This is a genomic window from Segatella oris (assembly GCF_900637655.1).
In the GTDB taxonomy this organism is placed as follows: Bacteria; Bacteroidota; Bacteroidia; order Bacteroidales; family Bacteroidaceae; genus Prevotella; species Prevotella oris.
Genome location: NZ_LR134384.1, coordinates 57,672 through 980,417 on the forward strand (window position 1 = coordinate 57,672; position 922,746 = coordinate 980,417).

Here is a 922,746-nt window from a genome sequence, read left to right on the forward strand (position 1 = left end):
CTCATTACGCCCTAACTTCCATGCTCCACAGAGATAATGCAGGCCACACTGGAAGTTATAGTTACCGGCGATTTCCCTTCCATTCTTGGCTCGATTGTTCACATAGGCTATGTTGCCTTGATGAATTAACTCATAGATCATATGGCTTCCCTCACGTTGTCGCAGCGTATGACTGATGTAACGGAGGTCTAATCCCGTGTATTCTTCAGGACTGAGATACGTATCAAGGAGGTTTGTTGTGCCCCACCCTATCATCTTACTATTGGTGATGACACGTTCTCCGGCCCTCACCTTATCGGTCTGGGCAGTAGAAACCAACGGGCAAAGACATAACATCAAACCCGCCAAAAAGATGTTATTTCGTATTGTTCGCATCATCTTCAGGGAACAAACTCAATTGTCCATTTAATTCATCTATCACCTGTTGCTGGCTTTTTCCTGCGTCGGGATCAAGATTTTCAGGTTCTTCTTCAACCTCGTCCTCGTCATCCTGCACTTCCGGTTCAGGGAAACGGACTGGTTCAAGCTCTTCAATCGTCCCGATTTGCCATGTAGAAATGCGCTTACCTTTAGCCTTGAAGCCTTTCTGTCCAATGAATTGTTCAGCGTCAATCTCTTCTGGTGAGCGTGCAGCATCATGTCCGCCATAGGTTACCTTGATGCGAGGGAATGGCACATCCGTAAGGATTACGAGCCTGCTATTGGCGTTTTCACCGACAAAGTTCTGCGGTTTTGCCATTGCATCCATCGTGAAGCGCTTGATATAAGGATAGCCCTGATTGTCTGCATCGAAGAGAACAGCTGTCCAAACTTTATCCGGTTGCCACTTCTCTATCCTCACAATATTGTCCGGATAGTGGTTGTTGGCATCGAAATTCGTAATATAGAAGTCGTTGTTATCAAGGATAACGAGGATGCGATCTTCATCAAAGAACTCCCCGAGGAAGCGTCCGTGTTCCTCATAGTTGATGCGCTTCACGTCGGGATCAAACCACACTTTACGTCCACCGAGCGTTGAGTGCCCTTGGCTTTTCAGTCCAATGCGGTGGATACTCTGCTTGGTTAAGATGACACCTTTGGCTCCACGGCTCTTGATCATCACCTTACTAAAGTCGCGTTCAAGGAAGATATTCTGGCGTTTCTTCTTCGGATCAGGCTCAAGAACAACCTTAATGATTTCGGCTTCTCCATTAGGATTGGCCGTGAAATAATTCACTTTCGACCCCGGAGTGCCTGCAGTAAGGTCGTATTCACGGTCACGTGTCATACTGGTCACGTTGAAACGCTTCATATAATAATAGCCTTCACGACCATCTTTATATACAACATTATATATAGTACGCTTATCATTCTTCTTGAATACCTGCAACCAAATGATTCCCTTGCCTACAAATATCTTGTCAGCAACCTTGATTATCTTGTATTTTCCATTCTTATAGAAGATGATAATGTCGTCAATGTCGGAGCAGTTACAAACAAATTCGTCCTTCTTCAGCCCTGTTCCGATGAATCCTTCCTGCCTGTTGATGTAGAGTTTCTGGTTGGCTTCCACCACCTTTGCACTGTCGATAGTGTCGAAACTGCGTATTTCGGTATGACGAGGATGCTCATTTCCATATTTATTCTTGATGAACATAAACCAGTTAATGGTTACATCTGTCATGTGTTCCAAGTCGTGTTCAATCTCAGCTACTTCTGCCTTGATGCGTGCAATGAGTTCATCGGCCTTGTCTTTATTAAACTTCAAGATACGTTGCATCTTGATTTCCATGAGCCTGAGAATGTCATCACGCGTCATTTCACGAATGAAATCGGGCTTGAACGGTGTGAGTTTCAGATCAACAAAAGCAACAGCTTCGTTCATGTCCGCAGCCTGTTCAAACTTCTTTTCCTTATAGATGCGCTGCTCAATGAATATCCGTTCGAGACTGGCAAAGAAGAGTTGTTCGAGCAATTCTCCCCTTCTAATCTGCAGTTCCTTGCGCAAAAGTCCCATCGTTCGGTCCACCCCATGGCGCAACACATCGCTGACCGTAAGGAAACAAGGCTTGTTGTCTTCGATAACACAGCAGTTGGGAGAGATGTTTATCTCACAATCACTGAAAGCATATAGGGCATCCATGGTCTTGTCTGACGACACACCGGGGGCCAAGTGCACCTGAATTTCCACTTCAGCTGCCGTGTTATCATCCACGCGCTTGGCTTTGATTTTCCCCTTATCTATGGCTTTCAAGATGCTGTCGATAAGCGTAGTTGTAGTCTTACTGAATGGGATTTCACGGATAACAAGTGTCTTGTTGTCGAGCTTTTCAATCTTTGCTCTCACCTTCAACACACCGCCCCGCTGTCCGTCATTATATTTACTGACATCAATAGCACCACCTGTCGGGAAGTCGGGATAAAGCTGAAAATCTTCTCCCCGCAGGTATTTGATAGCTGCATCACAGATTTCATTCAAGTTATGCGGCAACAGTTTGCTGCTCAATCCGACAGCAATACCCTCGGCTCCCTGGGCAAGAAGCAACGGGAACTTCACGGGAAGCGTGATCGGTTCCTTGTTTCTTCCGTCATAACTCAACTGCCAATCCGTGGTCTTTGGATTGAAAACTACGTCAAGAGCAAACTTCGAAAGGCGCGCTTCTATATAGCGTGGCGCCGCAGCTCGGTCTCCGGTAAGGATGTTTCCCCAGTTTCCCTGGCAGTCAATGAGCAGGTCTTTCTGTCCCATCTGCACCAAAGCATCTCCTATAGAAGCATCACCATGGGGATGAAACTGCATGGTATGTCCCACAATATTAGCCACTTTGTTGTAACGTCCGTCGTCCATACGCTTCATGGAGTGAAGAATACGGCGCTGAACCGGCTTCAGTCCGTCCTCAATATGAGGCACAGCACGCTCTAATATCACATAGCTGGCATAGTCAAGAAACCAATTCTTGTACATACCACTAAGATGATGCACCGCAGATGCATCAAACCTATCGGCCGGTTTGTAGTTAGAATGAGCATCATCGACCATGTTTTCGTCCTCGTTGAGATATTCGTTGTCTTTGATTTCGTCGTCCATGTAATAATTAATTTTATGCTTGGTGTTTTCTGCAATAGCTACAAAGGTAGTGAGAAATATTGGAATATGCAAATAAAAAAGAATTTCAAAACGGGATGGACAAAGTTTACAATCACCGTAACCACTATGAAACGAAACGACAACACGCATCCATCCGTAACTTTCTGACACGACATCCCGTATCTGAATTTCTGTGTATATGCACTGAAACTTATATCTGTTCATCAACACTAAGCATAGTGACAAGAAATTACACACAAAGCGATGAAAGTTTATTTTCAGCTCGGAAAGGCAACAAAAAGTATTCATGAGCCACCTGTTTTTGTAAAGATTACGACACTGTTTTTAACACTTCAGAGCCACACCAAATAGAAAATAAAAAGCGAAAAAACAGAGGTCGTCTTTCAATTTCAAGCTTACGGAGCTGCAATCCCATTCATCATAAGTTGTAACTTGACGCAAAACACGCTGCCATTTGCATCATAACACACGGTGAAACAACTCTAATTGCAAGGTAATTCAATAGTAATCACGCCGTTTTTTGACATGAAAATTCTTCATATTTCAAGACAAACTTCACAACCTTCTGACAGACAACGCATTACAAACTGTCAGAAAACAGCGCGTATTCAGAACGAGGAAGACATTCATTCTGAATAACGCAGCTATGCGAAAGTATTTGTAAAGTTAATTGACAGAAATGGAGTTGTACTCTTCTTATTGATTTCAGATCGAAAAACTTCATACATTTTATGAATTCAAAGAGAAAGAAAACAGAAAAAGTTGCACGCATTAAAAATATTATCTACCTTTGTGAAATAAAATAAAAAAATAAGAGTTATGAAGAAGTATTTATTCCTTATGCTTGCCTTGGCGGGCATCATGTTTTCATTTGTGAGTTGTTCATCTGACGATGACGACCTGACTTCCTTGCAAAGTACCATATGGGTGAGTCCTGATGACGGCGATGGACTTAGAACGTTAACCTTCGGTGAAAAGGACTTCTATGTCACTATATCCAAGAAAGGGAATACACAAATCGACCGAGGTAACTATATCTGGGATCCACCTATCGTTAGGTTCACATATACGGACAGGAAAACAAAGAAACTTGAAACAGCAATTGGAAAGGTTGAAGGCAACAAACTGAAGATTAATGAAATTGTTTATACAAAACAATAAAAGAAAGAGGCAGTATTTTCGACTGCCTCTTTTCATGTATATTTCTTAGCGAAACGTTTTTATTTCTATATTTTTCATTTTCTTGCCGAGCATATATTGCCAGCACATACAACAGACTTTGCCTCTACAGATGTTTTTATCAATAACACAAATTCGGTTGTCAAGACAGAAAACAAGGCCTTACCTCATTACTTTTTTCCCGTCAATGATATAGACTCCCTTAGGCAAACGGTCTGCAGGTATAACGATGCGAGTGCCTTGGAGATTATAAATCACAGGAATGGAAGGGGCATTTTCTATCGTAGAGACACCCGTACTCCCAGGATTGGAAACCGCAAACTGCACACGGGGAGTTTCATTATTCCACACATCTACCCGCTGATTGTTCTCCTTTATCTCTACATGTACCTCGTAAGTATGCCCACGTTTCAAGCGATTGAGCGGGAATTGAGCAAGCGTAGTCTTGGGTGGAATGTAGGCAAAAGCATTGAAAGACACGTTGGCTACCGACCCTACATCGACAGAGGTGCCGTCAGTTGTGTCCTGTACACGATAAAACAACGGACCGTAATAGTTTTTACTGCCTCTCAAATTGGCTGTCACCATTAGTCCTAACATCTTCGTTTCTTCAGGATTAAACACTTGCAAGGGAGTGGATTTTCCGTCAGCAAGAAACTCTATCCCATTGATACTGAGATAAAACGGGGCAGTGTTGGGCAGCACATTCACTTCTATCGGAGCTGTGGTTGCAATAGGTATCTCTTCTGACTGATTGCCACCTTTATCCACAGAAATAAAGAAACTAACCCGATAGCGACCTGCAAGAAGGGCATTACTGACACCATTCGTGTCGTAAGACGTTAGTACCGGAGCACGCAAAGCTGTTGTTTCAAGTCGTTGAGCAAGTACCTCTTGCGTAATAGGAGCAGTATATTTAATGCCGTTTTCTATTCCCTCAAAGCGCACAATTATCTTTCCGCGCACCTCTTCCCAGCCTTCATTTTTAACAACCAAACCGAACACACCCTGCCTTCCACTACCTTGATAGAGAGGGGCAAGCAGGTCTGGCTGTCTTTCTAATGAAAGATGAATACGAGGGGCAAGCTCTTTCACAACGATTTTATCATCTGTCAATTCCACCTTTTGTGTGTTTGCATAAACTATCGACTGCCAACCCGAATAGGTGGAAGGCCGTTCTGTGAGTTCGTTGGAAAGGGGTTTGAGCGTATAGGTTCCATTCGGAAGACCAGCAAAGTCGAGGTTGTCGAAGTCTGCAGTGGTAGTGGAAAAGATACTGCTGAGATTGATTTCTGTTTGAAAAGCATTGAAAAGCTTCACCCTTACGCCTTTTTCATCATAAAGTCCAAGTGCCACCTTGCCCGTAAAACGCCCGAGTTCACCATTGACAGGACTGTTGGTTCCAAGCTTTTTCACCTTTGCATGCAATACGGCACCCCGTTTCACTTCTGTCTCTGCAACGGTAAAAGGGTAAACATCTCTTGTCTCCAACCCTCTCAATACAGCAAACTCTTTGTGGCTTCCGTCTTTGGGATGCGCAAGAACTACTTCTATTTCCTCATAAAACTTGCCGTCGTTTAATCCGAAACCACTAACAGGAAGATAGATAGTATTAATATCAAAGTATCCGTCAAATTCGCCACCCCATCCCCAATTCGTATGTATAAAGCCACGTCGGTCGTATCCATCAAACACGAAAACATGTGAGCCTCCACAGACCAGAACAGGATAACCATCGGATAGTTCGTTGAGAATAACATCGTAAAAAGCCCCCGACAACATATAATCCTTGTACAGATGACGTACCGAATAGCCGAAATCGTTACGCAAAGCATCCATAGCATAGTGCAGATTAGAGTTGCTTCCTTTATAATAGTAATGCATACGAACGGCCTTCCCAACATCTCGCATCAGCACACCAACAGCATCTCCTCCTTTATTATCCATCTGTTTTGCATAATCTTTCATATATTGCCACTGATAATCGGCACTTTTCTGAGCCTCTGTACCTTGGGAGAAGATGTAAGCATTGGGGCGTGATTTAGGCCACTTATGATAATACATCAGCTGTGCAGTGGCAGTGGCAACGCATCCGGTAGGCGTATTTACCCCATTGGGAGCAGGGGTATAGAGGTTAAAGGGATAATTCTGTTCCCAATGACAAGTAAGCAGTGGCTTCACCTCTCTAATCTTAGGAAGTCTTATCGGAGGCACTTGTGCTTTCCCTTCACGTATCGCCCGCACCACTCTTTCATAGCGTTGAAGCAGAGTTTTGAATTCTTTGACAACAGATTTGTCGGCATTCGGGCTCATCTTTCCATAACCAACCACCTCATTCAATCGGCTTTCTCCCGAAACAACGACATATTTATCATCGCCAACATTCGTAAAGAGATAGTAGGCAGGTTGCTGCTCATGGCTCTCTGCTGCACGGGTAATGACAGCGGACTGTCGCAGTTCTGGACTTGCAAGATACTTTGATGCAATTCTTCGGGCCATGTTTTCACTCACAGGTTCTGCCCACACTAAAGGTGTAACTACACTGCACACAGCAAGCAACGACACTTTACGAAGGTAATTCTTTTTCATTTTATGCATTGATTTTATTATTAACCTGTCCCCACATCCCCATGGAGAACAATTTGTATATAGCAGATAATTCTTACTTTCAAAGCCTAATTTTTTTCTGTAATTTCAAGCTTAGAACGCTATCAGCTGTAGTTATGGATATTGAAAATCCACTGCCTGGGATCTCCATAGAGCATATTATCATTTCCCTTGACATGCCATATTGCATGACAAACAGACAGAAATGCAAAGATAGTTATTTTATTTGATGCAGCATTACTTTTATCTCCATAAAGTCTGTTATCTACTGACTTTTCCTACAGAAAGATGCAATCTTCATGGCAACAAGCCTGGAAAAGTGATTTTTCTCCTCATGAATGTACTGCCAAGAGCAAGCATCTGAAACCAAAAGTTGCTTTATACAAAAAAATAATAAAAGGCACCCCGTTTCGCGATATTTATTGTATCTTTGCACAAAAGAATTCGAACAAAAATATATTATGGCACAAGAAGATGTTTTCAAGAAGATTGTAAGCCATTGCAAGGAATATGGCTTTGTCTTCCCAAGCAGTGAAATTTACGACGGACTCGCAGCTGTTTATGACTATGGGCAGAACGGTGTTGAGTTAAAAAACAATATTAAGGAGTACTGGTGGAAAAGCATGGTGCTGCTCCACAGCAATATCGTTGGCATTGATGCCAGCATCTTTATGCACCCCACTGTATGGAAAGCAAGCGGCCATGTCGATGCTTTCAACGATCCATTGATTGACAATCGCGACTCAAAGAAACGCTATCGTGCTGATGTCCTCATTGAGGATCAAATGGCAAAGTACGATGAAAAGATTGAAAAAGAAGTTGCCAAGGCTGCCAAGAAGTTTGGAGACAGTTTTGAAGAGGGTAAGTTCCGCGAGACCAATCCACGCGTATTGGAGTACCAGAAAAAGCGTGATGCACTGCATGAACGTTACACCGAGGCCATGCAAGGCCCTGATTTGGAGGCCTTGAAACAGATAATTCTCGACGAAGGCATCGTTGATCCCATCAGTGGTACAAAGAATTGGACTGATGTTCGCCAATTCAACCTGATGTTTTCTACCGAAGTTGGCTCGCTCAGTGACCAAACCAACCGAATTTATCTGCGTCCTGAAACAGCACAAGGCATCTTCGTAAACTACCTCAACGTACAGAAAACAGGCCGCATGAAGCTGCCTTTCGGCATCTGTCAGATAGGCAAAGCATTCCGTAATGAGATAGTAGCCCGCCAGTTTGTATTCCGTATGAGAGAGTTCGAACAAATGGAAATGCAGTTCTTCTGCCAGCCGGGAACCGAGATGAAATGGTTCGAATACTGGAAGAAACACCGTATGGCTTGGCATCAGGCATTAGGTATGGGCAAAGAAAACTATCGTTTCCATGACCACGAAAAATTAGCACATTATGCCAACGCTGCCACCGACATAGAATTTCACATGCCGTTTGGTTTCAAGGAAGTTGAGGGCATACACTCCCGCACCGACTTTGATCTTAGCCAGCATGAGAAATTCAGTGGCCGCTCAATTAAATACTTCGACCCGGAAAAGAACGAAAGCTATACGCCGTATGATGTAGAGACTTCCATCGGCGTTGACCGCATGTTCCTTTCTGTTCTGTGCCACAGCTACACCGAAGAAAAGCTCGAAAACGGAGAAACACGCATCGTCTTGAGGCTTCCTGAGGCTTTGGCACCAGTGAAATGTGCCGTATTCCCATTAGACAAGAAAGACGGATTACCCGAATTGGCACAACAGATTGTCGATGATTTGAAGTTCCATTTCAACACACACTATGGCGATCCGAAAGACTCTATCGGTAAACGTTACCGTCGTCAGGATGCAGTTGGTACTCCATTCTGCGTTACTGTTGACCACGATACGCCTAAAGATCACAAGGTTACACTGCGTTATCGCGACACAATGAAACAGGAACGCGTTGATATCAATGCGTTGCGTGGCATTATGGAAGACCGCGTAAGCATCACCAACTTACTGAAAAAACTCAATATAGAAGAATGAAAAAAGACATATTATATATCCTCATGCTCATGATGACAGCCGTAGGACTGTCGTCATGCAACGAAGATAATAACACTCCGGATGAATATCCTGACTGGAAAGCTCGCAATGAAGAATACTTCAACAAGATTTATAAAGAGGCTGTTTCTGATGCTAAAACCAACCCAAATGTAAAGGTCATACGCAATTGGTCATTGCCGGAAACGCACAACAAACCAGAGGATTTCATCGTTGTGAAAGTATTGAAAAAAGGAACAGGAACACAGTTGCCATTATATACAGATACTGCCTATATACATTATCAAGGCCGACTTATACCCTCTACAAGCTATCCAAAAGGGATGATATTCGACCAAACCTGGATAACTGAAGAGTTTAATCCAAACACAAACACGCCCAAGAAGTTTGCTGTAAGCGGTGTAGTTTCAGGCTTTACAACCGCTTTACAGTATATGCGTGCAGGCGACAGATGGATGATTTACATACCTTATCAATTAGGTTATGGGGCCAAAAACAATAATAAGATCCCTGCCTACTCGACCTTAGTGTTTGATGTAACCCTTGCCGGAAGCTATCATGCAGGGCGAACCTCAAAAGAAACTAAGGCTAAAGCCCATGATATACAGTATCTAAATCAAAACTGATTTCATAAAGAAATAATAGGATATATAATATAAGGTATAAAGAATAGGAGCATAAACTATTAGGTCTATGCTCCTATTTTCTTAGGAAAGCTTGCCTTTGTGCCCGCACACAATTCGTTGATGTATATCAAGAATTGGGCTGAAAAAGAAGATTTCTCATAAAAGATTATTGCCGGTAATCGGATACTATATATCTTTGCATCGTCTAAGAGAGGTAAAAGATTAGGATAACGACAAAGGTATTAGATTAGACATAGGTATTTGGTTTAGGTAAACAAGATTGACTTCAAGGTATTATATAAGGTAAAGAGTTTCAGGACAAAAGATTAGAAGAGTTATTCAAAATAGGCAATAGATTAGTTTTCAAAGGTAGAATAAAAGATTGTTTCAGAACAGATAACATTTAAGGAGAAAGCAATAGAGACCTTGAGAGGTTTGAGAGAGACAGACGGTTTCATAGCAATATGAAATCGTTTTTTTTGTGATTTAGCCAGAATTCCATTAATTTTGCAGCAACGTTAAAAGGTATGTTAGGTAACAAGAGAAGTGAAGTCCTGTTGGCAAATATCCGCAATGGGCAACCCATGTCACAGCGAGAGAAGCTCAGATTGATTGTAAATCTGAGCATTCCGTCGATATTAGCACAGATAACCACCGTCATGATGTTCTTCATTGATGCCGGTATGGTAGGCCATTTAGGTGCAGAAGCCTCGGCAAGTATAGGCCTTGTAGAGTCTACAACGTGGTTGATGGGCAGCGTGATGACAGCGGCTTCAACCGGCTTTTCGGTTCAAGTGGCCCACTTTATCGGTGCCAACGACTTCTTCCGTGCACGTCAGGTCTTCCGCCATGCACTCATCTGTGGTCTCCTGTTCAGTATGCTTATCGCCGTCATAGGCATAGCAATTCACAATCCACTTCCACTATGGTTAGGGGGCGGATCAGACATTGCTGGCGACTCTTCCCGCTACTTCTTAGTCTTTTCAATGACGATGCCTTTCATTTTATTGTTTCATCTTTCGAATGCAATGATCAAGTGTTCCGGCAACATGCAGTTACCCAGTGTGATGAGTGTTTTGTTGTGCATATTGGACGTCATTTTCAACTATGTTTTCATCTATCTGCTCCATATGGGCGTGGTTGGTGCAGCAATCGGCACCTCAATGGCCTATATCTGCACCTCGCTTCCGACAGTATGGTTAGCGACATGCCGTAACAAAATACTGGCTCTGAAGCTTGATACGGTTCCGTTTCACTGGGTTTGGAACTATGTAACGAAAGCCATCCGAATCAGCCTCCCCATGGCTGTTCAGTCTGTATTGATGAGCGGAGCACAGATTGTGAGCACGCTGATTGTGGCCCCATTAGGCAACATTGCCATTGCTTCCAACTCTTTTGCAATCACGGCAGAGAGCCTATGTTATATGCCGGGATACGGTATCGGAGATGCTGCGACGACGCTCGTTGGCCAGACATATGGTGCAGGAAGAAAGGAACTTTGCAAGAGTTTTGCCCGCATGACCGTAGCCTTGGGCATGATTGTCATGGCTTTCATGGGCTTGGTGATGTATATATTTGCACCCGAAATGATTGGTCTTCTGAGTCCGGTAGAAGCTATCCGCAGCCTTGGCACTACTGTTTTGCGCATCGAAGCCTTTGCCGAACCGTTCTTTGCTGCGTCAATCGTGGTCTACAGCATATGTGTAGGAGCTGGCGACACACTGCGTCCGGCCATTATAAACCTTGTTTCTATGTGGTGCGTCCGACTTACGCTTGCAGCCTGGCTTGCCCGAGATTATGGACTGAAAGGCGTCTGGACAGCCATGGCAATAGAACTGACTTTCCGTGGAAGTATGTTTCTTTACCGCCTTTTCCGTGGCAATTGGTTGAAAGGAATACAAGAGAAAGCTGTGGCAGGAGTTGAATAAAACCATATAAAAAGAATGCTCTTATGAAGAAAACACTATTGATTTTCGTTGGATTACTGCTGTCAGCAACATCGTTTGCATTAGGCAAAGACAGTGCAGATGCCGTTATCATGCTCGATTATGAACAGGCATGGAATGACGACACGGGCAGACTTTCACTGAGAAACAACACCAATGAACCCATTGAAGACCTCTCCTTCCAAATCACCTACATAGACATGCAAGGCCGAACCATAGGTACGGAGAACTTCAATAAAGACATATATATTTCGCCGGGAGAGACAAAGACGGTCGACATCCCAGCCTTCAATGCTGACGAACACTATTCCTATTATAAGTCTGTAGCAAAGAAAGACTCTGCGAATATCTTCATCATAAGGTTTGACCTGACGGACTATAACGAGCAAGGCAGGTTGGCAGCAGGGGGAAAGAGCCTGCAAAACAATGACAAGACATCTGCAGTTTACCACTCAGATGAAAGTCTTTTTAAACGATTAGGCCCTATTGCATGGCTTATGTTGTTTGTCGTTTTAGTGGGAATAGAGCTTGCTTTCTACATCATTGTAGCTATTATGGCCAAGCAACGCAATCGAAATCCAATCGTTTGGATAGTCCTAAGCATGTTCGCAAGCCCATTCCTTATAGCGATAATCCTGTTGATTATAGGCAAAGCCTACACCCCAGACGAAGATATCAACCACAGAAGATAAGGTGTTTTCTGTGGTATTTGCCCGTGAAAGCTGACTAAACGTGGCATGACCACGGTGTCAAACCTATGGATTATGCCCATTGCCCCCCGACTCTTTTTGTAAAGTTTACTGCTCGTTTTTAACACTTTATGACTGCACCAAATAGAAATGGAAATGCAGAGAAAATGAAATAATTTCATGAAATCAATGCATTCAGCCTGCAATTCAAGTCATGAGGTGCTGTCATTTGATGCAAAACACGCTGTTTTCTGCGTCAGAATACACTGCAATATGAAGCAGATTACAAGGTAAGTTGACGCAAATTGCAGCGTTTTTCAATGTGATATGATGCCGGATTTTGCATCAATATCCGTAACAATCTGACAGACAAAACATTACAACGCCTTCAAAAACAGCGCGTATTTTGAATGAGAAAGACTTCTGTTTTGAATTCTTAAATTATACAAGAGCATTTGTAAAGTTCCTTGAAAAGATTTAACCTATTTTCTGCTTACAGGCTTTATGGGGCATGATGAAAGCCGATGGCAGCATCAATCAGCACACAGATGACGTCCTGGCACAGCCTTTCTGTAAAGTCATCTTATCGTATAAAACAAACAGCTATATGCCACATTGTCACTCACATGTGTCACATTCTCACCACGTGTCAGCCTTGGCACGTGGTTTGTTATTTAGAGGATGTCTTCGGAAAAGCTCCGGATAAACGACAAACAGAAAACAAAAAATAAAATATATACGATTATGGGAAAGATTATTGGAATCGATTTAGGAACTACAAACAGTTGTGTTGCCGTATTTGAAGGCAACGAACCTGTTGTGATTGCAAACAGTGAAGGTAAGCGTACAACGCCTTCTGTGATTGGTTTTGTAAAAGATGGCGAGCGTAAGGTGGGTGACCCTGCTAAGCGTCAGGCTATCACAAACCCACAAAACACAGTTTATTCAATCAAGCGTTTCATGGGTGAGACCTATGAACAGAGCCGTAAAGAGGCAGAAGCTATGCCTTATAAGGTTGTTAACGAGGGTGGTTATCCACGCGTAGAAATTGAAGGTCGCAAATATACACCACAGGAAATCTCTGCTATGGTGCTTCAAAAAATGAAGAAAACTGCAGAAGACTATCTTGGTCAGGAAGTGACAGATGCTGTCATAACCGTGCCTGCATACTTCTCTGATTCACAGCGTCAGGCAACCAAAGAGGCAGGAGAAATCGCCGGACTGAAAGTTCAGCGTATTGTCAATGAGCCTACAGCTGCAGCTTTGGCTTATGGTGTTGACAAGGCTAATAAAGATATGAAGATTGCCGTATTCGACCTTGGTGGCGGTACATTTGATATCTCTATTCTTGAGTTTGGCGGTGGTGTGTTTGAGGTTTTGTCTACCAATGGTGATACACATCTTGGCGGTGATGACTTCGACCAAGTAATTATCAACTGGCTGGCTGACGGCTTTAAGGCTGATGAAGGCATCGACTTGAGAAAGGATCCAATGGCTATGCAGCGTTTGAAAGAGGCTGCAGAAAAGGCCAAGATTGAATTGTCAAGTTCTACTTCAACAGAAATCAATCTGCCATACATCTCTGCTGAGGGCGGTGTTCCAAAGCATTTGGTTAAGACTTTGACCCGTGCACAGTTTGAACAGTTGGCACATGATCTCATCCAAGCATGTTTGGTTCCTTGCCAGAATGCCGTTCGCGATGCTAACTTGCAGACTTCAGATATCGACGAAGTAATCCTTGTTGGTGGTTCAAGCCGTATTCCTGCAGTGCAGACATTGGTGAAGAACTACTTTGGTAAAGAACCTTCTAAGGGGGTAAATCCTGATGAAGTAGTAGCTGTTGGCGCTGCCATTCAGGGTGCAATCCTTAATAAAGAGAGTGGTGTTGGCGACATTGTACTGCTTGATGTCACTCCGTTGACCCTCGGTATTGAGACTATGGGCGGCGTCATGACAAAGTTGATTGAAGCCAATACAACCATTCCTTGCAAGAAGAGTGAAACATTCTCTACTGCTGTTGACAATCAGACAGCTGTTACTATCCACGTACTGCAAGGTGAACGCCCAATGGCTGCGCAGAACAAGAGCATTGGTCAGTTCAATCTTGAGGGTATAGCTCCGGCACGCCGTGGTGTTCCACAGATTGAAGTTACTTTCGATATTGATGCCAACGGTATCTTGAATGTGAGCGCAAAGGATAAGGCTACCGGTAAGGAACAGAAGATTCGCATCGAAGCTTCAAGTGGTTTGAGTCAGGAAGAAATCGACAGAATGAAAGCTGAGGCAGAACAGAATGCAGCTGCAGACAAGGCTGAACGCGAAAAGATTGATAAGCTGAACCAAGCTGACTCAATGATTTTCACCACCGAAAACTTCTTGAAAGACAATGCAGACAAAATTCCTGCAGACAAGAAAGCGCCTATTGAGACTGCTCTCCAGCAACTGAAAGATGCCCACAAGGCAGCTGATGTTGCCGCCATTGACACGGCAACATCAGCCCTCAACGCTGCGGTTCAGGCTGCCAGTGCACAGATGTATCAAGGTGGTGCACAGCCCGGTGCTGATGCACAAGGTGCTCAAGGTGGTCAACAAGCACAAGATAATGCCAGCAACTCCGCCGATGATATCCAAGATGCAGACTTTGAGGAGGTGAAGTAAAGGTGCTAACAAACGCTAATTAAAAATAAGTAAACCCCAGTAACATAATAAGTTGCTGGGATTTTTATTTCTTAATAATAATTAAATACTATCGTTTTTAATCGTTTTTGTGCTTATATTTGTACCATATTTGTGCCGCGACTTAATGGGAGATAAAGTGCGACTTAATTTAAAAGATAAATTGATAATCAAATAGATACAAATAGTATGGCGAGTGCAAAATTTCAAATAGAGCGGAAATGCGAAATTTGTGGTAAATCTTTTATTGCAAAGACGCTAACCTCCAAATACTGCTCTAAGAACTGTTCTCAAGCAGCATATAAACAAAGGAAAAAGGAAGAACAGTTGGATGCATTGAAAAGAGAAAAGGCAGCGAGAGTTCCGAAGAACCAGCCTTATCTCTCAATAGCTGATGCAACTGCATTATTTGATATTGGACGAGATTCCCTTTATCGCCTAATCAGGAATAAGCAAGTTCGTTCTTATAACCTTGGGCTAAGGATGATACGTATTTGCAAAGCTGATTTACAAGAACGCTTTAATCTACGTCCTTACGATGAAAGAAGGAAAGATAAACAATCGGAGGTGAAAACCTATCGGCTTGAGCCTGAAGATTGCTATACGATTGGGGAAATAGCCAAGAAGTTTGGCATCCATGATAGTACTGTTTATCTGCATATTCGCAAATATTCTATTCCAACAAGGCAAATTGGTAATTACGTCTATGCCCCGAAATCAGAGATAGACAATTTGTATAAACACTGACCCACGACATACGATGAGAAAAGAACTTGATAATACAAAGGCAACAGTACGATTGCGAAAGAGTCCCTATCGAAAAGAATGGTACCTGTATATAGAAAGCTATCCTGTGAGGGTAGCTGGCAAAGATTCTCCACAGAGAGTTCGAGAGTATCTAAACCGCACTATTACAACTCCTATTTGGGATAAAAGCAGAACTGCTCGTACAACAGAAGCAACCCAAACATTCAAACCTAAACGAGATTTGAATGGAATTATCTTGTGCAAAAGTGAGATAGATCAAGAGGCCTGTATTTATGCGGATAGTGTTAGAAAACTTAGGCAGCGTGAGTATGATAATGCAAGCTTGTATAGTGACACCGAAACAGCACAAGCAGAACAGAAAGAACGATTACAACAAAACTTCATCAAGTACTTTGATAAAGTGGCAGACAAGCGACACCGTAATAGTTCCCTTTCAATTCAAACAAACTGGGAACGAGTACATGCTTTGTTGAAAATGTTTGCTGGAGACACGCTACTCTTTTCACAGATAGATAATAGATTGGCAGAAGATTTCAAGTTTTTCTTGTTATCCGCTCCTTGTGGAGGAAGTAAAAAAGGAACAATATCACGAAACACAGCTTCCACATATTTTTCTATTTTTAAGGCTGCACTCAAACAAGCATTTATAGACGGATATTTGACCATAGATTTATCTGCAAAAATCAAAGGCATACAGGAACAAGAATCCCGAAGGGAATACTTAACCCTTGATGAACTTAACAAGTTAGCTAATACTCCTTGTGAACGTGATGTACTTAAACGAGCTGCACTATTCTCAGCTCTAACAGGATTAAGACATTGCGACATTCAAAAACTAAAATGGAATGAAATAGCTATAGAAGGAAACCAAGCCAAACTTCTCTTTACTCAGAAAAAGACAAAAGGGGTAGAGTATATGCCTATCTCGGAACAGGCGTTTAAGCTTTGCGGAGAGCCAAGACAACCAGAACAACTTGTTTTTGAAGGGTTACCAAATCCTTCTTGGATTTCTCGTCCATTAAGGGCATGGATTGAAAAAGCTGGTATTCAGAAACACCTCAGCTTTCATTGCTTTAGGCACACATTTGCTACCCTTCAACTTGCAAACGGAACAGACATTTATACTGTAAGCAAGATGCTTGGGCATACAAATGTCAAAACAACTCAAGTATATGCGAAGGTTGTCGATGAAAAGAAAAATAAAGCAGCCAATGCTATTCAAATAGATATTGAAAATGATAAAACTTAATTCGACAACATAATATGAATACCAAATATTTTGAACATATTGTAGTATATCTGTCCGTTCTTGTTGTTTGTGTCATCATTGCGTTGTTTGCAAGAGTGGTTGCCTTACGTTTAGGGGTTGATGAATTTACCGCACAAATAGTTTTTTGGAGTGTTGTTGCCATAGGTATCATCGTTTATTCTATATTGTCTATTTTGGTAGAGGGACTATTTACAGCATTAGTCAAGTTTTTCTTTCCAAAGAAACAAGAAGATAAAACAAATGATAATGCATCCGACATTGAGGCTGGACAAGTAGTAGACAGTGTTGGTCGTCCATCTTCCGCACAACAGCAACAATCAATGGACTTTGACTTGATTCGACAACGGCAACAAATGTTAATGGACCAGAAAGTACAAGATAAACGTGCTATAGCTATTAAATATACTCAACAGCAATTCGCACCTTATGTTTCTGACAAAGATTTGCTCAGACTTTGTGAATATATAGAGTTGTACTCCGCTAGGCTACCTTTATCACACGTTGAACCAATTAATATAAAAGGTTTAGTTGCCTTAGACCTGTTTCATTTTGGTTGGAATATATGGAACCATTTTAGAGTTGGCAAACAAGATGAAATTTCGCAATTCCTTAAGCAGGTTTTTGCCATTACATTCAAAGATGTGGAAGTTGGAAGCATAAAAAGCCATCTCCGTGATGATGAGAAGAAAGGCACTATACCTATTGCACAAAGCCTTTCAGACCACCAAATAACAGAATAACACACAAACCTATTGTGTTTTTATAGTGTTTCTTCAGTGTCTTAGGACACAGAGGAAACACTTTTTTCATTTGCACCGTAAAAATCAATAACAAGTATTATGGTACAAAATGAAATCACTTTTGAGAACTTGCCAAAGGCAGTTGCTCACTTAGTCAGCGAAATTGCTGAAATCAAGAATTTAGTATGTAAAGGACAAACACCTGTTGTCTCTCCCAAACGTATTCCTATTGGAATAGATGAAGCGTGTAAACTAATAGGAAAAGCCAAGCCTACAGTTTACACCTTAGTACGAAAACGCTTACTACCTTGTTATAAGAATGGTAAGCATCTCTATTTTTTTGAAGATGAGTTATTGGCATGGATTGAAGGAGGTAAGAAAAAGACTGTTGCCGAAATCAACGAGGAGGCAAAAACTTTTATCTCTGAGAAACATTCTGATTCTTCCCTCTTATAAATATATTGTATTATGGAAAAGGAAAGAGCTGAAGGGCGAGCCAAGCAATCTAAGAATGAACGCATAGAGCAATTCTTGAAAGAGCATTATGCTTTTCGTTTTAATACAGTTAAAAGTAGAACAGAGTTTCGAGAACAAGATTCTAATACTTCATTCCGTCCTCTTACTAAGTATGATATTAATTCTATGCGTCGGCTGGTAGATGGGACTTTGGGAATATATACTCCTGCCGATAATATTCGTGCAATATTGGAGAGTGACTTTTGCAACAAAGTCAATCCTATCCATGAGTTTTTGCTTAGCTTGCCTAAACCCAAAGGAGAAGATGAATCTGAAATCATCAAGTTAGCAAACTGTGTATCTGTGAAGAATCCAGATAAATGGCAGCATTATTTTGTAAAATGGCTTGTTGCTGTTGTGGCTAATGCAATGGATGATTTACAATGTCGAAATCACACCTGTTTGGTACTTACTGGAGAGCAAGGAAAGTTCAAAACAACATTCCTTGATTTACTGTGCCCTGAGAAATTGAAAGGTTATTTATTCACTGGCAAGATAGACCCACAGGGGAAAGACATACAAACACTGATTGCCGAGTACCTCTTTATCAACATTGACGACCAGTTAAAGGCACTCAATAAAAGGGATGAGAACGAGTTGAAAAACCTTATAACAACACCAAGAGTAAAATATCGAAGACCATACGACACTTATATCGAGGAATATCCGCATCTTGCAAGTTTTATGGCATCAGTTAATGGCAACGACTTTCTGACAGATCCAACGGGAAGCCGCCGCTTTCTTCCGTTTGAGGTAGAAAGTATTGATATTAATTCTGCATCGGAAATTGATATGAACAAAGTCTATTCTGAAGCTGTAGAACTATGGAGGTCGGGGTATCATTACTGGTTCAATGAAGAGGAAATAGCCGAACTACATCAAGAGAGTGAAGGATTTCAAGTGCAGACTGTTGAATATGAAATGCTTCTTAAAGGTATGGAAAAACCTGCTATAACAGAAGAAAGTTATATGACTACATCTGAAATCTTGAATTATTTACGAGCCTATACTACACTTAACCTAAGTGAAAGGCGAATGGGAGAAGCTTTGAAAAAGGCAGGATTCTTACGGAAATCCAAAAGGATAGGTGGTAATCCAATGTATGTTTACCATATACGCAAGATTGTTCCCAATCCTTTTATTCAAAGTTACAATACTAATTATTAATACTACTTTACTACAAAGAGGGATAAGGCATTGAAAGAAAAAAGGTTAGACCGTAGTAAATAATTATATAAGGTATTACTACCTCATTACTACCAATCTATCATATACATATGCAATGATTACTACAAAGATAGTTAGTACTACATATTTTTCTTTCACTGTCAATGACTTACAAGACTATAACATTGTAGTAAGTAATAGACTTAAAAGTTACAAGTATGACAATAGATGAAATTAAAGCAATATCAATTAAAGATTACTTAGGTAGTATGTCCATATACCCAACAAAGAATTATAGCTATTACGGGATGTATAAAAGTCCATTCCGAAATGAACATACTCCAAGTTTCAAAGTTGATTATAACCAAAATCTATGGTATGACTTTGCACTTGATGAAGGTGGGAGTCTTATAGATTTAGTTATGAAATTACATAATTGCAGTTTAATACAAGCTATAGAGTTGTTTAATGGCAAACAAAATATCCTGCCAAAATTATCCATAGCTAATAGCGAAACAAATTCTCCAAGCCAATCACGTATAGAGATTATCGGCTCTACCTTCTTATGTCATCCGAATCTCATAGAATATTTCACACATAGAGGAATCAATCTGAACATTGCGAAAAAATATTGTAAGGAGATCCATTATAGAATTGGTGATAGAAGTTTTTACGCAATAGGTTTTCCAAACAATTCTTATGGGTATGCGTTGCGCAATCCGTACTTCAAAGGGTGTTTGCCTCCTTCCGATGTGTCGTATGTTCCCAGTCCTTCAGAACAAATCAATCTGTTTGAAGGTTTTATGGATTATCTTAGTCTGCTTACGATGAGTCCAGATGAAGAGAAGAAAGCTGCACTGATACTTAACTCGATTAATAATATCAAAAAGTCAAGATTTTTTCTTTCAAAGCACAAGTCCATCTGTTCATATTTAGATAATGATGAAGGAGGAAAGCGGACTTTAGAACAACTTAAAAGAAACGGTTTTGCTGTTCAAGACTGCTCTTCCGTCTTCCAGAATTATAAAGACCTAAATGAGTATTTATGTGCTGAATTCAAGCATTCAGAGAAAACAGAAAACAAGAAAATCAAAGGGATTAAGCTATGATTGTAGGAATAGTTTGGCATAATCTGTTTTTCGGGGAGCAAGTTTATGTTTTGGGCATACCAAAACCACTTGCTCCACCTCCTGACAGTCGTTGCAGAGGATTATCCCGCTGGTCTCCATCAAATCAAATTAAAGAAACAAGTATGATAAAAACAGAATATAAAAAAGGTGGTCGTCCAACCAAGGGCGTAGCCGAAAAGAAGAAATACCGTATCACGGTGAAACTGAATACGCAGGATTACTATACGCTCAAAGGCAAAGCCAAAAGCGCAGGAGTAACCATGAGTGAGTTTGTAAGAAAAATTCTTTATAAAGGAAATATCATTGAACGACTGACCGTAGAGCAAGCAGACTTCATCCGCAAGCTGTGTGGAATGGCAAATAACCTCAATCAATTGGCACATCGTGCCAATGCCGAAGGCTTCTGTAATGTAGAACCTTTGCATCGTCAGCTTATAGAGAACATAGACAATGTACTTAATATGATAAGAGGATGATAGCAAAAATTATGAAAGGCTCAGGTTTCAAAGGAGTGATCAATTACATTCTTGATTCTGATAAAGGTACAGAGTTGATTGATAGCTGTGGCGTGAGAATAGATACCAACAATCATATAATTCAGAGTTTTATCGACCAAACTGCACTCAATCCGAAAGTTTGTAAAACGGTAGGACATATTTCATTGAGTTTTTCCGCTCAGGACTTACTGAAGCTCTCTAATGAGTTTATGGTAAAGATTGCACGAGAGTATATGGAGCGAATGGGCATTAAAGATACGCAATACATTGTAGGACGACACTTTGACAAAGAGCATCCGCATGTTCATATAGCTTTCAATCGTGTCGATAATAATGGCAAGACGATTTCAGATAAGAATGATAGGTTTCGTAGTGAAAAGATTTGTAAGGAGTTAACAGCTAAGTATGATTTATATTTCACCACAGGAAAGGAGAAAGTAAAGGAACATCGGTTGAAAGAACCTGATAAGACAAGGTATGAACTTTACAAACTGTTAAGCATAGAGACAAAGAAATGTCGTGATTGGAAATCGCTAATTGCTCGATTGAAGCAAAAAGAAGTTGACGTGCGCTTCAAGTATAAGGGTAATACCCAAGAGGTACAAGGTGTCATCTTTGATATGAATGAATATCATTTCAATGGGTCGAAGATAGATAGGGCTTTTAGCTTTTCGAAGATAGATTATGCGCTCGCTCAAAACAACAAGGAGGTAGAACAGCAAAAGCAGAATATAGCAGAAGCTTTAACCGAGACTAGTGGAACAGTAAGTGATATTGCAAACGATTTTATTGAAGGTACAATAGACTTGTTTCATTCTTATGGTACAGTACCTGGATCAGTTTATAATACACTTGATAGAAAGAAGAAAAAGAAAAAACGTAAAATTTAGGAAATATGGTAGATAACACATTTGTCCTCTTTGAGGAAATTAAGAAACAGTTAGAGAATATTGGTAAGGAATTGCAGGAGATAAAGCAAAAATCTTCTGCGCCAAGTATACAAACATCTGGCTTAGACGAAATACAGGTACAGGAACTGTTGAAAGTCTATGAGAAGCAGACGAAAGACTTGCTGAATAAGTTTGGTGTACAGGTAAGAATCAAAGAAGAGGAAGGCAAGAATATCCATCAGTTGATAGCTTGCAATATAAAACTTGTGGAAGAGATTAAGTCATATCAAGGTAAACAAACTTCCACAACACAAGAAGTTATTCATAAGCATAGCTTTGATATAAAATCTTCAAAAGTGTCCTCTGGAATGATACTTCTCGGTCTTATCTCTTCACTTTCATTGTTAGCTAACTTCATGTTGTGGAGTAGCAAACGGCAATACGAAGATGATGCTTTGAAGTTTCGTGTCATTCGAGTATGGAAAGGATGCAACTCAAAGGAAATTCTATGGCTAAACGAAGTGTTTGATATTCATCGCAATGAAACAGCAATCAAGAACATCAAGAAGGAGATAGATGGTTATGATTTGAGGTTGAAACATAAGGTTGATAGCCTTATGCAGACTAAACTTCATGAATAATAGCATAATCTTTTCACATTGTAATAAAAGAGGATAAATAGCTCCTCTTTTATTTTGATTGTATAATAAAATTTGCTATCTTTGTAGCAGAGAAAGAACTTATGGCGATTATTTCTAATGCAGAGAAAATCGATTAGATAGCAAATTTTGTTATTTGCATAGTTAACGTAATTTTATCACTCACTTAAACAACCTTTCTAAAGTTACAAAGATGAAAATTTCGATTATTCAGCTGTCTGATATTCATATAAAATCTAACGAAGATTTTATTATAACTCATATTGATGAATTTTGTAAATCATGTAAACAATATATAAATGAAACTTCCAGAGTTGTAGTTGTAATCTCTGGTGATATAGCTTTCTCAGGGACTGCAGAACAGTATGACATAGCATATAATTTTTTGAAGAATTGCGAAAAGTTTTGGAAAAAAGAAAATAAAATTTGCAATTTCGACTATGTCATAGTACCTGGTAATCATGATTGTGAATTTAAGGATGATGCTATTCGAGAGGTATTAATAAAGGATGTATTACAAAAGGGGGATGTAGAGGATAATGCAATAATAGAGCACTGTTTACATCCCCAAAAGAACTTTTGGTGTTTTTACAATAAACTTATTGATGCTCAAGAGTCTTCCATCTCATGGCTTAGGGAATTAAAGATTAAAACAGATTTTTCTTTATACTTTCAATGTTATAATACAGCATTCTTGTCTACTCTTCATGAAAATGTTGGCAAATTAATGATACCTCAACGCTTTTTCTTGCAATGTAATGAGCCTAATAATTTAAGTATAGCTGTCTTTCATCACAATACAGACTGGCTAACTCCAAATAATAGTGCGAATAATAAAAAGCAGTTTGAGAAGCACTTGTATGATAATACTCACATAGTCATGTGTGGGCATGAGCATACAGAAAGTGATAAGATTATTGCAGATTTAGGCGATTGTGATGAACTAGTTTATCTAGAATCCTCTGCATTTCAATATGATAAAAGCTCTAAATTTAATTTTTATCATTTTGATACGGAGTCATTCTCTTTGTCGAAATATTCTTTTCAATATAATAATACCTCTTATGTAGAAATTGAACAAAAAGATATGCAGATAAGACCATATCGGAATAAACTGCAATTAGATAATACTTTTTTAGCCTCTATTCAAGAGATAGCTTTGCCATTAAAGCATGAGAAGAAGTTTGATTTGATGTTGTCAGATATATTTGTTTATCCTGATCTGGAGCCAATGCAGTATGAAAAGGATTCTTTTTCTCCTTTTGTAGATTCTGAAAATATTTTAGAAAACCCTCAACTGGGAAAAGTCATGATATTAGAAGGTGATAGTCAGTCAGGGAAAAGCTCTTTATTAAAGATGCTCTATATGGATTCTTATAAAAGTGGGTTATACCCTCTACTGATAAAAGGAGAAAGGTTATCTACTCATTTGAAGCTTAACAAAATTATGAAAGAATCTTATGAGTCTCAGTATGATAATAGAAAATACAAATTCGATAAGTATGCACAATTGGAAAAATGTAAAAAAGTTGTGTTTATCGATGAAATCAATAAATCTAGTTTCTCTAAGAATGAAAAAAGTGAGTTTGTTAAGAAGTTGATGGCTAATTTTGAGAAGGTTATAATTACTACTTCTGAACAAATAGCGATAGATGCTTTGTTAGAGCAAAGCGTTACAGAATCAGATATCAAAAGGTATAAGTTATTACCATTGGGTTATTATAAAAGAAATCAGCTAATTGAGAAATGGGTAAGAATAGGCAGAGCCAGTGAAAATTTTTCTCAAGAGGCTATTGGCCAGGAAGTCAAATTAACTTTTGATCAGATTACAGGTTTGTTAGGGCAGCAACTAATACCATCGTATCCTATTTTTGTTTTATCACTTTTGCAGGGATTAAATCAGGCATTAGGTCAGTTCGATGTAGAACAGACCTCATATGCTTATTGTTATAATTCTTTAATAATAGCATCTTTGGTTAGAGCAGAAATCCCAAGAACTAAGATTAATGGGATGCTTAATTTTTTACAAGAATTTGCATATTATTTATATAAAGAGCAACCTACCCATAAGTATTTCTCGAAAGAAATATTTGAGAGAATGTATAATACATATATTGATATATACAATGATTTTTATGCTTGCTCTACTTTGCTTTCCAAAATGGTTAATGCAAATCTGATCCAAAAAATAGACGAGGATTCATATTCATTCTCGTACAAATATATATTCTATTTTTTAGTAGCCTCCAAAATATCGACCTTGATCGATGATGGATGTGGCGAAGAAATTGTTAAAAAGTTATGTTCGGAACTGCATAAAGAAAGAGAAGCTAATATTTTAATCTTCTTGATATATAAAAATGGGGGGAAAAAGCAAATTGATGAACTGCTATTTGCAAGTTGGTTGCCATTTGAAGATATATCTCCTATTACACTTGCTCAAGATGATAAACTTTTCGTAGAATTGTCTGAACTTGTAAGACTGATTAAAACAGATGTTATCAAGGCAAACATTGACCCAAGAGATGAAAGGAATCGGGATTTACGGAAAGCTGATGAACTTCATAGAACATTGCCCCAAGAAAATTTCACAGAAGAAGATTTTCAGGACAATGTGACGTTACGTGATCTAAATGACACTTTTAAGGTTGTTAAAATCATGGGGCAGATTGTTAAGAATCAGAAAGATTCATTAGATAAAGGAAAATTGTTAGATATTATAGAAAGTTCGTATAATGTTTGTTTTAGATCTATATCTTTTTTTACACAGATTTTAGACGAAAGTCAGCAAGAAATAGTTGATTTTTTTATCAATAAAAATAAAGGTAAAACAAATGAGGATGTTATTAAATCTAAGATAGAACAACTTCTACATCTTATGTTATTGCGTGTTTGTTTAGCTACCTTTAGTAATTTATCAGTGAGTGTGGGGACTTCTGACTTAGGGAAAATATACGATGAAGTTGCTCGTCGAATAGGGACACCTGCTGCTAAAATAATCTCTTTTACAATCAAAACATATTATAATAACATGTCTATGAGTGAGTTAGAGTCTATATTGTCTGAATTTAAAAATAACCCTGTGGCTTTAGAAATAATAAAATATAGAGTGATAAAGTATGTTTATAATCACCATTTGTCTTATGACAAACGTCAAAAAATAAGTAGTATATGTGGCCTAAAATTGATAAATAATGTGGGTCTTCAGAATAAAGCCAATAGATTGTAGAAATACTATTATGACAATAATAACAAGAGTCAAAGAGTCTACACATGAGCATGTTCTTAAGCACATAAACAGCCAAAGACCACATGAAATATTTCAAGATTATCTGAGTAGTCTTTGATAATTGAGCTGTGGAATTTTATTTCTGATTGTGTAAACTCATGAACTTGATGTTTTATTGTTAAGAATTTAATTGCTACGAAATATTATAAACAGTGCTGATTATCATAATTTTGGAATAAGAAATGTTAAAATAGGAATAATATGGCAAAGAAGAATACTGCGGAAATAGGATTTGAAAAAGAGATATGGAAAGCTGCCGATTTGTTGAGAGGTAATCTTGATGCTTCTGAATATAAATCAGTAGTGTTAGGTCTTATCTTTCTAAAATATATTTCAGATCGTTTTGAGTCCAAATACCAATCTTTGGTAGAGGAAGGGGATGGCTTTGAAGAGGACAAAGATGAATATACATCTGAAAATATTTTCTTTGTCCCACAAGAAGCACGGTGGAGTGTGGTAGCAAAAGCAGCCCATACACCAGAAATCGGTACGATAATCGACAATGCCATGCGTCTTATTGAAAAGGAGAATCTCCGTTTGAAAGGCATTCTGCCCAAAAATTTCGCCCGACCAGAATTAGACAAAAGGCGTTTGGGCGATGTGGTAGATTTATTTACCAATATTCAAATGAAAGAACATGGAGATTCCAAAGATATATTGGGACGTACATATGAATATTGTCTTTCTAAATTTGCAGAAGCAGAAGGGAAATTAGCAGGAGAATTTTATACGCCTGCTTGTATTGTTCAAACACTTGTCGAAGTTCTGAAACCTTATCACGGACGAGTATATGACCCTGCTTGCGGATCTGGTGGAATGTTCGTACAGTCTGCCAAATTCATAGAAAGGCATCAAGGCAATATCAAAGATATTTCTGTCTATGGTCAAGACAGCAATCCTACGACATGGAAGATGGCTCAGATGAATCTTGCCATTCGAGGCATTGAGGCTGATCTGGGTAAGTTTAATGCAGATACATTCTTTGACGACCAACACCCCACATTAAAAGCAGATTTTATCATGGCTAATCCGCCTTTCAATCTCAGTGATTGGGGAGCAGACAAGTTGCAAGATGATGTGCGTTGGAAATTTGGCATTCCACCATCTGGAAATGCCAACTTTGCATGGTTGCAACACATGATTCATCATTTATCTCCCAAAGGGAAAATAGGTATGGTATTGGCAAATGGTTCTTTATCTTCACAGACAGGAGGGGAAGGAACGATTCGTGAGAATATCATCAAGGCCCGATTAATAGAAGGTATCGTTGCCCTACCCTCACAGTTGTTTTATACCACAGGTATTCCTGTTTCTCTATGGTTCCTCAATCGAGAGAAGAAACAGAAAGATAAAATTCTGTTTGTAGATGCAAGAAACATGGGAACAATGGTTACCCGCAAACTTCGTGAGCTCCAAGAAACAGATATTAAAAAGATTGCAGACACTTTTGATAAATATAGTGATGGTACACTTGAGAATGAAAAAGGCTTCTGTGCGGTTGCTACCCTTGACGATGTGGCAAAACAAGACTATATTCTTACCCCCGGACGCTATGTTGGCATAGCTGAACAGGAAGACGACGGTATTCCTTTCCAAGAGAAGATGGACAAACTCACTACTGAATTATCCGACTTATTTGCTCAATCACATGATTTGGAGGGCGAGATACGGAAACAGTTGGCAAGCATAGGTTTTACAATCAAGTAATAAGCAACACGTTCTTCCATATTATCAATTCATTAATATAGAAGAACATGAAAGAAAAACTGATTTCAGAAATTAGCAATGCAATGGCAGAAGTATTAAGCGTAGAGCAAATGGCACAACTCAATGGAGTATTACTGCAAGCTATCAGTAAATACTCCATTACGGCAGACGACGAGTTGATGCAGGAGAACAATGCATCTAACGAACGTCTGTTAGAGATATTCTTGTCAGCTAAGCAAGTTGAAGGTTGCACCACACCTACCATAAAATATTATGGCTCGACCATCAATCAGCTTTTCAAGAAAATGCCAAAAAAAGTTACGAACTATACAACAGAGGATATTCGTGCTTATTTGGCTGTATTTCAACAGAAACACAAATCGAGTAAAGTTACAATAGACAATATCCGTCGTATCTTTTCATCTTTCTTTTCATGGTTAGAGGATGAGGATTACATCATTAAAAGTCCTGTACGTAGAATACACAAGGTTAAGACAGGAACACAGATTAAGGAAGTCCTTACTGACGAAAATTTGGAACAACTTCGCGATAACTGTACAAGGGTACGAGATTTAGCAATGATAGACCTATTGGCTTCTACTGGTATGCGTGTTGGAGAACTTGTAAAGCTCAATCGTGAAGATATAAACTTCAATGAGCGTGAGTGTATCGTTTTCGGTAAAGGCAACAAGGAACGTGTCGTGTATTTCAATGCTCGTGCAAAGATTCATTTGCAGCAATATCTCGCAGAGCGGAAAGACAGAAACAAAGCATTGTTTGTGTCTCTTGCCAAACCACACAATCGATTACAAATATCAGGAGTTGAGACAAGACTAAGAAAGATTGGGAAGCTTTCAAAGATTGTCCGTGTCCATCCACACAAGTTCCGTCGGACACTTGCGACTATGGCTATAGATAAAGGTATGCCCGTGGAGCAAGTACAAAAACTCCTTGGGCATGTTAAAATTGATACAACCATGCACTATGCAATGGTCAATCAAACAAACGTCAAACTCTCTCACCGCAAATTCATCAGTTAAATCAAAATGCAAACAGCATATCACACATATAGCTCATATCAACCGCTATTTCATAAAAATAGGCGGATAAATGATAATTTAGAACGGCAGGCACAAGCGTTGTTCAAATCTTGGTTCGTGGATTTTGAGCCATTCAAAGGTAGAAAATTTGTGGATTCTGAACTGGGAATGATACCTGAAGGATGGCAAGTTGAAGAATTGGGAAATATAACAAACTCAATAAAGAAGAAAGTTGGCAAGCGAACAGACATAAAAGTTTTATCACCAGTCAATACTGGAGATCTATTTCTTTCAGAAGAATACTTCACAAAACAAGTATATAGTAAAAACCTTGCGAAATATATTATGGTGGCGCCAAATGATTTTGCATACAATCCTGCTCGTATAAATATCGGTTCTATTGGAATGAATACATTTGATTTCAGTGGATGCGTTAGCCCTGTTTACGTAGTCTTTAGATGTGAGAAAGAATACCATCATTTTTTTAACATCTTCAAAGCCACAAAGAACTTCAAAGAAGAAGTCAACACAAGAGCAATCGGAGGAGTAAGACAGACTTTGAGTTACAAAGATTTCTCTTTAATCAAGATCGTTTATCCACCAAAAGAGGCTGTTGAGCGATTTAATAAAATTTACAGTCACATTATGACTTTGATTAAAAAAAATGTTTTAGAAAATAAAAGGCTTCATCAAACAAGAGATACACTCCTTCCTAAACTGATGTCTGGCGAGCTGAAAATTAATGATATAAACAACTAAATTCCCATTTATGGAAGAGAAGAAAGAACAACATAAGAAATCAATTCGTTTCTTCAACGACCGTGAAGTACGTGCCGTATGGGATGAAGAAAGTAATTGTTGGTGGTTTTCTGCAACAGACATTGTACGTGCCATTAACGATGAACCTGACTACACCAAAGCTGGTAACTATTGGCGTTGGTTAAAACGTAAGTTAAAACAAGAAGGCATTGAACTCGTGAGTATTACTCACAACTTTAAATTTGAAGCACCAGATGGCAAGATGCGTATTGCAGATATCCTTGATAGTGAAGGAGTGACTTTATTAGCAAAGCACTATCCTAACAATCGAGCAAATAAGTTCCTTGATTGGTTTACATATAGTGATAATACATTAGATGGTCAAAGTCGAAAGAAAGCATATCAGCTATATGAAAGTGGCTTGCTGAAAAGTCTTGAGCCAGGCAGCATACAATGTTTACAACAGATTCATGCCTATCTTTTTGGAGGTCTTTACGACTTTGCAGGACAAATCCGAACTAAGAATATATCCAAAGGAGGTTTCACTTTCGCTAATTGTATGCACTTCTCTGCTACGCTACAAACGATTGAAAGAATGCCAGAAAACACCTTCGACGAAATAATGGATAAGTATGTCGAAATGAACGTAGCGCATCCATTTATGGAAGGCAATGGACGAAGCACTCGTATCTGGCTTGATCTCATGCTGAGGCGTTCTCTCAAGCGGTGTGTGGATTGGAGCCAAATAGACAAGAACGAGTATCTTTCAGCCATGCGTGATAGTGTGTCTGATAGCACATATATCAAGGCTTTAGTACTACCAGCTCTCACTACAAAGATTGATGATAGAGAAATGTTTATGAAGGGAATTGATTATTCATATTACTATGAACAAAATGATTGACGCTTAATATGGAAGAGTGGAAAGAATATAAATTGGGAGAGATAACCAACATGAAGAATGGAAAGAAACGTCCACAAAACAACGGTGTCTTTCCTGTCTATGGTGGTAATGGCATCATGGACTATTCCGATTCGTACAATGCAGAAAATGCGATTATAGTTGGACGAGTTGGTGCATATTGTGGGTGTGTCTATAAATGTGAAAGCAAATGCTGGGTATCTGATAACGCAATTTCGATATTTGCAAAAGATATTGCTGACACGCAGTTCCTTTATTATCTCATGACCACGCTTGATTTCCATCATCATCATATAGGTGGAGCACAACCGTTGATGACACAAGACATTATCGGTGATTTCACGGTGTCAATACCTCCATTATCGATTCAACATCAGATAATACAAGTTCTCAAATCCCTTGATGATAAAATTGAGGTAAACAAACGGATAAATGATAATTTAGAACGGCAGGCACAAGCGTTGTTCAAATCTTGGTTCGTGGATTTTGAGCCATTCAAAGGTAGAAAATTTGTGGATTCTGAACTGGGAATGATACCTGAAGGATGGCAAGTTGAAGAATTGGGAAATATAACAAACTCAATAAAGAAGAAAGTTGGCAAGCGAACAGACATAAAAGTTTTATCACCAGTCAATACTGGAGATCTATTTCTTTCAGAAGAATACTTCACAAAACAAGTATATAGTAAAAACCTTGCGAAATATATTATGGTGGCGCCAAATGATTTTGCATACAATCCTGCTCGTATAAATATCGGTTCTATTGGAATGAATACATTTGATTTCAGTGGATGCGTTAGCCCTGTTTACGTAGTCTTTAGATGTGAGAAAGAATACCATCATTTTTTTAACATCTTCAAAGCCACAAAGAACTTCAAAGAAGAAGTCAACACAAGAGCAATCGGAGGAGTAAGACAGACTTTGAGTTACAAAGATTTCTCTTTAATCAAGATCGTTTATCCACCAAAAGAGGCTGTTGAGCGATTTAATAAAATTTACAGTCACATTATGACTTTGATTAAAAAAAATGTTTTAGAAAATAAAAGGCTTCATCAAACAAGAGATACACTCCTTCCTAAACTGATGTCTGGCGAGCTGAAAATTAATGATATAAACAACTAAATTCCCATTTATGGAAGAGTTTGAAAAAATATATAATACTGGATGGAGTAATTGGAAATCTTTTCCAGATCCAAGAAAAGGAGATTATTTAATAGCTCCATTAGGAAGTGGTGTATATCAGCTCAGAAACAGGAAAAATAATAAGTATGTTTTATTTGGAAGAAGTAAATATTTGGCATATAGAATGACATCGCTACTACCTAAGCCGTTTGGGGGAGGAACACGTAATAATAAAAATGAACAAATATATATTCTAAACAACCTACAAGATATAGAGTATCGAACAATATCATTTATAGAAAGTAACAATGCAAAACGGTTTGAAAGCTATATCAAGTCTGTTGAACAATATCTTTTTAATACATAAGTGAGCAGAAGTATTTATGAAATTATATAAGAAACACATATCGGATTTAGGGAAGGTGATTACTGGTAAAACCCCTCGAACATCTATCTTGGAAAATTATGGAGGGAAGATCCCTTTTCTGACTCCATCGGATAATTTGTCTGAGAAATTTTCTCCAACGACATCTAAGACTTTAACAAAAATTGGTCTGAATGAGGTAAAAAACTGTTTGCTTCCTGCAAAATCGATATGCGTTAGTTGCATAGGTTCTGATTTAGGAAAAGTTGTGCTTACGAAAAAGCCAACTGTGACGAATCAACAATTTAATTCTATTGTACCGAATGAGGAAAATGATGCAGATTTTATATACTACTTGATGACTGTTGTTGGCAAGCATTTAAATTACCTTAGTAAGACATCAACGGCAGTACCAATTATTAACAAATCGACCTTTGCAAACTATGAGATTGAAATTCCCAATATCAAAGAACAAAAGAGAATTGGGAAAATTCTCTCTTCCTTAGATGATAAAATAGAACTCAATCGACGGATAAATGATAATTTAAATTAATATTAATTATGCAGTGGACAAGAGAATATATTGCAAAAGAACCAAGTCTTAGGACTTTTGAAACGCATATTTCAACAATAGAAAACAATGTTGAGATTAATCCTTCTTTGTGCGTTGAAGTAAGTAAAAGTCTAACTGAAGCACTTTGCAAAACAATTCTCACTAATCAAAATACAACATACAAAGATGATATTTCATTTAATAGTTTAGTAAAACAGACCTTAGAACATCTTATAAAACAGACTGGAAAAGAAATAGTTGGTCTATCTGAACTATGCCGTAGAATTTCTACTGTCGCTCAATCAATTGCAGAGATACGAAATAATGCAGGATTTGCTTCACATGGTTTGGATGTTTTGCATCCTCAGATAGACAAATCACTATCCTTACTGATATACAAAACAACAGATGTACTCTGTGGGTTCATTTTACATTTTTATTTCAGTTATGCCCACCACGCTAACCAAAGATTAATTTACCAAGATTGTGAGAGCTTTAATGATTGGTTTGATGAAGAAAATCCATTAGAAGTAGGAGGCGTACACTTATCAGCATCAGAGGCTCTTTACAACTTAGATTATCAAGCTTATAAAGCTAACTATATAGATTATTTAGAATTTCTTTTAGAAATGAATGAACAATAAAAAATAAAATACAATGCCCTTCACAGAAGATAATTACGAAAAAGCACTGATATCCCTCTTTGAGGGAATGGGCTATCAATATTTGTACGGTCCAAATATTGAAAGAGACTACTATGTGCCATATTATGAAGCACAATTAGAAGAAAGTCTGCAAACTGTTAATCCAAAGAAGCCACATGCAGCTATTCACGAAGCGATTATCAAACTACGCAATATTGATATGGGTAGTTTGGCGCAGCGTAATGAAACTTTTACAGACTATTTGCAGCATGGCATAGAAGTTTCTTATTTCAATGGCAAGGAAATGCGCAATGAAATGGTTTATTTGATAGACTTTGAGCATACGGACAAAAACACTTTTCAAGTTATCAATCAATGGACATTCATTGAAAATGCAGAGAAACGTGCCGATATCATTGTATTTGTGAATGGTTTACCATTGGTGGTTGTAGAATTAAAATCACCTTCCCGTGAAGAGACGGACGCTTCAGAGGCATATCTTCAACTCCGCAATTATATGAAAGATATACCATCGTTGTTCTCTTTCAACATGTTCTGTGTAATGAGCGATATGGCTCTTTCCAAAGCTGGAACAATTACCAGCAAGGAAGATCGCTATATGGAATGGAAAACAAAAGATGGCAATTATGAAAGTACGGAATTTGTCGATTATGATACATTCTTTGAAGGAATATTTCAAAGGGAACGACTCTTAGACATAATTAAGAACTTTATTTGTTTTTCCAAAGAAGAAAAAGGGAGTGCCAAGATATTAGCAGGGTATCATCAGTATTTTGCAGTGAAGAAAGCCATCGAACGTACCAAACATGCTACAGTAAGTAATGGTAAAATCGGTGTATTCTGGCATACGCAAGGCAGCGGTAAATCATTGTCAATGGTTTTCTACGCCCACTTGCTGCAACAAGAGTTATCACAGCCCACAATAGTTGTGATTACCGACCGCAATGATTTGGACGATCAACTTTATACCCAATTCTCTAAATGTAAGGAGTTCTTGCGTCAAACACCAGTGCAAGCCAATAGTCGTGAGAATCTAAAAGAGCTATTGAGTGGACGAGAAGCTAATGGCATTATCTTCACAACCATGCAGAAATTTGAGGAGTCTGACGAACCTTTGTCAGAGCGAAGAAATATTATCGTGATGACTGATGAAGCACATAGAGGACAATATGGTTTTGAGGAAAAAGTCGACGCCACTACAGGTAAGGTCTCTATCGGCACGGCAAGAATCATTCACAATTCACTACCCAATGCTTCATATATTGGCTTTACTGGTACACCTATCTCTACTAAAGACCGAGATACTGTAGAGGTTTTTGGTGATTATATTGATATTTATGACATGACGCAAGCGGTTAATGACGGTGCTACTTGTCCTGTATATTATGAATCGAGAGTTATTAATCTAAATCTTGACGATGCAACCTTGCAAGCTCTTGATGACGAATATGAACTGTTGGCTGAAGAAGGTGCAACGACAGAACAGATAGAGAAAAGCAAGAAGGAGATGTCGCACTTGGAAGAGATACTCGGAGCACCAGCTACCATCGATTCTCTTTGCCAAGACATTCTCAAACACTATGAGGAAAACCGTCAATATGAATTGACAGGTAAGGCAATGATTGTAGCATATTCGCGCCCCATAGCCATGAGCATTTATCATCGACTGCTGGAGCTTCGCCCAAAATGGACGGATAAAGTAAAAGTTGTCATGACGGGCAGCAACCAAGACCCAGAAGAATGGCACGACATTATCGGAAACAAGCAGTATAAGAAAGAACTTGCCAAACGATTTAAGGATGACAACGCCCCGATGAAGATTGCTATTGTGGTTGATATGTGGCTCACAGGCTTCGACGTTCCCTCATTGGCAACTATGTATGTTTACAAACCAATGAGCGGACATAACCTAATGCAAGCCATTGCGCGAGTGAACCGCGTATTCAATGGCAAAGTGGGTGGATTGGTGGTTGACTATATCGGTATTGCCAAGGCCTTGAAAGAAGCCATGCGTGATTATACGGGGCGCGACAGAAAGAACTTTGGAAACCCAGATATCAAAGGCATGGCTTTTACAAAATTCAAAGAGAAGTTGGAAGTGTGCCAAGACTTATTTCATGGTTATAATTATAGTAAGTTCCACACAGGGACAGATGCTGACCGTGCCAAATTGATCAAAGGTGGTGTAAACTTTATGTTGGCAACCGATAAACAAGAACAGTTACCGCTCTATATGAAAGAAGCTGCATTGCTGCACAATTCCATCACTCTTTGCCGAAGCCTGTTGAATGAAGAGCAACGCTTCTTAGCTGCATTCTTTGAAACTGTGCGTACTTTGCTTTCACGAATGACAGGAAAAGGAAAAGTTACGAAGAAAGAAATTAATGCTCGTATCAGTGAATTGCTGAAACAAAGTGTAAAAAGTGAAGGGGTAATCAATCTTTTCTCTGATGTTAAAGCTGAATTTTCCCTCTTTGATACAGCCTTCTTGGATGAAATTTCTAAGATGAAAGAAAAAAATATAGCTGTAGAACTGCTTAAAAAGTTATTAGCAGAGAAAGTGGCACTCTATCAAAAGACCAACATCGTGCAGTCAGAGAAATTCTCAGACCTTCTCAACCGTTCTTTGTCCAACTATCTAAAAGGATTACTCACCAATGAAGAAGTTATCCAAGAACTTTTGCAGTTGGCAAAAGATATTGCCTCAGCTGATTCAGCAGCTAATGAACTTGGTCTCACTCCCGAAGAAAAGTCTTTCTACGATGCCTTGACCAAACCGCAAGCAATCCACGACTTCTATAGTAATGAAGAATTGGTAGCTATGACAAAAGAACTTACTGACTCTCTACGTAAGAACCGCACTATTGATTGGCAAAAGAAAGAGTCAGCCCGTGCCGGTATGCGCAGAATGATTAAACATCTTCTGAAAAAATATCATTACCCGCCAGAGGAAGCTGCCAATGCATTAGAAACTGTCATTAAGCAATGCGAGCAGTGGACGGATAATGAACAAGAGAATTATTCAATAAAATCAACCAAGATATATGAAATTCACGAGGAAGACATACAAATGGTTGCAGAACCATAAAATATAAAATAATATGAATGCAGGAGCATTATTTTATAAGGCAGATTTACATATCCACTCTTATGGAGAAGGATCTGGTTCTTTTGATGTAACTGACGCATCAAACACTCCACAAGCTATTGTTGAAACAGCAATAACTAAAGGATTGAAAATAATAAGTATAACAGATCATAATCAATTCTTGAATAGCCTTTATGCAGTTAATTATGCTAAAGACAAAAACATAGATATATTGGCGATTCCAGGAATAGAGGTCAGTACGACTCAAGGACATCTTTTGCTGTATTTTGACACGCCAGATGATTTGCAAAAATTCTATGGCAAACTAACTTTTAACGACGATAAATCTCTTTGTTATCAAGGAATAGCAGAATGTTTAAATTTTGCAAACCAATACGGTGGGATTGGTATTCTTGCGCATATTACTCTTGAATCTGGTTTCGAAAAAACAATAAATCGCTACGGTCCACAGATGGATCAAATATTTAAATGCGAAAATCTTTTAGGATTAGAAATAACGGACAAAAGAGATGTTAATCTATTTACAGATCTTGATGATAAGCCAGAACATAAACATTTGCTAGATTTATGGCGCACAACTTTAAATAATCAATTGCATCGTAATTTTGCAAAGTTGATGTCTTCAGATTCTCATACTCTAGATAAACTAGGAAAAAATGCTGAAGGAGAAAATAGGCTCACTAGAATTAAAATGCCGACATTAACTTTTCGTTCTTTTCGCCTTGCACTGCTAAGTAGTGAATCTAGAGTTAGATTGGAAGAATGTATACCAGAGCAACATCCCACCATTACACACATAAAAATAGAAGGAGGCCTTTTAAATGGATTAGATATAGAGTTGAGTCCTAATCTAACCTGTATCATTGGTAGTAGAGGAACTGGAAAATCAACACTTCTTGAATCAATACGAGAGACTTCTGGTAATTCCTCAAATTCAAAACTTTGTGATTCTGAGGTTTGGGCACAGAATATATTGCTTAGTTATTTTGATGAGACAGGTCAAGCAATTTCTCTACGAAGAGAAAAGAATGCATCTGTTGTTAATTGTACAGATCCCAATAATGGCGTTGCTCTAATTCCTATAGAAAGTTACGGACAAGGAGATACCGCCAGTACTTTACAGCATAGTGATGAAAACCCTAAAGTCATTATAGACTTCCTTGATTCTTTTTTAAACTTGGATTCATTTCATCAACAAGATAATGAGTACATTAATCTATTGAGGTCCAACCAAAGTGAAATGAAGAAATTACGTATAAACTTAGCTGCATTACCTGAAGCCAAAAAAGCTTTAATTAACGAACAAAATAAGTTAAAAGAATTAGAGAAAACCAAAGCAGCGGATATTGTAAAATTTCATAATGCTTTGATACAGGAAAGGGAATTTAGAAAAACTCTAATAGATCAATTAAATAAGCTTGTTAAAACATATCGTGAGATATTAGGGGATAATTCCTTGTTCAGAGATGTTGCATCTATGGACGATGCTAAGGTCATTGTCGGAAAAGAGTATTTTAAAAGTGTGAAATCAATTGTAGATGATTTCAGTAAACTTGTTGCTCAAAAATCTACCGAACTAAATAGTGAACTACAGAAAAAAATAGATGAATTAAAGGAGCAATTGAAATTGTGGGGGGCAAAGGAATCTGAAATTCAGAGTAAAATTGATGCAAAAAAAATAGAACTAACTCAGCAAGGCATCCCATTTGATTTAGGTAAAATTAATCAAATATCTAAGGATATTGTTGATTATGATAAAAAAGTAAAACGATTAAATGAAGACCAAAAAAAGTTAATCGAATTACAGAGGGAACGTAAGGAAATACTAGGAAACAGAGAGAATAACAGGAAAGAAATATACAGGTCGCATTTTTCGTTTGCTCAAAAGGTAAACAGAGATTTAAAGTCGTCTATTGATGACTTCTCTATTTCTATTAAATATGTAGAATCGCGCTATTCTCCAGAGTTTGAAGAAGTCTTGAAATCTCTAATGGGATGGCGTACTTCTCAAGTTTCTAAAGCGAAAATTATTGCTTCAAATATTTCTATAAGTGAATTTATCCACGCTGTGAAGGATAAAAATATGGAAATATTTCGTAACATTTTGTATAATGGAGAAAGGCTATTACAAGACGCAGATATAGAAAATATTTTCTTTAATATATTGGAAGACAATCATTATGAAGATTTAGAGTGTTTGTCATATGATGATCTTCCGCAAATAATAGTAACAAAATTCATACAGCAAGATGGTGGGGGCAATAAACCTATTATAAAGTCGATCTCTCAGCTTTCTTTAGGGCAGCAACAATCCGTTCTATTAGGAATCTTGATGTTGTCAGATAGTAATAAACCTTTATTGACAGATCAGCCTGAAGATAATCTTGATAGTGAATTTATATTTAAAACAATTGTTTCGAATTTAAGGAAGATTAAAGAACACCGCCAGGTTATAATAGTAACACACAATCCAAATATCGCTGTTCTTGGTGACGCTGAACTCATAATTCCTCTTAGGAGTACTAGTGTACACTCTATAGTTGATAATGCTGGTTCTGTAGATAATTTAGCTACTATAAATCAATGCTGTCAAATATTAGAAGGGGGAGAATCTGCTTTTAAGCAGAGAAAAAAATGTTTATGGATTTTAAATATATAATGCTGTAAGCTGTAGCTATAGTGATAACATCCAAGATGTTTTCTAATCAATACTACTCAAATTGAGGAAACATTTTTGTATCACACAAATGTAAATCATTGATAATCAATACAGAATACATTTGAGGAAGTGAAGTAAAAGTGCTAACAAACGCTAATTAAAAATAAGTAAATCCCAGTAACATAATAAGTTGCTGGGATTTTTATTTCCTAATAATGACGAGTTTATCAGCACAAATGAGGCTATTACATGAGCCAAGTTTTACTATAGGCTGTTGCCCAAACCGAAAGGAAAAAGGGAGCATGAGAAACAAAGTAGAAAGAGTTTATATGAAATATAGTATAAATCGGGATGCAGATAAATTTGTTCTGATATTGACAAGAGCTATGAAATACACTGTATAATTGCAAATAATGAAATATGCATTACGCAGTATTAAAAATATTTACAAATACTTTTAACTGGCTTACATATTTGAAAAGAGAGACATCTCTGTTCCAAATAAGTACTGTTTTTTGACGATTTGCAATCCATTGGCTATCAAATCATTACGAGAAATAAAACAAGAGATAAAGACAAACAAGGCTGAAAAACGATGTAATTTCTATCGAATTACTCTGTAACTTGCCTCAAATTACTACGTGTTTTGACTCAAAAAGGAGCGCATTATGAATGGAGTTACACGATAAGGAGATGAAAGTGAGGATGTCGAAGCCATAAAAAGACTCCGTATATACGCTAAAAAGAACTTTTAATTTCTATTTGGTGGAGGATTGAGATGTTAAAAACCAACCAACAATATTTACAAAAACAAAGAATACATAAAATCTTTTTAGTTTGTTTTATATATGAAACAAATACTTTCTATACCAGAAACAGGAGGCCTTTTCCCTATTTCAAGCGACACATTTAACAATTCAATCGCAACATGAAAAAGTGAGTTTTGGGCATAAGATACAGGAAAAACGTCGCTATTTTTTGGACATCTATCAGATTTGTGGTATATTTGTAGGCAATAACCATCTAATAGGAAACAACAAAGCTCTATGAAACTACACCTCAGAATGAGTTTTATCTTATGCTGTTCACTACTCATTGCCGTGTCGGGCATGGGTAAGAACCGCATCAAAGTAGCTTGCGTGGGCAATAGTGTCACCTTTGGTTATGGGCTTTCCAACCGCGAACAAACGTGCTATCCAGCCGTTTTGCAACGCAAGTTAGGGGCGAACTATGAAGTAAGGAACTTTGGTCATTCAGGCACAACACTGTTAACGCAGGGGCATCGTCCCTATATTCAGCAAACAGAATATAAGGAAGCATTAGCCTTTAAGCCCGACTGGGTGGTGATTCACTTAGGACTTAACGACACCGATCCGCGCAACTGGCCCAATTACAACAGTGCATTTGATGCCGATTATCAACAACTCATCAACAGTTTTCGCAAGGTAAACCCCAATGTCAAGCTATGGATTTGCCTCATGACTCCTATATTTCACACGCATCCGCGCTTCGAAAGTGGCACCCGCGACTGGCATGCTGCCATTCAAAAGCATATCCGCCGCATTGCCAAAGCCAACCAAGTAGGACTTATCGACCTGCATACACCACTCTATTCACGTCCCGATTTGTTTGCAGATGCCCTGCATCCCAATACAGAAGGTGCAGAAATCATGGCTCAAACCATTTATTCAGCAACCACAGGTGACTATGGCGGGCTGAAGATGTCACCGCTTTATACCGATGAAATGGTGATGCAACGTCAGCAACCTATTGTGTTTCGTGGCACAGCCAATGCCAAAGAGCGCGTAGAAGTGAATTTCAATGGCCAGCGATTATCAGCTGTTACCCATGCAAACGGGCAATGGAACGTGAGTTTCCCGGCCATGGATGCAGGCGGACCTTACGAGGCTCGCATCACAACAAAGCGTGGAAAGCTCACCATTCACCATATATATATAGGTGAAGTATGGCTTTGTTCGGGACAATCCAACATGGAATATCCCGTGAAAGCTACCACAACAGCTGCTGAGGACGAGCAATTGGCTGCTCATCAGCCCCTACTCCACCTCTATAACATGCCTACCCGCTTTCCAACAAATGCCGAGAAGTGGTCGAAAGCAGTGCTCGACTCGGTAAATAAACTTGCTTTATTGGGCGGACAGACATGGCAACCAGCGAGCAAGGAAACAGTGAGTAGGTTCTCATCTGTGGCCTATCACTTTGGAAAAGCATTAGCCGACTGTCTTAAAGTGCCTGTTGGTATCATCTGTAATGCCGTGGGTGGCACAACAACTGAGTCATGGATTGACCGACATACACTTGAATGGCAGTTCCCTTCCATACTCCACGATTGGTATCATGGTGACTTTGGACAGCCCTGGGCACGCAAACGAGCACTCGAAAACATTGCCAACGCTGAAAACATAGCCTTGCAACGCCATCCTTATACACCCTGTTACATGTTTGAAGCTGGCATTCTGCCACTGAAAGATTATGCTATCCGCGGTGTAGCTTGGTATCAGGGAGAATCGAATGCACACAATATCGAACTGCATGCCCGCCTGTTCCGCCTCTTAGAAAAAAGCTGGCGACGCTTCTTCCACCAACCCAAGATGCCTTTCCTCATCGTGCAATTGTCGGGTCTCAATCGTCCTTCGTGGCCCGAATTCCGCAATTCACAACGCCTGTTGGCTGCACAACAGCCCCAAACTTGGCTGACCGTGACGAGCGATGTAGGCGATTCCTTGGACGTACACTACCGAAACAAGCAACCCGTTGGCAAGCGCTTGGCACTTCAAGCCCTGCACCATGTGTATGAACATGCCATTGTTTCAGAGGGTCCTTCATGCATCAAAGCACGCGCAGTGGGCGAACTTGTTTATCTTTATTTTGAGAATGCACAGAGATTGCAAGCCAAGGATGGCCCACTTACAGGTTTTGAAGTGGCAGGAGAAGACGGAGTCTATCATGCCGCAAAAGCCGAAATAAACGGTGAAAGTGTTATCGTGAGCTGTGCAGAAGTACCTCATCCCCAAACCGTTCGCTATGGTTGGCACCCCTTCTCACGTGCCAATTTAGTCAATGAAGCTCTACTTCCTTGCAGTACATTTAAGAAAAAGATACCCAAATGAAGCTAATTCGTATTGTTTTAATAATTTATATCGCAATGATTGATTTCATAAATGGAACAGACTTGCATGCACAATGCTTTCAGTTAGTGCGTGTTGAGCGCATAATGGGCTTCCCATCTGATGAGCCTGGAATAGGAAAAGGCGTATCAGCTTGCTTTGCTGGCGTCGTCGGTGACATGCTCATCATGGCCGGAGGATGTAATTTCCCCGACAAACCGGCAGCCGAAGGCGGACCCAAACGCTATTATCAAGGCATTTATGCCGCACAAATCACCTCGGAAAAGCAATTAAACTGGGAACTCATCGGACAACTTCCTGCGCCTTGTGCCTATGGCGTGAGCATCCCTTTAGACGATGGTTTACTCTGCATTGGCGGCAACAACACAAATGAAAGCTTTGCCGATGTGTTCAAGATTATATTGAAAGAGGGGAAAGCCGCAGTGAAACTCTATCCCGAATTACCTGTACCTATGGATAATTTCACAGGTGCTCACTGTGGAAATCGTGTGATTGTAAGCAATGGTCTGCAGATTTTCGAACTCGATTTAAGCTTTCCTGAGCGCGGTTGGAAAGCCCTTCCACCACTCACAACAAAGAAATTAGGACAGCCTGTAGGCGTGTTTGTCAATGGAAAGTTCTGTCAATGGGGCGGATGTACGCCCAAAACTGATACTGAACTCACTTCACTCTGTATTTCAGGACAAAGCTTAGAGCAGCCCTTGAAAGAACTTTTGCCACCTCAAACCGATGCCGGTGAGGATATTTATTTAGGAGGTTCTGCTGCCATTAACCTCACCGACGATGCCTTTGTAGCTATAGGCGGCGTGAATAAAGATGTATTTTTAGATGCCGTGAACCACCCCAAGCCTGGTTATATGACGCATCCCGTGGAATGGTATCGCTTCAATCCCTACATTTGTGTGTATCAAAAAGGAGCGTGGAACATTGCTGGTAACGAACAAATTGCGGCACGTGCAGGGGCAACGCTTGCGCGTCATCATCAAGATATCTATATCATTGGCGGCGAGTTGAAGCCTGGTGTGCGCACACCTGATATTTACCGTCTCACCTTCAAACAATAAACAAAACCATGAAAATCATTGACAAGAAATATTATCCTTGGGTAGTTGTAGCACTTTTATGGGTAGTAGCCCTGCTGAATTACATGGATCGACAGATGCTTTCAACGATGCAAGTCTCCATGAAAGCCGATATTCATGAACTCAATCAAGCCGAAGCCTTCGGTGCTTTAATGGCTGTTTTCCTTTGGGTTTATGGCATCGTGTCGCCCTTTGCGGGTATGGTTGCCGACAAAGTAGACCGCAAATGGCTCGTTGTTGGCAGCCTCTTTGTATGGTCGGGCGTTACTTTAGCCATGGGATATGCAACAAGTTTCAACCAGTTATATTATCTCCGGGGCATCATGGGCATTAGTGAAGCCCTTTATATCCCGTCAGCTTTGTCACTCTTGGCCGATTGGCATGAAGGCAAAAGCCGTTCGTTGGCCATCGGCATCCACATGACCGGCATCTATATGGGGCAGGCCGTGGGTGGCTTTGGCGCCGTTGTTGCAGCCATGTTATCATGGAAAACCGCCTTCCATTGGTTTGGAATTATCGGCATTGTCTATGCTTTGGTGTTGGCAGTACTACTGTTTGAGAAACCTTCGCATGGCAAAACAGAGCCGGAAAGCCTACAGACTACACCCCAAAAAGCAAGTATATTCAGTGGTTTTGGCGTGATATTGTCGAATTGGGTATTCTGGATTATCCTCTTTTTCTTTGCAGTTCCGAGTCTACCTGGCTGGGCAACGAAGAACTGGTTGCCCACTTTGTTCGCTCAGAACTTAGGAATTCCCATGGAAGAAGCAGGCCCAATCTCTACGATTACCATTGCTGCATCTTCTTTTTTAGGTGTAATTTTTGGCGGTTATCTATCGGATAAGTGGGTGAAACGCAATCTCAAAGGGCGCGTTTACACCAGTGCCATTGGCTTAGGGCTCACTATTCCCGCCTTAATTCTATTGGGATTTGGACACAACCTGCTTGCCATTGTGGGAGCAGGACTGCTCTTTGGTGTGGGTTATGGCATGTTTGATGCCAACAACATGCCCATTCTCTGCCAGTTTATCTCAACAAAACAGCGTGCAACGGCCTATGGTATCATGAATATGACGGGCGTGTTTGCAGGTGCAGCTGTGACACAAGTGCTTGGAAAATGGACTGATGGCAACCAATTAGGAACAGGTTTTGCATTCTTAGGGGCCATTGTTGCCTTGGCACTTTTTGTTCAATTACTGTTACTGAAGCCACAAACCGACAATATGGAATAATCGGAAAACAACGTAATTAAATAAAAATAATGATGGAAAAGATTATCGGATTGATTGATGCACCATTCACTCCATTTCATGAGAATGGTGATGTAAACCTCGAACCCATTGCGGCTTACGGGGCAATGCTAAAGAAAAACGGGCTGCAAGGCGTGTTTATCAATGGCTCATCGGGAGAGGGTTATATGCTTACTACAAGCGAAAGAAAGGCTTTAGCCGAAGAATGGGTGAAGCAAGCTCCACAAGGTTTCAAGGTGATTGTGCATGTGGGAAGTTGTTGTTTGCGTGAAAGTGTGGAATTGGCACGCCATGCAGCCAAGATCGGTGCATGGGGAATTGGAGCTATGGCGCCTCCCTTCCCACGCATTAACCGCATTGAAGAGTTGGTGAAATATTGCGAACAGATTGCCAATGCAGCACCCCAGCTGCCGTTTTATTATTATCATATTCCTGCTTTCAATGGTGCATTCCTGCCTATGCTCGACCTCTTGAAAGCTGTAGATGGGCGCATTCCTAACTTCGCCGGCATCAAATACACCTACGAAAGCCTTTATGAATACAATCAATGCAGGCTTTATGGCAACGGAAAATTCGATATGTTGCATGGTCAGGACGAGACTATTCTGCCCTCATTGGCACAGGGTGGTGCACAAGGTGGTATCGGCGGAACAACCAATTACAATGGACGCGAATTGGTTGCAATTATCAATGAATGGAAGAAAGGAAACATAGAAGCAGCCCGCGAGCATCAGAATTTTGCACAAGAAGTTATCAATGTCATCTGTCACTATCGTGGAAACATCGTCGGAGGCAAGCGTATCATGAAGCTCATGGGCTTTGATTTAGGGCCTAACCGCGTGCCTTTCCAGAATATGACCGCCGAAGAAGAGACACGAATGAAGGCAGAACTCGAAGCCATTGACTTCTTTAAGAAATGCAATCAATTTTAATTCGCAACGAAAATGAATATAGATCCCAAAACCTATTTACAGCAATGGGCCGACCGTTACAGGCAAGATCTCACCGAAAACATCATGCCTTTCTGGATGAAACATGGTGTTGACCATGTCAATGGCGGTGTTTATACGTGCGTAAATCGTGACGGTTCACTCATGGATACTACCAAGTCAGTGTGGTTTCAAGGGCGTTTCGCCTATATTTGTGCCTATGCTTACAATCATATTGAAAGGAATGACGAGTGGTTGAAAGCCGCAAAGTCTACTATAGACTTTATAGAAGCACATTGCTTTGACAAAGATCGTCACATGTTCTTCTCGGTAACAGCCGACGGGACACCGCTACGCAAGCGCCGTTATGTGTTCAGTGAGACTTTCGCTGCTATTGCCATGGCCGAATACTCCATTGCTTCGGGCGACCAACATTATGCTAAACGCGCGCTCGAAGTGTTTGACGACACTCTGCATTTCCTCTCAACTCCAGGTTTTCTTACACCGAAATTCGAGCCTAATGTGCAGTTGCAGGGTCACTCTATCGTGATGATTCTCATCAATGTTTGCAGCTGTCTGCGCAATGCTATCCATGAAGAACGCCTCACAAAGCAAATTGATGAGTCGATTGATAAGCTGCAACGCTATTTCATGCACCCGGAGTTTAAGGCGCTGTTAGAATGTGTTGGGCCCAAAGGTGAATTCATTGATACGAACATGACGCGTACCATTAACCCAGGACACTGCATCGAAACCAGCTGGTTTATCATGGAAGAAGCACGTCACCGCCAATGGGATAAGCAGTTACTTGACATGGCTCTCACCATATTTGACTGGTCATGGGACTGGGGATGGGATAAGGAATATGGCGGAATCATCAACTTTCGCGACTGCAAGAACCTGCCCTCACAGGATTATGCCCAAGACATGAAATTCTGGTGGCCACAATGTGAGACTGTCATTGCATCGCTTTATGCCTACCTTGCCACAGGAAATGAGAAATATTTAGAGCGTCATCGGCAGATCAGTGAATGGACATACGCCCACTTCCCCGATAAGGATTATCCCGAATGGTATGGCTACCTGCACCGCGACGGCACTGTGGCACAGCCGGCAAAGGGCAACCTTTACAAAGGGCCTTTCCACATTCCACGCATGATGATCAGGTCGTTTACGCTCTGTAATGACATTCTTAAAAAGCTATAGCCATTGCACAAGCGATGCTTTTCAGTGCAAAGGCAACTTCTCTTGCAGGCACATTATCTCCAATGATGTGCCTGCTGATTTTTTCTGCACATAGCAATAAATCTGCATTCTCCCATAGCTTTACCTGCGAAATTATAGAAAAAAGTTCTTTTCTGAAGTCAGAAAACTCCCTTTTTATTAGGAACTTTTCGCGTTTTTCCGTATGTTTGCAGATTAGAAACATAACCTGTGTGCACCTAAACCGAAAGCCATGAAAATACATATAGGCCATATCGTGCTCGTCATAGCATTGCTGACAGCCCCTAAAGTCAATGCGCAACAAGAGCAACGCTGGGAAGATTGCTATGCAGAAGTCATTGCCATAGAAGGCAAAGACGAAGAAGATATCCCCGATTATGAATTGCTCTGTCAGCTGGCTGACCACCCCATCAACATTAATACGGCTACGAAAGAAGACTTAGAACAACTTCCTTTCCTCAACAATCAGCAGATAGAAGACATCATGGAGTATCTCTATCGCTATCATTCTCTGCGGTCTGTGGGCGAACTCTACATGATTCCATCACTCGGTAACGCCTATGCCCGCCTGCTTTCCTACTTCATAACGATTGGAGAACCTAAGGAAAACAACCGATTTTCCTGGCAGGACATGCTGCATTACGGCAGACATAAAGTTATTGCAACCCTCAATATTCCAACCTATCAGCGGCGGGGATTTAGCGAAGGAAAGTATCTTGGCGGGCCTCTCAAACATTGGTTGCGCTACACTTTCAATTATGCCAATCGGCTTGAGATAGGACTTGTAGGCGCACAAGATGCCGGAGAACCTTTCTTCAAAAGACAAAACAAGACAGGATATGACTATCACAGCTTTTATCTTATGCTCCGAAATCAAGGCTCACTGAAGGCACTTTCCGTTGGAAGATACCGCTTGCGAATGGGCATGGGGCTTGTGATGAACTGCGACTATGGCTTTGGGAAACAGATGCTCCTACAAGCACTCGACCGTTCTTCTGCCACAGTCCGCCCACACTCCTCACGCTCGGAAGGCAACTATCTGCAAGGAGTTGCAGCCACTTTCAAGTTGAACAAAGCCATGGAAGCTACGGCCTTTCTCTCTTACAGAAAGGTGGATGCCACACTCCGACACGACAGTTTAGGTTCGATTTCAGCTATCATAACTAACGGTTATCATCGCACGGAAACAGAAATGGAGCATAAACACAACACATGGCAACTGGCCACAGGTGGGCATCTGCGCTATTTCAACAATGGTTTCCACGCCGGAGCAACAGCCCTCTACACTGCGTTGAGCCGTGAACTCCGTCCCCACACCACCCAACTCTACAAGCGTTGGGCCGCCACAGGCACGCGTTTCTATAATCTCGGCATTGACTATGGCTACACAGGACACCGTTTCAGCCTCAACGGAGAGGTGGCTACAGATAATCACCAAGCCTTTGCTACGATTAATAAGGTCAGCATAAACGTGGCTTCTAACCTTCAACTATCGGCTATCCAGCGCTTTTATGCCTATAAATACAACGGACTTTTTGCCCGTAGTTTTGCTGATGCAGGAGCCGTTCAGGATGAAAGCGGCCTCTATCTCGGCTTGAACTGGAACATCAATCGCGCCTTTTCGCTGTTCGCCTACGGTGACTATGCTTACTTTGCATGGCCGAAGTACGGGCAAAGTTTTGCGGGAGCACATGCCCTTGACGGCTTTCTGCAACTCAACTACCAACATAAGAAAACGCTACTCACTGCACAATACCGCACGAGATACCGACAGCGAGACAACAAGGAAAAAGATATGCTCATCAACCGCAATGAACATCGCGGACGCATCAAGGCTGACTATGTGCTCGGGCCGTGGCAACTTCGCACGCAAGCCAACCTTACCTATGCGCTTCAAGAAAGCGGAAGCCTCGGCTATATGCTTTCCCAGAGCATACTCCGACATTATAAGTGCATTATCGTTTCAGCCTCATTAGGCTATTTCCACACGCAGGATTACAGCAGCAGAGTCTACACTTACGAGCGTGGCATGCTTTATGATTTCAGCTTTCCCTGCTTCTTTGGCCACGGCATTCGTTACAGCATGACGGCCAGAAGCGACCTCGGCAGACATCTTACACTGATTGCAAAGGCTGGAACAACCGACTATTTCGACCGCAGTGTCATTGGAAGCGGACTCCAGGAGATTGCTCACTCCTCGCAAACCGATATTCAGTTGCAAGCGATTGTAAAGCTGTAAGCCACAGCTATAAGCCCATCTTTATTCCATTCGGGCAATCTTTCGCTCAGCTTCCTGCATGATTTCCACTACCCTATCGCACCACTGATCAAACTCAACATCAACAGATTGACATTCCTGATGATGCATCACGTAGGCCAAAGTGTTGAGCACGCCTTGATCAAAACGCATGGAAGCATGATAACCGGGAACGGCCTTACGCAACTTCGAAGTATCAAAGACCACAGAATTCGCCTTATCTCCTAACAATGCTCCTTTGAAATCATAGGCAGGCGCCATAGCCAACAAGGTGCTTGGAACATAACAAGGACGGAAAGAAACGTCCAAAGCATCGGCTATGGTCTGATGAATTTGATTCCAGGTCAGCACTTCTTCACTCATCACCTGATAGGTTTCGCCCACAGCATGCACGTTGCCCATCAACCCAATGAAAGCGCGTGCAAAGTCTGAATTGTGGGTAAGCGTCCACAGCGTGAGGCCATCTCCCGGCACAATCACAGGCTTTCCTTCGAGCATCCTCTTGATGACTTGCCAGCTGCCTTGCTTCCCATGAACAGCCACAGGCACTGACTTTTCGCCATAAGTGTGGCTCGGACGCACAATAGTTACCGGAAAACCATGCTCACGTTGATAGCGATGCAACAGGTCTTCACAGGCTGCCTTGTTGCGCGAATAGGCCCAATAGGGATTGTTCAGCGATGTAGACTCGGTGACAAACGGACTCGGAAGCGGTTTACTATAGGCCGAAGCCGAACTGATAAAGATATACTGATGCGTGCAATCTGCAAAGAGTTGGAAGTCTTTTTCAATGTGTTCGGGCGTGAAAGCAATGAAATCTACAACAACATCCCACGTCTTTCCAGCAAGTAAACTGCCTGCTTCAGCACTTCGGATATCGCCTCGTATTGTCTTCACATGGCTTGGTATATCATGCTTACTGCCACGGTTCAACAGCGTAACTTCCCACTCCTCACACTCACTGAGCAGTCGGGTGACAGCACTACTGATAGTGCCCGTTCCTCCAATCAACAATGCCTTTCGCTTCATAACAGGGTCAGATATTTAATTTCCATTGAATGAATATACTGCAAAAATAAGGATTATATTTCGCACTGAAGTAGATATTCATGATTAATTATCAATATATTTAAGTCTGCTGCTCTATCAGTATGCCAATTTGGAGGAGGAATATAGCAGACAAGATAACTGATAAAACAAGGCTGAATGACTGCAGGAATTTTCTCATTTTGTAAATATTGTATCCTCGTTTTTAACTTCTCAAAATACCACCAAATAGAAAAAGAAAAACAGGAAAATTGACTTGATTTGATGATTTCAATGTTCTTGTTTCGGTTTCTGATGCATTATACGCAGTAATTTGACGCAAAACACAGCGCTATCTGCATCAAAACACACTGTCATCTCATGCAGATTACACCGTGATTTGATGCAAATTACAAGCTTTTTCAGCGTGATATTGTCTTGGATTTCGCGTCATTTTTCATAACTGTTTAACTGACAACAAATTACAAACTGCCCAAAAACAGCGCTTATTTGGAACGAGGGAGAAACTCATTTCAAATACGCAAGCTATGCGAGAGCTATTGTAAATATTTTTAATAAAACCAGTTATACCTGCTACATGGAAACTTGTAAAACTCTTCAAGAGATTAAAATGGAGATGAAGATGCCTCAACATCCACAGGAAGTTAGCCTAAACTACAAGGAAACACTGAAGTTTCTGCGTGGTGAGAAATAGGCTGTTATTACGAATAGACAGCCAAATGCTATAACAAGGGAACAGAAACTGCAATGTGGGCAGAACAGAAAGAGAGCCAAAGGACAAATTCTTTTGGCTCTCTTTACATGGGTTAAGAAGATTGGAGCGTTATTTCTGTAATTCAAACGCAGGGGTATCGAATGCCTTTGCACTTGCAGTTATAGTCTTACGCTTATAGAGATAAACATTCGTTCCCAACATCAAATAACCTTGATAGCTGTCGTTAGAGAATTTAGTTGAATTGAAAGCACCTAACACAAATACTGCTGTTTTACCGAAAGTCAATACAGTTCCATCAAGTTCAGGCGCCTTTGTAGCCAGTTTCTCGCTATAGAAAAATGCTCCGGAGATCGTGACAGAAGAATCAAAATAAAGCTGATTTTTAGACGGCCCGACAATTGTTCCGACGAAATAGTCCTTATACTTGCCGGCCTGTTGGTTTGAAGCTATCGACAAGCTGGCAGTTTCAGCATCATAGGTTACAGGAACAGCAATGCCCGAAGTGCCCAACTTGAGCACAAGTTTCTTGCCTTGTTTCACTAATTTCATGGCATATCTGCGCGTAACGGGCTGCTTGTTTTCATCCGTTTCATCCATCTGGAGATAGTAACTCCCCAATAAATCACGGTCGAAATCAACCTGGGTGACCTTGATAGTGTCCTTACCCGCCATGCTTTCAATCACGATTTTGCCTCTGCGCAGATGTCCGTCATTGTTCGCAGTAGTGCTGACGGTCATCACGCCTTTGGCATATTTCGCCGTAATCCAACTGTCGGGCGATGACACCTTGATATCGAATGTGCTCTTCACCTTATAGGAGACAGTATTGGCTTCATCACCCAACACGAGGTTTTCGGGCACATCAATCTGTGTGATCGGGCCGAGCTGATCAATTGCCACGACTGTAGAATCGGCATCAGATGTCTTGATTACCACCGTTGTATGACGTGACTGCATGTCGTTATTCACTTCTGCTGTGACGGTCACAAGACTGCCCTTAGCTTCGGCTTTGGCCCACGATGCAACAGCATAAGCCTGCTTCACATCGCCTTCGACAATGATACTGTCGGTGCCTCCCAATGCATCAAAGGAGGTTTTTGCCGATACCACCTTCACAGTGTGCATGTCGACATCATTCGTGATATCGTCATTGCCACAGGCTGCCAGCATGGAAAGGCAGCCCAAAGCAAATATAGTGTGGAATAATACTTTATTCATAACCATTACTTTTAAGTGTTATTGTATCTTCTTCATACCCTTGATATAAGGTATTTCAGCACTTCCATTGACCTTAAGCGTGGTTGACTTTCCCACTTCATGATTGCCGTCATACTCTATGATGACGAAAGAATCGGTGTTGAAGAAATAGCCATAGGTCGGTGTAAACGTGAGATAAGTGCCCGGTTGGGCAGTGTCCTTGGTGATGTTATAGCCCAACATATCGATTTTGTAATAGTCTCCACCATCGGCTAACGCCATGGAACACATCCAGAACTCATGTCCGTTGGGGGCTGTATAGATAAGTTCCGGTGACCAAGTCAACGAGCCATCTTCGGGTTTATAAGTAAATGTCAGGTGGAAATCAGGGGAGAGTCCCTCCAACTTATAGGTCTTCCCATCGCCCGATGCAACCAATTTTACCTGGATAGAAGCATTCTCATACTCGAACTTATACGTTCCTATATAATCTGCATAGCGCATGAAATCAGCGTTAAGCACAATGTCTGTAGCTCCCGCATCCGTTGAAGTGAAAGACAAATTGTCGATGCTATACGTGAAATGCTGCACCTGTTTACCGGCTATCATTACAGGAGATTGAAGTTCAATTCCATTCTCAGTATAACAGAACGGCACAGACTTCTCGCCAGATTTTGAGGATACAGAGAAGCGTCTGTCGGCCGAAACTTCTACTTTGGTCGTATCTTTTCCAATGATACAGTTGTACTTCTGCTTCACATTTTCAGCCACTTTCTGCATGGCAGTGATGTAATCTTTCCAGTTTACATTGTCTTTCAAGCGTGTCATCACCATCTTGTTATGGAACTTCTTGCCCTCAAGGAAAATGGAGTCATTGGTGGTACGCTGAATGAGAAACTCGTAGTCCTGTCCCTTTCCGTCGTCATCCATCTGGGAAGGTGAGGAAAGCATGTGGAAGATTTTATTGTAGGTGTTGACCGTCAACACAGGCCCCATGTCCTTAATCACGTCATAACTTGATGAAGATGTATTCTGGGGATAGTCTATATCGCTGGCAACAGTGACCTTTCCATCCTTGAACTTCATCAGATAGGTATAGCCACCACCCTCATAATTCTCTTCAGTCCAAAGGCGAAGCAGCCAGCCATTAGTTGCTGACTCCAATAATGTTTTATCGGCTTCGACGGCCTTTTCGACACGTTGTGCAGCCGGTTCGTCAAACACAACGTTGTCATCGTGCAGACAAGAGCTAAGCATCAGCGTGACGAAAAGTATCTGAATACTAAATATTATCTTTTTCATAAGCTGCTTTTCTTTTAGTTTAATTTATTCAAGTCAAGTTGATTAATTTCCGAAGCTCTGCGGAGAACGATACTGCGCAGTGCATCAATATCGAGTTTCCACGAGTCTTTCATATAGGCACGAATGATGTCAAGCTTGGCCTGGATAAACGGAGCACCCTGCGAACTAGCCCGTCTCATGAGCGCCTGCCAGTCACTTGGCGATGTCGTTACATAGACAGAAAGCATTTCAGCAAAGTCTTCTATAGGCTCACTCATGGCATACGGTGTGACAAAGCCTTTCTTGTTGGCTTCTGCCGCCTGCACTTGATACCAGTCACCACTGACATAACTGCCTTCAGAGATATGCTGGAAGTTCTCATCATAAGGGATTTTCTGATTGAGAATGTGGGTAAACTCGTGATGCATCGTATGGAAATAATACTCGTTCATCGTAGCATAATCCTTCAGAGTCTTATCTGTAAGACGGTTCACCATATAGAGAGTGATTACCAATCCGCCCTCTGCCGTACCGAGAACCATTGTTCCTTCACCACTGTTATAGGCTGCCGAGCCTATCAAGTGGATTACTCGCGGCACATTTTCCTTTACGAAATTGGAGCCGACACATTCTGCATAGGCATCAAACCAAAGATACTTAGCGATGATAGCCAGCTTTGCAGACTTTGCAGAATCTGCCGGGACAAGGTGGTATTTCATATCGCTGTAGATGTCTTCCATTTTATATTTGAAGTCTATATTATACGGATAAGTATAGTTAGTCAGCAACCATTTATCGAAATTATCACGCTGTACCGGCTTGTTTGGGAAGATACTCTCATCCGAGGGATTATCTTCTGAGCATGAAGCGAAGCCCAATGACAGAAGAACTGCAATGGCTAAAAAATATATTTTCTTCATATTCTACTCGTTTTTAGATTTTACTTGTTTCTTGGATTGGCAGGAAGTCCGGCCGTGATAACATCCTGTGGCAACTGAATAGCACGGCGTGGATCATCTACCTTCATGGTGTCGGTGACAGCAATAACCTTTCGACTGCCGTTCAATGTACGGCGATAGATAACGATGCCATAGCGTTTCACGTCTTGAAGACGCCATCCTTCACCCAAAGTCATGATGCGCCGAAGCTGCAAGATAGCTTGAAGGATAGGCTCTTGTGTGGTCGACTCTATGCTGAAAGCCGTATTGAACTTCTTCTTCGGCGTAGGAGCTGTTGGCGTATAATAGTCAATTCCACTGTAGAAACTTTGGATATCAGCCAGCGTTACACTGAGTCTGCCACCAGAATAAGCCTGCACTTCAGTATTAAGATCGTTCACTGCATCAGCATACTTGCCCAACATTGCATTGGCTTCAGCACGTACAAGTAATGTCAAGTCGGTCGTCAATACGGGATAAGCAGAGTGGGCATACCCTATTCTTGCCTGTACATCCGTATATTCAAACGCATAAGGAATCTTGTTGATGAAGTATTTTGCAATACTGTTGTTATGCCATACCGTGTAACCGAAGCCTGCACTGCTTCCCCACGGGCCTTGCGACTGCAGGTCTTCCTTTTCAGAAAGCAACTGACCATGTGCATACTTGTTAGCATATCCATAAGGTCCCAGATAGGCTCCGGCTTCAGAAAAGACGGTCTGCAAAAGCAGGTTGGCCTGGCTGGAGATATTGACATAATTGTTTGGAGCTACCTGACCATTGGCTGTAAGCGCATTGAAAGCCTTCCAATCACGCAATTTCGAAGAGGCATCAGAACCGAGAACACGCGTCGCATAGGTCACAGCCTTGTCATACTTCTGATAATAAAGATTGAAAAGGGCAGCAAAAGCATAAGCCGAATTACGTGTGAAATGATACTTCGGACGTGAATAATTATCAGTAATCAAAGGTAATCCTTCTTCAATATCACGGTTTATCTGGTCGTAGAAAGCAGCCAATGTACCACGTTTGTACGTTGTTCCAACTTTTGTTGCTGGTTCTGTTGGATAAGGAACTCCCATATACTTCTCTGCAGTTGTGGCATCGTAGGCCATACAGAATGTATTGGCAAGTTGGAAAGCAGCATAGGCCCGACACAGCAAAGCTTCACCTTTTGAGGGTTGATAATCATCAGTGTTCCCGTTATCACGAATAGCCTTAAGTGCCGTATTAGCTGTGCCCATGGCTTTGTAAAGGCTGTTCCATATCTCTTGCGGTGTCTCACTCTCAGAGATCTCGGTGATATCAGCCCAAGCATAAGCCTGATCTTGAAAACGTCCTGCACTGGTCCAACTTGTCACTTTGAACTCATCTGAATTGTCAGAATACATTTCTGCCAACAAAGCAGGATTGTGATCAGGATAAGCCGAAACGAGAAATTGCTGCACTTTCTCCTTGCTGTTCAGCTCCATACGGTTATCGGGGAGCTTGTCAAGATAGTCATCACATGAGCTTATGCCCAGCGTAACAGCAGCTATCGACACGCATATATAAATCTTTCGAATGTTCATAACTTTAATTTTTCTGCGTTTATAAACCAAATTTGAGGGTCATTGTGAACTGACGTGGAATAGGAGCAGCCACACCACCTGCATTGACAAACTCCGGATCTTGACCGTTCAGCTTCTTATCTGCATAGATAAGGAAGAGATTGGTTGCCTGGAGTTTCAGCGAGAGATTGGTGAAAGGAGTAGACTGGAGCATTGCTCTTGGGAAGTCATAACCTAAAGAAATCTCCTTCATACGAATGAAGTCGCCCTTTGCCGTGCGGTTACTCGTATAGTTATAAGCATTGTAAGCGATTCTCAAACTACTGTCATCACGATACATGCGATAAGGCAATATGCCCGGAACAGAGGTTATTTTCTCATCACCGGCCTGCATCCAACGATTCTTGAACTCCTTTGTCATTGAGGTAAGGTCGTTGTAACGTGCACTGAAAACAGGGTCGAGGCGCACGTAACTGCCAAATGAATAGGTCACAAAGATATTCAACCGCCAGTTTTTCCATTTCAGTTCATTACCCAAAGAACCTGTAACAGTTGGCTCTGTAGGCCCTTCATAAATCAGATAACTATTGTCTGTACGGTTCTGGAAATTGAGATCTGTAGAGGTCAAATTTCCTTTTTCATTCAGATAAGTGGGGATACCTTTGTCGGTTAGTCCCTGGAACGGCATCGAGAAAATAGCACGATGAGGGTAACCCTCCATTGTAAATCCACTGCTTGCCTCACCACTGATAAGGTCAATGGTACGCGCCTGACTCATCAATGATGTAACCTTCGTGGTCACATGTGAATAAATCAAGTTGGTAATCCACGTGAAATCACGGTTCCTGATATTTGTTGTCTGGATTGAAAGTTCCTGACCTTGCGACTTCATGGAAGCCGTGTTAGCATAGCGAACCACTTGTCCGCCGATACCCTGTGTGGCAATCGGCCCAATCAGATCGAAGTTGTTGCGCCAGAAGAGGTCGAAAGTGACATTGATACGATTATTGAGGAAGCCTAACTCCGACCCGATATTGAACTCGTGTTTCTTTTCATAAGTAAGTTCTGAATTCTCCAATTCACTGATTTGAATACCCGACTCCTTGTCTGTTCCGAATATTCTGTATGGGGTATATGACTTCAGAATTACTGTTGAATTGGTATAGGTAGAAGGCCCGGGATCAGCAGTCAGAGAATAAGACGTACGAAGCAAGGCATGCGTAAGCACGTTCTTAAACGTGTTCTTGAACCAAGGTTCCTCGCTTGCATTCCAACTTCCCGAGATATTCCATGTTGGCAACCAACGTGCACTACGGCTCTTTCCCAATCGATTCGTACCTTCGTAGCGGTAGGTTCCGGTCAGGTTGTAACGCTGTTTGTAGGAATAGGTACCCGTAGCAAAGAAGGCTGCCGTGCGGTTATGAGTGTTGTTGAGTGAATAGTAAACAGCATTGTCATCGATATTCTTCTTAAAGAACTGATAAATATAGAATGGAATCTCACCTCCATCATATTGCATACCGACACCATTAAAGAAAGTACGCTTGCGATCTACATTCGAAACATCAAGTCCTCCCAATACATTCAACGTGTGTGTCTGGTTGAATGTATGCGTATAATTAGCCATGGCACGCACATCCCAGCTTACTTTCTGGAGGTCGGTCTTCTGATAGAAGCCTCCACTTGGCAACACGGAGATGGGCAAAGCATAGGGATTTGTCGGATCCTTATAGAGATAATGATTGGCATCCCGAATGATAGAGTTGTCCATGGCACGATAGGCCTGGGCCTGGTTAGAATGCTCTGTAATCTTATGCTCCTGTGAAGAAGTGTCATACTGCACGGCACCAATAACCGACAGACGCAGGTCTTTAATAGGTTTATAAGCCAATTCTGCCTGGAATTTCGTATTCAGCACGTTCATGTCAATCTTGTTGTTCTCCAGTTCATTGAGGATATTGAAAGGCGCATAGTTGGCACGATAGTTGGTATTCGGGTCGAGTGCACGAGATGTGTTCAGTGCATAAGAATAAGGATTGATGTCGAAATCGCGCTTCACTTGACCACTGATCACATCCACATCCTGTGCCAATGTGCCCGGAGCCTGCTGCTTACGGTAGGAAGCCGAAGCCAACAACGTCAGTGAGAGATTGTCGAGCAGATGATGAGTAGCATTGAAATTCGCCGTATAACGTCTCACCTCAGAGTCTTTATACCAACCAGGATCAGCCATGAACGACATGGAAACATAATAGTTTGACTTCGCCGTACCACCACTCAAACTGACAGAATGGTTCTGCATCAACGCACTTGAGAAGAGTTGTTTGAACCAGTTGGTGTTGCGCATTTCGGCACTGTGCAGATAGGCATCACGTGCTTCTTTGGTGTTGACAAGCCCAAACTGTCCCGTCGAAGGATTGTAGGTGTTGATGAGTTCATACATCTTTCCATAAACACCGTAGTCACTGCCATTCAACACATCAGAGAGATTGAGCCATCCTTTTTCCTGCATTTCCTGATAGATACCCATTTGATCCTGGGAATTCAGAATGTTGAACTGGCTGTAAGTGGGAACCAAACGTGAGGTAAACTCACCGGTATAGTTCACATGAGCCTGTCCCGAACGGCCTTTTTTCGTAGTAACAACAATAACGCCACTCATGGCACGTGCTCCATAAATAGAAGTAGCTGAACCATCTTTCAGGATTTGAAAACTCTCGATATCATCAGAATTAAGTCCTGCAATGGCTGAAGAAATCAGCGTCTCTGCATCACCAGATGACAGTGCATCGGCACTGATATCAGTGATGTCTTCCTGAACAACACCGTCAACCACCCACAGTGGTTTTGAATTACCATAGATAGAAGTGGCACCACGCACATGAATTTTCGGTGCCGTACCAAAGGTTCCCGATACGTTTTGCACGCTCACTCCGGCTGAACGACCTTCAAGTGAACGGCTGATATCTGCCATTCCGCCAATCAAAGCATCGCTTGCCTTAATCTGATCGGCTGCACCTGTGAACATTCGGCGGTCCATGTTCGAGACACCTGTTACCACAACCTCGTTCAATGTCGCATTGTTCGGGGTCAAAACAACCCTCATGTTCGCCTTAGGATTGAGCGTCTGAGGCTGCATGCCAATGTAACTGACGACCATTTTCTTGCCTTTCGGCACTGTCAGCGAGAACTTTCCGTCTGAGTCGGTCACTGTTCCGGCCTTCGAACCCTGCACAATAATCGAAGCACCGATAATGGGTTCGTTGTCTTCCGACGAGATAACCGTTCCGAAAACTTGAGTTTGTGCCGTCGCTATTCCCATGCTCAGGAAGAGTGAGACTAAAAACATCATGAGTCTTTTTTCCATAAATCCTCTCTCTTAAATTAATAATTTATACAACAATTCTCTTATCTATAGTTTCAATCAGCAATCATCTCAGACGAAGAAAACACTTCTTTTAAGATGAAAGAAACATTGCTTGAAGCAACATTCTTTTTTATATTATCAATTATCTCTTATTATTCTCTATTTAGCCTAAACTGTTAATGGTTTTATCTGAAGTTTTAATAAAATAACAAAAACGCAACATTAGTTTGCATTTGCAAATATAATTGATTTTAATATAAAAACCAAGAAAAAGTGATAAAAAATTAGTTTTTATAGTAAAATTGGTTTAATTATTATATTATTATGGTTATTTAGTTTTAATTTATTATATTAAAATAAATGTTACTGAATATGAATTTAGCAAATAAATACAAAATAACATTAACAAACAAAACTATAGTTGTGCTGTCATAATTCTCTTTTAGCAACACATCTAAAAAGCCACGATTGAGAATGGAAACCTTTCACTTACAACAAAGCACTAAAAAAGATGAAATTGTTGATGAGTTTTCTGCAGTTTTTGTGCAAATAGTCAGCAAATAATCTGCAAATGAATTTCAATTAAGAATAATTAACAAATAAAGCCATTGATAACCAATCACTTACACACCCCTAAGAACAAGAACTAGAACAAGAACAAGAACGACGACGAGAAAGAAAAAGAAAGAGTGCCGACGTCGTCGCTTTTTCCTGACGATAATTTACATAATATTGCTTTTATTCCCCCATGCAGCAATTTCATCTGCCACAACAGCCCGGCTCATCTCTGTCATATTACACTGTAAAATGACAGAGATGAGCAGATGAAATGCGTCAGATCAGCACGTAAACTGACGCTTTTTACAAGCAGGAGTGACGGACAGAATAATCTTTAATTCAAGGAAACAAAATCCGGCAAGAAGCAGAAGGCCCTTTAATCAGATGCCATGAAAGCAAACCACTTGCGTATTTCCATACTTACAAAAGCAATCAGCAGCCCCTGATTTTGAAGTTCCGTGAATGAAAACTAAACCGTGGTCCACCTAATTAGCAAGATTATTTGTATCTTTGCAAGCAACATCATGACAAGGAGAAAGGGATGCATTGCTTGCTAAAGACAGGCTATCCGGCCCAGTTGCGAGGTAGGAATTATCACCGACCGAAATATCACCGACTGATTGTTTCAATAAAGAATTGACAGAATAAAAATGAATTAATCCGGCAAAACGAAATGTACCGCTTTGGTAAAACGAAATGTGATTATTTTGTGTAAAACGAAATGTGTTTTTTTTCGAGCGCACACGTGCAAGAAACGCCTCAAAAAATCTTTTATTTTGAGGCGTTTTTCTATTACAAATATTTGTATATCTCGCAGAAAATTACTATCTTTGTATAGTATATATTGGGACTTTACGCACTCAAACATTGAGTTCAAACCTCACCGTCTCATCACCATCAAGCAGCAACCTCGTGCGCTCCAAGTTATTTTCGTATATGTGCACATTGCCGAGGTTCAACGTTATATTCTTTAGTGGCAGGTCTATCTGTTGTGCCATGAGGTAAAGGTGGTATATATCCGCTGGCAACCCTAAATTAGCATCGCTGCTCCTTTGGTAGGCCGACAACACTAATTCTCCGTCATCTATCTGGAACTGCACAAGGCTCAGGCAAGGAGCCTGGTTGCTTTCTGCGCCTGTTTCACCGAGGAACAGCACATAATTCTTGCTGTTACGCTTCTCGCGGTTTATCTTGGCAATCAGTGGCGGGAGCTTCTCAAAGTAGGTCGGATAACTGTTTACCAGTACGCTTCCGCAATAGTCCCACCAGTTTATTCCAACCTCACGATATTTTTGCACCTGTCGCTCACCTTGCATGAACAGCTGCAGCTCATTTTTCAATTTCTTTCTTGCTATGCCGTGGCTCTCGAATATGTCGAGCAGGTCGACTGGAGATAATGACAGCTGCTCGTTGAGCAGATAGCGGATACAGCCTTTTCGGTTATGTTGTGTCTTCCCTGAAACTATAATCCGCTTCAATATTTCGTGATATTTGTTCATCGTTCGAATGGTATTTGAACAGTATTTTTATAAAGCATGATATCCGTATAAGAAGCGTTATAGTTCATATGGGCCTTGAACTCCCTACGGTGGCAGTTCTCAAAGGGGTTACCGATGAGCTTGTTCTTGCCGATCCATTCACAAAGCTCTGTTATGGAGGATTTGTTTGAAGTGAAGTAGATGAAACGATGATCAGCGAGGATGGTTAGTATATCAAGGTAATCAGACAGTTTCCAATACATTTTGTATGTTTTGCTGTCTGTGCTCAGATATGGAGGGTCAACGAGGAACACCACATCGGGTATATTCTTGTACTGCTCGAACAGCTGACGATAATCACATGAGGTTACGGTCAGGCCGTCAAGGTAGGTATCGGCAAGTGGGTAATCGGTGGCTTTTATTCTGTTATATAACGTTTCTTTCGACAACTCTTCATAGCAGGTGGCGTATTTCATCGAAAACAGGAGCGAGCCTGACAGAGTGATATAATCGACATAGCCGAAAGTGTGCTCATACTCGTGTATGCAGGAAAGGACGCTCCTACGCATGGCACCTGCAATGGCTTTCTTTCTTGGATAATCGCACAGAATGCTGCGCAGCCTGGAGAGCAATGCGTTGGTCTGTGGAATATGCTCCAACCGTTTGCGATAGCCGTCAAAATCATTATATATCACGGTGGAATTCGGTTTCTGATACTTGGCAATATGTGACAGCAATCCACTGCCTCCAAATAAGTCTACAAAAGTTGTACCGTCAGGAAACTGCTGGAGTACTTTGATGTACTCCTTTGCGAACATCCGCTTCTGTCCCTGAAATGGAAGCGGCGCTGAAAGATATAGTTTCTTCATCATTTTTGTTTTTTAGTGGCTTGCAAAGGTCGGCATATCCAGTAAAGAGAAAGAATATTCATCTACAATCATACTGCAAATACATTACACTCACGGTTCATCCGTTTAATAAGACTGTACACGGTACGCTCACTCACGGCGTAGCGGGTTGACAATACCAATACGATATAGGATACTTTCTCACCGTGCCGACGTAGTTCTGTATAATCATTATAAAGATCTATATATCGCTCATCTTTCAAGCGTATACCGGCCTCGCGAAGCCTTTTTATCAATTCCCTGTTAAATTTCAAGATGTCTATTATCTTCATATTCAATAAAATTTGTATCTTTGCATCATCTCACTTACATAAGCGCAAAAAAAGAAGTGCCGCGACAAGGGTATTTGCCCCCGGTCGTGCGGTACTTCGTATTGCGTTAATATGTAGGTGAGATGACTATTAACAGGCCGGGGGCTTCTTTTTTCTACCCCCCCCGGGATGATTATTAAATTGGCTATATACTACATCGTAAGCCAATCAAGTTTTTCTGCATCTTCGAACGTTCTGTCCGAGCCTTTGAATGCCTTGAGGAGTTCTGCAGCATCGAGCGGGTCGATTTTAACTTCGACCTCTTTTTCAGCTAACGATTTGAGATACTCCTCGCCTTTTTTGTTCCACGCTGCAAACCATTCATTTATCTCAGCTATTTCGCACTTTTCGGCCTCGGTCATACCGCGCACCTCTTCCTTTGCCCGTCGCTCAAGTTCCTGCGCCTCTTTCACACGTTGCTGCATCTTCTCAAACTCTTCGTCCTGAAGCGTTGTACGCACCTCCTCGATGTCTTTGTCGTAAGCCTCCGAGACAGGGCGCAAGGCCTTGAGGTTCTTCCACACTGCGAGCATGGCTTCATCACTCATGCCTGCAACTTTCAATGCTTTTAATGCTCTGTAGGCTTCAACTGCCTTAATCGTTTTTACTTTCATTTTTACTTTAATTCTTACTAAATTACTTTGTTATTTACTTTTCTTTTGCTTCTGTTGCACTGACTGTACCGAGTTTCTGAGCGTTTGCCTTGCAGTACTTCACGAAGTGCGTCACATCTGTGACCACGCTGATGATTTCGTCTTCATCGGTAGTCAGATAGCTGATGTTGATACCTCCGAAATGCGCGAAAGTTGCGAGCAGTTCTTTGCTACCCTCGTTGCTGCTTACACTTCCGTTTTCGATGTTTGCATACTTGTCGTTTTCAACCGAAACGATAGCTTTGATAGTCGTACCTGTACCTACTGCTTCAACGCTCGCCTTGAAGCCTGCAATTGCTTTTACTTTTACTTCCATAGTTGTATTTTTTATTGAATTAGTTTATTTGAAGAACATATATCTCCTGCGTTATGCCCATAAAGGTATATTCTATCTTGTAGTGTTGCCCCTCTTTCAAGTCATCAAAGATATGCGTGTACTCCTTGCCCGCTTCGAGGTTTGCAAACGTGTAAGCCTGCTCGCCTGCCTGCATCTGTGAGCCGAGTTTGCTTGATGTAAATCTTAGAATTATATCTAAGTCTTTATTATTAGAAGTGCGTTTATAACTGTCTTTTATCTTAACCTCTACAACAATACTTCCCTTGATAGCCTCGCGCGCTGTGATAGTGAAGTATTCCTTTATTTGCTGTTCATTATAAATAATGCTCACCGCAGTCGGATGAAAATCTATAATTGAAAAGTATTTTGCCTGTACTGGAGGGGTATTGAATGCGAGAGCAGAGGAGCATAAAAAGATGTAGGCCTTGTAATTGCCTACCGCAAGATTGCCGTTTCCTATTTCGACCAACGACCCTCCGTCCTTAAGCGGAGTTTCCGAGGTTTTGAAATAAGCAATCTGCCCCGCATTGTTTTTCAGTGCAAGGCCGAAATACGCTTCCGACAGCACGCCGAGGTCTTTCATTGTCAGTTCGTATTCAAGCCCCGCGTTTTTCATCATCATAACAGCTACAACGCTGCCGCTCTCGTGCGTCTTGCTCGTGATAGTCGGAGCCTTGAAAGGTGCAGTCGCAGCGTGCTTGTAGCCTATAAAATCAGACAGACGGTAAGGACATGCAAAGGTAGTACCTACTTTCACGTGCTCCCAGTCAGCCTTACCTTTATCGTATAAATCCGTAAGGCTTTGTAAACTGCTGCTGTGTGCGACTTTCATGCCACAGATGCCGTCTTCCTCAAAATTTGCGCCCTTGAACCACGTCGCATTGTCACGCCATTTTCTATTTTCAAAATCGAACTCGTCAGAGGTAAAGGGTTTATTCAGTTCAATAGGCTTGAACTTCGCCCACATGTTGATTTTATCGCTCCTGCAAAGTGTTGCAAGGTCGTTGCTTGTTTCGCCCAAAACAGTCTTCACATCTGCGATGCTGACGGGGGCCTGTATAATACCATTTACTATGCTCATTTCTCACCTCCTTTTAATTGTTCTATTTCTGTTTCAAGCACTTTTATCCGCTTCTTCAACCGCTCGACCTTATCGTCCACCTGCACTGCTGCTCCGAGCGCGAGTGCAATAAGTCGTGTGTCAAGGTAGTTCAGTTTCAGATAGCCATCGTCGCTTGCATAGACCATGCTTTTCAACATACTCTCCCGGACACTCTGCGCAATAAAACCGATGCCATGCTTGCCCGTGTCTTTGTAATCGAACTGCCACGTACCGCCAAGACTACGGATGATCTTCATGCTGTCTACAGCCTTGATGTTTTCTTTCGAACGCCTGTCGGACGTAGTGTAGGCCGTTACGCCACCTTGCGCCAACACGTTACCGTAAAAAGTTGCATTCTTATCCCTACTAAGAATTAGTGCGTTCTGCCAGCCGTTGTTGTACACGTTAAATTGTAACTCGCTTCCCTCGAAAAGCGTATACAGAGGGAAATCTGCACTTCCAACATAAACAACATTAGAATCTGAAACAAACAAGGCGCGTCTGGCAGTACCGTCCTTAAGACGTAGCTGAAGGCCCTTGTTATTTGAAAGATTCAGGTATCCGCCAATGCTTAAGTCTTCCATTACACGGGCAGAGCCATTCACATCAAGTTTGCAGATAGGGGCATTAGTACCTATCCCTACATTGTTTCCTGCAAAGTACAGTATGTTGTTAATACCAGTCACACTGCCAAGTGCACCTATAATGTCTCCTGTACCGTCGAAATTCTGCCCCCACAATGTGCGCATGTTCTGTAATTTTGTTGCAGAAGCAACATTATCTGTTAAATATGCTATCGTTGCCCAATCTGACCAGCCTCCAACATCTCTTTTGCTTCGATATAACATTCTTCCGACATCTGAGTTAGCTTGCCACTGCATAGCGAGCTCACTTCCTCCGTATCCTTTAATCGACAGTAAATTTCCATACGCGAAAGGATAGCCGTTTTCATATATATTATAGACATTTAGTCCAGGTGGTGGCATTTCCGTGCCTTTCAGAGGCCTATTCTGCTGTCCCTTGACATTGATAGTATCTGCCGTTGAAGCATTACCCTCCCAGCCTTTCTCTGTTATTTTGCCAAGGAGTTTTGCACCGCTTTCATCATTGTTCTGTACATCATCAGACTTGTAAAACTCGAAGACACCTCCATATTCGAAAAACTTACATCTATTATAATTCTGATGTCCTAAACGAATTGCATGTGAAAAATTAAAAGCAGAATTTTCCCCGGATATATTCCAAGCGTATAATTTATTGTCTAATATATTTAGATTGCCATTAAGCGTTCCACCAGCAAGCGACAAATATTTTCCACTTACAACATCATCGGTCAACTGGGACAGTTTCGTCAGGTTCTTTTCGTCCCATATTTTTATCCACTTCGCATCTTTGATTTGCTTGCCATCAGCTTCGTTCTTACGATAATATACGCTTTCATTTCGCTGCGTAGGGAGTGCGAGTTGACTAATCCAGTTCACGCTGTCATTTTTAGACCAGTCCATCGAAATGATATGTCTCCAATCATCGCCAATTCCGCTCTTTGTAGTCATCACAGCATAATAGCCAGCCTCGTCAGGCGCGAAATTGACTTCTCTGTGCGTCTTGAATGTATCAACGATACCGTAGCCGTCTACGGTTGTAGGTTTGTTTGTCAATGCAGAAAAAGCATGCGTGTGTGATATGCTTGCAGCATCAGTGATACCGTACCCCTGCAGGGTCGTAGGCTTTTGTGTCAACGATGCAAAGGAGTGCGAATGTGCAGACGGATTGAACGCACTCGGCTTACCCGTGATTTCACTCCAGGCATATGATGGTTTTGTCGCTGCCTTGGCCCATGCAGGCACGTCACTTGCAGGCATGGACGTGGGTTTATTTTTTATAATCGACCAATCCACCGAGGTGAGTGCTCCGGCCTCTACGCGTTTCAGCCGCTCATTGAGGTCGTTACCGAGGAACGCCGAGAGGACGGCTGCCGCCTTTGCAGTAGTGTAGTCGTTCCAACGGTCCAAACGCTCATAGCTTGTACCGCCACTTTCGCTACCTCCACCCTGTGCCGTGCCTGCACCGAATGCCGTCAATCCACCTGTAGCATACAGTCCCGCAGCCTTTCTTGTATCCGAAACACGTGTCAGTGAAAGTGCGCCATTTTTCTCATCATAACTGATTTTAATGTCACCGATAGTGACTCCTTTGAGGAAATTTATCAATTCCTTGGCTGTATCTTCCTTATCCTTGCGCAGGAATTCATCGTATGCAGGGCTGTCCTCCGCCAAGGCCCGCGCTTTATCGGCATAGGCGGCCCGGGCTGCATCGTTTGCCTGCAGTGCCTTGTCTGCCTGTTCTGCAAACGTAGCCTTGTCTGCCGACAGTGCATGCCGCACGTCGTCACTCTGTGCCCAGGGCGTCGTGCTGCCACCCCTGCCGGTTCCCTCAGCCCGCTTTCGGGCAAACATCTTGATATCAATCATTGCTGTCTATTTCCTTTAATGTCAGTTCTGCCGTTCCCTCTGCAAGGTTTCTGCTGATGCCCTGCACAAAGAAGTTCTTGTTTAGAAAATTATGCCTATAGTGTGCAAACGGGTCTACAAACCCTCCGCGGATATCCGTCATGTGCTGTGTCATGATCACCCGGGGCGCATGATATTCCTGATAGTAGCTGTTCACATAGAGTTGCTCGGGTTTGGCCATGCTGTCTGTCATCCGACTGTAGAGCATGAGTATACCGTCACCGCTGGCAGCGTCTACGGGAGTAGAGAGACAGAGGGCATTCTTGACACCTATCTGCATGCATTCATCATGCGTCAGGGCAGAGGTAACCTTGAACTCAAGGTCATCCTTGCGGTTGCAGAAGGAACTCTGTGCAGCACTCATATATACGATGTCATGATCATCCCCGAGCAGTTCCGTCTTCCCATTGTCACTCACCACCTTCACCTCGAAAGACTTTATCTGTATGGAACTCACGTGTGCCAGCAGCGGAATGGCATCTTCGGTCCATTTGGTATGTCTGAAGAATGTAGGATGACGGCGTGTGATATCACTCCAAAGCACATTCACCGGACCCAGGACGATAAACCTTACCGCACCGCTCACATGGTCTCGTTTCCGAATAGGTATAGCCATACCTTCACTGTCTACGCCATGCTTCCAGCTGATGTTGTTCTGCAGGCTGTATTCGTGGCCTATCAGTTTATCACCAATCTTTGGGTCAAAACCTATCGTGAAACTCTGCTGATAGTATTCGTCATCACTGCTGCACTCCGAGCGCTCCTTGTACTTGCGCCACTCAAAATCTTCCATCTGCGAGCCGCTTCCTGTCTCAACGACGCATTTGTCACCGATGATAAGCATACAGGCTATGAGTCCTACCTTGCTGATTTTATCAGTTCCGTCACCCACGCTGCTGTACTTGAACTCATACAGCTCGGGGGTAGTGTCTGTGAATGGATACCACCCACTATCGCCACTTTCGTCCCAGTGGGCCTCTTCATTATGTTTAGGGTCCGAGTATGTCTGTTTCCAGAACTTGCGCGTATAGTAGAGTCTGTCTCCCTTCTTGTTCTTTGTCACATTCCCTCTTACGTCAACCTTGCCTTCAGGTGGTGTTCCGCCGAACGGCATGAACACCCATTCCTTAGTCCGCAGGTCGTGGTATTTGGCTGTTACTTTCACGAGGGGGTTCAGGAGCATTTTTCCTGAAAACACAATATAGTTCGTTGTCTCCTCATCGACAGGAGAAAACATCCCCCCGGAATGCTGACTCACATAAGTGGCATAAGGAATGGTACTGCGAAGAGCAGACTCGTTCGGATATGCTTCTGCAGCACTGTTCTTTCCATTACCGTTCACCGACAGCACCAGGACATTGTCCATGTTGATTTTCGACACGGGGCTGTTGTCTTTTCTGGCCATGGCCCGCTCCACCTTGCCATAGGAAACGAGCGCTGCCCCAAGATTCTTGCCGAGCCACTGCAGCAACGCCTGCTGGTCCTTACCGCCACGGCCGAAGTGAACCATGAGTTCCTCACCGCTGCCAGTGCCGACATGCATAGGGAAACGCCACGAAACATGGTGCTTCAACCACACATACCAATCCACGATGCTTCCATCATCATAGTCGGTATCACCTTCAAGCACCAAATCTCTGAAACCTCTGTAAGCCCGTTTTCCATCGCCTAAGCTGATCAGTTCTGACATGTATTTCTGCCGTGCTGCGAAATAACTCCCGAGCGCACTTTCCTCCAGCGGGCTTTCGATGAGACTTTCCATTTTCTCAACCTTACAGGTCAGCAGCAGCTGGTTGTAGATTTCGCCGACGCTGATGGTGGTATCCGTGCCTGAGACCTTATCGGTCGTTATCCCTATCAGTCTGTGAGGTGTAGTCAGAGGCTTGTTGCTGTAAAGGTCTTTCCATGCGATGTTTTCTGCCTTTTTTACATTCTCCCATGAAAACAGATAGAAAGAAAAGCCCTGCTGTACGATGTGCAGGTTAAGGTACTTCAGCAGTTCCGTCAGCACCTCTTCTGCCGTCCACACATTGTCTTCGTTATCCGAGAGGAACAACAGCTCATGAATGCCTATCTGTGAGAAAATACCGAACGCATTCTCCGATTTGCTTACCCCGATGCTGCCGTCATAGTAGCAGGCCAGGCTCTTCCTACCCTGAATATCAAGATTATCCGACAGACCAGACAGCAGCTCACGGATGATATCTAAGAAGCTGCGCTGTCCCGCTTTCTCTTTCACCTCCTTATAGGTGATACCCTGCACGCCGATATTCCTGTACTTGCCATATTGCAGGGCCGTCAGCACGTCGATACAGCTGAGTTCTATTTCGTCTTCTTCCTCATTATAAGACTGCGAATAGGCCTGCGGTTCTATAAAGCCGGCAAAGAGGCATTCTCCCTCGCGATAGATATTTACTACAGCATCACGGCAGGAAGCACAGAACAGGTCGGGAATGAAATTCTTTACCAGCAGGCGTACGGTAGCCTGATATTTGAGCAGTACATCAAAGGTGTCGCTGACCTGGCTTTCAATCTCAACGGGGTCATCCGTCCAGCTGACGCCGCAGCCTTCGGTACCGATTTCAACTTCATTCGTGCGGTCGCCCCGAGTGAGGATATGTACCTCTATGCGCTCGTTCTTTTCGTTATAGAAGTGTCCGTGTATGTACATTTTTATCTTTTTACAGTTTGATATTTGTCTTCCGTCTGCTGATACGTGTCTCGTTGGCCAGTGCCAGAACGAGGTCACGGCCACGCAGCTTGGCCTCCAATCGTCCGCCACCGTTGCTTTCACCGCCGATGAGCGATTTCAGCTTATTCAGCGGTGCAATTACCTCCGGGTTTGACCGTGCCCCGGCATATTCGCCCATGATCGAGAGTGTTGGTCCGTAAACGATGCCACCGTCGGCAAACGGTGTAACACCGTTGATGAAGTTAAAGAGGCGACTCTGCTGCGCCCCGTTGAGTATCATTTCGCCCGAGTTCACACGAGCCAGCAATTTGTCGCCGCTTGGTGAGGAGCCGCCCACAATGCCACCATTTGCAAAGGCACCGCTGACGGATGCCAGGGCAGCAACGACAGCGGCCACACCTGCGGCAATGGCAATGAGGTTATAAGGGAAAGGCATGCTTGCACCGCTGGCTGTAGCACTGGCAATGGCTTCACCACTTTTAGCAGCAGTGTTGGTAATTGTCGCAGCCGTATCAGCAGCCGTGGCAGCAGTGTGTGTTGCTGTCGCTGCGGTTTCGCTGGTTGTTGCAGCAGTTTTCACTTGACTGGCTGCCGAACTCATCTGTGTCGTAACTGTCATGGCCTTGATAAGGTCTACTACGCCTGCAATGCCCTGAAAAATCTGTATGGCACCATCTACCACGCCCGCGAGTGTCTCCCATGCGTTGCGCCCGCCCTCGAGGGCGTTTGTCATTGACGAAATACCACCGGCTACACCTTTCGTGTTACCCCATAGGTCTGTCAGATGCACATCACTCTTTTTCAGCACCTTTTCATATTGTCCATACGATCCAATGAGTTTTTCGACCTCGCTGCGCTGACTTTTATCAAGCGGATGCTTCGTATCTGCAAGCATGTCCTGAAGTTCCTTGATGCGCTTCTTCACACCGTCAAGGCCCATTACCTTGAGTTCCATCTTCAACTCTTTTGCATCCATGCCGTCCAGCTTTGCAGTTTCGGCATTCATTTCAGGCAGGCGTGTCATGCGGTTCAGTGCCTCCCGTTTCTGCTCTAACGCTACAATGGTTGCACCAATGGTGTTTATCTCTTCTCCCGAGGCTTTCTTCTGCTTTGCCTGATAGTAGGTAATGGCTTCGTCGAGCTTCTCCATCGTGTTCAAGCGACTGATATCCTCCGGAGCCTTCAGACCGGCAAGGGTTTCGTCCCACTTCTTCTTCAGGTCACCAAGGGCATTAATCTGCTTCTGTATTTCCACACGCTCGGTATCCGTAGCCGTCTTGAGTTTTTTTGTATAAAAGGCAATTTCGCCATCCAGCTGTTCATAAGTCTTTATCTCGTCAAGACGCAAACCCACGTGTGAACTGTCCTCGAATGCCGTTCGAAGCGCGTTCAAACGCTTGATTTCGCTGTCTATGGCCGTAAGCTGATTCCTGCCGGCTTTCTTGCGCAGTTGCTGCTGGCGCTGTATTTCCACATCTATCTTTCCCAGCGTGTCCAATTCCTTGGGACGGCCGGCTTCGGCGATTTCGGCCTGTATGACTGCGCCTAATTCCTTGTATTTCGCAATAAGTCGGGTGAGCTTCTGTATTTTTGCGGTGTCAGCCTTATCGGTCTTCTTCAGCTGTGCCTCGTAGTAGGAAACATTCCTGGTCACGTCGTCAAGGGTTTTAGCAACTTTCACAGGCTTTCCTGTCTTTGAAGTGCCTGCTATCTTTCCTGTCTTCTTCCCTGTCGAAACGCCTTGCTCGCGTTTGTTCACGGCATCACGACGGTTCACCTCCTTCTGCATCCGGCCTATTTCCTTGTTCAGGCGTTGGCGTTCAGCCGTGGCATCGCCTTTCAGCCGGGCCACTTCCTGCTGCTTTTCCTCAATCTCCTGCTTGAGTTCCTCGGTCGTGGCATCGTTCATGTTGCCACCTGTAAGCTTCGTCGACTTGCGCGAACTCTCCAGCTGCTTCTGTGCCGATATCATGTGTGAGATACAGGAGTCATAACGTGTTTGCAAGCCACCTATCTTCGTGTTCAGGGTGTCTATCTCGCCACCCAATCGGTCGTAATAGTCCCTGCCGCCGTCCGTGGTTTCCCAGTTGTAGTGGCTTCTGCCGTTCTTGTCTAAGAACTGCTGTCCCAACTGACGGCGTTCAGCCTCCTTGCTTTCTTTCTCCAACTGCGCTGCAGCTATCTGTGAGGACAGTACTTTTGCCTGTGCCTCATAGCCCATCTGTGCACAGTAGACCTTGCTCTTCTCTATCAGCGTATCGTACCATTCGGCCGCCGTGCGGTGATATCCGAAGCTCTCGCCGTACTTCTTGTTCAGTTCCGATACTTTCTTGGCTGCATTCTCATGATTGTGGATGAGCGAGGCAAGGCGGCTGATCTCTAAATCCAGTTCTGCACGCACATCCGACGATGCCCGGCTGAAAGCATCTTCGCTCTCCTTGAGCTGATCTACGCTCTCAGCCGTATCCTCGGCTTCATCACCCATGAGACCGAACAGGCTTACCAGTCCGGTGATGACAACCGAAATTCCTAAAGTGAGTGCGGCATACAGGGCGGTCACGGCAACGCTCAGCGCCAGCGTGCCGCCAGCTGCTGTGTACCCGCTTGCCGACATGATGTTCTGTGCCGTTGCCACGACCTTTTCATGTACGGCCAAGGCGAGTCCCTTGACAGCTGTCAGGCTGAATGCTGCACCCAATGCCTGCAGGGAGGTAATCAGCTTGACGCAGCCGGCCACGCAGATCATGGTCTGTGCAGCTATCGTCACAAAGGGCATCGCGCCCTGCACCATGCTCCCAAGCTTTTCCTTGATATCCCCTAACGTGTTCTCTAATTGCTTCTGCTTGCCGGCATCGGTCTTGGCCAATTCTGCATTCATGTTGCCCACATTGGCCGTAATCACCTCCGCCAGCATTGCAGCACGTTCGCTCTCCGTACCATACTTGAGCACACGTTCCTGCGCTTCATCGAAGGTGATACCCACACGCTGCAGCACGGCCGTCTGCCCCTGCATGGCCTTACCCATCATGTTACCGATGCCCACGGCATCCTGATTGGTGGCATTGAGGCCGTTCTGCTGGGCAATGAGGTTGTTCATGGCCGGTATCAGCACGTCAAGGCTCTCTTTCTGTTTCAGGAAAGTTGCCATCTGCTGGGCACCGCTGAGCTGTACTTCATCACCGATGACGCCTAATTCCTGCTGGGCAGAACACAGGTCTTTGACATGCTGTATCTCTTCGTCCGTGCTGTTCATGCGCTGACGCATGATGGTATCCAGCTGTGTCTCGGCCACCAACTGCACCTGATAGGCCTCTGTCAGATCCTGCAATACTCCGCGCAGCTCATTTATCGAATTCTGCAGTACGCCGACGGCCTGCGCTGCCTCCGACCATGTAAGCACGTCACGCTTCAACCGTTCCGCTTCGTCCTGCACACTGCGTATCACCCGGCCCACCTCTTCAGCATTGGCCGTCACGCGCTTTGCACCGCCGTCATCATGTATCTTGATTAAAAAACTGACTTCTTTTGCCATTGTTTCTTGTTTTTTTATTATCTTTGTCCCAACAACCAATTTATATTATTGATGTCAGCGATTCATTGGACACCCGTTTTCAGACTCATCAGCGAGCATCCCATTGCTTCGGTCTTCACCGTGGCCATCTGTCTTGTGGTAGTTACCTTTGGCCTGCTCTTTTGTATCGGTGTAATGAAACACAAATAACGTTTTTTATTTCAGTCCTGCAGCACGCTTGGCTTCTCGGTACCGCCGCTTCAATTCTTCTTCGCTCACATCTTCCCGTTCCTTTTCTTTCGTATCTTCCTCCCATGGGAACTGCATCACGTCTTCGGCCGAAAGCGTATGCTTTGAATAAGGCTGCAGCATACAGAGGCATGCCATGCGCAGGCGTTCCCACTCGCCGTGCTGCTCATTCTCGTGCCATTCATGCCAAGACTGCCAGGCCGCCTGAAACTCCGAAGGGGTGCACCGGCAGAAGTCATCCAGACTCATTCCCATGCACCCCAACGCAATTCCTTGCAGTTCCTCAATGCCTACGGCAGGGGTTTCACCGTCGTTTTTTTTTCGGCATCGCCCACCTGAGCATAGAAAGTATTCAGGCTGTCGGGTTCCAGGGAGTCTGCAAAGGTTTCGAAGTCCATTTCAAAGGTCACATCGTCGGCCTTGCATGCACTCTGCACGCAGCAGTAGATGAACTGCACGAGTTCGCGGATGTCGGTCTGCTTGAGCTCACTCACATCCTTACCCACCATGTGCTTGAAACGCATCATTGCGCCCATGGTCACGCGGCAGGGATATTCCTTGCCGCCGACCGTCAGTTTAAGAATTTGCTTTTTCATAACGTAACCTTATTAATATTATGAATGGCCGCCGCCACCCTGCTTGGGTGTCGTTGCTTCTGTCAGTCCATTCCCTTGTTTCTCCACCTTACCGCAGTTCTCAAGACTTACGCTGTACTTTGCATCATCGCCTGCCTGACCGTCAAGTTCCAGTGAGGTGAGGATGTACTTGCCCTTGTAGCCACCGGCTGCCTTACCTGTACGCTTGTCACCATCGCGCAGACCGTAGGCAGCATCGACGGGCTCGCCTTTCAGCATTTTTTCTTTGAGCTGATCATAAGTTGGCGTATCATCATCACCATCGGTCAACACACAACCGTCAGCAGAGATGCTCTCCGAAAAGCTCTTTACATACTTTTCCTTCCACTTGCCGCTTGCGGCTTCCTTGGTCACGCGCTCACCGGTTTCCGTAGATGTACTGACCTTACAGCCCGTTGAGAAACCGAGGGCCTTGCCGTCAACGCTCAGGATGAGGTTGGTTCCGTCTAAAACACTTTTTGCCATATCTTTTTTCTTATTAAAATTGTTGATACTATGCCGGCCGCCAACCCGACGATAAAGGCGGTGAATAATCTTTTCAAACTCCAGGGCTGCTGCGTCTTGATTACCTCTTTCTGCGTAGTCATCACCTGCTCTGCAGCTGACAGCTGCGCCTGCATCTCTTCGATGCGTTGCTCGTAGCGTGCACACTGCACCTCAAGACTGTCGCATCCGGCTTCGATGATAATCCGTGCAGGGCTTCCTTTGTCTGTCGTGGGCCGTCGGCTCACTTTCACATGCGCCTGTCCCCGGCGAGCCGTGTAGCCTGCACCTGCGGGCAGAAGGGCAAGACTGTCTTCAGCTACGCTTAGCGTCACCCGTGACTCGGGCACCGTCACCCGCTGCTGCCACCACTTGAGGATGTTCGTCTGCCGTTCGGCTTCCTTCACTGCGCTGACGTGTTCTGTGCGGCTTTCCCTTGTCGCTGTCTTCACTGAGCGACAGCTCACCGCTGACAGGGCAAGCAGCACGATGAGGACAGAGCTGGATAGCCTCGATAGCCCGCGAGAGGCGGTTGAGGGCACGGCGTGTCTTGTCGTTCTCGCCGCGGAGTTCTTCCATTTTCTCATAATTGATGCGGTTTTGTTTATGAAGCCCCACAAGTTCAGCACTGACCATGTCATACATCTGCTTGTAGGTGTCTTCCACTTTCTTCTTCTCTTCCACCGTTCTGAGGCGGCGGTTCGCAATCCAGGCAATGGCAGCACCGATACCGCCCGAAGGGATAGCCCATTGCAGGATTTGGAATATTGTCTCTGCCATTGTCGTTGGTTTTTATCGTTAAACTTGTCTGATGCCTATCGAGCGCAGCCAAGTTGGAACATCGAAACTCGGGCACGCCTTGCCGGGGTTCAGCTCATGATGTCCAACGATGCGAATCTGCGGGAACCGCGCGTGGAAGTCCTCCACATAGCGTTTCAACGCTTCGCGCTGCGCCTCGGTGCGCGTATCCTTCGGCTTCCCTGCTTTGTCGCAGCCACCCACATACACAATATGTCGGCTCACGCTGTTATAGCCTGCAGCACCGTTGGTCACCTCCCATGGATCAACATTAGCGTCCTCGTTGTTATTAACGAGTCGTTCCACGCGTCCGTCCAAGTGCACCATGTCTGTATAGCCTACCTGTTTCCAACCACGGCCTGCAGGAGGGGGCGCAGTGTGCCAGCGGCGTATTTCGTCCGCGCTCACCTCACGCCCCTCCGGGGTGGCCGTGCAGTGGATAACGAGATATTGTATTGACTTGCTCATTCAATTCTTACGATTAAGAAGCCTTGTATCCGCTCATCATCACTACGCCGGCATCAGCCAGCTTTGGCATGCAGAGGAAGTAGTGGCGGAAGTTGATCTTGTTGCGCTGATACTCAGGGTCGGTTGCTGCCTCGCTGTAGTACATCTTCGTCGAACCTGTCGCCTTGAAGACGCGCGGTGTGTAGAATGCGAACGAGCAGTTAAACTCGCCGGCCCCGGCAGCCACGCCCAAGTTCTTCTTCTTTCCTGCCTGCGTGTAGAGCGGTGTATTGGCATACTCATAGACATCGAAGCCGAAGAGCTTACCCACCTTACCTGTAGCGCGGTCAATATTATACTGCTCGCGGAAGGTCTGACTGACAAGTAATAGGTCATTCACGTGGTCAGAACAAAGTACTAAACGTCGGTTCTCTGCCGGCACGTGTAACTTATCCATCGCGGCTTTCAGTGCCACCAAGTCGGCCATCGTCAGCCGAAGGCGACCCGTTTCAGCATCGCGTTCGCCCGTGGTTTTTAGCACGGGAGTCTTAGCGGTGTTCTCCTGTGCACAGAGGGCATGAGCGGCTTTTGTAAACTTAGAATCGTTGATGGAATTGCCATGCGATTCCTTCACGCGAGCCATCTTATCATAGCTGGCCGCATAGAGCTCATCGTCGGTAATAGGTGTCACCTTGGTTTGGAACTTATCCAACTTCACAGCAATATCTTTGTCATTCAAGGCCTGCGAAGGTATCGGATAGGTCGTGTTGTTGATCAGGACATCAGGGTCTACGCCAACCTCTACAAGGTGTATCACGTCATTTTTGACGATTGTACTCTGATCAGGTACACCGTCAAGCCATGACCCTTCCAGCCCACCGCGCAGCGATTTTACCAACTCACCTGTCCATACTTCCGTAAAGACACCTGCACGCAGGGTATCCTTGGGCAGACATGCACCTATGGCAATGGCAATCACATTCAATGCCACCGCACCAATCCAAGGCGCAACGCCTACAGCTAAGGCTATCAAACTTCCGACAATCGCATTGACCAGCAATGCAATCATCAATTTCATAACTAATCTCTTCATGTTACTCATTTTTTTACTTTTACTTTCTTACTTTTATTTCTTTGCCTTTTCAAAGTTCGCATTTCATGCCGTACTCTGCTTCGTAGAGCTTCTTGTACTCATCCACGTTCTCGGCACGCAGCTTCACAAGTTCGTCAGCCGGTACTTCACTGAGTTTCGTGTAGGTCTTTTCACTATCTGATACAGGGGCACTTCCATGATGCCCAAGCATTGAAGACAGCTTCACCTGTGGCTTCATAGCCTGCAAGGTGTTTTCCAACTCCTCGGCACCGATCTTCTTGCCCAGCTCCACAAACTGCTCCTTATGCTGCGCGTCAAGACGCTTTTCAGCGATAGCAGTGTCAACCAACTGCGCAATACGCGCGTCGGTCAGCTTCTGTGCCTCCGCCTTTAAGGTGTCGTTTTCCTGCTGCACGGCCGTCAGCTGTGCCAGCTTCTCGTTAATCTCTTTCTCCGTTGCCGTCTCCGGCAGCCCCAACTGCAGGGCAATGACTTTCTGTTCCATGTCTTCTTGATTTTGATTGTTATTTTGATTGATAAGGGGGAGCCCGCAGGTTCCGTCCTTACTTAAAGTTATCCGCTTCCCGTCTTTTTCCAGTACGATTGCATCGTCATTGGCACCCACATCGGCCACGCTCACCTCAAAGAGGCGACTCTTCGTGATTGTCGGGCGGGTCTGTCCTGGTACCAGTAAGGCAGGGTCTTCGCTGGTCTCAATAATCTCAAGCCCTGCACTGACCATCCTGAGGCTGCCGAATTCAAACTGCTTCTGACAGCGCTCACTCTGTTCTGAAGCGCAGTCGAACATCAGTTCTCCCGTTATCTCATCATTCTCCACCTTCGGGTCTTTCACGTAGCCCACCACATTGCCGCGCTCATGCATATATAAAAGTACGGGGTTTCGCTTGTACTGTTCCACATCAATGCCTGCTGTCAGTACGCGAAAGCCGTAGCAGTTCAGGCTTTCATTTGAAATTCTTACTCTTTTTCCCATTGCTTTGTAAAATTTGATGATGCAATATTAGCGTATAAATCTTTTGCCGCAAAATAATGGGGAACGCAGTTCAGTATATACTGAACGCAGTTCACACTTTCTTTTAAGTGTCAATATTTTAGACCAATTTTGCAGGCATAATTCAAACATTATCATAACGAAATGACAAAAGAAACTGAAAAGAAAAAATCGCTCGCCCGGTCACTCTACCTCGCGGGAATGGAGCAGAATGAGATTGCCGAAAAGGTAGAAGTCTCGCGTATAACCATCTCAAGATGGGTGAATAACGAGGGGTGGAAAGAAGCCCGCGCTGCAAAGAATATCTCGCGTCCTGAATTAGTGAACAAACTCCTGCTCACCATTGATGGAATGATAGAGAATGTGAATAAATCGAATGATCCTACACTTGTCGGTTCATTAGCTGACAAGCTGTCCAAGCTCTCATCAACAATTGAGAAACTTGATAAGAAAGCAAATGTCATCGACGCTATAGAGGTGTTCATGGCTTTCAACCGGTGGATACAGGACCAAGCCTCCTACGACCCGGAGATTACCCCCGAACTCATCAAGGCGATTAACAAGTATCAGAATAAGTTCCTCATGGAGCGTATGCAGAACCCGTCTACATTATAATACACAACAAGTATGGCTACGATTACAGAACTCAAACAGATGCAGCTGGAGTGGCAGGAACACTGCCGGCAGATACAGAGCATCACAGACACGAAGAGTCTCGTCCGCGAGACGGCCGTTGAGAAAGAGCGGCGTATCCGCAGACTGCAAAAGGACTATGCCGCCTTTTGCGAGTATTATTTCCCGCATTTCCTGCAACAGCGTGACAAAGTCACTGGTGAAGTCGTGCGCATCGTACACAATGCACCCTTTCACAATGCTGCTGCACTGAAGGTGAAGAACACGCCTAATTTAAAAGCGGTGTTTAAGTGGCCCAGAGGACACGCTAAGTCCACACATATGGACATTTTTACACCGTTGTGGCTGATGTTCCAGCCTAAACGCCTGATTGACTTCATGGTCGTTGTCGGCAAGTCCGAGGACAGCGCAAACCGCTTGTTAGGAGATATTCAGGCTGAACTCGGCTATAACAAGCGCATCATCGCCGATTTTGGAAAACAGATGTCTATGGGTGACTGGACAGAAGGGGAGTTCACGACTAAGGACGGAGTGCATTTCCTGGCGTGTGGACGCGGACAGTCACCGCGTGGTTTGAGAAAGCGTGAGTCACGACCCGACTACATCGTCATCGACGACCTCGATGATGATGAGCTTTGCCGTAACCCTCGTCGCGTGCGCGAAATGACAGATTGGGTGAAGGAAGCGCTTTTTGGTGCACTTGATGTGGGCCGAGGTCGATTCATTATGGTGGGCAACCTTATCTCAAAAACCTCGGTACTGGCTGACATCTGCAAGACTAAAGGCGTACATGTGTCAGAAGTGAAGGCCGTCGACAGCGAGGGCAACCCTACATGGCGCGAAAAATGGACGAAAGAGGAAGCACGGACTTATGCCGAATTCGTAGGCTACCGCGCATGGGAAAAGGAAATGATGCACAACCCCATCATCGAAGGTACGGTCTTCAAGCAGGAATGGATAAAATATGCCAAGCGCCCTGCATGGCGCGACTTTGACGAACTCGTGCTCTACATAGACCCGTCGTGGAAATCGAAGAAAACAAACGACACCAAGGCGGCAAAACTGTGGGGTAAGTATAAGTCACAGCTGTGGCACCTGCGGGCCTTTGTCAGGAAGGCATCCGTGGCAGAACTTGTCCGGTGGTGCTATGACCTCTACGAGTGGAGTCTTGAAAAGAATATCTCTATCCGCTTCATGATGGAGGCCAGCTTCATGCAGGACATCATCCTCGACGATTTCACGATAGAGGGCACCCAGCGCGGCTATCAGCTACCCATCACGGGAGATAAGCGCAAGAAGCCGGACAAATTCCAGCGCGTGGAAGCTATCAGCCCGCTATGGGAGCGTGGTTTTGTCTATTATGACATTTCGCAAAAGGATGACCCGGACATGCAGGCGGGCATTGCGCAGACGCTGGCATTCGAAAAGGGCATGAGCGGCAACGATGATGCCCCCGACGCAGACGAAGGTGCAATATGGCAGTTGCAGCGCACTGCGCGGCAGGAAAGTTTTCAACCACAATTCAGTAAAAGAAGAACATCAAAAAACAGTTGGTAAGATGAAAAAATTAATCAAAGACATCATTTTCGCTTGGAAGTTCAAGCGTGCGGTCAGGAAAGCGGACTATCTGCGTCACATTACGCACCGCAAGTATATGGTCATCGTGATCAAGGGAAGACTTGAAGTCATTTCCAAACAGGATATCAAAAAGTTCGTCGCAGGTGGAGTATTCAGAAAAGGAATGACCGCCGCCGACATCGAACGCAAATCATTATATATAACATTGTAGCTTATGTTTGTAACAGATGAAGACTATCGGGTAGTAATCGGCGAAGCCGCTTTAAAAGTTGTTTCGCAGACCTCAGCCGATATACGGGCAGGTGCCGAGCGCGAGGCCATGGAGGAGATAGCAGGCTATCTGCGCCCTGTATACGACACCGAGGCTGCATTCAAAGCCGAAGGTGATAACCGCAACCGGCTCATCGTGATGTATGCCTGCGACATCGCCCTGTATCACATGACGGCTGCCATGCCTCAGAAGATGGGCAGTGAGATACGCAAAGAACGCTATGAGCGGGCGATTAAATGGCTTGAGGGTGTACAGGCTGGAAAGATTATTCCCGCGCTTCCCGTGGCCACGGATGCCGCCACGGGCGAGCCCTCCGGGACGGGCGTAGTGTGGCACTCACAAAAGCCCCTCAGACACAACTGGTAATAACCCATTAAAGTAATTTCTATGAATATCAGAAATATTTTTTCCTCGCTTCGTGGCCGTGACAACGACCGCATACTCCGCACCCCTTACGGCACCTTCAACCTTGCCAAGGACGATGAAAAGGCGCGCGTGAAGCACGTCATCATGCAGCTGCAGCAGACCACCGACGCCCTCACACGCAAGGATATCGCCGATTGGCGCCGTGCATGGCAGGCAGCTATCAATATTGACAACCCCAACCGCAGTCCGCTCTACGACATCTACCGCGACACCGATGCCGACGGACATCTTTCAGGGTGTATCCGGCAGCGCGAGGGTTTTGTCATGGCAAAGTCGTTCAAGATTGTAGATGACAAAGGAGAGGACAAACCTGAACTGCTTGACTACTTCGACCACGCGTGGTTCAAGGATTTTTGTCAATATGTACTTGATTCTCGCTATTGGGGGCATTCGCTCATTGAGCTGGGCGATATCATCGGTGCGGGAACGGCTGCCATGACTTATGATTGCGTGAGGCTCATTCCCCGCAAGCACGTCATTCCCGAATACGGGCGCGTCATCATGCAGCTCGGACAGGACTGGCGTGCAGGCATAGACTACCATTCACCGGCTGTGGCCCCTTCACTCATTGAGGCGGGCAAGCCTTACGACCTCGGACTGCTCCTGAAAGCTACGCTGCACACGATACCGAAGAAAAACATGCTCGCGTTCTGGGATACGTTCGGGGAAATTTTCGGCATGCCCATGCGCATCGCAAAGACCTCTTCGCGCGACAAGAAGGAGATTGACAGACTCCACAGGATGCTCATTGATGCGGGTGCGTCACAGACGGCAGTGATGCCGCTTGATACTGAACTTGAGTTCGTCGAGTCCACGAAGGCCGATGCCTATCATGTGTATAACGAGCGCGTCAGCAGGGCCAACTCCGAAATTTCGAAGCTCATCATCGGGCAGACAATGACCATTGAGGACGGCTCGTCACTCTCGCAAAGTCAGACCCACCTGCAAGTGTTGCAGAACCTCGTCGAGGGCGATGCCGACATGCTGCGTGACGTCATCAACAACCAGCTGCTGCCGCGCATGGTGGCACATAAGTTCCCACTTGCGGGGTGCCGCTTTGACTGGAACGACGCCATTGACTACACGCCCGAGCAGCAGGTGGCCTATGAGTCGATGATTGCCGACCGCTATGATGTCGACCCGGCATATTTCGCCGAGAAATATGCCATGCCCGTGGGGGAAAGAAGGAACCCCACCCCGACCCTCCCCCAAGGGGAGGGAGAAGAAACGGGCGGTAAAAAGAAAATGTCGTGGGGTGGGGCTGTCCATTTTTTCGACTGAGCCCCACTGACTATGTGGGGCTGCACAGCCGTTACAAGGAGATATTAAACGATGAGCATGCCGTCGCCTGCCTTGCCGGGAACATCGATGAAAAACAGCAAGAGCGACTCCGCGCAGCGTTCAAGTCGATGATGAAAGGCCTTTTTAAGCAGAAGGGCGCATCACTCGATATAAACATCATCGCGTCAAAAGAGGCGCAGACTTTTGTTGAAACGCATGCCGACGTGTTGAATAGTGCTTTTGAGCAGACGAAGATGTCTTCCACCATGCGCGACAGCTTGGAGCATTCCACCTATATCTTCTCCGGACTCAAAACTTTTCACGAACTCAATGAGGCCTTTCCTTCCTTGGTCGATGAGCAGGGTAATAAAAAGCCGTTTGAACGCTTTTTGAATGACGTTCAAAAGGTGGACAAAACCTATAATGAACATTACCTGCGCGCAGAATACAACTTTACCCACGCCGCAGCAGATATGGCGGCCAAGTGGGAGGAGTTTGCCGAGGACGGTGACCGTTACAACCTGCAGTATCGAACTGTCGGTGATGATCATGTGCGCCCCGAGCACGCTGCCTTAAACGGCACGACGCTACCTTTCAGCGATGCATTTTGGGACAGCTACTATCCGCCGAACGGTTGGAACTGCCGTTGCACGGTGGTGCAGGTGCGCAAGACGAAATATCCCGAAACACCGCGCGAGGAAGCCTACAGGCGTGGAGCCGAGGCCTTGGTTAATGACACGCGCGGCATATTCCGCTTCAATCCAGGCAAGCAGGGCAAGGCCATGCCCGACTATAACCCCTACAGCATACGCCGTTGCAACGACTGCGACCTTGCCAAGGGGAAGACAAACCTTGCCTTTGTGCCCGAGAATGAACTTTGTGCTGCGTGCAGATTAGTAAGACAATGCTTTGGGGATAAGTCCAAGTCCGATCGAGCCATTGAACGCATACATTACTTGCATGAAATGGAACCGCTGCTTAAGGTGAAGCATGAAAAGCCGATAGAAGGTGGAACGATCAAGGTAGGTTTCTCTACCTACGGCAACAAACACATCTTCTCCGACACATTCGGCAGGTCAAAGGTACTGGAGAAAGAGGACTTAAAAGATTTAGGGAAGATTCTTGCAAACAGTACCTTTGTTGATACATCTGCACTGACACACCCACGCAAGGATAATATTCAGCAGTTCTATTATTACGAGGCAGAATTACATGGGAAAAAAGTCAGACTGAATGTGGCGAAAGAAGTAAGAATAAGAAAAAATGGGCACATAGTTACCGATTACTATCTCTATTCTGTAAATGATATAAAATAAATAAAGCACCGAGGGCGGCGGTTAGGACTCAAATGCCAGGGTGCCATTCCTTCAGTGCTTTATCTGCTGCAAATATAATCATTATTTCAATACAAACAATAAAACAGATAATATTTTTTCATATTTTATCAAAAAAAAAGCCTGTCGGTCTCCATGCCGGCAGGCTTTTTCCTGAATGATACGCTGCTTATAATACACCTTTTACGCCATACACCTCAATACTCTCAAGAATATCCTCGTGATTGTGGTTGGTGATAGTTTCTGTGAGACGCAGGCCGTGAAAGCTGTCACCCTCCACGCTGTCCATGGCCGCGCGGATTTGGGCAATTAAAGCCCAAGCAGCCTCCTGTCCGCCCTCCACCCAGTCCGTCACGACGTGTAGCCTTACGCTGCCTTCACCATGATAGCCGCCACCCACGTAGGGCTGCCACGTAATAGGACCGAATTCCACGAACACCGCTGGACGTTCCCAGCCCTCTTCTTGTTCGATAAACTCAACATTGTGGTTCCAAAGGTCGATGTGCTTAACATCTTCTGCCTTTTCAATCGCGGCCTTGATGGCTTCATACAATTCTTTTCTCATCGTTATTTTAGTTTAAATTCGTTGTTAAAATACTCGCTTAGTTTTTTCTCTATGATTTCGGTAACGGCCTTTTCCACTTCAGGCGAGGCACCAAGGAACTGCCGCCGGGGAATGTGTATCACGCTGCCAACGCGCATCAAGGCCATATACTTCCAAAACGCTGCCTCACTGCTCAACTGTCGGGTACGCTTGTCGCCTCGCAGTTCACCGTTTTTCTTTCGTCCGAAGCCACCCACAGCCGCATAATGTCGGGCCCAAAAGTAACGTCTCATGCGGGCCGTCACCTTTATCTCGCCACCCTCGTTGTGTATCTCTGCCGCAGGGTGGGTCGTATAGAACGTCACACCGTCTGCCGTCGCGCGAGCCATCACGCTGCTACGCAGTTTGCCCGTGTTGACCAATGTGGCGCGTCCGGGGCGCAGCGGACTCTTGCGCCGCTCCCATTTTTCTGAAAAGAAGCCCTGACGCTCGAAGTTCCTATCGAACTCGTCCTTCAGTTCCACCCGTATATCGTTCAATATCCGGGCGAACACTTGTTCTAAATCGTTGTTACTCATCGTCGAAATCAAACAATAAAAGCGGACGGGGTGAGGCGGTGTTGTCGCGCCTTACCTTCACATCAATCTTGAGCATCTTATACATTGCACGCTCGCTGATACCATAAACGGGGTAAATATAGCGACGCCAAATTTCCCTATTCGAGAGACCTGACTTCGCCCACTGCTGATAAATCGCGTTCACGTCGGCCACGCGCTTGAGATAGCTCACGCCGCGACGGCGCTCATTGTCCACTTTCATTGTTTATAAAGATTGTTTTTTGTTATTAATTCATTTAACCGCAAAAGCATGGCAGCCCATTTGCTGCCATGCCGTCATATCCTACCATCGTATCTCCGGGACTTACATCCTGCAGAAGCTCGGCTCTATCCGACGCCATACATTCGTCTCCGGATTGCGCTTTGAGAAGTAGTAGTTGACCGCGTTCTTCTGTACCACGTTTGCTTCTTTGAAAAGCCCCATGATTTCACTGTACTCGCTGTCGAACTTATCCTCTAATTCATAGAGTTTCGAAATGCTCTTGTAATCAAGATCACCAGACTTGTTGCGCTCTAAGAGCGTCATGGCCATTTGATACATGGGGTCATCGGCCCCTTTTTCGCTCTTCTTCATATAACGCTTTAGGTAGTCAATAAGACGCTCGGCTGCAAGGTCGGCACGCTCGTCAAAGCCCTTAACCTTGTTACTTGCTATCTCCAGACGGAAGTCTCCGTCGGTGATGGTGTAGCTGCGCTGGTCGCTCTTGCGCAGTTGCCCATAATCGCGCATCACGCCCACAAAGCCTTCAACCTCACCCTGCAGCCAGTCATGAAAACTTTGCACGTCGGCGGCTACTGTCTGCAGGCGTTCCTCCACGCCATGCAGCAATTCTGCACGCAGACTCTCGTAGGTTTCGCGACGTTGGATGCGACTTTGTTTCTCTTCGTTCTGTAACTCAGCGAGCAACTGTGCCCGTTCCTCCTTACTTAAATTTTTGATGTTTACAGTTGTTTCCATATTCTTTTGTAATTAAAAATTAATTTTCTATTGAATTGTTTACGGATAGCATAACAACGGTTCCCCTCGCCTCGGAGGAGCCTGGGGAGGCTTCCTTTTTCCGCTTTATTGTCCGCAGCTTCACGGCAAGCTCTTCGAGTTCATCTATACTGATGTGGCGGAAGGCTTTGCCGGCGATGCGTGCATCTTCACAGAAAGCATTCACGCGGTTCCAATCGGTCGTATCGATGCCGAGCTGCTGCATCAGCTTCAGGCATACGCTGCGTTTCCGTCTGAGCTGTCTCCGGATGCCCTCCACGAACTCGTCATAGCCTGCTACCTGCTCCATATCGCGACACATCTTGTTATATTCCTGCTGTGTAGTCTCTCGTAGGTGTGTTGTTCTGCCGTTCGTATATTGCTCCACAAGCGTTTCCTTATCAGCGCCGGGCATTTTCTTGAGCAGGGTGTAAAAGCGTGCGTAGTTAAATCCTTTTTCCATTGTTCTTGTTTTAAGAATTATACACTCGTTTATATTCACCATTCAAAACAAATACGGGCTCACCTACACCCATGACCCATACGCCGCCTTCAGTTCTCCCGCCTTCAGGAGCAGTTAGTACTTCATGTATGCTACCCGGAGTCAGGTTTTCGAAAAACTTACCGAAGGCTTTGCATTCCGTGATTTGAATTTTTTCTTTCTTTTCCATTTTCCTTATCCTTTTGAAGTTTGATTATGATTCTCCCTGTCTTCTGCTTAAGAGGAGGTTATTTTTGAATGTAATACACTTGCAAAGGTTTGCTGTTTCGCTTAATAATGAGACGTGTCTCTCCGTCTTCGGTTAGCAGGTCGGCAGCCACCTCGCTCCTCACCATGATATCCCGGCGCGTGTAGAGGCTACGAATGAAAGCATCTACAAAGTCCTGCAACGCCAGCCAGTCTTCAGGTGTGTCTTCTATACCACGAATGGCGTAGTGCTGACTTATTTCCAACTGCAACCGCAACAGCCACTCAGGTTTATCGTTCGGTGTCATCGAATAGTGTCTTAATTGTCCCATTTTTGTTTTACTTTTTATGCTTTGTCCAATTATCATTTAAGTAGGTTGGGGTTGTCATGAATGTTTCCAACAATCTCCATCCTTTCATTATCAGGAACTCCATCTATCACAGTTGGGTACAAGCGGTGTCCATTCCAGTTGAAACACCAACCGCTTATACGGATAGGATTGCCGTCAGGCACAAAATCGGATAGTGGCCTTAATATTCTATCTTCACTTGCCCATTCTACTACAAAATATCGTATAGTACCATCAGGCGCTATGAATTTAAGAATATCCCACTCAAATATTTTCCTTTTGTACTTATCTTTTAACCCTGTGTATTGACCGATAGTGTCTGGAAACACAGTATAGAGAAGACGTGCCTCTTCCCAAAATTTTGGCACACAAACACAGATACAAGGCACATTAGTTGGCGCAGTTAGTCCATAGTTGAACAAATGTCCGTAAAGCCATTTACCTGTGCCGATAGACTTTCCTCTAAATATTATTTCTCTGTTCATAGTTATCTTTTTTATCGTTTTACTTCCTTAATTATTTTCCCGCTTTCCACTCAATCGTCACCACTGCATCAAGCCGTCCGCTGCCTTTACACACAGGACATTCCTGCTTGTAACGTTCACGATAGCAGTTTTCCTGCCAGTGGTAGCCGTTGCCTTGGCAATAGATGCACACGTGCCCACGGCTCAAAAAGCGCTCTCCCATGCGCCCTCCTGGGCTCATCAGCCCAGGGGCAATTTCTATTGTTCGTTTTTCCTTGCTCATATCCAATCTACTATTTTATTTTCAAACATTGTAATCTGTTTTATTTTCTTATCTATTGCTTTAGCGAAGAAAAACTCTGCCAAGGCACCTGGGCTTTCGTGCCAGTCAGGAAGCAGACAGATGATATCACACCGTTTCAGTTGCATAATGTCAAGAAGAAGTATCTCTTCATAGAAGTTCGTGCCACATGCCTTTGCGTAGTTCTCTGCCATGATGCCAAGCCCGCTTTGAGTCGGATTAAACACTTTATATCCTTTTGCTTTCAACCACGCTTCTGCCTCTGCAAATTTCTTGCGAGTTGTATCGCTAAGAATATCTTCACCTATCTTTCCTGCGATATATACTTTCTTTATTCGTTTTTCCTTGCTCATCTTAATATTAATATCTAAAATTTGTAAAATGAATGATTGCCAACGGATTTGATAAATCATAGTTCCTGAACCACGCTTTCCAATCTTTGAAAGAAAGACCGTCATTTTTTGCAAACATGTATCTATCCATTGATTTGAATTCGTTACCTGACCCATATTCAATAACAGGTAGCATGATATTATTGTCGATAAATATTAGTTTCTGAATACCGACACCCTCATTTGCAGTCAGCTGTGCAATTTCAACCTGCTTGCTCCTATACGGTTCGCCCACCCATTGACGGATAGACAATACACCTTTACCTGCTTGTATTTCTGCAATACGGTGTTCCCACAGGGAATAATTTGCACGAATAGTATGCAGTTTGCTTATACCGAGCTTCTCTTCAAAAAAAGTTTGTTCTCCAGCATGGAGATGCCCTTTTGGAAAGGTTTTTGATAACATTAAAATATAAGTATTCATTTGTCTATTGTATTACTAATTGCACATTGAAATGAAACTCACGGCAGAGCCGTCTTATCTGTATTAGCTTGAACGGCTCGCCACCCACGCCGAAGAAGATAACGCGTTCGCGGGTGTTGGCCTGTACGCCCTTTTTTCGTAGCCTGTACAACAGGTTGTCTCGCTTGTTTGCCATAGCTTTACTCTTTTGTTTCTCCCCAATATATGTTTGCTCTTTCCTCCCATATCGTGTAATAGCCTTTGCTTCCGAAATACCGCCCTTTGCTGATTGCCCGATAACCCTCCACCCATATCTTCAGGGCTGCATCATACATCACACTCACCGCTGTACGACCTGAAGGTTTGTTTCCTTCTGCCTGACTGATGAAGATGAGCAGCTTATCCCGGTGTCGGTTCTTAAACTTCTGATAATCCTTAAAGCTCATCTGTGTGTACTGAAAGCTGTCTATCACAATGATATCCGGGCTTTTGTGCTTCTTGAGACGGCCGTCAAGGTCTTTCATGCTTTCACTGATGAGGATAAACCGCCGTGCAACGTCCTGCATACCTGCCTCTATAAGTGCATTCTTCATTGTCAGAGAGAAACCTTCTTCCAAGGAATTGTAGGCTATCTTCCCGTACTTTGCCAACTCTTTGCAGAGCTTCATCGTGAAGCTGGTCTTACCGCTTCCGCTTCGCCCCCAAATGAACCATACGCCTCCTCGCTCCGGTGCTCCGAAGGCGTCGGCCCATTCTCCTTCAAAAGGATAGGTTTCTTTCTTCATACGCAGCATATCGGTTACTGACATTGCCCTGTTCATTATCCTGCTGTTTTATCGCTGTTCAAACGCTGATTTTTCGCTGTTTGAGCAGCCATTAATTTAACTCTATGAATATTCTTCTTCACGCGCCGCAGGTCGAATTCATATTCTTCTGCATCTTTAACAACCTCTGAGATGCGTCCTTTGTCTGTCACACCGTTTGCCATGCAGATTGCATACACATCATGAGGGGCGGTCTGTTCCAGTTCATAGAACTTGCGGCCGATACGGCTGTGTATCTCGTTATATCCGCATTTGTTGTAGCGCAGCCCCATTGTCATACGACGCTTGATATAGCTTGTAGAAAAGAAGACGATGCCGCATTTGTCCTCCAAGCGATTGTAAAGGTCAATGAAATAATGAAAAACGCGCTCGGGCAACTTGTCGGCTTCGTCAAAAAGAAGCAGCGGTGCCTCCATCTGAATAAGGTCGTCAATGATCCTGTCGAGCAGTTCTCTGATGCTGTAACCTTCTGTACGCTGACCGATACGGCGTGCAATCTCACGTACAAAGTCACTCTTCTTCATGTCTTCAGAACACAAGATGTAGAACACCTCATTGTTCTCATTTGCATAGAGGCGCGCCGTGGTTGTCTTTCCGCAGCCTGCCTCTCCGACAATCCATGTGACATTCCTCACGGCCTGGGCATCTTTCATGACGAGTGCCATTTCCTGAAAGGCCTTTGTCTCAACCACCTGCCAGTCATTGCCGGACGTTGTCCCCAACTGTGAGGCGAGGTTGCGCCACATGTCGTCCGAAATATTCTCCCACTTGCCCTGCAGAATACTACTCACCGTTGCGCTGCTCGTTCCTACCAGACTCTGTGCAGCCTTATTCTGACTTGGGTACTTGCTGACATACTGCTTCAAGCACTCCTGGATCTGACTCTTTTCCTTGTTTGTCAACTTACTCATATCTTTTCTATTTTAGTTGTTATTTTTTTATTTTGTGCAGTGAAACACCGTCCGCTGCCTATGATTTGCCAGCCACATAAGCCATGTCAACCACTGCTGTCTCAACCTTTGACCAGTCTTCAAGGCTCACTTGCTTCGTCTTTCGTCCTATTTTATACTCTTCAGGCGCCTTGCTATAAATACCTGTACGGCGTTCTATCTGTCTGCGCTCTGCTGCTGTCATTCCCTTTGGCTTTGGACTACGTAAGCCGTGCTGCTCCGGCATTACGCCATGAGCCTTTTCTATCTCACGTCCTGCAACGGTGCGCTCAATGCGGTCAGTAGTATTCGCAGCCTGCTGCTGTCTGATGAATGCAGCTTCACCTTCCGTCTGCTCTTGTATCGCACGATGTATCACAACGTAAGGTTCTGCTACTCGTTCAAACCTCAGGCTGCCGTCAGCTTCTTTCTTATAGAGTCGGACGCTTCCGAAGTCGTAAGGATCATACTTGACAACGAACCGCTCGTAAGTGTGCTGTCTTCGCCACTCATGATCAGGAACACCAGGTTCACTCATCACTTCGTATTGTCTCTTCTCCTTCTTGATAGTTACGCTGATACCCTGGTCGGTGAACGTGCTCATACGCTTAGCCGTAACCCAGAACATATCCACCATGTCGTGTGCCGTAACCTGCTGTGTTTCCTCATTCACGCTATTGTCGTAAGCTTCCTGTCGGCTCTTGCCGTATGCAGGGTGCGCCATTTCGTTCCACTCCTTGGTAGCCTTTGCGTAAGCATCCTTCAGTTCCTCTAATGTATAGAGTGAGTCCTTGTTTTCCTCAATAAATTCAAGGTTCGGACGGCTCGACATCTTCTTTGCGGTGATATTCTGACCCGTGAAGCGCCAATCCTTGTGCAGCACCTGCTGTTGGAAGCGGCCGAACACTGCCTCAATGGTCTTAGACTCGCCGTTGTAGGGTTGCGTGGTCCTATGCACGTGGCAAAGCTTCTTAAACAGTCCTTCAGCGTCAAGTTTTTTGTGTCCGCCCTGGTTGTCGTGCACAATTTCGTAAGGCTTGTGCCTGCTGGTCTGAATAGCCATACGGTAAGCGAGATATTGCGCTTCGTAGTCCTCGCTGTCGCTGATGTGCCAGCCAAGCATCACCTCGCTCATCGCATCAATGACTACATAGACCTGCGTGGTCCGCACCTTGCCTTCTTCGTCCTGGTAGTATAGGTTGAGTTTCGTACCGTCACCATACCACAGAGCGTCGCGCTTCGTTGGCTGTGCTGTACGGTGTTTACGTCCGAACTTCTGTCGTGCGGCCTGCTCACCATATACAGCATCATACCATAGTGGCATAATCGCAGCACTGTTCAGCCATCGCTTCAGACCGCTAAGGCTTTTCAGAGGCTTCCAGCCGTTTGCTTCTGCCTGTCTGTTTGCCTCTTCAAAGAGCTGTGCGTCGGTGTATACAGGCACTCGACAGCGTTTCAAGGCTATAAGCAGCTGCCCGAACTCGGGTGTTATTTTAATGGTGTTCAGATTACCTACCTTGCCACTGATCAAGCTGCGATAGCCGTCGGCCTTGAAAGCCTTGATTTTCGCCTTCAGACGTACTATGTGCTTTGGCAGTGTGTGGTGATATTCCTCGCGCAAAGCCTCCGAACTCTGACAGATAACTTCCCATGCACCCGCCATGCTGCCGTTCAGACTCTGACGGAGGGCCTGACGCTGTGCCATCATCTTCTGCAATTCGCCAAGTACACTCGCGTTGATAGTATATTCCTCTATCAGTTCGCCAGTCAGATGCTCCGCCCGGCCATTCTTCTCATAGGTGAACGCTTCGTACCATTCGCGAGCCTCGCTATCTAATTTGATGCGGTCACGCATCATGGCTTCCTTCATGCGCTGTTCAGGGTCGCCGTAACGTTCCATATACAGCTTCCTATATTTCTGAGGAATGGAATTCCATGCGTATAGTGCCTGGCTACCCTCACCACCGCCACGGTGAACACTGACGATATTACCGCGAGTGACATTCTTCAACAATGTGTCACCTTTGATAATAGCTTCGCCGCCTCCCGTTAATTCCGCGTAGGTTACGCACAATATCTTATTGAAATACTCCATCCCGTCAAACTCTTACAAACTCATAGCCATTATTTCAACTTCGTTCTGCAACGCCATGAAACTGGGCACGTCAAGATTATGCTCCACACGCGTCTCTTTGCCGTCAATCAGAACATGCGTGCTGCCGTCATTGCGATCATACACCAATTTAACACGTTCTCCATAACGCTGCGTCATGGTCTTTTCCACCTCCTCGTGAGTGGTTTCCATTTCCTCGGGTTTCCAGCTTGGAACGCCACCGAACTGTGTCAGGGCCGTGTAACGTATCTTCCGTGCCAGGTCACTCTCGCGCTTGAAATTCAGCGCTAACCACACCATCATCTTAGAGCAGCTGAATATCTTGCAAAGCTGCGTCTTTGCTTTGTCACTTACATAAATCTTCTTTTCCATATCTTTTCTTTATTAATATTATGTTTGTAGGCGGAGGGGAATCGAACCCCAGTTGCCGAGATGTTCTGGTCCGCTACCATTCGGACGTAGCCGCCTTGGGTTATCCTACAATCTATTCACCTAGTCTATTTTGTTCCCGATGTCTTAGAGATGTAAACATCATATTTCTTAAAGAATAACATGCCCAATATGCTTCATTGCAAAAGCAGGCCTCGCTATTTTCTCCTGTAATGCGCATGTCACTTATCACCCCGCTTAATGCGTCAACCAGCGCATCTATTTTCTCAACACTTACTCGGTCTAATAAACTCTTGTTCATGTCTTACTTACAATAAGGTTATTTAGAAATTCGTCACATCATAATATCTAACGTCATCGTAGGAAACCTGTGCTCCTAATGAGGTAACATTAAGCATAAGATAGTTGAATGCCTCATTATACGTTTCAAAACGTGACCAGTTTTCATGCAAATGGATGGCTGCTCTTTTGATTTGTGCCTGACTTTGTGCTTTGATAATCGTACAAACGTCTGCTTTGTTCACATTTAACTTGTAAGATGCGTAGAAGTAAGTTTTCATATTCCTATATTTTTTAATTAAACATTCTTGTTTCTCGCCCCTTTTTTGTATTTTTGACGCGGTGTTTATGTATTAAACATGTTGCAAAGATATAGAAATATTTCTATACTCCAAAATTTTTATTGATAAATTTCATGTTTTATGGGAAATTTTATAGAAAGACTTCAATACTATATGTCGCAAAGCGGTATCAATGACAATCAAATGACTGTCACTGCGGGCTTGTCTGTCGGACTTTTAGGCAAGGCTAAAAATGGAGGGAAAGGTCTAAGCTCTGTAAGTATTGAAAAAATTCTATTAGCATACGATGATATTAATCCAGACTGGTTGCTAACAGGTCGCGGTCCTATGCTCAAAACGAAAGGTAGTAACCAATCATGCAGTGTAGCTGAAGACACAATTCCCGACCATAAAGATAAGAAAAATAAGGCTATTTACCCCAAAAAACAAGAAGAAAATTCTATAACGGAGGCACTTCTTTCTGAACCCTCCGTTTCATACACTCCCAGTAAAGGTGCACCATACTATGATGTGGACTTCCTTGGAGGCTTTGACCTTACATTTAATAATCAGACTATCAATCCTGAATACAACATCGATTTCAAGCCATTCAACAAGCCGGGGGTCACCTGGGTGAACATCACGGGTCATTCAATGGAACCTAAAATCAACCATGGAGATATCATTGCGCTCAAGGAATGCCGACTTGAGGATGTGCAATACGGCGAGATCTATGCCGTTGTCCTCGATACTATTCGCACCGTCAAGATACTTCGCAAGTCCAATGACCCGAACAGAATGCGTTACGTGCCCATCAACGAGGAGAACTACGATGAGCAGGAGTACGACAATTCCCGTATTCTCCGCATCTTCGAAGTACTCGGTAACATAAGCCGATTTATGTAAACATTAAATAATTTCAAACTTAATATTCACTTTAACTTCAACAATTATGGCAAAAGAAAAAGACGAAGAGGAAAAGGAGAAATATCCAAGACCTCAAACCCCAGATGCTGTGTACACTAATTCAATGGATAGTTCAGATATTCAGCCAGTTTAATGAGTATGGTTATAACGGCAACCATTAAAAAGGTTGCCTTTATAACCTTCATCACACATTTAATTACTTTTGCACGCTTCTCCAATATGTTTGAATTGTAGTCGTAGCAATATTGATTTTCTTCTATAGCAGACACCAAGAGCGTGTGCTGGTATGCACCATTCGATTTATAAGCATCTATAAGCTCTTTGGTGATTAAATAACGTGGCTGGTTTCCCTGATGGATAAAAGGGTGTACCCATATTGCCTTGGAAAACATCAATGCAGTAGCTATACCACAGCCCAACCACAATACAACACACGGAAGCAGAACAGTTATATCCACACACCTAATCAAGTAAGCGGTTATTCCTGAGAAAACAGTAAGTAGGAAACCAAAAAGGGTATAGGCGCGGTCTGTAGACTTGCGCAGCTGTTCAAGTGAACTTGCAACCAGCTTATCTGAACGCTCCAGTACAATTCTAAACGTTGTATCATTCAAACGCTCCCACTGCTCATCACTAATCTTAAATGTCTGTTCCATATTGCCCTCCTTATGCGCCGCGCGCACACTTTTTTATGATTTAACACCGCAAATATAGCTAAAAAGCCCGATAAACAGGGCGTTCTACGAAATTATTTTTATTCGTCACATGGTATTATACCCCCTGTTTTGTGGAATAAAGGGGGGGGTAAAACGATAAAAAACGGCATTAATCCGCTTTTTTTTGTCCTTATTAGGGGGGTGAATGTGGTCAAAACTATATTAAAAGTGTCCACCCAAATGTCCACCCAATCGATACATTTCGTTTTGCATTGTCCTCCCAATCGTCCACCCAAGTGTCCACCCAATCCCATTTTTTACCCTAAAATCACCCGTTTAAAGACCCTATAAAATGAAAAAACGGCTTCCGACCGTTCAAATACGTGTCGAAAACCGTTCAAGTGTCGTTCAATCAGCGTTTTAGCTGTTCAAACGCATCCTTATTTTGTTGCCTTAGAGCGTATAAGTTCGCCTGCCCTGATACATGCCTTTTTATTCAGTACAACGCCTCCCTTGCTCAACCCTACGCGTTCTAATGAACACTGCTTTATACCTATCTCCTCAGCCGTTAGAACGCTGTAAATCGCAGGAATAGAACCGAAATAATAGTTCTTTCGTCCCTGCATCAATTGTACGTGTATTACCTTAGTCATATTTACTTCTTTTTGCTGCAAATATACAAAATAATAATTATATACGATATTTTAATGATTTATATTTTATTCTTTACGACAAAATAAAAGGCAGGATGCAACTGCTTCTGCCATGCTTCAAGCGTTCTCAATTCACCCAGTAAGGCCCTTTCCTTCACCTGTGCCGTCCTCTATCGCCTTCATGTTATAAATTACCCGTCTTCAATCAAAACGCCGTCTCATGTAGCCCTATTTTTCACCCATGTAACATTTATGCTTCAAACACTGTTCAAATAATCCCCTAAATGTAACACGAATGTAACGCAATGTAACATTTCGTTTTGCAAGCTGTCTTTGTCTAATTTCGTTCTAACTGATTGAATATCAACATATATAGTCGTTTTCTGTCATCTTCCATTTTGTTACATTTCGTTTTATGCCCCTTATGAAAACCGAACTTGAAATAGCCCGCGAATGTCAGTTGCAATCCATTGAAAGGATTGCTGAAAAGATTGATATTCCCACAGAAGAACTCGAAAACTATGGTAAATACATTGCTAAAGTACCCCTTAAACTCATTGATGAAAAGCGCGTCAAGAAGAGCAATCTCATTCTTGTGACAGCTATAAGTCCGACAAAAGCCGGCATCGGAAAGACCACCGTCAGCATCGGATTGTCAATGGCGATGAACCGATTGGGGCATAAATCCGTGTTGGCATTGCGCGAACCTTCACTTGGCCCGTGCTTCGGAATGAAAGGCGGTGCCACAGGAGGAGGCTATGCACAGGTGCTGCCCATGGACAGAATAAACCTTCATTTCACAGGCGATTTCCATGCAATTACATCGGCTCACAATATGATTGCAGCCCTACTCGACAACTATCTCTATCAGCACCATGAAGAAGGTTTTGCACTTAAGGATGTGCTCTGGCGCCGTGTGCTTGATGTGAACGACCGAAATCTACGCTGTATCACAACCGGTCTGGGGGCAAAAACCAACGGGCTGCTCAGCGAAAGCGGTTTTGACATCACGCCGGCCAGTGAGATTATGGCCATTCTTTGCCTCGCCACAGACGAAGAAGACCTACGCCGACGCATCGATAATGTCTTATTAGGCATCACTCTTGACGACAACCCCTTCTGCGTGAAAGACCTCGGCATAGGCGGAGCCATGACAGTTTTGCTGCGGGATGCACTCAATCCGAACCTCGTTCAGACCATTGAAGGCACGGCGGCCTTTATCCATGGCGGCCCGTTTGCCAACATTGCACACGGCTGCAACAGTATTCTGGCCACGAAAATGGCCATGAGCTTTGGCGATTATGTCGTGACAGAAGCAGGCTTTGGGGCCGATCTTGGGGCTGAAAAGTTCTTGGATATCAAATGCCGTAAAGCAGGAATACAACCGCGACTCACGGTATTAGTGGCCACAATCATGGGGCTGAAGATGCATGGCGGCATGCAGGTGGGCGACCCGGAGAACGGCTGTTGCGAGCATATCCGTAAGGGATTGGAAAATTTAGACAGACACATTGCCAACATGCAACACATGGGACAGCGCGTCATCGTGACCCTGAACCGCTTCGGCAATGACACAGAAGAAGAGATTACTGTCGTCAGTGAACATTGCGAGAAGTTAGGAATTGGCTTCGCCGTAAACGAGGCTTACATGAAAGGAAGCGAGGGTTGCATGGATTTGGCACAGCTTGCCATCGACGAAATTGCAGCTCATCCTTCAGAAGACATCGCTTATTGCTATACAGATGAAGCCAACGTGAAGGATAAGATTACGGCCGTGGCCAAGCAAGTCTATGGTGCCAAGCAGGTAGTTTTCAAGAAACAGGCATTGGAAATGCTTGAGCGCATTGCCAAATGGAACCTTGAACGCTACCCTGTCTGCATTGCCAAGACCCAATATTCATTGAGTGATGACGCTAAACGGCACGGCGTTCCCAAGGATTTTACTTTCACTATTCGCGACCTTGTCATCAATATGGGCGCCGAAATGATTGTGGCTATCGCGGGCGATATCATGCGCATGCCAGGACTTCCACGCCATCCACAAGCAGAAAGGATTGACATTCAAGACGGACTGCTGATTGGTTTGGAATAAAGAAAGCACAGAAAGACTTCTGTTTCTACCCTTATTTTCAAATTGCAGACATTAGCAGACAGCCCGCAAAAAGAACAGACCTTGCGAATATTTCAATAATATCCGCAAGGTCTATAGTTCAGTGTCATGCTGAAATTGGGCACAGCGCATTTAACTGAATGGCTACAGTTTCCCTTGCTCTCCCAAATAACTGTCCTTAAACCCAAGGAAATAGAGCACACCATCCAAGCCGATGTTGTTGATAGACTGCTGTGCCGTTGCCTTCACACGAGGCTTTGCATGGAATGCAATCCCTAATCCGGCTTCTGCTATCATCGGCAAATCGTTGGCACCGTCTCCCACAGCAATGGTCTGTGCAAGGTTCACCTGTTCAACTTGAGCAATGAGTTTCAGGAGTTCAGCCTTGCGTTTTCCGTCGACAATATCACCCACATAGCGCCCTGTCAGCTTACCATTCTCATCAATTTCAAGTTCATTTGCGTAGACATAGTCAATGCCATAGCGACGCCGGAGCTGTTCTCCGAAGAAGGTAAATCCACCACTAAGAATGGCAATCTTATATCCACATCGCTTCAATACTGACATCAATCGGTCGGCTCCTTCGGTGATAGGCATGTGCTCTGCAATATCTTGCATCACGCTGACATCAAGTCCTTTGAGCAATGCCACACGCTCCGTGAAACTCTCCTTGAAATCAATCTCGCCACGCATGGCACGCTCTGTGATAGCTTTCACCTTATCCCCCACTCCGGCACGAGCTGCCAGTTCATCAATACATTCTGTCTGAATGAGCGTCGAGTCCATATCAAAGCAGATGAGACGGCGCATGCGTCGATACATATCATCACGCTGGAAAGAAAAGTCTATCTCCTGTTCTGAAGCCAAATGCATCAGTTTTGACTGCATCAGTTCACGGTCTTTCGGAGTTCCGCGCAGTGAGAATTCAATGCAGGCACGCACATTCCGTTCAGGATGCTTGATGCTCATGCGACCTGTCATCCTTCGAATAAAGTCGATGTTCAGTCCCTGTTCAGCAATAATCTTTGTTGCAGCAGCAATCTGTTTGGCTGAAAGCGAGCGACCAATCACGGTCAGAATGTAGCGGTTCTTGCCCTGATGATCGACCCATGACTCATATTCATCGTCAGAAATCGGTGCAAATCCGATGTTCACATTCAGTTCCTCGGCCTTGAACAGCAATTCTTTCATCACCTGACCAGAGTGCGTATCATCAATGCGGATAAGTATTCCGAGCGACAAGGTGCTGTGAATGTCGGCCTGACCGATATCTAAAATGCGGGCATTATAGCGTGCCAGAATTCCCATGACGGCTGCAGTGAGGCCCGGACGGTCCTGTCCTGTGATGCGAATAAGTATCTGTTCTTCTTTTCCTTCTATATTTTCCATCTCATAAAGTGGTTTTCATTTGCTCATAAAGTAATCTCTCCCGAACCGTAACAATAATGGTGCTGTGCGTCATAGACCACGCAGAACTGTCCCGGAGCCACACCATGTATCTTGTTGTCAGCATGAATAACATAGGTGTTTTCACCTGTTCTTTCAAGCGTTGCAGGCAGATATTCGGGAGTATGACGTATCTTGAACGTAATGCGTTCGGGCAATTCGGGCAACGCTGTTCCCTCTGGACAATAGGTCGTGGCATGGAAATCATGTATCTTGAAGTCTTGCTTATACGCCATTTCAGGGTCATAACCATGGCTGACATACAGGATATTACGCTCCACATCCTTTTTAACCACAAACCAAGGACCACCGCCAAAGCCAAGTCCCTTACGCTGACCAATCGTGTGAAACCACAGTCCTTTGTGCTCACCTATCTTCTTTCCTGTCTCCAATTCAATGACATCACCCACGCTTTCGCCTAAATAACGACGCACATATTCATTGTAGTCAATGTTTCCCAAGAAGCAGATGCCCTGACTGTCACGGCGCTTTGCATTGATAAGATGTTCTCTTTCGGCTATCTCGCGCACTTCATTCTTTTCGAAATGTCCTATTGGGAAGATGGCCTTTCTCAGTTGCCAGCCATAGATTTGTGCCAAGAAATCAGTCTGATCTTTAACCGGGTCAGGACTTGTCGTGAGCCACTTTCGCCCCTCAATCCATTCGGTCTGTGCATAATGTCCGGTAGCAATGAGGTCGTAATCGTGGCCTATCTTCTCATCGAAAGCACCAAACTTGATGAGCCGATTGCACATGACATCAGGGTTTGGTGTGAAGCCGGCTTTCACCTTATCCATAGTGTATCGCGTCACTTGAGACCAGTATTCCTTGTGGCAATCAATCACTTTCAACTGACAACCGAAGCGATTTGTCAAAGCCGTTGCCATTTCCAAGTCTTCTTCACTCGTGCAATCCCACTCTTCTTTCTCCTCGGGACCAATCATGATGTAGAAGCAATCGGGATGCAAACCATGGCTCACCATCTCGTAAAGCACCACACTGCTGTCGACACCTCCCGAAAGAAGAAGTGCTATCCGCTTGTCCTTTATTTCATCATAATTTATCATTCGCCAGAAAATCAAACTTTATTCATTTTACTTAAATGCTTCTTTCCCACTTTCATGCGGTCGAAACCTAAGCCATAAACGCCTGAAACGGCACTCTGACTGACGAAGGCTTCAGGGTCTACATCATCGATAATCCTAAATATGTTGTGGCTTTCATTCTGCTTGGCAATAATGAAAAGCATTCCCATCTTCTTGCCCGTGTAGAAGCCATGCGCATCAATCACCGTGCAACCACGGTTAGCCTCATTGTTAATCAGGCGTCCGATCTCCTGATATTTCTCTGAAATCACGAAGAATTGTACCGATCGACGAAAACCATTGATGACGTGGTCTACCGTATAAGACATTACGAAAAGCACGATATAACCATAGATGACTTTCTCCCAACTGCCTATAACCAAGTAGCTGGATGTAATGACACAGAGGTCGCACATGAGTATGATATGCCCCAAAGATATGTCTTTATACTTATGCACTATGGCTGCAATGACATCCGAACCTCCCGTGCTTCCATTGCGCAAAAGGCTGAAACCTGTGCTCAAACCCAGCAGCAAACCACCCACTACGCAGGCCAGAAACGGCTCCTTACTGAACATCACCTTATCGCCCACTACACCTTGCCAAAGCGTAGTAAACAATGTAAAGACACTCACTGCATATATGGTCTTGACACAGAATTTAAGCCCCAACACCTTGAGTGCAGCTGCCAACAGCAATATGTTGATACCCAGATAGGTGTACTGAACGTGGATACCCGTGGCCCAAAACACCACAGACGATATACCGGGCAGGCCTCCAATGGTAATCTTGTGAGGTAAAAGAAAGACCACCCAGCCCAGACTTCCCACGACCATTGCCAACGCAATGATAAGATAATCATAGCAACCGCGAACCAGTTTCCTGTCTATTTTTTTCATAAAAGTGTAGCTTTGTCAAGCTGCAAAATTACAAAATAAAAGCCCAACTCCTGCAAATTGGACTTTAAAAGTGAGTTTAAGGGCTTACAATCCAAGGAAAACCATCAGTCCACCCAAGGCTATATACCCGATAGCATAAGGCAAAGCAGAACGCAATATCTCCCCATCCCTGCCCTGCATATCGCAGGCTGCCGTGGCAATGGCTATGCTCTGAGGACTTATCATCTTGCCTCCTGTGGCACCAGTCGTATTGGCAGCCACAAGCCAATTGGTCTCCGTGCCCGGCACTCCGTAGAAAGTGGAGTGCCCCGTCAAACCTAACTGCCCTGCAACATTGGCCTGCAATTTGGCAAAGAGAATATTCGAAGAGGTGTCAGAACCCGTGACAAACGTACCGACAGCACCAATAAGCGGAGCAAAGAAGGGATAGAAACCACCCGTAATCGCAACAAGTCCCGAAGCGATAGCACTGATCATACCGCTGTAGTTCATGACCGATGCCAACGAAATCAAGCAGATAATCGTGATGATAGTGTTCTTCAAATTGACTGTTGTTCGGGCTAATATCCGCATCATCCGACCGAAAGAGAGTCCTTGTATCAATCCACCTATCGTGGCTCCAAGGAACAACATGAGTCCCGCATTGCTTATCCAACCAAACTTAAACGTTGAACCGATAACGGGAATGGCAACTTTTGAAACGAGATGTGATTTCAGAAAATCGTTTACCGGTGGGCAGAGTGCACCCGAAACTAAAATGAGAAGCAAGATAAAGAGATAGACACTCCATGCCTTGAAGGTCTCACCCAACGAATAACGCGCAGTCGGCAAGCCCTCACGTCCCTTGCGGTCGAAGAGCTTTACATAGAGAAGTATGGCGAGAATAGCTGCCACAGAGCCGATGATTGCAGGCGTTTCAGAACCCAAGAAATGGGCACAAAGATACTGCACGACAACTGAAATGCCACCCACCCAGAGTGAAAGTATGATGTTTTTCACAATGGCTTTGCGGTCGGTCAGCGTCAGAATGATAAACGGCAGCAGGATAAAAAGCGGTGCCAACTGAATGACGGCAAACGACGATGTTTCGCAAATGGCCTCAACAGGAGCTGCCCCTCCCGGTGCTACCTCATTGCACAGGGTCGTCACCGGCACACCAACAGCACCGAAACCCGTGGCTACCGTGTTGCCGATTAAAGCCACAAGCGCCGAGAACATAGGCTTGAAACCCAGGCCAATCAATATGGCTGCAGGAATGGCTACAGCCGTTCCGAAACCTGCCATGCCCTCCAACAATCCGCCAAAGCCCCAGACAAGCATCAAGACAAGAATGCCCTTGTCGCTCGTGATAGCGGTGAATTGCCGCTTAATGACCTCTATCTGCCTACTTTCCACAAGGATATTATAGCTGTAGATAGCCATCAGAATGATGATGAGAATGGGGAAAACGGCTTTGAGCATGCCCTCAACAATGCTCCACCCCACTACTTCAAAGATGCCCGAAGCCTTGAAAGCGTCAGGCAACATGCCGAGTTGTGGGGCAGCCACAAGCGCCAGAATAATCGTGACGCACAGCGTGATGACGGCACTTTTATGGCCTGCCAACTTCAGTCCGAGCATCAGAACGAACAGCAGGATAACAGGAATGACAGAAAGAATTGCAGACATAGATTTCTATTTTTACGTTTGGTATTACGCCATGTTCAAAGGTGATATGCTTCAAAGTTAGCTTTTTCTCTGCAAATTAGTCCTGCAACAGCGTTAAAGTTTGTTGCAAAGTCGGTATTTATCTGCAAGAGAAGATTGCAGACCAGCAGTTACAATGACGGACTACAACCTCTGTATTGACTATCTGCTTGCCACAAATGCGCCTCAAAGAAGACCTCTGAAATCTCCCGATTTTGTAAACATTACCACATGGTTTTTAACACTTCGAGCGTTCACCAAATAGAAATCAGAACGTGCTTTTTGCATGAATGCGAACCCATTTTACGGCTTCGGTATCCTCACTTCTTTCTTCTTGCGTAGTAATTCCAGTCACTTTAGCGCGCAACATGACGGAGATTACAATGCCATTTGAATGAAATGAGAAGCTCATCTGATAGAGATTACATTGCAATTTGATGCAAATTGCAATGCCTGGCAATGCGATTTTGCCCTACATTTTGCATCAAACTTCATAATCTGTTGATAGTCAATAAATTGCAAAATGACAGAATACAGCGCATATTCAGAGCGAGGAGCAAACGCGTTTCAAATACGCGAACGATTTGAAAGCATTTGTAAACATTCATGATTGATTTTAACAAAAGGAACGCCAACTGTGAAATCACATGCAATCTTAGTTTATTCGGCATCGTTGTTTGCAACAGAAAACAAAAGAGGGGAAAGCAAACAGTTGCTCTCCCCCGAAACAAAGATAAAGAATTTAGAGATACTTGTAAAGTCAATTGATGACACTAACGCAAACAGCAAGAGAAAGATTACTCCGCTTACTCACCCCAACCGGGATTTTGTTTCAAGTTAGTGTTCTTATAGCGTTCTGCATTCGAGATGGGATAGAAATACATCTTGTCGGTTATCTCATACGTGCAGAGCTTTTCTTTTGCGAAAGTCAGCGTGCCATCAGCCCGCTTTTCGATATTCACTTTATAGATATCCTTCATGTCACCAAGGGCTTTCCAGCGACGCAAATCCCAGAAACGATATCCCTCGAAAGCCAATTCCACGCGTCGTTCATTGCGTAAACGGGCAAGGAAATCGGCCTTTGACATTCCTGTCGGGAATTTAGGCATCTTCACATTCTTGCGGGAACGGACAAGGTTTACGGCCTCGCGTGCACTCATTGTGAACGGACTTACCACCTGGTCTGGGCCATAGGCCTCGGCCATTGCTTCTGCATAATTCAGCAATATCTCGGCATATCTGAACAATATCCAGTTGTGATCGAAGCTGTTTGTATTCTTTCCAGCCTCAAATATCACCTTGTTATTGAGATATTTCTTCAGATAATACCCTGTTGTTGTCGCATTGAGAAGTGGTTGTCCGTTACGTCCGCCATGATAAGTCTCTACGGGTGTTTTCGCAGGCCACTGCATTCCGTTGAACACAACAGTCATTTGAAGACGTGGGTCACGGTTCTTGTAGGGATTAGCTGCCTGTACCGGATTGTTCCAATCAAACGAACTGCCGTCTGACATTTCGTAAGCGCTGACTAAATTCTCTGTCGGACAGGTATAACCTAACCCTTTTTCAACTCCAATAGGATAGTTGGCAGACTCAAAGTGCGTGGTCTTTCCCTCGGGACGGCAAAGGATAACCTCTGCACTTTGATTGTTGGTGGCGCCGAAAAGGTTCTTGTAATCATCGTCAAGGGCATAGCCAAAGGCTGAAGCCTGACGGATAACATCAAATGCGGCAGTGGCAGCTGCCTCCCATTTTGCAACATCTCCCGAGGTATTGAAAAGCGGACTGGCAAGGTAGAGCGTTGCTCTTGATTTCAAAGCCAATGCTACTCCCTTGCTGACACGCTGCATATTGGCAGCTCCTCCGGGGAGTGTTGTTGTCTTTACAGGAAGATGTTGAGCCACATCGGTACATTCATCAATGACGAAACGAAGCACATTTTCTGCCGAAATAGGCTCTGCCTTTTTTGCATCTTCCTTGGTGAGTGTCTTTGTAATCAGCGGGATATTGCCATAACGTCTGACTAATTCAAAGTAGTAGAAAGCACGCAGACATCTCACTTCATACTGGTAATTGAGATAGCTTGTATAGGTATCTTGGAAGCCATCTGTATATTTCCAATCCTCAAAAGTGAGGCCCAGACAGTTTTCCAAATAGAAGTTTGCGTCGTGAATTGCCTTGTAGTAATGGGCAAAAACATCATCAACGACATAGTTGGGCGACCAACTTCCATTGACAAAACGCTGGATAGCAGCCGTGTTGTTGATATGAATGGCATCGTCGGTAGCAGCATCATGCATGGCACCTCCAATGCCTTCCAATCCATTGGGCAAGTAACTATAGACCTCGGTGCACAACTGTGTAACCTTTGAAGGGTCGTATAACAGTTCGCTACGGTCGTAATATGTTGACTCCGAAGTATTCAGAAAGTCACAGCTGGCAAACATACTGACAGTAACGACAAGCAGTGTTGTGATTTTAATATGTTTCATAACCGAATATTTTAGAATTTCAAATCGAAGCCAACAGCATAGCGTGTCATGCTTGGATGGCCTGTTTTCATGTTCTCAGGATCCATTACCTTGATATGATCAAGACTGAAAAGATCATATGCACGAACATAGACTTTGGCAGCATTCACGTATTTCAATGGCTTTAACTGATGCTTCTTGAAATGATAATACACTTCCAATGTGCGCAACTTAAAATAGGCTCCATTCTTAATCCAAAGGGAATTATTCGCGTAGTTGTTAACCGAACCGACAGAAGTCAGCCGTGGATAGCGCGCATTCGGAGTCTCCGGAGTCCAACGGTTGTCGTAGTATTCCTTTGAAATCGTGCGATTTCCAAACAAAGGATGATAGACGCTGGGCATGTTAGCCATTACACTGACATTGCCAATGCCTTGGAACATGGCATAAAGTCCCCACCCCTTGTAATCTAAATTCAAATCGAAAGAATAGTAGATCTCAGGGAATGCACTGTAGCCTAAAGCTTTCTGATCATACGAATCAATGATACCATCATTATTGAGATCCTTATATTTAAGGTCGCCCGGCTTCACTTGCGACAATGTCTGCTTGACATTACGCTGGTCAATCTCATTCTGATTCTGATAAATTTCCTCTACTACATAGCCGAAGTACTGGCCGATGCGTTTGCCTGTACGCTGTAAATAGCCATAAGGACGATATTCCTCGTTCTGGTTTACGATTTTATTGCGAATAAAAGAGAAGGTGCTTCCCAAAGCATAATGGAAATCTTTGAGCGACTTATTCCAACGAATTGAGGTTTCAATACCGCGATTATCCACTACACCGGAGTTCTCTTTGGGCACTGGAAGACCAAACAATGAAGATACCTTTCCATTGGCATCCACCAGAATATCCGTGCGATGATCGTAGAAGAAATCAACCGTTACGTCCAAATGCTTAAAGGCACGGAAGTCAAAACCAATGTTCAGCTTGTGTGATTTCTCATAAGTCAGATTGGAAATACCCAATTGGGTCAAGCGCAAACCATTATGCTTGAGAGGGTTTTTACCAAAGAAGAAACTACCACCATTGCCATACATATCGATAAAGAGGTCGTTGTCATAGTCTGCACCGCCTGAGATACCATAGCTGGCACGCAGTTTCAAGAAGTCTAACCAATCGCGTTTGGCAAACGTTTCCTCTGACACAATCCAGCCAATGCCTGCTGCCGGGAAAACACCCCAACGGCTTTTGGGATCTAAGATGCTTGAAGCCGACTCCGATAGCGACACATCAAAGAGGTAACGATGCTTGTAAGCATAGTGCAACTGGCTGACAATATCAATGAAAGCATACGATGTGTTTTGCCCTTTGGCGATTAACTTATCCATACGATATTGTGCAGTTGCAGCCAAAGAATGCAAGTCCCAATCGCGCTGGAAGTTGGCAAATGCATTGAAATTGAAATGATTATTCGATGCACCTACTGAATGACTGGCACTCAATGCCGTTTCATTTCGCAGGTTCTTATAGGTGTAACTTCTGCTTGCCCAATCATATGTAGACTGTTCATAGCCATATTTTCGAGCGTTTCCATCCCAATAAGAAGCATTGTTATCCAAGCCCAATTGCAAACCGACCGAAAGGCCTTTCAAGAGAAAATCCAATCGATGTGTCAGCTTTAAATCGGCAAAGAAGTTTCTTTGTTGCGACCGCGCATACCCCGTTCCGGATATCATTGCTACAGGATTGGTCTCAATATCTGTCGTACCAGCCCATACCCCACGAGCATTCTTTATAGGGAATGCACCAGAAGGTACCTTATAGAGCGCAGTGAAAATATCAGAGATTGTAGCATTGGGGCGGTTATGTTCAGAGAAAGTTCCAAACATATTCAACTGCAACATCGTGTTGCGTCCCAACTCAATATCAAGGTTAGTACGAATGTTTAACTTTGAATATTTGAGCTGTGTTGAATAGCCCTGGTTATCATTAACAGGTCGCAATATACCGCTGTCATTCAGATAATTCAACTGTGTGAAATATCTAACAAACTTGCCACCACCCGTTACAGAGAATGTAACATTGTTGCCAAAGCTATGGTTTCGAAGCGACTCTCCCCACCAATCTACATTGGGGTAGGCATCGGGCAGACTTCCATCTTTGAATGCAGAAAGTTCAGAAACATCGTAACGCGGTGTTAGTCCGTCATTCTTCATACCCTCATTCAAAGCCATGGCATAGGTATGTCCGTCAACAAATTTAGGCTTTCGGAACGGAGTTGCCATGCTAAGCTCATAAGAAAACTTGATTTTCGGCGCACCATTCATCCCTCGTTTTGTCTTCACGGCAATGACTCCATTGGCTCCACGCATACCATAGAGAGCAGTTGAGGCTGCATCTTTCAACACAGTTATTGATTCAATTTCATCCATTGAAAGTTGTCCAAGCTCACGTTCAAAGCCATCAACCAAAACAAGAGGCGCCTTTTTACTGAGTGTTCCATTGCCTCTGACAAAGAGACGGCCCGTAGTTTCCCAAGCTGCACCTTGGTTCTGCAACACCTCCAAGCCTGGTATCAAGCCATAAAGAGCATTGCGAGGATTTGTTTCCTTACGGTGTGCAAGCTTCTCGCTGGTTATGAAAGACGCCGCAACCGTAGCTTCCTTCTGGTCGACAGACACGTCACGACCATAGGTTATTCTATGAGGTTTCTTCTCTGTCAGCAAACTGTCAGTCTGAGCCGACATACAGAGCGGAGAGAAAAGAAGCGCTGCAAAATATAATTTATAGTTCATTTTATTCATGTTTAAATTACATCATAGACTTACTCCCAACCTGGGTTCTGCACTAATCCATAGCCTTTGTTAACCTCCTTTGAGGGGAATGCACTCAAACACATACGTGGTTCCCAGCCTGTTTTCCACCAAGCACGGTAATATTTTGTCAATGCAAAAGGCTTTATGAGATATTCCTTGGTTTTCTTGTGCTTATAGACATGGAGACCATGGAGCGGTGTTTCAAAGACATCATACATCTTCCAACGTATCAAATCAAAGAATCTCACCTCCTCATATGCAAATTCAACCGCACGTTCATGCAGCACTGCTTTGCGGAAATCCTCCTTACTCATACCACTTAGTGCAGGCATACCGACACGCGCACGAACGGTATTGATAGCTTGATAAGCTTCTGGTGTGGGACCATCATAGTATTCATTCAAGGCTTCTGCATAGTTCAAATAGACTTCAGCAAGTCGCATCGTCGGCCATTGTACAGGTCGGTTGTAGGCTTCTGTATTTCTATCGAGTCCCCACTTGCGGCATGCCAAACCTGTTGCAAGGCTCAGTTTGTGCATTCTTCCTTGCTCCCAATCCTTTCCTTTGGGGTAGTTGGCCTTGTCTTTAGGATTGACATCTGTCATCGCTGCAGTTCGCCCATTATACTTATCACCGTCCAAAATGAAGTTTTCATATAGTCGTGGATCACGATCTTTAAACGGGTTCTTTGCCATTTTGGGGTTCTTCCAATCGAAAGGACGGCCATCTTTCATCTCAAACATATCGAAAAACTCTTTCGTCGGGCAATAAGCTCCCCATCGAAGTGCCTTGTCAAACTGCCCATTATTCTTCGTACAAAGGAATGTTCTACGGCATGATATCAGCGTTTCTGTATTTCCTCGGTCGAAATAAGCACTGGTATAGGCTTCGCGCTCGGTAGTAATACCATGGTCACCGGCCTGCACCAACTTGAAGAAACCATTTTTATTCAGCGCATCAAAGAACTCTTTGCAGGCATCAACAGCTTGTTTCCAACGCTGCTTATCATAGTTCCCCCACCATGTCATCTTCTTATCAGAAGCCTCTCCTTTGGCAAAAGGCGCATCGGAATTGAACAGTGGACTGGCAACGAAAAGCAAGACACGAGTCTTCAATGCCATAGCACCAGCCTTCGTCATTCGGCCATCCCAGTTCTCCATTTCATTTTCAGGAACACTCCAAGGGAAGTCTTCGCAGGCAATAGCATCGTTCAACAGCTTCACAATAAAATCCACTGTTTGCTGCAAAGTGGCCCGAGCGGGAAAGCTTGCATCGTCAGCAGAGATAGCATGATCAATGATTGGAAGAGATCCGTAATGCCGAAGCATGTGAGCATAGAACACAGCTACCATCATCTTTGCTTCTGCTTTAAGTCGTGACTTCTCCTGTTCATCCATATCAGGAACCTTATCTACGTTCTCATATAACAGCCAAGCATGGCGCACACCTGTCCAAATACCCGATTGAGAGAACTGCATTTTCGTTCGATGTGCATTGATTCGCGTATTATCCTCTATCGAAGCATTGTACAATCCAGGGTAATATGTATTCGAAAGTGCCGAATATCCGATATTATCATAATTCAAATCAGTAAGTCCTTCAATGGTACTCATGCACATCTGCGTCCAAAATCCATTGGTTTCCATACCATATGGCAGATACTGATAGCTGCGCCAAAGCACTCGTCTGGCATATTCTGCCTTCCCAAAGATAGTATCTATGGTGACATCTGTACTGGGGGGCTTCTGCAAAAACCGTTCACCGAATGCCAGATCCTCACACGATACAATGCTCATTGTCAGCATCAGACCAGCAAAGAGGCTCCATATCTTATTCATTTTTTCCATATTCTTCATCGCTTAAAAACCTACTTTCAATCCTACTTCAATAACTTTAATCAGAGGATATGCCCTTCCATTCGGATTAGCTTCAGGGTCACAGACTTTCAAATGATCGAAAGTCAGCAGATTATATCCCGATACAGCGAGGCGCAAGCTATTCAAATGCAACGCACGTGTGACGTTCTTTGCAAATGAATATCCCACTTCTATATTCTTCAAACGTATGTAAGAAGCATTCCTCAGCCACAAGTCTGAGTCCAAATAGTTATGAGACTTGTTGCGAAGGGATATGGCGGGAGCTGCTGCAGCATTACCCTTTTCGGGCGTCCATGCATCATTAATCATGTAGCGCATAAGGCTCCAGTTGTTCATTTCGCCGAAAGGTATGCGGTAAGGGCCACTCAAGAAGCGCGAAGTCTTCGATGCTCCGGCAAGCGTTATGCTTAGATCAAAGCCCTTCCATGACACTCCCATGTTCACAGCATACGTCAAAAGAGGATATGCCGGAGAACCAATATCGCGGATATCCTTTTCATCTATCTTGTGATCTCCATTCAAATCTTTATACTTCACATCGCCAGGTAGTGGGACATATCCGCTTCCTTGATCTGGAATACCGCCCTCTGTACCTTTCGTATGCTCATATTCAGCAACCTCTGCTTCTGTGAAATAGCCATCAAAAACATAACCGAAATTCTGACCTACAGGCTTTCCTGTGCGCTGCATCCACTCATAAGGATACTTGATTTCGTCCATAAAGACAACCTTATTCTTGGCATAGGAAATATTTCCACCTATATAATATCGGGCACTACGTATTTTATCCTGCCAACGCATGCTTACTTCAAAACCATGATTATTCACCTTTCCCATGTTCATTGTAGGCAGCTGCACGGCGAGATAGCCAGGAATGACACCACGAGAAATCAGAATATCCCGACGATGTTCAATGAAGTAATCAAAGTTAATGGATAAGTTGTTCTTGAAAAGCTTCATGTCTATACCGTAATTCTGCTTGAAAGCGGTCTCCCAAGTCACATTGGGATTGCCAATCTTTCCTTCTGAAGCACCGAGTATCTTTGTGTTCGTTGTCGTTCCAAAGCTGTAACTTCCAGAGCTGATATTATAGGTGTCAGGCAGATAAAGGAAGCGGGAGTTGTCCCGAGTGATGTCATTTCCCACCTTACCATAAGAGACTCTGAACTTCAAATAGTCCACAACAGAACGCAACGGCTTGAAAAATTTCTCCTCAGAAACAATCCAACCCACAGAACCTGCGGGGAAAACTCCAAATCGGCGACCCTTAGCGAAGTTCTCAGAACCATTGTATCCCACGCTAAGATCCAAAAGATAGCGTGTCATATAGTCATAAGTGGCACGACCGACCAAGCCCACATAGCTGCGCGGAATATCTGCATAACTGCTTGAGGGATAGTATTTCATGGTTTGGTTATACATTGCCAAGGCCGAAACATGATGCTGACCGAAATTGCGTTTGTAATTGAACGCACCTTCAAGATACCAGTTCTTGCTCAAACCATCCGACTCCGAGAAGTCAAGTTTACGATAAGTTTCAACTAATTTCAAGGCTACAGAGCCGTCAGGAGCATTGATTGCTTCATACAAAGGCTCACGTCCTTCACGACGCTTATAGATACTTACACCGCTGTTATAAGCTGCCTTCACGTGGAAGGAAAGCCCTTTTGTAAGGAAATTAAGCTTCTGTTTCAGCGTAAAGTCAAAGTTAAGCGTGTTATTGGCCGTCGTATTGTATCCCTTTCCATAATAGATATTCAGACCATCCTGTAGTTCTCCGATTGCAAATCGGTTCGAACTCATGCGTATCCGCTTTCCATCAACCAGCCCGGCACCACTGAAAGGCACTGCAGAATAAAGGTCACGGAAGATGAAATCACTCGACTTGGTCGATCCGTTATTGTAGTTTGGCTCGCGACGACTGTTCAAATAGCCGCCTAAATTAATCTGTGCCGTCGTAGTACGCGTCAAGTCAACATCCAAGTTGATGCGATAATTATAACGATTATACTTAAATCCTTTGTCATTTCGATTTTTATAGACCTTGAACAGGCCTTCCTGGGTCAGCACACCCAATGAAGCAAAGTATCTGACACGGTTTGTTCCACCCGAAATATGAATGTTATGACGTGACTGAACAGCGGCTTTTCTGATCATCTCTCCCGTCCAATCCACATCAGGATGAGTCAAAGGACTGCTGTGTGTGCGGAATTTCTCCAAGTCATCGGGCTTGAAGGTGAGCATATCTTCAGCCACTCCGTCATGTGCTTGCGCCTTATTATACTGCGTAGCCCACTCATAACTGTTGGCAAAATCAGGCACACGTGAGGGCACTTGAAAGCCAACTGACGTTGTAAAACTGATGCGGGGCCTATCTTTTGTGCCACGCTTTGTTGTGACAAGGATAACGCCATTAGCACCTCGAACACCGAATACTGCCGTGGCAGAAGCATCTTTCAGCACCGTCACATCCTCCACTTCATTCGGATCAATCTGTGAGAAAGGACGCTCTACTCCGTCAACAAGGATAAGCGGTTGCGACAAAGAAGTGCTCAACGAACCGACACCACGGATGAACAACTGCGCACCATCAGCTCCCGGCTGACCGCTCGACTGAATACCCGACAAGCCGGAAACCTTTCCAATCAGCGAGTTGCTCATGCTCGCAACAGGCGATTTCGTCAGTTCATCACTATTGACTGAAGACAAAGCACCTGTCACCGTGACCTTTCGTGTGGAGCCATAGGCAATAATCTGCACATCATCTAACGCTACGGTCTGTTCTTCCAACTTCACTTTCAACCGTCCTTCACCTTTGCAAACTACGGTCTTCGACTTATAACCTACACTGGAGATTTCAAGCTTTGCGCCTAAAGGTACACGCAGATGAAACGCTCCATTCACATCCGTCACGGTAGCGGTCTTGCTCCCAACCACCTTTACCGATGCCCCGATAATAGCTCCCATATCGTCAAAAACAGTGCCATACAGATCAATCGTCCTGTCGGATTGTTCTGTTTTTTCTGTTTTCAAAGCATACATAGGAATAGTGGGCACAAAACTTAAAAGCAGCATGAACATACTGCATCGAATGATTTGTTTTTCCATTATGCTAAATATAAAGGTTTTTAACAGTAAATATGTATATCATAATAATAGCTGACCAGACAATCATTAAAGTCGTCTGATGAAAATGATTAACAGTTTAGAGATAAAAGTCCATGTTGCAAAAATACACATTTTTTAAATAACGACTGTAAAATATCGTTCAAATAACTTACAATATTGTACAAAAAGCCTATCTATTAAGCCTAAACATACCGTTTCATCCCTATTTTCTCTGTTTCTACAGTCTTAAGACTCTGACTCTGACAGATGCTTTCACAACCATGAAATCAAGCGAAAAAAGACAACAAAACAAATCAAGAAACAAGATAAGTCGGCAGGATTTACTTGGCACTTATCCTCAAATCATGACACGAAACCAACAAAGACGTCTGCGCTTTCAACCTTTGAAATCCTTAAAAATACACCTGATTTGGCCGTTTTCTGCATTAAACTTTTTTAATAAAAAACTCAAAAAAGCAGACAAAATCAATTCACATGTTTTATATTATCCATGAACAAAACTCCTCATTGCTATCTTTTCACAACACGATGAACATCAAACGACCATGTAATATGCCTCAAGTCACCATGTGTTTTGACGCTGATCAAAAGCCCTTTCGACAGAGATTAGAACACGATTTGACACATATTGCACCAGCGTTTGCAACAAAGCATAAAAAAGGGGAAAGCAAATGACCACTCTCCCCGATGCAAAGATAATGAATTTGAGAGGCAAATGCAAATCGATTATGAATTAAGTTTACAGAAAAGATGCGTTTACCTCCAAGATATGAACCCTATGGACTATTGGCAACGAGCGGCTTCCTGGCGCAGAAGATTGATCATTAAGCGAGCTGCATTGTCGGGAGCTATGTCATTGCCCAAGCGCCGTTCCACTTCTTCATAAGCCTTGAGCATCACTGTCCGCCCCTCATTCCCAGGCAAAATCCGTTCAAGTTCGGAGGCAATGTTCTGCACAGAGAAGCGGTCGGCAAAGAGTTCGGGAACGACTTCCCTATCGACAATGAGATTAACCAATGAGATAAAACGACACGAAAGTATATGATTGAACGCCCAACGGATAAGTCGAGGCACAGGCGTCTTATAGCAAACCACCTGCGGAACATGCAGCAATGAAGTTTCCAAAGTGGCTGTTCCACTGGTCACCAAGGCAGCAACAGCGTGGGCAAGCAAGCCGTAGGTGTCGTTATGAACAAGGCAGAAACTGCCGTCAGAAAGGCCTTCTGCGGCATCAATGACCTGCCGGTAATAAGCCTTGTCAATGGAAGGTGCACAAGCAATGGCTATCTGGTAGCGGTCTGAAAAGCGGCAGGCAGCACGCAACATCGGCACAAGATTATCCTTGATTTCCTGCGTTCTACTGCCGGGAAGCAATGCAATGAGCGGCTTTTCTCTGTCGATATGATGCGCTTTGCAAAAGAAAGCGAAGTCTACATGATAGTTTTCAAGAAACTCATGTATCTCATGTGCCGTCGGATTGCCTACGTAATGGATTTTATAATGATGCTTTCCTTCATAGAAAGCCACCTCAAACGGCAGTATCGAAAACATCTCTTTAACGTCTCGCCGAATAGCTTTGATGCGCCATTCCTTCCATGCCCATATCTTCGGAGAGATGTAATAATAGACGGGGATATTGGTGTTTCGCTTCAGAAACTTGGCAATATTGAGATTGAAACCGGGGTAATCGACAAGTATCACCACATCGGGTTGCCAAGCCACAATATCCTTCTTGCAGAACGACATATTGCGGAATATCGTGCGAAGATGCAGCAAAACGGGCACAAAACCCATGTAGGCAAGCTCCCGATAGTGCTTTACGCGGGTGCCTCCAACAGCAGACATCAGGTCGCCACCAAAGAAACGGAACGATGCCTCGCTGTCATTTTTCTTCAGCGAAGCCATTAAATGAGAGGCATGAAGGTCGCCACTGGCCTCGCCGACAATCAGATAATACTTCATAAACTGCGGCGTTCGGTTACAGATTCCACGATTTCACAGTGTCTATAAACTGATAATCGGTGACATCAATGCGCGTCGGCGTAATGGCCACATAACCGTGATTGAGCGCCCACTGGTCGGTATCTTCGGCTTCAGGCTCATCATTTCGGCATTCACCGGCCATCCAATAGTAGTCATATCCATGCGGATGATGTCCCTTTACAACCTCGTTTATCCAGCTTCCAAAGGTCATCCGGCACACTTTCACACCCTTGAAAGGAGGCTGTTTGGGGAAGTTCACGTTGAGACAGACACCCTTTGGCAGGCCTTCTGCAAGAACTTTGTCGACAATCCGGCACACATCATCACGAAGATAGCGTAAATCGGCCTGTTCATCACGGTTACATGAGGAGAAAGCCACTGACGAAATATTTTTCATGCAGCCCTCTCTGACCACGCCCATCGTGCCCGAATAGTGAGTGTTGACCGTAGAATTATCACCATGATTGATGCCACCGAGCACAAGATCAGGCCGTCGGTCGCCACAAAGTTGACTCAAGGCAAGCTTCACACAGTCAACAGGTGTGCCGTTACACGACCACACTTCTACGTCACCCATATTGTGACGACGCTTCAAACGCAAGGGAATAGTAGCTGAAAAGGCACAGGAGAAACCAGAACGGGCTGCTTCCGGAGCACAGACTAACAGGTCGGCACGGTCTTTCAAAAAGGAAACGAGAGTCTTTATCCCGTTGGCATGATATCCGTCATCGTTCGAAATCAGTATAAAAGGACGCTTAATATTCATCATAAACAATGTTAGTTTGGGACAAAAGTACGAAAAAAAGGTTTATTTCTCGTATTTCTCATATAAAATATGTAACTTTGCCAACAAATCATTTTATTTCAAAATGGGAAAAATTATAGCTTTAGCTAATCAAAAAGGCGGTGTGGGTAAGACCACAACGACCATTAACTTGGCGGCTTCTTTGGCCACTCTTGAGAAAACAGTTCTCGTGGTTGACGCCGATCCACAAGCCAATGCATCAAGCGGTTTAGGCGTTGACATCAAGGATGTTGACTGCTCACTATATGAATGTATCATTGACCACGCTGATGTCCGCGATGCTATCTATACCACAGATATCAATGGATTGGATATTATTCCGAGCCACATTGACCTCGTTGGTGCCGAAATCGAGATGCTGAACTTAGACAACCGCGAACGCGTTTTGAAAAATCTCCTTGCTCCTATCAGCAGTGAATATGATTACATTCTCATTGACTGCAGTCCTTCTTTGGGGCTGATTACAGTCAATGCACTGACGGCAGCCAACTCTGTAATCATTCCCGTGCAATGTGAATACTTTGCCCTTGAGGGTATCAGCAAGTTGCTTAATACCATTAAAATCATCAAGAGCAAACTCAATCAGCAATTGGAGATTGAGGGGTTCCTGCTGACCATGTATGACAGTCGTCTCCGTTTGGCCAACCAAATCTATGATGAAGTGAAGCGACATTTCCAGGAATTGGTGTTCAAGACGGTTATTCAGCGCAATGTGAAGCTAAGCGAAAGCCCCAGCCATGGTCTTCCTGTCATCCTTTACGATGCTGACTCAACCGGTGCAAAGAACCATTTGGCCTTGGCAAAAGAACTGATTAACAGGAATGCATGACCCATAATTCTGGGGAATAAACAACGAAACAGAAAATGGCAGTACACAAGAAATACAACAGTTTAGGTCGTGGTCTTGACGCACTCATATCAACTGATGCCGTACGCACACAGGGATCATCGACTATCAACGAAATAGCAATCGACCAGATTGAAGCCAACCCCAACCAGCCTCGCCGTGAATTTGACGATGAAGCATTGCAGGATTTGGCCAACAGCATAAAAGAAATAGGTATCATTCAGCCCATCACACTCCGCCAGATTGCCGACAACAGGTTCCAGATCATTGCCGGCGAGCGTCGTTGGAGAGCTTCCCAATTGGCTGGTCTCAAGGCACTTCCAGCCTATATCCGCACGATAAAAGACGAAAACGTCATGGAAATGGCCCTCGTGGAGAATATCCAACGCGAGGATTTGAATGCCATCGAAATTGCTTTGGCTTATGAGCATTTGCTTGAGAGCAACGGAATGACACAGGAGAAAGTGTCGGAACGTGTCGGGAAAAGCCGTACGGCAATTACCAACTACCTGCGTCTTCTGAAGCTTCCTGCACAGGTTCAGATGGCATTACAAAAGAAAGAAATCGACATGGGGCATGCCCGTGCACTGCTTGCCTTAGACAGTCCGGCACTTCAAATCAAGCTTTTCAAGGAGATACTGAAGAATGGTTACTCCGTAAGAAAGGTTGAAGAGTTGGTGCAGGCATTGAAAAATGGCGATGACATTGAAAGTGGAAAGAAGAAGATTATCGCCCGAAATCAATTGCCGGAAGAGTTCTGTGTACTCAAAAACCGATTGGCTAAGTTCCTCAACACAAAGGTTCAGATGACCTGTTCCTCTAAAGGTAAAGGAAAAATAAGTATTCCATTTGCCAACGAAGAAGAGCTTGAACGCATCATGAACCTCTTTGACAAACTGAAAGACTGAAGCATGTCTTCATCAAGACTGACACATATCATTATCACAGTAGTCCTGCTCATCCTGCCATTCTGTACCAAGGCACAGAATGAAGAGCTTCATATGCCTCTGCAAGACACTGCACATCTCAAGGCAAACGAAGTGCTTACGCATGCAGACAGCGTCACTTTGGCTACTGATTCTGTGGTGATGACTAAGAAAAAGAAGCGTGATTGGGACACATGGAAGCCCAACCCGAAGCGTGCTTTGTGGTTAGGATTAGTGCTTCCTGGTGCGGGTCAGATCTACAACCGCAAGTTCTGGAAGCTTCCCATCATATATGGTGGCATCGTAGGTTGTGCATATGCCTTGAGTTGGAATAATCAAATGTATCACGATTACTCACAAGCTTACATGGATATCACGGATAATGACCCCACAACTGAAAGCTATAACCAGTTCATGCACTTGGGAGCGAAGATTACAAAAGACAACATCAGCCGCTATCAAACATTGTTCAAGAACCGCAAAGACCGCTATCGCCGATGGCGCGACATGAGTTTCTTTGTGCTTGTTGGTGTGTATGCCTTGTCGGTTATTGACGCCTATGTAGACGCTTCCCTGTCGGAGTTTGACATTTCTAAAGACCTTAGTCTACGTGTTGAACCTGCTGTTGTGAATACAAACAACCATCGTAATCCCTTACAATCCGGAGGTATTGGCGTGCATTGCAGCCTCAATTTCTGACCTCACAAAGATTTGGTATAAGGAGAATTATATTCAAAATTGGAAAAAAGAACCATTTAACAGAATGAAGAAAACATATTTAATCGCTCTTTCGCTCTTGTTTATCAGCACTTGTAAGCTACAGGCTCAAGTCGTAAACAACGAGGAAGACGACAACGAACAGACAGAAATCACCGTAACGAACGCACAGGGTAAGGAGGAAGTTATCGACCTCCCAGAAGCCATGACCATGGAACTTGACAGCCTGATGCACCTTTATAACACGAAGATTTACCTTCGTCCTGACACCACATGCAACCTTCCTGATGTCAATCCCGTTTATGACATAGACGTCTATAAGAAGCGTCTTGCCATGCTTCCTACCGTTATTGAGATGCCCTACAACAATGTTGTCCAGCAGTTTATTGACCGATACAGTGGCCATCTTCGACGCTCGGTGAGCTACATGTTGGGGGCACAGAACTTCTATATGCCTATCTTTGAAGAGGCCTTGGAAAGCTATGGACTTCCTTTGGAACTGAAATATTTGCCTGTCATTGAGTCGGCATTGAACCCTCGGGCCGTATCAAGAGTGGGAGCAACTGGCCTTTGGCAGTTCATGATTAATACGGCAAAACGCTATAATCTGACTATAAACTCACTCGTAGACGAACGCAGAGACCCCGTAAAAGCATCCTATGCAGCAGCTCATTACCTGAGTGATCTTTATAAAATCTACGGTGATTGGAATCTTGTTATTGCAGCATATAACTGCGGACCTGACAAGATCAACAAGGCTATTCATCGCTCTAAGCAGAACGACTACTGGCAGATTTATCCGTATCTTCCACAAGAAACGCGTGGTTATGTGCCTGCTTTTATTGCTGCAAACTATATCATGAACTACTACTGTGAGCACAATATCTGTCCGATGACAACTGATTTACCCATGAAAACAGACACTGTTGTTGTCAATCGTGACCTCCATTTTGAGCAGGTGGCACATGTCTTAGGGCTTGATGTTGACCAGATAGCAGCTCTAAATCCACAGTACCGACATAACATTATCAATGGAAACTGGCGTCCGTCAACGCTCCGTCTGCCTGCAACAATGGTCACCAAGTTCATCGACAACGAAGAAGCTATCTATAAATATATGCCGGAAGACCTGACAAGCAAACGCACAGAAGTCGAAGTGAACGATGAAGAGCCAACCTTTGTCAGCTATCGCCGTGCTCACAGAAGCCATGCTTCATCAAGCAAGTACAGCAATAAGAAAGGCAAGAAGAAGAAAGGACGCAAGGAAAAAAGCAAGAGTATAACCATCCGCGAGGGCGACACGCTATCGCAAATTGCAAAGCGCAACAAAGTTTCTGTTAAGCAACTGCGACGCCTCAACGGTATAAAAGGTAGCAATATCCGTGCTGGAAAGAAGATTAAAATCAAATAATCAATAAGGAGGAAACATCATGAACGAGCACGATATGAAAGAAGCAGCGCGCGAAGCTGCTGAAGAAAAACAGATTGCAGAGGCTTTCCAACATCTGCTTGACACTTATCTTGCATCACGACATCGCAAGAAAGTGGATATCATCACCAAGGCTTTCAACTTTGCCCGACAAGCACATAAGGGTGTCAGACGACTCTCGGGAGAACCTTATATCATGCATCCTATCGCTGTTGCACAGATAGCTTGCGAGGAAATGGGGCTTGGTTCAACCAGCATCTGCGCTGCCCTGCTCCATGATGTCGTTGAAGATACCGACTATACCGTTGAAGATATAGAGAACATCTTTGGCGAAAAGATTGCTCAAATCGTAGACGGACTGACCAAGATCAGCGGTGGTATCTTCGGAGATCGGGCTTCGGCACAGGCTGAGAACTTCAAGAAACTGCTGCTTACCATGAGTGATGACATCCGCGTTATCCTCATCAAGATATGCGACCGACTGCACAATATGCGCACATTAGCCTCGCAACCGGCCAACAAGCAATACAAGATTGCAGGCGAAACGCTTTATATCTATGCACCACTCGCCAACCGTTTAGGCCTGAACAAAATCAAAACTGAACTCGAAGACCTGAGTTTCAGCTACGAACATCCTGAAGAATACGCTGCAATCAAAAGCAAATTAGCACTCACTCAAGAGAAACGCGACGAACTTTTTGCACAGTTTACGGGGCCAATCCGCGAAGCTCTCGACCATATGGGCATCAAATATCAGATTAAAGCCCGTGTGAAAAGCCCTTATTCTATTTGGAATAAGATGCAGAACAAACATGTAACTTTTGAGGAAATCTATGATATTCTTGCCGTCAGAATCATATTTGAACCGAAGGTAAGAGCCGAAGAAATCAATGAATGTTTCAACATCTATGTGGCTATCAGCCGCATATATAAGAGTCATCCCGACCGACTTCGCGACTGGCTTAATCATCCGAAAGCCAATGGATATCAGGCACTCCACGTGACATTGATGAGCAAACAAGGCCGCTGGATAGAGGTACAGATACGCTCTGACCGCATGAACGAGGTGGCCGAACAAGGCTTTGCAGCTCACTGGAAATATAAGGACGGCGGAGAATACAGCGAGGATGAAGGCGAACTCAACGACTGGTTGAGCACCATAAAGGAGATACTTGACGACCCACAGCCTGATGCAATGGACTTCCTTGACAGCATTAAGCTCAATCTTTTCGCTTCAGAAATCTTTGTATTCACGCCAAAAGGCGAAATCAAGACCTTGCCGGCAGGCTGTACGGCACTCGACTTTGCTTTCCAAATCCACACTTTTCTCGGCAGCCATTGCATCGGAGCAAAGGTCAACCACAAGCTCGTGCCATTGAGTCATAAGCTGAACAGTGGTGACCAGGTAGAGATATTGACCAGCAAAGCACAACATGTGCAGCCCTCATGGATTAACTTTGTGTCGACAGCAAAGGCCAAAGCGAAGATCCAGGCCATTCTAAGACGCGACGACCGGGAGACACAAAAGGCAGGCGAAGAACTGCTGAAAGCATGGCTCAAGCGCAATTCCATGGAATTAACTTCCGTTGTTCTCGACAAACTTTGCGAGTTTCACAATGTTCAGAAGCATGAAGAACTGTTTCAAGCCTTGGGCGAAAAGACCATTATTCTTGGCGAATACGACCTTGATGTGTTGCTTGGCAAGAACAAAAAAGAGTCAACCTCGTTTGGCTGGCGACGCTATGTGCCGTTCCTCCACGAAAAGAACACCGAGAAACAAAAGGCAAAGGACACTGCACCGAAAGAACTTTTCACCGTTGACAAGGGCTTCAACAAGAAGAAATCTATCATCATCAGTGAGAGAAACATCAACAACTACATCTTCCCCGACTGCTGTCATCCCATTCCGGGTGACGATATTTTGGGCTATATTGACAACAACAACCACATTGAAATCCATAAACGTGCCTGTCCTGTGGCAAGCCGTTTGAAATCAAGCTACGGCAACCGAATTCTTGATGCCAAGTGGGATATGCACAAACGGCTGTTCTTTGACGCCACTATTGAAATCAAAGGAATAGACCGCAAGGGCATGCTTCACGACCTTGCTGATGTGATTTCCGACAAAATGGACGTCAACATCCACAAGATTACCATTCAGAGTAACGAGGGAATCTTTGATGGAACCATTGAAATACGTGTGCACGACCGCGAAGAAGTGCGCCAGATCATGGATAACCTCAAGGCTATAGACGACTTGAAGGAAGTAGTGCAAATCATGTAACACAACGATATTCCTTCATGGATGCAACCAAATCACACGCTGCACCGTGCTTCCTGCATCAGCACTTTGAATGCCCACAGCTATGAAATAAGGTGAGAAGTTATGACATCTGCGCGCTGCTGACACGACACATCATCTCTTTTTAAGAGACTATATTGTAAATATTTATGGTCAAAAAGAGGCACTTCGAAAACCAACGTAATAAATTTGACAAAACGAAGAAATGTCGCATTTCGGTACATGGAAACTGTTTTTAGAACGCAATCCATGGCACATGATGCTGCAATATGCGTCAGATTACTGCGCCAAATGAAGCAAATCACGTTCTAATTCACGGCAAAACAGAAGCTGATATGATGCAGAATGCAAGATTTTCTGATGTAAAATTGCACTTAAAGAAGCAAGAAAAAAGATAACCACCTGACTGACAATAGCTTATAAAGCACGCCAAAAACGGGCGTATTTTCATCGGGAAAGACTTTCGTTCTGAATAACGCAGCTATGCGAAAGCAATTGTAAAGTTTTTTATGAAGAAAGAGAACAATCAGACCAAACCGTCGAGTTGCTTCTTCAACAGCTTCAATTCATCGCGCACAGAAGTGAGTGTGGTCATCACATCTGCCGTCTTGTCTACCCCTTCACGATTGGCATTAAGCACTTTCCGGGCTGCAGCAATCTTGAAACCACGCACTTTCACAAGATTGTAAATGACCTTTATCTGCTCAATATCCTTATCGGTATATTGCCTAATTTTCGTGCTGTTCTGCGTCTTCGGACGCAGCTGTGGGAACTCACCTTCCCAGAATCGCAGCGTACTTTCATTGATACCGAATTGTGCAGCAACCTCCTTGATGCTGTAATACAACTTTAGGTTCTTGTTTGTATTCAGAGACATAATTCCTGGTTTTAGGTGAAACGATGATGAATTTCTTTGCAAAGTTAGCAAAATTCTATGAACTCTCTCCCCCCATCTCTAAACTTTTTTGTATCTTTGCCACTGATTTTTCAGAATGAGAACAATTAAAAAACAATATATTGAAGATGATGACAGCAAATGAAGTCCGTGAGTCTTACAAGAAATTCTTTGAAGGTAAGGGACACAAGATTGTAGCATCAGCCCCTATGGTCATTAAAGATGACCCCACGTTGATGTTTACCAATGCTGGAATGAACCAGTGGAAGGACATTATTCTCGGTACAAAAGACCCGGGAAAAGACGTGCGCAGGGTAGACTCTCAGAAGTGTCTTCGCGTGAGTGGAAAGCATAATGACCTCGAAGAAGTAGGTCATGACACCTACCATCACACGATGTTTGAGATGTTGGGTAATTGGAGTTTTGGCGATTATTTCAAGGAAGGAGCTATCGACTATGCCTGGGAATACCTTGTCAGTGTGCTCCATCTTAATCCTGAAGACCTTTATGTAACCGTGTTTGAAGGTTCACCTGAAGAAGGACTTGAACGTGACGATGAGGCTGCATCTTACTGGGCAAAGCATGTCCCGGCTGACCATATCATCAATGGAAACAAGCATGATAATTTCTGGGAGATGGGAGATACGGGGCCATGTGGTCCCTGTACAGAGATCCATGTAGACTCTCGCACACCGGAGGAAAAGGCTAAAATGCCCGGTCGTGAACTTGTCAACAAAGATAATCCGCAGGTGATAGAAATCTGGAATATCGTTTTCATGCAGTACAACCGCAAGGCAGACGGCAGTCTTGAACCGCTTCCTATGCACGTCATTGATACCGGCATGGGCTTCGAGCGCCTTGTTCGCATGCTGCAAGACAAGCACAGTAACTATGACACGGATATCTTCCAGCCAATCATCAAGCAAATAGAAGCAATCAGTGGAAAGAAATATGGCTTCACAACGCCTACCGGATTGAATGGTGAAGGCAAGGACGAACAGGAGAAGATTGACATTGCCATGCGCGTGGTTGCCGACCACTTGCGTGCCGTTGCATTCTCAATTGCCGACGGACAGCTGCCGAGTAATGCCAAGGCGGGCTATGTCATCCGTCGCATTCTGCGTCGTGCTGTGCGCTATGCCTATACTTTCCTCGATCAGAAAGAAGCTTTCCTGTATAAGCTTTTGCCTGTTCTGGTTCAGGAAATGGGGCAAGCTTATCCCGAACTTCCTGCTCAACAAGAGCTTATCGCCCGCGTGATGAAAGAAGAAGAAGACTCTTTCTTGCGCACATTGGAAAAGGGAATCAATCTTCTGAACGGCGATATGGACGAGCTGAAAGCCCATGGACAGACTGAATTGGACGGCACAAGCGCCTTCCGTTTGTTTGATACTTACGGCTTTCCACTTGACTTAACCGAACTCATTTGCCGCGAACACGGTTACACAGTAGATGAGAAAGGCTTCAATGAAGAAATGGCTAAGCAGAAAGCTCGTGCTCGAAACGCAGCTGTTGTAGAGAATGGAGACTGGGAAGTGATAAGAGAAGGAGAGCAAGTATTCGTTGGTTACGACTACACGGAGTACACTTGCCACATTCTTCGCTATCGAAAAGTGACCCAGAAAAAGAATACTTTCTACGAGATTGTACTCGACTACACGCCTTTCTATGGTGAAATGGGCGGTCAGGTTGGCGATCAAGGCACACTTGTCAGCGAGAACGAGACCGTCGAAATCATTGATACGAAGCGCGAAAACAACCAGAGTATCCATATCGTTAAGCAACTTCCGAAAGATCTTCAGGCTGAATTCATGGCTTGTGTAGACGTGGAGAAACGCAATGGAAGCGCTGCTAATCACACGGCAACCCACTTGCTTGACTATGCGTTGAAGCAGGTCTTGGGCGACCATGTGGAGCAGAAAGGCTCGTATGTTGACCCGACTACGCTGCGATTTGACTTTTCTCACTTCCAGAAAGTAACCGATGAAGAGCTTCGTCAGGTAGAGAAACTCGTCAATAAGATGATCCGTGAGGACTTCCCTCTTGATGAACATCGCGACACTCCGCTTGAAGAAGCCAAGGAACTTGGTGCAGTTGCACTCTTCGGAGAGAAGTATGGAGACAAGGTTCGCGTGGTTCGTTTCGGGCCAAGTTGCGAGTTCTGTGGTGGCATCCACGCCAAGAGTACAGGACGTATCGGTTTCTTCAAGATTATCAGTGAAAGCAGTGTTGCAGCCGGCATCCGCCGTATTGAGGCCTTAACGGGCCAGGCTTGCGAAGATACAATCTATGCACTGCAGGACATGATGAATGACTTGAAATCCATGTTCAATAATTCCAAAGACCTCAAAGCTACGCTGAAGAAGTTCATCGGAGAGCATGATGAGATGCGAAAAGAAATCGAGAAGTTCCAGGCACAAGCCGTTGAACGCACCAAGGAGGAGCTTCTCAAGCGCGCACAGAACGTCAATGGTGTTCAAGTGATTAAGGCTGTGTTGCCTTTAGAGCCTGCAGCAGCCAAAGACCTTGCTTTCAAATTGCGCGAAAACATCAGTGAAAATCTTGTTGCAGTCATTGGAAGTACGGCAGGAAATAAACCGCTGTTGACCGTCATGTTCAGTGATGACATGGTGAAAGACCACTCACTCAACGCTGGAACTATTATCCGCGAAGCTGCCAAACTCATTCAAGGCGGTGGCGGTGGTCAGCCTCATTATGCACAGGCTGGCGGCAAAAACCTTGACGGTATCAGTGCAGCTGTCGACAAGGTTATTGAACTTGCTAATCTGTAATCAGATAAATATAAATCTCACAAAATCAACAAAGCCTCACATCGTGATGATGCGAGGCTTTAATTTTGCTTGCTATTAAAATCTTTCAGACAACAATCGGCGTCATTTCGGCCGTTTTCTTTTCATACACCTCCATTGAAACGCGGCGACCACGAAGGCTTCTCACGCGCGGAAATTCCATGAAATAGCGGTCGCGAGTGGTGTACCAACTGAAGCTTTTCACACGACTTACACAGCTGATATTACGGTCAATCTCATGCGCATAGCGTGGATTTACTACCGAAAACAAATGCTCTCCCGAGTCAAGAAGCAAGGCCAGAACAAGAAATTCGCGGTCAGGTTGTGGCTTTGCAGGCTTTGTCCCGCGCGTGGAACCCGTCACCTTGATATTCCAACCATACTTTCTGTTGAACACTTCAGCCATTCTTCGGAACACAACTCCGTGTGGCGAAGTGTCTTTAACTCCCGTATAAGCAATATGATAATGTATCATCTCATGCAACAAGACATTCTGAAAATCGCGTTCAGAAAGGTCATAGTAGTTGCTTAGTCGAATGGTAAAATCAGAGAATTTCGTGCCTCTGAACAAACGAGTTACCCGCTTGCACGACATTGATCCCAAGCGCGTTTTCGACCGAGACAATGCCAATCGAGGGAGCGGAAGCCCACCGTCAAAGTATTGTTCATTGAAAGTGGTGAACCATTGCTCCATCCATTGCGTGCTTATTTGCATAAAGTTTTAATCAGAAAATCAGAAATCAAGGCGTCAGCACGATAGAGATTTTGCGTAAAACCATGGTCAAAACCATCAAGAAGCACATATTCACTGTTCTTCCAAAGCTTGTGAAAGCGCTCTCCATAAGTATAAGGCACGAGCCTGTCTCCCGTTCCATGCACAATGAAAGCAGGGCCATCATAGGGTGCAGCAGTCTCATATATCGGCAAAGAAAAGGCAGTTACGATGTAATCGCGACCGAGTTTCTTGCCTTCAAAGAGTTCAACAGACTCCGGAGGATCAAGCGGATTGCAGCTTTTTCCAAACGCACTGCCGCGGATTGCGTCTTCTCTTATCACGCCGGCCGGTGCCATCAATGCCACCGCTCTAATCTTCTTGCTGCCCAATTCGCCTGCCAACATACTCGCAACGACGCCACCTTGCGAATGTCCCGACACCGCAACAGCATCCACATAAGGCAATGCTGCAACATAATCATACACCTTCTTGGCATCTTCTATCTCGTTCAACACGGTCATTTTAGAGAAATCTCCCTCGCTCTCTCCATGCCCATTGAAATCGAAACGAACAGAAGCAATGCCATGAGCCTGCAGCGAATCGGCAATCAGTTCGTTCAACTGACCACCCTTGTTGCCCATAAAACCGTGCAATATCATCACCATAGGGCACTTCTCACCTGCCGAAAGCACAGGTTTCTGAATAATAGCAGCCAACTTTCCCATAGCTCCTTCTATCGTCACTCGCTCTGAAGTGCCGGGGATAGTCTTCTTCTCGGCCGTCATTTCCGTCAGTGTTTTCTCCACCTTATCCGACAAAACAGATCCCAACACCACGTTGCCATCCTTGCCGATAATATACATGGCAGGGATCCACTTCACGCCATAATCCTTCGAAATCTTCGTGTCGTGCCACTTCTTCAGCTCGCTGACTGCGGTATATTCCATGCCATATTTCGCAATCGCTTTCGTCCAATTGGCTTTATCGGTGTCGAAAGATACGCCCACGAAAGCCACACCTTTATCCTTAAACTCGCGGTACATGCGCACCACATTAGGCGCATCCTTGCGGCAATCCGGGCACCAACTGGCCCAGAAATCAAGCACAACAATCTTTCCTTTCAGGCTACTCAGTCTGAAATTCTTGCCCTCTGCCGTCTTCAAATGAAAGTCGGGAGCCTTTGTTCCGGGCTTCAACAACTCCGTTGCATACTTGCTGTCCGCATCAGGAAAATCCATCTGTGCCCTGACAACGACGCAGCTCATGAGCATCATTGCCATTACAACCAAACTTTTCAGCTTCATTTCTATCATCATTTTATAGTCAATAATCTTTCAATTCATCCTTTCCTACTACAGCGTCCGCGCTATACGCCTCACCTTTGAGGTATAGGCTTTGTCTTCAGCATAGCCAATGCGATCAAGAAAAGCATAGTAATCGCCACTGATATACTTATACTGAACGGCATCACGATAGGCTCTCACGCAGTCCATCCAATTCGGAAACTCGAAATAACTGCCGTCAGAGGGCCTGCGAAGTCCAAAGATATTATGAATGGTCAGACACACATTGCTCGTGAAATTGCCTGTTTCGAGCAGCGCTTGTGCCATGACTATCTTCTTAAACTTAATGCCATACTGATCAAGAACATCTGAAAGGTTCTCTAAATTCAATTCCAATTCGGGCACAATCTCTGCCTCGGGATAATCTTCGGCATAGGTCATACCATCAAAAACAGGCTGCTGTTTCATGCTGTCGTTTATCAAAGGAACAGCCACAACATCAGCCTTTGCCTCACCAGGCAATATATCCTGTGCCGAAACCCACGCGGGCATCAGGCACAATATAAAAGAGAAAAGCGTTTTCAAAACAATATTATTTTTATCATTATAACGCAGTATCCAATGGAATATTATATCTATCAGATGGCTTTCTGCTCTGTTTTGTATCATCTGATGCCAACTTTCCCACCTGCTTATCCTCTCCCTTTTCTACTTCTTCCCATGCTCTTCCATCGGTATCACAATCCCCTTAAAATCCAATGCAAAACCTCTTGGTTTTCAACATGCCTTTCTCTGTCTTGTAACATGCGTCATGTTACGCTGTGAAATGACGCATTTCGCACGGTAAAACAAGGCATATTACACCGTAACATGACGCATATGAGAAAGCTGTTCCTAAGAAGTTGATACTCAATATGATACATAACAATATTTCAGAAAATACAAATTCCCGACAACTTCATGACGTCTACCTTCATATCCCGCCTCTTCATATCCTGTATTCTCATGGTTGAGAGGTGTTCAAAGAAATCATCAGGAAGAATGGTTCGCCTCTTCTGTCTGTGCCTTTGGCCAGTTCACGAGGAACAATTTCTCTGTAGCACGCGTGAAAGCTGTATAGAGCCAGTGGATATAGTCAGGCGTAAGCATGTCGTCGGTCATATATCCTTGGTCGATATACACGTGTGCCCACTGCCCACCTTGCGCCTTATGACAGGTCACGGCATAGGCATATTTAATCTGCAAAGCATTGAAATATTCATCTTGTTTGAGTTTAGCCATGCGGTCACGCTTTAGGGGAATGTCGGCATAATCCTCCATCACAGCCTCATAAAGCTGCTCCTGTTGCTCATGAGTCAAGGCAGGAGCCTCCGTGGTCAGCGTGTCGAGAATAACCGTTTGCTGCATTTCAAAATCGTCGTAATCGGGAAATTGCAACCAAACATCAGCGAAACGGAAACCAAACAACTCGCGTATATTGCGCACACGTTGCACCTTTACGCGGTCACCATTGGCTATGAAAGCCAGCTGACCATGGTCGCCTTGCGGTTTATCAAGATATTTATTCTTGACCACCATCAGCAGATCTCCGGTACAAAGTTCGTCTTCACGGTCGAGCACTGTAGCCCGAATGCCTTGGTTGTAGACGTTGGCTCGCTTGTTACTCCGCGTAACCACCATGGTTTCGTCCATGCCCACATCGGCGTAACTGCTGCTAATGCGCTCCACAAGTTCGTCACCCGGCACCATGACAATATCTGCAAACCCCTTGAAACGAATGCGGGGAAGCCCTACTTTTAACAAGTTATCACAAGAAAACTCGCTAAAATCAAGCCCACTATTTGATGCTGTCTGAACTTTCCCTTTCCTTGGAGAAAAACTTGAGTTGAGCCTACTTTCACCCATATTACTATCTATAAGCCCACTATCTGACTGCAACAGAACCTCCCCTCTCCTTGGAGAGGGGGCGGGGGTGAGGCTTCTTATATACGTTGCATTCACCAAAATCCCACTATCTTGGCTCTGCCTGAGCACCTCCCTCAAGTCACATTCATAGACTTTCAGCCCCATAGCCTCAAGAACCTCGGCATGAAGTGCAGGCGCTTCTTCCTCACCTACAGGCGGCAACTGGGCACAATCGCCCACCAACAACATATGGCAATTCTGTCCATTATAGACAAACTGCACCAGATCGGAGAGCAAATCGCCCGTTCCGAAGTCGCTCGTCATTCCCCCACCTCTGCCTATCATCGAAGCCTCATCAATCATAAAGAGCGTGTTTTTGTGCATGTTGTCGTTCAGATTAAACTGTCCCCCAATGCCCGAATAGCTTTTCTCACGATAGATTTTACGGTGAATGGTGAAGGCAGTGTGCCCACTATTCATGGCAAAGACCTTGGCAGCACGACCTGTAGGCGCCATTAACAGCAGCTTTTGTCCTAACCGAGTGAACGTGCGCACCATTGCTCCGGCCAATGAAGTCTTACCCGTTCCGGCCGAACCACGCATCACCATGACGCAGTTTTGCTCCCTATCGGCTAAGAAACAAGCAAAGGTTTCAAGGGCGTTCAACTGGTCATGCGTGGGCGTAAAACCGAACTCGCGCACCACTTCATCTATAAATTCCTGTATTTTCAATGCAATAACGTAGAAAGTTTTTTGTAACTTTGCAGACATCAGCACATGCTTTGCACGCGCTGGCCTATCATTAACGCTACAAAGATAGAAACAATTATCGGAATGAAGCTGGCAAAACATCATAATTTATGGCTCACGCTGTGCGTTCTCGGATTAGTGGTCATCTGCTTTTTGAGCATCAGTGCACCTATCAGATTTAAGAAAGAACAAGGCATTCGCGAGCAAGCTGTCATCAATAGATTGGCAAAAATCCGTGCTGCTGAACTTAAATACTATCGCATCCACAAGGTCTATACGGGCGATTTCAGCGTGCTTATTAAAGGTGGTTACTTAGCCGACAGTCTGCAATATATTCCCTACAGTGACGGTAAGCGCTTTGATTTGGCCGCTACGGTGCAAGTAAGTAAGAGCGGACGGCAATTGCCTTTGGCCGAATGTGGGGCCACATACGACACCTATCTCAACGGACTCGATGAGAATAGCATTGCTAATCTCATTGAAAAAGCCAATGAAAGCGGACGCTATGCAGGTATCCGCATAGGTGATATTGCCGCCGGTGACTCCCGACTATCTATCAATAAATAACGAAATCTATGGCAGAAAATCCAATCATACGTCCTCCACACCGCGTCACTTTAAGGTTGACCGGCAACACAATGTCGTTTGCTATCGTCGACGAACAGGCTATCAATGGACTCGTTTATGAACCTTATGTAGTGAAAAGCGGCATGTCGACAGCAGCCAATCTGCGGGAGGCTTTCACTGAAAGTCAACTGCTTAGCAAGGGATTTCAGCGTGCACAAGTGCTTATCGACACGCCGGTGATGCTCGTTCCATTAGAGGAATTCAATGCCGATGACACTGAAACGCTATATCGTTACACTTTCACGGGCCATAAAAATGAAGAACTTCTCAACACCATTTTGCCCACACAGAATGCTGTAGCAGTGTATCCTATCAACAAAGATGTTAAGCTTGTGCTGACCGATCACTTCAAAGACATCCGCATTATGCCATTGATGCAGCCCGTGTGGAACTATCTTCACAAGCGCAGTTTCGTAGGAACGAAAAAGAAACTCTTTGCATATTTCCGTGGAAAACAAATGGATGTGTTCAGCTTCTCACAGAACCGTTTCCGCTTTTGCAACCGCTATGAGGTGGTCAACGATAACGATGCAGCCTACTTCATGCTCTATGTTTGGAAACATCTTGGCTTTGATGTGCACGAAGATGAACTGCATCTTTGTGGTCATTTGCCCGACAGAGAGATGCTCACAACCAGCTTGAAGGAATATATTCAGAAAGTATTTGTCATCAATCCTGCAGCAGAATTCAACCGCGCTCCTATCACTAAGATAAAGGATTTGCCGTTCGACATGATGACTTTATTTGTAAAAGGCAGATAAAAAAGCAATATGAGAATCATCACAGGAACCTATAAAGGCCGTCACTTCAATATACCTCGTACGTTCAAAGCACGTCCGACAACCGACTTCGCCAAGGAGAATATCTTCAATGTACTGCAAGGTTACATTGATTTTGAAGGCGCAACAGCTCTCGATCTCTTTGCAGGCACAGGCAGCATTTCATTGGAACTCGTCAGTAGAGGATGCAAACAAGTGGTCAGTGTGGAGGCCGATCGCGACCATGCCAACTTCATTCGTCAGTGTTTTGCTAAGCTCAAGGAAGATAAAGACTTGTTGATAAGGGGCGATGTATTCCGTTTTTTGAAGAGTTGTCATCAGCAATTCAACTTTATTTTCGCTGATCCTCCATACGCACTAAAGCAACTTCCCGAGATACCCGACCTTATCTTGAATGGCAATCTGCTTGCTGAAGACGGGCTTTTCGTGTTTGAACATGGCAAAGATCAAGACTTTTCGGCGCATCAACGCTTTGTAGAACATCGCAGTTATGGCAGCGTAAACTTCTCGATATTCAAGTAAGTGCTGCCTTTGCACTTATCTTAATGCCTATAACTTTCATCCTATCATCACTCTTTGCATGCTATTCCTGGGGATCTTTTGTAGTTTCAAAGCATTTGTAAATATAGTAATAGAACAGCAAGGAAACGAAGAATGAGATAAAACCCAATATACCTGCCACCGCAAAAGACCATTCACCAAGCGATTTTGTAAGTATAGGAATACCGGCATTCACAATCATAAGCAACGCCAACAGTACCAAGCCACAATCTTTTATGCGCCCTGAGAAACTGAAAGCCAACACACATGCCACCACAAGCCATGCTCCGGAAAGCAGGAAAAAGGAACCAATCTGCAGATAAGAAACCACCCGTGAGACTGTTGAGAAATAGAAAGAGGCATCTGTTCCAAACCAGGTAAAGACAGAACCCAACATAAAATTAGATACTAAAGCCACCATAAACACTAAGCAAGCCCATTGTCCCCAATGTGCAATACGCCTTAAAGCTACCCACAACTCATTCAGAATGACACATTGAGCAACCACAACTGCAGCTCCCAAGATAAACATAAAGACTTTTCCTTTGACAATAGGGAGCAACAATAATAAGCCTGCATTCTCTGCATTCCCCGGCAAACCTGGCAGCACAATGTTACGGATTACCGTCAGCACAATCACCACCCACAGGCTCACAAGCAATCTTCTATGCTGCTTCTTGCTGACTTTAAACATTGAGATTCCCTTATATTCATTCATAACTGATGATTATTTGATTTCCTAACTATTCTTCTTTTCTTCCAAATATAGCACTTGATTATCCATTAAGCCACACAAGTCATGAACAGAAAGACCACAAAAAGCATTATGAAAACAGATAACAGACGCTTCATCTCCATGCAGATTTAATCTTCATCATAGGATAGCTGTTCCCTATGATAGGCTTCTGCAGCCCGAAGATAAGGTTTGAATGCAGGTTCATCAGGGTTTTCATAAACACACTGCAAGGCTATAGCTTTCACCCATTCAGCATCATTATAACCGTCTTCTTCTGGGATATACTGCCAACAGGCATGGATATTAAATTCATCTTTAAGCCTCCTGATTTCCTCATTCAAAGGCTTTTTGGGATGCACCCAACACTCTATTTTCTCCCTCAAGCTAAGTTTTGACACACGAATACGCTCATATTCAGCCCAATAAGCATCTACATCAATGGGGTCTTTCACCTTTCCATGGAGCGCATCCAACACATATTGCACATCTTCGGGCTTGCGGTAACGTGCCAAAGTGACTAAAGCCTCTATGTAATGGTCGTTTAAGAAGAGGGCTTTCACACGTGTATAATACTGTGGATGAGGGGGAAGTTTCATTAGCAACTGCGTGAGATAACCGAGATATTTGGCGTGGGGTGTGAACAAAACACAACTATCGATAGCCAATGAGTCGGCTTTCGTCAGCCCATAATTCCGACCTTCCTGCTGCAGGATTTCTATGCGGAGATTAGCCAGCGACTCCATATACGAATCACAACCATATAGTGCCGGCACACATGCCCGACTTTGAATATCCATCAAAGCAAGGTTTTTGGCAATGTCAGGGCGCTGCTTCATGAGTGCGATAAAGGCTGCCAAACGCGTCATCGGCACGCTGTCTGCCGCAGCCAACTGATAGAGTTCATCGGACGTAGCTACGTCTCCTAAAGCCTCAATCCATTCGTCCTGATGCGTAATTCGCCCCTCATAGCCCACTGCACCAGGCGTATAAGACCTGCCAATCCGCTGGATGATGCGCTCAACTTCCTGACGAATAACAGGAGATTGACAGCCAACCAAAAGGCAAGTAAACACAAAACACAATCCAAAAAACTTGATTTTCTTCATCTTAAAAACCTATTTTCATTAACCATTCAGCTACCACTTCAGCCCCAGCTCACGCTTAGCGTCATTGCAAAACTCTTCATTTGCACTCTTCAGCAGCTTCTTATAGAATGCAATGGCTTGCTTCTTGTTGCCCGTTTCCTTAGAAAGGGTGGCAATATTAGCTACAACAATGTCATCATTTGGCGCCAAGTTATGCAACTGCAGCAATACTTTTAAGGCCTCATTTTTCTCTCCTTTAGCCGTCAACAACGCCGCTTTATCATTCAGAAAATAAATGTTTTCAGGATAACTCCTTAGCACATGATTGACAAAAGCCATGTTAACAGCGTCTTCCTGCGCGTCGTAGAGCTGACGAAAATAGCTTTGCAGCGTGGAGAAGAAGAAGTCTTCAGCTTCTGACGGCGTAGACTTATCGTTTGTCCAAAGCCACTTTTGATGATTAATTACCGAACGGTCAACCACATGTTTCAATGTTTCAACAGCATCGTTCGCATGGTTTTCAAGCAGTTGCACATGGACTTTACCAAACCAAAGGTCGAGCCTGTCGGGATATTCTGCCAAACCTTCATCAAACTTTTGATAGAGTTTGCCCATCTTTTCAGCATCATAGTACACATGATCGGTAATAGAACCAGCCTTATTTCCTGTTAAATCAGTCAGCAAAAGTCCATCATGTACCACCGTATCAGCCGAGAGTTGCAACACTTCTTTGCGTGCTTCCAACAACAAAAGATTACACCATGCGGCATATGTGTCGCCCGATAGCCCTGCTTTCTGCTCCCATTCAGGAATAAAAGCGCGCAGACCAACCGTGTCTTCCTTATCCAACAACTCCTGAAAATGCGCGTAGTAGTCGGTCTGCCCCCACGCCATGAGACTGCAAAGACAAACTGCAAAAAGAACCACTCTCCGTTTCATATCACATCGTATTAAAGGATTTACACTGGCAAATATAGTAAAATTCTGTCAAAAGTCAAGTTCTTGTGAGAAATAAAACGCAATCTGCAGCGATATCATTCTGTAAAAATTCTTATCCCGTTTTTAACACTTCCAGACATGACCAAATAGAAATGAAAAGCCACTTTCTTTGCATCTATAAAGCCATTTTATGGCTTCGACACCCTCATTTCTTTCCTCTTGCCTTACAATTTCAGTCACTTTACCGCCCAATATGACTGAGATGACCGTGTGATTTGATGCAGATTGCAAGATAATTTGACGCAGATTACAAGGTTATTCGATGTAAAACACGGCTTCTCTCAACATGATTTCACATTGCTTCTTGACTTTATTTTCATAACTTTATGATAGACAACGGATTACAAAATATCAAAATACAGCACGTATTTTGAACGAGAGAGCCTGACATTTTGAATACGCGAGCTATACAACGGCTATTGTAAAGTTTCTTGAAAGAAATTAACCTATAATTCATTACGTAGGATGATACTGTGGCATATCAAATGCTTTCGCGCGTTTCGTGCAATGGATGACAGCAGCGCAAAAGCAGATCTGCGAGGCCATACATTGCATGAAACGCGCGAAAGCGTAGGAATATCCCGATAAAGAAGACTACAAGAAGGTGATCTGACCAAAGAAATCGGGACGATGAAAGTCGGGAGATGCCACGTCAATCGGGTTCCAAGAGAGGAAATGAGGACGCGAAGTCTTGTCACCGCACTTATAGAAATTGGCACGCATCTGCTGTCCAGACAGGTCAACTAAACGGTGCCGGAAGAATGAGGACACGGGAACGACCAACGAAAGTTCCCAAGCCTGCGCCCCATTCTTCGTGTCGAAAGGCGTTCTTCCAAGTGAAGCCCAGCGGTCAATCTGATCGAGTAGTGCAACAGGTGCAGGTGTTCTGTGCTCTCGTGTCTGTCCATTGCAGAGCAGAACTGTACCGATACAGTTGGTTTCAAGATTGTAATAGCCTCCTTCTGCATCGGGACTGACAAAGAATTCGCAGCATGAATCCTCCCACACGGGACCGAGATCATTGCCCGAAACGGCACGCACGCTATCCTCTTCTACCCGATAATGAATCATGATAGCATCGCCTTTATGGGCTATGGCAAATTCAACATGGGGGCAATAAGGGTAGTCTGACGGCCAATCTACAGTGTCTATCTTGTGATATTCAACTTTTTCGGTCTTGAAAAGAGAGGGAATATCAGCAGCTTTCACCTGCTGACAATCTAAACGTTTTACTTCTATTTGTTTCATTTCTTTAGGATTTTATGCTTTACTCCACTACTTTCTTTAAGGTCTGTCAGCAGGTTTTACACCGAATTTCGAAGGCTTGCTGCCCATCACAAACTCTAACTTGCCACCGCGAACGATATCCTTGAAGTCGATATATGAGCGGGTATAGGGCTTTCCATTCAGCTTAACGCTCTGGATATACATGTTTTCTTTGCTGTTGTTATGCGCAATAATCCGGAATGTTTTGCCCTTGCCAACGTTCATGGTTGCCTCATCAAAGAGCGGAGAACCAAAGACATAACGACCTCCGGCAGGCTCAACTTGATAGAAACCCAAGGAAGAAAGGATGTACCAGGCAGACATCTGACCCACATCTTCATTACCACTCAAACCGTCGATATTATCATGATACATCGTATTGAGCACCTCACGGACACGCGAAGCGGTTTTCCAAGGCTGACCGGCATAGTCATAGAGATAGACAATATGGTGGCTGGGCTCATTGCCATGCGCATATTGTCCGATCAAACCCGATATATCAGGAGAAGCATCTTCGCCCATGTCGCCCTGCACAATGAAGAGAGAGTCGAGCTTGTTTGTAAAGGGTTTGTCGCCACCGAAGATTGAAATGAGACCGTGGACATCATGAGGCACGAGCCAGATATACTGCCATGCGGTGCCTTCTGTATAGTCGTCAGCACGGTGAATGGTCTTGAATGGGTCGAAAGGTTCGCGGAAATGCCCCTTGGAATCAATGCCCCGCATGAACTTAGTCTGCTTATCGAAGTAGTAATCACGGTAAGATTGGCTGCGTTTCAGGAAGTACTTATAATCTTTCTCGGCCTTTAACGCCTTGGCTAATCTTGCAATACAGCCATCAGCCAAGGCATATTCCAAGCCTTTGGCTACGGTTTCATGAGTGGGGTCAAGGTCGCAAGGAAGATAACCATACTTTTTTAACAAGTCCAAACCACGGTCGCCGAAGAGCTGTGTCTTCTTAGCTGCATCCAAAACTGCATGCTTATCCACGTCGAAACCCTTCAAGGCAATGTCTACAAGCACAGGAATACCAGGGTTACCCACCATGCAATCAGTTTCATTTCCCTCTAAATACCACACGGGAAGACGGCCTTGTTGCTGGGCGATATGCAGCATGGTTTGTGCAATGTCGCGTTGCTTTTCGGGATGAATGAGCGTCATCAGCGGGTGAGCAGCACGATAAGTGTCCCACAAAGAGAAGGTAGTATAAGGCGTGAAGTCACCGTGATAGGTCTTGCCATCAGCACCTCTGTACTCGCCATTCACATCATTAAACACCGAAGGTGCAGTCATGGTGTGATACAAACTGGTGTAGAAAATGCGTTTGTCGGTAGCGTTGTTGGTCTGGATATCAATCTTTCCCAACTCCTTGTTCCATGCCGTCTGTGCATCAGCCACAACGGTATTGAAGTTCCAATTGGGCGACTCTTGCAGTAAATTCTTGCGGGCATTCTCAATACTTACACTTGAAATGCCCACTTTCACCATGAGCGGTTGACCTGTTGGTTCAAAGGATAGCACACTCAAAGTGTCGCCCTCCATAACCTGATGAATGATGGGTTGCGAGAATTCAGCTACGAAGAACACACGTTGGTCCTTAGCCCAACCCGTTGAAAAGCGTGTACCTACAACGGTGTTCTGCCCCTCTTGCTTCATAGAGCAGGCTGTCATCTTGTCCCAACCAATACCTTGCGACAGGTCGAGCACTACTTGTTCCTGCTTCACATCAGCAGGGAAAGTGTAGCGATGGAATGCTGTTCGCGGTGTAGCGGTAAGCTCAACGCGCACACCATTGGCCAAAGTTACGGCATAATACCCCGGCGTTGCATACTCAGCTTTATGTGAGAACTTCACCTCGCGCTCGTTGTTTTTCGTCACCGGAAGCAAGGCAATGTCACCCAAGTCGCCGATACCCGTGCCGCTAAGGTGCATCTGTCCGAAACCAACAAGAACAGAATCGCTGTAATGATAGCCTGAACACCAGTCCCAACCTTGCTTCTTCTGCGTCGGGCCGGCTTGGATATGACCGAAAGGAACGTTAGCTCCGAGGAACACATGCCCATGCCCTCCTGTGCCCACAAAGGGGTTGACATATTGCGTATAGTCTTGCATCGTGGGCTGAGTTGCCGCTTGTAAGCCTGCAACGCCAGCGAGTGGGAGCATCAATCCCAATAACATTTGTTTCATACTGAATATCATTTAGTTACTGATTTCTATTTATCTGTTTTTGTTTTCTGTTGTAACCGTTTTGCGAAATGGGTCATATTACTGTGTGAAATGCGTCATATCAGAGCGTAAGATGAGCCATATTAGCGCGTAAGATGAGGCATATTGCAAAACCGTTTGAGCGATATGGTTTTACCCTATGGTTTATTCTGTCAGGCAAACGGACCCTCTTTTCACAACTGTGTTGGGCGTATGATCTTGCCCTTTCCCTGTAATCAAGTCTTTGAGCGGTATAGCTTGGAATGTCATCTGTGCTACACTGCTCTCATAAAGAATGCCTACGGTTTCGCGATCTATCATCGTAAGACAGCTATATCCCCAGCCATAACCATCGTCTAACAGCACTTGATGCTCGTTTTTCCATGTCTTTCCGTCATCAAAACTCATCTTTATAGTGATGTTTTTGCGTTCCTTTGGGTCGTTAGGATTGGCGAAAAGCAGGATATTCTTACCCAAGACATTGTCCTTGGCACGCACACTGATGAGGCTTCCCATGCAGATTGGCTCTTGCAAAGCCTTGATGTTAGAAGAGTGTTCCTGCCATGTCTTACCCCAATCATGTGTGGTATACACCGCCCTTCCACCGCCACTCTGGTTCCGCATGTTGAGCATAAGTTCGCCATTAGGCAGTTCTGCCACCTGCGCTTCAGTGGTGTTGTTGCATGCCGGCTCCGAAATAGCCCATGTTTTTCCATGGTCTTTGCTATACATGATACCTGCATGAGGCACTCGGTTCTTATCAATAAACTGCATAGCAAATACTAATGTGCCGTCTTTACAGGTGATACCACGGCCTGGCCCTTGGAAGAAGAAGTACCATTCCGGGTGCTTCAGCTGTGCTGTCAGATTGATAGGAGCCGACCATGTGCGCCCATCATCGGTGCTTTTTGACATCATTAATTGTGCCGTATGATACTTGTCCATACCCGGTTGTGAACTTACCCACGCCCTTTGATTACCCATTCCATGAGTCCAAGTGCCTACAACCCAAATGGTATTATTGGTGTTATCCACCAAGATTGCAGGGTCGCCGACACCGTTTTGGGCAGCAGGAAGACCGCCATTCTCACCAAAAGACAATGGCAGACGCATGGGTTCCCATGTTTTCCCATTATCAGTGCTGCGGCTTAATCCTACATCTATGTGTTCTTGTAGGTCGACACTGCTGTTATAGCGCACGTCATAAACCCCAAGAAGTGTACCTTTATTTGTCGTCACTAAACCAGGGATACGATACGCAGAAACGCCATCATCACCCGCATGACGCACACCTATGCCCATTCTTCGCTCCATATCGGGAGTTGAGGTGTTGACAAGTGGCAGTGCTTTTCCGTCGGCAACAGCCTTTGAAAGCACGGCTTTCAACTTTGTTTTAACTGGCACATTGGGCTGCATTTCAATGCTCACCCAGAAATAATTTACGCCTGGGAAGAGTTGTTGTTTGGCTTGTAATGTGAGATGATGTGCCGTAGGTTTGAGTTCACTTCGCAGCACGACATACGACGGTATGGCACGTAAAGTCTTGCCAGGTGTAAAGTTTGTGATGTAATCTACAGGCGCAAAGCGCATCTTTTTGCTATGTTGCCGAGCCTCGGTACCCCCATAATAGAGACGGATTGTCTTCACTTGATTGATTGGGAAGGCCTTGTCAAGGTCGACTTCAACGTTATCCAACGTCTTAGTTTCCGTGGCATCAAGTCGCATCAACAGCAATATATTGTCGTGACGCTCTATGAGAATAGGCACTTGTGGCTGCTTAATAAATAAGGTGTCGGCTGCTTTTGCATGAAAACTGCCCAAAAGAAGTAACGCAAGGAGTATCTTTTTCATACGTAATTTATTTTCGGTTAATGATTATTTCGTCTGTAAAGAGCCAACTGTCGGGCTCATGAAGCTGCGCTTTGATATGCACATAGCGACCTTTGGCATGCCCTTTCCAACGGTAAGGATAAATGAGATAGCCTGCAGAAGGTTGGATATCACAAGTTGTTTTGTCGATTTCAACATAGTCTTTTCCACCTGCCGACACACCAATTTGCACTGAAGCAGGGGTATAAATCATGCTGGCAGGCTGTTGCATGAAGTTGATTTCAATGTCTTTAATATCTGTAACCTTCTCCATATCTATGATGACTTCCACGCCTTTAGGGTCGATAAAGCCTTGCCATCTACCCTCGATATATCCCCAGTTTCCACCGCGTCCATTGGTCAAAGTGCTATCACCTTCGGCACGATATTTAGGCGCATACTTACTCAGATAGGTCACTCTTTTGTTCAAAGCCTCATGATTAATGCCGGAAACAAATTCTTTTCGCTCCCCAATCTCATGGGGCAAATCGAAAGTGTTGTAGCCTTTCTGCTGTAAGAAAGCAACGGCATGAAGTGCCCGTTTACGGAACTTTGCATAATCCTTAGGCCCATTTGTCCATCCAATCTCAGCCAAAGCTAAGGCTCGGGGATAGAGCATATACTCCAAATGTTGGGGAGTTGAGATGTATTCTGTCCACACATTACCTTGCAATCCCTCAACAAAAGCTTCGGTTTGTGGTGTCCTGCAACTATCAGGAAGAGGCTCATAACCATACGTTTTCTCAAGTGTTACGAAGCCACCTTGTGCCTTTGGCTGTGTCATTGGCGCGTCTTGATACATGTCGAGATAGCAATATTCTCCGGGAGTCATCACAACCGGATGTCCTTTTCGTGCGGCTTCGAGTCCTGCTTTGAAGCCTCTCCACGACATGACAGCGGCATTTGGTGCGAGTTTTCCTTCCATAATCTCATCCCAACCCATGAGTCTCCGACCATGACTGTTGAGAAACTGCTCTATATTTTCTGTGAAATGACCTTGCAATTCGGCTGTTGTATTAAGTCCGTTTGCCTGCATCTCACGTTGACAATCGGTGCAAGTGGCCCATGTTTTACGCTCTGCTTCGTCGCCACCAATATGAATATAAGAGGAAGGAAACAGTGCCATAACTTCCATAAGCACATCTTTCAAAAACTGATAGGTACTGTCTTTTCCTACACAGAAATCGGATTGACCGTGCACTTTGCCTCCACATGCAAGCTCTGGATAGGCCCATAGCACTTCATTACTATGCCCAGGCATTTCTATTTCGGGTATAACCGTGATGTGTCGGGCTGCAGCATAGGCCAAAAGATCGCGCACTTCATCCTGCGTATAATAGCCTCCGTAAGCACCGGGAGCTTCTTTTCGGCAGAAAGTTCGGTCACCGTTGTTCCACCATTTCTCCCAATCTTCCTGTGTTCTGTAGGCAGTTTCTTCCGTCAGACGAGGGTATTTCTTGATTTCCAAGCGCCAACCTCCACCATCAACCAAATGCCAATGGAAGCGATCAAACTTGTAATAAGCCATTGCATCAAGCTGTTTCTTGAGCACATCTATAGGGAAAAAATGGCGCGAACAGTCTATCATGATGCCTCGGTAGGGGTATTTGGGCTGGTCGGTAATAGTCACATAGGGAAACTTTCCATTCTCTTCGAGTTGTCGAAGCGTTTGCAAACCATAGAAAAGTCCCATGGGTGTGAGCGCTTCTATCTTCACTCCATGGTCGGAAATGCTAAGATTATAACCTTGAAGCCGCACACTATCCGCTGCCATTTGAGCCTGCCGGGGTGTTCCTGTGCATACCAACTGTAAGAAACAGCCACTATCTTTGTGTACAGAACGTTTCTTTTTAGTATTTAATTCTTGGCTTATTGACTGCGGGATGTAATCTTTCAGTAGGGCTATATCCTTTCCATTGAGGTTGGACATGATACCTTCCAACTGACTTGAAGCCAAGGTTCCCTTACCTTTAACTATACTTTGGGGCTTCGGAATGATGTTTTGCGCGTGGGTTTCAAAACTAAAACACGCGACCAACAAAACTATTACACCTAATTTTACGTATGATTTCATTTCATCAAGATTAGCTATGCGTGGCATCTTCTGAATAATGCGCCACGACAATTGCTATTATTTTAATGTGAATTTCAATGTACCCGCCTTCACTAAGTCATTATGGCTGATGCGATACTGACGCCAAGGCTTACCACCAACTTCAATCTTTTCTATGCGGACAGCATTAGGATTGCTTCGCAGAGTCTCAATAACAAGCTTGTTTCTACCCCATTGTTTTTCATCAAGATGAAGGGTTATCTTGTCGAAGACAGGTGAGGTCAGCGTATAAGCCGGCTCACCCGGGCAATCAGGATAGAAGCCCATCATGCTGAAAAGCGCCCAAGCCGACATGGTTCCTGTGTCATCATTGCCAGGAAGTCCCTCGGGACTATTCTTGAAATAGGTTTGAAGCAACTGGTGAGTGAGCACCTGTGTGCGCCATTCTTCGCCCTTAAAATAAGAGAACAGATAAGGATAAGCAATGTTAGGTTCATTAGTTGGGTCGTAGTTTCCTCTGTCAAACACCGACTGAAGCTGTTTAACGAAACGCTCTTTTCCACCCATCAACTTGGCCAGTCCATAGACATCATGGGGCACATAAAATGTATAGTTCCACGCATTTCCCTCATGGAAGCCTGGAGAAGGTTCCCAATTGGCTCCTTGAAGCGGATTAAACGGACTATAGAACTTACCATTTGGCAGAATAGGACGCAGCATATTGAACTCCTTACTGAAGTAATGACGATAGCCCATCGACCGTTTATAGAACAGCTTTGCATCGGCTTTGTGGCCCAAAGCACTGGCCAAGCGCGACAAAGCATTGTCAGCAATATAATATTCCAAGGCATGTGACACCGAATTATCAAACGAATCGCGCAACGAAACATAGCCCTTTTCCACATATTCGTTGTTATCCGGGCGCAAAGGATTGCTTTTTTCGTCTGTCATTGCACCCTTTTTCATGGCTGTGTAGGCCTTGTTGATGTCATAACCACGCAGCCCTTTCAACCAGCAGTCAACGATAACAGGGATCGAAGGGTCGCCTTCCATCGTGTAAGTCTCACGTCCAAAGAGTTCCCATTTAGGCAACCAACCGCACTCATCATACATGCTAATCATGCTTTTAACCATGTCTCGCTGACGATTGGGAAAGATTAGAGTCATGAATTGATGCAGGTTGCGATAGGTATCCCATAGGGAAAATACCGTGTAGCGATTGCCTTCGCTCTGCTTCAACACACGACTGCTCTCCATAGCAGGGTAATCTCCGTTCACATCTTGCAGAATATTAGGATGTATCAACGTGTGGTACAGTGCGGTATAAAAGATAGTTTGCTGATCTTTTGTACCTCCTTCAACTTCTATACGCTTGAGATCGGCGTTCCATTTCTGCCGTGCTTCCTGCGCAACGGCATTGAAATCCTTGCCTTGTTGCTCTACGTTCAGGTTCTCACGTGCATTGGCAATGCTCACAAACGACACACCTATCTGCACCTCAATGACTTCGTTCTCGGCAGTATTGAAGTTCATATACACACCGATATCATCGCCGGCAATCTCTTTCTGATAAGCCGTATAGAGCTTATATTGCCCTCTATCGGGGAACCATTCAGCCTGTTTGTCAGGCCGTTCGCGCTGTTTCTTCCAGTAACCTGCACTCTCCGGCACCTTATTTACACGCATAACGAAGTAAATAGGGAATACAGCTTGAGCATAATAACAAAAAGCTCCCTGCAACTTAAAGCCTTCATATTCCGTCGGACTCACCTGTTTTACCATTGCCCCGCTTTCTTTTGTGAGTCCTTCTCCTAAGTTAAGCAACAGATGGCTGGCTCCTTTAGGGAACGTGAAGCGTTCAACTGCAGTGCGGAGCGTAGCCGAAACCTCAGTCTTTACACCGTGTTTTACGAGGAAGTTGCTGTAATAACCCGGGCGAGACACCTCATCTTTATAGTGACTTCCATATTCGCGATAGTCAACATTGAGTTTTCCTGTGGTAGGCATCAACAGCAAAGAACCCACATCGGGACAGCCCACACCGCTGAGGTTGACATGGGAATAGCCCGTGAAAAACACATTATGAAACTCATAGGGCGTCGACCACCAGCGTGAATCTTTGTCACATTTGTTTTCATCGGAGCCCATGACATTGAACGGAACGACCGACATGAGTCCGTTAGGGCAAATGGCTCCGGGGTTGGTTGTACCTAAATTAGAAGTGCCAATAAAGGTGTTTACCAAGTCAACAGGTTCAATTTCAGATGCACGGGCAATCTGTAGCGTACCTAAATTGCACGCCATGCACAAGGCAATGATGAGGTTTTTCTTCATAGTGTAAAGAGTTAAAAGCTAAAAGAGGTTTGCAGTTCGGTTACAAATATACGAATATTGTATGAGAAACACATACACTTGGCGCAACAATATACGATATATCATCATGCGAAGTGATAACTGTTGCGGGATAATGCACCCTGCATTACCCCGCAAAAACGATGTTTATTTCAATATATTGTTCTGCTTAATGAAGTCAACAATCTCGCGAATATAGCCAAAGGACAATCCTACGACTGTGTCGGCTGCCCCATAATACACGGCCACACGCTCGTCATCGTGGAGTGCAGCACATGGGAACACCACGTTAGGCACATCGCCCTGAAGCTCATAAGGAGCGTTCGGAGCCAGGAGATAAGGTTGAGTACGATAGAGAACTCGCTCCGGATGCTCCTTATCCAGAATGGCCGCACCCATCGAATAGCGATAACCGTTGCACGTTGTGATTACGCCATGATAGAATAAAAGCCAGCCTTCATCGACCAAGAAAGGCACGGGACCGGCACCAATCTTGGTACATTGCCATGCACTTTGTGGGAAAGGCGTGGGTGACATCACACATCTATGCTCGCCCCAGAACTTCATATCAGGACTGAAACTGAGGTAGATATCACCAAATGGCGTGTGACCATTGTCACTCGGACGGCTCAACAAGGCATACTTCCCATTAATCTTTTCGGGAAATAGTACACCATTTCGGTTGAAAGGAAGAAAGGCATTCTCGCACTGATAGAATGTCTTGAAGTCGAAAGTATAGCCAATACCTATCGTTGGTCCATGGTAACCGTTGCACCAAGTAATCCAATAGCGGTCTTCAATCCATGTGACGCGTGGGTCATACTTATACTCTGATTCAATCATCTCTGTATTCCCAGCTTCGAAGACAATAGGAGTTTCATTGATTTTCCAATGAATACCGTCATCACTGAAGCCTGCAAAGATGTTCATCTGCACAGCCTTGTTGTCGCAACGGAACACCCCTGCAAAGCCTTCTCCAAATGGAACGACGGCACTGTTGAAGATACTGTTCGACGTTGGAATGTCATATCGATGGATAATGGGGTTCTGACTGTAACGCCACATCACGTCCTTACAACCTTGAGGACGGTCTTCCCAAGGCAGAATGTCTTTTAAGTTTTTCATTATAAAAATGTTTTTACGTTTTTAGTTCTGTGAATTTCAGCATGCAATAATGCATAACAAAGGTAATTCTTTTCTTTGATAAAACTCTTGATTTATTAAACATTAAGCCGTCAAAACACTTCTTAACTCTTTTAAACAGACATGAGGAAGACTGTTCATCAAAATGTAACAAAGGCTTTAGTAAAAGGCTATCTGTAGCAAACTAAAAGCAGGAGAAGACAAGAAACTATATTCAATGAAATGACGATGCCACAGAAAGGAGAGGCTCGGACAAAACACTTCAAGGAGTTGTTTGCTTAAGATTGAAATTTTAATAATCTTACATTCTGTAATTTAATTATCCACTTCAAGGAGTTGTTTGCTTAAGATTGAAATCTATTTTATTCTTTCCTAAAAATATTTACAAATGCTTTCGCATAACTCGCGCATTTGAAACAGGAGTCTTCCTCGCTCCAAATACGCGCTGTATTTTGACATTTTACAACCCATTGGGTATCAAACCATTATAAAACTCAAGCCAAAAAGCGATATAAAATCACGCTGAAATATGCTGTGTTTTGCATCAAATAGCCTTGCAATCTGCATCAAATTGTGGTGCAATCTGCATCAAATTGTGGTGCAATCTGCATCAAATCTCACGGTCATTTCAGTCACATTGCGTGGTAAAGTGACTGAAATCACGGGGGCGATTTATATCATATTATGTGGTAATCCTCACCATATCCTTTCATCATAATGACCATGTGGCAAGGTAACGGGCAAGAGATGGGAGGGCAACTCGGTACGAGTTGTGCTCTTGAAAGCCCCACGTTGGCAAACGAAGAGAGCCAACGTGGGGATTAAATAGACGCATGAAATAAACCCGGTACGGGTTTAGCCTTTTCTCATTCGCCACGTAATCGGAAAAAACAAAACCCGTACCGGGTTTGAAAATCACACATTATCACTCACCCGAGGTAGGCTCGTTCCTCGCCAACCACGGGCTTTCAAAAGCATAACTGCTACGCAGTTACTACATGAAAAATATCTCATCGCACAACACTACCTCTATTGTCATCTATAGGCACGAAAGCCGGGATGGCCCAGCATGGCACTCATTACACAACACAACCTCAATCGTCATCGTATAATGATAGGTAATCTGTAGAACAATATATACCCAATCATTTGACAATCTCTATTAAATTACAAGGCAAAAGGAAAGAACCGAGGATATCGAAACCATTAAATGGCATCATAGATGCAAAGAAAGCGGTCTTTCATTTCTATTTGGTCATGTTGAAAAGGGGCAAAAAACAGGATATAAAATTTACAAAATAAAAACGGAGGTTCTATGTCAACAGCCTATAGATGCGTTGAACATGAGCCTCCGGATGAGGTTATCGGGCAACAAACTGTTGTTCTCCCGACTTCTGAAAAGAATGATGTTTACCAGTCAGACCTGTTGTGATTGAAACGATTTGGCCAGAGGTGGAGTGCATAGACATAGTTGTGGAGATCATAAATCTTTGCCATGTGGTCTGCACGTTGCCTGAAGTTATTGAAATCTTTCTTATCGGTTGGCGTCCACTGTACCTCACAAAGGGCCGCCATACGGGGCAACACGGCATATTCGGCACGGTTTGGATAAGCCACATATTCGGTCCAAAGGTTTCCCTGTGCACCCAGAATATGCTTACGGGAGTCTGCAGACATCGTTGCAGGTGCAGGGTCAAGGCTGTAGACTTTCTCTACTGTGAGAAGTGCATGCTGGCCTTCCGGCTCTGTTTCCTCGTTTTTATTCTGCTTATAGTCAAAGTAACAGTATGACGTGGGGCTCATAATGACATCATGACCCAACTTCGCTCCACGCTCTCCCGGCTCGATACCACGCCAGCTCATGATAGTTGCACTCGGGTTGATATCGCCATCAAGGATTTCATCCCAACCGACAATCTCACGTCCCTTGCCGTTGATATATTTCTCAACGCGGTTGGTAAAGTAAGCTTGCAGCTTGTTCAATTTCAAGCTATTCTCGGCAGCAACCTTCTTGCATTTAGGACATTCGCCCCAGCGTGTGGTCGGAGTTTCATCACCACCAATGTGGATATACTTGGCAGGGAAGATGTCGGCAACTTCATCAATGATATCATTGACAAACTGATAAACCTTTTCATTCCCCAAGCAGAGCACGTCCTTATAAATGCCCCAAGCGTGACCGACCTCATAAGGCCCGCCTGTACAACCAAGTTCGGGATAAGCAGCTAAGGCTGCTTTCATGTGACCAGGCATGTCAATTTCAGGAATAACGGTGATATGACGCAGGCGTGCATACTCCACAATCTCCTTTGCCTCTTTCTGTGTATAGAAACCACCATAGGGCTGTCCGTCATCAACATCAGAGTTATGCCCCATGATTGTACCTGTGCGTTTGGAGCCAATCTCTGTCAGTTTTGGGTACTTCTTTATCTCAAGACGCCAACCCTGATCATCGGTAAGATGCCAATGGAAGACATTCATGTTGTGAAGTGCCAGTAAATCTATATATCGCTTCACGAAATCAACAGAGAAGAAATGACGTGAGCAATCAAGCATCATGCCGCGATAAGCAAAGCGAGGTGCATCGGTAATCTCTGCAGCCGGAAGCATAATAGGCTCCGCATTTGCTGCATTCATGATAGGCAATGATTTGCGAAGCGTCTGAATACCATAGAAGATACCAGCGGAAGTACGTCCGCTGATGACCACTTTCTTAGTCGAGACAGAGAGTTTGTAAGCCTCTTCTCCCTGCATTTTCGGGTCAAGCACGAGCATGATTGCCGGTGTTTTCACCTTAGCAGAGTTACTGACTGTAAGCGTCAGCCCCGTTGTTTCCTTAATATAGTCGCAAAGGAAACGTGCATTTTTCTGCATCAGTTCATCAGACGAGGTACAGATAATCTGTGTTGTCGGCAACAGACTGAAAGGCTTACCCTTACTCATCGTAATCTGCTGAGGCAGCGGAATTACGTGATAGTCGGCTTCTGCTGCGCTAACCTGTAACAGAGAAGCGCAGAGAGCAACTATCATTAACATTCTTTTGTGCATAGATAGGTTTTTAGATTGTGAATGAATTACTTATATCTTATATTCTACGAAAGCTTCCATCGCCTCGTAACAAGCCAGTCCTAAATCATCATAGAGCTTGGCTGTGCCTCGGTTGCGATCTTCAGAACGCTGCCAGAAGAGGCGTTCGTCATTGCCTAAGAATGGTGCACTTTCCATCTGGCTCTGGTGCTTAAGAATGGAATTACGCTTTGCACGAAGTTCTTCCGGACTCATTGGAACACACATTTCGATATTTTCAATCTCCCATTCTGCCCATGCACCGCGATACATCCATACTCGGCAGTCTTTCAACCACTCTGCTTTCGCCTCCTTCTCCATATCGAGAGCGGCGAGAACTGCATCAGTACACTTGCGGTGAGTGCCATGTGGATCGGCCAAATCACCAGCCACATAAATCTGGTTAGGCTTTATGGTTGAGATGAGTTTCCTGACGATATTCACATCAGCCTCACCCATGGGAAGCTTCTCTATCTTACCAGATTCGTAGAATGGCAAGTCAAGGAAGTGAACATGGTCAAGAGGAATTTGATTGAAAGTACAAGCTGTACGAGCCTCTCCACGACGGATAAGTCCCTTGATAGTACGTATGTCCTGACTGTCAATATCACCCTCTTTCTTATTCTTGAGGAATTGCTTTATCTCTTTATATTTTGATCGGATAATCTCATCCTGCTCATTACCGAAAAGCTGATTGAAGCCATTGATGAAGTGCATGAAACGTACAACTTCCTCATCACCAACAGCAATATTACCCGAAGTTTCATAAGCTACATGCACGTCATGTCCTTGCTGTACAAGTCTACGTAGTGTGCCACCCATGGAGATTACATCGTCATCGGGGTGTGGTGAGAAGACGATTACTTTCTTTGGGAATGGATTAGCACGCTCCGGACGATAGGTATCGTCGGCATCAGGCTTTCCTCCTGGCCATCCGGTAATCGTGTGCTGAAGGTCATTGAAAATCTTAATATTAGCATTGTAGGCCGAGCCGTAGAGAGCCAACAACTCACTCAAACCATTCTCATTATAGTCCTTATTGGTCAGTTTAAGGATTGGTTTGCCTGTAATCTGACAAAGCCATACAAGTGCTGAACGCACCAATTTATCTGTCCATTTGCAAGATGCAACAAGCCAAGGATGCTGAATACGCGTCAGTTTAGCAGCAGCAGAGAGATCGATAACCACGTGGGCATTATTGTGAGTCTGTAGGAAAGAGGCAGGAACAGCATCTGTAATCTTACCTTCAACGGTCTCCTTAATAATGTCAGCCTTCTCTTCACCCCAAGCAGTAAGGAATATCTTGCGCGCAGAGAGAATTGTGTTGACACCCATTGTAATAGAACAAGGGGGAACAGTTTCTTGAGAACCAAAACTCATCTTCATCTCATCGCGTGACATTTCGTCAATAAGAATGAGACGAGATGTAGAAGTGAGGCTCGACCCGGGTTCGTTAGTGGCGATATTACCCATACGACCTATTCCCAAAAGAATAGCATCTAAACCGCCAAGGCTCTTGATGCGCTGCTCATAGAGATAACAATGCTCTTGCACATCATCCTGACTGATAGTGCCATCTGGGGTATGGATATTCTGTTCTTCAATGTCAATATGATCTAACAGGCGTTCCTTAAGCTGATTGATGCTGCGATTAACGTTCTCAGCACTAAGTGGGAAATATTCGTAAGCATTGAAGATGATGACATTCTTAAAGCTCAGTTTCCCAGCTTGATATCTTTTAATCATCTCCTGAAAGATAGGAGTAAGCGAAGAACCAGAGCCTACGCCCAGAACAAAGGACTCCCCTTCCTGCTGTTTACGCTTGATTTCAGCTTCCAACTGATTGACAATACTCACACTTCCCTCCTCAATCGTTGGGAAGATATCGGTCGGAACTTTCTCAAAGCGGGTGATTTCAGAACGGTCTACAGCTGTAGCTGGACGGTAAAACGCTTCAGGTGTCTGGTTAAGTACGATTTGTGAACTTAAATTCAGTTTCATTATAGGTTCTCCTTCTCTATGTTTTTAAAGTATTTGTAAGTCTCGACAGTGAGTTTATCAGTAGCAGCCTCATCACAAACGATAATGCCATGCTCATGCATCTGCAGCGCACTGATAGTCCATTTCTGGGTTATACCACCTTCTACTGCAGCATGTAAGGCCTCGGCCTTATGGTGTCCGTTGACGAGTATCAACACTTCCTTAGCGTCCATCACTGTACCCACTCCCACGGTGAGCGCGTGTGCAGGGACTTTCATGGGGTCATTATCGAAGAAACGTGAATTGGCAATGCGCGTATCAGACGTAAGCGTCTTGATGCGTGTACGGGAACGAAGCGAAGAACCCGGCTCGTTAAAGGCGATATGTCCATCAGGACCAATGCCACCTAAGAAGAGATCAATGCCTCCTGCCTCGCGTATCATATCCTCATAGTGCTGGCATTCAGCCTGCAAATCCTCTGCGTTTCCATTCAGAATATGGATATTTTCTTTCGGACAGTCAATATGATTAAAGAGTTTCTCTGCCATGAAAGAGTGATAACTCTGCGGATGATCCTCTGGAAGTCCCACGTACTCATCCATGTTGAAAGTAACAACATTCTTGAAACTAACCCTTCCTTCCTTGTAAGCCTTTATCAGTTCTGCATACATTCGCTCCGGAGAAGAGCCTGTAGGCAGTCCAAGCACAAAAGGTTTTTCCTGTCCTTTGGCAGCATTAATACGTTCAATCACATAGTTAGCAGCCCACTTAGACAACTGCTCGTAGTTGGGTTCTATGATTAATCTCATAATTTTTGGGTTTTAAAATGTTTATTTTGTTTGGGTATTTTATTCTGTCTCTTTCTCTGTTTTCATTCTATCTTCAACAGCATTAACTTTATTCATTCCCTGCTGATGCCTTGATTTTCTTTGTGGCATCAGGATAAGTGAAAGGCACGAACCATGTAATCAGCAGTGCAGGAATAGTACATACCAACACAACAAGGAAGAAATGTTGATATCCAAGCTTATCACTGATGTAACCACTCATCATACCCGGCAGCATGACTCCAAGGTTCATGATGCCACTGGCAAAGGCATAATGTGCCATTTGATGCTTGCCGGGCGCCACCTGCTGCATCATAAAAAGTGACAATCCCACAAAGCCAAAGCCATAACCGAAGTATTCCATGACAATACCTCCACCTATCAGCCAAAGACTTTCCGGCTGATAAAGTGCCAAGAGCGTATAGGCTACAAAGGGAATATTAAATACCAATGCCAATGAGAACAAACTCTTCTGCAATCCTCTCCACGCGATATAATAGCCTGCAAGAATGGAACCTAAGACAAAGGCTGCAGCACCGAAAGTGCCATAGTACAGTCCTATCTCTTGTTCGCTCAATCCCAAGCCTTGTTCCGCACGCGAAGCTTTCAGAAAAAGCGGTACAATCTTCATCACGAACCCTTCTGCAAAGCGATAAAGTATGATGAAGCAGATGTAATAAACGATGTGCCGTTTGGTAAAGAAATCCAAGAAAACTTCGAGCAACTCATGCAGGGAGTCATTGAGAGACACCGGCTCCTTGTCGGCTTCTCCTTTGGGGGTAGGAAGCATGAAATAGTGATAAACGCCGACAGAAACCATGATTACTGCAATAATCAGCATGATAATCATCCAAGCTTTTGTCACACCGAACAGCTTAATAAATGTACCGGCGAGATAAACCAAACCACCAGTTGCTGCAATCTTGGCTATATTGTAAAACGCTCCCTGCCAACCAATCCAGCGTGCCTGCTCCTCATTGGAGAGCACCGATATATACGTGCCGTCTGCTGCAATATCATGTGTAGCACCGCTCATCGCAATCACCGCAAGGATGGCTATCGTAATGGCAAAAAAGGAAGGCAGATGAAGCGCAAAGGAAACTAATGCAAAGAGCACACCTGTAAGCAATTGAGTGAGCACAACAAAGAACTTCTTGGTCTTATATATCTCCAAAAATGGGCTCCATAAAGGCTTCAGCGTCCATGGAATCATAATAAGCGAGGTCCAAAAAGCAATTTGAGCGTCAGACACGCCCATTCCTTTATACATCAGTGCACTGACCATATTGAGTACAACGAAAGGCATACCCATGGCAAAATACAACGTTGGCACCCATGTTGCAGGGCTATGCGGTCTTCCTTGTGAAGTTGTCTTTATCGCGTGATTCTTAGCTTTTAGATCCATTGATAATGTTAAAGTTATGATTAAAAGGCCCCCAAAGATACACATTTACCTCCAAATATCAATATATTTAACTTTAATTTACTACCTTAGACTATAAAGTATTTTCTGCCTTGCACATCATTTCATTGCCGAAAATAGAAGTCATATTTCATCTTTGAATGGATACTTTACAATATCCATATTTATGATTTACAAAGCCTAAACCTACTTTTTATGGCCTCGATATTTGCCATTCTCGGCAGAAAATTATAAATTTGCGCCATATTATCAAACAATACTAACTAACCGTCATTATCTAAATTTATGAGGATTGAAGCTTATTCTCAGTTTATAAAGTCTGCAATTGCAACATTTTGCCTGCTGTTCGTGCCCTCTCTCCAATCTTCTTTCCATGCACAGGAGAATAATATTGTCGTCATCAAACCAACGGATACTCCCGCTGATATTGTCAGAAAAGCAGCCCACGTGGTACCTTCTGCACGGCAATTCAATTGGCAACGTCAAGAACTCACAGCATTCTTACACTTTGGCGTAAACACTTACACCGGCAAAGAATGGGGTGACGGAACGGAATCCGAGGCAATCTTCAATCCCACAGCACTTGATGCAGACCAATGGATACGTGAATTGAAAGCTACGGGCTTCAAGTGTGCCATTCTTACTTGCAAACATCATGACGGTTTCTGCTTGTGGCCATCGGCCTATACAGAGCACAGCGTGAAATATTCTCCATGGAAGAATGGTATGGGGGATGTAGTTCGCGAGGTGAGTGAGGCATGCCAAAAGTATGGTATGGCATTTGGCGTTTATCTTTCTCCATGGGACCGCAACTCCAAACTTTATGGAACAGAAGCCTATAATGATTATTTCGTAAACCAACTTACAGAACTTCTCACGCAATATGGCAAGGTAAGCGAAGTATGGTTTGACGGTGCCTGTGGTGAAGGAGCGAACGGAAAGAAGCAAGAATATGATTTCGTTCGTTGGTATGAGCTTATCCGTAAACTTCAACCCGAAGCTGTAATTGCTGTCATGGGGCCTGATGTCCGCTGGGTTGGAACAGAGACAGGGCGTGGCCGTACTACAGAATGGAGCGTTGTTCCTAAAGACAATCTCAACCAAGAGGCTATCGCACAGAACTCACAAAAAGAGGTATTGACACAGCCTGTTGGTGATATGAAGGGGCAAGACCTCGGTAGCAGAAAGATTATAGAAAAGGCAAAATCACTCATTTGGTATCCTGCAGAGATTGATGTTTCTATCCGCCCGGGGTGGTTTTATCATGAAAGCCAAGACCATCAGGTTAAAACGCCAAAAGAATTAATAGACATCTATTTCACGTCTGTGGGCATGAATGGTGTTCTTTTGCTAAATCTACCGCCAAACAAAGAAGGTAAATTAGCCGAGGCTGATATCCAAAGCCTGCGCGGTTTCCGTCAGTTGTATGATGCCACATTTACAGAAAATCTGCTTTCCAATGCCAAAATCACATGTAAAGTGTCTGAGGGAAAGCCCCGTAATATCATAGACAACAATTATGACACCTCCGTTTTACCAAATATGAAAACAGGAGAAGCGGTCTTCCTCTTTAAGTTAAAGCAGCCAGTAACATTCAATGTACTTTCTGTTCAGGAAGACATTCGTAAGGGGCAACGCGTAGAAGCATTCACACTTGAAGTGAAAGACGTACATGGAAAGTGGCAGAAAGCAACCGAAGGGACTACCATCGGGCACAAACGCCTATTGAAATTTCCGCTTCAGACAGCAAAGGAAGTGAGGCTTACTGTCCAGCAAGTGCGCGCTGTTCCGGCGATTGCAGAGATTGGTTTGTACCACCTTAAGGAATAGAAATTTACACCTTATTATATATAAGGAGTCTCTTTGATACACGACGGTAGAGTACTCACACTGCAAATAAGCAACAAATTCATTGAAAACACTTGCATATTCCAATATTTTTTACGAATATTGCAAACAATATTCACGCTATCTGTTGTGGTTCTCTGCGCTTAACCGTTAGCTCACAATTAAAAACCTCACTATGAAGAAAACGCTGTTCACCCTATTGTTTGTAGCTGTTTCGCTCACCGTTCAAGCACAACATTTCATCAAAGATGCCTCTTTCAGACAGAAAGTAGAGTCTGCCTGGAAAGCAAAAATAAATCTTATCGGTGCAAAATACTGGGAGATTAAAAACTTGCAGACTACCCCAGAAGAAGAGGAAGCACTCAAGTTCCTCTATGCCTACATGCCCATCGCCGACGCAACCGATTATCCCAAAGCCTATCATTTAGGCAATGTGCGCACAGCTTTACGCACACGCAGAGAGATGCCGTGGGGCAAACAAGTTCCAGAATTGCTCTTTCGCCATTTCGTTCTGCCCATGCGCGTGAACAACGAACCGTTAGACAGTTCGCGAGCTATCTTCTTCCGTGAGCTGAAAGAGCGTGTAAAAGGACTCTCCATGACGGATGCAATATTGGAAGTTAACCATTGGTGCCACGAAAGAGTGACCTATGAGCCCTCCGATGCCCGCACCTCTTCTCCCCTACAGTCTATCCAAACAGGACGCGGACGATGCGGCGAAGAGAGCACATTTACAGTGAGTGCGCTACGGGCTATCGGTATTCCTGCCCGACAAGTATATACGCCTCGCTGGGCACACACAGATGACAATCATGCCTGGGTTGAAGCCTGGGCAGACGGCAAATGGTACTTTTTAGGTGCATGCGAGCCAGAACCTGTTTTGAATTTAGCATGGTTCAATGCGCCTGCCTCACGCGCCATGCTCATGCACACACGTGCTTTCGGCGACTACGAAGGCCCCGAAGAAGTGATGCTGCGCACAAACAACTTCACTGAAATCAATCTGATAGACAACTATGGAAGTACAGGAAAGATAGATTTCAGTATTATCGACCTACAAGGGAAGCCCGTTGCGGACGCAAGGGTAGACTTCAAAATCTATAATTATGCCGAATTCTACACGGCTGCCTCCAAGTACACAGACAGTAATGGACAGACATTCCTCTCCGCAGGAAAGGGAGATATGCTCGTCTGGGCATCCAAAAATGGGCATTTCGGGTATGCAAAGGCTTCTTTCGGGAAGGATAAGCACGTCACTATCAAGCTTTCCTATGACGAAAAGAACTTTGGAAAAGAAGAGGATTTAGACATTGTTCCTCCGGCAGAACATGTGGTTTTGCCAGACGTCACCGATGCACAAAGAGCGCACAACAGTACCCGACTCGCAGAAGAAGACGCTATGCGAAATGCTTACATTGCCACTTTCCCGACACAGGAGAGCATGAAAGACTATGTCATTCCTGCTGCCATACCTTATATTATAAAAGCACGCGGCAACTGGAGAACCATTAAGGCATTCGTTGAAAAGCATGCTGCAAACAGAGTGCGGGCACTTGAACTACTGAGCACATTAAGCGACAAAGACCTTCGTGACATGCCCATGGAAATCTTGGAAGACAACATGAGCGCACCAACCGACCAGCTTTCACCACGCGTGGAAAATGAAATGATACTCAAACCCTTCAAACATTTCTTTGCAAAGGCATTCAGCAAGGAAGCCCAAACCTTTAGAAATAATCCTGCACTACTGGTCAACTGGATACAGAAAAACATCAAGATGAATCCCGACAAGCATGCCATGAGAATTCCCCAGACACCTATCAGCGTATGGGAATGCAGAGTTGCAGACGATAGAAGCAGGGATATCTTCTTTGTAGATGTAGCCCGAAGCATAGGCATTGATGCGCGGAAAGATGCCGTTACGGGTAAGATACAATATAAGAAAGACGGCAACTGGATGGATGTGGACTTTGATACAACTGTCCAACAAGTGGCTAAAACGGGTACACTCATCCTCAACTACACACCCACCGAATACTTAGACGACCCGAAATATTACACACATTTCACGATAAGTAAGATTATCAATGGGCGCACATGGCTTATGAATTTCGACGAAGGACAGTTAGATATGGGAGGAGGAACAACTTGGTCGAATGTTTTCAAAAAGGGAACAACATTAGATGAAGGCACTTACCTGCTGGTATCTGGACAGCGAATGGCCGATGGAAGCGTGATGGTTCACAAGCGTTTCTTCACGATTGAACCAGGGAAAACCACTGCAATACATCTTGTAATCCGTCAGGAGACAGAGGGCATAAAGGTCATTGGCAGCTTCAACAGCGAAGACTTGTTTGAAAAGGATGGGCAAGAAGTCTCTGTCTTAAGCCAGACCGGTAGAGGCTATTATGTCTTGGGAATTCTCGGCATAGGCCAGGAACCAACCAACCACGCCCTGCACGACATCGCAAAACTGAAAGAGAAACTCGACAAATGGGGACGACCGATGGTGCTGCTCTTTACGAGTGAGGCTGAGAAAAAGAAGTTTGAAGCCCAGAAGAGCGAGTTTGGCAGCCTGCCTGAAAAGACAATCTTCGGCATAGACAGGAATGGAATAATCCAGAAAGAGATTGTAAGAGAGATGAAACTTCGCAATGCCAACCAATTGCCGATATTCATTATTGCCGACACTTTCAATCGCGTTGTGTTCATTTCTCAAGGTTATACCATTGGATTGGGCGAGCAATTGGTGAAAACGGGCAGTAAATTGTAAGACCATGAGCAGTATGAAAGAGCGGAAAAAGTTTGAATTTGAAGTCTGTGCCAACAGTGTTGAAAGTTGCATAGCAGCCCAGCGAGCAGGCGCCGACCGCGTAGAACTCTGCATGGGAATACCCGAAGGGGGCACAACGCCCTCTTACGGAGAACTGCAAATGGCAAGAAACCTGTTGAAAGAAACACGCCTGCACGTCATCATACGCAATCGCGGAGGTGACTTTCTCTATGCTCCTCAAGAGTTGGAACGCATGGCAATGGATATCGAGCTGTGCAAACGCGTGGGTGTTGACGGTGTTGTTTTCGGTTGCCTGACGCCAGAAGGAGACATTGACAAAGCTGCCAACACCTTTCTTTTAGAGCATGCAAAAGGAATGAGCGTTACCTTTCACCGTGCCTTTGACCGCTGCCGAGACCCCAAGGAAGCCTTAAAAAAAATCATAGCATTGGGATTTGACAGAGTGTTGACCTCCGGACAGCAACCTACGGCAGAGCAAGGTATTCCCCTACTCCGGCAACTTCATGTCTTAGCAGACAACAGAATTATCCTCATGGCAGGCTGCGGAGTGAATGAAAGCAACATAGCACGTATTCATAAAGAAACAGGAGTGCATGCCTTTCATTTCTCTGCACGCGAACCCAAGCACAGTCTTATGACCTACGCCAACCCTGCAGTTTTCATGGGAAAGCCTGGAGCCGACGAAGACACTATTTTGATAACAACAGAAAGAAGAGTAAGAAACACGATAGATGCCCTGCTGAATGGATAGGAGAAACTTATCTCTTTTCTTCCCGTTAGCTTCAAGGATTTCCCTTCATGAGTATTGCTCAACGGACTATGATGCGTAGAAACGGATTATATGTTAATTTATTTCAAGGATATTTACAATTGTCCTCGCCTGTTTTGGAAATTTGAATAAAAGTCTACCTCCATTCCAAATAACGCCCGATTTTTGGCATTTTGTAACACAATGGTTATCAACATGTTGTAAAAAACATATCGAATTACAACAACAAATATTATAAAAAAGCTTTGTAATTTGCATCAGATTAGGTTGTAACTCGCACTCAATTATCGTCTGTTTTGACTCAAATAGCAGCGTCATCTGACTTGAATTACCATCTACTATGAATGGAATTGTAAGCAAAAAGCATTAAAGTCGACAGATTATCTCTATTTTCCGGCTGTTTTTTCCCTGGTTTGTGACACTCTGAAATGTTAAAAATTATAGATTATATTTACAAAAAAGAGACACTCAAAAAGTCTGATTTAGCTTGTTCTGTTTTGTAGTTTCACTTTTTTTTCATACTTTTGCACCCTCTCTATAAACAAATAAGATGAATAAGTTATTTTTATCCCTTTGCTTGCTGATGATTAGCTTGGCGAGCAAAGCTCAGGAGCAGCTACCAAAAGTGATACTTAAAGATTTTGAAGGGAAACTTGTACAAACAGACACTATCTCAAATAATGGGAAACCGCTCATTATTGCTTTCTTTGCAACCTGGTGTAAACCGTGCAACCGCGAGCTCAAAGCCATTGATGAACTTTACGATGATTGGCGGCAAGAAACAGGTGTGCGAATTGTAGCAGTCTCCATTGATCAGGCACAGAACATCAACAAGGTAAAACCTTTGGTTGACCAGAACGGCTGGCGTTATGATGTATTGCTCGACCCCAACAGCGATTTGCGACGTGCATTGGGCATTCAAATGATACCTTATACGGTATTGCTTGATGGACAAGGTAATATTGTCTATAAACACAATGGCTATACCGACGGTGCAGAAGTTGAGCTTTACGAAAAGATAAAAGAAGTTGCAGGCAGATAGTGTTATGAAAAGATGGACAATGATAGGATTGCTCATTGGCATAACAAACATGCCGCTTTGTGCACAAGAGCAGCCGAATAAATTGCGCATTTCCGGGAGTATTCAAAGCGATATGCTTCTGCCTGAAAAGGATAGTACTACGGGAGCTAATACGCTTAACGGCCGTTTTCTGACGAATACTTATATTGATTTGAAAGCCACAAGCCGTTACATAGAGGCTGGAGCAAGGTTAGAGTATTTGCAGCATCCGCTTCCCGGATTTGAAACTGATTTCAAAGGTTGGGGCGTCCCCTATGCTTATTTGAAAGGAAATTACAAGAATGCAGAACTGACCTTAGGTAGTTTCTATGAGCAGTTTGGGTCGGGTTTCATCCTCCGCTCTTATGAAGAACGAAGTCTCGGCATTGATAATTCACTGCAGGGTTTACGATTCTTCTATCGCCCTTGGGCTGGTATTGCAGTGAAAGTCATCACAGGACGTCAGCGTAGATATTGGAAACACAACGACAGTTGGCTGACAGGAGGCGACATTGAGTGGAATATTGATGAATTGTATAAAGGTTTAAGACAACACAACACCTATGCTACATTAGGTTTCTCTTACGTTAATAAATATGAGAAAGACGAAGTCATTATGACTGATCCTACCCACCGTCTACGCCTTCCACGCTATGTTAATGCCTTTGATGTGCGGTTGCGCGTACAGCATCGTGCGTTTAATGTACTGGCGGAAATGGCAATGAAAACTCAAGATCCCTCTCATGACAATGGTTACATCTACCGTAACGGCTACGTGACAATGCTATCGGGATCATACTCCAAACGCGGAATGAGTCTGCTTCTGCAAGCAAAGCGCAGCATGAATATGGCTTTTCGAAGTAGTAGAGGAATGGAAGGAACGTCTTCTTTTGTCAATCATATGCCGGCTTTCACAATAGAACATACCTACGCTCTGGCTGCACTTTATCCCTATGCCACACGTCCCGAAGGGGAATGGGCTTATCAGACAGCTGCTGCCTATACCTTTCCTAAAGGCTCAACGCTGGGTGGAAGATATGGCACAATGGTAAAAGTAAACTTCTCACACGTTCATTCTGTGCGAAAAAATGGCGCAGGTGGCAGTGGCACTGACGGCTATGGCAGTCCGTTTTGGGCATGGGGAACGTCGACTTACTACCAGGATATTGATGTGCAATTAGAGAAACGTCTCGGCAAAACTACGAAGCTCAACTTCATGTATATGAACCAACTTTACAACCAAACCCTGCTTGAAGGACATGGAGGAATGCTCCACTCGCATATCTTTGTAGCTGATGTGAAGCAGAAACTGGCACCCAAAACGACGCTACGCATAGAGGGACAGTATCTCTTCTCGAAAGATGGCGACAAAGATTGGGCATTTGGTTTGGCAGAGTTATCGCTTGCCCCACATTGGATGTTCACCTTGAGTGATCTCTACAATCTTGGCAATACTCACGTGCACTACTACCAAGGTTTCGTAACATATAGCGGTGGAGCACACAGATTACAACTGGGCTATGGTCGCACTCGTGCAGGCTATAATTGTTCGGGCGGTGTATGTCGCTATATCCCAGCGACCAAAGGGCTTACACTTTCCTATAACTATAACTTCTGATAAAAATGAAAAGTTTATATATTCTTCTTTTAGTAGGCGTTATACTTCTGACGGGTTGCGACCCTGTTGCATCTGACAACCGCCTTATTAAAGTGCCGGCAGCCACGCTTCAACGCAACGTGCTGATTGAAGACTTCACGGGGCAGCGATGCATTTTCTGTCCAGCAGCAACCGAGACTATCACGCAATTGCAAGCTCGCTACAGTGCCGACAAACTGATTGCCGTTGCCATTCATGCTGGTCCGCTTGCCCTCAAAGCTGCGCCGGGCTTTGTAGGGCTGCGCACAGATGTGGGAGATGCTTATTATAAGAAGTGGGAAGTTCCCAACGTACCAAAAGCAATTATCAATCGTCGAGGCGGTGTGCTTTCCAAAGAAGCTTGGTCGGGACAAATCTATAATGAGTTTGCTCGGACAACAACAGTAGGTATAGAACTTAAATGTCAATATCACCCAGACACTCGCCGTGTGGAGATAACAACAGACTTGAATACTTTGACTGATAATATTCAGGGACGACTGCAACTTTGGTTGGTAGAGGATGGTATCGTTGCTCCACAGCTTTTTCCTGGTAATAAGGTAGACAACAACTATACACATAACCACATATTGCGGGCTGCGATCAATGGAGATTGGGGCACAGAGCTGATACTCTCTCCCAAACATGCGCACCAGGAAAGAACTATTTATACGCTCCCCAATGGCATTGTCGCAGAGAAAGCGTGGGTGGTAGCATTCTTCTATAACGACAATGGCGTACTGCAAGTTGTTCGACAGAAGATAGCTCTCTCATAAATGAAACATAAATTCTAAAATACAAATATTAAATACTTAACATGAAATTACGATTACTTGTTTTCTTTGGTCTATTGACCAGTTTTTTTATTAATACACAGGCACAGGCAATTTCTAATGAAGTTGTGTTCGTTGATGCTAATGGCAATGTCCTTGCTCCCAATGCAACGCTTAATCTGAATAAGATTGAGGAGTCCTCTCTCCTGCCTGGATGGAAACAAATAACTGAAAAGTTATTTATCAGCAACACCTCAGCTAAGACCGTAAAGGTAAAACTCTCCTGCACTATCACTGCCCTCGAAGAGGGTCAACTGCAAGTCTGTGCACTTGAGAATTGTACCATAGAAGAAACCGTCAAGACCTATGACGTGAGCACAAAGGAATTGCCTGCCACCGCCCAGAAAGAAGAAATTCATGCAGACTACTCTTTTCCCGACAAAGGAAAATGTATAGCCACATTGCAACTCTTTATTGAAGAAAAAGGAGAAAACGGTACGACAACAGAGAAGGCCGGCCCTAAAGTTACACTCAACTTTGAGCCAAAGAGCACAGGAATAATATCTTCCTCATTACAAGACAACTATACTTACGATGTTTTCAACACCAAGGGCATATTACTGTATAAACAGTTAACCTCTCTGTCCAAGCTCCCCAAAGGTGCCTATATCGTAAATCGCAAAGGTGTGAAAGGTTCTGTTTCCACTCAAAAATACATTGTTCCCTAAGTATTCTCCTCAAACAACACATTATACAACATGATAAAAAGAATTTATATCCTGCTTCTTGCACTCATTGCAATCATCGGTTATCCGGGTGATATCAGTGCCAATGATTATACCCTGATTCCCTCTACGGGCCGAAAAGTATATGTGCCGCTCACTGCGGAAAGTGCAAAAGGACAGCTGCTGATTACCAATTATGGCAATACTCCCATTCAAAATTTTGATTATACGCTATCTTTCCTTGGAAATATCCTACAAGAGAAAAAGTTTGTGCTGACTGAACCATTGAAGCGTATGGAGGGAGCAACAATAGAAGTGGATGTGCCTCCACACAACCAAATTTCGGAAACAGAATTATTGCTTACAATAACAAAAGTCAATGGTGAAGCCAATAGAGCTTCTGTCAACTATGCCACGCTTCCAAGAATTACAGTTACGAAAGTGCCACGCCGAAAAGTTGTTGTTGAGGAGTACACGGGGATGTGGTGTGGATACTGTCCACGTGGTATAGCGCTCATGGAGAATTTGGCGCATAACTATCCTAACGATTTCATCGGCATTGCCATTCATACGGGTGGCAGTGCTGACCCCTTGACTTGTAATGACTATGCCTGGAAAGCTTCAGATCACAGAAGCCGCCCTACACTCGACATGAACAGGAACCTTTTGTTGGGTTATGCCAAGGCTATAACCGAGTTTGAAGAAGAAAGAGCTAAAGGTGCGGATATGGATGTTGAAGTCTCTGCCACGTGGGATGCAGAGAAAGAAAACATCACGGTAACTCCACGCGTCACATTCTGCATAAATAAGAATGAAGCCCCATATGGTTTTGCCTATATACTGACGGAAGACGGAATGAAAAGCCCAAACTGGATACAATACAATAATTATTCGGGAAGAACAGCTGAACGTGGAGTATCAAAAGAGCTTGACTATTTTATCGATGCTCCTTACGATATAAGAAATCTTGAGAATAATTTTGTCGCCATTGCAGCCGAAGGAGTCAAAACCCCTTTGACCGGCTACATCAAAACTCCGATAGAGGCAGACAAGACACAAAGTCATGAATATGTATTTCGCAATATTTCTCATAAGCGCGTGATACAAGACAAGTCGAAACTGAATGTCTGTGTGTTGCTGATTAATATGAAGACCGGGCAAATCGAGAATGCAGCCAAATGCCACATTTCTGATGCCAAAACCACAGGCATTTCCTCTTCATCACAAAGAAAGAGCGCCGCTGCAGAAACTGCACGCTACACCCTTGAGGGTCGCCGTATTCAAACTTCACAAAAGGGTGTTAATATCGTGAAATATAGCGATGGACGTGTGCGCAAAGAGTTTGTGACACGCTGATAAGATAAAACTTCTTTTTCGCTCGTAGGATAATGCTGTCAGGATGCCTCTTTTTACATCCTTACAGCATTTTTATATCTTCTATAGAACTGTACAAAACATTTTTATTCATTGATGAGTAATTGAAAACACCCTATAATTAAGTCCTTTTAAATATGAAATATTTTACCTTTCATTTCAATAGGTTCTGCTTTATCAAACAATGAATTATCATGTAACAGAATTAACAATTCTAAAACTTATTGCTTGTAAAACTGTAAATTAAGCATAATTCTATGGTCATTACTGCTTATAGATGTTAAATTACATCTGATTCCTATATATCATTACAAATTGATATAGTATATTTGCACTATAAACCTAAATAAATAAAAAACAACAACAAAACAGGAATTTTGAGGTTTCCCCTGTAATTGTTTGTGGGGGTACTCTAAATAAATTAAGTGTTAACAAATTTATAAATCTAATGAAAACAGGAAAGATTTTCCCGGTAAGCGTTTTCCTATCTTGCTGCTGTTTAGAAGTTTTTGCTGGTAATCATGTTGTATCTGTTGGACACTTCAGCAGAGATTTGATTACTGTAGGCATGGATGTAACAGCAACGAATAACCTGAAAACGCAGCAGTCTAATGCCAATGTAAAAGTAACCGGCACAATTGTGGACAATACAGGTGAACCTGTTATTGGTGCAACTGTACGTGTAAAAAACAGTAAGAGTGAATCTAATGGTGTTATCAGCGACATTGACGGTAAGTTTACTTTGACGGCTCCAAAGGGAGCAGTTCTTTTGATTAGCTATATCGGCCTGAACACACAGGAGGTTAAGGTAACAGGCAATGGCGATCTTAAGATTACATTGCTACCAGAGTCACACACAATTGACCAAGTTGTTGTAACGGCCTTGGGCATCAAACGTGCCGAAAAAGCTTTGAGTTACAATGTTCAAAAGGTGTCAGCCGACGAGCTAACACGCAACAAAGATGCCAACTTTGTAAACTCGTTAAATGGTAAAATCGCTGGTGTGAGTATCTCAAAGAGTGCTAGTGGCGTAGGCGGTGCCACACGTGTTATCATGCGTGGTGCCAAATCTATTGAAGGAGACAACAACGTTCTATATGTCATTGATGGAATTCCACTCTTCAACTTCAGTGGTGGAACCGATAGTGGTATCATGGGTGAAGGCCGTGTTAGCAGTGAAGGAATTGCCGACATCAACCCCGAAGATATCGAAAGCATCAACGTTTTGGCTGGTCCTTCGGCTGCAGCTCTCTATGGAAGTAACGCCGCTAATGGTGCAATTCTCATCACGACCAAGAAAGGTAAGGAAGGAAGAGTTGAGATTTCATTCTCAAGTTCTGCCGATTTCAGTTCACCATTGTTGATGCCAGAGTTTCAAAATAGATATGGAAATAAGCAAGGTTCTTATGAAAGTTGGGGTGAAAAGCTCTCAACCCCCAGTTCGTATGACCCCAAAAAGGACTTCTTCCGCACTGGAACGAACTTCATTAATGCTCTAACAGTGAATGCTGGTAACGAAATTAATCAGACATTTGCCTCTATAGCTACTACCAATTCACGAGGTATTGTGCCTAATAACACATATGACCGCTATAACTTCACTGTAAGAAATACCACCAATATGTTTAATAAAAAAGTGCAACTCGATCTTGGGGCCTCTTATATTAAACAGAAAGACAACAACATGGTTTCGCAAGGAGAATACTGGAATCCTATCGTTGCAGCTTATCTTTATCCTCGTGGCGAATCATTTGAAGGTATCAAGACTTTTGAACGGTATGATAATGTGAGAAACTTCTCCACACAATATTGGCCAATCAGTGACAGTCGTTATGCCAATCAAAATCCTTATTGGACTGCTTATCGTAACTTAGCACCTGATGACAAAGATCGTTTCATGTTTAATGCAGGACTAACCTATAATGTATGTGATTGGCTAGGCGTAGCAGGTCGTGTACGTTTGGATCAAACATTCATGACAAGTGAACGTAAAATCTATGCATCTTCATTTGATTACTTTGCCAAGAGTAACGGTGCTTACGAATATTATAACTACAAAGACCATCAAACTTACATTGATGCTATTGCCAATATCAACAAGCGTTTTAATGATTTCAACATTGCAGCCAACGTTGGTTATAGCTATTCTGATTATGCTTCGCTCACACGTGGCTATGGAGGTAATTTGGTCTTAGTACCCAATAAATTCACATTACAGAATATAGATCCTGCTGACAGTAAAGTACGCGAGGCCGGAGGTGACTCAAAAGTACGCAATGTTGCAGCCTTTGCAAGTGCCGAAATAGGTTGGAAGAGCATGCTTTATCTCACTGTAACAGGAAGAAACGATTGGAATTCTCGCCTTGTCAACTCATCAGAAGAGTCTTTCTTCTATCCTTCTGTGGGTCTTTCTGGCATCATTTCTGAAATGATCAAGCTACCAACTTTCATCTCTTATTTGAAAGTTCGCGGTTCATATACCGAGGTTGGTTCGCCCGTTTCACGCTCGGGTATGACGCCAGGGACAATCACGACACCGCTTGTAGGTGGAAGTTTGAAATCAACCGACATCTATCCTTTTACCAATTACAAAGCTGAACGTACGAAATCTTATGAGGTTGGATTAACCGCTCGCTTCTGGAACAAGTTATCATTAGACCTTACCCTATACAAATCTAATACTTATAACCAAACCTTTATTGGAGAATTACCTGAGAGTTCTGGTTATAAGGCCGCATACCTTCAAGCCGGTAATGTGGAAAACCGAGGCATTGAAATGGCATTAGGCTATAATGATAACTTTGGTGGAGTACAATGGAATTCTTCGTTGGTTTACTCTAAGAATATCAATGAGATCAAGGAAATGGTCAAGGATTATCATCATCCCCTAAGCCCTAAGCCTATCAATATCCCCGAAGTATCCAAGGATAAAGGTCGCGTGTTGCTGAAAGTGGGGGGATCAATCAACGATATTTATGCACGCAAAGTATTGGCTAAAGACAACCAAGGATACGTGAATGTAAGCCCTTCTGGTGGCATTGGCCTTGAAACAGTAGACCCAATCTATTTGGGAAAAACGACTCCTGATTTCACAATAGGTTGGAATAACAGCTTTACTTATAAGAACTTTGGTCTTAGCTTCTTGCTCAATGCACGTGTTGGTGGCGTTGTTACATCGTCAACCCAGGCGCTATTAGATCGCTTTGGTGTATCAAAAGCTTCAGCAGATGCTCGAGATGCAGGAGGCGTTATGCTTCCTAATCAAGGATTATACGATGCCAAGAAATACTATATGCTTACAGCTACGGGCGAAAACGATCTCGCAGGCTACTATACCTACAGTGCAACAAACGTGCGTTTGCAAGAACTTACATTGAGCTATAGATTTAATCCACGCTGGTTTAAGAATATTGTCAAAGATTTGACACTTTCTTTCATTGCTACAAATCCATGGATGATCTACTGTAAAGCACCGTTTGATCCAGAGCTTACATCTTCAACTGGTACTTATGGACAAGGGAATGATTACTTCATGCAACCCAGTTTGAAGAGTTATGGATTTAGTGTTAAATTCAAATTTTAATGAGATATGAAGACAAGAACATATAAATATATCGTAGGTTTCCTTGCACTATCACTATTCACAGCTTGTGATTTTGAAAAGGTCAATACGAATCAGTTTGAGCTGCTTCCCGAAGAAGGATTGATGGATGGGATTTCCATCGGCGGTCCCATTACAGCAATGGAAAAGTGTGTATTCCCTGTAGGTACACAAGCAGATGGCACCAATGTTGTAAACAGATATCAAACAGCTTATAACCTTGCAGCTGATTGCTGGAGTGGCTATTTCGGTCAAAACAACAACTGGGGAGGGCCAAACAATCTTAACTACTTTCTTAAAGACGGCTGGGTTGCATCGTCCTATACAGAAGCTTACTCCACTATTGTACCTCTTTGGCAGGATCTCAAAGGTAAGACCGAAAAACAATTCCCTGAAGCGTTTGCCTTGGCCCAAATCTTAAAGATATCGGCATGGCATAAAGCAACCGACATGTTTGGACCTATACCTTATAAAGAAGCAGGCAAAGGACTCATCACAGTACCTTATGACAGTCAGGAAGAAGTATATAAAGCTATGTTTGCAGAGCTTACATCAGCTATTGATGTGCTCACAAAGTATGCCAATAATGGAACTGCAACGCTCCTGCCTAAAGCTGATGCCGTTTACGGAGGTGATGTAAAGAAATGGATTATCTACGCAAACTCGTTGATGCTACGTTTAGCTATGCGCGTGTACTATGCTGATGCAACACTTTCAAAACAATATGCTATGCAAGCCATTCAGCATCCTTATGGTGTAATGAAGAACAAAGACGATGAAGCTAAGATGGAAAAGGGTGCAGGATTGGTGTTCAAGAACAACTTCGATGACCTTATAAACCAATATAATGAGTGCCGCATGGGATCATCAATGCTGGCTTATTTGGGCGGTTATCAAGATCCTCGCTTGCCAAAATACTTCAATACAAGCAAACTCTCACAAGCTGTTACCGTCGGAACACTTGGAAAGTATATGGCCGTACCTACCGGTCACGACGTAGCTTCTAACAATACATTCAAGGAAACGTCGCGCCCTACAATTAAAAATGCAACACCTACCTATTGGATGCGCGCCTCAGAGGTCTACTTCTTGCTAGCAGAAGCAGCACTACATGGCTTCTCCGCTGGACAAACTGCAGAAGACTTATATAAGAAAGGTATTGAAATGTCTTTCGAAGAGCATGGTATTGCCTCTTCAGAAGTATCAAATTACATCAATTCCGGGCTTACACCATCTGCTTATAGCCTGCATGTTTACATTCCAAGTGTAAATGTTAATGCACCGGCAGTGTCAAAAGCAACTACAGAATGGACTGGGACTGACGAAGAAAAATTAGAAAAAATCATGATCCAAAAGTGGATTGCCCTCTATCCTAACGGACAAGAAGCATGGAGTGAATATAGAAGAACAGGCTATCCCAAGCTACATCATGCAGTAACTAATTACAGTAATGGTGAGGTTGACAATGAAATTGGCATTCGTCGTATGCGCTTCCCAACCAATAAAGTAACTTCACAAGAAGAACTTACAAACTTAGAAAATGCCCGGAAGCTACTTCGTGGCGGCCAAGACAAAGCTGGAACACGCCTATGGTGGGATAATAAAAATCATTAATCCTTAAAAGAAAAAGAAATGAAGAAATTCAAATATACAAGTCTATTGCTATCTTTCTGTGCAGGATTTACATTCTGTGCTTGTGGCGATATGACCGAAATAGAAAACAAGCCCTATGACCATATCGGTGGGTATAATACAATGAAGAATGCAGAGAGCGAGAAATATTATGCTGATTTAAGAGCTTATAAGCAACAGGCAGTAAACTATGGTCGCCCGGTTGCTTTCGGCTGGTATTCCAACTGGTCACCTGCAGGAACCTATCGCCGTGGATATCTCACCTCTATGCCTGACAGTATGGACATTGTTTCGATGTGGAGCGGTGCCCCCAACCGTTTTACTATAACTCCAGAACAAAAGGCTGATAAGGAGTTTGTACAGAAAGTGAAAGGCACAAAGCTCTTGGAAGTGACACTGTTGTCGTATATCGGCAAGGGAAGAACGCCACAGTCTGTTTATGATGAAGTAGAGAAACAAGCCGAAAAAGAAGGTTGGGCAAACGATAAGAGCCGTGTAGAGGAAGCTAAGAAACAAGCACGCTGGAAGTTTTGGGGCTTCAATGGTGTTGTAGGTTCCGACAACCATAAAGAGGCTTTAGCACGTTTTGCCAAGGCTTTGTGCGATTCTCTCGTCGCGAATGAATGGGATGGCTATGACATTGACTGGGAAATCGGAAGCGGAGTCTTCGACATGGACGGTACATTGAGCACCAATGCGGACCTCATTTACTTGGTAAAAGAGATGAATAAATACATCGGGCCAAAGAGCGATCCCGAACATAAGGGGCACAGATTAATCTGCATTGACGGTCAATTCTGGTCGTTAACCGAGGCTTTAGACGGTTATGTAGACTATTGGATTGACCAGTCATATGGCCGCTTGACACATTTTGATAATTACAATATTGACCCCAAAAGCATCATTACAACCGACAACTTTGAGTCATCATTCAAGTCGGGAGGAAAGCTGTTACGTCAAGCTGCAAGTATGCCATCCAAAGGATATAAAGGTGGTGTAGGTGCATATCGCTTTGATAACGACTATGACAACACACCCAATTACAAATGGATGCGTCAGGCTATTCAGATTAATCAACAAGTGTTTAAAGAAAGAATGGGAAGTGCATCCCATCCTTAATGCATGAGGTGAACATATTAATAGTAAAAGAAAACAAATATGAATAAGCATATTTTAAAACATATTGTCATGGGCATCGCTGCATTCTGTGCAGTGAGTTGCCAAGACAGTGAGAGCGATTTACTAAAGCCAAAGGCTTATTTCGAAAACAATTTGCAACAGGTTACGATGCCCAACAGTGGCAACACCCTAACTGTAGACATCACAGCACGCATCTCAAACAAGGTAAAATCGGCTGTTGCCGTGTCCTATTCTTTGGCCGACCCCTCATTGGTTGCCACTTATAATAGCAAATATGGCACCAATTATCAGACCTTTAAAAGTGAGGATGCAGCTTTCGTTCAGGCAACTTCATCGGTAGAAACCGGAAAACTCTATGCCGAAAAGGTATCTTTAACCCTCAAAAATCTTGATAAGTTGGAAGAAGGTAAAACTTATATGCTACCTATCCAGTTGCATTCAAGTTCTGTTCCTGTTATTGCCGGCGAGGATATCTCATATATTCTGTTGGCAAAACCTATCAAGATTACAAATGCAGCCCTGTTCTATAGCAATTATATCTCTGTGAAATTCCCCAATGGAACGCTATTCAAATCTTTCACATTCGAGGCACTAATCAATTCCATGGGATTTGGTTCAAACAATACGATCATGGGAACAGAAGGCTTAATGATACTCCGTGTAGGCGATACAGGTGGTGGAATTCCTTCTGGTATCCTGCAAGCAGCAGGTCGTCAGCACTATGAAGCCCCTGAAAAGCTACAGCCTAACAAGTGGTATCACTTGGCATTGACCTTTGATCAGCCATCGGGCAAGACCGTGATGTATGTAAATGGCGTGAAATGGGCAGAGTCTACATGGAACATTCCAAGTCTGGATTTCAATTCAGATGTAGGCTTTAACATTGGAAAAATCCCCGGGTTCCAATGGGGAGAGCGCCCGTTCTATGGCTACATGAGTGAAATTCGTGTGTGGAATGTTGCCCGAACAGAAAATCAGATAAAGCAGAACATGCTGGGAGTAAATCCTAAATCCGATGGTTTGGAGCTTTATTTCAAGATGAACGGCACCGAAAAAACAAGCCCGAACACCATCACCGATGCGGCAAAAGGCATAGAATGCCGAATGAATGGTATTGAAATCAAACAACTTGATGAGCCTTTGACAATGGAAAGTATCCACTAACTTTTTTATTGCGAGTATTCTTTCATTCGTCCCTGTCAGCAAAAGATGCTGGCAGGGACTTTTATTTCAGCAAATCTGAGTACTACAGACAAAATCATGGAAATATTCTGCATGGAAGATAGTTTCAATAATCTTTCTATTTCAAAGCAAGAGAATCCTGTATCTATCAGCAACGAAACGCGTCATAATCAACATGACAAAACGCCGTCAAGAGAGATATGAGATATCCTCTCTACAGACTATATTCACAATAGCTACAAATAGAAAAAGAAACAGGAAAACAAGGAGTATGTTTCAATGGCAAAATCCTTGATTTGTAACTCCATTCATCTTACGCCGTGATTTGCGTCAAATCACAGCGCAAGATGACGCAAAACACACAGTAACTTGATGCAAATTGCAACACTTGTAAACACAATATGCCTCATTGCTTGCTTTTGGTCTTGCAATCTTTTGATTTTCATTGAATTACAACAACCCCTATAAGTGATCGCTTAGAAAGTCCCCATGACCTACATTTTTCAATACATGCAGGCAGGACTTCTGATTTGTTTTCGAAAAACCTATATGGGAAAGGAATATATGAAAAGATGAATTACACACTTTAAAGAATACAACCAAAGTTAACAACTCTAAGAGATTACAGCCCACTTAATCGTAAATTTATTCTAATTATATGTACGCTTATGTTTATAGAAGTTAATTTTATGTATGGCATATAAGCCATTACAAATGGATATCGTATATTTGCAGCGCAAATCTAAACAAGGAATTAATAACAACGAAGCATGGGTTTTGAGATATCTCTTACGATAACTCGCGAGAGGACTCTAAATAAATTTAATGTTAACAAATACACAAATCTAATGAAAACAGGAAAGATTTTCCCAGTAAGTGTTTTCCTATCTTGCTGCTGTTTGGAAGTTTTTGCTGGTAATCATGTTGCATCTGCTGAGAATTCCGGCAGGAGCTTGATTACTGCAAGCACAAACGTAACAGCATCGAAGATTTTGGAAACACAGCAATCTAATGGCGATGTAAAAGTAACAGGTACGATTGTCGACAATACAGGTGAGCCTGTTATTGGTGCAACTGTACGTGTAAAAAACAGTAAGAGTGGGACTAATGGTGTAATCACGGACATCGATGGTAAGTTTACTTTGACAACAACAAAGGGAGCTGTCCTTCTGGTTAGCTATATCGGAATGAATGCGCAGGAGGTCAAAGTTACAGGCAATGGCGAACTCAAAATCACATTGCAACCTGAGGCGCATACGATTGACCAGGTGGTTGTAACGGCCTTAGGTATTAAGCGTTCAGAGAAAGCTTTGAGCTATAATGTCCAGAAAGTAAGTAGCGATCAGCTTACCAAGGTGAAGAACGTAAACTTTGTAAACAGCTTGAACGGTGCGGTTGCCGGTGTCAACATCAATGCTTCAACTACGGGTGTTGGTGGTCCTACGCGTGTCGTTATGCGCGGTACAAAGTCTATCACGGGTGGCAACAACGTGCTTTACGTAATTGACGGTGTGCCTATGCTCAACAAGAGCGGTGGTGACATTGGCGGTGGTAGATATTCGAGCCAGCCAAGTGGCGAAGGTATTGCCGACATCAACCCTGACGATATCGAGAGTATCAACGTCCTCACAGGCCCTTCTTCTGCTGCACTCTATGGTTCAGCGGCAGCCAACGGTGTTATCATGATCAACACGAAGCGTGGTACAGAAGGAAAGGTGAAGATTGCTGTTTCAAGCAGTATGGAATTCTCTAATCCTTTCGTCTTGCCGAAGTTCCAGAACACTTACGGTAACAAGGCCGGTTCTTTCTATAGCTGGGGTGACCGTTTGGCAACTCCGTCTTCGTATAATCCAAAGAATTTCTTCAAAACAGGTCACAACTACATCAACTCTGTAACCTTGACAACAGGAACGAAGACAAACCAGACTTATATTTCTGTTGCAACTACAAATGCTACCGGTATTCTGCCAAACAACAAATACAACCGCTATAACTTTACGGCACGCAATACCAGTGATTTCCTCAATGACAAGCTGCATCTTGATGTCAGTGGAAGCTACATCATCCAGAATACACAGAATATGTATCGTCCGGGAGAATACTATAACCCACTGACTTCGGTTTATCTCTTCCCCCGTGGTGAGGACTGGTCGGCAGTTGAATTATACAAGCGTTATGATCCTTCACGCAAGTTGGCCACCCAATATTGGCCTTATGGCGACCAGGGTATGCAGCTGCAGAACCCTTATTTCATTACCAATGACATGATGACGCCGACCAAGCGTAAGCGTTATATGTTTATGGGTAGCTTAAAATATGATATCCTTTCATGGTTGAATGTTACGGGCCGAGTTCGTGTAGACAACACCAGCACCGAGTCAGAGAACCGCTTCCATGCGAGCGGACAGGGCATCTTGTATGCCGGCACACATGGTAATGGTATCTATGGACATTCACAGGGTACCGACCAACAGACCTATTTGGATGTGATGTTCAATCTTGACAAGAGCTTTGGTAAAGACTATCGCTTGACAGCCAACTTGGGTGCAAGCCTTGAGGACTATCGTTCAAGTAGCGTAGGTTTTGGTGGTCCTATTCTGAAAGTGCCAAACCTGTTCTCTTCTTCAGCACTCGACCCTATCAACGCACGCCCAAGCGACTCTGAATTCCGTAAGCGTAATACAGCGATCTTCGCCAGTGCAGAACTTTCTTGGAAAGACATGTTGTTCCTCTCAATGACTGGCCGTAACGACTGGAGCTCATTGCTGGTAAATGCCAAAGAGCCTTCTTTCTTCTATCCTTCTATAGGTTTGTCAGCCATTGTTACTAAGATGGCAAAACTTCCGGAGTTCATTTCTTTCATGAAAGTGAGAGGATCTTACACAGAAGTTGGTTCTCCAATTCCAGACCGATACCGTGGTGTGACACGTGGTACCACTACCTATCCTATTGAAAATGGTATTCCTTCTACACGTACTATTCTTCCATTCTATGACTTTAAAGCTGAACGGACAAAATCATATGAATTGGGATTGGACTTGAGAATGTTTGAAAATAAACTGAATTTCGACTTCACTTGGTATCACTCTAATACTTACAACCAGACTTTCTTGGCTGAACTCTCAGCAACATCACCTTACACAGGTATGTATATTCAAGCTGGTGACATTGCCAACTCTGGTGTTGAAATGTCTTTAGCTTACAATGACAACATTGGTGGAGTAGACATTGAATCGCGCCTCATCTATAGCCGTAACGTCAACAAGGTAAGAAAGTTGGTTCACAACTATAACACCGGTATCGACGGTAAGATTATCAACTTCACAGAGACTTCTGCCGGTGGCGGTTACATTCGCGAGGGTGACAGCATGGGTGATGTTTATGTTACCAAGGTGCTGAAACGTGATGCTACAGGTAAGATTGCTGTTGGTGAAGATGGCAGTTTGTCTTCAATGGATCTTCCTAACGGTCAGCGTCTCAAAATCGGAAATACCAACCCTGACTTCAATATGGGATGGAGAAACAGTATTTCATGGAAAGGTTTGAACCTTTCATTCCTCATCAATGGTCGCTTTGGCGGTATCGTAACCTCGCCTACACAGGCCGTTCTCGATCAGTTCGGCGTTTCAAAGGCTACTGCTGATGCCCGCGATCGTGGTTATGTTGAACTTCCTGATGGTCAGCGCGTCAATCCTCAGAAGTATTATGAGGTGGTTGCCAACCAGCAATTAATGGGCTATTACTATTACAGTGCAACCAATGTACGCCTGCAGAATATCAGTCTCAGCTACACATTACCAAGGACATTGCTCGGACAGGGCTGGCCAGGTATCACTGTTGGTCTTATTGCCAATAACCTTTGGATGATTTACAACAAGGCTCCATTCGATCCTGAAATTGCATCATCAACAGGTACTTACGGACAAGGAAGTGACTATTTCAGTGCTCCAAGCTTGAGAAGCGTTGGCTTCAGTCTGAAACTCAATTTCTAAAAATCAGCTTTTATGAAACGGAAAATTAATTCAATCATATATGTGTCTGCACTTACTGCGGCACTCTTCACATCCTGTCAGGCAGATTTCGAGAATATCAACCGCGATCATCGTCAGCCTACAGAAGAACAATTGCAACAAGACAACCTTAATATTGGTGGCTTTGTCACTGCTTTCGAGCAGAATATATTCCCTGTCGGATCATCCGGTACGAATTATGTCAACGATTATCAAATTCCATATACACTTGGTGGTGCATGCTGGATAGGCTATATGGCACCTGCTCAAAACAAATGGATTGGACGAGGTTTCCCAAGCTTTGCACTGAAGCCTTGGAGCCAGTACACCTATAATGTTATGGCAGGTAGCGCTTTCCGTAATTGGTCAGACATAAAGAAACGTACGACCAATGATCCCGAGGGTTTTGCAATTGCACAGATTATCAAGGTTGCAGCTGTACATAAAGCAGCAGACACTTTCGGCCCAATTCCTTATTCGAAGGCGGGTATCGAAGGTTCCACCACAGCAGAGTATGACTCTCAAGAAGATGTTTATAAAGCCATGTTGAAGGAGTTGGACGAAGCTGTTCAGACACTTAAAACCGGTGGACATGACGTATTCCCCAAGTATGACATCATCTATGAGGGAAACTACACGAAGTGGTGTAAGTTTGCAAACTCATTGATGCTTCGTTTGGCCATGCGCATTGTTTATGCTAATCCAACCTTGGCACAGCAATATGCAGAGAAAGCAATCACCAATCCTTACGGCGTAATTGAGTCTACCAAGGATGCAGCACAGCTGTCAAAGGGAGCCGGTGTAACGCTCAAAAATCCTTTAACAATCATCAATGGCAGCTACAATGACGTACGTATGGGCGCAGAGATTTCTTCTTACCTCAAAGGCTATAATGACCCACGCATTGGCAGTTACTTTGTTAAGGCAAAGAGCAATGGCATTGAGGGCTACTATGGAGTCCGTACGAATATCCCCAGCATAACAGATTATCTGGATAAAGAGAAGGCATCTTCTCTCAACGTACAAGATGGAACTCCAGTCTACATTGTCAAGGCTTCCGAGGTCTATTTCCTCCGTGCAGAGGGTGCACTCCGCGGCTGGAATATGGGTGGAGGCACTGCTCAATCGTATTATGAAAAAGGAATTACTACATCTTTCGAGGAAAATGATTTGAGTTCATCACAAGCTACTGCATATGCAGCAAACAGCACTGCCACTCCTGCAAACTTTGTTGATGCACTTCATTCAGAGTTTAACGCAACAGCAACTTCTACCATTACGATTAAGTGGGAAAGCAGTGACAGCTTTGAGAAAAACCTCGAGCGTATCATCACTCAAAAATACTTAGCAATCTATCCTGATGGCCAAGAGGCTTGGTCTGAGTATCGTCGTACGGGTTATCCTCGCATTTTCCCAGCAGTACTTACCTCTACAGATTGTGAAGTTGATGGTGATCTCCGTCCTACTCGTATTCCCTACTCAAACGATGAATACGTAAAGAACTTGGAAAACATCAAGAAAGCGGTAGACCTGCTTCATGGCCCAGACAATGGTGCAACACGCGTTTGGTGGGACAAAAAGAATAAATAACACTTAAAGAACATTCAAATGAAGAAATATTTTATTTTCAGTTTCATCGTTTTGCTCTTTACAACAGTAAGTTGCAGTGATTGGACTGAGACAGAAACCAAGAATATAGACAAGCTGCTGGCGGGTGCAGACTCTGCACAAGCAAAAGCATACAGGGCTTATTTGGAAAATTTACGTGCCTATAAGAAAACGGATCATCAGGTCACTTTCGGCTGGTTTGGTGGCTGGAACGGTGAAAGTCCTGCTTCACGTTGCCTTTACAATCTTCCTGACAGTACAGACTTCGTGTCACTTTGGGATGGTTTCTCAAACCTAACAGCTGCACAGCAGGCTGACTTGAAGCGTGCTAAAGAAGTCAAAGGCATCCGTGCATTGGCTTGCGCTCTCCTTTTTGATATAGGTAAAGGTATCACTCCTGAACAGCCTAAATCTTCTAAAGATGCAGGAGAATCATGGGAAACCTATAACCATAAATATTGGGGTTGGGTTGACGGTGATGAGGATAAGATTAGCGCCGCAGTCGTTAAGTACGCCAACGCTATCTGTGATACCATCTACAAATATGACTTGGATGGCTTCGATCTTGATGCCGAGCCTCGCTATCCCCAACCTTTCCAGACTAAAAAAGAAATGTGGAAGAACGACCGAATGAACCTCTTCATCCGTACAATGGGTAAGCGTATCGGCCCGAAAGCAGAGACACCGGAAGGCCGTAAGAAGTTGTTAGTAGTTGATGGTGAGCCTGATTGGTTCTCTGCAGAAATGGCCTTATACTTTGATTACTATATCCTTCAAGCCTATAGATGCAGTTCTTACACAGACTTGGATAATCGGTTGAGCAACCTTGTAACTCGGTTCTCACCGCTGCAATCAGCAGAAGAGGTGGCAAAGAAACTCATTGTTACAGAGAACTTCGAATCTTTCTCTGCTACCGGTGGCGTGACATATACCACACGTGATGGCAAGAAAGTTCCATCATATATAGGTATGGCTATGTGGCAACCCAAGAAAGGCCGTAAGGGTGGTATCGGAAGCTATCACATGGAAAAGGACTATGCAGCAAGTCCTGTATACAAATACTTACGTCAAGGTATTCAGATTATGAACCCTGCTGTAAAATAATTAAATGATAAAAAACATGAGACATATAATTAAAATCTTTGGAATTGCTTCTTTAGCATGCCTCACATGGTCATGTGCCAATGTAGATTATGATGAAGTTGGAGATGAAAGCAAATTGCCAAACGCCGTCTACATTGATGGCGCAGACGTAGCTCCTTTGACAAAACTAACTGTTGATGATACAGGAGGTAAAGGTTCGTTCACTGCCCGCGCTGCTAACAAATTAAGTTCGGATGTAAACTTGAAGTTTGCTATAGATGAAGAAACATTGGCAAAATACAATAAAACCAATGGCACAAACTACAAGCTTTTACCTGCCAAATACTTTAACTTATCAGCTGAGAACCAAACCATTAATGCAAACACCGTTGCAAACGGAGCAATTGATGTCAAGGTAAAACCTCTCGGTGAAGATTTAGATGCATCCACGAAGTATGCTATTCCTGTGAAACTTGTTTCTGCAGAAGGCAGCAAAATCTTAACTTCCAGTGCAACTAAAATATTCGCTATTGACCGTGTGCTCTATACAACCTCCTTGCGTCAATATGGCTTCTATCTCAAGACCGTATTCCCAACACCATATACAGGCCTGCAGGAATGGACAATGTCTTATGCTATCAAGCTTGATTACAACAAGGACAACCAGGCTGTTCTCTCGCCAGACTTCTACTCTCGCGTCACTCGCGACGGTGGCTTGCAGATGAAAGTTGGCGAAACAGATGACCCCAAGGCCTTTGCCAAGACAAAACTTCAGCCTAAGAAGTGGTATTATATTGCATGGGTTTATGACCATCAGCATGTGAAATGCTACATCAATGGTGTGCTTGACAACGAGTTTAATGTGCCAAAAGTTGAGACCTTCACGAAGCTGAATATGAGCTGGGGCGCATTCGAAGGCTATGTTCGTGAGATACGCCTTTACAACAAGGCGCTGACTGCATTCCAGGTATTGGACAATCTTTACATTGAAACTCCAGATAATCCGAACCTGCTCTTCTATGCTCCATTGAATAAGAAGACTGGAATTAAGGATGTTTCGAAGAACAATCATCCTATTAAAGTCTATCTTCCAGGCTCTGGCGACAAGAAGGAATACACTCAGCCTTTGACTTGGCAAGACGAGAAGTTCCCAGAATAACACCAATCTTTAATTACACAGAAATGAAAAGAAACTTATATATTATAGCATTGTTGACATTCGCAGCTACAGCCTTTACCGGCTGTAGCCACGACTACAACTACGATGGTGAGTATGATGTGCCCGGCTATTTCAGTGGTTCAGACCCACGCAACAACTTGGTTTATTTCTCAACCAATACCATTGACTATACAAACAGCTTTGTCGGAGACTTACTTTTCAGCAAGGCAGAACACACTTTTATGCTTCAGGCAACTATAAACCGCAATCTCACCAAAGCAACAAAAGTGCAGGTAGCTTATGCAAAAGACGCACCTCTGCTTGCTACTACTTACAAAGACTATCAAGTGGCAACAGATGCCGACTTCACCCTTACTAATGGTGGTGCATTCGAGATAGGCACAGAGACGACACAGATACAGATTCCTGTAACCGTGAAGAACATGGGTAAGTTCACTAAACCAACTGTAATTCCTGTTCGTATAACTCCATCAGATGAAGCACTGAAGAGTCCCAAGTCTTCCCGTGACTATGCCTATATAGTGATTAAGCCGGAAGAACTTTGGACGGTTTATGCCAGATCTTCAGATCTTACGGTCAACCTTGAGGGCACCAACAACAAATATATTGGTGAAAGTAGTGTGACTGTTTGGTTCACTGTAGCAAAAGCATTCACCGGCAAAGGTAAAGTTGGCCTCGAACGTGACAACTCTCTCTTCAAAAGTGATGGTAAAACAAAGTTGGCACCCGAAGGCATCTCTGCTGTTGAGAAGGAAGATGCAGAAGGGCAAGCCCAAATAGCTACAGAGGTTCAGCTGAGTCATGCAGAGAAGTTTACAGCCAAGGGAACTTACATTCTCCCTATGCGTGCTATCTACTATGATGAAAAAGGCAACAAGCACTATATCACAGGAGGCAATATCTTCCTTTCAATAAAGGTGATGGATATTTCTATAGCACATTCTTCTACTGCGCCCACAGGAACAGAAATCCCTGCTACGCAACTTATTATCAACAGTTCACGCGAATTAGCCTACGGCACAATTACCAGTTTAACCGACGGTGTAATTGATAACCAATATACTTATCTATCTAAGGGAACAACAGATATAACCATTGACCTTACACAAAAAGAGACCGTAAAAGGTGTACAACTCGGAATGTTTATTAGCAATAGATATCCTTATTATCCAGAAAGCGTGAAGTTCTATGGTAGTAATAATGGTACAGATTGGGATGAATTGTCTACAGACATGTATATTCCACAGAAAAAGTTGAACAACTTCAATGCTATCAAGAATGTTTCGGTCCGCTATCTGAAATTAGAATTCAATGTTACCAAAAGGTGGGGTTCCCTGACAGAAATCAAGGTTTTTAAGTAAAAATAACTCTTGCTATGAATAATCTTATGCTTTGTTCATAGCCTTGAAATATCAGAGGATACACGAAATCAATATGCGTGTATCCTCTTTTTTTGTTGTGATATTCAATACTATAAATGCAGAGTTTTGACCTTATTGGCTTCTCAAAACTACTTCGGTTCGGGATAAGATAGAATAAGGTTCCATTACATGGTGTTGCAATTGATATTGAATTAGCTCGCAATCTAAGTCATATTACAGTGTAATTTGAGTCATTTTACGTGGTGATTTGAGTCAAAATGCACGGTCATCTCAGTCATATTGCGTGGTAAAGTGACTGAAGTTACAGACAGAGATAACACTGATTGGAGATAAACCTTTGCTTTGAAGAGTTCCAATTACCTATCCCGAATTAGGGTAAAACAATCTTTTTTCCTATCAGAATACTAAGAAATAGGTATTGTAGTACCTTGTAACCTTTAGTAATTTTGCACCGGATTTAAAATAATTATAAATATAAAAAGACTTATATGCTTAGTAGTAAATAAAACTAAACGCACTACTGTTGAAACTATAGACCTCAACCAAACAAAGGAAGGCATCCCTAAGTCTAATCATTTTGCTATGCATTACATCAACAAAATGCTGCCTCTGCTCTTTGCACTGACAACAGTCGACGGGTATGCCCAGGCGCAACAAGATTCTCTGAAAAATTCCAAGAGTGCACTGACAGATTCTGTTCATAAGTTGACAGAGGTTGTGGTACGTTCTAACCAAATGTTAGGCAGTAAATTCGAAGCCCGCAACCGCACAGGGTCGGCTTATTACATCTCTCCTGAAGAGATATCAAAGTTTGGTTATACCGATATCAACCGTATGCTGAAGAGTGTCCCGGGAGTGAATGTGTATGAAGAAGACGGCTATGGACTGCGCCCAAACATCAGTCTGCGTGGTACAAAAGCAGAACGAAGCGAACGAATTTCATTAATGGAAGACGGTGTGTTGGCTGCTCCTGCTCCTTATGCAGCACCTGCAGCCTACTATTTTCCTAATGCTGGTCGCATGTATGCCATCGAGGTGCTGAAGGGAAGCAGCCAGGTTCAGTATGGGCCATTCACCACGGGTGGTGCTATCAATATGGTATCAACACCAATCCCTTCAAAGTTCAGTGCCCGTCTGAACAGTTCTTACGGCAGCTACAACACCCTTAAATCATACATAAGCGTCGGTAACCGTTTCAAGCATACAGGCTTCTTGGTGGAATATCTGCGCTACCAGTCAGATGGTTTCCGCAAGGATGAGCCAAACGAACGTACAGGCTTCAAACGTAATGACTTGATAGCTAAGTTCTCTGCACAGACAAATAAAGACGAAGGTGTAAATCATGTGTTTGAATTAAAGTTTGGCTTTGCCAATGAGACATCTGATGAAACTTATTTAGGACTTTCTGAAAAGGATTTTGCCCGGCGCCCTTACTTCCGCTATGCCGGAGCACAGAAAGATAATCTCAAAACCAGACATACGCAATGGGTAGCGACCTATCTGATAAAGTCGGGCAACAACCTGAAGATTACCACCAATCTATATTACAACTACTTCTTCCGTAACTGGTACAAACTTAATGAAGTAAGGGCCGGTATAACCAAGGCTGAGCGTCGGTCTATTGATGCCGTGCTTACCGATCCTGAAACCAACCAAGACTATTTCGACATTGTAACCGGGAAGAAAGACTATATCGGCGAAGCACTGATGTTGCGTGCCAACAAGCGTATATATCATTCGCGCGGTATACAATCGAAAGGAGAATACCGTACAATGCTCTGGGGAGGCTATCTGACTGCGGAACTGGGCATGCGCTACCATGCCGACAGTGAAGATCGATACCAACAAGACGATGCTTATTCTATACAGAATGGTAGGATGAGTCTGTTCTTGGCAGGTCAGCCAGGCAGTCAGGCAAACCGTATTACCACAGCTCATGCCTTCTCAGGCTATTGGATGGGAAAATGGTCGAAGGGTATCTTCACGCTCACCGCTGGTATGCGCTATGAGAATGTAGAATTATTGAATCGTAACTATACCAAGGCAGACCCCCGCCGGACCGGTATGGTACGCATTGAAACACCTAACCATGCACGCGCAGTGCTTCCAGGTTTAGGTTTCAATGTAAAACTACTGCCTGTTCTTTCCCTCTTTGGCGGCATCCATAAAGGCTTTGCCCCTCCCAGTGCGACACTCAATCAGAAAGCAGAAAGCAGCGTAAATGTCGAATCCGGATTGCGCCTGACGACTCAGAAAGTACGCTGTGAGGCAATAGCTTTCGTCAACAACTACTCTAACATGTTAGGAAGTGACCTTGCTGCACAAGGTGGACAAGGTACACTTGAGCAGTTCAACGTAGGCAAGGCTATAGTAAACGGTTTAGAATTACTGTGTTCTTATCGACCTCTACCCGATCACTTTGCCTTCCAAATCCCCATTCAACTATCTTACACCTATACCAACACAAAGATGAAAAATGACTTTGTCAGCTCTGCTTGGGGTTCGGTAACCTATGGCGATGAGATACCTTATATATATAAACATGCCTTCAACGCCCAGATCAGTTTCGAACATAAGTGGATAGAAGCTAACTTCGGTGCACGCTACAATGGCGATATGCGCACAACTCCCGGACATGGACGAATTGCAGAACGTGAGAAAATACCCGCTCATTTTATCTTGGATGCCTCACTGAAAGGACATATCAACAAGAAAATAACCCTTACCCTAAATGCAATCAATCTGACCAACAAGAGATATCTTGTGTCACGCCACCCTTCAGGACTGCGTGCCGGTCATCCATTCGGTATTTACGGTGGCTTGCAAGTACAACTATAAAGGGGAAGATAATCGATTAAATAAATAGAAACTTCATTATAAAAAGTAATGTACAAACATACAAGAATAAATAAGATACTGACCATCGTCTTGTTACTCGTCAACGTTCTTACGGCATCAGCACAAACAGCAGGAACAGTCTCCGGAACGATTAAGAACGAACAGGGCGAGACACTCATAGGCGCATATGTGCAGGTATTAGAGACGAAAATAAAAGCTGTTACTGATGTAGATGGCCATTTCACCATTAAAGCTGCTATAGGCCAGACCATACAAGCGAGCTACATCGGTATGACAACCAAAAGCGTGAAAGTCACAGGTAATCGTCCTTTAGACATCGTTCTGAAAAGCGACAGCCGCCAGATTGAAGAAGTTGTGGTAACAGGTTATCAGAACATCCGCAACCGTGTGTACACCGGAGCCGCTTCATCTGTCAAGATGGACGACATCAAACTTGAAGGTATTGCTGATGTCTCACGCATGCTTGAGGGGCGTGTGCCAGGATTATCAATACAAAACATATCGGGAACTTTCGGTTCTGCTCCCCGCATCAATATTCGAGGCGGTGCCTCTATCATCGGCAATGTGCAACCTTTGTGGGTCATTGATGGCGCTGTATACGAAGATCTCGTACACCTCAGCCTTGACCAATTGGCATCCGGAGATGCTGTTACGCTTATCAGTTCCGCCGTTTCAGGGCTCAATCCTGCAGACATACAGGACATACAGGTTCTGAAAGATGCCTCTGCGACCTCCGTTTATGGTGCTCGAGCACTGAATGGCGTGATTGTCATTACCACTAAAGCAGGTAAAAAAGATACTCCACTGCGTGTAACTTACTCCACAGAGAATACCATAAGGTTGAGACCCCGCTACAGCAGCTTTGACTTACTCAACTCTCAGGAAACCATGTCACTTTTACAAGAAATGGATGATAAAGGCTATTTTGGAATTACCAATTCTCTTTATGGCCGTCGCAGTGGTATCTATTACCAATTATACAAGGGAGTGAGCACTATCAATCCAGCAACTGGTGACTACTATCTGCCCAATACACCAGAGGCAAGAATGAACTTTCTGCGTCAGCGTGAATACGCCAATACCGACTGGTTCAATCACCTCTTTACACTGAAGCCAATTACCAACCATGTAATAACGCTCTCGGGAGGTGGCAAGAATACTGCAACTTATGCGTCAATCGGTTTCTATCACGATGCAGGTTGGACTGTTGCCGACAACGTAAGTCGTCTCACAGCCAACATCAAGAACACATTCTACATTAATGATAAACTGACAACAACACTCACTGCACAAGGTAATATCCGTTCGCAGAAAGCACCTGGCACTATGCCGCAACGTAAGAACAGCACGATAGGTGTCTTCGAACGCGACTTCGACATTAATCCTTTCTCCTATGCACTCGGCACAAGTCGTACCCTCAGTCCTTATAATGAGGATGGAAGTCTCTCTTATTACCGCAACAACTGGGCGCCATTCAATATCTTCAACGAGTATGCCAATAACAAGATGAACATTGATGTACTTGATTTCAAGATACAGGGAGAAGCTACCTACAGACTCAATAACAGCCTTGCTATCAAAGCTTTGTTATCAACTCGACAGGCATACACCAGTACAAAACACGAAATACATGAGGGTTCAAACCTTATAAAAGCTTTCAGAGCCAATGAAAATCCTTTTGTTGCCCAACAGAACATCTACTTGGTTCACGATAAGGATAATCCACAGTTACAACCTAAGGTTGGGCTTCCCAATGGCGGTATCTTCAACAAGACCGAGGCTTCCCTGAAGAGTTTCCTTGCCCGTATCGCTTTTGATTTCGACAAGCGCATCAACGAGCACGACTTCAAAGCTTTCGCTTTCTCTGAAGTTCGTTCAGCAATCCGCACAGTCAATCCATTCCAAGGCTATGGAATACAATACGACCGAGGCAATCAGATTTACACCAACCCCCTGATATTCAATAAACTCATCAACGAAGGCAGCGACTATTTCAATCTGCAGAAACGCAATGATCGCGGGGTAACATTCTCTTTTAATGGTACTTACGGCTATGCAGGCAAATATGTCTTCAACATGGTTTTCAACTGCGAAGGTTCCAACACCTCGGGCAAGGGTGCACGCGCTTTATGGCTACCCACATGGAACATCGGCGGAAAATGGAACATAGATCAAGAAGACTTCCTCAAAAACAACAAAACTATATCCCGTCTTGCTCTACGTGCCAGCTACGGCTTAACAGCCAAAATGAACGAGGAAGCTATCAATGCCAATGCCATCTATAAAAGTGGAATCGTAAACCGTCATTCTTTCAAAGACAGAGAGAACAAGCTAAACATCCTGCATCTTGAAAACCGTGATCTCACATGGGAAAAGATGTATGAGCTGAACATCGGTATGGAGTTAGGACTCTTCAACAACCGCATCAGCACAACTTTAGATGTGTATCAGCGTAACACTTTCGACCTTATAGACCTTGTCCGCACCTCTGGTGTAGGTGGTCAATACTATAAGTATGCCAACTTCGGCGATATGCGCACACGAGGAATTGAGTTGGGTGTTCACACGAAGAACATCATTACCGAAACCTTCACATGGAGTTCCAGCCTTACTGTAAGTGCAATGAATCAGAAGATTACCCGTCTGTTGAACACGCCCAATGCCTTTGACATGGTGGCAGGACGAGGTCGTGGAAACATCGTGGGCTATCCGAGAGGTTCGCTCTTCTCTTTTAATTTCCAGGGACTCAATAACCAAGGACTTCCAACCTTCAATTTCGGACGATACCCCAGCAACCAAGGTGAGCTGTCAAACATTGCCGGTGCCGACTTCCTCGACACACAATATGCCAAGTCCTATCTCATTTATCATGGTCCGATTGAACCTCGTGTCATCGGTGGTCTGTCCAATACGCTGAAATACAAGAATTGGGAACTGTCTTTCTTCCTCACCGTTCAGGCTGGCAACAAGATACGACTAAACCCTACTTTCGACCCGGAATTCGGTGATTTGAATGTTTTTTCCAAGTCTTACTACAACCGCTGGCTCAATCCAGGCGACGAGTATAAGACCGATGTTCCCGTACTTCCTTCGCAGGAACTCATTGCAGCTGTAGGCAAAGAAAATATCGAACGCGCCTACAATACCTATAACTACTCTCAGATGCGAGTGGCCGACGGAGGCTTTGTGCGCATGAAGAACATCTCTCTGGCATACAATGTTCCCGAAAACTTCTTGAAGAAGGTGCACCTCCACTCTATGAACCTGAACTTAAACTTGACCAATCCTTTCTTGATCTATTCAGACAAGAAACTCAAAGGTCAAGACCCTGAATATTATAAATCGGGAGGTGTGTCACTACCTACACCGAAACAGTACACAGTAACTTTGAACATTGGCTTCTAACAAGATAAAATATGAAAACAAAAATATATTTATTACTGTTCACTGTAGCTGCTTTTCTTTTCAGCAGCTGCAATGACTATCTTGACAAAAGTCCTGACTCGGGACTGGATGTAGATATTGATACCGAGGACAAAATAGCCGAACTCCTCACCGGGGCATATCCCGAAGCAAGCTATATCCCTTTCCTTGAACCGCGCACCGACAACGTTGCAGAGCGTGTGAACGGCATCCACTCACGGCTGAACGAAGCAATGTTCTTTTGGGAAGACTATGATCAGGAAGACCTTGACACGCCGCTGAACTACTGGAATGCCTGCTATAAAGGCATTGCACAAGCAAACAAGGCCCTCGAATTACTGACCCGCTATCCTAAGAGCGACCGAGTAAAGGCATTATATGGCGAGGCTTTCCTGCTAAGAGCCTATCTGCATTTCATGTTGGTCAACATCTGGTCTGAGCCTTACGGTGGAAAATCAACCGACTTGGGCATACCTTACATCACTAAACCAGAGAAACATGCGCTGGTCGACTACGACCGAGGAACGGTAAACGAGGTATATGATAAGATAGAAAAAGACTTGAAGCTTGGTATTTCCTTAGTTTCAGACGCCTATTACAAGCATCCTAAGTTCCACTTCAACAAGAAGGCAGCCTATGCTTTTGCCTCTCGTTTCTATCTGATGAAAGGTGATTGGAAAGCAGTGATAGCCTATTCAGACTATGTTTTGGGAGGTGATCCGAAGCGGATGCTCCGTCCTTGGCGACAATATGCCAACGAATTGGAATTCAACCACAAGAACCTCTTCCGCCGATACAATTCCACTGACGAGCCAGCCAATCTGCTGATGACAACAACAGAGTCGCGTCTGGCACGCACAACACCAACCGAAAAGTACGGTTCTACATTCGAAACAGTCGACAAAGTCTTTGCCAAGACAGGCATTGAAGGTGCACGTGACTACGAAAAGATGAACTTTATCGGCACCTATATCTTCACATCATCGCTTGCTCCCGTAACAACAGGGCGCTATTTAGCTAAGTTTGACGAGCTGTCGAATGTCGAAAGTACAGGCTCTAAGCCTCGCGGACTCTACGTAACCAATGTGCTTTTCAGTGTCGATGAGGTGCTGCTGAACCGTATGGAGGCGTATGCCATGCTCAGGGATTACAATCATGCCATTGATGACTACCTGCAATACATGCAAGGTAAGTTTGGTTTCTTCCCCTCTGTAGAACGTTCTGTGTACACATCTACAAACAGTAACAATTACAACATCTACACACCGTTCTACGGTCTGACACTGAAACAGCTGGCAATGGTGAAGCTCTTCCTCGACTTCCGCCGCAAAGAGTTCTATCAGGAAGGCCTGCGTTGGTTCGACATTCGCCGCTTCCATTTGGCTGTGAAACGCTCCTCGAAGAGTTCCTATTACTTCCCTTTGGAGAAAGACGACCCCCGCAAGGTACTCCAGATACCGGCAGAAGCCATTCAGCGAGGCTTAGCTCCCAATCCAAGAGAACGCAATGAACCTCTCAGATAAAGTGAACGAAAACAACACGTAACTATCAGTAAATCAGCATATCATATATGTATAATAGGCCGTGCTCCCCTAAATGGAAAATAACTCAAGTCAAATTACGTCGTAACTTGACTTGAATGAGGCTGCAATCAGACTTGAGTTACACTGCAATCAGACTTAAGTTACACTGCAATCAGACTTGAGTTGTTTTTCATAAGAAACCAGCCGACAGTAAGACTGACAAGTATATATGCAACATCATAACTGATAAAGAAAAGTAATCAAACGAATATGAAAAAGATATTTTTAGTTCTCCTCACAGCATTTACCCTCATGGGATGCAGCAATGAAAAGCTGAGCGACAGGAGTGTGGTTGATGATGGTAAGAAACAAATAGAGAACACAGAACTCGACAAGTGGATACTCGACAACATAACCAAGCCCTATGGCATTGAAGTTATCTATCGCTGGGAGAAGAACGCGGGTGGAACGGGCACTTTCATCTATCCTCCAAAGATAGAGAAAGTACGTGCTGTGCTTGAAGCAGTAAAGGAACTTGGACTTGAAACTTATCAGCTCAAGGAAGTTGCCGGCGAGGGTTTTCTGCGGGGAAGAGTGCCGATAAAGCTCTACCTCTATGGTGGTGGAAACCCTGATGAGAATGGAGTGGAACGACTTTATAATCACCAACTGACCGCAGCTGAAATGTGCCTTTATCATGTCAACGACTTTAATCCGAAGGATGCTGACAAACTTTACGTGCTCATGCGCAGCGTGCATCATCAATTGGCCAAGCGACTCATGCAGCTTATCCCCTACGATCGTGATAAATTCTCCAGCATCAGTGCTAACCGATACACAGGATCTACGGAGCCAATAGCAGCACCCTTGAGTTATGCCCGCACGGGAAAAGAGAAGTTCGGCCTTGACAGCTACGCAAACAAACGCGGCTTTTACACGATGCTCTCTTTCCTTTCGGCTGAAGACGACTTTGCAGAAATCATCAGTGCCACGCTGACTTCCAAGCCCAAGGAACTGGCAGATGCCGCTGTTACGGCAAAGACTCCCGATACAGACATTGACCCCGAGGTCGCTCAACGCTATGCCAAGGAAGCAGAACAAGCGTACAAGGAATTCATGGAAAAGCAGACCTTTGTCAATGAATATGTACAGAAGGCTTGGCACATCAACCTCAAGCAGATGCAGGTAATCAGTGTTCGCAGACTATACTCCTACGTAAAACAACATTAAAAAAATGAAATATAGAAATCTAATCCGATACAGTTTCATGCTGCCTCTGTTGTTCCTGGCAGCCTGCTCATCCAATGATGATGCCTTCGACAAGTCTCCATCTCAGCGCAGCAGTGAGAGCATAGCTGCCTTGAAAGAAGAACTCGTGAATGCACCACATGGCTGGAGGGTAATCTATTTTCCCAAAACAGATTCTCTGTTGTTCTCCAATCCGTCAGAACTGATACCCCATAATGGCTTCAGAGGACGCTACGGATATGGCGGTGACTGCTTTACGATGAAATTCAATGCCGATAACACTGTGGAAATGCGTGCCGACTTCAATGCCGGAACAGTGGCAGCGGCGAAGAAAAGCGAGTATCTCGTCGGTCGTAACAGCTATACACAGTTGAGCTTCATCACTTATACTTACCTGCATCAATTGGTAAACGACCGCTTTGCGGGTTCGTCTGATTTTCTTTATATGGGTAAGAATGAAGATGGCGAATTGGTGTTTCGCACAGCTTCCTACTTGCAGCCTGCCCGCGAATACATTGTATTCACAAAGCTGAAAAGCAAGGATGACACGCTTGTCATTGCACGCAAAGCATATGAAAACCGCGCTTTCTTTGAACGGATGGTTAATCCACAACTGCTCATTCACCGTGGTGGACGCACCTATTTCCGCAGTGATCTCTATATCAAACGCAACGTTGAGACCAACCAGGCCTTACTGAAGGAGATCGCAGAGAAGAAATATTATCTCTTTCTTTTTACCAAGAAGAAAAACCCAATCCCCGACTATCCGGCTAAAGAGATTACAGGTTTAGGCTCCGGATATACAGGTACAGAGTATGGCATCACGTTCAGATCGGGCTTGCGCTATGACAGCAAGACGATATTCTACGATTTTGAACGTGTCGGCAACCGCTTTGAAGCAGAGCTTGTTTCGGTTTATGACCCGCTTCTCCGCCGTAGCCGATTGGTCAGCAAGCATCTGCATCCGGAAGGAGAGTTCACGGGTATTCGGGCAGAAATCTACGATGCTCCCATAGAATGATGCCAAGAAGATATATAACAAACCATTAAGAATGTAAAAAGCAATGATTATGATACGAAGTAAATATGCCGTTCTTTTCCTGGCAATGCTTGCTATGGGATGCTCGCCCAGCAGTGAAGATTATGCCGAGGAAGATTATGAAAAGCTCTTTCCCTTTGGTGGAATTGAGAAACCTAAGGTGTCGTATGAAGACCAAGTTGTGCAGTTAGGTGATCCTTATGCCTCTGTGTCTGACTTTGTTTACCCAGGAGTTGAGATTACTGAAAACGTGAGAACCTATAAGGTGACGCTCACTTGTTCTTTTAAGGAACGTGGCTTCACAGACAAGGATAAAGGAGAGGACAAGGTAGAATCGCGCTATTTTATCCGTTATGTCGGTAGGGATAAGAAACTGCATACAATAGCAACCGACAAGCGTGCAGAGGGAACAGATTTCTTGCTCACGAAAAACAAGGAGCATACGGTTACTTTCTCTGCCAAATCAGGCTTCCCAATGTATCTCTGGGTGAATGGTGTCGGCCCGCAGAACTCTTCTGTACATGCCACAATCTCTGCTGTGTCAGAAGATGGGTTCACTGTAGTGAATCCCCTAACCGTACACGAATATCAGAACCAAGAGGGTATTGATAAGATCAAAGCACCATTCTGTGCTTATGTCATCCTTCCTTAACATGCAAAAAAATGAAAAAGAATACAACTATTTATAGCCTCCTGTTCCTGCTTCTGTCAGCACTGTCTTCATGCAGTCAGTGGGAAGGAGAAACGGTGGAATCGGCTTACAGGGAACCCCAGATTCCCGATCCTTCCTATCAGTTCAAACGCACTGGCAGCAGCAGTGTTGACTATCTTGAATGCAGTCTGCTGCGTGATCCGCTCGATTATATTTACAGCAGCTATCTCAGAACCGCCAACATCATGTATGAAAGTGCAATGACCAGGGTTAAAGATTATTTTGATCATGGTGAATTTGGGTTGAAACCGCAGGAGGAACTTGCTGCTTCACCGCTCCATAAAGCCGACCGAAAGCGCATTCTTAATGATGTGGAAGAAATCTTCAAGGTCACAGGAAGGCTCAGCGGACTTGGTCAACCCAGCCCGGGAACCTATCGAAACCACAAGGCAAAGATAGGTGAAGGCGGCTATGTAGGCATTCATATTGGCGATGTCAATATTGCCTTTGCAGATGAAAAAGGCTTAGTCGTGGCCGAACTGTTCAATGGTATTGTGTGGGGAGGCATCTATTTAGATAAAATTCTAAACGTACACCTCAACGACAGCCTGTACAATGACACTCGTTTGCGCCGTGAACATGAAAACACGTCACTGCTGCCGGGTCGCAACTACACAGAATTAGAACATCATTGGGACCTTGCTTACGGCTACTATCAATATTGGCTGCCCTTTGTACAGGCAGGCGGACTCCCCGTTTTACGCGAAAGCCGCATCAAGATTTATAATGCCTTTGCACGGGGACGGTTGGCACTTACCGAGTATCGCTACGATGAAGTGCAACAGCAGTTGCAACTGATAAGGACTGAACTTTCAAAGGTAGCAGCAGTCAGAGCTATGAACCTGTTAGTGAGTGATATCACTTTAAGCAATCTTGACGAGGACATCAATAACGCTCTTGTCTTTCTTTCACAAGGTTGCGGTGCACTTTATGCCTTGCAGTTCACCCTGCAGGAGTCTGGAAAACCACATCTTTCCTATAACCAGGTGAAGTCATATATCAATGAGTTGACTGCCGGCAATGGCCTTTGGGACAAGAAACGTCTCTTAGGTGATGAAGCAACGCAGGGTTCGCTCAAGCATGTGGCAGCACAGATAGGGAAAGTATATGGGCTGACACTCAACGATATTAAACGTTCGTATTAATTAAAAGCATACAAATATGACACATCGAATCTATTTTATTATATCTCTGTTGTTGCTTCCTTTCATGGGCAAAGCACAATTACATAAAGAGCTATTGGCCAATGGAGGGTTTGAACAATATGCGAAATCAGACACACCACCCTCAACCGGAGATGAAGAAGGAGATGAGGATGGCGATGATGAGGAAGAGGAAGAAGACACTTTTGACCGTTATCAAAAGCCACTCTTTTGGTATATCAGCGACCAGTTGGGTTACTCAAGAATCAAAGAAGATGTCCACGGTGGACAGTTCGCTGTGAAGTTATATCCTAATGGTCATTCATTTTATTCGCGTGACAAAGACTTTAATCTGAATTGTATCAAGATTAATGGGGAGGGTGAATATCAACTGTCCTATTGGTACAAAGGCAAGGCAAAGAAGCCAAATGTTATCGCTATCGTAGATTGGTACAAGGGAAATACAATCATAAGAAAAGACCGACTCACAAATGAGAAAGTTAAAAGTTTCACAAATGACTGGCAACAGAAAGTCATTACGCTTACTGCTCCTGCAGGAGTTGACAAAGCTGGAATAGGATTTGAACTGGAATATGATCCCTCTTCTGCAAACAATGATGGCTATATCCTCTTCGACGACATCTCTTTTATGCAGACTAAAGAAGCGAATAAAGAACCGACACTCACTCCGCCAACAGGTCTCAGAGCACAGGTGCAACAACGGGAAGTGGAACTTTCCTGGAATGCTGTTTCTGAACCCGGCGTGAGCTATGAGATACGTTGTAACGACAAGATGATTGCCACAACAAAGGCTACCTCTTACATCATTGAAAAGCTTTCTCCTAACACTTCCTATCGCTTCACAGTGACAACGGTCAAGGGAGAAGAGACCTCAAAGCCTTCTCAACCTCTCAATGAACATACTTTTCAAATGACAGAGACTGTAGATGATGCGGGTAGAATACCTTATTTATATACGATACGCGAGGAGGGAACCTGCTCTCAAACACTGCGACTCTACTATAACGATTTGGCCGATCCTAATGCCCGCATCAGCTACAAGATTGATGGAGCAAGCGTTACGCCTGAAGGAAGCAGCATCACTTTCCCAAACAAAGGAAAGCATATCCTGCAAATAGAAATAGAGGAAACGCCGGAACGTAAGTGGGAAATAGAATATAAACTGAATGTTGACTAACGATGAAAAGAATACTTTTTTATTTATTGCTGTTATGTTGCAGTTCAATCTTTGTGGCTTGCAGCGAAGATGCATCTGAAAACAGAGATATCCAAGTGGGTGCCGATGACCTCAAAGAAGTAAAACTAAACAAACTTACAACCCGCACGATTATTCTGCGAGGGGGTAACGGCAAGTATATCGCCAACGTCGCTGACTCAAAAATCGCCGGTGTTTCCATAAGTAAAGACACCTTGCGCATTAATGGGATATTGGAGGGAAATACCTATGCCACCATCATCTCGGGCGACTTCAAGAGAGTTGTCAATATCAATGTGGTCGTTCCCGAGCTCAGTATCAGCCAATCAGAAATCAGACTTTATCCCCGTGATGAGAGTAAGTTCATCAGTTTGAATGGTGGTGGAGATATTGTAGACCTGAAAATTGAAGACCCCGACAAGGTTATAGATGCGAAATGGAATGCCAAAACAAACATCTTAGAGGTTCAAGCCTACTATGAAGGTGAGGCAAAGATACGCATCATCTCACAAGACAAGCAAGAGAAAACGCTTAAGGTTGTCGTGCGATGCGACGGAACGGCAGATCGTGTAGGCATTTATGGAACAACCTCTCATAGCCTTTATGAACAGATGAATACCGTAATGGCCGTGCGACGTCCCGGTATCGGAGTGTGGCTCTGTAATGGTACGCGCCCCTACACTTCTCAAAGAGTGCTCAAAATCACCCCGGCTGTAGTTAATCCCACAGTTGGAACACAGATAGAAGTCATGCTCTCTATGCTTTATCCTAACGCATTTGCCAACACCAAAATTAAAGAGGGAAAGTGCAAACTGTATGTAGAAGAAGTAAGAGAAAAAGATGTAGTGCTACGTGGCAATGGCTTTAAGTTTGTCATTCCATACGAGAAGAAATAAAAAGAAGCTGAATATTAAAAGCACTCTTTGACCGATCAGACTTATCCTATCGGTTCAATCGTCTGATTGGTCAAACTTCAAATAAAGCAACATTTCATTAATCTATCATTTAAAGAAAAAGAACTATGCAGTTTATTACATTCAAGAAAAGCATGCTGAGCATAGCATTAACTTTGTTTTGTACAGCTTCCTTTGCACAGACAAAGGTAACATTGGATAAAGCAGGAGAACTCTCTCAGAAAATAAAACAGGCAGAGAAGTTCACTATCACCTCATTAATTGTATCAGGATCTATCAATAGTGACGACGTACGCTTCTTAAGAGAAATGGCCGGGAGAGATATGGATGGCAATGAAACAGACGGGAAACTCTCTTCACTCGACCTATCTGATGCAAAGATTGTTATGGGTGGTGGCAATTATTATAAGGTGAAAAGAGGACTATCCACAAAATATTATAATATTAAAGAAAACGATATAGTAGACTCTCATATGTTCTATAACTGCAGATCCCTCACCTCACTGAAACTTCCCAAAACAGTTAAAAAGATAGAACAAAATGCATTCTACAACTGTCAATCATTGAAAGAATGCACACTTCCCGAGAGCCTTTCTGAAATTAATGATAAAGCCTTTGCTAAAACAAAGCTGTCAGAAGTCACATTCCCTGCTTCTCTCACAAGCATTAAATATGAGGCTTTCTCCGAATGTAATAACTTAAAAACGCTCCGTTTTACCTCTCCATCAGTACCTACTTTCGGGCAAGATGTCTTTGAAGATTGCTCAAAACTCGAGAAAGTATATGTACCCAAGGCATCATTGAATGACTATAAAGACAAGCTAAACTTGACCCAAAAAGTACAGTTTATCGGTGAAGATCCAAAGACGGCAGGCATCAATTCCCTTGCAACTTCCAAAGACGCAGTCGAAGTGGAGCGCTATAATGCCAAAGGACAGCGCATAAACCATCCTGTGAAAGGCATGAACATCATCAAACTTTCTAATGGTAAGGTGGTGAAACGCATAGAGCGATAATGCGCTTGAAATTAGTTTTTTCTCAGCATCAAAGCGCTGTCTATTATTCAAAATATTATCCTATATGAACGAACAATCGCCGCAACTCATTAAAGTTACGGCGATTTTCTGTTTTAATCAATCCCTTGTAAACTCTTGTTCAGAGTACATCGAGTGGAGCTGGTGGGATTCGAACCCACGTCCGCACAAGGAAACCATACGCTTTCTACACGTTTATTCCAGCCTTCATTTTCGTGTCATAGCAAGACCTGGACCACCAACTATGACCTTATCCTCTAAAGAATTCACGCCCGGAGCGAGGCATCCAAGCGCTATTTCCGATTTACCTGCACCGCTTGACCCTTAGATTCGGAACAACATCCTTGGAGCAGTGTCTCGTTGCATCACCTTGTGACGCAATAAAGCCAGTAATCTACTATACTTCGATTAGGCAGCGAGAGCGTAATTATTTTCGCCAATTAATTTTTTGACCACTCAGATTAAGGAGCGAATAATCGAGGCTCCGCGTGCTTACGTACCATTTCATCTCGCCGTCAAATCCAGTCAACCCCGAGAGAATGTGCCTGCCGACAAACAGCAAGGCATTACGCTGAACAGCCTTATTCATAAAGAAATTTCCCTACATATTCGTCGAGAAACAAAATCATGACAGGCATATTCTGTTGCAAAGTTACAAGAATTTAAGAAAAAAGCAAAATTAAAGGCGATTATTTATGAAAATAAATCCATTGCAACACCAACGGTTATCTCCCCTACTCCAACCTCATGCAATCAACCAACACAAACAAGGGAAGAGACGTTTACACCGGATTGACATGATTTGAGATGCCGAATATCATGCAGATTAACAGGAGATCAGCACTCCTCCTGCGCCTTTGTTTTTGTAAATTTGTTTCATACCACATTTGCATTTGCCTTAAAAATTGATTATCTTTGCCGTAGGGAAAGTGGCAACACGCTTTCCCTTTTTTCATATCTTCACGCAGACCGCCGTGTAAAATCTATGAAAACAGCCTGCAATATGCGTCAAATGACGTTGCAACTTGCGTCATTTCATCATGCCTTTTGACAGCAGTCAGCACGAAAGATGATGCAAATGGCAAGATTATCTGAACGAAAGACTCCTCTCTTTTGCATCTACCCGAAAAACAGAACCATGAGAATTAAAATCCAATGTCATAATTTCCGTAAATTTTTATCTGTTTTTCTTGCTGCTATTCCCTATGATGAGATGAGGTTCCTTTCGACTTGCACTTTGAGCGAAATCTGCGTTTCAACAGACTGTAATCGGCTCCTGCAGCCTGCCATGTTTCTACCTTATATAATATTCTTCCCACAGCTTTCTGATAGCTAACCGGATAATACAACGTGAGCACATACCAACGTCTGTGCCTGCGTATATAGTGAGATGTGTAGGCATAATCAGGCATATCAGCCAACCGACCACGCTGCATGAAGTTTCCACGGCGATAGGCATAGACGCTCTCGGGAACCACCTTGCACTCCATGACAATGTTAACACCATTGTGAAAACCAAACTGTACATGACCACACCCATAGCCCTCAACATGCTCGCGGCGCAGAAACGAGGGATATTCAAACTGATAATCGAAAATGGAATCCGTGTAAACGCTGAACTGTTCGAAGTTCATTCCCTCCTTGAAACGCTCTTGGGGCTCGCGCTGGTCGGGCTGAAAGAGGAACATGGCCACGCAACAGGCGATAATAAACAGAAGGATAAAAAGCAATAGTTTCTTCATTTTGCGATGCTCTTGTAGCGCAAAAATAAAACAAAGCAGCACAAAGCCAACTAAAAAGAAACCAACATTTAACTGACAAATGTCATTTTAGGAACGATAACACACCACATTGCAATCCCCTATTCTATCACTTCGAGCCGATAATCACGCCCGCGCTCTGACGTGATTTTCAGTCGTCCTTCGGCTTCAAGCACGGGTTTGATGCGCTTGATGAGCGTATAAAGCGTGTCGTTGGCATCGGGTTTCTTCGGCCAAAGGGCATCACAGATATCCTGTTTCGACAGCTGATGATGTGGACTTCGGAAGAACATAAGGAGCAACACATGCTGCATCGGCGTGAGTTTCACCGATTGATGCTTCAGCGTATAGAAGCGGTTTTCAGCTTCTGAAAACATCAGATGACCGAAAACTATCATCCCCTTGCGATGACGTTTGAAGTAACCTATGGAGAAAATCGCCCACAACAAGGCCATGGCCGAAAAAGAAAGAGGCAGCCGTTGGTCGGAGAATGCCAAAACAGAAGCCACTGAACAATGTGCAAAAGCTTGAAAGTCAGCAGTTGAATGTTGGTTTTTCCAACGCATCGGACGTGTAGACAACATGCCTTCATCACCATTCATTGCATAATAGACAATAGACTTTTCGCGCAAAGCCATTATCCGAAGATGGCTGCGATAGGTCAGAATAGTGTCCGGGGTGATTGTCATTTCGCTCTTTTCTGCCAAAGTCTGCATCAGCGCCTGACTCATATCGGCCACCATTTCACGCTCGGCACTGCGATAACTGTGCATGCTCGACAATGCTGCACAAGCCACAATGAACATAAAAACGACTAAAGAATGATATGCTTTCATACGTTCTTCTCCTTCTTAAAGCCTGTTGCCATGGCTTAAAATACGATTACTTCTGTGCAAAAATAATGAAAAAACAGAAATAAACAAAGTGAAAATACGATTTGTTTAAGGCTGTATAGAAATATAATCGATAGAAAAACCTATACTCAAACGAGGGGAAGTTTACAGAAATGAATAGCCAAACAGGACTTTATTTTATAAAAAATCCTAAAAAATGGGTATTGTTTTATCTATTTTTAAGGTCTACCTTTGCACCCAATATAATTACAGTCATGAAAAAGAAATCAATTTTATTGTCCGTCGTGGCACTATGTGTATTGGCCTTGTTCTCTTGCAGTGACAAGAACGATGCACCCTCTTACAGTTCAAAAGCATTGAAAAATGCAGAGTTAGTAAACATCTTGAAAGCAAAGGGTTACACCTTTAATGAAAACGGTCAGTTAGCACTTAACGATCTTGTCAATAATACTACATCACTTGATTTGAGTGGAACGAAGTTGAAAGACCTGACAGAACTCGACATATTTCCCAACCTCCATGAGTTGAAACTCGCCAATAATGGCTATGGTCCAACGTTTGATTTCACTAAACTTCCTGCTCAAATCACCGGTGTCGACCTGACAAATAACGACATTTATGATTTTGAAGGCTTAGTAAGTACTAAGGTTGAGAATGATGAAGTAAAAACAACTATTCTTCGACCACTGACAAAACTCTATCTCCCGGCTACGGCTAAATATAATGTAGAAGACTTGATGCCATTCTATACTGAAAGCAAAGCCGAGAAGAAACAGGTTGACATGCAGATGATCAACGCTAAAGGACAGTTGGAAACCTATAATACAATCAGAGAAATTCCCGACGAATACTTCAGAAAATACCTTAAAACGGTATTCAAAGATCTGTTTGTTGACGAAACATCCATTGATATCAGCAAGCCTATGTCGTTGGAAGCAACGGGACAAAATGTGATGTTGAATGTTTTGATTCCATTTGAAGATATTAATAAAGTAAAATCTGTTGAGGGTATAGAATACTTTATCAACAATCCTTTCTACAAAACATTCGGAGTTGCTTTGAATTGTACGAACCATTGTTCCATAGCGTATATTGCCCCAAGAGCAAACATAAAAGCGTTAGCACTCACTAACATTGATACCAACCCAGAGTCAGACTTCACAAAAGCAACAAGTTTAGCAGCTTTAGACTTTACGCACAACAATACAGTTCAGCACTTAGATTTTTCACAAACATTAATCGGAAACCAAAAGGCAGAGGCCTTTGATGTGTTCTTTACAAACATTTTAGGTTTGCAAGATTGTAAGAACTTACAAGATGTGAAAATTCGGAATTCGGGTGAAGGAATATTAAATAGCATTAGTCTTATTGACTTGCCTAAGTTGAAACAGATTGATTTAAGCTTTGTAAAAGGCCTTCAAGACCTCATGTTACTCCGTCTTCCAAATTGCAAAATAACTTATCCTGCCACCTTAAAGTATTATTATGATGGTGGTGCTAACGAGTTGGTAGACCTGTCTGAAACGAATACTATTAGTTTAACGCTATCAGAAGATGTCTACAAAAAAGACGAGACAAAGGCTTTTATAACGAAATATAATAAATACCTCGGTGATGGTTATGCTTGGAATAGCGAATACAAACCCTATAAATGGAAATAAACAGTTTTAATTTTCAGATTAACTTATCATGCAAAAAAGAATATTTTCGTTGTTGATGCTACTATGGTGCATCGTTTCATCAAATAGTGTTTACGCTGCTAATGAGTTCCATGTTGGAGACAGGGTAGCTTATTCCGGCACACTGACTCGCGTTTATATGAATGGAGAAAAAGCCTCTGGGCAAGCTGTAACGGCATTTGTAACAAAGACGTCAGACCAAACCTACACCATAGAACTTCAAGAATTCAAAGCTGGCAAGATGCCGGGGACTATCCTGGTAATAGCAGAAGATGTCAGCGTTTCTGCAGACGGCTCGTTTAACATGCCGTCAATGCAGAATATTATTATATTGAAATTATTTGGTTTTTCTAAAGCCAAAAGTTCTTTCAACGCAGATCTTTCAGGGACAATCACCTCCGATGGCCAGTTGACTTTCACCGTTACATCGGTGAATGCAAAATATTTTGGAATTCCTTTCAAGGCAATTGTTACTTTCAAGGGACACCAATAAAATAATAGTTTGCGGCATTGCATGCTACGATGCTTTGTCGCAAATTTCGAATTTAGTAGTATTCTATTCAATGGTTTAATCATGATATATTCATATTTTCGCAGGACTCCGCTGTTTATTCTATCTTTCTTATGTATTTTCCTCACCATTTCTTGCAGTTCAGATGAGGAACTGAAAAGGGCCGATGCCGACATTAAGTTGGTGAACGAGGCTAAATCTTTTCTTCAAGGAGATATTGTCCTTAACACCCATGCTACTATGGGTGGTGTTAACAAGACTTTACTTCCAACAGGATGCCCCACTAAATTCAACTTTACCTGGAGTAAAACAGCCCCACAAAGCTTTACAATTTCGCTGTTAAACTTTACTGTTGGTAAGATGGGAATGATTATAAACTTCAACTGTGAGGTAAAAGCGATGCAGCTTAATTCTTGGGAAAAGAACGAATACAAAGGAGAAGGATGGATTAAGTTTTATGGCGAGAATGGCTCTGTATCAGGAACAGACAATGAAGGTGTACCCTCTAAAGCAATGGGAAGTACCGTAAAAGGATATTATAATGTAATGAGTCATCAAATAAACTTCATCGTTAACTACAACATGATGAATGTGCGTTCGGAGTGTTTCCTGCAAACCATTGATAAAAATCGCATCAAAACATACGATGAAGACTTTAAGAAATATGAAGAAGATTTGAAGAAATACAAGGAGGAACATGGTCTGTAGTGACCACATCTCTACATAATGACATGAAAGAAATGTGGGTAATGCATGTATTATCCACATTTCTTTTTGTATAGAAAAAGTGCACATGAGAAGAAAAAAACTATTCCTTACACTGCTTTTTTGCTTCAGCTTCATGACTTTATGGGCTCAGCAGCAAGTAAAATTCAAAGTAGAGGAACAAGGAACACAGCAACCTTTGGTAGGTGTTTATATCTCGCTTACATCCAAAAACAGCACTAAAGCAGAATTTAATGCCGTGACCGATGTTACAGGAGAAGCCGTTTTCAACATTGAAAGGCGAGGTACTTACCACTATCAGACTACAGCTGTAGGCTATATTTCTGTTTCTGGAGATATACAACTGCCTCAGAACACTACAATAAATATTGTGATGCGGGAGGATGTTATGCACCTGAATGATGTTGTTGTAACAGGTTCCCGCACCGAACGCCCTATAAAACTGTCGGCTGTTACTACGCAAGTGCTGGGTGGAAAAGCCTTAGTGGATGCCGGATACAGCGACCTTCAGCATGCACTTCAACAGGAAACACCCGGTATGAACATCCAGAAAGTAGGCTTTGGCAATGAAATATCCATGCAAGGATTAGATGCCCGACACGTGCTTTTCCTACAAGATGGTGAACGAATGACGGGAGAAATGGCGGGGAACCTTGACTATGAGCGTTTTAACCTGCACGCTATAGACCGCATAGAGATTGTAAAAGGTGCCAGCAGTACGCTCTATGGGAGTCGTGCTTCAGGTGCAGTGATCAACCTTATCTCCAAGAAAGCCACGAAGCCGATAGACATTCAAGCGGGTTTTCGCTGGGGACAGATGAACCAACGTAATTATAAACATCCTTCAAAGCATGACTTTCTTTACATGTTTGAGAAGAATAGCGACCGTCCCAACCTACAAGCATGGGTGTCTGCAGGTATGAAATACAAGAAAATTACTTCGCAGACAGACGTTTGGTACAGTGAAAGTGATGCCTTTTATATGTATCAATCCAAACATGATAAAAAGGTATACACGAAAGAAGCCAATCCTTTTTTACCGCATGACATTATCTTAAACAGCGTAGCTGAGCGCTCTCCAATGGGCATCGAGGGTACGGAGCATGTGTCGTTGGCACAGAAATTCTATATCGATCCTATCAAGAACCTATCTATTGAGACCTATGGTACATTGTTTTTCATGAATTCCTATGACTTGATTCAAGACATGACATTCACGCAGAGCCGTGACTTTATGACGGGATTCAAAGCAAAATACGATGTAAAAGACTGGTTTTCTGTCCACTTAAGTATGCATGCAGACTTTTATGATCGCTTCAAAAGGCATGAAAGACTTGATGAACGCAAGAAGGTTTATAAGAGCTGTATCCTCGAACCACGCCTGACTGTCACGAGTAATTACTTTAATCACCACAGTCTTATCTTCGGAATAGAGCATACCAGCGATGAGTTGACGAGCGATCGCTTTGTGAATCGCAAGATGACAACACGTGCTTTGCACGAAACTGAATACTTCTTACAAGATGAATGGATACCCAATACACATTGGTTACTATCAACTGGTGTGCGCACAAACTTCTCGAAAGCTTTTGGTTTCATGTGGATGCCGAAGCTTGCAGCCAAGTATTCACTCAACAATCACTGGGCTTTTCGTGCCAATTACTCCATGGGCTACCGTGCACCGAGCATCAAGGAACTGTTCTTTAACTGGGATCATTTAGGCATGTTTCAAATCCGCGGTAACGAAGAATTACGCCCGGAGAAGAACCATTATATTTCATTCGGCACAGAATACACCACAGATCGTTTCTTCATCAACGTGAATGCATATGGAAACTTCTTCAGAAAGAAGATTGAAGGCGTGTGGCATATTTACGACATGCAATATAACTTTGAATATACAAATCTAAGAAATCAGCGCATGTTGGGCATTGAAGCAATTCTCAAATGGCATTTCGCGAAAGGCTTTACCCTTAATGGAACCTACAGCTATGTGAATGTAAGTAAACAGCAAGGCATACAGGTAAACACCACATCTCCACATGCGGCAACTGGCAGTTTAGACTATACGTTCAACCAAAAGAACTATCGTTTGAAGAGCATTCTCAGTGCATCGTTCATGGGACAGAAGCAATTTGATGTGCAAGACCGCGTGTGGGTAGACGAACATCACAAGAGTTACGATGCCTATTTCCGCTGTACATTGCCTACATATGTACTTTGTAATTTAGCCGTCGTGCAGACTTTCTGCAATAAAGTAAAAGTAACCTTGGGCGTTGACAACCTATTCAACTACGTTCCTCATACTTTAGGATCGGGAATCACGATGTTCAATGTACCGGCGACATGCGGCACAAGAGGCTATATTCAAGTGGAATTCTTAGTCGATGACATTATCAAAACCTTGAAACATAAATAATGAAAACAACACTATATATACTTTTAGGCGCGCTCTTTACATTCACCTCATGTGTAAAATACGATGCCGAGCCTTTCACGGGGAAGACACTCCCCCGTGTCAGTGGTTATTCTACAGGTGTTACCAATGATTGGATTTATTTCAATCTGCGTACAGGTGAGGTATTCAACAGCTATCAGCCAGGCAGTGACATCAAAGAAGGTGAACAGAGAAACCGTTTGGACTGGGATCTCGCTTTCTGTGGCTACCGTCTCAGAACGAATAGTGGAACTTCGGGAAACGGTCAAGGTGGGGCTGCCGACTTAGGCAATGGGAATTATGAAAAATGGCAAACCGTTTCACAACTTCCCAACACCATCCAATGGGCAGTAGATGATCACACGGTATCAATTACCTATTCACGCAACGACTGGAATAAGTATCTCATTGCCAATCACCTTGATTTTAATGAGAATCCATGGTTTGATCCCAACCGGGGACCAGCCACAACAAAGACTGATGCCAATCCTGTATTGGCACGAGCCATGACGTTCACCGGGCCACCACCGGTATATTCGCCTTCTTTCCACACCTATGTTGTGCGCACCGCCGATGGTAAACGCTACTTCAAGCTGCAGATTATAAGTTGGTATAAAGGCGACATTGAGGTCGGAGATACAGGAGGTCAGATCAGTTATTACTGTGACGAATTAAAATAAAATAAGTTTTTCAGAGTTAAATAAACAGTAGATAACGAATAGAAAAAATGGGAAATAACAAGAAGTGGTATATCAAACAGACACTCATCTCATTCTTAGTAGTACTCTTTGCCATGCCTTTGGGACACGGAGCCATGAAGTTAATGGAAAGATTCATGAATGAGGGAAGCCTGCATGTGGCCGGTTTCATGATTGGATTGACAGGACTTGTGATGGTGATTATCGGCGTCTTTGTGAAAGGCGACACCCGACAGACTTTATGGGGACTGTTCGGTGGGCTCCTCTTCTGGACGGGATGGGTAGAGTTTCTCTTTATGTATTATGCCCGCCGCTATGGAGTCCAGCCTGAAATAGAATATGGGAAGACGGTCACACAACCTGAATATCTCATCCTTCCTGCATCGTTTGGCATGTGGATGATGACGATGGTGATGTATGTGTTCAGCACGAAGAATGGCTGTCTTTTCATCACATGGGTGCAGAAAGTGTGCTTCCGCAGCCAGCGAAAAACAATTGTCGTGCAGCCCATGACACGTCACACCTCAATCGTAACTTTCATGGAAACCAACATGATGCTGTGGGCTTCCTATCTCTTGTTGATGTTCTGTTACGACAAAAACTTCTTTGGTGATCATCATCCTGTTACGTTCTTGGTTGGCTTAGGCTGCCTTGTGGGGTCGCTGTTCATGTTAGAAAGGCAACTGCATATTGCTTCCTGGGGTGCCAATATCCGTATGGCGGTAGCCACAGTGATTGTGTTTTGGGTGCCCGTAGAGATACTTGGCCGAATCAACTTCTTCAAGGAGTTCTGGGTCGAGCCTGAAAAATACGCGCTTCCCATGCTGATTATCCTGACAGCTTTTGCGGTCTTGGGCGTTTATCTATGGCGAAAAGGTCAGGTGAAGCGATAACAACAGGACTTTTTCTCTACAGAAATATCATAAAAAAGAAGGTTTCAAAGAAGGTAAAATCAGTGTAGTGCTATGAAATATATTGTTGCCATGGACTCTTTTAAGGGCAGCCTTTCCTCGGAAGAGGCAGGAAATGCCGTTGCCGGGAACATCAGAAAGCGCGACAATGAGGCCGACATTCAGATTTTCTCCATGTCAGATGGTGGCGACGGTATGCTCGAAGCATTCTGCAAAGCCACGAGAGCCAAGCGTCTTTCTGTGCCAACCCGCGATGCCCTGATGCGGCGGATTGAGGCGCAATATGGCATCACCAGCGACGGAACAGCAATCATAGAGATAGCACAGGCAAGCGGACTCATGCGCATTGAGCCTGAACAACGCAACCCCATGCGTGCCACCTCGTATGGCACAGGACTTCTTGTTGCCGATGCACTGCGCCGTGGCTGCCACAAAATGATTATCGGATTGGGTGGCAGTGCCACAAGCGACGCTGGCATAGGCATGCTTCGTGCTCTGATTGAAACCTTTGCTCCGGAAGGAAATTTCAAGGATATTCAATCCCGATTTGACCGTTGTGAAATCATATTGGCAAGCGATGTGACGAACCCTCTCTATGGCATTAACGGTGCAGCCCACGTGTTTGCTGCCCAAAAAGGAGCCACACCAACTATGATTGAAGCCTTGGATGCCCGCGCAAAGCAGTTTGCAGAGCATGCAGCCAAAAGCATGGGAATAGATAAAAGCATGCAACCCGGTGCGGGAGCAGCAGGAGGTTTGGGCTATGCTTTTATGCAATTCCTCAACGGAAAGATGCTGTCGGGTGCAGAACTGCTGTTAAAACTGCTCGATTTCGACAACATCATTGCCAATGCCGACCTTATCATCACAGGCGAAGGAAAGAGCGACAGCCAGACGCTCATGGGCAAACTGCCGGCCATTATCATGCAGCATGCCTGCCGACACCACATTCCAACCTTATTAATTTCAGGCCAGATTGAAGACCACGAACGTCTCATGGCTGCTGGTTTCAGGGCGGCATGCGGCGTAACTCCTGCCGACATGCCACTCCACAAAGCCATGATGCGCGACCAAGCCATAGCCAACATTAGGGAATTTCCTCTCCCCCTTTAGGGAAATTCCTTTCTCCTACCCTTTTATTTGTTCTATTTTTGCAATGTGAAGAAGAGGCAACGAGAGCCTCGGATATCATTATTTATATAGCAACAAATAAAACATACAGGTATGAAAAAGTTTATATTAGCCCTCGTAACACTGTTCACTTTAACAGTCTCGGCCAATGCAATGAGCTATGAACAGGCTCGCCAGCAGGCTTTGTTCCTTACTGACAAGATGGCGTATGAACTGAACCTCACAGACGAACAGTATGAGGCTGCCTACGAAATCAACCTCGACTATCTGATGAGTGTCAATGATTACAGCGACCTCTACGGCGTTTATTGGACACAACGCAATCTTGATTTAAGCTATATTCTGCTCGATTGGCAATACAGAACCTATTGCGCAGCCAACTATTTCTATCGCCCACTCTATTATAACGACGGCTACTGGCGCTTCAGAGTCTATGCCCGTTACCCACATAGAGACTACTTCTATTTCGGTCGGCCAGGTTTCTATGCCGTCTATCGCGGTGGACACAGCTGGCGAATCAATGGCGGACAAAGTTGGTATCGCGGTCGGGATTTCGGTTGTAGAGACTCACATCGATACATAGGTATGCGTGATCATTTCAACCAAGGCAACTATGGACGTGGTTTCAGCAGCCGCAATTTCGACAACTACGGCAATGAGAACCGAGTGTTCGGAGGCAACAGAAACAGCCGCATCTACGGTAACGACATGCGTGGGAACCGCTCATTCGGCGGCTACGACAACTACGACTCACGCAGTAACCGCTCGTTTGACAACAACACACGTACACGTATATTTGGTGGCAGTGCTGCATCCGAAAGCCGTGGTAATGGCGCTTTCAACAACCGACAGAGCAGCACCCGGTCTACTGTTCCCGCTATTCCTACCCGCCCATTCGGTGCTGACCGCGGTAGTTCTATCCAGGAACCAACCCACGTTTTCGACCGTCCAAGCACAGGACACACCTTTGGCGGCAGCGCACCAAGCCGTTCTTTCAATGACAATGCGCCTACACGTTCGTTCGGAGGCAGTGCTCCAAGCCCATCTTTCGGCGGCGGAAACACACCTACCCGCTCATTCGGCGGAGGCTCAACAACCCAAGGAAGCCATGGCGTTTTCGGCGGAAGAAGATAAAAGGACAATCAAACAGGCCAACACTTTTATTTATACTATATATACAATTCACTCAAAAGGGATTATCAGAAGGCTTTCGCCCGATGATAATCCCTTCTCTTTTCAGTGTCAATCACTATCGCTTTCTGTGCTTAAAGCATGTAAATCCTCACCTCTCCATTATCCATTTTGTGGATTTCACTCATGGGTTTCTTGTAATACACGCTTTGAATGGCCTTGTTGATGATGCCATGACCGACGGCAAGTACCGTCTTGTTGGGGAAAGAAGTCTTAAGATAGGTAAGGAAATTCTGTGCCCTACTCTTCAGTTTCTCAAGGCTTTCAACATTCTCCGGCCATTCCACATCCTTCAAATCGGGTATGAACTTGCCCGTGAAATCACCCCAGTCGCGCTCTCGGAGCAAGGGCGTTGTCTCCACATCCTTGTGATGTGGCGCTGCAATAATCCTGCAAGTGTCGATAGAACGTTTCAAATCGCTTGACACAAACACATCAATCTGCTCATTCTTCAACTTGTCACGCGTGGCTTCAGCCTGCTGAATACCCTTTTCATTGAGTTCTCCCTGCAACTGTCCCTGCAGAATCTGGGCTGCATTATCAATGGTTTCGCCGTGGCGCACTAAATATAATGTTGTCATATTTGCCTTCTTTTTGCTGCAAAATTACAAAAAACAAGAGAGACATCACAATGAGTTCACAGTTTTTTGTTACCTTTGTCAAGACATAAAACATAAATCATGAAAGTATTAAGAAGTTCACTTTTCCGCGCCATCTGTGCCATGATAGTCGGCGCACTGCTGATTAAATACCGCGAACAAACCGTACAATGGATAACCATAGCCATTGGCATCATGTTCTTTCTCTCGGGAATTGTCTCGCTTGCCACCTATTACACAGCGCGCAAAGCATCAGGAGGCCCTGAGGTTTACAACAGCGACGGCGAGTTGATTTCGGGCGGCCCACGCCCTGCATTGCCCATTGTTGGTGTGGGAAGTGTCATTCTCGGTGCTATCCTTGCCCTCATTCCAGACACGTTTATCAATAGTCTGATTTTGATTATTGCCGCACTGCTCATCATCGGAGCTATCAGTCAGTTTATCAATCTGGCTGCAGCCCGCAAGTTTGCCCACATCGGATTTTTCTATTGGTTGATGCCATCGGTCATCTTGCTCACAGGAATTATCGCTATCATCTACCCTGACGTAATTGCCACTGCGCCATTGTTTGTCATCGGTTGGTGCATGCTTCTCTATGGTGTTGTGGAATGTATGAACTCGCTGAAGATACATTCCTGTCAGAAGCAGATGGCCAAACAACGTGCTGAACAGGCTGCTATTGAAGTGCAGGATGAAACAAAAACAGAGGAACAACAGACCGAATAAACGCCTCTTCCGCTTGATTTCACCAAGTCATGTGACGCAGTTGGATTTTCATTCTCCTTAATCCCGAAAACCAATCTGCGTCACATGGCTTTTTTATTGCTTTAAGAACCATAGCCAAGGCAGCTACAAAGACATATTCTTTCTATCTGATTCATCATAACTTTCTGTAAAGATTATCACCTTGTTTTTAACATTTCAAAACCTCACCAAATAGAAATGAAATGTTGGTTTCAAGGCAAGCGCAAAGCTGTTTCTACATGAAAGTAACGTCATTTCTGCATAAGTGCGAAGCCATTTCTTGGCTTCTACATCCCCACTTCAGCCTTCTTGCCCCGCTATCTCTATCACTTTAGCCTGCAAAGTGACTGAAATCATCATGCATCTTGACGCAGATTACAGGCTGAAATGACGCAAATTGCAAGTATTCTCAACATTACCAAGCGCTTCAAAATGCAGCTGTCAAGATAACCATCTGACAGTCAATGCTTTGCTTAAACGGCTCAAAACTCGCGTATTTCGAACGCCAATAAATCTGTTTCTGAATTCGCGAGCTATGTAAGAGCAATTGTAAACATCCTTACAATGAATTAACATATCTTCCTCTTCCTGCTATACTCCTTTTCTATTAGCCTTTCATCAGCCCTAAGAAACATACATGTCTACCTGCTTATCGCTTTGACTTGACTGCACAAAAAAAGGGTCTTGTGCACAACTTTGCGCTTTTTGTGCATTTAATTTGGTCAATAAACAAAAAAAATGTAACTTTGCGCGTATGCTAAAATAGAACTATACACATATTTTACATATTAACTATGAAATTGAAAATCGTTGTACTTGCCAAGCAAGTACCTGACACACGAAATGTAGGTAAAGACGCTATGACGGCTGAAGGAACCGTCAACCGTGCGGCTCTTCCTGCAATCTTCAATCCTGAAGACCTGAATGCACTCGAACAGGCCTTACGAATCAAAGACCAAAACCCAGGTTCAACCGTTGGCATTCTTACCATGGGCCCTCCGCGTGCAGGCGAGATTATCCGCCAAGGACTCTATCGTGGCGCTGACGAAGGTTGGCTTTTGACCGACAGAAAGAGTGCCGGTGCCGACACATTGGCCACATCTTATTTCCTCGCTAAAGGCATTGAGAAGATTGGCAACGTGGATATCGTCATCGGAGGTCGCCAGGCTATCGACGGTGATACGGCCCAAGTTGGCCCGCAGGTTGCCCAGAAATTAGGCCTCAACCAAGTGACCTACGCAGAGGAAGTAGTGAAAATTGAGGACGGTAAGGCCACTATTCGCCGTCATATTGACGGTGGTGTAGAGACCGTCGAGGCTCCACTTCCCGTGCTGATTACTGTTAATGGAAGTGCAGCTCCTGCTCGTCCATGCCATGCAAAGCGCGTGATGAAATATAAATATGCCACATGTCCGATGGAACGTAAAGGTGATGAACCTTGGAGTTCGCTTTATGAGACACGGCCTTACCTGACACTTGGTCAGTGGAGCATTGCCGATTGTGGTGCCGACTACGAGCAATGTGGCTTGGCTGGTTCGCCGACAAAGGTGAAAACCGTACAGAACATTGTGTTCCAAGCAAAGGAAAGCAAGACGCTTACCGGCAGCGATAACGATGTAGAAAGCTTGGTAAAAGAATTGTTAGACGAAAAGATTATTGGCTAAAAACAGGAAAGAAGCAGGATGAAAGCTTTGGAATTGACTGCAATGCAGATGCTTTCGAAGGATAAAGAAAAGTTCGTCTGTCATTCTTCTTGGTTCATGTTGCGCATCAACTCCACATTCCTCACTGCACATTCCTCATTCATATTATGAACAACGTATTTGTATATTGCGAAATAGAAGAAACAACCGTACAGGAAGTTTCACAGGAATTGCTGACAAAGGGTCGTAAACTTGCCAATAAACTTGGTGTAGACCTGCATGCAATTGTTGCCGGAAGCGGCATTAAAGGCAAGGTAGAAGAACAGATTTTACCTTATGGTGTTGACAAATTATATGTCTTTGACGGAGACAACCTCTTTCCTTATACCTCGGCACCCCATACAGATATCCTCGTCAATCTCTTCAAAGAAGAGAAGCCGCAGATATGTCTGCTCGGTGCAACTGTTATCGGTCGCGACCTCGGTCCACGCGTAAGTTCCTCTCTGACGTCAGGACTTACCGCCGATTGTACCCAACTTGAGATTGGAGATTACGATGAAAAGAAGACCGGGAAGCATTATGAGAACCTGCTTTATCAAATCCGTCCCGCTTTCGGTGGTAACATTGTAGCCACCATTGTCAATCCCGATCATCGCCCACAAATGGCAACTGTGCGCTCGGGTGTAATGCAGAAAGCAGTCTATGAAGGTCAAGCCAAGGGCGAAGTGGTTTACCCTGATGTTGCAGAATATGTGCCTGCAGAAGATTATGTGGTTAAAGTTATCGACCGACATGTAGAGGCTGCAAAGCACAATTTGAAGGGTGCTCCGATTGTTGTAGCCGGAGGTTACGGCGTAGGAAGCAAGGAAGGGTTCAATCTTCTCTTCCAGTTGGCCAAGGAACTCCATGGAGAAGTGGGTGCAAGTCGCGCTGCCGTAGACGCAGGTTGGGTTGACCACGACCGTCAGATTGGTCAAACCGGTGTTACAGTCCACCCGAAAGTCTACATTGCCTGCGGCATTTCAGGCCAGATTCAGCATATTGCCGGCATGCAAGACAGCGGCATCATCATCTCCATTAACAACGACCCAGATGCTCCAATCAATAAGATTGCCGACTATGTCATCAATGGAACCGTTGAAGAAGTGGTGCCGAAGCTGATTAAGTACTATAAGCAGAACAGTAAATAAGAAGCCTCTCCCCCGGCCCCTCCCCGAAGAGGGAGGGGAGTAATATGCTTTTTTGTCTAAAAACTCAATTGGAATAAACTGACATTATATGACAGGAAAAAAGATAACTCCATTTGATTATATGAGTTCTTCGCCTGACCGCTACGCACTACTAAAGGTGTATGCCAAAGAAAACCGACAGAAAATGACATTTGCCGAAACTATACTTTGGGATGAATTGAGGTCACTTCCAAGAACTTTTAAGTTCAGACGACAGCATATTATCGGTGACTTTATTGTTGATTTTGTATGCTTGGACTTTCATTTGGTTATTGAAGTAGACGGTGGTTATCATCAAGAACTGCAACAAGAATATGATGACAGACTACGCACAGAGTCCCTAAACAGAATGGGATTTACCGTGATACGCTTCACCAATGAACAAGTAACAGAACATCTGCAAGAAGTAATAAAAGAGATAAAAAACATATTATATAATGAATAAAACAGCCCATCGCCAGCCCCTTTCTGCTTTGTGAGGAGAGAACACACTACTCCCCTCCCTCTTCGGGGAGGGGTTGGGGGTGGGGCCTTAGCTTATGTCAAACTATTACACCGACCATCCAGAGATCGAGTTCCACTTGAACCATCCTCTGATGAAACGCATTGTTGACCTCAAAGAGCGCAACTATGCAGACAAAGATGCTTTTGAAGACGCTCCCGTTAACTACGAGGACGCTATCGAAAACTACAAACGTATGCTCGACATCACGGGCGATGTCGCTGCAAACATCATTGAGCCAAACTCTGAAAGCGTAGACCTTGAAGGGCCGCACTTGGAAAATGGCCGCATGCTTTACGCCAGTAAAACGGTTGAAAACATTGAGGCTACACGTCAAGCAGGCTTGTGGGGCATCTCTATGCCACGCCGTTACGACGGTCTGAACATTCCAAACACGGTCTTTTCCATGGCTTCCGAACTCATCGCTGCAGCCGATGCAGGCTTCCAGAACGTATGGTCTTTGCAGTCATGTATAGACACTTTGTATGAATTCGGTACTGAAGAACAGCGTAAAAAATATATTCCACGCATCTCTGCAGGCGAGACTATGTCAATGGATCTCACCGAACCAGATGCCGGTTCCGACCTCCAACGTGTGATGTTGAAGGCTACTCAGGATGCAGACGGCACCTGGAGACTCAACGGAGTGAAGCGTTTCATCACCAATGGTGACTCAGATATCCACCTCGTTCTGGCTCGTTCAGAGGAAGGTACACGCGACGGACGCGGTCTCTCGATGTTTATCTACGACAAAAGAGATGGCGGAGTGACCGTTCGTCATATCGAAAACAAACTCGGTATCCATGGAAGTCCAACCTGTGAACTTGTCTATAAGAATGCGAAATGCGAACTCTGTGGCGACCGCAAGTTAGGTTTGATTAAGTATGTCATGTCATTGATGAATGGCGCTCGATTGGGAATTGCAGCCCAAAGCGTAGGCGTTGAGCAGGAAGCTTACAATGAAGCGCTTGCTTATGCCAAGGAACGCGCCCAGTTCGGCAAGAAGATTATCACCTTCCCTGCCGTCTACGACATGCTTTCCCGCATGAAGGCAAAGCTTGACGCAGGCCGTTCAATGCTCTATATGACGGCTCGTTACGTCGACATCTACAAGGCTCTTGAAGACATTTCGCGTGAACGCAAGCTCACGCCAGAGGAGCGTAAGGAGATGAAACAATACAACCGATTGGCTGATGCGTTCACTCCGATTGCCAAAGGAACGAACTCTGAGTATGCAAACCAGAATGCCTACGATGCCATTTCCATTCATGGCGGCTCGGGATTCATCATGGAATACAAGTGCCAACGCCTCTACCGCGATGCCCGTATCTTCTCTATCTACGAGGGAACTACCCAACTTCAGGTCGTGGCTGCCGTGCGCTATATCACCAACGGCACCTATCTTGGCATCATGAAAGAAATGCTTGAAGCCCCCGTCAGCGACAACATGCAACCTCTCAAAACGCGCATTGCCAAGCTTGTAGCCCTCTATGAAGAGGCCCTCAACAAGGTAAACGGCGATGAAAGTCAAGACGAACACGACTTCCTTGCACGCAGACTCTACGACATGACAGCAGAAATCATCATGTCACAGCTCATCATTGCCGATGCAAGCAAGGCTCCGGAACTCTTCGAAAAGAGTGCCAACGTCTACGTTCGCATGGCAGAAGAGGATGTCATCGGCAAGGCTGCTTACATTAAGGCGTTTAATGTTGACGACCTAAAGAGCTTTGTTGCCGACACTACTGCAGAAGAAACAGAGGCTTAAATGCTTTTGAATATTGACCGAAGGCTGCATCATGAGCATCATGGTGCAGCCTTTTTCATGCTCTTTTCATTACTTCCCCTGCCCTGGAATGCCTGTAAGAGAATAATATGTTAATGCTTTTCAAGGATGTTTACAATTGCCCTTGCATAGCTTGCGTATTTGAAAAACCTTTTCTCTTTGGTCAGAATACGCGCCGTTTTTCAACAGTTTACAATACTTTGACAATCAGGATGTTATATAATTTGTTGCGGAAAACGATGCAAAATCACATGAAAAAACGATGCAATTTGTATTGAATTACCCTGCAATTACATTCATTTTAGCGCGCAATTTGATGCAAATAGCGGCGTAATCTGCGTCAAGTTACATGACTTTATGACTTAAATGGTCTGCCGGGGAGAATAGAATAGCAAAATCAAGTCAGTTTTTTCGTCTTTCATTTTGTAGATGGTGAGGTTTTGAAGTGTTAAAAACAGGACAACAATATTTACAAAAACAGACCGCTTCGAGTGTGGAGTTTCTTTGCAGATATGTCTGTGAAGAGGCATGCGTTGATGCAGAAAGAGCGGAGAAAAAGAGTGTTTCGTGGTATGAAGAAAAGGCGATAGTAAGACTTGATGAATGGGATTTCCTGCGATGTCATGCGCTGTAATCTTCTCTTGGCTTGGCGGTTGTGATGCTATTGTGGCCTAATGACACTAAGATTTATTTTTTGTTAAATCGCCACTTGCGGGATAAACCATGGAAGGAGAATATGGTCTAAAGCATAAATCTCTTTGATGCTGAAGACCGTTTAGCTTGTTATCCACTGCATAAAGGCAGGAATGATGCAACGAGATAATTGCATATTTGGGGATTGATGACGATTGTCATGTGGAAATAAAATAAGATAATACGGATAAGAAACAATGAAAAAGATCAGTAAGGTTTGGTATATTGTAGCTGTAGTCCTCGTAGTTGCCGTTTCTGTATGGGCGTTTTCAGGCTCGAAGAGAAAGGAACAGGTTGATTTTGTCACGGAGAAAGTGGCTCCTGCCAATATTCAAAGCAGCATCACGGCAACGGGAACGATAGAGCCGGTGACGAGTGTTACCGTTGGTACTCAGGTGTCTGGCATCGTCAGTAAACTGTATGTAGACTATAACAGCGTGGTCAAGAAAGGGCAAGTGATAGCCGAACTTGACAAATCTAACCTGATGAGCCAGCTCAATTCGGCCAAAGCTAATCTTCAACAGATGCAGGCTAACCTGCGAAAAGCACAGGAAGATTTGGCTTATCAGCATGCAAACTTCAATCGTTACAAGACATTATACAACAAAGGTTTAGTGTCGGCGAATGATTTTGAGACTGCACTTTTGAGTTATCAGACGGCATCTCAGAGTGTAAGTTCTGTCAGACAGCAGGTCAACGCCGCGCAGGAAGAGGTGAAACGGGCACAGACCAATCTTGGTTATGCAACCATTACATCGCCTATTGACGGCATTGTGCTTTCCAAAAGTGTTGAAGAAGGCCAGACCGTTGCAGCCAGTTTCAGTACTCCCGAGCTGTTTACCATTGCGCAAGACCTTACCAATATGCAGGTGGTTGCTAATGTAGATGAGGCTGATATTGGCGGTGTAAAGGAGGGCGAACGCGTCACATTTACCGTGGAAGCCTATCCCGATGAAACCTTTCAAGGCACGGTAAAGCAAGTCAGACAAGAGGCAACGACGACGAATAATGTTGTGACTTATGAAGTTGTTATCAGTGCTCCGAATGCCAATCTGAAATTGAAACCAGGATTGACAGCCAACGTAACCATCTTCACAGCAGAGCGTTCAGGCGTGCTTAGTGTGTCAAGTAAGGCCCTGCGTTATACGCCAACGAAGGAGACGGTGGGGCATATGAAGATTGTAGATGGCGGTGGAAAGTCGAAAGTTTGGGTCATTGAGGGGAATACTATCAAGTCTGTTCCTGTGAACATTGGCATGACCGACGGCACACATACGCAGATACTGTCGGGTGTAAGCCGTGGACAAGTGATTGTTACCAGCGTTTCAGCCGTGACGAATGAGGACGAAACAACGGCCAACAGCAGTGACCAGAGTCCGTTTGGACCTAAGGGTCCCGGACAAAAGAAGAAGTAATCGTGACGTAGAATGAAAGGAAAAGCGAATATGAATGACATGGTTGACGAGAAGAAAGTCATCATAGAGTTGCAGAATGTGAAGCGAGACTTTATGGTTGGTGACGAACTTGTGCATGCCTTGCGTGGCGTTTCGTTCAAGATTATGAAGGGGGAATTCGTTACAATCATGGGTAAATCCGGCTCAGGAAAGTCTACATTGCTCAATCAGTTGGGCTGTCTTGACACGCCAAGTAGTGGAGAATATTATTTAGATGGCATCTCTGTGCGCAATATGTCAAGGAGTCAGAGAGCGGTTCTGCGTAATAGAAAGATTGGTTTTATATTCCAGAACTATAACCTTCTGCCCAAGACGACGAGCGTGGAGAACGTGGAACTGCCGCTGATGTATAATGCAAGCGTGTCTGCAGAAGAGCGGACGGCGCGTGCAATAGAGGCATTAAAGGCTGTGGGATTGGGCGAACGACTCTATCATAAGTCTAATCAGATGTCGGGAGGACAGATGCAACGTGTGGCTATTGCACGTGCATTGGTCAACAATCCGGCGGTGATTCTGGCCGATGAAGCAACAGGTAACCTTGATACTCGTACCTCGTTTGAGATTCTTGTGCTGTTCCAGAAACTGCATGCAGAGGGTAGAACCATCATATTTGTAACCCATAATCCTGATATAGCCCGTTATTCCAGCCGGAATATCCAGTTACGTGACGGTAGAGTTATCAGTGATGAGTATAACAACAACATTCAGAGTGCAGCGGAAGGACTGGCTGCCTTGCCTGCAAACTCTGATGAATAAAACAGCTGTTCATTATGAATTATATCAATCTTATTAAGATAGCAGTACGCGCAATCCTTGCAAATAAGATGCGATCTTTCCTCACTGCGTTGGGCATTATCATTGGAGTGGCATCGGTTATCACGATGCTTGCCATCGGACAAGGCTCCAAAAAGAGCATTCAAGAGAATGTAGCGCAGATGGGATCTAATATGATTATGATTCATCCAGGTGCTGATATGCGAGGCGGTGTGCGTCAAGATGCCTCTTCAATGGAGACATTAAAGATGCAGGACTATAACAATATCAAGGATCAATGCGATTATATCAAAGCGATAAGTCCAGTGGTAAGCAGTAACGGTCAATGGATTTATGGCAACAACAACACACCTTCGAGCATCTATGGGGTTAATCAAGACTATTTGGAAATACGTCAGTTGAGTGTTGAAGACGGTGAGATGTTCACCGAAAATGACATTAAAGGCGCTGCGAAAGTATGCGTTGTAGGGCAAACAGTGGTAGATAATCTGTTTTCTAATGGGGCAGATCCCGTCGGTAAAGTGGTTCGTTTCGGGTCTATTCCCTTTCGTATCGTGGGCGTACTCAAGAAGAAAGGCTATAATTCTATGGGCATGGATCAGGACGATTTGGTGCTTGCGCCATATACAACTGTGATGAAACGTATCCTTGCTCAAACCTATTTAAGTGAGATACAGTGTTCTGCTATCACGGAAGACCTTACAGAAAAGGCCATAGAACAACTTACAGAAATACTGCGTAGGGACCATAAATTAAAGGATGCTACTGACACTTCAGAGGCTGATGCCGATGACTTTAACATCCGATCTCAGGAAGAACTATCTTCAATGATGAACTCGACGACCGACACAATGACTGTTCTTCTGGGCTGTGTCGCAGGGATTTCGCTGATAGTTGGAGGCATTGGAATCATGAATATCATGTATGTTTCGGTGACAGAACGCACTCGTGAGATTGGTCTTCGTATGAGTGTAGGTGCCCGTGGCGTTGATATTCTGAATCAGTTCCTTATCGAAGCCATCTTACTTAGCGTCACGGGAGGTCTTATTGGCGTAGTAATTGGCATCGGAGCATCGTATAGTGTCAAGCTGATAGCACATTGGCCAATCTATATTCAAGCTTGGAGTATCGTCATGAGCTTTGCTGTTTGCACGCTCACCGGTGTGTTCTTCGGTTGGTATCCGGCCAAGAAAGCGGCGCAATTAGACCCTATTGAGGCCATTAGATATGAGTAAGCAGGAGGCAGAAAGGCTCTTGCCAAAAGATAACCCCCAGTCTTTTGCTTTGTTTTGGCATGCAAGTTTGCGGGCAAAGTCAAAGCAAAAGATTAGGGGTTAAATTATTCTTATGAGTTGAAACAGGTTCCTATTTATTTCTCCGGCACTTCAATAAGCACTTGTTTCAACAGTTTCCAGAAAGGTTCTACGGTTGAAATCTGGCAACGTTCATTAGTTGTGTGAGGGCTAAGAAGCGTTGGACCGAGGCTGACAACATCCATGTTAGGATATTTTTCCAAGATAACAGAACACTCAAGTCCTGCGTGATCAACCTGCACAATCGCCTCTTTGCCATTCTGTTCCTTATAGATACGTTTCAGCATGTTAAGGATTTCGCTGTTTGGATTGGGGTCCCAACCGCCATAACTGCCGCTGGCTTCAACTTTCATTCCAGCCATGTTGAAACAGCTTTCGAGTGTCTTTACAGCATAATCTTTCATGTCTTCGCGTGATGAACGCACAAGAATCTTGAAGGCAGCCTTGCCATTTTCTATTTTAATAATGGCCAAGTTGCTCGATGTTTCAACGACATCGGGATAGGCAGGTATCATTCGAACCACCCCATTATGACATGCATAGATAGCATCAATGAGGTTATCTTGTATCTCAACAGGCACTTCTGTCTTCGGAGTTTCTACCTTTTCAGCAAAGAATTCAATGTTTTCTTCGATGTATTTGTATTCATCTTCGAAGTCAGCTTTCCAGTCTTCAACAAGTGCTTTCACTGCTTCTACGTTCTCTTTAGGCATGGTCAGCACGACTTCTGCCTTGAAAGGAATGGCGTTTCTCATGTTACCTCCGTTCCAAGAAACCAGGCGAGCTTCGCAGGTTTCAATGGCTTCGCGCACGAAACGCACCATGAGTTTGTTTGCATTTGCACGCCCCTCATGGATTTCCAAGCCTGAATGTCCGCCTCGAAGTCCTTTCAGTGTGACCTTCAATGCTGCGTCTTCAGGGTCAGTTTCCACCTCTTTATAATCAAGAGTTGTATCGACATCCACACCACCGGCACTGCCAATGACGAACTTACCCCACATCTCTGAGTCGAGATTGAGCATGATGTCGCCATTCAATTCGCCTTTAGGCAGGTCGTTTGCACCAAACATTCCGGTTTCTTCATCGGCTGTGATGAGGCCTTCAACAGGGCCATGTTGCAAGTCGGTTGCCTCCATAACGGCCATGATTGCAGCTACACCTAAGCCGTTGTCGGCACCAAGTGTGGTTCCTTTTGCTCTCACCCAACCCTCTCCATCGATATAGGTTTCGATTGGATCTGTTTCGAAATTGTGATTACTTTCAGGCGACTTCTGAGGTACCATGTCCATATGTGCCTGCATAAGTACAACTTTTCGACGCTCCATTCCAGGCGTTGCAGGCTTCTTCATGACGATATTGTTGCCCTCATCTATAAAAGCTTCAATCCCCACTCGCTTTGCAAAGTCGAGCAAGAACTGCTGAACTTTCTCCAAATGGCCTGAAGGACGTGGGACCTTTGTCAATGCATCGAAGTTTCGCCAGATGCAACTTGGCTGTAGATTTGCAATTTCATTCATAATATAATGATTTAATAGATTGGATTATTCATGTTGAACAGTGTCGTTTCGCTTGGTGAATGCCAATGCTAACCAGGCGTAGAGGCCCAGCAGAACGACGAGAAGAGTCTGCACACTATGCACGATAAGAACGAAATAAAGGGCATCAGTTTCGCCCACACCATAAAGGATAAGCATCGTCTTTACGGCGAAATGCCATGGCCCTGCACCGTTGGGTGTAGGCACAATCACGGCGATGCTGCCCACGATAAAGGTAACCAATGCGCAGGAAAGTGACAGCCCCGAGGTGGCTTTGAAACAGAAGAACGTGAGGTAATAGTGCATGAAATAACTTCCCCAAATAGCTATGGTGTAGAAGAGGAAAAGCGGTACATTGTGCACATCTTTCAACGAACTGACCCCTTGCCAGATACCTTTGAGCGTGCCTTTCACCTTATTTATAAAGCGCAACCGACGGAGAAGATAGTAGAGCAGAATAAGAACTGCGACGCCACAGACGGCAGTAACCAACCAACCTGCAAGCGAGAAATTGGTAAAGAGGGTATCAATCCGCGTACCGGTTTTGTCAAAGAAACGCGTAAAAACGGGTATCTGAGAAAGAAAAGTGAGCAGTGCAATCAGCAGAACAAGCAGGGAATCAATGGCACGTTCGGTCACTACAGTGCCTATGGCCTTGGGAAAAGAAACGCCATCATAATGCTTCAGCACGCCGCAACGGGCGAATTCGCCCATTCGGGGCACGATAAGACTGACGGCATATGACAGGAAAATAGAATAAACAGCAGTCGAAGTGCGGGGCTTTTCACCGATAGGTTCAAGCGTCTGTCGCCAGCGCCAACCGCGAAAGGCCTGTGCCGATATGCCGAAAGGAAACGACAACAGCATCCACATCCAGTTCATCTTGTGGAACAGAACGTCGCTGATGCTGTGGAAATCGAAATCGCGATACATCCAATAAAGAATGACTCCGCCGAGCAATAACGGCAGAACAATCTTAATGAATTTAGCTGATAGTTTCTTCACTTTCTACTATTTAATGTTACAAATTTAGATAAAATAGATTAAATAGAAGCATGAAGAACGATGTTTAACGAAATTAAATAAACCCATTTCTGTGTTTATATCCATGCTGATGTCTATGGTGTAAACTTCTTTACAAAAGCCTTTTGGAGAGTGGCCTCGCTGAAAAATAAAAGTCACTCGGGCGTAAATACGCAAGTTTTGAGGGCGTTTGGTAAGATGTTGAGAATGAGATTGTTAAGTCATCAAGTTCAAAATATGAGCAAAAATGTGATGAAGAGATGTGCTCATTTGACGCTGGTTGCATTGTCATCTGCGTCAAAATAGGCTGTAAAGTGATGCGAATGGCGCGGTGATTTGATGCAAAAAGCGGCCTAAAGTGACTTGAATTGTGAAAAAACAGGATGCTTGTTGCGCATTCAAGACTGTTTTGTGAGTTGATTTTAGGTTTTGAGAAGCGATTTCATTTCTATTTCATCAAATTTCAAAGGCCGTTTTCTTAGCAGTAAATTTTTACATTTTCAACTTAAAAGGAAACTTAAGTTACAGTGTAATTCGCCTTGTGGTTAGGAGCTGTTTTCATGAGATTACAATGTAAATAGAAACTTTCAGTAGCTTGGAAAGCTACAGCACAGTCAGTAATGTCGAATTTATTTAATGCATAATGCACAATGCATGATGTATAATTTTTAATGTTGAATGTGGAGTGTTGAATGGTAGTTAATTCATAATTCACAATGCATAATGCATAATTTTTAATGTTGAATGAGGAGTGTTGGATTGTGGTTAATTCATAATGCACAATGTATAATGCATAATTACGAAGTGAGTTATAACTAATTTCTTTGCAAGTTAGCTCTCCCCTCCTTGGGAGGGGCTGGGGGAGGTAATTCATTTCTCTCTGCTTTCTCTTGCATCTTTGCGTTTTTTTTCTTATCTTTGCCGCGCTGTTATATAGGTCTGTAATGGGTCAGACGTTTCTACCGGCTACCGCAAATAGCCGTCTATGGCAGTTATTATATAATGTAGAAACAGAAAACAACAAGATGAATCGATTTGGAAAGTACACCGTACAGTATCCTCATTTGGTGCGCCTTGGCGTGCCTATCACCGTGGGACAGCTTGGAACTATTATTCTTGGATTTGCCGATACGCTGATGATTGGCCGCCATTCCCTACAGGAATTGGCTGCCGCAAGCTTTGTTACGAATATGTTTACGCTTGCTCTGCTCTTCGGACTTGGCTTTTCCTATGGGCTGACGCCTATCATTGGGAAACTTTACGGGCAGGAAAAGAAGAGTGAGATTGGCGCCGCTTTGAAGAATGGTTTGGCTGCAGGAGCTGTGCTTACTCTCGTGTTAATGGGCGCAATGGGGCTGCTTTATCTCAACTTGAGCAATCTCGGACAGCCCGAAGAACTATTGCCTTTGATGCGTCCTTACTTCATTGTGAATTTGATTTCGATACCGTTTGTCATCGGTTTCAACACGTTTAAGCAGTTCTATGACGGTAAAACGGAGACCGTAGTGCCCATGACTGTGATGATTTGCGGTAATCTTTTGAACATCATAGGCAATTATCTTTTGATCTATGGTAAGTTGGGTTTGCCCGAATGGGGACTCTTCGGAGCTGGTGTTTCAACAATGGTTTCACGCTTGTTCATGTGTTTGATGCTCGTGATTTTATTCTTTCGTCCTCGCTATTCGGCTTATAGGAGGGGCTTTGTGCAGGCGAGTGTCAATACCAAGGACTTCGTTTATCAGAACAAACAAGGCTGGCCTTTGGCATTACAATTAGGTATGGAGACCGCAGCTTTCAGCTTGTCGAGTGTCATGGTGGGCTGGATTGGCACCGTGCCTCTTGCTGCTCATCAGGTGATGTTGACCATCAGCCAGCTCGGTTACATGTTATATTATGGTATGGCTGCAGCCGTTGCCATCCGCGTGAGCTATTATCATGGACAGAAAAACTATGCAAATGCCGACAATACTGCAAGTGCAGGACTTCAGCTTATTCTGTTGATGGGCGTTGCAATCAGCATCCCTATCTTCCTCTTCCGCCATGTAATCGGCGGATTGTTCACCAATTCCAATGAGGTCGTTGGTATGGTGTCGTTGACGATTATTCCGTTCATCATCTATCAATTCGGCGACGGTATGCAGTCCAATTATGCCAATGCACTGCGCGGTTTGTCGAATGTGAAGCCGCTGATGTTCGTGGCTTTCGTTGCTTACTTCGTCATAACGCTGCCTTTAGGCTATTTCTTCGGCATCTGTCTCGACGGAGGATTGGTGGGCATCTGGAGCGCTTTCCCCTTTGGTTTGACCATAGCGGGCGTGCTTTACTGGCTCTTTTTCCGCCGCACTTTACGTAGAGAAGCCCGTTTGATTTAGGTCAATAAAACGCAAGATTAATGAGATTAGAACTTAATTTGTTTGCGCACACAATATAATCTTTTTACCTTTGCATCGAAATAATTAAAGGATAACAATTAAAAGAAAGGTTAAGATTATGGTAACGTTAATGGTATTTGCCGTTGTAGCAGTGATGATTGCACAGGCAATTAATTTAAGTAGCAAGCTTCATTAATAGCAGAAGCTGCTCTAAAAAGAAAGTTTTAGAAATTAAATAAAAAGGAATGGCATGTCAGGGAAACTTCCCTGATGTGCCATTTTTTCATGCTTTTATTTTGCATGTTAAGTGATATTGCTTAATTTTGTAACCCGATAAACAACGCAAACTGCATGAAGTTAGTTAAAGCCAAGAAGAACCTTGGACAGCATTTCCTTACGGATTTGAATATCGCCAGGCGCATTGCAGACACTGTCGACGCTTGTCCTGACATCCCGGTACTTGAGATTGGGCCGGGAATGGGCGTGCTTACGCAATACTTAGTGACGAAAGACCGCGAGGTGAAAGCTGTCGAAATAGACAAAGAGTCGGTGGCATTTCTGCATGAGAACTATCCCGAATTGCGTAATAATATTATTGGAGAAGACTTCCTTCGTATGGATCTTTGCAAGGTGTTTGAACGTAGGCCTTTCGTCTTAACAGGCAATTATCCCTATGATATTTCATCGCAGATATTCTTCAAGATGCTTGATTATAAGGATTTGATACCATGTTGTACGGGGATGATACAGCGCGAAGTAGCTCTCCGTATGGCTTCAGAACCAGGCAATAAGGCTTATGGAATTCTCTCGGTTTTAATGCAGGCATGGTATAATGTGGAGTATCTTTTCACTGTGGATGAAACAGTTTTCAATCCACCTCCAAAGGTAAAGAGTGCTGTTATCCGTATGATGCGTAATGAAGTAACCGATCTTGGCTGTGATGAACGACTCTTCAAGCGATTGGTGAAGACCGTTTTCAATCAGCGAAGAAAGATGCTTCGTGTCAGCATCAAGCAGATGTTTTCCAAGGAAAAGCCTGCAAGTGCGGAGTTCCTTACGTTGGATGTGATGACCAAACGTCCCGAACAACTCAGCGTTCAGCAGTTTGTGGAGTTGACTAATCTTGTAGAAAGGGAGCTGTCTGTATGATAATGAGTGCAAAAGAACAAACTTATCAAACGCTTTGCAGACAGATAGAATGTCTTATTTCGGGTGAGAAAAACATCACAAGTGTGCTTGCCAATGTTGCTTCGGCATTGCATTTTGCCTTTCCCGAGCGTTTCTTTTGGACGGGATTTTATTTGGTTTGTGGTGAAGAACTGCAGCTTGGACCATTCCAAGGCACTGTGGCTTGCATGCATATTGCCCGTGGCCGTGGTGTGTGTGGGACCGCCTGGGCCGAAAACCGCACGCTGATTGTCGACGATGTAGAGGCTTTTCCAGGGCATATAGCTTGTTCTTCGCTTTCCCGTTCAGAAATAGTTGTGCCGCTTCATCGGTCGGATGGCAGTGTCTGGGCTGTCATGGATATTGACAGTAAGCAGCTTTCGGCCTTTGATTCTGCCGATGCTTACAACCTCGAAAAGATTGAAAATATTTTAAGGAAACAGTTGGAAGAATGAAAATTAATATCTAATTTTGTCGTATAGAAACCAAAACAATGAGATATGATAGATGTTAAAGCAACATTAAGTGATGCACAAGAGCGCATGGAAATGGCCGCAATGTATCTTGCAGACGAGCTAACTCACATCCGTGCAGGCCGTGCTAACACGGCAATTCTTGACGGAGTGAAGGTCGATTCCTATGGAAGTAAGGTGCCATTGAACCAAGTAGCCACCGTTTCTACGCCCGATGCACGCACGATTGCCATTCGTCCTTGGGACAAGAAAGCTATTAAAGATATTGAAAAAGCTATCATGGACAGTGATGTCGGCATTACTCCTGAGAACAATGGTGAGGTGATTCGTCTTGGTATTCCACAGCCCACAGAGGAACGCCGCAAGGAACTTGTGAAGCAATGTAACAAGATTGGCGAGCGCACTAAAGTCGAAGTCCGCAATGTCCGCGGTGAAGTGAAAGACAAACTCAAGAAAGCTATTAAGGAAGGACTGTCAGAAGATCTCGAAAAAGATGCCGAAAACGATCTTCAGAAGGTTCATGATAAGTTTATAAAGAAGATAGATGAACTTCTCACTGAAAAGCAGAAGGAAATCATGACCGTATAAATAGCACATTGAAAGGCTTCGTTATCAAGAACACCGGCAGCTGGTATTCCGTCAAAACTGATGATGGAAAGGTTGTCGAATGTAAGATTAAGGGCAATTTCCGCCTTAAAGGTATCCGCAGTACTAACCCTGTTGCTGTCGGCGATCATGTGGAAATAGCCCTTAATCAAGAAGGAACGGCGTTCATTACGCACATTGATGAACGCCGTAATTACATTATACGCAAGTCGCAAAATCTTAGCAAACAGAGTCATATCATTGCTGCTAATGTCGACCAGGCGTTTCTTATTGTCACCGTTAACTACCCACAAACCAGCACAACCTTTATTGATCGGTTTCTTGCTTCGGCTGAAGCCTACAGCGTTCCTGTGGTACTTGTATTCAACAAGCGCGACATTCTCTCTGATGACGAGCGGCATTATCAGCAGTCAATGGTTCATCTTTATGAGACCATTGGTTATGAGTGCCGTGAGATTTCGGCTGCAACGGGTGAGGGAGTTGAAGGACTTCACAAGCTGTTGAAAGGCAAAATAACGCTTTTAAGCGGTAACAGTGGCGTGGGAAAGAGCACACTTATCAATCAAATTCTGCCTGAAGCAAACCTCCGTACAGCTGAAATCAGTGATGCACACAATACAGGTATGCACACAACGACATTCAGTGAGATGCTCGAACTGCCTGAAGGTGGTTATATTATTGATACGCCCGGCATCAAAGGTTTCGGCACTTTCGACATGGAACCCGAAGAACTTACGAGCTATTTCCGTGAGATTTTCCACTTCTCTAAAGACTGCAAGTTCAGCAACTGCACGCATACTCACGAGCCAGGTTGCGCTGTGTTGAAGGCTTTGGAAGACCATTATATCGCCCAAAGTCGCTATCAAAGCTACTTGGGAATGCTCGAAGATAAAGACGAAAACAAGTATCGTGAGGCCTATTGAAAGTCAAGGCTCGGGCTGTTCTATAGCCACTTATCTTTCAAGAAATTGCAACATATTCTGTTTAATCCAATAAAATATCACTAAATCATGCGGTTGTTCCTGCGTAGAATAGTTATTTATGTCATACTTGTTGCTTTTATCACCATCGGCATCTGGCTGATTTCAGATGTTCAAGTGCGTGAAAGATACGGTGCGATACTGCCCATTTGCATTGGCATTCTTACGCTTTTGTTCTTCGGCTTGGGTAGTTTGGTGATGCTTTATCGGATTATCCGTTCGCTCTTTACCCACGAACAATATCTTCAATTCACGGATGAGGCCTTGGTGATAGCAGGAGATAAGGTGGCATGGAACGACATACAAGGCTTTCAACTGTTGAAGATCAGCGGTTCGGATATCATCGCTGTAGTCCTGAAATCCCCCGAGACGGTTATCAATCGCTGTCAGAAACCGTGGAAACGGTGGCTGATGAAGATGAACTATAAGTATTTCGGAATGGTTTATTCGATAGCAGTGATCAACACAAACTTTACGAAAGACGAGCTGTTTCAATATTGTTGCTGTGAGTTAGACAGGCATTCTATGACGTAATCTAACAGCGTTTCTTCTCTCTTTTCAATGCTTTTCCGAAACAATGTGCATAAAAGTATTGAGCAATTTATTGTTATTTTTTTCAAAAACTATCTTTACTTTTAAGCTTTTCCAACGTCATTTGAATGAACAGACAATAGAAAATGGACGAAAAAGCCTATGAACAGATAGCCCATCGTGCAAGACCTGAGATCGAAAGTATCGTCAGACGGTTCTTCGCTTCCTTACAGATGGAAGAAGAAATCGACGACGTTGTGCAGGAGGTTCTCATTCTGTTGTGGCGCTATCGTGACCGACTTGACAAGGTGGAAAAGCTTGAAGCGTGGGTCAATCGCGTGTCGCGTAACCAGTGTGTTACACGCTACCGGCAACTCAAACGGCAAGAGAATGTGTCCATTAACGGCCGTGATTTCATCGCTTCTGACAGTGCTTCGGGCACTGTTGATGACGCAGAACGGCGGCAGATGACCAAGCTTTTGTTCAATCAACTGCCCAAAGCTACGCGCCGAATTCTCTATCTTCGCAATGTCGAAGGAATGACTTTAGACGACATTGCCATCATCTGTAACCGTCCGAAAACGAGTATTAAATCCTCTATTTCGGCAGCAAGAAAGCAAATTATAGACCAATTAAAACGGCAGAGATGACACAGAAGAATATTCAAGACAAAGCGGAACGCATGGCTTTAATACAGCGTTTTCTCGATGCGGAGGCCTCTGTTGAGGAGGAAAAGCTGCTTGCAAGCTATTTCTCTGCACATCAACCGGAAGCCGACGAGCGCGATGTAGCCTTACTTTTAGGCGTGCTTGGAACTGCTGATGGCTTTGAGGAAAGCGTGGAAGCTGACCTCTCCGGTGCTTTCGAAGCGGTTGTTCAAGCACATGAGAAAGCACGGAACAGGCGGAAAACCATAATGTGGCTGTCGGGTATTGCTGCCTTATTTCTGTTGCTGTTTGCAATCGGAAAGCATATAATGCGCGGCGATGAAGACCTCCTTTCCACGCTTACTACTGCGGAACAGCAGCCTGCAGGACAGCACACAGCACCCTCTTTGCCGGACTCTACGGCGAAAATCATGCTTGAAAATGACACATGTGCAGGTTCCATGAAGTTGGAGAAGTCGTATAAAACAAGGCAAAATGCAGATCCCAAACGTGTGAAAAAAGCAATGAAAGAGCGTCTCTCAACTCCTGAGATGATAGGACAAATCCGCTTTTTAGCCGATATTGCCCTTAAAAGAGACGAGGCAATAGAGATTATCCCCATAGGAAAAGCTGCCGTGGTTACATCGGCAGATGCGGAAACAAACTGCAAATTTCTCGCTATCCCATGCGATGATGAGGGCAATATGCAGTTGTTTGCACTCGAAGATGAGTAGAGGAGTCGATGCGTAGACCGATGAACCGGCAGACAAGTTGACTGCAGGAAAAAAGCCATTCGGTTTCCTCAATATTCAAAAGAAATTCATTTTTAAACATCACGCAATATGAAACGATTTATCTTGACAATCATTTGTGCTGTTCTGTTCGCGGTTTCAAGCAGTGCACAGGCAGTGAGAACCACCGAAAAATATATCATCGATGGCAAGGAAATAACCAATTTTGACGGTTCACAACTTAAAAACAAGGTGATATTAGACTATAAGATAGAGCCCGATATAAAGTGTTTCGTGCATCGGATAACAACGGCTGACAGCCTGAAAAACCTGAAAGTGAGACTTGACGGTTGGAAGATTGATATCCCAAAGATTTTTGATGAGGGGGCGAATAAAGGCAAACACAACTTTATATTCACGAGGCATAAGCTGCTGTATATCGTAGATGGTGTCGTGAAGAAAGACGGATTGAAAAGCATAGAGCCGCTTGATATAACTTCGGTAACTGTTCATAAGCCCGGTTCTAAGGTTGCAGAGTCTTATGGAGAAGCAGGAAAGAACGGCGTCGTCGTTATTAAAACGCGCAAAGAAAAACGCATTGTGTATATCATTGACGGTAAGAAAGTGACGGATGTTGACGTACAGAACTTCTCACCTGAACAGATAAAGAGTGTTGTTGTCATGAAGAAGGGCTCGAAAGCTGCCGTGAAAATCGGTGGGAAAAAGGATGGGAACCAATATGATTACATTTCCATAAAATTGAAATAAAGTCTGTGGCAGAGGCCATGACGAAGTGTCTTGCAGGGTTTAGTCTTCCTGTAAGGCACTTTTTTTGTTCTGAATAATCTCCTATGATGTCGCGTTGTGAATGATATGTTAAATTTAGTCATTTATATTTACAAATGTTCTTGCATGGCCTGAAGATTTGAAACGAGTGTCTTTCTCGTTCCAAATAGGTGCTGATTTTTGGCATTTTGTAACGCATTGACAGTCAGAATATTATAAAACTTGAAGCAAAATGCAAGTCGAAATGATGTTGAAAAACGTTGTAATTTGCATCAACAGAGCCTCTGTCTTGCATCAAATTACGGTGCTTCTTGACTTGAATGGCAGCGTGTTTTGCGTCAAGTTACGAGGCATGATGAATGAAGTTGCACGCCAAAGGCTTTGAACTTGGAAGATATTCCTCGTTTTTTCGCTTCTTTTTCTCTGTTTGGTGGTGATTTGAAATGTTAAAAATTAAGAATGATTTTTACACTGATTGCAGTTTTGGAAGACGTTGTTTCTTGGAGGAACAGCCTGTATGTGGAGCCTCTTTCTGTGTTGATGTCCGGTGTCTCTACAGTTGTTAATGCTGATGACTAAACACAGGTCACAGTCGATATGCCTTAAAATTAATTTGCATTTTAACGGCAAATCATTCGTTTCCAATCGTTGTTTTTTGTAAATTTGCACCATATTAATAGGAGTAAGTTGTGTCTTTTCGTTTTCTGATGTCGATGCAGTGATGGGATAATCGTCGGCAAAGTAGCGGGGCAGATAGGTTAGAAAGACTGCTGATAGGTCTATTAACTCTACTTTTTTTGTTGCATAAGGAAAAATAAAATACAAGATAAATTTATGAAAAGAATTCTCTTTTGTGTGTTCTTCTCTGTCATTTCCATGAGCTGTTTCGCTCAGATGAGTGACGATCAGGTAATGCAATTCTATCAGAAAGAGCACAAGGCCGGGACTTCCAACGGGCAGATTGTGACCAAACTCATGCAGCGCGGTGTGCAGATTGACCAGATTCGACGTGTTCGGAACCAGTATCAGAGCCAGAATCAAACGAAGGTTGACGGTGGTAGTGCAGTCACTTCGAATGGTACTTTGAGAAATAACAGCGGATCGAAGCCGCAGGAATTGACTTCGGGTAATATGCAGTTGGACCGCTCTTCACAGGAAACCGCTGAACAACAATACGTGCAAGTGCAGCGAAACATCAACGAACATGCAGAAGAAGTGCTGTCTCCCGGTGGCAAAAAAGTATTTGGTCGCGACATCTTCAACAACAAACTGTTGAGCTTCGAGCCAAACATGAACATTGCAACACCGACAAATTACACCATAGGTGCAGGCGACCAAGTGGTTATTGAGATTTATGGTGCCTCTCAAAAGACCGAGACTTTGGTTGTTTCTCCAGAGGGAACGGTGACCGTTCCGGGCTATGGGCCTATCTATATCAGCGGTATGTCGGTCGCCGAAGCTAATGCGAAGATACGTCGAACGTTAGGATCACGCTATAGTAGTAGCCAGATTAAGACCTCCATTGGACAGACTCGGACTATCATTGTGAATGTGATGGGCGAGGTGAAAGTGCCTGGAACCTACACGGTCAGTGCTTTCGCAAGCGTCTTCCACGCCCTGTATATGGCCGGAGGTATTAATGGTTTAGGTACGTTGCGTAATATTAAGGTGTTCCGTAACGGTCGTTTGGCAACGGTTGTTGATGTCTATGACTACATTCTTAACGGCAGATTGACGGGTAATATCCGTCTTCAAGACAATGATGTTATCGTGGTTGGGCCTTACGATTGCTTAGTGGATATCGGCGGATCTGTAAAGCGTCCGATGACTTATGAAATGAGAAAGAACGAGAGTGTGGCTTCCGTTATCCGCTATGCTGGCGGCTTTGCAGGCAATGCTTACAAGAAGTCTGTGCGGTTGTTACGTTCAACCGGGCGTGAAAAGTCGGTGTATAATGTCAGTGAATTCGAAATGAATAACTTCCGAGTTGCTGATGGTGATGTGATTTCTGCAGACTCTATACTCAACCGTTACGATAATATGATTGAGGTTAAAGGAGCTGTATTCCGCCCAGGACTTTATCAGTTGGGGCAGGAGATAAACAGTGTTCGCTCTCTGATTAAGCATGCAGAGGGTGTCACGGAGGATGCTTTCACAGATCATGCCGTGTTACATCGTCTGAAGAAAGACCGTACTTTAGAGGTTATTGCGGTTGATGTGAAGGGAATTCTTGACGGCAGTGTGGCCGATATTCCATTGCAGAATGAAGACGTTCTCTTTATTCCAACCCAGAGTGAGCGCACTTCTGCACGCACTATTACCATTCATGGTGAGGTGCAATTCCCTGGTTCTTATCAGTATGCTGATAACGAAACGATCGAAGATTTCATTATGCAGGCGGGCGGATTGACCGATGCTGCTTCGACAGCTAAAGTCGATGTGTCGCGTCGTATCATTGATCCAACGGCAACAACTTCGCCAAGAGAGATTGCAAAAACTTTCAGTTTCACACTTAAGGATGGTTTCATTATCGATGGAACTGCAGGCTTTAAGCTGGAACCTTATGATGAAGTTTATGTGCGTCGCAGCCCTGGTTATCAGGCACAACGCAATGTCTCGGTGAGTGGCGAAGTGCTCTTTGCAGGCACATATACCTTGAATAAGAAGAATACAAGGCTGAGTGACCTTGTCAGAATGGCTGGAGGGGTGACGTCAGAAGCTTTTATTCGTGGTGCAAGAATAGAGAGGAAGATTAATGAAGACGAGCGAATTCGCATGAAATCTGTTATGCGTGTGGTGAACAATCAAAACGGGAAAGACAGCGTCAACACTAATCTTCTTGACTATGCAGACACTTATTATGTGGGTATAGAACTTGACAAGGCACTTGAAAACCCTGGTTCAAACAGTGATATTGTATTGCGTGAAGGTGATAAACTCGTCGTTCCGGAGTATAATGGAACTGTAAAGATCAGTGGAGATGTGATGTATCCGAACACGGTTGCTTATGAAGAAGGGCGTAACTACAGATATTATATCAATGAGGCCGGTGGTTTTGGCACGCGTGCAAAACACTCGAAGACATTTATTGTCTATCAAAATGGTCGGGTAAGTGTGGCAGGAAAGCATAAGGTTGAACCTGGATGCGAAATTATAGTGCCGAGTAAACCGAAGCCAAATGGCAATGCTTTGACTAATATCTTAGGCATAGGAACGAGCATGGCGTCGTTGGCAACAATGTTTGCAACCATTGCTAATCTCGTCAAATAAGGCTGTTCGTAACGTTATATTAAACCTATTATCCAGCATGAACGAAGAAAATCGTCTACAAAATAATCCTCAATGGGAGGAAGAAGAGACTTCCATAGATTTCAAAGCGTTGTTTGATGCATTGAAAAAGCATTGGAAGAACTATGTCATCTTTATTTCGGCATCAGTCATTCTTGGTGCTGTTTATGCGCTGTCACTGCCTGCTTATTATGAATGTCAGGTAACGTTAGTGCCTGAACTGTCGCTGAACGGAGGGGCAACCAGCTCGTTTAGTTCAGTTGCTTCATCTTTTGGGGTGAAGCTTGGAAGTAGTGGAAGCAAGGACATTGATGCCATTACGCCAAATCTCTATCCTGATTTGATGAACTCTGTTGATTTCAAAGGCAGTCTGTTTGACATCAAGGTGCATCGTAAAGACAGCCATAAGATGATGAATTATTATGATTATCTGCTCTATTATCAACAGAAACCATGGTGGATAAAGCTTTTTTCCGGCAAGGATACCATTAAGAATGAGAAACTCAATACATTCATGTTGACCAAGCAGCAGACGGCAATCATGAAGGCAATTCAAAAGAATGTATCATGCGATGTGGATGAGAAAACGGGCGTCATTACTATTAATGTGACCGATCAGGACCCGTTGATAGCAGCTACTATGGCTGATTCTGTGCAGTCACGCCTACAGGAATTCATCACGGAATATCGTACGAACAAGGCACGGAATGACTTGGAAAACATCAAGAAACTGTGCTCGGAAGCTAAGCATCGCTATGAGAAGGCGCGCCAACTCTACGGTTCTTTCAGTGACAGTAATCAGGACTTGATACTTGAGAGCTTGCGAAGTAAGCAGGAAGACCTTGAGAATGACATGCAATTACAGTTCAATACATACAACGCTTTGGCGGCAAACTTGCAGGCATCCTATGCGAGAGTGCAGGAAGTTACGCCTGCTTTCACGACGCTTCAGAGTGCTACTATGCCCATTGAAAAGGCTGGCCCGCAAGGTAAGAAGATTGTTCTGTTGTTTGCTTTCATTGCATTTTTCGGTGTGACAATGTATGCCTTATGGAAAGAAAAGCAATTGAAAATGTTGTTGGGAATGTAGAAATAACAGCTAAGAACATAGATAAAATTTCACATTGGAAATGCATTCTACTGAAATTCTCTTTTTGATTGGCTTCGTTGTCTTTATTGCAGCCATCCTCATATTGGACATGTTGGTTATTGATCGCAAGGCTCATGCCGTGTCAATCAAGGAAGCCGGCACTTGGACTCTTGTCTGGATAACACTCGCTTTGGCCTTTTCTGCTTTCCTTTGGTTTTATGGTGACCTCGTACATGGCATTCATAACTTCGACGATTTGCAGGCCGTTGCATCGCATTATGCCACACATCTCAAACTCAACCCTAACGATTTCGAAGGCAGTTTGCAGCATTATCGCCATTATATGACCATTTCCTATATTTCCGGTTACCTTATAGAGAAGACCTTATCTGTGGATAATCTCTTCGTCATGATGATGATATTTACCTCTTTCGGCGTAAAGAATACAGAATATCAGCATGTGCTCAATTGGGGTATTCTGGGGGCAATTGTCTTGCGTTTCGTGTTTATCTTTGCCGGTGCAGCTATCATTCAGCGCTTTGATTGGGTGTTGTTGGTCTTCGGAGTCGTATTGGTTTACAGCGCATATAAGATGTACCGTGACCGCAATAAAAAAGAATCTATCAACGTAGAGCATCATCCTATGGTGCGTTTCCTGTCGAAATATTTCCATGTTTACCCTCGTTTTGACGGCGATAACTTTTTTGTTCGTGCGGTAAAAAAGGGGAATGACTATGAATTGGTAGGCAAAGGAATGAAAGGTTTGCTTTGTATGACTCCGCTTTTCGTGACGGTTCTCGTGATAGAATTCAGCGACTTAATCTTTGCTTTCGATAGTATTCCGGCGGTTTTCTCCGTGAGTCTCGACCCTTATGTGGTCTTCTTCTCCAACATTTTCGCTATTCTTGGCCTGCGTGCCATGTTCTTTTTGCTGGCTGCCATAGCCGACAAGTTCCGTTATTTGAAGTCAGGTGTCAGCTTTTTACTGTTGTTTATCGGAGTGAAACTCCTCATACATCATTATGTAGAGATTGATGCCCTGTGGTCACTCGGTGTCATTGTGGCTGTCTTAGTGATAAGTATTGCAGCGTCTTTGATTATAAAACCCGCTGCTCATCCTGCCCAAGAGAGAGATATTGAAGCCCGGCATAAGGAATAAGCATATAGCTTTTGTGATAGAAACCGTATAGGAAAAGCCCCCGATACACATTGATGTCGGAGGCTTTTTCCATGAAATGAGTATTCCGAAAGCAAGGATTTACTTCAAATCTGTACTCTTTAACCATACGTCCATGCATCCCGTTCCGCGATGATTCCAAGCATAATAGGGGATAAGTGTGAGGTTGAAGTTCTTCAATGTCAGGTTTCCCTCATTGTTTTTCGACAATTCCTGTGCTGCTGTTTGTAAGGCATCAACGCTGAAAAGCTTTCCATCTGCTTCGGTGTTCCTGATTTTATAATCCTTGATGAGATTGAAGACGGCATTGTTCTTGATGTAAATCTGATTGGTTTTCATGCCGTTATTATCAGCGCTTTCAGCGCAATAAACCAGTGGTCCACGCTCAACGGCCACGCAACCGCGGTCGTCTGTGATGCGTTTATCGGCCAAAATTGTGCGTGGTTGCATGTCAAGATTCAGCGTAATCACATCGCCCCTCTTCACTTTGTTGATGCGGATATAGCCCTTTTCTGCCTTTTCAACGTTGTAGTTTTTGCCGTTTACTGCAATATTCCAATCGTCTTTTTGCTTGTCGGTAAAACTGTAAAGACCGCCTGGAGTGACCTTACCGCGTGCCCAACCTGGTATGCGAACCAACAGAGATGCATTCTTATTGGTATTTCCTTTGACGCGAATCGCTACCTTTCCATCCCAAGGATAGTTGGTTTCTGTTTCCAGTTTCATCTCCTTTCCGCCTACTTTCACGTTGGTTTTGCTCGCCATGAAGAGGTTCACATAAACGTCGTTGCCTCGTACTGCATAGACATATCCGGGGATAGAAGGTATGAAACGGCTGAGGTTACTGGGACAACAGGCACAGCCAAACCAAGGTTGACGCGTTGTTGTTCCGTCGGCATTGAACTTGTAAATGCCGTCAGCAGAAAGTGGATTAGGGTAGAAGAAGCGTCCGCCATCAATGCTCATACCGCTGATAACACCATTATATAATGTGCGTTCCAAGCAGTCTATGTATTTCGAATCACCGTGGAGCATGAACAATCTCATGTTAAGATAGCACTGTGCAATGGCGGCACAGGTTTCATTATAGGCCGTCAGGTTGGGCAGTTCGTAATCAGCGCCAAAGGCTTCGCCGTTATGTCGTGCGCCAACACCGCCTGTCAAGTAATACTTTTTGCTTACGATGTTGTCCCAAATGCGGTCAATAGCTTTGATATAGGCACTGTCTCCAGTGAGTGCAGCGATATCCGCCATGCCGGCATACATGTAGCCTGCACGTACAGCATGACCCCAAGCTTCGCGTTGTTTGACAACAGGAATATCGCTTTGAGAATACTGATTGCGGATAGTTGTCTTGCCTCTGTAGTCTAAAAAGAACTTAGCTTCATCGAGATAATGCCTGTCTCCCGTTGCAAGATAAAGCTTGGCAAGTCCCATTTCGGCTATTTGATGACCGGGAACAACGCAGGCTTGACCAGGATTTGGCCCCACTTCGCGAATCACGCAGTCGGCATATCGACGTGCAATATCAAGAAACTTCTTCGAGCCTGTGGCTTGATAATGGGCTACGGCAGCGTCAAGCATGTGGCCAAGATTATAGAGTTCGTGACTCAAGTCTTCTACTTTTTCCCAGCGTTTTTTGCCCGACCAAGGGTGCGGACGCATAGGATTCATCGTTCGTGCCGTGTAGAGATAGCCATCGGTTTCCTGTGCTTTAGCCACAATGTTGAGTACACTGTCAATGTAGTTCACGAGTTTTTTGTCGGGAAAACTCTGTAACATGTAGCTTGCACCCTCAATGGTTTTGTAGACATCGGTATCGTCAAAAGGAAAGAGCATGAACTTCTCAACGCTGTATTTATCGCTGGGGTGGGCGGCTTTCTCAAAGTTTTCGTAGCGGTGTTCGCTTTTACATTTGCTGAAAGCCAATGGAATCGTCACTTCTTTTGCAGCTCTCACGCGGTCGCCAAAGAATGAACCTGGTGTGAGAGTAACGCTTGTGAAAGGCACTTGCTGATAGGGATAGCCACTTATGGAAGGTTGCCCCATGGCTCCACAAGTGGCTGCTGAAGCCATGATTGCGATGAGTAGTTTCTTTTTCATGATGCGTTTTAGGGTTTAAGATGATTGTTTTAATGTGGCAAATTTATGATTTTCTTTTCTTGAAAACGATTAAGTGTATATTGAATAATCATTATTTTAAATAATTTAATATCTTGGGCTGTTGTTTAAGTTGAAATCTCTTATGGTTTTATCGTTATTGAATTATTATGTAGGTAGGATAATTTTTTATTATAATCAACAGGGTGCTGTGGCTTGGAAAGCCACAGGACAGGAGTAATGTGAGATTGTTTTAATTCATAATGCACAATGCATAATGTATAATTTTTAATGTGGAATGAGGAATGTTGAATTGAATTTAATTCATAATTCACAATGCATGATGCATAATTTTTAATGTGGAATGTGGAGTGTTGAATTGTAATTAATTCATAATGCACAATGCATGATGTATAATTACGAAGTGAGTTAAAACTAATTTCCTTGCAAATTAGCTCTCCCCTCCTTGGGAGGGGCTGGGGGAGGCTCTGCAAGTTAGCTCCCCCCTCCTTGGGAAGGGCAGGGGGAGGTTACGCAAGTTAGCTCTCCCCTCCTTGAGAGGGGCCAGGGGAGGTTCCGCAAGTTAGCGCTCCCCTCCTTGGGAGGGGCAGGGGGAGGTCCCGCAAGTTAGCGCTCCCCTCCTTGGGAGGGGCAGGGGGAGGTCCCGCAAGTTCGGTCTCCCCTCCTTGGGAGGGGTCGGGGGAGGCTTTGCAAGTTAGCGCTCCCCTCCTTGGGAAGGGCCGGGAGAAGTTCCGCAAGTTAGCTCTCCCCTCCTTGGGAGGGGCTGGGGGAGGCTCCGCAGGTTAGTTCTCCCCTCCCTTGGGGAGGGGCAGGGGGTGGGTTCTTGTTATTTTCTTTTACAAATGCTTTCGCAGGAAGGGGCATGCTGAAAAATAAAAGCGTTACGGGCGGAAATACGCGAGTTTTGAATGAGTTTGTAAAGTATTGTCAATCAGTTGATTATAAAAAACAACAGGAGAAGCAGCATAACATGATGTTGATAAACAGTGTGATTTGCGTCACTTTGTCGTGCAATGTGATGCAAGTTGCGCGGTCACTTGATGCAGATAGTGGACTGATTTGATGCAGAATACATGATGTTTTGACGCAGATTGGCATGTGAAATGCCGATTTTGAAGTTTTCATTCGCTTTATTTTGTTATTGAAAGTCAATTTTCAGCGTTTATTTTCTCCAGATGATGAAAATGAAACGACGTGTTTTTTAGCCAATAAACTTTACAAAATCGACTTTCAGGAACACTGGAAAAGTGTTGTCGGAAAAGGCAGGCTGTCACTTTTGAAAGCTGAAACGAGCCACTTGAATCTTTCTTTGAACTACACAGAAAAACCCATTTTGTGCATTTTTTTTTGGTATTCTTGCCCGAAAGACGTAACTTTGCAGCGGATTTAAAAATAGAAAATTATGGCATACAACTTATTGAAAGGAAAGCGCGGTATTATTTTCGGTGCGCTGAACGACATGTCAATTGCATGGAAAGTGGCAGAACGTTGTGCTGAAGAAGGCGCATCTATTGTGCTGAGTAATACAGAAATGGCACTCCGTATGGGTACGCTTGACGAACTTTCCAAGAAGATTAATGCGCCAGTGATTGCGGCTGATGCCACCAATTACGATGACCTTGAGAATATTTTTGTAAAGGCTCAAGAGATGTTGGGCGGTAAAATAGACTTCGTACTCCATTCCATTGGTATGAGTCCTAACGTGCGCAAGCACCGCACTTACGATGACCTCGATTATAATTGGTTGAACAAAACGCTTGATATTTCTGCGATTTCATTCCATAAAATGCTTCAGGCAGCCAAGAAGGTAGATGCTATTGCTGATTATGGTTCAGTCGTTGCACTGACTTATGTGGCTTCACACCGCACGTTCTTCGGCTACAATGACATGGCTGATGCCAAGAGTTTGCTGGAGAGTATTGCACGTAGTTTCGGCTATATCTATGGTCGTGAGAAGAATGTTCGCATTAATACCATATCGCAATCTCCTACGGAAACAACGGCTGGTAAGGGTATAAAAGACATTGATAACATGATGGATTTTGCCGATAAGATGTCGCCTCTTGGCAATGCTACAGCCGCAGAATGTGCTGATTATTGCGTTACTTTGTTCAGCGATTTGACGCGCAAGGTGACTATGCAGACGCTGTTCCATGACGGAGGTTTCTCTAATATGGGTATGAGTTTGCGTGCAATGAACCAATATAGCAAGGCATTGGACGATTATAAAGACGAGAACGGAAACGTTATCTACGGATAAATTCAGTTCCAATAAGCCGTATATAATAAGGTGGAAAATCAGAAGCCGCAGCTCTTTCCTTAAAGGATTGAACTGTGGCTTCTGTTGCGTTTTCTCACACTGATGCTTTCGAAGGAAGTATGGGTGTAGGGTTTTGATAGGGCATTGAATAAAAATTATCGCCATGAAAAAGAAGATTGCATTGGTATTGTCAGGTGGTGGAGCGCGTGGATTTGCGCATATCGGAGCCATTGAGGAACTGGAAAGCAACGGATATGAAATCACTTCGATTGCCGGTTGCTCAATGGGAGCACTCATAGGGGGTATGTATGCTGCTGGAAAACTGCCCGAAGTGAAAGAGTGGGTGTTGGCACTTGACCGCAGAAAAGTGCTTTCTTTGGTTGACTTCTCATTGAGTTTGACTCATTTGGTCAAGGGCGATAGGGTGATGGATGCCTTGAAAGAGATTGTGCCCGACGTCAATATTGAAGACCTTCCCATTCCTTATACGGCTGTTGCGACCGATTGGAACAGCGGAAAGGAAGTTGTTTTCGATCATGGAAGCCTTTATGATGCCATTCGTGCCAGCATTTCAATCCCGCTGTTTCTCAATCCTGTTAGGCGTAAAGATATGTTGCTTGTGGATGGCGGATTGGTCAATTCATTGCCTTTGAATAGGGTCGTGAGGCAGCCAGGTGACTTGCTCTTTGGCATCAATGTGAGCACTCATGATTATCAAGGCGAGCTTCTTATGCAGCAGTTTATGGAGAAAAAATTGCTCAGTAAGTCAATGCCAGCGGTTATTATGAACCGCATTATCAAGCATTTTGATGGTGTCAATGTCAATTATGTCACGTTGTTGATGCGCACTATCGCAATTATGCTCGAACAAAATACACGTCAACAGATCTTAATCTCACGTCCCGACCTTGTTGTCCAGGTGCCGATGAAACGCTATGGTGTCTTTGATTTTGACAAGGCTGCAGCGATTTTACAGATAGGAAAGCATAAAACTTCTCGTGCATTGAGGCGATTTGAACACATGAAACAACCGTTGTGGCGACGTTTGTTACAGCAATATTGGAAGATAAAAGAATGAAATCGGCTGATGATTAAATCTTATCGATGCCGCGTCGGGTATTTATTTTGAGGGCTTTGAATTGTGTAGGTGTCATGCCTGTGACACTTTTGAATTGACTGCTTAAATGAGAAACGCTTGAGTAGTTCATTTGAAAGGCAATCTGAGTGAGGCTCATTTGGTCATAACGTATCAGCTCCTTGACACGCTCAATGCGCTGTTCGATGAAATAACGCTCAATAGTCTGCCCCGTAACTTCACTGAAAAGTTTGCTCAATGCGCTGTAGTCGGCGTGGAGTTCTGATGCGAGATAATCACTTAGGTTGAAGTTTGTAGAGCTCTCACGATAGTGTACAAGCTGGATTATAGCAGTCTTGATTTGCGCTATAGTCTGGTGTTTGCGGTCGTCAAGAAGTTCAAAGCCCAGAGCTTCAAGGTCGCCTTTGAGTTGCTTGTACTGTGTTTCATTGGGCTTTTTCTCAATATGTACTTCGCCAAGTTCTACGGAAAGCGGTTGCATGTTGTTATCGCGCAGCACCTTTTCTACGGCCATCTTGCAACGATCGCACACCATATTCTTAATATACAAGACTGAATTCATCATTTCACAAAGTTACAAAAAGAATGCGAAATGATGCATTTCAAAGTATAAAAAAAGAGACTTAGCATTGCTAAATCCCTTTCATTGAAGTGGGTGGTGATGGATTCGAACCACCGAAGGCATAGCCAGCAGATTTACAGTCTGCCCCATTTGGCCACTCTGGTAACCACCCGTTACATCGGTGGGCGTTGACGGATTCGAACCGCCGACCCTCTGCTTGTAAGGCAGATGCTCTAAACCAGCTGAGCTAAACGCCCTTAACTTGTAAGGCGGGTGCAAAAGTAGACAATTTATTTTAACGCTGCAAGTTTTGCAGTTCTTATTTTACAAAATTTAAGAATAAAGCAAGTGATTAGACAACTTGCTTCTTGTTTATCGGCATGGTGTGGCATCATAACACCGCGTTAGGCTTGTTCGCGCCTGACAGCTTGTGTTTCATTGCGCAGCCATTCACGTTCCTCGGCATTCAAAAGCGGTGAGAGAGCAGTGTAAACATATTCATGGTAGGTATTGAGCCAAGCAATCTCTTCATCGGTCATCATAGGGATGAGAATTGGAGTTGTGTCAATTGGGCAAAGCGTTAGGGGTTCCATGCGAAGGAATTTGCCGAATTCTGTCTCCTCATCTGCCGTTATGAGTAAGGTGTTTTCAATACGAACGCCGAAACGATTTGACAGATATAGCCCTGGTTCATCGGTCACCGTCATGCCTGCATGCAGTGGAGCGGGCTTGTATTCCATGCGTATTTGATGAGGCCCTTCATGCACATTGAGATATGAACCAACGCCATGTCCAGTGCCATGGAGGAAGTTATAGCCTTCACGCCATAGGGGTTCACGGGCTAAAGCATCGAGTTGTGTGCCACTGACTCCATCGGGAAAACGAGCTAATTCAAGTTGGATATGCCCCTTTAATACTATGGTGTAGACGCGTTTCTGCTCTTCTGTGAGAGGGCCAAGTGCAATGGTTCGCGTGATATCCGTTGTGCCGTCTTGATATTGGGCGCCACTGTCGATGAGCACAAATCCATGGGGTTCGATAGCAATGTCTGTCTCGGGAGTGGCTTCGTAATGTACAATTGCACCATGATGTTCGTATCCAACGATGGTATCGAAAGAACTATCACGGAACAATGACTGTTGACTACGCAGGTATATCAGTTTCTTATCCAATGAAATTTCAGTTTCATGACCAGCCTTTACAGCGGGTATGAGCCATTTGAGAAACTTCACCATGGCTACACCGTCACGTTTCATTGCATTGTGAAAACCTTGGATTTCTGTCTCATTTTTCACTGCTTTCATCTCTGGTATGGGCGATGTTGTCAGCACAACTGCTGCTCTTCCTTCTTTCGCACAGGCCACTAAATAGCTGTTGGTCTCGTTAGGATCAAGCAGAATGTTATAGGCAAAGTAGTCCCGTTTAAGATATTTTCCCACCTCATTATAAGGGAGAACCTTAATGGAAAGCATGGCAAGATAGGCTGAAACTTCAGATGTCAGCTTGTCGTTATCAACAAAAAGTGTTGTCTTTTCATGCTCAATGACAAGATAACTCACGAAAACCGGGTTACAATGCACGTCGGTTCCACGCATGTTCAGTGTCCAGGCAATATCATCCAAGGCCGACATCAGCATGCCGTCACAATGTTGTCGGCGCAGGGCTTGACGTATTCTGTCGAGTTTCGAGGTTGTAGTTTCACCGGCAAACTCAAGAGGTTGCAATTCAATTTTATGCTGGGGAATGGCCGGCCGGTCGTTCCAAATGCGAGCCAGTGGGTCGAGATTGAGCCGCAAAGTCATGCCTCCCTGGTGGCGGAGTTCGGCTTTCAAGGCTTCTGTCTCAGCATAACAGCTCACTGTTCCGTCAATACCCACCTCGCTTCCTGAATCGCATTGCTGTCCAATCCATTCTGCAATGGTAGGCGTTCCGTCTACTTTGAGCCTCATAAGTTGGTATTCTGATCCTGCAAGTTGTTGCTCGGCAGCCAGAAAATAGCGCGAATCCGTCCACAAGGCAGCACTTTTCAGTGTGACAACGGCCGTTCCTGCAGAGCCGTTGAAGCCTGATATCCATTCGCGTCCTTTCCAATGTGGGGCCACATATTCACTGTTATGAGCATCTGTGCTTGGGAAGATGAAAGCTGCGATATGCTCTTGTTGCATCACTTCGCGCAATGCTTCCAATCGTTGGTTAATTGTTTCCATGTGCTTTGTTTTGCTAAATCGACATGACAAAGATAAAGTTTTTAAGAATTAACAACAAATAATCTCTTGGATAAATACATTGAATCATGGATTTTTTACTAACTTTGCGGTTGGACAAACCATAGAAATCAGATTTCAAAACAAAACAATATTAATTACAATTATGAAGTATTTAACGAATGACAAGCTGGTTATCGTCGGCGCAGGTGGTATGATTGGTTCTAACATGGTACAGAGTGTATTGATGCTCGGGCTTACTCCTAACATCTGTCTCTACGATATTTTCGAGCCAGGTGTACACGGAGTATATGATGAGATGGCTCAATGTGCATTCCCTGGTGCTAATCTTTGCTACACCACTGACCCTGAAAAGGCATTCACCGGTGCTAAGTATATCATCTCATCCGGCGGTGCTCCACGCAAGGAAGGCATGACTCGTGAGGACCTTTTGAAAGGAAACTGCAAGATTGCTGCCGAGTTTGGTGACAATATCAAGAAGTACTGCCCCAATGTAGAGCATGTGGTTGTCATCTTCAACCCTGCAGATGTAACCGCTTTGACAACGTTGATTCACTCTGGTTTGAAGCCAAGTCAGTTGACATCTCTTGCTGCTCTCGACTCAACTCGCTTGCAGCAGGCACTTGCAGAGGAGTTCGGTGTACAGCAGGATAAGGTTACCGGCGCACACACTTATGGCGGTCACGGTGAGCAGATGGCTGTATTTGCTTCTCAAGTAAAGGTAGATGGCAAGCCATTGGCAGAGATGAAGCTTTCTGATGAGCGTTGGGAAGAGATTAAACATCACACAGTTCAGGGCGGTTCTAACATCATTAAGCTCCGTGGTCGCAGCTCTTTCCAGAGTCCGGCATATAATGCTGTGAAGATGATTGAGGCAGCTATGGGTGGCGAGAAGTTCACTTTGCCGGCTGGTTGCTATGTTTGCAACGACAAGCTTGGCTTTAAGAATGTCATGATGGCAATGCCGACAACGATTGACAAGACCGGTGTTCACTTCACAGAACCTACGGGAACCAAGGAAGAAATGGACGGTTTGCAGAAGTCTTACGAGCATCTTTGCAAGATGCGTGACGAGATTGTTGAGCTTGGTATTGTTCCTTCTGTTGACAAGTGGAAAGAAATGAACCCAAATCTCTAATCGGATTTAACGATTAAAACCTATAAAAGGTTGGAAGAGGAAGCCTGTCAAGGCTTGTTCTTTCAACCTTTTTCCGTTTCATCTGCCTTGGAGTGGTCAGGAAGTTAAGAGGAAATCAGTGTTGAATAATGTTGAAACCGTATGATGATGAAAGGCATCTTGTGCGGTTATTGCTATGGGGAAACTGCTATATTCTCATCTGAAAGTTTATAAATTCGAATTTACCTTCCTTCTGTTTTTGTAAATATTGTTATCCTGTTTTTAACATTTCAAGACCCTACCAAATAGAAATGAAATGTCGCTTCCAATGTGACTGTAAAGCCATTTCTGCATAAAAGTGGAGTGATTTCATGCCTTCGATATTCTCACTTCAGCCTTCTTGCTTCGCTATCTCTGTCACTTTACCTCGCAAAGTGACTGAAATCATCACGCATTTTGACGCAGATTGCAAGCTGAAATGACGCAAATCGCAAGTATTTTCAATGTCACTAAGTGCTTCAAAAAGCATCAAACAAGATAACCATTTGACAGTCAACACTTTGCCGAAACGCTTCAAAACTCACGTATTTTGAACAGGGAGAAATGATTTTTCAAATACGCAAGCTATGCAAGGGCAATTGTAAACATCCTTGAAAAGCATTAACACATCTTTCGCTATCATTCATCATACAGTGCCAAGGAATGGAAGAGCGCATGCAAGTAAAGCTTTCAAACCGTGAAACCTCTATCGAAATCGAAATGAAAACAAGCTATACTTTCACCTTATCTGCAATAAAACAGAATTGAATGCAACAAATCCTAAAATACAATAAGATAGAAACGTTTCTGCTTTCTTTTTATTACTTTTGCACGCAAGAATATTATTGATCATGTAATGGATAGGGTCTTTCATCATCAGTTCACGCTTGTTGCCAAGTGTGCCATTGTTTTATTCACGCTATTTTCACTCTGGTGCTTTTGGCACATGATGCCTTTTGCGGGCTTTATCACGGCAATCTTTGTCGTGTTGATCATTGAGCGCGTGCTCCATACCACCTATACTTTCATGCATGATGACCAGGGGAACGACATCCTGCGCATTGACCGTGGACGCCTTTCACGCCACAAGGACATTCGGGTTGCCGACATCGTGAAGGTGATTCCCATGCAAACGGCCTTCGGAGCAAGTCGTTATCTGCTCGTGAAATACGGCCCCAACCGACTCATCAGTCTGCAACCGGACGACCAGAAGGCTTTCATGAGCGAACTAAAGAAAAGACAATGAAGAATTTGAAATATCTGTTTCTCCTGCTTTCAATGCTTACTTTGCCTGCATTTTCGCAGATAGAGAACGAGACAATAGAAGATAATGACGAGAGTGATGTAGCTGATTCGGCGATGATCAGCCCGCTTCCGGATGACACGATAGCCCTACCGTGGCCCCAAAGTGTGCAAAACAAGTTAGCAATACTGCTCAGAAGCGACCTTCTCAAGACCTCACAAGTGGGCTTGATGGTCTATGATCTTGATGCCGACAGCACTATCTTTGCCTTCAACGAGCACCAACTGATGCGTCCGGCAAGCACGATGAAACTCGTCACAGCAATTACAGCAATTGACAGATTAGGTGGAGATTATCAGTTCAAAACCGAGCTTTGCTACACCGGAAAGATTGAAAACAACAAGCTTGTAGGCGACATTTACTGTGTAGGAGGCTTCGATCCACGCTTCAACACCGATGATCTCAATGCCTTTGTTGAAGCTATCCGCAAGATGGGTGTCGACACTATCGAAGGGCATCTCTATGCCGACTTGAGCATGAAAGACACAAAACAGTATGGAGAAGGCTGGTGTTGGGACGACAAAAACCCCGTACTGACACCGCTACTCTTCAGTGGAAAAGACATCTTCATGGCGCGTTTTCTCGATGCACTCGTAGCACATGGCATCTATGTTGATGCCAATATAGACGAAAAGCGCAAGCCCGCTGATGCCTTTTGTATCGTCAACCGATTTCACACTATCGACCAAATTCTGATGCGTATGCTTAAGGAAAGCAACAATCTTTATGCCGAAGCAATGTATTATCAGATAGCTGCAAGCACGGGAAACCACCCTGCTTCGGCACGAAGTGCACGCGCTGTGGAGCGCCGTTTGGTTAATAAAATCGGATTAGATGCGTCACGATATAAGTTTGCTGACGGCTCTGGGCTTTCTCTCTACAATTATGTCAGCGCAGAATTAGAAGTGAAAATGCTGCGCTATGCCTACAAAAACGAGAACATCCGCCACCAACTGATGCCTGCACTCCCTATAGCAGGCATTGACGGAACATTGAAAAAACGAATGAAAGGAAGTTTTACGCGCGACAATGTAAAGGCTAAGACGGGCACACTTACCGGCATCAGCAGTCTTGCCGGCTATTGTCAGGCAGCCAATGGACACACTCTTTGCTTCGCCATTATCAATCAAGGAGTGATGCACGGACGTAATGGCAGAGCCTTTCAAGACCGTGTCTGCACCATACTTTGTGCCCCCAACTGATTTATAATGTAATTTCTTCGACAGTCTTCACAATGGAGTCACCGGACGGCAGACGATAGAAACCAACGCGAACCACGTGCCCAAAGTCTGCATTTCCCTGCACTTTGATGTGGCGTGCCTTGGAGAAAACGGCGGTATCGCGCTTGCTTGGGTAGGAAACCAATTGCAACTGCTGCTTCGTACTGCCGTCACCCACAAAGAAAATATCCGTGCTGTCAACCGTCGAATTCATAGCCGAGGTGTCGGCTGATGCGTGCAACGACTTGGCCTTCTGACCGATTGTAGGGTCGAATTCGTTAGCTGCTACGGTGTCACCGGGATTGTCTTCACGCGCAAAACGGCATGAAGTAGACACTGACATGGCTGCCACGCTGCACAAAACAAATAGAAAAATCTTCTTCATATCGCTTGCAAAATTAGCAAAAAATTATGAATATATCCAATAGCATCCTTGAGAAAGAAAGCCCACAAATAAGAGAAATGTTCACTTTCTGGGCACAACGAATGCACTGTGAGGTGGATTTCTGGCCGCTTGAAGACGACATTGACGTGCACACAGAAGGTCATTGCGAGCGCGTTTTGCTGCATGCGCTTCGGCTTGCCAACATGCAGAAGCTGCGCATAAGAGCCACAATTGCACTCTGTCATGCCGCGATATTCCATGACACCCGACGCAAAGACAACTATCTCGACAAGGGACATGGCGAGCGGGCTGCCGAATATTACAAAGCATTCTGTGCGGAACATGCCGACATGCACTATCTTCCCGAGGCCTATGCTGCTATCCGTTTCCACGACCAAGACGACATTTTGGGCGATGCCTATATTCAGAATGAGGGCAAAGATGAAGCTCCTGCATGGCTCACGGTATATCATGATTTCAAGGATGCTGACGCACTTGACCGTTACAGATTAGGTACATGGTGTCTTGATGCGAATTATCTGCGCTCGCAGGAAGCTAAGGAAATGATGCCTTTCGCGCTCGATTTAGTTCATCAAACCATTGATGCCGAGACACTGAAACGCACGTATGCACTGACCGAACCATTCAAAGACCGCTTCAAGAAGCCGTAGAAGCGCATCTGTTTTTCTCTGCCAAGACCACTTTAATGTCGCCATAGGTGACCTCACTTGGGCATAATTCCTTAATGGTTTTCATGTCGACGGTGGTTCTAAGCTTATGAATGGCACCGTTAACAGCCTCATAACGTTCCTTTCCTATAATGTCGACAGCCTCGAGTTCGCCCTGTTCGACGTAATAAGCCAAATGGTTTTCAATCGTTGCAACAGTCAGACTGCGAGCCACAGCGATATCTCCAACGGTCTTTCCTGCATCAAACATGCGACGCGAAACAAGCTTAGTGTCTTCCCGTTTGGGCTTTGGAGCCGCACTTTCTGACTTCGATTTGCGTCTGCGACGTGGGCCATTAGCCTGCGGAGCCACCTCATCGAGTGCATCAAGAAAGGCTGTCTGGCGCATTTTCAGATAGCAACCGACATCAAATCCGCGTTTACAGACTTCATCAAGCAAGTAGTGTTTGGTGAGATAAGCCAAAGAGAGATCATCAAAAGTGGCTTGCAAACGCTCGGCACCATGCTTGTTTTCAATCTTTATATCGCGTGTCTGGGCTATCAACGGACGTATATAGGTATTAAGTGTTGCATTGAAATAGCCTGCACTTCGCTTCACTCTGTCGAGAAAAGCGCCCTCTGTCAGCTGGTCATAATTAGATTGTTGGATGACCGAAAGCCATTTCATGGCAACGCTTCCTACCTGCTTTTGCAAACTGTTGAGCGTCGACTTATGGAGCAAAGTGAGTTTCGGATAGGCATGGAGCCACTCTACCGCAGCCCTGCAAAGACTCTCTTGAGCACGCAGAATATCATGGAAACTGAAGAGTTCTACCAGCAGTTGCTTGTAATAATCTTGCTTGTAAAGTTCCAAAAGACCTATACTTCGACGAGCTTCTTCCTCTTGTCGCGAGATATAATCATTCACCCGCTGGTCATTAATGATAGCTTTTTCGTCAATACGAGAGGCAAGAACAAGTCCTTCAAGAGTCTTGCAACGGCTCAAGGCCACGTAGACTTGTCCCGAAGCAAACGACAAACCGGCATCTATAATGGCATGTTCGAAAGTCAGCCCCTGGCTCTTATGAATGGTGATTGCCCATGCCAATCGCAGCGGATATTGCCTGAATGAACCTTGAACATCAGGCTCTATCTCCTTTGTTTCCTTATTAATGACATAGCGAGTATTCTCCCATTCCTGCACACCTACAGTGATATCGAAGTCATCTCCGGGGCAATGTACGATAATGTTTTCCTGATCTATGCGCTTCACTCGCCCTATACGACCATTATAATACTGTCGAAGAGGTGAAGAATCATTCTTCACAAACATCACCTGTGCACCCTTCTTGAGTGTCAACACCTCGTTCGTGGGATAGCTATATTCAGGGAAAACGCCATTGATTTCAGCCTTGAAGTCGAACGAAGGCGTTTGAAGTTGCGCCAATTGACTGTCATTATAATGGTCAGCCATGGCGTTATGAGTTGTCAATCTGATATAGCCTTGGTCTGCATCAGGATGGAAATCAGGATGAAACCGAGCATTCAGTTGCTGCATATCTTCAGCCGTAGGACGCCCTTCTCTCACATGGTTCAGGAGATGAAGAAAGCCAATATCCTGCTGTCTGTAAACGTGTTTGAGTTCTATGGTGACGTAGGGTATCTGAGAAAGTGCGTGACTTCCAAAGAAATAAGGGGTCGAATAATGAGGCTTCAACATGCCGGCATCCTCCTCAGTTACTACCGGAGTGAGCTGTTGGAGGTCGCCCATCATGAGCAGTTGAACGCCACCAAAGGGTTTCATAGGGTTCTTGAAGCGACGCAACACCGAGTCAATCGCATCCAAAAGGTCGCTTCGAACCATACTGATTTCATCGATAATGAGGAGGTCAAGCGTTCTGATGATGTTCCGTTTTTCCTTAGATACCCCATATTCTCCCTTGACAATGGTATTTGGAATATAAGGAGAAAAGGGCAATTGAAAGAAAGAATGAATGGTCACTCCACGCGCATTGATAGCTGCAACACCTGTAGGTGCAACCACAACCAACCGCTTTTGGCTTTTCTCCACTACGTTTCTAAGGAATGTAGTCTTACCTGTTCCGGCCTTTCCCGTAAGGAATACGCTCGTACCTGTATGTTCCACAAACTCCCAAGCCTGCTCAAGTTCGACATTCGTCTGCATCATGTTTCGCACTGATTAATTTGGTTTCCACAACATTATACAGTTGGATTTATCCCTACAAAGATACTCTTTTTATCTGAGAAAAATTGTAACTTTGCACGAATATGAAGCAAAACATCTCGCTTTTCACTTCGACTTTACTCGCCTGGTATCGCACAAACGGACGCAATCTGCCGTGGCGCAACACGCAAGATCCCTATGCTATCTGGCTCAGTGAAATTATATTGCAACAGACTCGCATTGTACAAGGCATGGATTATTGGCTGCGTTTCATGGAAAAATGGCCTTGCGTAGAAGACCTTGCAGCTGCAAAAGAAGACGAAGTAATGCGCATGTGGCAGGGATTGGGCTACTATTCACGGGCTCGAAACCTGCATAAAGCGGCGCAACAGATAGTTGCCTTGGGGCATTTTCCCAACACTTTAGACGGTATCAAGCGGCTGAAAGGCGTGGGAGACTATACAGCTGCGGCCATTGGAAGCTTTGCTTTCGGTCTTCAAGTGGCTTCCGTCGACGGCAACTTCTATCGAGTTCTGTCGCGATACTTCGGTATCGACACGCCTATTAATACCACTGAAGGCATTAAACTCTTTGCTGCACTGGCCCAAGAACATTTACCTCAAGGGGCAGCTGCCGACTATAACCAGGCCGTAATGGACTTCGGGGCAACACAATGTACGCCAAAAAGTCCGCAATGTGAAGTTTGCCCGTTAGCTGAAACATGTGTAGCAAGACGCGAAGCACGCGTAGAACAGCTGCCCGTGAAACTCAAAACAGTGAAGATTAAGACACGACATCTCGCCTTATATTATATAAGGTGGAACGGAATGACAGCCATTCACAAGCGTGGAAGCGGTGATATCTGGCAGGGACTGTGGACAGTTCCCGAGGCCGAACACCTCACTTCGGACCTCTGTTCGACTGCCATTCTGCTACAAAAGGATGTGAAACATGTGCTCACTCATCGTATCATCCTTGCCGATTTCTATCTTCTTACACCGCAACAACAGCCCACTTTGCCTTCAGATTTCATCTGGATAAAGGAAGAAGAGATAGAGAACTATGGCATACCGAGGCTGATGGAGAGGTTATTGAGCTTTTCAAAAGGCTCTTAAAACCCACGCTAACCTTCCCCAAGGGAGGGAGTTTGAACGGCAAAAGATTTGCTCAAACTTGACAAAAGGAAACAGATTGAAACTCAAAAAGCGGTACTCTGCATCGCAGAATGCCGCTTTTTATGGTTTCACATACTTAAACTTTGTCGGAAAGAAAAGTTCAGTAAACTCGCAAGTTCGCCCTTCTCTCCTTTGGAACCGTAGGTTGCTGTTCGTTGAGTGAGTGCAACAAGGAAAGCAAAGGACAGGGGGAGGCTTCCTATTTGAACTCTTTTCTAATATTCTCCGCTATTTCTTGAAATTCCTCTTCGGTGAGTTTCACATGATGTTTGAAGTCAACATCAGCTTCACTATTCATTGGAAGCAAGTGGATATGAGCATGATTTACCTCAAGACCGAGCACAACCTGTGCCACTTTCTTACAGGGGAAAGCTGCTTTAATGGCACGAGCTACCCGCTTGGCAAACACTTCAAACTCGGCCAACTCATCATCATCCATGTCGAAAATATAGTCAACCTCCCTGCGAGGTATAACCAAAGTGTGTCCCTTTGTGACGGGGTCAATGTCGAGAAACGCATAGAACTTGTCGCTTTCGGCACATTTGTAGCTTGGTATCTCCCCTGCTGCAATCTTTGAAAACACGGTACTCATATCTTTTTCTTTTAAGGAATTAAGCGTTATTTACACATCAATACTGATCTTATCAATACGTAGTTTAATGGTGCCACGAGGTATCTTTACCTCAACGATTTCGCCCTCCTTGTGGTTCAACAGACCCTGTGCAATCGGCGTTTTAATGCTGATCTTGCCCTGCTTCAAGTTTGCTTCGCTCTCACTGACAATAGTATATACCATCTTAGCCTTGGTTCCCATGTTGGTCATCTCTACCTTAGACATAATCTGAACGGCATCCGTGCTGAGACGAGACAAGTCAACTATCTTCGCTTCAGCAATGGAAACCTTCATCTTATTGATTTTATCCTCGAGATGAGCCTGGGCTTCTTTGGCTGCATCATACTCTGAGTTCTCACTTAAGTCGCCTTTATCGCGGGCTTCAGCAATTGCGGCTGATGCCTTAGGACGCTCTATTGATTCAAGCCGTTGGAGCTCTGCTACAAGATTATCGTAGCCTTCTTGTGACATGTAAGCCATAATCTTTCTTGTTTAGTTAATTAAAATTGAACGCTGAAAGAGTAACCAAAAAAATAAGAACCCCGACAAAATGCGCCTGTCGGAATTCCAAATCCTTATTTCACTCTCTGTGTTTTATCTGGTGCAAAGATAGAGATTAATTTTGAATAAAACAAGTTTTTAAGCTTCTTTTGCGTTAAGATGAAGGCTGAAAACAGTTTGTTTGCGTACACACAATTGATATAAATCAATAAAAACAAATATTAAATCATTTTATGCCTACTATCTCTTGACAAGCATTGAAATTAGAGATATCTTTGCAATGTGTTTTTCATAGTATTAGATTTAAGGTTAACAAAGGTTGGGACTCGGCGGAGCCCCTTTTTTTATGCAAGTCAGTTTCAACCGTTTCTATACAGAAAAAACAAGTCCATTGAGATTTATCTTTATTATAATCAGCGGGTTCCTGTGGCTTAGAAAGCCACAGCACTGTTAGTAATGTGGAATGTTTAATGAGGAATGTTGAATTGTATTTAATGCATAATGCACAATTCATAATGCATAATTACGAAGTGAGTTATAACTAATTTCCTTGCAAGTTTAAGCTCCCCTCCCTTGGGGAGGGGTCGGGGGTGGGTATCTATTAAATTCTTTTACAAATGCTTTCGCAGGAAGGGGCGTGCTGAGAAGCAAAAGCATTGCGGTCGGAAATACGCGAGTTTTGGGCCTACTTGCAACGCATTGACTATGAGGATATTATGAAAAACGAGGCAAAATACAGTGTAAAATCATGGCAAAAAGCGTTGCAATCTGCGTCATTTTAGCGTCCAAAATGAGGTAAAACGCACGCTGAAATGACGCAGATGAGCCTGTAAGTTGATGCAGATGAGCGTGTAAGTTGACGCAGATTGCGAGATAACAAGCCATAAATGATGAAACAAAAGCCGTTTTCAGCCTCTGTAACTCGCTGAAAACGGCTTTCCAATTTCTATTTCGAAGATTTTCAAAGTGCCTTTTTAACGCACTCTTTTTTTACATTTTCGTTTTCAAAAAAGGCTTTTTATTTACCTTGGAATACGCTTTAAGCTATCTTCAATCTCCTCATCACTCAAACTATAATTGCGCAGATCGCCATTGATATAGCTGTCGTAGCTCGGCATATCTATCAGTCCATGGCCGCTAAGACAGAAGAGAATAACAGGCGACTTGCCCTCTTCGGTGGCCTTTTTAGCCTCACGAATGGTCGCCGCTATAGCGTGACAGCTCTCCGGAGCAGGGATAATTCCCTCGGTTTGTGCAAAGAGAAGGCCTGCTTGGAACGACTCCAACTGCGGAATATCAACGCCGTGCATATAGCCATCTTTGATGAGTTGCGAGATAATCACACCTGCACCGTGGTAGCGAAGACCGCCTGCATGGATGTTGGCGGGCTTGAAATCATGCCCCAATGTGTACATCGGAAGCAATGGCGTATAACCTGCTTCATCCCCGAAGTCATATTCAAACTTACCGCGAGTAAGCTTCGGACAACTCGCAGGTTCAGCTGCAATGAACTCGGTATTTGCATGACTTCTGTCAAAAAGATGGCGCATAAAGGGGAATGCAATGCCTCCAAAATTACTGCCACCTCCAAAACATGCTATCACTTTATCAGGGTATTCACCAGCCATTTCCATCTGCTTTTCAGCCTCAAGACCAATCACTGTCTGATGCAATCCCACATGATTGAGCACCGAACCAAGCGTATATTTACAGCCAGGAGTAGTCGTTGCAAGTTCTATGGCCTCTGAAATTGCCGTGCCTAATGTACCGGGATAATTCGGTTCTCGCGTGATGATATTCTTTCCCGCGCGTGTAGACATTGACGGAGAACCCTCGACTGTGGCCCCAAACGTACGCATGGCTATCGAGCGATAAGGCTTTTGTTGCAATGTAATCTTCACCTGATAGACGGCTGCTTCAAGCCCATAGAGTTTGGCTGCATAGCTTAATGCCATGCCCCACTGACCTGCTCCGGTCTCTGTGGTCACGTTGGTATCACCCTCTTCTTTACAGTAATAACACTGCGGAATGGCCGAATTTATCTTGTGAGAACCTAAAGGATTGGTGCTCTCATTCTTGAAATAGATGTGCGCAGTGGTGCCCAAAGCCTTCTCAAGTGCATAGGCACGCACGAGCGGAGTGGCTCTGTAATAGGTGTATTTCTCACGAACTTCCTCGGGAATCTCTATCCATGAGTTCACAGTATCAAGCTCCTGCTTTGAACACTCCTTACTGAAGATGTGGCTAAGGTCGTCAGGAGAGAGGGGCTTTCGCGTTTTCGGATGCAGCGGTGGCAATGGTTTTGTGGGCATATCTGCCTGTATATTATACCAATGTGTAGGAATTTCATGTTCCTGCAAGATGAATTTCTTCTGTTTCATAACCTTGTTTTGTTAAATCGTTTATAGGAGGTCATTTCGTCATACAAAGGTAATAAAAAGAAAGTTCAAAAGAGGAATAATGTTGTTTTTTTATTAATTTTGCACTCATTATGGTCATAATTATTACAATTCTCGCCTATTTCAGCATACTTCTTGTGTTCAGTCGGCTCACCAGTCGACGCGCTACAAACGACACTTTCTATCGGGCCAACCGCCGTTCGCCATGGTATATGGTGGCGTTTGGCATGATTGGCGCGTCAATCTCGGGCATCACGTTTGTCAGTGTGCCGGGTATGGTGGTCAAAACCGATATGAGTTATCTGCAAATGTGTCTCGGTTTCATCCTTGGCTACGCTGTCGTGGCCTTCGTTCTGCTGCCGGTTTATTACCGATTGAACCTCACAACGATTTACAGTTACCTGCAAACAAGACTCGGACAACGTGCCTATAAGACCGGCGCTTCATTCTTTCTACTGTCGAAACTCATAGGAGCCGCCGTGCGTTTCTATGTAGTCTGCATCATTCTCCAGCGTTTCGTACTCGACCAATTGGGTGTTCCTTTCGTGCTGACGGTGGTCATCATGGTCGGTCTGATATGGCTCTATACGCGCAGAGGTGGCATTAAAACGCTCGTTTGGACCGACTCTTTTCAAACATTGTGCATGTTTCTCGCCCTGTTGTTAATTATCTATCACATTACGTCGGAATTCAATTTAAGTTTTGGTCAGGCAGTAACAGCCATTGCAAATGATAGTCATAGCCGCATATTCATATGGGATGATTGGGCCTCAAAGCTGAACTTTTGGAAGATGTTCTTTAGTGGAATATTCGTTGTTATCGTGATGACGGGACTCGATCAAGACATGATGCAGAAGAACCTTACCTGCAAAACACTGCGTGATGCGCAAAAGGATATGTGCACTTATGGCTTGGCTTTCGTGCCCGTTAATCTGCTTTTCCTGTCTTTAGGCATACTGCTGATGATGCTTGCCAATAAGGAAGGCATCGCCATTCCACAGATGACTGACGACCTTTTACCGATGTTTGCCGCCACAGGAAGCCTTGGAACACTCGTCATAGTGTTGTTTACAATCGGCATCGTTGCAACCAGTTTTTCAAGCGCCGACAGTGCCATGACAGCCTTAACTACAAGCTGGTGCGTGGATATTATGGAGAGAAAAGACGATGAGAAATTGCGAAAGCGCACGCATCTTGGCTTTGCCCTGCTCTTCGTGGTATTCATTTTAGGTTTCAAGATAGTGAATTCCACAAGCGTAATTGATGCTATCTACATCATCTGCTCCTACACTTATGGCCCCTTGCTCGGTCTGTTTGCCTTCGGACTCTTTACGCATTGGCAGGTAAAAGACCGCGCAGTGCCTTATATAGCAATGGTAAGCCCGGTCATTTGCTTTGCTATCGAAACGATAACAAAACAGATAACCGGGTATCACTTCGGCTACGAACTGCTCATACTCAACGGAGCATTGACATTCGCAGGCCTTTTCATATTCAGAAAGTTGCAGTAGAAAAAAACGCTTTTCCTATTTTCCAATCTCGCTTAAATAGGCTTGTGCATCGAGCGCGGCCTTTGCTCCAGAGCCTGCAGCGACTATAGCTTGCTGATAATGTGGGTCACAAACATCGCCCGCAGCAAACACTCCGTCGATGTTAGTGGCTTGATTTTGACCTTCAAGTTTAATGAATCCCTGCTCGTCGAGTGCCAAAGCATCCTTGAAAACAGCTGTCTGCGGCTTATGACCGATAGCGAGGAAGAAGCCGTCGATAGGCAAATCATACGCTCGTTCATCGCTTTCGCCCTTGCGATAGACGACATGTGCACCCTCCACTCCATGCTCTCCGTAGAGTCCAAGCGTGTTGGTTTCGTAGAGAATTTCAATGTTATCAGCTGCCTCAACACGGCTTTTCATTGCTTCGGAAGCGCGCAGATAGGGTTTTCTTACTATCATATAGACCTTTGAACAAAGGCCAGAGAGATAGTGAGCTTCCTCACATGCCGTGTCGCCTCCACCCACAACAGCCACAACTTTCTTACGATAGAAGAAGCCATCGCATGTGGCACAGGCACTGACTCCCTGCCCCATATACTTCTGTTCATCAGGAAGTCCGAGATATTTAGCCGTTGCTCCTGTCGCAATAATCACGCTATCGGCAGAGATTTCCACGCCACGATCTGTCGTAAAGACATACGGTTTCTGTGAGAAGTCGGCTTTTATGATCTCACCATCTCGCATGTCCACACCAAATCTTCCGGCCTGTTCGCGCAGCTCCATCATCATCTGATTGCCGTCAACACCATTCGGATAACCGGGAAAGTTGTCAACAATCGTGGTCTGAGTAAGCTGCCCTCCGGCTTGCATTCCACAGTATTCCACGGGCTGCAAGTTAGCTCTTCCGGCATAGATAGCCGCTGTATAGCCCGCCGGTCCACTTCCGATAATCAAACATCTGGTATGTTCCATTCTCTCTCCTCCTATATATTTAAATAGGTGATTAATCTTTCAAGAGCGCTTCTATCTGCTCCTTGATATGTTCGAAGTTCTCTGTTGGCTCGAAACGAGCAACAACCTGTCCTTTCTTATTAATGAGGAACTTCGTGAAATTCCACTTAATCTCAGCACTTTCCTTATAGTTTGGATCAGCTTCTGAAAGCATCTTGTCGAGAATTGGATAGATAGGATGACTCTCGTCCCAACCTGCAAAGCCCTTCTGTTCCTTGAGGAACTGATACAAAGGCTCGGCATCTTCGCCATTCACTTTAATCTTCTTGAAACGTGGGAAAGCTGTGTTATAGTTCAATTTACAGAACTGATGTATGCTCTCATCAGTGCCAGGAGCCTGCTGTCCGAATTGATTGCAAGGGAAATCAAGCACTTCAAAGCCCTGTGCATGATAGGTTTCATAAAGCTTCTCAAGCTCTTCGTACTGAGGAGTAAAGCCACATTGTGTAGCCGTATTCACGATTAGAAGCACTTCATTGGCATATTCTTTCAGTGAAACATCACCACCTTTTCTGTCTTTTACAGAAAAATCATAAACTGTTTTCATTGTTCTTTTATTCTTTAATACTACAAATTGTTGTCTAATATCTCGCATACGACAAATTATGTGCCATTCTTTTGCATCGCCATTTCTGTCATACATGCTAACGCAAAGATAGTGAAATAAACCGAATTTCAGTCAGACGGCAAATGATGTTAACTCAATTTTAGATTAAATGAGATATGGAAAGCACGCTCTGTGCCACCTTGTCATACGCTAAACTGACAGCTTTGGAGGCTTTCTCCATATAAAAGAGGGAAATCCCTACTGTCGAATATGGATTTTACATTTTAGGACTGACAGAATAGTTCTATCTTTGCTGCATAGAAATTAAAAAGAAGTATAAACCCTAAATTCATTTTATGATGAAACGATTTACGACAATATTCACGGTAATGCTTATGGCTGCACTCTCCTTGTCATTGGTTTCTTGCGATGAAGATGCTGAAGTTGCTGCCACCCTTGCAGGCACTTGGCAGGGTAATGTCTATGCATATTCAAGATATAATGGCAGGGAGTACAGGGCTGCTGAAAGCAAAGTGCAGTTCAACAGTGGCTATAACTCGGGCGATGGTTATTGGATTGACTACTACAACAATGCCCCTTACAGCTATCAGGCCAGTCATATTACCTGGTATGTAAGGAATACCAACATTTACATTCACTTCGAAGAAGACAATACCAACGTTGTTATCTACAACTATACGCTTAGCGATGACCGTCTCTCGGGATATATACAGACGGGCAACGGGCAGATGCTGACCATCACACTCTACCACACTTACTCCCCCAATTGGAGCAGTTACACCTTTGACGACTACGATTACGACAGCTATTATGGCTATGCCAAGAGTCGTACGGCAGGCACAACAACTGGTCGTCCGCAGCGTTTCTTTGCAGAATAAGATATCAGAGAGTCATAAATTAAAACTTAGAATAGACATGAAAAGACTGATTAAAACCTTGCTGTTACTTGTAATTGCAGCAACACCCATGGCATTTTCGAGTTGTGATTCGGGCAACACCTACTATGAAGACGGTCGTAATTGGTGGGTAAACAATGCTGATGACAATGCAGACAGCGATGCCAAATATCTTAAAGACCTTGCCAACACCCTGCGAGGTCATTGGGAAGGTGCCATGAGATACGAGTATAACGATGACAACGGACAGCGAGCTATTGCACAGTTCAACGCGCAGATAGAGTTCGACCAGTATGATGCCACAGGCTTAGGAGGCCGCGGACGCGAGATAGATATAGCCACTTCAAACGGAAAGACCGAAACCCAAACGCTCAATTTCACGTGGAAAATCGACGAAAGAACAAGCGATATCTACATCACATACGACAGTTCAAAGAAGAAATATCGCATCACCATGCTCGACAAAGAGAGCAATCTGCAGAGCTATCTTGATGCCAACCGCTTCGAAGGAACCATGATTGGCGTGAACAACACCGAATATATTGACTTCAAACTTGCCCGCTACAGCTATGCAAAACAGAGCGATATCGTTTTCAGCAGAGCTGCTCAGACACGTGCATCAGGCATTAAAATCGAGAACAAAATCGTGAAAAGGTAAAGTAAGACCTTCCAAAAACTCAATATAGAAAGCCTCTTCTGCTCCCTGACAAGGGAGGGGAGAGGCTCCAATCTTATGTTAACCTCGTAACAAGTCATACCCACCCCCGGCCCCTCCCCAAGGGAGGGGAGAGCTAACTTACAGAGCCTCCCCCAACCCCTCCCAAGGAGGGGAGTCCGAACTTGTAAGGAAATCAGTTATAACTCCTTTCGTAATTATGCATTATGAATTGTGAATTATACATTAACTACAATTCAACACTACACATTCCACATTAAAAATTATGCATCATGCATTGTGAATTATGAATTAATTAATTCCCCATGACCTGAAATATGACCGCACTGCTTGCACATTTTCCCGTTCAACTTTACGCTCGGTTTCGTCAGGAAGATTGCAGAAGAAGTCGATTCCGGTCTTCTTCTCAAGGTCAACAATGTTGACAACATACTGCGAAAGGCGATCTTGTTTATGCTTTTCATAGAGATGTTCTACCCAGAAACCAAAAGCATGATAGCCCTTTTCATCCTTCATCAACACTGCCATGAAGAAATAACGAGGCACGATGAAGCCACTCCTTGTATGGGTAAGAATCTGTGAATCCTTATCTATCGTTCCGCCTTTACACACATAAACCACTTCACCTCGGTAGGCATTACTCTGTATGCACGCTTCCATTTTCTGCCAAATCCCTGCATTAAACACATGAACCTGTGGCTGCATGTTCGACATATAAAAGGTTTGTTCGTTGGCATCTTTTGAATAAATGCGGTCTTCAGAGGCGCAGATATGACCTCGGTCATAGTAACTGTTAGAGTAACCCGGATAGTGGCTTCCGCTGAACTCACCTCTTACAGACGGTTGTTCATTAGCAGGTATCTTCGGATCTTTCTGAAATGGGTCGCCACCCCAAGCCGTCTTATTCCAATCTCCGCGACTCCAACCTTTCTTGTTGTTGGCACTTGTAATTTCATAACAGCTCCAACGCTGTGACTTTTTGGCGTGATCCCACTCCAAAGCATAAGTCATTCCAAAGTCTGAAGTGCTGTGGACAATAACCTCACTCGTGCCTCCTTTCAACTTAGGAAACTCTAAACGAGTGACTTCCGCAGGCTTACCGACAGTGAAAACATTGCGATTTTCATTGGCTTCGGTAGTCGTTCCGCCACCATTATCAATGTCATCATCATTATTGTTTCCACACGAAATAAAGGAAAAAACAGCCACAGAAAGGGCCAGAAACAGGCGATAGAATTTCATAGGTTCAGGCTTTTAATGCAAAAAATGCGCTCAAACGCATATGCAACTACGTTTGAACGCATTCCCAATTTGAATATATACTTAAAAAAGGATATATTTACTTCTTCAGCTTACCGTAACGGTTCATGAAGCGGTCTACGCGACCTGCCGTATCAACAAGCTTACTCTTACCTGTATAGAACGGGTGAGAAGTGCTTGAGATTTCAATCTTTACCACTGGGTAAGTCTCGCCTTCAAACTCTACTGTATCATTGGTCTTTGCTGTAGACTTTGTAAGGAACATATCGCCGTTGGACATATCTTTGAATACGACGGGGCGATAGTTTTCTGGGTGAATACCTTTTTTCATTTCGTTAAATATTATAGTTTATAATTCTTTTTCAACGTAACAGGCTGCAAAGTTAATGAAAACTTCGCAGCCTGCCAAATTATTTAAGAGGTTTTTCTAAGTCTTACTTGGTCTTACCGTTCAGCGAATAAAGATAGCTTTGCTTTGAAGCGGTCTCAAGAGTTCCATTATAATTGGTCAGTTTTCCACAGATAATAACTTCATCTCCGACTTTAACGTTCTCCTTACCTTCAACCCATTTCTTGTTTTCTAAGTACAATGTACTATAAATAATGAAGTCATTTCCAGCCTTTCCATCGTCAGAAATATTGAAAGTTGCAGTGCCGTATTTTGCACTAAAGGTATACTTTACGCTTGATATCTTGCCTTTAATGTAAACATCTGTAGTCGAAGTCTTTCCCTTTCCCAGCTTTGAAGCAGCCTCTTTTGCTGCAACTGCATTGAAAGGATCAGCGAGTGTACCCGTTCCTTTGGCTGTAACAGCAGGCGTTGAAGGTGTAGTGCCAGGTTTAGTACCAAACTCTTTTGTACCCAATTTTGCATAAGCCAGATTCTTAATTCCAGCCATACCAAAGTACTTATCGATATCACCGTAGAGCACAACTTCCTGCTTATAATTCTGCTTATGCGCCTTAAGATTCAAACTTTCTCTTACAGTTCCCTTCGGCAACTGAACGGCAACACATTTTGAAAGCTTAGTTTCATTGGCATTGGTTGCAATGAGAACATTGGTTTCAACAGTACAAGTATCAGCATTAAACACGGCACCTTCAGAAGCTTTCTTACCATAGATATACCCTACGATGAAGCCTTTGGTATAGACATTCTTTGCATTACCCTTTGCCAAAGCAGCTGCAACATTGAATGGAGAGGCTGCAGTTCCGTCACCTTCTTCTTTGTCAACAGCAGGTGTTTCGCCACCCGAAGTCTGACCATTCAACATATGAATATAGGTAGCTCCCTTGCCGACGGTCTCCGGTTTGTTACCTTTGAAGTTAACGAACGGGCCATAAACTACAACGTCATCACCCACCTTGATCTGGTTTTCAGAAGTAAACCTCTTCTTACCCAAGTATAAGCTTTGGAAAATGTAAAGCTTCTGGGTTGCGTCTTTGCTGTCGGCAATATAGTAATTCGCATTGCCATACGTTTTTGTTTCAACGCCCTGAATTTCTACAATCTTACCTCTTACGTACATTGGAGCCGTCGGTTCGTCAGCTTTTGCAGCCTTGAGGAGTTGCATAGCAGCAGCAACATTGTAGGGATCAGCCTCAGTTCCCTTGCCCGCTGGCTCTATCTTAGCCCCAGGAGTAGGCTTTTCTTTATTGCCATTGGGATTATCATAGGGTTCAGGAACATTCTCACAACTTGTAAATGTCATGGCAGCAATAGCCATAAGGAACAAGGAATAAAGTAGTTTTTTCATAATCTTACTCATTTAGTTTTTATCGAATAGTTTAATTTATTGTACGTATTCAACATCTTTTGCCGACCGAATGATCACCTGCCACTTATTGTTATAGCGCGTGAAAACACCCGTAATATTCACCTTACTAACAGGTAAGGTGTCGGCAGCAAAGTCTGCATAGGTGCTTGTTCGTACGACAAGATTATTAGCATTGATGCCTTTGAGCGCACGTTCACAGCTGTTATTGTTGACAACATCGGCCTTGTTAGCATACACTTTCTGGCCTCCGTCCTTGAAATAAACGTTTTTCAAAGTCATCAACTTACCACAGTTGGCCGCCAAGTAATTGGCATCAGAAATCTTACTTTTGTCAAACTCCACTGGTGTTACCGTCTTGTTGTTGTCGGTATAAGTGAAATGCTGGTCCCAACGCATGCGAGCCATACGGCTTACTGACGTCTGTCCCTTTGCACTTTCATAGAGAGTACCTATCTGTGGCTGGTATCCGTAGTTGCCGATATATAGGTCTTTGAGGCTGATGAGTATCTCCGTGCCTACCGGGAGATAACCATTGATACCGCCTTCACTGATAGCTATGAGCATAGCTCCAGTGCCGTCATCAACTGAAATCTGACCAAAAAGGTTGCCTTCTATATCGTTCCCGGTCACAACGGCTTTGATTTGTTCGTCATCAGTGACCTGAGTATAGCCATAAGCACTGGCAAGTGTGCTTGCATATTTAGCCTTCAGCTGGGCAATAGTCTGGACATTCGTCTCTTTGATTTGAGCGTTTCCGCGCGTATGTCCACCGCTTGGTGTATCCCAATCACCGTCCATACAGCCTGTGAAAAGCCCACAGAGCAGTGCCAGCATAATGTATTTGATATTCTTCATATTGTCTTTTCTATTAGTGATTAGAATCTATATGATGCCTGCAACATACCATTTGTGCCATATACATGATACTTCTTCGGGTTCTTCGAGAAGCGATAAGTGCGGTCACTTGTGGTTCCATCGGTCTTAACAGAGTAGTCACTGCGACTCTGTTCATAACCTCCGGTGACAATCTTTTGGTTGTTCAAGAGGTTGGTTATCATGAGGTTGATTGACAACGAGCCTTTCTTCAAGCGGATAGTCTTGCCTATACTTGCATCAAGCATAAAGCCTCCTTTACCCTTATCCTGCAGACTGACGATATAATTTCCATTACTATCAATTGCCCCGATAGCCTTCAAGGACGATGCATAGCGGTAATAAGGCGAGTAACCCAAGTAGATGCGGTCGTAATAATTACCGTTCAAATCGATGAACCAGCCTTGCTGATGGAAGCTAAGTCCTATATTTGCTGCAGTAAGAGGAGTGCCACTCTCGCGCATTCCCTTTACGATAGCCTCGTCATCCTGGTAATTTCCTTGTGTAGAATTCAAGTAACGAACGTGTGCATTGCTCAAGTTCTTAGCCTCACTGATTGTGCCCAAAGCCTTCAAATCAAGATAGGAAGTCAGCTTAAACTTCATACCTAACTCCACACCATAATAGGCTTTCTTCAGCTTATTGAGTGCATTGTAGGAGAAAGAATTAATGTCATCGAAGTAGAAACAAGTCCATTCGGTAGCATTGTCAACACGACTGTAATAGCCACTCAAGTTAGCATGCAGCCAAGATGTGCTGAACTGATAACCCAATTCGCTGCTGAAAATACGCTCACTCTTTAGGTCTTGCACGAAATCATTATTCATTTCAGGAGCTTGGAAAGCTACATACGCATTCGGAGCCTTGGTTTCATAGCCTACTCCGAGCGACAAAACGCTACCATGTCCCATGTCGACAGAGCTTGCAAACTTAGCTCCACCAGAGAGGAATTCAGCAGTCTTGCTCTTGCCATATGAGTTATTTGCAAACAAACCATTACGCATTTTTCCATCACGGTTCATTGCATCATAGCCCACCTTGGCAGCAATGCTATAATGTAAGATACCGAATGTTTCAGCATAATTACTCCATATATTGCCACGAAGTACATTGATATGATAATCGTAACCAAACTTATCGCCTTCACCAACAAGGGCATTTGGTCGGTTAAGATCATACTGCACAGCGTCTGAATTCTTTGTAAATGTGCCTATTGCATAGTTGTTTACGTTGTGGAAAGACTTTGCTCCGAGCATATCTTCCATAGTCTTATAGTGGAACCCCTTATTACCTGCAACGGCAAAACCAAGGTTCCAGATGCTCTTTTCAGTCAAATTCTTAGTCAAGGCAGAAGCCAACGTCAAATAAATATTATTGTTGTGGCGAGCCTGTACATAGTACATAGCGTCTGCCCCCTGCTGACTTGCACCGCGGTTAGCCTCATACAAGCGGTTCCAGTCTATCTGGCGATGTGCCTTACTGCTTGAAAGCCATTCGTAAGCTGTGCGCCAATCGGCCAAAGCCTGTGGGGTCTTGAAGCGTGAGATGTTACCCCATACATCATAGAAGTTGCTGGGTAACACCTTATAATAATCTGGCTGTGGGTTGTCTGCATTATTATAATTGAGCTTCGTACTTTTGTACATGCTGTACTTCCCAAGTAAGGTTGTCGTTAATTTTGTATTGTTATTGATGTTCCAATCCCATGTCAAGAGGGCTGTAGGAGCAAAGTCTGTGACAACACGAGAGTTTCGTTTCTTCCCATCTTGATAGCCCCAATAAGGGTTATACTGGTAATCATTGGCTATCCAGAAGCTTTCATCGGTCGCTGCTCCCTGTGTAGAACGCTCGGTTGGATTACCCCATGTGGAGAAAGAAAGACTGTGGTTACCGAACAGTTTCTGTACACCAATGAAATAAGACAAGGCATTATAGAATGTGCCCTCTACATAACCGCGGTTTGCCCAACGATAGGTGAGGTTCCCACTAAAAGCCCACCCCTTGGCATTAAAACCACTATTATAAGTGTACATGCCACGCATGGTGTAGTTACGGTTGGCACCTGCCAAGCTTATACGATGTCCGGCAGCCATGTTTCCACTTCTGAAATTGTAGTTATTACTACCGGCCATGCCTGTCATAGCATAGTTGTTGCTCTCAAACGGGAGTGAGAAATCCACGTTACGTGTCATCTGATTGAGTCCACCTACAGACGAGAAGCTGAACTGTCCGCGTTCAACATCGTTGACAGGAGCACCATTAATGTAGATTTCATTATACTTCTGATTGAATGCGCGATAACGGAATCGCACCGGAGAGAACAGATAACCAACCTCACTTGCATAGGTATTAGTGGCAGAATTGAGGATAGTGACATTCTGAGTCATGTTGTCATCCTCTCCCAACTGTGCTTCGGTGAATGTGAATGCGTTTTCATCTAAAGGCTTTGTCGGCTGCTGAGACGTCGTATTCTGCGCAACCATAGCCGACGAAGAGAATAGCATCACCACCGCTAATTGGAGATGTTTTTGCATAGAATGTTATTTAATAAATATTAATGTTTAATTGCAAAGTAACGAAATTTATTCTAAAGTAACGAGTATTTTGTGTTCTTTTTTTCATCAAAAGCATATAACTTGAATTATTTTACTTACTTTTGCAAACAGTCTCCCCATTTGAAATGGGCTTTAAACCAAAGTCAGACAACTGTTTTTAACTATAATAATGAAGAAGCAAGTATTTTTATTGGTGGCGCTCTTTGTATGCCTTTCCACCTCTGCCCAAAAGAAGTTCTCTGTTTATGCAGTAGGCTTCTACAATCAAGAAAACCTATTTGACACCTGCCATGATGCAGGGAAACGTGACTATGACTTTCTTCCTACTGGATCATATCGGTGGGATGGACTTAAATACAGCCACAAACTCCACAACATGGCACGTGCACTTGCCGACATGGGAACCGATGTTCTGCCCAACGTCGGCTGTGCCGTTATCGGACTCAGTGAGGTTGAAAACCGTAAAACTCTTGAAGATTTGACCGCTCAACCAGAACTGAAAGCCCGCAATTATCAATTTGCTCACATCGAAGGTCCCGACAAACGCGGCATTGATTGCGCCCTGATTTACAACCCGTCTCTATTCACTATGGAGAGCGAAACGCTTGTTCCTTACCGCAACAGCACCGAACAAGACACGTCGTTTGTTACCCGAGGCTTCCTCACTGTCACCGGGAAGTTAGCCAACGAGCCTGTAGCTTTCATCGTCTGTCACCTGCCGAGCCGCTTCAGCGGCCCTTCTTATCGTGAGTGGGGAGCATTGCAAGCCCAGGCCGTTAAAGACTCATTACTGGTTCTCAACCCACAGATGAAAGTGTTTGTCATGGGAGATATGAATGACGATCCTACTGACAAGAGCATGTATGAAGCCCTTTCTGCAAAGGAAAGCATCGAGAAAGTAGGGGCCGACGACATGTATAATCCATGGTATAACATATTGAAGAAGCAGGGAAAAGGAACGTTGATGTATCGCGGAACATGGAACCTTTTCGACCAAATCGTCATGACTCCCAACCTATTAAATAAGAAAGGTGAGAACAACTTCACGACACTGAAGTTCTGGAAGAACCAAATTCAGCGCATGCCTTACCTCTTCCAATCCGAAGGACAGTATAAAGGCAGCCCGAAACGAACCACTGCCGGTGGCGTATGGCTTGATGGTTTCTCCGATCACTTGCCTGTCTGTGTCTATTTAGTCAAGGAACAAAAATAAACAGAATGCAAAAGAAAGAAGCTGAAAAACAGGCAAACTTAGAGATAGAAACCCACCCCTTTGAACCTTGGTTGCCCAAGAATGCCCGACTGCTCATGTTAGGAACATTCCCACCGGCACCCAAGCGCTGGTGCATGGAATGGTATTATCCCAACTTTCAGAACGATATGTGGCGCATCTTTGGCTATCTGTTCTTTGGCGACAAGATGCATTTCGTTGACCAAGAGCACAAGACTTTCAACGTTGATGCCATCAAGGCACTGCTCAAGGAAAAGGGAGTTGCCATCTTCGATACGGCACTTCGCATCCGACGTACCAAGAACAACGCCTCCGACAAGGACCTTGAAATCGTTGAACCAAGCGACCTTGACAACATGCTTCGCAGCCTTCCCGCATGCAAAAGCATATTAGCTGCCGGGCAACTTGCCACGGAAGTCTTCACCAAGCACTATGGCATAAAGACCATTCCCAAGATGGGACAATACACGGAATTCACCTTTGAAGGCCGCACATTGCGTCTCTATCGCATGCCAAGCAGCAGCCGTGCCTACCCCATGCAAATCGAGAAGAAGGCTGAATTCTATCGAAAGATGTTTGAAGAACTGTGACAGAGGCCTCCATCGGTGCCTTTGCTTTCCTCGTTGTGCTCACTCAACGAACAGCAATCTACGGTCCCAAAGGAGGGAAGAACGAACCATAACGCTAAATAATACATGATGAATTGTGACTTAAAAAAGATTACTATCATCGGCATTGCCGGTGGAACTGGTAGTGGGAAAACCACAGTTGTAAAGAAGATTGTAGAGACTTTACCTCCTCATTACGTTGCAGTGGTGCCTCTTGACTCCTACTATAACGACACTTCTCACATGACAGAAGAAGAAAGACACGCTATAAACTTCGACCATCCCGATGCATTTGATTGGAAACTACTCCACAAACAGGTTAACGATCTTCGTGAAGGAAAGGCCATAGAGCAGCCCACTTACAGCTACATCCTTTGCAACCGCCTGCCTGAAACCATTCATGTGGAACCCAAACCCGTTATCATTATAGAGGGCATCATGACGTTGTTGAACAAGAAACTGCGTGACTTGATGGATCTTAAGATATTCGTTGATGCCGATCCTGATGAGCGATTGATCCGCAATATACAGCGCGATACGATTGACAGAGGGCGTACTGTGTCAATGGTTGTCGAGAGATACCTCGAAGTTTTGAAGCCAATGCACGAGCAATTCATCGAGCCGACAAAGCGTTATGCCGACCTGATTATACCGCAAGGTGGCGAAAACATCAAGGGCATCAGCATTCTTTGTGACTACATTGAGGGCCTTGTGCCAAGAGAATAAATGTAAAAAAAGAGTGCGTTAAAAAGGCACTTTGAAAACCTTCGAAATAGAAATAGAAAAGCCGTTTTCAGCGAGTTTAAGAGGCTGAAAACGGCTTTTGTTTCATCATTTATGGCTTGTCATCTTGCAATCTGCGTCAACTTACACGCTCATCTGCATCATTTCAGCGTGCAAAATGAAGCAAAACGCAGGCTAAAATGACGTAGATTGCAACGCTTTTTGCCATGATTTTACGCTGTATCTTACCTTGTTTTTCATAATATCCTCATAGTCAATGCGTTGCAAACAGGCTCAAAACTCGCGTATTTCCGACCGCAATGCGTTTGTTTCTCAGCACGCCCCTTCCTGCGAAAGCATTTGTAAAAGAAAATAACAAGAACCCACCCCCAACCCCTCCCCAAGGGAGGGGAGAGCCGACTTGCGGGACCTCCCCCAGCCCCTCCCAAGGAGGGGAGTGATAACTTGCGAGACCTCCCCCGACCCCTCCCAAGGAGGGGAGGCCGAACTTGCAAGGAAATTAGTTATAACTCACTCCGTAATTATGCATTGTGAATTGTGCATTATGAATTAAATTCAATTTAACACTCCGCATTCCACATTAAAAATTATGCATTAATTAGAGTAGTCTCCGCTGACTTCCTGCTGCATTTCCGGACTTAATTCAAGCACCAGCTTCATATCTTCCTCGGCACCTTGTTTGTCACCTTGTGCCAATCTGATGGCACCACGCTCACGAAACGCATCCACATTGAAAGGATTTTGTGCTATCACCTTACCATAGAACTCCATGGCAGAGGCATGATGTTGCCGCGCTTCCTCTATGCGGGCCTTCAGTAACAACGCATCTTCGTTGGTCTCATCATGGTTCAGAAGCCATGCCACATCCGCATCGGCACCTTCCACATCGCCCATTTTCAGCAATGTTTCTCCCCGCAACTGATAAGCCGAAACATAGTCTTCATCAAGCGAGATAGTCTTTGTGAGCATGGCAATCGTATTGACAAGGTCGCCCATACCCAAGCAGGCACGCGCATAAAGATAATTGATATCCACATTATCCTTGTCGAGAAGTTTTCCACGTTCACACGCATCACCCATTGCTGTGTAGTTTTCCATCATGTAAGCCACGTGTGCCATGCGGATAACAATTTGGATATTGTCAGGCTCTGCATCGGCAAGTTTCTGCAGTTCATCATAGGCTTTCAGCAGCTCATTGCTTTGAATGAGGGCTTGAGAGAGATAGTCTCTCACCTCAAGGTCTTCCTGCAAACGCAATGCATGACGGAAACATTCAATGGCAAATGCCGTTTCTCCTGTTTTGAAAGCGCGCATGCCATCATATTTCAGCACGTCAAATTCCTTGCCTTCTGCCTCTTTCTGTTCCTCTTCTGAAGGTGAAACACTGCTCCCAAATAGCTTTTTAAAGAAATTCATTGTTATTTAATCAGTTTTGGATAAACATGACTTGGTATGACATCCGTGCGCTCCCAACGTGGCCAACTATTGCTTTTCACATACTCACCACCTGCCACACGCTCTGCAGAAAAAAGGAAACGAGCATTGAGATAGCCGTCAGAACCATCCTTAGCTACTACGAAACAATAGGCACGCCGACGGTAGCCTGTCACCTTAGAACCGTCACGTAAGGCCGTATGGAGCCAGTCTTGCTGAGGTACAACGGCATACATAATCTCGGCATTAGGATATTTCTTAATGAAAGCCTCACGCGAAAGACGCACCAACTCGGCATCCTCCTTGGTATGACTGTTCACAAACAAGTCGAAATTATATATCGGCATATACTTCATTCCGTCTACTTCTATCAAGTCTGCATCCTGCTCTTTTGCAGCCATATCATCGAAACCGATTTTCTCTCCGATATCTTTCCCTGTCTGTTTCACCTGTTTCTTCGCATTATTCCAAATCGTTGTGACTTTCTTCACCAGCGATTCCTGCTGTTTATTCTTATTCGTTTGTGCGTTCATTGGCAAGGCCATTGTCAGCAAGGCCATAGCTATCACCATGGAATTCATCTTTTTCATAAGCTCTCTTCTTTTGTTATTCATCACAAAATTATAGCAAATCAAAAGAACAACAAAATTATTTCAGTTTATTTAAGGTTAGCCGTTGTTTTTAAAAATGTTATAATAAAAAGTTCTAACTGAATGCTCACATTCTGCTTTCATTTTGTATCTTTGCCACAATGAAAAGGATAAAGATTATCATTATAGCATTGGTCGGTGCGCTTTCTGCACAGGCTCAGACGCAAATCCACGAGGGACCGCTCCACAGTTTCGATGCTCCCCGCAAGGGATGGCTGCTTCCCGGCGATACGGTTTATACCGATACGACAAGTTATGTCTATACGGGTGAATCGGTCAGAACCGAGCTTTTACAAGACCGGCAGAAAGAGGTTGTGGCCCCAAGTGTGCTCTCACCTTATTTATATGATTATGGGTGGGGACTCCACAAAGGGCTCAATGTGTCGGTAGACCTATCGGCTTTCGCCACTTTCGGCAAGAACCTGCCACATCATGGCGGTCTGGCTCAGCGTCTTAGTGCCACCTATCTGGCTCCTTTATCCAAGGACAACAAACTCTGGTTGGCTGCCGGTGGCTATCTTCAGAACATCAATTGGGGCGGAGATTCCTATCGCGACGGCGCACTCTACGCTGCTCTTGGCTATCGTTTCAACGAACATTGGGAAGCTTGGATATACGGACAGAAGAGCGTTGCCAGCAATTATGGCAGCTTTTATAACCGCTATGGTTACATGGGCTACGGCTATCCGGGGCACTTCGGCATGTATTATCCGATGGCATCAGGCATAGGAATGCCCGGTGCCGACGTCATTGGAGCTGCTGTGAAATATAATTTCAACCCGTCGTTCAGCATTCAATTGAATGTCGAAGGTGTGTGGTATCATCGTCAGGGCTTTCAGTATTTCGACCAATACAACTATCCCACCCCGCATTATTAAGCCATTAGCTTCAGCCGTAAGCTGTTCAACACGACGCTTACACTTGAGAATGCCATTAAAGCACTTGCCCACATAGGCGTTATCTGGAAGCTGATTCCGAAAAGATAGAGCACACCTGCGGCCAAAGGCAGGCACACAATGTTGTATATAAAGGCCCAAAAGAGGTTTTCTGCAATCATCTTTACGGTGCGCCGACTCAATTGAATGGCCTTGGGAATAGACCTCAAGTCGTCGCCCATGAGCGTCACTTGAGCCACATCCATGGCTACATCTGTACCGCGACCGATAGCGATACTGACGTCGGCTAAAGCCAAAGCCTGCGTGTCATTGATGCCATCTCCCACCATGGCTACAGTCTTTCCGCGTTGCTGAAGCTCACGAACAAGGTTTTCTTTATCCTGTGGAAGCACCTTACTCCTATAATGTTTGATGCCGGCTTTCTCGGCCCAATAGCGGGCAGCTTCTTCCTTATCACCGCTCATCATGTGCACTTCTATGCCCGCATTCTGCAGTTCCTGCATCGCTTCCGCTGCATGAGGCTTCAGCGTTTCGCGTGCTTCTAAGGGCAGATTGTCGGCTTTCGTGAAGTCAATTTCTTGATTGGGAATTGTCAAAGTACCCGTCTTGTCAATAACGACAGCATCGACCTTGCGCATGCGTTCCAATGCTGTGGCGTCCTTGATGAGCACTTTTTCCTGTGCAGCCTTACCGATACCGACCATTAAAGCCGTAGGCGTAGCGAGCCCCATGGCGCAAGGACAGGCTATCACAAGCACTGCAATGGCCGACAATATGGCTTGTGGCAATGCTGCGTTTCCACCGATAATCCACCATAACAAGAAGGTGACAACAGCCACACATGCCACTACCGGCACGAAAACCAAAGCTACCTTGTCGACAATTCTCTGTACAGGAGCCTTGCTTCCTTGCGCTTCCTGAACCATTTGGATGATGTGTGCCAAGGCCGTATTTTCACCTATCTGACGAGCCCGCATGCGTAGTTTTCCCTGGCTTGGTATCGTTCCGGCAAGCACCTTGCTGCCTTTAACTTTCTCGCAAGGAGTAGGTTCTCCCGTAATCATACTCTCGTCAATATAAGCTGCATCGGCCTTCATGAAACTCTCTGCCGACACAACTTCGCCGTCAACGGGTATCTTGTCACCGGCCCGAACCTCAAGAACATCACCACATTCTATGGTCGAAATGGGCACTTCTTCTATCTTTCCGTCTTGCACAATGCGTGCCGTCTTGGGCTGAAGCCCCATCAACTGTCGGATAGAAGAAGCCGTAGCATCCTTTGCTTTCTCTTCCAAAAGGCGACCGGTGAGCACAAATGTGATAATCATCACGCTTGCATCGTAATAGGTGTGCCATGCAATGCCACGGCTTCCCCACACACTTTCGCCCCAAAAAGTATTGAAAACACTGAACAAGAAGCTTATCCCTGTTGATAAAGCCACTAATGTATCCATGTTGGCTGCACCATGTCTGAGCTGTTTGAATGCCGTCAGATAGAACGATCGTCCACAATAAATGAGGTTGAATAATGCCAGCAACAGCGACACCTGATTGCCCATATCGCGGTTTCCCAAAACAATCCAATGCATCGAAATTGCCATCACAAGCAACGCAAAAATCCATGAAAACAGAACTTTACGACGCAGTAACACATAGGCGCTTTGCTCAATCTCAATCGCACTTCTGTCGGCTTCTGTCACGAGATCATAGCCGATATTGTTGATTTCGCGCTTCATATCGTCGAGCGAGATAACGGCAGGATCGAAGTCTATAAGTGCCGAACGGCCAGCCAACGAAACTGAGGCGGCATGCACACCCTCTAAAGAATTGAGTTTCTTTTCAACGTTGGCAGAACATGCCGAGCATGCCATGCCAACGACAGGAATAGTCTTTTTCATCACGAAATCAATTAAATCTGCAGTTCATAACGGCCAGCTCCCTCAACCGCCGCTTTGATATCAGCCTCCTTTACACGGCTTTCATCGAAATCAACGCTCACATTCTTGGCCTCAAGATTAGCCTCGGCATGCTGCACTCCCACTAAACTTTGGATTGCATTCTCTACATTTGCTTTGCAATGTACACACTTCATACCATTCACTTTAAAAGTCTTTGTTGCCATAATCCTATCATTTTAATTGTTTTATCTAAGTGCAAAGTTACACGATTTGAATATAAACGTGTTATAGAATCATGGAAAACATTTATATCATTACACTGTAATTTCACCGAAAGTAGCTTTCCTCCGTTCATGAAAACAGCCTGCAAATCGGGATAATTCGAAGAAAATAACTACCTTTGCATCCTGATAACAACAGACGAAATGCAGTCCATAGTCACCTTGCTTGGGCAGTATTTCTGTCTTGTTAACAATAAAGCAACGAAAAAAGAGTTATATATAAGCAATACATCTATAACATTTATGACAAGGAAAACAAAAGAAATCATGTTTCTGGCAAGTCTAATGATGCTGATTGCATCATGCTCCACGCCCAAGAACATCAATTATATGGAAGACAGTCCCTACCATAACGTCATCAGAAATGCCCCTGATGAAATCACTGTTCAACAGGGCGACCGCCTCGCAATCTTTGTAAAAAGCAAGGATGATGTGCTCACTCAACACTTCAATATATCGCTTCCCAACATGCAGAATGTGTTGACTTACACGGTAAACAACAGGGGAGAGATTGATTTCCCGATGTTGGGAGCCATTCATTTGGCAGGACTTACACGCAACCAAGCCGCAGAAACGATTAAAAACCGATTGATTTCAGAATACGGAACAAAGGATGCCGTCGTGACACTTGACTTCACCAACCTCAAAATATCAGTCTTGGGAGAGGTGAACAAGCCTGGAACAATCTCCATAGACAATGACAACATCAACATCTATGAAGCCATGGGAAAGGCCGGCGATATGACAATTTACGGCAAGAGAGACAGTGTAAGAGTGGTCAGAAGGCAAGGAGACGAGACCAAGATATACGTATTAAACCTCGCTTCGGCCCAGGAAACGATGCAGTCTCCGGCCTATTATCTGCAACAGAACGATATTGTTTACGTGCCGGCGAATAAGACCCGACAGCGTCAGGCCACCCTGAATGGCAACACGTTACAGTCTACCTCGTTTTGGGTTTCCATTGCTTCACTGCTCACAACCATTGCCGTTTTGGTGTTTAAATAATAAGAATGATGCAAACAACGACTTCTATAGCTGCCTCAGGAATTACATTTAAGGATTATTTTCACAGGATTTCAGTCAACCGCAAATGGTTGATGGGCTCGGTTCTTGGCTGCCTCTTGTTGGCAACAGGCTATCTCTTGATGAAGAACCCCATGTATGAACGCTCCGCACAGATAATGATTAAGGAGGACGCCAGCCCCAGTTCGAAACTCACAGCAGGGCTTAGTATGATTCAAGGCATGGGGGGATTGTTCGGCGGATCGTCCAATGTGAGCAACGAACTCATTGCCATGAAGACGCCGGCCAATATCATGGAGGTGGTCAATCGCCTGCATTTAGATTACAATTACACAACTCGTCCTTGCCTGCGTAAACTGCCTTTGTATGGCGAGACACTGCCTGTCAAAGTGTTTATCAACGGACTCAAGCCCAATGATGAAGCCGGAATGAAGATTGAACTCAAAGAGGGGAGCGTCAAAATTTATAAACTTAAAAAGGGAGAAGAAACCTTTGAACAGGAGTATCAAGGCAAAGTGAACAGCGTGTTCCATTCTCCTATCGGGCTCATTGCAATCACTCCGACAGCTGCCTACACTGGGAAAGAGGACGAAACGATACAATTAAACAAGGTGGCAGCAATCAATATGGTTGACAATATCCTCAAGAAACTCGAGGCCGGGATTACAGAAGAGTTGGGTTCTGTCATTGATTTAACTTATCAAGACGCTGTTCCAGAAAGGGCAGAAGATATTCTGAACATGATTATCAAGGTGTACAACGAGAAATGGATGGCTGATGAGAACACGTTGAACACCACGACTACGCGTTTCATCGACAACAGAATAGCCGAGATAACGGCCGAATTGGGAAAGGCTGAAAACACAATAACCACCTATAAGTCGCAGCACAACCTGCCCGATGTCACCGAAACAACCAAGCTTGCCATGGAGAATTCCACAAAAATGAGCAGCGAATTGGCCACTTTGCGCGGTCAAAGAGAAGCGGCACACGATGTGGAACGGTTCCTCAACAACCATTCCAATGCCAACCAAACGCTGCCCGTGAACCTGCTGAGCAACGACAAAGTGCTGTCCACTCAAATTGAAGAATACAACAAACTGCAATTGGAACGTAACCGAATTGCCGAGAACAGCAACACGGGAAACAGTATTGTACAAGGCATGGAGAAGCAATTGGCCAATCTTCGGGCGTCTATCAAGGCTGCATTAAGCAACACTATCCGACAGGCCGACATCCAGATTGCCAACTATGGTGGGCTGAAAGGCGAGAATGATGCACGCGTGAAAGCCAGTCCCGTGCAGGCAAAATTCCTCTTATCTGCCGAGCGTCAGCAGAAAATTGAAGAGCAACTATATATCTTCATGTTGCAAAAAAGAGAAGAAAACATCCTCTCCCAGGCATTCACCCCCTACAAGACGCGTATTCTCTCCCCACCCATGGGTGGGTTGAAACCCGTGAAACCCAATGCTATTGCAATTATCTTTGGCGCTTTACTGATAGGACTCATATTGCCTTTAGGCTGGATATTCGCAAAAATGAACGTTGAATGCATGCTTCAAGAAGAAGCTTAAAGCCTGCAAACGGTTATGCTGATCATCGTACTTTATTTCTTTTCATTCGTCATCGTGGCACTTGTTTCCCGTATTTTCAAGAATGCAGGCACGAGAAAACTATTTGAAATCGTACTTTGTTTCTGCCTACTATTCGGCTTTTTCGGCTTCCGTGACATCACCGTTCTCAACGACACACCGCATTATTACGGCACATATTACCACCTATCACAATATAACAGCTATCTCCATTCTTCTGTTTTCAGTTTCTCTCCCGCATTGAAATTCGAGTGGGGATATCAAGTATTGATGCATATTTTGATTAAGTATGTATCACTAAATCCCTATACTATCATCCTGTTTTCATCCTTTATCTTCATCTGGGGCAATATCCGGATGATAGCAAAGTTCACAGATAAGGTTGCACTTTCAGCCTTTATCCTGTGCATTTCAGGCGTTTGGTTGGATCAATTCTCATTGATACGGCAGACAATAGCACTGTTGTTCTTTTATCAAGCCTACTTTCTTTTGAAGAAAGACAAGTGGAAATCATATGTCTTACTGATATTGCTTGGAACATTGTTCCACACTTCAGCCCTCACGCTTTTGGCGCTTCCACTGCTCAAATGTATGAAAACGAACACGCGAAATGTTGTCATTGTCCTTTCAAGCGCAGTCATTATCGCTTGCTTTATCTATTATGTATTAGGGCTGTTAGGCTTTGCCGGGCATCTTTATCTTAAGATAAGCATTCACCGACAAGCCGCTCCGACTGCTGCAATCCTAAACGGTTTGCTGATGATTCTGCTCATTTCAGCCATCTTTTTCAGTTATCATCAAAACAAAACAAAGTTAGATCGCACCGATTTCTGGCTGTGCATCTTCTCTATATGCGTTTGCATTGTCACGTTAGTATTCCTTCCTCTCTTCCGAATTAATGTCTATACGTGGCCTATTCTCTATATGATACTCCTCACTTGCTTGTTGAATGAGCAGTCACCCATAGCCTCGACGCCCCGAAAACGCGCCTTCAGGAACAGCTTTATTGTATTGCTTTCTGCTGTCCTCTTAGTCAGAATAACCGTCATCATCACTGTCAAAGAAGAGTGGTATCACGTGTTACCCTACTCATTCTACGACTTCAGCGATCGCTACCACTATTATAATATCTATCTTCAAAAGGAACATTGATATGAAAATAGCTATACTTTATATATGCACAGGACGTTATGCACAGTTCTTTCATGACTTCTATCAGTCTGCAAAACAATATTTTCTTACCGATGAAGACAAGACTTTTTTTGTGTTCACTGACCAAGTCTTGCCCGACAAAAGCAATGATATAAGGGTTATTCCACAAGCATGTAAAGGGTTTCCCATGGACTCTTTACTGCGTTTTGACTACTTCCTTTCTATACAGGATGAGCTGAAAGACTTTGATTACACATTCTTCTTCAATGCCAATATGCTTTTTGTTTCGCCTGTAGACAAGGAGTTTCTGCCCCAAGAAGGACTCATGGCAGTGTTGCATCCAGGCTATTACAACAAGCCATCTTTCCTGTTTCCCTACGAAAGGAACAAGAAATCAACAGCCTATATCGCTCCTTTTGAAACCGATTATCATTATTATATGGGCAGCTTAAACGGTGGAACAACAAAAGAATACCTTATGCTTTGTCAAGCCTGCAGCCAGCAAATCCATACGGATTTAGACAATAATATAATCGCAATCTATCATGACGAGTCACACTTGAACTACTATCTCCACACACATAAGTGCATGAATGGTTCGCCAGCATATGCCTATCCAGAAGGCAAACAGCTTCCTTTTGAGCCTAAAATCATCATCAGAGACAAGGTGAAGATAAGCGCTTTCTTTGATAAAAGCAAGGGACATTCCCTATTGGCAAAGTTCAAAAAGGCCCTGCATATCGTGCTTCATGCAATCAAATGGTATATCTGATGAAAGGAAAGAGCACGCTATACAGCACACTATGGAGCATGGTTGAGCGTTTCTCGAAAACGGGAATACAAGTCTTGTGTACCTTTCTGATAGCCCAGATTGTGCCACCTTCAGAATTCGGACTCGTCAGTATGATGTCCATTTTCCTCGCTTTCTCCACGATATTAATTGACAGTGGCTTCGGACAGGCACTCATCCACGAGCAAAAGGTGACCGAAGAAGACAAGTCATCTATATTCTGGTTCAACGTACTGTTGGGCATTTCGGTCTATTTCTTATTCTTTATTTGTGCGCCATTCATCGCCGATTTCTATCATGAAGAGAAGCTGACGGCATTGATAAGAGTAGCATTCTTGGCCCTGATATTCCAGTCGTTTATCGTTGTTCCGCAAGCTCTTTTCTTCAAATCCATTAGTTTTAAGGTGGTCTCCAAAGTTTCTTTGGGTTCCATGCTCATGTCAGGTGGAATAGGAATTGCAGTCAGCCTACTACGTAAAGACGCATGGGGGCTTGTGCTGCAAAACCTTTCTTTTGCAGTTTTCCAAAGCCTTTTGTTCTGGTTTTACAGTTCTTGGAGACCAACAACTACCTTTATATGGTCTTCAGTTAAGAAGTATCTGCGCTTTTCTTTGCATCTTTTGGGCAGCAATTCTTTAGCAGCTATCACCGACAACTTAGCCAACTTGATTGTCGGAAAATACTATAACGCAACAATATTAGGCCACTATACCATAGCAAATAAAATTCCCTACCTCACTGCCGGCACGATTTCTTACTCCATACACCGCGTCAGTTATTCCGTCATGTCAACCTTTCAAGACGACAACAAGAAGCTAAGTATCTACAGTCAACACGTAGTCGGGACAGCATTCTGGCTGATAGGAAGTATCATGGTGATACTTTTTGTGGGGTCAGACTTCTTTGTTCAAATGCTTTTACCTGCCGGTTGGGAACCTGTAGCCACCTATCTTCGCTACTTTTCTGTCATTGGTTTTGTCTATCCTTTCTATGACATCAATCAGGATATCCTCCTGATCAAGGGACGCACTGACTGGCTTTTCCGACTTGATATCATCAGAAGAACCCTGTTGGTAGCAACAATTCTCCTTGGAATTCAATTCAACATTGTCATATTCCTGCGCCTTCTGACACTTTATTATATACTGAATGCTGTTACCGTGAGCTATTTAGCAGGCAGGTTAATCTCCTGCAATATCCTGCAACAGCTATGGCTTGTGCTGACGACACCAGTCTTTTTCCTACAACGCATGCAAAGAAAATCCAATGAAAATCATTAAGATTATAGGTGGACTTGGCAACCAAATGTTTCAATATGCATTAGCTGTTGCACTGCAAAAGAAATGGAAAGACGAGGAAATCAAACTCGACTTGCATGGCTTCAACGGCTATCATAAGCACCAAGGCTACCAACTTGACGAAATCTTCGGCCACAGATTTAAGGCTGCATCGCTGAAGGAAGTGGCACAATTGGCCTGGCCTTATCCGCATTATCAGCTTTGGAGGGTGGGCAGCCGACTGCTTCCTAAGCGCAAGACCATGGTATGTGAGTCGGCAGATTGCCGTTTTCAAAGTGATTTGTTGAACCTTGAAGGCAGCCTATACTATGATGGTTATTGGCAGAATGAACGCTATTTCAAAGCCTTCCGCACTGAGATTATCGAAGCCTTCAAGTTCACACCGCTCGTTGGTGACAGCAACCGAAAGGTTGAAAACATGCTGAAAGAAGGCCGTTTTGCCTCTCTTCATGTCAGAAGAGGTGATTACTTGAAAGAGCCTTTGTTTCAGAACACCTGCGATATCGCCTATTATCAGCAGGCCATTTCACGACTCAATCAAATGGCAGATCCCTATTGTTATCTCATCTTCTCCAACGACATCGCATGGTGCAAGACGCATATCGAACCGCTATGTGACGGGCGACGCACGCACTATGTAGATTGGAACCACGGCAAAGAAAGCTATCGCGACATGCAACTCATGACGTTTTGCAAGCACCACATCATTGCCAACTCCTCATTCTCATGGTGGGGTGCATGGCTCTCTACGGCAAACGATGGCATCACGATAGCCCCCCACCAATGGTATGCCAATGACCGAAAGCCCTCACCGGCTGTAGAAGCATGGCTAAAATTATAGGAATGAAATGCCGACGGCAGGCATTGTAGGGCTTATGATATCAAGACATGCGAGATGAAAAGCTGCCGATACCCTGCGCATTTTGTAAAGATTGTTAGCCTGTTTTTAACATCTCATGACGCAACCAAATAGAAATGAAAGTCTGCTTTCTACACCTATGTGAAGCCGTTTTGTGGTTTCGAGGTCGCCACTTCTGTCTTTTTGCGATGTAACTTGACGCTAATCACATCGCTATCTGCCTTAGATTGCACGCTGAAATGAAGCAAATGACGGCCTCATTTGATGCAAATCGCATGGCTTTTCAGCGTAATTTCACCTCATCATTTGCCTTAAATTTCATAATGATTTGATTGTCAAGACATTGCAAGATGCCCAAAAACGGCGCTTATTTGGAGCGAGGATAACTTTCATTTTGAATTCGCAAATCCTGCGAGGGCATTTGTAAAGTTACTTGAAAAGATTTAACCTATTTTCCGCTTACACGGATAATTGCCCGACAGACAAGTGCTTTGACCATGCAAATCAGGGTAAAAGGAGAAATCGAGACGGCCAGGAAAAAATGTGTATCCACTCAAGCAACGACTTCAAAGCAATGCATGGCACGGCCTTTTCATTCGTTGATGAGCAGATACACAGTCTGGATTTCGCTCCCATCAGCAGGGTTATCCGTTCTTCAGAAAGCCTCGTCTGCCCGCTAAAGAACTGAAAAGACGGCCCAAGAGCAGCAATCTGTGGTTAATTCAGCATGCAGATTTATAGCGGATATTCGTCAAATGCGTAGAGAACTGTAGAGAGATAGCGCTCTCCGGTATCGGGGAAAAGCGTCACAATTCGCTTGCCCTTATTCTCCGGTCTGCATGCAATCTCGGTGGCTGCAAAGGCAGCTGCGCCCGAAGAAATGCCCACTAAGAGACCTTCCTGCTGTGCCAATTGACGGCCTGTAAGGATAGCTTGGTCGTTCTCTACCTTGAAAACCTCGTCAATATAGGTGCTGTCATAGGTCTCAGGAACAAAGCCTGCACCGATACCTTGTATCTTGTGAGGGCCGCTCTTGCCACCGCTCAGCACGGGAGAATCGGCAGGTTCGACAGCAACTACATGTATGTCGGGGTTCTGTTCCTTAAGATATTTGCCTATGCCTGCTACCGTTCCACCTGTTCCAACGCCTGCAACGAAGATGTCAACTCTGCTGTCGGTATCCTGCCAAATCTCAGGACCTGTGGTGTGATAATGCATGCGTGGGTTGGCTTGATTAATGAACTGACCGAGGATGATGCTGCCCTCGATGCTGTCACACAACTGTTCTGCTGCCTTGATAGCCCCTTTCATGCCCTCTTTTCCATCGGTAAGTTTCACCTGTGCACCATAGGCTTTCACGAGACTTCGACGCTCAATGCTCATCGTTTCGGGCATCGTGAGGATGAGTCGGTAGCCTTTCACGGCTGCCACCAAAGCCAACCCGACACCCGTGTTGCCACTCGTCGGCTCGATAATCGTGGCACCCGGTTTCAGTTTTCCGGCCTTTTCAGCCTCTTCAATCATAGCCCATGCGATGCGGTCTTTCACACTTCCGCCCGGATTGAAATACTCAATCTTGGCTATGACGGGTGTTTCTACACCGCGAAACTTGGAATATTTGCTAAGCTCCACTAAGGGAGTGTGACCGATAAGATCGGTAATTTGTCTGTAAATCTTTGTCATATGCTTTGTTTTTATTCATTATCCTGCTGCAAAGGTAAGGCTAAATCATGACTTGGGGTATCGCATATTCAGGGCATATTGCATACCACAAATATGGTATTTGCTATGATTTCACGGCAACATCCCGCTTTGACTTACTCTTGATGACGAACCAAACACCTGTGAAAACCAATAGAACTGCGAGCCCCTGAAGCCATGTAAAGACACCTATTCCGGTAGCAATGCTGACTGAAACTGCCACGATGGGTTGCACATAATTATAGATGCTGACCACTGTCGGGCGCAGATAATGCTGGCCAACCATCGTGAGAATATAACTTAAATAGGTGCCGAAAAAGACGACAAAGCCTGCTTCCCACCAACTCTTCAAAGGCACTTCGCACCACTGAATGGCAGCAACATGAGTGAAAGAAAACGGCCAGATGAGAAGTGTTGCCCATAGAAACATCCATTTGTTGACCGTGAAAACCGAGTAACGCTTAATGAGTTTGTTGAATAAAGAAAGGTAAAGCGCAAACGAAAGTTGGGCACCTATGCACATCAGGTCACCGCGGATGTCACCCACTTTGTCGCTGACTGCGGCCGCACTTGTCAGTACTAAAATCACAGCTCCACAGAAACCAACGAACACTCCGAGGGCTTTCTGAAATGTGATAGGCTCTTTCAATATCAGGAAAGCAAGCACCATGGCGAAGATGGGCATGGAGGTGGTGACGATACTTGAATTGACTGGCGAGGTAATACTCAATCCTATGGTATATAAACATTGGTTACAAGCCAAACCAAACACGGCAGCTCCGGCGAAAAGTAGCTTGTCGCGAAGAGATACTTTCTCCTTTTTCGTGAACAAAGCTGTCAGCCAAAAGAGTATGGCTCCGCCCATTACACGCATTGAAACCATGCTGATACCATCGAAACCATGGGTCATTGCGTCCTTCCCCAATGGCGCCATGAGTCCCCAAAAGACTTCGGCCATCAGCATACTCAAATGGGATTGGAGTGGAATATTATGTTTGAAATTCATTTTGTAAATACAGTTCTTGCGTGCAAAAGTATAAAAAAATGCGCTCACTACGCCTTTCATACCGTTTTATTTACTATATTTGCGGTATAGATAGCATACGATATGAAATACGCAGACTATATCGAACAGATTGAAATCGAGTCACTTTGGAGTGGCACGAAACATATCTTGTGGAATCTCGACCGCAAAGTGAACATCTTAAGCGGTATCAACGGCGTCGGCAAAAGCACAATATTGTCGAAGGTTATCCGTGGACTTTCACAGGGAGGAGAGTTCCCAAGCCACTTGTTGAAAGGTGTGCATTTGAAAGTTCAGCCGTCAGATGCCAAGTGGATTCGCTATGATGTAATCCGCTCTTTCGACCGACCTATGGTCAGCAGTGACTCACTTTCACAGATAGAAAACCTGAACACAGAACTTGATTGGCAGCTCTTTCTGCTGCAACGCAAGTATCTCGACTATCAGGTTAATGTCGGCAACCGTATCATTGAAGTGCTTCAAAGCGGCGCAGATGACGCTGCTCAGCAGGCACAAAGCATCTCGGATGCCAAGAAAATGTTTCAAGATATCATCGATGATCTGTTTAAAGAGACCGGCAAACAAATCATCCGAAGTGAAAACGAAATACGTTTCTCACAGCTTGGAGAGGTGTTGAGACCTTATCAACTGTCGAGTGGTGAGAAACAAATGCTGGCTATTCTGCTGACAGTTTTAGTGGAAGACCGCAAGCCTTACGTGCTTTTCATGGACGAACCCGAGGTGAGTCTGCATTTCGAATGGCAGAAACGACTCATCGAACTCATTCTGAAACTCAATCCAAATGTGCAGCTTATCGTGGCAACACATAGTCCGGCAGTCATTATGAACGGCTGGATGGACCATGTAACAGAGGTGACCGACATCACCCTATAAATGAAATCAGCAGACAATGGGACGCAGACTGAGAGACAATATCACTTCGCATTACTTTGAAGCAGCCAATCGTTTGGCTTCAAAACGTGCGCGCCGAAAGGTCATTGCCTATGTGGAGAGTTACGATGATGTCTTCTTTTGGCGTACAATTCTAAGTCGTTTTGAAACGCAAGACCGCTATTTTGAGGTCATGCTTCCTACGAGAATGTCACATCTGGAGCGTGGAAAGAAGGCGGCAATCAGCAGTCTTCTCAATGGCGTTGGACAGGACATGATCGCTTGTGTGGATGCCGATTACGACTATTTAATGCAGGGTGCGTCGCCCAATTCACGCATGTTGCTTGAAAATCCCTATGTCTTTCACACCTTTGCCTATTCAATTGAGAACCTGCAATGCTATGCCTCAACACTTCATGACGTTGCAGTGGCAGTGACATTGAACGATCACCAAATCTTCGATTTCAATGATTTCATGCGGCAATATTCCGAGGCTATCTATCCTCTTTACGTGTGGAATATCTGGTATTATCGGTCAACACACTACGGCGAATTCACCATAACAGACTTCAATCACATTATTGATGTGGGTGACATCAATATCGATTACCCCGAGATTGCACTCGAACGACTTCGCAAGAAGGTTGGAAGGGCGGTTGAAAAACTGCGCCAACGCAATCCCGATGCACGCGAAAGCTATCAACAAGTGAAAGAAGACATGAAGCGATTAGGCGTCAATGCCCACAACACCTATTTATACATACAAGGTCATCACCTTTTCGATCACGTAACATTGCCGTTGCTTGAGCGTGTATGTAATCGGCTTATGCGTGAGCGTGAGCGTGAAATCAGCAGGCTATCTCTGCATAATGTGCAGTATCAGACCGAGATATCGTCTTACAGGAACAGTGTTGGTGATGCTCAAAAGATGCTTAAAAAGAACATGGGATACCTGCTTTCACCACAGTATGAGCAAATACTTGATGCACTGAAAGCCGCATGGGAGTCAAAAGAAGCGGTTTCGTCAGCGTCTCAACAGGAACAAAATAAAACATTGAACAATGAAAATCATCAAAACAGGGAAGCCACTTTCAGAGCGCGAAAGTGAGTCTTTGAATATTTATCTCAATGAAATTGGAAAGGAAACCATTCTTTCTGATGACGAAGAAAAGCAGTTGTCAAAGCAAATTATGGCTGGCGGAGCAGCTGCAGAGCGAGCCATCGGCAAACTCACTTCAGCCAATCTGCGCTTCGTAGTGTCTATAGCCAAGCAATATGTTGACCGAGGTGTGGCCATTCTTGACCTCATCAGCGAAGGCAACATCGGCCTGATGAAGGCAGCAAGAAGCTTTGACGGCAGTCGAGGTCTACGCTTTGTAGGCTATGCCGAGCCTTTTGTTCGCAAGGCAGTTGAGGCAGCTGTCAACGAACAGAGTGGCATTTTCCGTCTTCCCAAGCATGAACACAGCGCAGAAGAAAAAGCCAACAGCCGTGCTTTTTCTGTTGATGCACCGCTCCAAAACGGTAAGAATGTCAACTTACTCAGCATACTTTCCGACCCTACAGCAGCGCGACCAGACCAAGAAGCCCTTGAAACTTCGGTCAAAGAAGAACTTCGTGAGGCCATGAACATACTTGACAACCGCGAAAGAAACGTAGTAGAAGCCTTCTATGGCATAGGACAACCCCACCTCACTTTTGCTGAAATCGGTGAAAAGATGGGGCTGAAACGTGAGCGAGTACGCCAGATTCGCAACAAGGCTGTGCGCAAATTAAATCGCAACACCACTTCCGACATGCTCAAAGCCTACCTTGAATAGGCCATACCTACTGCCTTCAGATCTTTTCGTATGACGTCGCATCTCGACACGTAATCGGCAACTTGCGATGGATTTTTGCGGATATAGCCCAGCAATTCGTCGTAAGCTTGCTCACAAGCCACATCATTTTTGACAGCTTTATAGTGTTCTTCCTCATCATAAAGCCACCAAAGTCCATTGCTTGTTATACTGTTCTGCACAAAAGCTCGGGCGTAAAGAGCCTCTTGGCGCAGGCTCTTCTCCTGTTTGGCTACGTCAAGATAGATCATCGCTTGCTGGGCAAAGTTCTTTTCCCAGAAGCGAGTGCTGTCGCCAAAGAGCTTGTCGTAATGCGTAAGATACCAGCAATCGCCGTAGCATGAAGCCTGATAATAGCGCACAGCAAGCTGCATTGCCAATTCAGGACGCGTGGCATTATTAGCCAGTTTGTAGCGTTGTTCAAGGCTGTTCATCTCTTCACAGAACGCAATCTTCTGGTTATGCTTCAATGGAATGTCCTCAAGTGAAGGAACACCATAGTCATCTAATTCGTCATTAACGCGCTGACGAACCAACCAACGCGGCTTTTTATAGTCGCGACGTACCATATATACAGACATGCCAAGACTGTTTACATAGGCCAACGGCACTTTTTTCAACACGGGTAATGCCTCGGCAAATCGACCTTCGGCAATGAGTTTGGTAGCCAAGAGATCGTTGAAATAATCGGCATCACGAAAGGTGTTCTTCGTCAATATATACTGTTCCAAGGCATCATCATACTGCTTTTTATGGATGAAAGCCATGTAATCACGCAGTTGGTCGGCTGTCATGGAGTCTAAATCACAGAAGTATTCCTCGTAACTTGAATATCTTGCATGCCCCGGATCATATTTGAATTCGCCTTCATCCTCAGGAGAATCCGCTCTTTCAAGCATGCCCCTACCTGCCACAGCCATATTAATATTGTGGCGCTTCGCATAATATTCTATGATGTTCTGTGACATGATACGGTCTAAAACACGTCCGTAATAACTCAGTTCAAATGCTTTTTGGTCGCGTTTTCCGTCCAAGAAGCGCAGCTCCTTCACTATAAAACCGGCATCAAAAGAATGCCCTTCGCGCATCAAAGCTGTCACGGCAAGCAGATGAATGGCGCGGGCATTGTCGCGTTCAAGCAGTGTTCCGCTCATTGTCATAGCCAAATGGCTCTTCTCTTCGGCCTTCTTCGTGTCGCCAAGCGTATAGCTTATCATCGCCGAAGCAGCCTTCCAGAGTGCCGGTTCACGGCTCTTTCCATCACGAACTACACGTTCTGCAAATGCCATGAAAGCCTTAGCTTCAGACTTAAACCCGTCATCTTCTGTATCCGTATAGTCCTCCATCCACTCGCAATCCACGTTTTCCTGCACATTATTTACAAAGTTCTGAACAAGCCAACGCAAGGCAGGCGAATTGGCATTTCCATTGTAGAAAGATTGTATTCCGTCTAAATGTTGGAAGTTACGGGCAGCCCATTGAATGCTGGCAACATCTCCCTGACTCACATAAATGGCCAAAGCCTCCTCCCGTTTTCCATTGTTCAGCAGCGCATAGGCATAGATGTTGCGGCACATTTCTTTATATATACCGACAGGAAGTCGGCTTGCCCGCGTTGTCCAAGCCAGCAGAATGCCCTTCACATTGTTGTCAAGCAGGTAACTACGCATCAGCAACAACGTGTATTGTTGCGTCAGACGACTTCCCTTATAGGCCAAGGCTGCCGCACGCATACGCATGATCTGTGCCTTATGAAGAGCGAGTTCTTCCTTCGACGGATAGTCCCACGACTCCTTTCTGCGCTCACAAATGTGCTGATATTTGGCGATATGACGCACATAAGTCAGCATTTCTGCATCCTTTTTCAGCTTTGCAGCCTCAATGAGCAGCTTGCAGTCATCATCAAAAAAGCCCTCTTTCAAGCCCGTATAAGACTTCCAATAGGCGGTCAATGGCGTGATGAAGTCGGGTGAAGCAAGTGGAGAATTGCTTTCACCAACAACATTCATCATGTAATAATTATGTACCCTTGGAAACGGGCCACAGGCATTTGAGCCCAAAGGAAGCATCATCAGAAGACTAATGAGCACGATAGATTTCTTCATAATCTTGGGATTTATAATTTGCAATATGGGATGGACTGAGGTCAAAGATAATGGTTTCGGCCTTCAATTCCGGGCGTATATTCTCTATGGTTTGCTTCACATGAAGCACTTCCTCCACGTTGACTTTACGCACAATGATACTGTCGCCCGGCAGCACCGGCAAGTCATTGTCGGCATGAAGCACACCTTTATAACGGCCATGACGAAACAGAAGACGATAGGAAAACAGTGGATAGGCAGGCGAAAGTGGCAGGGAATAATTCTTGAGATACTTCAAATAAGGCATCACATCCTTGATATCGAGGATAGGATGAGTGCAATGTATGTCAGTGAAATCACCTGTATTGTACATCATCAGCACGCCTTTGTCAACGGGAGGGACATGTTGTGAAAGCTGATGCAGACGGATTGTGGTCGACAAAGCAATGTGTTTCTCTGCAGCAAGATGGTGGAGTTGTGTCAGGAAAGCATAGTAATTACGGCGCGTGGAGAGGGTCCAATCACAGTCAATCTGCAGTTCCTTTATATTGCGAATATTATTGGTTTCACTTATTTGAAATACTCTTCGTAACACTTTTTGAGCCAAATCAGCCGTATTATTCATAGTTTTCATGGCATCATTGACAATGAAAACAACAGGCACTACCTCTATTTTATCCGGCATTTCGGCTGCGAATTGCAGCGTTGCATTAGGAACTACAGTGTGTTCGCCATTCATAATAACGTCGAAGTAGCGTAAGTAGAGCTTGTCTAATGTTTTGACTTGCTGCATAACGCGTGGCTCATTGCGCCACTCCGTGCTCCAATAATAGGCACTTTTAAGCACATGTTGCGGTTCCTTTTGCTGCTGACAGCTTACCAACAACAAAAGAAATGACAGACAAAACAACTTGCTTTTCAGCTTCATAAGCAATAGATTTACGAATACAAAAATAAAGATTTTTCATGAAAATCCATGCCGTTAAGATGTTAAATCATTCAACTTGTTTTGCAATACGCAACAAATGGGGTCGCAATATGCGTCAGATTAGCGTGTAAAGTGACTCAAATCACACGCTAAAGTGACGCAGATTATGCGGTCATTTGATGCAAGTTAAAATGTCATTCATAAGTTGTTGGAAATCAGAACCGTAGAGACAAGGAAAACAAATGAGATCAATAAAGTTGAACGCACAGGCATGTTGAAATGGAACGACAGCCTAAACACTTTGCAAGACGATAATATGTAAATAATTTTACGAATAAGATTGCTACTTGGAATGACAGGTTTTCAGAGGCAAAGAGAAGCTTCTCATTCGGCATTTTGCAATATCTTTATGACTGTAACTTACAAATTCATTCCATCTTCAGACAGATTTTCTCTCCCAAAATAAAAGGCCACAGCATCCTTGCCGTGGCCTTTCACCTTATTATATATATGCCGAAGCATAACTATCAGTCCTACTTTCTGTACTTCTCTGCCTGCTCTTGAATGAGCGCTGCATCGTTAAAGTAGTCTATCCGCATTGCCTTACGCACCTCATCCATGGTATGTGCAGCTGTTTCCCGAGCCACTTCACTACCTTTTTTGAGGAGATTGAAGATTTCGGGGATATCCTGTTCAAACGTATGACGACGCTCGCGGATAGGCTCCAACATGCGATTGATGACATTATTCAGGAGTTTCTTACACTTCATGTCGCCAATTCCACCATGCGTGTAGGCAGCTTTCAGCTCGTCAAGGTTCTTGAATTCCGGCCAGAAATCAGCAAAATCCTGATCTGTAGAGAAAGCATCGAGATAAGTAAACACAGCATTTCCCTCTACATGTCCAGGGTCATTGAGGTTGATATGCGTAGGATCGGTGTACATACTCTTTACCTTTGTCCACACAGTATCGGCGTCATCACTCAGATAGATGCAGTTACCCAGGCTCTTACTCATCTTCTCTTTACCGTCAGTTCCCGGCAAACGACGTGCTGTTGCGTTCTCCGGCAGCATGATATTCGGTTCTACCAATACCTCACTATACACTTGATTGAAGCGGCGGACAAGTTCGCGTGTGAGTTCAATCATAGGCTCCTGGTCTTCGCCTGCAGGGATAGTGGTGGCCTTGAAAGCTGCAATATCGGCGGCTTGTGACACAGGATAACAGAAGAAACCCATGGGGATATTGGCTTCGAAGTTACGCATTTTGATCTCAGTCTTTACCGTTGGGTTGCGTTGTACACGGGAAACGGAGACAAGATTCATCAAGTAAGTCGTCAACTCGGCCAGTTCCGGGATCTGACTCTGTATATAAAGCGTGCAAAGTTGAGGGTCGAGACCGGCTGAAAGATAGTCAAGAGCCACTTCAATCATGTTCTGTCGTATCTTTTCCGGATTGTCGGCATTGTCTGTCAAAGCCTGAACATCGGCCATAAAGACAAACATTCTGTCGTAATCTCCCTCATTTTGCAACTGCACACGACGTCGAAGACTGCCCACATAGTGCCCTAAATGGAGCTTACCTGTTGGGCGGTCGCCTGTTAATATGATTTTTCCCATGATTAGAATTCTGCTGATTTAGGGGTTCTTGGGAAAGGAATGACATCGCGGATATTCTGCATTCCCGTTACAAAAAGAATGAGACGCTCAAATCCCAAGCCGAAACCGGCATGCGGACATGAGCCATATTTGCGCGTATCAAGATACCAACTATAGCAGTCTTTCTCCATTCCTCGCGCCTTAATCTCATTGACAAGCTTGTCGTAACTCTCCTCTCTTACCGAGCCACCGATAATCTCTCCGATGCGAGGAAATAGCACATCAGTGCCTTGCATGGTCTTTCCATCGGGGTTTTTCTTCATATAGAACGCCTTGATTTCACTCGGATAATCGGTCATGATGACCGGACGCTTGAAATATTCCTCTACAAGAAAGCGCTCATGTTCACTGCTGAGATCCATTCCCCAGCCTGTAATTGGGAACTCAAACTTATGTCCTTGCTTCACAGCTTCTTCGAGAATATGGATACCTTCAGTGTAAGTGAGGCGTACAAAGCTTTCTTTTACGACGGATTCCAAGGTTTGAAGCAATGTCTTGTCAATCATCTTATTGAGGAACTCAAGGTCATCCTTGCAGTTATCAAGTGCCCATTGCACGCAATACTTAATGAAATCCTCCTCCAAATCCATGAGTTCGTCCTTATCCAAGAATGCAACTTCAGGCTCAATCATCCAGAATTCGGCAAGATGTCGGGGCGTATTGCTGTTCTCCGCGCGGAAAGTTGGCCCGAAAGTATAGATAGCTCCGAGTGCTGTTGCACCCAATTCACCCTCCAACTGGCCTGAAACCGTGAGGCTTGTCTTCTTGCCGAAGAAGTCTCTTTCGTATGGAACTTCACCGTCTTTTCCCGTGCGAGCCAAATCAAGTGTGGTCACCTGGAACATCTCTCCGGCACCTTCTGCATCGCTTGCCGTAATGAGTGGCGTGTGAAAATAATAGAAACCATGGTCGTGGAAGTACTTATGTACGGCGATTGCCATATTGTGACGAATGCGGAAAACAGCACCAAACGTGTTGGTTCTAAGGCGTAGATGCGCATATTTTCGCATGTACTCAAAGCTCTGTCCCTTTTTCTGCATGGGATAATCAGACGGACAAAGGCCGTAGATTTCAATTTCCCTGCTCTGGATTTCGACCGTCTGCCCGGCACCTTGACTCTTTACAAGCTGCCCGACAACACTGATACAAGCACCTGTCGTGATGTTTTTCAGCGTCTCAGCATCCATAGATGCCGGATCAACTACAATCTGAATATTGTTTATTGTAGAGCCATCATTGAGCGCAATGAAATCAACTGCCTTACTGCTTCGGTGGGAACGAACCCATCCTTTCACGTTAATATCCTTGCCATATTCGGTGCATTGCAATGCATCGATTACCTTTGTTCTTTTCATTTTCAATGTTCCTATTATTCAAACATACCGCTTCGAAGCATCTCCACCTCTTGTTCTGTGAGGAAACGCCAGTCACCTCGGCGGAGGTTCTTCTTCGTTAAGCCGGCAAACTGAACGCGATCAAGTCTTACAACACGATAGCCGAGACTTTCAAATATGCGGCGAACGATGCGGTTCTTTCCACTGTGTATCTCAATACCTACCTGCTTCTTGTCGCGATCATCAGCGTATTCAATGGCATCAGCATGTATCTCTCCGTCTTCCAATTCAATACCACTGGCAATCTTCTGCAAGTCTTCTTCAGCGACATTCTTATCGAGATGAACATGATAAACCTTTTTCTTGAGGAACTTCGGATGGGTCAGTTTGCTGGCCAAATCACCGTCATTGGTCAACAGAAGCACACCCGTTGTGTTGCGATCCAAGCGTCCGACCGGATAAATACGCTCCGGACAAACATCCTTAACAAGGTCCATTACGGTCTTACGCTGCTGCGGATCATCACTTGTCGTGACGTAATCTTTCGGCTTGTTCAGCAACACATAGACTTTCTTTTCCAATGAGACGAGCTGATCATGGAACTTCACTTCATCCGAACGCAGTACCTTTGTACCAAGCTCTGTGACTACAGTTCCATTGACAGAAACCACACCTGCCGAGATAAACTCATCTGCTTCGCGACGCGAACAAACACCCGCGTTGGCCAAATATTTATTCAAACGTATCGGCTCATTGGGGTCGATATGCGTTTCTTTGTATTCAATTCGCTTCTTAAGACTATACTTTGCGTTTGGATCATAGCCTCCGCGATAGTTGTTATAGCCCCGATTGTTGTTGTAACCGCCTTGCTGTGGACGTCCATAACCACCGCGATTGTTGCCATAACCGCCACGGTTGTTGTAACCACCCTGCTGACCATAGCCTCCACGATTATTGTTGTAACCGCCCCGATAGTTGTTATAACCACCCTGTGGATGGCCATATCCGCCCTGCTGACGAGGCTGATAACCACCTTGCTGACTGTCACCATTGTTGTTATAACGGGGGCGATAACCACCTTGTTGCGGGCGATTGTAACCGCTTTGCATACGTGGTTGATAGCCACCTTGCTGCTCTTCGCCATCATTATTATAACGAGGACGATAGCCACCCTGCTGCGGACGGCCATAATTTCCATAGCGGTTGTTGTTATATCCGCCTTGAGGACGACCATAACCTCCTTGATGTGGCTGATAAGTTCGCTGTGGACGTTCACCGTTTATCAGGCCACTTCCAAAGCCTTCAGGACGGAAACTGCTTTCATTTTCGCTGCTGTTTGAATGGTCTGTACTATAGGCACGCTGACTATGAATACGTGGACGTTGGGGGCGTCCTGTGCCATGATAACTGTTGGAATAGTCTCCTACCGGACGTGAGTAGCCCTCACGGGTGGTCTCATTCTGTTCTGTTGACAGACTCTGACTCTTGTTTTCTAATTCTGAATCCATGTTTTTTAATTTATTTTTCGGCCTCGCGGCCAGGTTAGTGATTACTTTATTAATTTATAATTCAAAGTTCATTATTCAAGATAGCGACATGACTTTCATTTCATTATACGTTCTTCTCTTCAATGGAATAGCCTCTATTCTCCCACAAACAAACTTCACCTATATTTCGAAAGAGCACAAAAAACAGGTTCTATACACCTACGTAATTCTGCGGAGTGATTGCCATCAGCTCTTTTTTCACGCTGTCACTGACGTTCAAACCTTTGATAAACTCGTGAATAGTCTCTTCAGTCATCTTCTTGTTTGTGCGAGTCAACGCTTTCAAAGCCTCGTAAGGATGAGGATAAGCCTCGCGCCGAAGAATGGTCTGAATAGCCTCGGCAACTACTGCCCAGGTATCTTCGAGGTCGGCTTCAAGCTTTTCTTCGTTCAAGATGAGCTTGCGAAGACCCTTCAATGTGCTCTGAATAGCGATGATGCTATGGCCGAGTGGCACACCGATATTACGCAGAACCGTACTGTCGGTGAGGTCACGCTGCAGTCTGCTCACGGGCAACTTCTGAGCCAAGAACTGCAGAATGGCATTGGCAATACCGAGGTTTCCCTCACTGTTCTCGTAATCAATAGGGTTCACTTTGTGCGGCATGGCACTCGAACCTACTTCACCTGCCTTGATCTTCTGCTTGAAGTATTCCATTGAAATATACATCCAGAAATCACGATCAAGGTCAATAATGACTGTATTGATACGGCGGATGGCATCAAAAATGCCACCAAGATGGTCGTAATTGCTAATCTGTGTGGTCCATTGCTCACGTTCCAAACCGAGCTTTTCACTGACGAAACGGTTGCCAAACTCACGCCAGTCATACTCTGGATAAGCGACATGATGTGCGTTGTAATTCCCTGTTGCACCGCCAAACTTGGCTGTCATCTTGCAGGCTTTCAACGCATCCAACTGCTCCGTCAGACGGTAAACATACACCATTATCTCCTTACCGAGACGCGTAGGTGACGCTGGTTGGCCATGAGTTTTAGCCAACATAGGAACGTCTTTCCATTCTTCGGCATACAGTTGCAGCTGACTGATAAGCTCTTCTACCTGTGGAACAAACACATTCTGCAGCGCTTCTTTCATCGAAAGCGGCACACTCGTGTTGTTGATATCCTGAGAAGTAAGCCCGAAATGAATGAATTCCTTGAAAGCATCGAGTCCACCAATCTTGTCGAATTCCTCTTTAAGGAAGTATTCCACAGCCTTCACATCATGGTTTGTGGTCTTTTCTATCTCCTTAACGCGGGCAGCTGAAGTCTCATCAAAATGGCGATAGATGTCGCGCAAGCAGTCAAACAGCGCATGATCAAAGTCTTTCAACTGCGGCAAAGGCAACTCGCAAAGCGTGATGAAGTATTCAATTTCAACACGAACACGGTAACCTATCAGCGCATACTCAGAGAAATAATCGGCAAGAGTCTCTGTTTTACCTCGATAACGGCCATCAATTGGCGAGATGGCTGTCAGTGTATCAAGCTTCATATCAATATCGTTATATCAGTCTAACAATGCTACAAAATTAGTGATTTCAATTGAAAACTCAAGGTTTTTTAATGATAAATAAGATTAAAAATGAAGGATTACGTCAAAGATTTTAAGGATAGATAAGATTAACAATCAAATATTACAAGGGGCAAAAGCGGTGCTCTTTCAACAAAAAGAAATACAAAATCGGGCCGGTTTTCCTGTTTCAAACCGCTTTATTCCATACCTTTCATTTCTTCATTTTGTTAATTTTATTTGTCAATTTTCAGCCCATCAGAAGACCACCAAATAGAGAAAAAAAGACGAAGGAAATGGAGTTTTCGTGCTTCGAAAATCAATTTGCGAAACAAGATGACGCAGGAAGCCACGCAAGATGAGTCACTTTACGGTCTCAAATGCCTCAAATCATCACGCGAAAAGCTTCATATTACGAGGTAATTCGATAGAGATTACAACTCTTTTTCACGATTTCCCGCTTCATATTTCGCCTTATTTTCTACAACCGTTTGACCGTCAACAAGTTACTTAAAAGGCGAAAAACGAGCGTATTTCGAACGAAATCTTTTTGCTTTTCAAATACGCAAATCTACAGAAAGCTTTTGTTAAATAAAATCACATCTGTTTTCTCATCGAGACAATAGCTTGAAAAAGTCTCCTCTTCATAGGCAGCACATCGTGGTCGTAGATTGTTTTCGGCACAAATAACGTTTGAAATTCAATGATATGCAAAACTGTGTTGCATTTCAACGACATGCAACCTATGAAGAGGAAAGAATTGCTTTGCAGTTCAGACAGTATTTCTTTGAACATCAAAGATTGCCGTTCATGAACGTGCAAAGCCTGAGAATACATTAAAAGAAGACAGGCGTTATTTCACAACCTGCTTTTTTCCGTCATGAATGTAGATGCCGCTTTGCATAGGTTGTTGACAGAGTTTCTGTCCTTGAAGCGTATACCAACCCTTCTGTTTCAGGCGCCCATTTGGTGCATCAGCGTTCAGATTGGAGATTGAAGTGGATACGGAGGGAGCTACAGATTGCAGTCCTTCGAGTGTGTAATAACCTCCGTTGACGAATGGCATGTCCTTAGTCTGAATGGTTTCACTATCTTTCTTATAACTGAAAATAATGCCTTCGCTGTCTGCAGTGCCCGATTTTTTGTCGCCTTCACCCATCGTCCATTTGTAAACAGCGCGTCCCTTATCCGTCAAACAAACCATTTTACAGTCGGTTCCAGGCCAGTTTCCCTTGGTATAGTTAGCTGTATGGTCCCAGTTCCAGCATGAAATCTTGCTTGGATTACCCCAACTTGACGGTGCTTCGAAGAATGCACAACGCTCTTTTGTGTTGACAGTCAGTCCCGAAGGCAACGTGAAAGTATGTGGTGCATCGGTAACATTGTTGATTTCGGTAAGGTCAAGTCCGTTGCTAAGATATATCTCGAAGCCCTCGCCCTTGAATGCAAACCGATAGCCTGTCGTAGGATATGACACCTTCTTTCCAAGGAGAAGAAGCAGTTTTCCCTTGCTACCCTCCACATTAAGTACGAAACCTTCGTCCTTAGCTTGACTCACAAGGATTTTGCTCTGGTTGTCAATTCCGGCGGCACGACGTGCAAGTATCAACTGTTTTATTGCCCTCTTATACTTCTGCCAATGGGGGAAGAACACGCAAGGTGTGCCTGGCATGGAGAGAATAAAGGCGTTGGCAGCCTCCACATAGCCGTAAACGGGAGCGTTTCCATCGTTATGATCGTAGCGACCTGTATCGTGATTGTCGACAAAAGACACTGAATAGCGGGAGTAGTAAGCATCATTGCTCAGACAATCTGAAGCTAATCGCCGCCACTTTCCATTGTTGAAAGCATCATTGATCTGGTATTTCAGCGGGAAATCAAAGGCTGCACTCTGGATGTTTCCATTCGTCTTGGTCTTGTTAATCCAGTCAACCACTTTGCTTTTATTGCCATCCCAGTATTCACCTACAGAGAAACGAGGCTTCACTTCGCTGTTGTAAAGGCCTGTGTAATAGGCATTATAGCCCTTAACCATGTCATAACGGAAGCCCACATAGCCGAGTTCGTTGAGCAGGAAGTCAAGATAAGTTTTCACATTTGCCTGCGTTGTGGCGTTCGTATGGTCGAGATCGCGAAATCCATTGAAGTCTTCTCCGGTGTCAGCTGCACCTGTAATCTTGCCCACTAAGCCTGAAGCACGGTCTCTGTTGGCCTCATCCGTCATGCATATCTGGCTGTAATGCGTGTTGTCCCACTCTACTTTGTAGGTTCTCCCCGTGGTAGTGCCGACGACACTCTCCTGTGCAAAATTGGCCCAAGAGCCCAAACCGTTCTTATGGTTGATGACAACATCCTCGATAAATCCCGTTCCTTTATCCTTGAAAGTCTTGAACATATGTCGCAATTCAGCTTCTGTTCCCCAGCAACTGTTATGATCAAGCCAGAAACATGGGTCGTATCCCATCGTCTTTCTCTGGTTATAATGGAAGTCAGATGTTTTTCCTGAGTTTGGAATCCATATCAGACTGAAGAATTTCGAGAGTTCATCGGCCTCGTTGGTGAGCTTGCTCCAGGTGGAAACATCATAGCTGTCCCAATAAAAACCCTGCAACATAACGCCGTCATAATGTGCCGGCCAGCCTTGCGCAAAAGTGCAAAGAGAAACTAAGGTCAATAAGATTAAGGTATAAAATCGTTTCATAAGTTAATAGTTTTGGTTTTCATTGCGAATATACGGATTATTTTATACAACCTGTTACACTTTTCCTTACATTATGACTAAACGCTGTGTAATCGTTTGCACGAATGGAGTTCAAGGATGATTTCTTTGAAATTTGAACTTTGAAGATTGAAGTTTATGATATGTTTAATTAAAGGAGGGGAGGAAAGCAGCTTGAGATTATGACTTCAAAGTCTTCATTTCAAGGGTCAAGGCTAATCATAACAGTCAATCTACAAAGCTTAAATTTCAAAGAATTTCATAACTATTGGGTATTGCAAATAAACATTTTTTTATTTAACTTTGCACAGATTATTTATCGACAAGCATTATGAAGAATCAGAAGATCTATGAAGCTGATGATAAGATGATTAGCATCATCCGCGATAATTGCGATATTTTGCAGAGCTTAGGAAGCTTTGGTATCAGTTTAGGCTTTGGCGATCAGACCGTCAGTGAAGTCTGTGAGAGTGAGAATGTAGATACAAATACATTCCTTGCCATTGTGAATCTCACCATCAATGGCTATTATCGAAAAGACGATGCAGATAATCTTTCGGTGGAAACTCTATTGAAATATCTGAAAGCTTCACATACTTATTATATTGAATTCCAATCACCTTTCATGCGAAGAGAATTGGTTGAGGCCCTCGATGAACGCGACAGCTTAGCTCAGTTCATTCTAAAACTCTATGATGAAAACGCGCATGAAATCATGAAACACATGCGCTACGAAGAGAAAACGGTGTTCCCTTACGTGGAACAACTGTTGAATGGCGTCGTCATGAGCAACTATGATATCAATACTTTCTCACAACATCACCGACAAGTAGAGCAGCGTTTGCAGGAATTAAAAAGCATTATCATCAAGTATCTGCCTTCAGATACCCTGCATAACAACCTGCTTACAGCAACACTCTACGACATCTACAACAGCGAGTCGTGGCTAAATCAGCATTCAATGGTCGAAGATCAGATCTTCATTCCGGCCATCAAGCGATTGGAAAAGAGCTTGAGTCAACAGGGAGTTACATTGAATATATCCAAGATGATCAATCCTTCGACCACGGGGGATGACCAGTTAAGCGAGCGCGAAAAGGACATTATCATCGGTGTTGTGCAGGGAATGAGCAATAAAGAAATTGCCGAACACCTATATATATCAGTCAACACGGTGATTACCCACCGTCGAAACATCGCCCGAAAGCTACAGATTCACTCTCCCGCAGGACTTACCATTTATGCCATTGTGAACCATTTGGTTGACATTTCTGCTGTAAAACTGTAAACAAGAAGCATGGATTGAACTTGAAATATCAGTAATCACACGGTTCAATCTTCAATCATCAATCTTCAAAGGTTATTGTTTTCGACACTTCGGACATAGCCCTTTCACCACACAGTTGATGCTACGGAGTTCATAATCCGCAGGCAAAGAGATGTCCGGAACAGGGATATCATGCAGGCAAAAGGTCTTATGACACTGCTCACAAAAGAAGTGTAAATGCTCGTCTTCATCCTCTTTATCGTCATGACTGAGGCAAAGTTCATACTTTACGCTGCCATTTCCATCTTCAATCACATGCACAAGATGATGCGCTTTGAAGAGCATCAGCGTGCGGAAGATATTCGATTTGTCGATGGAAAGAATGCTGTATTCAAGTTCTTTCATAGACATCGGGCAGTCAGCAGCCGCCAAAGCCTCGGCAATGACAATGCGGTTGGCCGTCGGTTTGACGTCATGTGCGGTCAAAAGGCAGATACATTGTTCCTTTCCCATAGTCTTGTTTCCTTATTTTTTATACGCCTTATCAGCTTGAAGACGCAGAAGTCGTGGTCAATACCGGTATCTGTTGTCTCACTTTCTCTAAGTCGGCTTCCTCTCCAACGAGCCAGATGATGTCGCCTTTCTCAAACTTTCGCTGCGGATCTACAAGCGTTAAGTTCTCTTGTCCCTCTTCAACTCCGACCACCATACAGCCATATCGGTCGCGAATTCCACTCTCGGCAAGTGTCTTCCCAATGAAAGGCGTGCCGTCAGAAAGTATGAATTTGCGCAGTTTCATTTCTCTTTTCTCTATCTCCGGGTCTTCAGGAATGAGTTCATTTGCTATTGCTTGACTGAAGTTCTTCAGCTGTTCGTCACTTCCTATGACTGAAATTCGATCGCCAGGGAATATAATCTGTCTGCCATTAGGAATGTTGATGCGCAGCGATCCACGCAGAATGCTGCTCACATGAACGCCAAACCGATTGCGAAACTGCAAGTCTTTCAGCGTCCGCCCAATCCATGTTGAATCCTCGGGGATATCAAAATCCCCGATATGTATATCCCTGTCAAGCAGCCTTCCCTCAAATAATGGGCGACGTTCTCCGTTCACCTGCTCTGCAATCTCACGCGAGCGAAGATTCTTGATGAACAGTCTCTCGAGTTTGATACTACGATGTTTCAGCCTTCTTGACAGCACCATAGCCACTAAAGCAACCCCCGCAATGGTAATCATCAAGGCTTCTTTGAAGCGCGTAAGATAGTTGACGATGTAGAAAATGAACATGGCTGCAATGGCAACTCGTACAATCATCGTGAAAATCAGCGGCAAACGGTTGAGCAAACTCTCTGTCCACAACTGGCGAAACTCATCACTATGCACGTTCTTCATCACCATAGAACGCAGAAAGGGCGATATCATGAGCACCGTAAGTAAGCCACAAACCGCATTACCCGGCCAGTGACCAAGCATGTTTCTGCATAGAGGAAGCACGAAAGTAAGCATCAATGTCACCACAGCCGTAGACAGAATGCCATATATGGCCGTATTAATGAGCATCTTTCTTAACAGCACTTTCCATGCGTTTTCTTCTTCAGTAGAGTTCTGATGCGCATTACCCACGTGGTTCATACGGCGTACCCACTTCTTGGGAAGATGCTTTTCAATATGGTTGTAGCATGGTTCGGCGAAACGAATCATATAAGGTGTGAGGAAAGTTGTTATCACTGAAACAGCTACAACGACAGGATAAAGGAACTTACCTATAACACCAAGCGACAGTCCGAGCGATGCAATGATGAATGCAAACTCACCAATCTGGGCCATAGAGAAGCCACATCGCATGGCATTCTTCAATGACTGACCGCTCAACATGAAGCCCGCTGTACCAAATATGCCCTGTCCAAGCAAAATGGTCAGCACGAGAACAAGGATTGGAATGGCATAGTCGACGAGCACTTTCGGCTCAACCAACATCCCCACTGACACGAAGAAGATGGCTCCGAAAAGGTTTTTCACAGGCTCGACAAGCTTGATAATCTTGTCGGCTTCTACCGTTTCGGCAATGATACTGCCCATAACAAAAGCACCAAATGCACTGCTGAAGCCCACCTTTGTAGACAGAACAGCCATTAAGCAGCACAGTCCCAGCGCCACAATCACCATGGTTTCGCTGTTCATCAGCTTGCGGGCCTTGCGGAAGAAAAGCGGAATAAGAAAGATACCCACCACAAACCACAGCACAAGAAAGAAGCCTATCTTCAGTATTGAGCCAAGCATTTCGCCGCCATCCGGATTGTTTCCACTCGCAATGGCACTCAACATGACCATCATGACAATAGCCAGCACATCCTCAAGTATCAACACACTCATCACCAAGGAGGCAAATCTTTGCTGCCGAAGTCCAAGGTCATCAAAAGCTTTATAAATGATTGTGGTCGATGACATGGCTAACATTCCACCCAGAAAGATGCAATCCATCCTGTTCCAACCAAAGCTATGACCGACCAAGATGCCGAGTGTCATCATTGAAAAGATAATGGTCAGTGCCGCAATTACAGGCGCCATGCCCATCTTGAGGATTTTCTTAAAGGAGAAATCTAAGCCGAGGGAGAACAGCAAAAACATCACCCCGATGTCTGCCCACGTGTGGATATCCCCCTTGTCTACTACCGACATGATATAGGGCATGTGTGGAGAAACCAAGAAACCTGCCACGATATAGCCTAAAACGAGCGGCTGCTTGAGTTTTTTGAACACAAGAGTCACGATGCCTGCCACAACAAGTATCAGCGCAAGGTCTTCTATTAAATTGGGTATCTCAGCCATAAAAGAAACATAAAGCCCACTCTGTTACTTACGGAATGGGCTTTTATTATTGGTTGATTAATCTTCAAAATTGCCTGTTATCTCACAGATACTGGTGATAACACCTACCGCTTTCTCCATTACCTGAATAGAAACAAACTCATGAGGCCCATGGAAATTCACGCCACCCGCAAAGATATTGGGACATGGAAGACCTTTGAAACTGAGCTGTGCACCGTCAGTTCCACCACGGATTGGCTCCACTTTAGGCGGTACTCCATTGTCCTGCATCGCCCGAAGTACAATATCTATCACGTGCATATTAGGGTCAATCTTCTCTTTCATGTTATAGTATTGGTCGTGAAGTTCAATCCTTACGGTGCCTTCACCATACTTTTCATTCATCTTCTTCACGCAATCTTCCATGAAATCCTTGCGGTCTTCAAACTTAGAACGGTCGTGGTCACGAATGATATAACTGAGTTTTGCCTCCTCAGTACGGCTTTCTATGCCCAACAAATGATAGAAACCTTGATATCCTTCCGTGTTTTCAGGAATATCGGTTTCAGGTATCATGCTGTTAAACTCACATGCCAATCGGTTGGCATTCACCATCTTTCCCTTAGCATATCCAGTGTGAACACTTACACCTTTAATATATACCTTGGCGCCTGCAGCGTTGAAATTCTCATATTCCAAGTCGCCCAAGTCACCTCCATCAATGGTATAAGCCCAGTCACAACCAAACTTTTCAACGTCGAAATGATGTGCACCCATACCGATTTCCTCATCAGGATTGAAGCCCACTCGAATGTCACCATGCTTGATTTCGTCATGATCGCGCAGGTAACACATGGCTTGTACTATCTCGGCAATGCCTGCTTTGTCGTCTGCCCCAAGCAGTGTTGTGCCATCGGTAACGATTAAATCCTCACCGATATGTGCTTTCAGTTCGGGGAATTTCTCTGTAGTTGAAAAGATACCCGGTGAAAGTTCTATGTCGTTTCCATCGTAGTTACGGATGATTCTGGCCTTAACATCCTTGCCACTTGCGTCAGGACTCGTGTCATAATGCGAGATAAAGCCAATCGTTGGCGCCTTCTTCTTGGTGTTAGCCTTAAGTGTGGCATAGATATATCCCTTTTCATCCATCTCAACATCACTGAGACCTTCGTCTTCAAGCTCCTTTTTCAGATACTTGGCAAACACAAGTTGTTTCGCCGTTGAGGGGACACTATCCGACTCTTCGTATGACTGCGTGTCGAATTTTGTGTAGTTAATAAATCTCTCTGTAAGGTTCATATCTTCTAATTCTATGTTAAATATGGGAGTGTTACACTTACATTCCCACAATATTAATATCGCAAAGATACGACAAATCGTAAAGATTGCAAAATAAATTGGCAAATAACATTTGCACAGTCAGTTTTTTATTCGTAATTTTGCAACTGCTTTGGCTCCGTAGCTTAGCTGAATAGAGCGTCAGATTCCGGTTCTGAAGGTCTTGGGTTTGAATCCCAACGGAGTCACAAAAACAACAAATAAGTGCATGAAGGAAGTTCCTTTGTGCACTTTTTTATTAGCTGAATGAGGTCAGAAAAAGTTCTGAAGGTCTTGGGTTTGAATCCCAACGGAGTCACAAAAACAACAAACAAGTGCATGAAGGAAGTTTCTTTGTGCACTTGTTTGTTTCTATAAGGTTCTGAAATTAAGTGCCATAACGAATACATTCATCTTATATGGATTGATTTTTCATTTATTTTCTCTTGACATTCCCACTGAAATTGCTTATTTTTGTATACCGGAAACCATATTAAACCGACATTAAAAATCGTAAAAAATGAATACAAAACGAGCGTTGAACCGTTTACTAAACAGGCGATGTAAAGTCTTGTCAGAATGCCTTTCCATGCAAATTTCGTTGCAATCCATGGTATATCGCAATGCAATTCAAGGCAGATGACTTTGCAATTTAACGCAAATCACAGGGTGTTTTGACGCAGATTACAATGCGGTTTGACGCGAGTTGCACCTTCATTTGGAACAAGGCAATAAAAAAGGAAAGGCATATACGCACCTCTCCTTACGGCAAAGATAATGATTTTTTGCAGCAATTCCAAATTCGATTTGAATTAAGTTTACAATAAAGAAGAATTTAACAGCATAAAAAAGAGCCTTCCATGGCCTCACAAGAAGATTGAAAAAACAATGATAAAGAAAGACTATGCAGAAGCCAACCGACGTTGGTTAGCAGAGAAAGCAAAAGAGGAAGGCGTGAAAGCCCTGCCTCACGGTATTTACTATAAACATCTGAAAGATGACCAACCATAGAAGATACATCAAGCAAGGCAATGCACTATACCGCATATCAGAGACAGGATTCTACGTCAATAAAAGGCCTTCCATGAAACGACGCATGATTGGTCACGACTACACTAAGCGTGGGCGGTATCTGATAACGTTGGTTGTTGATGGACGACGGCCGTTGCTTGGACGCCTTGAAGGACGCGCCGATGCAATTCCTGGAAGCCCTGATTTCCCACGCATTATACCCACAACGCTGGGCCAAGCCGTAATCAACGAACTGCAAGGTCTGTCCAATTACTATCCACAGATAGGCCTTGTTGCCTGCCAACTCATGCCCGACCACTTGCATTTTATCCTCTCCATAGAAGAGCATCTGCCTGAAAACCGACCATTAGGCATCGTTATCCGTGGCTTCATACAAGGCTGCAATCGTGCTTATCGTGAGGAACTGAAGGCACAAGGCTGCTTGGTTCCGAGATTCAAGGATAGCTTTTCTCCTCACAATGGGGGTTCGCTGTCTTTGAAAGACAGCGCACAGATGCCACGCAAATCACGCTTTGGATTACTCTTCGAACATGGCTATAATGACAAAATCCTAAGACATGAGGGACAATATGAGGCTTGGAAACATTATCTCAAAGACAATCCGAGACGACTCTTGATAAAGAAACAGCATGCAGATTGGTTCCAAGTACGACGCAATGTGACATTTCATGGACTGACGTTCTCGATGATTGGCAATCATTTCTTATTGGATTGCCCTGAAAAGTTGCAAGTACAATGTTCACGAAAGATAACAAGCGAAGCACTCTCCACGCAGAAACAACAACTCTTGGAGGCTGCAAGAAGAGGCGCAGTCTTGGTTTCTCCCTCAATCAGTAAAGGGGAACGGGAGATTATGCACGAAGCTTTTAAAGAGGGACTCCGCATGATTATTCTCAAAGAGAACGGCTTTACCAACTACTACAAGCCGTCGGGACGTATGTTTGAAGCGTGCAAAGAAGGACGCATTTTGCTGCTTTCGCCCTGGGAACATCATACGGAACAGAAAACCATAGCGCGTGGACAATGCCTGCAACTCAACGACATGGCAAGACAACTTTGCCTGTAAAGTTCTCGCACCACACAGCTATCGAACGTTCATTCTTATTCTTCCCCCATTTCTTTCAGCATGCCTTCAACGCCGTCTTCAATCAAATCGAGTGCCAGCTCAAAGTCTTCAGCACCGCCATAATAGGGGTCGGGAACACTCGTAGCACGTGGATGAGAGGTGAAGAAATCAGCCATTCGCACCACCTTTCCGGCTTCTTCGTCTGACGATGCCTTGGAAGTGATGATGCGGTAATTGTCCTCATCCATCACAACTATACGGTCGAAATGCTTGAAATCTGACGTTTGGAACTGACGCGCATGATGATTAACTTGATAGCCACGACGGGCACCATACTCACGCATTCTACGGTCGGGAAGCTGTCCTACATGCCAGTTACCGATGCCGGCTGAGTCTACTTCGAACCTTTCAGACAGTCCTCGGTCGTCTATCTTCTTTTGAAATACGGCATGGGCAGCGGGAGAACGACAGATGTTTCCCAAACAGATAAACAGGATTTTCGTGCGTACGGCAGTCTTGCTATTCATATTTTGCATTTCGTTTTTGGTTTTGTGCAAAGGTAATGAATTGTCGGCAATCGTGCAACTACACCTTGGTTTTTCATTCACGAAAGAAAGATTGAGATATAAGTACAAGTTTTTCAAACAACTACGGCAAACAAAAAGTAAGATATAGCGCATTATTTATAACATTCTGCAAAATTATATTGGCTTTATCTTTTCGTTTTAATATTAAATATTTACCTTTGCATGAAGGATTAAATACATTAAAACAAGACCGCAATGAGCAAAATCATATGTCCCGAAAACTATCATGCACTGCTTGACAGAAAGCAGACTGAGCAGGGAATTAAACTGATAAAAGACTTCTTTCAGCAGAACCTTTCCACGGAATTACGCCTAAGCAGAGTCACTGCCCCATTGTTTGTGATGAAAGGATTAGGCATCAATGACGACCTCAACGGCGTGGAACGAGCTGTCAGTTTCCCGATAAAAGACCTTGGAGATGCACAGGCAGAGGTGGTTCATTCGCTTGCAAAATGGAAGCGACTTACATTGGCTGAATATCAGATTGAGCCAGGATATGGCATCTATACCGACATGAATGCCATTCGTGCTGATGAGGAGTTAGACAATCTCCACTCCCTCTATGTGGATCAATGGGATTGGGAAGCCGTTATCACGAAAGACCAACGCACGATTGATTTCCTTGAAGATGTGGTGCGACGCATATATGCCGCCCTGCTAAGAACAGAGTATCTGACGTGTGAAAGCTATCCGAATATCAAGCCATTCCTGCCACAGAAGATCCATTTCATACACAGTCAAGACCTCTTGAACATGTATCCAGACCTCACGCCCAAGCAGCGCGAAGATGCAATTTGCAAGAAATACGGAGCCGTTTTCATTGAAGGCATCGGCGGAAAACTCAGCAATGGTGAGAAACATGATGGTCGTGCGCCCGACTATGATGACTGGAGTACGGTGGATGAAAACGGCAAAACAGGCCTCAACGGTGATATTCTTATCTGGTATCCTGTACTTGAACGGTCGTTTGAACTGAGTTCAATGGGCATCCGGGTTGACCGAGAAGCCTTGTTGAGACAATTGAAATCGGAAGGCAAGGAAGACCGCGAGGAACTCTTCTTCCACAAGAAACTGCTCAACGGAGAGCTGCCTTTGAGTATCGGAGGCGGTATCGGTCAGAGCAGACTTTGCATGATATTGCTCCATAAAGCGCATATCGGAGAAATCCAAGCCAGCATCTGGCCCGAAGAAATGCGCAAGGAATGCCGACGCTTAGGCATGCCTCTGATAGAATAAGACAACGGTGTTTTTAAGACATATCTAAATGGAGAACCTGGCATAGTTTAGCTAATGCGGGGTTCTCTCTTTTCATTTCTTCAAAGCTTTCACGCTTAGTGAGCAGTGGTTTTACCTCTGTTCCCTGGGCTACTCGCCATTCAACATTGATTTGTCCGTTGTTGAGTTCCTTGGCCAAAGTAGCCTTTATGCGTAGTTTAATCGGTTCAACTTGCGTGAGAAGGATTTGATTGTCAACCACAATCTCAATCTTTGGAAACTCCGTGATGCGTGGCGTTACGTTCTTCAGTCGCGTGGCCAAGCCTCGCAAACTCTGTGGCATTCTCACGAGCATTGCATACCATGAGGTTTCCAATTGGTCTTGAGTAAAACCTTTTTCCTTTGTTGTATCGACATCAAACAGCTCATCTTTCTTTTCTTCTGACCGTTCATTCTGTGCCCGAAGACCACGAAAAGTGAAACCGATTGCGTCAAGACTTGCACTCGGACGGGGCTTTGAAGTGGGTTGTTGAGTTGTGGTTGCTGCCAATGTTGCCGTTACAGAAGGCGTAACAGCAGGCTCGGTAACAACTTGTGTAGCTCTCTCACGAGGAGAAAGCGTATGCTTCTCAGCCGCAACCACCTGCAAAGTTGCTTTCTTTGGCTGAGAGTTTATCAGTTTCTTAAACAGGGATTTTAATCGCTTAGGGCTATGCCCCGCACCGGCATCATCGTCATCCGGTTGCGTAATCTGGGCCACTTGAATGAGCGTTATCTCTACCAGCAGACGCTTGTTGCTGCTCTGTTTATAGGTGATGTCACATTGATTGAGCAGCCTCAAAGCCTGATACAGGAAGTTTACAGGGCATTTTTTACTTTGCTCATGATACTTCTCACGCTGTTGTTGGCTTGTTTCAAGAAGCGGAAGTGTCTGCACATCACGAGCCATAAGCACATTTCTGACGTGTGCTGCAAGGCCTCCAATGAGGTTACCTCCGTCGAACCCTTTATTCAAAATGCCATTGAGCAACACCATGATTTCACTCACCTTGTTGGCTAAGGCATAATCAATAATCTTGAAATAATTGTCAGAATCCAGCACATTGAGGTCTTCAATCACCTTTTGATAAGTGATATTTCCCTGACAGAAACTGGCCGCCTGATCGAATATGGAGAGTGCATCGCGCATGCCACCATCGGCTTTTTCAGCAATAACTGCAAGCGCTTCTTCATCATAAGTGATGCTTTCCTTCGCGGCAACCAACTTCAAATGCTCGATAGTATTACCCACTGTCATGCGTTCGAAGTCGTAAATCTGGCAGCGAGACAATATGGTTGGCAGTATCTTATGCTTCTCCGTTGTAGCCAAGATGAAGATAACGTGAGCGGGAGGTTCCTCTAATGTCTTCAGAAAAGCATTGAAGGCAGCCGTTGACAGCATGTGCACCTCGTCGATGATAAACACCTTATAACGACCTACCTGAGGCGGTATCCGGGTCTGTTCCATCAGCGCTTTGATGTTCTCTACAGAGTTATTGCTGGCTGCATCAAGCTCGAATATGTTGTAAGAACGCTGCTCATTGAATGCCTTACAGCTTTCACATGCATTGCAAGCTTCGCCATCTTCGCCCGGATGTTCACAGTTTATAGCCTTTGCAAAGATACGGGCACAAGTGGTTTTTCCTACACCTCGTGGTCCACAGAACAAGTAGGCATGAGCCAGTTTCCCGCTTTTGACAGCATTCTTCAGCGTCGTTGTGAGCGCATGTTGCCCCACAACAGCATCGAATGTCATTGGACGGTATTTCCTGGCAGATACAATATATTCTTCCATTTTTTGAGAATTGATGATGCAAAGATAGCAAAAATTATTATCTTTGCAAACAAATAAATCAATTATGACAGGTCGTTTGAATGTTATCTTGAGTCTCATTTCTCACTATAAATACCTTATAGTGTGTGTCATTGGCGTGCTCATTGTAGGCTTGATTGACGAGAACAGCTTTCTGAAACGCTTTCAGTTGGAAATGCAGATCAGCGACCTTAAAAGTGAAATCAACAAGTATACAGAGCAGTACGAGGCTGATTCCCGCCAGCTGAATGAACTCAAACGCCACCCCAAGGCTATTGAGAAGATTGCCCGCGAGCGTTATTTCATGAAAGCAGATGACGAAGACATCTACGTACTTAGCGATGATAAAAAACCTATAGAAACCAATAATGAAGCAACTGAATAGTCTACAAAGCATTCTTTTCATGACAGGTGGCGCACTCATGGTGGTGGGAGTAGGCTGCTATGTGTTCATGTTTGCCACACAGATTGTATGTTGGATTGCCCTTGTAGGCTGCATTTTGTTTGCTCTGATGCAGATGATGCAGACCTATGAAGGCCGTAGTCTGGCTATCAAACGCCTGAAAAACATTCTCAATTTGGCGGATTTCCTCTTCGTGTTTGCCGGTCTGTTGATGGTCGATAACGCTTATGGTTTCCTGCGTCCGATATTTGGTAACCAGATAGACTACATCACTTATGTATATAACAAATGGGTAGTTTTGCTGCTTATTGCCGCAATTATCGAGGTATATGCCATGCATCGCATTGATCACGAACTTAAAAAGGAAAAGCAACCGTAAATCTTTTGTGGGATAAAAGAAGTGTTGATTACGAAAAAAACCTAAAAGATAAGCTTGATAAATTAAATAGCATAAATTTTCTTTCGCACTTCATTACTTCCTATTATCTTTGTTATTAGAATAAGAAAACCAATTTATGAATAAGGTCTTTTACGCCATTGTAGCTCTCTTGGCATTGACATCATGTGCGAACTCTTACAACATCGTGGGGACATCTAACGTATCTAACCTTGACGGTCGAATGCTTTATCTGAAGATTCTCAAGAACAATGAGTTCAAAACTCTTGACTCTTGCGATGTCGTTCATGGTCAGTTTCATTTCTCAGGGACGATAGATTCCGTCCGTATGGGCAACATATTCATGGACGAAGAGAGCGTTCTTCCATTGGTTGTAGAGAGCGGAGACATCAATATCAAGATAGACAATACGCAGCAAATCGTCAGTGGAACCCCACTCAATGATAAACTCTTTCAGTTTTTCAACAAGTATAATCAGTTGAAAAATCAAGAGTCTGAGCTCGTACACCAACATGACCAAGCCATCATGAACGGCCGTAACATGGACATAGTAAACACGAAACTCAACAAGGAAGCAGCTCTTCTTTCGCAAAAAGAAGACGAACTTGTGACTTCATTTGTTACCGAGAACTTCGACAATGTGCTTGGTCCCGGCATCTTCTTCATGGTTACCATCGGTTTCCAATACCCCGAACTGACTCCTTGGATTGAGGATATCATGAGCAAAGCTACTGACAAATTCAAGAATGATCCCTATGTAAAGGACTACTATCAAAAGGCTCAAGAGAACCAACAGATAATGAATGGCATGCGCGACATACAACCGGAAGCGCCTTGCAATGAGGCTCCACAGCCCGAAAGACAACCCATACAATCTGCTCCTACGCCTGCTCAGATGGCAGAACCTGCAGTGAAATAAAAGTCAGAGATATGGAAACTATCATACAGGGTGGTACTATCATCAACGAAGGACGTGCTTTCCGAGGCGACATTGTACTTGAAGATGACCACATAGCTGCCCTATATGAGGCAGAAAAAGCACCCCGAGGCATCTACCAACAGACGGTAGATGCCTCGGGATGTTTCGTTTTTCCGGGTATCATTGATGCCCATGTACACTTTCGTGAGCCAGGACTGACGCGCAAAGCCGATATCGAAAGTGAGAGTCGTGCAGCCGCTTTCGGTGGCATTACTTCGTATATGGAGATGCCCAACACCTCACCTCAGACCACAACTCCCGAGGCTTGGCAGGAGAAAATGAATATTGCCAGCCATAACAGCCACGTGAACTACAGCTTCTTCTATGGCGCAACCAACAATAATACTGACTCTTTTGCCTCGCTTGACCGTACACATATCCCCGGAATAAAACTCTTCATGGGGGCCAGTACGGGTAATATGCTCGTGGATAGGCGCGAGAGTTTGGAGTATATATATAAGGTGTGTGCCGACCAAGACTGGCAACTCATGACGCATTGCGAGGACACCGACATCATCACTGCTAACATGGCACGGGCCAAAACGCAGCAGGAAGATCCCGACATCAAACTGCATCCACTCATCAGAAGTGAGGAAGCATGCTATGAGAGTACGGCTTTGGCTGTAGAATTAGCAAAGAAATACGGTACAAGACTCCATGTCGCACACCTCACAACAGCTCGAGAGTTAGCATTCTTCGGCCTTAACGACCGCATCACTGCAGAGGCTGTGATTGCTCATCTCTATTTTTCGGATGCCGATTATGCCACACTCGGTGCGCGCATTAAATGTAATCCTGCTGTCAAAACCAAGGCCGACCGCGATGCGCTTCGCCGTGCATTGACCGACGGACGCATCACAACTGTGGGCACAGACCACGCTCCACACGAACTCAAAGACAAACAGGGAGGCTGCTTGAAAGCTGCTTCGGGCATGCCAATGGTGCAGTTTTCACTCGTTTCCATGCTCGAACTTGCCGACAAAGGCATACTTCCCCGCGAACGTGTTGCCGAGTTGATGTGCCACAATCCCGCCCGTCTTTTCCGCATTAATGACCGCGGTTTCCTGCGCAAAGGCTACAAAGCTGACCTTACTATCGTTAGACCAAACAGCCCGTGGACGGTTACAACCGATGTCATTCAGAGCAAATGCAAATGGAGTCCATTGGAAGGTCACGTCTTCAGCAACCGCGTTGTGACTACAATCTGCAATGGACACATCATCTATGACAATGGTCGTTTCGATGCTTCCTATCGCGGAGAAGCGCTGACTTTCAATGCCTGACGATATGCAGACAAGTTCCTTCAAATCGTATAAAGCAACACATAAAAAGATATGATAGCAAGAATTATCTTCCTCCTCATACCGATGATCATATTGAGCGACCTCTATATTGAGCGTCACTGCTTGCGTCATCGCCCTCATTACACACGTTTAAGGCGTCTCGTTTGGTGGTTACCGGGCTTCATCATGTTGGTCTACAGCCTCGCATTGACCTTCTGCGGCAAGTTCATTCCCGACAATATCAACTGGATTAAGGCCTTTCTTATCTCATTAGCTATCCTCGTTGTACCCAAAACAGTATATGCAATAGTTTCTTCATTAGGCCTGCTCTGCCGTCGGTTCTGCCACACGAAACAGAAGCTTTGGGATGTTATCGGCCTGTTGCTCGGTCTGGTTTGCATGCTCACTATGCTTTACGGAGTCATTTTCGGCACGCGTCAATTGCGTGTCACTCGCATTGAACTTGCTTTCAACGACCTGCCAAAAGCTTTCGATGGCATGCGGATTGTGCTCTTCAGTGATGCGCATGTGGGGAGTTTCAACCATGGCATGGAACGCTATCTTCAGAGAGATGTCGACACAATCCTTGCCCAACATCCCGACATGATATGCTTTGTCGGCGATTTGCAGAACACGCAACCGAGTGAATTGCAGCCCCAGAAAGCGTTGCTTTCGAAGCTTGCTCATCAAGGAATTCCCATGTACAGCGTCCTTGGGAACCACGATTACAGCAAGTATTTCTATGGCGACAGTGTGGCTAAGAAGGCTTGTGAGGAAGGCATTAAAAAGGCTGAACGCGACATGGGATGGCATCTCTTGCTCAACGAACACGCCATATATTACAGTCGTGACCACCGCGATTCACTCGTCATTGCAGGTGAAGAGAACTGCGGAGACGGCAAGCGGTTTCCTGATAATTCAGATATAGAAAAGACACTGAAGGGCATTGGAAAGAAGGCTTTCATCATCTTGTTGCAACATGATCCGAAATCATGGGAGAGCCGAATTCTGCCGAAAAGCCATGCACAACTGACGCTTTGCGGTCACACCCACGGTGGACAAATCTCGCTTTTCGGCCTTCGTCCCACGATGTTCAGCTATCCCGACGACTATGGGTTGGCTGAGAAAGCGGGACATTTTCTCTATGTCACATGCGGCATCGGAGGCCTTGCACCTATCCGCATTGGCGTAGAACCCGAAATAGCCGTTATCACTTTACGAACGAAAAAATAAAGCATCATTACCTCATGAAGTATATTTACCGACTCTACCAGCTCTTCATTTGTCTTCCAATCCTGCTTTTAGCCAGCATCATTACGTCGTTGGTAACCGTCATCGGCTGTCTTGTCGGCAACGGACACTTTTGGGGTTACTATCCCGGTAAATGCTGGGCATGGCTCTGGATACGCCTCTTGCTGTTGCCGGTCAAGGTAGAAGGGCGCGAACATCTGGCCCCACGGCAGTCTTATGTCTTTGTGGCCAACCATCAAGGAGCCTTCGACATCTTCCTCATCTATGGTTTCTTAGGCCGTAATTTCAAATGGATGATGAAGAAAGGACTGCGAAAAATCCCACTCGTTGGCATTGCCTGCCAATATGCCCACCATATTTTTGTAGACAAAAGTGGGCCTTCAAAAATCCGCGCCACCTATGATGAAGCACGTCATATCCTGCAAGAGGGTATGTCACTCGTAGTGTTTCCCGAGGGCGCCCGCACGTTCACGGGGCACATGGGCGTGTTCCGTCGCGGTGCATTCATGCTTGCCGACGACCTTCAACTGCCTGTGGTTCCACTGACGATCAATGGGAGTTTCGACGTAAAACCACGCACAAAGGATTTCTATTGGGCCTTTTGGCACCCCTTGAAACTCACCATCCATGAACCTATCATGCCTATAGGTCGTGGCCCGGAGAATATCAAGAACCAGATGGAACAAAGCTATGAGGCTGTCATGAACGGACTTGATAAGGAATATCAAGGATTTGTTGAGAACCCAGACCAATAGGAGGGGAACCTCTCCCGGCCTCTCCAAAGGAGAGGAGAACAAACAAGTGAAGTATCTTTTACTGTCATGCAGGGCTATATATCCCTACATAAAGCGACTTGATTTTGTAAATAAAATTGGCTAAAAAAAGGCATATTCTGAGCACACCAAATAGAAATCGAAGCTGATAAAAATTCATGTTTTATTCTGCTTTCTGTCTCTTTATCTTCTCATTCTTAGCTTCTTTACATGCGTTTTGCCTCATATTAGCTTCCCATTTGCATCAAGTCACCGTGCATTCTGCATCAGAACAAATGGTAATATGACGCAAGTTACAGGCCGTTTTGACGCTAATTGCAAAATAATCTGACTGAAAAAATGCCTTTTCTCCATTCATTTCATGTAACACTTTGACAACCAATAATTTACCAACAAGGCTCAAAACTCGCGTATTTTCGACCGCAACGCTTTCGTTTTTCAGCACGCCCCTTCCTGAGAAAGCATTTGTAAAAGAATTTAATAGATACCCACCCCCAACCCCTCCCCAAGGGAGGGGGAGTACTAACTTGCGTAACCTCCCCCGGCCCCTCCCAAGGAGGGGGGAGCTAACTTGCGTAACCTCCCCCTACTCCTCCCAAGGAGGGGAGTGCTAATTTGCGTAACCTCCCCCAACCCCTCCCAAGGAGGGGAGTGCTAACTTGCAGAGCCTCCCCCTACCCCTCCCAAGGAGGGGAGTGCTAATTTGCGTAACCTCCCCCAACCCCTCCCAAGGAGGGGAGCGCTAACTTGCGTAACCTCCCCCAACCCCTCCCAAGGAGGGGAGTACTAACCTGCGTAACCTCCCCCAACCCCTCCCCAAGGAGGGGAGTGCTAACTTGCGTAACCTCCCCCTGCCCCTCCCAAGGAGGGAGTGCTAACTTGCGGGGAAGTAGGTAGGCATTCGCATTATAATTATGCATTATGAATTGTGAATTATGAATTAAAACAATTCAACATTAGCCCCGTTCTGTGGCTTTTTAAGCCACAGCAACTATCCTTTTGCATTCTTTTTCCAATTCGAAAGCATAAAATTCAATTATTTTATGTAAGTTTGCAAGATATAAAAACGAACATCGCTATGCATGAAAGTGATTCTATTGTGATAATTCCTACTTACAATGAGAAGGAGAATATCGAGAAGATTATACGTGCCGTTTTCGGCTTGGAAAAGTGTTTTCACATCCTTGTTATTGATGATGGAAGTCCTGACGGCACCGCTTCTATCGTGCATCGACTGATAGAAAGCGAGTTCGGTGACCGTCTTTTTATCATTGAGCGCAAGGGAAAATTAGGACTTGGCACGGCATATATCACCGGTTTCAAATGGGCTTTGGCTCACGGCTACGATTATATCACCGAGATGGATGCCGATTTCAGTCACGATCCTAACGACCTTCCGCGACTCTATGCGGCTACACATGACGAGGGTTTCGACGTTGCCATTGGCTCAAGATATGTCAGTGGAGTGAACGTTGTGAACTGGCCTATCGGCCGTGTACTGATGAGTTACTTCGCTTCCAAATATGTACGTATTGTCACAGGCTTTAAGGTTCACGACACCACGGCAGGCTTTGTGTGCTACAAACGCCGCGTTCTTGAAACGCTTCCTTTAGACGAAGTGCGCTTCAAAGGCTATGGTTTCCAGATTGAAATGAAGTACACTGCCCATAAGATTGGGTTCAAAATCAAGGAGGTTCCCGTGGTTTTCGTCAATCGCCGAGAGGGAACAAGCAAGATGAGTGGCGGCATTTTTGGCGAGGCTTTCTTTGGAGTGATGCGCCTTCGGCTTGACGGTTGGTTTCGTAAATACCCTAAAATCAAGGCTTAGGTTTGGATATTAAAGACATCAGACAGCTCTATGCAATGGCTCCCCAAACGGGAGCATTGCTCAAATTACTACAGGATAAGCAAGGCGGTAACATCTTTTTACAAGGTCAGCAGGCCTCAGCAACGCCATTGTTGTTTGCATCTGTGGCCGAGAAAACCGTGCAAACGTTTCTCTTTGTGCTTCAAGATGCCGATGAAGCCGGCTATTTCTATCACGACCTCACACAGGTAATGGGCACGGAGAACGTGTTGTTCTTCCCTTCAAGCTATAAGCGTTCGGTCAAGTATGGGCAGCGAGACAGCGCCAATGAAATACCGAGAACCGAGGTGTTGGCAAAGGTTTCGACCCGCGATGTCAAAGCCCATGAAGCATTGTTCATCGTTTCTTATCCCGAAGCTTTGGCTGAATTGGTGATTTCCAAGAAGCATCTGGATGAACGTCGGCTGTCCTTAAAGACCGGACAACAGCAGATAGACATCACCGATGTGGCCCACACGCTGCGCGATTATGGCTTCCAAGAGGTTGATTATGTATATGAACCTGGCCAGTTTGCCGTGCGTGGAAGCATCCTCGATGTCTATTCGTTTAGTTGTGAATACCCCTACCGTATTGACTTTTTCGGCCGTGAAATCGACACGATCCGCACCTTTGAAGTGCAAGACCAGTTATCGAAAGACAAGCAGAACGATATAGAAATCGTGCCCGAATTGGCCATGTCAGCCACCGAAAAGATTTCTTTTCTGAAGTTTCTGCCGTCAGATACTGTGCTTGTTGCAAAAGACTTTGCCTACATCCACGATGTCATTGAGCACGTATATGCTGAAGGTTTCTCCAGACAAGCCGTCACAGAGCGACTTGAAGGGGCCACGGAAATGGAGCAGAAGCAGATAATGAGCGAACTCAACAAGGAGAAATCGCTCATTACGCCCTATCAGTTTACAGAAGATGCCGCAACATTTCGCAGGATAGAATTTGGCATGAATGCCGGCAAAACAGAGGTAATGGCTACGCAGAAAGCCAAGAAATATGATGTCTTGAAATTCAAGATTACGCCTCAACCGCTGTTCCATAAGAACTTCGACCTATTGGTTGACACTTTCGAAGACTATATCCTAAAGGGCTACAAGCTTTATATTCTGGCCGACAGTGACAAGCAAACCCAGCGTTTGAAAGACATCTTTGCCGACATGGACTCGCAGAAAGCGCGGTCAATCGCATTCGAACCTGTCAACAGAACACTGCATGAAGGCTTTACCGACGATGCTCTGAAGCTTTGTTTCTTTACCGATCATCAGATATTTGACCGCTACCATAAGTACAATCTCAAAAGCGACGGCGCCCGAGCAGGCAAGATGGCGCTCACAATGAAGGAACTTCAGGAGATGGAACCAGGCGACTTCATTGTTCATGTGGACTTCGGTATCGGCAAATTTGGCGGACTTGTGCGCGTTCCTGCAGGCAACAGCTATCAGGAAATGATACGCATCATCTACCAACATAACGACAAAGTAGATGTCAGTATCCATTCACTTTACAAGATAAGTAAGTACCGTCGGGCGGATACAGGCGAGCCTCCACGCCTCAGTACGCTTGGAACGGGAGCGTGGGATAGGCTGAAAGAGAAAACCAAGAAACGCATTAAGGACATTGCCCGCGACCTCATTAAGCTCTATGCACAGCGCCGTCATGAGAAAGGTTATGCCTTCAGCGGTGACAGTTACCTGCAACATGAACTTGAAGCAAGTTTTCTTTACGAGGATACTCCCGACCAAAGCAAGGCAACTCAAGACGTTAAAGCCGACATGGAGAGTCAAAGACCGATGGATCGGCTTGTTTGTGGCGACGTGGGTTTCGGCAAAACAGAGGTTGCAGTGCGTGCAGCTTTCAAGGCTGCATGCGATAGTAAGCAGGTCGCTGTACTCGTTCCGACCACTGTCTTGGCTTATCAGCACTATCAAACTTTTAAGAATCGCCTGAAAGGTATGCCTGTTCGGGTGGATTATCTCTCACGGGCAAGGTCGGCGAAGCAGACAAAACAGGTGTTGACTGACCTTGAAGACGGCAAGATTGATATATTAATCGGCACACATAAGCTACTCGGTAAGTCGGTGAAATGGCACGACTTGGGACTTCTCATCATTGATGAAGAACAGAAATTCGGCGTTTCTACGAAAGAGAAACTGCGCAAGATGAAGACCAATGTCGATACACTGACGATGTCTGCAACCCCTATTCCGCGCACATTGCAGTTCTCTTTAATGGGTGCCCGCGATATGAGTATCATCCGAACTCCGCCACCTAACCGCTATCCTATACACACAGAACTGGCTACTTTCAGTCATGAAGTGATTGCAGATGCCATTAATTTCGAGATGAGTCGCAACGGGCAGGTCTATTTTGTGCATGACCGCATCAACGGATTACAGGAGATTGCCAACCTCATCCATAAGTATGTGCCCGATTGTCGGGTAGCCATTGGCCACGGACAAATGCCACCTGACAAACTTGAAAAAGTACTCATGGGCTTCATGAACTATGACTATGACGTGCTACTCTCTACGACTATCGTTGAAAACGGTATTGATATCGGCAATGCCAACACCATGATTATCAACGATGCCCACCGATTTGGGCTCAGCGATCTGCACCAAATGCGAGGCCGTGTGGGGCGAAGTAACCGCAAAGCCTTTTGCTATTTGCTCGCACCTCCTAAGACGTCGCTTACTCCCGAGGCCCGACGCAGACTCGAAGCTCTTGAGAATTTCTCTGAATTGGGCAGCGGCTTCGACCTTGCCATGCAGGATCTTGACATACGAGGTGCAGGGAATTTGCTCGGCGCAGAGCAGAGTGGATTCATGGAAGACTTAGGATATGAGACCTATCAGAAGATACTTAGCCAAGCCGTTACAGAGCTTAAGAACGATGAGTTCCATGAGCTCTATGCCGAACAGATAGCACAAGGCAAAGACATCAGTGGCGATGAATTCGTTGAAGACTGTGCCATTGAGAGCGATCTCGAAATGTATTTCCCCGACAACTACGTGCCGGGAAGCAGCGAACGCATGTTGCTTTATCGCGAATTGGACAACATCAACAATGACAACGACCTTGAAACTTACCGTCAACGGTTGGTGGATCGCTTCGGCGAAGTGCCTCATGAAGCACTCGAGCTGATGCAAGTGGTGCCGCTTCGCAGGTTGGGCAAGCGCCTTGGTTGTGAGAAAATCATGCTCCGGCAGGGCAAGATGAACATGCAGTTTGTGGCTAATCCCGACAGCGCTTATTACCAAAGCAAGACTTTTTCTGCCGTCATCAACTACGTAGGTAACCATCCACGGCAGTGCGACTTCAAGCAAGTGGGCACACGAAGACTGTTGACCGTCAGCCAGATTCCAACAGTTGAGGCCGCCGTAAACGTGCTTCGGGCTATGCTCGACGGCCTTTCTGCATGCTAACTATTAAGGGCTTGGGCTGTATTTTGAATTTCAAACGATTTCCATATATGACAAAAAACATAAGAACAGCAGTCACAATGGGACTTTTCCTGTTGGCTTCGACACCGCTACTTGCGCTCAATCATCAGACAGACAGCATCGGGAAACGCGACCTTACCCAAGAGCTTAGCTACCAACTGACATGGCAAGAGAGTCTGTCTAAAGGCAAAACGCCACTTTGGTTGACAGCCAATCGCTATGGATTAAGTTCGCTCAAGCATACAAACGGTTATCTCCGAGCAGCTATCGAACGCCCCTTGCAACGCGATTCTGCACGTCGCTGGGGCATCGGATACGGCATCGATTTGGTTCTTCCCAATGGTTTCACGAGCCAATTTGTTGTTCAACAGGCCTTTGTTGAAGCCCGATGGCTGCATGGTGTGCTGACTATCGGGGCCAAAGAACAGCCGATGGAGCTGAAAGATAACATGCTTTCATCGGGTTCACAGACATTCGGTATCAACGCAAGACCTATTCCCCAAGTACGCATTGCACTGCCCGAATACTGGATTTTGCCTTTCACGAAGAGTTGGTTGCGACTGAAAGGCCATATCGCCTACGGCAAACCGACGGATGATGCATGGCAACGCAGCTTCACGGAAAAGCAAAACCGCTATACGGAAGGAACATTCTATCACAGCAAAGCAGGCTATCTGATGATTGGAAATCCCGAGCGAAACTTCCCCTTTTCTGTTGAATTAGGTCTTGAAATGGCATGCCAATTCGGTGGAAAATCATATCTCCGAGACGGCAATCGAATGAAAGAAACCAAGAGCAGCAACAGTCTTCGCTCGTTCTGGAATGCCTTTTTCCCAGGCGGAACAGATGTAACCGACGGCAATTTTATCAATGCCGAGGGCAACCAAGTAGGCAGTTGGGTAGCCCGTCTGAACTATGACAACGCGAAATGGGGCTTGAGTTTCTATGCCGATCAATACTTTGAAGACAACTCTGAGATGATACATATCAATAAAAACGGCTGGGGAAAGGGCGCCGACAAGCATCGGCACGTGAAATCGAAATACTTCGCTTATGACTTCAAAGACTGGATGCTGGGGGCTGAACTGCGACTGAAACAGACACCATGGCTAAGGAAAATGGTTGTCGAATACCTCTACACGAAGTATCAGGGAGGCCCTGTTTACCACGACCACACGGCAAATATCAACGAACATATATGCGGACGGGACAACTACTACAATCATTCTCTCTTCACAGGTTGGCAACATTGGGGCATGGTGATGGGCAATCCGCTCTACATGTCGCCGCTTTATAACACCGATGGAACGATAGAAGTGAAGAACAATCGCTTCATTGCATGGCACTTAGGAGCTGAAGGTAGACTTTCCGAAGGCCTGAATTACCGTCTTTTGGCTACCTATCAAAAAGGGTTTGGCACTTATTATGAATTCTATTCCGACCCACGAAAGAACTTCAGTCTGCTTCTTGAGGCCGGCTATACATGCCCCAAAAGTTCGCGATTTGCTGATTGGAGTGTGAAAGGAGCCTTTGGATTAGACCATGGAAAGCTGTATGGCAACAACACCGGTCTGCAGTTCACAATCACTAAATCAGGTGTTCTAAACTTCAAACGCATAAGAAAATGAAAAAGATAACATTCCTATTTGCAGCCCTTCTGCTGCTTACAAGCTGCGAAATCGAGTTCTCCAACAACGGCAAACTCGATGGGTTCTGGCAGATGATAGCCGTAGACACGCTTGCAACCCAACATACATCAGACCTGAAAACAAGTGGAAGAACCTGGGCTTTCCAAGGTCGTTTGCTCGAAATGAGAGATACAAAAGGAGGATATTCTGACCTCTATTTCAGTTTCGAACATCGTGGAGACAGCCTCTTTCTCGACTCACCTTATCTGTCAGACCGCGACGTTGATGACATTAAAATCACGGATGTCAATATCGTAAGGCCCTATGGAGTGAATGGCTTGAAGGAAGGATTTGAAATCGAAAGCCTGTCAAACAATAAGTTGATTTTGCGTTCGAAAACACTCCGATTGCTATTTAAAAAGCATTAAATTCAAAGATTACTTAGTAGCAAAAATCAGACGAAAACATTTTCCCCATGTCTTCTTATATGCAGATTAATGAGGAAATGAATGCCCATATACAAGAAAACATCAACACAGACAAGTGTAACTACAGAATATTGAAAGTCATTGAAAAGCACAAAATTCATTCCACAGAACAACGAAGACATCCCTATTATCAGCCCTAATACTTGATGCTGATTGAAACCTGCACGCATAATCTTGTGATGAATGTGGTTTTTATCCGCTAAAAATATAGGCTTTCGATGTCGCAATCTAACAAGAATAACACGCACAACATCAAAAACTGGGACTATCATCAATGAATATGGGAGGATAAAGAGACCTTTCTCGAAAGCCATTGACATAGGACTCCCCTCTGCCTGTATAATGAAAAGAACACTTATGATGAAGCCTAATGAAAGACTTCCAGAGTCACCCATGAATATTTTCCGTTTTATTTTATGTCCTCCAAGCATATTAAAATATAGATAAGGAAGAAGTACTCCCATTAATCCTGCTATGAGAATAGCATACACAAGCGATGCTTCTACAATATGAGAATAAAGAAAACTCAACAGAATTAAAAATGTTATTGTGGCACAAAGTCCATCAATACCATCGATAAGGTTTATGGAATTGATAACAAACAAAATGAAAAAGACAGACAAGGGTATGGAACACCAAATAGGAATATCATAGATTCCAAGAAATCCATAAAGGCTGTTTATACGCAAACCGATAGCCGAAATCAAGGCTGCGGCTATCATCTGTATGATAAATTTGTTCCTTGCTTTAAGACCTATGATGTCATCCAGAACGCCCATAAAATACACCATTGCCAACGAAACGAGGAAAACAAAACTCCGAAGAGTTACCTGTAAGCTTACATTATTTGTTTGCTTGCTAAGGAAAAACAAAGCAACAAAGGCCGAAATCACCATACAAGGAACGAAAGCGATGCCTCCAAGACGCGGTATCGCCTGACGATGTACCTTACGATTAGTAGGAAAATCAAAGAGCTGATGACTTTGACAGAAATGCAAAATGGCAGGAATGAAAATAAAACCTCCGACAAAACTGAGGGAAAAAGATAATAATATCGCGATATATTGTATTGGCATTGTAATCAGCTTTTATTATTAAAACTCACAATGAAGTCATTTATTGTAAAGAATAAGAACCTATTTATCTAATCATGAAAACAACCTTCTTATTTAAAGGTTCAACTATAAAATCAGAACTTCCTGCCAAACATTGTCTTCAGAAATGTAAGTCCAAGAATACGGATATCAAGCCACCAACTGCGGTGTTCCAAATAGTATAAATCCATTTGAAGACGCATAAGCATCTTTTCCATGGTATCAGTATAGCCGTTATATAGGGTCGCATAGCTTGTAACTCCAGGCCTAATCTGATATAAACAGCGATAACGTGGATCTTCTTTCATAATCTTATCAATATAGAATTGACGCTCGGGGCGTGGTCCTACGAATGACATGTCGCCCTTAACTACATTCCATAGCTGGGGAAGTTCATCGAGATGATGCTTACGAAGATACTTTCCTGTCTTGGTCAATCGCTTGTCATACGTCTGATTAGACAGCATCGGCCCTCTCTTTTCGGCATCTAAAGCCATACTTCTGAACTTGTAAATCGTGAAAGGCCGACCGAAACGGCCTATACGTTCCTGTCTGAAGATAGCCGGTCCACCGTCTTCCTTCTTGACAGCAAGATAGCAAAAGAAAAATAAAGGCAAACAAATAACAAAGCATATCACGGCTGCAATGAAATCAAACAGACGCTTGATCACACGTTCGTATTCATTCATTCCATCAAGGATATAGCCATTGTTAAGTATTGTCATGAAGCGTCTTTACCGATATTGTTCTACATAGATTAACGCAAGATAAGGCACTTTGTTATCTATGAATACGAGAAATATATACTTTTTTGCGTAATCCATTGGGTAAAAGCCGTACTAACAATCGCGTCACTACATTCCAAACAAATGTCGAAAGACCAATGAAACCACGCTTATACATAGCATAGTGAAAGCCAATCTCTTTTACTGCATAGTTCAATCCACCTCTTCTATGAAACGCTTCTGCACTAAATCGAAACCATAAGAGACTTTCTTGGAGGTTATAAAAGACCGCACCACTTTGCAACGCACGTACCCATAAATCATAATCTTCAAGTCTAACCTTCCTATAACAACCCACTTTTTCAATTGCTTCCTTACGAAATACGACCGTAGGATGATTGAGTGGACAACGGTATCGGGCAAAATGCAGGATTTCCTGATGTGTTTCAGGAACTTTTCTCGTAGAAATAATATTTTCTTTCGTTCCCAGAAACTCATCAATCCAACTTCCCACAACATCTATTTCCTTATGCGTTCTCAAGATTTCGAGTTGCTTTTCAAAGCGCCAGGGCTTGCAAATGTCATCACTATCCATGCGTGCCACAATGGGATAATGACATTCTTTTAATCCATGATTCAGGGCAAGTCCGAGTCCAACGTTACGTGGCAGGACAACGCTTACCGTTGCTGCAAATCGAGTCTTAAAAGCCTCAATGACCGCATAAAGCTCGTCGGTCAGCGGTCCGTCTTCAACGATAACCACTTCTGTGGGCAGCAAAGTCTGCTCCAACAAGCTTTCAAGTGCCTGCTCAAGATATTGCGGTTTTTCACGCTGATATACTGATATGAGAACAGAAAATGCCATAAACAACTGATTACAAGCTGCAAAGTTACACATTTTTTCCGAGCAATCAGAATGGCATATTGATTTTCTTCCTCTCCCCACTCCTATCTCTTGAAAAAATCAAACAAAAGCCTTTATAAGGCTTGCGTATTTGAAAATAAAAATACTTTCGGTCGAAATAAGCGCTGTATTCTTTGAGTTGGCAAGCTGTTGACAATCAAATCATTACGCAATTCCAAACAAATTATGAAATAAAAAACGCTATTTTCCACACCTATTTCACGTCAAAACAGCTTGCAATCAGCGTCAAATGAGCGCGTGTTCTGCGTCATAACAGCACGCCATCTGCTTCATATGACAAGGTGATTTGACGCAAATGGGAAAACTAACGCCAACAAAAAGCGAAATCATCTCAAGGAAATTGCCTTTCAAAGAGCTTATTTTCGCTTTCCCTTTTCTATTTACCTCTGTTACAAGACCCCTTTTTTCTCGTAAAAAAATCAACAAAAAAGCAACATGACACCCTTGCATCATGCTGCTTTCCTCATTCATATCGGGTGCACATAAGCACTGAATTCTGCTAAAATCTCAGCTTATAAAGCTTTTAAAGTGATTGCGGGAGTCCCTGCATCAGCTTTTCTTCGGCCAGCTTTTCATACTTCGTACCCGGCTTACCATAGTTGGCATAAGGGTAAATGCTGATGCCTCCACGTGGCGTGAAGAGGCCGATCACCTCGATATATTTCGGTTGCATAAGCTTGATTAAGTCTTTCATGATGATGTTGACACAGTCTTCATGGAAGTCACCATGATTGCGGAAGCTGAACAGATAGAGTTTAAGACTCTTGCTTTCAACCATTTTCTCGCCCGGAATATAACTGATACGGATCTCTGCAAAGTCGGGTTGTCCGGTGATAGGACACAGAGAAGTGAACTCAGGACAATTGAACCTGACCCAGTAGTCATTCTCCGGATGCTTGTTGTTGAACGTTTCCAACACTTCGGGAGCATAGTCCATACGGTATTTTGTCTTGGCTCCCAAGGCCTGAAGGCCTTCATCTTTTCTTTCCATTGCTTACAGATTAAATATTTTCAACACGTTATAACTGATGCCGTTATCATAGACATCCTCGCCTTCATGACGCTTCAAATAATGTACAATGCGTATCGTCAAAGGCAAAACGATAATTTCATACCCCGTCTTGAGCACCACCTGCCACAACATCAGCTTAGGCAATTCCAGCGCAGGAACTACACCTCCGAGGGCCAAAGGGAAGAAGATGAGCGAGTCGGCAGACTCTCCGAAGACCGTACTCAATATGGCACGCGCCGAGAAATGGCGTCCATTGTCGAGTAGTTTCATCTTGCTCATCACGTAGGCATTGATAAAACTGCCCACAAGGAAGGCCACAAACGAAGCTGCTGCAATGCGTGGAGCAAGACCGAAAATGGCATGAAAGCCCGCTTCATTATTCCAATAAGGTGCTCCAGGAATAGCATCACAAAGCGCACCAAGGGCAACAAAGAAGAAGTTCATGGCGAAACCGACCCATATGAGCAGTCGGGCTTTCTGATAACCCCACACTTCACACACGCAATCATTAATGATGTAAGACACTGGGAACACGATTAATCCACCGGTAAGACTAATCTTTCCAACGGATATCTGCTTTGTTTCGAGCACGTTTGCCGTAATCAGACAAACGCAGAAAAGTATGCTGAAAAGCATGAACAGCACACTGACTTGGTTCTTTTCTTTTGTCATTTCTTGTTTTTTACGAGGTTTATCAAGCACTCGGTTCATTTGAATTCGGGTGCAAAGATAATAAAAAAAGTGGAATGAGAAGTGTGGAATGAGGAATTAATGTAATGAAGAAAGGGAAATGGGGAGCAGGGAATGAGAGACTAAAATTTGTGACATGAAAGAAGAATTAATACTGTTTCATTCTTTTATCTGTTGAAAATCCAATCTTTATCTCATTCGGAAGACTATGAAGAAACGGTTGAAACATCATACAGATTGAACCATAAAAAACAATAAAAGAGGTGGGTATTCAGAATAATTTATTAACTTTGCATAATCAAAGTAATGTATATATTCGAACATAAAGATGAACGTTTTAGAGCTTAGTGAACAGGAGATCATTCGCAGACAGTGTCTCCAGGAACTGCGTGACATGGGGATTAATCCCTATCCTGCAGCAGAATATCCTACAAACGCATACTCAACCGATATCAAGGATGAGTTTAATGATGACGAAAAACAACGCGAGGTAGTGATTGCCGGCCGTATGATGAGCCGCCGAATCATGGGTAAAGCCAGCTTCGCTGAACTCCAGGATAGCAAAGGCCGCATACAAGTTTACATCTCACGTGACGATATTTGTCCTGATGAGAATAAGGACTTATACAATAAAGTGTTTAAGAAACTGCTCGATATCGGCGATATTATCGGCGTAAAAGGCTTCGTTTTCAGAACCCAGACAGGCGAGATCAGTGTGCATGCCAAGGAGATTACACTCCTCAGCAAGAGCCTGAAACCGCTGCCAATCGTTAAATATAAGGATGGTGTTGCCTACGATAAGTTTGACGATCCAGAGCTTCGTGCCCGTCAACGCTACGTGGATTTGATTGTCAACGACGGCGTAAAGGAAACTTTTCTCAAGCGTGCTACCATCTTACGCACCATGCGTAACTTCTTCGATGAACACGGATATACCGAAGTGGAGACGCCAACGCTGCAGAGTATTGCAGGGGGTGCGAGTGCACGCCCATTCATCACGCACTTCAATGCGCTTAACATTGACATGTATATGCGTATTGCCACCGAGCTATATCTGAAGAGATTGATCGTCGGCGGCTTTGAAGGTGTCTATGAAATCGGCAAGAACTTCCGCAACGAAGGTATGGACAAGTTTCACAATCCAGAGTTTACCTGCATGGAACTCTACGTGCAATACAAGGATTATAACTGGATGATGAGTTTCACCGAGCAGCTTCTTGAAACCATTTGTAAGGCTGTCAACAACGGCAGTACAGAGGTGAAGAATGGTGAAAACACGGTTTCTTTCAAAGCACCTTACCGTCGTTTGCCTATACTTGAGGCCATTAAGGAAAAGACCGGCTTTGATCTTGCAGGGAAGAATGAAGATGAAATCCGCACGATTGCTACCGTAGACCTGAAGATGGAGGGTATAGATGAGACCTTTGGTAAAGGTAAACTCATTGATGAAATCTTTGGAGAGTTCTGCGAAGGCACCTTTATTCAGCCGACATTCATTACAGATTACCCTGTAGAAATGAGTCCGTTGACCAAGATGCACCGTTCAAAACCAGGCTTGACCGAACGTTTTGAGCTTATGGTGAACGGCAAAGAGATTGCCAATGCCTATTCCGAGTTGAACGATCCTATCGATCAGGAAGAACGCTTCAAGGAACAGATGAAGTTGGCTGACAAGGGAGATGACGAGGCAATGATTATCGACCAAGACTTCTTGCGTGCCCTACAATACGGCATGGCTCCTACATCCGGTATTGGAATTGGTATCGACCGACTCTGCATGTTGATGACAGGCAAGGAGTTCATCCAGGAAGTTTTGCTCTTCCCACAGATGAAACCGGAAGCCAAGATGCCACAAAGCAGTATCAAGGAATGGGCAGAATTAGGCGTTGAAGAGGATTGGGTCTACGTGCTTCGCAAGGCCGGTTTCAACCTCATCAGCGACATCAAGGACGAGAAAGCACAGGGATTGCAACAGAAACTCGGTGAAATCAACAAGAAATACAAGTTGAATTACGAGAAACCTTCCGTTGAACAAATTCAGAATTGGATAGACCAAGCAAATGAATAACTGTGGAAAGATAGCCATTATTGGCGGTGGTTCGTGGGCCACGGCACTTGCCAAATTAGTTGTGAAGCATGAACATCACATCGGTTGGTATATGCGTCGTGACGACAGAATAGCCGAGTTCAAGCGATTGGGGCATAATCCGGCCTACCTGCAAGCGGCGCATTTCGACATCAACGAAATTGAGTTTTCGAGCGACCTCAACCATATCGTGTGCGAATATGACACGCTTGTGCTCGTAACTCCGTCGCCTTACCTGAAGAACCACCTACAGAAGCTCACGGTTCCATTGCACAACAAGTTCATTGTCAGTGCTATAAAAGGCATTGTTCCCGATGAAAACCTTGTGGTTTCTGAATACTTTCACCAGGTGTGGAATGTTCCATACGAGAATATTGCGTGTGTAAGCGGCCCTTCACATGCCGAGGAAGTGGCACTTGAACGCCTTTCCTATCTGACCATTGGCTGTGCCGATATGGAAAAAGCTCAGGCTTTTGCCAATGTCATCTCTACCGAATTCATCAAGACAGAGACTTCAATGGACATCGTTGGCATTGAATATGCAGGCGTATTAAAGAATGTTTATGCCATTGCAGCAGGCATTTGCCACGGCCTTAAGTATGGAGATAACTTCCAAGCTGTATTCCTTTCCAACGCCATTCAGGAGATGAACCGCTTTCTTACAGCGGTTTATCCTGCACAACGCAATATCAGTGACAGTGTCTATTTAGGCGACTTGCTTGTTACCGGCTATAGTAATTTCAGCCGTAACCGTACATTCGGCATGATGATTGGCAAAGGATATTCGGTGAAAAGTGCACAGATTGAAATGGAAATGATTGCAGAAGGCTACTTCGGAACAAAGTGCATGAGGGAAATCAATGGTCATGTTGGTGTGAATATGCCTATACTTGATGCCGTCTACAGCATCTTATACGAGCATAATACGCCACAGAAAGTCATCCAAACATTAACAGATAATTTTAGATAGTCAATGATCTTGTACAATCTATAAGGTCAGGATAATAACAAAAAACAATGAAAAATATCAGTTTAGACATTACAAAAGCTGCACAGTTCCTAAAATCCGGAGCTGTTGAAGCTTACGAAAGTCAGGTCAAGGCCGCCCAAGAAGCTCTTGAAAACGGCACTTGTCCGGGTAACGATTTCCTTGGTTGGCTCCACTTGCCGTCAAGTATCACGTCTGAATTCCTTGATGAAATCCAGGCTACGGCCAACACTTTGCGTGACAAGTGCGAAGTTATTGTCGTTGCGGGTATTGGTGGTTCCTATCTTGGTGCACGTGCTGTTATTGAGGCACTCAGCAACAGTTTCGCTTGGTTAGTAGCCGACAAGAAGAACCCAACCATTCTCTTTGCAGGCAATAATATCGGTGAAGACTATCTCTTTGAACTCACAGAATATCTTAAGAACAAGAAATTCGGTGTCATTAACATCAGCAAATCCGGCACAACTACAGAGACTGCACTCACCTTCCGCCTGCTGAAGAAACAGTGTGAAGCACAACGTGGCAAGGCAGAAGCTAAGGATGTAATCGTTGCAGTGACTGATGCTAAAAAAGGAGCAGCCCGCACTTGCGCCGACAAAGAAGGCTACAAGAGTTTCATTATCCCTGATAATATCGGCGGACGCTTCTCTGTTCTCACTCCTGTTGGCCTGCTTCCAATCGCTTGTGCAGGCTTCGATGTGAAAGAACTCGTTAGTGGTGCACAGGAAATGGAACGTGCATGCGGCAAGAATGTACCGTTTGAAAATAACCCCGCCGCACAGTATGCAGCTGTTCGGAACGGTCTTTACAGCGAGGCAGGAAAGAAGATTGAAATTGTCGTTAACTTCCAACCGAAGCTTCATTTCTTTGCAGAATGGTGGAAACAGCTTTATGGTGAGAGTGAAGGAAAAGACAATAAAGGCATCTTCCCGGCAGCATGTGACTTCACAACTGACCTGCATTCAATGGGACAGTGGATACAACAAGGCGAGCGTTCTATCTTCGAAACCGTGATCAGCGTAGAGGAACCAGAGCATAAACTGCTCTTCCCACACGATGAAGAAAACCTTGATGGCCTCAACTTCCTTGAGGGAAAGCGCGTTGACGACGTGAATAAGATGGCTGAACTCGGCACTCGTTTGGCTCATGTTGACGGCGGAGTACCTAACATCCGCATTAGTGTTCCACGCTTAAATGCCTACTATATCGGGCAGCTTATCTATTTCTTTGAGATTGCATGTGGCATCAGTGGCAACCTACTTCAGGTGAACCCATTCAATCAACCGGGTGTAGAAGCTTACAAGAAGAACATGTTTGCACTGCTCAATAAGCCTGGCTATGAAGCTGAAAGCAAGGCTATCCGCGAACGTTTATAAATGAAAAACGAGATAAAACAATACTTGAAAGAACACGGCTTTGGGCATTTCAGTCCCAAAGCTGTTCTTTTTGATATGGACGGTGTACTCTATGACAGTATGCCTCTCCATGCTATTGCCTGGCAGGAAAGCATGAAGAAGTTTGGTATTCACATGACAACAGCTGATGCTTACGCCACAGAAGGCGCACGAGGTATTGATACCATCCGTCTGTTTGTCAAGCAACAACAGGGCAAAGACATCAGTCTTGAGGAAGCACAACGCATGTATGACGAGAAAACCCGCCTATTCCATGCCATGCCGGAAGCCCCAATCTTCGACGGTGTTTTCAGTATTATGGAGAAAATTCAGCGTTCAGGCATGACGGTGAATGTGGTTACAGGCAGTGGTCAGCGACCGCTTATTGAGCGTCTGCTTCATGACTTCGGACAATACCTTGATGAAGATCATATCACAACTGCCTACGACGTAAAACATGGAAAGCCCTATCCCGATCCTTATCTCACGGGACTCAGAAAGGCTGGGAACCTGCAACCAAACGAAGGAATCGTAGTTGAGAATGCACCACTCGGTGTTCGTGCCGGTGTCAGTGCAGGCATCTTCACCGTTGCTATCAATAGCGGGCCACTGCCAGATACCTCACTTCTTGGTGAAGGTGCCAATGTATTATACGACACCATGACGCAGCTTGTTGATGATTGGGATAATTATGTTTAGTTTTCTGCACATTCTTTAGGGCGTGTGCGCACTTTTAAGCAAAACTATTTTAATATAGCTTAAAATTATTCCGAATGTTTGTTGAAAGTCTTTGTGCATCGTAATTTTGTTTAAGCAAAGACATTTTATGACATGACATCCGAAGAATTTTACACACTTGGCAATGAGTTTCGCCGACAGGGTGACTTCAAACGTGCCATGGAAGCCTATATGGAATCTATCGCACTCAATCCTGAAAGTCCTGCCGTTGAAGCCAAGAAGATGCTTGAAGACATTTATGCCTTCTACTGTAAGGATATGTATAATCCTTAGGATTGCCATAGACAACAAACACATATCAATCACATTATGGGAAAAGTAGTTGGTGCCATCGTGGTAAACGAGGACCGGTGTAAGGGCTGTTCGCTTTGTGTTGTGGCCTGTCCGAAAGCCGTTATCGCCTTGGCTGATAGAAAAGTCAACGTAAGCGGATATCCGTTTGCCGAAGCTGTCCGTCCGGATGACTGCATAGGTTGTGCATCTTGTGCTATCGTTTGTCCCGACGGATGCATTACTGTCTATCGAAAGAAACTTGATTAAACAAGAGCAAATCTATGGAAGAGAAAGAAGTTAAACTCATGAAGGGCAACGAAGCCATCGCTCATGCAGCCATCAGATGTGGCACCGACGGCTATTTCGGCTACCCGATTACTCCACAAAGCGAAATCATTGAAACCTTAGCACAGCTCAAACCATGGGAAACGACCGGCATGGTTGTCTTGCAGGCAGAGAGCGAAGTGGCTTCAATCAATATGCTATATGGTGGAGCTGGTGCAGGGAAGCGCGTACTCACGAGCAGTTCAAGCCCTGGAATTGCATTGATGCAAGAGGGTATTTCTTACATGGCCGGTGCTGAATTGCCAGGCGTAATCGTGAATGTTCAGCGCGGCGGTCCAGGCTTGGGAACCATCCAACCCAGTCAAAGCGACTATAATCAAGCCACACGTGGTGGTGGAAACGGCGACTACAACGTCATCGTTCTCGCACCAAATTCAGTGCAGGAAATGGCAGATTTCGTTGATCTTGCTTTCACTTTGGCTTTCAAATACCGCAATCCGGCAATGATTCTAAGCGACGGAGTCATCGGCCAGATGATGGAGAAAGTGGTGCTTCCACCAATGAAACCGCGCCGCACAGAGGCTGAAATCCTGCGTGAATGCCCTTGGGCTTCTACCGGACGCACAAAAGATCGTACTCCTAACATCATCACTTCGCTTGAACTAATGCCTGAAGTGATGGAACAAAAAAATCTGCATCTGCAAGAGAAATATCAGCAAATTAAAGACAATGAAACACGTTGTGAGCAGTCAAAATGCAATGATGCTGACTATATTGTCGTAGCTTTCGGCAGTGCAGCCCGCATTGCAGAGAAGAGCATGGAGATTGCCCGGGAGCATGATATCAAGCTCGGACTCTTCCGCCCGATTACACTTTGGCCCTTCCCTGAAAAGGAATTGCGCAAGACTGCAGCAGGAAAGAAAGGGATACTCGTGGCAGAAATCAACGCAGGTCAAATGATTCAAGACGTCAAACTGGCTGTAGGCAGCACCATTCCCGTGGCACATTTCGGTCGATTAGGCGGTATTGTGCCTGATCCCGAAGAGATAGTAAACGCTCTAAAGACTAAACTTATTGATAATGAATAAAGACATCATATCACCAGAAAACTTAGTTTACGAGAAACCAAGACTCATGAACGACACAGCCATGCACTATTGTGCGGGCTGTTCTCACGGTGTTGTACATAAGCTTGTGGCTGAAGTCATTGCCGAAATGGGCATGGAAGACAAAGCCATCGGCGTCAGTCCCGTAGGTTGTGGAGTGTTTGCTTACCGCTATATCGACATTGACTGGCAGGAAGCTCCACACGGTCGGGCCCCTGCCTTGGCTACAGGCATCAAGCGTTTATGGCCCGACCGTCTCGTATTCACCTATCAGGGCGATGGCGACTTGGCCTGTATCGGAACAGCAGAAGCCATCCATTCGCTGAACCGTGGTGAGAACATCACAATCATTTTCATTAACAATGCTATCTATGGCATGACAGGTGGCCAGATGGCTCCTACCACTTTGCTCGGTCAGAAGACAGCAACTTGCCCGTATGGTCGCGATGCAGAACTGCATGGTTACCCTCTAAACATCACGGATTTAGCCAGCCATTTGGAGGGCACTTGCTATGTAACACGCCAAAGTGTAGAGACTGTTCCTGCCATTCATAAAGCCAAAAAAGCTATCAGAAAGGCATTCGAAGCCTCGATGAAAGGACTTGGTTCAAGTCTCGTTGAGATTGTATCGACGTGTAACAGCGGTTGGAAGATGACACCACAAAAAGCCAACGAGTGGATGCAGGAGCACATGTTTGAGAAGTATCCAAAAGGAGTTTTCAAGGATACCACCTCACTTTAATCAACAAGGAGACGTATGAAAACAGAAATTATCATAGCAGGTTTCGGCGGACAAGGCGTACTTTCCATGGGAAAAATCCTTGCCTACTCGGGTATGCTCGAGGGAAAAGAGGTTACATGGATGCCTGCCTACGGCCCGGAACAGCGCGGAGGAACGGCCAATGTGACCGTCATCGTCAGCGATGAACGCATCTCTTCGCCCATTCTCAGCAAGTATGACGTGGCTATTGTGCTTAATCAGCCGTCATTGGATAAGTTCATGCCCAAGCTAAAACCTGGCGGAATGCTCATCTACGACGGCTTCGGTATCATCAATCCTCCCACACGTGACGACATCACTGTCTATCGCATTGATGCCATGGACAAAGCCGCAGAGATGAAAAATGCCAAGGTTTTCAACATGATTATTCTGGGAGCACTCCTCAAGGCCTGCCCTATTGTCAGCACAGAAGGCTTGCAAAAGGCGCTCTTCAAGACGCTTCCTGAGCGTCATCACCACCTCATTCCACTGAATATGCAGGCAGTAGAGGAAGGAAGAAAGATGATAAAGTAGGAGCCTCCCCCAACCCTTTCAAGGAGGGGAAAGTTGAATTGAGGGACCTCCCCCAGCCCCTCCCAAGGAGGGGAGACTTAAATTGCGGGCTATAAACAAGGGTTCGCCGGCTTTCCAAGCCTGCGTAAACAGCTCAGAACGAGATTAATCCAGGCTTCATACATGTTGAAAACTGCACCAATCCAAGCCAAGAAATTCCCTCATTCTGTAAAGATTGTTTGCCTGTTTTTAACACTTCCAGAAGATACCAAATAGAAATGAAAATGGAAGAAAACAGGCTTTATTTTACGATTTCAAACATTACGGCGTACAATATGAACCATTGTGCGCCGTAATTTGATGCAGAACACACCGCTTTCTGCACCAAACTACGAGATAAAATGCCAGAGATTACACTGCTTTTCAATACAAAATACAATGTTTTTCAGCGTGATTTTATCTCTTTTTCCACCTCATATTTCATAACTGTTTGATTGACAACGTATTGCAAACTGTCAAAATACGGCGCGTATTTGCAATGAGAAAGACATCCGTTTCAAATACGCGAGCTATGCAAAGGCAATTGTAAAGGAATATGACAACTAAAGAAAAGCATCTAATTTGCCATTTCCGAAAGAAACTTAATCCTTACCAAACGGATTTCATCTTCGCTGTATTCATCGCCAAGTTCATTGATTGCAGCCTCTAAACTGTCGGTTTCGCTCTCACTGAAATAGTCATAAATATCGTCCACATGGTCGTCATCAATGACTTCTTCAATAAAGTAATTGATGTTAAGTTTTGTTCCACTGTAGACAATGGCCTCCACTTCGTCGAGCAACTCATCGAAAGAAAGTCCAAGCGTTTCAGCGATATCATCGAGTGCAAGCTGCTTGTCGATGCTCTGAATAATCTTCACTTTGATGATACTTTTCTTGGCAACAGTACGCACGCGCAGTTCTTCGGGGCGCTCAATACCGTTTTCTTCGCAATACTGTTTAATCAAATCGAGGAACTCTTTGCCGTAACGTTTGGCCTTTCCTGCACCGACTCCCTGTATCTGTTGCAACTCTTCGGTGGTTATCGGATACATCGTTGCCATCTGTTCCAACGACGGATCCTGGAAGATTACATATCCCGGAACACCAAGTTTCTGTGCCATCTGCCTGCGAAGGTGCTTCAACATAGTGAACAGTTCGGGGTCAAGCGCCATGCCTACTGCCTCATTTCCCTCTTCTTCCTCATCATCTCTGAACTCGTTATCGCGTACAATCATGAACTCCGTTGGGTTCTTGATAAAGCGCTTTCCTGCTGCCGTCACCTTTAGAAGTCCATAGTTTTCCACGTCTTTTTTCAGATAACCGGCTATTAAAGCCTGCCGAATGACAGGGTTCCAAAGCTTAGAATCCTCATCTTCTCCTGCGCCGAAGTCCTCCAACTGGTCGTGTTTATGCGAAAGAATATCATCGGTTCCACGTCCTTTCACGAAGTCAATGACATACTCTTGACGGAAGTTTTCTTTCACTGCAAGTATTGCCTTGAGCACAATAACCAAGGCTTTTCCCGCCTCAATCTTCTCTTTCGGATGCAGACAGTTGTCACAGTTGTGACAGTTATCATGCGGATATTCCTCACCGAAATAATGCAGTAACATCTTGCGACGGCATACAGATGACTCTGCATAAGCAGCCGTTTCCTGCAACAATTGACGTCCGATATCCTGCTCAGCTACAGGTTTTCCCTCCATGAACTTCTCTAATTTCTTCAGGTCTTTCTGTGCATAGAAAGCAATACAAAGGCCTTCTCCGCCATCACGTCCGGCTCTTCCGGTCTCTTGGTAATAGCCTTCGAGACTCTTAGGAATATCGTAATGGATGACAAAGCGCACGTCGGGCTTGTCAATTCCCATACCAAATGCAATCGTTGCCACAATGACATCAATGCGTTCCATAAGGAAGTCGTCCTGTGTCTGCGAGCGTGTAGCACTGTCAAGTCCGGCATGATAAGGCGCCGCTTTAATTTCATTGGCCTTCAACACCTCGGCCAGTTCCTCTACTTTCTTACGCGAAAGACAGTAGATAATGCCGCTCTTCCCCTCATGTTGACGAATAAACTTGATGATTTGTTTATCTACATCATTTGTCTTCGGGCGTACTTCGTAATAGAGATTAGCACGGTTGAACGAGCTTTTGAACTCCTTGGCATCCGTTATACCAAGGCTCTTCTTGATGTCGGAACGCACTTTGTCCGTGGCTGTTGCAGTCAAAGCAATGATCGGAGCAGTGCCGATCTTATTGATTGTTGGGCGTATATTACGATACTCGGGACGGAAATCATGTCCCCATTCTGATATGCAGTGAGCCTCGTCAATGGCATAGAATGAAACCTTAACTGACTGTAGGAACTCCACATTCTCTTCTTTATTGAGTGATTCGGGAGCCACATAAAGCAACTTTGTGCGCCCACTTCGCACGTCGTCCATCACCTGTTGAATGGCTGCTTTGTTGAGAGATGAATTCAGATAATGTGCCACTCCAACCTCTTCACTGAGCCCATTGATGACGTCAACTTGGTTTTTCATCAATGCAATGAGCGGAGAAATAACGATTGCAGTGCCCTCCATGATCAAGGAAGGAAGTTGATAGCAGAGGCTCTTTCCACCTCCGGTCGGCATCAGAACAAAGGTATCATGGCCCTCCAACAGATTGCGGATAATGGCTTCTTGGTCGCCTTTGAACTTGTCAAAGCCGAAATAATGTTTCAGTTGCTGTGTAAGATTTGTGTCCTTTGTCATACCATTAGCACGCTTCTTCCCTATCAGTTAATGATAGTTTGGTTTTCCATTGGGTATCCGGACGATGCAATTCATCGCCCGGAAAGATAGTCTATGCAGTCTCGTCGAGCTTCTGCAAATAGGATTTATTCAGTTGGTTCTTGGCATAGTCGAGTGTAACGACAAATTCTTTCGTGCGCTTTGACGGTATCTCAAACATTGCATCCATCATGATTGACTCAACGATTGAACGCAAACCGCGGGCACCTAATTTGTATTCCACAGCCTTGTCGACGATGAAATTCAGTGTATCTTCCTCGAAACTCAACTTGATGCCGTCCATTTCGAACAGCTTTTCATACTGCTTGATGATAGAATTCTTGGGTTCAACGAGAATGCGTCGCAGCGCTTCGCGGTCTAAAGGATTGAGATAAGTGAGTACCGGCAGGCGGCCGATAATCTCTGGAATCAGTCCAAACGACTTCAAATCCATCGGCTGCACGTATTTCATGAGGTCGTTTTTATCTATCTTTGCCACGTTCTGTACAGAGTTATAACCCACTACATGGGTATTCATTCGCTGGGCTATCTTGCGTTCTATGCCATCGAAAGCACCGCCACAAATGAACAATATGTTCTTTGTGTTGACATGAATATAGTCTTGATCCGGATGCTTACGCCCTCCCTTAGGCGGCACATTGACCATAGTTCCTTCCAAAAGCTTCAGTAATCCCTGTTGAACTCCCTCTCCACTGACATCTCGAGTGATAGAAGGATTGTCGCTCTTACGGGCAATCTTGTCTATTTCGTCAATGAAAACGATGCCTCGTTCAGCTGCAGCAACATTGTAATCGGCCACTTGAAGCAGACGACTCAAAATGCTTTCAACGTCTTCTCCCACATATCCTGCCTCGGTAAATACCGTAGCATCGACAATCGTGAAAGGCACATCAAGCAGCTTGGCAATAGTGCGGGCCAGCAAAGTCTTACCAGTTCCCGTGCTACCTACCATGATGATATTGCTCTTTTCAATTTCAACTCCACCATCATCTGCAGGCTGTTGCAGGCGCTTATAATGATTATACACCGAAACAGAAAGGAAACGCTTGGCCTCATCCTGCCCAATGATATATTCATCAAGGTACTTTTTGATCTCCTTTGGCTTTGGAACTTTCTTCAATTTGAAAGGTTCTCCCTTGTCTTCTGCAGCATCCTTGGCACCGACAACGCCTGCACTGCGCACAATGTCATAGGCTTGTTTAGCACAATCCTCACAGATATAGCCATTCAACCCAGTGATAAGCAGTCGTACTTCACTTTCACTTCTGCCACAAAAACTACATGTTTTCTTTGTCATAGCTTACTTCTTACGCACCAAGACCTCGTCAATCATACCATATTCCTTAGCTTCCTGCGCCGTCATCCAATAGTTACGGTCACTGTCCTGCCATACTTTTTCAAATGGAGTATGCGAGTGTTCGGAGATAATCGTATAGAGTTCTTTCTTGAATTTCTGGATTTCTTTGGCCTCAATCTCTATGTCGGAAGCCTGTCCTTGAACACCACCTAAGGGCTGATGTATCATTACACGGCTATGAGTCAATGCCGAACGCTTTCCCTCCTGGCCTGAAACGAGCAGCACGGCAGCCATAGATGCAGCCATACCTGTACATATGGTTGCCACGTCACTGCTGATGAACTGCATCGTATCATAGATGCCGAGACCGGCTGTCACGCTACCACCGGGACTGTTGATATAAATAGAAATATCCTTTCCACTGTCTACAGAATCCAGGTAAAGCAACTGCGCCTGCAGCGTATTTGCCGTGTAGTCATCGATCTCTGTGCCGAGGAAGATGATACGATCCATCATCAAACGCGAGAAAACATCCATTTGAGTGACATTCAACTGGCGTTCTTCCAAGATGTAAGGATTAAGATATTGTGCCTGTGATTTAATCACATCATCAAGCATCATACCATTAATACCCAAATGCTTTGTAGCATATTTTCTGAAATCATTCATATAGTTTCCTTTTAAGTTAAGATAAAAAAAGGAGGTTATCCACCTTATTTATTATCTGGTTTTGCAAAGATAATGCCAAAGAAAAAAGCATCTTGGCTTGCCTCTACATAGACAAAGATAATAAAAAAAGTCGATAACCTCTTATAAAAGAAGTTTTTTTTCGAAAAAATTGATTACTCGCTCATCATCTTGTTGAAGTCATCGAGGCTGATTTCCTTTTCATTCAGCTTAACAACTTTCTTCAAAGCATCAGTCAACTTGATGTCGACAGCGCGGTCAACAAGACCGTCAACATTCTCGCGTTTCTTAAGAATTTCCTTGGCATAGTTCTCAACATACTCGTCAGGAACATTGTTCATGCCATACTGAGCGAATTGAACACGAGCGGTTTCCTTTGCTGCATTGAGCACATCGGCATCATCAACTTTAATCTGATTAGCTGCAACAAGCTGCTCTTTTATCAAGTGCCAAGTGAGTTCTTTGACGCTCTGCTCGTAGTTCTTCTCAACGAACTCCTCGCCTTTATCCTTGTTGTTGTTCAGCATGATGCGCTTCAACAGAGCATCAGGGAACTGAAGTTTTCCCACTTTCTTCTCGCAGTAAGCACGCACATCAAGGATAAACTTATAGTCAGCATCAACGGCAAGCTGCGCTTTCAGACCCTCCGCAATCTTCTCGCGGAATGCTTTTTCATCCTTAACTGTGTCTTTTCCAAACATCTGATCAAAGAGTTCCTGGTCTACCGGATGCTTCTTATAGCGCTGAATATCGGTAATCTGATAGCTGAAGTTACCCTTGAAGTCCTTCACGCGGTCGCGTTCTACCTTCAAAAGTGATGCGATTTCAGCCTCACTCTCATATGCTTCACTTGGGTTAATGGTAATAATATCACCTAATTTTGCACCATTAAAGAGTGCTTTTTGTGCTTCATTCTTGATATAGTTAGGCATAATGGTAGCTGCCTCAACGGTAACTCCGCCTTCCTTTGTATTGCCCTGCTCATCGAGTTCGCGCAAGTCACCCTTCAACATGTCGTTATCTTCGTAGCTTTCTGCCTTTTCATAGCTGCCGCTACGTGATGCAAACATATCCACCTGGCGGTCAATGAGCGCATCATCTACGGTGATTGTATAGTGATCTATCTTGTTGTGACCATTCAATTCAATCTTGAATTCAGGAGCAACAGCGATGTCAAAGGCGAAAGTATAAGGCGCCGGCTTCTCCAAATCCTGTGCTTCCTGCTTCTCTGAAGGCAGAGGTTCGCCCAACATCTGGATTTTATTGTCCTGCATATACTTGTAGATCTGCTCGCCAATGAGCTTGTTGATAGCATCCATTTTGGCTGATGCACCAAACTGTTTCTTAATCAGTCCCATTGGAACCATACCCGGACGGAAGCCTGGGTAGTTAGCTTTCTTGCGATAATCTTTCAATGTCTTCTCGACACTTGCCTGATAATCAGCCTCTTCAACGGTGATAGTCAGCAGACCATTCACCTTGTCAGGGTTTTCAAATGAAATGTTCATCTCTGATGTTTTTGTTTATATTATGATTGTTGTTTTCGCAATTTTCGGGACGCAAAATTACAGATAATTAGTGAATATACCTAATATATAAGAGAAAAATTTGTTTTTTTAACCATCAAGATGGACTGCTTCCCGAGCTATTACAAACAGAAAAGCGAAACAACAAGCAACAACATCAGTTCTCACGCAGCACAAACTGCACCACGTTTATCAGCATATGCCAATCTGCGCTCTTTGGAGAGAGACTGCGAGAGAGGCTTCTACAGTCGGCCTCTCTCCCCTTTTCCGGCTCCCTTTCCCTTATACTTGCTCTGCGAAGCATTGAAGTTATAGGTCACGGTAAGGCTTAAACGACGCGAAAATTCATAGCCTGACTTACATAGATTGATATGATTTCCGTAGGTGTATGTATTTGAGAAATTAGTCTTCAACAAGTCGTTGACATACAAGTTGATGGTCCACGTCTTATGACAGAACTGCTTTATCAGTTGCAAACTAAGGTTAGTGTTCGGTTTTACTAAGTTAACGCCGTAATAACTACTAAAGTTATGATTCAAATTCACATACACATTGAAGTCATGAGGCAATGAAAAACGATTGCGAAGGGAGAAAGAAACCGTCGGCTTATTCATGTTTTTATCCAATGAATAATCTTTTGTTTCAAAATGCTGACAGCCAAAGTTCAACTCATACGTAGGCTGATACCACCCAAATTTGGGCGAAGCGGTGAGCGAAGCATAAAGATATTGATAGCTATCGAAATTGGAATTACTACTTACTCCAATATCCTGTCCGTTGTAAAGTGTAGCTGTCCAGAGCATCTTATCCTTGGTATATTCATATCCAACCTCGGCATTCAGCCACGAATAACTACCAGAAAGGCTTACACTTTGCACTCTTTCAGGACGCAGATAAGGGTTTCCTCCTTCATAAAAATAACGGTTATCATACTGCATTTCATTACGAAGCCAGTTATAACTTGGGCGAGCTATCTTACAAACATAACTGCCTTGAACTCCCCATTCGCCTTTCTGCCAGGCCAAAGATAACGAAGGAAACCAATCGGCATAACGCCTACTGGGACCTGATTGATAGATACCTGCTTCATAATAATTAGACTTTACATGCTCATAACGCAAGCCGGCATTGGCTGAAAAGTTACCAAAAGCAAACTCATATTCGGCAAATCCCGCCGTGTTTCGCTCTTTCACCTCAGTCAAACTATTGCTAACCACCCCACCATCATTGCTATATTGGCCAAACGAATAAGTGCTTGTGAGCTCTGTTCCCACATTTAATGTGCCCTTCCATAAAGGGTAAGAGAGGATTAGTTTGCCTGCCCAAAGATGATTCTTTTGCTCATTATGTGTTGTGATGGTTTGGCTTTGTAGCTGTGAACTGACCTCTTTGCTCTGCTTTCTTCCAGCATCTTTTTTCCACAAGGCCGTCAAGTTGAGGTCTATTTTCATGTTACCCAACTTTCCCAAATAATAGGCATTGGCTTCATGATTGGGTCCTTCGAGCCCATGAGATGTATAGTCTTGGTCGATATGGCCTATCAGATTACCGTTCTTTGTGACGTCTTGTGTGGCCTCAAGCGCATATCCTTTGTCATAAAATTCACGTGAAAGCGTGTAACTGCCACCTATAGAATTGTCGCTGTCAAAGTCGTAACTGGCCCCCCATTTGCCATAAAGTCCGTTGGTACGTTCTTTATTTCGTATATGCTGTTCAAGCAAAATATGGTCTGTTCCATTGATTTCTTCACTGATATATGGGTCTTGTGCGTAGACCGAAGAGTACACATAAGCATCTAAAAAGGTTTCAAACCCACCATGACGATACTTGAGATAGTCTTCTTGAAAGCCTGAAACATAGGTGTTATACTTGATATTATTGTCGGCACGGAAGCTCAAACCATCACCTTGTGGGCGTTTAGTTTTAATGCGAATCACACTTTTCACGGTCGCATCATAACGTGCACCGGGACTCGTGATGACCTCAACCGCCTTGATATCTGTTGACTTCAACTGTTCAAGTTCACTCTTGTTCTGCACCTTCTTGCTGTTGATATAGATTTCGGGTGTGCCTTTTGAAAACACGTTCACGCTGCCGTCATTGCTTACATCAACGCGAGGCAGCTGACGAAGTACGTCAGAAGCCGTTCCCACCTGTGCCAAAAGCGTGTTGGCAATGTCGACAGAAAGTCCACCCGCAACAGGCTTAAACTGAGGTCGATTGGCTTTCACCACGACTTCTTTCAAGGCATGCACCTGCTCTGTCAGCGTCAACGTGCCCGCATCATCGCCGTCAATCTGCTTGAAAAGCGGGGCATATTCCACAGACGTTAGCTTCAACAAATAACGTTGTTCCTGGGGAACCTCAATGTGAAACCGCCCATTTTCATCGGTAACAGCACCCTGAACAAAGGTCGAATCAGTTGGGTTTAACACAACAACATTAACGAAAGGCAGGGGATGTTGCTGCTCATTGACTACCTTTCCAACAACTGATGATGCTGCAAAAGCACTGACAACAGAAAACCACAGAAGGCTCGTTGCGAGAAGTTTCTTTTTCATTCGATTAGTATTTACTTTATCATGAGACGTTCAAACTCTTCAAAAATTGCATCGCCTCTTATTTTTTTTCATATATACTCCTTATACGTTGTAATGCTGTTATTGTGACATCATGATGCAAAAAAAATAGAGATACAACAAATTTTCTTTGTTATACCTCTATGATTCAAGTGCTATCAGCCTTTCAGACAATGCACTATCGCTGGTAAAATATTAATTCTCGTGAATCTTTACGACCAAATCGAGCTTATTGATGCTCTCTTGTGTCTTGTCAATCTTCTTTTGCAGTCTTTTCAATTTCTTTTGACTCTTAGCCAACTTCTTGTTTATTTTCTTTGCCTCCTTAAGCTTCTTAATCGTTGCTTTAGCATCTTTCACGGTGCTTGATGCATCAGAAGTGCTGAAGTCTGTGGTTACAGAATTAGCTGTTGCATTAGCCTCTGCAGCTTCTTTTGTTAGTTTATCGTAGTCAGCCTTTTCCTTTTCAAAGTCTATTTGCAGCTCTTTCAACTTAGCATTAAGCATCAAAACTTTCTTCTCTTGTTTCAAATCTTTCACCACCCCCCCTGTTTGTGTGACAGTGGAGCAAGCAGTTAACACTACTGTACAGATAATTAATAATCTTTTCATCATACAATCTTTTAGATATTTATGGTGCAAATATAGAAAGAAATAACATATCCTACAAACATTTTTGATATAAAAATTAAATAAAAGAAAAGAAATTTCACCTTGTTTCCACTTAAGAAAAGGGAAATATGTTAATTTTAATCATGAATATTTACAACAGCAATGAAATGCCTGAAGAATTTGAAACAAAGACAAACTCCAAGCCAAATGCAAGCCAAAATTCATGAGTTTGCAATGCAATGACAATCAACAAGTTACAAAAGAAGCAGCAAAACAAGCAATGAAATGCCATTGAAAAGCAGTGTGACTTGCGTCAGATTACAACGCATTCTGACTTAAATCACAGCATGGTTTGAGTCAAATAGCAACGTAACATGAATGGAGTTACATGCCAAAGAGACGGAAACGAAAGCGTTGAAGTCATGAAATGGCTTTGCACAAGCGCTGAAAACGCATTTTTATTTCTATTTGACTGCGTTCTGAAGTGTTAAAAACAGAAAAGAAATTAAACAAAAAGCATGAGGCCAAAGACCTAATTATGCCAACTCTGTCCTAACAAGAAGATGAACGTAGCTAATGCAACGACAACATTAACTATCATAGCAAATACAAACATCAACCAGCCGGCAAGCTTTCCATTCGCTACACCAAAGTTAAAAGAACATATAGCTATCACGATTATTCCCACAATAAAAAGAAACTGAATAAGAAACTCTTCAGACGTAGAAGTAAGCCCAAAATAAGCTGGAAACAACTGAAAAACAAACCACCCTAACAAATAAACTATCCATTGATACTTTATGATTTTTTCCATAATATACATGTATTAGTGAAATATAATTCTATGAACCAGCTTGCAATAGGCCTATTATACACATGGGATTACTTACGAGCAATGCTGAATTTTCTTTCATAGGGTTCAGCCTTTCCCATTTTGTTTTGTTTCCTCCTCTACTCCTTCACCTCTCGTAAGCCTCGTCTTCTTCATTGGGTTTGAACTTTCTGTAGACGAAGTTCTCGCTCAGATAGTTCTTGCGTACTACGGGATTGGCTGCCAACTCCTCGGAAGTGCCATGGAAAAGAATGCGACCTTCGAACAAGAGATAAGCGCGGTCGGTGATGGATAGCGTTTCCTGCACGTTGTGATCGGTAATGAGAATGCCGATATTACGATATTTCAAGCGCCACACAATGTGCTGAATATCCTCCACAGCAATAGGGTCTACGCCCGCAAAAGGCTCGTCGAGCATGATGAATTTGGGGTCGATGGCCAGGCAACGTGCTATCTCCGTACGGCGGCGTTCGCCTCCCGAAAGCTGGTCGCCCTTGTTCTTTCGCACCTTGTTCAGACGGAACTCACTGATGAGACTCTCCAATTTCTCGAGCTGTTGGGCATGCGAAAGCTTCGTCATTTCAAGCACTGCCATGATGTTATCCTCAACACTCAGCTTGCGAAACACGCTGGCTTCCTGTGGAAGATAACCTATACCAGCCCGCGCCCGCTTGTAAACGGGGTAGTTGGTAATCTCTTCATCGTCGAGATAAACATGGCCTTCGTTGGGTACAACGTTACCCGTTGTCATATAGAAAGACGTAGTTTTGCCCGCACCATTAGGCCCGAGAAGTCCTACAATCTCACCTTGCTTGACGTTGATGCTTACCCCATTGGCCACCGTTCGTTTGCCATAGCGTTTCACAAGGCCTTCTGTTCGGAGCGTTGTCAGATGTGTTTCGTCCATATTTTCTTTCATTTTGATGCAAAGTTAGTTGAAATCAAGAGGATAACAAAATAAAAAATCAAAAACTATAAGGTTTATAGCAGTTTTTCAGAGGAATTTGGTTACTTTTGCAACAAATAAGAATAAGGATAATCATCATGTTTATTTTCAAGCTGTTCTATAAATACCTCACCACTTTCGGGAGCTATCTGCTGCTGATGGGACGGTCGCTTGCCGTGCCGGAAAGGATGAGAATGTTTTTCAAACGCTATGTCAAGGAGATGTCACAACTTGGTGTCGACTCCATCGGTATTGTGCTTTTGATTTCATTTTTCATTGGTGCAGTGATCTGCATCCAGATGAAAGTCAACATTCAAAGCCCCTGGATGCCCCGTTGGGTGTCGGGATATACAACGCGTGAGATTATGCTGTTGGAGTTCTCGAGCAGTATCATGTGTTTGATTTTGGCAGGAAAAGTGGGGTCGAACATCGCTTCAGAATTGGGAACAATGCGCGTAACGCAGCAGATTGACGCCCTCGATATCATGGGAGTGAACTCTGCAAACTATCTGATTTTGCCTAAAATATTGGGGTTGGTAACGATGATGCCGTTCTTGGTTGTATTCAGTTCGGCCCTCGGAATCCTTGGAGCTTACAGCACAGCTTACATCGGACACATGCTGTCTCCTGATGATTTGACCCTCGGCATACAGCATTCTTTCAACGCATGGTTTATCTGGATGAGTATCATTAAGAGCATGTTCTTTGCCTTTGTCATTGCCAGTGTGTCGTCATTCTTCGGCTATACGGTCGAAGGAGGCTCTGTAGAAGTGGGTAAGGCGAGTACAGATGCCGTAGTTTCCAGCAGCGTTTTGATTTTGTTCTCAGATGTATTCCTAACCCAGTTACTGTCATGATAGAAGTTAAGCACCTATATAAATCGTTCGGAGATAAAGAGGTATTGAAGGATATCAATGCCGTTTTTGAAGACGGGAAGACCAATCTTATTATCGGACAGAGCGGTAGTGGAAAGACGGTTCTCATCAAGAACCTCGTCGGACTGCTTGAACCTACGAGTGGAGAAGTGCTCTATGACAACCGCAACTTCGTCACAATGTCGAAGAAAGAGAAAGTGTTGATGCGGCGGGAAATGGGTATGATTTTCCAAAGTGCAGCGCTTTTCGACTCTCTCTCAGTATTGGAGAACGTGATGTTCCCCTTGGATATGTTCTCAACAATGAACTATCGGGAGCGCGTGAAGCGTGCACAGGAATGCTTGGACCGCGTGAATTTGATAGATGCTCAGCAGAAGTTTCCTGATGAAATATCGGGAGGTATGCAGAAACGTGTGGCCATAGCGCGGGCCATCGTACTCAATCCGAAGTATCTTTTCTGTGATGAGCCGAACTCGGGGCTTGATCCTAAGACGTCATTGGTTATTGATGAACTGCTTTCGGGCATCACTAAAGAATTCAATATCACGACTATCATCAACACACACGACATGAACTCGGTGATGGGAATTGGCGAAAACATCATGTTTATCTATCATGGACGCAAGGAATGGCAGGGCAACAAGAATGAAATCATGAGTTCCACAAACAAGAAACTCAATGACCTTGTCTTTGCAAGTGACCTGTTCAGGAAAGTGAAAGAGGTGGAAACGGAAGGTCACAACACGCACAACGTCGAAAAGAGAGAAGCGAAATAGAAAGTATCTCTACCCAATTCTTCCCTAAAGAATGAGGGATATAAAATGCAGATAAACTTTAAGCTTTATCCTTTTACCATGCTAAGAATCTGTAGTGGCTTATCCGATAAAGTCAATTATCCTATTTATAATTACGTTTTTCTTCAGAAGTTCTATTCGTAAAACATACGACTCCCCTCTCCTTGGAGAGGAGTTGGAGGTGAGGCTTCACCTCATATACCACACTCCCCCACGCTCAACCATTGGCACTATCACCTGTTCCTTGGTCTTATCTCCATAGGAAAACATCAGGAAAGCATTGCCGGTGTGGTGCAAGGTATCAATAGTGGCACTGCGGACAGTGATTTCTTTGATGCCCTGATGTTCTTTGTTCTGCTGTGCAATAAACATCTTTGCATTGTCAATCAACTGTTCACGATAGGAAGAAGGGATGCTGTCAGGGCGAAAAGAGCCATCGACAAAGGCCGCATAATCATCATGAAGCAGATAATCATAATAGATTTTGGCCGTCTTTCCAACAATCTCTGCGGCATCTTTTTCCTGCTTCTTACAACCGAAAAGCAAGCATGAGAAACATAAAAAAAACAGGACTTTCTTCATAGAACCTATAAAAAAGCCTCCTTCCCTGCACGCGGAAGGAAGGAGGAAACTATTTATTTCTGACGGATAAACACATTGATAGGACAACCATGCATGCTCCAATTCTCGCGTATCTTATTCTCCAAGAAGCGGCGATAGTTCTCCTTTACATACTGTGGCAGGTTGGCATAGAACACAAACGAGGGTATCTGGGTGTTCGGAAGCTGTGTACAATACTTGATTTTGATGTATTTTCCTTTCACACTCTGTGGTGGATAAGCCTCGATAATCGGCAACATTACCTCGTTAAGCTTAGAAGTTCCCACGTGCGTTTTACGGTTCAGATAAACCTGTTTGGCCGTTTCGAGCACACGGAAGATGCGTTGTTTGGTCAAAGCTGAAGCGAAAATAATGGGGAAGTCAACGAAAGGTGCCATGCGATTGCGTATGGCTGCCTCGAAAGTATCTATCACTTTCTGCGACTTCTCCTCTACTAAATCCCACTTGTTTACCACGACAACAAGACTCTTGTTGTTCTTCTGAATGAGCTGGAAGATATTCATATCCTGCGCTTCAACACCGCGGGTAGCATCCAACATGAGTATACATACATCGCTATTTTCAATGGCTCGGATAGAACGCATCACGCTATAAAACTCCAAGTCCTCGCTAACCTTGTTCTTACGACGTATACCTGCGGTATCAACAAGATAGAAATCGAAACCGAACTTGTCGAACCTTGTGTAGATACTGTCACGCGTTGTGCCTGCAATCTCGGTCACAATGTTGCGGTCTTCACCAATGAAAGCATTGATGATACTGCTCTTTCCTGCATTCGGACGACCCACAACGGCAAAGCGAGGGATTTCATCTTCAATGGTTTCCGGGTTTTCCTGTGGCAGCTTGTCAACGATCATATCGAGCAAATCGCCTGTACCTCCACCGGTTGCAGCACTGATACACTGCGGTTCGCCGATGCCCAATTTATAGAATTCGGCTGCCTCGTAGTATTCACTGCTATTGTCAACCTTGTTAGCAACAAGGATAACAGGCAGCTTTGCACGGCGAAGAATTGTGGCAACATCCTCATCCCAGTCGGTAACCCCCGTGGTAACATCGACAAGGAAGAGCACCAAATCGGCCTCTTCTGTGGCAACAAGCACCTGACGGCGTATTGCATCTTCAAATATATCATCGGATTTTACGACCCAACCGCCTGTATCTACAACTGAAAACTCCTTTGCATTCCATGAGCATTTGCCATACTGACGGTCGCGAGTTGTGCCTGCCGTGTCGCTGACAATGGCGCGACGAGATTGCGTCAAGCGGTTAAAAAGCGTAGACTTACCTACATTCGGGCGGCCTACAATAGCTACTAAATTTGCCATACTGTTTGTTTAATTTCTGAAGTTATACATTCTTCGGCCCTCCTTTTGACGGAGAGTATGCCCTCTTTCTATTCAGGGCCAAATATTTTTCCTTATTTTCTGTTCTTTCAAACAAGCTTTTTTGCCAACTCTCAAGCTTGTTTCCCTCCCTTTAGGAATGTTGAAGCAGGTTATAAGAGAGGTTCTCTTTTACTCCGGATTATATCCAAAGCTATCTAATTCCCGTTGTGATGAGCGCCAGTCTTTGTCCACTTTGACGAACGTTTCGAGGAAAATCTTCTTGCCAAAGAACTTTTCCAAAGCCTTACGTGCCTCCGAACTAACTTTCTTCAAGGCTATACCTTGATGACCGATGATAATTCCTTTCTGGCTATCGCGCTCCACATAAATCACCGCATTGATATGAATGACAGAGTCGTTTTCCTTAAATCGCTCCACACGTACCTCTACACTATAAGGTATTTCCTTATCATAATAGAGCAAAATCTTCTCGCGAATGATCTCACTTACAAAGAACTTAGCCGGCTTATCAGTAAGCTGGTCCTTATCGAAATACGCAGGTGACTCGGGAAGAAGCTCCTTAATACGTTTCAAGAGCATATCAACACCAAACTTATTCTTGGCAGAAAGAGGCAAAATCTCTGCGTTGGGAAGCAGCGAGTGCCATTTCGTTACAATGTCACCAAGCGTTTTTTGGTCGCTCTCATCAATCTTATTCACTAAGAGAAGCACAGGAATCTTCATCTTCTTGACCTTATCAAGGAAGTCCATATTCTTCTCCGGGTTCTCTACAACATCAGTAACATAAAGCAGAATATCGGCATCTGTGAGTGCAGATTCCGAGAAAGCAAGCATCATCTCCTGCATTTTGTAGTTGGGTTTCAACACTCCCGGCGTATCAGAAAACACGATCTGGCAGTCGTCTGTATTGACAATTCCCATGATACGATGACGCGTTGTCTGCGCCTTGAACGTAGCAATACTGATGCGTTCGCCGACGAGTTGGTTCATCAGCGTACTCTTTCCAACATTCGGATTGCCTACAATGTTTACGAAACCTGCCTTATGCATAATGTCATTCTGTTATTGATTGTTTCAAACAGAAAAACGCATCATCTTATTATACAAATAAGAAAGATGCGTTTCTCTGTATATATGGTCTGTCAAGACTACTTCACCATTGCAGCAGAAGCACCGTCATAGGCCCACTTCAAATAAGAAGCACCGTTGACAAAACCTGCTCCAAACGCTGTCAATATAATGTTATCACCTTTCTTGAGGTCTTTTTCAAAATCCCAAAGAACCAATGGCATGCAAGCAGCACTCGTGTTTCCATAGCGCTGAATGTTTACCAATACCTTCTCCATCGGTGCACCAATACGCTTGGCTACAGCTTCTATAATACGCAGATTAGCCTGATGTGTAACGACATAGTCCACATCATCCATCGTAAGATGATTGCGCTTGAGTATCTCTTCACAGTCATCACCCATGGCAGTAACGGCATAACGGAACACGAAACGCCCCTCCTGATAGGTATAATGCATACGATGATCAACTGAATAATGCGATGAAGGACAAACCGACCCGCCTGCTTTCACATGCAGGAAAGGCAGTCCTTTGCCGTCTGTACGATGGTAAGAATCAATGAGTCCGATGTTCTCTTCCTCTGTCGCTTCCACCATAACAGCACCTGCACCATCACCAAACAGCGGACAAGTAGCGCGATCCTGATAATCGGTTATTGATGACATTTTGTCTGCTCCAATAACGATGATACGCTTATGGCGACCGCTCTGGATCATATTACAAGCCACATCAAGTGCATACATGAAACCACAGCAGGCAGCAGAGAAGTCGAATGCAAACGCATTCTTCAGTCCAAGCTTACCCAAGACGATAGATGCCGTCGAAGGATGTATGTAATCTGGGGTGGTAGTTGCTACGAGAAGTGCATCAATGCTATCGGGATCAACACCGGTTTTCTTTATCAAGAGCTTTGCAGCCTTGCGCGCCATATAGGAAGTTCCGAGTCCTTCTTCAGTCAGAATACGGCGTTCCTTAATGCCCGTTCGTGTGACTATCCACTCATCATTGGTGTCAACAATGCGCGAAAGTTCCTCATTATTGAGGACATAGTCGGGCACATAGCCAGCAACACCAGTGATGATAGCGTTGATATTTCCCATTATTCAGCTACTTCCTTAACAACAGCAACCTTGCCTCTGTAGTAACCACAAGTAGGACATACAGTGTGGTAAACATAATAAGCGCTACAGTTTGGACATACTGCCAACGTAGGAGCTACTGCCTTATCATGCGTTCTTCTCTTGAGTGTACGAGTCTTTGACTGTCTTCTTTTAGGATGTGCCATAATCTTTTAACTTTTAATCTTTAACTTTTCTATTCTTCTAATCTCAAATCGGATAGTGCTTCCCAACGTGGATCCACTGCATTCTCATCTTCATCCCCACAACTTCGGGTAGCAGAATGCGCTTCGAGCATACTTATCATAGCAGGGTTGCATTTTCCAGGTGCATGCACATGCTTGATGGGGATATTGAGTTCAATGGATTCATAGACAAACCATGCGATATCGAGTATTCCTTCTTCCTCGGCCACCGTCACAAGATCGTCTTCCTCTGAGTAGCTTTCTCCGAACTTAGCAGCCATTCGGCAATCTGCCTCTATAGGCTGATCCATGTCGTCAAGACAAAGATCACAGGGCACAACGACGCTGCCAACAGTATGAAAGTCCAAGTCAAAATAATCATCAGTGCGGTTCACTGTTACCGTCGTGTGCAGCCGACCATGTTGCACTTCAGCAGTCTCAAGCGACTGAAAAAATGCATCATCAAAGTCGAACTCAAGGACATTCTGCCCTTGTTCCAACGCTTTCAGGTCGATTTTATAGACTTCTGAACTTCCCATACGGGCTGCAAAGTTACAAATATTTTCTGAAATTAACCAATGAAAGCGTTAAAAAAATATTATTTCCACTACGTGTTTAAGCAGCCAACAGCTTTGTCAGCCATTCAAACTACCAACAAATATCTTAATATCAACATTTCATCTACCCACTATTTTTCAACATAATTCAACTTGATATCATCGACATCGCTTGTCTATATTAGTTAAGGTACACATTCGTGCAACGTCTTGAAGCGTGCTGTTTCTCATCATTCAGTCCACAATCTTCCCTTTTAATCAATGTCACCTCCCCTCTTTCTCCACCATAACTTCTTTCTTTCCACTCCCTCAAGCAAGCCGAAGGATTTGTAAACTAAATTCAAATCGAATTTGGAATCGCTGCAAAAAATCATTATCTTTGCCGTAGGGAAGGAAGCATGCATGCCTTCCCTTTTTTGTTGACACGCACCAAATAAGGATGCAATCTGCGTCATATTGCATCCTTATTTGCGTCAAAACACTGCGTGATTTGCGTCAAAATACAAGATAACATGACAGAGAATGCAAGCTGACATGAAGCAAAATGCAATGGATTTCATAGGGAAATGCACTTCTATATGAGTTTACTCAGATTTCAAGAAGCTGCTCAACAGACAGAGATTGTATTCATTTTTTACTATTTTCAATACCGTTTTTCAAACTGAAAACAGCTGAAGAAGAGGTGTTCTAAAGGGAGGAAAACCGGCAACAAGCCTTTTCACGACACAGGAAGTATGATGCGAAACGTTGTGCCTTGCCCCACTTCAGATTGCTTGACGAATATCTTTCCATGATGATATTCCTCAACAATGCGTCGTGCCAGCGACAAGCCAAGTCCCCACCCACGCTGCTTGGTCGTGAAACCGGGGCGAAACACGTTCTTCATGTCCTTCTGTCGGATACCTTTTCCCGTGTCAACAAGGTCAATCACGACCGTCTGTTCCTTTTGCATAACATAGATATCTATGCGACCGCTTCGACCTTCCAAGGCATCAACAGCATTCTTGCAGAGGTTCTCAATGACCCATTCAAAGAGCGAAACATTGAGGTTCAGCATCACTTTTTCAGCCGAAGCATGCAGCATGATGACCACCGTGCGCGATGTTCGACTGTCCATGTAGGCCACAACTCGCTGCAACACAGCTATCAAGTCGGCCTGTTCGGGCGTGGGTTGAGAGCCGATTTTCGAGAAGCGGTCAGCGATAAGCTGAAGCCGTTTCACGTCGTTGTCCATCTCAGAAAGCAGTTTATCATCGGGATAAGCCTCTTTCATAATCTCCATCCAGGCCATAAGACTGGAAATAGGTGTGCCGAGTTGATGAGCCGTTTCCTTGCTCAAACCTACCCAAACATGGTTTTGTTCGGCACGTTTCAAGGTCAGAAGTGCGAAAACAGCAAGGCCGGCAAAGAGCAAAATGACGCCCAACTGGACATAAGGATACCAGGATAAGCGGCGCAGAAGCAACGACTCGGCATAGCATACATCAATATAATCGTTGCGATTGTCAAGCATAATGCGGATAACATGACCGTCAGTGCGCATGCGTTGAGCTTGAGCAACGGCGTCTTTTATACTGTCTGCCTGGTTCTTTCCCTGCAGTTTTACATTGCGATAGGTCTGAACATGCCCCTGTCGGTTAATGACAATCACCGGAATAGTGTGGTTTTCATTGATTACTTTCAATACAAGTGCAAGATCGGTATGCTCATCTGCAGCGTTCAAAGAACGCATTGCTTCGGCCCATACCTCCATTCGCGTGGCCTCTTCCTTGGCCAAATCGCTGATGAGAAGATGAGAAACCACCACGGAAGCAAAGGCTATCAGCACGGCAACCATGATGAAAAGAAGGCGTATGTTGTGCAAACGGTCAGTCCACTTCATATCTTCTACAACGTGTTTTCTCTTGGTTTATTACTTACAAAGGATGTATAAGCATTTTATTCCAACAGTTCACGCAGCCAAACGAAATTCCAATCTGCCCCGCACTGCAGTGTCTTCGCTTTCCTTTCTCAGGCAATAAGTTGGACTTTTTGCTTTTTCTTACCCGTTAATTTGCAGTTTACACAGCAATTCATTAACTTTGCCATAATCTACCGAAACAGACCGAAAACATGCTAAGTTTGCGCAAAGAGAGGTGCAACTTCAAGATAATCGGCCCATGAAGAAAAACAAAAGAGAAGAAACAATCGATTAAAATCTAAAATAAAATGGAAAGAACATGGAGATGGTTTGGCAAGAATGACAAGATTACGCTGGCCATGTTGAAGGAAATCGGAGTAGAAGGCATCGTCACTGCACTGCATGATGTGCCGTTAGGTGAAGTGTGGACACGCGAGAAAATCCACGACCTCAAGACGTATATCGAAAGCTATGGCATGCGCTGGAGCGTGGTGGAATCGCTGCCTGTGACTGAAACGATCAAGTATGGTGGGCCAGATCGCGACCAACAGATAGAGACTTACAAGATAAGTCTGCGCAACTTAGCCGCTGAAGGCATACATACGGTTTGTTATAACTTCATGCCTGTGCTCGATTGGGCACGTACCGATTTGCTCCATGCCAACCCAAATGGCAGCAGCAACTTATACTTCAGTATTCCCGAGTTCGCCTATTTCGACATATATATCCTCAAGCGTGAGGGAGCAAGAGAAAGCTGGGCAACCTTCAAAACCCTCGGTCCTGACGGGCAACCCAATGGCCGTGACATTCTGAAAGAGGTTGATGCATTAGCCAAAACCATGACTCCGGAGAAAGATCATGCCCTTGTTGAGAACATCGTTATCAAGACTCAGGGCTTCGTAAGTGGCAACTTCAAGGAAGGAGACGAGCATCCTGTGGAGCTGTTCCGCGAACTTCTTGCGCTCTATAAAGGCATTGACAAGGCTCAACTGCGTGAAAACATGCGGTATTTCCTAAGTGCCATCATGCCGGTTTGCAACGAATGCGACATGTATATGTGTGTACATCCCGACGATCCACCATTCCAAATCCTCGGACTTCCACGCATTGTGACCTGCGATGACGATATCCAGTGGTTCCTGAATGCCGTGCCCGACAAGCACAACGGACTGACTTTCTGTGCCGGAAGCCTTTCAGCAGGCGCACAAAACGACTTGCCAAGAATGGCAGAAAAGTATGCCAACCGCACATGGTTCGTGCATCTGCGCAGCTGTCATGTGTTTCCTAATGGCGATTTCACAGAGGCAAGCCACCTCGGAGGAAGGGCCGACATCATCGAACTCTGCCGTATCTTTGAGAAAGAAGAGCAGTGCAGGAAGGACAATCCCAATGTAGCGAGACTGCCGATGCGCGTAGATCACGGCATGACTATGCTGGGAGATGAGACCAAGGGCTATAATGCGGGCTACAGTTTCTTAGGCCGTATGTTTGCAATGGGACAGGTGCAAGGCATTCTGGCGACTGTCGACAACGAACAAGGCATCAGATATCAGCAGCCGGGATTTTATGACTAATCAAACTAAAACATATATATCATGAAACTGACAGAACTATTAAGCGACAGCTATAATGCCGGAGAATGGAGAAACAAGGGGTATGAGCTGCCACAGTTTGACATCAGAGCCGTGCGTAAGAATACCTTTGAAAACCCCACATGGGTACACTTTGGGGGCGGAAACATCTTTCGTGCTTTCCCCGCGGCTATCTTGAATGATGCGCTGAACACGGGAAAATATGACCGCGGTGTCATTGTTGCAGAGACCTTCGACTATGAGGTCATCGACAAAGCTTATACGCCTTACGACAATCTTTCACTGCTCGTAAGCCTTCAGTCATCGGGAACGATCGAGAAGAAAGTCATTGCCAGCGTGACCGAAGCCCTCAAAGCCGACCCTCAGTTTGCCGATTGGAAGCGATTGACTGACATCTTCTGCAAGCCTTCCTTACAGATGATATCATTCACTATCACTGAAAAAGGATACAGTTATAATGAAGATGATTTAGCACGTGGCATGACTCCGGTCTTTGCCTTGGGTAAGGTGACGGCATTACTCTATGAGCGTTACAAGGCAGGAAGGCTCCCGTTGACCGTTCAGAGCATGGACAACTGCTCGCACAATGGCAGCAAAGTGCAGGCAGGAGTATTTGCCTATGCCGAGCGTTGGGTGAAAGACGGACTTGTTCCGCAGGAGTTTGCAGACTATCTAAAAGACGAAAGCAAGATCACTTTCCCTTGGTCGATGATTGACAAGATTACTCCGCGCCCCCATGAAAAGGTGAAAGCACTCTTAGCTGCAGACGGATTTGAAGACAACGACTATATCGAAACCACCCGACACACCTTTACCGCGCCTTTCGTGAATGCCGAAGAAACGCAGTATTTAGTTGTTGAAGACCACTATACCAACGGACGTCCGCCTCTCGATTTAGGCGGAGTGCTCTACACAACGCGCGAAACCGTGGATAAAGTAGAAACGATGAAAGTCACCACTTGCCTGAACCCATTGCATACAGCCATGGCTATTTTCGGCTGTCTGCTTGGCTACGAGCTCATTTCTGCAGAGATTGCAGACGCCGACATCCGTGCCTTGGTGCAGAAAATAGGGTATATCGAGGCCATGCCCGTTGTGGTTGACCCAGGTGTTCTCAATCCTTATGAGTTCATTGGTGCCTTCATCAACAAGCGCTTACCCAATCCGTTCATGCCCGACACGCCACAACGCATCGCCTCTGACACGTCACAGAAGCTGTCTATCCGCTTTGGGGAAACCATAAAGAAGTATATTGCGCACGGTTTAGACAAGCATAATCTCATCCTTATCCCCTTGACTTTGGCCGGCTATGCCCGCTATCTGAAAGGCATTGACGACGTGGGAAAGCCTTTCACTCCGTCGCCCGATCCACTGCTCGATGAACTGCAAAGCATCGTTGCCCCACTTGAAATCGGCAGCAAAAAGCAAGACTTCAGCTGTCTGAAAGAGTTCTACAGTCGCAAGGATATATTCGGTTTAGACCTCTATGAGGCTGGTCTTGGCGAACAGATTGAAGCCTTTGTCAAAGAACTCTATGCCGGAAAGGGAAGTGTGCGCTCAGTGTTACACCGCTATACTACGACAAGATAAGCCACAAGAATAAACAGATGAAGCGCTGCATCTCTCATAGATGCAGTGTTTTTTCTTGTGGATAAAGTAAAAAGCACCATGAAAGTATCCCCTGCTTTCTTATGCTTACGCTCACTATACCCATGCAACGGTTCTGCATAAATACGTATATGAATGTATAAATTGCAAATTCTCAAAGTTGTTTACAAATTCTGTTGTAAGCTTTGAAAATTTGAAAAGCAAGACATCCTCATGCTAAACCATCGCCGATTTTTAACGAGTTACAAAATACTGACTATCAAAACGTTACAAAACTCCACAGAAAACACAACATCAAATCATGCTGAAAATCGCTGCAATCTGCGTCAAATCACCGCACAATCTGCATTGAAACACACCATAAAATGAATGAAACAGCAAGGTAAAGTGACTGAGATTGCAAGGCAAGAGGACTGAAATGAGGAAATCCAAGCACTGAAATCACTTCAAAACTGCGCCGAAATTGTCTTTTCATTTCTATTTGGTCGTCCCTGAAAATGTTAAAAACTGACAAGGAACTTTACAAGAGAGCCACAACATCACAGGGCAATTGCGTAGAAACCTGCATATCAGTTAAGCGTTCAAAATGAAATACATACCTTTTCATATCGCTTTATTCATTTCGTTTTTATAATATAATAAAGAAATGTATTAAGCTATATTTCCACCAAAGAATAAGCATCCAATCAGACGAATTGCCTGTGAAAATGTTGCTTTTTCAAAAATATTTTAAAATTTCCTTGTTTTTATCATTGCTTATTGTTATCTTTATCGCCGAAATACTTGTGTGCAGAACAAGCAGTGTTCATAATACCATGCAAAAGAATACTACAGAGCTACCTACATAGAAAGCATCTTGAAGCGAACGCTGCACACGACATGAACCTTATTAAATGCCAATAAAATGAGCTATGGAACAAAGCGATAATCTATCTATGCCATTATCTTTTTTAATGTCATGCCCATTGCCATATGATGAAATGCCTTGTCAAAAAGGCATCAACGGCTATGTGTCGAGCCGCTGCAGACGGTCTTCTTAAAGTTTGTTATCTGCATAAGGAAATCTCAAGAACAAATCAAAGTGCCGATGAACATCGCGATAAAAAAGCGACTGCTGACCTTAGTTTTGCTGCTCTCTGCTTGCAGTCTATGCCCGACTCTCCAAGCAAAAGGTGACTATCCTTATCGAAATGCGAAGTTACCTACCGCTGAACGTGTGGCCGATCTCCTCAATCGCATGACGCTTGAAGAGAAGATCGGTCAGCTGAGATGCTTGTTGGCATGGGACTACTACACGCTACAGCAAAACAAAGTATATCCTTCTGACACCTTCAAGAAAGACATTGCAGAAGGCAACATCGGCATCCTTTGGGCTACGTTCCGCGCTGATCCCTGGACAAAAAAGAGTCTGTCCAACGGACTTACCCCCTATCTGGCAGCACAAGCAGCCAACACTTTGCAGAAATATGCTATCGAACACACGCGCTTAGGCATTCCTCTGTTCTTTGCAGAAGAAGCTCCTCATGGGCACATGGCTATCGGGACAACGGTTCTCCCTACAGGATTAGGGCTTGCTGCCACATGGAATACAGACCTTGCCGAAGCGACAGGGCAATGTATAGCACGCCAAATCAGGTTGCAAGGAGCCCACATCAGTTTCGGCCCTGTACTCGATTTGACAAGAGATCCGCGTTGGTCGCGCGTGGAAGAGAGCATGGGGGAAGACCCTGTTCTGACAGCCTGCATGGGGGCAGCAATGGTGAAAGGCCTTGGAGGAGGAAAGCATTCACAACCTTATGCCACAATCCCGACATTGAAACACTTCGTGGGTTATGGTACGACAGAAGGCGGACAGAACGGCTGTCAGACGATTGGTGGACTGCGAGATATATGCCAAAACTTCTTCCTTCCATTTCAGAAAGCGATTGAAGCAGGGGCAACTTCCGTCATGACTTCCTATAATTCGATGGATGGCATGCCCTCAACAGCCAATGAATGGCTCTATAATGACGTTCTGCGCAAACGTTGGAATTTCACCGGATTTGTTATTTCAGACCTCTACAGTATTGACGGATTATGGCATACGCACCATGTGGCGCACACACTGACCGAGGCAGGTGCAATGGCACTGAAAGCCGGAGTAGACGTTGACTTGGGCGGACGTGCCTATCAACGGTTGGCCGAAGCCGTGGAGAAAGGGTGGGTAAAAGAATGTGTTATCGACTCTGCCTGTGCCCGAATACTGCGTATGAAGTTTGAGATGGGGCTTTTCGAACATCCTTTCGTCAATGTACGTGCAACACAAGATATCAACAACACGGTCGACAAGGATGTGGCATTGAAAGCTGCACAGCAACTCATTACGCTGTTGAAAAACCAAAACAACACCCTACCTCTCAAGAGAAACATCAAGATTGCCTTAGTGGGCCCTAACGCGGACAATGCTTATAACATGCTGGGAGACTACACCGCACCGCAAAAAGAGGGCAATGTGAAGACCGTATTAAGGGGCATTCAGTCTAAAATCTCTATGCAACAGATTAAATATGTGCAGGGATGTGCCATCCGAGATACTGCCAACAGCACTATCGCCGAAGCCGTTGCCGCAGCACGGTGGGCCGATGTTGTGATAGCAGTCGTAGGTGGTTCGAGTGCCAGAGATTTCAAAACGAATTATCAAGCAACAGGAGCAGCCGAAGTGAACGCCCAACAAGTGAGCGACATGGAGTCGGGAGAAGGCTATGACCGCGCCACATTGTCGTTATTGGGACGGCAGAATGAACTGTTAGCTGCCTTGAAACAAACAGGCAAACCACTTGTGGTAGTCTATATTGAAGGGCGTCCGCTGCAGAAGAATTGGGCTGCTCAACATGCCGATGCACTGCTCACGGCCTATTATCCAGGGCAGGAAGGCGGACAAGCTATCGCCGATGTACTCTTTGGTGACATCAACCCTGCGGGCCGTCTGCCTATCTCCGTGCCTGCTCATGTAGGCCAGTTGCCCTGCTATTACAATAAGCGTATGCCCGCTCCCCACGACTATGTAGAGATGAAGGCTGTGCCATTATATGCCTTTGGCTTCGGACTAAGCTACACAACATTCCATTATGACAACCTGAGAATAGAGAAACACGGTGCCAATCGGTTTCATGTCACCTTTGATGTCACCAATACGGGCGATAGAGATGGTGAGGAAGTGGCACAGCTCTACATGCACGATCAGGTGGCATCTGTAGTTCAGCCGATACTGCAATTGAAACACTTCGCACGCATCTTCATACCAAAGGGAGAGACTAAACAGGTGGCATTCGACATTCTCCCAGAAGATCTGACGTTTATCGGAGCAGATATGAACCCTACCATTGAACCTCGTCCGACAGAAGTCTGCATAGGAAGTGCTTCGAACAATATCTTGCTCAAAAGTACCATAAATACAGAATAAACAGGCAATATACCCTTATCGAACAGTCAGCAATTATGAACATCAAGAAAATAATATTGGGCATTATGGTCCTCATCACCTCAACCACAGTCGCTGCACAAGGCGATGTGTACAAGCGCTCGCAAAGCTATGAATGGCCTACCGACCCACTTGTGGTGAGAAAGCTCAAGCAATGGCAAGACTTGAAGTTTGGTGTGCTCATTCATTGGGGGCTTTATGCCGTACCGGGAATAGTGGAATCATGGTCTATCTGCGATGAGAATTGGATTTCGCGTGACACGACAAAGACCTATCAACAATACAAAGAGTGGTATTGGGGGCTGTGCAAGCAGTTCAATCCCACACGATTTGAACCTGAACAATGGGCCTCAACGTTTAAGAATGCAGGTATGAAATACATGCTGTTCACCACGAAGCATCATGATGGTTTCTGCATGTATGACTCTAAACAAACCGATTTCACCATTGCCCAACACGCATTTCGTGACAATCCTAAACGCGATATACTGCGCCATGTGCTTCAAGCATTCCGCAACAAAGGCTTCATGATTGGCGAATACTATTCAAAACCCGACTGGCACTCACAGGACTATTGGTGGGATGTCTATCCAATCAAGCACGGACGCAATGTCAACTACGACATCAAGCAATGGCCCTGGCGGTGGAATGCGTTTAAGAAATTTGTCCATGCACAAACAGAAGAGCTGCTGAGCAACTATGGCAAGATAGACATTCTGTGGCTTGATGGCGGATGGGTATGCAAGAAAAACCAGCAAGACATAGACATGCCACGCATTGCCTCGCGTGCAAGAGAACTTCAACCCGGTCTGATTATCGTCGACCGCACTATTCATGGGCCATACGAAAACTATCAGACACCCGAGCGAACCATACCTGAAAAGCAGCTCAACTTCCCTTGGGAAAGCTGTATCCCGCTATCGAATGACTGGGGATGGGTAAGGCATCCCGCATGGAAAACATCGACTAAAGTCATCAATACGCTCGTAGAAGTGGTGGCAAAGGGTGGAAATCTCGTGTTAGGTGTAGGCCCAACAGCAGAAGGACGCATTCAACCCGAGGCCGTCAGTCGCTTGGACAGCATTGGCCAGTGGCTGCAACGGTATGGACAAGCAATTTATAACACAGTGACAACACCCTATTACAATGAGGGAAAACTGTGGTTCACAGTCAGTAAAAATGGTCAACAACGCTATGCAGTCTATGCACTGCAAGACCATGAGCCTTTACCCAAGACACTCTCATGGCAAGTGCATACGCCCAAAAGTGTCATGCTCCTTGGTACAAAGAAAAGGCTCAAAATGATCAAAACGCATGATGGGAAGGTCACCGTTACCCTGCCGACAGGCATGAAGACCGAGCCTTTTGCATTGCAACTGAACATGTAAGCGAAGGAATCTTCCAAAGGAAAACTGGAATGATTACACGCTCGACACACAAAGAAATAATAATATTCAGCAAGAAACAACTCTTTAAACCTAAGCACAATATGTTTTTATCTAAATCTATTACTCAGATGAAGCAATCGAGATGTCTTTATCAAAGCGTTCAGAGAACGGCTTTGGTAGCTTTATTTCTATTGTTTACAGTCATCACCTATGCACAGAACTTTATGGTGAAAGGCTGTATCAAAGATCAGGCAGGCGAACCTATTGCAGGCGCCACAGTGAAAATCCTTGGCACCTCTTCCGGAGGTGTTTCCGACGTTGATGGCAACTACTCCATCAAATGTTCTGCTACAGCAACGCTTGAATTCAGCTACATTGGTTTCTCAACAAAAGCCATTGATGTGAAAGGAAGAAAGACCATTAACGTGGTTTTAGACGAAGGAAGCCAGAACATAGACGAGGTAGTGGTCACAGCACTTGGTATAAAGAAAGATGCCAAGAAGTTGGGCTATGCTGTCAGCTCCATTGGTTCGGCAGATTTGAACCGCACAGGTTCGGCAAGCATTGCATCCGGACTCTATGGTAAGGCCACTGGTGTGAGAATTCAATCTGCACCAGGAAGCAACTCCGCAATCTCTGTATCAGTACGTGGCCTGTCATCTATCACCGGCAATACACAGCCATTATTGGTATTAGATGGCGTGCCAATCCATAATGGGAACGCCAACAACAGTGACTATTGGACAAGCCAACGTATCACAGCCAATGGCTTGGTTGACATCAATCCGGAGGATATTGAGAACATCTCTATCCTGAAAGGCGCGGCAGCATCAGCCCTCTATGGCTCTGAAGCGGCCAACGGTGTGATTATGATCACTACGAAATCAGCTACAAGAGGCACTGGTACCCACATTGACTTCAATGCAAGCATTGGTTTTGACAAAGTTGCCTACATGCCGGATATACAGAAGAAGTTTGGTCCCGGCTATGACAACTGGGCATTAGGTGACGGCGAAGAAGCTGCAACAGGCTTCCGCAAAGTTTACAAAGACCGTTCAGGAAACGCGATTACGACCCCACGTGCGACCATCTATTCATACGGCCCAGCCTATGACGGCAGTAAATCGGTGACCTACTTCGATGGCAACACACGTCCATATAGCCCCATCAACCATAACCAGTGGGCCGATATCTTCCGCACAGGTATCAACCAGAATTATAACATTGCTATCACAAACGGCACTGAACACAATAATGTGCGCTTCTCTTATACTTATAATCAGACGCGCTCCATGCAGTATAATTCAGAGAACAGCCGTCATAATTTCAACTTAGCCGGGGCATATGACGTTACGCGCGACATCAAGTTGAACTATTCTGTAAGTTATCAACCACAGCGAATCAAGAACCGTCCTTATCGCATTAGCCGTCTGACCAACAACTATTCAGGTATGTTTGGCGGATATACCGACATTGCCTACATTCGCAATCACACTGTCACCAGTCTCGGTTACATGAATAATGTTGCGCAAATCAACGGTGGATCTCCCAATACCATGACTCCCGATGAAACGTTCCTGTATTCTCCAATGGGTTCAACCTCATTGATCAGTGAATACTTCTGGAAAGTGTTCAGCAATAATGAATATGTCAACCATGAACGCTTCATGGGTGCTGTCAACCCCACATGGAAGATTATCGATGGGCTAACACTTAGCGGACGCGTAGCAACCGACATGACAATTGAGAAGATTGAAAACAAATACAACACCGAAAATTCACACACTTTCTCAACCAACGGACAATACAGTGACTATTATGGACTGTCAAACAGCCGTTATCGCATTTATTATGGAGATATCATGCTGACCTATGACAAGACTTTTAATCAAAAACATAATATCACAGCCAGTGCCGGTTGGACAGGTCGTCGCGAAGACTATTATTTCTCAAGTGTCAATACCAACCAAGGACTTACACAGGAGAACTGGTTCCACCTGAATGCTTCTGTCGGCACAAAGAGTGCTAACATGGTGAAAGAAGACCAACTCAGAACCGGTCTTTTCCTTACAGCAAGCTATGGTTATGACAGCTGGCTCTACCTCGAAGGAACCACTCGCCAGGAAAAGACCTCTACACTGAAGAAGGGAAACAATACATTCTATTATCCTTCTTTCAGCGGTAGTGTCATCTATACAGAACTAATGAAGGAGAAAAGACCTACATGGTGGGACTATGGAAAGCTGCGCTTGTCATACGGTGTTGTAGGAAACTCCCCCTCTATCTATCGTGCAAACATGGCTTATAACCAAGGTAGCATCACCCGTTCCACTACTTATACCTATAATTATGTACCAACCGACATTGGTAATGAGAACATTAAGCCCGAGCGCAAGTATGAATATGAAATCGGTATTGAGAACAAATGGTTCAACAACCGACTCGGAATGGAACTCAGCTACTACTATAATGACATCAAAGATCAAATCCTCACCACGACTTCTGCATCTTCAATGGGTGCAAAAAGTATGCTGATGAACGTTGGAGAGCTAACCAACAGCGGTCTTGAAGCCAGTCTCTATGGCACTCCAATCCTAACAAAGGACTGGCGACTCAACCTGAACTTCAACATCGCTTTCAACAAAAACAAGGTCAAGAAACTGGCCGATGGCTTGGATGTACTTTCTCATATGACAGTCGATAATGGCGCAGCAAGCTTAGAGTCGCATGTCGGCGAATCCATGGGCGACTGGTATGCCTACACCTATAAGACCGACGACAAAGGTAATCGCATTGTTGGCAGCAACGGTCTCTACATGACCGACACCTCTACTCGCCACAAAGTGGGCAATGCCATGCCTAAAGCTACTGGTGGTTTCGGTGGAATGCTGAACTACAAGAACTTCGCACTGACCTTCAACTTCGACTTCCGTATCGGAGGAGATGTACTCAACTTGCCATGGCAATACATGATGGATGCCGGTAATATTAAAGATGCTGTGGGCGTGCGCAATGCTGCAACAGGTGGTATTTACTATTACAGCGACACCGATAAAGCCAGTGACAAAGGCTCTCTCCACAGGGTTAATCCTGCGGATATACCCAATTACAAACGCGGAGAAACCAAAATCAACGGTCACCTCGTATGGGACAACGGTCTTATTCAGAAAGGTGTGAAAGAAGATGGCACACCGAATGACATCATCGTTACCCAATTCGAAGTCAATGACAACCAATACGGATGGGGTACAGGTGCAACACAAAGCTATGCCGATGCCATTCAGAAGAACAGCTATGTGAAATGCCGCGAGATTACACTTGCCTATACTCTTCCCAAATTGATTACGAAGAAGTTCCACTGTAACACCCTCACGGTGTCAGCTTATGTACGCAATCCATTCTACATCTATCGCAGTCTCAAGCTCTTCGACGCAGAAGCTACCGATGGAACAAGCTGGATCTATCAGGCACAGATTGGCGGCACAACAGCTACCTCACGCTCGTTCGGACTCACACTCCGTGCAAACTTCTAACATGTATAAAATTAAATAAGAAACACTATGAAAAAGATAATAGCTTTAGCCTTAACAGGGCTTGCACTCTTGTCAACGACATCGTGCAGCGACTCGTCTTTCGATGCCAAATACGAAGACCCGTCCAAGACTTCAACTGTAGGCGTGCCGCAAGTGTTCACGGCAGTGCTCTACAAAGGCAACAAATGGATGAACCCCGTGTATTATCGCTACTATGTTCAGTCTACAACCTCAGGCTTCTACTCAGGAGTTATCGGGAATGCCAATAACCGCGGGCGTTTCAGAGGAGCAGGTGAAGGATATTTCAACACACGCTGGCAGGATTTCTATGACATGCTCACACAATATCGCCTGTTGGAAGATAACTATAACAAGCTAAACGAAACCGAACAACCTTCCAACAAGATATTCCTTTTGTTGGGACGCACTGTCATGCAGGCACAGCTCCACGAAGTACTATCCATCTGGGGAGACGTTCCTTACAAGGGTGCTTCCACAATCTGGAAATCAAGCGACTATGCAGATGCAAAGAAGAAAGACGTGTATGACAGCGATGTCGACACCTATAAACAGATCCTTATTGACTTGAAAGAAGTCGGCGACTACTTTGCTGCGGGCAATCTGAATGCCAATGGCGTTGCCAACTTAAAGCGTCAAGACTTCACGCTTGCCAATGGAAACACCGACATATGGCAGCGTTATGTCAACTCACTCCGACTGCGCATCGCCCTCCACTTGGCTACCAATGGCGAATGTGTCACGGTTGCAAAGGCTGCCATCAAGGAGATTCTGGAAAATCCCTCAACCTATCCTCTGATTGATGACAACACTAAAAACCAAGGTGTTGCTGCCGACACACAGACCGACGACTTCAATTATGGAAAGTCAGTATCGCAAGCTCTCAACAGTTCGCCCTACAGCTCGGGTTCTCAAGCCATGCTTGATGCCATGCACGTTCCGTCTACAGGCTATCCAAATGCCAACTCCGACCCGCGCCTGCCCCTCGTTTACGATCCTAATCCAAGTGGCAGATACGTGGCTTACGACGTGAACAAGAGCAACACCGACATATCCAATTTAGAGAGCGACAGCATCAAAGTCTATCAAAGTAAAGGCATCAAGAGTGCCAACTACTACTGTGTTATCGATTCACAGGCCGTTCAAGGTTGGGCAAACTATCAAGGCAACGAACGGCTTCCGGCATGCTGGCTCAACGCCTCCGAAGTGAGTCTGAGCATTGCCGAGTGTTATCTCAAAGGATATGGTGTTACTGCCAATGCTGCAAAAGCCAAAGACTATTTCATCAAAGGCGTAGTACAATCATTCGCATACTACAAGGAATTGAAGACTAACAGCACGCTCTATAAGGCTATTGACAACACATACTTCAATGACAGCTACGCAGGCAAACGAAAGACAAAGTTGCCCACAGAAGCCCAAGCCCAGGCCTATGCCACGCAGATATGGGACGGAACCGAGCAGGTCGTTGCAACCCAACTATGGCTTAACTTCAGTTTTATGAACGAATTGGAAGCATGGAATGTAGTGCGCCGGACAGGTTATCCAAAAGTGACTTTCGCTACAGATGCACAGGTCAGCAGCTATCCCAAGCCAGCTCATCGACTGCCTTATCCAAGCGATGAACTCACCTACAATGCCGACAATGTGCAAGCAGCCATTACCAAGAATTATAAAGAGTCGACCGGTTTCTATACCAAACTCTTCTGGGCCAACACACAAGACTACTATCAGATGGTTACTGCCCAATAGCGCATTAACCCATAATAAAACCAAAAGAAGTATCAGAGCCTGTCTCTGGTACTTCTTTTTCATCATGTATAGTGAGCAGAATACAGGTGTCAGCAATCCTGTTTTCTATGGCATCTCTGCTCTGAACTTCCCTCTTCCTGCAATGTTTATCGCCTTTGTTTCCTATATTTTCAAGCGCTGTTTCCTAAGGACAGGAAAGCAACACAACAGGCATGATTTCATCGTTTCGCAGACTTCGCCGTGCAATTTGCGTCACTATGCGTTGTGACTTGCGTCAGATTACGTCGCAATCTGCGTCAAAACACCGCACAACTTGAGTCATATTACACGGTAATCTGACGCAAATGACAACCTCTCTCTTAAAACATATGAAAGGGAACTCCTATCCGGCACGCTCTTTCCCTTTGACAATCAGTCTTTATAGGCTATTTCATGGAAAGACAACCTACTCTGTTTGGCATTTCATCATGCGTGCTCATCTTGTCTTACTACTTGTTCACATTGAGAGCACTCATGGAATATGGCGCTGCTTCGGCTCTGATACCACGCGAAGTATTCGGCTGTGACGACATATTGAATACTATCTTCCCCCCCTTCTTAAGGTCGCTAAGCTTCAGATAGTTCACATTCCAAGAGAGCCCGTTTACAGTCATCGCATCTATATATCGGTTGACTTCAGAACACTTCGGAGCATCAATCGTTACCGTTTTTCCCTCTGGCATGTGCAAAACCACATGCTTGAAATAGGGCGTGCCAATGGCATACTCGCCGCTTCCCGGGCATACAGGATAGAAACCCAAGGCCGAAAAGACAAACCATGCAGAGGTCTGACCATTGTCTTCATCGCCACAATAGCCGTCAGGATTGGCGTTATAGAGTCTGTCCATGATGTCGCGTATATGCCACTGTGCCTTCCATGGCTGTCCAGACCAATCGTAGAGGTAAGGCATGTGCTGTATAGGCTGGTTGCCATGCGCATAGTTCCCCATGTCCATGACCTGCATTTCACGTATTTCGTGGATTACTTGTCCGTAGTAACTGTCGTCAAATATGGGTGGGACTACAAACACAGAGTCCATCATCCGATTGAACATCTCCCTGCCTCCCATAAGGTTTATGAGTCCATTGGGGTCGTGGAACACACACCATGTCCAATGCCATGAGTTGCCTTCAGTGAAAGCATCCCCCCATTTATAAGGTGAGAAAGGCGACTGAAACAGTCCATTCTTCAGTCTGCCACGCATCATCTTTACCGTCGGATCAAAGACATTACGATAATTCATCGCCCGCTTTTTGAAAGGTTCCAATGCTTTCTTCGACTTCCCCATAGCCTTGCCAAGCCGGTAGATGCACCAATCATCATAGGCATATTCAAGCGTACGGGCCACATTCTCATTGATATTCACATCATAGGGCACATAGCCTAACTTGTTATAATATTCAAATCCCCTCCTGCCTGTAGAGCCAATGCTCGGATGTACAGCCGCAGTGCCATGCACAACAGCCTTCCACAGCGTCTCGGCATCCTTGGTCTTGACCCCTGAAAGCCATGCGTCTGCAACGACAGATGCGGAGTTATTGCCTACCATGCAATCGCGATGACCCGGTGACTGCCATTCGGGTAGGAAGCCAGACTCACGATAAACATTGGCAAGTGCTTCTTGTATGCGCATGTTTACATCAGGACAGAGCATGTTCAGCAATGGGAAAAGGGCACGGAATGTATCCCAGAAACCAGTGTCGGTGTACATATATCCGGGCAGAACTTTCCCATTATAGGGGCTGTAGTGTATCACATTGCCATCCGAATCCCTCTCCCAAAGCATACGTGGAAACAGCAGGCAGCGATAGAGACAAGAGTAGAAGGTACGCTTGTTGTCGATGTTGTCATCGCCAATCTCTATGCGTCCGAGTGCCGCATTCCAGGAGTTGCGCCCACGCTCCATGATGTTCTCCATGGAATTCCCTGCAGTTTCAAGTTCCTTTAAGTTTAATTGCGCCTGCGCAGAGCTGATGAACGATGATGCCACGCGTGCAATCACAGGCTCACCTCGGCGTGATGTCTTGAAGCCTACGATGCAACCGCGCTTGCACTTGGTGGCAGAGGGCAAAGCATTACCTTCACTATCAAGAGCATAAGCTATGGGATGATCAAACTTAATGATAAAATAATTACGGAAGTTCTTCGGCACCCCACCGCTGTTCTTCGTAGAGTAACCCACAACCATGTTATGCTCCGAGATTACCTTTACTTCAGAAACATCATCAAAAGCATCTATGACCACGCTGGCACTGTCGGTCTTCGGAAAAGTCAACCGTATCATGCAAGCACGCTCTGTCGGCGTCATCTCTGCCCTGATGTCATAGTCGGCAAGATACACCTTATAATAATAAGGCTTCACAATCTCCGACATATGCGAGAACCACGAGGCTCGCTGCTCCTCGTCAAAGACCGGCTGACCAACCTCTGGCATGAGTGAAAACACCCCATAATCGTTTATCCACGGACTCGGTTGATGCGTCTGTTTCAGTCCGCGAATCTTATGCGAAGTGTAAACATATTGCCAGCCATCACCATTCTTTCCGGTCTGCGGAGTCCAGAAATTCATGCCCCACGGCATTGCTATGGCAGGATAGGTGTTGCCGGCAGACAGCTGAAACGATGACTGTGAGCCTACTAAGGGGTTGACGAATGAGGCGTAGTCGTTCTCTTCCACGGCTGACAATATCTGTGCTGTATACATCAGGATGACAGACAACACAAGCCGCTCGTACAGGTTTCTCATAAGTGTGTAGTAAATATTGATCGTTGAACAATGCTATAACATGACCGACAAACACTGCTGTTGGCCATGTTCTGACGAATTAATCCCTATATGTTTTCACTTCAGGCTGTTGAGAAGCGGAGCCTTTCCCTCGTCGATAAGCTTCATGACAAGTTCGGCAAAAAGTCCATTCTGCCATGCAAACCACGGACGAGTGTAATGGTCAGAGTCGTTTACATCGAAGCTCTCGTGCATGAATCCGGTACCCGCATCAGTATGCATAAGCATCGTCATGTACTTGGCTATTTCCTTATCATCCTTAGAGATAAACAGTTTCATCATGATACTCATTGGCCAAGCCATGTTCAAACCGATATGCGGGCCTCCGATGCCCTCGCCAACCTTACCGCGGAAGAACCAAGGATTGTCTTCACTCCAAACGAAACGCAGTGTGTTCTGATATGTGGGATCGTCAAGCGACACATCTCCTAAATAGCCCATACCAAGCAACGAAGGAACATTGGCATCGTCAGCAAGGAGATGATTTCCAAAGCCATCCACTTCAAGCGCATAGATATTTCCATATTTCGGATGATTGTAGACGGCATACTTCTTTAAAGCCTGTTCCACTTCGTCGGCCAAGTCGTTACACTGCTTGGCAAGATCGGCTTCGCGGTTGACAGCAGTGAGTATCTCTGCCGCCTTGCGCAGAGTGGTCACAGCCATGAAGTTGGCGGGGATGAGAAACGGAAAGATTGTGGCGTCGTCCGACGGACGAAACACAGAAACAATCAGTCCGCATGGTTTCACAGGCGAGCCATAGCCGCCCCAACCTACGGTGTCGTAGGCACGGTCAGTGACACGCAGGAAGCGGTAGGGGCCAAGCCCATTCTTACGCTGTTGCTCGCGGAAAGTAAGCAGCGTGTTTCTGATTGCATTCAGCCACTCATTCCCGAAAACAGTAGCATCACCTGACACCTTCCAATATTGATAAGCCAAGCGTATAGGATAGCATTCGCTGTCTATTTCGTATTTGCGTTCATGTATCTCGGGCTTCATGTCGGTCCCGTCACTCTGCCATTCTCCACCTGTTGGGCCATCATTGAAAGCATTGGCATAACGGTCAATATTCGTATTCTTAAATTCTCGGAGGATGACACCCCTGATCATCCGTTTCAGCTGAAGGTCGCCATTGACAAATCGGACATACGGCCATACCTGGGCACCGGAGTCGCGCTGCCACATTGCAGCAATATCGCCCGTGTAGACAAAGGTGTCGTCTTCGCCGTCTTTCACGCGATAGTGGACTGTTGTCTCAAGGGTATTCGGAAAGCAGTTCCCAAACATCCAGGCCAAGCGAGGATTGTCTTTCAAAATCTTCTTCACCCGCTTTATCTCCTTGTCTATGGCCTCCGACTTAAAGAGTCGCTCATGGATTGGAGGACGCTTACTGATGAATGTCGTGGCATTTTCAGCCACGGTGTCCGTGTAACGTTGTGCCACCTGACTGAAAGCAGGCGGTGTAGACATTACTACTAAACAGGTCAAAATAAATGATGATACTCTCATTGTGTTTATGGTTTCGTTATTTTATTCATGTGAATTCAGTTGAAGCATCTGCTTTTCTGCTTCCAAGGGGTTGGAAAACCGTTTTTGAAGCTTTTTCCCCATTTCCAAGGGATTGGAAAACCGTTTTTGAGGCATTTTTTCAGCTTCGGCCGTGGCCGAAATGCAGTTTTTGCCGTTTCTCGTTTTTCGGCCATGGCCGAAACGCATTTTTTTCATTTTTAAGCTTTCGGCCGCGGCCGAAACGCTGTTTTTGTTGTTTTTTACTCTTCGGCCGCAGCCGAAAGTCGATTTTCTCCATTTTTTCGCTTTCAGCCGTGGCGGAAACGCTGTTTTTGCCGTTTTTTATTGATTGTACCCCTACGAAACGCGGTTTTTCGCGTTTTCTGCATTTCGTCGGCCGACGACGAGCATTTTTCAGCGTTTTCTGCGTTTCGTTGGCCGACGACAAGCATTTTTCTGCATTTTCTGCATTTCGTCGACCGACGACGAGCATTTTTCAGCGTTTTTCGCGTTTCGTCGACCGACGATGAGCGTTTTTCTGCATTTTTTGGCTCTCCGAGGGGTTGGAAACACATTTTTTTCAATTTTCGACTCATCCGAGGCCTCGGAAAGCCATTTTTTGCAGTTTTCCACTCATCCGAGGCCTCGGAAAGCCATTTTTTCCCGTTTTCGACTCATCCGAGGTCTCGGAAAGCCATTTTTTCCAATTTTCTACTCATCCGAGGTCTCGGACGATCCTTTCTTTCAGTTTTTTGCCTCCGCCGCCTATCGAAACTTAAACAGATTCTTAAACCCCGCTTCATGTTTTACGAATGATTTATATACATTGTGAAGCGTGCCCTAATTCATCTGAAGTTTTACCATAACCGGATAATGGTCAGAGATATTACGTCGTGTCTTACCCAACCAATAGCTGTTTGTAAAGATACCATAGTGATTTATATCAAAATCTTTGGTGACGAAGATGTGATCTATGCGTGCCATACCCGGATAGTCCTGCATATAATCATTCCAAGTCCCGGCGGGCGCCATACGCTGATGTGCATTGACATAGCAGTCGCGCAGAAAGCCTGACTCTGAAAACATCTTATAGCTTTCATCGGTCTGATTGGCATTGAAGTCACCGGTAAGTATGGTGTATTTCCCTCCTGTGAGTTCTTTCATGCGCTGAATGATAAGGCGGGCACTTTCTCTCCGTGCCACGGCTCCGACATGATCCATATGCGTGTTGAAGAAATAAAACGTCTTTTTCGAAGCCTTGTCTTGGAATTTCCCCCACGTACAAATACGGATACACGCAGCATCCCAGCCTGTTGACGGCTTCTCCGGAGTTTCAGAGAGCCAGAAATAACCACTGTCCAACAGCTTCAGAAGGTCTTTCTTATAAAAGATTGCCGCATATTCTCCGGCTTCCTTGCCATCCTCCCGACCAACACCAATATACCCATAATTATCCAAGCCCTGCAGAAGATCATGGAGTTGATCAGCCAACACTTCCTGCGCACCGAAGATAACAGGCTGTTCGAAATTAATGAAATCACAAAGATGCGGGCATCGTTCTTTCCAGGAATTTCCCTCAGCGATATCATCAGATACATTATAACGGATGTTATATGAGCCTACATATAAAGGTTGCGCCATGAGCGTGCATGTGAATAATAGTGCTATAATAAATACTGTAGTCCTTTTCATTTTATTTTCCTGACTTATTGTTTTTAAGATACCGTGCCTTGATGTCATTTCACTTCTTGAACACTTGCTTCATAGACTGGCCCCGCCAACACTGTGGCATCTTCAGTGAGAAGATATCAGCTATCGTTGCAGCCGTGTCAAACTGCATCATCGTCTCCTTGAATTCCCCCGTATTCTTGATGTCTTTACCAAAGATGATGAAGGGGATTTCGAGTTCCACCAGCAATTTCCCGCCGTGTTTCTTCCCTATTCCGCCATGGTCGGACGTGACGATGATAATGGAGTCATCATATATACCGGCATCTTTCAGCGCCTGAATAATTCTCCCGATATACCCATCTACACGGCTCAGCGTTTTATAATAGGCCGGTGTATCGTGGCCGATGGCATGCCCTGTATGGTCAATCTGGTCGAAGATGACAGCCAGCAGATTAGGTTTCTGTGCCTTGATATACGCTTCTGACATGCGGCAGAGCTGCTCACTGTCTTTTTCATAGTTGGAGGCTACGGCTTCATAATTCACAGAAAGCGTATCAACAAGATAGCGTATGCCGTCCCACTCGGCAAGACAACCGATGACGGCCTTGGGATATTGGCGGTGCAATTCATAGAAAACAGTAGGGAAAACCCCGTGTTCATTCAGCACCATAGACGGAATTTCGGGTACGCGGGAGTTCCAGTTGGTGTATCCGTGCATTTCGGGGGTGGCACCACAGAACATCGTGTACCAGTTTACGGCAGACTCCGAAGGCAGCACACTGCGTTTTTTCAACGTGTAACATCCCCCTCGCATCAGGCTCTGAAGGTTTGGAATGTTTGTTGCCTTAGGCACACTGTAGGCACCCCAACCGTCAAGTCCGATGAGAATGACATGGTTGGCTTTCCATTTTCCCAATACAGGAAGACCGCATAAGACTGCCAACAGCAGACAGATGATTTTCTTTTTCATTGTTTCTTTTTTAGCGTATTGATAGTATTGTATTGTTGAATTATAACCGTGAAGCACCCAAAAGATGATTTCAGTTGCTTTCTTACAGCGTATGCGTTCCCGCCTTGACATGAGTGGTCTGCAGTCTGTCACCCCACATGAGCGTAATTTCCATAGGCGTATTGGTCTTAACCGTTACTTTTGGCTTCTCATCTTTCGATGTTCTCTTTGCCACCTTGATATCTATCAGGCCACTCTGACCAAAGGGATAACGGCAGACTCCATAGGCATCGGTCAGATTAACGTCAATGGTAAGCCTGCTGTCTTCTACGTTTGCACGAATGCCAAAGATATATTCTATCAATTCAGCAATAGGAGGAAGCCCAGTCCAACCCACGAAATCCTTGCGCGCCATAAAGCCAGGAGCAGCATCTTCAGGGGCATAGTATTCCCAGAAAGTACCTGTTTTTCGGAACACTTCCAATACATTATTGTAATGGTTCATTGCAATATCCCATGCCAATTGACGATAACCTTTGTTCACAAGTCCGGAAATGACCATATAATTCGTACCGGGCCATACTCCCCCAACCCAGTAACGGCCGTTACTTTTATATTTTGGATGATCGTAAGAGAGTGATGGAACACGGTGAGGGCGGTTGAACTTGGCAGTGTCCGAGAGGTGACTTACGAGTTTGTCGAGCCTGTCTTTGGGAAGCACATCAGTGTGCAATGCCCAATAAGCATAGATACCTTGCGTGGAACTGAGGCTGTCATTGGCAAACTGATCATAGAGAAAACCATCCTTTTCGCTCCACATATGCTTATTGATATAGTCGGAAAGATTTCTGATATCATCTTCAAATTCTTCGATTTCCTGCCAACGCTCCAAGTAGAATCCCATTTTCAGAAGTATCTTTGCTACCATAATCTGTTGCAGGCAGGCATCGAGCCATATCATATGCCCGTTACTGTAGATGGTGTTATAGCCCTCGGGGACACGTGGCATGTTGTCCATTCCCGTTCCCCAACCACTGCTCCAGTAGGTGCCATTACGCCAAGTACGGTTCAATTTCAGCCATTTGTAATAGGCTGCAAGTACGGGAAAGACCTTATTAAGGCGTGAGTCATCTCCGAACTGAGTGTAATAAAGCCACTCCGACCATGGAAGCAGGTTCGGCCCTGTGCTTGTCGGGTCGTAACGGCCAAAGCAGTCGCTCCCATCTGCACGTATTTCTCTGCATATAAAGCCGTCGGGATGCTGCTTGGCATAAAAGTTATCGAGCGTATTCTGAAAGGGAAAGAAGTTGCGTCCATAGCGACAGAACATCGTGATAAAGGCATCATCCCACATAAAGATATTGCCGTTGTAAGCCGGGGCGATGTAACTTGTAACGAAACCAGAGTCGTCAAGTGGCTGACAGATATTCTTGATGCCCAGCTGCCAGGCCTTCCAATACATGTCAATCTCTGCAGAGTGCCCTTCCCAATAAGGCACAGGAAGTAGCTTTTTAGCCTGTTCGAAAGTGCCGGGCTTATGCTTTACCTGCTTAGTCGTTCGGAAAGAATTCTCTGCAACAAGCGTTTCCATGACATAAGTGTTTTTATATGGCAGCTTGTATAACGGCGAACCAGACGGGATAAGATTTTGTCCTGCCGCGGTGATAACGATGAAAGAACTGATAAAACTGAGGATTTTCCTTTGCATCTTTTCGGTTTGAGGGTTATATTTTCAGTAGTTTCTTGATTTTCCAGAATACTTCTGTATTGTCCATGAAGCCTGTGAACTGTTCTGAGCCAGGGCCAAAAGCATATATGGGGACAATGGTTCCCGTGTGCTCTTTTGTTGAGAAATGTGCAATAACAGTACCAGTTTTCAAGTCTCCCCCATGCACTGTCAGCCCTCCTGTTTCATGATCAGCAGTGATAACGATGAGTGTTTCGCCATCTTTTGCTGCCCATTGCATGATTTTTCCAATGGTTTGGTCGAAGTCTAAGGTTTCTTTCATCAGCATATCAAGCTGATTAAAATGACCGTAATCATCTAACTGTGACCCTTCTATCATCATGAAGAAGCCCTTTTTATTCTGATTTAACAGACTGATTCCTTTGAGAGAAGCACGTGCAAGAAGGTCGCCTCGCTCATCAGGGAGTGGCGTATCAACGTCAAAGGGCACACAATAGACTTTTCCACTTTTGACATTCTGCTGCAGATCTTCAAATGAACGTGAGACATGATAGCCTTTTCTTTGCAGCTCTTTGAAAAGATTTCTGTTGTCATCTCGCTTCTCAAAATACTTTGCTCCACCGCCAAAGACGAAGTCTACCGGACTGTTTATCATCTCTGCAACAAGGTCTTGTTCCTTATCTCTGTCGAGATTATGACTGATAAAATCACAGGGAGTGGCATCCCATAAGCGGCAAGTAACGGCTATACCTGCACTCTTCCCGGCTTCTTTTGCATAGTCAACGAGTGATTTGAGCGGTTTCCCTGCAGGGTCTACACCTACGGCATGATGAGCAGTTTTGTAGCCTGTTGCCAATGAAGTGCCACCAGAACCGGAGTCAGTGATAAGCCGATTGGTCGCCGGAGTCATGGAAAGACCTGTTGCCTGAGCGTTCTCAAGCCACAGATGCCCGTGATTGACCGTCCATGCAGCCTGAATGTGCATGAGACTCATGCCGTCACCAATCATGAGGATGACATTCCTTACCTTCTTTCCCTTGGGTGGCTGAAGCCTTTCTACAGGGTAAGGGCGATCTAAAGTAAAGGTTTGGAGTGCGCCACTTTGGGCATATACAAATAAAGTATGAAACAGAATTGCAGCCAAAATAAAGCCTTTTCTGAGCATCATTGATTGTAATTTATAGACGTTCTTAGACATATCTTATAACCATCTGATTTGCAACACATTATGATTTGAGTCAAATCATGCTATAACTCAAGTCATATTATGCTGTAACTCAAGTCATTTCACGCCATGAAGTGAGGCATATCACATTGGAATTTGAGTCATTATATTTAACTGTCTGAATTATAAAACGTTAGAAGCAGTTCTCCCTGGATAGGAAACTTGCGTATGCAGAGGACATGTTTTGACACATTATCCTCTGCATATTTGTTCTCATTCCTTTATTTCCAGAAACATTTTCCTTGCTCAATCAGAAGTCAGAAGCATACCCCTTGTTCTGTTTCAGCTTGCCGTTCGATTTGATTACCTGATTGATTTCATAAGGCAAAACGCTGTAAGTGCCGCCAGGTTCATACTCCTTGGCATCACCTTGCCCCGCACCGATAACGATAACGCCTTGATAGGTCTTCCCGTTTATGGTGAGAGTCTTGCCATTAACCATATCAACAGGGGAGTTGGGATTTGTGCGGTCAACATGTTTGATACCGTGCTTTGCACCTTTAATCTTCGCAAGTGCATCAATATTCCAGTCTGCATTACCTCCGGCAGCCCATCGTTTGAGGTCCATCAATCTATCAGTCCACTCAAAAGCAAGTTCACAACGGCGTTCGTGCATGAGGTTCATCATTGTGGGAGCGGTATAGGTAACTCCTTCATGGGCACGCATTGCAATCCGATTGAGTGGTTCTGCGGCTGCAGCATTCTGTCCCTGCATAATCAAAGCCTCGGCCTTGAACAGCAGTAATTCTGAAAAACGCATCAACGGAACATTGAGATCAGTAGTAGGTCGGTCTCCATTCGTTGAGATGTGAGTGTTCTCATAACCTGTAATCTTTCCATTGGCATCACGCAATATCTTCCCATAAGAGAAGGGATCCATGTATTTCTTAAAGGCGAAGCCTACTTCTATGTCAGAACTTGAGTACCATTTCCAGTTCTCTCCGAAATATTTGAAGGGGTCACCATATTGTAATAAGGTAGCATCACGGCGCTGATCCAGATTGTTGTACTCTGCATAAAGTTCCAATGTAGGCTTCATGTAGCCCCAACCGTTGAACACTCCCCACCCTTTGTTCTCAAGAGAAATGCCAGGGAAGATACTGCCGGCATAATTACTTCCTTTAGAATTGATAGACCAGATATACTCCTTACTCCATTCATTTTCAGCTTTGAAGACATCAGCATAACTGTCAAGCAGACCGCGTTCTCCTTCATTCTGGATTTTATCGACTATGGAAGGTATCTTTGCCCACAGGCTCTTGTCATGCTGTGCCCAGTAAGCATAGGTTTTTACCATGTAACCCAATGCCGCATCTTTCGTGGCTCTTCCATAGTTGTCGGTCGAATAGTTCTTGAACCAGTCAAGATTGTCAGCCGCCTTCTGAAAGTCTTCAACAATCAGTCGGTAGTTGTCCATGACGGTTACTTGCTGGGTTGGAACATCATTCACCTGCTTTCCATAGTCTGTAAAGTCTTCATATTTGACGAACGGTACGCCATTGTCAGGCCGTCCATAGCGATAAGCAATCATGTAATGAGTGAAAGCTCTCATAAAATAAGCTTCGCCCAAAGAACGCTTTTGAATGGCACTTCGTTGTGCTTCAGGGATAAGAAGCGCATGATAGATAACGTTGTTAGCTGCCGACATCGTCTCATACATTTGGTTGTAGACCCATTTGATAGAGCCTTCCGATGAGCCATCCATCTTCAGTTTTGCAAGATTCATCTGGCTGTTACCACGGCTTCTGCCGTAAACAATGTCGTCAGCACCGCCTTGTTCATAGTATAAATCACGTCCCCAAGTCTCTTCATAGCTGTAACAATCATACAAAGTGGTGACAGCCTTGATGTAATCAGCGTCATTTTTCCAGAAGTTTCCTTCATTGGGAGTACCTTCTTTCACTGTGTCCAACCAATCACCGGTGCAGGATGTGAGGATTCCCGCAACCAAAAGAACGGCTAAGCATATATTGTTCATCTTCATAATAGTTCGATTTTTGAAGTTTTAGAATTTTATTTTAACAGCTAAAGATACAGTCCTCGAAACAGGATACTGTCCACAGTCGAAGCCGACACTGCCCACTTCGGGATCAATGCCCGTATAAGGAGTGATTGTGAAAAGGTTATCACAACTCAGTGTAAGGTCGAGTGTGCTCTGTCGACTGTTGAAGAAGGCTATCTTTCTAAGTAGGTCTGTAAATGAATAACTGATGGAAATATTCTTCATCCGAAGATAGGAACCACTCTCAAGATACCAGTCTGAGATGCGTCCGAAGTTGTCGTTATCGTCCGTCATGGATATCCGTGGTACAGCATAAGTAGGCCCATCAAGCGCCTGAAGAATTTTATCAGAACGGTTGAAACTTCCCACGGCTTCATTGAGTGTAGTATATTTATAGGCGTTAAAGAGCTTTGCACCGTATGAACCCTGCAGCATGAAATCGAAAGAGAACTTCTTATAGCTGAAGCCTGCACTGAAAGCGTAGGTCAACTTCGGCATAGCGTTACCACGGAACTCATAGTCTCCCTCACCAATCTCGCCGTCATTGTCTACATCAACAAACTTCAAGTCGCCGGCCTTGGCTTTAGGTTGCAGGCGCTTCCCATTGGCATTGACGTAAGCTGCAGCCTCTTCATCTGTCTTGAAAACACCATCCGTGCGAAGCAGATAATAAGAATAGAGTGGCTTTCCCTCTGCACTGCGATATGGCGTGAGGTCTTTATAACGGTAAGTTCTTTCATATGTCCACACAGGTTTACTTCCGTCAGGGTTGGCTGCACCGATATTCGTGAGTCGGTTGCGGAGTGTTGCAATATTACCGCCTACATAGTAGCTGACGTTCCTGCCGATTTTATCTTTCCACATGGCTGAAATCTCAACGCCACGGTTGTTTACTTCGCCGTCATTGATAAGCGGAGCCGATATACCGATAGTCGTTGGCCAGTTCACATCCTGCGTTTTAATGAGGTTTCTCGTGTTCTTATTGAAGTAGTCTATACTCAGATGAAGATGATTATTGAAGAGAACGGCATCAACACCAAAGTCTGTCTGCTCCGAAGTTTCCCAGGTAAGGTTGCGGTTAAAGGCATTGGCAAGATAGACACCTGCCATGATGCGGTTGTCAATTCCTATCTGACTGCCCACATCGGGAGAGTCGTTCGGATAACGTGTCGACAGTGTTGCAACGCCATAACCATAGCCGATAGACCCCAAGTTGCCTATCTTACCCCAGCTTGCACGCAGTTTCAGCACATTCAGTATACTGTTTTTCTTGAACCATGGCTCTGAAGTGAGCTTCCATGCAGCGGTTACTGAGGGGAAATCTCCATATTTCTTGCCCTTAGGAAGACGGCTCGCATAGTCCCGTCTCAATGAAGCTGTTACGAAATATCGGTCGGCAAAGCTATAGGCACCACGTGCAACGTAAGACACATTACGGTCTTTATAATATTTATCGTTAGGATTGATGACCTGTGTTCCATTCGCAAAATACATCATTGAATTTATCTCGTTTTCAAATCCACGCATCGTTGCGTCATTAAATCTATAACTGTACTGTGATGCTGTGGTTGAAGCCATGAGTCCCATGGTGTGCTTACCGAATATACGGTCGTAGGTTAACGTGTTCTCCCAATCCCATTGAGGTTCACGATAGTTGCTGTAATAAAGCTCATTCGTAAGATTAGGCTTCCCTATCTCCGTACGCTGAGGACGCCAGTAGCGCTGCATGTAGTTGGTCTGCATCCAGGTAAACCGCGAAGTGAAGTTCAAACCGGTAATAGGTTGCACGATGTCTAAGAACGTCGTTGAAGTGAAAGTAGAAGCATGGTTGTTGTCGTAGGCAGCTTCAAGGATACGCATCGGGTTGATGGCATCACCGTGAATGTTGGCATATTCGGCGTAAGCTTTCGGCACAGTACCCATATAACCATTACCTTCATAGGGGAAAGTATTGCGTGGAAACATGAGGGCTGCAAGGATAACTCCCGACTCTGCACTCGTCGTATTCACGTCGTGAACCTTTCTGTCTTTCCAGCTTAGGTCTTCACGAATACGGAGGAACTTGGCAATCTTCCACATCGAATTCAGTCGCGCAGTAACTTGTCGGTTATAGGTATTAACGAGTGTACCGTCAGCATTATTGATTTCCAACGACAACCGGTTGGAAAACTCTTCATTTCCACCAGAGATTGCTATGTTATGACGATTGAAAGCAGCCGTTCGGAAAATCTGTTTTATCCAGTCGGTATTTGTCTTTCCATACACAGGATCCTTGCTGATGACGTTCCAACCTGCAGGAAGCGTGCTTCCTGCCTGCTGATAAGAGTATGCACGGACACGCATTTCATCTTCCCAACTGAGCGATTGCGGCAGATTCTGGGCCGTGGAAAAACCGAACACACCATTATATTCAACAGAAGGTTTCCCCGCAGTAGCCTGCTTGGTCGTAACGAGAATGACACCTGCAGAACCGGCATAGGCCCCATAAATGGCGGCAGAAGCAGCATCTTTCAATACTGTAATTGAGACAACATCACTCATATTGAAAGGTGCTCCGGGTACACCATCAACGACATACAGGGGAGTTTCGCCGTTTGGAGAGCCCATACCGCGAATGGTAATCGTTGGCTCTGAACCAGGATGACCGCCATTAGCAACTACAGATACACCGGGAATCTGTCCTTGCAGCATCTGTGAAACATTGCTTACAGGACGTTTCTGCAACTTGTCTACATTGTCGACAGTAGCCACAGCAGCAGAAAGATCACCCTTCTTGGCCTTTCCATAACCAATGGCTACGATTTCATTAAGCAGAGAGGCATCTTCCTCCAATGTGCAATTAACCGCTCCCGACTTTTTAACTGTGTAAGTCAAAGTTTTATAACCGATAGAAGAGAATTGGAGTGTAGCCCCAATCGTGACGCTCAATTTATAATCTCCATTGAGGTCAGTGATTGTTCCGTTATGAGTACCAAGCTCTCTAACCGTAGCATTGGTAATAGGATCACCATTGCTGTCAACAACACGACCAGCTATACTTACCTTATTTTGCTGCACGATTCCCGTTGTAGTGATATTTGGAATACTTCCCATTACAACCGTTGGGAACAAAAATGATAAACCAAACAAGGCTGTGATTGATATGATACAATACTTACAGCCTCTTGTTGTTCTTTCCTTTTCCATTCAATTAGATTTTTAGTTATTTTCTTAGGCTTGATAAATGAATAGCCGTATTGTATTTTCCAGGCTATCAACAGTTTATAAAATCATCATCATTGCAGCTTAAAAAACAATCTATTGCCCGAACAACCACTAATCAGTCACAGCATCATCAACATTAGACAAAACTGAAGAGAGGGGATAATTCACCCATAATTTGGCTATAGATGTATTTTTAAACATGGTCAAACGATAGTTGGATGTATTTAACTTAGGTTTTTAAATAAGATTATCAGATAGGAATTCGATACAAAGATATGTAAAAAAAAGTAAGAACCAAATAGTTTAACACAAATTAATCTATAACGAAAAGAACGACAAAATCACCACATCAGAGATAAAGAACATATGCTTCACCGCGCGATTTGCGGCACATCACATTCCAACCTGTGCCATATCAGCTTCTAACTTGACACAAATCATGCCGTAATCTACGTCAGATTACATTGCAATCTGCATCAAGTTACATTACAATCTGCGTCAAGTAACCTGGCTTTCTGCATCAGAATGCGAGAGGGATAGGATGCGGATGGCAGGAGAGGCAACATGGGAAGGGAGGCCTTTCCCTTGTAAATGGATGGAAAGAGGACGACAGCTCCCAATAAGAGTTGGCAGAAATAGGGCTCCCTGAAAGGCATAGAGAGGAGACTTGGAAAAAGGACCAACACAAAAAAGGAGCCCCGAGAATATTGTATCCTCGGGGCTCCGGCTGAAAGGAGGCGGCTACCTACTCTCCCGCATTGCATTGCAGTACCATCGGCGCAAGTGGGCTTAACTTCTCTGTTCGGAATGGGAAGAGGTGGAACCCCACCGCAATAACCACCTGATGTCTCGTTTTCAGTTGACTAGTCTGCAGTTGACAGGTTGACAAGTTATCTGTCTTATTTGCTGCTGTCATTACATCAAGCAACTTGTTTACTTGTCTACTCGTTTACTCGTAAACTGTTTCTGTTGACACGTTGACTGGTTGACAAGTTATTTGTCTTATTTGTCGCTTTTGCTTTATCAAGCAACTCGTTTACTCGTCTACCGTCTACTTGTTAACTATTAACTATCAACTCGTTTACTTGTCCACTGTCTACTTGTTAACTGACTAACAATATCTCCACAAGCAAAGCTGTAAAGGACTCAGTTTCCAGTCCATTGCCTTGAACGGCTCAAAGTGTGAGCCTGAAAGAAGAAAGTCTCGGGCAATTAGTAGTGCTCGGCTTTGACGTCGCCGTCTTTACACCTGCACCCTATCAACGTCGTCGTCTGCAACGACCCTCAATGGAGTTCTAATCTTGCGGCTGGCTTCGCACTTAGATGCTTTCAGCGCTTATCCAGTCCAGACGCAGATACCCGGCGGTGCACCTGGCGGCACAACCGGTAAACCGGAGGTCTGTCCGTCACGGTCCTCTCGTACTAGTGACGGCACCACGCAAAACTCCTGCGCCCACGATAGATAGAGACCGAACTGTCTCACGACGTTCTGAACCCAGCTCGCGTGCCACTTTAATGGGCGAACAGCCCAACCCTTGGGACCTTCTCCAGCCCCAGGATGTGACGAGCCGACATCGAGGTGCCAAACCACCCCGTCGATATGAGCTCTTGGGGGGGATCAGCCTGTTATCCCCGGAGTACCTTTTATCCTTTGAGCGACGGAGTTTCCATACACGTCCGCCGGATCACTATGCCCCAGTTTCCTGCCTGCTCGGGATGTCTCCCTCCCAGTCAAGCGCCCTTATGCCATTGCACTCTGTAAGGCCGGTTACCAATCGGCCCGAGGGCACCTTTGGAAGCCTCCGTTACGCTTTTGGAGGCGACCACCCCAGTCAAACTACCCACCAAGCAGTGTCCCCGCAATCGCGCGGGTTAGACCTCAGACAGCCAAAGGGCCGTATTTCAAGGATGGCTCCACACAGGCTGGCGCCCGCGCTTCAAAGCCTCCGGCCTATCCTACACATCGGATGACCGAGATCAATGCTAAGCTGTAGTAAAGGTTCACGGGGTCTTTTCGTCCCATCGCGGGTAATCGGCATCTTCACCGATACTACAATTTCACTGAGATCATGGTTGAGACAGCGTCCGGATCATTACACCATTCGTGCAGGTCGGAACTTACCCGACAAGGAATTTCGCTACCTTAGGACCGTTATAGTTACGGCCGCCGTTTACCGGGGCTTCAATTCAAACCTTCACCTTAAAGGATGAGCTCTCCTCTTAACCTTCCGGCACCGGGCAGGTGTCAGGCTGTATACGTCATCTTTCGAGTTTGCACAGCCCTGTGTTTTTGTTAAACAGTTGCCTGGACCTATTCTCTGCGCCTCATATTGCTATGAGGACCCCTTATCCCGAAGTTACGGGGTCAGTTTGCCTAGTTCCTTAACCATGAATCTCTCAACGCCTCAGTATGTTCTACCCGTCTACCTGTGTCGGATTGCGGTACGGGTACCTACAGGATAAAGCTTAGCGGATTTTCTCGGGAGTATGGTTACCTGCGCTGTCAGCTTCCCCCGAGGGGGAGGCCGTACTGTCAAGGTCGGCTCTCGGAGTGGATTTGCCTGCTCCGATCAACGCCTACGCTCTTCAACGGGGACTTCCGTCGCCCCGCGGCAGTGTCACTGCTCCGTCTCCACGTCGCTCCTGAAGGTAGTAACGGAATGTTGACCGTTTCTGCCATCGCCTTCGCCATTCGGCTGAGACTTAGGACCCGACTTACCCCGGGATGATTGGCATTGCCCGGGAAACCTTAGACTTACGGCGGAGGGGAATCTTACCCCTCTTGTCGTTACTTATACCTACATTTGCTTTACCATGCGCTCCAGGATCTGTCATCATCACCATTCTGCGCACATGGTATGCTCCCCTACCGATACTTTCAATATACATTGCTATCCCGCGCCTTCGGCATCTGACTTATACCCGATTATTATCCATGCCCGGACCCTCGACTAGTGAGCTGTTACGCACTCTTTGAATGAATGGCTGCTTCCAAGCCAACATCCTAGCTGTCATGGGGACCGGACTTCGTTAGACTAACTCAGACAGAATTTCGGGGCCTTAGACGGCGGTCTGGATTCTTCTCCTCTCGGGGACGGACCTTAGCACCCGCCCCCTTACTGCATGGCTGCAGTCCGTGAGCATTCGGAGTTCGTCAGGTCTCGATAGGCGGTGAAGCCCTCTTGACCTATCGGTCGCTCTACCTCTCACGGAGATCGCCACACGCGGCACCTAAATGCCTTTCGGGGAGTACGAGCTATCTCCAAGTTTGATTGGCCTTTCACTCCTACACTCAACTCATCCGGAAGCTTTTCAACGCTTATCGGTGCGGTCCTCCATTCCGTGTTACCGGAACTTCAACCTGGTCAAGTGTAGATCACTTGGTTTCGCGTCTACCCCCTCTGACTTAAACGCCCTATTCAGGCTCGCTTTCACTGCGGCTGGGAGCATCATTACTCTTAACCTTGCCAGAGATGGTAACTCGTAGGTTCATTATGCAAAAGGCACGCCGTCACCGGATATACCGGCTCCGACCGCTTGTAGGCGTATGGTTTCAGGAACTGTTTCACTCTTCTTGTCGAAGTGCTTTTCACCTTTCCCTCACGGTACTGGTTCACTATCGGTCTCACAGGAGTATTTAGCCTTACCGGATGGTCCCGGCGGATTCGCGCAGAATTACTCGTGTTCCGCGTTACTCAGGATACCGCTATGCCGAATCTTGCTTCAAATACAGGACTTTCACCCTCTGTGGTTCTTCTTTCCAGAAGATTCTTTTCACTCGATCCATACAATGTCGCGGTCCTACTACCCCGCAGCTGCGTTGCCACAGTCACGGTTTGGGCTCTTCCCCGTTCGCTCGCCACTACTGGGGGAATCATTGTTTATTTTCTTTTCCTGCAGGTACTAAGATGTTTCAGTTCCCTGCGTTAGCTCCCACGCTCAGCGTGAGTGACCGTCCTTCAGACGGCCGGGTTGTCCCATTCGGAAATCCCCGGATCAGAGATTATTTGCATCTACCCGGGGCTTATCGCAGCTTATCACGTCCTTCGTCGCCTCTGTGAGCCTAGGCATCCGCCATACGCCCTTTCTTACTTTCTTCTTATGAAGGATAAAGCGGGGATACAAGAAGCAACATACATTGCTCTGCCTTCCTCCGGCTTCACCTTCTGAAGCTCATACTTTCAGCTGTCAAGTGAAATCGCATCTTGCGATTTGATTTCTAAGACTGAACTTAGTTTACTTTACAGTTTTTGCTTGTGTCAATATGTCAAAGATCGTATGGAAACCTCAGAATGCACGCTTCAGCATGCACGGTGATGTCCATCTGTGGAGAATAACGGATTCGAACCGTTGACCCCCTGCTTGCAAAGCAGGTGCTCTAGCCAGCTGAGCTAATCCCCCAAGGTAGTAATTCATAATGATTAATGCATGATGCATAATTATGATTACCATTTGATTGGAGTGTTCATCATTCAAGGTTCCATTAATAAGCAAAACTCAAATTTTAGTTTGGATTATGCATTATTAATTATGAATTATGAATTAAAGAAGTAGTCCCAGGCAGACTTGAACTGCCGACCTCCACATTATCAGTGTGGCGCTCTGACCAACTGAGCTATAGGACTGTGGTCTGTTCATGATGCACAATGCATAATTATCATTTCCATGCTCATGCTCATGAATCCCGGTTGGCTGCTGTCCAAGACCTGGGCTTGGATAGCCCGGCTTCCTTTTTCTCTATATCAAAAAACAGGTGCGGCAGTACAAGAAGAACGGCAGAATTCCTTGCCTATCTCTCTTTTATTTATCCCTATTGTCATTACTATTGACTTGTCGACTTGTCAACTTGTAAACCCGTTAACTCGTCAACTTGTTTACTGTCAACTCGTCAACCAGCAGGAAATCCGTCTCCAGAAAGGAGGTGTTCCAGCCGCACCTTCCGGTACGGCTACCTTGTTACGACTTAGCCCCAATCACCGGTTTTGCCCTAGGCCGTTCCTTGCGGTCACAGACTTCAGGCACCCCCGGCTTTCATGGCTTGACGGGCGGTGTGTACAAGGCCCGGGAACGTATTCACCGCGCCATGGCTGATGCGCGATTACTAGCGAATCCAGCTTCGTGGGGTCGGGTTGCAGACCCCAGTCCGAACTGGGACCGGATTTAAGGATTAGATCGTGTTTGCACAAAATCAACTCTCTGTACCGGCCATTGTAACACGTGTGTAGCCCCGGACGTAAGGGCCGTGCTGATTTGACGTCATCCCCACCTTCCTCACACCTTGCGGTGGCAGTGTCTCCAGAGTGCCCAGCATCACCTGATGGCAACTGAAGAAAGGGGTTGCGCTCGTTATGGCACTTAAGCCGACACCTCACGGCACGAGCTGACGACAACCATGCAGCACCTTCACAGACGCCCCGAAGGGCCTCATCATCTCTGAATCGTTCGTCTGCAATTCAAGCCCGGGTAAGGTTCCTCGCGTATCATCGAATTAAACCACATGTTCCTCCGCTTGTGCGGGCCCCCGTCAATTCCTTTGAGTTTCACCGTTGCCGGCGTACTCCCCAGGTGGGATGCTTAATGCTTTCGCTTGGTCACCAGGCTGAAACAGCCTGACAACGGGCATCCATCGTTTACCGTGCGGACTACCAGGGTATCTAATCCTGTTCGATACCCGCACTTTCGAGCTTCAGCGTCAGTTGTGCTCCCGCAAGCTGCCTTCGCAATCGGAGTTCTTCGTCATATCTAAGCATTTCACCGCTACACGACGAATTCCGCCTGCGTTGTGCACACTCAAGTGGACCAGTTCGCGCTGCAGTGCAGACGTTGAGCACCTGCATTTCACAACACGCTTAATCCACGGCCTACGCTCCCTTTAAACCCAATAAATCCGGATAACGCCCGGACCTTCCGTATTACCGCGGCTGCTGGCACGGAATTAGCCGGTCCTTATTCATGCGGTACCTGCAATGAAGGACACGTCCCTCACTTTATCCCCGCATAAAAGCAGTTTACAACCCATAGGGCCGTCATCCTGCACGCTACTTGGCTGGTTCAGGCTCTCGCCCATTGACCAATATTCCTCACTGCTGCCTCCCGTAGGAGTTTGGACCGTGTCTCAGTTCCAATGTGGGGGACCTTCCTCTCAGAACCCCTACTGATCGTCGCCTTGGTGGGCCGTTACCCCGCCAACAAGCTAATCAGACGCATCCCCATCCCTGACCGATGAAATCTTTAATCGTCGTTGGATGCCCGCAGACGATGCCATGAGGTATTAGGCCGACTTTCGACGGGTTATCCCTCAGTCAGAGGCAGGTTGGATACGCGTTACTCACCCGTGCGCCGGTCGACGCCCGGGGAAGCAAGCTCCCCCGTCGTTTCCCCTCGACTTGCATGTGTTAAGCCTGTAGCCAGCGTTCATCCTGAGCCAGGATCAAACTCTCCATTGTAAAGTAAGTTTGAAAGGTAAAAAGCAAAAAGAAAAGACAGCAGAACTGTCTCGGCTTCAAACTCATACCCTAAATAATCTGTTCAGAACGAATCTCCCTGATTTAATAGTAAAAAAACAAATTGAAAGCAAGAAAGCAACGGACTAAGAAAGCAATCACTCACTGTCCCATTCCCCATCACTTCACTGCTCGAATTGATCGGTTCGTTTATTCTACCCAAGACACATATTGCTACATGTCTTGCTTCTTGTACTACTTCTCTGTTTATGTAAATCCTTTCAAAGAACGCTTCTTCTAAGTGGCAAAAGTCTGTCGCAAGACCCCTGCCTTGCTCCTGGAATGCATAATCAATGTTCAAGTGATTTCTTCCTGAAAGCGTTTGCAAAGGTAATACAAAAACACGCCACTTCCAAATGTTTTTAAAGAAAAGTTTGAAAATAACTGAAAATTTTCATAAATCATGACAGAAAGACAGGATTTACGAGGTCAGGAAACAGAACATACCGACAAAAGGCTGACCGCAGAGAGGCTGACCGCAAGCTTGAGGACGGCGACGCAACTGTAAAGAAAACTACACAGAGAACACATCGGCGTCGGCGGATCCCTTTCTTCTGTTTCTTTCCGTCGTTCTTGTTCTTGTTCTTTGTTCTTGTTCTTAGAGAAAGAAAAGCCACTGATTATCAGATAGTTGAAATGTTAATTAATCTAAACTTCAGGGCAAATGAAGAAAAGTGGAGCAGAAGTGGAGAGACTTCCAACAAGATTGAGCAAATAAGCCAGAGCCTTCCAATTGCATTTATGTAAAATATTATGCACAAAAAGCAAACAGAACCAGTCCTTTTTAAAAAGACTAAGAACTGTCGTATATAACAAAAGAGAAGAGAAAACAACGGAAACTTACAAGCAAAGAAAAGGAAATGCGACCCCTTGTGTAAACCTGTGTAACGATTTACTTGACTGCAAACGAAGAATTTACTACTTTTGCAACGTCATGACAAACAACGGAATTATAAACCCACAAACTTGAAACAAAATGAAAACCAGAATGACAACAAGAATGAAAGCCCTGATGTTCATGCTCGCATTGATATTCAGTTTCGCGACAACAGAGACACAGGCACAGAAGAAAACCAAGGTCTACGACATCGTAGAAGTGATGCCCCAGTATCCTGGTGGTATGCAGGAACTGATGCAATACCTTGCCAAGAACATCAAATATCCCCCAAAAGCCGAGAAAAAGGGCATCGAAGGAAAGGTCATGATTAACTTCATCGTTGAGAAAGACGGCAGCATCAGCAATGTAAAAGTCGTCAGACATATACACCCTTTGCTTGACAAAGAGGCCGAAAGAGTCATAAAAGCAATGCCCAAGTGGTCTCCGGGAAAGCAAGAAGGCAAGCCCGTAAGAGTGAAGTTCAACATACCTGTAGCTTTCAGACTCAAATAAAAGAATGAGGAAACTCCACCTTATTATATTAATAATCTCTCTCTTCGTTGCGGGATGTTCTACAAAGAGCACCCGCAACGCTTTCCTCATGCACGTTGACAGCCTGCAGCGCACCAACCCAGACTCGGCTTTCAACCTGCTATATGAAAACAACACGCTGTTTACCACCCCTGAAGACAAGGCCTATTACAGCCTGCTCTATTGCGAAACTTTCCTGAAAAAACCGCTTCTCTTCCAAACAAACCAAACCATTGACACGCTCATCAACTACTACAGACAGCAGGACGAAAGCACTCTACTCGCACGCGCGTTGCTCTGCAAGAGCATCAACCAACACAAGCATGGCTATTACAAAGAAGCCCTCACGAACGCCATTGCTGCAGAACAGCACACTGCCAACAGCGACAAATACCAACAATGCTTCACCAAACTGCAACTTGGGAGCATCAATCTTGCCAACGGCTGCTATCAGCGGGCATTGCAACAGTTTAAGGAAGCACGTCAATCTGCACGGGCATTCAAAAGAAATCAGCCACTGATTGCTCAATGCTATCTCTATGAAAGTCATGCGCACAAACGCTTGCGACACGCTGACAGCACCATGCTGTGCCTGAAACAAGCTTTACCCCTCATCGATAAAACCGACCATCACACCTATGCAGAAGCGATGACAAGCATCGGGGAGTGGTATCTCGACCATCAGGATGATGCGCATGCAGGTGCATATCTCACCCAAGCCTACCCTCTTGACGACTCTTACCACGCTGCAATGGCCATAGGAAATCTGTGGCAAAGAAAGGGAAAAACAGCCATGGCAGAAGACTACTGGTATCAAGCTGCCAACGCCAGCGACCACGAAACGCGCATGGCTGCCCTCGACTCTCTCCTGAAATTCAAGCCCGACAACACTTTTCTTTTGCAGGAATATCGCCGAGCCACAAAGGAAGCACCACATATCAACACCGATGAGATTGCCCAATTGCAGGCCGACTACGAGCATGCTACGCTGCAAAAGCGGGCCTACCAACGCATCAATGCCCTGCTCTTGGGCATCATCTGTCTTGCATTCCTTGCCATCACGGGACACCGCCACTATAAAAACAAACTGAAAACACTGCGTCACAGCCTCAACAATGTCAATGCCCAATACGTTCAATACCTCGAAGAATATCAGCAGGCTCGAAGCAAAATCAGCCTCTTGGAAAAGCGCATCGCCCACTATCAAGATGACAGAAAAGCGCCTGAAAAATGGAACATAGAAAATGAAATGCTCACCAGCGCTTGCGTTTTCAGTCTGCATCGCCTTGCTTCACGTGGACAAATGGCCCCCGAAAGCAACTGGCATGAACTGTCCCGGCTCATTGTCAACCACGACACTCCACTGATAAAGCTGCTCAACCATAGCGACCTCAACGCAAAAGAACGCCACATCTGCATGCTCATCCGTCTGCGGTTCATTCCCAGCGAACTATCTGCCTTGCTCGGAATCAGTCCGCAAAGCGTAACCAACATGCGGCAACGCCTCCTGCAAAAACTATTTCATGAGAAAGGCGGAGCCAAGGATTTCGATGAAAAGATAAGGGCAATATAGGTCTAAAGCCTGCCATGCAATTTTACCACTTCGAAAACCATAGTACGCAATTCAAGTTCTATTGCGTCGTAACTTGATGCAGAATACACCGCAATATGACGCATTTCACAGCTTCATTTGAGTCACTTTACCTTGTAATCTCCGTCAAATTACACGATAACTTGACGCAAATTGCAACATACATTGACGTCAAAAAGCACAGGAATTTCAATCAAGAGAGGTAATGGGTTGAAGTACAGTGCATTACAAAACATTTCTAAAGTCCTCGTATTTCGGGCCGAGAAGAATCTGTTTTTGAATTTACGGGTTATACAAGGACAATTATAAAATAATTGATGAAGATGCAGGGAGTGAAATAAGAGCATAAAAAATAGGGGAAGCCAATCATTGACTGACCTCCCCGAACTATACATATATATCTATGGTGGTAGCTATTATAGATGTGAATTCGTGTTGAGAAAACATGCAGCGGATCACTCCGCTGCAGTCTTTACATAATGTTGTAAGTGCCAATCCCTGGCTGAATAGTCTTCATATTGTCCAAATGTAATTCCCTATCACGTACTCCTTTCATAGAATATCCAAACAATCTTTGTCGTAAAAGACATTGCAAAGATATATAATCTCTCTTTTTTTACCAATAGAAATTATATATAAGGTGATAGATGAAACTTATAGATATGTTCAGAAGTGCCATAAATAAAGAGATTGGTAAAATCAGGACAAGAGAATTAATTTGCCGTTTCATGAGAAATAATGCCCGACTTCAGTATGTTGTTCACGACCTATTAAGGTGTAAGGAAACACCTTTTTCAGTCTTTTCCATTTGGTTTTTGATGTTTTCTTGACTTCAGGCGGTGATTAACTACATGCAGGATGCAGTTGCCTGTCCTTTATTTTCAATGGCAAAGAAGAAGGGATTTTCCTTTTTTTTGTGTAAGTTTGCAAGTATAAATCATTTTTCTGTGCGTATGATGACATTCGAGTTTATCCTTCGTATCTTCGTGGCAGCCGTCTTAGGCGGGCTTATCGGTCTCGAACGTGAATATAGAGAGAAGGCGGCAGGACTGCGTACTCACTTTCTTGTTGCATTGGGTTCGGCTCTTTTCATGATTATTTCTGCCTATGGTTTTGAGGGCGTATTGAAAGACCCCAATATGCGTCTTGACGTGTCGCGCATAGCAGCTCAGGTGGTTTCGGGTATCGGTTTCATCGGTGCCGGAACGATAATTTTCCAGAAAAATGCCGTGCGCGGGCTGACAACGGCAGCCGGAGTGTGGGTCACTGCGGCTATAGGTTTAGGCTGTGGTGCCGGACTTTATGTGCTCTCGGCAGTGGCTACGTTGCTTGTGTTGGTGGGAATGGAGGCATTTAATTATGTTCTTCGTCGGCTCGATCGTCATCATGAAAACGGTCAAGAAGATGTAAAATCGATGAAAGAAAACAGAGATGAGTGAAAGATGATGATGAAGAAGAGAATTCAATGCCTGCGGATTGGCAGTCTGTTGCTGTTGTTCGGTTGTGTGTTTTCAGTTTCTGCTGCCGACAAGGAGAGTGCCACGGCAAGACGATTGGCGCGTGAAGGCTATGTGAACATACAGAAGGAAGCCCCGTCAATTCATGTGAGTCTGATGTACAGTAGGGCCGATAACTTCTGCGGCGTGGTGCTCTATGACGACCTCAAGGAAGCGTTTCTGCATCCCGAAGCCATGGCTGCACTGAAGAAAGCACAGGCTTATTTGAAGCAACTGCGCCCCGACTTGAGTCTGAAAGTCTATGATGCGGCCCGCCCGATGCGTATTCAACAGAAGATGTGGGATAAGGTGAAACAGACGAATAAGGATATCTATGTGTCTAATCCTGCCCATGGTGGCGGCATGCACAACTATGGCATGGCTGTTGATATCACGCTCTGTACGCTGAAAGGTGACACGCTCGACATGGGAACTAAAATCGACTACATGGGCATGGCGGCCCATATTGACCATGAAGACCGGTTGGTAAGTGAGAAAAAGATAAGCCCAAAGGCACGTGAAAACCGTCAGTTGCTGCGCAAGGTGATGCATCACGGCGGTTTTATTCCACTCAGAACGGAGTGGTGGCACTTTAATAAATGCTCGCGTGCAACGGCAAAGAAGTATTATAAAGTAATCCCTTAAGCAGGTTGTCATTCATCAATCAGACGGTTTCATGAAAAGAAATTGCAGGGAAAAAGCAAGCGTTGAGCCTCTGTTTTGCCGTAGAGCATGAGACCATTAGAACTGATGTCGCTATGAATTCTGAATTGTTTATCCGTCAGCATCGCTTGGATGATGTGCGCACGTTGGCCTTCCAAGCCGATAAATACTCCGAGGTTGACATGCCGTTTGCCCTCGAACAGATACAGGGGTGGCAATTGGCACGGCGCAAACTGCCTGAATGGGCAGCAGAAGATGGTGTGCTGTTTCCACCTCATTTGTCAATGGAACAGTGTTCGAGTGAGCAGGCGGCACGTTATAAATGCAGTGTCGTGGAGCGGCTGTTGACGGCAGAAGAACGGCAGAAAGGCATGATGACAGATCTCACCGGAGGCTTCGGAGTTGACTTTTCATATATGGCACGCAGTTTCGGAAAGGCGGTATATGTGGAGCAACAAGAACGACTCTGTGAGATTGCACGCCACAATTTCCACTGCTTCGGACTGCAGCAGGCCGAGGTGGTGCATGGAGATGGGGGCGATTTTCTGCATAGTTTACAAGACAAGCAGGCGTTGATTTATCTTGATCCTGCCCGTCGTGATGCGCATGGAGGCAAGACTTACGCCATTGAAGACTGTTCTCCTGACGTGACTGCGCTTAGTGATGAACTTGTTGAACGTGCCCGCTTGGTGATGATAAAGCTTTCTCCGATGCTTGATTGGCACGCTGCCGTGGTGCGAATGAAACATGTCTGTGAGGTGCATATCGTCAGTGTCGGTGGTGAATGCAAGGAGCTTTTGCTCGTCATGCAGCAGGGAGAAGCAGGAGAAAAGCGCCTTTTCTGTGTGAATGATGATGATGCCTTTGTCTGCAGGATAGGTGAGGAGCCCCGTCAATGGCCTTTGGTTGAGGATTTAAGGTCTGTGCGTTGGCTTTATGAACCGAATGCTTCGTTGATGAAAGGAGGATGTTTCGGCAGCCTTGCTGAACGCTTCAAACTGCAGGGAGTGGGGCAGAATTCTCATTTATTCGTGTCTGAGAAGCGTGTGGAAGACTTCCCGGGACGCGGTTTCTGTATAGAAGATATCATGTCGATGAACAGGAAGGAACTGAAAACAAAACTTGCAGGACTGGCGAAAGCCAATATAGCGGTGAGGAATTTTCCGTTGAGTGCGGTCGAATTACGCAAGAAATTGCATCTCAAGGATGGTGGTGACACCTATCTTTTTGCAACCACTGTGGGCACTGTTCATACCTTAATAATATGCAAAAAACAAATGTAAATTTGGCTTTTTGGCTGAAATTGGCTATTTTTGCATATTTAGAAGATAAATTAAGAGATACATGTCATCACTTGAGATAAGGAAGGTTGAGAACCGAAGAGACTTAAAAACCTTCATCGAATTCCATTATGAGCTTTACCAAGGGAATGAATATGATGCACCGACACTGTATAGTGACGATGCAAAGGTGCTGAACCCGAAGAAGAATGCTGCCTTTGAATTCTGCGAAGCAGAACTCTATTTGGCCTATAAGGAAGGCAAGGTAGTTGGTCGTGTGGCTGCTATCATCAATCATAAAGCCAATGAAAAGTGGAACACAAAGGCCGTAAGGTTTGGTTGGATAGACTTTATTGATGACTTGGAAGTGAGCCGTGCACTGCTCGATGCCGTTGGGAAATATGGCAAGGAGCATGGCATGGACAACATTATCGGGCCACTTGGCTTCACCGATATGGACCCGGAAGGCATGCTTACCGAGGGTTTTGATCAGCTTGGAACCATGGCAACCATCTATAACTACCCTTATTATCCCCGCCATATGGAGCAACTTGGGGGTTGGGAAAAGGATAATGACTATGTGGAATACAAGCTCATTGTGCCTGAAAAGATGCCCGAGAAGTATCAGAAAGTGGCAAAAATGATTGAGACACGTTATGATCTTCATGTGCGTGCGCTGAAAAGAAAGGAGGTTTATAAAGGGGGATATGGTCATAAGATTTTTGAAATCATCAATGAAACCTTTAAGAATCTCTATGGATATTCAGAGCTGACAGACAAGCAGATCAAGCAATATGTAGACATGTATCTGCCTTTTGTTGATCTCAACTGGGTGCCGATAGTGGAAGACTGGAGTGTAACGCCCCATAAATTAGTGGGAGTCGGCATCACAATTCCTTCGTTGACGCGTGCATTACAAAAGCTTCATAAGGGCAGGTTGCTGCCTTTTGGCTGGTGGAATGTACTTCGTGTGTTGAAGTTTCATAAGACAAAGGTTGTCGATTTGTTATTGATTGGCGTTCTGCCTGAGTATCGTGTGAAAGGCGCCAACGCCTTGTTGTTCTCTCATTTGATACCTATTTATCAGAAATATGGCATTGAATGGGGGGAAACTCATGTTGAAATGGAAACTAACGGAAAGGTACAGTCGCAGTGGCAGTACCTTGAAACCGTGCAACATAAACGTCGACGCTGTTACAAGAAACTGATTTAAACATTCAGAGAAACCCCTTTAGATATCCTTAGAAAAGACAAATATGCCAGAGAACGAAACGATAAATGAAATTAAGAACGGGCAACAGGAACAGCCTGTTGCCTATACTGATGATAATATCCGACACCTCTCGGATATGGAACACGTGCGAACGCGCCCGGGTATGTATATCGGTCGTCTCGGAGATGGCAATCTCCCGGAGGATGGTATCTATGTACTTTTGAAAGAAGTAATTGATAATTCAATTGATGAATTCAAGATGAAAGCCGGCGACCGCATTGAAATCGAAGTGGAAGACAACCTCAGGGTGAGTGTCCGTGACTATGGACGAGGTATTCCGCAGGGTAAATTGGTTGAGGCAGTCAGCATGCTTAACACCGGTGGAAAATATGACTCAAAGGCTTTCAAGAAGAGTGTCGGACTGAATGGTGTAGGTATCAAGGCCGTCAATGCTTTGAGTTCGCACTTTGAGGTGAAGTCATTCCGTGATGGGAAAGTGCGTGAGCTGACATTCGAAAAGGGTGTGAAAAAGAGTGACAAAACCCTTGATACGAACGATGAAAACGGTACATATATCTATTTCGAACCCGACAATACGCTCTTCAAGGACTATAGTTTTCACAATGATATTGTCGAGACTATGTTGCGTAACTACACCTATCTGAACAGCGGATTGACCATTATGTATAATGGACGTCGCATCAAAAGCCGCAATGGTCTGGCCGATTTGCTGAATGACAATATGACGAACGACGGTCTGTATCCTATTGTTCATATCATCGGAGAAGACATAGAAATTGCCTTCACACATACCAACCAATACGGTGAAGAGTATCATAGTTTCGTCAATGGACAGCACACTACGCAGGGGGGAACACATCAGAGTGCGTTCAAAGAGCATATTGCAAAGACGATAAAGGAGTTCTTCAACAAGAACTATGAGTATACCGATGTGCGCAATGGACTTGTTGCAGCCATTGCATTGAATGTTGAGGAACCTGTGTTTGAAAGCCAGACGAAGATCAAACTCGGCTCAACCCAGATGGCTCCTGATGGTGAAAGCATCAATAAATATGTGGGCGATTTCATTAAATTGAATGTCGACAACTATCTCCATATCCACCCCGATGTGGCAGAAGTGATAGAGAACAAGATCAAAGAAAGCGAGCGGGAACGCAAGGCAATGGCTGGAGTGACTAAGCTTGCACGCGAGAGAGCGAAGAAAGCGAACCTGCATAACAGGAAGCTTCGTGACTGTAGAATCCACTTCTGTGATGCCAAAAACGACCGTAAGGAAGAGAGTTCTATTTTCATTACCGAGGGAGATTCGGCCAGTGGAAGCATCACCAAGAGTCGTGATGTGAATACTCAGGCGGTCTTTTCTCTGCGTGGGAAACCACTCAACTCATTCGGATTGACGAAGAAAGTGGTGTATGAGAATGAAGAATTCAACTTGCTTCAAGCTGCACTTGATATTGAAGAAGGACTTGATACACTGCGGTATAATAAGGTGATTGTGGCTACTGATGCCGATGTTGACGGCATGCATATCCGCTTGTTGATAATAACTTTCTTCCTTCAGTTCTTTCCTGAACTCATCAAGAAAGGGCATGTTTACGTGCTTCAAACCCCACTTTTCCGCGTCAGAAACAAGCGCACGAAGGTCAAGAACAAGCAGGTAGTTGCTGAAGCAGACACCCGATTGGACAAGAAAGAGAAGAAAAGTGACTTCATCACGCGTTATTGTTACACCGAAGAAGAACGTATCAACGCCATAAAAGACCTCGGGCCGGAGCCTGAAATCACACGATTTAAGGGGTTGGGAGAAATCAGTCCCGATGAATTTGTACACTTCATAGGCCCTGACATGCGTCTCGAACAGGTGACGCTCCATAAGAACGACCAGGTAGGGAAGCTGTTGGAGTATTACATGGGTAAGAATACAATGGAGCGACAGAACTTCATTATTGATAATCTTGTTATCGAAGAAGATCTCCCCGAGGCTGATACCGACCCATTAGATTAATGCCCTTAAGCGGTGAAAAACCGCTGGGGCCAATGAAAAGAACTATATAATGAGAAAAGAACGCTATACAAAAGTCCGCACTCATGCACTCCATCAGGGAATGGCATGGGCCATTTTGTTTTTTATCCTGCTGTTACCTCAATCGTCAATGGCACAGCGAATAAATCTCGGAAGCGGCTCTCCGATGCGTAAACTGCAGATTGCAGAAATGGCCATCACTAATCTCTATGTTGACAGTGTCGATGAAAAGAAACTCGTTGAAGACGGTATTCGTGGCATGATAGAGAAGCTCGATCCCCACTCTTCCTATTCAACAGCAAAGGAAACCAAGCAGATGAATGAGCCTTTGCAGGGTTCGTTTGAGGGTATCGGCGTACAGTTCAATATGGTGCAAGACACGTTGTTGGTTATTCAACCGATAGTAAACGGCCCATCAGAACGTGTCGGTATTCTTGCCGGTGACCGCATTGTGAGTGTCAACGACACGGCGATTGCAGGCGTGAAGATGTCGAAAGAGGATATCATGAAGCGGCTTCGGGGCGTCAAGGGCTCAAAGGTGAAGCTTGGAATTGTGCGTCGTGGCATTGCCGGTACACTCAAATTCACCGTCATCCGGGATAAAATTCCAGTGAAAACTCTTGATGCAGCCTATATGATTCGGCCGCAGGTGGGTTATATCCGCATAGGAAGTTTCGGACTTACTACGTATAATGAATTCATGGATGCCGTTGAAGGACTGAAAGTCTTGGGCATGAAAGACCTCATTCTCGACCTCCAGGAGAACGGCGGAGGCTATCTTATGGCTGCTGTCCAGATTGCCAATGAATTTCTTCATCACGATGATTTGATTGTCTATACACAAGGACGCAGGGTGCCTCGGCAGGACTATCGCGCTGACGGAAAGGGCAAGTTGGTTGATGGGAAGGTGCTCGTACTCATCAATGAATACACAGCTTCAGCTGCTGAAATCGTCACGGGGGCCATCCAGGATCAAGACCGTGGCGAGGTCGTCGGCCGCAGATCTTTCGGTAAAGGCCTTGTACAGCGTCCGATAGACTTTGCTGACGGCAGTATGATCCGCCTCACGATAGCCCATTACTACACGCCTTCGGGCCGTTGCATACAGAAACCTTATAAGAAAGGTGAAGCGCTTGACTATGCCATGGACATTGAAAAACGCTTCAAACATGGTGAACTTTATAGTGCTGACAGCATTCATTTTGCCGACTCCCTGAAGTATAAGACCTTGCGAAAGCAGCGCATTGTCTATGGTGGAGGGGGCATTATGCCCGATTACTTCGTGCCTCTCGACACCACACTGTACACGCAGTTTCATCGCCAGTTGGCTGCCCGAAGCTATATCATCAATGCAAATTTGAAATATATAGATAACAACCGAAAGCAGCTGAAAAAGCAGTTTGCTACCTTTGGTGACTTCAATGCCCGCTATGAAGTGCCTCAATCGTTTGTCGATGACGTGCTCCAGATGGCAGCAAAAGACAAGATAAAGCCCAAGGACGACAAAGAATTGCAGGCCACCCTGCCCCAGTTGCGCCGCCAACTCAAGGCGCTTGTGGCTCGCGACTTGTGGGATATGAGCGAGTATTTCCAGATTATCAACGAGACCAATCCTATTGTGGAGAAGGCTGTGGAGCTGATGAAATGACAAGCAAACGAAACAATCTAACTCTCTATCACTATAAACAATGACTTTTAATTACAAGATTTTACACATGTTGGTGGTTGCAGCAATGTCGGCTGCAATGCTCTTTTCCTGTCATTCGGGACAGCAGGATGCACGCCAGATGGCTGAAGCTATCGAAGATACTGCATCAAGCAAGGAAGCTTACTTCCGTACGATGACGAAGATTGCCTATGCCAAATATCTGAAAGGTGAAACGCAATCGAGCCTTGAATATGCCTATATCGCCCTCGGACGTTCTATCGAAGAAAGGTTTCAGAACTATGAAGCTACCCTCGCATTCCTTATTGGAATCAATAAAGCCAACATAGGGGAATACGATGATGCTGTGCCTTATTTCCGTCGTGCTATCAGCATTTTCAATGCTATGCCGACACCCCAAAACCAATGGAACGGCCTCTATCAGAAGGTCTATACCCTGCTCAATACCGAATTGGTGATGCAGAATGCGGGGAAATATGATGAGGCTTTGCGCATCTTGCCCGACCTTAACCGCTCTTTTCGCCTCTTGGCGGAGTGCCCGGATACGGCATCTATGAAGGCCGGAGCCAACAGTACGTTTGGTTTTATGCCCCGCTCGGCTTTCAAATTAGCAAAGTCAAGTGAGACGACAATTCTTGAATTGCAACAGCAACAACAGGAAACTGAACTCAGAACCATGCGTATAGCCCTCATCATGGGTGGCGTTATCGTCCTGTTACTCATCTTTATCGTGTTCCGTATCGTGCGTTATAACCGTATTATCACACGTAAGAATGCATCGGCGGTGGATACTATCAACCGACTCCTACAATACCGTAAGGCGTTGATGGAAGAGCGCAGTCAGCATGAGCAAAGTAAAGAAACTGAGGATGAGACAAAAGATTCTGAAACAGAAGAAAGTACTGTTGAGGATACAACCAAACAGGAAGTGGATGTTGATCATGAACTTTTCGACCGTATTGCAAATATCATCATGGCTCGTAAGTTGTTCCTCCAACCGAAGCTGACACGTGAGGATATCATCAATGAAGTGTATGTTCCGCATAATAAGTTCGCCCAACTTTTCACCCGGTATGCCGGTATGAGCTTCACGAAATTCATCAACGACCTACGCTTGGAATATGCCGCACAGTTGCTTCGAGACCGTCCCGACTATACGATTGAGGCCATTGGAGAAGAATGTGGCATGCCGATTGCGCAGACTTTCTATCGTAATTTCTCTGATAAATTTGGTGTTACACCTTCTGATTTCCGTACTTTATCACAGAAAAAAGACAGAGAAAATCAGGTGAAATAAATAAAAAAGGGGCTAAAAATCAAGGAAAATACGCCGAAAATGAATATTTGTGAGAACATGTGAACTTTTGTGATACCCTCTTTCTGCTGTAATTTCTACTTTTGTATCGAAGGTTTAAGTTTTAGACTATTAAGTACTCAACTTTGTAAATTACAGCAACCCGTGAGGGCAAAAGTTATTTCATTTTTCGCATTCAAAAATTATTTGTTTAGAGAGTTATAATGAATCAGGTTCCATCATGGCAACATTTTGGGTATAACCAAAAACTTCTGAAAGAGTTACATGATGGACAACATAAAAGATATGCGGCCTGTAGAAGGTCGCATATCTTTTGCTTTTACAGCTTAGTAGTCATCAATAGTGACCACATTACTTGGGTTATACTTTTAGATTTCAATGAAAAATAAAATGGATTTACTTGCAATTATAAATACTTTGTATTACATTTGCATACACACATAATGATAAATGAATATGGAACATACAGTAACACGACAGGCCGCATCATTCAGACTGAATGCAGAATTGCTTGATGTTTTGAAGCGTAGAGCTAAGGAAGCCAACCGCAGTCTTAACAATTATGTTGAGAGTGTGTTGCTTGATGCCATGTATTTCGAGCCCAACGAAGAGACTATTGCAGCTATTAAAGAGGCTAAGTCAGGGAAAGAGCTTGAAACCCTTGATTTGAATGATTTTGAAAACTATATTCAATCTCTGTAGATTTGATGGAATTAAAGCTCTCTGGACAGTTTAAGAAAGATCTTAAACGGTATAAGCATAATAGGGAAAAGCTACGGGATTTAAAAAGAATCTTGACTTGTTTACAGGCTACAGGAGCTGTACCTTTGGCTTATAACCCTCATAAATTAACTGGAGAATATGAAGGATGCCTTGAATGTCACATTCAGAGCGACTTCCTTTTAATTTGGTATGACAAGCAGAAGCCTGTCATAAAACTATTGCGTTTGGGGACACATTCCGAACTTTTCAAGAAATACTAACGCATGATGTGTTAGTATTTTCCATCTCAAAAGAATGTTTTTATATTGCTTTTGGCTTTAGGTAGTTGGCCAACTTCCGTCTTTCTATCCCTCTTCCAACGTTTTCAGCAGCGCTAAAGCCTTGTTTTCATTGGCCTCCATAATCTCTCGTTCACCCGGTCCTTTGTCGTTGATGCCGCAGAGATGCAGGATACCATGGATGATGACACGGTGGAGTTCATCATCGTATTCCTTGCCGAATTGCTCGGCATTCGTGCGGACTGTGTCCAGACTGATGACGAGATCACCGCTGATAATGTCGTCTTCGTCGTAGTCAAACGTAATGATATCCGTGTAGTAATCATGGCCGAGATAGTCGTTGTTGACCTCGAGTATCTTCTCATCATCAACAAACATGTAGCCAATATCACCCACTTTCCGACCGTAGGTTGCTGCGACAGCCCGTATCCATCGATTGATGAGGCGTTTCTTCATCTTAGGCATTCCTACGCCGTCTGTGTTATATGTAATCATAACAATATAGTTTTTATCCTCTTACTGCCTTTTTATTTCCGTGGCTTTGCTATCCACTCGTCGGCATTTTTACCGAAGAAACGCAACTCTCTGATGAGCGTACTGCTGATACTCGACAGCGAAGGGTCGGCAAACAACAGCAGAGTTTCAACGCCACTCAGCTTTCGATTGATTTCAGCCTGTTCGCGTTCGTATTCAAAATCCTTAACTGAACGCACACCACGGACGATGAAATGTGCACTCTCACGACGTGCCATGTCAACAGTAAGGTCGTCATACGATTTCACTTCCACGCGTTCCTCATCCTTGTAAACGGCTTCAATGGCTTTCACGCGGGCATCAATTTCCTCGCTCGTATGCTTCAGTTTGCTCACGGCAACGGCTATCACTATCTTGTCGAACAGCGGTAGTGTGCGGTCAACAATGTTCTGATGACCGATAGTAAAGGGGTCGAAAGTACCCGTGAAGAGTGCAATTCGCTTTTCTGTTTTCATCTTCTGCAAAATTAATATATTCTTTTTTGAAATGCAAATCTTTTTATTCTGAATTGTAATAAGGCCTCACCCCCAACCCCTCCCCGAAGAGGGAGGGGAGTAAAATGCCTTGAAAATGGAGCCCAAATAAAATATAATTAGAGAACACATCACTCCCCTCTCCTTGGAGAACCAACGGTCGCTGTTCGTTGAGTGAAACTCAACGAGGAAAGCAAAGGGTTGGGGGTGAGGCCTTATTTCTATCACTTTACCACGCAAAATGCCTTTAGTTGCCTTGCTTCTTGACGCAGATTACACGGTCATTTGACGCAAAACGCAACGCTTCTCAACGTGATCTTGCATTGTGATTTGACTTGAATGCTGTAATGGCTTGATTGTCAAAGCTTTGCGAAGTGCTAAAAAACAACGCGCATTTGGAACGAGGAAAGGTTTCGTTTCAAATGCGCGTATTTTATAAGTAGATTTGTAAAGTTACTTGAACAGAATTAAAATATAATTCGTTTCATGAGATTAGTCCTTTGATAAACATTCAAATAATGCTTTTTTTCTATATGAAGCAAGCTGCATCTTTAATGCACTTCGGGGGATTGAAAGCCAAGCCCCGAAAGGCACATGCGGTGCAAGCAATGCTGCAAGAACTATCTGATGACTTTCGTAAAGCTACCGTTTTGCGTGGTAATCTTCACGATATATGCAGTGCGGGGAAGGGAAATCGTAACGTAATCCTGGCCTTGCGCTGCCTTGTTTGCAACCGTCATACCATTCAGGTTGTAGACAGATACACGCTGTAGGCCTTTCTGTTTCACCTCCAATTGACCGTCTGCAAATCTCACGGAAGCCGTTTGGGTCACGTCGTTGATGCCGGTTGGCCCATTATAGGGATAGCTGTTATAGGGGCCATTGATGATAGAAACGAAGAAAGGACTTCCTGCTTCGGGCCACAAATTAACCTCTTTGCCATCCACTTCGCCCATCAATGCAAGCTGATAACTACGGTTATTGATGATTTGCAAGTCGCTTTTACGTAGCCAACCGCTGAGAATAGTGGCCGATTCATTATCTGAATTGAGAGTCATTGTAGCAGGATAGGTGCTCAAAGGAATACGACGAGCATCGTAGGTGTCAATGAGGCAGAGAGTAACAGGGCCGTTATAATCAACATTCTCTCGTCTATGAGCAACACAACCCACCTTGAACGGAGTGTAATAGTTTACGTCGATGTGCTCGTTCGGAATACTTGATCCAGAGTTGTCCTGCACAAAACCCATGACTTGGCGCAGTGGTTCACGACTTACATCGCGGTTTTCCACTTTCACGACTGTAGCTTCCTGCATGTTGAAGTTAAGTACAACGCTCTTCTCATAAGTGTAATTTTTGATGACAGTCACGCGCAAAGTATAGTTTCCTGCACGCATTTCTTCGGATAACTGGAATGGCAGTTTGACGTAGGTTGTGGCAAACTCCTCGAACTCTACACTGTTTGGGGTCTCGAAAGTGGCTAAAGGATTTCCGTCATTGCCGAGGAATTCAAGTTTGACTACACCGTCAAATATCTGCCCATTGAGTTTTCTCAAGGCTAAACGAGCCATGTTTGACTCTCCCGCATAGAGCGTCTTGTCGAATGTCGGGACAGCAGCGAGCTGGAAAGGATGCTCTTTTGACGGCAGTTCGCGATAGGTGATAGCGCCCTTTTTGATTTCAAGCACGATGCGGGGTGTCTTCTTCATCTTCGTCCATGCGCCGAATGTGGCGTCTGAATTGCGTGCAGCAGCAATGGGAAGAAGCGTATAAACGCCGTCAGACAGCTTTGTAAAGTCGAGCTTGATGTCCACATTATCAACCATAAGTCCGCTTGGTGACATCTTCCCATCATAGCTGGCAAACTTCGAGAAGGTATATCCGCCCATGTCGTGGAAAGCTGTCGGGCAGGCTTGAACTAACGAACCATCAGCTGCATAGATGCCAATGCCGAAGTCACCACAGAAGGGATTATTGCTCTGATTGACGAAATGATGATACACAACATGGCTTTCGGTCGTTGTGTTTGTAGGTTTCTGGCCGACAAAATGCATATCGCCTTCGAGGTTGAAAGCCAAGTTGGGCGCGTTTCCACGCAGTTGTTCGTCGATAGGTGCAGTTCCATCTTTTTTAGGATGGGCTGCAATGACCACCAATTGCCTGCCGAATGTCAGTGCTCTTCCATTGAATTCTTTACCTGAATTGGCCACATTGAGCGCCGAAAGAGAGTAATATCCGTCGGCTTGTCCGTCCCAACCGAAGTTCATGTGAACCATTCCGTTGCGATCGAAACCGTCGGCTACCCACGCATGTCCACTGGCATTGTTGCTTGCATTGCCCGAGATATAGAGGGGAAAACCTTTTCGAAGTTCGTTCTGTATAATCTCCAAGAAATTCGAAGAGCCTTCGTCCTGCTTGGCTACCATGGCTACATCGTAGTCGAAATTTGTGCGTAGTGCCTGTTCAGCGGCATAGTTTGAAGAACTGCTTGCATAAGGTGTGTACTGCATATGTACTGAAATGCCGACATCATTCATCAGTTTTGCCACGGCATCTGCCTGTGTATTGTTATATTTTCCAGAGCGATAATCGGGCAACATCTGCCCCCAATTGTATTCAGATTGCGAGAAATCGGCCGAGCGTTGTGTGTTGTCGTATTTCAACTTATAGGTGTTTTGACCTTTACCTCGCTTGGGCCATTGGTGAAAATACATGATTTGAGCCATTGCAGTGGCTACACAACCGGTTACATAGTGCGTTTGTTTACTGTAAGGATAGCCTTGGCCCCAGTGTGATTTGAGCAGAGGGCGTACCTCATCGCCTGCAGAGCGCGTGGCAAGTGCACGGGGCTTGGTAACGGGGTGAAGTTTCAATTGGTCATAAACCTGCTGATAATGCTTCAGAAGAAAGCGTGCTTCGGGGTTCAGACGTGTTGTATCTAAGCTTCCATTACGGCTGTAAGCCAGCACTTCTCCCATGGCATCATTGCCCGAAACGATGACAAAACCGTTGCCGTGAGTATCGTTATAGATATAATAAGGGGTGGAAACATGAGACCTTGTGGCGCGTGTTGGCACAGCTCTTAATGCTTTATGATCTATTTTTATATACCGTTTGGCAATGTCAAGTGCGGCCTTTGGCGTTATTTCCTTAGCATAAGCGTGTGTTGTGAAGAATAAAATAACAAGCTGAAAAACAATCAATAGGAATTTTCGATAAAGCCTGTTGCCTGCCTTGCAGGGGCTGAATGAATTGTGTTGTAATGTCATTTAAAGTCCGTTATAATGAAAAATCGCTGCAAAGGTAGGCTTTTTTTCAGACAAACTGGCATAAAACTTGTTTTTAAATGCTTTTTACTTCCGCTGTGAAGTAAATGGAGTGGTGATGCCCATGATATCAAGATGCCTTTTTCTCTCTGTTTGGAGACATGTGACTTGCCTTGAAAATAAAATTCCCCGACATAGCCAATGCAGGACTTGTCGGGGGATATTATTTTGTAGTGTGAATGCTCTTCGCGTTTTACTTACCCTGCTTTCTCTTATAAAGAGGTGAAAGCAGTGATTAAACCGAATATCACTCCTGGTGCATTTGCTAAGGCCAGTGGCAGGTCGCGCTTCTCTTTGAAGAGTCCATAGCATACCCAAAGCGTGCAGTTGATAGATGCCATGAATGGTTGAATGAATGTACCTTTCTGTCCGTCAAGGTTGTTTTGGATCTGTGCAATATAGAAAACATACATCAAAACGGATGTAACCATACCAACCCAACCTAAATTTGTGAAGAACTTCTCTTTTGTCATAGTCTTGATATTTTGTTGAATGATTAGAAAACTACTTTCATAACGGTCTGCTTCCTAACCGCTATAACGGTAGTCATAATAAAATATTGTGTATGAATACAACTTGCTTCATGACATTTTATTTTAGTGGTGGCAGTAATCGTGATAAGCTATTGTGTATGAATACAACCTATGTGTAGTGCTTCATAGTTTGTTTTTCGGTCATTTCCCCTTTATTCCGTAATCAAGACTATACGTTTCTTTCGTCCTCTTGAAACCTGTTGTGTGGACCAGCCTGGGCTTGAACCAGGGACCTCCAGATTATGAGGCTATTTGATGTATATTTCATAAAATTATAAATAATATTAAATGCTTGAAAATAAATAAGTTATATTATTTATTTGTTCCAAGAAATATCTTAAATTTGCAGCAGTTTTTATTCAGAAAGTTCACCAAAAGTTCACGGATGATTTCGTGAATCCCCTGTTAAAAGGAGAATTATAATGGAAAAAGTCAAGGGAAAGTTCACGGAAGTGGGAAATATGTCTCAAAAGTATCGAAAGAGGGGAGAAACCTCGCTTGCAAAGTTCGTATCTTCCAACGGGAAAGTTACAGGTACACTTATGTTGGATCCCAGAAGAATGGATGGTGATTATTCCCAAACTTCCCCTGTCGCTATTCGTATAGCATATGCTGGTAAGAAAGTTTTTCTGCGGATAGGGAAATCATATATAGGAACAGATTGGATAGAACTATGTGAATGTGAGAAATTATCACGAAACAAGAAAGCCTCAGAACGAAAGGAATTAAAAAAACAGATGGAGAAAGTGGCTACTCTTGTAAATCAACTCATCGATGAGGGAAACTTTTCTTTGAGAAAACTCCAGGAACGACATCAAGGGAGGAAAGATGACGATAGTACAATCTACTCCATTTGGGAATCTTTTATTGTATCCAAGCGCGACGATGGCAAGGCAGGAACAGCTCGATGCAGTGAGGATATATTAAAGAGGTTTGTACGGGATATGGGAAAAGATGTATCTTTAAGTGATATAAGTCACAACTTTATTCTGGATTGGGTAAAGGTAATGAAGAAAAATGAGCTTAGTACAACATCCATTGGAATATCATTGCGTACATTCCGCACCATTGTAAATATCTGCATTGACCGTGGCTTGATTAAAGGAAGCACCAAAGAAATGTTCAAAGACACGGGCTACAATAAGGTGTGTAGTCGTAAGCATGAGTTCCTTGATATTCCTACCATGAAGATGCTTTATGACTTTTGGGAAAGAGGCGAAGCCAAAGACGAAAAAGGCAAGGAGTTATTCTTTCCAAAAGAGAAACACGCCGTCTTTCGTGATTTAGGGCTGTTCCTATTTATGTATCTGGGTGACGGACAAAATTTGGCTGACACCTTGCGACTGACTTATGATGGTTGGTATTTTGCTACACATGGAAAGCAACTCCGATTCTTGCGTCATAAAACGAGAGACAGAAACGAGAGTGCTAGCGAGGTCATCTTTCCCATTACTCCAGAACTACAAAAGATTATAGACAAGTATGGCAATGAGCCTAAACTTGACAAGCGTGTGTTCCCGATTATGAGTGAGTGGATAACTCCAGAACAAGAAGTATGGGTAATCCAACGATATAATCGCTATATTCGTGAGCATATGGCGAAGGTGGTAGAGCTGCTTGGCATAGAACAAAAACCTTCATCTACCTGGGCTCGACATAGTTTCGCTACCAATCTGAATAATTCTGGTATAGTACCATACAAATATATTAGTGATAGTATGGGGCATAGTGGAAATGGAGATATAACATCTAACTATATTGGTGCCTATCCTTTGGATAAGATGTTGGAATATAATTGGTACCTTTTGAACGAAGAAAGACAAAACAAAGCTACTGATAAGCAAATGGTCTTGGAACTATTGAAAAAAATGAGTGAAAAGGACCGAAAAGAATTGTTCGCGTCTTTGTAATGAACGAGTTGATTTGAAAAATATGCCACAGGTGGCATATTTTTCAAATTACACGTCTTGTTTTAAAATAAATACTGTATCTTTGCCATTGAAAAAAGTGCTCCATGGGGCAAAAACTTAAAATATGAGAGCAACAATTCCCAGAGACGTCTATTTGAAGCAGCTGATTGACGGACGAGAAAATGGTTTTATTAAAGTAATCACAGGTATGAGAAGGTGTGGCAAGTCCACACTTTTACAAGTTCTTTTTCGTGATTATTTGTTGAAACAGAACATACCTGCTGATCACATTATCTCTATTGCTTTGGATGACCGCATCAATCAAAAGCTAAGAAATCCTGACGTTTTGTTGCCATATATCCGCCAGCAAGTCAGGGATAACCAGTTGTATTTTATACTTATGGATGAAATACAGATGGTAGATGAGTTTATGGATGTTCTAAACAGCTTGTTGCATATTGAGAATGTGGATGTCTATGTAACAGGTAGCAATTCTCATTTTCTCTCGAATGACATCGTAACAGAGTTTCGGGATAGAAGCGATGAAATACACATGTATCCATTCTCTTTCTCTGAGTATTATGCAGCCGTAGGCGGAGATAAGCAGGGTGCATGGAAAGACTATTATACCTACGGCGGGTTACCTCACGTATTGACTTTAGTAGGTGATAAGAAGAAAAGTGACTACCTTTATAATGTTTATCGCAAAACCTATCTGACTGACATAAAAGAACGACATGAGATTAAAGAGCATGAGTTTGAGGAATTGGCAAAGATGCTGTCTTCTTTTATAGGTTCATCCTGTAATCCGAACAAATTGACTAACACCTTTAAGAGTAAAGTGAATGTTGATTTGTCCTATCCCACAGTAGTAAAGTACATTTCCTATCTAAAAGACTCCTTTCTGATAGAAGAAGCAGAACGTTATGACATCAAGGGACGTAAATACATTGGATCCTTGTCCAAATACTATTTTTGCGATTTAGGAGTAAGAAATTCCATTTTGAATTTCCGTCAACAAGAAGAAAATCATATTATGGAGAATGTTCTCTATAATGAGTTGCGAATGAGAGGTTATAATGTAGATGTCGGCATGGTAGATGTTAAGAGAAAAATTGACGGGAAAAGCATCCGCCAGCAATATGAAGTTGATTTCGTGGTGAATGAGGGAAGCGACAGGTACTATATACAGTCTGCTTTTGCCATGCCAAACATTGAAAAGGAGCGTCAGGAAAAGACTTCTTTTTCATTTATCAATGACTCCTTCAAGAAAATTATCGTCGTGAAAGATGATATTAAGACTAAACGGGACGAACAAGGGATCGTAACCATAGGCTTACTCGATTTTCTGTTGGATAAGGACAGCTTAAAACTGTAACTTATGGAACCAGAATGCAAAGTAGATTTTCTAACATGGTATCAAGCCAACAAGATAACGGCAGACCGCATCATCAACGATTTGAAGAAGCAGTCGTTTGAAGCGGTAATGCACCTCTATGCTTATACTGCCAAATCATTGAAACTGGAACATATTGTGAGTCAGAGGGACTTCCCCATTCTGTTTTCCAACAATTACACGAGAGTTGGTGACACCATTGTAACAGCGATAGTATTTCTGTTCAGTGAAGGAAACATGAGTTTTATTCGTCTAAACAGGATAAAGAACACATTAAAATACTGGCTATTTTGTGGCAATCTGTACGAAACGATTGTCTCAAAAATCATCGTCAAGACTGATGAAGCCCGTGAACGATTAGAGAAGAACGCCTATTCCGATTTACAGCAGCAATTAGTTGAGACCAGTATGCGAAATGGCATCAAGACTCAGGATGATTGGAATCGATTCTTTGGATTGGAGATTACACTCGATGATGAATGTGAAATTGAAAACAAGCCTAATCCCATCCCAACCGAACTCCAGACGGAAGAAGCCCGACTGATTCATGGCTTGGCGATTACACCCAATGACAAAGGTGATATCGAGAACAAACCTGTTCCCCTGCCAGCCGAACTTCAAACAGAAGCTGCCAGACAGATTCTTGACAAAGCAATTTTGTTGAGGTTATGTGATAATGAATATCACTGGCAAAAGACAAACTCCTTGTTAGCCTATTTCGCTGATTGTGCCTGTGAACATTTGAAGCTATCCAAAGCGGAGCAGGACGGCAAGAAGAAAACATATTGGAAGCCTTTTGAAACCCTATTCGGTGTTTCCGGACTGGCCAATTACAAGAACACCTATACCAACAAGACGGGCAAGCTGCCTATTGACCATGAAATCGTGGAATCTATATTCCGCTAAAAGAAGAAACCCATAGCCCGTGTAAGTCAGCCTTGCATGGGCTTTTTCATGCATTCCTCTTACTATACAAGCATTCCGTTCCATAGGAGGAAATGCGTCCATACCCATATAGTTACCATGTAGTACCTATATGGGTATAATGTCATGTAATTCCATGATACTTTTGCAGCAAACTTTTAAAACCAAGAGACATGCAAGGAAATTTCATAATGCTGCAAAAGGAAGACCTCAAGGAGGCCATTGCAGAAGTATTGGAGACAATGGTGGGTAAGAATCTGCTGAAAGAACCAACTCAAACTGCATCCACCGAGTATTACACCCGTGACGAGCTGTGCGCCCGTTTGCACATCACCTATACCACATTGTGGCGCATGGAAAAGCGTGGCGACATCCATGTCCATAAGATTGGCAGACGCAACCTGTATTCTAAGCAGGAAGTGGATGCACTGATAGCAAATGGACTTTCTTCTGATTCTGTAAGCAGGTAGTATGGCTATGGCAGAACTTAGTAAGAATATCCCCAAACCGCCAGAGGTGGATTATATTATTTCCTCTTTTCAGCAGTTGCAGGAACAAGATGCCATTGATGCGGGTAGCTTTCATGTGGCATCCATGAACGACTGCTTGAAGGCGGCCAAATCTTTGCCGCCTCTTGTGGTTCTCTATCCGAACATTGTCCTCGAAGGTGATCTTTGCATCATCTTCGGACAGTCAGGCATCGGCAAAATCATCTTCGCCATGCAGGTGGCAAGGGATATTGCCGCACAGGGGAAGCGCGTGCTCTATACCGACTTTGAGATGACACTGCGTCAGCAGGCCCTGCGGTACGAGGTTCCGGACTTCCCTCCTACCTTCTTCCGTGCGGAGATGGACAGAGACAATCTCGTTGATGATGTATTGAAGGGAATAGAAAAAGCAGCCGTGGCGAATCTTGCGGAAGTGGTGTTCATCGACAACATTACCGCACTCAGCCAGTCGCTTGACAAAAGCTCTGACGCGGGCTCGCTCATGGCATCGCTGAACGCCTTGAAACGGAAGTATAACTGGACGCTGGTCGTCCTCAACCATGTTCCCAAGATGTTCTCCGGTTCAGTCCCTCTTTCCCTGTCGGCCATACAAGGCTCCGCCAAACTCAACCAGTTGATAGACGATGCCGTGGGACTGGGGCAGTCAGTCCGTGACAAGTCGTTGGTCTATGTGAAGCAGTGTAAGTGGCGCAACGGCGAAGTTGTGCTCGATGCCGACAATGTGGCTCTGTATGAGCGAGCCAAGAACAAGGACGGCAATCTTTGCTTTACCTTTCGCGGCTATGACACGGAGGCCGCCCATCTGGAAACAACAGGTACCAGCGGGCGTGAGGAACTGAAATCAAGGGTCAGGGAATTGTCCTCGCATGGCATGAAGCAGCAGGACATAGCCAGGGAATGCGGTATCACCCAAAGCAAGGTGTCAAGGCTCTTGAACCGTTGATTATTCACTTTATGCAGTTTATGCAATATGCATAAGTGCATAAACTGCATAAAACGCATAGCAAAAATGGGAAATCAGGACTTGAAGAGAATATCGGCGACTAAGGCTGCGCCCAATGATCGGATGTTGATAGAGATACCCAAGCAGGATATAGGATGCCATTATTCTTCTCTTACGGATTATCTAGATAAGACTACTGGTTATGATTCCAAGATATTGTCGGCTATTGATAGTTTAATTATGAGATTTCATCTGGGAGCCGTTACCAAACTTGTGAACGGACATTATGGCACGGTGCTGCCTCGGATTAACCGGAACAACAAGGTTGTAGGAGGAAGTGTGCAGTACTTTGATACTGAGAGTGGAGCAATCCTGCAAAGAGAGTCCTTAGTGGAGCATCTTTATAGCTGGTACTGCTTTGACTATTATACGGATGATGAGGTCTTCTTTGGCGAGCATCTGCTTTCAAACAAGCCTGTCGCCATTGTGCAGGAGGAAAAAACAGCCTTGCTGGGTACGCTGGCGGAACCGGCCGTTGACTGGTTGGCGGTTGGAGAAGGCTACAATCTCACCAATAACATGATGAGTAAACTGGCTGGCAAGCGGGTGGTCCTTTTCCCTGATGATATAAGCTGTGATTATTGGGAAGAGCAGTTCGGGGCAAGGTTCAAGGTGGACCGTGGCTTTGTCCATCGGGACATTAACCGATACCTGATTGACAGAATCAGAGGTCGTGGCAGTCCTTGAACTCGGGGGGGGAAGAACAGGGCTCTGTCCTTGTTATAGCCCACTATAACTACCCGCTGCGCTTTCGTAGTTGTGAGCCCAAGGCCAGCCTTGGAGAACCGGCGGGGATGACTCTCCCCCTGCACCCTCCACTCGGTGGCATCTGCCCCCAAGCCCCCTTGACCTGAGCGTGACCCTCTCTCTGGACTCTCCGCTTAGGGAGCCTCCCTAAGAACCTTATGAAAAGAAAAAAAACAATCATTTAATTCCCTTTTGTTATGACACAAATGACATCGGTACACATCAAGCCCTGCAATATCGGGCAAAGTGAGGCACACAACCAACGGACAAAGGCATATCTCGACCACATCAATGCAGAGAAGCTTTATATTAGGAAAGACCTGATACCTGAGAACCAATCGTGGACATCGGAACTGCAAGGCGATATGACCTTGCGGCAGTATTACGATGCCATTGGCAGAATGGTGAAGGAAAAGACGGGCAGGGCCATGCAGACCAAGGAACGGGAGCGAATCAACAAGAAGACGGGCAAGGTAACCAAGATAGCCGGCTGTACTCCCTTGCGTGAGGGCGTCGTGGTGTGCAAGGCAGACACCACCATGGAGCAGTTGCAACATTTCGCAGACCTTTGTCGACAGCGTTTCGGCATTACGGCCATACAGATACACCTCCATCGTGACGAGGGGCATTGTCTTGATCCGAATGACACATCTACATGGAAGTCTAACTATCACGCCCATGTCATCTGGGACTGGATGAACCACGAGACAGGTAAGTCCTACAAGCTGGACAATGAGGACATCAGCCTCGTGCAGGACATGGCGGCCGAGGCATTGGGAATGGAGCGCGGCGTTTCCAAGTTGGAGACGGGCAAACTGCATCTGGAACGGAATGACTATATCGTGGCTAAACAGAAGCGTGAGTTGGATGAAAGCAAGAAACAAGCGGAGAAGCTGGCAAAGGAGAACGAGCAGAAAGTTCTCGCCTGTGAAAAGTTGGATAGGGAAATCCACGACAAGCAGGAAAAAGCCAATCGAGAGAATGGCAGCGCCATCCTGTCGGGCTTGGCCAACCTTGCAGGAAAGGGCAAGTATGCACAATTGGAGGCGGAAAATGAAGAAATGAAAAAACAAGTTGCTGCAATTCCACAAGTGGTTGCTCAGCAAGTAGAAACCTTAACCATTACCTATAAAGAGGAGATAACTAAGGAGCGGAATCGTGCTGATTTCTGGCTTGCTGAATGTAATAAACAAGAGCGTATCTACAAAGGATTGCTTACCAAATCGAAGAATCGGGAGGTTGACCTCAAGCAAGAGTTGCTGCAACGTGATAACATTATCGCTACAATGAAGGCTGGGCTAACAGATTTCCTACGAGGATTCACTATCATTTGCCAAAATGCCATTAATGCCGTTATCGACTTTGCCCATGACACTAAATTGCAGCACTTTACCTTCCCTCAGGCTACAGCCATCAACGAATATCTTTCTAAAGAGTCAAGCGACAGGCGTAATGGTGCCACGATTCTGGCTCTCCTCACCCGTCCCTTTCTCAACTTATTCGAGCATCAGAAAGGGAAAGTTGAGATTGAAAATGTTGCCAATAACTTCGATTGGTACAAGGAAAAACAAAGGTGGAAGCAGCAAGAGGAGGTAAGAGACTGGCCAAGGTTCAGAAGATAGATAAAAGGATTGGGTACTCTGCATCAAAATTGCCAAGTACAGTTTTTTTAAACCTTTTTCCTGATAGATAATATCGCATATTAGTTAGTTTTGCCCTTGCAATGTTATATCATCGGCGCTGCTATTAGTTCGGACATTATTACTATGAATAATCGGCGCAACCCTCATAATGAAAGTTGTGCCGATTGTCATAAAATATTTTTTTTGTTTATTACGTACTGACTAAAACTTAAATTGGGTAGGTCTTGAAATCTTCGGAATAATTTGTATCACAAACCTTTTGTTATTCTCTTCAACTTCCATATCCCTATTTATTCCATTGAACCCACTACCTGCTATAATTACCTCCGTATTATAATTTCTAAAGTCAAATCCTTTTAACTTCCACCTTCGATACAATGCTAAGGCACGATGATAGCTTAATTCATACATTTGAATGTTATCCGCATTGTAGGTATTCTCTTTTAACTGTTCCCAAGGAATGGCCGCATTCCCCTCTATTACGAGTTGAAAATTAAGATTCGGATTTTTTTCATGTAAGCGTTGTACGATTTCCTGCAATGAATTTCCAACTCTATCTACTGTAGCTATATATTCTGGTTTAATCACATCTTTGTTAGGATTAAATATCTCCACACCTATAAAATCTTTGGCTACAAACATTTTCTTTTCTTCAATATATTTCAAATCTGAAGATTTACTCAACTCTTTAAATTGAGTTTCCAATTGAAGAATTTGTTGAAGTTGCTCATTAGTAGCATTCGCTTCCTTTAAAGCAGTATTTAACTGAAAATTCGTTATTTTCATCTTGCAAATACACACAACAAACAAAACCAACATGATGAAAAATAAGCTTGTCATCAAGTCTGAATAGCTGAGCCAAAACGAATCCTTATGTCTTTTCCTTGCCATAGTTATTTTCTGATTTCGTCAAGGGCTTTTGTCATAGAATCTATAGCTTTCAGCATCGACTTATGTAAATCGATTGATTCCATCTGTGCATCTTTATAATCTTTGCGGAGATTTAAAATTTCGCGTCGCAAATCCTTATAACACTCTGCTTGAACTTGCGTATATTGCACCATCGTGTCAAGCACTTCCTTAAACTTGTCAAACGTATCAAAGAAATCTTTGTTGTTAGCTATGAAATTCTTTATGTATTCCGTTGATACAGTAAGTTGTGTTGATAGATTTTCAGAGACCGTCTTACCCTCAGATATTAGCATATCAAATTCTTTTCTCCAGACATCTCTAGCATCTCCTCCTGTCGGGAAATGGATTGTTATAGCTTCCTGAAACTCTCGTTGGAGTTCTGTTGTTTTATTCTGATTGCTGATCACAACCGAAAGTCCAGTGGCAAAATCATTGAAATTACCAATTATCGTTTGTATTTGATTTACCATTCCCGATACGTTTACAATGGTCGAATTAAGTTGTTTCTGATATGTACGGAATACATTGAGTGAGTCAGCAGATTCTTTTAACTGTATAAATGTTTCCGCTATCTTGTTCGCTGTCTGCGTCAAACTTAGTTTGTTTATTTCAGACAAAACGAGATGTTGTTTTTCAAGGTTGTCATTTAACAACTCGGCAGAGTCTGCATAAGCATCGAGGTTACGCCCGAACTTATCTACAAAATGACCAAGAACTCCTTTTAAAGAGTTTAAACTTGAAGCCATACTATTTGACAGTAAAGGCATCAATTCTCTTCTTAAAAAATTAATATACTCTTCTGTGCCCTCATTGGATTTAGAAACAGCATTCTTATATGATATAGCACTGTTATAAACAGTAAATCCTAAACCTAACAAACTAGCGAACATAGCAGCAACCACACCATATAACAAATGTTGCAATCCGTCCAAATTACTAGTCGTGCCAAAAATCTGATTAAAATCAACACCTATAAGCCCTGTTATAATACCCACAAAAGTTCCTGCCAAACCTAAATAGAGAGGCACATTCAAACTATTTTGAATATCATCCTCTAATGCGCCTTTTTGGTTATCACTAATATCTCTAAGAACACTCAAATCGGCACTTGTTCCTGTGTTTTTACAGAGGTATTCATTGGTTCTATGGATAATTTTCCCCAACCGTCCTTTAGGCATGCCTTCTTTTTGAGATACTATTAGCGACAAATTGATATAATCCTCATCCAAGCCTTCTTCTATCCTTGAAGGAATATTTTCTAAAAATTTTTGTAAAGACGACTTATTTCGCAAGACATCAGAAGTCACAGATGTTTCTTTCAATGAAAGGTTGTCTACTTCTTTGAACAAGTCTCGCAACTCTGTAATATTTTTCTTAGTCTTTAAGAAACTGAAAACTTGTAATGCAATGACTACTAAGACGACAGCCACAGCAACAATTAAACCGATATATTCTTGCATATTATTCCTTTGTATTTAAGTCATAAAACAAATTGCCTATTTGTACATTCTTTTCTAACTTACCTTTTTTTCTTAATCTTTTCTTCTGCTCTTTTTCTTTGAGCCTTTTAACTTCAATTTCTTCTTCACTCATAGGATTGTAGCCTTCCATCCCCTCGGGATAATTCCCCTCAATGTACAGCTTTACTAATCCTGCATGAGAGAGAGGCTTTGAAATATCCCGAAAATCAGTATTAGTATTGTAATCCAATAAAACTATATCTCGTTTTTTACTTTGTTCTTTTATCCTTTCCACAACACGATGAACTTCCGGCACATTGTCTAATACCCATTTATATGTAGGTAGATAAATCAACATTCTTGCCTCAAAGTAGTTTAACAGCTCTTTACCATAGGCACCTTTACGGTGTCCTTTAGGTTTGCCAAACTTTCTTACCGTTCGCTTCAAGTTTCGCATTGTATCATTTTTGAACGTCGGAAAATCAACATCCACACTGTCAAACACTTTCAATCCTTGCCACACTGCTTCTACGCAAGTAGCCTTTAATTCATTCGTGAAAGGAATTGGGATATTCCCATGAGGATAGAACGGACTTAAAATTTTAGCATACCTCGTTTCTGAATTGGAAGTAATATCCAAGATGTCGGCATCTGGATGTTCTTCCTTGATTCGTTCTATTTTCCTTTTTCTGTTTTCTATGTATATCATATATTGACAATATATTTTAATGGAACAAATGTTTTTACCATAACTTCCGCTTGATGTGGTTTGAAGTCCTCATCGTTTTTTGAAACGAAATGTCTTTTTGTTGCGTCGAAATTCACTCTCTTCAAATCCAGCAAGCTACCCCCATGAGTATGAAGTCTGTCTGCTGCATTTATGTCCGAGAATAATGTGTCCTTCAATAAGGCAACATCTATTTTGATGCGTAAGACCACCATATCACTACCAGATTGTTGTAAACGATATTTCATAGGATGGTCATCGCAAAAACTCAAACGGACATAATCCTGCAATCCGTATTTCTTGTCCAACTCTCTTGAATCGTAATCACCACCCTGGCGGGGGATATTTATATTATTAGTCTCGCAATAATGCCATGAAAATAGACCACCGTGTCTCTTTATTGAAGGAATGTTCCTTTTATCTGTAAAATGATACAAAAAACGAATATCGTTGCTTTCAAGTACTTGATAAAAATCCTCCCAGTTTTCTTTTCTCTCAGCTGACAGTTTTTCCAAACGTTGCCTTTCAGCCTGTTCCGCTTGTTCTTTCTTTCGAGCCTCTGTAGCAAGCCTGTCCGCCTCCTCTTGTCGTTTCTTGCGAAGTTCTTCCTCTTGGCATTCCTTCTCTTTTATGATTTGTTCTTCCTCTGCTTTTCTCTTACTTTCCTCTTCTTCTTTACGTTCTTGTTCTTCTTTTACTCGTGCAAGTCTTTTTTTTCAAGTGTATTTTCTAATTTTGTTAGGGCTTCTTGTGCTTGAATATAATGTTTCCTTATGTTTGCATCTTTTATCCTTATAATTTTATTGCGCACAGCATCTAAAGCTTCTTTTGCATCTTTTACTTTTCCTTGCGTTATAAAGCTTTCTGTATCCATCAACAAAGTCGTAATTTCTTCTTTCAAGAGCTTAAACTCATGAGCTTCTTTTTTCAGCCTCTCAATTTTCAATGACTTTAAAGTGGGTAATTCTTCTAGTTTCCTAATAGGAAATACTATAGGTACTCGTTGAGTACTTCTTTGTTGAATCTCTATAGAATACCAATCTGTCGAAGAAGGTGTCAAACGTTCCTTTTCATTCTTTGCATTCAGTTTCCTTTTGTCAAGTTCATCGCATATAGATATACGCCAGTTCGGGATAAGGATTTGCTTAGAAAAGTTCCAATTTCCTACTCTTTTCAATGCGCACGGGCAGTGCCTCTGGCTTATTCTCGAAGAAACAGTATGCAGCCAATGCCGCACAGAGATTCATGAGGAAGTTATGTACGGAGCGATGGCGTGAATGAACAAGGTTGGCCTTGTTCTTGAGCAGTTCGTTGATGCATTCTATTATATATCGCTTGCGCAGCATCATCTTGTCCCACAAGGGCATAAGCTTGTTTTTCATGTTTGATTTGATCCCGTGAACGAGATGGATGCCTTGGTTGAAGCGGTTCTCAAAGAACTCTTGCTTGATGTAGCCCTTATCGGCAAATACTTTGCCGTAGAGCACCTTGGTGAAGACCTGCCACACCCTAGGGTCCCTGTCGTCCACGTTTGCGGGAGTTAGGCAGAACGTGAGTACATCGCCCATCTCGTTGCACAGCAGATGAAGCTTGAAACCATGACACCACCCCATTGTTCCCTTTCCGTTCTTAGCAAGTCCATCAAACACCTTGTTGAAATTCCTTCTCATGTTGTGGCATACGGGAATCATCGTGCTGTCCACGAAACTAATGCCCGTGCACTTTCCAAAACCTTGGATGCGCATGAAGGCCATCAGCTCGAAGAACACGCGAGGCATGAGTTCCACGAAACGCGTGTAGGACACGGCCTTAGGGAAGTAGCTTGCCAGATGCTCCTTGATGAAGAAGAGGTAATAGTGCTTGAAGTTGCGGAAAGAGCCAAAATGATAGCACAACAGGATGGTCATGATTTCGCTCTTGGACATCTGTCCTTTACGGTTTCGCATGCGCTTATATCCCTCGTCTATGGGGGCGATATGTAGGTTTTTAGTTAACTCTGCATCTAAATTCTTGCAGAACTCATCCAATATACAAAATATTTCTGTAACTTTGTCTGTGGTAATCATCGCTATATATGTTTTGTAAGTGATTGATTTTCAACTATAAAGTTACAAAATAATAGCGAGATTACCAACTTTTTAGAGAACTTTCTTATCCCGAACTGGCGTATTACTTATATCCTGCGTTCCAATCTCACCCATTTTACCGCGCAATCTCACCCATATTACACGCTAAAATGGCTGAGATTAGCGCGCAATATAGCTGAAATAAAAAACGAGGAGAAGGCGTGTTGAATTTTAATTTTGCGGCGATCGGTTCCGAATCAGACTTCCTCGGCCTCGTAATCCCATTGCGAACGGCGCAGGTCGACGTTACCATTGGCCTTGAAGCACACGTTTTCAGCAGCGAGCAGTGTCCGTTGAGCGGGCCAGTTGGGGGCAGTTCGACCCACACTGTCCACCACCCTGTGGCACGGAATGGCCTTATCGGTCATGCCGTGTAGCGCACGTCCCACCTGACGGGCATGCGAAGGATAGCCCGAGAGACGCGCTATCCGACCGTAGGTGAGCACATATCCGCGCGGAATTTGGCTGACGATATTCGCCACTTCCTGCCGGAATAGTTCGAAATCAAAATGAGCCATGGGAGAAAGTTGAGCGGTTCTGCGACTTGGATTCAAGCCATGCGCTTAGAATCATGAATAGGTTGTTGACCGTTTTTCCGGAGACTGGCCTCGTCGGGAAGTCAATTTTGAGTCCCAAACTGACAGTTGTCCGAATGTTGTCTGCCTGATATTGGCATGTTTGCCCCGTGAACGGAAGGTCTAGAAACCGCATATCGGCACGGTGATGCCCGCCCAATCCGAAGCCGATGTCGTAGGCGAAGCAGAGCGAAACGGAGCTGATGATGCGGATATCCACGCCGATTTTAGGTTTCAGGGCAATGGCTGGACACTGCACATCGTAGTTCATTTGGACGTGACTGCCGGGATATGCCTGTTGCAACACATGGGTTTCACTGCCTTGCATGCGCTTCAAATTGAGGAAATTTGTCTGTATTAAGCCACCGATATGAGGCTGAACAACCCATTTTTGTGGGCAGAAATACCACTTGATGCCGCCCTCCAGACCGAGCATGTTCACCTTTTTTAGCCCGATACCTGCGGCATATTGCGTGGCAATACCGTCCTGTTCGTAGTAGAGGTTACCTGTCAAAACGAGGTGAGGATTGAGATAATAGTCGGCCGAAAGGGCGAAATAGTTGCCTTCTTCGTCGCCTATATAGAAGTCTTGCCCATCGGATGTGTCGTCAGCGAGGGTCGTTCCACCGAAGCTCGCCTGCAAAGCCCAGTGCTTGGGTGCGCCATTTGGGTTGCCGGAAGCCATGCCGTTGGAGGCCGAAAGGCAGCAGACGACGCAAAGAAAAGCTTTTATCGGGTTCATTTTTCCTTACTTTTTATCATTTATATTGCCTGTATTTCATTATTCTATGCTTGCGACGTTAACTTCAACGTGTCTGCCCATTGATACCGCTAAGTTTCGTCCCATTACTTTATTCCTGCGAGGCGTTTTGCAGGGCATCGGCCGGCGAATAAGCCACCGTTTTGACCACACGGCAGGGATTTCCCACGGCAACCGAGCCGTCGGGAATGTCCTGAATGACCACCGAACCGGCCCCAATCGTGCTGCCATGACCGATGGTTACGGCTCAGTAGAAAAGAGATGGGGAAATTTCCTTAGTTAATATATTTTTCTTTCCTTTGTATCATGGAAGAAAAAAATCTATATCAATTAGCCGAGTTCGTTTTACCAAGCGATATATTACATTATTTCTCTATTGTCAAGATAGAGCCTGATTCTTCTTTGTTGCGCATTTACCTTGATGAGAAAATGGAGAAAGAACTTTCAGAAGTTCTTCATTTTGAATCCAAAGGCTTTATGGATGCTGTCGAGGTGACAGACTTCCCGATTCGGGACCATAAGGTAATTTTGGTTCTTCGTAGACGTCGGTGGATAGATACCCGTACAGGTAAGAGTTTCTCCCTTCCCCTGCAGATTGACATTACCGCCTCCGGCACTCGTTATTCCAAAGAGTTCGGAGCTTTTTTAAAAGAGACGTATGGAGACGTCCCCAGTGACCTGCCGTACGCTTGAGGAATTCTATCATATCAATGGACATAGTTTTGAGAAACAGTATAAGGAAATATTAAGTGGTTACAGGTCATGGGAACAGTTGGCTCATGCACAGAAGTGGCTTCTATTTGAGAATAATATCGGCAAGAGCATAGCAATAGATGAAACATCCTTGTCCAATGGCGAGCTCTACACGATAGTAACCAATAGGGACAGACACGGTAGGTAGGGATGTCTTATCGCTATTATTGCGGGTACAAAGTCCTTGGATGTCTGCAAGGTACTGGATGAGATAGATGAAAAGAAGCGGGAAGACGTAGAAGAGGTTACCTTGGACTTGTCCGACAGTATGCGTAAGATAGTGAGACATTGCTTTCCTAAGGCTAAACGAGTGATCGATCGTTTTCATATACAGAAACTTGCAATTGATGCCGTGCAACAGATGAGAATAGAGCATCGCTGGGCTGCCTTACAGGAAGCAAATGAGGAGAAAGAGAATGCGAAGTTAGAAAAGCGAGCATATCAATCTGTGACTTTTGAGAATGGAGATACACGTAGTGAACTGCTGGTAAGAAGCAGGTACCTGTTATTCAAATCATCGGAGAAATGGACTGATGAGCAGAAGCTAAGAGCCAAGATACTATTTAGAGAATATCCTGACATCAAGAAGGCTTACGGCTTATCACATTCGCTAAGAATGATTTTTGCAAAGAACACCGTCAAAGACGCAGCTAGACTATCATTGGCCAAGTGGTATAATAAGGTTGAAGAAGCTAACTTTCATTCCTTTAATGTCATTGCAGCAACTATCTACGAACATTACGATGACATACTAAACTTCTATATTAACAGAGCTACAAACGCGGCTGCTGAATCCTTTAACGCAAAAATAAAACTATTTAGGGCTAACGTAAGGGGAGTTGTGGATAAAAGTTTCTTCCTTTTTAGGATTGCTAAACTATATGCTTATCCACACTAAATATCTACTGTCCCCTTACATCTTGTTGGTTACGAAAAAGCGCAGACAATCGCCATACGCCTCACGGTTCACCACAAACCATCATCAAATATGGGATGTCTGCGCCCATATGGGTGCAGTCCCAATATTGATGATATGCTCTTTTACTTGCGGTGGTGATTGTGAAGCTATTGAGCAATATGTCTTGGACATAGGTTTCCCCAATCCGAATACAAAAGTATAAAATTTCATTGAAAAACAGTAGAAAACACCTGAAATAAAGCTCCTGTATATCAACTTTACAACAGTTTATCTCTAATTTGACCTACTAATTGGGTTGTTTTCCGTTTTCAACAGTTCACAAACATACTTAGTGGGAAATACTATTTTCAACTGGAAATGTGCATCATGTTCTCCTTTAGCGGATACTCAATGAGATAAAAATATATATAAAATCTCTGCAATCCCATGAGATCTCAAAAGGTCGCTGATGAAAAGTTTCCCTTTAAAAAGGTCACCTAAAGGTCACCTTGAAAAGCAAAAGCACCTACAAAATCTTTGTAAGTGCTTGATTATTAATGTGGACCAGCCTGGGCTTGAACCAGGGACCTCCAGATTATGAGTCTGTTGCTCTAACCAACTGAGCTACAAGTCCGAGAAAATGGTTTTCCGCGTGCAAAGTTAGTGGGTTTTGAGCAAATAACCAAATAAAAGCGGGAAAAAACGAAAGAGAATAAGAAATAACGATATGGAAATGATGTAGAAGTGGGCCACCAACAGCCTTTTTATGGGATAGTTACAAAGATATGAAGGATAGGGAACTGCAAGAATGAATATAGGTTGTTGTTGTGAAATAGCCTTTAGGATTAACTACATCAGTAATAACTGCTTTAAAATGAATATAGGTTGTTGTTGTGAAAGAGTCCCAATTTGCCGATACGGATAGCATAGAATTGCAAGAAAGAATATAGGTTCTTGTTGTGCCGTTGTTTGGGAAATATCTTCTGATTTTTGACAGATTAATCAGAAATAAAGATTGCTCAACAATGAAAAAAGACTACCTTTGCATAAGATATAGCTGCATTCGACAAATCGGAGGCAAGCTTCTTTGCATAAGATATCGGAGCATTCTGGGTGCTTGAGGATAGGAAATAGTCACACACTGTAAGGAGATTAAGGGTATGAATACTATATTTTTAAGTGAGGAAAACAATGCGATTGCACCTTGTGTGGCTACAATCGGCTTTTTTGATGGTGTACATCGCGGGCATCAATACCTCATTAAGCATGTCATCGACAAAGCGAAAGCCTGCGGATTAGCTTCAACTGTGATTACATTTGACCGACATCCACGGCAAGTTCTGCACAGCGATTATGTGCCACAGCTGCTGACTACGCTCGAGAACAAACTGCTCTTGCTCTCAAAAACGGGGATAGACAATGCAGCCGTACTGCCTTTTGATGAGGCAACGGCACACTTGTCGGCCTTTGATTTCATGAGACAAGTGTTGCATGACCGACTGAATGTCAAGCAACTTATCATCGGTTACGACAATCGTTTCGGTCACAACCGTGAGGAAGATTTTGAAGATTACGTGCGTTATGGCAACGAACTCGGTATTGAGGTCATCCATAATCAGGCCTTTGTGCTGAATGGTGTCAATGTCAGTTCTTCGGTTATCCGCTCTTTCCTGCAGGCCGGAGAGATTGGGATGGCTACGCTTTGCTTAGGTTACTCCTACACTTTGGTTGGCAAAGTCGTACATGGTTTCGCACAAGGACGCAAGATGGGCTTTCCAACGGCCAACATAGACACTACCGAGAGCGGTCAGTTGGTTCCGGCTCCTGGGGTATATGCCGTGAAGGTTAAAATAGAAAACACGGTTACTTTGCTTCATGGCATGATGAATATTGGCATGCGTCCCACCTTTGATGGCTCGAAACTGACGCTTGAAGTCAATATCTTCAACTTTCAAGGTGACCTCTATGACAAGCAGTTGCAAGTGGTTTTCATTCACCGCATCCGTGAAGAACGTAAGTTCACCAACGCACTTGGACTCGCCGAACAGCTTCAGAAAGATCGTCTGCAAATAGAAGAACAATTTAAAAAAGAAATAGAATAATGAACAAAACAGGGAAACAAATCCTTCATGCAGGCCTTTATTTGGTCGTTTTCATACTAATACAGTTCTTTGTCCAGATTGTTGTCGTGGGGGGATATATGCTGTTTAAGCATTTGCCATTAGCAGATTTGCGAACGGTAATCGCTGAAAACACGGCTGTTACGATTGCTTCAACCATCATCTCCAGCCTCATTACGATCGCTTTATTCTTAGTACTTGGCTGGACTTCAAAATCGCGTGACTATCTGTCTTCGCGCCCCTGGACTACGCTGATGTGGGTAGTTCTTGCGGCAATCGGCATTATCATTCCGGCTTCCGGACTTGAAGAACTGTTCAAAGTGGATATGCCCGAGCAGCTTGAAGTGCTTTTCACACGAATGATGCACGAGCCTTTAGGCTATGTGGCCATAGGAATCTTGGGACCGCTTGCTGAAGAAATCGTGTTCCGTGGTGCTATTCTGCGCACGCTTCTCAAGCTTTTCGGGAGCAAACCTTGGATTGCTATCGCGATTTCCGCAGCCGTTTTCGGACTTGTCCACGGTAATTCGGCCCAGTTTCTGCATGCATTCCTGTTGGGTTTACTCCTGGGTTGGATGTTCTACCGCACAGGAAGTATCGTGCCGGGTGTAGTGCTTCATTGGGTCAACAACACCATTGTCTATGTCATGGCCAATCTAATGCCGGGCTTTGAAAATGCAACCTTGAGTCAGCTTGCAAACGGGAAGCCTGTTGTTATCGCTCTTTACATCTTCTTCTCACTGTGTATTCTCGTGCCCGCATTGGTGCAATTGAATAAAAGGTTGGCAAGAGCAAAGATGTGAGAACAGCCTCACTCCTAACCCCTTTGCTAAGGAATGAGAGAGAAATAAAGCCTCTCCCCCAACCCCTCTCCGAAGAGAGAGGGGAGTAAAGTGACTTGGAAATGGAGTCTTTATGCGGTACAATTGGAGGATATATCACTCCCCTCTCTCTTCGGAGAGGGGTTGGGGGTGAGGCTTCTCCTTACTTCTTCAGTGCTCGCATGCTGTTCATTACGGCCAGCAATGCCACGCCACTATCGGCAAACACAGCCTCCCAAAGGGTTGCCATGCCGAGAACGCCAAGCAGCATCACCAACACTTTCACGCCAATGGCAAAGATAATGTTCTGCAATACAATGCGACGCGTGCGCCTACCAATGGCAATAGCCTCGCCCACCTTTAGCGGATCATCGGTCTGAATGACCACATCGGCGGTTTCTACTGCCATGTCTGCGCCCATCTTTCCCATGGCAAAGCCGACATTACTCAATGCCAACACCGGCGCATCATTTATGCCGTCGCCAATGAAAGCGACCTCTCTTCCGTCGTGTTTCAATGCTTCGATGTGCGCAACCTTATGTTCGGGGAGCAAGTCGCCATAGCCTTTTACGTAGTCTTTTGCATCTTCAAACTGCACAACAAGGCGGTCGATAAGTGCCTGCTTGTCGCCACTGAGCACCTGCATCATCTTGATTCCCTGGGCTTTCAGACGCTTCGGCAGTGTAAAAATGCCGGCTTTCGGCGTGTCTGCCAATAGGATATAGCCCTTGAACAGCTTGTCTTCGGCCACGGCAACGATAGTTTCGGCCACGCTTTCCAAGGCTTCATCATAGTTCACTCCCTCTTGTTTCAGCAGCTTCAACGTGCCCATCAGACACGTTTTATACTTCATTCCGTAGCCGGGAACATTCTCAATCTGGTTTTTGTCCACATCAATCAGCTCCTTTCCCTGCATGGATTTCACGATAGCTTGGGCGATAGGATGACTGTTCACGGCTTCAACAGCAGCCACAAGTGCCATGTCTTCTTCAGAGAGTCCTACCGTTTTCTCCACTTGGAATGTTCCTGTTGTCAGCGTTCCTGTCTTGTCAAACACAGCCGTATCAAGCTTTGTGACGGCATCCAGACTGTTACTTCCCTTGAAAAGTATGCCTCGCCGACTCGCAGCACCGATGCCGGCGAAGTAGCTCAAAGGTACACTGATGACTAAAGCACAGGGACAACTGATGACAAGGAACACCAAAGCGAGGTGCAACCAAACGGAGAAATAATAATTGAAAGCGGTAAACAGCGATACCATCCACGGCACTATAACCACCAAGAAGGCCAAAGCAATGACTGCAGGTGTATAGATATGCGCGAAACGATGAATGAAATTCTCGGTAGGAGCCTTGCGTTCGGTAGCTTCCTCAACCATTTTCAGCATACGACTGATGGCACTTTCATTGGCTTTCCGCACCACACGGAGCCATACAACGCTGTCAGTGGCTATCATTCCCGCCATGACTTCCTGCCCCGCTTCTATCAATCGCGGCATCGATTCGCCTGTCAGTGCAGCCGTGTTAAAGGTGGCTGAAGACTCAAGAAGACGCCCGTCAAGGGGCACACGTTCGCCTGGGCGTACTTCAATCTTTGTGCCAATCTCCACATTCTCGGGTCGTTCTTTGCGTCCATCCGGCATTCGTGCAAAGTCAGGACGAAAGGCAAGAAGACTCTTGATGTTGTCGCGTGCACGGTCAACAGCCCTGTCTTGCAGTCCTTCTCCAATGCAATAGAGCAGCATAACGGCTGTTGCTTCGGGATATTCTCCTAAGTATAGGGCGCCAACTGCAGCTACCGACATCAGCATAAACTCGCTGAAGAAATCGTGTTCATGCTTGATTGCCGTCCATGCCTTGTGCATGACGGGCAGCCCTACGGGCATGAAGGCCACAATATAGATAAAGAAGATAAGATAGGGATTAATGAACCAGAACATAGGAAGTTTGTCGAGAAGTAATCCTATGACCAAGAATACCGCCGATGCGATGATGAGTCCCCAGTTCATTCCTTCCTCTTCATGTTCGTGATGATGTGCTTCGTGTGCCATATTTTTTTTGTTTTGATTTCTGTTGGCAAAGGTAAGGAAAAGGTTTTGCAACCGAGTTGCAAAGTAGAGCAGGTTGTTTGATTTTCCTCTGCGGCCTCTTCCACGGCTTTCGGATAGACATAGTTGCAAAGTAAAGCAGGTTGTTCGATTTTCCTTTACAATAGTTCTTAAATAGCAGGAAAATTCAGAATAAGTTTTCCCTCAGCCCGAAATATGCAAGCTTTGAGGGTGTTTTGCAAAGTGTTGATTATTAAGTAATTACCTCATTTCTTTGAAATTAATGTACATCTTGACGTCAATGTGTGTTGTTATTTGCGTCAAATGGCGGTGCAATCTGCGTCAAGTTACAGTGTAATCTGCGTCAAATGGCGTGGTAACTCCATTCACTTTACGCGGTAAAGTGAATGGAGACAAAGCCTCACCCCCAACCCCTCTCCAAGGAGAGGGGAGTGATGTGTTCTCGAATTATATCCTATTTAGGCTCCATTTCCAAGGCATTTTACTCCCCTCCCTCTTCGGGGAGGGGTCGGGGGTGAGGCTTCTTTTCCTACTTATCTCTTGCCTATTCGCCTTATTTGCACTATCTTTGCAAAATATAAATTGTTAGGCATGACAGAAGATTTCGACATAAGAGAAGAGCGTCTATCGACGGAAGAGAAGGACTTTGAAAACGCACTTCGCCCGCTGAGATTTGCTGATTTCAACGGACAGAAGAAAGTGGTTGAGAACTTAGAGATATTCGTTGAGGCAGCTAAATATCGTAGCGAGCCGCTCGACCATACGCTGCTTTATGGGCCTCCGGGACTCGGAAAGACCACGCTGAGCAATATCATTGCCAACGAACTTGGCGTGGGTTTCAAGATAACCAGTGGGCCGGTGCTCGACAAGCCGGGTGATCTTGCCGGTATATTGACTTCGCTTGAACCCAACGATGTACTCTTTATAGACGAAATCCACCGTCTTTCGCCTGTTGTTGAAGAGTATCTTTACTCGGCCATGGAGGACTATCGCATCGACATCATGATTGACAAAGGCCCTTCGGCACGGTCTATCCAGATTGATTTGAACCCCTTCACACTCGTTGGAGCCACGACACGCAGCGGTATGCTTACAGCCCCTTTGCGTGCTCGTTTCGGTATTAACATGCACTTGGAATACTATGATCCCGAGACATTGGAGCGCATCATACGCCGCTCGGCCATGCTTCTGAAAGTGCCGATTGACGATGAAGCCGCCATAGAAATCAGTAGGAGGAGTCGCGGAACGCCCCGTATTGCCAATGCGTTGCTGCGTCGTGTGCGCGACTTTGCACAGGTGAAAGGCAACGGAACGATAACCAACGAGATTGCACATATAGGACTTCAATCGCTCAATATCGACCAATACGGGCTTGACGAGATTGATAATAAGATCTTGCTCACTATCATTGACAAGTTCAGGGGTGGCCCAGTGGGTGTCAGTACGATAGCAACTGCCATTGGTGAAGACTCTGGAACCGTTGAAGATGTCTATGAACCATTCCTTATTATGGAGGGTTTCATCAAACGAACGCCCCGTGGTCGCATGGCAACTCCATTGGCCTATGAGCACTTAGGGCGTAATCCTTACATGGGAAATGTCATGGAACCCAGGCTGTTTGAATAGGAAGATTCTCGCTTTCAAGCCTTTGCTCCAATCCTTCCTCGAAGGAATAAGCAGGAAAGGAAGCCTCTCCCCCAACCCCTCCCCAAAGAGGGAGGGGAGTAAGGTGTCTTGAAAATTGGGAACTGATAGGCTAAATCTGAATACTATTCAGCATATGTAGAGCGATAATTTTATGGGTCATAGAATGTAATATATCTGTATATAAATGATAATACACATGTAAATGACTCACAGTAGTGGATATAATAGGAAAACATATCACTCCCCTCCCTCTTCGGGGAACCGTAGGTCGCTGTTCGTTGAGCTTGCGAAACGAGGAAAGCAAATGGTTGGGGGTGAGGCTTTTATTATCATTTTATCTCTTTTTCTCTTGCATTTTTCAATCTAATTGCGTAACTTGCGCAACGTAAAATCTGCAATGTTATAGAAATGAAGACTATCAACAACCCATTCATTACCTACGGATATAAGGGTAACCGCTATTTTTGTGACCGCGAGAACGAAACAAAAAAACTCATCGAAGCCTTGCAAAATGATCGGAATGTGACGCTGATTTCACCGCGACGTGTAGGCAAGACCGGACTCATCAAGCATGTTTTCAGTCAGATAGAGAGGCAAGATAAGCATGTAAAATGCTTTTATATCGACATCTTCGCTACCAAGAACTTAGAGCAGATGGTGCAACTTATGGCACGAAACATACTCGGTCACCTCGATTCTACACCGCAGGCAGCACTGAAAAGACTGCAAGAGTTCTTCGGAAGCCTGCGTCCTACGGTGAGTTTTGACCAGCTTACAGGGCTGCCTTCAGTCTCTTTGGACATCAAACCCACAGAGGAAGCGCAGACACTGAAGCGGATATTCGACTATATGCAGCAGTCGAAGTATCGCTGTTACGTGGCAATTGACGAGTTTCAACAAATACTTTCCTACAATAATCAAGGCATAGAAGCCACCTTGCGGTCGTATATTCAGTTTCTTCCCAACGTTTATTTCATCTTTGCGGGCAGCATGCAGCACCTCATGGAAGAGATGTTTACCTCGGCAAATCGGCCATTTTTCCAGAGTTCGCAAATCATGTTGCTCGACAATGTGCCTGCCGATAAATATCTTTCCTTTGCCAATGGTTTCTTCAAATCGCAGAAACGGAGCATCAGTGAGGAGGTGTTCAGTCAGCTATATCATAAGGTAGACGGCATTACATGGTATGTTCAAACCATTCTGAACCGTGCTTATCAGTATGCAGAAGCAAGTCTTACAGACGATTTCTTCGGTCAGATTGTGGATGAACTCGTTTGCGAACAGAAACCGGTTTATGAGAATTACTATGCTTCATTAACCGAAATGCAGGCTAATCTCATTGAAGCTGTGGCCAAGGAAGGCTGTGTTGCCGCACCACTTGCCCACCAATTCATTGCCAAATACGGGTTGAAGGCGACAAGTTCGGTGCGAACGGCGTTGAAAGCGCTTGTTGATAGGCAGTTCATTTACCGTAAACCGGAAGGCTATGTGGTTTATGATCGGTTCTTTGGCATGTGGCTTTCGCGGCTGTAGGAAGCCTCACCCCCCAGCCCCTTTGCTTTCCTCGTTGAGTTCACTCAACGAACAGCGACCGTTGGTTCTCCAAGGAGAGGGGAGTTAATAGTGTGCAAATTGTAGTTTTAATTAACTGTACTGCGTATGAAAAAAATGTTTTATTGTCTGGCAATGATAGGGTTGTTCTCTGTCAGTAGCTGTCGTTCAATTCAGCAAAGTGAAGGAATAGGACAGGCCGATTCTATTCATGTGGAATATTGTGGTATGGCAGGAACAACGCGATATGTCATTAATCACAGCGATACAATCATGATGTTGAAAGGCAATTTCCTTCACGATATCCATGGAGTTGAGTGTCCAAGCCTCTTTGAACCTGTCAGAAAGGTTGCTTCTGACGATGTTCCGGTCATTCAACGATTGGCTCATCAGCTTTTTGTGGAACGCTCAAAGCCAGATACTTTGTGGACAAAGCCTTATCAATATGGTATGACTTGCCTGCCCATTCTTTCTGTTCATGTGTTTAAGAAAGAAAAAGAAACAGTCTATCGTTACGATACAGGGGAGGAAAAGAATGGCATAGTGTATTCTACCTCCGTGCAAATCAAGTACTCACCTGCCTTTCTTGAGTTTACACATCGGCTGAGAAAGTGTTTCTAAAAAGCCTCACCCCCAACCCCTCCAGTAAAGAATGAGAGAGAAAGGAAGCCTCACCCCCACCCCCTCCCCGAAGAGGGAGGGGAGTAAAAAGCCTTGGAAATTGGGAACTGATAGGCTAAATCTGAATACTATTCAGCATATGTAGGGCGATAATTTAATGGGTCATAGAATGTAATATATCTGTATATAAATGATAATACACATGTAAATGACTCACAGTAGTGGATATAAGAGGAAAACATATCACTCCCCTCCCTCTTCGGGGAGGGGTTGGGGGAGAGGCTTCTTATTACAAGTTAATATCCATTTTGGCTCCAGCCATGACCCAACAGCCAGGTTGTTTCACATTACCTACATCCACATAGCTTCGGTTCAAGAGGTTGTTTCCCTCGAGATAGAGGCTATATTTCGGCATATTCCATGCCAACCGAGCATCCAAAAGGCCGTAAGAGCGGTAACGATGCAACACTCCTGCAGGATCTTTATAGCTGCCCATGCGATGCTGAAAACGATAGTTTATACCTAAATCCAACTGCTTCCAAAGGTTCAGTTGCAGGTTTCCGGTTACCTTGTTCTTTAGATATTCCAAAGCATAAAGGCTGTGAATGCCGGCTGCTTCAATCTGATGTTGTTGAATGAAACAATAGCCGAGGTTGAATGTTTTCAGGAGTTTCTGTGTGGGAAGAAGCTGCCGAAAATCAACATTCAAAGCCATTTCAACGCCCAAGGCATTGATTGTTCCGAAGTTAACTGACTTCCAAAGCACTGCTCCTGCAGCGTCTTTTTCACCATCGTCAATCCAGTCGATGAGATTGGTATGGTGGTTATGAAATCCACTTACACTGCCCGAAAGTCCGTTCTTGCTGTATTTCACGCCCATTTCTACGGCAGCAAGCTCTTCAGGTTTAAGGTTGGGATCTGCTTTATGCCCTCCAACCGAATAGAAAAGTTCAGTTACTGACGGCATACGCAACGACGTGTTGTAGCTTGCATAGACTTTCCAAGCATCACCAAGTCGGTAGCTTGCATTGACACTTGGATAGACTTTCATGTTCATTTCAGCCCAACTGTTCTTCACGGCAACCACTCCGGCCGACATCGTAAAGCGTCCGATGAGCAGGTTATGCTCTGCAACAAACTGGATATTTGTACGATTAAATCCCACCTTATACATCACATTGTCTGTGCCTTTCACATGTTTGGGGTGAGAAAGTGGGTTGCCAAGGTTTGTACTTACCAAGTCTTCGTTGCGCAGTTCGGCTCCGAAAGCCGTGCGGCCTAACGTCCAGTCGAAGTAGGCATTGACGTTAACGCCGTAGACATCTGTGCGATGATAGTTGAAAGGATAGCGGTCGGCACGGTCTCTGAAGAGTTCAAATCGGTCGTAATTATGGTTCCAGTAGATGGCCGGATGCCATTTAATTGTGCCTTTTCTTGTTTCAGCTTGCAATGCCATAAAGGTCTTGAAGGTATGTTCAAACTGGTCATCATACTTGGCACTATAGTTCGTACTCGAGCCAAAGTCTTTGTTGCTAAGGCCTGCATGCCAGCTCATGGAAAGGTCATCATCATTATAAAAGCCCTGATAAAAAGCCTTTTGAGTGCGTAAGTCTGTGTTTAACTTGCCCTCTTTATTGCGGTTATAGCCATCAGTTCGAGTGAAAGAAGCCGACCATTGATTGTTCCATTTGCCCCTCGCTACATTGATTCTGCCCCCCGAAGTGACTGTTCCGAAGCTGCCACTTGCAGCATGAACCGAAGCACTTGACCGAGTGTTGGCTTTCGTGACGATATTGATTGCACCGAGTAATGACGAAGTTCCATAGACACTTCCTGCCGGTCCTTCGAGTACTTCAATGCGTTCAATCTCACTGATATCAACGGGAAAGTCGGCTGCATTGTGTCCCGTTTGCGGGTCACCGATGTTGATACCATTCAGAAGAAGCGTGATTTGCTCGTAGTTCCCCCCGCGAATGCTCACGTCAGTCTGCGCCCCTAAAGGCCCACGTTGACGCACATCTACGCCCGAAACCAACTTCAAAAGGTCGTTAACACTGTGTACTGGCGCCGCTTGAACATCCTCCCGGCTCAGTACAGTTACCATTCTCGACTGCTGACTTTGTGTCAGCGGAGCCCGCGATGCCGTAATACTTACACCATTAAGCAACATGGCTTTGCCCCCTTGATAAAGCGAAGTGTCGGCCTTCTGCACGTCATTGCTGATGCTTTCGGCTTTCGCACAAGTGAGTGTTGCCACGCTTAATGTACCTACAATCACTTCTCTTCCAAGGCATGAAAAGAGTGCATAGCCCTTGTTTGTGAAGTGCTTGAAGCGGATACGACAGCGCTTGTTGAAAACTGTTTTGTTCACGTTTAAATTACTTTTTAGCGTTTATGCAAATGCAAAAACGATTGCAAAAGTAGTAAAAAAAGATGAAACAAGGAGTTGAATAAGCAGAAATTTGGAAATAACGAATATGGAATAGGGAAACAAAGCAGGTGTATCAAAATGAGAAAAGAAATCTGTTTCCCTTGATACTCAATACATTATAAGGCGCAATAACAGTTTGATTGTTCGGCATCAGTAGGTGTTTGGTAGCTGAATTGGCTACCATAAGGCAACCTTTCCAACCCCCTTGACTTCGAAATTAGCATGTATTCCCATCGCTTTGAATGCTCTCGCAATTGTTGAGAACGTAAGGTTCTTTCCCCCTTCTATCCTTGAAACCTGTGCTTTCTTTATGCCCATACGTTCTCCTAACTGCTCCTGTGTGAGGTTACATGACTGCCGTGCTTTCTTGATGGCATCTCCCATGAGGAAAGATTTGAGTTCTGCCTCATATTGATTACGTTCAGGTGTACCTTTTTCACCCAACACTTTATTGAGCATTTCCTCGTGACTATATAATTTTTGTTGTATCATCATGTGATTACCCTTTATTCATGAAATATTCTTTTCTCTTGGCTTCAGCCTTCTCAATCTCTTTTAGTGGGGTTCTTTGTGACTTCTTTATCATCCCGTGGGTAGCTATAACCAAAGTGTCTTCTTCTGTATCCCAAAATGCAAAAAGCCTGTAGGCATTTCCATTATACAGCGTACGGAATTCCCAAATGTCTGTATTTTCAAGTTTCTTGAAGAGGCTATTGTCAAGTACATACATGCTTTTGCCAATGTTATATACCACCTTTGCTTTCACTTTCTGAGGGAGGTGGCGAAGAAAATCAATGGCTTCTTCTGTATAAACTATTTTGAATCTTGGTTTTTGTTCCATATAATACTATGGTACAAAGATAATGAAAAGTTTCTATAAATGTAATCTTTTAGAGGCTTTTTTCTATGTTTATTATTCATAACCCCATTTTTCTATTACTCCAAGCACTGTTCAATTTCGGCGAATTCATCAATGATATAATCAGCAAGGGCAGCTTGTAAGTCCTCCTTACTGCCGTTACCATAGGTCACACCGCAGGTTTTTGTGCCCGCATTCCGACCCATGAGAATGTCGAAAGCAGTGTCACCAACGACCAAGGCTTCGGCAGGTTGCAGGCCGAAATGATGTAGAGTTTTCAGCACAGGCTCGGCATTCGGTTTCGCTTTTTCAACGTCGTCGGCACCCAAGATGAGGCTGATGTAAGGCTCAAGATGCAGTTCTTCAACGAAAGCTGCCAAGGAATGGTGGCCTCTGCTGCTGGCAATCGTCACCGTAAGACCGTCATCATGCAGTTTCTTTATGGTTTTTATGACACCCGGGAAGGCTGGAACAGCTCCATGAATATTATTGCGTTCGAAGATCTCCCGATATGCAGATGTGCATTTTTCTGCCATTTCATCGGTCATATCCATTAATGCCAAGAAGCATTGTTTCAATGGAAGTCCGATGGTTTTTGCACATTCTTCTTCTGTTTTCTCTGGCAGACCGACCCGCTGAAGCGTCTCTCTCATCGTGCGGGTGATGAGCGTTTGCGAGTCGCCGAGTGTCCCGTCAAAATCCAATATCACAATCCTTGTTTTCATCTTCGTTGCAGTTTTGTCCGCGAAGTTACACATAAAAACGCAGAACACAATTGCTTTTCAGTCATAAAATAACGCTGACTTCTGGTTTGGATTATGCAGAACGTAAATCAATGATAATCAGAATGTTATCTCATTCCATCGAGGTTACAAGGTGTTTTCATGTCAAAACGTCTTGTAACTTGCGTCAACTTACCTTGTAATCTGCGTCAAAACACACGATAACTTGAGTCACTTTATGCGGTAAAGTGACTCAAGTTGCGTGATGCGGTAAGGCAAAGAATAAGGAAGGTACAAATTACTGTTTGAATAACTTCGGTACAAACTCGCTCAAATAGATGCGCCAATTGCGCCAGATATGCCCGCCTTCAGTCTCCATATAGGTATATTTAAAGCCTTTGGAGTCAAGATAATGGCGCAAATCGGCATTGCTTTTATAGAGGAAGTCCGTGCTTCCGATGCCTATCCAGAACAGCTTTGGCCGTTTCATGAAAAGCGTGTTGAGCTTTTGTTCACGGTTGGCATAGATTTCTTCTATGCCTCCTTGCTGTTGTTTGTCAATGGCTGCAGAGAACAGTCCGATGTAATCGAAGGTGTCGGGATGGTTGATTGAAAGGTAGAGAGAATGGAAACCACCCATTGAAAGGCCTGCAATGGCGCGATGAGCCTTGTCATTTTGTGTGCGATAAGTACGCTCCACAAACTTCATTAAGTCAGGAAAAGCCTGTTCGAAATAGCCATCCATGGTCTTCGGGAGCTGCATTGTAGGCACTTTGAAACCTTCAGGCGTCTCTCCCGGGCAGGCTACCTGCGAGATGTTTCCATTGGGCATGACGACAATCATGGGCTTTGCTTTGCCCTCAGCAATGAGGTTATCGAGTATCTGTACAGCCCTTCCGAGTTCCGACCAAGCCTGTTCGTCACCGCCCATACCATGGAGAAGATAGAGCACGGGATATTTTTCGCGACTCGTTTCATAACCCGCGGGGGTGTAAACGGTGCATCGGCGTGTCGTCCCTGCCGTCGGACTGTCATACCATATCTTTGAAACCGTGCCATGAGGAACGTTGTTCACCTTGTAAAGGTCGGCTCTTCCGCCGTCAATGAAGAATATACTTGCAACGTTAGCAACGTCTCTCAACACATAAACATTTGACGGGTCAGCCACCTTTACGCCGTCAACAACCATGTTATATTGGTAGAGTTCGGGCTTCAGGGGCGTCTTTGTCGTGTAAGTCCAAAGTCCTTTTGCATCTTTGTTGAGGTCGGCAATGCCCGCCACATCATACTCTCCATGAGGCGTTTTCACTTTCTGTGTGGGCAGAAAGTCACCGGTTACCTGCACCTTTTGAGCCTCGGGAGCCATAATTCTGAATGTAACCGTCTTGTCGGTGTTTACTTCCGGCGACATAGGTGCTTGTGCATTGAAGATGTTTTGCTGGGCAAAACTGCTTGTCGTCAGCGTTGCCATGCAGAGTATCATCAGTTGTTTTTTCATGCTGTTTCCTTATGATTGTATTTGTTATTCGGTTCTTTTTGCGGATAAATGATATTGTTTCGCAGTGTAAAAGTAGTAAAAAAATGAACTACATCCTATCTTTCTACCGTTTTTTTTTAATAATTTTGCAGGAATGAAAATAGGTGTTTTTTGTTCTGCAAACAATCAGATTGATGCGGATTATTTTAGGTTAACGGAGGATTTGGGAGCTTGGATGGCACGTGAAGGGCACTCCGTTGTGTATGGAGGATGCAATTGTGGCCTGATGGAAACTATCGGGAAAGCTGTTCACGACGGTGGACAGATGGCTATAGGTGTGGTTCCTCGCATTGTGGAAAAGGGCGGAAGAGTGAGCAGTTCGGTGGATGTCAACATTGCATGTGACAATCTCAGTGATAGAAAAGACTTGATATTGGCCCAAAGCGACGTGCTGATTGCGTTGCCTGGTGGCATCGGAACGCTCGACGAAGTGTTCACTGTGGCAGCCAGTCATACGATAGGTTATCACGCTAAAAAGGTGATTCTCTACAACATGAACGGCTTTTACGACTCGCTTATCGTCATGCTCAATGACCTGCAAGGGTGTGGAATGATCCGTGGAAAGTGGACAGATTATATCCAGGTAGCAACGAGTTTAGACGAAATAGCAGCGTTGATAGCTCGCATATAATCAGAAATAATGAAGAAAGTTTACCGAGTTTGTCTACCATTTTTCATCTTTCTGTTGCTGTTTTCCTGTGGGACAATCCGAAGAAATGAAACCGAAAGGCAAGCAGGCTTTCATGAAAGGCAGTTCAAAACGGGCGATCTCTTGTTTGCATATGACCCTCGCGGCAATGCGATTACAGCTGTGACAAGTGGTTATCACGGCTTAAAGATTGACCATGTAGGCTTTGTTGTGAAGCAGAAAGATACGGTTTTCGTGGCTGAAGCCATATCCTCTAAAGGCGTAACATTAACGCCGTTAGCAGATTTTCTTGCGCATAACACGATGCAGGATGAGCACTATCCGTCGGTGGTTCGCGGGCGATTAAGAGTTAAATTCAATGAAACGGTGTTGCGAAAACGCCTGAACCATTATCTCGGATTGCCCTATGACTCTCTTTATATGCCTGATGACAGTGCGATGTATTGCAGTGAACTCGTGCAGAAATGCTTTGTTTTGACCGATGGAAAGACTGTATTTCCAACTATTCCCATGTCGTTTCATGATGCCGATGGGCACATTACGCCTTATTGGAAAGCCTTTTATGCACGCCATGGACAGTCGGTTCCCGAAGGAATGCCAGGCACTAACCCTGGTCAACTGTCAAGAGAAAAGGTGGTACACATAAGACTTTCTCGGGTATTCTGAAAAAAGTCGGCGAATGGCATGGGTTGAAATCCCCACCATAATGAATGAAACTCTTGGATAGTCTTTAGGAATTTGCTTTTAATTTTGCACCGAAATCCTTGCTCACATAGTTATAGATGTCCTTGCAACATTCTGCAGAAAACGCCTTGCCACAGGCTGTCAAAGCATCCCACTGCGCTTCAGAAAGGCCGTGTTCGATGTCATTTCGTGTGATGTTCTGGCGCATCAGCCCATATATAAAGCCGGCATTGAAGTTGTCACCTGCCCCGATGGTGCTCACTGCTTTCATGCTTTCAATGGCGTATTCTTTCTTGAAACCGCCCTCGGCATACACAGATATAGGCTCTTTGCCACGTGTGCAGATGAAGTTTTTACAATAGAAACTGATCTCCGAACGATATACCTTGTCGGCATCACTCTGCTTATAAAGTATCTCAAAGTCTTCGTTACTGCCCCGCACAATGTCTGAAAACTCAAGGTTTTCAATGAGGTTTGGCGTGATTTTCATCACTTCATCACGGTGTGCCGCGCGATAGTTCACATCGTAATACAGTATTGCACCCTGCTTATGAGCATACTCCAAGAAAGCTGACATCTGTGGGCGTACGACAGGATTGAGGGCAAAAAACGAGCTGAAAAGCACGATATCATCGCGGTTTATCTCCGGGTAGGCAAAGTCGAACCGGTCGTGTGGTTGGCTCTTGTAGAAGATGTAGTCGGCATTGTTGTTGTCATCGAGGAAGGCAAGCGACAGTGATGACTTGCTGTCGGAGTACATATTGACGTTCTCTGCATTGACTCCATTGTCACGAAGAAAGTCAACAACGTAGCTGCCTATGCGGTCGTTGCCGGCTTCACTGATGAAAGTGGTGTTCACACCTGACCGCCCCAACGAGATGATGGCATTGAAAGCCGAACCTCCAGGCACTGCACTGACGGGTTTGTTGTCCTTGAAAATGATGTCGAGTGTGGTTTCTCCAATTCCTATTACCTTACGCATGCTGATTTCTGAATTTTGATTTTAGCTGCAAATATACGCGAAATCACTGGCAAATGCAAATTTTTAAGTAACTTTGCATGCATGAAAATCTATAACACAGCAACGCTTTCCAATGGGCTTCGCATCATTCATCAATCGTCTGATTCGAACGTGGTTTATTGCGGATATGAACTGAATGTGGGCACACGCAACGAGGAACCAGGGCAGGAAGGCATGGCGCATTTCTGCGAACATGTGACGTTCAAGGGCACGAAACGGCGTAGGTCGTGGCATGTCAGCAATGCTCTTGAGAGCGTAGGTGGCGATCTTAATGCCTTCACCAACAAGGAAGACACCGTCTATTATGCGGCTATTTTGAAAGAACATACGGCTCGGGCAATCGACCTGTTGACAGACATTGTGTTTCATAGCGTCTATCCACAGCATGAAATTGACAAGGAAGTGGAAGTAATTTGCGATGAAATCGAGAGTTATAACGACTCGCCTGCCGAACTCATTTATGACGAATTTGAGAATATTCTCTTTGCCGGTCATCCCTTAGGACATAATATTTTGGGTACAACAGAACGTGTGCGCAGCTTCCGGACTGCCGATGCACAGCGTTTCACACAGCAGTTCTATCGTCCCGAAAACAGTGTTTTCTTCATTTATGGAGATGTAGATTTCAAACGGATTGTGCGGCTTTTAGAACGTGCCATGAGCGATTTCATGCCGTCAAAGCCTATCATTGAACCTGCACTAAATCAGCCCTTACCTCCGAATATCCCCGATTTCATCGAGAAAAATCACGGCACACATCAGGCTCATGTCATGATAGGGAACCGTGGATATGACATTCATGACGAACGAAGAGTAAGCCTTTATCTGCTTAACAACATTCTTGGTGGGCCTGGAATGAATGCCCGTCTTAACCTCTCTCTGCGTGAGCGGCATGGCTTAGTCTATGTGGTTGAGAGTTCAATGGTAAGCTATGGCGACACAGGAGTATGGGCAACTTACTTCGGTTGCGACCCGAAAGATGTCAGGAAATGCCTGCGCTTAGTGCGTAAAGAGCTTGACCGCGTCATCCAACACCCCCTCTCTGAAGCGCAACTTCGTGCTGCCAAGAAGCAGATTAAGGGACAGATTGGCGTGGCATGTGACAATCGGGAGAACTTCGCTCTCGATTTCGGTAAGAGCTTTCTGCATTATGGTTGGGAGCGCGATATTACTTCCTTGTTCCGTCATATCGATGAAATCACAGCTGAAAGCCTGCAGCAAGTGGCCGTAGAAATCATGAGTGAAGACCGTTTGACCACTTTAGTGATTGACTGATTTGAGCGGTGTAGTTCTGCATTTCCCTTGTTTTGAATATATTTTACAAATGCTTTCGCACAGCTTGCGTATTCAAAAATAACTTTCCTTCGGGTGGAAATACGCGAGTTTTGAGAATGTTTTGTAATGTTATGAGCATCAAGATGTTACCTCTCTTGATTGAAATTCATGTGCTTTTTGACGTCAATGTATGTCGTCATTTGCATCAAATGGCTGTGTAATCCGCGTCAAGAGGCGTGGTAACTCCATTCACTTTACACGATAAAATGATGCAGATTGTGGCGTAAAGTGGCTGAAATGGCAAACTAAAGGGATAGAAATGGGGGCATCGAAGCCATAAAATGGCTTTGCACAAGCATGGAAATGGACTTTTCATTTCTATTTGGTCAACTTTTGAAGTGTGGATTTTTAGGATATAAAATTTACAATATTGGGAATAAAGAGCGGTATGATTTCGGCATTTCCTGTGGTTTCTGATGAGGTTACTCCTATTCCTGTGGAGTTTTGTTCCTTAAGATATAAAGCATAACTTACAACGTATGAAATGGGTTGAAGTCCAAAATCGAGAGGGCCTGCGACTCATCTTTGAGTCCAGGCCCTCTGTCGTTAGTATGTTATGAAAAATTTGAGAGAAATGAAACTTCACAGTTTCGTTTGTTGTTTTAATTAAACATGATTTATAGAGAAAGCATAGAAATGTTCTATTTTAATATGGACTGAGTCGGCGTCTCGACAGCTTCGATACTGCTATGTTGAATGGTATCGATAACGGCGGAGTCGCCTAAGGCTACCGACTTGCCCTTATGTGTGACGGCATTCATATTACTGCTCGGCACCGTTGAGGCCGAATTGTCTGTCATGGAAACCTGCGCCGCATTGCCCAATGTGAGCATAATGGCCACGATAGCAGCTGCCTTGAACAGCGGTTTGAGCTTTTGTTGCAGCGTGATGATATGGGCTTTGACCGGCGTAGGTTCATTGATGAGAGACAAAATGCGCTCGTCGAAGTCATCACCCAGCACGTCTTTCCTTAGCTCGGCTGTCTGATAGTCGAACAGAGGCTTGTATCTGAGCAGTTCAGCCGGTATGTCCTTTTGGCTGAAAAAGGCTTTGAGAATTTGTTCTTCTTCAAGAGAAGTCGTGCCTTCCCAATAGCGCTCAAGTAGCTGTGTGATGTATTTATAATCCATAATCTTCTATTTCTTGGAACCTTTGTTTGACGGTCTGACGTGCTCTGTAGATATTGATTTTCACCTGTTCTTCGGTTATCCCGAGCACGTCAGCGATGTCTTTGTAGCTCTTTCCTTCGAAATCTCTGAGCTGCATGCAGCTTCGTTGTTTCTCCGGAAGACTGTCTACGATTTGCTTTACCACCTTGATACGGTCGCGATGGATAATCTCCTCGTAGGGATTATAGGCGCAGTCTGGTGCTGTTTTGTTGTCGAGAGAGTCGTTGTTGTTGCTGAGTTTCTTGACAGCATCAAGTGCTAAATTGCGGCAAATGGTGAGACTGAAAGCCTCGATGGACTCTATTTCGTTCCAAACTTCGCGTTTATTCCAGACTTTTATCAGTGTTTCCTGCACGATGTCTTCGGCTTCTGCGCTGTCAATTGTAATGCGTAGCGCAAGCCGGTAGAGTTTATTCTTCAGCGGCAATACATCGTTTCGAAAGCTGATATTCTTCATCTGCGCTCTATATTGTTGACGAATTGGAAGTTGATTTGTTACAGAACACTGTTAGTTTTAACCTTCATTAAGAAATATGTATGGGGACTATTCGGTGTAACTGGGCTTATAAACTATTCAAGATAGGTATATCCATAGAGTCCGGAACGGTAGTTGTTGAGGAATTCCTTGCCTTCTTCAAGCGATATTTTACCGAGTTTTACGCTCTTGGTAACCCATTGTTCGAGCTGACGTACAAGCTTTTTAGGGTTGTATTGCACGTAGTCGAGCACCTCTTCTACGGTTTCTCCGTCAAAGATTTGGTCGATATGATACTTCCCATCCCTGACAGATACGTGGGCAGCATTGGTATCTCCGAAAAGATTATGCATGTCGCCGAGAATCTCCTGATAGGCTCCTATGAGGAAAACACCAAGATAATAGGGTTCATTCTTCTTCAAGGGGTGGAGTGGGAGCACATGCCCCACGTGGCCATCTGTAACGAAATTGGCGATTTTCCCGTCGCTGTCGCAGGTGATGTCCTGTAGAGTAGCATTGCGTGTTGGTCGTTCTGTGAGTCGCTGTATAGGCATAATCGGGAACAACTGATCGATAGCCCAGCTGTCAGGAAGACTTTGGAAGAGAGAGAAGTTGCAGAAATATTTGTCGGCAAGTAGCTTATCTAAGCTTCTGAGTTCCTCCGGAATGTGTTTCATTGTCTTTACCAACGTGTTGATTTCATGGCATACACTCCAGTACATTGCCTCGATTTCAGCCCGCGTCTTCAAGTCAACGATGCCGTGAGAGAATAGCTCAAGTGCCTCTTCGCGTATCTGTTCGGCATCGTGCCAGTCCTCTAACATCGAACGAGAGTCAAGGTTATCCCAAATCTCGTAAAGGTCTTTGACGAGCTGGTGATCGCTTTCTTTGGGCTCAAATGCTTCATTCATTTCTGGAAGACTGGCTGCTTCGAGCACATCAATGACCAAAACGGAGTGGTGAGCTGCCAGACTTCGCCCACTTTCGGTAATGATATTCGGATGCTGGATATCGTTCTTATCAGCTGCATCTACAAACGTATAAACGCAGTCATTGACGTATTCCTGGATGGAATAGTTGACAGAACTCTCGCTGCTTGATGAGCGTGTGCCGTCGTAGTCGACGCCAAGTCCACCGCCACAATCAACAAAATCAATGTTATATCCCATTTTGTGGAGGTTCACATAGAACTGTGCGGCCTCGCGGAGTGCGGTCTGAATGCGGCGGATTTTCGTGATTTGGCTGCCGATATGGAAGTGGATGAGCCGCAGACAATCGTGCATTCCCATGGCATCGAGTTTCTCTAAAGCCTGCAACAACTCTGCACTGGTGAGGCCAAACTTAGAGGCATCACCCCCACTTTCAGCCCACTTGCCTGATCCCGAAGATGCCAATTTGATGCGAATGCCAAGGTTAGGCTTCACATTCAGCTTCTTGGCAGCGCGTGCAATGATGTCTAATTCATTGAGTTTCTCAACAACAATGAAGATGCGTTTACCCATTTTCTGGGCCAACAACGCCAGTTCAATGTAGCTTTCGTCCTTATATCCGTTGCAGATAATGAGCGAATCGCTTTTGCACTGCACGGCAATGACAGCGTGAAGCTCGGGCTTTGAACCGGCTTCAAGACCAAGATTGAATTTCTGTCCGTGGGAGATAATCTCCTCAACCACGGGTTGCATCTGGTTCACCTTAATGGGATAGATGATAAAGTTCTCGGCTTTGAAGTTGTATTCTGCCTTTGCTTTCTGGAAACAACTAAACGTTTTCTCTATCCGGTTGTCGAGAATATCAGGGAAACGGAGCAGTACCGGTGCCGTAACATCACGCAAGGCAAGCTCGTCCATGACGTCGCGCAGGTCGATTTGAGTGTTGTCTTTACAAGGCGTTACATAGACATCCCCATTCTCATTGATGCCAAAATAAGAGGTTCCCCAACCATTAATGTTATAGAGTTCCTTTGAATCGTCAATCGTCCACTTTTTCATTCTCTGTCAAAAAAACGTAATTTTAAGAGTCGTCTGTATCTTTTTGCTGTACTGTTAAAGGCACAGCATGTTTCTTAATTGTTCAACTGATATTTTAATCTTCTCGTAATCATCCAGCAGGTTGACGTCGAGCACGTGCTTTGCCTTGCTGTAATAAGGCTCACGTTGTGCTAATTGTTCACGTATAAAGACCTGCACTTCATCGGCTGTTTTATTCAAGAGGAGAGGTCTTATGGTTTTTCCCATCTTCAAATGTCCGTAGAGAACCTCGGGCGTTGCTTTCAGATAGACCGTCTCTCCCTGCCTGTTCATGTAGTCGATATTGTCGAAAAAGCACGGCGTTCCACCGCCACAGCTGATGATAATGTCTTCAAATTCGGCCACCTCATGCAGCATGTTATGCTCTATTTTGCGAAAACCTGCTTCACCACGTTCATCGAAAATCGCCTTCACAGTCTTGTGCATGCGGCTTTCTATGTACCAATCGAGGTCATAGAAAGGCATGCGCAGTTCTTTGGCGAGGGCTTTCCCGACAGTTGTTTTGCCGGCACCCATGTATCCGATGAGTATGATTCGCCTCATTTACTTCCTTTTCCTACCTTTCGGTTCGGGTGCATTGTTCACGATTTCCATACATTCTGCGTAGCTCAGTTCGGCTGCTTTCTCGTGTAAAGCCTTTGGCATGCGGTAGTTCTTACCGTCATATGCGATGTAAGGGCCATAGCGACCGTTGAGCACTTCGAGTTTAGCGTCCTCGTCGAAAGCCTTGATATGTCGCTTCTGTTCCTGTTCGCGCTTTTCTCCAATGAGTTGAATGGCCTCTTCAAGTGTTACTTTCATGGGGTCAGTTCCCTTGGGGAGAGACACATATTTCTTGTTATGCATCACGTAAGGACCAAAGCGTCCGGCACCGATTACTACGTCGCTGCCTTCAAATTCGCCGATAGTGCGCGGCAGTTTGAATAGTTCCAAGGCCTCTTCGAGCGTTATTGTCTCAATGCTTTTGTCGCTCGGGAGCTGTGAAAAGCGCGGTTTTTCCGTGTCATCTGCAGACCCAATCTGAACTACCGGGCCAAATCTTCCGATCTTAACAAACACAGGTTTGCCTGTCTCGGGCTCTTTTCCGAGTTGTCGTTCGCCTGCTTTGTGCTCCGAACGGGCGTTCATCACCTTGTCAACCGTAGGCTCAAAGCTCTTGTCGAAGACTTTCATCATCGTGTTCCACTCCTCTTTTCCTTCGGCAATCCGGTCGAACTGCTGCTCTACTTTGGCTGTAAAGTTGTAGTCCATGATATCAGGGAAGTTGGCCATCAGAAAGTCATTGACGACTATTCCGATATCCGTTGGCAGCAGTTTTCCCTTTTCACTGCCCACCATCTCCTTGCGTTCGCGGCTCGTTACTTTCGTTCCTTTCAGCGTATCGACAGTATATGTGCGCTCTTCTCCCTTTTTATCGCCCTTCTGAACATACTCACGTTGCTGTATCGTCGATATAGTTGGAGCATAGGTTGACGGACGTCCGATGCCCAATTCTTCGAGTTTATGTACCAAACTGGCTTCCGTGTAGCGGATTGGACCCATGCTGAAGCGTTCTGTGGAAGTGATTTCGCGGCGTTCAAGCACATTACCCACCTGCATTACCGGCAGCATGTGCGTAGCTTCTTCCTGGTTGTTGTCGTCTTCATCGGTTGATTCGCGGTACACTTTCAGGAAGCCATCGAAGGTAACTACCTCACCGTTGGCAATGAACTTGGCCTGACTGCCGGCGATATCTATGGTTACCGTGGTCTTGTCAATCAGCGCATCAGCCATCTGACTGGCTGCTGTTCGCTTCCATATCAGTTCATAAAGCCGCTTCTCCTGTGCTGTTCCGTCAATCTCTGTTTGGCTCATAAAGGTCGGACGGATAGCTTCATGCGCTTCCTGTGCACCCTTTGCATGCGTGTGATAGTTGCGGGTTTTGCTGTATTCCTTGCCCCAAAGCTTGATAATCTCATCCTTGCTGGTGTTGATTGCCAATGAAGAAAGGTTCACAGAGTCGGTTCGCATGTAGGTGATACGGCCGCTTTCATAAAGGCGTTGCGCCACCATCATCGTCTGGCTGACGGTGAACCCCAACTTCCTTGCAGCCTCTTGCTGCAGTGTAGAGGTGGTAAAAGGAGGCGCAGGTGTGCGGCGAAGCGGCTTCTTTGTAATGTTACTTACGGTGAATTTGGCATCCTTGCACTGCTCAAGAAAGGCAACAGCCTCTCCATGAGTCTTGAAACGAGTGTCCAATTCGGCCTTTACTTCGCTCTGACTTCCGTCAGCATTGGTGATGCCGAACAGTGCATTGACACGGTAATAAGGTTCGCTATGGAAAGCTTGTATCTCGCGTTCGCGTTCAACAATGAGTCTGACAGCCACGCTTTGTACGCGACCTGCGCTCAACGCGGGCTTCACTTTACGCCATAAAACAGGGGAAAGTTTAAAGCCGACTAAACGGTCGAGAACGCGTCGTGCCTGCTGAGCATTCACCAAATCCATATTCAAATGACGGGGTGATTTGATAGCATCAAGAATGGCAGATTTCGTGATTTCATGGAACACAATGCGGTTTGTCTTTGCCTCATCAAGCCCCAACACCTCGCAAAGGTGCCATGAAATAGCTTCTCCCTCGCGGTCTTCATCGGAAGCCAACCATATCTTTTTCGCTTTCTTGGCATTCGACTTGAGTTCAGAAACCAGTTTTTTCTTCTCGTCAGGAATCTCATAATCCGGTTCCAAAGTCTTTGGATCAATACTCAGTTCCTTTTTCTTCAGGTCACGAATGTGTCCGTATGATGACATCACTTTGTAGTCCTCGCCCAGAAACTTCTCAATAGTTTTGGCCTTTGCCGGGCTTTCTACGATAACTAAATTCTCTTGCATACTCCTTTATGAACATTTATTCAAGGGCGCAAAAATAATGAAAACTTTCACGTTACACCTTATTATATGGTGTTTTTTCTGTTTTTTTAAGAAATGGTTTGTATCTATCTGATAGATGAGAAGCATCAGAAAGCGTACCATGGTTATGGTATTTTCTTATCTTTTACGATGTTTTTTCATATGATTTCCAATTGTATTCACTATATTTGCAACGCTATTTCGGATGTCATCATTGTGATATAGCAATTTAAAATAGGATTATTAACGAAATAAACTTTATTGAAAATGGGAAGAATAACAACGTTGATACAGGCCGTACTCAATATTTCGGCCTCATTGAAAGGCTTTGGAGTTCATTTAATTCGTGTCGCAATCTTTATTATTTTCATATGGATTGGTGGGTTAAAGTTCTGGAATTATGAAGCCGAAGGCATCGTTCCGTTCGTAGCTAACAGTCCGTTCATGAGCTTTTTCTATGAGAAGGAAGCACCTGAATATAAAGATTACAAGTTGAAAGAAGGCGAATTCAACAAGGTGAAGCATGAATGGCACCAGGAGAACAACACATATGGCTTCTCACATGGTTTGGGATTGCTGATCATGTCCTTTGGAATCTTGACGCTCTTAGGCATTTGGTTCCCGAAAATTGGCTTTGTTGGAACAGGTCTCGTCATATTAATGACCTTTGGAACGCTTTCGTTTCTCGTCACAACCCCCGAGTGTTGGGTGCCCGATTTAGGCAGTGGTGAGCATGGATTTCCTTTATTATCGGGTGCAGGACGATTGGTGATCAAGGATACGGCAATTCTTGCGGGGGCAGTAGTTGTGCTGGCCGACTGTGCACAACGCATCTTGAAGAAGAGATAAACGGGCTTAGTGCAATGATGCACAGCCTGTTCTTGGGAATGGAAAAGGTAAGCAGGAGCACCCGTTTACAATATCCATCATCGGCATGATAAGTGCTCCCGACAGGTCATGTAAATCATGTCAAATTCCAACGACTGTTCAGGGGCGTTGCAATATGGGTCATTTTACGCGCTCATATGACGCATATTACACGATGAAATGGGTCAAATTGCACGCTCATATGACGCAAGTTACAACGCTTGTTCATGTGGATATTCAGGGGCGTTTGACTAAGAGCAACTAACTCCTTGATGTACAATGGATTGCTACTCGTATGAATTCGGGGCTTATTTCCATTGACAACGAATAAAGGGGAATACATCATGATGTGTTCCCCTTTGTCATATCATGTCGACAGAATTGTCAAAACAGCATGCAGGTTGAGGCATTATTTCTGCAACAACCAGTCTTTCAGCTCCTGAAGCATCGTGGCGTGAAACTTGAAGTTGGGTCGGATGCCCCAGCCATGTCCGCCACTTGGATAGACATGCAGCGATGCAGGAACGTCGTGTCTGTAGAGTTCCAAGTAATAGTTGACGCCATTTGACGGCATGACGGCCTTGTCGTCATCACTCAAGGCAATCCATGCGCGGGGTGTTACCCGTGTCACCTGCATGTCGCTGCTGTATTCTTTTTCATCCTTTTTCGTAGCATCTTTACCCAAGAAGTTATCATGACTGTGTTGGTGAGCATAGCCGTTAAGCATCGTGATGACAGGGTAAAAGAGAATTTGGAAGTTGGGTTTTGCATCGCCGGTGCTGTGTGTTGCAATCACAGAAGCCAAGTGACCGCCAGCCGAAGACCCCATGATGCCGACATCATTGCGGTTGATATGCCATGAAGAAGCATTGGCACGGACGAGCCGCATGGCTGCTTCGGCATCGCTTATAGGCACTTCACGGTTGCCGTTGGGCATGCGGTATTTCAGCACAATAGCTGCAATTCCCATGTTATTGAAGAAACCTGCCCAGTCTTTTCCCTCGTGGTTCATGGCCAATTGAGCGTATCCTCCGCCGGGACAGATAATGATAGCCCGACCCGTTGCAGTCTTGGCATCGGGCAGATAGACGTAGACTTTCGCCGTATCAGTGGCATTTCCATTGCTGAAAGGGGCATTCCCTTGCCACAGATTGACTTCCGTGGGCTCTTGTGCCACGGCATTTCCAATGCTGAAAAACACCATAACGGCCAGCATCAAGTGTTTTGTTCTCATATCTTTTTGTTTTTCTTTTTTGTTGTTTTAGCCTTTTATAGTTGCAAAGATAATGAAAAAATCGTAATATTGCAGCAATAATCAATGAATAAGAAAACCGATGATGCTTTTAGAAAGAATGGCAGTCTGTCCGCTTTGCGGTTCTTCTCATTTCGTTCTTGACAGCGAAAAGAGTCGCCGTTGCAGGGATTGTGGCTTTGAATATTTTATGAACCCCAGCAGTGCTAACGTGGCATTGATCTTCAATCAGCAACAGGAACTGCTCGTTGTGAGGCGGAAAAACGCTCCCGCAAAAGGCACTCTCGACCTTCCCGGAGGCTTTGCTGATATGAATGAAACGGCAGAAGAGGGGGTTATCCGTGAGGTAAAGGAGGAAACAGGCCTTGAAGTTACGGCACTTCGCTATTTATTCAGTTTCCCCAATCAGTATGAGTTCAGTGGTGTAACCTTGCCCACGCTCGACCTTTTCTTTGCTTGTGAGGTGGCCGATGAGCGTCATGTGAAGGCTTTGGACGATGCAGCTGAAGCCTTTTGGATGCCGTTAGAGAAAATCAATCCCAATGCGTTCGGTCTTGACTCCATACGAAGAGGAGTTGAAAAGTTCGTGAAAGCAAGGAAGACAACAACTTGATTATTGTGGCAGAAAGCATGTTTCATGTTGTATGCACCAGTCTATCAGTTCCTTTACAGCAGGCAACAGCGACTTTCCTAAAGGCGAAAGACGATAGCTTTTCCCGTTGAGTATCATGATATTATCCTCTACAAGGAGGGTAACTGCAGCCAAGATTTGATTTTGGTTCAGCCCTTTCATCTCTTGACAGAGCTCATCTGGTGTCATCATTTGCCTTTCGCCCAGCAGCTGAATGACCCATAATGCGTCGGGTTCGCAAAGCCTTGCGAGGACATTGCGAACCGGACAAGTGGGAAAAAGCGTGTCGACTACCATTTCAATTCATCATTCAAAATGTTGCCGTCTGTTGCATCTTCTGCAGTGAAAGTGTTGCCCTTGTACTGCACACAGAGCATTAACAGCTCGCTGTCTCCGGTGTTTTTGAGTGCACGTCGACCCTCGGGAGCCACTCGGATAATGTTTCCTTCGGTCACAGAAACCTCTTCTCCGTCTACCTGGTAAAGGCCTTCGCCTTTGAGAATGAAGTAGAGTTCTTCGTGATTCTTGTGAGTATGCAGGAAGCCGCTATCCTGTCCAGGCGCAAAACTCTGAAAGGAGAGTTCACTTCCTGTGGCATGTAAGGCCTGGCCTGCAAACACCTTACCAGGAATTTCAATGTTACCAAGTGGCAATACATAGTCCTTGATGTCACTTAGTTTGCCTACATTTACTACTGTAAAGTTCTTTCCATTCTTGACAGTTTCAATTGTTTTCATAATCTTGTTCTTTTAATTTATGGTTTGATATGTCAGTTGTTTCTGTTGCAAAGGTATTTGTAATCAGTGGATTACACAAGTAGGTACAAGAATGTGAGATAGTTACTTAGAGGTAAGTAATGGGTAGTGAGGGCACAACGAGATAGAAGTTTTTACATTGTTTAACCATAAAACTTTCGCATTCTATCCCACGGAGTTTAACTTTGTGCATAGAAATAGAATATGGAAGAATATGAAAAACAATGAAATTCGCAATGCACTCTATCCTAATTGCCCTGTACGCAACGTGCTTTCACGTGTGGGAGACAAGTGGTCTATGCTGATATTGTTCACCTTGGAAAGTCATCCTACAATTAGATTTAAGGAATTGCAGCGCAATATTCCCGATATTTCGCAGAAGATTTTGACAGCAACGCTCAAGACACTTGAGGCAGATGGATTGATAAAACGTGAGGTCTTTCCCGAAGTTCCGCCTCGTGTGGAGTATTCATTGACTGCGAAAGGCCTGTCGCTTCTGCCACTTATTGACAATCTTCTCACGTGGGCATCAGACAACATGGAAGACATTATAGCCTCCCGAAAGCAGTTTTATCTCAAATAACATGACTGCCTATGGGCGGTTTTCTTTGCTTTATGATTCAACATCATGCAAAGAAACAACTTCTTATTTTACTTTTATTCCTCTGTCTTTCTTGATAAATTCCTCGATAATCCTTATATTTGCAGTAACCAATAACCTACAAAGCCATGGATGTGAAGACTGTTTTTGAACTGCGAAAGCAGGGGAGAATCGAGGAAGCTTATGCTGCAATCCGACCTCTCTACGCACAACATAAGGGACATTACACCACGATTGCCATGTTTTGGATAGGCGTTGACATGATGCGTTTGCGTTATCAGCAGCGACGGTTAGAGGAGGCTTACAAGATATTTCAAAGTCTTTTGCGCCTCTACCCCACCATGGACGACCGCGATTATAAGGGACAAACGGCCATGATGCGTGCTGCAATACTCGTCTTCGACCACCATCCTGCATTCTCAATGCTTGACTTTATTACCGCCTGGGGCATCGAACGGCTCTCTGAAGAGGATTGGATGATGGGCCAGACGAATGGACATCTCGTGCCATCGACGGCAATCCGCATCGTCGGTAAAGTGTTTAAGGAGGTCGAAGCAAAGCCAACGGTCGACATGGCACTAAGGGCTGTGCCGATATTGAGCGAGGCTTTGAAGCACAGTCCCTATAACATGAACTTCCAACGCCATAAGGCTTTAATTTATAAAATCATGGGAAAGAAAGACAAGGCCATTCATATTTACCGCCGATTGATACAAAATCATAAGCGGCAGTCTTATCTCTTTCATGAGTTTTCGAGGCTTGTTGACGACCCACAACAGCGGATAGCCCTGCTCTGTAAAGCCATTTCAACACAGCGCGACGAGCGTTTCAACCAGCATATGCGCTTCGTTTTAGCCGGCTTATTGTATGATGTCGACAAGTCGCGGGCACGCTATGAACTTGACAAATGCTTGGAAGCACGCCGAAAAGCGGGCTATACGATTACGTGGGACATGCAGAACTTAGAGGCAACTCTGGCCGAAACACCTCCGGTAAGCGAGGCTTCTCAGCGCGAATTCTACCGCAGTCAGGAGGCTGTTGTGTGGAGAATATAAGCTGAAGTGCCTATCGGTTGCACTTCTTTACTATCCTCTGAGCTTTCTTGAGTGGGAATAATTCAGGGTCAAAACGGTAGCCAAGCCATTCCATTTCTTCCAAAGCTTCGGCCGAAGCAGGTTTTTCCATCAGCAGACAAAGGCGCTGATAGCCCGAAACTCCACCGCAGTCGTTGGGCGGACAGGCCCGTTCGCCCGCAAGAAGTTTCACTTCTTTCTTCTCATCTCCATATCCGTCGTGGTCTACAAGCGCTACCGTGTGGAGCCAACAGTCGCCATAATCATATTCGAAAGTGACTTTATCGCCCTTCCGTTTCAGCAGATCTCCAATGCAATAACGGCGTCCGTCCTTATTATCCGGAGGCATTGTACCGTCTAAAATCTCTTGCATAGAGGAAACATAGAAAGTGGATTGCCAGCCTTGGCGCACGATAAACTGATGTAAATGCTCTTCAGTCCAGCCCATGGAAAGCAGGATTGCGGCGGCCAAAGAGGGCAAAGTGATTGTTGACGGCACTTCAATTTCGCGCCATATAGCGGGTTTAATACCATCGAGGGATATGCGGAGGCGGTATTTCCATACACCAATTGCCGGCTTATAGATAGCAATGGGATGTGCCACCCAGCCGTCAAAGCTCTGCCAGTCGTAGTCATCGAGGTTGAGTCGCTCACAGAGTTTTCCCTCGAAATCGTCTTCTTCATCTTGCCACTCCCCATTTCCAAGCCATAAATCATCTTCATCTTCGCCTATGCTCTGTGGCGTTATGTAGTTCAAGGGCTTGCCCAATACGGGGTGACAGGCTTCATCATGGAAAGCCGTCTGACCATGGAAAGGCTGTTCTTTGGCTGATGTTGTTTCCTGTTTCTTGTTGTTTTCCGTTTCAGGAAACATCGAAAGTGCCGACACAATGTCTTCGGCCGTTACGTGCTTACCGCTTGCCTGTTCAGTCACTAACCTGAAAAAATCTTTTAAGGGATAGGCTTCTATGGCTTTTTTCAGCCCACCTTTAATGTTTTTCTTGGTCTCAATTTCCACCTCATGACATCGTTTCTCAAACTGTCTCACCGTTTTGTCGGTTCGCAGTTCGGGCATTTCAGTCAGCCGTTTGTCGAGTTTTCGGCTCATGGAAGTAACACATTGCCAGATATCTTCAAGGTATAAGCGGAGTCGCAGGGCATCGGCAGCAGCATCGGCCGTACAATAATTCACGACAAATTCGCCGAATTCGTGAGCTTTTGTGACCGACAACAACTTCTCCTTTACGAGTTTTGACCGATTCTCTTTTATAAAATTGAACAGGTCTGTAATACATTTGATGAAATTCTTCCTGCTCATATCTTCCCGAATACTGGTTTGGTTACTTGCAAATATACTATAAAATTCTCTATTCCACGGCATAATTTGAGTGGAAATCTGGGGCGTTCTGATTAGATTTTCGAGTTTTATTACACCGCATTTTCAGTCTTGTTTCCTTTTTTCAAAACCCGATGTTTCCGCCCATTTTCGGCTTTCTTTGTGCTTTATTTCAGTTTTTCTTCTCCCCAAGGAATGGCTTCATGCGTGTGTTCTTGACATGGAAATGTAGTTTATTAGGAAGTTGGTTGTAAAGTGAAAATGTCAAGATTATTGGCTGAAAAAACAGTTGTTGAAAACTGACCAAATAGAAAAAATCAAGCCTCAAAACCTACTTTGTTTCACAATTTGACAGCGATGAAATCGGCATTTTTGGCATTTTGTTTCCCCTTTTGCGTCAAAACAACATGCCATTTGCACCAGAAAGCATTGGCATCTGCATCACTTTGCGGTGTGATTTGATGCAAATGACATCGTGATTTGACGCAAGTGGCATTCCTGTTGTACGTTATTTTGCGGTCTGTTTTCTTGCTTTTTGTATAACTATTTGATAATTAATGATTTATAAAGTCGTTGAAAACTGCGCGTATTTCGAACAAAGTGGTTTGGTGTTTCAAATACGCGAGTTATGCGAAGGCTTTTGTTAAGTAAATTCAGAAAAGTTAAAAATGCAGTCCAAAGAGGTGTTTTTGGAAGAAAACTTCTTTGGAGTGACGAAATCGGGAAACGGAGCAGGAAATGTAAGAGGTTACAAACGGCAGACTGTGTGTAGCGGCGAGAACTTGCTTTCTGCCTCTGCCGATATCGGTAAAAAGGGTGAAAAGGAACGGTTGGAAAAGCAGTAAGACCTCTGATTCAGCCTTTGACAAAAGCCTTTATGCGTTCCAAATGCTCTAAACCCTGCTTTCTTCCTATCGCGTAAACCTGCTGCATCTGCTTTGGATTGTGCGAAGTGTGGCTGATGGGAAGCTTTTCTTCGGGGGCAAGAACAAGCGTATGACCGAGTTTTTCCTGTGCTTCTACATAGCGGAGTTGCGCGTTATACATCACATGTCGGTTGGCCAAGGCAGCTATCATGTTGGGATAATGGCGCAGAGAAAGGCGCATCAGCGGCATGAAGGCTGTGGGCTGCTTGACATAATCGCGGGGTTGGGTGAGGATAACGAGATTACGTTGATAGCCCTGTTGCTGGAAATAGCGGAGCGGAATGGAGTCGGAAACACCGCCGTCGAGCAGTTTTCGTCCTTCAATTTCAACCACACGCGACACCAAAGGCATGGAGGCAGAAGCGCGTATCCATTCACACAGAGCGTCTACTGGCATATCTTGATGGGCCAGACGATAGACAGGTTGGCCTGTTTCAACATCCGTGCAGACCATATAAAAGTCAGTTTTACTCGCTTTGAACGTTTGGAAATCAAACGGGTCGAGTTCTTTAGGTAAGTGGTGATAGGCAAATTCGGCTCCGAAAAGGTCGCCCGTGCAGAGCCATGAGCGCAGACTGCAATAGCGCCAATCGTGAGAAAAGCGTTGATTATAACGCAGGGCACGCCCCGGTTGACGGCTGAGATAGTTGCAACCGAAGGCAGCTCCGGCCGAAACTCCAATCAGACCATCGAAGTGGATGCCGTTTTCGATGAGCACATCTACAATCCCCATGGTGTAAAGTCCGCGCAGGGCACCACCTTCAAGCACGAGTCCTGTCTTGATGTTATTATCTGCTGTTGCGTTCATTTCTATTGTCTCATTGGTCATGATGATACATTATTCGTGCAAAGATAAATATTAATTCAGAAATAATTGGTATTTTTGTAGGCCAAAACTTAAATGTGATGATGAACACAACGATAGAGATAAAGGTGGTTGAAAACTTGAGCGATTTGAAAAAGTTCGTTCAGTTCTACTATGATTTGTATCGTGATTGCGAGCAGGCTGTGCCGTTTTTGTTCAGCGATGAGATGAATACGCTGCGCAAAGACCGTAATCCCTCGTTTGAATGTTGCGAAGCTTGCTACTTCATGGCATGGAGAAACGGACAGATTGTGGGGCGTATCGCTGCCATTATCAACCATAGAGCCAATGAGAAATGGAACTGCAAGGTGGTGCGTTTTGACTGGTTTGACTTCATTGATGATGAGGAAGTGTCGGCTGCTTTGTTGCATGTGGCAGAACAATGGGGGCGTAAGCGAGGTATGACGGAGATTGCAGGACCACTCGGTTTCACGGATATGGATCGCGAAGGCCTGCTCATTGAGGGCTTTGACAGCCTTTCAACGATGTATATCAACTACAACTATCCTTATTATCAGCGGCATATCGAACGGCTTGAAGGCTTTCGAAAGGATAATGATTATTTGGAATACCGCATCAGAATACCAGAAGTGGCACCGCCAAAGGTAGGGAAATTGGCCGAAATGATCGTGTCGAGGTATAATCTCCATGTGCATAAATTCACGCAGGACGAATTGATTAACAAAGGCATGGGACGCAAGGTGTTTGATATTCTCAATGCCACTTATAAGGATCTTTATGGTTTTTCGGAACTCTCCGACAGGCAGATAGATGCCTTGGTGAATGATTATATACGGAAGGCTGACTTAAATCTCGTCACAGCTGTAGTCGATGGAAACCGTAACAACGAAATGATTGGCTTTGGAATATCCTTTCCTTCATTCTCCAAGGCATTGCGGAAAACGCGTGATGGACGGCTGTTTCCATTAGGGTGGTGGCCCTTGTTGCGTGTTTTGAAATGGCATAAGACCGACACTGTCGACCTGCTTCTTATCGGCGTTCTGCCTGAATATCGACGTAAAGGGGCCAATGCACTCATCTTCAATGACCTCATCAACCATTATCGCGCCTATGGTTTTAAGTGGGCAGAAGCCATGCCGCAGATGGAAAGTAATACGGCGGTGCGCAATGAATGGCAATATTTTGATGCCGAACAACATCGTAGACACCGCTGCTATCGAAAGGAAATAGGTTGAAACGGGGCTGAAGCTGTTGTTTGTTGTGGAGCAAACAGGAAATCATTCGCTTGCTTATGCTGACCTTTGTTGTATGCAATGTTGATGAGTTTTGCCGTGTTTTGTGCAAAATATCGCCATTTCATCGTGTTTAAAAGCAAAGAAATCATTTGCTAAGGGCTTATGCTGTCTGAATTTTATAGCCCTATATCATGAAGAAAAGTGATAGACATTTTGTGATGTTTGGTGCGAAAACTCTATCCAATCACTGTGCATAATTTAGCCACTTCGCTTTCAAACGACTCTTTGAGTATAGCCTTTGCCTTGATAGCCGACCTGTAATTATAAATGGTTTGTGGGGAGTAGAAGAGCAGGTTTGCTATTTCTGCGCTTTCGTTTACGCCCAAACGAACGAGTGCCATGATGCGTTGTTCGGTTGTCATTGCATGCGAACTGGGTTGTATTATCTGGCAATCGGGCAGCAGAAGTGCGTTGAGTTCCTGAGGAAAGGTAGGGTAGAGGTCGAGGAAAGCGCGGTCAAAGCGTGAGAGAAATGTAGCTGCATCCTCTTCGGAAAGACGCTCAGAAGACAACTGACTGAGTAGTTCTTGGGCTTGATTAGCCTTGATTTTTCGTTTCACGAGCGTCTGTTGCTTCTTTAATCTGTTGATATATCGAGAGCAAAGGTCAATATATAGCCGCACAAGTCCTTCACGTTTCTTGTTCGTTTTAACGAGTTGTTCATTTAAATCATGAAGTTGTTCGTTAAGAAAGCTTTGCTGTTTGTTCATTTCAGAAAGGCGATTGTTGGTCTCTTGTAGCTTATGTCGGCTCTGTGTCAGTCGGTTGTTTTGCATAAAGATGAAGCCGATGGCAGCGATAAGGAACACGGCCAGCAGTGAAATGGCAAAGAGAGTGTTGCGTAAATTGGTGTTGCGTTCGCTGAGTTGTGCCTGATAACTGTCGACAATGGCTGGCAAGCGGTCGGATATTTCGAGAATACGTAGGCGGTTGTTATAGAACTTTGCGTTCTCAAGAGAGATGTTAATGTAACGTTGTGCGGCTGCAATGTCAAGATTACCATGGCCGTGTTCGAGAATATACATGGCCAAAACTTGGAGTGCAAGGTTCTCCATTGTCAGACTACGGGCATCACTAATGCATGCCATTACAATGTAACGTTCGTAAAGAGAGATTTCATTTGGGGCCGAATATGTACAGGCTAAGGCGAAACATGCCATGGCATGAACACGTGAATTCTCTGGAGTCATGGCAATAGCCTTAAGATAATGTTGCTGCGCCTCTATTGGATCATTGAGAATATAGCCACAATACTCGCCCTGATAATACTCATAAGTGCGGTCTGTTTTATCGAGAAAAGGCATGGCAAGACTAAGATTTGTGCGTGCATATTGGCGGTAACGAGGAGCATAGATGGCATCGTTGCAGAAGTCACTCCAGTAGGAATAGATGCGGAAATGTGTCAAATAATAGTTGAAAAACTGTCGTCTGCTGAGGTCTGTTGTATCTACAAGTTCGATGGTTTGCAGCGCCTCACTGTATAATCCGCCGATAGCCAGCAGCTCAGCCTTATGAATAAGGTTGTCGGCATAATAGGTTTTATTATGTAAATTATTGGCAAATTGCAGTCCCTTCTCTACGTAAGTCATGGCTGAATCAAATTGAAACACATGGTAAGCTTCGTAAAGTTGGTCGCAGAGTTGAAGCTTTTGGAGTCCATTTCTCTCGTGATTTAATCTTGTCTTTAGCGTCTTTATTTCTCGTTCTTTGCCTTCAATTTGTAGAGATTGGAGCTTTAATATGCTATCCAATCGGTCGATAAGATGGTCATTAACTACTGCCTTCATGGGGAGAAATCCCATGAGTAAGCATGTCAATAGCATTAGTTTGTTGTGCATTATATAATGTCTCTTATTTGTTATTCAAACAAATGATTTGGTCATTTTATAGCAAAAGTAATGAAATCTATTATATTTTGTTGTTCTACTTGAATGAATTTAATAAATTTTATAATATCAAGAGAATCAATACTTTATGCAAATAATGATTTCGTTACAATCTACCTGCACCCTACTAACAAGCAGATTGAGGTTCAAAATACATTACCTTTGCGAAAAAGTAAATTAAAAGAAACCTAAATTTAAGATTATGCTGAATTCTAACAACCGATTAACAAGTAGACTTCTTGTTATTCTTTTCATGATGTGCATACCTCTTATAGGAGTTGCACAGAATGCATTCTCTGTTGAAGGTGTTGTGAAAGATGCCAACGGAGAGCCTATTATTGGTGCCAGCGTTGTAGAGAACGGTACACAAAATGGTACGGTTACCGACATCGAAGGTGCTTACAAGTTGAAAGTTAAGAATGGAAACGCCGCCTTAAAGATTTCATATTTAGGGTATAAAACACAGACAATTGCGTTGAATGGACGAGGAAAACTCGACGTGAAACTTGTCGATGATGCTGCTAATCTCGGTGAAGTTGTTGTGATAGGTTATGGCACTATGGACAAGAAAGAGCTTACTTCTGCGGTGTCACATGTGTCATCTAAGGACTTCACTCGTGTGGCAAGTGTAGACCCTTCCATGATGATTCAGGGTAAGGTTCCTGGCGTTTCAATTACCAATACGGGTGCAGGTGACCCGAATAATGAGGCAAGTATTCAGATACGTGGAGTCTCTTCACGTGCTGCAGGGCTTGGTCCTTTGATTGTAATTGACGGTGTTGTAGGGGGTAATTTGACGAATCTTAACCCCAATGACATTGAGAGTTTCGACATACTTAAAGACGGAGCAGCCAGTGCTATCTATGGAACGCGTGGTTCAAATGGTGTGATTCTTGTCACAACTAAAAAGGGAGAACGCGATGGAGTGCTTCATACTTCTTACAATGGTAACGTGTCTTTTGATGTTATTAAGCATGAACTTGACATGTTAAATGCCGATGAATACCGTGCGAATCGATTGGCTTCTGGTACTGGTTATGACCTTGGTGCTTCGACAGATTGGCTGAAAGAAGTAAGTAGAGTGGGTGTACGCACGCAGCATACACTAACATTAAGCGGTGGAAACGCACGTTCAAACTATCGCGCTTCTATTGATTATCGTGATGCAAAGGGTGTTGATAGATACTCTGGTCGCCAAGAGTATGGCGCACGTTTCTCTGTAAACCATACCACAAAGAGTGGCTTGTTTACCTTCAATGCCAATCTAGCGCCACGTATAGTATATAGAAAAGGTGCGCAGTGGGACGTCTTTCGGAACGCTATTGAGGCTAATCCTACGACGCCAATCATGGACCCTCGTCAGCCAAACTTATATTATAACTTCAAAGGACAGATGGCAGGTTACAACCCTGTTGAAATGGAAAAGTTAGAAAAGCATACGGGAACAACGAAGCTGTTAGACTGGGATGGTACGATAAAACTCAACCTCTTCCCGCTTCTTTTGACCAATCCCGGTAAGCAAGTACTGACAACTCAGCTCACGTTTGCAGACCATCAGTATGACAATTACAATCAATGGTTCCGCCCTTCTACCAGCACTTTAGCTATTGAATCAGGTCGAACGGGTGAGGCATCTCAGGATTACTCCAAATCTTCTTTACACAGTTTAGAGTGGATAACGAATTATAGTAACTCGTTTGGTGACCATAATGTAAAGGTTATGGCAGGCTACTCGTATCAATATAACAAGTATTCGGGGTTGAATGCAAGTAATAAAGACTTCCCCAATGATGCTTTGGAAGACAACGATCTCGGTTCAGGTACGTTTGCAAAAGACGAGGGTGAGGTCGACATGGGCTCTTATATGAACGACAATAAGCTTATTGCTTTCTTCGGACGCGTTAGCTATGACTGGAAAGGTCGCTACATGATGACAGCTTCTTTGCGTCATGAGGGCTCATCAAAGTTTGGTAAGAACTACAAGTGGGGTAACTTTCCAGCTGTTTCTTTCGGTTGGCGTATCTCGGATGAACCCTTTATGCAGGAGACAAAGAGCTGGCTTACAGACCTTAAACTGCGTGCAGACTACGGCATAACTGGTAATCAAAACTTCGATAGTTATAAGTCTTTGAACACTATGTCGGGCTTCGGCTACTATATATATAATGGTAAGTATTACCAGGTTTGGGGCCCAGGAAAGAACGTTAACCCTAATCTTCGCTGGGAGAAAGGCAAGAACTGGAACATTGGTCTTGACTGGACACTCTTCGGTGGCAAGCTTTTTGGTTCGTTCAACTACTATAATCGCAAGCAACAAGACCTCTTGGGAGACTACAAAGTGTCTATCCCTCCTTACTTGTTTGACCAGACTTTTGTCAACGTTGGTACCATGCGCAACAGTGGTTTCGAGTTCGATATCACATGGAATGCTGTAAAGACCAAAGACTTCAGTTACTCTTTGAATGTCATTGGCGCTACAATGAGCAACAAGTTTGTTAGCTTTAGCAACAACAACTTTGAGGGACAAGACTACTATGACGTAGTAAGTCCACAGGATCCTTACCCATTCCACACGCTACAACGTATCGAAAAGGGACGCCGTATCGGTAGTTTCTATATGCTAAAGTATGCCGGAGTAGACCCACAAGGCCGTTGGATTGTTTATGATAAAGAAGGAGATAAGGTGCTCGCGGATAATGCAACAGACGATGATCGCCAGTTCCTTGGCAACGGACTTCCTAAGTTTACAGGTTCAATGACCCACACTTTCCGTTACAAAAACATTGACCTCTCGTTGTTCTTCCAAACAGCTTTGGGCTTTGATATCTTCAATATTCACGATTTCTACTATGGAACGAAGAACTTCCAAGGCAATGTTATGGACAAGGCTTATAGCAAAAACAAGATCATTTCGCAGAATCCTATCGTCTGTGATTACTTCCTTGAGCCAGGCGATTACCTCAAATTATCGTCTATAAACCTTGGATATACGTTGAATTTGAATAAGAAATACGTTGATGCTATACGTCTTTATGCAACGGCAAGTAACCTATTCACCATCACAAAGTTCTCGGGAATAGACCCTTCTAACTATCAGTTGAATGGGTTAAATCCTGGTGCTACGGGTTCACGTACTTACTTCCCGTCTACCCGTCAGTTTATGATTGGTATGCAACTTGATTTCTAATAAACTACGAACCTATTATTTTCATTTCAATATGAGAAAGACTTTTATTTATGTGGCAAGTGCTTTACTGGCGGCTTCTGGCCTATCCAGTTGCACTAATCTGGACGAAACACTTTACGACCAGGTAGCCTCTGGCAACTATTATAATACAAAGGAAGATGTTATTCGTGCCGTCTTACGTCCTTTTGAGCATGGATATTGGAGTATACAAAGCCGTCAAGTACTCAATGAAGAGACTGCCGATCAGCTCATAACGCCTACACGTGAGGACTGGTGGGATGATGGTGGCCGCTGGGCTCGACTGCATCGACACAAGTGGTTGACTACAAACGGAGAGGCACAAAGCGAATATAACGGCTGCTTTCAAGGCATAATGCAAGCTAATCTCGTGATAGAAGACTTGGAGAAACGCTCTGCTCGGCAGTTTGGTTTCAGTGAAGCTGAGTTCAATAACCTAAAGGCTCAGAACCGCGTTCTGCGTGCTTGGTTCTATCTTCGATTGCTCGATGCGTTCAGAAATGTGCCACTTGCGGTTAGCTATTATGACACTTCAAAGAATTCTGAAGGTCAGGTTGAACCTCAAAAAGTTTATGATTTCATCGAAACAGAACTCAAAGAAGCTATTCCTGAGCTATCAAAGAAGACCTCACTCGGCGGTAATCAGAATCTCGAAGGCGAGTGGACACAAGCTGGTGCGGCTTCGTTGCTCGTGCGTCTTTACCTCAATTCAAAGACCTATATAGGCAGAGAGCGTTTCAACGACTGTGAAAAGGTGGCACAAGATATCCTTGATGGCAAATATGGTGTTTACAAAGTAGCCGACCGTTGGGATGCCGCTTTCGACTGGAATAATGAAACTTGCGATGAAGTTATCTTCGCTTTCCCAGGTGCTCCGGGTTATTCTCACTGGCATTATTCGGCAGATATGTACATGTGGACAGTCCCTGCAAAGTCTAACGAGTGGCTACATGACAAGAAAAACAAGGCTGGTGGCCACAACATTAAATACTCTTGTTCACCCAGTTTCAATTCAGATGGCACTCCATATCATTTCGAATTGGGTATGCCTATCGCCCGTTTCAAGGACTATCCATCAGATGTTCGTCTGAAGAAATACCGCAACTTAGGCAACAGTCAGCGTGAAGGTATGTTCGTATATGGCAAGATTCAGTACACCGATGATGAGGGACATACTCAGTATTTAATGGACCATAACAGCAAGTTTGTACTCGACTTGCGCGATGCTGTGGGTCGTTTTGGTGGCATGGATGGTGATAGATGGCTCGCATCGGGCGACAGTAAACTCGAAAACGGGGATGATAACTCCGGGTGGATGTTCGTGAAATATCCTCTCTATCCCGATGGAGATGCAGGCCAGACGCAAGCAGATTATGCCGAGATTCGCCTGCCAGAGATTATCTATAGCCTTGCAGAGTGCAAACTTCGCAAGGGAGATGCGGTCACTGCTGCTAAGCTTTTGAACAGTGTTCGCAAGCGCAACTATCCGTCAACCGACTGGGCTACGGCGCTCTATGCACCCGAAGGAAGTGCTCATCTCGATATGAAAGAGATGTTGAATGAATGGGGTCGTGAGTTCTTTGCAGAAGGACGACGCCGTGTTGACCTTATCCGCTTCGGCAAATTCCTTGACTCTTGGTGGGACAAAGATGCTGATGCAGACAATCACATGCTGATTTTCCCATTGCATCCTGATATCCTTGGTGCCAACAAACACCTTGTTCAGAATCCTGGTTACGAATCCGGCAGATAATAAAAAAACACACATGATGTTTTGAAGTAAGTTTCTGAGACAGAGGGAGGTAGGCTCCGTGTGAGCCAATCCCTCGTCAACGAGGCTATGATTTCATGCAAATTGTACGATGAAATGGCGCAAATTGCGCGATGAAATGGTACAAATCACACGATAAAATGACCTAAATCACTTCACTACTTCACTAAGAAATAAAAACAACTAAACTTTTGTGATATGAAAAAACTATTCAAATATGGATTGATTCTGTTTGCAGCGGTCTTCATGCCAATGCTGTTTCAGTCATGCAAAGACGACAAAGATATCGTCATTATCGATGAAGAGTTGCCGTTAAAGGTTGACCATGTCTACATGGTTGGCGATGCTTCGCCCGTAGGTTGGAATATAAGCGACCCGTTTGAACTAACCCGTGACGCTTCAAATAAATATGTTTTCACTTATCATGGCGTGTTAAAGGCGGGCGAAATGAAGTTCCCTTTGGCTAAAGGTGATTGGGGAGGACTGTTCATTTACGCTCCGGCTGCCAACACAGAGATTAATGCTGATGGTGTAGCTAAAGACGGAATAGACATCCGTAAGGGTGGAGACGATTTGAAATGGAAGGTGACTAAGGCTGGAATCTATCAGCTTTCACTCGACTTAAAGACACGAAAGATTGAGGTGAAATATGAGGGTGCAGAACCTGAAAAGTCTCTCACTTCAGCATGGCTCACGTTTATTGGTGATGCAACGCCATGGGGATGGAACAATGACCCGGCGGTGATGGAGAAGTTCCAAAAGACTTCTGACAACCCACTTCAATTTACTTATGAAGGTGTTTTGAAAGAAGGCGAGTTCAAAGTTGCCTTTGATCAGACCGACATTCCAGCCTGGTCTAACTATCTTCAGGCTCCCGAAGCAGGCGTAACCCTTAACCATGAGGGCGTTTCTAAAGACGGAATGGTGAAAGGCGGCGAGGATAATAAGTGGAAAGTAACCGAAGCTGGTGTCTATAAACTTGTCTTCGACCTGACCAATAAGAAGATAACCGTGGCCCACTTTGACCCAAACATTCCTGTTGTTACTGAATGGGATACGAAAGTTCTCTATATGATTGGTGATGCAACGAGTGCTGGATGGTCGGCTGAAAACCCTGTAACCATGACAAAGTCTGGTGACTATCTGTTTACGTTTGAAGGCGAATTGAAGGTTGGTGAGTTGAAGTTCACCCCCAACAAAGACGGCTTCAGTGGTTCAAAGCCTTGGTTCTTGGCTAAGGAAAGCGGTGCGGTCATCAACGAACATGGTGCTTCTGTTGCCGACATTGTTTATGGAAGTGATGACAAAGGCACACCCGATAACAAGTGGAAGGTAGAGAAAGCCGGTAAGTATAAGGTCACTGTAGACATGACAACGCATAAGATTAAGGTTGAATATCTTGGTGCTTGATATACAGAACGTATTTAGTAGAGAGAGGTTTTGCCCCTTTTCATAAGACATTGCACAGCCTCTCTCCCTTACAAATCAAACAAAACGAAAAGAAATGAAAAAGTATATTCTTGCCAGCTTGGCTTTCGCAACATTGCTTTCTGGCTGTAACAGCAACGAATGGGACGTCACAAGTGACCTTTCAGTGGATAAAACTGATCCGACAATTGGGCTTACTCCTGTTGCAGAAAAACCCGGAATGGACTATGCTCCGCTTTATTGGAGTCTCTATGGCAACCTGTATGACCAGGAACAAGCAAGGTCTTTCCCTAACATTTTCACCCCCAACGATTGGGATACAGCCATTGATTATGTAGCCACTAACCTCAAACCTTATGGTTATGATATGCTTGTGACCGATGGTTTTGCATCGATGAGTGGTGAGAATGGCTATATGACACGTTATAGTCACACCCAGAAAGACAACAATTCTCCTGAAGTTCGTCTCTCAGATATCGTTGCAAAGTTGAGTGCCAAAGGCTTAAAGCTCGGCGTTTATGATAGTCCTTTCTGGCTGCATTACGACAATGGAGACGCTGTTATCCCTGGAACAGACGGGATAAAGGTTAGTAGTTTGCGCTTCAATCCTAAGACAGACAAGGTTCTTCACCCTGAAAAAGAAGACTACTTCTGGTGGGTTAACACCTCACATCCAGGCGCAGAACAGTTCTTTGAGGGCTTCTTTAAGCACTATGCAGACTTAGGTGTGCACTTCGTTCGTATGGACTTCCTCTCTTGGTACGAGGATGGCATGAACTATACTGACGTGATTGATAAGGGATATGGACGCGAAAACTATGTTCGTGGCATGCAATGGATTTGCAAATATGCCCAGAAATATGGTGTATATGTATCGCTTGTAATGCCTCATTTGAAAGATAATGCCATCATAGAAAAGTATGCTGGCAACATGGTTCGTATTGATGCAGACGCTTTAAAGGGTGGATGGTTCCGCTTTTCAGAAAACAATCGCGGTAATATTCGTGGCGGTTGGCCAAACTCAGAGACTGCTTTCGACGGCTTTGTCAACTGGTCAAAGATCTCAGGTCGCAAGAAAATACGTCTTGATGGCGACTTCATTCGCATAGGTTCTTACGCAAACGACGATGAGAAGATGAGCGTTGTATCACTTCCTTTGATGGCCGGTGGCCCAGTTGCAGCTACAGATATGCCGACTGGTCATGACCTTTCATTCTTCCAGAACGCTGAACTCTTGGCGTTACAAAAGGATGGTTTCGTCGGACTACCAGTCGCTCGAGACCTTTGGAACACTGATGGTGAGATGTGGTATGGCCAGATGAAGGACGGCAGTTGGGTCATAGGACTCTTCAACCGCAGTGCAGATACAGCCTTACGCAGCTTAGAACTCTCAAAGATTGGACTCACTGGAACTTGGAATGTGCGTGATCTTTGGAAGCATGCAGATGAAGGAAAGGTCAGTGAAAAGATAGAAGCTTCAGTGCCTTCTCATGGTTGTAAGATTGTGAAGTTAACGAAAGCAAACTGATAAGGCTTAGAGATTACGACTTGGGTGCATAGTAATGAAATACAACCTGTTATTATTGATTGCTTTGATTCTCGTGGTCTTGCCTGCTAAAGGCCACGTGATTGACGAGGAAGGAGCGCCTTCCTCGTCAACAAATCAAAGGCTATCGGCCAACCATTCGCTTCGAGCGCCCCTCTATTGGAGCGTATATGAGCACTGCTGGTTAAAGGAAAAGGCGGGTGAACAGCATATAGACATCACGCAAGCTCAATGGGATTCCATTATAAACTGGGTCGCAACAAATCTCAAACCCTATGGTTATGAGATGATATGTACCGATGGTTTTATCCCTATGTTGGCTGAAAACGGCGCGCCATATATGACGCGTTACGGCAGCATTACACTCAAAGAGCTCATCAAGAAGTGTAAGGCTAAGGGGTTGAAAGTGGGTGTTTATGACAATCCTCTATGGATTCATGGCGACGATTCGGTTCATGTCAGAGGCACAAAAGATGTTACTATTGGCGATCTTCGTTATCGTTCGAGCGACAAGGTGCTTCATAAGGACACAACAGATCGCTGGTTTTCGTGGGTCGTTGTTACGCGTCCGGGAGCCAAAGCCTATATAGATGGCTTCTTCAAACACTATCATGACCTTGGTGTTGACTTCATTCGGATGGATTTTCTGAGTTGGTATGAAGATGGTTTTGACCGGAATATGGGTCGCGTTGGCCGTGGATATGGTCGTGATTCCTATGCGTTGGCGTTGCAATATATCTGTGAATCAGCCCGTAAATACGGTGTTTTCACGTCGTTGGTGATGCCACATCTCTATGAGAAAGCTATGCTTGAAGCGCGTTATGGCAATATGATTAGGGTGGTAGCCGACACAGGTGATGGTGGTTGGAAGCACTTTTCAGCGGCTCATCGCGGTCAGTTCTTTCCCACATGGCCCAATTATGACAACATGTTTGATGGCTTTATCTATTGGTCTTCGCTATCAGACAGGGACAAAATCATCTTAGATGGTGATTTCACTCGGCTCAATACGTTTGCCAATGCCAATGAAATGGAGAGCGTAATCTCGTTACAATTGCTCGCCGGTGGCCCCATTGCAGTGGCTGATCTCCCATCGTCGATAGGCAATCGCGTGTCTTTTTATCAGAATAAAGAACTGCTTCGACTCAACAAAGAGCGTTTTGTCGGCAAACCTTTATCCGTTGATCATCGCGATGTTCGCAGTCAGATTTGGGCCGGAAAGCTTACAGATGGCAGCTGGATTATAGGCTTTTTCAATCGCGAAGACACGCCCCAAGTAAGACAAATAGACTTTCGTCAGCTCGGCTTAAAAGGCAAATGGCGCATCAGAGACATGTGGAAACACACTGACGAACGCCCCGATGAGGCCTATCAAGTGACGCTTGCGCCACATGCATGCAAGGTAATTCATCTGACGAAAGCAACGAAAAGTCGTTGACATCTCAATAGAAAATAATATAGTTATCACTCAATAGCGGAGATAGCCATAGGTTTGTTATGGCATCTTCTGCCTACAATAAAGGATAAAAGATTGTTCATTTTCAATGTAAAGCCAGTGTTGTGCTTTGCAAAAGAGAGTTGAACTTACTGAAATTTAATTAGGAAATAGTAATCAAAAGATATGAAACGAATCAAGAACAGCATTGCTCTTGGAGCAATCCTCCTCATGCTTTCACCGAACGTTAAGGCACAAACGGTGAAGTCACCCGACGGGAATGTCGTCCTCACTTTTGCCTTAAAAGAAGGTGGTGTGCCTACGTATACGTTAGATTATAAGCGTAAACCCGTTATAAAGCAATCGGAATTAGGACTCGAACTCAAGCGCGATAAGCATGCAAGTAAGGAGATGAACGAAACCGATTTATTAGCAGGATTCAACGAAACCGGTCATAAGGTGTCTACATTTGACGAAACTTGGAAGCCCGTTTGGGGCGAAACAGCCACGATTCGCAATCATTATAACGAATTAGAAGTAGATCTTAACCAGCCAAGTAGCAAGCGAAACATCGTGATTCGATTCCGTGTATACAATGATGGCATGGGATTGCGCTATGAATTTCCACAGCAAAACGAGCTCAACTATTTCATTGTGAAGCGTGAACACACGCAGTTTGCCATGGCTGGAGACCATACTGCCTACTGGATTCCTGGAGATTATGACACACAGGAATACGAAACACAAATCAGTAAGCTATCGGAGATTCGCCAACGGATGAAGGCTGCCATCACCGATAACTCCTCTCAGACTCAATTTTCGCCTACAGGCGTGCAGACATCTCTACAGATGAAGACGGCCGATGGACTCTATATCAATCTTCATGAGGCTGCTTTGGTAAACTATCCTGCCATGCATCTTGACCTCGATGATAAGAATATGGTGTTTGAAAGCTGGCTAACGCCCGATGCAGTAGGCAATAAAGCCTATGTACAAACACCCTTTAATACGCCTTGGCGCACGGTGATTGTCAGCGATGATGCCCGCCAAATGTTGGCAAGTAACCTTATTTTGAATCTCAACGAGCCTTGTAAGTTGACCGATACCAGCTGGATTCATCCAACAAAATATTGTGGAGTTTGGTGGGAAATGATAGCTGGTGGTAAGCCATGGAGTTACACTTTTGACCTCCCTTCGGTGCATATTGGTGAGACAGATTACACGAAAGTGAAGCCTAATGGACTTCATCCGGCGAACACAGCCAACGTGAAACGTTACATCGATTTTGCCGCAAAGAACGGACTTCAGCAAGTACTTGTCGAAGGATGGAACATCGGTTGGGAAGACTGGTTTGGCCATTGGAAGGAAGATGTGTTTGATTTTGTGACGCCATATCCTGACTTTGATATCAAATATCTTAATGAATATGCACATAAAAAAGGTGTAAAACTCATGATGCATCATGAGACCTCAGCCAGCACAGCAAACTATGAACGTCGCATGGAGAAAGCCTATGAGCTCATGAACAAGTATGGTTATGACGCCGTTAAAAGCGGATATGTAGGCGATATCATTCCACGTGGCGAATATCATTACAGCCAAAGCATGATTAACCACTATCTTCATTGCGTTAAAGAGGCTGCAAAACATCACATCATGGTCAATGCTCATGAGGCGGTTCGACCCACAGGACTTTGCCGTACCTATCCAAACCTTGTCGGAAATGAAAGTGCTCGTGGCACGGAATATGAGGCGTTTGGCGGTAGTGAGCCTTATCACACGGTGATATTACCCTTTACTCGTTTGCAAGGGGGACCCATGGACTACACTCCCGGCATATTAGAGACGAAGTTAAACAAGTGGTGTAACAACCAAAGTTATGTGCATACAACGCTTGTTGGGCAACTCGCGCTCTACCTAACGATGTATAGTCCGCTCCAGATGGCAGCCGACTTGCCTGAAAATTACGAGAAGTATGACGATGCGTTCCAGTTTATTCGCGACGTAGCTTGTGACTGGGATGACTCTAAATACCTTGAAGCTGAGCCAGCACAATATATTACTGTGGCCCGAAAAGCAAAGGGAACGAACAACTGGTTCATTGGAGGTAAATGTGATCAGAATGGACATAAAAGCACCATTAAACTTGATTTCCTCGACAAGGACCGCAAGTATGCCTGCACAGTCTATGCAGATGCCCCGGATGTAGACTATGAAAAGAATCCTGCAGCCTATATCATTACGAAGAAAACTGTGAAGCGAGGAGACACACTGAAGCTCACCATGGCGCGTGGCGGAGGTTTTGCAGTAAGCTTGTTGACCGAGAAATAAGTTTTAGGAAGATAGGAATTCATAGAAAAGAAGTAGGGAACGGACGGTGCATCTGCCTCCCTACTTCTTGCATTTCTGAGCCAACCGTGTAAAAACTTGATTTATAAGGACTTACAATCTCATTCATTTCAATGAATGATTTGCGTCATTATACACGATAATCTCTGTCATATTGCGCGGTAAAATGAATGGAATTACAACGCAATCTGACTGATATTAGAACGTAGCATGTAAGTTGTTGGTTATCAAGTTGGTATCCTACTGCATGGAACGCCTGTCTTTCGGTATTCCTAACTGCACTTTCACGCACTGTAATTTCCATGCAGCGATGGGCTGACAACGACGGAATGGGGCTCAGAAAATAGTGGAGGAACTGTCGTTTAGGGCTGCATATACCGCTCCACATTGTCATTGAAGATAGGGCATTCAACCGACTGAGCCTTCCCCTCACGGTAGACAAGGCGGCAAACATGGAGCAGATCGGGCACATTGGCATGCAGCAACATGATCTGACGCGTCAGGATTTGGGTGGCAAACATGCGCTTCATCAGGGGCGCGGAAAGCCAAACGGGGAGTCTAAACGGGAGCACTTCGCTCCTGTAATGGCGCAAGTTGACGCCCCGACCGACTACAATCTTCATACATTCGCGCACCGTCAGCACCGCACGGCGCAGGAGATGGGTGCTGTCCATCAGCCTTTGCACGCACTCGTCTGCCCGCTTTGGGTCGGCTTCGGCAAGGGCAATGATAGTCGAAATCACACCGGCATTGATGCTCATATGCAACCAAATCCACTCTAACATGTCGTGGGGGCACTCGCTTTTTATGCCGGATTGGAGGAAAGAACGGGTGATGTCGTCGTAGTTTTCGACAGAGGTTCGCTCGCGGGATTCAAGCATAATGTGGTCGAAAACCACGCTTTCCAGTCGGCAATCTGCCTTGTTCAATCGTCCTCCTGCAACGGGATAGCCCAACAGATAAGGCCTTCCGGCCATGATATGTTCAATATGTTCGCGGCTTTCCCATACGCCGCAGAAGAGCAATATCGTTCCTTCGAAGCGGTTGTCGCGAAGGGTTTCGAGCGCTTCTTCAAGGCGGAGGGACGACAGACTGACGATGATGAAGTCGTAACGGCTGCCGGGTATGGCGCGAGTTATAGGATAATGGTCTTCCTTTTGCTGCCCTTTCTTGTCATGGCGACCGTCGAGCAGCGACACAGAAAGGCTTTCGGTGGCATGGTTCTGCGACGTGGGACGAATGTAATGTGCCACGTCGTGCCCGCTTTTCCGTAAGATATAGCCATACGTAGAGCCGATGACACCGAGCCCGAGGATTAATATTTTCACGCGAATATAGCTTTAATAATGAAGAAAATTCACACTGTAAAGGTAGTCATTCGACAAAGAATATCAGATTTGTCAATCGAAAAAATAACATTATTTCAAACAAGTGGTCAGTCGAAATACCAAAAACCGAGTAATAAAACAAGGTATGTCGGGCCGTCACAGATTGCCTATTAATAGGTATTGTCAATAGAAAATTTCTTTATACCTTTGCATTCGCAAACAAAATAAAAATCAAATTAAACTTCTTTATGTTATGAAAAGAAAGATTGTTTTATTCATCATGGCACTCTTGTGTGCCCTTCCAATGTTCTCAGAAACGGGAGAAAGCATGGATAAGAAACAAACGGATGCCAACGTCTACGGTCATGTTATTGAGTTGAAGACGGGCGAACATTTGGCTTATGTGATAGTATCAGTAAAAGGAACAACGCTTTCCACGACTACAGATGCTACCGGACATTACTATATGAAGAACCTTCCTGTCGGCAAATATGTAATCGAAGTGAAGGCAATGGGATACAGAACAGTCACCCGGGAGATTGAAACGAAGATGCATCAATCGCAGGAAGTGAACTTCACACTTACCGAAGATGCCATTGCTTTGGATGAAGTCGTACTGACTGCCAACCGTTCTCAGACCCTGAGACGTGAGGCCCCGGCTCTTGTCAACGTGCTCGATAATAAGCTTTTTGAGCAGACTAACGCCATGTGTATGGCTCAGGGACTCAACTTCCAGCCCGGAGTGCGCACGGAAGACAATTGCCAGAACTGTGGCTTCTCACAGGTGCGCATCAACGGACTTGACGGACATTATTCACAGATACTGATTGATTCACGCCCTGTTTTCACTTCGCTCAACGGCGTATATGGGCTTGAACAGATACCTTCTAATATGATTGAGCGCGTAGAAGTGGTGCGCGGTGGTGGCTCTGCACTTTATGGTGCATCGGCCATTGGCGGCACAATCAATGTTATCACCAGGGAACCTATTCGTAATTCTGCCGAACTCAGCCACACAACCACATCCATTGAGGGGCGTGGAAAGTTTGAGAACAACACGACAGCCAACGTTTCAGTAGTCAGCGAAGACGGCAAGACGGGCATCTATGTCTATGGACAACACCACTACAGACCAGGCTTCGACCACGACCGCGACGGCTATACCGAACTGCCACAGCTGCGCAATCAGACATTGGGATTAAGCTCTTTCTACAAGTTTAACCCTTATTCAAAGATCTCATTGCAGTATCATAACATCAGCGAATTCCGCAGAGGAGGAAACAAATTAGACCTTGCGGCTCACGAATCCAATATCACAGAGCAGGGCGATCACGACATCAATGCAGCTAACTTGGGTTATGACTGGATGTCAAAAGACTATAAGGATCGTCTGAAAGCTTACTTCTCATTCAGCAACACCGTGCGTAAAAGCTACTATGGTGGTATAGGAGAAGGGAAGCCGGATGATATAGAAACCGCTTTGAAAGCCTATGGACGCACTACTGATTTGACTACAGTTACAGGCTTGCAGTATGTGCATCAGTTTGACAAACTGCTCTTTATGCCTTCAGATCTGACACTCGGTGCAGAATATAATTATGACGCATTGAAAGACAAAATCATTGGTTACAACCATCTTTTAAACCAGAAGACGAGGATATCGAGCGCCTATTTCCAGAACGAATGGAAGAACCAACAGTGGAGTTTGCTGTTGGGTGGACGCTTCGATAAACACAACCTAATCCATCATCTCATTTTCAGTTCAGTCCACGCGTAAACCTGCGTTATAACCCCACAGAAAACATCAATCTGCGTGCCAGTTACTCGAGTGGTTTCCGTGCTCCGCAAGCCTTTGATGAAGATCTTCACGTAGGTTTCGTGGGTGGAACTCGCCTTGTAACCCGCTTGGCTAAAGACTTGAAAGAAGAGCGTTCGCACAGTTTCAGTCTGTCGGCTGACCTTTATCAGACCATAGGAAGCGTGCAGACAAACTTCCTTGTCGAGGCTTTCTACACGCATCTGACGGATGTTTTTGCACTCAAAGCACTCAATGAGAAAGACAGCGAGGGCAACAGTGTGCAGGAACGCTATAACGGAAGCGGAGCGAAAGTATTCGGGTTGAACCTTGAAGGCAAAGCTGCTTTCACGTCATGGTTCCAACTTCAGGCCGGATTGACATTGCAACGAAGCCTTTATGACGAGCCTTTGGAGTGGGATGAAAAGGCTCCCAAGGTGAAGAAAATGATGCGTACGCCTTCTGTCTATGGCTATTTCACGGCTTCACTGACCCCATTCAAGAACTTCTCTGCATCGCTTTCGGGCAATTACACGGGCAAGATGCTCGTAGGACATGCCGAACATACGCTCGAAAATGACACTGTTGTAGATCCTGAAGCAGTGAATACGCCATCGTTCTTTGTGCTCAACACGAAGGTAGCCTACGACATTCCAATCTCTAACTACGTTAAGTTGCAGGTGAATGGCGGTGTTCAGAACCTCACAAATGCTTATCAGAAGGACTTCGATAAGGGTTGGGGACGCGACTCAGCCTATATCTATGGCCCAGGATTGCCACGTTGTTTCTTTGCAGGAATTAAGATTATCTATTAAATAAAAGACAATATAAAATAGCTGATCTCAATTTGGAAAACACAGCAAGGCCTTTCTCTTCATACTGAAGGGGAAGGCTTTTTATTTCATGGCTCGGTACATGATCAGGGCTGGATACACATAAATGAGGGAGCCAGAACATCGTTCTTCTTCTTTCGAAGCATTGTCTTAGCGTTGCAGTTGAAAAGAAATTGATGATATATCACCCATATACGACGTTGTTTTCCCTATTTTTTTGTAATTTTGCAAACGTAAAGTTATTCCTTAATTCATGAATACAGAAAACTTATCTCTTGGGAAAAAGGTCGTTGTAGGCATACAGTTTTTGTTTGTTGCCTTTGGTGCAACCGTCCTCGTTCCAATATTAGTAGGCATTGATCCTGCTACAGCTTTGCTCACCGCCGGACTCGGAACGTTTATATTTCACTTTGTAACTAAAGGGCGAGTCCCCATATTCTTAGGTTCTTCTTTTGCTTTTATTGCACCGATTAATGTGGCTTCAGAGCAGTGGGGATTGGGCGGAGCATTGGCTGGATTGACGGCAGTTTCCGTGGTTTACTTTGGCATGAGTGCCCTTATAAAATGGCAAGGAAGAAAACTTCTTAACCGTATTTTCCCACCAGTTGTTATCGGGCCGGTCATTATTCTGATTGGTCTTTCACTCTCGGAGACTGCTGTAAACATGGCAAAGTCTGATTGGTTGCTGGCTTTCAGTTCACTGTTCACGGCCATACTCGTGCTCACTTTCGGCAAGGGGCTTATGAAACTCGTGCCTATTATCTCGGGGGTTGTCGTGGGATATATCGTTGCTTTGTGTATCGGCAAGGTCGACTTCTCGGGTGTTGTGGCTGCTTCCTGGTTCTCATTCCCTGTGAAATTCGATACGATTACACATTTCAGTTGGGCACCATTCCTGTATATGCTCCCTGTAGCTATTGCTCCTGTGTTAGAGCATATCGGTGATGTTTATGTGGTCAGTGCCGTGGCAAAGAAGGAGTTTGTGGTCAATCCGGGCCTTCATCGCACCATGCTTGGCGACGGACTTGCCTGCCTTGCCTCTGCATTTTTAGGCGGGCCACCCGAAACAACCTATTCAGAAGTGACGGGTGCCATGTCGATAACCAAAGTGACAAGCCCTGCCGTAATCCGCATTTCGGCTGCGACAGCATTGTTTTTCTCGGTCATCGGCAAGCTCAGTGCCTTGCTTCAGAGCATACCGAAGGCTGTTCTTGGGGGGATTATGCTATTGCTTTTCGGCACGATAGCAAGCGTCGGCATTCAAAACATGATGCAACGTAAAGTCGATATGAACGACACTCGCAACATCATTATCATCTCAGTGATGCTTACCATGGGGCTTGGCGGCGCCGTGCTGTCAAGTGGAAACTTCGCCATTTCGGGCATAGGACTCTCTGCTATCGTGGGAGTTGTGCTGAATTTAGTGCTGCCCAAAATGAAAAAGACAGAGGAGAAGAAAGCAGAATAGCCTTAGCTTATCAGCACAGCAGGCGGCAGAAGCTTTCTAAAAAAATAACGTTTGATGAAACAATGGCAAAGATAGAAGTACAAAACACGCAAGTGAAAATCATTTCATATAACGATGCAGACTATATCTCCCTTACGGATTTAGCAAGGCACAAAAGTGATGAGCCATCTGCGGTCATAGCTAATTGGATGCGGAACAGAAATACTATAGAATATCTGGGCATTTGGGAACAGTTGTATAATCCATTGTTTAATCCCCTCGAATTCGAGGGGTTTAGAAAAGAAGCAGGCCTAAATGCATTTACACTCTCACCTCAAAAGTGGATAAATGCTACTCATGCAGTTGGAATTATCGCGAAATCCGGACGCTATGGAGGTACATATGCACACAAAGATATAGCCTTTAAGTTTGCTAGTTGGATTTCTGTTGAGTTTGAACTATACATCGTTAAGGAGTTTCAACGCCTGAAGGAAGAGGAACAGAAAAAGATTGGTTGGTCAGCAAAAAGAGAGTTGTCGAAAATCAACTATCGTATTCATACGGATGCAATCAAGCGAAATATTATTCCAGAAGAGGTTTCACCACAGCAAGCAAATACGATTTATGCCACTGAAGCAGATGTGTTGAACGTCGCAATGTTTGGCATAACAGCGCATCAGTGGCGTCAGATGAATACTGAAAAGAAAGGAAATATCCGTGATTATGCAACTATAAACGAGTTGATTTGCCTCTCGAACATGGAAAATTTGAATGCATTTTTCATTGATCAAGGGCTTCCACAGAGGGAAAGACTTATTAAACTAAATCAGATAGCTATTCAGCAGATGAAAGTACTTGAGAGTGGAAATGAACCTTTATTACTAAAGTAATATGGTCTTCAGCCTGTTTCCATAGCTGAACAACAATCATTAAACTTGAAGATCAACCCTTGGTAAACCGCGAATTACATTATTTTATCTTCCCGTCATAAGGCCCGTTGTGCTCTAATTTGGAGGTACACATGGCGGCTGCAAACTTCCCTGACTCTTCAAAATCGGCCCCGAGGCTGCGCATGTAGAGGTAACCTGCAGAATAAGTGTCGCCACATCCCGTGGCATCTACAACCTCCCGTGGCTCATATGCAGGAATTTCATAGAACCTTTTGTCGGCATAGATGAGGCTTCCATAGCTTCCCAACGTGATTACTACCTCTTTCACGCCCAACGCTGCAAGCTGGGTGGCCACCGTGCGTGGGTCTTTCGAGTTGGTGATAACCTCCATTTCGTGTTCGTTGAGCTTTAGAATATCGGTGCAAGAAAGGATTTCTTCCTTGTCTTTCCAATTGACAGCACAGACGTTTTCGCCTCTTACTTCGCGCAGATAGCCCTGTACATCAATCGAAATCCGACCCTTTGCAGACAGATATCTGACTACTTCGGGCGGGAAATCATCGGCCAACAGACTGCCTAAATGAAACACCTTGGCCTCTAAAGGCTGCATTTCGGCCAGCGTAAATGGGTCGGCTTTGGCCAACACTCGCTGTGTCCTTCGGTTACTGTCTGTGCCATATCGGTTTTCAAAATATACACTGTGCAGACTGTCATAACACAGCACATCAATGCCTTCACGACGCATACGATCGACCTCTTCGCGCGATTCCGGGCCGATTTTCGTCACTAATTGGAATGCAATGTCATGGGGCAGATGGTTGATTCCATGTGCCATATAAAAGGCAGTCCCGCCTGCCATAGAGACAGTTTGACGGGGAGTGATAATCTTGTCACGGGTAATATGCCCGATGCAGCATATATCTTTCATTCGCGATTGATTTTTCTTAGTGTTTACAAAGGTACAAAAAATATCGTAACAGGAAGCCCTTTGTCTTGCTTTAAGCATCTTTGAATTTGTCAACTTCTTTCACATCAGATTTGCAATCGCCTCGAAAAATCATTATCTTTGCCGCAGGGAGAGTGCACAAGTGCTTTCCCTTTTTTCGTGTTATCTTGCGAAAGAGAGGGTAATATGCAGCAAATTGCATGGTGTTTTGATATGGAATTGCCTCGCAATTTGCGTCATTTCATCGTGCAATCTGTATCAACATGCGTAGTCAAATGGTGCAGATGATGAAGTAAAGTGAAAGGAATGGCCAGACAACAAGATTGACAAGGCGAAAGAACTCCATTCTCCTTGTCAATCTTTTTGATTATTTTGTTAAATAAACATAAACGAAAGAAACCCTTGGTTTATGCTGTGTAATGAGAGGGAGGCAGGCGAAAGATTCATTGCAGTGGCTTAAAAAGTCGCCGCACTTTCACTGGCGAGGACTGTAAGTAAGGCTTTTTCCCCTTTTAGGGAGGGGCTGGGGTGAGCATTAGGCCTTAGTGAAAGCCTTCTGTTTCTACTTCCCATTCGTCCTTTACCGCCTTTCCTGCCTTCATTCCTTTTGCCACAATACGGTTCAATCCGGGTTGAAGCGTAATGTGGAAAGTGCAGAGCGAGATGTCGTTGGGTGTGAGAGCAGGCAATGGTTTGCCGTTGATGGTGAGCGTAACCGACTTACAATTGGAGAACACCCATAAGTCGATATCTCCCTTTTTGCGTTCCGTGCATCGCTTTCCTGCAATATATACCATTGGTTCGGGGTTCCAGTTGGCCTTGTAGAAGTAGTAGGCATCCTTCTTTGTCTTGCGGTCATGCGTCACAAGTCCTTTGTCGTTGATACCCGGCCGGTCGCCTTCTGTGCGATGAGCAGCACCGAAATCAAACATGTTCCATACGAAAGAGCCCCAGAGGAAAGGCCTGTGTGAGATGATATCCCAATTGCGGATGTGGTAGAAAGTCTGCCAGTTTTCGGGATGCCACCAGCTGTTTGGTTGAGGCTGGATCAGCGAGTCTTGCTGTTGTCTGACGGAGGCGCCAGCTCCATATTCGCTCAATGCGATGCAAAGTTGCGGGTACTTGGCATGCATTTCGTCAAGGAATGTGGCTAAGGTTGAGGGCGTAGAGCCATACCAACCGTCGTAACGGTTCCATGCCATCACGTCGGTAATGAAGTTCATTTCGCCCATTTGGTTGCTCGCGCAGGTAGTGAGTCGCGTGCTGTCTTCGGCATGTGCCAGCGTGTTTAGCTCGCGGATATAGTCTGAAGGATTGTCACCTTCGTATTTAAGTTCGTTGAACAATCCCCAGAAACAAATGCTTGGGTGATTGAAATGCTGTCGGATGAGTTCGCAAAGTTGCGCTTTTCCGTTGGCACGAAAACGCTCGCTGTCGACAAATCCCTTGTCGGCATAGCCGCCTGGCCCAACAAATGGGATTTCAGCCCAGGTCACAATGCCTGCCCTATCCATTTGATCGTAGGTGTAGCTTGAATGTGGATAATGGGCCAGACGCACGGCATTGACGCCCATTTCGCGCATCAGTTTCACGTCTTCCCGGATATCTTCCGGCGCGAGGGCATTGCCCACAATGGCTCGGTCTTGATGTCTGCAAACACCATGCAGCTGTAAATGGCGACCATTGAGGAAGAAACCGCGGGCAGGGTCGACTTTATAATAGCGTAGGCCCAAGGGCTGTTCAACCTCATCGAGCAGTGTTTTACCCTGCCACAGACTCACTTTCACCTTATATATAAAGGGGTCTTGCGTGCCATTCCATAGATGAGGACGGTGTATGATGAATGGAATCGTGTACTTTCTCACCATGGCTTGCGCCTCAAGACGGATGCTCTTCTGTTGCTTGATAATGGATTTGTCGCCTGAAAACACTTCCACGGCAACCTCTACCTGCTGTATTTTATCGGTAGGATTGTCGAGCATGACATCGGCTTTCACGTCGGCCTGCTGTGCATCTACTTTCGTTTGGCGCAGGTAGATGCCTGGCGAAGCATAGTCAAGGGGCGAAATACAGACGTCGTTTGTCAGCAGTAAAGCCACGTTTCTGTATATTCCGCCATAGAAATTGAAGTCGCCCACGAGCGGCATTACATCGAGTTGCTCGGCATTGTTGACGCGGACGAGCAGTTGGTTCTTGGCGCCATAGATGAGTTTGTCGGTCAGTTCGAAGATGAAAGCGCCGTAACCTCCCCGATGTTCTCCAATGTGTTTGCCGTTCAAGAAGAGGTCAGTAGTGGTGTTTGCGCCTTCAAAACGGATGAAGATGCGGCGTCCCTGCCATGATGCGGGCACGAAGAGTGAACGGCTGTAGTTGCCTATTCCACGCTTGTAATCGGGTTTTCCGCTGAGGGCATCAACGGCATTCCAGGTATGAGGAAGGGTGACTTTATGGCCGCTTCCCTTATGCACTTCATGGGAAAAGCGAAACAACCAGTCGTTATTCAGAGGGATAACGGCGCGCTGGGCGCTTGAAATCGTGGTCACAAAGACCAACGAAAGCAGCAGAAACAACCGCTGTATGGAGTTGCTTCTGCTGTGTGTAAAAGAGGTATAGTTGAGCATAAACAATCTTTTTTAAGGGTTATCACGGGTCACAGTACAGCGATATTGACCGCTGAGCGCTTGGTCATTGGCCGTGAGCGTGATGCGATAGATGCGGTCGCCCCACACCTTAGAGAGTCTCTGGTCGGTCAGTTCAACGGCTTCAACAGTGGGTTTGAACACGTTGGCATCATAGGAAAGCGTGGCTTTTACCTTGTTGATGTGCAGCTTGATGCGTCCTTTCTCGCTGATATCTACGTTTCCCCAAGTCATGAAATTCAGCTGATTGGGAGCCTTTTTCATTTTTAAGCGATAGTCATCTGTAATGACAAGACTGTTTTTCTGGAGCTGATAAGCGCGTATCCAGCTGTCTACAGCAGCCTCTTCCGGATAGGCTTTGGCAATATCTGCAGTAAAGATGCAACGCTTTTCATCGGCACGAACCTGCGTTGCATGATATTGAGTTCCAAAGCTTTCGGGCTGTCCATTGATGATGGGAAGATTGTGATAGTTGCTCTGCATGGTCCATATCGTGTAGCGTTCGCTGCTGAAAGTCTTCTTGGTATAGGTGCCCACGCCAGCATCAATCAGCAGAGGAACGTTGTCAATGGCAAGGATGCAGGTGCCCACATCATTATGGTTGTGGCTTTCGTTATTGTGTCCTCCCTTGGCAGCGAGGAACATATTGCCGGAGCGCATGTAGCAGAACTGGGTCTCAGGATACCACATAAAGCGTGGTGGACGATAGGCCGTTGTCTCGCTTTTCAGCTTTGGAAGGCTGCGCAGATTTTCGAGTTCTTGATACAGGTCGAGCCAGGTGGAGGGCAGTTTCGGAGGATAAGCCTTCGCACGCATAACTGCCATAGCCTTCATGACAGGGCTGTTGACGGCGACACCATAGCGATAAACGAGCATCGTATTAAGTTCGTTGGCTCGTGCAGAAGCGTCGGCAAAGTTGACAACCCATTCGTCTCCGATGTATGAAGCAGCGATATATTCGCCCATTTTCTTGATTTGTGGCTGCGAAAAGAAGTTTACTTTGCCCCCTGTGATGAGTGACAAGCCAGAGAGATATTCAAAGAGTTTGCCGGCTGCATGCCCCCAATAGGAGGGGCCCTCCTCGCATGCTCCGTCGCTTTTAACGTAGTTCAGGTATTCATCTACAGACTCCATGGAAAGACGGATGGCTTTGGTGAGTTCTTCAGGATTGTTTTCCAAGAGCATGAAGCAGAACAAGGCGTTGGCGTTACACCATGGTGTCCAGTTGTTGAGCAGACGGTCTTGTTTGTAATTTCGTGCCATCCACCAGAAGTCATTGCGTTTGAAGAAAGGGTCAAGTTCGCGTCGTTGCAGTTCATAACGCAGTCGGTTGGCGATTATCGGGTCGACTTTATCAAACTCATCTTTCATGAAATAATACGTCCAAGCAAGCAGTTGTGCAATATCTCCTTGACGTAGTTCGAGAATTTCCTCACGATAATCAGGTAATGCCCTGTGGCTTTTCTGGTAGGCAGCAAGGTGGGCAGACTCAGCCCAAGAGGTCATTTCGCAGAAGAAGAACACGCCGTTAATCAAGTCATCTACAAAGCGTCCACGTCCTTCTGCAAGTTCAGCTACGAGCAAACGACTCAATACGTTGATGTTTTGGTTGTAGGGTTTTTGCATGGTTGTACGGTTCCCTGACCGTTCATAATCAAGGAAATCTGTGGCCCGGACAACCTGCCATTGATAGTCAAGATAGCGCTCGCCAGCCTCTATAATAGGCTTTTTCTCAGCACCAAGTAAGGTTTCCCAACCTGCACGGTCGGCATATTTGGGATAAGGAACCCACTGTTGATGCATCACAAGTGAACTCTGTATGAGGGCTTCTGAGGCGTTGTTTTGTAGTAGATTTCGCTTTTCATAGGCCTGCGAAGTGCACAGAACCGTGAAGAATAAGCATATTATGAAAATCGTTTTCTTCATCGTTTTAGCATTAAATCAAAAAAGATTCCCGCACAGATTCACATCTCGCGGGAATCACCATTCATGTACATATATAACCTAAAACTACCAATCTGGGTTTTGAGTGAGGTTTCCGTTCTTTTCTATTTCGTCTGCCGGTATCGGCCATAGATAGTCACGTTTCGTCACAGAACGCACGTAGCGGAACTTTCCTGTGATATCGGTTTCTTTCCGTTTGTCAAGAGTTTCCAAGAGTTTCCAGCGTTTGAAATCACTGAAACTCCATCCTTCTCCTGCAAGCTCGACAGCTCTTTCATGCTTGATTCTCTCGAATACTTCATCCTTGGTCGTTGCTTTCAGATAGGCAGGCCCACTGTTGATGCCAGGCATCTCGACACTCTTGCGTGCTCTTACCTGATTGATCAAGGCCACAGCTTCGTTCTGATGGCCTAATTCATTCTGACATTCTGCCATCATGAGTAATACGTCTGCGTATCTGATCAGTGGAAAGTTGATAGGTGTGTGAGCGCGGTTGTTGATGGCTCCTCCCATATTTCCCTCGGGAACAAACTTGCGCCAGAGATAGGTTTCATAGTTACCATTGACGCGGATGTAGCCTTTTCCACTCGTAATAGAGGGCGCAATAACAAATTCGCAGTCCTCTTGTGCATTGGCAAACCAGCCGGTATAGTTTGTATAAGGCAAGATTACGGTTGCATTCATGCGTGGATCGCGCTTGCCATACATTTCCAACAGTTTTGCTTTTCCTGCCGGGTAAGCCTTCACTTTGCCTTTCTCCATTGTGGCACGGAAGGTTTTTACCTTGACATTATTATCGGTCTTGATGCCTGGGAACCAATCATCCCAGTCGAAAGGACGCCCATCTTTATACTCATAAGTGTCTACAAAGTGTTGAGAAACCATGACATTGTTCCAGCAACTGCCAAAGGTTTCACGGGCTCCCATGTAGAAACACATCGGCATTCCATGGTCTGTGCCGACTCCCCCCATGTTCTGAATGGCGAAAATCATTTCAGATGACTCGTCACCTCCTGGCTTAAAGAGTCCTGCATAGTCGTTATAAAGCGCGTATTTCCCTGAAGCTACGACCTTCTCAAAGCACTCTAAGGCTTTCTTATACTCTTTAGCATAGAGATAAACCTTACCGGTCAATGCAATAGCTGTATATTTTGTAGCACGCCCATAGTTAGCTTTATCCCAAGCTTCAGGCAGTTTATCGGATGCTTCTGCAAGGTCTTTCAATACAAACTCGCGTACCTTTTCAATTGGTTCACGGGGATTTTTCATCTCACTATAGCTTTCGCTGACAATTACCGACTCGTCATAGACAGGCACACCACCGAAGAAATCCATCAGTGTGAAATAGTAAAGTGCACGCATGAACTTAGCTTCAGCCTTGTATTGAGCTTTCAGTTCATCAGTCATCTCACAGCGGTCAACATTCTGTAATACGCCATTTGCACGTGCGATGCCTTCGTAAATACCTTGCCATTTGCCTAATACTTTTCCGTTTTTCACGTCATAGGTACCACGTTGTACAGGCTGATACGATGGTGGGTCATATCCCATAGCGATACCTCCTAAGCCATCCAATGAGAATTGGAGACCGAAAACATCCGGCTCCTGCATTTGACTATAGACAGCCATCATCGCCTCCTTAGCATGCTCTTCGTTCTTATAGAACTGCTTGGAGCTTAGTTGATCGGCAGGAACTCTATCCAGATCGTAGCAGCTATGCAGGGACATTGCCATTGCAATAGCAGCAATCGTTATATATTTGATTTTCATATTATCATGTATTTAGAATGAGACATTCAGACCAATTACAGCCTGTTTCATTGAAGGATATGCCATTCCACTTACTTCAGGGTCGAAACCCTTATACTTAGTGAAGGTAAAGAAGTTCTCCAAACTGCCGTAAATGCGCACCCGTTCGATATGGATCTTTGCAGTCAGTGCCTTAGGAAGCGTGTAACCTAATTGGATATTGCGTATCTTTACGAAGCTCTTGTTCTCCAAATAGAAGTCGCTATACTTCGTGTTCTGCTCGTCCTGATATTCCACAAGGCGGGGATATTTTGCATCAGTGCGGCCTTCATACCAGCGTCCATCGGCTATTTCTTTGTTGATTTGGTAACCATAGCGCACAGTAGGAGTGTTGTATGCCGCATGCTGCCAATACACCTTGGCACCGAATGCGCCTTGTATCAAGGCAGAGATATCAAAGCCTTTCCATGCAGCATTAAGGCTCAAGCCCATGATGAACTTAGGATTGGGACCGTCGCTGACAATCTCTTTATCGTTGTTGTCAATGACACCATCACCATTTACGTCCTTATAAAGCAGGTCACCTTTCTTAGGTGTGCCGAAAGCTGCAAATGGATTGACTTTCTTTCCGTCTGCACCTATAGGCGCATTATCAATGATTTCCTGAACGCGCTTCATGTCTTCATCGGTCTGCAAGAGTCTTTCAACGCGCAGAAGATACTGAGAATTGATGCTGTGTCCTTCCCAAATAAGGTTTGCACCACTGATAGCCATACCCCCTTTATCCTTGCCTTTGAACTTGTTGACTTTGTTCTTGATGAACGTGAAGTTGGCAGTTGCACCATAACTGAATTCATTCACACGGTCTTGCCAACCCAAAGTAAACTCTACACCTTGGTTGGTTACGGTTGCACTGTTTACCTTTGGAAGGCTTGTTGTACCGTGCACAGCCGGTGCGGGAAGGTCAATCAGGATATCGGTCGTACGTTTATTGAAGTAATCAAACGTTCCCGTCAGTTTGTTTTTGAAGAAACCAAAGTCAAAACCAAGGTCGAATACATTAGTGGTTTCCCATGATAACTTTTCGTTAGCCAAGGCTGTCTGTGCCATACCTGTCACCATTGTATTGCCTAAAACATAATTCAACGCGCCTTTCTTGCTCGTGTAAAGTGACTGTGAAGCATAGTTACCAACAGCATTGTTACCCAATGAACCATAAGAAACACGAAGCTTCAGATTGCTTAACTGACCATTGAAAGCACCCTCCATGAACTTCTCTTGATCCATACGCCATGCTGCAGAGAGTGATGGGAAATATCCCCAACGCTTGCTTTTCTGGAAGCGTGATGAACCGTCGGCTCTGAGATTGAACTCCATTAAATAGCGATCTTGCCAGTTAAGGTTAAGTCGGCTGAAGTAAGAACGCATGGCCCATTCAGACAATCCACCGTTAGCGCTGGCCTGACCTGTAGCACCATCGAGCACACTCATGCTCAAGTCAATCAGGTCTTGCTTGGTAACATTGATGTCTTTTGAACGGTAAAGCTCCTGACTGGCACCCAACATGAAGTTCATGGTGAGGTTGTTCTTGAAGTATTTACTGTTGTATCTGAGCACTATATCATTGAAATAGCGTTCTATCTTGCTGTTTTTATTATAGATATTGAACTTCGATTTGGTCGTGTAAGTCTTTTGCTCTGTCTGGAAGTTCCAGCCTTCCTGCACCACAGGCTTACGCATAATGTCCTCGTCGAGCAGTTCATATGAGTAGCTCAATGCCACAGAAAGTCCCTTCATAGGCTTGATTGTGGCAAGGAAACGAGGGTGGAAGTTATTCTTACGGTCGGTTCCTGCCCACTTATATGCACGTATCAATGGGTTGTTGTTAGCACTCTGTGCAGCGTCTTCCTCATTGTTCATAGCACCAAACCTGCCGTCGGGAGCACGGAAAACCATACCCGGAGTCGTTGCAGAAGTATAGGTGAAGACGTTGTCAATCTCGTTATATCCGGGCTGCATGTCTGATACATAGCTGCTCATCTGGAAGCCGATGTTGAGCCATTTGGCTACATCTGCATCGAGGTTCAAACGTCCGTTGTATTTCGTAAAGCCTGCATTGTGCATTACACCGGGATTATTCATGAAGCCGAATGAACCATAGAAACGTATCTTGTCTGATCCTCCGGAGACAGAGATGACATGGTTTGTTGAAGCAGAGCTTTTGAAAGTCTCGTCCACCCAGTCTGTATTAGGATACTGCAAAGGGTTCTTACCTGCGTCATTGCGCCATGCATCGATTGATTTCTGGCTGAAAGGAGCTTTCTTCCCACTGTTAGCATAGCCCTCATTAATGAGTTCCATGTAGCGTGCATAGTCTGAAACAGGGGTCAGAGTCTTGCGAATTGACTCGAAAGAAACATAACCATTATAGTCAACCTTTATTTTACCACTCTTTCCACTCTTGGTAGTGATGAGTATAACACCGTTGGCTGCTCGCGAACCATATATGGCAGCAGAGGCTGCATCCTTAAGAACAGAGATCGATTCGATGTCTTGTGGGTTCACAGTATTAATGCCGGCTTCTGATCCATCGATGATAACCAATGGCGCAGCAGAGTTCAATGTGCCTTGACCGCGCACCAGAATAGACGCGTTGTCATCACCGGGACGGTTGTGATTTGAAGTCACCGAGACTCCGGCTGCTAAGCCAGCAAGTGCCTGGGAAACGTTAGTGAGCGGACGACTTTCGGCAAGTTTCGACACATCAATTGACGAAACAGAACCTGTCATGTTTACTTTCTTCTGTGTTCCATAGCCAACAACAACCACTTCATTCAGCAGTTTGTTGTCTTCTGCCAAGGTAACATTCAGGGTTTTCCGTCCTCGGAGTTTGATTTCCTGTGTCGTATAGCCTACGCTCGAAACGATAAGCACGGCATCCGCTGATTTCACTTTCAGCGTAAACTGGCCGCTGAGGTCGGTCACGCAGCCGTTAGATGTTCCTTTTTCCATGACCGTAGCACCGATCATTGGGCCCATAGCGTCAGATACATGGCCTGTTACTGTCACCAAATCCTGTGCAGTAGCCATTGGCATTTGGCCGTTCTCGCTCGTCCCTGTCATTGTAGTTCCGGCATGAACTGACATTGAAGTCAATGCAAGCGTAGTACAGAATAGGGCCTTTTTCCAAGGTACATTACTGTTTTTGTTTCTCATAAAGTTAAATAAGTGTTAGGTTAATAATTGGAAAGTCCCAAAAGATTATTACGTTATTTTGGTGACAAATTTAGCATATTAGGGCATAATGGAATGGTAAAATTGTTCAAAAGAATTACAAATTTGTACAAAAGCATGTATTTATTTGAATTTTATGGAATAATGCCTAAAGTTCAGGAGCAAAGCGGTTTCTTCGGAGTTGCCATATGTTTCATGCCTTTTAAAAGTTGATACAGCCAATAGGAACTTTTTGATGAACATCCCTGAAGCTTGACTGGAGACTCATGATGAACTGCAATCTGTATTATTTCACATTGTGATTTGCATCAAGTTACGTTGTAATATGACGCAGATTGCAGCGTAAAGTGAGTCAAGTTACAATGTGATTCGCGTCAAGTTACAGCGTCATTTGATGCATGTTGCTATTCAGTTTGTTTTAAGATGTGCTGAGGCTTCAATCTTTTCCGGGCTTATTTATACTCCATTAGATTGCTGTTGAGCCCGTGTTTGAAGGATTACTTTATGGTTAAATAACTTTAAAAGCGAACAACCAAAGACTTATCTTCGTATATTTGCGAGGAAAACACAGGTTTAATTTTATTACCTTAACATAGAAACACATGATGAACATCCCTACCGTTTTTTGGCTTGTACCATTGGCTTCGGCAGTGGCATTAGGCATGGCATGGTATTTCTTCTCGTCGATGATGAAAGAAGAAGAAGGTACATTGAAGATGAAAGAGATTGCCGAACATGTCCGAAAAGGTGCAATGGCCTATCTTCGGCAACAATATAAGGTTGTCGGTATCGTCTTCATAGTGCTTGCTTTGGTCTTTGCTTTCATGGCATATGCCTTGAAAATCCAGAACCCTTGGGTTCCCGTAGCTTTCTTGACAGGCGGTTTCTTCTCCGGACTCTCGGGCTTTTTCGGCATGAAAACAGCCACTTATGCCTCCGGTCGCACAGCAAATGCAGCCCGACAGGGCTTGGACAGAGGTTTGAAGGTAGCTTTTCGAAGTGGTGCCGTCATGGGACTTGTGGTTGTTGGATTAGGACTTTTAGACATTGCGATTTGGTTCTTCATCCTCAGCAGCGTATATCAAGAGGGTAATATGGCCTTGATAACCATCACGACAACTATGCTTACATTTGGTATGGGCGCTTCTACGCAGGCGCTGTTTGCCCGTGTAGGCGGTGGCATCTATACCAAAGCTGCCGATGTGGGCGCCGACCTTGTGGGCAAGGTTGAGGCTGATATCCCCGAAGATGACCAGCGAAATCCGGCTACTATTGCTGATAATGTGGGCGATAATGTGGGCGACGTGGCCGGTATGGGTGCCGACTTGTATGAGAGCTACTGCGGAAGTATCCTCTCAACAGCAGCACTTGGTGCCACAGCCTTTGCTCTGAACGGCGACATGCAGTTGCGAGCTGTCATCGCTCCGATGATTATTGCAGCCGTAGGTATATTCCTTTCGCTCATCGGTATCTTCCTTGTCCGCACGAAAGAAGGGGCTACAATGAAAGAACTGCTCCATGCCTTGGGACTCGGAACGAATGTAAGTGCGGTGCTGATAGCCATAGCTTCTTTCATCATTCTCTATCTTTTAGGCATTGAAAACTGGCTCGGACTGTCGTTTTCTGTCATCAGCGGACTCGTGGCAGGCGTCATCATCGGGCAGGCAACAGAGTATTATACCTCGCAAAGCTACCGCCCAACGCAGAAGATTGCAGCATCGAGCCAGACCGGTTCGGCTACAGTTATCATCAAAGGTCTTGGCACGGGTATGATTTCCACGTGCATTCCAGTGCTCGTTATCTCTGTCGCAATCCTGCTGAGTTACCTTTGTGCCAATGGTTTCGACATGAGCATGCAGGCCAATTCGATTAGTCATGGCCTCTATGGTATCGGTATTGCTGCGGTCGGAATGCTCTCTACGTTAGGCATTACGCTTGCAACCGACGCTTATGGGCCTATTGCCGACAATGCAGGAGGCAATGCCGAGATGAGCGAATTGGGCGAGGAGGTGAGGCATCGTACTGATGCTCTCGATGCCTTGGGCAACACAACAGCTGCTACGGGCAAGGGATTTGCTATCGGAAGTGCGGCATTGACAGCCTTAGCTTTATTGGCTTCATATGTTGAAGAGATAAAGATTGCCATGGCACGTGCCGTGGAAGAAGGTCGTCATTTCATGGATGCAGCAGGACAAACCTTTGATCCTTCGAAGGCAACAATGCCCGATTTCATGGACTTTTTCCAAGTAACGCTGATGAATCCCAAGGTGCTTGTAGGCGCTTTCATCGGTGCAATGGCAGCATTCCTCTTCTGTGGTTTGACGATGGGTGCAGTCGGACGGGCTGCTCAGTCAATGGTAGAAGAGGTGAGAAGACAGTTCAAGGAAATCAAAGGAATACTTGAAGGTAAGGCCACACCTGACTATGGTCGCTGCGTGGAAATATCCACTCGGAGTGCTCAAAGAGAGATGATTATACCGAGTCTGCTGGCAATTGCTATCCCGATTGTTGTCGGAGTAGTGCTCGGGGTGGCTGGTGTTCTGGGCTTGTTGGTAGGTAGTTTGTCGGCCGGTTTTACGTTGGCAGTGTTCATGGCGAATGCCGGTGGCGCATGGGACAATGCGAAGAAGATGGTCGAAGAGGGCAACTTCGGGGGCAAAGGCTCTGCAAGTCACAAGGCAACTATCGTCGGTGACACTGTCGGTGACCCTTTTAAAGACACCTCCGGGCCAAGTCTTAACATCCTTATCAAGCTGATGTCAATGGTAAGTATTGTCATGGCAGGGCTCACCGTGGCCTTTATTTAAGGCCCCTTTCTATTACTTAATGTATAGAAAAATCTGATTTGTATCGCTGATTTGCGAGTTTTCGGTGACTATTCAAGCCACCGAAAACGATTAACAACAATTATCATTTGCACTTTCAAATTAAGAACGAAGTCACAAAAGCAATGCACTTTGGCTGCCAAAACATTTGAAAAAAAACAGAAAAGAACCTGTTTTTTCACAGTATTTTATATATCTTTGTATCATTATTTATACTTTTAAGACACATAATTATTTTATGAAAAAAACACTATCACACATGCTTGTAGCTGCTTTCTGCATGCTGAGTACAACGCCGGCAATGGCGCAGTTTAATCTTGGAAAAGCTGTTGGAGGGGCTGCAAAGGCTGTAAAAGCTGCCACACTGACCGACGCTGATGTCGCAAACTACGTGAAAGAGTACATTACTTGGATGGACCAACACAATCAGGTTTGTGCCGACAACAACCCTTATGCCATTCGTTTGAAGAAGCTTACAGAGGGTTTGACCAATGTTGAAGGCATTCCATTGAACTTCAAGGTCTATTATGTTACCGACGTTAATGCATTTGCTTGTGCCGATGGTAGCGTGCGTGTATTCTCTTCTTTAATGGACATCATGACTGATGATGAACTCCTTGGCGTCATCGGTCACGAGATCGGACACGTTGCCCACAAGGATTCTAAGAACGCATTCCGTACAGCTTTGCTCACTTCTGCACTGAAAGACGGTGTTTCTTCAACGAATGGTAAGGCTGCAGCGCTTACTGATTCACAGTTCGGAGAGCTTGGAGAAGCATTGCTGAATGCCACTTATTCACAGAAACAAGAGAGCAATGCAGATGCTTACGGCTATGAGTTCTTGAAGAAGAACGGTAAGAACCCTTGGGCAATAGCCTTGTCGTTTGAGAAGCTGAAGAAGTTAGAAGAGGACGCAGGTTACCAGAAAGACAGCAAGTGGAAACGCATGTTCTCTTCTCATCCCGACCTTGACAAGCGCATCAAGACCATGAGTGAGCGGGCAAAGAAAGACGGATTTGAACGTCCGGAGAATAAGATGCCTGAAAAACCAGCTGTAAAGGTTGTTGCAAAAGGAAAGAAAAAATAAGATAACCCAATTGTTAAAAATATTTATATGAAAAAGAAAACAACGATGCTCCTTATGTTCATGTTGTGCTTCGTGGCTCAACAGGCATCGGCTTTTCGTATCAAAGCAAGAGTACCGAGTAGTTCGGAAGGTAGTACAGACTATTCATCATTGATAAGTACAGTCGTAATTTGCGGAATCATTCTTTATATTGTATTAAAGAATTGGTCAAAGATTAGAATATTGTTCCGCGGTATTGCTTCCGGTGCTCGTATGGAAAAGAATACGGACTTGACAGAAGATCAGCAGCGAAAACTGCTTTTAAGTGGTGTCTTCTCTGCGCAGAAAGCTACTTTGTTTAATGTAGTCAAGACAGGAATGGATAGCAACGAGCGCGATAAAATGTTCACTCAGGGTTGGGGTATAACTGATAAAGCATCAGCAATTGATACACTTGATTATCTGAGACTCTCTGGTACACGTCGCTATTTCCCACAGGTTGTTGAGTCTTTGAAACTCAAAAACAAGCAGGAAATACAGCAGTATATCAACGATACCTTTGAGAATGAAGAAGATATGCGCAATTGTTGGGAGCAGGTTCAGTATGCTTTCGAGTCTATGGAGCCTCTGATGAAGGAGCAAATCATCAAGGACGAGAACGACTTTGTACGTATTGGTCCGGATGCATGGGACGCTGGTCGACTCGTTTTCATGGCCAGATTGTGTCGTGAGCATAATTATATCACTGATGAACAACTATGGCAATACATTGATGCTGCTGACGAGATTGCTCACCGCACACTTACCAATTGGGAAGATTTCGGCAAGAGTTACATCATAGGTCGTTGCCTATGGTGTGGCACGGCCAACTATTTTGAGGTAATGGCAGGCCATGCCAAGAAGATGTACACCAACACGAAGAGTCCTTGGAAGACTTTCCCTTTCGCGAAATAAGCACGTATTGAATAAAAGAAACCTTTGAATAATCCTTGTCGGCCGTAAGTAAATGGCTGACAAGGAAACTTAAAAACTGAATTCTAAACAAGAGAAATAAGTTCTATGAAAAAGAAAATCATCTTCTGTTTGATAGCGATGTTAGGCTTGTTTTCACAGCAAGCATTTGCCCTGAGATTTCGTGTCAGGGTGCCCAGTGGGTCATCCGAAAGTTCCAACGGAGTTGTTACATGGATTGTCTATGCTGTAATCGCAGTGGTTGTTGCCGTCACCCTTTACCGCTACTTCTTTAAGATCAGGGGCTTTCTCCGCCAGTTTAAGGGAGATTTCCTAATGGATGAGAACTCTTCTTTAAGTAAGGAACAACAGCGAAAGATGCTGTTGGGTGCCGTATATGCAGTGATTGATAAAGGCTATCTGAATACCATTAAGACGGGACTTGAAAAGGAAGAGCGCGAAGATAGGCTGGAAAAAGACTGGAACATCTGTACGCATGACTCTGCTGTAGATGCTTTAAACGGGCTGAAAATTGCGTGCACGAAAGACTATTCCCCTAATATCGGTGAGGCATTCAAGCTGAAAGAGCAGAAAGCCATAGAGAAATATCTCCGTGAAACCTTTGTAAATCCAAACGATGCAAAGGCATGTGCTAAGCAGATTGAACGTGCTTTCAAACATATCGGCAATCTTGTCAAAGAGGGAATTGTAAGGGATGAGGCCGAGTTTTCACGTATCGGTGGTGTTGCGTTTGAAGCTACCCGCTTAGTAGCCATTGCCCGCATGTGTGCAGAATCGAAGTATATCAGCGAGCAGGAGATGTGGGAATACGTTGATTTCGCCGATGAACAGGCCCACAAGTCACTCATTTCCTGGGAGGATTACGGCAAGAGTTATGTCATCGGTGATTGCCTCTGGGGTGCCGACAGCTATGATTTGGGCCAGAGTTCTAAGATTATAAGAAAGCTCATCAATGACCCGAAGAGTCCTTGGAAGTTATTCCCTTTTGAGAAATAAGTATGTTTCCAAACTGTTTTGATAGGTAGGAAAGTCTGTAATATGAGGCTTTCCACCTATTATTTAAAGCTATCATTTGTTGGTTTCCCTGTTATATGCCGGAGTATATACCCCCTGCAAATGATGTACGGCAATAGCCAAAATTTCCTCGTTTCATTGCCGTATGTTCTGCAAATATCGTATATTTGCAAGTAAAAGAGAAAAATAAACAATGAAACAAATCATCAATCACTTCACCGATGACGACCTTTACAAGCTTTCCATGTGCTGTGCTGTCATTGATAACTATCCTCGTGCACAGGTAAAGTATCAGTTTGTCGACCGCAACGACACGGTATATCCCGAGGGCTTTGCCGATGAATTGCACCGTCAGATCGAAGCTTTGGAGGGCGTAGTCATCACCGATGAAGAGATCGACTTCATGAAGCGACGCTGCAGTTACATGCCACATTGGTTCTTTACCTATCTCCGTGGCTACCGTTTTTCACGTGATTGGGTGAAGACATGGCAGGATGAAGCGGGACATCTTCACGTGGAGTTTGAGGGCAGTTGGTCGGACACTATCCTCTTAGAGGTAAAGGTTTTGGCCATCATCTCCGAGCTTTTCTACATGATGACGGGGCAAACGGCGAAGCTTGATTACAAGAGTTTGTATGACAAGACATGCCATAAAGCCGAACGATTGTTGGCAGCCGGCTGCGTATTCTCTGATTTCGGAACACGTCGTCGCGCTTCGTTTGAGGCAGAAGACACCGTGGTAAGTGCACTGAAAGATACTGCACAGCATTGCAAATGGCCTGGAAGACTTGTCGGAACAAGCAATGTATATATCGCCATGACCCACGATCTGCAGCCTGTGGGCACTATGGCTCATGAGTTTGTCTGCGCTATCGGTGGCATGTTTGGGCCTCAAATGGCCAATCACTTGGCAATGAATGCGTGGCGAAACACGTTTCGCGGTGCTCTCGGAACCTATCTCTACGACTCTTTCGGCTGGGATATCTTCTCACTGAACTTTTCAGAAGACTTCGCCAATCTGTTCAAAGGACTGCGCATCGACTCGGGAGATAACCATGAACAACTGTTGAAAATCGTTGAAAAATACCGCTCACTCGGTATTGACTCGCGGTCGAAACAAGTGGTGTTCTCTAATGCCTTGGACACTGATACGGCTGTCGAAATCCAGCAATATGCCCAACATCTCTGCATGCCTTCATTCGGAATAGGCACGCATTTCACTAATGATTTCGAAGGAATAGAGCCCATGAACATCGTCATCAAGCTTGTTGCATCGAAGATAACAGAGTGTTGGCCTTACTATAATGACACGTGTAAGCTGTCAGAAGATCAGGGGAAGCATACCGGGAAGCCCGAAGTGATCAGACGATTCATGGAGGCTTTGCATATGTAAAGTTACCCACCCCCGCCCCCGCCCCAAGGGAGGGGAGAGCGAACTGAGGGCAATACACGCAGGATTTTATATTCCTTACTTCACATATTCAACAACAACGCCTTTTTGTTTACAAGGGAGAGGAGGATGAACTGAAAGCAATTCATGCAGGATTTTTATATTCCTTACTTCACATATTCAACAACAACGCCTTTTTGTTTCCAAGGGAGGGGAGAGCGAACAGAGGGCAATCCATGCAGGATTTTATATTCCTTACTTCACACACTCAACAACAACGCCTTCCTGTTTCCAAGGGAGGGGAGAGCGAACTGAGGGCATTCCATGTGAGCCTTCACATCATTTACTTCTCATATTCAACAAACAATGCCTCCTGTTTCCAAGGGAAGAGAAGCTGCTTCGTGAGTATTGATATGGTAAAATGAATGGATTAGCAGACTGAAGTCACATTGAACCACCTTGTAACTTGCATCAGATTATCGTATAACTTGACGCAGATTGCAAGCCAAGAAGATATAGGTGAGAGCATCAAAGCCATAAAATGGCTTCTCGAAAACAGAGAAACGGCACTGCAGAAGCATGGAAAGTGTGTGTTGATTTCTGTTTGGTCTTGGTTAGAAATGTTAAAAACGAGGAGAGAATGCTTACAGAAACAGGTTAGAGAAAGGGCTTCTTTATCTATAATTCTCCATTAAAACCAGTTGTTTAAAATTATTTACGGTGGCCGGAAAAGCCACCGTATACTTGCCAAGAAATCTGCAAGTAAGGTTTCTTTCCCCTTGAAACCTTAGAACACTATACGCAAACTTGCGAAATGAAGTAAGGCAGAAGGGGACTGAAAGAGAATATATGGAATTCTGTGTTGGCGATTATTCCACGTTCACCCTAAGCGGTTTATCCAATCCCTCCATGAAAGAAGATATTTCAAGTTGCCATGCTTTCTGGTTGCTAATGCCCGAACCTATCCATCCTGCACCGAAATAATAGGTAACCTTTTCATTGGGACGGATGGTTGTTTCGCAAATAGCGTGACCGGCAATTCCCTTACCCAAGCGGGTGTTTTTCAGCAAACGTGAGCGCACTTTGCCTTTGGGAAAAAGCGCTGCAACATAGATTTGGAAGCCATGACCAGAGGGGTTGTCGGTAGGATCGGCATATTCTACGAGGTTTCTCCCTAAATGTACCGTCTCACTTCCCTCGTCATGAACGACAAATCCGGAGCAGAATGGCTGCGGACGACGCTGGTTCTCATACCAAACGATGACGCGATTGAAGCTTGACCCCTTATCAAGTGTAATCAAACGGTGCTCAACAAGTCCTTTCTCGTCATTCACATCCGTGGGCTGATAGACGAACTCTGCACGGAAACGCAGTGGCCCATTATCTAACACACGGTAGGAACTGAAGCAGTAGGGCATGACAATACTGTCGCCATTCATCAGTGCAGGTGCGCCACATCCCAACGTTGGCCCGACATTATAGCAATCAAGTCCGTTGCCATGGTCAAGATGTAACGAGAAATCGCGCTTGATACTGTCAGCAGCTTCGGTTTCTCCCTGCCTGCGAAGTCGCTTTTCCTCCTGGTTGGCTGCATAGACATTGGCATAGCGATCAGCAACAACCAAATAAGGAACTGACTTCAACCATACGTCAATTCCAAAGGCTTTCTCGCCTGTGCGCTGCAAAGCCGGGCCGTAAGCACGATAGGCACAACGGTCGTTTTCCCATGTGAAATCGTCCACACGCCAGGCATAAAGCTGTCCGTCAACAGCACTCTTGAAGTTGCGGGGGACGCCCTTAGTGACAGTAAACATGGTCTTTCGCTTTGGGAAGACAGCTGCATCAACAAGCAACAAGCTGTCAGACGTGAGCTGAGAAGCCACTTGCTGGCCGAAAGCATTACGTACAATCAACGGCGAACCATAGGCAGACTGCAACCGCTGATAAACCTTACGGACATCAATTTCGACTACTTCAGAACGCTGCTCCGATGTGGAATTGCTGACTGTAATATTGACTTTCTGCCCTCTCGAAACCATCGGGAGGAAGATTAAGGAGCAGCAGGTAAAAAGCCGTACTGCCCCTCTCACAGATTTATTTCTGAATAGTTTTCTTGCCATTTTGAATTACAACACCTTTATAATTCCTGTCAACGCGCTGTCCTTGCAGATTATAAGGCACGCCAGACTGTTGCTTATGATTGTCTGCAAAACGCTTTGTCAAGCCTGTTGGGATAACCTTTCCTGCTGTATCTTTCAAGATAATGTCATACAGGAAAAGGCCATTGGTACTCGTCAGCACAACATCTCCGTCGGCTTTCACCGTTCCAATGCTCTCTTGCACGAGTGCACCATCTTCGGGTTCAGCAAACCCCTGCTTAATATCTAAATTGCATTCTGTTTTGAAATAGTTCTTAGCTGTCCTGCTTGTAGGCTTGCTATGCACAACAACCGTCTGCCCTTTCTTGCAGTTTGGGATAACAATGGCAATGCCCCTTGCATTCAATCGCAGCATGCGATGCGCCTCATCATGACAGATCATGAATTTACCTGCACCCAAAGCCTTACATACTCCATTCACATAAAGGCCGAAATGAAGACCTTTCATGCCTTCCAATTCCTTACCATTGGCAGAAAGAGGGGTGGTATATGTCTTGATTTCTTCAAACTTAGGCTTCTTTGTACCACTTGCACTACCGATATTCTGTTTGTTGGAATAATAATTAAGACCAGCATTAGCAGCATCATCCCACTTGGTATCCTTCTTCAGATTGTCTTCATCCGTGGTAGACATTACTGTAAAATCCCAAGTTTTCTTTGCTTCTTTTGCCTGCGCATCGAGTTCTGTTACCCAATCGGGCAGATAGCCCAAGCGCTTTTTCAACTGAGCAGCATAGAGTGAGCGAGGACTTACTTCCTGTCCGTTTGCCTCGTCACGTTTCGTCTGTTTGTCAGCAAAAGTCACTTTCGTACCATGCATACCTACTATGGTTGGAGGCAACGTTTTGTACCATTTTCCTGTACCATTCTCCCACCATTTAAATGGCATTTCAGCAGGATTAATGGCCGTACAATCAAAGTTCCATAAGGTAAGATCGTCGAGATGATTGGGTAACTGCGACTTATCGCCACCCATACGCAACTGCATGAAACCACCCTTACAGCAGTCAAAGAGCGACGCGCGAGGCTGTGTAGCATGGCTTTCAAAGCAGTCGTCAGTACCCCAAGTGCAATTCCAGATAACGTTACCGATACTGTGTTTTGATATACCGCAAGCATGATACTGGCCCAAACCAGTGCGCTGATCGGCAAAGTTCTTGTCACTTGTCAAATAACCATGCGTGTTATCATAGACGTTGGCAATGAGTCCACGTGACGAACCCGCCATACGAACGGCTGAATGTCCACGGTTTCCGGTAATCTCAACATCGTAACATATCACGTTGGCACAGTCTTGGAAGGTGGCACATTCAGTGATGTTTTCAAATCTTACACGGCGCATCCATGAGTTGACAAGACGCACAAAGTTGATTGGTTTATAGGCTCCATCGTCCTGCCAAGAACCATGATGCTTGAATTTATCTTTGGCTTTACCACGGAAGGTGAGGTCTTCCACGCCCACACCCTCATGATGTTTGTATTCAATGACTTCCCACTCTTCGCCTGATTTGACAGCACGCATGATGGGTTCCTCAAAGGTAATGTCCGTTCCAGAAATGGATTTAATCTGATGATAGTCGATAACGGTGACACCACTCTGTGTGAGATTGGTCATTGTAGACTCGGGATTACGTCCTAAAAGCTCCTCTTTGATAACCTTTTCATCTTTATTTGGCTTCATTTTCAGACACACCCACTGCCCAACCTTTAGTTTTGAAGCATTGTCAACCGTAACTTTAAACGTACCTTTTGCAGCCGTTCCTTTTACCTTTGCATAGGTTTCAGGGGTACTTGTGCCGTTATTTCGAATGGAAAGCAGTGTCGGAGAACTGTACAATACCTTTTCGTTTGCAGGCAACATTGGCGCGTCCATCGTGAGAATAGTCTTATCGCGACCTGCACCTTTCAATATTACCTGTCCCATAACAAGGTTGAGACACACTGACTTCTTCTTGCCAGTTTTAGCATCATCAACGTCATCCGCAGTTGTATGAAGAATAAATTCACCCTCCGGGAAATAGATAATGGCGCGAGCATTGGCTTTCTTTCCTATTGCTGTAATAATCTTTTCCAGTGCTTCACGGTCTGACTTTCCATCGTTAGGGATAGCCCCATATTTCGTTACATCATAGGTCGTATAGCTCGAATGGTTCTCTTCAGGCAATGACAAGCCATGTTTATAGCCTGCATACGAGAAGTCTAAGAGCACATTCTTATCGGAATTAGTACCGAATTCGTTCCAAGCTGTAGTGTTTGCTTGCTGTGCATAAAGTGGCGTGGCTGCCAACAGGCAGCCCAACAACCATAGTTTTCTTGATAGTTTCATTTTCGGTATTTGATTAGATTGTTTAGAATAAGTTGCTTATACCATGGGTCGTCAATTTCTTTCAACAGTTCTCCAAGCCTGCAACAGAGTGCTTGATAATCAGCCTTTCGTGTCTCCGGAGCGATGTTATGCATCTGATAAGGGTCGTTCCAATCATCAAAAAAGAGCACTTTCTTCAGCTTATTCTTGCGATCAATGTAAAAAGCTAATGTGTAACGGCTTGTCTTTATACCACGCGCAGAAGGGAAATAATCAGTGACAACACCGTCTTTCCCCTTGTTACCGTCCATATTCTGAATGTAAAGCGCAGCGTCGGGACGCTTCATAGCAGCGTGACCATTGATGAAAAGTGCCGAGTAGTCGCGACCTTGAACCGTAGCAGGAATATTCTTACTCAAGCCCGCCAGTCCGAGAACTGTAGGCATAATGTCAGGCGAAGACAACAGAAGTGAATCAACTCTTGGTTTCAGATGCCCTGGATAACGAGCCATGAAAGGAATATTCATCGACTCTGAATAAGGTGAATTTTTAGGGTCATCGGTTCCTTGGCTACACATGGTTTCGCCATGGTCTGAAGCAAACACGACAATCGTGTTACCCTCCAGGCCTGCCTCTTTCAAGGCATCAAGGATCTGTCCGAAGGCTCTGTCTACTCCACTGACAGATGCAAAATAGTAAGCAGCCGACTTAGATTTATCCATTGTTCGCACAGCATTGTCGCGCACAAGCAGACTGTCGATGGGCTTATCCTTATATAATGCATAGTCTTCGGGCATGCAATCGTCTTCAGAACGATACGGACTGTGGGGCGGGTTCATGGCCACCATCAGGAAAAATGGACGCTTTGCATCGCGCACTCCACCCTTATTGCGTATATAGTCAGCAGCAACATGAGCTTCATGTAATGGTGACCATTCATGAGGTTCATGCTTTTTGCCATTCGTATCCCAGTAATGTGGGTTCTTATGCACATCAAATGTGCCATAGGAATACCAAAAATTAAATCCATGTCGGCGCTCTGCCGGCGTGTAAGCATCCCACACTGGCAATTTGTCTTCCACGTAATGTCCGGGGTGTTCAGGGTCGTTGCGCTCCGGACGGTCGGCATGTAGCTTTCCAATATAACCACAATCGTAGCCAGCCCGACTGAAAACATCGCCCATACAGACTGTTTCTGGACGGATATAACTAAACGGACGAGACGAGTTGCAATTTACAGGAACACCGCTTCGGTTAGGATACATACCCGTCATAAGACTCCCACGATGAGGACTGCTCAAAGGGAAGTTGCTCATGGCAGAGGTTAACACCACAGATTCCCGAGCGAACTCATTCAGACGAGGCGTATGGGTAGGATCGCCTTTGAACTTCACATGATTAGAGAAACCGGGCTTCTGCCATACCCCCAAGGCTGCATTTCGGAACTGATCAGGGAACACATAGATTACATTGGGCGGCACAGTTTCACTGCCCATGGCATAGAATGCCTGCGGGCATAAGGCCAATACGCTGGCAAAAAACTTCATATTCTTCATTTTCTTCTCGTCAATGCTTCAAGGAAATAATAATCTGCATAATTTAATGGCACATCTATCTCATTGTTATGAGGAATGCTTCCTACAGAATGCATCAGCAAGAAACAACCGTTCTTGCCCAAAGCTGGACGATAAGCGGGCGTGGAAAGTGAGCGTATAATTCTGTCGGCCAATGTTGCATAGCCGTTATCCGGAAGGTAGGTGTCCATTTCATAAAGTGCTGAAGCTACACAGGCGGCTGTAGAAGCATCACGAGGTTCGTTGGGAATATTAGGTGCATCGAAGTCCCAATAAGGCACAAGGTCATCTGGGAGATTAGGATTTTGCATCATAAAATTCAGCGACTTAACAGCTCGGTCAAGGTATTTACGGTCGTGAGTATAGCGATAACAGGTAGTGTAACCATATACAGACCACGCCTGTCCACGTGCCCAAGCACTGTTGTCTGCATAGCCCTGGGCTGTCTGACGGTGTAACACAGCACCTGTTGTAGGGTCATAATCCACAACGTGGAAACAGCTACCATCTGGACGATACTGGTTCTCCATAGTCTTATCGGCATGTGAAACCGCGATTTTCCAATAAGTAGAGTCACCGCTCAGACGTGTTGCCTCAAAAAGCAATTCAAGGTTCATCATATTGTCAATGATAACCGGACAGCTCCAACCGCGCTTTGACTGCCAGCCTCTGTCAACGTTCCACGACTGGATGACACCTGCTTTCTGACGAAAGCGAGTGCATAGTGATTTGGCAGTTTGAATAATGACTTTCTTGTATGCCTTTGTGGGATTGAGTCGATAATTGTTCAGATAACTGGAGCCAATCATAAAGCCCACATCATGGTGCCACTTAAGATATTGAATAGAATCCAAAGCCTCAGTGAAACGTTTTGACTGCTTCAGCCACGACTTATCGTTGGTAAGCTGGTAGAGATAAAACAGACTTCCTGCAAAAAAACCCGAACACCAATCGTCTGTTGGAATATAGACCATGCGTCCAAGCTTATCGATGGTCTTGGGAATGCATATCTTCCCATCCCGTCCAACCTGATCAAGCATCAGTGAATACTGGCGTGTTGCAAAGGTAATATCCTCGTTAATCACGCTGTTCATGTCTTTGTCTCCAGCATAGCTGAGGCTTGGAACCAATAAAAAGGCTCCTGCGGCAAGTAGTAATTTTCGTATATTCATATCATAGTTTGTTTAGTTCAATATCATAACTTAATCCGTCCTTACACTTTATTTCGATTGTTGTGGTCTTGTCGTTCAAGTCAATCAAACGGACATCAGCAGTCGGAGTGAAACTCCATTTGCCCAACAAAGTCACGCGAACAGGAATTTCCTGACTTGCATTCTTAATCCAAGGACGGCCATAGATACTGCGTTCAACACGCTTCCCGTCTTTATAGACATCGTCACTTGGTCCTTGATAAAGATTAAGATCGGGCTGGGCAACGGTCAATACCATCTTTCGTTTGGCCAATTGACGTATCATTGCGAGACAAGTTGTATCTGTCTGGAGCAATGGCCCGCCTGGAAGTATCGACTTCGGTGTTTCGAAGATGACATAAGACAGTGTCTGTGTGGCATCATGTCGAACGATATGTGCATTCTTATCTTTCTTAATTACTGTATAGAAAGGCTTGGTTTCGATAGCTTTCAACCTTTCGGGAGATGTTTTGGGCAATACGGCATACTCATAACCGGCATTTTTGGGAGCCTTTCCATGGTTGATATACAGAGAGGCCCACTGCCCTTCATCCGGCTTATCTGTGTCGTTGTTTCGTGCCTGCTGACGAACAAGACCTGTGAAGACACATGGATTGGGAGAATAATAACCCGTGCCCTGTGGATCCAACCAAGTTTTGCTGCCACCCTTATAAGACTGCCAATAAGCCAAAGTTTGTGCATCGGTAGCTGCCGACTGGAAGATGGTTGTCTCGGTGTTATTCTGCTTATCATTGTTCTCAATGTCACTTCCAAGACAGATAATATCGCCATTGAAGAAGTGGTATGACTTACGTCCACGGAATGAACCATTGTATTTATCGTGCTCATGCAACTTCATACCGAAGTTACCATTAGCCCCCAACTGAGATAAACCACCAGCGAAAGCTTCATCAGAGAACAGCATTTCCTCAACACCTGAAGAAATATCGACATTGCGAATCTTTGCTCTCAAATCATCAAGTGGCAAATGAATGCTCGTTGCACCAGGGATACGGTTCCAGTCGTAGCCGTCTTCCTGCCAGCCACTCGTCTTTGGAGTTACATCAACACCATTCGGAGCTGTCGACACATACAGACTACCATAGCCCAAATAGCGACCATAGAGATTTTCTCCTGTATAGTGTTCGCTACTCCACAGATAACGACTCATACCACGAACAACAGCCGACCAATTGTCTCGTCGCTGTACAGAAACACATGCATAGCCCAAGCTGAGATTACCTTGTGGGTCTGTTTCCGGCTTGATGCCCTTCAGGTTAAACTCGCGATAGATTTGCTTTTCCTTGCTGTTTGTTGCATTCTGTGTCAATCGCATATAGACAGAAGCCATTGTTTCGTCGAGTTTATTGTCACGATTAGGTGTTCCGGCCCATGCCATAAAAGCATAATGGATAGGTGTCAGACGGCCTTTCCCGTCGGGATGACGGCCAGACATTGACAATGGGAAATTCAGTTTGTTGCAATAGAAGCGCATAGCAAGAAGCGCATTCTTTACAGTCTGATGTGCTAATTCGCCCACAGCAAATTCGGTTCCACTAAGAATATAAATCATCTGAGTGGCTCCATTCAGACCTCCTACAGCATAAGCGGGATAGTTGTTGCAGTGATGATAGGCTGAGCCATCAATCTTGAAAGAGTCCATTAAACCTGGCGCTGGACGGCATCCCCAGTCAAGCCAGCGAGAACATGAACGGAGATATTGCACCTTCTCAGGTGAATCGTCCATTAACATGATGCTTGCCATACAGCCTACAGAAGCAGTGTTAAATGTATCCATGTCCATTCCATTGCCTGTTGGTTTCACATATACCTGACGCAACTGACCATACCAAGTCATCGTTGCTACGGCTTCATCCAACTTCCCTTCGGCTTTCAGCACATCCTTCATCAGGAAATAAGCAATATACATGCTGCGGAGACTGTAGCCATAATGGTGGATATTCCCCCAGCATGAGCCCCATGTCACACCTTGATCGGTGATATTCTCATACATCAGCATGAACATGTTGCGCAATTCCTTCTTGTCTTCTTCCTCCTTGGCATTGTTATAGCCAATAGCAATCTGCTGCATGAGCTTGAAATAATCATTCATTTCATAGCCCGTGCGAGTAAGAATTTCCTTATCCCACTTGGGAAGCATGCGCTCATAAGCCTCTGCATGACGCACATACCAGATAGGAGTACCCGTAATGAGTCCTTTCTTTTTCTTGATTTTATAGCTGTCAAACTTATCTCGCATGCTTTCCATTTGCTTTGGATAAAGCTTGGCAGGTGTATAAATCAAACTGCGGAAACGTGATTCCATCACGCGCATTTCCTGTACCTGCTGTGCTGTTACAGGAGTCAAAGGAATATCAGACTTGCGGACGGAGTTCTTCAAAACCTGAAGCCAGTCGTTAGTTGTTTTAGCATTGACGAAAGGTACTTGCTCGTCAGCTGTCTGATAACGAGGGTCAACCTTGATAGCTGTAATCATGTGATCCACATATAGTTTACCAGCCACATTAGGTGCTTCAACCACAATCTGATCCATACCTATCTCTGGTTTACCTTCCATGTCGCGTTCATAGCATACCCATGCACCGCGCCAACCTTTGAAATTGAGTTTCATCGGGAAAGAAGTGCAAGTCTTACCCTGCTTGCAAAATCTGAAAACAACAGATTTTCCGGCCAATGGCTCCTCATTATAGAGCCACACAATGAAAGCAGAGAGGTAGTTGTCACGACTGCCCTTGATGTGCGGATCAAACTGCAAATCTTTGCTGATCATCAGCTTTCCGCCTGGCTTAAATGTCCATTCCAACGACTTCTTGCCATTTCTGAAATGACGATCAGAAAGGACTGTCGCTGACTTTTCGGCCTTGAGATATTGTAAATCCTTTGGCGTTTCAAATGAAAGCATGCGAGTATCATCATACATCTGCGCATGCAAAGATGACGAAAAAGCCAAGCAACAAAGGCCTATAAGCGCTCGTTTCAATCGATTCTTATTCATACTCTTAATCAACGACTTCGATATTCAATTCTCTCACCACTTTACTCTCGGCCTTATAGTTGCTATTTGTTGCAACGAAAACAGCCTTGTAAGTTCCCACCTTATTATATATATGGGTGTAAGAAGACAGACTTTCGGTCACATTTTTAATGGAAGTACCATAGTCTGGAGAGCAAGCATTGGCCATAATCATATCAGAAACCAACCAACTGTACTTCAGTTTAGCCCCACCGTTTGAGCTATGAATAGAGAAATCTCCCTTTGATGCTCCTGCAAGGTTCCAGATACCACTTACATTATTGGTTACAGTTCCATACTCACGATTAGCAGTCATTGATTTTTGATCAGCCAGTTTGTGGTGGCACATCATGTTGACGGGTGTGAAATTGAAACCATTTGCATAGAGCGTTGTAACAGAGCCATCCTTCATTGTATTTTCAATCTTCATACCAACGAAGTTTACACGAGGCTGTGCTGCTGTATTTAAGGTAGGCTTATAGCAAGCTGCTATTGTCATACGCTTACCAAGATAGGGCGTAAAATCAACCTCATACTTAGTCGCATGAGCTGCATTGCTCGGTGCAGAAGGCAGACTTGAAGGGTCAACAAGGTTATTCCATGCGAAACCCTCTACCAAAACAGAGTCTTCCTTGAAATTATTCTTTGCCAAACCAGTGAAAGAATCCGAGATATAAAGCTTCATCAAATTAGCTGCTGTGGCTGCATTTCCATACTGATACCACACAGAGAATGTCAGCTTAGAAGAAACTATATCCTCTAATGCTACTTGATCGCGATCTTTATAGATATACTGATGTCCTGCTTCTCCACTGAAGAAAGTGATAAAATCAGGATCCCCGTTCAGAATGAAATTCAACTTAGAGCCCTTCTTTACTGTAATCTTGTCGCCCGATTGCTGTACATTATTATTGGTTAGCACTGAAACACTCAAGGCTGCTTGTTCCTTTAATTCGTCTTCGCAACTTACGAATGCAAAGGCTAATAGCGGGAGCAATAAATATATATATCGTTTCATGTCGTTTGTTTTTTATTGGATTATCATATTTTTAATCACTATTAAATCACAAAAGGCATAGGAAAGACACGGTCTTTCCTGCCTTCATGAGTCCTACCATCCAGGGTTGTTGGCTGTGATTTTCTTGTTAATAGCCATTTCATTTGATGGAATTGGGAAATAGTTATAAGCATCTGACACCTGGAAATAGGTGTAGACATTCGACGGGCCAAGGTTCCAGTTGGTGCCACTCTTTGCCCTTGCTGCCAATTCATTCATATTCTTTTTGAAGTCACCCCAACGAATCAAATCGAAACGACGTGTCATCTCAAAACACAATTCCATGGCACGTTCATCCTTAACGGCATTGCGGAAATTCTCCTGATTAAGTCCTGAAAGAGATGAAATACCGGCACGTTTGCGTACTTCATTAATGCACTGATAAGCCAAAGCGGTAGGACCACCATGGATTTCATTCTCACATTCGGCAATCATCAGCAGCACATCAGCATAACGAAGGATTGGGAAGTTGACCAATGTAAAGTTCTTATTCTTCTTATCCGGTTCATATTCGCGACGCCATTTAGCACACATACGGCTGTAATCCGTTGATGCTGTAGCCTTCTCTCGGTCACCAACCTTAGATGTTGAAGGCTTATCACCGTAACTGTACGATTTACTGTAATACTGATTCTTTACTTCTTGAAGCTTACCTTTCTCAAACATACGACCATCAACGCCATTACCTGTCTTTGATTGCGTATAAGAGAATGGTGCAATACTCCAGTTCATGCGGTTCTTATCCGAATTAGCTTCATAGAGTTCATAAAGCTTCGGCGTGCTCCAGAAGAAGCAATAACCAAATCCGGGATCAGCTTTCCCCTTAAGTTCTATCTTACTTGAGAGGTCGGGAGCCTGTATACCAATGATATTTCCAACGCGTCCTTCCGTACGGGTATCGGTACTATAGTTACCTGTAAACTCCGCTTCCCAAATACTTTCCTTACCGGTTGTATTGTATTTATCAGAACATTGATCAATAAAGTAATCCCAATAATTGGGTGCAAGCGTATGTCCTTCATGCATAACTTTCTGTGCAAAGGTATCAGCCTTTGTGAAGTATTCTTTACGCACGGTTTCATCAGGCGCAGTATTATCGCGATAACATTCACCCGCACGAAACATATAAACGCGTGCCAAGATACCCCAAGCCGCAGACTTTGTCAAGCCTCCAGGCAAATAACCCACTTCAGAAGCTTTCTTAAGGTCATCTACACTTTCCTCCATTTCCTTGCAAATGAAGTCATAAATCTCTGCTTTCGGTGTACGGGCAATCTGCAGACCTTTCACAGATTGTGTGGAACTTGTCTTGAGAGGCACATCCCCCCAGCACTGAACAAGATTGAAATAGTAGAAAGCACGCAGGAAACGAGCCTCTGCAGTCAGTCTTTTTGCAGAAGATGTTGATAGTTCCGACACTTTATCTATTTCTTCCAAAAAGATATTTGCACGGTTCACCCCAACATAGAGTGTATACCAGAAAGCTGTAACTGCAGGGTCACTGCTGTTGGCATTGTTACAGATAAGTCCTCTTGTCGATGGTGAACGTCCTGGTCCACCATAAGCCTCAAGGTCATCACCTCCTACAAGAAAGAAATAATCATTACCATAGAAAGAAGTCTCTGTAAGCGGAGCATAAATTCCTTTGAGAAATGTTTCAGCTTCAGCTTCGCTCTTGAAATAACTTCCAGAGGTCGTGGATGTTGGCTCTTTGTCTAAGAAATCACAGCTTGAAGCCAAAGACATAAAGGCCAACATTATAATAATATGTATTTTAGATACTTTCATAATGCGTCGTAGTTAATAGTTAGAAACCAAGATTAATACCGAAACTGAAGCTTCGGGCACGTGGATATGCAGAGAAATCCAGGCCCGGAGTCAGGGCACTCTCCCTGATAGAAACCTCCGGATCATAACCGCTGTAGTTGGAAATTGTAAATAGATTCTGTGCAGCAAAATAGACTCTGAGCTGTTCGATACCCACACGAGAAATCATCTTACGTGGCACTGTGTAACCCAAAGTCACCGTCTTCAGACGCAGGAATGAGCCATCCTCAATGATGCGTGAAGAGAAAACACGGTTTGAACTTGATGAAGTTGCACGTGGAATGTTACTTGTTGGATTACTCTCTGTCCAGCGTTCTGCATAGCTGGCATACTGGTTAAGTTCACGTGTGCGGTTCCATGAACTTTCAAACATCAAGCGGTTGGCGTTTAACACATCGTTGCCATAAGACCACTGAAAGAAGATACTGAGGTCGAAATCGCGATAGTTGAAGTTGTTGGTGAAACCACCTGTATGCTTAGGAAGACCGTTACCGATAACCGTACGGTCATTACTGTCAATGACACCGTCACCATTCAAATCACGATATTTAGGCATACCAGGCTGTGTATTGGCTTCCGAAGCGTAGTGAGGCACGTTAGATTTCAGCGTATAGGTATTGCCCGACTTGTTAAAATCCTCGTACTTATAGGTTCCTTCATAGATATAACCATACATGGAACCCATAGATTGACCAACCTTAGCAATGTAACTGCTCTGTGAGTTGAAGTTCTGGTCGAACTGTGCTGCCGTAAGCAATGCGGTCTGGTTTTCTGATAGTGCCAACACCTTATTGCGGTTGAATGCGATGTTGAAGTTAGTTGTCCATGTAAAATGCTTGGTTTTGACATTCGTAGTGTTGAGTGTCAGCTCGAGACCTTGGTTTCTAACCTTCCCGATATTCTTTGTTGCACTGATGAATCCAGAAGACAAAGGAAGACTTGATACCAACAGAAGGTCGCGTGTCACCTTGCGATATAAATCGACAGTCAAACCAATACGATCGTTAAGGAAACCGAGGTCTATACCCAAGTTCCACTGCTCCGTGGTCTCCCACTTCAAGTCCTTGTTAGGGATTGAAACCGGAACCATACCTACATTCGTATTATCATTATTATAAGGATAAACGCCACTTGGAACACTTCCCAACGAAAGCAGGTCGCCCGTGCGGTCTTTCAATAACTGATAAATACCATAGGTGTCATATTCTCCTACGCGGTTATTACCTGTAAGACCCCAGCTCAAACGCAGCTTTCCACTGTTCACAATGTCCTTAACGGGCTTCATGAACTTCTCTTCTGTGAAGTTCCAAGCTAAAGAACCGGATGGGAAATAACCAAAACGATTACTGCCACGGAACTTTGAACTGCCGTCAGCACGCATGGTTGCCGTAGCATAATACTTTGACTTATAATTATAGTTGAAACGTCCGAAATAAGACATCATCGCCCAAGAAGACTTCTCCGAACGCGTAATCGTAGGTGTACCGTCGCTCATTCCTGCCATACCGAGGTTTTCATTAGGAATGCGGATAGTCTTGAAACGATAGTATTCATAATCCGAATTCTGCAGAGAGAATCCCAACAGAGAATTGAAATAATGGCGCTTCTGCAGATTAGTCTGCCAGGTCAGCGTATTCTCATTCAGCCAAGTGGCACGCTTAGCACGGATAACCTGTGCATTCACCTTTTCTATAGATGTGCGACCACCATAACGGGTTTTCGAGTTGTTGAAGTTATCAGTATCCATGCGATTATCTGTATAACCACCGGAAACCTTGAAACGCAATCCTTTCATCAGCTCATACTCTACAAATCCATTGAACTGCATATAGGTCGTCGTACGCTTGTTATATTCGTTGTTCAACGACATAATCGGGTTGAAACGATAGTCGTTGGTGTTGTTCACATCATCATCGGTTGCATTTTCAACAAGGGAATGAAGCGGAACACCCGGCTGTGTAACCGGACGATAACCCCACACACTGTAAAACAGGTTATTCATACCAGAATGTGATGCCTGCGATGGAGACTGCCCCATCTGACGAGCCTGAGAATAGTTGATATTGAAGTTAGCCTTCCACTTCTTATACTTGATTGTCGTAGCCAAACGACCCTGAAGACGATTGTAATTAGACTTCAACACGATACCATCCTGATCGAAATAAGACAAGGAAGCTGTATAACGAACCTCTTCGCTACCACCTGTCAGACTCACATTGTGGTTCTGAAGCGGTGCAGTCCGGAAGATCATGTCCTGCCAATCATACTGGGGAACATTCTTATAATCATCCAAAGTCCATTGCTTTCCATCATAAAGTGAAAGATAAGACTTTTCAACAATCTTCGGATACATTTCGTTCTGAAGTGCAACGAATTGATAAGCGTTCATCATTGGTATCTTCTTCGTTACGCTCTGCCAGCCGAGGCTGCCGTCATAATGCACCTTCGGCTTGCCCACTTTACCGCTCTTCGTAACGATGATGATTACACCGTTTGCACCTCGTGCACCATAAATCGCAGAGGCCGAAGCATCTTTCAACACGTCGATTGATGCAATATCCGACGGATTGATAGAGCTGGCGATACTCGGATCTTCCACTGGAAAACCGTCGATAACATACAAAGGAGAATTCTCCTGCGTCAAAGAGTTATTGCCTCGGATGACGATATTCATGCTTCCACCGGGCATACCCTCATTTGATGACACGTTGACACCTGCCAACCGACCACCTAAAGTCTGGTCGAACGAAGAAACAGGAGTACTCGTCAGCGAAGTGATGTCGGCCTTGGCAACAGAACCTGTCAGGTCGCGTTTTCTCACTTCCTGATAGCCAACCACCACGACTTCATCAAGCACCCTGTTGTCTTCCTGCAGCGTGACATTCATCAACTTGCCCGGTTGGGCCTTCAGTTCCAAGGTTGTATAACCGAGGAAAGAGAACGTAAGAACAGCATCCTTACGATTGGTTTGCAGACTGAAAAGGCCATTCACGTCGGTAACGACACCGGTTGTTGTGCCCTTAACCATCACACTCACACCCGGCATAGTCTCTCCCGTATTGTCTTTCACAACCCCGGAGATTTTAATTTGGGCACACATTATCACTGATGTAAACATCAAAATCAATGACAAAATGCTTCTTTGGGTAATTGTTTTCCTTATATTACTCATGACTAATAAAAAAGGTTATATATAAATTGTCAGTTTGTTTTCGCAAAAGTAGATAAAACGTTTCGTCTGATATAGAACTTTCATACAAAAACATTCCAAATTTGTACAAAACTCCACGAAAGCCACTTATTTCACCATCACTGCTCTCAGCAGCCCCCACTCTGCTGCCTTAGATGAACTACGGGGTTGGCGCTTTTCAGTCGCCACCCCCGTAACCTCTACAGACAATGCCCAAAGCATCGCTGTTCAACAAGACTCTTTTATATGCTTACAACCTTTTCTTTCAATCTTCTCAAGAGCCAGAAGTAGGCCGGAATAAGGAACAGATCGGCCATCAACCAAGCCACAGGGTCAGCATAACAGACACCCAACCAAGCCATTGCCGGCACCATCCAGAGACTCACACCGCAGCGGGCCAGCATCTCCATCACCCCACTCATCATGCTCAGATTGCTATACCCGAGTCCTTGAATGCTGTAACGCAAAATCACAAGCACGCCCAATGCAGGATAGAACCAGTTGGAAATACGCATCAACTGAGCAGCATTGGCAATCACTTCCTGTTCACCACCGTTGACAAAAAGCATCATCATCTCATCGGCGAAAGGATAGATGACTGCCACTGTGAGCACGAAATAGGCTGTCATAAGCCACATGGCATCGCGCACACCGGCCTTTACACGGTCGAGCCTCTGCGCTCCAATGTTCTGTCCGCAATAGGTAGCCATGGCAACCCCGATGTTTTCAAGCACGCACGTGAAAAGGTATTTCACGCGTACCGCCGCCGTAAACGAAGCCACATATACCGTTCCAAGCGCATTGTTGGCACTTTGCAACATAATGATACCAATAGCCGTGATTGAGAATTGCAGCCCCATCGGGACGCCGTTGTTCAGCAGAATACTGATTTTCTTGTTGTCGAATTTGTTTTCCTCACTCGTCGGAACAAGCTGCCTCATGTTGCGTCTGATGAACCTCCAGCAAAGCCATGAGGCAAAAGCCTGACTCAGGAATGTCGCAATTCCCGCACCTTCGACGCCTAATCCCAAAATCAGAATAAGCAACACATCAAGCAACACATTCAGCACAGACGATATGATGAGAAAATAAAACGGCTGCTTAGAGTTGCCCAATGCACGTATCTGCCCTGCAAGAAGATTATAGGCTATCGTGAAAGGAATCGTGCAGAATTGCAGGAAAAGAAACACGTAAGCATCATGAAACACATCGGCCGGTGTGTTTACGAGGTTCAGAATCTTCTCACACAGCACACAGGAGAGAAGTGTAATCACCACGGCCAACACGACAGCTATGCGGATTGCATTGCTCACATAGCATCGCATCTTGTGGTGATCGCCCGCACCAAAGGCCTGTGCTATAGGAATAGCAAAGCCAGCACACGCACCGTTGCAGAAGCCCATGATAAGGAACATGATACTGCTTGAAGCTCCCACAGCAGCCAATGCACCGACCCCTATCCAGCGTCCCACAATCACCGCATCGATAATCAGATACAACTGTTGGAGGATATAGCCCAAAACGAGGGGCGTAGCAAATGTCAGAATGGCGCGGAAAGGTGCACCGGAAGTCATGCTCAATTCGTTTTTCATCATCTTTTGTTTGGGTTCCATTTGGGATTTGTTCATTGATTTGCTTATATTTCCTCAATTGCAATGCAATGGATTTCATTCGTCTGCAGGATGCTCTTTTCATCTGCAAAAATACGAAAAACAACACATAAATGATTATCTTTGCAGCATGGAAATGATTGCCTTGGAACATTTAACCATCGGATATAAGGGCAAAGCGGTGGCTGCCGACCTGCAAGCAGCCCTGCATGCGGGCGAGTTCACGTGCTTGATAGGCCCGAACGGTGTCGGGAAATCCACGCTGTTGCGCACGCTCTCGGGTTTTCTTCCTCCGCTGAAAGGCTGTGTAAAGCTCAACGGAGAAGACATTTCTTCGCTCAGGCCCCATGAACTCGCACAGCGGATTGGCCTTGTACTCACGACAAAAGTGGATGCAGGAAACATCACGGTGACCGAGCTTGTCAGCATGGGACGCTATCCTTACACGGGTTTCTTTGGTCATTTGCACGATGCCGACTGCCAAATTGTCAATGAAGCCATGGCCATGGTGGGCATAACACCACTGAAATCTCGACTCATCCACACGCTGAGTGACGGCGAACGACAGAAGACAATGATTGCAAAGGCATTGGCTCAGCAGACTCCGGTGATATTCCTCGACGAGCCAACGGCCTTTCTTGATTTCCCGAGCAAGGTCAGCATGATGCAGCTGCTGCACCAATTGGCCCACAGACTCAACAAAACCATCCTCCTTTCCACCCACGATATCGAACAGGCTTTGCAGGTTGCCGACCGCCTTTGGCTGCTTGACAATGGCGTGCTCCACGTAGGAACGCCACGTGAATTGGCCGACAATGGCTCACTTGCACGCTTTATCGAGCAAGGGAAAATCATGTTTGACGCAGTAAACATGCGCATCAACATAGGATAAAGCCTTTCACTTTTCTATCTTCTTCCCCTTTTATCTTCCTTAAACTCCAATTCCAACTGTATCCATTCCGGTGCGGCATCCCCGTCTTCTCCACCGGGATTAGACACCGAAAGCCCCATGAGACGAATGGCATGTGCATTGTCATAATGAACAAGATGAAGCAACCGCTTGGCCAAGGGAAGGATATCATCCTTGGTTTTCAACAGCTTTCGTCCCGTGATGCTGCGCGTAATCTGCTTGAAATCGGCGTATTTGATTTTCAAAGTCAATGTCTTTCCTTCGAAATTCCCCTTTTCGATACGCGCCGTAAGCTCAAGAACCAAGTGGTAAAGTTCTATCAATAAGGCCGAAGGCAAACTGATATCTTCGAGAAAAGTCTGCTCACAACCCACGGATTTCCGCGTGCGTTCAACCACGACAGGACGCTCATCAATACCTCGGGCATAGTTATAGAACGCCGGGCCTGACTTTCCAAAGACCATCTTCAGATGCTCGAGCGAACATGCCCGCAGTTGAAGCGCATTGAATATCCCCATGCGATGCATGCGCCGTGCAGTCTTCGGGCCAACGCCCCACAGGTCTTCCACAGGCAGTTTTGCCACGAAGTTCATCGCCTTGTCAGGGTGAATAGTACAGAGTCCGTCGGGTTTTCGATAGTCAGAAGCTATCTTCGCCAAGAGTTTATTATACGAAATACCCGCCGAAGCCGTAAGACCTAATTCGTCTTTGATGCGTTGTTTAATCTCTTTGGCAATGTCGACAGCAAGCGAAATACCCTTTTTGTTGACGGTTACATCAAGGAACGCCTCATCAAGAGACAGGGGTTCGATGATATCTGTGTAGTCATGGAAGATGCCATGCAACTGCTCCGACACCTCCCTGTAATGCTGATAGTTGCCTTCTACGACGATAAGTTCCCTGCATAACCGCTTGGCTAACTGCACCGACATGGCCGAACGAACACCAAACTTGCGTGCTTCGTAACTGGCAGTACACACAACACCGCGCGCACCGTCATAGCCCACGGCTATTGGTTTGCCGCGGAGTTCGGGCCGATCTCTTTGCTCTACGCTGGCAAAGAAAGCGTCCATGTCGATATGAATGATTTTGCGCATAAGTATAAAAGCCCCTTTCTATCTCCTTCTGTGGAAGAAAATGCGAGCCTAAAAGCTCCTTGATAAGAGCACAGTGGCTTTCAAAGCCCTCGTAACTGACCAAGCATTATATTACATTCAACAACACTTTCATTATCAACAACCTACAAATATCATTCCAATCTGCATCAAATGAGCCTGTCATCTGCGTCAAATCGCACTGTAACTTGATGCAAATGACGCGCTAATCTGCGTCAAGTTACGCGGCAATCTGACGCAAGTTACAAAACAGTTTCATACTGCAAAGATTACGCCTTCATTGCTTTACTTTTACCTTATCCCTCTTCTCTTTTTGCTTTTTTACCTTTTCCTCTGCTTCCCTTTATGATTTTTTGTGTATTTTTGCAGGCAGAAACAAGGATAAATGCAGGCAGGAAAGATTGCCCGCACACAAAAAACATAAAGAAAAATGGCTTTGAAATGTGGAATTGTAGGCCTGCCAAACGTGGGAAAGTCTACGCTGTTCAACTGTCTGTCGAGTGCCAAGGCACAGTCGGCAAACTTCCCTTTTTGTACGATTGAGCCGAATTTGGGTGTGATTACGGTGCCCGATGAGCGACTCAACAAGCTTGCTGAGATTGTTCATCCGGGGCGGATTGTACCTGCTACGTGTGAGATTGTCGATATTGCCGGGCTTGTCAAGGGTGCTTCCAAAGGCGAAGGACTCGGCAATAAGTTCTTGGGAAACATTCGTGAATGCGATGCAATCATTCATGTCATCCGCTGTTTTGATGACGATAACATTGTGCGTGAAGGCGGCATGGCGGTTGACCCACTTGAAGACAAGAGCATCATTGACACCGAGCTACAGCTGAAAGACCTTGAAACGATTGATGCCCAGCTCAGTAAACAGCAGAAAGCTGCGGCTGCAGGCAACAAGGATGCCAAATTGATGTGCACGGTTCTGGAAGCTTATAAGGCTGTGCTTGAGCAGGGAAAGAATGCGCGTGAGGTGACATTTGAAAGCAAAGATGAGCAGCAGGCAGCCCATGATCTCTTCCTGTTGACCACGAAACCTGTGCTCTACGTATGCAATGTAGATGAAGCAAGCGCTAAAACGGGCAACGATTATTCACGTCGTGTGGAGGAAATGGCAGCCCAAGAAGGAGCTGAAGCCATGGTGATTGCAGCCAAGACCGAGGAAGATATCGCTTCTTTGGAAACCTATGAAGACAAGCAGATGTTCCTCGAAGAGTTGGGATTGGAGCAGAGTGGTGTCAACCGTCTTATCCAAAAGGCCTACGCTTTGCTTAATCTTGAAACGTTTATCACGGCAGGCGAAATGGAAGTAAAAGCCTGGACGTATCACAAAGGCTGGAAAGCGCCACAGTGTGCAGGTGTAATTCACACCGATTTTGAAAAGGGTTTCATCCGTGCCGAGGTCATCAAATACGATGATTACATTAAGTATGGCTCGGAAACTGCAGTCAGAGAAGCTGGTAAACTCGGTATCGAAGGTAAGGAATACGTTGTGCAGGACGGTGACATCATGCACTTTAGGTTTAATGTGTAATACCAAACACACCCTAAAACCCACCCCAACCCTCCCAAAGGGAGGGAGTAAGAAATTGAGTATCTCTCCTTACCTTTATGGAATTTAAGAAGTATGCATTGGCTAAAGTTCCATACTGTTCAGAATTCAATGCCAGGAGTTGGGAAGAAAATCTATAGAAGAAACATATATAGAACCTCATAAGTAACAAGTATAATATCTTTGATTATCACATATAAATAATTATTTCTAAAATTATATACTAAGCCTACAAATGCGCACTCCCTCCCTTTGGGAGGGTTGGGGTGGGTTTCGAGGTTGGTTATATTTATTTTTTCTTATGCTAAACTACATCATCTGGAATCCCAATATCTATTTCTTTCAGATAGGGAATTGGGGCATTCGCTGGTATTCAATATGCTGGCTGATTGGACTTGTCGGTGCCTATTTCATGGTACGTTGGTTGTTCTACCATCAGAATATCGCTGTGCGGACGGTGATGGTGAACGGGAAAAAGCAGGAGGAAAACGTATTCGATCCGCTCTTTCTCTATTGTTTCTTAGGCATATTGATTGGTGCCCGGCTCGGTCATTGCCTCTTCTATCAACCCGATTACTTCCTCACTTCGGGCACACACTTCCTTGAAATGTTCATCCCTTTCAAGAACATGCCCGACGGTTCATGGCATTTCGTGGGCTATGAAGGGTTGGCAAGCCACGGGGGAACCCTCGGATTGATGTTCGCCTTGTGGCTCTATAGCCGCAAATATAAGGTGAAATTGTGGCAGTTGTTAGACGATATCGCCATTGCAACCCCTATCACCGCCTGTTTCATTCGACTTGGAAACTTGATGAATAGCGAGATTATCGGCAAGGTGACTGATGTGTCTTGGGCTTTCATCTTCGAAAAAGTAGACAAATATCCGCGTCATCCCGGCCAACTGTATGAGGCCATTGCCTATGCCGTTATCTTCTTTGTGGGTTGGTATTTCTATCGAAAGCGCAAACTTCCTGTAGGTAAAGGTTTCTATTTCGGCCTTTGCATCACGCTGATTTTCGCATTCCGTTTCTTCATTGAATACACCAAAGACATTCAAGTGGGCTTTGAGTCAGGCATGCTCTTCAACATGGGACAGCTGCTCAGTGTGCCCTTTGTGGCTCTTGGCATCTGGTGCATGATGAGAGCACGAAAGTGAAACAGGAGCCTCTCCCAGACCCTCCAAGGAGGGGAGTGCTGGCTTGTAGTTTCACCAACTCTGCTTAATTTTGACGGTGTTCAATAACCTTTATAGCATGTAGCTACGTAAATACATGGATAAACACTCTGCTGTGATAATGGTAAATGGCATTTCATGCATATATAGCTACGTGAATACATGAATAAACTCCCTCCGTTCGAGATAAGCAATTGAAATTATTCAAAAGCAAAGATTTATCCCCAATTAGTGCACCCAAAATCTGTTTGCATGGTAATTTGCCGTAGATTACGCTGCAACTTAACCCATTTTACCATGTAATCTACGTCAAAATGCGTGGTAACTCCATTCACTTTACGCGGTAAAGTGAATGGAGTTGCATCGCACAAGGAAGGAAAACAAGGCCTCACCCCCAGCCCTTTGCTAAGAAGGAATGAGGGAAACAAAGCCTCACCCCCAGCCCCTCTCCAAGGAGAGGGGAGTAATATGTTCTCTAATTATATTGTATTAAAAACTTCATTTCCTAAGCATTTCACTCCCCTCTCCTTGGAGAGGGGTTGGGGGTGAGGCTTTAATTTCCCTCTACACTCCTCGAATATCGCAATCAGTTCGTCGACTTTCGTGGCACGAAGCATGGCGATACGCGTTTGTTTGAAATCGGGAATGCCTTTGAAAATAGGACTCGAAGCAAGGTGACGACGCGTGTGGATAATGCCTCGATACACATCGATGCGTTCCACATTAATACGGAGTTGTTCCTCAAGAATGTCGATTTTGTCGTCTATGGTCAAAGGGCTTGACGTGGTGTTATCAATAAAATCGCGCATCTCTTTGAATACCCATGGGCGGCCAAATGTGGCACGTCCCACCATAACCGCATCTACACCATAATCATCAAAGGCACGTTTGGCTTCTTCGGGAGTAGTGATGTCGCCGTTACCGATAATGGGAATATGTATTCGAGGGTTGCTTTTCACCTTGCCTATCAAGGTCCAATCGGCCTCACCGGTGTACATCTGGGCACGCGTGCGGCCATGGATTGTGAGCGCTTGTATGCCACAATCCTGCAGTTGTTCAGCCAAATCAGTGATAATAAGACTGTCATTATCCCACCCCAAACGCGTCTTCACGGTGACCGGAGTGCTGACAGCTTTCACCACGTTTCGCGTGATGTCAAGCAGCAACGGTATGTTGCGAAGCATGCCCGAACCGGCCCCCTTGCCGGCTACTTTCTTTACCGGACAGCCGAAATTCAAGTCAATCAAATCGGGTTTCACCTGTTCAACAATCTTTGCAGCCTCAACCATTGACTCGACATCCCGACCGTAAATCTGAATTCCAACAGGGCGTTCGGCATCATTGATGGTCATCTTATCAAGCGTCGACTTGATGCTTCTGATAATGGCATCTGCCGACACAAACTCTGTATAAACCATTGCTGCACCATACTGTTTGCAAAGCATTCGAAAGCCAATGTCGGTCACATCTTCCATCGGAGCGAGGAAAAGCGGACGCTCACCAAAGTCTAATTTGCCTATTTTCATACGCCCGCAAAGTTACAAAATATATTCTATCCGAGCAAATGATAGCTGCCTCCGGGCAATGCCTTGACGACACCTTTCATCTCAAGTGTAAAGAGAAGGGCGGTAAGGCGGGCTATAGGAAGATTGGTTTTGAGGGTGAGGAGGTTGATTTGCAGGTCGTTTTCGCGTTGAAGCACAGTCACAATCTGCTGTTCTTCACTGCTGAGTTCAGGAAAAAGTTGGCGTTCTATGCCCTCGTTTCGGGCGCGGTTGAGCATATTGTCCTGCCATCCCATGGCATTGACGAAGTCGAAAGCCGACGTGATGAGCGCAGCCTTGTTGTCGCGGATGAGGTTGTTGCAGCCCTCACTATAGGCAGCTCCGACAGCTCCGGGAAAGGCAAAGACATCCCGATTGTACTCTGTAGCGAGGCGTGCCGTGATGAGTGCGCCGCCATGAGAGGCACTTTCAACGACAATGCAGGCGTCGCTCATGCCTGCAACAATACGGTTACGGCGCACGAAGTTCTGTTTGTCGGCATTGGTATGTGTGGCATATTCCGTGAGCAGTCCACCTTGATTGAGCATCTGTTTCGCGGTGTCCCGATGCGCATGGGGATAGAGCATGTCGAGTCCGTGGGCCAGAACAGCCACAGTTTCAAAGCCATTGTCGAGTGCCTGCCGATGTGCATTGATGTCGATACCATAAGCAAGTCCGCTCACAATAAGCGTGTCGGGGCAAAGCTTTCTCAGGTCGGTGACGAACCTTCGGATAAGATCTTGCCCGTAAAGTGTACTGCGTCGTGTGCCCACAACATTGATAATGCGTGGACAGTTGAGGTCGGCCGTGCCTTGATAGAACAGCACAAGCGGTGCATCACAGCATTCGCTGAGACGTCGGGGATAGCGTTCATCGCCTAAACAAAGCACCTGCACGCCGTTGTTTTCAGCCCACTCGAGTTCGGCTTCGGCCCATTTCTGCAAGGAACTGATGTCTTGAAAAGCCTCAACAAGACGCTGTGAAGCCTCAGGAATGAGGCTCCTGATGTCGCAATGCTGTTCGATAACAGGCGTAGCGGCACCCACCCGACGATAGACTTCGAGTATTCCTGCAAGGTTATAGAAACCAATGCGCGAGAGAATCAGCGTGTTGAGTTGTTCCTGTTGGGCTGTCATGGCAAGGTTATTTCTGTTCTTCGGTCTGCCAATAAGGGGCAAAGGCGCGGTCGTAGTCTTCGCTGTTGCCGAGTCGTCCATTGATTAAACAGACCAATTCTACGTCAGCATGGAAACAAAGTCGCTCGTCGTTAGCACGGAAGATGTCGTGATTAAAAACATAGCGCACACCCTCCTTGCGCAGTCCCATGCGTGAGATGAACTCGTCATCACAGCGGAGTGGCGTCTTATAAGCCAACTGCATACGGGCTACAACAGCATCAACTCCTTTCTCATGCATCTGTGCAAAGCTCAGTCCGGCATGCTTCAAGAAGCAGTGTCTGGTGTGTTCGGTGTAGTGAAGATAGTTGGCATTGTTCACAATACCTTCGATATCACATTCGTAGTCGCGCACTTCCATGCGCGTTTCAAAGATGTATTTACTCATAGTTTCTGCTTTAAGTATTTATAACCAATCCTGCATTGCAGGCAATTCTTTTTGTCACAGTATTCATTTTTCAGTTGTATCAGTCCTTGAGAGTCACCGGCATGCATCACCTGCAGACCGCAGTCGCGCCACATTCTGACGATATGGTTGTTCTCAGGTCGCAGCTGTTCGAGAAAATCAAAGGCCCTTTCACAGAATGTTTCCTTGCTGACATGGCGCCCATAAGCAAATAATATCGGCACAACGGTATTGATAATCAACAGTTGGAGCGAAGAAGTGGAGAGTTGCTTCTCGCTGAATTCGCTCGAAATGCCAAAGCTGTAATGCGTCTGCCAATAAAGCGTTACACTGCTTCGGAGGCATTCCATGGCGGCTTTCACTGTCGTGCAATCAAGCAATTGGCTTAATCCTGCTTGCTGCTTGGCATAGAGTTGGGCCAACTGTACAATGCGGATATGAGGAAAATTCTGCGGTCTCAGTCTCAGAAAGCGCCAGAGATGAAAGTCAATGGGCTTGAGATTAAACTTGTGTTGAAGGTAGATATATTCGTGTTGCAACTTGGAGAAGTAACCCTCCTCAAGCACTTCATCGCGGTGGCGCATGGAAACGGCGTCGATATTCAACAGTCCTGCCTGCCCAAGGAACAGGGCTTCAATCTGAAAAAGATTGTCGCGGTGGTGTGCAATGACTTGCAATGGCAGACTTAATGCCCACTGTTCGAAAGCTTCACCATTGATTCCGAAACCATAGTTGCGTGCCAATGTGACGAAATAAGCTGCTTCCCACGAGCCATCGCAAGCCTTTACACGTTGCTTTATGGCCTCTGTTTTCTGCTCCAAACGCTCGGTTTGCAAGGCCGTGAGCCATGAAGTGAGCATCAAACGGCTTAGATCCGGTATGATTTTATAACATGGAGGATACTGGTCGGAGGCCAATAATTCATGATAATGCTGCATGACATAAGGGGGAATTTCGAGTTCCATTTGAGGCAAACGGTCGCCTTTCTGCGTTGTTACTACAGTGTCAACGCATCTGCAGACATGCAGAATCACGTTGTTATAGCTTTCATCCAAGTCGTGTTTATGGGCGAACCAATCGCTTGCCTTATCGTGAATTTCAACGTTTCCCACCCATAGTGTGCCTCCAATCTTTACCTTTGCATTGAAGAAATCAGGCCCCGCATCGTGATTATGCAGGCCGGAATCAATCACTTCCACAGCCATTCCATCGACTGTTTTCAGTGGTTTCAACGGAAACATCTTATGTTTCCATACGTAATGCAAAAGCAATTCCATGATAATCTTGTGGCACTATATGTTCTCAAAAATATTGCAAACGAGCGCAAAGTGAATGATTTCATAATCTGCCGAGTGCAGCTATATTTTCTACAAAAATACAAAAAAACTGATAAAACAACAGACTTTTCAACAGATTATGCGTCAAATACTTATAAAATCAGCAGATAAATTAGTAACTTTGCCCCATATATAACAATGTGAAAAGAAACATTTAACACAATAAGACAATGAAAATAGCATTGATTGGCTACGGCAAAATGGGACACATGATTGAAGAGATTGCCCTGCAACGTGGCCACGAAATTGTATGCAAAATCGATGCCGACAACCAGCAAGACTTCGACTCTGATGCCTTTATCAACGCTGATGTAGCCATCGAATTCACCAATCCAACGGCGGCATATGGCAACTATCTCAAGGCTTTCAGCCACAATGTGAAAGTTGTCAGCGGTTCAACGGGATGGATGAAAGACCATAAAGCCGACGTTGAAGCACTGACCAAAGACGGCAAGCAGACCCTTTTCTGGGCCAGTAACTTCTCGATTGGCGTGGCCATTTTCAGCGCTGTAAACCGCTATTTGGCTAAAATTATGAACCAATTCCCGCAATATGACGTTGCAATGGAGGAGATTCACCACGTTCATAAGCTTGATGCACCGTCCGGGACAGCCATAACGCTGGCCGAAGATATTATCGAAAACCTCGACAGAAAAGACAAATGGGTGAAAGGTTTGCAGCATCATGCCGACGGAAGTGAGGAAGGAAGCAATACCGTTGCAGCCAACGAACTGCCTATTGCAAGTATCCGACGCGATGAAGTACCGGGCATTCACAGCATCAGCTACGACAGTGAAGCTGACAAAATCACGATAACACACGACGCACACAGCCGAAAAGGGTTTGCCTTGGGTGCTGTCTTAGCCGCTGAATACACAAAAGATCATACGGGATTGCTGACTACCAGCGATCTATTTAAATTCTGAATACAATGATAGATAAGGAAAAAGCCAAGATTAACCCACGCGTTCAATGGGGAAAATTCATTGCTGTCACCCTCTGTTACCTGCTGTTTCTCTTCTGGGTTGGCAGCTGGTGGGGACTGATTGTGGTGCCTTTTATTTACGATGTCTATATCTCTAAGAAGATCAAATGGCAGTGGTGGAAAGACGCTGAAGGCCCAACACGCTTCATCATGGGCTGGGTTGATGCTCTCGTCTTTGCCTTGGTAGCCGTTTATTTCATCAATCTGTTCTTCTTTCAGAACTTCGTTATCCCTTCAAGTTCACTCGAAAAGAGTCTGTTGACAGGCGATTATCTCTTCGTGAGCAAGGTGAGTTACGGGCCACGCATCCCCGAAACACCGCTCAGCATGCCGCTGACACAGCACACACTTCCCATCATCAACACCAAGAGCTATATTGAATGGCCTCATTGGGACTATCGACGCGTGAAGGGATTAGGCCATGTTAAGCTCAATGATATCGTTGTTTTCAACTATCCCGCAGGTGATACGCTCTGCTCTGCCGACACTTATAAAGATCAGGACTATTATGCCCTTTGCTCCTATATCGGCAAAAGTCTGCTTGCTTCGCAGGGCATGGAACAGCCCGATTTGAAGGCAATGAACCCCTATTCACAGCGTGATTATCTCGAAAGTGTCATGGCCATGGGACGTAAATACATGAAAGACAATCCGGTTGAATACGGTGAAATCATCACCCGTCCGACTGACCGCAGAGAGAATTATGTGAAGCGTTGCGTCGGTCTTCCAGGTCAGACGCTGCAGATCAAGAACCGTATTGTCTATCTGAATGGCAAGGCAAACAAGGAACCTGATAACGTTCAATACAGTTACTACGTGAAACTCAAGGGACAGATGCCTACGGAACTGATGGACGAACTCGGCATTTCAAATGAGGATATGGCCAGTCTTAACCAATATGGCTACTTGCCTTTGACACAGAGAGCCGCCAAAAAGCTTGCTGCCCGCAAGGACATCGTGGCTGACATTCACCTGAATACCGACGCACAGACAGGCGACCTCTACCCTCTCAACGCCTATACGGGCTGGACTCGCGACAACTATGGCCCCGTGTGGATACCGAAAAAGGGAGCCACAGTGAAGCTCAATATGAAGAATATCGCCGTCTATGAGCGTCCCATTCGTGCCTATGAGCACAACGATCTGAAGGTGAAAAACGGACAAATCTATATCAATGGACGACTTGCCCACAGCTATACTTTCAAGATGGATTACTACTGGATGATGGGCGACAACCGTCATAACAGTGCAGATTCCCGCTATTGGGGCTTCGTTCCTGAAGACCATATCGTGGGCAAGCCGATATTCATCTGGTGGAGTCACAACCCTGATCATCCCGGTTTCAGCGGCATTCGTTGGAGTCGTCTCTTTAATTTTGTCGATAACATCAAATAGAAAATAAGTAAAGAATGCCCCTTTTCGCCTGTTGCCTCCCATGAGGTTGGCGGTGCAGAAAGGGGGCGTTTATGATGCAACAACTACGTGCTTGGCTTCTCAGTCTTGGGATTGCACTGCTTTTAGTCATTGTCGTGCGCTCCTTTGCTTTCGCCATTTACCGTGTCCCGGCAGCCTCCGTGCTGCGCCAGGGCGACCGAGTGATGGTGAACATGTTGGCACATGGCAACTATAAACGGGGCCAACTCATCGTCTTCGGCACGAAAGAAAAGCATTTAGGACGCATCAGAGCCTTGCCCGGAGACACTTTGACGGTTGCCCAAAAGCGCTTCGTTATCCCCATGGTGTGCTGCGAAAAATGCCTTTGTGAGCATTGTTATGCCTATTTGGTCAGCACAGGAAGCGGCCAAACCCTCGTGCCCTACCACGATATTATAGGGCCGGCTTCCCGCCTTTTCTACCTGCCTTTCTGACAAGACTGCCTCTTTTTAACTTTCAAACTCGCTCAGATGTTGAAAACAGCCCTGCTTTCTTCCACCTATTTTGGCCCTGTTCAATGGTATCAGAAGCTACATCGCTATGACCAATGCCTTATCGAACAGCACGACAACTTCGTCAAACAGACCTATCGTAACCGTTGTGTCATACCGACAACCAACGGTTTGCAGGCACTCTCAATACCCGTTTCATGTCCCGAAGGCAACCAACTTTCGAAGACGCCCATGCAGGATATCCGCATCTCTGACCACGGGAACTGGCGTCATATCCATTGGCATGCCCTCTGCTCGGCCTATGGTGAAAGTCCCTTTTTCATGTACTATGAAGACGATTTGCGCCCTTTCTTTGAACAGAAGTGGACATTTCTCATCGACTTTAACATGGCTATCACGGAGAAAATGACAGAACTGCTCGACATTCGACCACAAATACAGCTCACAACTGCATTTCAACCGATAGGTACTTGCACTGAAAACGCCGAACTGAACAGCCTCACCGACGACTTCCGCGACGCCATTCGCCCCAAGCATCCTGACCTTGACAGCGACTTTATTGCCCGCCCCTACTATCAAGTTTATCAGCAGAAACACGGCTTTCAACCCAACATGAGCATCCTCGACCTGCTGTTTAATAAGGGGAACGAGGCTGTGTTGTGGTTGTAGGGAAGCAGAAACTGCAACCCCTCAGCTAAGAAATAAAGAGGAAAACAAGGCCTCTCCCCCTACCCCTCTCCAAAGAGAGGGGAGTGAAATGTCTTTGAAATGGAGTTTATAATACAATATAATTAGCGAACATATTACTCCCCTCTCTTTGGAGAGGGGTAGGGGGAGAGGCCTTGTTTTCCTCTTTATTTCTTAGCAAAGGGCAGGGGGTGAGGCTTTGTTCCCCTCCTTGTGCGATGCAACTCCATTCATTTTACCGCGTAATGTGAATGGAGTTACCACGTCTTTTGACGCAGATTACACAGTCATTTGATGCAAATGACAACATGCCTTAACGTCAAAAAGCGCATTAATTCCAAATAAATGAGATAATCGTTTGACACTCAATGCTTTGCCAAACGTCCTTAAAACTCGCGTATTTCGAGCCGAGGGAAATCTGTTTTTGAATTCGCGAGTTATGCAAAGGCATTTATAAAGGAAAATCAAAAAGCCTCTCCCCAAACTCCTCCCCGAAGAGGAAGGAGAGGCTTCCTCCCCTTTCTTTTATACTTTTTTACGCCTTTTCTTTCTTCTTATTCATTGATAATCACTATCTTTGCACCCGACTTTGAGGAAGTTGGAGTTAAGATATAGGTAATCAACTTCCATTTATCCGGAAGGAATTGCGCCCAAATTAAATGGCTGGAAGGGCGTTAGTACCTTCGCATTTAATAAGGAAAAAGATTGAAAACATTTGAAGAATTGGGCGTCAGTGAAGACATTCGCCGCGCCATTGAGGAATTGGGCTTCGAACATCCGATGCCCGTTCAGGAAGAAGTTATCCCCTATTTGTTAGGCAACAAGAATGATGTCATTGCGCTTGCACAGACAGGAACAGGCAAGACTGCAGCCTTCGGACTGCCCCTCTTGCAGAAAGTTGATGCACGGAACCGTGCAACCCAGGCCATTATTCTTAGTCCGACGCGCGAACTCTGCGTGCAGATTGCTGATGATTTGAAAGACTTCAGCAAGTATATCAACGGCATGAACATCGTTCCTGTATATGGAGGTGCCGACATTCGACCACAGATTCGCACCATTAAACACGGTGTGCAGATTGTTGTTGCAACGCCGGGCAGATTGGTAGATCTTATCAATCGTGGTGTAATGGAACTCAACCAAGTGAACAATGTGGTGCTCGATGAGGCTGACGAAATGCTGAACATGGGCTTTTCTGACAGTATCAACGCCATATTTGAGCAGCTCCCGGACGACCGCAACACCCTACTTTTCTCGGCAACGATGAGCCGTGAGGTGGAGAAAGTGGCCAAAAGCTATCTTCACGACTATAAGGAAATCGTCGTAGGAAGCCGTAACGAGGGCGCAGAACACGTGAACCACATCTACTATCTCGTACATTCCAAGGACAAATATCTGGCACTGAAGCGCATCGTTGACTTTCATCCACGTATCTTTGCCATTATCTTCTGTCGCACAAAGATAGAGACTCAGGAGATTGCCGACAAGCTGATCAAAGACGGTTATAACGCCGAAGCATTGCATGGCGACTTGAGTCAGCAGCAACGTGACCTCACCATGCAGAAGTTTCGCCAACATACGGTGCAGCTGCTTGTAGCTACTGACGTCGCTGCCCGTGGGCTTGACGTGAACGATTTGACTCATGTCATTAACTACGGACTGCCCGATGACATCGAAAGTTATACGCACCGAAGTGGCCGAACAGGGCGTGCGGGCAAGAAAGGAACTTCAATCAGCATCATACATGTCAAGGAAAAGTGGAAAGTCAGACAGATAGAAAAGCAGATCGGCAAGGACTTTATCGATGGAGAACTGCCGAAACCCGAGGAAATCTGCAAGAAACAGCTCTATAAGGTGATGGACGACATCATGAAAACTGACGTTGATGAAGACCAGATTGCACCTTACATGGATGATATCATGCGCCAGTTTGAATACGTAGATAAAGAGGACATTATCAAGAAAATGGTAACCGTTACGTTCGGACGCTTCCTTGATTACTACAAGCATGCACCCGAAATAGAGAAGCCAATGGCTGGAAAAGGCAGCCGAAGCGAGCGTGGTGACCGCTCGATGCGCGGCAAGGTGAGCAGCGGACGACGTCAGCATGTGGCCGAAAGTGGCTATCGCCGCCTCTTCATCAATCTTGGAAAGAGTGACGGCTTCTATCCCGGTGAAATCATGCAATACCTCAACAAGCATGTGCATGGACGCCAGGAAGTGGGACATATTGACCTGCTACAGAAATTCTCTTATATCGAAGTGCCCGAGAACGACGCACAGAAAGTGATGAAAGCCCTCAATGGAACAAGCTACAAGGGGCGCGAAGTGCGCTGCAATGATGCCGATGAAGACGGACACGGAAGAGCCGGCAAACGCGGTGGCCGCAGTGAGAAAAGCAGTCGTGGAGGCCGTCAGAGTCGCAACAACAATGAGCGTCCACAACGCCGTCAGCGTCAACATGAAGAAGAAAACGAAACGGATTGGCGCAGTCTTATTGCCGGGAAAAGTATCAAACTCAAAGGAGATGAACCCGACTTCAGCGAAGAAGGTTGGGCAAGAAGACGCCCGAAGAAGAAATAAAAATACTTAAAATAAAGGCCCTGAATGCTTCATTTAGGGCCTTTATTTTATATTTTTGCCAATGTTATACCTTTGCATCACGCGAATTTGGCATACATCAACGCAATATAATCATTAAAATCAGGGAATATGAACAAGACAATTGTAGGTCTTTCACTGTTGCTTGCCACACAGACTGCTATTGCTGCAGATGGCAATTTCACGGTGAAAGCCGAACTGAAAAACTTTGGTGACACGGTGGTGGCTATGATTCCACAGGGCAAAACCTATCATCGCGACACCATACTTGTGAAGAACAACAAGTTCACGGCTACGCTCCATGTAGACGAACCGAAGGATATCTATCTTCTTTCCATGGAGACTTTGCACCGTAAGGAGAACAAACAGCTGCGCATTGTGGCTGTTCCCGGAGAGACCTTGGAACTGAAAGGAGACGTCACCACACGCTATGACATTGGCGGAACGAAGTTCTATCAGCAGTACGGTCAGTTCGACCGACAGCTCGAAACGGCCCAGAAAGCACTCAATGATCTTGGTGAAAGGCTTTCACAACGCATCAAGGCAGGCGAAGACCGCTCAAAGGTGATGGATGAATATGAGGCAAAAGCCCCCGCGCTTGAAAAGAAAGTGAACGATGCAATTGTTGGTTTCATCAAGCAGCATGCCGATTGGGAAGCCAGTGCTGCTGCGGTTGTGGCTCTTGGAAAAGACGAGATTGAAGAAGGAGTCTCACTACTATCGAACACCGTCAAGAGCGGACGAATGAAGACTTACTATCAAAACATCATCAAAGCCTATAAAGAAGAGGCTGAAGCAGAAGCGAAATCAAAGGCTGCCCAGGCTGCCGGTGTCGTGGCTCCCGACTTCACCTTGAACGACATCAACGGCAAACCACTCTCTCTTTCAAGTCTGAAAGGAAGATATGTATTGCTGGATTTCTGGGGTTCATGGTGCATCTGGTGTATCCGCGGCATGCCGCAAATGAAAGAATACTATAAGAAATACGCCGGAAAGTTCGAGATCTTAGGCATTGACTGCAATGATACTGAAGCCAAATGGAAAGAAGCTGTGAGAAAACATGAACTGCCTTGGCTACACGTCTATAATCCTAAGGACAGTAAAGTGCTTGCAGAATATGGCGTTCAAGGCTTCCCAACGAAGATACTTATAGGGCCCGACGGTAAGATTGTGAAGACTGTTGTGGGTGAAGATCCCTCATTCTACAAGTTTATCGACGAGATTTTCAAGAAGTAATTCATCCGAATTTCAACCTATAAAGCTTGTAAAAGCAGTTGAAAACATAAGCACAGACCTTGGTTGCACATTTTGCAGCCAAGGTCTGTTGCCGTCTAAAAGATAGTTATTCCAGTCACCCACTCCACGAAATCATGCCTTCATCTATCGCCTGATATGTTTTTTCGATTGGAGAAACGAATGTTTTTCCATAACTTTGCAACAGAAAAGAAATCCACAAAGAATGGATAAAGGGAGGAAATCTATCGTATTTATAAATTAAAAAGACAAAGACATGATGAAAATAGAAATGCCAAAATTGGCTTATGCAACAACGGCCTTGGAGCCTGTTATCAGCGAACAGACTATCAACTTCCACTATGGTAAGCATCTGCAGAACTACGTTAATACACTTAGTTCGCTTGTAAAAGACACCGAATGGGACAGTAAAAGCGTGGAAGAAATCGTGAAAGGAGCACCCGAAGGCCCGATTTTCAACAATGCAGGACAGGTGTTAAACCACGCACTCTACTTTGAACAGTTCCGTGCTCCACGCCATAACAACCTGCCTGAAGGCCGAATTCTGAATGCTATCAACGACGCATTTGGCAACTTCGACAATTTCAAAGCGCAGTTTACACAGGCAGCAACGACGCTGTTTGGTTCGGGTTGGGCCTGGCTTTCGCAACAGGCTGACGGCAAACTCGTCATTACCAAGGAGGCAAACGGCAGCAATCCGCTGCGTCACGGCCTTACACCTCTCTACGGACTTGACGTGTGGGAACATGCCTACTACCTTGACTTCCAGAACCGACGTGCCGACCATGTCGCTGCAAGTTGGGACATTGTGGACTGGGAGAAGGTGGAAGAAAGGTTGAAGTAAAGCCTCACCCCCAACCCCTCTCCAAGGAGAGGGGAGCGCTAAAAGCGAGGAAATGGAGGAGGGATTACAGAGCGTTATCAGGAAGAACGATTTTTCTTTTTGCATCGGAAAATAGATTATAAGCATTACATTGTTTTGATTTTTTCCACGAAAACATAGTTACGAAAGTTGATATAGAGGAAGAAGGGGAGCCATTCTGAATGGTTTCCCTTTCTTGTTTTTTATAGATAGCATGAAAAAAAGTGGGAAAAAGTGGAACTGTTCAGTCACTTTTTCATCATGGAAAGCGTTATATCCATGAACCGGTTCAATGAAAACAGAATGTATAACAATTAAAACATAAAACTATGAACAATGTAACTGCAGCTTATCAGATGGTATTTATCATCGCGATTTGCGTCTTACTGCCTATCACTATGGCCTCTCTTCGCTATAAAAACAAGCAATATGAAACGCGAAAGAAAAGCGATATACTCATGGCAGCCATAGAGAAGAACGCGGATATCAACGTGCAAGACTTCCTCAACAAGTTTAATCCACCACGCAAATCCTTTGAAGAGAAAATGAAAACAATGCTGCATCTCGAACTGCTTTGGGGCGCAATACTCCTCATCGTGGGGCTGCTTTGCATGCTTTGTTTCATCGGATTATGCAGCTTCGAAGGCTTCAACACAGAGTTTATGACGCTTGGAATTATCTTCGGTATCATTCCCATAGGCATTGGAGCAGGCCTACTCGTAGCCCATTTCAATGGAAAGAAAACATTGGGAAAGAACAAAGCGCAGTCATAAGATGATGACAAGAGACCAATTCGTCAGGCAAATCAGTCAGGAACAAGCGGCATTGCGTCGGTTCCTGACGGCTTTGTGCTGTGGCAACAGCACAACAGCTGACGACATGGCTCAAGACACATTGCTGAAAGCCTACATGCAGTTGTCGCAATATGATGAACGCGGACGGTTTTCTTCGTGGCTGATGAAGATAGCCTACCGCGTATTCATTGACAACCGGCGAAAGTTGAAAAGCCATGCAGAAGAACCGATAGCAAGTGCTAAAATCATTCAAGACGCGCAGCAAACCGATAACACCTTTCGCTATCAAGCCCTATACATTGCGTTAGAAGCCCTATCAGAAAAAGTGCGGATAACAATGCTGTTACATTACATGCAAGGCTATCAGGTGAAAGAAATAGCCGAAATAACCGATGCCACAGAGAGTGCCGTCAAGAAGCAACTCTCGCGGGGTCGCGAAGAACTTAAAAAGAGATTGAAAGATGAATGAGGATAAGTTTTTCAAAAATATGTTAGCAGATTATCGTCCACAACTGTCAGACGACAACGCTTTCATGCAGAAACTGCAACGGCAGATGACGCTCATCGACGAGGTGAAAGCCTATCAGCAGGCACAGAAACAGAAGAACAAGCACATTGCCTCCTTTACATTCGCTGTGGGCCTACTATTGGGTTGCATCGCTACATTAGTCATCTTCACGCTCCCAACGCCTGCAGAGGGGCTTATTTTCAGTGCAAAAACAACGCTGATGACATTCCTGTTACAGAACATTCTGTATATAGGTTTGGCTATCGGTGCTGTCACAATCGGTGTCTCCTGGTGGCTGTCCAAGAGAGCAGAAGCCTGGAGTTTCAGCTTCTGAACATTGAGATTTAGGAATGTATCGATACCCGTCAACATTCTTTACAAATGCCCTCACACAGCTCGCGAATTCAAAAACAGTTTTCCCTCAGCCCGAAATACGCGAGTTTTGAGGGTGTTTTGCAATACATTGACTATCAAATGATTATCTCATTTACTTGGAATGAATGTGCATTTCGACGTCAAAGCATGTTGTCATTTGCGTCAAATGACTGTGTAAGATGCGTCAAGTGGCGTGGTAATTCCATTCACTTTGTGCGGTCGTTTGGTGCAAATGGCGCCGTAAAGTGGCGTAGATTGTAAAGCAAGAGGAAAGAAACGAGGGCATCGAAGCCATAAAAGGACTTCGCAAAAGCATGGAAAACGCGTTTTCATTTCTATTTGGTCGACTCCGGAAGTGTTAAAAACCGCACAACAAACTTTACAAAGTCGCTTTTCATCTCAATAAATGTGACACATGATAAAGCTTGAAGTTCAATCTTCAAACCTCGAAGTTGAAAGGGAAAAAAGGAGGGAAAACCAATTGGATTTCCCTCCTTATATTCTTTATTCCTACCCCGGAAACCGAGGAAGGAGTAAGTTTAATCACCGAATTTTGCCTTGATAAACTCGCGGTTAAGACGGGCTATATTGGCAATTTTCTCGTTCTTAGGGCATACAGCTTCGCATGCACGGGTGTTCGTGCAGTTACCGAAACCAAGCTCATCCATTCTGGCAACCATCGCCTTGGCACGTCGTGCGGCCTCGGGCTTACCTTGTGGAAGGAGTGCCAACTGGCTCACCTTAGAACTTACAAAGAGCATTGCAGAACCGTTCTTACAAGCAGCTACGCAGGCACCGCAACCGATACAAGTGGCGCAGTCCATAGCTTCGTCTGCATTTTCTTTGCTGATCAGGATTGCATTGGCATCCTGAGCCTGACCTGTGCGGATAGAAGTATAGCCGCCAGCCTGAATGATTTTATCGAATGCGGAGCGGTCAACCATGCAGTCTTTGATAACAGGGAAGCCTGCAGAACGCCAAGGCTCTACGGTGATAACGTCGCCATCATTGAAACGACGCATATAGAGTTGGCAGGTTGTTGCACCGCGCTCGGTCTTTCCATGAGGTGTACCGTTGATATAAAGTGAGCACATACCGCAGATACCCTCACGGCAGTCGTGGTCGAAAACGAAAGGTTCCTGACCGTCGTCGATGAGTTCTTCGTTCAGAATATCGAGCATCTCAAGGAACGAGGTGTCGTCAGGGATATTCTTCATCTCGCGTGTATCGAAATGTCCCTGGTCTTGTGGACCATTCTGTTTCCAATACTTTATTGTGAATGATATATTCTTTGCCATGTTCTTATTTTTTAGTTGACAAGTAAACAAGTGGACGAGTTGACGGGTTATTTGCCTAATGATTTTATCAAAGCAGCTAACATCTTGATGATATTTTGCACTTCAATAGTCAACTGTTCTACTTCATCTAAAGAAATATAACCCAAATCCTTCGAAAGGATTAACTGTGTTTCCAACTCACATGCAGAGCCTAATGCTATGCTAAGGAAGTTTTCAGTTTCACGCTGATGGAGTCTTCCGTAGCCCTCGGCTATGTTGGAAGGAATTGACACGACAGCTCTGCGCATTTGAGAAGTCAATCCGAAGATTTCTTCCCGAGGGAACATTTTGGTGGCTTTATAAACCTCCATGACCAGTTCCATAGCCTTTTGCCAGACGGTTAAATCCTTATGAGTCTTCATACTTCAAGTCTTACAACACCATATACTTGCTTGTCTTGTCTGCATTTATAATTTATGTTCTTGGAGAAGGAACAAGCCGACAACTTGTCAACTTGTCCACTATACAACCGTCAACTAATTTTTATAGTTACGTGTTTGTACCTTAATTGCCTCATACTCGAGTGGTTCCTTGATCAATTCAGGAGCCTTGGTGTCGTCTCCCTGATATTCCCAGCAGCCCACATAGAAGAAGTTTTCGTCGTCGCGCTTAGCTTCTCCTTCTTCTGTTTGATGCTCCTCACGGAAGTGACCACCGCAACTTTCCTCACGATGAAGCGCATCGTAGGCCACGAGTTCGCCCATCAAGATGAAGTCACGCAAGTGGATAGCCTTGTCAAGCTCAATGTTGAGACCTTCCTTGGTGCCTGGGATGAAGAGGTTTGAATTGAACTCTTCGCGGAGTTCTTTCAGCAACTTCAAACCTGTTTCGAGGCCTTCCTTGGTGCGGCCCATACCCACATGTTCCCACATGATATGGCCAAGTTCCTTGTGGATAGAGTCAACAGAACGCTTACCCTTGATGTTCATGAGGCGATCAATCTCTTTCTTCACGCCCTCTTCTGCCTCTACAAACTCAGCACGGTCTGTTGGAACCTTGGGCCAAAGCGCCTGGTCTGCGAGATAATTCTGAATAGTATAAGGCAAAACAAAATAGCCATCGGCTAATCCCTGCATCAAAGCTGACGCACCAAGACGGTTGGCACCGTGGTCAGAGAAGTTACACTCACCGATAGAGAACAGACCGGGAACGGTGGTCATCAACTCATAGTCGACCCAAATACCACCCATTGTATAGTGGATAGCAGGGAAAATCATCATCGGATTATAGTACTTCACACCGTTAATCTCATTGGCAACTTCACCAGGGTTGACATCGGTAATCTCTTCATACATATCGAAAAGGTTGCCATAACGCTGAAGAATGGTATCAATGCCGAGGCGATTGATAGACTCAGAGAAGTCGAGGAATACGGCTAAGCCTGTGTTATTGACACCGAAGCCCTTGTCACAACGCTCCTTGGCTGCACGTGAGGCAACGTCACGAGGAACAAGGTTTCCAAAGGCTGGATAACGGCGCTCCAAATAGTAATCGCGGTCTTCTTCAGGAATATCAGAGCCCTTTTTGGTTCCTTCCTGCAATGCCTTGGCATCTTCAAGTTTCTTTGGAACCCAGATACGTCCGTCGTTACGGAGCGACTCAGACATCAATGTCAGCTTAGACTGCTTGTCGCCATGCACCGGAATACAAGTCGGGTGGATCTGAACATAAGAAGGATTTGCCATGTAAGCACCCTTACGGTAGCACTGAACGGCAGCTGTGCAGTTGCAGCCCATAGCGTTAGTAGAGAGGAAATAAGTATTTCCATAACCTCCGGTAGCAATCACTACGGCATTGGCTGTGAAGCGTTCAAGCTCACCGGTAATGAGGTTCTTGGCAATGATACCACGTGCATGGCCGTCGACGATAACAACGTCTTCCATTTCATAGCGCGTGAAGAGCTTCACCTTGCCCGCATTGATTTGTGCACTCAATGAAGAGTAAGCACCGAGAAGAAGCTGCTGACCGGTCTGTCCCTTGGCATAGAAGGTACGGCTTACCTGTGCACCACCGAATGAGCGGTTGGCCAACATACCACCGTATTCACGTGCGAAAGGTACGCCTTGTGCCACACACTGGTCGATAATATCATTTGAAACCTCTGCCAAACGATAGACATTGGCCTCACGAGCACGGTAGTCACCGCCCTTAACGGTATCGTAGAAGAGGCGGTAAACGGAGTCACCGTCGTTCTGATAGTTCTTTGCTGCATTGATACCTCCCTGCGCAGCAATAGAGTGTGCACGGCGAGGAGAGTCCTGGATACAGAAGTTCAGTACGTTGAAACCCATCTCCCCAAGAGATGCGGCAGCGCTGGCACCGGCCAGACCCGTACCGACAACAATAACATCCAGCTTCAATTTATTCTTTGGATTGACCAAACGCTGATGAGCCTTATAGTTGGTCCACTTTTCAGCTACAGGTCCTTCTGGTATTCTGGAATTTAATGTCTTAGTCATGATTGTTCTAAATTAAAAATTCATATTAGATTGCTTATAACGCAACACAGTGTGATGTAGCACAGCACAGACTTGGTGCACAACCGAAAGCGAATGCAAGTACTACCACAAGGAAAGCGAGCATCAACAGTGTAACGTAAACATTACCGATGATCTTCCAGCGGTTAAACCACACCTTGCCATTGACACCAACGGTCTGCATGGCGCTCCAGAAACCGTGAGAGAGATGGAACCACAGTGCAACAATCCAGATGATGTAAAGCACTACATAGAGTTTGTTCTTGAATGTCGCTACAATCAAGCCAAAACCGTCAGTGGGTTCAAGAACCGTTTTCATACCAACAAGCTCTGCAAACATCATGTTATACCAGAAGTTGAAAAGGTGGAGGCCAATCCCCAGCAATACAATGATACCGAGAACAAGCATGTTCTGACTGGCCCACTCTACCTTGTCAGGCTTTGCCGTAACCTCATAACGATTGGCACCACGGGCACGACGGTTCTGTGCTGTAAGGATAAAAGCGTAGACAATGTGACAAACTGCCAAGGCACCAAGACCTGCCGTCGCCGCAACTGCATACCAGTTGGCACCCAACAGCTCACAAATCATGTTGTAGGCATCTTTAGAAAAGAGTGCAGCAACATTCATACAACAGTGGAATGTCATGAATAGAATCAGTGCTATGCCTGTTACAGACATCACTACCTTTCTACCAATAGATGAATTGATTAACCACATAAATGATTGATTTTTAATTATTTAACTGTTTGAATAATATACAATGAATATTCTTCCCGAACAAATCAGACAATAAAAGAGTATCAACGACTACCTCATATTAGGTAGTAAATACCAGGATATGAGGGGAAATACCCTTTGGAATTCAGTGCAAAAATACTATATTTTAATGATTTATCAAAGTATTTTAGATAAAATAATCTATATTTAAATTAGGATTTAGTCTCTGGAATATGCTATACGGAATATTCACTTTTATGAGATATTGATAGAAGTGCATTTTCGTCTGTGCACATAAATCCATAAAACAAGGTTTCAAGGTTATGAAAACAAGAAAGGAAGTATCAGCAAGAATTCTACATTGCTTAGCTTGATACTTCCTCACTATAGAAAAACTAATAAAAATAATCGTTCAATTAATGTTGGGATTTAGGTATGATTTCAAACACATTTGCTTTTCCAATAACCTCTATACGGGTCACATTTTTTGCAACATCCACAGTAAAGAATGGAGAAGTAGATGTATATTCGGCCTTCAAGCGATTACGCTTGTCATACTGACAAAGGCGAACCGAACCGTCTGTTGGCAAAGAAAGCAAGAATGTAAAAGCTGTTGTACCGTGTGGTACCCTAAATGAGAAATCGCCTATACTCTTGAAAATGGTACTTGGTTGATGATCGAAAGCATTCAGAATGTCATTCGACACACCGTTGTTCTCAATAAAGGGAGTTGCAGCCACATTTTCAGGAACCACTGTAAACGAACGAACAGCTGCCCAGTTTGTACGTTTTGAATCGAGTCGGACAAGGCGAATATAACGTGCCTCTATTGGTCTTTCAGCCTTCCAAAGAATATCATACTGATTATGTAAACCCGTTAAAAGCGGCTTCCAGACTTTGCCATCAACAGAATACTCTATTGCGGCATGGTCAAAGAAGTCGGTATCATCTTTAGAATTTCTGCCTTGTAAGATATGAACCTCACGAATAGGCATCGGTTCGGGAAGTGAAACTCCAATCCAATCACCTGCTTTCTGACTCTCACCAGAAGTATAGAAGGTGGCACTGTCACCATCCAACATGAGTTCACTCTGTGTTGTTCCTATATTCCTATAGGTTCCTGTGCCATGCAAAGAGAAAGCTTTCTTACCCGATTGCCGCTCATAAAAAGCTTCTCCTAAATCTTTCATGGCACATTCGTAGAATGGTTGCAGCTTCATTGTACCGGATTTATGTGCCTCGTAAGCTTGCTTATCCTTATTGCTCATCAGGTTTTTTACATATGCTTTCCAAAAGGATGATGCATCTTCGGAGCGATAGAGATCCATGAGTTCAAGGGCTTTCTTGCCACGCATACCAAGTTTCCCGAACTCTTTCAGCCACGGTTGGAGTTCTTGAAGAAGCAGAGTGTCATTACAACCCGCTTCAATCTTTGCGGGCGCCTGTGCCACACGTTCGAACTCTTCATAAAGTTTATCACGCTTTTCCTTTGTATAATCAGCTAACCGGAAAGTCTCTGTCCCCCATGATTCATCGCGACGATAGCCCGTTTCTGTGTCTGCAGAATGGATAGCAAATGTGCGATAAGCCTCTTTTGCATGGGGCATCATCACCTCTAAACCACGTTCCCAACTGTCAATTGGATTATAGGCAGCAGGATTCCACGTATAGTCTGCCACACTATAGAGTGAAAGTTTCGAAGCCTCTCCATGCTCCATAGGGTTACTGACAAGTCCACACATATCTTTATTTGTGAGTGAAGTGTCTAAACCATAGACCGGACCTTGCAATATAAGATTACGAACATAGTCGGTTACAGCATAGTTCCACCAGAAGAAAGCAGGACGTTTGATACGGCTATCCACCCAGTCGAGAGTTTCTTTTGTGACATCACTGCAAACCACATCGCCTGTCCAAAACACACGGACAGAGGGATCGAGGGTGCGTCCATAAATGCTCAATGGGCCGTCTTCATCTGCTTTTGCCCATAACTTAGAATAATCCGTCGGACAGATAATAAGCGGTGAGACATCGCCTTTGGCTTTTACAAATTCCTTGGTCAAGCGATTCAACAGCTCAACTTGCTTATTCGGATTAGTTCCTTCCCCTGAAATATCATCGAAGAATATAGCAAATGAGCGTACACCGTCTGCATACATGAGATTAAATTTACGTACAAGATTCTGGTAATCTTCCTCATTCCACTTAATATCTTTTCCTGGATGAATCGCCCAAACGAAGTCTACCCGGTTCCTCCGACACGCCTCAACTAATTCCTTAATGTTTCTTTGCTCCCTCTCCGGATACGGCAGACGCCAGTTTGGTGAACTGTGATAAGGATCGTCTTTCGGACCATAAATATAGGTGTTCAGCTTATATCGTCCATAAAATTCAATCAGAGACAGACGTACGGCATGTGACCACGGCATACCATAAAAGCCTTCAACAACACCACGATAAGGGAAGACAGGTGCATCATTAATTTCCAAACAAGGTAGTTTCCTACCACCTTCTGCTATAGGACTCTCTATGATCTGACGCAAAGTCTGAATAGCATAGAACACTCCCGCATCATTAGCAGCCTGAATACGAATTCCCTTTGGACTTACCGTCAATGAATAGGCCCCATCAACATTAGCCTGTTTCTTACTGACAACATCCACAACAAGAGGTTTTTCCACTAATTGTATCTGCAAAGGGAAGCCCTTTGAAGAGAGGGAAAGGAACGTCAGCTCGTTCCTATAGTCGAAGGTTAGCTTACGTTTCGATATTGGTTGAATTAAATGAACACCGACACTGATGTCTACAGTATTTCCACTTGTCAGTCTCAAATGGCGAGGTGTCGGATTAATAACAAGTCCATGGTGATCGATTTTCTTACCAGGGACAGGGGTTATTGATTGTATTTCCGAACGTTGACTGCCTAAATCGAACTCATTTTCCTGTGCTTGTACTACTGTAAAGGTGCATAGACTCAATACAAATGCAACTAAGATCTTCTTTTGTTTCATGTAGGTTTTTAATTATTTAGCTTACAACTGATCACACATTTTCATATATGTTTCAGCCGTTTATAAAAGATTTCACAATCGTTTCTCTTTGCAACGGTCAAAGATAACGCCAACAAAGATAAGAAATAAAAATAAATTCTAACCATCCACAGATATAAAAAAACAGATGAATATGATTTATCTATTACAAGAAAATATATGACATTTATATAAAAACTGTAAGACTTTGACCATTGCATTACCCTGTTCGGGACAGGAAATTGGAACTACTCAAGAGCTAAGATTTATCCCCAATTAGTGCAACCTAAATCTGTCTGCATGGTAATTTGCCGTAGATTACGCTGCAACTTGACTCACTTTACAGCGTAACTTGACGCTAATTACACTGTAACTTGAGGCACTTTACATCATAAAGTGACTCAAATTGCGAGGCGATTCGATTTCAATCGCAACGCCACGTGATGAAACCCTATTTATTATTATATTGAATCGGGGTATTACATTAATCTGTTTCCTTTCTAAAACAGCACGAGAATATATCACAAGACTCACAGTTCTCATGTAAGATCAATATCATGTCATCCTCTCAATCATAAACTATGGTACAGTATATTGAACGCATCCTGCTGATGCTTTTTAATGAATAAAAGCATCATAATTCGATTTTATTTCTTAATTTTGTAACGTATCTAAAATAGAAAAGTTATATCTCTATACTTTTGTAGAAAGACAATGGAACTCAAGTATGACGTACTTGTTATCGGTGGTGGCCATGCTGGTTGCGAAGCTGCAGCGGCTTCAGCAAACATGGGAGCTAAAACCTGCTTGATAACAATGGATATGAACAAGATAGCCCAGATGAGTTGCAATCCTGCCGTAGGTGGAATTGCGAAAGGACAAATCGTAAGAGAAATCGATGCTTTGGGTGGAAACATGGGTATTGTAACCGATAAAACTGCCATTCAGTTCCGCATGTTGAATATTGGGAAAGGCCCAGCTGTTTGGAGTCCACGGGCACAATGCGACCGAGGTAAATTCATTTGGGAATGGCGTACAACGCTCGATCACACCGAAAATCTTGATATTTGGCAGGATCAAGCTGACGAACTCATCGTTAAAAATAACGAGGCTGTAGGTGTAAAGACTATTTGGGGAGTGACGTTTTATGCCAAAAGCATTGTCGTCACAGCAGGCACATTCCTCAACGGATTAATGCATGTCGGACGCAAAATGATAGAAGGTGGTCGCTGTGCAGAACCGGCAGTGCACCATTTCACAGAGAGTATCACACGCTGGGGAATTACTTCTGCACGTATGAAAACAGGGACTCCCATAAGAATAGACAAACGAACTGTTCACTTTGATGAAATGGAAGAACAGAAAGGAGACACTGACTTCCATCAGTTTAGTTATATGGGTGAGCACCGCATACTCCGACAATTATCCTGTTGGACGACTTACACAAACAAAGAAGTGCACGAAACTTTACGAGAAGGTTTGACCGATTCACCTCTGTTTAATGGACAGATACAAAGCACCGGGCCTCGCTATTGCCCCTCTATAGAGACCAAACTTGTTACATTCCCCGACAAAGAGCAACATCCGTTATTCCTTGAACCAGAAGGCGAAGACACCAATGAAATGTATCTGAATGGGTTTTCTTCAAGTATGCCCATGGATATCCAATTAGCTGCCATCCATAAAATCCCAGCGTTTCGCGATGTAAAAATATATCGCCCTGGCTACGCTATAGAATACGATTACTTTGACCCAACCCAATTAAAACACTCGTTGGAATCGAAGATTTTGCCTGGTTTGTTCTTTGCAGGACAGGTAAATGGCACTACAGGATATGAAGAAGCAGGCGGACAAGGTATTGTTGCTGGCATTAATGCAGCCCTCCATTGCACAGGAAGTGAACCTTTTATAATGCAACGAGATCAGAGTTATATCGGTGTTCTTATCGATGATTTAACAACGAAAGGCGTTGATGAACCTTACCGTATGTTTACATCTCGTGCAGAATATCGTATTCTTTTGCGTCAAGATGACGCTGACGCACGCCTCACAGAAATAGCACACAACCTTGGAATTGCCAAACGCAATCGTTACGATTGGTGGCATCAAAAGAAAGAAGCAGTCCACCGTTTAATTCATTTCTGCAAGGAATATCCGATTAAAGCGAGCGAAATAAACTCTCAATTAGAATCATTAGGCACCACCCCTCTTCGTGCAGGGTGTAAACTTTCTGATTTAATTGCACGACCACACCTAACACTTCAGAACCTTTCGGAAATCATTCCAGAGCTTAAAGAAGCATTACAAATGCCGGAAAATCGAAAAGAAGAAATAGCTGAAGCAGCCGAAATCCAGATGAAATACCAAGGATACATCGAACGAGAACGGATTATCGCCGATAAAATGCATAGATTAGAAAACATTAAAATCAAGGGAAGATTTAAATATATCGAACTTCAAGAGATTTCAACAGAAGGCCGACAAAAACTCGAAAAAATAGATCCAGAGACTTTAGCACAAGCAAGTAGAATTCCAGGAGTATCCCCAAGTGATATCAATGTACTTTTAATTCTATTAGGACGATAGGCTTCCTGCAACTCAAAACGAAGTTTCACGTGAAACGAGATAAATAACAAAACGCTGATATCTAATAATTTAAGTATTCAAATGAAACATATAATATTAAATAAAACATAAGAAGACATCGAAAGACAAGAACTTTTTACGAGTAAAACCAAACACAACATACCAGATATTAAGAAATTAAAAGAATTCAAATACAATACAAAATAAAAGATGAATAAACAACTATTATTAGACAATCTGCGCAGCATTCCAGATTGGCCCATTAAAGGTGTCAACTTTCGTGATGTTACTACCCTGTTCAAAAGCCCAGAAGCACTCCGCGAAATCGCGGAAGAGATGTATGACATCTATAAAGAAAAGGGAATAACTAAAATTGTAGGCATAGAGAGTCGCGGCTTTGTCATGTCATCAGCCGTAGCTGTAAAGTTAGGTGCAGGCATCGTGTTATGTCGCAAACCAGGCAAACTGCCTTGTGAAACTGTACAAGAAAGCTACGCCAAGGAATATGGCATAGACACCATTGAAATTCACAAAGATGCCATTAATGAGAATGATGTCATTCTTCTTCACGACGATTTACTCGCTACAGGCGGCACAATGAAAGCAGCATGTAATTTAGTTAAGAAGTTTCACCCAAAGAAAATATATTGCAACTTCATTATTGAACTAAACACAGAGTTCCCTGAAAGCCGAGAACTTTTCGACAAAGACATTGAGATCTCATCCTTACTGAAATTCTAATTATTATGGAATGGCAGCCTTGTTTCACGTGAAACAAGGCTGCCATTCTTTACTTTATATAAAGGGGATACGCATATATGACACGCGAAGAAAATGAGAAACGATTAGCTTATCTCAAGAACATCGTATTAAACATGCCTGAGAAACCTGGTAGCTATCAATTTTATGATGAGAACAAAAATATCATATATGTCGGTAAAGCCAAGCGTCTCAAACAGCGTGTCTCATCTTATTTCCATAAAGAAGTAGATCGGTTCAAGACTAAAGTGTTAGTCTCCAAGATTAGAGATATCAGCTATACCGTCGTCAATACTGAAGAAGATGCGCTCTTACTCGAGAACAGTCTCATCAAGAAGTATAATCCCCGCTACAACGTCTTGCTGAAAGACGGCAAGACTTATCCCAGCATCTGTATTACTAACGAGTATTTTCCACGTATCTTCAAGACCCGAAATATCAACAAACGTTTCGGCACTTTCTTTGGTCCCTACCCTCATGTCGGAAGTATGTATGCCATTCTTGATATCATCAAGCGCCTTTACAAACCACGCACCTGTCGCCTTCCTCTCACCAAAGAGGGTGTTCAACAAGGGAAGTTCAAACCTTGCTTAGAATACCATATTCATAATTGTGATGCTCCATGCATTGGTAAACAGAGCTACGAAGAATATCAAGAGAACATGAATCAAGCACGCGAGATTCTAAAAGGGAACACTCGTGAAGTGAGTAAAAGACTTTATCAACTCATGATGAAGAATGCCGAACTCTTAAAATTCGAGGCAGCAGAAGACATCAAAAAGAAGATTTCACTCCTCAACGAATTTGTTGCTAAGAGTGAAGTTGTCAGTCATACGATTGATGATGTAGACGTTTTTACTATTGTTGATGATGAGACTAACCACAATGCCTACATCAATTATATTCATGTGCGCAAGGGAACCATCAATCAAAGTTTTACATATGAGTATAAAAGAAAACTTGATGAAAGTGACGAGGAACTACTAATTACTGCCATTCCCGACATCAGAGAACGTTTCAAGAGCCATGCTAAAGAGATTATTGTGCCATTTGAAATGGAGTGGAAGATAAAAGGTGCAGAGTTCTTCGTACCTCAAAGAGGTGATAAAAAACATCTCCTCGAACTGTCAGAGATGAATGGGAAACAGTATAAATTCGACCGACTGAAGCAATCAGAGAAACTCAATCCGGAACAGAAGCATACGCGGTTGATGAAAGAGTTGCAAGCCAAGCTAAAGCTTCCCAAACTTCCCTATCAGATTGAATGCTTTGACAACAGCAACATTTCAGGTATGGATGCCGTGGCAGGCTGCATAGTATATAAAGGTATGAAGCCCTCACGGAAAGACTATCGCAAATACAACATCAAGACGGTTGTTGGTCCCGATGATTATTCCTCCATGCAAGAAGTCGTCCGCCGACGCTATAGTCGCATGATAGAAGAGCAGACTTCCCTCCCCGACCTCATTATTACGGATGGTGGGAAAGGTCAAATGGAGGTCGTAAGAGAAGTAGTTGCCGATGAACTACACCTCGACATACCCATTGCCGGACTTGCCAAAGACGACCGACACCGCACAAACGAACTCCTCTACGGTTTTCCTCCACAGACCATTGGACTTGATGTGAAGAGCGAACTCTTCAAAGTACTCACACAAATACAAGATGAAGTGCACCGTTACGCTATCACCTTCCACCGCAACAAGCGCTCAAAACACGCCCTACACAGTGAACTTGACGACATCAAAGGGCTTGGACCAAAGGGCAAAGAGGCGCTATTCAAGGAACTAAAGACCGTTAAATCCATAAAAGAATCTGATAATCAACGACTTATACAAATTCTTGGAGCATCTAAAGGAATGATAGTTTATAAACATTTTCACCCAGAAATGCCCGAAACAGAATAATTTTTTGTATATTTGCCGTATGAGAATAGTCATACAACGCTGTGCACAGGCCTCTGTTACCCTAAATAATGAAGTGAAAACTGCTATTGGCAGAGGCTACCTTATCCTTTTAGGCATCGAAGAAAGTGATACCGAAGAAGATGCTAATTGGCTGATACATAAAGTAATAAACCTAAGAGTTTTCGACGATGAGCAGGGCATCATGAACCGTTCTATCATGGATATTGACGGCGAAATCCTTGTTGTTTCCCAGTTCACACTATTTGCAAGCTACAAGAAAGGCAACCGCCCATCGTGGCTCCGCGCAGCAAAACATGAGATTTCAGTACCTCTTTACAACTATTTCTGCAATGAATTGTCACACAAACTCTGCAAAACCGTAGGCACAGGAGAGTTCGGAGCCGATATGAAAGTGGCGCTCGTCAACGACGGCCCCGTAACTATTTGCATGGATAGTAAGGCGAGAGAGTAGAGCCTCTCCCCCAACCCCTTTGCTTTCCTCGCTTCGCAAGCTCAACGAACAGCAACCTACAGTTCCCCAAAAAGAGAGGGGATAATATCATTTTCCAATGGAAATAAAAGACAAAAAATAAAAGAAGCTAACGAATATCCAATTTATTCGGAAGCTATATCAAACTTACAAAAGTCACAATAAACGAGTATAAACACAATAAAATAACCTCGAATTAGCAAGCATATCACTCCCCTCTTTCTTCGGAGAGGGTTAGGGGCTAAGGCTGTTAAGAGCGGGATACTTTATATTACACTATTATGACCCTTCAAGAAGCCCAGAAATCCGTTGATGAATGGATAAAAACTTATGGCGTTCGCTACTTCAATGAACTCACCAACATGGCCTGTCTCACAGAAGAAGTAGGCGAATTAGCACGCGTTATAGCCAGGAAATATGGCGAGCAAAGCTTCAAACCGGGTGAGAAAGCCAACTTAGGAGAGGAAATGGCCGACGTGCTTTGGGTGCTCCTTTGCTTAGCCAACCAAACCGGTGTAGACCTCACGGCCGAATTAAAGAAAAGCTTTGAAAAGAAAACCCAGCGTGACAACAAGCGTCATCTGAACAACAATAAATTGAAATAAACAACCTAATCAATACAAATTATGGCATATACAAAGACTATCCTGCCACAAAACGAAGGCAAGGAGATGAAGAATGAAGACAAGAGCAAGTATGAGAAAGCTCTTGAATTGTATGACACCAACCTCAACGACGCCGAAATTCAGGCCTCCGTAAAGAAGATTATCGAGGAAAAAGTGCCACAGAATGATACTATGGAGGTAAAGAAATTCCTCTTCGGAAGTATCGAACTCACAACACTCAGCACTACGGACACAGAAGAGAAAGTGCTCAAAATGATTGAGAAAGTCAATCAGTTCGACCGCGAGTACCCAGACATCCCCCATGTTGCAGCCGTTTGTGTCTATCCCGTCTTTACCGAACTCGTGGCCAATAGCCTTGAAATTGATGGTGTAGAAATTACCAACGTATGCGGAAATTTCCCTTCCTCACAGGCCCGGATGGAAGTAAAGGTGGCCGAAACTAAGTTGGCAGTGGCCGACGGTGCCACCGAAATAGATATCGTTCTCCCTGTAGGCAAGTTCCTCAGTGGCGACTTTGAAGGTGTCTGCGATGATATCAACGAGATGAAACAGGCTTGTGGAGAAGCACCTATGAAGGTTATCCTTGAGACCGGAGACTTAGAAAACTGCAGTAATATCAAGAAAGCTGCCTTGCTTTCCATGTATGCCGGCGCCGACTATATCAAGACATCTACCGGCAAAGAAAAGGTAAGCGCTACCCCAGAAGCGGCATACGTGATGTGTCAGGCTATCAAGGAATACTATGATAAGACTGGCATACAAATAGGTTTTAAGCCCGCTGGCGGCATCAATACGGTTACAGACGCCATTACCTACTACACCATCGTTAAAGAGCTCTTAGGCGAAAAATGGCTCACCAACAAGTGGTTCCGCATGGGAACAAGTCGTTTGACCAACCTCCTGCTAAGCGAAATCCTTGGAAAAGAGACCAAATTCTTCTAAACTATAGTTCGAAACGCCCTGCTTTCTCACTATAGAAAGCAAGGCGTTTGCGTTTAATATCGTCATCTAACACCCCACCCTATTCCTCGTTTTCAATTGATGAGAAAGAAAATCACCCTCTTTTTATTGCTTTTCACCCTATCGACGATGAGCCTAAATGCCCAGGTTGGCATTGCACTCTACCTTGAAAAAGCCAGTATCTGCAAGCAAAGTAATGGCAAATTCGGCCTCAATGACTCCCACAAGAAGCCTATTATCACCGATGCCGACACAATTTTTACGATCAGTGACGTCTTCTATTATATCATCAAAAACGGCAAACACGGTATCTATTTCATGAGCGGTGAGCCGTGTATCCCCATTGAATACGACAATATAGAGCATATATACAAAGATTATTGGCACATCACAAAAGACGGGAAAGCAGGCTTGTGCCGGTCAAACGGCAGGCAAGTTCTGCCCACAAACTACAAGAAAATCAGCGTCATTAGAAGGAAAGAAAGCGACAAATACGATTTCTTCATCGTCAAGAAAGATAAGTATGGCCTTTGCGATGACAATGGTAAACCTATCCTCCCGACCCAATACGACAAGATACAATACCGTGATGGTTATTGGGCATTAGAGAAAGCATCGGCTACCGACTATCTTCTCAACGATGAACACCTCGTAAAAGGCATCACCATCAGCAAGTATGAAATCCCCTTTCTCCACCGTGAGAACGGTAAAAACAAAAAATATTACAGCTTTAAGAAAGGTAATTTATGGAGCATTATCGATGAAGACGGACACACACGCATAAAGGCTCAGTATAAAAACAGACTCCAATTGACAAGCTATGAAGACGAGAATACCCCCATATTCTTTATTGCCCACGATAACGGTAATTTCGGTATCGTCGATCTCTACAATAAAATTATCCTGCCTATCAAATACGGTGGCATTTTGCGAACGGCATTCAAAGACATCATTGAGGTAGAAACCGCACAGGGATATCAGCTTTTCAGTCTGCGCTCCAAACGCATCATCACGTCCTTCTACGATGAGAACAGCAAATCTGACTCCAACTATTTATACCTCCACAAAGAGCCTTTCGTAACACCTTTTGATCCTCGCAAAGAGCAAACCCTGCTTCCATGGGAATACAAAAGAGTACAAAACATCGAAGGAAGTGATAACTTCATCGCACAAAAAGAAGGACGATACGGTGTTGTCAACAGTAGGAATGAAGCCCTTGTTCCCTTTATATATGACAATATCAAAAGCACTTTAAAACCCAACATGCTTATCATTGAAAAAGAGCGTAAGTATGGTATCATCGACACAAGCAACAAACTGCTGTATGGCATGACAGACAATGCCATTGAAAGTCGACGCAACTATTTTGAAATCAAGGACTATTCAAAACCCTTAAACCCAAGACTCGACTACGAGTTGAAACCCATCCCCGACCCTCGATAAAGGGGGATGGAGTGCTTCATCCCATAATAGGTAAAGACAAAAACCATGAATCGGAAAGGCAATACAAACGTGTTTTCTTTCCTTCCAAATAGGAATAAAAATACTTGTAAAGGCTTCTGGAAAAGTGACATATAGAAGTTGAAGAAACCATTACTGTGAATATGCGTTGCAACTTGCGTCACTTTACCACGCAACTTGCGTCATATGAGCGTGTAAAATGACGCAAGTTACAAGGTAAAACAAGTCATTTTGCAACGCTACTCCATATCAAATTCCAGAGCGTTGATAATCAATAGATTATCGAAATCAATAAAAGCAAATCATCATTCCTAACTCTTGAAAAAGTCTCAAGTTTGTTCTCCCCTCTCCTTGGAGAGGGGTTGGGGGTGAGGCTTCACTAACTCTTCCTCTCTATCACAAAGTCAAGATAAGCTTTCAAGGCCGTTTTTATGGCGCTATCCCCCACTCTTTCGTCAATAAACCGCATGCAATCGGCGTGGAATTTCCACATCTGTTGGTCGGCATATTCAATGCCCCCGTTCTCTTTGGTGAATGCCACGAGCTGATTGATTTCACTCTGTTTCACCTCACGTGCTTTCACTTTGCGTGCAAGCATCATCATTTCTGCATTTCCTGTAGACTTCAAAGCATAGATGACCGGTAGCGTAAGCTTGCCTTCAAGCATATCATTGCCTGTGGGTTTACCTATCTCTTTCGAGTCATAATAGTCGAAAATATCGTCTCTGATCTGGAAGATGATGCCGAGATTCTGGCCGAATTTCCTTGCCGCCTCAACGTCGTCATGACTTGCTCCGGCACTCTCTGCACCGATAGCAGCACAGGCTTCGAACAAAGCTGCAGTCTTTCGCTTGATGATTTCATAATAAGCGGTCTCGGTGATTGCCTCGTTCTGGATATTCGTCAACTGTAGAATTTCACCGTCAGAGAGCGTGCGTCCGAGTTCCGAAAGGTGTCTCACGATGACTTCTGAATGCGTTTTCGACACATAAAGCAAGGCTGTAGAAAGAATGAAATCACCCACCAAGACACTCACCTTATTATCATATAAGGCATTCACACTGGCCTGTCCGCGTCGCTCACTGCTTTCATCTACGACATCATCATGCACAAGACTCGCCGTATGCAACAACTCCAGACCTACTGCCGCATGCTGAGTCACACTGGAAACACGGCCGAAGTTCTTCGCCATCAGCAGGATCAGCATCGGCCTCATGCGCTTTCCTCCGCGCTGACGGATATGCACCAGCACCTGAGATAACAGCCCTTCATCATGCGAAAGCGACTGATTGAAAAGCGATATAAAGTCTTCAAGCTCTGCTGAAATCGGCTCTTTGATGAGTGATAAATAGTCCATTATTCCTTTTATTGGTTACAAAAATAATCATTTTTTATGGTAATAATAGTATAAAAACAGGATTTATGCTTATTTTTTTGTAATTTTACACCAAATAAAACAACTATGAACAAATTATTTCTCTTAGACGCTTACGCGTTGATATTCAGGTCGTATTACGCTCTTATCCGTGCTCCGCGCATCAATTCCAAGGGCTTAAACACTTCGGCTATCCTCGGGTTTGTCAATACCCTCAATGAAATTATCACGAAAGAAAAACCTACTTATATAGGTGTTGCTTTCGATCTTGGCAAGACTTTCCGTCATGAAGCCTTCCCACCCTACAAGGCTCAACGTCAGGAAACACCCGAGGATATCACGCTCAGCGTGCCTTTCATCAAGGATATCCTGCGCGCTTTCCATATTCCTATCCTTCAGGTTGAAGGCTTTGAAGCCGATGATGTCATCGGGACATTGGCCACAAAAGCCGGCAAGGAGGGCATCGCAACCTATATGCTCACGCCCGATAAAGACTACGGTCAACTCATCCGAGAGAATGTTTTCATGTATCGCCCGCGCCATGGTGGTGGCTATGACATCATCGGTGAACAGGAGATTGCAGAGAAATATGGCATCTCTACCCCAGCCCAGGTTATCGACTTGCTGGCTTTAATGGGCGACTCGGCCGACAATTTCCCTGGTTGTCCGGGGGTCGGAGAGAAGACTGCGGTGAAACTTATCAATGAGTTTGGTTCCATCGATGAACTCATTTCACACACTGACAAGCTGAAAGGTAAAATGCGCGAAAAGGTGGAAGGCGCCATCGAAGATATCAAGATGTCGAAGTTTCTCGCAACTATCCGGACAGATGTTCCCGTTGAACTCAATCTTGACGAATTGCAACTTCAAGCACCAGATGAGCAGAAACTGAGTGAAATCTTCGCCGAGTTAGAATTTAAGTCGCTTGCAAATAAGATCTTAAATAAAACAGAACAAAAGCAAAAATCAGTTAATTCAGAGCTCGATTTATTTGCTGTAAATCCGCACGAGAGTCAAGTTGCTTCAGAAAACGCGAGTTTTGAGAGCCTTAAAACCATTAAACACGACTATCAACTGATTGAAAATCAAGAAGAAGCACATAGAATTTGTGACTTTTTCAGGACAAAACGAATTCTCAGTTTAGATACAGAGACGACCTCAACCAATGCAATTGATGCCGAATTGGTAGGCTTATGCTTCGCTGTCGAGGAACACAAAGCGTTTTATGTTGCAATTCCTAACGACCGTGAAGAAGCCTTGCAATATGTTAACATCTTCAAACCTGTCTATGAAGATCCGTCAATCTTGAAGATTGGACAAAACTTGAAGTATGACTATGAGGTGCTGAAAAACTACGGAGTGACCCTCGGAGGCAAAATGTTTGATACGATGTTGGCCCATTATGTCATTCAACCCGAGTTGCATCACAACATGGATTACATGGCCGAGACACTACTCCACTACAAGACAATCCATATCGATGAACTCATTGGGCCACGCGGAAAGCATCAGAAGTCGATGCGCGATCTTGACCCGAAAGACGTGTATGAGTATGCCGCTGAAGACGCAGACATCACGCTTCAGCTTAAAAACGTGCTCGAACCCAAGCTGAAAGAGACCGGAACTGAAGACCTCTTCTGGAACATTGAGATGCCACTCGTACCCGTACTTGCCGATATGGAACTGAATGGCGTGCGTTTAGATACCGATGCACTCCATGATACCTCGATGATATTTACAGAGAGAATGAACCGCCTTGAGCAACAGATTTATGAGAAAGCCGGCGAGACATTCAACATCTCAAGCCCGAAACAAGTGGGTGATATCCTCTTCGGAAAGATGCAGATCATGGAGAAACCGAAGAAAACTAAAACGGGACAATATGTCACAAGCGAGGAAGTGTTGCAGTCACTCCGTGCAAAACACCCTATTGTTGCAGACATATTGGACTACAGAGGGCTAAAGAAACTGCTCGGAACCTACGTGGAAGCACTCCCGAAACTTATCAACAAGCGCACCGGACACATACATACTTCGTTCAATCAAGCCCTTACCGCCACCGGAAGACTATCCTCGAGCGACCCTAATTTGCAGAATATTCCCGTGCGAAGTGAAGACGGAAAGGAAATCAGGAAATGTTTTGTTCCAGAACAAGATTGCATGTTCTTCTCTGCCGACTATTCTCAGATTGAGCTTCGCATCATGGCTCATCTCAGTGGTGATGAGAACATGATAGAGGCTTTTCGGCAGGGTTTTGACATCCATGCTGCCACAGCTGCCAAGATATGGCATAAGGATATAGCCGATGTAACATCGGAAGAACGCAAGAAAGCTAAGCAGGCAAACTTCGGCATTATCTATGGAATAACGACCTACGGATTAGCACAACGCATGGAAATAGATAACAGAGAAGCCCGCGAACTCATAGAAGGTTATTTCGCCACCTTCCCCAAAGTGCGTGCTTATATGGAGCAAGCCAAGGAAGAAGCACGCCGGAAAGGATATGCCGAAACATTCTTCGGACGCCGCCGTTACCTACCCGATATCACATCGAAGAACGGCACTGTGCGCGGTTTTGCCGAGCGAAATGCCATCAATGCGCCTATACAAGGCTCCGAAGCCGATATCATCAAGATTGCCATGATACGCATCTGGCAGCGTTTCAAGGCCGAAAACATCCGTTCAAAGATGATACTTCAGGTGCACGATGAACTTAACTTCTCAGTTTATCCCGATGAAAAAGAGCGTGTAGAAAAGATTGTTCTCGAGGAAATGCAAGGTGCCTATCAACTCCAAGTGCCACTGATTGCCGATGCAGGATGGGGCAAAAACTGGCTCGAAGCACATTGACATACTATCGGATTTGGAGTGAGAAACGAGCTGTTTTCCTATGAAAATGAAGGCAATGAGCAATGAAAAAGACAGCAACTTGGTACGAGTTATGCTCTTGAAAGCCTTATACTTGTAATATATGTTGTCGTTTTATATATTTGCAATTCGGTACGAGTTGTGCTCTTAAATGCCTTATATATATAATGCATATTATCGTTTCCCATATTCGCAACTCGGTACGAGTTATACTCTTAAAAGTCTTATATGTGTAATGCATATTATTGTTTTTCATATTCGCAATTCGGTACGAGTTATGCTCTTAAAAGCCTTATATGTGTAATGCATATTATTGTTTTCCATATTCGCAACTCGGTACGAGTTGTGCTCTTGAAAGCCCCATGTTGGCAAGCGAAGCAAGCCTACGTGGGGATTAAATAAACGCATGAAATGAACCCGGAACGGGTTCAGCTTTTTCCAACTAAAAGGAGTTATAACCCATTAATCTCTGATTTCGTATAACAAAATCGTAAAAACGTGGGGGAGAAAGGTATCAACAACTGAGGATTTCACTATCTTTGCAAAAACCAATTCATAATCTTATGCCACAATATCTCAACCAAATCCTTGTGCATTGCGTATTTCATAAACATGCAAAAGCCGTCACCATTCAAGCACAGGACCAATTACCGCTGAATCAGTTCGTCATGCAAACCTGTCATTTCTTACATTGCCCTTGTCTCATTGCCAATGGTGTAGCCGACCATCTGCACTTCTTATTGGTGCTTGCTACCAATGTATCAATAGCTGATGTGGTGAAAGAGGTGAAACGGAAAGCCACACTCTTCCTCAAAGAGCGCAATCCTTCTTATTACCATTCCTTTTGTTGGCAAGGCGGATATGGTGCATTCAGCGTTTCAATAAGGCACAGAGATAGTGTATATCAATATATCTATCAACAGCAAGAACACCATAAAAAGATTTCGGCAAAAGATGAGTTTGAATCACTGTTACGCAATGCAGGCATCACAAAATACGATGAAAAATTTTATTGGAGCACGTGAATGAGGAAAAAGCTAAACCCATACTGGGTTTATTCGGCACACACATTTTCACCCCACGTTGGCTCACTTTGCTCGCCAACATGGGGCTTTCAAAAGCATAACTGCTACGCAGTTACGTTGCAGGCTCATATCTCGCCTGTTATCTTGCCACACTTTCAAAAGCATATCTGCTATGCAGTTACTACATGAAAAGTGCTTCATCGTACAGCATAATATCCATTGTCATCCATAGGAATGAAAGTCGGGATAGCCCAGCATGGCACTCGTTGCACAACATAACCTCCATTGTCATCATATGATAATAGGTAATCCGTAGAACAATATATACCCAATCATTTGATAATCTCTATTTAATCGTCTTGCAACTTGCGTCATATTAGCGTGTAATCAGCGTCACTTTGCGTGGTAAAGTGATGCAAGTTAGGCTGTGAAATGAGTCAAATTACGAGGTAATTCAATACAAGTTACAACGCCATGTCATGGAACCCCATTTTAGCTTATCGCGAAACAGCGTAATCAGTTGACTGACTACACCAGACAAGAAACAAAAAGAAGACCGATGCACTCGGTCTTCCTATATCGCTTATTTCAGGCTTTCAAGTCATGGTAAACGATTAATCATAACGTATTTCCTTTCGTTTCAGTGCGTTTTTTCAATCTTTCAGGCCTATGATACAATTCATCCCAAAAACGCGCTTGCATCAATTTCTAAGCCCTTTAGCACCGGTAAGGAAAGCCTTTGCAGAGCCGAAGCGCAGAAACATGTCAAGACGCACGGGCACATGATTGGCATCATCGGTTACATAAAAGTCGACCAAGCGCTTGTATTTGCCGTCTGTAAGTTCGAGATAAGCCAATCGTAAGCACTGATACTTTTGTCCGTTATCCGCCTTTACGGTTGCTCTGCCATCGAAACGAAGCTGTGCAGGCGTGCGATCATCACCGTCGACAATCGGAAAGTTGACCACATTGCCCTTCTTCCAATTGGCAGGATCGAACGAACGTGCACGCATAAAGATACTCATCATGTCGTAAACGCAGTCGCTATAACTATGTTTAGCCCATGTGTGTGAACCATCGTTATGCTGGCGGTGCTGGCGAACATTGGTCTTTCCACTGCCATAACTATAATAAACTTCATCCACAGTGTAGCGCTTTCCCTCGCGTGCACCCTTGCGAAAATAAAGCGGTTCCAAGTCTAAAGTATTATAACAGAGCAGCGTATCACGCAGCACAAAGAAGTTATCGAGCTGGCCGTTGCCACGCGTTGTGAGGCTGCAGCGATAGGCAGGCTTGCCATCGTAACGGCTCTGCACGGTGTACATGCTGGCTGTTCCAGCCTTCACCCACACGAATTTCCAATTGTAATAGAGGTTATACGACAGGAATTCGCCCGACTTGAAGGCCGTATTTCGAAAAGAACAGTTACTTTCCTGCGCCTTAACAGCAGTCGAAAGACTGCACAGCAACATGGCTATGAGAACACAACGCCTTACAATTGCTGCACGATGCGGCATCATGCAATAATGCTTTTTTATATATTTCATTCGGTCTACCATATTTTCTTAAGTTATACATTATATGTTTCCTTGTCCGTAAGTGATGCCCAATTGCTTGGCACGTTCGGCATTTCGCCGCTTCACCGTCTTCTGTTTATCGGCCTTCTGCTTAGTGATTTGCTCGGGTTTCTGGAGATAAAGCGGTGTCGAAGTAGGGTTCCAACGCTCTGTCATGTCCCATTTGGCCTTGCATTCTATCTTTCCCGGATAGTAATATACAGCCTCGGGCTGACGGTCTGCAGCATAATCTCCGGTGTCCCACATGCCATTATGGTTTGCATCTACAAAGAGACGAAGATAATAAGTATCGGGTTTCAGATAGTAAAACTCGGCTTGATGATCCTCGGCCTGCACCTCTTTGACGACGTTATCATTGCGGTCGAGCAGCTGAACGATGCAGGGCTGACCGTCCATTCCTGTCAACGTAATGAGCAATGTGCTGTATTCGTCATTGCTCTTCACCTTGAGTCCCTGCTTGAACTTGGCCGTCACAGCCCCATAAATGTCTGTAAAAGCCATGCTATCTATTTCAAGACTGTACTCCTGCCCAGGCTTCCATTCACCTAAAAGCTCGTATTCCATGCCGTGTTCCAGTGAGTCCGGCCTCACCATCCGCCCCTCGGCATTGCGCCGGGCCACAGGCTGGAAAAGGAAATGCGAACGATACCATAGGGTATCTATCTTCGTATAGAGGTGGATTTTGGTCGTATCTACGTGCGCAAGTGGTGTTTTAAACTGTAGCTGAACATTCTTATCGGGATCGAGTTCACTTGAACTTTTAATGCTCATCGCCAATAGTTCACGCGGCATTTCAGTCAGATAAGGCTCTCCTTTCTTCTTAGCACGCTCCTGTTGCTTTTGCCATTTCTCATAAGTAGCCTTTCTTTGCTTCATTCTTCGCTCGTAAGGCTGTTTTGAAAGCACCTCCATGGTGTCAGTGTTCGTGACGAGTTGTCCCAAAGAATCGGTCATGAGATACGACATTTCCATGCGAAGCGTATCTTGATTGACAAGTGCCGTGTCACGCAGCCAATAGTCGATGGTGTCTCTCTTGACGTTGGGAATGACCACAAAAGCATTATCTGCATTGAAATTCAAGCCTTTTATACGAGGTAACTCGGCATTTCCATAACTGAAATTCACCGCAAAATGATTGGCTTCATTGCGTGTAACGCTCAGCAAATAACGGTTGGTCAGCGTTTCGTTGAAGGCACGCAGCGTGATATCATCAGGCAGGAAGTGGGTATATCCCACGCGCTTAATGTCGGCAATATGCAGAGAGTCGGTCCATAAAGTGTCTTGTCGGATGTCGCCCTTCATTGAAGTTGTGATGGTATCATGATTGAAAGCAATCATCTCACTCTTTTGAGTGAACTGATAGTTTCCGTCCATATCCTGCAACGCATACACCCGATAAGAGCCTTGCTTGACACCTTTGATGACGAAATGTCCACGACTGTCCGTCCTGCTTACACGCAACATCGGCAGCTTCTGAAAGGCAGAATCGGCTTGATTTGCATAGAGTCCCACGAGAATTCCTTTCACTGGCTCGAGGTTCTGGGCTGCAACCACATAGCCAGACACCTCCATTGTGTCGATCTCTGCACCCGTAGAGAAGCTGTAAGTGTAGTTTCCGAGCGGGTTTCCCTCGTTATTATCACTGATTGCATCACTGAAATCAATCGTGTAAGTAGTGTTAGCTTTGAGCGAATCGAGCAGCTTCACTTCAATCGATTTGCCTGCAGCCTTGATTTCGGGAGTTTCCAATTGCGGTGGAGAAACAATCACATTCTCACTCGGATTGTCTATCTTGACGAACTCATCAAAACTGATTTTCACCTTCCTGACTTTCACATTGATGTCTTTATCGGCCGGCGTTGCCCCGATAACTCTTGGCGGAGTCTCATCATACCAGCCGCCATCAGGGTTTCCCATGCGTGCACAAGAGGTGAAACCTCCCCCTACCCCTCCCAAGGAGGGGAGTATAAAGCACAAGAGAATGCGTATCTTTTCCTTTATCTTTCTTTGATTTGACGAGGTAATCATCTGCTTTATCTTCATATATTTCCGTTTTTTCACCGACCAACTGCAATCAGAAACTCCCTCCCTTCGGGAGGGTCGGGGTGGGTTAGAGACGTTCATGGGAGGTCTTCATCACCTCTTCTATCACCTTTCTGCTGTTGCTCAACCGCGGTATCTTATGCTGTCCGCCGAGCTTTCCCTTAGCTTTCAGCCAGTCGTTGAATTGCCCTTGGCGCGCTTCGATAACCTCTAAATGCTGCAAAGTGACATCATGGAAGCGCTTTGCCTCGTAATCACTGTTGATTTCCTGCAGCTTTTTATCCAGCAAATCGGCAAAATGTTCGAGGGAATCAGGGGCTTTTGCAAACTCAATGAGCCACTGATGACGGCATTTCGCCTTGCTGTCCATGTAGACAGGAGCGGCAGTATATTCGCTGATTTCAGCCCCTGTTTCCTTGCAGGCATAGGCCAATCCCTTCTCTGCATTGTCCATAATCAGCTCTTCTCCAAAGGCATTGATGAAGTATTTGGTGCGACCTGTGATGACAAACTTATAGGGATTCGTGCTCGTGAAACTCACGGTGTCGCCAATAACATAGCGCCACAGCCCGCAACTCGTTGTAATCACCATGGCATAGTTAATGCCCTTCTGCACACCCTCAAGTGGAATGATTGTCGGATTATCTGTGCCATACTCGTCCATGGGAATGAATTCATAGAATACATCATAGTCGGTCATCAGCAAAAGACTCTTGTCCTGCGGGTCACTTTGAATGCCGAAGAAGCCTTCACTGGCGTTGTAAGTCTCCATATATTGCATCTTCCCGCTCGTGATAAGCTGTTCATATTGCGGGCGATAAGGCGTGAAAGCAATGCCACCATGAAAGAAAACTTCAAGGTTGGGCCATACTTCTTCAAGGTGTTTCTTGCCGGAAAGCTCCATGACACGCACCAAAACACTCAGCATCCAACTGGGAACACCCGAGATATTCGTCACGTTCTTATGGAGGCATTCGCGTGCGATGAGGTCGCGTTTCACCTCGAAATCACTCAGCAAAGCAGTCTTCTTCTTCGGCACACGCACGAGATTTGCCAGCGGATTTATATTCTCTATGAGGATTGCACTGAGGTCTCCGACAAGCGAACCTGCCACATTATAATTCGGAGAATGACTGCCACCGAGGATTAAACCACGCCCATCAAAGAGTCTGCTTTGCGGGTTGTTGCGCAGATAGAGGGCTACAACGTCGGCACCACCTGCATAGTGGATATGGTTCAATCCGTCTTTAGAGACAGGAATAAACTTGCTCTTGTCGTTGGTCGTTCCCGATGACTTGGCATACCATTTGACACGACCCGGCCACAATACATCAGCTTCTCCGTGGCGCATACGGTCGATGTCGCCCTTGAGTTCCTCGTAGGTAACGACGGGAAGCCTATGGGCAAAGTCTTCATAATGACTGCTCTGCACGCCGAACTTGCGTCCATACTCCGTCTGACTGCCATGTTCAACAAGACGCTTCAGCACTTTCTGCTGCATCTTCACGCCCTCTGTGGCATAGCGTTCCAAATCTTTTTGTCGTGGCAGGAACAGCTTTCCTGCTATGCTTGTCAAACTCATTACTTCAAAAATCGGTTTATCATGCAAAAGTAACGCTATCTTTTGGAATAGCATAAGGATTTGTTTTTTTTTATTTTCTTTTAGGGCTTTCCTCTCTATAAATAAGAAATCATCTCCTTTCCCCATAATTTTTTAATCCCAAAACAGGGCTTTTTCATAGCTTACTACTTTCTAAAAAAATTACCGAAATTATGACATCAAATCCTGTCCTGCATTGTTCTGTTTTTCCGTAAGCAGCTTCTTGGCTCATGATTTCTTGTCATTTATCCTGCAATCTGCATCATTTCAGTGCGCAATCTCAGTCATATCACCTCGCATTCTGACGCAGATTACATGCTCATCTGACGCAAATGACAACGCATTCTGAGGCTTATTGCAAGGCCGTTTGCAACAAGGCATGAAAAAAGGGAAAGCTCCAACCGACTTTCCCTGGGGCAAAGATAATCATTTTTTGAGGCGAATGCAAATCCATGACCAAATAAATTTACAAACAACCCATGCTTCAAGCCTCAACAGGAACATCTTCTCCCCGACCCCACAAAAGTCAAAGCGTTTGCTTTTTTCTTATCGCTTTCATTGCAAACCTTACATTATTTGCTTATATTTGCAACGTTATGAACAAACTTTCAAGACTGAAATATTTCATGACCTTCGGCATTTGGAACCGGGAGGAGCATGAGAACGGCTGGTGTAAACGCACAGGACTCAACGTCGTGCGCAAGATGTACATGGCCATAAGACTGTTTATTGAGCGCGGACATGTGGACTATGCCACTCAACTTTCATTCAGTACAATCCTTGCTATCGTGCCTATCTTCGCCATGATCTTTGCAATTGGGCGCGGTTTCGGACTCTCCAAATACATCGAAACATGGCTCCGAAGCACCTTAGACAGCCAACCGCAGGCCGCCGAGTCAATCATCTCATTGGCCGACTCCTACCTGCAGCATGCACAGACAGGCCTGTTTATCGGCATCGGTCTGCTGTTCATGCTCTATAGTGTGCTGAGTCTTATCTACAATGTAGAGAATGTTTTCAACATCATCTGGCAAGTAGAAAGAAAGCGATCTGTCGGCAGGTTTCTGGCCGACAACCTGTCAATGATGTTCCTTGTTCCCGTGATTATCATCGTCATGTCGGGGGTAAGTATCATCGCAAACACCACAACCGACCACCTGCAGGCATTCATCATTCTCGGCCCGATAGCACGCATTTTGGTCAAACTGCTGCCTTTCGTAGTCCTGACGCTTATCTTCATAGCCCTCTTCGTGGTGATGCCCAACACGCGGGTGAAGTTCTCTGCGGCCGTAGGTCCGGCGATATTGGCAGCCATATTGATGCTCCTCGTGCAGTGGGGCTACGTGCACGGACAGCTCTTTCTCTCGGGCTATAACGCCGTATATGGGTCGCTTGCCGCCCTACCCCTGTTCATGTTGTGGATGCAGATATCGTGGTATATCTGTCTGTTCTGCGCCGAACTGTGCTATATGAACCAATATCTCGACTATTATGAATACATGATCAGTCCCAAGGATATCAGTGAGGCGAACCGCCGAAAGATAGCACTTCTCGTGATGCGGCACATCATCAAGCGCTTCAGCGAGGGGCATCCGGCACTCACAGTGCTTGAGATTAAGCAGCTCACGGGCATTCCTATCCGTCTCGTCTGCGATGCCCTTACACGGTTGGAACACGTGAAACTCGTCACCGTTGTGGGCAACAGCAAAGACGAAGACACGCGCTATCAACCGGCACAGAGCCTGAACCACCTGCGCATGGGGCGCATTGTGGAACTCTTGGACAATGATTCGCCCGACCGACACAAGAATAATCACATCGACATCAGCTCCACATTAAACGACGAAGCAGCACAAGAAGTGCGCCGGGCACGTGAGGAATTCATTCAAAAACTCAATGATATCAATGACTTATAGCCAGCTATGGCGGCGTCTGCTGCCTCTTTATGACGAGCGGGAAGCCAAGGCTGTCGTGAGAACGCTATTGGAAGAGAGGTTCAATCTCACGCTGACCGATCTCTATACCGACGGACTTGACCGCCTCACTGACGAGGAGAAAGTGCGCATGGAAACGCTGATCGAGCGGTTGGAAGCAGGCGAACCGGTGCAGTATGTCGTGGGAAAAGCCCGCTTTTGTGGCCGTGATTACATGGTTGCTCCAGGTGTACTTATCCCACGTCCCGAAACAGAAATGCTTTGCAAAGAGGTCATTTCGGCCTACAACAGGCCCTATTGTGCCCTTCAACCTCCCGAACCTTTGCGTGTGCTTGACATTGGAACGGGCAGCGGTTGCATTGCTGTCACACTCGCACTCGACCTTTGGAACTGCACGGTTACGGCCTGGGACATCTCCGGAGACGCCTTGATAATCGCAAGAGAGAATGCACATCGGCTGCAGGCTCACGTGAATCTTGAGCTGCAGGATGCCTTAAACCCTGACGAAATGGCTCTCAATGCACCGCCTTTCGACATCATCGTGTCGAATCCTCCCTATATCTGCGACCGCGAAAGCAAGGACATGGCGAAGCATGTGCTGGCACATGAGCCTCACACGGCCCTCTTTGTGCCCGATGACGACCCACTTCTTTTCTATCGTTCCATTGCCCGTTACGGTCTTTCCCACCTCAAACCATCCGGCATGCTCGCGTTTGAAATCAATCCCATTTATGCCGAAGAGACATGCAAGATGTTGGAGCATATGGGCTATGAACAAATCGAAAGAAAGGAAGATCAGTATGGAAAGGAGAGGATAGTGATAGCCCGAAGAGACTGATACCCACCCCAGCCCTCCCCAAGGGAGGGAGTGTGAGCTTGAGAAAAGGATGTTCAAAGAGGCTGATACCCACCCCGACCCTCCCCAAGGGAGGGAGTGTGAGCTTGAGAAAAGGCTGTTCAAAACGCCTGATACCCACCCCGGCCCTCCCCAAGGGAGGGAGTGTGAGCTTGAGAAAAGGATGTTCAAAGAGACTGATACCCACCCCGACCCTCCCCAAGGGAGGGAGTATCAGCTTGAGAAAAGGATGCATAGAAAGGCGTTTTCCTATCTTATTACGTAACAACGTATAAATAATTATTCATAAACAAAATACAAGTAGCCTCATTTAGCGGCTCCCCTCTCCTTGGAGAGGGGCTGGGGGTGAGGCTTTATTTTCTTCTCATGACCGAACAACAAGCCCAACTTCGCTTAGCTTCTCTTTGTGCTAAAGGCGAACACTGCACGCAGGAAATGCTTGAAAAACTCAGGAAATGGGAGATAGAAGAAGATGCACAAGCACGCATCATAGCCTATCTCACCGAACATCATTTCATTGATGACAGCCGATTTTGTGAGGCTTTCGTCAAGGATAAGATACAATATAACGGCTGGGGACGGCGTAAAGTGGAGCAAGCGCTCTACATGAAAGGCATTCCCCGCAGTGTTTCCGACCCCATACTTGACGAAATTTCCGATGAGATGTATCTTGAAAAGCTGCGTCCTCTCATCAAACATAAGTGGCCAACCATAAAGGCCCGCAATGAATATGAACGCTCCATGAAACTCATTAAGTTTGCCATGGGACGCGGATTTGATGTGCGACTCATTCGCCAATGCATTGACGATGCCGACGAACTATTAGATGATTAGCTTCTTAGACAGGTTTTTCGACCTCATTGCACCACGCTTGTGCGCTGTCTGTGGCAGTCGGTTGACCGTCACAGAAAAGGTGATTTGTGCCCCATGTAACCGCCATTTGCCACGCACTGACCATGCCCTTTCGCCATTCGACAACCCACTTTGCCGCATTTTTTGGAAGCAAGTGCCCATTGAAAAGGCTGCCGCTTGGTTCTATTATTCGGCAAAATCGCCTGCCAGTCGCGCTATTTACGACCTTAAATATCATCACCGCGCAGCCATTGGTCACCAACTTGGCGAGATGATGGCATGCGAAATGCAGGCTAACGGCTTCTTTGAAGGCATTGATTTGATTATCCCAGTGCCACTCACGAAAGGCAGAATGCGCGAGCGTGGCTATAATCAAAGCCTGCTTATTGCCGAAGGTGTGGCACATATCACACACATTCCCATTGAAAACAAAGTGCTGAAACGCATACGTTTTGACGGCAGCCAGACTCAACAGAGCATCGAACTGCGCCGCGAGAACGTGAAAGATGCCTTCCGATTGCAGCATCCAGAGCGCATCGTTGAGCGTCATCTGCTTCTTATCGACGATGTCATCACCACGGGTTCCACGATGCTTGCCTGCGCAAAAGAACTCGCCAAGGCAGGCGATATCAAAGTAAGCGTGTTGTCGTTAGGCTTTGTGGGGAGATAAACTCCACACTTCTCATTCCTCATTCCACATTCTTCCTCATGTTCCTTGGGTGGTGATTAAGGATTTCTTCACGCAGAGTTGTCGTGTCGATATGCGTATAAATCTCGGTGGTTCCGATGCTCTCATGGCCCAGCATGGCTTGAATGGCTCGCAAATCAGCACCACCTTGGAGCAGCGCAGTGGCGAAACTATGGCGCAGGGTGTGGGGAGAAATGGTCTTCTTTATACCCGCTTCTTCTGCCTGTCGCTTGATCATGATGAGAATCATGGTGCGAGTGAGGTGATGACCACGACGGTTCAAGAACACAAAATCCTCTTCACCGGGTTTGATATTGAGGTGAACACGGTCGGTAAACCACAGTTGAAGTTCCTTAATAGCACGTGGAGAAATGGGCACAAGCCGCTCTTTCGAACCCTTGCCGAGCACGCGAATGAAGCCGTCATCAAGGTAAAGTTGGGAGAGTTTCAGGTTGACAAGCTCTGAAACTCGCAGTCCGCAGGAGAACAACACCTCAATAATGGCGCGGTTACGCTGGCCTTCCGGCTTACTGAGGTCTATGCTCTGTTCCAGCATATCGACTTCAGCTGTCGACAGAACCTCGGGTAAATGCTGTCCCAAAGCAGGAGATTCGAGCAGTTCTGTGGGGTCAGTTTCGATGTAACCATCAAGTAAAAGGAAGCGATAAAACGAGCGGATACCACTCAAGATGCGTGATTGTGAGCGCGGACCAATTTGAAACTCGTGCAAAGTAGCTGCAAAATGCTGCAGATCTTCAAGCTGCAAAGCCGTCATTTCGAGTCCTTCGCGCTTGCAATAGTCCATGAGCCACGTGATGTCATGACTGTAGGCATCGAGCGTGTTCTGTGAATAATTGCGCTCTAACTTCAGATAACGCAGGTAAGACTTCAGCACATTGGCACTGCTTTTCTTGTCGGTTTCCATTTATTTTATTATTTTTGCTGCTACAGGAACGTGTAAGAAACGAGCGCTTCTGCTCTCTATTACGTCCTTACTTCTGCAAAGATAAATAAAAAAAACGAATATATGAAGATACAAATCATCAATGGGCCCAACCTCAACTTGCTTGGGAAGCGCGAGCCCGACATTTATGGTAACCGCTCATTTGAGGACTATCTGCCCACGCTTCAGGCGCGTTTTCTCGATATTGAGCTTCATTATTACCAAAGTAATGTTGAAGGTGAGCTTATCAACAAACTTCAGGAAGTGGGGTTCAGCGTTGACGGTATCGTGCTGAATGCCGGAGCCTACACCCATACGAGCATTGCCTTGCAGGATTGTATCCGTTCACTGAAGTGCCCGGTTGTCGAGGTTCACATCAGTAATGTGCATCAACGGGAAGGCTTCCGGCATCATTCTTTCCTCAGTCCGGCCTGTCTCGGCGTCATCTGCGGCTTCGGCTTGCACGGCTACGCCATGGCCATTGACGGCATTATTGCCCATAAATCAAAGGTGGAATAGGGAATGAACAGACACGGAGAACAGCAGTTTGCAGCGCTTCAGCAGGTGGAAGAGTCTCTCAACGACTATATCTCGACGCATATCGACCCCGAAGACGACTATCTTTACCGCCTCTATCGCGCCACAAACATCCACACTATCCACGGCCGAATGGCCAGCGGACACATTCAAGGACGCCTATTAAAGATGCTCGTCACGATGATTCGACCGAAGCGCATCCTTGAAGTGGGCACGTTCAGTGGCTACAGTGCGCTCTGCATGGCCGAGGGATTAGACGACGACGGCAAGCTATATACGTTTGAAATCAACGACGAAATGGAAGACTTCACACGGCCATGGATAGCGCAATCTCCCGTTGCTGACAAGATCATCTTTACCATTGGAGACGCCAACTTGCTGGCACCACAACTCGGAATTACCTTCGACATGGCCTTTATCGACGGTGACAAACGCACCTATATCGAGACTTATGAAATGGCGATGAAGCTGCTCCGAGTGGGTGGTTTCCTATTGGCCGACAATACATTATGGGATGGTCATGTCATTGATTCAGCCTACGACCACGACCAACAGACGCTCGGCATCCGTGCTTTCAACGACCATGTGCAGGCCGATCAACGCGTGGAGAAAGTCATCCTGCCCCTACGCGACGGGCTTACCCTTATCAGAAAAATCAAAGAATAACCCTAAACAGCCCTTCACAACCCATGGGAAGAAACAAATTCTCACAACAGGAAATCAACGAAATCGGTAAGTTGCTGCGCCTGAAGAATGCAGGAAACCGCCTCAAACAAAAGCTGATACGTCATGATTTGCGCGTAGGCTACGAATTTAATATCTCAGATTTCAACGAACCCGGTAAGGCTTTTGGCGAAGAAGAACTGCAGGAAGCCATTCGTCGTGGTGCAATCCAAATCCTCGATGAGGCCACCATAGCCGACATGAAGGCCAAACGTGCGCGCGACAAAGCCCGCGATGAGGCCGCAAGAGAACAGCAGGCACTCGACAACGGAGCCACCGACTGGAAGGAAGCCATGAAAGAATGGGACGCATGGCAGCAGGAAGAAGAAGCTCGCTGACAGGGAATTTGCGCATGAGAGTAGGGGAGATGCGCCGCTTGAAAAGGCCATTTCCATGTTCAAGCAATACTTAATAAAATAGGGCATAACTCTTCTTGCCTGATCCGTAAATTCTGTTCGTGTGGCCATCTGCATCAAGTCAGCTTGTAACTTGAGTCGAATTACAGCCTAACTTGCGTCACTTCAGCGCGTAACTTGACGCAAGTTACATGGTAATATGACGCTAATTACACGGTGTTTTGACGCAAGTTGCAGGCTCATCTCTCGCCTGCTATCTTACCACATGGTCATTATGATGAAACAATAGGGTGAAGAGTACCACATGATATAGTATAAATTGCCTCATGATTTAATAGAGATTGTCAAATGATTGGGTATATATTGTTTTACAGATTACCTATCATTATACGATGACAATGAAGGTTGTGTTGTGCGATGAGGTATTTTCCATATAGCAACAGCATAGCAGATATACTTTTGAAAGTGTGGCAAGATAACAGGCGAGATATGAGCCTACAACGTAACTGCAAAGCAGTTATGCTTTTGAAAGCCCCATGTTGGCGAGCAAAGTGAGCCAACGTGGGGTGAAAATGTGTGTGCCGAATAAACCCAGTATGGGTTTAGCTTTTTCCTCATTCACGTGCTCCAATAAAATTTTTCATCGTATTTTGTGATGCCTGCATTGCGTAACAGTGATTCAAACTCATCTTTTGCCGAAATCTTTTTATGGTGTTCTTGCTGTTGATAGATATATTGATATACACTATCTCTGTGCCTTATTGAAACGCTGAATGCACCATATCCGCCTTGCCAACAAAAGGAATGGTAATAAGAAGAATTGCGCTCTTTCAGGAAGAGTGTGGCTTTCCGTTTCACCTCTTTCACCACATCAGCTATTGATGTATTAGTAGCAAGCACCAATAAGAAGTGCAGATGGTCGGCAACACCATTGGCAATGAGACAAGGGCAATGTAAGAAATGACAGGTTTGCATGACGAACTGATTCAGCGGTAATTGGTCTTGTGCTTGAATGGTGACGGCTTTTGCATGTTTATGAAATACGCAATGCACAAGGATTTGGTTGAGATATTGTGGCATAAGATTATGAATTGGTTTTTGCAAAGATAGCGAAATCTTCAGTTGTTGATACCTTTCATCCCCCACGTTTTTACGATTTTGTTATACGAAATCAGAGATTAATGGGTTATAACTCCTTTTATTTGGAAGAAGCTGAACCCGTTCCGGGTTTATTTCATGCGTCTATTTAATCCCCACGTAGGCTCACTTCGCTCACCAACGTGGGGCTTTCAAACACACAACTCGTACCGAGTTGCACGCTTACTTGAGTCATTTTACGGCGTAAAGTGACGCAAATTGCAGTGCAATCTGTGTCAAGTTACACGGTCATCTGACGCAAATTGCAAGACGATTTGCACATACAGCCATCTTTTCATGAGTCATGCGTTAGGTTCGTCCAACGCTTTTGCATGTCCGTTCGAGGCTGTAGGCACGTGTCCGAACTGCTCTTTATAGCACTTCGAAAAATAGGAGGGCGAAGAGAAACCCACCCGATAAGAAACCTCAGAGACATTCATTCCACCCTGCTTCAAGAGTCGGTCGGCCTGTTGCAAGCGTGTGATGCGAATGATTTCAACGGGAGAAGATTCGGTGACACTCTTCACTTTGCGATAGAGTTGCACACGACTCATGTCCAACTGTGAGGCTAACATTTCGACATTGAACTCTGAGTTGGCAAGGTTCTTGATGATACATTCGAAGAGTTTATTCATGAAAACCGTGTCGTTATCAAGCACTTCATCGGGCTGAGGGACATTTGCCAACCTGAGATGTCGCTCCAATTGTGCGCGCTGTTCATGGAGTTGCATGTAGTGATGCAGCTTTTCGGTGATGCTTTTCTCGGTCATACGGTGGCGATAAAGGGCCATGCGATAGACATAGAAGAAGATACCTACGAACAGAACAAGGATGATAAGCGTGAGCAACAGATAGACTTTCTGATGATTGTAGCGCATGAAGAACGTGTCAAGTCGCTCGTGCAGGCTCTGAATGCGCTGCTGTTGCATGTTCATTTCATCGGCCTGCATGAGCATCAGTGGTGCTTTATCGGGCGTGACGAGGGCTGATTGCAGCAAGTTCTCCTTTTGATAAGGGCGATGATTGAGGATATTCATGGCTAATTTCATCACCAAATCACCACGCGTTGGATAGATATAAGAGGCTGAAAGCACGCTGTCGGCCACTAATTTCATGCCTCCCTGTTCGCCGGGAAGAGCGTCGACACCGCAGAACAAAGTATTCTTCGGCAGCACACCTGCCTCACGTGCGCCCATGGCCATACGGTCGTTCTGCGCAAAAACACAGGTTATCGTGGCGCATGAAGCTGTTCCATGGCGTTGGCTGAAAGCTTGAATGGCACGGCGACCGCTGGCTTTTGTCCAGTCACCTTGCAGACTTTCAACGAGTTTAATGCCCGGATATCTGCTGATACGCTCTATGAAACCGCGGTGACGTTCAATGGCGGGAGACGACCCTTTGAGTCCCATAAGCTCAATAACATTACCATGATAGTCGAGCTGTCGGGCCACATAGTCACCCATCTGACGTCCAACTTCCACGTTGTCAGCCCCGATAAATGCCGTATATTTACCGTCAGTCTTGCGGTCGAAGAGGATAACCAGAATGCCTTTCTCCACAGCTTTGTCGACAACAGGCGTAATGGCATGGGCCTGATTGGGCGAGATAATCAGCAAATCGACACCGTCTTTTATGAACTGTTCTATCTGTTGGATCTGTCGTTTATCGTTATCGTCGGCCGAAGTAAACCGCATCGTCACACCGTCTTCCATGTAAGTGGCCGTCCGAAGTTCCTGATTGAGCTTGTCACGCCAAATGTCTTCCGAGCATTGTGATACGCCGATGACATATTGCTTGCTGTTCCTGCTGTTGCAAGAGCATATCATAAGGCAACCCATGAAGGTCAGAATAAAAGACGAAATCTTGTTCATACTTTGTCTTTCTATGTAAGGATGTGACAAAGATAGCATTAAATTTGGTAAAATCAAAAGAAATATTGCAATTAAAAGGAAAGCCTCTTCGATGATTAAACCATGATGAATGCAGGATTTCATGTGGCGGAAAACAAGCCCGTTTCTGTTTGAATGCCATTTATATAACATTTAAAACAAATGCTAAAAGATTTGTTTCATGTAACATGTTTTTTAGCTTTTGAACGATTATTGCACGTTTTTAATTTTATTAGCAACTATCTTTGCTCTCGACATCGTAACAACCGGCCTGGCCTTAGGTCTACGAAACCCGGTCGGAAAATATCATACCAATTGGAAAATCATTATCTACGAAGAATTTTATCAACCTAAACTTTATAACAATGAACAATCTGAAACGACTCATCCTGAGCACAATGCTCATGTTCTGTTGCTCAATCTTATTTGCGCAAACAGAATGTTCGGGAACTGTTGTCGATGCTAATGGCGACCCGATTATCGGTGCCTCGGTGATTGAAAAAGGCACATCAAACGGTATTGTCACTGACATTGACGGTAATTTCAAACTGAATGTTAAGCAAGGTTCACTCCTTATTATCTCTTACATCGGCTATGTAACCCAAGATGTTAAAGCAGCTCCAAATCTGAAAATCACACTGAAAGAAGAATCAAAACTGTTGAACGAGGTCGTAGTGACAGGCTACACAACGCAAAGAAAAGCCGATTTGACGGGTTCTGTAGCCGTAGTTTCAACTGATGCACTCAAGACTTCACCTGACACAGACCCTATGCGTGCGCTTCAAGGTAAAGTTCCTGGCATGAACATTACGGTCAATGGCTCACCAAGTGGAGCAGGAACTGTGAGAATACGCGGTATTGGTTCGTTTAACACTTCACAGGATCCACTCTACATTGTAGATGGTGTGCCTACGAATTCTGCCCTGAACTCACTCAATGCCAGTGACATTGAAAGCATGCAGGTGCTGAAAGATGCAGCTTCAGCTTCTATCTATGGATCACGCGCGGCTAATGGTGTAATCATCATTACGACCAAGCAAGGAAAGAAAGGTGACAAGGTAAAGGTAGACTTCTCAACCAACCTCACGGCACAATTCTATACCAACCAGTCCAAGATGAAGCTTAGCAACACGCGCCAATATGCTACGGCAATGGTGCAGGCAGCCCTCAACGATGGCCTTGATCCTGCAATCTATGCCCAAAACTATGGCCTTGACATCAATGCAGCCAATGGAACTTCTATCACCGTATGGAATCCGGCACAGTCAAAATATGTGGACTATACAGTCAATGGACGCTATGACGGCTTCATCAACAGCAAGAAAACCATGCACTTTTCAGATACTGACTGGGTGGATGAAATATCAAGAACAGGTTTTGCCCGCAATTATAATGTATCTCTTTCTCATGCCAATGAGAAACATTCAGCTATGTTCTCCTTGGGTTACAAGAAGAACGATGGTATCTTGAAATATACAGATTTCCAGAACATCTCGGCACGTATGAATGCCTCATACAATTTAAACAAGATGGTTACCGTGGGTGAGAACTTCACCCTTACCTATACGAAACAAGTGGATTGTGCACCGATGGAGAATGCTTTGAAAATGGCTCCAACAGTACCAGTATATGAGATTGACGGCGTGACCTTTGCCGGTCCTGTAGGTGGAATGAGTGACCGTCAGAACCCTGTTCGCGAGGAATATCATAACAAAGATAACCATTTAGACTATTGGAGAGTATTCGGTAATGCCTTTGTGGATATTAAACCACTGAAGAACCTGGTGTTCCGCTCAAACTTCGGACTTGATTTCACAACCTCATTCATCAATGCGCTAACCCACACTTTCACATCTGATGTTGTGAAAAACAACTTGGCTAAGACCAGTCTTGGACAGACAAACAACGTGAACTATACATGGTCGAACACTTTGAATTATAACTTTGCGCTTCAGAAACATAACTTCTCGATACTCGCCGGCTCTGAAATCAACAAGCAGAGCATAGTGGACTTCAATGCTTATTCAGAAGACTATGCCCTTGAAGATATAGACTATATGTGGCCTAATGCAGCAACAGGAACCATGCGCAACAGCGGTGCAAAGGTAGGTTACCGTCTGGCTTCATTCTTTGGCAAAGTGGATTACAATTTCCAAGACTTGCTGTTAGCTTCATTCACCATTCGCTATGACGGTTCTTCTCGCTTTGGTGCCAATCACCGTTGGGGTACATTCCCTGCCGCTTCATTAGGTTTCCGTATTTCACAACTGTTGAAGAAAGATTGGCTTGACGACTTGAAACTTCGCCTTTCTTGGGGTAAGACCGGTAATCAAGCTATCGACAATAATGCCCAGTTCGGCCTTTATGTACGCGATTATGGTTTAGATCGTGTCTCTTCTACTGCCTACGACCTTCACATGGCAGGCTCTGGAACATTCCCCTCTGGCTACAGAGCTATCCAAACAGCCAATCCAAATCTGAAATGGGAGACTGCAACACAATATAATATAGGTGTAGACTATATGCTCTTTTCTGGCTCATTATATGGAAATGTGGATGCATATATCAAGAATGTCAACGACATGTTAATCAATCCTGCCTATCTCGGCGCAATGGGAGAAGGTGGTGCAACGTGGTCGAACGGACCTTCACTGCGCAACTGGGGTATGGAGTTTGCCATCGGTTATCGCAAGACCTTTGCCAATGGCTTGGGTGTAGATGTGAATGGAAGTCTTGATTTCTTCCGTAACAGAGTAACCAGTTTACCTGCGTCAACAACGGGCTCTTATGCGCATACTACAAAGGAAAACCTCGTTCAATCACACAAATCTTATGGTTCAATCGTTGGTTACGTAGCCGAGGGACTCTATCAGAACCAAGATGAAGTGAACCATTCTGGTCAGGACAATGCCCGTGTAGGCGGTTTGAAATACAGGGATCTTGATGGCGATAACAAGATAACATCGGCAGATCAGACATGGATTTTTGACCCAGTTCCAGCATTCTCTTATGGCTTAAACGTTGGCTTGAACTACAAGAACTTTGATTTAACCATGTTCTGGCAGGGCGTTTGTAACCAAGATGTCTATAATAATCAGAAGTTCCAGACCGATTTTTGGAGCATAACCGACCCTGGATCAAACAAAGGAAGCCGTATGCTTGGTGCATGGACTACTGACAACACCTCCGCTACTATTCCTGCACTTACCACACGAAATAGTGCAGACGAAGGACGTGTTTCTTCTTACTTTGTTGAGAACGGATCTTATCTGAAGTTACGTACGCTACAGTTTGGTTACAATCTTCCAAAGGAATTACTCGCTAAAATAATGATGACAAGTGCACGCATTTATATCTCTGGGCAGAATCTGTTGACAATCAAAAGCAGCAGTCTGACATGTTCAGATCCAGAAAATCCAAACTGGAACTATCCAATTCCAACTTCAATTTCTTTTGGTTTACAAGTTGGTTTCTAAACTATTTTAATACTTAGACAAATGAAAAAATCATATATTGCAATTTTATTGCTTGCAGGCAGTTTCACACTTTCAGGCTGCAACGACTTTCTCGACTATAAACCAACAGCTGTAGTTGATGAAAACAAGGCTTTCTCTGACCCAGAAGCAATGACCAATAGTGCCTATGCTATGCTGGGAGATTGCTGGTATCAGTATCCATTTAACCTCTGGACATACGGCGATGTAACATCAGACGATTGTCTGAAAGGAGGCTCCGGAGTCAATGATACCGATTATCATCCCTTCGAAATATGGAAAAACATGACCTCAACTATTGGCCCGTTAGACGAACTCTGGTATAGACTTTTCGCTGCCATTTCACGCTGTAACCGCGCCTTAGTATCTCTCAATAAATACGGAAACAGAAAGTTAGGGGAAACAGAAACAAAGCAACGCATCGCTGAAGTGAAGTTCTTGCGTGCACATTTCTATTATAAGTTGATTACCGTTTTCCGCAAGGTGCCATGGATTGACGAGGAAGTTTTCAAGAATAACACACAGGAACAGACGCACAACGATGCATTTACTTACCAACAACTATTTGAGAAAATCATTGCCGATTTCCAAACTGCATACGACGTTCTGCCTGAAACACAGACAGAAGGAGGCCGTGTAAACAAGATTGCAGCAGCCTCTTACTTAGCTAAATGCTATCTACAATTAGCTTGGGGTGACGGCTATGAACAGACAACAGGTATATCTCACATCAACACATCCTACATGCAGAAAGTTGTTGATTACACCGACGTTGTGAGCCATTCTCACTATGGTTATCTTGAAGATTATGGTGATATTTTCCTACCAGAACATAAGAACAGTAAAGAATCTATATTTGCTGTACAATGCTCTGACTATAAAGATGACAACACTAAGTTCGGCAGAGCTAACTGGTCTAACACGCTGAATGGCTGCTGGGGAATATGGTCTTGCGGCTGGGATTTCCACAAACCATCACAGAATCTCGTAGATGCTTTCAAGACTAAAAATGGTCTTCCTGAATTCGAAGACTTTGATCAGACACCAGCGCACCCTGTGAATGGTCACCCAACCACACAGAAATGGGATCCGCGTTTGTTCCATACTGTGGGTATGCCTACGTTCCCTTACAAGTATGAAAAGCAGTATACACTCACGAAAAGGAACTCCCGTAACCCAAATGACTATGGCTATTACACATCTTTAAAAGAAGTTCCGCAACGCAGTAAGGGCGAAACCTACAACTCACCTTGGCAGGCTTTTGCCATGAATGAATACGTTTTCCGCTACTCAGATGTAATGCTTATGCGTGCAGAAGCACTCATTGAGCTTGGGCGTTTGACAGAGGCTCGCACGATTATCAATGCCATTCGGCAGCGTGCATCCAATTCTATCAACAAGCATATTGCCTATGCTGCCGACCAATGTGAAATAGCTCTCTATCCAAGTTCATACTTCGCCGACAAGGAAACAGCCCGCAAGTGTCTACGTTGGGAACGTCGGTTAGAGATGGGAATGGAGCATGAACGCTTCTTTGATCTACGCCGTTGGGGTATTGCTTCAAAGACCTTGAACCATTATTTCGAGACAGAAGTGAAAGATGATTACGAGGGAATGAAGTTTGCACAATATTATAAAGATGCACACTTCACACCTGAAAAGAATGAATTCTTCCCTGTTCCCTACAACCAACTCTATTATATTCCAGGGCTGTACACACAGAATAAAGGCTACAATTAATAATTAAAATAAATAAGGAACTATGATGAGAACTCTCCATAATTTAGTGTTGGCAGCCGTTTGCGCCGCTTCATCACTCACAGTTCAAGCGCAAACACCTGGAGCTTTGCATGTGCTTAGCGACAACCATGCCTTTTACCGTCTCCAGCAGAAGCACAAATTCCTGCTCTTACCCATAGAGGAAAAGGAAGAAAATGCCCACTTGCGCATCATCAAAAATAACCAAGTGGTGAAAGAACTCAACTGCAGATTGGCGATAGACAAGACTGATTATAGCGTTCCGCTTAAACTGGATGAAAACCAAGACAGCGAGATTCTTATCGATATCACATTCTCAAATAACCGCCGTTCCACTGGTTCTATCAAAGACTTTGTGGCTTGGAAAGAACTCAAGACCAGCGACAGTTTCGATACCACCAACCGCGAAAAGTATCGCCCCATCTATCATCATACCCCCTTATGGGGCTGGATGAACGACCCCAATGGCATGTTCTATAAGGATGGGGTGTGGCATCTCTACTTCCAGCACAACCCCTATGGCTCACAATGGGAGAACATGACATGGGGTCACGCCACATCGAAAGACCTCGTACATTGGACGTTTGAAGGCGATGCTATCCGTCCCGATGCATTGGGAACTATCTTCAGTGGCTCGGCAGTTGTCGACAAAAACAACACTGCCGGCTTTGGAAATGGCGCCGTTGTTGCCATGTACACATCAGCCGGAGCAAGTCAGATGCAGAGTATAGCTTACAGCACTGACAACGGAAAGACATTCACGAAGCATGCCAACAACCCTGTGCTCACGGCGGATATTCCCGACTTTCGCGACCCTCACATGTTCTGGAATGAAGATATCAAGGCATGGAATCTTATCCTTGCAGCAGGTCAGGAAATGAACATCTACAGTTCAAAAGACCTGAAACACTGGACACTTGAAAGTTCATTCGGACATGGATACGGCAATCACGACGGTGTATGGGAATGCCCTGACCTCATGAAACTACCTGTCAACGGAACAGGGAAAGAGAAGTGGTTGCTTATCTGTAACATCAATCCTGGTGGCCCTTTCGGTGGCAGTGCCACACAATATTTCGTGGGATTTTTTGATGGTCATAAGTTCACTTGCGAGAGTAAACCCGAAACAACGAAATGGATGGACTATGGAAAAGACCATTATGCCACCGTCACTTTCGACAATGCACCCGACAACCGGCATGTGGCGATAGCTTGGATGAGCAACTGGCAGTATGCCAACCAAGTGCCCACGATGCAGTTTCGCAGTGCCAACTCCGTGCCACGCGACCTTGGTCTCTTCACCGATGGTGGCGAAACCTATGTCAGCGTAGTGCCTTCCAAGGAGCTTCTTGCCTTGCGCGGTGCAAAGACCGGCAAGCCTACAGAGGCCTGTGAGCTTGTCATCAATATTAAATCGCAGTCGAAACCTACGGTAATCACGCTCAGCAATGACAAGCACGAACAGGTGGTGATGACCTACAATCCCAAGGAACGCACTTTCAATATGGACAGAGCACAAAGTGGAAACACTGCTTTCAGCGACATGTTCAAGGCCACAACCGTTGCTCCTACCCACGGAACAATCAGCCAGTTGCGTGTCTTCATCGACAAATGCAGCATTGAAGCATTCGACGCTACAGGCAAAATGGCCATGACCAACCTTGTATTCCCTACCAATCCCTACGACAAACTGACTGTCAAAGGGACTGCTCGGACAGTTATTTACACATTAAAATAAATCCTGAGAAAAATCGTTCAACATCGTGTAATATAGTTACATCGTCAACTATTTAACACATTTTGAACGATTTTTCTTATGTAAATTCCTATATAAACGGTATATTTGCAACAAGCAATCATTAATCATTAAACCTTTTAACATTATGGATAAAACCAACAAACTTGCCATTATTCCCGTGATGCTATGTTTCTTTGCCATGGGATTCGTTGATCTTGTAGGCACAGCATCCAACTTTGTAAAGGCCGACCTGGGGCTAAATGACGCACAGGCAAACATATTTCCCTCTCTTGTTTTCTTCTGGTTTCTCATCTTTTCAGTGCCTACGGGCATGCTGATGAACAAGATTGGCCGCAAGAAAACCGTGCTGCTGTCACTCATCATCACCTTTATTTCACTGCTGTTGCCTCTCTTTGGCGAGAGTTTCATACTGATGTTGATTGCTTTCTCACTGCTCGGCATCGGCAATGCACTCATGCAAACTTCGCTCAATCCATTGGTTTCAACCGTCATCAAGGGTGGAAATCTGGCCAGTACACTTACATTCGGCCAGTTTATCAAGGCCATAGCATCATTCCTTGCGCCTTATCTTGCCACATGGGGTGCCACTGCAGCCCTGCCAAGTTTTGGCTTGGGATGGCGCATTCTCTTCCCTATCTACATGGTCATTGGCGTTATTGCCACCTTACTTCTGTCAGGAACACCGATTGAAGAGGAAGCTGTTATCGTTGAAAATGAACTTCCTTCGCGCAATATTGCCGATGAATATATTGCCTGTTTCAAGCTTCTGGGCACACCGATTGTACTGTTAAGCTTCATCGGTATCATGTGTCATGTGGGTATCGACGTAGGCGTTAATGCGACAGCACCAAAGATATTGCAGGAGAAACTCGGCCTTACACTCAGTGCCGCAGCCCCCGCAACGAGCTTCTACTTCCTCTTTCGTACCTTAGGATGCCTCACCGGAAGCATCATTCTGCGTTTCATGAAGACACGAACTTTCTTCATTATCAGTGTCGTGATGATGGCTTTGAGCATGTTAGGACTTTATTTCGGCACAACGAAATGGATGCTCTACACGGCTATAGCCCTTGTAGGCTACGGCAATTCCAATGTCTTCTCCATGGTCTTTGCACAGGCTTTGGAATGCGTTCCCACAAAGAAAAACGAGGTAAGTGGACTCATGATCATGGGTCTTTTCGGTGGAACTGTCTTCCCATTATTCATGGGATTGGCCAGCGATGCCGTGGGGCAAGCCGGCGCAGTGGCTGTAATGGCAGTGGGAGTAGTGTATTTGTTCACGTATATAAGGAGCCTTTCATAAACCCACCCCTACCCTCCCCAAGGGAGGGAGCACTTCTTTGAGAAAGCTTTCACATGCTGAAAATAAGATATAAAACAACCAATAACATTATAACCAAGTGCTCTGAACTCCTGAAAACGAACTCAAACAGACCCACGCTATCAAGCGTTCCCTCCCTTGGGGAGGGTTAGGGTGGGTGTTATGGGGCATTTTTTTAATTATTACCTTATGCAGAAAAGATTTATTGTCGGTCTCGGTGAAGCATTATGGGACTGCTTACCCGAAGGTTCAAAGCTTGGCGGAGCACCTGCCAACTTTGCTTATCACACCCATCAGTTCGGTTTTGACGCTATCGCTATCAGCGCTTTAGGCAATGACATCCTGGGGGATCAGACACGAAAAGAACTCGATCAGGCCGGACTTAACTACATTATGCCTATCGTGAACTATCTCACAGGCACCGTACAAGTGACGCTCGACGAAGAGGGAGTACCCACTTACGACATCAAGGAGAATGTAGCGTGGGACAATATTCCGTTCAACGATGAGATTGAAGAGGTGGCAAAGAATGCCCGTGCCGTATGCTTTGGCTCATTGGCACAGCGCAACAGCACCTCACGCGAAACCATTCAGCGCTTCCTTGCGGCCACTCCAAAGGACTGTCTGAAGATCTTTGACATCAATCTTCGACAGAATTTCTACACCAAGGAGATTATAAAAGAGTCGCTTACTGCCTGTGATATCCTGAAAATCAACGATGAAGAACTCGTCACCATCGGTCGACTTTTCGGCTATCCGGGCTTGGACATGGAGAACAAATGCTGGCTCATCCTCGGTAAGTACAATCTGAAGATGCTCGTATTGACCTGTGGTGTCAACGGAAGTTATGTCTTTGCACCGGCTACAAAGTCGTTCCAGGAGACGCCAACTGTAGAGATTGCCGATACCGTTGGAGCCGGAGACAGCTTCACCGCGACTTTCTGTGCAGCCACACTTGCAGGAAAGTCTATCAAAGAAGCGCATAAACTCGCTGTTGATGTGAGTGCCTATGTGTGTACACAGGTGGGTGCAATGCCCGTGCTTCCCGAGAAGTTCACGAAGCTGTTGTAGGAAACAACGAGATAACTCCACATGATACTCAGCTGTTTTCGGTGGCTTAGAAAGCCACCGAACGGTTGTTGATTGCCATTAAATGAATACTCCTTCCCTTAGGTTTCAGGCCTCCCCGTTGCAAGCGACATCGAAAAATATCAGAGAATATATTAGAATATATCACGTTACTTCAAAATAGATGATATACATATTCTTGGATATTCTCCTATATTCTATGATATACCGCGAAGCGGGTAGGAGGACTAAACCTTGAATTTTAAGCCTCCTCGTCGCAAGCGACATTGAAGAATATCAGAGAATATATTAGAATATATCACGCTATTCATAAGCAAATGACATTTATTATCACAGATATTCTCGAATATTCTAAGATATACCGCGAAGCGGGTAGGAGGACTTTCTTTTGAATTTTAGGCCTCCCCGTCGCAAGCGACATCGAAGAATATCGGAGAATATTTTAGAATATATCACGCTATTCATAAGCAAATGACATCTATTATTACAGATATTCTTCAATATTCTAAGATATACCGCGAAGCAGGTAGGAGGACTTTCCTTTGAACTTCAGGCCTCCCCGTCGCAAGCGACATCGAAGAATATCGGAGAATATCTTAGAATATATAACGTTATTCCTAAGCAAATGACGTTCATTATCACAGATATTCTTCAATATTCTAAGATATACTGCGAAGCAGGTAGGGGGCCCTTCCTTTGAGTTTTAAGCCTCCCCGTCGCAAGCGACATCGAAGAATATCGGAGAATATCTTAGAATATACAACGCTATTCCTAAGCAAATGACGTTCATTATCACAGATATTCTTCAATATTCTAAGATATACTGCGAAGCAGGTAGGAGGACTTACGCAATTCACGACACGCCATTGACTTAACGCCTAACTTCGTTTCACACTGATAACTGGATGATATTAAACTACGGCTTCAAAAGAATAACGAAATACCAAGGCATATTTCAACCCATAAAAACTCGCGAATAAAAACTAAAGAGATATTGTTTCTAAAAACAAACTTTGTCAAAAAACATCTGAAAAAAACGGAGATTTTAAAACGGGAAATAGAGAAATCAAGAACGAAAAAACAGAGGAATAAAGACCAAAAGAAAGAGATTGCAACGCCGGAAAAGGGAAGTTGTGACGCATTTTGACGCAAAACACATTGCTTTTTGAGGCAGATTGACGCACAACTTGATGCTTATTAGCACGTGATTTGACGCAAATGACAAGGTAATCTGACGCAAATGGCGAGGTTCATTCATAGATATCATTCTGTTTTTTGTATAAACTGTTGATACATAACGAGTTATAAACTATTCAAATTTCAGGCATTTTCAGCACAAAGGAAAGTTTCATGAAGAATACGAAAGCGTTTTGTAAAGATGTTTCAGAATAGGGATTACTTCTTATAAGCTATGAGAAAGCAACAAAAAAGTCCGTAAATGCCTGTGCATCTACGGACTTTTTATTTTGCCTGCAACACCACCGAACGGCGTTACACCTTATTATATATAAGCTTATTTCACTTCAACAGCCTCGGTTGCAGTCTCTTCCGTGCGACGATCCTTGATGCTCTTACCCATTAAGAGATAAGCAATCGGAGAAGCAATGAAGATAGAAGAGAGCGTACCGAATATGACACCGATAGTCATTGCGAAAGCAAATGGCTGGATACTCTTACCACCCAACAGCAGAATTACCAACAACACAATCAACGTTGAGAATGAGGTGTTGATAGTACGTGCCAGTGTCTGGTTGATAGAGTCATTGAAAAGCACCTGTATATCCTGCTTCGGATGAAGCTTTAAGTTCTCACGTATACGGTCGAACACAACCACTTTATCGTTGATAGAGTAACCGATGACGGTCAGAACAGCACCGATGAAGGTCTGATCTACCTCGAGTGAGAATGGCAACAGGCCTTGCAAGAGCGAGAACAAGCCGATAACAGTCAGTGCATCCAATACCAATGCAATCGTTGAACCGGCAGAGAAAGCCACGTTGCGGAAACGTATAAGGATGTAGAGGAATATGGCAACAAGAGCGATGATGACGCTGATGATAGCACCATAAGTTACGTCCTTGGCCACAGATGGGCCCACCTTAGAACTGCTGATGATAGAACCGCCGGCACGAACATCCGGGTTCTTGAATGCCTCTACACTCTTCTGGCTGATGAGTCCGGCCTTCTTCAAGCCTTGATAAAGCTTGGTTTCAGCCTCATCATCAATCGTAGGACTGTTGGATTCAATCTTATAGTTGGTAGAAATTCGAATGGTCTTGTTGTCTGTTCCCAATGAAAGTGCACCGGTAGTGCAGCCCGGGAAGATGTGAGTAAGCACCTCACGAACCTCTTCAGGCTCGGTAGATTTCTCGAACTGAACAACGTAGTTGCGACCTCCGGTGAAGTCAATGCTCTGTGCAAGACCACGCACGAAGAAGCTTCCAATGAAGACGATTGCAGCGATAACAGCAACAGTAAAGGTGCCTTTATACATTGACATGAACTTGAAGTTCTTGCCCTGCATGAGGTTCTTACTGATACCTGTCCAGTATTTGAGGTTCTGCCAACGGTCTTTCTTCAGCTGATGTTCGTAAACAAGACGTGTCAGGAACACTGCACTGAAGAACGAACAAACAATACCGATAATCCATGTTGTGGCGAAACCTTGAATAGGTCCCGTTCCAAATACATAGAGAATGACACCCGTGATGAGCGAAGTCAAGTTAGAGTCGAAGATTGCAGAGAAGGCATTACTATATCCCGCTGCAACGGCTTGCTTCATACCTTTGCCCACACGTAGCTCTTCTTTGATGCGCTCATAGATAAGAACGTTGGCATCGACAGCCGTACCTAACGACAGAACCATACCTGCAATACCCGACATTGTCAGTGCAGCCTGGAACGAAGTAAGTATACCGAGCGTGAAGAATACGTTGATAACCAACGCCGTATTAGCGATCATACCTGGGATGAAGTTATACATCATCACCATATAGATAATCAACAGCACGAAAGCTATAGCGAAAGAAACAATTCCCTGCTGGATAGATGCAGCACCAAGTGTAGGTCCTACGACTTCTTCCTGAACGATACGGGCAGGCGCCGGCATACGACCTGACTTCAAAGTATTGGCAAGGTCTTTGGTCATTTCAACCGTGAAGTTACCGGAGATAGCACTTGAACCGCCGTCAATCTCACCATTTACGCGCGGAGCTGAATATACGGCATCATCGAGAACGATAGCAATAGCCTTGCCGACATTGGCTTTTGTCAAAGCAGCCCAACGTCGTGCACCCTCGGTATTCATGGTCATGTTAACCTCAGGTTGACCCGTTACGTGATTGAATTCGTCCTTTGCATCAACGACAACATCACCCTGAAGAGGTGCCTGTCCGTTGTTAGAAGTAACCTTGATTGCATAGAGTCCAAAGATGTTCTTGGCCTTGATGCCGTCTTCCGGAGTAGCACTCCAGAGCAGTTTGATGTCAGAAGGCAACACTTGCTTAGCAGTCTGACCATAGATGAGCTTATCAATGGCTGCCGTATCACGCACACTTGCGTAGCCAACGAGCGCCAAAGAATTCTGTCCCGTAGGCTGAAGCATAGCCAACAATGGGTGCTGTTTCTTTGCAGCTTCCATTTGAGCATTGCTCTTCTGTGCTACAGTTTCCTTGTCAGCATTCTTCACTTGGAATTTAACTCCCTTGACAACAGCCTTTTTCTGAGCTTGTTGTGCAGTGGTTGTATCGTTGGAAGCATCGTTGGCAAGACGGCTGTCGAGCTGTTGCAAGTAAGGAATTACCTCTTCAGCATTGTAGGTTTCCCAGAATTCGAGGTTCGCACTACCCTGCAAAAGCTTACGCATGCGCTCGGGTTCTTTGATACCTGGCATCTCAACCATAATGCGGCCGGTCTGCCCTTCGAGTTTCTGGATGTTGGGTTGTACGACACCAAACTTGTCAATACGAGTGCGAACAACGTTGAAAGAGTTGTCAATGGCAGCCTGAACTTCCTCACGAAGCACTTTCTCTACTTCTGAGTCAGAGCTCTGTGGATTGATCTTACCCTGCAATTGCTGTGTAGCAAAGATCTCGGCAAGGCGATGTCCAGGTGCATTCTGACGATAATACTTCAAGAAAAGCGAGATAAAATCACTCTGACTCGTTTCTTCTTCAGCACGAGCTTGCTTCATAGACTTAGTGAAAGCGGGGTCAGTCTTGTGATCAGCCAACGTTTCAAGCACGTCAGGTACAGAGATCTCAAGGATCACATTCATACCACCCTTCAGGTCAAGTCCTAATCCAATCTGGGTTTCCAAGCACTTCTGATAAGAGTAAATGCCCAGATACTTCACAGAATCCTTGTAATCCTGCTGCGCAATTGGGTCTTTAAGCTTCGCAGCTTGGCTGTCGTAATAGCTTGTGGCAACCGAGAATGAAAGATAGAAAATGCTTGCAAGCGTCAGAAGGACGGCTGTACAAATTACAATTCCTTTGTTTTGCATCTTTTTATTTGTTATTGATTTATTGTTTTTCTATGCTCAACACAATAGTGTCACCTATCGTATGCAGACGTGCAAAAATACAAATTTTCTTGCAGTCTGTAAAATTTATGCACATGAAATGTATGTTTTTCAATGTTTTCCTTGCTTTTTAAGCCAGCAAAGGATAGGGTAGTGGTCGGATTCACCGATGCTTCTGTCGACTTTACAACCATAGGGTTGCCAATCTTTTGAACACATGATATGGTCAATCCTCACATACATTCCCCCATTATGATAGCTCACTCCAAGGCCATTTCCAGTCGCAATGAAGCAATCGGTGAGACCTTTTGCAATGGTATGTCGGGCATATGAAATCGGACTGTCATTGAAATCGCCACACACAATCATGCTCCTATCAGAATGCTTACTGATATATAGTGCCACAGCATCGGCCTGAACAGCCCGCTTTGCAGAGGCTTCTCCGAGTTTATCTATCAAGCGGTAAGAGGCTTGTTTGGCATCCGACGTAAGCAGATTTCCTTTGACCATCGACTTAAACTCACGTTTATCCTCATTCGAAAGTCCCGTGGTTTCAAGGTGGTTGTTGACCACAATCACCGTGTCGTTGCCTATCTTTATTTCGAAAGCACCACTGAGATTGCCACGCGAAGGATAGACAATGCGCTCATGGGAAACGATAGGATAGCGGCTGTAAAGCGCTATACAATCGCTCGACGGAGAGAACTTCATCGTGTCTTTATAGGCATAAATCTTGTTAAGAACCGAGTCTACACGAGCCTGTCCAATCTCATTTGTCATGGCTTCCTGCAGACAAAGAATGTCAGGCTGCTGCTCTCTGATGTACTCCAAGATAGGAAACTTGCCGTCAGCATGGCGTTCCCAACCTGCAAAACTCCACACATTGTAGGACATTATCTTGATAGCATCGTTGGGAATGCTATGCGGAATATTGAACGGAATATAGGTTCTTACGGGCACATAACACACAAGATAGCCCGCAAGAGAAAGCAAAGCTCCCTTCTTCTTGAAGCAAAGCCAGAAAATAAGAAAGCCAAAATTAATGGCAAGAAACACCGGAAACACCAATCCGGCATTGGCCAACACTTGGTGATTGACAGGATTGAAGCGGTCGGAGAAGCCCACAAAGAGCATCATAAAGATAGTAGCCAGATTAGCTCCGGCTACTACCTGCAGGGTAAAACGTTTGAAATTGCGCAACATAAGTCCTGCTATCAGTTCTTTTTACTACTGTCGAAGAGCTTTCGCTTCTCATCGGCAGACAGACTATCGTAGCCACTTTTACGGATTTTATCAAGTATTCGGTCTACTTCTTTCTGGTCTTCGCGCTCACGACGGTTATAATCCCAATCGCTCTGATGACTGTTATAAACATTGCCATTGGCACGAGTATTGGTGCTTCCCAAGTCTTGTTGCTTGCCACGGTTATCCCATTTACGTTTCATGTTGTTAAAGAACTGCTGTCCTTGGGAGCGGTTGTAATGTGCTCCCGGATGTCTTCTCCAATAGCGAATCAGGAAAAAACCCACGACCATTCCACCCAAATGGGCCAGATGAGCCACGTTGTCACCCGTCGTTGCCATGGCCGCAAAGAGTTCTATTCCCGCATAGATCATCACAAACCACTTGGCTTTAATGGGCACAGGAATGGGAATAATGAAAAGTTTCTCATTGGGAAATATCATGCCGAAAGCCAACAAAATGGCATAAACGGCACCCGAAGCACCCACTGTTGTCCAGTTGTTGAGCATCGGACTTAACTGATGTGCAATCTCAGGGAACTGGCTCAAAGCGAACGAAGGAACCTGAGAAGACACCGTCATATAAAACGAAACAAACTGTGCTGCTTCTTGAAAAACACCGGCTCCGATACCACATAAAATGTAATAAAACAAGAACTTGCGTGGTCCCCACACATTCTCCACGACCATACCAAACATCCAAAGGGCAAACATATTAAAGAAGATATGCTCCAAGTTGGCATGCATGAACATGTAAGTGACAAGTTGATAAAAATGAAAATCAGAGGCAAGAAAGAAATGAAGACCAAAGATGTTGTTCAAATCTATCGGTCCTCCGGCCATGAAATTCATTCCTTGAAATATCCACATCATCAAGAATGCCACTACGTTGACAATGAGAAGGTTCTTAGTTATCGTTGGAATACGCATCATATCCGTTGTTTTTAAGAAATTATCTATTTGCAGTTATCAGCTGCAAAATTACTAAAAATATCCCTTAATCAGCGCCGAAACAGGCCGATTAGCCTTATTTTTCACTTTTTATCCCACTTTTTTCCCTTTTTTGTTTGTTTTATGAAAGGAATAATCTATATTTGCCAAATAAACAGAAAATTATTCATTAAATAATCATCTTAATTAAACAGAATTATGAACAAAACAGAATTGATCGACAAGATCGCTGCAGGCGCAGGTTTAAGCAAGGCAGATGCAAAGAAAGCATTGGACGCAACAACAGCTGCAATCAAAGAAGCTCTCGTTGCTGGTGACAAGATTCAGCTCGTAGGTTTCGGCACATTCAGTGTTAACGAGCGTCCGGCTCGTGAGGGTATCAACCCAGCTACAAAGGCTAAAATCAAGATCGCAGCCAAGAAAGTGGCTAAGTTCAAGGCAGGTGCTGAACTCGCTGACGCTGTAAACGCATAATTGTAAAGATTTATCGTAATACAGATTACATGGGCTTGTCAATGATTTTCATTGACAAGCCCACTTTTTATTTCATCATTTCAAACATCAGTTAAGAGGTGATTGCTTAGGCGTTGATTTTCTTCATCAAGCACTTTTCTGCGCTTTTCTTTTCAAAATATAAAATTTCCTTGCTTCAATCAATCCTCAACTTCAAAGCGTAAGCAATCCATTGGCTATCAAGAGATTATAAAATCTAAAACAGATAATGGGACAACTCACGTCAAATCGTCTTGCAACTTGACGCAAATCACCGTGTAATTTGACGCAGATTGCAGCGTAACTTGATGCAGATGACCGTGTGACTTGCGTCACTTTACGCCGTAAAATGATTCAAATAAGCATGCAACTCAGTACGAGTTGTGCAGTTAACCCCGATACAGATGTGGCCGTAAAACAGATAATAAGCATGTAACTCGGTACGAGTTGTGCTTTTAAAAGTCTTATATTTATAATGCATATTATCATTTTCCATATTCGCAACTCGGTACGAGTTGTGCTCTTGAAAGCCCCACGTTGGCGAGCGAAGTGAGCCTACGTGGGGATTGAATAGACGCATGAAGTGAACCCAGAACGGGTTCAGCTTTTTCTTATCTTCTACGTAATTGGAAAAAACAAAACCCGTACCGGGTTTGAAAACCACATATTATCACTCTCCCGAGGTAGGCTCGTTCCTCGCCAACCACGGGCTTTCAAAAGCATAACTGCTACGCAGTTACATTGCAGGCTCATATCTCGCCTGTTATCTTGCCACACTTTCAAAAGCATAACTGCTATGCAGTTACTACATAAAAAGTGCCTCATCACACGACACAACCTCCATTATCATCCATAGGAACGAAAGTCAGGATAGCCCAACATGGCACTCATCGCACGACACAACATCCATTGTCATTGTATAATAATAGGTAATCCGTAGAACAATATATATCCAATCATCTGATAATCTCTATTAAATCGTGTGGCAACTTGACGCAAATCACCGTGTAACTTGACGCAAATCACCGTGTAACTTGACGCAGATGACCACGTAACTTGACGCAAGTTAGGCTGTAACTTGACGCAGATGGCGAGGTCATTTGATGCAAGTTGCAAGGCAAGGGGGTCGAAAACATGAAATGACCTTAAATGAATGTGAAGTTTACGGGTATATAGTCGCCATTCAGTTGAATAGCCTGTGCTGGCTCAGAAAGCCACCGAACCCTTGTAAGGTCAGGCAGAGTAAAAGCTTATTTCCTATTTCATGAATGCATAATTCATAATTTATAATGCATAATTGTGGGCACATGACAGTCCGACACAAAGCTAAATATTCCCTAAAATCCTTTGCCATTCATGGAAAATCCATTAATTTTGCCCCGTAAATAGCTATTTGATGAAAATATTAGTAACGGGTGCCAGTGGTTTCATTGGCAGCTTTATTGTGGAGGAAGCGCTGCGTCGGGAGATGGAAGTGTGGGCTGCTGTGAGGCAAAGTAGTTCGAAGAAGTATCTCACCGACAAGCGAATCAATTTCATTGAACTTAATCTATCCTCACAGAAAGAATTGGAAAAGCAATTGGCCGGACATGAGTTCGACTATGTTGTGCATGCTGCAGGTGCCACAAAGTGCCTGCATACAGAAGACTTCTTCAAAGTCAACACCGACGGAACACGCCATCTTGTGCAGGCTTTATTGGCCTTGAAGATGCCTATCCGCCGTTTCGTTTACTTGAGTAGTCTCAGCGTTTTCGGTGCAATCAAGGAGCAACAGCCCTATCAGGAGATAAGCGAACACGACCATCCGCGGCCAAACACGGCCTATGGTAAAAGCAAATTGATGGCCGAGCAATACTTAGACAGCATCGGAAATGACTTTCCCTACATCATTCTGCGCCCCACGGGAGTCTATGGCCCACGCGAGAAAGACTATTTTCTCATGGCAAAAAGCATCAAGGGACACACCGACTTTTCGGTTGGTTTCAAGCGCCAGGACATTACGTTTGTCTATGTCACCGATGTGGTTCAGGCCGTTTTCCTGGCACTCGACCATGGACGTGACGGCCGGAAATACTTTCTCAGCGACGGCAACGTCTATCAATCGTCCGATTTCAGCAATCTCATTCACGACTGTCTGGGCCGCCCTTGGTGGATCAGGATTAAGGCACCGGTGTGGGTTTTGCGCCTCGTGACGTTCTTTGGTGAGCATATCGGTCGCATGACGGGTAAGATTTCAGCCCTCAACAACGACAAATACAACATTCTGAAACAGCGCAACTGGCGTTGCAACATAGAGCCTACAGTAGACGAATTGGGCTTTCATCCGCAGGTAGACCTTGCAGAAGGCACGCGGAGAACTATTGCCTGGTATCGCGAGAACAATTGGTTGTAAATGGCAAACAAAAGAAAAAACAATACTTTTACATGGCCTTGGCAGGGTAAAGGGTGGACAGCCGAGCACAAGGGACTGCTGCCTTTTGAGTGGGTAGTGTTAGCTTATATGGCGTTTACACTGCTGATTGTGCTGTTCACTTCTACCAAATTAGTCAATCCCGACGCTATGATCTGGGGACGTGTTCGCGTGGGAGCGATGACCATTGCTTTATGGGCGGTCTATCGAATGATGCCTTGTAAGCTCACAATGTTTGCCCGCGTAGCTGCTCAAATGGGCATGTTGGCATGGTGGTATCCCGATACCTACGAGATCAACCGCATGTTTCCAAACCTTGATCACCTTTTTGCTACGTGGGAACAACAGCTTTTCGGCTTCCAGCCGGCACTTGATTTTGCGCGTGCTTTCCCGTCGCCAATCGTGAGCGAACTTATGGATTGCGGTTATGCGGCCTATTATCCGATGATTGCAGTCGTGTTGCTTTTCTACTTCTTCAAACGCTACGGAGAATTTGAAAAGACGGCTTTCATCATCTTGGGTTCGTTCTTTCTCTACTATGTTATCTATGACTTACTGCCTGTTGTGGGCCCCACCTTTTATTATAAGGCTATCGGTTTGCACAACGCAGCACAGGGAATATTCCCCAATGTGGGCGACTATTTCAACTCACATCAAGACTGTCTGCCAAGTCCGGGCTATGCACAAGGCTTCTTCTACGACCTTGTGGAGGATGCAAAGGCAGCAGGTGAGCGTCCCACGGCAGCCTTCCCGAGCAGTCATGTGGGCGTGAGCACTATCTGTATACTGTTGGCTTGGCACAGCGGTAACCGCAAACTGCTGTTCTCTCTATTGCCTTTCTACGTGGTTCTCTGCATGGCAACCGTTTACATCCAGGCGCATTACGCCATTGATGCCATAGCAGGATTGATTACAGGAGTAGTGTTTTATGCGGTATTGAGCCTTTCCTCAAACCTCAAACTCACCCCCGGCCCCTCCCGAAGGGATGGGAGATGACATTTGCTCAAAGCCTCTTGCATCCCCCAGTTTAACGCATTAAAAGAACAGAAACCATTAATTTTCAAAGGAAAGGAAACTGTAAAAAGCGGAAACTACGATTGATTTTTCAATAATGATGACATACAATTGATATAAATATAAAGACAATAAAGCAAACAACAGATAGCCCATAACGATCCTCTCAAGCTTTTTCTCCTCTCCCTTGGAGAGGGAAATGAGGGTGGGTTTTAGGCTATCTTTCCACTTATGAACAAGAAATTATACATAGAAACCTATGGCTGTCAGATGAATGTAGCCGATAGTGAGGTGGTCGCCTCAGTAATGAAGATGGCAGGTTATGACGTCTGTGAGAACGAAGAAGAGGCTGATGCTATCTTTCTGAACACTTGCAGTATACGCGAAAATGCAGAGAACAAGATTTATAATCGACTTGATACGCTTCATGCAGAACAGAAGAAAGGACGCCAACTCATTCTTGGTGTGCTCGGTTGTATGGCTGAACGTGTGAAGGATGACTTAATAAAGAACCATCATGCAAGCCTCGTATGCGGTCCCGATTCCTATCTTAATCTGCCGACAATGATTGCAGAATGCGAACTCGGACATGCCACTGTAGACACCAATCTCTCTACAACCGAAACCTATCGCAACGTGCTTCCACAGCGCATTGGCGGCAATCGTGTGAGTGGTTTTGTAAGTATCATGCGCGGTTGTAACAACTTCTGCCATTACTGTATTGTGCCTTACACACGCGGAAGAGAACGCAGTCGCGATGTGGAAAGCATCTTGGCAGAAGTGAAAGACCTGCATGATAAAGGGTTTAAAGAAGTTACCCTGCTCGGACAGAACGTCAATTCCTATGGTCTGTTGCCTAATGGAAAGCGTCCCGAAAACGGCACTTCATTTGCCGAACTGCTGAGGAAAGTGGCCCAGAGTGTGCCTGATATGCGCGTGCGCTTCACCACTTCAAACCCTGAAGACATGACAGAAGACATCCTGCATGCCATTGCCGAAGAACCCAATCTGTGTAAGCATATTCACTTCCCTGCACAGAGTGGAAGCAACAAGATACTGAAACTGATGAACAGAAAGTACACCCGTGAGGAGTATCTTGACAAGGTTGCAGCCATCAAACGCATCATCCCGGGTTGCGGTTTGACCACCGATATCTTCGTAGGCTATCATGATGAGACTGAAGAAGACCAGCAATTGACGCTCTCCTTAGTGAAAGAAGTGGGCTTCGACAGTGCTTTCATGTTCAAATATAGTGAGCGTCCCGGTACGTATGCAGCCAAACATCTGCCTGACAACGTATCCGAGGAAGTGAAGATTGCCCGACTGAATGAGCTTATTCATTTGCAGACCGCTATCAGTGGCGAGCAAAACAAGAAGGATGAAGGCTCAGAATTCGTTATTCTTACAGAGAGATTCAGCAAGAAAGACCGTAATCATCTCATGGGAAGAACCGAACAAAACAAGGCCGTTATCATCGAAAAAGGCAATCACCATATAGGTGAATTCATCAAAGTGCGCATCACCGGTTCAACCAGTGCTACGCTCTTTGGTGAAGAAATCAAATAAACAAAGGTTGAAGACGTATGAAAGAGTTCCTGCAAGTGCTGCGCCGTTTCGTTCCACCTTATAAGAAATATCTGGTGTGGAGCGTTATATTCAACATCCTTTCGGCGGTGCTGAATATCTTTTCGTTCATGACATTGATCCCTATTTTGCAGATTTTGTTTAAGACAAGTGATGTAAAACCTGTCACGAAACTCATCACTTGGGACAATGTGCATGGTGTAGAAAGCATGGTAGAAATGTTGACCAACAATGCCAACTACTACATTCAGCACTTCATAGTAACGACAGGAGAGGCCAATACACTGCTTATTATCGGCATACTTCTGGCTTTCATGACGATGCTTAAAACCGCAGCCTACTTCCTTTCTTCAGCCACGATAATCCCTATTAGAACAGGAGTTGTGCGCGATATCCGCAATCAACTCTATCAGAAAATCAATGCCTTGTCGCTTGGTTTCTTCAGTGAAGAGCGCAAAGGTGACATCATCGCCCGCATGAGTGGTGATGTTCAGGAGATTGAGAACTCTATTATGGCGAGTCTTGACATGCTTTTCAAGAACCCCATTCTCATCATCAGCTACTTCATAGCATTGATTGTTACCTCGTGGCAACTTACACTTTTCACGATTATCTTTGTGCCTATATTCGGTTGGTTCATGGGCTTTGTGGGCCGAAAACTTAAGGCACAGAGTATCGAAGCACAGGGATTGTGGAGCGATACGATGAGTCAGGTGGAGGAAACACTCGGAGGTTTACGCATCATCAAGGCCTTCTGTGCAGAGAAACTGATGAACGAACGGTTTGATAAAGTCAATAGTAACTACCGTAAAAACGTCATGCGAGTGAATATCCGACAGCAATTGGCGCATCCAATGAGTGAGTTTCTCGGTACCGTTATGATTATTATCGTGCTTTGGGTGGGTGGTATGCTTGTGCTGAACAACCACACTTTGACCGGTCCTAAGTTCATCTATTACCTCGTGATGCTTTATTCTATCATCAATCCACTGAAAGAATTCTCGAAAGCCGGCTACAACATACCGAAAGGTTTGGCCAGTATGGAGCGCGTAGATAAAATCCTCAAGGCTGAAATCAGCATCAAGGAAAAGAGCAATCCACATCCAATCATGGCCTTTGAACACGAGATTGAATTCCGCAATGTGTCGTTCAAATACGACCAACAGTGGGTGTTGAAAGACATCAACCTTGTTATTCCAAAAGGCAAGATGATTGCCTTAGTGGGGCAGAGTGGTTCTGGAAAGTCTACACTTGTCGACCTTATTCCACGTTACTACGATGTACAGAAGGGCGAAGTGCTCATAGACGGCATCAACGTTAAAGACCTTGGCATTCATGATTTGCGCCGACTCATCGGCAATGTCAACCAAGAAGCTATTCTCTTTAACGATACTTTCAAGAATAACATCAAGTTTGGAACGGTCGAAGCTACCGATGAACAAATTGCCAATGCAGCCCGAATAGCCAACGCATACGACTTCATCATGCAAAGCGAAAACGGCTTCGACACGAACATTGGCGACCGTGGTGGACGCCTTTCGGGTGGTCAACGGCAGCGTGTGAGCATAGCCCGCGCTATCTTGAAGAACCCACCTATCCTCATACTTGACGAAGCAACATCAGCTCTCGACACAGAGAGTGAACGTCTTGTACAGGATGCTTTGACGCATTTAATGAAGACAAGAACGACTATTGCCGTAGCTCATCGCCTCTCAACAATCAGGAATGCCGACGAAATCTGCGTGCTCCACGAGGGCCGTATCATAGAACGTGGCACGCATGAAGAACTCATTCGCAACAACGGATACTACAAAAAGCTACACGATATGCAGCAAGTGTAAGATAAAGAAAGGATTAAACAGAATGAAACGCCTATTAAAATCAACATTCGCCTCGCCGATAGCATTGATTATCAACCTGCTGTTGGCCTATCTTATCTATTTTTTTGCACGCCTCACCTATGTGCTGGTAAACTACAGTTACTTTGCAGAAGGGATCAGGAATGATGCTATCGGTCAATGGATAAAGGGCAGTTTGATGTTTGACACCACAGCCATTCTCTACACACATATCCCCTATATCATCCTCATGCTCTTTCCCCTTTGGCTGAAAGAAACGTCGATATATCATCACATTTGTAAGTGGCTGTTTGTTGTTGTGAATGCCATTGCATTGGCTATCAACCTTGCCGATGCCGTTTACTTCCCTTTCACATTACGCCGAACGACCACAAGCGTATTCCGTGAATTTAGCAATGAGAACAACATTACAGGCATCATCCTCCATAACACGCTGACTCATTGGTATCTTCTCCTTGTGTTCGGCGTAATCATTTGGGCCGTATGGAAACTCTATGCCATGCCCCGCACCGACTATCGCGACTTTGTTTCAGCAAAAGATCGGTGGCTTTACACGGTCAAACTCTTTGTTTGCTTTGCGCTTGCAGGTATTGCTACTGTGGCAGGATGCCGTGGAGGACTGCAGTCGGGCGTGCGTCCTATCACCATAAGCAATGCAAATCAGTTTGTAGAACGACCCACTGACTGCGCTGTTGTGCTTAATACGCCGTTCGCATTAATACGTACTATTGGCAAATCTGACTTCGAAATACCTCCTTATTACACATCACTCTACGAGGCCGAAAAGGTCTATTCGCCCGTTTACATCACTATTCCGAAGGGACAAATCAAGAAGAAAAACATTGTTATTCTTATTGTTGAAAGCTTTGGAAGAGAATATATCGGTGGCTTTAACAAAGACTTTTTCGATGGTAAATACAAGGGATATACGCCCAATGTAGACCGTCTGATTGAGAAAAGTCTTGTCTATCGCTATTCATTCTGCAATGGACGAAAGAGCATTGACGGCATGCCTTCCATTCTTTGCAGCATTCCCCGCTTCGGTGAGCCCTTTATTCTTACGCCCGCTTCGATGAATGATTATACAGGCATACCTGGTCTTTTAAGTCATTGGGGCTATCAGACGGCATTCTTCCATGGGGCAAATCGCGGTTCAATGGGCTTTCTGGCATTCTCCAAAAAGATTGGTTTTCAAAACTATTATGGCCGCCAAGACTATGATGAAGACCCTCGCTTTGGTGGCGATAAGGACTTTGATGGCAACTGGGGAATATGGGATGAGCCTTTCCTTCAATACTATTGCACGAAGATGGGAGAGATGAAAGAGCCTTTCATGACGGCACTTTTCACTGTATCAAGCCACGACCCGTTCGTTGTTCCCAATAAATATAAGAACGTTTATAAGGAAGAACACCTGCCCATTCAAAAGTGCATACGCTACACCGACATGGCCATTGGCAAGTTCTTTGCCTCGGCAAGCAAGCAGAAATGGTTCAAGAACACTATCTTTGTGCTTACCAGTGACCACACCAACCAAAGTGATCATGCACAATATAAAACCGACATAGGAGGTTTCTGCTCACCTATTATTATATATGATCCGTCGGGTGACATCAAGCCTCAACGTGTGGATGGCATCGCACAGCAGATAGATATCATGCCAACACTACTTGATTATATAGGTTATCACCGGCCATATATAGCCTTTGGAACCGACCTTCTCGGCACACCTGCAAACGAAACATGGGCCGTGAACTATCTCAACGGCATCTATCAATACGTGAAATATGGTTATGTTCTGCAATGGGATGGCAAACAAACCAAGGCCATTTATCGTCTCACTGACCTGCTCATGGAACATAACCTCGTAGGAAAAGTGAAAGAACAGCACCAGATGGAGACCGAACTCAAGGCCATCATCTATCAATATATGTACCGAATGGTGAAGAATAAACTCTAAGTTCTGTCCGAAACAATATGAAAAAAGCACTGTTATATATAGCTTATACCATCGCTTATGGCTTTTGGTGGGCAATGTCTTTGCTCCCCTTATGGCTGCTTTATTGCTTTTCCGACCTGCTCTATCTGCTCATGGCATACGTTGTTCGCTATCGTCATGCCGTGATATGGAGCAATCTAACCAGCTCTTTCCCAGAGAAAACAGAGGCTGAACTGCATGAGATTGAACACAAATTCTACCATTGGTTCTGTGATTATCTCGTCGAAACGATGAAGCTGATGACTATAAGCAAGCAGCAAATCATGAAGAGAATGACTTTCACGGGCATGGAGACATTCAATCAAGTGTTGTCCGAAGGACAGTCTATAGGCGTTTATCTGGGTCACATTGGCAACTGGGAATGGATTACCTCCATGCCTTATTGGGCACCAAATTCCCTTTGTTGTCAGCTTTATCACCCGCTTGAAAACGAATACTTTGACCGTCTTTTCAAGTTTGTTCGCGAGCGTCAGGGAGCATATTGCATTCCCATGCAGGAGTCTTTACGTAAGATTATCCAGTTTACACACGAAGGAAAGCCTCTCGTTGTAGGCTATATATCCGATCAAGTACCTCTCTGGTGGAACATACATCATTGGGTTGACTTCCTACACCACGATACTCCGGTGCTCACGGGAGCTGAACGAATTGTCAAACACACTGGACAAGCCTTCTTTTATGGCCATGTTACACGCGTGAAAAGAGGCCACTATAACTGTGAAATGCGTCTTATCAGCCGTAACACCAAAGAGATGGCCGACTTTCAAATCACAGATTTATACTATAAAGAACTGGAAAAATCAATTCGAAACCAGCCCGAACTTTACCTATGGAGCCATAATCGCTGGAAAAGAACACGTGAAGAATTTAATAAAAACTGGGAAGTTAAGAATGGAAAGGTCGTAAGACGCAAGGAAGAATAACATCTATCAGACATTGAACTATTGCTTATCCTGGCTCAATTTCAATGAGAAAAAGACAAGAAACCTACTTTCTAATGAGCAAAGAAGATGAAGATGAATCGTAAACTCTACTATATTCTACACAGTGGGAAAAATTCAAAATTGAGATATTATATTACCTCTTACCTTTGGATTTCAATGCCTCACTGCCTGCTCTCATGGTTTCGTAAAGCCATTATCTCAAAGGCACAACACGGCAATGATTGGGATGAAATCACGAAACGTGTGGAATATTACAACAAACTTCATCGTTCAGAAATAGACCTTCCAGCCTTTCAACAGAAAGCCATAAAACTCTCTGAACAGAAAAAAACAGGCCAATCGGTCTATTATCTTGATGCTTTCCGCTATGCAAAGTCCTTTCCATTGCATCTAAAATGGTGGCTGCAACCGGGCGATGTCACCTGGATTCCCGACATACCCGCTATTGTGAAAAGCCGACCTATCAAGGGTAACAATGCCAATTCCGTACTGTTGAAACTCGACAGAGTGCGCCATTTTCTCTTCGTAAACGACCGACTCAAATTCACGGAGAAAGCCGACAAAGTGGTTTTCAGAGGGCTTATCGGACAGTTTGACAGCAATACTTTAAAGCAAAACCGATATAGTTTCGTCAAGAAATTCTTTGGCAATCCACGCTTTAATATAGGAGTTATCGACAAAGGTTTCAACGAATGGAGCACCGAGAAAATGACCATTCGCGAGCATCTCTCCTATAAATTCATCATGGCTTTAGAAGGCAACGACGTGGCGAGTAACCTCAAATGGATTATGTCGTCAAATTCAATTGCTGTCATGCCACACCCGACTTATGAAACATGGTTTATGGAAGGAACGCTCATTCCCGATTATCATTATATCGAGGTAAAGGCCGATTACTCTGATTTGGAAGCCAAAATTGACTATTATATCAATCATCCCGACGAGGCACAAAGCATCATCAACCATGCGCATGAATATGTAGACAAGTTCAGAAACCCCCAACGTGAATGCATCATCTCCATGCTTGTGCTGGACAAATATTTTAGAACCACACAGTAGAGAAATGCTTCATCCCCTTTGATAATAAGCATCTTAACACCTCATCTTGTACAGAATATTTCTTAAAACATCATAAAAACAATAATAAAATGACAGAACAAAAGACAAGGATTTCAGACGAAGAAACCAAGAAACTTCAGGCTTATATCCTTGACATCATGGTCAATATCGACCGTGTATGTCGTGAACACCACCTGCGCTACTATCTTTTAGCCGGCACAATGCTGGGAGCCGTGAGGCATAAAGGCTTCGTTCCATGGGATGACGATGCCGACATAGCACTGCCACGAAAGGATTATAACATCCTTATTGCACATGCCAATGAATGGCTTCCCAAGCATATAGAACTCGTCAGTGGCGTTCAAAATCCCTATTATCCCTATGCTTTCGCACGCATTCAAAATTCAGAAACCACCTATATCCTGCGCCGAAGCTTCAACTTCATCGGTGGACTTCCAGTGGATATCTTCCCACTTGACGGCATGACCGAAAACCCATTGAAGCGCAAATGGCACTACATGAGATATGATTTCTTCGTGCGACTGATGTATTATAACCTGCGCGATCCTTATAAACATGGTCGTGGCATTGACTGTCTTTTCATCAAGATGTGCCATAAGTTGTTTTCTTCTGCATGGCTACACCGCAAACTTGACAAGATACAAAGCGAGTATGACTTCGACAGTTCAACGCTCGTTGCCGACCATGACAACGCACCTGACCGCGGAATTCTGGCGCGTGAGGTTTATGGAGAGCCTACTCCTATCACCTTTGAAGGCCACACTTTCATGGGTGTTGCCAAGCCCGATGAATATCTGAAATACTGCTATGGCAACTATATGGAAATGCCAAGCGAACTCCCTCCGCAGAACTTCAGGTTTCTCGACTTGCAACTTCCCTATCGCTCTTATTTGAAACAGCAGAATATAAAAAGCAAAAAAGAACAGCATTAGCTGAATAACACAACCATAAAAGGCGTTAATACTAAACTCAAGAAAAGACAGACAAAGAAAAGAATAACGCTGTATTACAGCAAAATTTCTTTTGTTTGTCTGTCTTTCTTATTTTTAATACTTCCTGATGCATGGGCTAATCGACTCTCAAAGAAGAATTGAATAACACAGAATGCCATACAACATTTTTTATGATACCTAACAATTTATGCAATAACTACATACAGATAATGCGTTTACAACCTGCAAAATAACATCAAATCTTAATTATATTTATTTAAGAAAATAATCAAAATTAATTACAGTTAGAGGGTGTTGATAAATAGAAACATTAAAGATTGAAAGGCTATTATCAACACTTTAGACTCCAAATTGAGTCATTTCACCTTACTTTTTGATGCATATCAGTTAGTAATATGAGTCTAATTACACGCTAATTTGAGTCATATTACACGATGATTTGATACATATTACAAGCCTATTTCCAAGTAAACATGAAAAAGGGGAAAGCAGATATCTGCTCTCCCCGACACAAAGATAATGTTTTTTAAAGGCGTTTCCAAATTGAGTTTAATTTTAATTTACAATCAACTATTCATTTCCTGTCAACTCTAATACCTTTCTTCGCCATTTCAAAACACTTTGGTCTTTTTATGTTTATTTCTTTTTCTTGATGCGTCCAAAGGTTTTAATGCTCGTGTACTGACGCCACAGATTGAGTTTTCTCTTCTTGGGCACACCTTTTCTGCGGATATAATCGCGTGCACCTTCAAGCATTCTATGCGCCACTTTGCCGTCAGTATAAGGGTCATAATTGCTGATTACCCATTTGCGCAGACGGATATAGTCTTCATTTTTCACGACTTCATCTATCGCATCACACAGCATATTTGGGTCTGTGATATTCTTCCAATAGATGTCCTTCGATATGGCATTGAGCGTCACTACCGGTTTATCAAGCAACAGGAACTCATAAATCGTCGATGAAGTATCGCTGATCATCACGTCAGCCATCAGCATATACTTCGTCACACTGTAGTCATCTACGAACACCATGTTATCATATTGCGTAGCCAGAGCCTTATATTCATCGACCCATTCCTGACGAGTTAGCGGATGAAACTTCATCAACAGCAACACATCTTTCTGCTTACAGAGCTTCACCAAGTTATCCTTGATGATAGGAAGTGACGTCAGTTTCGGCGAGAATGTAGGCGCATAGAGCACAATCTGCTGCTTGCCATATTGTTTAAGCAATTGAAGTCGCTCTTCATCAAAGTCATGTCGGTGTTCAGCTATCCAGTCTTGGCGTGGCCATCCCGTTTCCAACACTTCGAAATCTCCATATTTCAACGACAGTTCCTTAAACTTATTGGTGAAATAAGGACCTTGAGTGAAGTAGGTATCAAAGTATCTTCGGATAATCCAATGGTCTTTCTTCTCGGCTGCATAGCCATGGAATATCTGTATTTTCACGCCGGGAAGATAATAAGGTACTATGTTTCCCGGCACGAAAATAGCTTCAGGCATGAAATCATAAGTCTCTTGCATGCTCGTTGTCCAACGCACATCGTGCTTCAATGGAAAGTCACTGATTTTCTTTTCATGTACATACCACAACACCTCATTCCCTCCTTCACGGTCTGCTTCAACCTGAATGGGATGTAATATATCTATGGCATACTTATTCTCACAAAACAGAACTATTCTCATAATGAATGTAATAATTTTGAGTAAAGGTAAGTATAAATAACGGAATAGTGCTTACATTACTGAATATTTTTATTATTTTTGTATCCAATATAAAGTATAAAAGGATAAGTTTATGATGCAAGATGATCATGAAATGCTTAACTTCACCGTTGGTCCGGTGATGTCAAGTGATGCAGTAAGAGCCATAGGAAGTGAACAAGTGCCTTATTTCAGAACGCCGGAGTTCTCACAATTGATGCTTGAAAACGAGGCTCTTATCAAGAAATTTGCCAAGGCTGACGAGGCATCAAGAGTAGTATTCATCACCGGTTCGGGTACAGCTTCTATGGAAGCAACTATCATGAATACCTTTACCCCTAACGACAAACTTCTTGTTATCAATGGAGGTAGCTTCGGACAACGCTTTGTTCAGCTCTGTGGAGTACATCATATACCCTGTACAGAGCTTATTCCTGAGTTTGGATATGATATCACTGATGAGATGCTTGCACCTTATGAACAGCAAGGTTACACAGGTTTCTTGGTCAATATCAACGAGACTTCCACGGGTGTTCATTACGATGCAGAACGTATCAGCGCCTTTTGTAAACGCAATCATCTGTTCCTTGTCGTTGATGCGATAAGCTCTTTCTTGGCTGACGAGTTCGACATGAAAGCCTTAGGTGCCGATGTTATGATTACAGGTTCACAGAAAGCATTGGCCTGTCCACCGGGTATTTCAATTATTACACTGTCACCTCATGGTGTAGAACGCGTTTACAACCACGATGCCGGCTGTATGTATTTCGACTTGAAAGACGCCTTGAAAAATGGCGAACGCGGTCAAACTCCCTTCACTCCTGCCGTTGGAATTCTTCGACAAATCAACATGCGACTGCGCGAAATCGATGAAGCTGGAGGCGTAGAAGCTGAAAACAATAAGATTAGAACCATTGCAGACGACTTCCGTCAGCGCGTGAAAGAACTGCCATTCGACTTTGTTTCTCATTCACCAGGCAATGCAGTGACTCCGCTTCACCCTCGAAACGTGTCGGCTTATGACATCTTTACGACGCTGAAAGACGAATATCACATCTGGATTTGCCCTAACGGAGGTGATATGCGCGACCGAGTTTTCCGTGTAGGTCATATCGGTTCACTCACCACTGACGACAACACGCGACTCATTGAGGCAATGAAAGACATGCAAAAACGAGGACTTCTATAAACAGAAAACATGAAGAAAGTCATCACCTACGGTACTTATGACCTGATACACAAGGGACATATCCGACTGTTGGAACGTGCAAAAGCCTTAGGAGATTATCTTGTTGTGGGCGTTACAGCCGACAACTTCGACCGTGCCCGCGGTAAAATCAACGTGCAACAGTCGCTCATTGAACGCATTGAAAATGTAAAACAAACGGGCCTTGCCGATGAAATCATTGTTGAAGAATACGAAGGACAGAAGATTGATGACATCAAACGGTTAGATATAGACATCTTTACGGTGGGCTCAGACTGGAAAGGTCACTTCGATTATCTCAACGAATACTGCAAAGTTGTCTATTTAGACCGAACACAAGGAATATCAAGTTCTGAACTGAGAGCAGAAAAATGCGATGTTCATTTGGGACTCATTGGAGAGTCAGCGATACTGAATAAAATCGTGAGAGAAGCCAACTATGTAAACGGATTGACCATTAGCGGCATCTTTTCGCGGACAGATTTCAAGCTTAGTAGCGACCTTAAAGACATTCCTTCCTATGACAATATCGACGCCTTGCTCGACAACTGCAATGCCGTATATATCATATCAAGTCCGGTTTCGCATTATGAAGACATCAAAAAAGCTTTGAATCATGGGCGGAATGTGCTTTGCGAATCGCCTATAACCATTGACACGACACAGTATAAAGAACTCCATGAATTGGCCGAAAAACAGGGATGTATCCTTTCAGATGCACTGAAAACAGCCTATTCTATGGCTTATTATCGCCTCATTCTGCTGGCCAAGACAGGCGTTATCGGCGACATTGTATCGGTGGATGCCACATGTACCAGTCTTTCCAACGTGCAGAAAGAATGGAACAGCATCTGTGCATGGGGACCGACTGCCTTACTTCCCATCTTCCAACTGCTTGGAACAGACTACTGTCAGCGCCAGATGATCAGCCGACTTGATGATGACAAAAACTTCTTCGATGCCTTTACGAAGATTTCATTCATCTATTCTCACGCCGTAGCTTCTATCAAAGTGGGACAGGGAGTGAAGTCGGAAGGTGAACTCATTATCTCGGGAACAGAGGGTTATATCTATGTGCCTTCACCGTGGTGGAAAACAGATTACTTTGAAATAAGAAAAGAAAATCCTGCCAACAACAAGCGCTATTTCTATCAACTCGACGGAGAAGGCATACGCTATGAACTCGTTTCTTTTGTCAAAGCCATTCAAACCCAACGGCCTTACAATTATATCGATACTGCCGTTTCAGAGGCTATTGTGAAAACAATAGAGGACTTTTATGCACAAAAAGACTTGATTATTATTTAATAACAATTGATATTCAATAGAAACTCCTGATTATTCACACAGAGAATAGTCAGGAGTTTTGATTTCAAAACACTGCCAATCGCATGTCACCTTTCGTCAGATAATTTCATCGTAAGAAGCTAAAGCAGAAGAAAAAAGAAAAGAATCAGACGGGTTTATGACTGAGAGTATCAACTACATAATCAAAAGTTTCCACAATATCATTTAGTCTTGGATTTGTGTTTTTTACAATAATAGCTGCAAAATTCCTTATATCTTCAGCCTCAATCTCTACATCTTCAAAGTAATAGAGACTATTCTTTGCATATGTTTTGAACCATTTCACGAAAAGCTTATTACGGAGAGCCTGCTTTCCATCACCTGTTTCACATATATATAAGAATATTCTTGAATTTAAACTAAAGAAATTTTCTATTATGGAAAAAATGGTTTCACGAAGCTTTCTATCATTAGGAGATGGGGTGTTATTTTCATTAACTATGATAAATTGATAGGCATCATTCTCCCAAATCGTATCATCCTGCATGAAAGATACCTTATAAACAGCTCCATGAGAGGTGCGAAAATAGTAATAATCACCCACATTCCACACCGAATATGGGGAACTAAGATTTACAACTGAAAGATCAAGCAAATCCATTAAGCTTCTTTTTGTGCTGCTGCACGCCTGCGCATATCAGCAAACTCCTTTTGAGCTTCTTCTTCAAAGGCTCTTTTCCGCTCGATAGCACGCTTGATTCCTGCAATCAATTCTTCTCTTGTTTTCTCTTTACACGTGATCATACATTCCCTGCTTTTATTCTGCAAATATATGTATTCTTATTGAAAAAGACAAGAAATAAAGGCAAAAACGAGATGATGATGCCACAGTTTATACCTTTATTCCATATATCTTTCAATTTCAAAACGCTGCCAATCGCATGTCACCTTTCATAAGATAAGCGTCATGGAAAGCGAAAGCTGAGCGCAAACTCTGTGGTTCATGCCCACCACCTGCTATGCGTAGGTAGTCGCGCAGCAACGGACGATAGTCGGGATGAGCGCAGTTTTCAATGATTTCCTGTGCTCTTCTCAACGGTCCTTTACCTCTCAAGTCGGCTACTCCCTGCTCGGTTACAATCACATCTACATCATGTTCGGTTGAATCTACATGGCTGCACATCGGCACAATCGTACTGATGCAACCGCCTTTTATGGTACTCGGCATCGTGAAAATACTCAAATAGCCATTCCGTTCATAGTCACACGACCCACCAATGCCGTTCATCAGCTGACTGCCACACACATGACTGGAGTTCTCATGACCGTAGATGTCGCACTCCATGGCTGTGTTCATGGCGATAACACCAAGCCTTCTGATCACTTCGGGCGAGTTACTGATCTCACTCGGGCGTATAACTACGTGGCGAGAAAAGAAATCCATGTTGGCATAAATATCCAAGAGAGTCTCGTTTGTCACTGTCAAAGAGGAACAACTCGCATCAATAATCTTACCCTTTTTCATGTGATTGATGACTGCATCCTGCACAACTTCCGTGTAAACTGAAAAATCAGGAATGGCAGGATGATTGCCCAACGCCTCCAAAACGGCATTACTGATGACACCAACGCCACTCTGAACAGGCAGGAACTCCTTGGGAAGAAGACCTCTCTTGAGGTCGGAGACCAAGAAATCAGCCACAAAATTCCCCATTTTCTGGGTCACTTCATCAACAGGTTTGAACGACCTTGCCTCTTCAGGAATGCAACATTCCACGACGCCCACAATCTTATCACCGTCAATTTCAACGAATTCCCGCCCTATTCTGTCGCATACATGATTGATCATGATAGGCAGACGATGCGGACAACGCGCAGGTTCATAGACATCATGCAACAGACGTGACTGCGGACTGTGAAAGGTATTAAGCTCTAATATCACATGTTTGGCCATGCGGACGATTGTAGGCACCACGCCGCCTGCACTCGTCAGATAGCCTCTATACTTGCTTCCAGCCTGCATGAAACCGCTCACTTCGATGATAGCCCAATCGATTTCGCCATAGAAACCACGGCGAAGTCGCTCGGCAACATGGCCAAGATGCATGTCCTCGAAGTCTATTTCGCCTGCGTTTACATGCTCACGAAAGTCCTTGTTCGTAGAGAACGGCGTGCGAAACTTAATGGCATTGGCAGCTGCCATGTCGCCTTCCACGCTCTGACCCGTAGAGGCTCCGGTGATGATTCCTACCTTGAAAGGATGTCCTGCCTCGTGTTCTCGGCGGGCTCTCTTGGAGAGTTCGCGGAAAACTGCCTTTGCAACGCCGTTAGGAGTGAACCCCGAAAGGGCAACAGTCTCGTCATTCTGGATCATCGCCGCAGCTTCTTCAGCTGATATTCTCGTATATATCATAGCGCTATTAAAGTTAAATCCGTGTTTTCACTTCGTCTTCATGGAGCGCATTTCACGCTATATCTGTATAACACAAAACCGTATATATTATTGTACAAAATACGTAAAAAAAGCCTTTTTTACTGCAACTGTCCTACAGGTTGACGATAAACCTCTGAAACATACTGTTTTTCTTCAGCATCACACGACTGAAAACACCATGTATCAACAGTTCTATTCCTACCTCATAAGCAACTACTAATTTTCTTTACAAACACCCTTTCAGGAACAGCCTCATTTGAAAAAAGAAAAGCATTGGCTGCAAATACGCGAGTTATGGACGTTATAAGCAACGCATTGAGTATCAAAATGTTATATGGATAAACAGTAAATCATGGGCTATATTCATTCAAAAAGCGTCATGATTTGAGGCATATTGCATGGTAATCAGTATCAGATGACACCGCAATCTCAATCAAAACACAGCGTCATCTGCATCAAATGAAACGATGATATGACGCAGATGGCACTTCAAAAGGATTGAAATGCAGCAACAAGGAGCGCCAAAATGAAAAACAACGCCATGAAAACTGCATTTCATTTTCTATTTGGTGGTGTCGGGAAGTGAGTTTTTATAGGTAATAATCTTTACAATATGGTTTTATGATATCCTGCTTTTTCCACTTTCATTTCTTATTTCTATATCTTTAAATTTTAAAAGAAAATAATTAAGAATAAGAAGAATTGATGTGGATATGTTGATAAGTAAAGAGATAAAAAGTTTGTTTTTCCATTATCAATATTTAGTTCTTATTTATCAACTGCTCGTTTTATATCTATCTGTTGGATATCATGAAGATAGAGAGTTATCCACAAAACATGAAATCAGGAGATATTTAATAAGTTGATATCTTTCATGGTTTGAAAAGCGTTGAAAAATGAAGTAAAACGATAGCATAAAGCTGTGGATATCCACAACCGAGGCAGACTGAGGCACAGACTGTGGATAACGGCAGAGTTATTCCATGGGTTATGAGCAGCTTTTCAACAGACTTATCAACACTTATTGTGGACAATTATTTGTCATTTTGAAAATTAATATTTACTTTTGCATAACAAACCTATAAATTAAATCGTATGTCTTTCACACAAGATTCCAATAGAATATTCAATCAGGCAATCCATGATTACCATGTTAAAGATAACATCGACACGCCTTTCTGTAATCCTTTTGAAGAGGGAACAATAGAAAACAGACTCTATCTGAAATGTTGGATTGACACCGTGCAATGGCATTTCGAAGACATTATCCGTGATCCGGAGATTGATCCTGTTGAGGCTTTGGCGCTCAAACGACGTATCGACAAGAGCAATCAAGACCGCACTGACCTCGTGGAACAGATTGACTCTTACTTCCGCGAACTATATAAAGAGGTGAAAGTTGATGCTGATGCACGCATCAACACCGAGAGTCCGGCATGGGCTGTGGACCGTTTGAGCATTCTTGCACTGAAGATTTATCACATGAAAGAGCAGGCTGAGCGCACGGATGCCACGCCGGAACATGTGGCCAAGTGCAAGGCGAAGCTGTCTGTGTTGCTTGAACAACAGAAGGATTTGAGCACAGCTATCGACCAATTGCTTGAAGACATAGCGGCCGGAAGAAAGTATATGAAGGTGTATCGGCAAATGAAGATGTATAACGATGTCGATACAAATCCGGTGCTTTATAAGAAATAATATATTTCAAACTAAATCATAACTGCTTATAGGATGCGGTCGCTTATTCGATGATATGCCGTAGGTGGCCGCCTGTTTCCATGAAACATATTCTCATTATCCGCTTTTCTGCCATGGGCGATGTGGCTATGTTGGTTCCTGTTGTGGCTTCGTTGGCACGACAGTATCCTGATGTTCATGTCACCGTTTTGAGCAGACCGTTTGCTCATTCGTTCTTTGAAAATCTGGCACCCAACGTGAGTTTTATGTCTGCTGACATCAAGAATGAATATCGGGGCATCAGGGGTTTGAATGCACTCTATCGCAGATTGTTGGCCAAGAACTTTACGGAAGTGGCCGACATGCACAACGTTTTACGGTCGGAATACCTGCGTTTGCGTTTCAACATGGCTTGTTTCAGGGTGGCACATATCAATAAGAACCGCAAGGGAAAACGGCTTCTGTGCAGGAAGGAGAATAAGGTGAAAGTGCAACAGCCCACGTCTTTCGATAATTATGCAGCTGTATTAGCGAGGTTGGGCTATCCTGTGAAACTCGAGTTTCAGTCGATATTCCCCGCTGAAGGCGGTAATCTGCGCCGGATTTCAAATGTGATTGGTGAGAAAAAAAAGTTTCAGAAGTGGATAGGTATAGCCCCGTTTGCCGCCCATAAGGGGAAGATTTATCCTTTGGAAAAAATGGAAAAGGTGGTCGAAAAACTCATCAAGACCTATCCTTCATGCCGTGTTTTCTTCTTTGGAGGGGGTGGAAAAGAGCGCGAAGTGCTTGACACATGGGCCAAGCGCTATGCCAATTGCACGAATGCGTCGGCAGTTCTCGGTGGAATGGGCGACGAATTGATACTCATGAGCCATTTGGATGTCATGGTGAGTATGGACAGTGGCAACATGCACATGGCCTCATTGGTGGGTACAAAGGTAGTAAGCATCTGGGGAGCCACGCATCCTTATGCGGGTTTCATGGGGTGGAGACAAAGCGAAGAGAATGCTGTTCAGTTGGATATGCCGTGCCGTCCATGCTCCGTCTATGGCAACAAGCCTTGCTTGCGTGGTGATTATGCCTGCATGAACAATATCAGTCCCGAGATGATTATTGAGAAAATAGCTAAGCTTTTCAATTGAAAAAGCTCAGAACGACTTGCCGAAACCGAGGTAAGGGCTAAGATAAATGTTCTTGATGGAGTGATCTCCGCCAAATCCGAACATTGTAGAAATGCCCACGTGGAACATGAAACCGTGAGGTGCCTGACGGCGATAACCGATGTTGGTGAACAGATAGTAGAAGGCAAAACTACGGTTTTCTTTCACATGTTTGTCGAAAACTAACTGGTAGGAATGGTCAGGTTGCTGCTCAATCTTATACGCATCATACTCGTTTCTGCCGAAAACCACGCCGAGATTTGTACCTAAACCGAGTTCAAGTTTTTTATTTTTACGCCCGATAAGATAGTTCAATCGCGGTACGAAAGAAATGATGTTGAAACGATTGATGTCGTTAATGAAGTTGTCGGTCGACAGATAGGCCCAGGTCAATCCCACCGAATAGCCCCAGCCTTTGTTGCCTTTGAAACGCGAATCATAGTGAACACCAAGCATGTTTGAAGGGCCGAGAAGTTCTGCAGAAATGTTTCTTACGGGTTTATCTATAGAGTCTGTGGTTGTCTGTGCAGACACATTCATGATTGAAAAAGCAAGAGAAAGGATGACAATAGCAATTTTCTTCATTTGATTTTCTTTTTGTTTAATTCCTGATATACGTTCTGTTCGTTGCCGTTATCTATTTTTTCAAGCAGCATATTGCATAAAAATACGTTGTTGCAAAGGTAGAATGAAATAGTGAAAATAGCAAGAAAAGGATATGAAAAAGAGTAAAAAAACTTATTTTTTGCTTCTTCATAAAGATAAATAAAATAAGAATAAAAAGGTAAGAAAAGAGGTTTTTTGAAGTAATTTATTACACACTTAGGGGGTGTTTGTGCAGTGTTAGGCGCTTTTTTGTGTAAAATATTTGGGAAATTGAAAATAAATTAGTTCCTTTGCAACCAGTTTTTCATTTAGAAATTAATTATAAACATTTTAAAAAGTAACTATTATGTCAGAAATTGAAAGCAAGGTAAAGGCTATTATCGTAGACAAACTCGGTGTAGACGAGGCTGAAGTTAAGCCAGAAGCAAGCTTCACAAACGATCTTGGTGCTGATTCATTGGATACTGTAGAGTTGATTATGGAATTCGAAAAAGAGTTCGGTATCTCTATTCCAGATGATAAGGCAGAGACTATTCAGACTGTAGGTGACGCTATTAAGTACATCGAAGAGAACGCAAAGTAATAGCTTAGTTTAAGTTATTTTGCAAATTATAAGATTAGGGATTAGTGATTAAGGATTGGGTTACAGCCTGTTGTGCCCAATCACTAATCCCTAATCCCTAATCATTTTTTTATATATTATGGAATTAAAGAGAGTAGTAGTAACAGGTCTTGGTGCTGTTACACCCGTTGGTAACACTCCCGAAGAAACCTGGAAGAACTTGCTCGAAGGCAAGAGTGGTGCTGCCCCAATCACTAATTTCGATACAACGAACTTCAAGACTAAGTTTGCCTGTGAGGTAAAAGGCTTGAATGTGAACGATTATATCGACCGGAAAGAGGCACGAAAAATGGACCGTTATTGCCAACTGGCAATGATCAGTGCTGCACAAGGCATCAAAGATGCAGGTCTCGACCTTGAAAAAGAAGACTTGAATCGCATTGGTGTTGTCTACGGTGTAGGCATTGGCGGTATCAAAACCTTTCAAGATGAGGTGACATACTATGGTCAACATAGTGCTGATGGACCTAAGTTCAATCCTTTCTTCATACCAAAGATGATTGCAGATATAGCATCCGGTCAGATAAGTATACAGTATGGCTTCCATGGTCCAAACTATACGACGACGAGTGCATGCGCATCTTCAAGCAACGCTTTGGCCGATGCATTCAATCTTATCCGCTTAGGTAAGGCGAACATCATTGTCAGTGGTGGTGCTGAAGCAGCTATCTGCGAGTGTGGTGTGGGCGGTTTCAACGCCATGCATGCCCTTTCAACCCGCAATGATGACCCCGAACATGCAAGTCGTCCCTTTAGTGCGAGTCGCGATGGCTTTGTGATGGGCGAGGGATCCGGATGCTTAATCCTCGAAGAGTTAGAGCATGCTAAGGCACGTGGTGCAAAGATTTACGCTGAAATGGTAGGCGAGGGAGCAAGTGCCGACGCTTATCATATCACTGCTTCTCACCCGGAAGGCTTGGGCGCAAAGCTCGTCATGATGAATGCACTCAAGGATGCTGGCCTGAAAACAGAGGACATTGACTATATCAACGTACATGGAACCTCTACTCCGGTAGGTGATATTTCTGAGGCTAAAGCTATCAAGGATGTCTTCGGTGAGCATGCTTATAAGCTCAATATCAGTTCTACAAAGAGTATGACCGGACACCTTTTGGGTGCTGCGGGTGCTGTAGAAGCAATGGTTTGCGTATTGAGTGTGAAGAACGATATCGTTCCTCCAACCATCAACCACGTTGAGGGTGACGATGATGAAGCATTGGATTACAAGATGAACTTCACTTTCAACAAAGCACAGAAGCGCGAAGTTCGTGCGGCATTGAGCAACACTTTCGGTTTCGGAGGCCACAACTGCTGCGTTGTTTTCAAGAAATATGCTGAATAATATCATTGATAGAATAAAGCTTCCTTTCCGTAAGGAGAAGGAGCTTTATTCGTCTTTATACGCTATTCTCGGCTTTTATCCGCGCAATATCAGCTACTACAAACTGGCTCTGATGCATAAAAGCATCATGCGACGCAATGCAAAGGGAAAGCCTGTCAACAACGAACGGCTCGAATTTCTGGGTGATGCTATTCTCGATGCTATCGTGGGTGACATCGTTTATCAGCACTTTCCGGGCAAGCGTGAGGGCTTTTTGACGAACACACGCTCTAAACTTGTGCAGCGTGACACACTCAACAAGTTAGCCAATGAGTTGGGTATCAGCAAACTGATACTTAGTAACGGGCGCAGTTCTTCTCACAACAGCTACATGGGAGGAAATGCTTTCGAGGCGCTTGTCGGTGCTGTTTATCTCGACAGAGGCTATGATGCATGCATGAACTTCATGCAGCATCGCATCTTGACTCAGATGATCAACATCGACAAGGTGGCTTATAAAGAGGTGAATTTCAAGAGTAAACTCATTGAATGGAGTCAGAAAAACCGCGTTAAACTCGACTTTGAAATCCTTGAACAGGGAAAGGATAAGAATGGAAGTCCTATTTTCAACTATAAGGTTGTCATTGAAGGTATCGACGGTTGTGACGGTGTTGGCTACAGCAAAAAGGAGAGTCAGCAGCTTGCCTGCAAGCTAACGTTGGAGCAACTGCGCAAGAAACCCCAGTTCATTGATGCCGTGTTTGCTGCCAAGGCCAACCGCACGAAGATGGAAGAAGAACCTGTTGAGAACGTGCCGAGCACTGAACTTGCCGATAATTTCATTATTCCACAGGGCGAACAGCCTGTTGTCAGGGAAGAAGAAAAGCATGAAAACGTGTTCCGGGAAAAGGTCTATGAAGACCGACCGGCTAAGAAACGCCGCTGTTCTCCGATGTATAACACTGACAAGGAAGTGGGCGAAAAGAAAACCGAAACACATGAAGACGAATTTGATTTGAGCGATATCAGTGCGCGCAGGCAGACCGATGAAGAAATCATTGCAGCTGCCGAAGCAGCCGCTTTCGAGGAGAAGACAGACTGATATCCTTGCTTTTCTTTAGCTTGAAAAACTTAGTGATAAAGCTATACCAAAGAAAATGCAGTGAAACAACTCTTGTTTCACTGCATTTTTTATTATAGCTGAAATTCCAAAATATTATCTTTTTCCTCTCAACTCAATCTTGTTCTTGTAATAGTTTCTTAGTGTTTGACTTCTCTTTATCATTCCTTTCTTAGGGCTGAAGAATTGAGTAGTCATTATCCTTTAGTCAGTAATCTGAGTATCTTCATGATAGTCTATAATAAACTGATAATCAAACAGTTATTAACTACATGTGTTGTTAATTTGTAACTTGCGTCAAAATGTATTGTGATTTGCATCAAGTTACGTGCTGAAGTGACTCAAGTTACAGTGTGATTAGCGTCAAGTTACGTGGTAATTTCTACCCTATTGTTTCATCATAATGACTATGTGGTAAAATAGTAGGGAGAGATGGGGAGGCAACTCGGTACGAGTTGTGCTCTTAAAAGTCTTATATAGACCAGTAACGACAACTTCATCAATGGCATTTGTCGTATCAGTTGTACTCTTAAAAGTCTCATATTTGTAATATATTTTGTTGTTTTCCATATTCGCAACTCGGTACGAGTTGTGCTCTTGAAAGCCCCACGTTGGCGAGCAAAGTGAGCCTACGTGGGGATTAAATGGCCATATGAAATGAACCCGGAACGGGTTCAGCTTTTTCCAAATAAAAGGAGTTATGACCCATTAATCTCTGATTTTGTATAACAAAATCGTAAAAACGTGGGGGCGAAAGGTATCAACAACTGAGGATTTCGCTATCTTTGCAAAAACCAATTCATAATCTTATGCCACAATATCTCAACCAAATCCTTGTGCATTGCGTATTTCATAAACATGCAAAAGCCGTCACCATTCAAGCACAAGACCAATTACCGCTGAATCAGTTCGTCATGCAAACCTGTCATTTCTTACATTGCCCTTGTCTCATCGCCAATGGTGTTATCTGCACTTCTTATTGGTGCTTGCTACCAATACATCAATAGCTGATGTGGTGAAAGAGGTGAAACGGAAAGCCACACTCTTCCTGAAAGAGCGCAATCCTTCTTATTACCATTCCTTTTGTTGGTAAGACGGATATGGTGCATTCAGCGTTTCAATAAGGCACAGAGATAGTGTATATCAATATATCTATCAACAGCAAGAACACCATAAAAAGATTTCGGCAAAAGATGAGTTTGAATCACTTTTACGCAATGCAGGCATCACAAAATACGATGAAAAATTTTATTGGAGCACGTGAATGAGGAAAAAGCTAAACCCATACTGGGTTTATTCGGCACACACATTTTCACCCCACGTAGGCTCACTTTGCTCGCCAACATGGGGCTTTCAAAAGCATAACTGCTATGCAGTTACATTACAGGCTCATATCGCGCCTGTTATCTTGCCACACTTTCAAAAGTATATCTGCTATGCAGTTACTACATGAAAAATACCTCATCGCACGACACAATATCCATTGTCATCTATAGGCATGAAAGAGTTGTGTTCTTAAAAGCCTTATATGTGTAATGCATATTATCGTTTCCCATATTCGCAACTCGGTACGAGTTGTGTTTTTGAAAGCCCCACGTTGGCAAACGAAGTGAGCCTACGTGGGGATTAAATGGCCGCATGAAATGAACCCGGAACGGGTTCAGCTTTTTCGTATCTATCACATAATTGGAAGAAACAAAACCCGTACCGGGTTTGAAAACCACATGTTATCATTCACCCGAGGTGGGCTCGTTCCTCGCCAACCACGGGCTTTCAAAAGCATAACTGCTACGCAGTTACATTACAGACTCATATCTCGCCTGTTATCGTACTACACTTTCAAAAGTATAACTGCTATGCAGTTACTATATGGAAAATGCCTCATTGTACGACACAATGTCCATTGGCATCGTATAATGACAGATAATCCGTAGAACAATATATACCAGTTCATTTGACAATCTCTATTAAATCGTGGGGTAACTTTACTGATTTTACTACTGTAACTTGAGTCGCTTCAGCGCGTAACTTGACGCAAATCACCACACGATATGGTATAAATCGCATGCTTATTTGAGTCATTTTACACTGTAAAGTGACTGAGATTGCAAAGAGAGGAAAAGCGAAAGAGAAAATCAAAGCTGTTTTATGATTTTGTAGTCACACAGAAAGTAGATTTTCAATGAAATGATATATATTTGCAACAGCAATCAGTTGTTCTTCTGATTGATTGTGGATTGTCCTTATAAATATAATATGTAATAAATATATTCCATTTATTTGGATATATAGAATAAATTAATTACTTTTGCCATGGATGAACAGATACGAGAGATTATATATTCAGAGGCCTATGAAACTTACTATAATGGATTGAATGAAAGGCTTCAAGAAAAGTATGATTATGTGGAACATATCATCAAAACACAGCGTATAGTGAATAGTAAATTCATTAAGAAAATAGAAGGGAGTGACTTCTATGAGGCACGAATTTCTGTGGGTAGTAACGAGTACCGAACGGTAGTCTTTGCGGTTGATGCAGGGAATTTTGTTGAATGTTCACAGGTGTTGTTTTTGAATTCATTTCTCAAGAAAGATAAGAAACAGTATAAAAAGGAAGTAAGATTTGCAGAGAAACTGATTGAAAACTATTTGGAGGATTGACAATATGAAGAAACTTAACTCGGAAAAACTGGCTCAATTGCACACTTCAAGTGAGCATTTTGATGAGAAATATGGCCCGACGGGAAGTCCTGAACGTAAGGCTTTTGAAGCACGTGCCAATGCTTATTACTATGCAGAACTGTTGAAAGAGCAGCGCAAGATGCAAAGACTCACACAACAACAGTTGGCTGAAATGATAGGCAAGAAACGTGAATATATCTCACAAATAGAACGTGGAAACAGTGATATGCAACTATCAACTTTCTTGCAAATTGCCAATGCTTTGGGCCTAAGATTTGCTATGGTAGTAGGATAAATCCTTTTATCTTTGAAGTTTAAGATTTGAACTTCAAAGTTCAGATGTGTTGACATAAAGATTTGAGCAGCTGATAATTCTGTTCAAAGTCCTATGTTCTAATGTTTGAATATAAGTCAGAATAATCATAAACTTCAAAGTTCAGATTTCAAACTTCAATGATATATTCCTAATAATTAAAGTCAGCGTAATCATAAACTTCAAAGTTCAAATCTCAAACTTCAAAGTTAACGTTAATGCTTCCTAATTGCTTTTCTGTTCTCATTGAATTTCTGTAACTTTGTAAGTTCTAAGATTTTAATGAATTCGAAATAAGGATTATGGCAGCAAATGATAAGGGTTTGACGCCCATGATGAAGCAGTTTTTCTCGATGAAAGCAAAGCATCCCGAGGCTTTGTTGCTGTTTCGTTGTGGCGATTTCTATGAAACTTATGGCGAAGATGCTGCTATTGCCGCCGGAATTCTGGGCATTACGCTCACCCGACGCAATAATTCTGTGGAGAATTCTGTTGAGATGGCGGGCTTCCCCCATCATGCCTTAGACACTTATCTGCCCAAACTTATCCGCGCAGGAAAGCGAGTTGCTATCTGCGACCAATTGGAAGACCCGAAAAAAAAGCGTGAGCAGATCAAGGGAAAGAAGGGACTTACCGAGATGGATAAAATGGTGAAGCGAGGCATTACCGAACTCGTGACGCCGGGAGTTGCCATGGCTGATACCGTGTTGAACTACAAAGAAAACAACTTCTTGGCTGCCGTGCACTTCGGAAAAGCATCATGTGGCATCAGTTTCCTTGATATTTCAACAGGCGAATTCCTTACCGGAGAGGGTACATACGACTATGTTGAGAAGCTGCTTGGCAACTTTTCGCCGAAGGAAGTGCTTTACAACCGCGACCATAAGCAGGATTTTGAACGCTTCTTCGGGTCGAAATACTGCGTGTTTGAAATGGATGAGTGGGTGTTCTCCGAGCAGAATGCACGTCAGAAGCTGTTGAAACATTTCGGCACAAAGTCGCTGAAAGGCTTCGGTGTGGAGCATTTGAGGAACGGAGTCATTGCCAGTGGTGCCATTCTTCAATATCTTGAACTGACCCAGCACACGCAAATTAACCACATTACTTCGCTTTCTCGCATTGAAGAAGACAAGTATGTGCGACTTGACCGCTTTACCATTCGTTCGCTTGAACTCGTTGCTCCGATGCAGGAAGACGGCAGTTCGCTGCTCAATGTCATTGACCGCACGGTCACGGCTATGGGTGGTCGCATGCTCAGAAGATGGCTTGTTTTCCCGTTGAAAGACGTTGCTCCCATCAACGAACGGCTTGATATCGTAGACTATTTCTTTCAGAAACCTGAGTTTCGCCAGTTGATTGACGAGCAATTGCATCGTGTGGGCGACTTGGAACGCATCATCTCCAAGGTGGCCGTAGGACGTGTTTCGCCACGTGAAATCGTACAACTGAAGAATGCACTCGATGCTGTCAGACCGATCAAGGAGGCTTGTCTTTATTCGGAGAATGAGGCATTGAAGCGCATCGGAGAACAGCTTAATCTCTGCGAAAGCATTAAAACGCGCATTGAAAAAGAAATACAACCCGACCCGCCACAGCTGATTACGAAGGGTGATGTCATAGCCGATGGCTACGATGATGAACTTGATGAATTGCGCGAAATGAGTCGAAATGGCAAAGATTATCTGCTGAAAATCCAGGAAAAGGAAGCCGAGGAAACAGGTATTTCAAGTCTGAAAGTGGGTTTCAATAATGTTTTCGGCTATTATCTTGAAGTAAGAAACACTTTTAAAGACAAGGTTCCTGAAGGTTGGATCCGCAAGCAGACATTGGCTCAGGCCGAGCGATATATCACGCCTGAACTAAAGGAATACGAGGAAAAGATACTTGGAGCAGAGGAAAAGATACTTGCTTTGGAGGCTCGTCTTTTCAGTGAGTTGGTGCTTGCCATGCAGGATTTCATCCCGCAGATTCAAATCAATGCCAACCTTTTGGCACGTGTGGATTGTCTGTTGAGTTTCGCGAAAACATCTGAAGAAAACGGCTATATCCGTCCGCAGATTGACGATAGTGAGGTGCTCGATATCAGTCAGGGACGTCATCCCGTGATAGAAACGCAACTGCCACTTGGCGAGCGTTATGTGCCTAACGACGTATATCTTGACACCCAAAAACAGCAGATCATGATGATCACGGGACCGAACATGGCCGGTAAGTCGGCATTGCTTCGCCAGACAGCACTCATTGTGTTGCTGGCCCAAGTGGGTTGTTTCGTGCCCGCAGAACGCGCGAAAATCGGTCTTGTGGATAAGATATTCACCCGTGTCGGAGCCAGTGATAACCTTTCATTAGGAGAGTCTACGTTCATGGTTGAAATGACTGAAGCCTCTGATATCCTTAACAATGTATCGTCACGCAGCCTCGTTTTGTTTGATGAATTGGGCCGAGGCACGAGCACTTATGACGGTATCAGTATCGCTTGGGCTATTGTGGAATACTTGCATGAGCAGCCGAAAGCACGTGCAAGAACACTCTTTGCAACCCATTATCACGAGCTGAATGAGATGGAAAAAAACTTCTCTCGCATCAAGAATTACAATGTAAGTGTGAAAGAAGTTGACGGCAAAGTGATTTTCCTTCGCAAGCTGATGAAGGGCGGAAGTGAGCACAGTTTCGGTATTCATGTGGCCGAAATAGCCGGTATGCCACGTTCGATTGTCAAGCGTGCCAATGCTATTCTGAAGGAATTGGAGGCCGACAACGCTGGTGTGGGACGTGCAGGCAAGCCCAATACCAGCAAGATTGCCGAGCACAGGGGAGGCATGGAACTCAGCTTTTTCCAGCTTGATGACCCCGTATTGGCACAGATTCGCGATGAAATCCTTGGTCTTGATGTGAATAATCTTACGCCTGTTGAGGCACTCAACAAGCTGAATGACATCAAAAAAATACTGAAAGGAAAGTAGTTTTTAATGCATTATGCATATCATAAAAGCCTCCCCCGACCCATTGCTTTCCTCGTTTCGCTCGCTCAACGAACAGCGACCTACGGTTCCCAAGGAGGGGAGTACGAGCTGAGTTAGCTCATAATGCACAATTACTTAACGTCTAACTTCGTTTCATATAGCATCAAGTAAATCCTCATTCTCTGACTCCCCTCTCCTTGGAGAGGGGCTGGGGGAGAGACTTTCTCTTTTCTCCCCTCCTTTCGGAGGGGTCGGGTGAGGCTTCATATCTTATGATATTGCTCCTCAAACGGACGGCGATAACGGTCGCCCCAGACGCCATTTGGCAGTCGAATGCCACAGGTAACAACCATGTTTATTTCTGTGTCATAGGGCAGATGCAAGGCTTTTTTCACCCGCCAACTGTCGAAACCTTCAAGCGGACAAGTGTCATATCCCGCCTCACTCATAGCCAACATAAACGTCTGAGCGACTAAAGCGCAACTCTTATGTACGTTGACCCGTATGTCGCCTTCACTCATCTGGCGTATCATCGGACGGAAAAGACCGATGCATTGTGCCAACACTTTGCGCACAAGTCCCCACAGACCAAAGCAACGTGAATAGATAAACGGTATCACTTTTTCATAATATAGCGTCTGTTTCTTAAGGCGTTTCTCCTGCTTCTCGACAGGACTATTGCGCCTGATATTATCTTTTTCAAACGCAAGAATATCTTTTGCATGCTGCTTATACTGTCCTTGTCGGGTCACAAACACTACCATTTGCTGCGCCGAGCGTGCTGTGAGTTGGTCGAAACAAGCATGACTCAAGGCTTCAAGCACCTTTTTATCCGTCACATGATAAGCCTCCCAAAGCTGCATGTTGGAACTTGTTGGCGCGAGTGTTGCCTGCTTTATACAATCTTTTACTACCGAGGTATCTAACGGTTTGGTGGGGTCGAAATGGCGAACAGCCCTTCTGTGGTTCAAAATCTCCTGTAAACTCATAACTCTTTAGTATTTAATCATCCTTTATTTTCTGTTAGGAAAAATCATTTGTTACATGTGAAAAAACCCCAATCTGTTGTGTATAATTTTTGATGATACATCATTCTGTTTTCCTATCAAAGGCAGGTGATTTGCCATGTTCAAGGATCAGGATTTTCAACTTGCGTCAGATGACACTGCAATATGCGTCAAGTTAGCGTGTATTTTGACGCAAATCACGCGGTAATCTGCATCAAGTTACAAGCTGATGTGACGCAGATTGCAAACTGGAGTCAAAAGAACCTCGTGGCATATGAATTCATATGTGCACCGTATGTCCTTGCATCTGCCCATTCATTAGATATTACTCATCTTATTGACTGCCAACTTTGGAACTTGTAAGCTCGTTAACTTGTAAACTCCTTCCCTCGTATCTGCCCATTCATTAGATATTACTCATCTTGTTGACTGCCAACTTTGGAACTTGTAAATTCGCCAACTTGTTAACTCCTTCCCTTGTATCTGCCCATTCATTAGATATTACTCATCTTATTGACTGCCAACTTTGAAACTTGCAAGCTCGTCAACTTGTTAACTCCTTCCTTGTCTCTCAACCCCGTGAACTGCCAACTTCCATGCTTGTCAACTCGTCAACTTGTCTGCCAGTCAACTCTCCCTATCCTTTCTGATGAGTGCCAACAGATGTTCTACTGCCACTTCCTGCGGGATATTCTTTTCCACACAGACCTGTTTTCTGTAAAGACTCACGCGGTTAACTCCCGCGCCCACGTAGCCGTAATCGGCATCGGCCATTTCGCCGGGACCATTGACAATACAGCCCATGATACCGATTTTAAGGCCTTTCATGTCTTTTGTGGCCTCGCGAATGCGGGCAATCGTTTCGCGAAGGTCATAGAGTGTGCGGCCACATCCCGGGCAACTGATGTATTCAGTCTTGCTTGTACGGAGTCGTGCAGCCTGCAGAATGCCGAATGCAGTGTCGGTGATGATGCTCTGTGGAATGTCGCCATCGTTCATGAGCCATAGTCCATCGGTCAATCCGTCGACCATTAATGCCCCCATGTCTGCGGCAGCTTCGAGCTGGAAATCGCTCTTTTCGGCTGCTGTGTGACGATACATCTGTGCGAAAACCACGGGATTGAAGACGCCATTCTCCCACATTTCATGCACCAAGGCACGCTGTTCTGCCAGTCTGTTCTGGTGATTACTCATGCAGACAACCACGATTTCGGGATGCGCTTTGAGGCAGGCAAGATATTCTTCTGTCGGTGCACCAAACTGCAAAACAAGGAATTTCAAGTCGGCTTTTGCCATGGCTATGAACGGAACGGCAGTCATAGGGAAGATAGGATAGACGTTGGTTTTGTCGTCGAGCGTCATGTATTGGTCATAGTCGACAATGTATTTCTGACCTTCCTTGCGCTCTTTGAATTCCTGACCGGCATAGATGTAGTCGGCTTCCTGCTTGTTTCCACTCAGTGAAGAAGCGATGACTATGGGTGCATTGCTGCCTCCAATGCCTGCAACGGCACGTGTGAAGCGACGCTCGGAGCGTAGCCAGTTGAAGGCTTTTGCCTGAGTTCCCGGTACGAGCAGATGTCCCTGACGGCGGTTGATATAGTCAACTAAATGGCGGGCAACAGGAATTTCGGCCGCAGGTTCCTCGCTCAAGCTGACGCGAATGGTGTCACCGATGCCGTCAGCCAGCAGTGCACCGATGCCGACAGCACTCTTGATGCGTCCGTCTTCGCCCTCTCCTGCCTCGGTAACTCCAAGGTGAAGCGGATAGTTCATGCCCTCCTTGTCCATGGTTTCAACCAATAATCTGACCGAACGTACCATGATTATGGTGTTCGAAGCCTTGATAGAAATGACGACATTATCAAACTTCTCGCGCTTGAAAATGCGTAGAAATTCCATGCAACTCTCGACAATTCCCTCGGGAGTATCGCCGTAGCGGTTGCGTATTCTGTCGCTCAGACTGCCGTGATTCACACCGATGCGCACGGCCGTGTGATTGGCCTTGCAGATGTTGAGGAATGGAATGAGACGGTCTTCTATCTTCTTCAGCTCCGCAGCATATTCCTCATCAGTGTATTCCTGCTTGATGAATTTGCGGGCAGGATCAACGTAGTTGCCCGGATTGATGCGCACTTTCTCGGCATAAAGGGCAGCGACATCGGCCACATTCGGATTGAAATGCACATCGGCCACGAGTGGTGTTGTGTAGCCGTCGGCCCGCAGTTGTGCGTTGATAGGCTTGAGATTTTCAGCTTCCCGCGTGCCTTGTGTGGTCAAACGAACAAGTTCTCCGCCTGCTTTGATAATCTCTTCTGCCTGCTTAACGCATGCTTCCGTGTCGTTGGTATTGGTGGTTGTCATACTTTGCACACGCACAGGATATTCACTTCCCATGTCGATTGCACCTATACGTACGGTCGATGTCTCTCGCCGTTTGTATTGAAATAAATCTATGTTCATAATGTATAAGAAGCCTATTCAAAGCCTACCCCCGCCCCCTCCCAAGGGAGGGGAGGGCGGATTAGCGGATGATGGGCAGAATACTGATGTTTAAATTCATTTGTTTTATATGCTGATGCTTTCTTGCAATGCAGTGTTCTCTCTATTGATTAGCACCAAGAGAAAATAGGTTTACCCCTTCGTGAGTATCTATCCATGCCCATGTTGAAATGTAAATTCTCGGTTTCTGTATGTCTGATAAGAGGGATTAAAAATCGTCAATGACTTTAATAGATTCGTTCTTCCTCTCTTTTTGATATTCTTTGCAGGCTTCTCAAGCGCGCTCCCCCCTCCTTGGAGGGGTCGGGGGAGGCTTCTCTTAATCACATTTATACGTATACTTCACCTCTTTCAAGTCTTCATTTGCCTTCTCAATCTTCTTTCCAAGCCCCGCTTTCCATGCGTCAATCTTAGCTGCAACGGCTTCATCAGAGAGGGCAATCATCTCTGTTGCGAGGATAGCTGCATTCTGGGCAGCGTTCACTCCAACTGTTGCCACAGGAATACCAGGGGGCATCTGGATGATAGAAAGCATGGCATCGAGGCCGTCAAGCATACCTTTGATAGGCACACCGATTACAGGAAGCGGAGTCGAAGCAGCGATAACACCGGGCAGGGCAGCTGCCATTCCTGCTGCAGCTATAATCACTTTGATGCCTCTTTGCTTGGCATTGCGGGCGAAAGTCTCTACAGCTTCGGGCGTACGATGGGCAGAAAGCGCGTTCACCTCAAACGGAATTTCGTTGTCGTTGAGCCATTTGCAAGCCTTTTCCATGACTGGAAGGTCGCTCGTACTGCCCATAATGATACTGATAATTGGTGTCATGATTGTATGTTTTTAATTCGTTTATAATTTCATATTCAAGCAATGGCTATACCATGGATATCGTGAAGAAAGCTAAGAAGAAGCCGATGAGCCATGCCACCACAATCTGTGACAGCGTGTGTTGGCGCAACATCATGCGGCTTGTGCCTACAATACCCGATATAAATACTACCAAAGAGAACCACCAGATAGGGTTAAAGGTGAACAGAAAGGCAAAAGCGAGCAATGCACCTGCCACTCCTCCGATGGCCGCTTCATGCATAGAGACCTTCCACCAGACATTGATGAGGGCGCAAACCACCTGTATCAACACCGCAGCTACAAGGATGCTGCCCATGAAATGAGGTATATGAGCTATGCTCATGAGGTAGTAACACACCGAATAACACACGATTGAGATGACATAGGGCACCATTCTTCGCTCTCTCACGATGAAGTCGAAAGGCTTCCAACCTTGATAATGTCGGTAGAGGCGTATGATATAAGTGGGCAAGAGAATGGTAAACAGATAAACAAGACCCAGCACTGTGAGTTTATATCCTAATGGCATGAGCCCTAAATAACTGAAGAGAAACAGCGCGGCAAGGCCCACAATGGGTAGATAGAATGGTGTGAATACCATACTGAATATGCGTGCAGCCAATATAATATCTTTTTCTTTCATAGAATAAACCTACCCCCTTCTCAACCTCGCTACAGGTATATTCAGCTGCTCTCTGTATTTTGCAATCGTGCGACGAGCTATCGGGAAGCCTTTTTCTTTCATCAGTTTGGTCAATGCCTCATCGCTGAGCGGCTTACTTTTATCCTCTTTTTCGATGACAGTTTTCAGTGCAATCTTAATCTTCCGCGTTGACATTTCCTCGCCTTCTCCGGTAGTATAGGCATCCGTGAAGAAGAAACGAAGGGGGAAAGTGCCCCATCTGGTCTGCGCATACTTTACATTACTGACGCGACTTATCGTCGAAATGTCAAGTCCTGTCTTATCGGCGATGTCCTTTAATATCATGGGGCGCAAGTCACTTTCATCTCCGTCTTGGAAGAATTTCTTTTGCCAAGCGATGATAGCCTGCATGGTAAGCGTCAGTGTTTGACGGCGTTGCTTCACTGCTTCGATGAAACCTTGTGCCTTAGCCACCTTTTCTTTCGCATAGAGTAGCGCTTCCTTAGCCTGCCTACTCATGCCTTCCTTGTTGTTTCGGTAGGCATCTACCATTTCAGTGAACGAGGGAGAGACCTTCAAATCGGGGATATTCCCATGGTTGAGGCTGAAACTCACGGTGCCATCATCGGCCGTATCGACAATGAAATCAGGCGTAATCTGCTGCATGTTGCGTCCTTCGGTCTCGCCAAGTGATGCTCCCGGCTTCGGATTGAGCTTGCGGATTTCACGCTGAAGCATTTCCACCTGCGTGTCGCTGAGGCCGAGTTGCAGTTTTATTTTATCCCAATGTTTCTTGGTGAAGGCTTCAAAACATTCCTTGAAAATGCGCTCCATGACCTCCAAGAGGCGTGGACTGTGCCCACCTTCCCGGCGCATTCGCTTCACCTGGAGCAACAGACATTCTTGCAGGGAGCGTGCACCGATGCCGGCAGGATCCATGCCTTGCAACATTGTCAGCACCTTTTCAATCTCTGTTTCGCTCACATCGATATTGTGATAGATAGCCAATTCGTCGCTGATGCTGCCCAAATCCTTACGCAACAGACCGTCATCATCAAGGCTTCCGATGAGATATTCCATCACAGCATGCTCCTTGTCGGTGAGTGTGAGCATATCCATCTGCTCTTTCAGCTTGTCATAAAATGAGGTCGTGTCACCATATACCGTCTCCTCATAATCGGCATTATCGTGGTTGTTGGCATAGGGAGTCTGGGGCATTACATCATCACTGCCGATGTTTTCAAGGGCAGCATCAAGGGCATCCTGACGCTCCTCTTTCTCGTTCATGCTGTCGAAATCGTCGTTATCCTCGCTGTCTGAAAAGTCGTTCTCGCCCTCGTTTTCAGCCAATGTCATGTCACTGTCGTCCTTTTCGAGGGCAGGATTATCATCGAGTTCGGCGTTGATGTTCTCCTCAAGTTCAGTCAACGGCATCTCCAGCAGGCGCACCTGCAACATCTGTTGCTGTGAAAGGCGCATCTGTTGTGCCAGCTTCTGTTCTTGGGTTTGTATCAGTTTCTGTGCCATGATGTCTTAAAAAAATCTTTCATCTGTGTGGCTTCGCGTGCCAGTTCGTTGGGGTTGAGGTTGCCAAAGCGCTGCCACACATCGTGACAGGAGGCAAAGAGTTCGCTCACTTCAAATGCCATGCGGTTCAAGTAGGGGTCGCAGAGTTGGAAAATCCCCATGATTTCAGCCACTTTCTCTGGTTTTAAGCTTAGCAATGTGGCTAATTCCTTCACTTCGGGTGTGTCGCTGACCATCGTGATAGGCGTCAGTCGGAAATAGAGGTCGAGGATGATGATCAGGTGGAGTGGGGTCAACGAAGCATCCACTTGCAGCGGTCGGAAATCTGTTTGCCAGGTTTCTTCCTGACTGACACCGTCATAAAATTGCTGAGGATGATTGAACCCCCGCATCTTTCTGATGGTTTCGATGTCGCGTCGAAGCTGTTTCTGGTGTGTGGCAAAACGTTTCCAAAGCTGCTGCAGTGAGGCAGTTTCCCGCTTATCGAGCATCTTCATCTGCTCGTAAAGCTGCTTAGGTGCAACGTTTAATTCAAGGGCAAGGTCTATCATGGGCCGTGAGTAGAGCGGTTTCATGCCCACGGGCTTCCTGAGATACAGTTGCAATAGCGGCAACCAATACGCTTCCTGCCATTGAGATTGATTTGCCATGACATTTTAATCTTTCTGCAAAGATAAAGATTATCACAGACAAAACAAAGCAAAAATGAAAATAAATGAAGGGATAACTCTTAATAGAAAACTTCTTGACAAAACGCTCTCGTATTCTCCGTGAGACTCTTCTTCGGGCCGAAAACGCGCAGAATTTGCGATATTTCTAACTGTTTGTAAATCATATACTTGCATGAAACACGTCGTTATTTCTATTAAATATCTTCATGATTTGCGTCAGATTACCTTGTCATCTGCGTCAAGTTATGTACCATGTTGCGTCAAATCATGCACCAATCTGCATCAAAAAGCGTGCTGTTTTGCGTCAAGTTGCAATTGTATTCTCCTATTCTTGCATTGCCATTTCCCCTTTTCGGTCTTCTTTCCCGATATTTTCCGCTTTTTATTTTCCTGTTTCCTGTTTTTCAATCCCCGTTTTTTTCAGATGTTTTTTGACAAAGTATGTATTGAAATTCAGTCTGTCTTATTATCAAATGTCCCTTATATCTTCTGAAATCTGCAAGGGAAGTATTCCTAATGGAAACCTCCCCCGCCCCCTCCCAAGGAGGGGAGCACGAGCTTGGAGCGTCTTCTTAGGAAACAAAATGAATTAATTTACAGCCTAATAACCTTTATATTTTCTGAAATATTCTTAGATATTCTCGGATGTCGCCTGCGACAAGGAGGCCTAAAAACCAAGGGGAAAACCTCCTACCCGCTTCGCGGTATATCTTAGAAAATCGGAGAATATCTGAAAATAAGAGTTTATTTGTCTTCCAATAGCCCTTATATCTTCTATAATATTCTTAGATATTCTTGGATGTCGCCTGCGACGAGGAGAGCTAAAATGCAAGGAGAAGCACTCCTAATGGAAACCTCCCCCAGCCCCTCCCAAGGAGGGGAGAACGAGTTTGGAGCGTCTTCTTAGGAAATAAAATAAATTCGTTTATAAGCTGATAACCCCTATATCTTTTGAAATATTCTTAGATATTCTCGGATGTCGCTTGCGATGAGGAGGCCTAAAAACCAAGGGAAAGACCTCCTACCCGCTTCGCGGTATATCTTAGAATATTAGAGAATATCTGAAAATAAGAGTTTGTTTGTCTTCCAATAGCCTTTGTATCTTTTATAATATTCTTGGATATTCTCGGATGTCACCTGCGACGAGGAGAGCTAAAATGCAAGAAGAAAGTAGATAACGAGCATAAATCTAAAAGGATTAATGGAAATAAATACATGTACATATAATTTATTTCAAAGAATTACGTTCAAAGAGTAAACCAATAATCTTTTATCATGAACATCGTAGAATACAAAGAATTATCTAAGAAAATCATTGGTGATGCATTCTCTGTCTATAATGAATATAAAGGAGGATTACTGGAATCTGCATATCAGGCAGCATTCGTCTATTTACTCCGAAAGAATGGTTTTAAAGTCGAAGAACAGAAAGAACTACCTTTATTCTTTAGAGACGTCAGACTGTCTAAGACATATCGCATGGATATTGTTATCAATAATCAAATCATTTTAGAGTTAAAAGCGGTAGAAGAAATAAGGAAAGAGCATAGATTACAATTATTTCATTACATGCGCTTGACTCATATTCCGATTGGATTATTGATAAATTTCAGTTACAGTGATGGTGTACATTTTGAGAAATATCATTTTGATGAAACAGAGAACAGATGCAAGGCTTTCTGAATTATTGATGAAGTGATGTCCCCTAACCGTATTACAGTATATCTTAGGATGAACTATCCCGAAGTCTCTCCAAGTAGGGGAGCACGAGCTTGGAGTATTTTCTTAAGAAACAAAATGAATTCGTTTATAAGCTGATAACCCCTATATCTTCTGAAATATTCTTAAATATTCTCGGATGTCGCTTGCGACAAGGAGGCCTAAAAAACCAAAGGAAATACCTTCTACCCACTTCGCGGTATATCTTAGAATATCGGAGAATATCTGAAAATATGAGTTTGTTTGTCCTCCAATAACTCTTATATCTTCTATAATATTCTTAGATATTCTCAGATGTCGCCTGCGACGAGGAGAGCTAAAATGCAAGGAGAAGCACTCCTAATGGAAACCTCCCCCGGCCCCTCCCAAGGAGGGGAGTGCGAGCTTGGAGCATCTTCTTAGGAAACAAAATGAATTTGTTTATAAGCTGATAACCCTTATATCTTCTGGAATATTCTTAGATATTCTTGGATGTCGCCTGCGACAAGGAGGCCTAAAAACCAAGGGAAAGACCTCCTACCCGCTTCGCGGTATATCTTAGAATATCGGAGAATATCTGAAAATATGAGTTTATTTGTCTTCCAATAACCCTTGTATCTTCTATAATATTCTTAGATATTCTCGGATGTCGCTTGCAACAAGGCGGTCTAAACTGCAAGGAGAAGCACTCCTAATGGAAACCTCCCCCAGCCCCTCCCAAGGAGGGGAGTGCGAGCTTGGAGCGTCTTCTTAGGAAACAAATTGAATTCGTTTATAAGCTGATAACCCTTATATCTTCTATAATATTCTAAGATATTCTTGGATGTCGCTTGCGACGAGGAGGCCTAAACTGCAAGGAGAAGTACTCCTAATGGAAACCTCCCCCAACCCCTCCCAAGGAGGGGAGCACGAGCTTAGAGCGTCTTCTTAGGAAACAAAATGAATTCGTTTATAAGCTGATAACCCCTATATCTTTTGAAATATTCTTAGATATTCTTGGATGTCGCTTGCGACGAGGAGGCCTAAAAACCAAAGGAAAAACCTCCTACCCGCTTCGCGGTATATCTTAGAATATCGGAGAATATCTGAAAATAAGAGTTTATTTGTCCTCCAATAACCCTTATATCTTCTATAATATTCTTAGATATTTTCAGATGTCGCTTGCGACAAGGAGGCCTAAAATGTAAGTAGGAAGGCTCCTACCCGCTTCGCGGTACATCTTAGAATATTGGAGGATATCTGAAAAATAAGAATTCGTTGATCAGCCACTTGCAAGTTTTTATTTGTTGTTTTTTTTCTTTATGTTACGAAAAAAGATTTATCTTTGTAAGCGTATGAAAAGGAAAATGGTTATTCTATCGCTGATGACGTTCTGTCTCAGCGGCTTTGCACAGCAGGCAAAGCAAGACTTTAAGGCCAACAGACAACTGTCGGCAAGTAATTATTTAGCCTATCCCGGCCCACTTCAGAAGACACTTACGCCCGCTCCGAAAGGCTATGAGCCATTCTATCTGAGCCATTATGGTCGTCATGGAAGCCGCTGGCTCATAGGAAAACGCGACTATCAGCAGCCTGTGAAATGGCTTGAAAAGGCAGATACCTTAGGAAAACTCACACCGAAAGGACAGGAGGTGCTCCATAAACTGCGCCTGCTCCGCGATGCAGCAAAGGGCCGTGATGGTGAGCTGACACAGCTTGGTGCAGAGCAACACCGTCAGATTGCCGAACGAATGATGCGTAATTTCCCCGAGATATTCAAGGGAAAGACGCATGTAGACGCTAAGAGTACGGTGGTTATCCGCTGTATTCTGAGCATGGAAAACGCTTTGCAGCAGTTGGTTCGCATGAACCCGCAGCTCGATATCACCCATGATGCCAGCTATCACGACATGTATTACATGAACCATAACGACACTTCGCTCTTCAAACAGCGCATGCCGAAGGAAGCACGCGAGGCATATGATGCTTTCAGCAAACGCCATATTCACCCTGAACGTGTGATGCGTGAGCTTTTCAATGACGACAGTTACTGGCAGAAAGAGGTTAATTATAAAGAACTCTACAAAGCACTTTACAAGCAGGCCAGCAACATTCAGAGCACTGAACTGCGCCATAAGATGTCGCTCTATGACCTTTTCACAGACGACGAACTCTATGACCTTTGGGCCACAACCAATGCATGGTGGTATATCAACTATGGCCCTTCACCTCTCAACGGCGGTAAGCAACCCACCTCACAGCGCTTCCTTTTGCGCAAGATTGTCAGTGAGGTCGACAGCTGCTTGAAACTGAATCATCCCGGTGCTACACTGCGTTACGGTCATGACACCATGGTGATGCCGCTCACATGTCTGCTCAATCTCGACGACACGGGAATGCAGGTGGCCGACTTGGAGCAAGTAGCCATGCGCGGATGGAACGATTATCGCATCTTCCCTATGGCCTGCAACCTGCAGTTTGTGTTCTATCGTAAGCAGGGAAGTGACGACATTCTCGTCAAGATTCTGCGCAATGAGAACGAGGCTAAGCTGCCTGTCAAGAGCGATGTTGCCCCTTATTATCATTGGAAAGATGTGAGAGCGTATTGTGAAAGAGTAGCTTCTTCCCAGTCTCCTCAAGGAGGTAAGCCTGTACTTACAGACTAATCTATGAAGAAAAAGAACCATAAACCATAACTATAATGAAGAAAAACATTTTAATTCTATTGCTGTTGGCCTGCTCGTTCATGGGGCATGCACAGGTGAACCGACCGAAATTGGTCGTCGGAATAGTGGTCGATCAGATGCGTTGGGACTATCTCTACTACTACAACAAGGAGTTTGTGGAGGGTGGTTTCAAGCGACTTCTGGCTGAAGGATATAGCTGTGAGAACACCATGATACCTTATATTCCCACGGTTACAGCCATTGGTCACTCGAGTATTTACACCGGTAGTGTCCCTGCTTTGACAGGAATTCTCGGCAATAGCTTCTTTATCAATGGAAAGAACACCTACTGCTGTGGCGATGACAACGTGCAGAGTGTGGGCAGTAGTTCCAAGGAAGGCAAGATGTCGCCACGCAATCTGCTGGCTTCAACGATAGGCGATGAATTGAAATTGGCCACAGATTTCAAGTCGAAGGTCATTGGTGTGGCCCTCAAAGACCGTGCTGCCATTCTGCCTGCAGGCCATAGTGCCGATGCCGCTTATTGGTGGGACACAAGTGCCGGCCATTTCGTTACGAGCACTTACTATATGGATAAGCTGCCTTCATGGGCTGTTGAATTTAACAAGAAGCATCTGCAGAAACCCGGCTCTGACATTAAAAGCAAACCGCAAGGCGTCACCATGACGTTCGATATGGCTGAAGCTGCGTTGAAAAACGAACGACTCGGCTTGGGAACAGAGACCGATATGCTCGCTGTGAGCGTATCTTCTACCGATATTATCGGCCACATGTACAGCACACGTGGCCCCGAAATCCACGATGTCTACATACAGCTTGACCGCGATCTTGCCCGCTTTTTCAATACTTTGGATGCTCAAGTAGGCCGTGGAAACTATCTTGTGTTCCTCACAGCCGACCATGGTGGCTCGCACAATCCTAACTTCATGCGCAATCATAAGTTAGCTGCCGGTGGTTTTGCAGGCTGGAATTTGACGAAGGAAATCAACAAAGAACTGCAACAGTCATTTGGAACGAAAGCCAATTTCATCTTGGGCGAGAATGCACTCCGCATCTATTTCGACCGCAAGAGCATTGCTGAAGCTGGATTGGAGTTGGCAAAAGTGAAGGCCAAAGCAAAGCAACTGCTCGAAAAGAAAGAAAACATCACCTATGTGGTCAACTATGATAATGTGGCTACACAACCCATTGCACAGCCTATCCGCGAGCGTATCATCAACGGATATAGCCGTGAACGCGGTGGCGATTTGCTCATCATCACCAATCCCGGGTGGGTAAATTGCCCATCAAGTCCCGACTATAAAGGCACAAACCATGGTCTTTGGAACCCTGACGACAGTCATATCCCATTGATATTCATGGGTTGGGGCATCACTTCGGGTGCCACTTCGCATCCTACCTCCATGACAGATATTGCACCGAGTGTGTGCAGTATGCTGCATATTCAAATGCCGAATGCCTGCGTAGGCAATCCTGTTTTTTAATATTTTTAAGTCCTTGGAAGCGCCATAATCTTGCATTTTGATGTAACTTTGCATTTACTTTATAATCAAGGAAATGATCAAAGAAAGCCAAAATGCACAGCTTGTGGCGCTTCTTCATGACAGTCTGTTGGCCCATACATCGCAGAATGCCTTTTGCATTGACGATAAAATGTGGACTTACGGACAGCTGATGAAGCGTGTTGCAGCTATCCGTTGCGCGGTAAGAGAATGCGAAAGTATCATCGGTTTGGTGGCCAACGACGACTTAAACACCTATGCTTCCATACTCGCTTTATGGATGGAAGGCCGTTGCTACGTACCTCTTCATCCGCTTCAACCCTTGCAACGCTGCAATGATATCATCAGTCAGGTGGACATCAAGACCATTCTTGACTCGGGTGAAAGCACGCGTTACGACAGCGAGGGTGTCATCATGACGGCCCAACTGCCTGATGCCGACAAATTAGATGCCCCTTGCGAGGTCGACAAAGATGCTCCGGCATATATCCTTTTCACTTCTGGAACAACAGGACGGCCCAAGGGTGTGCCCGTTACTTTCGGCAATGTGGAAGCTTTTTTGGAGGCTTTTGCCCAGTTGGGGATTAGTCTTTTGCCCGAAGATCGCTGCTTGCAGATGTTTGATTTGACTTTCGATCTTTCGGTGGGCAGCTATCTTCCACCGCTGATAGCAGGCGCTTGTGTCTACACGGTGCGTCTTAGCAGCATTAAATGGCAAGAGGTTTTCCGCCTGATGGACGACTACCGACTCACCGTTACGCTTATGGTTCCCTCGGTTATCCATTATCTTCGTCCTTATCTCAGCGAGCTTTCGGCTCCCGACTTGCGCTATTCGCTCTTCTGTGGCGAGGCATTAATGGTTGATGATGTGGTGCCATGGAAGCAGGTGGCAAGTCATGCTACGGTGTGGAATGTGTACGGGCCGACCGAAAACACCATTTACTGTACGGCCTATCGTGTGGGCAGTCACGACATCAAACAGCACAATGGCGTGGTCAGTATCGGTAAAGCGATGTTGCATACCCACACGATGATTGTCGACAGCGAGCATCAGAAAGTGGTGCAAGGCGATACAGGCGAGCTTTGTTTAGCAGGCGATATGCTCACTCCGGGCTATTGGAATGATGATGAAAAGAACCGTCAGGCTTTCTTCTCTGACGGCAAACGCCGCTGGTATCTGACGGGTGACATCTGCCGTGAAGATGAAAATGGCGACATCGAATACGTGGGACGTAGCGACTCTCAGGTAAAGATACAGGGCTATCGCATTGAACTCAGCGAGATAGAAAGCGTGGCCCGACGCTATTATGACCAGCAGACAGCCGTGGTTGCTGTTGTGCTGGGAGAACAGAACAACCAGACTATCAACTTGGTTGTAGAGTGCAATGATGACGGAAGCAGTGAGCAGTTGCAAGACTTCCTGCGGCAATATCTGCCCGCTTACATGCTGCCTTCGCGCGTGGTTTTCATGCCGGTTTTCCCGCAGAATGCCAATAATAAAATCGACAGAAAACGCATTAAGGAAAGCATTTAGCAGGAGAACGCACATTTTGAAAAAACTAAAAAAGGACTTATAAAAATAAGAAACAGAATGGAAAAAAACGAAATCATGCAGGCTTTGAATGGCATTTTCTCTGCCGTGTTGAACCAAAGTAACCTGCAACTTTCTGAAAATATGACCACCGATGATATCGAGAACTGGGATTCTCTGACCAACATGACCATCATCAGTGAGATAGAAAAGCGTTGGAACATCCACTTCAAGCTGCGCGATATCATCCGTATGAAGAACATTGGCGACATGGCTGATGCTGTCATCAGCAAGAGTCAGCAATAAAACGACAGACAGATTGCATCATGGAGTTTATCTCAATACCGTTTGTCACCTGCATGCTGGTGGCCTTTATCCTGTATTATGCCTTTAGAAAACGACGCCAGCAACATGCTGTTCTACTCTTGGCGAGCGTGGTTTTCATTGGTTATTACCACCTTACTTATCTGCTGACGGCCGTTGGCATCACGCTTTTCACCTTCTATGCAGGCCGTCGTATTCATGCCAATGTCAACACTCCGAAGGCCGGTTGGTGGCTTTGGACCTCGGTGGTAGCCCTGGTTGGCTTCTGGCTTGTGGCCAGATACTACTTCGATTTGTTTCCACTTGGCATCTCTTTCTACACGTTCCAGGCCCTTTCCTACCTCATAGAAATCTATTGGGAAGAGGAACCCGAAGACGATTTCATCGACTTTTCGCTCTACATGTTGCTTTTCGTGAAGTTCCTTTCCGGACCAATCGAGCGTGCTTACGACCTGTTGCCACAGTTTAAGAAAGCACATGCGTTCGACTATCAGCAGGTGGTTGGCGGACTGAAACTCGTGGCATGGGGAGTTTTCTTGAAGCTTGTCATCGCCGACCGCATAGGCCCTTCGCTCGACAGTGTGCTCGACAACGTGCGCCAGGCATCGGGAATGCAGCTGCTGCTCGCCACGCTTCTCTATCCCATTCAGCTCTATGCCGACTTTGCCGGCTATACAGCCATGGCGCTTGGATTAGGCCGAATGCTCGGTTTCAAGCTGCAACCCAACTTCAACCGACCGTTTATTTCAACGTCTACGGGCGAACTTTGGCGCCGTTGGCATATCTCATTGTCAGCGTGGGTGCGTGATTACGTGTTCACTCCACTGAATGCTTCGCTGCGCTCATGGCATCGCTGGGGCATCTATGTGTCGCTGTTGGTGACGTTTGTCAGCATCGGTGTGTGGCATGGGGCAGGGTGGACATTCGCCTGCTACGGTCTTTTTCAGGGCATTCTAATCATCATCGAGACCCTTTTGGGCAAGCGCAGAGAGCGCCTTTACAATGTCTTCGGACAGCGTGTAGGGCGCGTGTTGATGATTATTCGCACCTATCTGTTCTTTGCCTTGTCGCTGCTTTTCTTCCGTATAAGTTCGGTTTCCGACGTGCTCTATACCTATCGCCACCTCTTCGACGGTTATCTTTCATCGGTGAAAGAGTTGAGGCTCGAGCTTTCCGACTATTATTGGATTGTCTTTGCAGTGGCCGTTGTATTGATGTTTGTCATCGAAGCAGTCAATGCCCGACGTGACCTCATCGAGTCGAGCAGCCGTTGGCGTGCGCCCATTCGCTGGACTTGTTATTTCGCAGTGGTGCTGATAGTGCTGTTCTATGGTGCTTTCGGCGTTGAAAACTTTATTTATATTCAGTTCTAAGCCATGGAAAAGAAGCATAAACTATTGACATTCTATGTGAAATGCCTCGTCATCAGCCTGCCTGTACTATTGCTCGTGGCCTTCTATGCCTATAAGGATCCGTTCATGGTGTTGCGCAGTTATGCGGATTACGACCATTCCTGGGTGGTGCAGGATGAGGGTGCCGTGGCTTGGAAAAAATACAAACAGCAAGGCCGAAGCTGCCATTACAACTCGTTTGTGATGGGCACTTCGTGCACGAAAGCCTTTCCATGCTCCATTTGGCAGCGCCATATCAACGGGCATCCATTCCGCTTTTTCAGCAATGCAGAAGGCTTGGGAGACGTCAGTCTGAAGCTCGAAGCCCTTGAAGGACAGCCGGGACAGAAGATTGAAAACCTGTTGTTGGTCGTCGAACGCAGTTTCTTTGAGAAAGAAAGTGCCCAGGGCGGCATCATGCATCTTATGCCTCCGGAGGTGACGGGCAAGAGTTGGGCAAGCTATCAGACGGAGTTTCTGCAGAGTTTCTTCTATCCGAAGTTCCTCGTTCCCTATCTGAAATATGCCTTTACAGGCTACCGTGACCCCAAGGCCTCAGGCGTATTCTATGACAATTTGCCGTCACGCGACCGCGTCACCAACGAGGCATTGCTGCCCGAGGAGGCCGAAATCAAGCGTTTAGGTGAGCGCTATTGGCAGCAGGGCGAATGGAATTCGGAGAGCCGAAAGCCGCGTGAGACCTCGCTTGCACCGCGTGTCTTGGGCGAAAGACAAATCAGAATGCTGGCTGATTTGCAGAATTTCTGCGAACGCCACCACACGAATTTGAAGATGGTTATCGGCCCAAACTATCAGCGGGAGCGCTTCAATCCGGATGATTTAGACATACTTCTGCATATTTTCGGCCCGCAGTGCGTCTATGACTACTCACACGACGACCGCTTCATTGACTTCCATGACTATTATGACATGAGTCATTATCGGGCCAGGGTGGGCGAAGCCATCATGAAAGAGATATATGGAAAAAGGTAGATGCGGTGTCAATCCAGCCACACTGCAAAACAATAACTCACACAAACTCCATCCTATTAAAAGATAAAAAATGGGGGTTTGCCACGCCTAATCAAAGATTTTTCAGTAAGTTTGCAGCCTATGGAGCATGAATACTACATGAAACGCTGCCTGCAACTGGCAGAGAACGGACGGCAGAACGCCAAGCCCAACCCCATGGTGGGTGCTGTGATTGTGGCACATGACCGCATCATCGGCGAAGGCTATCACGTCAGATGCGGCGAAGGACACGCTGAAGTGAATGTCTTTGCAAGCGTCAGACCGGAAGATGAGAGGCTGTTGCCCGAGGCCACAATCTACGTGTCGTTGGAGCCTTGCTCACATTATGGCAAGACGCCACCCTGTGCAGATCTCATCATCTGCAAGGGCATAAAGCGATGCGTCTGCGGTTGTGTTGACCCTTTTGCCAAGGTGCAGGGACGTGGCATTCAGCGCATGCGCGACGCCGGTATTGAGGTCGTTGTGGGCGTCATGGAAGCGGAATGCTTGGCCTTGAACCGCCGTTTCATCACGTTCAATGCTTTGCATCGGCCGTATATTCTCCTGAAATGGGCACAGACAGCGAATGGTTTTATCAGCAAAAAAGACAGTCCGCTGCAGCTTTCTACGCCTGTCACACAAATGCTTGTGCATCAGTTGCGGGCCGAAAATGAAGCTATTCTCGTAGGCCATACCACCTTCTTGACCGATCATCCCCGCCTTGACGTGCGCCAATGGAGTGGTTGTAATCCCGAACGTATCGTGCTTTCGCCGACTATGGCAGCACGAAAAGAGCGGCCGGAAGGCTGGACTGTCGCAGCAACCATTGATGAAATCATCGCTCATCTCTATGCCGATAAAAAACAAAGTCTCGTTGTAGAAGGGGGCAGAAAGACGCTGCAGGCTTTCATCGAACGCGGACTTTGGGACGAAATCCGAGTGGAGACGGCTCCGATAATGATAACAGAAGGCGTGGCAGCTCCACATTTCCCCACGCATGCGCATATAGAAAAAACAGAATATATTGACGGAAACCAAATCATCACCCTATGCAGATAATCCTCGCTTCAGCCAAGAACATGAATGCCAAGACAGCCGTAAAAGTGCCTATAGAGACTCAACCTGCCTATGAAGCCACGGCCGAACGCTTTGCCTTGGAAATGAGTTCGTGGCCTGTGGAAACGTTGGCTGAAGCCTTTCATTGCAGCATGTCGATAGCTTTAGAGAATCAGTTGCGCTTTCAGAGTTTCTTCAATGACGATGAAAAAATGCCTGCTTTGTTAGCCTACAACGGTCATGCTTACAAGTACCTGCAGGCACCTTCGTTCTCTGAAGCCGACTTCCGATTTGCCCAAAGCCACCTGTTTATCACGTCATTCCTGTATGGTCTGCTGCGTCCGTCAGACAAAATCCATCCTTATCGCATGGAGGCCAAGGTGCATCTTCACGCTGCTGAAGACCAAAACATGTTTGCCTTCTGGCGCTCACGCCTTACAGATGCACTCATCGAAGCCGTTAAGAAAGATGATGGTGTGCTGATACATTTGGCTACCGAGGAATATGAACATCTCTTCGATTGGAAACGCGTTTGCCGCGAAGTAAAGGTTGTTCAGCCCCTGTTCTACGTGGAGAAAGGCGACAGCATGAAGGTCGTTTCAGTCTATGCCAAGCGTTGTCGCGGCGCCATGACACGCTGCATCATCCAAAACAAATGGCACCAGCCCGATGAACTCCTTGCTTTCAACGAAGCAGGCTTCAGCTATCAGCCGCATTACGGCGATGAACTTCATCCGCATTTCATATTCAAACAAACATAAACTAATAGGAAGAAATTAGGATATTCAGGAGATATTACGACTCTTTTACTTGCGTTACTTAAATAAAAATCAATGAGAATATAGCAAAATCAACTATTCACAGCAACACATTACAAGCCACCTACAACTTTCATAAAATCCTGAATGGAGATAATCTGCACTTTAGGGAATGGAATTTCTTTTAGTACATCATAGTGATGATCATTGGTTACAACATATCTTGCACGGGCAACAATCGCACAATCAACAAACTTATTGTCATCAGGATCAGCCTTGATAAGTTCAAAATGATAATAAGGTGTGAAGAATTCTGTAAATGGACTGTTGATAATAGTCTTCACAATATACTCTGAAACCTCATATCCTACAAGCTTTTGGAGAATCTCAATATACTCTTCAATGATTTCATTTGTTATGCAAAGTCGATTTTCTCCCGATACAAAGGACTCCCACACAGCATGGTATTTGCTGCGAGGTGACACGCTTTGTATCAGGCAATTTGTATCAAGTACTATGCGCATGTTTCCTACAATGCGTGAAGATCGGTTTCATTAATATCGTCCAGGCGCTTTTGGTCAAGCTGTCCGGTATCCCATAACCAATCAAGTGCCTTATTCATTTTTTTAGAATAATAGTGATAAAGCACTTCTTTCAGTTCTTCAAGTCCCTCTTCTGATTTGTCAATTTCAAACATTTTCAACAAATGAATCTGGGTAGGATTGAATACAGTTGTTTCCATAATCATTACCTTTATCTGCCACAAAGATAAGCAATCTTTTCTATTTTGCATCTCTTCATGCCGTCTTTTTTCTCAAATTCACCATTGTTTAATCCCATGAGATAAATTATCTTGGAAAAGGTTGAAAGTGTCAATAAGAAGTCGTATCTTTGTCCATGACAGGCTAACTGCCACTTTCGGCAACGGCTGACATAGGAAAACAAACATAATCCCATAACGTATGATTGAAATAGGACAAAGACTTCCCGAGGTTTTAGGCGTTGACCAAGACGGTAAGGAATGGAAACTGAGTGATTTTAATGGCAAGAAATTAGTGCTGTACATCTATCCGAAGGACTCTACCCCAGGCTGTACCAACGAGGCGTGTAACCTCCGTGACAACTACAAGCGCTTCATTTCAGAAGGTTATGCCGTATTGGGATGCAGCACACAGGATGCCAAATCGCACCATAAGTTCATTGAAAAATACGACCTTCCTTTCCCACTTCTCTGCGACACAGAACTCAAACTCGTGCAGGAACTCGGTGTATATGGCGAGAAAAAGATGGCCGGACGCACATACATGGGCGTGTACCGCACCACCTTTATCACGGATACCGAGGGCACAGTGACCCGCATCATCGGACCAAAAGAAATCAAAGTGAAGGCTCACGCCGAGCAGATTTTGTAGAAAGGAGAGCCTTTCCAACCCTTTGCTATCCTCGTTTTGCAAGCTCAATGAACAGCAACTGCCGATTCCCTAAAGAAGAGGGAGGCTCGAAGTATGTATCCATGAGTAGGCATGTGCCGACCTTTTAAGTCTGCACAGCTTGCTATATGCTCCGTTTCATATCTCTTGTGACATGGAAATTCTTACTCCCCGGGCGAGCTTCAACCATGTAAACAGCGCCCGGGAGAAACTCCATGGTGATGTCTTTCGTATAGACAATGTCCATGGCAGCATATCGCCTAAGCTTCCGATAGGTATAGAATTGAAACGTTACCTTATGCTTTCCCGCAGCAATAAAGCGCCCGTCAAACCATGAAAAGCTTACACCGCGCCCATTGTTTATACCATCAATGCTGCCTATTGACACCCCTTTGACTTTGAATGTATGATTGACTGCCTGCAACATCAACCTACTTCGTTTGGGATTGCGATGCAACCACACAGCCTTTTCATACTTGAAAACGAAGCATATCAAAAACGAAAGCAAAATCACTGCACTCAAAGACACTGCCGGAAACACTCCATACTCGAAGATATTAGGAAAAAGTTGTTGCAATTCGTGGTTGTAACGGACTGACAAAACAACACTCACTACGGTGAGAAACGTAGCTGCCAGAATGCCCAGAATGGCCTTTACGCGCAACGTTACCATACTGGGGAGCGTGTGGACAGGCGAAAAATGAAAGACAAGAAAGAAGACAGCAATCACCAATGCGGATGCTCCTAACAGCACAAATATATGCTCAACGAATGACTCCATAATATAATTCTTAGGAAACGAAAATTGAGAACCAGCTTCATCTCACAGCCTATAGGCAAAAGACAAGACATTTTTAATAATTCTCTTCTTAGACTCCAGCTGCAAAGATACATTTTTTCTTTCTCTTTCTGCAAGTCTGAAAGTATTTTTTCTCACTTGAAACGTCCCACTTTCATGTAAAGAAACTTATCCGGTTTTTAACACTTCCAGACACCACCAAACAGAAATGAAAACGCGCTTTCCATGCTTGGGCGAAACCATTCTATGGCTTCGGCATCATCACTCCTATCATCTTATGCTGCAATCTGACGCTAATCACCGCGCAACTAAAGTCATTTTACCGTGCAAAGTGACTCAAGTTACAGTGTAATTAGCGTCAAGTTGCATGGTAAAGTGAGTCAAGTTACAGCGGGATTTAATAGAGATTGTCATATGATAGGGTATATATTGTTCTACGGATTATCTATTATTATACGATGACAATGGATGTTATGTCGTGCGATGAGTGCCATGCTGGGCTATCCCGACTTTCGTTCCTATGGATGTCAATGGATATTATGTTGTACGATGAGGCATTTTTTATGTAGCAATTCGGTACGAGTTATGCTTTTGAAAGTGTGGCAAGATAACAGACGAGATATGAGCCTGTAACGTAACTGCGTAGCAGTTATGCTTTTGAAAGCCCGCGGTTGGCGAGGAACGAGCCAACCTCGGGGGAGTGGTAACGTGTGATTTTCAAACCCGGTACGGGTTTTGTTTTTTCCAATTACGTAGAAGATAAGAAAAAGCTGAACCCGTTCCGGGTTCACTTCATGCGTCTATTCAATCCCCACGTAGGCTCACTTCGCTCGCCAACATGGGGCTTTCAAAAACATAACTCGTACCGAGTTGCGAATATGGAAAACGAAACACATATTACAAATACAAGACTTTTAAGAGTACAACTCGTACCGAGTTGCAAATATGGAAAACGACAACACATATTATAAATATAAGACTTTTAAGAGTACAATCCATACCGAGTTGCGAAAATGGAAAACGAAACACATATTATAAATACAAGACTTTTAAGAGCATAACTCGCACCGAGTTGCAAATATGGGAAACGACAACACATATTATAAATATAAGACTTTTAAGAGTACAATCCATACCGAATTGCTCTCCCACCTCTCTCCTGTTATTTTGCCACATGGTCATTATGATGAAACAATAGGGTGGAGATCACCGCGCTATTTGCGTCAGATGGCATGGCAAGATGAGGCAAGTGATGAGGTCATTTGATGCAAATCACCGCGTTTTTCAGCGTGATTTGACCTCAAAATTTGCTCTTAGTCTCATAACCGATTGACTGTTAATGCGTTGCAAGCTATCAGAAAACAGTGCGTATTTTGAACGAGGAAGGCTCTTGTTTCAAATACGCCAAGCATTGAAGAGCATTTGTAAAGACTCTTGAAAAGATTTAACCTATTTTCTGCTTCCTGTGATTATGACACGGCAGACAGGGCAAGAAGAAAGCCAAGGGGAAACCTCCCTTGGCCCAACAAAAGTTTTCTAATACTTGAACGAGCTGCCTCCGAGAAACTCTCTCAGCAGCGATGTGGGAGGAATGTCACGGTTGCTGATGGGCTTGAAATACTTCAGGAACTTCAGTAAACGATAGGCTTCGCTATACTCCGAGGCTGTTTCGGGCACCTGTTCAAGCAGCGGTTCGGCCTGCGTTTTCAGCACTGCAAGTTCGAAAAGCATAGCCGTGTTGAACACAGCATCGGCATTTTCCTGATAAGGGAATATCCACTTGTTCTCTCCCGAGCGTACCGACGGCCACCGACGAATGGTCTCCTGTGCCGTGACTCCACGGTATTTGTTGTCGCGAACGATGCGACGCAGGAGGCGGTTATCGGTTGTTGGAATATAGTTATGATCGTCGAGGAGTATCGTTGTCAGTGCCGAAGCATAGACACGAAACTTCTGTTGCTCCGGTATCTGGGCCGTCAGCTCGGGGTTCAAGGCGTGAATACCTTCCACAACAAGCACGTTGTGATTACTCATTTTGAGCCGTTTGCCACTCTTTTCACTCTTTCCTGACTGGAAATTATACTTTGGAAGCTCCACCTCTTCACCGCGGAAAAGGGCATTGAACTGCTCGTTGATGAGTTTCAGATTGAGTGCATAGATACTCTCATAGTCATATTCTCCCTTGGCATCCTTAGGCGTGTCATCGCGGTTGACGAAGTAGTCGTCAAGGCTTATCTGCAATGGTTTGATGCCATTGGCCAGCAACTGAACCGACAACCGCTTGCAGGTGGTGGTCTTTCCCGACGAAGAAGGCCCTGCCAGAAGCACCAACTTCACACCCTTTCTGTTGGCTATTTCGTCGGCAATGAGTGCAATCTTCTTCTCTTGCAGAGCCTCGCTGACGTTGATTAAGTCTGTAGCGTGGCCCGTAGTGACGGCTTCATTGAAGTCGCCTACAGTGCGGACACCGAGAATTTCCTGCCATCTGTGGTGCTCCTTGAATATCTCAAACATCTTGTCTTGCCTGATAATCTCGGGCAAAACCCCTGGATTTTCAATCGAAGGGATGCGCAACAGCAGACCGTCATAGTATTTGTCAAGTCCGAAGAGATAGAGACTTCGCGTGTTGGTCAGCAGCGAACCATAATAAAAGTCCACGTAATCATCAATTTCATAATAGGTAGTGTAGAGCTTTCCTGCACTCTCCAAGAGTTTGGCCTTAGCCTCATCGCCCCGGTCTCTGAACATCTTTATCGCCTGTTCTGCCGGCACTTCGAAGCGTTTCACAGGCATATGAGCATCGATAATCTCCTGCATGCGTCGGCAAATGCGGTCTACATCGGTCTGTTCTACAGGGTGACCAAGTTGCAGATTGACGTAATAGCCATTGGAAACAGGGATATCTATGATGACATAACTCTTGGGATAAAGGTCGTGAACAGCCTTACAGAGCACGAAAAACAATGTCCGTGTGTAGTTGCGCGAAGCTGAAGGAGAATGCATGTCAAGGAATTCCACATCCTTACTGTGGTAGACCCGATAGTGCATTCCTTCCACTTTGTTGTTCACCTTGGCGCAGATTGGGCCGTAAGGCATTGGGAGATTAAATTGCGAAAAAATATCAGAAAGTGTGCTTCCGATAGCTACTTTTTCAGTTTTTTTATTATTTTTGCAACGTATTTGTACTGCCTGTTTCATATCGTTTCCATTTTTATATAATGTGAAGTGTGTTATGGTTTGCGTGAGCGTGATGCATATCAAACCGTTCAAAGATAGGAAAAAGTTGGCAGACTGCATGACGCTGACATTACAAATTAATTAAAAATATGTCGATTTGGATAATTTTTAGGCTCATAGGTGCACTTGCATTGCTGATGTTCGGTATGAAATCAATGAGCGACAGTTTGCAGAAGATGGCGGGCCCACAGCTTCGTCATGTCCTTGGAGCAATGACAACAAACCGCTTTACAGGTATTCTTACGGGTACATTCATCACTGCTGCAGTGCAGAGTTCGACCGCAACGACGGTGATGACCGTGTCGTTTGTCAACGCCGGACTGCTCACCTTGGCACAAGCCATCTCGGTAATCATGGGTGCAAACATCGGTACTACGTTGACCGCTTGGATTATGAGTGCCGGCTTCTCATTTAATATCACCGACTTTGTATGGCCTGCTTTCTTCATCGCTATTATCCTTATCTACTCTAAGAAGCGCAAGATTATCGGCGATTTCATCTTCGGTGTCTCGTTCATGTTCCTCGGATTGGGAACTCTCCGACAAACAGGTATCGACATGGATCTGGCACATAACCAGCCCGTTCTCGACTTCTTTGCCTCTTTCGACCCTAATAGTTTCGTCACAACTATAGTGTTTTTGCTCATCGGTAGCGTGCTGACAATGTGCGTTCAGAGTTCAGCGGCAATCATGGCAATAACGATGATCCTCTGTTCGAGTGGCGTTTTACCTATCTATCAGGGTATAGCTTTGGTGATGGGAGAGAACATTGGAACCACAGTTACTTCCAACATTGCTGCTCTCACGGCTAATACGCAAGCGCGACGAGCTGCTTTTGCCCACATGTTCTTCAATGTTTTCGGTGTCATTTGGATGCTGTTGGTCTTCAAACCCTTCATCAATATGGTGTGCGGTTTCGTTGGTTTCGATGAATTCATGACCAAAGGTGACCCCCATTTCTTAGCCAACGTAGCCAAGCTGAGCTTTGTTCTTGCGGCTTTCCATACTATATTCAACATCACCAACACATGTATTCTGGTGGGCTTTATCAAGCAGATTGAAAAGATAGTCTGCTTCGTTATCAAGCCTAAGGCACAAGCCGACGAAGATGAATTCCGCCTGCATTTCATCCAGACGGGTATCATGAAGACCCCCGAACTCTCTGTTCTTGAGGCCCAAAAAGAAATAACCAGCTTCGCAGAGCGCATTCATCGCATGTTCGGAATGGTGCAGACACTGCTCATAGAAAAGGATGAGAAAGCCTTTCTAAAGGTATATAGCCGCATTGAAAAATACGAAGGAATCAGCGACAACATGGAAGTTGAGATCGCAAACTACCTGAATGAAGTGAGCGATTCGCATCTGAGCGACGAGACCAAGGCTAAGATCAGAGCCATGCTTCGTGAGATAAGCGAGATAGAAAGTATCGGAGACAGCTGCTTCAACATGGCCCGCACGATTAATCGGCGCTTTACAAGCAAGGAAGATTTCACTCCCCAGCAGTATGAACACATTCATCAGATGTTCAATCTGACGAATAATGCGCTTGAACAAATGAACTACATGTTCAATCACACCCGTGAAACCATCGACGTGAACCATTCATTCAACATCGAGAATGAAATCAACAACTATCGCGATCAGCTGCGAACACAGAACATTAATGATGTCAATTCACATGCCTATACCTACACTATCGGCACGATGTACATGGATCTTATCCAGGAATGTGAGAAACTTGGCGACTATGTTGTTAATGTAGTTGAGGCACGAATGAATACCAAACAGCGAGAGGTGTAAGGTAAACATGGAACCACAACTACGCTATTCCCCCTCGCTATGTGTGAATAGTTATGCCATGAATTTATGGAAATTACATTATGAAATCTACATATCAACGCCATAAACGTTGTGCAGTTGATAACCCAGGGTTGCCAAACGATAGTGCAGGCTCCCCTGGGTTATTATGTATTTTATGGGGAACAATGGTCATCGGTGTTGCGCTTTCCCTCTTAAGTCACTATTAAATCATGGCGTAAAATGATGCAAATTGTCGTGTGATTTGCCGTATTTAACCGCATGGAATGACGCATTTCAGCCATTTATCGCACCTTTTTCACATTCTCTTCTGACTACTTTTATTCTTTGTTATATTCCTAATAAGCTTCGTCTTCCATGACTTTCACAGGCTAAATAATTAAAGAAGGCATAGTGAATTGCAATATACAAGTAGATGGTCTGGTTAAAGAGGCGAGACTATAAGCATAAAAAAGAGGCTTCAGGGATAATTTCTTGCAGCCTCTTTTCTTTTGAAGCAGATCATTTATTTAATGAACTTATGCGATGCAAGCATATTCTTTGGGTTGAGAGCTTCGTCAAGTTCTTCTTTCGATAGTAAGCCTTTTTCGAGTACAATGTCGTAAACGGAGCGGTTAGTCTCAAGGGCTTCCTTCGCAACCTTTGTGCTATTCTTGTATCCAATGTATGGATTGAGCGCAGTAACGATGCCGATTGAGTTCTTAACCATTTCGTAACAACGCTCTTTGTTGACTGTAATGCCGAGCACACATTCCTCAGTTAACGTGTCAACAGCATTGTGAAGCCACCATAAACTCTCGAAGAGACACTCGGTGATTACAGGCTCCATAACGTTCAAATCAAGTTGACCTGCCTCGGCAGCAAACGTTACTGTGGCATCGTTTCCAAAGACTTTAAAGCATACTTGATTAGTAACTTCTGGGATGATGGGATTGACTTTACCCGGCATAATCGATAACCTGGGCCCTTAGGAGACAGATTTATCTCGTTAAGACCACAGCGCGGACCAGATGCCATGAGGCGGAAGTCGTTGCAAATCTTAGAGAGTTTCACTGCCAAACGCTTCAAAGCACCACTGAAACTGACGTAAGCGCCGGTGTCAGGAGTAGCTTCTACAAGGTCGATTGCAGACACAAAAGGTTCTCCTGTGAGTTTACTTAAGTTGGCAGCACATAGCTTTGCAAAGCCCGGTACAGCGTTTAGACCTGTTCCAATGGCTGTACCGCCCATGTTAATCTCATGTAAGAGTTTGATGTTTCGTTCTATATTGAGAATTTCTTCCTCAAGATTGTTGACATAAGCATTAAACTCTTGGCCCGCCGTCATAGGTACTGCATCCTGCAATTGGGTACGTCCCATCTTCAAAACATCCTTGAACTCTTCGCCCTTATAACGCAAAGCGCTGATTAATTTTGCTTTGATTACCTCATTGTTCAGCGCTGATGCGCAGTACGATTCACGTTGAAAAGCACCCTTTCCTATCGTGAGAAAGAACAACAACGACAACGCATTCGGCAGAGAAATTAACTGAGATAATGCCATATAAGCAATGATAGCGTTTTATAGAAACAAACTTTTTGTCTCGTTCTTAAATATAAAGATAAACGAGAAATATCAGGACTCATTTACAAAATCCTGTATTGTTTTTATAAAAAAGCAAACAAAACATCTTATTTTCTCAAAGAAGTTATGGGAGCATTTCAGTTGTATGATATAATGCTTAGCGTTTTATTTCAGCACGATGTAAGCCGAATGATAACCCATGCCAAATCCAAAGATAAGGGGATTAAAGTTGGATTAAAAAACACAACAAGTGAAGCGTGCTCACAATTCCTATGATTTTGTAGTGTAATCTGTGTCAAAAGACACAATGAAATGAGTCGGATTGCGAGATGATTAACCTCACTTTACATTATGTGAAAAATGAGTTAAAGAAGTGATTAATTCCTATCTATTAAATCTTTTTAATGATAGATTTACGGCAAACTACTTAAAATATCTATAAATTTGTATTTAATTCTTGAATCATTAGTAAAAGATAATCGGATAACCCATTAGTTAGGTATGAAGAAAGAGATGCTGTTGATGGCTATCATCACATTGATTGTAGTCACAGGATGCCGCAAAAACAAGGAAAACAGCGACCAAACGGTCTACGCAGTAACGTCTCCTTGGGTAACCAATACACAAGTTTCAAAGGACTATGTGGCCCATATTGAATCGCGAAAAAACATAGAAGTACGCGCGCAGCAGGAGGGAATCTTGCAGCAAGTCTATGTCACTGAAGGACAACAGGTGCGAGCCGGTCAGCCGCTTTTCCGCATTTCGATTGTTGGAGCGCAACAAAATGTGGCGCGGGCAAAGGCAGAAGCCGAGCAAGCACGCATTGAACTGCAAAACACAACAACGCTAACGAGGGGGCAAATTGTTTCGCCCAACGCACAAAAGATGGCCAAAGCGAAGCTCAATGCAGCCTTGGCAGATTATAAATTGGCACAGATTCAAGCACGATTATGCTTAATCAGCGCCCCATTTACAGGCGTTATAGGAAGTCTTCCGAAAAAGATTGGAAGCTTAGTGCAGGGAGGTGACTTGCTCACTACACTATCCGACAACTCGTCACTCAACGTATATTTCAACATCTCTGAACCCGAATATATAGACTATCAGCAACATTCTGCCGAACGAAACAAACTTCCTTTGACGCTGATTCTTGCCAATGGAAGCGCCTTTTCGGCTAAAGGCTACATCCAAAACATAGCTGGTGAGTTTGACAGTAGCTCTGGAAATATAGCTCTTCGCGCCCACTTTGCCAATCCGAAAGGCTTGCTTCGCAATGGCGAAACAGGCACAGTGCGCATCAATATGCCTTTACACAACGTGTTGGTAATCCCACAACAGGCCACGTATGAAGAGGAAGACCGCCGCTATGTGTTTGTTGTTGATGGCGCAGGCTATGCACATTCACGTGAGATTAAAGTGGCATTTGAACAACCAGAGGTGTTTATTATCGCCGAAGGAGTAACTGCCAACGACAAGATTCTATTGAGTGGAGTGCAGAAAGTGCATGATGGTCAACACGTAAAGACGCGTTATTACACACCGAGTGAAGCCATGAAACGTGTTCAACTGAATGCCGACTAAGGCTTTCAGGTGGCTTTTCATCACGCTTTACAACCGGAAAAAGTTCTCACACCATATTATTTCATGATGAGAACAACCATTTATAAGAAGAAAAAAAGACGCTAATAAACAGTCAATATGTTTCAAAAGTTTATTCGAAGACCAGTACTTGCCATCGTTGTTTCATTGGTAATCGTCTTCATTGGCATTCTTTCGCTGTTCAATTTACCCATTACTCAGTTCCCATCTATATCCCCTCCAAAGGTTAATGTGGTAGCCGATTATCCGGGAGCCAACAATGAACTGATGATTAAGTCAGTGCTTATACCTCTTGAACAGGCACTGAATGGCGTGCCGGGAATGAAGTATATCGAGTCGGATGCAGGCAATGACGGCGAAGGAGAGATAAACATTGTCTTCAAACTCGGTACAGATCCAAACGTGGATGCCATCAATGTGCAAAACCGAGTGTCGGCAGCGACCAACAAACTACCGCCAGCTGTTGTGCGCGAAGGAGTGAAAATATCTCGTGAGGAGCCTAATATCCTCATGTATATCAACCTATATAGCGATGATCCTAAAGTCGATCAGAACTTCCTTTTCAATTATGCGGACATCAATATCTCCCCAGAACTCGCCCGCGTTGATGGCGTTGGAGATCTTGATATCCTTGGAACGAGGAGCTTTGCCATGCGTGTTTGGCTCAAGCCTGATAAGCTTACGGCCTATGGTTTGTCTGCAAGCGACATCACAGATGCCTTACAACAACAGAGCATTGAAGCCTCTCCAGGCAAGCTTGGGGAAAGTTCGGGCAAGCATGCACAAAGCTTTGAGTATGTGTTGAAGTATCCGGGACGTTATACAACGCCTGAAGAGTATAGCAATATTGTCGTGAAATCAACTCCTGATGGGCAATTTATTAGACTCAAAGATGTAGCAGATGTGAGCCTCGGGAGTGAGGTTTATGACATATATTCTACGTTGAATGGTCACCCGTCTGCAGCCATAACACTGAAACAAGCCTATGGATCGAACGCGCGACAAGTTATTCAGAACGTCAAGAAAACTATGGCTCACCTTCAAAAAGACATGCCAAAGGGCATGCATTATGAGTTGAGTTACGACATCAGTAGATTCCTTGATGCCTCTATAGAAAAGGTAATTCACACGCTGTTTGAAGCCTTTATACTCGTTGGTTTCGTTGTATTCTTGTTCCTTGGAGACTGGCGTTCTGCCCTCATTCCATGTCTTGCAGTCCCTGTTTCGTTAATAGGTAGCTTCGCAGTCATGAATGCTTTCGGCATAACGCTTAACATGATATCGCTCTTTGCCTTAGTAATGGCGATTGGAATCGTGGTCGATGATGCCATTGTGGTAATCGAAGCGGTCAATGTGAAGATAGCCCAAGAAGGCTTAGAACCTTTGGAAGCCACGCAAAAGGCAATGAAAGAAATCAGTGGAGCCATAGTAGCCGTGACATTGGTTATGGCATCTGTGTTCATTCCTGTAGCCTTTATGGGTGGCCCAGAAGGCATGTTTTATCGGCAGTTTTCAATCACAATAGCTTCTGGAATCGTGCTTTCGGGCTTCACAGCCCTAACACTTACGCCCTCGCTTTGTGCGCTAATATTGACTCGGGAGCGTGATAACCACATCAAAAAGACGTGGCTTAATCGTGTACTTGATAAGTTTAATGCGGGCTTTGACAAAGGAATCGGCGGCTATCGCAACGTGCTTCAACGCACTGTTTCGAGGAAGATTATCACGCTTCCACTATTACTTTTGTTCTGCATTGGAGCCTTCTTTATCAACAATTCGTTACCTTCGGGCTTCATTCCTCAAGAAGATCAGGGTATGATTTATGCTGTAATTGAGACACCACCTGGTGCTACTATTGAGCGAACTAATAAGGTTGCACATCAACTTGCGAGTATAATTGCAAAGGAAGATGGCATAGAAAGTGTGTCTTCTTTGGCTGGATATGAGATCCTTTCTGAAGGAACCAGCGCCAACTCTGGTTCGTGTTTGATTAATCTTAAGCCTTGGAAGGAACGCAGTCGGACGGCAAAAGAGATCATCAATGACCTTGAAAACAAGTGCCAACAGATAACAGATGCCAACATAGAATTCTTCGAACCACCTTCTATTCCAGGCTATGGTGCGGCGTCAGGTTTCGAGCTTCGACTCCTCGATAAGACTGGAAGTAACGACTATCATGCTATGGAAAAGGTCAGCAAGAGCTTCGTTTCAGCTCTTAATAAGCGTCCAGAGATAGGCTCAGCCTTTACCTTTTACTCGGCCAGTTTCCCTCAATACATGCTTCGAGTAGATAATGATATTGCCGCACAAAAAGGCATTACACTCGGTACAGCCATGGATAATCTCTCCACATTGATTGGTTCTGACTACGAAACGGGCTTCGTTCGATTTGGTAAGCCCTATAAAGTCATCGTGCAAGCCGACCCAAAATATCGTGCTTTTCCACAAGACTTGATGCAGTTAAATGTTAAGAACAACCAAGGTGAAATGGTGCCTTATGCCGACTTCTTACACATGGAAAAGGTATATGGAATGAGTGAGATGACGCGGCATAATCTATATAATTCTGCCGAAGTTACAGGCTCAGCAGCAGCTGGATACAGTAGTGGTCAGGCCATCAAAGCTATCGAAGAGGTGGCTGCTTCGACGCTACCTCACGGCTATGATTACGATTTTGCCGGCATCACTAAAGACGAAGTAGACCAAGGAAACCAAGCGTTGATCATCTTTATTGTATGTCTAACGTTCGTCTATCTCATCCTTTCAGCACAATATGAGAACTTCCTTTTGCCACTACCAATCATTACTTGTCTACCCGCGGGCATCTGTGGAACGTTCATTTTCCTAAAACTCACGGGATTGGAAAACAACATCTACGCCCAAGTTGCTATGGTAATGCTGATTGGTTTGCTTGGAAAGAATGCAGTGTTAATGGTAGAATATGCCGTGCAACGCCACAACTTAGGTAAGAGTATACGTGCAGCGGCCATCGAAGGTGCGGCAGCTCGCTTCCGTCCTATACTCATGACATCGTTCGCTTTCATAGCCGGCTTGCTGCCATTAGTATTTGCTCATGGTGCAGGGGCTATTGGAAACCGAACCATTGGCACGGCAGCTGCAGGTGGAATGCTATTCGGAACATGCTTCGGACTCATTCTCGTTCCGGGATTGTATTATATCTTTGGGCGTATGGCCGACCATGTAAAGATGGTTCGTTACCAACGAAACAAGCCTTTGACAGAGGAGAAAGACAAACAATATAAACTTGAAAATGATGAAAAGAAATAATATTTTCCTTCTTATTCTGATTGCCATCGGAGTGTCATCTTGCAAGACTCCCCAAGCGACGCAAGTCAATAGCCGCACGCGTTTGCAGCTACCCACTCAATATAATGGTGATACGCTGACGGCGAAGACTACGCCTACATCATGGAAAATGTTTTTCACCGACCCACAACTCAAGGCACTTATCGACTCCGCTTTAGTCAATAATCAAGACTTAAAGATAACATTGCAGCAGATAGCTGTAGCAAAAAGCGGAATGATTGCAGCCAAAGGAGCCATGCTTCCATCGCTTTCCGTGGGGGCTGAAGTAGGAGTTAGCAAGGCCGGACGATACACAAGTGAGGGTGCCGGCAATGCTTCTACCGAGATGACTCCAGGAAAACTCATCCCCGATCCACTCATGAACTATCACCCTGGCTTTGCCTTTGACTGGGAACTCGACCTCTTTGGCAAGTTGAAGTCAAGCAAAAAAGCGGCTGTCGAGCGTTATTTGGCAACCTTAGAAGGCCAGAATGCCGTGCGCGCTTCATTGATTTCACAGGTCGCAAGCAATTATTATACCTTGTTGGCCTTAGATAACAAGCTCGCACTTATACGCAAATACATTGATCTTCAGCGTCAGGCGGAGAAGATAGCTGAGATACAAAAGGAGGCCGATAGCGACACTGAACTGGCTGTTGAGAAGTTCAAAGCAGAGCTTGCAAAGGCGCGTTCACAGGAGTTTGCATTGAAACAAGAGATTACCGAATGTGAAAATGCACTCAACTTACTGCTGGGTCGTTACCCAACGCCTATTCAACGAGACGCCAAACAGTTGTTGAATGAAGATGTGAAAACAATCGTTACAGGACTTCCTTCCAATCTCCTGAGCCACCGACCCGATATCCGTCAGGCTGAACATGAACTCGCTGCAGCTCATTGGGACGTTGAAACGGCGCGCAAAGCCTTCTTGCCTTCGGTGAACATTAGTGCCACTTTAGGACTTGAAGCCTTTAATCCTACCTACCTAACGCGTATGCCAAAGTCGCTCGCTTACAGTGTCGTGGGAGGACTAACTGCACCACTTATCAACCGAAAAGCTATCGAAGCAAACTTCCAACAGGCTGACGCCGCACAGCTACAAGCCTTATATGAATATGACAAAACACTGCTCACAGCTTATTCTGAGGTATGTACGCTGCTGTCAAAGAACAAGAATCTCGCCGCCTATTATGCGTTAAAAGAGGAAGAAGTAAAGACTTTGGAACACTCGGTTGAGGTGTCTCGTCAACTCTATATGAACGGACGAGCTACTTATCTCGATGTACTTGGGGCCGAACGCGATGCTCTTGATGCCCAAATGGAACTGCTTGAAACACGCCAACAGCAGCTTTCCTGTGTCGTAGACCTATATAGAAGTCTTGGAGAATAAGGCTCATCAGGCATAAAAGCAAATGATTTTTTGAAATGATTTGTGTCATATTATCGTGTGATTTGCCGTATTTTACCGCATGAAATGACGCAAATTGCATCGTAATTTGATGCTGATTACACACTGTTTTGACGCTGATTAAAGTGTCTTTTCGCACAGATTGCAAGACCTTTCGCCAAAAGGCATGAGAAAGGGGAAAGCCCGTTTGGACTTTCCCCGACACAAAGATAATGTTTTTGAGAGGCAAATGCAAATCTTGTTTGAATTTAATTTACAATCAATAGCCTGCAAACCGTTTTCCAAACTGTTGGAAAACGTGTAGGATGTTGCCTCTTGTTTCTATCCAACCTGGCTTCCAGGCTTCACCTTGTTGAGCGTTGTTGTGACGCAGAGACTGCCGTCAAAGTTGACAGCACTAAGGATCATCCCCTGACTTTCAATGCCCATCATCTTGCGAGGAGCAAAGTTTGCCACGAAAAGAACATCTTTACCGACGAGCTGTTCCGGCTCATAATAGGCTGCAATACCACTGAGAATGGTGCGGTCAGTGCCACTTCCGTCGTCGATAGTGAACTGCAGAAGCTTCTTGCTCTTCTTCACTTTCCGGCAGTCTTTGATGTGACCCACGCGGATATCCAATTTCTCAAAGTCGTCGAAAGCCACTTCTTTCTTTATCGGTTCGGCCTTATAAGCAGCCGCTTCATTGGCTTTCTTGGTGGCAGCAAGCTTGTCGAGCTGATACTGAATGACGTCATCTTCAATCTTATCAAACAGTAACTCTGGCTCTGCAAGCTGATGACCAGCCTTTAAGAGATTGGTGTTTCCAAGCTCACTCCAATCGAACGACTCCATATTGATAAGCTTTCGGAGCTTCTCTGAAGAGAAGGGAAGGAACGGTTCGAATGCAATGGCAAGGTTGGCAACTAATTGAAGCGAGATATAGAGAATGGTCTCAACGCGCTTCGGGTCGGTCTTCCACACCTTCCAAGGCTCACATTCGGTGATATATTTATTGCCGATGCGGGCTAAGTTCATGGCTTCTTTCTGTGCTTCGCGGAACTTAAAGACGTCAAGGTAGGCCTCAACCTTCTCTTTTACATCCTTGAATTCATTGAGTGCAGCACGGTCAACATCCTGCAATTCGCCACAAGCGGGAACCACACCTGCCCAGTATTTCTTCGTCAGTTGCAGGGCGCGGTTGACGAAGTTGCCGTAGATGGCTACGAGTTCTGAGTTGTTGCGTTCCTGAAAATCCTTCCAAGTGAAGTTGTTGTCCTTGGTTTCGGGAGCGTTTGCCGTAAGTACATAGCGCAGCACATCCTGCTTTCCAGGCAGCTCTTGCAAGTACTCGTGGAGCCAAACAGCCCAGTTGCGGCTCGTAGATATCTTGTCATCCTCGAGATTTAAGAACTCATTGGCCGGTACATTGTCGGGAAGTATGTAGTCACCATGGGCTTTAAGCATCGTCGGGAAGATGATACAGTGGAACACAATGTTGTCTTTTCCAATGAAATGTACTAAGCGGGTATCGGGATCTTTCCACCATTTCTCCCACGAACCAAACTTCTCCGGCTCATTGTCGCAAAGCTCCTTGGTGTTGCTGATGTAGCCAATCGGCGCATCAAACCATACATAAAGCACCTTGCCTTCAGCCCCTTCGACAGGCACAGGAATACCCCAGTCGAGGTCACGGGTCATTGCCCGTGGCTGAAGATCCATGTCGAGCCAGCTCTTGCACTGTCCATATACATTGGGACGCCACTCTTTATGCTCATCAAGTATCCACTTCTTGAGCCATCCCTGATAATCATTCAGTGGCAGATACCAGTTCTTTGTCTTGCGAACAACAGGCTTTGAACCCGAGATTGTAGAGTGGGGATTGATTAATTCCATTGGACTGAGGTCGCTTCCGCACTTCTCACATTGATCGCCATAAGCGTTCTGATTGTGGCAATGCGGGCATTCGCCCATGATATATCGGTCGGCAAGGAACTGATGTGCCTCTTCATCGTAATACTGTTCGCTCTCTTTTTCAATGAGTTTTCCCTCATCATAGAGCTTCTTGAAGAAGTCGCTGGCCAACTTACTGTGGGTTTTGCTCGTCGTTCGGCTATAGACATCAAAACTGATTCCAAAGTCCTCGAACGATTTTTTGATGAGTGTATGATAGCGGTCGCAGACATCCTGCGGTGTGATGCCCTCTTTCTTGGCACGCAGGGTGATAGGCACACCGTGCTCATCACTACCGCCAATGAAGACCACTTCCTGCTTTTTGAGTCGCAGATAGCGTACATAGATGTCGGCAGGAACGTACACTCCTGCCAAATGTCCAATGTGAACGCCACCGTTTGCATAAGGCAAAGCAGCGGTCACCGTGGTGCGTTTGAATTTCTTTTCTTCCATCTAATTCGTTGATTATTATTTCTTTGACTGCAAAATTACAACAAATCATGCGTAAAGCAAAGAAAACAAGGGAAATAATATGAGGTTTTCCCTTCTTCGTTTTCCACCTTTATATTATCTGATGAACAGCAGTTCGCGATACTTCGGCAGTGTCCAAAGCTCGTCACTGACCACAAGTTCGAGTTTATCTACTTGGTAACGGATGTCTGACATCTTGGGAGCAATGGTGTCATGATAGGCTATTGCTTTCTCACGTGCATCCTCTATGCGGTTTGCAACCTTACGGGAATTGACCAATTCTTCAACACCTGTCTCGATAATCTGTGTGCGATCAGCAATCTCCTTGATGATTTTGATGTTGCGTTCCGTAAGTTGTTTGCCCTCTTCCCGACCAAAGATGTCAATCATACTCTGCACATTCTTGGCCAATTGGCTTTGATAATGCGTGGCAACAGGCACGATATGGTTCATCACAAGGTCGCCCATGACGCGGGCTTCTATCTGTATCTTCTTCGTATAAGTCTCCCACTTAACCTCGTTTCTGGCCTCCAATTCGTTGCGTGTCATTACACCTGTCGACTCAAACATCCTCACACTGTCATCATCCAAGTAGCGATCGAAGCATACTGGGCACGAAGCTTCGCAGTCAAGTCCGCGTGACTTGGCCTCTTCTTTCCACTCATCGCTGTAACCGTTGCCGTCGAAACGAATGGGTTTGCAGGTCTTGATGTCTTCACGAATGACGTCGATAATGGCGCTGTTCTGGTCTTCTCCCTTGGCAATCAGCGCGTCAACACGCTGCTTGAAATCGGTTAAAGCCTCGGCAACAGCGGCATTAAGCACTATCATTGCACTCGCACAGTTGGCTTCACTGCCTACGGCGCGGAACTCAAAACGGTTACCTGTAAAGGCGAAAGGCGATGTTCGGTTGCGGTCAGTGTTGTCAATGAGCAGCTCAGGTATCTCCGGTATATCGAGTTTCATGCCTTTCTTACCGGCCACAGTGAACAGATCTTTCTTGTCAGCAAGTTCAATATGGTCGAGCAAATCAGTGAGTTGCTTGCCCAAAAAGGATGAAATGATAGCGGGAGGAGCCTCGTTTGCACCGAGTCTATGGTCGTTGGTAGCACTCATAACGCTGGCTTTAAGCAGTCCGTTATGGCGGTAGACGGCCATTAAGGTCTCAACGATGAACACCACAAAGCGCAGGTTATCCTCGGCCGTCTTGCCCGAACGATGAAGCAGGATGCCCGTGTCGGTGGTCAGACTCCAGTTGTTATGCTTGCCGCTTCCATTGATGCCATCGAATGGTTTCTCGTGCAGAAGCACCCTGAAACTATGTTTATGAGCCACCTTTTTCATCAGTCCCATCAAGAGCATATTATGGTCAACGGCAAGGTTACACTCCTCAAAAATCGGCGCCAACTCAAACTGACCGGGGGCCACTTCGTTATGTCTTGTCTTGCAGGGAATGCCGAGTTCGAGTGCCTGTCGCTCCAAATCCTGCATGAAAGCCTGCACTCTTTCGGGGATAGTACCGAAGTAATGGTCGTCCATTTGCTGGTTCTTGGCCGAGTCATGGCCCATTAATGTGCGACCGGTCAGCATCAAATCGGGACGCGTTGAATAGAGATCTTCGTCTACAAGGAAGTATTCCTGCTCCCAACCAAGGTTGGCCGACACCTTCTTTACATTCTTATTGAAATAATGACACACTGCCGTTGCCGCCACATTCACGGCATGGAGCGAGCGCAGAAGCGGTGCCTTGTAGTCTAAAGCCTCACCGGTATAGGAGATAAATATCGTTGGAATACACAGCGTATCATCGATAATGAACACCGGAGAGGTAGGATCCCAGGCGCTATATCCGCGAGCTTCGAAGGTGTTTCGAATGCCACCGTTGGGGAATGAAGAAGCATCCGGCTCCTGTTGTGCCAGCAGTTTGCCCGAAAACTCCTCAATCATACCACCCTTCCCGTCGTGTTCAACGAAGGCATCATGCTTCTCTGCCGTGCCTTCCGTAAGGGGTTGGAACCAATGGGTGTAGTGAGTGACGCCGTTTTCCATTGCCCATTGCTTCATGCCTGCAGCGACATCATCGGCAATTGAGCGGTCGAGCTGGGTGCCATTGTCTATCACATCTGTCAGTTTCTCATACACATGGAGGGGCAGATACTTATACATCTTCTGGCGATTGAACACTTTCTTCGCAAAGTATTCACTTGGACGTTCCTTTGTCGTCATTGATTCTAACGGACGTTTCTTAAACGCTTCAGCTACAGCCTCAAATCTTAAGTTTACCATTTTTCAGTTCTTTATGATGATTGTTGTTTCTTCTTGTCGTGCAACTTACTGTTGCAAATATACGCTTTTTCTTTTAACTTTGTCCTCCGCCTGATTGTATTTCGAGCTTGAAAACAGCCTTTTCATCGGCTTTCCGCCTTTCACATACACCTCAATCTTTTTGCCATTTCAGCATAAAACATAAAGTCCAGACTTCAAACTCCAATGTACAAAGCAAAACAAAAAAGACCCTCATGCTGCCATAAGAGTCCTTGTCATGTCGTTGTTATTACCAGAATTTATTGAGCTTCTTGTCATATTTGAAGCCAACGGCAGCTAACTTCTTTTCCAAATCGTCGCGACTGACGTTCATATCATCGCACAGTTCGTCGAGCGAACCATAGTTATCGCGCAGCAACATGTTGACTGCACTGAAAAGAATCATCGGGTCATTAGGTAATCTATCCATTCTACTTGCTTTTTGACTATACTTGTTTTCAATTGCAAAAATAACACAAATAATCCGTAATCAGCAACTTACAATTCATTATTATGCTTCATTTTAAAATAGATTTACATATGGCAGGCCTTCCCTGCAGGGTAGAGACATGAGGCCTCTACTGTCAACATTCTTCCTCGTTTTTAACACTTTTTCCCGCGACCAAACAGAAATCAAAACGCATTTTCCATGCTTCTGCAGTGCCTTTTCACTGCTTTCGCGAAGCCTTTTTATGGCTTTGATGCTCTCACTTCTGTTATTTTGCGCTGTAATCTGACGCTAATCACGTTGCTATCTGCATCAGATGGCATCGTAAAATGAAGCAAGTTATCGGTCATCTGACGTAAATTGCAACGCTTTTCAGCGTGATGATTCATCGTAATTTGGCTTTAACTATGTAAGAGTTTGACTGTCAATACCTTGCGAAAAAGTAAAAAACAACGCGTATTTGGAACGAAGACAGAGTTCGTTTCAAATACGCGAGTTTTATAAAGGCATTTGTAAAGAAGCTTGACGGATATTAACACATATTCCGTTTCTTGTGAGAATGGCGCTGCAGGCATGTCTCGTTGCTGAATGGGCAGCGCCATTGTGTTGTGTTTCCACATTCGAATGATGTGGAAACGAGACTGTTATTTTGCGCCAATTTCCTTGATGAGGTGGTCTGCATGGCCCCATTTGTCGATCATGTAGAGCACATAACGAATGTCAACGCCAATGCAGCGAGCCAGTCGGTTGTCGAAGTTGAGGTCGCTACTCAAGCTATCCCAGTTGCCATCGAAAGCCAAACCAATGAGTTCTCCCTTGCCATTAAACATCGGAGAACCAGAGTTTCCGCCTGTAATATCATTATTAGTTAGGAAGCAAAGTTGCATCTTTCCCGTCGTCTTGTCTTGGTAAGGGCCGAATGATTTCTCACTCATCAGCTGCTGCATAATAGGTTCTGCCTTATAATCGAATAGCCCGTTATCTCCCCGTTTCATCTTTTCGACGATGCTTTCTGCCATGGTATAGTACCCTGAAGGGCGTCCATCGAGGTCGAAACCACCTACTTGTCCATAGGATAAACGCATCGTAAAGTTGGCATCACTATAGTGAGGTAAGTCTTCTTCCATACGCAGTTTAGCCGCACAAAGCATTTGTTCCTGGTTGTCAATGCTATCTCGTGTCGCATCAAGGGCACGGTTAAACACCTCGCGCATTGCCTTGAGTTGTGTGCCATATTGTAGGCCGCCATCTTTCTTAATGGCTTTCTTTGTGACATAAACCTTGGCATCTTTCTTCATCAAAGCAGAGGTTTCCCAAAGATAGTTGACATATTTTTGATAGTCACCACCAAACTTTTTGTCGATGATTTGATAGAAAGCAGGAAGATATTTGGCATCAACATGTTCGCGATAGTTCTTTAACAACACGGCCTGTACATCCTTATCAAGAGACGCATCCCATGTGTTGCTGTTGTCAGCAAACGTCACATAATCGCCCTTTTTGTCTTTCTTTGTTGTTCCGGTCACGGCTTTCATGGCGCGAGTAGTAAGCTCGTTGGTGCGCAAAAAGGTTTCTTGAAAGTACATAGCTGCCTTTCTTGGTTCAAAGCGTTCATTGTAAAGGCGAGCCATTTTGTCGAAATCAAGCTGTCCTTTCAGATAGCCCGTAGAGTCCTGCCAATGGCGAATGATGTCCTCATAGTGTTGTTTTTGGGCAATCAGACCAATGGAGTCGATACATTTGTTCATGCCGATAGAGTTCTTCCAATAGTTCGCACTCTGCGCAAACTTGGAGTCATATTTGATGCGGACAGCCTCATCTGCACGCATGTGTCGGGTCATCACCTCCTGCTTCACGCCACGAACCTGCGCGCGAGGAGCATTCAGTGCGTCGCGACGTTCACGTATTCCATAACTTGAAAGATAGCGACTTGTGCTGCCGGGATAGCCCATTGTCATTGCAAAGTCGCCTTCCTTGTAACCTTGAAGACTTACAGCTGCCCAGTGTTTCGGGTGATAAGGCACATTATCTTTACTGTAGGCAGCGGGTCGGTTGTTCTTGTCAGCGTAGATTCTAAACACACTGAAGTCGCAAGTTTGACGCGGCCACATCCAATTATCGGTCTCTCCTCCGAACTTACCCATTGACTTCGGCACAGTGAAAACAAGTCTTAAGTCGGTAAAGTCCTGATAGGTTGTGGCGTAATATCGGTTGCCTTCATAGAAAGCATCAAGGTCAACGTGGAGCGTGGAGTCTTGTTTCTTGACCTCAGAAGTATAGGCATTCTGCAAGGAATCAAGCAGTTTGGTCTGATGTCTGCGGTCTAATGCGGCGAAACCAAGCTTCATCACCTCTTCGGTTACATCCTTCTGGCTGATCATAAAGCTGACAAACATGTCCTTGTTGGGCAGTTCTTCTTCATGATTTTCAGCCACAAAGCCGTTCAACATGTAGTCGTGTTCTACGGTAGAGTGGCTTCGAATGGCCTCAAAACCACAGTGGTGGTTGGTGAAAACGAGTCCGTCGGGACTGACAACAACGCCCGAACAGAAGCCAGAGAAGTTGACAACGCTGTTCTTGATGGCGTCGTTATTATTGTAAAGTGCGCCATAAGGCAACACAAATCCTTCGCCTTTCATCTGGTTATAGACGGCTTGTGGCAAGTTATAGAGCGTCCACATGCCCTCATCGGCATGCAAAGGTAGGCAGGTGAAAAGGTAAAAGGGGATGAGAACCCAAAGTAGTTTTTTCTTCATAAGAATGATTTTAGTAAATGTGGGAGCCTCCCCCGACCCCTCCAAAGGAGGGGAGTCCAGCCTAAAAGAGGCTTTGTTTATCGGTGAGGAAAGGCATTTATTGATGTTTATCTCTTGAACTTGTTTTTTATTTTGACTAAACTTGACAGGCTTAAATCGCGTTTCACAATCACCATGGCAAAGCAAATGATGAGTAAGGTGTTGACGGCAAGAGCTGCAAACATAGGAAGTCGGGCGTTGGAAACCGAGATAAGCGCGAATAGGAAGATTGCAATGAGCGTATAGATAGCGATGTCTTTGAGCGGATAACGAATGGGGTAATACTTCTGTCCGAATGCATAACTGAGCACCATACTAATAGCATACGATGCAAAACCGGCCCAAGCGCAGGCCCAATAGCTGAACTTTGGAATGAGCAGCAAGTCTACTCCAATCAGGATTACAGCGCCGATGCCACTGAAGTAGGCTCCCCAAATGGTCTTGTCGATAAGCTTATACCAGAAACTTAGGTTGAAGAAGATGCCAAACATGATTTCAGCGGCCATGACAATCGGGATGATTTGTAGTCCTTCCCAATAGCTTTTGCCCACGATATAGCGCAGAACATCCATGTAACCTATCACACAAAGGAACGCCAGAAGCGTGAAAATGATATAGAACTTCATGGCCTTGGCGTAGGTTTCTTTGTTGTTTTGATCTTTCGTCTGACTGAAAACGAAGGGTTCATAGGCATATCTGAACGCCTGAGTAATGAGTACCATGATCATCGCAAGCTTGATACAAGCTCCATAAATGCCTAATTGTGTGCGGGCATCTTGGGCACTTCCGTCATACATCCAAGGGAAGATTATCTGCGAAACTGTTTGGTTCAGCTGGCCCACCAAACCCATCACGAGCAACGGCCAGGTGTATTTCAGCATGCGTTTACAGGTAGCTTTGTCGAAAGGATTGCGGAAACCACGCAACTCTTTGCCTAAGAAGAAGAGCGTAAGTATGCTTCCTGCCAGCTCAATCCAGAACACCCAAACGACGTTCAAGCTGAAGTTTGCATCGTAAATTCCAAAGGGATTGAGTCTGAAATAAGGCAGAACAACGAGATAAAGCAACACGCCTACAATGTTGACTACAATGCTTATCATGCGCAAACAAACGAACTTTATCGGGCGATGTGCATGGCGAAGATAAGCCAAAGGAATGCAGATGAAGGCATCAACGGCCACACATGACGCCATGATCATAATGAATTCGTGGTGATCGGGATAGCCGATTGCATCAGAAATCGGGGTCAAGAATAACGCCACGAATGCGATGAAGAGCACAGAGGTGAATGCAACCATACGCAAAGCTGTGGCATATACTTTCTCGGCTTGCTCGCCCTGACGGTTCATGAAGCGGAAGAACGTCGTCTCCATGCCGTAAGTAAGCAGGATAATCAGCAAGGCCACATAAGCATAGATGTTGGTAATGATGCCGTATTGTCCGCCTGCAGCATTGAACTTTGCCGTCTCAATGGGCACTAAAAGATAACCAACGAAACGGGCTGCAATGGAACTTAATCCGTAGATTGCAGTGTCTTTAGCTAATGATTTTAAGTTTGCCATAACATAAACAAATTGAAACCTACCCCCAATCCCTCCCTAAGGGAGGGGAGTTCTAAATGGCGTGGGCTTCTGGTATCTTATATTTTTAATTTATTCTTAATGATGATATTTATTTGTTTTCTCTTTGAGTTCTCTTTCCTCTTGACCCGGATATCCGTATTCTCTGCATGGTTTCATCAAATTTCCATGTATAGGTGAAAGCCCACCGCAAGTCTGTACTCCCCTCCCTTCGGGAGGGGTAAGGGGGTGGGTCAAAAGAACATATACGCCAATCCGATAGCAGCAATCACGCCGGCAAGGTCGGCAAGCAAGCCACAAGCAACGGCATGACGTGTGTATTTGATGTTCACACAGCCGAAATAAACGGCGAGGATGTAGAACGTAGTGTCTGTACTTCCTTGGAACATACAGCTCAAACGGCCGATGAAACTATCCGCTCCGTAGGTTTTCATGGCTTCCAACATCAGTCCACGAGCACCACTTCCACTCAGCGGTTTCATGAAAGCAGTGGGCAAAGCGCCTACGAAATCGGTGTTAAGTCCGCATTTCTCTACGCACCATGCAATGCCGTCAATCAGCATGTCCATAGCCCCGGAAGCACGGAAAACGCCAATTCCCACGAGAATGGCCACGAGATAAGGAATAATCTTGACCGCTGTTGAAAAGCCTTCCTTGGCCCCTTCGATGAAAGCATCATAGACATTGATTTTTTTGATGAAGCCCGCAACGATGAAACTCACGATGATTGAAAAGAGAATCATACTGCCACTGAGGTTGGCAACGGTATCCATTGTCTTCTGATCCAACTTTCCAAATCCCCAAATCACTATGCCCACAAAGGCTATCAAGCCTCCGATGAAGGTTAAAAGTGCAGGCTGAAGCAGGTTGATGCGCTGCCAAAGGGCCGTCAGAATGATGCCCACGAGCGTGGCAACAGTAGTGGCAAGGAGGATAGGAATAAACACATCGGTGGGCACTGCGGCTCCATTCGAGGCGCGATAAGCTAAGATTGTGGTCGGAATAATTGTCAATCCACTCGTGTTGAGCACGAGAAACATAATCATCGGATTAGTCGCAGTGTCTTTCTTCGGGTTAAGTTCCTGCATCTGTTGCATGGCTTTCAGTCCCGTCGGTGTGGCCGCATTGTCGAGTCCGAGCATGTTGGAAGCGATGTTCATGAATATACTTCCCATAACAGGATGGTTCTTGGGAATGTCGGGAAAGAGTTTTGTGAAGACCGGACTCAATGCTCTTGCCAGTACATTTACAATGCCGGCTTGCTCTCCAATCTTCATAATACCGAGCCAAAGTGACAGCACCCCCGTCAGTCCCAACGATATTTCGAAGGCATTTTTCGATGAGTAGAAAGTGGATTGCACTATCTTTTGAAAGACAGTCACATCTCCTAAACAGAGTGAAATCAAAGCAAAAAGGAAGGCAATCACGAAGAATGCCACCCAAATATAATTCAGAACCATACAGCATGCAAAGTTAAAGGAAATACATTATATATAAAAGTAAATCGCGAAAAAACATGATGTTTTACGTTGATATCGCTGTTTTAAAAATCTTGTTCCAAGGAAATTGCATTGTGTTTTCAACTGAGATTTCTTTGATTTATTGTCAACTTTCTTCCTCGTTTTTAACACATTTCGACTCCACCAAATAGAAATGAAAACGTATTTCCCATGCTTATGCGAAACCGTAAAATGGCTTTGACATCTTCGTCTCTATCATTTTATGCTGTAATCTGACGCTAATCACATTGCTATCTGCATCAGATGGCGCGATGAAATGAAGTAAGTTATGCACTCATTTGACGCAAATTGCAACGTTTTCTGACATGATTTCATTTCATTATTTGCCTTGATTTCCGTAATGTTTTGATTGTCAGTACATTGCAAACTTACAGAATACTGTGCATATTTTGAACGAGAATAAATCTGTTTTTGAATTCTTCAAGCATTTGAAAGCAATTGTAAAGATTAATTCTTTTTATTAACCTATTTCCCGCTATCCATGAGTTGTGCCCACCAAGTGGTGTACAATACGTACTCAAAGTCCAATAAATGCATAATATCAAGCCTGTGAAAAGGGGGTGAAAGACAAATACTCCTTACCGCAAATCATGGTGTTTCAAGTTCTTTGAAACGCAGATTTATAGTGTGCAGGTAAGTAACAATCCTCCTTGATCACCACTTTTACATTCCTTATAAATGATGATTGTGAGCGCAAGAGAAATGCCTTAACTTTGCAAACCGTATGAACAAAAACAGTGATATGAAGTCTTTTCTCCTATTATCTACAGCTTTTTTACCCCTATATGCAATGGCAGAAACTGCTGATTCGACGATTGCACAGCATCACACCTTGGAAGAAGTGGTGGTGAATGGGTTCAAACAAGACCACATCAGCAATGCCCCCATGTCGGTATCAGTGGCGGGAAGTACCTTTCTTCAGCGCAATGAGCTCAACGGCTTGCGCGACATGAGCAGTGTTTTTCCCAATCTTTTCATTGCTGACTATGGCGCACGGCAGAACACTCCGATATATATTCGCGGTATAGGTTCAAAGACCAATGCGCCTTCTGTGGGCTTGTATGTTGATGGAATGCCCTATTTTGAGCGTTCTGTTGTCGACTTGGACATTGCCGGAATCAGTGGCATTGAGGTGCTGCGTGGGCCACAAGGCACACTCTATGGACGCAATTCAACGGGCGGACTCATCAATATCTACACCTATTCGCCGTTGGATTATCAAAACACGATTGCCAAAATCAGTTACGGTTCGCGCAATGATGTGCGCTTGGGGCTGGCACATTATCAGAAAATCGCTCCCAGATTAGGACTTCATGTGGCAGGGAATTATCACCGTAACGACGGTTTCTTCCGCAACATCTATACGGGGAAGAAAGCCGACGACCTGCAAAGTGCCAATGCAAAAGTGGGATTAGCCTGGCAAGCTGCACCCCTCTGGACCATGCGTTTGAACGTACTTTTCGACCACTCTATGCAAGGTGGTTATCCTTATGGACAGTATCATGCCAACGACAACACGGTAGAGGCTGTGAACTATAACCGCTATAGCAGCTATCGCCGCAATGTTTTGTCGGCCGGAATGAACTGGCTTTACAAGGGAGAAGCCTTTCATTTCAATGCGCAGACATCGTTTCAACACAGCAAAGACAAGCAATATATCGATCAAGATTTCATGCCTCGTGATCTCTTTTTCACGATTACAGGCTTGAAACAGACCCTCGTGAGTCAGGAATTCACGCTGAGATCGGCGAATAATGACTGCCGTTATCACTGGATAACAGGGGCTTTCGGCTTCTTTCAAAAGCTCAACAATGCTGTCGAAACACAATTCATTACGCCCGATTATGCTACACCTAAGTTCTATGACAGCCCTACATGGGGCGGTGCTATCTATCATCAATCCACCTATGACCTGACAAAAACATTGCACGCAGCAGTGGGATTGCGTTATGATTATGAGCGAGTGGGCGAAAATTATGAAGCTAACAAATATACGTTGAGCGTGGGACAGAGTAGCAATGTGCAAACGGCTACGTTCAAAGATCATATGCATTTCAGCCAGATTACACCGAAATTCACGCTCAGCCAGCAATTCTCTGCCGACAAAATGGTCTATGCTTCTGTGTCAAGAGGCTACAAGGCAGGGGGCTACAACATTACTTCTATCACGCCCAACCTGCCTGCTTACGACCCGGAATATAACTGGAACTATGAAATAGGCGCAAAACTGACCTTGTTCAATGGTGCACTTCAAACCGAGATGAGTCTGTTCTACATTGATTGGAAGCATCAACAAGTCACCACGACTGTACCCGGTTTGGGCAACATCATCAACAATGCAGGCCACTCCAACAGTAAAGGTTTCGAACTTTCTGCCGTCTGTCGCCCTTTCAGAAATTTAGAGTTGCAGGCTAATTACGGTTACACCTATGCGCAATTCCTTCACTACAAGAAGAGCGCTACGGTTGACTTCTCCCGCAACATGCTGCCCATGGTGCCCCGACAGACCATGGCTTTCGTGGCCAACTATACCCTTTTCCACGTCATGGGATTAGACAAACTCTTGCTGAATGCCGCACTCACGGGAACGGGAAAGATTTACTGGACCGAGGATAACAAGTTGGTACAGCCCTTTTATGCACTGCTCAATATGAAGATTGCAGCCACAAAAGGACGTTTCACTTGGGAACTTTGGAGCAAAAACACCACCAACACGCGCTATATGAGCTATGCTTTTGCCTCTTCTGCCAAGTTTGCTCAGCGTGGAAAGCCTTTCATGTTAGGCACCTCTTTGGTGTTCAGACTTCACCCATAGTCCTTGAAACGATTAGCAAAATGAACCGAACATCCACGCGGAAGGTAGCCTATTTGTCTACCTTCTTCAGTTTATATATAGCCCAAGCTGTGCCGATGAGTTTCTTCACTACGGCGCTGCAGGTCATCATGCGTGAGCAAGCGGTGTCGCTTTCTGTTATCGGGTTGCTGCAAATCATAAAGCTTCCATGGATATTAAAGGTGTTTTGGGCACCGGCCGTAGACCGCCGTTGCAACACCATTCGCGACTATAAACGCACCATTATCGGTGTGGAAATCATCTACGCCCTATTGATTTTGCTGACAAGTGTATTCGATATGAGTACAATTCTGCCGTCATCTTTCCACCTCTTAATCGTCATTATCCTACTGGCTTTAATGGCTTCGGCAACGCAGGACATTGCTACTGATGCATTGGCCATACGCACTTCATCGCATCAGCAGCGCGGACTGCTCAACAGCATGCAGTCAATGGGCAGCTTCGGGGGTAGCCTTTTGGGGAGCGGAGTGCTGCTGATAGTGCTCCACGAGTATAGCTGGAACTGCGTGGCGCAATGTTTGAGTGTGTTTGTTCTCATTGCTCTTGTTCCGTTGTTACTGCATAAGAAGCTCGCGTTTCAACAGGAAAGCAAGGCCAGAGAGCGTGCTGCGTGGAAGGATTTCGGATTGTTTTTCCGTCAGAAAGGCATCTCCCGGCAGGTCATTTTCTTAGTACTCTACTACACAGGGATAATCGGTGTCATGTCAATGTTAAAGCCTTTCATGGTCGATTTGGGGTATTCTATGAAAGAGATAGGCTTTCTCTGTGGCATCATTGGTATTGGTTCGGCTTTCGTAATGGCTTATCCCGCGGGACTCTTCGTGCGGCGTTGGGGGTATAAACGCATGCGAGTGGTCTTCGCTTTCGTGATGTTTCTCGCGACACTATTCTTTGTTATGCTGTCTCTATCCCATCCAACGACATTGCTGTTAACGGCAGCAATCATCATGCTTTGGGGCAGTTACGGCATGGGAACGGTTGTTGTTTACACCTCATCCATGCACCATGTGCGTGCAGGGAGAGAGGGAACAGACTTCACTGTGCAAACCGTTATCACGCATCTCATGGGAATTCTCATCGCCGTTGTATGCGGATTTATCGCCAGCAGCATAGGTTATACGGGCATGTTTGCCACACAAAGCGCCATAGCCTTAGCCTCTTTCTTTTATACGATGCATATGAACGAACATCAAACAGACAATGAACGAAACGCTTTTCAAGAAATATAACGTCCCTGTTCCGCGCTATACGAGTTATCCAACGGCCAATGAATTCAGGCCTTTTGGTGCAGAACAGTATCTGAAAGCCGTTGAAAGCTCGAACAACGCCACAGCCGACAATATCTCATTCTATATTCATGTGCCCTTTTGCAGGCATCTTTGTCATTATTGCGGATGTAATTCCGTGGCCATGGCGAAGCCTGACCGCATCACAGAATATTTCGAAACACTCCACAAAGAGATTGACTTATTGCTGCTACATCTAAGGAAAGACCGCCGAATAAGCCAGATACATTATGGCGGAGGAAGTCCTTCGTCAATGCCGTTGCCACTGATCCGTGGCGTCAACGAACATCTGTTGTCGGCTTTTGAAACGATAGAAAACCCCGAAATTGCCATTGAATGTCACCCCGGCTACCTCAAGGCAGAAGACTGGCACTATCTGCTTGACAGTGGGTTCAACCGCTTTAGTCTCGGCATTCAGGATTTCAACGCCGATGTTCTGCACACCGTGAACCGACAACCCTCATTGCTTCCCGTTACAGAAATCATGGACATACTGCGCAAAGGCGGTGCAAAGGTGAACTTCGACTTTATCTATGGGCTGCCGAAACAATCGGTAAAGGAATTTGTTTCGACCATAGAAACGGCCATATCTCTGTGCCCCGACCGCTTGGTGACATTCAGTTATGCTCATCTTCCAAGCCTTTTCAAACGCCAGCAGATATTGGAAAAGACAGGACTTCCACTGCAAAACGAAAAGTTTGGAATGTTTGAAGAGGCTGCAAGAACGCTCCGGGCGGCAGGCTATGTGCCCATTGGCATGGATCATTTCGTATTGCCTGACGACGACTTGAGCGTGGCCCTGCAACATCACACCCTACACCGTAACTTCCAAGGCTATTGTCCTCGCCGCATCACTGCACAGGTCTATGCCTTCGGGGTGTCGGGAATCAGTCAGTTGGACGAGGCTTATGCGCAGAATACCAAAGACATTTCAACCTATATCACGCAGGTGAATGCAGGCCGTTTGCCCATTCAACGTGGCTATGCCTTAGCCCCTTGGCAGCGCATCACGCGCGAAGTCATTGAATGCATCATGTGTAACAACGGCATCAACTGGCATGACATGGCGCAACGTTTGTACTGCACCGTGACCGACATTTGGCAGGCCGTTCACTACAATGAGGCACAACTGCAGACGCTTCAAGCCGACGGTCTAATCATCTTTGATGCCGAAGAAGTACGCGTAACGCCTGAAGGCATGCCCTTTGTGCGCAATGTTGCAGCCGCTTTCGACCCTATGATGCGCAACAGTCACCTGCTGTTTTCAAAACCGGTATAACGCTATTATCCACATATTTCCATGCAGAACGAAACGAAAACAAGTATCGATGTCATCGTCATTGGTGCAGGATTAACAGGACTCACCACTGCCCACACACTCAGAAAGCGTGGGAAGAAAGTGCTCGTAATCGAGAAAGAACAACGCATCGGCGGTCAGATCCAGACCCACCGACAAGGAGATTTCACGTTTGAAAGCGGGCCCAACACAGGCGTTGTGAGCTGTCCTGAAGTGGCAGAGCTGTTTCAAGACCTCGCGAAGTGGGGTTGCACGCTCGAAGAGGCCCATGAAGAAGCCAAGCAAAGGTGGATTTGGAAGGGCACAAGTTTCCATGCCTTACCTGCTGATCCGATAGCAGCATTGCGCACACCGCTATTCACTTGGCACGATAAATTCGGCATCTTGCTTGAGCCTTTCCGTCCCAAGGGCACCGATCCCAACGAAGATGTGGCATCAATGGTGGTGAGAAGATTGGGCAAAAGCTATTTAGACTACGCCGTAGACCCATTTATTTCGGGCGTATATGCAGGCAATCCACATGTGCTCATCACGCGTTTTGCACTGCCAAAGCTGTATAACTTGGAACAAAACTACGGCAGTTTCATTCGCGGAGCCATAGTCAAACGCAAGGAAAAGAAGTCAGATCGCGAGCGGTTAGCCACAAAGAAGGTCTTTTCTGCAGTGGGAGGGATCGGTCATCTGACGGATGCTTTGGCGCAATCCGTAGGACTTTCCAACATCATCTTGGGGGCAAACGAGGTTGTTGTCATGCCGATTGGCGGTCAATGGCAGGTGAAATATACCACGGAAACGGGCGAAAAGGTGAGTCTGCAAAGCCGAAATGTCATTACAACCGTGGGAGCCTACGCGCTGAAAGCCATGCTGCCATTTGTGAAAGCCGGCGATATGGCACCGATTTCAGCCTTGCGTTACGCTCCGATAGTACAAGTAAGCGTGGGACTTTCCAATGCACACGGCATTGAACATAAAGCCTTTGGCGGACTCATTCCCACGTGCGAACAGCAACAACTCTTGGGCATTCTCTTCCCTTCGGCCTGCTTTTCACAGCGTTGTCCTGCAGAGGGTGCACTGTTTTCATTCTTCCTTGGAGGCATGAAACATGCCGAAATGCTTGGAAAAACCAACGAGGAACTGCGCGAACTCGTAACGAAAGCACTGTCCAAGATGCTTGGATTTCCACAAGATGTGGAGCCCGATATGGTTCAAATCTTTCGTCATGAGCACGCCATTCCACAGTATGAGCTGTCGAGTGGCGCCCGTTTTGCAGCCGTCAAACGCATAGAACAGACCCATCCTGGCCTTATCCTCGGTGGTAATCTGCGTGATGGCATCGGCATGGCCGACCGCATTCGTCAGGCCGTTGCTATGGGCCTGCAAATCAACTGATTAGAGAAAGCCCTGCAACTTGATGCATTTCACGCTGTAACTTGACTCACTTTGCGGCCTCATTTGAGTCACTTCACAGCATGATTTGACGCAGATTGCACCGCTTTCTGACGTCACCCTGTTCCAAGACTTGGCTTGAATATCATAACCGTTTGATTGCCAGGAAATTGAGAATGCCCCAAAACGGCATTTTCACACCACGAAAGAGAAAAGAAAAACAGGCAGAAACGAGAGAAACGTTTCAAGACTTTGCTGCTTTATGAGCATGGTAATAAAACAGAGTTTACACCAATTCAGAATAAGAACAAGAATGCAAAAGGGGAACCGTTATAAAGAGAACGTTACACCAGAAGACAGGATGGATGTCGCGTAACTTATTAGTAACCAATGTTACTTTTGTTGTCCCAGGCGGATTCGAACCACCACTGACAGAACCAAAAACTGTAGTGCTACCATTACACCATAGGACAATCTGGGCGCAAAGGTAGCGTTTTTTTCGCCCACTACCAAATTTTTACTTGTTTTTTTGTTGTTCCTTACATATTGTTTACTGCTGCTTAAGTTGCTTTTGAAGCTCTATTACACGCGTGATATCAAAGGAAATGGCAGCTCGGTTGTAGCGGTCGCTGTTGCAAGGCAGGTTGAAATCAAGACGATGTCCTGTTTTTTCAGGCCTCTTTATGCCTTTCAGTCGCAACTGATAGTGCATGAAAAAGCGCGTATCATCCTCGGAAGTAACGACAAAAGGATGGCTTATGCTGCCGTCACCAGTTGAAGATATGGCATCGAGAATACACTTTGCTATGCGCCGATAGTATGCTTCTGCGTCAAAATTAATGGGAGTATTGATGCTATCTCCTACCATATTACACGCTTCCCTGCCCATGAAAACGATAGCAGGGAGGCTGATAGGATTGATAGCGAGCACCTGCCGGGCGCTTGCTATAGCTTTATCGCTGTTGCCTTTAATAAGGGCTTTGAACATTTCTTGAAGGATTTTTTCTTCCTTTCCTTGGCTGATATAGCTTTGTCCGATATAGGCCAGCAGGCTTTCCTCCGTGGTTAACGGAGACTTAGGTGCCTTACTTGTCAGTGTCTTCACAAGGTTTCGGATGCTGTCAGGACGTGATGCGCACAGGTCTTTGACGCGCTTCCAATCGGACGTATCAAAGCTTTTGTGTTCCTGGGCAGTACCGATAAGCGTACAGAAGAGAAGTAGAAAGGGGATCAGATATTTCTTCATGTGACATCATTTGGGATCGATGAAGCAAATATACAAAAAAGTCTGCAAGACAAAGCGTCTTGCAGACTTTTTCTATTGAAATGTAGATGAATTCTTACTTGACGGTGATGAGATAATAATTCTTCTTTCCACGCTGTACAAGGAGATATTTTCCATCGATAAGGTCATCGGTTGTGACAAGCTGATCAAAGGTAGAGAGTTTCTCCTTATTCAAGCTGACACCACCTCCTTTGACGAGTTTTCTCATCTCACTCTTGCTGGGGAAGATGTCCATTTCCTCTTGATTGAATACGTCTACAGCCGGAGAACCGAGCAATGAGCGGTCAACTGTGTAGTGAGGCACGTCTTTGAAGACATCATTCAGCGTGGCTTCATCAAGTTGTGCAAGGCTATCCTTGGTGGCTTTCCCAAAGAGTATGTTGCTGGCGGCAATGGCCATGTCGAGGTCTTCCTTGGAATGTACCATGGTGGTGACCTCTTCTGCGAGTCTCTTCTGCAAGATACGGCGCCCGGGATCCTGCTGATGATCGGCTATAAGAGCATCAATAGCCTCCTTGTCGAGGTCAGTAAAGATTTTGATATAGCGCTCGGCATCACTGTCGCTGACGTTCAACCAGAACTGATAGAAGGCATATGGCGTGGTACGATTACGGTCGAGCCACACATTCCCGCTCTCTGTTTTACCGAATTTCCGCCCATCTGCTTTCGTAATCAATGGGCAGGTGAGGCAGAACGCTTCGGCTTCATTGCCCAAAGTGCGACGGATAAGTTCTGTGCCTGTGGTCATATTCCCCCACTGGTCGTTGCCACCGAGCTGCAGGCGAACGCCATGATGCTGATAGAGATAAAGGAAATCGTAGCCCTGAAGCAGCTGATAGGTGAACTCTGTGAATGAAAGTCCGTCGCGAGCCTCACCATTCAAGCGCTTCTGTACACTGTCTTTGGCCATCATGTAGTTGACAGTAATGTGCTTTCCCACCTCTCTTGCGAAATCAAGAAAAGTGAAATCCTTCATCCAGTCATAGTTGTTGACGAGCTCGGCCTTGTTAGGTTCGTTGCCATCGAAGTCGAGAAACTTCGCCACTTGCTTCTTGATAGCTTCTTGGTTGTGGTAGAGAGTCTTGGTGTCAAGCAGGTTTCGCTCCTGGCTCTTACCCGAAGGGTCGCCAATCATGCCTGTTGCTCCGCCCACAAGCAGATAGGGTTTGTGGCCGCAACGCTGCAAATGGCGCAGCATCATGATGCCACAGAGGTGACCGATATGGAGAGAATCGGCCGTGGGGTCAGTTCCCAAGTAGGCTGATACCATGTTACTCTGCAGATACTCTTCCGTTCCCGGCATAATCTGAGCGAGCATACCACGCCATTTCAATTCTTCAACAAAATTCTTTGCCATGTCTTCTTGTATTATAAAAAGCAGGTACATGCAGCTTCTGCTGCCCTGCAGTGTTTGTAAATATGTTGTAGGGGAGCCTCTGAAAGGCGTTCAGGGAACGGGGTCATATCCGCTACCTCCCCATGGGTTACATCTGAGAATGCGCCATACCGCCAGTGCGAGTCCTTTCAGTGGGCCATGTTTCATGAGAGCTTGTCGGGCATATTCGGAGCACGTAGGCGTGAAACGGCATGATGGTGGCGTGAAAGGTGAAATCACATGCTGATAGAAAAGAATGGGTAAGAGCAAAGCCCACACGAGGATACGTGATATCCCATGTATTATCGTTTTCAGCACATTCATAGCTTTTCACTGATGCGTTGAAGCAGGTTCTTCACTTTCTGCATGACCACCTCGGTAGGATAGAGCTTGTCATCAAGCCAGATAAAGGCCAACACCATACTGTGACGGTCGGCTATTTTGTCGGCTAAAATCTGGCGTTGCAGGCGATAGGCCTCGCGCACTTGGCGCTTCACGCGGTTGCGCTTGACAGCCCGTTTGAAGCATTTCTTGGGCACACTGACAAGCAATTGCGTGCGAGGCAGCTGCTGACTTTCGTCTTCTGCCTCCATCGGCATATAGACCACTCGCAGTGGAAAGGCCGACATCGAATGGCTGTGTCCGCCATTAAAGAGTCTGTCGATAAGCTTCTTGCTACAGACGCGCTCCTGCTTTGGAAGTCTTTCCGAATGGATCTCAGCCATATGATGCTGCTTCCTTGTCGTTGTTTATTTGTTTTTTTCGAGATAATCTTTCAGTGCAGCCGTCATGGAAGGATGTTCCTGGCTCGGTGCCATGAGGTCAATGCGCATGCCTTGTGCCTCTACTTCCTTGGCTGTTGCCGGACCGAAAGCGGCAATCTTAATGTCACCTTGCTTGAAATCGGGGAAGTTCTTTTTGAGTGCCTTGACACCTGTGGGACTGAAAAAGACCAGCATATCATAGTCGAAACTCTTCTTTTCGTCTTCGCTGAAGTCATTGCTGACAGTGCGATACATCACACATTCGCTATGCTTGAGTCCCTTGCTGTCAAGCATACTCTTGATATCGTCATTGTGAACGCTGCTCAGCGGCACAAGAAACTTTTCGCCCTTATGCTTCAACATCTGTGGCAACAAGCCGTCAATCTTTCCTGTTGTGCCGAAGAACACCTTGCGCTTACGGTACTGCACATACTTCTGTATGTAGAGGGCAATGGTCTCAATGAGACAGAAATACTTCATGTCCTCCGGTATCGTGACACGCAATTCTTTCGCAAGCGTAAAGAAGTTGTCGATGGCATGACGTGAAGTGAACACCACTGCAGTATGGTCAAGCAGACTGACTTTCTGCTGCCTGAATTCCTTTGAGGAGATACCCTCAACCTTAAAGAATGGCCGAAACACCATTTCAATGCCGTGCTCCTTGGCAAGATCGTAGTAAGGCGACTTGTCACTGGCCGGTCGTGGTTGAGAAATTAAAATCTTCTTTATCATTTATTGTCTTAAAAATTGATTTTCAAATATCCATTGATCATCGCCAATGTGCCCCATAATGCAATCAACGGCGTTATTTCAAGCGCACAAAAGTACAAAATATTCTGCAGAAAACTGCCATTTTGTCTGAAAAAGATAAGATTGGTCTTGTAGAACGAAAGGATTTTAAGCAAAACGATGATGATAATGGAATAAATCATAGCATGCTGCAGTTCAAGACCGAAGTAAGCTACAAGCATCACGGCGGGGAAAATCAACAATCCTTCTATTGATATGATAAAGAGGTAAGACTTCAGCCATTGTTCGTTTTTTTTCGAGTCGAAAAACGTCAGGTCTATAATTGTATAGGCCAGAATTTTCAGTAGGAAATAGACCAGAATTCCACCTGCAAACCATCCGATCACCTTGTACTGCTCGATGATAAACGTATCACTGATGGCGGCACGCGTATAGAAAAAGAACAGCAAAGAGAGTTGCAGACAAGTCTGCAGCATGAGGAAGAACTGGAAACGAAGCTCGTTCGAAGTCTCTGAAATAACTGTAGTTTCACCATGCTGTACATAGAAAAAGTTCTTTGCCTGACGTTGAATGAAACGCTTCGACTTGGTGTAGGCCACCATAACAAGAATGAAACAAGCAAGCAGAATACCCGTGATGACATTGTCGGAAGCCACAGAATAAGGCACAGGATCACCGGCCACGCCCATTCGTCCACCAGGTTGTTCAGGGTGGAAGAGTGGAGATTTCGAGAAAAACGACTCTTTGTAATAGCGTGGAAGACTCACATCGCGCCAGCTTCTACCAACAGGATGACCCGGCAGATGAAGTGTATCAGGACGTTCACTCCATGTAATCTTGCTGGGTTTGATATGTGCTTGAACGGCAGAATCCTGCTGTTCGGGCGTAGCATTCTTGGGTAACCAACCGATGACTTCAGCCGGAGTGGGCTGCTTGTGCACGCGAGCGGCTGCACCTTGCAGGTCTTGTTGTATCTCTACACTTGCGATAGAATCCTCTTGTTGTCTCATTTTGATGCTATGAAAAAAGGGCGGAAAGCCACGCTATCCGTCCTTCTTATATGCTGTTAAAGATTGAATGCGCGTTTGATTTCATCCACACGGTCGAGTTTCTCCCATGTGAACAGCTCCACATCGATAGTCTTCTGCTCATGATAGCGACTGGTGAACGTCTTCCTGACCACCTCATTCTTACGTCCCATATGACCGTAGGCAGCTGTTTCAAGATACATGGGCTGGCGCAGTTTCAGAGTGCGTTCAATGGCATGTGGACGCAAATCAAACATCTCCTGTACCTTCTTTGCAATCTCACTGTCGCTCATCTTGACATTACTGCGCCCATAAGTGTCGACATAAACGCTGACAGGTTGGGCCACACCAATGGCATAAGCAAGCTGTACAAGCATTTCATCGGCCACGCCTGCAGCTACCATGTTCTTGGCAATATAACGTGCTGCATAGGCTGCCGAACGGTCGACTTTCGATGGATCCTTACCCGAGAAAGCACCTCCTCCATGTGCTCCCTTGCCACCATATGTGTCGACAATAATCTTGCGTCCCGTCAACCCCGTGTCTCCGTGAGGCCCACCGATGACAAACTTACCCGTAGGATTGACGAAATATTTAATGTTGTCATTGAACAACGCCAGCACTTTCTCGCCCAACTGTGCCTTTACGCGTGGCACGAGAATATTGATAACGTCTTCACGTATCTTGGTCAACATCGCCTCATCATCGTCCATGAACGGGTCGTGCTGCGTGCTCACGACAATCGTGTCGATGCGTTGTGGAATGCCGGCATCGCTGTATTCTATCGTCACCTGACTCTTGGAGTCGGGGCGCAGATAGGTCATTTGCTTCCCTTCACGGCGGATATCGGCCAACGTACTCATCAGCAAATGCGACAGATAGAGTGAAACCGGCATGTAGTTCTCCGTTTCATTCGTTGCATAACCAAACATCATACCCTGGTCACCAGCACCCTGTTCGTCTTCATTCTCACGGCTCACACCGCGGTTAATGTCATCACTCTGCTCGTGAATAGCCGTAAGAATGCCGCAAGAATTACCATCAAACTGATATTCGGCCTTAGTATAGCCAATCTTCTTGATAGTGTTTCGTGCAATGTTTTGCAGGTCAATGTACTCTTTTGACCGCACTTCACCCATGATAACCACCTGTCCTGTGGTGCAGAATGTCTCTATGGCACAGTGAGATTGCTCGTCATAGGCGAGAAACTGGTCAAGTAAAGCGTCTGAAATCTGGTCGGAAACCTTGTCAGGATGTCCTTCTGACACCGACTCTGAAGAAAATAGATAACTCATTTTTCCATTACTTTTTTAGCGTGGAATAACACCAAGTAACCGTAAAATCTGAGGGGGATTTTGCAGTTTTAGCATTTTTTTATGTGGTTGCAAGCAGCCAAATTCTTCCACAAATGTTACACTTAATATATTAATCGGATGCAAAGTTACGCATAAATCCCGATATAACAAAATTATAGAGAGAGAAAAAGAACGAGATGAATGCAGGGAGGAAGAACTCCACCCCATGGAAAAGAAAAACTGCTTTCTGTCTACATGCGAAACCGTTTGCGAGCTTCAATATTCCTGCTCTTGTTTCCACGAGTTGCAATCTCAGTCACTTTACCGTGCAATTTGACTTGAATCACCTCGCAATTTGACGCAGATTGCACGATAATCTGATACAAGTTACGAAGCCCTTCAACACAACCTATTCCATAGCCTACTTTACGTTGTAAAACACGTCACATGAGAAAATCCTCTGCAAAGATTGAAATCAGAGTTCACTCTGTATCTTGTCGTGGAACTGCGTGATGATATCAAGCATGTCGTCAGGCAGATACGAATAGGCTTTTTCAATCATTTCTTCGGGAATTTCATAGTAGGCTTCGGCAATGGAACCACATATAGCAGCCTTCGTATCAGTGTCTCCACCGGCAGCAACTGCCTTGCGGATGGCGTCTTCAAAGTTCTGACTTTCAAGGAAACAACTGATGGCATAGGGTACGGTTTCATTGCATAGTCCGTCGAAATGCCCCTCACTGCCAATCTTATAGATATTGCGAAGCGGAGTCATGTGATAGCCGAAGTTGCGCCTGACCGCACTCTCTATTTCGTCTTTTGTGATACGACACGTGCGAAGCCAGTAGATGAGCGTGGCCACACACTGTGCACCATTGATACCGTCTGGGTGGTTATGCGTCACGACTGCACTCTCTTTTGCCTCGTTCAACACCTCTTTATATTCGTCAAAAAGCCAGCCGACAGGACTCACGCGCATGGCCGAACCATTGCCACTGCTGCCATATGGCTGCGGATTGTCACTCTCAACCCACAGTTCAAACTTGTCTCCATAGCCTCCCATTGGCGTCGGATAGCGTCGGCACCAGTCATGAAGCGCTGTGCCGTAAGGCTTGTGATGGAGTATCGCATCAGCAATAGCCACGGTGCAAATCGTGTCATCCGTGAAGTCACAATCAGGCGTAAAAAGTTCAAACTCGGGTTTTGTTTGCTTTGAAAACTCAAAGCGTGAGCCGATAATATCTCCTATAATTGCTCCAAGCATGGTGTTAAGGTTAGTCAGAAATAAAGAATGTTACAGGGTCATGGCCCTTTTTCGTGGTCTCACCGAGAATCGAACTCGGATCTAATCTTTAGGAGAGACTTGTTCTATCCATTGAACTATGAGACCCCACTTCATGCGATATCTTATGCAAAGATGTTGCCAACGAGTGCAGAGAAAGCTTGCTTTCAATTTGCCGAGTGCAGCTATATCTTATGCAAAGGTACAATAATTTGAAGAAAGAACACCATTTTCAAAGTATTAATTTGAAGATTTCCACTAAAGTTCAAAATGCCAGTTTGAACATGACACAGAGAGCAATGCACCGTAAAGTCTTATCTCCTCTATTTCAACAGCCCCGCTTATTCGTCATAATCCGAAGCACCATATCGTCTGTTGCGCACATGGCTTCCTTGCCAATGCTTGTTAAATTTCGGATGCTTTGGTCCACACATTCATCAATAATGCCTTCAGCAGCGGTGACATGTCGGCCTTCTCGTGCCAACAACGCACTCAAAAGGGCTGTGCTGACGCCCGAACATATCTTCAAAGAACAGCTGGGTTTGGCACCGTCGCATATCATTCCGGTGAGGTTGGCAATCATGTTTTTCACCGCATGACACACGTCTTGGAAGTTCCCTCCCATGAGGTAAGTTATTCCGCAGCTGCTTCCTATGCTCGCAACTACGCAGCCACAGAGTGCACTTAGCTTGCCGAGGCTCTGCTTGATATAGATAGCGGTAAGGTGACTCAACATCAAGGCACGGATTAATTCCTCTTCCGTGTTCTCGTTTTCTTCGGCATAAACAGCCACAGGATTAGTGGCACAGATGCCTTGATTGCCCGACCCCGAGTTGCTCATCACGGGAATCATCGCGCCCCCCATACGTGCATCGCAGGCCGAAGCCGTAGTAGCGATGATATGAGAAAAGATGCTGTTACCGAAAATTCCGTGGCTTAGAGGACGGTCCATGGTCTTTCCAAGACAGTGACCATAGTTTCCTTTGATGCTTTCACGGGCTGCACGGAGATTGTATTCCTTGGTTTTGAGAATGAATTTCATTTCTTCAACCGGACTTGTTGTGGCGAATTCCCACACAAGCTTCATGTTGAGTTGAATGTCATTTTCAGCTGCTTCTTTACTGCATGCCTGCCGTTTGTCGAACAAAATCCTGTCGTCTTGTGCCTCATAGACAAAGTGGGTGTGCGCTCCCGAGATAATGGCTGTGGCCTGATGTCCCTCGCTTTTGCAAGTCACTTCCACGTAGAGTTTCTCGCAGATGTCGCTCTTCAGCTGAATACAGATGCGGTCTTCGGCCACAAACTGCTTGCCGGCTTCGAGCCATTCGGGGGTAAGATCCTTGATAACTTCAAGCTGATATTCGCTCTTGCCTATCAAACTGCCAAGTGCAACGGCGATAGGAAGACCTATCATTCCTGTGCCGGGAATACCTACTCCCATAGCATTTTTCAGGATATTTGCACTGAGCAGCACTTTGATTTCCTCGGGCTTACACCCCAACAGTTCCGTAGCGCGGGCCGTACAGAGGGCTACTGCCATCGGTTCCGTACAGCCCACAGCCGGTACGACCTCGCGGTTGACGAGGTCAATAATCTCGTTTCGCACTTCTTTGTCAAGCATTTCAATAAGGTTTATTTCTTCTTTTGATAAGCTTTAAGACCTTTCTGCAGGAATTTTATATAGGCAGGAATGTCTTCATTATATGAATAACTGCCCACAAGAGGATTGCCGTCATTGTCTACCGGCACATAGAACGGCTGCGTATTGGCGCCGAACTTGCTGCGTTGCAGATAACTCCATTTGTCGGCAACCGTGCGGAGTGTGCGCTTCTGTCCATTCTCCATGATTTCTATTTCCTGTGGAAGCCACTTGTTGTCATCCACATACAATGAGATGAGCACATAGTCTTTCTCCAACATTTCCATGACACGCGGGTCGGTCCAAACGGCAGATTCCATCTTACGGCAGTTCGTACAGCCATATCCGGTGAAGTCAATCAGCACGGGTTTATTCATGGCTTTCGCTGCCGCCATACCTGTTTCATAGTCTGTGTAGTGTGCCTTTACCACCTTAGTATTAAGGTTGAAGTCCTGCGTTTCTATCGGAGGAGCGAATGCACTCACAGCTTTTACGGGCGCACCCCACAGCCCCGGCACCATGTAAACCGAGAAAGCAAGCGAGCAAAGACCCAACATGATGCAGGGCACAGGCATTGGTTTCCGGACATCTCCACCCACTGTATCGCTCTGGAACTTAAGTTTTCCGATGAGATAGAGGCCTAATGCTGCAAAGATTACAATCCATATGGCCAAGAAAGCCTCACGACTGAGCAGGTTCCAATGCGATGTCATGTCGGCAGTACTGAAGAACTTGAGCGAGAAGGCCAGTTCAATGAAACCGAGAACAATCTTAATCGTGTTCATCCATGAGCCTGACTTCGGGGCGCTCTTCAGCCAACTTGGGAACATGGCAAACAGCGTAAACGGCAAAGCCAAAGCCACGGCAAAGCCTAACATGCCGAAAGCCGGGCCGAGAAGTGAGCCGGATGTTGTGGAGGCCACAAGCAGGAAGCCAATAATCGGGCCTGTACATGAGAAGCTTACCAACGTCAGTGTGAAGGCCATGAGGAAGATAGAGAGCAGTCCGGTGGTGGAAGAAGCCTTGGTGTCAACGGCATTTCCCCATTTCTCGGGCAGCTTTATCTCAAACCATCCGAAGAAACTGAGGGCGAAAACCACTAACATCAAGAAGAAGATGATATTGAAGAAAGGCTTCGTAGACCATGCATTCAAAGCCGAAGCACCAAAGATACGCGTCACGGCCAAACCCAAGATGAGATAGATGACGATGATAGAAATGCCGTAGGTGATGGCATCACGGATGCCTTTTCGCCTGTCGTCTTTAGCCCGTTTGAGGAAGAAACTCACGGTCATCGGTATGATTGGCCACACACAAGGGGTGAACAAAGCGAGCAATCCGCCAAGGAAACCCATGAGAAAGATGTAGCCCCAGCTCTGATTTTCAACGCCGTCGCCTCCGTTCTGCTCATGAATTTCTTTGATAACAGGCTTCCACAACGCGTCTTTTTCAGCCTTGGTGAGCGACGAAGTAGCTGCAGCACTCGCGAGGGCAGCACTGTCTTGCTGTGCCTTGCCCATGTTGTCGGCCTGCAATCTCGCCAAACCTTCCTGCGCATCCTGGTTTCCCTGTGTGGCAGCCGTCGTCATAGCAGCCAACAGTTCGCCGGAAGGAACATCCTTTCCTGCCTCGGCTTTTGCGTCTTTTCCTGCTGTCACAGCCGGGCTCTTGCCCGATTTGTCGATATCAACACTCGTCGGAGCCATGCATGTCTGGTCGCTGCAAGCACCATATTCCAAGTAACCTTTCAACACATAGTTGGGCTTGGTGAACCTCACTTTCTGCGTGAATGTCACGCTATGTTCAAAATAACGCAGTGTCGCTTCAAAGTTCTTGTCGTAGGCAGAGATTTCCTTTCCGTGGGCCTGGAGCTTTCCAACGAGTTCAACACCGTCCAACTTGGAGGCCGTGAACGATGCCGATGTAGGCCCTTCTGCACCTAACCGCGTTGAATAGACATGCCATCCCGCGGCAATCTTTGCTGTGAAAACAATCTCGGCTTCGGCCGACTTATTGGTCTTCAGCTGTGATGAAAACTTCACAGGAGACTGAATCTGTGCACTTGCTATAATGACTATCATCAGCAAGATGGCCATTGATGTAATTCTTTTCATAGTTTTATTCTGTTTTGCTTGAGTTTGCAAATATAGCAAAATCTGCTCAAATACGGCTCAAATAAGCCTTTTTTAAGAAAATAGAAGACTGTATATCTTTCCTTTTAAAAAATTAAAATATCGTGTCACCGAGCATGCTTCGCAATACTTTTCCGTACATATCATTTTCTCTTATGCCCTATCTTCCAAGGCATGATTGCTGGAAACGAAAGATGTGTTAACATCTGTCATGTATATTTACAATTGTTCTTCAATGCTTTGTAAATTCAAAATGGAAGTCGTTCTCACCCAAAATAAACGCTGTTTTCTAACAGATTGCAATGCGTTGACAATCAGGTGGTTATAAAAATCAACGTGAAATATGAGATAAAATCATGTCGAAAAACGTTGCAATTTGCGTCAAATCAGCACATAACTTGTTTCATTTTACGATGCCATCTGATGCAAATAGCAATGTGATCAGCGTCAGATTACAGTGCAAGATGATAGAAGTAAGGGCACCGAAGCCATAAAATGGCTTCACACAAGCATGAAAAGCACGTTTTCATTTCTATTTGGTCGTAGAGAAAAGTGTTAAAAATGAGAAAGAAAATAAACAAAAAAGAAGCCTCACCCCCAGCCTCAAACAAAAGAAAAGAGAATAGGGAAAAGCCTCACCCCCAGCCCTTTGCTTTCCTCGTTGAGTTCACTCAACGAACAGCGACCGTTGGTTCTCCAAGGAGAGGAGAGTGATATGTCCTCCAATTATAATGCATAAGCCCCCTATTGCCAAGGCATTTTACTCCCCTCCCTCTTCGGGGAGGGGTTGGGGGAGAGGCTTCGTTTTCCTCGTTCTTCCTTGGGGAGGGGCCGCGGGAGAGACCTCTTTTCTCTCTCATCTGCTTGCAGAATAGAGAAATGATGCCTATATTTGCAGACATAAACACCATAATCTATTAACTAAACACAATGAGAAAGAGAGTTATTTTGCTCTTCGTAAGCTTCTTTTCCCTGCTGAATGCCCTTGGAGAAAACCGCATCTTAGGAACGATGTCGACAGAGGCAATGCAGCAACAACAGCACCCAATGACTGCAAAGCAATGGGAAAGCTTGCATGCCGCCTATGCTGCCAAGACCTATCAACCTAAGGATAGTTGGGAATATATTACGGATTTTGACCCCAAAATGGAATGGGAAGAAACGACACAGAAGGTATTTCAGAATATGAAAATACAGCTTTCGGGCGACACCCTGCTCTCTCTTAACGGACAAAAGATAAGCGTAAGGAGCGCGAAACGCAGTCTGCAGACGAAGCAAGAGCAGTCGCCTTGCTTCTCTTCCCTTTATAATTATTTCGCCAATCGGGGCATTCACTTCTCCAAGAACGTACCTGTCCTGCAGATTAAATCGTCAAAGCGCGATATTTATAGCGAGCATTTGGAATATATCTACACAGGTGACTATCTTGTGCTTTACCACAAGGGAATGGCTGCTATCTATAAATATATTCGACGGAAAGACCAAGGAAAGCCTCAGGCTACAGCCAAACTCATCTATACCATGGGCGATATGTATATGGATTTCAAGAAGGAAGGGAGCAGTGAACGTGCCAAAAAGTATAACATCCGACCTTATAAAGAAGTGCTGAAAATGGCTAACCAGTACGGAAATCAAATAACTATCAGCAATGAGAACTTCTTCTTGGAAAGACTATACTATGTGAACGGCTTCCCTATCTTTGCCTGCTATAACTACAATGAGGACGATGAGTTTCTGATATATGTCTATAGAAATGGGAAAATTGATGAGGACAATAATCTCCAGATAGATGCTTTCAGCTCTTATAACGATGCAACAGAGGACTTCGCCATGTTCTCTGACGGCACTGTTTATGTCAAGATCAAGGAGGGAAAGAATACGGAAATCGAAGTTTATCGGATTAACAAGCAAGGCGACTTGTATAGGTTGAAATAGAGATCAGGCTTTCGAAAAGCGACAATAGGCCTAAGAGTGGCTTATCGGAAATAGCTATTGAAGAATAAAATAAACTTTTTATAAGCAATAGAATGAGGAAAATTGTTTTTCTTTCACTACTTATGGTGAGTGTTTCTGGTGTGGGACAGCCGTGCAAATACGCTGCTGTTGCCGTGGCAAAAAGTAATGATAACGCAACAAAGCATCTTTCATGTGACGAAAAGCTGAGGCAATTGGTTCTCTCATGTGCAAATTTCAAGACGCTTTTCAATAGGAAGACAATGTGTGCGGAAATAGAAGAAAAGCGGCAGAATGGTGTTTACTCCATTCGTTTGTATGCGAAAGAGCATGGTGCAAACAGTGAAAGCACACAGGGGTGGCTGCTGCTTGACACGAAGAACAGACTGTTGAAAGATGTGACTTTCGACCCCGATGCACCGATTATATTGCGTTATGATGAGGGGAAATACGAGGACTATGTGGCGAATTGCTTAGGAATAAAGGGCTTTTCTGCCAAACATGGAAGTGTGGAAGACCTGCTTCATCAGCTCCCCATGCTGCCTCTGCCCTTGGAATACAGCTATGATTTTATCATGGATATGGGCGGGACAACAGTTCCCGACAAGGCGCTTATGCCGTTTCTGGAGTCTTGTGTGGATAGCGAAACAGACCTTATGGACTGCCATGTGGCTCAACTGCCAGCGGTAGATGGCTATCGTGTGTTCATAATCTGTGGCAGAGATCAGATTGGGGAAGGGCGATTTTTCCTCTGTTCACTGGATAAGAACAACAAACTTACCGATAAATTGCTCATCTATATGGCTCGGACAATAAGGTGGAAAGGTAAGGAAGACAACAGCTATCTGCATTTCAAAATCAACAACGGTGGTCAAATCACGCTGAACAAAACAGTTATCCACAACGAAAAAGAAATTGTTATCGGCAGTAAGCACTATCAACTGAAAGGCGGAAAGTTCTGCAGTTTATAAATCGAAGCACGCCATGTGCAGAATAAAATAAGCCTCCATTGACTACTTCGAAATCCAGAAGAAAATTCTTCCTCGGTTAAAATATGTGCTATGTTTTAGCAATATTATAAAAAGTATAAAGTAAACTGTGTCAGGCTACAATAAGAAATAGTTTTATACAGTTTATTTTTTATAGACAACAAAAAAATTGATTACAAGAGAGCTGCAGAGCAGCTTCGTAACGGAGAACCGTTATTTGGTAAGGAGGGTGCTTTGGCACCAATGTTGGAGCGCATTTTGAATGCTGCCCTTGAAGGTGAGATGGATGCCCATTTCTCCAGTGATGGATTGTTCATAAATCTAAATATATTCTCCAATTATATTCTATTTGAACTCTATCTTCAAGGCATTTTATTCCCCTCCCTTTTCGGGGAGGGGTTGGGGGGGAGAAGCTTTGTCTTCCCTCTTAAAACCAGAAACTGCCGGCTTCAGGATTTGCATCGCCCTTGAAATTCCACCAGAAATCAAGAACGGCTTCTTTGAGATTAGTCAGTCCGAAGGCCTCCATGAGCGAACGAATTGATGTCAAGTCTTTCTGTGTATAGTCCTTTGCATCATTGCTTAACTTGTCAAAATCAGTGTTGTAAACCTTGTCGTTAACTTCCCGTTCATCGCTGTCCATGTAAATATTCATAGGCACATTGATAGTCGGCATCCATGCTTCATCCGTCAATTGACTACCTGATGGTGCACAGAACTCACTTGCCTTGCCATCCTTGAACTTAGAGTTTCGGGCGCGCATCAGGCGTATTTCGAGGTTAAACTGCTTGTGGGTGTGCAGAAACTTAAAGTAGCCTTTCACGCCGATAGGGTTTTTCTCACCCGTAAAATCGGCTCCGTCAAAATGGTTGGTCTTGTTCCATGGGGTTGTGTCACAATAGAAATAAGAGAAGAACTTCGGCGAGTTTACGTCGTCACTCTCTTTCTTTCCACCGTAAGAAGGACGGATATTATCTACCATGAAGAAGTGTTGATAATGGCTGTCTTCCCCGTTTTCGGTGATTTGTGAAGTGATATCATGGCCTGCTTTGTCGTAATAATGAATGACGAAAGCCGACACATAATGACCGTTATTGCTGCCCATGAGATTGACAGACTTGTCATTCTGCGCGTCAGCTACCCACTTACCGTTTTCCAAAGTATAGGTAAGTTTATAGTTACGACCGATATATTTAACCTCTTTAGGTATTGAATTCTGGTGGAAAGCATGTGGACCGTGCAGGTGTCCGTTATAGATTTCAATCACCGCTTTAGCCGGGTTGAAGAGCGAAGGATCGAGTTCTGCACGCTCATTTGACTGTCCATCAATCGTAATTGGCAGCTTGACATTGATGTCCCACTGTCCGGTGCTGACTAATTTCCTTGCCGGATTATAGAAAGGAGAAGGCTTTCCGTCGTCTCCGAACTTGCTTTCTGCGGCGTGAAGCAGGTCAACAGAGAGCGTAAACTGGCGGCCGGGCTTCACGAATTTGATGAGACCCTGGAAGCCCATCGGGTTAGTTTCGCCGATGAAAGTACCGTTCAACTCGTCTATATAGCGGTAATCGTAGGGCAGTTCTGCCTTGTCAGTGACGCGAACAGAACTTATTCCACCTTGATACTTCACTTGTTTGAACATCGAGAAGAAGTGCTGATGTATCTTATCCTGACCGAGATTGAAGAACTGACTGTTCATCATTTCGCCCTTGTCATTATAGTATTCCATCTTCAGAAGATAGACAACGGAAGGGTTGTCAACGCTGTTCTTCACCTTAAAAGCCTTGTTTTCGCTCGTTACATGCCAGCCCTCGCCTTTTGTGGTCTGCCATTCAATCACCTGGGCCGGCACGGAAGACGCCTTGAAATTGGCCATCTTCGGTGTTTTGTCGAAGTTTGCGGCATCATCAAGGGTACCTTCCTGCAACATGAAGACAGCGCGGACAGGGTCTTCGTGCAGTTTGTTTTCCTTCTCATTTTCGGGTTTTTCGGGGTTACAAGCCACGAACATACTGGCTAAGACGGTGCTTAAAGCAAGCACAAAGCCGTTTATAAATTTCTTTGTTTTCATCGTTTTATGTTTTAATTAGAAGTTCCATGTAATCATACAGCGTATATCACGCCCCATATCATGAGCGTAATAGCGGCTGCGGTTGGTGTATTCCTTATACTCACGGTTAAGGATATTGTCGCCCATCAGACTCATTCGGAGTGACATTCCCTCACGCATCGGCACAGAAAGACTGGCTTCAAAGCCCACGAGATGATAGGCGTCGGGAGTGAAAGCAATGAGATCTGTGGCCGGATTGAAGCGCGTTTGCTTGGCCACGAAACGGTGGCTAAGCCCTATCTTGGGCGAATATGCCTTGCAGAAAGGCAGTGACCACGTCAGCGAATGCGTCAGGCGAAAACTTGGAATGTAGGGAAGATAGGCGTGAGACGGCATTTCACGCGCCCATATCATTGCCGAAACAAAGTGATAGTCGAGTGAATTGATGGGTTTGATGTGGGCATCTAAGTCTACACCTTGAAAGAAAGCACGTGTCTGCCTGTATTGAAATACGGGATAAGCTCCCGATACAACGGTGATATTTCGGCCCGTTGGCTGGTCATAGATGTAGTTGTTGATCCACTGAAGATAGCCGTCAAGCTGAACGTTGAAGTACTTATGGGCGTATTTCAACGATGTAATCCACTTGTAACTCTGCTCCGAACGAAGTGTCGAATCACCTCTGACAAAGATGCCGGAGCTTAGTTCATTGCCGTTACTATAAAGCTCATAGACGTGTGGAGCACGCCAAGCGACACCGAAATGTGACGTCACTTTCAGTTGTTTGTTGATGTGATAATGGCCGCCGATACTATAGGTAAAGTTCGTGAAATCACGTTTCCCGCCATATCTCCTGCCTGTCCAATCGTAGCCGTCGGCCTTGGTTTGCTGCCCGTCGAAACGCACTCCGGCCTCCAATCCCCAGCGGTTGGCCGTGAGTTTCTGCAGAGCATAGAGGCCGAAAGCCACCTCGGTGTAGTTCGGGATGATAGGAACGACACCCGTTCCACGCTCATTATGGTTGTCGGTTACAAGCATCTGAGCGCCTGCTTCGCTCTTCCATTGTCCGTAACCCTTGTTCCAAACGAGTGCATTCTGCCATGAATTCAAATGCAGGCTGACCGTAGGAATGTCGGAATGGTTCAGTCTTCGGATGCGATTTTCACGTCGGTTGTCCTGCTGAAAGGTAGACTGGAAAGCGAAATGTCCTATGTTTTGATGGTCAAAAAAGGCTTTGAAATAAGCCGTGTGATGGTTGATTTGCTGAAAAGGATAGCCAATATGCCGACTGAAAGGCATGATATCAACGGGCCGTCCGAGTCTGATACGCTCTTGAAGCAGCTGTTCATTGCCCATCTGTGCACTCTGCATGACCCCTAATTTCTGTGCAAACAGACTGTATCCGGCCTCCAACCGCCATGCCTCACGGCTGTAACCAAGAGTCAACGAAAGGTCGTTCTCGCGCATTCCCGTATTGTTAAGTAAGTAATGTGCCGTGCTTCTGTCGCCTCCGTTCTCGCTGTTCAGATGCAGACGCCACGCCCAGTTACCGTGCCATTTGAAGCTGCTTTCAACATAACCCGATGCTCCGAAGCGCCTGCCATTCGTGCCATAAAGGGTTGAAACCATGCCATGAAGCCCGCTGACTTCATAGGGCAGAGGCGACGGTTGCATGAGAATGATACCGCCAAGTGCCTCGGAACCATATTTAACGGCATCTGCTCCTTTCACCACCTCAATGTCACTATAGCTGTTCTTATCTACCTCGGGAGCGTGGTCTGCGCCCCATTGTTGGCCGGTTAGTCGGGCACCATTGCTCACCATGAGAATGCGATTGCCATACATACCATGGATAACGGGCTTCGAAACTATCGTTCCTGTCTGTATGGAACTCATGCCGCTGACGCCTTCAAGCAATGAACCTAAGGAGCGCCCCATGGCATCTGTGATGGCCGTCTGACTGATTTGGCTGCCTACTTGATTGGCTCCCATCATCTGACGGCGGGCCGAAACCACAACTTCATGTAGGCAAATGGAGTCGTGGACAGGTTTATCGGAAGTCTGTTTCTGTGCTTCTGACGGCATACACCAGCACAGGCATGCGAATAAAACGCCTGCCCACTGATGCCTGCCTGATTTCAATTTGAGCATCATAATCTGAAAATTAAATGTCAATGGCGGGTTCTTCTGCCTCTCATTTGTGCGAAGAACCGATGAAAAGGCCATGATACGGCCATGCGTGCACACGCAAGTGCACACCTATCCCCTATGCTGTAAGGTGACGATTAGCCTACTGTCGGAGGCGAATGGCTGTTGACAGACGCAACAACCTGATAGACAGTTTGTTCTGTGAAGACACATCTTTCAATCCAACTTACCGCTACAACGGGCACAAAAACCATCGGCTTGACCACAGTAGACTTGTGCATGATGTAGTCACACACGCTGCAAACCTGCTTCACCGAGGCTTCATGACTGGCCGAAACCTTTGCTTTGCCGTGATAAGAAGAGTCGTGATAGTGGAAACCTTTAAGCACGACAGACGATGTGAACATTAAAATCAATGTCCAGACATATATGAGTTTTATCGTCGTTCTTGGCTTCATCGGTGTCCAAAAGGGGCATGTCGGCGTGTCAATACGCATGCCTTGAATGATATCCGCCGTAAAAGTACGAAAAAAAACAACGCATTATACCCCGTCAATGATTTATTTATACGATTTTAAATAGCATTAACATCTTTGAATAGTCTATGATAAGGCGAAATAAAATAAAGGAAGTTAACTCCAAACAACCCCCATTTCTCTTTGGGAACAAACGTTCCTTCAGTACGTGAAATACCAATCAAAAAGCCATCGATAAACGGCATGTTGAAAGGTAAGACGATTGTTGTTGCAGGAGAAATCAATTATAAATCATGCATTGTGAATTGTGAATTGAAATTCATTCTACATTCATCTTACTCCCTGTAAGAATAGCCGAGAAATGTAAAAATACTTGATGTCAGATTTGCATTTGCCTCAAAAAATGATTATCTTTGCCGTAGGGAAAGTGACTATGTGCTTTCCCTTTTTTCATGCCTTGCTGCAAAAGGTCTTGTAAGATGCGTCAAAATGCGGTGCAATCTGCGTCAAGTTACGTTGTCATCTGCGTCAAGTTGTGCGCTTATCTGACGTAGATTGCAACGCAATATGCCTCATATGGCGAATTAAAAAGAAAGAAATCAGCACCCCACTTGGCTTTTACGGAAAAACAGAACAACGGCTGCCAACTTTCAATGTCAATAATTACGAAAACTTTCAACTGTTTTTTTGCGGTGCCGGATGGTGCTTTTCACACGTGATTTCAGCGCTGCTCACTTCGCCTTATCAGTATGAAAGACACGGGGTTAAAAGTCTTTAGAAGTGTTGGTTGCCATTGTTTAATGTCTGAGAACAAAGGATAAAGAACGTGAATTTTAAGAAATAGAGGGTAGAATTAAATATTTTTATGTAGCTTTGTGTCAGGAATAATGTTTAAATACCATAAATATGAGACTTTTTATTGTTTTTATCTGTTTTTATTCCTGCCTTGGGTTGTATGCCCAAAAAGCTGATTCGCTGCACATGGACAGCGTTGTTCACACCCTCCCTGACGTGATGATCAAGGGCGAAAGACCACTTGCCAAAGTACAGGGAAGCGCCATTATCTATGACCTCCCACGTCTGATTGCCAAGAAAGGTGCATTGAATATCTATGAAGCGCTAAAGGAATTGCCCGGCATCATGGAGCAGGATGGGAAGCTTTCCTTAGCAGGTTTCGGTACAACTTTCATCATTGACGGCAAAGTTTCCACGCTTTCTGCCGACGAAATTACAGCGCTTCTGAAAGCTATGCCCCCAAGTAAGATAGACAAAGTAGAGGTGTTTTACAACGCTCCGGCTAAGCTTCAGGTGCGTGGAGCAGTAGTAAACATACGACTGAAACATGGCGGTGACAGTGAAACGCCATTGCAGGGAGAACTTGGTGGAGTATGGGCGCAGAAGCATGAACCTACATTTGACGAGCATGGAACCTTGCTTTTGAACAGCAAGAAGTTTGCCATGGACCTGTTTTATCAGCATGTTAACCGGAAAACCTATAGGACAACAGAATTCAATTCGCGTCACACCCTCAATGACGGAACCACACATCACATCGAATCCTTTACGCCAAACCGTTATAAAGGCTATGGTCACAGGGTGCGGTTAGGTATGGACTACAACTTCAGTAAGGATCATTCGCTCACTCTGGTCTATCAGATGACCAACACAAGCGGTTCAAGTCAGCAGACTACTACAGGGAATATCACGAGTCTTTCGGATATTAAAACACACACATGGCTGCATAACCTGCGGCTTGACTACACTGCTCCTTTCGGGTTGAAAGCCGGTGGAGAGCTTACATATTACCACGACCCATCGCATGAGAACCTTCAGAGTACTATCCCGACCGGCATGATGCGCCTCGCTGTTGATAACGAGCAGCGGATTAACCGATGGCGATTTTATCTTGCAAAAGAACATCAATTGAAAGGCGGATGGGGGCTGAATTATGGGGCAACTTATACCACAAGTATCAATCACGGCAGTCAAAACTACGTGCAAGTACACTCTACAACAGGCTACAGTCCGCAGTCCTCATACACGCGATTGCGCGAAGAGAGTGTGAATTTCTATGTAGGAAGCAATAAGGAATTCGGCAAAAAGCTTTCTGCCGAGGCTTCTTTGGCCGCCGAATATTACCACACTTTGTTATGGCACGAGTGGCATTTCTATCCCACACTGAACCTTACTTACCGCCCCACAGAAGGACACCTGCTGCAGTTGGGATTAAGCAATGAACGCAAATATCCAGATTATTGGACAATGACTCCATTCACGGCATATAATAACGGAGGCTACAGTGAGATTACGGGGAACCCTTATCTGAAGCCTTCGAGCAAATACCAATTACAGTTACTCTATCTTCTGAAGAATAAATATCAGTTGGTTACATGGTTCACGCATATCGATAATTACTTCATTCAAACGGTATATCAGCGACCCGATAGACTGTCATTAAGCTATAAGAATTTTAATTTCAACTTCTCAGAACAGGCAGGTGTGCAGATGGTTATCCCTCAACAGTTTGGCAAAGTGTTGTCCTCCCGTCTCACATTGTTGGGCATTTGGCAACACGAGAAGGCCGAAGACTTCTATGATATTCCATTCAATCGCCATAGAATTTGGGGCGCTGTGACGCTGAACAATACGCTGACCGTATCAACAAAGCCCGACATCAACCTTTCAGTAAATGCCTGGATACGCTCTAAGAGCATTCAAGCCACGTATGATTTGCCGTCATCAGGCAGCGTGAACCTTAGTGCGCAATGGGCGTTTATGAAGAAGAAAGCTTTGCTGCGCCTATTCTGCAACGACCTGTTCCAAACGGAAACGATTGATCCTTACGTCCGTTTCAAGGGACAAGATCTTAGTGTCGATTACTCCTGTTACCGCACTTTCGGTCTCTCTTTCACGTATAAGTTCGGTGGATATAAGGAGAAAAAGCGCAAAGAAGCCGACACTTCGCGCTTCTGAAACAAGCAGAAGATAACGAGTTTAGCCTCTTTTCCCCCTGTCATTAAGGGGAAAGAGACTATAAGAAAAATTGAAAAGAGCATTTATGCTTTTGCGTTTTGCAAGAAAGGTAGCCTGCTGATAATCTGCTTAGCCATTGAAGTAATCGGAATGGAAACGACATAACTGATGACAATCAATACAACATAAATAACTAACGGATACTTAAATCCATAGATAAAGTCATGGAAAAGGTGGTAACAGAAGAATGAATGCGTCAGCCACATCACCATGGATTGCCGTCCAAGTCGTTGCAGAATATGTGCTATGTGTACATTGAATTTGATATGGACTAACAGGAAAACATAAATGAATTCAAATGCCGGTGCAATGACTGATATCGTAAAAAAGCAGTTGATAATGAAAGTTGTTACGAGTGCAACAACAGCATACGACGAGTGATTTTCCAAGAAGTGAGCACGCCATTTCCCTTTGTTTACATAGAAATGGAATACAGCTCCCACAACAAAAGATAGCAGAACATCGAAATAAACCAATACAAAATTATACCAAGCATCATAGTCTTTAGCCGGAGCTATGTATCGACTGATGATATATACACTAATGGTATACAGGACAAACGATACGGAAAGAACTGCGTACCCCCCCCATTTGTTAATAAATCTAAATACAAATGGCGCCGTAAGGGACAGCAAAGTGTAAGGGAAAAGGAACCAAGTTTCAGCGTTGTATGAGCTGCTTAAACTCGAAACATTCAGCAGTAGCTTCGATAAGCTGCCAGGATATGCGGACTCATTTACATAATGTCCGATGCTGACAAAAATGAGGAGAATGAGCCAATAGTGTATATAAATCTTCAACAGGCGCTTTACTTGCCCCTTCAGACTTAGTTTGTTGCGCACATAAACATAATGTAAACCATAGCCGCTGAGCATGAGGAAGATGCCTACCGGACTGCAGGCACGCGCTATGATGTTTACCAATGGACGGTCTCCGATATAGAGCCATGCACTATATTCACCGGGGTTCCAGTGGTTGAAGAGGTGAAGGAAGAGCATCATCAATATGGCAATGCCCTTAATATACGTTGTCTGTTCTTTTGTCATAACTGTAACTATAAGATGAAATGTTAGTCTCTGCGGAAGATGTCACGTGTATAAACCTTGCTTTCTACGTCGTCAAGGCAACTGTCGTAACGGTTGGCAATGATAGCATCTGACTGCGCTTTGAAGGTTTCAAGGTTGTTCACGACGCGGCTGCCGAAGAAAGTTGAACCGTCTTCGAGCGTCGGTTCATAGATAATTACCTGTGCTCCTTTGGCCTTGATGCGTTTCATCACCCCCTGAATACTGCTCTGTCGGAAGTTATCCGAATGTGATTTCATCGTCAGACGGAACACGCCGATGCAGCACTTTTTCTCTTCCTTTGCGCTGTAATCTCCATGGTGATAGTAGTCATAATAGCCTGCCATGCGCAACACTCTGTCGGCAATGAAGTCCTTTCTCGTGCGATTACTCTCGACAATTGCTTGGATTAAGTTCTCCGGAACATCGGCATAATTGGCCAGAAGTTGCTTTGTATCCTTGGGTAAACAGTAGCCTCCGTAGCCGAAAGAAGGGTTGTTATAGAACGTGCCGATACGCGGATCAAGTCCTACTCCATTGATAATCGACTTCGTATCTAAGCCTTTCGATTCGGCATAAGTATCGAGTTCGTTGAAATAGCTCACGCGAAGTGCAAGATAGGTATTGGCAAACAGCTTCACAGCTTCGGCCTCGGTGAGTCCCATGAAAAGCGTGTCTATGTCTTTTTTAATGGCACCTTCCTGCAAGAGTGCAGCGAATTCATGGGCCTTTTCATCGAGTCGTTGGTCGCCTTCGGGACGTCCGATGATGATGCGACTCGGGTAGAGATTGTCATAAAGGGCTTTGCTTTCGCGCAGGAATTCGGGAGCAAAGAGGATGTTTTCACAGGCATATCTCTTTCTTATTCCCTCGGTATAACCTACTGGAATGGTGCTCTTGATGACCATGATAGCCGTGGGATTAACCTGCATGACGAGTTCGATGACCTCTTCAACATGGGTGGTATCGAAGTAATTCTTTACCGGGTCATAGTTTGTGGGCGTAGCAATGACGACGAAATCTGCATCGCGATAGGCTGCAACTGCATCCGTAGTAGCCACAAGATCAAGTGGTTTCTCGCGCAGATACTTCTCGATATATTCGTCTTGTATGGGCGACTGGCGACGGTTTATCTGTTCAACTTTCTCGGGAATGACGTCAACTGCCGTCACATGATGATGCTGGCTGAGCAGCGTTGCAATGCTCAACCCGACGTAACCTGTACCTGCTACTGCTATCTTTGCACTCATATTTGGATTTATTTTTATGGTTCTTATTCTTTAACGGATTATAAAACCGACCTCAGACACGCATCTCCCGAAAGGCCGAATAAACGATAGGAATGGTCACAAGCAATGAAATGAAGTCGCTGCATGCCTGACAAATCTCAACACCTGTAAGTCCGAAGAAACGCGGAAGTACAAGAATGAGGGGGATGAAAAACAGGCCTTGGCGTGAAGCAGCAAGGATATTGGCCCGTATAGGCTTTCTACATGTCTGCATCATCATATTGGCCATGATGAGAAAAGCCCAGAAAGGAAATATCAACAACTGGTATCTCAGCGCACGGATGCCTATGGAAATCACGTCAGCATCATTGCGGAAGAGTTCTATTGCAGCGTCACTGAAGATGAAAAGCACTACAGACCAGAAGAGCAGAAAAGCCGATCCGAGCTTCACACAGAACCAAAATCCACCCTTTACACGCTCATACAGCTGCGCACCATAGCAGAAACCGCACATCGGTTGATAGCCTTGTCCGAGGCCAACGATGATACTAAAGATGAACATCATAATGCGGTTGACGATGCTCATGGCTGCAATTGCGGCGTCACCATACTGAGATGCACTCACATTCAATGCGATTGTAGCCACGCTTGCAAGGCCTTGTCGCGACACGGAAGGCGTTCCTCCGGCGATGATTTCCTTGATAAATATCCGGCGATGTGAGAAGTTTCGCGGTGTATAGTGAATGATGTTCTTATGCTTGCTCATGACAAACATCACCACGAGTCCTACCAACTGGCCGACTACAGTGGCTACAGCTGCGCCCTTGATTCCCATGTCGAAACCGAAAATAAAGAGTGGATCGAGCACACAGTTCACTACGGCTCCCGCGATAATTCCATACATGGAATAGCGCGCATAGCCCTGGAAACGCATCTGATTGTTCATGCAGAGGGTGCACATAATGAGCGGAGTGCCGAGCAAAGAGATGCCGAGGTACTGTCGCGTATAGGGCAGAATGGTCGGTGTGCTGCCTAAAAGGATTGAGATTTTATCTAAGAAAAGCAGCCCCAAAGCCACGATAATGAGCGATGTAAAGAGTGCATAACCGAGTGCAGTAGTAGCCATAAGCTCGGCATTTCGACGGTTACGGCTGCCCAACTGCCGCGAGATATAATTGCCTGAACCGTTTCCAAAGAAGAAAGAAAAGGCCTGAACGAAGAACATTACAGAGAAAACGATGCCTACAGCTGCCGTTGCCTGTGTGTCAATCTTGCCCACAAAGTAAGTATCAACAATGTTATACAAGTTGGTGACAAGCATTGAAATGATTGTCGGAACAGCCATTGTTCCAATCACTTTCGGTATCGGTTCCCGGGTGAGAAATGTGTAGTTATCCTCCTGTTGCATGCGCCCTGTTCAGTCTTCTGCCTCTAAATCTTATTCAGAACACGTCGTTTGTCGTTCTTTTTCCCTATTTCATTGCAGTTCACTTCAATGTAAGCAACATTCTGCAAGTCGTGAGAAATGCTCGCCTTGTTGGTCGTCTGTTTCTGCAATGTGCCTCCGATGGTCGTCAATATCTTCTCTTCAATGGAGGAAACTTCATGCTTTCCAAAAGCCACATTGAAGGGTTGTGTAGTCATCAACTCATTGCTCTCATCCATCGTTTTTCTACTCATTATTGATTTTAGAGGCAAATATACGATTATTTTCTGACGGATACAACCTTTTCATTCGTTTTTGTTGAAAACGCTATATACTTGTAAATATAGGCCAAGAAAACGAGGAAGACATGAGCATTTCAGTCTCTGCGAATTGCCATTCATTCTTTCATAAAATACTTTACAATAGCCTTCAAATGCTTAATGAATTCAAGAACAGATTTATTCTCATTCGAAATACGCGCAGTATTCAGCGAGTTCGCAATGTGTTGGCTGTCAAAGCATTACGAAAACCAAGGCAAATAATGAGGTGAAATCACGCTGAAAAACATTGCGATTTGCGTCAAATCAGCGCATAACTTGCTTCATTTTACCACGCAACTTGATGTAGATAGCAACGTGATTAGCGTCAAGTTACAGCGCAAGATGATAGAAGTGAGGGCATCGAAGCCATAAAATGGCTTCGCATAGGCATGGAAATGGCTTCACATAAAGATTGAAAGCAGGTTTTCATTTCTATTTGGTGGGGTCTGGAAGTGTTAAAAAACGGAGAAGAAAATGAACAATAGCAGTTGACAGACTGTTGGACTTCAACGCTTGACTGTACGGTCGAAGCGAGAGGAAGCGATGCGGAATAAGCATAAAAGAGAGACTTCATGCGGTGTGGCATCATGGATTTCAAGTCGCAGAATGGAGTCTACGGTGTTTTAATACACTATAAGGTTAAAGATAGTTAGCGTCATGAAATTAAACAGATAAAACGATTTCACTATATCATTTTTTATCTATCTTTGTTCCAAGTAACGAGCAATCTAATCTAATAACAAATAATTGATATGGTAAGTAAAAACATTCCTACAGTCAAATTGGGCATTGTTGCCGTCAGTCGTGACTGTTTTCCAATTGCACTATCTACTAAAAGACGCGAAAACATCGTAGAAGCTTATAAAGGCGAACTGTTTAATTGCAAGACAACTGTAGAGAACGAGCAGGATATGCTCAAAGCCGTTGCCGAAGTGAAAGCGGCAGGTTGCAACGCATTGGTGGTGTTCTTGGGCAACTTCGGCCCTGAAACTCCCGAAACATTGATTGCAAAACACTTCGAAGGGCCATGTATGTTTGTGGCTGCAGCAGAGGGAGATGGCGACATGATCAATGGTCGTGGCGATGCTTATTGCGGCATGTTGAACTGCTCCTACAATCTCGGCATGCGTCATCTTAAGGCATATATTCCTGAATATCCTGTCGGAACGGCAGAAGACGTGGCACAGATGATGGCCGACTTTGTGCCCGTTGCCCGCACGGTTATCGGTCTGCAGGGTCTTAAAATCATTACTTTCGGGCCGCGTCCTCAGGACTTCTTTGCCTGCAATGCACCGATAAATGGACTTTATGAGCTTGGCGTTGAGATAGAAGAAAACTCTGAACTCGATCTTCTCGTGGCTTATAAGGCACACGAAAACGACCCACGTATTGACGGCGTCTGCGAGGATATGGCCCGCGAAATGGGTTGCGGTAAATACTATCCCGACTTGAGTCGCCGCATGGCTCAATTTGAACTTACGTTGTTGGATTGGGCAGAAGAGCACAAGGGTTCACGTGAATATGTGGCCTTTGCCGACAAGTGTTGGCCGGCATTTCCGAGCCAGTTTGGGTTTGAACCCTGCTATGTGAACTCGCGATTGGTGAGCCGTGGCATCCCTGTGGCATGTGAGGTTGACATCTATGGTGCGCTTTCTGAATACATTGGTATGTGTGCTTCGGGCGACACGGTGACGTTGCTCGACATCAACAACTCTGTGCCGAAATATATCTACGACGAGGATATCAAGGGCAAATATGACTATAAGCTGACCGACACTTTCATGGGGTTCCACTGTGGAAACACGCCCGAATGCAAGATGTGCAGCACACGTGCCATTAAATATCAGCTCATTCAGAACCGCCTTTTGGAGCAAGGGGGAGAGCCAGACTTTACCCGTGGCACGCTCGAGGGCGACATTGCAGCCAGCAAGGTGACTTTCTATCGGTTGCAATGTGACGCACAGGGCAATTTGCGTTCCTATATTGCAGAGGGCGAAGTGCTTGATGTTCCGACGCGTTCTTTCGGTGGTATCGGTGTGTTTGCTATCCCGGAGATGGGGCGTTTCTATCGTCATGTGCTCATACAAAAGGGTTATCCCCACCATGGAGCCGTGGCTTTTGACCATGTGGGCAAGACTCTTTTCGAAGTGTTCAAGTATCTTGGCATCAAGGATATAGCCTACAACCAGCCTGTTTCCTTGCCTTATCCGACGGAAAATCCATTTAAGTAAGCATCTATTCCTACCCTCCTGAAAGGGAGGGAGGATTGATTTACCGGACACTTCTTTATATCTTATACTATCTTTATCGTATGAAAACGAATGTTTTTATCGGTTGTTGTCTTCTCGCATGTGTCTTTTCGGCCTGTAACTCACGGCAGCAGAATGGAGAAACGCAAAGTCAAAAGGTGAAGAACAGCGTTCAATTGAATTCCCCTTTCCTTAAAGATACATCGGCGGTCAAGGCTTCTGTTGACACCATTTATACTACCCTCTGCGATACTTACAATGGGGCATTAGACGAAGCCCAGCAGAGTGAGATGTCATTGGACCGCAGATTTTGCACCAAAGCATGGAATAAGACGATGGAAGATTGCGAGCGTGAGCGGATGAAGCGGCGCGAACAGATGGGTTGTTTCGATTATGATTATTGGATAAGTGCCCAAGATTGGGAGGTGCTCTCCTATAAAATAGAAGCAATCTCCATGGGTTATGCTCTATCTGCACACGTCTTTTTGAAGTTGAAGAATGGGAAGAAGCTCTCTACTTTCATGATAACGATGAAGAAAGAAGACGGTCGTTGGCTGATTGATGACCTCATGTCGGACGGTGAGGGGAATGAAAGCGTCATGCAATGTGCACGGGAATACCTGAAAAAATAAGTTTGCAGAAGTCAGAAAATAGTTGAAGAACTTAGGCAAACGAAATAAGATAGAACATCAACGCCATAAAAGAAGAAGGTAAAAGCGATTGAAAACAGCCTGTAGTCTGTTTCTACTCACTTTTACCTTCTTGTTTTTTTAAGCTCTGAACAGCTGTCTATTGTCGTTTATAAGAGTTCAACAGGCAGTGTTCTCCCTCAGAAAAGAGGGGTTGAAAGGGCTTTCTTACGCTTTGATTTTACCTAAAGTGACCTCCTTACCAATCTTCCCTTCAAGAATCTTTCGGCTCAAATCATTGAGCACATAGTCTTGAATGGCGCGCTTTACAGGGCGTGCTCCGAAGTCAGGATCATAGCCAAGGTCGGCCAAATCGTCGATGGTTTCCTGCGTCCAATGCAGCTTAAAGCCTTGCTGTTCGAGCATGCTTTGCACGCGTTTCAATTGCAGTTCAACCACCTTTCCAATCTCTTCCTTCGTCAAGGGGTGGAAAGTGATGATGTCATCGATACGGTTCAGGAACTCCGGACGCATCAACTTGGTGAGCTGTTCGCGTGTAGCGTTGCTCGTCATGATGATGATTGTGTTCTTGAAGTCTACCAAACGGCCCTTGTTGTCGGTGAGTCTTCCGTCGTCAAGCACCTGTAGAAGCGTGTTGAAGACATCGGGATGAGCCTTTTCAATCTCGTCGAAAAGCACTACACTGTAAGGCTTACGGCGCACTGCTTCGGTGAGTTGTCCGCCCTCATCATAACCTACATACCCCGGAGGTGCACCGATCAAGCGCGTCACACTGAATTTCTCCTGATACTCACTCATGTCGATACGCGTCATCATATTCTCGTCGTTGAAGAGGTACTCGGCCAAAGCTTTCGCCAATTCTGTCTTTCCAACGCCTGTCGTTCCCAAGAAGATGAAGGATGCAATCGGTCGTTTGGGGTCCTGAAGTCCTGCCCTGCTGCGTCTGACGGCATTGCAAACGGCATCAATAGCCTCGTCTTGTCCGATGACACGTTTATGCAGTTCGTCCTCCAAGTGAAGTAATTTCTCACGCTCACTCTGCATCATTCGGCTCACAGGAATGCCTGTCCAACGACTCACAACCTCAGCAATATCGTCGGCAGTTACTTCCTCTCTGACGAGTGCTTCGCCTCCCTGTTCATCGTGAACACGCTTTCTTAGCGTATCCATTTGGTCTTGGAGCTGTTTGAGTTCACCGTATCTGATCTCGGCAACACGCTGGTAATTGCCCTCACGTTCAGCCCTTTCAGCCTCTAATTTGAGGTCTTCCATGTGTTGTTTGATTTGCTGAATGTGGTCAACTTCACCCTTCTGGGCCTGCCAGCGGGCACGGAATGCGTTTACTTTCTCTTTGAGTTCGGCGATTTCCTTTTCGAGTTGAGCAATCTTCTGCTGGTCATCTTCGCGCAGAATAGCTTGCCGTTCAATCTCCTTCTGCTTCAGACTGCGCTCCATTTCATCGAGTTCTTCGGGTACGGAATCACGTTCCATACGCAGCTTTGCGGCTGCTTCGTCCATCAAATCAATGGCTTTATCCGGCAGGAAACGGTCGGAAATGTAACGCTCCGAAAGTTTAACCGCAGCAATACAGGCATCATCCTGTATTCTCACCTTATGGTGGTTCTCATATCGTTCTTTTAATCCGCGCAGGATACTGATAGCATCCAATTCGTCAGGTTCATTCACCATGACCATCTGGAAGCGGCGTTCAAGGGCCTTGTCTTTTTCAAAATACTTCTGATATTCATTCAAAGTAGTGGCTCCAATGGCACGGAGTTCACCGCGTGCCAATGCGGGTTTAAGGATGTTTGCAGCATCCATTGCGCCCTCACCTCCACCTGCTCCGACGAGCGTATGTATCTCATCGATGAACAAGATGATGTTGCCTTGCGCGTTCGTTACTTCCTTGATGACGCCTTTCAAACGCTCTTCAAACTCTCCTTTATACTTGGCTCCGGCCACAAGTTGCCCCATATCAAGCGAGTAAAGCTGCTTGTTCTTGAGGTTCTCCGGCACATCTCCTTTCATGATTCGCTCGGCTAAGCCCTCTACAATCGCGGTCTTTCCCGTTCCGGGTTCACCTATTAATATAGGGTTGTTCTTGGTTCTTCGGCTCAAGATCTGAAGCACACGACGTATCTCTTCATCTCTTCCAATGACGGGATCAAGCTTTCCTTGCCGTGCACGTTCAACGAGATTGATAGCGTATTTGTCGAGAGACTGATAGTTTTCATCACCACTTTGTGACTGAACCTTTTGCCCCTGGCGCAACTCTTCGATAGCTTTTCGCATACCGTCTTCCGTGCAGCCGGCATCTTTCATGATGCGTCCTGCGGTGTTGTTTCCTTTCATCAGGGATAACAAGAGTGGCTCAATAGAGACAAATTCATCGCCCCATTGCTGGGAAATGGCCTCTGCATTGTTGAGCACTTGCGTCAAGTCATTACTTAAATAAGGCTGACCGCCATCTACTTTCGGCAGATGTTGCAACTCTTGTTGCAGTGCCATTTCGATGCTTTGTGCATTGGCACCCAACTTCTGGAACACGAAATTGGTGATGTCTTTACCTTTGTTTATGATGCCACTCAACAGGTGGATAGGCTCAACACTTTGCTGATGCCCCTGCTGGGCGGCCTGCACTGCGGCTTGAACTGCCTCTTGTGCTTTGATAGTGTACTTGTCAAATGTCATTTATATTCCTCCAATTAATTATTTATTAAGCCTTAAACAAATGGCATGCCCTATATAGTTTCATGACATAATGACGTAAAATTTTGACAAATTGACATCAAGCAAAGGATGGATATCTACCGTGAAAAGAATTGAATGCTATGCGTAGATATTGACTGTAGAATGAAAAAGGAGGCCAAAATCGGTCTCCTTTTCCTTTTATTACTTTGCAAACAGATGGCAAGACATTATTCTTCTACGCCCATATTCTTGATGTTTCGCTCACACACAGCCATGAGCAGGCGCTGTTTCCGCTTGCTGTCAAGCAGGCGATGAACAAAGATATGCGGCAACGCAACACCCAAAGTGATGCACAGGATGACGAGTGAAGCCTTGATAAGATAGTTCATTGCCGTCGTCACCTCACCGATAACACCATTCATTTCGATAAAGGCGAAGAGCGCACGATACATTAAAACGCCTGGAATCATAGGGATAACGCTCGGTATGGAGATACATTGATGTGGCGTGTGGAACCAGTGTTGTGCCCGCGTAATGATAAGACTGACGAGCGTTGAACCTGCCAACGAGCCGATGATTAGCCCCTGGTCAAGCCCTATGTTGTCATTGCTTGGACCGAGAAACACGAAGTTTCTGAAGCAAACCGCAATAATACCACCCACTGCAATCACAGGAAGCAGACGCTTCGGCGTGTTGTAAATCATCGAGAAACCCATGGCAGAGATAGCTGCGGCAATAGCAAATTCAATGTAATTATGGTGAGGAATTGTCGAAAGTGTAGTCACAAAGTTGTCTATTCCACATACTTTTATGGCGCAAGCTATGCCGAACGACATTGCGCCTACCATTAAAAGCGTGTTCAATGCGCGTGTGATACCCGTCTGAATATGGCCATCGAGCATGTCACTCACAAAGTTAATCAGCGGAACTCCGGGCACGATGAAGAGTGCACAGGCCAGAAATGGATGCCAAGGGGTTGCAGAATGCAGGATTTCGGGCACTAAATGAGCAATTGGCCCGACTGAAAGGAAAGTGAAAAGCCACGCCAACATGGTCGATACGAAGGCTGCAATACCGATGCCGGCATATACATTCGTGCCCTTCTTTGCCATGTACATCTTCAGTCTGAAGCCTAAGATTGCAGCGATAGAAGCATAGAAAAAGGCCTTCCAGTCACAGCCGAACTGAATGCAGAAGCCACCGCAAGCGAAGCCACTCCCTATGGCCACCTGCCACGGTGTATAGCGGTTGCGTTTCTTCCCGATTTCCTTGAGTGCCGCATCATAGGCATCAAGCGAGAGATTTCCCTCGATGCTGTGCCATGAAAGATGGCTGACCTCGGTGATAACTGCCATGTCTATGATGTGTCGTTTGCAGTGTTGGAACTTCGTAAATGAATGGATGTCGTCGTGATAATTCACCATCAGGATGTCGTAGTTGATGTAAAGATGAAGGTTTTCTTCACGGAGTCCGAGGTAAACTATCGTTCTTTTAAGCGTTCGCTTGATACGTGTTGTGTCGGCTGAGCACTCCATTAACAGACAGCCTGTTTCCAAAAGAAGCCCTAACTTGCGGTTTACGACTTCTTCACTGTCGTTCAAAACTATTTTATTATCCATTGTGTTTGTGTGAAATACGCTGCAAAGTTAGTGCTTTTTTCCCGAAAATGAGCAGGTAATTCCTATTATATTATTCCGCGGTTTCTGTCGGCAAGTGCTCATCAATGGCATTAAAGCGTGTGCTTTTTAGGCTTATTCACACTCTGAACGACCCCATTCTGACTTTTTTCATTACCTTTGCATGACAACAGAAACAATGAAATGAACATCAGAACTCTATTCAGCATAGCACTGTCCCTTCTGTTCTCAACGTCTGTTCTGAGCGGTTGTGGCAGCAAAGACAAGGATAACAACGATGCAGACAAGGTCAAGAGTGAGGCCAACATCCCCATAGATAACGATTTACGCGGGCGACTTGAAGACTTCGCCGACAAGCCCCGACCGCGTGGAGCCTTTGGTTTCCACGTCTATGACCTCACGGCCGACAAGCCCGTTTATGGCTGCAACGAAAACAAAGTGCAGCCCTCGGCTTCTTGCATGAAGCTTTTAAGCGGTGTGGCCGGCCTGCATCTGCTCGGTACGAAATATCTTTATGCCACGTCACTCTATACGAAAGGCACTGTTTCTGCTGGCACCTTCAAGGGCGACATCAGTTTCAAGGCAGGCCTTGACCCCCAACTTAACGGCCCCGATTTGGTCATGTTTGCCAAGGCTTTGCGCCGAAAAGGTGTTCAAAAGATTGACGGACGTCTCATCATCGACCTTGTGATATCCGATCCTGTGCAAAGCGAAGAGCATTGGTATCCCTGGGATTTGTCGTTCTCTAAATATGGATTGTTCTACAAAGGCGCCGACCGCATCACGAAAGAAGTGAAGAATGCACTTCGCACGGCAGGCATTTCTGTCGACGATAAGCAAGTGGTGGTGGGACGGACACCGCGAGGTTCGCATTGCATCTTCCGCTTCTACCGTTCCATTGACCGTGTCATTCAGCGCATGATGAAGAACAGTTCCAACACGCAGGCAACTGCTTTGCTCTATACTATCGGGCATAAAGCCAACCCACATGCGTCACCTGTCAAGGCAGGAGTAGCCTACTTGCGCGCTTTCGTGCGTCAGGAACTTGGCCTTCGCGACTCTTCTATCGTCATACATGACGGCTGTGGACTCTGCACCCACAATCAGATTGCCCCCACAACGCTGACAACTGTCTTGCGCTATGCCTACAATCATAAGCCCATCTATCGCATGTTGTACGACAATCTGGCTGTAGCCGGCGTTGACGGCACATTGCGTCGCGAGCTGTCAAGCCCCGTTTTGCATGGCAAGGTGCGTGCAAAGACCGGCACGCTCTCTCATCCTTACGGCATCAGTTCATTGGCCGGTTACTGCCAAGGTGCCAACGGTCATCTGCTTGCCTTTGCCATTATGGACCATGATATGTCGGTGCTTGATGCCCGCGTTTTGCAGAAAAAGCTGTGCGAAATATTAGTAAAACCCGCACAGAAAAATAGTTGAAAGTTTTCGTAATAATTGACATCGAAAATTGGCAAGCATTGTTCTGTTTTTCCGTAAAAGCCAAATTGCCTGCTCATTTCTTTCATTTTGTTTCGCAATATGCTGCATGTTGTTTTGCATTCTGCGTCAGATCATGCGGTCATCTGATGCATCTTGCAATATGATTTGACGCAGATTACACCGCATTTTGACGCATCTTGCGAGGCTTTTTGCTACAAGGTACGAAAAAAGGGAAAGCACTCTCGATACTTTCCCTATGGCAAAGATAATCAATTTTTGAGGCAAATGCAAATCTACTATCAAACATTTTTACAACTAAAAAATGTGAAAACGCCAACTCGTTCCCTCCTTTTTACCCTTTCATTTTTTTCCTTTTCTATTTAAAAATACTATTTTTGCAGGCATGAACAACACCTTTACTCCGGATAGTTTCCAAGCTGCCGTGATTGCATTGCAGGCAGGCTATCATCTTGTTTTGGCCTCGCCGGGCTGCGGAAAGACGCAGATATTGGCCGAACGCGTGGCACAAGCCCATGCTCATGGCGTGGATTTCGGCGACATGCTCTGTCTCACTTTCACCAATCGGGCCGCTCGTGGCATGCAGGAACGCGTGGGGCTTCGACTTCAAGTGCCTGCCGACGATTTGTTTATCGGCAATGTTCATCGTTTCTGTTCGCGTTTTTTGTTCGATGCGGGGTTTGTTCCTGCGTCTACATCTATCATTGATGACGACGACGTTTTGAGCATATTGTGCGATTTTTCGGGGGATGATGAGTCGCAGGTTGGGGCAAACTATCGGCGAAAAGGCCAATATATGGGGGCCATGCAGCTGTCGCATCTGATGTTTCAGATAGAGAATGAGCATCCGCGCGACCTCCGTTTGCATCCCGATTGCCTTTCTTCTGACGATATTCATGCGCTGAAAGCTATCTGTAAAGCGCAGAATGAGCCGTTCACGGCAGCTATGATGATTGACATTTACAAGCATGCCGACACCTATCGCGATGCTTGCAGCGACCTCGGTGAACAGCAGCTGATTTATGCTTTGCTGAAGAAAATGCAGCTTGCCCACCAATATGAGCGCTATAAGAGCGACAACCGACTGATGGATTTCGAGGATATTCTCCTGCTTTCCTATGCGCATCGCGACCAGTTGCCACGCTATCGGTGGATTCAGGTGGATGAAGTTCAGGACCTTAATCCATTGCAATTGGCGCTCATTGATGCCTTGACTGCCAATGACGAGGGGCAAGAGGGGTGCGTGGTCTACTTGGGTGACCCGCAACAAAGCATCTTTTCGTTCATGGGAGCGAAGTCTTCTACGCTCGAATTTCTGCGTAACCGCTGTGCAGGACACATTCATTCGCTCGGTCAGAACCACCGTTCACCGAAGTATCTGCTTGACCTTTTCAACACTTATGCAGCCAAGGAATTGGGCATTTCGGCAGAACTACTGCCGTCGACAAGCTATCATCCGACGACGATAGGCAACGAACTGCAGCTCTTTCAGTCGGATACTATCGACACGGAATACCTTGATGCCGCACAGCAGGCAGTGAGATTGCAGCGCGATTTCCCCAATGATACGACGGCAATCATCGTGAATTCCAACCGCGATGCCGATGGAGTGAGCGACGCTTTGAAGCAGTTGCGCATGTCACATTTTAAGGTTTCGGGCGAAGATCTGTTCACTTCGCCGCAGATAAAGCTGTTGTTTGCCCATTTAACCGTGATGAACAACGCCCACAACTTCATTGCCTGGGCACGTGTTTTGCAGGGCATGCAGGTGTTTCGAACGCCTACTGCCGCGCGGAGATTTGTCAGAGCGTGCAGCGACAGGGCACTTTTGCCGTCGGATTTCCTGCGCGATGACGGTCAGACTTATGTGGGAAAGTTCGTTCAATGTTATGAGAACGAAACGATAACAATCTTTGATACCGAGACGACAGGACTTGATGTGTTTCATGACGACATCTTGCAGATTGCCGCCGTTAAAGTCAGAAACGGAGCTGTTGTGCCGGGTTCGGCGCTCTCACTCCATTTGGAAAGCGACCGCGAAATCCCCGAAATGCTTGGCGATATCGTTAATCCTATCATCGAAGAACGCAGAAATCAAACGCTTCTTCCACGCCGAGAAGCCTTGCAACGCTTTGTGGATTATGCCCGAGGAACAGTGCTCTTGGGGCACAATGCCGACTATGACATTCACATTCTTGCCAACAACTTGCGGCGTGAGATGCCCGAAACGGCATTGCCGAATGAATTGAACGACTATTTCGACAGTCTGCATCTGATACGCCTTTTGCGTCCTGGATTGCGGCAATATAAATTGAAATATCTGCTTGAAGTGTTGCATTTGGAGGGCGAAAACAGCCATTTGGCCGATGCAGATGTCAATGCAACGCAGTCATTGGTGGCCTTTTGTTATGACAAGGCAAAGGAGATTGTGGGCGAACAGCAGGCATTTATCGAGCATAAACGCGTGCAGGAGCGTGTCATGACGCTGCGAAACAACTATCTTCCTCACTATCGTCACACGGTGGAACGGTTGTGGAAAGAGGATGAAAAGCCTGGAGTGCTGGTTGAAGAAATGCGTCATCTCTATGCGACTTGGGTCGAAGAAAACCTCATTCAGCCTTTGCCAACGGTGGATTATATCTTCCGTTATGTGGCTTCCGACCTGCTTCGGGAGGATGAATCTACGGCCCTTGTGATGCAGATAGGAAGACATATTCTTGAAATGAACACCTTGAAAGAGGCCGATCTCTGTGGAAGCACAACGATAGACGACAAGATTTTCGTCACCACGGTGCACAAAGCAAAGGGTCTTGAATTTGATAACGTGATTGTGTTCGACGTGATAGAAGGTCGTTATCCCAATTATTACAGCCAGCAAAATCCGGCACAAGTGGCCGAAGATGCCCGCAAATTCTATGTTGCCATGACGCGAAGCAAGAAGCGGTTAATGGTGATGCAGAGCTGTTTCCGCATTGACTTTCATGGTCAGCGCAAGCCCGTTGCACTCTCACGCTTTGTGGAAAGCATCAGAGATAGACTAAGAGTGACCCACCCCGACCCTCCCGAAGGGAGGGAGAAAGAGTGAGGACGAGATAGCTGTGAATGAAGTTTATAAAACTTCAACTCTCCCAAAGGGAGGGAGAAAGGGTGTGGACGCGATAGCAATGCATGAAGTTTATAAAGCTTCAACTCTCCCAAAGGGAGAAAAAATGAGCTTGCAAGAACGCTGTAAAAGCATGAAACAAGCATCTATAAGCTAATGGTTTTGGTATATTTTCTATAAAAACGAGTTCAATATACCATTATATACTGCATCTTCTAAATATACCCGCAAGTTCACTCTCCCTCCCTTCGGGAGGGTTGGGGTGGGTTTTTAGAGGGTTGGGGTGGGTTTTATAACACATAATCCTCCACAACTTTCCCCACACCATCATTGTCGTTGGAGAGCGTAACGACATCAGCTATCTGCTGAATGTCGTGAGGTGCGTTGGCCATGGCTACGCCCAAGCCCGCAAATTTAATCATACTTTCGTCGTTATATCCGTCACCACAGGCGATAATCTCTTTGCGATGAATGCCCAAAGTGTCGATGAGTTTGGCGAGTGATTTTGCCTTGTCGATTCCCAAGGGAACACATTCCAAGAAGTAGTCTGCCGAGCGATAAATGTTCATTTGCCCCTCAAGCTGTGACAAGAGGCGCTGTTCGAGGGTATGGAGTGGAACAGGATTGCCCACAATAAGGCATTTGTTTATAGGATATTCCACTTGATGAAGAAAGTCATCATATTGCATCAGAGGCATCTTATTGATGTGAGCTTCCTCTTGAACATAAGGGTCGTCAGCCTTCGTAGCGGCTATACCTTCACCTTGATAAGTAAGGATTTGCATGCCTGCTTGCATGGCTTCGCGGTAGAGAATGGGCACAAGTGCAGGGTCGAGTGTCTGTTCAAACAGCGTTTTTCCCGTCTTGCAGTCGATGATTTTGCCACCGTTGAACGCTAAGATAAACCCTCCGTAGCGAGCAAGTTCAAGTTCGTTGACCAATGGCATGATGCCAAACGTGGGTCTTCCCGACGCCAATACCAATCTCACTCCCTGTTTTTGAGCCTCCATTAAGGCTCTCTTCGTGCGTGGAGTGATTTGTTTTTCGCTGTTAGTAAGTGTTCCGTCGAGGTCAAGTACAATTAATTCACAATTCATAATTCGTAATTCATAATAATGAAAGGGCAAGAGTTGTCATGCAATATTTAAGATTCGACACCTTAATTTTATTTTCCACTCTTTTCATTCCTCATTCTAAAGGTTCCAATCCCACCTCACTTGACATCAGCGTTACGCTGCCGTCTTCGCGCATATAGCATGGAATGCAGACGTCGCCCGTGGCTTTTTCCTCAGCAAAGGCAGGATTGTTGTCGCGCAGATTGAGGAATTCTTTCATATCATGCACATCGTTACCAATATCAATCACCTTAAAATTTGGGTTGCCTTCCACCTGTTTCATCACGTGAGCACAGTAAGGACAGGACTTCATCACATACATCTTAATCATCTCTTTACCTTATTATATTTTAAAATATTGTTCTTTTCGGTTTCTCAGAATATGCTTTTGTGCAAAAAACAACGCTCAAAAGCCAGTCGCATTCCATGTGCTCCATAGTCTATTTCGCCACATGCTGTGAAACCAAGTCGATGGAGCAGTGTGCGCATCTCGCGGTTATCGTGGTTCGTATCGACTTTGATGCTGTGGATATTCTGCTCCCGACATAACCTTTCTACGTTCTGAAAGAGTTGCCGCGCATAGCCTTTCCCACGCTCATTCATGGCTACTGCCACACGATGCACCACCATATAATCACCCTCTGTAAGCCATTTTGCCGAGCGTTGGGCGTAAGCCGGTTCGCCATTCGCTATCACAACGGCATACGCTTTCACGTCGTTTCCATCGGCGAGCACATAGGCATGGCCCTGCTGAATGTCGTTGGTTATCTGTTCGCGCGAGGGATATTCCGCTGTCCATTGATGCCTTCCATCGGCCAGCATCTTCCACCTTGCAGCGTCAATCACCGCCCAGCACGCATCAAAATCCAGTAGGTTGGCTTGTCTGAAAGTTGTCATCGGAATGCAATATCATTCGTTATATTCAATTAAAAACTCGTCTATGAGGTATTGGTCGCTACGGCAATGCAGGTCGGCAACGCCATTCTGAATCATTTGAAAAGTCACAGAGTGATAGAATTTGTCCATTGCTTCCTCCAAAGAAATACCCAACTGTTCGGCTATTCCCTTGATAATGCGGGCATATTTCATTTGCAAAATCAAGTTGGTCGAAGGTCATTGTTACCTTATATTAGATAGACAAAGATACAGAGAAACTTCCGAAATTGCAAGAAAACCGCTTATAATATCTGCAATGCAATAGCTGCGCAGGCTTCGGCATCGGCAAGTGCGTGGTGATGATTGGTCAGATCATAGCCACAGCGGGCTGCAATGATGTCGAGATTGTGGTGGCCTTGTGGCCAGACTCGACGTGACTGGGCGAGCGTGCAATAGAAGGAATAGTCGGGATAGTCCATTTGATAGCAGCGGAAAACGGCTTTCAAACAACTCTCATCAAAGGCTTTGTTATGGGCAACGAGGGGCAAATTAACGATGAGTGACTCCACTTTGCGCCACACTTCGGGGAAGATTGGCGCATGGTTGGTGTCTGCTTGTGTCAATCCATGCACGTGAGTGTTCCAGTAAGTATAGTAATCGGGCTCGGGATGAATAAGCGAATAGAAGCGATCGGCTATCTTCCCGTTGCGTATAACCACCAATCCTACGGAGCAAACGCTGGTCCGTTCATTGTTGGCTGTCTCGAAATCAATGGCTGCAAAGTCTTTCATTACAATTGCAAATATAGTGAATCTTGAGGAAATATGCAAGAGGATAGACCACCTTCTCTGTTTATTTATTTTCTTGTTTTTGTAGATAGGCGATCATTTTAATTACGGGAAAATTAAATAGTAGGTTTAGATATCCTAAATTATTGTGTTTGCAAAAACCTATTCTCTTATTTAGATGAATATATTATGCATAGCCTTTTATTAACATGAAAATACTAATTTTAAGGTATTGTTTAGTTATAGGGGTAGTATTATCTTTGTTCCCGAATAAAATACCATTAATTTTAAATTTATATATTTATGAAACTAAAATCAATTATCGCATTTGGATGCCTCGCAGTATTAACTTTTTCGTCATGCAGTAAGGATGACAATACACCTGTAAATCCTCAAAATGTCAACTCAAAACGTCTCACGCTCAATGCGTCTCCTCGTGACTCTTGGCTTTATGTGAATTTAGAAACTGGTGATACAGTCACTGCAAAAGATGTGAATGAATGGGAATATCATGAGTTCATCATAGAAAATGGGAAATATAAGAAGAAGCCGGACGGTACATTAGACTATAAGGTAACCAAGACTATTCCTGCAGGGAAACCCAATGCACCTAAGACATGGCACTTGGCTTTCCATGTGTATGATGCTCTTATTAACAATGGGGAGGCACTTATGACCAATGAAACTGAACTTTCTAAACTGACAGAAATGCCTAAGGGAAATTATGTAGCCAATAAACAACTTTTCATTCCTGTAGACATGTCTGGTATGCAGAATGGTGTGATGGGCTATTCTAAAGGATTTTCCAATCTTGAATTGAATAAGTGGATTAGCAGCAAGGGTATGCCTCCAAAGTACACGATGAGCGACAAAGTGTTCTCAGTGCGCTTCAAAGATGGAAGCTATGCTTTAATTAAGTTCAAGGATTATGCAGATAAGAAAGGTAAAAAGAAGTTGGTAGACTTTGAGTATAAGTTCGTGAAAAAATAAATAGTTTCTCTAATTAAATACTATATATAATGAAACGATTTTCATTTATATTGGTCTTATTGTTAACGGTGGCTTTAGTCACCGTTAATGCTAATGTCCCTGCTAATCCTCCTAATTATATTATCAAGGGTGTTGTCATGACAGCTAATGGAGAACCTTTAGCAGGAGCATCTATTGTGGTAGAAGGAACGAATATCAATTGCGGCAGCAATTCAAAAGGCGAATTTAGCTTGAATGTCCAGAAAGATAAGGTGTATAAGTTGCGAGTGAGTTACTTAGGCTATACTCCTCGATTAATTACGGTTCCAGCATCGGGACATCCACCGTTGAAAATAAGACTCCAGCCTTCGGAAACTGCACTCAATGAATTAGTTGTTACAGGATCACGTTATGAACGCCAATTGAAAGACGTGCCGGTTATTACACGTGTTATTTCACGTGAAGAGATAGAAACGGTCAATCCTGTAGATTTCACTACATTGTTGGAATACACTTTACCTGGTATCCAATTCTATTATAATACGATGAGTCAGGTACCTGAAATTACTTATCAAGGTATGGATGCAAAGGCTGTACTTTTTTTACTTGATGGAGAGCGCATCAGTGGAGAGAGTGGCGATAGTAATATTGATTACAGTCGGTTTAATATCAATGATATTGAGCGTATAGAAGTGGTGCGAGGTGCAGCTTCCACTTTGTATGACAGTAGGGCTATTGGTGGTGTGATTAATATTATCACAAAGAAAAGTGTTCGTCCGTTTACTGCCAGTATGCATACACGCTATGCAGGTAAGAAAGGGCAGTCTTATTCGGCTTCAGCTGGAGTAAACCTTCATAGGTTTTCATCGCTTACATCTTTTGGATGGAGAAAACGCGACTCCTATCTTGTGAAAGATGAGCAAGGTAAGCAGAAAGAAATCATCAACCCTGACGGTAGTGTGACCAAGAGTAAGACAGAACCCGTTGCATTCAATATTTACGGCTATTCTATTATGGATGTTTCTCAGAAGTTATCCTATAATTTCAGTGATCGCTTTACTGGATCAGCCAGAATTTCTTATTATACTAATAAACGTGACAAGTATGATAATGCAAGGTATTATCAGCGATATAGGGATCTTATTTTGAGCGGAAAGCTTAAATGGCAGTTTGCTGACAATCAGAATCTTGATTTATCGTATATCCGTGATAACTATATCAAGGATAATGTATATGTGGACGATGATGAACGTGTATATGGAAATGTTAACAGTACTATTCGCTTGTATTACACAGGTATGTTTGGCAAACACACTCTGAGTGGTGGCGTAGATCTGTTACGTGAGGACATGAAGCATCATTTCATGAAAGATACAGCTACGGTACACATGAACCAGTATTCATTCTGTTTACAAGATGATTGGCAGCTTACAGATAAAATGAATGTTGTCGTTGGAGTGCGCGGAGATAAGGGTGGAAGTTATAGGCTACATTTTACTCCTAAGGTGTCAGTATTATATCGTCCGTTGAAAACAATCACACTGCGTGCCGGCTACTCTCAAGGTTACCGCATACCAAATTTGAAAGAACTCTATCAGGAATTTAATATGGGGGGAATGGGGATTATGATGTATGGTAATAAGGATTTGAAACCGGAAGAGGGAACTCAGATTTCTGCTTCGGTAGAATATGATTATAAGGGGTTAAATCTATCCGTCTCTACCTATCACAATAGATATAAGAACAAAATTTCGTATGAATATATTTCTCCGGGAAAGTCGTGGAACATGAAATATGTAAATGCCTTGAATGTTAAGACTACTGGTGTGGAGGTTACAGCCAATTATAAACTTCCTTTTGGACTGCGTTTCTCAGGAGGATATTCTTATGTATATGACTATGATGAGCGTGATGGTTATAACATGTCATGGGTGCGTCCGCATAGTGCACGATTGAGTTCTGTCTATAAGCATCGTTTTGGCAAAACTACTGAAAGTGTAGCTTTCAATACATCATGGGTGTCAAGTATAACTCGATACGCTTATAGTAGCAGTGACAAGACCTATACCAAAACGAAATACGATCCGCGTACTTTGTGTTCACTGAACTTACGGTCGGAGCTCCCGAGAGGAATTGCAATAGGGTTGATGGTAGATAATATCTTCAACTATAGGGATAAGGCGGTGGATTCTGCTGTTCAGCTGCCTGAAAACGGTCGTACATTTGTTGCTACGGTGAGCATCAATATTGCCGATATGTTTAAACTTTAATAATCGATGAAAATGAGAAAAAAGATATTTCTCGCAATTGCAGCACTGATATTGTTGGTTGCGGGTGGTATAGTCTGGCACACATGGTTCAGTGTTACGCGCATAGCTTTTGTCAACTATCAAACCATTACGCTTAGCAGGATAGCTAAAGCCAATGATAACTCCTTTATCAAAATTAAGGATGTAAGTACGGAAGAATTGTCAGAGTTAGGTCACTATGATGCTGTTTGTATTGAAGCCATGGGACTTCGACTTACTATGGAGCAGCGTGAAGAAATAGAAAAAGCTCGTAAGAAGGGGGTGCCAATTGTGTGTACAATGATCACAAACCCTGATAATGATTTCACTTCTATGGATTCAGTTACCGCCGACACACTAAAGCGTTATATCAGCAATGGCGGCTATAAGAACTATCGAAGTATGCTTAATTATATTCGTAAATACATAGATAGGAAACTAATTTCGGCACCGGAACCCCAGCCATTGATAGAGAAGATTTACGGATTGCTCTATCATGCAGATCCAAAGCATAGTGATGCGGAAGATATTCAATTTAATAACGTTAGCGAATACCATGCTTTCTTGAAACGTAATGGTCTATGGAAATCTCAGGCTCCTGCGATATTGATTACGGGTTCAATGGGAGAACCGAGAGAGCTGATAGCTCGTTTAGAGGCTACAGGAAATATTGTCTATCCTGTTAATTCTATCAGGGAGTTTATTGGAGAACATCATGTAGATAGTATTCATGTGGCTGCAGTTATCAATATGGCACACGGACGTATGGGTGATGACGTAGTGGAGTTTCTAAAGAACAGAAATATTCTTCTTTTCTCTCCACTTAACATAAATAGAACTGTAAAGTCTTGGGAAGATGATAAAATGGGTATGAATGGTGGTTTCCTCTCTCAAAGTGTAGTGATGCCGGAAATAGATGGTGCACTACGTCCATTCGTATTGTTCGGTCATTTTCTTGGTAAAGATGGTCTAAATTATGTTGCAACAATCCCAGAGAGGCTTGATCAGTTTGTCAAGACCGTTAATAATTATATCAGCCTTGGCAAAAAGCAGAATAAAGATAAGCGTGTAGCTATTTATTATTACAAAGGCCCTGGACAAAATGCGATGATGGCAGGCGGGATGGAAGTCGGTCCTTCACTTTATAATCTTTTAGTCAAATTAAAAAATGAAGGCTATGATGTATCGGGCCTTCCCAGTTCATCAGAGAAGCTTGAAGGGATGATCCAGAAGCAAGGTGCAGTTTTTGGACTATATGCCAAGGGAGCTTTTGATACGTTTATGAAAAGAGAACGGCCGGAACTGATTACGCGCCAGCAATATGAAAGTTGGGTAAAAGCAACATTGCAACCAAAGAAATATGCAGAGGTAGTCAAAGCTTTCGGTGAATTTCCTGGCGCATATATGAATACACCTGATGGTAAACTCGGTATAGCCCGACTTAAGTTTGGAAATGTAGTTTTGTTGCCACAGAATGCTGCTGGTAAAGGGGATAACTCTTTCAAAATAGCACATGGCACTGATGCAGCACCTCCCCACACTTATATAGCCTCTTATCTATGGACACAGTTTGGATTTAAGGCAGACATACTTATTCATTTCGGAACACACGGAAGTTTGGAATTCACTCCTAAGAAACAAGTGGCATTAAGTAGTTTAGACTGGCCGGATAGACTTGTGGGAGCTACACCTCATTTCTATCTATATACTATTGGTAATGTAGGGGAGGGCTTGATAGCCAAGCGGCGTTCGTATGCGGGACTTCAGTCATATCTTACTGCGCCTTTCATGGAAAGTAGTCTTAGAGGAACCTACCGTGAATTAGCAGAGAAGATTAAGATATATAACGATAAACTCGCCCACCATCGACAAGATGTAGCCAAAGCTTCACTGGCTGTTAAGGCACTAACTATTCAATTAGGCATTCACCGTGAACTGGAACTTGATAGTATCCCTGGGAAACCATATTCGGAGAACGATATTCTCAGAATAGATAATTTTGCAGAAGAAATAGCTACAACTAAAATCAATGGTAAACTTTATACACTGGGAGTGCCCTATGAACCTGCTCGTATTACAAGTAGTGTCTATGCGATGTCTACTGATCCTATAGCCTATTCGCTTTATGCTATAGACAAAGCTTTAGGGCGTGCAGATAACACGATAGCTAAACATAATGTACGCTTTACACAACGCTATCTTACACCCGCAAAGGCATTAGTAGGCAAGTTGCTTACCAACCCTGCTTATGCAACAGATGGCATAGTGTGCGCTACTGCACATATTACTCCTCAACAGTTATCTAAAGCGCGTCTTGTCCATAAGGAAATTACAGCGCCTAAAGATATGATGGCTATGATGATGGGGGGAATGTCAAAAGGTAAGTCTTCAATGAAGAGTATGCCTGACATGGTGAAAGGCAATATGTCTAAGTCTATGGGGAAAAGGCCTGGCATGAAAGACAGAATGTCAAATGCGAAAGACGGGAACTCCAAGAATATGGGCAGAATGCCAAAGATGATAAAGGGAGGAATGCCTCAGAAGCCTTCATACAACAAACGTGATAAAGATTTTGCTTTTGCAGTTGTTGAATTAGAACGCACTATCCGTAATGTTTCACTGTATAAGAAGAACCTGTTGAGCAGTCCTCAGATGGAACTGAATAGTTTAATTAACGCTATGAATGGTGGATATACTGCTCCTTCGCCCGGTGGTGATCCCATTGCTAATCCCAACACTCTCCCTACTGGACGTAATTTATATGGTATCAATGCAGAAGCTACCCCCAGCGAGTCAGCTTGGGAAAAAGGGAAAGACTTGGCAGAGAATACCATAGAAATTTATAAACGCCGCCACCATGACAGCATTCCGCGTAAAGTTAGTTACACGCTGTGGAGTGGTGAGTTCATCGAAACAGAGGGAGCAACCATTGCTCAAGTGCTATATATGCTTGGTGTGGAGCCTATTAGAGATGGTTTTGGGCGTGTGAGCGACCTTAAGCTTATCCCTTCTGCTGAGCTTGGGCGTCCCAGAATTGATGTTGTTGTGCAGACCTCAGGACAGTTACGTGACCTTGCTGCCTCACGCTTATTTCTCATCAATCGTGCCGTTGAAATGGCTGCAGCTGCTAAAGATGATAAGTTTGAAAATCAAGTGAGCGAAGGTGTAAAGGAAACCGAACGTGTCTTGACTGATAAGGGCGTATCGCCTAAAGAGGCAAGAGAACTTGCTTCAAGGCGTGTGTTCGGTGGAATGAATGGAAACTATGGCACAGGTATACAGGCAATGGTTATGAGCAGTGACCGATGGGAGAAGCGATCAGAAATTGCTGATACGTATTTAAATAATATGGGAGCTTTCTATGGCGACACAAAGCATTGGGAACAATTCAAAGAATATGCCTTTGAAGCTGCCCTTACACGGACAGATGTTGTCGTACAACCACGCCAGAGCAATACCTGGGGTGCATTAAGTCTTGATCATGTTTATGAGTTCATGGGTGGACTTAATCTTGCTGTGCGCAAGGTAACGGGCAAGGACCCCGATGCTTATTTGAGCGACTATCGCAACAGACAAAACATGAAAATGCAAGAAGTGAAAGAAGCCATAGGCATAGAAAGTCGTACGACTATCTTCAATCCTACTTATATTAAAGAACATATGAAAGGTGGAGCCAGTTCTGCCGATGGATTTGCAGCTATCGTACAAAACACTTTTGGCTGGGAAGTGATGAAACCTGCTGCTATTGACAATGAATTATGGAATGAAATCTATAATGTATATATCAAAGATAAGTTCAACCTTGGTATCAATAAGTTCTTCGAAGAAAAGAATCCTGCTGCCATTGAAGAAATTACTGCCGTTATGCTTGAAAGTGCTCGAAAGGGCATGTGGAAAGCTTCACATCAGCAAGTGGAAGCTTTGGCAAAACGACACGTGGAACTTGTGAATAAATACAAACCTTCTTGTTCAGGATTTGTTTGCGACAATGCGAAGCTAAGACAGTTTATTGTTGACAATAACGCAGATAAACAGGCAAATGAAAGCTATGCAAAGCATATAGAGAAGATACGTGAAAGTGGCCTTGGCGACAAAAAGGGTATTAAAATGCAGAAAGAGACACTTTCCGATACTACTACTGAGAAGCATATATTAAGCAACTTGTTTGTTGTTGCAGCAGCATTTGCCATTATTGTCACACTCATATGGATAGTGCGTCGTAATCGCAAGTTGCGTAACATGAAATAATATTTGCACGAGATGACAACAGTAGTTCTCATATTGATGATATTGGTTTGCTTCAATTTCCTGTTGAAGCAAACCTTTGTCACCCGCAATGTTCTTGCCATTACTACTCTTGTACTTGGTATTTTCGCAGCCTTGATGTGGCAGGTAGCTATAGAACAGTCCAAAACGCAAATCATCGACTGGTTGCACGATACAGCCCTCATGCGTAATATTGCTGCCATATTAAGCATAGATGTGGTGGTACAGCTTACGTTCTGTATTTTCACTGTCCGTAGTGCAGGCAGTCGAGGCAATACACTTCGAAGTCGTATCATAGCAAAGGGACTCTTGTTTTATCCGGGATTCATCATTTTTCCCGTTGTTTTCGCATTGCTTGTACAACTCATTTTCCTGACTCCCGGAGTTTCTTTCACGCTTGTTTCCACTTCATTGGGTGTGGCAATTCTCTTTGCCGTACCGCTTGGCAGAATGGCATTGCGCGCCATTTTGCCCGAGTCCGACTTGCGTTTAGAAATACTTTTCCTCTCCAATGTTCTTGTCGCTCTTGTCGGTATAGTGGCAACAGTCAATGGAGAGACTCAAAATGCTCCTGTCAACACTGTCGACACAGCCTCGCTTATAGGTTTTGTCGTCTTGCTGTTCATAGGAGGTGTCATCGGTTTTATGTGGAACAGATGGCAAGAAAAAATGTTTAATAAAAAAGGATATAACAAATGACTTATATATCAGATTTCTTGTTTTGGATTTCAACAGGCTTACTCGTTCCTGTCATTATCCTACTTCTTGTGCTTTTTGGCAGGGCACTCCTACTGCTCGGTACATTCTTTGGACAGTATATGAACATGAGGAAACTGCATGGTACTGTTATTGCAGAAATGGAAAATCTCACGGTTGATAATGTAAGTTCGCTCAGTACGCGCTTACCGGTTCAGACTTCTTCACTCTTGTTATCATACATATATCGTATGCTCAACGCTCAAGGAAGTCATGCCCAAATCAACCGTTTGCTGTCGCAATACGAAATCGCTGCTGACAAAGAGATGGGTATTTCAAAGACTTTATCCAAGTTAGGCCCAGTGTTAGGACTCATGGGTACGCTTATACCGATGGGGCCGGCCTTAGTAGGACTGTCTACAGGAGATATTGCTTCCATGGCTTATAACATGCAGGTAGCATTTGCTACGACCGTTGTCGGACTCTTTTCAGGCGCAGTGGGTGTCGTGACATTACAGGTAAAGAAACGGTGGCATATGCAGGAACTCACTCAACTTGAGTTTCTCGCAGAGTTATTAACTTCTGAAAATCCAGCGTATGAGACGGCATAGACTACTCTCCCAAGATAGTGATTTCGACCCGATGAGCGTGGTTGGAAATCTCTTTGACATTGCCATGGTCTTCGCTGTAGCACTGATGGTGGCACTTGTCACACGCTATAATATGACCGAAATGTTTAGTACTGAAGACTTCACAATGGTGAAGAACCCAGGTAAGGAAAACATGGAGATTGTCAGTAAGAAAGGACAAAAGATCGAACGTTATACGCCTTCGCACAATCAAGACAATAGTAATGGTGCCAAAGGAAGGAAAGTAGGAATAGCTTATGAACTTGAGAACGGTGAAATTATCTATGTGCCTGAATAAAGTGTAAGCACATCAAGCAGAATATTGCAGTGTGTTCCAATACAAGAGTGTAAGTTCTATATGTCCATTTCTTTATTGTTTTCAAATGCAAAGAAAAGGAAAATAGGGCTTACACTCTTTCATGAGAGGACTTCTTTTTCCTGGAAATCCTGTACAATTTAATGTCGCCGGCAGGATGATATGGGCTGCCTGTCCTCTGAAAGACGGTTTTCCTTACAGATTATATGTTGCGCCAACCGTCGCAAATATAGGATAGAGGGTTTGCTCTATGGTCTTGAAACTGCTGTGGTGGATGCCGTTCAAGCCCCAGTTCAAGTCGAGATAACCGCCCCATTTTTCGCAGAAAGTCCAGTCACAACCCACGGTAAGCCCCACTTGTAGACGGCGCATGTGGTTGCTGAAGTCGTAATCTCCACGTTGACCAGGCTCTTCTCCGATGTTGATTTTGGCCCCGGTAGGCCCTCCCACGCGTAGATATCCACCGTGAGCATAGCCTTCAAACTGGCGCGAGAGCACGTAAGAAGCATACATTCCGGCTTTCAGTCGCACATCATCGCCTACATGAAAGGCTGCCATTACAGGCACCGTGAACATCCATTCGTTTACTTTCGTCTTCACATCGCCCGTAAATTGGCCTTCAAGATGCTGCGTTCCCTGCTCAATGGCCATGTGATAGTTCTTCACACGAGCGTCAACCTGCATGCCTTTATTCTCCAAACGAAGTCCCAACATGACGCCCATGAGCGGCGAAATACGGCGTTCGGCATCAATTCCAAACTGAAAATTCGGCATCAGGGTATAGCTGTTCATGTGTCGGATAGTGCGGGGAAGCCCCACAGGTGCCGTTCCTCCGAGTGAATATCCTACTCTTGCAGTCAGCGAGATGCTGTCCCCGAGAATGTTTTGTGCATTTGCCGAAAGGCTGATGAGCATTGCGGCAAAGGCTATCATGACTTTTTTCATACGCTATTTCTTTTCCTTTTCACAGATAATTCTTACTTTGTCAATACACAATGTCGAGCCGATGGCACCGATAAAGCGGTCGCCTTGCTTGCTCGAAGAGAACACAAGCGCCAAGCTGTAGCCGTTCTGTTCAAGCACGTCGAGATCGATATCAGTCAGGTATTTGAATTTGATTTCGAATTCTGTCCAGTCTTCTTTTGGCTCCACATAGTCCATGTCGGCCATTGCAACGATAAGATTGCTGGTCTTGATGTTGCTTCCATCAAGCACAACTTTCTGGCCGCTGTCGTCATGGTTGCGATAGAATACGGCATAAATGGCGGCACTGTCTTTGACATCTTCAAGTACTTTAGAAGCTCGATCGGTCACAGTTTTTGCAGGGGTGTACTTGTAATACCCCGTAACCGTAAGGGGCTTGCGGTTGAACGGATGCCCGAATTGCGTGGCTTTCAAGGCATCTGCGAGTGCATTTCTCAAGTCGAAAGTACCATAGAAAAGGTTACCTGCGGCAATAGGCATCTTTACCAACTTGCCTAAGCTGCCCGTACTGCGTGTTGTCAGCTGTACAGCTTTGCCGTCAAATCCGTCAATCGGTATGGCTGGATCGGCTTCGGCAGGTTGATCCCAGGCCGACAATGAGAAACCGGCATTGCCCGATCCCCACACATCCTGCATGCCCTCACCGTCTTTTTCCTGCCATTTGTAGAAGTCGGCGAGGCCGGTGAGGTTGGCTTTCACATAGTGTTCGAAGTCAAACTTGACGGTATCGCCCACCATGACTGAAGCTTTTTTAAAGCTGACGCGATAGACACGGCTGTAGTTCCCGTCTTGAGAAGTGACGGTATAAACGACAGGCCCCTTGCTGAAATCATGCTCCGAGCCGTTTGTCGGACTGATTGTTGCCCCCTCAGTGAGCTTGAACTGTGGCGCAAAGTTCGTGACAGTGGCCTTTCGTTTGATTTGAAAAATGAGGTCAGTCGTTGTTGATGACACCTGCAGAAGCGTGTCTGAAAGGTTGTTGAACACCTCTTTTGCATTGCTTACACTGATAAAAGCCTCTTCAATATCGCACTCCGCATTCGGTGCTTCGTCTTTGAAACATGAGGTGAAAGTGGCACAAAGTGCGGCCACTGCCACCATTTTGGAATATATCTTCATCTCCTTTATGAGCTTAAAAACGGTACAAAATTACGAAAAAAAGGAGAAAATGAAGCGTTTGATACATTATTTTACATCGCCATTACACTCATTCAATCTTCATGACCAATGCAATTGTGTTGGGCAAAGCATGGGGAAGGGTGATAGAAAGCCCTTGTTTTGACGACTTGAAAGCCAATTTCCCATAACCCAAAAGCGTGACGCTGTGTGTCTTTAGCAGGGCTTTCAGTTTTACGGTAGCACCTGCCTGCGGTACATCTAACGTCGTTGCATAGATGGTTTTGCCTTTAGTGACATAGCGGATGTCTGCCGAAGTATATTTCACTTTGCCCTCATTGAAGCCCTGTTCCTCTATCGGATTGACTGCTTCTGCAGACGGCCCTTCACCAAACTGATACCAAGGACGCGTGCCATAGATGCTTTCTCCGTTCACATTCAGCCATGCACCGATTTCCCGAACGACTTGATATTCAAGCGAATCTATCGTGCCGTCGGCCCTTACAGGAATGCTCAACAGCAGGTTTCCATTCTTGCTTACTACATCAACGAGCGTCTGGATAACCTCTTTTGCAGTTTTATAAGTGCCGTCATAAAAGCGCCGTTTGTCGTAATGCCATGACCCGATGCAAGTGCAGGTCTGCCAAGGCAGGGGCTGAATTCTATCGGGTGCGCCGCGTTCCACATCCCAAACGATAGCTTTCTTATGCCAGTCTTTCAGCACTTTTCCCGTTACAACCATTTTGTTTCGACCGTTGTTTTCGGCCATACTCTTGTTGTAGAGGTGGGCAGTGAGTTGTAATCCCGCATCAGAGAAAGGGTAGAGGGGCAGCACAGTGTCGTCAAAATAAACCACAGAGGGGGCATATTTGTTAATCAAATCCATGGTTCGGTTGTAGAACCTGTTGCAATAAGCCTGATCGGGAACGGTCACTTGCGCCGGATCCCAATCCCATTCGCCACTGTTTTTGCTGAGTTCGTGGCGCTGTTCATAGAGGTCTTGCGGGTCAAGTCCGTCCCACCAAGTGCCCTTTCCGTCGGCTTTGGTCAGCCTGCCGTCGTAAGGTTGTCCTTTGAAAGTGCCCGTCTTGTCTGCTCCCCTGCTTGTTTCATACCAGGTCCAAGCGTGTGCTGCGTGCACACTCAGCCCCAAAGGAAGTCCCAATTTCCTGCAGGCGGTGGCCCAACCTGCTATGAGATTTTTCTTCGGGCCGATGCTTGTTGCGTTCCAAGGCTGGTACTTACTGTCCCAAAGATCAAAGTTATCGTGGTGGTTGGCGAGTGCAAAGAAATACTTTGCACCGCATTCCTGATAGAGTTTTACAAGCTTTTCGGGGTTCCAGTTCTCGGCTTTCCACTCGTGAATCCAGTCTTTAAAGCCGAAATCCTTTTGTGGATTGCGTGCCTCTTTGCTAAAGGTGTAGGCATCAGAGCTTTGTTCATACATTCTGCGTGCAAACCAATCACCGTATTCGGGCTGGCATTGTGGCCCCCAATGTGCCCAGATACCGAACTTGGCATCACGGAACCAAGTGGGGCATTCATAGTCGGAGAGCGACTCCCAAGTGGGTTTATACTTGCCTTTCTGAATGGGTTCGCGCGATGTGTCCACTTTAACGGTCACGGCCTTTGCTGCTTCCTGCGCACTGTTGTAGCTGTTCTGGGCTGCCAAGGCAAATGGCAATGCCAGCGCAGTGACGAGGAGTGATGTTCTTTTCATATTGGTTATAGATTGATTTTTTTATGATTTCGGGCGCTTTTTCAATAGCATATAGCCGGCAATACCGCCTATGATAGATGCTGCAAAGATACCAACTTTCGACTGAATAACGCTCTCCGACGAGTTAAAAGCAAGCATAGTGACAAACATTGACATGGTAAATCCAATGGAAGCAAGAAAGCCCAAGCCGATGATGATGCGCCATGTCATGGAGTGAGAACGGCGTCCAAGCCCCAGTTTTTCCATGAGCCAAACGGCAAAAGCAATGCCAATGGGCTTGCCAAGCAGCAGACCTGCCATGACACCGAGCGCCACATGATTGGCACTCAGCGTACTGAAATCCATGTCGACAAACGACACTCCTGCATTCGAAAGGGCGAAAATAGGCATGACAACAAACGAAACAAACGGATGAAGTGCATGCTCCAAACGCTGTAAAGGAGGCGTTGCCTGCATGGAATCTGCCTTTACTCGCGTCAGGATATCCAATTGTTCGGGCTCTAAAGTGCGCACATCATTGGGTTCGGCTTGCTCGAACTGACGCGTCAGTTTGTGTATTCTCGCGATGAATGTTGCCTCAGAAATGCGCGAGTCTGCAGGTATAACCATGGCAGCAAGTACGGCAGAAATGGTGGCATGTATACCTGAAGTGAGGAAGGAAAGCCATACACCTCCGATGCCGATAAGCCCGTAAAACCACACGTTTTTGATGCCCAATCGGTTGCCGGCAAACATGATTCCGAGGAACAGGATGCCCAAAGCAAGACTCGAAAACGAGATGTTTGAGGTATAGAAAAGGGCTATCACAACCACTGAACCAAGGTCGTCGACAATGGCAAGTGTGGTCAGAAACACTTTTGCTGACACTGGAATGCGGTCGCCTACCATATATAATACGGCCAAAGCAAAGGCGATGTCAGTGGCCATGGGTATTCCCCAGCCATGAGAAAAGGGCGTTCCAAGATTGAAAAGTAGATAGATCAATGCGGGAACAAGCATGCCGAAGACGGCCGCAGCAACAGGAAGTGTGACCTTACGGAGGTCGCGAAGCTCGCCACCTATAAACTCTCTCTTCAGTTCCAAGCCCACAACGAAGAAGAACATCGACATGAGTCCGTCGTTAATCCAATGGGCAACACTGAAGTTGAGCACTGATTTTCCATCTACGATAAAACCGAAATGATGCTCTAAGAAATGGAGATAATCACTGCGTAAGGGCGAGTTGGCCAGCAGAAGTGCAAGCACAACGAAGACGGCAAGCACTATTCCGCTCGACTTTTCGCGTTGTGTGAATTGCAAAATCGGTAAGAGTAAGCGGTGTTCTATCTGTTTCTGATAACGTTTTCTCATTGTTCCTGTCGTTTGTTTCCTGTCTATATATATGAAAAATGAAATGGGGTTGCTTCAAAACTGCGCTGCCTTGCGCATGCCTTTCGCTTTGCAAAGATAAACGAAAAAGTTGAAAACACGCCTATTTTTCCCCTTAGCTTTCGCTGATTTGGCTTGAGATGAAGGAAGCGGTAATGGAGAACTAATATAACAGCAAGCGTTAAATTACTTTAACGTAGGGCAAATGGCTTAGGTATAAAGGGCAATATGCAAACTCTTTTGTAATTTTGCAGCAAAACAAATAAATATGGAAAGCAATGAAAAATCGCTATGGCAGGTGATTAAAGGGTATTTCAATGCACTGCCAGATAAGGAGAACGAGGAGGAAACTATACAGCAAATTAGCAGTGGAGTAGCCTTTCATGGCTCCAATTTATGGGTCTTAGTGTTTGCTGTTTTCATAGCATCTTTAGGGCTAAATGTCAACTCTACAGCAGTCATTATCGGTGCAATGCTCATCTCTCCACTCATGGGACCCATCATTGGTATGGGGCTTGGTGTGGGTATAAATGACCTGGTCTTGCTGAAAAGATCAATTAAAAATTACCTTGTTGCGACAGGAATCAGCGTTTTAACAGCCACGCTTTACTTTCTTATTACACCTTTGAACGAGGCTCAGTCAGAGCTTTTGGCGCGTACTTCGCCCACGCTTTACGATGTTCTCATCGCTCTTTGCGGTGGTGCTGCAGGCATCTTGGCTCTCTCTACAAAGGGAAAGGGCAATGTTATCCCTGGCGTTGCTATTGCTACAGCTTTAATGCCACCCCTATGTACAGCTGGATATGGACTTGCCATGGGCGAATCGAGTTTCTTTTTTGGAGCATTCTATCTCTTTTTTATCAATACGGTGTTTATTGCTTTGGCAACTTTCATTGGTGTTCGAATGCTTCGCTTCAAGCAAAGAAGATTCATAGACGATGCACGTTTGCGGAAGATGAAGCAATATATCATAGGAATCGTGGTGCTAACCATGCTTCCAGCAGCCTATATGACTCTGCAAATCATTCGACAAAGTGTGATAGAAAATAATGCAAGAAGATTTGTACGTACTGAACTTTCTTTCAAAGGCACAAGGATTATCTCACAAAACTATGACACAAAGGGCAAGGTGTTGAATGTTGTTGCCGTGGGAAAAACTATCTCAAAGAAGGCAATCTGCGAGGCAGAGAAGATGTTGGAAGCCTACAATTTAGCAGACTATAAACTGCATGTGATACAGGGTTCGCAGTCGGATAGTCTGCTCATGGCCAACCAAATGCTTGGAACGGGAACAACAAGTGAACAGGTTAGTAAGCAGAAACTCATAGAGCAGTCAGCTCAAATCAATGACCTTGAGCAAAAACTTGAGAAGTTTACACGCTATACTGAACTGACAAAAGATGTTCGAGAAGAATTAAAATCTATGTATCCAACAGCCAAACTCGTTGCGATTGCTCAGATTCCAGAAACCAAAACAGATACTGTTGTTACGAAAAGCCACGTTATGGCTGTTGTTAGTTGCCTACGCCCACTCAACAATCCTGATAGAGAACGATTGCAAAGTTGGCTGAAATTAAGAACAAAATCCGATAGTTTGAAGCTTATTGTGACGCAGAATTAAGAGTAAGAGGGGGCGGAAAAGTTGATTTTCCTTGTAAACTTTTATCCCCTTTTTTAACACTTCTTGGCGCCGCCAAATAGAAATGAAAACGCAATTTCTGCACTTGTGCAAAGCCATTTCATAGTTCCGATGCTCTCATTTCTATCATCTTGCACCGCGTTTTGACGCTAATTGCATTGCTATCTGCGTCAAAACATGCGATAATCTCATGCAAAATGCAAGGCAATTTGACGCAAATCGCATGATTTTTCAGTGTTGTTTTTTCTTGTAATTTGCCTTTGTTTTCGTAACGTTTTGGCTGTCAAAGCGTTGCTGACTCGCAGAATGCGCTGCATATTTTGAACGAGGACAGCATGCTTTTTGAATTCGCCGAGCATTCAAGAGCAATTGTAAAGTTCTTTAAAAAGATTTAACCTATTTTCCGCTTCATTTGATTTCGGGTTTCCAAATCAACCGTTTCAGGGATTTATTTGCCCATGTTGGCCAGAATGAAACTATAGATATCGGCCTGTTCTTCAATCTGTTTGCTCAACGGTTTGCCTCCGCCGTGGCCCGCTTTCGAGTCGATGCGGATGAGCACGGGCGCCTTTCCGCCCTGGCATTCCTGCATGGTTGCCGCAAACTTGAAGCTATGTGCCGGCACAACTCGGTCGTCATGGTCGGCCGTGGTGATGAGCGTTGCGGGATAACTCACGCCTTTCTTCAGGTTGTGGAGCGGAGAATAGCCTCGCAAGTAGTTGAACATTTCCTTGCTGTCTGCCGATGTTCCATAGTCGGGAGCCCAGTTCCAACCAATCGTAAACTTGTGATATCGCAGCATGTCGAGCACGCCAACCTGGGGTATGCAGACTTGAAACAGGTCGGGACGTTGGGTTAAACAGGCTCCGACAAGCAGTCCGCCGTTGCTTCCTCCGACGATAGCGAGATGCTTTTTATCGGTATATTTGTTGGCAATGAGCCATTCGGCAGCAGCGATGAAGTCGTCGAACACATTCTGTTTCTGCATCTTTGTGCCTGCCTTGTGCCATGCTTCGCCATACTCGCTTCCGCCTCTTAGGTTCACTTGTACATAGATACCGCCCTGCTCCATGAATGGAATTCGCATGGAAGAGAAGTAGGGTGGCAACGCAACATTAAAGCCCCCGTAGCCATAGAGATATACAGGATTCTTGCCATTGAGCTTCAAATCTTTGCGGTAAGTGAGGAACATCGGTACGCGGGTTCCGTCTTTACTCGCATAAAACACCTGTTTGGTGACGAAGTCATTCGGCTTGAAATTCACCTTCGGTTGGCTGTAAACGCGACTCGTTCTGCTGTCGGTGTCAAACTGATATACTGTGCCGGGAACGGTGAACGAACTGAAAGAGAAGAAGCATTCCGGCTCATTTCGCTCGCCCGAAAAACTCACACTGCCGACCGATGGCAGTTTGATTTCGCCTATATTACGGCCTTCAAGCGTGTAAAGGTAACAATGAGAACTGGCGTCCTTACTGTAGTTCAGCACCATCTTTCCATGGGTGAAAGTGACGTCATCAAGCACATATTCTGCTTCGGGAACAAGCACTTTCCAATCCTTAATGCCTGGCTTGGCGAGGTTGGCCAACATCAAACGGTTCTTCTGTGCCCCTGAGTTAGTGAAGATATAGATGCTGTCTCCCACGGTCTGTACAGGCGAATACTGAAGGTTCATGTCGTTGGTCATCTGCACGAACTGAGCGTCGGGACGTCGCAAGTCGCGCACATAGAGGTTGTTTCCGCTGCCTTCTCCCGACTCCGTCAGATACATTACGGTTTCTTCTTTGTTGACTATTACGTCATAAAAACGCAGTGGAAATGCCGGATTTTGATAGAACAATTCATCCTCGCTCTGCGGAGTTCCGAGCTTGTGATAATAGATTTTATGCACTTCGTTCTTGCTTGTGAAGGCATGACCTGTGGGTGCATCGTAGGCACTGTAATAGAAACCGTCGCCTCTCCAGGCTGCATTGCTGAACTTTGCCCATTCGATATGGTCGGTCAGGTCTTGCCCTGTTTCGAGATCTTTCACGTAGATTTCCTGCCAATCGCTCCCGTTTCGACTCACGATATAAGCCATATAGCGGCCATTATGAGAGAAACTGACCGACTTTAATGCCACAGTTCCGTCGCTGCTTAGCTTGTTGGGATCGAGCACTTCATGCAGTGTGCCGCCCAATTTATCCATTTTATAGAGCACACTTTGGTTCTGCAAGCCGTTGTTTTTGTAGACATACCACGTGCCATGTCGCTTGAACGGCGTGCTTACTTTTTCATAGTTGGCCACTTCCTTGAGGCGCTTCATGAGCTTTGGACGCTGTGGAAGCTGGTCAAGATAATGTCGGGTCAATGCGTTTTCTGCCGTGACCCAACGCTCTGTTTCTGCGCTGTTGTCGTCCTCGAGCGGGCGGTATGGGTCGGCAATCTGTGTGCCGAAATAGGTGTCAACGGTGTTGTCTTGAGGTGCTTTCGGATAGTGAAAGCTCTGTGCTATCATGCAGGATGCAGTCATAGTCAATGTTGAAGTCAATAGTAATCTGATGTTCATCTTAAAGCCATTTCATTTGATTTATTGTACGAAATTAGGCAATCTTTTGCATGATTTCGGGAATATAACGTTAAAAGAAGATAAAAACGAGGTCTTTTGTCACATTTGTTACTCTTCTTTGCAATGTCATATACCTATCTTTGCATACAGAAATTTAATTAAAAGTAAACAGATATGACACACGGACATGAAATACTCCACATGATGGAGGGAAAGAGTTTCGCCTCAAAGCAGGCGCTTGTTGATGCAATCATTGAACGCTTCGGCGCTGCAGAACGCTTCTGCACATGCTCTGTTGAGGGGCTTGATGCTGCAGAGATTGTCGACTTCTTAGATGATCGCGGCAAGTTTATGGAGACGCCGGATGGTGGCTTCACCGTCAATTTGGGTATGATGTGCAACCACTGAACCATAGGAAAGGAGTGATATTATGGGGAAGAAGATAGACTTATCTCGCACGGTTTACGACCTCACTACCCAGTATCCGGAGCTTATTGAGGTGCTTTCGGGGCTCGGATTAACCGATATAACGAAGAAGTTTCTACGCAATTCGGTGGGCAAACTGATAACCATTCCGAAGGGAGCAGGCATGCATGGCATCGAAATGAAAGCTGTTATCGATGCTTTGGAGCAGCAAGGTTTTGAGGTTGTTGGGGCAGGAAAGCCCGTGATGAGTGCTGAAACACTGCGCCCTGTGGCTGAAAACACGCGCACGGAGCAGTTGAAAGGCTACCTCAGACGACTTGGAAAAGGAGAGAGTTTGGAGGCAGTCCGCAAGGATTTTGCCAATGAATTCGGCGATGTAGAGGCTTCGGAGATCATGCAGGCAGAGCAGGAACTGCTGGCCGAAGGCACGCCCTTGCATGAAGTTCAGCAGCTTTGTGACATTCATTCTGCCTTGTTTCATGGGGCTACTCGTGAGGAACGCATGGCCAATGCCGAGCAGGAAGTGGCAACATCTGTCAGCCGTCATGACGAAATTCATGCCATGGCGCAGGCCAATACCCAACGCGCTGTCGACCTGTCGCATATAGACGGGCATCCCATTCAGACGTTCTTGCGTGAGAATGCGGCCCTTGAAGTGTTGCTGAAGCAGGCATTTGACGTGCTTGAAACACGTGGAGATATCACCGAATTACTATTGCGCATACGTGAACTTTCCATTCATTATGCGAAGAAAGGCGACTTGCTCTATCCGCATCTTAAAGTAAGATATGACATCAGTGGGCCGTCACAAGTGATGTGGACTATTGATGATGAGATACGCAACGAGCTTGGAATTCTGACACGAAAAGGCGAACATGACGAGCTGTGGTGGGGCAGAGTCGGGGCTGTTCTGAACCGCGCCAAGGAGATGATATATAAGGAAAACAACATTCTTCTGCCCCTTTGTGCGGCCAACTTCACGGAAACGGAGTGGCAACAGATTTACCGTGACAGTAAGGATTATGCCGTCTGCCTCGGTGTCGAGCATCGCATCTGGTCGCAGGCAGAGTCAAAAGAGACCGTCAGAACACAGCATGAAGGCGAAATAGTCATGCCGGGAGGTCACCTCACTTTAGGTCAGTTGACGGCTATGCTCAACACACTTCCACTTGAAATTACCTTTGTAGATGCCGACAACTTCAATCGTTATTTCAATGAAGGGAGCAAGATATTCAAGCGTCCTTTAATGGCTATCGACCGCGAAGTCTTTAGTTGTCATCCGCCGAAAATAGAGCCGATGGTGCGCAGTATCATTGAAGATTTGCGTTCTGGAAAGCGCAGTCAGGTGCCAATGTGGGTGGAGAAATGTGGTCATCCTATGTTTGTGAACTACATGGCTGTGCGAGATGACGAAGGAAACTATATCGGAACGGTCGAAGTTGTGCAGGATATGGAGTTTGCAAAGAAGCACTTTCAACGGTAAAAAGTATCGGTTCAACTCTTTGATTATACATACTTATAAGATTAAAATAGGAAAAGGGTTACGATTTGGTTACTACTCAAATTCCCCGAACTTCCTTGATGTTGTTAATATTTTCAAAAGTAATAGTTCCTGTAAAATCAAGATAACACTTTTTAATTGTTTGGTTTATAGTATCATATTGATTTTGCCCTGTAATTTATATAAATCCACCACCTCTGAGACGCTAGCTATCTTCAGAAGCAGCATTACCATTTTAAGGATTTTCATAAACAAGAACTCATTCATTTTTTGTTAACGCGATTTTCTTTTAACTCCCCATTATAATTCTTACAATCTAGAATAAGTTTATTCTGGGGAGATTTTATACGTTTGAGTTTTAATGAAATTGGTTTTGAAAAACCATTGTTATACGTTATTATAACGTATTGAGAATTTACATTTTTAATATATACACTGTGCCAAAAATATGTATCTTGCATATTATTTACCAATTGATGGATGTTTATCTTGTGTATATGAGAATTCTTTAAATCTATTAATAAAATTGTCCCATCATCTTGATTGTTATTAATTTGAAGACATAATAATAGCTCTTCTTTTATACGGTAAGCAATTCTGTTTTGCATATTCTCTCCACATAAGATAAGGCATTTCCCATGAAAGAAATCTGTGCCTGTTTTTTTTTCGTACAACTCTATCCCCAGCATACTATTTGCTATGAAATAGGTTATGCAAAAATAATCTGTAAAATCTATCCCCTCATAGCGGGAGTTATATTTCTTCCACAAAACAGTGTCATTCATGTATATCTGATTTTCGGTGATGATATTCTTCTTAGAATTACCATTCTTTAAAAAGAAATACAATAAGGAATCACCTCTTTGGTTTGTAACGCTCAATTCATATCCTGACTTCAGCGTATAATGCTCTTCTATTTTATTTTGTGCATATATACTTATTGGCAAAAATAAAAAGAAGAGAGAATATAATATGTATATTTTTTTTCTTTTCATATAAATGATTTTCCAAAATACCATTTCCAATTATATTTCAAAGTTTTATTTCTTTTTTCCTTTAAACAGTCTGTCGAATTCCTCTTCAGATAGGAAGTGTGCCAAGTATTGTTCCACATACTGACGAGTAGCTTCCGGGCTGACTTTCTCTGCATTATGAAAACTTAAATACTCTATTTCCTTTGTATTATTGTACAAATGAGTCGACTTGATAACGAATATCGGCATCGGCAAGTCCTTTGTTCCGTATTTTGCATCGTTCCATTGAATAGTATTTGCATAGGCTATAATAGTGGCTTGATAGTTATAGATATGAGATCTCCGTTCTTCATCCAAATCATATTTTATCTTACTGTCTAAATCAATATCGCTGAATGATACGATAGCGATATGCTTACGATATTGGGGGGAATAGAATATGAACTGCCTATAATCTCTCGCCCCTTTTCTCCCATCTCTAAATTTGTAACGCTCTCTTTTCTCTTCATATAGTTTGGGAATTGTCAGTTTAATCACTTTCGATTGCTTCAGATATGTATCCACATAATCATAGGCATCACTGTTACCTCGAAAGAAAAAATAGGTAGTGAAAGAAAAATATAATGGTACAAGCACAAGATTGGCTATTATAAATGGCGAGTTTATCCTTAGTTTCATCATTTATCTCATGTTTGATTGGCAATAATATCCATAAAATTCTTATTCAAATCTTCATCGTTCTGGTCTGAATCATTTTCTGCTATTACTCTTTTGGATGCAGCATCAGTATTATGAGTTTCTTGGAAATCAGAATACCTGGAGGAAATCGGTGGACTTGGCCAAAGACTTGTCTAATTTGGTACTGTCTTTCAAAGTGTGTAAGTATTCCTTCTATTCTATTCTCTCTTTCCATTCGTTTTCTATCTTCTGTTTCCAGTTTTTAAATTGATATATTCTTCTGGCATATGTCTTCTTTGTTTCCTCCACAGCCACAGCAGCCAATAGGAATATCACTGACTTGTCTGACGGCATAGAGGTCCTCATACTTACGGTTCTCTTGTATTTTCTGTTTAACCTTTCAATCCAGTTGGTCGTGTATATGCACCTTTGTACTTCTATGGGGAAGTCCATGTACGTGAAGTAAGCTGCGTTACGCTCCGCCTTATACCTTCTCAAGGTTGGGTACTTCTTTTCCCATTTGGTTACAAAAGTAATGAAATGTCCGTATCCCTGCAAGGATTTCATCTCTTTGTTCTCCAAGGAAAACACTTCGCCAAGTTCCCGGACCACTTCCGGCTTATCCTTATGGGATACGCTACCAAGTATCTGTCGCTTGACATGTGCCACACAGAACTGGTGGGCTGCCTGCGGAAAGGCAGCACAGACGGCATTCTCTATGCCTTGCAGCGCATCGGAAACGACAAGGTCAATTCCCTCGACGCCCCTTTCTTTCAACGCCTCAAGCTCCTCTTTCCAGCATACGGCCCCTTCTGTGGGATGGTTGACTACGGTGAGCACTTCCCTGCTTCCGTCCTCCAACACCCCCAGCATGGTATAGTAGGCCTCCTTGGATACCTGCCCGTCCCTGCGGGTGGAGATAAAGGTGGCGTCAATGTAGACGGCTAAGTAATGCGGGGACAAGGCACGGCCGAGCCACTGCTCAACGTCTTCACAGCAACACCTGGACAGATAGGAAACCTGCTGCCTGCTGTAAGTGCGGCCATAGATGCTGTCGGAGAACTCGCTTATCTGTTGCGTAGTAAGTCCCTTGGTATAGAGAAGATTGAACAGCCTCGCACGTTCCTCGCTTTCATTGCGTATCAGGCCCAGGAGAACGGGATAGAAGTTGCCGCTGCGGCTGCGGGGGACGCGCAGGGAAAACTCAAAGCCGTGACTGTACCAACGTCGAGAACGGAAACCGTTGCATTGCTCATTGCCGTTTGCGCTGACGAAAAGCTCCCGTTCATGAAACATCAGAGAGTTCATAATTAAAGACAGAAGGGTGACAAAACCCTCGCTACTGCTTGTGTAATTCGAAAGAATTTCCGAAATTTGTGAATGTGTAAGCTTCATCTGTTCGTTTCTTTATTGTTTTCAAGTACAAAGATAAGAATTAAATGGGCTTACACACTTTTATAGGATACTACCTCTAAGTTCATGAAGATGTCATCTATAGCTCTTTTATATAGCGTTAGATTTTCTTGCATTTTATCAGAACAAGATAATTCCCTTACAGGCAACAAGTTATATTCCGTAGAGAAAGAACTATCTTGTGGAGAGTCGTTTGCCTTATATGCAGACAAATGCACCTCCATTAAATACTGTATACTATTATTTGGATTCATTTTCTCAATATATTATTGTGCCGTATGCCTTCTATTCTTAGCCATCCAAGAATCCTATTATTTTTTATCAGCCAATTCCTGCCAGTCCTTTCTAATTCTATATTAGTTCGACTCCTCCCAGATGTCAGCTTTCTTGGAGTATGCTCATAAGCAGGTTTCTAATTCTATATTAGTTCGACTCCTCCCCCAAGGACCCGGATTTTGTTGAATAATCTCAATGTTCTTATCGGTAACGTTAGAAACGATAGCAACATGTCCATAGGGATTGAATATATAAGAATCAAATACTAATAAATCACCTTTCTGAGGTCTAACTTGATCTCTATTTTTATATTGAAAAAGGCCACGAGCAGTATTTAAGGACCCACTAGATAGTTTTTTGTCAAAAAAATCTTTCGCATTTCCATACGTATCGGGCATATGATGATGATAATGCAGGTAGTAATACCGCTTCACGAATTCCACACACTGGTAGCGAATTCCAACATTATAGCCATCAATGACATTTCGTCCAGATGACTGGCTGGTTCCACCATTATAGTAAACATAGACGCCATTAAAGCTATCAATTGGAAGCCCTCTTTTTAATGTAGGATTCAAATTGGTATGGGTAACCATCCAATGACTTGCTATCCCCAACAGAGTAATCCCCAACAGAGTATAAGATATTACCTTTCTTACCATAAATCACCTGGAGAATAAATATCGTTACAATCTATATTAGAATGCCACTTTTCGTCTAAGAATGGGTATACTAAAATATACTCTCCCCATTTGTGTCCTCTTTGTTTAACAAACTCTTCATCATCCCAAAGAGCTTTCGGAATGTATACATTATAGGGAGTATTTTTATCATACAATGTCAAGCAGTAGATATCAGCCTCTATCATACTTCCATCTTGATACACAGTAAATACATATTGTATTTTGCGTTTCAATTCGGAAACAGACAAATTCTGGTGCAAGTTATTTGCATTGATCTGAGAGTAATTTTCTTTTAACCAAATTGGTAACTTTTTTTTGTGAAAAGTATCTCTTTATCGTCAATAGGTTTTGGATGAGGATTCTTTAATTTAAACTTACCTATAATTTTAACCCCTTCTCTTACTTCATCATCTACGCATATTGGTCCAATCCCTGATGAAATATAGTAATGACGCTTCTTGATAAATACCATATAGGAAATTATTGAAAGTAATAGTATTATGGGAATAATTAATGATATGTATTTACTCTTTTTCTTAACAACTTTCGAATCAGTTCCTATATAAACTTTTCCCATAGTTCATTCCCCCATGAAAATTATAGGATTATTGCCATCCTGTGGATGATTATCATAAATTACAACCGCCTTGTCATCACTTTCGTGAACTTCTTTTCTGAAGACATGGATTTTCGTATCCACAATTCTATACTTTTTGTCTCCTACCACTAAATATATATCAAACCAATTATTATATTTGCTGACCTTTATGACTAAAGTTCCTTCCTGATCAGCAAACGAACCATATATCTTCTTATAGGCATGAATTATTTCTGCCTCATCAAAATAGAAATGGCCTTCATAGAGCATATCATTAACTGTCCACTGGAATTCTAAATTCATAGGTATGGCGGGGCGAGGAAAGTAACCTTTATCTGCCACATTTTGGATTTCCCCATTGGCATAATGAATGGTATAACTGACCGGTATGAATTTTGTCTCTTTATTTTCAAAATCCATTTTGATGTGATAATTATAACGTCTCTTATAGTTTTCCCAAATCGTATCTGAACAGCCATATTTCTTTAGGATTTCATCAGAATGGAAGTTGTCCTTCATTGCAAGGGCAGAAGCCTTCTCCAAGTTTTCAAATGGATTGGTAGGATCTTCCGCGAATTCAGTCCTCTCTGGCTTCAGCTTTACTTCCTTACCCTTCAAAGTATCACAAACGAGGATCGATCTGATAAGGTCGTCGTTTACATAAAGCCAGATATGTCCACCTGGTAATAATGTAGCAACAACATTGCAATAATTCTGATGCTTGTTTTCAAATGTGTCATGGTATCCTTCTCTGAATATCAGCAGCATTTTCTTTCTTAGTTCATCTGAGAATTCGATATCTGCCTTGTAATATTTCCTGTCTGCAAATGAGGCCCATAAGATGTGTAAACCAGTTGGCAAGTCTATATCTTCTTTATAGTTGTCAGGGTTGAAATTGCTCCCCGTAGGGTAACCTATCCCTACTTGCGGAGTTAAATCCATAGCGTCAAACGACCCCTCTTCCCCAAAAGTAATTGTCGCATATTTGGCTTCTACAGGGTAATGTCTCGGAGCTGCTATTGTAAAGTCCCACTTGAATTTTGTATTCATATTCTTATTTTCTTTCAGATTTGCTTTACAAGAGAAAGCTATAATGCAAATAACGATAATGGATAGAAGTGAAAATGTCTTTCTCATAATTCTTATTCTTTTGCAATATCTACCTTGGTGTTACTCTTGATGTAGAGATGATCTTGGGCCTTGATTACTGTTATTCCCCGCGACCCCAGAGTAACATTGTCCATAGTGCTGACCTCCATAGATTTTGTTACATCTGTTACTAAATTCCCATGTATTTCAGTATTCTGATTCCCATTAACAGATATTTGGGAGTCTTTTTCTATATTCTTACTGTAATTTCCTTGGATTGAGACCGAAGAATTCTTTCCGACATTAACAGAAGCTTCCTCTCCCACCTGCATGTTGAAGTCCTTTCCCACATTGACATTCATGTTCTCCGAAGCATTGATATTTACATTTTTTGTATTAACATTCACCTCCTCTGCGGAAGATATAGCAATGGTGCCGTTCTTTTCATCTACAAAAATACTGTTTGCATGTGTAGTTTGTAAAAGAATTGTATGTGCGGTATCATCAAAGGTAATGGTAGAACCACTTCTTGTGGTAAGGCTTTTCAAATGGTTCTCTGCAAATCCTCCCGCTCCCGTAGTTCCGTTGAACAGGCTTCCCATGACATAGGGTCTGTTGGGGTCACCGTGTCGGAATCCCACCAGCACATGGTCACCCACCTCGGGAATGAACACGAAGCCACGGTTGCTTTTCACCTGATCACTGCTTCCACCGTCTGGCGCCATGACGCGCAGCCAGTCCGTAGACATCTTCTCCGCCTGCCAGTTCATCTGAACCTGCACACGTCCGTGACCGAACTTGTCGTCATTCCTGGTGACCCTGGCCATCTGCGGTTCGGCAATCGGCATCTCCACCTCAGGCTCCGGCAGCGTGTCCACGACCGCAGGAATGGCCTTGAACGTATTGCTGTAATAGCTATCCTCGCCCACGGTATGTGTTATCTCGGTGATGAAGAACTCGCCCAATGACTCGCTCGTCAGGCTGCCCGCCCGCTCGAGGAAGGAACTCTTCAAGTCCACCACGCTTCCCGTGACGAGGGTTGCCGTCTCACTCTGCCCCAGTACATAGTGCGACTCGGCCGTGGCTGCCTCCTGCTTCTTCCTGACATACCTCGTCATCTCTGAGGTGTAGTGGATGCGGGGCAGGGCATACTGCCTTGCAGGATTCCTGTACATCTCGAGCGAAGCCTGGAAGGCCTCATAGCCCAGCTGGTCCTTGTCGGTGGGCTTGTTCGGGGTTTCTGCAGCAATGGTCTGGTCGTTGAGCGAATGATAGGAGAACACCTTTGCCGGCTTTGCCAGCGCCTTGACTCCGATGTCAAGTGACGAGAGGCTTGTCCCGAACTCGAGCTTCACAGCATCCGGCAGATGTACGGGTCGGCCGAAGACCAGGTCGATTCCGTCATAGTAGAGCCATTCGTTGTATTGCAGGGCAAGACGCTTGATGAACGTGAAGTCCGACTCGTTGTACTGGCAAACGTAGTCGAGCTTCTCGGTGTATTCGGGATTTATCCTTGCACTCACCCCCGCCTTGGAAGTCATCTCCTTGATGATGTCAGCCAGGGTGCATCCTGTCCATGAGTTGAAGTTCAGGTCGGTCTCGAGGCGGTAGGTCTCTGAGTATCCCGACACCAGAATATGTCCGAAATCACTGTTCTTCCTGTGCAGGCTCACGCCCGTGATGACCCCCATGAAGGTGGTTTCCGAATTCTCTCCTGCATATACGGCGAATGACTTTCCAATCCATTTTGCACTGTCCTTGAGGTTGTGGGCATATCTGTTTCCCCCAGCCTCAAGGTCAAGGAACAGCTCGAAACGGTGGTGATTGTTGATGGACTGATGAAGCTTTAGCGACTTGAAGGAAAATAACTTCTTTCCGTCTATGCCTACGGAAATCTTGTGGTTGAGTATTGACATGTTCCAGATTTAGGGTGTTATTCTTTGTTGCTATTCCTTAAAAGAAAATCAGGCCTTCCTCCTCCGGCTTCTTGTCCGAGGCAGGAAGGCCCGTTACCGACTTACTTGCAGTCGTGCTTATACCTTCGGCCAGCGGTTGTCCAGCTCGGCATTACCCACGGTAATGGTCTCTGCCGAGAATGTCATGGCGATGGTCATCGGTACCTCGTTGGTTGCATCAAGGGTTTCCTTGTAATGCACGATGTAGGCGTTCTTGACTCAAGTTCATTCCTCTTTGCATCTTCTTCAGTTTTCTTGTATTTCATCTTCATAATATTGTGAATAAAATTTCAGGTTCTCATATCCATAATAATTCTTCTTTTTGAATCTATTGAGCAATTCCGAATGCTTTGAATACGTATCACTTATGATACCAATCACACCGGGAGTTTGTTCCTTTTCTAATTCTTTCTTTGATATAAGTTCTAAGATATAGGCCACATCTTCGTCAAGATTACCCTCGTATTTTGTTTTATAAGGTTCATTTAGAATCTCTTCAAGAAAAGGCATAAACATCGTTTGACAGTTTTCTGCCTCTCTACAGTATTGTCTGAATATATTTCTTCTTAGCTTCCATTTTCCGTTTATCCCAATTCTCCCAAAGAATATAGAAAACCAAGCATGATTATCCTCATCGGCTTTCATCTTTTTAAAGATAAAGGTTTTGAGATGATCATCCCAATATCCAAAATCTTGTACTAATTCATATATGTGGTATAAATCTTTTTGCATGTATGCGAAATCTGATTTCTTTCCATAGAATAGATAATTATTGAAAGCCAGTAGATATAATTTATCATCATATACGTTTGAATGAATATTCAAATCGACAAATCTATCTTTCCTATATATTATAAGATTGTCAGGTTCGTCCTCAATTAAAGGATTTAATTCCACTTCAATGATATCGTTTGTGTTTTCTTTAATATCATATCCAAATACTTGTTTTATTTTAGACTCGAACTCTTGCGCACTCGGAAAATCAAAGCCACTTTCAGCCAAAAGCAACTTTCTCTCATTTCCTATGTTTTTCATATTATCTGTTACTTTCTTTGTCGCTATGTTTTTACCGTATATTTGACTCTTTGGCTGATTTCTCATACATCCATAGCTACAGCTGAGCATCATACATTCAAGCAAAATCAGTGCTATTCTATGATTCCAAACCATAATTTTCTTTTTTAATTGTTGTTGATAATATCACCAGAGGTATTTATGATTCTGTCATCAAGGCGGCATGAAAACAAAAAAGAGAAAACCTCAACAACTTCTTGAAGTCTCCTCTGTCGGCTGAAAGACAGTCTTGCTCTGGGGAAGAAGAGGAAGAATTGCAATCTGTTGTCTTTGAAGGCAAAGATAGGAAATAGGAATTTAAAGACAAAGGAAAGAAGCTTAAAAGACTTGCAGATTATGGATATTTAACAGTTCTTCCCTGCCTGCTGGCTTGTGTTATTCAGACGGTCTTGCAATCTCATTCATATTACCTTGCAAAGTGACTCATTTTACTGCGTGATTTAAGTCACTTTGCAAGGTGATATGAGGCATATTGCAAGACAATGAAAAAGGAATTTCTATCTATTTGATAATCAGTGCTTTTATTAATCCTAACTCGTATGTTCTTTCTCAAACAGAATGTTTTATGCCATAAGCGCGTTGATGTATTCTGTAACCTGATAATATTATGGTTCCATGCTATTCGTTCTTGTGAAACCTATTCCTCTTTAAATCTATTCTATAAACTTTTACATTGTCAGCTTTTGCACTCTCTTCGTCATAAGTGAGCATGATAGTCCATAAACAGCGCTGTTCAACATCAATATAATAGATTTGCTCATAACAGGAGAGTGTGTTAGCATTGTTGTAATACTCATAACATAAGAGGGAGTCGCTAATCTGCTTGCCTGCATACAATATGGCAAATGTTCTGATATGTTCTTCCACTCCGCTCTTTTCTTTATAGGTTTTTAGTGAGATAGTGTGTAGCTTATCAAGTTTCAAATTAAATTTTGGCTTATGAGAAAGCAGCTTATAATAGTCTATTGTGAGCTGTTCCAATATGCATGCTTCTTTCCCTGCTACACATGTGGTGTTAACCTGATGGGCAAAATCTTTGTTTGAAATGCACTTGTCGCCAAGTAGTAACGAATCGCTGTTTGCCTTTGAAGCCGAAATCGTTTCAGTTTGGAAGGCATGACTCTGCCCACAAGAGACAATGAGACATAACAGAACCGATAAAATAATCATCTTTATCCAAGCCTTATTGTAGTTTGAATGAAGGTAAGAGTTATGCAGGCTTCTTTTTCTTTCTTGGATTGCACCCTAAACACTTTCATAATTAATTCCTTCTATATCGATGTTACAGTATATACCGTTTTAATCTGTTGTTTTTTAATTCCCCGGTCTTTGGTTTTAGAATAAACCTGCCTTGTTCACTGATATGGTAGGTGCATTTTCCCCAAAACGTAGTCTCCAATTCATCAGTATAAAAGTTGATTAGTGTGATATTTTTGTTATTATCTATATAAAAATAACGTTCTGAGGATTCGTAAAGTCGGTATACAAAATAGTAACATATCAGATAGTCTATGACTCTTTGTTTGGCGTCCAATGTAGCAAAAGCAATATAGTTAACGGGGGCGAACATTTCATCTCCCTTTTTACTTTGGTATTTGGAACCACTCTTGTATATGTTGAGCGTGTATTTTTTAGTAGAATACATCGTCTTGCAGTAGTAGGCAGAATCCACGAGATAGTCAGTGGCTGTTGATTTCTTACGTGGTAATACGCCTAACGTCTGTTGAGGCATAGTTGAAAGCGATTCAAAATACCGATCATTTGAAAGGAATGTAATCCAATAAATGGAATCAATAGTGTTATTCTCCCATTTCTGTGGGAAGGCGTGTTTCGTAAAATCGACCAGACAAGTATCTGTATCACCAGCTTTTGTTGGTGAGTTTATCGTCTGACAGCATGCAGACATACAGATAAATGTGATTACGATGAAAGATAATAAAAACTTCATAGCTTCTTAACCGTTACTTTACTTATATCAAAATCTCCTGCGTGCAAATGAGTCTCGTGACCTGAAGCAAATTTTGTGCCCGCTAATTTTGGAAACCAAGACTCTTTGCCCCGGAATATTTTTGTAAAATGAAAATGTATGAAAGCATTCACTTTCCTTTGCTCATCTTTAAATGATGAGCAGTATTCTGTGTCTGCACTATCTCCATTGGGATGACTTAGGCTAGGGTAACTTGTTGCATCTGCAAAACACATACCCGTACATTTCATAGGTTTCCCAAACTCTGCAAGTGCGCCAATGAACCCTGCCATCGTATCAGGATTACAATATCTTCGCTGTGTACTACTAAATGTAAATAGGATTGTAATTCCCCCATTTTTTATAGACAATCCATCAGGCATCCTCGCTAATTCAACCATCCCAGTAGATGCTGGATAACTTTTAATGCCATAGTGAGTTCCTTTGACATATATTCTTTGATCCTTATCTATATAAGCTTCCTGTGCATTTCCACCCTTTGGATAAGTATAAGCGACTTTTAGGTCCTTAGGTATTGCCTGTTCTGTTTTGCCATTTCCTCTCTTCCTTACTTTTCTTATTGACAGGATACATACATCTATTTTTGTTTTTTCATTCTCTGCCGTTTGCCCTTCATTCTTTCCATCGTTGTCATTCTTTTCTTCTACTTTTTATGGTATACATACTTGTATTTATCCTCATATCCTTTCTGTATCGCTTTCGGAATATGTTTTTCTATTCTTCCATCCCAATAGATATGATAGGTCACGATACTAGGTTCATCTACAGCCAGCGGATTGATGTCATTTCGCAGTGCCATTGCAGATTTCATTACTTGTCGCTCGCTGGGAATGGGTATTTGTCCAGAGGTTTGGAAACTGATACAATCTGTACAGCCCATGACACATGTCCCCTTGCTTGTCCCCAGTAATGGAGATGAGCCGTTGATGGAAACACCGTCATACGCCCCCGCCCAACTGACAAAGGCTGGGACACATGGCTTAGGCGGCCACGACTTTTTACACATCGTGAAGCCTGCACCTTCAAAAACATTGCCTAATGTCTTGTCTGTAGCTGCCAGCTTGCCATTCATGCAAATGGCCTGATTGTCTGTCACCTTCAGAAAGCCAGGTGTGGAGCCGAACTTGCATTGGCATATTGCCCTGTTTACAATATATTCATCTTTCATTCCGTCCCCTCCATTCGCTTGAGTTCTAATCTTCTTGTGTAAAATCCTTTGTCTTCTATTTCAACCTCCAACATCAACTGTATATGATTAAACATTCCTTTCTCAATCTTATGCACATACGCCTTACCTTTATGGGATAGAATCTTTCTGTCTGTCTTGATTTCTGGAATCGTCAACAGCATCTCTTCCTCTTCTTCTTTTACTATCGCCAAGTGAAAAGAGATAATATCTCCTACAAATGGAAAATCAACTAATCGATACTCATACCTTGTAATATCTAAGCCTATCGTTACTAACTGATAAATGTTACTCAGTGAAATGAGCCGCAAGAGTTTCTTCTCATCCCCTAATCTTTCTATACACCTTTCAACATACTGAACAATCAACGGGGTTTGCTCATAGTAATCCATTATTCGCTGACCTTCTTTGACATATCGTTCTCGCATCCCATTGGCATTTACAACTTCTTTCAATAGTCCCAAATGGTCTAGGCGAATGGTCTGGGGATAGAGTGCTTTGCCGAGCCAAGACATTACAAAGTCGAAATCCCCAGGTGGTTTGCCATTAATGCTGTCATTCCCAATATTAGTAATAGTAATATCAAAAGGATGTTTATATTCCACATTGATATTTTTCTCATAAGATGATTTATGTCCATTTGGAAAAACCATTTCTGAGAAGAAATAATAGTAACCTTTTTGTATAACCATATCAACATTTTTACTATCCTTGTATGATGACACGTCTTCCTGTACTCGTTGCAGGGTTAGAAATAGAATCTTCTGCAGATAAGTGCAGAAAACACCTTCTTATCGATTTTAGGAGTTTGTCAGTCCAGCGTCCATAAGTAAAATCTATTCCCATCTTATACTCCTTACCTCTCTCATCCACCCAATCTTTAACGTTTATCCTATAGATTTTTCGTGATGCAAAAAATTCACCCATCAAAAATCTTGCAACATGTATCAATTCTTTATCCTCAGGAGGTATCTCTTGATACTTCTTCGTTCCATCCGTCACTCTAAAATCAAGATCATTGTCCACGGCTACTTGATGCATAATTTTCAATGGTATTCGAGCATAATGATTCTTGACATTACGGCAGGGAGCATCTAAACTCATTGGCTTTTTTATATAGTATTCTATAGCTTTATTATAATCAGAAACTGATATCCACTGTCTATCCCGTAAATCTGTTAAAGATATATAGCCTCTGAAATCTTTACTATCTTTATCATGAATAGTCTTTTGCGAAGGGAATTTGCTTCCCATATACAAGATTTCTTTCTCTGCATCTGCATACCCACCACCAATGTCACTATGGGCTCCCGGTAATGCATATTCAATACACTTCTTCTCCTTTTCATATGCTGAACTAACTGTTGTCAAAGGGAAATAGCATCGATAATCATCTGCTGCAACCAAATGAACAACCATTGATACATTTTGAGGAATATATAAACTTTCGTCTTTACTACTATCATATAGAACCCTTGTTTTATGGGACGCCACCGTATCAAACAAGCCTAAAAAATTAATATAATATTCAATTTCATTAGCTCTATTTATATTGCAAGATTTTAGTTTTTTTGACAAGAGGTTATTCTTTACAAAAATCTTTCTTGCAAAAATACGACTTTCTGTTGCTCCGCGGCTAAATCCGAAAACATCAAACGTGATACTTTTAATAATTTTCTTGTTCATATTATTATATATGGACAACACCTTATCCTCAATTACTTTGAAAGCTCTATCTACTTTCGCATCAATGCCAGTATCTCCCATTCCAAGTCCTTCTCCAATCACAACACTATCGCCTTTCCCCGATGACGATAGTCCTTCTTCCTCATCAAAATAGCGACTACCTCCTACGGGAGCTTCCGTTCCCGGTCCTTCTATATAAACCTTTTCTTGATATGGGATACTCGTATCATACATTTCCCACAATATAGCAACATTAGAACACCCACTTTTATAGCTATCATAACCTTTAGATGGTTTATATTTCTTCTGCCCCTTTTTATCCATATACGCTTCATAACCCTTTTTGAACTGTTCCTTTGCTCTTTGGTTGAAGTACACATTATATTTATTGTTACCTGTTCCATCAAAAAACACACCGATGGTAATATCTATGGAATCATTGGGCCTTTTATTAGGATTCTTATCGGGAAGTTCAATGCCACACTTCCTATTTGTATATATTTCTTTCATACTATGCTCCTATATATTTCCGAACCTCTTCGCCTTCATAATTCCAATAGAATAAGTGGTCGTCATCTTTTTCATTCTCAGGTGTAACCTTAAAAACATCTATTTGACAATTCTTTAAATAATACTTATTGTCTCCCACTTGCAAATAGATATCAAACCGATTATTATATTTGCTTACTTTTACCATAAATTTCCCTCTTACATTCGCTGTCTTATGGCTAAAGCCTTTGGAGAACATGTCCAACACTTCTTGCTCGTCAAAGAAAAACTCGCCCGTATAAGTTGTATCTGCAACATTCCATTTCAAATAGAGTTGCTTGGGGCGAGACTGTTCTCCTACTTTTACACCATCGCAAGCATAATTGAACTCTCCATTTATGAAGTGTTTAGCAAAATGAAAACTATCTATCTTGCAGAGATTATCTTCAAATTCGAATTCAATATCATAATTAAAGCGTTCCTGATACTTGCTCCAAAGTTCATAAGGAACACCATTTTCCTTGAGATTGACAACCTGTTCCTTATTCAGATTTCCTTTGCAATAGTCTTCAACAGTGCTATCAACGAGAAGTGCGTCTTTGGCAAAATCGCCAAGCGACATATCTATAGCATCTGATTGCAAAGTATCACACACCAAACTATATCTTGCAATGCCATTCAAATATAACCATATTTTCCCTCCCGGAAGCAAAGTGACAAGGAAACAAGAGTAGTTTTCATGCTTTTGTTCATTTTCATACCCCTCTTGGAATAAACTAAGAATTCTTGCCTGAAGTTTTTCAGAAAAGGCTATGTCTGCCTTGTAAAATTTACGTTCTGTATATGATAGCCACAAAACTTCTAAACGATTAGGCATAGCAAGCCCCTCACCATCCAAGTCTGCGAAACTTACTTCACCTTTACTTATTCCTATCCCTGCATTGGCAAAAGAACTCATAATGGGATACTTCTGCCCTTGGCCAAACCCCACAAAGCCATATTTCACTTCTACCGGATAATTGCGGGGCGCTGTGACATTGGCAACCCATGGAAATGTTGTTCTTGTGCTCATATCTTGTTTGTTATTACAGGCTATAGCCATCACACACAATGTGGCAGCTAAAAGTCCTACTAATAGATGTCTCTTCATTCTATCCTTTTGCTATATCTACTTTATCACTGCTCTTGATGTACATTTTATCCTGTGCAGCGATGATCATTCGCTTATCTGACTCTATATTGGTTTCACCTAAAGAATGAATATCCACGCTCTTCTCTGAAGTAACCCGTAGGCTGCCTTTCGTTTCACGCTTTTCATCACCACCAATGCTAATTATGTTATTTTTAGAAATAGAGACCGTCGAGTTTTGGTTCACCATTAAACTACTATTACCTTCAACATTAACACTTGCTTCTTCTCCTATCTGCATATTAAAGTTTTTCCCCACGTTTACATTCATATTCTCCGTCTGCCAGTTCATCTGCACCTGCACACGTCCGTGACCAAACTTGCCGCCCAATTCCAGTGTTGCTCTGAATGAACCCATAATTAAAACTTTTTTAATTGTTGTTGATAATGTTACCGGAGGTCTTTCATGATACTGTCATCAAGTTGGCGTGAAAACAAAATAGAGAAAACCTCAACAACTTCTTGAAGTCTCCTCTGTCGGCTGAAAGACAGTCTTGCTCTGGGGTAGAAGAGGAAGAATTGCAGTCTGTTGTCTTTGAAAGCAAATGTAGAAAAATGGAATCTAAAGTCAAAGGAATACAGATTAAAAGACTTGCAGATTATGGATATTTAACGGTTCTTTCCTGTCTGCTGGCTTTCATCATTCAGACTGTCTTGCAATCTCATTCATATTACCTCGCAAAGTGACTCATTTTACCGTGTGATTAGAGTCACTTTACCAGGTGATATGAGGCATATTACAAGGCTATAAGAAGAGATTTGTTATCTGTTTGATACTCAGGATTTTATTGGCTAATATAAATAAATCATTCAAACTCACGTTACATATTATCTTTGATGATGCTAAAATATTTTTCATCTACATCCTCAAAAATCTCCTTTCCTTCTAACATATAAGCACTCATCAGTGCATCTTTCGCCTTTTCCATATTTCCAAGTTCATAGAACGACTGACCTAATCCAAGCCAAACATATCCATATTCGACTGCATCAGGACATAGTAAGGCTTCATTATAATAGGAGTTTGCCGACGAATAGTCTTCAAGGTTAAAACAGCAATCCCCTAAAGCCGTATAGACATGCAATGCTATTTCCCAGTCCGTCTTAGGAAAAGGGAGTAAAACTAAGGCACGTTTATAATGCTTCAGTGCAGACTTTAAAAACTCATTTTCAGATGCATTGTCTCCTTGTTCCATTTCATGCATGATGGAATCGTAAAGTTCTACGGATAGTTCATTCATTGTATATAAACTTTTCGGGATGTAGATAAAAATCCATATATTTAGAAGGCTCATTATCGAAATAACGCATTCCAGCTACTTGGACTACATTTTTGAAATCTTCAAAGGCTCCTTGATAATCTTTTATTTCAAATTTATATTTACCGATATAGTGAGCTAATTCCTCATCACTTTGATGAAGATTATTGTTAATATAAATCATTCGATTAAGCCATTTCTTGACATTATCTAAATCTAACATTTTAAAACTATCGTCTACAGCATACTTTGCTGTATTGTAAGCCTCATTCCAATTATTTTTAGGTTCTGGATACATTGACCACGCCTGCTCATGAAGTTTTAGGCAAGCATAAAATTCTTTCCTCTTAGACTTATCATAAGCACATTCTGATAAGCCATCGATTTGTGCCTGAATATTATAATCCAATATTGCCATTTTTTGATTTTATTTTAAAGGTTCTTTATATATTTCTTTTATTTGGGCACCTTTGCTTCTGTTGGTACGATAGTATTGTAATTCATAATTATCACTGTTTAGCATCCACTCACGTACCTCCTTAGATTTTGCACCATACTTTCTACCTTCTGTATTCCACCAATGTACTGCATCTATTTTGTGCCCCATATCCGCTTCTTTAATATTTCTCCATCTTTGGCCATCCCAAAATTGTTTCTCACCTCTAAAAATCCTTGCCCTTGGTGGATTTTCTTTCACCAGCATTCTATTAAAGACCTCTCGCCCTGTTTTACTGTTTTTCCCAGGTGTTCGTCCCATATATTTTAGGCGATTACTTACTTTCTTTACAATTCTGGAAAGACATTTCTTAGCGTTATGCACCAGCCACTGCAATGTCCCCACAAAGTAAGTATGCCAATTGGAAACCTCAAAGTTATAAACTTTCCTCGGCTTATACGAGAACTTTACATCTTTTATTTCGATATCTTCTTCATTGCTGCTTTTTATCCTATCGCCTGTTTGCAGATCAGCGGCATCTTTCCAACCGTTTTCTGTAAGGAAAGGATGCTCAGCAGTCGTTTCTATGATTTCCTCTTCCGTATATAGTTCAACGGTATGATCACTTTCACGAACCATCGTTCGGACGATTTCCTGCAATCCAGTTTCACCGCTCGATTGGTCATACGACCAAACCTTGTCACCGGCCTTGATATCCTCGATGTTCTTCAGTCCGCCATCCGTATTGATTTTAGTCCCTGCGGGGAAACAGGCAAAGACACAGACATGCCCGGCAGAAGCCTTGCCGACAATTTTGTCAATAGATTCACAGAAAGCTTTCCTTGCTCCTTTGGCCGTTAATTTTATTGCGGTCTTCAGTCCTGTCTTGCCGACCTGTTTGGCTACGGCTTTGGCAGCAGACTTGGCCGCAACCTTAACGCCAGCCTTAATACCGGCTTTACCTGCAGAGGAGGCTGCGGTAGTCGCCCCAAACGATACAAGCCCGGCAACATCCAAGGCTAGGAAACCGATGTTCATGGCCATCATTCCCCAGTTGCCTTTCATCCCCTCACGGACAGCACCAACGATGGAACCGACTACGGGAATCAATTCTACAGTATCAAGCCAGCCCCAACCCTCATCTTCATCTTCCTTAGCCCCTTGCTCCTGCAAGGCTTTGATATCCTCCATTGCATCATCAGGCAACGGAATCTGGCCGCTGGTCACAAAATTAATCTTTCCGCCCAAGCTGCAAGGCATATCTGACCTGAACAGGAGAGTCGCTTGACCTTTTATCTATTCGTCATCATCCAATTCCCAAGGAAATTTATACGAGTTGTCTTTTTCTTTATCTGTCAATGGCATTAGTTCGTCATCTTTCCAACGTTTCATTTCAAATAAAGGAAGCCAGTCGCCGAATTCAGGATACTTCTGCCAATTAGATTCTACGTTGATACGCTGCTCCGAATCATAAATTGTGCGCTCGTCACCGATTTCCTCTATCTTGCGAACTCTTCCGTCTGGTGTGAATTCATAGTCGGTATAGTCGTAGTCCCAGTCTCCATATTCGTCTTTTTCCTTATGATAATAACGCAAGGAAAGTTCATATAAGAAAAGATAGCCGTCTCTAACATATTCTTTATATTCTACATCGGGATTAGCTGAAAAACTATAGCTCATAAACTCTCGCCCTAACTCATCAAGAAAAGATAGAGTATATCCATCACCTAAAAATAAAATATAAGCATAAGGTTGATTATTAAATTCCAAGTAAGCTGTTACTTGATAAGGAAATCCTAATGTATCAAGTAAATCATTATATTTTTCACTATCCACTTTGTTATTCCATATCATTTTAATCATCTGTAAATTTTGCTTATAAGCAAATTTATACCATTCTTCTAAAGAGTAATGTTGCATCTCTTTCGGGATGTGTTTAGAGATACGATTTTTATATTCACATTCGAAATTAAATAATGTATCTTCTTCTGATTGGAGTTCGTAATATGAATAATTCCAGTTTTGATAGAGCAATTTTAATTCTTCCATAATTATTATCTTTTCCTTACCAATTTTTTAGATTATCCATTGTAATGTCTTTTTCTTCTTTAATATGTACTTCCCTTTTCTTTGCATATTCCTTAATATTCTTTGGAATGTTTTTTTCTTGTTTGGGAATAGAAAGCTCAGCCTTGGCATTTTTTCTGATTCGCACAACTCCCTCTTCCATTCTTTTAGGGTTCTGAACTTTTTTTCCTCTATACCCCGCGACCTCGTCAATATATTTCTTGGCTGTCTCCTCTGTCACATCAGACAACTGTGTGGCCTTCCGGCTGATAACCTTCTTGCCGTTTTTCATCACTGTATCAACACGACGTTTCATTCCCTCTAACCATACTTCGTGTGCAAACTCTTTCTTCCCGAGCTTCTTGACCATCACTTTATTGAATTTGATGCCACGTAATATACGCCGGGCATATTCAATTCCCTTCCTTGCTAATTCTGTCAAGCAGGCATTATGCACCAGCCACTGCAATGCCCCCACAAAGTAGGTATGCCAATTAGAGACCTCAAAGTTATAAACTTTCCTTGGCCGATACGAGAACTTTACATCTTTTATTTCGATATCTTCTTCATTTCTGCTTCTTATCTTATCGCCTGTTTGCAGATTAGCGGCATCTTTCCAACCGTTTCCTGTAAGGAAAGGGTGCTCAGCAGTCGTCTCTATGATTTCCTTTTCCGTATATAGTTCAACGGTATGATCACTTTCACGAACCATCGTCCGGACGATATCCTGCAATCCTGTCTCACCAGTCAATTCGTCATACGACCAGACCCTGTCACCGGCCTTGATATCCTCAATGTTCTTCAATCCGACAGCCGTATTGATTTTAGTCCCTGCAGGGAAACAGGCAAAGACACAGACATGCCCGGCAGAAGCCTTGCCGACAATCTTGTCAATAGATTTGCAGAAAGCTTTCCTTGCTCCCTTGGCCGTTAGTTTTATTGCGGTCTTCAGTCCTGTCTTGCCGACCTGTTTGGCTACGGCTTTGGCAGCAGACTTGGCCGCAACCTTAACGCCAGCCTTAATACCGGCTTTACCTGCAGAGGAGGCTGCGGTAGTCGCCCCAAACGATACAAGCCCGGCAACATCCAAGGCTAGGAAACCGATGTTCATGGCCATCATTCCCCAGTTGCCTTTCATTCCCTCGCGAACAGCACCGACGATGGAACCGACTACGGGAATCAATTCTACAGTATCAAGCCAGCCCCAACCCTCATCTTCATCTTCCTTAGCCCCTTGTTCCTGCAAGGCTTTGATATCCTCCATTGCATCATCAGGCAACGGAATCTGGCCGCTGGTCACAAAATTAATCTTTCCGCCCAAGCTACAGGGCATCTCTGACCTGAACAGGAGGGTTTCTTGACCTTTTACCCGCAGCTTATAGGTCTTCTGCCATTCCGTACAAGCAGGCACACAAGGCTTTTGCGTAAGACTGCAGATGCCGAACGTGGGAATGTTCACGAGCGGCTGCTTGTCAAGCTTGTTGGCAACAAGGCATCCTTGTATCTTAATGTGCGTGTTGTGGGTCGGGAGGAAGAATGCAGGAGCAGCTCCCTTATCGCACACCATCAGGGCATTCCTTACCACATATTCCAATTGGTCTGCCATAACTCTCTATTAAATGATGTCAGTATCACTGGAAGAGATTTTCATACTCGATCCTCCATCCATATTAACCCCATCAGCTTGTATCTTCAAATGTTCTTTCGTATCCAATGACGAAATTCGAGAATTTAAAGAGAGTGTATCGCTTTCAGAAGAAATTCCCGTCTGGGCTTTCAAGCCGATACCCTTACTTTCAGCACTGATTTTGATATCTTCCGTATCTGATTTCAGACTGACAGTCTTGAGTGCCGCCATCTCAATTACTCCGTTCTTTGTGCCATCTTTGCTCACGGAGGATGATTGAAGACCAATCTTATTGGAAGCGTTGAGCATGATGTTGGCGGCATTCAAGGTTATAGTCTGGGGAGCAGTAATATTGATACTGGAACCTTTGGTGTCCATATGAAAAACATTACCTTTGGCATCCTTTAATGTTATTCCCCAATTGCCATTCTCCATATCATTGAAAGCCAGCGTGTGTCCACTTCTCGTTACGATTGTCTTAGTAATATTTTCCTTTCCGCCTCCTGCGCCCGTAGTTCCGTTGAACAGGCTTCCCATGACATAGGGTCTGTTGGGGTCACCGTGTCGGAATCCCACCAGCACCTGGTCACCCACTTCGGGAATGAACACGAAGCCACGGTTGCTTTTCACCTGGTCGCTGCTTCCTCCGTCTGGCGCCATGACGCGCAGCCAGTCCGTAGACATCTTCTCTGTCTGCCAGTTCATCTGCACCTGCACACGTCCGTGACCGAACTTGTCGTCATTCCTGGTGACCCTGGCCATCTGCGGTTCGGCAACAGGCATCTCCACTTCAGGCTCCGGCAGCGTGTCCACGACCGCAGGAATGGCCTTGAACGTATTGCTGTAATAGCTATCCTCGCCCACGGTATGTGTTATCTCGGTGATGAAGAACTCGCCCAATGACTCGCTCGTCAGGCTGCCCGCCCGCTCGAGGAAGGAACTCTTCAAGTCCACCACGCTTCCCGTGACGAGGGTTGCCGTCTCACTCTGCCCCAGTACATAGTGCGACTCGGCCGTGGCTGCCTCCTGCTTCTTCCTGACATACCTCGTCATCTCTGAGGTGTAGTGGATGCGGGGCAGGGCATACTGCCTTGCAGGATTCCTGTACATCTCGAGCGAAGCCTGGAAGGCCTCATAGCCCAGCTGGTCCTTGTCGGTGGGCTTGTTCGGGGTTTCTGCAGCAATGGTCTGGTCGTTGAGCGAATGATAGGAGAACACCTTTGCCGGCTTTGCCAGCGCCTTGACTCCGATGTCAAGTGACGAGAGGCTTGTCCCGAACTCGAGCTTCACAGCATCCGGCAGATGTACGGGTCGGCCGAAGACCAGGTCGATTCCGTCATAGTAGAGCCATTCGTTGTATTGCAGGGCAAGACGCTTGATGAACGTGAAGTCCGACTCGTTGTACTGGCAAACGTAGTCGAGCTTCTCGGTGTATTCGGGATTTATCCTTGCACTCACCCCCGCCTTGGAAGTCATCTCCTTGATGATGTCAGCCAGGGTGCATCCTGTCCATGAGTTGAAGTTCAGGTCGGTCTCGAGGCGGTAGGTCTCAGAGTATCCCGACACCAGAATATGTCCGAAATCACTGTTCTTCCTGTGCAGGCTCACGCCCGTAACGACCCCCATGAAGGTGGTTTCCGATTTCTCCCCTGCATACACGGCGAAGGACTTTCCAATCCATTTGGCACTGTCCTTGAGGTTGTGGGCATATCTGTTTCCCCCAGCCTCAAGGTCAAGAAGCAGCTCGAAACGGTGGTGATTGTTGATGGACTGATGTAGCTTTAGCGACTTGAAGGAAAATAACTGCTTTCCGTCTATGCCTACGGAAATCTTGTGGTTGAGTATTGACATGTTTTTTTGTTGCTATTCCTTAAAAGAAAATCAGGCCTTCCTCCTCCGGCTTCTTGTCCGAGGCAGGAAGGCCTGTTACCGACTTACTTGCAGTCGTGGTTATACTTTTGGCCAGCGGTTATCCAGCTCGGCATTGCCCACGGTAATGGTCTCAGCCGAGAAGGTCATGGCGATAGTCATCGGTACCTCGTTGGTTGCATCAAGGGTTTCCTTGTAATGCACGATGTAGGCGTTCTTGAACTCGATTTCCTTCATCTTGGCATCCTCTTCGGTCTTCTTGTAGATGATTTTTCCGTCAACGGCCTTGAACTGGCTGTTGAGCATGGCCTCAATGGCAGTGGTATCCTCTGTAGATTCTACCGTAACAGATACTCTTCCGCCGGAAATGCTTGACGACGGCTTGCCTTTAGAGTCAGTATTGCGGCTGAACTCGTAGTTTGAATACAGGACGTCATATTCCTTGCCGCCCAATTCCAATGTTGCTCTGAATGAACCCATAATTAAAACTTTTTAAATTGTTGTTGATAATGTTACCGGAGGTCTTTCTGGATTCTGTCATCAAGTCGGCATGAAAACAAAAAAGAGAAAACCTCAACAACTTCTTGAAGTCTCCTCTGTCGGCTGAAAGACAGTCTTGCTCTGGAAAGAAGAGGAAGAATTGCAATCTGTTGTCTTTGAAAGACAAAGATAAAAAAATGGAATCTAAAGTCAAAGGGAAACAGGTCAAAAGACTTATAAATTATAGATATTTAACATCTAGTAGATTAAACTACCAAGTGTAAAAAAAGGAAGGGAGCTAGCAAAAGGCAGCAGCGTTACTAAACCTTTATTTAATGCACAATGCATAATTCATGATTGTGGAGTGTTGAATGGGGAATGTTGAATGATATTAATGCATAATAAAGAATGTATAGTTCATCATTCAGAAAGGAAATGAGGGGAAGAAGAAAGTGGCGTTCTGTTTTAATTCATAGGGTGATATTCTGCCGTTTGCATTTGTTAAATAAGCTGTATATAAGATAAAACTCATTTTTTTGCGTGAGAAAACGGGATTTTTATCTTAAATTTGCGTGAAAATCTAATTTGAATTTAAATGCTATTACTATGCAAGGAAAAACCAAAAGCAAACAGGAACAGATACTCTTGAACTTTGAAATAGGTGGAACCCCGGTGGATATTATCCCTTTAGGCGACGGCCTTATCAACGACACTTACAAGGTGGTGATGCCTTCAGGGGAACCGCATGACTATGTGCTTCAGCGCATCAACCATCATATTTTCACCGATGTTGAATTGCTGCAACATAATATTGATGTCGTCACAAGTCACATTCGGGCAAAGCTCGAGGCAGCCGGTGAGACGGATATCGACAGGAAAGTGCTGCAGTTTGTACCTACCAAGGAGGGTAAAAGCTATTATCAGACGGAAGAAGGTGACTTCTGGCGCGTCTCTGTTTTCATTCCACGGACACAGACTTTTAATCAGGTGACACCGCAGAATGCCTATGATTGTGGCCGAACTTTCGGTCGTTTCGAGTCAATGCTTACGGATGTAGAAGAGAAACTCGGTGAAACTATCCCCGATTTCCATAACATGGAGCTGCGCATTCGACAGCTTCGGGAGGCTGTGAAGGCTGATGCAGCAGGTCGTTTGCATGAAGTGAGTGCACTTGTTGACAAGATTGAGCAGCACGCTGAAGCCATGTGCAGGGCTGAAAAGCTTTACCGTGAGGGGCAATTGCCTAAGCGTCTCTGCCATTGCGATACGAAAGTGAACAATATGTTGTTTGATGAGACAGGACAGGTGCTGTGTGTCATCGACCTCGATACTGTCATGCCAAGCTTTGTGTTCTCTGATTATGGCGACTTCCTACGCACGGCAGCCAATGCAACCCGCGAAGATGATCCCGATGTTTCGAAAGTAGCATTGCGCTGGGATGTCATCGAAAGCTTCACGAAAGGCTACATTGAAGGCACTCGCCACTTCCTGACGGACACCGAACGAGACATGCTTCCCTTTGCAATGCAGCTCTTCCCATACATGCAGTGCGTGCGTTTCCTTGCGGATTATATCAACGGTGACACCTATTATAAAACCACTTATGCGGCTCATAACCTTGACCGTGCGCACAATCAATGGCGACTTTTCGAGCTGACGCTTGCGGGAGAAGACCGTCTTCAGCAGTTTGTCAAGACGCTGTAGGAAAGAGGATAAGTTTAAAATGAACATAAAAGATTTCCTCATGTGCATCATGTTTGATACTTGAAACATGGGAATGAAACAAAAAGCCAACACGCTTCGTGTTGGTTTTTTGCGGTTATGATGCTGTGAAAGGGTGGCCGTTTGGTGTAAAAGTCACTTATGGAAAGGCAGGAGAAACTGTGGGTTGTAACGTCAAAGGTCTTTGTATGGATTGTTATTCCATGTTCTTACGAGTCTCAATAAGTAGCTTCTTGCCGACTTGCTCTTTACCTTGTGGATATCTTCTTCGATCATCTCGCGTGGCAATTGCTGTTTCTCCTCCTTACAGTGTTGCGCCCAATAGTATATGTCTTCTATTTGGGCAGAGAGGATTTCGTGTCCGCGGTGATCGTAAATCCATTGCCAATAAGCCCCCATGTCGTAGTTTCGGCGCATCATTTCATAAGCGAAACGCCCGGCAGGACTTCTTAGTTCGCAGATCATGTTCTTGGGACGAACTTCCTTGTAGCCGTTGATGAGCGGACAAGCCTCATAAGTCTGCGACCAAGGATAGGCATCAATGTCACGTGAAGGCGTAGCTATGACATGGTTGGCCACGCGCTTTTGCAGATAGAAACGATGATTTCTGACTTCATATTGCCAGCGAATGGTGTCGGTTTTCGCAATGCAAAACACCTCGAAATGCGTGGCGTCAAGGCGTTGATAGTGGCCAAGAGGATTTTCTAAACTGTCTCTTCGAATACTTGCTTTTATGATATTGGGCTTGCCGGGCATGTGTTCTTCCTCTGCATCCCAATAGCCTAAGTCAAGCTTGTCAAGTCGTTTCCCCGGCGGACTGAACAGATAAAGTTCCACATTTCCACAATGGGTAAATGCTAAGGCATAGTCATCGGCGAAGCGTTGGATAGAAAGAAGAATATCAGGAAAGGTGTCAATGGCACTGCCTTTCAGCCGATAAACCTGTTCTCCTGAAAGCAGAAGACCATGGTTCTCATCAGCAAAAGGCTGTGGAATAGAGTCCATGATAAGGCTGTCGGGATTGAGATGGAATGCTTGCATGAATGGAATCTCGGAGCGTTGACAGCTGAGAAGCAGCAGTATGGATAGGAGGAAAAGGGGCAAAAGTTTGGTTCTCATTGTTGTTATGATGTTTGTTGCAAAGATAATGATTATTTTATAAAAGTGTTTTTTCTTTTTGTTTTTTGCTTCTTTCATGAGAAATAAACTACCTTTGCTATTGAAAACTGCATGCCGTGGCAGCTTGGTTGTCGTGCATGTTCAGTTTGAGGGTTCAATGAAAAAAGTTTCATTTGCCGTTGTTTAACGGCATTATCGTTTCTAAAAATGTTAGAAGTTCTTCAGCCTTACCTTGCCATTACCCTGAAACTTGTTACGGGAATGATTGGCATTTTGGTCTTTCTGCGCATTGCGGGAAAAGTACAAATGGCGCAGATTACCCCACTCGACACCGTGAGTGCATTTGTTATCGGTGCTTTAGTCGGTGGTGTGCTCTACAACCCCGACATGTCGATGTGGCATATCCTGTTTGCTTTGGCCGTGTGGACAGGTTTCAATATGCTCGTAAGATTTTGCATGCGGTCGGCACGTTTGCGTCATCTCATCAAGGGAACAAGTTCTTATTTGGTGCGCGATGGCATCATCAACTTCAAAGCTTTCAAGCGAAACAGTCTTGAAATGGAGCAGTTTCGCCTGCTGTTGCGACAGAAAGGCATCTTCTCAATGTTTGATGTTGACGATGTTTTGTTTGAGACTAATGGCGCCGTTACGGTGCTTTCGACCAACAGAACGCCTCAGTCACATCTGCTGATCAATAACGGTGAGATCGTGGACAGCACGCTCATACAGTGTGATAAAACTAAAAACTGGGTGCTTCGCAATCTTAAGAAGAATGGTTTCGAGCGTCCTTCAGAACTCTTTTGCATGGAGTGGACACCGCGTCGAGGTTTTTATTTTGTCACTTTCAGTGGCGATGTCAGACGTGGAAAAGAGGAAGTTTCGGCCGAAGAGATTGAAAACGAAAATCAAGCTTAAGGGATAAAGCAAAGTGCCAAGGCGCATGTAATGATGCGTCTTGGCACTGATTATAAATTTGTATCTGCTTATTTTTTCTTTGGAGAAGCGGCAGAAAGAGAATTACATCTTGTCTTTCTTGGCAGCTTTCTTGCCCTGTGCTTTCTTAGCTGGACATTTCTTAGCGTCTTTCTTGCAGCATGCGCCTTTCTTATCTGCCTTTTTGCAGCAGGCTCCGGATGTCTTGCAATCTTTCTTGCACGCCATATCACACTCATGTTTTGCATCTTTGCACTGCTTGTCTTTAGTGCATTGTTCTGTCTTCTCGCACTTCTTTTCTGTGCATTTCACAACCTGAGCATTTGCAAAACCAAATGAAGCAACCACGAAGGCTGCACATAACATAATCTTTTTCATAATCTTTTCTTTTTTAATTCAACGCTGCAAATATACGTTGAAGTAATGAAATGAAGAAAAATATTATTAGAAAATAACATTTTTCACACTATTTTCGTATTATACTTCGAATTAAAAACCAAAAGTGAAAGATTGCAGTCGTACAGAAACCATAATGTTGACACATCACCCGGAAGCGCTCCTTGAGTGATGCCCGATGGTTTTTAATGCTCAGTCCACCAGCAAGATAGTTGACGATAACAGTGTTGACATTTCGCAATGGCAGGTGTTGTTGAGCAGCCGTTTTCATCACTCGGATGCACCAGTCGACGTCGGCAGAGAGTTTGAAATGCAGGTTGTAGAGGTTTTGTTTGGCGATGTCTGTGCGGGCATAAAAGGCCTGATGACACACCAACATGCCACTGCGGAACGAACGCCATGTGAGCTTTTTGGGCGCAGAGAGCCTACGGTGGCGCAGGAAATGGCCATTGTTGTCGACGATATCAGTGTCGCCATAGAGAACACCGGGGAGCGTTTCACCCTCTCCAACGCAGCCGGCAATATGCTCAAGGGTGTCGGGTGAAGGGAAAACATCACCAGCATTGAGGAATACAAGATAGTCGCCCGTGGCCTTCATGATGCCTTTGTTCATGGCATCATAGAGTCCGTTATCGCGTTCTGAGGTGAAGATGATGTCGTGAATGCAGTCTTCTTGGGCTTCGTTTTCTTTCATGTAGTGTTTCACCATGCTGACAGTGTCATCGGTTGAAGCCCCATCAAGAATGATATGTTCAAGGTGGGGATAACTCTGAAGAAGTACACTGTCGAGGGTTCGCTTCAGTACTGAAGCGGCCTGATAGGTGCAGGTGATGATTGAAAAGCGGATCATAAGTGATAATTTTTAAGGGCCAGCGCCTGGTTGTAAACCTCTATATATTTCATGGCAACGGCATGTTGTGAGTAGTTCGTGGCCACTTTGTGTACGGCTTCACGGCTCAAAGCCTCGTGATCGGCCTCACAAAGCACCCAGTGCAGACCTCGGGCGAGGTCGTCGGCATCGCGATATTCGGCCACATAGCCATTCTTCTTATGGTCGATTTCTTCGGGGATACCACCCACTTTGAAGCCCACACAGGGTACACCGCAGGCCATTGCTTCCATGATAGTGTTGGGAAGGTTCTCGGAAAGTGAGGGCAGAACGAACACGTCGGCGGCGTTATAGATGTCTACAATCTGTTGAGTGTCATTCACATATCCTAATTTACCCGTGCAGAAATCAAAGACATCACCTATGTTCCCCCTACCTCCGCCGAGCACGGCAACAAAGGTGTTATGCACCATCTCTGGGTGTTCAGCCGCCATTTTGTGGCAGGCGTCAATAAGATAAAATATGCCTTTGTTCTCGTTTGCTATACGTTGGGCGACAAAGAGAATGACTTTCATGTCTAAAGGTAAGTTGGCACGCAGTCGCGCTTGCTTTTTGTCGCGTGGTCGGAAGATGCGGGTGTCGATGGGATTGGGGATGGTCTGTATCTGTTGATTGGTCAGGAGAGCACTCTTGCGGACTTCTTTTTCGAGCCATTTACTGCAAGTGACGAATGAAATATCATGGCCCTCGAGCATCGCTTTCTTACGTTTGAACACCTTATAAGATAGATCACGCAGTGAACCGCCGTTGGGGAGAAGTCGGCAGTTGCCGCAGGAGGATTGAAAACGCTGGCAGTTAAGCGTGATGTGGCAGATGCCGGTGGCAGGCCAGATGTCGTGCATTGTCCACACAACGGGCTTGCCACTGTTGAGTATCTTGCGGATACCTTTCAGTGAAAGCATGCCTTGATTGATCCACGAAAGGTGGATAATATCGGCTTCCTTGAATTCTGACAGGCGCGTAATATCGGCACCTGTGTTGGCGATATCTATTTCGAAGAGGTGTTTGCGCTTGAAATGAAGGTGCCAGAAGATGCACCAACGTTCCCAAAGAAAACGCAAATGGTTGCGCAGGGTATGGGAGAGGGGCACAACGGTAATGTCGTCTGTGAGCTTGTCGCGCACCAACATTTTGGCCTTGACACCGTTATTATTGAGCGCGTCCATCAGTCGGTTGGCAGCTAAGGCAGCCCCTCCCGTGCGCTCACTTGTATTTACAATTAGAACTCTCATTGTCTTTTTGACTATCTTTCTGCAAAGATAAGGAAAAAGTAAGGAAGTGAAAAAGGATAAGCATAAAAAGTAGTTGCAGCTCTATGAGGTTGCTTTGAAAACATAAAATAATAATAGGAAAAGGACTTGATGATGTGTTTTAGGAGCTGTTGTGACTTGTTTGGTCTGTTCTTTTATAGTAGATTAAAGGCTGTTTTGACATTGTGTGCGGGCACAATTTGTTGATTTAGGTCAAGAAAAACGGCTTTTCTGCATGAAAAGCATGTATTTTGTTGTAGATGTTAGGATAAGGATATACCTTTGCATCATCAAAAGGTTAATAGATTGTTTAGGTTAGTAGTAATAGATTTTAGGTTTTAGTTATTAGGTTTAAGGTAATTTTTAACAGATTGTTTCGTAGATAACAATGGAGACCGTGAGGTTACCATTTGTTTTGAAAGGTTTTTAGTTAAAAATAGATAAAGTCGGAACTCGTGAATGAGTTTCGACTTTTTCGTTTTCTACCCCTTTGAGTTGATGGTCTCTTTCAGTAGGAAATAAACGACAAACATTAATTTTCGGGTTTTGATTTTCAAAGTTCTGCCAAAATGATTGACAATCAAAGGGAAATGATTATCTTTGTGGAAAATAAATAAAAAGAGATTATGACAAACGAAATAAGATTGGGCGAGTATAATCTTTTGCGTGTGAAGGAAGTGGCAAGACGCGAAGGTTTCGGTGAGATTTTTGGGCTTTACATGGATGGTGGGCGTGAGGGAGAAATACTGATGCCCCAGAAATATGTTCCCGAAGGCGCTAAGCCGGGCGATGAGATTATGTGTTTTGTCTATTTGGACCAGGAGGAACGCCCCATTGCTACAACGGAGAAGCCATTGGCTAAAGTGGGAGATTTTGCGTATTTAGAATGCTCCTGGGTCAATGAATATGGTGCTTTTCTGAACTGGGGGCTGACGAAAGATCTTTTCTGTCCATTTCGTGAACAAAAGAAACGCATGGAAATTGGTGACCGTTATGTGGTGTATGTGCATATTGATGAGGAGAGTTATCGCATTGTAGCCAGTGCGAAAGTGGAGCGTTTCTTGAAAGATGATGCAGCAAAGGCAGGACTAAAGCGTAATCAAGAAGTGGATATTCTCATTTGGCAAAAGACGGATTTGGGGTTTAAAGCTATCGTTAATAACCAGTATCCGGGGCTTATTTATCAAAATCAGATATATAAGTATGTGCATACGGGCGACCGCATGAAAGCCTATGTCAGCAATGTGCGTCCCGACGGAAAGCTTGATCTGGCTCTGCAACCTGTGGGAATGGCAGCAGCGGAAGATTTCTCTGCCGTGTTGCTGCAATATCTTAAAAATAATAATGGCTATTGTGTTTTAGGCGATAAGAGTAGCCCGGAGGATATCAAACATCAGTTTCAAGTGAGTAAGAAAGTTTTCAAAAAAGCGCTTGGAGACCTGTATAAAAACCGTTTGGTGAGGATAGCAGAAGATGGTATCTATCTAAACACCGAAACCTGACCTTTGATTTGGCATGTGAAAGCAGATTTAAGACGAAATAAAGACTGTACTTTGGCATCGCTTTTACCACGTTAAATAGCTTTAATGTGATTTAGAAATATATGAAAACAGTGGTAAATATGGAAAAATATTGCTATATTTGCACGCAATAAATTTTAAAAGTTACAATATGTCATCATTTGTTGCAGATAAAATTGTAATGGACGGTCTTACCTTTGATGACGTCCTCTTAATTCCTGCTTACTCAGAAGTACTACCTAAAGAGGTAGAGTTGAAAACCAAGTTTACACGTAACATCACTTTGAATGTTCCTTTTGTGACTGCTGCCATGGATACAGTCACCGAGGCATCAATGGCTATCGCCATCGCCCGTGAAGGTGGTATAGGCGTTATCCACAAGAATATGTCGATAGAAGAACAGGCACATCAGGTGGCAATTGTAAAGCGTGCTGAGAACGGAATGATTTATGATCCTGTGACAATTCGTCGTGGAAGTACGGTTAAGGATGCTCTTGAGTTGATGCATGATTACCACATTGGTGGTATTCCTGTAGTCGATGACGATAATAAACTCGTAGGTATCGTGACCAATCGCGACTTGCGTTTTGAGCGTCGTATGGATAAAAAAATTGACGAAGTGATGACAAAAGAGAATCTTGTGACTACGCATCAGCAGACTGATTTGGTTGCTGCGGCACAGATTCTTCAGGAAAACAAGATAGAAAAACTGCCCGTTGTAGACAAGAACAATCGTCTTGTGGGCTTGATTACCTATAAGGATATTACCAAAGCCAAAGACAAGCCAATGGCCTGCAAGGATGAAAAAGGTCGTCTGCGTGTGGCTGCCGGCGTCGGTGTTACTACAGATACAATGGATCGTGCAAAAGCTTTGGTTGAGGCAGGTGTTGATGCTATCGTCATTGATACGGCTCACGGACATTCCAAGGGCGTAGTTGAAAAGCTGAAACAAGTAAAGAAAGCTTTCCCACAGTTGGATGTTATCGTAGGTAATGTGGCTACAGGTGAGGCTGCTAAATACCTTGTTGACAATGGTGCTGATGCTGTAAAAGTAGGCATTGGCCCTGGTTCTATCTGTACGACACGTGTGGTTGCCGGTGTAGGTGTACCTCAATTGAGTGCAGTCTACGATGTTTATTCGGCGTTGCAAGGTACTGGTGTTCCATTGATTGCTGATGGCGGTCTGCGTTATTCAGGTGACATTGTGAAGGCTTTAGCTGCTGGTGGAAGTTGCGTTATGATTGGATCGCTCGTTGCCGGAACCGAAGAAAGCCCAGGTGAAACCATCATTTTCAATGGCCGTAAGTTCAAGAGCTATCGTGGCATGGGTTCTCTTGAGGCCATGGAACAGAAAAACGGCTCGCGTGATCGCTATTTCCAGAATGATGTCCGCGATGTAAAGAAGCTCGTTCCAGAAGGTATTGCCGGTCGTGTTCCTTACAAGGGAACCGTTCAGGAAGTAATTTATCAGCTCACAGGTGGCCTGCGTTCGGGCATGGGATACTGTGGAGCGCCTTCGATAGAGAGGCTGCATGATGCAAAATTTACACGTATCACCAATGCCGGAGTCATGGAAAGCCATCCCCATGATATCGCAATCACGAGCGAGGCTCCGAACTATTCTCGTCCAGAATAAGTTGTATATATGCAGAAAAGGAAATCTGTTATCATATCATTGGCCATGCTTCTTTGCGGAAGCATGGCTTTTGGTCAGTCAAATGACCCCGTTGTCATGACGGTAAATGGCAAGCCTGTGTTGCGCTCGGAATTTGAATATGCTTACAGGAAGAATAATTCTGCTGGCGTCATTGACCGTAAGAGCGTCGCAGAATATGCCGAACTTTTTATTGATTACAAGTTGAAAGTGGAGGCTGCTCTTGCTGCCCAACTTGACACTCTGACTTCTTTCAAAGAGGAATTTGCAGGTTGTCGTGATCAGCAAATACGTCCGTCGCTGATTAATGATGCTGATATAGAGGCCGAAGCGCGTCGCATTTATACATTAACTCAACATCAAGTTGATTCGTTGGGTGGCATGGTGAAAGTGCGTCATATCTTGCTGGAACTCGGACAACGTGCACCAAAAAGCACGGAAACAGAAGTCAAACAACGGATAGACTCCATTTATAAGGCTTTGAAAGCTGGGGCTGATTTCAGTGAAATGGCAAGGAAATATTCTGATGACAAAGGCTCTGCATCGGCAGGAGGAAGTCTGCCTTGGTTGCAGCCTGGACAGACTTTACCTGAGTTTGAGGCCCAGGCTTACAGATTGAAGAAAGGCGAAATGAGTCTGCCTTTCCTTTCTCCTGCAGGTTACCACATTATATTATTAGAGGACAAAAGTAATTTCCTCCCTTACGATTCTTTACGGAATGATATACTGTGCTTTATAGATCAGCGCAATCTTCGCGACAAGCTGATTGATGACCGACTGAATGAAAGAGCGCAGGCTGCGCATACAACACCTGCTGCTATTTTGGAAAAGCAGCGTATGGAGTTGGAAAAGAATGACCCTTCACTGAAGTATCTCATTCAGGAATATCATGACGGCTTACTGCTTTTTGAAATCAGTAATCGTACGATTTGGGAAAAAGCGGCACGTGATGAGGCTGGACTTATAGACTATTTTAATCACAATAAAAAGAAATATAGATGGTCATCTCCGCGTTATAAAGGTGTCATTTTTCATGTAAAGGAGGTTAGTGACGTGAAGAAAGTGACTAAAGCTCTGAAAAAAGCCGACTTTGAAAAGTGGGGCAGTATACTTGAAAAACAGTTCAATCAGAATGGAGAAATCCGTGTAAAAGCCGAAAAAGGAATCTTTAAACAAGGAGATAACGCTTGGATAGACAGTGAAATTTTCAAACATGGTGCCCCCCCTGCACCATTGAAAGACTACCCTTTTAGTGGTGTCTGTGGTAAAAAACTAAAGGCACCCAAGATGATGTCTGATGTAAGGAAGCAGGTGTTATCTGATTATCAAGAGGCAATGGAACAGCAATGGATAAAGGAATTGCGTGCCAAATATCCTGTCAGTATCAATCAAAATGTACTGAAAACAATCAAGGAGCTATATTGATGGTATAGAAACTATAAAGAAAATATAATAAAATGAATAAAGGATATAAACTTTTCGGTGGCTTCATAGGCATGCTGCTTTTGATAGGCGTTACAGCAAAAGCCAATAAAACGGCAGGCTATATGACTGATAAAAAGGACTCTGTGCAAACAAAGTCTATGGATGTCAGCGTGCCTGAACATAGTGTTATTGACGAAGTTGTTTGGGTTGTTGGTGATGAACCGATTATGAAATCTGATGTTGAGCAGATGCGTTTGCAAGGTGAGATGGAAGGAATGAAGTGGGGAGGAAATCCTGATTGTCGCATTCCCGAACAGATAGCAGTGCAGAAACTCTTCCTACATCAAGCAGCACTTGACTCTATTGAAGTGACGGAGTCGGATATTGCACAGACCGTTGAGCAGCAGATTAACTATTGGATCAACTCGGTTGGGTCGCGAGAAAAACTTGAAGAATATCAAGGAAAGAGCCTTAGTCAAATCCGTTCTGATTTGCACGATGATGTAAAGAACAGTAAGATGATACAGCAGATGAAGCGGAAGATTATGAGTGATGTTACCGTGACACCTGCTGATGTACGGCGGTATTTTAAGAATCTGCCGGAAGATAGTATCCCCTTTGTGCCTACAGAGGTTGAAGTTGAAATTCTTGTAAAGAAGCCTCGCATCCCACAAAGCGAGATAAATCGTGTCAAAGACCAGTTGCGTAGTTTCACTGATCGCGTCACAAAGGGTGAGACTTCGTTTAGTACGCTGGCCCGACTATACTCTGAAGATCCCGGATCTGCACGTCAGGGTGGCGAGATGGATTATGCAGGTCGTGGAACTCTTGACCCTGCGTTTGCCAGCGTAGCCTTTAATCTTACTGATCCGAAGAAGATTTCTAAGATTGTGGAATCAGAGTTCGGATATCATATTATCCAATTGGTTGATAAACGAGGTGACAAGGTGAAGGTTCGTCACATCCTTTTGAAGCCCAAGGTTTCTGCGGAGGATTTGAACAAGGCTTTGGGCAGACTCGACTCTATCGCGGCTGATATCAAAGATGGAAAGTTTACTTTTGAAGCCGCCTGCTCTTATCTTTCAGAAGACAAGGATACGCGCAACAACCATGGATTGATGGCCTATACAGATAACCAGACAGGTAAGATTACATCGCGTTTTCAGATGAAAGACTTGCCAACTGAAGTTGCAAGCGTTGTTAATACAATGAAGGTGGGCGAGATTTCTGCCCCATTTAAGATGGTGGATCATCGTGGAAAGACTGTAGCTGCTATCATCAAATTAATTAATAGAATCGATGGACATCGTGCCAAGATAACCGAGGACTTCCAGACAATGCAGGAGGTTGTGATGCAGAAAGAGAGTGAAAAGAAACTGCATGATTGGGTGGTTAATAAGATAAAGAATACCTATGTACGCATGAACGACCGCTATAAAGGTTGTGATTTTGAATATCAAGGCTGGATAAGATAACGAATGAATTTTAGTGGTATCATACGATATATCTGCGGGCATAGAACTATCATAGTGGTAGTTCTATGTCTGTTTGAACTCTGTTTGGTATCAAGAAGCATTGCAGGTACAGGCAAGAAAGCAGATGAAAAGGTTTATCTTGTCCATGCAGATGAGCTGCGTTACGACCAATATGGGCCTGTTCCTGATGCCCAGATAGTGAAGGGACGTGTTCATTTTACGCACAAGGGGTCGAGTCTGTGGTGTGACAGTGCCTACTTCTATCAGCAATCCAACTCGGTGAAAGCTTTTGGACATGTACGCTATGTGCAGGGAAAAGAAGTCTCACTGAAGGCAGATCGTGCCGCTTATGATGGTATACGGCAGTTGTTGGAGGCTCGAAATAATGTTGTTCTTACCCATGGTAACAAGACACTCTACACGGATAGCCTTGATTACGACCGTTTTAATGATTATGCTTACTTCTTTGAGGGAGGTCGATTAGTCGATGGAAAGGATCGCTTGGTGTCTGATTGGGGCGACTATAATCTCAAGACTCGGGAAGCAACCTTTTGGTATAATGTGAAGATGCGCAGTGGTGATCGCACCGTGACGACAGATGAATTGCACTATGATACGCAGAAATCTCTGGCCCATGTCGTCGGGCCAAGTAAGATTATTCAGAATGGAAGTGTCATCAATACATCGGATGGTTACTTTGATAGCAAGTCGGATCGTGCAGAAATGTATGGTCGTTCAACTGTTGTCGACAAGGATAAAGAAATCACAGGTGACAGTCTTTTCTATAATAAACGCACGGGATTGGCACGCGGTTTGGGCAATGTAGTCTATGTTGACAAGCGCAACAGGAACCAATTAACAGGCCAACGGCTCATCTACAACGAGAAGACCGGCTATGGTTTCGCCACAGGGCGTGCCTTGGTTAAAGACTATTCACAGGAGGATACGCTTTATATGCACGCTGATTCCATGAAAGTTTACACCTTTAATATAAATACAGACTCAATGTATCGAAAGGTACATTGTTTCAATCATGTAAAGGTTTATCGTCAGGATATCCAAGCCATTTGCGATTCATTGGTATTTAACAGTCAGGACTCTTGCATGACGATGTATCGTGACCCGATTGCCTGGAACGGCACTCGACAAATCCTTGGTGAGATTATCAAAGTTTACATGAACGATAGCACAGTGCGAGAGGCCCATGTTATCAACCAGGCTTTGAGCGTGGAGCGAATTCCCGGGGAGAAGTATTTCAATCAACTGTCGTCCAAAGAAATATCCGGTTACTTCATCAAAGGTAAGATACGGCGTGTCTTTGCATCTGGAAATGCAAAGGCAATCTTCTATCCTATTGATGATAAAGACTCTACTTTGCAGGGCCATATCTATATAGAGACTGACACAATCAAGATGTTTATCTCTCCGGAAAGGAAACTTGAGAAGATATGGACACCCAAAAATACGGGTGTTATGTTGCCGATGACGCAGATTCCTGCAGAGAAACTCAAACTGCCTGAGTTTGCCTGGTTTGAAGAGTTGCGTCCCACTGATCCGGAAGATGTGTTCCATTGGCGTGGAAAGGATGAAGGGAGTGCACTTAAAGTGATAAAACGTCACGAGGCTCCATTGCAGAAAATTAATCCTGTCTCACGATGAGTCTGTTTCGACAACCACGTCCACGGCGTTTCCATCATGAATATATTTATGTGGATGAACGCAAGGAACGGCTGAAGCATATAGAGCAAAAGGCCCGTGAAGAATTGGGTATGACATCCCATAAAGCTTTGAATCGTGAAAAAATCCATCAAGCTTTTCAGGAAGCGATGCCTCATATCAAGCGTAAGAGACAGCGCCGAGGTGTAGCTTTCCCCTTATTGCAATTGGTGCTACTGATGCTTTTATTGGTGTTATTCTGTTTAATATTGATTTTTATTTTATAGCTGTTTATGAGCGATATTATACAACTCCTGCCCGATTCTGTGGCCAATCAGATTGCAGCTGGTGAGGTCATACAGCGTCCGGCATCTGTCGTCAAGGAATTGGTTGAGAATGCTGTCGATGCAGGGGCAAAGAACATACAAGTGCAGGTCATTGATGCAGGTAAGACTTCTATACAGGTTATTGATGACGGGAAAGGCATGTCGGAAACCGATGCGCGCCTATCTTTTGAACGTCATGCCACTTCAAAAATCCGAAAGGCTGACGACCTGTTCGCTCTCCGCACGATGGGATTTCGTGGTGAGGCTTTGGCTTCAATAGCTGCTGTGGCACAGGTTGAACTGAAAACCCGGCAGGAGAAAGACGAGATCGGAACGCATCTGTCGATTGCTGGAAGCCGTTTTGTAGGACAAGAACCTTGTTCTTGTTCGGTAGGTTGCAGCTTTTCCATAAATAGTTTGTTCTATAATGTGCCTGCACGGAGGAAGTTTCTGAAGTCCAATTCCACTGAATTGAATAACATTATCACGGCTTTTGAGCGCATTGCCTTGGTCTATCCTGATATATCCTTTTCACTTCACAGCAATGGCACAGAACTGTTCAACCTCAAGGCAGGTGTACTTCGTCAGCGTATCATAGATATCTTTGGCAAACGTCTTAATCAGGAACTGCTTTCTGTAAATGTAGATACGACGATGTGTCGCATCAATGGTTTCGTGGGCAAACCGCAATCAGCGCGCAAGAAAGGGGCACATCAATACTTGTTTGTTAATGGGCGCTATATGAAACATCCTTATTTCAATAAGGCTGTGACGGCCGCTTTCGAACGGTTAGTGCCTGCCGGTGAGCAAGTTCCTTATTTTCTTTATTTCGAAGTGGCTCCCGAAGATATTGATGTTAATATTCATCCTACGAAAACAGAGATTAAATTCGAGAACGAAGTTCCTATCTGGCAGATACTCTCTGCTGCTGTCAAGGAGGCTGTCGGTATGTTCAATGATATTCCTTCAATAGACTTTGACACTGAAGGACGACCTGACATTCCGGTTTATAATCCCGGTGAAAGTGTAACAGCTCCTACGCTGAAATATAATCCCGACTATAATCCTTTCCGCTCTTCCGCAGGTTCTTCGCGTTCTTCCTCTGCTTCCAACCGTTGGGATGACCTATATCAGGCAGCACAGCATCAGCCAAGTCAGGAGACAGAACTCTTTTCTTCAAAGATGACATCGCCCGAAACGACAGATGAACCCCAATCTGCAGAGAATGTCATTGCCGAAAAATCACCGGCTCACTATCAGTATAAGGGGCGCTATATCATGACAGCTGTGAAGTCAGGACTGATGATTATCGATCAGCACCGGGCACATGTGCGCATCCTTTTCGATCGTTATCAGGAACAGCTGAAGTGCCGGGAAGCTGCTTCACAGAAGGTTTTGTTCCCGGAGAATGTTCATTTCTCAGCTTCAGAAGAGGTTACGCTGACGAAGATAATGCCGGAATTGCAGGGCCTGGGCTTTGATTTTAATGCGATGGGTGGCTCAAGTTATGCTGTACAGGCAATCCCTGCAGGGCTTGAAGGACTTGATTTCTCAAGTCTTCTGCATGACATGATTGCTTCTGCACAAGAGAAACCCACTGCTATCCGAGATGAAATCAGCAGTGCTTTGGCTTTGACAATGGCCCGAAAAGCTGCAATCCCACAAGGACAGGTGCTGAATAATGATGAAATGGAAAACATCTTCAACATGCTTTTCGCCTCATCGAATCCCAATTATACACCTGATGGGAAAAACATCCTCTGCATCTTGAAACAGAACGAAATAGAACATCTTTTAGATTAAAATATGTAAAAAAAGATAATTGAAAGAGAATAATCACTATCTTTGTATATTAGCATAAAAGAGAATAATACAATTCAGATAGCGAAATATTAATATTAGTTTTTATTTATTATGAGAAAATTATTGATGGGTCTTGCTTTGTTTAGCATGTCTATGACTGCTTTTGCACAGGAAGCAGATCCAACATTAAAGTACAGTGTGGCTACTAATTCGTTTTGGAGCAACTGGTTTATTCAGGTAGGTGGTGACTATAACATCTGGTATTCCAATCAAGAGCATGGCCGTCATCTTGACAATGGTGGTGATTACAACTTCTTGAGTAAGCAGCGTCGCACTTTCGGAGCTTCTGTTGCTATTGGTAAATGGTTCACTCCAGGCATTGGTCTTCGCACGAAACTGCAAGGTTTCAATTCCAAGAAAGTTGGTGCTGTAGGCGTGACTTCACAGCATTTCTGGAGCTTGAATGAGCATATCATGTTCAATTTAAGCAATCTTTTCTTAGGTTACAACCCTAATCGGGTGTGGCATCTTACCCCATTCGTCGGTGGTGGTGTTGCCCGAAACATGTCGGTTAACCGTTATGTAATGCAGCTAAGTGCTGGTATTAATTCTTCCTGGAGACTTTGCCGTAATCTTGATATCTATGCAGAAGCAGGCTGGAATCGTATGGAAGATGATTTCGATGGCTTTGAGGGTGCTGCATTGCTTAATACTCACAATGGTCGTGGTTGGGAGGATAAGGATAATCACCTCTATGCAGAAGTTGGTCTGACCTTCAAGCTTGGTAAGGCTACTTGGAACAAGACTCCTGATGTAGCTGCTATCAAGGCACTGTCTCAGTCACAGATTGATGCCCTCAATTCACAGCTCAATGATGCCAATGCTGAGAACGACAAGCTTCGCAAGCAGCTTGCAGAGAAGCCAAAGACAACCGTGCTGACAAAGAGTGTCAAAGAATTCATCACAACGCCAATCTCTGTATTCTTCAATATCGGTAAGATTAATGTAGCGTTGCTGAAAGACCTTGTAAACGTTCGTGCACTTGCTAAGTATGCCATTGCCAACAAGTCTAATATCCTCGTTACGGGTTATGCAGACTCCTCAACAGGTACTCCTGCCATCAACCAGAGACTTTCAGAGCAGCGTGCAAACACAGTTCTTGAAGAACTTGTCAAGATGGGTGTAGACCGTTCTAAGATTAGAACTGCTGCAAGTGGAGGTGTTCAGATACTCGAATATCCTGATTACGACCGTCGTGCAACAGTTCAGATTGTAGACTAAGTTCATATCATATACAAGAATACTCTGTAGAGTTCTTGACAATACAAGAGCAGCCTTAACCAATTATCGGGTTGAGGCTGTTTTTTTATCCTTTTATTTGCACGTGTCAGATAAATTGACTACTTTTGTAATCGCCTTACAAAAGTAAGGGCGTTTAGCTCAGCTGGTTTAGAGCATCTGCCTTACAAGCAGAGGGTCGGCGGTTCGAATCCGTCAACGCCCACAAGGGGTGTTTCCCTGTAGTCTTTCGGGATTGCAGGGATTTTTTTTGCTTTTGTTCTCTTTAATCTTTGGATTTTCTCTCTGTTTATTGTTGATTTGGAGGGCTTAAGGAACTGAAATGAACTGTTTCTCCTGACTTTAATTCGTAAGAATTTCGTTATGCGAGGGTCGTATTTCTAATATTGTAGCGATGAATAATATTTTTCATGCTGTCTTTTCTGTTGCAATTAGTGAGCGATATGCCTTGTAAACGAGAAATAGGTTAAATCTTATCAAGGAACTTTACAATTGCCCTCAAATGCTTAACGAATTCAAAAACAGATTTATCCTCGTTCGAAATACGCACGGTATTCAGTGAGTTTGCAATGTGTTAGCAATCAAAACATTACGGAAATCAAGGCATATTATGAGGTGAAATTACGCCGAAAAACCATGTTATTTGCATCAAATCAGCACATAACTTGCTTTATTTTATCCCGCAATCTGATGCAGATAACACGGTGATTAGCGTCAGATTGCAGTATAGGATGATAGAAGTGAGGGCATCGAAGCTATAAAATGGCTTCGCGCAAGCGCCGAAGTGGTTTTGCAGATGCACAGAAAGCGCATTTTCAGTTCTATTTGGTGCGGCCGAAAAGTGTTAAAAACGAGATATTAATTTTACAAAAGTCATCTTTCAAATTCCTCTGTATTGCTCTCTAAAATGAGAGTCAAAGCAGCTTGTATAGTTATTGTTTAACCTCCATTCCATTTCATTTTGTCTTTCAGTAAGGTTTCGGTGATATCACAAGGCGATAAAAAATAAAAAGAGGCTTGAACCAAATCAAACCTCTTTCTCTTGTGGGCGTTGACGGATTCGAACCGCCGACCCTCTGCTTGTAAGGCAGATGCTCTAAACCAGCTGAGCTAAACGCCCTTACTTTTGTAAAGCGATTGCAAAGGTAAATATAATCTGTGAAAGAGCCAAACAAACGCTATTATATTTTATCTTTTTTAAGAAAACAAACTATTCTAACTTACCTTGATTTTCACCTTGAAGCTCTCTGTTTTTCTCTATCCATGCTCCTCGATTCCCATTTCTTTCAGTTTAAGGAGTAATATAAAGCCTGTGACTGACGATTTAGTTTCACCATGTATCGAATTATCATGAAACTTGTGATTTCATTGATAAGTTGTTGTTATCCAACTACTTATACCCTGCGTCTGATTTGCTGTCAGTAGCTTGCTTGAACAGACTCTTATCTTGAAATGTTAAAAATGAAAATTCCAAGCAGATTATTTGGTGTTATAATACAATTTATTTATATATGCAAAACCTAAAGCTTATCTATAAACTCTAAAATATTAAAAAAATAACCTCGTTCCCACGGGAAATATGAATGCCAGGAGGCAAAAAGAGCAACATAAATAAAATCTACTAACCGCATGATGAACGAAGTTTCACCTGCTCATATTCATCAGAATTACATTTCAAACCTAAATAACTATATGTCTGATTTTATTAACAAGTTGACCAAGTCAACGTTTCTGTTCTTAGCGACAGGGCTTTCGATGGGATTAGTATCCTGTTCGGATGATTATCGTTATGAGGCACCTAAGATTGGGGGAATACCCTTTAATCGGTCGCTTCCTGTGGCAGTTTCGGAGATACTTCCTGACTCAGGAGGTTATCTTACGCAGTTTGTAATCAAGGGTTCCAACTTTGGAACCGACCCTTCTAAGATTGATGTTATCTTCAATGGCAACCGCAAGGCTACTGTTGTAAGTTCAGATGGCACGACGCTGTATGGTATTTGTCCGAAGCAGGAAAATGGTCTTAATCAGGTTACCGTGCGTGTAGACTCTGTCGGTGACCCTACTGTATGTCCTAATCGGTTTAAGTATACTAAGGTGGAGCGCGTTTCTGTGTTGGCTGGAAAGACAGGAAATGGCGGCTATGTAGATGGCAATCCTATTGATGCCCGCTTCAATTATATGTATGGTGTGGGTGTTGTTACGGGCAATAATGTCATCGTTATGGAAGGCCGAAACAATCGTGTGCGCATGATTTCAGAGACAGATAACAAGGTGATTACGCTGTTGACAGGTGGTCCCAACTTTGGACATCCGGCCGTAACAGCCAACCGAAAGCGCCTTTATGCTATTCAGATTCAGCAGCCTCACGCAGTATATTGCTTTGATCAGACCAACAACTGGAGTGCCAAACGACTTGCTACAAGTCTGCAATACAAAGATGGTGCGAGCCAGTTGAAAACAGTTGATGGCGACATCTATGCCTGTGCAATGGACGACGAAGAGAAGTTTCTCTACTTCCGTGACCATAAAGGCCGTTTCGGTCGTATGGAAATTGCTAATCCCGACAATGTAGAAATACTCAATGAGAATTGTGGAACGGTCGACAAGAATACTTCTTATTTAGCTTGGAGCAAGGTAGATAAATGCTTCTACTTGTCGGTTCAGAATGCACAATGTATTTATAAGGTGTCTAAGGACGGTCAGACCGTTGAGCAGTTTGCTGGTTTCAATGGTGTAGGTTCGCAGGACGGAGCACGCATGAGCGCTTCTTTCAAGAACCCGACCGGCATGGCTTTCGATGTGGATGGTAACATGTATGTCACAGAATCTATGGGGTTCACTATCCGTAAGATAGGACATACAGACGGAATGGTGACTACTGTGGCCGGTATTTATACCAAGTCAGATAATAATAAGGTGGAAGGTCTTCCCTTGGAAACCACGTTCAACTATCCTTACGATATCTCTGTTGATGATGAAGGCAACTTCTATATCATTGAAGGATGGGGTAGTGATGTGCGTAAGTTTGCCATTGAATAAGCAAGAACCCCATATTTCGTATTCTAATTCCAAAAAACAAGACAATGAAACATATAAAGATATTCATGCTGTTGTTTGTCATGATGATTGTCAGTTCGGCTTTCGCTCAAGGCAAATTCATGGTAGCAGGTACCGTCATGGATGAGAATGGAGGACCGCTCATCGGTGTAACTGTAAAGTGTACTGATAAGAGTGTAGGTGGTGTTGTGACCGATTTGGACGGGAAATTCCGTGTGAAAGATATTCCCAACAATGCTGTTTTGGAGTTTACTTACCTTGGCTATAAGAAGTTTGTTTATAAAGTAAATTATAACAAGGAGGGGCTTAAAGTGGTGATGCGACAGGATATTGGCGACCTTGATGAGGTGGTTGTCGTTGCTGCGGGTACGCAGAAGAAGGTTTCCATGACAGGAGCTATCACCACCGTGAAGCCTGAAAATCTCGATGTTCCTGCTACATCAATCACCAATATGCTTGGTGGTAACGTCCCAGGCATTATCGCTGTGACGCGAAGTGGTGAACCTGGCAGCGACTTTTCAGAGTTCTGGATCCGTGGTATCAGCACTTTCGGGGCTAATTCATCAGCACTTGTGCTCATAGATGGTATAGAAGGCAACCTCAACGACCTTGATGCGTCAGATATAGAGAGCTTCTCTATCTTGAAAGATGCTTCTGCAACGGCTGTCTATGGTGTGCGCGGTGCTAACGGTGTGATTGTCGTTACGACTAAAAGCGGTAAGGCCGGCAAGCTGAGAATTAACTTCAAGACCAACTTTATCATGAGTGAAAACGGTCGTGAACCTGAATATTGCGATGCCTATACCTATGCAAAGTTAGCCAATGAAGCACAAATGGCGCGTGGAAATGCTCCGAAATATACGCCGACAGAACTTGAACTCTTCCGCACAGGCCTTGATCCCGATCTTTATCCTAACGTGAACTGGCGTGACGTTATCCTTAACAAACGCGTATGGCAGAACCAGGAATTCCTCAGTGTTGCAGGCGGTGGAACGGCTGCACGCTATTATCTTTCATTGAGTATTCTTAGCAAGGACGGCGTATTCAAGCAGGATAAATCATGTCATGACTATAACACTAATGTCGGTTATACTAAGTATTCTTTCCTCTCTAAGATAGATGCAAACCTAACAAAACGCACGACTTTGAGTCTGAAACTCAATCAGGTGATTGTAGATAATGACGGCCCCGGATTATCAGATAACAATACGTTGTGGAGCGCACAGGCCAACCTTACGCCTGTAACTATGCCTGTAAAATATTCAAATGGGCAGCTTTCATCTTACGGAAAGAATGGCGATCAGATCTCTCCTTACGTTCAATTGAATGAAATGGGCTACAAACAGAACCGCCGTTTGAATACCGATCTCTCGGTAGTCATAGACCAAAACCTTGATTTCCTTACCAAAGGACTGAAGGTACGCGGTATGTTCTCCTATTCTGGTCAGTCAGAACACAACACTACTCATTTCAAGATGCCTGATGTTTATATTGCCAAGGGACGCTATGGTGACGGTTCGTTACATACAGAAAGAACTATTGAGAAGAAAGATGAAAGCTATGGTCAGCAGGTAATCTTCAACAGAAATTACTATTGGGAGCTTAATGGTAGCTACAACCGCAAGTTTGGTGATCACTCCTTGGGTGCCCTCATGATGTTCTATTTGCAAAGTAAGTCGTTCTCATATAAGGATGGAAAGAATGTAAATTCAGTCATCGGAGCTATTCCCTATCGTAACGAAGCACTCTCCGGGCGTGTAACTTATGGTTACAAAGATACCTATTTCACAGAGTTCAACCTTGGTTATACAGGGTCAGAACAGTTCCAGACGGGGCATCGTTTTGGTTGGTTCCCAGCTATTTCAGGTGGTTGGATCCCCACACAATATAAGTGGGTGCAGAAGAACATGGCTTGGTTGGATTACTTTAAACTGCGTGCTTCCTACGGACTTGTTGGAAATGACCGCATCGGTGGAACGCGTTTCCCCTATATTACGACCATAACTAATGGCAATGCAGGCTGGAATAGCCTCTATGGTTCACGTCGTGAAGGGCAGGTAGGTACCGATGGACTCGTTTGGGAAAAGGCCAAAAAGTTTGATATCGGTATTGATGCTCATTTCTTGAAAGGCATGATTGAACTCACAGTTGACTATTTCAAGGACAATCGTACAGGTATCTTCCAACAGCGTGCTACCGTTCCTGACGAGATTGGATTAGAGTCATTGCCTTGGGCTAACATTGGTTCTATGAAATCTCATGGTATGGATGGCAACATCACTTTCACCAAAAACTGGAATCAAGACTGGCGTACAACGCTCCGTGGTAACTTTACTTATTCACGAAATAAGGTTACTAACTGGGAACAGTCAGACATTCGTTATCCTTATCAGTCATATACCGGAGTGCCTTATGGTGTTCAGCGTGGATTGATAGCCCTTGGTTTGTTCAAGGACTGGGATGATGTTTACAGCTCACCGAAGCAGAGTTATGAGTCAAAAGTATATCCTGGTGATATCAAGTATAAGGATGTGAACAATGATGGTGTCATCAATGATGATGATATTGTACCGCTTTCATATTCCAATACACCTGAAATCCAATATGGTTTTGCTGCTGAGGTGAAGTGGAAGAAGATAACCGTGAGTGCGTTGTTTGAGGGAACCGGTCACAGCACTTTCTTCTATGGAGGCACTGGCTTCTATCCATTTGCATGGGAAGCCACAGGAAACTTGCTGACTATAGCAGCCGACCAGAACAACCGTTGGACACCACGTGAGATCTCTGGAACCGAAGCAACCGAGAATCCTAATGCTCGTTTCCCGCGCCTTACCTATGGAGAGAACCGCAATAACAACCGTGCATCGACCTTCTGGCTTGCCAACAACAGTTATTTGCGCTTTAAGAACTTGACCATTCGCTACTCATTCAATCACCCTTGGTTGAGCAAGACACTGGGTGTTTCGAATATTGATGCCAGTTTCATTGTGAACAACATCTGCACTTGGGATAACATCAAGCTCTGGGATCCGGGCCAGGTGGCAAGCAATGGTGCTGCATATCCTATCCAACGCACGTACACATTGCAGTTCAACGTGAACTTCTAAGTGAATAAATAATCTATTAACGACGATTCAATATGAAAACCAAACATATATTATTAGGTGTCATTGCCTCGATAACGATGGTGGCAGGACTCTCTTCCTGCGATGACTATCTGAACACTGATAAGTACTTTTACAATCAGACGAGCCTTGATTCAGTCTTTCAGCGCAAGAGTCTTTTGATGCAATATCTCAATGCTGCATCAGGCTATCTGCCTGCAGACGACCAGCTTTGGACCAATGCAAGCGTACCATTCTGCTTCTCTTCAGACGAAGCTTTCTGTTCATGGAAAGACGACCGTCACGCCGGTATCTACTATGCTATGGGCGAAATCGACAAGTATAAAGGCTATTTTGACGGTTGGGCCAACTACTATAAAGGCATTCGCAAGGCCTATATGATTTTGGAAAGAATGGGTGAATGCCAGGATCTTTCCGAGACAGAGCGCCGTGATATCGCCGGACAATGCCACTTCCTGCTGGCACATTATTACTATTGTCTTGTGCGTCAGTATGGTCCAGTGCCTTTGATTCCGAAGACAATCCCGTCGAATGCCAATGTTGATGACATGACTTATCTGCGTGCCACCTATGATGAGTGCATCGACTTCATTGCTAAAGAGTATGAAGAGGCAGCTCGCATGCTTGATACTGAGCGTTCGTCTATCGAAACATATAAGGTTCCAACTGCCGGCGCTGCACTAGCTTTAGAGTCAAGAGTGTTGCTCGAAGCCGCAAGTCCTTGGTTCAATGGCAATAAATACTATGTAGATTTCAAGCGCCGTTCTGACGGTGTGAATTACTTCAATCAGACCTATGATGCAACGAAATGGGGTAGAGCTGCAGCTGTATGTAAATGTATTATCAACACTGGTAAATATGCGCTTTATACGGTTCCTGCCGACAGCAAGACACCTGCTTTCCCTGCAAATGTATCGACAGCCAATTATCCTGACGGCATAGGTGGTATTGATCCATTCCGCTCCTACAATGACATGTTCACCGGAGAAGAAAGTGGTTTCAACGTATCTGAATTCATGTGGGCCAAGGAAGCATCGTGGGATCTCGTGTGGATTTCGTTCCCTGCGGTTGCAGGTGGAGGCAATGGGCTTTGCGTTAGCCAGAACCTTGTAGACGCTTATCGCATGCAAAACGGTATGGATATCAACGAAGCGGGTAGTGGCTACCCTAATCCTACAGAGGCATGGAAGCCGATTGGAGGGGGTGGGAAGACCTTCTCTAACTATCAGTTGAGTTCACAGGTAGCCAAGATGTATGATAATCGTGAGATGCGTTTCTATGCAACTATCGTGTTCAACTACTGCTATCGCGAGGCAAGTTCCTACACAGGAACGGCTGCCAACAATAAGAATTTCTATCAGACATTCTATAAAGACAGTCCATTTGCTGCTTGGTCAGACTATCCCAACGATAAGTCTTTCTCTGGTTATAACTGTATCAAGTACTGTCATCCATCGGATAAGCCCGGTAATGGGGGTACAGTTCGCAGCAAATACTTCCCATTAATCCGCTATGCTGAAGTGTTATTGAACTATGTTGAGGCCATGAACGAAATGGAAGGCAGCTATACCGACAGTGAGAACAATATCACAGTGACACGTGATCCTGCTGAAATGGTGAAGTATTTCAATATGATCCGCTATCGTGCCGGCTTGCCGGGTATTACGTTGGCAGATGCAGCAGACAAGGCGAAAATGCGCGAACTGATCAAGCGTGAACGTCAAGTTGAGTTTGCACTTGAGGGCCGTCGTTTCTACGACTTGCGCCGTTGGGGTGACTTGCAGCGTACAATGGCCGACCCTTTCATTGTGATGAATGTTGATGCCCGCAGTAATGAACAGCAGAAGTTCTATACAAGAACCGTCAGCTCTTATCAGTATTCGCTCTACAACATCACTAACAAGCTGTGTCTCTATCCAATCAAGCAGAGCCGCATCGACAAGAACCCTAAGCTTGATCAGAACCCAGGTTGGGAGAAATAAAATAACGAATTAAAGAACAAAGACAATGAAGAAGAATAAACATTTCATTATTCTCATGCTCGGAACGGTACTTGTCGGTGCCGGTTCCTGTGAGCCCCAGAGCGACCCTTTGGAGCATGAGCAGTATCAGAAAGAAGTATATTTGGTGGGCGCTGCACAGGATATACAAGACAGGGAAGTGCCGTATGACGGTGACGGAAGCCTCTATGTTTCGGTTGCCATCGGTGGAACTCAATTCCCAGGTGAGGATGTTCAGGTCACGATTAGCTTGGCAAGCAGTGAGAAGATGAAGCTTTATAACTACAAAAACTTCTCTGCTAACGATGTAAAGTATCAGATGTTGCCTTCCAATTGGTATGATTTCCCGTCGTGGACAGGTACAATCAAGGCGGGAAATGCCTATAGTCGCATACCGTTGAAGGTTTACACAGAGAATATTCACCCCGATTCGCTTTATGTTATCCCCTTAAAAGTGGTGTCAACGAGTGCTTATTCTCCCGTAGGAAAAGACACTGTGCTGCTTCTCCACCCTAAGATGATCAATCAATATTCGGGAAGTTACACCTTCGAAGGGGCGACTTGGGAGATGAAGAATGGCAAGAAAGATACTAATACGGCTTCGGTTATCACCACACTGCGTAATGCAACGGCCATGAATAGCTCGACTATTCGCTTGTTTAACAAGGTTGTAGCAGAGAAAATCAGTAATGTTGCCAACTTTACCTATAATATTTGCGTGAACACTGACAATACATTGACAATCACTTCGTATGACAAGTTAGGCATCACTGGCGGCGGTGGAACCTATAATCCAGCGAAGAAGTCGTTCACGTTGTGGTATACTATTGAAGAAAACGGCCACACCTATCGGACAGAGGCTACGCTTACAAAGTCTAATAAGTAACGGGATGTGGTTGGAAGATAATCTAAAATCCTAAGATTTCAGTGTATAAAGCGTTTCTGTATAGGTATTCTGGGTAGGCACAGACAATGTGCCTGCCCAGGATTTTATGTTTATAAAGCGGATGTATGTCAATGGGGAAACTGCTATTTGCCTATGCAAAATAAGATTACTATAGGTAGCATGTCTGCTATGCCCATTCACCTTGCAGGCTGACAGCTTACATTTGTCTGCTTTATTTGCTTTGTTGTGGTCTGTATAGTTGCAAATAATGAAGTATAGGTTGCATCTTTCTAAAAATATTTACAATTGTTCTCATAAGCTTTATGAATTTGAAATACGAACCTATTTCATTCAAAATAGATGCTGTTTTTTGATAATTTGCAATTTATTGACTATAGAATGTTATGTTATTCCTTTCTTTTTATAATGAAAGATTACGCTGAAAAATCATGTAACTTACAGCGTAATGGACATTTGGTAGGCTGGTAATTCCAGTCTACTTTTTCATATTTAGAAATCCATCTATGAACTTCTTTTTATTAGTCTCCTTCATTCCATTATGATTATGCAGTACTCTTTTAAGTTGTGAGTCAAATCCTTCCAAGAGATTTGTCGTATTGGGTATCTTAATTCCAGATATTCTTTATACGTATAGAGCCATTTAAGATGTGCATTTACAGAACGCCTTGCAGTTCTCAGCCTTCTATGTGTATAGATTGTCTTGCCGGAGATTAGCAGCGTTCGTTCATCGAGGAATTCTTTCCATTCATCACACCATTTATCAAAGCCTGCTATAAATTCTTCTTTCCCGATAGAGAACATATTTTTCATTAATGCTAGCAGTTCGATGCCTGCGGACGAATGTGGCTTGTTGGTAAGAAGCCTTCTACCTATCAGTAACAGGTGGAATTGACACATTTGCACGGGGCAGGGAGTTACAGCCTGCAAAAGCCCGACATGTCCATCGCACACCACTACCTTTATCCGAATTCCACCCTCCTCAATACATCTGAATCAAGGTAATCCTTGTTGGTTTCGTTCCTGACAAACTTTCGATGAAGTATCCTGCCTAATGCAGCATCTTGAAACAGCATTACACCAAAGGTCTTGAAAAAGTAGGTCGTATCCAGTATTATGGTTGCAGATACAGGATAGAAGGGAGTAAAGCTTTCTGCCACTGAACTTAACCTACAACGTATGGTTCTTTCTGAACATTTGTGAAGAATGGAAAGCTCAGAAATGGTTCGCTTCTCGGTCAGATAGTCATTCCATAAACAGACATTGTCTATACGCCGACCACTTTGAAATTGCCTGCCACAATCTCTGCAAAAGTACATTTGGACGTTACGTCGGGGCCCATTCTTTTTTACATTTGAGCTGTTACAGAATATACAGTTTTTTATTCATGAGTTTTCAAATGCTACAAAGGTAATAATAAAGGACATTCGAGAGTTTTCAGCCTATCAAATATCCATTACGTAAGAAATTCATTCTTCATTAACCCAAAGAAGTTCTCCGTTACGAAGCTGTTCCGCAGCTCTCTTGTAATCAATTTCTTTGTTGTTCATAAAAAATAAAGTGTATAAAACTGTTTCTTATTGTAGTCTGACACAGTTTACTTTACACTCTCGTTAACCTTGCGTAACATGCTTTGTGTAATATCGTGCTTCTTCAACATTGTCTGATACATAGCATGCTGGTATTGCCGCCTTGGTCAGAATGCATGATAAATCCCTTTAACTCTTTATGCTTTCTAAACACTTTATCCAATATACTTTTGATCATCTTTATATTTGAACTTTCTGCTATAGTATATGAGATTATCTCACCATTGGACATGTCGAGAATTGGAGATAAATAGAACTTTGTCCCACAGACTTTCATTTGGATGACATCTGTCGTCCACTTCTGGTTTGGAGCATCTACACCGAAGTTCCAATTTATCTTATTGGGAGCGTTCTTTCAGACTTCTTCTTTATATGAGTTGTAATGCTTCTTATTGCGCAAGGCTTTCAGCCCCAGCCAGTTCATTAACTTTTGGACAGTCTTATAATTTATAAGAATACCTTCATTACACAATTCAAAGTATACCCTGCGATAGCCATAGCACTTATGATCATCTTCGTATATCTTCTTTATCTCTATTCTTATATTGTCATAGCTATCACTGTCATTTGTGTGAGCGATGATAATAGAACACAGAACGATCCATTCCTGTCCATTTCTGCATATACTGCAATGAATGTTCTTTAAGCCTTAGTTCATCAATGGCTTCTGCCCAGTCTCTCTTAGTTGGGCTTTCCATTTCTCTACTAAGACTCTCTCACTTTTTTATAGAGCATTCTCCGTTCTGAGCTCCTTGACTTCTTTCCTGAGCTTCTCTAATTCTATCAATAGCTTTTCCCTTTCTTCCCATATCAGGTGGTCTACCTCGTTTCAAGAGTGTAAAGTGGACAGGGCACTTGAAACGCTGCTGCGTTTCAGCTTGCGGTCGATGGTGAGATAATACTCGAAGCCTTTAATAAAGGTTTTATCCAACTGTGAAAGGGGAATGTCGCTTACCTTGTGTTTCTTCTGCACATATTCACGGAGCAATGAGAGTTGATAAGTGCGGAGCTTGAACGTTTTCAAGGCTCGGCCAATGCCGATACGTTCCTTTGTCTGTGTAAGATACTCGCTGTAACTCTCCAAGAGCAAGGTTTGACGGTGGATTTGTCCCTGATAGGCATCCCTTACGTCTGTGGCGATAAAGGATTCTTCCCTTTCACAGAAGTTCGTGAAAGCGTGAGTGGATGAGTGCGATGCATTCACCGAGTTTTTGATTGACGGATACCGCAATGGCACTCTTGCCGATGAGCCGCTACTTACGGCTGTCCCAAAGATATGGATGAGTCTTGCACTTGGTGGAGAATCCCGAATGGGTTCTGCCCATGGAGATACGCCCGATGACAGGCACAAGTCCTTTCTTATCGGTTCGTTTCACCTAAACGAAGAACGATAATTTCTGTTTGTTTTCTTTTATTTTCCTATTGTTTTTTCTAAATTTCCTTCGCTTGCAAAGGTACAGAAGAACAAGTGTTCCTTAGCGATGCAAAAAAAATGAAAGATAAGGAATAAAAAACTATGTATCAGTTATTTAGCTTCAATTTGTAATTCCTTTTTGCTTTTTCCTTGATGGGTTACGATTTGGTAACGGAACTCCTGCCGTTTGATGATAGTTTTCGCTTACCCTCAAAATAGTAAGAAAATGCTAAATGATACTATTTCAAATAGTTACATTCCTTTCGTTTCCCGATATTTCCCTTAATTCTTAGCTACCGATTACGCACGAAAAGGAAATGAAAGAGGGAAAACTCGAAACCATGAAAACAACTTCGCATTAGATTATCCACTTTTCGGAACAAGGATGAAGATAACTTACTTCTTGTTTGCTTATTTACAAAAACTATGCAGGATTTTGTAAATAACTTATGCTATTTCCCCTCTACCTTTGCATTTACGAACGAAACAATAATATAATCTTTACGAAATCTTATCACGTTCTGTATGGTAACATCTTTGATAATTCTGCAACTGTTTATAGTCTTGGCGCTCATCTTTATCGGTGCACGTGTTGGCGGCATCGGCCTTGGTATCTATGGTATGGTGGGCGTGTTTATCTTGGTTTTCATCTTTGGACTGAAGCCTGGGAACCCGCCTATCGACGTGATGTTGATTATCGTCTCAGTCATCACTGCGGCAGCTTCCCTGCAGGCGGCAGGCGGATTAGACTATCTTGTAGGGCTTGCTGCAAAGTTTCTGCGCAAGCATCCCGAACACATTACTTATTATGGCCCACTCGTTACGTGGCTTTTCTGCCTCGTTGCTGGTACGGCCCACACGTCGTATTCACTGCTCCCGATTATCTCAGAGATAGCCACCAATTCGAAGATACGCCCCGAACGACCGTTGAGTGTGGCTGCGATAGCAGCTTCATTGGGCATCACGGGCAGTCCTGTTTCAGCAGCTACGGCCGCCATTATCTCTGCCGATTTGCTTGGTGGAAGGGGAATTGAACTGAAAGATATATTGATTATCTGTGTTCCGGCATCGCTGATAGCCATTCTCGTGGCGTCATTTGTGCAAAACCGTATAGGGAAAGAGCTTGTTGATGACCCCGAATACCGACGCAGGGTGAAGGAAGGCATCATCAATCCCGAGCAAGATGCCAAGAACATGGAACAGATGGAAGAGCATCCCAACCCACGGGCGAAGTACTCGGTGATAGCATTCCTTGTGGCCGTTGTCATGATTGTGATATTCGGTTCGGTGCCTTCGCTTCGCCCATCTTTTATGGTTGATGGCGAAACGGTGCGCATGGGAATGCCCGAAACCATTGAAGTTGTCATGATGGCCATGTCGACCGTCATCCTGCTTGTAGGTAAAGCCAAGGTGCAGGATGCCGTGAAAGGCAGTGTCTTTGGTGCCGGCATGAATGCTATGGTGGGCATTTTTGGGATTGCATGGATGGGCGATACGTTCTTCAATGGCAACCTTGCTTTCTTCAAAGCACACATTGCAGGCATCGTAACCCAATATCCGTTCCTCTTTGCCGTAGCGTTGTTCTTCATGTCGATTATGCTCTTCTCGCAGGCTGCAACTGTAAGAACACTCTATCCCTTGGGCATTGGTTTGGGTATTGCTCCATTGGCATTGGTAGCCATGTTCCCTGCCGTGAATGGCTATTTCTTCATTCCCAACTATCCTACCGAAGTTGCTGCAATCAACTTCGACCGCACAGGAACCACGCGCATTGGTCGCTTTGTCATCAACCATAGCTTCCAGTTGGCGGGCTTCATCACCACCTTCGTGAGCATCGGTGTGGGCTATTTAGTCATCACCTTCCTCTATTGAGAATTTTTGTAACCTATTATAATATTATTATTAACCTATAAACATAAGAAATATGAAAACATTCAAGATTTCTTTTTTGATGCTTTTTGCATTAGTCTTTACGCTGACCGTAACTGCAAAACCGAAGATTCGCATCATCGCTACAGGCGGAACTATCGCCGGAGTGAGTGCCAGTGCAACCTCTTCTGCTTATAGTGCAGGCCAGGTGGGTATTCAGACACTGATTGATGCAGTACCCCAGATTAAGGATTTAGCTGAAGTAAGTGGCGAGCAACTCGTCAATATTGGTAGTCAGGACATGAATGATGCCGTTTGGTTAAAACTTGCCAAGCGCATCAATCAGTTGTTGAACAAGGAAGGCTATGACGGTGTATTGGTGACCCACGGAACTGATACCATGGAGGAAACAGGCTACTTCCTGAGCCTCACTGTACATAGCGACAAGCCTGTTATCCTTGTAGGCAGCATGCGTTCTTCAACGGCAATCAGCGCCGACGGCCCTGCTAACCTCTACAATGGGGTGGCTGCTTTGGTTGACCCATCATCAAAGGGACATGGCGTTATGGCTTGCATGAACAATGAACTCATCGATGCCAAGAGCCTTATCAAGACTCATACGACCGACTGCGGAACCTTCAAGGGCACTTATGGTGAAGTTGGGTATGTTTATAACGGTAAGCCTTATTATATCTTTGAGCCTACTTACAAGCACACCACAAAGAGCGAATTCAATGTTGACAACCTTGATAAGCTGCCGCAAGTAGGTATCATCTACGGTTATGCCAACTGCTCTACATTGCCTATCGAGGCTTTCGTGAAGGCAAAATATGACGGTATCGTATTGGCCGGAGTAGGTGATGGTAACTTCTATAAAGATGTGTTCGATGTAGCTGTTCAGGCTCAGAAGAATGGCATTCAGATTGTACGTTCAAGCCGTGTTCCTACAGGGCCTACTTGTTTGAACGGCGAAGTTGACGACAGCAAGTATCATTTCGTTGCAGCCTTGAACCTCAATCCGCAGAAAGCACGTGTGCTCTTGCAGCTTGCTTTGACTAAGACACACGACTGGCAACAAATTCAAAAGTATTTCGAAGAGTATTAAACCATGAATAAGACATTGTTAACCTGCGCATTATTGACCGCATCATTGACGGCAGGCGCACAGAACGGAGCCAATATCGGCATGGGTGGAAGCGAAGGCAACTACGCTTCATTAGCCGAGAAAGTGGCAAAGATAGAGAAGAAGAACGACGCTTTCAACGTGTATTTCAACTATGCAGCAAGCTTCCAGGCTGAACGAAACAGTCTCGTTGACGAGTGGCATACAGGCTTTGCCAACAAGCAGTTGCGCCTTGAAATCAAGGGTAATATCGGCGATCATCTCTTCTATCGTTTACGTCATCGACTGAATAAAACCAATGAAGCCCGCACCCAAGACAACTTCTCTAAGGCTACAGACATCATGATGGCCGGCTGGAAATTCAACGACAAATGGAGTGTTCAAGCTGGTAAGATGTGTCAGATTTGGGGAGGCTTTGAGTTTGATGAGAACCCGATGTACATCTATCAGTACAGCGATATGGTCGACAATATGGATAATTTCATGGCAGGCGTTGTGGTTTCTTATAAGCCTGTTCCAACCCAAGAGTTTGCCGTTGAAGTGTCGGATGCCAACAATGATAGCTTTAGCAAGGTGTATGGAGCAGGTGCCGCTTCGCAGGAAGAAAACAGCGTTCGCCCATTGACCTCATCACGAAATCCACTGACTTACATTGCAAACTGGAACGGAAGCTTTGCTGATGGCATGATCAATACGCGCTGGTCGTGGGGTATTCAGACGCAGGCTCGCCACAAATACAGCCGTATGCTTATACTTGGTCAGCAGTTGAATCTCGATAAGTTCCAGTGGTATGTAGACTACATGGGGGCATGGGATGGCTTGGACCGCCTTGGAATAGCTACATCCGATTTGGGCTTGAATGGCGGAGGTCACAACCTTTATGCAAGCGATGTTCACTACAATAGTTTCATTACTAAAGTCAATTGGCAGTTTGCTCCACATTGGAACTTGATGCTCAAGGGTATGTATGAGACGGCAAGTGTCAGTAAGTTGGAGCGTGGGAAGAACTATCGCAAGAGTTTCGGCTACATGAGTAGTATGGAATATTATCCACTGAAAGATCAGGATTTCCGCGTATTCTTAGCTTATGTGGGTCGCAAATACGACTTCAGTGAGAAGTCGGGACTGAAGGATTACAACACCAACCGTATTGAGTTGGGCTTCATGTATAGGATAAAGGCGTTCTAAACACCTGCCCTCTCCCCCTCAAAAAGTCTCCCCCTGGCCCCTCCGAAAGGAGGGAGGCCGAACAAACGGAGGCTTTTTGGGGGAATAAAACGAAAGAGTAAATATATTAATAATTGTGAGATTGAGACACTGTTCATTAAAAATAATTCCTCATTCAACATTCCACACTCCACATTAATCATTAGACTTTTGGAGACCATTCAACACTTCTCGTTCCACATTCCACATTAAGATAACTTCTCATTCACCATTCAATATTTCAAATTATACAATTATGTCAGAAGAAAAATTCAGAATAGAGTCCGACCTTTTAGGCGAACTTAAAGTGCCGATTAACGCATATTATGGCGTACAGACACAGCGGGGTATCAATAACTATCACATTTCACGCAAAAAGATGCGTGACTATCCCGACTATGTCGTAGCTATTGCCTATGTAAAATTAGCTGCCGTGCAGACCAATCACACGCTTGGTGTCATCAATGACGAGATTGCCGGCGCTATCAGTCAGGCCTGTCAGGAAATCATAGATGGTAAATTCCATGAAGACTTTCCTATCGACATGATGCAGGGTGGCGCCGGAACATCTGTCAATATGAATGCCAACGAGGTGATTGCCAACCGTGCACTCGAAATCATGGGTCATAAGAAGGGCGAGTATCAGTATTGTTATCCTAACGATCATGTGAACTGTGGGCAGAGCACTAACGATGTTTATCCTACTTCTATCCGTCTGGCACTCATCCGTATGAACAAGAACCTTGTGGCAAGTCTCACGGGGCTGATCAGTGCCTTGCGCTATAAAGGCGAGGAATTCAGGGATGTTCTGAAAATGGGCCGCACACAGTTGCAGGACGCTGTGCCTATGACTTCAGGCCAGGAATTCAATGCTTATGCCAACAACCTTGAGGAGGAAATCCTCAATCTGGAGCGCAATATCAAGCTGTTGCATGAGATTAACATGGGTGGTACGGCTATTGGAACCGGTCTGAACGCTGTTCCCGGCTTTGCAAAACTTTGTGCCGCTAATTTGAGTAAGCTCACGGGAGAACCTTTCGTGTCGGCAACCGATCTTGTCGAGGCTACTCCTGACACAGGCGCCTATGTCAGCTTCAGCAGTGCTTTGAAACGATTAGCCGTTAAACTCTCAAAGATGTGCAACGACCTGCGCCTTATGTCATCAGGACCTCGTTGTGGTCTTAACGAAATTAATCTGCCTCCAAAAGCCCCAGGCTCTTCCATTATGCCGGGTAAAGTGAACCCTGTTATCCCGGAAGTAACCAATCAGGTCTGCTTCAAAGTCATTGGTAATGATGCCACAGTGACATTCGCTGCCGAGGCCGGGCAGCTCCAACTCAATGTCATGGAGCCTGTAATCACCGAATGCCTCTTCGAAAGTCTCTGGTGGTTACACAATGCTATTGATACGCTGACCGAGGAGTGTATTCTCGGTATTACGGTCAATAAGGAGCGTTGTTACGACATGGTGAAAAACTCTATCGGTATTGTTACGGCATTGAATCCTTACATTGGCTACAAGAACAGTACGAAGGTAGCTAAGGAAGCCCTCGAAACCAATCGTTCTGTCTACGACATTGTGCTTGAGAAAGAACTTATGACAAAGGAAAAGCTTGATGAAGCACTCGATCCTAAAAACATGCTCGTGTCGCATAAGTTCATCAAATAATCAATTCTTTTTAAATCATTTGAGGCTGCAAGGAAATTATCCCTGCAGCCTTTTTGTGCTGGATTGTCGATTCAGATATAATGATGTTGTCGAAAATCAGGGTATATTATGCAAGCGAAGTCTGTCACTTCGGTTTGTAACTTGATGCAGATTACACGCCAATTTGACGCAAATTGCGTGGTAACTTGATGCGGATGGCAAGCTCATTTGACGCAAATCACAAACAAGGGTGATGAGACTTTGGAAACAGCCTCATACAAGCCAAGGAACAGCGGCTTTTGGATAGTTCATGTATTATCGATGAGAATGCCGACGACAATGCCGTTTTACAAGGAGAGCCAGCCATAGAGAACCATGGCCGAGCCTATCACGTAAATATTGAAGATGGCCTTGTTGATAATCCTCGGGCACTCATTTTCGGGCACACGCTGCAATGAACGAACGGTTTTGGCAATATTGCTTGTTTGATGATATCTATCTGGAAACTCGATGATTTTCTTCATTTGGGCTGTAATGTTAGGTTCAGTGAATGATGATTTTGCTATGAACAACGTTACTCAGAAACTATGAAATCCTTAGAATCAGCCTATTTCATAAGTGCTGCAGGCACTCCCATTTATTGTTAACAGCGCTTATTCCGCGACATTAACCAAAGATGCACAGCTCCCTATACGATGTACTTTTTCTTATTGAAAAATTGTTTAATCTACCGAAATTTAGTATTTTTGTTATCTTTAAGATAAGACTATGATAAACAAACAGGAATTTTTAGAACTGCTGGAAGAATATAAAAGATTGGAGTTTGAGAAACAGATAGATTATGAAAAAATCCATCTGTACTCAATAATAACTCATTCTACGGGCATTGAAGGTTCTACAATGACCGAGATAGACAATCATCGACTTTTTGATGAAGGCCTGCCTGCCAAAGGTAAAAGTATCGTTGAGCAGAATATGAACCTTGACCTGAAAGCTGCCTATGAAAGAAGCATGGAGTTGGCCAAGGCACATACGCCTTTTTCTATTGGTGTGTTGAAGCATTTATCTTCATTAGTCATGCGAAGGACAGGAGCAGAAATCAGTGGTCTGGGAGGTTTCTTCGATTCCTCGCGAGGCGACTTACGTCTCCTTAATGTAACAGCTGGATCTGGCGGGAAAGCATACATGAATTACTTGAAAGTGGCACAGAGACTCAAAGAATTCTGTGAAGAAATGAATGAAAGACGGGAACTGCTGTTAAAACATCCTGATGTATATGAGCAATATCGATTGAGTTTTGACGCACATCTAAAACTCGTAACGATTCATCCATGGGCCGACGGTAATGGTAGAATGTCAAGATTGATGATGAATCATCTTCAGCATGAATTTGGTTTGCTTCCTAATAAAGTGTTGAAGGAGGATAAGAATGAATATTTTGCTGCTCTGGAAAAGTCAAGAGAGAAAGTTTCCGCCCTCCCATTCCACGACTTTATGTTTAAGGAACATGCAGAATATCTCCAACATGAAATTGAAAACTACAAATTATCCATGGAAGAGAAAGGATAACAGAAACTTTACTGAAATACATCATTCTTTTTTTGAAGTTTGAGCAAAACAGTGCAGAAAGACTTTCTGAGCTATTCTTTTGAATGATGACACACTTTTGTTGACAGGTAAAGCTCCCAAGGGGCTGAATTGATTTGTTGAATCAGTTTTTCATTTTCTTCTTGCAACTTTATTATTTTTGCATTAGCTTCAGATGGAGCTACACTGTTTCCTCTCACCCATCCATAGCGTGGGTGATGCTTTATCTGATAATCTAAACTTGTAGATACCTTTCCTGCTAAATCATCTGCATTTGTCCAGCTTTTATACATTCTACTTTTAACCAATGATTCAAAATCAGAAAATTTAGTTCTTGCAGTTTAAATTAGTAAATGCGACAGTCTCTGGTGACAAATAGTTTACAAAGAACTATGAAAAACACCGAGGGGCTGCCCAGTGGCGGGGGCTCGCAGCTCCCGAGAGCGAAACAGAAGATTACGATTAAACATATATTAGACAAAAGGGAGACCACGGTCTCCCCAAGATTAATTAATTTTGTATTATGAAGTTCCATCAATTAACCTCGGAGCAAAGATACACAATTTCTGTCTTACTCCAAAAAGAAATGTCCAAGAAAGCAATTGCAGAAGCAATAGGCGTTCACAGAAGTACAGTATACCGTGAAATAGAGCGTAACTCCTCTGAATATACGGGTAAATACACCTATACGGTTGCCGTCAGGAGAGCAAGAAGGCGCAAGCGACGCTATCAGAGCCCTCGCAAGATGACGCCTGAGATGTGGCGGAACATCAGTAAATATCTGAGGATGGGATGGTCTGCACAGCAGATATGCGGGCGCATGAAGGCACTTGGCAGGAAGTGTGTGTCTCACACGACTATATACAAGTACATCTGGCGGGACCGTAATGCTGGTGGAGACATCTATAAGTACTGTCGTTTCCAGTTCAAATACAGGAACCACTGGCTTAAAAGAGACAAAAAGATACTCTCGGGGAATCGGAAAAGCATAGACGAACGTCCTGCCTGTGCTGACGGAAAGCGGTTCGGAGACTGGGAGATGGATCTGATCATCGGCCCGGGAAACTCATCGGCATTAACCATGGTGGAGAGAAGTTCCAATCTTGGGATTATCAGAAAGTTAGCAAAATACAAGACGGCCCGGGAGGTTTCCAAGGCCGTAACAGAGGCTTTGAGACCCATAAAGGATGCCGTACATACCATAACTACAGACAACGGACCGGAGGTTATGCAGTATGAGGACATTGAAAAATCTTTAGGATGGGTAATTTAAAGGAAACAATGAAACGAGCTTGGAAATGAACTTTCGGATTGTCGGATAAAAGAGGCGGACGACAATATTTCCTTCTCTTATACTGGACTCATGTTATTGTAATATTGCAATAAGATTCACCACAAAACCAATGCAAACAATGATACTCCTTCATTAAATTTTGGAAACTGAAAAACGAAAAATAAATCTCACTCTATAGCTATTATTCAATGTAATCAGTTTTATGACAAGATTCTTATCGGACAGTCCCTTTGGCCGCTTACAATGAAAAGTGAGGGAACCTGTGCTATGTTTTTAAGTTTATCATTCACAGTTTCTATAAAGACTCTTTTTCTGAGTAAGAGTTTGCCAGAAACGCTGATTAAAGCACCTCTCATATTACTTTTCAACTTGATGATAAGTTGTATTCCATCAATGAAAAGTCTTTGGAAGAGGTTTTTGCCGATGTATCCCTTGTCGCCAAATAGATTCTCATATATGAAATCTACAAATGCTTTGTATTCCAAAGTCTTACGAGCGTCAACATCTTCTGGTGTTATCATAAAGTTGAGAAGCTCTTCTTTCTCATTGCAAATCAAGTGCAATTTGAATTCGAAGAACTAACCCATAGAGCATTTATCTCTGTGAACTATACCCTTGAAAAACTTTATGAGTTTATATTCTTTGATTCTTGCAGACACGAATTCATCGAACTCACATTAAAAATTAGGTAACAAATCAGGAAATAGTCCAGACGATGGTCCGTGAAAGTAATCATACCGCAGAACTATACGCGGATTCGGTTTAAGAAAGTCCTTGGAAATGTTGGTATTCTCGTTAGTTTTTTGTAACCTTATAGTTGAGAATCAAAAACTTACAAAACAACCAAGCGATGATTACTAAAGACTAAATTACAGAAATTTTCTGTATTATTGATGAGTTTGACAAGAATTTAAATATCGAAATAGGCAAAGACCTATGTTTACCTTCCTATTGGACATGGGAAACGTTGCAGAAATCGTAAAGGAAGGCTTTCTGAAGGTGAAATCATGACCATACTTGCATATTATCATTTCGGTACATATCGTACTTTTAAGGAGTATTATCAGGACTATATCCGTAGCTGGCTCAAGAAAGAATTCCTAACTTCCATTTCCTATAATCATTTTGTAGAACTTATGCCCCGTGTGTTCTTCAAGATGATACTATTTATGAAACTCTATGTCTTCGGAAAATGTACAGGTACAATATTCGTTGGCAGTACGATGTTTCCTGTATATCACAATGTAAGACGATATTTTAACAAGGTCTTTGCCTGTCTTGCCAAGAGTGGGAAGGGGACCATGGGCTGGTGTCATGGATTCAAGCTGCATCTACTTTGCAATGATTCCGGTGAAGTCATAACATTCAGTCTTACAGGAGCAAACCTAGACGACAGAGATAGTAGAGTATGGACTGTATTTGCAAAGGTACTCTATGGAAAGGTATTTACTGACAGAGGGTATATCAAACAGGGGCCCCTCAAAAGTTTGTTCGATCAGGGTCTTCTACTCGTTCATGGGCTTAAAGCAAGAATGAAGAATAAACTTATACCCATGTGGGATAAGATTATGATGAGAAAAAGATATAGCATCGAATATATTAGCTCCTAAAGAATAAAGCGACACCGTACACTCACGACACCGATTGATACATAACTTTATCATGAACTTATGTTCTGCCCCTTACTGCATATTGCTTTTATGAGAATAAGCCTAAGGTACTGCTTGTATATATGGAAAAGTCAAGGCAGTTAGAACTTTTCATACTAAACTTATCCGAACTCGCATATTGTTAGGATGAGGTAAAGGTACAAAAAGAAAGAAAACAAAATCAGAAATGTACGGAATTAACACTTCTAGTGGCAAAATAATATCAAGGATATTATAATATTTGATTTTTTATCTTAATTTTGCGATGAGATTAGGTGTTTTTAGAAGCTATGTAGAATAAAGAATAGGAAAGAAACTCGCTCGTTCCCATCCCGTACCCCTTTTACCCTTTATTCATTCTTATTTTGTTGATTTTCTGAAAAATACAAGTTTTTTGTTTTTTTGCGGTCATAACTTTGATAAAGGTGTAATATAACAGGATATTAATATAGTAAATCGCCTGAATAGAAGCTTATTGAAACAGACAAATAAATCGTTTGGCATTTGGTTTTGAATATTCTGTTCTCATGTTATTTTATAAGAGATTTTTGTTGATCATTGATGAGAAAGGCAAAGGTTTATACCAATGCGAGAGCAGAGAAGGGAATATCAAAACTTTCAGGATGTTCTATAATGATGTTTATAAGTATAGAATGTGGGAAAGCCATGCTTACACTCCCATTCAATCAGAGGATAAAGCATGGCTCTCTGGCACTACTACAACAACTATCAATCTTTTTCCTTAAAGAAGCTAAACGATACTAAGCAATCTAACCAAAGTAGAGTAGTGCCGAAGCATGTAGTTTCGTTGGATATGTTTCTGATTATACGAATGGAAACTTTACCATTCGATGGCCTGATCCTCGTCAGGGATCTGCGTGTTCAGCTGTCGTTCTAATGTCAGCGTGCCGCTGACCGACCAGTTGAACTCTGAACCGGGTGCAGAGGTGTAGTCTACGTAATCATAACTGATGTTGTTGATGATTACATAGCGGTGTATTAAGTAGGGTCTTACATCATCTTTCTGTTCGATGATATGAAAAGAGGCCTGTTTGTTCACTTTCAGTTTCAGGTCGTTGTTGGTAGTGTAGAAGTCTACCGTTCCCTCCTTCTCACCGTTAAAGTGGGCCATGATCTTGTATTTGGCACGGTCGGTACGGCTCTCATCGATATCGCCGGCGTAGAAGAATATGGTTTTGTCGTCTACCACATATCCACGGATAGTGGATTTTGCCGTAGCGTTAGCCTCGTCGCCCGTAACGAAGATTTTCATCATACTGCCCGAATAGTCGCCCGAATAGTCGTTGAAGGGGAAGATGCGCAGGAGCGCCTTGGCGTAGTTCTTGCGGGGATGAGCCGTGTAGCCATAGTCCTTACTGTTTACGACAGTAAGTGGCAGCACCCACTTGTTGCTCATGTCAATGCCGTTGAAGTTGAACTTCACATTGAGCAGTCCGACGCTTTTCCCTGACGGGATAGTCACCGTGTCGGGAACGGTGGCATAATCTTTCATGTCGGTGTACCATAGTTCAGTTCGATTTAAGAAGCGGGCTTGATTGAGGATATTCAGCGTGTCGCCGTCATGTGCTATATGCACCGTAATGTTATTGCTGTTCTGCAATGAGCCACTGACGATTACCGGCAGTTTATAAGATGAGAGACCACTGCCTTCAGTAAAAGTCTTGTCGGCATTACGGCGGCTGTAGGGCACGTAAATGTCGGTAACGCCTAATTTGCCGAGCGGTGAGCGAAAACTGATATACTGCGTATATTGCTCTTCGGTCCATTCGTCGTTACAAGCAGTAAGCGTAGCAAGTGTGCTTACTAACATTACCATATATATCGGAAGATGTTTTACTTTCATTTTTTTATAACTTAAAGGAGTTAATCATTGTAGGTCCAACCGGGGTTCTGCGTCAGGCGTGAGTTATGTTTCAGTTCGCTGTGACGGATAGGCCAGAAATACATCTTGTCGGAGAAAGTGGTGCGCAGATTGTTGATAGGAATAATCTGTTGGAATTCCGCCGGATGGTTGGCATCCATCATCACATTACATCCATAAATGCGCTGATTGAGTTCGCGTGGTGCGTCTTTCCAGCGGCGCAGATCGAAGTAACGCTTGCCCTCGCCCATGAATTCAATCATGCGTTCGCGTTTGATCTTGGCGCGCAAGAGGTCTTTGTTGGCATAAACATCCGTGGAATAATCGGGTACTCCACCACGTATACGTATGGGATGTATGCCTTTCTGTATCTCGGTAATGTCACGACGGATGTTGTAAGTGGTTGCTTCGTCCCATGAGGGGATGTTGTATGTGCCGTCGAGTTCGTTGAGTGCCTCGGCATAAAGCAACAGGATGTCGGCATAACGAATAGCAGGTTCGGCCCTGTCCTTGATATTCCTGTAATCTTCGCGGTCAGGAACGTCGGTGGGGTTGACATATTTTTTCACACTGATCCCCGTGCGCAGGTAGAATTGTGAATTGTTATAGCCGTTGCCACTGCCACGATAATAGAAAGTCTGGCGGTTGTGGTGGGTGCTTTCGGGATCACCTAAATACTCCCACACAGAGCCGTTATAGCCTACAGAAGCATAGAAACGCGGTTCGCGGTTGGCATATTGCAGCGACACATTAGCAGCCAACGGTTTGTATTTTCCACGCCGATAATCACGTGCTGTGGTAAATCCCTTGAGGCGTGCAGCCCCGTTTCCGCCGTTCAGTTCACTGTCTTTACCGGGGCAGTCGGTACCATCATTCATATAATAAGCGTCTACCATCTTCTGGGTGAGACCATGTGTGTTCCAGCCGCCAAAGTCGCGTGGCATGGAATGACGTGCAAATGATTTCATGCTGTGGTTGATGCGCGTGGCATTCTGATCTATGCGTGAGAAGATGAGTTCAGGATTGTCTTCGGGTGCGACATCTCCGTTGAATATGACACGGTAAGACTTAAAGGGATCTATATCTTTCCAGCCTGTAGGCCATCCACTTTGAGCGAATGAGCAACCTGTTGCGGCAGGCACAATGGTAGCGGGGTCGCCCGCTGCATCTGTCGTGCTGAACGAGGCATGATAGAGATCGTACACACCAAGCTGCATAACATCTTTGCAAGCAGCTGCTGCACGGGCCCATTTCTCTTCTTTATAGTCTGCGTTGAGCAGTGCTCGCCCCTTGTCGTCTACCAATTGCTTGGCATAGGCATCGCTGTTTCCGTTGGCCAGTGGGCTGGCAGCGTAGATCAGTGCAAGGGCGCGTGTGGCTAAGCAGGCGCCCTTTGTGGGGCGTGCGATGTTTTCTCCGTCGCGCTTGGTGTATTGTATTTCCTTGGCAGCCTGCACCATTTCACGGCTGATATAGTTGGCCACCTCTTCGTAGGAACTGCGCGGCGTGGCAATCTGTTCGTAACTTTTGGTGTAGTCAACCCCTTCATCGGGCATGATAGGCACCGGACCATAGCGGCGGAGCAACAGCCAATAGAAATAAGCGCGCACAAAACGTGCCTGTCCCTTGAAGTCGAGCCGTTCTTTTTCGGTCATTTCATTGTTCCTGTAGATATTGGCAATGAATACCGAAGCCTGATAAATGCCCCTGTAACACATAGTCCAGCCGTCGTTAAAGTCGTTTTCGTCGTATTCACCTTGCATGAACGTGTTGTACGAAAGTTCATTGGCTTCCTTGGAGTCGTAGTTGACATCGCGGTCGCCATAGTACATGTCGTCAGCAAAGGTAAACGAATTGGTTTCTCTCTCCTTGCCAACGACGTCGGCATTCTCGTCTTTCAAGAACGAATAAGCGTAAGCAAGCCATTGCTGGGAGCGTACTCTGCTGAAGAAAACCTTTTCTATGGTGCGGCGGTCTTCGAAATATTTGTCGGAGTCCAGATAGTCACTGCAGGCAGAAAAGAGCGTTCCGATGCCCAGCGCTAACGTTATCAGGGTGATATTTTTATGTTTCATGATGTGTGTCTGTAATTATAAACTGATTTGTATACCTGCTGTGAGCGAACGGGTGATAGGGTATATCTGCCCCCGCTGTCTGCTGTCGAGTTCGGGATCCCACAGCTTGAAGGGTGACCAAGTGATGAGGTTCTGTCCCGAAATGTAGATGCGCACACTCTCTAAGTGTATGGTGTTGACCATGGGTTTAGGCAGGGTGTAGCCGATATCAAGATTCTTCAAGCGCAGGAAACGGCCGTTGCGCAGCCAGAAACTGGACGACTGTTGATTATTGAGGTTATAGCCGTAACTCAAACGAGGGTATGGGGCATTGGGATTTTCGGTTTCCTTGGTACCTGAAATATCGGATGAAATCCAACGGTTGTCGGTTATTCCTTGCAGAATGTTTCCCCAACGACCATCTCTGAAGGCATTAACTGCCCCACTATTGATAAGGAATGTGTATTTTCCTGCACCCTGGAAGTGGAGGTTGAGGTCGAACCCGCGCCAGCTGACAGATGCTCCAAGACCATAGATGAGACTCGGGGTGTCAGTTGCCCCTATAGCAACGCGGTCGCCATCATCTACGATGCCGTCGCCGTTGACATCCTTATACTTGATGTCACCAGGCTGAACGGTTCCCCAACTCTGTTTGGGTGAGTTGCGAATATCGTCGTAGTCACGGAACAGCCCCAGTGCAATAAGGCCTCTTTGCTGGTTAACCCGGTAGCCTTTTCCATACTGGTAGGCATAGACGTTATTTTCTTCGTCGCGTTCCAAGATGGTATTTTTGCTGTACGTGATGTTCCCACGCACTGTCCAGTTTATCTCTCCGATGTGGTCTTTATATTGAAAATTGCCGTCAAAACCCTGAGATTTTACAGCTCCTACATTTGCCCATGGATAGCTTTCAAGTCCTGTGATGTCGGGTAAGAACATGCGCTGTATGAAGATACCCGTTCGCTTCTCATGGAAATAATCCATCGTGAGTGAGAACTTGTTGTCGAATGCCACGAAATCAAAGCCGAAATCAGTTTTGCGTGCAACCTCCCATGTGACGTTTGGTGATGCCATCTGGGTGTAATGTATACCGGGTATGGTCCCTGAAGAGAGATTCGAACCCCAGTTGTAGCCTATGTTCGGCGTGTAGTCGAGTGTGTAGAGATAAGGGAATCTTCCCATATTGTCGTTACCCACTTTACCCCATGAATAGCGTAGTTTGAACATATTAAGCCATGGCAATGCCTTCTTGACGAGTGGCTCTTCAGCTACATTCCATGCTAAGGAGAAAGCGGGGAAGAAGCCGTAGCGGTGATGATCGGCAAAGTTCTCTGAGCCGTTGTAGCCGAAGTTGAAATCAATGAAATAGCGTAGTGCATAGTTATAGGTCAGCTGTCCGGCAAGTCCTTGGTTCCTTTTACTCACAGAATTCTTGATGTCTGTGCCGATATTCCGTGTCTGTATCCGCTCGTCTTGTGTAAAGCGGCTGACTGCACTGAAGTTGTGTAGCTTGTCGAAAGTGCGATCCCAACGCAACAATGCCTCCAGAAACTCGTGGCGCGAACCATCTCCGCCTGACGTTTGGCTCATGGAAGTCTCTTCAAACAGTTTGTCCCAGATGATGTTGCCCTGTGAGTCGCGGCTGTTGGCACGATACATGGCTGGCCAAAGGCGATAGTAGATGTGGTTGCTGTTATAAGTATCATACCCAAATCGGCCCGTAAATGAGAGGCCTTTGGTAATAAAGTCCAACTTTTGTTCTACGGTTACATTTGTCTGTATGTTATTGTCCCATTCTTCGTTGTATCCTGTACGTGTGGATGAAACCCAGGGATTCATTTGATGGATATTGTTTCCATAGGCCGGAACATAACCATTGGAATAGAGAACAGGAGAGCTAAGGGCATTGAAGCCAAAGAGTTCGCTCCACAGGTATTGGTCGCCGAGACCGGGGCTGTTGCGTTTGTTGAGATTGCCCGACACACCTAACTTGATGATTGTCGTCGGAGTAACATCTATATCCACATTCATGCGGTAGTTCCAGCGCTTGTAATTGGCATTAGTGTCGTATTTTTTACGTAGTGTCTCGTCGGTGTTATACATGCCTTGATCTTCCACATACGATAGTGAAACAAAATAACGGGCCGTGTTTCCACCCCCACTCATACTCAAATCAGCCCGATAACTCATAGCTCCGTTTTTGAGCAGCAGTTTTGACCAGTCTACGTTAGGATAGAAATCGGGATCCAATCCCGATCTGATAAGTGCTAACTCTTCGGGTTGATACTGTGGCGCGAGGTTACGGGTTACACGTGCCTCATTGAGCAGGTTAGCATACGTGGGTGCATCTATAAACTTCGGTGTAATGGTTCGAGTGTTATACGAAGCCTCGCCTTTTACGTTGATGTTTATCTTTCCGGCTTTACCGTGCTTGGTAGTAATAAGAATTACACCATTAGCACCTTTCGAACCATAGATAGCTGTTGCCGAAGCGTCTTTCAACACAGAGAAACTCTCGATATCCTCTATATTCAGGTCATCGATGTTATTCCGCTCAAAGCCATCTACAAGTATCATTGCAGAGGCACTGGCTCCAAAGGTTGAAATACCGCGGACCCAGAAACGCGATGTACTTTTACCCGGCTGCCCTGATGACTGCATAGCAATGATGCCTGGAACGTTGCCCGCCAAAGCATTAGTGAAGTTTGATGAGGGGAATTGTTTCATCTGCGATACGTCTACATTGGTGATGGCTCCAGTCACCGTAAGCTTCTTTTGTGTGCCGAGACCAGTGACGACAACTTCATCAATGGCGTTTGTCTTTTCTTCTGACATCTGTACGTCGATTACCTTTTTGTCGCCTTTAACCAGCACACTCACGGGCTTGTAACCAATGTAAGAGAACACCAGCGTGTGATATTGCTGTATCTTGATGTTATATTTTCCATCAATATTGGTGATGGTACCCAGTCCCTTGGCATCTTTCACGGTGACACTGACACCGATGAGGGCTTCTCCTGCAGCATCGGTCACGGTTCCCGAGATATTCAGCTGTTCCTGTGCTAATGCATTAAACACGATGCAGCACGACATCCAGAATAATATGAATAGTTTTTTCATTGTCTTGTTGCCCTAATTGGCGTTTTATTTTTCCATTGAAATAGTGCGTATCTTGCGTCCTTTAGTATCAAGGATGTAGAATGTATTATTCTTTTCATCGTAGGCAATACCCGTAGGACTATTAAAACGAGCCACTTCTCTTAGATCGCCATCTTCTGTTCCCCACATGTTGCCATCGCCAGCTTGCGAAGAAGTGCCACGCCCTGCATATGTGCGAATGATCCCATCAGGCGTAAGGTAGCGTATGCAGTGGTTATTGTTATCGCAGAAGTAGAAGTCGTACACGTCATCGCGGTTCTCGGCTACATATTGTTTGTTTTTTACGAAGCAACCCTGATAGGGTCTGTTTACGCGCGCTCCCGTACCGACGCCGTCTATCCAGCCATCGTTTCGTGCCTGTCCTGCCACAACGTATGGTGGAGCAAAACTTTTAGTAGCCTCATTATAGTCGGAACGGAGTATGTAATGTTTATTAATGACAGCGATGTAGCAGTACTTACCCGTAGGATGAATGAAAATCTTAAACTCCCAACTAACATCTTGAATAGTGAATAACTCTTTAAAATTACCATCGGTCCAATTGGGATACCACGTTCCACCACCTTCAACGGTGTTAAAGTAATTGTCCATGTTGAGGCGGAACACCTGTCCACGCTCATAGCTGTTAAAGTAAAGTTCTCCGTTTATGGGATGTACGGCTGCCCCATTACATTGTTTATATGCAGCCAAGATCTGCGACTTAGAGTCATCTGTGAAAGTGCCATCGCTGTTTCGCTTCACAATCCACACACTGGGACTCTGCAGCTGGCGGTCATCGCGGTCGGTAGAGATGAGCATATATTGGCCGTCATGCGAGAAATCAATAGAACGTAACCTCTGGTTATCAAACTTAGACATAGAAAGGATAGTTTTTACCTCCTTTTTTTCTAAGTCGAGCGCTTGTATACCGTGCGCGTTTTCATCATAAACAACGTATAAAATGTTAGGATATAGCGGGTCGAAAGTAAGGCAGCCTTCACCGGCAAATCCTGTGGCCGTCTTGAAAGGGCCGTCATGCCATCCTTGATCATCGAATTGGTTACGTATGCCGCTAAGTGTTCCCACAATCATCTTTCGTTCGTAATTAAATTTACTGCCGGCAGTAGCACTCTGTTCATTGGCAGTTTTGCCGCCAACAGATACCACAACCTCGCCCGTATAGGCTTTGGCCGGTACCAAACAGTATAGGCAATCGCCTTTAACATTAATAAGAACGGCCCGCTGTCCACCAATGGTAACTTTGACATTAGCTGTGTCGTTCCCGAAATTACTGCCATATACGACCAATTTCTGGTCAGCTCCGCCCGCCTTGGGAACAAAGTCTGTTACAGTTACGGGGCGGCCCGGATCATACTTCCCGGAAGAATCGTCAACATTGTCACTTCGGCATGCTGACATTAAGGTGGCACAAAACAGCAAAGTTGCCCATACGGATTTTCGGGCATAGATGCTTAGATTATTTTTCTTCATAGATATATTGTTTTTTATTCCTATTTTTATTTCACGGTATTACACCCTACATAAGGGGCACTGTTCCGATACATTATGTGGAAAATTCATCGGCAAAGTTAGTGAGAAATGAATTATTGCAATAAAACAAACCGTTCAAAAGATAAAAAAAACAGGGCATTTAACTGTTTTTTTACTGGGAAAAATAGGAAAAGATACACTAATATAAATATTATTCATTAAACAATACTTGCATGAAACAAGTGTTTAACAAGATTAAAACATCAATTAAAATGGTAGTACTATTAGTATGATTTGGGAATACTCAAAATTTATTGAGGATATCATGTAGCTTAACGAGTTAAGAAAGGAGACTTTTTTATATCCATAACTCCCTTTAACTTAACTCTGAGAAGTCTAATCCTAACATTAAAGTTTCGGTAGTTCACTTCTCTGATAACTTAAATAACAGGTATCTGCCCCTTACCGGCAGTTCACTGCGTGTATCTCCATTCTCATCCAAGTGAATGCGAAACTCCGTAGTACTTTGTTTGATATTAACTATATAGAAGTAGTCTGATACTTCTTGAGAAAGACGATTGATACCAATAGAAAGAGTGTATTGCTTTATTATGGTGCAAAGGGAATAAAAACTTAGCAAACAACAAGGGAAATTCCCATTAAATTTTGAATGAACAGTAATATCTCCTGAATATCCTAATTTCCTCCTACTGGTTCATGGTTGTTTGAATATAAAATGCGGGTGAAGTTCATCGCCGTAATGCGGCTGATAGCTGAAGCCTGCTTCGTTGAAAGCAAGGAGTTCATCGGGCTGGTGCCATTTGTTTTGGATGATGCAGCGTGTCATGGCGCCGCGACAACGCTTGGCATAGACTGAAACGACCTTCATGCTGTCGCCTTTCTCCACGTAGAACAGGGGCTGAACAACCTTTACTTCGCGGCAAACGCGTTTCCAATCGAAGAGATGTTCATATTCCTCGGTAGCCAAATGTATCAGCACACCGTCATCTTTCTTGACGGCTTCGATGAGCGCATCTGTAAGGCGTGAGCGCCAGAAAGCAAACATGTTTTGGTCTTCAGCAGCGTGAAGATGCACCTTGGCCTCCATGCGATAAGGATGGATTTTGTCTGACGGACGCAGCAAACCATATAGGAATGACGTGATAAACAGGTGGCTTTGGGCAAATTGGAAGTCGGCTTCAGAGAACGAAGATGCCTGCAGGTATTTGTAAGCATGACCGTTGTAGGCCAGTAAAGCAGGCATTTTCTCGTCGTCGTTGAAGAAACTTTGAAAGCGCAACCGGTTCTCCAAAGCTATCGACATGCTGCAATGAAAGGCTTCAGCCAACATTTCCACAGACCACGAACTCATTTCCAAGGCAAAGCGTTCGGCCGTGGCTTCATAGACAGGTTGAGTCTCTATAGGCACTTTTACAGCTGTCTTGGCATTCATGATCTTGGCTGAAGCGAGAATTATCTGCATAGGGTGATGATTTGGTTTCCGTCAATATATTCTGTTTTTTCTATATGCGCATGCGTGGGAAAATGTGGAGCTGCCACGCCTTCTGTTATCATTATCGGAGCCGTCTCCACTCGGATTTCGTCCCAAAGTCCGCGTTCGATGAAAGCCTGCAGCGTCTTCCTGCCCCCTTCTACAACGAGACTTTGTTTTTTCTCGGCATAGAGATGAGCGATGACTTCGTCGATGGTTGCTGCGACAGTCCAGCCTTCCGGCCACTCTTTTCGTGCTGCCATAGTCGGCGAAAGCACGATACGTTCGGGATTACAACCACTCCATTGGCGCACGTCAAGGCGGGGATGATCGGTCAAGAAAGTGGTATGGCCCACGAGAACAGCCTCATTTTCGGCCCGCAACTGATGCACAAGCATTTGTGTGACAGGCGTAGAAAGCTGCAGCGGACTGTCTTTTTTACTGATAAAACCATTCGCTGTCTGTGCCCATTTCAGGAGAATATACGGCCGATGCAAAGCATTGAACGTGATGAAACGGCGGTTCAAGGCCAAGCATTCCTGTTCCATGACGCCCACAACGACCTCAATACCGGCGTCGCGCATGCGCTGAATGCCACGTCCCTGCACCTTGGCAAAAGGGTCAACACAACCGCAGACGCATCGCTTTATGCCCTTGCTGATGATGAGATCTGCACAGGGTGGCGTCTTGCCATAATGCGAACAAGGCTCCAACGACACGTAGATTGTAGCCTCGGGCAACAGCTTCTCATCTTCCCGTCTGACGCTTGCAAAGGCATTCACTTCAGCGTGTCCTTCGCCGCATCTGACGTGATAGCCTTCGCCGATGATGCGGTCATGTGCCACAATCACAGCGCCCACCATGGGATTGGGCTTGGCATTCTGCCGTCCGTTCTCTGCCAGTTGCAGGCAGCGTTTCATGTAGTATTCATGCTCCATAGGCTGCAAACTTACTGAAAAATCTTTGATTAAGCGTGGCAAAACCTTGTTTTTTATCTTCGAATGGAACATATTTTGTCTTGACTATAATCATTCGCTTGAAAGCACAGGACAGGAAACTATATCCCAATGTCTGTGACTTTCTGTTTTATGGTATTATATCCAATATGATAAGCATAAAGTGCAGAAGGCATAAACTAATGCAACATTTTTGTCAAAATAAGCATGTTTTAAAACAGCTTATTATTACATTTATGTTATATTAAGCATAAAACGACTGAATAAAGAGGCTTAATATTACATGTAATATGCAGGCTCCTGTTATGAGAAATAACTTTTCCTCGTGGCAAAAAGCAGTCAACTTGAGATTGCAAATATCCCATAAGTGCTTACCATGAGCCGTGTTATATATCTCTGTTTCCATTTACTGAAACGAAAAAAGGAGAGCCGAAAGCTCTCCTTCTGACTGAATTGTCGGGATGACCAGACTCGAACTGGCGACCTCGCGCCCCCCAGACGTGTGCGCTACCAACTGCGCTACATCCCGAATTCAAGTGCAAAGATAAGCATCAATCACGACATAACCAAATTTTAGGGCAATGATATTTGAAAATTATTCAATGTCTTTTAGGGGGCTAAACGCTTTGCATAGGCTGATAAGAAGGCTTATTTGAGTATGTAACGGCATTTATATTTATTTAACAAAATAATCAGATAAGTTTACAACATCAGTGCGCTCGATTTACTGATGGCATGATTTCAAGTAGCACTTAAACCTGTTTCTTGCCTTAACTCCTATCGTTTCACGTGCTCATCTCTACCGTTTCATGTGCTCATCTCTATCACTTTGCAACCCAATCTCTATCACTTTGCAGGTTCATTCCTATGTAATTACAAGGCTGTTTGCAATTAGACATGAAAAAAGGGAAGGCCCTAATGAACCTTTCCCTACGGCAAAGATAATGATTTTCAGGGGCGAATGCAAATTCAACAGGAAAGAAGTTTACAGATGATTACAGTTTTCCTCTTGCGCTGTTGCTATCGACAAAGGGCAGAGATGATTTCAAATGAGGGGTGTTATTTACGGATGATGCATGAAATATAAACATCTTATGCAGTGCTGTTTCATGAATTTTCCATATCTTTGCAACAGCTTTTAACAACTAAAATCCTGACGAACGACTAATGACAGATGTGACATAAAACCTAATATAACCTGATTATGAACATTAAAATTTTAGCATTTGCAATGACAATGAGCATTACTGCAACGGCACAAACACCGAAATTATCGAAGAACAACATTGACGAGGTGCTGCATGCCATGACTCTTGAAGAGAAAGCTTCACTGCTTATCGGTGGTGAATACGATTTCTGGTCGACCACAGCTGTGGCAGGAAACTCCTCACGTACAGTGCCCGGGGCAGCCGGTTCGACTATCGCTATCCCACGGCTTGGTATCCCTGAAACCATTCTTACCGATGGGCCGGCAGGTGTCCGCATTAATCCTACGCGTCCGGAAACCGACAAAACATTCTATGCAACAGGCTTTCCTGTAGGCTCATGTCTGGCTGCAACCTGGAACACCGAGCTTGCGTCAAGAGTCGGAAAGGCTATCGGCAACGAGGTGAAAGCGTATAATTGTGACGTGATTCTCGGCCCGGGAATGAACATTCACCGCAATCCTTTGTGCGGAAGAAACTTTGAATACTACAGCGAAGACCCACTCTTGACGGGGAAGATTGCTGTAGGCTACGTTAATGGGGTGCAGAGTGAGGGCGCAGGTGTAAGCATCAAGCACTTCGCCGTGAATTCCCAGGAGACCAACCGAACGGGAGTTGACGAGCAACTGTCACAGCGTGCAGCCCGCGAAATCTATCTGCGTGGATTTGAAATTGCCGTGCGCGAAAGTCACCCTTGGACGGTAATGTCGTCGTATAATCGCATCAATGGCGTATTCGTTCAAGCCAACTACGACCTCTTGACGAAGATACTTCGCGATGACTGGGGCTTCAAAGGCATCGTCATGACCGACTGGTGTGGCAAGCGAGAGCAGGCAGGTCTCTACACCATTGATGAGGTTAAGGCGGGCAACGACCTTATGGAACCGGGCTGTAAAGAGCAGGTTGATGATATTGTTGCGGGCGTGAAGAGTGGCAAGCTGCGTATGGAAGATGTGGATAAGTGCGTGCGTCGCATCCTTGAATATATTGTGCTGACCCCTCATTTCAATGGCTATAAGGGCAATAATGCCCCTGATTTGAAAGCACATGCAGTCGTTAGCCGCGAAGTGGCAGAAGAAGGTATGGTGCTTTTGAAGAACAATGGCGTGCTACCTTTAGGCGCCAAGGGTAGTCTTCCGAAGCGTGTGTCGCTCTATGGCACGGGGTCCTACAACTTCCTTTCAGGCGGTGTAGGCTCAGGTTGCGTTCATACACCTTATATTATAGACCTCGTTCAGGGGCTGAAGAATGTCGGCATCGAGACTACCGCCGACCTGACAGAGATATATAAGAAGTATATTGACTATGCAAAACTAAAGTTTGAAGCCGACCGTTCGGGTTATCGTTGGTTTGAAGCACCGTTGATGGGCGACCAGAAGATGCCCGAGATAGATATCACTCAGGAACTTCTCAAGAAGCAATTGAAGCAGTCTGACATGGCCGTTATCACCATTTCGCGTCAGGCCGGAGAGGGAATTGACCGCAAGATTGACGGTGAATTCAACCTCACTCCGCAGGAAATGAAGATGATACAAGACGTAACGGCGGCCTATCATGCCGAAAACAAGCCCGTCATTGTAGTCATCAACTCGGGTTCGGTGATGGAAACTACCAGTTGGAGTGCCTATCCCGATGCCATTCTTTTGGCTTGGCAACCGGGCGAAGAGGGTGGAAACGCCGTGGCAGATATACTGACAGGCAAGGTCTGTCCATCGGGACGCCTCTCTATGACATGGCCTCTTGCAGCCACAGATCACCCTTCAACGAAGAACTTCCCGCAGGACATAGACCTTTTCACCTATGAAAATCTCGGTGCAGGTGGTGCTCCAATTCCTACACGCGACGTCACCAAGCACGAAGAAGACATTTGGGTTGGCTATCGTTTCTTCGACACTAACCGTCGCCAGGTGGCTTATCCCTTTGGCTTTGGTCTTAGCTATACGACCTTTAATTTCAGTGCTCCTACAGTGAAACGCAGCGGTGATAAGATTACGGTTTCAGTGACTGTGAAGAACACGGGAAGCGTAGCCGGAAAGGAAGTTGCCCAAGTTTATGTGGCAGCTCCAAAGGGAAAACTTGAAAAACCGACTAAGGAACTCAAGGCGTTTGGTAAGACGCGTACGCTGAAGCCCGGCGAAACACAGACTTTGCAGATGACGCTCGCTGTGCGTGACCTTGCAAGTTACGATGAAAAGAACAGTCAGTGGTTGGCTGATGCAGGCACTTATACGTTCCTTGTAGGCAGCAATGTCGAGGCTGTCAAGGGCAAGGCGACACTCACTTTGCCACAATATACAGAGAAAACCAGTAACGCTTTGGCGATGAAGAAATAGAAATCTGCTGTTGATTTCAAACAGAAGGCAATCCTTCACTCCGCATTTTCCTGAGCAATGAGACAGGGAATGCGAGGTGAAGGATTTTCAGTTTCGTAGTAAAATCAATAAAAAAATGATAAAAAGTGAACAAAGATACATTATTTATATTACCTTTGCATTATTCTTAAGCTATATAGTCAGTTTGCTGACTGATGCTTATCAGTTCGCCTGTTGGTTCACAAGGACGAATATTTATTAACAAATTTACTTATACATGAAACTTAGAAATTTATTGGTTGCAGCTCTGTTGATGCTTGCCGGAATGGTTCAAGCACAGCCGCAGATGACGATTCCAGTAGACAAGGACGTGAGAATAGGTAAGCTTTCGAATGGTCTTACCTACTACATCCGCCACAACAACTGGCCCGAAAACCGTGCAAACTTCTACATTGCACAGAAAGTTGGCTCTATTCAAGAGGAAGAAAGCCAGCGAGGTCTGGCTCACTTCTTGGAGCACATGGCTTTCAATGGCTCGGATCACTTTAAGGGAAACAACCTCATTGAATGGTGCCGTGCCAACGGAATTGCATTCGGTGTCGACTTGAATGCCTATACCAGCATCGACCAGACTGTCTACAACATCAACAATGTGCCTACACAGCGCCCGGGAGCTATTGACACCTGTCTCATCATTTTGCGCGACTGGTCAACCGGTCTGACGCTCGATCAGAAAGAAATCGACAACGAACGTGGTGTTATCCATGAGGAATGGCGTCTGCGTACGAGTGCTTCAAGCCGCATGTTCGAACGCAATTTGCCCGCACTCTACCCCGGAAGCAAGTATGGTTTGCGTTATCCTATCGGTTTGATGAGCGTCGTAGACAACTTCAAGCGCAAGGAACTTGTCGACTATTATCACAAGTGGTATCACCCTGATCACCAAGGACTGATCATCGTTGGTAATGTTGATGTAGACAAGGTAGAAGCACAGATCAAAAAGCTTTTCGGCGATATCAAGAACCCCGAAAACGAGGCTCCGATTGTTGATGAGCAAGTACCTGACAATGCAGAACCTATCGTTGTCATCGACAAGGATAAGGAAGAGCAAAGCTCAAGCGTAGAAGTAATGTTCAAACATGACGTGTTCCCCGACTCCCTGAAGAACACTATCAACTATCTTATCTATGACTATGTGAACGATGCCATAGCCAATATGCTCAACAAACGTTATACAGAAGCAGCTCAGAAGGCCGATTGCCCATTCGTGAACGCCATGGCTTACGATGGAAACTACATCTTTGCAAAGACAAAGAGCGCTTTCTCTATCGATGCTTCTCCAAAGGATATGAGCAAGACTGCAGACGCTTTGAAGGCCGCTTTGATTGAGGCTCGTCGCGCTGCAGAGTTTGGTTTCACCGTAACGGAATACAGTCGGTTCCAGCAGGACTATCTAAGTGGACTCGAAAAGCAGTACAGCAACAAGGACAAACGCTATAATGCGCAGTTCTATCGTGAGTGTCTTGGCAACTTCCTCACTAATGAACCGATGCCTGGAATAGAATATACTTACCAGACGATGAAGCAACTTGTGCCGATGATTCCACTTGAAGCTGTCAATCAGCAGATAAAGGAATTGGTTCCAGCCAACGACAGTAACATGGTCATTATCAACTTCAACAACGAGAAAGAAGGTAATGTTTATCCTACAAAACAGCAGTTGCTTGATGCTGTGAAGGCTGCACGCACGGAACAGATCACGGCATATGTTGACAATGTTAAGAACGAACCGCTCATCAAACAAATGCCCAAGGCTGGCAAGATAAAGAAAGAGACCAAGAGCAAGAAGTTCGATTACACCACATTGGAACTCTCCAACGGTGTGAAAGTCATTCTGAAGAAGACTGACTTCAAGAAAGATCAGGTGCTCTTGAATGGCAATGGAGGCAGTGGTTCGACCGCCTATGGCCTGCAAGACTTTGCAAACTTCAACACATTCGATGATGTTATCGGCATCAGCGGCCTTGGAGATTTCACAAGTACTGAACTTCAAAAGGCCCTCGCAGGTAAGATTGCAAATGCTAATCTGACCATGGGCGAGCGCAAGATGGGCATCAATGGTAATGCCACTCCAAAGGATGTAGAAACCATGTTGCAAATGGTTTACCTCTATTTCACCAACATCAAGAAAGACAATGATGCCTTCAACAACCTCATGCAGCAGTATGAAGTGTCGCTGAAGAACCGTGAACTCTCTCCCGAAACAGCTTTCAGCGACTCTCTGACGGCTACACTCTACGGCCATAATCCACGTGTTGCGCCGCTGCTTCTTAAGGATTTGAAGAATGTCAACTATGACCGTATCCTGCAAATGGCTAAAGAACGCACCGCAAGTGCACGCGGTTGGGAGTTCACCATCATTGGTAACTTCAACGAAGCAACCATTCGTCCTCTCATCTGTCAGTATCTCGGTGCGCTGCCTGCAAAGGCAAACAACGTGGCTTCAAAGCGTATGAACAAGATGGTTACCGGCCAGATTGAGAACATCTTCAAGCGTAAGATGGAGACGCCGAAAGCCAATGCTTACATGGTATGGCACAACGAAACCCTGCCTTACACCCTTGAAAAGAGCATCCAGATGGATATGGCCGGCCAGGTGCTTTCCATGATCTATCTGAAGCAAATCCGTGAGGAAGCCAGTGCAGCTTACTCTTGTGGCGCTTATGGTGGTGCTTCTTTAGCCGATGACGGCTATAAGGTTTACAACATGATTGGCGTTTGTCCGATGAAGCCCGAGAAGCGGGAAATCGCCTTGAAGATTATGACTGATGAGGCCAACAAGCTTGCAACAGCCTGTGATGCAGAGATGTTGAGTAAGGTAAAAGCCTTGATGTTGAAGCAGATTGACGACAAGGCAAAGACCAACAGTTTCTGGAATAACACCATTTATCAGTTTGATAAGCTCGGCATTGATACCTATACCGACTACAAGAAGTTAGTAGAGGCACAGACACCACAAAGTATCTCTGCTTTCGTTAAGGATTTCTTAGCTTCTGGAAGCAAGATAACTGTTGTGATGTTACCCCAGGAATAAGAACTCGTTACATTCATACATCAAAAAGCCGGATGCCATTGCGTCCGGCTTTTTTTTATGTATAATCTTTTATTCTTCAGGTAATGTGGAACTCATACACATCAAAATCAAAGCTGAAGTCTAAGACAGGAACATTGAATACCAACTGTATGCGAAAAGGTTACAAATGAACTCAAATAGTACTTAAAAAGTATTTAGAATGAACAATATGTAAGATTAAACACTTACCTTTGCGACCAATTTAATGTTAGCCATTCCGATAATCGCACTTCAACACCTTTTTTATAGCGTTATATAATACAAGGTAATCGGGGGATAACACTCTTTTATAGCAACTCACTAAACATTAACAAAAGGAAAATGAAAAGAATGAATTTATCAAAATGGACGATTTCGCTGCTTTGTGTATGCTTTATTTCACTTACTTCGTGTGATAAGACAGATTTTGATGCAAAAGAACGACAGGAAATGAAACGTAAGGAAAGCGAGAAAAAGAAACAAGAAGAGGAAAAGAAAAAGCAGGAAGAAGAGAAGAAGAAAAAGGAAGAGGAAGAAAAGAAGAAGCAGGAGGAGGAGAAAAAGAAGCAAGAAGAAGAGAAAAAGAAAAAGGAAGAAGAAGAGAAAAAGAGACGAGAAGAGGAGGAAAGAAAGAAGACTCAGCTTGTTCTTGACCCTTCCACGCTGACGCTCTCACCTATAGAAGCAAAGAATGTCTATATAAAAAATGGTACAGCTCCATACGAAGTGAATGTGTTGGATAAAAAGATTGCCTTGATAACTCTTCATAATGATAAAAATTTCTTTGTCGTTACAGGAGGCTATAGCGGTGAAACAGAGATTGTTGTCACTGATAAAAACAAGAAGACAGCAAAGATTACAGTAAAGGTTAAAGGACAAAAGCTGTCGGCACTTAAATTCAGTAAGGCCAGCGTTGGCCTCTCTGTAGGGAAAGTGGAGAAAGTAAACATCCAGTCAGGAGCCTATCCCTATAAGGCAAGTGCAGAGGACAACAATATCGTAAAGGTAGATGTTTCAGACGCTACTATTACAATCAAGGCTTTAAAAGTTGGTACAACAGTCATTAATGTGTCTGACAGAGACGGAAGAAAGGGGCGTATTTCTGTCACAGTAATAAAGCAAAGTATATAGAATTCTAAAGCGTGTATAAAGTAAAGCTGGTGTAATTTCAACGAGAGTATAAAGTAAACTGTGTCAGACTTACAATAAGATTGGGTTGGGTTGTGTAATATCAAGTGTCCGGGGTTGTGTAATTTCAACTGTGTCAAGGCTCTAATCCTTCATATTTCATCTCATTTTGGATAACACGATTTTTAATCGTGTTGGCCAGATGAGAAACCTTTCTTCCGAGGCAAAGTTACATGATTTCAAAACGTTCTCCAGATTTTATCGCTAATTGCTGTGATATCTGAGACCAGTTGGCAAGTGGCATAGTCCACTTCTCACGTATGTTTCGGTATACCATATATACAAGCTTTTCGGGAGAAGTATCGGACGGGAAGACTCCTTTGTTCTTTGTTACCTTGCGTACTTGCCTGTGGTAGCCTTCAACCGTATTGGTGGTGTATATCAGCTTACGTATCGCAGGTGTATATCGGAAGTATTCCGTGAGGCGTTCCCAGTTGTCACGCCATGATTTTATGACGATGGGATACATTTCTCCCCCACTTGCTGTCGAGTGCGTCTAACTGTGTTTCTGCAGTCTCTTTGCTAACGGCACCATATACTGTCTTAAGGTTCCAGAGAAACTCCTTTTGATGCTTGCTGCCAACGTGTTTGATAGAGCTGTGTATTTGATGGACAATACAGAGTTGGACACTTGTATCAGGGAATACGCTCTGTATGGCATCAGGGAAGCCTTTCAGACCATCAACACAGCATATCAATATATCCCGGACACCTCTGTTTTGAAGGTCGCTCAGAACCTCCAACCAGAAGTTTGCACCTTCACTCTTGGAAATATAACATACCAAGAAGTCCCTTGTGGCCTTCCTTATTGATACCTAAGACGTTGTAAATGACACGTGAGACCGCACGTCCGGTTTCGTCCTTCACCTTATAATGGATGGCATCCAGCCAGCATATTGCGTATACAGGGTCAAGCATTCGTGAACGCCATGCCTTGATTTCCGGCAGTACTCTGTCTGTGATGGAACTGACGGTTTCTGCAGATAGTCTGGTATCAAATTCACGCTCAAAATACCTGCTGATATCGCGGGTACTTGTACCCAAAGCATACATGTTTATAATCTGTTCTGCCATACCTTCTGCAAAGATTGTTTCGCGCTTTTTGACGGTCTGAGGTTCAAAGGAACCGTCACGGTTACGAGGTGTCTCAACAGTGACCGCACCATAACAAGTTTGTACTTGCTTAGGCATTTTACCATTACGGCGATTGCCTTGTGAACGCTCTTTAGAAGTGAGATGGGCATCCATCTCACCTTCAAGAGCAGCATTCAAAATGCGCTCCTACATTGGTGCCAAAGCACCATCCTTACCAAATAACGGTTCTCCGTTACGAAGCTGTTCCGCAGCTCTCTTGTGATCAATTTCTTTATTGCCCATAAAAAATAAACTGTATAAAACTATTTCTTATTGTAGCCTGACACAGTTTACTTTACACTCTCTTAGAGTTGTGTAATCAGCCACTTAGCTTTCTTCTTTGTACCCAGACCTGCATTTGAAATATTAAATACGGGAACATTTAGATAGTATCTTTGCAACAGAACTAAAAACAACGATTATGAAGGTTACCGCATTCATTCGCAAGACAGCAAAAAAGAACGATACAGATAGTATGGCAACTATCTATTTTCGTTTGCGTGACGGAAAGAAAGACATTAAGGCTGCAAGTGAACTTGTTATCAACCCCAACCATTGGAGTAGCGAGAAGCAAGGATACAAAGATCGTGTTGCGCTGGTTTCAGAAGAAAACAAATCGCATTTATCTCAAAGTATTCAGGATATAATATCAACGATAACCAAACAATACACGACAGAAGCTGATAATGAATGGTTGGCTATGATTATTAACAAATATCATCACCCCAATCGATATAAGACAGAAGAAGAGTTGATGCAGGAAAATAAACCTAAACTTTTGGAACTCTTTGCCAAATTTCTTGTTGAACATAAATTATCTGCGGTACGTGTGAAGAACTTTAAAGTTATTCAACGTTCTTTGGCACGATATGAAATGTATGTTAGAACCATTAAACGTGGATATCATGATTTTATTCTTGATGTTGATGAGGTGACTGCTGACACGTTAAGGGATATGTGGGATTTCTTTGAAAATGAGTATATCTACTATGAGAAATATCCTAAATTGTATGAGACCTTTCCTGAAAAAAGGGTTCCTCTACCTAGAGGTAAGAATACCTTAATAGACCGATTTTCCCGTATAAGAACGTTCTTTATATGGTGCTACGATAAGAAAATCACAACCAACCGCCCATTTGATGAGTTTCCATTAGACGAATGTACCTATGGAACACCTTATTACATTACCTTAGATGAGCGTGACCAAATATTTGATGCAGATTTATCTGAACACCCACAGCTTGCTATTCAACGAGATATTTTTATTTTTCAAACTTTGATCGGTTGTAGAGTTAGCGATTTATATCGGCTGACCAAAAGAAACATAGTCAATGAGGCTATAGAATATATCCCTAAAAAGACCAGAGAGGGTAATCCTGTAACCGTTAGAGTACCCTTGAATAGCAAAGCAAAGACAATATTAGCTCGTTATAAGGACTACGAGGGCAAAAAGTTATTTCCATTTATATCAGAACAAAAGTATAATGTAGCTATCAAACGCATTTTCCAAGAAGCAGGCGTAGATAGAATTGTTACAATCCTAGACCCTCTAACACATGAGGAGGTGAAGCGACCGATATATGAAGTAGCAAGTAGCCATTTGGCAAGACGAACATTTATTGGCAATATCTATAAAAAAGTAAAAGACCCCAATTTGGTTTCTGCATTATCTGGACACAAGGAGGGGAGCAAAGCCTTTAGGCGTTATAGAGATATTGATGAGGAAATGAAGAAAGACTTGGTTAAACTTTTAGATTAAATTCTACGATGAAAGAAAGTTTTGAAGATTTTAAGCGACTAATTAAGGAGTGGCTTGATACACACCCAAAAGAATATGGTTCATTTATTGAGGAAATGAATTGTAAGAACAGTGCTGGCTTTCAAAAAGTCTTTATGCTAGTAATAAAGTATGTACCGAAATATAAAGAAAAGGTCAAGGAAAGGATGTTCAATGATACTGTAAAGGATTTTTCTTCTTTGGAAAATATGTTAACTAATTCAGACCTTGCGGAACGATTGGTACATGAATTTCATAATACTGACAGGAAATCAATAGTTCCAGCAATGCTCGCATGGTTATATTTTGGTCGTAGCTATGAATGCATGGTAGAACATGGTGAAGCCCTAATTCAAAACAGTAAGACCAACCGACTACACAAATGGCTGCTTTCTTTACTGGTAAAATATATTATTCATAGAAGTATATTACTGGGAGAAAGAACAAGAGAAGATTGGAAGAGATTTCAACAATATAAGAAATCTAGAGATTCCAATAAACTTATTGAATCTGCTTTAGAGGAAGAACTTACAGATGAAGAGTCATCGGTAATCAACAAGAGACGTGGTAGACCTAAAGATGATAGAACTTTAGAAGAACTTATAAAGATAGAAAATAAAGAAATACTACTTGAAAAGATTAGGGCTAGGCTATTGACCAAGCCTACAGAGAAAGATATTGTTTACCTCAAAATAGCTTTGGAAGAAGAAAACTTGCTTAGAGAATGTGATATTGCACCATTCTATAGAGCATTATCTGACCATTATAATATTCGCCTGATAGGACTTCGAGGTATTCAGAAAGCCTATAAGGAACTTTCTGAAACCATAGGAAAAACAGGAATAAGGTTTGATGGATAGAGGAGAAGATCGTACTTCGATAGATGAAATCAAAGCCTTCTTATCAGAATAAAAGTTCGTTTAATTCGCTAAATATTTATATGAATTAAGCGTTTGATAAATCGTTGAAAATCAATTATTTCACGCTGTAAATTTGCAGTCGTCATCTCAAATAAGGTGGCGACTTTTTGTTTATTAACCCACCGATAACAGAAAGTCAAACAAGCAGGTGGAGTCTAAAAATTATGACGGATATTTTGTCTATTATTCAAGGCTCTAACGCACATGTGCGATTAGAGGTTTCTAGTGAGGATTTGTTGGCATTTTCCAATGACCTCATTAACCGTGCCAAAGACGAGCTTACTACTATTGTCGAAGAAGCACGTAAAGAACGATTTCTTTCAAAAGAAGAGGTAAAACAACTTTGTGGTGTCTGTGATGCTACCTTATGGCATTGGGGTAAAAAGAACTATCTAAAGCCTATAAAGGTTGGTAACAAAGTTAGATATAAAATGTCTGACGTGCAGAAAATTTTAGGAAATCATACTTCAAATATCTAACTTATGGAACAGGATGTATTTATTCGCGTTGGCACAACCTTATATAAAATTGTGAACCAACCACGCATCAATGGCGGTTTTGTCAAGAAGCGTATAGTGTGGAACAATGAAACGCTACGCCAGGACTATGGCAAGGATTTTCTGGCTACTGTTCCAAAGTACGATGGTTTCTGCACTATTCCTAATCATGGCAATTACCAAACCAGTGATTGACAAGTTCCTCAATCTCTATGAACCGATAGATCATCAGCCAAAAGAAGGAGATTTTCTGCATATTGAATCATTGATAAGACATATCTTCGGTGAGCAGTATGAGTTGGGCATGGACTACTTGCAGTTGCTCTATCTCCAACCAGTGCAAAAACTCCCCATCCTTTTGATGGTGTCAGAAGCACGCAATACTGGTAAGAGTACGTTCCTTAACTTTCTCAAAGCTGTTTTCCAGGACAATGTTACTTTCAATACCAACGAGGATTTTCGCAGTCAGTTCAATGCTGATTGGGCAGGTAAACTACTTATTGTGGTGGACGAAGTATTGCTTAACCGTAGGGAAGATAGTGAAAGATTGAAAAACCTTAGTACAACACTTTCCTATAAAGTGGAAGCAAAGGGTAAAGACCGAGATGAAATCTCCTTCTTTGCCAAGTTTGTGTTGTGTTCCAATAACGAGTTACTCCCTGTCATCATTGACGTGGGAGAAACCCGATATTGGGTTAGAAAGATAAATCGTTTGGAAAGTGACGATACTGACTTTCTTCAGAAGTTGAAAGCAGAGATACCTGCCTTTCTTTATTTTCTCCAGCATCGCACGTTGTCTACCCAAAAGGAAAGCCGTATGTGGTTTGCACCCAAGCTGACCTTTACACCAGCCTTGCAACGCATTATCCGTAATAACAGAAACAAGCTGGAACTAGAAATGTCAGAGTTGTGTCTTGACATCATGGAAACAAACAATGTCGAGGAAGTCTCTTTCTGTATCAATGATATGATGCCTCTTTTAAGTAATACTCAATGCAAGTATGACAAGGGGCAGATAAGGAGAATAGTGCAGGACATCTGGAAGCTTACACCAGTGTCCAATACGCTGACTTATACTACGTATCAACTTAGTTACAACGCTCCACAGTATTACTCTCCTATCCGAAGGACTGGCAGGTTCTATACTATTACCAAGGAGCAGCTTAAGAGTCTCTAAACAATTTTATATCCATTATTTTGATGAAATGATGAATAAGTTGTATAAAACATTCAGTATATGTTGTTTATGCTCTCATCTTTTGCTCATCGTGAATGTTTTGTTGATGAAAAAAGAAAAGGATAGTATTCTTCTTTTCGTCAGTAATTCCAGTTTGAAGAGTAATATGATGAGTGGATGATGAGTTTTCAACTATCTGATTACCATATAGATAAGATCAAATTCATCAAATCATCAAATTTATCATCACTTTAACTTCCATATAATTATGAATATTGACCAAATAAAAAAGATAAAGTTGCAGGAATTTCTTGCAACAATAGACTGCAAACCCGTAAAACAGTATGGTGTGAACCTCATGTACCTATCACCACTTAGAACGGAGAAGCACGCATCGTTTAAGGTAAACACCGAACTTAATCTATGGTACGATTTCGGTATTGGCAGAGGTGGTAACATCATTGACCTTGCAGAATTGCTCTACAACTCTTCAGATGTGTCGTATCTCATTCACCAGATAGAGCGTAATGCACCAAGCTGTGTATCGGTAAGTCTGCCTACAGCCAAGCCGAACACACCGCAGAACTCCTTTGAAAATCTTCAGGTACTTTCCATCAGTCATCCTGCGCTTATCAAATATCTTGGGGAAAGATGTATAGACATTGAAATAGCACGAACAGTATGTAAAGAACTGCACTTTGATACAAGGGGTAAACATTACTTTGGTATTGGCTTTCCAAATATTGCAGGTGGCTACGAAATACGTAATTCGTTTTTCAAAGGAGGTATCACTCCAAAAGACATCAGTCTATTTCATAATGAGGAATCAAAGCAATCGTGTTTAGTCTTCGAGGGTTTCATGGACTTCCTTTCATTTATGATGCTCCGAAGAAAGGAAAATGACGGACTAAAACGACAAGATTATTTGGTACTCAACTCTGTGTTAAATGTTCAGAAGGCATTAGAACCATTATCACATTATGAGAATGTTCAATGTTTTTTGGATAATGACGAAGCAGGACGAAAGGCATACCAAGCATTGCTTATGGGGCTTAAAGTTCCTGTTATCGACTCTTCAGGTCTTTATGCTGACTGCAAGGATCTCAATGAGTTCCTTTGCCGTCAGAACAGGCTGTTACAGAAGCCTGTTAGGGAATAACGGAGAGGACTCAAATCATGAGAATTTCGCACCTCTTGCCTACGGAGTATTTTATGGCAATAAAATGCCATAGGGGCTCATTAGGGAATTTTTCGAGCCGCAATACAAGTAATGCTAAAAATTCCCAATGAGCCGAGGGCGTTACACCCCTCTGGACTCCCAGTTTTTTAAAATGGTACTTTTATCGTCTTGCCAAGTGGACGATGTAAGTACCTCTACAACGAACTAAAAAAAATATAATATGGCAAATTTTGTAGTTCTCCATCTGGAGAAAGCAAAAGGGGCAGATACCAAGATGTCTGCCCATATAGAAAGAACTTTCATTGCAGGCAATGTAGATGGAAGTCGAATACATCTCGACCGAGAGTTGATTGCGTTTCCAGAAGGGGTAAAATCACGTTCAGCAGCCATTGATCACAGAATTGAAAATGCAAAACTCAAACGGAAAGTTGGAAAGAATCAAGTGCATGCTATCCGCATAATGCTATCTGCCAGTCCTGAAGCAATGGAAAGGATAGAGCAAGAAGGCAGACTTGATGATTGGTGTGAGCAGTCGGTGGAGTGGATGCAGGAAACCTTTGGCACAGAAAACCTTGTCTCTGCTGTTCTTCATTTAGATGAAAAAACTCCTCATATCCATGCTACGGTGGTTCCCATAGTAACAGCTACTCGTAGGAAGAAGAAATCAGAAGAGAATGTGAAGAAGCATTATCGCAAGAAAGCAGATGGAGCCCGATTGTGTGCAGATGATATTATGACACAAGCCAAGCTGAAGAATTATCAGACATCCTACGCCAATGCCATGCATTCCTTTGGATTAGAGCGTGGTACTGATGGTTCAGAAGCAAGACACATCTCTACTCGTGAGTATTATACCGAGCAATACCGAAAGGCTGAAAACCTTAAGGAGGATATTTCTCTTTTGGTAGAGCAAAAGGAGAAGGTGGCAGAAGATTTATCAAAAGCAAAATCTGAACTGAAGCAGACTACGCTGAAAAAGGATATCAGCAATGCCAGTTCTAATGTGGCTCGTGCTATTGGTTCTCTCTTTTCAACGAAAGATCAACATATAATAGAAATGTTGAACAAACAAATTATTGAAAAAGACAATGTTATAGACTCTCTTAAAAAGACAATTTGTGCAAATGAAATTCTTATTCAAACAGAGAAAGATAAAGTAGATTCTGCTAGAGAAGAGTTGAGGAACTTTAAACAAGAAATAGAGCATTGGTATCCTGGAATATGCGTCAATGTGGATTTTGCCAATCGGTGTTCCAAATCCTATCGGATAAAAGATGAGATTATAAAACAGTTGTTGAATGGAAAAAGAGTTGTATGTTCTGGACAATTCAGACCTATGGGCGAGAAAGTCCCATTCGAACTTGACAATGCAGTATTCTCGTCTAAGATAACAAGCAAAGACCATCGCACGCTATTGATTAATGGTGAGTTAGTTGCAGACATAATTAAGAATAGGCGTGAGCAATGGAATCTTGAAAGAAAAATGAAGGAGGCAATGGAAAGAGCACAGAGAGTATCGAGTGGAATGAGGATGTAAAAATCGGCAAGCCCAACCAAGTTAGAGTCTTGAGTGGGCTTGTTATGCAGTATTTCAGTCTATAATTGGCCAATACTATCTAAGATTCAGATTTGGATGACTCTTCTTGCAAACTTGCTAAAAAAATAGTGCGAAGAAGTATAAAAAGAACATGAAGGTTTTCGAGAATAGCAACAATGATGAGAATTGGACTGATGTATTATATCAATATGGATTCCTTTTTTGGACAGCCTGAGAACAACTGAAAAGAGTACTTTATGGAGCAAGAAATATCTCCTCCACAATGCAAGGAAATTACATAGCATGGTCTTTTCAAAGATGAAAATAGCTCATCCCTAATAAACAAAGAGATGAGCCATACAGGTTATTGGGCTAGCGAACAGTAATAAACTAACACAACCCCAACAACTCCATTTGTAAATTCTGCTATACATATCACAATAAGCCCCAATCTAACGCATTAGCCTTTGCAATCATATCCTTGGCGATCTCAGGTTCAATGGAATAAACATACAGTATTTTACCATACAGCCATTGGCGGGCATGAGAATATCCCGGCATTACGTGATCAAAATGTGCTTGGGTTCCATACTTCTCACAAAAATGAAGATGTCTATAGATTTGTCGCTTGAACTTCTGAGGTACACGAGGTTTTTCTCCATCTATAAGAATACCTGTAACCATTTGACGAGATTCAGGTCCATAAGTTCCTGTCTTGCTATAATTCAACTTTAGTGATTCCTCTTCAACTATCTTTTTGAGAAAACTCTGTGTAGGAAGTTTCTCAAGTTCGTTCGCAGAGAATGTCAAATCATCAGCATATCTAGTGTAATGTATTCCGTTCAAGTCGGCAAATTTTGCTAATCTGCTGTCTAATCCACGGCATATCAGATTAGCTAAAGCTGGGCTTGTTGGAGCACCTTGTGCCAGAACCGCCTTAGGCTTATTATACAAATATCTGAAACAACTCTGTTTGTACCCCCTAAGACTTTGGTACTTTTCTTCTTTTAATTTCAAAGTGCATAACGTAGCCAAGTCGTGACTCACGGCTGGCGAATAACCTATTTCTAAAAAGATACCATAGACGCGCTGTACGGTTATACTCTCGAAGAAATCCTTGAAATCAAACTTGCGTATGAAAGACATACCAACATGAGGACTTGCATTTTGAAAAGTACTGCCACCCTTGACAAATCCCTTACTCTGGGGATGAACAGGAATCTTGTCCAAAATCTCATGCAATATCCATCGTTGAATACATTTTAGGTTCTGATATGGAACAACTATCCGCCTCCTCTTGCTACTATGTTTTTTCTTGATTGTAAAATATGCATAATAACCATCAATGTGGTCTTTGATGGAAATAAGTTCAGAATACTCTACACTTACTATGCCTGCCAAGTGTTTAAGTGAAAATATTACTGGCAGTCCCTTCTTTATCAGGTTATCTGTATATTCTATAATAGAGGAACGGAATTGAGAATTACATCCGTTCAGTTGTCGTATAAAAGAGTCTCTCGGGAAATCCATAACATCAATCTATTACTCCTACTGGATATAACAGCCGATCAGGCTGTTAATAATGGCTGACCTCGGCAGCCATTATTATCAGTATTAATGATACTTAATTCTATGCTCACAGCCAAGGGGCTGCAACAAATCAAGGAAATAGCCAAGGAAATAGCCAAGGAAATAGCAGTCCTCAATTTTTTTCGCTAATAGATTAATCTCTGGAAATCCCAAGAAACTTATAGGGTATATATACATATTCTTTTTTTATTATCATATCTATTACCAAGGAGCTTGCCTCAAACTCTTTCTTACGTATACTTGTATAAGTCCTCCTTCCTTCATCTGTCAGCAACCCGTCTTCTCTGAGAAGATTCCTTTGAACAGCATTTTCACAGAGTTGTTCATATTGCTTATGAGTCGTTTCCAACAACAAACAAATGTATGAGTCAGAGCGCTTATGATATTTACCATGCAACAACCCAATCAATTGAATAGATTCACGACCAAAATCATTAAATAGACGATTGATATGACCTTGGCTTATTTTTTGAGCAATACTAATCCATTTATATTTCAACCGTTCATAACTTTCATCACGACGTGTTCTGTCAAATAGTCTTCGAGGGAAGAGTGGAACCCATTTTTTGCCATTATCCGAACGCCTCTTACTTGCCCAAAGAATAGGCAAAGTATTATTCGGAGTAGTATGGTCGAAACATACCAACGATTGACTGTTGGCATAGCCCAATGGGCCAATATACAAATCCATCCCTTTTACATATTGTTTCTTAGGATAAAGACATGCTCCATATTTAAGAGCGAAGTCTCTGACAACCTTCATTCTCGGAGGATAGCCAAATACAGAATGTCTTCGTACAAAAGCCGGCTGGTGCACATCTCCATAAACAGCGACATTTCTCACAGATAACAATGTTCCAGCTTTTTGCATATAAGCAACACATAAACAAGCAACTACACTCCCTTGTGGTATGTTGGGAGTTATCTGTTCTAATAATTTGCAAGCGCTTCCTCCTGAACCTAAGAAATCATCAAGAAGAACAACAAGATATGGCGTATCGCTGTATGAGAAATTGTTGTCAACAAAACTCCACGAGATATGATTAAATCGACCTATAATCTTTTTAATGTGGTACGCCATTACTACACCGCTTTTCCCGATGCCACCAATAGGATATATTGCAATAGGCATTCCAGAATGTGCTCTTATGATTTGTTGTAAGCCATCTTCTAACACATTAGCACACCTCGTTTCAGAGTAAAAGGAAACTTGGTTGAGCAATGTCAGGGCTGTTCCCCAATCACTTTCCTCAAAATTATATAGCCATGCAAGAATATCCGCTTCTGAAATTTGTTCATCAAAGCGATACCTCAGCGTGACGAGTACTTGTGTGTCGATTTTTAGCATATGATAAAAGAATATTATGTCACCTTAATTCTGCAGCACAAAATCTTGTAAAAATCCTAAGTATCAGAAAAACAAGGTCCTAACAACACTTGTTCATGCAAGAAATTTCACCTTTCTTGGTACTGCAAAAATAATAAGCAAAACATCTGACATGACAAAGGTAAAAAATAAAAATGAAAGCATTACTTTTTTCAGAGGAATTTATCGCATCATAAAAGTTTTTTCAAAATAGAATATTGAAAGACTTACTGATCATCAGTTTATCCCTACTCACAAATCTGATGCGGAGTATTCTTACAAGCGAAGACTACAGCTATTTCTCCAGTTGGTCTCCATTGGGGCATCATTTGGTAACTCTTTATTCTTAATTTCATATACTACTAACCAGGAAATTCTACTGCTATAGAAAGATAAATGGGAACAAATTGGGAACATTTATAAAATAAGAAAAAGCTAAGTGTTGAGTAATCAATTACTTAGCTTTTTACTTAGTACCCAGACCCGGTACAAGATAGTGAAAACAAGAGAAACGAAAAGAATATATAATGCTGATAATCAGCAATTTGCATTTTTCTTATTTTTGCCAAATTAGCCCATTTTTGCCTATTTTTGGTTGGATAGTACACTTTTAGTACACTTTGATATTCGGGAATTTTTAGTATCTTTGCAAAATAAGAAAACATCTGAAAATTAATGAGTTAATGGTTTTATCCGGTTTGATACACATTTAGGTACATAACTATCAATTATGGCAAAGTTAGAGAATAAAGCAAAGGAAAACCCGAAATTGGAGCAAAATGTGCTTGCTGATGGTCGGATTAGTCTCTATTTGGAGTATTATCTCGGTAGAGAAGAAACACCAGTTTTGGATGATAATGGCAATCCTGTTTTGTATGAAACGGGGAAGATGATGGGTAAACCAAAAGTTCACATCAAACACAACAGACGAAAAGAAAACCTGCAGTTGTATTTAATAGCCAAGCCACGCACTCCTGCCGAGCGACAACAGAACAAAGAAACGCTTGAATTGGCTGCCAAGATTCGTGCGGAACGTGAACAGCAGTTTAAGGAAAGTATGCTCGGTTATCGTTTGAAGAAAGATAGAAATATCAACTTCTTAGACTATTATCAGGCTTACATTGATAGCTATACCAAGAAAGACCTGCGAATGATTAAGATTGCTTTGAATCGTTTTAAGGACTTTCTGAAAGAGTACTACCCTCTCTATGAGTTTAGTATCAAGCCCGATTTGATAACGAAGGAAATGATGGAGCGTTTTGTGGAGTATCTGCAATCACGAAGTGTTGGTGAAGGCGCAAAGAGTATCTACCAGCGTTTCAAGAAAGTGGTGCGCTACGCCATTGACCATGAAGTGATGCTGAAAGACCCATGTAAGGGTGTGGTATGCAAGGTTGATGAGCAGATTTTGCGTAAAGATGTGCTGTCAATGGATGAAATCCAATCTTTGATTCAATGTCATTACGACAACGAGAACCCAAATGTGCGACGAGCATTTATTCTCTGCCTATATTGTGGTCTGCGTTTCTGCGATGTGAAAGACTTAACTTATAAGAACATCGACTACACCAACCATCTGTTGAAGTTTGAGCAGAATAAAACCAAAGGACATTCAGCCAATAGTGGTGTGGTTATCCCATTGAACGATGGTTTGCTCTCATTGATAGGAGAAGCTCCCGAAGACTTAGACGCCTCCATTTTTAATTTGCCTACATACGAGAGTTGTTGTAAATCCGTAAAACGGTGGGTAAAGCGTGCAGGTATCAATAAACACATCAGCTGGCATTGTGCCCGCCACAGCTTTGCCGTGAACATCCTGAATAATGGTGCCAATATCAAGACCGTTGCAAGTCTTTTAGGGCATAGTGGATTGAAGCACACAGAGAAATACACTCGTGCTGTGGATAAGTTGAAGTCGGAGGCTATCAATAGTTTGCCAGGGTTGAATTTATAAGTAAATATCTCGTGTTTGTAGCAAATTATGTTTATCTTTGCACATATTAACTAACAATTTGAATATGCTCCACAAAAGGTTTCATAAAAGACGAGGAAGATTACCATCAGTAGAGGTTGTAGATCTATTTTGCGGAATAGGAGGGCTTAGTTATGGAATGAAATCACAAGGTTTTAAAATTCTCAAAGGTTTTGATTTGGATGCGACCTGCAAATATTCTTATGAGACTAATAACGAAGCTGAGTTTCAATATAAAGATATAAGGAATGTCACTCAAAAAGATATATTGCCTCTTTATTCTAAAAATTCTATTAAAGTTTTAGCGGGATGTGCACCATGCCAGCCCTTCTCTTCTTATGCTTTTAAGAATAAGACTAAGGATAAAGAAAAATATAGTCTTTTAGATGAATTTGGGCGATTAGTAAAAGAAGTTCATCCTGATATAGTAACAATGGAAAATGTACCTGCTATTACATCCTTTAAATTAAAATCGGTTTTGTCTGACTTTATTAAGGTGTTACAGGAGGAGAATTTTTTTGTAACGTATCAGGTTGTATATTGCCCCAATTATGGAATTCCACAAACTCGTAAGCGTTTGGTGCTTCTAGCTTCGCGTTGGGGTGAAATCAAAATAATTCCACCTACTCATACAAAAGAAAATTATGTAACAGTACGAGATGCTATAGGGTATCTTCCACCATTAGAAGCAGGACATTGTTGCCCTACAGATTCATTACATAGGTGTCGTGAATTAACTCCTTTGAATATGGAAAGGATAAAGGCAACTCCTTACGGTGGAAGTTGGAAAGATTGGCCAAAAGATTTGATATTAAATTGCCATAAGAAGAATGGCGGTAAAAGTTTTGGTAGTGTCTATGGTCGTATGGTGTGGGATAAACCTGCTCCAACGATGACTACTTTATGTACAGGTTTGGGCAATGGCCGGTTTGGGCATCCTGAGCAAAATAGAGCCATATCTGCCCGTGAAGCTGCTTTGTTTCAAACTTTCCCTAATACTTATAAATTTTTCCCACATGAACAAGACGTTTCATTAACAAAAGTCTCTCGGTATATAGGAAATGCAGTTCCTCCGAAATTAGGAGAAGTAATAGCAGAAAGTATTAAGCAACATTTAAGAAATATCCAATTATGAAACAATATAATTTTAACATATCACTTAGTATTCTCAATCATTTGGGAAGAAATCTTTATAGAAATTTTATAACAGTCCTTGGAGAAGCTGTATCTAATTCATGGGATGCAGATGCGCATAATGTTTATATCACCATAGATCGTGAAGCAAGGATACTTATTGTTCGTGACGATGGTGAGGGTATGGATGAGGATGATTTTCAAAATAAATTTTTGAAAATTGGATATTCTAAGCGAAAAGATAAGAGTACGCATACAAATAGCGGACGTCCATATATAGGAAGAAAAGGTATTGGTAAATTAGCTCTACTTTCATGTGCCCAAACAATAACAGTTCTTACAAAAAAGGAAAAAGAAGAATTGGTTGGTGGAATAATTGATAATGCAGGGCTTGATAAAGCTATCAGAAATGACATATCTTCTGATGAATATAATCTAGGCGTGCCAGATGATACTATAATTGCAACTTATAAAGAACGATTAGGTAAAGAAGGGACCGTTATAATCTTTCAAGATTTAAAAGACGGTATTCGCAATAGAGTTGAATATATAACAAAGTTAGTAGCTTTATATTTCCGTTTTTCTTTAAAGGATCCTAAATTTAATATTTATATAAATGAAAAGCTAATAACTATTAAAGAACTGAATTCTATAAAAGATAAAACCCAGTTTGCTTGGATACTTAATGATACGGAAGATCCTTATATTAAGGATAGTAAATTTCTTAAATCTAAAATTATTCCATTAGAGAACGCTGCTATAAAAGGTTTTGTCGCATCTGTAGAGAAGCCTTCTGATATAAAAATAAAAGGGACAGATGAAAAGGTAACCATTGATTTGTATGTAAATGGACGGTTGAGAGAAAAGGATATATTGCGGCATATTCCTATTGCACGAATTGTTCAAAGCTACCTTTATGGACAGATACATTTTGATAGTTTAGATGATGACATAGATCGTTTCACAAGTAGTCGAGAAGGAGTTGTTCCTGATGATCCTAAGTTTAAGGAGCTATTGAAAGTTTTAAATGAAGTAATTAAGACTGTTATGAATGACTGGGACATATGGCGTACAGAAATTAATGAAGATGGCGATCTAGAAAATCCAAGAATGACCAAGAAGCAAAGGAAATCACAGGAATTGTTTAATGTCGTGGTGGAAGATTTTAAACCTTCTAAAGATAATGAGCCAAGTCGAAAAAAAGTTGAAGGCTGGATAAAAGAAATAAGGGAAGATGCAGAATTTAATCTTTCCTCCTATGGAGAATGTTTTGCGGCAGAAAATTTATTAAGAAAATATATAAACGATAAGCAGATTGAAATTCCTGAAAAAATTCAGAAAGAAATTAATGAAAAATGGGAGCCTAATGCTAAAAAATATAAAGAAGCCGCAAATATTAATTTTAATATAAGAGAAGGAGAATCTAGTTTGTCTTATTTGGACATGGACAATTTGTCTTTTATAGCTGATGATGAGAAAGACAAGCAAAAAAAGGCATGTTTGTTAAGAGACGCTGCAGAATATAAACCAATTAGGGATGCTTTGTCTCATACGGCAAGATTAACAAAATTAGCAAAAGATAAATTGAATATGACATATGAAAACATAAAAGCTCGTATTATTGTTTTGCTGAATAGAGCATAACGATATTGGACTGGAAGGAAATATATCAATTAGGTAAGAAACAATGCTGTAAATAAGACTTGTCTGAAGGGCAAATTATTAACGACACTTTATAGATGTCACCTTTATTTTTAGCATAAAATCAATGGTATGACTATACAAGAAATACAGACTCGTAAGGAAGACCAGACGTTTGATTGCAAGAGCATTCAAATTGAACCGAAAGCATTGGCTATTACCATTGTGGCATTTGCCAACGCAGATGGTGGTGTTATTGCCATTGGCGTATCTGATAAGACTCGGAAGATAGACGGAGTTGACCAGCATACGGAAAAGCTAAATGAGTTGCTTCGTGTGCCTTTAGATTTCTGTAATCCTTCTGTACCCATTACCAGCGACTTACTGCCTTGTATAGATAAAGATGGAAATGACAACCATATATTGTTAATGTATATTCCTGCAAGTTCTGAGTTGCATGCCAACCAAGTAGATGAAGCCTATATGCGTGTTGGCGATAAAAGTAGAAAACTGTCTTTTGAGGAGCGCATACAGCTGATGTATGATAAGGGCGAACGTTATTATGAAGATACGGCTGTGTATGGTGCTACTGTAGATGATATAGATATGACTGCTGTCGAAAGATATACAGAATTGATTGGTTATACCAAATCTCCCAAGCAATATCTACAAGAGAATAATGGCTTCATAACTACCAACGCCAAGGGAGAGGAGCAAGTTAGTGTGGCTTGTACTCTGTTGTTTGGTAAATATCCTCAGAAGTTCTTTCCTCGTGGGCGTACTCGTTTCATCCGTTATAAAGGTACAGAAGAGCGAGTGGGTGCAGAGATGAATGTAATTAAGGACGTAACTTTTGAAGGGACGATACTTGATCAGGTGAAAGCCACGATAGCGTATCTTGAAACCCAAGTAGAGGAACATACATTTCTTGGGCAGCATGGACAGTTTGTAACCAATAGAGATTATCCAAAGTTTGTGATTCAAGAGATGGTGGTCAATGCTTGCTGCCACCGTGCCTACAACATCAAGGGCACGGAAATCCAAATCAAGATGCTTGACGATCGCCTTGTTTTCGAGTCTCCGGGCAGACTACCTGGAACGGTCAAGCCTACAAACATACGTCATACACACTTCTCTCGCAATCCAAAAATTGCTCAATTCCTTAAAGTGTACGACTTTGTGAAAGAATTTGGTGAGGGTGTGGATCGTGTGTGTAGAGAGTTGGAAGCTAATAGGTCGCCAATCCCTACATATCATTTGGATGATTTTATCCTTAAAATTACAGTTCCAAAAGTTATACATCGGTCTATAACCAATGGCAATGCGACTGTAAATACCAAAAATGCAACTGTAAATGCAACTGCAAATAGTCCAAAAGATACTGTAAATGCTCAAAACGCGACTGTAAATACCGAAAATGCAACTGTAAATTCCAATGATACTATAGATAGATTAATAGCAAAAGCAGCCGAACAGGGGGATAAACTTACAGCGAACCGTATCTCTATTTTACGACTGATGGTAGAAAACCCTTATATTACAAAGGAAGAAATGGCTTCTATTATAGGATTGAGTGGTAGTACAATCATGCGTAATATTGAATTTATGCGTGGCAAGTATCTTCGTAGAGTCGGCTCGGATAAAAGTGGCTTCTGGGAAATTATAGAATAGAAATATGGAAACGAATTTATTGCTTGCATTAAAACAGTTTCAGCATAATGTTGAAGTAAATCCCGATTGTTTAAGAAATTTAATAGGAGAGAAACTATTAGAAGAACAATTTTCCATGGTAGCAGACACCTTATTATTTGGTGGATTTCTGTTAATAAACAGGAGATTTGAGATTTATGCCCATTCTATAGAATTTTATTTTCATGTAGAGAAGTCGGCTAATCAAGAGTTTGTTCATGATCCTGTTATGTTTCATCGAAATAAATTAGATGATGCAGATTATAGGACTGTGAATACACCATATTTGAAGATAGGAAGTTTCTATTTGCATAAATTTGGTCTGGATATTACTTTTGAGAAAGAAGGCGAATATCGCGCATCCATTCTAATCAAAACCTTTAATGTCGTTGATAGAAATGAGCGAAGTAATAAAGCAAATTTAAATAGAGATAAGAGGATGGCAAGCTCGTATATTTATGACTATCTCCAGTTTATGGAGCCAGACAATGATACATTAAAGTCGGCTATCCAAATGGAATGGTTACCAGAATTACAAATACTGCCATCATTTTGTTCTGTAGCAGCCCCACGCATTAATATTAATAAATTCGTCATTGATAACAATGGAAATCAAACCTCTATAAAGTCACCAGAGAAAGATACCCGACCATGGCGATACTATCGAAAAGAACCTTATCATCTGCTAACAAACTTACTAAAAGCAAGAAGGGTATGATATTATCAAGTCAAACCAACAGTGTATACTTCTCGGCTCATTTGGCCAATGATTATAGGCAATTGTACGAAGCGGTGAAGTCTGTCTTACAAGATTATCAGATACATGTAGATGTTTTGTGTAAGACTGCAGATTATTGGTGTCGTGACTATATGCCAATACAGGTTACGGATAATACTTTTGTAAAGTATAAGTACAAGCCAGACTATTTGAATAAGAGGGGAAAACGTGAGTTTATTACGAATGTAGACGAACCTTTATCTTTTCTCAATCTCAATGATAACAAGTTTATTAATCTCTCAGATATTACTATTGATGGTGGTAATGTCGTTAAGACTCCGTATCATGTTCTAATGACAGAAAAGATATTTATAGAGAACCCACAATATCAAAATAAATTAAAATTAATCTATCGCTTAGAAAAAGCTTTCCAAACAGAGATAATAATACTTCCTTGGTGTAACAGGTCGCAAGATAAGTGTGGCCATACAGATGGTATGGTAAGATTTGTAAAAGACAAAGAATTATTAATGGCAGACTATACCAATTTTGCTCCAAGAAATGGAAAGCGAATAAGAAAGATATTAGAGGAGAATGGCTATATTGTGCATGAACTTCCATTACCTTATACTATCAATGATTCGTGGGCTTATATTAATTTTCTGCAAACATCTAAGGTAATTTTAGTGCCTGGACTCAATTTAAAAACTGATAGTATAGCCTTAGAGTATTTACAGTCTTTATTTCATAGCCAAAAGATAATACGAATACCTGCTCCTTATCTAATTAGTAAATATGGAGGAGCCTTTAATTGTATGTCATGGAATATTAAAGAATAGATTTTCCGGATGTCTTCTTTTACTATATCTACCATAATAGCTTTTTATGCCTAATTTCTTGACAAGTAGAAGTAGTTATAAAGATCACAGTGTCAAAGACGATGGAAAAAGTGATATAACAAGCCCAACCAAGTATTCTGTTTGGTTGGGCTTGTTCCATATGAGGCTACTTCAGTTTCCTTTGCATCAGACTATCTGCCTTCTGCTTCAATTCCAAGTCGTAGCCATCAGCTTCCTTTTTGATTTTTCCGATTGTGGTTTCGTTACGATGAATGTCAAACACATCGTTGAGCCATAGGATTTCTTTCGGGCTGCAACCTCGCCACACTCTGATAATTCGGAACTTCAAGGCATCGTCTTTGTATTGCTGTTTGCTTTGCCACAGCCAGAAGTTGCCGACCAAAGAAACAAGAAAAGCAACTGCTGTTATAACCACATAAGTAAAAACTTTAGACGACTTGATGTCAAAGCTATGCTTGTGGATATGTTCTTGCGGTTGTGGTTGCTTTTTCTGCTCCTCCCACTCATGTAGCATAGTCAATACGCTTGCCACCAATTTATCAATAGATTTGGCTTCCTCATCCTTGATACGCATTTGTATGGCTATATACTTATTGAGTATTTCCTTCGTCCGTAGTTCATACTGTTTGAGCAATTCTTGGTCTTGTTGCTCATTACTTTGCGCTGGAGCAGTAGGTGTAGGAAGAGAAACAGAACTGATGTCCTTTTCTTTAAGTTCCCTTACTTCCTTATAAATTATTTCCAATTTGTTCTTGATTTCCTCAAAGAGGACAAATGTATTATTATCTGCCATAGTTATAAATGTATTTTACGTTTTTTCTTTTTCTTCTTTTTCTCAAGTGTATTGTAAACTTCTGCTGGGAGTGTGCCGTGAGACTGAAATAGATCTAATCCTCCCTTGATGAAGTCATTAACAAGTGTGCTCGTAGCATCTGCAACATCTGATATAAGATTGACGGTTCCTTGTGCCTGTTGACAGTTTTCTTTGTTATTCTGCTGCAAGGCAAAATCAATCTTGGAATAACTGCAACTCCTGTCCACCTTTGAGCCATTGAAGTGGTAGCCGTTCTTCTCAAAGATAATACCTTGCACTTCCTGTGTATTGCCTTTATACTTAAAGCGCACATCAATCCCTTCATTTCTCAGGTGAGCGAGTAATGATTTCCAATTCCTGCTTTTAGGAATCTTTTCCCTTAAAGCCTGATAAATCTCATACTTGGTCTTGTCTGGTTCTTTCAAGCGGTGTTCCTTGATTTTCTCCTTGCCACTGGCAAAGTATAAATCATATTTGGCGGTCAGTTCCTTACAAATCTTCTCGCTTCTGAATCTGTCGTTTTTGTCGGAGATGGTCTTGCCGTTATTGTCTATCCGATTGAAAGCAATATGAACATGCGGATGTTCTTTGTCAAAATGGCGACCTATGATATACTGCGTATCTTTTATCCCCATTTTCTCCATATACTCACGAGCCACCTGCACCATGAACTCATTGCTTAATCTTGAAGCATCCTGTGCGGAGAAACTAAGCGAGATATGCCCTACAACCTTACTTACTCGTGGATTCAATTCTATCTGGTCAATGAAACTTTGGACAATATGGCTAATACTGTCTGTTCGCACTCCAGAACTGTCTATAAGTTCAGTTCCTTTCTTTGGATCGAGGATGTAATTGATGACACCCTTGAAGCCCGAACCTTTCATAATCTTAGCTATCATCTTCGTATCAAATTTAGGATTTCATCAATCTTAGCAAGGATAAGTTTATGGAAGGGCGCAATGGTATAGAAACCCTCCGCATTGGCACGATGTGCCAACTGATTGAGATTGTTTGCCATACCACACAGCTTGCGAATGAAGTCAGCCTGCTCCATGGTCAAGCGTTCTATCACATTCCCTTTATCGAGAACTCTTCTTACAAATTCACTCATGGATATTCCTGCACTCTTAGTTTTGCCCTTGAGTGTATAGTAATCCTCAGTGGTAAGCTTTACCGTGATGCGGTATTTCTTTTTTTCGGCTGCGCCTTTGGTCGGACGACCGCCTTTGTTGTATTCTGATTTAGTCATAATTGTTTTTTACTTTGATTTGATGGAGACCAGCGGGATAATCCTCTACACCTACCTTGGATGGTGGAGCAAGTGGTTTTGGTATGCCCAAAACATAAACTTGCTCCCCGAAAAATAGGAGATGTAAGACTTCTACCACTTTTATAATCTAAGTCCCTTGTTTCTTTTTACTTCTGCTTTCTCTGGATGCTTAATTTCTGCACATAAATACTCGTTGAAGTCCTTAAAGCCATTGTATAGCATGGAGCAATTAGAAACAGAATCACCTAATCTTTTGGCTAATTGTTGATAAGCATTCCTGCCTGCATCATCATTATCCAAGTAGCATTGGATGCTGTCGTAATGCGACAATTTCTCTGTAATCTTATGAATATTTGATACAGAATTGAGTACCACATAATCTTGTTGGCTTAACCCCGTCCGCTGCGGATTCTTCAGTTTCCTTAATGTCATAAAAGACAAAAAGTCCATAAAGCCCTCGAAAAGGCAACAATTCTTCTTCGACTCATGGGCATAGAAAACACTAATATCCTTTGGAGCAATGCAGCCTTTGAAGAACGGGTTGCGTATTTCATACCCACCTGCACTATTGGGAAAACCAATCCCGAAATAGTGCTTACCATTAGAGTCGTAATGGAGTTCTTCACACACAGCGGTAGCTACTTCCATGTCAATACATCTTTCATGTAAGTATCTGATAAGGGCAGGATGTGTCAAAGGTAGAACTTTTAAGTTCTCAAAGGGGTGTGCGTGTTGTGGTGATTCCTTCCTTGAATAAGGAATAGATAAGGGATGCACACAACTTGGAGCATTGCGTTCTATCTGTCTAATAAGATAGGACACATCGGAAGACTTATATAGTTCCTCTGCCAGAGCGATGATGTTTCCACCTTTTCCTATTCCAAAGTCATACCATTGGTTGAGATTTGTGTTTACCTTGAATGAAGCATGGTGTTCTGTACGAAAGGGGGAGAGATACCATAACTTGTTACCTTGTTGTTTGATAGGTGTATGTCCCAGACTTGCAAGAAAATCTTGCAGTTTTATTGTTTTAATTTCTTGAATGTTCATATTACAATGAAGTTGAATGGTTTGAAAAATTGATGATTTGATGAAATGAAACATAATCTACTCGTTATAAACGACTTATGTACTCATCGTAGCTTCATCACAATGCCTACCAAAGTAGAATATACTTTTATGCTTCATAGAAGTGCCAAAATCTCGATTTCATGACTTCGTTATTTCCCGATCTCGCTCTCTAACATTTTCCCGAAATACAGAGATTTCTCCGTTATAGCACATCTGACCTTGTTTAGCAAGTTGTACTTTTGTGCGGACAAAAGTGTTACCGATTTCGCGAAATCGGGAAATGGGGTCGCAACTCTCATAAGGGAGCCTGCCAAAAGAGGAACTTGATGCATTTCTCTTTTGGATAGTATAAAATACTTCTTTCATCATTCCTTTATACTGATGAGCAAAAGGATGAATGATCAAGATGTTGCCAATCAGAATCTTATATGCTTCTTTCATCATTTCATCAAAATAAATGATTAAATGTTTGTGAGTAGTTCTTTGGTCACGGTGTAGTACCTACCTGTCCTCTTAATAGGCGAATAGTTCCTGAAACTATTGTAGTCAATCTGATAGGTGAGATAGGTAAGGCTGTTGGGAGCAGGTGAGAGTTTCCAAATATCCTGCACAATCCTACGGACTTGGCTTTTGTCAGCCTTGCAGCCTGTGTTATTCAGCAGACATACCATATCATTGATACAGAAAGAATACTCGGTAACCACCATCTGCTCCATTACCTCTAAGCAGAGTTCAGACATTTCCAACTCTATCTTGTTTCTATTGCTGCGTATTATACGCTGTAGAGCAGGTGTAAAAGTTAGCTTGGGTGCAAACCACATACGACTTTCCTTTTGGGTAGATAGCGTGCGATGTTGCAGAAAATAAAGGAAGGCAGGAATCTCGGCTTTCAGCTTTTGCAGGAAGTCGGTATCGTCACTATCAAGTCGATTTATTTTCCTTACCCAATAGCGGGTTTCTCCCACGTCAATGATGACTGGGAGTAACTCGTTATTGGAACAGAGCACGAACTTGGCAAAGAAGGAGATTTCATCTCTGTCTTTGCCCTTTGCTTCCACCTTATAAGAAAGTGTCGTACTGAGGTTTTTGAGCCGCTCGCTATCTTCCCTGCGGTTGAGCAAAACTTCGTCCACAACGATAAGCAGTTTTCCTGCCCAATCAGCATTGAACTGGCTGCGGAAGTCCTCATTCGTGTTGAAAGTTACATTGTTCTGGAAAACAGCTTTAAGAAAATTGAGGAATGTACTCTTGCCTGTATTCCTTTCCTCTGATACCATCAAAAGGATGGGAAGTTTCTGCACTGGTTGAAGATAGAGCAACTGTAAGTAGTCTATGCCCAACTCATATTGTTCCCCGAAAATGTGATGTATCAGGGATTCGATGTGCGGAAACTCTCCTTCTTTTGGCTGGTGTCCTATCGGTTCATAGAGATTAAGAAATTTATCGACCACAGGTTGATAGTTCACATGGTTGGGAACAGTGCAAAAGCCGTCATACTTTGGGACTGTGGCTATGAAATCCTTTCCATAGTCCTGCCGCAATGTCTCATTGTTCCACACAATACGCTTTTTGGCGAAACCGCCATTGATGCGTGGTTGGTTCACAATCTTGTATAAGGTTGTGCCAACACGGATAAAATCTTCGTGTGCCATAAGTTACTTCTGCATTAAAGGTTTGCTGCCCATGATATACCTTTGAGCCTCTTGATTTATCTGTGCAGAAGTTTTAATTGGGTTCTGCCGTAGCCACGCTTCAAGTTCTGCCTTCTCAAAATAAAGCATCTTTCCTTGTGGCTTGTAATGAGGTATCAGATTTCCCGATGTGAGTTTGTAGAGATAACTCTTTGAGAGGTTTAAGAACCTGCTGGCTTCTTCAAAACTCAGCACGTTCTTATTCATGAATACCATTTGTTCGAGTTCTTCAACTCGAGTTTCTAATGTCTTGTTCATATTGAAAACATTTTGAATTAAACAATATGAAGGTGCACCTTCGCTAATTATTCGTTAACGAGGGCAAAATTAGAAACGATAAAAGTAATTGGCATTGAGCAATGTTTGAGGTATCAACCTATGCTCAACCTTTTTTCAGTTGTTTGATGTATTTATCAATAGTTTCCCATTCTTTCGGCTGCTTCATATTGATTTGGTCTGTTGCAGTGGAAAGATCGGTGCGTGTCAGTGATGTATCTTTTGTCTTCCCTAATACAAGTTCATTACGAGCAATCGCAGATTGCCATTCATCTGTAATGAATCCTTTCAGATTAAGACTCTGCATGAGATATGCCAGTTGGCGGTTGTTGTTTGATTTCAAGACACCTTTTAGTTTACAAGCAAAGAAGTCTTTGAGAATATTGGAGGATATGTTGGTCGTGAATAATTGAATTTCGTTGATGCAAGTGGTAAGAATCTCTATTTGCTCTTCCGTAAAATCAGATTGAAATGGATTTATTTCTTTACCAACAATGACAGGTTTCTTTTTCTGCTCACATGGTTCATCGTTTACCAAAATTGAAGAGCGAGGCTGAACGGTTTGTACCTCTGTCAATTCTATGCGGTCTATTTCTCCCATGAGATATTCTGCGTAGCGTTCATACAAAATAGCATCGACAAGATAAGAGAACATCGGCAGGGTATCATTATAGTAGGTATGTGCCTCAATGTACTTTGCATATTCAAATGAAGATATGGGGAAAGAGGTATATTTCTGTTTTTGTTCTTTGGTCAGTGATTCAAAGAAAGTGCTTTCCCACAAAAAGTTATCATCTGTATAGTATTTCTCTACACATGTAAGGGCAGGATAATTTAGATAAATGGAAAAAAGATCGTCTGTTATTCGGATATATTCTTTTTGTAAAATCTCTTTAAACTGCATATTGCTTACACAGCTCTTTTTCCTCAGAATATTTCCAATGAGCACATTGTAGGTCTGGGTAATGCAGTAGTTTAATATTCGTTGAATACTGTCAAGCTGTATCTTTAGATTGTCATTTTCCATTTTTGCAATTTTCTAAGATAGGTATTGTTTACAAAGATAGGGCATTCGTTGGAGAAAAAGCCAAGGAAGGGAAAGAAACAGAATAAAAGGGAAGAGTTGTCGTTAATTAAATATAAAACTAAGTGGCGAAAAACTATAAAAGTACACCTTTTTCTTTGTTTTGTTACAAAGTACACTTTTAGTACATATTAAAAAAGAAAAGCCCCTTGTAAATCAGTGATTTACAAGGGGCTTGTGGTACCAGACCCGGTACAAGATAGTGAAAACAAGAGAAACGAAAAGAATATATAATACTGATAATCAGTAATTTGAGTTTTTCTTATTTTTGCTAAATTAGCCTATTCTTGCCTGTTTTTTGTTAGATAGTACACTTTGATTTTCAAGACTTTTTAGTATCTTCGCAAAATAAGAAAACACCTGAAAATAAACGAGTTAATGATTTTACTCGGTTTGAAATGTGTGACGAACATTTATCCTTTGCGCCTGTATTATGGTCTGCGTTTCTGCGATGTGAAAGACTTAACCTATAAGAATATCGACTATACCAACCATCTTTTGAAGTTTGAGCAGAATAAAACCAAAGGACATTCTGCCAATAGCGGTGTGGTTATCCCTTTGAACGATGGTTTGCTTTCATTGATAGGAGAAGATCCAGAAAACTTAGATTCATCCATTTTCAACTTACCCACTTATGAGAGCTGTTGCAAATCAGTAAAACGGTGGGTAAAGCGTGCAGGAATCAATAAACACATCAGCTGGCACATGGCACGCCATACATTCGGTACGCTTGCTTTGAGTGCGGGAATTCCTATTGAGAGTATCGCCAAGATGATGGGACACACTTCAATCGCTAGCACACAGATATAATTGCATAGAAAGGCAACTTCTTATCATCGGCTAAAATTCGATATTCAAACCGGCAGAAGCATAAGGAGATACTTGGAAATAGCATGACCTGTCCCGAAACATACTCTTTAAGCTCCTGTCAGTGATTTCCGCAGGGCGTATGACATGAATGCCGGCCGTGAGGGGAATAGAGATGCGTTTGCCGAGTTTAATTTTGGGGCGGAAGCCGGCGATAATGTATTGGTGGGAGAAGATTTTGTCTTTTCCGTCCTGCACCATCAGCGCCATTTGTCCCTTCATTTCCGCCACGATGTTCAGACTTAAATGCCTGTTCGCATTATATCCCGCCGACATTTCCACACCGTCCATCATCGAGATTTTTACGGTATATTTTCCAGCCGTCGCCCAGTTCAGGTAAAAGGCGGGGAACAGCATCGGATAGCCGAAGGAGTTATTCAAAACAATCCCCCCGCCCAATTCAAGATTTGGTTTCAGATGATAGATGAAAACCACTCCCACACTGCCTAAAACGTTCTTGAACCTGATTTTGGAAAGCTTAGTGCTCGGCATATAAATGCCGCCTCCGACGGTGGTGAGCATCGACCATCTGTCATTCAAAGGCCTTAAATGATTCAGGCTCAGGCCGAGGTTCATTATCTCGTCGATGACCAAAGGCTCCGTGAAACCTTTGTTATCAAGCCTTACATATGCTCCTCCCACACTGAGTGCCCACATGGTAGGGCGTTTGTTTTCATCGAGTTTCATCGACAGCGGAATATTGACACCGCCCTGATAAACAACCGCCGAACCTTTGCTGTTTCCCATTTTCCTGTCCGTATCGCCTTCTGTCATTCGATAATCCGATTCTCCGAAATATTCGGTTTTGAACATGATTTGGGCATTTAAGCCCGTGCAGGCAGCCATCATTAATTCTAAAAGCAATATTTTTTTCATCTTGGTATTTATGAATGAATAATAATAATAATCTGCCACAAAGTTATATGTCCGACCGCCATTTGCCAAAATCTCTTTGACGAATCACAGCTTTACCTTTGACGAATAATAATATATCTTTCATTTAATCCGTTAACTTTGCAGTATGAATATCGACTTGATAAAAAAAGACCGATACATTATTATCCCATTTTGGATATTGATGTTTTTTATTTTCTGGCTTCAGGTGATGCCGCAAACGGCGTCGGCACTCGAATCGGTGCTGTTTGCTGCACTTCTGATCATTACGATATGCCCTGTTGCCAACTACCTGAGCGGACCTTTGCTGCTGCGAGCCATGAAACAGAAAGAAGCAGGGCGGTTTGCCGGGCAGTTTGTCGCGTTATCGCTGGTTGTGGGACTTGTCTTCGTGAGCTGCATCGAACTGTTTTCCGGTTTGGAAAAGGCTGGAGTGTTTCTCGTGTCAGGCTGTTTCAACTTGTCAGCAACGCAACCTTACGCCTTTTTCGTACCTGTTTCGGCGGGTGTTATCATCAATATCGCCATTTGTGGACTGCGTTTCTTTTTGGAATATGTCAGGTCGCAGCAGCGGCTTGCCGAATATCGGTTGTGCACGCTCAGGCATCAAATGACGCCTCACTTCATGTTCAACGTGCTGAACGACATACACGTGCTGATGCAGACCGATGTGGAACTGGCGTCGGAACTGCTGATAAGGTATTCCGAGATATTGCGTTATCAGCTGTATAGCGGGGACAGGCAAAGCGTAACGCTCGGCGAGGACGTGCAATTCCTGAAAGATTTCATTGCCGTGGAGCAGTTGCGCCGGGACGACAGGCTCACGGTGTCGTGTTCGTGGGAGATTGAAAACGCACAGGTGGAAATCCCGGCATTGCTCTTCATTGCGTTTGTGGAAAATGCGTTCAAGCATGTTGCCGGTGCTGATATGGAAAAGGGATATATCGATATTTGTCTGCGGCAGGCGGGCAGTACCATCTTTCTTGAAGTAAAAAACTCTAAACCGGCATTGCCTGCAAGAAGAACAGATACGGGAGGGAGGGGACTTAAAAACATAAAAGAGCGGTTGGATATACTCTGTTTCGGAAAATATGACTTGACAATCGATGAAACGGAAAACTGCTATCATACAAAACTTGTAATTGATTTCTAAACCGATGGTGGAAACGATATTGAAAACGAACCCGTACAGGATGAAATGTTTGGTGGTGGACGACGAGTCGATTGCCGTAAAAGGAATTGCGAACTATATCGGAAAGTTGGATTTTCTGGAAGTTGCCGCTTCCTGTTCGTCGGCGTCGGAGGCAGCCGAAATCCTCCGAAACAAAGAGATTGATCTGATGTTTCTGGATATTAACATGCCCCGTCTTTCCGGATTGGACTTTTTGGAGTCGTTGGATAAACCGCCATTGACCATCATCACCACGGCATATTCGGAATATGCGCTCGATGGTTTCCGATTGCACGTTACAGATTATCTGATGAAACCCATTGCCTTTCAGCGCTTCTTTCAGGCGGTATCGAAAGCACGGGAGATGTTTCTCCTGCAAAGCGGACGCGAAGAAACAACGGCTCCGGGCATGTATATCAGGCAGGGAGATTCCTTCAAGCGGATTGCATGGGAAGACATTCTTTACGCGGAGGGTATGCAGAACTACGTAAGACTGCATTTCGAGGACAGGGTTTTGACCATTCACCAAACCATGACGTCTTTAGAAGAAATGTTGCCCCGAGAAGCCTTTTTCAGAATACACCGCTCCTTTCTTGTCAACATATCCCATATAGATACCATTTCGGGAGGGCGGATTTTCATGGGCGGGAAAGAACTTCCCGTCTCAAAGCAGCGAAAAGACGAGCTGTTGCGGTCTGTTGTGTATAAGAATCTGATAAGTAAATAGCAATGACAGTACGAGAAACTCATTGAGAGTTCTCTTGTATGTGTACCAAAGGCAGTCGATATGGGAGCAGAATCCTTTGCAGAGTATGAATAATAAAGAAATTCAAGTATGTATGGCAAACTTCCGAATAAAATGGGATCACTCAATAAGAACGAGAGTGTGTCCAAATGGTCATATAAAATTACAATGCCAAAGATACACTTTCGTTCTTACATACACAACCAAATGCAAAGAATCGACAAAGATATTGTGAAGTGCCCCCAAATCGTATCGGCGGATAACTTAAGCAATACAAAAAAGGAGGAGCGCATCACTTTGCACTTGCTTATGGAATTCGCCAGGGAAGAGTTGTCGTTAATTAAATATAAAACTAAGAGACGAAAAATCATAAAAGTACACCTTTCTCTTTGTTTTGTCATAAAGTACACTTTTAGTACGCCTTGAAAAAGAAAAATCCCTTGTAAATCAGCTATTTACAAGGGATTTGTGGTACCCAGACCCGGGATCGAACCGGGATGGATTGCTCCACTGGTGTTTGAGACCAGCGCGTCTACCGATTCCGCCATCTGGGCATAGCGCTTTTTCAAAGTTGTTGCAAAGGTACAACTATTTTCTGAACTGCCAAATATTTAGAGAATAAAAGTGTTCTTTTTGTGTAAGGTTTCCATAAAAAAGTAAAAAGACTTTGTTTTTACGTTTTTAATATCTAACTTCGTTAAATAAATAAGAAACTTACAATGAACAAGACCTTAACCAACTTTTACTGTGTGATTCTTGCTGGTGGGAAAGGGCGCCGACTCTGGCCATGCAGCCGAGAATACTCTCCCAAACAGTTTATCGATTTCTTTGGCGTGGGACGCACACAGCTTCAACAGGCCTTTGAACGTTTTGTGAAGATTCTTCCCAAAGAGAATATTTACATCAACACTAACGAAACATATCTTGACTTAGTTCACGCACAGTTGCCAGAAGTGACTGATGACCATATCATGGCTGAGCCTATCTACCGTAACACAGCACCAAGCGTAGCCTGGGCCACCCACCGCATTGCCCACATCAACAAAGATGCTTGCCTGATAGTTGCACCTTCCGACCAAACCGTTCTCAATGAAGAGGTGTTCCGAAGCGATTTATTGGAAGCTCTTGAGTTTGTGAATAACAACGATTGTCTGCTCACCATGGGCGTCAAGCCCACACGTCCTGAACCGGGATATGGCTATGTGCAGTTAGGCGAACACAGTGGAATTGATGATATTTTCAAAGTTCAGTCGTTCATAGAAAAGCCCGAACGCGAATTTGCACACATGCTCATGGAGAGCGGAGAATGGTATTGGAATACGGGCATCTTTCTTTCCAATGTTCATTTCCTCAAAGAAAGTCTCAGTAATCAGCTCCCCCCTGTGCTGCGAACTTTCGATGACAGTAACCCCGAATGGACCATTACTGCTGAAGAAGCCTTCATGAAAGAAAACTTTCCTTCCTATCCCAACCTCTCCATCGACTTCAGCATACTCGAAAAGTCCGACTATGTCTATCTGAAGAAATGCGACTTCGGATGGGCCGATATGGGTACATGGCATGACATCTACGAGGCCTCTCAGAAAGGAGATGACGACAATGTAATCATCAATTCTGATGTCTATATAGAGAACTCCCACAACAACATCATCAAAATCCCTAAAGATCGTTTAGCGGTCATCAACGGGCTGGATGGCTACATCGTTGCCGAAGAAGGCAATGTGCTGCTGATTTGCAAAAAAGAAGACTCCTCGGCACTTATCCGCAAGTATGTGGCCGAAGTTCAGATGAAGAAAGGAAACGATTTTGTTTAATATCACACCATTACGCTTTATCAATAAATAATCGATGCTAAGAAATTTCTTCAGCGATATCGTGTTCCGCATGATAAGCCTGTTGTCCCTCCACACGGGAGCTATTCTGCGCTATATCTTTAATCATTTCACATCGCGCAACCGTTACAGTTATCATGCTTTCATTGTCAACGCCCCTTTGCTTGACCATTCCGGTATGCCTTACCGTGAAGCATTCAACGAATGGAAAGGCCAACAGGATGAACGCAACCGCCAAGCATGTACACAGCTCAATGCTAAGCAACAACATATTCTTGAAACACTGAAAAACGAGGGCTACACTCATGAAGAGGCCATTGACAGCATGATTTCCGCAGGTGATATTTGCATTGTCGACACCAACATCTTCCCCCGTAACCCCGAACATTTCAGCAATCGCGCCCTTAACCGCCTCGTCGGACTCCTCCTTTGGTTATCAATCTTATTTATGTTAAGCACGTAACGTATTAGACAAACACAGAGAAAAGAAATATCCAATTTACTTTCAAACACGTAGTCAATAAAGGTTTCAAGACTATTTTAAACAATCAGACTTTAAGAAGAATGATACGGACTTTCCAAGAACAAAGCTAATCTTGTACACCAAAGATACCATTCTATCAAAAACTTCATCATGAATATAATTGCTGCAATGGGAGAGCTTATTGCTACTTTAATAACGAACCTATGGCATTGCAGGACTATGTGATTGAATAAAATAAACAACTTAAACTATTCTAAGGCTTATCCTGAATTAGAATATATATCATTACAGTTATAAGTTCTCCACTATTTAACGATATTAGTATAATCATTCTTATAACTATCATCCATAGCTTTACTCCAATTCGGGATAAGTTTAGTATGCAAATAGTTCTAACTACCTTGACTTTCCCATATATACAAGCAGTACCTCAGGCTTATTCTCATAAAAGCAATATGCAGTAAGGGCAGAACATAAGTTCAAGATAAAGTTATGTATCAATCGGTGTCGAGAGTGTACGGTGTCGCTTTGTTCTTTAGGAGCTCAATAATACACTCGATACAATATCTTTTTCTCAGCATAATCTTATCCCATATGGGTATAAGTTTATTCTTCATTCTTGCTTTAAACCATGAACGAATTGCATACCCTGATCGAACAGATTTTCGAAGAGCCCCTGTTTGATGTACCCTCTGGGCGGATTCCATACGCAAGTGCAAAGTTAGGCAATTGTGTTGTTAATCAAGTCTGAGGGCTTGAAAATCCATTTTTCTTTCTGGGTCTATTGTTGAGTTTCTCTACAATTTGCCTGACGTACCCTCTTGAAATCCTCCTGAAGTTTGTCATTTTAGGAATGTACTGCCTGACAAGTCCGTTCATGTTCTCTATGGCACCTTTTTCCCAAGAGCAATATGGACGTGCAAAGTAAACCGTGGTGCCCAATTCCCTTGCGATGATTTCATGTGCTGCAAACTCCGTCCCGTTGTCGGTGGTTATGGTCCTTACAGGCATCCCACTCCCTTTGAGTAGTCTTTACGACGGCATGAGCCAGTGGGACGGCCCGTTTTCCCAAATAGAGTTTTTCCATGAGCATGAAACAGCTTTCCACTAAGGTTACAACTGCCCCCTTGCCGTCCTTTCCTACCTACGTTCATGTCCATCTCCCAGTCACTCCCAGTCTGTCCGTTGGTAAGTGCAGACCTGTCGTCAATGGAAAACGGTTTGGGATTGGTGTCCTTGCGGTACGGGAAGATAGCAGCGATCCTGTTGTAGATGGAGAACTTGGATTCCGAAAGCTCCTCCTATTTCATGAGCCAGCTCGAGACCTGCTCGGGCGACCACTGCTCCCTGCGGATGAGTTCAAAGACCCTGCTGCGGATATGAGGAGATATGAAGCGGTTGCTGGGCGTTTTGGCCTTGCGACGCCTGGCTTTCAACGCTGCCAGACGGCCGTCATACACTCCCTGTACATTGGAGTTGCGCCTTTTCTCCCGCGAAACCGTGCTTACACAAACACTGATAGTCTTGGCGATGAAACTAAGTGAGTATGTCTTTTGCAGCAACACACTAATTGTGTACCTTTCTCCGAGGTTAATTGTTTATGCATAGCAATATAAAGTTAATTGATCTTAGGGAGAGGACGAATCTTTTTCGCCTTTTTGCATTGCTTAAGTCTTCCGCCAGGCTCTTCAGGGACTTCAATCCCCCGGCCGCAAGGCAATCCCCGTAGTGTTTTTCATAGTGTCAAACACCACCAAGATTTTGCACTTCTATTTGGAAAGAGCCGTCAGTTGGCCTGCATCATTCAGACAGTTTTGCAGTTTCATTCATATTACACGCTAAGATGCATCAATATACTGAATAAAGTCTATTAGATTAGCACATGACTTGACGCAGATTGCGTGGCGATTTCATTCAAGTTTTATCGATTTTCCTTATTTTCTTAGGTGCATTTGGATTTTTTTTGTATATTTACGCCGTAAATCTATACAATCAAAAACACTGCGGACATATGAATAAAGATATCTTGCAGGAAAGACGCTTGACTTTTTCTGTCTTCCGAACTGTGGCAATGAGGGTGATACTTCAGAGGAGAAAACGTGGAATGCTGCCGTAGGTCAGCATGCAGTGAGCCATAAAACACGATACTATGAAAGTTATTTCTACCAAACCATATATTCATTTAAGTAACTGATACAAATGATTCTACACCAAAGACCTATCAGCTTTGCGCTATGGTTAGGCGCATCGCTTGTCATGCCCACGCAGGGATGGGCTGCAAATGAGTTGTCGACTCAGTACACACAGCAAAACAGTCAGTGCACAGGTACGGTCACCGATGAGCAGGGAGAGCCTGTCATTGGTGCCACAATCCTGGTAAAAGGCACGAACAACCGTGTGGTGACTGATTTCGACGGACATTTTACTTTGCCGAATGTGAACCGTGGAAGTGTGCTCATATTGAGCTACATCGGCATGGATTCGCAGGAAGTGAAATGGAACGGACAACCTCTCAAGGTGAAAATGAAAGAGCAGTCGCAGGCGCTGAACGAAGTCGTCATAACGGGTTATGGCGGACAGCAGAAGCGTGCAACGCTGACTACGGCTATCTCAAAGATGGACAGCAAGGTGCTTGATGCTGCAGCTTTCGCCAATGCCGGCAGTGCCCTGCAGGGCAGTGTGACGGGTTTGCAGGTGTTCAATGGTTCGGGACAGCCCGGAACTAATCCCTCCATCACTCTGCGCGGTGGTGCTTCGATTACGGGAAGTGCACCTGCCTTGATCATCGTTGACGGTGTTGAGCGTACGCTTTCAGAGGTCAACCCCTCGGACATTGAGTCGATGGAAGTGCTGAAAGATGCCGCATCAACAGCCATTTACGGTGCAAGGGCCAACGGAGGCGTTATTCTCATCACCACAAAACAGGCAAAACGCGGCACATCGACTATCAACTACCGCATGAAAGTAGGTGTGAACTTCCGGCGTGATGACTATGATTTCATGAATGCCCGCGATTACATCTATTATAACCGCTTGGGAATGAAGCGCTATGCAACGTCAATGAAAGGGCACGGGACACCGGCAAATGTAGATGCCCAGAATGGCTATTCGGGCTATGGTTACACGAATTTCACTCCACGCACGGATGTGTTATACTACGATGCAGCTAATCCCGACCATAAGAAGCTGTTGGAAGAGGAGGGCTGGCAGCTCATGGACGACCCCTACTACAGTGACTCGCCCAAGCGACAGCTGATGTTCAAAGACTACAGCGGACTTTTGGAAAAGGCTATTTTCCATGACCAGACCACGACACAAGATCATTATCTCAATTTCTCGGGTGGCAACAACTTCGGTTCTTTCGTAGCCTCCTTGGGTTATTATCATGAAGATGGTGTGGTGCGCAACACGTCTTATAAGCGTTTCACGGGCAGTGTGAAGGGTGATTACCAAATCAAGCCCTGGCTGAAAGTCCGTGCCGGTGCACAGTACACATGGCGAACGAGACCTAAGAGCTATGTAGACTCGTGGTCATCTCTGTTCTATCGCACGCGTTCTCAGCGTCCGACATGGAATCCTTACCTGAAAGATGGCAGTCCGGCACCAGGTTGGAGCTCTTCAGACGGCAACTATCTGTATTGGAACGACAAGCTCACTTCGAGCAACGGATACCGTGCAGAGACCTACAATATAGGCTTTGATCTGACGCTGATACCGAAACATCTCACCTTGACCACCAATGCTTCGCTCTACCATACGTTAGACCAGGTGGAGAATTTCAACAAGGCTTTCTACACGCAGAGCAATCCCAACAAGATCAACACCACGCGCCGTTCGTACGGATATCTGATGAAAGACACGCAGACACAGCTGAATGCCTTTCTGAACTACCGCAACACGTTTGCCGACAAGCACAATGTTGACCTGATGTTCGGTGGTGAATACTATGACTATAACTACTATAAGCTGTGGGCTTCAACCAAGAATTCGCCAACAGATGACATTCCTACGCTCAATGCCGGTGCCGACAAGGATGACAACCCGGGTTCATACAAGTCGCGCAACCGCATAGAATCGCTCTTCGGACGCTTCAACTACGACTACATGCAGAAGTATCTGCTCTCATTTACTTTCCGCTATGACGGCAACTCCAAACTGAAAGACAACCGCTGGGGCTTCTTCCCCGGAGTGTCATTAGGCTGGAACATGATGGAAGAAGACTTCTGGAAAGCTTCCAAACTGTCGAAGGTCATCAGCAACATCAAGCCTCGTATCAGCTACGGTAGCAATGGAAACGTGAGCGGTATCGGTGATTTCTATATCTATGGTGTGTATGATCAACTGACAAACTACAACGGGAACACGGCTTTCTACGACCGCTCGTTGGTGAACACAGCCCTGAAATGGGAACAGAGTCACACCTTTGAGGCCGGTCTTGACCTTGGATTCTTCAAGAACCGCTTGTCTTTCATTCTCGATTACTATGTGCGCAACACCAGCAACCTGCTGCAAAGTGTGAACCTTCCCTCGTATCTTGGCTTCAAATCTATCCAGACCAACTTGGGAAAACTGCGCAACCAAGGATTTGAAATGGAAGTGCGTGCCACGCCAGTCCATTTGAGAAACGGCTTCCGTTGGGACCTTTCGTTCAATCTCTCAACTGTCAAGAACACGATTATCAAGTTGCCTAAGAGCGAACGTCCGTTCAACCAGCTCGAAGGAGTGGAAGTTGCTGCAGGTAAGGTTGATGCCAATGGCCACACACCTACAAAGTGGATTGGCGGTTATCGCGAAGGAGGAAAGCTCGGAGATCTCTACAGTTATAAGCAGGATCACATCTTCCGCGACTGGGACGACATACGCCAGCATGCCAACAAGCGTATTGACAACGTTGCAAAACTATACGGGCCAGGCCTTGCCGACGAAGTAAATCCGCAGACAGGTGTGCTCTATAAGAACTCAGCAGGCTGGAAAGCCATCGAACCGGGAGATGTTTGCTGGGAGGATATCAATGGAGACGGCATCATTAATACGCTCGACCGCAAGGTGGTGGGCAATCTGCGACCCACTGTGACAGGTGGATGGTCGACCACACTCTCTTACAAAAACCTCTCTTTGTATGCGCGTTTCGACTATGCTTTGGGCCATACCATCTACAATGACCTCAAGGCTCGCTCCATGGGACAGTTCCAAGGACAGTTCAATCTCATTGACAAGGTGAAGGATATGTGGAGTGAAGACAATCCGAACTCCAAATATCCGGTCTTCACTTACGCTGACCAGCTGAACAAACACAATATCTGGCGTGGAAATTCTATCTTCTATGAAAAGGCCGACTACATGGCTTTGCGTGAGATTACCCTCAGTTATAATCTGCCGAAGCAATGGACCAAAGCACTTCAGATGAGCAATGCCAGCGTGTATCTGACAGGTCAGAACCTTTTCTATATCACCGGATATGACGGAGCTTCGCCTGAACCGTCAGACGGTTTCGACTATGGCCGTTATCCCTCTCCACGCACTTTGATCTTTGGACTCAACATTACTTTCTAATCAAACAAAGCAATTCACAATGAAAAAGATATTTTCTTATATAGCAGCCACCGTGATCAGTCTTTCACTCGCGGGCTGCATGGATCTGGAACCCACAAGCAGTATCACCGACTCCAATTACTGGAAGAATGCCGACCAGGTGCAGACTTTCAATCAAGGTCTCTACTCATGGGTGAGAAGTTATGCCAACAGATATATCATCTGGGGCGAGCTGCGCAGCAACATCTACACCGGAACAGCCTTCAGCGGTGAGGCTCCGCAGGGCTATGAACGCCTTTGGAACAACACTCTTGAAAAGAGCAGTGCCGTAATTGGAAACTACGGAGGACTCTATACGGGCATCAATCAGATCAATCTGATGATTGACAAAGTGAACGAAGCAGGCTATCTGACCGAAGCACAGAAGAACAAATATCTTGCAAGCAGTCACGGTTTGCGCGCTTTCTTCTATTTCCAGTTGCTCCGAACCTACGGAGATGTGATTGTCTATCTGCAGCACACGGAGGGCAAAACGGTCGATTTGAGTAAGGTTGCACGCAAGCAAGACCCTGCGGCTGACGTGATGAAGCAGATCAAAGCCGACATCCAGGCTTCTGAAACTGCCTATAACAACGACTATTCCTTCAAGGACGGACGCATGTATTGGTCGCTCGCAGCCACCAAGATGCTCAAGGGTGAAGTGTATTTGTGGAGCGGAAAGCAGATGGGAGGAGGCACTGCTGACTATCAGACGGCTTTAACTGCCTATCAGGAAGTGCAGTCTCACGCGGATGTTGCCTTGCTCGACAACTTCAGTGATGTGTTTGCATATAATAAGAAAGGTAACAAGGAAATCATCTTTGCCCTGCACAACCGCGAAAATGAGACCACATTGTGGAACGGTCTCTACACCTCTTTGGTGATGAACAAGCAGAATGTGAGTGCCTACCGACTGCACGATGCCCATGGGAATGCCATTCAATTCAGCCAGTCTGAATATCTCAACCTGAGCCTCGGCACCGGTGTCATGCGCTTCCCGCTTGACAAACAGCTGTGGACAAAACTCTATCTTAACGGAAACGACAAGCGCAGAGCAGGCTCATTGGCCGATGTTTATGCCACTGACGGCACGACCTATGTGGGCAACATCTGCAATAAGTTCCATGGAACACTGCTTCCCGGTGGCTCATCAACATCGTGGTATGACGACCAGCCCATTTACCGCTATGCCGAATGTCTGTTGGGAATAGCCGAAGCCAAAGTGCTGTTGGGACAAAATCCGGCAACAGAAATCAACCAAATCCGCAGCCGTGCATATGGTGCAGCCTATTTCAATGCTCATCCCGAGGTGCAATATCCCAATGAAATCAGCACGAGTGGCACTCCCGCTCTGACCACCTTCTTTGCCAATAACACCTTTGTGGGCGGTGATGAGAATGCAGAAGAGGCCGTTCTGAAAGAGCGTATGCGTGAATTCCTGTTCGAAGGAAAGCGCTGGCACGACATCCGTCTGTTCAATAAAGCCGTGAAGTATTCCACAGCCAACAATACCCGACTGCTCTGGCCTATTGATGAAACGACGCTTTCAACCAACACCTTGTTGGAGCAGACACCCGGATATGGTGATTGATTGATACGATGCAGATAAAACATAGTACCCGACTCATCCGTCCTGGTGGGTCGGGTTCTTTGTTTTCGGACAACAGGTCATCAGCTGACAAGGCCCAAATCACACGCTGACTTGATGCAGATTGCCTTGCATTTTGCGTCAAATCATGCGGTCATCTGACGCAGATTGGCACATGAAATCAGTCAAGTTGCAGGGAACAGTCATGTTGGTTTGTAAACAATGGCTGCCTACCTATGGAACAGAATGCCTGTTAACAATGAAAAATATAAACAAAAAGAGGTGCGTTAATGGCTGAAAATCCACTCCGTTTAGTTTCAACTTTCGAGTGAAAATTCCTTAAACAACGAAGAAATAAATGTTAATTAAGGAACTTTTACATTTTAACTTATTGGAAATCAATATATTAAATTCTCTAAAGAACAAGAACTAAGAACAAGATAAAGAAAAAGACGAAGAAAAAGAAAAAGAACGAAGTGGAAATAGAGTTCGCCGTCGTCGGATTTTTATTTACAAAGGGGTAAGGGGATTGGGAGACCTCCCCCAGCCCCTCCCAAGGAGGGGAGTGCGAGCTTGCACGAGCTAATATGAATTATAAAATAGCCTCCCCCGCCCCATTGCTTTCCTCGTTTCGCTCACTCAACGAACAGCGACCTACGGTTCCCAAGGAGGGGAGCACGAGCTTGGAGCCTCTTCTTAGGAAACAGAATGAATTCGTTTATAAGCTGATAGCCTTTGTATCTTCTATAATATTCTTGGATATTCTCGGATGTCGCCCGCGATGAGGAGGCCTAAACCACAAGGAGAAGTCCTCCCACCCGCTTCGCGGTATATCTTAGAATATTTGAGAATATCGGATAAAATGAATTTACTTGTATGCTAACAGCCTTTATATCTTCTAAGATTTTCTACGATATTCTCAGATGTCGCTTGCGACAAGGAGGCCTGAAATGCAAGGGGAAACGTTGCATCCCAATCTCTGCATTCTTCATTTCCTAAGCACAACGGGCAGCAACCAGCAGGAGGAGAAGTAGAAAAAGAAAAGAGAAAACCAATTGGTTACTTTCCCCCTGGATGCAAGGAAACCAACAGGCATAAAAAACCTCCTCGCGAATGCGTGGAGGCCAGTCTAACCTGAACGTCTTTTTACTTGCTAAATCAAATGCTAATAACTACAGAGATAGACTTAGTACCGGATATCACATCCGGCTGATTTCTCCTTTCATTAACAGTTCTTTTACGTTGCAAAGATACAAAATAAAAAAGAAGTGCTGTTATACATTTTGCGGGTAAACTTGATGATATTGCGGTTATTAAGGGCTTTTTACCCGACGAAAGCAGTTATTTCTTGACAATATGGTTAAATAGTGGGCGTGGAGAATGGTGCAAGGCAGCCTCATAACGCCGCATGAGTGGTGGGCGATGCAGGTTTTTGCGCTGTCGGGCTTTGGTGAGATACGACCTCGGATTGTGGGGTTCATGACGGTTGAGCCGCAGGCAGATGTCATGGGTGAGTCGGCCGAAAGTATAGCGACGTCCGTTCTCATCAAAGAGTTCACAACTCATGACCACGGCATTGATCACCTCGAGCAGGTCGGTGGTAGTGCCTTTCCATGCGTAGCCTGCATGGGGAGAGAGGGCAAGAATAGCGATGATTTCACTCCTCATGGTTTCTAAAATTCTTTCCATTTCATTCTTTTTTAGTTCGTTTTCCATTCTTATTTCATGGCTTTCATCGTTCATGATGACTACGGTTGCCAAGTGTCTTCAATGTGCAAAGATAGCAGTTAATATGGAAGTATTTCTTCACTTCCTTGGTTTTGCACGTTAATGGAAATTAAATCCTCACTTTTTTCAGCATGTATCAGTTTTTTGTATCAAATAAAACTTGACAAAGGGGGTGTTGATTTTGTATCTTTGCAACGTGTTCAGGATAACAATTTTCTTAGACCTTAATACTCAGGAAAAGATGAAAGAAACAACTATGGAAATGTATTCGCCTCATTTCTCAAAACAGGAAATGCAACGGTCGGGCATGGCGATCAGACTCGGTATAGAGAATAAGCCCGGCCGTGAAGAAGAGGAAAATCTCAAAGCGCTATGCCTCAATGTGCTAGAGCCACTCCGCAAGCGTTTCGGCCGCATCATCATCACGAGCGGATATCGCTCAGAAGCCCTTAACAAAGCAGTTTTCGGAGAACCCAGCTCACAACATCTCAAGGGTGAGGCTGCCGACATTCACATCCCCAACGAAGAAGTGGGACGGCGCTATTTTCGCTTCATCAAATATGTACTCGACTATGATCAACTGCTCTTTGAGCGCCGCTTGTCAAACGGTTGCATGTGGCTTCACGTGAGTTATTGCAGAGATCGGAAGCACAACCGACACGAGGCAGTTGAAATGAACTTCTGAAAGCAAACGTTTCGCAATATTCCAATTGGAAAAACTATCGTAAAATTATTAACAATTTAACTAAAAGAAAGGGTAACAGTTATGGCAGTAATCTACAAGATTTACAAGAACAACAACAAGAAAAATGCCGGTTTCGGAAAGTTTTATGCACGTGCCATGCACAACGGTACGACAAACCTTGATGATATCGCAGCTATCATTGAGCGCAACTGCTCTATGAAGAAAAGCGACGTGAAGGCTGTGCTGACGGAGTTGGTAGAGGTGATGACCGCACAGATTCAGGACTCGAAGCGCGTGAAACTTGACGGTTTGGGAACGTTTAAGATTGGCATCAGCACGAAAGGTGCAGAGTCGGCAGCAGCCTTCAACCCAGCCAAGCACATCAAGAACATGCGGGTAATCTTCATGCCCGAGGTTCATGTGGAGCGCGACTCACGCAAGCACATCAAGGCATTGCTCAGTGGTGTCAACGTAACGGAAATGAAACAGTACACGATTGAGAAGAAAAAGAAGAAGCCGGCTTCACAGCCCGGTGTCTGAAAGCAGGTCGGCTTTCTCTCTGTCTGAAGCCTGTCGCGCTTAATGGTTTCTGTCCTTCATTATTCCTGATAGGGCAGAAACCTACAGATAGAGCATGTGGAAGAATTGAAGTTTCTGCGGAGGGAGAGTTCATGGAAATGCTGTATTCCAAGTCATGCGCCATACATTCAATGAACTCCCCATTCAACATGCAGCATTCCAAATTATTGTATCATCATTAAAACAACAGAATAAAACATGGATAAAATCAGAATTAATCAATGGAAATTAGTCATTAAGATCATCATCGCTGTAGCTACGGCCATATTGGGCGCAATCGCTTCTCCCGATACCGACAGCATTTCCCGACAGTTCAGAAAAGGAAACAGCGCGAAGTTGTTGGAGAATTAAAGGATTATATATCTGAAAATAGAACCAGAACCAGCCTTGTGTTTTACATCATTTTACCCGTTTGGTAAATGAATAAAACGGAGGCTGGCTTTTCCTATTGACTGAATATTGTGACTGTGAGTGCTTCTACAACCACTCTGTGGCATAGAATATAAGGAAATGAAACTTGGTGTTTTGTACGGAGAAAATGCTATAAAAGTTTTAACGGAGGAATTTATAATCGTGAAGTATGGCTTTGTTTAAGAGATTATATTTATCTTTGTAGAAATTAAAGTAAACTGTCATAATGACAAAGAAGAAAGGAAACAGGGAAATGAACTTGAAGAATTTCCCAGAAGAGATTACGAAGGAAGGCATCAAGATATACGGAGAAACGTCGTATGAAAATCAGATGGCGCTGCTCAGTCATTTTCTGCACAATCATCATAATGATGTAGATGCGAAGCAGAAAAATGAAATAATCATGGCTGTACGTGAGTTTCTTTCACATAAAAAATCACATCAGAAACTCAAGGAAGAAGAATTTAGTGATGAAGAAATATGGAGAGTAGCAGAAACTCCTCTTCAATATGGTTTCTTCAATGATTTTTTTAATGTCCCGTTTCCTGCTCCGGAACGTCCCCGCTTTACTTTTATTGATTTGTTTGCCGGTATTGGCGGATTTCGTATTGCATTTCAAAATCTTGGTGGTAAATGCGTTTATTCTTCAGAATTTGATGCAAAAGCACAGGAATCTTATTTAGCAAATTATGGAGAGATGCCTTTTGGGGATATCACCAAAGAGTCGACAAAAAGTTATATTCCAAAGCATTTTGACATATTATGTGGAGGTTTCCCCTGTCAGGCTTTCTCTCTTGCAGGGCGTCGGCTTGGTTTCAAGGATGAAACACGAGGAACACTGTTTTTCGAGATAGAAGCTATTCTTCGCAAACATCAGCCCCGTGCCTTTTTCCTTGAAAATGTGAAAGGTCTTGCCATTCATGACCGAGGACATACTCTAAAAACGATCCTTAAACATCTTGATGATTCCGGATATGATGTAGTTCCACCAAAGATACTCAATGCTATGGACTTCGGTGTACCTCAACATCGTGAGCGAATTTATATTATTGGTTTCAGAAAGGATTTACATGTAAATATAGCAGACTTCCACTATCCAACCCCAAAAACAACAGGGGATACGCGTCCGCACTTCAGTGATGTGATGGAAAAAGAAGTTCCTTCTGTGAAATATTATCTCTCAACAACCTATATAGAAACATTGAAGCGACACCGTGCACGTCATGAAGCAGCCGGTCATGGTTTTGGTTATGAAATAATTGATATCAATGGCGTGGCAAATGCTATTGTTGTTGGTGGTATGGGGAGAGAACGCAATCTTGTAATAGATAAAAGATTGAAGAACTTTACACCAATTACAAACATTAAAGGTGAAGTAAATCGTGATGGAATAAGGCGTATGACCCCTCGTGAATGGGCACGTCTTCAGGGATTTCCTGACGAATTCAAAATCGTTGTGGCTGATGCTTCAGCTTACAAGCAATTTGGGAATTCAGTAGCTATTCCTGCTATTCAGGCTACTGCAGAGAAAGAATTGGAAATATTAGGACTTATTTAACTACATCGTATGACAAAGGCAGCAAACAAAGGGGAATGGAGTGAAATTTATGTTCTGTTCAAATTATTGGGTGAGAAGCGTGTTTATGCCGGAGATGGTGAACTGAATAAAATTGGAGATCTATTTTACCCTATATTGAAAGTCCTACGTGATGAACAAAAAAATCACTATGAGTATACTTTAAGAGATAATGTTGTGGTAGTAACTGAGGACGGGGTAGAGTTATTGAGAAGGAGCGTGTCGGATTTTCTTGTAAAGGCAAATCAGCTACTTGATATCATTCGTCAGTCAAAGGGAACATTCGTTGCTCCTGAAATAGAACAGTTTATGTCAGAGATTCGCTGTAGCAATATAAAGGCAAAATCTCAGGAGAAAATAGACATCAAGATCGTAATTCATGACTTACGTACTGGCATGTCGCCTTTACTTGGATTTAGTATCAAGTCAAAACTTGGTGGCAATTCAACTCTTTTCAATGCTGGGAAGACCACCAATTTCACTTTTAATGTAACGGGATGTGATTTTTCTGAAGCCGAAATTTCAGCTGTCAATGCCATTGACACACGAACGAAAGTGATTGACCGTATCCTGAAAATTCAGGAAATGGGAGGTGTTTTAAGTTTCAAAACCATGGACGACACTATCTGTCGGGATAACTTCATACTGATTGACAGCTGCCTTCCCTCTATTATGGCTGCAATTCTCTTGGAAGGGAATCAAGGAGACAGTAAAGATTTGAAGGCTCTGACAGAAAAGATAGCCTTAAAGAATCCGATGGGTTACGATATGACACACAGTCATAAGTATTACGAGTTCAAGGTTAAGAACTTTTTAGTGGCATCGGCACTCGGTATGGTACCACACACAACGTGGAACGGAAAGTATGAGGCTAATGGCGGTTATCTTGTGGTTAAAGATGATGGTGATGTTCTCTGCTATCATTTTTATGACCGAAATCTCTTTGAAGATTATCTTTATTGCAACACACGCCTCGAGACCCCTTCATCTACCAGATATGATTTTGCTAATCTTTATCGTGGACGGGACGGGCAGTTGTATTTCAAATTGAATCTGCAAGTGCGGTTTAAATAATGATGTTTCCTCATTGTTGATTTTACTGTTACCAAAACAGGAAAGAGGTTCTGTCTGTCAATAATATATTGTTATGCATTCATGAGTGATACACATACTCCACAGCAGCGACATGCAAATATGGCAGCTATCCATGGTAAGGATACTAAGCCGGAACTCGTTGTGCGTAAATGGTTATGGAACCATGGCTATCGTTATCGCCTGAACCACCCACGTCTTCCTGGAAAGCCTGATATTGTATTGAGGAAATACAGAACCTGTATTTTTGTAAATGGCTGTTTTTGGCATGGACATGAAGGGTGTAAGTACTATACTGTACCAAAAACCAATATGGAGTTCTGGATAAATAAGATCAGAAGAAATAGAAAACGTGACCATGAAGTTTGCCAAAGACTCTCATCAATGGGGTGGCATTATATCACTATCTGGGAATGCGAGTTAAAACCATATGACAGAGAAAGGACTTTAGAATCTTTAGCTTTCACACTCAATAAGATCTTCCTGCAGGATCATAGCATAAGACATTATGAAATACCAGCAGAAAAATCAACAATGGCTGCAGAAGAAGTTACAGATAAATATGGAAAAGAAGATAAAGAATAGAATAATTTTTCGGGCAATATAGGGGGCAGAAATAAACTATAGAATAGTAGGTCTTTATGAATAGTTTCTCTTTATTTTCACTTGAAATGAAAGAACTTGAGAGAGACTTTATGTGGTATACTCACTGCCAACAACAATGCACCTGCAACCCAATAGAGCCAGCCTTCAAGAGTGAGTACGGCTGCAAGCGTAATCAAACCGAGGGAGAATTGGAAGACGAAGCGCAGAAAGGCATGGCGGGAAAGACGATAGCCATATATATAATAGGTATAGACGAGGACGAAAAGGAACTCGAGGAAAGAGGCCACGGTGAGCGCATAGCCTGTTGCGGTAAGGCCACCGAAGTGGAAACCAGCAATGACAGCTACCACAAGGAGCAGAGCTGCCACTGCTTCCTGCAACAGATAATGGCGTGAGTCGCCTCGCGATAAGGCAATATATTCCATGGGAAGCGTCATGGCTCGCAGATACATGGCGAGGATGCTGCCACGCATCATGTCGATGACAGGCAGGAAATCATGGCTGAAAAGCAGGGGAAGAAGAATAGGAAGCCCCACGGTCATGGCCACAAGGAGCGAAGAGATGACCATTGTACTTGCCTCTATCTGTCGGTTGACAATCTTGTTGAATTCACCTCCCAAGTTTTTTACGCCCGAAAGTCGGGGGAAGAAATCGGTTTCCATAGCATGAAACACCATGCCACCATAGGTCATTGTGACCATGAAACCTGCATTGTAAAGGCCCACGATCTGGATATCTCCGGCATGAGAAAGGTAGCTTCGAATGATAAAGTCGGCTGCACTGGCCAGGATTCCCGAAGCAACAAAGGCCACTCCGAGACGCACCATGCCGTAGCCCTCAGACAATCTGCTTTGCTTGAAACTGAATTTCAAAGGATAACGACGCAGGGAAAAGAAGATGACGAGTACCCACTGAATGGCTGCTGCAAGGACGATAGCAGGCACAATGGCTGCCTCTCGCCACACATAGAATAACGGTATGGAGGTAAGCAAAGCACCGAGTACGCCATAGACCGACTGCAGTGCAAGCTGGCGTAGTTGTCGGGTAGCTTTCAGAATGGCGGTTTCACCGGCAGCAAGTGCAAGGAAAGCTATCGTAGGAGAAAGGGCTATGAAATGCAGGGTGTGGTTTCCCCAGGAGAAAGTGAAGCGATTGAGCAACGGACTTAGAAGGATGCAAAGCAACATTCCGGCAATCGCCGTGAGTGCCACCCACATGCGGATAATCTGAATGCGATGTTTCAAACGCTCTTCATCTCCCCGCTCATAGGCTGCCGAAAGCTCGCGCACGGCACTCATGGAGAGGCCGAGATTAGTCGAATCAGACACGAGTTTCACCGTAGCATTAAACAAAGAGATGAGTCCCATGCCTGCTGTGCCGAGCAATACAGCCACCACCTTGTTGCGAACAATGCTCATCAAGATGTTCAGTCCCTGCACTCCACCGAAGATACCCATGTATTTGAGAATGTGGCGATAGCTGTTGTTGTCGGTCGGCTTCATGGTTTTTGCTTGTCTTGGGCGTTCCTTTTGGCAACGGGCATTACCGTTTCATGCTCGATGAGCAGCACTTTTTGAAAGCCTGCACGATAGGCACTATCGGCGATTTCGGGCACACGTGACCGTTGTTTCTCGGGAATGGAGACATCTTCCCATGTTTGGGGCCAGCGATAGGCGGTTCTCAGTTGCACGCTATTTCCCCATGCAAAGGCATCGGTGGGGCGCACGCAGAAAGTAGAATACTTGCGATAGCCGTCAACAATATTAATACTGAAAATGCTATCCACAGGTTCTCCCAACGCATGAAGCGCCTGTTTGGAAATTCGTTCCTGGCGTAGTCCCGAGAGATAGGTCTCATGCCAGTGGTGCAAGGCGATGAGACTCATTGTGAAAAGGCTGACCGTCATCAGGGAAAGCAGGAGCGGTTTGCGCGGTAGGCGGGTGATGATGAGAGCCCACAACAGAACCATCAAGGGCATGAGGCCATAAGCATGCATCGCCGTAAAAACGGTTGCAAGATGGGGAGCGGCTGCAACGAGCACACAAAGCAACAGGAGCAGCCCCGTTTTTCCAAACATAGTCTGTCGACCTTTGACCGAGATATAGCCGAAAAAAGACAGCGTGAGAACTGCTGAACATATGGCCCAAAGGTAGTTTCTGTCGTGAACGAGGGCCACATAGTCCAAAGGCAGGAAAGTTAATCCGATGAAAGCGAAGAGGTCTTTGAGTTTTGCAACAATCGTTGTCTCTATATATTCATGATTGAAAGGGCTGTGGTTGACCGGGAAACTCAACCGAACGGCGGCATAGAGCAAGACACAAAGCACGCCGACGGCTACAAAACGGAATGCGGTCTGCTTTGAATGGTGGAGGAATATGCCCGCTAACAGAGGTGTAATGACAAACCACGTGATGCCGTTTTCCTTGAAAAGGGTTGCCACGTAGGTGCAGGCAATCCAGCCAATAAGCCGCCACCGACCTTTCTGTGTGATGTAACAGAGCAATCCCACGAGGTCGAACAGGAGGGAATAAGTCTGGTTAATGGAGTCGATGTCTAATACCGTTCCCAGTACTCCAGGCGCCATGTAGAAGTAAAGAATACCGAAATTAAGGGCTAAGGTATTAACTTTCAGCCACTTCAAAAGACGATATAATAGGAAAGTGTTGACAACATGGCCCGTGAAGATGCAGAGATGATTGGCAAAGGGGAACAGATTGATGTGGTGTTCAATGAAATATCCAAAGAGGGCATCAAAGGGGCGCCAATAAGAACCAAAGGGGATGAGTCGCTCAGAAAGGCTCTTGGGGTAGGGAGCTGTGAAGTAAGTGAAGTCGTCAAAGGTTGGCATGAGGAGCGTAACCCCATAGAACACGAGGGGAAGTGTCAGTATGATGCCCCACATAGCCCATTGATGTGACAATTTGTTGCACAGGGTTATCGGATGATTGCGATTTTGCATACAACTCCTTTCTGTCCATTTTGTGTGGCCGCTTCTACCATATAAATACCCGAAGCCACGCGTTGTCCGTTTTTGTTGCAGCCGTCCCAGGTGAAGAGTCCGCCATTGCTGCGTCCTTCTTTCACGAGTGTGCCGTTGGCTGTCGTAATCTTTACGTCGGCATTGTAGGATAGCCCGGTGATGTTTATAGGCCCCGTATAATCAGGTTTGACAGGATTGGGATAGGCATAGACACTTTCCTGCGTCATGGTTTCGCTGGCTTCAGTGGCATTGCTCTTGTAGGAGCAAAGGCCTTTATCCGTTCCAAAGAACACTTCGCCCGTGGTACCATTGATTGCAATGCTCTCTATGGTATTGGAAATGAGCGGACTGTTCTCTGCCGTGAAATGCTGCTGTTCTTCAATGTTGTTGCTGCTGACGAGATAAACGCCATTGCCATTGGTGGCAAACCATTTGCGGTTGGCACCGTCAATGGCTATGGCGGTGATGTCTACGCCATTCAACAGATAGTCGGCATAGTTGGTTCCATCGTTGCGGGGCACTTTTATCTGTTGGAAAACAGGATTGTCACTATCCATCTGCGAAGGCTCGAGCATCAGTGGTCCCACATTCGTTCCTATCCAGATGTTGCTTTCCTTGTCTTCAACGGCGCAGCGCACGTTCCATAATTCCTTGAGTTTTGTTCCGTCTTGATTGGTGAAAGAGGTGAAAGTATGCAACGTCTTGTTTTGCGGCTGATAGGAATAAAGCGAGGGAAGCGTCCAGTTGTTGTTGACAAACCATAGGCGACCACGACTGTCGAACATAAGATTTTGGACATTGGCAAGACTCCTTCCGTTGAAACTCATCAGCACAGGCGTTGAGTGAGAGGTCCATTTTTGATCGGAATATTGCAACAGTGAAGATATTTTCGACTGACTGTTGAACACCCAAAGATTGTCATTACTGTCGAATTTCACACCAGTCACCAACTCATACTCCATGCTTTCGTCGTTGGTAGCAAAGTTTATCGGAGCGTTCTTGTGATTGTAAAAGGCCTTGAAATGACCATTTTGAAATTCATAAAGTCCGTTGCGTGCACCTGCGAAAAGGTGGTTTTCGTCTTTGGGGTCAATGTCGATACAGTATATGTCTTGATAGCTCAGGCCCGTGGTTGGCTTGATTTTCGCCTCGTCTTGATAGATATCCCATGTGTTGCCGTCCCACACTTGTATCGTTCCTTCTCTGTAAGGTGCGTTATATCCCCCGCAGGTATAGAGCTTTCCCTGGTGGAATTTCATATAGCCGAAGTAGTTGTATTGCGGTCCACCAGGATTGGCATTGGCTACTTTTGCCCACAATACAGACAGGTCTTCAGGCGTTTTTTCCACGTAAACTCCCACACGTTTCCAGTTGTTTTTATCGGCAAGATTTGTGGTGAGCAGGGCTGAATAAAGTCCTGCGCTTTTGCTTGCAGCAAAGAGTTTGTTGTCGCGGATATAGCAGTAGTTCACTGAAAAGCCGAGTTTGTAGGTGTCGCTGATTTCTGCATTGCCCACATTCAGCTTCACAATGCCAAACCCTGTGGCCAAATAAGCATAGCGTCTCGAGACATAAATGCCGTGAATGGTCTTGTCAACAATCATTGATGTATTGTAATAGGCGCTTACATTCGTCACCTCTCCTGCATCATTCATCAGGTCAATGTTCTGGTTGGCATAAACAATCACTAATCTTCGTGCAGCCTTGTTATAGGCTATATGCGTGATGTTGCCGTCAGAAAGTCCGTTCACCTTGTCGAAAGTGCGCACACTCTGGTCGTTGGGGTTATAGGAATAGAGTCCGTTACTGGCCAGCACATAAATCAAAGAACCATTGGCCTGTACTATCTGTTGCGGTGAAGCGTAAGACAGATAGGAGCGCCAGGCGAAGGAAGAAAGGAGGAGAAACAGAGCAAGAAGCAGAATTCCACTTCCTATCCCTTTGCTTTTTCCGTTGCACGGGCTCAACGAACGGCCCCCTTTAGTTCTCCAATCAGAGGGAAACTGCTGGTTGCAGGAATAATGAAAAATCTTTGTGATATGATGTTTTTCGGCTCTTGTCATGTCTTTTCTATAATGTCTGATAACTTTCGTCTCCTTTGCTTTCACCCTCTTTTCTTTGGAGAGGAATTGGTGATGAGACTTTTCGCCAACTTCTCCACAGCCCTTGCTCTATGGCTGATCTTGTTTTTGATTTCCTCACCAAGTTCGGCAAAGCTCTTGTCGTAGCCTTCGGGGATGAAGACCGGATCGTAGCCAAAGCCCGCTGTGCCACGCTTTTCGGTGGCTATCTTCCCTTCAACAATACCTTCAAAAAGCGTCTCATGATAGCTGCCGGGATTGTCGGCATCGTGTTGAATGAGTGAGATTACCGTGCGAAAGCGGGCATTTCGGCGGGTAATATCAGTCATCTTACGCAGTAACTTGACTGTGTTTGCCTCACTGTTATGGTCATATTGCTCGGCATATCGAGCACTGTAGACTCCTGGTTCACCATTCAGGGCTTCTACTTCTAAGCCGGTATCATCGGCAAAGCAGTCAAGCCCATAGTGCTCATACACGTATAAAGCTTTCAGATGGGCATTCTCTTCAAGCGTCTGACCTGTTTCGGGAATGTCTGCATCACAGCCGATATCCTTCAAAGAAACGATTTCAAAGGTGCTGCCGAGTATCTCGCGGATTTCGGTCAGCTTATGCTGGTTGTTGGTTGCAAAGACAATTTTCATGATTGAATGTTCTTTTTCTTGTTGGCTTCGAGTTTCTTTTTCACGCTCACCTTCATTTCATCAAATCCCTCACCATATACACCGACAACGCTACTCTGGCTGACAAAGGCATTGGGGTCGATGAGTTTGATGAGGCGGAAGATGTCGGTGCTTTCGCGTTTCTTGGCAAGAATACAGAGCACCTTGATCTCCTGCCCCGTGTACCAACCGTGCCCATCGAGGATGGTTACGCCATGACCGGTTTCTATGCCGATAGCATTGGCTATTTCCTGATACTTTCGTGAGAAGATCATGAACTGCACACTTTCGCGTCGGGCATTCATGATATAGTCGAGAGAGAAGTTCTCAAGGGTCATCACGCAAAGGCCGAACATCACTTTATGAGCGCGTTCGAGATAGGTTCCAAACTGCGGAAAGAACATACAGCTGCCGATGATGCAGAAGTCAACCGCAATAAGTACGGTGCCGAGCGACACGTTATGATACTTGTTGACAGAGGCAGCGATGATGTCTGTGCCACCGGTTGAACCGTTATGCAGGAACACCGTAGAAAGTGCCACACCTGTAATGACGCACCCGATAATCATAGACATGAAGTCCTGTCCCTCGCCAAGAAGCTTGATAGGCATGCCGTTGGGCTGCTTGGGAATGATGTCCTGAGCGACAATCAGCAGGAAATAGAGCAGGAAGATGGCGTAGATGGTCTTGAAGAGAAACTTAAAGCCCAGCACCTTCAGCGCTACCACGAGCAGCGACAGGTTGATGATGATGTAGGTGTTCTGTACATGGAAGCCCGTGGCATAGTAGATAATGGCCGAGAGACCGGTTACACCACCCGCCACAATCTGATAGGGCATGAGGAACACCGTGAACGAAATGGTATAAAGCATGATGCCGAGCGTGATGAAGAAATAGTCCTTCATCTCATCCCAATATTTGATATTCTCTATCATTTACTTAATGACAATATTAACGATTTTCTTCGGAACGATAATCACTTTCACAATCTGTTTGCCCTCCATGTACTTCAGGCTGCGCTCATCGGCTTTCACTTCACGCTCAATAGTGGCGTTGTCGGCGTCGGCTGCAAACGTCTTCTGATAGCGGGCTTTACCGTTGAAGCTGACTGTGAGCTGCATTTCGCTCTCCACGAGATACTTTTCATCGTAGCTTGGCCATGCTGCATCGCACACGGTTCCCTTGTTGCCAAGGGCATGCCACAGTTCTTCGGCCACGTGTGGAGCAAAGGGTGACAGCAGCACTACCATCTTCTGCAACAGCTCGCGGTTGTGACATTTCTGCTGACCGAGTTCGTTAACGGCAATCATGAAGGCCGAGATAGAGGTGTTGTAGCTGAATTTCTCAATATCTTCGGTTACTTTCTTGATGAGCTTATGCACGCTCTTGAGATTTTCTTTCGAGGGCTCGACATCGTCAACTATCAGTTTTTCCTCACCTCCGCGCTCCCAGAAGAGACTCCAGAACTTCTTGAGGAAGCGGTGACAGCCATCAATACCATTGGTGTCCCAAGGCTTGCTGGCTTCAACCGGGCCGAGGAACATCTCATAGAGGCGCAGCGTATCAGCGCCATAATCCTTGATGATATCGTCGGGATTGACCACGTTGTACATGCTCTTCGACATCTTTTCGATAGCCCATCCACAGATATATTTGCCGTCTTCGAGGATAAACTCGGCATTGTTGTATTCAGGACGCCACTGCTTGAAAGCCTCGGTGTCGAGGATATCGTTCTTGACCAAGTTCACCCACACGTGGATTGGGGTCGTGTCATATTGGTCTTTGAGACCTTTTGACACGAAGACAGGTGCCTTGGGGTGGTCATCTGAGTTCACACGATATACGAAGTTCGAGCGCCCCTGTATCATACCTTGGTTGATAAGTTTCTCATAAGGTTCTTCCTTGCAGCTCACTCCGCAATCGTGGAGAAACTTATTCCAGAAGCGACTGTAAATCAAATGGCCCGTAGCATGCTCGGTTCCACCTACGTAGAGGTCTACATTCTGCCAGTATTCATCGGCCTCCTTGCCCACGAGTGCCTTGTCGTTCTTCGGATCCATGTAGCGAAGATAGTAGGCAGAACTGCCTGCAAAGCCCGGCATGGTGTTGAGTTCGAGGGGGAAGACGGTCTTGTTGTCCACGAGACTCTTGTCTGTAACCTGCTTCTTGGCTTCGTCCCAAGCCCATTTCTTAGCGCGTCCCAATGGAGGTTCTCCCGTTTCGGTGGGCTCGTATTTGTCGATTTCGGGAAGCTCGAGCGGCAGACATTCCTCGGGAATCATATAGGGCATGCCGTTCTTGTAGTAGACAGGGAACGGCTCTCCCCAATAGCGCTGGCGTGAGAAAATGGCATCGCGCAGGCGGTAGTTCACCTTCACACGGCCCAGCTGATGCTTGGTCACAAATTCCTTGGTGGCTGCAATGGCCTCTTTCACGGTCATACCGTTAAGGCTGAAACCATCTAATGTCTCAACGCCTTCACATGGAGAATTCATCACAATTCCCTCCTTGGCATCAAAGCTTTCCTCGCTCACATCGGCACCCTCTATCAGTGGGATGATAGGCAGGTTGAAGTGTTTGGCAAAGGCATAGTCGCGACTGTCGTGTGCAGGAACGGCCATGATAGCCCCCGTGCCGTAGCCGGCGAGCACATATTCTGAAATCCATACTGGGATTTTAGCACCTGTGAAAGGATTGACAGCATAGCTTCCGCTGAACACACCCGTTACCTTACGGTCGCTCATGCGGTCGAGTTCGGTGCGCTTCTTCACGTAAGCTAAATATTCTTCTACCTCCGCTTTCTGTTCCTTTGTCGTCAGTTTCTCCACCAATTCACTTTCAGGTGCCAGCACCATGAACGTCACACCGAATATCGTGTCCGCCCGAGTGGTAAAGATAGTGAAGTGTCCCTCTGCATTATCTCCAGTAGAACACTCCCCTCTCCTTGGAGAGGGGTCAGGGGTGAGGCTATACTTAAACTCCATCTCCGTACCTTCCGAGCGACCTATCCAGTTGCGTTGTGTCTCCTTGATAGAGTCAGTCCAGTTGATATTCTCCAATCCGTCGAGCAGGCGTTGTGCGTAGGCTGAGGTGCGAAGACACCATTGCTGCATCTTCTTCTGAACGACAGGATAGCCTCCACGTTCGCTCACTCCGTTGACCACTTCGTCATTGGCAAGCACGGTTCCCAGGCCCTGACACCAGTTGACAACGGTCTCTCCCAAGTAGGCAATGCGATAGTTCATCAGCACCTTCTGCTGTTCTTCTTCGCTCATGGCTTTCCATTCCTCAGCTGTGAAGTGCAGTTCCTCGGTCTGTGCAACATCAAGTCCTTCTGTACCTGAAGTCTCAAAGTGCTTGATGAGGTCGGCAACAGGACGTGCCTGCTGACATTTATTGCAGAAATAACTGGCGAACATCTTCATGAAAGCCCACTGTGTCCAGTGGTAATATTGTGGGTCACAGGTGCGCACTTCGCGGTTCCAGTCAAACGAAAACCCAATCTTATCCAACTGTTCGCGGTAGTGATTGATGTTTGTTTCGGTTGTGATAGCCGGGTGTTGTCCCGTTTGAATGGCATACTGTTCAGCCGGAAGTCCATAGGCATCATAGCCCATTGGGTTGAGCACATTGTAGCCCTGCAATCGCTTGAAGCGTGCATAGATGTCGCTTGCAATGTAGCCTAAGGGATGACCCACGTGCAGACCTGCTCCCGATGGATAGGGAAACATGTTGAGCACATAGTATTTCTTCTTCGTCTTATCCTCTGTCACCTTGTACGTTTGGTGCTCGGCCCAGGCCTTTTGCCATTTCTTCTCGATTTCACTGAAATTGTAATCCATTTCTATCTTGTTTTATTTCTGTTTTCGTTTCATTTCCTCACGCCAGTCTTCATGCGCGCTATTGATAATGTGTACAAAGGTAGTGTTTTTAATTCAAAATTCATCATGCACCGTGTATAATTCCGTTCTACCGCGCATGTTTTTATACCGTAGCATCTGTTTCCATGTCACAGCAATCGGCAACTCAAATGAATTGTTTTTCCATTTCCCACCAAATGTTTTCATGTATGAATACTGTTTTCCACCTTTTTAGGGTGACTTTGAAGCATGAAACAAAGAATATGAAATGCCATGGTTTTTGATTCCGTCGTGCAATATGCCACAAATCACCGTGTGTTTTGATGCAGATTGCGCGCTAAACTGCCACAGATTGCGCAGTAACTCCATGCAAAATACGCGGTGATTTGACGCAAATCGCAGCACTTTCTCCTGTGATTTTAACTCCTGTTTTGCCTTAAATTTCATAACCTTTTGACTGTCAACGCATTGTAAAACTCTTAAAAACGGAACCTATTTTGAAAAAGAATAACCCGCTTTTCAAATGCGTTCATCTGATAAAGGCAATTGTAAACATTCGCGACAAGAATTAACATACCTTTCGTATGTCAGGAAAACACGATGAAAACAGACCGTTCCCACCATGCTGTCTGCCTGAGAAAGCAGGGCCGAACTCCACGCCATGAACAACAGAAAACAACAGAAACTCCTTTTGAATAAACCTGCAAGCCAAGGAATACCAAACAGATTTTACTTTAATTCGTAATTCTTTTTCTTGCATATTTCATTTTTTTTTCCGAATATTGCAAACACATTACATATATAAATGACAACTCTCTAACCAAAACTAACATCGGGTAGCCATGGTTTCCTTTCAAAAACATACCATAAAATATATTGTCTTGTTCTTTCTGCTGACACTTTCTGTCGGTCAGAACAGGGCACAAAACATTGCATTTGACCATCTCACGCCCGACGAAGGCCTTTCACAAATCTCTGTAAACAGCCTTTATGCCGACCGAGATGGCAACATCTGGATTGCCACACGCATGGGATTGAACTGCTATGACGGTAATCATCTGCGCATTTATACCAATAAAAGCGGTGACACGAAAAGCCTTTTCTGCAACAATGTGATGCATATCACGGGCGATGGCAACCGTAATCTCTACCTGCTTTGCTCGGAAGGAATAGCCCGACTCGACCTGATGACGCGCCAATTCAAAACACTGAAATACGACAACAACATCGGAGCAATCTGCTATCACGGCCGACTTTACTACAGTGACAAGCATAAAATCATGACTGTCGAAGGGCAGTCAGGGCTCAGCAAAGGCTATATCACACTGCCTACAAAGTCAACCGTGACGAGCATCACGGTTGACACGCGCGGTCGGATGTGGATAGGGACGCGCGGAAGTGGCGTCTATTGCTATGCTTCGGGCCGACTCTCACACCCCATTACAACGGGATATATCACCCAGATCTATGAAGACCATGCCAAAACAATATGGATAGGAAGTTGGAACGACGGCTTCTGGACGATTGAGCCACAAGGAAAATGCACCAACACTCGTAAGGGAAAACTGCTCGTTTCGAATTTCGTGCGCACCTTTTGTGAGGACAATTCGGGCGTGATGTGGATAGGAACATACCTCGGTCTGACGCGTTACAACCCACGAACCGGGGCTTCTTCTACCTTCACGGCAAACACACAGGAAAAGAGTCTGACCAATTCGAGCATCTGGAGCATCATCAAAGACAATCAGGGAACACTGTGGGTGGGCACCTATTTCGGTGGAGTGAACTACTTTAATCCTGAATATGAAATCTATACTCAATATCGCTTGCAGGAAAAGAACAGGCCCGGACTGAGCAGCCAGATAGTGGGGCGCATGACCGAAGACGACAAAGGAAACCTCTGGATATGTACGGAAGGGGGCGGACTCAACATCTATAATCCCCACACACAAGTCTTCTCACACCATAACCTGCCCGGAACTGCGATTACACAAAATAATCTCAAGGCCATATTCTTCGACAAAACGCGGCGTACGATGTGGGTGGGAACTCACCTTGGAGGCCTCGACCGCATTGAACTTTCAAGCGGGAAGAGTCGCAGCTACAGGCATGAGGCTGGCAATCCGAAGTCGCTTCCCTCCGATATTGTAAGGGATATCAAACCCCACGGCCGTCAGTTGGTCATCGCAACACAGGAAGGTGTTGTCATGATGGATCCCGAGAAAGAAACCTTTACGCCACTCCTGGCCAAGGAAAAGCTACGCATCGTGCAGGGACTTTGCATCGACCGACACGGCCGTTTGTGGATTGCCACCGAGTCGCGCGGTGTCTATTGCTATGATTTCTCTACTGGGAAATTCCGCCATTACCAGCGAACCCAGGCCAAGGGAAGCCTCAGTTGCAACAACATCAATAACGTCATGACCGACCATCAGGGGCGTATCTGGCTGTCAACTGCCAACGATGGCATTGACCTTTACGACGAACGCCACGACAGTTTCATCAATTACGGTCGGCACGAAGGGCTTACAGGCAGCTGTGTTTATGCCATTGCACCCTCTTCCTTGAGCAATAACGAACTGCTTCTCATCACCAATCAGGGCTTTTCGGTATTCAACATCCAGCACAAAACCTTTCGAAACTACAACAAAGACAATGGTTTTCCGTTGGCCACTATTAATGAAAATGCCCTTTATGTGACACGTTCGGGCACGGTTTATCTTGGTGGTGTGCGCGGCATGGTATCCTTCAGGGAACGCGACCTGCACAAGAAGACGAAGCCATATAACCTCCGTTTCACCGGTCTTTATATCAATGGACAGGAGATTTTGCCGGGAGATCAGACCGAGATTCTTAAGCATACATTGCGCTACACCAATGAGATTGAACTCAGTTATGAACGTTCTGTCATCAGTATTGAATACGCATCATCCAACCATATCCGGGCAAACACGCAGCCTCTTGAGTATCGGCTTGTCGGTTCCTCCAATCAGTGGTTCCCCATCGGGACACGACAAAAGAAGATAGATTTCTTTGATTTGGCCCCGGGAGACTACACCTTAGAACTGCGCTCGGCAGGAACGACATCGCCTGTTGCCCGACTCGGCATCCGCATTCTGCCTCCATGGTATCGCTCCTGGTGGGCTTATATGGGCTATCTTGTACTGCTCGGCCTTATTGCTCATTGGCTCATACGCAGCTATCGCAAGCGTATCAGGTTGGCAGAGTCGTTGAAATACGAGCAACAACACGCAAAAGACATCGAAGAACGCAATCAATCGAAGATTCGTTTCTTTACAAATGTGTCGCATGAAATCAGGACTCCGCTCACAGTTATCATCGGGTTGGCCGAGTCTTTGCTGCATACCCAGCGGTTTACTGCCGACATCTACAACAAACTTCAAGGCATCTACCGCAACAGTAACCTGCTGCGCGATCTGATTTCAGAGTTGCTTGATTTCAAGAAACATGAGCAATCATTGGCCCATCTCTGCGTAGAAGCTGTGGATTGGTCGGCATTTGTGGGCAACATCTGCAACATGTTTAAGGAATACGCCAATAGCAATGACGTCACACTAAACGTGAATGAGGGCACAAATGCAGAGGTTTGGATTGACAAAAGGCAAATGAGAAAGGTGGTCAACAACCTCATTTCGAACGCATTGAAACACACTCCGCAGGGTGGAAACGTCAATGTGACGACCGAATGTGACGGTCGGCAGGTCATACTTCGCGTCACCGACACTGGTAAAGGCATAGCAGAAACCGACCTTGCCCACGTGTTCGACTGCTTCTATCAGGCTCGGGATTTCGAGTCTTTGACCGAAATGGGCACGGGCATTGGCCTTAATCTGACCCAGAACATCGTGCAACAACATCACGGAACCATTAGCGTTGACTCCGTAATCAATGAGGGAACAACCTTTGTCGTGACGCTTCCTTTGGGCAAAGACCACTTCAACGAAGACGAAATCAAAGTGAAGAAAGAAGACAAGAAGACAGAGGAAACCGTTGAAGATAAAGTGATTCAGCCTCAACCTGACATCGTCTTGGAAGCTGATGCCATGCCTCCTGTCCGCGAAATGAAAGGAATTGAAGAGGCAACGATATTGATTGTGGAAGACAATGACGACATCCGACAACTGTTGATGACGGTTCTCAGTCCTTACTATCGCATACTTACGGCCGTAGATGGACAGGAAGGACTCGAAGTTATACGCGATGAAATGCCGGATATCATCATCAGTGACGTACTCATGCCTAATATGTCGGGTATCGAACTCTGTAAGATTATCAAGGAAGATTTCGCCATTTGCCATATTCCCGTGGTGCTTCTTACGGCTCGAACTGCCGTAGAACAGGAACTCGAAGGACTGAAAACAGGAGCTGACGACTATATAACAAAGCCGTTTAATAACGAACTTCTGATTTCAAGATGCAACAATCTCATCAACTCCCGACGCCTGCTTCAACGCAAATTTGGCGAGCATCCGCACACCGAAGCCAACATGTTGGCCTCCAATCCGCTTGATAAAGAGATGCTTGATCGCGCAATGAACATCATCGACAAACATTATATGAACTCGGAATTCAGCGTTGATGTGTTTGCAAGAGAAATGGGAATGTCGCGTACAAGCCTGTTCACGAAGTGGAAAAACCTGACAGGACAGACGCCGAATGAATTCATTATGCGAATTCGATTGCGTAAGGCGGCGAAGATGTTACGTGAGAACCCTCACCTCAGTATAGCCGAAATCAGTTATAAAAACGGTTTTTCAAGTCCACGATATTTCTGCAAATGTTTTAAAGACAGATATCAACAACAGCCTTCGGCCTATCGAAACGGGACGGAATAAGCGATGTTCTTCATGACATGAAGCTTTTCCTTTTAGATTAAAGAGGGCTTCATTCCACCGTAAACGCTTTCTTCATTTCGTCCATTGTGGGTGCAATATGCTCGAAGAAACGGCGATAACCGGCACAAAGATAATTCAAACCGGGATTGCCATAGCGGTCGTTGACAAAGCGATTCTTAGGACATTCGCCATGACATGCAAAGGCCCAACGGCACTCTTTGCATTGACGGGGGAGCTTGTTATACTTGAGTTGGCTGAAACGTCGCTGCTTTTCGCCGTATAACATCTCTATCAATGTGTGCTCATTGATGTTTCCAAGCTTGTACTGAGGAAACACAAAGTGGTCACAAGAGTACACATCTCCGTTGTATTCCATTACTCCTGCGTGTCCACATTCCTTTGCATAGATACACGTTCCGGATGCAACACCGACCCAATTGGCCAGCATACTATCAAAAATCTGAACGAAAACGCGACCTATATCCTGCTTAACCCATTCGTCGAAAATCCCACAAAGAAAGCTTCCCCATTGCTCTGGAGTGACCGAAAAGTCGGTAACGGGCGCATCGGTAGCGTCACCAATCGATGCCAAATGGCGGCCGTCGGCATGTTGCATGTTACGTTCTACGATGGGAGCAAACTGGATATACTGGCACCCTATACTTTTGAAAAAGCGATAAAAAGCCTGCGGATGATCAGCATTATAGCGGTTGACAACGGCCATGGCATTCCATTCCACACCATAATGCTGCAGCAAACGGATGCCTTCCATAACCTTCTGCCACGATGGTCTGCCCTGACTGTCGCGCCGATAACGGTCATGAAAGGCTTCAGGGCCGTCGATAGAGATGCCTACAAGCCAATTGTTCGCCTTCAGAAAACGACACCATTCATCGGTAAGCAGCGTGCCGTTGGTTTGCAACGAATTATGAATGACGCGGCCTCCGGCATACTTTTTCTGCAATTCCACAGCCTTCTGATAGAACGAAAGCGGACGAAGAGTCGGCTCACCACCATGCCACGTGAAGACCACTTCATTCATGGTCTGCGCCTCAATGTAGTCTTTGACGAAGCGTTCGAGCAGTTCTTCGCTCATCTGTCGCTTCGGCTGATGCTTGTAGAGGTTTGATTTCTCAAGATAATAACAGTAGTTACACGCGAGATTACAGGCCGCGCCAACAGGCTTGAGCATCACATACAGCGGACGTGCAAAGGGAGAAATGGTAGTCATAGATTTCGTTCTGAATGCTGACAGATATCTTTCTGTCGTACAATAATACTAAACAAAGACGGCATGCGCAGGCATTTTGCCTGCGCATGAGGCCTTATTTTACTTCGTCGGGCCACGGACATGGAGTGCCGCTTGCCTTTTCTGACGGGCGCTGTGCAGCGACCTTACGAAGATAGTTGCCGAGTTTCTTCGACAGTTTCTTCACGATTGACGGACGTTCGGCAGCGAGATTATGCGCTTCGCCGATGTCATTAGGGATGTCATAAAGCTCCTTTTCGTGGGTCTTGTAGTTATAGATGAGCTTCCAATCGCCCTCACGAATGGCACAGTTCAGGCTGATGCCAGGCCCTACATTGCCCCAGACATTGGGATAATTCCACACGAGCATGCGCCCGCGGGAGGGGTCTCCTGTGCCTTTCAGCAATGGGATGAAGCTCTTTCCGTCAACCTTTTGCGGCACCTTATAATGCTTGATGCCTGCCATTTCAAGTAAGGTGGGGAAGTAATCTTCTATCATCACATATTGCCTGCACACGGAACCCGGCTTCACCGTTCCAGGCCAACTGACAATCATCGGCTCGCGAATTCCACCCTCATACATGGAGCCTTTGCCCGATTTAAGCGGCGAATTCTGCGTGAAAAGCGGCTGATCGCGCCATTGACTTCCCGTGGCATAGCCCCCATTGTCGCTCATGAAGATGACTATCGTGCGTCGGGTTTCATCGTTTTTATCAAGCCAATCAAGGATATCTCCAAGGCTCTTGTCCATTCCTTCCACAAGAGAAGCATAGGCAGCCTCTTTCTCCGAGAGCCCTTTCTTCAGGTATTTGTCGTAGTAACGTGGGTCACGATCAATGGGAATATGCACCGCATAATGAGACATGTAAAGGTAGAACGGTTGGTTATAGCGCTTGGCCTTGTCGAGCGATTTCAGTGCTTCGCGCGTCAAAGCCTCCGTGAGAAAGGTGCCTGTATCCCAGTATTTTTCAAGCCCGGGAATAGCCATTTTGTGCTGTTTTGCAGGGTTGTCAGTGTTTCCATAGTGGCGTTCACTGAGATAAGTAGCAGGCCCTCCGCCCGCATGTCCTGCGATATTGACTTCAAATCCCCAGTGATGTGGGTCTTCGCCAGGCGTATCCCGTGCCCCCCAATGTGCCTTTCCGCAATGTATGGTGTGATAACCTGATGCCTGAAGGAGGTTGACAAACGAGGTCGCCCGATAGGTGTTGCGACATCCTTCAACGCCACTGATGCCGTTATAATTCCATTCGGGAAGCGTCAATCGGTCGTCTTTGAGGTCGGTAGACTTGTTCTTTTCCAATGTCCAGTTGGTCACTCTGTGGCGTGCAGCATTGCTTCCCGTCATCAGACTGCACCGACTTGGCGAGCTGATCGGACATGCATAAGCCTGACTGAACATCATGCCTCGCGCTGCCAATCGCTCCATATTGGGCGTTTCGTAGCGGTTATTATACATCGTGCGTTGGGTCCAGAAAGGCAGCGAAGTGTCTTGCCAGCCCATGTCGTCTACCATGAAAAGAATGATGTTCGGACGATTGTCAACGCGATCTTGTGCCCGGGCAGACGATGCCACTGCCAAGAACATGGCAGACAAGGCAACCGAGAAGTGGCCCATAGGTATAGGCTGAAATGTTTTCATTGTATGTCGGAATTTGGTTTTATTACATTGTTTTTGAGCCTCGTGTGAACGATATTGTCACACGACATCACAAAGATAACATATTATTCAGACAGATATAACCTGAAAACAAACTTTTGAATGATTTTGTAAGGATTATGAATGAAAACGGAGATTGCAGCACTCTGTTTGTCAATCAAATTCAAACAAGATTTGCATTCGCCTCTCCAATTCTTTCTCTTTGCCGTGAGAGAAAACATACAAGCACTCTCCCTTTTCCATGTCTTGTTACGAGAAGCAATGCAATATAACTGTAAATACGTTGCAATCTGCGTCATATCACGCGCTAATATGCGTCAAGTTACGCGGTGATTTGATGCAAACTACAAATAAGGGTGATTAGATTTTGAAAACAGCCTCATATAAGCCAAGGGACAACAAAAGGGTATTTCCCACATATCAATGTGCTATACAACCTGACAGGAATAAGTCAACACAAATTTGACGGATTTACAAATACTTATAAATCCGTCAGACTTGCACTATAATAGTGATTGGAGATAGCTGCGAAGTTCTTTCCAACGATAATAAGGAAAAATATCTGTATGCAAAGCAACATGTGCCTCTTTTTCATTATGGAGGATTTTCACTAAGACGTCATTCTTTTTATTCTTATAAAAAATCAACTGTATGTTGCCTGCCATGGGTACAGCTTTGAAATCACTCCAAACTTTATAGACCTCATAAGGATTACTTACAGAGGCATTAAAATTCTCGAGTTTGATTAGGGCCAACAGTGGAATGATGTTGCCGTCATGACCAAATCGCAAAGTAGCAGCAATGTTCTTATTGACAATTGCTTCATCGGCGCTTTCTATAATGTTCTTCACCAAAGGAACAGCTTTCCGTGGACAGGCACCTTTACCATCTGCATGGTTGGCACCATCAACGTAGAACTTATAGTTGATGACCTGCCACAGGTCGAACAACTCACGATTGGTCAGCACTTGAGGCAACTGAATAGCGGTATCAATGTCCTGCATGTCAACAACTATCCAATAGAGTCCCCACATGAGTTCGCTTGGATTTACTTTCTTCAACACGTAGGTGCTATCGCTAAAAAGTGACTGACACATACGTTCGGGGCGCGTTTGGGCGAGTGAGAACTTACGATATTCTTCCACCCAGGGGCCATGCTTACCATCAGCAAATGCATTGGAAGCTTTCGACTGCCAGTTCAAATATCTCACATATTTTTCACTGGCTTCAAGGTGCATGTCAAGTCCTGGTGACAATCCTTTGAGTTCATCGCAGAAAGCTGCCATGCTCATTGCACACCGCAAGGACATGGTAGATCTTGCAGAGACTTTCTTTGTTTTTCTAAAGACTTCTGGGTAATGGGTATACATTCTATACGCAATCCCACGATGCTGACGCTCACCAACAAATGTAAGGTCTCCGCCTCTGCCCTCTACAATGGGCCACAACTCTTGGAGTTTAACAAGCAAATCACGCCCTAAATCTGTCAGCGCATGCTGATTATCAGCATCCTTGAGTAAATCTATAATCCATTTGTAATCTTTATCTCTCAAAAGAAAACGAGAACCATGCCGACCATAATGACTGATGTAGAATGGCTGATAGCCCTTGGGAGCTGGAGTTTGATGATATTCTTCTACAGGATAAGTTAAGTAAACTCCTCCTGCCTTGGCAGGGGTAGCATCAATCTCCTCGAAAGAAGTTTGAGCCCAGGTCCCACCAAATGACAGGAGAAGCATGATGAGCAGGTATAATCTAATAGCCTTCATTCTGTTTCAATGTTGGATTATTTGTAAGTTCAGTTTCCGGTATTGGGAACAAAACGTATTTATCATCAACATCTGCACCTTGCTGCTGAGCAGCCTTCCAATCCCAATTATTCCCTTTTGTAAACTTACCGAATCGAATAAGATCAGTACGGCGTTGAAGTTCTGAAGCCAATTCACGCTGGCGTTCTGCAAGGATGAAGTCAAGTGTAAGCTGTGAAGCTGTAATATCACCATTCACATCAGATCTAACACCTGCTTTGGCATACTTACCGCTCATATATGCACGTTCACGGATTTCGTTCACATAGTTGAGAGCATCTGTCATTGAACCGCCTTGTGCCCCACGCAAGATAGCCTCTGCAGCAATGAGGTAAGCCTCGCCAGTACGGAACATAGGAAAATTAATGGATGTATAAGCTTCACCTTGAACAGGAGACATATTGTTCTTGGTAACATTGCGCCATTTGATATAGCCATAACCACATGTGAACGTACTTGTCATTGCGCCCTTATTATCATAGGTTTCTTTCTTTTGATTAGGAAGTGCTGTCATGAACTGTGCACGCTTGTCCTTTTTCTGATTACCCCATATGTCAGCTTTGTCAAACGAGACATCATCGGCATCAAACGCATCTACAAGAGTTGCTTTGGCACGTACATTACCCCAACCACGTGAACCGATACCTGTTTTATAAAGTTTATTCATCGGACCATTTACAAAGGCCTTCACATAGAAGTTGGTTCCTGCAGAACTCTGCGCCTTCTGCCCATCTTGACAAAGTGGCCAGATTATTTCAGAACACTGGTCATTATCAGCAAGGAAGATGTGGCGATAGTCTAGAGCCAGTGGATAACCACCTTCATTAATGACTTTCTTGGCATAAGCAAGAGCATCAGTATAACGGTTTGCACCTATCCATGTCTGTGCATTGAGATACATTCTCGATAGCAGGAACCATGCTGCTACCTTGTCTATTCTGCCATATTCATTCCTGTGTGGTGCTTTCAAATCAGCATCAATGGCCTTCAGTTCACTTTCAGCAAATTCAAAAATTTGTTTTCTCTGCCACTGTACAGGGATTTCCTTTACACCCGTGTTCTCATCAATATAAGGAACATTACCAAAAAGGTCGCACAAGGTTGCATAGCAGTAAGCCCGAATGAAACGAGCCTCAGCGCGATAGCTTGCATATTCACCTGACATTTTATCCCAGAGTCCACGCTTTTTCAGCTTATCCTCCGTACATTCACGCAATACTTCATTGCAATAGGCAATACTCATGTATAGGCGCTGATAGGTCCAAGTGACTACAGGAGCATTGGAGGCATCCCATGACAGATTGAGCATTTTGCGAAGACCATTGGAAGAAGAAGGCATGAGAAAATTGTCGGTGTTCAGTTCCTGAAGATAGAACAACAGACGCACATACCCTGAATAGCCTTCGTTTGCACCTTGCAAATCGCCATCTCCTCCATCGCCGCCTTTCTGACCAGTTAGAATCATTGAGCCGTAACACTTTGCAAGCATACCGGCATATCCGTCTGTTGTGCTGTAGACTTCTTCGCTAACAATCTGGTTATCATCAAGTGGCATGGTGTTAAGATCATTGAAACATGATGTAAATCCTAAACAAAATAGGATTGATATGACTGCGATGATTTTATTCTTATTCATAGTTATATATTCTTGGGTAATTAGAAATTCAGATTCACTGATAAAGAGAATGTGCGTGGACGCGGGTAGACATCACGGTCGATACCATTTGCCAACTCGGGATCGATACCCTTATAGCCTGTAAGCGTACAGACATTCTGTATGGTAAAAGCCAAACGGAGATCAGACTTGTCGTTCCATAATTTCTTAAAGGTATATCCCAATGTAATGTTGTCTAAACGGAAGAAATCACCTTTTTCAAGGAAGTAATCTGAATAGAGCTGCTGTACATCAAAGCCCAAATCCCGAGTAGAAGGAAGAATGTTAGAGAAGCTTCCTTGGTCACTATACACCTGCTGCAAATATTGGTCAGCACGAATATAGTTATAAACATAAGCTCCGAAAGCACCATGAGCATTCAAACCCAAATACCAGTTCTTATAGTTCACATGAGTATTAAAGCCTAAATATGCCTTGGGCAGTGCACTCTTGTCAGTAGCATAGCGAGTTTCTGTAGAGGATACTGAACCATCGGGCTGCACATATTTCCCCTCTAAAGGCTTACCGTTATTATCGTATGCCTGTTTGGCAAGATAGAAGGTATATGGACGTTTGTTTACCATGAATACTTGAACATACTTTCCTGTTCCTGAGATTGCACCCGTTTGAACGAAGTTAAACTCGGAATCAATGGTATTCAACTTCGTAATCTTAGAAGTGTTCCATGTATAGTTGAGTCCTAAATCCCAAGTAAGATCTTTCGTGCGGATAGGTTGTGTATTGATAGAAAACTCTATACCTTTATTGTTCATCTCACCAATATTCGTAGTGAGAATAGAAGAGAAATTAGTTCCTGAAATCACGTTGATAGTATTCAAAAGGTCTGTTGTATAACGCTTATACAAATCAACAGTTCCATAGATTCGGTTATCCAAGAAACCATAGTCAAAACCTACATTCCAAGTTGCTGTTGTTTCCCACTTGATATCTGTATCGTAAGTATTCGGACGATAAGTGCGATACCATTTGTCTCCAAAACGATAGCTTGCCTCAGGATAAGAAATTGTAAAGGTGGTCATATAAGGATAGTCATTGAGGATATCCTGCTGACCAGTTTCACCATAACTCAGACGCAATTTCAAATTACTCAAGACACGGTTGTCCTTGAGAAAATCCTCACTGCCCACACGCCATGCCAATGCAACAGATGGGAAATAGCCCCAACGATTACCTTTTGCGAAACGTGATGATGCATCAGAACGTAAGGTGGCTGTTAACATATACTTTTCATCATAGGTGTAATTGACACGACCATATAAAGAAAGCAAGTAATATTCTGACTCATAATGCGATGGGGGAGAAAAGTTCTTTGCCTGAAGGTGAAAGTGTGGTATCATTGTATTTCTTCCAGAAATGCTGCCAACCATAACCTACCATTGCACTGAAATCATGCTTCTTATCAAACACATGCCGATAATTGGCATAGAGGTCTAAAAGCGTGTTGCGCTTATTCTGCGTGCCATCATAATCTAAGCCTGTACCATCTTTCATGTTTGAGGTGTACATCATTCCTGCTTTATCTGGGACATCCTTGGTATAAATGCTTTTGAGAATATCAAAACCAAGGTTTGCGTTCAACTGTAAGTCTTCAAAACCATGCACTTTATAATTTACCGTTGCATTACCAATCGCACGGGATAGCTTATTGTTGAACTTCTGCAGTTCAAGTTGGGCCACAGGATTATCAGTCTGAATAGCCATTGGAGAACTGCCATTCATCCAAATAAAATTTCCCAATCCAGGAGTGTTGCTACCTCTTGCTCCAGTCATAACCGGACGCGTTGGGTCATACCGCAATGCATTATTTACAACATCGCCACTTACCATTGCATTATCTTCATACGAAGCCTTCAGCTTCAAACCAACGGTGAGATGATTATCAAAGAATGTAGGATTAATACCACCATCAAACGTATAACGGCTATAGTGATTGGTTCTAATGATACCACTCTGGTTTGTATAACCTACAGAAACACGATACGGAGCTTTTTTCATCGCATTGCCTGAAAGCGAAACATTGTGCTCTGTACCAATAGCCGTACGGAAGATTTCATCTTGCCAATCAGTATTTGCAGTGCCAAATGAAACACCAGCAGGTACACCAGTTACTGTTGGCACAAAGCTACGAAACTCGTCAGCAGTCAGCGGAGTAAGACGCTTGGCAATAACACCCACAGAGACATTTCCGTTATAATTCACCTTTATACCGCTTTCACTTCCCTTCTTGGTAGTAATCACAATTACACCATTCGAAGCTCGTGAACCATAAATAGCCGTAGCTGAAGCATCTTTCAATACCGTGAATGTCTCTATATCATTAGGGTTGATACCACCCAAAACATTGCCTCCACCCTCAATTGTTGAATTATCAACAGGAACGCCATCAATAACAATCAATGGGTCGTTGCTTGCAGAAAGCGAAGCACCACTACGTATTCTGATAGTAGAACCTGCTCCGGGGGCACCCGAATTTGTGATAACATTCACGCCAGCAATCTTACCCACAAGGGCCTCTTGAGCTGTATTCTGCACACCTTTATTAAGATCATCGCGATTGATTGCCGTTACAGAACCCGTAAGGTCTTTCTTTTTCACCTGACCATAACCAATCACTACAAGTTCGTTCAGCGTATTACTATCTTCGTCCAGTTTGAAGTTATAGCTACGCTGATTGCCTACCTTGAACTCCTGTTGATTATAACCTACATAAGAGATTACGAGTATTGCACCATTAGGAACATCTAATTGGAAATTACCATCCATATCTGTAACAGTAGCAATAGTACTTCCTTTAACCATTACCGTGGCACCAATGAGAGGCTCACCGTTGGCATCTGAGACTTTCCCATTGATTTTCTTGCCATCTTGGGCAGCAGCACACACAGAGGATAGGTTACCATGTACATACCCCAAGGCAACTGCACTTGTAGGAGTAATGAGCAATCCTGCCATACATAGCAAATGGAACAAATATCCACTTTGCCAAATACAATTTGATTTTCTCTTCATCATAGATTTAATATTAGTAGTATTCTCTTTCATTATTAGGTTACAGAGATTAGATTGTCTATCGTTGAGGCAAAATTACATTAAAATCTATTCACAGTCAAGCAATATTCAAATAAAGTAAGTGTATTAGAGTTATATTATTATTGATAATCAATAACTTACAAGTTTTAAAGACAAAAGAAAAGTAAGTTTTAGGTAAGTATTATTACTATAAAAGTTTTACTTTTTCAATCAATTCGTCACGAGAAATACCTATATGAGAACGCACCTTTTGGCGATAGTTGTATACCGTTTGTTTGGAATAGCCAAGAAATGAAGATATACGGACACTATCAGTTATTCCTAAACGAACCAGCGCGTAAATCCTCAACTCAGGCGAAAGGATTTCACCTTCCTTTGGTAAAAAGACTGTCCCATCAGTGATAAGACTGTTAAAGTCGGAAATAAAATTAGGAAATAGCTTTAAGAATATGGTATCGAAAAGACGATAAAGATCTCTTTTATATTTTGATGCTACAGGTGATTCCAAGGTTATAAGTAACTCCTTTGTCTTATGCGTTTTCATTTTTGTGAGTAAACTAAGACGATAGTTTTCCAAATCATTAATATATATCGAACAAATATTAAACAGTTGAGCAATATACTCTTCCTTGATATTGTTTTCTTCCTGAAGCTGATCATTTAACAAAGCAAGTTCCTTATTCTTAGCCTCTATAGAGACATCCTTTTCCTGTAGTTTCGTGTTTTTCGACTCCAGTTCATGACGCAAAACAGATAGTCTTCGATTCCGTCTTAGGATAAGCAATACCATAATCACTAACACCAAAAGAAAAGAAACAAGCGTTATTATATAAATGATAAATGTAGTGCGCTTCTCCTCAACCACTTTATCATGAGCAGCTGTAATAATTGGAAGAAAACTGGCAACATTGGTCAGTCTGCTCTTTGCTTTACTTTGCATGATATCATTCATGCAAACCATCATATAGCGATAGGCATGATCTATGTCTCCTCTTTCATAGAGCATTCTGGAAAGGTCCTGAAGGGCAGTATAACTCTTGTTTCCCGACAATTTATCAAGGATTGAAGCTTTTACAAGATACAGCATACCCTTATCTTTATATCCTGCTGCAGCATATACTTCAGAAGCCACAGCACACGCCGAAGCGTCATTCCAAATACTGTCAGGATGTTCCTTTTCATAATGACGAAACAGCTTTATCGCTTGATCATACTGTCCATCTAAACGTAAAATCATACTTTGATTACAGACATACATCATTGAATTTGGCTTCTCATATACAGCCATAGAATCTCTATACCGACGCTGCATAAGGCGATAAAACCTTTGTTCTTCGCTGCTCCTTCCCTCTTTCAGCAAAGAGAAATAAATTCCATGAAGCATATTGTAATATTGTTTGCCATGCGTACGGATATAGTTTTTGTCCATGTTTTGTAAAATATTCAAGGCCTCATCGTACCTGGCGAGCTTTTTATAAGCATCAGCAACATTCAACATTGAACTTTGAATCTTCTCATCATCATCCATCTTCTTTGCCAACAACCAACCTTCTTTAGCATAAATATACATTGAATCAAGATTACACTTTTTATACTGAAAGAAAAGGTCTAAACAAGACTTATACCTAATTTTGTCGTCCACGGCTTCATCAAACATCTTAAGCAAATTCTCTATAGCTTTTCTATGCTGTTGTTCAATGACATCAGATTGCTCTATGGCATCATCAAGTTTATGTAGCAAAGCTTGTAAATCATGCTCTTCACAGAGCATTGGCAACGAAAACAGGCTACATATCACAGCAAGCAAAATCTTTTTCATTATCGTATTAGTGCTATTGAATTTTAACATAAGGTCGATAATTTACAAATCCTTGCGGACTTAATATTAACGCAGATTGCAAAGATATTTCTACATTATTAACACTGACGGTAATCACAATCTCACGAAAACAAAATTACAGAAATATTCTGTATAAAAGACATCTTCAGCCATCTTTTTATTCCACAGCAAAATAAACATGTGCTCATCGGCAACGAAATACGTCATAACTAATATTACAAAACGCCATGAAAAGGGGGAAAAGGAACCTTTCTGACAGGCTGCATCCACAGTGACAACAAACGGGAAAGAAAGCAGGAAGACTGGGGTTATCGTTCAATGGCAAACATCTCGATTTGCAACTCCATTCATATTATGCTGTAACTTGACGCAAAACACGTCGTAACTTGATGCAAATGACACCATAACTTGACGCAGATTGCAGTGTATTCTGACGCAAATTACAAGGCAAGTCTTAACTAATTGATTCCTATCTACTTACAAGTCGCATCCCATTTCCTAAACAACAACACTCTCAACAACATTGCATGAAAGTTCAAGCTCGGCTCTCTTCCCCCTTGAAAGAGGCCTGAGGGAGGCTCTCTATCAATGCTTTCATTCCCTCACTCGCCCCCATCTGCAACTGCTTTACATGCCGATATCCGCCTGCATTCACAGGATTTGGGTCGATGAGATAGATGGGAATGTCGGGCTTGCAATACTGTAGAAGCCCTGCTGCAGGATAGACATTAAGACTCGTCCCGATGATGACAAAGATGTCGGCTGAAGCCACTTCGCGGGCTGCCGGCGCTATCATCGGGACGCTTTCTCCAAAGAAAACGATGAAAGGACGCAGCAGACTGCCGTCCTTGGCCAATGTTCCCGGGGCGACATCACTGTTTTCAGGTGTCAGTTCTTCAATGAATTGAGGATTATAGGGATCGTGACTTGAGCAGACTTTTGATAGCTCCCCATGCAGATGAATGACGTGCGAAGAGCCGGCACGCTCATGTAGATTATCCACATTCTGCGTGATAACAGTCACTTGGTAATCCCGTTCGAGCGACCGAATGAGCCGATGTCCCGCATTAGGCAAGGCATTCCAAAGCTTACGTCGCAGCATGTTGTAGAAGTCAGTCACCAATGTCGGGTCGTTTTCCCAGCCATGATGCGTGGCAATCTGCTCCACAGGATAGTTCTCCCAAAGGCCGTCACTGCCGCGAAACGTCTTAAATCCACTCTCAACCGACATGCCCGCGCCGGTGAGGAAGACAATTTTTGAAGCTTCGGTTCTCATAAATCCATGTTATTATTGATACTGCATCAGGGCATCAGTCCTGTTTTGTTGCATTCATGTTACAAATATATATAAAAATTATGTGAAGCTGATTGCATTTTAATAAAATTAAAGCATCGTTTCTTCTCTATTCAGTTTTATTCTGCTATCTTTGCACGTGATTTCGAAATATTTCATGAATTATAACAACTAACTTAGCATTTTATGGATAAAGTAAGCTATGCACTCGGCATCGGTATCGGCAGACAGTTGTCGCAGATGGGTGCCGCAGAACTTAATATTGACGATTTTGCACAGGCCATTAAAGACGTTATCGCCGGCAACTTGAAGTTAGATGAGGCTGAAGCACAGCAACTTGTGCAGGAATTCTTTGCAAAACAAGAGGCCAAACAGCAGGCTGCAGCGTCTGAAAAGGGCAAGGTTGCCAAGGCTGAAGGCGAGAAATTCCTCGCAGAGAACGGCAAGAAAGAGGGTATCATCACGACAGCTTCGGGGCTGCAATACCAGATATTGCGCGAAGGAAACGGTAAAAGTCCGAAGGCTACTGATACGGTTGAATGCCATTACGAAGGCACATTGATAGACGGAACGAAGTTTGATTCGTCGTATGACCGCGGTCAAACCGCCACATTCCCACTCAACCAAGTGATTGCCGGCTGGACAGAAGGACTGCAACTGATGAAAGAAGGCGGCAAATATCGCTTCTTCATCCCCTACAACCTCGGCTATGGCGAGCGCGGTGCAGGCGCATCCATTCCTCCGTTTGCAGCCTTGGTGTTCGATGTAGAGCTTGTAACAGTGAAATAATACATAAAATAATATCTTAGAAAATGAAACAATTAGCATTTGTAGCCACTATGGTTATTGCTGCCGCAACATTCTCCGCTTGTGGCAATTCAACTCCAAAAGCCGACTTGAAGAACGACGTAGACACAATGAGCTACGCCATGGGTATGGCTCAGTCTCAAGGACTGAAAGAGTTTCTCGTAGGTCGTATGCAGATTGATACTACCTATATGGACGAGTTTATCAAAGGTCTTAACGACGGTGCCAACGCTGGTGACGACAAGAAAACAGCTGCTTACTACGCCGGAATACAGATAGGTCAGCAGATTTCTAACCAGATGATCAAGGGCATTAACAGCGAAGTGTATGGTCAGGACTCTACAAAGAGCATCTCACTGAAGAACTTCATGGCCGGTTTCATTGCCGGAACAACGGGCAAGAACAATGATGTGAAGATGACATCCGAGCAGGCACAGCAGCTTGCACAGACCAAAATGATGGCTATCAAGAGCAAGAACATGGAGAAAGAGTACGGCCCAAACAAAGTAGCCGGTGAGAAATGGTTGGCTGCCAACAAGAATAAAGCAGGCGTAAAGACCTTACCTTCGGGCGTACAATATAAGGTTATCAAGGAAGGAAAGGGTGCAATGCCACAGGATACTTCTACAGTTGTTGTCAACTATGAAGGCAAAACAATCGACGGAAAGGTTTTCGACAGCAGCTATAAGCGCGGAGAACCCATCACTTTGAAAGCCAACCAAGTCATCAAAGGCTGGACAGATGCACTCGTTCACATGCCTGCCGGCTCTGTATGGGAAGTTTATATTCCCCAAAACTTGGCTTATGGCGACCGCGAACAAGGCCAGATCAAGCCTTTCTCTGCCCTCATCTTCAAGATTGAATTGGTTAAGGTAGGCAGCAAATAAAACATTCGACAATGAAAAAACTCATAGTTATTGCGCTCGTCTTCATGGCGGGCGCAACGCTTACTACACAGGCAAAGGACAAGAAGAAGAAACCAATGAGCACTTTACAACAAGCAGCAGTGAAGCTTGTTTCTGCTTCTGACTCGCTCAGCTACCTTGCTGGTATGACGGCAACTGACGGTCTTGTGCCCTATCTTCAGCAGAGTTTCCAAGTCGACACCACGAATATGGCCGACTTTCTGAAAGGATTTCGCGAAGCACAGTCACGCGTTGGAGATCCTGCTTTCAAGGCCTATGTAGCCGGAATGCAGATTGCTGAGATGGTGAACAGCCGCATTCTGCCCAACATGAAGCAGGCTTTCGAAGATTCAAACGACTCCATACAGCGTGCAATGTTCCTCAATGGCTTCACCGCTGCATTGCAGAATGATACCACATTCTTCGCACAAAGCGAAGCTTCCAGACTCTATCGCAAGCGTATGGACAATGTCGTTGAGACGCGGAATGCCGCCTATAAGAAGGAAAACGAAGACTGGTTGAAGACCAATGCACAGAAAGAAGGCATGCAGACCACGCCTTCCGGACTGCAATATAAAGTGCTCATCACCGGTAACGGCCCTAAACCGAAAGAGACAGACAAGGTGAAAGTGAAGTACGAAGGCCGCTTGATAGACGGTACAGTCTTTGACAGCAGCTACAAACGCGACCCCCAAACCAATGTCTTTCGATGCAATGAAGTCATCAAAGGCTGGACAGAAGCACTCACAATGATGCCTGTTGGCAGTAAATGGGAAGTTTGCATACCACAGAATTTGGGTTATGGCGGTCGACAAGCAGGCCAGATTAAGCCTTTCTCTACCCTCGTCTTCACAGTTGAGTTAGTAGATATCGAGAAATAAAATCATCCACATGATTTACAGAATGCGCAGGAATTGAAAGATTTCTGCGCATTTTATTGTCTGTTCAAATAATATTATCTATATTTGCTATCAGAATGTAATTGTATTGAACAGAATAACAAACAACGATGTGAAATATGGATAAGATCGATACACTTGATAAGAAAATACTGAGCATTCTTTCTAAAAATGCACGCATTCCATTTAAAGATGTGGCCGAAGCTTGTGGCGTTTCGCGTGCTGCCATCCACCAAAGGGTGCAGCATCTCATGGAGAATGGCGCCATCACGGGTAGTGGTTTTGATGTCAATCCGAAGAGCCTCAACTACTCCACTTGTACCTATGTAGGACTCAATCTTGAGCGTGGAAGCATGTATAAAGACGTGGTGAAACGGCTCATCGGCATTCCCGAAATCGTGGAATGTCACTTTACAACCGGCCCCTACACGATGCTCTTAAAGCTCTATGCCAAAGACAACGAGCAGCTGATGGACTTGCTCAACAACCAATTACAAAGCATTCCGGGCGTCGTTTCGACCGAAACTCTGATCTCACTTGAGCAGAGCATCAAGCGCGAAATACCCGTTCCTATCGATGAAAACTAATGATTTGAATGTTACATTTGTACAGAGAAAATGACGAACAGATTTCAACTCGGGACCTATCTTGATGAGATATATTCCACATTTCCAGAGGCCGAACATCGTCCGATGATTGGCATTACGGCGAATTATGCCGACGGTGACGCCACAATTCGCAGTGTCTACTATCGCCAAATCGTAAAAGCAGGAGGCACACCTGTTATCATTCCCCCCATATCCGACCGCCATGTACTCATCAATACGCTTGACCGTATTGACGGACTTGTGCTTACCGGCGGAGCCGACTACAACCCGTTGTGGAGCGGGGAGGAGCCTCTTCAAGCACTTCATCATATCAACCGCGAGCGCGATCTGCCCGAACTGCTGCTCACAAGATTAGCTTATAACCGACAAATTCCTATGCTTGGAACTTGCCGAGGCATGCAAACGCTGGCACTTGCTTTAGGCGGAAGGCTTACACAAGACATCAAAACACCGCTGAAACACGGACAAGACGCTGAGCGCGAAGAGCCTACACACAGCATCACCATACAGGAAAACAGCATATTGGCAGCCCTCTATGGCACGCGCACTTTCGTCAACTCGTTCCATCATCAGGCTGTAGCTGAATGCGGAGAAAAGTTCCATATCACCGCAACTGCACCCGATGGCATCATTGAGGCTATGGAAAGCAGCGAACAAAAGGCAATTATCGGTGTGCAATGGCATCCCGAATGGCTCGAAGAAGAGGGGCTGAAACTCTTCCAATGGCTTACGGAACGCAGTGCAGAATTCAGCAAAGCAAAACGCCTGCACAGTCATATGCTGACCTTTGACAGCCATTGTGACACACCGATGTTCTTTTCCCAAGGCATTCATTTCGAACAAAGAGACCCGCGAATCCTTTATGATCTGCACAAAATGAACGACGGGAGACACGATGCAGTGACGATGGTTGCCTATCTGCCTCAACACCCGAAGCCCGGCGAAATCCCTGAAGGCATGTCTCCAAAGCAGTATGCTGACAGCATATTCGACCAGATAGAAGCTATCGTTAAGCGTGAGAAAGCCTACATTTCTATCGCTCGGACACCTGACGACCTCTATCTGAATAAAGCGCAGGGACGCAAGAGTATCATGCTTGGAATAGAGAACGGATTGGCCATTGAGAATGACATTGCAAACGTAGAACACTTTGCAAAGCGCGGTATTACTTATATCACACTGTGCCACAACGGTGACAATGCCATCTGCGACAGTGCCCGAGGCACGGGTACTCACGGCGGAGTGAGCGCTTTCGGCGAGCAGGTAATCCACGAAATGAACCGACTTGGTATCATGGTTGACCTCAGTCATGGCGGTGAAAAGAGTTTTTATGATGCCTTAGACATCAGCACCACGCCGATTGTTTGCAGCCACAGCAACTGCAAAGCGCTGTGTGATGTACCGCGTAACCTCACCGATGACCAGCTACGTGCACTTGCAGCAAAGGGCGGTGTGGCTCAAACCACGATGTATCATGGCTTTCTCAAGAAAGAAGGTGAGGCCTCAATCCTCGATGCCGTGGCTCATCTTGAACATGCTATCGACATCATGGGAATAGACCATGTGGGCGTAGGAACCGACTTTGATGGCGATGGTGGCATCAAGGGAATGGCCGATGCGTCCGAGATGATCAATTTCACCATCCAGCTTCTCCGCCGAAAATACAGTGAGACTGATATTGAGAAGATATGGGGCGGCAACTGGCTGAGGGTGATGCGAGGCGTAAAAGAGAAGGCCTCCGTTAGGTTTTAAGAAGCCAAAAAGCAATTACCTATAGGTTATGATGCCATTTCAAATCACTTAAAACGATTGAATGCATAAACAGGGATACATGTTCAATGTATCCCTGTTTGCGCATCTGAAGCAGTAACCTGCCACCTATTTCTCCTTGTATATCACCTGGACAAGTGTCTGCCCGACAGCTTTCAGCGTGTTTTTATCAATATTTTCCATGTTGTCGGCAAGCGTATGCCATGTTGGTCCGAAGCTACTTTGCTGACAATCAGGATAGTATGGGATAATATCTATCGTTGGAATCTTGGCAAACTGATTAACAGGCACGTGGTCATCGGTAATCATTCCGCCGTCTTCCTTAGGGAAGTAACTGCCAAATCCTACTTCACGTGCAGCGCGCCAAACCTTCTTTACAATCTCCGGAGCATATTGCATTGACATGCCTTCACGGTAGAATTTGGCACCAACGCCACCCACCATGTCTAACAAGATGCCGTAACGTGCCTCATAACCCTGCGGCAGGTTCTTGCTCCAATACTGTGCACCAAGCGCCCAGCTATCGGCATTATCGGCCACATTTGCCCATTGAGGAGTGCCCCAATCTTCGGCATCAAAGCAAACGAAGTCAATGCCCAACTGCTTGTTAAACGCCTTTTCATGCTTGCTTTTCTGGATAATCCGTGCCAGTTCGAGCATCACGGCAACCCCACTTGCAGCATCATTGGCAGCAAGAATAGGCTTCCGCCAGTTCGCACTGTCAGGGTCGTTGTCTGCCCACGGACGGGTATCCCAATGCGCACAAAGCAGTATTCGCGTCGTCGCCTCAGGGTTAATGCTCGCCATGATGTTACGACTGCGCAGCTTTGTGCCGTCATATCCCGCGAGCGTTGCAGTCTGCGTGGTCACCTTACAGCTATATTCCTTGAACTTACTGACAATCCATTCGCCACAAAGATCATGCCCCCGACTGTTCATGTCGCGTGGTCCGAAGTCGCATTGTGCCTTTGTAAAGGCGTAAGCACTATCGGCATTGAACAACGGCCCCACTGGATTTACCTTCGCAACCTCCTCGGTTTCCTCGATATTCTGCACCTTGCTATCCGCATTTTTGTAGTAATGGAGCCCGCCTATAGCCAATACAGCCACAGCAACTCCAAGCGTTATTTTCATTGATTTCTTCATTTTTCCTGTTATAACTGACCTGCTTCAACCATCAACACCACGCGTTCGGTGAGTCGGTCAACGCCGTTCGGATCGTATTTCTTAGCCAAAGAAGCACCGAAAGTCCAAGCGAAAGCCTGCCAGAAACCCGCACGGACAGGGCCCAACACCGCCTGCAATGTGCCGTAAGCCGAACTTCCACACTCGCGATAAACCAATTTGATAAGCAGCTTTCCCTGCTGATAGGTCAGCTTTTTCATGCGTGGTGTGTACTCTTCCTTAATGCTTTTCTCCACATATTTCAAGTGAGCGTCCTTGGCTCTCTTATTGGGAAGCGTCTGAATATAGTCGTAGGTTTCGATGATGATGCGGTTAACTTCCTTGGCTATCGGCAGTACTTTCTTCACATTATACACCAACCGATTGTAGGCCATGCGCTGCTGTGCATTCTCAAACACGGGCTGTGGGTAGACATATATATTGTTGAGCTCGACATACTGGATAGAGTCGCGCCCCTGAAGCACCTTTCCAACGCGCACCATAGGCACGAAAGTAGGATCATCCATATCGACATCCCGATCCTCAGGGAGCACGCTTCCGGGGCGTTTCCCGACGGTATTTGTCTGGGCATTCAACTGCAGCGACATGCCGACAAGCATCATGATCATGAACAACCTATATTTCATTCGTTCCTTTTCAGCGCTTTCCAATCTTCTTTTTCAAATCCTGTCCCATAGGCAGGCAAGCCTGACACAGCTCACATGGCACAATGAAGACATGGGCAAAAGTACGTATATTTTTGGATAAAAAGAAAGAAACGAGGAAGAAAAAGGAGGAAAACCGTCTTCTTCTCCCCCTTGTCTGATGAAGTTCTGTTTATTACCTAACGATGATTTCCAATGCAACAAGCAGAAAGCAACATGTCATGCAACATCTTCCTACTTATTGAACAGCCGATGACAAAGTCTCTAATCAACAAGCAACATGCAACATTCCAAAAGTCAACCGCCATGGACTTCGATGCTGACAAAACAGCATGGAGAAGCTCAAGGCAATGCGGAGATTTGTTGTTTATTTTCACATTGGATTTGCATTCGCCTCTAAAATTCATTATCTTTGCCTTAGGGAAAGTGCACAAGTGCTTTCCCTTTTTTCATGTTTTGCAGCAAAGGCCTGTACAATAGGACGCATGTCTGCACGTAATCTGCATCATATTACATGCTGATATGCCACAAAACACTGCGTCATATGACGCAAAACGCAAGACCATTTGATGGAGATGGCAACACTTCAAGGCTGAAATGAGCAGACAAAGTCAGGCTCATTGAAAGTCCGTTGCCTATCAACTGTCAGGTTTTTTGAGTTTTTTCTTAAAGTTTGTTAACCTATATGACAAGATATGCAGACACAAAAGCCCCCTCAAGAAAAAGTCTCAAGGGGGCAAAGAAATAGGGAGACGGGCACGAAGTTATTGCAACAAGCCCTCTAACTTCTTTTGAAAATCCTTGTCAGAAGGCCTGAAAGCTTCAGCATCAAGCACAGTACCATCGGCTGCAATCAGAATGAAACGAGGAATTGACATCACGCTGAAAGCCGCGGAGATAACGGTGTTTTCCTCATCGTTGGCATTGAACTGGAGCCACTGCGGACGGTCTTTCTGCAGGCGGGTCAACCATGCAGCGCGGCTCTTGTCAAGGCTGATGCTGATGAACTGCACGCGATTGTCGTTCTTATAATGCTCAACCTGTGCTGCAAGGGCAGGGATTTCAGCAAGGCAAGGCTTACACCAAGTGGCCCAAAGGTCGATATAAAGCACCTTGCCGAAATAGTCGCTAAGGTGGTGTTTCTTGCCTTCGGCATCCGAAAATGTGATATCCGGGCACTTCACACCAGGTTTTGTGGCGCGCTGTGCATCAACAACATGCTGATACTTCTGCACGATTTCAGGGGCAGCCTTGGCTTTCACGACGGCCCAGAATGACTCTACCTCATTGGCAGGCATCTGTCCCAATATCGCACCAACAAGGCCTTCCATGAGGAAAGAACGCACGTGAGGATTGTGCACATGAGCATCAACAGCGTTCAGATATGCCTCACCATAGCTGCCAACTGTAGCCTCCTGCATCACTGAAAACGGTATTTTGCTGCGCACAAACATGTCGGTCAGTCCGCGTTGTATATAGGCCGTATCATCAGGATTGATGTCGTTAATCAACGCCATGTAACGTTTATCTTCATTGGGATCACGCTGATGTTGATAGTCTTCATCAGATAAAAGGAGGAGACGATTAGACAGATAAGCTAATTCAACATCGCGCAGATGACGTGCCCGTTCGTCGGGAGTTCCGAGTTCACCAGCTATTTTCACGAGGCGATGATAACGCTCGTCAAGACGCCGATGAGCCTCGGCGAAGCTGATAGTGTCCACACTTCGATTGGCCATTTCATAGGCCGCATTCTTTTCGGGCACGAAAGCTGCGAGTTCATTCAACAGCTGTGACAGGACAATGTTGGCGCCCTTATACTGTGCCTGCAGCTTTCCGCCCTTGCCACGCGTAAGCTTCAGCCGCTGCGTCTTGCCCGGTTCAACCACTATACAGTAAGTTTTTCCATCGGCAAGCAACAGTTGTATCTGCGCTTTCTCTTTCAAAGACGGATTGTTGTAGGTGGCTATTCCCTTGCGATTGAACGCGAGTTTCTCCAACGGTTGGGCTTCGTTCGTGAACATACTACCGCTCAACAGTGTTGTATCGGGTGCCTCGACAACCGCCAACTGCGCATGAACCAGAAAAGGAATAAGCCCTGAAAGGCTTGCAAAAAAACGTTTCATAGATCAAGATTCTTCTTTAAATTCATAATTAAGTATTATCAGTAGCTATATTGCAGTGGCTTAAAAAACCACCGAACTCTTGCTTATAAGACCGCAAGGAAATGCTCCCCTTGAGATAATTCATAGTGCACAATGCATAATGCATAATCATGAAAGACCACAAAGAAATGCCCCCCTCCTTGGGAACCGTAGGTCGCTGTTCGTTGAGTAAGCGAAACGAGGAAAGCAAAGGGTTGGGGGAGGTCTCGCTATCTCACATTCCCCTCCCCTCGGGAGGGGCCAGGGGTGGGTGTCAAGGGCTGGGGGAGGTCTCGCTTACATATACCCCAACCACCTCAATATATCATTAAGATTGGCCACAATCATCAGCAGAATGAGGATGGTTACGCCTGTATATTCGGCACGTATCATGAACTTTTCACTCGGTTTACGACCCGTAATGATCTCGTAGATGAGGAAAAGAACATGCCCACCATCAAGTGCAGGGATCGGCAGTATATTCATAAAGGCGAGGATAATGCTTAAGAAGGCTGTCATTTTCCAGAAGAGATACCAGTCCCATGATGAGGGGAAGAGGCTTCCAATGGAACCGAAACCGCCAAGACTCTTGGCACCATCGGCCGTAAAGATATACTTCATGTCGCTCACATAGCCCTTCAAGACGTCCCAACCATAAGCAACTCCTGCCGGGAAACTGGCTAAGAAGCCATAGCTCTTGTGGGTAGCGACATAGAGATTCTGCACACTTGGGAATGCAATTGCAAGTTTCAAATCAGGTGTAAGCACGATTTTTGCCGTGTCAATCTTGTCGGCCTGATAAACCAACTGTACCGTCCGCACCTTCATACTGTCGGCATGTGTCTTGCAAGCTGCCAGTTCATCGTTCAATCTGCTTAGCTCATCAAGGAACAGATTGGCTGAAGTAATCTTCACACCATTAAGGGCAAGGATCTTGTTTCCTTTCTTCAAGCCAAGCTTCTCGCCCGGCCCGCCAGGGATAACAGAGTCGACTGTTGCTGGAAGATAAGGCCTACAGAAAGCCGGAGTGCTTTTAATCATGTCCAGAAGATTAATATCTCCGGAGAGAGAAAGGCTCTTTGGCTTGCCATTTCGAATGATATCAACACGTGTCGCCTTTGAAAGTGCGCGGAACATATCGGCACTGAAGTCCTTGAACTGCCCCTTTTCAGTGCCCACAAGAATGTCGTGGTCTTTGAAACCATAGCTTTTTGCCTCCTCATTAAACACCATTCCCTGCTTCATGTCTTTCATCTGGACATAGGTTTCGCCCCAAACGAACATGATCATTGAATAGATAAAGAGTGCAAGGAAGAAGTTAACGGTGACTCCGCCAATCATCACCAGCAGGCGTTGCCATGCAGGTTTCGTGCGAAACTCCCACGGTTCAGCTGGCTTGGCCATTTGTTCGGTGTCGAAACTCTCGTCTATCATACCGGCAATCTTGCAGTAGCCACCCAGCGGAAGCCACCCCATGCCATAGTCGGTATCACTGCTTTTAGGTTTGAAATGGAACAGACTGCCTCCCCACTTGCCTATGCTGACATCAAAGAAAACATAGAATTTCTCTACTCTTATACCGAAAAGCTTGGCAAAAAACATGTGTCCGCCTTCGTGGAGCAGCACTAACAGGGAGATTGCAAGAACGAACTGCAATGCCTTTACAAATATGATTTCCATTATTTATTTACTGTTTTAAAATTCAAGATTAATGACTTCAGACTGCCACTGCATTCGAAATGAGGCTTCGGGCTATAGCTCGTGCCTCGGCATCAGTCTTCAGATAAATGTCAAGATTGGGGTCGTTGTCAAATGTTGCCTGCTGCATGGTCTTCTCTATCACGTCAGCCATGCCGAGGAATGAGCACTCATCACGTTGGAAAGCAGCATTCGCCACCTCGTTGGCAGCATTCAGTATGCACGGCATATTGCCCCCTTTGTTGATAGCTTCATAGGCCAAAGCAAGACATTTGAACTTCTCTATGTCGGGTTCGAAGAACTCCAAGCATTGCTGTTTGAAGAGGTCGAGGCGCTCACCGCTAAGGGGTAATCGCTCCGGGAAAGAGAAAGCATACTGGATAGGCAGGCGCATATCGGGCACACCTAACTGTGCTTTCACCGCTCCATCAATGAATTCAACGGCACTGTGAACGATACTTTGCGGATGAATCAACACTTGTATGCGGTCAGCGGGCACGCCAAAGAGCCATTTGGCCTCCATAACTTCAAAGCCTTTATTCATCAGTGAGGCTGAATCTATCGTTATCTTGGCCCCCATATCCCATGTAGGATGCTTCAAAGCATCGGCAGCTGTGACCGTCTTGAGCTGCTCATGGCTGAACTTTCTGAATGGCCCGCCCGAGCAAGTGAGCAGGATTTTCGTGATTTCATTATCTGCATCACCGACTATACTCTGGAAGATTGCACTGTGTTCGCTGTCGACCGGCAGGATAGGTACATGGTTTTCTTTGGCCAAACTGCAAATCAATTCGCCTGCAACAACAAGCGTTTCCTTGTTTGCCAAGCATATCTTCTTATGGGCTTTAATGGCATTGATGGTTGGAACAAGCCCCGAAAAGCCAACCATGGAAGCCAGAACCATGTCGATAGGTTCGGCAGAAACAATCTGTTCCAAGGCCTCCTTGCCGGCATAGACCTTGATATCCGGTTCGTCACGGAGCAGCTCTTGCAGCGTCTCATAATGGGCCTCATTGCCTATAACGACTGCTGCCGGCTTGAATTCCCGTGCCTGCTGAGCCAGTTTCTCTACACTGTTGTTGGCTGTAAGACAATAGACCTCGTAGCGATCACTGTGCTGTCGAATGACATCGAGGGCCTGTGTGCCGATACTTCCGGTAGAACCGAGGATACATATCTGTTGTTTTTTCTTTTCCATTTCTATCATCTTGGAGTTATAAGTCGAGCAAACCATCGGGAATTGACATTCTGATTTCCCGCCGTTGCATGTCGGCTTCGTGGATTAACTCCTCGTGGGCAGGAAGCAAGATGTCGTTGCCTGCAGTGGTTTCTATTTCAAAAAGCGTATTGATTGTGGTGTCATCAATAGCCTTGATGTGTCCGACAACCTGTCCATTCTGCTTATCAATGACTGCGAAACCAATGATTTCAGCCCACGAAACATGTTCATCATCGCTGTCGGAAAGGTTACGTGGGAAGAAAACCTCACAACCGGTGAGCTGTCGGGCACGCTCTTCTGAGCCGATATCTACAAACTTCACGAGTGCTTTTTCGTTGCTCTTGAAGCGGTATTCCTCCATGAAAAACGGCACAAGAATACCATCGATATCAAGCACAAGATAGTCAGCGTCGACGCGATCAAACACATCATCGCTGAAAAGGAACGACAACTCGCCTTTCACTCCATGGGGTTTCCCAAGCTTTCCTATCTTATAAACGTCTTCCTGTTTAATCATCTACTCGCCTGATACATGCCCCAATCTGGTTCAATCTCTCTTCAATATTCTCATAACCACGGTCAATCTGCGCAATATTTGCTATATGACTTGTACCCTCAGCTGACATGGCTGCAATCAGCAAAGCAATACCTGCACGGATGTCAGGACTGGTCATTCGCCCCGCACGGAGCTTCATCTTGTGGTCGTGTCCAATGACAACTGCCCGATGAGGATCACATAGAATGATCTGCGCTCCCATATCAATAAGTTTGTCAACAAAGAACAAACGGCTCTCAAACATCTTCTGATGAATGAGCACAGAGCCACGCACCTGTGTGGCAACTACCAAGAGAACGGAAATCAAGTCGGGGGTAAGTCCGGGCCAAGGAGCATCGGCCAAAGTCATAATTGTGCCGTCGATAAACGAGTCAACAACGCAATGTGGCTGACGAGGAACAAACAAGTCATCACCTTCAGCCTGTATCTTTACGCCCAAACGCCTAAAGGCATCAGGGATAATTCCTAAGTTTCGGAGTGACACATTCTTAATACGAACGCCGTCACCCACCATAGCTGCCATGCCAATAAACGAGCCGACTTCAATCATATCGGGCAGAACGGAGTGCTCTGCAGCATGCAACTTGTCGACACCTACTATCGTCAAGAGGTTGCTGGCAATACCACTGATGTTGGCCCCCATACCATTCAGCAAATGACATAGCTGCTGAATATAAGGCTCGCAGGCTGCATTATAAATCGTTGTTGTGCCTTTTGCCATCACCGCTGCCATGATTATATTGGCTGTTCCCGTAACCGAAGCCTCGTCAAGCAGCATATAACTACCCTTCAGTCGGTGTGCCTGGATTTGGAATACATCGCGTTCGGGGTCACGAACAAACTTTGCTCCAAGACTTTTGAAACCCAAGAAATGAGTATCCAAGCGTCTACGTCCAATCTTATCTCCGCCGGGTTTGGCCACGGTTGCCTTGCCGAAGCGCCCCAACAGTGGGCCAATCATGAGCACACTTCCACGAAGTGAGGCACATTTCCGCACAAATTCCATGCTGTCAAGAAAGGAAAGATTGAGCGCATCGGCCTGAAAAGTGAAATCACCTTGGGCATGTCGCGTCACCTTCACCCCGATTTCCTGCAACAACTTGATGAGATTGTTGACATCAAGTATCTCCGGAACATTCTTAATTCGCACGGGGTCTGTCGTCAGCAGCGTAGCGCAAATGACTTCAAGTGCCTCGTTTTTGGCGCCTTGTGGTGTGATAGTGCCTTTCAACCGATGGCCACCTTCGATGATGAATGACTCCATAGGCTATTTTTTCTTACGCTTATTAGGGGTATTAACAACGGGTTTTTCCGTGATTTTATTAAACACAAAATCATTCAGATTGAGTTGAACCTTACCGTCAGTGAAGCGTGCAAGGTCGTCAGCTACCTTCTCGTCAGCAGCTGAACCATGGCTCCATGTCATCAAATCCATCTTCATCTGATTTGCAGTGAGACGTATAAGTTCATCACGTTCTTCGCCGTTCGGCATCTCTTTGAGCCGTTCGAAAACTTCAAAAAGGACGTGTCCGTAGTGGCGTACCGGTATCCGTTTCATCGGATACTCCATCGGTTCAGGCTTTGAGGTAATCTTATTGGCCTCACTGATATCATAAGGCCAGTCAATATCAAGCTTGAAATCGCTCATTATTGCCAAGTGATCCCAGAGCTTCTGTTGATAGTCATTGCCCTCCTTGCTCTGTGGAAACATGCGTTCCATGATAGCAACAATCGTCTCAGCACAGGCCTGACGCTCGTCCTTTGTCTTTAAGGTGACGCAGAGATTCACCATATCCTGCACCTCACGTCCATACTCGGGCATGGCGAGTTTCTCACGTTGTGTGTTGTAATCCAATCCTTCAATCTTCATAATCACAGCTGTTTCTTTGGCATTTTAGCAACGAAATCTTTCAAATATAACGGCACAAAGTAGGCCACATCCTCAAACTTTCCCTCGGCAAAGCGCTTATCTGCCAATGGAAACATATTCTTGGCAAGAGGTTGAATGCCTTCCACAAGGCGGGCATTAGGATGATTAATCTCGTTCATACACTTGCCTGCACCGTTTCCAAAGAAGTAAACCACACCCTTATCAAGGTATTCTTTATAAGTTTCGGCAGTCACAATATCGGCCTGAATAGGACGAACCTCATGCAATGCACGGTCAAACACCTGTGCATAAACTTCCATTCGGCGGGCATCAATCATCGGAACGAGCAGTGCATCTTCCTCTTGTGGGTGTTCATTGAGCAACACGGGAACAGCCAAAAGCTCAAGAGTCGGTATGGCTATCAACTTTACATCGCGACCGTAACAAATGCCCTTAGCCATCGAAGTCCCTATACGAAGTCCTGTATATGACCCTGGTCCACAGCTCACTGCTACTGCATCAAGCTTCAAACCATGGCTGTCAATGAAAGAAAGTGACTCATCGACAAAGGCACCAAGGGTCTCATTGTGATGCGGGCCACTGTAGTCTTCCTTGTTGAAAATACATTCTGCGTCATTACTGACGGCAACCGAGCACACATCGGTACTCGTTTCAATGTGCAATATACACGACATAGATGAAAAATATATTCTAAATAAAATGCAAATTTACGCTTTTTTCCCGCAAAATTCGTACTTTTGCAGAAATTTAACGCGTTCTAATTATGATACAGTCAATGACGGGTTACGGCAAAGCTGTCGTGACCTTTAAGGAAAAGAAGATTAATGTTGAGATTAAATCTCTAAACAGTAAGGCATTGGATCTCTCTACCCGTATTGCACCACTCTACCGTGAAAAGGAAATGGAAATACGCCAGACAGTGGCCAAAAGCCTTGAACGTGGCAAGGTAGACTTTGCGATTTGGATTGAAAAAGATGCCGTTGTTGACGCTGCTCCCATTAATACTGCACTCGTTGAGAACTATTATAAGCAGATAAAAGCTATCTCCGCACAGACAGGAATCCCTGAGCCTACCGATTGGTATGCCACACTTTTAAACCTCCCTGACGTCACCACAAAGACCGATACAGAAGAACTTACCGACGAAGAGTGGACAGTTGCCTCGCAAGTTATAGGCCAAGCCATAGATGCTTTGGTCGCTTTCCGCAAGCAAGAAGGTGCTGCCCTGCAGCAGAAATTCAATGAAAAGGTGGACAACATTGAGCATCTGCTCTCCCAAATCGAGCCTTATGAGAAGAGTCGTATAGAGAAAATACGCCAGAATATCATTAAAGGACTCGAACAAATCCCAAGTGCTGACTACGACAAGAACCGCTTGGAGCAGGAGCTTATCTATTATATTGAGAAATTAGACATCAGCGAAGAGAAGCAAAGACTCACCAATCACCTGAAGTATTTCCGTGAAACGATGAACGAAGAAGGCCATGGTGTAGGCAAGAAACTTGGCTTCATAGCCCAGGAAATGGGTCGGGAAATCAACACGACCGGCAGTAAAAGCAACCAGGCTGAAATGCAGAACATCGTCGTGAAGATGAAGGATGAGTTGGAACAGATAAAGGAACAGGTGCTGAATGCGCTGTAAGTAACCCACCCCGGCCCTCCCGAAGGGAGGGAGAACATACTTGGAAAAGGTTATTCGTGAGTTTTCTTTTGACATAACTGCATTGTCTTTAATGCATCATCTCAATTACTTCATACATGAAATACCGCTACGAGACAAACGATGATGCCACCTATCATCTGCTACTTCAACAGGCGAAGCGAATGAGAAGTCAGCCAACGGAAGCAGAACGGACGCTGTGGAAATACCTAAAAGGCAATCAGTTGGGAGCACATTTCAGACAACAACACCCTATGTTCGACTATATACCCGACTTCGTCTGCCTCTCCCGCAGGCTCATTATAGAGTTAGATGGCGACTATCATCTCACAGAAGAACAACAGAGAAAAGACGAAGAGCGAAGCCGATGGCTTGCCACCAAAGGCTTTACCGTATTGCGTTTCAGCAATGATGACGTCTTTTTAAGACTTCATTTCGTGTTAGATAAAATCAGAAACAAAATGAAAGAAAACGATAATATGCCCTCCGTTGACAACAAATCAGCAAGTCTTTCGCAAGCAGACACACCCTCCCTTTGGGAGGGAAGGGGTGGGTCTACGGGCAGACTCCTTATCTTCAGCGCTCCTTCGGGCTCTGGAAAGAGCACCATTGTGCAATGGCTGATGAAGGAACATCCCGAACTTAACCTCCATTTCTCTATCTCCTGCACGAGCCGAGCACCGCGGGGAACGGAGCAGAATGGTGTGGAATACTTCTTCCTTACGCCTGAAGAATTCAAACAGAAGATAGCAAACGGAGAGTTCTTGGAATATGAAGAAGTCTACAAAGACCGCTTCTATGGCACGCTGAAATCACAGGTTGAAGACCAGATTGAACGTGGAGAAAACGTGGTTTTCGACGTTGATGTGAAAGGCGGATGCAACATCAAGCAGTTCTATGGCGACCGAGCGATGAGCATTTTCGTGCAACCTCCGTCGATAGAAGAGCTGCGCCGACGCCTCAACGGGCGTGGAACCGACCTCCCGGAAGTTATCGAACAACGCTTAGCCAAAGCTAATTACGAACTCTCTTTCGCACCGAAATTCGACCGTATCGTTGTCAACGACGACCTCGAAACGGCCAAACAAGAGACGCACAAACTGCTCATTTCATTCCTGAACAACAGATAAAAGTGGCCGAAAAACAGCATCCTAAATCCCAAGTAGGTATCTACGGCGGTTCGTTCAACCCCATACATATGGGCCATATTTCGTTGGCAAAGACGCTGCTTCAGCACACCCGGCTTGACGAAATATGGTTCATGGTCTCGCCACTCAATCCCTTTAAGCGCATGGCCGATGACCTCTTGGCCGACAATCAGCGTTTAGAACTCACACGACTTGCCCTTGCAGACGAGCCTAACCTCATTGCCTGCGACTTTGAATTCCGCCTGCCCAAACCCTCATACACCTACGATACACTCTGCAAACTCCATGAAACCTATCCCGAAAAGGCGTTCACTCTCATCATGGGTTCTGACAACTGGGCAGCTTTCGACCGCTGGAAAAACCATCAGGAAATTCTCCTTCACTACCCCATCATCATCTATCCGCGCAAGCATTCGCCGCTATGTGCCGAGCAACTCCCGCCGAGTGTCACGCTCGTTGATACGCCCCTCTATGATTTCAACAGCACGGATATTCGCCGAAGAATAAGCCATGACATGCCTATCCACGGGATGGTGAAACCTCAAATAGAAGAGAAAACACGATTATATTACCAGCAGCTATCCCATGAAAACCTTTAAGTTTCGTTCTCCCCTGAAACCTTTTCATGCATGAAAACTGTCAACTTCCTTCCTTGTTTTTAACACTTTTCTCCACGACCAAACAGAAATGAAAATTCGCATTCTGTGCTTATGCGAAGCCATTTTATGGTTTCGATACCCTCATTCCGGCCACCTTGAAATGCAGATAAGCCCTCCAAGCGTCGCAACTTGACGCATATTGCACGGCTATCTGCATCATCTTAGGCCGTAATCTCATGCAGATTGCGTGGTAAAATGACTGAGATTGCATCGTTTCATCACGTGAATTTATGTCTTCATTTGATTATAATCGCGTAATTATCTGACAGTCAATATATTGCAAAATGCGAAAAATCAGGGCGTATTCAGGCTGGAGTCGTCTCTCATTTCAAATACGCGAGTCTTGTAAAGGAATTTGTCATGATTTATGACATCTGTTAACATATATTCCGTTATGACGCATTTCGGTTTTTAAGCAGACTCCACGAGCAGTGTTCTTTCCTTTCAAGAGGGTTGTAGCGAATACTATTTTACACGCTCACCGCTCACCCCAATCGCCTCTATCCAACTGCCGATAGCTGATAGCTTCAGCCAAATGGTCGACTTCAACGCGAGGAGAACCGGCAAGATCGGCTATCGTTCGAGCCACTTTCAGAATGCGGCTATAGGCTCGGGCAGACAGACTGAGACGCTCCATCGCCATTCGGAGCATGGCAATTCCCTGGTCGTCGGGTTCGGCATAGGCGTGAATCATGCGCTCAGACATCTGTGCATTGCAGTGCACACCCTTGACATCGCGAAACCGTTCGGTCTGAATTTCACGCGCACGAATAACGCGTTGGCGGATTTCTGCACTCGCTTCGCCCTCTTTTCCACGGCTGATGTCCTTGAAAGGCACGGGAGTTATCGCGCATTGAATATCGATACGGTCGAGCAACGGGCCTGAAATCTTGTTCATATAATGCTGTATCTGTCCCGGCGTACACACGCAATGATGCGTTGGATCGCCATAGTAACCGCAGGGACATGGGTTCATACTGGCCACAAACATCAACGAACAGGGAAACTCTATGTTGTATTTGGCACGGCTGATAGTTATCTTTCTGTCTTCCAACGGCTGCCGAAGTACCTCCAAAGTATGCTTGTTAAACTCGGGAAGTTCATCGCAGAAGAGCACGCCATTGTGTGCCAATGAGATTTCACCCGGCATGGGGTTGGTTCCTCCTCCGACAAGAGCCACCTCGGAAATCGTGTGATGTGGCGAGCGGAACGGACGCTGACTGATGAGCGAAGTGCCACATCCCAACTTGCCTGCAATGCTGTGTAGTTGAGTGGTTTCAAGGCTTTCGGAGAGCGAAAGCGGAGGAAGTATCGAGGGAAGTCGCTTGGCCATCATTGATTTTCCACTGCCGGGAGGCCCTACCATGATGAGATTATGCCCGCCGGCAGCGGCAACTTCGAGTGCACGTTTTACGTTTTCCTGCCCTCTTACGTCGCAGAAATCAAGATCAAACCTTGTCTGTTGCTCGTAAAACTCCTTTCGTGTGTCGATAACTACAGGCTCGAAGCGTTCCTTTCCCGTAAGAAACTGAATGACATCAAGCATATTTTCCATGCCATAGACTTCGAGATTGTTGACCACGGCAGCCTCTCTGACATTGCTCTTAGGCACTATCAACCCCTTGAAATGCTCTGAACGGGCCTTGATAGCAATGGGAAGAGCGCCTTTTATGGGTTGAAGCTGGCCGTCAAGACTTAGTTCTCCGACCATCATATACTGGCCAAGACAGTCTGTGTGAATGCTTCCGTTGGCAGCAAGCAAGGCTATCGCCAACGGCAAATCAAAGCTGCTGCCCTCTTTCTTGAGGTCGGCGGGAGCCATATTGACGGTGATATCGGCTTTAGGAAACTTGAAACCGCAGTATAAAAGGGCTGCAGCGATGCGGTCGCGGCCCTCTTGAACGGCCTTATCACCAAGCCCCGTGAGGTGATAGACCACACCGGGATTCATGCTCACTTCAATCGTGACAGTGGTTACTTCGAGGCCGTTGACAGCTGCACAATAGGTTTTTACAAGCATGGCAAGAATGGTTTAAGGTTGTTTATGGCGTTGGAAAAGCGTTTGAAATCAAATCAACTTCTCCACTCGGTTTATCAAATCATCGGCAGAAAGGCCACGTGCTACGACGCGACCACGCTGCAGAAGAATATTGTCGGGAACGGCAGTAAGTCCCAATTTGCGAACCAACATTCCCTCAAACAGCTTTTCATCGCAGACAACAGGCCAACCGAGATGCTGACTGCTGACTTCCTCCTTGCAGGTTGTAAGACTCGGTTCGAGACTGATACCAAGCAATTGGAGTTTTCCTTCGGCCCGATTGTGCAGGTCAAGCAGGCGTTGTTGCAGGTTCGTACTCTCGTAACTCCACGTTGCCCACGTATAGACAACAGCGACAGGAGCCGAAGAAAGCGAAACCGAAGAAACGGACTTGCCATTGATATCAGTGGCCTTGAAAGCCGGAAGTCGGTCTCCCGAAGCATCGGCCAAAGGCTTACACAGTGCCAAAAGACGGTTGAGATAGCCGTTGCGTGGCTGTTCTTTCTGCATGAATGCCAACAGGCGATAGGCCCGTTTGTAGTCGGGCTGCTGCTTACGAAGCAGGAATTTGTCTACAAGATACGGCCCGACAACAGACTCCAAATGGTCGGAAATGAAGAGTCCCACGTGTTTTTCAATCTCTGGAGGCGTCATGTTAGCAATCTGATGACGGAATTTTGTCATCAGTTCATTGGCATCTGTGCCCGTAATCTCAAGCTCTTTCAAGTGTGATGCATCACCCTTGATGTCGACAGATTTGCCGGGTTGGGCGAAGATTGGCTGTTCAGAGAAGTTTGGAAAGACTACAATGAGCACGCCTTCTTTCTCGCATGGTATCTCATAAGAGAAGCGGCCACCCTGCACTTTGATGGTATCTGTGCCTTCAATGACATTGTCGGGACTATAAACATAAAACTCACCCTGGTTCAAGTTCGTTAGCTTTCCTTCGACTTCGAAATGATGTCCATCGGTGCCACAGGCAACTAAAACCAGCGTGAGTAGTATCAGTAGACTGAATTTCTTCATTTATTTACTTTGGCAAGTTCAAGGTCGTTCTTGGCATATTCGGCCAGAGAAGGATCTTTTTGCAATGCCTCTTTCAGATATTTTGCAGCTGTATCGTTCTTTCCCTGACGTGCATTGAGCACGGCAAAGAGGTAATAAGTCAGACCATTGGGCTGCTTGATAGCTTTCAATGTCTGCTCGGCTGCTACATAGTTCTTATTGAGCAACTGTGCCAGTGCAGCGCTGTTGTTGTCATTGAAGAGTTCATCGGTGGCATTGGCATAGTTGCCACGTGCGATATGCAGGTTGCCGATAATCTCATTGAAGCCGTTAGCTTCGGTGGCATCTGCCAGATTATGCTCGGCTTCAGCTATTTCGCCATGAGTCAAGTTGATATAAGCTTTGTTGGCATATGCCTCCGGAGCTTTGCGATTAGCCTGCAAAGCCTGACTCAGATAGCTGTTGGCTGTGTGCTCATCACCTTCGTTCAGTGCTAAAGCTGCAAGGTTATTATAGGCACGATAGTCGCGATCATAGAGTTCGGTAGTCTTCTTATAGATAGCTTTCTTTGCGTTTACATCGTTTGTAAGCGATGCAGCGTAGAGCAATTCTTCAAGACTTAACTTCGTCGGATCAGCCGCATACTGCTGCTTAATCTGCTGATCGCTGCGGCCAATAGTCTGATAATTGATGATAAGACGGCTGCGACGAAGCTCTGGAAGAATGCCATCGGCAAGCTCACGGAAGCCTTCACTCATGTTACGTATTTGTTGTTCACGCTCTTGGGGGTCCTTATACATCGACAAAACGCGTAGAATGACGTCCTTATCTTGTATCTTACTGGCCTGAACAAGCTTCATAAAGCCTTCCCAGTCCTGTGCAGTATAGTGGGCATCAATGTCTGTTTGAAGATTTGTCCCCTTGAGTTGCTGCTTCACATAGCCTTCACTGACGTTCTGACGCTTGTTGGCTAACTTGTCGTTAAAGGTGAAACCACCCTCCGGAGAGGCATAAGCCTGCACTTCAACGTTCTTGATTGCCAGCTTCTCTCGGTCGGCATTAATGCGCTTAAGCATGCTTACAAACTCGCGAACACTGTTGTTCTTGAGTTCATTGCTGCGCAGGTTAGCCTGATTAATGAGGAATTTCACGTTAGCTTCCTGCTTGTGATCAATCACTCTTTGGAACGAATCAAGTGCCAAACAAGCACCACCCTGCTGCATTGCCTTGCGATAAAGCTCGGCTGTTGCAATGACACCGGTAGCCACTTTGATAGCCGGCACGTTGACTTTTGAGTTACCTATCCGGGCATCGAAAGCCAAATACATGTCGCTTTTCTGCATGGCAGGCACATAATCAAAGACAGTCTTCATCGTATAGCGACCGCCAAGACGATAAGAAATGACTTTATGGTTGGCCATAACCTTCTCTCCTTGGAATGTCACTGCCTGCCCTTTAGCCACTTGTCCGTTGCCATATCTGAGTTCAGGAACCACAGTAACCGTGGCTTTCCTGTTCATAAACTTCTCCGGGAACTGTCCTTCAACCGTTGCAGGAACCTTTCCTCCAACCGTTTCGAGAGGGTTTGGAGTGACTGAAAAGTTATCGGCTGAGAGTTTACCCAACTTAGAGCATGACGTCATTAGAACCAATGAGCATGCCGATAAAGTAAGAATGAGGTTTTTGCGCATACGTGTGAATTAAATTAAGGAGGTGCCGCGAGCGGGACTCGAACCCGCACAGCCATTACTGGCCAAGGGATTTTAAGTCCCTCGTGTCTACCAATTCCACCATTGCGGCTTGGGAGATTACAAACTTGTAAAGTCAAGTGAGCGGAAAACGGGACTCGAACCCGCGACCCCGACCTTGGCAAGGTCGTGCTCTACCAACTGAGCTATTTCCGCAGTTTGGGTTTTGCAAAGGTATAAGTAATTGTTGGAACTGCCAAATAATTCTTGATTTTTGTTCATGAAAAATTACTAAAAACGCCCTCATTTCATGAAATCTATAACGCGAAAAGAGTCGGGATTCAGGCCGAAACCACACTGAATGCACCGCAAAACAGAACTGAAAGCCCTTAATTCACCGTTAAAACACCATACGGCCCAGTAGTCTGCGCACGATAACGCGTAAGTTTACGCCCCCGCTCTCCTTGGACTATGACCCCGCTGTTGTTGAGGTTATAACGGCGATTACACACTCTGCAGACGGCAATTCCATCCGCCAAAAGCTGCAAAGGCTTACTCTTCAAAGGCAAAGCCTGCGGATCAAAGCAGTTAGGACACTCTAAATCGTAGGCATAGAACACAGGCGGATTGTTCAGATTACCATAGCCCACAATGAGTCCGTTGTTGCATCCAAGAACATGACGACGCTGGATTTCGAGGTCAGTGAGAATGCTTTTACTCGTCCGACCATCGCTGTTTGTGAACACATAATACTGCGCACCGCTGATAAACTGCCACCGAACTGTACAGAACATACCGCTATTCGGCGTCATCGCTTCAGCCAAACGCGCGTTCTGATGAACGTTGTTTTCATACACGAAATAAGGACGAAAATTGCCATATTCGTTTTGAATGTCACCGCAGGAAGCGACAAACAACAGCATCAAAAGCAGGGAAAATGTCTGCAAGGCACTACGCATCATTCACAATTCAAAGGGAGACTGCCCGCTGCCCACCTGCAAAACAAGCGGCAACAAGGGGCAGAGCGCAAGGCTTATTCATACTTTATCGACTGCAAGGCATCAGCTATCTTCTCAATACCTTCCTGTAACGGCTTCGAAACCATACCTTTAATAAAAGGGTTAAGATCGGCCTTGATGGTGAGTTTCATCTTACTCGACTGTGCCGTCACAGGCAAAATCTGTATCCAGAAGTTAAAAGGCAGCGGACTTTCTGTCGTTTCAAACTTAATACATTTCGGCTCATCGCGCTCTACAATGTTCAGTTTCACGGCACCCATCGGCGTGTTGATACCAATCGAGTCAGTGTCAAAAGTGAGGTCTTTCACCTTATCTTCCGGTATACGGTCTTTCACCTTATCTATATTACTCAAATCGCTCAGCAGCTGATATACGCTCTGTTGCGGATAATTTATCTGTCGGACAGTACTTTCAAATGTTGCCATTCATTTTAATTCATAATGCATCATGCATAATTCATCATTATGTCATTCGCGTTAATATATAATGATAAACTGCGCTTCCTGTCAGCACTCATGCTTCAAGAAACGCTATATCATTCTATTTCTGCCATTTGTCGGGAGCCTCACGCCACTCATGCAGCACCTCAACATCACTTTCAGAGATGTAGCCGGTAGACAGTGCTTCGGCCACAACATGCTCGTAGTCGGTGAGCGTAATAAGCTTAACACCGGCATCCTTAAAGGCTTTTTCGGCCACAGGAAAGCCATAAGTGTAGCTCGCAACCATGCCAATGACGTCACAGGCATTGCTTCTGATAGCCTCAACTGCTTTCAGACTGCTGCCGCCCGTAGAGATAAGATCTTCCACAACGACCACTTTCATCCCTGGTTTCAAGTCACCTTCGATGAGATTTTCCAAGCCGTGATCCTTCGGTTTAGAGCGAACATAGACGAAAGGTAAATGAAGTTCGTCGGCCACTAAAGCTCCCTGGGCGATAGCTCCTGTTGCAACACCGGCTATGGCCTCCACTTCGGGGAAGCATTCAAGTATCTTATGCACTAATTCAAGCTTCACATAGTTGCGCAAGTCTGGGTATGACAGTGTCTTTCGATTGTCGCAATAGAACGGTGAATGCCAGCCCGAAGCCCATGTGAAAGGATTGTTGGGCTGGAGAATAATAGCTTTTACCTTCAGCAACTTTGACGCAAAGTCTTTCTTTAGATTGTCCATTTTATTGCAATTTTAATGATATATTGTTGCAAAGATAGGCTTTTTCTTTTATAAAACAAAGTCTTCTGTGGTTTTCTTTCTGTCGGTTTAGGTTTTATTATAGGCTTGTTCGGAAAATATAAAGTCACGAAAAGTCAGCCAGTCCACGCCATTCTTCGGCATGTTTCCTCTGACATTCCACCACGAAATCACAGGTAGCAGAAAATAGGTTAAATCTTTTGAACTAACTTTACAATTGCCTTTGCACAACTTGAGAATTCAAAACAAAGCACCATTTCATTCCAAATACGCGCTGATTTTTTGCATTTTGCAATGCACTGATTGTCAGATTGTTGCATGATTACAATCAAACGAAGACATAAAATCACGTGATGAAACGATGCAATCACAGTCATTTTACCATGCAATCTGCATGAGATTACGGCCTAAGATGATGCAGATAGCCGTGCAATATGCGTCAAGTTGCGATGCTTGGAGAGCTTTTTTTCATTTTAAAGTGGCCGGAATGAGGGTATCTAAACCATAAAATGGCTTCGCATAAGCACAGAATGCAAATTTTCATTTCTGTTTGGTCGCGGAGAAAAGTGTTAAAAACAAGGAAGAAAGTTGACAGGAAAAGGGACAATCGTTATACGAAATTGCATTTTTCTTTCGCATAACTTGCATTTTATTATAAATTGTCTAAATTTGCATTGTCAGTCCTCATATCGGGTTCTGAATAATAAAAAGAAAGGACTATCATTATGAAAAAGCAGATGATTATAGCGCTCTTGCTGGCTTGGGCAGCCCAGATGAGCTTCACTAAAGCGGCGAACGACAATCTCAAAGCACAACTTCTGCGCTATGACTACAGCCAGGTGCTGATGGAGAACGACTTCTTAGGCTACATCGGTAACGGCCAACGGCTCTATATGCACTTTGACACAATCTATAAAGACCCTGTGAAACCACAGTATTATCACGTAGAAGGCAAGAGCAAAGTAAAGCAGAACCTCTGTAGTTTCACAGGGGGCATAACCATTCATTCCTTTGTACCGAACGAGGAATCTGACAGTCTTGTAAAACGATATCATCTTAAAGCGCAGTATCAGTTGAATGAGGATGCCAACCAACGCGGTTCGGGTTTCTTTGCCGGTCGACTCACTTCCGACTTCTTCATCTATAGGGATTCCATTTGTTTCGACGAAATGGAAGGTGGCGAAGACGGCTATAATAACAACCAATTTGAGGGCCGTTGGACCTCTTATCGCACGAAAATATCGAAGAAAGCGAATTTCGGCATAGGACGAATTCCCGACTCCGGCAATCTCGATGTAGGGGCAGCAGAGTTCCATGTGGACCCCAAAAAGCAGCATCTGGGCTGGGAAAGCTATACGGAAGCCTTTGAAACAGAGACTCCCGAAGGTCAGAAAGCGCAGGCAGAAGAGGACCGTGAGTGGTGGAAAGGCGATAAAGAGGTCTTTATTTCATGGCAATCGAAAACAGAAAATGAGGCAGTTAAGCTTGACATTTACCGCAATAAACATTATCTCCAAACACTTAATTTGGGTGAAAATGTTCTGGAGTACTGGGTAGATCAGCGTGATTACAACTTCGACGGACATCGAGACTTCGCGGTTTGGCTTGATTATGCAGAAAGCAAAAGGGTCTTCTTGTGGTCTGAGAAGCAAGGGAAATATGTGCATGAACCCTTTTTCGACAACTTAGAGTCACCCATTATCTTCAAAGATGCCCGTTGCATAGTGAACAATCGCCACATCAATGAGGAGCGTACTGAATATGATATGTACCAATATGACGGCCAAAATTATCGTCTCATTTCAACCTTAGTGCAACGTGGTTACACTTCTGAAAACCTTCTACTCATCCTCTATGATGCCAGCGGAAAACGTGTGCGTGAAATCCAAAAGCCCACATTCCAGCAGCTGACTCCTCTTTGGCAGAAGTACACTTTAATTGACTATTTAGGCTATTAAGAGGCAGTGGAAAGGACATGACGACCAGTAGTGACCGCTCACGCCCATGATTTTAGCGTGCAAAATGTAATTAATTTGCATATAAAGGCGTTGTCTCTCAACTTTTTACTACCTTTGCCTGCGAATAGAGAAAAGTCAAGATGAGTAAGAAACAAATTCTTTTGATCAACGACATGGCAGGTTATGGCAAGGTGGCTACGGCTGCCATGCTGCCTATTCTGTCGTATTTCGGTCACCCGACTTACAATCTTCCGACGGCTTTAGTGTCGAATACGCTCGACTATGGTAAGTTCAACATCATGGACACTACCGACTACATACGCGGTGTTTTCCCTGTATGGAAAGAACTTTGCTTCACGTTTGACGCCATTGCCACAGGCTTCATCGTCAGCGAGAAACAAGCCGAAATCGTGTCGCGCTACTGTCTTGAGCAGGCCACTACAGGCACAACAATCTTCGTCGACCCTATCATGGGCGATGAAGGCAAGCTCTATAACGGTGTCACACCATCCACAATCAAGAGTATGCGCGAGATGTTGAGCGTGGCACATCTATGCTATCCCAACTTCACCGAGGCCTGCTACCTGACTGACAGCACGTATGATTGTAAAGGCGTCAGCCTGAAAGAAGCTTATCATATGCTTGACCTTCTGCGCAAGATTGGCACAAAGTCGGTGCTCATTACAAGCATTCCTGTCGACGGGAAGCCCTCTGTCGTGGGCTACAACCACATCAGCAATGAGTATTTCCAACTCTGCTATGATGAAATCCCGGTGCATTTCCCCGGCACAGGCGACATCTTTTCGGCCATTCTCATCGGTCATCTGCTCAACGATGAGCCTCTGACTGACGCCACACGCAAGGCAATGGACGGCGTCTATCAACTCATATTCCTCAACAAGGACAATGAAGACAAGAACCGAGGGATACCTCTTGAACAATATTTGAATATTCTCTAACACAAACATGGACTGGATAAATAATCTCTTTACCATTCATTCTTCCATTCAGACCGTCGTCATTCTGTCAATCATTATTGCGTGCGGTTTAGGCATCGGTAAGCTCAAGGTGATGGGCATTTCCCTTGGCATTGCATTCGTTTTCTTTGTGGGTATCTTTGCCGGGCACCTTGGTTTCAGCGTTGATTCCACTGTACTTGACTATGCTGAAACCTTCGGTTTGGCCATGTTTGTCTATTGTCTCGGTCTGCATGTAGGGCCCAATTTCTTCGGTTCTCTGCGTCATGAAGGCATGGCACTCAACATATGGAGTCTTGTTGTTGTCATTGTAGGAACACTCTTTGCTCTGTTGTTGATACCGCTCACAGGCATCAACCTGCCCGACATGGTAGGTCTGCTTTGCGGTGCAACTACCAATACACCGGCCCTCGGTGCAGCCACTCAAGCACTGAGTCACTTGGGAATGAGCAGCGGAAGTGTAGCCCTTGCCACTGCCGTTACCTATCCGTTGGGGGTGCTTGGCGTGATCGTTGCAATGATCATTCTGCGCAAATTCTTCGTCAAACCAACCGACCTTGAGATACAATCTGTCGACAGTAATGACCACACTTACATTGCCGAATTCGAGGTTATCAATCCTGCAACGTCGGGAAAGGACATTGCTACAGTGTCGAGTATGACGCATCTGAAATTCATTATCTCACGTATCTGGCGTGGAAATGAAGTCATTGTGCCCACGGCGGAGACCGTACTGAAGGCCAATGATGACCTGCTTGTCATCACCACGAAAGAAGATGAGGGTGCCATGGAAATCCTTTTCGGCAAGAAAATCAATAAGGATTGGAACAAGGAAGCTATCGACTGGAACGCTATTGACTCCTTGGTTGAGAGCCGTATCTTAGTGCTGACGCGCACTGAACTCAATGGGAAGCGACTCGGAGAGCTGCATCTTCGCAAGTCGTATGGCGTCAATGTGAGCCGTGTACTGCGTGGCGATACGAAGCTGTTGGCCACAGGTGACCTGCGATTGCAATATGGAGACCGCATCACAGTCGTGGGACAACACGAAGCCGTTAACCATGTTGAAGGCTACTTCGGCAATTCTGTCAAGACACTCAATGAACCGAATATCGGCAGCATTCTCCTGGGAATGTTCCTTGGGCTGGCGCTCGGCACTATTCCTATCAGTATTCCCGGCATGGAAAGTTCTGTCCGATTGGGCATTGCCGGCGGCCCTATTATCATGGGAATCATTGTCGGTGCACTCGGCCCGAAGATGCACTTCATCTCTTACACCACGCAATCAGCCTCGCTGATGCTGCGGAAACTCGGGTTAAGTCTTTACTTGGCATGTCTTGGTCTCGATGCAGGGAAAGACTTCTTCGGTACAGTGATGCGTCCACAGGGACTGCTTTGGGTGGGCGTCGGTGCGTTGATTACGATTGTTCCCGTGCTCATCGTGGGACTGATTGCATTGAAAACAAAGAAGTTTGACTTTGGAACCATCTGTGGAATTCTTTGCGGAAGCATGGCCAACCCTATGGCCTTAGGCTATGCCAACGATACTTTGAAGGGCGATACTGCCAGCATCAGCTATGCTTCGGTTTATCCGTTGGGCATGTTTGTGCGTGTGATTATCGCCCAGATTATCGTGATGTTCTTTGCAACATGACCTTTGTGGCGGATGAATTCATTCCCTCGGAAACTCTTTCTCAAATATCTTTGCATAACAAGTAGATTTGAGAAAGGGAATCTTTTGAGGCTTGCTTTGTCTTTACTGACTTTGCAGAAGTCAGGCTGCACTCACAAACGCAAAGAAGAAAGAACATTCTTTACTTTTCCCTTTGATGTTTGCTTCGTTTGCACTAACTTTGCAGAAAATAAGGATTTGATGAAGATAGTGAAGCCATTAAACTGCTTATTCGCAAAGATTTTCAGTCCCGTGAAAGGCAATGCATTGTTTTTTGTAATGATGTATGTGCTGAGTTGCTTGTGTGCCTGGATTACCCTACCGCCTTTCAAAGGTGCAACAGTCTATGAAAACCTATATACAGAGCAGTTTGTCGACCTCTATGTGATTTGTCTTCTGCTGATGCTTGTGCCCCTGAAAGCACGCAGATGGGTACGCCTCTTCCTCTACATTATATTATATAGTGTGGCATTAGCCGACACCTATTGCTTCGTAAAGTTCGGCTCTACGCTTAATCCTTCCATGCTGATGCTCGTTGGCGAGACCAACAGTCGCGAGGCATTGGATTTCATTTCGAGTCTTCTTTCGGCCGATTTCCTGTTCAGCAATGTCGGTTGGATTATCCTTCTGGCTGTGTTCAACATCTTTCTTGCCTATCTTCCACGCATCAAACGATTGCATCTTCCACAGTTTTCAATTGAGAAATACTATCCCCTTGCAGGACTGTTTACGCTGTTCATGGTCGTATGGGGCGCTGTTGCATCGGCCCACAACAAGGCGGCCACGTGGAAACTGATGAGCGGACGCTCGATAGGAGAAGTGGAACACACGCTCACCGAGAAAGACCATGCCGTGCTCTATACGCCTTTCAGCCGCCTCGTCTTCAGCATCTATGCCAACAAATTAGCTGCCAAACAGGTGGATAAACTCGTGGCTGCATCCGACAAAGTGAAGGTTGACAGCTGCTCATTCCGTTCACCCAACATCGTCTTGATTATCGGAGAAAGCTATGGAAAACATCATTCCCAGCAGTATGGCTACTTCATGCCGACCACGCCTCGACAGATTAAACGCGAGCATCGCGGCTTCCTTGTGCCCTATTCCGACGTGGTGGCACCATGGAACCTGACGAGTTATGTCTTTAAAAATGTATTCTCCATGCACGTCGTCGGACAGCAGGGAGACTGGTGCGACTACCCACTTTTCCCCGAATTATTCCGTAAAGCAGGCTATAAAGTGCAGTTCCTTACCAATCAGTTCCTGATAGAAGCCAACGCTGCCGTATATGATTTCAGCGGGGGATTCTTCTTGAATAACCCCACATTGAACAAGGCACAGTTTGACCTCCGCAATGAAAAACTGCACGTGTTCGATGAGGACTTATTAGCCGACTACGACCGTTTCGTGAAAGAAGGAAAGATAGATACCAAGGGCCCTAACCTCACCATATTCCACCTGATAGGTCAACATGTGAACTATCGCACGCGTTGTCCGAAGAAACAATATAAGTTCTCTGCTGACGACTACACCGAGAAACGCCCCGAACTGTCCGAGAAACAGCGCACCATATTAAGCTACTACGACAACGCCGTGCGTTATAATGACTCGATTGTCGACCAGATCTGCAAGCGATTTGAGAACAAAGATGCTATCGTTATCTATATGCCCGACCACGGAGAAGAGTGCTATGAGGAGTCGCGGGGCTTCATTTGCCGCAATCATTCGGCTGCCATCGACTGGCCATTAGCCCACTATGAGTTTGAAATTCCATTCTGGATATACTGCTCTCCGAAGTATGCGCACCGGCATCCGGAGATATTTCGCGAGGTCGTTCAGGCTCGCCGACGTCGCTTCATGACTGATGCGCTGCCCCACATGCTGCTTTATTTGGCTGGCATTCAGGCGAAAGACTATCATCCCGAATATAACATTCTGAGCGATCATTACGATGAAATGCGTCCCAGAATCCTAAAGGCGACCACCGATTACGACAAGTTGCGCGAAGCTTATTACAAGGAGAAAAAGAACAAGAAATGAACTATCAACTGCTCACCCGTGCCGAATGTAAAGCCATGCGAGGGCTGGCTATCATCGGTATCTTCATGCATAACTATTGCCATTGGCTCAACCCGGTGGTCAAGGAGAATGAATATCAGTATTTTCAAAGCAATACTGACTGGTTCAGACAGGTGCTTTCAGCTCCCGATGAGCTGCTCCCCATGCATCTGTTATCGTTCTTTGGTCACTATGGTGTACCTGTTTTTCTGTTTCTAAGTGCCTATGGATTGGTGATGAAATACGAGACTTCAGCCGATGAACAGAGTCTGCAAAGAGGCAGAAGTGGGCTTGAAAGCGTCTTCAGCTTCATGAAACATCATTATAAAAAGCTGTTCAAGATGATGATATTGGGCTTCGTAGCCTTCACAATGATTGATCTCATGACCCCTCATTCGCATCATTACGAAGCATCAGACATCGTGGCTATGCTCGGCATGTTCAATAATCTTCTGCCTCATCCCGATGATATCATCTGGCCAGGTCCCTATTGGTTCTTCGGCTTAATGCTTCAACTCTATTTGGTTTTCCGCCTTTTCATCGCCCGCAGACATTGGAGTTGGACAGTCGGTTTAATGGTGGTTTGCGTGGCATTACAGTTCTGTTTCGGGCCAGAGAGCGAGGAACTGAACCGCTATCGCTATAATTTCATGGGCGGCATGCTGCCTTTCGGACTCGGCATTCTCTATGCCCGCTATGGTCGCCCCATGGATTTGAAGACACATGCAGCCCTGTTTGTCGGTTCTGTCTTCATGATTTTCTGGTTCAGCATGAGTTTCACAGGCTGGACTTTCGTACCTGTTTTCATCTGCACGGCAACCGTTTCATTGGTCAAACTGTTTTCCATGCGTCCCTTTCAACACGTCAACAAGGCCCTTGTTTGGACAGGAGGCATCAGTGCAGCCCTATTCGTTTGCCACCCCATCACACGTAAGATTTTTATTCCTCTCAGCCGACAGGGAGACTATTACGCAGGCTTCCTGCTCTACATTGTGACGAGCGTTTGCTTGGCATGGGCCTTCCGTGAAATCATCAAACGCATTCCCATCAAATGAAAATCAAGGACATTGAACTCGTAAACATATCGCGTTATCGCGGTGAACTGATGGGAGCTGCCATGCTTTTCATCATGCTTTTCCATGTCAGTCTGCCGAGAAACGACCTCTTTTTCGGACTCAGACGAATGGGCAATATCGGTGTAGACATGTTCCTTTTCCTCAGTGGAATAGGTCTTTGGTTCTCATGGATGAAGAAGTCTTCTGCCCGACATTTCTTCACCAAACGCTATCTGCGCATCTATCCCGCATGGCTGATTATGGCCTGCCTCTACTACATTCCGCGCTTTCATGGCGGCGACTTCATGGCATGGCTCGACCTGATTGGCGACATCACTATCAACTGGGACTTCTGGCTCCACGATGAACTTACGTTCTGGTATATCCCTGCAATCATGATGTTGTATTGCTTTGCACCGGCTTACATGGAGCTTATCCGCCGACATCCCATTTACCGTTGGCTCCCCGTTGTCATGATTATGTGGTGCATTCTCGTGGAATATGTCACACCAATTCATCAAGCTGTGGGGCACATTGAAATCTTTTGGAGTCGCGTTCCCATTTTCTTCATCGGCATCAACATGGGAGAAATGGTGCGAACAAAGCAACGTATTGACGGCGCGGGCATCTGGATGGTGATTATTCTGTTTGTAATGACGCTCTTTGCAAGCATCTTTCTCGAACAGCAACGCCACGGATTGTTTCCCCTCTACGTGGAACGCATGCTCTATATTCCACTGACATTGACCTCAATCCTACTCTTGAACCGCGTTTTCCGACGCACACCGAAGTGGTTTAACAAGACATTCAAGTTCGTCGGTGCATTGAGTTTGGAGTGTTATCTCATTCATATCCACTTCGTCCTGGCCTATATTCCTAAGTCATGGAGCTATTGGCCAACCTTCATGGTGTGTCTTCTGATCACGCTTCCATTAGCATTTGTGCTCAGCAAACTCGTTGAATACCTATCCAAACAAATCGAGAAAACCCTATGAACATCAAGAATTACATGAAAATACTACGGCCGAAGCAGTGGATGAAGAACTTCTTCGTGATGCTTCCGCTGTTCTTCGGTGGCGAATTATTCAATGGGAAAGCGCTTCTGGCAGGTGCAATCACCTTCCTTGCCTATAGCTTTGCCGCCTCATCTATCTATTGTTTCAACGACATTCACGATGTCGATGACGACCGACGTCACCCTGTAAAGTGCCTCCGTCCTATTGCTTCGGGGGCTGTTTCCGCGTCAGTGGCCTACGTACTGATGTTCATTTGCTTTGCACTTTCCATGCTCAGCATGCTCTTCCTGCCCGACTATGCGCTCCAGACCGGCGGCATTCTCCTCCTCTACTGGCTGCTCAACTTAGCCTATTGCGCCCGTTTGAAGCAGTATGCCATTATTGATGTGTGCATCGTGGCCTTCGGTTTTGTACTCCGTTTGCTTGCCGGCGGCTTTGCAACTCACATTCCATTGAGCAAATGGATAGTGCTCATGACCTTCCTCATCACGCTTTTCATGAGCTTTGCCAAGCGTCGTGACGATGTCATTCGCATGGAACGAACCGGCGAAGCACCGAGAAGGAACACTATCCGCTATAATCTTACGTTCATTAATCAAGCCATCACCATCACTGCGAGCGTCACCTTGGTGTGCTATATCATGTACACGGTGAGCCCGGAAGTCATTCAAAACTTCCAAACCGACTATCTCTATCTGACCACTATCTTTGTTCTTGTGGGGCTGTTACGCTATATTCAGCTCACCGTTGTCGACCAAAAGAGCGGCGATCCGACCAAAGTGCTGCTCAAAGACCGCTTCACTCAGCTTGTCGTCGTGGCCTGGCTGCTGACATTCCTCTTGATTATCTACGTGCTGAAAGGATGAAACAAACGGTTTATCTCTTTGACTTTGACGGAACCATCACCACAAAAGACACGCTCATTGAGGTCATCCGTTATGCCGTGGGCACGCCGAGATTGCTCTTGGGTTTCCTGCTTTTCAGTCCTGTCTTAGTGCTGATGAAACTGCATCTCTATCCGAACTGGAAAGCCAAGCAACGCATCTTCGCCTATTTTTTCAAGGGAAAAACCATTGAAGAATTCAATGAGTTGTGCCATGACTTTGCTTCTGAAAGCCGACAGCTTCTGCGCCCTAAGGCCTTGAAAACCATTGCCAAGGCCAAGGAGAAAGGCCAAATCTACGTGGTCAGTGCCAGCATCGACAACTGGGTTCAACCGTTCTTGCCCGACGTGAAAGTAGCAGGCACGCAGGTTGAGGTGCTGGACGGCCGTCTGACAGGCCGCTTCACAACCCCCAACTGCTATGGGCAAGAGAAGGTGAACCGCATTCAAAAGCTGCTCACCTGCCCGCGAACAGAACTCCATATCATTGCCTTTGGCGACAGCCGAGGCGACCGTGAAATGCTCAACTATGCCGATGAAGCCTATTATAAGCCGTTTAGATCCTAACCGCCGACAGCAACTTGGCGAGGTTCTTCGCTTTGCCCTCGTGGGCGGTATAGCCACATTGATACAATATGGCGTTTATCTGCTGATGCTTTATGCCGTATCTCCCACCCTCGCCAACACCATAGGCTATGCCGTGAGCTTTCTTTTCAACTTCCTTGCCAGCACCCGTTACACCTTCAAAGTAAAGACCAATGTGCGCCATGGAGCCGGTTTTGCCTTGAGTCATCTTATCAATTACGGCCTGCAAATCCTCATGTTGCATCTCTTTATCGCTGTGGGCTTCAGCGAAAAGCTGGCACCCATCCCCATGTTCTGCGTCTGCGTGCCGGTGAATTTCCTGCTTGTAAGGTTCTTTCTGAAGCGATAAGTGCGATTGGAAAAGATGCTGTCACGACAAAAACAGCATGAAGTATTGCTGAAATCAGAAACAATTTGTATATTTGCAATACGATATTCTACCTCTTAGAATCTACGTCGATGAAAAGCGAACTGTTGCATAATCTGCCCGAATTTATCGAGCGAAACGATATAACCACAGCCTTTGGAGCAGTTGTGGCCGTAGCGCATGCCAACGAAGACAACGTCGCTTCATTCTTCAATCAGCTTAACTTAGTTCACTTCTACGCGGTTTTCCTGCTCATAGACGGGTATGCAGAAGTGACCATCAACGACAAGACCATCCGGTTAGAGCAGCATAGCATCCTGCGAACTGCCCCTATGCAGCACGTTGGTTTCGTCAGAAGCAGCAGCGAACTCGGTGCCTATTTCCTCTTCATTGAGTCTGATTTCTACAACGACATCATCAAGAACGACGACAATCTGAACGATGTCATTCCGCTTAACCTGCTGAACACCTATATTTATAAGGCGCTTAGCGAGAGTCAAACCTCAGAGTTTATGGGCATCATCACACAGATAGAGTGCACCATAAGCCAGCCGCACATTTATAAAAAAGAGATGCTTGGCTTCCTTGTCCACCTCACACAGATGCATGTCCGCGAGTTAGTGAGCCACCCCATCACAGGACTTCACGACATGAAACACAAGGAAAACATCTTCAAAATCTTTATTCATCTGGCATCGAACAACTTCAGACAGCAACGCCAAATCAATTTCTATGCCGACCAGATGAACATCACTCCCACCTATCTTTCACGCATTGTGAAAGAGGTTTCGGGCAATACGGTCAACGGATATCTGCAGAGTTTCCTCTACGGTGAAGCCTGCAAGCTGCTCCGCATGACCGACATGACCATCGGAGAAATATCATTCGAACTCAATTTCAAAGACCATTCAGCTTTCACTAACTTCTTTAAGATGAAGTCGGGAGTAAGCCCCAAGGAGTACAGGAATAAGGAAAAGAGCGGTTTCTCCCATCAATAACCGAGGCATGCTGCCCCTTACGGCTGCTATACCCAACTGAACCTGAAGTGTTTTCATGCCTCATTCGCAATCATGATTGACCGCAGAACCAACCCCTTTTTCTTCCAAATGCAGAACCGCCTCAACCTCTTTTTAACGCAATGATTATCAGATTGTTACGAAAGAAAAAGCAACATGCGGGCCAACTTGCATTTCCAAGCTTTGCAATCTGCGTCAAGTTACCGCGTGATTCGCGTCAAGTTATCCTGCAAAGTGACTCAAGTTACAGTGTAATCTGCGTCAAGTTGCCTTATAGTTTACATCAAGTTGCCCCACGATTAAATAGAGATTGTCATATGATTGGGTATATATTGTTCTACGGATTATCTATTATTATACGATGATAACGAATACTGTGTTGTGCGATGAGTGCCATGCTAGGCTATCCCGACTTTCGTTCCTATGGATGACAATAGAGGTTATGTCGTACGATGAGGCATCTTTCATATAGTAACTGCATAGCAGTTATACTTTTGAAAGTGTGGTACGATGACAGGCGAGATATGAGCCTGCAACGTAACTGCGTAGCAGTTATGCTTTTGAAAGCCCGTGGTTGGCGAGGAACGAGCCTACCTCGGGTGAATAATAACATGTGGTTTTCAAACCCGGTACGGGTTTTGCTTCTTCCAATGACGTGGTAGATAAGAAAAAGCTGAACCCGTTCCGGGTTCACTTCATGCGCCTATTCAATCCCCACGTAGGCTCACTTCGTTTGCCAACGTGGGGCTTTCAAGAGCACAACTCGTACCGAGTTGCAAATATGGAAAACGACAACATATATTACAAAAACAAGACTTTCAAGAGGACAACTCATACCGAATTGTCCTTTCATATCGCTACTGTTACCTTACCACATGGTCATTATGATGAAACGATAGGAGAGGGATTATCACACGATATAGTATAAATCGCGCGGTTATTTGAGTCATTTTGCGGTGTAAAGTGACTCAAGTTGCAGTGTAAAGTGACTCAAGTTACAGTGCAATTAGCGTCAAGTTGCAGCGTAATATGAATGGAGTTACAAATCAAGGTGTTGGACATTGAAAAACAAGCGCGGTCATCCTGCTTTCTTTCCCGTTTGTTGTCTGTGTGGATACAGCCTGTCAGGAAGATTTCTTTTCTCCCTTTTCATGGCGTTTTATAATAGTGGTTATGCCGCTTTCCGTTGCCGATAAGCCCATGTTTCTCCTGCTGTGGAATAAAAAGATGACTGGAAATGTCTTTCATACAGAATATTTCCGTAACTTTGTAAATCATAAAATGAAAAGCTTACAGACTTATTTTCAGACATGGGAGAAAAGACATTAATTGACGACTACCGCGAACAAGTGAGGCAAATCATGCTGAAAGCAACCAAGGAAAACGGCGAACCGAAACTCACGGAGAAAGAAGTGAAAGACATCCTGACGTCGTTTTCTGATGAAGACTTAGCCTTTGGCATGCCTTTCAACACGCCCGAAGAGACGGCTGCCATGCTGCTTTCCGAATAAAGTAAAGGCAGAAAGCCGGCCAACGGCAAGCAACACACCCTGCAAGAACAAAAAAATCGGAGTAGATTTCTCACTCCGATACTCATCGGTGGGACGCCTTTCAGCTTCCCACATACGCTTATTGACTAACTAACTTCAACCTGAAAATAATAACTAAAAACCTAAAACGTAATACGTTATCCTTTCAAACAATCTCTGTTTTTACCTCAGACTAATCCTATGTTATTTCTTTATATCCTGAAAAATAATCTTTCGCTTACCTTAACTATACCTATGAGATGCTCTCTAATCAATCTTCTAAACCTAAAACCTATTGTCGTTTTGTGTCTGCGAAAATAGAAATAATTTCAAAAGAAAACCTCATCTGTTGCCAACTTCCATGAATTATACCGCGAATTTTTGATGTAAATCAAGTGTCGTTCCCGTCTGACGGCATGATTTTCCCAAACATAATCTTTCTAAACTCCAAGCTATTCCTCTCGCCATTCCTTGCAGGAAATGTTTTTTTTGCGTATCTTTGTCCACATATCCATATACCCCAAAAACTTCAAACCATTAAGACATGAATAAGAATCTTTTGTTTGCAATGGTTGCCTTGGCAAGTCCGTTATGTGGTCATGCCCAGCTACAACCAACGTTTACAGAGTGGCACGACTGTGCTGTTAATGAGGTGAACCGCTTTCCCTTGCACACCGATTTCTTCGCTTTTGAGTCAGCTGACAAGGCACTGAAAGGCGAAAAGGAGCATTCGAACAATTATCTTTCACTCGAAGGCGACTGGAAATTCAATTGGGTTGCTAATGCCGATGAACGTCCGACCGACTTCTATCAGCCTGCTTTCAACGATGCCTCATGGGGCAAGATGAGTGTGCCGGGGTGCTGGGAAGTTAATGGTTATGGCGATCCTGTATACTTAAACGTCGGCTTTGCATGGCGAGGCCACTTCAAAAACAACCCTCCACAGGTGCCGATTAAAGACAACCACGTGGGCAGTTACCGCCGTGTCATCACGCTTCCCGACACGTGGAAAGGCCGTCAGGTCATTGCCCACTTCGGGTCGGTCACATCAAATATGTATCTCTGGGTTAACGGACAGTATGTCGGTTACACTGAAGACAGCA

696 protein-coding genes, 14 tRNA genes, 3 rRNA genes, 1 other RNA gene, 18 pseudogenes and 1 riboswitch (2 of these 733 running past the window's edge) are annotated in these 922,746 nt (G+C 44.5%); of the genes and pseudogenes, 371 read left to right on the plus strand and 361 right to left on the minus strand.

Annotated elements, in window-relative coordinates; translation table 11 throughout:
• Together EL210_RS00285 and EL210_RS00290 are read right to left on the minus strand one after the other, a co-directional pair.
• Positions 1-375, minus strand: the 5' end (the start) of a protein-coding gene (locus tag EL210_RS00285) for a DUF3316 domain-containing protein (RefSeq protein ID WP_197721035.1). The gene continues 477 nt to the left of window position 1, outside the view; only the first 375 of its 852 coding nucleotides appear in the window; its start codon is at positions 373-375; the stop codon falls past the left edge of the window.
• Positions 356-3,067: a DNA gyrase/topoisomerase IV subunit A gene (locus tag EL210_RS00290; protein ID WP_018921066.1), complete on the minus strand. Its 2,712-nt coding sequence runs from the start codon at positions 3,065-3,067 to the stop codon at positions 356-358. The genes EL210_RS00285 and EL210_RS00290 overlap by 20 nt, the downstream gene beginning before the upstream one ends.
• Positions 3,068-3,907: 840 nt before the next feature.
• Between EL210_RS00290 and EL210_RS00295 the strand changes: the two genes are divergently transcribed.
• On the plus strand, positions 3,908-4,249 hold the full coding sequence (locus EL210_RS00295) for a hypothetical protein (protein WP_004375672.1): 342 nt from the start codon (positions 3,908-3,910) through the stop codon (positions 4,247-4,249).
• A 180-nt stretch (positions 4,250-4,429) separates the two neighbouring features.
• Here EL210_RS00295 and EL210_RS00300 read toward each other — a convergent pair whose 3' ends face one another.
• Positions 4,430-6,856, minus strand: coding sequence for a C10 family peptidase (locus EL210_RS00300; protein WP_018921068.1), 2,427 nt, complete (start codon positions 6,854-6,856; stop codon positions 4,430-4,432).
• A 479-nt stretch (positions 6,857-7,335) separates the two neighbouring features.
• On the opposite strand from EL210_RS00300, the gene EL210_RS00305 reads away from it, so the two are divergent.
• The 31 genes from EL210_RS00305 to EL210_RS00460 all read left to right on the plus strand — a co-directional run bounded on the left by EL210_RS00305 (position 7,336) and on the right by EL210_RS00460 (position 48,542).
• The gene (locus tag EL210_RS00305) at positions 7,336-8,889 is read left to right on the plus strand and encodes a glycine--tRNA ligase (RefSeq protein ID WP_004375675.1); all 1,554 of its coding nucleotides are present in this window, start codon (positions 7,336-7,338) and stop codon (positions 8,887-8,889) included.
• Complete coding sequence (locus EL210_RS00310) at positions 8,886-9,533, plus strand: FKBP-type peptidyl-prolyl cis-trans isomerase (RefSeq protein WP_018921069.1); 648 nt, start codon at positions 8,886-8,888, stop codon at positions 9,531-9,533. The genes EL210_RS00305 and EL210_RS00310 overlap by 4 nt, the downstream gene beginning before the upstream one ends.
• 527 nt (positions 9,534-10,060) lie before the next feature.
• Entirely contained in the window at positions 10,061-11,461 is a 1,401-nt protein-coding gene (locus EL210_RS00315) for an MATE family efflux transporter (RefSeq protein ID WP_018921070.1), read from the plus strand.
• Positions 11,462-11,484: 23 nt separating this feature from the next.
• Positions 11,485-12,171, plus strand: a complete 687-nt coding sequence (locus tag EL210_RS00320) for an FxLYD domain-containing protein (RefSeq protein ID WP_018921071.1) — start codon at positions 11,485-11,487, stop codon at positions 12,169-12,171.
• 741 nt (positions 12,172-12,912) lie between these two features.
• Entirely contained in the window at positions 12,913-14,826 is a 1,914-nt protein-coding gene (gene dnaK / locus EL210_RS00325) for a molecular chaperone DnaK (protein WP_025879762.1), read from the plus strand.
• 207 nt (positions 14,827-15,033) lie between these two features.
• The gene (locus EL210_RS00330) at positions 15,034-15,591 is read left to right on the plus strand and encodes a helix-turn-helix domain-containing protein (protein ID WP_018921073.1); all 558 of its coding nucleotides are present in this window, start codon (positions 15,034-15,036) and stop codon (positions 15,589-15,591) included.
• 13 nt (positions 15,592-15,604) lie between these two features.
• Entirely contained in the window at positions 15,605-16,861 is a 1,257-nt protein-coding gene (locus EL210_RS00335; protein ID WP_018921074.1) for a site-specific integrase, read from the plus strand.
• Positions 16,862-16,875: 14 nt separating this feature from the next.
• Entirely contained in the window at positions 16,876-17,622 is a 747-nt protein-coding gene (locus EL210_RS00340) for a hypothetical protein (protein ID WP_018921075.1), read from the plus strand.
• 99 nt (positions 17,623-17,721) lie between these two features.
• Positions 17,722-18,078, plus strand: coding sequence for a helix-turn-helix domain-containing protein (locus EL210_RS00345; RefSeq protein WP_018921076.1), 357 nt, complete (start codon positions 17,722-17,724; stop codon positions 18,076-18,078).
• Positions 18,079-18,090: 12 nt separating this feature from the next.
• Positions 18,091-19,305, plus strand: a complete 1,215-nt coding sequence (locus EL210_RS00350; RefSeq protein WP_018921077.1) for a virulence-associated E family protein — start codon at positions 18,091-18,093, stop codon at positions 19,303-19,305.
• A gap of 218 nt (positions 19,306-19,523) precedes the next feature.
• Positions 19,524-20,414, plus strand: a complete 891-nt coding sequence (locus EL210_RS00355; protein ID WP_018921078.1) for a toprim domain-containing protein — start codon at positions 19,524-19,526, stop codon at positions 20,412-20,414.
• A 143-nt stretch (positions 20,415-20,557) separates the two neighbouring features.
• A complete protein-coding gene (locus EL210_RS00360) occupies positions 20,558-20,911 on the plus strand; it encodes a plasmid mobilization protein (RefSeq protein WP_018921080.1) in 354 nt (117 codons plus the stop codon).
• Positions 20,908-21,822 carry a relaxase/mobilization nuclease domain-containing protein gene (locus tag EL210_RS00365; RefSeq protein WP_018921081.1) on the plus strand — a complete coding sequence of 305 codons (915 nt, stop codon included), beginning with the start codon at positions 20,908-20,910 and terminating at the stop codon, positions 21,820-21,822. The genes EL210_RS00360 and EL210_RS00365 overlap by 4 nt, the downstream gene beginning before the upstream one ends.
• Positions 21,823-21,827: 5 nt before the next feature.
• Complete coding sequence (locus EL210_RS00370) at positions 21,828-22,463, plus strand: hypothetical protein (protein WP_018921082.1); 636 nt, start codon at positions 21,828-21,830, stop codon at positions 22,461-22,463.
• Between the two features lie 211 nt (positions 22,464-22,674).
• Complete coding sequence (locus EL210_RS00375) at positions 22,675-25,710, plus strand: metallophosphoesterase (RefSeq protein ID WP_018921083.1); 3,036 nt, start codon at positions 22,675-22,677, stop codon at positions 25,708-25,710.
• A gap of 261 nt (positions 25,711-25,971) precedes the next feature.
• A complete protein-coding gene (locus EL210_RS00380) occupies positions 25,972-27,477 on the plus strand; it encodes a class I SAM-dependent DNA methyltransferase (protein WP_018921084.1) in 1,506 nt (501 codons plus the stop codon).
• Positions 27,478-27,524: 47 nt separating this feature from the next.
• Positions 27,525-28,517 carry a site-specific tyrosine recombinase/integron integrase gene (gene xerA, locus EL210_RS00385; RefSeq protein WP_018921085.1) on the plus strand — a complete coding sequence of 331 codons (993 nt, stop codon included), beginning with the start codon at positions 27,525-27,527 and terminating at the stop codon, positions 28,515-28,517.
• A 6-nt stretch (positions 28,518-28,523) separates the two neighbouring features.
• On the plus strand, positions 28,524-29,276 hold the full coding sequence (locus tag EL210_RS00390; RefSeq protein WP_018921086.1) for a restriction endonuclease subunit S: 753 nt from the start codon (positions 28,524-28,526) through the stop codon (positions 29,274-29,276).
• Between the two features lie 10 nt (positions 29,277-29,286).
• Positions 29,287-30,180 (plus strand): protein adenylyltransferase Fic, encoded by an 894-nt coding sequence (gene fic / locus EL210_RS00395; protein WP_018921287.1) that lies wholly within the window; start codon positions 29,287-29,289, stop codon positions 30,178-30,180.
• Between the two features lie 8 nt (positions 30,181-30,188).
• Positions 30,189-31,319, plus strand: coding sequence for a restriction endonuclease subunit S (locus EL210_RS00400; RefSeq protein ID WP_126370172.1), 1,131 nt, complete (start codon positions 30,189-30,191; stop codon positions 31,317-31,319).
• Positions 31,320-31,329: 10 nt separating this feature from the next.
• Positions 31,330-31,686, plus strand: a complete 357-nt coding sequence (locus EL210_RS00405; RefSeq protein ID WP_018921175.1) for a hypothetical protein — start codon at positions 31,330-31,332, stop codon at positions 31,684-31,686.
• A 16-nt stretch (positions 31,687-31,702) separates the two neighbouring features.
• Complete coding sequence (locus tag EL210_RS00410; protein WP_018921174.1) at positions 31,703-32,236, plus strand: restriction endonuclease subunit S; 534 nt, start codon at positions 31,703-31,705, stop codon at positions 32,234-32,236.
• Positions 32,237-32,244: 8 nt separating this feature from the next.
• Positions 32,245-32,880, plus strand: coding sequence for an abortive infection family protein (locus tag EL210_RS00415; RefSeq protein WP_018921173.1), 636 nt, complete (start codon positions 32,245-32,247; stop codon positions 32,878-32,880).
• A gap of 13 nt (positions 32,881-32,893) precedes the next feature.
• Positions 32,894-35,989, plus strand: coding sequence for a type I restriction endonuclease subunit R (locus EL210_RS00420; protein WP_018921172.1), 3,096 nt, complete (start codon positions 32,894-32,896; stop codon positions 35,987-35,989).
• Between the two features lie 13 nt (positions 35,990-36,002).
• Entirely contained in the window at positions 36,003-38,669 is a 2,667-nt protein-coding gene (locus EL210_RS00425) for a TrlF family AAA-like ATPase (protein ID WP_018921171.1), read from the plus strand.
• 1,109 nt (positions 38,670-39,778) lie between these two features.
• Positions 39,779-41,800, plus strand: a complete 2,022-nt coding sequence (locus EL210_RS00430) for a GDSL-type esterase/lipase family protein (RefSeq protein WP_018921170.1) — start codon at positions 39,779-39,781, stop codon at positions 41,798-41,800.
• Between the two features lie 35 nt (positions 41,801-41,835).
• Positions 41,836-42,882 carry a cyclically-permuted mutarotase family protein gene (locus EL210_RS00435; RefSeq protein ID WP_018921169.1) on the plus strand — a complete coding sequence of 349 codons (1,047 nt, stop codon included), beginning with the start codon at positions 41,836-41,838 and terminating at the stop codon, positions 42,880-42,882.
• Between the two features lie 8 nt (positions 42,883-42,890).
• The gene (locus EL210_RS00440) at positions 42,891-44,132 is read left to right on the plus strand and encodes an MFS transporter (RefSeq protein WP_018921168.1); all 1,242 of its coding nucleotides are present in this window, start codon (positions 42,891-42,893) and stop codon (positions 44,130-44,132) included.
• Between the two features lie 32 nt (positions 44,133-44,164).
• Positions 44,165-45,082 (plus strand): dihydrodipicolinate synthase family protein, encoded by a 918-nt coding sequence (locus tag EL210_RS00445; RefSeq protein WP_025879827.1) that lies wholly within the window; start codon positions 44,165-44,167, stop codon positions 45,080-45,082.
• A 12-nt stretch (positions 45,083-45,094) separates the two neighbouring features.
• Complete coding sequence (locus EL210_RS00450) at positions 45,095-46,285, plus strand: AGE family epimerase/isomerase (protein ID WP_018921166.1); 1,191 nt, start codon at positions 45,095-45,097, stop codon at positions 46,283-46,285.
• A 250-nt stretch (positions 46,286-46,535) separates the two neighbouring features.
• The gene (locus EL210_RS00460; protein ID WP_018921164.1) at positions 46,536-48,542 is read left to right on the plus strand and encodes a ComEA family DNA-binding protein; all 2,007 of its coding nucleotides are present in this window, start codon (positions 46,536-46,538) and stop codon (positions 48,540-48,542) included.
• A gap of 21 nt (positions 48,543-48,563) precedes the next feature.
• Here the strand turns inward: EL210_RS00460 and EL210_RS00465 are convergent, their stop codons facing one another.
• The 15 genes from EL210_RS00465 to EL210_RS00535 form a co-directional block, all read right to left on the minus strand.
• Positions 48,564-49,589 carry an NAD-dependent epimerase/dehydratase family protein gene (locus tag EL210_RS00465; RefSeq protein WP_018921163.1) on the minus strand — a complete coding sequence of 342 codons (1,026 nt, stop codon included), beginning with the start codon at positions 49,587-49,589 and terminating at the stop codon, positions 48,564-48,566.
• An 841-nt stretch (positions 49,590-50,430) separates the two neighbouring features.
• Positions 50,431-51,540: a BACON domain-containing protein gene (locus EL210_RS00470; protein WP_232000394.1), complete on the minus strand. Its 1,110-nt coding sequence runs from the start codon at positions 51,538-51,540 to the stop codon at positions 50,431-50,433.
• A gap of 18 nt (positions 51,541-51,558) precedes the next feature.
• The gene (locus tag EL210_RS00475; protein WP_025879830.1) at positions 51,559-52,821 is read right to left on the minus strand and encodes a DUF4302 domain-containing protein; all 1,263 of its coding nucleotides are present in this window, start codon (positions 52,819-52,821) and stop codon (positions 51,559-51,561) included.
• A 14-nt stretch (positions 52,822-52,835) separates the two neighbouring features.
• Complete coding sequence (locus tag EL210_RS00480; protein ID WP_025879831.1) at positions 52,836-53,720, minus strand: zinc-binding metallopeptidase; 885 nt, start codon at positions 53,718-53,720, stop codon at positions 52,836-52,838.
• 20 nt (positions 53,721-53,740) lie between these two features.
• Entirely contained in the window at positions 53,741-55,309 is a 1,569-nt protein-coding gene (locus EL210_RS00485; protein ID WP_025879832.1) for a RagB/SusD family nutrient uptake outer membrane protein, read from the minus strand.
• Positions 55,310-55,328: 19 nt separating this feature from the next.
• Positions 55,329-58,655 carry a SusC/RagA family TonB-linked outer membrane protein gene (locus EL210_RS00490; RefSeq protein ID WP_018921157.1) on the minus strand — a complete coding sequence of 1,109 codons (3,327 nt, stop codon included), beginning with the start codon at positions 58,653-58,655 and terminating at the stop codon, positions 55,329-55,331.
• Positions 58,656-60,073: 1,418 nt separating this feature from the next.
• Positions 60,074-60,712, minus strand: coding sequence for a thymidylate synthase (locus EL210_RS00495; protein WP_004378117.1), 639 nt, complete (start codon positions 60,710-60,712; stop codon positions 60,074-60,076).
• Positions 60,709-61,560 (minus strand): DNA adenine methylase, encoded by an 852-nt coding sequence (locus EL210_RS00500; RefSeq protein WP_126370249.1) that lies wholly within the window; start codon positions 61,558-61,560, stop codon positions 60,709-60,711. Before EL210_RS00500 ends, EL210_RS00495 begins: the two co-directional genes overlap by 4 nt.
• Before the next feature lie 68 nt (positions 61,561-61,628).
• Entirely contained in the window at positions 61,629-61,871 is a 243-nt protein-coding gene (locus EL210_RS00505; RefSeq protein ID WP_025879922.1) for a hypothetical protein, read from the minus strand.
• 191 nt (positions 61,872-62,062) lie between these two features.
• Entirely contained in the window at positions 62,063-62,524 is a 462-nt protein-coding gene (locus EL210_RS00510; protein ID WP_126370173.1) for a hypothetical protein, read from the minus strand.
• 34 nt (positions 62,525-62,558) lie between these two features.
• Complete coding sequence (locus tag EL210_RS00515) at positions 62,559-62,879, minus strand: hypothetical protein (RefSeq protein WP_004378113.1); 321 nt, start codon at positions 62,877-62,879, stop codon at positions 62,559-62,561.
• A 19-nt stretch (positions 62,880-62,898) separates the two neighbouring features.
• The gene (locus EL210_RS00520; RefSeq protein ID WP_004378112.1) at positions 62,899-63,981 is read right to left on the minus strand and encodes a hypothetical protein; all 1,083 of its coding nucleotides are present in this window, start codon (positions 63,979-63,981) and stop codon (positions 62,899-62,901) included.
• On the minus strand, positions 63,978-66,473 hold the full coding sequence (locus EL210_RS00525) for a tail fiber domain-containing protein (protein ID WP_025879877.1): 2,496 nt from the start codon (positions 66,471-66,473) through the stop codon (positions 63,978-63,980). The genes EL210_RS00520 and EL210_RS00525 overlap by 4 nt, the downstream gene beginning before the upstream one ends.
• Entirely contained in the window at positions 66,466-69,183 is a 2,718-nt protein-coding gene (locus EL210_RS00530; RefSeq protein WP_232000396.1) for a hypothetical protein, read from the minus strand. Before EL210_RS00530 ends, EL210_RS00525 begins: the two co-directional genes overlap by 8 nt.
• A 10-nt stretch (positions 69,184-69,193) precedes the next feature.
• Entirely contained in the window at positions 69,194-72,736 is a 3,543-nt protein-coding gene (locus tag EL210_RS00535; protein ID WP_126370175.1) for a coiled-coil domain-containing protein, read from the minus strand.
• A gap of 51 nt (positions 72,737-72,787) precedes the next feature.
• On the opposite strand from EL210_RS00535, the gene EL210_RS13485 reads away from it, so the two are divergent.
• Positions 72,788-72,925: a hypothetical protein gene (locus EL210_RS13485; RefSeq protein ID WP_155951738.1), complete on the plus strand. Its 138-nt coding sequence runs from the start codon at positions 72,788-72,790 to the stop codon at positions 72,923-72,925.
• A 6-nt stretch (positions 72,926-72,931) separates the two neighbouring features.
• On the opposite strand, the gene EL210_RS00540 is transcribed toward EL210_RS13485, so the two are convergent.
• The 8 genes from EL210_RS00540 to EL210_RS00575 form a co-directional block, all read right to left on the minus strand.
• Positions 72,932-73,219, minus strand: a complete 288-nt coding sequence (locus tag EL210_RS00540; protein ID WP_197721030.1) for a hypothetical protein — start codon at positions 73,217-73,219, stop codon at positions 72,932-72,934.
• A 35-nt stretch (positions 73,220-73,254) separates the two neighbouring features.
• A complete protein-coding gene (locus EL210_RS00545; protein WP_126370176.1) occupies positions 73,255-73,560 on the minus strand; it encodes a hypothetical protein in 306 nt (101 codons plus the stop codon).
• Between the two features lie 18 nt (positions 73,561-73,578).
• The gene (locus EL210_RS00550) at positions 73,579-74,064 is read right to left on the minus strand and encodes a phage tail tube protein (RefSeq protein WP_126370177.1); all 486 of its coding nucleotides are present in this window, start codon (positions 74,062-74,064) and stop codon (positions 73,579-73,581) included.
• Positions 74,046-74,417, minus strand: a complete 372-nt coding sequence (locus EL210_RS00555; protein WP_036889875.1) for a hypothetical protein — start codon at positions 74,415-74,417, stop codon at positions 74,046-74,048. Before EL210_RS00555 ends, EL210_RS00550 begins: the two co-directional genes overlap by 19 nt.
• Positions 74,398-74,862 carry a hypothetical protein gene (locus EL210_RS00560; RefSeq protein ID WP_126370179.1) on the minus strand — a complete coding sequence of 155 codons (465 nt, stop codon included), beginning with the start codon at positions 74,860-74,862 and terminating at the stop codon, positions 74,398-74,400. The genes EL210_RS00555 and EL210_RS00560 overlap by 20 nt, the downstream gene beginning before the upstream one ends.
• An 18-nt stretch (positions 74,863-74,880) precedes the next feature.
• Positions 74,881-75,348, minus strand: a complete 468-nt coding sequence (locus EL210_RS00565; protein ID WP_018921197.1) for an N-acetylmuramoyl-L-alanine amidase — start codon at positions 75,346-75,348, stop codon at positions 74,881-74,883.
• A gap of 13 nt (positions 75,349-75,361) precedes the next feature.
• Positions 75,362-76,396, minus strand: a complete 1,035-nt coding sequence (locus EL210_RS00570; RefSeq protein WP_018921198.1) for a hypothetical protein — start codon at positions 76,394-76,396, stop codon at positions 75,362-75,364.
• 73 nt (positions 76,397-76,469) lie between these two features.
• Entirely contained in the window at positions 76,470-77,414 is a 945-nt protein-coding gene (locus EL210_RS00575; RefSeq protein WP_025879873.1) for an HK97 family phage prohead protease, read from the minus strand.
• A gap of 162 nt (positions 77,415-77,576) precedes the next feature.
• Here EL210_RS00575 and EL210_RS00580 point away from each other — a divergent pair, with 162 nt between their 5' ends.
• The 6 genes from EL210_RS00580 (at position 77,577) to EL210_RS00605 (ending at position 82,937) form a co-directional block, all read left to right on the plus strand.
• Positions 77,577-78,047, plus strand: a complete 471-nt coding sequence (locus tag EL210_RS00580; protein ID WP_025879872.1) for a terminase gpP N-terminus-related DNA-binding protein — start codon at positions 77,577-77,579, stop codon at positions 78,045-78,047.
• Positions 78,048-78,059: 12 nt separating this feature from the next.
• Positions 78,060-79,622, plus strand: a complete 1,563-nt coding sequence (locus EL210_RS00585; protein ID WP_025879871.1) for a hypothetical protein — start codon at positions 78,060-78,062, stop codon at positions 79,620-79,622.
• 1 nt (position 79,623) lies between these two features.
• Entirely contained in the window at positions 79,624-79,854 is a 231-nt protein-coding gene (locus EL210_RS00590; RefSeq protein ID WP_018921202.1) for a hypothetical protein, read from the plus strand.
• 3 nt (positions 79,855-79,857) lie between these two features.
• Positions 79,858-80,280, plus strand: a complete 423-nt coding sequence (locus tag EL210_RS00595; protein ID WP_018921203.1) for a phage protein Gp36 family protein — start codon at positions 79,858-79,860, stop codon at positions 80,278-80,280.
• A 21-nt stretch (positions 80,281-80,301) separates the two neighbouring features.
• Positions 80,302-81,621 carry a phage portal protein family protein gene (locus EL210_RS00600; RefSeq protein ID WP_018921204.1) on the plus strand — a complete coding sequence of 440 codons (1,320 nt, stop codon included), beginning with the start codon at positions 80,302-80,304 and terminating at the stop codon, positions 81,619-81,621.
• A gap of 128 nt (positions 81,622-81,749) precedes the next feature.
• A complete protein-coding gene (locus EL210_RS00605) occupies positions 81,750-82,937 on the plus strand; it encodes a phage head morphogenesis protein (RefSeq protein WP_026286014.1) in 1,188 nt (395 codons plus the stop codon).
• Between the two features lie 187 nt (positions 82,938-83,124).
• Here the strand turns inward: EL210_RS00605 and EL210_RS00610 are convergent, their stop codons facing one another.
• The 17 genes from EL210_RS00610 to EL210_RS00690 all read right to left on the minus strand — a co-directional run bounded on the left by EL210_RS00610 (position 83,125) and on the right by EL210_RS00690 (position 92,506).
• Entirely contained in the window at positions 83,125-83,520 is a 396-nt protein-coding gene (locus EL210_RS00610; protein WP_018921206.1) for a DUF3168 domain-containing protein, read from the minus strand.
• A gap of 2 nt (positions 83,521-83,522) precedes the next feature.
• Positions 83,523-84,077 carry a phage virion morphogenesis protein gene (locus EL210_RS00615; protein ID WP_018921207.1) on the minus strand — a complete coding sequence of 185 codons (555 nt, stop codon included), beginning with the start codon at positions 84,075-84,077 and terminating at the stop codon, positions 83,523-83,525.
• On the minus strand, positions 84,070-84,318 hold the full coding sequence (locus tag EL210_RS00620) for a hypothetical protein (protein ID WP_126370180.1): 249 nt from the start codon (positions 84,316-84,318) through the stop codon (positions 84,070-84,072). The genes EL210_RS00615 and EL210_RS00620 overlap by 8 nt, the downstream gene beginning before the upstream one ends.
• A gap of 102 nt (positions 84,319-84,420) precedes the next feature.
• The gene (locus EL210_RS00625) at positions 84,421-85,074 is read right to left on the minus strand and encodes a DUF3164 family protein (protein WP_004378096.1); all 654 of its coding nucleotides are present in this window, start codon (positions 85,072-85,074) and stop codon (positions 84,421-84,423) included.
• Positions 85,075-85,093: 19 nt separating this feature from the next.
• Positions 85,094-85,555: a hypothetical protein gene (locus tag EL210_RS00630; protein ID WP_018921209.1), complete on the minus strand. Its 462-nt coding sequence runs from the start codon at positions 85,553-85,555 to the stop codon at positions 85,094-85,096.
• A gap of 10 nt (positions 85,556-85,565) precedes the next feature.
• Positions 85,566-85,763 carry a hypothetical protein gene (locus EL210_RS00635; protein WP_018921210.1) on the minus strand — a complete coding sequence of 66 codons (198 nt, stop codon included), beginning with the start codon at positions 85,761-85,763 and terminating at the stop codon, positions 85,566-85,568.
• A gap of 58 nt (positions 85,764-85,821) precedes the next feature.
• Positions 85,822-86,112, minus strand: coding sequence for a hypothetical protein (locus EL210_RS00640; protein WP_025879908.1), 291 nt, complete (start codon positions 86,110-86,112; stop codon positions 85,822-85,824).
• A gap of 32 nt (positions 86,113-86,144) precedes the next feature.
• Entirely contained in the window at positions 86,145-86,615 is a 471-nt protein-coding gene (locus EL210_RS00645; protein ID WP_018921212.1) for a YopX family protein, read from the minus strand.
• A 31-nt stretch (positions 86,616-86,646) separates the two neighbouring features.
• Positions 86,647-86,877 (minus strand): hypothetical protein, encoded by a 231-nt coding sequence (locus tag EL210_RS00650; RefSeq protein WP_126370164.1) that lies wholly within the window; start codon positions 86,875-86,877, stop codon positions 86,647-86,649.
• Complete coding sequence (locus EL210_RS00655; protein ID WP_170166109.1) at positions 86,874-87,248, minus strand: DUF4406 domain-containing protein; 375 nt, start codon at positions 87,246-87,248, stop codon at positions 86,874-86,876. Before EL210_RS00655 ends, EL210_RS00650 begins: the two co-directional genes overlap by 4 nt.
• A gap of 7 nt (positions 87,249-87,255) precedes the next feature.
• Positions 87,256-87,711 carry a hypothetical protein gene (locus EL210_RS00660; protein WP_018921284.1) on the minus strand — a complete coding sequence of 152 codons (456 nt, stop codon included), beginning with the start codon at positions 87,709-87,711 and terminating at the stop codon, positions 87,256-87,258.
• A gap of 4 nt (positions 87,712-87,715) precedes the next feature.
• Complete coding sequence (locus EL210_RS13490) at positions 87,716-87,886, minus strand: hypothetical protein (RefSeq protein ID WP_169333949.1); 171 nt, start codon at positions 87,884-87,886, stop codon at positions 87,716-87,718.
• A gap of 4 nt (positions 87,887-87,890) precedes the next feature.
• Entirely contained in the window at positions 87,891-88,511 is a 621-nt protein-coding gene (locus EL210_RS00665; RefSeq protein ID WP_025879909.1) for an ATP-binding protein, read from the minus strand.
• A complete protein-coding gene (locus tag EL210_RS00670) occupies positions 88,511-89,425 on the minus strand; it encodes an ATP-binding protein (protein ID WP_126370181.1) in 915 nt (304 codons plus the stop codon). The genes EL210_RS00665 and EL210_RS00670 overlap by 1 nt, the downstream gene beginning before the upstream one ends.
• 58 nt (positions 89,426-89,483) lie before the next feature.
• Positions 89,484-91,538, minus strand: a complete 2,055-nt coding sequence (locus tag EL210_RS00675) for a DDE-type integrase/transposase/recombinase (protein WP_126370182.1) — start codon at positions 91,536-91,538, stop codon at positions 89,484-89,486.
• Between the two features lie 12 nt (positions 91,539-91,550).
• Positions 91,551-91,928 (minus strand): hypothetical protein, encoded by a 378-nt coding sequence (locus tag EL210_RS00680; RefSeq protein ID WP_126370183.1) that lies wholly within the window; start codon positions 91,926-91,928, stop codon positions 91,551-91,553.
• 341 nt (positions 91,929-92,269) lie between these two features.
• A complete protein-coding gene (locus EL210_RS00690; protein WP_025879910.1) occupies positions 92,270-92,506 on the minus strand; it encodes a hypothetical protein in 237 nt (78 codons plus the stop codon).
• 141 nt (positions 92,507-92,647) lie between these two features.
• Between EL210_RS00690 and EL210_RS00695 the strand changes: the two genes are divergently transcribed.
• Entirely contained in the window at positions 92,648-93,412 is a 765-nt protein-coding gene (locus tag EL210_RS00695) for a S24 family peptidase (protein WP_018921293.1), read from the plus strand.
• A 116-nt stretch (positions 93,413-93,528) separates the two neighbouring features.
• On the opposite strand, the gene EL210_RS00700 is transcribed toward EL210_RS00695, so the two are convergent.
• Together EL210_RS00700 and EL210_RS00705 are read right to left on the minus strand one after the other, a co-directional pair.
• Entirely contained in the window at positions 93,529-94,089 is a 561-nt protein-coding gene (locus tag EL210_RS00700; protein ID WP_126370185.1) for a hypothetical protein, read from the minus strand.
• Positions 94,090-94,529: 440 nt separating this feature from the next.
• Entirely contained in the window at positions 94,530-94,742 is a 213-nt protein-coding gene (locus EL210_RS00705) for a hypothetical protein (protein ID WP_004378073.1), read from the minus strand.
• Between the two features lie 424 nt (positions 94,743-95,166).
• Between EL210_RS00705 and EL210_RS00710 the strand changes: the two genes are divergently transcribed.
• Positions 95,167-96,834: a formate--tetrahydrofolate ligase gene (locus EL210_RS00710; RefSeq protein ID WP_018919322.1), complete on the plus strand. Its 1,668-nt coding sequence runs from the start codon at positions 95,167-95,169 to the stop codon at positions 96,832-96,834.
• A gap of 162 nt (positions 96,835-96,996) precedes the next feature.
• On the opposite strand, the gene serB is transcribed toward EL210_RS00710, so the two are convergent.
• From serB to surE, 10 genes are all read right to left on the minus strand, one after another.
• Positions 96,997-98,241 carry a phosphoserine phosphatase SerB gene (gene serB, locus EL210_RS00715; protein ID WP_018919323.1) on the minus strand — a complete coding sequence of 415 codons (1,245 nt, stop codon included), beginning with the start codon at positions 98,239-98,241 and terminating at the stop codon, positions 96,997-96,999.
• 23 nt (positions 98,242-98,264) lie between these two features.
• Complete coding sequence (mnmA, locus tag EL210_RS00720; RefSeq protein ID WP_018919324.1) at positions 98,265-99,365, minus strand: tRNA 2-thiouridine(34) synthase MnmA; 1,101 nt, start codon at positions 99,363-99,365, stop codon at positions 98,265-98,267.
• 11 nt (positions 99,366-99,376) lie between these two features.
• Complete coding sequence (locus EL210_RS00725; protein ID WP_004371839.1) at positions 99,377-100,282, minus strand: YitT family protein; 906 nt, start codon at positions 100,280-100,282, stop codon at positions 99,377-99,379.
• A gap of 84 nt (positions 100,283-100,366) precedes the next feature.
• Positions 100,367-101,950 (minus strand): L-lactate permease, encoded by a 1,584-nt coding sequence (locus EL210_RS00730; protein ID WP_018919325.1) that lies wholly within the window; start codon positions 101,948-101,950, stop codon positions 100,367-100,369.
• Between the two features lie 824 nt (positions 101,951-102,774).
• On the minus strand, positions 102,775-104,460 hold the full coding sequence (locus EL210_RS00740; protein ID WP_018919327.1) for a RagB/SusD family nutrient uptake outer membrane protein: 1,686 nt from the start codon (positions 104,458-104,460) through the stop codon (positions 102,775-102,777).
• 11 nt (positions 104,461-104,471) lie between these two features.
• The gene (locus tag EL210_RS00745) at positions 104,472-107,249 is read right to left on the minus strand and encodes a SusC/RagA family TonB-linked outer membrane protein (protein WP_025879602.1); all 2,778 of its coding nucleotides are present in this window, start codon (positions 107,247-107,249) and stop codon (positions 104,472-104,474) included.
• Positions 107,250-107,269: 20 nt separating this feature from the next.
• The gene (locus EL210_RS00750) at positions 107,270-109,117 is read right to left on the minus strand and encodes a RagB/SusD family nutrient uptake outer membrane protein (protein ID WP_018919329.1); all 1,848 of its coding nucleotides are present in this window, start codon (positions 109,115-109,117) and stop codon (positions 107,270-107,272) included.
• A 3-nt stretch (positions 109,118-109,120) separates the two neighbouring features.
• Positions 109,121-112,246, minus strand: coding sequence for a SusC/RagA family TonB-linked outer membrane protein (locus tag EL210_RS00755; RefSeq protein WP_018919330.1), 3,126 nt, complete (start codon positions 112,244-112,246; stop codon positions 109,121-109,123).
• An 804-nt stretch (positions 112,247-113,050) separates the two neighbouring features.
• Entirely contained in the window at positions 113,051-114,229 is a 1,179-nt protein-coding gene (gene lpxB, locus EL210_RS00760) for a lipid-A-disaccharide synthase (protein WP_018919332.1), read from the minus strand.
• Between the two features lie 16 nt (positions 114,230-114,245).
• The gene (surE, locus tag EL210_RS00765) at positions 114,246-115,019 is read right to left on the minus strand and encodes a 5'/3'-nucleotidase SurE (protein WP_018919333.1); all 774 of its coding nucleotides are present in this window, start codon (positions 115,017-115,019) and stop codon (positions 114,246-114,248) included.
• Positions 115,020-115,119: 100 nt separating this feature from the next.
• Here surE and EL210_RS00770 point away from each other — a divergent pair, with 100 nt between their 5' ends.
• The 5 genes from EL210_RS00770 to EL210_RS00790 all read left to right on the plus strand — a co-directional run bounded on the left by EL210_RS00770 (position 115,120) and on the right by EL210_RS00790 (position 121,258).
• Positions 115,120-115,884: a ParA family protein gene (locus EL210_RS00770; protein WP_004371850.1), complete on the plus strand. Its 765-nt coding sequence runs from the start codon at positions 115,120-115,122 to the stop codon at positions 115,882-115,884.
• A gap of 35 nt (positions 115,885-115,919) precedes the next feature.
• The gene (locus EL210_RS00775) at positions 115,920-116,810 is read left to right on the plus strand and encodes a ParB/RepB/Spo0J family partition protein (protein ID WP_004377681.1); all 891 of its coding nucleotides are present in this window, start codon (positions 115,920-115,922) and stop codon (positions 116,808-116,810) included.
• Positions 116,811-116,813: 3 nt separating this feature from the next.
• The gene (locus EL210_RS00780; RefSeq protein ID WP_018919334.1) at positions 116,814-117,527 is read left to right on the plus strand and encodes a DUF5683 domain-containing protein; all 714 of its coding nucleotides are present in this window, start codon (positions 116,814-116,816) and stop codon (positions 117,525-117,527) included.
• A 64-nt stretch (positions 117,528-117,591) separates the two neighbouring features.
• Positions 117,592-118,956 (plus strand): lytic transglycosylase domain-containing protein, encoded by a 1,365-nt coding sequence (locus tag EL210_RS00785; protein ID WP_018919335.1) that lies wholly within the window; start codon positions 117,592-117,594, stop codon positions 118,954-118,956.
• Positions 118,957-118,975: 19 nt separating this feature from the next.
• Positions 118,976-121,258 (plus strand): RelA/SpoT family protein, encoded by a 2,283-nt coding sequence (locus tag EL210_RS00790; RefSeq protein WP_018919336.1) that lies wholly within the window; start codon positions 118,976-118,978, stop codon positions 121,256-121,258.
• Between the two features lie 544 nt (positions 121,259-121,802).
• Here EL210_RS00790 and EL210_RS00795 read toward each other — a convergent pair.
• A complete protein-coding gene (locus tag EL210_RS00795; protein WP_004371857.1) occupies positions 121,803-122,153 on the minus strand; it encodes a MerR family transcriptional regulator in 351 nt (116 codons plus the stop codon).
• Between the two features lie 146 nt (positions 122,154-122,299).
• On the opposite strand from EL210_RS00795, the gene alaS reads away from it, so the two are divergent.
• Complete coding sequence (alaS, locus tag EL210_RS00800) at positions 122,300-124,963, plus strand: alanine--tRNA ligase (RefSeq protein ID WP_018919338.1); 2,664 nt, start codon at positions 122,300-122,302, stop codon at positions 124,961-124,963.
• A gap of 85 nt (positions 124,964-125,048) precedes the next feature.
• Here alaS and EL210_RS00805 read toward each other — a convergent pair whose 3' ends face one another.
• The 4 genes from EL210_RS00805 to EL210_RS00820 all read right to left on the minus strand — a co-directional run bounded on the left by EL210_RS00805 (position 125,049) and on the right by EL210_RS00820 (position 129,655).
• Positions 125,049-125,696, minus strand: coding sequence for a SprT-like domain-containing protein (locus tag EL210_RS00805; protein WP_018919339.1), 648 nt, complete (start codon positions 125,694-125,696; stop codon positions 125,049-125,051).
• Positions 125,687-127,000, minus strand: coding sequence for an alpha/beta fold hydrolase (locus tag EL210_RS00810; protein ID WP_232000398.1), 1,314 nt, complete (start codon positions 126,998-127,000; stop codon positions 125,687-125,689). The genes EL210_RS00805 and EL210_RS00810 overlap by 10 nt, the downstream gene beginning before the upstream one ends.
• 48 nt (positions 127,001-127,048) lie before the next feature.
• Entirely contained in the window at positions 127,049-127,648 is a 600-nt protein-coding gene (locus EL210_RS00815) for a glucosaminidase domain-containing protein (RefSeq protein WP_025879599.1), read from the minus strand.
• A gap of 363 nt (positions 127,649-128,011) precedes the next feature.
• Positions 128,012-129,655 carry an ATP-dependent DNA helicase gene (locus EL210_RS00820; RefSeq protein WP_197721031.1) on the minus strand — a complete coding sequence of 548 codons (1,644 nt, stop codon included), beginning with the start codon at positions 129,653-129,655 and terminating at the stop codon, positions 128,012-128,014.
• Positions 129,656-129,661: 6 nt separating this feature from the next.
• On the opposite strand from EL210_RS00820, the gene EL210_RS00825 reads away from it, so the two are divergent.
• From EL210_RS00825 to rsmD, 3 genes are read left to right on the plus strand one after another with little or no spacing between them, the layout of a single operon-like run.
• Entirely contained in the window at positions 129,662-130,201 is a 540-nt protein-coding gene (locus EL210_RS00825) for a hypothetical protein (RefSeq protein WP_004377671.1), read from the plus strand.
• Positions 130,202-130,209: 8 nt separating this feature from the next.
• On the plus strand, positions 130,210-131,022 hold the full coding sequence (locus tag EL210_RS00830) for a DUF3822 family protein (RefSeq protein WP_025879597.1): 813 nt from the start codon (positions 130,210-130,212) through the stop codon (positions 131,020-131,022).
• Positions 131,023-131,031: 9 nt separating this feature from the next.
• The gene (rsmD, locus tag EL210_RS00835; protein ID WP_018919344.1) at positions 131,032-131,562 is read left to right on the plus strand and encodes a 16S rRNA (guanine(966)-N(2))-methyltransferase RsmD; all 531 of its coding nucleotides are present in this window, start codon (positions 131,032-131,034) and stop codon (positions 131,560-131,562) included.
• A 61-nt stretch (positions 131,563-131,623) separates the two neighbouring features.
• Here rsmD and EL210_RS00840 read toward each other — a convergent pair whose 3' ends face one another.
• The 13 genes from EL210_RS00840 to EL210_RS00900 form a co-directional block, all read right to left on the minus strand.
• A complete protein-coding gene (locus EL210_RS00840; RefSeq protein ID WP_018919345.1) occupies positions 131,624-132,298 on the minus strand; it encodes a hypothetical protein in 675 nt (224 codons plus the stop codon).
• Positions 132,299-132,444: 146 nt separating this feature from the next.
• A complete protein-coding gene (locus EL210_RS00845) occupies positions 132,445-133,422 on the minus strand; it encodes a hypothetical protein (RefSeq protein ID WP_018919346.1) in 978 nt (325 codons plus the stop codon).
• A 30-nt stretch (positions 133,423-133,452) separates the two neighbouring features.
• Positions 133,453-134,340 carry a tetratricopeptide repeat protein gene (locus EL210_RS00850; protein WP_126370186.1) on the minus strand — a complete coding sequence of 296 codons (888 nt, stop codon included), beginning with the start codon at positions 134,338-134,340 and terminating at the stop codon, positions 133,453-133,455.
• Between the two features lie 654 nt (positions 134,341-134,994).
• A complete protein-coding gene (locus tag EL210_RS00855) occupies positions 134,995-135,648 on the minus strand; it encodes a carbohydrate-binding family 9-like protein (RefSeq protein ID WP_018919348.1) in 654 nt (217 codons plus the stop codon).
• Positions 135,649-135,684: 36 nt separating this feature from the next.
• A complete protein-coding gene (locus tag EL210_RS00860; RefSeq protein WP_025879596.1) occupies positions 135,685-137,865 on the minus strand; it encodes a GH92 family glycosyl hydrolase in 2,181 nt (726 codons plus the stop codon).
• A 171-nt stretch (positions 137,866-138,036) separates the two neighbouring features.
• Positions 138,037-139,722, minus strand: coding sequence for a sialidase family protein (locus EL210_RS00865; protein ID WP_018919350.1), 1,686 nt, complete (start codon positions 139,720-139,722; stop codon positions 138,037-138,039).
• 7 nt (positions 139,723-139,729) lie between these two features.
• The gene (locus EL210_RS00870) at positions 139,730-141,814 is read right to left on the minus strand and encodes a beta-N-acetylhexosaminidase (protein WP_025879595.1); all 2,085 of its coding nucleotides are present in this window, start codon (positions 141,812-141,814) and stop codon (positions 139,730-139,732) included.
• A gap of 57 nt (positions 141,815-141,871) precedes the next feature.
• Complete coding sequence (locus EL210_RS00875; protein ID WP_018919352.1) at positions 141,872-144,127, minus strand: GH92 family glycosyl hydrolase; 2,256 nt, start codon at positions 144,125-144,127, stop codon at positions 141,872-141,874.
• Between the two features lie 165 nt (positions 144,128-144,292).
• Complete coding sequence (locus EL210_RS00880; RefSeq protein ID WP_004377652.1) at positions 144,293-145,270, minus strand: glycoside hydrolase family 130 protein; 978 nt, start codon at positions 145,268-145,270, stop codon at positions 144,293-144,295.
• Between the two features lie 1,428 nt (positions 145,271-146,698).
• Positions 146,699-148,336 carry a beta-N-acetylhexosaminidase gene (locus EL210_RS00885; protein ID WP_025879594.1) on the minus strand — a complete coding sequence of 546 codons (1,638 nt, stop codon included), beginning with the start codon at positions 148,334-148,336 and terminating at the stop codon, positions 146,699-146,701.
• Positions 148,337-148,366: 30 nt separating this feature from the next.
• Positions 148,367-150,355, minus strand: coding sequence for a glucosamine-6-phosphate deaminase (locus EL210_RS00890; protein WP_018919354.1), 1,989 nt, complete (start codon positions 150,353-150,355; stop codon positions 148,367-148,369).
• On the minus strand, positions 150,355-151,143 hold the full coding sequence (gene nagB, locus EL210_RS00895) for a glucosamine-6-phosphate deaminase (RefSeq protein WP_018919355.1): 789 nt from the start codon (positions 151,141-151,143) through the stop codon (positions 150,355-150,357). Before nagB ends, EL210_RS00890 begins: the two co-directional genes overlap by 1 nt.
• An 88-nt stretch (positions 151,144-151,231) precedes the next feature.
• A complete protein-coding gene (locus tag EL210_RS00900) occupies positions 151,232-152,566 on the minus strand; it encodes an MFS transporter (protein ID WP_025879593.1) in 1,335 nt (444 codons plus the stop codon).
• Between the two features lie 303 nt (positions 152,567-152,869).
• Between EL210_RS00900 and EL210_RS00905 the strand changes: the two genes are divergently transcribed.
• The 27 genes from EL210_RS00905 (at position 152,870) to EL210_RS01040 (ending at position 195,473) form a co-directional block, all read left to right on the plus strand.
• Entirely contained in the window at positions 152,870-154,414 is a 1,545-nt protein-coding gene (locus tag EL210_RS00905; RefSeq protein ID WP_018919357.1) for an alpha-L-fucosidase, read from the plus strand.
• Between the two features lie 193 nt (positions 154,415-154,607).
• Positions 154,608-157,205, plus strand: a complete 2,598-nt coding sequence (locus tag EL210_RS00910; RefSeq protein ID WP_018919358.1) for a transglutaminase-like domain-containing protein — start codon at positions 154,608-154,610, stop codon at positions 157,203-157,205.
• Between the two features lie 4 nt (positions 157,206-157,209).
• On the plus strand, positions 157,210-157,977 hold the full coding sequence (locus EL210_RS00915; protein ID WP_018919359.1) for a copper homeostasis protein CutC: 768 nt from the start codon (positions 157,210-157,212) through the stop codon (positions 157,975-157,977).
• 568 nt (positions 157,978-158,545) lie between these two features.
• Positions 158,546-159,037, plus strand: coding sequence for a TlpA family protein disulfide reductase (locus EL210_RS00925; RefSeq protein ID WP_025879591.1), 492 nt, complete (start codon positions 158,546-158,548; stop codon positions 159,035-159,037).
• 4 nt (positions 159,038-159,041) lie between these two features.
• Entirely contained in the window at positions 159,042-160,673 is a 1,632-nt protein-coding gene (locus tag EL210_RS00930) for a DUF6029 family protein (protein ID WP_018919361.1), read from the plus strand.
• A 5-nt stretch (positions 160,674-160,678) separates the two neighbouring features.
• Positions 160,679-161,467 carry an Omp28 family outer membrane lipoprotein gene (locus EL210_RS00935; protein WP_018919362.1) on the plus strand — a complete coding sequence of 263 codons (789 nt, stop codon included), beginning with the start codon at positions 160,679-160,681 and terminating at the stop codon, positions 161,465-161,467.
• Positions 161,468-161,508: 41 nt separating this feature from the next.
• On the plus strand, positions 161,509-162,192 hold the full coding sequence (locus EL210_RS00940; RefSeq protein ID WP_025879590.1) for a hypothetical protein: 684 nt from the start codon (positions 161,509-161,511) through the stop codon (positions 162,190-162,192).
• Between the two features lie 30 nt (positions 162,193-162,222).
• Entirely contained in the window at positions 162,223-163,545 is a 1,323-nt protein-coding gene (locus EL210_RS00945) for a thioredoxin family protein (protein ID WP_018919364.1), read from the plus strand.
• Between the two features lie 466 nt (positions 163,546-164,011).
• On the plus strand, positions 164,012-167,146 hold the full coding sequence (locus tag EL210_RS00950) for a SusC/RagA family TonB-linked outer membrane protein (RefSeq protein ID WP_026285869.1): 3,135 nt from the start codon (positions 164,012-164,014) through the stop codon (positions 167,144-167,146).
• A 6-nt stretch (positions 167,147-167,152) separates the two neighbouring features.
• The gene (locus tag EL210_RS00955; RefSeq protein ID WP_018919366.1) at positions 167,153-168,778 is read left to right on the plus strand and encodes a RagB/SusD family nutrient uptake outer membrane protein; all 1,626 of its coding nucleotides are present in this window, start codon (positions 167,153-167,155) and stop codon (positions 168,776-168,778) included.
• 18 nt (positions 168,779-168,796) lie between these two features.
• Positions 168,797-169,915 (plus strand): glycoside hydrolase family 18, encoded by a 1,119-nt coding sequence (locus EL210_RS00960; protein ID WP_025879589.1) that lies wholly within the window; start codon positions 168,797-168,799, stop codon positions 169,913-169,915.
• Positions 169,916-169,954: 39 nt separating this feature from the next.
• Positions 169,955-171,100: a DUF1735 and LamG domain-containing protein gene (locus tag EL210_RS00965; RefSeq protein ID WP_025879588.1), complete on the plus strand. Its 1,146-nt coding sequence runs from the start codon at positions 169,955-169,957 to the stop codon at positions 171,098-171,100.
• A gap of 866 nt (positions 171,101-171,966) precedes the next feature.
• Positions 171,967-175,110, plus strand: coding sequence for a SusC/RagA family TonB-linked outer membrane protein (locus EL210_RS00970; RefSeq protein ID WP_026285870.1), 3,144 nt, complete (start codon positions 171,967-171,969; stop codon positions 175,108-175,110).
• Between the two features lie 12 nt (positions 175,111-175,122).
• Positions 175,123-176,718: a RagB/SusD family nutrient uptake outer membrane protein gene (locus EL210_RS00975; protein ID WP_018919371.1), complete on the plus strand. Its 1,596-nt coding sequence runs from the start codon at positions 175,123-175,125 to the stop codon at positions 176,716-176,718.
• An 18-nt stretch (positions 176,719-176,736) separates the two neighbouring features.
• Positions 176,737-177,840 (plus strand): glycoside hydrolase family 18, encoded by a 1,104-nt coding sequence (locus EL210_RS00980; protein ID WP_018919372.1) that lies wholly within the window; start codon positions 176,737-176,739, stop codon positions 177,838-177,840.
• A gap of 16 nt (positions 177,841-177,856) precedes the next feature.
• Positions 177,857-178,978 carry a DUF1735 and LamG domain-containing protein gene (locus EL210_RS00985; RefSeq protein ID WP_026285871.1) on the plus strand — a complete coding sequence of 374 codons (1,122 nt, stop codon included), beginning with the start codon at positions 177,857-177,859 and terminating at the stop codon, positions 178,976-178,978.
• Between the two features lie 23 nt (positions 178,979-179,001).
• The gene (locus tag EL210_RS00990) at positions 179,002-180,360 is read left to right on the plus strand and encodes a discoidin domain-containing protein (RefSeq protein WP_018919374.1); all 1,359 of its coding nucleotides are present in this window, start codon (positions 179,002-179,004) and stop codon (positions 180,358-180,360) included.
• 603 nt (positions 180,361-180,963) lie between these two features.
• Positions 180,964-183,219: a TonB-dependent receptor family protein gene (locus tag EL210_RS00995; protein ID WP_018919375.1), complete on the plus strand. Its 2,256-nt coding sequence runs from the start codon at positions 180,964-180,966 to the stop codon at positions 183,217-183,219.
• A 48-nt stretch (positions 183,220-183,267) separates the two neighbouring features.
• Positions 183,268-186,645, plus strand: coding sequence for a SusC/RagA family TonB-linked outer membrane protein (locus EL210_RS01000; protein WP_018919376.1), 3,378 nt, complete (start codon positions 183,268-183,270; stop codon positions 186,643-186,645).
• Positions 186,646-186,656: 11 nt separating this feature from the next.
• Entirely contained in the window at positions 186,657-188,186 is a 1,530-nt protein-coding gene (locus EL210_RS01005; RefSeq protein WP_018919377.1) for a RagB/SusD family nutrient uptake outer membrane protein, read from the plus strand.
• Positions 188,187-188,456: 270 nt separating this feature from the next.
• Positions 188,457-189,416: a putative zinc-binding metallopeptidase gene (locus EL210_RS01010; RefSeq protein WP_036889302.1), complete on the plus strand. Its 960-nt coding sequence runs from the start codon at positions 188,457-188,459 to the stop codon at positions 189,414-189,416.
• 37 nt (positions 189,417-189,453) lie between these two features.
• Complete coding sequence (locus tag EL210_RS01015) at positions 189,454-190,455, plus strand: DUF4302 domain-containing protein (RefSeq protein ID WP_018919379.1); 1,002 nt, start codon at positions 189,454-189,456, stop codon at positions 190,453-190,455.
• 49 nt (positions 190,456-190,504) lie between these two features.
• A complete protein-coding gene (locus EL210_RS01020) occupies positions 190,505-191,125 on the plus strand; it encodes a hypothetical protein (RefSeq protein ID WP_232000400.1) in 621 nt (206 codons plus the stop codon).
• Between the two features lie 11 nt (positions 191,126-191,136).
• Complete coding sequence (locus EL210_RS01025) at positions 191,137-192,330, plus strand: DUF4856 domain-containing protein (RefSeq protein WP_018919381.1); 1,194 nt, start codon at positions 191,137-191,139, stop codon at positions 192,328-192,330.
• A gap of 64 nt (positions 192,331-192,394) precedes the next feature.
• A complete protein-coding gene (locus EL210_RS01030; protein ID WP_018919382.1) occupies positions 192,395-193,525 on the plus strand; it encodes a fibronectin type III domain-containing protein in 1,131 nt (376 codons plus the stop codon).
• A 2-nt stretch (positions 193,526-193,527) separates the two neighbouring features.
• Positions 193,528-194,439, plus strand: coding sequence for a hypothetical protein (locus tag EL210_RS01035; protein ID WP_025879583.1), 912 nt, complete (start codon positions 193,528-193,530; stop codon positions 194,437-194,439).
• A 125-nt stretch (positions 194,440-194,564) separates the two neighbouring features.
• Positions 194,565-195,473 carry a leucine-rich repeat domain-containing protein gene (locus EL210_RS01040; RefSeq protein ID WP_018919384.1) on the plus strand — a complete coding sequence of 303 codons (909 nt, stop codon included), beginning with the start codon at positions 194,565-194,567 and terminating at the stop codon, positions 195,471-195,473.
• Positions 195,474-195,624: 151 nt separating this feature from the next.
• Here EL210_RS01040 and ssrA read toward each other — a convergent pair.
• From ssrA to EL210_RS01055, 3 genes are all read right to left on the minus strand, one after another.
• Positions 195,625-196,024: a transfer-messenger RNA gene (ssrA, locus tag EL210_RS01045) on the minus strand.
• A gap of 663 nt (positions 196,025-196,687) precedes the next feature.
• Positions 196,688-197,233 (minus strand): hypothetical protein, encoded by a 546-nt coding sequence (locus tag EL210_RS01050; protein WP_018919386.1) that lies wholly within the window; start codon positions 197,231-197,233, stop codon positions 196,688-196,690.
• Between the two features lie 119 nt (positions 197,234-197,352).
• The gene (locus tag EL210_RS01055; RefSeq protein ID WP_018919387.1) at positions 197,353-198,087 is read right to left on the minus strand and encodes a helix-turn-helix domain-containing protein; all 735 of its coding nucleotides are present in this window, start codon (positions 198,085-198,087) and stop codon (positions 197,353-197,355) included.
• Between the two features lie 272 nt (positions 198,088-198,359).
• On the opposite strand from EL210_RS01055, the gene EL210_RS01060 reads away from it, so the two are divergent.
• The 8 genes from EL210_RS01060 (at position 198,360) to EL210_RS01095 (ending at position 207,332) form a co-directional block, all read left to right on the plus strand.
• The gene (locus EL210_RS01060; protein ID WP_018919388.1) at positions 198,360-199,766 is read left to right on the plus strand and encodes a hypothetical protein; all 1,407 of its coding nucleotides are present in this window, start codon (positions 198,360-198,362) and stop codon (positions 199,764-199,766) included.
• A 28-nt stretch (positions 199,767-199,794) separates the two neighbouring features.
• Positions 199,795-200,277: a calycin-like domain-containing protein gene (locus EL210_RS01065; protein ID WP_036889297.1), complete on the plus strand. Its 483-nt coding sequence runs from the start codon at positions 199,795-199,797 to the stop codon at positions 200,275-200,277.
• 81 nt (positions 200,278-200,358) lie between these two features.
• On the plus strand, positions 200,359-201,003 hold the full coding sequence (locus EL210_RS01070) for a DUF4903 family protein (protein WP_018919390.1): 645 nt from the start codon (positions 200,359-200,361) through the stop codon (positions 201,001-201,003).
• An 85-nt stretch (positions 201,004-201,088) separates the two neighbouring features.
• The gene (locus EL210_RS01075; RefSeq protein WP_025879581.1) at positions 201,089-203,440 is read left to right on the plus strand and encodes a TonB-dependent receptor; all 2,352 of its coding nucleotides are present in this window, start codon (positions 201,089-201,091) and stop codon (positions 203,438-203,440) included.
• Positions 203,440-204,138, plus strand: a complete 699-nt coding sequence (locus EL210_RS01080) for an HmuY family protein (RefSeq protein WP_018919392.1) — start codon at positions 203,440-203,442, stop codon at positions 204,136-204,138. Before EL210_RS01075 ends, EL210_RS01080 begins: the two co-directional genes overlap by 1 nt.
• Before the next feature lie 47 nt (positions 204,139-204,185).
• Positions 204,186-205,049: a hypothetical protein gene (locus EL210_RS01085; RefSeq protein WP_018919393.1), complete on the plus strand. Its 864-nt coding sequence runs from the start codon at positions 204,186-204,188 to the stop codon at positions 205,047-205,049.
• A gap of 72 nt (positions 205,050-205,121) precedes the next feature.
• Positions 205,122-206,180: a glycerate kinase family protein gene (locus tag EL210_RS01090; RefSeq protein WP_018919394.1), complete on the plus strand. Its 1,059-nt coding sequence runs from the start codon at positions 205,122-205,124 to the stop codon at positions 206,178-206,180.
• A gap of 111 nt (positions 206,181-206,291) precedes the next feature.
• Complete coding sequence (locus EL210_RS01095; RefSeq protein WP_018919395.1) at positions 206,292-207,332, plus strand: hypothetical protein; 1,041 nt, start codon at positions 206,292-206,294, stop codon at positions 207,330-207,332.
• A 131-nt stretch (positions 207,333-207,463) separates the two neighbouring features.
• On the opposite strand, the gene EL210_RS01100 is transcribed toward EL210_RS01095, so the two are convergent.
• Positions 207,464-207,970: a histidine phosphatase family protein gene (locus EL210_RS01100; protein ID WP_018919396.1), complete on the minus strand. Its 507-nt coding sequence runs from the start codon at positions 207,968-207,970 to the stop codon at positions 207,464-207,466.
• A gap of 99 nt (positions 207,971-208,069) precedes the next feature.
• Here EL210_RS01100 and EL210_RS01105 point away from each other — a divergent pair, with 99 nt between their 5' ends.
• From EL210_RS01105 to EL210_RS01145, 8 genes are all read left to right on the plus strand, one after another.
• Positions 208,070-208,714, plus strand: coding sequence for a DUF308 domain-containing protein (locus EL210_RS01105; RefSeq protein WP_018919397.1), 645 nt, complete (start codon positions 208,070-208,072; stop codon positions 208,712-208,714).
• Between the two features lie 812 nt (positions 208,715-209,526).
• Positions 209,527-210,396, plus strand: coding sequence for an electron transfer flavoprotein subunit beta/FixA family protein (locus tag EL210_RS01115; RefSeq protein WP_004377462.1), 870 nt, complete (start codon positions 209,527-209,529; stop codon positions 210,394-210,396).
• A 146-nt stretch (positions 210,397-210,542) separates the two neighbouring features.
• Positions 210,543-211,565, plus strand: coding sequence for an electron transfer flavoprotein subunit alpha/FixB family protein (locus EL210_RS01120; RefSeq protein ID WP_018919399.1), 1,023 nt, complete (start codon positions 210,543-210,545; stop codon positions 211,563-211,565).
• An 88-nt stretch (positions 211,566-211,653) separates the two neighbouring features.
• On the plus strand, positions 211,654-212,049 hold the full coding sequence (locus tag EL210_RS01125) for an endonuclease domain-containing protein (protein ID WP_018919400.1): 396 nt from the start codon (positions 211,654-211,656) through the stop codon (positions 212,047-212,049).
• A gap of 94 nt (positions 212,050-212,143) precedes the next feature.
• Positions 212,144-213,874, plus strand: coding sequence for an acyl-CoA dehydrogenase family protein (locus EL210_RS01130; RefSeq protein ID WP_018919401.1), 1,731 nt, complete (start codon positions 212,144-212,146; stop codon positions 213,872-213,874).
• A 908-nt stretch (positions 213,875-214,782) separates the two neighbouring features.
• Complete coding sequence (locus EL210_RS01135; RefSeq protein ID WP_018919402.1) at positions 214,783-216,000, plus strand: efflux RND transporter periplasmic adaptor subunit; 1,218 nt, start codon at positions 214,783-214,785, stop codon at positions 215,998-216,000.
• Positions 216,001-216,012: 12 nt separating this feature from the next.
• Complete coding sequence (locus tag EL210_RS01140) at positions 216,013-216,795, plus strand: ABC transporter ATP-binding protein (RefSeq protein WP_018919403.1); 783 nt, start codon at positions 216,013-216,015, stop codon at positions 216,793-216,795.
• A 14-nt stretch (positions 216,796-216,809) separates the two neighbouring features.
• On the plus strand, positions 216,810-218,048 hold the full coding sequence (locus EL210_RS01145) for an ABC transporter permease (RefSeq protein ID WP_018919404.1): 1,239 nt from the start codon (positions 216,810-216,812) through the stop codon (positions 218,046-218,048).
• A 134-nt stretch (positions 218,049-218,182) separates the two neighbouring features.
• Here EL210_RS01145 and EL210_RS01150 read toward each other — a convergent pair whose 3' ends face one another.
• Positions 218,183-219,643, minus strand: coding sequence for an aminoacyl-histidine dipeptidase (locus EL210_RS01150; protein ID WP_018919405.1), 1,461 nt, complete (start codon positions 219,641-219,643; stop codon positions 218,183-218,185).
• A gap of 24 nt (positions 219,644-219,667) precedes the next feature.
• Entirely contained in the window at positions 219,668-220,666 is a 999-nt protein-coding gene (locus EL210_RS01155) for a lysylphosphatidylglycerol synthase transmembrane domain-containing protein (RefSeq protein WP_025879579.1), read from the minus strand.
• Between the two features lie 927 nt (positions 220,667-221,593).
• Positions 221,594-221,690, plus strand: a riboswitch (purine riboswitch).
• 19 nt (positions 221,691-221,709) lie between these two features.
• Between EL210_RS01155 and EL210_RS01160 the strand changes: the two genes are divergently transcribed.
• The 12 genes from EL210_RS01160 to EL210_RS01215 all read left to right on the plus strand — a co-directional run bounded on the left by EL210_RS01160 (position 221,710) and on the right by EL210_RS01215 (position 234,514).
• Positions 221,710-223,056, plus strand: coding sequence for an MATE family efflux transporter (locus tag EL210_RS01160; RefSeq protein WP_025879578.1), 1,347 nt, complete (start codon positions 221,710-221,712; stop codon positions 223,054-223,056).
• A 351-nt stretch (positions 223,057-223,407) separates the two neighbouring features.
• On the plus strand, positions 223,408-224,205 hold the full coding sequence (rsmA, locus tag EL210_RS01165; protein ID WP_018919408.1) for a 16S rRNA (adenine(1518)-N(6)/adenine(1519)-N(6))-dimethyltransferase RsmA: 798 nt from the start codon (positions 223,408-223,410) through the stop codon (positions 224,203-224,205).
• Positions 224,202-224,678: a GAF domain-containing protein gene (locus tag EL210_RS01170; protein WP_018919409.1), complete on the plus strand. Its 477-nt coding sequence runs from the start codon at positions 224,202-224,204 to the stop codon at positions 224,676-224,678. Before rsmA ends, EL210_RS01170 begins: the two co-directional genes overlap by 4 nt.
• Positions 224,679-224,723: 45 nt before the next feature.
• A complete protein-coding gene (frr, locus tag EL210_RS01175; protein WP_018919410.1) occupies positions 224,724-225,284 on the plus strand; it encodes a ribosome recycling factor in 561 nt (186 codons plus the stop codon).
• A gap of 8 nt (positions 225,285-225,292) precedes the next feature.
• Positions 225,293-226,225 carry a ribosome small subunit-dependent GTPase A gene (rsgA, locus tag EL210_RS01180; protein WP_004374529.1) on the plus strand — a complete coding sequence of 311 codons (933 nt, stop codon included), beginning with the start codon at positions 225,293-225,295 and terminating at the stop codon, positions 226,223-226,225.
• 87 nt (positions 226,226-226,312) lie between these two features.
• Entirely contained in the window at positions 226,313-226,816 is a 504-nt protein-coding gene (locus tag EL210_RS01185; RefSeq protein ID WP_018919411.1) for an STM3941 family protein, read from the plus strand.
• Between the two features lie 143 nt (positions 226,817-226,959).
• The gene (locus tag EL210_RS01190; protein WP_018919412.1) at positions 226,960-227,463 is read left to right on the plus strand and encodes an RNA polymerase sigma factor; all 504 of its coding nucleotides are present in this window, start codon (positions 226,960-226,962) and stop codon (positions 227,461-227,463) included.
• Positions 227,460-228,194 carry a hypothetical protein gene (locus EL210_RS01195; protein WP_018919413.1) on the plus strand — a complete coding sequence of 245 codons (735 nt, stop codon included), beginning with the start codon at positions 227,460-227,462 and terminating at the stop codon, positions 228,192-228,194. Before EL210_RS01190 ends, EL210_RS01195 begins: the two co-directional genes overlap by 4 nt.
• Before the next feature lie 108 nt (positions 228,195-228,302).
• A complete protein-coding gene (locus tag EL210_RS01200) occupies positions 228,303-228,959 on the plus strand; it encodes a hypothetical protein (protein WP_018919414.1) in 657 nt (218 codons plus the stop codon).
• A gap of 852 nt (positions 228,960-229,811) precedes the next feature.
• Positions 229,812-232,247, plus strand: a complete 2,436-nt coding sequence (locus EL210_RS01205; RefSeq protein ID WP_018919416.1) for an SLBB domain-containing protein — start codon at positions 229,812-229,814, stop codon at positions 232,245-232,247.
• A gap of 37 nt (positions 232,248-232,284) precedes the next feature.
• A complete protein-coding gene (locus EL210_RS01210) occupies positions 232,285-233,355 on the plus strand; it encodes a GumC domain-containing protein (RefSeq protein WP_018919417.1) in 1,071 nt (356 codons plus the stop codon).
• Positions 233,356-233,395: 40 nt separating this feature from the next.
• Positions 233,396-234,514 (plus strand): TerC/Alx family metal homeostasis membrane protein, encoded by a 1,119-nt coding sequence (locus EL210_RS01215; RefSeq protein ID WP_018919418.1) that lies wholly within the window; start codon positions 233,396-233,398, stop codon positions 234,512-234,514.
• A gap of 99 nt (positions 234,515-234,613) precedes the next feature.
• Here EL210_RS01215 and EL210_RS01220 read toward each other — a convergent pair whose 3' ends face one another.
• Complete coding sequence (locus EL210_RS01220) at positions 234,614-236,635, minus strand: glycoside hydrolase family 127 protein (protein WP_018919419.1); 2,022 nt, start codon at positions 236,633-236,635, stop codon at positions 234,614-234,616.
• Between the two features lie 1,420 nt (positions 236,636-238,055).
• Here EL210_RS01220 and EL210_RS01235 point away from each other — a divergent pair.
• Entirely contained in the window at positions 238,056-238,913 is an 858-nt protein-coding gene (locus EL210_RS01235; RefSeq protein ID WP_018919422.1) for an enoyl-ACP reductase FabI, read from the plus strand.
• Between the two features lie 163 nt (positions 238,914-239,076).
• Entirely contained in the window at positions 239,077-239,991 is a 915-nt protein-coding gene (locus EL210_RS01240) for a patatin-like phospholipase family protein (RefSeq protein WP_018919423.1), read from the plus strand.
• 13 nt (positions 239,992-240,004) lie between these two features.
• Here the strand turns inward: EL210_RS01240 and EL210_RS01245 are convergent, their stop codons facing one another.
• The 4 genes from EL210_RS01245 to EL210_RS01260 all read right to left on the minus strand — a co-directional run bounded on the left by EL210_RS01245 (position 240,005) and on the right by EL210_RS01260 (position 242,778).
• Positions 240,005-240,574, minus strand: coding sequence for a helix-turn-helix domain-containing protein (locus tag EL210_RS01245; protein ID WP_018919424.1), 570 nt, complete (start codon positions 240,572-240,574; stop codon positions 240,005-240,007).
• 87 nt (positions 240,575-240,661) lie between these two features.
• A tRNA-Tyr gene (locus EL210_RS01250) sits at positions 240,662-240,743 on the minus strand.
• A gap of 10 nt (positions 240,744-240,753) precedes the next feature.
• A tRNA-Val gene (locus EL210_RS01255) sits at positions 240,754-240,828 on the minus strand.
• Between the two features lie 147 nt (positions 240,829-240,975).
• Entirely contained in the window at positions 240,976-242,778 is a 1,803-nt protein-coding gene (locus tag EL210_RS01260; protein ID WP_018919425.1) for an aminopeptidase P family protein, read from the minus strand.
• A gap of 163 nt (positions 242,779-242,941) precedes the next feature.
• Here EL210_RS01260 and EL210_RS01265 point away from each other — a divergent pair, with 163 nt between their 5' ends.
• The 3 genes from EL210_RS01265 to dacB (EL210_RS01280) all read left to right on the plus strand — a co-directional run bounded on the left by EL210_RS01265 (position 242,942) and on the right by dacB (EL210_RS01280) (position 246,457).
• A complete protein-coding gene (locus tag EL210_RS01265) occupies positions 242,942-243,934 on the plus strand; it encodes a malate dehydrogenase (RefSeq protein WP_004377430.1) in 993 nt (330 codons plus the stop codon).
• Between the two features lie 874 nt (positions 243,935-244,808).
• Entirely contained in the window at positions 244,809-245,198 is a 390-nt protein-coding gene (locus EL210_RS01275) for a PH domain-containing protein (protein ID WP_018919426.1), read from the plus strand.
• On the plus strand, positions 245,195-246,457 hold the full coding sequence (dacB, locus tag EL210_RS01280) for a D-alanyl-D-alanine carboxypeptidase/D-alanyl-D-alanine endopeptidase (protein ID WP_018919427.1): 1,263 nt from the start codon (positions 245,195-245,197) through the stop codon (positions 246,455-246,457). Before EL210_RS01275 ends, dacB (EL210_RS01280) begins: the two co-directional genes overlap by 4 nt.
• 1 nt (position 246,458) lies before the next feature.
• Here the strand turns inward: dacB (EL210_RS01280) and EL210_RS01285 are convergent, their stop codons facing one another.
• On the minus strand, positions 246,459-246,860 hold the full coding sequence (locus EL210_RS01285; RefSeq protein WP_018919428.1) for a hypothetical protein: 402 nt from the start codon (positions 246,858-246,860) through the stop codon (positions 246,459-246,461).
• Between the two features lie 26 nt (positions 246,861-246,886).
• Here EL210_RS01285 and EL210_RS01290 point away from each other — a divergent pair, with 26 nt between their 5' ends.
• A complete protein-coding gene (locus tag EL210_RS01290) occupies positions 246,887-247,531 on the plus strand; it encodes a hypothetical protein (RefSeq protein WP_018919429.1) in 645 nt (214 codons plus the stop codon).
• Here EL210_RS01290 and EL210_RS01295 read toward each other — a convergent pair.
• Positions 247,518-249,713 (minus strand): helix-turn-helix domain-containing protein, encoded by a 2,196-nt coding sequence (locus EL210_RS01295; RefSeq protein ID WP_025879700.1) that lies wholly within the window; start codon positions 249,711-249,713, stop codon positions 247,518-247,520. The genes EL210_RS01290 and EL210_RS01295 overlap by 14 nt on opposite strands.
• A gap of 104 nt (positions 249,714-249,817) precedes the next feature.
• On the opposite strand from EL210_RS01295, the gene mutY reads away from it, so the two are divergent.
• Positions 249,818-250,828 carry an A/G-specific adenine glycosylase gene (gene mutY, locus EL210_RS01300; protein WP_018919431.1) on the plus strand — a complete coding sequence of 337 codons (1,011 nt, stop codon included), beginning with the start codon at positions 249,818-249,820 and terminating at the stop codon, positions 250,826-250,828.
• 259 nt (positions 250,829-251,087) lie between these two features.
• Here the strand turns inward: mutY and EL210_RS01305 are convergent, their stop codons facing one another.
• The 3 genes from EL210_RS01305 to EL210_RS01315 all read right to left on the minus strand — a co-directional run bounded on the left by EL210_RS01305 (position 251,088) and on the right by EL210_RS01315 (position 254,383).
• Positions 251,088-251,480 carry an HIT family protein gene (locus EL210_RS01305; protein WP_018919432.1) on the minus strand — a complete coding sequence of 131 codons (393 nt, stop codon included), beginning with the start codon at positions 251,478-251,480 and terminating at the stop codon, positions 251,088-251,090.
• 30 nt (positions 251,481-251,510) lie between these two features.
• Positions 251,511-251,981: a transcription elongation factor GreA gene (gene greA / locus EL210_RS01310; RefSeq protein WP_004374466.1), complete on the minus strand. Its 471-nt coding sequence runs from the start codon at positions 251,979-251,981 to the stop codon at positions 251,511-251,513.
• 1,043 nt (positions 251,982-253,024) lie between these two features.
• On the minus strand, positions 253,025-254,383 hold the full coding sequence (locus tag EL210_RS01315; protein ID WP_018919433.1) for a TrpB-like pyridoxal phosphate-dependent enzyme: 1,359 nt from the start codon (positions 254,381-254,383) through the stop codon (positions 253,025-253,027).
• Between the two features lie 110 nt (positions 254,384-254,493).
• Between EL210_RS01315 and EL210_RS01320 the strand changes: the two genes are divergently transcribed.
• Positions 254,494-255,912, plus strand: a complete 1,419-nt coding sequence (locus EL210_RS01320) for a sodium:solute symporter (protein WP_018919434.1) — start codon at positions 254,494-254,496, stop codon at positions 255,910-255,912.
• A gap of 15 nt (positions 255,913-255,927) precedes the next feature.
• Here EL210_RS01320 and trxB read toward each other — a convergent pair whose 3' ends face one another.
• Positions 255,928-256,866, minus strand: coding sequence for a thioredoxin-disulfide reductase (trxB, locus tag EL210_RS01325; protein WP_004374388.1), 939 nt, complete (start codon positions 256,864-256,866; stop codon positions 255,928-255,930).
• Between the two features lie 31 nt (positions 256,867-256,897).
• Positions 256,898-257,452, minus strand: a complete 555-nt coding sequence (locus EL210_RS01330) for a glutathione peroxidase (protein ID WP_025879699.1) — start codon at positions 257,450-257,452, stop codon at positions 256,898-256,900.
• Positions 257,453-257,808: 356 nt separating this feature from the next.
• Between EL210_RS01330 and EL210_RS01335 the strand changes: the two genes are divergently transcribed.
• Together EL210_RS01335 and EL210_RS01340 are read left to right on the plus strand one after the other, a co-directional pair.
• Positions 257,809-258,351, plus strand: coding sequence for a lipocalin-like domain-containing protein (locus EL210_RS01335; RefSeq protein ID WP_026285873.1), 543 nt, complete (start codon positions 257,809-257,811; stop codon positions 258,349-258,351).
• 37 nt (positions 258,352-258,388) lie between these two features.
• Positions 258,389-259,027, plus strand: a complete 639-nt coding sequence (locus EL210_RS01340; protein WP_018919437.1) for a hypothetical protein — start codon at positions 258,389-258,391, stop codon at positions 259,025-259,027.
• Positions 259,028-259,336: 309 nt separating this feature from the next.
• Here EL210_RS01340 and EL210_RS01345 read toward each other — a convergent pair whose 3' ends face one another.
• The 5 genes from EL210_RS01345 to EL210_RS01365 form a co-directional block, all read right to left on the minus strand.
• On the minus strand, positions 259,337-260,287 hold the full coding sequence (locus EL210_RS01345) for a DNA/RNA non-specific endonuclease (protein ID WP_018919438.1): 951 nt from the start codon (positions 260,285-260,287) through the stop codon (positions 259,337-259,339).
• A gap of 97 nt (positions 260,288-260,384) precedes the next feature.
• Positions 260,385-260,636, minus strand: coding sequence for a type B 50S ribosomal protein L31 (locus EL210_RS01350; protein WP_004374378.1), 252 nt, complete (start codon positions 260,634-260,636; stop codon positions 260,385-260,387).
• 103 nt (positions 260,637-260,739) lie between these two features.
• A complete protein-coding gene (locus tag EL210_RS01355; protein WP_025879698.1) occupies positions 260,740-262,062 on the minus strand; it encodes a DUF6359 domain-containing protein in 1,323 nt (440 codons plus the stop codon).
• Between the two features lie 36 nt (positions 262,063-262,098).
• The gene (locus tag EL210_RS01360; protein WP_018919440.1) at positions 262,099-262,938 is read right to left on the minus strand and encodes a DUF5689 domain-containing protein; all 840 of its coding nucleotides are present in this window, start codon (positions 262,936-262,938) and stop codon (positions 262,099-262,101) included.
• A gap of 20 nt (positions 262,939-262,958) precedes the next feature.
• Entirely contained in the window at positions 262,959-265,490 is a 2,532-nt protein-coding gene (locus EL210_RS01365; RefSeq protein ID WP_018919441.1) for a TonB-dependent receptor domain-containing protein, read from the minus strand.
• Between the two features lie 190 nt (positions 265,491-265,680).
• Between EL210_RS01365 and EL210_RS01370 the strand changes: the two genes are divergently transcribed.
• From EL210_RS01370 to udk, 3 genes are all read left to right on the plus strand, one after another.
• Positions 265,681-266,724, plus strand: a complete 1,044-nt coding sequence (locus tag EL210_RS01370) for an endonuclease/exonuclease/phosphatase family protein (RefSeq protein WP_018919442.1) — start codon at positions 265,681-265,683, stop codon at positions 266,722-266,724.
• Between the two features lie 5 nt (positions 266,725-266,729).
• Positions 266,730-267,332: a uracil-DNA glycosylase family protein gene (locus tag EL210_RS01375; protein ID WP_004374363.1), complete on the plus strand. Its 603-nt coding sequence runs from the start codon at positions 266,730-266,732 to the stop codon at positions 267,330-267,332.
• Between the two features lie 105 nt (positions 267,333-267,437).
• Positions 267,438-268,076, plus strand: coding sequence for a uridine kinase (gene udk / locus EL210_RS01380; RefSeq protein WP_004374361.1), 639 nt, complete (start codon positions 267,438-267,440; stop codon positions 268,074-268,076).
• Positions 268,077-268,688: 612 nt separating this feature from the next.
• On the opposite strand, the gene EL210_RS01385 is transcribed toward udk, so the two are convergent.
• Both EL210_RS01385 and EL210_RS01390 read right to left on the minus strand, forming a co-directional pair.
• Positions 268,689-269,510 carry a tetratricopeptide repeat protein gene (locus tag EL210_RS01385; RefSeq protein WP_018919443.1) on the minus strand — a complete coding sequence of 274 codons (822 nt, stop codon included), beginning with the start codon at positions 269,508-269,510 and terminating at the stop codon, positions 268,689-268,691.
• Between the two features lie 2 nt (positions 269,511-269,512).
• On the minus strand, positions 269,513-270,142 hold the full coding sequence (locus EL210_RS01390) for a Tat pathway signal sequence (protein WP_018919444.1): 630 nt from the start codon (positions 270,140-270,142) through the stop codon (positions 269,513-269,515).
• 137 nt (positions 270,143-270,279) lie between these two features.
• On the opposite strand from EL210_RS01390, the gene EL210_RS01395 reads away from it, so the two are divergent.
• Positions 270,280-271,056 (plus strand): hypothetical protein, encoded by a 777-nt coding sequence (locus tag EL210_RS01395; protein WP_018919445.1) that lies wholly within the window; start codon positions 270,280-270,282, stop codon positions 271,054-271,056.
• On the opposite strand, the gene EL210_RS01400 is transcribed toward EL210_RS01395, so the two are convergent.
• Both EL210_RS01400 and EL210_RS01405 read right to left on the minus strand, forming a co-directional pair.
• Positions 271,053-272,972 carry a heavy metal translocating P-type ATPase gene (locus tag EL210_RS01400; RefSeq protein ID WP_018919446.1) on the minus strand — a complete coding sequence of 640 codons (1,920 nt, stop codon included), beginning with the start codon at positions 272,970-272,972 and terminating at the stop codon, positions 271,053-271,055. The two genes, EL210_RS01395 and EL210_RS01400, sit on opposite strands and share 4 nt — an antisense overlap.
• Before the next feature lie 11 nt (positions 272,973-272,983).
• Complete coding sequence (locus tag EL210_RS01405) at positions 272,984-273,196, minus strand: heavy-metal-associated domain-containing protein (protein WP_004374347.1); 213 nt, start codon at positions 273,194-273,196, stop codon at positions 272,984-272,986.
• A gap of 300 nt (positions 273,197-273,496) precedes the next feature.
• Here EL210_RS01405 and EL210_RS01410 point away from each other — a divergent pair, with 300 nt between their 5' ends.
• From EL210_RS01410 to EL210_RS01435, 6 genes are read left to right on the plus strand one after another with little or no spacing between them, the layout of a single operon-like run.
• On the plus strand, positions 273,497-274,261 hold the full coding sequence (locus EL210_RS01410) for a polysaccharide biosynthesis/export family protein (RefSeq protein ID WP_025879696.1): 765 nt from the start codon (positions 273,497-273,499) through the stop codon (positions 274,259-274,261).
• Between the two features lie 8 nt (positions 274,262-274,269).
• Positions 274,270-275,853, plus strand: coding sequence for a GumC family protein (locus EL210_RS01415; protein WP_025879695.1), 1,584 nt, complete (start codon positions 274,270-274,272; stop codon positions 275,851-275,853).
• A 15-nt stretch (positions 275,854-275,868) separates the two neighbouring features.
• Complete coding sequence (locus tag EL210_RS01420) at positions 275,869-277,023, plus strand: EpsG family protein (protein ID WP_018919449.1); 1,155 nt, start codon at positions 275,869-275,871, stop codon at positions 277,021-277,023.
• A 1-nt stretch (position 277,024) separates the two neighbouring features.
• The gene (locus EL210_RS01425; RefSeq protein ID WP_018919450.1) at positions 277,025-277,795 is read left to right on the plus strand and encodes a family 6 glucosyltransferase; all 771 of its coding nucleotides are present in this window, start codon (positions 277,025-277,027) and stop codon (positions 277,793-277,795) included.
• Positions 277,795-279,093, plus strand: a complete 1,299-nt coding sequence (locus tag EL210_RS01430) for a lipopolysaccharide biosynthesis protein (protein ID WP_232000403.1) — start codon at positions 277,795-277,797, stop codon at positions 279,091-279,093. Before EL210_RS01425 ends, EL210_RS01430 begins: the two co-directional genes overlap by 1 nt.
• The gene (locus EL210_RS01435) at positions 279,080-279,952 is read left to right on the plus strand and encodes an alpha-1,2-fucosyltransferase (RefSeq protein ID WP_018919452.1); all 873 of its coding nucleotides are present in this window, start codon (positions 279,080-279,082) and stop codon (positions 279,950-279,952) included. Before EL210_RS01430 ends, EL210_RS01435 begins: the two co-directional genes overlap by 14 nt.
• A gap of 753 nt (positions 279,953-280,705) precedes the next feature.
• On the opposite strand, the gene cysK is transcribed toward EL210_RS01435, so the two are convergent.
• Together cysK and EL210_RS01445 are read right to left on the minus strand one after the other, a co-directional pair.
• A complete protein-coding gene (gene cysK / locus EL210_RS01440) occupies positions 280,706-281,653 on the minus strand; it encodes a cysteine synthase A (RefSeq protein ID WP_018919453.1) in 948 nt (315 codons plus the stop codon).
• A gap of 103 nt (positions 281,654-281,756) precedes the next feature.
• Positions 281,757-282,677, minus strand: a complete 921-nt coding sequence (locus tag EL210_RS01445) for a DMT family transporter (protein WP_025879694.1) — start codon at positions 282,675-282,677, stop codon at positions 281,757-281,759.
• Positions 282,678-282,779: 102 nt separating this feature from the next.
• Between EL210_RS01445 and EL210_RS01450 the strand changes: the two genes are divergently transcribed.
• The 3 genes from EL210_RS01450 to EL210_RS01460 are packed head-to-tail and all read left to right on the plus strand — an operon-like array spanning position 282,780 to position 285,406.
• A complete protein-coding gene (locus EL210_RS01450) occupies positions 282,780-283,589 on the plus strand; it encodes an AAA family ATPase (protein WP_018919455.1) in 810 nt (269 codons plus the stop codon).
• A gap of 16 nt (positions 283,590-283,605) precedes the next feature.
• Positions 283,606-284,694: a DUF4435 domain-containing protein gene (locus tag EL210_RS01455; RefSeq protein WP_018919456.1), complete on the plus strand. Its 1,089-nt coding sequence runs from the start codon at positions 283,606-283,608 to the stop codon at positions 284,692-284,694.
• A complete protein-coding gene (locus EL210_RS01460) occupies positions 284,648-285,406 on the plus strand; it encodes a sigma-70 family RNA polymerase sigma factor (RefSeq protein ID WP_018919457.1) in 759 nt (252 codons plus the stop codon). The genes EL210_RS01455 and EL210_RS01460 overlap by 47 nt, the downstream gene beginning before the upstream one ends.
• On the opposite strand, the gene EL210_RS01465 is transcribed toward EL210_RS01460, so the two are convergent.
• The 7 genes from EL210_RS01465 to EL210_RS01495 all read right to left on the minus strand — a co-directional run bounded on the left by EL210_RS01465 (position 285,394) and on the right by EL210_RS01495 (position 297,192).
• On the minus strand, positions 285,394-287,529 hold the full coding sequence (locus EL210_RS01465) for a hypothetical protein (protein WP_018919458.1): 2,136 nt from the start codon (positions 287,527-287,529) through the stop codon (positions 285,394-285,396). The genes EL210_RS01460 and EL210_RS01465 overlap by 13 nt on opposite strands.
• The gene (locus EL210_RS01470) at positions 287,504-288,436 is read right to left on the minus strand and encodes a hypothetical protein (protein WP_018919459.1); all 933 of its coding nucleotides are present in this window, start codon (positions 288,434-288,436) and stop codon (positions 287,504-287,506) included. The genes EL210_RS01465 and EL210_RS01470 overlap by 26 nt, the downstream gene beginning before the upstream one ends.
• A gap of 533 nt (positions 288,437-288,969) precedes the next feature.
• Positions 288,970-290,055, minus strand: coding sequence for a tryptophan--tRNA ligase (gene trpS / locus EL210_RS01475; RefSeq protein WP_018919460.1), 1,086 nt, complete (start codon positions 290,053-290,055; stop codon positions 288,970-288,972).
• A 2-nt stretch (positions 290,056-290,057) separates the two neighbouring features.
• On the minus strand, positions 290,058-291,449 hold the full coding sequence (asnS, locus tag EL210_RS01480; RefSeq protein ID WP_018919461.1) for an asparagine--tRNA ligase: 1,392 nt from the start codon (positions 291,447-291,449) through the stop codon (positions 290,058-290,060).
• 14 nt (positions 291,450-291,463) lie between these two features.
• A complete protein-coding gene (locus tag EL210_RS01485) occupies positions 291,464-292,936 on the minus strand; it encodes a pseudouridine synthase (protein ID WP_018919462.1) in 1,473 nt (490 codons plus the stop codon).
• 190 nt (positions 292,937-293,126) lie between these two features.
• A complete protein-coding gene (gene purB, locus EL210_RS01490; protein ID WP_018919463.1) occupies positions 293,127-294,473 on the minus strand; it encodes an adenylosuccinate lyase in 1,347 nt (448 codons plus the stop codon).
• An 871-nt stretch (positions 294,474-295,344) separates the two neighbouring features.
• Complete coding sequence (locus EL210_RS01495; RefSeq protein WP_026285874.1) at positions 295,345-297,192, minus strand: alpha-amylase family glycosyl hydrolase; 1,848 nt, start codon at positions 297,190-297,192, stop codon at positions 295,345-295,347.
• Between the two features lie 349 nt (positions 297,193-297,541).
• Here EL210_RS01495 and EL210_RS01500 point away from each other — a divergent pair, with 349 nt between their 5' ends.
• Positions 297,542-298,498 (plus strand): LuxR C-terminal-related transcriptional regulator, encoded by a 957-nt coding sequence (locus tag EL210_RS01500; protein ID WP_004377389.1) that lies wholly within the window; start codon positions 297,542-297,544, stop codon positions 298,496-298,498.
• A 72-nt stretch (positions 298,499-298,570) separates the two neighbouring features.
• Here EL210_RS01500 and EL210_RS01505 read toward each other — a convergent pair whose 3' ends face one another.
• The 3 genes from EL210_RS01505 to pepT are packed head-to-tail and all read right to left on the minus strand — an operon-like array spanning position 298,571 to position 302,588.
• Positions 298,571-298,990 carry a Fur family transcriptional regulator gene (locus EL210_RS01505; RefSeq protein ID WP_004377388.1) on the minus strand — a complete coding sequence of 140 codons (420 nt, stop codon included), beginning with the start codon at positions 298,988-298,990 and terminating at the stop codon, positions 298,571-298,573.
• A gap of 31 nt (positions 298,991-299,021) precedes the next feature.
• Entirely contained in the window at positions 299,022-301,307 is a 2,286-nt protein-coding gene (locus EL210_RS01510) for a cation:proton antiporter (protein ID WP_018919467.1), read from the minus strand.
• A 57-nt stretch (positions 301,308-301,364) separates the two neighbouring features.
• On the minus strand, positions 301,365-302,588 hold the full coding sequence (pepT, locus tag EL210_RS01515) for a peptidase T (protein WP_025879693.1): 1,224 nt from the start codon (positions 302,586-302,588) through the stop codon (positions 301,365-301,367).
• Positions 302,589-302,741: 153 nt separating this feature from the next.
• On the opposite strand from pepT, the gene EL210_RS01520 reads away from it, so the two are divergent.
• From EL210_RS01520 to EL210_RS01525, 3 genes are all read left to right on the plus strand, one after another.
• Positions 302,742-302,815, plus strand: a tRNA-Arg gene (locus EL210_RS01520).
• A gap of 634 nt (positions 302,816-303,449) precedes the next feature.
• Entirely contained in the window at positions 303,450-303,617 is a 168-nt protein-coding gene (locus tag EL210_RS14000) for an FKBP-type peptidyl-prolyl cis-trans isomerase N-terminal domain-containing protein (RefSeq protein WP_390897696.1), read from the plus strand.
• Positions 303,604-304,704, plus strand: coding sequence for a hypothetical protein (locus tag EL210_RS01525; RefSeq protein ID WP_018919470.1), 1,101 nt, complete (start codon positions 303,604-303,606; stop codon positions 304,702-304,704). Before EL210_RS14000 ends, EL210_RS01525 begins: the two co-directional genes overlap by 14 nt.
• 35 nt (positions 304,705-304,739) lie before the next feature.
• Here EL210_RS01525 and EL210_RS01530 read toward each other — a convergent pair whose 3' ends face one another.
• Positions 304,740-305,240: a low molecular weight protein-tyrosine-phosphatase gene (locus EL210_RS01530; RefSeq protein ID WP_018919471.1), complete on the minus strand. Its 501-nt coding sequence runs from the start codon at positions 305,238-305,240 to the stop codon at positions 304,740-304,742.
• A gap of 246 nt (positions 305,241-305,486) precedes the next feature.
• Between EL210_RS01530 and asnA the strand changes: the two genes are divergently transcribed.
• Complete coding sequence (asnA, locus tag EL210_RS01535; protein WP_018919472.1) at positions 305,487-306,527, plus strand: aspartate--ammonia ligase; 1,041 nt, start codon at positions 305,487-305,489, stop codon at positions 306,525-306,527.
• A 13-nt stretch (positions 306,528-306,540) separates the two neighbouring features.
• On the opposite strand, the gene EL210_RS01540 is transcribed toward asnA, so the two are convergent.
• Complete coding sequence (locus EL210_RS01540) at positions 306,541-308,340, minus strand: DNA polymerase III subunit gamma/tau (protein WP_018919473.1); 1,800 nt, start codon at positions 308,338-308,340, stop codon at positions 306,541-306,543.
• A gap of 64 nt (positions 308,341-308,404) precedes the next feature.
• Here EL210_RS01540 and EL210_RS01545 point away from each other — a divergent pair, with 64 nt between their 5' ends.
• The 10 genes from EL210_RS01545 to EL210_RS01595 all read left to right on the plus strand — a co-directional run bounded on the left by EL210_RS01545 (position 308,405) and on the right by EL210_RS01595 (position 320,801).
• The gene (locus tag EL210_RS01545; RefSeq protein ID WP_004374282.1) at positions 308,405-308,743 is read left to right on the plus strand and encodes an FtsB family cell division protein; all 339 of its coding nucleotides are present in this window, start codon (positions 308,405-308,407) and stop codon (positions 308,741-308,743) included.
• Entirely contained in the window at positions 308,727-309,140 is a 414-nt protein-coding gene (locus EL210_RS01550; RefSeq protein ID WP_018919474.1) for a hypothetical protein, read from the plus strand. The genes EL210_RS01545 and EL210_RS01550 overlap by 17 nt, the downstream gene beginning before the upstream one ends.
• A gap of 136 nt (positions 309,141-309,276) precedes the next feature.
• Positions 309,277-310,077, plus strand: a complete 801-nt coding sequence (locus EL210_RS01555; RefSeq protein ID WP_004377380.1) for a DUF4369 domain-containing protein — start codon at positions 309,277-309,279, stop codon at positions 310,075-310,077.
• A gap of 11 nt (positions 310,078-310,088) precedes the next feature.
• A complete protein-coding gene (locus tag EL210_RS01560; RefSeq protein ID WP_018919475.1) occupies positions 310,089-311,420 on the plus strand; it encodes a dihydroorotase in 1,332 nt (443 codons plus the stop codon).
• 51 nt (positions 311,421-311,471) lie between these two features.
• Complete coding sequence (locus EL210_RS01565; RefSeq protein WP_025879691.1) at positions 311,472-312,653, plus strand: metallophosphoesterase; 1,182 nt, start codon at positions 311,472-311,474, stop codon at positions 312,651-312,653.
• A gap of 14 nt (positions 312,654-312,667) precedes the next feature.
• Positions 312,668-313,426 (plus strand): lysophospholipid acyltransferase family protein, encoded by a 759-nt coding sequence (locus EL210_RS01570; RefSeq protein ID WP_018919477.1) that lies wholly within the window; start codon positions 312,668-312,670, stop codon positions 313,424-313,426.
• Between the two features lie 1,096 nt (positions 313,427-314,522).
• Entirely contained in the window at positions 314,523-315,272 is a 750-nt protein-coding gene (locus tag EL210_RS01580; protein WP_018919479.1) for a polyprenol monophosphomannose synthase, read from the plus strand.
• A gap of 35 nt (positions 315,273-315,307) precedes the next feature.
• Complete coding sequence (gene mfd / locus EL210_RS01585) at positions 315,308-318,727, plus strand: transcription-repair coupling factor (protein WP_018919480.1); 3,420 nt, start codon at positions 315,308-315,310, stop codon at positions 318,725-318,727.
• A 47-nt stretch (positions 318,728-318,774) separates the two neighbouring features.
• A complete protein-coding gene (locus EL210_RS01590; RefSeq protein ID WP_025879744.1) occupies positions 318,775-320,373 on the plus strand; it encodes a capsule assembly Wzi family protein in 1,599 nt (532 codons plus the stop codon).
• Positions 320,370-320,801, plus strand: a complete 432-nt coding sequence (locus EL210_RS01595) for a lipocalin-like domain-containing protein (RefSeq protein ID WP_018919482.1) — start codon at positions 320,370-320,372, stop codon at positions 320,799-320,801. The genes EL210_RS01590 and EL210_RS01595 overlap by 4 nt, the downstream gene beginning before the upstream one ends.
• Before the next feature lie 26 nt (positions 320,802-320,827).
• Here EL210_RS01595 and EL210_RS01600 read toward each other — a convergent pair whose 3' ends face one another.
• The 5 genes from EL210_RS01600 to EL210_RS01625 form a co-directional block, all read right to left on the minus strand.
• Positions 320,828-321,937, minus strand: a complete 1,110-nt coding sequence (locus EL210_RS01600) for a glycosyltransferase family 4 protein (RefSeq protein ID WP_018919483.1) — start codon at positions 321,935-321,937, stop codon at positions 320,828-320,830.
• A gap of 113 nt (positions 321,938-322,050) precedes the next feature.
• Positions 322,051-322,680 (minus strand): sugar transferase, encoded by a 630-nt coding sequence (locus tag EL210_RS01605; protein ID WP_018919484.1) that lies wholly within the window; start codon positions 322,678-322,680, stop codon positions 322,051-322,053.
• A gap of 55 nt (positions 322,681-322,735) precedes the next feature.
• Entirely contained in the window at positions 322,736-323,545 is an 810-nt protein-coding gene (locus EL210_RS01610) for a glycosyltransferase (RefSeq protein WP_018919485.1), read from the minus strand.
• 583 nt (positions 323,546-324,128) lie between these two features.
• On the minus strand, positions 324,129-324,596 hold the full coding sequence (gene queF / locus EL210_RS01620; RefSeq protein ID WP_018919487.1) for a preQ(1) synthase: 468 nt from the start codon (positions 324,594-324,596) through the stop codon (positions 324,129-324,131).
• A gap of 3 nt (positions 324,597-324,599) precedes the next feature.
• Positions 324,600-325,289, minus strand: a complete 690-nt coding sequence (locus tag EL210_RS01625; RefSeq protein ID WP_025879745.1) for a queuosine precursor transporter — start codon at positions 325,287-325,289, stop codon at positions 324,600-324,602.
• Positions 325,290-325,635: 346 nt separating this feature from the next.
• Here EL210_RS01625 and lysS point away from each other — a divergent pair, with 346 nt between their 5' ends.
• From lysS to EL210_RS01670, 9 genes are all read left to right on the plus strand, one after another.
• Positions 325,636-327,375, plus strand: coding sequence for a lysine--tRNA ligase (gene lysS / locus EL210_RS01630; protein ID WP_018919489.1), 1,740 nt, complete (start codon positions 325,636-325,638; stop codon positions 327,373-327,375).
• On the plus strand, positions 327,368-328,363 hold the full coding sequence (locus EL210_RS01635; protein WP_018919490.1) for an NAD(P)H-dependent glycerol-3-phosphate dehydrogenase: 996 nt from the start codon (positions 327,368-327,370) through the stop codon (positions 328,361-328,363). The genes lysS and EL210_RS01635 overlap by 8 nt, the downstream gene beginning before the upstream one ends.
• A gap of 47 nt (positions 328,364-328,410) precedes the next feature.
• Positions 328,411-329,757 (plus strand): glucose-6-phosphate isomerase, encoded by a 1,347-nt coding sequence (locus EL210_RS01640; protein WP_018919491.1) that lies wholly within the window; start codon positions 328,411-328,413, stop codon positions 329,755-329,757.
• On the plus strand, positions 329,758-330,474 hold the full coding sequence (locus tag EL210_RS01645; RefSeq protein ID WP_018919492.1) for an HAD family hydrolase: 717 nt from the start codon (positions 329,758-329,760) through the stop codon (positions 330,472-330,474).
• A 132-nt stretch (positions 330,475-330,606) separates the two neighbouring features.
• Positions 330,607-330,786 carry a tetratricopeptide repeat protein gene (locus EL210_RS01650; protein WP_004374231.1) on the plus strand — a complete coding sequence of 60 codons (180 nt, stop codon included), beginning with the start codon at positions 330,607-330,609 and terminating at the stop codon, positions 330,784-330,786.
• A 36-nt stretch (positions 330,787-330,822) separates the two neighbouring features.
• Complete coding sequence (locus EL210_RS01655; protein ID WP_004374229.1) at positions 330,823-331,053, plus strand: 4Fe-4S binding protein; 231 nt, start codon at positions 330,823-330,825, stop codon at positions 331,051-331,053.
• A 14-nt stretch (positions 331,054-331,067) separates the two neighbouring features.
• Complete coding sequence (locus tag EL210_RS01660) at positions 331,068-332,159, plus strand: 3-methyl-2-oxobutanoate dehydrogenase subunit VorB (RefSeq protein WP_018919493.1); 1,092 nt, start codon at positions 331,068-331,070, stop codon at positions 332,157-332,159.
• A complete protein-coding gene (locus EL210_RS01665) occupies positions 332,152-332,919 on the plus strand; it encodes a thiamine pyrophosphate-dependent enzyme (protein ID WP_018919494.1) in 768 nt (255 codons plus the stop codon). Before EL210_RS01660 ends, EL210_RS01665 begins: the two co-directional genes overlap by 8 nt.
• Positions 332,920-332,934: 15 nt before the next feature.
• A complete protein-coding gene (locus EL210_RS01670; protein ID WP_004377361.1) occupies positions 332,935-333,471 on the plus strand; it encodes a 2-oxoacid:acceptor oxidoreductase family protein in 537 nt (178 codons plus the stop codon).
• Positions 333,472-334,066: 595 nt separating this feature from the next.
• Here EL210_RS01670 and recQ read toward each other — a convergent pair.
• The 8 genes from recQ to lptB form a co-directional block, all read right to left on the minus strand.
• Positions 334,067-336,244 (minus strand): DNA helicase RecQ, encoded by a 2,178-nt coding sequence (gene recQ / locus EL210_RS01675; protein ID WP_018919495.1) that lies wholly within the window; start codon positions 336,242-336,244, stop codon positions 334,067-334,069.
• Between the two features lie 91 nt (positions 336,245-336,335).
• Entirely contained in the window at positions 336,336-337,580 is a 1,245-nt protein-coding gene (clpX, locus tag EL210_RS01680) for an ATP-dependent Clp protease ATP-binding subunit ClpX (protein ID WP_018919496.1), read from the minus strand.
• Between the two features lie 3 nt (positions 337,581-337,583).
• Positions 337,584-338,249 (minus strand): ATP-dependent Clp endopeptidase proteolytic subunit ClpP, encoded by a 666-nt coding sequence (gene clpP / locus EL210_RS01685; protein WP_004374222.1) that lies wholly within the window; start codon positions 338,247-338,249, stop codon positions 337,584-337,586.
• Positions 338,250-338,422: 173 nt separating this feature from the next.
• Entirely contained in the window at positions 338,423-339,775 is a 1,353-nt protein-coding gene (gene tig / locus EL210_RS01690) for a trigger factor (RefSeq protein WP_004374221.1), read from the minus strand.
• 260 nt (positions 339,776-340,035) lie between these two features.
• Positions 340,036-342,354, minus strand: a complete 2,319-nt coding sequence (locus tag EL210_RS01695) for an outer membrane beta-barrel family protein (RefSeq protein WP_018919497.1) — start codon at positions 342,352-342,354, stop codon at positions 340,036-340,038.
• Positions 342,355-342,567: 213 nt separating this feature from the next.
• Positions 342,568-342,987 carry a hypothetical protein gene (locus EL210_RS01700; protein WP_018919498.1) on the minus strand — a complete coding sequence of 140 codons (420 nt, stop codon included), beginning with the start codon at positions 342,985-342,987 and terminating at the stop codon, positions 342,568-342,570.
• A gap of 529 nt (positions 342,988-343,516) precedes the next feature.
• Positions 343,517-343,798, minus strand: a complete 282-nt coding sequence (locus EL210_RS01705; protein ID WP_232000404.1) for an NRAMP family Mn2+/Fe2+ transporter — start codon at positions 343,796-343,798, stop codon at positions 343,517-343,519.
• Positions 343,799-343,943: 145 nt separating this feature from the next.
• Positions 343,944-344,735 carry an LPS export ABC transporter ATP-binding protein gene (gene lptB / locus EL210_RS01710; protein WP_004374212.1) on the minus strand — a complete coding sequence of 264 codons (792 nt, stop codon included), beginning with the start codon at positions 344,733-344,735 and terminating at the stop codon, positions 343,944-343,946.
• Between the two features lie 125 nt (positions 344,736-344,860).
• Between lptB and EL210_RS01715 the strand changes: the two genes are divergently transcribed.
• Together EL210_RS01715 and EL210_RS01720 are read left to right on the plus strand one after the other, a co-directional pair.
• Positions 344,861-345,619 (plus strand): MlaE family ABC transporter permease, encoded by a 759-nt coding sequence (locus EL210_RS01715; protein WP_018919500.1) that lies wholly within the window; start codon positions 344,861-344,863, stop codon positions 345,617-345,619.
• Positions 345,616-346,413: an ABC transporter ATP-binding protein gene (locus EL210_RS01720; protein ID WP_004374210.1), complete on the plus strand. Its 798-nt coding sequence runs from the start codon at positions 345,616-345,618 to the stop codon at positions 346,411-346,413. Before EL210_RS01715 ends, EL210_RS01720 begins: the two co-directional genes overlap by 4 nt.
• Positions 346,414-346,620: 207 nt before the next feature.
• Here EL210_RS01720 and EL210_RS01725 read toward each other — a convergent pair whose 3' ends face one another.
• The 7 genes from EL210_RS01725 to EL210_RS01760 all read right to left on the minus strand — a co-directional run bounded on the left by EL210_RS01725 (position 346,621) and on the right by EL210_RS01760 (position 353,211).
• The gene (locus tag EL210_RS01725) at positions 346,621-347,013 is read right to left on the minus strand and encodes a hypothetical protein (RefSeq protein WP_018919501.1); all 393 of its coding nucleotides are present in this window, start codon (positions 347,011-347,013) and stop codon (positions 346,621-346,623) included.
• Positions 347,014-347,066: 53 nt separating this feature from the next.
• Complete coding sequence (der, locus tag EL210_RS01730) at positions 347,067-348,380, minus strand: ribosome biogenesis GTPase Der (RefSeq protein ID WP_004374206.1); 1,314 nt, start codon at positions 348,378-348,380, stop codon at positions 347,067-347,069.
• 189 nt (positions 348,381-348,569) lie between these two features.
• A complete protein-coding gene (gene era, locus EL210_RS01735) occupies positions 348,570-349,451 on the minus strand; it encodes a GTPase Era (RefSeq protein ID WP_004374203.1) in 882 nt (293 codons plus the stop codon).
• 98 nt (positions 349,452-349,549) lie between these two features.
• Entirely contained in the window at positions 349,550-350,569 is a 1,020-nt protein-coding gene (locus EL210_RS01740; protein ID WP_004374202.1) for a beta-ketoacyl-ACP synthase III, read from the minus strand.
• On the minus strand, positions 350,569-350,754 hold the full coding sequence (rpmF, locus tag EL210_RS01745) for a 50S ribosomal protein L32 (RefSeq protein ID WP_004377354.1): 186 nt from the start codon (positions 350,752-350,754) through the stop codon (positions 350,569-350,571). Before rpmF ends, EL210_RS01740 begins: the two co-directional genes overlap by 1 nt.
• Positions 350,755-350,783: 29 nt before the next feature.
• Positions 350,784-351,311 carry a YceD family protein gene (locus EL210_RS01750; RefSeq protein WP_018919502.1) on the minus strand — a complete coding sequence of 176 codons (528 nt, stop codon included), beginning with the start codon at positions 351,309-351,311 and terminating at the stop codon, positions 350,784-350,786.
• Between the two features lie 736 nt (positions 351,312-352,047).
• The gene (locus tag EL210_RS01760) at positions 352,048-353,211 is read right to left on the minus strand and encodes a sensor histidine kinase (RefSeq protein ID WP_018919504.1); all 1,164 of its coding nucleotides are present in this window, start codon (positions 353,209-353,211) and stop codon (positions 352,048-352,050) included.
• A 326-nt stretch (positions 353,212-353,537) separates the two neighbouring features.
• On the opposite strand from EL210_RS01760, the gene uxuA reads away from it, so the two are divergent.
• The 6 genes from uxuA to EL210_RS01790 all read left to right on the plus strand — a co-directional run bounded on the left by uxuA (position 353,538) and on the right by EL210_RS01790 (position 366,580).
• Positions 353,538-354,803 (plus strand): mannonate dehydratase, encoded by a 1,266-nt coding sequence (gene uxuA / locus EL210_RS01765; RefSeq protein ID WP_018919505.1) that lies wholly within the window; start codon positions 353,538-353,540, stop codon positions 354,801-354,803.
• A 21-nt stretch (positions 354,804-354,824) separates the two neighbouring features.
• On the plus strand, positions 354,825-356,411 hold the full coding sequence (locus tag EL210_RS01770) for a mannitol dehydrogenase family protein (protein WP_018919506.1): 1,587 nt from the start codon (positions 354,825-354,827) through the stop codon (positions 356,409-356,411).
• Between the two features lie 1,105 nt (positions 356,412-357,516).
• A complete protein-coding gene (locus EL210_RS01775; protein WP_018919507.1) occupies positions 357,517-359,871 on the plus strand; it encodes a glycoside hydrolase family 3 N-terminal domain-containing protein in 2,355 nt (784 codons plus the stop codon).
• Between the two features lie 35 nt (positions 359,872-359,906).
• Positions 359,907-361,277 (plus strand): alpha-L-fucosidase, encoded by a 1,371-nt coding sequence (locus EL210_RS01780; protein ID WP_018919508.1) that lies wholly within the window; start codon positions 359,907-359,909, stop codon positions 361,275-361,277.
• A 128-nt stretch (positions 361,278-361,405) separates the two neighbouring features.
• Positions 361,406-364,810: a SusC/RagA family TonB-linked outer membrane protein gene (locus EL210_RS01785; RefSeq protein ID WP_026285875.1), complete on the plus strand. Its 3,405-nt coding sequence runs from the start codon at positions 361,406-361,408 to the stop codon at positions 364,808-364,810.
• Positions 364,811-364,837: 27 nt separating this feature from the next.
• A complete protein-coding gene (locus tag EL210_RS01790) occupies positions 364,838-366,580 on the plus strand; it encodes a SusD/RagB family nutrient-binding outer membrane lipoprotein (RefSeq protein ID WP_018919510.1) in 1,743 nt (580 codons plus the stop codon).
• A 488-nt stretch (positions 366,581-367,068) separates the two neighbouring features.
• Here the strand turns inward: EL210_RS01790 and EL210_RS01800 are convergent, their stop codons facing one another.
• The 14 genes from EL210_RS01800 to EL210_RS01870 all read right to left on the minus strand — a co-directional run bounded on the left by EL210_RS01800 (position 367,069) and on the right by EL210_RS01870 (position 388,098).
• Positions 367,069-369,366, minus strand: a complete 2,298-nt coding sequence (locus EL210_RS01800; RefSeq protein WP_018919512.1) for a GH92 family glycosyl hydrolase — start codon at positions 369,364-369,366, stop codon at positions 367,069-367,071.
• Between the two features lie 96 nt (positions 369,367-369,462).
• Positions 369,463-370,875 carry a glycoside hydrolase family 125 protein gene (locus tag EL210_RS01805; protein WP_018919513.1) on the minus strand — a complete coding sequence of 471 codons (1,413 nt, stop codon included), beginning with the start codon at positions 370,873-370,875 and terminating at the stop codon, positions 369,463-369,465.
• A 178-nt stretch (positions 370,876-371,053) separates the two neighbouring features.
• A complete protein-coding gene (locus EL210_RS01810; protein ID WP_025879748.1) occupies positions 371,054-371,407 on the minus strand; it encodes a hypothetical protein in 354 nt (117 codons plus the stop codon).
• A gap of 347 nt (positions 371,408-371,754) precedes the next feature.
• Positions 371,755-372,606, minus strand: coding sequence for an endonuclease/exonuclease/phosphatase family protein (locus EL210_RS01815; RefSeq protein WP_025879749.1), 852 nt, complete (start codon positions 372,604-372,606; stop codon positions 371,755-371,757).
• 49 nt (positions 372,607-372,655) lie between these two features.
• Positions 372,656-373,555: an alkaline phosphatase gene (locus EL210_RS01820; protein WP_025879750.1), complete on the minus strand. Its 900-nt coding sequence runs from the start codon at positions 373,553-373,555 to the stop codon at positions 372,656-372,658.
• An 82-nt stretch (positions 373,556-373,637) separates the two neighbouring features.
• Complete coding sequence (locus EL210_RS01825; protein WP_018919517.1) at positions 373,638-375,242, minus strand: MGH1-like glycoside hydrolase domain-containing protein; 1,605 nt, start codon at positions 375,240-375,242, stop codon at positions 373,638-373,640.
• 16 nt (positions 375,243-375,258) lie between these two features.
• Positions 375,259-376,389, minus strand: a complete 1,131-nt coding sequence (locus tag EL210_RS01830) for an alkaline phosphatase (protein WP_018919518.1) — start codon at positions 376,387-376,389, stop codon at positions 375,259-375,261.
• A gap of 307 nt (positions 376,390-376,696) precedes the next feature.
• Positions 376,697-378,430 carry a RagB/SusD family nutrient uptake outer membrane protein gene (locus EL210_RS01835; protein ID WP_018919519.1) on the minus strand — a complete coding sequence of 578 codons (1,734 nt, stop codon included), beginning with the start codon at positions 378,428-378,430 and terminating at the stop codon, positions 376,697-376,699.
• Between the two features lie 21 nt (positions 378,431-378,451).
• The gene (locus tag EL210_RS01840; RefSeq protein WP_232000406.1) at positions 378,452-381,634 is read right to left on the minus strand and encodes a SusC/RagA family TonB-linked outer membrane protein; all 3,183 of its coding nucleotides are present in this window, start codon (positions 381,632-381,634) and stop codon (positions 378,452-378,454) included.
• 750 nt (positions 381,635-382,384) lie between these two features.
• Positions 382,385-382,497, minus strand: a 5S ribosomal RNA gene (rrf, locus tag EL210_RS01850).
• 348 nt (positions 382,498-382,845) lie between these two features.
• Positions 382,846-385,750 (minus strand): 23S ribosomal RNA (locus EL210_RS01855).
• 229 nt (positions 385,751-385,979) lie between these two features.
• A tRNA-Ala gene (locus EL210_RS01860) sits at positions 385,980-386,053 on the minus strand.
• A 150-nt stretch (positions 386,054-386,203) separates the two neighbouring features.
• Positions 386,204-386,277, minus strand: a tRNA-Ile gene (locus EL210_RS01865).
• Between the two features lie 289 nt (positions 386,278-386,566).
• Positions 386,567-388,098 (minus strand): 16S ribosomal RNA (locus EL210_RS01870).
• Together the 16S, 23S and 5S rRNA genes with 2 tRNA genes alongside form the textbook arrangement of a ribosomal RNA operon.
• 1,033 nt (positions 388,099-389,131) lie before the next feature.
• Between EL210_RS01870 and EL210_RS01880 the strand changes: the two genes are divergently transcribed.
• The 11 genes from EL210_RS01880 (at position 389,132) to EL210_RS01930 (ending at position 401,814) form a co-directional block, all read left to right on the plus strand.
• Positions 389,132-389,545, plus strand: coding sequence for an energy transducer TonB (locus EL210_RS01880; protein WP_018919808.1), 414 nt, complete (start codon positions 389,132-389,134; stop codon positions 389,543-389,545).
• Positions 389,546-389,549: 4 nt separating this feature from the next.
• Complete coding sequence (locus tag EL210_RS01885; protein WP_026285902.1) at positions 389,550-391,136, plus strand: hypothetical protein; 1,587 nt, start codon at positions 389,550-389,552, stop codon at positions 391,134-391,136.
• 971 nt (positions 391,137-392,107) lie between these two features.
• Positions 392,108-392,593, plus strand: coding sequence for an MgtC/SapB family protein (locus EL210_RS01890; RefSeq protein WP_025879552.1), 486 nt, complete (start codon positions 392,108-392,110; stop codon positions 392,591-392,593).
• Positions 392,594-392,596: 3 nt separating this feature from the next.
• Entirely contained in the window at positions 392,597-393,295 is a 699-nt protein-coding gene (locus tag EL210_RS01895) for a M15 family metallopeptidase (RefSeq protein WP_018919805.1), read from the plus strand.
• Between the two features lie 113 nt (positions 393,296-393,408).
• Complete coding sequence (locus tag EL210_RS01900) at positions 393,409-394,596, plus strand: THUMP-like domain-containing protein (RefSeq protein WP_018919804.1); 1,188 nt, start codon at positions 393,409-393,411, stop codon at positions 394,594-394,596.
• A 61-nt stretch (positions 394,597-394,657) separates the two neighbouring features.
• Complete coding sequence (locus tag EL210_RS01905) at positions 394,658-395,806, plus strand: hypothetical protein (protein ID WP_018919803.1); 1,149 nt, start codon at positions 394,658-394,660, stop codon at positions 395,804-395,806.
• Between the two features lie 43 nt (positions 395,807-395,849).
• Positions 395,850-397,832, plus strand: a complete 1,983-nt coding sequence (locus EL210_RS01910; RefSeq protein ID WP_018919802.1) for a DNA topoisomerase IV subunit B — start codon at positions 395,850-395,852, stop codon at positions 397,830-397,832.
• Between the two features lie 49 nt (positions 397,833-397,881).
• A complete protein-coding gene (locus tag EL210_RS01915; protein ID WP_025879553.1) occupies positions 397,882-399,498 on the plus strand; it encodes a S41 family peptidase in 1,617 nt (538 codons plus the stop codon).
• 40 nt (positions 399,499-399,538) lie between these two features.
• Positions 399,539-400,813: a helix-turn-helix transcriptional regulator gene (locus tag EL210_RS01920; protein ID WP_004373447.1), complete on the plus strand. Its 1,275-nt coding sequence runs from the start codon at positions 399,539-399,541 to the stop codon at positions 400,811-400,813.
• A 468-nt stretch (positions 400,814-401,281) separates the two neighbouring features.
• Positions 401,282-401,533, plus strand: coding sequence for a hypothetical protein (locus EL210_RS01925; protein ID WP_004373445.1), 252 nt, complete (start codon positions 401,282-401,284; stop codon positions 401,531-401,533).
• A gap of 5 nt (positions 401,534-401,538) precedes the next feature.
• Positions 401,539-401,814 carry a type II toxin-antitoxin system YafQ family toxin gene (locus tag EL210_RS01930; protein ID WP_004377853.1) on the plus strand — a complete coding sequence of 92 codons (276 nt, stop codon included), beginning with the start codon at positions 401,539-401,541 and terminating at the stop codon, positions 401,812-401,814.
• Positions 401,815-401,898: 84 nt separating this feature from the next.
• On the opposite strand, the gene ybeY is transcribed toward EL210_RS01930, so the two are convergent.
• From ybeY to EL210_RS01950, 4 genes are all read right to left on the minus strand, one after another.
• Positions 401,899-402,327, minus strand: coding sequence for an rRNA maturation RNase YbeY (ybeY, locus tag EL210_RS01935; protein WP_004373441.1), 429 nt, complete (start codon positions 402,325-402,327; stop codon positions 401,899-401,901).
• Positions 402,328-402,359: 32 nt separating this feature from the next.
• The gene (coaD, locus tag EL210_RS01940) at positions 402,360-402,821 is read right to left on the minus strand and encodes a pantetheine-phosphate adenylyltransferase (RefSeq protein WP_018919799.1); all 462 of its coding nucleotides are present in this window, start codon (positions 402,819-402,821) and stop codon (positions 402,360-402,362) included.
• A gap of 638 nt (positions 402,822-403,459) precedes the next feature.
• Positions 403,460-406,108, minus strand: coding sequence for a thiol protease/hemagglutinin PrtT (locus EL210_RS01945; protein ID WP_018919798.1), 2,649 nt, complete (start codon positions 406,106-406,108; stop codon positions 403,460-403,462).
• Positions 406,109-406,377: 269 nt separating this feature from the next.
• Complete coding sequence (locus EL210_RS01950) at positions 406,378-406,638, minus strand: SemiSWEET family transporter (RefSeq protein ID WP_004373438.1); 261 nt, start codon at positions 406,636-406,638, stop codon at positions 406,378-406,380.
• A 482-nt stretch (positions 406,639-407,120) separates the two neighbouring features.
• Here EL210_RS01950 and EL210_RS01955 point away from each other — a divergent pair, with 482 nt between their 5' ends.
• From EL210_RS01955 to EL210_RS01985, 7 genes are all read left to right on the plus strand, one after another.
• The gene (locus tag EL210_RS01955; RefSeq protein ID WP_018919797.1) at positions 407,121-408,608 is read left to right on the plus strand and encodes a phage integrase SAM-like domain-containing protein; all 1,488 of its coding nucleotides are present in this window, start codon (positions 407,121-407,123) and stop codon (positions 408,606-408,608) included.
• A 124-nt stretch (positions 408,609-408,732) separates the two neighbouring features.
• A complete protein-coding gene (locus tag EL210_RS01960) occupies positions 408,733-409,986 on the plus strand; it encodes an ATP-binding protein (RefSeq protein ID WP_018919796.1) in 1,254 nt (417 codons plus the stop codon).
• A gap of 3 nt (positions 409,987-409,989) precedes the next feature.
• Positions 409,990-410,910: a DUF6043 family protein gene (locus EL210_RS01965; RefSeq protein WP_018919795.1), complete on the plus strand. Its 921-nt coding sequence runs from the start codon at positions 409,990-409,992 to the stop codon at positions 410,908-410,910.
• Between the two features lie 191 nt (positions 410,911-411,101).
• The gene (locus EL210_RS01970) at positions 411,102-411,398 is read left to right on the plus strand and encodes a helix-turn-helix transcriptional regulator (RefSeq protein WP_004377847.1); all 297 of its coding nucleotides are present in this window, start codon (positions 411,102-411,104) and stop codon (positions 411,396-411,398) included.
• Between the two features lies 1 nt (position 411,399).
• The gene (locus EL210_RS01975; RefSeq protein WP_018919794.1) at positions 411,400-412,380 is read left to right on the plus strand and encodes an AAA family ATPase; all 981 of its coding nucleotides are present in this window, start codon (positions 411,400-411,402) and stop codon (positions 412,378-412,380) included.
• A gap of 27 nt (positions 412,381-412,407) precedes the next feature.
• Positions 412,408-413,127, plus strand: a complete 720-nt coding sequence (locus tag EL210_RS01980; protein WP_004377843.1) for a DUF6371 domain-containing protein — start codon at positions 412,408-412,410, stop codon at positions 413,125-413,127.
• 257 nt (positions 413,128-413,384) lie between these two features.
• Positions 413,385-414,809 carry a recombinase gene (locus tag EL210_RS01985; RefSeq protein WP_025879557.1) on the plus strand — a complete coding sequence of 475 codons (1,425 nt, stop codon included), beginning with the start codon at positions 413,385-413,387 and terminating at the stop codon, positions 414,807-414,809.
• 222 nt (positions 414,810-415,031) lie between these two features.
• Here EL210_RS01985 and EL210_RS01990 read toward each other — a convergent pair whose 3' ends face one another.
• The 9 genes and pseudogenes from EL210_RS01990 to EL210_RS02030 all read right to left on the minus strand — a co-directional run.
• On the minus strand, positions 415,032-415,721 hold the full coding sequence (locus EL210_RS01990; protein WP_004377837.1) for a hypothetical protein: 690 nt from the start codon (positions 415,719-415,721) through the stop codon (positions 415,032-415,034).
• Positions 415,722-415,723: 2 nt separating this feature from the next.
• Entirely contained in the window at positions 415,724-417,202 is a 1,479-nt protein-coding gene (locus EL210_RS01995) for a hypothetical protein (protein WP_018919790.1), read from the minus strand.
• A 1-nt stretch (position 417,203) separates the two neighbouring features.
• Positions 417,204-417,911, minus strand: coding sequence for a DUF6939 family protein (locus EL210_RS02000; RefSeq protein ID WP_018919789.1), 708 nt, complete (start codon positions 417,909-417,911; stop codon positions 417,204-417,206).
• The gene (locus tag EL210_RS02005; protein ID WP_004377834.1) at positions 417,908-418,444 is read right to left on the minus strand and encodes a DarT ssDNA thymidine ADP-ribosyltransferase family protein; all 537 of its coding nucleotides are present in this window, start codon (positions 418,442-418,444) and stop codon (positions 417,908-417,910) included. Before EL210_RS02005 ends, EL210_RS02000 begins: the two co-directional genes overlap by 4 nt.
• Positions 418,445-418,623: 179 nt before the next feature.
• Positions 418,624-419,106 carry a hypothetical protein gene (locus tag EL210_RS02010; protein WP_018919787.1) on the minus strand — a complete coding sequence of 161 codons (483 nt, stop codon included), beginning with the start codon at positions 419,104-419,106 and terminating at the stop codon, positions 418,624-418,626.
• Positions 419,075-419,995 carry an IS982 family transposase gene (locus tag EL210_RS02015; protein WP_004378945.1) on the minus strand — a complete coding sequence of 307 codons (921 nt, stop codon included), beginning with the start codon at positions 419,993-419,995 and terminating at the stop codon, positions 419,075-419,077. The genes EL210_RS02010 and EL210_RS02015 overlap by 32 nt, the downstream gene beginning before the upstream one ends.
• Before the next feature lie 257 nt (positions 419,996-420,252).
• Positions 420,253-420,573 carry an MGMT family protein gene (locus EL210_RS02020; protein ID WP_004377830.1) on the minus strand — a complete coding sequence of 107 codons (321 nt, stop codon included), beginning with the start codon at positions 420,571-420,573 and terminating at the stop codon, positions 420,253-420,255.
• On the minus strand, positions 420,560-421,315 hold the full coding sequence (locus EL210_RS02025) for a hypothetical protein (protein WP_018919785.1): 756 nt from the start codon (positions 421,313-421,315) through the stop codon (positions 420,560-420,562). Before EL210_RS02025 ends, EL210_RS02020 begins: the two co-directional genes overlap by 14 nt.
• A gap of 166 nt (positions 421,316-421,481) precedes the next feature.
• Positions 421,482-421,634 (minus strand): annotated as a pseudogene (locus tag EL210_RS02030) (sugar O-acetyltransferase); the annotation flags it as partial.
• Positions 421,635-421,696: 62 nt separating this feature from the next.
• Here EL210_RS02030 and EL210_RS02035 point away from each other — a divergent pair.
• The gene (locus tag EL210_RS02035) at positions 421,697-422,083 is read left to right on the plus strand and encodes an ISAon1 family transposase N-terminal region protein (RefSeq protein ID WP_018919783.1); all 387 of its coding nucleotides are present in this window, start codon (positions 421,697-421,699) and stop codon (positions 422,081-422,083) included.
• Positions 422,049-423,041 (plus strand): annotated as a pseudogene (locus EL210_RS02040) (ISAon1 family transposase). Before EL210_RS02035 ends, EL210_RS02040 begins: the two are co-directional and overlap by 35 nt.
• Before the next feature lie 560 nt (positions 423,042-423,601).
• Here EL210_RS02040 and EL210_RS02045 read toward each other — a convergent pair.
• Positions 423,602-423,675, minus strand: a tRNA-Ile gene (locus EL210_RS02045).
• A gap of 526 nt (positions 423,676-424,201) precedes the next feature.
• Here EL210_RS02045 and EL210_RS02050 point away from each other — a divergent pair.
• Positions 424,202-425,143, plus strand: coding sequence for a bifunctional riboflavin kinase/FAD synthetase (locus tag EL210_RS02050; RefSeq protein ID WP_018919781.1), 942 nt, complete (start codon positions 424,202-424,204; stop codon positions 425,141-425,143).
• Complete coding sequence (locus tag EL210_RS02055; protein ID WP_018919780.1) at positions 425,143-425,964, plus strand: CPBP family intramembrane glutamic endopeptidase; 822 nt, start codon at positions 425,143-425,145, stop codon at positions 425,962-425,964. Before EL210_RS02050 ends, EL210_RS02055 begins: the two co-directional genes overlap by 1 nt.
• 181 nt (positions 425,965-426,145) lie before the next feature.
• Here EL210_RS02055 and EL210_RS02060 read toward each other — a convergent pair whose 3' ends face one another.
• Complete coding sequence (locus EL210_RS02060; RefSeq protein ID WP_018919779.1) at positions 426,146-428,032, minus strand: heavy metal translocating P-type ATPase; 1,887 nt, start codon at positions 428,030-428,032, stop codon at positions 426,146-426,148.
• Between the two features lie 609 nt (positions 428,033-428,641).
• Between EL210_RS02060 and ruvB the strand changes: the two genes are divergently transcribed.
• From ruvB to EL210_RS02080, 3 genes are all read left to right on the plus strand, one after another.
• Positions 428,642-429,676: a Holliday junction branch migration DNA helicase RuvB gene (gene ruvB, locus EL210_RS02070; RefSeq protein ID WP_018919778.1), complete on the plus strand. Its 1,035-nt coding sequence runs from the start codon at positions 428,642-428,644 to the stop codon at positions 429,674-429,676.
• A gap of 429 nt (positions 429,677-430,105) precedes the next feature.
• Positions 430,106-431,230, plus strand: coding sequence for an AAA family ATPase (locus EL210_RS02075; RefSeq protein ID WP_018919777.1), 1,125 nt, complete (start codon positions 430,106-430,108; stop codon positions 431,228-431,230).
• Positions 431,231-431,356: 126 nt separating this feature from the next.
• The gene (locus tag EL210_RS02080; RefSeq protein ID WP_018919776.1) at positions 431,357-431,869 is read left to right on the plus strand and encodes a hypothetical protein; all 513 of its coding nucleotides are present in this window, start codon (positions 431,357-431,359) and stop codon (positions 431,867-431,869) included.
• Between the two features lie 289 nt (positions 431,870-432,158).
• On the opposite strand, the gene EL210_RS02085 is transcribed toward EL210_RS02080, so the two are convergent.
• From EL210_RS02085 to EL210_RS02105, 5 genes are all read right to left on the minus strand, one after another.
• Positions 432,159-434,240 (minus strand): TonB-dependent receptor plug domain-containing protein, encoded by a 2,082-nt coding sequence (locus EL210_RS02085; protein WP_018919775.1) that lies wholly within the window; start codon positions 434,238-434,240, stop codon positions 432,159-432,161.
• A gap of 237 nt (positions 434,241-434,477) precedes the next feature.
• Positions 434,478-434,792 carry a helix-turn-helix domain-containing protein gene (locus EL210_RS02090; protein ID WP_004378169.1) on the minus strand — a complete coding sequence of 105 codons (315 nt, stop codon included), beginning with the start codon at positions 434,790-434,792 and terminating at the stop codon, positions 434,478-434,480.
• Positions 434,793-434,799: 7 nt separating this feature from the next.
• Complete coding sequence (locus EL210_RS02095; protein ID WP_004378168.1) at positions 434,800-435,141, minus strand: type II toxin-antitoxin system RelE/ParE family toxin; 342 nt, start codon at positions 435,139-435,141, stop codon at positions 434,800-434,802.
• Positions 435,142-435,236: 95 nt separating this feature from the next.
• A complete protein-coding gene (locus EL210_RS02100) occupies positions 435,237-435,884 on the minus strand; it encodes an HAD family hydrolase (protein WP_025879558.1) in 648 nt (215 codons plus the stop codon).
• Positions 435,885-436,179: 295 nt separating this feature from the next.
• Positions 436,180-437,379, minus strand: a complete 1,200-nt coding sequence (locus tag EL210_RS02105) for an esterase (RefSeq protein ID WP_026285901.1) — start codon at positions 437,377-437,379, stop codon at positions 436,180-436,182.
• A 133-nt stretch (positions 437,380-437,512) separates the two neighbouring features.
• Here EL210_RS02105 and EL210_RS02110 point away from each other — a divergent pair, with 133 nt between their 5' ends.
• Positions 437,513-438,049 carry an LOG family protein gene (locus tag EL210_RS02110; RefSeq protein WP_018919771.1) on the plus strand — a complete coding sequence of 179 codons (537 nt, stop codon included), beginning with the start codon at positions 437,513-437,515 and terminating at the stop codon, positions 438,047-438,049.
• A gap of 9 nt (positions 438,050-438,058) precedes the next feature.
• The gene (locus EL210_RS02115; RefSeq protein WP_025879559.1) at positions 438,059-438,733 is read left to right on the plus strand and encodes a YiiX/YebB-like N1pC/P60 family cysteine hydrolase; all 675 of its coding nucleotides are present in this window, start codon (positions 438,059-438,061) and stop codon (positions 438,731-438,733) included.
• A 64-nt stretch (positions 438,734-438,797) separates the two neighbouring features.
• On the opposite strand, the gene EL210_RS02120 is transcribed toward EL210_RS02115, so the two are convergent.
• Positions 438,798-439,733 (minus strand): carbohydrate kinase family protein, encoded by a 936-nt coding sequence (locus EL210_RS02120; RefSeq protein ID WP_018919769.1) that lies wholly within the window; start codon positions 439,731-439,733, stop codon positions 438,798-438,800.
• An 81-nt stretch (positions 439,734-439,814) separates the two neighbouring features.
• Here EL210_RS02120 and EL210_RS02125 point away from each other — a divergent pair, with 81 nt between their 5' ends.
• The gene (locus EL210_RS02125; protein ID WP_018919768.1) at positions 439,815-441,047 is read left to right on the plus strand and encodes a M16 family metallopeptidase; all 1,233 of its coding nucleotides are present in this window, start codon (positions 439,815-439,817) and stop codon (positions 441,045-441,047) included.
• A 701-nt stretch (positions 441,048-441,748) separates the two neighbouring features.
• On the opposite strand, the gene EL210_RS02130 is transcribed toward EL210_RS02125, so the two are convergent.
• The 5 genes from EL210_RS02130 to topA all read right to left on the minus strand — a co-directional run bounded on the left by EL210_RS02130 (position 441,749) and on the right by topA (position 447,649).
• Positions 441,749-442,237 (minus strand): pyruvate ferredoxin oxidoreductase, encoded by a 489-nt coding sequence (locus tag EL210_RS02130; protein WP_018919766.1) that lies wholly within the window; start codon positions 442,235-442,237, stop codon positions 441,749-441,751.
• Positions 442,227-442,733 carry an RNA polymerase sigma factor gene (locus tag EL210_RS02135; RefSeq protein WP_018919765.1) on the minus strand — a complete coding sequence of 169 codons (507 nt, stop codon included), beginning with the start codon at positions 442,731-442,733 and terminating at the stop codon, positions 442,227-442,229. The genes EL210_RS02130 and EL210_RS02135 overlap by 11 nt, the downstream gene beginning before the upstream one ends.
• A gap of 113 nt (positions 442,734-442,846) precedes the next feature.
• Positions 442,847-444,739 carry a biosynthetic arginine decarboxylase gene (gene speA, locus EL210_RS02140; protein WP_004373412.1) on the minus strand — a complete coding sequence of 631 codons (1,893 nt, stop codon included), beginning with the start codon at positions 444,737-444,739 and terminating at the stop codon, positions 442,847-442,849.
• A 54-nt stretch (positions 444,740-444,793) separates the two neighbouring features.
• Positions 444,794-445,321: a shikimate kinase gene (locus tag EL210_RS02145; RefSeq protein WP_018919764.1), complete on the minus strand. Its 528-nt coding sequence runs from the start codon at positions 445,319-445,321 to the stop codon at positions 444,794-444,796.
• The gene (topA, locus tag EL210_RS02150) at positions 445,322-447,649 is read right to left on the minus strand and encodes a type I DNA topoisomerase (RefSeq protein WP_018919763.1); all 2,328 of its coding nucleotides are present in this window, start codon (positions 447,647-447,649) and stop codon (positions 445,322-445,324) included.
• Positions 447,650-447,934: 285 nt separating this feature from the next.
• On the opposite strand from topA, the gene EL210_RS02155 reads away from it, so the two are divergent.
• The gene (locus EL210_RS02155; RefSeq protein WP_018919762.1) at positions 447,935-448,516 is read left to right on the plus strand and encodes a DUF417 family protein; all 582 of its coding nucleotides are present in this window, start codon (positions 447,935-447,937) and stop codon (positions 448,514-448,516) included.
• A 427-nt stretch (positions 448,517-448,943) separates the two neighbouring features.
• Here the strand turns inward: EL210_RS02155 and EL210_RS02160 are convergent, their stop codons facing one another.
• Positions 448,944-449,768 (minus strand): alpha/beta hydrolase, encoded by an 825-nt coding sequence (locus EL210_RS02160; RefSeq protein ID WP_026285900.1) that lies wholly within the window; start codon positions 449,766-449,768, stop codon positions 448,944-448,946.
• A 100-nt stretch (positions 449,769-449,868) separates the two neighbouring features.
• Here EL210_RS02160 and EL210_RS02165 point away from each other — a divergent pair, with 100 nt between their 5' ends.
• Positions 449,869-450,399, plus strand: a complete 531-nt coding sequence (locus tag EL210_RS02165) for an NUDIX hydrolase (RefSeq protein WP_018919760.1) — start codon at positions 449,869-449,871, stop codon at positions 450,397-450,399.
• Here the strand turns inward: EL210_RS02165 and EL210_RS02170 are convergent, their stop codons facing one another.
• Both EL210_RS02170 and EL210_RS02175 read right to left on the minus strand, forming a co-directional pair.
• Positions 450,400-450,714, minus strand: a complete 315-nt coding sequence (locus EL210_RS02170) for a winged helix-turn-helix transcriptional regulator (protein ID WP_018919759.1) — start codon at positions 450,712-450,714, stop codon at positions 450,400-450,402.
• Positions 450,708-451,154 carry a cupin domain-containing protein gene (locus EL210_RS02175; protein WP_018919758.1) on the minus strand — a complete coding sequence of 149 codons (447 nt, stop codon included), beginning with the start codon at positions 451,152-451,154 and terminating at the stop codon, positions 450,708-450,710. Before EL210_RS02175 ends, EL210_RS02170 begins: the two co-directional genes overlap by 7 nt.
• 232 nt (positions 451,155-451,386) lie before the next feature.
• On the opposite strand from EL210_RS02175, the gene EL210_RS02180 reads away from it, so the two are divergent.
• Both EL210_RS02180 and EL210_RS02185 read left to right on the plus strand, forming a co-directional pair.
• Complete coding sequence (locus EL210_RS02180; protein WP_018919757.1) at positions 451,387-451,755, plus strand: winged helix-turn-helix transcriptional regulator; 369 nt, start codon at positions 451,387-451,389, stop codon at positions 451,753-451,755.
• A 146-nt stretch (positions 451,756-451,901) separates the two neighbouring features.
• Complete coding sequence (locus EL210_RS02185; protein ID WP_018919756.1) at positions 451,902-452,828, plus strand: tetratricopeptide repeat protein; 927 nt, start codon at positions 451,902-451,904, stop codon at positions 452,826-452,828.
• Positions 452,829-452,838: 10 nt separating this feature from the next.
• Here the strand turns inward: EL210_RS02185 and EL210_RS02190 are convergent, their stop codons facing one another.
• Positions 452,839-454,164: a plasmid pRiA4b ORF-3 family protein gene (locus EL210_RS02190; protein ID WP_018919755.1), complete on the minus strand. Its 1,326-nt coding sequence runs from the start codon at positions 454,162-454,164 to the stop codon at positions 452,839-452,841.
• Positions 454,165-454,850: 686 nt separating this feature from the next.
• Between EL210_RS02190 and EL210_RS13500 the strand changes: the two genes are divergently transcribed.
• Positions 454,851-455,027, plus strand: a complete 177-nt coding sequence (locus tag EL210_RS13500) for a hypothetical protein (protein WP_018919753.1) — start codon at positions 454,851-454,853, stop codon at positions 455,025-455,027.
• 10 nt (positions 455,028-455,037) lie between these two features.
• Here EL210_RS13500 and EL210_RS02195 read toward each other — a convergent pair whose 3' ends face one another.
• On the minus strand, positions 455,038-455,937 hold the full coding sequence (locus tag EL210_RS02195; protein WP_018919752.1) for a patatin-like phospholipase family protein: 900 nt from the start codon (positions 455,935-455,937) through the stop codon (positions 455,038-455,040).
• 80 nt (positions 455,938-456,017) lie between these two features.
• Between EL210_RS02195 and EL210_RS02200 the strand changes: the two genes are divergently transcribed.
• Positions 456,018-457,169 (plus strand): hypothetical protein, encoded by a 1,152-nt coding sequence (locus EL210_RS02200; RefSeq protein ID WP_026285899.1) that lies wholly within the window; start codon positions 456,018-456,020, stop codon positions 457,167-457,169.
• Positions 457,170-457,405: 236 nt separating this feature from the next.
• Here the strand turns inward: EL210_RS02200 and EL210_RS02210 are convergent, their stop codons facing one another.
• Positions 457,406-459,016, minus strand: coding sequence for a DUF6377 domain-containing protein (locus tag EL210_RS02210; protein ID WP_232000408.1), 1,611 nt, complete (start codon positions 459,014-459,016; stop codon positions 457,406-457,408).
• Positions 459,017-459,317: 301 nt separating this feature from the next.
• On the opposite strand from EL210_RS02210, the gene EL210_RS02215 reads away from it, so the two are divergent.
• The 6 genes from EL210_RS02215 to EL210_RS02240 all read left to right on the plus strand — a co-directional run bounded on the left by EL210_RS02215 (position 459,318) and on the right by EL210_RS02240 (position 470,831).
• Complete coding sequence (locus EL210_RS02215) at positions 459,318-462,302, plus strand: SusC/RagA family TonB-linked outer membrane protein (protein ID WP_025879564.1); 2,985 nt, start codon at positions 459,318-459,320, stop codon at positions 462,300-462,302.
• A gap of 31 nt (positions 462,303-462,333) precedes the next feature.
• The gene (locus EL210_RS02220; RefSeq protein WP_018919747.1) at positions 462,334-464,073 is read left to right on the plus strand and encodes a RagB/SusD family nutrient uptake outer membrane protein; all 1,740 of its coding nucleotides are present in this window, start codon (positions 462,334-462,336) and stop codon (positions 464,071-464,073) included.
• A gap of 216 nt (positions 464,074-464,289) precedes the next feature.
• Positions 464,290-465,501, plus strand: coding sequence for a SusF/SusE family outer membrane protein (locus EL210_RS02225; protein WP_018919746.1), 1,212 nt, complete (start codon positions 464,290-464,292; stop codon positions 465,499-465,501).
• Positions 465,502-465,595: 94 nt separating this feature from the next.
• The gene (locus tag EL210_RS02230; RefSeq protein WP_018919745.1) at positions 465,596-467,047 is read left to right on the plus strand and encodes a glucan 1,6-alpha-isomaltosidase; all 1,452 of its coding nucleotides are present in this window, start codon (positions 465,596-465,598) and stop codon (positions 467,045-467,047) included.
• A 34-nt stretch (positions 467,048-467,081) separates the two neighbouring features.
• Positions 467,082-468,503 carry an alpha-galactosidase gene (locus EL210_RS02235; protein WP_018919744.1) on the plus strand — a complete coding sequence of 474 codons (1,422 nt, stop codon included), beginning with the start codon at positions 467,082-467,084 and terminating at the stop codon, positions 468,501-468,503.
• 183 nt (positions 468,504-468,686) lie between these two features.
• Entirely contained in the window at positions 468,687-470,831 is a 2,145-nt protein-coding gene (locus EL210_RS02240) for a glycoside hydrolase family 97 protein (RefSeq protein ID WP_018919743.1), read from the plus strand.
• Between the two features lie 380 nt (positions 470,832-471,211).
• Here EL210_RS02240 and EL210_RS02245 read toward each other — a convergent pair whose 3' ends face one another.
• A complete protein-coding gene (locus EL210_RS02245) occupies positions 471,212-472,177 on the minus strand; it encodes a ketopantoate reductase family protein (protein ID WP_018919742.1) in 966 nt (321 codons plus the stop codon).
• Positions 472,178-472,457: 280 nt separating this feature from the next.
• Here EL210_RS02245 and EL210_RS02250 point away from each other — a divergent pair.
• The 3 genes and pseudogenes from EL210_RS02250 to EL210_RS02260 all read left to right on the plus strand — a co-directional run bounded on the left by EL210_RS02250 (position 472,458) and on the right by EL210_RS02260 (position 477,142).
• Positions 472,458-474,787 (plus strand): annotated as a pseudogene (locus EL210_RS02250) (TonB-dependent receptor).
• 271 nt (positions 474,788-475,058) lie between these two features.
• Positions 475,059-476,273 (plus strand): uracil-xanthine permease family protein, encoded by a 1,215-nt coding sequence (locus EL210_RS02255; RefSeq protein ID WP_004378139.1) that lies wholly within the window; start codon positions 475,059-475,061, stop codon positions 476,271-476,273.
• 62 nt (positions 476,274-476,335) lie between these two features.
• Complete coding sequence (locus EL210_RS02260) at positions 476,336-477,142, plus strand: KilA-N domain-containing protein (protein WP_018919741.1); 807 nt, start codon at positions 476,336-476,338, stop codon at positions 477,140-477,142.
• Between the two features lie 79 nt (positions 477,143-477,221).
• On the opposite strand, the gene EL210_RS02265 is transcribed toward EL210_RS02260, so the two are convergent.
• The 5 genes from EL210_RS02265 to EL210_RS02285 form a co-directional block, all read right to left on the minus strand.
• On the minus strand, positions 477,222-478,070 hold the full coding sequence (locus EL210_RS02265; protein ID WP_018919740.1) for a PfkB family carbohydrate kinase: 849 nt from the start codon (positions 478,068-478,070) through the stop codon (positions 477,222-477,224).
• A gap of 560 nt (positions 478,071-478,630) precedes the next feature.
• Entirely contained in the window at positions 478,631-480,709 is a 2,079-nt protein-coding gene (lacZ4, locus tag EL210_RS02270) for a beta-glucuronidase LacZ4 (protein WP_018919738.1), read from the minus strand.
• Between the two features lie 12 nt (positions 480,710-480,721).
• Entirely contained in the window at positions 480,722-482,653 is a 1,932-nt protein-coding gene (locus EL210_RS02275) for a heparinase II/III family protein (protein ID WP_018919737.1), read from the minus strand.
• An 84-nt stretch (positions 482,654-482,737) separates the two neighbouring features.
• Entirely contained in the window at positions 482,738-484,441 is a 1,704-nt protein-coding gene (locus EL210_RS02280; protein WP_018919736.1) for a RagB/SusD family nutrient uptake outer membrane protein, read from the minus strand.
• Between the two features lie 12 nt (positions 484,442-484,453).
• Positions 484,454-487,636: a SusC/RagA family TonB-linked outer membrane protein gene (locus EL210_RS02285; protein WP_018919735.1), complete on the minus strand. Its 3,183-nt coding sequence runs from the start codon at positions 487,634-487,636 to the stop codon at positions 484,454-484,456.
• A 620-nt stretch (positions 487,637-488,256) separates the two neighbouring features.
• Here EL210_RS02285 and EL210_RS02290 point away from each other — a divergent pair.
• The 5 genes from EL210_RS02290 (at position 488,257) to pncB (ending at position 494,924) form a co-directional block, all read left to right on the plus strand.
• Positions 488,257-490,461, plus strand: coding sequence for a sodium-translocating pyrophosphatase (locus EL210_RS02290; RefSeq protein ID WP_018919734.1), 2,205 nt, complete (start codon positions 488,257-488,259; stop codon positions 490,459-490,461).
• Positions 490,462-490,717: 256 nt separating this feature from the next.
• Complete coding sequence (locus EL210_RS02295) at positions 490,718-491,566, plus strand: M48 family metallopeptidase (protein ID WP_025879565.1); 849 nt, start codon at positions 490,718-490,720, stop codon at positions 491,564-491,566.
• 27 nt (positions 491,567-491,593) lie between these two features.
• A complete protein-coding gene (locus tag EL210_RS02300) occupies positions 491,594-492,499 on the plus strand; it encodes a DUF1266 domain-containing protein (RefSeq protein WP_018919732.1) in 906 nt (301 codons plus the stop codon).
• Positions 492,500-492,604: 105 nt separating this feature from the next.
• On the plus strand, positions 492,605-493,513 hold the full coding sequence (locus EL210_RS02305; RefSeq protein ID WP_025879566.1) for a DUF1266 domain-containing protein: 909 nt from the start codon (positions 492,605-492,607) through the stop codon (positions 493,511-493,513).
• A gap of 211 nt (positions 493,514-493,724) precedes the next feature.
• The gene (gene pncB, locus EL210_RS02310; protein WP_018919730.1) at positions 493,725-494,924 is read left to right on the plus strand and encodes a nicotinate phosphoribosyltransferase; all 1,200 of its coding nucleotides are present in this window, start codon (positions 493,725-493,727) and stop codon (positions 494,922-494,924) included.
• An 866-nt stretch (positions 494,925-495,790) separates the two neighbouring features.
• Here the strand turns inward: pncB and EL210_RS02315 are convergent.
• The 9 genes from EL210_RS02315 to EL210_RS02355 all read right to left on the minus strand — a co-directional run bounded on the left by EL210_RS02315 (position 495,791) and on the right by EL210_RS02355 (position 512,885).
• A complete protein-coding gene (locus EL210_RS02315) occupies positions 495,791-497,041 on the minus strand; it encodes a DUF4861 family protein (protein ID WP_025879568.1) in 1,251 nt (416 codons plus the stop codon).
• The gene (locus EL210_RS02320; protein ID WP_018919728.1) at positions 497,016-499,406 is read right to left on the minus strand and encodes a DUF4955 domain-containing protein; all 2,391 of its coding nucleotides are present in this window, start codon (positions 499,404-499,406) and stop codon (positions 497,016-497,018) included. Before EL210_RS02320 ends, EL210_RS02315 begins: the two co-directional genes overlap by 26 nt.
• A complete protein-coding gene (locus EL210_RS02325; RefSeq protein WP_018919727.1) occupies positions 499,403-500,941 on the minus strand; it encodes a sulfatase family protein in 1,539 nt (512 codons plus the stop codon). Before EL210_RS02325 ends, EL210_RS02320 begins: the two co-directional genes overlap by 4 nt.
• Complete coding sequence (locus EL210_RS02330; protein WP_018919726.1) at positions 500,938-502,131, minus strand: glycoside hydrolase family 88 protein; 1,194 nt, start codon at positions 502,129-502,131, stop codon at positions 500,938-500,940. The genes EL210_RS02325 and EL210_RS02330 overlap by 4 nt, the downstream gene beginning before the upstream one ends.
• Position 502,132: 1 nt before the next feature.
• The gene (locus EL210_RS02335; protein WP_197721032.1) at positions 502,133-505,165 is read right to left on the minus strand and encodes a chondroitinase family polysaccharide lyase; all 3,033 of its coding nucleotides are present in this window, start codon (positions 505,163-505,165) and stop codon (positions 502,133-502,135) included.
• A 4-nt stretch (positions 505,166-505,169) separates the two neighbouring features.
• Positions 505,170-506,201 (minus strand): DUF5017 domain-containing protein, encoded by a 1,032-nt coding sequence (locus EL210_RS02340; protein ID WP_018919724.1) that lies wholly within the window; start codon positions 506,199-506,201, stop codon positions 505,170-505,172.
• A gap of 93 nt (positions 506,202-506,294) precedes the next feature.
• A complete protein-coding gene (locus tag EL210_RS02345; protein ID WP_025879569.1) occupies positions 506,295-508,028 on the minus strand; it encodes a RagB/SusD family nutrient uptake outer membrane protein in 1,734 nt (577 codons plus the stop codon).
• A 19-nt stretch (positions 508,029-508,047) separates the two neighbouring features.
• Positions 508,048-511,167 (minus strand): SusC/RagA family TonB-linked outer membrane protein, encoded by a 3,120-nt coding sequence (locus EL210_RS02350; protein ID WP_018919722.1) that lies wholly within the window; start codon positions 511,165-511,167, stop codon positions 508,048-508,050.
• 332 nt (positions 511,168-511,499) lie between these two features.
• Entirely contained in the window at positions 511,500-512,885 is a 1,386-nt protein-coding gene (locus EL210_RS02355; protein WP_018919721.1) for an MATE family efflux transporter, read from the minus strand.
• A gap of 112 nt (positions 512,886-512,997) precedes the next feature.
• On the opposite strand from EL210_RS02355, the gene EL210_RS02360 reads away from it, so the two are divergent.
• Positions 512,998-513,759, plus strand: coding sequence for an ABC transporter ATP-binding protein (locus tag EL210_RS02360; RefSeq protein WP_018919720.1), 762 nt, complete (start codon positions 512,998-513,000; stop codon positions 513,757-513,759).
• A 14-nt stretch (positions 513,760-513,773) separates the two neighbouring features.
• Here the strand turns inward: EL210_RS02360 and dinB are convergent, their stop codons facing one another.
• A complete protein-coding gene (dinB, locus tag EL210_RS02365; RefSeq protein ID WP_018919719.1) occupies positions 513,774-514,874 on the minus strand; it encodes a DNA polymerase IV in 1,101 nt (366 codons plus the stop codon).
• Between the two features lie 448 nt (positions 514,875-515,322).
• Between dinB and ychF the strand changes: the two genes are divergently transcribed.
• Entirely contained in the window at positions 515,323-516,426 is a 1,104-nt protein-coding gene (gene ychF / locus EL210_RS02375) for a redox-regulated ATPase YchF (protein ID WP_004373205.1), read from the plus strand.
• 319 nt (positions 516,427-516,745) lie between these two features.
• Entirely contained in the window at positions 516,746-517,600 is an 855-nt protein-coding gene (gene lgt / locus EL210_RS02380; protein WP_018919718.1) for a prolipoprotein diacylglyceryl transferase, read from the plus strand.
• A 497-nt stretch (positions 517,601-518,097) separates the two neighbouring features.
• Here the strand turns inward: lgt and dusB are convergent, their stop codons facing one another.
• From dusB to EL210_RS02405, 4 genes are read right to left on the minus strand one after another with little or no spacing between them, the layout of a single operon-like run.
• Positions 518,098-519,144 (minus strand): tRNA dihydrouridine synthase DusB, encoded by a 1,047-nt coding sequence (gene dusB, locus EL210_RS02390; RefSeq protein WP_018919717.1) that lies wholly within the window; start codon positions 519,142-519,144, stop codon positions 518,098-518,100.
• 26 nt (positions 519,145-519,170) lie between these two features.
• A complete protein-coding gene (gene dprA / locus EL210_RS02395) occupies positions 519,171-520,298 on the minus strand; it encodes a DNA-processing protein DprA (RefSeq protein WP_018919716.1) in 1,128 nt (375 codons plus the stop codon).
• A gap of 7 nt (positions 520,299-520,305) precedes the next feature.
• The gene (locus EL210_RS02400) at positions 520,306-520,725 is read right to left on the minus strand and encodes an acyl-CoA thioesterase (RefSeq protein ID WP_004373214.1); all 420 of its coding nucleotides are present in this window, start codon (positions 520,723-520,725) and stop codon (positions 520,306-520,308) included.
• Positions 520,722-521,984: a DUF2851 family protein gene (locus EL210_RS02405; protein WP_018919715.1), complete on the minus strand. Its 1,263-nt coding sequence runs from the start codon at positions 521,982-521,984 to the stop codon at positions 520,722-520,724. The genes EL210_RS02400 and EL210_RS02405 overlap by 4 nt, the downstream gene beginning before the upstream one ends.
• A 266-nt stretch (positions 521,985-522,250) precedes the next feature.
• Here EL210_RS02405 and dapB point away from each other — a divergent pair, with 266 nt between their 5' ends.
• The 10 genes from dapB (at position 522,251) to EL210_RS02460 (ending at position 531,991) form a co-directional block, all read left to right on the plus strand.
• A complete protein-coding gene (dapB, locus tag EL210_RS02415) occupies positions 522,251-523,006 on the plus strand; it encodes a 4-hydroxy-tetrahydrodipicolinate reductase (RefSeq protein ID WP_018919714.1) in 756 nt (251 codons plus the stop codon).
• Positions 523,007-523,011: 5 nt separating this feature from the next.
• Positions 523,012-524,460 (plus strand): signal peptidase I, encoded by a 1,449-nt coding sequence (gene lepB, locus EL210_RS02420; RefSeq protein WP_018919713.1) that lies wholly within the window; start codon positions 523,012-523,014, stop codon positions 524,458-524,460.
• A gap of 71 nt (positions 524,461-524,531) precedes the next feature.
• The gene (locus EL210_RS02425; protein WP_018919712.1) at positions 524,532-524,933 is read left to right on the plus strand and encodes a S26 family signal peptidase; all 402 of its coding nucleotides are present in this window, start codon (positions 524,532-524,534) and stop codon (positions 524,931-524,933) included.
• 36 nt (positions 524,934-524,969) lie between these two features.
• Positions 524,970-525,620, plus strand: coding sequence for a WbqC family protein (locus EL210_RS02430; RefSeq protein ID WP_018919711.1), 651 nt, complete (start codon positions 524,970-524,972; stop codon positions 525,618-525,620).
• 723 nt (positions 525,621-526,343) lie between these two features.
• A complete protein-coding gene (locus tag EL210_RS02435) occupies positions 526,344-528,221 on the plus strand; it encodes a DEAD/DEAH box helicase (protein ID WP_025879573.1) in 1,878 nt (625 codons plus the stop codon).
• Positions 528,222-528,350: 129 nt separating this feature from the next.
• Positions 528,351-529,475: a TlpA disulfide reductase family protein gene (locus EL210_RS02440; RefSeq protein WP_004377892.1), complete on the plus strand. Its 1,125-nt coding sequence runs from the start codon at positions 528,351-528,353 to the stop codon at positions 529,473-529,475.
• A 274-nt stretch (positions 529,476-529,749) separates the two neighbouring features.
• Positions 529,750-530,337 (plus strand): superoxide dismutase, encoded by a 588-nt coding sequence (locus tag EL210_RS02445; RefSeq protein WP_018919709.1) that lies wholly within the window; start codon positions 529,750-529,752, stop codon positions 530,335-530,337.
• Positions 530,338-530,684: 347 nt separating this feature from the next.
• On the plus strand, positions 530,685-531,128 hold the full coding sequence (locus EL210_RS02450; protein ID WP_004377894.1) for a hypothetical protein: 444 nt from the start codon (positions 530,685-530,687) through the stop codon (positions 531,126-531,128).
• 1 nt (position 531,129) lies between these two features.
• The gene (locus tag EL210_RS02455) at positions 531,130-531,618 is read left to right on the plus strand and encodes an RNA polymerase sigma factor (RefSeq protein ID WP_018919707.1); all 489 of its coding nucleotides are present in this window, start codon (positions 531,130-531,132) and stop codon (positions 531,616-531,618) included.
• A complete protein-coding gene (locus EL210_RS02460; RefSeq protein ID WP_018919706.1) occupies positions 531,611-531,991 on the plus strand; it encodes a PTS cellobiose transporter subunit IIC in 381 nt (126 codons plus the stop codon). Before EL210_RS02455 ends, EL210_RS02460 begins: the two co-directional genes overlap by 8 nt.
• Positions 531,992-532,571: 580 nt before the next feature.
• Here EL210_RS02460 and EL210_RS02465 read toward each other — a convergent pair.
• The 5 genes from EL210_RS02465 to EL210_RS02485 all read right to left on the minus strand — a co-directional run bounded on the left by EL210_RS02465 (position 532,572) and on the right by EL210_RS02485 (position 539,578).
• Positions 532,572-533,330, minus strand: a complete 759-nt coding sequence (locus tag EL210_RS02465) for a succinate dehydrogenase/fumarate reductase iron-sulfur subunit (protein WP_004373246.1) — start codon at positions 533,328-533,330, stop codon at positions 532,572-532,574.
• A 47-nt stretch (positions 533,331-533,377) separates the two neighbouring features.
• Positions 533,378-533,731 (minus strand): four helix bundle protein, encoded by a 354-nt coding sequence (locus tag EL210_RS02470; protein WP_004373248.1) that lies wholly within the window; start codon positions 533,729-533,731, stop codon positions 533,378-533,380.
• A gap of 114 nt (positions 533,732-533,845) precedes the next feature.
• On the minus strand, positions 533,846-535,828 hold the full coding sequence (locus tag EL210_RS02475) for a fumarate reductase/succinate dehydrogenase flavoprotein subunit (RefSeq protein WP_018919705.1): 1,983 nt from the start codon (positions 535,826-535,828) through the stop codon (positions 533,846-533,848).
• Positions 535,829-535,862: 34 nt separating this feature from the next.
• The gene (locus EL210_RS02480) at positions 535,863-536,567 is read right to left on the minus strand and encodes a succinate dehydrogenase/fumarate reductase cytochrome b subunit (protein WP_004373253.1); all 705 of its coding nucleotides are present in this window, start codon (positions 536,565-536,567) and stop codon (positions 535,863-535,865) included.
• Between the two features lie 416 nt (positions 536,568-536,983).
• A complete protein-coding gene (locus tag EL210_RS02485) occupies positions 536,984-539,578 on the minus strand; it encodes a beta-N-acetylglucosaminidase domain-containing protein (protein ID WP_025879575.1) in 2,595 nt (864 codons plus the stop codon).
• A gap of 732 nt (positions 539,579-540,310) precedes the next feature.
• Between EL210_RS02485 and mnmG the strand changes: the two genes are divergently transcribed.
• The 7 genes from mnmG to EL210_RS02520 all read left to right on the plus strand — a co-directional run bounded on the left by mnmG (position 540,311) and on the right by EL210_RS02520 (position 548,367).
• Entirely contained in the window at positions 540,311-542,182 is a 1,872-nt protein-coding gene (gene mnmG / locus EL210_RS02490; protein ID WP_018919702.1) for a tRNA uridine-5-carboxymethylaminomethyl(34) synthesis enzyme MnmG, read from the plus strand.
• 210 nt (positions 542,183-542,392) lie between these two features.
• Positions 542,393-542,923, plus strand: a complete 531-nt coding sequence (locus tag EL210_RS02495) for an adenine phosphoribosyltransferase (protein ID WP_004373309.1) — start codon at positions 542,393-542,395, stop codon at positions 542,921-542,923.
• 77 nt (positions 542,924-543,000) lie between these two features.
• A complete protein-coding gene (gene uvrC, locus EL210_RS02500; protein WP_018919701.1) occupies positions 543,001-544,848 on the plus strand; it encodes an excinuclease ABC subunit UvrC in 1,848 nt (615 codons plus the stop codon).
• Between the two features lie 19 nt (positions 544,849-544,867).
• Positions 544,868-545,320, plus strand: coding sequence for a D-aminoacyl-tRNA deacylase (gene dtd / locus EL210_RS02505; RefSeq protein WP_018919700.1), 453 nt, complete (start codon positions 544,868-544,870; stop codon positions 545,318-545,320).
• A gap of 299 nt (positions 545,321-545,619) precedes the next feature.
• Positions 545,620-545,943 (plus strand): nucleotide pyrophosphohydrolase, encoded by a 324-nt coding sequence (locus EL210_RS02510; protein WP_004377903.1) that lies wholly within the window; start codon positions 545,620-545,622, stop codon positions 545,941-545,943.
• A 21-nt stretch (positions 545,944-545,964) separates the two neighbouring features.
• Positions 545,965-546,906: a deoxyribose-phosphate aldolase gene (gene deoC / locus EL210_RS02515; protein ID WP_018919699.1), complete on the plus strand. Its 942-nt coding sequence runs from the start codon at positions 545,965-545,967 to the stop codon at positions 546,904-546,906.
• Between the two features lie 99 nt (positions 546,907-547,005).
• The gene (locus EL210_RS02520) at positions 547,006-548,367 is read left to right on the plus strand and encodes a WG repeat-containing protein (protein WP_051078664.1); all 1,362 of its coding nucleotides are present in this window, start codon (positions 547,006-547,008) and stop codon (positions 548,365-548,367) included.
• Between the two features lie 397 nt (positions 548,368-548,764).
• Here the strand turns inward: EL210_RS02520 and EL210_RS02525 are convergent, their stop codons facing one another.
• Positions 548,765-549,742, minus strand: coding sequence for a polyprenyl synthetase family protein (locus tag EL210_RS02525; protein ID WP_018919697.1), 978 nt, complete (start codon positions 549,740-549,742; stop codon positions 548,765-548,767).
• Between the two features lie 105 nt (positions 549,743-549,847).
• Between EL210_RS02525 and polA the strand changes: the two genes are divergently transcribed.
• Positions 549,848-552,610 (plus strand): DNA polymerase I, encoded by a 2,763-nt coding sequence (gene polA, locus EL210_RS02530; protein ID WP_018919696.1) that lies wholly within the window; start codon positions 549,848-549,850, stop codon positions 552,608-552,610.
• A gap of 581 nt (positions 552,611-553,191) precedes the next feature.
• Positions 553,192-553,653 (plus strand): transposase, encoded by a 462-nt coding sequence (locus tag EL210_RS02535; RefSeq protein WP_126370194.1) that lies wholly within the window; start codon positions 553,192-553,194, stop codon positions 553,651-553,653.
• A gap of 701 nt (positions 553,654-554,354) precedes the next feature.
• On the opposite strand, the gene EL210_RS02540 is transcribed toward EL210_RS02535, so the two are convergent.
• The 3 genes from EL210_RS02540 to EL210_RS02550 all read right to left on the minus strand — a co-directional run bounded on the left by EL210_RS02540 (position 554,355) and on the right by EL210_RS02550 (position 558,855).
• Positions 554,355-555,170 (minus strand): DUF3108 domain-containing protein, encoded by an 816-nt coding sequence (locus EL210_RS02540; RefSeq protein ID WP_018919694.1) that lies wholly within the window; start codon positions 555,168-555,170, stop codon positions 554,355-554,357.
• Between the two features lie 60 nt (positions 555,171-555,230).
• Entirely contained in the window at positions 555,231-557,273 is a 2,043-nt protein-coding gene (locus EL210_RS02545; protein WP_018919693.1) for an Ig-like domain-containing protein, read from the minus strand.
• Positions 557,274-557,340: 67 nt separating this feature from the next.
• Complete coding sequence (locus EL210_RS02550; protein ID WP_018919692.1) at positions 557,341-558,855, minus strand: GH3 auxin-responsive promoter family protein; 1,515 nt, start codon at positions 558,853-558,855, stop codon at positions 557,341-557,343.
• Positions 558,856-559,469: 614 nt separating this feature from the next.
• On the opposite strand from EL210_RS02550, the gene EL210_RS02555 reads away from it, so the two are divergent.
• From EL210_RS02555 to EL210_RS02575, 5 genes are all read left to right on the plus strand, one after another.
• Positions 559,470-560,789: a YihY/virulence factor BrkB family protein gene (locus EL210_RS02555; protein ID WP_018919691.1), complete on the plus strand. Its 1,320-nt coding sequence runs from the start codon at positions 559,470-559,472 to the stop codon at positions 560,787-560,789.
• Positions 560,779-561,645 carry a peptide chain release factor N(5)-glutamine methyltransferase gene (prmC, locus tag EL210_RS02560; RefSeq protein WP_018919690.1) on the plus strand — a complete coding sequence of 289 codons (867 nt, stop codon included), beginning with the start codon at positions 560,779-560,781 and terminating at the stop codon, positions 561,643-561,645. Before EL210_RS02555 ends, prmC begins: the two co-directional genes overlap by 11 nt.
• A 49-nt stretch (positions 561,646-561,694) precedes the next feature.
• The gene (locus EL210_RS13735) at positions 561,695-561,928 is read left to right on the plus strand and encodes a hypothetical protein (protein ID WP_018919689.1); all 234 of its coding nucleotides are present in this window, start codon (positions 561,695-561,697) and stop codon (positions 561,926-561,928) included.
• A gap of 101 nt (positions 561,929-562,029) precedes the next feature.
• Complete coding sequence (locus tag EL210_RS02570; protein WP_018919688.1) at positions 562,030-562,497, plus strand: regulatory protein RecX; 468 nt, start codon at positions 562,030-562,032, stop codon at positions 562,495-562,497.
• A complete protein-coding gene (locus tag EL210_RS02575; RefSeq protein ID WP_018919687.1) occupies positions 562,490-563,185 on the plus strand; it encodes a ComF family protein in 696 nt (231 codons plus the stop codon). The genes EL210_RS02570 and EL210_RS02575 overlap by 8 nt, the downstream gene beginning before the upstream one ends.
• Before the next feature lie 19 nt (positions 563,186-563,204).
• Here EL210_RS02575 and xerA (EL210_RS02580) read toward each other — a convergent pair whose 3' ends face one another.
• The gene (gene xerA, locus EL210_RS02580) at positions 563,205-564,128 is read right to left on the minus strand and encodes a site-specific tyrosine recombinase/integron integrase (RefSeq protein WP_004377911.1); all 924 of its coding nucleotides are present in this window, start codon (positions 564,126-564,128) and stop codon (positions 563,205-563,207) included.
• 102 nt (positions 564,129-564,230) lie between these two features.
• On the opposite strand from xerA (EL210_RS02580), the gene aroQ reads away from it, so the two are divergent.
• The 3 genes from aroQ to EL210_RS02595 are packed head-to-tail and all read left to right on the plus strand — an operon-like array spanning position 564,231 to position 565,744.
• Positions 564,231-564,665: a type II 3-dehydroquinate dehydratase gene (gene aroQ / locus EL210_RS02585; protein WP_018919686.1), complete on the plus strand. Its 435-nt coding sequence runs from the start codon at positions 564,231-564,233 to the stop codon at positions 564,663-564,665.
• A 3-nt stretch (positions 564,666-564,668) separates the two neighbouring features.
• Positions 564,669-565,349, plus strand: coding sequence for an O-methyltransferase (locus EL210_RS02590; protein WP_018919685.1), 681 nt, complete (start codon positions 564,669-564,671; stop codon positions 565,347-565,349).
• A gap of 23 nt (positions 565,350-565,372) precedes the next feature.
• Positions 565,373-565,744: a hypothetical protein gene (locus EL210_RS02595; RefSeq protein ID WP_018919684.1), complete on the plus strand. Its 372-nt coding sequence runs from the start codon at positions 565,373-565,375 to the stop codon at positions 565,742-565,744.
• Between the two features lie 636 nt (positions 565,745-566,380).
• Here the strand turns inward: EL210_RS02595 and EL210_RS02600 are convergent.
• Both EL210_RS02600 and EL210_RS02605 read right to left on the minus strand, forming a co-directional pair.
• The gene (locus EL210_RS02600; protein WP_018919695.1) at positions 566,381-566,842 is read right to left on the minus strand and encodes a transposase; all 462 of its coding nucleotides are present in this window, start codon (positions 566,840-566,842) and stop codon (positions 566,381-566,383) included.
• 359 nt (positions 566,843-567,201) lie between these two features.
• A complete protein-coding gene (locus tag EL210_RS02605; protein WP_018921151.1) occupies positions 567,202-568,770 on the minus strand; it encodes an AraC family transcriptional regulator in 1,569 nt (522 codons plus the stop codon).
• A gap of 383 nt (positions 568,771-569,153) precedes the next feature.
• On the opposite strand from EL210_RS02605, the gene EL210_RS02610 reads away from it, so the two are divergent.
• From EL210_RS02610 to EL210_RS02630, 5 genes are all read left to right on the plus strand, one after another.
• The gene (locus EL210_RS02610; protein ID WP_018921150.1) at positions 569,154-572,264 is read left to right on the plus strand and encodes a SusC/RagA family TonB-linked outer membrane protein; all 3,111 of its coding nucleotides are present in this window, start codon (positions 569,154-569,156) and stop codon (positions 572,262-572,264) included.
• 21 nt (positions 572,265-572,285) lie between these two features.
• Positions 572,286-574,022 (plus strand): RagB/SusD family nutrient uptake outer membrane protein, encoded by a 1,737-nt coding sequence (locus EL210_RS02615; RefSeq protein ID WP_018921149.1) that lies wholly within the window; start codon positions 572,286-572,288, stop codon positions 574,020-574,022.
• Positions 574,023-574,047: 25 nt separating this feature from the next.
• A complete protein-coding gene (locus EL210_RS02620) occupies positions 574,048-575,778 on the plus strand; it encodes a DUF4980 domain-containing protein (RefSeq protein ID WP_025879797.1) in 1,731 nt (576 codons plus the stop codon).
• Positions 575,779-575,923: 145 nt separating this feature from the next.
• Complete coding sequence (locus EL210_RS02625) at positions 575,924-577,102, plus strand: MFS transporter (RefSeq protein ID WP_004373144.1); 1,179 nt, start codon at positions 575,924-575,926, stop codon at positions 577,100-577,102.
• 207 nt (positions 577,103-577,309) lie between these two features.
• Positions 577,310-578,191, plus strand: a complete 882-nt coding sequence (locus EL210_RS02630; protein ID WP_018921147.1) for a carbohydrate kinase family protein — start codon at positions 577,310-577,312, stop codon at positions 578,189-578,191.
• A gap of 1,531 nt (positions 578,192-579,722) precedes the next feature.
• Here the strand turns inward: EL210_RS02630 and secDF are convergent.
• From secDF to EL210_RS02645, 3 genes are all read right to left on the minus strand, one after another.
• Positions 579,723-582,713 (minus strand): protein translocase subunit SecDF, encoded by a 2,991-nt coding sequence (gene secDF / locus EL210_RS02635; protein ID WP_018921146.1) that lies wholly within the window; start codon positions 582,711-582,713, stop codon positions 579,723-579,725.
• 129 nt (positions 582,714-582,842) lie between these two features.
• The gene (locus EL210_RS02640) at positions 582,843-583,934 is read right to left on the minus strand and encodes an endonuclease/exonuclease/phosphatase family protein (RefSeq protein WP_018921145.1); all 1,092 of its coding nucleotides are present in this window, start codon (positions 583,932-583,934) and stop codon (positions 582,843-582,845) included.
• An 11-nt stretch (positions 583,935-583,945) separates the two neighbouring features.
• Complete coding sequence (locus EL210_RS02645; protein WP_018921144.1) at positions 583,946-584,905, minus strand: rhomboid family intramembrane serine protease; 960 nt, start codon at positions 584,903-584,905, stop codon at positions 583,946-583,948.
• Between the two features lie 216 nt (positions 584,906-585,121).
• Here EL210_RS02645 and EL210_RS02650 point away from each other — a divergent pair, with 216 nt between their 5' ends.
• The 9 genes from EL210_RS02650 to EL210_RS02695 all read left to right on the plus strand — a co-directional run bounded on the left by EL210_RS02650 (position 585,122) and on the right by EL210_RS02695 (position 597,237).
• A complete protein-coding gene (locus EL210_RS02650) occupies positions 585,122-585,397 on the plus strand; it encodes an HU family DNA-binding protein (RefSeq protein ID WP_004373131.1) in 276 nt (91 codons plus the stop codon).
• A 1,414-nt stretch (positions 585,398-586,811) separates the two neighbouring features.
• On the plus strand, positions 586,812-587,807 hold the full coding sequence (locus tag EL210_RS02655) for an NAD-dependent epimerase/dehydratase family protein (RefSeq protein ID WP_018921143.1): 996 nt from the start codon (positions 586,812-586,814) through the stop codon (positions 587,805-587,807).
• On the plus strand, positions 587,808-588,821 hold the full coding sequence (locus tag EL210_RS02660) for a phosphatase PAP2 family protein (protein WP_018921142.1): 1,014 nt from the start codon (positions 587,808-587,810) through the stop codon (positions 588,819-588,821).
• A 249-nt stretch (positions 588,822-589,070) separates the two neighbouring features.
• Entirely contained in the window at positions 589,071-590,405 is a 1,335-nt protein-coding gene (gene miaB, locus EL210_RS02670) for a tRNA (N6-isopentenyl adenosine(37)-C2)-methylthiotransferase MiaB (protein ID WP_018921141.1), read from the plus strand.
• A gap of 17 nt (positions 590,406-590,422) precedes the next feature.
• Complete coding sequence (locus tag EL210_RS02675; RefSeq protein ID WP_018921140.1) at positions 590,423-592,264, plus strand: ABC transporter ATP-binding protein; 1,842 nt, start codon at positions 590,423-590,425, stop codon at positions 592,262-592,264.
• Between the two features lie 22 nt (positions 592,265-592,286).
• On the plus strand, positions 592,287-594,242 hold the full coding sequence (locus EL210_RS02680) for an LTA synthase family protein (protein ID WP_018921139.1): 1,956 nt from the start codon (positions 592,287-592,289) through the stop codon (positions 594,240-594,242).
• A gap of 17 nt (positions 594,243-594,259) precedes the next feature.
• Entirely contained in the window at positions 594,260-595,204 is a 945-nt protein-coding gene (locus EL210_RS02685; protein ID WP_018921138.1) for a lysophospholipid acyltransferase family protein, read from the plus strand.
• A gap of 87 nt (positions 595,205-595,291) precedes the next feature.
• Positions 595,292-596,284: a glycosyl transferase family 90 gene (locus EL210_RS02690; protein ID WP_026286004.1), complete on the plus strand. Its 993-nt coding sequence runs from the start codon at positions 595,292-595,294 to the stop codon at positions 596,282-596,284.
• Positions 596,285-596,373: 89 nt separating this feature from the next.
• A complete protein-coding gene (locus EL210_RS02695; RefSeq protein WP_018921136.1) occupies positions 596,374-597,237 on the plus strand; it encodes a LicD family protein in 864 nt (287 codons plus the stop codon).
• 657 nt (positions 597,238-597,894) lie between these two features.
• On the opposite strand, the gene EL210_RS02700 is transcribed toward EL210_RS02695, so the two are convergent.
• A complete protein-coding gene (locus EL210_RS02700; RefSeq protein ID WP_018921135.1) occupies positions 597,895-598,950 on the minus strand; it encodes a CDP-glycerol glycerophosphotransferase family protein in 1,056 nt (351 codons plus the stop codon).
• Positions 598,951-599,062: 112 nt separating this feature from the next.
• On the opposite strand from EL210_RS02700, the gene EL210_RS02705 reads away from it, so the two are divergent.
• Both EL210_RS02705 and EL210_RS02710 read left to right on the plus strand, forming a co-directional pair.
• Positions 599,063-600,157, plus strand: coding sequence for a pyridoxal-phosphate-dependent aminotransferase family protein (locus EL210_RS02705; RefSeq protein WP_018921134.1), 1,095 nt, complete (start codon positions 599,063-599,065; stop codon positions 600,155-600,157).
• 9 nt (positions 600,158-600,166) lie between these two features.
• Positions 600,167-601,483, plus strand: coding sequence for an adenylyltransferase/cytidyltransferase family protein (locus EL210_RS02710; protein WP_018921133.1), 1,317 nt, complete (start codon positions 600,167-600,169; stop codon positions 601,481-601,483).
• A gap of 145 nt (positions 601,484-601,628) precedes the next feature.
• On the opposite strand, the gene EL210_RS02715 is transcribed toward EL210_RS02710, so the two are convergent.
• The 3 genes from EL210_RS02715 to EL210_RS02725 form a co-directional block, all read right to left on the minus strand.
• The gene (locus EL210_RS02715; RefSeq protein ID WP_018921132.1) at positions 601,629-602,123 is read right to left on the minus strand and encodes a DUF6169 family protein; all 495 of its coding nucleotides are present in this window, start codon (positions 602,121-602,123) and stop codon (positions 601,629-601,631) included.
• Positions 602,123-602,266, minus strand: coding sequence for a 30S ribosomal protein S7 (locus EL210_RS02720; protein WP_018921131.1), 144 nt, complete (start codon positions 602,264-602,266; stop codon positions 602,123-602,125). The genes EL210_RS02715 and EL210_RS02720 overlap by 1 nt, the downstream gene beginning before the upstream one ends.
• 118 nt (positions 602,267-602,384) lie before the next feature.
• Positions 602,385-603,875: an acetyl-CoA hydrolase/transferase C-terminal domain-containing protein gene (locus EL210_RS02725; protein ID WP_018921130.1), complete on the minus strand. Its 1,491-nt coding sequence runs from the start codon at positions 603,873-603,875 to the stop codon at positions 602,385-602,387.
• Between the two features lie 1,116 nt (positions 603,876-604,991).
• Here EL210_RS02725 and EL210_RS02730 point away from each other — a divergent pair.
• A complete protein-coding gene (locus EL210_RS02730) occupies positions 604,992-605,594 on the plus strand; it encodes a DUF4254 domain-containing protein (protein ID WP_018921129.1) in 603 nt (200 codons plus the stop codon).
• Positions 605,595-605,674: 80 nt separating this feature from the next.
• Positions 605,675-606,715 carry a glycosyltransferase family 9 protein gene (locus EL210_RS02735; RefSeq protein WP_018921128.1) on the plus strand — a complete coding sequence of 347 codons (1,041 nt, stop codon included), beginning with the start codon at positions 605,675-605,677 and terminating at the stop codon, positions 606,713-606,715.
• Positions 606,716-606,721: 6 nt separating this feature from the next.
• On the opposite strand, the gene EL210_RS02740 is transcribed toward EL210_RS02735, so the two are convergent.
• On the minus strand, positions 606,722-607,318 hold the full coding sequence (locus EL210_RS02740; protein WP_018921127.1) for a hypothetical protein: 597 nt from the start codon (positions 607,316-607,318) through the stop codon (positions 606,722-606,724).
• Positions 607,319-607,685: 367 nt separating this feature from the next.
• Between EL210_RS02740 and EL210_RS02745 the strand changes: the two genes are divergently transcribed.
• The 6 genes from EL210_RS02745 (at position 607,686) to mutS (ending at position 616,363) form a co-directional block, all read left to right on the plus strand.
• Positions 607,686-607,922 (plus strand): acyl carrier protein, encoded by a 237-nt coding sequence (locus tag EL210_RS02745; RefSeq protein ID WP_004373076.1) that lies wholly within the window; start codon positions 607,686-607,688, stop codon positions 607,920-607,922.
• Between the two features lie 118 nt (positions 607,923-608,040).
• Positions 608,041-609,303 carry a beta-ketoacyl-ACP synthase II gene (gene fabF / locus EL210_RS02750; protein WP_004373072.1) on the plus strand — a complete coding sequence of 421 codons (1,263 nt, stop codon included), beginning with the start codon at positions 608,041-608,043 and terminating at the stop codon, positions 609,301-609,303.
• Positions 609,293-610,384, plus strand: coding sequence for a ribonuclease III (rnc, locus tag EL210_RS02755; protein ID WP_018921126.1), 1,092 nt, complete (start codon positions 609,293-609,295; stop codon positions 610,382-610,384). Before fabF ends, rnc begins: the two co-directional genes overlap by 11 nt.
• 2,331 nt (positions 610,385-612,715) lie before the next feature.
• The gene (locus tag EL210_RS02765; protein WP_018920630.1) at positions 612,716-613,066 is read left to right on the plus strand and encodes a type II toxin-antitoxin system RelE/ParE family toxin; all 351 of its coding nucleotides are present in this window, start codon (positions 612,716-612,718) and stop codon (positions 613,064-613,066) included.
• Between the two features lie 4 nt (positions 613,067-613,070).
• Positions 613,071-613,382, plus strand: coding sequence for a helix-turn-helix domain-containing protein (locus EL210_RS02770; protein ID WP_004377951.1), 312 nt, complete (start codon positions 613,071-613,073; stop codon positions 613,380-613,382).
• 320 nt (positions 613,383-613,702) lie between these two features.
• A complete protein-coding gene (gene mutS, locus EL210_RS02775; protein WP_018920631.1) occupies positions 613,703-616,363 on the plus strand; it encodes a DNA mismatch repair protein MutS in 2,661 nt (886 codons plus the stop codon).
• A gap of 263 nt (positions 616,364-616,626) precedes the next feature.
• Here mutS and EL210_RS02780 read toward each other — a convergent pair whose 3' ends face one another.
• The 6 genes from EL210_RS02780 to EL210_RS02805 all read right to left on the minus strand — a co-directional run bounded on the left by EL210_RS02780 (position 616,627) and on the right by EL210_RS02805 (position 623,539).
• Positions 616,627-617,352, minus strand: coding sequence for a nitroreductase family protein (locus tag EL210_RS02780; RefSeq protein WP_025879843.1), 726 nt, complete (start codon positions 617,350-617,352; stop codon positions 616,627-616,629).
• Positions 617,353-617,997: 645 nt separating this feature from the next.
• Positions 617,998-619,833 carry a 4-hydroxy-3-methylbut-2-en-1-yl diphosphate synthase gene (locus EL210_RS02785; protein ID WP_018920634.1) on the minus strand — a complete coding sequence of 612 codons (1,836 nt, stop codon included), beginning with the start codon at positions 619,831-619,833 and terminating at the stop codon, positions 617,998-618,000.
• Between the two features lie 358 nt (positions 619,834-620,191).
• Positions 620,192-620,698, minus strand: coding sequence for a 5-(carboxyamino)imidazole ribonucleotide mutase (gene purE, locus EL210_RS02790; protein WP_004377954.1), 507 nt, complete (start codon positions 620,696-620,698; stop codon positions 620,192-620,194).
• Between the two features lie 46 nt (positions 620,699-620,744).
• The gene (locus EL210_RS02795) at positions 620,745-621,362 is read right to left on the minus strand and encodes a phosphatase PAP2 family protein (RefSeq protein ID WP_018920635.1); all 618 of its coding nucleotides are present in this window, start codon (positions 621,360-621,362) and stop codon (positions 620,745-620,747) included.
• Between the two features lie 9 nt (positions 621,363-621,371).
• Positions 621,372-622,889 carry an RNA polymerase factor sigma-54 gene (gene rpoN, locus EL210_RS02800; protein WP_018920636.1) on the minus strand — a complete coding sequence of 506 codons (1,518 nt, stop codon included), beginning with the start codon at positions 622,887-622,889 and terminating at the stop codon, positions 621,372-621,374.
• Positions 622,874-623,539: a hypothetical protein gene (locus EL210_RS02805; protein WP_004373049.1), complete on the minus strand. Its 666-nt coding sequence runs from the start codon at positions 623,537-623,539 to the stop codon at positions 622,874-622,876. Before EL210_RS02805 ends, rpoN begins: the two co-directional genes overlap by 16 nt.
• A gap of 1,296 nt (positions 623,540-624,835) precedes the next feature.
• Between EL210_RS02805 and EL210_RS02810 the strand changes: the two genes are divergently transcribed.
• From EL210_RS02810 to EL210_RS02850, 9 genes are all read left to right on the plus strand, one after another.
• Complete coding sequence (locus EL210_RS02810) at positions 624,836-625,243, plus strand: GxxExxY protein (protein ID WP_018920638.1); 408 nt, start codon at positions 624,836-624,838, stop codon at positions 625,241-625,243.
• A gap of 1,349 nt (positions 625,244-626,592) precedes the next feature.
• Positions 626,593-627,903, plus strand: coding sequence for a histidine-type phosphatase (locus EL210_RS02815; RefSeq protein ID WP_025879842.1), 1,311 nt, complete (start codon positions 626,593-626,595; stop codon positions 627,901-627,903).
• Positions 627,904-627,938: 35 nt separating this feature from the next.
• On the plus strand, positions 627,939-629,408 hold the full coding sequence (locus EL210_RS02820) for an alkaline phosphatase family protein (protein WP_025879841.1): 1,470 nt from the start codon (positions 627,939-627,941) through the stop codon (positions 629,406-629,408).
• 73 nt (positions 629,409-629,481) lie between these two features.
• Positions 629,482-630,960: an amino acid adenylation domain-containing protein gene (locus EL210_RS02825; RefSeq protein WP_018920641.1), complete on the plus strand. Its 1,479-nt coding sequence runs from the start codon at positions 629,482-629,484 to the stop codon at positions 630,958-630,960.
• 57 nt (positions 630,961-631,017) lie between these two features.
• Positions 631,018-631,263, plus strand: a complete 246-nt coding sequence (locus EL210_RS02830) for an acyl carrier protein (protein WP_004373020.1) — start codon at positions 631,018-631,020, stop codon at positions 631,261-631,263.
• A gap of 20 nt (positions 631,264-631,283) precedes the next feature.
• Positions 631,284-632,654 (plus strand): MBOAT family O-acyltransferase, encoded by a 1,371-nt coding sequence (locus EL210_RS02835; protein WP_026285968.1) that lies wholly within the window; start codon positions 631,284-631,286, stop codon positions 632,652-632,654.
• Between the two features lie 3 nt (positions 632,655-632,657).
• Entirely contained in the window at positions 632,658-633,665 is a 1,008-nt protein-coding gene (locus EL210_RS02840; RefSeq protein WP_018920643.1) for a hypothetical protein, read from the plus strand.
• 120 nt (positions 633,666-633,785) lie between these two features.
• A complete protein-coding gene (ribD, locus tag EL210_RS02845) occupies positions 633,786-634,742 on the plus strand; it encodes a bifunctional diaminohydroxyphosphoribosylaminopyrimidine deaminase/5-amino-6-(5-phosphoribosylamino)uracil reductase RibD (RefSeq protein WP_126370195.1) in 957 nt (318 codons plus the stop codon).
• A complete protein-coding gene (locus EL210_RS02850) occupies positions 634,733-635,500 on the plus strand; it encodes a YaaA family protein (RefSeq protein ID WP_018920645.1) in 768 nt (255 codons plus the stop codon). Before ribD (EL210_RS02845) ends, EL210_RS02850 begins: the two co-directional genes overlap by 10 nt.
• 110 nt (positions 635,501-635,610) lie before the next feature.
• On the opposite strand, the gene EL210_RS02855 is transcribed toward EL210_RS02850, so the two are convergent.
• From EL210_RS02855 to EL210_RS02865, 3 genes are read right to left on the minus strand one after another with little or no spacing between them, the layout of a single operon-like run.
• Positions 635,611-636,021 carry a PIN domain-containing protein gene (locus EL210_RS02855; protein WP_018920646.1) on the minus strand — a complete coding sequence of 137 codons (411 nt, stop codon included), beginning with the start codon at positions 636,019-636,021 and terminating at the stop codon, positions 635,611-635,613.
• Positions 636,022-636,026: 5 nt separating this feature from the next.
• A complete protein-coding gene (locus EL210_RS02860) occupies positions 636,027-636,239 on the minus strand; it encodes a hypothetical protein (RefSeq protein ID WP_018920647.1) in 213 nt (70 codons plus the stop codon).
• Positions 636,240-636,250: 11 nt separating this feature from the next.
• Positions 636,251-636,454 (minus strand): hypothetical protein, encoded by a 204-nt coding sequence (locus tag EL210_RS02865; RefSeq protein WP_018920648.1) that lies wholly within the window; start codon positions 636,452-636,454, stop codon positions 636,251-636,253.
• A gap of 5 nt (positions 636,455-636,459) precedes the next feature.
• On the opposite strand from EL210_RS02865, the gene EL210_RS02870 reads away from it, so the two are divergent.
• Complete coding sequence (locus EL210_RS02870) at positions 636,460-636,909, plus strand: peroxiredoxin (RefSeq protein ID WP_018920649.1); 450 nt, start codon at positions 636,460-636,462, stop codon at positions 636,907-636,909.
• A 142-nt stretch (positions 636,910-637,051) separates the two neighbouring features.
• Here the strand turns inward: EL210_RS02870 and EL210_RS02875 are convergent, their stop codons facing one another.
• Positions 637,052-637,708, minus strand: a complete 657-nt coding sequence (locus EL210_RS02875; RefSeq protein ID WP_018920650.1) for a hypothetical protein — start codon at positions 637,706-637,708, stop codon at positions 637,052-637,054.
• 1,098 nt (positions 637,709-638,806) lie between these two features.
• Here EL210_RS02875 and EL210_RS02880 point away from each other — a divergent pair.
• The gene (locus EL210_RS02880; protein ID WP_018920651.1) at positions 638,807-638,992 is read left to right on the plus strand and encodes a hypothetical protein; all 186 of its coding nucleotides are present in this window, start codon (positions 638,807-638,809) and stop codon (positions 638,990-638,992) included.
• A 270-nt stretch (positions 638,993-639,262) separates the two neighbouring features.
• On the opposite strand, the gene EL210_RS02885 is transcribed toward EL210_RS02880, so the two are convergent.
• Positions 639,263-640,924 carry a nucleoside kinase gene (locus tag EL210_RS02885; RefSeq protein ID WP_026285970.1) on the minus strand — a complete coding sequence of 554 codons (1,662 nt, stop codon included), beginning with the start codon at positions 640,922-640,924 and terminating at the stop codon, positions 639,263-639,265.
• Between the two features lie 128 nt (positions 640,925-641,052).
• Between EL210_RS02885 and EL210_RS02890 the strand changes: the two genes are divergently transcribed.
• Positions 641,053-642,762, plus strand: coding sequence for a Na/Pi cotransporter family protein (locus tag EL210_RS02890; RefSeq protein WP_025879674.1), 1,710 nt, complete (start codon positions 641,053-641,055; stop codon positions 642,760-642,762).
• 523 nt (positions 642,763-643,285) lie between these two features.
• Here the strand turns inward: EL210_RS02890 and EL210_RS02895 are convergent.
• Positions 643,286-644,190, minus strand: a pseudogene (locus tag EL210_RS02895) (lyase family protein); the annotation flags it as partial.
• A gap of 654 nt (positions 644,191-644,844) precedes the next feature.
• On the opposite strand from EL210_RS02895, the gene EL210_RS02900 reads away from it, so the two are divergent.
• From EL210_RS02900 to EL210_RS02910, 3 genes are all read left to right on the plus strand, one after another.
• On the plus strand, positions 644,845-645,924 hold the full coding sequence (locus EL210_RS02900; protein WP_018920654.1) for an efflux RND transporter periplasmic adaptor subunit: 1,080 nt from the start codon (positions 644,845-644,847) through the stop codon (positions 645,922-645,924).
• A gap of 117 nt (positions 645,925-646,041) precedes the next feature.
• Positions 646,042-649,230: an efflux RND transporter permease subunit gene (locus tag EL210_RS02905; protein WP_018920655.1), complete on the plus strand. Its 3,189-nt coding sequence runs from the start codon at positions 646,042-646,044 to the stop codon at positions 649,228-649,230.
• Complete coding sequence (locus EL210_RS02910) at positions 649,214-650,638, plus strand: TolC family protein (RefSeq protein ID WP_018920656.1); 1,425 nt, start codon at positions 649,214-649,216, stop codon at positions 650,636-650,638. Before EL210_RS02905 ends, EL210_RS02910 begins: the two co-directional genes overlap by 17 nt.
• A gap of 339 nt (positions 650,639-650,977) precedes the next feature.
• Here EL210_RS02910 and metG read toward each other — a convergent pair whose 3' ends face one another.
• The 6 genes from metG to EL210_RS02940 form a co-directional block, all read right to left on the minus strand.
• Positions 650,978-653,041: a methionine--tRNA ligase gene (gene metG, locus EL210_RS02915; protein WP_018920658.1), complete on the minus strand. Its 2,064-nt coding sequence runs from the start codon at positions 653,039-653,041 to the stop codon at positions 650,978-650,980.
• A gap of 114 nt (positions 653,042-653,155) precedes the next feature.
• Positions 653,156-655,345: a glutamine synthetase III family protein gene (locus EL210_RS02920; RefSeq protein ID WP_025879671.1), complete on the minus strand. Its 2,190-nt coding sequence runs from the start codon at positions 655,343-655,345 to the stop codon at positions 653,156-653,158.
• A gap of 268 nt (positions 655,346-655,613) precedes the next feature.
• Positions 655,614-655,793, minus strand: a complete 180-nt coding sequence (locus EL210_RS02925) for a DUF4250 domain-containing protein (RefSeq protein ID WP_004372876.1) — start codon at positions 655,791-655,793, stop codon at positions 655,614-655,616.
• A 662-nt stretch (positions 655,794-656,455) separates the two neighbouring features.
• Positions 656,456-658,567, minus strand: coding sequence for a S46 family peptidase (locus EL210_RS02930; protein ID WP_026285971.1), 2,112 nt, complete (start codon positions 658,565-658,567; stop codon positions 656,456-656,458).
• Positions 658,568-658,674: 107 nt separating this feature from the next.
• Entirely contained in the window at positions 658,675-660,168 is a 1,494-nt protein-coding gene (locus EL210_RS02935; RefSeq protein ID WP_018920661.1) for an oligosaccharide flippase family protein, read from the minus strand.
• A gap of 251 nt (positions 660,169-660,419) precedes the next feature.
• Positions 660,420-661,646, minus strand: coding sequence for a nucleoside recognition domain-containing protein (locus tag EL210_RS02940; protein ID WP_018920662.1), 1,227 nt, complete (start codon positions 661,644-661,646; stop codon positions 660,420-660,422).
• 784 nt (positions 661,647-662,430) lie between these two features.
• Between EL210_RS02940 and EL210_RS02945 the strand changes: the two genes are divergently transcribed.
• The 4 genes from EL210_RS02945 to hemG are packed head-to-tail and all read left to right on the plus strand — an operon-like array spanning position 662,431 to position 668,532.
• Complete coding sequence (locus EL210_RS02945; RefSeq protein WP_018920663.1) at positions 662,431-664,521, plus strand: TonB-dependent receptor; 2,091 nt, start codon at positions 662,431-662,433, stop codon at positions 664,519-664,521.
• Positions 664,522-664,541: 20 nt separating this feature from the next.
• Positions 664,542-665,789 (plus strand): MFS transporter, encoded by a 1,248-nt coding sequence (locus EL210_RS02950; protein WP_018920664.1) that lies wholly within the window; start codon positions 664,542-664,544, stop codon positions 665,787-665,789.
• Entirely contained in the window at positions 665,761-667,125 is a 1,365-nt protein-coding gene (gene hemN / locus EL210_RS02955; protein ID WP_018920665.1) for an oxygen-independent coproporphyrinogen III oxidase, read from the plus strand. The genes EL210_RS02950 and hemN overlap by 29 nt, the downstream gene beginning before the upstream one ends.
• A 21-nt stretch (positions 667,126-667,146) precedes the next feature.
• The gene (hemG, locus tag EL210_RS02960) at positions 667,147-668,532 is read left to right on the plus strand and encodes a protoporphyrinogen oxidase (protein ID WP_018920666.1); all 1,386 of its coding nucleotides are present in this window, start codon (positions 667,147-667,149) and stop codon (positions 668,530-668,532) included.
• Between the two features lie 399 nt (positions 668,533-668,931).
• Here hemG and EL210_RS02965 read toward each other — a convergent pair.
• From EL210_RS02965 to EL210_RS03020, 12 genes are all read right to left on the minus strand, one after another.
• Positions 668,932-669,002, minus strand: a tRNA-Gln gene (locus EL210_RS02965).
• A gap of 77 nt (positions 669,003-669,079) precedes the next feature.
• Entirely contained in the window at positions 669,080-669,775 is a 696-nt protein-coding gene (locus tag EL210_RS02970) for a hypothetical protein (RefSeq protein ID WP_018920668.1), read from the minus strand.
• Positions 669,776-669,869: 94 nt separating this feature from the next.
• Positions 669,870-671,171, minus strand: a complete 1,302-nt coding sequence (gene tyrS, locus EL210_RS02975; protein ID WP_026285972.1) for a tyrosine--tRNA ligase — start codon at positions 671,169-671,171, stop codon at positions 669,870-669,872.
• A gap of 90 nt (positions 671,172-671,261) precedes the next feature.
• Complete coding sequence (gene yidD / locus EL210_RS02980; RefSeq protein ID WP_004372892.1) at positions 671,262-671,513, minus strand: membrane protein insertion efficiency factor YidD; 252 nt, start codon at positions 671,511-671,513, stop codon at positions 671,262-671,264.
• The gene (gene rnpA / locus EL210_RS02985) at positions 671,510-671,914 is read right to left on the minus strand and encodes a ribonuclease P protein component (protein WP_025879669.1); all 405 of its coding nucleotides are present in this window, start codon (positions 671,912-671,914) and stop codon (positions 671,510-671,512) included. The genes yidD and rnpA overlap by 4 nt, the downstream gene beginning before the upstream one ends.
• A gap of 24 nt (positions 671,915-671,938) precedes the next feature.
• On the minus strand, positions 671,939-672,685 hold the full coding sequence (locus EL210_RS02990; protein WP_018920672.1) for a uroporphyrinogen-III synthase: 747 nt from the start codon (positions 672,683-672,685) through the stop codon (positions 671,939-671,941).
• 8 nt (positions 672,686-672,693) lie between these two features.
• On the minus strand, positions 672,694-673,713 hold the full coding sequence (locus EL210_RS02995) for a DUF4271 domain-containing protein (RefSeq protein WP_018920673.1): 1,020 nt from the start codon (positions 673,711-673,713) through the stop codon (positions 672,694-672,696).
• Between the two features lie 56 nt (positions 673,714-673,769).
• Positions 673,770-675,026, minus strand: coding sequence for a methionine adenosyltransferase (gene metK, locus EL210_RS03000; RefSeq protein WP_018920674.1), 1,257 nt, complete (start codon positions 675,024-675,026; stop codon positions 673,770-673,772).
• Between the two features lie 475 nt (positions 675,027-675,501).
• Positions 675,502-676,290: an ADP-ribosylglycohydrolase family protein gene (locus tag EL210_RS03005; protein WP_018920675.1), complete on the minus strand. Its 789-nt coding sequence runs from the start codon at positions 676,288-676,290 to the stop codon at positions 675,502-675,504.
• A gap of 54 nt (positions 676,291-676,344) precedes the next feature.
• Positions 676,345-676,416, minus strand: a tRNA-Arg gene (locus tag EL210_RS03010).
• Between the two features lie 220 nt (positions 676,417-676,636).
• Complete coding sequence (locus EL210_RS03015) at positions 676,637-677,929, minus strand: L-cysteine desulfidase family protein (RefSeq protein ID WP_018920676.1); 1,293 nt, start codon at positions 677,927-677,929, stop codon at positions 676,637-676,639.
• An 11-nt stretch (positions 677,930-677,940) separates the two neighbouring features.
• Positions 677,941-680,061: a protein-disulfide reductase DsbD family protein gene (locus tag EL210_RS03020; RefSeq protein WP_018920677.1), complete on the minus strand. Its 2,121-nt coding sequence runs from the start codon at positions 680,059-680,061 to the stop codon at positions 677,941-677,943.
• 948 nt (positions 680,062-681,009) lie between these two features.
• Here EL210_RS03020 and EL210_RS03025 point away from each other — a divergent pair.
• From EL210_RS03025 to EL210_RS13740, 3 genes and pseudogenes are all read left to right on the plus strand, one after another.
• Entirely contained in the window at positions 681,010-682,014 is a 1,005-nt protein-coding gene (locus EL210_RS03025; protein WP_018920679.1) for a hypothetical protein, read from the plus strand.
• A gap of 92 nt (positions 682,015-682,106) precedes the next feature.
• Positions 682,107-683,003, plus strand: a complete 897-nt coding sequence (locus EL210_RS03030; protein WP_025879667.1) for a hypothetical protein — start codon at positions 682,107-682,109, stop codon at positions 683,001-683,003.
• Positions 683,004-683,174: 171 nt separating this feature from the next.
• Positions 683,175-683,327 (plus strand): annotated as a pseudogene (locus EL210_RS13740) (IS256 family transposase); the annotation flags it as partial.
• Positions 683,328-683,448: 121 nt separating this feature from the next.
• Here the strand turns inward: EL210_RS13740 and EL210_RS03040 are convergent.
• The 3 genes from EL210_RS03040 to EL210_RS03050 all read right to left on the minus strand — a co-directional run bounded on the left by EL210_RS03040 (position 683,449) and on the right by EL210_RS03050 (position 687,674).
• Positions 683,449-685,089, minus strand: coding sequence for a hypothetical protein (locus EL210_RS03040; protein WP_018920681.1), 1,641 nt, complete (start codon positions 685,087-685,089; stop codon positions 683,449-683,451).
• A 15-nt stretch (positions 685,090-685,104) separates the two neighbouring features.
• Complete coding sequence (locus EL210_RS03045) at positions 685,105-687,222, minus strand: TonB-dependent receptor (protein ID WP_025879666.1); 2,118 nt, start codon at positions 687,220-687,222, stop codon at positions 685,105-685,107.
• A gap of 131 nt (positions 687,223-687,353) precedes the next feature.
• Positions 687,354-687,674, minus strand: a complete 321-nt coding sequence (locus EL210_RS03050) for a hypothetical protein (protein WP_025879665.1) — start codon at positions 687,672-687,674, stop codon at positions 687,354-687,356.
• Between the two features lie 924 nt (positions 687,675-688,598).
• Between EL210_RS03050 and EL210_RS03055 the strand changes: the two genes are divergently transcribed.
• On the plus strand, positions 688,599-690,665 hold the full coding sequence (locus tag EL210_RS03055) for a TonB-dependent receptor (protein ID WP_018920683.1): 2,067 nt from the start codon (positions 688,599-688,601) through the stop codon (positions 690,663-690,665).
• Between the two features lie 83 nt (positions 690,666-690,748).
• Here EL210_RS03055 and EL210_RS03060 read toward each other — a convergent pair whose 3' ends face one another.
• The 4 genes from EL210_RS03060 to EL210_RS03075 are packed head-to-tail and all read right to left on the minus strand — an operon-like array spanning position 690,749 to position 694,698.
• Positions 690,749-691,771, minus strand: coding sequence for an acyltransferase family protein (locus EL210_RS03060; RefSeq protein WP_018920684.1), 1,023 nt, complete (start codon positions 691,769-691,771; stop codon positions 690,749-690,751).
• 23 nt (positions 691,772-691,794) lie between these two features.
• Positions 691,795-693,039: a nucleotide sugar dehydrogenase gene (locus EL210_RS03065; protein ID WP_018920685.1), complete on the minus strand. Its 1,245-nt coding sequence runs from the start codon at positions 693,037-693,039 to the stop codon at positions 691,795-691,797.
• Between the two features lie 52 nt (positions 693,040-693,091).
• Entirely contained in the window at positions 693,092-694,426 is a 1,335-nt protein-coding gene (locus EL210_RS03070; RefSeq protein WP_018920686.1) for an MATE family efflux transporter, read from the minus strand.
• A 23-nt stretch (positions 694,427-694,449) separates the two neighbouring features.
• Positions 694,450-694,698, minus strand: a complete 249-nt coding sequence (locus tag EL210_RS03075; protein WP_025879663.1) for a hypothetical protein — start codon at positions 694,696-694,698, stop codon at positions 694,450-694,452.
• An 818-nt stretch (positions 694,699-695,516) separates the two neighbouring features.
• Here EL210_RS03075 and EL210_RS03080 point away from each other — a divergent pair.
• Complete coding sequence (locus tag EL210_RS03080) at positions 695,517-696,995, plus strand: L-fucose/L-arabinose isomerase family protein (protein ID WP_018920688.1); 1,479 nt, start codon at positions 695,517-695,519, stop codon at positions 696,993-696,995.
• Positions 696,996-697,075: 80 nt separating this feature from the next.
• Positions 697,076-697,645: a DUF3828 domain-containing protein gene (locus tag EL210_RS03085; RefSeq protein ID WP_018920689.1), complete on the plus strand. Its 570-nt coding sequence runs from the start codon at positions 697,076-697,078 to the stop codon at positions 697,643-697,645.
• Positions 697,646-697,870: 225 nt separating this feature from the next.
• On the opposite strand, the gene clpB is transcribed toward EL210_RS03085, so the two are convergent.
• Both clpB and EL210_RS03095 read right to left on the minus strand, forming a co-directional pair.
• The gene (gene clpB, locus EL210_RS03090; RefSeq protein ID WP_018920690.1) at positions 697,871-700,354 is read right to left on the minus strand and encodes an ATP-dependent chaperone ClpB; all 2,484 of its coding nucleotides are present in this window, start codon (positions 700,352-700,354) and stop codon (positions 697,871-697,873) included.
• A gap of 227 nt (positions 700,355-700,581) precedes the next feature.
• Entirely contained in the window at positions 700,582-701,973 is a 1,392-nt protein-coding gene (locus EL210_RS03095; protein ID WP_018920691.1) for a threonine/serine exporter family protein, read from the minus strand.
• A gap of 201 nt (positions 701,974-702,174) precedes the next feature.
• Between EL210_RS03095 and dacB (EL210_RS03100) the strand changes: the two genes are divergently transcribed.
• Both dacB (EL210_RS03100) and EL210_RS03105 read left to right on the plus strand, forming a co-directional pair.
• Positions 702,175-703,431, plus strand: a complete 1,257-nt coding sequence (dacB, locus tag EL210_RS03100) for a D-alanyl-D-alanine carboxypeptidase/D-alanyl-D-alanine endopeptidase (protein WP_018920692.1) — start codon at positions 702,175-702,177, stop codon at positions 703,429-703,431.
• Between the two features lie 403 nt (positions 703,432-703,834).
• Complete coding sequence (locus EL210_RS03105) at positions 703,835-706,534, plus strand: 3'-5' exonuclease (protein WP_018920693.1); 2,700 nt, start codon at positions 703,835-703,837, stop codon at positions 706,532-706,534.
• Positions 706,535-706,842: 308 nt separating this feature from the next.
• Here EL210_RS03105 and EL210_RS03110 read toward each other — a convergent pair whose 3' ends face one another.
• The 5 genes from EL210_RS03110 to EL210_RS03130 all read right to left on the minus strand — a co-directional run bounded on the left by EL210_RS03110 (position 706,843) and on the right by EL210_RS03130 (position 709,334).
• The gene (locus EL210_RS03110; RefSeq protein ID WP_018920694.1) at positions 706,843-707,649 is read right to left on the minus strand and encodes a Cof-type HAD-IIB family hydrolase; all 807 of its coding nucleotides are present in this window, start codon (positions 707,647-707,649) and stop codon (positions 706,843-706,845) included.
• A 91-nt stretch (positions 707,650-707,740) separates the two neighbouring features.
• On the minus strand, positions 707,741-707,998 hold the full coding sequence (locus tag EL210_RS03115) for a glutaredoxin (RefSeq protein WP_018920695.1): 258 nt from the start codon (positions 707,996-707,998) through the stop codon (positions 707,741-707,743).
• A 44-nt stretch (positions 707,999-708,042) separates the two neighbouring features.
• Complete coding sequence (locus EL210_RS03120) at positions 708,043-708,564, minus strand: GNAT family N-acetyltransferase (protein ID WP_018920696.1); 522 nt, start codon at positions 708,562-708,564, stop codon at positions 708,043-708,045.
• Between the two features lie 12 nt (positions 708,565-708,576).
• On the minus strand, positions 708,577-708,756 hold the full coding sequence (locus tag EL210_RS03125) for a DUF3791 domain-containing protein (RefSeq protein WP_004372978.1): 180 nt from the start codon (positions 708,754-708,756) through the stop codon (positions 708,577-708,579).
• A gap of 89 nt (positions 708,757-708,845) precedes the next feature.
• On the minus strand, positions 708,846-709,334 hold the full coding sequence (locus EL210_RS03130) for a 3'-5' exonuclease (RefSeq protein WP_018920697.1): 489 nt from the start codon (positions 709,332-709,334) through the stop codon (positions 708,846-708,848).
• A 300-nt stretch (positions 709,335-709,634) separates the two neighbouring features.
• Between EL210_RS03130 and EL210_RS03135 the strand changes: the two genes are divergently transcribed.
• Genes EL210_RS03135 through EL210_RS03160 form a run of 6 tightly spaced genes read left to right on the plus strand, consistent with a single transcriptional unit; the run spans position 709,635 to position 718,477 of the window.
• Positions 709,635-710,321 (plus strand): HmuY family protein, encoded by a 687-nt coding sequence (locus tag EL210_RS03135; protein ID WP_018920698.1) that lies wholly within the window; start codon positions 709,635-709,637, stop codon positions 710,319-710,321.
• 29 nt (positions 710,322-710,350) lie between these two features.
• Entirely contained in the window at positions 710,351-712,570 is a 2,220-nt protein-coding gene (locus EL210_RS03140; RefSeq protein ID WP_025879662.1) for a TonB-dependent receptor, read from the plus strand.
• A gap of 12 nt (positions 712,571-712,582) precedes the next feature.
• Positions 712,583-716,836, plus strand: a complete 4,254-nt coding sequence (locus tag EL210_RS03145; RefSeq protein WP_026285974.1) for a cobaltochelatase subunit CobN — start codon at positions 712,583-712,585, stop codon at positions 716,834-716,836.
• Positions 716,837-716,848: 12 nt separating this feature from the next.
• Positions 716,849-717,553, plus strand: coding sequence for a hypothetical protein (locus EL210_RS03150; protein WP_025879661.1), 705 nt, complete (start codon positions 716,849-716,851; stop codon positions 717,551-717,553).
• Positions 717,550-718,161 carry a MotA/TolQ/ExbB proton channel family protein gene (locus tag EL210_RS03155; RefSeq protein ID WP_018920702.1) on the plus strand — a complete coding sequence of 204 codons (612 nt, stop codon included), beginning with the start codon at positions 717,550-717,552 and terminating at the stop codon, positions 718,159-718,161. The genes EL210_RS03150 and EL210_RS03155 overlap by 4 nt, the downstream gene beginning before the upstream one ends.
• Positions 718,148-718,477, plus strand: a complete 330-nt coding sequence (locus tag EL210_RS03160) for a DUF2149 domain-containing protein (protein ID WP_025879660.1) — start codon at positions 718,148-718,150, stop codon at positions 718,475-718,477. Before EL210_RS03155 ends, EL210_RS03160 begins: the two co-directional genes overlap by 14 nt.
• Before the next feature lie 213 nt (positions 718,478-718,690).
• Here the strand turns inward: EL210_RS03160 and EL210_RS03165 are convergent, their stop codons facing one another.
• From EL210_RS03165 to nhaA, 4 genes are all read right to left on the minus strand, one after another.
• Complete coding sequence (locus tag EL210_RS03165; protein WP_025879659.1) at positions 718,691-719,440, minus strand: porin family protein; 750 nt, start codon at positions 719,438-719,440, stop codon at positions 718,691-718,693.
• Positions 719,441-719,443: 3 nt separating this feature from the next.
• Positions 719,444-720,598, minus strand: coding sequence for a PCMD domain-containing protein (locus tag EL210_RS03170; protein WP_018920705.1), 1,155 nt, complete (start codon positions 720,596-720,598; stop codon positions 719,444-719,446).
• Between the two features lie 88 nt (positions 720,599-720,686).
• Complete coding sequence (locus tag EL210_RS03175; RefSeq protein WP_025879658.1) at positions 720,687-722,315, minus strand: alpha-L-fucosidase; 1,629 nt, start codon at positions 722,313-722,315, stop codon at positions 720,687-720,689.
• Positions 722,316-722,336: 21 nt separating this feature from the next.
• Entirely contained in the window at positions 722,337-723,665 is a 1,329-nt protein-coding gene (gene nhaA, locus EL210_RS03180) for a Na+/H+ antiporter NhaA (RefSeq protein ID WP_018920707.1), read from the minus strand.
• A gap of 286 nt (positions 723,666-723,951) precedes the next feature.
• Here nhaA and EL210_RS03185 point away from each other — a divergent pair, with 286 nt between their 5' ends.
• Entirely contained in the window at positions 723,952-725,304 is a 1,353-nt protein-coding gene (locus tag EL210_RS03185) for a TIGR00341 family protein (RefSeq protein WP_018920708.1), read from the plus strand.
• 466 nt (positions 725,305-725,770) lie between these two features.
• On the opposite strand, the gene EL210_RS03190 is transcribed toward EL210_RS03185, so the two are convergent.
• Complete coding sequence (locus tag EL210_RS03190) at positions 725,771-727,867, minus strand: prolyl oligopeptidase family serine peptidase (protein ID WP_036889417.1); 2,097 nt, start codon at positions 727,865-727,867, stop codon at positions 725,771-725,773.
• Between the two features lie 174 nt (positions 727,868-728,041).
• Between EL210_RS03190 and EL210_RS03200 the strand changes: the two genes are divergently transcribed.
• Positions 728,042-728,275, plus strand: coding sequence for a YecH family metal-binding protein (locus tag EL210_RS03200; RefSeq protein WP_004378235.1), 234 nt, complete (start codon positions 728,042-728,044; stop codon positions 728,273-728,275).
• Between the two features lie 22 nt (positions 728,276-728,297).
• Positions 728,298-729,776 carry a DUF438 domain-containing protein gene (locus tag EL210_RS03205; protein WP_018920712.1) on the plus strand — a complete coding sequence of 493 codons (1,479 nt, stop codon included), beginning with the start codon at positions 728,298-728,300 and terminating at the stop codon, positions 729,774-729,776.
• Positions 729,777-730,057: 281 nt separating this feature from the next.
• On the opposite strand, the gene EL210_RS03210 is transcribed toward EL210_RS03205, so the two are convergent.
• The 25 genes and pseudogenes from EL210_RS03210 to tssD (EL210_RS03330) all read right to left on the minus strand — a co-directional run bounded on the left by EL210_RS03210 (position 730,058) and on the right by tssD (EL210_RS03330) (position 752,809).
• Positions 730,058-730,789, minus strand: a complete 732-nt coding sequence (locus EL210_RS03210; RefSeq protein WP_232000413.1) for a hypothetical protein — start codon at positions 730,787-730,789, stop codon at positions 730,058-730,060.
• Positions 730,790-730,834: 45 nt separating this feature from the next.
• Entirely contained in the window at positions 730,835-731,449 is a 615-nt protein-coding gene (locus EL210_RS03215) for a hypothetical protein (protein WP_025879657.1), read from the minus strand.
• A 210-nt stretch (positions 731,450-731,659) separates the two neighbouring features.
• Positions 731,660-732,841 (minus strand): IS256 family transposase, encoded by a 1,182-nt coding sequence (locus tag EL210_RS03220; RefSeq protein ID WP_126370197.1) that lies wholly within the window; start codon positions 732,839-732,841, stop codon positions 731,660-731,662.
• A 416-nt stretch (positions 732,842-733,257) separates the two neighbouring features.
• A complete protein-coding gene (locus EL210_RS03225; RefSeq protein WP_232000415.1) occupies positions 733,258-733,797 on the minus strand; it encodes a CHAP domain-containing protein in 540 nt (179 codons plus the stop codon).
• Positions 733,791-734,003: a hypothetical protein gene (locus tag EL210_RS03230; protein WP_018921252.1), complete on the minus strand. Its 213-nt coding sequence runs from the start codon at positions 734,001-734,003 to the stop codon at positions 733,791-733,793. The genes EL210_RS03225 and EL210_RS03230 overlap by 7 nt, the downstream gene beginning before the upstream one ends.
• Before the next feature lie 107 nt (positions 734,004-734,110).
• Entirely contained in the window at positions 734,111-734,395 is a 285-nt protein-coding gene (locus tag EL210_RS03235; protein WP_018921253.1) for a hypothetical protein, read from the minus strand.
• Between the two features lie 3 nt (positions 734,396-734,398).
• Positions 734,399-735,553: a DUF2931 family protein gene (locus EL210_RS03240; protein WP_018921254.1), complete on the minus strand. Its 1,155-nt coding sequence runs from the start codon at positions 735,551-735,553 to the stop codon at positions 734,399-734,401.
• 5 nt (positions 735,554-735,558) lie between these two features.
• Positions 735,559-737,421 carry a type VI secretion system Vgr family protein gene (locus EL210_RS03245; protein ID WP_126370198.1) on the minus strand — a complete coding sequence of 621 codons (1,863 nt, stop codon included), beginning with the start codon at positions 737,419-737,421 and terminating at the stop codon, positions 735,559-735,561.
• Positions 737,422-737,538: 117 nt separating this feature from the next.
• Positions 737,539-737,729 (minus strand): annotated as a pseudogene (gene tssD, locus EL210_RS03250) (type VI secretion system tube protein TssD); the annotation flags it as partial.
• On the minus strand, positions 737,707-738,588 hold the full coding sequence (locus EL210_RS03255) for a hypothetical protein (RefSeq protein ID WP_018921270.1): 882 nt from the start codon (positions 738,586-738,588) through the stop codon (positions 737,707-737,709). The gene EL210_RS03255 and the pseudogene tssD (EL210_RS03250), both read right to left, overlap by 23 nt.
• A 564-nt stretch (positions 738,589-739,152) precedes the next feature.
• The gene (locus EL210_RS13745; RefSeq protein ID WP_018921221.1) at positions 739,153-739,704 is read right to left on the minus strand and encodes a hypothetical protein; all 552 of its coding nucleotides are present in this window, start codon (positions 739,702-739,704) and stop codon (positions 739,153-739,155) included.
• A gap of 112 nt (positions 739,705-739,816) precedes the next feature.
• Positions 739,817-740,482: a hypothetical protein gene (locus EL210_RS03265; RefSeq protein ID WP_018921222.1), complete on the minus strand. Its 666-nt coding sequence runs from the start codon at positions 740,480-740,482 to the stop codon at positions 739,817-739,819.
• Entirely contained in the window at positions 740,479-740,901 is a 423-nt protein-coding gene (locus EL210_RS03270) for a hypothetical protein (RefSeq protein ID WP_018921223.1), read from the minus strand. Before EL210_RS03270 ends, EL210_RS03265 begins: the two co-directional genes overlap by 4 nt.
• Positions 740,902-741,164: 263 nt before the next feature.
• A complete protein-coding gene (locus EL210_RS03275; RefSeq protein WP_018921224.1) occupies positions 741,165-741,689 on the minus strand; it encodes a PAAR-like protein in 525 nt (174 codons plus the stop codon).
• The gene (locus tag EL210_RS03280) at positions 741,686-742,399 is read right to left on the minus strand and encodes a hypothetical protein (protein ID WP_036889669.1); all 714 of its coding nucleotides are present in this window, start codon (positions 742,397-742,399) and stop codon (positions 741,686-741,688) included. Before EL210_RS03280 ends, EL210_RS03275 begins: the two co-directional genes overlap by 4 nt.
• A gap of 13 nt (positions 742,400-742,412) precedes the next feature.
• On the minus strand, positions 742,413-743,903 hold the full coding sequence (locus EL210_RS03285; protein WP_018921226.1) for a phospholipase effector Tle1 domain-containing protein: 1,491 nt from the start codon (positions 743,901-743,903) through the stop codon (positions 742,413-742,415).
• 1 nt (position 743,904) lies between these two features.
• Positions 743,905-744,984, minus strand: a complete 1,080-nt coding sequence (locus EL210_RS03290) for a DUF2931 family protein (protein WP_018921227.1) — start codon at positions 744,982-744,984, stop codon at positions 743,905-743,907.
• Between the two features lie 49 nt (positions 744,985-745,033).
• On the minus strand, positions 745,034-745,429 hold the full coding sequence (locus tag EL210_RS03295; protein WP_018921228.1) for a hypothetical protein: 396 nt from the start codon (positions 745,427-745,429) through the stop codon (positions 745,034-745,036).
• Positions 745,430-745,892: 463 nt separating this feature from the next.
• Positions 745,893-746,312 (minus strand): tetratricopeptide repeat protein, encoded by a 420-nt coding sequence (locus EL210_RS03300; protein WP_018921229.1) that lies wholly within the window; start codon positions 746,310-746,312, stop codon positions 745,893-745,895.
• Positions 746,305-746,748, minus strand: coding sequence for a hypothetical protein (locus EL210_RS03305; protein WP_018921230.1), 444 nt, complete (start codon positions 746,746-746,748; stop codon positions 746,305-746,307). The genes EL210_RS03300 and EL210_RS03305 overlap by 8 nt, the downstream gene beginning before the upstream one ends.
• A gap of 9 nt (positions 746,749-746,757) precedes the next feature.
• Positions 746,758-748,026 (minus strand): polymorphic toxin-type HINT domain-containing protein, encoded by a 1,269-nt coding sequence (locus EL210_RS03310; protein ID WP_232000418.1) that lies wholly within the window; start codon positions 748,024-748,026, stop codon positions 746,758-746,760.
• A 36-nt stretch (positions 748,027-748,062) separates the two neighbouring features.
• Positions 748,063-748,815, minus strand: a complete 753-nt coding sequence (locus EL210_RS03315) for a hypothetical protein (protein WP_018921290.1) — start codon at positions 748,813-748,815, stop codon at positions 748,063-748,065.
• A gap of 16 nt (positions 748,816-748,831) precedes the next feature.
• Complete coding sequence (locus EL210_RS03320; RefSeq protein WP_126370199.1) at positions 748,832-750,439, minus strand: polymorphic toxin-type HINT domain-containing protein; 1,608 nt, start codon at positions 750,437-750,439, stop codon at positions 748,832-748,834.
• A gap of 9 nt (positions 750,440-750,448) precedes the next feature.
• On the minus strand, positions 750,449-752,311 hold the full coding sequence (locus tag EL210_RS03325) for a type VI secretion system Vgr family protein (protein WP_232000420.1): 1,863 nt from the start codon (positions 752,309-752,311) through the stop codon (positions 750,449-750,451).
• A gap of 99 nt (positions 752,312-752,410) precedes the next feature.
• Positions 752,411-752,809, minus strand: a complete 399-nt coding sequence (gene tssD / locus EL210_RS03330; RefSeq protein ID WP_004371075.1) for a type VI secretion system tube protein TssD — start codon at positions 752,807-752,809, stop codon at positions 752,411-752,413.
• A 606-nt stretch (positions 752,810-753,415) separates the two neighbouring features.
• Here tssD (EL210_RS03330) and EL210_RS03335 point away from each other — a divergent pair.
• The gene (locus tag EL210_RS03335; RefSeq protein ID WP_018920995.1) at positions 753,416-754,513 is read left to right on the plus strand and encodes a phosphotransferase enzyme family protein; all 1,098 of its coding nucleotides are present in this window, start codon (positions 753,416-753,418) and stop codon (positions 754,511-754,513) included.
• A 192-nt stretch (positions 754,514-754,705) separates the two neighbouring features.
• Here EL210_RS03335 and EL210_RS03340 read toward each other — a convergent pair whose 3' ends face one another.
• The gene (locus tag EL210_RS03340) at positions 754,706-755,650 is read right to left on the minus strand and encodes a hypothetical protein (protein ID WP_232000422.1); all 945 of its coding nucleotides are present in this window, start codon (positions 755,648-755,650) and stop codon (positions 754,706-754,708) included.
• A gap of 207 nt (positions 755,651-755,857) precedes the next feature.
• Between EL210_RS03340 and EL210_RS03345 the strand changes: the two genes are divergently transcribed.
• A complete protein-coding gene (locus EL210_RS03345) occupies positions 755,858-756,565 on the plus strand; it encodes a DUF421 domain-containing protein (protein ID WP_018920992.1) in 708 nt (235 codons plus the stop codon).
• Positions 756,566-756,667: 102 nt separating this feature from the next.
• Here the strand turns inward: EL210_RS03345 and EL210_RS03350 are convergent, their stop codons facing one another.
• From EL210_RS03350 to EL210_RS03360, 3 genes are all read right to left on the minus strand, one after another.
• Positions 756,668-756,961: a hypothetical protein gene (locus EL210_RS03350; protein WP_004378649.1), complete on the minus strand. Its 294-nt coding sequence runs from the start codon at positions 756,959-756,961 to the stop codon at positions 756,668-756,670.
• A gap of 88 nt (positions 756,962-757,049) precedes the next feature.
• Entirely contained in the window at positions 757,050-757,829 is a 780-nt protein-coding gene (locus tag EL210_RS03355; RefSeq protein WP_018920991.1) for a glycosyltransferase family 2 protein, read from the minus strand.
• Positions 757,826-759,100, minus strand: a complete 1,275-nt coding sequence (locus EL210_RS03360; RefSeq protein WP_018920990.1) for a glycosyltransferase family 4 protein — start codon at positions 759,098-759,100, stop codon at positions 757,826-757,828. Before EL210_RS03360 ends, EL210_RS03355 begins: the two co-directional genes overlap by 4 nt.
• Before the next feature lie 644 nt (positions 759,101-759,744).
• Between EL210_RS03360 and EL210_RS03365 the strand changes: the two genes are divergently transcribed.
• The 9 genes from EL210_RS03365 (at position 759,745) to EL210_RS03405 (ending at position 770,481) form a co-directional block, all read left to right on the plus strand.
• Positions 759,745-760,620 carry a CvfB family protein gene (locus EL210_RS03365; protein ID WP_018920989.1) on the plus strand — a complete coding sequence of 292 codons (876 nt, stop codon included), beginning with the start codon at positions 759,745-759,747 and terminating at the stop codon, positions 760,618-760,620.
• 169 nt (positions 760,621-760,789) lie between these two features.
• Positions 760,790-762,274, plus strand: coding sequence for an IMP dehydrogenase (guaB, locus tag EL210_RS03370; protein ID WP_004372066.1), 1,485 nt, complete (start codon positions 760,790-760,792; stop codon positions 762,272-762,274).
• 9 nt (positions 762,275-762,283) lie between these two features.
• The gene (locus EL210_RS03375; protein WP_025879798.1) at positions 762,284-763,717 is read left to right on the plus strand and encodes a peptidylprolyl isomerase; all 1,434 of its coding nucleotides are present in this window, start codon (positions 762,284-762,286) and stop codon (positions 763,715-763,717) included.
• Positions 763,718-763,749: 32 nt separating this feature from the next.
• Positions 763,750-765,192 (plus strand): peptidylprolyl isomerase, encoded by a 1,443-nt coding sequence (locus tag EL210_RS03380; RefSeq protein ID WP_018920987.1) that lies wholly within the window; start codon positions 763,750-763,752, stop codon positions 765,190-765,192.
• A 3-nt stretch (positions 765,193-765,195) separates the two neighbouring features.
• Positions 765,196-766,851 (plus strand): OstA-like protein, encoded by a 1,656-nt coding sequence (locus tag EL210_RS03385; protein ID WP_025879799.1) that lies wholly within the window; start codon positions 765,196-765,198, stop codon positions 766,849-766,851.
• Positions 766,848-767,135: a hypothetical protein gene (locus EL210_RS03390; protein WP_018920985.1), complete on the plus strand. Its 288-nt coding sequence runs from the start codon at positions 766,848-766,850 to the stop codon at positions 767,133-767,135. Before EL210_RS03385 ends, EL210_RS03390 begins: the two co-directional genes overlap by 4 nt.
• A 6-nt stretch (positions 767,136-767,141) precedes the next feature.
• Positions 767,142-768,977, plus strand: coding sequence for a DNA mismatch repair endonuclease MutL (gene mutL / locus EL210_RS03395; protein ID WP_018920984.1), 1,836 nt, complete (start codon positions 767,142-767,144; stop codon positions 768,975-768,977).
• Positions 768,978-769,088: 111 nt separating this feature from the next.
• Positions 769,089-770,258, plus strand: a complete 1,170-nt coding sequence (locus EL210_RS03400) for an OmpA family protein (protein WP_025879800.1) — start codon at positions 769,089-769,091, stop codon at positions 770,256-770,258.
• Positions 770,259-770,406: 148 nt separating this feature from the next.
• A tRNA-Val gene (locus tag EL210_RS03405) sits at positions 770,407-770,481 on the plus strand.
• An 840-nt stretch (positions 770,482-771,321) separates the two neighbouring features.
• Here the strand turns inward: EL210_RS03405 and EL210_RS03410 are convergent.
• Positions 771,322-771,396: transfer RNA gene (locus tag EL210_RS03410), tRNA-Val, on the minus strand.
• Positions 771,397-771,905: 509 nt separating this feature from the next.
• On the opposite strand from EL210_RS03410, the gene EL210_RS03415 reads away from it, so the two are divergent.
• The 4 genes from EL210_RS03415 to EL210_RS03430 are packed head-to-tail and all read left to right on the plus strand — an operon-like array spanning position 771,906 to position 779,344.
• On the plus strand, positions 771,906-773,315 hold the full coding sequence (locus EL210_RS03415) for an IPT/TIG domain-containing protein (RefSeq protein WP_232000423.1): 1,410 nt from the start codon (positions 771,906-771,908) through the stop codon (positions 773,313-773,315).
• A gap of 44 nt (positions 773,316-773,359) precedes the next feature.
• A complete protein-coding gene (locus EL210_RS03420) occupies positions 773,360-776,440 on the plus strand; it encodes a SusC/RagA family TonB-linked outer membrane protein (protein ID WP_018920981.1) in 3,081 nt (1,026 codons plus the stop codon).
• 32 nt (positions 776,441-776,472) lie between these two features.
• Positions 776,473-778,440, plus strand: coding sequence for a RagB/SusD family nutrient uptake outer membrane protein (locus EL210_RS03425; RefSeq protein WP_025879801.1), 1,968 nt, complete (start codon positions 776,473-776,475; stop codon positions 778,438-778,440).
• A gap of 25 nt (positions 778,441-778,465) precedes the next feature.
• The gene (locus EL210_RS03430) at positions 778,466-779,344 is read left to right on the plus strand and encodes a BT_3987 domain-containing protein (RefSeq protein WP_018920979.1); all 879 of its coding nucleotides are present in this window, start codon (positions 778,466-778,468) and stop codon (positions 779,342-779,344) included.
• Between the two features lie 496 nt (positions 779,345-779,840).
• Here the strand turns inward: EL210_RS03430 and EL210_RS13750 are convergent.
• The 6 genes and pseudogenes from EL210_RS13750 to EL210_RS03450 form a co-directional block, all read right to left on the minus strand.
• Positions 779,841-780,681 (minus strand): annotated as a pseudogene (locus EL210_RS13750) (IS256 family transposase, variant Zn-binding type).
• Positions 780,682-780,687: 6 nt separating this feature from the next.
• Positions 780,688-780,747 (minus strand): annotated as a pseudogene (locus EL210_RS14080) (hypothetical protein); the annotation flags it as partial.
• Positions 780,748-781,015: 268 nt separating this feature from the next.
• Positions 781,016-781,288 carry a DDE-type integrase/transposase/recombinase gene (locus EL210_RS14005; protein WP_406675595.1) on the minus strand — a complete coding sequence of 91 codons (273 nt, stop codon included), beginning with the start codon at positions 781,286-781,288 and terminating at the stop codon, positions 781,016-781,018.
• 18 nt (positions 781,289-781,306) lie between these two features.
• Positions 781,307-781,576: an IS3 family transposase gene (locus tag EL210_RS14010; RefSeq protein WP_406675735.1), complete on the minus strand. Its 270-nt coding sequence runs from the start codon at positions 781,574-781,576 to the stop codon at positions 781,307-781,309.
• Positions 781,515-781,649, minus strand: a complete 135-nt coding sequence (locus tag EL210_RS13900) for a hypothetical protein (RefSeq protein ID WP_256374400.1) — start codon at positions 781,647-781,649, stop codon at positions 781,515-781,517. Before EL210_RS13900 ends, EL210_RS14010 begins: the two co-directional genes overlap by 62 nt.
• A 134-nt stretch (positions 781,650-781,783) precedes the next feature.
• A pseudogene (locus EL210_RS03450) lies at positions 781,784-782,327 on the minus strand (phage integrase SAM-like domain-containing protein); the annotation flags it as partial.
• 563 nt (positions 782,328-782,890) lie between these two features.
• On the opposite strand from EL210_RS03450, the gene EL210_RS03455 reads away from it, so the two are divergent.
• The 4 genes from EL210_RS03455 to aspA all read left to right on the plus strand — a co-directional run bounded on the left by EL210_RS03455 (position 782,891) and on the right by aspA (position 788,232).
• On the plus strand, positions 782,891-784,237 hold the full coding sequence (locus EL210_RS03455; protein ID WP_018920976.1) for an anaerobic C4-dicarboxylate transporter family protein: 1,347 nt from the start codon (positions 782,891-782,893) through the stop codon (positions 784,235-784,237).
• A 52-nt stretch (positions 784,238-784,289) separates the two neighbouring features.
• Positions 784,290-785,339, plus strand: a complete 1,050-nt coding sequence (gene ansB, locus EL210_RS03460; protein WP_018920975.1) for an L-asparaginase 2 — start codon at positions 784,290-784,292, stop codon at positions 785,337-785,339.
• Between the two features lie 3 nt (positions 785,340-785,342).
• The gene (locus EL210_RS03465) at positions 785,343-786,545 is read left to right on the plus strand and encodes a porin (protein ID WP_026285990.1); all 1,203 of its coding nucleotides are present in this window, start codon (positions 785,343-785,345) and stop codon (positions 786,543-786,545) included.
• Between the two features lie 274 nt (positions 786,546-786,819).
• Complete coding sequence (gene aspA / locus EL210_RS03470; protein ID WP_018920973.1) at positions 786,820-788,232, plus strand: aspartate ammonia-lyase; 1,413 nt, start codon at positions 786,820-786,822, stop codon at positions 788,230-788,232.
• Positions 788,233-788,558: 326 nt separating this feature from the next.
• Here aspA and EL210_RS13520 read toward each other — a convergent pair whose 3' ends face one another.
• Positions 788,559-788,735, minus strand: coding sequence for a hypothetical protein (locus EL210_RS13520; protein WP_018920972.1), 177 nt, complete (start codon positions 788,733-788,735; stop codon positions 788,559-788,561).
• Positions 788,736-788,979: 244 nt separating this feature from the next.
• On the opposite strand from EL210_RS13520, the gene EL210_RS03475 reads away from it, so the two are divergent.
• Positions 788,980-789,780: a Fic family protein gene (locus tag EL210_RS03475; protein ID WP_018920971.1), complete on the plus strand. Its 801-nt coding sequence runs from the start codon at positions 788,980-788,982 to the stop codon at positions 789,778-789,780.
• 71 nt (positions 789,781-789,851) lie between these two features.
• Here the strand turns inward: EL210_RS03475 and EL210_RS03480 are convergent, their stop codons facing one another.
• On the minus strand, positions 789,852-790,091 hold the full coding sequence (locus tag EL210_RS03480; RefSeq protein WP_018920970.1) for a hypothetical protein: 240 nt from the start codon (positions 790,089-790,091) through the stop codon (positions 789,852-789,854).
• 230 nt (positions 790,092-790,321) lie between these two features.
• Between EL210_RS03480 and EL210_RS03485 the strand changes: the two are divergent.
• A pseudogene (locus tag EL210_RS03485) lies at positions 790,322-791,059 on the plus strand (IS30 family transposase); the annotation flags it as partial.
• Positions 791,060-791,349: 290 nt separating this feature from the next.
• Here the strand turns inward: EL210_RS03485 and EL210_RS03490 are convergent.
• Positions 791,350-791,755 (minus strand): annotated as a pseudogene (locus tag EL210_RS03490) (transposase); the annotation flags it as partial.
• A 205-nt stretch (positions 791,756-791,960) separates the two neighbouring features.
• Between EL210_RS03490 and EL210_RS03495 the strand changes: the two are divergent.
• Positions 791,961-792,887: pseudogene (locus EL210_RS03495) on the plus strand (IS982 family transposase).
• Between the two features lie 695 nt (positions 792,888-793,582).
• Here EL210_RS03495 and EL210_RS03500 read toward each other — a convergent pair.
• The 7 genes from EL210_RS03500 to EL210_RS03530 form a co-directional block, all read right to left on the minus strand.
• Positions 793,583-794,605: a DUF4973 domain-containing protein gene (locus EL210_RS03500; RefSeq protein ID WP_018920964.1), complete on the minus strand. Its 1,023-nt coding sequence runs from the start codon at positions 794,603-794,605 to the stop codon at positions 793,583-793,585.
• 20 nt (positions 794,606-794,625) lie between these two features.
• Complete coding sequence (locus EL210_RS03505; protein ID WP_018920963.1) at positions 794,626-796,698, minus strand: RagB/SusD family nutrient uptake outer membrane protein; 2,073 nt, start codon at positions 796,696-796,698, stop codon at positions 794,626-794,628.
• Between the two features lie 15 nt (positions 796,699-796,713).
• Entirely contained in the window at positions 796,714-799,797 is a 3,084-nt protein-coding gene (locus EL210_RS03510; protein WP_025879859.1) for a SusC/RagA family TonB-linked outer membrane protein, read from the minus strand.
• A 24-nt stretch (positions 799,798-799,821) separates the two neighbouring features.
• Positions 799,822-801,306, minus strand: coding sequence for an IPT/TIG domain-containing protein (locus EL210_RS03515; protein ID WP_025879860.1), 1,485 nt, complete (start codon positions 801,304-801,306; stop codon positions 799,822-799,824).
• Positions 801,307-802,021: 715 nt separating this feature from the next.
• A complete protein-coding gene (locus tag EL210_RS03520; RefSeq protein WP_018920960.1) occupies positions 802,022-802,789 on the minus strand; it encodes a YaaA family protein in 768 nt (255 codons plus the stop codon).
• A complete protein-coding gene (ribD, locus tag EL210_RS03525) occupies positions 802,780-803,736 on the minus strand; it encodes a bifunctional diaminohydroxyphosphoribosylaminopyrimidine deaminase/5-amino-6-(5-phosphoribosylamino)uracil reductase RibD (protein ID WP_018920959.1) in 957 nt (318 codons plus the stop codon). The genes EL210_RS03520 and ribD (EL210_RS03525) overlap by 10 nt, the downstream gene beginning before the upstream one ends.
• A 474-nt stretch (positions 803,737-804,210) precedes the next feature.
• Positions 804,211-804,283: transfer RNA gene (locus tag EL210_RS03530), tRNA-Pro, on the minus strand.
• A gap of 675 nt (positions 804,284-804,958) precedes the next feature.
• Between EL210_RS03530 and EL210_RS03535 the strand changes: the two genes are divergently transcribed.
• The 3 genes from EL210_RS03535 (at position 804,959) to EL210_RS03545 (ending at position 811,514) form a co-directional block, all read left to right on the plus strand.
• A complete protein-coding gene (locus tag EL210_RS03535; protein WP_025879876.1) occupies positions 804,959-807,292 on the plus strand; it encodes a glycoside hydrolase family 3 C-terminal domain-containing protein in 2,334 nt (777 codons plus the stop codon).
• Positions 807,293-807,548: 256 nt separating this feature from the next.
• On the plus strand, positions 807,549-810,365 hold the full coding sequence (locus EL210_RS03540) for a M16 family metallopeptidase (protein ID WP_018920956.1): 2,817 nt from the start codon (positions 807,549-807,551) through the stop codon (positions 810,363-810,365).
• Positions 810,366-810,725: 360 nt separating this feature from the next.
• Entirely contained in the window at positions 810,726-811,514 is a 789-nt protein-coding gene (locus EL210_RS03545; RefSeq protein ID WP_018920955.1) for a hypothetical protein, read from the plus strand.
• Between the two features lie 226 nt (positions 811,515-811,740).
• Here the strand turns inward: EL210_RS03545 and EL210_RS03550 are convergent.
• A pseudogene (locus tag EL210_RS03550) lies at positions 811,741-812,948 on the minus strand (IS256 family transposase).
• A gap of 178 nt (positions 812,949-813,126) precedes the next feature.
• Between EL210_RS03550 and EL210_RS03555 the strand changes: the two are divergent.
• The 6 genes and pseudogenes from EL210_RS03555 to mobV all read left to right on the plus strand — a co-directional run bounded on the left by EL210_RS03555 (position 813,127) and on the right by mobV (position 819,793).
• Positions 813,127-814,464: a site-specific integrase gene (locus tag EL210_RS03555; RefSeq protein ID WP_018920954.1), complete on the plus strand. Its 1,338-nt coding sequence runs from the start codon at positions 813,127-813,129 to the stop codon at positions 814,462-814,464.
• Positions 814,465-814,472: 8 nt separating this feature from the next.
• Positions 814,473-815,342 carry a DUF6043 family protein gene (locus tag EL210_RS03560; RefSeq protein WP_018920953.1) on the plus strand — a complete coding sequence of 290 codons (870 nt, stop codon included), beginning with the start codon at positions 814,473-814,475 and terminating at the stop codon, positions 815,340-815,342.
• 224 nt (positions 815,343-815,566) lie between these two features.
• Entirely contained in the window at positions 815,567-815,881 is a 315-nt protein-coding gene (locus EL210_RS03565; protein WP_025879835.1) for a helix-turn-helix transcriptional regulator, read from the plus strand.
• A gap of 3 nt (positions 815,882-815,884) precedes the next feature.
• Positions 815,885-817,076 (plus strand): annotated as a pseudogene (locus EL210_RS03570) (primase-helicase family protein).
• Positions 817,077-817,344: 268 nt separating this feature from the next.
• Positions 817,345-818,235, plus strand: coding sequence for a toprim domain-containing protein (locus EL210_RS03580; RefSeq protein ID WP_018920951.1), 891 nt, complete (start codon positions 817,345-817,347; stop codon positions 818,233-818,235).
• 241 nt (positions 818,236-818,476) lie between these two features.
• Complete coding sequence (gene mobV, locus EL210_RS03585; RefSeq protein WP_018920950.1) at positions 818,477-819,793, plus strand: MobV family relaxase; 1,317 nt, start codon at positions 818,477-818,479, stop codon at positions 819,791-819,793.
• Between the two features lie 435 nt (positions 819,794-820,228).
• Here the strand turns inward: mobV and EL210_RS03590 are convergent, their stop codons facing one another.
• On the minus strand, positions 820,229-821,194 hold the full coding sequence (locus EL210_RS03590; RefSeq protein ID WP_232000426.1) for a reverse transcriptase domain-containing protein: 966 nt from the start codon (positions 821,192-821,194) through the stop codon (positions 820,229-820,231).
• Positions 821,195-821,516: 322 nt separating this feature from the next.
• Positions 821,517-822,731, minus strand: a complete 1,215-nt coding sequence (locus EL210_RS03595; RefSeq protein WP_018920948.1) for a phosphoribosyltransferase-like protein — start codon at positions 822,729-822,731, stop codon at positions 821,517-821,519.
• Between the two features lie 748 nt (positions 822,732-823,479).
• Between EL210_RS03595 and EL210_RS03605 the strand changes: the two genes are divergently transcribed.
• The 6 genes from EL210_RS03605 to EL210_RS03630 all read left to right on the plus strand — a co-directional run bounded on the left by EL210_RS03605 (position 823,480) and on the right by EL210_RS03630 (position 830,742).
• Positions 823,480-824,703: a site-specific integrase gene (locus tag EL210_RS03605; RefSeq protein WP_018920947.1), complete on the plus strand. Its 1,224-nt coding sequence runs from the start codon at positions 823,480-823,482 to the stop codon at positions 824,701-824,703.
• A gap of 64 nt (positions 824,704-824,767) precedes the next feature.
• Positions 824,768-825,856, plus strand: a complete 1,089-nt coding sequence (locus EL210_RS03610; protein WP_018920946.1) for a DNA cytosine methyltransferase — start codon at positions 824,768-824,770, stop codon at positions 825,854-825,856.
• Complete coding sequence (locus EL210_RS03615; protein WP_018920945.1) at positions 825,853-827,499, plus strand: ATP-binding protein; 1,647 nt, start codon at positions 825,853-825,855, stop codon at positions 827,497-827,499. The genes EL210_RS03610 and EL210_RS03615 overlap by 4 nt, the downstream gene beginning before the upstream one ends.
• A 129-nt stretch (positions 827,500-827,628) precedes the next feature.
• Entirely contained in the window at positions 827,629-829,167 is a 1,539-nt protein-coding gene (locus EL210_RS03620; RefSeq protein WP_018920944.1) for an RNA-binding domain-containing protein, read from the plus strand.
• A gap of 4 nt (positions 829,168-829,171) precedes the next feature.
• Positions 829,172-829,903 (plus strand): hypothetical protein, encoded by a 732-nt coding sequence (locus EL210_RS03625; RefSeq protein ID WP_018920943.1) that lies wholly within the window; start codon positions 829,172-829,174, stop codon positions 829,901-829,903.
• Positions 829,900-830,742 carry an agmatine deiminase family protein gene (locus tag EL210_RS03630; RefSeq protein WP_018920942.1) on the plus strand — a complete coding sequence of 281 codons (843 nt, stop codon included), beginning with the start codon at positions 829,900-829,902 and terminating at the stop codon, positions 830,740-830,742. Before EL210_RS03625 ends, EL210_RS03630 begins: the two co-directional genes overlap by 4 nt.
• 166 nt (positions 830,743-830,908) lie before the next feature.
• Here the strand turns inward: EL210_RS03630 and EL210_RS03635 are convergent, their stop codons facing one another.
• The 8 genes from EL210_RS03635 to EL210_RS03670 form a co-directional block, all read right to left on the minus strand.
• Positions 830,909-831,556 carry a hypothetical protein gene (locus EL210_RS03635; protein WP_018920941.1) on the minus strand — a complete coding sequence of 216 codons (648 nt, stop codon included), beginning with the start codon at positions 831,554-831,556 and terminating at the stop codon, positions 830,909-830,911.
• Positions 831,557-831,558: 2 nt separating this feature from the next.
• Complete coding sequence (locus EL210_RS03640; protein ID WP_018920940.1) at positions 831,559-832,479, minus strand: relaxase/mobilization nuclease domain-containing protein; 921 nt, start codon at positions 832,477-832,479, stop codon at positions 831,559-831,561.
• Positions 832,476-832,829, minus strand: coding sequence for a MobC family plasmid mobilization relaxosome protein (locus EL210_RS03645; protein WP_018920939.1), 354 nt, complete (start codon positions 832,827-832,829; stop codon positions 832,476-832,478). The genes EL210_RS03640 and EL210_RS03645 overlap by 4 nt, the downstream gene beginning before the upstream one ends.
• Before the next feature lie 141 nt (positions 832,830-832,970).
• Positions 832,971-833,900, minus strand: coding sequence for a toprim domain-containing protein (locus tag EL210_RS03650; RefSeq protein WP_018920938.1), 930 nt, complete (start codon positions 833,898-833,900; stop codon positions 832,971-832,973).
• A 159-nt stretch (positions 833,901-834,059) separates the two neighbouring features.
• A complete protein-coding gene (locus EL210_RS03655; protein WP_018920937.1) occupies positions 834,060-834,365 on the minus strand; it encodes a hypothetical protein in 306 nt (101 codons plus the stop codon).
• Positions 834,366-834,382: 17 nt separating this feature from the next.
• Positions 834,383-835,573 carry a primase-helicase family protein gene (locus tag EL210_RS03660; protein ID WP_018920936.1) on the minus strand — a complete coding sequence of 397 codons (1,191 nt, stop codon included), beginning with the start codon at positions 835,571-835,573 and terminating at the stop codon, positions 834,383-834,385.
• Between the two features lie 3 nt (positions 835,574-835,576).
• Positions 835,577-835,870, minus strand: a complete 294-nt coding sequence (locus EL210_RS03665; RefSeq protein ID WP_006949116.1) for a helix-turn-helix domain-containing protein — start codon at positions 835,868-835,870, stop codon at positions 835,577-835,579.
• 124 nt (positions 835,871-835,994) lie between these two features.
• Positions 835,995-836,915, minus strand: a complete 921-nt coding sequence (locus EL210_RS03670) for a hypothetical protein (RefSeq protein WP_018920935.1) — start codon at positions 836,913-836,915, stop codon at positions 835,995-835,997.
• A 463-nt stretch (positions 836,916-837,378) separates the two neighbouring features.
• Between EL210_RS03670 and EL210_RS03675 the strand changes: the two are divergent.
• Positions 837,379-837,782 (plus strand): annotated as a pseudogene (locus tag EL210_RS03675) (site-specific integrase); the annotation flags it as partial.
• Between the two features lie 30 nt (positions 837,783-837,812).
• On the opposite strand, the gene EL210_RS03680 reads toward EL210_RS03675, so the two are convergent.
• Complete coding sequence (locus EL210_RS03680) at positions 837,813-838,715, minus strand: DUF6268 family outer membrane beta-barrel protein (protein WP_126370201.1); 903 nt, start codon at positions 838,713-838,715, stop codon at positions 837,813-837,815.
• A gap of 145 nt (positions 838,716-838,860) precedes the next feature.
• On the opposite strand from EL210_RS03680, the gene EL210_RS03685 reads away from it, so the two are divergent.
• Together EL210_RS03685 and EL210_RS03690 are read left to right on the plus strand one after the other, a co-directional pair.
• Entirely contained in the window at positions 838,861-839,886 is a 1,026-nt protein-coding gene (locus EL210_RS03685; protein WP_004354437.1) for a sensor histidine kinase, read from the plus strand.
• 4 nt (positions 839,887-839,890) lie between these two features.
• Positions 839,891-840,631: a LytR/AlgR family response regulator transcription factor gene (locus EL210_RS03690; RefSeq protein ID WP_023983920.1), complete on the plus strand. Its 741-nt coding sequence runs from the start codon at positions 839,891-839,893 to the stop codon at positions 840,629-840,631.
• Between the two features lie 487 nt (positions 840,632-841,118).
• On the opposite strand, the gene EL210_RS03700 is transcribed toward EL210_RS03690, so the two are convergent.
• Positions 841,119-841,203 (minus strand) — tRNA-Leu (locus EL210_RS03700).
• Between the two features lie 165 nt (positions 841,204-841,368).
• Here EL210_RS03700 and EL210_RS03705 point away from each other — a divergent pair.
• Entirely contained in the window at positions 841,369-842,463 is a 1,095-nt protein-coding gene (locus EL210_RS03705) for a mannose-1-phosphate guanylyltransferase (RefSeq protein ID WP_018920319.1), read from the plus strand.
• 34 nt (positions 842,464-842,497) lie between these two features.
• Positions 842,498-842,944, plus strand: coding sequence for a hypothetical protein (locus tag EL210_RS03710; RefSeq protein ID WP_018920318.1), 447 nt, complete (start codon positions 842,498-842,500; stop codon positions 842,942-842,944).
• A gap of 417 nt (positions 842,945-843,361) precedes the next feature.
• On the opposite strand, the pseudogene EL210_RS03715 reads toward EL210_RS03710, so the two are convergent.
• Positions 843,362-843,659, minus strand: a pseudogene (locus EL210_RS03715) (transposase); the annotation flags it as partial.
• 47 nt (positions 843,660-843,706) lie between these two features.
• Positions 843,707-844,571, minus strand: a pseudogene (locus EL210_RS14085) (IS30 family transposase).
• A gap of 593 nt (positions 844,572-845,164) precedes the next feature.
• Here EL210_RS14085 and EL210_RS03730 point away from each other — a divergent pair.
• The 3 genes from EL210_RS03730 (at position 845,165) to EL210_RS13430 (ending at position 850,909) form a co-directional block, all read left to right on the plus strand.
• Positions 845,165-848,518, plus strand: coding sequence for a SusC/RagA family TonB-linked outer membrane protein (locus EL210_RS03730; protein WP_025879548.1), 3,354 nt, complete (start codon positions 845,165-845,167; stop codon positions 848,516-848,518).
• 19 nt (positions 848,519-848,537) lie between these two features.
• Complete coding sequence (gene nanU / locus EL210_RS03735; protein ID WP_018920315.1) at positions 848,538-850,127, plus strand: SusD family outer membrane lipoprotein NanU; 1,590 nt, start codon at positions 848,538-848,540, stop codon at positions 850,125-850,127.
• Positions 850,128-850,711: 584 nt separating this feature from the next.
• Positions 850,712-850,909 (plus strand): hypothetical protein, encoded by a 198-nt coding sequence (locus tag EL210_RS13430; RefSeq protein ID WP_145962299.1) that lies wholly within the window; start codon positions 850,712-850,714, stop codon positions 850,907-850,909.
• Positions 850,910-851,465: 556 nt separating this feature from the next.
• On the opposite strand, the gene EL210_RS03740 is transcribed toward EL210_RS13430, so the two are convergent.
• A complete protein-coding gene (locus EL210_RS03740) occupies positions 851,466-851,813 on the minus strand; it encodes a hypothetical protein (protein WP_231291768.1) in 348 nt (115 codons plus the stop codon).
• Between the two features lie 280 nt (positions 851,814-852,093).
• Between EL210_RS03740 and EL210_RS03745 the strand changes: the two genes are divergently transcribed.
• From EL210_RS03745 to EL210_RS03770, 6 genes are all read left to right on the plus strand, one after another.
• A complete protein-coding gene (locus EL210_RS03745; protein ID WP_018920314.1) occupies positions 852,094-852,537 on the plus strand; it encodes a D-Ala-D-Ala carboxypeptidase family metallohydrolase in 444 nt (147 codons plus the stop codon).
• A gap of 81 nt (positions 852,538-852,618) precedes the next feature.
• Positions 852,619-853,077, plus strand: coding sequence for an HU family DNA-binding protein (locus EL210_RS03750; RefSeq protein ID WP_004378346.1), 459 nt, complete (start codon positions 852,619-852,621; stop codon positions 853,075-853,077).
• A gap of 237 nt (positions 853,078-853,314) precedes the next feature.
• On the plus strand, positions 853,315-853,467 hold the full coding sequence (locus tag EL210_RS03755; protein WP_004375499.1) for a smalltalk protein: 153 nt from the start codon (positions 853,315-853,317) through the stop codon (positions 853,465-853,467).
• A 286-nt stretch (positions 853,468-853,753) separates the two neighbouring features.
• Positions 853,754-855,085 carry a DNA cytosine methyltransferase gene (locus tag EL210_RS03760; RefSeq protein ID WP_018920313.1) on the plus strand — a complete coding sequence of 444 codons (1,332 nt, stop codon included), beginning with the start codon at positions 853,754-853,756 and terminating at the stop codon, positions 855,083-855,085.
• A 9-nt stretch (positions 855,086-855,094) separates the two neighbouring features.
• Complete coding sequence (locus EL210_RS03765; RefSeq protein WP_018920312.1) at positions 855,095-856,177, plus strand: HpaII family restriction endonuclease; 1,083 nt, start codon at positions 855,095-855,097, stop codon at positions 856,175-856,177.
• Between the two features lie 81 nt (positions 856,178-856,258).
• Positions 856,259-856,780: a very short patch repair endonuclease gene (locus EL210_RS03770; RefSeq protein ID WP_018920311.1), complete on the plus strand. Its 522-nt coding sequence runs from the start codon at positions 856,259-856,261 to the stop codon at positions 856,778-856,780.
• A 77-nt stretch (positions 856,781-856,857) separates the two neighbouring features.
• Here EL210_RS03770 and EL210_RS03775 read toward each other — a convergent pair whose 3' ends face one another.
• From EL210_RS03775 to leuS, 6 genes are read right to left on the minus strand one after another with little or no spacing between them, the layout of a single operon-like run.
• The gene (locus EL210_RS03775; RefSeq protein WP_018920310.1) at positions 856,858-858,303 is read right to left on the minus strand and encodes an oligosaccharide flippase family protein; all 1,446 of its coding nucleotides are present in this window, start codon (positions 858,301-858,303) and stop codon (positions 856,858-856,860) included.
• Entirely contained in the window at positions 858,300-859,703 is a 1,404-nt protein-coding gene (locus EL210_RS03780) for a hypothetical protein (protein WP_018920309.1), read from the minus strand. The genes EL210_RS03775 and EL210_RS03780 overlap by 4 nt, the downstream gene beginning before the upstream one ends.
• 32 nt (positions 859,704-859,735) lie before the next feature.
• Entirely contained in the window at positions 859,736-861,844 is a 2,109-nt protein-coding gene (porZ, locus tag EL210_RS03785; RefSeq protein WP_126370202.1) for a type IX secretion system anionic LPS delivery protein PorZ, read from the minus strand.
• Positions 861,845-861,885: 41 nt separating this feature from the next.
• The gene (locus tag EL210_RS03790; protein ID WP_018920307.1) at positions 861,886-862,506 is read right to left on the minus strand and encodes a non-canonical purine NTP diphosphatase; all 621 of its coding nucleotides are present in this window, start codon (positions 862,504-862,506) and stop codon (positions 861,886-861,888) included.
• On the minus strand, positions 862,503-863,459 hold the full coding sequence (locus EL210_RS03795) for a YitT family protein (protein WP_018920306.1): 957 nt from the start codon (positions 863,457-863,459) through the stop codon (positions 862,503-862,505). Before EL210_RS03795 ends, EL210_RS03790 begins: the two co-directional genes overlap by 4 nt.
• Positions 863,460-866,366 carry a leucine--tRNA ligase gene (leuS, locus tag EL210_RS03800; protein ID WP_018920305.1) on the minus strand — a complete coding sequence of 969 codons (2,907 nt, stop codon included), beginning with the start codon at positions 866,364-866,366 and terminating at the stop codon, positions 863,460-863,462.
• Between the two features lie 860 nt (positions 866,367-867,226).
• Between leuS and EL210_RS03810 the strand changes: the two genes are divergently transcribed.
• Complete coding sequence (locus EL210_RS03810; RefSeq protein WP_018920304.1) at positions 867,227-871,240, plus strand: two-component regulator propeller domain-containing protein; 4,014 nt, start codon at positions 867,227-867,229, stop codon at positions 871,238-871,240.
• A 49-nt stretch (positions 871,241-871,289) separates the two neighbouring features.
• On the opposite strand, the gene EL210_RS03815 is transcribed toward EL210_RS03810, so the two are convergent.
• The 7 genes and pseudogenes from EL210_RS03815 to EL210_RS03845 form a co-directional block, all read right to left on the minus strand.
• On the minus strand, positions 871,290-872,471 hold the full coding sequence (locus EL210_RS03815) for an anaerobic sulfatase-maturation protein (protein ID WP_026285940.1): 1,182 nt from the start codon (positions 872,469-872,471) through the stop codon (positions 871,290-871,292).
• A gap of 94 nt (positions 872,472-872,565) precedes the next feature.
• On the minus strand, positions 872,566-874,131 hold the full coding sequence (locus EL210_RS03820; RefSeq protein WP_026285939.1) for a sulfatase: 1,566 nt from the start codon (positions 874,129-874,131) through the stop codon (positions 872,566-872,568).
• A gap of 521 nt (positions 874,132-874,652) precedes the next feature.
• Positions 874,653-875,918 carry a histidine-type phosphatase gene (locus tag EL210_RS03825; protein WP_018920300.1) on the minus strand — a complete coding sequence of 422 codons (1,266 nt, stop codon included), beginning with the start codon at positions 875,916-875,918 and terminating at the stop codon, positions 874,653-874,655.
• Positions 875,905-877,593: a RagB/SusD family nutrient uptake outer membrane protein gene (locus EL210_RS03830; protein ID WP_025879546.1), complete on the minus strand. Its 1,689-nt coding sequence runs from the start codon at positions 877,591-877,593 to the stop codon at positions 875,905-875,907. The genes EL210_RS03825 and EL210_RS03830 overlap by 14 nt, the downstream gene beginning before the upstream one ends.
• A gap of 20 nt (positions 877,594-877,613) precedes the next feature.
• Positions 877,614-880,674: pseudogene (locus EL210_RS03835) on the minus strand (SusC/RagA family TonB-linked outer membrane protein).
• A 175-nt stretch (positions 880,675-880,849) separates the two neighbouring features.
• Positions 880,850-882,481, minus strand: a complete 1,632-nt coding sequence (locus tag EL210_RS03840) for a DUF6377 domain-containing protein (RefSeq protein ID WP_169333947.1) — start codon at positions 882,479-882,481, stop codon at positions 880,850-880,852.
• Positions 882,482-883,037: 556 nt separating this feature from the next.
• Entirely contained in the window at positions 883,038-883,778 is a 741-nt protein-coding gene (locus EL210_RS03845) for an SIR2 family NAD-dependent protein deacylase (protein WP_018920296.1), read from the minus strand.
• A gap of 204 nt (positions 883,779-883,982) precedes the next feature.
• Between EL210_RS03845 and EL210_RS03850 the strand changes: the two genes are divergently transcribed.
• From EL210_RS03850 to EL210_RS03870, 5 genes are all read left to right on the plus strand, one after another.
• Positions 883,983-884,585: an FKBP-type peptidyl-prolyl cis-trans isomerase gene (locus tag EL210_RS03850; protein WP_004375453.1), complete on the plus strand. Its 603-nt coding sequence runs from the start codon at positions 883,983-883,985 to the stop codon at positions 884,583-884,585.
• Positions 884,586-884,608: 23 nt separating this feature from the next.
• On the plus strand, positions 884,609-885,490 hold the full coding sequence (locus EL210_RS03855) for an FKBP-type peptidyl-prolyl cis-trans isomerase (RefSeq protein WP_004375451.1): 882 nt from the start codon (positions 884,609-884,611) through the stop codon (positions 885,488-885,490).
• An 11-nt stretch (positions 885,491-885,501) separates the two neighbouring features.
• Positions 885,502-886,389, plus strand: coding sequence for an FKBP-type peptidyl-prolyl cis-trans isomerase (locus tag EL210_RS03860; RefSeq protein ID WP_025879545.1), 888 nt, complete (start codon positions 885,502-885,504; stop codon positions 886,387-886,389).
• Positions 886,390-886,526: 137 nt separating this feature from the next.
• Positions 886,527-886,994 (plus strand): Lrp/AsnC family transcriptional regulator, encoded by a 468-nt coding sequence (locus EL210_RS03865; protein WP_018920293.1) that lies wholly within the window; start codon positions 886,527-886,529, stop codon positions 886,992-886,994.
• A gap of 30 nt (positions 886,995-887,024) precedes the next feature.
• Positions 887,025-888,767 (plus strand): fused gamma-glutamyl-gamma-aminobutyrate hydrolase/peptidase, encoded by a 1,743-nt coding sequence (locus EL210_RS03870; RefSeq protein WP_018920292.1) that lies wholly within the window; start codon positions 887,025-887,027, stop codon positions 888,765-888,767.
• A gap of 126 nt (positions 888,768-888,893) precedes the next feature.
• On the opposite strand, the gene EL210_RS03875 is transcribed toward EL210_RS03870, so the two are convergent.
• From EL210_RS03875 to tsaB, 9 genes are all read right to left on the minus strand, one after another.
• Entirely contained in the window at positions 888,894-889,931 is a 1,038-nt protein-coding gene (locus EL210_RS03875; protein WP_018920291.1) for a M28 family peptidase, read from the minus strand.
• Between the two features lie 8 nt (positions 889,932-889,939).
• Entirely contained in the window at positions 889,940-890,596 is a 657-nt protein-coding gene (locus EL210_RS03880; protein WP_018920290.1) for a DUF4294 domain-containing protein, read from the minus strand.
• A gap of 782 nt (positions 890,597-891,378) precedes the next feature.
• Complete coding sequence (locus EL210_RS03890) at positions 891,379-892,740, minus strand: TlpA family protein disulfide reductase (RefSeq protein ID WP_018920288.1); 1,362 nt, start codon at positions 892,738-892,740, stop codon at positions 891,379-891,381.
• Between the two features lie 315 nt (positions 892,741-893,055).
• A complete protein-coding gene (rseP, locus tag EL210_RS03895) occupies positions 893,056-894,438 on the minus strand; it encodes an RIP metalloprotease RseP (protein ID WP_018920287.1) in 1,383 nt (460 codons plus the stop codon).
• 37 nt (positions 894,439-894,475) lie between these two features.
• Positions 894,476-895,654, minus strand: coding sequence for a 1-deoxy-D-xylulose-5-phosphate reductoisomerase (locus EL210_RS03900; RefSeq protein ID WP_036890154.1), 1,179 nt, complete (start codon positions 895,652-895,654; stop codon positions 894,476-894,478).
• 16 nt (positions 895,655-895,670) lie between these two features.
• Complete coding sequence (gene rimM / locus EL210_RS03905) at positions 895,671-896,192, minus strand: ribosome maturation factor RimM (RefSeq protein ID WP_004378321.1); 522 nt, start codon at positions 896,190-896,192, stop codon at positions 895,671-895,673.
• On the minus strand, positions 896,185-897,495 hold the full coding sequence (gene murA / locus EL210_RS03910; protein WP_018920285.1) for a UDP-N-acetylglucosamine 1-carboxyvinyltransferase: 1,311 nt from the start codon (positions 897,493-897,495) through the stop codon (positions 896,185-896,187). The genes rimM and murA overlap by 8 nt, the downstream gene beginning before the upstream one ends.
• Before the next feature lie 3 nt (positions 897,496-897,498).
• Positions 897,499-898,101 carry a DUF4290 domain-containing protein gene (locus EL210_RS03915; protein WP_018920284.1) on the minus strand — a complete coding sequence of 201 codons (603 nt, stop codon included), beginning with the start codon at positions 898,099-898,101 and terminating at the stop codon, positions 897,499-897,501.
• 2 nt (positions 898,102-898,103) lie between these two features.
• Positions 898,104-898,796, minus strand: coding sequence for a tRNA (adenosine(37)-N6)-threonylcarbamoyltransferase complex dimerization subunit type 1 TsaB (gene tsaB / locus EL210_RS03920; protein WP_018920283.1), 693 nt, complete (start codon positions 898,794-898,796; stop codon positions 898,104-898,106).
• Between the two features lie 89 nt (positions 898,797-898,885).
• Between tsaB and EL210_RS03925 the strand changes: the two genes are divergently transcribed.
• The 3 genes from EL210_RS03925 (at position 898,886) to nadD (ending at position 901,529) form a co-directional block, all read left to right on the plus strand.
• On the plus strand, positions 898,886-899,764 hold the full coding sequence (locus EL210_RS03925; RefSeq protein WP_004375424.1) for a YicC/YloC family endoribonuclease: 879 nt from the start codon (positions 898,886-898,888) through the stop codon (positions 899,762-899,764).
• Between the two features lie 116 nt (positions 899,765-899,880).
• Entirely contained in the window at positions 899,881-900,912 is a 1,032-nt protein-coding gene (gene gmk, locus EL210_RS03930) for a guanylate kinase (RefSeq protein WP_018920281.1), read from the plus strand.
• A gap of 2 nt (positions 900,913-900,914) precedes the next feature.
• Positions 900,915-901,529, plus strand: coding sequence for a nicotinate (nicotinamide) nucleotide adenylyltransferase (gene nadD, locus EL210_RS03935; RefSeq protein ID WP_018920280.1), 615 nt, complete (start codon positions 900,915-900,917; stop codon positions 901,527-901,529).
• A 538-nt stretch (positions 901,530-902,067) separates the two neighbouring features.
• On the opposite strand, the gene EL210_RS03940 is transcribed toward nadD, so the two are convergent.
• From EL210_RS03940 to pyrE, 8 genes are all read right to left on the minus strand, one after another.
• The gene (locus tag EL210_RS03940; protein ID WP_018920279.1) at positions 902,068-903,609 is read right to left on the minus strand and encodes a YifB family Mg chelatase-like AAA ATPase; all 1,542 of its coding nucleotides are present in this window, start codon (positions 903,607-903,609) and stop codon (positions 902,068-902,070) included.
• A 48-nt stretch (positions 903,610-903,657) separates the two neighbouring features.
• Complete coding sequence (locus EL210_RS03945; protein WP_018920278.1) at positions 903,658-904,653, minus strand: DUF4369 domain-containing protein; 996 nt, start codon at positions 904,651-904,653, stop codon at positions 903,658-903,660.
• Positions 904,650-906,323: a tetratricopeptide repeat protein gene (locus EL210_RS03950; protein ID WP_026285937.1), complete on the minus strand. Its 1,674-nt coding sequence runs from the start codon at positions 906,321-906,323 to the stop codon at positions 904,650-904,652. Before EL210_RS03950 ends, EL210_RS03945 begins: the two co-directional genes overlap by 4 nt.
• Before the next feature lie 23 nt (positions 906,324-906,346).
• Positions 906,347-906,432 (minus strand) — tRNA-Leu (locus EL210_RS03955).
• 31 nt (positions 906,433-906,463) lie between these two features.
• Positions 906,464-906,536: transfer RNA gene (locus EL210_RS03960), tRNA-Gly, on the minus strand.
• Positions 906,537-906,709: 173 nt separating this feature from the next.
• Positions 906,710-907,282: a hypothetical protein gene (locus EL210_RS03965; protein WP_018920276.1), complete on the minus strand. Its 573-nt coding sequence runs from the start codon at positions 907,280-907,282 to the stop codon at positions 906,710-906,712.
• Positions 907,283-907,353: 71 nt separating this feature from the next.
• Entirely contained in the window at positions 907,354-907,764 is a 411-nt protein-coding gene (locus tag EL210_RS03970; protein WP_018920275.1) for a polyketide cyclase, read from the minus strand.
• Positions 907,765-907,879: 115 nt separating this feature from the next.
• Entirely contained in the window at positions 907,880-908,512 is a 633-nt protein-coding gene (pyrE, locus tag EL210_RS03975; protein ID WP_018920274.1) for an orotate phosphoribosyltransferase, read from the minus strand.
• 743 nt (positions 908,513-909,255) lie between these two features.
• Between pyrE and EL210_RS03980 the strand changes: the two genes are divergently transcribed.
• From EL210_RS03980 to EL210_RS04040, 13 genes are all read left to right on the plus strand, one after another.
• Positions 909,256-910,488, plus strand: coding sequence for an XAC2610-related protein (locus EL210_RS03980; RefSeq protein WP_018920273.1), 1,233 nt, complete (start codon positions 909,256-909,258; stop codon positions 910,486-910,488).
• Between the two features lie 140 nt (positions 910,489-910,628).
• Positions 910,629-911,447, plus strand: a complete 819-nt coding sequence (locus tag EL210_RS03985) for a pyridoxamine kinase (protein WP_018920272.1) — start codon at positions 910,629-910,631, stop codon at positions 911,445-911,447.
• 7 nt (positions 911,448-911,454) lie between these two features.
• Positions 911,455-913,119, plus strand: a complete 1,665-nt coding sequence (locus EL210_RS03990; RefSeq protein ID WP_018920271.1) for a putative transporter — start codon at positions 911,455-911,457, stop codon at positions 913,117-913,119.
• A 219-nt stretch (positions 913,120-913,338) separates the two neighbouring features.
• Positions 913,339-915,174 (plus strand): phosphoethanolamine transferase, encoded by a 1,836-nt coding sequence (locus tag EL210_RS03995; protein WP_025879542.1) that lies wholly within the window; start codon positions 913,339-913,341, stop codon positions 915,172-915,174.
• Positions 915,171-916,247, plus strand: coding sequence for an acyltransferase family protein (locus EL210_RS04000; protein ID WP_018920269.1), 1,077 nt, complete (start codon positions 915,171-915,173; stop codon positions 916,245-916,247). Before EL210_RS03995 ends, EL210_RS04000 begins: the two co-directional genes overlap by 4 nt.
• Positions 916,244-917,242 (plus strand): acyltransferase family protein, encoded by a 999-nt coding sequence (locus EL210_RS04005; RefSeq protein ID WP_004378303.1) that lies wholly within the window; start codon positions 916,244-916,246, stop codon positions 917,240-917,242. Before EL210_RS04000 ends, EL210_RS04005 begins: the two co-directional genes overlap by 4 nt.
• On the plus strand, positions 917,239-918,129 hold the full coding sequence (locus tag EL210_RS04010) for a decaprenyl-phosphate phosphoribosyltransferase (RefSeq protein WP_018920268.1): 891 nt from the start codon (positions 917,239-917,241) through the stop codon (positions 918,127-918,129). The genes EL210_RS04005 and EL210_RS04010 overlap by 4 nt, the downstream gene beginning before the upstream one ends.
• Entirely contained in the window at positions 918,126-918,713 is a 588-nt protein-coding gene (locus EL210_RS04015) for an HAD family hydrolase (protein WP_018920267.1), read from the plus strand. The genes EL210_RS04010 and EL210_RS04015 overlap by 4 nt, the downstream gene beginning before the upstream one ends.
• Entirely contained in the window at positions 918,682-919,080 is a 399-nt protein-coding gene (locus EL210_RS04020) for a GtrA family protein (RefSeq protein WP_018920266.1), read from the plus strand. The genes EL210_RS04015 and EL210_RS04020 overlap by 32 nt, the downstream gene beginning before the upstream one ends.
• Before the next feature lie 110 nt (positions 919,081-919,190).
• On the plus strand, positions 919,191-920,096 hold the full coding sequence (locus EL210_RS04025; protein WP_018920265.1) for a helix-turn-helix domain-containing protein: 906 nt from the start codon (positions 919,191-919,193) through the stop codon (positions 920,094-920,096).
• A gap of 631 nt (positions 920,097-920,727) precedes the next feature.
• The gene (locus EL210_RS04030) at positions 920,728-921,042 is read left to right on the plus strand and encodes a hypothetical protein (RefSeq protein ID WP_126370205.1); all 315 of its coding nucleotides are present in this window, start codon (positions 920,728-920,730) and stop codon (positions 921,040-921,042) included.
• Positions 921,043-921,424: 382 nt separating this feature from the next.
• On the plus strand, positions 921,425-921,625 hold the full coding sequence (locus tag EL210_RS04035) for a hypothetical protein (protein WP_004378298.1): 201 nt from the start codon (positions 921,425-921,427) through the stop codon (positions 921,623-921,625).
• A gap of 562 nt (positions 921,626-922,187) precedes the next feature.
• A protein-coding gene (locus tag EL210_RS04040) for a glycoside hydrolase family 2 TIM barrel-domain containing protein (RefSeq protein WP_025879541.1) crosses the window boundary here: on the plus strand, positions 922,188-922,746 show its start. The gene runs 2,627 nt beyond the window's last position; only the first 559 of its 3,186 coding nucleotides appear in the window; it begins with the start codon at positions 922,188-922,190; its stop codon lies beyond the right edge, outside the window.

Bases quoted from the DNA above. Each gene is read 5' to 3' on its own strand.
- EL210_RS01160 (WP_025879578.1), top strand. From the start codon at position 221,710: ATGAATCGATTTGGAAAGTACACCGTACAGTATCCTCATTTGGTGCGC.
- EL210_RS03945 (WP_018920278.1), bottom strand. From the start codon at position 904,653: ATGAAGAAATTCAGTCTACTGATACTACTCACGCTGGTTTTAGTTGCC.
- EL210_RS00705 (WP_004378073.1), bottom strand. From the start codon at position 94,742: ATGACTAAGGTAATACACGTACAATTGATGCAGGGACGAAAGAACTAT.
- EL210_RS02875 (WP_018920650.1), bottom strand. From the start codon at position 637,708: ATGGAGTCATTCGTTGAGCATATATTTGTGCTGTTAGGAGCATCCGCA.
- EL210_RS00565 (WP_018921197.1), bottom strand. From the start codon at position 75,348: ATGAGCAAGTCAATACAATATCTCGTTATCCACTGCACGGCCACCCCG.
- EL210_RS03415 (WP_232000423.1), top strand. From the start codon at position 771,906: ATGATGAACGAAGTTTCACCTGCTCATATTCATCAGAATTACATTTCA.
- EL210_RS04000 (WP_018920269.1), top strand. From the start codon at position 915,171: ATGAACTATCAACTGCTCACCCGTGCCGAATGTAAAGCCATGCGAGGG.
- EL210_RS01425 (WP_018919450.1), top strand. From the start codon at position 277,025: ATGAAAATAGCTATACTTTATATATGCACAGGACGTTATGCACAGTTC.
- mutS (WP_018920631.1), top strand. From the start codon at position 613,703: ATGGCAGCAAATGATAAGGGTTTGACGCCCATGATGAAGCAGTTTTTC.
- EL210_RS00820 (WP_197721031.1), bottom strand. From the start codon at position 129,655: ATGTCTGCAAAGTTACAAAAAACTTTCTACGTTATTGCATTGAAAATA.
- EL210_RS01135 (WP_018919402.1), top strand. From the start codon at position 214,783: ATGAAAAAGATCAGTAAGGTTTGGTATATTGTAGCTGTAGTCCTCGTA.
- EL210_RS03615 (WP_018920945.1), top strand. From the start codon at position 825,853: ATGAAACAATATAATTTTAACATATCACTTAGTATTCTCAATCATTTG.
- EL210_RS03880 (WP_018920290.1), bottom strand. From the start codon at position 890,596: ATGAAATATAGGTTGTTCATGATCATGATGCTTGTCGGCATGTCGCTG.
- EL210_RS00830 (WP_025879597.1), top strand. From the start codon at position 130,210: ATGGCAGAAAATCCAATCATACGTCCTCCACACCGCGTCACTTTAAGG.
- miaB (WP_018921141.1), top strand. From the start codon at position 589,071: ATGAACAAGAAATTATACATAGAAACCTATGGCTGTCAGATGAATGTA.
- trxB (WP_004374388.1), bottom strand. From the start codon at position 256,866: ATGGAACATACCAGATGTTTGATTATCGGAAGTGGACCGGCGGGCTAT.
- EL210_RS03855 (WP_004375451.1), top strand. From the start codon at position 884,609: ATGAAACAATTAGCATTTGTAGCCACTATGGTTATTGCTGCCGCAACA.
- pepT (WP_025879693.1), bottom strand. From the start codon at position 302,588: ATGAACCTTACAGAGAGATTTATTAACTACACAAAATTCGACACGCAG.
- EL210_RS03690 (WP_023983920.1), top strand. From the start codon at position 839,891: ATGGTGGAAACGATATTGAAAACGAACCCGTACAGGATGAAATGTTTG.
- EL210_RS01970 (WP_004377847.1), top strand. From the start codon at position 411,102: ATGCAAGGAAATTTCATAATGCTGCAAAAGGAAGACCTCAAGGAGGCC.
- EL210_RS03165 (WP_025879659.1), bottom strand. From the start codon at position 719,440: ATGAAAAAAGTCATGATAGCCTTTGCCGCAATGCTCATCAGCCTTTCG.
- EL210_RS00695 (WP_018921293.1), top strand. From the start codon at position 92,648: ATGGGAAATTTTATAGAAAGACTTCAATACTATATGTCGCAAAGCGGT.
- EL210_RS00710 (WP_018919322.1), top strand. From the start codon at position 95,167: ATGAAAACCGAACTTGAAATAGCCCGCGAATGTCAGTTGCAATCCATT.
- EL210_RS03965 (WP_018920276.1), bottom strand. From the start codon at position 907,282: ATGATGCGTAGTGCCTTGCAGACATTTTCCCTGCTTTTGATGCTGTTG.
- EL210_RS00450 (WP_018921166.1), top strand. From the start codon at position 45,095: ATGAATATAGATCCCAAAACCTATTTACAGCAATGGGCCGACCGTTAC.
- EL210_RS03505 (WP_018920963.1), bottom strand. From the start codon at position 796,698: ATGAAACATAAAAATATCACCCTGATAACGTTAGCGCTGGGCATCGGA.
- EL210_RS13500 (WP_018919753.1), top strand. From the start codon at position 454,851: ATGCAGTCCAAAGAGGTGTTTTTGGAAGAAAACTTCTTTGGAGTGACG.
- EL210_RS01465 (WP_018919458.1), bottom strand. From the start codon at position 287,529: ATGAAGAAATCTATCGTGCTCATTAGTCTTCTGATGATGCTTCCTTTG.
- EL210_RS03055 (WP_018920683.1), top strand. From the start codon at position 688,599: ATGAGACTTTTTATTGTTTTTATCTGTTTTTATTCCTGCCTTGGGTTG.
- EL210_RS03655 (WP_018920937.1), bottom strand. From the start codon at position 834,365: ATGATGAAAGAAGCATATAAGATTCTGATTGGCAACATCTTGATCATT.
- EL210_RS02210 (WP_232000408.1), bottom strand. From the start codon at position 459,016: ATGAAGGCAGTAGTTAATGACCATCTTATCGACCGATTGGATAGCATA.
- ruvB (WP_018919778.1), top strand. From the start codon at position 428,642: ATGACAGAAGATTTCGACATAAGAGAAGAGCGTCTATCGACGGAAGAG.
- EL210_RS03270 (WP_018921223.1), bottom strand. From the start codon at position 740,901: ATGGTTGAATTAGCGAGGATGCCTGATGGATTGTCTATAAAAAATGGG.
- EL210_RS01780 (WP_018919508.1), top strand. From the start codon at position 359,907: ATGAACATCAAGAAAATAATATTGGGCATTATGGTCCTCATCACCTCA.
- EL210_RS01495 (WP_026285874.1), bottom strand. From the start codon at position 297,192: ATGAAACGATTTTATACCTTAATCTTATTGACCTTAGTTTCTCTTTGC.
- EL210_RS02320 (WP_018919728.1), bottom strand. From the start codon at position 499,406: ATGAAACTATCAAGAAAACTATGGTTGTTGGGCTGCCTGTTGGCAGCC.
- tig (WP_004374221.1), bottom strand. From the start codon at position 339,775: ATGAACATTTCATTTGAAAACCCTGACAAGGTGAATGGTCTGCTGACT.
- EL210_RS02995 (WP_018920673.1), bottom strand. From the start codon at position 673,713: ATGAGACAACAAGAGGATTCTATCGCAAGTGTAGAGATACAACAAGAC.
- EL210_RS03555 (WP_018920954.1), top strand. From the start codon at position 813,127: ATGAAGGTTACCGCATTCATTCGCAAGACAGCAAAAAAGAACGATACA.
- EL210_RS01580 (WP_018919479.1), top strand. From the start codon at position 314,523: ATGCATGAAAGTGATTCTATTGTGATAATTCCTACTTACAATGAGAAG.
- EL210_RS02725 (WP_018921130.1), bottom strand. From the start codon at position 603,875: ATGATATATACGAGAATATCAGCTGAAGAAGCTGCGGCGATGATCCAG.
- EL210_RS02185 (WP_018919756.1), top strand. From the start codon at position 451,902: ATGGATGTGAAGACTGTTTTTGAACTGCGAAAGCAGGGGAGAATCGAG.
- EL210_RS02810 (WP_018920638.1), top strand. From the start codon at position 624,836: ATGAACATCGTAGAATACAAAGAATTATCTAAGAAAATCATTGGTGAT.
- EL210_RS01500 (WP_004377389.1), top strand. From the start codon at position 297,542: ATGAAGAATCAGAAGATCTATGAAGCTGATGATAAGATGATTAGCATC.
- EL210_RS01210 (WP_018919417.1), top strand. From the start codon at position 232,285: ATGAACGAAGAAAATCGTCTACAAAATAATCCTCAATGGGAGGAAGAA.
- EL210_RS03355 (WP_018920991.1), bottom strand. From the start codon at position 757,829: ATGATCCGCTTTTCAATCATCACCTGCACCTATCAGGCCGCTTCAGTA.
- EL210_RS00640 (WP_025879908.1), bottom strand. From the start codon at position 86,112: ATGGGACAATTAAGACACTATTCGATGACACCGAACGATAAACCTGAG.
- EL210_RS01840 (WP_232000406.1), bottom strand. From the start codon at position 381,634: ATGGAAAAGGAAAGAACAACAAGAGGCTGTAAGTATTGTATCATATCA.
- EL210_RS02685 (WP_018921138.1), top strand. From the start codon at position 594,260: ATGAAAAAAGCACTGTTATATATAGCTTATACCATCGCTTATGGCTTT.
- EL210_RS03275 (WP_018921224.1), bottom strand. From the start codon at position 741,689: ATGAAAGATGAATATATTGTAAACAGGGCAATATGCCAATGCAAGTTC.
- EL210_RS01975 (WP_018919794.1), top strand. From the start codon at position 411,400: ATGGCTATGGCAGAACTTAGTAAGAATATCCCCAAACCGCCAGAGGTG.
- EL210_RS02695 (WP_018921136.1), top strand. From the start codon at position 596,374: ATGACAGAACAAAAGACAAGGATTTCAGACGAAGAAACCAAGAAACTT.
- EL210_RS01655 (WP_004374229.1), top strand. From the start codon at position 330,823: ATGGGAAAAGTAGTTGGTGCCATCGTGGTAAACGAGGACCGGTGTAAG.
- EL210_RS02350 (WP_018919722.1), bottom strand. From the start codon at position 511,167: ATGTGTGCCCAAATTAAAATCTCCGGGGTTGTGAAAGACAATACGGGA.
- EL210_RS02540 (WP_018919694.1), bottom strand. From the start codon at position 555,170: ATGCCGCATCGTGCAGCAATTGTAAGGCGTTGTGTTCTCATAGCCATG.
- EL210_RS02105 (WP_026285901.1), bottom strand. From the start codon at position 437,379: ATGAAAAAACAACTGATGATACTCTGCATGGCAACGCTGACGACAAGC.
- EL210_RS02555 (WP_018919691.1), top strand. From the start codon at position 559,470: ATGAACAAACTTTCAAGACTGAAATATTTCATGACCTTCGGCATTTGG.
- EL210_RS00525 (WP_025879877.1), bottom strand. From the start codon at position 66,473: ATGATTGATATCAAGATGTTTGCCCGAAAGCGGGCTGAGGGAACCGGC.
- EL210_RS00975 (WP_018919371.1), top strand. From the start codon at position 175,123: ATGAAACGGAAAATTAATTCAATCATATATGTGTCTGCACTTACTGCG.
- EL210_RS01365 (WP_018919441.1), bottom strand. From the start codon at position 265,490: ATGCAAAAACATCTCCAATTAGCGGTGGTGATGCTATTCTCTTCGTCG.
- EL210_RS02855 (WP_018920646.1), bottom strand. From the start codon at position 636,021: ATGCGCATAGTACTTGATACAAATTGCCTGATACAAAGCGTGTCACCT.
- rseP (WP_018920287.1), bottom strand. From the start codon at position 894,438: ATGGAAATCATATTTGTAAAGGCATTGCAGTTCGTTCTTGCAATCTCC.
- EL210_RS02795 (WP_018920635.1), bottom strand. From the start codon at position 621,362: ATGAAAGAAAAAGATATTATATTGGCTGCACGCATATTCAGTATGGTA.
- era (WP_004374203.1), bottom strand. From the start codon at position 349,451: ATGCATAAGGCAGGTTTCGTAAACATTGTAGGCAATCCGAATGTTGGA.
- EL210_RS02305 (WP_025879566.1), top strand. From the start codon at position 492,605: ATGAAAAAGAAAATCATCTTCTGTTTGATAGCGATGTTAGGCTTGTTT.
- EL210_RS03130 (WP_018920697.1), bottom strand. From the start codon at position 709,334: ATGAAAGACTTTGCAGCCATTGATTTCGAGACAGCCAACAATGAACGG.
- EL210_RS02465 (WP_004373246.1), bottom strand. From the start codon at position 533,330: ATGGCAAAGAATATATCATTCACAATAAAGTATTGGAAACAGAATGGT.
- EL210_RS01800 (WP_018919512.1), bottom strand. From the start codon at position 369,366: ATGAGAAACCTGTACGAGCGGCTTGTGTTGTCTGTCATCCTGATGTAT.
- EL210_RS01785 (WP_026285875.1), top strand. From the start codon at position 361,406: ATGAAGCAATCGAGATGTCTTTATCAAAGCGTTCAGAGAACGGCTTTG.
- EL210_RS02240 (WP_018919743.1), top strand. From the start codon at position 468,687: ATGAAACGAATCAAGAACAGCATTGCTCTTGGAGCAATCCTCCTCATG.
- EL210_RS00345 (WP_018921076.1), top strand. From the start codon at position 17,722: ATGGTACAAAATGAAATCACTTTTGAGAACTTGCCAAAGGCAGTTGCT.
- EL210_RS02095 (WP_004378168.1), bottom strand. From the start codon at position 435,141: ATGGAACAAAAACCAAGATTCAAAATAGTTTATACAGAAGAAGCCATT.
- EL210_RS03170 (WP_018920705.1), bottom strand. From the start codon at position 720,598: ATGAAGATATATTCCAAAATGGTGGCAGTGGCCGCACTTTGTGCCACT.
- EL210_RS03215 (WP_025879657.1), bottom strand. From the start codon at position 731,449: ATGATGAAACTAAGGATAAACTCGCCATTTATAATAGCCAATCTTGTG.
- EL210_RS03060 (WP_018920684.1), bottom strand. From the start codon at position 691,771: ATGACAAAAGAACAGACAACGTATATTAAGGGCATTGCCATATTGATG.
- EL210_RS02935 (WP_018920661.1), bottom strand. From the start codon at position 660,168: ATGGCAAACTTAAAATCATTAGCTAAAGACACTGCAATCTACGGATTA.
- EL210_RS02595 (WP_018919684.1), top strand. From the start codon at position 565,373: ATGGGAAGAAACAAATTCTCACAACAGGAAATCAACGAAATCGGTAAG.
- EL210_RS02480 (WP_004373253.1), bottom strand. From the start codon at position 536,567: ATGTGGTTAATCAATTCATCTATTGGTAGAAAGGTAGTGATGTCTGTA.
- EL210_RS02455 (WP_018919707.1), top strand. From the start codon at position 531,130: ATGATGACAAGAGACCAATTCGTCAGGCAAATCAGTCAGGAACAAGCG.
- EL210_RS03430 (WP_018920979.1), top strand. From the start codon at position 778,466: ATGAAGAAGAATAAACATTTCATTATTCTCATGCTCGGAACGGTACTT.
- EL210_RS00290 (WP_018921066.1), bottom strand. From the start codon at position 3,067: ATGGACGACGAAATCAAAGACAACGAATATCTCAACGAGGACGAAAAC.
- EL210_RS03710 (WP_018920318.1), top strand. From the start codon at position 842,498: ATGCTAAGAAATTTCTTCAGCGATATCGTGTTCCGCATGATAAGCCTG.
- EL210_RS00940 (WP_025879590.1), top strand. From the start codon at position 161,509: ATGAAATTACGATTACTTGTTTTCTTTGGTCTATTGACCAGTTTTTTT.
- EL210_RS00310 (WP_018921069.1), top strand. From the start codon at position 8,886: ATGAAAAAAGACATATTATATATCCTCATGCTCATGATGACAGCCGTA.
- metK (WP_018920674.1), bottom strand. From the start codon at position 675,026: ATGAGTTATCTATTTTCTTCAGAGTCGGTGTCAGAAGGACATCCTGAC.
- EL210_RS00515 (WP_004378113.1), bottom strand. From the start codon at position 62,879: ATGGAAGTAAAAGTAAAAGCAATTGCAGGCTTCAAGGCGAGCGTTGAA.
- nagB (WP_018919355.1), bottom strand. From the start codon at position 151,143: ATGAGATTAATCATAGAACCCAACTACGAGCAGTTGTCTAAGTGGGCT.
- EL210_RS03340 (WP_232000422.1), bottom strand. From the start codon at position 755,650: ATGAGAACCAAACTTTTGCCCCTTTTCCTCCTATCCATACTGCTGCTT.
- guaB (WP_004372066.1), top strand. From the start codon at position 760,790: ATGTCATCATTTGTTGCAGATAAAATTGTAATGGACGGTCTTACCTTT.
- purB (WP_018919463.1), bottom strand. From the start codon at position 294,473: ATGAAGCTTGATACACTGACAGCCATCTCGCCAATTGATGGCCGTTAT.
- EL210_RS02050 (WP_018919781.1), top strand. From the start codon at position 424,202: ATGAATACTATATTTTTAAGTGAGGAAAACAATGCGATTGCACCTTGT.
- EL210_RS02650 (WP_004373131.1), top strand. From the start codon at position 585,122: ATGAACAAAACAGAATTGATCGACAAGATCGCTGCAGGCGCAGGTTTA.
- EL210_RS00615 (WP_018921207.1), bottom strand. From the start codon at position 84,077: ATGAGTAACAACGATTTAGAACAAGTGTTCGCCCGGATATTGAACGAT.
- EL210_RS01080 (WP_018919392.1), top strand. From the start codon at position 203,440: ATGAAAACAACACTATATATACTTTTAGGCGCGCTCTTTACATTCACC.
- EL210_RS01330 (WP_025879699.1), bottom strand. From the start codon at position 257,452: ATGAAAACAGTTTATGATTTTTCTGTAAAAGACAGAAAAGGTGGTGAT.
- EL210_RS01065 (WP_036889297.1), top strand. From the start codon at position 199,795: ATGCAAAAAAGAATATTTTCGTTGTTGATGCTACTATGGTGCATCGTT.
- EL210_RS01450 (WP_018919455.1), top strand. From the start codon at position 282,780: ATGAAATACGCAGACTATATCGAACAGATTGAAATCGAGTCACTTTGG.
- EL210_RS01400 (WP_018919446.1), bottom strand. From the start codon at position 272,972: ATGAAAAAGACTATTCCTGTCGTTGGCATGGCATGCTCGGCATGTTCT.
- EL210_RS02180 (WP_018919757.1), top strand. From the start codon at position 451,387: ATGAAAAACAATGAAATTCGCAATGCACTCTATCCTAATTGCCCTGTA.
- EL210_RS00670 (WP_126370181.1), bottom strand. From the start codon at position 89,425: ATGAGTAAGTTGACAAACAAGGAAAAGAGTCAGATCCAGGAGTGCTTG.
- EL210_RS01750 (WP_018919502.1), bottom strand. From the start codon at position 351,311: ATGGGAAGTTCAGAAGTCTATAAAATCGACCTGAAAGCGTTGGAACAA.
- EL210_RS00475 (WP_025879830.1), bottom strand. From the start codon at position 52,821: ATGAAAAAGATAATATTTAGTATTCAGATACTTTTCGTCACGCTGATG.
- EL210_RS01815 (WP_025879749.1), bottom strand. From the start codon at position 372,606: ATGAAAAGGACTACAGTATTTATTATAGCACTATTATTCACATGCACG.
- hemG (WP_018920666.1), top strand. From the start codon at position 667,147: ATGCAGAACGAAACGAAAACAAGTATCGATGTCATCGTCATTGGTGCA.
- EL210_RS13485 (WP_155951738.1), top strand. From the start codon at position 72,788: ATGTCAGCGATTCATTGGACACCCGTTTTCAGACTCATCAGCGAGCAT.
- EL210_RS03280 (WP_036889669.1), bottom strand. From the start codon at position 742,399: ATGGTTATACAAAAAGGTTACTATTATTTCTTCTCAGAAATGGTTTTT.
- EL210_RS01660 (WP_018919493.1), top strand. From the start codon at position 331,068: ATGGAAGAGAAAGAAGTTAAACTCATGAAGGGCAACGAAGCCATCGCT.
- EL210_RS00795 (WP_004371857.1), bottom strand. From the start codon at position 122,153: ATGTCTCTGAATACAAACAAGAACCTAAAGTTGTATTACAGCATCAAG.
- EL210_RS01770 (WP_018919506.1), top strand. From the start codon at position 354,825: ATGAAACTGACAGAACTATTAAGCGACAGCTATAATGCCGGAGAATGG.
- EL210_RS00755 (WP_018919330.1), bottom strand. From the start codon at position 112,246: ATGGAAAAACAAATCATTCGATGCAGTATGTTCATGCTGCTTTTAAGT.
- clpB (WP_018920690.1), bottom strand. From the start codon at position 700,354: ATGACATTTGACAAGTACACTATCAAAGCACAAGAGGCAGTTCAAGCC.
- EL210_RS01410 (WP_025879696.1), top strand. From the start codon at position 273,497: ATGACAAGGAAAACAAAAGAAATCATGTTTCTGGCAAGTCTAATGATG.
- EL210_RS01190 (WP_018919412.1), top strand. From the start codon at position 226,960: ATGGACGAAAAAGCCTATGAACAGATAGCCCATCGTGCAAGACCTGAG.
- EL210_RS03635 (WP_018920941.1), bottom strand. From the start codon at position 831,556: ATGGCAGATAATAATACATTTGTCCTCTTTGAGGAAATCAAGAACAAA.
- EL210_RS03620 (WP_018920944.1), top strand. From the start codon at position 827,629: ATGACTATACAAGAAATACAGACTCGTAAGGAAGACCAGACGTTTGAT.
- EL210_RS03305 (WP_018921230.1), bottom strand. From the start codon at position 746,748: ATGGCAATATTGGATTATAATATTCAGGCACAAATCGATGGCTTATCA.
- EL210_RS00880 (WP_004377652.1), bottom strand. From the start codon at position 145,270: ATGAAAAACTTAAAAGACATTCTGCCTTGGGAAGACCGTCCTCAAGGT.
- EL210_RS02060 (WP_018919779.1), bottom strand. From the start codon at position 428,032: ATGGCACACGAAGCACATCATCACGAACATGAAGAGGAAGGAATGAAC.
- EL210_RS00855 (WP_018919348.1), bottom strand. From the start codon at position 135,648: ATGAAACAAATAGAAGTAAAACGTTTAGATTGTCAGCAGGTGAAAGCT.
- EL210_RS03610 (WP_018920946.1), top strand. From the start codon at position 824,768: ATGCTCCACAAAAGGTTTCATAAAAGACGAGGAAGATTACCATCAGTA.
- EL210_RS02275 (WP_018919737.1), bottom strand. From the start codon at position 482,653: ATGAAGAAAACGATTTTCATAATATGCTTATTCTTCACGGTTCTGTGC.
- EL210_RS02100 (WP_025879558.1), bottom strand. From the start codon at position 435,884: ATGAAAACAAGGATTGTGATATTGGATTTTGACGGGACACTCGGCGAC.
- EL210_RS02830 (WP_004373020.1), top strand. From the start codon at position 631,018: ATGGAAAAAAACGAAATCATGCAGGCTTTGAATGGCATTTTCTCTGCC.
- EL210_RS01470 (WP_018919459.1), bottom strand. From the start codon at position 288,436: ATGAAGCTGAAAAGCAAGTTGTTTTGTCTGTCATTTCTTTTGTTGTTG.
- EL210_RS01760 (WP_018919504.1), bottom strand. From the start codon at position 353,211: ATGAAGTGGACTGACCGTTTGCACAACATACGCCTTCTTTTCATCATG.
- EL210_RS02900 (WP_018920654.1), top strand. From the start codon at position 644,845: ATGAAGAAAGAGATGCTGTTGATGGCTATCATCACATTGATTGTAGTC.
- surE (WP_018919333.1), bottom strand. From the start codon at position 115,019: ATGATGAATATTAAGCGTCCTTTTATACTGATTTCGAACGATGACGGA.
- EL210_RS01010 (WP_036889302.1), top strand. From the start codon at position 188,457: ATGAAAAAGATATTTTTAGTTCTCCTCACAGCATTTACCCTCATGGGA.
- EL210_RS03465 (WP_026285990.1), top strand. From the start codon at position 785,343: ATGAATAAGACATTGTTAACCTGCGCATTATTGACCGCATCATTGACG.
- EL210_RS01985 (WP_025879557.1), top strand. From the start codon at position 413,385: ATGACACAAATGACATCGGTACACATCAAGCCCTGCAATATCGGGCAA.
- EL210_RS01060 (WP_018919388.1), top strand. From the start codon at position 198,360: ATGAAAAAGAAATCAATTTTATTGTCCGTCGTGGCACTATGTGTATTG.
- EL210_RS02165 (WP_018919760.1), top strand. From the start codon at position 449,869: ATGATGCTTTTAGAAAGAATGGCAGTCTGTCCGCTTTGCGGTTCTTCT.
- EL210_RS01645 (WP_018919492.1), top strand. From the start codon at position 329,758: ATGAAAAACGAGATAAAACAATACTTGAAAGAACACGGCTTTGGGCAT.
- EL210_RS00390 (WP_018921086.1), top strand. From the start codon at position 28,524: ATGCAAACAGCATATCACACATATAGCTCATATCAACCGCTATTTCAT.
- EL210_RS01595 (WP_018919482.1), top strand. From the start codon at position 320,370: ATGAAAAAGATAACATTCCTATTTGCAGCCCTTCTGCTGCTTACAAGC.
- EL210_RS02325 (WP_018919727.1), bottom strand. From the start codon at position 500,941: ATGAAGAATATGAAGTTTTTTGCCAGCGTATTGGCCTTATGCCCGCAG.
- EL210_RS00660 (WP_018921284.1), bottom strand. From the start codon at position 87,711: ATGAATACTTATATTTTAATGTTATCAAAAACCTTTCCAAAAGGGCAT.
- EL210_RS02910 (WP_018920656.1), top strand. From the start codon at position 649,214: ATGATGAAAAGAAATAATATTTTCCTTCTTATTCTGATTGCCATCGGA.
- EL210_RS03480 (WP_018920970.1), bottom strand. From the start codon at position 790,091: ATGTATAAAAGCTGGACAAATGCAGATGATTTAGCAGGAAAGGTATCT.
- EL210_RS01880 (WP_018919808.1), top strand. From the start codon at position 389,132: ATGAAAACCAGAATGACAACAAGAATGAAAGCCCTGATGTTCATGCTC.
- EL210_RS00300 (WP_018921068.1), bottom strand. From the start codon at position 6,856: ATGAAAAAGAATTACCTTCGTAAAGTGTCGTTGCTTGCTGTGTGCAGT.
- EL210_RS01295 (WP_025879700.1), bottom strand. From the start codon at position 249,713: ATGCAGACGAATGTCGAACTTGAGCAGGCTTGGGAGTTTGTGGAACAT.
- EL210_RS02135 (WP_018919765.1), bottom strand. From the start codon at position 442,733: ATGAAGAATATCAGCTTTCGAAACGATGTATTGCCGCTGAAGAATAAA.
- EL210_RS03865 (WP_018920293.1), top strand. From the start codon at position 886,527: ATGGATAAGATCGATACACTTGATAAGAAAATACTGAGCATTCTTTCT.
- EL210_RS01825 (WP_018919517.1), bottom strand. From the start codon at position 375,242: ATGCAAAGGAAAATCCTCAGTTTTATCAGTTCTTTCATCGTTATCACC.
- EL210_RS01550 (WP_018919474.1), top strand. From the start codon at position 308,727: ATGAAGCAACTGAATAGTCTACAAAGCATTCTTTTCATGACAGGTGGC.
- EL210_RS03510 (WP_025879859.1), bottom strand. From the start codon at position 799,797: ATGAAAAAACTATTCATATTATTCTGGATGTCGTGCTGCATCGTGTTT.
- EL210_RS03390 (WP_018920985.1), top strand. From the start codon at position 766,848: ATGAGTCTGTTTCGACAACCACGTCCACGGCGTTTCCATCATGAATAT.
- tyrS (WP_026285972.1), bottom strand. From the start codon at position 671,171: ATGGCAAAGAATTTTGTTGAAGAATTGAAATGGCGTGGTATGCTCGCT.
- EL210_RS00905 (WP_018919357.1), top strand. From the start codon at position 152,870: ATGAGGATTGAAGCTTATTCTCAGTTTATAAAGTCTGCAATTGCAACA.
- EL210_RS02535 (WP_126370194.1), top strand. From the start codon at position 553,192: ATGCCACAATATCTCAACCAAATCCTTGTGCATTGCGTATTTCATAAA.
- EL210_RS03775 (WP_018920310.1), bottom strand. From the start codon at position 858,303: ATGAAGCCGACCGACAACAACAGCTATCGCCACATTCTCAAATACATG.
- uxuA (WP_018919505.1), top strand. From the start codon at position 353,538: ATGGAAAGAACATGGAGATGGTTTGGCAAGAATGACAAGATTACGCTG.
- EL210_RS02520 (WP_051078664.1), top strand. From the start codon at position 547,006: ATGAGAAAGAAAATCACCCTCTTTTTATTGCTTTTCACCCTATCGACG.
- EL210_RS02990 (WP_018920672.1), bottom strand. From the start codon at position 672,685: ATGATAAAGAAGATTTTAATTTCTCAACCACGACCGGCCAGTGACAAG.
- EL210_RS03385 (WP_025879799.1), top strand. From the start codon at position 765,196: ATGAATTTTAGTGGTATCATACGATATATCTGCGGGCATAGAACTATC.
- secDF (WP_018921146.1), bottom strand. From the start codon at position 582,713: ATGCAAAACAAAGGAATTGTAATTTGTACAGCCGTCCTTCTGACGCTT.
- EL210_RS02820 (WP_025879841.1), top strand. From the start codon at position 627,939: ATGAAGAAAAACATTTTAATTCTATTGCTGTTGGCCTGCTCGTTCATG.
- EL210_RS03645 (WP_018920939.1), bottom strand. From the start codon at position 832,829: ATGACTAAATCAGAATACAACAAAGGCGGTCGTCCGACCAAAGGCGCA.
- EL210_RS03310 (WP_232000418.1), bottom strand. From the start codon at position 748,026: ATGCCTTGCAGCTTGGGCGGAAAGATTAATTTTGTGACCAGCGGCCAG.
- EL210_RS00635 (WP_018921210.1), bottom strand. From the start codon at position 85,763: ATGGAAAAGAAAGAAAAAATTCAAATCACGGAATGCAAAGCCTTCGGT.
- EL210_RS00580 (WP_025879872.1), top strand. From the start codon at position 77,577: ATGACAAAAGAAACTGAAAAGAAAAAATCGCTCGCCCGGTCACTCTAC.
- EL210_RS03420 (WP_018920981.1), top strand. From the start codon at position 773,360: ATGAAACATATAAAGATATTCATGCTGTTGTTTGTCATGATGATTGTC.
- EL210_RS01130 (WP_018919401.1), top strand. From the start codon at position 212,144: ATGTCAAACTATTACACCGACCATCCAGAGATCGAGTTCCACTTGAAC.
- EL210_RS02110 (WP_018919771.1), top strand. From the start codon at position 437,513: ATGAAAATAGGTGTTTTTTGTTCTGCAAACAATCAGATTGATGCGGAT.
- udk (WP_004374361.1), top strand. From the start codon at position 267,438: ATGATGAATTGTGACTTAAAAAAGATTACTATCATCGGCATTGCCGGT.
- EL210_RS00320 (WP_018921071.1), top strand. From the start codon at position 11,485: ATGAAGAAAACACTATTGATTTTCGTTGGATTACTGCTGTCAGCAACA.
- EL210_RS00770 (WP_004371850.1), top strand. From the start codon at position 115,120: ATGGGAAAAATTATAGCTTTAGCTAATCAAAAAGGCGGTGTGGGTAAG.
- EL210_RS02125 (WP_018919768.1), top strand. From the start codon at position 439,815: ATGAAAATCTATAACACAGCAACGCTTTCCAATGGGCTTCGCATCATT.
- EL210_RS03230 (WP_018921252.1), bottom strand. From the start codon at position 734,003: ATGATAGAGGCTGATATCTACTGCTTGACATTGTATGATAAAAATACT.
- EL210_RS00875 (WP_018919352.1), bottom strand. From the start codon at position 144,127: ATGAAGAAAAACCTCATCATTGCCTTGTGCATGGCGTGCAATTTAGGT.
- EL210_RS03005 (WP_018920675.1), bottom strand. From the start codon at position 676,290: ATGCTTGGAGCAATTATAGGAGATATTATCGGCTCACGCTTTGAGTTT.
- EL210_RS00610 (WP_018921206.1), bottom strand. From the start codon at position 83,520: ATGAGAAAAGAATTGTATGAAGCCATCAAGGCCGCGATTGAAAAGGCA.
- EL210_RS04025 (WP_018920265.1), top strand. From the start codon at position 919,191: ATGAAAAGCGAACTGTTGCATAATCTGCCCGAATTTATCGAGCGAAAC.
- EL210_RS03175 (WP_025879658.1), bottom strand. From the start codon at position 722,315: ATGAAAAGAACATCACTCCTCGTCACTGCGCTGGCATTGCCATTTGCC.
- EL210_RS03795 (WP_018920306.1), bottom strand. From the start codon at position 863,459: ATGATAGAGAATATCAAATATTGGGATGAGATGAAGGACTATTTCTTC.
- EL210_RS02905 (WP_018920655.1), top strand. From the start codon at position 646,042: ATGTTTCAAAAGTTTATTCGAAGACCAGTACTTGCCATCGTTGTTTCA.
- EL210_RS02345 (WP_025879569.1), bottom strand. From the start codon at position 508,028: ATGAAAGTATCTAAAATACATATTATTATAATGTTGGCCTTTATGTCT.
- EL210_RS02805 (WP_004373049.1), bottom strand. From the start codon at position 623,539: ATGGCAAATCAATCTCAATGGCAGGAAGCGTATTGGTTGCCGCTATTG.
- EL210_RS03145 (WP_026285974.1), top strand. From the start codon at position 712,583: ATGAGAAAAAAGATATTTCTCGCAATTGCAGCACTGATATTGTTGGTT.
- EL210_RS02700 (WP_018921135.1), bottom strand. From the start codon at position 598,950: ATGAGAATAGTTCTGTTTTGTGAGAATAAGTATGCCATAGATATATTA.
- dacB (WP_018919427.1), top strand. From the start codon at position 245,195: ATGAAGAATTTGAAATATCTGTTTCTCCTGCTTTCAATGCTTACTTTG.
- EL210_RS03080 (WP_018920688.1), top strand. From the start codon at position 695,517: ATGGTAAGTAAAAACATTCCTACAGTCAAATTGGGCATTGTTGCCGTC.
- EL210_RS00665 (WP_025879909.1), bottom strand. From the start codon at position 88,511: ATGAACAGGGCAATGTCAGTAACCGATATGCTGCGTATGAAGAAAGAA.
- EL210_RS01950 (WP_004373438.1), bottom strand. From the start codon at position 406,638: ATGACAAAAGAGAAGTTCTTCACAAATTTAGGTTGGGTTGGTATGGTT.
- EL210_RS00860 (WP_025879596.1), bottom strand. From the start codon at position 137,865: ATGATATTCAGTATGAAACAAATGTTATTGGGATTGATGCTCCCACTC.
- EL210_RS03990 (WP_018920271.1), top strand. From the start codon at position 911,455: ATGGACTGGATAAATAATCTCTTTACCATTCATTCTTCCATTCAGACC.
- EL210_RS00995 (WP_018919375.1), top strand. From the start codon at position 180,964: ATGCATTACATCAACAAAATGCTGCCTCTGCTCTTTGCACTGACAACA.
- aspA (WP_018920973.1), top strand. From the start codon at position 786,820: ATGTCAGAAGAAAAATTCAGAATAGAGTCCGACCTTTTAGGCGAACTT.
- EL210_RS00750 (WP_018919329.1), bottom strand. From the start codon at position 109,117: ATGAAGAATATGGAAAAAATGAATAAGATATGGAGCCTCTTTGCTGGT.
- EL210_RS04035 (WP_004378298.1), top strand. From the start codon at position 921,425: ATGGGAGAAAAGACATTAATTGACGACTACCGCGAACAAGTGAGGCAA.
- EL210_RS00945 (WP_018919364.1), top strand. From the start codon at position 162,223: ATGATAAAAAGAATTTATATCCTGCTTCTTGCACTCATTGCAATCATC.
- EL210_RS03665 (WP_006949116.1), bottom strand. From the start codon at position 835,870: ATGAACAAGACATTAGAAACTCGAGTTGAAGAACTCGAACAAATGGTA.
- EL210_RS01625 (WP_025879745.1), bottom strand. From the start codon at position 325,289: ATGACAAAAGAAAAGAACCAAGTCAGTGTGCTGTTCATGCTTTTCAGC.
- EL210_RS01275 (WP_018919426.1), top strand. From the start codon at position 244,809: ATGGATAGGGTCTTTCATCATCAGTTCACGCTTGTTGCCAAGTGTGCC.
- EL210_RS00960 (WP_025879589.1), top strand. From the start codon at position 168,797: ATGAAGAAATTCAAATATACAAGTCTATTGCTATCTTTCTGTGCAGGA.
- EL210_RS13520 (WP_018920972.1), bottom strand. From the start codon at position 788,735: ATGAAGAAAATCATCGAGTTTCCAGATAGATATCATCAAACAAGCAAT.
- EL210_RS01915 (WP_025879553.1), top strand. From the start codon at position 397,882: ATGAGAAAAGAACGCTATACAAAAGTCCGCACTCATGCACTCCATCAG.
- EL210_RS03940 (WP_018920279.1), bottom strand. From the start codon at position 903,609: ATGCTTGTAAAAACCTATTGTGCAGCTGTCAACGGCCTCGAAGTAACC.
- gmk (WP_018920281.1), top strand. From the start codon at position 899,881: ATGAAATACCGCTACGAGACAAACGATGATGCCACCTATCATCTGCTA.
- EL210_RS01200 (WP_018919414.1), top strand. From the start codon at position 228,303: ATGAAACGATTTATCTTGACAATCATTTGTGCTGTTCTGTTCGCGGTT.
- EL210_RS02460 (WP_018919706.1), top strand. From the start codon at position 531,611: ATGAATGAGGATAAGTTTTTCAAAAATATGTTAGCAGATTATCGTCCA.
- EL210_RS00375 (WP_018921083.1), top strand. From the start codon at position 22,675: ATGAAAATTTCGATTATTCAGCTGTCTGATATTCATATAAAATCTAAC.
- EL210_RS00600 (WP_018921204.1), top strand. From the start codon at position 80,302: ATGAATATCAGAAATATTTTTTCCTCGCTTCGTGGCCGTGACAACGAC.
- ybeY (WP_004373441.1), bottom strand. From the start codon at position 402,327: ATGATTACATATAACACAGACGGCGTAGGAATGCCTAAGATGAAGAAA.
- EL210_RS02610 (WP_018921150.1), top strand. From the start codon at position 569,154: ATGAACAATCTGAAACGACTCATCCTGAGCACAATGCTCATGTTCTGT.
- EL210_RS13745 (WP_018921221.1), bottom strand. From the start codon at position 739,704: ATGATTATTTTATCGGTTCTGTTATGTCTCATTGTCTCTTGTGGGCAG.
- EL210_RS03820 (WP_026285939.1), bottom strand. From the start codon at position 874,131: ATGAAAACATTTCAGCCTATACCTATGGGCCACTTCTCGGTTGCCTTG.
- EL210_RS03560 (WP_018920953.1), top strand. From the start codon at position 814,473: ATGAAAGAAAGTTTTGAAGATTTTAAGCGACTAATTAAGGAGTGGCTT.
- mfd (WP_018919480.1), top strand. From the start codon at position 315,308: ATGGCTCCCCAAACGGGAGCATTGCTCAAATTACTACAGGATAAGCAA.
- EL210_RS00850 (WP_126370186.1), bottom strand. From the start codon at position 134,340: ATGAAACGGAGAGTGGTTCTTTTTGCAGTTTGTCTTTGCAGTCTCATG.
- EL210_RS01055 (WP_018919387.1), bottom strand. From the start codon at position 198,087: ATGAAAGCATATCATTCTTTAGTCGTTTTTATGTTCATTGTGGCTTGT.
- EL210_RS02315 (WP_025879568.1), bottom strand. From the start codon at position 497,041: ATGGCAAGAAAACTATTCAGAAATAAATCTGTGAGAGGGGCAGTACGG.
- EL210_RS02945 (WP_018920663.1), top strand. From the start codon at position 662,431: ATGAACAAAAACAGTGATATGAAGTCTTTTCTCCTATTATCTACAGCT.
- EL210_RS02115 (WP_025879559.1), top strand. From the start codon at position 438,059: ATGAAGAAAGTTTACCGAGTTTGTCTACCATTTTTCATCTTTCTGTTG.
- EL210_RS02765 (WP_018920630.1), top strand. From the start codon at position 612,716: ATGGATGAACAGATACGAGAGATTATATATTCAGAGGCCTATGAAACT.
- EL210_RS02400 (WP_004373214.1), bottom strand. From the start codon at position 520,725: ATGAGTAAATACATCTTTGAAACGCGCATGGAAGTGCGCGACTACGAA.
- EL210_RS00985 (WP_026285871.1), top strand. From the start codon at position 177,857: ATGAGACATATAATTAAAATCTTTGGAATTGCTTCTTTAGCATGCCTC.
- EL210_RS01635 (WP_018919490.1), top strand. From the start codon at position 327,368: ATGAATAACTGTGGAAAGATAGCCATTATTGGCGGTGGTTCGTGGGCC.
- EL210_RS02885 (WP_026285970.1), bottom strand. From the start codon at position 640,924: ATGAAACAGGCAGTACAAATACGTTGCAAAAATAATAAAAAAACTGAA.
- EL210_RS01925 (WP_004373445.1), top strand. From the start codon at position 401,282: ATGAATATGGAACATACAGTAACACGACAGGCCGCATCATTCAGACTG.
- EL210_RS00485 (WP_025879832.1), bottom strand. From the start codon at position 55,309: ATGAACATTCGAAAGATTTATATATGCGTGTCGATAGCTGCTGTTACG.
- EL210_RS01335 (WP_026285873.1), top strand. From the start codon at position 257,809: ATGATGAAACGATTTACGACAATATTCACGGTAATGCTTATGGCTGCA.
- EL210_RS01265 (WP_004377430.1), top strand. From the start codon at position 242,942: ATGAAGTATTTAACGAATGACAAGCTGGTTATCGTCGGCGCAGGTGGT.
- EL210_RS00950 (WP_026285869.1), top strand. From the start codon at position 164,012: ATGAAAACAGGAAAGATTTTCCCGGTAAGCGTTTTCCTATCTTGCTGC.
- EL210_RS03970 (WP_018920275.1), bottom strand. From the start codon at position 907,764: ATGGCAACATTTGAAAGTACTGTCCGACAGATAAATTATCCGCAACAG.
- EL210_RS03540 (WP_018920956.1), top strand. From the start codon at position 807,549: ATGAAACTTAGAAATTTATTGGTTGCAGCTCTGTTGATGCTTGCCGGA.
- dinB (WP_018919719.1), bottom strand. From the start codon at position 514,874: ATGCGCAAAATCATTCATATCGACATGGACGCTTTCTTTGCCAGCGTA.
- aroQ (WP_018919686.1), top strand. From the start codon at position 564,231: ATGAAGATACAAATCATCAATGGGCCCAACCTCAACTTGCTTGGGAAG.
- EL210_RS03730 (WP_025879548.1), top strand. From the start codon at position 845,165: ATGATTCTACACCAAAGACCTATCAGCTTTGCGCTATGGTTAGGCGCA.
- EL210_RS01600 (WP_018919483.1), bottom strand. From the start codon at position 321,937: ATGCCAATACAATATATCGCGATATTATTATCTTTTTCCCTCAGTTTT.
- EL210_RS01895 (WP_018919805.1), top strand. From the start codon at position 392,597: ATGATGATGAAGAAGAGAATTCAATGCCTGCGGATTGGCAGTCTGTTG.
- EL210_RS01980 (WP_004377843.1), top strand. From the start codon at position 412,408: ATGCATAAGTGCATAAACTGCATAAAACGCATAGCAAAAATGGGAAAT.
- EL210_RS01185 (WP_018919411.1), top strand. From the start codon at position 226,313: ATGCGGTTGTTCCTGCGTAGAATAGTTATTTATGTCATACTTGTTGCT.
- EL210_RS00605 (WP_026286014.1), top strand. From the start codon at position 81,750: ATGATGAAAGGCCTTTTTAAGCAGAAGGGCGCATCACTCGATATAAAC.
- EL210_RS03830 (WP_025879546.1), bottom strand. From the start codon at position 877,593: ATGAATAAGAATAAAATCATCGCAGTCATATCAATCCTATTTTGTTTA.
- EL210_RS03705 (WP_018920319.1), top strand. From the start codon at position 841,369: ATGAACAAGACCTTAACCAACTTTTACTGTGTGATTCTTGCTGGTGGG.
- EL210_RS01525 (WP_018919470.1), top strand. From the start codon at position 303,604: ATGACCAACCATAGAAGATACATCAAGCAAGGCAATGCACTATACCGC.
- EL210_RS03680 (WP_126370201.1), bottom strand. From the start codon at position 838,715: ATGAAAAAAATATTGCTTTTAGAATTAATGATGGCTGCCTGCACGGGC.
- EL210_RS01885 (WP_026285902.1), top strand. From the start codon at position 389,550: ATGAGGAAACTCCACCTTATTATATTAATAATCTCTCTCTTCGTTGCG.
- EL210_RS01920 (WP_004373447.1), top strand. From the start codon at position 399,539: ATGACTTTTAATTACAAGATTTTACACATGTTGGTGGTTGCAGCAATG.
- EL210_RS03160 (WP_025879660.1), top strand. From the start codon at position 718,148: ATGAGACGGCATAGACTACTCTCCCAAGATAGTGATTTCGACCCGATG.
- EL210_RS03345 (WP_018920992.1), top strand. From the start codon at position 755,858: ATGTTAGAAGTTCTTCAGCCTTACCTTGCCATTACCCTGAAACTTGTT.
- EL210_RS03580 (WP_018920951.1), top strand. From the start codon at position 817,345: ATGAATATTGACCAAATAAAAAAGATAAAGTTGCAGGAATTTCTTGCA.
- EL210_RS01430 (WP_232000403.1), top strand. From the start codon at position 277,795: ATGAAAGGAAAGAGCACGCTATACAGCACACTATGGAGCATGGTTGAG.
- EL210_RS00490 (WP_018921157.1), bottom strand. From the start codon at position 58,655: ATGGAAAAAAGACTCATGATGTTTTTAGTCTCACTCTTCCTGAGCATG.
- EL210_RS00535 (WP_126370175.1), bottom strand. From the start codon at position 72,736: ATGGCAAAAGAAGTCAGTTTTTTAATCAAGATACATGATGACGGCGGT.
- EL210_RS01095 (WP_018919395.1), top strand. From the start codon at position 206,292: ATGAAAAAGTTTATATTAGCCCTCGTAACACTGTTCACTTTAACAGTC.
- EL210_RS02715 (WP_018921132.1), bottom strand. From the start codon at position 602,123: ATGGATTTGCTTGATCTTTCAGTTGTAAATCTTAGTTCCCCATATTCG.
- EL210_RS01905 (WP_018919803.1), top strand. From the start codon at position 394,658: ATGTCATCACTTGAGATAAGGAAGGTTGAGAACCGAAGAGACTTAAAA.
- EL210_RS02870 (WP_018920649.1), top strand. From the start codon at position 636,460: ATGATTGAAATAGGACAAAGACTTCCCGAGGTTTTAGGCGTTGACCAA.
- cysK (WP_018919453.1), bottom strand. From the start codon at position 281,653: ATGACAAAGATTTACAGACAAATTACCGATCTTATCGGTCACACTCCC.
- EL210_RS00335 (WP_018921074.1), top strand. From the start codon at position 15,605: ATGAGAAAAGAACTTGATAATACAAAGGCAACAGTACGATTGCGAAAG.
- EL210_RS00505 (WP_025879922.1), bottom strand. From the start codon at position 61,871: ATGAAGATAATAGACATCTTGAAATTTAACAGGGAATTGATAAAAAGG.
- EL210_RS01125 (WP_018919400.1), top strand. From the start codon at position 211,654: ATGACAGGAAAAAAGATAACTCCATTTGATTATATGAGTTCTTCGCCT.
- EL210_RS02720 (WP_018921131.1), bottom strand. From the start codon at position 602,266: ATGATCACGTGTAAAGAGAAAACAAGAGAAGAATTGATTGCAGGAATC.
- EL210_RS01385 (WP_018919443.1), bottom strand. From the start codon at position 269,510: ATGAATTTCTTTAAAAAGCTATTTGGGAGCAGTGTTTCACCTTCAGAA.
- EL210_RS02425 (WP_018919712.1), top strand. From the start codon at position 524,532: ATGATGCAACAACTACGTGCTTGGCTTCTCAGTCTTGGGATTGCACTG.
- EL210_RS02645 (WP_018921144.1), bottom strand. From the start codon at position 584,905: ATGATGCGTATTCCAACGATAACTAAGAACCTTCTCATTGTCAACGTA.
- EL210_RS01220 (WP_018919419.1), bottom strand. From the start codon at position 236,635: ATGAAAAAGAAACTACTCATCGCAATCATGGCTTCAGCAGCCACTTGT.
- EL210_RS02355 (WP_018919721.1), bottom strand. From the start codon at position 512,885: ATGAACAAATCCCAAATGGAACCCAAACAAAAGATGATGAAAAACGAA.
- EL210_RS00645 (WP_018921212.1), bottom strand. From the start codon at position 86,615: ATGAACAGAGAAATAATATTTAGAGGAAAGTCTATCGGCACAGGTAAA.
- EL210_RS03150 (WP_025879661.1), top strand. From the start codon at position 716,849: ATGACAACAGTAGTTCTCATATTGATGATATTGGTTTGCTTCAATTTC.
- EL210_RS03605 (WP_018920947.1), top strand. From the start codon at position 823,480: ATGGCAAAGTTAGAGAATAAAGCAAAGGAAAACCCGAAATTGGAGCAA.
- EL210_RS02290 (WP_018919734.1), top strand. From the start codon at position 488,257: ATGATGAACATCCCTACCGTTTTTTGGCTTGTACCATTGGCTTCGGCA.
- ychF (WP_004373205.1), top strand. From the start codon at position 515,323: ATGGCTTTGAAATGTGGAATTGTAGGCCTGCCAAACGTGGGAAAGTCT.
- EL210_RS02550 (WP_018919692.1), bottom strand. From the start codon at position 558,855: ATGAGTTTGACAAGCATAGCAGGAAAGCTGTTCCTGCCACGACAAAAA.
- EL210_RS03760 (WP_018920313.1), top strand. From the start codon at position 853,754: ATGACAAAGAAGAAAGGAAACAGGGAAATGAACTTGAAGAATTTCCCA.
- EL210_RS01670 (WP_004377361.1), top strand. From the start codon at position 332,935: ATGAAAACAGAAATTATCATAGCAGGTTTCGGCGGACAAGGCGTACTT.
- EL210_RS00445 (WP_025879827.1), top strand. From the start codon at position 44,165: ATGGAAAAGATTATCGGATTGATTGATGCACCATTCACTCCATTTCAT.
- EL210_RS01320 (WP_018919434.1), top strand. From the start codon at position 254,494: ATGGTCATAATTATTACAATTCTCGCCTATTTCAGCATACTTCTTGTG.
- EL210_RS03875 (WP_018920291.1), bottom strand. From the start codon at position 889,931: ATGAAGAAATCAATGAAAATAACGCTTGGAGTTGCTGTGGCTGTATTG.
- EL210_RS01395 (WP_018919445.1), top strand. From the start codon at position 270,280: ATGAAAAGGATAAAGATTATCATTATAGCATTGGTCGGTGCGCTTTCT.
- yidD (WP_004372892.1), bottom strand. From the start codon at position 671,513: ATGAATGTGCTGAAAACGATAATACATGGGATATCACGTATCCTCGTG.
- EL210_RS02335 (WP_197721032.1), bottom strand. From the start codon at position 505,165: ATGAATAAGAATCGATTGAAACGAGCGCTTATAGGCCTTTGTTGCTTG.
- xerA (WP_018921085.1), top strand. From the start codon at position 27,525: ATGAAAGAAAAACTGATTTCAGAAATTAGCAATGCAATGGCAGAAGTA.
- EL210_RS01345 (WP_018919438.1), bottom strand. From the start codon at position 260,287: ATGAAATTCTATCGCCTGTTTCTGGCCCTTTCTGTGGCTGTTTTTTCC.
- EL210_RS00845 (WP_018919346.1), bottom strand. From the start codon at position 133,422: ATGAAGAAAATCAAGTTTTTTGGATTGTGTTTTGTGTTTACTTGCCTT.
- EL210_RS00730 (WP_018919325.1), bottom strand. From the start codon at position 101,950: ATGTCTGCAATTCTTTCTGTCATTCCTGTTATCCTGCTGTTCGTTCTG.
- EL210_RS02690 (WP_026286004.1), top strand. From the start codon at position 595,292: ATGAAGATGAATCGTAAACTCTACTATATTCTACACAGTGGGAAAAAT.
- EL210_RS03015 (WP_018920676.1), bottom strand. From the start codon at position 677,929: ATGCTTGACAAAGAAGTGCGAAACGAGATTATTGACCTCGTCAACCGC.
- EL210_RS02120 (WP_018919769.1), bottom strand. From the start codon at position 439,733: ATGCGTAAGGTAATAGGAATTGGAGAAACCACACTCGACATCATTTTC.
- EL210_RS00410 (WP_018921174.1), top strand. From the start codon at position 31,703: ATGAAATTATATAAGAAACACATATCGGATTTAGGGAAGGTGATTACT.
- EL210_RS02090 (WP_004378169.1), bottom strand. From the start codon at position 434,792: ATGATACAACAAAAATTATATAGTCACGAGGAAATGCTCAATAAAGTG.
- EL210_RS01945 (WP_018919798.1), bottom strand. From the start codon at position 406,108: ATGACATTACAACACAATTCATTCAGCCCCTGCAAGGCAGGCAACAGG.
- EL210_RS02625 (WP_004373144.1), top strand. From the start codon at position 575,924: ATGGATAAAACCAACAAACTTGCCATTATTCCCGTGATGCTATGTTTC.
- EL210_RS03070 (WP_018920686.1), bottom strand. From the start codon at position 694,426: ATGCAACAGGAGGATAACTACACATTTCTCACCCGGGAACCGATACCG.
- EL210_RS01150 (WP_018919405.1), bottom strand. From the start codon at position 219,643: ATGAATGAAATTGCAAATCTACAGCCAAGTTGCATCTGGCGAAACTTC.
- EL210_RS02450 (WP_004377894.1), top strand. From the start codon at position 530,685: ATGAACAATGTAACTGCAGCTTATCAGATGGTATTTATCATCGCGATT.
- EL210_RS01375 (WP_004374363.1), top strand. From the start codon at position 266,730: ATGCAAAAGAAAGAAGCTGAAAAACAGGCAAACTTAGAGATAGAAACC.
- EL210_RS03995 (WP_025879542.1), top strand. From the start codon at position 913,339: ATGAAGATAGTGAAGCCATTAAACTGCTTATTCGCAAAGATTTTCAGT.
- EL210_RS03115 (WP_018920695.1), bottom strand. From the start codon at position 707,998: ATGATTAAGATGTATGTGATGAAGTCCTGTCCTTACTGTGCTCACGTG.
- frr (WP_018919410.1), top strand. From the start codon at position 224,724: ATGATAGATGTTAAAGCAACATTAAGTGATGCACAAGAGCGCATGGAA.
- EL210_RS02440 (WP_004377892.1), top strand. From the start codon at position 528,351: ATGAACAAGACAATTGTAGGTCTTTCACTGTTGCTTGCCACACAGACT.
- EL210_RS02230 (WP_018919745.1), top strand. From the start codon at position 465,596: ATGAAAAAGTATATTCTTGCCAGCTTGGCTTTCGCAACATTGCTTTCT.
- EL210_RS03790 (WP_018920307.1), bottom strand. From the start codon at position 862,506: ATGAAAATTGTCTTTGCAACCAACAACCAGCATAAGCTGACCGAAATC.
- EL210_RS03030 (WP_025879667.1), top strand. From the start codon at position 682,107: ATGAGGAAAATTGTTTTTCTTTCACTACTTATGGTGAGTGTTTCTGGT.
- EL210_RS01360 (WP_018919440.1), bottom strand. From the start codon at position 262,938: ATGAAGAATATCAAATACATTATGCTGGCACTGCTCTGTGGGCTTTTC.
- EL210_RS01350 (WP_004374378.1), bottom strand. From the start codon at position 260,636: ATGAAAAAAGGTATTCACCCAGAAAACTATCGCCCCGTCGTATTCAAA.
- EL210_RS01965 (WP_018919795.1), top strand. From the start codon at position 409,990: ATGGAACCAGAATGCAAAGTAGATTTTCTAACATGGTATCAAGCCAAC.
- EL210_RS00675 (WP_126370182.1), bottom strand. From the start codon at position 91,538: ATGGAGTATTTCAATAAGATATTGTGCGTAACCTACGCGGAATTAACG.
- EL210_RS03850 (WP_004375453.1), top strand. From the start codon at position 883,983: ATGGATAAAGTAAGCTATGCACTCGGCATCGGTATCGGCAGACAGTTG.
- EL210_RS03670 (WP_018920935.1), bottom strand. From the start codon at position 836,915: ATGGAAAATGACAATCTAAAGATACAGCTTGACAGTATTCAACGAATA.
- EL210_RS03040 (WP_018920681.1), bottom strand. From the start codon at position 685,089: ATGAAAACAAAGAAATTTATAAACGGCTTTGTGCTTGCTTTAAGCACC.
- tssD (WP_004371075.1), bottom strand. From the start codon at position 752,809: ATGGGTTCATTCAGAGCAACATTGGAATTGGGCGGCAAGGAATATGAC.
- EL210_RS03075 (WP_025879663.1), bottom strand. From the start codon at position 694,698: ATGAGTAGAAAAACGATGGATGAGAGCAATGAGTTGATGACTACACAA.
- EL210_RS00780 (WP_018919334.1), top strand. From the start codon at position 116,814: ATGTCTTCATCAAGACTGACACATATCATTATCACAGTAGTCCTGCTC.
- EL210_RS01900 (WP_018919804.1), top strand. From the start codon at position 393,409: ATGAATTCTGAATTGTTTATCCGTCAGCATCGCTTGGATGATGTGCGC.
- EL210_RS02835 (WP_026285968.1), top strand. From the start codon at position 631,284: ATGGAGTTTATCTCAATACCGTTTGTCACCTGCATGCTGGTGGCCTTT.
- EL210_RS00370 (WP_018921082.1), top strand. From the start codon at position 21,828: ATGGTAGATAACACATTTGTCCTCTTTGAGGAAATTAAGAAACAGTTA.
- EL210_RS03300 (WP_018921229.1), bottom strand. From the start codon at position 746,312: ATGAATGAACTATCCGTAGAACTTTACGATTCCATCATGCATGAAATG.
- EL210_RS01245 (WP_018919424.1), bottom strand. From the start codon at position 240,574: ATGATGAATTCAGTCTTGTATATTAAGAATATGGTGTGCGATCGTTGC.
- EL210_RS02260 (WP_018919741.1), top strand. From the start codon at position 476,336: ATGGCAAAGATAGAAGTACAAAACACGCAAGTGAAAATCATTTCATAT.
- EL210_RS03625 (WP_018920943.1), top strand. From the start codon at position 829,172: ATGGAAACGAATTTATTGCTTGCATTAAAACAGTTTCAGCATAATGTT.
- EL210_RS13430 (WP_145962299.1), top strand. From the start codon at position 850,712: ATGAATTATAAAATAGCCTCCCCCGCCCCATTGCTTTCCTCGTTTCGC.
- EL210_RS01000 (WP_018919376.1), top strand. From the start codon at position 183,268: ATGTACAAACATACAAGAATAAATAAGATACTGACCATCGTCTTGTTA.
- EL210_RS03365 (WP_018920989.1), top strand. From the start codon at position 759,745: ATGACAAACGAAATAAGATTGGGCGAGTATAATCTTTTGCGTGTGAAG.
- EL210_RS01610 (WP_018919485.1), bottom strand. From the start codon at position 323,545: ATGGCATTTTCTGTTCTCATATCAGTATATCAGCGTGAAAAACCGCAA.
- EL210_RS01415 (WP_025879695.1), top strand. From the start codon at position 274,270: ATGCAAACAACGACTTCTATAGCTGCCTCAGGAATTACATTTAAGGAT.
- EL210_RS03235 (WP_018921253.1), bottom strand. From the start codon at position 734,395: ATGGGAAAAGTTTATATAGGAACTGATTCGAAAGTTGTTAAGAAAAAG.
- EL210_RS03535 (WP_025879876.1), top strand. From the start codon at position 804,959: ATGAACATTAAAATTTTAGCATTTGCAATGACAATGAGCATTACTGCA.
- EL210_RS02770 (WP_004377951.1), top strand. From the start codon at position 613,071: ATGAAGAAACTTAACTCGGAAAAACTGGCTCAATTGCACACTTCAAGT.
- queF (WP_018919487.1), bottom strand. From the start codon at position 324,596: ATGGAAAGAAAAGATGAAGGCCTTCAGGCCTTGGGAGCCAAGACAAAA.
- EL210_RS01790 (WP_018919510.1), top strand. From the start codon at position 364,838: ATGAAAAAGATAATAGCTTTAGCCTTAACAGGGCTTGCACTCTTGTCA.
- EL210_RS03200 (WP_004378235.1), top strand. From the start codon at position 728,042: ATGACACACGGACATGAAATACTCCACATGATGGAGGGAAAGAGTTTC.
- EL210_RS00435 (WP_018921169.1), top strand. From the start codon at position 41,836: ATGATTGATTTCATAAATGGAACAGACTTGCATGCACAATGCTTTCAG.
- EL210_RS01540 (WP_018919473.1), bottom strand. From the start codon at position 308,340: ATGGAAGAATATATTGTATCTGCCAGGAAATACCGTCCAATGACATTC.
- EL210_RS00745 (WP_025879602.1), bottom strand. From the start codon at position 107,249: ATGAATAAAATGAACTATAAATTATATTTTGCAGCGCTTCTTTTCTCT.
- EL210_RS01835 (WP_018919519.1), bottom strand. From the start codon at position 378,430: ATGAAGATGAACAATATATGCTTAGCCGTTCTTTTGGTTGCGGGAATC.
- EL210_RS03050 (WP_025879665.1), bottom strand. From the start codon at position 687,674: ATGAAGCCAAGAACGACGATAAAACTCATATATGTCTGGACATTGATT.
- EL210_RS01930 (WP_004377853.1), top strand. From the start codon at position 401,539: ATGGAATTAAAGCTCTCTGGACAGTTTAAGAAAGATCTTAAACGGTAT.
- EL210_RS00815 (WP_025879599.1), bottom strand. From the start codon at position 127,648: ATGATACAAAACAGAGCAGAAAGCCATCTGATAGATATAATATTCCAT.
- EL210_RS03915 (WP_018920284.1), bottom strand. From the start codon at position 898,101: ATGAAGATTGAAGGATTGGATTACAACACACAACGTGAGAAACTCGCC.
- EL210_RS03750 (WP_004378346.1), top strand. From the start codon at position 852,619: ATGGCAGTAATCTACAAGATTTACAAGAACAACAACAAGAAAAATGCC.
- mutL (WP_018920984.1), top strand. From the start codon at position 767,142: ATGAGCGATATTATACAACTCCTGCCCGATTCTGTGGCCAATCAGATT.
- EL210_RS03565 (WP_025879835.1), top strand. From the start codon at position 815,567: ATGACGGATATTTTGTCTATTATTCAAGGCTCTAACGCACATGTGCGA.
- EL210_RS01700 (WP_018919498.1), bottom strand. From the start codon at position 342,987: ATGATGAAAAGATTATTAATTATCTGTACAGTAGTGTTAACTGCTTGC.
- EL210_RS01890 (WP_025879552.1), top strand. From the start codon at position 392,108: ATGATGACATTCGAGTTTATCCTTCGTATCTTCGTGGCAGCCGTCTTA.
- topA (WP_018919763.1), bottom strand. From the start codon at position 447,649: ATGCAAGAGAATTTAGTTATCGTAGAAAGCCCGGCAAAGGCCAAAACT.
- EL210_RS00530 (WP_232000396.1), bottom strand. From the start codon at position 69,183: ATGTACATACACGGACACTTCTATAACGAAAAGAACGAGCGCATAGAG.
- EL210_RS02265 (WP_018919740.1), bottom strand. From the start codon at position 478,070: ATGAAAGATATATGCTGCATCGGGCATATTACCCGTGACAAGATTATC.
- EL210_RS02735 (WP_018921128.1), top strand. From the start codon at position 605,675: ATGAAACATATTCTCATTATCCGCTTTTCTGCCATGGGCGATGTGGCT.
- metG (WP_018920658.1), bottom strand. From the start codon at position 653,041: ATGGAAGAAAAGAAATTCAAACGCACCACGGTGACCGCTGCTTTGCCT.
- EL210_RS03240 (WP_018921254.1), bottom strand. From the start codon at position 735,553: ATGAGAAAGACATTTTCACTTCTATCCATTATCGTTATTTGCATTATA.
- EL210_RS03360 (WP_018920990.1), bottom strand. From the start codon at position 759,100: ATGAGAGTTCTAATTGTAAATACAAGTGAGCGCACGGGAGGGGCTGCC.
- EL210_RS01235 (WP_018919422.1), top strand. From the start codon at position 238,056: ATGGCATACAACTTATTGAAAGGAAAGCGCGGTATTATTTTCGGTGCG.
- EL210_RS02055 (WP_018919780.1), top strand. From the start codon at position 425,143: ATGAACAAAACAGGGAAACAAATCCTTCATGCAGGCCTTTATTTGGTC.
- EL210_RS01565 (WP_025879691.1), top strand. From the start codon at position 311,472: ATGATAGCAAGAATTATCTTCCTCCTCATACCGATGATCATATTGAGC.
- EL210_RS02360 (WP_018919720.1), top strand. From the start codon at position 512,998: ATGGAAATGATTGCCTTGGAACATTTAACCATCGGATATAAGGGCAAA.
- EL210_RS01140 (WP_018919403.1), top strand. From the start codon at position 216,013: ATGAAAGGAAAAGCGAATATGAATGACATGGTTGACGAGAAGAAAGTC.
- EL210_RS01070 (WP_018919390.1), top strand. From the start codon at position 200,359: ATGATATATTCATATTTTCGCAGGACTCCGCTGTTTATTCTATCTTTC.
- EL210_RS03255 (WP_018921270.1), bottom strand. From the start codon at position 738,588: ATGATGCTCAGCTGTAGCTATGGATGTATGAGAAATCAGCCAAAGAGT.
- EL210_RS01605 (WP_018919484.1), bottom strand. From the start codon at position 322,680: ATGACAATACTTAACAATGGCTATATCCTTGATGGAATGAATGAATAC.
- EL210_RS01555 (WP_004377380.1), top strand. From the start codon at position 309,277: ATGAATAAGGTCTTTTACGCCATTGTAGCTCTCTTGGCATTGACATCA.
- EL210_RS03045 (WP_025879666.1), bottom strand. From the start codon at position 687,222: ATGATGCTCAAATTGAAATCAGGCAGGCATCAGTGGGCAGGCGTTTTA.
- EL210_RS03085 (WP_018920689.1), top strand. From the start codon at position 697,076: ATGAAAACGAATGTTTTTATCGGTTGTTGTCTTCTCGCATGTGTCTTT.
- EL210_RS03825 (WP_018920300.1), bottom strand. From the start codon at position 875,918: ATGAAGGCTATTAGATTATACCTGCTCATCATGCTTCTCCTGTCATTT.
- EL210_RS00465 (WP_018921163.1), bottom strand. From the start codon at position 49,589: ATGAAGCGAAAGGCATTGTTGATTGGAGGAACGGGCACTATCAGTAGT.
- EL210_RS02850 (WP_018920645.1), top strand. From the start codon at position 634,733: ATGCAGATAATCCTCGCTTCAGCCAAGAACATGAATGCCAAGACAGCC.
- EL210_RS00545 (WP_126370176.1), bottom strand. From the start codon at position 73,560: ATGAAAAAGCAAATTCTTAAACTGACGGTCGGCGGCAAGGAATATCCC.
- EL210_RS01715 (WP_018919500.1), top strand. From the start codon at position 344,861: ATGTTTATTTTCAAGCTGTTCTATAAATACCTCACCACTTTCGGGAGC.
- rnc (WP_018921126.1), top strand. From the start codon at position 609,293: ATGCTGAATAATATCATTGATAGAATAAAGCTTCCTTTCCGTAAGGAG.
- fic (WP_018921287.1), top strand. From the start codon at position 29,287: ATGGAAGAGAAGAAAGAACAACATAAGAAATCAATTCGTTTCTTCAAC.
- EL210_RS01485 (WP_018919462.1), bottom strand. From the start codon at position 292,936: ATGGATTCAGAATTAGAAAACAAGAGTCAGAGTCTGTCAACAGAACAG.
- EL210_RS02300 (WP_018919732.1), top strand. From the start codon at position 491,594: ATGAAAAAGAAAACAACGATGCTCCTTATGTTCATGTTGTGCTTCGTG.
- EL210_RS03140 (WP_025879662.1), top strand. From the start codon at position 710,351: ATGAAACGATTTTCATTTATATTGGTCTTATTGTTAACGGTGGCTTTA.
- lepB (WP_018919713.1), top strand. From the start codon at position 523,012: ATGATAGATAAGGAAAAAGCCAAGATTAACCCACGCGTTCAATGGGGA.
- EL210_RS01995 (WP_018919790.1), bottom strand. From the start codon at position 417,202: ATGCAAGAATATATCGGTTTAATTGTTGCTGTGGCTGTCGTCTTAGTA.
- EL210_RS02615 (WP_018921149.1), top strand. From the start codon at position 572,286: ATGAAAAAATCATATATTGCAATTTTATTGCTTGCAGGCAGTTTCACA.
- EL210_RS02930 (WP_026285971.1), bottom strand. From the start codon at position 658,567: ATGAAGAAAAAACTACTTTGGGTTCTCATCCCCTTTTACCTTTTCACC.
- EL210_RS01340 (WP_018919437.1), top strand. From the start codon at position 258,389: ATGAAAAGACTGATTAAAACCTTGCTGTTACTTGTAATTGCAGCAACA.
- pncB (WP_018919730.1), top strand. From the start codon at position 493,725: ATGAAACAAATCATCAATCACTTCACCGATGACGACCTTTACAAGCTT.
- EL210_RS02740 (WP_018921127.1), bottom strand. From the start codon at position 607,318: ATGAAGAAAATTGCTATTGTCATCCTTTCTCTTGCTTTTTCAATCATG.
- EL210_RS00930 (WP_018919361.1), top strand. From the start codon at position 159,042: ATGAAAAGATGGACAATGATAGGATTGCTCATTGGCATAACAAACATG.
- EL210_RS01090 (WP_018919394.1), top strand. From the start codon at position 205,122: ATGAAATATATTGTTGCCATGGACTCTTTTAAGGGCAGCCTTTCCTCG.
- ansB (WP_018920975.1), top strand. From the start codon at position 784,290: ATGAAAACATTCAAGATTTCTTTTTTGATGCTTTTTGCATTAGTCTTT.
- EL210_RS01740 (WP_004374202.1), bottom strand. From the start codon at position 350,569: ATGGGAAATATCAACGCTATCATCACTGGTGTTGCTGGCTATGTGCCC.
- EL210_RS01170 (WP_018919409.1), top strand. From the start codon at position 224,202: ATGATAATGAGTGCAAAAGAACAAACTTATCAAACGCTTTGCAGACAG.
- dprA (WP_018919716.1), bottom strand. From the start codon at position 520,298: ATGACAGCCCAACAGGAACAACTCAACACGCTGATTCTCTCGCGCATT.
- EL210_RS02655 (WP_018921143.1), top strand. From the start codon at position 586,812: ATGAAAATATTAGTAACGGGTGCCAGTGGTTTCATTGGCAGCTTTATT.
- EL210_RS01405 (WP_004374347.1), bottom strand. From the start codon at position 273,196: ATGGCAACAAAGACTTTTAAAGTGAATGGTATGAAGTGTGTACATTGC.
- trpS (WP_018919460.1), bottom strand. From the start codon at position 290,055: ATGGGAAAAATCATATTAACAGGCGACCGCCCAACAGGTAAGCTCCAT.
- EL210_RS00625 (WP_004378096.1), bottom strand. From the start codon at position 85,074: ATGGAAACAACTGTAAACATCAAAAATTTAAGTAAGGAGGAACGGGCA.
- EL210_RS02745 (WP_004373076.1), top strand. From the start codon at position 607,686: ATGTCAGAAATTGAAAGCAAGGTAAAGGCTATTATCGTAGACAAACTC.
- EL210_RS02970 (WP_018920668.1), bottom strand. From the start codon at position 669,775: ATGAAGAAATATCTGATCCCCTTTCTACTTCTCTTCTGTACGCTTATC.
- EL210_RS01640 (WP_018919491.1), top strand. From the start codon at position 328,411: ATGAAAAATATCAGTTTAGACATTACAAAAGCTGCACAGTTCCTAAAA.
- EL210_RS02255 (WP_004378139.1), top strand. From the start codon at position 475,059: ATGAATACAGAAAACTTATCTCTTGGGAAAAAGGTCGTTGTAGGCATA.
- EL210_RS02190 (WP_018919755.1), bottom strand. From the start codon at position 454,164: ATGAGCAGGAAGAATTTCATCAAATGTATTACAGACCTGTTCAATTTT.
- EL210_RS03475 (WP_018920971.1), top strand. From the start codon at position 788,980: ATGATAAACAAACAGGAATTTTTAGAACTGCTGGAAGAATATAAAAGA.
- EL210_RS02865 (WP_018920648.1), bottom strand. From the start codon at position 636,454: ATGGGATTATGTTTGTTTTCCTATGTCAGCCGTTGCCGAAAGTGGCAG.
- EL210_RS00980 (WP_018919372.1), top strand. From the start codon at position 176,737: ATGAAGAAATATTTTATTTTCAGTTTCATCGTTTTGCTCTTTACAACA.
- EL210_RS02950 (WP_018920664.1), top strand. From the start codon at position 664,542: ATGAACCGAACATCCACGCGGAAGGTAGCCTATTTGTCTACCTTCTTC.
- EL210_RS00365 (WP_018921081.1), top strand. From the start codon at position 20,908: ATGATAGCAAAAATTATGAAAGGCTCAGGTTTCAAAGGAGTGATCAAT.
- EL210_RS03745 (WP_018920314.1), top strand. From the start codon at position 852,094: ATGAAAGAAACAACTATGGAAATGTATTCGCCTCATTTCTCAAAACAG.
- EL210_RS00340 (WP_018921075.1), top strand. From the start codon at position 16,876: ATGAATACCAAATATTTTGAACATATTGTAGTATATCTGTCCGTTCTT.
- EL210_RS00520 (WP_004378112.1), bottom strand. From the start codon at position 63,981: ATGAGCATAGTAAATGGTATTATACAGGCCCCCGTCAGCATCGCAGAT.
- EL210_RS02620 (WP_025879797.1), top strand. From the start codon at position 574,048: ATGAGAACTCTCCATAATTTAGTGTTGGCAGCCGTTTGCGCCGCTTCA.
- recQ (WP_018919495.1), bottom strand. From the start codon at position 336,244: ATGACAAAGGACACAAATCTTACACAGCAACTGAAACATTATTTCGGC.
- EL210_RS03245 (WP_126370198.1), bottom strand. From the start codon at position 737,421: ATGTCAATACTCAACCACAAGATTTCCGTAGGCATAGACGGAAAGAAG.
- EL210_RS00355 (WP_018921078.1), top strand. From the start codon at position 19,524: ATGACAATAGATGAAATTAAAGCAATATCAATTAAAGATTACTTAGGT.
- porZ (WP_126370202.1), bottom strand. From the start codon at position 861,844: ATGACAAGAGCCGAAAAACATCATATCACAAAGATTTTTCATTATTCC.
- EL210_RS01145 (WP_018919404.1), top strand. From the start codon at position 216,810: ATGAATTATATCAATCTTATTAAGATAGCAGTACGCGCAATCCTTGCA.
- lacZ4 (WP_018919738.1), bottom strand. From the start codon at position 480,709: ATGCTCAACTATACCTCTTTTACACACAGCAGAAGCAACTCCATACAG.
- EL210_RS00805 (WP_018919339.1), bottom strand. From the start codon at position 125,696: ATGCAAATAAGCACGCAATGGATGGAGCAATGGTTCACCACTTTCAAT.
- dtd (WP_018919700.1), top strand. From the start codon at position 544,868: ATGAGAATAGTCATACAACGCTGTGCACAGGCCTCTGTTACCCTAAAT.
- deoC (WP_018919699.1), top strand. From the start codon at position 545,965: ATGGCATATACAAAGACTATCCTGCCACAAAACGAAGGCAAGGAGATG.
- EL210_RS02600 (WP_018919695.1), bottom strand. From the start codon at position 566,842: ATGCCACAATATCTCAACCAAATCCTTGTGCATTGCGTATTTCATAAA.
- EL210_RS00405 (WP_018921175.1), top strand. From the start codon at position 31,330: ATGGAAGAGTTTGAAAAAATATATAATACTGGATGGAGTAATTGGAAA.
- EL210_RS03660 (WP_018920936.1), bottom strand. From the start codon at position 835,573: ATGGCACACGAAGATTTTATCCGTGTTGGCACAACCTTATACAAGATT.
- alaS (WP_018919338.1), top strand. From the start codon at position 122,300: ATGATGACAGCAAATGAAGTCCGTGAGTCTTACAAGAAATTCTTTGAA.
- EL210_RS00460 (WP_018921164.1), top strand. From the start codon at position 46,536: ATGAAAATACATATAGGCCATATCGTGCTCGTCATAGCATTGCTGACA.
- mnmA (WP_018919324.1), bottom strand. From the start codon at position 99,365: ATGATAAATTATGATGAAATAAAGGACAAGCGGATAGCACTTCTTCTT.
- EL210_RS02175 (WP_018919758.1), bottom strand. From the start codon at position 451,154: ATGAAAACAATTGAAACTGTCAAGAATGGAAAGAACTTTACAGTAGTA.
- EL210_RS00990 (WP_018919374.1), top strand. From the start codon at position 179,002: ATGAAAAGAAACTTATATATTATAGCATTGTTGACATTCGCAGCTACA.
- rsmA (WP_018919408.1), top strand. From the start codon at position 223,408: ATGAAGTTAGTTAAAGCCAAGAAGAACCTTGGACAGCATTTCCTTACG.
- EL210_RS01075 (WP_025879581.1), top strand. From the start codon at position 201,089: ATGAGAAGAAAAAAACTATTCCTTACACTGCTTTTTTGCTTCAGCTTC.
- EL210_RS02330 (WP_018919726.1), bottom strand. From the start codon at position 502,131: ATGAATATACGAAAATTACTACTTGCCGCAGGAGCCTTTTTATTGGTT.
- EL210_RS02510 (WP_004377903.1), top strand. From the start codon at position 545,620: ATGACCCTTCAAGAAGCCCAGAAATCCGTTGATGAATGGATAAAAACT.
- EL210_RS00585 (WP_025879871.1), top strand. From the start codon at position 78,060: ATGGCTACGATTACAGAACTCAAACAGATGCAGCTGGAGTGGCAGGAA.
- EL210_RS02155 (WP_018919762.1), top strand. From the start codon at position 447,935: ATGGGAAGAATAACAACGTTGATACAGGCCGTACTCAATATTTCGGCC.
- EL210_RS02020 (WP_004377830.1), bottom strand. From the start codon at position 420,573: ATGGCTCATTTTGATTTCGAACTATTCCGGCAGGAAGTGGCGAATATC.
- EL210_RS01240 (WP_018919423.1), top strand. From the start codon at position 239,077: ATGAAAAAGAAGATTGCATTGGTATTGTCAGGTGGTGGAGCGCGTGGA.
- EL210_RS00885 (WP_025879594.1), bottom strand. From the start codon at position 148,336: ATGCACAAAAGAATGTTAATGATAGTTGCTCTCTGCGCTTCTCTGTTA.
- EL210_RS02570 (WP_018919688.1), top strand. From the start codon at position 562,030: ATGACCGAACAACAAGCCCAACTTCGCTTAGCTTCTCTTTGTGCTAAA.
- EL210_RS03225 (WP_232000415.1), bottom strand. From the start codon at position 733,797: ATGGTAAGAAAGGTAATATCTTATACTCTGTTGGGGATTACTCTGTTG.
- EL210_RS02785 (WP_018920634.1), bottom strand. From the start codon at position 619,833: ATGAACATAGATTTATTTCAATACAAACGGCGAGAGACATCGACCGTA.
- EL210_RS02475 (WP_018919705.1), bottom strand. From the start codon at position 535,828: ATGACTAAGACATTAAATTCCAGAATACCAGAAGGACCTGTAGCTGAA.
- EL210_RS02680 (WP_018921139.1), top strand. From the start codon at position 592,287: ATGAAACGCCTATTAAAATCAACATTCGCCTCGCCGATAGCATTGATT.
- EL210_RS00870 (WP_025879595.1), bottom strand. From the start codon at position 141,814: ATGAAATCATACGTAAAATTAGGTGTAATAGTTTTGTTGGTCGCGTGT.
- EL210_RS00840 (WP_018919345.1), bottom strand. From the start codon at position 132,298: ATGAATGAATATAAGGGAATCTCAATGTTTAAAGTCAGCAAGAAGCAG.
- EL210_RS00740 (WP_018919327.1), bottom strand. From the start codon at position 104,460: ATGAAACATATTAAAATCACAACACTGCTTGTCGTTACTGTCAGTATG.
- EL210_RS02160 (WP_026285900.1), bottom strand. From the start codon at position 449,768: ATGAGAACAAAACACTTGATGCTGGCCGTTATGGTGTTTTTCAGCATT.
- EL210_RS01030 (WP_018919382.1), top strand. From the start codon at position 192,395: ATGGGCAAAGCACAATTACATAAAGAGCTATTGGCCAATGGAGGGTTT.
- greA (WP_004374466.1), bottom strand. From the start codon at position 251,981: ATGGCTTACATGTCACAAGAAGGCTACGATAATCTTGTAGCAGAGCTC.
- tsaB (WP_018920283.1), bottom strand. From the start codon at position 898,796: ATGTCGTGTATATTGCACATTGAAACGAGTACCGATGTGTGCTCGGTT.
- EL210_RS03335 (WP_018920995.1), top strand. From the start codon at position 753,416: ATGCAAGGAAAAACCAAAAGCAAACAGGAACAGATACTCTTGAACTTT.
- EL210_RS03120 (WP_018920696.1), bottom strand. From the start codon at position 708,564: ATGACAACTTTCAGACAAGCCAACCTACTGGATTTTGATGCGTGCTGG.
- EL210_RS01725 (WP_018919501.1), bottom strand. From the start codon at position 347,013: ATGAAGAAAGTCCTGTTTTTTTTATGTTTCTCATGCTTGCTTTTCGGT.
- EL210_RS03350 (WP_004378649.1), bottom strand. From the start codon at position 756,961: ATGAAAAAGATTATGTTATGTGCAGCCTTCGTGGTTGCTTCATTTGGT.
- EL210_RS02195 (WP_018919752.1), bottom strand. From the start codon at position 455,937: ATGACCAATGAGACAATAGAAATGAACGCAACAGCAGATAATAACATC.
- EL210_RS01455 (WP_018919456.1), top strand. From the start codon at position 283,606: ATGGGACGCAGACTGAGAGACAATATCACTTCGCATTACTTTGAAGCA.
- EL210_RS02860 (WP_018920647.1), bottom strand. From the start codon at position 636,239: ATGGAAACAACTGTATTCAATCCTACCCAGATTCATTTGTTGAAAATG.
- rsmD (WP_018919344.1), top strand. From the start codon at position 131,032: ATGAGAATCATCACAGGAACCTATAAAGGCCGTCACTTCAATATACCT.
- EL210_RS00655 (WP_170166109.1), bottom strand. From the start codon at position 87,248: ATGAGCAAGGAAAAACGAATAAAGAAAGTATATATCGCAGGAAAGATA.
- nanU (WP_018920315.1), top strand. From the start codon at position 848,538: ATGAAAAAGATATTTTCTTATATAGCAGCCACCGTGATCAGTCTTTCA.
- EL210_RS02640 (WP_018921145.1), bottom strand. From the start codon at position 583,934: ATGTTGCGCAATTTCAAACGTTTTACCCTGCAGGTAGTAGCCGGAGCT.
- EL210_RS00955 (WP_018919366.1), top strand. From the start codon at position 167,153: ATGAAGACAAGAACATATAAATATATCGTAGGTTTCCTTGCACTATCA.
- EL210_RS04010 (WP_018920268.1), top strand. From the start codon at position 917,239: ATGAACATCAAGAATTACATGAAAATACTACGGCCGAAGCAGTGGATG.
- EL210_RS03025 (WP_018920679.1), top strand. From the start codon at position 681,010: ATGAGAAAGAGAGTTATTTTGCTCTTCGTAAGCTTCTTTTCCCTGCTG.
- EL210_RS01955 (WP_018919797.1), top strand. From the start codon at position 407,121: ATGGAAAAAGTCAAGGGAAAGTTCACGGAAGTGGGAAATATGTCTCAA.
- EL210_RS01650 (WP_004374231.1), top strand. From the start codon at position 330,607: ATGACATCCGAAGAATTTTACACACTTGGCAATGAGTTTCGCCGACAG.
- EL210_RS02575 (WP_018919687.1), top strand. From the start codon at position 562,490: ATGATTAGCTTCTTAGACAGGTTTTTCGACCTCATTGCACCACGCTTG.
- EL210_RS03500 (WP_018920964.1), bottom strand. From the start codon at position 794,605: ATGAAAGTAAAACATCTTCCGATATATATGGTAATGTTAGTAAGCACA.
- leuS (WP_018920305.1), bottom strand. From the start codon at position 866,366: ATGGATTACAATTTCAGTGAAATCGAGAAGAAATGGCAAAAGGCCTGG.
- EL210_RS03515 (WP_025879860.1), bottom strand. From the start codon at position 801,306: ATGAAGAAAAATAATCTAAGCATCTATGCCCGAAAATCCGTATGGGCA.
- EL210_RS03925 (WP_004375424.1), top strand. From the start codon at position 898,886: ATGATACAGTCAATGACGGGTTACGGCAAAGCTGTCGTGACCTTTAAG.
- EL210_RS00650 (WP_126370164.1), bottom strand. From the start codon at position 86,877: ATGAGCAAGGAAAAACGAACAATAGAAATTGCCCCTGGGCTGATGAGC.
- EL210_RS01355 (WP_025879698.1), bottom strand. From the start codon at position 262,062: ATGAAAAAACTACTTTATTCCTTGTTCCTTATGGCTATTGCTGCCATG.
- EL210_RS03455 (WP_018920976.1), top strand. From the start codon at position 782,891: ATGGTAACATCTTTGATAATTCTGCAACTGTTTATAGTCTTGGCGCTC.
- EL210_RS00425 (WP_018921171.1), top strand. From the start codon at position 36,003: ATGAATGCAGGAGCATTATTTTATAAGGCAGATTTACATATCCACTCT.
- EL210_RS01015 (WP_018919379.1), top strand. From the start codon at position 189,454: ATGCTGCCTCTGTTGTTCCTGGCAGCCTGCTCATCCAATGATGATGCC.
- rnpA (WP_025879669.1), bottom strand. From the start codon at position 671,914: ATGGCTGAGATCCATTCGGAAAGACTTCCAAAGCAGGAGCGCGTCTGT.
- nhaA (WP_018920707.1), bottom strand. From the start codon at position 723,665: ATGAGAAAACGTTATCAGAAACAGATAGAACACCGCTTACTCTTACCG.
- EL210_RS03020 (WP_018920677.1), bottom strand. From the start codon at position 680,061: ATGAAAAGAATTACATCAATGGCCATCTTGCTGATGATAGTCATTATA.
- EL210_RS02215 (WP_025879564.1), top strand. From the start codon at position 459,318: ATGCTGAATTCTAACAACCGATTAACAAGTAGACTTCTTGTTATTCTT.
- serB (WP_018919323.1), bottom strand. From the start codon at position 98,241: ATGGAAAATATAGAAGGAAAAGAAGAACAGATACTTATTCGCATCACA.
- EL210_RS03295 (WP_018921228.1), bottom strand. From the start codon at position 745,429: ATGGGTTCATTCAGAGCAACACTGGAATTGGGCGGCAAGTTTGGTCAC.
- EL210_RS00560 (WP_126370179.1), bottom strand. From the start codon at position 74,862: ATGGCAGAGACAATATTCCAAATCCTGCAATGGGCTATCCCTTCGGGC.
- EL210_RS03650 (WP_018920938.1), bottom strand. From the start codon at position 833,900: ATGAACATTCAAGAAATTAAAACAATAAAACTGCAAGATTTTCTTGCA.
- EL210_RS00910 (WP_018919358.1), top strand. From the start codon at position 154,608: ATGAAGAAAACGCTGTTCACCCTATTGTTTGTAGCTGTTTCGCTCACC.
- EL210_RS00925 (WP_025879591.1), top strand. From the start codon at position 158,546: ATGAATAAGTTATTTTTATCCCTTTGCTTGCTGATGATTAGCTTGGCG.
- EL210_RS03890 (WP_018920288.1), bottom strand. From the start codon at position 892,740: ATGAAACGTTTTTTTGCAAGCCTTTCAGGGCTTATTCCTTTTCTGGTT.
- EL210_RS01215 (WP_018919418.1), top strand. From the start codon at position 233,396: ATGCATTCTACTGAAATTCTCTTTTTGATTGGCTTCGTTGTCTTTATT.
- EL210_RS03640 (WP_018920940.1), bottom strand. From the start codon at position 832,479: ATGATAGCTAAGATTATGAAAGGTTCGGGCTTCAAGGGTGTCATCAAT.
- EL210_RS00790 (WP_018919336.1), top strand. From the start codon at position 118,976: ATGAACGAGCACGATATGAAAGAAGCAGCGCGCGAAGCTGCTGAAGAA.
- EL210_RS02340 (WP_018919724.1), bottom strand. From the start codon at position 506,201: ATGAAACGATATATATATTTATTGCTCCCGCTATTAGCCTTTGCATTC.
- EL210_RS03380 (WP_018920987.1), top strand. From the start codon at position 763,750: ATGAATAAAGGATATAAACTTTTCGGTGGCTTCATAGGCATGCTGCTT.
- xerA (WP_004377911.1), bottom strand. From the start codon at position 564,128: ATGGAAACCGACAAGAAAAGCAGTGCCAATGTGCTGAAGTCTTACCTG.
- EL210_RS00810 (WP_232000398.1), bottom strand. From the start codon at position 127,000: ATGAAGCTGAAAAGTTTGGTTGTAATGGCAATGATGCTCATGAGCTGC.
- EL210_RS03780 (WP_018920309.1), bottom strand. From the start codon at position 859,703: ATGTGGGGCATCATACTGACACTTCCCCTCGTGTTCTATGGGGTTACG.
- EL210_RS00590 (WP_018921202.1), top strand. From the start codon at position 79,624: ATGAAAAAATTAATCAAAGACATCATTTTCGCTTGGAAGTTCAAGCGT.
- EL210_RS03105 (WP_018920693.1), top strand. From the start codon at position 703,835: ATGAACAACACCTTTACTCCGGATAGTTTCCAAGCTGCCGTGATTGCA.
- EL210_RS02840 (WP_018920643.1), top strand. From the start codon at position 632,658: ATGGAAAAGAAGCATAAACTATTGACATTCTATGTGAAATGCCTCGTC.
- EL210_RS01530 (WP_018919471.1), bottom strand. From the start codon at position 305,240: ATGCAAAATATGAATAGCAAGACTGCCGTACGCACGAAAATCCTGTTT.
- dusB (WP_018919717.1), bottom strand. From the start codon at position 519,144: ATGAAAATAGGCAAATTAGACTTTGGTGAGCGTCCGCTTTTCCTCGCT.
- lpxB (WP_018919332.1), bottom strand. From the start codon at position 114,229: ATGAAGTATTATCTGATTGTCGGCGAGGCCAGTGGCGACCTTCATGCC.
- purE (WP_004377954.1), bottom strand. From the start codon at position 620,698: ATGACACCAATTATCAGTATCATTATGGGCAGTACGAGCGACCTTCCA.
- EL210_RS01260 (WP_018919425.1), bottom strand. From the start codon at position 242,778: ATGGAAACAATTAACCAACGATTGGAAGCATTGCGCGAAGTGATGCAA.
- lysS (WP_018919489.1), top strand. From the start codon at position 325,636: ATGAACGTTTTAGAGCTTAGTGAACAGGAGATCATTCGCAGACAGTGT.
- EL210_RS01705 (WP_232000404.1), bottom strand. From the start codon at position 343,798: ATGGAAAAAATCATAAAGTATCAATGGATAGTTTATTTGTTAGGGTGG.
- EL210_RS03320 (WP_126370199.1), bottom strand. From the start codon at position 750,439: ATGGCAGACCAATTGGAATATGTGGTAAGGAATGCCCTGATGGTGTGC.
- EL210_RS02295 (WP_025879565.1), top strand. From the start codon at position 490,718: ATGAAAAAAACACTATCACACATGCTTGTAGCTGCTTTCTGCATGCTG.
- EL210_RS03840 (WP_169333947.1), bottom strand. From the start codon at position 882,481: ATGAAAAAGATTTTGCTTGCTGTGATATGTAGCCTGTTTTCGTTGCCA.
- prmC (WP_018919690.1), top strand. From the start codon at position 560,779: ATGACTTATAGCCAGCTATGGCGGCGTCTGCTGCCTCTTTATGACGAG.
- EL210_RS01570 (WP_018919477.1), top strand. From the start codon at position 312,668: ATGAAGTATATTTACCGACTCTACCAGCTCTTCATTTGTCTTCCAATC.
- EL210_RS00935 (WP_018919362.1), top strand. From the start codon at position 160,679: ATGAAAAGTTTATATATTCTTCTTTTAGTAGGCGTTATACTTCTGACG.
- EL210_RS02015 (WP_004378945.1), bottom strand. From the start codon at position 419,995: ATGATTACCACAGACAAAGTTACAGAAATATTTTGTATATTGGATGAG.
- EL210_RS02235 (WP_018919744.1), top strand. From the start codon at position 467,082: ATGAAATACAACCTGTTATTATTGATTGCTTTGATTCTCGTGGTCTTG.
- EL210_RS00415 (WP_018921173.1), top strand. From the start codon at position 32,245: ATGCAGTGGACAAGAGAATATATTGCAAAAGAACCAAGTCTTAGGACT.
- rpmF (WP_004377354.1), bottom strand. From the start codon at position 350,754: ATGGCACATCCTAAAAGAAGACAGTCAAAGACTCGTACACTCAAGAGA.
- EL210_RS02780 (WP_025879843.1), bottom strand. From the start codon at position 617,352: ATGAGTTTACAGGAGATTTTGAACCACAGAAGGGCTGTTCGCCATTTC.
- EL210_RS02430 (WP_018919711.1), top strand. From the start codon at position 524,970: ATGTTGAAAACAGCCCTGCTTTCTTCCACCTATTTTGGCCCTGTTCAA.
- rpoN (WP_018920636.1), bottom strand. From the start codon at position 622,889: ATGGCACAGAAACTGATACAAACCCAAGAACAGAAGCTGGCACAACAG.
- EL210_RS00785 (WP_018919335.1), top strand. From the start codon at position 117,592: ATGAAGAAAACATATTTAATCGCTCTTTCGCTCTTGTTTATCAGCACT.
- EL210_RS01120 (WP_018919399.1), top strand. From the start codon at position 210,543: ATGAACAACGTATTTGTATATTGCGAAATAGAAGAAACAACCGTACAG.
- EL210_RS00510 (WP_126370173.1), bottom strand. From the start codon at position 62,524: ATGAAAGTAAAAACGATTAAGGCAGTTGAAGCCTACAGAGCATTAAAA.
- EL210_RS00575 (WP_025879873.1), bottom strand. From the start codon at position 77,414: ATGGGAAAAAGAGTAAGAATTTCAAATGAAAGCCTGAACTGCTACGGC.
- EL210_RS00360 (WP_018921080.1), top strand. From the start codon at position 20,558: ATGATAAAAACAGAATATAAAAAAGGTGGTCGTCCAACCAAGGGCGTA.
- EL210_RS02675 (WP_018921140.1), top strand. From the start codon at position 590,423: ATGAAAGAGTTCCTGCAAGTGCTGCGCCGTTTCGTTCCACCTTATAAG.
- EL210_RS01830 (WP_018919518.1), bottom strand. From the start codon at position 376,389: ATGATGCTCAGAAAAGGCTTTATTTTGGCTGCAATTCTGTTTCATACT.
- EL210_RS00430 (WP_018921170.1), top strand. From the start codon at position 39,779: ATGGGTAAGAACCGCATCAAAGTAGCTTGCGTGGGCAATAGTGTCACC.
- EL210_RS02470 (WP_004373248.1), bottom strand. From the start codon at position 533,731: ATGAAGACTCATAAGGATTTAACCGTCTGGCAAAAGGCTATGGAACTG.
- EL210_RS00480 (WP_025879831.1), bottom strand. From the start codon at position 53,720: ATGAAGAAAATATATTTTTTAGCCATTGCAGTTCTTCTGTCATTGGGC.
- EL210_RS00965 (WP_025879588.1), top strand. From the start codon at position 169,955: ATGAATAAGCATATTTTAAAACATATTGTCATGGGCATCGCTGCATTC.
- EL210_RS01560 (WP_018919475.1), top strand. From the start codon at position 310,089: ATGGAAACTATCATACAGGGTGGTACTATCATCAACGAAGGACGTGCT.
- pyrE (WP_018920274.1), bottom strand. From the start codon at position 908,512: ATGGACAATCTAAAGAAAGACTTTGCGTCAAAGTTGCTGAAGGTAAAA.
- EL210_RS01290 (WP_018919429.1), top strand. From the start codon at position 246,887: ATGAATATATCCAATAGCATCCTTGAGAAAGAAAGCCCACAAATAAGA.
- EL210_RS00440 (WP_018921168.1), top strand. From the start codon at position 42,891: ATGAAAATCATTGACAAGAAATATTATCCTTGGGTAGTTGTAGCACTT.
- EL210_RS00470 (WP_232000394.1), bottom strand. From the start codon at position 51,540: ATGAATAAAGTATTATTCCACACTATATTTGCTTTGGGCTGCCTTTCC.
- EL210_RS03400 (WP_025879800.1), top strand. From the start codon at position 769,089: ATGAGAAAATTATTGATGGGTCTTGCTTTGTTTAGCATGTCTATGACT.
- EL210_RS00550 (WP_126370177.1), bottom strand. From the start codon at position 74,064: ATGGCAAAAAGTGTTTTAGACGGAACCAACCTCATCCTGAGCGTTGAC.
- EL210_RS02630 (WP_018921147.1), top strand. From the start codon at position 577,310: ATGCAGAAAAGATTTATTGTCGGTCTCGGTGAAGCATTATGGGACTGC.
- EL210_RS01805 (WP_018919513.1), bottom strand. From the start codon at position 370,875: ATGTCTACACCGCCTGCTTTCAGTCAGGTGGCACAACGTTACACGGAC.
- EL210_RS00495 (WP_004378117.1), bottom strand. From the start codon at position 60,712: ATGAACAAATATCACGAAATATTGAAGCGGATTATAGTTTCAGGGAAG.
- EL210_RS02925 (WP_004372876.1), bottom strand. From the start codon at position 655,793: ATGGATAGATTACCTAATGACCCGATGATTCTTTTCAGTGCAGTCAAC.
- EL210_RS03815 (WP_026285940.1), bottom strand. From the start codon at position 872,471: ATGACTACCATTTCTCCCTTTGCACGTCCGCTGTATGTGATGCTCAAG.
- EL210_RS00825 (WP_004377671.1), top strand. From the start codon at position 129,662: ATGCTTTGCACGCGCTGGCCTATCATTAACGCTACAAAGATAGAAACA.
- uvrC (WP_018919701.1), top strand. From the start codon at position 543,001: ATGACACGCGAAGAAAATGAGAAACGATTAGCTTATCTCAAGAACATC.
- EL210_RS01195 (WP_018919413.1), top strand. From the start codon at position 227,460: ATGACACAGAAGAATATTCAAGACAAAGCGGAACGCATGGCTTTAATA.
- EL210_RS03220 (WP_126370197.1), bottom strand. From the start codon at position 732,841: ATGAAGCTTACACATTCACAAATTTCGGAAATTCTTTCGAATTACACA.
- EL210_RS02220 (WP_018919747.1), top strand. From the start codon at position 462,334: ATGAGAAAGACTTTTATTTATGTGGCAAGTGCTTTACTGGCGGCTTCT.
- EL210_RS02025 (WP_018919785.1), bottom strand. From the start codon at position 421,315: ATGGCTTCCGGCAACCCAAATGGCGCACCCAAGCACTGGGCTTTGCAG.
- EL210_RS03765 (WP_018920312.1), top strand. From the start codon at position 855,095: ATGACAAAGGCAGCAAACAAAGGGGAATGGAGTGAAATTTATGTTCTG.
- EL210_RS00775 (WP_004377681.1), top strand. From the start codon at position 115,920: ATGGCAGTACACAAGAAATACAACAGTTTAGGTCGTGGTCTTGACGCA.
- murA (WP_018920285.1), bottom strand. From the start codon at position 897,495: ATGGAGTCATTCATCATCGAAGGTGGCCATCGGTTGAAAGGCACTATC.
- EL210_RS02705 (WP_018921134.1), top strand. From the start codon at position 599,063: ATGATGCAAGATGATCATGAAATGCTTAACTTCACCGTTGGTCCGGTG.
- lptB (WP_004374212.1), bottom strand. From the start codon at position 344,735: ATGAAAGAAAATATGGACGAAACACATCTGACAACGCTCCGAACAGAA.
- EL210_RS02075 (WP_018919777.1), top strand. From the start codon at position 430,106: ATGAAGACTATCAACAACCCATTCATTACCTACGGATATAAGGGTAAC.
- EL210_RS00330 (WP_018921073.1), top strand. From the start codon at position 15,034: ATGGCGAGTGCAAAATTTCAAATAGAGCGGAAATGCGAAATTTGTGGT.
- EL210_RS03770 (WP_018920311.1), top strand. From the start codon at position 856,259: ATGAGTGATACACATACTCCACAGCAGCGACATGCAAATATGGCAGCT.
- EL210_RS01510 (WP_018919467.1), bottom strand. From the start codon at position 301,307: ATGGCTGAGATACCCAATTTAATAGAAGACCTTGCGCTGATACTTGTT.
- EL210_RS02605 (WP_018921151.1), bottom strand. From the start codon at position 568,770: ATGAACAAGATTTCGTCTTTTATTCTGACCTTCATGGGTTGCCTTATG.
- EL210_RS00915 (WP_018919359.1), top strand. From the start codon at position 157,210: ATGAGCAGTATGAAAGAGCGGAAAAAGTTTGAATTTGAAGTCTGTGCC.
- EL210_RS00630 (WP_018921209.1), bottom strand. From the start codon at position 85,555: ATGGAAAAAGGATTTAACTACGCACGCTTTTACACCCTGCTCAAGAAA.
- EL210_RS03285 (WP_018921226.1), bottom strand. From the start codon at position 743,903: ATGAAAGAAATATATACAAATAGGAAGTGTGGCATTGAACTTCCCGAT.
- ribD (WP_018920959.1), bottom strand. From the start codon at position 803,736: ATGGAGCATGAATACTACATGAAACGCTGCCTGCAACTGGCAGAGAAC.
- EL210_RS03110 (WP_018920694.1), bottom strand. From the start codon at position 707,649: ATGAATTGTGAATTAATTGTACTTGACCTCGACGGAACACTTACTAAC.
- EL210_RS01445 (WP_025879694.1), bottom strand. From the start codon at position 282,677: ATGAATTTCAAACATAATATTCCACTCCAATCCCATTTGAGTATGCTG.
- EL210_RS02280 (WP_018919736.1), bottom strand. From the start codon at position 484,441: ATGAAAATCAAATATATAACGATTGCTGCTATTGCAATGGCAATGTCC.
- EL210_RS02920 (WP_025879671.1), bottom strand. From the start codon at position 655,345: ATGGTAAACTTAAGATTTGAGGCTGTAGCTGAAGCGTTTAAGAAACGT.
- EL210_RS01115 (WP_004377462.1), top strand. From the start codon at position 209,527: ATGAAATTGAAAATCGTTGTACTTGCCAAGCAAGTACCTGACACACGA.
- EL210_RS00500 (WP_126370249.1), bottom strand. From the start codon at position 61,560: ATGAAGAAACTATATCTTTCAGCGCCGCTTCCATTTCAGGGACAGAAG.
- EL210_RS00295 (WP_004375672.1), top strand. From the start codon at position 3,908: ATGAAGAAGTATTTATTCCTTATGCTTGCCTTGGCGGGCATCATGTTT.
- EL210_RS01420 (WP_018919449.1), top strand. From the start codon at position 275,869: ATGCTGATCATCGTACTTTATTTCTTTTCATTCGTCATCGTGGCACTT.
- EL210_RS01005 (WP_018919377.1), top strand. From the start codon at position 186,657: ATGAAAACAAAAATATATTTATTACTGTTCACTGTAGCTGCTTTTCTT.
- EL210_RS03315 (WP_018921290.1), bottom strand. From the start codon at position 748,815: ATGGAAGAATTAAAATTGCTCTATCAAAACTGGAATTATTCATATTAC.
- EL210_RS00900 (WP_025879593.1), bottom strand. From the start codon at position 152,566: ATGGATCTAAAAGCTAAGAATCACGCGATAAAGACAACTTCACAAGGA.
- EL210_RS00400 (WP_126370172.1), top strand. From the start codon at position 30,189: ATGGAAGAGTGGAAAGAATATAAATTGGGAGAGATAACCAACATGAAG.
- EL210_RS01910 (WP_018919802.1), top strand. From the start codon at position 395,850: ATGCCAGAGAACGAAACGATAAATGAAATTAAGAACGGGCAACAGGAA.
- EL210_RS13490 (WP_169333949.1), bottom strand. From the start codon at position 87,886: ATGGCAAACAAGCGAGACAACCTGTTGTACAGGCTACGAAAAAAGGGC.
- asnS (WP_018919461.1), bottom strand. From the start codon at position 291,449: ATGAAAAGAACAAAGGTAATCGATGCATTGCAATGCACCGAATATGGC.
- EL210_RS03125 (WP_004372978.1), bottom strand. From the start codon at position 708,756: ATGAAATATGCCCGCATTATCAAGGGAATAGCCGAACAGTTGGGTATT.
- EL210_RS03135 (WP_018920698.1), top strand. From the start codon at position 709,635: ATGAAACTAAAATCAATTATCGCATTTGGATGCCTCGCAGTATTAACT.
- EL210_RS03985 (WP_018920272.1), top strand. From the start codon at position 910,629: ATGAGTAAGAAACAAATTCTTTTGATCAACGACATGGCAGGTTATGGC.
- EL210_RS00540 (WP_197721030.1), bottom strand. From the start codon at position 73,219: ATGGGAATGAGTCTGGATGACTTCTGCCGGTGCACCCCTTCGGAGTTT.
- EL210_RS02590 (WP_018919685.1), top strand. From the start codon at position 564,669: ATGAACAGACACGGAGAACAGCAGTTTGCAGCGCTTCAGCAGGTGGAA.
- EL210_RS00420 (WP_018921172.1), top strand. From the start codon at position 32,894: ATGCCCTTCACAGAAGATAATTACGAAAAAGCACTGATATCCCTCTTT.
- EL210_RS04020 (WP_018920266.1), top strand. From the start codon at position 918,682: ATGAAGCCTATTATAAGCCGTTTAGATCCTAACCGCCGACAGCAACTT.
- EL210_RS01085 (WP_018919393.1), top strand. From the start codon at position 204,186: ATGGGAAATAACAAGAAGTGGTATATCAAACAGACACTCATCTCATTC.
- EL210_RS02035 (WP_018919783.1), top strand. From the start codon at position 421,697: ATGGAAGAAAAAAATCTATATCAATTAGCCGAGTTCGTTTTACCAAGC.
- EL210_RS02815 (WP_025879842.1), top strand. From the start codon at position 626,593: ATGAAAAGGAAAATGGTTATTCTATCGCTGATGACGTTCTGTCTCAGC.
- EL210_RS01285 (WP_018919428.1), bottom strand. From the start codon at position 246,860: ATGAAGAAGATTTTTCTATTTGTTTTGTGCAGCGTGGCAGCCATGTCA.
- EL210_RS01040 (WP_018919384.1), top strand. From the start codon at position 194,565: ATGCAGTTTATTACATTCAAGAAAAGCATGCTGAGCATAGCATTAACT.
- EL210_RS01460 (WP_018919457.1), top strand. From the start codon at position 284,648: ATGAAAATCATCAAAACAGGGAAGCCACTTTCAGAGCGCGAAAGTGAG.
- EL210_RS02170 (WP_018919759.1), bottom strand. From the start codon at position 450,714: ATGGTAGTCGACACGCTTTTTCCCACTTGTCCGGTTCGCAATGTCCTC.
- coaD (WP_018919799.1), bottom strand. From the start codon at position 402,821: ATGAAAACAGAAAAGCGAATTGCACTCTTCACGGGTACTTTCGACCCC.
- fabF (WP_004373072.1), top strand. From the start codon at position 608,041: ATGGAATTAAAGAGAGTAGTAGTAACAGGTCTTGGTGCTGTTACACCC.
- EL210_RS01050 (WP_018919386.1), bottom strand. From the start codon at position 197,233: ATGAAGAAACTATTGCTTTTTATCCTTCTGTTTATTATCGCCTGTTGC.
- EL210_RS02545 (WP_018919693.1), bottom strand. From the start codon at position 557,273: ATGAAGATAAAGCAGATGATTACCTCGTCAAATCAAAGAAAGATAAAG.
- EL210_RS01205 (WP_018919416.1), top strand. From the start codon at position 229,812: ATGAAAAGAATTCTCTTTTGTGTGTTCTTCTCTGTCATTTCCATGAGC.
- EL210_RS03630 (WP_018920942.1), top strand. From the start codon at position 829,900: ATGATATTATCAAGTCAAACCAACAGTGTATACTTCTCGGCTCATTTG.
- EL210_RS01990 (WP_004377837.1), bottom strand. From the start codon at position 415,721: ATGGCAAGGAAAAGACATAAGGATTCGTTTTGGCTCAGCTATTCAGAC.
- EL210_RS00350 (WP_018921077.1), top strand. From the start codon at position 18,091: ATGGAAAAGGAAAGAGCTGAAGGGCGAGCCAAGCAATCTAAGAATGAA.
- EL210_RS02000 (WP_018919789.1), bottom strand. From the start codon at position 417,911: ATGATATACATAGAAAACAGAAAAAGGAAAATAGAACGAATCAAGGAA.
- EL210_RS00570 (WP_018921198.1), bottom strand. From the start codon at position 76,396: ATGATTGCATTGCTGGTCAATGCGATTGTCGGAAGTTTGATAGCCTTA.
- EL210_RS02405 (WP_018919715.1), bottom strand. From the start codon at position 521,984: ATGTTTCCGTTGAAACCACTGAAAACAGTCGATGGAATGGCTGTGGAA.
- EL210_RS01035 (WP_025879583.1), top strand. From the start codon at position 193,528: ATGAAAAGAATACTTTTTTATTTATTGCTGTTATGTTGCAGTTCAATC.
- EL210_RS01100 (WP_018919396.1), bottom strand. From the start codon at position 207,970: ATGACAACATTATATTTAGTGCGCCACGGCGAAACCATTGATAATGCA.
- EL210_RS13735 (WP_018919689.1), top strand. From the start codon at position 561,695: ATGTTCAAAGAGGCTGATACCCACCCCGACCCTCCCCAAGGGAGGGAG.
- EL210_RS00725 (WP_004371839.1), bottom strand. From the start codon at position 100,282: ATGAAAAAAATAGACAGGAAACTGGTTCGCGGTTGCTATGATTATCTT.
- EL210_RS01305 (WP_018919432.1), bottom strand. From the start codon at position 251,480: ATGAGTACCGTGTTTTCAAAGATTGCAGCAGGGGAGATACCAAGCTAC.
- EL210_RS00305 (WP_004375675.1), top strand. From the start codon at position 7,336: ATGGCACAAGAAGATGTTTTCAAGAAGATTGTAAGCCATTGCAAGGAA.
- EL210_RS00380 (WP_018921084.1), top strand. From the start codon at position 25,972: ATGGCAAAGAAGAATACTGCGGAAATAGGATTTGAAAAAGAGATATGG.
- rimM (WP_004378321.1), bottom strand. From the start codon at position 896,192: ATGATTAAACAGGAAGACGTTTATAAGATAGGAAAGCTTGGGAAACCC.
- EL210_RS03265 (WP_018921222.1), bottom strand. From the start codon at position 740,482: ATGAAGTTTTTATTATCTTTCATCGTAATCACATTTATCTGTATGTCT.
- dnaK (WP_025879762.1), top strand. From the start codon at position 12,913: ATGGGAAAGATTATTGGAATCGATTTAGGAACTACAAACAGTTGTGTT.
- EL210_RS01775 (WP_018919507.1), top strand. From the start codon at position 357,517: ATGAACATCGCGATAAAAAAGCGACTGCTGACCTTAGTTTTGCTGCTC.
- speA (WP_004373412.1), bottom strand. From the start codon at position 444,739: ATGAAAAAGTGGACGATTGACGATTCAAAGGAACTCTATAACATTAAT.
- EL210_RS01025 (WP_018919381.1), top strand. From the start codon at position 191,137: ATGAAAAAGAATACAACTATTTATAGCCTCCTGTTCCTGCTTCTGTCA.
- EL210_RS01665 (WP_018919494.1), top strand. From the start codon at position 332,152: ATGAATAAAGACATCATATCACCAGAAAACTTAGTTTACGAGAAACCA.
- EL210_RS03205 (WP_018920712.1), top strand. From the start codon at position 728,298: ATGGGGAAGAAGATAGACTTATCTCGCACGGTTTACGACCTCACTACC.
- EL210_RS02145 (WP_018919764.1), bottom strand. From the start codon at position 445,321: ATGAGGCGAATCATACTCATCGGATACATGGGTGCCGGCAAAACAACT.
- EL210_RS02825 (WP_018920641.1), top strand. From the start codon at position 629,482: ATGATCAAAGAAAGCCAAAATGCACAGCTTGTGGCGCTTCTTCATGAC.
- EL210_RS01590 (WP_025879744.1), top strand. From the start codon at position 318,775: ATGACAAAAAACATAAGAACAGCAGTCACAATGGGACTTTTCCTGTTG.
- EL210_RS04015 (WP_018920267.1), top strand. From the start codon at position 918,126: ATGAAACAAACGGTTTATCTCTTTGACTTTGACGGAACCATCACCACA.
- ribD (WP_126370195.1), top strand. From the start codon at position 633,786: ATGGAGCATGAATACTACATGAAACGCTGCCTGCAACTGGCAGAGAAC.
- EL210_RS02730 (WP_018921129.1), top strand. From the start codon at position 604,992: ATGTCTTTCACACAAGATTCCAATAGAATATTCAATCAGGCAATCCAT.
- EL210_RS00970 (WP_026285870.1), top strand. From the start codon at position 171,967: ATGAAAACAGGAAAGATTTTCCCAGTAAGTGTTTTCCTATCTTGCTGC.
- EL210_RS02660 (WP_018921142.1), top strand. From the start codon at position 587,808: ATGGCAAACAAAAGAAAAAACAATACTTTTACATGGCCTTGGCAGGGT.
- EL210_RS03755 (WP_004375499.1), top strand. From the start codon at position 853,315: ATGGATAAAATCAGAATTAATCAATGGAAATTAGTCATTAAGATCATC.
- EL210_RS03980 (WP_018920273.1), top strand. From the start codon at position 909,256: ATGAAAAAGCAGATGATTATAGCGCTCTTGCTGGCTTGGGCAGCCCAG.
- EL210_RS03185 (WP_018920708.1), top strand. From the start codon at position 723,952: ATGGAAAGCAATGAAAAATCGCTATGGCAGGTGATTAAAGGGTATTTC.
- EL210_RS03810 (WP_018920304.1), top strand. From the start codon at position 867,227: ATGGTTTCCTTTCAAAAACATACCATAAAATATATTGTCTTGTTCTTT.
- EL210_RS02890 (WP_025879674.1), top strand. From the start codon at position 641,053: ATGTCGATTTGGATAATTTTTAGGCTCATAGGTGCACTTGCATTGCTG.
- EL210_RS02225 (WP_018919746.1), top strand. From the start codon at position 464,290: ATGAAAAAACTATTCAAATATGGATTGATTCTGTTTGCAGCGGTCTTC.
- EL210_RS03325 (WP_232000420.1), bottom strand. From the start codon at position 752,311: ATGTCAATACTCAACCACAAGATTTCCGTAGGCATAGACGGAAAGCAG.
- EL210_RS00890 (WP_018919354.1), bottom strand. From the start codon at position 150,355: ATGAAACTGAATTTAAGTTCACAAATCGTACTTAACCAGACACCTGAA.
- EL210_RS00865 (WP_018919350.1), bottom strand. From the start codon at position 139,722: ATGAAAAAGATACTCCTTGCGTTACTTCTTTTGGGCAGTTTTCATGCA.
- EL210_RS02485 (WP_025879575.1), bottom strand. From the start codon at position 539,578: ATGAAACAAAAGAAGATCTTAGTTGCATTTGTATTGAGTCTATGCACC.
- EL210_RS03595 (WP_018920948.1), bottom strand. From the start codon at position 822,731: ATGCTAAAAATCGACACACAAGTACTCGTCACGCTGAGGTATCGCTTT.
- EL210_RS13900 (WP_256374400.1), bottom strand. From the start codon at position 781,649: ATGGAAAGCCCAACTAAGAGAGACTGGGCAGAAGCCATTGATGAACTA.
- EL210_RS03290 (WP_018921227.1), bottom strand. From the start codon at position 744,984: ATGGCTATAGCCTGTAATAACAAACAAGATATGAGCACAAGAACAACA.
- EL210_RS00690 (WP_025879910.1), bottom strand. From the start codon at position 92,506: ATGAAAACTTACTTCTACGCATCTTACAAGTTAAATGTGAACAAAGCA.
- EL210_RS03860 (WP_025879545.1), top strand. From the start codon at position 885,502: ATGAAAAAACTCATAGTTATTGCGCTCGTCTTCATGGCGGGCGCAACG.
- EL210_RS01505 (WP_004377388.1), bottom strand. From the start codon at position 298,990: ATGGGAAAGGAACAATGTATCTGCCTTTTGACCGCACATGACGTCAAA.
- EL210_RS00700 (WP_126370185.1), bottom strand. From the start codon at position 94,089: ATGGAACAGACATTTAAGATTAGTGATGAGCAGTGGGAGCGTTTGAAT.
- der (WP_004374206.1), bottom strand. From the start codon at position 348,380: ATGGCAAATTTAGTAGCTATTGTAGGCCGCCCGAATGTAGGTAAGTCT.
- asnA (WP_018919472.1), top strand. From the start codon at position 305,487: ATGAGCAAAATCATATGTCCCGAAAACTATCATGCACTGCTTGACAGA.
- EL210_RS01315 (WP_018919433.1), bottom strand. From the start codon at position 254,383: ATGAAACAGAAGAAATTCATCTTGCAGGAACATGAAATTCCTACACAT.
- EL210_RS02940 (WP_018920662.1), bottom strand. From the start codon at position 661,646: ATGGTTCTGAATTATATTTGGGTGGCATTCTTCGTGATTGCCTTCCTT.
- EL210_RS03685 (WP_004354437.1), top strand. From the start codon at position 838,861: ATGAATATCGACTTGATAAAAAAAGACCGATACATTATTATCCCATTT.
- EL210_RS00680 (WP_126370183.1), bottom strand. From the start codon at position 91,928: ATGGAAAAGAAGATTTATGTAAGTGACAAAGCAAAGACGCAGCTTTGC.
- EL210_RS00620 (WP_126370180.1), bottom strand. From the start codon at position 84,318: ATGAAAGTGGACAATGAGCGCCGTCGCGGCGTGAGCTATCTCAAGCGC.
- EL210_RS03845 (WP_018920296.1), bottom strand. From the start codon at position 883,778: ATGAGAACCGAAGCTTCAAAAATTGTCTTCCTCACCGGCGCGGGCATG.
- clpX (WP_018919496.1), bottom strand. From the start codon at position 337,580: ATGACAAAGAAAACATGTAGTTTTTGTGGCAGAAGTGAAAGTGAAGTA.
- lgt (WP_018919718.1), top strand. From the start codon at position 516,746: ATGCTAAACTACATCATCTGGAATCCCAATATCTATTTCTTTCAGATA.
- EL210_RS03190 (WP_036889417.1), bottom strand. From the start codon at position 727,867: ATGAACATCAGATTACTATTGACTTCAACATTGACTATGACTGCATCC.
- EL210_RS02495 (WP_004373309.1), top strand. From the start codon at position 542,393: ATGAATAAACAACTATTATTAGACAATCTGCGCAGCATTCCAGATTGG.
- EL210_RS02200 (WP_026285899.1), top strand. From the start codon at position 456,018: ATGAACACAACGATAGAGATAAAGGTGGTTGAAAACTTGAGCGATTTG.
- EL210_RS03950 (WP_026285937.1), bottom strand. From the start codon at position 906,323: ATGCGCAAAAACCTCATTCTTACTTTATCGGCATGCTCATTGGTTCTA.
- EL210_RS01020 (WP_232000400.1), top strand. From the start codon at position 190,505: ATGATACGAAGTAAATATGCCGTTCTTTTCCTGGCAATGCTTGCTATG.
- EL210_RS01435 (WP_018919452.1), top strand. From the start codon at position 279,080: ATGAAAATCATTAAGATTATAGGTGGACTTGGCAACCAAATGTTTCAA.
- EL210_RS00595 (WP_018921203.1), top strand. From the start codon at position 79,858: ATGTTTGTAACAGATGAAGACTATCGGGTAGTAATCGGCGAAGCCGCT.
- EL210_RS01810 (WP_025879748.1), bottom strand. From the start codon at position 371,407: ATGCTCGTCGTCGGTCGACGAAATGCAGAAAATGCAGAAAAATGCTTG.
- mnmG (WP_018919702.1), top strand. From the start codon at position 540,311: ATGGAACTCAAGTATGACGTACTTGTTATCGGTGGTGGCCATGCTGGT.
- EL210_RS03375 (WP_025879798.1), top strand. From the start codon at position 762,284: ATGCAGAAAAGGAAATCTGTTATCATATCATTGGCCATGCTTCTTTGC.
- mobV (WP_018920950.1), top strand. From the start codon at position 818,477: ATGGCAAATTTTGTAGTTCTCCATCTGGAGAAAGCAAAAGGGGCAGAT.
- EL210_RS02285 (WP_018919735.1), bottom strand. From the start codon at position 487,636: ATGAGAAACAAAAACAGTAATGTACCTTGGAAAAAGGCCCTATTCTGT.
- EL210_RS01105 (WP_018919397.1), top strand. From the start codon at position 208,070: ATGAAAGTATTAAGAAGTTCACTTTTCCGCGCCATCTGTGCCATGATA.
- EL210_RS04005 (WP_004378303.1), top strand. From the start codon at position 916,244: ATGAAAATCAAGGACATTGAACTCGTAAACATATCGCGTTATCGCGGT.
- EL210_RS03870 (WP_018920292.1), top strand. From the start codon at position 887,025: ATGACGAACAGATTTCAACTCGGGACCTATCTTGATGAGATATATTCC.
- polA (WP_018919696.1), top strand. From the start codon at position 549,848: ATGAACAAATTATTTCTCTTAGACGCTTACGCGTTGATATTCAGGTCG.
- EL210_RS02880 (WP_018920651.1), top strand. From the start codon at position 638,807: ATGGGAAACGACAACACATATTATAAATATAAGACTTTTAAGAGTACA.
- EL210_RS03740 (WP_231291768.1), bottom strand. From the start codon at position 851,813: ATGGAAAGAATTTTAGAAACCATGAGGAGTGAAATCATCGCTATTCTT.
- EL210_RS03095 (WP_018920691.1), bottom strand. From the start codon at position 701,973: ATGGATAATAAAATAGTTTTGAACGACAGTGAAGAAGTCGTAAACCGC.
- EL210_RS01545 (WP_004374282.1), top strand. From the start codon at position 308,405: ATGACAGGTCGTTTGAATGTTATCTTGAGTCTCATTTCTCACTATAAA.
- EL210_RS03900 (WP_036890154.1), bottom strand. From the start codon at position 895,654: ATGGAAAAGAAAAAACAACAGATATGTATCCTCGGTTCTACCGGAAGT.
- EL210_RS01370 (WP_018919442.1), top strand. From the start codon at position 265,681: ATGAAGAAGCAAGTATTTTTATTGGTGGCGCTCTTTGTATGCCTTTCC.
- mutY (WP_018919431.1), top strand. From the start codon at position 249,818: ATGAAGCAAAACATCTCGCTTTTCACTTCGACTTTACTCGCCTGGTAT.
- EL210_RS02445 (WP_018919709.1), top strand. From the start codon at position 529,750: ATGATGAAAATAGAAATGCCAAAATTGGCTTATGCAACAACGGCCTTG.
- EL210_RS01390 (WP_018919444.1), bottom strand. From the start codon at position 270,142: ATGAATAACAAAAGAAGAGAGCTTATGAAAAAGATGAATTCCATGGTG.
- EL210_RS01960 (WP_018919796.1), top strand. From the start codon at position 408,733: ATGAGAGCAACAATTCCCAGAGACGTCTATTTGAAGCAGCTGATTGAC.
- EL210_RS03425 (WP_025879801.1), top strand. From the start codon at position 776,473: ATGAAAACCAAACATATATTATTAGGTGTCATTGCCTCGATAACGATG.
- EL210_RS03520 (WP_018920960.1), bottom strand. From the start codon at position 802,789: ATGCAGATAATTCTCGCTTCAGCCAAGATCATGAATGCCAAGACAGCT.
- EL210_RS03545 (WP_018920955.1), top strand. From the start codon at position 810,726: ATGAAAAGAATGAATTTATCAAAATGGACGATTTCGCTGCTTTGTGTA.
- dapB (WP_018919714.1), top strand. From the start codon at position 522,251: ATGAAAATAGCATTGATTGGCTACGGCAAAATGGGACACATGATTGAA.
- EL210_RS03210 (WP_232000413.1), bottom strand. From the start codon at position 730,789: ATGAAAAGAAAAAAAATATACATATTATATTCTCTCTTCTTTTTATTT.
- EL210_RS02525 (WP_018919697.1), bottom strand. From the start codon at position 549,742: ATGGACTATTTATCACTCATCAAAGAGCCGATTTCAGCAGAGCTTGAA.
- EL210_RS03065 (WP_018920685.1), bottom strand. From the start codon at position 693,039: ATGAGTGCAAAGATAGCAGTAGCAGGTACAGGTTACGTCGGGTTGAGC.
- EL210_RS03155 (WP_018920702.1), top strand. From the start codon at position 717,550: ATGACTTATATATCAGATTTCTTGTTTTGGATTTCAACAGGCTTACTC.
- EL210_RS02080 (WP_018919776.1), top strand. From the start codon at position 431,357: ATGAAAAAAATGTTTTATTGTCTGGCAATGATAGGGTTGTTCTCTGTC.
- EL210_RS01720 (WP_004374210.1), top strand. From the start codon at position 345,616: ATGATAGAAGTTAAGCACCTATATAAATCGTTCGGAGATAAAGAGGTA.
- EL210_RS02130 (WP_018919766.1), bottom strand. From the start codon at position 442,237: ATGGATTATAAATACATCACACAGCTACTTGAGCGCTATTGGGAAGGC.
- EL210_RS01695 (WP_018919497.1), bottom strand. From the start codon at position 342,354: ATGAAAAAGAAACTTCTCGCAACGAGCCTTCTGTGGTTTTCTGTTGTC.
- dacB (WP_018920692.1), top strand. From the start codon at position 702,175: ATGAACATCAGAACTCTATTCAGCATAGCACTGTCCCTTCTGTTCTCA.
- EL210_RS00315 (WP_018921070.1), top strand. From the start codon at position 10,061: ATGTTAGGTAACAAGAGAAGTGAAGTCCTGTTGGCAAATATCCGCAAT.
- EL210_RS01820 (WP_025879750.1), bottom strand. From the start codon at position 373,555: ATGAAAAAGAAAATCATCTGTCTGCTGTTGGCAGTCTTATGCGGTCTT.
- EL210_RS02710 (WP_018921133.1), top strand. From the start codon at position 600,167: ATGAAGAAAGTCATCACCTACGGTACTTATGACCTGATACACAAGGGA.
- hemN (WP_018920665.1), top strand. From the start codon at position 665,761: ATGAACGAAACGCTTTTCAAGAAATATAACGTCCCTGTTCCGCGCTAT.
- clpP (WP_004374222.1), bottom strand. From the start codon at position 338,249: ATGAATGATTTCAGAAAATATGCTACAAAGCATTTGGGTATTAATGGT.